The organism is Thermosporothrix sp. COM3, from assembly GCF_059696735.1.
This window is the reverse complement of sequence record NZ_AP019376.1, coordinates 1,845,493-2,768,238: the sequence shown is the minus strand read 5'-3', so window position 1 is coordinate 2,768,238 and position 922,746 is coordinate 1,845,493. Positions and strand designations below refer to the sequence as shown.

At 52.9% G+C, this 922,746-nt stretch carries 763 protein-coding genes and 17 pseudogenes (2 of these 780 cut by a window edge); 372 read left to right on the top strand and 408 right to left on the bottom strand.

Annotation, left to right across the window (positions count from 1 at the left end; genetic code table 11):
- On the top strand, window positions 1-696 hold the end of the coding sequence (locus KTH_RS11985) for an alpha-amylase family glycosyl hydrolase (RefSeq protein ID WP_111321082.1). Its footprint begins 1,431 nt before the window's first position; only the last 696 of its 2,127 coding nucleotides appear in the window; its start codon lies off the left edge, out of view; the stop codon is at window positions 694-696.
- 71 nt (window positions 697-767) lie between these two features.
- Here KTH_RS11985 and KTH_RS11980 read toward each other — a convergent pair whose 3' ends face one another.
- The 4 genes from KTH_RS11980 to KTH_RS11965 all read right to left on the bottom strand — a co-directional run bounded on the left by KTH_RS11980 (window position 768) and on the right by KTH_RS11965 (window position 4,611).
- Complete coding sequence (locus KTH_RS11980) at window positions 768-1,700, bottom strand: sugar ABC transporter permease (RefSeq protein WP_111321080.1); 933 nt, start codon at window positions 1,698-1,700, stop codon at window positions 768-770.
- Window positions 1,697-2,617, bottom strand: a complete 921-nt coding sequence (locus KTH_RS11975; RefSeq protein WP_111321078.1) for a carbohydrate ABC transporter permease — start codon at window positions 2,615-2,617, stop codon at window positions 1,697-1,699. Before KTH_RS11975 ends, KTH_RS11980 begins: the two co-directional genes overlap by 4 nt.
- Before the next feature lie 111 nt (window positions 2,618-2,728).
- Complete coding sequence (locus KTH_RS11970) at window positions 2,729-3,973, bottom strand: sugar ABC transporter substrate-binding protein (RefSeq protein ID WP_497618824.1); 1,245 nt, start codon at window positions 3,971-3,973, stop codon at window positions 2,729-2,731.
- Between the two features lie 167 nt (window positions 3,974-4,140).
- Entirely contained in the window at window positions 4,141-4,611 is a 471-nt protein-coding gene (locus tag KTH_RS11965; RefSeq protein ID WP_497618822.1) for a MarR family winged helix-turn-helix transcriptional regulator, read from the bottom strand.
- A gap of 241 nt (window positions 4,612-4,852) precedes the next feature.
- Between KTH_RS11965 and KTH_RS11960 the strand changes: the two genes are divergently transcribed.
- Together KTH_RS11960 and KTH_RS11955 are read left to right on the top strand one after the other, a co-directional pair.
- Window positions 4,853-7,570 (top strand): hypothetical protein, encoded by a 2,718-nt coding sequence (locus KTH_RS11960; RefSeq protein ID WP_497618820.1) that lies wholly within the window; start codon window positions 4,853-4,855, stop codon window positions 7,568-7,570.
- A gap of 60 nt (window positions 7,571-7,630) precedes the next feature.
- Complete coding sequence (locus KTH_RS11955; RefSeq protein ID WP_497618818.1) at window positions 7,631-8,686, top strand: hypothetical protein; 1,056 nt, start codon at window positions 7,631-7,633, stop codon at window positions 8,684-8,686.
- Here KTH_RS11955 and KTH_RS11950 read toward each other — a convergent pair.
- The gene (locus KTH_RS11950; RefSeq protein ID WP_497618816.1) at window positions 8,661-10,517 is read right to left on the bottom strand and encodes a glycoside hydrolase family 6 protein; all 1,857 of its coding nucleotides are present in this window, start codon (window positions 10,515-10,517) and stop codon (window positions 8,661-8,663) included. The genes KTH_RS11955 and KTH_RS11950 overlap by 26 nt on opposite strands.
- Before the next feature lie 176 nt (window positions 10,518-10,693).
- On the bottom strand, window positions 10,694-12,397 hold the full coding sequence (locus tag KTH_RS11945; RefSeq protein WP_497618814.1) for a cellulase family glycosylhydrolase: 1,704 nt from the start codon (window positions 12,395-12,397) through the stop codon (window positions 10,694-10,696).
- Between the two features lie 295 nt (window positions 12,398-12,692).
- Here KTH_RS11945 and KTH_RS11940 point away from each other — a divergent pair, with 295 nt between their 5' ends.
- Window positions 12,693-14,057 (top strand): helix-turn-helix domain-containing protein, encoded by a 1,365-nt coding sequence (locus tag KTH_RS11940; RefSeq protein WP_497618812.1) that lies wholly within the window; start codon window positions 12,693-12,695, stop codon window positions 14,055-14,057.
- A gap of 70 nt (window positions 14,058-14,127) precedes the next feature.
- On the opposite strand, the gene KTH_RS11935 is transcribed toward KTH_RS11940, so the two are convergent.
- On the bottom strand, window positions 14,128-14,523 hold the full coding sequence (locus tag KTH_RS11935) for a winged helix-turn-helix transcriptional regulator (RefSeq protein ID WP_111321066.1): 396 nt from the start codon (window positions 14,521-14,523) through the stop codon (window positions 14,128-14,130).
- A gap of 157 nt (window positions 14,524-14,680) precedes the next feature.
- Here KTH_RS11935 and KTH_RS11930 point away from each other — a divergent pair, with 157 nt between their 5' ends.
- Together KTH_RS11930 and KTH_RS11925 are read left to right on the top strand one after the other, a co-directional pair.
- Window positions 14,681-15,760 (top strand): SDR family oxidoreductase, encoded by a 1,080-nt coding sequence (locus KTH_RS11930; RefSeq protein WP_497618809.1) that lies wholly within the window; start codon window positions 14,681-14,683, stop codon window positions 15,758-15,760.
- Between the two features lie 116 nt (window positions 15,761-15,876).
- Entirely contained in the window at window positions 15,877-16,266 is a 390-nt protein-coding gene (locus tag KTH_RS11925; protein ID WP_111321062.1) for a PPOX class F420-dependent oxidoreductase, read from the top strand.
- 110 nt (window positions 16,267-16,376) lie between these two features.
- Here the strand turns inward: KTH_RS11925 and KTH_RS11920 are convergent, their stop codons facing one another.
- Window positions 16,377-17,018 carry a VC0807 family protein gene (locus KTH_RS11920; protein WP_111321060.1) on the bottom strand — a complete coding sequence of 214 codons (642 nt, stop codon included), beginning with the start codon at window positions 17,016-17,018 and terminating at the stop codon, window positions 16,377-16,379.
- Window positions 17,019-17,221: 203 nt separating this feature from the next.
- Here KTH_RS11920 and KTH_RS11915 point away from each other — a divergent pair, with 203 nt between their 5' ends.
- Window positions 17,222-18,439: a sensor histidine kinase gene (locus tag KTH_RS11915; protein ID WP_170142487.1), complete on the top strand. Its 1,218-nt coding sequence runs from the start codon at window positions 17,222-17,224 to the stop codon at window positions 18,437-18,439.
- 1 nt (window position 18,440) lies between these two features.
- Complete coding sequence (locus KTH_RS11910; protein WP_111321056.1) at window positions 18,441-19,103, top strand: response regulator; 663 nt, start codon at window positions 18,441-18,443, stop codon at window positions 19,101-19,103.
- An 85-nt stretch (window positions 19,104-19,188) separates the two neighbouring features.
- On the opposite strand, the gene KTH_RS11905 is transcribed toward KTH_RS11910, so the two are convergent.
- From KTH_RS11905 to KTH_RS11890, 4 genes are all read right to left on the bottom strand, one after another.
- The gene (locus KTH_RS11905; protein WP_111321054.1) at window positions 19,189-20,205 is read right to left on the bottom strand and encodes a lytic polysaccharide monooxygenase; all 1,017 of its coding nucleotides are present in this window, start codon (window positions 20,203-20,205) and stop codon (window positions 19,189-19,191) included.
- A gap of 308 nt (window positions 20,206-20,513) precedes the next feature.
- Window positions 20,514-21,590 carry a sensor histidine kinase gene (locus tag KTH_RS11900; RefSeq protein WP_211326093.1) on the bottom strand — a complete coding sequence of 359 codons (1,077 nt, stop codon included), beginning with the start codon at window positions 21,588-21,590 and terminating at the stop codon, window positions 20,514-20,516.
- An 8-nt stretch (window positions 21,591-21,598) separates the two neighbouring features.
- Entirely contained in the window at window positions 21,599-22,297 is a 699-nt protein-coding gene (locus tag KTH_RS11895) for a response regulator transcription factor (protein ID WP_111321050.1), read from the bottom strand.
- Window positions 22,298-22,330: 33 nt separating this feature from the next.
- Window positions 22,331-22,507: a hypothetical protein gene (locus tag KTH_RS11890; protein WP_170142486.1), complete on the bottom strand. Its 177-nt coding sequence runs from the start codon at window positions 22,505-22,507 to the stop codon at window positions 22,331-22,333.
- On the opposite strand from KTH_RS11890, the gene KTH_RS11885 reads away from it, so the two are divergent.
- The 6 genes from KTH_RS11885 (at window position 22,506) to KTH_RS11860 (ending at window position 28,223) form a co-directional block, all read left to right on the top strand.
- On the top strand, window positions 22,506-23,372 hold the full coding sequence (locus KTH_RS11885; RefSeq protein ID WP_111321048.1) for an ABC transporter permease: 867 nt from the start codon (window positions 22,506-22,508) through the stop codon (window positions 23,370-23,372). The genes KTH_RS11890 and KTH_RS11885 overlap by 2 nt on opposite strands.
- Complete coding sequence (locus tag KTH_RS11880; RefSeq protein ID WP_111321046.1) at window positions 23,369-24,115, top strand: hypothetical protein; 747 nt, start codon at window positions 23,369-23,371, stop codon at window positions 24,113-24,115. The genes KTH_RS11885 and KTH_RS11880 overlap by 4 nt, the downstream gene beginning before the upstream one ends.
- Before the next feature lie 16 nt (window positions 24,116-24,131).
- Window positions 24,132-25,034, top strand: a complete 903-nt coding sequence (locus KTH_RS11875; protein ID WP_111321044.1) for an ABC transporter ATP-binding protein — start codon at window positions 24,132-24,134, stop codon at window positions 25,032-25,034.
- A 188-nt stretch (window positions 25,035-25,222) separates the two neighbouring features.
- Complete coding sequence (locus KTH_RS11870) at window positions 25,223-26,080, top strand: LLM class flavin-dependent oxidoreductase (protein ID WP_170142485.1); 858 nt, start codon at window positions 25,223-25,225, stop codon at window positions 26,078-26,080.
- A 319-nt stretch (window positions 26,081-26,399) separates the two neighbouring features.
- The gene (locus KTH_RS11865; protein WP_246046510.1) at window positions 26,400-27,095 is read left to right on the top strand and encodes an MFS transporter; all 696 of its coding nucleotides are present in this window, start codon (window positions 26,400-26,402) and stop codon (window positions 27,093-27,095) included.
- 663 nt (window positions 27,096-27,758) lie between these two features.
- On the top strand, window positions 27,759-28,223 hold the full coding sequence (locus tag KTH_RS11860; protein ID WP_111321038.1) for a PaaI family thioesterase: 465 nt from the start codon (window positions 27,759-27,761) through the stop codon (window positions 28,221-28,223).
- 68 nt (window positions 28,224-28,291) lie between these two features.
- Here KTH_RS11860 and KTH_RS11855 read toward each other — a convergent pair whose 3' ends face one another.
- Window positions 28,292-29,503: an acetylornithine transaminase gene (locus KTH_RS11855; RefSeq protein WP_111321036.1), complete on the bottom strand. Its 1,212-nt coding sequence runs from the start codon at window positions 29,501-29,503 to the stop codon at window positions 28,292-28,294.
- Between the two features lie 303 nt (window positions 29,504-29,806).
- On the opposite strand from KTH_RS11855, the gene KTH_RS11850 reads away from it, so the two are divergent.
- On the top strand, window positions 29,807-30,730 hold the full coding sequence (locus KTH_RS11850; RefSeq protein ID WP_170142483.1) for a GNAT family N-acetyltransferase: 924 nt from the start codon (window positions 29,807-29,809) through the stop codon (window positions 30,728-30,730).
- A gap of 21 nt (window positions 30,731-30,751) precedes the next feature.
- On the opposite strand, the gene KTH_RS11845 is transcribed toward KTH_RS11850, so the two are convergent.
- Both KTH_RS11845 and KTH_RS11840 read right to left on the bottom strand, forming a co-directional pair.
- Window positions 30,752-31,510 (bottom strand): SDR family oxidoreductase, encoded by a 759-nt coding sequence (locus tag KTH_RS11845; RefSeq protein ID WP_497618801.1) that lies wholly within the window; start codon window positions 31,508-31,510, stop codon window positions 30,752-30,754.
- A gap of 76 nt (window positions 31,511-31,586) precedes the next feature.
- Window positions 31,587-32,084 carry an RrF2 family transcriptional regulator gene (locus tag KTH_RS11840; protein ID WP_111321030.1) on the bottom strand — a complete coding sequence of 166 codons (498 nt, stop codon included), beginning with the start codon at window positions 32,082-32,084 and terminating at the stop codon, window positions 31,587-31,589.
- 325 nt (window positions 32,085-32,409) lie between these two features.
- On the opposite strand from KTH_RS11840, the gene KTH_RS11835 reads away from it, so the two are divergent.
- Window positions 32,410-33,606 carry an RNA-guided endonuclease InsQ/TnpB family protein gene (locus KTH_RS11835; RefSeq protein WP_497623234.1) on the top strand — a complete coding sequence of 399 codons (1,197 nt, stop codon included), beginning with the start codon at window positions 32,410-32,412 and terminating at the stop codon, window positions 33,604-33,606.
- Here KTH_RS11835 and KTH_RS11830 read toward each other — a convergent pair.
- The gene (locus KTH_RS11830; RefSeq protein WP_497618798.1) at window positions 33,493-34,146 is read right to left on the bottom strand and encodes a sigma-70 family RNA polymerase sigma factor; all 654 of its coding nucleotides are present in this window, start codon (window positions 34,144-34,146) and stop codon (window positions 33,493-33,495) included. The genes KTH_RS11835 and KTH_RS11830 overlap by 114 nt on opposite strands.
- Before the next feature lie 169 nt (window positions 34,147-34,315).
- Here KTH_RS11830 and KTH_RS11825 point away from each other — a divergent pair.
- Window positions 34,316-35,332, top strand: a pseudogene (locus tag KTH_RS11825) (aldo/keto reductase).
- Between the two features lie 38 nt (window positions 35,333-35,370).
- Here the strand turns inward: KTH_RS11825 and KTH_RS11820 are convergent.
- From KTH_RS11820 to KTH_RS11805, 4 genes are all read right to left on the bottom strand, one after another.
- Entirely contained in the window at window positions 35,371-36,141 is a 771-nt protein-coding gene (locus KTH_RS11820) for a DUF817 domain-containing protein (RefSeq protein WP_497618796.1), read from the bottom strand.
- Between the two features lie 464 nt (window positions 36,142-36,605).
- Window positions 36,606-37,025, bottom strand: a complete 420-nt coding sequence (locus tag KTH_RS11815) for a TIGR03667 family PPOX class F420-dependent oxidoreductase (RefSeq protein ID WP_497618794.1) — start codon at window positions 37,023-37,025, stop codon at window positions 36,606-36,608.
- A gap of 248 nt (window positions 37,026-37,273) precedes the next feature.
- Window positions 37,274-38,506: a glycoside hydrolase family 16 protein gene (locus KTH_RS11810; RefSeq protein ID WP_497618792.1), complete on the bottom strand. Its 1,233-nt coding sequence runs from the start codon at window positions 38,504-38,506 to the stop codon at window positions 37,274-37,276.
- A 39-nt stretch (window positions 38,507-38,545) separates the two neighbouring features.
- A complete protein-coding gene (locus tag KTH_RS11805) occupies window positions 38,546-39,604 on the bottom strand; it encodes a LacI family DNA-binding transcriptional regulator (protein ID WP_497618790.1) in 1,059 nt (352 codons plus the stop codon).
- Window positions 39,605-39,884: 280 nt separating this feature from the next.
- On the opposite strand from KTH_RS11805, the gene KTH_RS11800 reads away from it, so the two are divergent.
- Window positions 39,885-40,739: an NmrA/HSCARG family protein gene (locus KTH_RS11800; RefSeq protein ID WP_497618789.1), complete on the top strand. Its 855-nt coding sequence runs from the start codon at window positions 39,885-39,887 to the stop codon at window positions 40,737-40,739.
- A gap of 327 nt (window positions 40,740-41,066) precedes the next feature.
- Window positions 41,067-42,092, top strand: a complete 1,026-nt coding sequence (locus tag KTH_RS11795) for a methyltransferase (protein ID WP_497618787.1) — start codon at window positions 41,067-41,069, stop codon at window positions 42,090-42,092.
- Here the strand turns inward: KTH_RS11795 and KTH_RS11790 are convergent.
- From KTH_RS11790 to KTH_RS11780, 3 genes are read right to left on the bottom strand one after another with little or no spacing between them, the layout of a single operon-like run.
- A complete protein-coding gene (locus KTH_RS11790) occupies window positions 42,028-46,425 on the bottom strand; it encodes a beta-ketoacyl synthase N-terminal-like domain-containing protein (protein ID WP_497618785.1) in 4,398 nt (1,465 codons plus the stop codon). The two genes, KTH_RS11795 and KTH_RS11790, sit on opposite strands and share 65 nt — an antisense overlap.
- Before the next feature lie 13 nt (window positions 46,426-46,438).
- The gene (locus KTH_RS11785) at window positions 46,439-47,305 is read right to left on the bottom strand and encodes a thioesterase domain-containing protein (protein WP_497618783.1); all 867 of its coding nucleotides are present in this window, start codon (window positions 47,303-47,305) and stop codon (window positions 46,439-46,441) included.
- An 11-nt stretch (window positions 47,306-47,316) separates the two neighbouring features.
- A complete protein-coding gene (locus KTH_RS11780) occupies window positions 47,317-48,513 on the bottom strand; it encodes a cytochrome P450 (RefSeq protein WP_497618781.1) in 1,197 nt (398 codons plus the stop codon).
- 332 nt (window positions 48,514-48,845) lie between these two features.
- Between KTH_RS11780 and KTH_RS11775 the strand changes: the two genes are divergently transcribed.
- The 6 genes from KTH_RS11775 (at window position 48,846) to KTH_RS11750 (ending at window position 65,681) form a co-directional block, all read left to right on the top strand.
- Window positions 48,846-49,913 (top strand): class I SAM-dependent methyltransferase, encoded by a 1,068-nt coding sequence (locus tag KTH_RS11775; RefSeq protein ID WP_497618779.1) that lies wholly within the window; start codon window positions 48,846-48,848, stop codon window positions 49,911-49,913.
- A 176-nt stretch (window positions 49,914-50,089) separates the two neighbouring features.
- Entirely contained in the window at window positions 50,090-50,485 is a 396-nt protein-coding gene (locus tag KTH_RS11770) for an ester cyclase (RefSeq protein ID WP_170142477.1), read from the top strand.
- Between the two features lie 98 nt (window positions 50,486-50,583).
- Window positions 50,584-56,934, top strand: a complete 6,351-nt coding sequence (locus KTH_RS11765; RefSeq protein WP_497618777.1) for an SDR family NAD(P)-dependent oxidoreductase — start codon at window positions 50,584-50,586, stop codon at window positions 56,932-56,934.
- A gap of 61 nt (window positions 56,935-56,995) precedes the next feature.
- Window positions 56,996-63,268, top strand: coding sequence for a non-ribosomal peptide synthetase (locus KTH_RS11760; protein ID WP_137686288.1), 6,273 nt, complete (start codon window positions 56,996-56,998; stop codon window positions 63,266-63,268).
- A complete protein-coding gene (locus tag KTH_RS11755; protein ID WP_497618774.1) occupies window positions 63,265-64,536 on the top strand; it encodes an alpha/beta hydrolase-fold protein in 1,272 nt (423 codons plus the stop codon). Before KTH_RS11760 ends, KTH_RS11755 begins: the two co-directional genes overlap by 4 nt.
- A 2-nt stretch (window positions 64,537-64,538) precedes the next feature.
- Entirely contained in the window at window positions 64,539-65,681 is a 1,143-nt protein-coding gene (locus tag KTH_RS11750; RefSeq protein WP_497618772.1) for an FAD-dependent monooxygenase, read from the top strand.
- A gap of 50 nt (window positions 65,682-65,731) precedes the next feature.
- Here the strand turns inward: KTH_RS11750 and KTH_RS11745 are convergent, their stop codons facing one another.
- On the bottom strand, window positions 65,732-67,366 hold the full coding sequence (locus tag KTH_RS11745) for an FAD-dependent monooxygenase (protein WP_497618770.1): 1,635 nt from the start codon (window positions 67,364-67,366) through the stop codon (window positions 65,732-65,734).
- A 294-nt stretch (window positions 67,367-67,660) separates the two neighbouring features.
- Between KTH_RS11745 and KTH_RS11740 the strand changes: the two genes are divergently transcribed.
- Window positions 67,661-68,116 (top strand): RidA family protein, encoded by a 456-nt coding sequence (locus KTH_RS11740; RefSeq protein WP_497618768.1) that lies wholly within the window; start codon window positions 67,661-67,663, stop codon window positions 68,114-68,116.
- Window positions 68,117-68,299: 183 nt separating this feature from the next.
- Here the strand turns inward: KTH_RS11740 and KTH_RS11735 are convergent, their stop codons facing one another.
- From KTH_RS11735 to KTH_RS11700, 8 genes are all read right to left on the bottom strand, one after another.
- Complete coding sequence (locus KTH_RS11735; RefSeq protein WP_497618766.1) at window positions 68,300-69,589, bottom strand: MFS transporter; 1,290 nt, start codon at window positions 69,587-69,589, stop codon at window positions 68,300-68,302.
- Between the two features lie 234 nt (window positions 69,590-69,823).
- Entirely contained in the window at window positions 69,824-70,165 is a 342-nt protein-coding gene (locus tag KTH_RS11730; protein ID WP_497618764.1) for a YrdB family protein, read from the bottom strand.
- A 607-nt stretch (window positions 70,166-70,772) separates the two neighbouring features.
- Window positions 70,773-72,188, bottom strand: coding sequence for a DHA2 family efflux MFS transporter permease subunit (locus KTH_RS11725; RefSeq protein WP_497618763.1), 1,416 nt, complete (start codon window positions 72,186-72,188; stop codon window positions 70,773-70,775).
- A 44-nt stretch (window positions 72,189-72,232) separates the two neighbouring features.
- Complete coding sequence (locus KTH_RS11720) at window positions 72,233-72,955, bottom strand: SDR family oxidoreductase (RefSeq protein WP_497618761.1); 723 nt, start codon at window positions 72,953-72,955, stop codon at window positions 72,233-72,235.
- Window positions 72,956-73,095: 140 nt separating this feature from the next.
- On the bottom strand, window positions 73,096-76,122 hold the full coding sequence (locus tag KTH_RS11715; protein WP_497618759.1) for a winged helix-turn-helix domain-containing protein: 3,027 nt from the start codon (window positions 76,120-76,122) through the stop codon (window positions 73,096-73,098).
- Window positions 76,123-76,217: 95 nt separating this feature from the next.
- Window positions 76,218-76,625: a winged helix-turn-helix transcriptional regulator gene (locus tag KTH_RS11710; RefSeq protein WP_111320972.1), complete on the bottom strand. Its 408-nt coding sequence runs from the start codon at window positions 76,623-76,625 to the stop codon at window positions 76,218-76,220.
- 145 nt (window positions 76,626-76,770) lie between these two features.
- Window positions 76,771-77,142, bottom strand: coding sequence for a hypothetical protein (locus tag KTH_RS11705; protein WP_497618757.1), 372 nt, complete (start codon window positions 77,140-77,142; stop codon window positions 76,771-76,773).
- Between the two features lie 83 nt (window positions 77,143-77,225).
- Window positions 77,226-77,939, bottom strand: coding sequence for a restriction endonuclease (locus tag KTH_RS11700; RefSeq protein WP_497618755.1), 714 nt, complete (start codon window positions 77,937-77,939; stop codon window positions 77,226-77,228).
- Window positions 77,940-78,194: 255 nt separating this feature from the next.
- Here KTH_RS11700 and KTH_RS11695 point away from each other — a divergent pair, with 255 nt between their 5' ends.
- Window positions 78,195-78,356 carry a hypothetical protein gene (locus KTH_RS11695; protein ID WP_497618753.1) on the top strand — a complete coding sequence of 54 codons (162 nt, stop codon included), beginning with the start codon at window positions 78,195-78,197 and terminating at the stop codon, window positions 78,354-78,356.
- Here the strand turns inward: KTH_RS11695 and KTH_RS11690 are convergent.
- A complete protein-coding gene (locus KTH_RS11690) occupies window positions 78,331-79,977 on the bottom strand; it encodes a RecQ family ATP-dependent DNA helicase (RefSeq protein WP_497618751.1) in 1,647 nt (548 codons plus the stop codon). The genes KTH_RS11695 and KTH_RS11690 overlap by 26 nt on opposite strands.
- Window positions 79,978-80,233: 256 nt before the next feature.
- On the opposite strand from KTH_RS11690, the gene KTH_RS11685 reads away from it, so the two are divergent.
- Window positions 80,234-80,725: a YciE/YciF ferroxidase family protein gene (locus KTH_RS11685; RefSeq protein ID WP_497618749.1), complete on the top strand. Its 492-nt coding sequence runs from the start codon at window positions 80,234-80,236 to the stop codon at window positions 80,723-80,725.
- Between the two features lie 52 nt (window positions 80,726-80,777).
- Here KTH_RS11685 and KTH_RS11680 read toward each other — a convergent pair whose 3' ends face one another.
- From KTH_RS11680 to KTH_RS11655, 6 genes are all read right to left on the bottom strand, one after another.
- Entirely contained in the window at window positions 80,778-81,656 is an 879-nt protein-coding gene (locus KTH_RS11680) for an RNA polymerase sigma-70 factor (RefSeq protein WP_497618747.1), read from the bottom strand.
- Between the two features lie 35 nt (window positions 81,657-81,691).
- Window positions 81,692-81,892, bottom strand: coding sequence for a hypothetical protein (locus tag KTH_RS11675; protein ID WP_497618745.1), 201 nt, complete (start codon window positions 81,890-81,892; stop codon window positions 81,692-81,694).
- Between the two features lie 14 nt (window positions 81,893-81,906).
- Window positions 81,907-82,191: an FAD-dependent oxidoreductase gene (locus tag KTH_RS11670; RefSeq protein ID WP_497618743.1), complete on the bottom strand. Its 285-nt coding sequence runs from the start codon at window positions 82,189-82,191 to the stop codon at window positions 81,907-81,909.
- Window positions 82,192-82,276: 85 nt separating this feature from the next.
- Window positions 82,277-83,065, bottom strand: coding sequence for a hypothetical protein (locus KTH_RS11665; protein WP_497618741.1), 789 nt, complete (start codon window positions 83,063-83,065; stop codon window positions 82,277-82,279).
- Window positions 83,066-83,194: 129 nt separating this feature from the next.
- Window positions 83,195-83,971 (bottom strand): SDR family NAD(P)-dependent oxidoreductase, encoded by a 777-nt coding sequence (locus KTH_RS11660; RefSeq protein ID WP_497618739.1) that lies wholly within the window; start codon window positions 83,969-83,971, stop codon window positions 83,195-83,197.
- Between the two features lie 108 nt (window positions 83,972-84,079).
- Window positions 84,080-84,568, bottom strand: coding sequence for a MarR family winged helix-turn-helix transcriptional regulator (locus KTH_RS11655; protein ID WP_497618737.1), 489 nt, complete (start codon window positions 84,566-84,568; stop codon window positions 84,080-84,082).
- Window positions 84,569-84,673: 105 nt separating this feature from the next.
- Here KTH_RS11655 and KTH_RS11650 point away from each other — a divergent pair, with 105 nt between their 5' ends.
- On the top strand, window positions 84,674-85,558 hold the full coding sequence (locus KTH_RS11650; protein ID WP_497618735.1) for an NmrA family NAD(P)-binding protein: 885 nt from the start codon (window positions 84,674-84,676) through the stop codon (window positions 85,556-85,558).
- Window positions 85,559-85,568: 10 nt separating this feature from the next.
- Here KTH_RS11650 and KTH_RS11645 read toward each other — a convergent pair whose 3' ends face one another.
- The 3 genes from KTH_RS11645 to KTH_RS11635 form a co-directional block, all read right to left on the bottom strand.
- Window positions 85,569-86,357 carry an MBL fold metallo-hydrolase gene (locus tag KTH_RS11645; RefSeq protein WP_497618733.1) on the bottom strand — a complete coding sequence of 263 codons (789 nt, stop codon included), beginning with the start codon at window positions 86,355-86,357 and terminating at the stop codon, window positions 85,569-85,571.
- A 34-nt stretch (window positions 86,358-86,391) separates the two neighbouring features.
- Window positions 86,392-87,387: a phosphotransferase enzyme family protein gene (locus KTH_RS11640; RefSeq protein ID WP_497618731.1), complete on the bottom strand. Its 996-nt coding sequence runs from the start codon at window positions 87,385-87,387 to the stop codon at window positions 86,392-86,394.
- Window positions 87,388-87,811: 424 nt separating this feature from the next.
- Complete coding sequence (locus KTH_RS11635; protein ID WP_211326086.1) at window positions 87,812-88,003, bottom strand: hypothetical protein; 192 nt, start codon at window positions 88,001-88,003, stop codon at window positions 87,812-87,814.
- A 441-nt stretch (window positions 88,004-88,444) separates the two neighbouring features.
- Here KTH_RS11635 and sigZ point away from each other — a divergent pair, with 441 nt between their 5' ends.
- On the top strand, window positions 88,445-89,044 hold the full coding sequence (sigZ, locus tag KTH_RS11630) for an RNA polymerase sigma factor SigZ (RefSeq protein WP_497618728.1): 600 nt from the start codon (window positions 88,445-88,447) through the stop codon (window positions 89,042-89,044).
- Window positions 89,045-89,065: 21 nt separating this feature from the next.
- Here the strand turns inward: sigZ and KTH_RS11625 are convergent, their stop codons facing one another.
- Window positions 89,066-89,218 carry a hypothetical protein gene (locus KTH_RS11625; protein ID WP_497618727.1) on the bottom strand — a complete coding sequence of 51 codons (153 nt, stop codon included), beginning with the start codon at window positions 89,216-89,218 and terminating at the stop codon, window positions 89,066-89,068.
- A 686-nt stretch (window positions 89,219-89,904) separates the two neighbouring features.
- On the opposite strand from KTH_RS11625, the gene KTH_RS11620 reads away from it, so the two are divergent.
- From KTH_RS11620 to KTH_RS11610, 3 genes are all read left to right on the top strand, one after another.
- Window positions 89,905-90,339 (top strand): GNAT family N-acetyltransferase, encoded by a 435-nt coding sequence (locus tag KTH_RS11620; protein ID WP_497618725.1) that lies wholly within the window; start codon window positions 89,905-89,907, stop codon window positions 90,337-90,339.
- 352 nt (window positions 90,340-90,691) lie between these two features.
- Window positions 90,692-91,069 (top strand): OsmC family protein, encoded by a 378-nt coding sequence (locus KTH_RS11615; RefSeq protein ID WP_497618723.1) that lies wholly within the window; start codon window positions 90,692-90,694, stop codon window positions 91,067-91,069.
- A 109-nt stretch (window positions 91,070-91,178) separates the two neighbouring features.
- Window positions 91,179-92,012 (top strand): LLM class flavin-dependent oxidoreductase, encoded by an 834-nt coding sequence (locus KTH_RS11610; protein WP_497618721.1) that lies wholly within the window; start codon window positions 91,179-91,181, stop codon window positions 92,010-92,012.
- Window positions 92,013-92,061: 49 nt separating this feature from the next.
- Here the strand turns inward: KTH_RS11610 and KTH_RS11605 are convergent, their stop codons facing one another.
- Both KTH_RS11605 and KTH_RS11600 read right to left on the bottom strand, forming a co-directional pair.
- Window positions 92,062-93,279 (bottom strand): MFS transporter, encoded by a 1,218-nt coding sequence (locus KTH_RS11605; protein WP_497618719.1) that lies wholly within the window; start codon window positions 93,277-93,279, stop codon window positions 92,062-92,064.
- Between the two features lie 372 nt (window positions 93,280-93,651).
- Complete coding sequence (locus KTH_RS11600) at window positions 93,652-93,990, bottom strand: hypothetical protein (RefSeq protein WP_497618717.1); 339 nt, start codon at window positions 93,988-93,990, stop codon at window positions 93,652-93,654.
- A 78-nt stretch (window positions 93,991-94,068) separates the two neighbouring features.
- Here KTH_RS11600 and KTH_RS11595 point away from each other — a divergent pair, with 78 nt between their 5' ends.
- Together KTH_RS11595 and KTH_RS11590 are read left to right on the top strand one after the other, a co-directional pair.
- Window positions 94,069-94,797 carry a TetR/AcrR family transcriptional regulator gene (locus KTH_RS11595; protein WP_497618715.1) on the top strand — a complete coding sequence of 243 codons (729 nt, stop codon included), beginning with the start codon at window positions 94,069-94,071 and terminating at the stop codon, window positions 94,795-94,797.
- A 47-nt stretch (window positions 94,798-94,844) separates the two neighbouring features.
- Complete coding sequence (locus KTH_RS11590) at window positions 94,845-95,522, top strand: methyltransferase family protein (protein ID WP_497618713.1); 678 nt, start codon at window positions 94,845-94,847, stop codon at window positions 95,520-95,522.
- Between the two features lie 47 nt (window positions 95,523-95,569).
- On the opposite strand, the gene KTH_RS11585 is transcribed toward KTH_RS11590, so the two are convergent.
- Both KTH_RS11585 and KTH_RS11580 read right to left on the bottom strand, forming a co-directional pair.
- On the bottom strand, window positions 95,570-96,937 hold the full coding sequence (locus KTH_RS11585; protein WP_497618711.1) for an erythromycin esterase family protein: 1,368 nt from the start codon (window positions 96,935-96,937) through the stop codon (window positions 95,570-95,572).
- A 277-nt stretch (window positions 96,938-97,214) separates the two neighbouring features.
- Complete coding sequence (locus tag KTH_RS11580; protein ID WP_497618709.1) at window positions 97,215-97,463, bottom strand: hypothetical protein; 249 nt, start codon at window positions 97,461-97,463, stop codon at window positions 97,215-97,217.
- A gap of 283 nt (window positions 97,464-97,746) precedes the next feature.
- On the opposite strand from KTH_RS11580, the gene KTH_RS11575 reads away from it, so the two are divergent.
- Complete coding sequence (locus KTH_RS11575) at window positions 97,747-98,712, top strand: LLM class F420-dependent oxidoreductase (protein ID WP_497618706.1); 966 nt, start codon at window positions 97,747-97,749, stop codon at window positions 98,710-98,712.
- A gap of 390 nt (window positions 98,713-99,102) precedes the next feature.
- On the opposite strand, the gene KTH_RS11570 is transcribed toward KTH_RS11575, so the two are convergent.
- Complete coding sequence (locus KTH_RS11570) at window positions 99,103-99,738, bottom strand: LysE family translocator (RefSeq protein WP_497618704.1); 636 nt, start codon at window positions 99,736-99,738, stop codon at window positions 99,103-99,105.
- Window positions 99,739-100,116: 378 nt separating this feature from the next.
- Here KTH_RS11570 and KTH_RS11565 point away from each other — a divergent pair, with 378 nt between their 5' ends.
- Window positions 100,117-100,971 (top strand): patatin-like phospholipase family protein, encoded by an 855-nt coding sequence (locus KTH_RS11565; protein ID WP_497618702.1) that lies wholly within the window; start codon window positions 100,117-100,119, stop codon window positions 100,969-100,971.
- Window positions 100,972-101,019: 48 nt separating this feature from the next.
- Here the strand turns inward: KTH_RS11565 and KTH_RS11560 are convergent, their stop codons facing one another.
- The 3 genes from KTH_RS11560 to cas6 form a co-directional block, all read right to left on the bottom strand.
- Window positions 101,020-101,628: a cytochrome P450 gene (locus tag KTH_RS11560; protein ID WP_497623232.1), complete on the bottom strand. Its 609-nt coding sequence runs from the start codon at window positions 101,626-101,628 to the stop codon at window positions 101,020-101,022.
- Between the two features lie 20 nt (window positions 101,629-101,648).
- Window positions 101,649-102,176: a cytochrome P450 family protein gene (locus KTH_RS11555; protein WP_497618700.1), complete on the bottom strand. Its 528-nt coding sequence runs from the start codon at window positions 102,174-102,176 to the stop codon at window positions 101,649-101,651.
- Window positions 102,177-102,922: 746 nt separating this feature from the next.
- Window positions 102,923-103,873 (bottom strand): CRISPR-associated endoribonuclease Cas6, encoded by a 951-nt coding sequence (gene cas6 / locus KTH_RS11550; protein ID WP_497618697.1) that lies wholly within the window; start codon window positions 103,871-103,873, stop codon window positions 102,923-102,925.
- A 522-nt stretch (window positions 103,874-104,395) separates the two neighbouring features.
- On the opposite strand from cas6, the gene KTH_RS11545 reads away from it, so the two are divergent.
- Window positions 104,396-104,599, top strand: a complete 204-nt coding sequence (locus KTH_RS11545) for a hypothetical protein (protein ID WP_497618695.1) — start codon at window positions 104,396-104,398, stop codon at window positions 104,597-104,599.
- Between the two features lie 83 nt (window positions 104,600-104,682).
- Here KTH_RS11545 and KTH_RS11540 read toward each other — a convergent pair whose 3' ends face one another.
- The 5 genes from KTH_RS11540 to KTH_RS11520 form a co-directional block, all read right to left on the bottom strand.
- Window positions 104,683-105,393, bottom strand: a complete 711-nt coding sequence (locus tag KTH_RS11540; protein ID WP_497618693.1) for a metallophosphoesterase family protein — start codon at window positions 105,391-105,393, stop codon at window positions 104,683-104,685.
- A 400-nt stretch (window positions 105,394-105,793) separates the two neighbouring features.
- Entirely contained in the window at window positions 105,794-106,519 is a 726-nt protein-coding gene (locus KTH_RS11535) for a MerR family transcriptional regulator (RefSeq protein WP_497618691.1), read from the bottom strand.
- Between the two features lie 170 nt (window positions 106,520-106,689).
- On the bottom strand, window positions 106,690-107,247 hold the full coding sequence (locus KTH_RS11530; protein WP_497618689.1) for a GNAT family N-acetyltransferase: 558 nt from the start codon (window positions 107,245-107,247) through the stop codon (window positions 106,690-106,692).
- 126 nt (window positions 107,248-107,373) lie between these two features.
- Window positions 107,374-109,002, bottom strand: coding sequence for an erythromycin esterase family protein (locus KTH_RS11525; RefSeq protein WP_497618687.1), 1,629 nt, complete (start codon window positions 109,000-109,002; stop codon window positions 107,374-107,376).
- 29 nt (window positions 109,003-109,031) lie between these two features.
- Window positions 109,032-110,555 carry an NB-ARC domain-containing protein gene (locus tag KTH_RS11520; RefSeq protein ID WP_497618685.1) on the bottom strand — a complete coding sequence of 508 codons (1,524 nt, stop codon included), beginning with the start codon at window positions 110,553-110,555 and terminating at the stop codon, window positions 109,032-109,034.
- 537 nt (window positions 110,556-111,092) lie between these two features.
- Here KTH_RS11520 and KTH_RS11515 point away from each other — a divergent pair.
- The 7 genes from KTH_RS11515 to KTH_RS11485 all read left to right on the top strand — a co-directional run bounded on the left by KTH_RS11515 (window position 111,093) and on the right by KTH_RS11485 (window position 120,249).
- Window positions 111,093-111,287: an FDLD family class I lanthipeptide gene (locus KTH_RS11515; protein ID WP_497618683.1), complete on the top strand. Its 195-nt coding sequence runs from the start codon at window positions 111,093-111,095 to the stop codon at window positions 111,285-111,287.
- A gap of 68 nt (window positions 111,288-111,355) precedes the next feature.
- Complete coding sequence (locus KTH_RS11510) at window positions 111,356-112,645, top strand: lanthionine synthetase C family protein (RefSeq protein WP_497618681.1); 1,290 nt, start codon at window positions 111,356-111,358, stop codon at window positions 112,643-112,645.
- 11 nt (window positions 112,646-112,656) lie between these two features.
- Window positions 112,657-115,806 carry a lantibiotic dehydratase gene (locus KTH_RS11505; protein ID WP_497618679.1) on the top strand — a complete coding sequence of 1,050 codons (3,150 nt, stop codon included), beginning with the start codon at window positions 112,657-112,659 and terminating at the stop codon, window positions 115,804-115,806.
- Entirely contained in the window at window positions 115,803-116,768 is a 966-nt protein-coding gene (locus tag KTH_RS11500) for an LLM class flavin-dependent oxidoreductase (protein ID WP_497618677.1), read from the top strand. Before KTH_RS11505 ends, KTH_RS11500 begins: the two co-directional genes overlap by 4 nt.
- Before the next feature lie 16 nt (window positions 116,769-116,784).
- Window positions 116,785-117,765, top strand: coding sequence for an ATP-binding cassette domain-containing protein (locus tag KTH_RS11495; protein ID WP_497618675.1), 981 nt, complete (start codon window positions 116,785-116,787; stop codon window positions 117,763-117,765).
- A 6-nt stretch (window positions 117,766-117,771) separates the two neighbouring features.
- The gene (locus KTH_RS11490) at window positions 117,772-118,563 is read left to right on the top strand and encodes an ABC transporter permease (RefSeq protein WP_497618673.1); all 792 of its coding nucleotides are present in this window, start codon (window positions 117,772-117,774) and stop codon (window positions 118,561-118,563) included.
- Window positions 118,564-118,893: 330 nt separating this feature from the next.
- Window positions 118,894-120,249, top strand: a complete 1,356-nt coding sequence (locus KTH_RS11485; protein WP_497618671.1) for a DEAD/DEAH box helicase — start codon at window positions 118,894-118,896, stop codon at window positions 120,247-120,249.
- An 18-nt stretch (window positions 120,250-120,267) separates the two neighbouring features.
- Here the strand turns inward: KTH_RS11485 and glyA are convergent, their stop codons facing one another.
- Both glyA and KTH_RS11475 read right to left on the bottom strand, forming a co-directional pair.
- A complete protein-coding gene (glyA, locus tag KTH_RS11480) occupies window positions 120,268-121,653 on the bottom strand; it encodes a serine hydroxymethyltransferase (protein ID WP_497618669.1) in 1,386 nt (461 codons plus the stop codon).
- Between the two features lie 31 nt (window positions 121,654-121,684).
- Window positions 121,685-123,250 carry a hypothetical protein gene (locus KTH_RS11475; RefSeq protein ID WP_497618667.1) on the bottom strand — a complete coding sequence of 522 codons (1,566 nt, stop codon included), beginning with the start codon at window positions 123,248-123,250 and terminating at the stop codon, window positions 121,685-121,687.
- A 277-nt stretch (window positions 123,251-123,527) separates the two neighbouring features.
- Here KTH_RS11475 and KTH_RS11470 point away from each other — a divergent pair, with 277 nt between their 5' ends.
- Together KTH_RS11470 and KTH_RS11465 are read left to right on the top strand one after the other, a co-directional pair.
- Window positions 123,528-124,211, top strand: a complete 684-nt coding sequence (locus tag KTH_RS11470; protein ID WP_497618665.1) for a TylF/MycF/NovP-related O-methyltransferase — start codon at window positions 123,528-123,530, stop codon at window positions 124,209-124,211.
- A 292-nt stretch (window positions 124,212-124,503) separates the two neighbouring features.
- A complete protein-coding gene (locus KTH_RS11465; RefSeq protein WP_497618663.1) occupies window positions 124,504-124,902 on the top strand; it encodes a VOC family protein in 399 nt (132 codons plus the stop codon).
- Here KTH_RS11465 and KTH_RS11460 read toward each other — a convergent pair.
- The gene (locus tag KTH_RS11460) at window positions 124,853-125,203 is read right to left on the bottom strand and encodes a DUF190 domain-containing protein (protein ID WP_497618661.1); all 351 of its coding nucleotides are present in this window, start codon (window positions 125,201-125,203) and stop codon (window positions 124,853-124,855) included. The genes KTH_RS11465 and KTH_RS11460 overlap by 50 nt on opposite strands.
- Window positions 125,200-126,504 (bottom strand): DUF190 domain-containing protein, encoded by a 1,305-nt coding sequence (locus KTH_RS11455; RefSeq protein WP_497618659.1) that lies wholly within the window; start codon window positions 126,502-126,504, stop codon window positions 125,200-125,202. Before KTH_RS11455 ends, KTH_RS11460 begins: the two co-directional genes overlap by 4 nt.
- Window positions 126,505-126,806: 302 nt before the next feature.
- Between KTH_RS11455 and KTH_RS11450 the strand changes: the two genes are divergently transcribed.
- Complete coding sequence (locus KTH_RS11450) at window positions 126,807-127,433, top strand: SRPBCC family protein (RefSeq protein ID WP_497618657.1); 627 nt, start codon at window positions 126,807-126,809, stop codon at window positions 127,431-127,433.
- Here the strand turns inward: KTH_RS11450 and KTH_RS11445 are convergent.
- Window positions 127,365-128,408 (bottom strand): outer membrane protein assembly factor BamB family protein, encoded by a 1,044-nt coding sequence (locus KTH_RS11445; RefSeq protein ID WP_497618655.1) that lies wholly within the window; start codon window positions 128,406-128,408, stop codon window positions 127,365-127,367. The two genes, KTH_RS11450 and KTH_RS11445, sit on opposite strands and share 69 nt — an antisense overlap.
- Window positions 128,409-128,648: 240 nt before the next feature.
- Here KTH_RS11445 and KTH_RS11440 point away from each other — a divergent pair, with 240 nt between their 5' ends.
- A complete protein-coding gene (locus KTH_RS11440) occupies window positions 128,649-129,602 on the top strand; it encodes a phosphotransferase family protein (RefSeq protein ID WP_497618653.1) in 954 nt (317 codons plus the stop codon).
- 22 nt (window positions 129,603-129,624) lie between these two features.
- Here KTH_RS11440 and KTH_RS11435 read toward each other — a convergent pair whose 3' ends face one another.
- From KTH_RS11435 to nadE, 4 genes are all read right to left on the bottom strand, one after another.
- Window positions 129,625-130,437, bottom strand: a complete 813-nt coding sequence (locus KTH_RS11435) for a class I SAM-dependent methyltransferase (RefSeq protein ID WP_497618651.1) — start codon at window positions 130,435-130,437, stop codon at window positions 129,625-129,627.
- 246 nt (window positions 130,438-130,683) lie between these two features.
- Window positions 130,684-131,412: a GNAT family N-acetyltransferase gene (locus tag KTH_RS11430; RefSeq protein ID WP_497618650.1), complete on the bottom strand. Its 729-nt coding sequence runs from the start codon at window positions 131,410-131,412 to the stop codon at window positions 130,684-130,686.
- 145 nt (window positions 131,413-131,557) lie between these two features.
- Window positions 131,558-132,364: an RIO1 family regulatory kinase/ATPase domain-containing protein gene (locus tag KTH_RS11425; RefSeq protein WP_497618648.1), complete on the bottom strand. Its 807-nt coding sequence runs from the start codon at window positions 132,362-132,364 to the stop codon at window positions 131,558-131,560.
- Between the two features lie 361 nt (window positions 132,365-132,725).
- The gene (nadE, locus tag KTH_RS11420; protein WP_497618646.1) at window positions 132,726-133,562 is read right to left on the bottom strand and encodes an NAD(+) synthase; all 837 of its coding nucleotides are present in this window, start codon (window positions 133,560-133,562) and stop codon (window positions 132,726-132,728) included.
- Window positions 133,563-134,546: 984 nt separating this feature from the next.
- Between nadE and KTH_RS11415 the strand changes: the two genes are divergently transcribed.
- The 9 genes from KTH_RS11415 (at window position 134,547) to KTH_RS11375 (ending at window position 153,420) form a co-directional block, all read left to right on the top strand.
- Complete coding sequence (locus KTH_RS11415) at window positions 134,547-136,166, top strand: sigma-70 family RNA polymerase sigma factor (protein ID WP_497618644.1); 1,620 nt, start codon at window positions 134,547-134,549, stop codon at window positions 136,164-136,166.
- Between the two features lie 174 nt (window positions 136,167-136,340).
- On the top strand, window positions 136,341-137,243 hold the full coding sequence (locus tag KTH_RS11410; RefSeq protein ID WP_497618642.1) for a hypothetical protein: 903 nt from the start codon (window positions 136,341-136,343) through the stop codon (window positions 137,241-137,243).
- Window positions 137,225-138,094 carry a hypothetical protein gene (locus tag KTH_RS11405; RefSeq protein ID WP_497618640.1) on the top strand — a complete coding sequence of 290 codons (870 nt, stop codon included), beginning with the start codon at window positions 137,225-137,227 and terminating at the stop codon, window positions 138,092-138,094. Before KTH_RS11410 ends, KTH_RS11405 begins: the two co-directional genes overlap by 19 nt.
- A gap of 11 nt (window positions 138,095-138,105) precedes the next feature.
- Window positions 138,106-142,161, top strand: coding sequence for a sbcc family protein (locus KTH_RS11400; protein WP_497618638.1), 4,056 nt, complete (start codon window positions 138,106-138,108; stop codon window positions 142,159-142,161).
- Window positions 142,162-142,191: 30 nt separating this feature from the next.
- The gene (locus tag KTH_RS11395) at window positions 142,192-142,692 is read left to right on the top strand and encodes a GNAT family N-acetyltransferase (RefSeq protein ID WP_497618636.1); all 501 of its coding nucleotides are present in this window, start codon (window positions 142,192-142,194) and stop codon (window positions 142,690-142,692) included.
- Between the two features lie 147 nt (window positions 142,693-142,839).
- Window positions 142,840-145,911 carry an SNF2-related protein gene (locus KTH_RS11390; RefSeq protein ID WP_497618634.1) on the top strand — a complete coding sequence of 1,024 codons (3,072 nt, stop codon included), beginning with the start codon at window positions 142,840-142,842 and terminating at the stop codon, window positions 145,909-145,911.
- An 11-nt stretch (window positions 145,912-145,922) separates the two neighbouring features.
- Entirely contained in the window at window positions 145,923-146,150 is a 228-nt protein-coding gene (locus tag KTH_RS11385; RefSeq protein WP_497618632.1) for a hypothetical protein, read from the top strand.
- A complete protein-coding gene (locus tag KTH_RS11380) occupies window positions 146,147-151,852 on the top strand; it encodes a RecQ family ATP-dependent DNA helicase (RefSeq protein ID WP_497618630.1) in 5,706 nt (1,901 codons plus the stop codon). The genes KTH_RS11385 and KTH_RS11380 overlap by 4 nt, the downstream gene beginning before the upstream one ends.
- Complete coding sequence (locus tag KTH_RS11375) at window positions 151,849-153,420, top strand: hypothetical protein (RefSeq protein ID WP_497618628.1); 1,572 nt, start codon at window positions 151,849-151,851, stop codon at window positions 153,418-153,420. The genes KTH_RS11380 and KTH_RS11375 overlap by 4 nt, the downstream gene beginning before the upstream one ends.
- Before the next feature lie 91 nt (window positions 153,421-153,511).
- Here KTH_RS11375 and KTH_RS11370 read toward each other — a convergent pair whose 3' ends face one another.
- The 3 genes from KTH_RS11370 to KTH_RS11360 are packed head-to-tail and all read right to left on the bottom strand — an operon-like array spanning window position 153,512 to window position 155,501.
- Window positions 153,512-154,135 (bottom strand): glycosyltransferase, encoded by a 624-nt coding sequence (locus tag KTH_RS11370; protein WP_497618626.1) that lies wholly within the window; start codon window positions 154,133-154,135, stop codon window positions 153,512-153,514.
- Complete coding sequence (locus KTH_RS11365; protein ID WP_497618624.1) at window positions 154,054-154,806, bottom strand: glycosyltransferase; 753 nt, start codon at window positions 154,804-154,806, stop codon at window positions 154,054-154,056. Before KTH_RS11365 ends, KTH_RS11370 begins: the two co-directional genes overlap by 82 nt.
- Before the next feature lie 5 nt (window positions 154,807-154,811).
- Entirely contained in the window at window positions 154,812-155,501 is a 690-nt protein-coding gene (locus KTH_RS11360) for a TetR/AcrR family transcriptional regulator (protein ID WP_497618622.1), read from the bottom strand.
- 179 nt (window positions 155,502-155,680) lie between these two features.
- On the opposite strand from KTH_RS11360, the gene KTH_RS11355 reads away from it, so the two are divergent.
- From KTH_RS11355 to KTH_RS11345, 3 genes are all read left to right on the top strand, one after another.
- Window positions 155,681-156,307, top strand: coding sequence for a TetR/AcrR family transcriptional regulator (locus KTH_RS11355; RefSeq protein ID WP_497618620.1), 627 nt, complete (start codon window positions 155,681-155,683; stop codon window positions 156,305-156,307).
- A 64-nt stretch (window positions 156,308-156,371) separates the two neighbouring features.
- Complete coding sequence (locus KTH_RS11350; protein ID WP_497618618.1) at window positions 156,372-156,707, top strand: darcynin family protein; 336 nt, start codon at window positions 156,372-156,374, stop codon at window positions 156,705-156,707.
- 248 nt (window positions 156,708-156,955) lie between these two features.
- The gene (locus tag KTH_RS11345) at window positions 156,956-157,276 is read left to right on the top strand and encodes a DUF6506 family protein (protein WP_497618616.1); all 321 of its coding nucleotides are present in this window, start codon (window positions 156,956-156,958) and stop codon (window positions 157,274-157,276) included.
- Window positions 157,277-157,373: 97 nt separating this feature from the next.
- Here KTH_RS11345 and KTH_RS11340 read toward each other — a convergent pair whose 3' ends face one another.
- Window positions 157,374-158,390 (bottom strand): HEAT repeat domain-containing protein, encoded by a 1,017-nt coding sequence (locus KTH_RS11340; RefSeq protein WP_497618614.1) that lies wholly within the window; start codon window positions 158,388-158,390, stop codon window positions 157,374-157,376.
- 464 nt (window positions 158,391-158,854) lie between these two features.
- On the opposite strand from KTH_RS11340, the gene KTH_RS11335 reads away from it, so the two are divergent.
- Window positions 158,855-159,643 carry an aminoglycoside adenylyltransferase domain-containing protein gene (locus KTH_RS11335; protein WP_497618612.1) on the top strand — a complete coding sequence of 263 codons (789 nt, stop codon included), beginning with the start codon at window positions 158,855-158,857 and terminating at the stop codon, window positions 159,641-159,643.
- A gap of 200 nt (window positions 159,644-159,843) precedes the next feature.
- Window positions 159,844-160,332, top strand: coding sequence for a GNAT family N-acetyltransferase (locus tag KTH_RS11330; RefSeq protein ID WP_497618610.1), 489 nt, complete (start codon window positions 159,844-159,846; stop codon window positions 160,330-160,332).
- Between the two features lie 414 nt (window positions 160,333-160,746).
- On the opposite strand, the gene KTH_RS11325 is transcribed toward KTH_RS11330, so the two are convergent.
- Window positions 160,747-160,884 carry a CGNR zinc finger domain-containing protein gene (locus KTH_RS11325; RefSeq protein ID WP_497618608.1) on the bottom strand — a complete coding sequence of 46 codons (138 nt, stop codon included), beginning with the start codon at window positions 160,882-160,884 and terminating at the stop codon, window positions 160,747-160,749.
- A gap of 509 nt (window positions 160,885-161,393) precedes the next feature.
- Between KTH_RS11325 and KTH_RS11320 the strand changes: the two genes are divergently transcribed.
- On the top strand, window positions 161,394-162,305 hold the full coding sequence (locus tag KTH_RS11320; RefSeq protein ID WP_497618606.1) for an LLM class F420-dependent oxidoreductase: 912 nt from the start codon (window positions 161,394-161,396) through the stop codon (window positions 162,303-162,305).
- A 49-nt stretch (window positions 162,306-162,354) separates the two neighbouring features.
- Here the strand turns inward: KTH_RS11320 and KTH_RS11315 are convergent, their stop codons facing one another.
- Window positions 162,355-162,963 (bottom strand): TetR/AcrR family transcriptional regulator, encoded by a 609-nt coding sequence (locus KTH_RS11315; RefSeq protein ID WP_497618604.1) that lies wholly within the window; start codon window positions 162,961-162,963, stop codon window positions 162,355-162,357.
- A gap of 103 nt (window positions 162,964-163,066) precedes the next feature.
- On the opposite strand from KTH_RS11315, the gene KTH_RS11310 reads away from it, so the two are divergent.
- The 3 genes from KTH_RS11310 to KTH_RS11300 all read left to right on the top strand — a co-directional run bounded on the left by KTH_RS11310 (window position 163,067) and on the right by KTH_RS11300 (window position 165,495).
- Entirely contained in the window at window positions 163,067-163,789 is a 723-nt protein-coding gene (locus KTH_RS11310; protein ID WP_497618602.1) for an SDR family oxidoreductase, read from the top strand.
- 141 nt (window positions 163,790-163,930) lie between these two features.
- Window positions 163,931-164,374: a nitroreductase/quinone reductase family protein gene (locus KTH_RS11305; RefSeq protein ID WP_246046443.1), complete on the top strand. Its 444-nt coding sequence runs from the start codon at window positions 163,931-163,933 to the stop codon at window positions 164,372-164,374.
- 20 nt (window positions 164,375-164,394) lie between these two features.
- The gene (locus KTH_RS11300; RefSeq protein ID WP_111320828.1) at window positions 164,395-165,495 is read left to right on the top strand and encodes a winged helix DNA-binding domain-containing protein; all 1,101 of its coding nucleotides are present in this window, start codon (window positions 164,395-164,397) and stop codon (window positions 165,493-165,495) included.
- A gap of 224 nt (window positions 165,496-165,719) precedes the next feature.
- Here the strand turns inward: KTH_RS11300 and KTH_RS11295 are convergent, their stop codons facing one another.
- Entirely contained in the window at window positions 165,720-166,058 is a 339-nt protein-coding gene (locus tag KTH_RS11295) for an antibiotic biosynthesis monooxygenase (RefSeq protein WP_137686282.1), read from the bottom strand.
- Between the two features lie 201 nt (window positions 166,059-166,259).
- Window positions 166,260-166,781 (bottom strand): PadR family transcriptional regulator, encoded by a 522-nt coding sequence (locus KTH_RS11290; protein WP_111320824.1) that lies wholly within the window; start codon window positions 166,779-166,781, stop codon window positions 166,260-166,262.
- Between the two features lie 417 nt (window positions 166,782-167,198).
- Here KTH_RS11290 and KTH_RS11285 point away from each other — a divergent pair, with 417 nt between their 5' ends.
- Both KTH_RS11285 and KTH_RS11280 read left to right on the top strand, forming a co-directional pair.
- Entirely contained in the window at window positions 167,199-167,594 is a 396-nt protein-coding gene (locus KTH_RS11285; protein ID WP_111320822.1) for a hypothetical protein, read from the top strand.
- 35 nt (window positions 167,595-167,629) lie between these two features.
- Window positions 167,630-168,505 (top strand): alpha/beta hydrolase, encoded by an 876-nt coding sequence (locus tag KTH_RS11280; protein ID WP_170142462.1) that lies wholly within the window; start codon window positions 167,630-167,632, stop codon window positions 168,503-168,505.
- On the opposite strand, the gene KTH_RS11275 is transcribed toward KTH_RS11280, so the two are convergent.
- Window positions 168,491-168,907 (bottom strand): recombinase family protein, encoded by a 417-nt coding sequence (locus tag KTH_RS11275; protein WP_497618598.1) that lies wholly within the window; start codon window positions 168,905-168,907, stop codon window positions 168,491-168,493. The two genes, KTH_RS11280 and KTH_RS11275, sit on opposite strands and share 15 nt — an antisense overlap.
- Here KTH_RS11275 and KTH_RS11270 point away from each other — a divergent pair.
- The 3 genes and pseudogenes from KTH_RS11270 to KTH_RS11260 all read left to right on the top strand — a co-directional run bounded on the left by KTH_RS11270 (window position 168,880) and on the right by KTH_RS11260 (window position 170,721).
- Window positions 168,880-169,737, top strand: a pseudogene (locus KTH_RS11270) (Tn3 family transposase). The gene KTH_RS11275 and the pseudogene KTH_RS11270 sit on opposite strands and share 28 nt — an antisense overlap.
- Window positions 169,727-169,888 (top strand): hypothetical protein, encoded by a 162-nt coding sequence (locus KTH_RS11265; RefSeq protein WP_170142461.1) that lies wholly within the window; start codon window positions 169,727-169,729, stop codon window positions 169,886-169,888. Before KTH_RS11270 ends, KTH_RS11265 begins: the two are co-directional and overlap by 11 nt.
- A gap of 254 nt (window positions 169,889-170,142) precedes the next feature.
- Complete coding sequence (locus KTH_RS11260; RefSeq protein ID WP_111320814.1) at window positions 170,143-170,721, top strand: dihydrofolate reductase family protein; 579 nt, start codon at window positions 170,143-170,145, stop codon at window positions 170,719-170,721.
- A gap of 240 nt (window positions 170,722-170,961) precedes the next feature.
- On the opposite strand, the gene KTH_RS11255 is transcribed toward KTH_RS11260, so the two are convergent.
- Window positions 170,962-171,309 (bottom strand): DUF1801 domain-containing protein, encoded by a 348-nt coding sequence (locus KTH_RS11255; RefSeq protein ID WP_111320812.1) that lies wholly within the window; start codon window positions 171,307-171,309, stop codon window positions 170,962-170,964.
- Between the two features lie 281 nt (window positions 171,310-171,590).
- Here KTH_RS11255 and KTH_RS11250 point away from each other — a divergent pair, with 281 nt between their 5' ends.
- Entirely contained in the window at window positions 171,591-173,204 is a 1,614-nt protein-coding gene (locus KTH_RS11250; RefSeq protein ID WP_111320810.1) for an FAD-dependent monooxygenase, read from the top strand.
- 320 nt (window positions 173,205-173,524) lie between these two features.
- Here KTH_RS11250 and KTH_RS11245 read toward each other — a convergent pair whose 3' ends face one another.
- Window positions 173,525-174,118, bottom strand: a complete 594-nt coding sequence (locus tag KTH_RS11245; protein ID WP_497618594.1) for an MBL fold metallo-hydrolase — start codon at window positions 174,116-174,118, stop codon at window positions 173,525-173,527.
- Window positions 174,115-174,441, bottom strand: a complete 327-nt coding sequence (locus KTH_RS11240) for a hypothetical protein (protein ID WP_497618592.1) — start codon at window positions 174,439-174,441, stop codon at window positions 174,115-174,117. The genes KTH_RS11245 and KTH_RS11240 overlap by 4 nt, the downstream gene beginning before the upstream one ends.
- Before the next feature lie 197 nt (window positions 174,442-174,638).
- Between KTH_RS11240 and KTH_RS11235 the strand changes: the two genes are divergently transcribed.
- The gene (locus KTH_RS11235; RefSeq protein WP_497618590.1) at window positions 174,639-175,106 is read left to right on the top strand and encodes a GNAT family N-acetyltransferase; all 468 of its coding nucleotides are present in this window, start codon (window positions 174,639-174,641) and stop codon (window positions 175,104-175,106) included.
- 66 nt (window positions 175,107-175,172) lie between these two features.
- On the opposite strand, the gene KTH_RS11230 is transcribed toward KTH_RS11235, so the two are convergent.
- On the bottom strand, window positions 175,173-175,559 hold the full coding sequence (locus tag KTH_RS11230) for a hypothetical protein (protein ID WP_497618588.1): 387 nt from the start codon (window positions 175,557-175,559) through the stop codon (window positions 175,173-175,175).
- 125 nt (window positions 175,560-175,684) lie between these two features.
- On the opposite strand from KTH_RS11230, the gene KTH_RS11225 reads away from it, so the two are divergent.
- From KTH_RS11225 to KTH_RS11215, 3 genes are all read left to right on the top strand, one after another.
- Window positions 175,685-176,095, top strand: coding sequence for a hypothetical protein (locus KTH_RS11225; RefSeq protein WP_497618586.1), 411 nt, complete (start codon window positions 175,685-175,687; stop codon window positions 176,093-176,095).
- Between the two features lie 158 nt (window positions 176,096-176,253).
- Window positions 176,254-176,703 (top strand): SRPBCC family protein, encoded by a 450-nt coding sequence (locus tag KTH_RS11220; protein ID WP_497618584.1) that lies wholly within the window; start codon window positions 176,254-176,256, stop codon window positions 176,701-176,703.
- Window positions 176,704-176,742: 39 nt separating this feature from the next.
- Window positions 176,743-176,874: an alpha/beta fold hydrolase gene (locus tag KTH_RS11215; protein WP_497618582.1), complete on the top strand. Its 132-nt coding sequence runs from the start codon at window positions 176,743-176,745 to the stop codon at window positions 176,872-176,874.
- Between the two features lie 148 nt (window positions 176,875-177,022).
- On the opposite strand, the gene KTH_RS11210 is transcribed toward KTH_RS11215, so the two are convergent.
- The 5 genes from KTH_RS11210 to KTH_RS11190 all read right to left on the bottom strand — a co-directional run bounded on the left by KTH_RS11210 (window position 177,023) and on the right by KTH_RS11190 (window position 181,680).
- Window positions 177,023-177,850: an aldo/keto reductase gene (locus tag KTH_RS11210; protein WP_497623230.1), complete on the bottom strand. Its 828-nt coding sequence runs from the start codon at window positions 177,848-177,850 to the stop codon at window positions 177,023-177,025.
- 24 nt (window positions 177,851-177,874) lie between these two features.
- Window positions 177,875-179,071 carry an RNA-guided endonuclease InsQ/TnpB family protein gene (locus KTH_RS11205; RefSeq protein ID WP_497618580.1) on the bottom strand — a complete coding sequence of 399 codons (1,197 nt, stop codon included), beginning with the start codon at window positions 179,069-179,071 and terminating at the stop codon, window positions 177,875-177,877.
- A gap of 23 nt (window positions 179,072-179,094) precedes the next feature.
- Window positions 179,095-179,475: an aldo/keto reductase gene (locus KTH_RS11200; RefSeq protein WP_497618578.1), complete on the bottom strand. Its 381-nt coding sequence runs from the start codon at window positions 179,473-179,475 to the stop codon at window positions 179,095-179,097.
- Window positions 179,476-179,764: 289 nt separating this feature from the next.
- Window positions 179,765-180,751: an NADP-dependent oxidoreductase gene (locus tag KTH_RS11195; protein ID WP_497618576.1), complete on the bottom strand. Its 987-nt coding sequence runs from the start codon at window positions 180,749-180,751 to the stop codon at window positions 179,765-179,767.
- Window positions 180,752-180,777: 26 nt separating this feature from the next.
- Window positions 180,778-181,680 carry an LLM class flavin-dependent oxidoreductase gene (locus KTH_RS11190; protein ID WP_497618574.1) on the bottom strand — a complete coding sequence of 301 codons (903 nt, stop codon included), beginning with the start codon at window positions 181,678-181,680 and terminating at the stop codon, window positions 180,778-180,780.
- 569 nt (window positions 181,681-182,249) lie between these two features.
- Here KTH_RS11190 and KTH_RS11185 point away from each other — a divergent pair.
- Together KTH_RS11185 and KTH_RS11180 are read left to right on the top strand one after the other, a co-directional pair.
- Window positions 182,250-184,895: a LuxR C-terminal-related transcriptional regulator gene (locus tag KTH_RS11185; protein WP_497618572.1), complete on the top strand. Its 2,646-nt coding sequence runs from the start codon at window positions 182,250-182,252 to the stop codon at window positions 184,893-184,895.
- Between the two features lie 111 nt (window positions 184,896-185,006).
- Complete coding sequence (locus KTH_RS11180; protein ID WP_497618570.1) at window positions 185,007-185,903, top strand: aminoglycoside phosphotransferase family protein; 897 nt, start codon at window positions 185,007-185,009, stop codon at window positions 185,901-185,903.
- 82 nt (window positions 185,904-185,985) lie between these two features.
- Here the strand turns inward: KTH_RS11180 and KTH_RS11175 are convergent, their stop codons facing one another.
- Complete coding sequence (locus KTH_RS11175) at window positions 185,986-186,513, bottom strand: GNAT family N-acetyltransferase (protein WP_497618568.1); 528 nt, start codon at window positions 186,511-186,513, stop codon at window positions 185,986-185,988.
- On the bottom strand, window positions 186,495-186,905 hold the full coding sequence (locus tag KTH_RS11170) for a DUF7737 domain-containing protein (RefSeq protein ID WP_497623228.1): 411 nt from the start codon (window positions 186,903-186,905) through the stop codon (window positions 186,495-186,497). The genes KTH_RS11175 and KTH_RS11170 overlap by 19 nt, the downstream gene beginning before the upstream one ends.
- A gap of 117 nt (window positions 186,906-187,022) precedes the next feature.
- Between KTH_RS11170 and KTH_RS11165 the strand changes: the two genes are divergently transcribed.
- Window positions 187,023-187,454 carry a hypothetical protein gene (locus KTH_RS11165; RefSeq protein ID WP_497618567.1) on the top strand — a complete coding sequence of 144 codons (432 nt, stop codon included), beginning with the start codon at window positions 187,023-187,025 and terminating at the stop codon, window positions 187,452-187,454.
- Window positions 187,455-187,490: 36 nt separating this feature from the next.
- On the opposite strand, the gene KTH_RS11160 is transcribed toward KTH_RS11165, so the two are convergent.
- From KTH_RS11160 to KTH_RS11140, 5 genes are all read right to left on the bottom strand, one after another.
- On the bottom strand, window positions 187,491-188,180 hold the full coding sequence (locus tag KTH_RS11160) for a VOC family protein (RefSeq protein WP_497618565.1): 690 nt from the start codon (window positions 188,178-188,180) through the stop codon (window positions 187,491-187,493).
- Window positions 188,181-188,330: 150 nt separating this feature from the next.
- The gene (locus KTH_RS11155; protein ID WP_497618563.1) at window positions 188,331-188,528 is read right to left on the bottom strand and encodes a hypothetical protein; all 198 of its coding nucleotides are present in this window, start codon (window positions 188,526-188,528) and stop codon (window positions 188,331-188,333) included.
- Between the two features lie 223 nt (window positions 188,529-188,751).
- Window positions 188,752-189,750: a DNA-processing protein DprA gene (locus KTH_RS11150; RefSeq protein ID WP_497618561.1), complete on the bottom strand. Its 999-nt coding sequence runs from the start codon at window positions 189,748-189,750 to the stop codon at window positions 188,752-188,754.
- A 12-nt stretch (window positions 189,751-189,762) separates the two neighbouring features.
- Entirely contained in the window at window positions 189,763-191,805 is a 2,043-nt protein-coding gene (locus tag KTH_RS11145; RefSeq protein WP_497618559.1) for a RecQ family ATP-dependent DNA helicase, read from the bottom strand.
- A gap of 240 nt (window positions 191,806-192,045) precedes the next feature.
- Entirely contained in the window at window positions 192,046-192,447 is a 402-nt protein-coding gene (locus KTH_RS11140) for a hypothetical protein (RefSeq protein WP_497618557.1), read from the bottom strand.
- A gap of 214 nt (window positions 192,448-192,661) precedes the next feature.
- On the opposite strand from KTH_RS11140, the gene KTH_RS11135 reads away from it, so the two are divergent.
- Window positions 192,662-194,281, top strand: coding sequence for a protein kinase domain-containing protein (locus KTH_RS11135; RefSeq protein ID WP_497618556.1), 1,620 nt, complete (start codon window positions 192,662-192,664; stop codon window positions 194,279-194,281).
- On the opposite strand, the gene KTH_RS11130 is transcribed toward KTH_RS11135, so the two are convergent.
- On the bottom strand, window positions 194,265-194,732 hold the full coding sequence (locus tag KTH_RS11130; protein ID WP_497618554.1) for a hypothetical protein: 468 nt from the start codon (window positions 194,730-194,732) through the stop codon (window positions 194,265-194,267). The two genes, KTH_RS11135 and KTH_RS11130, sit on opposite strands and share 17 nt — an antisense overlap.
- Window positions 194,733-194,863: 131 nt before the next feature.
- On the opposite strand from KTH_RS11130, the gene KTH_RS11125 reads away from it, so the two are divergent.
- On the top strand, window positions 194,864-197,692 hold the full coding sequence (locus KTH_RS11125) for a type IV secretory system conjugative DNA transfer family protein (RefSeq protein WP_497618552.1): 2,829 nt from the start codon (window positions 194,864-194,866) through the stop codon (window positions 197,690-197,692).
- Here the strand turns inward: KTH_RS11125 and KTH_RS11120 are convergent.
- The 5 genes from KTH_RS11120 to KTH_RS11100 all read right to left on the bottom strand — a co-directional run bounded on the left by KTH_RS11120 (window position 197,689) and on the right by KTH_RS11100 (window position 203,665).
- Window positions 197,689-197,817, bottom strand: a complete 129-nt coding sequence (locus tag KTH_RS11120) for a hypothetical protein (RefSeq protein WP_281279005.1) — start codon at window positions 197,815-197,817, stop codon at window positions 197,689-197,691. The genes KTH_RS11125 and KTH_RS11120 overlap by 4 nt on opposite strands.
- Window positions 197,814-198,680 carry a class I SAM-dependent methyltransferase gene (locus KTH_RS11115; RefSeq protein ID WP_497618549.1) on the bottom strand — a complete coding sequence of 289 codons (867 nt, stop codon included), beginning with the start codon at window positions 198,678-198,680 and terminating at the stop codon, window positions 197,814-197,816. Before KTH_RS11115 ends, KTH_RS11120 begins: the two co-directional genes overlap by 4 nt.
- A gap of 21 nt (window positions 198,681-198,701) precedes the next feature.
- Window positions 198,702-199,496: a hypothetical protein gene (locus KTH_RS11110; protein WP_111320778.1), complete on the bottom strand. Its 795-nt coding sequence runs from the start codon at window positions 199,494-199,496 to the stop codon at window positions 198,702-198,704.
- Between the two features lie 61 nt (window positions 199,497-199,557).
- Window positions 199,558-200,358, bottom strand: coding sequence for a hypothetical protein (locus KTH_RS11105; protein WP_497618547.1), 801 nt, complete (start codon window positions 200,356-200,358; stop codon window positions 199,558-199,560).
- Window positions 200,359-200,401: 43 nt separating this feature from the next.
- The gene (locus KTH_RS11100) at window positions 200,402-203,665 is read right to left on the bottom strand and encodes an ATP-binding protein (RefSeq protein WP_497618545.1); all 3,264 of its coding nucleotides are present in this window, start codon (window positions 203,663-203,665) and stop codon (window positions 200,402-200,404) included.
- Between the two features lie 152 nt (window positions 203,666-203,817).
- Here KTH_RS11100 and KTH_RS11095 point away from each other — a divergent pair, with 152 nt between their 5' ends.
- The 8 genes from KTH_RS11095 to KTH_RS11060 all read left to right on the top strand — a co-directional run bounded on the left by KTH_RS11095 (window position 203,818) and on the right by KTH_RS11060 (window position 214,803).
- Window positions 203,818-205,197: a hypothetical protein gene (locus KTH_RS11095; RefSeq protein ID WP_497618543.1), complete on the top strand. Its 1,380-nt coding sequence runs from the start codon at window positions 203,818-203,820 to the stop codon at window positions 205,195-205,197.
- Between the two features lie 13 nt (window positions 205,198-205,210).
- A complete protein-coding gene (locus tag KTH_RS11090) occupies window positions 205,211-206,953 on the top strand; it encodes a hypothetical protein (RefSeq protein WP_497618541.1) in 1,743 nt (580 codons plus the stop codon).
- 108 nt (window positions 206,954-207,061) lie between these two features.
- Window positions 207,062-208,867: a hypothetical protein gene (locus KTH_RS11085; protein ID WP_497618540.1), complete on the top strand. Its 1,806-nt coding sequence runs from the start codon at window positions 207,062-207,064 to the stop codon at window positions 208,865-208,867.
- Between the two features lie 15 nt (window positions 208,868-208,882).
- The gene (locus KTH_RS11080; RefSeq protein ID WP_497618538.1) at window positions 208,883-210,205 is read left to right on the top strand and encodes a lytic transglycosylase domain-containing protein; all 1,323 of its coding nucleotides are present in this window, start codon (window positions 208,883-208,885) and stop codon (window positions 210,203-210,205) included.
- Window positions 210,206-210,272: 67 nt separating this feature from the next.
- The gene (locus KTH_RS11075; RefSeq protein ID WP_497618536.1) at window positions 210,273-210,653 is read left to right on the top strand and encodes a TrbC/VirB2 family protein; all 381 of its coding nucleotides are present in this window, start codon (window positions 210,273-210,275) and stop codon (window positions 210,651-210,653) included.
- 21 nt (window positions 210,654-210,674) lie between these two features.
- On the top strand, window positions 210,675-211,067 hold the full coding sequence (locus tag KTH_RS11070; RefSeq protein ID WP_111320762.1) for a PrgI family protein: 393 nt from the start codon (window positions 210,675-210,677) through the stop codon (window positions 211,065-211,067).
- A gap of 38 nt (window positions 211,068-211,105) precedes the next feature.
- The gene (locus tag KTH_RS11065; RefSeq protein ID WP_497618533.1) at window positions 211,106-213,742 is read left to right on the top strand and encodes a VirB4 family type IV secretion system protein; all 2,637 of its coding nucleotides are present in this window, start codon (window positions 211,106-211,108) and stop codon (window positions 213,740-213,742) included.
- Window positions 213,743-213,753: 11 nt separating this feature from the next.
- On the top strand, window positions 213,754-214,803 hold the full coding sequence (locus KTH_RS11060) for a hypothetical protein (protein ID WP_497618531.1): 1,050 nt from the start codon (window positions 213,754-213,756) through the stop codon (window positions 214,801-214,803).
- A 135-nt stretch (window positions 214,804-214,938) separates the two neighbouring features.
- Here KTH_RS11060 and KTH_RS11055 read toward each other — a convergent pair whose 3' ends face one another.
- The 6 genes from KTH_RS11055 to KTH_RS11030 all read right to left on the bottom strand — a co-directional run bounded on the left by KTH_RS11055 (window position 214,939) and on the right by KTH_RS11030 (window position 220,973).
- Entirely contained in the window at window positions 214,939-215,283 is a 345-nt protein-coding gene (locus KTH_RS11055) for a hypothetical protein (protein WP_497618529.1), read from the bottom strand.
- A 395-nt stretch (window positions 215,284-215,678) separates the two neighbouring features.
- Window positions 215,679-216,824 carry a hypothetical protein gene (locus KTH_RS11050; RefSeq protein WP_497618528.1) on the bottom strand — a complete coding sequence of 382 codons (1,146 nt, stop codon included), beginning with the start codon at window positions 216,822-216,824 and terminating at the stop codon, window positions 215,679-215,681.
- Window positions 216,825-216,853: 29 nt separating this feature from the next.
- Entirely contained in the window at window positions 216,854-218,029 is a 1,176-nt protein-coding gene (locus KTH_RS11045; protein ID WP_497618526.1) for a serine/threonine protein kinase, read from the bottom strand.
- Window positions 218,030-218,356: 327 nt separating this feature from the next.
- Window positions 218,357-219,658, bottom strand: coding sequence for a hypothetical protein (locus tag KTH_RS11040; RefSeq protein ID WP_497618524.1), 1,302 nt, complete (start codon window positions 219,656-219,658; stop codon window positions 218,357-218,359).
- 510 nt (window positions 219,659-220,168) lie between these two features.
- Complete coding sequence (locus tag KTH_RS11035; RefSeq protein ID WP_497618522.1) at window positions 220,169-220,633, bottom strand: HAAS signaling domain-containing protein; 465 nt, start codon at window positions 220,631-220,633, stop codon at window positions 220,169-220,171.
- Window positions 220,623-220,973: a PadR family transcriptional regulator gene (locus tag KTH_RS11030; RefSeq protein ID WP_497618520.1), complete on the bottom strand. Its 351-nt coding sequence runs from the start codon at window positions 220,971-220,973 to the stop codon at window positions 220,623-220,625. The genes KTH_RS11035 and KTH_RS11030 overlap by 11 nt, the downstream gene beginning before the upstream one ends.
- A 317-nt stretch (window positions 220,974-221,290) precedes the next feature.
- On the opposite strand from KTH_RS11030, the gene KTH_RS11025 reads away from it, so the two are divergent.
- Window positions 221,291-221,932, top strand: a complete 642-nt coding sequence (locus KTH_RS11025; protein WP_497618518.1) for an SDR family NAD(P)-dependent oxidoreductase — start codon at window positions 221,291-221,293, stop codon at window positions 221,930-221,932.
- 163 nt (window positions 221,933-222,095) lie between these two features.
- On the opposite strand, the gene KTH_RS11020 is transcribed toward KTH_RS11025, so the two are convergent.
- The 9 genes from KTH_RS11020 to KTH_RS10980 all read right to left on the bottom strand — a co-directional run bounded on the left by KTH_RS11020 (window position 222,096) and on the right by KTH_RS10980 (window position 229,550).
- Complete coding sequence (locus tag KTH_RS11020) at window positions 222,096-222,665, bottom strand: hypothetical protein (protein ID WP_497618516.1); 570 nt, start codon at window positions 222,663-222,665, stop codon at window positions 222,096-222,098.
- Between the two features lie 229 nt (window positions 222,666-222,894).
- Window positions 222,895-223,047: a hypothetical protein gene (locus tag KTH_RS11015; RefSeq protein ID WP_497618514.1), complete on the bottom strand. Its 153-nt coding sequence runs from the start codon at window positions 223,045-223,047 to the stop codon at window positions 222,895-222,897.
- Between the two features lie 86 nt (window positions 223,048-223,133).
- Window positions 223,134-223,880, bottom strand: coding sequence for an ABC transporter ATP-binding protein (locus KTH_RS11010; RefSeq protein ID WP_497618512.1), 747 nt, complete (start codon window positions 223,878-223,880; stop codon window positions 223,134-223,136).
- A gap of 19 nt (window positions 223,881-223,899) precedes the next feature.
- Window positions 223,900-225,252 (bottom strand): ABC transporter permease, encoded by a 1,353-nt coding sequence (locus tag KTH_RS11005; protein ID WP_497618511.1) that lies wholly within the window; start codon window positions 225,250-225,252, stop codon window positions 223,900-223,902.
- A 90-nt stretch (window positions 225,253-225,342) separates the two neighbouring features.
- Window positions 225,343-226,773: a sensor histidine kinase gene (locus KTH_RS11000; protein WP_497618509.1), complete on the bottom strand. Its 1,431-nt coding sequence runs from the start codon at window positions 226,771-226,773 to the stop codon at window positions 225,343-225,345.
- A complete protein-coding gene (locus tag KTH_RS10995) occupies window positions 226,763-227,458 on the bottom strand; it encodes a response regulator (protein ID WP_497618507.1) in 696 nt (231 codons plus the stop codon). The genes KTH_RS11000 and KTH_RS10995 overlap by 11 nt, the downstream gene beginning before the upstream one ends.
- A gap of 159 nt (window positions 227,459-227,617) precedes the next feature.
- Window positions 227,618-227,938, bottom strand: a complete 321-nt coding sequence (locus tag KTH_RS10990; RefSeq protein ID WP_111320744.1) for a DUF1634 domain-containing protein — start codon at window positions 227,936-227,938, stop codon at window positions 227,618-227,620.
- A 3-nt stretch (window positions 227,939-227,941) separates the two neighbouring features.
- Window positions 227,942-228,799, bottom strand: a complete 858-nt coding sequence (locus tag KTH_RS10985; protein ID WP_111320742.1) for a sulfite exporter TauE/SafE family protein — start codon at window positions 228,797-228,799, stop codon at window positions 227,942-227,944.
- Window positions 228,792-229,550, bottom strand: coding sequence for a GntR family transcriptional regulator (locus KTH_RS10980; protein WP_497623226.1), 759 nt, complete (start codon window positions 229,548-229,550; stop codon window positions 228,792-228,794). Before KTH_RS10980 ends, KTH_RS10985 begins: the two co-directional genes overlap by 8 nt.
- Window positions 229,551-229,886: 336 nt before the next feature.
- On the opposite strand from KTH_RS10980, the gene KTH_RS10975 reads away from it, so the two are divergent.
- On the top strand, window positions 229,887-230,921 hold the full coding sequence (locus tag KTH_RS10975) for a LacI family DNA-binding transcriptional regulator (RefSeq protein ID WP_497618504.1): 1,035 nt from the start codon (window positions 229,887-229,889) through the stop codon (window positions 230,919-230,921).
- Window positions 230,922-230,949: 28 nt separating this feature from the next.
- Window positions 230,950-232,161: a glycoside hydrolase 5 family protein gene (locus KTH_RS10970; protein WP_497618502.1), complete on the top strand. Its 1,212-nt coding sequence runs from the start codon at window positions 230,950-230,952 to the stop codon at window positions 232,159-232,161.
- Between the two features lie 156 nt (window positions 232,162-232,317).
- On the opposite strand, the gene KTH_RS10965 is transcribed toward KTH_RS10970, so the two are convergent.
- From KTH_RS10965 to KTH_RS10955, 3 genes are all read right to left on the bottom strand, one after another.
- Window positions 232,318-232,815 (bottom strand): hypothetical protein, encoded by a 498-nt coding sequence (locus KTH_RS10965; RefSeq protein WP_111320734.1) that lies wholly within the window; start codon window positions 232,813-232,815, stop codon window positions 232,318-232,320.
- A gap of 202 nt (window positions 232,816-233,017) precedes the next feature.
- Window positions 233,018-235,126, bottom strand: coding sequence for an ArnT family glycosyltransferase (locus tag KTH_RS10960; protein WP_170142457.1), 2,109 nt, complete (start codon window positions 235,124-235,126; stop codon window positions 233,018-233,020).
- 607 nt (window positions 235,127-235,733) lie between these two features.
- On the bottom strand, window positions 235,734-236,054 hold the full coding sequence (locus tag KTH_RS10955) for a hypothetical protein (protein ID WP_111320730.1): 321 nt from the start codon (window positions 236,052-236,054) through the stop codon (window positions 235,734-235,736).
- A gap of 359 nt (window positions 236,055-236,413) precedes the next feature.
- On the opposite strand from KTH_RS10955, the gene KTH_RS10950 reads away from it, so the two are divergent.
- The 4 genes from KTH_RS10950 to KTH_RS10935 are packed head-to-tail and all read left to right on the top strand — an operon-like array spanning window position 236,414 to window position 240,573.
- On the top strand, window positions 236,414-237,019 hold the full coding sequence (locus KTH_RS10950; RefSeq protein ID WP_111320728.1) for an ECF transporter S component: 606 nt from the start codon (window positions 236,414-236,416) through the stop codon (window positions 237,017-237,019).
- Between the two features lie 7 nt (window positions 237,020-237,026).
- Window positions 237,027-238,778, top strand: coding sequence for an ABC transporter ATP-binding protein (locus tag KTH_RS10945; protein WP_211326078.1), 1,752 nt, complete (start codon window positions 237,027-237,029; stop codon window positions 238,776-238,778).
- A gap of 19 nt (window positions 238,779-238,797) precedes the next feature.
- The gene (locus tag KTH_RS10940) at window positions 238,798-239,616 is read left to right on the top strand and encodes an energy-coupling factor transporter transmembrane component T family protein (RefSeq protein WP_111320726.1); all 819 of its coding nucleotides are present in this window, start codon (window positions 238,798-238,800) and stop codon (window positions 239,614-239,616) included.
- 21 nt (window positions 239,617-239,637) lie between these two features.
- A complete protein-coding gene (locus KTH_RS10935) occupies window positions 239,638-240,573 on the top strand; it encodes a ferredoxin family protein (protein WP_497618495.1) in 936 nt (311 codons plus the stop codon).
- Window positions 240,574-240,646: 73 nt separating this feature from the next.
- Here KTH_RS10935 and KTH_RS10930 read toward each other — a convergent pair whose 3' ends face one another.
- Window positions 240,647-242,161 (bottom strand): MFS transporter, encoded by a 1,515-nt coding sequence (locus KTH_RS10930; RefSeq protein ID WP_497618493.1) that lies wholly within the window; start codon window positions 242,159-242,161, stop codon window positions 240,647-240,649.
- Between the two features lie 173 nt (window positions 242,162-242,334).
- Window positions 242,335-242,934, bottom strand: coding sequence for a TetR/AcrR family transcriptional regulator (locus tag KTH_RS10925; RefSeq protein ID WP_497618491.1), 600 nt, complete (start codon window positions 242,932-242,934; stop codon window positions 242,335-242,337).
- Between the two features lie 131 nt (window positions 242,935-243,065).
- Between KTH_RS10925 and KTH_RS10920 the strand changes: the two genes are divergently transcribed.
- Complete coding sequence (locus tag KTH_RS10920) at window positions 243,066-243,380, top strand: antibiotic biosynthesis monooxygenase family protein (protein ID WP_111320718.1); 315 nt, start codon at window positions 243,066-243,068, stop codon at window positions 243,378-243,380.
- A gap of 116 nt (window positions 243,381-243,496) precedes the next feature.
- Here KTH_RS10920 and KTH_RS10915 read toward each other — a convergent pair whose 3' ends face one another.
- The gene (locus KTH_RS10915) at window positions 243,497-244,462 is read right to left on the bottom strand and encodes a glycoside hydrolase family 10 protein (RefSeq protein ID WP_497618485.1); all 966 of its coding nucleotides are present in this window, start codon (window positions 244,460-244,462) and stop codon (window positions 243,497-243,499) included.
- Window positions 244,463-244,993: 531 nt separating this feature from the next.
- On the opposite strand from KTH_RS10915, the gene KTH_RS10910 reads away from it, so the two are divergent.
- The 4 genes from KTH_RS10910 to KTH_RS10895 all read left to right on the top strand — a co-directional run bounded on the left by KTH_RS10910 (window position 244,994) and on the right by KTH_RS10895 (window position 249,176).
- Window positions 244,994-245,947, top strand: a complete 954-nt coding sequence (locus KTH_RS10910; protein ID WP_497618483.1) for a glycoside hydrolase family 18 protein — start codon at window positions 244,994-244,996, stop codon at window positions 245,945-245,947.
- 476 nt (window positions 245,948-246,423) lie between these two features.
- Window positions 246,424-246,861: a hypothetical protein gene (locus tag KTH_RS10905; RefSeq protein WP_497618480.1), complete on the top strand. Its 438-nt coding sequence runs from the start codon at window positions 246,424-246,426 to the stop codon at window positions 246,859-246,861.
- 518 nt (window positions 246,862-247,379) lie between these two features.
- On the top strand, window positions 247,380-247,748 hold the full coding sequence (locus KTH_RS10900; RefSeq protein WP_111320712.1) for a DUF4260 domain-containing protein: 369 nt from the start codon (window positions 247,380-247,382) through the stop codon (window positions 247,746-247,748).
- 126 nt (window positions 247,749-247,874) lie between these two features.
- Window positions 247,875-249,176 carry a pentapeptide repeat-containing protein gene (locus KTH_RS10895; RefSeq protein ID WP_497618474.1) on the top strand — a complete coding sequence of 434 codons (1,302 nt, stop codon included), beginning with the start codon at window positions 247,875-247,877 and terminating at the stop codon, window positions 249,174-249,176.
- Window positions 249,177-249,403: 227 nt separating this feature from the next.
- On the opposite strand, the gene KTH_RS10890 is transcribed toward KTH_RS10895, so the two are convergent.
- Window positions 249,404-249,778 carry a VOC family protein gene (locus tag KTH_RS10890; protein WP_497618473.1) on the bottom strand — a complete coding sequence of 125 codons (375 nt, stop codon included), beginning with the start codon at window positions 249,776-249,778 and terminating at the stop codon, window positions 249,404-249,406.
- Window positions 249,779-250,021: 243 nt separating this feature from the next.
- Here KTH_RS10890 and KTH_RS10885 point away from each other — a divergent pair, with 243 nt between their 5' ends.
- Together KTH_RS10885 and KTH_RS10880 are read left to right on the top strand one after the other, a co-directional pair.
- Window positions 250,022-250,471 carry a MarR family winged helix-turn-helix transcriptional regulator gene (locus KTH_RS10885; protein WP_497618472.1) on the top strand — a complete coding sequence of 150 codons (450 nt, stop codon included), beginning with the start codon at window positions 250,022-250,024 and terminating at the stop codon, window positions 250,469-250,471.
- Window positions 250,472-250,579: 108 nt separating this feature from the next.
- The gene (locus tag KTH_RS10880; RefSeq protein WP_497618471.1) at window positions 250,580-251,857 is read left to right on the top strand and encodes an MFS transporter; all 1,278 of its coding nucleotides are present in this window, start codon (window positions 250,580-250,582) and stop codon (window positions 251,855-251,857) included.
- Between the two features lie 96 nt (window positions 251,858-251,953).
- On the opposite strand, the gene KTH_RS10875 is transcribed toward KTH_RS10880, so the two are convergent.
- Complete coding sequence (locus KTH_RS10875; protein WP_497618470.1) at window positions 251,954-253,585, bottom strand: hybrid sensor histidine kinase/response regulator; 1,632 nt, start codon at window positions 253,583-253,585, stop codon at window positions 251,954-251,956.
- Window positions 253,582-255,108: an ATPase domain-containing protein gene (locus tag KTH_RS10870; RefSeq protein WP_497618469.1), complete on the bottom strand. Its 1,527-nt coding sequence runs from the start codon at window positions 255,106-255,108 to the stop codon at window positions 253,582-253,584. The genes KTH_RS10875 and KTH_RS10870 overlap by 4 nt, the downstream gene beginning before the upstream one ends.
- A 611-nt stretch (window positions 255,109-255,719) precedes the next feature.
- Here KTH_RS10870 and KTH_RS10865 point away from each other — a divergent pair.
- The gene (locus KTH_RS10865; protein ID WP_497618468.1) at window positions 255,720-256,103 is read left to right on the top strand and encodes an ArsR/SmtB family transcription factor; all 384 of its coding nucleotides are present in this window, start codon (window positions 255,720-255,722) and stop codon (window positions 256,101-256,103) included.
- A 164-nt stretch (window positions 256,104-256,267) separates the two neighbouring features.
- Here KTH_RS10865 and KTH_RS10860 read toward each other — a convergent pair whose 3' ends face one another.
- Complete coding sequence (locus tag KTH_RS10860; protein ID WP_497618467.1) at window positions 256,268-256,810, bottom strand: hypothetical protein; 543 nt, start codon at window positions 256,808-256,810, stop codon at window positions 256,268-256,270.
- 224 nt (window positions 256,811-257,034) lie between these two features.
- On the opposite strand from KTH_RS10860, the gene KTH_RS10855 reads away from it, so the two are divergent.
- Entirely contained in the window at window positions 257,035-258,069 is a 1,035-nt protein-coding gene (locus KTH_RS10855) for a helix-turn-helix domain-containing protein (protein ID WP_497618466.1), read from the top strand.
- Window positions 258,070-258,084: 15 nt separating this feature from the next.
- Here the strand turns inward: KTH_RS10855 and KTH_RS10850 are convergent, their stop codons facing one another.
- Window positions 258,085-258,753, bottom strand: coding sequence for a type 1 glutamine amidotransferase domain-containing protein (locus KTH_RS10850; RefSeq protein WP_497623224.1), 669 nt, complete (start codon window positions 258,751-258,753; stop codon window positions 258,085-258,087).
- A 105-nt stretch (window positions 258,754-258,858) separates the two neighbouring features.
- Here KTH_RS10850 and KTH_RS10845 point away from each other — a divergent pair, with 105 nt between their 5' ends.
- The 4 genes from KTH_RS10845 to KTH_RS10830 all read left to right on the top strand — a co-directional run bounded on the left by KTH_RS10845 (window position 258,859) and on the right by KTH_RS10830 (window position 262,222).
- Entirely contained in the window at window positions 258,859-259,794 is a 936-nt protein-coding gene (locus KTH_RS10845) for a LysR family transcriptional regulator (RefSeq protein ID WP_497618465.1), read from the top strand.
- 184 nt (window positions 259,795-259,978) lie between these two features.
- Window positions 259,979-260,461, top strand: a complete 483-nt coding sequence (locus KTH_RS10840; protein ID WP_497618464.1) for a YbaK/EbsC family protein — start codon at window positions 259,979-259,981, stop codon at window positions 260,459-260,461.
- 134 nt (window positions 260,462-260,595) lie between these two features.
- The gene (locus KTH_RS10835; protein WP_497618463.1) at window positions 260,596-261,279 is read left to right on the top strand and encodes a DUF4241 domain-containing protein; all 684 of its coding nucleotides are present in this window, start codon (window positions 260,596-260,598) and stop codon (window positions 261,277-261,279) included.
- 163 nt (window positions 261,280-261,442) lie between these two features.
- A complete protein-coding gene (locus KTH_RS10830) occupies window positions 261,443-262,222 on the top strand; it encodes a class I SAM-dependent methyltransferase (RefSeq protein ID WP_497618462.1) in 780 nt (259 codons plus the stop codon).
- 106 nt (window positions 262,223-262,328) lie between these two features.
- On the opposite strand, the gene KTH_RS10825 is transcribed toward KTH_RS10830, so the two are convergent.
- Complete coding sequence (locus KTH_RS10825) at window positions 262,329-263,186, bottom strand: arsenite methyltransferase (protein WP_497618461.1); 858 nt, start codon at window positions 263,184-263,186, stop codon at window positions 262,329-262,331.
- Between the two features lie 221 nt (window positions 263,187-263,407).
- On the bottom strand, window positions 263,408-263,854 hold the full coding sequence (locus KTH_RS10820) for an Lrp/AsnC family transcriptional regulator (protein WP_497618460.1): 447 nt from the start codon (window positions 263,852-263,854) through the stop codon (window positions 263,408-263,410).
- Between the two features lie 149 nt (window positions 263,855-264,003).
- Between KTH_RS10820 and KTH_RS10815 the strand changes: the two genes are divergently transcribed.
- Both KTH_RS10815 and KTH_RS10810 read left to right on the top strand, forming a co-directional pair.
- A complete protein-coding gene (locus tag KTH_RS10815; protein ID WP_497618459.1) occupies window positions 264,004-264,558 on the top strand; it encodes a cysteine hydrolase family protein in 555 nt (184 codons plus the stop codon).
- Between the two features lie 705 nt (window positions 264,559-265,263).
- Window positions 265,264-265,986: an SDR family oxidoreductase gene (locus KTH_RS10810; RefSeq protein WP_497618458.1), complete on the top strand. Its 723-nt coding sequence runs from the start codon at window positions 265,264-265,266 to the stop codon at window positions 265,984-265,986.
- A gap of 52 nt (window positions 265,987-266,038) precedes the next feature.
- Here KTH_RS10810 and KTH_RS10805 read toward each other — a convergent pair whose 3' ends face one another.
- From KTH_RS10805 to KTH_RS10790, 4 genes are all read right to left on the bottom strand, one after another.
- Window positions 266,039-266,287: a hypothetical protein gene (locus KTH_RS10805; protein ID WP_497618457.1), complete on the bottom strand. Its 249-nt coding sequence runs from the start codon at window positions 266,285-266,287 to the stop codon at window positions 266,039-266,041.
- A gap of 86 nt (window positions 266,288-266,373) precedes the next feature.
- A complete protein-coding gene (locus tag KTH_RS10800; RefSeq protein WP_497618456.1) occupies window positions 266,374-266,808 on the bottom strand; it encodes a VOC family protein in 435 nt (144 codons plus the stop codon).
- Between the two features lie 270 nt (window positions 266,809-267,078).
- Window positions 267,079-267,516, bottom strand: coding sequence for a GNAT family N-acetyltransferase (locus KTH_RS10795; protein WP_497618455.1), 438 nt, complete (start codon window positions 267,514-267,516; stop codon window positions 267,079-267,081).
- Between the two features lie 132 nt (window positions 267,517-267,648).
- Entirely contained in the window at window positions 267,649-268,113 is a 465-nt protein-coding gene (locus tag KTH_RS10790) for an SRPBCC domain-containing protein (protein WP_497618454.1), read from the bottom strand.
- 197 nt (window positions 268,114-268,310) lie between these two features.
- Here KTH_RS10790 and KTH_RS10785 point away from each other — a divergent pair, with 197 nt between their 5' ends.
- A complete protein-coding gene (locus tag KTH_RS10785; protein WP_497618453.1) occupies window positions 268,311-268,817 on the top strand; it encodes a hypothetical protein in 507 nt (168 codons plus the stop codon).
- A 474-nt stretch (window positions 268,818-269,291) separates the two neighbouring features.
- On the opposite strand, the gene kdpA is transcribed toward KTH_RS10785, so the two are convergent.
- The 8 genes from kdpA to KTH_RS10745 form a co-directional block, all read right to left on the bottom strand.
- Entirely contained in the window at window positions 269,292-270,995 is a 1,704-nt protein-coding gene (gene kdpA / locus KTH_RS10780; RefSeq protein ID WP_497618452.1) for a potassium-transporting ATPase subunit KdpA, read from the bottom strand.
- A gap of 302 nt (window positions 270,996-271,297) precedes the next feature.
- Window positions 271,298-271,906 (bottom strand): undecaprenyl-diphosphatase, encoded by a 609-nt coding sequence (locus KTH_RS10775; protein ID WP_497618451.1) that lies wholly within the window; start codon window positions 271,904-271,906, stop codon window positions 271,298-271,300.
- 33 nt (window positions 271,907-271,939) lie between these two features.
- Window positions 271,940-272,674, bottom strand: coding sequence for an ABC transporter permease (locus KTH_RS10770; protein ID WP_497618450.1), 735 nt, complete (start codon window positions 272,672-272,674; stop codon window positions 271,940-271,942).
- Window positions 272,667-273,590, bottom strand: a complete 924-nt coding sequence (locus KTH_RS10765) for an ABC transporter ATP-binding protein (RefSeq protein WP_497618449.1) — start codon at window positions 273,588-273,590, stop codon at window positions 272,667-272,669. Before KTH_RS10765 ends, KTH_RS10770 begins: the two co-directional genes overlap by 8 nt.
- 105 nt (window positions 273,591-273,695) lie before the next feature.
- Window positions 273,696-274,724 carry a sensor histidine kinase gene (locus KTH_RS10760; protein WP_497618448.1) on the bottom strand — a complete coding sequence of 343 codons (1,029 nt, stop codon included), beginning with the start codon at window positions 274,722-274,724 and terminating at the stop codon, window positions 273,696-273,698.
- Entirely contained in the window at window positions 274,717-275,427 is a 711-nt protein-coding gene (locus KTH_RS10755) for a response regulator transcription factor (protein ID WP_497618447.1), read from the bottom strand. The genes KTH_RS10760 and KTH_RS10755 overlap by 8 nt, the downstream gene beginning before the upstream one ends.
- Before the next feature lie 414 nt (window positions 275,428-275,841).
- On the bottom strand, window positions 275,842-276,606 hold the full coding sequence (locus KTH_RS10750; protein WP_497618446.1) for a glucose 1-dehydrogenase: 765 nt from the start codon (window positions 276,604-276,606) through the stop codon (window positions 275,842-275,844).
- A gap of 346 nt (window positions 276,607-276,952) precedes the next feature.
- Window positions 276,953-278,200: a glycosyltransferase family protein gene (locus tag KTH_RS10745; RefSeq protein WP_497618445.1), complete on the bottom strand. Its 1,248-nt coding sequence runs from the start codon at window positions 278,198-278,200 to the stop codon at window positions 276,953-276,955.
- Window positions 278,201-279,213: 1,013 nt separating this feature from the next.
- Here KTH_RS10745 and KTH_RS10740 point away from each other — a divergent pair.
- Together KTH_RS10740 and KTH_RS10735 are read left to right on the top strand one after the other, a co-directional pair.
- A complete protein-coding gene (locus KTH_RS10740; protein WP_497618444.1) occupies window positions 279,214-280,617 on the top strand; it encodes a cytochrome P450 in 1,404 nt (467 codons plus the stop codon).
- A gap of 359 nt (window positions 280,618-280,976) precedes the next feature.
- Window positions 280,977-281,342 carry a hypothetical protein gene (locus tag KTH_RS10735; RefSeq protein WP_497618443.1) on the top strand — a complete coding sequence of 122 codons (366 nt, stop codon included), beginning with the start codon at window positions 280,977-280,979 and terminating at the stop codon, window positions 281,340-281,342.
- Window positions 281,343-281,478: 136 nt separating this feature from the next.
- On the opposite strand, the gene KTH_RS10730 is transcribed toward KTH_RS10735, so the two are convergent.
- Complete coding sequence (locus KTH_RS10730) at window positions 281,479-282,261, bottom strand: DinB family protein (protein ID WP_497618442.1); 783 nt, start codon at window positions 282,259-282,261, stop codon at window positions 281,479-281,481.
- A 73-nt stretch (window positions 282,262-282,334) separates the two neighbouring features.
- On the opposite strand from KTH_RS10730, the gene KTH_RS10725 reads away from it, so the two are divergent.
- Both KTH_RS10725 and KTH_RS10720 read left to right on the top strand, forming a co-directional pair.
- Window positions 282,335-283,045, top strand: a complete 711-nt coding sequence (locus KTH_RS10725; protein WP_497618441.1) for an ArsR/SmtB family transcription factor — start codon at window positions 282,335-282,337, stop codon at window positions 283,043-283,045.
- A 153-nt stretch (window positions 283,046-283,198) separates the two neighbouring features.
- Window positions 283,199-284,395, top strand: a complete 1,197-nt coding sequence (locus KTH_RS10720) for an RNA-guided endonuclease InsQ/TnpB family protein (protein ID WP_497623222.1) — start codon at window positions 283,199-283,201, stop codon at window positions 284,393-284,395.
- A 156-nt stretch (window positions 284,396-284,551) separates the two neighbouring features.
- Here the strand turns inward: KTH_RS10720 and KTH_RS10715 are convergent, their stop codons facing one another.
- The gene (locus KTH_RS10715; protein WP_497618440.1) at window positions 284,552-285,505 is read right to left on the bottom strand and encodes an iron-siderophore ABC transporter substrate-binding protein; all 954 of its coding nucleotides are present in this window, start codon (window positions 285,503-285,505) and stop codon (window positions 284,552-284,554) included.
- Between the two features lie 558 nt (window positions 285,506-286,063).
- On the opposite strand from KTH_RS10715, the pseudogene KTH_RS10710 reads away from it, so the two are divergent.
- Together KTH_RS10710 and KTH_RS10705 are read left to right on the top strand one after the other, a co-directional pair.
- Window positions 286,064-286,720, top strand: a pseudogene (locus tag KTH_RS10710) (zinc ribbon domain-containing protein); the annotation flags it as partial.
- Between the two features lie 62 nt (window positions 286,721-286,782).
- The gene (locus KTH_RS10705; RefSeq protein WP_497618439.1) at window positions 286,783-287,367 is read left to right on the top strand and encodes a dihydrofolate reductase family protein; all 585 of its coding nucleotides are present in this window, start codon (window positions 286,783-286,785) and stop codon (window positions 287,365-287,367) included.
- Between the two features lie 141 nt (window positions 287,368-287,508).
- On the opposite strand, the gene KTH_RS10700 is transcribed toward KTH_RS10705, so the two are convergent.
- Window positions 287,509-288,360: an NmrA/HSCARG family protein gene (locus KTH_RS10700; protein WP_497618438.1), complete on the bottom strand. Its 852-nt coding sequence runs from the start codon at window positions 288,358-288,360 to the stop codon at window positions 287,509-287,511.
- A gap of 281 nt (window positions 288,361-288,641) precedes the next feature.
- Between KTH_RS10700 and KTH_RS10695 the strand changes: the two genes are divergently transcribed.
- From KTH_RS10695 to KTH_RS10675, 5 genes are all read left to right on the top strand, one after another.
- On the top strand, window positions 288,642-289,226 hold the full coding sequence (locus KTH_RS10695; protein ID WP_497618437.1) for an IS607 family transposase: 585 nt from the start codon (window positions 288,642-288,644) through the stop codon (window positions 289,224-289,226).
- The gene (locus KTH_RS10690; protein WP_497623220.1) at window positions 289,213-290,418 is read left to right on the top strand and encodes an RNA-guided endonuclease InsQ/TnpB family protein; all 1,206 of its coding nucleotides are present in this window, start codon (window positions 289,213-289,215) and stop codon (window positions 290,416-290,418) included. Before KTH_RS10695 ends, KTH_RS10690 begins: the two co-directional genes overlap by 14 nt.
- A gap of 464 nt (window positions 290,419-290,882) precedes the next feature.
- Window positions 290,883-291,449, top strand: a complete 567-nt coding sequence (locus tag KTH_RS10685; RefSeq protein WP_497618436.1) for a dihydrofolate reductase family protein — start codon at window positions 290,883-290,885, stop codon at window positions 291,447-291,449.
- Window positions 291,450-291,501: 52 nt separating this feature from the next.
- A complete protein-coding gene (locus KTH_RS10680; protein ID WP_497618435.1) occupies window positions 291,502-292,014 on the top strand; it encodes a GNAT family N-acetyltransferase in 513 nt (170 codons plus the stop codon).
- 565 nt (window positions 292,015-292,579) lie between these two features.
- Window positions 292,580-293,596 carry a hypothetical protein gene (locus KTH_RS10675; RefSeq protein WP_497618434.1) on the top strand — a complete coding sequence of 339 codons (1,017 nt, stop codon included), beginning with the start codon at window positions 292,580-292,582 and terminating at the stop codon, window positions 293,594-293,596.
- Between the two features lie 24 nt (window positions 293,597-293,620).
- Here KTH_RS10675 and KTH_RS10670 read toward each other — a convergent pair whose 3' ends face one another.
- Both KTH_RS10670 and KTH_RS10665 read right to left on the bottom strand, forming a co-directional pair.
- The gene (locus tag KTH_RS10670) at window positions 293,621-293,998 is read right to left on the bottom strand and encodes an ArsR/SmtB family transcription factor (RefSeq protein WP_497618433.1); all 378 of its coding nucleotides are present in this window, start codon (window positions 293,996-293,998) and stop codon (window positions 293,621-293,623) included.
- A 550-nt stretch (window positions 293,999-294,548) separates the two neighbouring features.
- Entirely contained in the window at window positions 294,549-295,358 is an 810-nt protein-coding gene (locus KTH_RS10665) for a phytanoyl-CoA dioxygenase family protein (protein ID WP_497618432.1), read from the bottom strand.
- Window positions 295,359-295,618: 260 nt separating this feature from the next.
- On the opposite strand from KTH_RS10665, the gene KTH_RS10660 reads away from it, so the two are divergent.
- From KTH_RS10660 to KTH_RS10630, 7 genes are all read left to right on the top strand, one after another.
- Entirely contained in the window at window positions 295,619-296,254 is a 636-nt protein-coding gene (locus tag KTH_RS10660; RefSeq protein ID WP_497618431.1) for a phytanoyl-CoA dioxygenase family protein, read from the top strand.
- A 54-nt stretch (window positions 296,255-296,308) separates the two neighbouring features.
- Window positions 296,309-296,458 carry a hypothetical protein gene (locus KTH_RS10655; RefSeq protein ID WP_497618430.1) on the top strand — a complete coding sequence of 50 codons (150 nt, stop codon included), beginning with the start codon at window positions 296,309-296,311 and terminating at the stop codon, window positions 296,456-296,458.
- A gap of 195 nt (window positions 296,459-296,653) precedes the next feature.
- Window positions 296,654-297,457 (top strand): helix-turn-helix domain-containing protein, encoded by an 804-nt coding sequence (locus KTH_RS10650; protein ID WP_497618429.1) that lies wholly within the window; start codon window positions 296,654-296,656, stop codon window positions 297,455-297,457.
- A gap of 78 nt (window positions 297,458-297,535) precedes the next feature.
- Complete coding sequence (locus KTH_RS10645) at window positions 297,536-298,375, top strand: helix-turn-helix domain-containing protein (RefSeq protein ID WP_497618428.1); 840 nt, start codon at window positions 297,536-297,538, stop codon at window positions 298,373-298,375.
- A 167-nt stretch (window positions 298,376-298,542) separates the two neighbouring features.
- Window positions 298,543-298,791, top strand: a complete 249-nt coding sequence (locus KTH_RS10640; RefSeq protein ID WP_497618427.1) for a hypothetical protein — start codon at window positions 298,543-298,545, stop codon at window positions 298,789-298,791.
- A gap of 38 nt (window positions 298,792-298,829) precedes the next feature.
- Complete coding sequence (locus tag KTH_RS10635; protein WP_497618426.1) at window positions 298,830-299,405, top strand: hypothetical protein; 576 nt, start codon at window positions 298,830-298,832, stop codon at window positions 299,403-299,405.
- An 87-nt stretch (window positions 299,406-299,492) separates the two neighbouring features.
- On the top strand, window positions 299,493-299,831 hold the full coding sequence (locus tag KTH_RS10630; RefSeq protein WP_497618425.1) for a cupin domain-containing protein: 339 nt from the start codon (window positions 299,493-299,495) through the stop codon (window positions 299,829-299,831).
- 513 nt (window positions 299,832-300,344) lie between these two features.
- Here the strand turns inward: KTH_RS10630 and KTH_RS10625 are convergent.
- The 5 genes from KTH_RS10625 to KTH_RS10605 all read right to left on the bottom strand — a co-directional run bounded on the left by KTH_RS10625 (window position 300,345) and on the right by KTH_RS10605 (window position 307,300).
- A complete protein-coding gene (locus KTH_RS10625) occupies window positions 300,345-300,647 on the bottom strand; it encodes a putative quinol monooxygenase (RefSeq protein WP_497618424.1) in 303 nt (100 codons plus the stop codon).
- A 356-nt stretch (window positions 300,648-301,003) separates the two neighbouring features.
- A complete protein-coding gene (locus KTH_RS10620) occupies window positions 301,004-302,539 on the bottom strand; it encodes a serine/threonine protein kinase (RefSeq protein ID WP_497618423.1) in 1,536 nt (511 codons plus the stop codon).
- A gap of 322 nt (window positions 302,540-302,861) precedes the next feature.
- Complete coding sequence (locus KTH_RS10615) at window positions 302,862-304,505, bottom strand: DUF6461 domain-containing protein (protein ID WP_497618422.1); 1,644 nt, start codon at window positions 304,503-304,505, stop codon at window positions 302,862-302,864.
- 312 nt (window positions 304,506-304,817) lie between these two features.
- Window positions 304,818-305,801, bottom strand: a complete 984-nt coding sequence (locus KTH_RS10610) for a hypothetical protein (protein ID WP_497618421.1) — start codon at window positions 305,799-305,801, stop codon at window positions 304,818-304,820.
- 47 nt (window positions 305,802-305,848) lie between these two features.
- Window positions 305,849-307,300 carry a family 20 glycosylhydrolase gene (locus KTH_RS10605; protein ID WP_497618420.1) on the bottom strand — a complete coding sequence of 484 codons (1,452 nt, stop codon included), beginning with the start codon at window positions 307,298-307,300 and terminating at the stop codon, window positions 305,849-305,851.
- 600 nt (window positions 307,301-307,900) lie between these two features.
- On the opposite strand from KTH_RS10605, the gene KTH_RS10600 reads away from it, so the two are divergent.
- From KTH_RS10600 to KTH_RS10565, 8 genes are all read left to right on the top strand, one after another.
- A complete protein-coding gene (locus KTH_RS10600; protein ID WP_497618419.1) occupies window positions 307,901-309,082 on the top strand; it encodes an ROK family transcriptional regulator in 1,182 nt (393 codons plus the stop codon).
- Between the two features lie 61 nt (window positions 309,083-309,143).
- Window positions 309,144-310,160 (top strand): extracellular solute-binding protein, encoded by a 1,017-nt coding sequence (locus KTH_RS10595; RefSeq protein ID WP_497623218.1) that lies wholly within the window; start codon window positions 309,144-309,146, stop codon window positions 310,158-310,160.
- 182 nt (window positions 310,161-310,342) lie between these two features.
- The gene (locus KTH_RS10590) at window positions 310,343-311,422 is read left to right on the top strand and encodes an ABC transporter ATP-binding protein (protein WP_497618418.1); all 1,080 of its coding nucleotides are present in this window, start codon (window positions 310,343-310,345) and stop codon (window positions 311,420-311,422) included.
- A gap of 65 nt (window positions 311,423-311,487) precedes the next feature.
- Complete coding sequence (locus KTH_RS10585; protein ID WP_497618417.1) at window positions 311,488-313,221, top strand: ABC transporter permease; 1,734 nt, start codon at window positions 311,488-311,490, stop codon at window positions 313,219-313,221.
- A 17-nt stretch (window positions 313,222-313,238) separates the two neighbouring features.
- Window positions 313,239-313,994, top strand: a complete 756-nt coding sequence (locus tag KTH_RS10580) for a creatininase family protein (RefSeq protein ID WP_497618416.1) — start codon at window positions 313,239-313,241, stop codon at window positions 313,992-313,994.
- Between the two features lie 33 nt (window positions 313,995-314,027).
- Entirely contained in the window at window positions 314,028-315,548 is a 1,521-nt protein-coding gene (argH, locus tag KTH_RS10575) for an argininosuccinate lyase (protein WP_497623216.1), read from the top strand.
- Window positions 315,545-316,504, top strand: a complete 960-nt coding sequence (locus KTH_RS10570) for an N-acetylglucosamine kinase (protein WP_497618415.1) — start codon at window positions 315,545-315,547, stop codon at window positions 316,502-316,504. The genes argH and KTH_RS10570 overlap by 4 nt, the downstream gene beginning before the upstream one ends.
- Before the next feature lie 221 nt (window positions 316,505-316,725).
- On the top strand, window positions 316,726-317,322 hold the full coding sequence (locus KTH_RS10565) for a dihydrofolate reductase family protein (protein ID WP_497618414.1): 597 nt from the start codon (window positions 316,726-316,728) through the stop codon (window positions 317,320-317,322).
- Between the two features lie 159 nt (window positions 317,323-317,481).
- On the opposite strand, the gene KTH_RS10560 is transcribed toward KTH_RS10565, so the two are convergent.
- The 3 genes from KTH_RS10560 to KTH_RS10550 form a co-directional block, all read right to left on the bottom strand.
- Window positions 317,482-318,741: a cytochrome P450 family protein gene (locus tag KTH_RS10560; protein ID WP_497618413.1), complete on the bottom strand. Its 1,260-nt coding sequence runs from the start codon at window positions 318,739-318,741 to the stop codon at window positions 317,482-317,484.
- Between the two features lie 495 nt (window positions 318,742-319,236).
- Complete coding sequence (locus KTH_RS10555) at window positions 319,237-319,854, bottom strand: TetR/AcrR family transcriptional regulator (protein ID WP_497618412.1); 618 nt, start codon at window positions 319,852-319,854, stop codon at window positions 319,237-319,239.
- A gap of 350 nt (window positions 319,855-320,204) precedes the next feature.
- Window positions 320,205-320,747 carry a tetratricopeptide repeat protein gene (locus KTH_RS10550; RefSeq protein WP_497618411.1) on the bottom strand — a complete coding sequence of 181 codons (543 nt, stop codon included), beginning with the start codon at window positions 320,745-320,747 and terminating at the stop codon, window positions 320,205-320,207.
- Between the two features lie 421 nt (window positions 320,748-321,168).
- Here KTH_RS10550 and KTH_RS10545 point away from each other — a divergent pair, with 421 nt between their 5' ends.
- The 5 genes from KTH_RS10545 to KTH_RS10525 all read left to right on the top strand — a co-directional run bounded on the left by KTH_RS10545 (window position 321,169) and on the right by KTH_RS10525 (window position 328,013).
- Entirely contained in the window at window positions 321,169-321,672 is a 504-nt protein-coding gene (locus tag KTH_RS10545; protein ID WP_497618410.1) for a hypothetical protein, read from the top strand.
- A gap of 994 nt (window positions 321,673-322,666) precedes the next feature.
- A complete protein-coding gene (locus KTH_RS10540; RefSeq protein ID WP_497618409.1) occupies window positions 322,667-323,686 on the top strand; it encodes an ArsR family transcriptional regulator in 1,020 nt (339 codons plus the stop codon).
- A gap of 78 nt (window positions 323,687-323,764) precedes the next feature.
- On the top strand, window positions 323,765-324,976 hold the full coding sequence (locus tag KTH_RS10535) for a cytochrome P450 family protein (protein ID WP_497618408.1): 1,212 nt from the start codon (window positions 323,765-323,767) through the stop codon (window positions 324,974-324,976).
- 823 nt (window positions 324,977-325,799) lie between these two features.
- On the top strand, window positions 325,800-326,684 hold the full coding sequence (locus tag KTH_RS10530; protein ID WP_497618407.1) for a CPBP family intramembrane glutamic endopeptidase: 885 nt from the start codon (window positions 325,800-325,802) through the stop codon (window positions 326,682-326,684).
- 183 nt (window positions 326,685-326,867) lie between these two features.
- Window positions 326,868-328,013 (top strand): RNA-guided endonuclease InsQ/TnpB family protein, encoded by a 1,146-nt coding sequence (locus tag KTH_RS10525; RefSeq protein WP_497618406.1) that lies wholly within the window; start codon window positions 326,868-326,870, stop codon window positions 328,011-328,013.
- Between the two features lie 331 nt (window positions 328,014-328,344).
- On the opposite strand, the gene KTH_RS10520 is transcribed toward KTH_RS10525, so the two are convergent.
- Both KTH_RS10520 and KTH_RS10515 read right to left on the bottom strand, forming a co-directional pair.
- Window positions 328,345-329,439, bottom strand: coding sequence for a DmpA family aminopeptidase (locus KTH_RS10520; protein ID WP_497618405.1), 1,095 nt, complete (start codon window positions 329,437-329,439; stop codon window positions 328,345-328,347).
- 646 nt (window positions 329,440-330,085) lie between these two features.
- Window positions 330,086-331,018: an LLM class F420-dependent oxidoreductase gene (locus tag KTH_RS10515; RefSeq protein ID WP_497618404.1), complete on the bottom strand. Its 933-nt coding sequence runs from the start codon at window positions 331,016-331,018 to the stop codon at window positions 330,086-330,088.
- 323 nt (window positions 331,019-331,341) lie between these two features.
- Here KTH_RS10515 and KTH_RS10510 point away from each other — a divergent pair, with 323 nt between their 5' ends.
- Window positions 331,342-332,130 (top strand): YwqG family protein, encoded by a 789-nt coding sequence (locus KTH_RS10510; protein ID WP_497618403.1) that lies wholly within the window; start codon window positions 331,342-331,344, stop codon window positions 332,128-332,130.
- A gap of 258 nt (window positions 332,131-332,388) precedes the next feature.
- On the opposite strand, the gene KTH_RS10505 is transcribed toward KTH_RS10510, so the two are convergent.
- Both KTH_RS10505 and KTH_RS10500 read right to left on the bottom strand, forming a co-directional pair.
- Window positions 332,389-333,003: a TetR/AcrR family transcriptional regulator gene (locus KTH_RS10505; RefSeq protein WP_111324435.1), complete on the bottom strand. Its 615-nt coding sequence runs from the start codon at window positions 333,001-333,003 to the stop codon at window positions 332,389-332,391.
- Between the two features lie 466 nt (window positions 333,004-333,469).
- The gene (locus tag KTH_RS10500; protein ID WP_497618402.1) at window positions 333,470-335,197 is read right to left on the bottom strand and encodes a serine hydrolase; all 1,728 of its coding nucleotides are present in this window, start codon (window positions 335,195-335,197) and stop codon (window positions 333,470-333,472) included.
- Between the two features lie 467 nt (window positions 335,198-335,664).
- Here KTH_RS10500 and KTH_RS10495 point away from each other — a divergent pair, with 467 nt between their 5' ends.
- Window positions 335,665-337,593 (top strand): endo-1,3-alpha-glucanase family glycosylhydrolase, encoded by a 1,929-nt coding sequence (locus tag KTH_RS10495; RefSeq protein ID WP_497618401.1) that lies wholly within the window; start codon window positions 335,665-335,667, stop codon window positions 337,591-337,593.
- An 88-nt stretch (window positions 337,594-337,681) separates the two neighbouring features.
- On the opposite strand, the gene KTH_RS10490 is transcribed toward KTH_RS10495, so the two are convergent.
- Entirely contained in the window at window positions 337,682-338,326 is a 645-nt protein-coding gene (locus KTH_RS10490; protein ID WP_497618400.1) for a DUF7002 family protein, read from the bottom strand.
- 467 nt (window positions 338,327-338,793) lie between these two features.
- Here KTH_RS10490 and KTH_RS10485 point away from each other — a divergent pair, with 467 nt between their 5' ends.
- From KTH_RS10485 to KTH_RS10475, 3 genes are all read left to right on the top strand, one after another.
- Complete coding sequence (locus KTH_RS10485) at window positions 338,794-340,125, top strand: erythromycin esterase family protein (RefSeq protein ID WP_497618399.1); 1,332 nt, start codon at window positions 338,794-338,796, stop codon at window positions 340,123-340,125.
- Between the two features lie 76 nt (window positions 340,126-340,201).
- The gene (locus KTH_RS10480) at window positions 340,202-340,435 is read left to right on the top strand and encodes a hypothetical protein (protein WP_497618398.1); all 234 of its coding nucleotides are present in this window, start codon (window positions 340,202-340,204) and stop codon (window positions 340,433-340,435) included.
- A gap of 146 nt (window positions 340,436-340,581) precedes the next feature.
- Window positions 340,582-341,061, top strand: a complete 480-nt coding sequence (locus tag KTH_RS10475; protein WP_497618397.1) for an Hsp20/alpha crystallin family protein — start codon at window positions 340,582-340,584, stop codon at window positions 341,059-341,061.
- 228 nt (window positions 341,062-341,289) lie between these two features.
- On the opposite strand, the gene KTH_RS10470 is transcribed toward KTH_RS10475, so the two are convergent.
- Complete coding sequence (locus KTH_RS10470; protein ID WP_497618396.1) at window positions 341,290-342,159, bottom strand: helix-turn-helix transcriptional regulator; 870 nt, start codon at window positions 342,157-342,159, stop codon at window positions 341,290-341,292.
- Window positions 342,160-342,301: 142 nt separating this feature from the next.
- Here KTH_RS10470 and KTH_RS10465 point away from each other — a divergent pair, with 142 nt between their 5' ends.
- The 3 genes from KTH_RS10465 (at window position 342,302) to KTH_RS10455 (ending at window position 345,179) form a co-directional block, all read left to right on the top strand.
- Window positions 342,302-343,048 carry an SDR family NAD(P)-dependent oxidoreductase gene (locus KTH_RS10465; protein WP_497618395.1) on the top strand — a complete coding sequence of 249 codons (747 nt, stop codon included), beginning with the start codon at window positions 342,302-342,304 and terminating at the stop codon, window positions 343,046-343,048.
- Between the two features lie 508 nt (window positions 343,049-343,556).
- A complete protein-coding gene (locus KTH_RS10460) occupies window positions 343,557-343,874 on the top strand; it encodes a PadR family transcriptional regulator (protein ID WP_497618394.1) in 318 nt (105 codons plus the stop codon).
- Window positions 343,875-344,090: 216 nt separating this feature from the next.
- Complete coding sequence (locus KTH_RS10455) at window positions 344,091-345,179, top strand: hypothetical protein (protein WP_497618393.1); 1,089 nt, start codon at window positions 344,091-344,093, stop codon at window positions 345,177-345,179.
- Between the two features lie 139 nt (window positions 345,180-345,318).
- On the opposite strand, the gene KTH_RS10450 is transcribed toward KTH_RS10455, so the two are convergent.
- The 6 genes from KTH_RS10450 to KTH_RS10425 all read right to left on the bottom strand — a co-directional run bounded on the left by KTH_RS10450 (window position 345,319) and on the right by KTH_RS10425 (window position 351,627).
- Complete coding sequence (locus KTH_RS10450; RefSeq protein WP_497618392.1) at window positions 345,319-345,981, bottom strand: hypothetical protein; 663 nt, start codon at window positions 345,979-345,981, stop codon at window positions 345,319-345,321.
- A gap of 450 nt (window positions 345,982-346,431) precedes the next feature.
- Window positions 346,432-346,917 carry an iron chaperone gene (locus KTH_RS10445; protein WP_497618391.1) on the bottom strand — a complete coding sequence of 162 codons (486 nt, stop codon included), beginning with the start codon at window positions 346,915-346,917 and terminating at the stop codon, window positions 346,432-346,434.
- A 169-nt stretch (window positions 346,918-347,086) separates the two neighbouring features.
- On the bottom strand, window positions 347,087-347,554 hold the full coding sequence (locus KTH_RS10440; RefSeq protein WP_111324443.1) for a pyridoxamine 5'-phosphate oxidase family protein: 468 nt from the start codon (window positions 347,552-347,554) through the stop codon (window positions 347,087-347,089).
- 89 nt (window positions 347,555-347,643) lie between these two features.
- Window positions 347,644-348,015 (bottom strand): glyoxalase superfamily protein, encoded by a 372-nt coding sequence (locus tag KTH_RS10435; protein WP_497618390.1) that lies wholly within the window; start codon window positions 348,013-348,015, stop codon window positions 347,644-347,646.
- Window positions 348,016-348,086: 71 nt separating this feature from the next.
- Window positions 348,087-348,302, bottom strand: a complete 216-nt coding sequence (locus KTH_RS10430) for a DUF8691 family protein (RefSeq protein ID WP_497618389.1) — start codon at window positions 348,300-348,302, stop codon at window positions 348,087-348,089.
- Window positions 348,303-348,501: 199 nt separating this feature from the next.
- Window positions 348,502-351,627 (bottom strand): DUF6788 family protein, encoded by a 3,126-nt coding sequence (locus KTH_RS10425; protein WP_497618388.1) that lies wholly within the window; start codon window positions 351,625-351,627, stop codon window positions 348,502-348,504.
- A gap of 742 nt (window positions 351,628-352,369) precedes the next feature.
- Between KTH_RS10425 and KTH_RS10420 the strand changes: the two genes are divergently transcribed.
- The 4 genes from KTH_RS10420 (at window position 352,370) to KTH_RS10405 (ending at window position 356,652) form a co-directional block, all read left to right on the top strand.
- Window positions 352,370-352,963, top strand: a complete 594-nt coding sequence (locus KTH_RS10420) for a Uma2 family endonuclease (protein ID WP_497618387.1) — start codon at window positions 352,370-352,372, stop codon at window positions 352,961-352,963.
- A gap of 484 nt (window positions 352,964-353,447) precedes the next feature.
- Complete coding sequence (locus KTH_RS10415) at window positions 353,448-354,467, top strand: phosphotransferase (protein WP_497618386.1); 1,020 nt, start codon at window positions 353,448-353,450, stop codon at window positions 354,465-354,467.
- A gap of 376 nt (window positions 354,468-354,843) precedes the next feature.
- A complete protein-coding gene (locus KTH_RS10410; RefSeq protein ID WP_497618385.1) occupies window positions 354,844-355,395 on the top strand; it encodes a winged helix-turn-helix domain-containing protein in 552 nt (183 codons plus the stop codon).
- A gap of 60 nt (window positions 355,396-355,455) precedes the next feature.
- Window positions 355,456-356,652, top strand: a complete 1,197-nt coding sequence (locus tag KTH_RS10405) for an RNA-guided endonuclease InsQ/TnpB family protein (RefSeq protein WP_497618384.1) — start codon at window positions 355,456-355,458, stop codon at window positions 356,650-356,652.
- 448 nt (window positions 356,653-357,100) lie between these two features.
- Here KTH_RS10405 and murQ read toward each other — a convergent pair whose 3' ends face one another.
- Both murQ and KTH_RS10395 read right to left on the bottom strand, forming a co-directional pair.
- The gene (murQ, locus tag KTH_RS10400) at window positions 357,101-358,021 is read right to left on the bottom strand and encodes an N-acetylmuramic acid 6-phosphate etherase (RefSeq protein WP_497618383.1); all 921 of its coding nucleotides are present in this window, start codon (window positions 358,019-358,021) and stop codon (window positions 357,101-357,103) included.
- Between the two features lie 911 nt (window positions 358,022-358,932).
- Window positions 358,933-360,099: an exo-beta-N-acetylmuramidase NamZ family protein gene (locus KTH_RS10395; protein ID WP_497618382.1), complete on the bottom strand. Its 1,167-nt coding sequence runs from the start codon at window positions 360,097-360,099 to the stop codon at window positions 358,933-358,935.
- A gap of 445 nt (window positions 360,100-360,544) precedes the next feature.
- Here KTH_RS10395 and KTH_RS10390 point away from each other — a divergent pair, with 445 nt between their 5' ends.
- The 7 genes from KTH_RS10390 (at window position 360,545) to KTH_RS10360 (ending at window position 370,814) form a co-directional block, all read left to right on the top strand.
- Entirely contained in the window at window positions 360,545-360,982 is a 438-nt protein-coding gene (locus tag KTH_RS10390) for an ester cyclase (RefSeq protein WP_497618381.1), read from the top strand.
- Window positions 360,983-361,247: 265 nt separating this feature from the next.
- Window positions 361,248-363,932 carry a winged helix-turn-helix domain-containing protein gene (locus tag KTH_RS10385; protein ID WP_497618380.1) on the top strand — a complete coding sequence of 895 codons (2,685 nt, stop codon included), beginning with the start codon at window positions 361,248-361,250 and terminating at the stop codon, window positions 363,930-363,932.
- Window positions 363,933-364,054: 122 nt separating this feature from the next.
- Window positions 364,055-365,347 carry an FAD-dependent oxidoreductase gene (locus KTH_RS10380; RefSeq protein WP_497618379.1) on the top strand — a complete coding sequence of 431 codons (1,293 nt, stop codon included), beginning with the start codon at window positions 364,055-364,057 and terminating at the stop codon, window positions 365,345-365,347.
- Window positions 365,348-365,419: 72 nt separating this feature from the next.
- Window positions 365,420-366,424, top strand: a complete 1,005-nt coding sequence (locus KTH_RS10375; RefSeq protein ID WP_497618378.1) for an NADH:flavin oxidoreductase — start codon at window positions 365,420-365,422, stop codon at window positions 366,422-366,424.
- Window positions 366,425-366,800: 376 nt separating this feature from the next.
- Window positions 366,801-367,169: a MauE/DoxX family redox-associated membrane protein gene (locus KTH_RS10370; protein WP_497618377.1), complete on the top strand. Its 369-nt coding sequence runs from the start codon at window positions 366,801-366,803 to the stop codon at window positions 367,167-367,169.
- A gap of 203 nt (window positions 367,170-367,372) precedes the next feature.
- On the top strand, window positions 367,373-370,120 hold the full coding sequence (locus tag KTH_RS10365; protein ID WP_497618376.1) for an ABC transporter permease: 2,748 nt from the start codon (window positions 367,373-367,375) through the stop codon (window positions 370,118-370,120).
- A 19-nt stretch (window positions 370,121-370,139) separates the two neighbouring features.
- The gene (locus tag KTH_RS10360; RefSeq protein WP_497618375.1) at window positions 370,140-370,814 is read left to right on the top strand and encodes an ABC transporter ATP-binding protein; all 675 of its coding nucleotides are present in this window, start codon (window positions 370,140-370,142) and stop codon (window positions 370,812-370,814) included.
- 728 nt (window positions 370,815-371,542) lie between these two features.
- On the opposite strand, the gene KTH_RS10355 is transcribed toward KTH_RS10360, so the two are convergent.
- Window positions 371,543-372,421: a sigma-70 family RNA polymerase sigma factor gene (locus KTH_RS10355; protein ID WP_497618374.1), complete on the bottom strand. Its 879-nt coding sequence runs from the start codon at window positions 372,419-372,421 to the stop codon at window positions 371,543-371,545.
- Window positions 372,422-373,390: 969 nt separating this feature from the next.
- Here KTH_RS10355 and KTH_RS10350 point away from each other — a divergent pair.
- Window positions 373,391-375,073 carry an FAD-dependent oxidoreductase gene (locus KTH_RS10350; protein ID WP_497618373.1) on the top strand — a complete coding sequence of 561 codons (1,683 nt, stop codon included), beginning with the start codon at window positions 373,391-373,393 and terminating at the stop codon, window positions 375,071-375,073.
- Between the two features lie 82 nt (window positions 375,074-375,155).
- Here the strand turns inward: KTH_RS10350 and KTH_RS10345 are convergent, their stop codons facing one another.
- Window positions 375,156-376,154, bottom strand: coding sequence for a MerR family transcriptional regulator (locus KTH_RS10345; RefSeq protein WP_497618372.1), 999 nt, complete (start codon window positions 376,152-376,154; stop codon window positions 375,156-375,158).
- Window positions 376,155-376,254: 100 nt separating this feature from the next.
- On the opposite strand from KTH_RS10345, the gene KTH_RS10340 reads away from it, so the two are divergent.
- The 4 genes from KTH_RS10340 (at window position 376,255) to KTH_RS10325 (ending at window position 382,907) form a co-directional block, all read left to right on the top strand.
- The gene (locus tag KTH_RS10340; protein WP_497618371.1) at window positions 376,255-377,271 is read left to right on the top strand and encodes an alpha/beta hydrolase; all 1,017 of its coding nucleotides are present in this window, start codon (window positions 376,255-376,257) and stop codon (window positions 377,269-377,271) included.
- A 1,145-nt stretch (window positions 377,272-378,416) separates the two neighbouring features.
- Window positions 378,417-381,290 (top strand): tetratricopeptide repeat protein, encoded by a 2,874-nt coding sequence (locus KTH_RS10335; RefSeq protein ID WP_497618370.1) that lies wholly within the window; start codon window positions 378,417-378,419, stop codon window positions 381,288-381,290.
- A gap of 100 nt (window positions 381,291-381,390) precedes the next feature.
- Entirely contained in the window at window positions 381,391-381,540 is a 150-nt protein-coding gene (locus KTH_RS10330; RefSeq protein ID WP_497618369.1) for a hypothetical protein, read from the top strand.
- Between the two features lie 164 nt (window positions 381,541-381,704).
- Window positions 381,705-382,907 (top strand): MFS transporter, encoded by a 1,203-nt coding sequence (locus KTH_RS10325; protein ID WP_497618368.1) that lies wholly within the window; start codon window positions 381,705-381,707, stop codon window positions 382,905-382,907.
- 345 nt (window positions 382,908-383,252) lie between these two features.
- Here KTH_RS10325 and KTH_RS10320 read toward each other — a convergent pair.
- The 4 genes and pseudogenes from KTH_RS10320 to KTH_RS10305 form a co-directional block, all read right to left on the bottom strand.
- Window positions 383,253-383,480, bottom strand: a pseudogene (locus KTH_RS10320) (zinc ribbon domain-containing protein); the annotation flags it as partial.
- A gap of 12 nt (window positions 383,481-383,492) precedes the next feature.
- Window positions 383,493-383,657, bottom strand: coding sequence for a hypothetical protein (locus KTH_RS10315; RefSeq protein WP_497618367.1), 165 nt, complete (start codon window positions 383,655-383,657; stop codon window positions 383,493-383,495).
- Between the two features lie 118 nt (window positions 383,658-383,775).
- A complete protein-coding gene (locus KTH_RS10310; RefSeq protein ID WP_497618366.1) occupies window positions 383,776-384,075 on the bottom strand; it encodes a hypothetical protein in 300 nt (99 codons plus the stop codon).
- A 256-nt stretch (window positions 384,076-384,331) separates the two neighbouring features.
- Window positions 384,332-384,466 carry a hypothetical protein gene (locus KTH_RS10305; protein WP_497618365.1) on the bottom strand — a complete coding sequence of 45 codons (135 nt, stop codon included), beginning with the start codon at window positions 384,464-384,466 and terminating at the stop codon, window positions 384,332-384,334.
- A gap of 52 nt (window positions 384,467-384,518) precedes the next feature.
- On the opposite strand from KTH_RS10305, the gene lipP1 reads away from it, so the two are divergent.
- Window positions 384,519-385,445, top strand: a complete 927-nt coding sequence (gene lipP1 / locus KTH_RS10300; RefSeq protein ID WP_497618364.1) for a LipP1 family hormone-sensitive lipase — start codon at window positions 384,519-384,521, stop codon at window positions 385,443-385,445.
- Window positions 385,446-386,017: 572 nt separating this feature from the next.
- Here lipP1 and KTH_RS10295 read toward each other — a convergent pair.
- Window positions 386,018-386,899, bottom strand: a complete 882-nt coding sequence (locus KTH_RS10295; RefSeq protein WP_497618363.1) for a LysR family transcriptional regulator — start codon at window positions 386,897-386,899, stop codon at window positions 386,018-386,020.
- A 187-nt stretch (window positions 386,900-387,086) separates the two neighbouring features.
- On the opposite strand from KTH_RS10295, the gene KTH_RS10290 reads away from it, so the two are divergent.
- A complete protein-coding gene (locus tag KTH_RS10290; RefSeq protein WP_497618362.1) occupies window positions 387,087-388,115 on the top strand; it encodes an aldo/keto reductase in 1,029 nt (342 codons plus the stop codon).
- A 467-nt stretch (window positions 388,116-388,582) separates the two neighbouring features.
- Here KTH_RS10290 and KTH_RS10285 read toward each other — a convergent pair whose 3' ends face one another.
- The 3 genes from KTH_RS10285 to KTH_RS10275 all read right to left on the bottom strand — a co-directional run bounded on the left by KTH_RS10285 (window position 388,583) and on the right by KTH_RS10275 (window position 391,298).
- Window positions 388,583-389,125 (bottom strand): PadR family transcriptional regulator, encoded by a 543-nt coding sequence (locus KTH_RS10285; protein ID WP_497618361.1) that lies wholly within the window; start codon window positions 389,123-389,125, stop codon window positions 388,583-388,585.
- Window positions 389,122-389,796, bottom strand: coding sequence for an L-2-amino-thiazoline-4-carboxylic acid hydrolase (locus KTH_RS10280; protein WP_497618360.1), 675 nt, complete (start codon window positions 389,794-389,796; stop codon window positions 389,122-389,124). Before KTH_RS10280 ends, KTH_RS10285 begins: the two co-directional genes overlap by 4 nt.
- Before the next feature lie 1,223 nt (window positions 389,797-391,019).
- Window positions 391,020-391,298, bottom strand: coding sequence for a Tn3 family transposase (locus KTH_RS10275; RefSeq protein ID WP_497618359.1), 279 nt, complete (start codon window positions 391,296-391,298; stop codon window positions 391,020-391,022).
- Window positions 391,299-391,303: 5 nt separating this feature from the next.
- Here KTH_RS10275 and KTH_RS10270 point away from each other — a divergent pair, with 5 nt between their 5' ends.
- From KTH_RS10270 to KTH_RS10260, 3 genes and pseudogenes are all read left to right on the top strand, one after another.
- Window positions 391,304-392,359: an ABC transporter ATP-binding protein gene (locus KTH_RS10270; RefSeq protein ID WP_497618358.1), complete on the top strand. Its 1,056-nt coding sequence runs from the start codon at window positions 391,304-391,306 to the stop codon at window positions 392,357-392,359.
- Window positions 392,346-393,185 carry an ABC transporter ATP-binding protein gene (locus KTH_RS10265; protein ID WP_497623214.1) on the top strand — a complete coding sequence of 280 codons (840 nt, stop codon included), beginning with the start codon at window positions 392,346-392,348 and terminating at the stop codon, window positions 393,183-393,185. Before KTH_RS10270 ends, KTH_RS10265 begins: the two co-directional genes overlap by 14 nt.
- 5 nt (window positions 393,186-393,190) lie before the next feature.
- Window positions 393,191-394,936: pseudogene (locus tag KTH_RS10260) on the top strand (ABC transporter ATP-binding protein).
- A 669-nt stretch (window positions 394,937-395,605) separates the two neighbouring features.
- On the opposite strand, the gene KTH_RS10255 reads toward KTH_RS10260, so the two are convergent.
- Window positions 395,606-395,746, bottom strand: a complete 141-nt coding sequence (locus KTH_RS10255) for a hypothetical protein (protein ID WP_497618357.1) — start codon at window positions 395,744-395,746, stop codon at window positions 395,606-395,608.
- 127 nt (window positions 395,747-395,873) lie between these two features.
- On the opposite strand from KTH_RS10255, the gene KTH_RS10250 reads away from it, so the two are divergent.
- The 5 genes from KTH_RS10250 (at window position 395,874) to KTH_RS10230 (ending at window position 399,854) form a co-directional block, all read left to right on the top strand.
- Window positions 395,874-396,557 (top strand): hypothetical protein, encoded by a 684-nt coding sequence (locus tag KTH_RS10250; protein ID WP_497618356.1) that lies wholly within the window; start codon window positions 395,874-395,876, stop codon window positions 396,555-396,557.
- A 293-nt stretch (window positions 396,558-396,850) separates the two neighbouring features.
- Window positions 396,851-397,135 (top strand): hypothetical protein, encoded by a 285-nt coding sequence (locus KTH_RS10245; protein WP_497618355.1) that lies wholly within the window; start codon window positions 396,851-396,853, stop codon window positions 397,133-397,135.
- A gap of 462 nt (window positions 397,136-397,597) precedes the next feature.
- Window positions 397,598-398,173, top strand: coding sequence for a hypothetical protein (locus KTH_RS10240; protein WP_497618354.1), 576 nt, complete (start codon window positions 397,598-397,600; stop codon window positions 398,171-398,173).
- A 206-nt stretch (window positions 398,174-398,379) separates the two neighbouring features.
- Window positions 398,380-399,471 carry a radical SAM protein gene (locus KTH_RS10235; protein ID WP_497618353.1) on the top strand — a complete coding sequence of 364 codons (1,092 nt, stop codon included), beginning with the start codon at window positions 398,380-398,382 and terminating at the stop codon, window positions 399,469-399,471.
- A gap of 119 nt (window positions 399,472-399,590) precedes the next feature.
- A complete protein-coding gene (locus KTH_RS10230) occupies window positions 399,591-399,854 on the top strand; it encodes a hypothetical protein (RefSeq protein ID WP_497618352.1) in 264 nt (87 codons plus the stop codon).
- A gap of 124 nt (window positions 399,855-399,978) precedes the next feature.
- Here KTH_RS10230 and KTH_RS10225 read toward each other — a convergent pair whose 3' ends face one another.
- From KTH_RS10225 to KTH_RS10215, 3 genes are all read right to left on the bottom strand, one after another.
- Window positions 399,979-400,176 (bottom strand): hypothetical protein, encoded by a 198-nt coding sequence (locus KTH_RS10225; protein ID WP_497618351.1) that lies wholly within the window; start codon window positions 400,174-400,176, stop codon window positions 399,979-399,981.
- Window positions 400,177-400,297: 121 nt separating this feature from the next.
- Window positions 400,298-400,486, bottom strand: a complete 189-nt coding sequence (locus KTH_RS10220) for a hypothetical protein (protein ID WP_497618350.1) — start codon at window positions 400,484-400,486, stop codon at window positions 400,298-400,300.
- Window positions 400,487-400,588: 102 nt separating this feature from the next.
- Complete coding sequence (locus KTH_RS10215) at window positions 400,589-401,110, bottom strand: LLM class flavin-dependent oxidoreductase (RefSeq protein ID WP_497618349.1); 522 nt, start codon at window positions 401,108-401,110, stop codon at window positions 400,589-400,591.
- Window positions 401,111-401,391: 281 nt separating this feature from the next.
- Between KTH_RS10215 and KTH_RS10210 the strand changes: the two genes are divergently transcribed.
- The 4 genes from KTH_RS10210 to KTH_RS10195 all read left to right on the top strand — a co-directional run bounded on the left by KTH_RS10210 (window position 401,392) and on the right by KTH_RS10195 (window position 404,403).
- Window positions 401,392-401,925: a hypothetical protein gene (locus tag KTH_RS10210; RefSeq protein WP_497618348.1), complete on the top strand. Its 534-nt coding sequence runs from the start codon at window positions 401,392-401,394 to the stop codon at window positions 401,923-401,925.
- Window positions 401,926-402,161: 236 nt separating this feature from the next.
- Window positions 402,162-402,638, top strand: coding sequence for a hypothetical protein (locus KTH_RS10205; RefSeq protein ID WP_497618347.1), 477 nt, complete (start codon window positions 402,162-402,164; stop codon window positions 402,636-402,638).
- Window positions 402,595-403,611, top strand: a complete 1,017-nt coding sequence (locus tag KTH_RS10200; RefSeq protein WP_497618346.1) for an RHS repeat-associated core domain-containing protein — start codon at window positions 402,595-402,597, stop codon at window positions 403,609-403,611. The genes KTH_RS10205 and KTH_RS10200 overlap by 44 nt, the downstream gene beginning before the upstream one ends.
- A gap of 297 nt (window positions 403,612-403,908) precedes the next feature.
- Window positions 403,909-404,403, top strand: coding sequence for a hypothetical protein (locus tag KTH_RS10195; RefSeq protein ID WP_497618345.1), 495 nt, complete (start codon window positions 403,909-403,911; stop codon window positions 404,401-404,403).
- A gap of 181 nt (window positions 404,404-404,584) precedes the next feature.
- On the opposite strand, the gene KTH_RS10190 is transcribed toward KTH_RS10195, so the two are convergent.
- A complete protein-coding gene (locus tag KTH_RS10190) occupies window positions 404,585-405,124 on the bottom strand; it encodes a transposase (protein ID WP_497618344.1) in 540 nt (179 codons plus the stop codon).
- 55 nt (window positions 405,125-405,179) lie between these two features.
- Window positions 405,180-405,722, bottom strand: coding sequence for a helix-turn-helix domain-containing protein (locus KTH_RS10185; RefSeq protein WP_497618343.1), 543 nt, complete (start codon window positions 405,720-405,722; stop codon window positions 405,180-405,182).
- 813 nt (window positions 405,723-406,535) lie between these two features.
- Between KTH_RS10185 and KTH_RS10180 the strand changes: the two genes are divergently transcribed.
- The 3 genes from KTH_RS10180 (at window position 406,536) to KTH_RS10170 (ending at window position 409,061) form a co-directional block, all read left to right on the top strand.
- On the top strand, window positions 406,536-407,036 hold the full coding sequence (locus KTH_RS10180) for a MauE/DoxX family redox-associated membrane protein (protein ID WP_497618342.1): 501 nt from the start codon (window positions 406,536-406,538) through the stop codon (window positions 407,034-407,036).
- Window positions 407,037-407,958: 922 nt separating this feature from the next.
- Window positions 407,959-408,186, top strand: a complete 228-nt coding sequence (locus KTH_RS10175; protein WP_497618341.1) for a hypothetical protein — start codon at window positions 407,959-407,961, stop codon at window positions 408,184-408,186.
- Between the two features lie 248 nt (window positions 408,187-408,434).
- Window positions 408,435-409,061, top strand: coding sequence for a hypothetical protein (locus KTH_RS10170; protein WP_497618340.1), 627 nt, complete (start codon window positions 408,435-408,437; stop codon window positions 409,059-409,061).
- A 2,843-nt stretch (window positions 409,062-411,904) separates the two neighbouring features.
- On the opposite strand, the gene KTH_RS10165 is transcribed toward KTH_RS10170, so the two are convergent.
- From KTH_RS10165 to KTH_RS10150, 4 genes are read right to left on the bottom strand one after another with little or no spacing between them, the layout of a single operon-like run.
- A complete protein-coding gene (locus KTH_RS10165) occupies window positions 411,905-413,125 on the bottom strand; it encodes a hypothetical protein (RefSeq protein WP_497618339.1) in 1,221 nt (406 codons plus the stop codon).
- A gap of 60 nt (window positions 413,126-413,185) precedes the next feature.
- A complete protein-coding gene (locus KTH_RS10160) occupies window positions 413,186-414,166 on the bottom strand; it encodes a hypothetical protein (RefSeq protein WP_497618338.1) in 981 nt (326 codons plus the stop codon).
- Window positions 414,138-414,443, bottom strand: a complete 306-nt coding sequence (locus KTH_RS10155) for a hypothetical protein (RefSeq protein WP_497618337.1) — start codon at window positions 414,441-414,443, stop codon at window positions 414,138-414,140. The genes KTH_RS10160 and KTH_RS10155 overlap by 29 nt, the downstream gene beginning before the upstream one ends.
- Window positions 414,444-414,445: 2 nt before the next feature.
- On the bottom strand, window positions 414,446-415,078 hold the full coding sequence (locus tag KTH_RS10150; RefSeq protein ID WP_497618336.1) for an ABC transporter ATP-binding protein: 633 nt from the start codon (window positions 415,076-415,078) through the stop codon (window positions 414,446-414,448).
- Here KTH_RS10150 and KTH_RS10145 point away from each other — a divergent pair.
- Window positions 415,048-415,641 (top strand): hypothetical protein, encoded by a 594-nt coding sequence (locus KTH_RS10145; protein WP_497618335.1) that lies wholly within the window; start codon window positions 415,048-415,050, stop codon window positions 415,639-415,641. The two genes, KTH_RS10150 and KTH_RS10145, sit on opposite strands and share 31 nt — an antisense overlap.
- Window positions 415,642-415,950: 309 nt before the next feature.
- On the opposite strand, the gene KTH_RS10140 is transcribed toward KTH_RS10145, so the two are convergent.
- Both KTH_RS10140 and KTH_RS10135 read right to left on the bottom strand, forming a co-directional pair.
- Window positions 415,951-416,304 (bottom strand): hypothetical protein, encoded by a 354-nt coding sequence (locus KTH_RS10140; RefSeq protein WP_497618334.1) that lies wholly within the window; start codon window positions 416,302-416,304, stop codon window positions 415,951-415,953.
- 65 nt (window positions 416,305-416,369) lie between these two features.
- Window positions 416,370-416,651, bottom strand: a complete 282-nt coding sequence (locus KTH_RS10135; protein ID WP_497618333.1) for a hypothetical protein — start codon at window positions 416,649-416,651, stop codon at window positions 416,370-416,372.
- A 294-nt stretch (window positions 416,652-416,945) separates the two neighbouring features.
- Between KTH_RS10135 and KTH_RS10130 the strand changes: the two genes are divergently transcribed.
- From KTH_RS10130 to KTH_RS10115, 4 genes are all read left to right on the top strand, one after another.
- The gene (locus KTH_RS10130; protein ID WP_137686068.1) at window positions 416,946-417,299 is read left to right on the top strand and encodes a hypothetical protein; all 354 of its coding nucleotides are present in this window, start codon (window positions 416,946-416,948) and stop codon (window positions 417,297-417,299) included.
- A 294-nt stretch (window positions 417,300-417,593) separates the two neighbouring features.
- A complete protein-coding gene (locus KTH_RS10125; RefSeq protein ID WP_111326964.1) occupies window positions 417,594-417,896 on the top strand; it encodes a hypothetical protein in 303 nt (100 codons plus the stop codon).
- A 12-nt stretch (window positions 417,897-417,908) separates the two neighbouring features.
- Entirely contained in the window at window positions 417,909-418,052 is a 144-nt protein-coding gene (locus KTH_RS10120) for a hypothetical protein (RefSeq protein WP_497618324.1), read from the top strand.
- An 88-nt stretch (window positions 418,053-418,140) separates the two neighbouring features.
- Window positions 418,141-418,272, top strand: coding sequence for a hypothetical protein (locus KTH_RS10115; protein WP_497618326.1), 132 nt, complete (start codon window positions 418,141-418,143; stop codon window positions 418,270-418,272).
- A 171-nt stretch (window positions 418,273-418,443) separates the two neighbouring features.
- Here KTH_RS10115 and KTH_RS10110 read toward each other — a convergent pair whose 3' ends face one another.
- Entirely contained in the window at window positions 418,444-418,815 is a 372-nt protein-coding gene (locus KTH_RS10110) for a hypothetical protein (protein WP_137686066.1), read from the bottom strand.
- Between the two features lie 1,621 nt (window positions 418,816-420,436).
- Window positions 420,437-421,363 (bottom strand): SDR family oxidoreductase, encoded by a 927-nt coding sequence (locus KTH_RS10105; RefSeq protein ID WP_497618329.1) that lies wholly within the window; start codon window positions 421,361-421,363, stop codon window positions 420,437-420,439.
- Window positions 421,364-421,679: 316 nt separating this feature from the next.
- Here KTH_RS10105 and KTH_RS10100 point away from each other — a divergent pair, with 316 nt between their 5' ends.
- A complete protein-coding gene (locus tag KTH_RS10100; RefSeq protein ID WP_497618330.1) occupies window positions 421,680-422,522 on the top strand; it encodes a helix-turn-helix transcriptional regulator in 843 nt (280 codons plus the stop codon).
- Between the two features lie 364 nt (window positions 422,523-422,886).
- On the opposite strand, the gene KTH_RS10095 is transcribed toward KTH_RS10100, so the two are convergent.
- Window positions 422,887-424,422: a DDE-type integrase/transposase/recombinase gene (locus KTH_RS10095; RefSeq protein WP_497618331.1), complete on the bottom strand. Its 1,536-nt coding sequence runs from the start codon at window positions 424,420-424,422 to the stop codon at window positions 422,887-422,889.
- 391 nt (window positions 424,423-424,813) lie between these two features.
- Between KTH_RS10095 and KTH_RS10090 the strand changes: the two genes are divergently transcribed.
- On the top strand, window positions 424,814-425,332 hold the full coding sequence (locus KTH_RS10090) for a hypothetical protein (RefSeq protein ID WP_497618332.1): 519 nt from the start codon (window positions 424,814-424,816) through the stop codon (window positions 425,330-425,332).
- A gap of 1,731 nt (window positions 425,333-427,063) precedes the next feature.
- Here the strand turns inward: KTH_RS10090 and KTH_RS10085 are convergent.
- Window positions 427,064-427,582, bottom strand: a complete 519-nt coding sequence (locus tag KTH_RS10085; protein WP_497618332.1) for a hypothetical protein — start codon at window positions 427,580-427,582, stop codon at window positions 427,064-427,066.
- 391 nt (window positions 427,583-427,973) lie between these two features.
- On the opposite strand from KTH_RS10085, the gene KTH_RS10080 reads away from it, so the two are divergent.
- Window positions 427,974-429,509: a DDE-type integrase/transposase/recombinase gene (locus KTH_RS10080; protein ID WP_497618331.1), complete on the top strand. Its 1,536-nt coding sequence runs from the start codon at window positions 427,974-427,976 to the stop codon at window positions 429,507-429,509.
- 364 nt (window positions 429,510-429,873) lie between these two features.
- Here KTH_RS10080 and KTH_RS10075 read toward each other — a convergent pair whose 3' ends face one another.
- A complete protein-coding gene (locus KTH_RS10075) occupies window positions 429,874-430,716 on the bottom strand; it encodes a helix-turn-helix transcriptional regulator (RefSeq protein ID WP_497618330.1) in 843 nt (280 codons plus the stop codon).
- Between the two features lie 316 nt (window positions 430,717-431,032).
- Here KTH_RS10075 and KTH_RS10070 point away from each other — a divergent pair, with 316 nt between their 5' ends.
- Together KTH_RS10070 and KTH_RS10065 are read left to right on the top strand one after the other, a co-directional pair.
- A complete protein-coding gene (locus KTH_RS10070; protein ID WP_497618329.1) occupies window positions 431,033-431,959 on the top strand; it encodes an SDR family oxidoreductase in 927 nt (308 codons plus the stop codon).
- Between the two features lie 1,621 nt (window positions 431,960-433,580).
- Window positions 433,581-433,952, top strand: coding sequence for a hypothetical protein (locus KTH_RS10065; protein ID WP_137686066.1), 372 nt, complete (start codon window positions 433,581-433,583; stop codon window positions 433,950-433,952).
- 171 nt (window positions 433,953-434,123) lie between these two features.
- On the opposite strand, the gene KTH_RS10060 is transcribed toward KTH_RS10065, so the two are convergent.
- The 8 genes from KTH_RS10060 to KTH_RS10025 form a co-directional block, all read right to left on the bottom strand.
- The gene (locus KTH_RS10060) at window positions 434,124-434,255 is read right to left on the bottom strand and encodes a hypothetical protein (RefSeq protein ID WP_497618326.1); all 132 of its coding nucleotides are present in this window, start codon (window positions 434,253-434,255) and stop codon (window positions 434,124-434,126) included.
- 88 nt (window positions 434,256-434,343) lie between these two features.
- Window positions 434,344-434,487: a hypothetical protein gene (locus KTH_RS10055; RefSeq protein ID WP_497618324.1), complete on the bottom strand. Its 144-nt coding sequence runs from the start codon at window positions 434,485-434,487 to the stop codon at window positions 434,344-434,346.
- Window positions 434,488-434,499: 12 nt separating this feature from the next.
- Entirely contained in the window at window positions 434,500-434,802 is a 303-nt protein-coding gene (locus KTH_RS10050) for a hypothetical protein (protein ID WP_111326964.1), read from the bottom strand.
- Window positions 434,803-435,096: 294 nt separating this feature from the next.
- Window positions 435,097-435,450, bottom strand: coding sequence for a hypothetical protein (locus tag KTH_RS10045; RefSeq protein ID WP_137686068.1), 354 nt, complete (start codon window positions 435,448-435,450; stop codon window positions 435,097-435,099).
- Window positions 435,451-435,744: 294 nt separating this feature from the next.
- Window positions 435,745-436,578: an NAD(P)-dependent oxidoreductase gene (locus KTH_RS10040; RefSeq protein ID WP_137686069.1), complete on the bottom strand. Its 834-nt coding sequence runs from the start codon at window positions 436,576-436,578 to the stop codon at window positions 435,745-435,747.
- Window positions 436,579-436,653: 75 nt separating this feature from the next.
- The gene (locus KTH_RS10035) at window positions 436,654-437,040 is read right to left on the bottom strand and encodes a MerR family transcriptional regulator (RefSeq protein ID WP_497618320.1); all 387 of its coding nucleotides are present in this window, start codon (window positions 437,038-437,040) and stop codon (window positions 436,654-436,656) included.
- Between the two features lie 186 nt (window positions 437,041-437,226).
- Window positions 437,227-437,985: an SDR family NAD(P)-dependent oxidoreductase gene (locus KTH_RS10030; RefSeq protein ID WP_497618319.1), complete on the bottom strand. Its 759-nt coding sequence runs from the start codon at window positions 437,983-437,985 to the stop codon at window positions 437,227-437,229.
- Between the two features lie 3 nt (window positions 437,986-437,988).
- On the bottom strand, window positions 437,989-440,079 hold the full coding sequence (locus KTH_RS10025) for an AfsR/SARP family transcriptional regulator (RefSeq protein WP_497618317.1): 2,091 nt from the start codon (window positions 440,077-440,079) through the stop codon (window positions 437,989-437,991).
- Window positions 440,080-440,611: 532 nt separating this feature from the next.
- On the opposite strand from KTH_RS10025, the gene KTH_RS10020 reads away from it, so the two are divergent.
- On the top strand, window positions 440,612-440,899 hold the full coding sequence (locus tag KTH_RS10020; protein ID WP_497618315.1) for a hypothetical protein: 288 nt from the start codon (window positions 440,612-440,614) through the stop codon (window positions 440,897-440,899).
- Between the two features lie 430 nt (window positions 440,900-441,329).
- Here KTH_RS10020 and KTH_RS10015 read toward each other — a convergent pair whose 3' ends face one another.
- The 6 genes from KTH_RS10015 to KTH_RS09990 all read right to left on the bottom strand — a co-directional run bounded on the left by KTH_RS10015 (window position 441,330) and on the right by KTH_RS09990 (window position 443,854).
- Window positions 441,330-441,968 (bottom strand): histidine phosphatase family protein, encoded by a 639-nt coding sequence (locus KTH_RS10015; protein WP_497618314.1) that lies wholly within the window; start codon window positions 441,966-441,968, stop codon window positions 441,330-441,332.
- A 162-nt stretch (window positions 441,969-442,130) separates the two neighbouring features.
- On the bottom strand, window positions 442,131-442,352 hold the full coding sequence (locus tag KTH_RS10010; RefSeq protein WP_497618312.1) for a hypothetical protein: 222 nt from the start codon (window positions 442,350-442,352) through the stop codon (window positions 442,131-442,133).
- Window positions 442,336-442,770 carry a hypothetical protein gene (locus tag KTH_RS10005; RefSeq protein ID WP_497618310.1) on the bottom strand — a complete coding sequence of 145 codons (435 nt, stop codon included), beginning with the start codon at window positions 442,768-442,770 and terminating at the stop codon, window positions 442,336-442,338. The genes KTH_RS10010 and KTH_RS10005 overlap by 17 nt, the downstream gene beginning before the upstream one ends.
- A complete protein-coding gene (locus KTH_RS10000; RefSeq protein WP_497618309.1) occupies window positions 442,767-443,186 on the bottom strand; it encodes a hypothetical protein in 420 nt (139 codons plus the stop codon). Before KTH_RS10000 ends, KTH_RS10005 begins: the two co-directional genes overlap by 4 nt.
- 33 nt (window positions 443,187-443,219) lie before the next feature.
- On the bottom strand, window positions 443,220-443,624 hold the full coding sequence (locus tag KTH_RS09995; protein WP_497618307.1) for a hypothetical protein: 405 nt from the start codon (window positions 443,622-443,624) through the stop codon (window positions 443,220-443,222).
- A complete protein-coding gene (locus KTH_RS09990) occupies window positions 443,585-443,854 on the bottom strand; it encodes a hypothetical protein (RefSeq protein ID WP_497618305.1) in 270 nt (89 codons plus the stop codon). The genes KTH_RS09995 and KTH_RS09990 overlap by 40 nt, the downstream gene beginning before the upstream one ends.
- Window positions 443,855-443,992: 138 nt before the next feature.
- Here KTH_RS09990 and KTH_RS09985 point away from each other — a divergent pair, with 138 nt between their 5' ends.
- From KTH_RS09985 to KTH_RS09975, 3 genes are read left to right on the top strand one after another with little or no spacing between them, the layout of a single operon-like run.
- A complete protein-coding gene (locus KTH_RS09985) occupies window positions 443,993-445,975 on the top strand; it encodes an AfsR/SARP family transcriptional regulator (RefSeq protein ID WP_497618303.1) in 1,983 nt (660 codons plus the stop codon).
- A 37-nt stretch (window positions 445,976-446,012) separates the two neighbouring features.
- Window positions 446,013-446,423 (top strand): NUDIX hydrolase, encoded by a 411-nt coding sequence (locus tag KTH_RS09980; protein ID WP_497618302.1) that lies wholly within the window; start codon window positions 446,013-446,015, stop codon window positions 446,421-446,423.
- Between the two features lie 26 nt (window positions 446,424-446,449).
- Window positions 446,450-446,809 (top strand): cupin domain-containing protein, encoded by a 360-nt coding sequence (locus KTH_RS09975; RefSeq protein ID WP_497618300.1) that lies wholly within the window; start codon window positions 446,450-446,452, stop codon window positions 446,807-446,809.
- A 954-nt stretch (window positions 446,810-447,763) separates the two neighbouring features.
- Here the strand turns inward: KTH_RS09975 and KTH_RS09970 are convergent.
- The gene (locus tag KTH_RS09970) at window positions 447,764-449,032 is read right to left on the bottom strand and encodes a helix-turn-helix domain-containing protein (protein ID WP_497618298.1); all 1,269 of its coding nucleotides are present in this window, start codon (window positions 449,030-449,032) and stop codon (window positions 447,764-447,766) included.
- Window positions 449,033-449,173: 141 nt separating this feature from the next.
- Here KTH_RS09970 and KTH_RS09965 point away from each other — a divergent pair, with 141 nt between their 5' ends.
- The 5 genes from KTH_RS09965 to KTH_RS09945 all read left to right on the top strand — a co-directional run bounded on the left by KTH_RS09965 (window position 449,174) and on the right by KTH_RS09945 (window position 451,571).
- Window positions 449,174-449,428 carry a hypothetical protein gene (locus KTH_RS09965; RefSeq protein WP_497618296.1) on the top strand — a complete coding sequence of 85 codons (255 nt, stop codon included), beginning with the start codon at window positions 449,174-449,176 and terminating at the stop codon, window positions 449,426-449,428.
- Window positions 449,403-449,825: a hypothetical protein gene (locus KTH_RS09960; protein ID WP_497618294.1), complete on the top strand. Its 423-nt coding sequence runs from the start codon at window positions 449,403-449,405 to the stop codon at window positions 449,823-449,825. The genes KTH_RS09965 and KTH_RS09960 overlap by 26 nt, the downstream gene beginning before the upstream one ends.
- 35 nt (window positions 449,826-449,860) lie before the next feature.
- On the top strand, window positions 449,861-450,235 hold the full coding sequence (locus KTH_RS09955; protein ID WP_497618293.1) for a hypothetical protein: 375 nt from the start codon (window positions 449,861-449,863) through the stop codon (window positions 450,233-450,235).
- Complete coding sequence (locus KTH_RS09950; RefSeq protein ID WP_497618290.1) at window positions 450,204-450,743, top strand: hypothetical protein; 540 nt, start codon at window positions 450,204-450,206, stop codon at window positions 450,741-450,743. The genes KTH_RS09955 and KTH_RS09950 overlap by 32 nt, the downstream gene beginning before the upstream one ends.
- A 63-nt stretch (window positions 450,744-450,806) precedes the next feature.
- Window positions 450,807-451,571, top strand: a complete 765-nt coding sequence (locus KTH_RS09945; protein WP_497618288.1) for a protein-L-isoaspartate O-methyltransferase family protein — start codon at window positions 450,807-450,809, stop codon at window positions 451,569-451,571.
- A 221-nt stretch (window positions 451,572-451,792) separates the two neighbouring features.
- On the opposite strand, the gene KTH_RS09940 is transcribed toward KTH_RS09945, so the two are convergent.
- On the bottom strand, window positions 451,793-452,281 hold the full coding sequence (locus KTH_RS09940; protein WP_497618285.1) for an alpha/beta hydrolase family protein: 489 nt from the start codon (window positions 452,279-452,281) through the stop codon (window positions 451,793-451,795).
- A gap of 66 nt (window positions 452,282-452,347) precedes the next feature.
- Between KTH_RS09940 and KTH_RS09935 the strand changes: the two genes are divergently transcribed.
- The 4 genes from KTH_RS09935 to KTH_RS09920 all read left to right on the top strand — a co-directional run bounded on the left by KTH_RS09935 (window position 452,348) and on the right by KTH_RS09920 (window position 454,552).
- Complete coding sequence (locus KTH_RS09935; RefSeq protein WP_497618283.1) at window positions 452,348-452,599, top strand: lasso peptide biosynthesis B2 protein; 252 nt, start codon at window positions 452,348-452,350, stop codon at window positions 452,597-452,599.
- Window positions 452,596-452,748 carry a hypothetical protein gene (locus KTH_RS09930; protein ID WP_497618281.1) on the top strand — a complete coding sequence of 51 codons (153 nt, stop codon included), beginning with the start codon at window positions 452,596-452,598 and terminating at the stop codon, window positions 452,746-452,748. The genes KTH_RS09935 and KTH_RS09930 overlap by 4 nt, the downstream gene beginning before the upstream one ends.
- Before the next feature lie 187 nt (window positions 452,749-452,935).
- The gene (locus tag KTH_RS09925; RefSeq protein WP_497618280.1) at window positions 452,936-453,175 is read left to right on the top strand and encodes a hypothetical protein; all 240 of its coding nucleotides are present in this window, start codon (window positions 452,936-452,938) and stop codon (window positions 453,173-453,175) included.
- 630 nt (window positions 453,176-453,805) lie between these two features.
- Window positions 453,806-454,552, top strand: coding sequence for a hypothetical protein (locus KTH_RS09920; protein WP_497618278.1), 747 nt, complete (start codon window positions 453,806-453,808; stop codon window positions 454,550-454,552).
- A gap of 217 nt (window positions 454,553-454,769) precedes the next feature.
- Here the strand turns inward: KTH_RS09920 and KTH_RS09915 are convergent, their stop codons facing one another.
- Window positions 454,770-455,174, bottom strand: a complete 405-nt coding sequence (locus tag KTH_RS09915; protein WP_497618276.1) for a hypothetical protein — start codon at window positions 455,172-455,174, stop codon at window positions 454,770-454,772.
- Between the two features lie 482 nt (window positions 455,175-455,656).
- On the opposite strand from KTH_RS09915, the gene KTH_RS09910 reads away from it, so the two are divergent.
- The 3 genes from KTH_RS09910 to KTH_RS09900 all read left to right on the top strand — a co-directional run bounded on the left by KTH_RS09910 (window position 455,657) and on the right by KTH_RS09900 (window position 458,180).
- Window positions 455,657-455,971 carry an IS4/Tn5 family transposase DNA-binding protein gene (locus tag KTH_RS09910; protein WP_497618274.1) on the top strand — a complete coding sequence of 105 codons (315 nt, stop codon included), beginning with the start codon at window positions 455,657-455,659 and terminating at the stop codon, window positions 455,969-455,971.
- Complete coding sequence (locus KTH_RS09905; RefSeq protein WP_497618272.1) at window positions 455,932-457,044, top strand: IS4 family transposase; 1,113 nt, start codon at window positions 455,932-455,934, stop codon at window positions 457,042-457,044. Before KTH_RS09910 ends, KTH_RS09905 begins: the two co-directional genes overlap by 40 nt.
- 401 nt (window positions 457,045-457,445) lie before the next feature.
- The gene (locus tag KTH_RS09900; RefSeq protein WP_497618268.1) at window positions 457,446-458,180 is read left to right on the top strand and encodes an HAD family hydrolase; all 735 of its coding nucleotides are present in this window, start codon (window positions 457,446-457,448) and stop codon (window positions 458,178-458,180) included.
- On the opposite strand, the gene KTH_RS09895 is transcribed toward KTH_RS09900, so the two are convergent.
- From KTH_RS09895 to KTH_RS09880, 4 genes are read right to left on the bottom strand one after another with little or no spacing between them, the layout of a single operon-like run.
- Window positions 458,131-458,658: a flavoprotein gene (locus KTH_RS09895; RefSeq protein ID WP_111326850.1), complete on the bottom strand. Its 528-nt coding sequence runs from the start codon at window positions 458,656-458,658 to the stop codon at window positions 458,131-458,133. The genes KTH_RS09900 and KTH_RS09895 overlap by 50 nt on opposite strands.
- On the bottom strand, window positions 458,655-459,563 hold the full coding sequence (locus KTH_RS09890) for a tetratricopeptide repeat protein (RefSeq protein ID WP_497618265.1): 909 nt from the start codon (window positions 459,561-459,563) through the stop codon (window positions 458,655-458,657). The genes KTH_RS09895 and KTH_RS09890 overlap by 4 nt, the downstream gene beginning before the upstream one ends.
- Before the next feature lie 15 nt (window positions 459,564-459,578).
- Window positions 459,579-460,733: an RNA-guided endonuclease InsQ/TnpB family protein gene (locus KTH_RS09885; protein ID WP_497618263.1), complete on the bottom strand. Its 1,155-nt coding sequence runs from the start codon at window positions 460,731-460,733 to the stop codon at window positions 459,579-459,581.
- A gap of 12 nt (window positions 460,734-460,745) precedes the next feature.
- Window positions 460,746-461,918, bottom strand: coding sequence for an AfsR/SARP family transcriptional regulator (locus KTH_RS09880; RefSeq protein WP_497618260.1), 1,173 nt, complete (start codon window positions 461,916-461,918; stop codon window positions 460,746-460,748).
- Between the two features lie 543 nt (window positions 461,919-462,461).
- Between KTH_RS09880 and KTH_RS09875 the strand changes: the two genes are divergently transcribed.
- The 3 genes from KTH_RS09875 (at window position 462,462) to KTH_RS09865 (ending at window position 464,612) form a co-directional block, all read left to right on the top strand.
- On the top strand, window positions 462,462-462,749 hold the full coding sequence (locus KTH_RS09875; protein WP_497618259.1) for a hypothetical protein: 288 nt from the start codon (window positions 462,462-462,464) through the stop codon (window positions 462,747-462,749).
- 165 nt (window positions 462,750-462,914) lie between these two features.
- A complete protein-coding gene (locus tag KTH_RS09870; RefSeq protein WP_497618257.1) occupies window positions 462,915-463,544 on the top strand; it encodes an ATP-binding protein in 630 nt (209 codons plus the stop codon).
- A 366-nt stretch (window positions 463,545-463,910) separates the two neighbouring features.
- A complete protein-coding gene (locus tag KTH_RS09865; protein WP_497618254.1) occupies window positions 463,911-464,612 on the top strand; it encodes a PIG-L deacetylase family protein in 702 nt (233 codons plus the stop codon).
- Between the two features lie 60 nt (window positions 464,613-464,672).
- On the opposite strand, the gene KTH_RS09860 is transcribed toward KTH_RS09865, so the two are convergent.
- On the bottom strand, window positions 464,673-465,959 hold the full coding sequence (locus tag KTH_RS09860; protein ID WP_497618252.1) for a helix-turn-helix transcriptional regulator: 1,287 nt from the start codon (window positions 465,957-465,959) through the stop codon (window positions 464,673-464,675).
- A 221-nt stretch (window positions 465,960-466,180) separates the two neighbouring features.
- Between KTH_RS09860 and KTH_RS09855 the strand changes: the two genes are divergently transcribed.
- From KTH_RS09855 to KTH_RS09835, 5 genes are read left to right on the top strand one after another with little or no spacing between them, the layout of a single operon-like run.
- A complete protein-coding gene (locus KTH_RS09855; RefSeq protein ID WP_497618250.1) occupies window positions 466,181-466,600 on the top strand; it encodes a hypothetical protein in 420 nt (139 codons plus the stop codon).
- The gene (locus KTH_RS09850; protein WP_497618247.1) at window positions 466,585-466,869 is read left to right on the top strand and encodes a hypothetical protein; all 285 of its coding nucleotides are present in this window, start codon (window positions 466,585-466,587) and stop codon (window positions 466,867-466,869) included. The genes KTH_RS09855 and KTH_RS09850 overlap by 16 nt, the downstream gene beginning before the upstream one ends.
- On the top strand, window positions 466,866-467,372 hold the full coding sequence (locus KTH_RS09845) for a hypothetical protein (protein ID WP_497618245.1): 507 nt from the start codon (window positions 466,866-466,868) through the stop codon (window positions 467,370-467,372). Before KTH_RS09850 ends, KTH_RS09845 begins: the two co-directional genes overlap by 4 nt.
- Complete coding sequence (locus tag KTH_RS09840; protein ID WP_497618241.1) at window positions 467,372-467,749, top strand: hypothetical protein; 378 nt, start codon at window positions 467,372-467,374, stop codon at window positions 467,747-467,749. The genes KTH_RS09845 and KTH_RS09840 overlap by 1 nt, the downstream gene beginning before the upstream one ends.
- A 13-nt stretch (window positions 467,750-467,762) precedes the next feature.
- Complete coding sequence (locus KTH_RS09835; protein ID WP_497618239.1) at window positions 467,763-468,281, top strand: helix-turn-helix domain-containing protein; 519 nt, start codon at window positions 467,763-467,765, stop codon at window positions 468,279-468,281.
- Window positions 468,282-468,938: 657 nt separating this feature from the next.
- Here KTH_RS09835 and KTH_RS09830 read toward each other — a convergent pair.
- From KTH_RS09830 to KTH_RS09810, 5 genes are all read right to left on the bottom strand, one after another.
- A complete protein-coding gene (locus KTH_RS09830) occupies window positions 468,939-469,232 on the bottom strand; it encodes a zinc ribbon domain-containing protein (protein WP_497618236.1) in 294 nt (97 codons plus the stop codon).
- Window positions 469,169-469,531: a transposase gene (locus tag KTH_RS09825; protein ID WP_497618234.1), complete on the bottom strand. Its 363-nt coding sequence runs from the start codon at window positions 469,529-469,531 to the stop codon at window positions 469,169-469,171. Before KTH_RS09825 ends, KTH_RS09830 begins: the two co-directional genes overlap by 64 nt.
- 275 nt (window positions 469,532-469,806) lie before the next feature.
- A complete protein-coding gene (locus KTH_RS09820; RefSeq protein ID WP_497618232.1) occupies window positions 469,807-470,100 on the bottom strand; it encodes a hypothetical protein in 294 nt (97 codons plus the stop codon).
- Between the two features lies 1 nt (window position 470,101).
- Window positions 470,102-470,662 (bottom strand): IS607 family transposase, encoded by a 561-nt coding sequence (locus KTH_RS09815; protein WP_497623212.1) that lies wholly within the window; start codon window positions 470,660-470,662, stop codon window positions 470,102-470,104.
- Window positions 470,663-470,716: 54 nt separating this feature from the next.
- The gene (locus KTH_RS09810) at window positions 470,717-471,367 is read right to left on the bottom strand and encodes a hypothetical protein (RefSeq protein ID WP_497618229.1); all 651 of its coding nucleotides are present in this window, start codon (window positions 471,365-471,367) and stop codon (window positions 470,717-470,719) included.
- A gap of 255 nt (window positions 471,368-471,622) precedes the next feature.
- Here KTH_RS09810 and KTH_RS09805 point away from each other — a divergent pair, with 255 nt between their 5' ends.
- Window positions 471,623-472,021: a hypothetical protein gene (locus KTH_RS09805; protein ID WP_497618227.1), complete on the top strand. Its 399-nt coding sequence runs from the start codon at window positions 471,623-471,625 to the stop codon at window positions 472,019-472,021.
- Between the two features lie 1,590 nt (window positions 472,022-473,611).
- Window positions 473,612-473,935 (top strand): phosphotransferase family protein, encoded by a 324-nt coding sequence (locus KTH_RS09800; RefSeq protein WP_497618224.1) that lies wholly within the window; start codon window positions 473,612-473,614, stop codon window positions 473,933-473,935.
- A 2,016-nt stretch (window positions 473,936-475,951) separates the two neighbouring features.
- On the opposite strand, the gene KTH_RS09795 is transcribed toward KTH_RS09800, so the two are convergent.
- Genes KTH_RS09795 through KTH_RS09785 form a run of 3 tightly spaced genes read right to left on the bottom strand, consistent with a single transcriptional unit; the run spans window position 475,952 to window position 478,660 of the window.
- The gene (locus KTH_RS09795; RefSeq protein WP_497618222.1) at window positions 475,952-476,710 is read right to left on the bottom strand and encodes an ABC transporter substrate-binding protein; all 759 of its coding nucleotides are present in this window, start codon (window positions 476,708-476,710) and stop codon (window positions 475,952-475,954) included.
- Window positions 476,711-476,742: 32 nt separating this feature from the next.
- Complete coding sequence (locus KTH_RS09790; protein ID WP_497618218.1) at window positions 476,743-478,047, bottom strand: ABC transporter ATP-binding protein; 1,305 nt, start codon at window positions 478,045-478,047, stop codon at window positions 476,743-476,745.
- 7 nt (window positions 478,048-478,054) lie between these two features.
- Entirely contained in the window at window positions 478,055-478,660 is a 606-nt protein-coding gene (locus KTH_RS09785) for an ECF transporter S component (protein ID WP_497618215.1), read from the bottom strand.
- A 352-nt stretch (window positions 478,661-479,012) separates the two neighbouring features.
- Between KTH_RS09785 and KTH_RS09780 the strand changes: the two genes are divergently transcribed.
- The 3 genes from KTH_RS09780 (at window position 479,013) to KTH_RS09770 (ending at window position 481,855) form a co-directional block, all read left to right on the top strand.
- On the top strand, window positions 479,013-479,954 hold the full coding sequence (locus KTH_RS09780) for an LLM class F420-dependent oxidoreductase (protein WP_497618212.1): 942 nt from the start codon (window positions 479,013-479,015) through the stop codon (window positions 479,952-479,954).
- Window positions 479,955-480,539: 585 nt separating this feature from the next.
- Window positions 480,540-480,992: a hypothetical protein gene (locus KTH_RS09775; RefSeq protein ID WP_497618209.1), complete on the top strand. Its 453-nt coding sequence runs from the start codon at window positions 480,540-480,542 to the stop codon at window positions 480,990-480,992.
- 602 nt (window positions 480,993-481,594) lie between these two features.
- The gene (locus KTH_RS09770) at window positions 481,595-481,855 is read left to right on the top strand and encodes a hypothetical protein (protein WP_497618208.1); all 261 of its coding nucleotides are present in this window, start codon (window positions 481,595-481,597) and stop codon (window positions 481,853-481,855) included.
- Window positions 481,856-482,005: 150 nt separating this feature from the next.
- Here KTH_RS09770 and KTH_RS09765 read toward each other — a convergent pair whose 3' ends face one another.
- From KTH_RS09765 to KTH_RS09710, 12 genes are all read right to left on the bottom strand, one after another.
- Window positions 482,006-482,536: a DUF2690 domain-containing protein gene (locus KTH_RS09765; protein ID WP_497618206.1), complete on the bottom strand. Its 531-nt coding sequence runs from the start codon at window positions 482,534-482,536 to the stop codon at window positions 482,006-482,008.
- 982 nt (window positions 482,537-483,518) lie between these two features.
- Window positions 483,519-483,941 carry a hypothetical protein gene (locus KTH_RS09760; RefSeq protein WP_497618204.1) on the bottom strand — a complete coding sequence of 141 codons (423 nt, stop codon included), beginning with the start codon at window positions 483,939-483,941 and terminating at the stop codon, window positions 483,519-483,521.
- Between the two features lie 158 nt (window positions 483,942-484,099).
- Complete coding sequence (locus KTH_RS09755; protein ID WP_497618202.1) at window positions 484,100-489,772, bottom strand: helicase-like domain-containing protein; 5,673 nt, start codon at window positions 489,770-489,772, stop codon at window positions 484,100-484,102.
- An 81-nt stretch (window positions 489,773-489,853) separates the two neighbouring features.
- Window positions 489,854-490,786, bottom strand: a complete 933-nt coding sequence (locus tag KTH_RS09750) for a bifunctional DNA primase/polymerase (RefSeq protein WP_170142816.1) — start codon at window positions 490,784-490,786, stop codon at window positions 489,854-489,856.
- Window positions 490,787-491,190: 404 nt separating this feature from the next.
- A complete protein-coding gene (locus tag KTH_RS09745) occupies window positions 491,191-491,673 on the bottom strand; it encodes a hypothetical protein (protein WP_111324746.1) in 483 nt (160 codons plus the stop codon).
- Between the two features lie 52 nt (window positions 491,674-491,725).
- Window positions 491,726-492,076, bottom strand: a complete 351-nt coding sequence (locus tag KTH_RS09740; protein WP_111324745.1) for a carbon storage regulator — start codon at window positions 492,074-492,076, stop codon at window positions 491,726-491,728.
- A gap of 157 nt (window positions 492,077-492,233) precedes the next feature.
- Window positions 492,234-492,626 carry a hypothetical protein gene (locus tag KTH_RS09735; RefSeq protein ID WP_137686348.1) on the bottom strand — a complete coding sequence of 131 codons (393 nt, stop codon included), beginning with the start codon at window positions 492,624-492,626 and terminating at the stop codon, window positions 492,234-492,236.
- A gap of 631 nt (window positions 492,627-493,257) precedes the next feature.
- A complete protein-coding gene (locus KTH_RS09730) occupies window positions 493,258-493,983 on the bottom strand; it encodes a class II glutamine amidotransferase (protein ID WP_111324743.1) in 726 nt (241 codons plus the stop codon).
- Window positions 493,976-494,653, bottom strand: a complete 678-nt coding sequence (locus tag KTH_RS09725) for a hypothetical protein (RefSeq protein ID WP_497618199.1) — start codon at window positions 494,651-494,653, stop codon at window positions 493,976-493,978. The genes KTH_RS09730 and KTH_RS09725 overlap by 8 nt, the downstream gene beginning before the upstream one ends.
- 176 nt (window positions 494,654-494,829) lie before the next feature.
- Window positions 494,830-495,786 (bottom strand): WD40 repeat domain-containing protein, encoded by a 957-nt coding sequence (locus KTH_RS09720; protein WP_111324741.1) that lies wholly within the window; start codon window positions 495,784-495,786, stop codon window positions 494,830-494,832.
- Between the two features lie 210 nt (window positions 495,787-495,996).
- Window positions 495,997-496,185, bottom strand: a complete 189-nt coding sequence (locus tag KTH_RS09715) for a helix-turn-helix domain-containing protein (RefSeq protein WP_246046489.1) — start codon at window positions 496,183-496,185, stop codon at window positions 495,997-495,999.
- 626 nt (window positions 496,186-496,811) lie between these two features.
- Window positions 496,812-497,576, bottom strand: a complete 765-nt coding sequence (locus tag KTH_RS09710; protein ID WP_111324740.1) for a hypothetical protein — start codon at window positions 497,574-497,576, stop codon at window positions 496,812-496,814.
- Window positions 497,577-497,934: 358 nt separating this feature from the next.
- Between KTH_RS09710 and KTH_RS09705 the strand changes: the two genes are divergently transcribed.
- From KTH_RS09705 to KTH_RS09655, 11 genes are all read left to right on the top strand, one after another.
- Entirely contained in the window at window positions 497,935-498,777 is an 843-nt protein-coding gene (locus tag KTH_RS09705) for a hypothetical protein (protein WP_111324739.1), read from the top strand.
- Between the two features lie 27 nt (window positions 498,778-498,804).
- Window positions 498,805-499,053: a hypothetical protein gene (locus tag KTH_RS09700; protein ID WP_111324738.1), complete on the top strand. Its 249-nt coding sequence runs from the start codon at window positions 498,805-498,807 to the stop codon at window positions 499,051-499,053.
- A 108-nt stretch (window positions 499,054-499,161) separates the two neighbouring features.
- Entirely contained in the window at window positions 499,162-501,978 is a 2,817-nt protein-coding gene (locus KTH_RS09695; protein ID WP_497618196.1) for a helicase HerA domain-containing protein, read from the top strand.
- 123 nt (window positions 501,979-502,101) lie between these two features.
- Entirely contained in the window at window positions 502,102-505,173 is a 3,072-nt protein-coding gene (locus tag KTH_RS09690) for a hypothetical protein (RefSeq protein ID WP_497618194.1), read from the top strand.
- 2 nt (window positions 505,174-505,175) lie between these two features.
- The gene (locus KTH_RS09685) at window positions 505,176-507,014 is read left to right on the top strand and encodes a hypothetical protein (protein ID WP_497618192.1); all 1,839 of its coding nucleotides are present in this window, start codon (window positions 505,176-505,178) and stop codon (window positions 507,012-507,014) included.
- A 274-nt stretch (window positions 507,015-507,288) separates the two neighbouring features.
- Window positions 507,289-508,452 (top strand): hypothetical protein, encoded by a 1,164-nt coding sequence (locus KTH_RS09680; protein WP_497618190.1) that lies wholly within the window; start codon window positions 507,289-507,291, stop codon window positions 508,450-508,452.
- Window positions 508,453-508,516: 64 nt separating this feature from the next.
- A complete protein-coding gene (gene rpoC, locus KTH_RS09675) occupies window positions 508,517-511,744 on the top strand; it encodes a DNA-directed RNA polymerase subunit beta' (RefSeq protein WP_497618188.1) in 3,228 nt (1,075 codons plus the stop codon).
- A 406-nt stretch (window positions 511,745-512,150) separates the two neighbouring features.
- The gene (locus KTH_RS09670) at window positions 512,151-513,356 is read left to right on the top strand and encodes a hypothetical protein (protein WP_497618186.1); all 1,206 of its coding nucleotides are present in this window, start codon (window positions 512,151-512,153) and stop codon (window positions 513,354-513,356) included.
- Window positions 513,357-513,479: 123 nt separating this feature from the next.
- On the top strand, window positions 513,480-514,694 hold the full coding sequence (locus KTH_RS09665; RefSeq protein ID WP_497618185.1) for a hypothetical protein: 1,215 nt from the start codon (window positions 513,480-513,482) through the stop codon (window positions 514,692-514,694).
- Window positions 514,694-515,092: a hypothetical protein gene (locus KTH_RS09660; protein WP_497618183.1), complete on the top strand. Its 399-nt coding sequence runs from the start codon at window positions 514,694-514,696 to the stop codon at window positions 515,090-515,092. Before KTH_RS09665 ends, KTH_RS09660 begins: the two co-directional genes overlap by 1 nt.
- Before the next feature lie 356 nt (window positions 515,093-515,448).
- Complete coding sequence (locus KTH_RS09655) at window positions 515,449-516,348, top strand: hypothetical protein (RefSeq protein ID WP_497618182.1); 900 nt, start codon at window positions 515,449-515,451, stop codon at window positions 516,346-516,348.
- 41 nt (window positions 516,349-516,389) lie between these two features.
- Here the strand turns inward: KTH_RS09655 and KTH_RS09650 are convergent, their stop codons facing one another.
- The 6 genes from KTH_RS09650 to KTH_RS09625 form a co-directional block, all read right to left on the bottom strand.
- Window positions 516,390-517,349 (bottom strand): WD40 repeat domain-containing protein, encoded by a 960-nt coding sequence (locus tag KTH_RS09650; protein WP_497618181.1) that lies wholly within the window; start codon window positions 517,347-517,349, stop codon window positions 516,390-516,392.
- A 13-nt stretch (window positions 517,350-517,362) separates the two neighbouring features.
- On the bottom strand, window positions 517,363-518,427 hold the full coding sequence (locus KTH_RS09645) for a hypothetical protein (RefSeq protein ID WP_497618179.1): 1,065 nt from the start codon (window positions 518,425-518,427) through the stop codon (window positions 517,363-517,365).
- Between the two features lie 28 nt (window positions 518,428-518,455).
- Entirely contained in the window at window positions 518,456-518,911 is a 456-nt protein-coding gene (locus KTH_RS09640; protein ID WP_497618178.1) for a hypothetical protein, read from the bottom strand.
- A gap of 74 nt (window positions 518,912-518,985) precedes the next feature.
- Window positions 518,986-519,384, bottom strand: a complete 399-nt coding sequence (locus KTH_RS09635) for an ester cyclase (RefSeq protein WP_497618176.1) — start codon at window positions 519,382-519,384, stop codon at window positions 518,986-518,988.
- A gap of 107 nt (window positions 519,385-519,491) precedes the next feature.
- A complete protein-coding gene (locus tag KTH_RS09630) occupies window positions 519,492-520,376 on the bottom strand; it encodes a class I SAM-dependent methyltransferase (RefSeq protein WP_497618175.1) in 885 nt (294 codons plus the stop codon).
- 5 nt (window positions 520,377-520,381) lie between these two features.
- Complete coding sequence (locus tag KTH_RS09625; protein ID WP_497618173.1) at window positions 520,382-521,218, bottom strand: hypothetical protein; 837 nt, start codon at window positions 521,216-521,218, stop codon at window positions 520,382-520,384.
- Between the two features lie 469 nt (window positions 521,219-521,687).
- Between KTH_RS09625 and KTH_RS09620 the strand changes: the two genes are divergently transcribed.
- Both KTH_RS09620 and KTH_RS09615 read left to right on the top strand, forming a co-directional pair.
- Window positions 521,688-523,406 carry a hypothetical protein gene (locus tag KTH_RS09620; RefSeq protein ID WP_497618171.1) on the top strand — a complete coding sequence of 573 codons (1,719 nt, stop codon included), beginning with the start codon at window positions 521,688-521,690 and terminating at the stop codon, window positions 523,404-523,406.
- Window positions 523,407-523,408: 2 nt separating this feature from the next.
- Window positions 523,409-524,239 carry an ATP-binding protein gene (locus KTH_RS09615; RefSeq protein WP_497618169.1) on the top strand — a complete coding sequence of 277 codons (831 nt, stop codon included), beginning with the start codon at window positions 523,409-523,411 and terminating at the stop codon, window positions 524,237-524,239.
- 48 nt (window positions 524,240-524,287) lie between these two features.
- Here KTH_RS09615 and KTH_RS09610 read toward each other — a convergent pair whose 3' ends face one another.
- A complete protein-coding gene (locus KTH_RS09610) occupies window positions 524,288-524,455 on the bottom strand; it encodes a hypothetical protein (protein WP_497618168.1) in 168 nt (55 codons plus the stop codon).
- Window positions 524,456-524,464: 9 nt separating this feature from the next.
- Complete coding sequence (locus tag KTH_RS09605) at window positions 524,465-524,785, bottom strand: hypothetical protein (RefSeq protein ID WP_497618166.1); 321 nt, start codon at window positions 524,783-524,785, stop codon at window positions 524,465-524,467.
- 220 nt (window positions 524,786-525,005) lie between these two features.
- Between KTH_RS09605 and KTH_RS09600 the strand changes: the two genes are divergently transcribed.
- Window positions 525,006-525,326, top strand: coding sequence for a zinc ribbon domain-containing protein (locus tag KTH_RS09600; protein WP_497623210.1), 321 nt, complete (start codon window positions 525,006-525,008; stop codon window positions 525,324-525,326).
- Window positions 525,327-525,601: 275 nt separating this feature from the next.
- Here KTH_RS09600 and KTH_RS09595 read toward each other — a convergent pair whose 3' ends face one another.
- From KTH_RS09595 to KTH_RS09585, 3 genes are read right to left on the bottom strand one after another with little or no spacing between them, the layout of a single operon-like run.
- Window positions 525,602-526,396, bottom strand: coding sequence for an ABC transporter permease (locus tag KTH_RS09595; RefSeq protein WP_497618164.1), 795 nt, complete (start codon window positions 526,394-526,396; stop codon window positions 525,602-525,604).
- Window positions 526,397-527,158, bottom strand: coding sequence for an ABC transporter ATP-binding protein (locus KTH_RS09590; RefSeq protein WP_497618162.1), 762 nt, complete (start codon window positions 527,156-527,158; stop codon window positions 526,397-526,399).
- A gap of 10 nt (window positions 527,159-527,168) precedes the next feature.
- Window positions 527,169-527,345, bottom strand: coding sequence for a hypothetical protein (locus KTH_RS09585; RefSeq protein WP_497618160.1), 177 nt, complete (start codon window positions 527,343-527,345; stop codon window positions 527,169-527,171).
- Window positions 527,346-527,693: 348 nt separating this feature from the next.
- Between KTH_RS09585 and KTH_RS09580 the strand changes: the two genes are divergently transcribed.
- Both KTH_RS09580 and KTH_RS09575 read left to right on the top strand, forming a co-directional pair.
- Window positions 527,694-528,461 (top strand): hypothetical protein, encoded by a 768-nt coding sequence (locus KTH_RS09580; RefSeq protein ID WP_497618159.1) that lies wholly within the window; start codon window positions 527,694-527,696, stop codon window positions 528,459-528,461.
- A 109-nt stretch (window positions 528,462-528,570) separates the two neighbouring features.
- Entirely contained in the window at window positions 528,571-528,939 is a 369-nt protein-coding gene (locus KTH_RS09575) for a DUF2089 domain-containing protein (RefSeq protein ID WP_497618158.1), read from the top strand.
- 106 nt (window positions 528,940-529,045) lie between these two features.
- Here KTH_RS09575 and KTH_RS09570 read toward each other — a convergent pair whose 3' ends face one another.
- The 4 genes and pseudogenes from KTH_RS09570 to KTH_RS09555 all read right to left on the bottom strand — a co-directional run bounded on the left by KTH_RS09570 (window position 529,046) and on the right by KTH_RS09555 (window position 531,638).
- Window positions 529,046-529,396: an IS66 family transposase gene (locus KTH_RS09570; protein WP_497618156.1), complete on the bottom strand. Its 351-nt coding sequence runs from the start codon at window positions 529,394-529,396 to the stop codon at window positions 529,046-529,048.
- A gap of 8 nt (window positions 529,397-529,404) precedes the next feature.
- Window positions 529,405-529,548, bottom strand: coding sequence for a hypothetical protein (locus tag KTH_RS09565; RefSeq protein WP_497618155.1), 144 nt, complete (start codon window positions 529,546-529,548; stop codon window positions 529,405-529,407).
- A 322-nt stretch (window positions 529,549-529,870) separates the two neighbouring features.
- Entirely contained in the window at window positions 529,871-531,064 is a 1,194-nt protein-coding gene (locus tag KTH_RS09560) for an RNA-guided endonuclease InsQ/TnpB family protein (protein ID WP_497618153.1), read from the bottom strand.
- Window positions 531,055-531,638, bottom strand: a pseudogene (locus tag KTH_RS09555) (IS607 family transposase). The gene KTH_RS09560 and the pseudogene KTH_RS09555 overlap by 10 nt, the downstream one beginning before the upstream one ends.
- A gap of 38 nt (window positions 531,639-531,676) precedes the next feature.
- Between KTH_RS09555 and KTH_RS09550 the strand changes: the two are divergent.
- From KTH_RS09550 to KTH_RS09540, 3 genes are read left to right on the top strand one after another with little or no spacing between them, the layout of a single operon-like run.
- Window positions 531,677-532,078 (top strand): GNAT family N-acetyltransferase, encoded by a 402-nt coding sequence (locus KTH_RS09550; protein ID WP_497618152.1) that lies wholly within the window; start codon window positions 531,677-531,679, stop codon window positions 532,076-532,078.
- A 15-nt stretch (window positions 532,079-532,093) separates the two neighbouring features.
- Window positions 532,094-532,462: a hypothetical protein gene (locus KTH_RS09545; protein ID WP_497618150.1), complete on the top strand. Its 369-nt coding sequence runs from the start codon at window positions 532,094-532,096 to the stop codon at window positions 532,460-532,462.
- The gene (locus tag KTH_RS09540) at window positions 532,392-532,538 is read left to right on the top strand and encodes a hypothetical protein (protein WP_497623321.1); all 147 of its coding nucleotides are present in this window, start codon (window positions 532,392-532,394) and stop codon (window positions 532,536-532,538) included. Before KTH_RS09545 ends, KTH_RS09540 begins: the two co-directional genes overlap by 71 nt.
- A gap of 47 nt (window positions 532,539-532,585) precedes the next feature.
- Here KTH_RS09540 and KTH_RS09535 read toward each other — a convergent pair.
- Window positions 532,586-532,657, bottom strand: a pseudogene (locus KTH_RS09535) (helix-turn-helix domain-containing protein); the annotation flags it as partial.
- A gap of 869 nt (window positions 532,658-533,526) precedes the next feature.
- On the opposite strand from KTH_RS09535, the gene KTH_RS09530 reads away from it, so the two are divergent.
- From KTH_RS09530 to KTH_RS09510, 5 genes are all read left to right on the top strand, one after another.
- The gene (locus tag KTH_RS09530) at window positions 533,527-534,558 is read left to right on the top strand and encodes an NAD(P)-dependent oxidoreductase (RefSeq protein WP_497618147.1); all 1,032 of its coding nucleotides are present in this window, start codon (window positions 533,527-533,529) and stop codon (window positions 534,556-534,558) included.
- Between the two features lie 137 nt (window positions 534,559-534,695).
- On the top strand, window positions 534,696-537,056 hold the full coding sequence (locus KTH_RS09525) for a phosphoketolase family protein (protein WP_497618146.1): 2,361 nt from the start codon (window positions 534,696-534,698) through the stop codon (window positions 537,054-537,056).
- A 978-nt stretch (window positions 537,057-538,034) separates the two neighbouring features.
- Complete coding sequence (locus KTH_RS09520) at window positions 538,035-538,481, top strand: sensor histidine kinase (protein WP_497618144.1); 447 nt, start codon at window positions 538,035-538,037, stop codon at window positions 538,479-538,481.
- Window positions 538,456-538,854 carry a sensor histidine kinase gene (locus KTH_RS09515; protein ID WP_497618142.1) on the top strand — a complete coding sequence of 133 codons (399 nt, stop codon included), beginning with the start codon at window positions 538,456-538,458 and terminating at the stop codon, window positions 538,852-538,854. The genes KTH_RS09520 and KTH_RS09515 overlap by 26 nt, the downstream gene beginning before the upstream one ends.
- Window positions 538,820-539,521, top strand: coding sequence for a response regulator transcription factor (locus KTH_RS09510; protein ID WP_497618140.1), 702 nt, complete (start codon window positions 538,820-538,822; stop codon window positions 539,519-539,521). Before KTH_RS09515 ends, KTH_RS09510 begins: the two co-directional genes overlap by 35 nt.
- Window positions 539,522-539,546: 25 nt before the next feature.
- Here KTH_RS09510 and KTH_RS09505 read toward each other — a convergent pair whose 3' ends face one another.
- The gene (locus KTH_RS09505) at window positions 539,547-541,514 is read right to left on the bottom strand and encodes a PAS domain-containing sensor histidine kinase (RefSeq protein ID WP_497618137.1); all 1,968 of its coding nucleotides are present in this window, start codon (window positions 541,512-541,514) and stop codon (window positions 539,547-539,549) included.
- Between the two features lie 194 nt (window positions 541,515-541,708).
- Complete coding sequence (locus tag KTH_RS09500) at window positions 541,709-542,644, bottom strand: universal stress protein (RefSeq protein WP_497618135.1); 936 nt, start codon at window positions 542,642-542,644, stop codon at window positions 541,709-541,711.
- Between the two features lie 287 nt (window positions 542,645-542,931).
- On the opposite strand from KTH_RS09500, the gene KTH_RS09495 reads away from it, so the two are divergent.
- The 4 genes from KTH_RS09495 to KTH_RS09480 all read left to right on the top strand — a co-directional run bounded on the left by KTH_RS09495 (window position 542,932) and on the right by KTH_RS09480 (window position 546,745).
- The gene (locus KTH_RS09495; protein WP_497618133.1) at window positions 542,932-544,284 is read left to right on the top strand and encodes a CBS domain-containing protein; all 1,353 of its coding nucleotides are present in this window, start codon (window positions 542,932-542,934) and stop codon (window positions 544,282-544,284) included.
- Window positions 544,285-544,704: 420 nt separating this feature from the next.
- Window positions 544,705-545,157 (top strand): hypothetical protein, encoded by a 453-nt coding sequence (locus KTH_RS09490; RefSeq protein ID WP_497618131.1) that lies wholly within the window; start codon window positions 544,705-544,707, stop codon window positions 545,155-545,157.
- Window positions 545,158-545,363: 206 nt separating this feature from the next.
- On the top strand, window positions 545,364-546,590 hold the full coding sequence (locus KTH_RS09485; protein WP_497618129.1) for an IS4 family transposase: 1,227 nt from the start codon (window positions 545,364-545,366) through the stop codon (window positions 546,588-546,590).
- The gene (locus tag KTH_RS09480) at window positions 546,587-546,745 is read left to right on the top strand and encodes a hypothetical protein (RefSeq protein WP_497623319.1); all 159 of its coding nucleotides are present in this window, start codon (window positions 546,587-546,589) and stop codon (window positions 546,743-546,745) included. Before KTH_RS09485 ends, KTH_RS09480 begins: the two co-directional genes overlap by 4 nt.
- Window positions 546,746-546,799: 54 nt before the next feature.
- Here the strand turns inward: KTH_RS09480 and KTH_RS09475 are convergent.
- Window positions 546,800-547,303: pseudogene (locus tag KTH_RS09475) on the bottom strand (cation-transporting P-type ATPase); the annotation flags it as partial.
- Between the two features lie 127 nt (window positions 547,304-547,430).
- Complete coding sequence (gene arcC, locus KTH_RS09470) at window positions 547,431-548,369, bottom strand: carbamate kinase (protein WP_497618128.1); 939 nt, start codon at window positions 548,367-548,369, stop codon at window positions 547,431-547,433.
- A gap of 506 nt (window positions 548,370-548,875) precedes the next feature.
- On the opposite strand from arcC, the gene KTH_RS09465 reads away from it, so the two are divergent.
- Complete coding sequence (locus KTH_RS09465) at window positions 548,876-549,835, top strand: universal stress protein (protein ID WP_497618126.1); 960 nt, start codon at window positions 548,876-548,878, stop codon at window positions 549,833-549,835.
- 171 nt (window positions 549,836-550,006) lie between these two features.
- Here the strand turns inward: KTH_RS09465 and KTH_RS09460 are convergent, their stop codons facing one another.
- Entirely contained in the window at window positions 550,007-551,971 is a 1,965-nt protein-coding gene (locus tag KTH_RS09460; RefSeq protein WP_497618124.1) for a heavy metal translocating P-type ATPase, read from the bottom strand.
- Between the two features lie 359 nt (window positions 551,972-552,330).
- Here KTH_RS09460 and KTH_RS09455 point away from each other — a divergent pair, with 359 nt between their 5' ends.
- On the top strand, window positions 552,331-553,341 hold the full coding sequence (locus KTH_RS09455; protein WP_497618122.1) for a universal stress protein: 1,011 nt from the start codon (window positions 552,331-552,333) through the stop codon (window positions 553,339-553,341).
- Entirely contained in the window at window positions 553,338-554,255 is a 918-nt protein-coding gene (locus KTH_RS09450; protein WP_497618120.1) for an HAD-IC family P-type ATPase, read from the top strand. Before KTH_RS09455 ends, KTH_RS09450 begins: the two co-directional genes overlap by 4 nt.
- Before the next feature lie 1,561 nt (window positions 554,256-555,816).
- Here KTH_RS09450 and KTH_RS09445 read toward each other — a convergent pair.
- Window positions 555,817-555,912, bottom strand: a pseudogene (locus tag KTH_RS09445) (tyrosine-type recombinase/integrase); the annotation flags it as partial.
- 310 nt (window positions 555,913-556,222) lie between these two features.
- Between KTH_RS09445 and KTH_RS09440 the strand changes: the two are divergent.
- Window positions 556,223-557,017, top strand: a complete 795-nt coding sequence (locus tag KTH_RS09440; RefSeq protein ID WP_497618118.1) for an LLM class F420-dependent oxidoreductase — start codon at window positions 556,223-556,225, stop codon at window positions 557,015-557,017.
- A gap of 219 nt (window positions 557,018-557,236) precedes the next feature.
- The gene (locus tag KTH_RS09435) at window positions 557,237-558,391 is read left to right on the top strand and encodes an RNA-guided endonuclease InsQ/TnpB family protein (protein ID WP_497618116.1); all 1,155 of its coding nucleotides are present in this window, start codon (window positions 557,237-557,239) and stop codon (window positions 558,389-558,391) included.
- A 203-nt stretch (window positions 558,392-558,594) separates the two neighbouring features.
- Here the strand turns inward: KTH_RS09435 and KTH_RS09430 are convergent, their stop codons facing one another.
- From KTH_RS09430 to KTH_RS09410, 5 genes are all read right to left on the bottom strand, one after another.
- Window positions 558,595-559,947, bottom strand: coding sequence for a GH1 family beta-glucosidase (locus KTH_RS09430; protein WP_497623208.1), 1,353 nt, complete (start codon window positions 559,945-559,947; stop codon window positions 558,595-558,597).
- A gap of 22 nt (window positions 559,948-559,969) precedes the next feature.
- The gene (locus tag KTH_RS09425) at window positions 559,970-561,715 is read right to left on the bottom strand and encodes an amylo-alpha-1,6-glucosidase (protein ID WP_497618114.1); all 1,746 of its coding nucleotides are present in this window, start codon (window positions 561,713-561,715) and stop codon (window positions 559,970-559,972) included.
- 34 nt (window positions 561,716-561,749) lie between these two features.
- Window positions 561,750-562,562 (bottom strand): carbohydrate ABC transporter permease, encoded by an 813-nt coding sequence (locus tag KTH_RS09420; RefSeq protein WP_497623206.1) that lies wholly within the window; start codon window positions 562,560-562,562, stop codon window positions 561,750-561,752.
- A 105-nt stretch (window positions 562,563-562,667) separates the two neighbouring features.
- Window positions 562,668-563,573 (bottom strand): carbohydrate ABC transporter permease, encoded by a 906-nt coding sequence (locus tag KTH_RS09415; RefSeq protein WP_111324418.1) that lies wholly within the window; start codon window positions 563,571-563,573, stop codon window positions 562,668-562,670.
- Between the two features lie 48 nt (window positions 563,574-563,621).
- On the bottom strand, window positions 563,622-564,983 hold the full coding sequence (locus KTH_RS09410; protein ID WP_497618112.1) for an ABC transporter substrate-binding protein: 1,362 nt from the start codon (window positions 564,981-564,983) through the stop codon (window positions 563,622-563,624).
- A gap of 454 nt (window positions 564,984-565,437) precedes the next feature.
- Between KTH_RS09410 and KTH_RS09405 the strand changes: the two genes are divergently transcribed.
- The gene (locus KTH_RS09405) at window positions 565,438-566,469 is read left to right on the top strand and encodes a LacI family DNA-binding transcriptional regulator (RefSeq protein WP_497618111.1); all 1,032 of its coding nucleotides are present in this window, start codon (window positions 565,438-565,440) and stop codon (window positions 566,467-566,469) included.
- Between the two features lie 308 nt (window positions 566,470-566,777).
- Window positions 566,778-566,969: a hypothetical protein gene (locus tag KTH_RS09400; RefSeq protein ID WP_497618109.1), complete on the top strand. Its 192-nt coding sequence runs from the start codon at window positions 566,778-566,780 to the stop codon at window positions 566,967-566,969.
- A gap of 25 nt (window positions 566,970-566,994) precedes the next feature.
- Here KTH_RS09400 and KTH_RS09395 read toward each other — a convergent pair whose 3' ends face one another.
- The 3 genes from KTH_RS09395 to KTH_RS09385 all read right to left on the bottom strand — a co-directional run bounded on the left by KTH_RS09395 (window position 566,995) and on the right by KTH_RS09385 (window position 571,951).
- A complete protein-coding gene (locus KTH_RS09395; protein ID WP_497618107.1) occupies window positions 566,995-569,199 on the bottom strand; it encodes a PAS domain S-box protein in 2,205 nt (734 codons plus the stop codon).
- Window positions 569,200-569,581: 382 nt separating this feature from the next.
- The gene (locus KTH_RS09390; RefSeq protein ID WP_497618106.1) at window positions 569,582-570,400 is read right to left on the bottom strand and encodes a trypsin-like serine peptidase; all 819 of its coding nucleotides are present in this window, start codon (window positions 570,398-570,400) and stop codon (window positions 569,582-569,584) included.
- 546 nt (window positions 570,401-570,946) lie between these two features.
- On the bottom strand, window positions 570,947-571,951 hold the full coding sequence (locus KTH_RS09385; protein WP_497618104.1) for a LysR family transcriptional regulator: 1,005 nt from the start codon (window positions 571,949-571,951) through the stop codon (window positions 570,947-570,949).
- Window positions 571,952-572,205: 254 nt separating this feature from the next.
- Between KTH_RS09385 and KTH_RS09380 the strand changes: the two genes are divergently transcribed.
- A complete protein-coding gene (locus tag KTH_RS09380) occupies window positions 572,206-572,610 on the top strand; it encodes a PPOX class F420-dependent oxidoreductase (protein WP_497618102.1) in 405 nt (134 codons plus the stop codon).
- Window positions 572,611-573,069: 459 nt separating this feature from the next.
- Here the strand turns inward: KTH_RS09380 and fni are convergent, their stop codons facing one another.
- Window positions 573,070-574,206, bottom strand: a complete 1,137-nt coding sequence (fni, locus tag KTH_RS09375) for a type 2 isopentenyl-diphosphate Delta-isomerase (RefSeq protein WP_497618100.1) — start codon at window positions 574,204-574,206, stop codon at window positions 573,070-573,072.
- A 123-nt stretch (window positions 574,207-574,329) separates the two neighbouring features.
- A complete protein-coding gene (locus tag KTH_RS09370) occupies window positions 574,330-574,587 on the bottom strand; it encodes a hypothetical protein (protein WP_497618098.1) in 258 nt (85 codons plus the stop codon).
- A gap of 746 nt (window positions 574,588-575,333) precedes the next feature.
- Between KTH_RS09370 and KTH_RS09365 the strand changes: the two genes are divergently transcribed.
- The 4 genes from KTH_RS09365 to KTH_RS09350 all read left to right on the top strand — a co-directional run bounded on the left by KTH_RS09365 (window position 575,334) and on the right by KTH_RS09350 (window position 598,938).
- The gene (locus KTH_RS09365; protein WP_497618096.1) at window positions 575,334-587,771 is read left to right on the top strand and encodes a non-ribosomal peptide synthetase; all 12,438 of its coding nucleotides are present in this window, start codon (window positions 575,334-575,336) and stop codon (window positions 587,769-587,771) included.
- Between the two features lie 7 nt (window positions 587,772-587,778).
- A complete protein-coding gene (locus KTH_RS09360) occupies window positions 587,779-596,412 on the top strand; it encodes an amino acid adenylation domain-containing protein (protein WP_497618093.1) in 8,634 nt (2,877 codons plus the stop codon).
- 60 nt (window positions 596,413-596,472) lie between these two features.
- Window positions 596,473-597,489 carry a hypothetical protein gene (locus KTH_RS09355; protein WP_497618091.1) on the top strand — a complete coding sequence of 339 codons (1,017 nt, stop codon included), beginning with the start codon at window positions 596,473-596,475 and terminating at the stop codon, window positions 597,487-597,489.
- 831 nt (window positions 597,490-598,320) lie between these two features.
- Window positions 598,321-598,938, top strand: coding sequence for a response regulator transcription factor (locus tag KTH_RS09350; protein WP_497618090.1), 618 nt, complete (start codon window positions 598,321-598,323; stop codon window positions 598,936-598,938).
- A gap of 275 nt (window positions 598,939-599,213) precedes the next feature.
- Here the strand turns inward: KTH_RS09350 and KTH_RS09345 are convergent, their stop codons facing one another.
- The 12 genes from KTH_RS09345 to KTH_RS09290 all read right to left on the bottom strand — a co-directional run bounded on the left by KTH_RS09345 (window position 599,214) and on the right by KTH_RS09290 (window position 613,013).
- Window positions 599,214-599,873: a TetR/AcrR family transcriptional regulator C-terminal domain-containing protein gene (locus KTH_RS09345; RefSeq protein WP_497618088.1), complete on the bottom strand. Its 660-nt coding sequence runs from the start codon at window positions 599,871-599,873 to the stop codon at window positions 599,214-599,216.
- Window positions 599,870-600,643, bottom strand: coding sequence for an ABC transporter permease (locus tag KTH_RS09340; protein ID WP_497618086.1), 774 nt, complete (start codon window positions 600,641-600,643; stop codon window positions 599,870-599,872). Before KTH_RS09340 ends, KTH_RS09345 begins: the two co-directional genes overlap by 4 nt.
- Window positions 600,634-601,551, bottom strand: coding sequence for an ABC transporter ATP-binding protein (locus KTH_RS09335; RefSeq protein WP_497618084.1), 918 nt, complete (start codon window positions 601,549-601,551; stop codon window positions 600,634-600,636). Before KTH_RS09335 ends, KTH_RS09340 begins: the two co-directional genes overlap by 10 nt.
- A 72-nt stretch (window positions 601,552-601,623) precedes the next feature.
- The gene (locus KTH_RS09330) at window positions 601,624-602,277 is read right to left on the bottom strand and encodes a response regulator (protein WP_497618083.1); all 654 of its coding nucleotides are present in this window, start codon (window positions 602,275-602,277) and stop codon (window positions 601,624-601,626) included.
- A complete protein-coding gene (locus KTH_RS09325; protein WP_497618081.1) occupies window positions 602,270-603,364 on the bottom strand; it encodes a sensor histidine kinase in 1,095 nt (364 codons plus the stop codon). The genes KTH_RS09330 and KTH_RS09325 overlap by 8 nt, the downstream gene beginning before the upstream one ends.
- Window positions 603,365-603,533: 169 nt before the next feature.
- A complete protein-coding gene (locus KTH_RS09320; protein ID WP_497618079.1) occupies window positions 603,534-603,803 on the bottom strand; it encodes a transposase in 270 nt (89 codons plus the stop codon).
- A gap of 33 nt (window positions 603,804-603,836) precedes the next feature.
- Window positions 603,837-606,947, bottom strand: a complete 3,111-nt coding sequence (locus KTH_RS09315) for an efflux RND transporter permease subunit (protein ID WP_497618077.1) — start codon at window positions 606,945-606,947, stop codon at window positions 603,837-603,839.
- Between the two features lie 307 nt (window positions 606,948-607,254).
- The gene (gene ltaE, locus KTH_RS09310) at window positions 607,255-608,307 is read right to left on the bottom strand and encodes a low-specificity L-threonine aldolase (RefSeq protein WP_497618076.1); all 1,053 of its coding nucleotides are present in this window, start codon (window positions 608,305-608,307) and stop codon (window positions 607,255-607,257) included.
- A 16-nt stretch (window positions 608,308-608,323) separates the two neighbouring features.
- Window positions 608,324-609,544 carry an ATP-grasp domain-containing protein gene (locus KTH_RS09305; RefSeq protein WP_497618074.1) on the bottom strand — a complete coding sequence of 407 codons (1,221 nt, stop codon included), beginning with the start codon at window positions 609,542-609,544 and terminating at the stop codon, window positions 608,324-608,326.
- Window positions 609,525-610,571, bottom strand: coding sequence for a cysteine synthase family protein (locus tag KTH_RS09300; protein WP_497618072.1), 1,047 nt, complete (start codon window positions 610,569-610,571; stop codon window positions 609,525-609,527). The genes KTH_RS09305 and KTH_RS09300 overlap by 20 nt, the downstream gene beginning before the upstream one ends.
- On the bottom strand, window positions 610,549-611,487 hold the full coding sequence (locus KTH_RS09295; RefSeq protein WP_497618070.1) for a GHMP family kinase ATP-binding protein: 939 nt from the start codon (window positions 611,485-611,487) through the stop codon (window positions 610,549-610,551). The genes KTH_RS09300 and KTH_RS09295 overlap by 23 nt, the downstream gene beginning before the upstream one ends.
- Window positions 611,488-611,498: 11 nt before the next feature.
- On the bottom strand, window positions 611,499-613,013 hold the full coding sequence (locus KTH_RS09290; RefSeq protein WP_497618068.1) for an argininosuccinate lyase: 1,515 nt from the start codon (window positions 613,011-613,013) through the stop codon (window positions 611,499-611,501).
- 303 nt (window positions 613,014-613,316) lie between these two features.
- Between KTH_RS09290 and KTH_RS09285 the strand changes: the two genes are divergently transcribed.
- From KTH_RS09285 to KTH_RS09235, 11 genes are all read left to right on the top strand, one after another.
- Window positions 613,317-614,228 carry a thioesterase II family protein gene (locus tag KTH_RS09285; protein ID WP_497618066.1) on the top strand — a complete coding sequence of 304 codons (912 nt, stop codon included), beginning with the start codon at window positions 613,317-613,319 and terminating at the stop codon, window positions 614,226-614,228.
- 110 nt (window positions 614,229-614,338) lie between these two features.
- On the top strand, window positions 614,339-615,685 hold the full coding sequence (locus KTH_RS09280; protein WP_497618065.1) for an NAD(P)/FAD-dependent oxidoreductase: 1,347 nt from the start codon (window positions 614,339-614,341) through the stop codon (window positions 615,683-615,685).
- Window positions 615,686-615,768: 83 nt separating this feature from the next.
- On the top strand, window positions 615,769-617,019 hold the full coding sequence (locus KTH_RS09275) for a cation:proton antiporter domain-containing protein (protein ID WP_497618063.1): 1,251 nt from the start codon (window positions 615,769-615,771) through the stop codon (window positions 617,017-617,019).
- Between the two features lie 15 nt (window positions 617,020-617,034).
- Window positions 617,035-618,168, top strand: coding sequence for an acyl-CoA dehydrogenase family protein (locus KTH_RS09270; protein ID WP_497618061.1), 1,134 nt, complete (start codon window positions 617,035-617,037; stop codon window positions 618,166-618,168).
- Window positions 618,165-619,658 (top strand): amino acid adenylation domain-containing protein, encoded by a 1,494-nt coding sequence (locus KTH_RS09265; RefSeq protein WP_497618060.1) that lies wholly within the window; start codon window positions 618,165-618,167, stop codon window positions 619,656-619,658. The genes KTH_RS09270 and KTH_RS09265 overlap by 4 nt, the downstream gene beginning before the upstream one ends.
- Window positions 619,642-619,908 (top strand): acyl carrier protein, encoded by a 267-nt coding sequence (locus KTH_RS09260; protein ID WP_497618058.1) that lies wholly within the window; start codon window positions 619,642-619,644, stop codon window positions 619,906-619,908. Before KTH_RS09265 ends, KTH_RS09260 begins: the two co-directional genes overlap by 17 nt.
- Before the next feature lie 51 nt (window positions 619,909-619,959).
- Window positions 619,960-626,415 (top strand): amino acid adenylation domain-containing protein, encoded by a 6,456-nt coding sequence (locus KTH_RS09255; RefSeq protein WP_497618056.1) that lies wholly within the window; start codon window positions 619,960-619,962, stop codon window positions 626,413-626,415.
- 16 nt (window positions 626,416-626,431) lie between these two features.
- A complete protein-coding gene (locus KTH_RS09250) occupies window positions 626,432-629,776 on the top strand; it encodes a non-ribosomal peptide synthetase (protein WP_497618055.1) in 3,345 nt (1,114 codons plus the stop codon).
- 318 nt (window positions 629,777-630,094) lie between these two features.
- On the top strand, window positions 630,095-630,328 hold the full coding sequence (locus tag KTH_RS09245) for an MbtH family protein (RefSeq protein ID WP_497618053.1): 234 nt from the start codon (window positions 630,095-630,097) through the stop codon (window positions 630,326-630,328).
- A 29-nt stretch (window positions 630,329-630,357) separates the two neighbouring features.
- On the top strand, window positions 630,358-630,615 hold the full coding sequence (locus KTH_RS09240) for a hypothetical protein (protein ID WP_497618051.1): 258 nt from the start codon (window positions 630,358-630,360) through the stop codon (window positions 630,613-630,615).
- Between the two features lie 41 nt (window positions 630,616-630,656).
- A complete protein-coding gene (locus KTH_RS09235; protein ID WP_497618049.1) occupies window positions 630,657-630,992 on the top strand; it encodes an MbtH domain protein in 336 nt (111 codons plus the stop codon).
- A gap of 132 nt (window positions 630,993-631,124) precedes the next feature.
- Here the strand turns inward: KTH_RS09235 and KTH_RS09230 are convergent, their stop codons facing one another.
- Both KTH_RS09230 and KTH_RS09225 read right to left on the bottom strand, forming a co-directional pair.
- The gene (locus tag KTH_RS09230) at window positions 631,125-631,274 is read right to left on the bottom strand and encodes a hypothetical protein (protein WP_497618047.1); all 150 of its coding nucleotides are present in this window, start codon (window positions 631,272-631,274) and stop codon (window positions 631,125-631,127) included.
- A gap of 686 nt (window positions 631,275-631,960) precedes the next feature.
- Entirely contained in the window at window positions 631,961-633,130 is a 1,170-nt protein-coding gene (locus tag KTH_RS09225) for a cytochrome P450 (RefSeq protein ID WP_497618045.1), read from the bottom strand.
- 978 nt (window positions 633,131-634,108) lie between these two features.
- Between KTH_RS09225 and KTH_RS09220 the strand changes: the two genes are divergently transcribed.
- Window positions 634,109-634,711: a TetR/AcrR family transcriptional regulator gene (locus KTH_RS09220; RefSeq protein ID WP_497618043.1), complete on the top strand. Its 603-nt coding sequence runs from the start codon at window positions 634,109-634,111 to the stop codon at window positions 634,709-634,711.
- Between the two features lie 39 nt (window positions 634,712-634,750).
- On the opposite strand, the gene KTH_RS09215 is transcribed toward KTH_RS09220, so the two are convergent.
- Window positions 634,751-635,029 (bottom strand): hypothetical protein, encoded by a 279-nt coding sequence (locus KTH_RS09215; protein WP_497618042.1) that lies wholly within the window; start codon window positions 635,027-635,029, stop codon window positions 634,751-634,753.
- Window positions 635,030-635,167: 138 nt separating this feature from the next.
- Between KTH_RS09215 and KTH_RS09210 the strand changes: the two genes are divergently transcribed.
- Entirely contained in the window at window positions 635,168-635,296 is a 129-nt protein-coding gene (locus tag KTH_RS09210) for a DUF4180 domain-containing protein (protein WP_497618040.1), read from the top strand.
- Between the two features lie 83 nt (window positions 635,297-635,379).
- On the opposite strand, the gene KTH_RS09205 is transcribed toward KTH_RS09210, so the two are convergent.
- Window positions 635,380-635,697, bottom strand: coding sequence for a hypothetical protein (locus tag KTH_RS09205; protein ID WP_497618039.1), 318 nt, complete (start codon window positions 635,695-635,697; stop codon window positions 635,380-635,382).
- A 92-nt stretch (window positions 635,698-635,789) separates the two neighbouring features.
- On the opposite strand from KTH_RS09205, the gene KTH_RS09200 reads away from it, so the two are divergent.
- On the top strand, window positions 635,790-636,584 hold the full coding sequence (locus tag KTH_RS09200; protein WP_497618037.1) for a MerR family transcriptional regulator: 795 nt from the start codon (window positions 635,790-635,792) through the stop codon (window positions 636,582-636,584).
- Window positions 636,565-637,482 carry a CPBP family intramembrane glutamic endopeptidase gene (locus tag KTH_RS09195; RefSeq protein WP_211326268.1) on the top strand — a complete coding sequence of 306 codons (918 nt, stop codon included), beginning with the start codon at window positions 636,565-636,567 and terminating at the stop codon, window positions 637,480-637,482. Before KTH_RS09200 ends, KTH_RS09195 begins: the two co-directional genes overlap by 20 nt.
- Before the next feature lie 853 nt (window positions 637,483-638,335).
- Here the strand turns inward: KTH_RS09195 and KTH_RS09190 are convergent.
- Window positions 638,336-643,516: a HEAT repeat domain-containing protein gene (locus KTH_RS09190; RefSeq protein ID WP_497618034.1), complete on the bottom strand. Its 5,181-nt coding sequence runs from the start codon at window positions 643,514-643,516 to the stop codon at window positions 638,336-638,338.
- A gap of 2 nt (window positions 643,517-643,518) precedes the next feature.
- Window positions 643,519-643,938, bottom strand: coding sequence for a hypothetical protein (locus KTH_RS09185; protein WP_111324407.1), 420 nt, complete (start codon window positions 643,936-643,938; stop codon window positions 643,519-643,521).
- 1,036 nt (window positions 643,939-644,974) lie between these two features.
- On the opposite strand from KTH_RS09185, the gene KTH_RS09180 reads away from it, so the two are divergent.
- Complete coding sequence (locus KTH_RS09180; protein ID WP_497618032.1) at window positions 644,975-645,343, top strand: hypothetical protein; 369 nt, start codon at window positions 644,975-644,977, stop codon at window positions 645,341-645,343.
- Between the two features lie 174 nt (window positions 645,344-645,517).
- Here the strand turns inward: KTH_RS09180 and KTH_RS09175 are convergent, their stop codons facing one another.
- The 8 genes from KTH_RS09175 to KTH_RS09140 all read right to left on the bottom strand — a co-directional run bounded on the left by KTH_RS09175 (window position 645,518) and on the right by KTH_RS09140 (window position 651,921).
- A complete protein-coding gene (locus tag KTH_RS09175) occupies window positions 645,518-645,817 on the bottom strand; it encodes a hypothetical protein (protein ID WP_497618030.1) in 300 nt (99 codons plus the stop codon).
- Between the two features lie 32 nt (window positions 645,818-645,849).
- Complete coding sequence (locus KTH_RS09170; RefSeq protein WP_497618029.1) at window positions 645,850-646,446, bottom strand: response regulator transcription factor; 597 nt, start codon at window positions 646,444-646,446, stop codon at window positions 645,850-645,852.
- Between the two features lie 43 nt (window positions 646,447-646,489).
- Window positions 646,490-647,263: an RNA-guided endonuclease InsQ/TnpB family protein gene (locus KTH_RS09165; RefSeq protein WP_497618027.1), complete on the bottom strand. Its 774-nt coding sequence runs from the start codon at window positions 647,261-647,263 to the stop codon at window positions 646,490-646,492.
- Window positions 647,264-647,275: 12 nt separating this feature from the next.
- Window positions 647,276-649,129, bottom strand: a complete 1,854-nt coding sequence (locus KTH_RS09160; protein ID WP_497618026.1) for a reverse transcriptase/maturase family protein — start codon at window positions 649,127-649,129, stop codon at window positions 647,276-647,278.
- 541 nt (window positions 649,130-649,670) lie between these two features.
- Window positions 649,671-650,255, bottom strand: coding sequence for an RNA-guided endonuclease InsQ/TnpB family protein (locus KTH_RS09155; RefSeq protein ID WP_497618024.1), 585 nt, complete (start codon window positions 650,253-650,255; stop codon window positions 649,671-649,673).
- Entirely contained in the window at window positions 650,248-650,640 is a 393-nt protein-coding gene (gene tnpA / locus KTH_RS09150; RefSeq protein ID WP_137686178.1) for an IS200/IS605 family transposase, read from the bottom strand. The genes KTH_RS09155 and tnpA overlap by 8 nt, the downstream gene beginning before the upstream one ends.
- Window positions 650,641-650,766: 126 nt before the next feature.
- A complete protein-coding gene (locus KTH_RS09145; protein ID WP_497618022.1) occupies window positions 650,767-650,964 on the bottom strand; it encodes a response regulator in 198 nt (65 codons plus the stop codon).
- A gap of 123 nt (window positions 650,965-651,087) precedes the next feature.
- Window positions 651,088-651,921 carry a sensor histidine kinase gene (locus KTH_RS09140; protein WP_497618020.1) on the bottom strand — a complete coding sequence of 278 codons (834 nt, stop codon included), beginning with the start codon at window positions 651,919-651,921 and terminating at the stop codon, window positions 651,088-651,090.
- Between the two features lie 566 nt (window positions 651,922-652,487).
- Between KTH_RS09140 and KTH_RS09135 the strand changes: the two genes are divergently transcribed.
- The 3 genes and pseudogenes from KTH_RS09135 (at window position 652,488) to KTH_RS09125 (ending at window position 654,487) form a co-directional block, all read left to right on the top strand.
- Window positions 652,488-653,267 (top strand): DUF4097 family beta strand repeat-containing protein, encoded by a 780-nt coding sequence (locus tag KTH_RS09135; protein ID WP_497618018.1) that lies wholly within the window; start codon window positions 652,488-652,490, stop codon window positions 653,265-653,267.
- Window positions 653,268-653,298: 31 nt separating this feature from the next.
- A pseudogene (locus KTH_RS09130) lies at window positions 653,299-653,805 on the top strand (RNA-guided endonuclease InsQ/TnpB family protein); the annotation flags it as partial.
- A gap of 67 nt (window positions 653,806-653,872) precedes the next feature.
- Window positions 653,873-654,487: a dihydrofolate reductase family protein gene (locus KTH_RS09125; RefSeq protein ID WP_497618016.1), complete on the top strand. Its 615-nt coding sequence runs from the start codon at window positions 653,873-653,875 to the stop codon at window positions 654,485-654,487.
- A gap of 206 nt (window positions 654,488-654,693) precedes the next feature.
- Here KTH_RS09125 and KTH_RS09120 read toward each other — a convergent pair.
- Window positions 654,694-655,055, bottom strand: a pseudogene (locus KTH_RS09120) (helix-turn-helix transcriptional regulator); the annotation flags it as partial.
- Here KTH_RS09120 and KTH_RS09115 point away from each other — a divergent pair.
- Window positions 655,021-655,353, top strand: a complete 333-nt coding sequence (locus KTH_RS09115) for a zinc-binding dehydrogenase (RefSeq protein ID WP_497618014.1) — start codon at window positions 655,021-655,023, stop codon at window positions 655,351-655,353. The pseudogene KTH_RS09120 and the gene KTH_RS09115 sit on opposite strands and share 35 nt — an antisense overlap.
- A gap of 167 nt (window positions 655,354-655,520) precedes the next feature.
- Here the strand turns inward: KTH_RS09115 and KTH_RS09110 are convergent, their stop codons facing one another.
- Window positions 655,521-657,422, bottom strand: coding sequence for an alpha/beta fold hydrolase (locus tag KTH_RS09110; RefSeq protein ID WP_497618012.1), 1,902 nt, complete (start codon window positions 657,420-657,422; stop codon window positions 655,521-655,523).
- 107 nt (window positions 657,423-657,529) lie between these two features.
- Between KTH_RS09110 and KTH_RS09105 the strand changes: the two genes are divergently transcribed.
- The 4 genes and pseudogenes from KTH_RS09105 (at window position 657,530) to KTH_RS09090 (ending at window position 660,269) form a co-directional block, all read left to right on the top strand.
- Complete coding sequence (locus tag KTH_RS09105; protein WP_497618010.1) at window positions 657,530-658,147, top strand: TetR/AcrR family transcriptional regulator C-terminal domain-containing protein; 618 nt, start codon at window positions 657,530-657,532, stop codon at window positions 658,145-658,147.
- Window positions 658,148-658,468: 321 nt separating this feature from the next.
- On the top strand, window positions 658,469-658,945 hold the full coding sequence (locus tag KTH_RS09100) for a DinB family protein (RefSeq protein WP_497618008.1): 477 nt from the start codon (window positions 658,469-658,471) through the stop codon (window positions 658,943-658,945).
- A gap of 168 nt (window positions 658,946-659,113) precedes the next feature.
- Window positions 659,114-659,179, top strand: a pseudogene (locus KTH_RS09095) (hypothetical protein); the annotation flags it as partial.
- Between the two features lie 376 nt (window positions 659,180-659,555).
- Window positions 659,556-660,269, top strand: a complete 714-nt coding sequence (locus tag KTH_RS09090; RefSeq protein ID WP_497618005.1) for a M17 family peptidase N-terminal domain-containing protein — start codon at window positions 659,556-659,558, stop codon at window positions 660,267-660,269.
- 766 nt (window positions 660,270-661,035) lie between these two features.
- Here KTH_RS09090 and KTH_RS09085 read toward each other — a convergent pair.
- From KTH_RS09085 to KTH_RS09075, 3 genes and pseudogenes are all read right to left on the bottom strand, one after another.
- Entirely contained in the window at window positions 661,036-661,929 is an 894-nt protein-coding gene (locus tag KTH_RS09085; protein ID WP_497618003.1) for a phosphotransferase enzyme family protein, read from the bottom strand.
- A gap of 81 nt (window positions 661,930-662,010) precedes the next feature.
- Window positions 662,011-663,208: pseudogene (locus KTH_RS09080) on the bottom strand (RNA-guided endonuclease InsQ/TnpB family protein).
- A 512-nt stretch (window positions 663,209-663,720) separates the two neighbouring features.
- A complete protein-coding gene (locus tag KTH_RS09075) occupies window positions 663,721-663,969 on the bottom strand; it encodes a hypothetical protein (RefSeq protein WP_497618002.1) in 249 nt (82 codons plus the stop codon).
- Window positions 663,970-664,138: 169 nt separating this feature from the next.
- Here KTH_RS09075 and KTH_RS09070 point away from each other — a divergent pair, with 169 nt between their 5' ends.
- Both KTH_RS09070 and KTH_RS09065 read left to right on the top strand, forming a co-directional pair.
- Entirely contained in the window at window positions 664,139-664,747 is a 609-nt protein-coding gene (locus KTH_RS09070) for a TetR/AcrR family transcriptional regulator (RefSeq protein ID WP_497618000.1), read from the top strand.
- Between the two features lie 131 nt (window positions 664,748-664,878).
- Complete coding sequence (locus KTH_RS09065) at window positions 664,879-666,132, top strand: cytochrome P450 (RefSeq protein ID WP_497617998.1); 1,254 nt, start codon at window positions 664,879-664,881, stop codon at window positions 666,130-666,132.
- Here the strand turns inward: KTH_RS09065 and KTH_RS09060 are convergent.
- From KTH_RS09060 to KTH_RS09040, 5 genes and pseudogenes are all read right to left on the bottom strand, one after another.
- Window positions 666,031-666,810: an RNA-guided endonuclease InsQ/TnpB family protein gene (locus tag KTH_RS09060; protein ID WP_497617997.1), complete on the bottom strand. Its 780-nt coding sequence runs from the start codon at window positions 666,808-666,810 to the stop codon at window positions 666,031-666,033. The two genes, KTH_RS09065 and KTH_RS09060, sit on opposite strands and share 102 nt — an antisense overlap.
- Window positions 666,811-666,963: pseudogene (locus KTH_RS09055) on the bottom strand (IS607 family transposase); the annotation flags it as partial.
- 285 nt (window positions 666,964-667,248) lie between these two features.
- Entirely contained in the window at window positions 667,249-667,791 is a 543-nt protein-coding gene (locus KTH_RS09050) for a cupin domain-containing protein (RefSeq protein ID WP_497617995.1), read from the bottom strand.
- Window positions 667,792-668,281: 490 nt separating this feature from the next.
- Window positions 668,282-669,479 (bottom strand): annotated as a pseudogene (locus tag KTH_RS09045) (RNA-guided endonuclease InsQ/TnpB family protein).
- Between the two features lie 249 nt (window positions 669,480-669,728).
- On the bottom strand, window positions 669,729-670,220 hold the full coding sequence (locus tag KTH_RS09040) for a DinB family protein (RefSeq protein WP_497617993.1): 492 nt from the start codon (window positions 670,218-670,220) through the stop codon (window positions 669,729-669,731).
- Between the two features lie 333 nt (window positions 670,221-670,553).
- Between KTH_RS09040 and KTH_RS09035 the strand changes: the two genes are divergently transcribed.
- Both KTH_RS09035 and KTH_RS09030 read left to right on the top strand, forming a co-directional pair.
- Window positions 670,554-670,778, top strand: a complete 225-nt coding sequence (locus tag KTH_RS09035) for a hypothetical protein (RefSeq protein WP_497617991.1) — start codon at window positions 670,554-670,556, stop codon at window positions 670,776-670,778.
- A 172-nt stretch (window positions 670,779-670,950) separates the two neighbouring features.
- A complete protein-coding gene (locus tag KTH_RS09030; protein WP_497617989.1) occupies window positions 670,951-674,082 on the top strand; it encodes a winged helix-turn-helix domain-containing protein in 3,132 nt (1,043 codons plus the stop codon).
- Between the two features lie 88 nt (window positions 674,083-674,170).
- Here the strand turns inward: KTH_RS09030 and KTH_RS09025 are convergent, their stop codons facing one another.
- Window positions 674,171-674,782 carry a TetR/AcrR family transcriptional regulator C-terminal domain-containing protein gene (locus KTH_RS09025; RefSeq protein ID WP_497617988.1) on the bottom strand — a complete coding sequence of 204 codons (612 nt, stop codon included), beginning with the start codon at window positions 674,780-674,782 and terminating at the stop codon, window positions 674,171-674,173.
- Window positions 674,783-675,740: 958 nt separating this feature from the next.
- Between KTH_RS09025 and KTH_RS09020 the strand changes: the two genes are divergently transcribed.
- Both KTH_RS09020 and KTH_RS09015 read left to right on the top strand, forming a co-directional pair.
- Window positions 675,741-676,637, top strand: a complete 897-nt coding sequence (locus KTH_RS09020; protein WP_111324394.1) for a CPBP family intramembrane glutamic endopeptidase — start codon at window positions 675,741-675,743, stop codon at window positions 676,635-676,637.
- A gap of 148 nt (window positions 676,638-676,785) precedes the next feature.
- Window positions 676,786-677,106 carry a GNAT family N-acetyltransferase gene (locus tag KTH_RS09015; protein ID WP_111324393.1) on the top strand — a complete coding sequence of 107 codons (321 nt, stop codon included), beginning with the start codon at window positions 676,786-676,788 and terminating at the stop codon, window positions 677,104-677,106.
- Between the two features lie 9 nt (window positions 677,107-677,115).
- Here the strand turns inward: KTH_RS09015 and KTH_RS09010 are convergent, their stop codons facing one another.
- From KTH_RS09010 to ltaE (KTH_RS09000), 3 genes are all read right to left on the bottom strand, one after another.
- Window positions 677,116-677,283, bottom strand: a complete 168-nt coding sequence (locus KTH_RS09010; RefSeq protein WP_170142766.1) for a hypothetical protein — start codon at window positions 677,281-677,283, stop codon at window positions 677,116-677,118.
- A gap of 141 nt (window positions 677,284-677,424) precedes the next feature.
- A complete protein-coding gene (locus KTH_RS09005; protein WP_111324392.1) occupies window positions 677,425-678,837 on the bottom strand; it encodes a cytochrome P450 in 1,413 nt (470 codons plus the stop codon).
- A gap of 131 nt (window positions 678,838-678,968) precedes the next feature.
- Window positions 678,969-680,072 carry a low-specificity L-threonine aldolase gene (ltaE, locus tag KTH_RS09000; RefSeq protein ID WP_111324391.1) on the bottom strand — a complete coding sequence of 368 codons (1,104 nt, stop codon included), beginning with the start codon at window positions 680,070-680,072 and terminating at the stop codon, window positions 678,969-678,971.
- A gap of 921 nt (window positions 680,073-680,993) precedes the next feature.
- Between ltaE (KTH_RS09000) and KTH_RS08995 the strand changes: the two genes are divergently transcribed.
- The gene (locus KTH_RS08995; RefSeq protein ID WP_111324389.1) at window positions 680,994-688,136 is read left to right on the top strand and encodes a non-ribosomal peptide synthetase; all 7,143 of its coding nucleotides are present in this window, start codon (window positions 680,994-680,996) and stop codon (window positions 688,134-688,136) included.
- Between the two features lie 62 nt (window positions 688,137-688,198).
- Here KTH_RS08995 and KTH_RS08990 read toward each other — a convergent pair whose 3' ends face one another.
- The 9 genes from KTH_RS08990 to panD form a co-directional block, all read right to left on the bottom strand.
- Window positions 688,199-689,254 carry an HAD-IIIC family phosphatase gene (locus KTH_RS08990; RefSeq protein ID WP_111324388.1) on the bottom strand — a complete coding sequence of 352 codons (1,056 nt, stop codon included), beginning with the start codon at window positions 689,252-689,254 and terminating at the stop codon, window positions 688,199-688,201.
- Between the two features lie 26 nt (window positions 689,255-689,280).
- A complete protein-coding gene (locus KTH_RS08985; RefSeq protein WP_111324387.1) occupies window positions 689,281-690,414 on the bottom strand; it encodes an acyl-CoA dehydrogenase family protein in 1,134 nt (377 codons plus the stop codon).
- A gap of 4 nt (window positions 690,415-690,418) precedes the next feature.
- On the bottom strand, window positions 690,419-690,667 hold the full coding sequence (locus KTH_RS08980) for a phosphopantetheine-binding protein (protein WP_111324386.1): 249 nt from the start codon (window positions 690,665-690,667) through the stop codon (window positions 690,419-690,421).
- A gap of 16 nt (window positions 690,668-690,683) precedes the next feature.
- Window positions 690,684-691,544 carry a 3-hydroxyacyl-CoA dehydrogenase family protein gene (locus tag KTH_RS08975; RefSeq protein WP_111324385.1) on the bottom strand — a complete coding sequence of 287 codons (861 nt, stop codon included), beginning with the start codon at window positions 691,542-691,544 and terminating at the stop codon, window positions 690,684-690,686.
- An 18-nt stretch (window positions 691,545-691,562) separates the two neighbouring features.
- The gene (locus KTH_RS08970) at window positions 691,563-694,889 is read right to left on the bottom strand and encodes a non-ribosomal peptide synthetase (protein WP_170142765.1); all 3,327 of its coding nucleotides are present in this window, start codon (window positions 694,887-694,889) and stop codon (window positions 691,563-691,565) included.
- Window positions 694,890-694,907: 18 nt separating this feature from the next.
- Window positions 694,908-697,919 (bottom strand): type I polyketide synthase, encoded by a 3,012-nt coding sequence (locus tag KTH_RS08965; RefSeq protein WP_428843956.1) that lies wholly within the window; start codon window positions 697,917-697,919, stop codon window positions 694,908-694,910.
- An 85-nt stretch (window positions 697,920-698,004) separates the two neighbouring features.
- On the bottom strand, window positions 698,005-699,555 hold the full coding sequence (locus KTH_RS08960; RefSeq protein ID WP_497617974.1) for an asparagine synthetase B family protein: 1,551 nt from the start codon (window positions 699,553-699,555) through the stop codon (window positions 698,005-698,007).
- Window positions 699,556-699,614: 59 nt separating this feature from the next.
- Window positions 699,615-700,775, bottom strand: a complete 1,161-nt coding sequence (locus KTH_RS08955; protein WP_497617972.1) for a hypothetical protein — start codon at window positions 700,773-700,775, stop codon at window positions 699,615-699,617.
- A gap of 65 nt (window positions 700,776-700,840) precedes the next feature.
- Window positions 700,841-701,260, bottom strand: coding sequence for an aspartate 1-decarboxylase (gene panD / locus KTH_RS08950; protein WP_111324380.1), 420 nt, complete (start codon window positions 701,258-701,260; stop codon window positions 700,841-700,843).
- A gap of 504 nt (window positions 701,261-701,764) precedes the next feature.
- Between panD and KTH_RS08945 the strand changes: the two genes are divergently transcribed.
- The gene (locus KTH_RS08945) at window positions 701,765-704,296 is read left to right on the top strand and encodes an FkbM family methyltransferase (protein ID WP_497617969.1); all 2,532 of its coding nucleotides are present in this window, start codon (window positions 701,765-701,767) and stop codon (window positions 704,294-704,296) included.
- Between the two features lie 56 nt (window positions 704,297-704,352).
- Here KTH_RS08945 and KTH_RS08940 read toward each other — a convergent pair whose 3' ends face one another.
- On the bottom strand, window positions 704,353-705,117 hold the full coding sequence (locus KTH_RS08940; protein ID WP_111324378.1) for a thioesterase II family protein: 765 nt from the start codon (window positions 705,115-705,117) through the stop codon (window positions 704,353-704,355).
- 892 nt (window positions 705,118-706,009) lie between these two features.
- Between KTH_RS08940 and KTH_RS08935 the strand changes: the two genes are divergently transcribed.
- Genes KTH_RS08935 through KTH_RS08915 form a run of 5 tightly spaced genes read left to right on the top strand, consistent with a single transcriptional unit; the run spans window position 706,010 to window position 742,688 of the window.
- A complete protein-coding gene (locus tag KTH_RS08935; RefSeq protein ID WP_497617967.1) occupies window positions 706,010-711,916 on the top strand; it encodes a type I polyketide synthase in 5,907 nt (1,968 codons plus the stop codon).
- A 42-nt stretch (window positions 711,917-711,958) separates the two neighbouring features.
- Window positions 711,959-716,569 (top strand): type I polyketide synthase, encoded by a 4,611-nt coding sequence (locus KTH_RS08930; RefSeq protein ID WP_497617965.1) that lies wholly within the window; start codon window positions 711,959-711,961, stop codon window positions 716,567-716,569.
- Window positions 716,562-727,253: an amino acid adenylation domain-containing protein gene (locus KTH_RS08925; protein WP_497617964.1), complete on the top strand. Its 10,692-nt coding sequence runs from the start codon at window positions 716,562-716,564 to the stop codon at window positions 727,251-727,253. The genes KTH_RS08930 and KTH_RS08925 overlap by 8 nt, the downstream gene beginning before the upstream one ends.
- Window positions 727,253-736,294 carry an amino acid adenylation domain-containing protein gene (locus KTH_RS08920; RefSeq protein WP_497617962.1) on the top strand — a complete coding sequence of 3,014 codons (9,042 nt, stop codon included), beginning with the start codon at window positions 727,253-727,255 and terminating at the stop codon, window positions 736,292-736,294. Before KTH_RS08925 ends, KTH_RS08920 begins: the two co-directional genes overlap by 1 nt.
- Before the next feature lie 25 nt (window positions 736,295-736,319).
- Window positions 736,320-742,688, top strand: a complete 6,369-nt coding sequence (locus tag KTH_RS08915) for an SDR family NAD(P)-dependent oxidoreductase (protein ID WP_497617960.1) — start codon at window positions 736,320-736,322, stop codon at window positions 742,686-742,688.
- Between the two features lie 497 nt (window positions 742,689-743,185).
- On the opposite strand, the gene KTH_RS08910 is transcribed toward KTH_RS08915, so the two are convergent.
- Window positions 743,186-743,755, bottom strand: a complete 570-nt coding sequence (locus KTH_RS08910) for a dihydrofolate reductase family protein (RefSeq protein WP_497617958.1) — start codon at window positions 743,753-743,755, stop codon at window positions 743,186-743,188.
- Between the two features lie 146 nt (window positions 743,756-743,901).
- On the opposite strand from KTH_RS08910, the gene KTH_RS08905 reads away from it, so the two are divergent.
- Window positions 743,902-744,168, top strand: a complete 267-nt coding sequence (locus KTH_RS08905; protein WP_497623317.1) for a YlcI/YnfO family protein — start codon at window positions 743,902-743,904, stop codon at window positions 744,166-744,168.
- Complete coding sequence (locus tag KTH_RS08900) at window positions 744,095-744,292, top strand: helix-turn-helix domain-containing protein (protein WP_497617957.1); 198 nt, start codon at window positions 744,095-744,097, stop codon at window positions 744,290-744,292. The genes KTH_RS08905 and KTH_RS08900 overlap by 74 nt, the downstream gene beginning before the upstream one ends.
- A 92-nt stretch (window positions 744,293-744,384) precedes the next feature.
- Here the strand turns inward: KTH_RS08900 and KTH_RS08895 are convergent, their stop codons facing one another.
- Window positions 744,385-745,041, bottom strand: coding sequence for a class I SAM-dependent methyltransferase (locus tag KTH_RS08895; RefSeq protein WP_497617955.1), 657 nt, complete (start codon window positions 745,039-745,041; stop codon window positions 744,385-744,387).
- 450 nt (window positions 745,042-745,491) lie between these two features.
- Window positions 745,492-746,613 carry a winged helix DNA-binding domain-containing protein gene (locus KTH_RS08890; protein WP_497617953.1) on the bottom strand — a complete coding sequence of 374 codons (1,122 nt, stop codon included), beginning with the start codon at window positions 746,611-746,613 and terminating at the stop codon, window positions 745,492-745,494.
- Window positions 746,614-746,953: 340 nt separating this feature from the next.
- On the opposite strand from KTH_RS08890, the gene KTH_RS08885 reads away from it, so the two are divergent.
- The gene (locus tag KTH_RS08885) at window positions 746,954-750,007 is read left to right on the top strand and encodes a DUF6788 family protein (RefSeq protein WP_497617951.1); all 3,054 of its coding nucleotides are present in this window, start codon (window positions 746,954-746,956) and stop codon (window positions 750,005-750,007) included.
- A 168-nt stretch (window positions 750,008-750,175) separates the two neighbouring features.
- Complete coding sequence (locus KTH_RS08880; protein WP_497617949.1) at window positions 750,176-750,775, top strand: hypothetical protein; 600 nt, start codon at window positions 750,176-750,178, stop codon at window positions 750,773-750,775.
- A 231-nt stretch (window positions 750,776-751,006) separates the two neighbouring features.
- On the opposite strand, the gene KTH_RS08875 is transcribed toward KTH_RS08880, so the two are convergent.
- Window positions 751,007-751,915, bottom strand: a complete 909-nt coding sequence (locus KTH_RS08875) for an acyltransferase family protein (protein ID WP_497617947.1) — start codon at window positions 751,913-751,915, stop codon at window positions 751,007-751,009.
- 425 nt (window positions 751,916-752,340) lie between these two features.
- Here KTH_RS08875 and KTH_RS08870 point away from each other — a divergent pair, with 425 nt between their 5' ends.
- Window positions 752,341-754,119, top strand: coding sequence for a cation:proton antiporter (locus KTH_RS08870; protein ID WP_497617946.1), 1,779 nt, complete (start codon window positions 752,341-752,343; stop codon window positions 754,117-754,119).
- A gap of 203 nt (window positions 754,120-754,322) precedes the next feature.
- Here KTH_RS08870 and KTH_RS08865 read toward each other — a convergent pair whose 3' ends face one another.
- The 4 genes from KTH_RS08865 to KTH_RS08850 form a co-directional block, all read right to left on the bottom strand.
- Window positions 754,323-754,829 (bottom strand): DinB family protein, encoded by a 507-nt coding sequence (locus KTH_RS08865; RefSeq protein ID WP_497617944.1) that lies wholly within the window; start codon window positions 754,827-754,829, stop codon window positions 754,323-754,325.
- 140 nt (window positions 754,830-754,969) lie between these two features.
- Window positions 754,970-756,133, bottom strand: a complete 1,164-nt coding sequence (locus KTH_RS08860) for an RNA-guided endonuclease InsQ/TnpB family protein (protein WP_497617942.1) — start codon at window positions 756,131-756,133, stop codon at window positions 754,970-754,972.
- Window positions 756,060-756,281, bottom strand: coding sequence for an Arc family DNA-binding protein (locus KTH_RS08855; protein WP_497617940.1), 222 nt, complete (start codon window positions 756,279-756,281; stop codon window positions 756,060-756,062). Before KTH_RS08855 ends, KTH_RS08860 begins: the two co-directional genes overlap by 74 nt.
- Window positions 756,282-756,569: 288 nt before the next feature.
- The gene (locus tag KTH_RS08850; protein ID WP_497617938.1) at window positions 756,570-757,409 is read right to left on the bottom strand and encodes a class I SAM-dependent methyltransferase; all 840 of its coding nucleotides are present in this window, start codon (window positions 757,407-757,409) and stop codon (window positions 756,570-756,572) included.
- A 479-nt stretch (window positions 757,410-757,888) separates the two neighbouring features.
- On the opposite strand from KTH_RS08850, the gene KTH_RS08845 reads away from it, so the two are divergent.
- Entirely contained in the window at window positions 757,889-758,554 is a 666-nt protein-coding gene (locus KTH_RS08845; RefSeq protein ID WP_497617935.1) for a TetR/AcrR family transcriptional regulator, read from the top strand.
- A 188-nt stretch (window positions 758,555-758,742) separates the two neighbouring features.
- Complete coding sequence (locus KTH_RS08840; RefSeq protein WP_497617933.1) at window positions 758,743-759,555, top strand: alpha/beta fold hydrolase; 813 nt, start codon at window positions 758,743-758,745, stop codon at window positions 759,553-759,555.
- Between the two features lie 470 nt (window positions 759,556-760,025).
- Here KTH_RS08840 and KTH_RS08835 read toward each other — a convergent pair whose 3' ends face one another.
- From KTH_RS08835 to KTH_RS08805, 7 genes are all read right to left on the bottom strand, one after another.
- The gene (locus KTH_RS08835) at window positions 760,026-760,553 is read right to left on the bottom strand and encodes a helix-turn-helix domain-containing protein (RefSeq protein ID WP_111324359.1); all 528 of its coding nucleotides are present in this window, start codon (window positions 760,551-760,553) and stop codon (window positions 760,026-760,028) included.
- Window positions 760,546-760,926 (bottom strand): hypothetical protein, encoded by a 381-nt coding sequence (locus tag KTH_RS08830; RefSeq protein WP_497617931.1) that lies wholly within the window; start codon window positions 760,924-760,926, stop codon window positions 760,546-760,548. The genes KTH_RS08835 and KTH_RS08830 overlap by 8 nt, the downstream gene beginning before the upstream one ends.
- On the bottom strand, window positions 760,926-761,426 hold the full coding sequence (locus KTH_RS08825) for a hypothetical protein (protein WP_497617929.1): 501 nt from the start codon (window positions 761,424-761,426) through the stop codon (window positions 760,926-760,928). The genes KTH_RS08830 and KTH_RS08825 overlap by 1 nt, the downstream gene beginning before the upstream one ends.
- The gene (locus KTH_RS08820; RefSeq protein ID WP_137686431.1) at window positions 761,423-761,710 is read right to left on the bottom strand and encodes a hypothetical protein; all 288 of its coding nucleotides are present in this window, start codon (window positions 761,708-761,710) and stop codon (window positions 761,423-761,425) included. Before KTH_RS08820 ends, KTH_RS08825 begins: the two co-directional genes overlap by 4 nt.
- Before the next feature lie 116 nt (window positions 761,711-761,826).
- Window positions 761,827-762,072, bottom strand: coding sequence for a hypothetical protein (locus tag KTH_RS08815; RefSeq protein WP_497617926.1), 246 nt, complete (start codon window positions 762,070-762,072; stop codon window positions 761,827-761,829).
- A complete protein-coding gene (locus KTH_RS08810) occupies window positions 762,041-762,502 on the bottom strand; it encodes a hypothetical protein (RefSeq protein ID WP_497617924.1) in 462 nt (153 codons plus the stop codon). Before KTH_RS08810 ends, KTH_RS08815 begins: the two co-directional genes overlap by 32 nt.
- A gap of 256 nt (window positions 762,503-762,758) precedes the next feature.
- Window positions 762,759-763,802, bottom strand: coding sequence for a sugar-binding transcriptional regulator (locus tag KTH_RS08805; protein WP_497617922.1), 1,044 nt, complete (start codon window positions 763,800-763,802; stop codon window positions 762,759-762,761).
- A gap of 261 nt (window positions 763,803-764,063) precedes the next feature.
- On the opposite strand from KTH_RS08805, the gene KTH_RS08800 reads away from it, so the two are divergent.
- From KTH_RS08800 to KTH_RS08790, 3 genes are read left to right on the top strand one after another with little or no spacing between them, the layout of a single operon-like run.
- Window positions 764,064-764,834, top strand: coding sequence for a radical SAM protein (locus KTH_RS08800; RefSeq protein WP_497617920.1), 771 nt, complete (start codon window positions 764,064-764,066; stop codon window positions 764,832-764,834).
- A gap of 2 nt (window positions 764,835-764,836) precedes the next feature.
- Window positions 764,837-765,442, top strand: coding sequence for a CYTH domain-containing protein (locus KTH_RS08795; RefSeq protein ID WP_497617918.1), 606 nt, complete (start codon window positions 764,837-764,839; stop codon window positions 765,440-765,442).
- A 27-nt stretch (window positions 765,443-765,469) separates the two neighbouring features.
- Window positions 765,470-765,727 carry a hypothetical protein gene (locus KTH_RS08790; protein WP_497617916.1) on the top strand — a complete coding sequence of 86 codons (258 nt, stop codon included), beginning with the start codon at window positions 765,470-765,472 and terminating at the stop codon, window positions 765,725-765,727.
- 99 nt (window positions 765,728-765,826) lie between these two features.
- On the opposite strand, the gene KTH_RS08785 is transcribed toward KTH_RS08790, so the two are convergent.
- The gene (locus KTH_RS08785; RefSeq protein WP_497617915.1) at window positions 765,827-766,441 is read right to left on the bottom strand and encodes a LysE family translocator; all 615 of its coding nucleotides are present in this window, start codon (window positions 766,439-766,441) and stop codon (window positions 765,827-765,829) included.
- Between the two features lie 143 nt (window positions 766,442-766,584).
- Between KTH_RS08785 and KTH_RS08780 the strand changes: the two genes are divergently transcribed.
- On the top strand, window positions 766,585-767,067 hold the full coding sequence (locus KTH_RS08780) for an Lrp/AsnC family transcriptional regulator (protein WP_497617913.1): 483 nt from the start codon (window positions 766,585-766,587) through the stop codon (window positions 767,065-767,067).
- A 312-nt stretch (window positions 767,068-767,379) separates the two neighbouring features.
- Here the strand turns inward: KTH_RS08780 and KTH_RS08775 are convergent, their stop codons facing one another.
- From KTH_RS08775 to KTH_RS08745, 7 genes are all read right to left on the bottom strand, one after another.
- Complete coding sequence (locus KTH_RS08775; protein WP_497617911.1) at window positions 767,380-769,083, bottom strand: hypothetical protein; 1,704 nt, start codon at window positions 769,081-769,083, stop codon at window positions 767,380-767,382.
- Between the two features lie 192 nt (window positions 769,084-769,275).
- The gene (locus tag KTH_RS08770; protein ID WP_497617910.1) at window positions 769,276-769,500 is read right to left on the bottom strand and encodes a hypothetical protein; all 225 of its coding nucleotides are present in this window, start codon (window positions 769,498-769,500) and stop codon (window positions 769,276-769,278) included.
- A gap of 48 nt (window positions 769,501-769,548) precedes the next feature.
- On the bottom strand, window positions 769,549-770,799 hold the full coding sequence (locus KTH_RS08765; protein ID WP_497617908.1) for a GAF domain-containing sensor histidine kinase: 1,251 nt from the start codon (window positions 770,797-770,799) through the stop codon (window positions 769,549-769,551).
- A gap of 446 nt (window positions 770,800-771,245) precedes the next feature.
- Window positions 771,246-772,277: a hypothetical protein gene (locus KTH_RS08760; RefSeq protein ID WP_497617906.1), complete on the bottom strand. Its 1,032-nt coding sequence runs from the start codon at window positions 772,275-772,277 to the stop codon at window positions 771,246-771,248.
- 69 nt (window positions 772,278-772,346) lie between these two features.
- Entirely contained in the window at window positions 772,347-773,471 is a 1,125-nt protein-coding gene (locus tag KTH_RS08755; protein WP_497617904.1) for a helix-turn-helix domain-containing protein, read from the bottom strand.
- Between the two features lie 130 nt (window positions 773,472-773,601).
- Window positions 773,602-773,931, bottom strand: a complete 330-nt coding sequence (locus KTH_RS08750; RefSeq protein WP_497617902.1) for a hypothetical protein — start codon at window positions 773,929-773,931, stop codon at window positions 773,602-773,604.
- Window positions 773,932-775,125, bottom strand: a complete 1,194-nt coding sequence (locus tag KTH_RS08745; RefSeq protein WP_497617900.1) for a hypothetical protein — start codon at window positions 775,123-775,125, stop codon at window positions 773,932-773,934. It lies immediately after the preceding gene.
- Window positions 775,126-775,482: 357 nt separating this feature from the next.
- On the opposite strand from KTH_RS08745, the gene KTH_RS08740 reads away from it, so the two are divergent.
- Genes KTH_RS08740 through KTH_RS08715 form a run of 6 tightly spaced genes read left to right on the top strand, consistent with a single transcriptional unit; the run spans window position 775,483 to window position 777,538 of the window.
- Entirely contained in the window at window positions 775,483-775,779 is a 297-nt protein-coding gene (locus tag KTH_RS08740) for a hypothetical protein (RefSeq protein ID WP_497617899.1), read from the top strand.
- 26 nt (window positions 775,780-775,805) lie between these two features.
- A complete protein-coding gene (locus KTH_RS08735) occupies window positions 775,806-776,075 on the top strand; it encodes a hypothetical protein (RefSeq protein WP_497617897.1) in 270 nt (89 codons plus the stop codon).
- A complete protein-coding gene (locus tag KTH_RS08730; RefSeq protein WP_497617895.1) occupies window positions 776,036-776,440 on the top strand; it encodes a hypothetical protein in 405 nt (134 codons plus the stop codon). The genes KTH_RS08735 and KTH_RS08730 overlap by 40 nt, the downstream gene beginning before the upstream one ends.
- A gap of 33 nt (window positions 776,441-776,473) precedes the next feature.
- On the top strand, window positions 776,474-776,905 hold the full coding sequence (locus KTH_RS08725; RefSeq protein ID WP_497617893.1) for a hypothetical protein: 432 nt from the start codon (window positions 776,474-776,476) through the stop codon (window positions 776,903-776,905).
- Window positions 776,902-777,336 (top strand): hypothetical protein, encoded by a 435-nt coding sequence (locus KTH_RS08720; protein ID WP_497617891.1) that lies wholly within the window; start codon window positions 776,902-776,904, stop codon window positions 777,334-777,336. Before KTH_RS08725 ends, KTH_RS08720 begins: the two co-directional genes overlap by 4 nt.
- The gene (locus KTH_RS08715) at window positions 777,320-777,538 is read left to right on the top strand and encodes a hypothetical protein (RefSeq protein WP_497617889.1); all 219 of its coding nucleotides are present in this window, start codon (window positions 777,320-777,322) and stop codon (window positions 777,536-777,538) included. The genes KTH_RS08720 and KTH_RS08715 overlap by 17 nt, the downstream gene beginning before the upstream one ends.
- Window positions 777,539-777,764: 226 nt before the next feature.
- On the opposite strand, the gene KTH_RS08710 is transcribed toward KTH_RS08715, so the two are convergent.
- The 3 genes from KTH_RS08710 to KTH_RS08700 all read right to left on the bottom strand — a co-directional run bounded on the left by KTH_RS08710 (window position 777,765) and on the right by KTH_RS08700 (window position 782,746).
- Window positions 777,765-778,229, bottom strand: a complete 465-nt coding sequence (locus tag KTH_RS08710) for a hypothetical protein (protein ID WP_497617886.1) — start codon at window positions 778,227-778,229, stop codon at window positions 777,765-777,767.
- A gap of 223 nt (window positions 778,230-778,452) precedes the next feature.
- Window positions 778,453-781,593, bottom strand: coding sequence for a winged helix-turn-helix domain-containing protein (locus tag KTH_RS08705; protein WP_497617884.1), 3,141 nt, complete (start codon window positions 781,591-781,593; stop codon window positions 778,453-778,455).
- A gap of 244 nt (window positions 781,594-781,837) precedes the next feature.
- Window positions 781,838-782,746, bottom strand: a complete 909-nt coding sequence (locus KTH_RS08700; protein ID WP_497617882.1) for a hypothetical protein — start codon at window positions 782,744-782,746, stop codon at window positions 781,838-781,840.
- Between the two features lie 269 nt (window positions 782,747-783,015).
- Between KTH_RS08700 and fxsT the strand changes: the two genes are divergently transcribed.
- Entirely contained in the window at window positions 783,016-785,763 is a 2,748-nt protein-coding gene (fxsT, locus tag KTH_RS08695; protein ID WP_497617880.1) for an FxSxx-COOH system tetratricopeptide repeat protein, read from the top strand.
- Between the two features lie 577 nt (window positions 785,764-786,340).
- The gene (locus KTH_RS08690; protein ID WP_497617878.1) at window positions 786,341-787,429 is read left to right on the top strand and encodes a sulfite oxidase; all 1,089 of its coding nucleotides are present in this window, start codon (window positions 786,341-786,343) and stop codon (window positions 787,427-787,429) included.
- Window positions 787,430-787,798: 369 nt separating this feature from the next.
- On the opposite strand, the gene KTH_RS08685 is transcribed toward KTH_RS08690, so the two are convergent.
- The 7 genes from KTH_RS08685 to KTH_RS08655 all read right to left on the bottom strand — a co-directional run bounded on the left by KTH_RS08685 (window position 787,799) and on the right by KTH_RS08655 (window position 797,387).
- Complete coding sequence (locus tag KTH_RS08685; protein ID WP_497617876.1) at window positions 787,799-790,948, bottom strand: lantibiotic dehydratase; 3,150 nt, start codon at window positions 790,946-790,948, stop codon at window positions 787,799-787,801.
- Window positions 790,949-790,972: 24 nt separating this feature from the next.
- The gene (locus KTH_RS08680; RefSeq protein WP_497617874.1) at window positions 790,973-792,310 is read right to left on the bottom strand and encodes a lanthionine synthetase C family protein; all 1,338 of its coding nucleotides are present in this window, start codon (window positions 792,308-792,310) and stop codon (window positions 790,973-790,975) included.
- A 292-nt stretch (window positions 792,311-792,602) separates the two neighbouring features.
- The gene (locus KTH_RS08675; protein ID WP_111323810.1) at window positions 792,603-792,794 is read right to left on the bottom strand and encodes a hypothetical protein; all 192 of its coding nucleotides are present in this window, start codon (window positions 792,792-792,794) and stop codon (window positions 792,603-792,605) included.
- A 556-nt stretch (window positions 792,795-793,350) separates the two neighbouring features.
- Entirely contained in the window at window positions 793,351-793,764 is a 414-nt protein-coding gene (locus KTH_RS08670; RefSeq protein WP_111323809.1) for a nitroreductase family deazaflavin-dependent oxidoreductase, read from the bottom strand.
- A gap of 176 nt (window positions 793,765-793,940) precedes the next feature.
- Complete coding sequence (locus tag KTH_RS08665) at window positions 793,941-794,537, bottom strand: dihydrofolate reductase family protein (protein ID WP_111323808.1); 597 nt, start codon at window positions 794,535-794,537, stop codon at window positions 793,941-793,943.
- A gap of 339 nt (window positions 794,538-794,876) precedes the next feature.
- Complete coding sequence (locus tag KTH_RS08660) at window positions 794,877-795,551, bottom strand: helix-turn-helix domain-containing protein (RefSeq protein WP_497617871.1); 675 nt, start codon at window positions 795,549-795,551, stop codon at window positions 794,877-794,879.
- Window positions 795,552-795,938: 387 nt separating this feature from the next.
- Window positions 795,939-797,387, bottom strand: a complete 1,449-nt coding sequence (locus KTH_RS08655; RefSeq protein ID WP_497617869.1) for a hypothetical protein — start codon at window positions 797,385-797,387, stop codon at window positions 795,939-795,941.
- A 99-nt stretch (window positions 797,388-797,486) separates the two neighbouring features.
- On the opposite strand from KTH_RS08655, the gene KTH_RS08650 reads away from it, so the two are divergent.
- Window positions 797,487-797,762 (top strand): hypothetical protein, encoded by a 276-nt coding sequence (locus KTH_RS08650; protein ID WP_497617867.1) that lies wholly within the window; start codon window positions 797,487-797,489, stop codon window positions 797,760-797,762.
- Here the strand turns inward: KTH_RS08650 and KTH_RS08645 are convergent.
- Genes KTH_RS08645 through KTH_RS08635 form a run of 3 tightly spaced genes read right to left on the bottom strand, consistent with a single transcriptional unit; the run spans window position 797,759 to window position 803,969 of the window.
- On the bottom strand, window positions 797,759-798,979 hold the full coding sequence (locus KTH_RS08645) for a hypothetical protein (RefSeq protein WP_497617865.1): 1,221 nt from the start codon (window positions 798,977-798,979) through the stop codon (window positions 797,759-797,761). The two genes, KTH_RS08650 and KTH_RS08645, sit on opposite strands and share 4 nt — an antisense overlap.
- Before the next feature lie 2 nt (window positions 798,980-798,981).
- Window positions 798,982-801,996 carry a DEAD/DEAH box helicase gene (locus KTH_RS08640; RefSeq protein ID WP_497617864.1) on the bottom strand — a complete coding sequence of 1,005 codons (3,015 nt, stop codon included), beginning with the start codon at window positions 801,994-801,996 and terminating at the stop codon, window positions 798,982-798,984.
- Between the two features lie 8 nt (window positions 801,997-802,004).
- Complete coding sequence (locus tag KTH_RS08635) at window positions 802,005-803,969, bottom strand: caspase family protein (RefSeq protein ID WP_497617862.1); 1,965 nt, start codon at window positions 803,967-803,969, stop codon at window positions 802,005-802,007.
- A 1,071-nt stretch (window positions 803,970-805,040) separates the two neighbouring features.
- On the opposite strand from KTH_RS08635, the gene grpE reads away from it, so the two are divergent.
- From grpE to KTH_RS08620, 3 genes are all read left to right on the top strand, one after another.
- Window positions 805,041-805,706, top strand: coding sequence for a nucleotide exchange factor GrpE (gene grpE / locus KTH_RS08630; RefSeq protein WP_497617860.1), 666 nt, complete (start codon window positions 805,041-805,043; stop codon window positions 805,704-805,706).
- Window positions 805,707-805,766: 60 nt separating this feature from the next.
- Entirely contained in the window at window positions 805,767-807,428 is a 1,662-nt protein-coding gene (locus KTH_RS08625) for an Hsp70 family protein (protein ID WP_497617859.1), read from the top strand.
- A 75-nt stretch (window positions 807,429-807,503) separates the two neighbouring features.
- Window positions 807,504-809,570 (top strand): Hsp70 family protein, encoded by a 2,067-nt coding sequence (locus KTH_RS08620; protein ID WP_497617857.1) that lies wholly within the window; start codon window positions 807,504-807,506, stop codon window positions 809,568-809,570.
- 111 nt (window positions 809,571-809,681) lie between these two features.
- Here KTH_RS08620 and KTH_RS08615 read toward each other — a convergent pair whose 3' ends face one another.
- The 5 genes from KTH_RS08615 to KTH_RS08595 form a co-directional block, all read right to left on the bottom strand.
- On the bottom strand, window positions 809,682-810,461 hold the full coding sequence (locus KTH_RS08615; RefSeq protein ID WP_497617855.1) for a hypothetical protein: 780 nt from the start codon (window positions 810,459-810,461) through the stop codon (window positions 809,682-809,684).
- A 30-nt stretch (window positions 810,462-810,491) separates the two neighbouring features.
- Complete coding sequence (locus KTH_RS08610) at window positions 810,492-811,790, bottom strand: hypothetical protein (RefSeq protein ID WP_497617853.1); 1,299 nt, start codon at window positions 811,788-811,790, stop codon at window positions 810,492-810,494.
- 16 nt (window positions 811,791-811,806) lie between these two features.
- Window positions 811,807-812,850: a hypothetical protein gene (locus KTH_RS08605; protein WP_497617851.1), complete on the bottom strand. Its 1,044-nt coding sequence runs from the start codon at window positions 812,848-812,850 to the stop codon at window positions 811,807-811,809.
- A 137-nt stretch (window positions 812,851-812,987) separates the two neighbouring features.
- Window positions 812,988-814,979, bottom strand: a complete 1,992-nt coding sequence (locus tag KTH_RS08600; protein WP_497617849.1) for a GAP1-N2 domain-containing protein — start codon at window positions 814,977-814,979, stop codon at window positions 812,988-812,990.
- A 57-nt stretch (window positions 814,980-815,036) separates the two neighbouring features.
- Window positions 815,037-816,170 carry a TRAFAC clade GTPase domain-containing protein gene (locus KTH_RS08595; RefSeq protein WP_497617848.1) on the bottom strand — a complete coding sequence of 378 codons (1,134 nt, stop codon included), beginning with the start codon at window positions 816,168-816,170 and terminating at the stop codon, window positions 815,037-815,039.
- Window positions 816,171-816,512: 342 nt separating this feature from the next.
- On the opposite strand from KTH_RS08595, the gene KTH_RS08590 reads away from it, so the two are divergent.
- Window positions 816,513-819,533 (top strand): double zinc ribbon domain-containing protein, encoded by a 3,021-nt coding sequence (locus KTH_RS08590; RefSeq protein WP_497617846.1) that lies wholly within the window; start codon window positions 816,513-816,515, stop codon window positions 819,531-819,533.
- Between the two features lie 3 nt (window positions 819,534-819,536).
- Window positions 819,537-820,691: a hypothetical protein gene (locus KTH_RS08585; RefSeq protein WP_497617843.1), complete on the top strand. Its 1,155-nt coding sequence runs from the start codon at window positions 819,537-819,539 to the stop codon at window positions 820,689-820,691.
- Between the two features lie 212 nt (window positions 820,692-820,903).
- On the opposite strand, the gene KTH_RS08580 is transcribed toward KTH_RS08585, so the two are convergent.
- Window positions 820,904-821,530 (bottom strand): TetR family transcriptional regulator, encoded by a 627-nt coding sequence (locus KTH_RS08580; RefSeq protein ID WP_497617841.1) that lies wholly within the window; start codon window positions 821,528-821,530, stop codon window positions 820,904-820,906.
- Window positions 821,531-821,587: 57 nt separating this feature from the next.
- Between KTH_RS08580 and KTH_RS08575 the strand changes: the two genes are divergently transcribed.
- Window positions 821,588-821,962 (top strand): ferredoxin, encoded by a 375-nt coding sequence (locus tag KTH_RS08575; protein WP_497617838.1) that lies wholly within the window; start codon window positions 821,588-821,590, stop codon window positions 821,960-821,962.
- Window positions 821,963-822,064: 102 nt separating this feature from the next.
- Window positions 822,065-823,321, top strand: a complete 1,257-nt coding sequence (locus KTH_RS08570) for a cytochrome P450 (protein WP_497617835.1) — start codon at window positions 822,065-822,067, stop codon at window positions 823,319-823,321.
- A gap of 259 nt (window positions 823,322-823,580) precedes the next feature.
- Here the strand turns inward: KTH_RS08570 and KTH_RS08565 are convergent, their stop codons facing one another.
- On the bottom strand, window positions 823,581-824,396 hold the full coding sequence (locus KTH_RS08565) for an ABC transporter permease (protein WP_111323790.1): 816 nt from the start codon (window positions 824,394-824,396) through the stop codon (window positions 823,581-823,583).
- On the bottom strand, window positions 824,393-825,352 hold the full coding sequence (locus tag KTH_RS08560; protein WP_497617834.1) for an ATP-binding cassette domain-containing protein: 960 nt from the start codon (window positions 825,350-825,352) through the stop codon (window positions 824,393-824,395). Before KTH_RS08560 ends, KTH_RS08565 begins: the two co-directional genes overlap by 4 nt.
- 136 nt (window positions 825,353-825,488) lie before the next feature.
- Between KTH_RS08560 and KTH_RS08555 the strand changes: the two genes are divergently transcribed.
- From KTH_RS08555 to KTH_RS08545, 3 genes are all read left to right on the top strand, one after another.
- On the top strand, window positions 825,489-826,316 hold the full coding sequence (locus KTH_RS08555) for a TetR/AcrR family transcriptional regulator (RefSeq protein WP_211326218.1): 828 nt from the start codon (window positions 825,489-825,491) through the stop codon (window positions 826,314-826,316).
- 333 nt (window positions 826,317-826,649) lie between these two features.
- Window positions 826,650-827,588 carry a trypsin-like serine peptidase gene (locus KTH_RS08550; protein ID WP_111323786.1) on the top strand — a complete coding sequence of 313 codons (939 nt, stop codon included), beginning with the start codon at window positions 826,650-826,652 and terminating at the stop codon, window positions 827,586-827,588.
- Between the two features lie 121 nt (window positions 827,589-827,709).
- Complete coding sequence (locus tag KTH_RS08545; protein WP_497617829.1) at window positions 827,710-828,207, top strand: hypothetical protein; 498 nt, start codon at window positions 827,710-827,712, stop codon at window positions 828,205-828,207.
- A gap of 119 nt (window positions 828,208-828,326) precedes the next feature.
- Here KTH_RS08545 and KTH_RS08540 read toward each other — a convergent pair whose 3' ends face one another.
- From KTH_RS08540 to KTH_RS08530, 3 genes are all read right to left on the bottom strand, one after another.
- On the bottom strand, window positions 828,327-828,536 hold the full coding sequence (locus tag KTH_RS08540; RefSeq protein ID WP_497617827.1) for a hypothetical protein: 210 nt from the start codon (window positions 828,534-828,536) through the stop codon (window positions 828,327-828,329).
- 162 nt (window positions 828,537-828,698) lie between these two features.
- Window positions 828,699-829,919 (bottom strand): glycoside hydrolase family 1 protein, encoded by a 1,221-nt coding sequence (locus KTH_RS08535; RefSeq protein ID WP_497617825.1) that lies wholly within the window; start codon window positions 829,917-829,919, stop codon window positions 828,699-828,701.
- A 429-nt stretch (window positions 829,920-830,348) separates the two neighbouring features.
- Window positions 830,349-831,095 (bottom strand): metal-dependent hydrolase, encoded by a 747-nt coding sequence (locus KTH_RS08530; RefSeq protein WP_497617823.1) that lies wholly within the window; start codon window positions 831,093-831,095, stop codon window positions 830,349-830,351.
- A 265-nt stretch (window positions 831,096-831,360) separates the two neighbouring features.
- Here KTH_RS08530 and KTH_RS08525 point away from each other — a divergent pair, with 265 nt between their 5' ends.
- On the top strand, window positions 831,361-834,174 hold the full coding sequence (locus KTH_RS08525; RefSeq protein ID WP_497617821.1) for a glycoside hydrolase family 9 protein: 2,814 nt from the start codon (window positions 831,361-831,363) through the stop codon (window positions 834,172-834,174).
- A 60-nt stretch (window positions 834,175-834,234) separates the two neighbouring features.
- Here KTH_RS08525 and KTH_RS08520 read toward each other — a convergent pair whose 3' ends face one another.
- Entirely contained in the window at window positions 834,235-835,344 is a 1,110-nt protein-coding gene (locus KTH_RS08520) for an ArsR/SmtB family transcription factor (protein WP_111323782.1), read from the bottom strand.
- Between the two features lie 111 nt (window positions 835,345-835,455).
- Between KTH_RS08520 and KTH_RS08515 the strand changes: the two genes are divergently transcribed.
- A complete protein-coding gene (locus KTH_RS08515) occupies window positions 835,456-836,391 on the top strand; it encodes a S41 family peptidase (RefSeq protein ID WP_170142696.1) in 936 nt (311 codons plus the stop codon).
- Between the two features lie 100 nt (window positions 836,392-836,491).
- Window positions 836,492-836,956 carry an HAD-IA family hydrolase gene (locus KTH_RS08510; RefSeq protein ID WP_111323780.1) on the top strand — a complete coding sequence of 155 codons (465 nt, stop codon included), beginning with the start codon at window positions 836,492-836,494 and terminating at the stop codon, window positions 836,954-836,956.
- Window positions 836,957-837,118: 162 nt separating this feature from the next.
- Here KTH_RS08510 and KTH_RS08505 read toward each other — a convergent pair whose 3' ends face one another.
- From KTH_RS08505 to KTH_RS08495, 3 genes are all read right to left on the bottom strand, one after another.
- Window positions 837,119-837,262: a hypothetical protein gene (locus KTH_RS08505; protein WP_174843969.1), complete on the bottom strand. Its 144-nt coding sequence runs from the start codon at window positions 837,260-837,262 to the stop codon at window positions 837,119-837,121.
- Between the two features lie 889 nt (window positions 837,263-838,151).
- Window positions 838,152-838,925 (bottom strand): DUF2071 domain-containing protein, encoded by a 774-nt coding sequence (locus KTH_RS08500; protein ID WP_111323779.1) that lies wholly within the window; start codon window positions 838,923-838,925, stop codon window positions 838,152-838,154.
- Between the two features lie 102 nt (window positions 838,926-839,027).
- Window positions 839,028-839,519, bottom strand: a complete 492-nt coding sequence (locus tag KTH_RS08495; protein WP_111323778.1) for a hypothetical protein — start codon at window positions 839,517-839,519, stop codon at window positions 839,028-839,030.
- 494 nt (window positions 839,520-840,013) lie between these two features.
- Between KTH_RS08495 and KTH_RS08490 the strand changes: the two are divergent.
- A pseudogene (locus KTH_RS08490) lies at window positions 840,014-840,883 on the top strand (leucine-rich repeat domain-containing protein); the annotation flags it as partial.
- Between the two features lie 37 nt (window positions 840,884-840,920).
- Here the strand turns inward: KTH_RS08490 and KTH_RS08485 are convergent.
- A complete protein-coding gene (locus tag KTH_RS08485) occupies window positions 840,921-842,132 on the bottom strand; it encodes an RNA-guided endonuclease InsQ/TnpB family protein (protein ID WP_137686422.1) in 1,212 nt (403 codons plus the stop codon).
- Between the two features lie 77 nt (window positions 842,133-842,209).
- On the opposite strand from KTH_RS08485, the gene KTH_RS08480 reads away from it, so the two are divergent.
- Window positions 842,210-842,404 carry a CopG family transcriptional regulator gene (locus tag KTH_RS08480; protein ID WP_111323774.1) on the top strand — a complete coding sequence of 65 codons (195 nt, stop codon included), beginning with the start codon at window positions 842,210-842,212 and terminating at the stop codon, window positions 842,402-842,404.
- Between the two features lie 432 nt (window positions 842,405-842,836).
- Here KTH_RS08480 and KTH_RS08475 read toward each other — a convergent pair whose 3' ends face one another.
- Window positions 842,837-843,178, bottom strand: a complete 342-nt coding sequence (locus KTH_RS08475) for a MerR family transcriptional regulator (RefSeq protein WP_111323773.1) — start codon at window positions 843,176-843,178, stop codon at window positions 842,837-842,839.
- Between the two features lie 131 nt (window positions 843,179-843,309).
- Here KTH_RS08475 and KTH_RS08470 point away from each other — a divergent pair, with 131 nt between their 5' ends.
- The 5 genes from KTH_RS08470 (at window position 843,310) to ilvA (ending at window position 847,482) form a co-directional block, all read left to right on the top strand.
- Window positions 843,310-844,074, top strand: a complete 765-nt coding sequence (locus KTH_RS08470; RefSeq protein ID WP_170142695.1) for a MerR family transcriptional regulator — start codon at window positions 843,310-843,312, stop codon at window positions 844,072-844,074.
- A 101-nt stretch (window positions 844,075-844,175) separates the two neighbouring features.
- Window positions 844,176-844,514 (top strand): VOC family protein, encoded by a 339-nt coding sequence (locus KTH_RS08465; protein ID WP_111323771.1) that lies wholly within the window; start codon window positions 844,176-844,178, stop codon window positions 844,512-844,514.
- A 231-nt stretch (window positions 844,515-844,745) separates the two neighbouring features.
- Complete coding sequence (locus tag KTH_RS08460) at window positions 844,746-845,027, top strand: trypsin-like serine protease (protein ID WP_170142694.1); 282 nt, start codon at window positions 844,746-844,748, stop codon at window positions 845,025-845,027.
- A 53-nt stretch (window positions 845,028-845,080) separates the two neighbouring features.
- A complete protein-coding gene (locus tag KTH_RS08455; protein ID WP_111323769.1) occupies window positions 845,081-845,875 on the top strand; it encodes an alpha/beta fold hydrolase in 795 nt (264 codons plus the stop codon).
- Window positions 845,876-846,219: 344 nt separating this feature from the next.
- Window positions 846,220-847,482, top strand: a complete 1,263-nt coding sequence (gene ilvA / locus KTH_RS08450; RefSeq protein ID WP_211326216.1) for a threonine ammonia-lyase — start codon at window positions 846,220-846,222, stop codon at window positions 847,480-847,482.
- 46 nt (window positions 847,483-847,528) lie between these two features.
- Here ilvA and KTH_RS08445 read toward each other — a convergent pair whose 3' ends face one another.
- The 4 genes from KTH_RS08445 to KTH_RS08430 all read right to left on the bottom strand — a co-directional run bounded on the left by KTH_RS08445 (window position 847,529) and on the right by KTH_RS08430 (window position 851,365).
- On the bottom strand, window positions 847,529-848,113 hold the full coding sequence (locus KTH_RS08445; RefSeq protein WP_497617813.1) for a sugar O-acetyltransferase: 585 nt from the start codon (window positions 848,111-848,113) through the stop codon (window positions 847,529-847,531).
- 115 nt (window positions 848,114-848,228) lie between these two features.
- The gene (locus KTH_RS08440; RefSeq protein ID WP_111323767.1) at window positions 848,229-849,179 is read right to left on the bottom strand and encodes an aldo/keto reductase; all 951 of its coding nucleotides are present in this window, start codon (window positions 849,177-849,179) and stop codon (window positions 848,229-848,231) included.
- Window positions 849,180-849,508: 329 nt separating this feature from the next.
- Window positions 849,509-850,762 (bottom strand): MFS transporter, encoded by a 1,254-nt coding sequence (locus KTH_RS08435; RefSeq protein WP_111323766.1) that lies wholly within the window; start codon window positions 850,760-850,762, stop codon window positions 849,509-849,511.
- Between the two features lie 39 nt (window positions 850,763-850,801).
- Window positions 850,802-851,365 carry a TetR family transcriptional regulator gene (locus tag KTH_RS08430; protein WP_111323823.1) on the bottom strand — a complete coding sequence of 188 codons (564 nt, stop codon included), beginning with the start codon at window positions 851,363-851,365 and terminating at the stop codon, window positions 850,802-850,804.
- A gap of 664 nt (window positions 851,366-852,029) precedes the next feature.
- On the opposite strand from KTH_RS08430, the gene KTH_RS08425 reads away from it, so the two are divergent.
- Window positions 852,030-853,214: a WD40/YVTN/BNR-like repeat-containing protein gene (locus KTH_RS08425; protein ID WP_497617809.1), complete on the top strand. Its 1,185-nt coding sequence runs from the start codon at window positions 852,030-852,032 to the stop codon at window positions 853,212-853,214.
- Between the two features lie 122 nt (window positions 853,215-853,336).
- On the opposite strand, the gene KTH_RS08420 is transcribed toward KTH_RS08425, so the two are convergent.
- Window positions 853,337-853,948, bottom strand: a complete 612-nt coding sequence (locus KTH_RS08420) for a TetR/AcrR family transcriptional regulator (protein ID WP_111323763.1) — start codon at window positions 853,946-853,948, stop codon at window positions 853,337-853,339.
- Between the two features lie 583 nt (window positions 853,949-854,531).
- Here KTH_RS08420 and KTH_RS08415 point away from each other — a divergent pair.
- The gene (locus KTH_RS08415) at window positions 854,532-855,968 is read left to right on the top strand and encodes a purine-cytosine permease family protein (protein ID WP_111323762.1); all 1,437 of its coding nucleotides are present in this window, start codon (window positions 854,532-854,534) and stop codon (window positions 855,966-855,968) included.
- A 2-nt stretch (window positions 855,969-855,970) separates the two neighbouring features.
- Here the strand turns inward: KTH_RS08415 and KTH_RS08410 are convergent, their stop codons facing one another.
- From KTH_RS08410 to KTH_RS08390, 5 genes are all read right to left on the bottom strand, one after another.
- Window positions 855,971-857,242, bottom strand: coding sequence for a cytochrome P450 (locus KTH_RS08410; protein ID WP_111323761.1), 1,272 nt, complete (start codon window positions 857,240-857,242; stop codon window positions 855,971-855,973).
- Window positions 857,243-857,377: 135 nt separating this feature from the next.
- Complete coding sequence (locus tag KTH_RS08405; RefSeq protein ID WP_111323760.1) at window positions 857,378-857,866, bottom strand: DUF6022 family protein; 489 nt, start codon at window positions 857,864-857,866, stop codon at window positions 857,378-857,380.
- Between the two features lie 35 nt (window positions 857,867-857,901).
- Window positions 857,902-858,492, bottom strand: coding sequence for a TetR/AcrR family transcriptional regulator (locus tag KTH_RS08400; protein ID WP_111323759.1), 591 nt, complete (start codon window positions 858,490-858,492; stop codon window positions 857,902-857,904).
- A 151-nt stretch (window positions 858,493-858,643) separates the two neighbouring features.
- Window positions 858,644-859,018, bottom strand: a complete 375-nt coding sequence (locus KTH_RS08395) for a VOC family protein (RefSeq protein ID WP_497617804.1) — start codon at window positions 859,016-859,018, stop codon at window positions 858,644-858,646.
- 96 nt (window positions 859,019-859,114) lie between these two features.
- Window positions 859,115-859,966, bottom strand: coding sequence for an AraC family transcriptional regulator (locus KTH_RS08390; RefSeq protein WP_497617802.1), 852 nt, complete (start codon window positions 859,964-859,966; stop codon window positions 859,115-859,117).
- A gap of 58 nt (window positions 859,967-860,024) precedes the next feature.
- Here KTH_RS08390 and KTH_RS08385 point away from each other — a divergent pair, with 58 nt between their 5' ends.
- Window positions 860,025-860,879 carry a GNAT family N-acetyltransferase gene (locus KTH_RS08385; RefSeq protein WP_497617800.1) on the top strand — a complete coding sequence of 285 codons (855 nt, stop codon included), beginning with the start codon at window positions 860,025-860,027 and terminating at the stop codon, window positions 860,877-860,879.
- Here KTH_RS08385 and KTH_RS08380 read toward each other — a convergent pair.
- Together KTH_RS08380 and KTH_RS08375 are read right to left on the bottom strand one after the other, a co-directional pair.
- Complete coding sequence (locus KTH_RS08380) at window positions 860,876-861,097, bottom strand: hypothetical protein (protein WP_497617798.1); 222 nt, start codon at window positions 861,095-861,097, stop codon at window positions 860,876-860,878. The two genes, KTH_RS08385 and KTH_RS08380, sit on opposite strands and share 4 nt — an antisense overlap.
- Window positions 861,098-861,117: 20 nt before the next feature.
- Window positions 861,118-861,300, bottom strand: coding sequence for a hypothetical protein (locus KTH_RS08375; RefSeq protein WP_497617797.1), 183 nt, complete (start codon window positions 861,298-861,300; stop codon window positions 861,118-861,120).
- A gap of 570 nt (window positions 861,301-861,870) precedes the next feature.
- Between KTH_RS08375 and KTH_RS08370 the strand changes: the two genes are divergently transcribed.
- Complete coding sequence (locus KTH_RS08370; protein ID WP_497617795.1) at window positions 861,871-863,079, top strand: MFS transporter; 1,209 nt, start codon at window positions 861,871-861,873, stop codon at window positions 863,077-863,079.
- A 98-nt stretch (window positions 863,080-863,177) separates the two neighbouring features.
- On the opposite strand, the gene KTH_RS08365 is transcribed toward KTH_RS08370, so the two are convergent.
- Genes KTH_RS08365 through KTH_RS08355 form a run of 3 tightly spaced genes read right to left on the bottom strand, consistent with a single transcriptional unit; the run spans window position 863,178 to window position 865,352 of the window.
- Window positions 863,178-863,903: a nucleotidyltransferase domain-containing protein gene (locus tag KTH_RS08365; RefSeq protein ID WP_497617793.1), complete on the bottom strand. Its 726-nt coding sequence runs from the start codon at window positions 863,901-863,903 to the stop codon at window positions 863,178-863,180.
- Between the two features lie 3 nt (window positions 863,904-863,906).
- Window positions 863,907-864,374 carry a nucleotidyltransferase domain-containing protein gene (locus KTH_RS08360; RefSeq protein WP_497617790.1) on the bottom strand — a complete coding sequence of 156 codons (468 nt, stop codon included), beginning with the start codon at window positions 864,372-864,374 and terminating at the stop codon, window positions 863,907-863,909.
- Window positions 864,375-864,380: 6 nt separating this feature from the next.
- Window positions 864,381-865,352 (bottom strand): UDP-glucuronic acid decarboxylase family protein, encoded by a 972-nt coding sequence (locus tag KTH_RS08355; protein WP_497617788.1) that lies wholly within the window; start codon window positions 865,350-865,352, stop codon window positions 864,381-864,383.
- Between the two features lie 545 nt (window positions 865,353-865,897).
- Between KTH_RS08355 and KTH_RS08350 the strand changes: the two genes are divergently transcribed.
- The 5 genes from KTH_RS08350 to KTH_RS08330 all read left to right on the top strand — a co-directional run bounded on the left by KTH_RS08350 (window position 865,898) and on the right by KTH_RS08330 (window position 872,420).
- Entirely contained in the window at window positions 865,898-868,135 is a 2,238-nt protein-coding gene (locus KTH_RS08350) for a DEAD/DEAH box helicase (protein WP_497617786.1), read from the top strand.
- A gap of 122 nt (window positions 868,136-868,257) precedes the next feature.
- Window positions 868,258-869,061, top strand: coding sequence for an ABC transporter ATP-binding protein (locus tag KTH_RS08345; protein WP_497617784.1), 804 nt, complete (start codon window positions 868,258-868,260; stop codon window positions 869,059-869,061).
- A gap of 13 nt (window positions 869,062-869,074) precedes the next feature.
- The gene (locus KTH_RS08340; RefSeq protein WP_111323747.1) at window positions 869,075-870,325 is read left to right on the top strand and encodes an ABC transporter permease; all 1,251 of its coding nucleotides are present in this window, start codon (window positions 869,075-869,077) and stop codon (window positions 870,323-870,325) included.
- A gap of 104 nt (window positions 870,326-870,429) precedes the next feature.
- The gene (locus tag KTH_RS08335) at window positions 870,430-871,086 is read left to right on the top strand and encodes a response regulator (protein ID WP_111323746.1); all 657 of its coding nucleotides are present in this window, start codon (window positions 870,430-870,432) and stop codon (window positions 871,084-871,086) included.
- A 14-nt stretch (window positions 871,087-871,100) separates the two neighbouring features.
- Complete coding sequence (locus KTH_RS08330) at window positions 871,101-872,420, top strand: sensor histidine kinase (RefSeq protein ID WP_111323745.1); 1,320 nt, start codon at window positions 871,101-871,103, stop codon at window positions 872,418-872,420.
- Window positions 872,421-872,531: 111 nt separating this feature from the next.
- On the opposite strand, the gene KTH_RS08325 is transcribed toward KTH_RS08330, so the two are convergent.
- The 4 genes from KTH_RS08325 to KTH_RS08310 form a co-directional block, all read right to left on the bottom strand.
- Window positions 872,532-873,242, bottom strand: a complete 711-nt coding sequence (locus KTH_RS08325) for an MIP/aquaporin family protein (RefSeq protein ID WP_111323744.1) — start codon at window positions 873,240-873,242, stop codon at window positions 872,532-872,534.
- A 314-nt stretch (window positions 873,243-873,556) separates the two neighbouring features.
- A complete protein-coding gene (locus tag KTH_RS08320; protein WP_170142690.1) occupies window positions 873,557-873,706 on the bottom strand; it encodes a hypothetical protein in 150 nt (49 codons plus the stop codon).
- 249 nt (window positions 873,707-873,955) lie between these two features.
- A complete protein-coding gene (locus tag KTH_RS08315; RefSeq protein ID WP_111323743.1) occupies window positions 873,956-874,939 on the bottom strand; it encodes an LLM class flavin-dependent oxidoreductase in 984 nt (327 codons plus the stop codon).
- 242 nt (window positions 874,940-875,181) lie between these two features.
- Window positions 875,182-877,140: an elongation factor G gene (locus KTH_RS08310; RefSeq protein WP_111323742.1), complete on the bottom strand. Its 1,959-nt coding sequence runs from the start codon at window positions 877,138-877,140 to the stop codon at window positions 875,182-875,184.
- Window positions 877,141-877,670: 530 nt separating this feature from the next.
- Between KTH_RS08310 and KTH_RS08305 the strand changes: the two genes are divergently transcribed.
- Genes KTH_RS08305 through KTH_RS08285 form a run of 5 tightly spaced genes read left to right on the top strand, consistent with a single transcriptional unit; the run spans window position 877,671 to window position 886,248 of the window.
- The gene (locus KTH_RS08305; protein WP_497617780.1) at window positions 877,671-882,107 is read left to right on the top strand and encodes a tetratricopeptide repeat protein; all 4,437 of its coding nucleotides are present in this window, start codon (window positions 877,671-877,673) and stop codon (window positions 882,105-882,107) included.
- Between the two features lie 32 nt (window positions 882,108-882,139).
- Window positions 882,140-882,607 (top strand): hypothetical protein, encoded by a 468-nt coding sequence (locus tag KTH_RS08300; protein WP_497617778.1) that lies wholly within the window; start codon window positions 882,140-882,142, stop codon window positions 882,605-882,607.
- Window positions 882,582-883,142, top strand: coding sequence for a hypothetical protein (locus KTH_RS08295; protein WP_137686421.1), 561 nt, complete (start codon window positions 882,582-882,584; stop codon window positions 883,140-883,142). Before KTH_RS08300 ends, KTH_RS08295 begins: the two co-directional genes overlap by 26 nt.
- Window positions 883,139-885,793, top strand: a complete 2,655-nt coding sequence (locus tag KTH_RS08290) for an Hsp70 family protein (RefSeq protein WP_497617776.1) — start codon at window positions 883,139-883,141, stop codon at window positions 885,791-885,793. The genes KTH_RS08295 and KTH_RS08290 overlap by 4 nt, the downstream gene beginning before the upstream one ends.
- Window positions 885,790-886,248, top strand: coding sequence for a hypothetical protein (locus KTH_RS08285; protein ID WP_497617775.1), 459 nt, complete (start codon window positions 885,790-885,792; stop codon window positions 886,246-886,248). The genes KTH_RS08290 and KTH_RS08285 overlap by 4 nt, the downstream gene beginning before the upstream one ends.
- A gap of 57 nt (window positions 886,249-886,305) precedes the next feature.
- Here the strand turns inward: KTH_RS08285 and KTH_RS08280 are convergent, their stop codons facing one another.
- The 6 genes from KTH_RS08280 to KTH_RS08255 form a co-directional block, all read right to left on the bottom strand.
- The gene (locus KTH_RS08280) at window positions 886,306-888,012 is read right to left on the bottom strand and encodes a protein kinase domain-containing protein (RefSeq protein ID WP_497617773.1); all 1,707 of its coding nucleotides are present in this window, start codon (window positions 888,010-888,012) and stop codon (window positions 886,306-886,308) included.
- Between the two features lie 301 nt (window positions 888,013-888,313).
- Complete coding sequence (locus tag KTH_RS08275) at window positions 888,314-888,508, bottom strand: hypothetical protein (protein ID WP_497617771.1); 195 nt, start codon at window positions 888,506-888,508, stop codon at window positions 888,314-888,316.
- Between the two features lie 145 nt (window positions 888,509-888,653).
- Window positions 888,654-889,502 carry an alpha/beta fold hydrolase gene (locus KTH_RS08270; protein ID WP_497617769.1) on the bottom strand — a complete coding sequence of 283 codons (849 nt, stop codon included), beginning with the start codon at window positions 889,500-889,502 and terminating at the stop codon, window positions 888,654-888,656.
- Between the two features lie 365 nt (window positions 889,503-889,867).
- The gene (locus tag KTH_RS08265) at window positions 889,868-890,245 is read right to left on the bottom strand and encodes a MerR family transcriptional regulator (protein WP_497617767.1); all 378 of its coding nucleotides are present in this window, start codon (window positions 890,243-890,245) and stop codon (window positions 889,868-889,870) included.
- Window positions 890,246-890,587: 342 nt separating this feature from the next.
- Window positions 890,588-891,118, bottom strand: coding sequence for a hypothetical protein (locus tag KTH_RS08260; protein WP_497617766.1), 531 nt, complete (start codon window positions 891,116-891,118; stop codon window positions 890,588-890,590).
- Between the two features lie 466 nt (window positions 891,119-891,584).
- Window positions 891,585-892,325: a metallophosphoesterase family protein gene (locus tag KTH_RS08255; RefSeq protein ID WP_497617764.1), complete on the bottom strand. Its 741-nt coding sequence runs from the start codon at window positions 892,323-892,325 to the stop codon at window positions 891,585-891,587.
- A 344-nt stretch (window positions 892,326-892,669) separates the two neighbouring features.
- Here KTH_RS08255 and KTH_RS08250 point away from each other — a divergent pair, with 344 nt between their 5' ends.
- The gene (locus KTH_RS08250) at window positions 892,670-893,146 is read left to right on the top strand and encodes a GNAT family N-acetyltransferase (RefSeq protein ID WP_497617762.1); all 477 of its coding nucleotides are present in this window, start codon (window positions 892,670-892,672) and stop codon (window positions 893,144-893,146) included.
- Between the two features lie 62 nt (window positions 893,147-893,208).
- On the opposite strand, the gene KTH_RS08245 is transcribed toward KTH_RS08250, so the two are convergent.
- Window positions 893,209-894,033, bottom strand: a complete 825-nt coding sequence (locus tag KTH_RS08245; protein ID WP_497617759.1) for an SDR family oxidoreductase — start codon at window positions 894,031-894,033, stop codon at window positions 893,209-893,211.
- Window positions 894,034-894,250: 217 nt separating this feature from the next.
- Here KTH_RS08245 and KTH_RS08240 point away from each other — a divergent pair, with 217 nt between their 5' ends.
- Window positions 894,251-894,919 (top strand): haloacid dehalogenase type II, encoded by a 669-nt coding sequence (locus tag KTH_RS08240; RefSeq protein WP_497617757.1) that lies wholly within the window; start codon window positions 894,251-894,253, stop codon window positions 894,917-894,919.
- 45 nt (window positions 894,920-894,964) lie between these two features.
- Here the strand turns inward: KTH_RS08240 and KTH_RS08235 are convergent, their stop codons facing one another.
- Window positions 894,965-896,320 carry a glutamine synthetase family protein gene (locus KTH_RS08235; RefSeq protein WP_497617755.1) on the bottom strand — a complete coding sequence of 452 codons (1,356 nt, stop codon included), beginning with the start codon at window positions 896,318-896,320 and terminating at the stop codon, window positions 894,965-894,967.
- A gap of 403 nt (window positions 896,321-896,723) precedes the next feature.
- Here KTH_RS08235 and KTH_RS08230 point away from each other — a divergent pair, with 403 nt between their 5' ends.
- A complete protein-coding gene (locus KTH_RS08230; RefSeq protein WP_111323726.1) occupies window positions 896,724-897,059 on the top strand; it encodes a DMT family transporter in 336 nt (111 codons plus the stop codon).
- Window positions 897,059-897,373, top strand: a complete 315-nt coding sequence (locus KTH_RS08225; protein ID WP_497617753.1) for a DMT family transporter — start codon at window positions 897,059-897,061, stop codon at window positions 897,371-897,373. Before KTH_RS08230 ends, KTH_RS08225 begins: the two co-directional genes overlap by 1 nt.
- A gap of 47 nt (window positions 897,374-897,420) precedes the next feature.
- Here KTH_RS08225 and KTH_RS08220 read toward each other — a convergent pair whose 3' ends face one another.
- The 4 genes from KTH_RS08220 to dgoD all read right to left on the bottom strand — a co-directional run bounded on the left by KTH_RS08220 (window position 897,421) and on the right by dgoD (window position 901,120).
- The gene (locus tag KTH_RS08220) at window positions 897,421-897,924 is read right to left on the bottom strand and encodes a hypothetical protein (protein WP_497617751.1); all 504 of its coding nucleotides are present in this window, start codon (window positions 897,922-897,924) and stop codon (window positions 897,421-897,423) included.
- Between the two features lie 3 nt (window positions 897,925-897,927).
- Window positions 897,928-898,857 carry an MFS transporter gene (locus KTH_RS08215; RefSeq protein WP_497617749.1) on the bottom strand — a complete coding sequence of 310 codons (930 nt, stop codon included), beginning with the start codon at window positions 898,855-898,857 and terminating at the stop codon, window positions 897,928-897,930.
- Between the two features lie 173 nt (window positions 898,858-899,030).
- Window positions 899,031-899,951 carry a U32 family peptidase gene (locus tag KTH_RS08210; protein WP_111323723.1) on the bottom strand — a complete coding sequence of 307 codons (921 nt, stop codon included), beginning with the start codon at window positions 899,949-899,951 and terminating at the stop codon, window positions 899,031-899,033.
- On the bottom strand, window positions 899,942-901,120 hold the full coding sequence (gene dgoD, locus KTH_RS08205) for a galactonate dehydratase (RefSeq protein ID WP_111323722.1): 1,179 nt from the start codon (window positions 901,118-901,120) through the stop codon (window positions 899,942-899,944). Before dgoD ends, KTH_RS08210 begins: the two co-directional genes overlap by 10 nt.
- Window positions 901,121-901,220: 100 nt before the next feature.
- Here dgoD and KTH_RS08200 point away from each other — a divergent pair, with 100 nt between their 5' ends.
- The 3 genes from KTH_RS08200 to KTH_RS08190 are packed head-to-tail and all read left to right on the top strand — an operon-like array spanning window position 901,221 to window position 904,570.
- The gene (locus tag KTH_RS08200) at window positions 901,221-901,937 is read left to right on the top strand and encodes a FadR/GntR family transcriptional regulator (RefSeq protein WP_111323721.1); all 717 of its coding nucleotides are present in this window, start codon (window positions 901,221-901,223) and stop codon (window positions 901,935-901,937) included.
- A gap of 23 nt (window positions 901,938-901,960) precedes the next feature.
- Window positions 901,961-903,004, top strand: a complete 1,044-nt coding sequence (locus KTH_RS08195) for a zinc-dependent alcohol dehydrogenase (RefSeq protein WP_111323720.1) — start codon at window positions 901,961-901,963, stop codon at window positions 903,002-903,004.
- Window positions 903,005-903,028: 24 nt separating this feature from the next.
- Window positions 903,029-904,570, top strand: a complete 1,542-nt coding sequence (locus KTH_RS08190) for an alpha-N-arabinofuranosidase (RefSeq protein ID WP_170142687.1) — start codon at window positions 903,029-903,031, stop codon at window positions 904,568-904,570.
- Window positions 904,571-904,653: 83 nt separating this feature from the next.
- On the opposite strand, the gene KTH_RS08185 is transcribed toward KTH_RS08190, so the two are convergent.
- Entirely contained in the window at window positions 904,654-905,394 is a 741-nt protein-coding gene (locus KTH_RS08185) for an SDR family NAD(P)-dependent oxidoreductase (RefSeq protein ID WP_497617748.1), read from the bottom strand.
- Between the two features lie 190 nt (window positions 905,395-905,584).
- On the opposite strand from KTH_RS08185, the gene KTH_RS08180 reads away from it, so the two are divergent.
- A complete protein-coding gene (locus KTH_RS08180) occupies window positions 905,585-906,472 on the top strand; it encodes a LysR family transcriptional regulator (RefSeq protein ID WP_497617745.1) in 888 nt (295 codons plus the stop codon).
- Between the two features lie 188 nt (window positions 906,473-906,660).
- Here the strand turns inward: KTH_RS08180 and KTH_RS08175 are convergent, their stop codons facing one another.
- Together KTH_RS08175 and ogt are read right to left on the bottom strand one after the other, a co-directional pair.
- Entirely contained in the window at window positions 906,661-907,554 is an 894-nt protein-coding gene (locus KTH_RS08175) for a PhzF family phenazine biosynthesis protein (RefSeq protein ID WP_497617743.1), read from the bottom strand.
- A gap of 157 nt (window positions 907,555-907,711) precedes the next feature.
- On the bottom strand, window positions 907,712-908,218 hold the full coding sequence (gene ogt, locus KTH_RS08170) for a methylated-DNA--[protein]-cysteine S-methyltransferase (RefSeq protein WP_497617741.1): 507 nt from the start codon (window positions 908,216-908,218) through the stop codon (window positions 907,712-907,714).
- A 192-nt stretch (window positions 908,219-908,410) separates the two neighbouring features.
- Between ogt and KTH_RS08165 the strand changes: the two genes are divergently transcribed.
- Complete coding sequence (locus KTH_RS08165; RefSeq protein ID WP_497617740.1) at window positions 908,411-909,886, top strand: AlkA N-terminal domain-containing protein; 1,476 nt, start codon at window positions 908,411-908,413, stop codon at window positions 909,884-909,886.
- A gap of 58 nt (window positions 909,887-909,944) precedes the next feature.
- Here KTH_RS08165 and KTH_RS08160 read toward each other — a convergent pair whose 3' ends face one another.
- On the bottom strand, window positions 909,945-910,253 hold the full coding sequence (locus tag KTH_RS08160) for a MazG nucleotide pyrophosphohydrolase domain-containing protein (RefSeq protein ID WP_497617738.1): 309 nt from the start codon (window positions 910,251-910,253) through the stop codon (window positions 909,945-909,947).
- Window positions 910,254-910,458: 205 nt separating this feature from the next.
- Here KTH_RS08160 and KTH_RS08155 point away from each other — a divergent pair, with 205 nt between their 5' ends.
- Complete coding sequence (locus tag KTH_RS08155; protein ID WP_497623203.1) at window positions 910,459-912,114, top strand: FAD-binding dehydrogenase; 1,656 nt, start codon at window positions 910,459-910,461, stop codon at window positions 912,112-912,114.
- Between the two features lie 68 nt (window positions 912,115-912,182).
- On the opposite strand, the gene nhaA is transcribed toward KTH_RS08155, so the two are convergent.
- Window positions 912,183-913,562 (bottom strand): Na+/H+ antiporter NhaA, encoded by a 1,380-nt coding sequence (nhaA, locus tag KTH_RS08150; RefSeq protein WP_497617737.1) that lies wholly within the window; start codon window positions 913,560-913,562, stop codon window positions 912,183-912,185.
- 214 nt (window positions 913,563-913,776) lie between these two features.
- Window positions 913,777-914,457: a TetR/AcrR family transcriptional regulator gene (locus KTH_RS08145; protein WP_497617736.1), complete on the bottom strand. Its 681-nt coding sequence runs from the start codon at window positions 914,455-914,457 to the stop codon at window positions 913,777-913,779.
- A 126-nt stretch (window positions 914,458-914,583) separates the two neighbouring features.
- On the opposite strand from KTH_RS08145, the gene KTH_RS08140 reads away from it, so the two are divergent.
- From KTH_RS08140 to KTH_RS08120, 5 genes are all read left to right on the top strand, one after another.
- Window positions 914,584-914,742: a nuclear transport factor 2 family protein gene (locus tag KTH_RS08140; RefSeq protein WP_170142686.1), complete on the top strand. Its 159-nt coding sequence runs from the start codon at window positions 914,584-914,586 to the stop codon at window positions 914,740-914,742.
- Between the two features lie 13 nt (window positions 914,743-914,755).
- Window positions 914,756-914,953, top strand: coding sequence for a nuclear transport factor 2 family protein (locus tag KTH_RS08135; RefSeq protein WP_497617734.1), 198 nt, complete (start codon window positions 914,756-914,758; stop codon window positions 914,951-914,953).
- A gap of 18 nt (window positions 914,954-914,971) precedes the next feature.
- On the top strand, window positions 914,972-915,334 hold the full coding sequence (locus KTH_RS08130) for a cupin domain-containing protein (protein ID WP_497617732.1): 363 nt from the start codon (window positions 914,972-914,974) through the stop codon (window positions 915,332-915,334).
- A 125-nt stretch (window positions 915,335-915,459) separates the two neighbouring features.
- Window positions 915,460-915,885 carry a nitroreductase family deazaflavin-dependent oxidoreductase gene (locus KTH_RS08125; RefSeq protein ID WP_497617731.1) on the top strand — a complete coding sequence of 142 codons (426 nt, stop codon included), beginning with the start codon at window positions 915,460-915,462 and terminating at the stop codon, window positions 915,883-915,885.
- 147 nt (window positions 915,886-916,032) lie between these two features.
- Window positions 916,033-916,806, top strand: a complete 774-nt coding sequence (locus KTH_RS08120; protein WP_497617729.1) for a class I SAM-dependent methyltransferase — start codon at window positions 916,033-916,035, stop codon at window positions 916,804-916,806.
- A gap of 98 nt (window positions 916,807-916,904) precedes the next feature.
- Here the strand turns inward: KTH_RS08120 and KTH_RS08115 are convergent, their stop codons facing one another.
- From KTH_RS08115 to KTH_RS08100, 4 genes and pseudogenes are all read right to left on the bottom strand, one after another.
- Window positions 916,905-918,362, bottom strand: a complete 1,458-nt coding sequence (locus KTH_RS08115; RefSeq protein ID WP_497617727.1) for an MDR family MFS transporter — start codon at window positions 918,360-918,362, stop codon at window positions 916,905-916,907.
- A 413-nt stretch (window positions 918,363-918,775) separates the two neighbouring features.
- Window positions 918,776-919,973: pseudogene (locus tag KTH_RS08110) on the bottom strand (RNA-guided endonuclease InsQ/TnpB family protein).
- A gap of 165 nt (window positions 919,974-920,138) precedes the next feature.
- Window positions 920,139-920,618 (bottom strand): MarR family winged helix-turn-helix transcriptional regulator, encoded by a 480-nt coding sequence (locus KTH_RS08105; RefSeq protein ID WP_497617724.1) that lies wholly within the window; start codon window positions 920,616-920,618, stop codon window positions 920,139-920,141.
- 475 nt (window positions 920,619-921,093) lie between these two features.
- Window positions 921,094-921,756, bottom strand: coding sequence for a lytic polysaccharide monooxygenase auxiliary activity family 9 protein (locus KTH_RS08100; protein WP_497617722.1), 663 nt, complete (start codon window positions 921,754-921,756; stop codon window positions 921,094-921,096).
- 433 nt (window positions 921,757-922,189) lie between these two features.
- On the opposite strand from KTH_RS08100, the gene KTH_RS08095 reads away from it, so the two are divergent.
- Both KTH_RS08095 and KTH_RS08090 read left to right on the top strand, forming a co-directional pair.
- Window positions 922,190-922,402, top strand: coding sequence for a hypothetical protein (locus KTH_RS08095; protein ID WP_497617719.1), 213 nt, complete (start codon window positions 922,190-922,192; stop codon window positions 922,400-922,402).
- Window positions 922,403-922,555: 153 nt separating this feature from the next.
- A protein-coding gene (locus KTH_RS08090; RefSeq protein ID WP_497617717.1) for a catalase crosses the window boundary here: on the top strand, window positions 922,556-922,746 show its start. The gene runs 1,957 nt beyond the window's last position; the window shows 191 of its 2,148 coding nt (coding positions 1-191); the start codon lies at window positions 922,556-922,558; its stop codon lies off the right edge, out of view.

Genomic DNA, 922,746 nt, shown 5'->3' with positions numbered 1-922,746 from the left:
CAAACCCGGCTTCCAGACGGCACCTATCGCGATTATCTGGGCTCGCTGCTACATGGTGGTACCTCGCTTACGGTGACAAATGGTGCGGTATCATCCTTCTTGCTCGGAGCAAATCAGGTCTCAATCTGGCAGGCAAGCGCCGACAAAGGGCCCGCTATTGGCAGCGTTAGCCCCAATCTCAGCAGACCGGGCGGTCAGGTCGTGATCGATGGGCAGGGGTTTGGCTCCACTCCCGGGACAGTGAAGTTTGGCGCAAGCAACGCAACGGTGAAAAGTTGGTCGGCTCAATCCATTACGGTGACGGTACCGCAGGTTACGAGCGGGCTGCAAATGGTGCAGGTCTGCACGTCAACCTGTAGCAATGGCTATCCCACACGGGTCTCAACCGGCCCCCAGACAGCGGTGACGTTTACGGTACGGAATGCGCCTCCGACGAACCCGGGTGATAATGTCTACCTGACCGGGCAGTTTGACGAACTGGGAAATTGGGATGTAAAGGCCGCAATAGGCCCGCTGCACACACCAAAATACCCGGATTGGTTCGTGCTGGCAGGTGTTCCGGCCTGCCAGAAGATCGAGCTGAAATTCGTCATTGTTCGGGCGAACGGCTCGGTACAATGGGAGAAAGATCCCAACCATACCTATACGACGCCCTGCAACGGGACGGGCTCCTTCACCGTCAACTGGCAGAATTGATGCACGAACAAGCCATAAAAAAAGAGCAAGAGCCGGGATGCCCTCCCTCGCTCTTGTTCTTTTTCTGCATATTAGCCTTTGACGCCGCCAATCGTCAGGCCCGAGCGGAAGAAGCGCTGCGCATAGAGGAAGATGGCAATCAGCGGAACCGAAAAGATAATCGAGGTGGCGGCAAAATAGCCCCAGGGCGTGCGGAAGTCGCTTTGCAGGCGGTAGAGCCCGAGAATGAAAGTCAGGTTCGAGCCATCCTCATTCGCGTTTAGCAGCACGTTCGCGACGGCGAATTCGCTCCACCCGCCAATAAAGATGAGTAGTGCCGATGCCGCCAGTGCCGGGAGCGCCAGCGGAAGTGTGATTTTCCAGAAGGCCTGCCACGGGCTCGCACCATCGATCAGTGCGGCCTGCTCCAGCTCAACCGGAATCGTGTCAAAGTAGCCCTTGATGTTCCAACAACTAAACACAATAGAGCTTGCCGCATAGACGATCGCCAGCCCGAGCAGCGGCGCGGTATCCATCAATTGCAGGAATTGCAGCAGGTAATAGTAGGCAACCAATGCCAGCAGCCCCGGAAATGCCTGCAAAACGAGCAGCAGCGTCAACGTTAACTGACGACCCCGGAACCGTGCCCGCGAAAGTGCGTAGGCACCGGTCATCGAGGCAACCAGCCCATAGAGGGTAGAGAGCCCGCATACAAGTAGCGTGTTAAGTAGCCACGCAAAGAGCGGCTCTTTTGTGAAGGCATAGACATAGTTATCAAGGGTTGGCTGGACCGGCAACAAATGCAGGTCGGTCGAATAGAGGTTCTGCCCGCCTGCCAGCGAGGCCTGAACCACAAAGTAGATCGGGAAGAGCGCGAAAATCGCCATAACGATGAGAAACGCATAGGTCAGCGCCAGTTTCACTCCACCAAGTACGCCGGCGCGACGCTTGCGGAGCGGGCGACGTGTTGTCTTCGCGCTGGTGCTCGCTGCAACAGCAGCTTCCTCTGCCACAATGTCGTTCATGCGTAGAGCTCCTTATCTTTCGCTCCCAGAGCGCGTGCAAGGAAGGTGAGAGCGCCCAGGATAATAAACAGGATGATGGCAAATGCCGCGATCTTCGCGTATTGTACGTTTGCGGCTGAACCGCTGAGAATCTGGTTATACACGTAGATCATCACAAAGGAGGTCGCGCCGGGCTTATCCGCGCTGGTGACAGGACCGCCCTGGGTGATCAGGTAGACCGCGCCGAACATCTGAAATGTGGTGATTGAGCTCAGAATGGTGGTTGGAAGCAGTGCCGGACGTAGCAGAGGCAGTGTCACGCGCCAGAAGCTCTGCCAGGGCGTGGCTCCGTCAACACTCGCGGCTTCCAGTAGCTCCTGCGGAATACTTTGTAGCGCGCCCAGAATCACGATCATAAAGAAGGGATACGAAAGCCAGACATTGACAATCACGACGCCGACGAAGGCCCAGAACGGCTCTGTCAGCCAGGGGATGCCCGCCTGTGGGCCAAAAAAGATGCGCAGGATCTGGTTAATCGGACCAAAGTCGTAGTTGAAGAGGAATTTCCAGATCAGCACGGTAATGGCGTAGGGTGTGGCCCAGGGAATCAACAGGATGCCGCGCCAGAGAGCCTGAAGCTTGACACGGGGATTATTAAGTGCCAGCGCTGTGAGCATGCCGACGATCAGGAACAGGCTGACACAGACCACCACATACAGCACGGTCAGGCCCAGAACTTGCAGGAATTCGCCGCTATCGGTGCCGACCAGCAAGCGCTGATAATTGGCGAGGCCAACGAACTTATATTCATCGTTGAAGAGTGTATTATTGGTGAACGAGAGGTACAGCGTATAAACGATCGGCGTCATATTAATGACGAGAATCGTCAGCAGCATGGGCAAGAGATAGAGGAAGATCTGTAGGCGGCTTACTTTCATCGTTGCACCTTTTCTGTTGGACGTGGAATCACTGCGGTTTTGTCTCCTGGTATGAGGAAAGCCGGTGTATAGCCACGCTACACACCGGTTCCTCCAGAATGAAGGGAAATGCTATCCTTTGATATTCTGGACGCCACTTTCAGCGGCCTTCTGAGCGGCTTTCATCGCATCCGCGGGCGATTGTTTCCCACTCCATACTGCGGTCATTGCGTCCTGCACAGGCTTCCACAGGGCCGACATATACGGTGTGTTGGGCAGAGGAATACCGTTCTCGATCTGAGCAACGTATCCATTAATCGCGGGATTCTCTTTCACCGATGTATCCTGTGCGGCGGCGCTATTGGCTGGAATCTCGCTGGACTGCTTACTCATCTTCACCTGATTCTCGGTGTTCGTGTAGAACTTCATGATATCCGCACAGAGAGCGGGATCTTTCGCGTTGCTCGTCACCCATAGCGATTTGACACCAACAAATGGCTTGGCCGGTGTATTCGTGGCGCCGATGGTGGGGAGCTTGGCGAAACCAACGTCGATCCCGACCTTTTTGTAGTCACTGTAGGACCAGGGGCCGTTGATGATAATCGCGGATTTGCCCTCGGTGAAGAGCGAGGAGGCTACATCATAGCTGATCTGTTTAGGCATATACTGGCGGAAAGACGCGAGATATTCGGTCGCCTTCAGCGAGCCCTCGCTTGTCAGGCCAACGGTGCCATCCTCTTTCACATAGTATCCACCGAAGCCGTAGAACCAGGGAGCATCGAAATAGGCATCGGTTGTGTTCCAGACAACGCCAAACTGACCGGGGTGCTTGGCCTGATACTCTTTGGCAAAGTTCAGCAGCTCATCAGTAGTTTTGGGCACATCGTTTTCTTTGAGCAGCTTCTTGTTATACATCATGGTGACCGCTTCTACAGTCTCAGGGACGCCATAGACTTTCCCATTGTAGGTGACGGCCTGCGCGGCGGGTGCGGAGTAGGTAGACTTCAGGAAGTCGGCGCTGATGTACTGGTCCATCGGGATGACGACCCGGCTTGCGGCGAGCTGACCAAGTGCATCATCTGCCCACGCGATCATATCGGGGCCGTTCTTTTGCTTGACGGCTGTGGTGGCCTTGTTGACCAGGTCAGCCTGCTGGACCAGCTTGATGGTAACGTTGGGGTGCTGTTTGTGGTATTCGTCAAAAATAGCTTTTTTCGCATCCAGGTAGGCACCCTGCCAGTTGTGCCAGAGAACGATGGTTTTGGGTGCGTTGGGATCGCTGCTGGCTCCTCCTGAGTTACTGCCGCCACAGGCTGCAATCACACAAAGAGAGAGCAGCAAAAAGAGTGAAGAGAAAAGACGCGTCGCGGTCTTCATAAAGAACCTCCGAGAAAAACGACTCTGTTACCGAGGTATAAAGAAACCGTTGTTTCTTACAACATGATGACAATATGCCATTATGCGCATGCACAACTTTGTGAACCATAATGGAAAAGGCGAAAAGAGTGATTGATATTGATGTAGTATGTGTCCCCTTCAGCTCCTCAGGTTTTGGCTGGCGTATTTGCCAGATACTCTTCAACGTGCTGCGCAATCGTTTCAAGACATTCCAGGAAAAAGCCCTGCCGCTCGGGCGGGAGCACACCGATCAGCTCGCGAATGCGTAGTCGGTGCTGCTGTTCAATCTCATCCCGCAGCTTTTTCCCCTTTGGAGTAAGGGTAATGAGGGTAACACGGCGATCCTGCACCATTGGCTGTCGCTTGACCAGCTTCATCTTTTCGAGGCGGTCAATGATGCCGGTCATGTTGCTCTTGTCTGTCAGGATCAGGCGGCTTAAATCGATCATAGAGTGACCCTCTTTCTCGTCGAGATGGGAGAGCGTCCAGAATTGTCGGGGGCTCAACCCATAGTCAGAGAAGAAGCGGCTGTCGCTGTCGTCAAGCAACACATAGGCGCGAACAAGCTGTTGATAAATATTCAGCTCCTTGTGACCGTCGTGTTCTTCTAAACTCATTGTGCTCTCTTTCCCCGTGATAGAGATACTCACTGTTCTGTGGAAAAGTATAGCGGAAAAATAGTTTGTTTGTCAACTGTTTTGTTTTCGACTTTTTCACCGGAAACAAAAAGGCATGGATGATTCAGTCCTGCCCTCTGTTTCGGTCCGATGAAATGGGACATATGACCCTCTTTTTGTGGATGAGTATTCTTCTATACTTGGGGAGAAATGCGTATTGAACTCCGACAAGGAGCGTCCTATGTTTCCATATGTTTCTCACTGTGCCGTTTGCGGATATGCGGTGGACCCCCGGAAGGGACCGGCCTGCCAGCAGTGCGGCTATCCCGTCTTCATCCCGGAAGAGCAGCGCTACCTGAAGGCTGTCCTGCGTGACCTGCACCGTGTGGGGAACTTTCAGGGGTGGCAGCTCACTGTAGAGCAGCTTGTACGGCGCTCTCAGGTGCGAGTCGAGTGGCTGGATCACCTGACCGCAGCCGCGATGCAACCGAAGCCCGTCAAGCCAGCGGTGAAGGTGGAGGCGCCAAAGCCGCCTGCGCCAAAGCCCGTCGCGGAGGTTCACAAAGAGAGCGAGCAGCCGAAGCGGCTCTTCTCGCCGGGGACATTCTTTGCCGATCAGACGATTACTATTGTCGCGGCGCTTGGTGCCTGTTTGCTCTTACTTGGCTCTTTAAGCTTTGTTATCACGACACCAGATCTCTTACAGGCTTTTCTGGTGCTGGTGGGAGTACATCTTGTTTTTGGCTGTATCGGCATCATATCGTATCGATTTCGTAGTTTTCGGCTCATCTCAATCATCTACACCGCCATTTTCGCGTTATTGTTGCCATTGGCTGGCTATGCAGGGTTTCGGCTGGTTGTGAATTCGTCGTTGACCATGTCGACCGATGTTGAGATTGCATTGGCGGCCCTTTATGGCGCGTTGACCTATGGGGCGCTGGCGGTCTATCAGCGCTACAAGCTGTTTGGTTATCTCATGGTGGTAGCGCTGGTGATCACCGAAGTGGCAACTATGCGAGCGCTTCAGCTCACGTGGTGCTGGTATCCATGCGGATTGACGCTGCTTGCGGTATGCGCGTTGCTGATTGCGCGTCACGTAGGGAAAGAGAGCCGCTTCCAGCCTGTTGAGGAGCCGCTTCGGCTCTATTCCTACTTCTGTGCAATACTCTGTGCGGTGAGCCTGTCCTTTGTCTTTCAACTCTTCACGCTATCAGCTATCGAAGTCGGAAGAACGTTTGATAGGTTTTCCAGTCCTGTGCAGGCGGTGGTGCTGTTCATCTGGCTCTGGTGCTATGCCCGACAACGGCCATTCTGGCGGCATTTCCTGCCTGGTCTGTTCCTGCTGTCCGCCCTGCTGGGAGCGTCTGCCTTTCGACTGGACAAGGCGGGGTTTGAGCTTATGTTTATGAGCTGTGCGCTGCTGTTTGTGCTGCTGGTATTCCGGGGACGGCTGGAGAAGGAGCTTGTAAAGCAGTTGGAGATCCTCGCGCTGCTTCTGATTCTGCTCTGTCCCGTGCTCAGCCGCCCGGTTCTGCTGCTCGAGTTGCTCTGCCATACCATGCGTTGCCGCTTTGGCCTCTCGATGGAGAGCACGCCCATAGAGCTTGCACTTGTGGTGGTGGGGCTTGTGGCGCTGCTCGCGCTGATGTTCAGGCGAACCGGGTTCCAGCGGGTGCCGAGAGAGCAGGCATTTGTCTGGCTGCTTGTGCCTGGTGGCCTGCTGCTGCACTGGCTGGTAAGCGTTGCTCTGATCCGGCTGGCTGTCAACCCAATCGCTTTTCTGCTCGGACTGACGCTGGCGTCTCTGCTGGCAAGCGTACTTGTGCGGAAGCTGGTAAGTGCACCCTATGCGCAAGCACTGGAACTGCTGACGGTGCTGTATGCGGTGGGGACATTTGTTATCAGCGCTATCTCAAATAGAGATATGATGCTCTTGCAGTTGCTCCTCTTCGCTGGATTGGTCTATGTGATGGCGCTCTACCAGCGACGTCAAGCGCTTCTGGGTTTTACATTGCTATTCGGACTGCTTGCGCTGGTGTATCTGCCCGCGTATGCACTGGTGGCCTTTCTGCTCGCGGGCGGGCTGCCGCTGCTTGCTGTCGTTGTGCGGAGACTGAAACAGGAGGACGCATGCGGGTGGCTCTGGCCGCTGTGGTTGCTTGCGGTAGTATATGGAGTCAGCCTGATATGGTTTCCTCTGCCATTTCCGGCAGCGTATGCCCTGCTTGCGCTTGCGGTGATCTGGTATGGTGCGGCTTTGATGGCGGATGAGGCGTGGTGGCTGCTGATGAGTATCGGATTTGTGACGATGGGGCTGATCAAAGCGCCTCCAGTAATTGTCTGGTTGCCGCATGCTATCGTGCTGTGTGGGCTGGTTCCGCGTCTGTTGCTGTCTCGAAAGCGTTACGCGTTCCCGTTCTACTGGGCTGCTGTTTTATGCATGTGGTTGCTGCCGTTAAGCAGCCCGGTCGGCTTCTGGGCGCTGGTTGGCTTTGCGCTGGTCTGTAGCGTTGCTGGTTTGATCGACAGTGGTATGTTCTGGCTGGCCTGTCTGGCTGCTCTCCTCGCGGCCTGGAACGCGCTGGCGCCTGGCTACATCTACTATGCCCCGGTGCTTGCGTTTGGCCTGTTTGGCCTGGGGCTGCTCTGTGGGCGGTTTGAGCGCCTGAAGCAGTTTTCCACGCCCGGCTTTATGACGGCCTGTATCGCGGGCCTGCTGACGTATGGACTGCCGTGGCCCCCGGCGGTGCATCTCCTCTATGCGTCGCTGATTTTTGGTGTCCTGTGGCTGAAGCGGAAGCCGACTTTTATGCCCGCTGTACTGCTGTTTACAGCATATAGCCTGTATCAGACGATCCCCCATGCGCGCTTTGCTGCGTTTGATCTGTCTGCAATCCTCTGGTTGACTGGTATTGCCGTGGGTGCGGGACTGCTCGGAATGCTCTGCGGATATGTATGACGCAACGAGGAAGAGCCGGGTCTGAAGCGCTATCAATGGAACTGGGCGCTGTATGTCACGATGGGACTGGCAATAGGCCTGCTTTTCTGGTCCAGCTACATGACGCCTGTGCTGCACGGTCCGATCATGCTGGCGCTTGGCCTCTGTGGCGCGTTGACCATCGGGGTGGTGCTGTTCGAGCGTATACCTGTATTGTTGCTCCTGCCTTTTGTGCTGAGCTTGCGACTTGTGTCACTTCTTCCCTGGGCGCTCTGGCAGCAGGTGTTCGCCTGCAACCTGATAGCTGTCTTGCTGTTTGCTTCTCATCGGCTCTGGGTGCGCAGGCCGGCGGTGATATGCCCTGTGTCACCAAAGGCATTTCATCTTGTGTCTGGTTTGCTGGTTCAGTGTGGTGTGGTCGGTTTCTGTCTGGTACGGGGTATCTGGCCATACGCGCCGTTGACGCATACGGGGGCATGCTCGCTCTTGCTGCTGGCGCTGCTCCTTTTCTGGTGTGGCCGCCTTCTCAACAGGCCGCTCTGGCAGCATGGGTGCATCTACGGAGCTGGAATCCTGGTTGCCCTCAGCTTTACCTGGGAGCTGTACGCGCTTGGTCAGAGTCATCCCGGCCTGTTGACGCTTGCGCCGGCGCTCTGCTTCATCATCATGACACCGGTGCTCATGCGGGATCACACGATTCCTCACTATCGTCGGTACGCGCAGGGAAGTGCCGTGCTCGGGTCGCTGCTGCTGTTGATGCCGATGCTCTGGCTCAGTATCAGTGAGGCAAACCTTCAGCCAACGCTGATGCTGGCGGGCGAGGCGCTGGCGCTCTTCCTGCTCGGTCTGATCATGCGCACGCGAATCTTCGTCCTGGCCGGGGCGGCGCTGGTTGTTGTCAGCGCGATCTATACCCTGTTCCTGCCTTCAACGGGATTGCCGCTCTCGCTGGCGTTGCTGCTGTTTGGTGGGTGGCTTGCTGGTAATGCTGGCGACCGCGCTCAGCCTGGCGCGTCATCGGGTGGCGAGAGTCTGGCAGCGGCTCAAGTGATAAAAAAGCGGGGGAACCGATTGGTCCTCCCGCCAGGCACACCATGTGATGAAACGAGCTTTACAGCGCAGGATATGCATTCTTGACCAGGAGCTCAAAGGCATCCTCGAACCAGTGTCCGGCTAACGGAGCGTTCGGCATGGCCTCGGTCAGATTGCCGCCGTTTGCCTGCTGGCTGCCATGATAGGTCGGGTCACACATGCGATCAAAGCCTTTCCCTTCGTCGTTATCGACTGGCTGGCTTGCACCGTCGGACTCACCGGGCGGTTTGATCCACACATAGGCATCGAAGCCGGGGGCCGGATTCGCCTGAGGACGAGCGCCGATGCCGCCATACTGGTTGCACCAATTGCCTCGATGGACGCGGCGGTCAATCTTGGACTGATTGACGAAGGTGTTGAGATCGGTTGAGCTACTCGGGCCGGTCGGTCGTGAACCCTGCGGTCCAGAGCCGCCCCAACCGTTGCGAGAGGTATCGATCAGCATGCCAATCGTATTCGGGAAGCCGCGACTGATGAACGCGTTGCGCATCGCGGTCCCATACGAAGCCTCATCAATGTAGTCGTTCCACTGATAGAAGTTCGCCGAGCGCACAGGCTGCCCGTTGATATTCTGATTTGCTGTCATGTAGGGCTCGGTGGTCGGCGTGTAGTTCGCGGTATTGCTGATAAAGCCCGCGACGCTGTTCACGCCTGCATCGGTGCCCTTCACTGTCGAGGCAATCAGATCAGCAGCGGGACCAAAGTTACTGCTCCAACCGAGCCAGCCAGAGTGTGCGATATCGATATAGTTGTACACGTTGGGGATCGCGTACAGCTTGTTCAGCGCATACTGGATGCCTTTGACATACGCGCCACTGGAATTGGCCTCGGCACATTTCGCCATACTGAGGTTCGTAACCAGATTCGGGAGTGAGTCGGGCTCGATAATCGCAACGATGCGCAGCTTGCTGTACTTCGACTGGCTCAGTGTAGTGGCCAGAGGATCGATATATTGCGATTTGTACTTATTCAGGCCGTCTTGAGCCACAAGCAGTTCACCATTGGAAGCAAGGGCCGCACAGTCACGGTTCGGCAGATCATAGACAACAATCGTGATGACAACAGGAAGTGTGCTGTTACTTGCCTGTTCCAGTGCGGCATCAAGGTGACCGGCAAGGGTGCGAGTCACGCCGGGACCGCCGGTGATTGCCGCGATGCGATCAAGCCAGACAGCGGTAGGATAATTGGCGACCTTTGCCATCTGCTGACCGAGCGTTCCGCCTACTTTACTGGCCGCGTCACGGACCTCTGCCGCGTAATCGGGGTTGATATAGCCCACCGCGCCCAGGTAGGGGTTATCGACGCGTTCGCCCGAAGGTGGTGGCGTCGGGGTTGGAGTAACAGGAGTGCTTGTCGGCGTCGGGGTTCCGGGCGTATTGGTCGGTGTCGGGGTTCCAGGTGTGTTGGTCGGCGTGGGTGTCGGATTACCTGTTGCACCGCAGGTATTGCCATTGACAGCAAACTCTGTCGGGACGGGGTTGCTCGCTCCAAAGGTGCCATTGAAGCCGGGGTTCACGGTGCCGTTCGCCGCAACATTCCCGTTCCAGCTCAAATTCTTCACGGTGACATTCTGCCCGCTCTGGGAGAAGTCGCCATTCCAGCCCTGCGAGACACGCTGCCCACTATCGGGGAACTTAAAGGTGAGCTGCCAGCTTGACCAGGCTGAAGAGCTGATATTTTTGATGACGATATTCGCGCCGAAGCCGCCGGGCCACTGGTTGGTAACGGTGTACGTCACCTGACAGTAGGACGCCGCGCGAATGGCCTGCGTACTGGAAAACAGACTTCCTGTCACCAGTAGCAACGGGATCATGAAGAGTGCCAGGCCGCGCACCCCTCGTCTGAGGCGTCGCCTGTTTTCTGGATCATGGTCCATAAAGAACATCTCCTTCAGTGAAAACTCGTACTGCATGGCACTGTGACCGCGGATAGTTCCTTCTATCCACTCACAAGTGTAGAAGGGGCACGAATGAAAGACAAGTGGAAAAATGAGCACTTATTGGTCAATTTCTGGTCAGTGCCGGGAACACCGACGTGCCCCCGGCGGGTGTCCTACGGCTCTGTACCCCAGACCAGAGCCCCTTTATAGTAGGCCGTGACCTTATTCCAGCTAGTGTAGGTAGTGAAGGAGCCGTTGCGCGAGTAGTCATTGCTCTGGTCGTAATTGGACCAGTCGCTCTTGTTAACGCGCTGCTGAAGCTCCCCGGTATCCTTGCCCGGTGCCAGCGTGCCCGAGGTGAAGCTGACTTCCAGGTAGGTATCTGCGCCTGTACGACCCGGCGAGACCGTGACAAATTTCCCGTGAACGGTGCTGCAACCAATGGTCGCATAGTCGCAGGTATACGCCTGAGTGCCACCACCTTCGGTAGTGTACCAGTAGCGAATGGTTACGTCTGCCAGATTGATCGGCGTATTGCCGGTATTCACGATCTGAAGCTGAGGCCTCAGGCTATTTGTGCTGGTGTTGCTGGCTGCGCCATCCTTATACTTGATCTGGAGTGAGACCGAAGTCGGTGGCGGAGTCACTGTCGTGGTCTGGCTTGGCGTGGGAGTAGGCGTCCCGCCACCATTGCCGCCATCCAGCGGGAACAGAATCGGGTTCAGGTAGGCCTGTTTCGCCTGATTGACTGTAGTCCAGTCGTCGTTGAGAATACCGCCCGTATCGCCAGAATTGGGGTTCCATGACCAGAAGGTCCAGTGCATCCCGCTGGTGCCATTGCCAAGATACTGCGTCAATTTGCTGAGCCATTGCTGATCGCTGGTGCTTTGCAGCTTGGTGCCAAACTCACCAAGCAGAACGGGCGCGGTGCCTTGCTTGTGCAGGTAGCCCCAGCGCTGGTCCCACAGGGCAGGCAGGTTGTTCGGGTAGTTGGGATCGCTAAACCAGCTCTGCGGGTAGACCGAAGAGGGGTAGTCGTGCGCGGAATAGACCAGCCGTCCGGGTACAGAGAGCCGTACCGGATAATCTTGCGCGCCTGTCAGGTTGCCGCCCCACCAGTAGCAGCCGCCATTCGTGCCGCCACCGGACACATAGCAATCAACGCCCTCGACAAAGATCAGCCAGTCCGGGTTGACCGAGAGAATCGCGTTTCCGGCCCGTTCAGCCGCAAGCCGCCAGTCAAGCGAGGTATCGCCACAGCCCCAACAGGCGGGCGCGTGTGGCTCGTTATGCAGGTCCGCGCCGATCACCGTCGTGTTTCCTTTATAGCGCGAAGCGAGCATTTTCCAGTCGGAGAGCCAGCGCGATTCAGGATAGGCCGAGGTGTACCAGAGTGCCGACTGTCCTCCCGAGTCCGGGCGGTGTCGGTCCAGAATAATACGTAGCCCGATCTGACCGGAGTAGTTAATAATCTTATCCATAATTTGCAGGCCGGTCAGCCCCTGAAGATCCGGGTTTTTGGCAAAGTCGATGCCGGTTGGTGTGCTTCCCGCATCAAAAAGCTGGTTTGAATAGGGGAGGCGAATCGTGTTATAGCCCAGACTTTTGATCTGGTCCAGCATGTCGCGATAGTTGCGCGTCCAGAGCCCATGCACGGTATAGTTCGCTGTCTCAAAGCCAAACCAGTTAATCCCTGCAATGCGCACCGGCTGATTGTTGGCATCGAGAATCCGGCTGCCGTCAGTGTGCCAGTACCCTGATCCTGCTGCTTCAACTCTGTTCATGTTCAACGGTAACATACTCAATCCAAGAACGCTCAATAAAACAAGTACCATCATGACGACGCGCAATGGTCGTCTTTTCGTCGTCCCTGACATAATCCATCCTTTCTAGCAAGAACCTGCTATAGTAGCTTGCTATTTGTGTCTATACCATAGGGAAGCTTGTATCACAAGCGTTTCGCTGCCATTGATGAAAAACAGAAGAAAAGCGTTTCTGCCCGTTCATTTTTTTTCAACACGCCTTACCACAAGCAGCGAACTAGAGAAAAGAGGAAACTCGTCAGATTCTCGTCAGATGCTCGTCATCTTTTTGCAAATGGCAGTCAGACGATAGAAAAAACGCGCTCTTTTTCAGGTACAATGAAATACAAGGTAAAAGGAGGAACTTCCGATGAAGAAGACGGCAGCAAGGACGCACCCCCTTCGTATTCTGCGCAATCAACACAATCTAACCATTGAACAACTGGCTAATGAAGCCAGAGTAGGAGCGGCAACAATCTGGCGTGCTGAGCATCAGTACCCGATTAATGCGGAGTCGCGGCGGCGTCTCTGTAGCTATTTCGGGAAGACATCGCGCGAACTCGGTCTGATCGAGGCCGAGGAGTCTTCACCGAAGCTGCCCGCCGGAGAGCAGCAACCAAGCGAGCAGACAACCGATACACAGTTCATCCAGACTGCATATGCGTTAGCCTCCTTGCTTGATGAAGGGTGGAAGCCGCACGCGCTGCTTGACGTGTTGCAGATCATTCTTCAGAGCGTGCAGGCGCTGCCTGAAGAGGTGCGCCGAGCGTTGCTGCATGGCGATAGTGCACAACTTGCTCAGAAGGTGGCACTTGTCGGGCGGACGCATGTGAGTATGAAGGAGCGTATTCAGCTCTGTCAAACGCTGAGTGAGAGTGTTTCGGTTGCCTGGCAGCTTTCGCATCAGGTGCGTCCGGATCACACGTTTATGGTGGCGCAGGCGCTCCTGACGCTGCTCCAACAAACGCATGAGCTGCTTCCAGAGCAGCAGCGCGGAAGCCTGTATGCGGCACTCTACAATCTACAAGGGGCTGCGTACCTTTATCAAGGACGCTATTGTCAGGCTCATCAATCTCATATGAAGGCGCATGTGGCGGCGCTTGAGGGGTCCGATATCTGGAATATGGCCCAGAGTTTGAATTGGCTGGCGGTGGTCGCCAATGCCAGCGGCAATCATGCCGACGCCCTTCAGTATATCCAGGCTGCCCTGCACCTGCTCATCAGGTCAAATGGAGAAGAAGACGAAAGATATGTACGCTTAAAGGCCCATCTCCTTGCCGATTGGGCGTATAATGCTGCTCGCTTGCATCGCAGAGAGGAGACCCGCGAGAAACTGGCCGCCTCCGCTGCGATCACCGAGCGCCTTAAGCCGAACGAAGAGTACGACCAGGCACGCTGGTACCAGATCGCGGGAAGCTGTAGTCTGTCGCTGGACAACCCCGCAGAGGCCATTCGCTATCTGGAACGTTCGCTAACGCAGGTCTCACCGGTCTGGATTATGCGCTGCCTGTTGACGATGATGCCGCTTGCCGAGGCCTACGCCCGGACACATGAGCTGGAAGCAAGCCTGCGGATCGCGGAGCGATCTGTCACGCTGCTTGATAATGCGGCTTCTACGATGCTCTATCAGCGCTTTAAAGAATACCAGCAGATACTGGTAACACTTTTTCCGTCAGAACCCATAGTACAGCATTTTCTGGAACAGACACAGGGAACGCTGCTGTTAAGTTCGTAGCTGGAAGCCAACAAGAAAGCGACAGGACCAGATCTATCGCACGAGCAGCATCCGCGCGATAGATCTGGCTTCACACAAGCTCCTTTCCTGCTTTCTCTTGATAGCTCTGACGAGCCTGCTCAACTTCCTCCATGTGCTCTTCAGCCCACTGCCGCAGCGCCCGCATCAGCGGAATGAGCGTGGTTCCAAGCGGCGAGAGCGAGTATTCCACGGCGGGGGGCACGGTTGACGTGACCTTTCGTTCGATAATACCGCGTTGCTCCAGATTGCGCAGCGTCTGGGTCAGCATCTTATGCGAGACGCCTTCTATGGCTCGCTGCATCTCATTGAAGCGTGTGGGGCGCTTTTCCAGCAGCGCGAAAACAAGAGCCGTCCACTTGTCGGCAATCAGATCAAGCACCTGCCGCGAGGGACAGTGTGCGATCAAAACGCTGTGTGGTGATGATGTTTCGAGCACTCTTTCCATACTCAATACTATACCATAGGGTCGGTTCTTTTTTGTACTCCCAGGTTACTTAAAAGTGCGTACTTGTAGGGCTTCCCATTTCAGCGTATAGTATGGACAACCTCGACAGAGGGAAAGAGAAAAAGCAATTCCATCAGGAAAGGATAATAGATATAAAATGGAAAACTCTATTGCTAGAAATGAGAGTACGCGAAAAGTTGCACTGGTTGTCGGTGCTCAGGGTGTGATCGGTGGGAACCTTATTCAGTATCTGAGCACGCTTGATGATTGGGAGATTATTGGTCTGTCGCGCCGTGGTGGCTCATCGAGTGAGCGTGTGCGACATATCTCGGTTGACCTGCTGGATCAGGCCGACACCCGGGAGAAGCTGAAAGACCTGTCAACAGTTACCCACGTCTTCTATGCCGCATATCAGGACAAGCCAACCTGGGCTGAGCTGGTTCAACCAAATCTGACGATGCTGGTCAACGTGGTTGAGGCCATTGAGGAAACGTCACCTGTCCTACAGCATATCAGTTTGATGCAGGGCTACAAGGTCTACGGGGCGCACCTGGGACCCTTTAAGACGCCTGCTCGCGAAACCGATGCGTTCCACATGCCGCCAGAATTCAACGTCGATCAGCAACTTTTCCTTGAGGCGCGGCAGAAAGGTAAGCGCTGGACCTGGAGCGCTATTCGTCCCTCGGTCGTCGTCGGGTTTGGGCTTGGCAACCCGATGAATCTGGCGATGGTGATCGCGGTCTATGCGTCTCTGTCGAAGGAGCTCGGGATACCATTGCGCTTCCCTGGCAAGCCGGGTGCATATCACTCGCTGCTGGAAATGACCGATGCCGGTCTGCTTGCTCGGGCGACGGTCTGGGCGGCCACAAATGAGCGCAGCGCCAATCAGGCCTTCAACATCAACAATGGTGACCTCTTCCGCTGGTCCGAGATGTGGCCGAAGCTTGCCCGCTTCTTTGATCTGGAAGTCGCGCCGCCGTTGCCGATGTCGCTTCAGGTCGTCATGGCCGATAAAGAACCGCTCTGGCAGCGGATGCAGGAGAAGTATGGGCTGGCGAAGATCCCGTATAAAGACGTGTCATCCTGGACCTTTGGTGATTTTGTCTTCTCATGGGATTATGATATGTTTGCCGATGGATCAAAAGCCCGTCGATTTGGTTTTCACGAGTATGTTGAAACTGAGGCCATGTTTCTGGATGTCTTTGCTGACTTCCGTCGCCGTCGAATTATTCCGTAACGTTTCCATACCCGGATACGAAAGAGCGTCTGTGTCATGGAATATTTGTACCGTCTGGTCACGTTTCATTCGTAGAGAAAATGTGACTCCAAGGCAATAAAGGAGGAAACAAGTCAATGGCTGATCTCAACAATCCGACTGTTCAGAAGATCCTGAAATCGAAGAACTTTGCCTTCCTTGCGACCCTCGGCCCTGCCGGGGATCCGCAGGTATCACCGATGTGGTTCCTGTGGGATGGTCAGTATATCAAGTTTACGCACACGACGACCCGGCAGAAATTCCGCAACATCAAGCGTGATCCGCGTGTTGCAGTGGCGATTATCGCGCCTGATAATCCCTATACCGCTGCCGAGTTCCGGGGTAAAGTTGAGCGTATCGAAGATGACCCGCAGGGCGATTTTTACAACGAACTGGCCGAGCACTATGGCAGTGATCTGCGTTGGTCGGGAGACCCGCGTGTGGTGCTCTATATCAAACCGGAGCATGTTACCGGTCAGAACCTCTAAAACTCCGCGTGGCCCTCTATGCATAGGGGGCCACATGTCGCTTTCTCCCGATGTACCTTGAAAGATGATGGAAGGGGAGAGCGACATGTCTTTCAACCCTCTCATAGGTGTTATGCCTGGTGGGTCATCGCTGCCCGGGCCGCTTTTTGACGGCGAATATAGTTGACGGTTCCAAACATAGCCAGCGCAACGACACAGATCGGGAAGGCTTTGGTGACGCCGACCGCTACTGAGAGAGGCAACGTGCAGGCAAAGATTGCCGTTGACAGGAAGTTGAGCAGGAAGGCGCTGCCCCAGAACACAGTGAGCACGCGGTGACTATGACGCATTGATGATGAGCCTTGCTGCCAGCGCTGATTGAACTGTGCCACTTTTTCGGGATCGTTGCCAGTTGCGAACTGTCTGATAACATAGAACATAAATGGCTTTGAGAAGAAGAGTGATAGAAAACAGATGATTCCGAACACCCCCTGAAGAAGCGAGCTGGTAGCGATATAGAGTTGCGCATTGTGAACCAGCAACAGTAATACGATACTGACAACGATATCTGCCAGTGAAATCAGGCCAATGATATCCAGTGAACGCTTTCCGATCAATTCCTTGAGCGTGTAGAGCAGCGGGACCATCGAAATGACGCCGAGCGCGAGCAGTTCTTGCATGTGCATTTGTTGGGTGAGCAGGAGAAAGAGCAGGTAAGGCACTGCGGCCGTGACAACTAAACTGATGATAAGTCCTCTGAAACTGTTCTTCATTGTTTTCCTCCGTGTTGTTGTTTTTGTTGCCCTCAGTATAGCCGTGGAGACGCTGTTTTTCTTGTGCTAAAGGTCATTCTTTGCGGGCTATCTTCGCGGAAGCACACCCATGACTGGAGTCATATGACCGGTGTCACTGGCACAGAAGTATGTGGTTCAGTATAATCAAGGGATGGATTGAAGGATTGCATAAGGGGGAGCACATGAGCCAGATAAAGCCTGAGCGCCAGCCTGTTGCCTGGGGCTGGCTTGATACTATCTTTTATCTTTGCTGCATCGTCGGGTTTATCAGCTCGGTCCTCACGGCGAGGCATCTGACTTTTCCGTTGCTGCTGGTGGGTATCGTCTGTACCGCACTCTGGGCAACAGTTGCCTTTCTCATAGATAGAGTAGGTGGGAAGATGCGGACGCTGCTTTTACTCCTCTTAACGCTTCTTTCGGCTGCTATTCTTGTTCTCGCATTATTTGGACTCGGGCTCAACTGGCTCACCGCGGCGGCCTGTGTAGGGATTGCAACGGCGGTCGTGGGTTGGTTTGCGCTTCTTGTCATTGCCGGGCTCGGGCTGACCGGCATTCTTGTCATGGTTTTCCTGGGCGGTAGCCTTGCTCTGGGTGATCTGGGCTCATTTCTGATATCGTTGTTTTTCTCCTTTGCGCTGGTGAAGGTGATGCGGCAACTGATCGAAGCGCATAAGTATTCCCAGAAATTGACAGAGGCCCTGAAGCAGTCTCATCAGGAACTCATTGAGGCGAACGAACAGCTTCAACAGTACGCGGAGAAGGTGGAAGAATGGTCAACGATGCGTGAGCGAAACCGGATAGCGCGAGAAATTCATGACTCGGTGGGGCATTCCCTCACCCTGCTGGCTGTACAGTTAGAGACCGCGATTAAGCTGGAAGAGCGTGGTGACCCGAGCCTGCGTCAGGAGCTCTATGAGGCTCGACGGGTTGCCGGTGAGTGCCTGGCTGATGTCCGTCGCTCGGTTGCTGCGTTGCGCCCGGGAACGAAGGAACTGCTGGCTGACATGGTGCGGCGGCTGGTTTCTGAGTTTGAGGTGGTGAATAAGGGGTGTGAGGTTGCGCTTGACCTGGACGAATTGACTGTCGAACCAAAGGCTGAGCAGAAGGGTACCCTCTATCGCTGTGCGCAGGAGGCGCTGACCAATATCAGCAAGCACTCGCGGGCCAACAAGGTACTCCTGCTATTGCGCACCGATGAGGAGCAGGCTGAACTGACGGTGTTAGATAATGGGGATGGTGGTGGGATCGCGATTTCCTCATCTGGCTTTGGGCTTCAGGGAATGAGGGAACGCGTAGAGGAGTTACAGGGCACCTTCCGAACAGGCGCAGAGCCGGGTCGAGGCTGGCGAGTGGAGGTCAGGCTACCGATGCATACAGATCAGAAGAGGAGAATACATTGATATGGGAGCACAACGCATTCGTGTCTTGATCGTGGACGATCAGCGCCTTTTACGCGAGAGTTTTCGCAAGTTAATCGAGATGGAGCCCGATTTTGAGGTTGTGGGCATTGCCTCTTCGGGAGCCGAGGCCCTGCGTCTTGCCGAGCAATTACGGGATCAGCAGCAGGCCCCCGACGTTGTGCTGATGGATATTCGGATGCCAGAAATGGATGGTATCGCCGCAACACAGGCTTTTAAAACGCGCTGGCCCGATAGCCATATTGTGATTCTCACCACCTTTGATGATACCGAGCTTATTCAAAGTGGCCTGCGGGCAGGAGCGCTCGGCTATCTGCTGAAGGATATTTCCGCCGAACAGCTCTCCATGACGATTCGGATGGCGGCTCAGGGGCAGATGCTGCTGCAACCGGAGATCGCTCAAAAGGCCTGGACGATTCCTGCCGCGCCGCCAGAGAGCCACCAGGAAAGCACGGGATCGCAGTTGACCGAACGCGAGCGCGAGATTCTGGCAATGGTTGCCCGGGGTGCTTCTAACCGGGAGATCAGCGAGGCGCTCTACATTACGGGTGGCACCGTCAAGAATCATTTGAGCAGCATTTTCGGCAAACTGGGTGTTCGTGATCGCACGCAGGCTGCAATCAAGGCGCGTGAAATGGGGCTGTAACCGGGTGAACACCTTCAGATGAGAAACGCCAGCCTTGAAGAGAGGCTGACGTTCTCTGTGAAGCGAAGGAGTGCAGAGAGGCTGTCTAGCTGCACGCTGTTCCATTCAGAGTGACACTGCTTGGTGGCGGGTTAGATGACCCGTTCGCGACAAAGCTCACCGAGGCTGAGCCGCCCGCCGCAATAGAGCGGTTCCAGTCGGGAGCTTTCGCTGTCACCTGTGAGCCCGACTGCGTAACGGTAGCATTCCAGCCATTCGTGACTGATGTACCTGTTTGCATGGTCCAGCCAATTTCCCAGGGAGCAACTGAACGTGAGCTGGTATTGGTCACGCTGATAGTGGCCTGGAAGCCGCCCTGCCATGCATTATCGATTTTCACCGTTGCCTTGCAGGTCAGTGGCGTTTGTGTCGGCGTCGGGGTCGGCGTGGTCGGAGTGCCGCCGCCGGTAAAGACGACATCGGAACAGTTGTAGAATGCTTCGGGGCTATCTGAGCGCTGCCAGATAGAGTAGATGATATGACGCCCGCTCTTGTTTGCGGGAAGCTGTGCCTGCCACTGGTATGCGCCATCCACGATTGGCGGATTGGTTACCGTATTGAAGGGCAGCGGTTCCAGATCGGACCACTTGAGCGGCTGCGTCGGGTCATATCCATCGCGGGTGACATACAACTCAAAGGTGCCTGGATGGGGAGCCCATGCTGCATATTTGAAGGTATGTATTACGCCTGATTGGAGTGTTGTCGAGGGCCAATCAGTGCGAGCGGCGTCATAGGCGGCATACTTGGTAGTCCCGGCTGAGCAGAGGTGCCCATCAGGGATAATCTCGCGATGACGCCCGGCTGCGTTCGAGATCAGAATAGCGAACCAGTCGTAGAGCGGCTGCGTTCCTCCTATCGCGACCGCATCCTGACAGGCCGGTGAGTCGGGGTCTTCGGGTCCTTCCAGATAACAGAAGTAGGTGCGCGTGGCAGGCGAGGTCATCGCCCCATGCGCCTTGACGATTTGGGTGGGAAGAAATGCGGCCAGAAGCGCGGGCACAATCAACGCGGCAAGAACCAGCCCGAGCACGGCCCATCTCGTTTGCTTGCTGTGCGGGAACATCGATTCCTCCTATCCTCTCTATTCCCTGGCAACAATAACCGGCGAACATTCAAACGCACTCCGTCAACGTTGTCCTTAATCATGTTTTCCGTGATCTAACAGCAGTATTCCGGGCGCTTTTGTTTTTCTTGTACCATATGACAGGTATGATGGTCAAGCAAACACGGCTACTGATGAAAAACTGAATAGTACTGAATAGTATCGAAAAATAGGTAAAACAGTGAAAGAGGAGAGGAGTGAGGGAATCTGACACAACACTCAGATTTCTAAACAAAACGATTGGCGCGTACGCGCCATTTCAGCAACAATCATCCCTGTGGGAGTGTGCCCTGAAAGATCGCGCCCCCGCCTTCCTGATTGCTGACAGAGAGCTCTCCCCCATGAACCTGCATGATCTGGCGGGCGATTGTCAGGCCCAGACCAGCGCCGCCGGTCCTGCGATTACGCGAAGCCTCGCCCCGGAAGAGTGGCCGAAAGACACGCGGAAGGTCGTTCGGAGCGATGCCGGGACCACTATCAGCGACGGTAAAGTGCAGGTGTTCCCCTTGCCATTGCCAGCGAATCGAGATAACGCCTTGCGCTGGTGTATGACGAAGTGCATTTTCAAGCAGGTTGTCGATAACCCGTGCGAAGAGCCGCTTATCCACGTTCAACAGCGGCGGTGTATCACCTGTTGCGGTCACCGTAATGTCTGCTTGCTCCGCCAGAGGACGGATCGCTTCAACGCTTTTGGTCAGCAGGGCCGCGATGTCGGTCGGTTCGCGCTGCGGCAGGAGTTCAAGGTATTCGAGCTGTGTATAGGTGAAGAGGTCGGTGATCAGGTGCTCAAGTGCGTCCGCTTTTTCTCGGCAGATCCGCAGATAGTGGGCGATCTTCTCGGGAGTATCCGCAATCCCCTGCTCGATTCCTTCGAGATAACCTCGCAAGGAGAATAGCGGCGTGCGGAGATCGTGCACAATCGCGCTGATAAAGAAGCGACGTTCCTCCTCCATTCGGTTTTGTTGTGCCAGAGAGTCGCGCAGAGCCTGTCCCATTGCGTTGAACGCGGCAATGGCTTCGGCCATCTCACGTGTCGATGACGAGGGAAGTGAGAATGTGAGATCTCCCTGTCCGATCTGCTGGCTTGCTTTACCGATAGCGCTTAATGGGTGGAAGATGGAGCGTTGCAGAAAACACGCGGTCGCGGCAGCCAGAAGCGCCTGCATGATCAGGAGAACCAGGAGGATGAAGCCGAAGAAAAGCGCAGTTCCCGGGTGGACAGGCGAGGCATTGGAGACGCCCGTTGTGGTCAGCATCAGGAAGCAGACGGCGATGGTGACAAGGAGTAGCACGGCATAGAGCATCCAGAAGAAGGTGAGCCAGCTATGCAGCGAGCGCTGTTTCATGCTCTGTTTCATTCTTTCTCCCCCTCGAAGCGGTAGCCGACGCCACGCACAGTGATGATATGGTGTGGTTCCGCCGGGTTCTCCTCGATCTTTTCCCGAATGCGCCGAATATGGACCGTAACCGTTTGCCGGTCGCCGATATCACCCCAGAAGCGTTCAAAGAGCTGCTCACGCGTAAAGACCTGACGCGGGTGTTCCGCGAGCAGACTGAGTAGCGCGAATTCGCGAGTCGTAAAAGGAACCGGGCGACCTGCCACACGCACTTCATGGGCGGTCAGATCGATCACGAGACGACCAAAATCGAGCACTCTGGTGGTTGGCTGTTCCCTCTGGCTGCGCCTGAGCACTGCCTTGACGCGGGCCACAATCTCACCAGGAGAGGCCGATTTTGAGATATAGTCATCCCCTTTCAGGCCAAATCCCCGGAGCTTCTCGCGATCGCTGTCATACGCGCTGAGAAAAAGAATAGGCAGGTCGCTTGTTTCGCGGATCTGGCGACAGAGATCGAAGCCAGAACGCCCGGGCATCATCACATCAAGGATCATGCAATCAATCGGCTCCTGGTGCAGCATGGCAAGCGCTTTGTCCGCGTCTGTTGCCACCAGCACATGAAACCCTTCGGCCTTCAGGAAGTCCTTAAGAAGCTGGCCGATGGCAATATCATCGTCTACAACAAGCACGGTTGCAGGTAGCTGAACCTCTCTCATGGTGTTGTCCCCCTGTTTTTTTCTCATTATGGCTCATCGGGTCGGAAGATGCCAGAAGGATGAAGCCGGGATCGCAAATGTTGAGCTGTTGTTAACCTGTTGTTTATCTTTCTTTCCCTGAAGCTGTAATGTTGCGCGGGTAGACTGAGGTGCAAGCAAGTCGCTCACGGATAGCGCGACTGCTTGTTGAGAGAAAGGAGCTTTTTGCATGATACAGCATCTTCCGCGTGTGACTCCCGGGCGGGGCATATTGGCGGGATGCAGCCAGGTTCTGGGAGCACTCCGGGCCGAACTGCTGATGCAGTGGCGGCGGCCAGGTTTCTGGATCGCGTATGGCTGCGTGACCGGGCTGTTGATTTTGTTGACCCTTCAGGGCGCGATTCCTTTGCGGGCGCTTCCCCCTGACTCTATCTATGTACAGAAACACTACACTGCTGAGCATCTGGCGCATCTACTGGTATGGAATGCGATGATGTATGGAGCGATGTTCTTCGGAATTATGGCGGCGTTTCTGGTGGTTGATCGCCTGGAGCGCGAGAAGCGTCTGGGCACATGGCAATTGCAACGAACGAGCGTGGGAGGCTGTGGACGCTATGTCCTGGGTAAGATCGGGGGAAATATGCTTGCCGTCTTGCTTCCGGCATTGGTCGCGGTCCAGCTTTGTGCGTTGGCTGCGGTGCTGGTTGGTTGGCCCGCGAAGCTTCAGCTACAGTTTCTTGAGGCCTCCTGTCTGGTGCTGATTCCCTCGATGCTTGCGGCGGTGGCGGTCACGTTCTTGCTGGCGAGTCTGCTCCCTGTACGTATCGTTCAGGTCGCGTTTTCTCTGCTCTGGCTTGAATTGAATATCGGGACAGGCTGGTACGGGCTGGTGTTTTCACCATTCAATCCAAGCGGGATGCTTGTTTTGCCGATCTTCTTTCCCACGCCACCCACCACCTACGTTGATCCAACCTTCAAGCCGTCAATGGAGCTGGCTCTGCTCAACATTGGTACTTTGCTGCTAACGACGCTTGTGGCGCTCTGTCTGACGTATGGCAGCCTTGTCATGCAGCAGCGGAGGGAGGAGCGAGCATGAAGATGCTGAAATACTCAGGGGAGCGGCGTTCCATGCCGATGCGTGAGCAGGCGCTGTTGCTCTGGTATCATCTCCGCTTGCTGAACTGGTGGCTGTTTCTGTTGATGGTGCTTGGCTTCTTTGTGGCCGGCCTGCTCGTCTGGTTTCAGGTGCAGAGGGGCAGCGCGGAATTTATGTACAATGCGGGCGTGCTAAGTCGCTTTATGCTCGAACCTGGTATCGGGCTCTTCGCGGGCCTGCTTGCCAGTGTATTGATTGTCGGTGATCCACTGCTTTCGGTGGTGATGGCAACCTCCCGAGGGCTGTATAGTGTGGTGCTCTGGCGTTTGTTGTTGAGCTGCTCCGGGCTGCTGCTGTGTTCGATGGTGTTTCTGGGCTGGACGCTTGCGCTTGGCGTGGACTATGCGCGACAACAGGGGCCGCTCTGGTTTCTGCTCGGCTGGCTGGCTCCCTTCTGCTTGATGAGCATGCTCGGCCTGCTTGGATCTCTGTTGACACGCAACGCAACGCTTGGCCTGTTGCTTGCTGTCCTCCCGCTGGTTGCTTCGCTGTTTCTATACGAGAAACTATCCTCTATTGAGGCGCTCCATCCATTCTTTATCACCTATACCTTCTCAGGAGGGCAGGATGCGCCCGACTGGTGGATCAACCGTCTGACGTTGCTGGCTCTTGCGGCGGGATGCGCTCTCTGTAACTGGTGGCTCTTACGACGAGAAGAGCGATTGCTGAACGAAAAACAGTGAATGAAAGGGCCATACTATGGAAATTGTGATTGATCATCTGACAAAGCACTATGGATCATATGAAGCATTAAAGGCGATCTCTGTTCGGATTGAGCGTGGTATGTTCGGCCTGCTTGGGCCCAATGGAGCCGGGAAAACGACTTTGCTCCGCATTCTGGCGACGTTGTTGCAGCCAACGAGCGGGCGCGTGCTTGCCGGTGCGTTTGATTTGAGGCAGCGGGCACAGCGCAAGGCGATGCGAGCCAGCCTGGGCTATCTTCCGCAGGAGCTCTCTTTCTATCCCGAATTGACGGGCCGGGAGTTCCTGGATTACATGGGCCTGCTCAAAGGGCTCTATCAGCGACGCGAGCGACGAACACAGATCGATGCCCTGCTTCAGCTTGTGAACCTGACCGAGAAGGCGAACCAGAAGGTAAGTGCCTATACCGGAGGAATGAAGCGGCGTCTGGGGCTTGCTCAGGCGCTTCTAGGTGATCCTCAGGTAATTGTGATCGACGAGCCGACCGCTGGCCTTGATCCCGAAGAACGAATACGCCTGCGCACCCTGCTGACCGGGCTTGCCGAGGATCGAATTGTGATTCTCTCAACCCATATTGTGGAGGATATCAGCCAAACCTGTGAGCGCCTGGCCGTGCTCGATCAGGGACAACTGGTCTTTGATGGCTTCACACGCCAGTTGACTGCGGCGGCAGAGGGTGCTACGTGGCAATTGCTGGCTACGCCTGATGCGGTCTTGCCACGAGAGCTCAGTGTCATCTCGGCGCTTCCACAGCGGCATGAGGTGCTATATCGAGTGGTTGGTCCGAAACCGGATGGGCCGGTGCGAGCTGTGCAACCGGTAGCACCAACGCTGGAAGATGGGTATGTCTGGTTGCGGCGTCAGCATGCGGAGCGGCGTCAGCAGGTTTCGGTCTTCTAGATTGTATGCTTAGAAAAACGCTTGACTCTGACACGGTGTCATACTCTAGAATACCCGACAGAAGGAAGACAGGAGCGAAGGAATAGAATAAATGGAACCAGTATATAGCTGATCTATTATGCTCTGGATGTCTTTCATGTATGGGGATCTTGAGCAAGTTTCTGTTCTACAAAGAGGAGATTGAGGATATGCAATTTGGCATCGTGTTTCCCAATTTTGGCAAGTATAGCGATGTGCGTGTGCTGGCCGAGCTTGCTCGTGAGGCTGAGCAAGCGGGATGGGATGGCGTTTTTCTGAATGATACTATTCAGATGCAAGGGTTTGAAGGTTTGCCTGCCAATGATCCCTGGATGGCGATGACGGCGATGGCGTTGAGCACCAAGCGGGTCAAACTCGGTCCCTGGGTGACTGCTCCTACGCGGCGGCGTCCCTGGAAAATGGCCCGCGAGGCGACAACGCTGGATCATCTTTCCGGTGGGCGGCTCATACTTGGGATCGGCTCGGGTGATGAGCATGATCGGGGTTTTGAGCTGTTCGGCGAGGAGATGGATAGCAGGAAGCGTGGACGTTTGCTTGATGAAAGCCTGGCCATTTTTGAGGGCCTGTGGAGTGGCAAGCCTTTCAGCTTTGATGGCGAGTTCTACCACATCAAGGAGGTGACGCTGCTACCCGCGTCGTTGCAGCAGCCACGCATTCCCATCTGGATCGGCTGGCTATGGCCGCGTAAGAAGCCACTGGCCCGCGCCGCTCGCTTCGATGGCGCGACACCGTTTGCGGTCAATCCGGATGGCTCCTATAGGACAATCATGCCTGATGAGGTGCGGCAGATGAAACAGTTGCTTGAGGAGCGTCGTGTAGCAAGCACGCCCTTTGATATTGTCATCAATTTGCCTTTGTTCCAGATGCATGATGAGAAGGGGCAGGAGCTTCTGCGCGCCTATGCTGCCGAGGGGACGACCTGGGGCCTGCAATATGTGATGGAACCAGATCCAGAGGTGACGCGGGCTACGCTGCGTCAGGGGCCACCTGTCCCGAAGGAGCACTAAAAAGCAGGATCATTTGACCGATCGTTCATGAATAATCGAGGGGTAAGCATGCCAGTGCTGCCCTTTTTCTATGTCTGCCGAGAAAACTCTTGATTGTGGTCTGCAAAACGCTTGACATCACAACTTTTTTTTGGAATATAATCCAGTCATTCCAGAAAAAGTTGTACTGTTTGTTCCAAAATGGGGCGAAGAACATCAGGAGTCTTCAAAAGGACATAACTATGAGTGGTAAAACGCGACATGCTGGCTGGATTCTGGCTTTGCTCGGTCTGGCATCGGAATTATTCTTGCGTCGCTGGTATTGTTTGTCGTCTTCTTTGTGATCGAAGCCCGCACGAAAGAACCTCTGATGCCCTTGCGACTGTTCCGCAATCGGAGCTTGATCGCGTCGATGGGGATTACTGCTATCTTCATGGGAACCTTTGGAGTGCAGCCATATCTGTTGACGATCTGGCTCCAGCAGGTGCATCATGTTTCGCCACTGGAAGCCGGGCTTGTCTCATTGCCGCTCTCACTGGCGGTCATGGTCGGGACGAATCTTGGTGGAGCGTTGGCGACCAGGATCGGGACGCGTGCCACGCTGGCACTTGGTCTCGCTATTGGTGCGGTAATGTTTGTGGTGCTGGCGTTTGTGTTGCCGCCATCTGGTCCGTACCTGCTGAACCTGTTGATTGTTGGGATTATCGCGGGTCTGGGACAGGGGATCGTCTGGACTGCCATGTGGATTGCGGCAGCGGCGGGTACGCATGAGCAGGAGCAGGGGATTGCGTCGGGGATGGCAAGTACCACGCAGCAGGTCGGGAACGCGCTTGGCCTTGCGGTGTTTGAGGCGGTCGCCTATGCTGGCGTAAGCGGGTTGAGTGGTGGCAATATCGAGGGTGTGCTGAATCAGGGCATACAGAACGCTTTCCTGATCGCTGCAATTCCGATGGCTGTTGGACTGCTGATCGCACTTATCGTGTTGCGGTCACGCGCTCACGAACCCAAAGGAGAGCCTATCCCGGCTGGCGCGTAGATGGTGCAACAAGCGCTCACCATGCTCGGGAAAATGCTGAGGCCTTGAACTGGGAACTGGGCGCCGAAGCGTTTGGGGCAATTGATCGGGCTTCTACTCCATAGATAGCGCTTGTAGTACAGAGTGAACCGTAAGAATCGCATGCCAATGAACGTCATCTGAACAGACACTTATTCCTCTCTTGCCTGAAGACGGGGCTTCCTGGGCCGATTCAGTGACGGGTGATTGTAATGGGGAAAAGCAATGGGCATGCGATTCTTTTCTTTGGCTAAGAGGTTGCCGGTAGCAAGCTTCCTTTATCCCCAGTTTCTTATGGTGATCGAGGGCAGCAGGGATAAGAGATGGATACGATCCTGTTGCCGCTTCTTCCACGTTGAGGCATTGGTAGCGATCTAGCGGGAGGCGCCTGATTCTAAAAGGAGAAAGTGGGCATGGGTCATAGTCAGGAAATACTTGAGGAAGAGAAAGCTATCAGTGCGCTGGAATAAGTTAAGAGCGGTACCACGCTGGTTGTGTCGGCTTGAAGAGCGCGGTTGTGCTATTTATATGTAAGCCTGAATTTTTTGCTCCACGTGCAATTTTCGATTTGACAAAGCAAAAAAACTTGTGATTAAGTATGATTGTTATGTAGTGTAACAGGTAAATAAAAGGAAGAGTTATGCTGTGGAGAAAAGTGCTTTTCAGGATATCTTTGCAGGCAGTACCAGTTATTGTTGGGGATGTGGCTGTAATAATCAATACGGGCTGCAACTGAAGAGTTATTGGGCAGAAGATGGAGAGGGAACAATCTGTGTCTGGCGGCCTCAAGCGCATCATACTGCTGCCTGGCCTGATATTCTCTCTGGCGGGATTATTGCTTCGTTGATTGATTGCCATAGTGTTTGTACCGCGATGATGGTCGCGCATCGCGATGAGAACGTTGCCTGGAGTAGTGAGCCCGCGATTATTTATATAACGGCATCGTTACAGTATCTCAAGCCAACCTCGATGGCCCATCCTGTGACACTTCGGGCTACTGTCAGGGAGCAGACAGAGCGCAAGATGCGGGTGGAGTGCGGTGTGTTTTCACAGGACGAAGTGTGTGCACGTGGCGAGGTAATAGCGGTTCGTCTGGCTCCGAAAACGTGAAATACACTCCGAATCGATACAGGGTGTGGGCTCTCTCCGAAGAGAGCAACCCACAGCTTGTTTGCCGATTATTGTACGCTTGCGGTAACATCCTGTAGCGCCCGTTCGAGCAGCGCTGCCGCCTGATCCAGGTCGGCGCGAGTGATCGTCAGAGGTGGGATCATGCGGATGGTATCCTTTGACGGGTTGTTGAGCAACAGTCCATGTGCCATTGCACGCTCAACCAGTGCGGGGGCAAGCTCATGCTTGACATGCACGGCACGCATCAGGCCGAGCCCTCGCGGGCTGTCGATGATGGGATACTTGCTGCACAGAGAACTCAGGTGTTCGTGCCAGTAGGCACCCATCTGTGCCGCGTTCTCAATCAGCTTCTCCTCAAGAATGGTTTTGAGAGTGGCGACACCGGCAGAGCAGGCAAGCGGGTTGCCGCCAAAAGTTGTCCCGTGTTCGCCAGGGGTGAAGAGATCGGTGCGCGGTCCGGTCAGCATTGCGCCGATGGGCACGCCGCCTGCCAGCCCTTTGGCCAGCGTAACGATGTCCGGGCGGATGCCGTACTGTTCCCAGCTAAAGAAAGTACCTGTTCGGCCCATGCCTGCCTGAATCTCGTCGCAGATCAGCACAAGGTTCTGCTCGTCGCACCACTGGCGCAGGCCCTGCATGAATTCTTTAGTAGTAGGCCAGATGCCACCCTCGCCCTGTACAACCTCAACCAGAATAGCTACAGTTTTCTCACTGGTGGCTGCCTTCACGGCGTCAAGGTCGTTCAATGGAACTTGCTGAAAGCCGTCTGGAAGCGGGGTCCAGGCGGCCTGATAGGAGGGCTGACCGGTGGCGGCTGTGGTGGCAAGCGTGCGACCGTGAAAGCTGTTGTGCATGCTGATGACTTCGTAGGCTCCATTACGATGCAAGCGGCCATATTTGCGGGCCAGCTTGATGGCTGCCTCGTTGGCTTCCGCGCCGCTGTTGCAGAAGAAGGAGCGCATGCCGCCGCTGAGCTTGCCCAGTTGTTCTGCCAGCTCAACCTGCGGAATGTTATAAAACAGGTTTGATGTGTGAACAAGCTGCGTGACCTGTTCTTGCACTGCCTTGATAATCGCGGGATGACAGTATCCGAGCACGTTGACGGCAATACCCGCTACCAGATCAAGGTATTCCTTGCCCTCGCTATCCCAGACACGAACTCCCTCGCCGCGCACAAGTGTCAGCGGCAGGCGTTTAAATGTGCCCTGATAATATTGGTGTTCAAGGGCGACCCAATCGCGTTCATGTACTGTTGTCATACGTAAGAGGTCCTTTCAAAAATGGGTGGACGCAAAGACCTGTATAAAAAAAGAAGAGCCCCGGCGGCTGGAAACTGAAGGATCGCAACGCCGGGAACTCATCAGTTGCGGTCTATTGTACACTCTGGCCGCTGTTGGCTTCAAGTATATGGGGTATTGGTACTGGGAGAAGGTGGAGAGGTTCGCCTTGTGATGCGTCGTCTTTTCTGCTATAGATGACCTTCTTTCCATTATTGCTCCTTTTGAGCGGGCATGATATCATCTCAAAAGAGAGGGATTGTCTCTTATAAGGAGAATGATGATATGAATATTCGATCTGAGGTCTTCAGCGATTATGCAGTTATTGGCGCGCTCCATGCCCGTGCATTCGATAATCGCGCGACAGAGGCGATAATTGTTGCCTTATTACGCCAGCGCAGGTCATTCGATCCCGAATTATCACTGGTTGCTGAAAGAGATGGCCATATCGTCGGGCATGCCCTGTTTTCGCCGCAGCGTATGCGTCTGCTTGAGCAGACGGTTCCGGTAGTAAACCTTGCGCCGATCGCGGTTGATCCGGCATATCAGGGCCAGGGAATCGGCAGCCAGCTTATCATGGAAGGGCATCGATTAGCTGCGGCAAAAGGCTATCAGGGAAGCGTGCTGCTCGGTCATCCCGACTATTATCCGCGTTTTGGCTATCAGACGGGCGCTTTTGGAGTTTCAGAGCTGGTTGTACCCTGCGAGAAACGGGGGGCCGGTACAGTCTGTATGCGGAAGCCTATCTATGAGGATGTTCCGGCTTTACACGCGCTCTGGGAGCATGAAGAGGGGGCCGTTGATGCGGCGCTGGACCCGGGCACTGACCTGCTTGACTGGCTCAGCCCGAATCCAACCATCCAGGCAACCGTCTATACACGCGAGGGGGAGATTGTTGGCTATACGCGTACGCATAGCAAGGAACCAACAAAACCGCTTGTTTTCCTCGCGCAGGATCACGAGGCCGCCCGGGCGATCGTCGCAATTATGGCTTGTTCCTCAAATATCTCCGAGGAAGAATACGTGCTGCCACTGCATCCCTCCTCGGCGTCTACCCCGGCATTTGGTGCGGCAACGTGTACCACATGGAAGGCTGCTATGATGTGTTCATTTGGCTCTGAGATCATCGAAGCCTATCTTTCTATGGTGCAACACAAACAGCGAGCACCGGGCCGGGTAATATGGCCTGTCGCGTTTGAGCTGGAATAAGCAGCCTGGCAAGCGAAGCCCTTATGCACGGTTACGTAGAAATGTGTCCCAGGTAATACGGCCGACCGCTCGTTCTGGTACCAGGTTTATTCCTGATTGAAAAACGCTGAGAAGGGTCCCGTTTGGGTCATATTGAGTGGTTGCTTGCTTGTGGTATATCTGTTTGTAGATCTCAACCATCTCCTCAAGGGAAAGAATCTGCGGCCCGCCCATGTCGGGAGCACGTCCGGCTGGCCCCTGTTCGGCAAACTCAATCAATGCATGGGCAACATCGGCGATATCGATGGTCTGGAAGCGCATGCGCTCAGGAATCGTGATGGTTCCCATAGCTGGATCTTCTGCCTCGGTTATGATTCTCAGGACGAAGTTGTGAAACTGGGTGGTCCGCAGGATGGTATAAGGGACGCCCGATTGCTCCAGAACTTGCTCAACCCTGTATTTTGCCTGATAGTAGGGGTACGTTGTTTTGTCTATGCCAACGATGGAAATATAGACAATATGCGGTCGACCCTGTGCGGCTTCAAGCAGGCGCTCTATGCCCTGAAGCTCTGTTGCATTGGTTTCGTCTCGCAGGCTGGCGCAGTGAATGATCGCATCGACGCCGTTGGTCGCTTCCAACAGGCTGCTGCCGGTGCGGATATCGCCCTGATAGACGGTGACATTCTGAAGAGATGGTGCCTGTCGACTATAAGTACGAACAACATGTTGATGTTGTTGGAGCTGATATACCACTTCGCGTCCTAGCTTGCCAGTCGCCCCGGTTACCAATATCGTTGACATACTTTTTTCCTTCCTTTCTCGTCTATAAGCTCTATTAAAGATAGATGTTATCTCTAATTGGGAATAAAAAAACACCTCACCGTTCGGTTGCAGCGTTTCGCAGCCATGCCTCGCTGGCTTGAAGAAATTCCGGTTCTACTCCCTGGCTAAAGCGCTCATAGAGATCGCTTAGCGTCTTCTGCCCTAAGAATTCGCGCATCAGATTTTCTGCTTCCAGCATCGTCTGATGAATCTTACACATGCCTTGACGTCGCGGCTTTTTGCCTTCATAGAGCACGCAGTTTCGGCGAATCTCCTGGCACTGAAAGAACGGAGAGCGTCCCTCGACAGCTTCGACAACATCCCAGAACGTGATCTCGCTTGCTGGATGCGCCAGCTCGTACCCCCCTTTGACACCAGGGGTAGAGTGGACAAGACCCGCTTTTTGGAGCTTGGTCATGATTTTGGAGAGATATGTTTCCGATATCCCGAGATAGGTTGCCAGCTCCTTGATGCCCAGATAGTTACCTTCCGGGAGCTGTACAAGGCAGAGCAGGCTATGCAGGCCATATTCTACACCAATGCTGAATTTCATAATGCTCCAATTAGAGATAAGGGTTGTCTACGATATCTGTCAAGAGCGTATCATATTATTCGAGAAGCTGTCAAGGGATTGTATTATTGTGGGATCGGCTGCTTTCTGGGGCGGCCCCGGCGCTTCTGTTCCAATGGGCGAGGCGTCGCCTGAAGATACTCATATTCAAGGATGTTACCAAAAAGCGGCAGAAGGCCCCTGGCTTCAGCCAAGGGGATGGATGGCGCAGGAAGCCAGCAGCGGCAGGACATTCCCCTTCGCTTGACAGAAGATAATCGTCGTGTTAGAATACATGAAGATAGTGAGGACGAACGAGGAGCAAGGGATGCTGGTCTATGAATACAAGCTCGATGGGTCGAAGGCGCAATTCGCCGCCATCGAGGAAGCCATCCGCACCACCCAGTTCATTCGCAACACGTGCCTGCGCCTCTGGATGGATGCACGTGGCGTCTCCAGGAATGACCTGCAGCGCTCTTGTGCTGTGCTTGCTAAACAATTCCCCTTTGCTCTCTCCCTCAACTCACAGGCCCGGCAAGCTGCCGCTGATCGGGCGTGGGCTGCCATCGCCCGCTTCTATGAGCATTGTAAGAAGAAGAAACCAGGAAAGAAGGGCTATCCTCAGTTCCAGCATGATTGTCGCAGTGTCGAGGACAAGCAGACGGGCTGGAAGCTGGAGGCCGATGGCATTCATATTCGCTTCACAGATGGCTGTGGCATTGGCCGGCTGCGCCTCATCGGCTCGCGCGATATCATGACCTTTCCCCTCTCACAGATCAAGCGGGTACGACTGCTCCGGCGGGCTGATGGGTACTCTTGCCAATTTGCGGTGGCGGCCACGCGACGCGTTGAGCATCAGCCCACTGGCAAGCAGGTAGGCATTGATCTGGGGCTGCGTGCCTTCTTCACTGACTCCGAAGGCAACACCGTGGCTCCTCCCCGGTATTTGCGCAAAGCGGAACGGCGGCTCAAGCGGCTGCATCGTCGGCTCTCGAAGACGCAGAAGCGCTCCGCCAATCGCAAGAAAGCCCGTCAAGCCCTTAGCAAAGCGTATCTCAAGGTGCAACGGCAGCGCGAGGATGTCGCCAGAAAGCAGGCGAACGTGCTTGTCTCGTCTCACGACGTGATTGCCTATGAAGCCTTGCAGATCCGTCACCTGGTCAAGAATCGTCATCTGGCCAAGAGTATCGCTGATGCGGCGTGGGGTCGCTTTCTCTGGTGGGTGAGATACGATGGCACGCTGCATCGTGTTCCGGTGATCGGGGTGGAACCGGCCTTTACGACTCAGGACTGTTCTCGTTGTGGACAGCGGGTCAAGAAGACGTTGAGTATGCGTACCCATCTGTGTCCCGGCTGTGGGCTGCTCCTCGACCGCGATCACAATGCCGCCTTGAATATCTTGCACAAAGCGCTACAGGGTACCGTCGGGCAGACGGGAACCGACGAGGGTGTCTCGTCGAACGCTTCTGGACAGCCTGCCGCTACGCGTCGTCGCACTGCGGCGCCGCGCAAGCAGGCTGGATGAAGGAAGAATCCCCGCCCTTCTGGCCTGGGGAGTGTCAACGTACTGATCTGTGACGATTAGGCAGCAACCCCTCATCAGATCTTTGAGCATCTGGCGTGCCCGCTGAACCCGGGAACGAGCTGTTGAGAAAGAGATACCGAGCTTTTCCCCCAGTTCTTTTTGTGACATCCCACGAAGGTCGGTCAGCTCAAGTGCCTCACGGTAGAGCGACGGAAGGAGTGGCAGCATGTTTCTTGCATCAGCGGCTGCTTTCTGAAGAAGATCAGATGTATGCTCTGGTTCCTCGATCTCAAGCGCGGTTATGTCCTCGATTTCGATGAGCGGCTGTTGCTTGCGGTAATAATCGGCGATCGTGTTTGCGGTAATCTGATACAGCCAGGAACGGAGCTTCTGAGGGTCGCGCAGGCTAGCGCTATGGCTATAGGCTTTCAAGAACGTATCCTGAAGAATGTCATCGACCGCTGTGGGATCCTGCACTTTTGAGGCTGTAAAGCGCTTCAGTGGCTCATACCATTGGGTCCAGGAATCCTGTTCGTTCACGACAAAAATCCTTTCTTCCAGCGCAAAAAAATATGCATCATTTTGTAAGAATGCCGTCATAGAAGTGTACTCGCTAAAGAGAAACAGCGAGCAAGCGGCCGGCTATTCCCGACCGGGACGAGCCAGTAACACAATTTCGATGTATAGCGTATGGAAAGGAAGTCAGTAAATGAAGTACAGTCTTCTTGGAGCAACAGGAGTTCTCGTTTCAGCCGTAAGCTTTGGTGCGATGACATTCGGTGGCGGGGAGAATGATTCATAGGGCGTGTTTGGTGGCCTGGAAGAGCAGGCGGCGAATCAGCTTGTCAGGCAGGCGTTGGATGCAGGTGTGAACCTCTTTGATACCGCTAATATCTATGCGAATGGGCGCTCTGAAGAACTGCTTGGCAAGGCCTTAAAAGGACATCGTCAGGACGTGTTGATAGCAACAAAGGTACGGGGGCGTGTTGGTTCCGGCCCGAACGAACTCGGGCTATCGCGGCTTCACATCATGCGGCAGGTTGAAGCAAGTCTCAAACGGCTAGGCACCGACTATATCGACCTCTATCAGATTCACAATCCTGATCGGCTCACCGATTGGGAGGATACGCTGCGCGCGCTGGATGATCTGGTTCGGAGCGGCAAAGTGCGTTACATTGGCTGCTCGAACCTGTTTGCCTGGCAGATCATGAAGGCGCGAGGGATCTCTGAGCGAAACGGATTGCATGCATTCAAGAGCAACCAGGCGTATTACTCGCTTGCTGCGCGCGAGTTGGAGCGCGAAATCATTCCGGCGATGCAAGATCAGAAGATGGGCTTGCTGGTTTGGAGCCCACTGGCTGGCGGTTTCCTGTCGGGCAAATATAGCCGTGAGCAGCAGGGCAGCGATGAGGATCGCCATACGAAGTTCGCCTTCCCTCCGGTTGATAGGGAAAGGGGATTCGCCATCCTGGATGTGCTCCGGGAGATTGCGGAGGCGCATGAGACCTCGGTGTCGAGTATCGCGCTTGCGTGGCTATTGCATCAGCCGGCTGTTACCAGCGTGATTGTGGGGGCGAAGCGCTCAAATCAGCTTGCAGAGAATCTGGCGGCTGCTGATATTCAATTGACTGTCGATGAGCTTGCACGACTGGATGAAGTGAGCCGTGTGCCTGAGGAATACCTGACCTGGGAGTTTTTGCAGGAGGACGATTCGATCAGACGATAAGGTTGATACGGGGACCTTGTGCGAGGTCCCCTTTTCTTTTATCCTGGTTTATAAGTATAGTGCTTTGCCTGCTTCATAGGACTGATGATAAATAGTGCCAGTAACACGAACAAAAACCATGAACTGATCTTATCGGGTGAGACCGGGTGCCAGCTCTGAAGCTGCTGCGGATAGGCCCAGGCGTGGAAGTAGGTAGCGATGTTTTCCGCGAGCCAGATAAAGAAGCCAATCAGAAGGAACGCAAGCAGCAAGGGCATTCTATATCTCTGCTTATTGACGGTAAAGTACACACTGGTGGGCCAGAAAACCAGCACCAGGAGCGCCATCAGGATCCAACGCATATCCGGGAGAAAATGGTGCGTAAAAAAGTTCGCGTAGATGAGCATGCCAAGCGGTATCACCAGTAAGAGGGAAGGCCAGTGTTGGATAGAGAGCTGTAGCCGCTTCCATGCCTGCATGATATAACTGGCAACGCTGGCATACAAAAAGCCGCTGTAGAGTGGTACACCCCCTATTTTTGTCCATGCATATTCTGGATAGGACCAGGAGCCCATATGCACCTTATACAGTTCCATGATCAGCCCGATGAGATGGAAAAGCGAGATCAGCGCTATCTCGGTTCGAGTTTCCAGCCCGCTGCGATACATCCCCCATTGAATCAGCAGGCAGATGACAAGCATCCAGTCATAGCGTTGGGGCAGGGCAAAAAGCTGCGTCAGAGCAAGGGACGCAAAAATGAGTACTGGAAAGAGACATGATAACGCTTCCTGCACACCAAAATGGACCAGAGTAACGAGCCATTGCTTCATAAAACCTCCTTATTCATGCTGAGTATAAGAGGGAGATGCGGCGTGGAGAAAGGTTTTGAGTGATCGCTTTCGTTGCACTGAGGAGTCTCATCTGTGGTTTCGGGACAAGCCTGAAATAGGTATAGGACCTCTTTTTCTGCTACCCGGTTTTTGATCGTGCTGGCGTGAAATAGGGGTGCAAAACATCATCCACCATCGTTTTCAGGAAATTGAGCAAGGCACGAGAAGCACCTTCTACATCTGTGTCCTGTACTTTTTACTTCTATAGGGAATTCCCCGCTCTTACTGGCGGGATGTCATCACGCACCAGTACGATTCTGACCCAATGGGGGAATATGGTTTCTGGTGGACGGCGACCGTAAAGGGGGAGAGGAATAAGCTATGATGCGGTGATGTCGTGCGTGAGGAAGCAGAGAAAGAACCCCTGGCATGTGTGGCAAAGAGGTTCTTTCTTTGGGGGGAATCTAGCCCCATGCCCTGATTTTGGTGGGCGTGATCCGAATGGGTTCTGAATAGTTGCTCGCCATTTGTTCGGCTGTCCAGCCCATTGCTTTCATCTTCGCGATATATTTCTGCACATACTCAGGGAGCGTAGCCTTGAGATTGGGGTCCTGAAGATGCTCAGCGGTGCCCTCCACAATGACGATATCGACGCCGCCTTTGGTGTCATCCAGTACAAGCGTGACATGCGGGTTCTGCTGGATATTGCGGAGTTTCAGCTTTCCGGGCTGGCTGAAGAGCAGAATACTGTTACCATCCCACAGGAACCAGATGGGTACCGTAAAGGGTTTCCCTGAAGAGCTGACCGTTGTCAACCAACCGATTAGATCGGAACGTAGACGTTGCTCGGCGTGTTTTCCCCATTCTGTATTCGTATCGAGCATACTTTCAATCCTTTCTCAGAAGAACGAAGTGGCAATAGGCTATTCTCTGTCTATCATACCCCATAGAGCGAGAAGGGGCAATTAAATACAACAATGAAAGAGACGCAAAAAAGTTTTCTATTGGTAGGTAGCACTTTTGCTGAGATCGCTACTGGTAGATACCTGGCAAGAACATTCTAGAAATATCTATGCATGAAGCGGAGAAGAAGAGGGACCGGACGTCTGTGCCCGATCCCTCTGGTCAGCCGCTAACTCTGTGTCCAGGAAGACCATCCTGTATCATACTGGAGCCCGTTGCGTTGATAGGTAAAGGAATACTGTAGCGTTTGCCCGGAACTCAGGCTGCTCACATCGTACTCCCAACGTCCCGCACCGCTGTTGTAATTCATGTAGACGTTCTGTTGGGAGAGGCCGGGGCGCGTATAGTGCAGGATCACATAGCCTGCCGTCCAGCCGCAGGGTTGGAACCAGGGCCGTGCTGTGGTGGAGCCGGTTTTATCGACTCCGTACTTGAAATCGGTGCAGTTAGAAGGCGGAGGTGTGGGAGTGCTAGCGGAGCCCTTTGAGGTATAGACGCGCACATAGTCAACCAGCATCGGCGCCCCAGAGACGGTAGAGCCGGTCGGACCGCCTCCAAAAGCTCCCGGGAAGCCGCCACCCATCGCCACATTCAGGATGATGAAGAAGCCATGATTCAGGGCGTTGCGCCATGTGGTATCATCCATGCCTGATCGATTCTGCTCAACCTGCCAGAAGAGCACGCCGTCCTGATACCAGCGGATCACTTCCGGCGAAACACTGCGATCATATTCAATGCGGTAGGTATGGAAGCTTGCCTGACAGGTCGTCGGGGAACAGTTGCGCTGGCCTCCGATGCCGTTTGGCTCATTGCAGGGGCCGCCGCCATAGTAGCCACAGTGGAATGTACCCCAGGTCGTATTCAGGCCATTGACGTTCTCCATGATATCGATTTCACCGACGCTTGGCCAGTTGAGGTAGTTGCCACGGAACGGTGCGCCAAGCATCCAGAAGGCGGGCCAGTAGCCTGCCGCACCAGCGCCAGTGACGTTGGGAAGCTGGATGGAGCCCTCAACGGCAAGCATGCCGCCAGCCGGTGCCGCAAAGTCTGTTCGCTGTGTCTCGATACGTCCTGATGTCCAGGTTCCATTGGATTCGCGTATTGGTTTGATCGCAAGGTGCCCGGCTCCGTCCTGATAGACGTTTCGCGTGCTGTTCGTCATGACCTCAACTTCGCCGGTTCCCCAGTTGGCCGGGCAACCTGAGCAGCCATAGCCTGTACCCTGATCATAGAGCCAGTTAGAGGTATTCACGCCCGAGCCGGCTGTCCCGTTGAACTCGTCGCTCCACACGAGATCCCAGGAGGCTGCCTGTGCCGGTGCCGGTTTATTGCCGAGCTGGAGCAGGAAGATCGAAGAAATGCAGCAAAACGCAAGCAGAACTGCAAATACCTTTCGCTTCATCACGTAGACTCCTTTCTGTATGTTATTGCGCTGTACCATTCAGGACGAAAGGTAGTATGGTGGACCGCTCGACTTCCGGATGCAGAGCTGTGTGGGGAGCTGGAGGTGTATAGAACACTCTTCCTGCTGTTTTGAGTGCTGTGAGTCAAGCATGTTCAGCAGGAGCTCAACCGCCTTGAAGCCCATATCCGAGAATGGCTGATGCACTGTAGTCAACGGTGGTCTGAGGTGGGCCGAGAGCATGTTATCATCGAAGCCAACAAGCGAGACATCTTCGGGAATGCGCACCCCGAGCCGCTCGGCGACATCCATAACGCCATAGGCCATCTGATCGTTTGCTGAAAAGATAGCGGTGGGCCACGCGTTGCGGGGGCGGGAGAAGAGCGTTTCCGCGCATCGCTGTCCACTTTCAACCTCGAAGCTTCCCTGAAGCAACAGGTTCGGGTCTGGCGTAATTCCCGCCTCTTCGAGAGCGCGACAATATCCTTGATATCGCTCCTGACTGCAAAGATAGTGTAGCGGTCCCTGGATATGAGCAATCCGCCTGTGGCCAAGCTCAAGCAGGTAGCGCGTGGCAGTGTATGCACTGTTCACGTTGTCGATGCCGACCCTGGGAACCTGTGCCGGGACTTTCTGATCGTCGATCACCACCAGAGGCAGGCCCAGATGAAACCGCTGATAGAGATAACGACCGAGGCCACCCGGCAGGATAGCCAGAAGTCCAGACACCATGCTCATTGAGAGAATGCGATCAAGCACATCGGAATGATTGCGCTCGAAGCTGATACTGTAGAGCACGATTTCATAGGGGGAACCCTCGATGTATTCGGCGACACCGCGCATGATTTCAGGGATGGCGGGCCATGTCAGAGGAGGGGCAAGCACCCCGAGCAGGCGTGTATGTCCGCTGGCAAGCCCTGTCGCTGTCGCATTCGGGATAAACCCGTATTCGTGAATAGTGCGCAGCACGCGTTCGCGCAGGCTTGAATTGACGGAAGGCCGGTGGTTCAGCACGCGTGAAACAGTCGCTTTTGAAACGCCTGCCAGCCGTGCGATGTCCTGGATGGTGAGCTTTCTCTGAGTGTTGCTTCCTTGCATTCCGGTTGCTCCCCTTTGTGGAACCAGCTTATAGGAAGAACAGTACCTGAGAAACCGGTTTCTGTCAAGTATTTTTGTAGCAAGTTTCCAGGTGCTTGTAACGCTCTACTCCTTCTTTGGACGATGGGAAGGGAAAAGCGGAGGGATAGAAGATATCGCGTACTTGCTTATGTGCTATTTTCATAACGATATGTGGAATAGGATTTGTATGCATCACGTATAGAGCATATACTGTGGACAATTGAAGTAGGTATCTGAAATCTCAGGTAAGGAAAACAGGATGAGCATGAAAGAACGCATGATTCTCGTATTCGGTGCAAACGGCCAGCAGGGAAGCGCGACGGCCCGGCATCTGTTGGCGAAGGGATGGCAGGTCAGGGCGTTTGTACGTCGCCCGGAGGCCGCCACACAGCTTCAGCGTGCGGGTGCCGAAATTGTGCAGGGTGACCTGAATGATCGCGCTTCAGTGGTGCGAGCAATGCAGGGCGTCTACGGCGTCTTCAGCGTCTTGCCTCATAATGAACAGGAGAGCGAACAGGGAAAGAATATTGCTGAAGCCGCGCTAGAAGCTGGTGTACGCCATTTTATCTATACGTCGATCAGCAACGCGGAAGAGCTTTTTCAGAACAACGTGAATACGCCCAAGTGGGAGATCGAGCAGCATATCTGGAAGCTTGGTTTGCCTGCAACCATATTACGGCCTGCTGGCTTTATGGATTCGATGGCGCATCCGCTCTATGGCGTCGTCCAGGGCACGCTTGCTATTCCGCTGAAACCACATACTCCCTATCCGATGATTGCGGTCAGTGATATCGGGATGTTTGCCACATTGGCATTCGAGGAGCCGGATCAATACCTCGGCAAGACGCTTGAACTGGCTGGCGATGCGCCGACACCGCTTCAGATTGTTGCCGCTATCAGCCAGGCAACCGGGCATGAGGTTACCTTTACACAGCTTTCTCTTGAAACGATTCGTCAGCAGAGCCCAGAACTTGCGCGGGCGTATGAGTTGATCGAAGCGGGCGGCTTTAAGAGCGATAGTGCTGCTTTGCGCCAGCTCTATCCTGATCTAATGGACTTTCCGACCTGGCTGCAAAAGGAAGGTGCGGAGCAATTGCAGGCTATCCTGGCATAGCCTGGTGTGCGGAGGGAGATGCAGCTTGCATTTTCTCTCCCTCTTGCAGCAACAGTGTTTGAGGGATATTGGTTATAGAGAATAAAAGAAGCTAAAGCGTAAATGTGCTATAGAAGCAGGTGAACAAGTGATAAAGAGTGCTCTCAGCACTTCTGGATGCTTCATGGAAAAAGTTGCATAGTTCAGTATACTGAAAGTAGAGATACTGATGATGTGGAGTGAGGAAGTCATAAGGTACTAAATGACGATGATCGGTTCTTCATAATGCATGAAAAGGGGAAGTAAATGGAGGAGAGAGGACAGCGTATATCAGCGGCCCCGTGGGATATGTTTGAATTGTTATGTGGGATGTGGAAAACGCGAGCGATTGCTACCGCCGTCGAGTTTGGTATCCCGGATCTTGTGGCGGAAGGCCCCAGGACAGTGAGTGAACTGGCAACAATCACCGGTACCCATGCATTGTCGCTCTATCGTCTGTTACGTGCCCTTGCATCTCTAGGAATTTTTGAAGAGGTGCCGGGAGAAGATGTGGTAGAGGCAAAGAAATTCACCCATACAGAGATGTCGCGCTATTTATGTAGCGGACAAAAAGGGACAATGTATTTTATGGCGCGGGCGGTAGCGTTTCCACAGAGCTGGAAACTCTGGGACTATCTGAGCCACAGTGTGCGGACCGGTGGCTCTGCCTGGCAGCTTGTAGAAGAAGAGGAACTCTGGCAGTATATCTATAATAACCCGGAAAAATATGCAGTGCTGGAACAATTCTTCTCCTCTCTGGCGTCATTATTGACTCCTGCTCTGGTGCAGGCTTATGATTTCTCGCATGCTCAACTGGTAGTTGATCTAGGTTGCGGGCACGGAATGTTGCTGAGCTCTCTTTTACAGACATATCCTCATCTTAAGGGAATATGCGTTGATCGGCCTGACGTCCTTACGACTACCTCGTGTATACTTGCCTCTAACATCAAAGAGGGACGCGTACAGTGTATCGCTGCCGATGTGCGGCAAGAAATACCCGCAGATGCTGATATTTATATTCTGCAACAGGTGTTACACGATATGTCGAATGACGACTGTATCGTGGTTCTAAAAAGCTGTAGGCAGGCATGCAAGCCGGAGAGCAAGCTGCTGATTATCGAATGCCTGCCCGACACCTGTGCTGCTTCGTCGTATGGTACCTTTATGGACTTGCAGGCGTTACTTGCGGTGGAGGGCGCAGGTGTGCGAACTGTTGCCGAGTATAGCGCATTAGCGGAAGCCGTTGGTTTTTCGCTGGTACAGACAATTCCTACAGCCTCCTTTCTGATGATTCTTGAGATGACTGCATGTCAGGCAGCAAGGCAGCAAGATTAGATGCCTGTAACACCTGTAGCACCGAAATATCAAGACCGAGCTCGCGCTTCAATTGGCTGCTTAATTGCAGCGCTTTGAGGGAATCGAGCCCCAGTTCTGTCGCGGAACGCTGGAGCATAGAACGCGAAACGGTGATCCCCAGAACACTGTTCAGTACGGCAAAAAAGCGCGTGTGTTGCTCTTTGTGAGTCCGTGTTTGTTCTGGAATGAACAGGTGTGGATATGGCCCCTGAAGGTAGGACTCAAGTCGGGCTAATGCTTGCTCGAAAGGAAGTGTTTCAGCAACCTGCCAGGCTGTGTTATCTTCCGAGGATTGGGTCAGTTCTCCCCAATAAAACGAGAGTGCAGGCAGGCCGAGCATGCGCCGATGAGCGGCCAGGAGCGAAGGGAACATTGTTTCAGCCCTGTCGCCTGGAAGATGGCCGGAAAAGAGCAGGAACAGGTCCAGTGGAAGAGATTGTGTCTGAATATGAAGATTCCAGAGCGCCTGCTGATCGGCTCTCCGCGCGGCTTCGTCGGCATAGTGCTGTGTTGTTACAGTCAGGTGAATGATACCGCGTAACGGAGGGAGCGTGTCCTTCAACTCGTTGAGTAACCGGGCGACCGCTTCAGGTGCGGCCAGATCGGTCGGGATGAAGCAATACCGGGCGCTGCTTGCCTGTAATAGCTCAAGCACATGTCGAGGAGGAGTGGGAGCCGCGAACGTCAGATGCCGTGCGCCACGAGCGATCAGCCAGGCGGCGATACTCGGTCCGATGCTTTCCAATGCTCCCGTGAGCAGATAGGTTGCATGCGGCTGGAGGCTGAAAGCAGACATGGACGGTTGGGCGGGTTCCCGATGCCTGTGATACTGGCTTGCACTCTGTAACAGCGTTTCCAGAGAGACCTTGTTTGACAGGGTCTGAGAAGAACTGCATCCCGCTGCGGGGTGCCATGTTTCGGCGTGCAGAGGAAGCTCCTGTTGCGGGACAGGAAGCGCCTGTAAGCGAAGCCTCTGAGCTTCGAGCAGTGTCGTTTGTTGTGTATCAAAGAGGGTGATATTCACAGTAAAGCAAGCAGGTGTCTTTTCCTGTATCTGTATCAGGTGATACAGGCGTGTGGGGAGCGTCCCGGACTGATACAGGCTGAGACGTTCCAGCGCTATGGGAATGAAGGGCCGCGTATCATGCTGTGCTGGCCCGAAGAGCGTAAGCACAGAGAAAAGCTGTTGGAGAGCGCTTTCAAGCGATCCAGAAGGGTTGTCTGTGCGGCAAAGCCATACGCGTCTGTCGGCTGAGCAGCGAACCTCAGTAATTGACACAGGGGATCGACGTATTCCCCGGCTCCACAGCAGAAATTGAAGTTCTACCGACGAAACGATACAGGAACAGCGCTGTTTCAGCGCCTCCTGATCGAGCGGAGCAGGCTGCGCGGACGGCTGGCTGATTCGGGCTCTGGCGAAGGGGCTCCATTCCTGCTGTTCATGACGAGAGAACAGATGCACAAAGTTGTCTGGCGGTACGAGTGCTATTTGCAGGCAGGCTGTTTCTCTGAGTAGTTCGTGTTGCATGAATTGCTCGATAGAGATGGGTCCAGCGCCAAACGCCTTACCCGCGACCGCAAGCAGCAGCATGAGCAGGCCACCCGGAAGCTGTGTTTCAAGCGTCGTCTCCCAGATAGGCAGCGCGGTAGCCAATTGGCGGCCTAACAGCGGATGAGAGGCGCCTTCAGGTACCGTGCATGAGGTTGTTCGCGGCGTGAGCCAGTAGCGCCGTCGCTGCCAGGGATAATGGGGTAGTGGCACAAGCTTCCCTTCAGGCATACTGTTCTTCCAGCGGAGCGGCCAACCTCGCACGTAAAGCGCTCCCATTGTGCGGAGCGGCGTCAATGGGTCCTTCCGGTGAAGAGTGGGGAGAATGAGCCCCTGGATGTCGTGGTATTGCAGGCATTCAGAGAGATAGCCGGAGAGGACAGGGTGAGGGCCGATTTCCAGGAACACCCTGTAGCCCTCCTGAAGAAGCGTGTGCACGCCATCGGCAAAGCGGACAGGCGCATGCAGGCAGTTCCACCAGTGAGCTGCGTCGCCGTCTCGTTGCGCTTTTCCCGTCACGGTTGAAACAAACAAGCGGCGGGCCAATCGTGCCGGAAGCTGTGGGCAGGTGTTGATGAACTCCTCGCGAAGCGGGTCCATAGCGTGCGAGTGCAGAGTATAATCCAGCGGGAGATAGCGGCAAAAGATGCCCTGTTGCTCAAGTTGGCTGGCTATCTGATGCAGGGATGCTGCATCTCCCGATAAAGTCACCGATTGAGGAGAGTTGATTGCGGCCAGCGAAATCGTGTCAGAGCAGTCGGCAAGCAGGGCAAGGGCCTGTTCCTCCGGGAGACTGGCCGCGAGCATGCGCCCACAGTTCTCTGTTTGCTTGAGGATTTTATGGATAAAGCAGAACAGATGGAGGGCCTCTTCAAAGGTCAATAGTCCGGCCACATGAGCGGCGGTAAGCGCTCCCATGCTATGCCCGATGGTGGCCTGTGGCTCGACTCCATGGGCCTTCCAGAGCTCGACGAGGGCGACCTGAAAGGCGAAAAACGCCGGAGCAACAATATCTGCATGGTGGATGCGTGAGTGCTCGCTATCCGCAAGGAGTTCTCTCATAAGCGACCAGCCAGCATGACGTTGAACGATCGGGTCGTAGCGTTCGATCGCTGCACGGAATACAGGTTCCTGCTCGAAAAGCGCATGCGCCATACCCCACCATTGCGAACCAATCCCGCAGAAGACGAAGGCAATCTTCGGGGTGATGCCCTGGCGGCGCCCGACAAGCGGATAGGGATCGCCTGTTAAGAAGGCGTCCAGTTGCTCACGGAGCTCCTCTTGCGACTGAAAAACAAGCGCTAACCGATGAGAAAAATGGTCCCGGTGAAACAGCGCGCTGGAGCACATATCATGCAAAGAGATTGGCTCTTCCGCGAAACGCCTGTAGGCATGAGCCTGCGCGACAAGCCCTTCGTGGCTCTGTGCCGAAAGGGGTAGCAGATAGCCGGAGCGTGTATACGTGGTCTTTTGCTCGGGTCCGGTCTGAAATTCCTCAAGGAGCACGTGTGCATTGGTTCCACCAGAGCCGATACTATTCACCCCTGCAAGCAGGGGAGCCTCTTCAAGCGGTGTGAGTTGTTGGGGGACGCGCAAACGAAATGAGGCAAAGGGAATATAGGGACCCGGTTGCTTGAAGTGCGGATTGGCGGGAAGCTGTCGGTGTTTCAAGATCAGAACTGTCTTGAGCAGGCCTGCAATGCCTGCTGCCGCACCGAGATGCCCGATAACCGCCTTCACGGAATCAATCCAGAGATCAGCGTACCGATGCAGACCAAGCGCTGTCCCCAATGCGTAGCACTCGGCTGAATCGTGAAGAGGGGTACCGGTCGCATGGGCTTCGACATAATGAACCTGTGCGGGCGTGATAGCGGCTTCGCGATAGATTCGCCGGAGAAGCGCTTCCTGGGCGGAACTGGTGGGGTTTAGCGTGCTTGTTCTGCGTCCATCCTGATTGGTTCCTGACGCCCGGATGATTGCATGTATCCGGTTTCCATCGGCCAGTGCATGGGCAAGAGGCTTGAGCAGGATCACGCCAGCTCCCTCGCCGCGTATCGCGCCGTCAGCGTCCGCATCGAAAACCTGACAGTGAGCAGAGGGCGAGAGCCAGGATGTTTTACAGGCGCAAATCTGGGCGATGGGATCAAGCAGCAGGTTGACGCCGCCCGCGAACGCTAGCTGACATTCCCCTCTTCGCAGGCTCTCGCAGGCCAGATGGACGGCAACCAGAGAAGACGAGCAGGCGGTATCAATGCTGAGAGATGGCCCATGCAGGTCGAAAAAGCCTGAGATGCGGTTTGAGGCAAAGCTGTGCGCTGTTCCGGCCTGTGAATAGGCATCGATCAGCGTCGGGTCTTGCTGGAGGAAACGGCTATAGTCGTGAGCGCTGATCCCAATAAACACGCCTGTGGACGAGCCTGCAAGCTGGCGCGCGAGGAGCCCTGCGTCTTCCATTGCTTCCCAGCACGTTTCCAGCAGAAGGCGTTGCTGCGGGTCTATCTGTACAGCTTCTTCATCGGTGATGCCAAAAAAGGCCGCGTCAAACAGGTCAATCTGGTTCAGAAAGGCCCCACGACAGGTGTACATTTTGCCAGGGGCGTCGGGCTCAGGGTGGTAGTAAGCAGCAGTATCCCAGCGCTCGGGAGGCAGATCGCGTATCACATCGGAGCCACTGCACAGAAGTGTCCAGAAATCATCAAGCGTACAGACGTTGCCCGGAAGCCGGCAACCGACCCCGATAATCGCAATGGGTTCCGGTCGCATAATTGATTCCTCCTCACCAATAGAGCCGCTGCTGCACTTTGTCCAGGCAACTTTGTAAAGTGCGGGCCACATGGCAGACGGCAGGCTCGTTGAGCATCGTATCATGCTCACCCGGCACCATATGTACCTCGACACCTTCTGTGGCAAACTCCCGCCAGGAAACTGAGAGATCATGGCCCTGTTCCGTGCTGGTCATTTGCTGTAAGAGGGGCAGAGCATCGGTAGCGGTGCGGAAGAGAGTTATTGTGCCGTCGAAAGGCGTATGAAGCGTATACTGTGCTGCGATTCTGGCATTATGAAAGCTCTGATAGAGAATGTTCTGCACAAATGCCTGTGATTCCCCTTCGGTGGTCCAGCTTATTTCAGGGCGAGCAGTCAGACGAGCGACCCACGCCTGTTGTTCCTCTTCACTCATTTGTTGTAGCTCAGCTTCGTCTGGACCATCAACGCCAGCAATATCCATCGCGTAGCGAATCAACATTGCGGGATTGTTTTGCTCTTCCCAGTTGGAACCATCGGGCAGGTAGGTGTCAAACAGTGCGAGGAGTTCAACGGGCTCACCGAGCTGCTGGAGCTGGATCGCAATCTCGAAAGCGATCAGACCACCCATCGACCAGCCTCCGAGCAGATAAGGCCCGCGTGGTTGCAGATCCTGTATGGCCTGCCGATATGCGGTTGCTATCTCTTCGAGGCAGGTATAGGGCGCTTTCGCGCCGTAGAGATGGGGCACTTGCAGACCGTAAAATGGCTGTGTATCGTCCAGGTACTGAACCAGTTTACGGTAGCAGAGCACATTTCCTGCCGCCGGATGGACACAGAAAAAGGGCAGGCGGCTTTCATCTCCGCGTTGCAGTGAAACCAGAATCGAGCGTTCGTCCATGTATATACCCTTTAGTTATTATTGATCTCTTCGTATAAAGGCTGTGATACAGGTGAAAAGTGAAACGGGAGCTTAAGAAGACTGCAAAACTGGTCGCTTGCCAGATATTCTGGCGGGACGGTGCGATCACGGCGTAGCTCTGGAAGCTGCTCGAAGACCATTGGTAAGGCAATAGAGGCTTCCATTCGGGCCATATGGGCCCCCAGACACCAGTGGATTCCCCGTCCGAAGGAAAGATGCGGGTTGTGCTGGCGGTGAATGTCGAAGCGATCGGGATGCGAAAACACCTCCGCGTCGTGATTGGCGGAGGCGATCCAGGCAAAGATGTTGCTATTGGCTGGAATGTGCTGATCCCTGATGACAATATCGGTTTTTGCCTGCCGCCGCACGCCCCACAACGGAGAGCGAAAACGCAGCACCTCATCGAGAAAGCTCTTCATCAGCTCAGGAGTATGCAGGATCTCAGCCTTGATGTCCGGGTACTCATCACACAGATACACGGCATGGCTCAGCATGCTTGGTGTTGTCTCGATGGCTCCTAGAATCAGGGAGACAAGAAAAATGGCTGTCTCGGCATCGTTCAGATTATGATGCCGCCCGTTCTCTCCAACCGTGAGTAGCTCGTGAATCAGCCCCGCCGATGGCTGGTTTGGAAAGACCTCGTCCTGAAAGAAGCGAACAACCTCTTTCATCACAACAAAACGCTCCTCTGGCGGTCTTGTGACATCGAGAATCAGGGGGTGCTCCAACCAGGTTTTGAGCTTACGATATTGGGCTTGAGAGAGGTTGAAGAGCGCCATGACAGCTCGCTCATGCAAAGGATAGGAGAAATCGAGCGGGAAGTTTGTTTCACCTCGGGGGCGTATCTGGTCAAGGAGCTCCTGCGTGATCGTGCGAAATTTCTCGGCAAGGGGCGCGAGTGCCTGTACAGTAAAGTGACGCGATACGGGATAACGATACCAGCCGTGACGAGGAGGCTCCAGAGCTACCAGGACCGCCTGAAGGAATGCTTCCATATCCTCATTGTCTTTTTTGCGTGGGAAGGTAGAGAAGACCTCGTGTTTCGTCAGGATAAAAGCCACATCATGGTAGCAGAAGGCGTGCCATGTCTGTGTGGCTGGTTCGTAGTAGAGCGGGTGCTGTTCCCGCATGTATTGAAGCCACCCATATGGATCTTTCAATTGACTGGGGAGAACGCGCGTTCCCATCTCCTCCATGTGACAACCCCTTTCTTGAGCGTTTTTGAACTGTACAGTGCTGAATGTATGAGTATGAATAGAAAAATTTTTACGCACTTCGCCTATCCTGAGATATAGTATACTTGCGGCTCAAAATGATATTTTTCTTATACATATGCCAGTATGCTTGCTTAGAAGTTTGACATTAGACTGATGGTAAATCAGAAACTATACTTATGTTTCATGCCAGGCTCTCTATTCTGGTATAGGCATGCCTCATTTGAAAAATAGGACAAAAGTTTAAATACTTGAACTGGAAGAAGAAGCGTATTATCATGAATACAGATCTAAGGAGGTTGAATATGGTTGTAGAGGATAGAGATCAAGCTGCGACAAAGGCCTTTTCCGAGAAGGTGATGCGTGATGTTGCAGGGTGGTTAGCCTCATTAATGGCCTGTATTGGTGATCGTCTTGGCCTTTTTGCCTGTCTGGCACAGGGGGAGGCGACTAGCGAAGAGCTTGCGGAGCGGGCTCAAATCAGTGAGCGCTATGCCCGTGAGTGGCTCGGCGCGATGGCATGCGCGGGCTATCTGGACTATGATCCGACGAGCAAGCGCTTTTGTTTGCCTCCGGCTCATGTTCCGGTACTTGCTCAGGAGGATGGCCTGTTCTTTGTTGGTGGACTGCTTCAGGGTACTTTTGGCGCTCTTCCGGCTCTGGGGCAATTGCTGGCTGCCTTCCGAAGCGGGGAAGGCGTACCGATGTCGGCGTATAGTGCTGACGCGTTCGAGGGTATGGCACGACTCTCCAATAGCTGGTTTGAGAACTTGCTGGTACAAAAATGGATTCCGGCAATGCCCGCTGTGCAGGAGAAGCTGATGCAGGGTGCGCGTATGGCGGATATTGGTTGTGGACAGGGGCGAGCGCTGTTGAAGCTGGCTCAGGCATATCCAAAAGCGCACTATTGTGGCTATGATATCTTCGCCCCGCATGTGGAGCGAGCGAACGCGGATGCCCGGGCTGCTGGTGTGGCCGATCGTGTGCGCTTCGTGCAACTGGACGCCGCCGAAGGGCTCCCTGAACAGTACGATATCATCACCACATTTAACATGGTTCACGATGCGCCGGACCCATTGAAGCTACTTCAGGCGATCAGGCAAGCGCTTGCTCCCGGCGGGCACTATATCTGCACGGAAGTGGACGCCTCGGACAAGCTGGAGGAGAATAAGGGGCTGCATGGAACGCTCTTCTACTGTAGCAGCGTGCTCTTCTGCATGCCGACATCACTCGCTTTTCAGGGGGCAGGTCTGGGGACATTAGGCTTGCCAGAATCTAGATTGCGTGAGTTTTGTCTGAAAGCAGGGTTTCGCGACTTGCGGCGACTACCGGTTGAAGCGCCAATGAACGCCTTTTATGACATCACGGCATAGCTACGGGAGCTACTTTAGTGCTTAGCAGCATAAGGTGCGACTCTTTGTGAATATAAATATATAAATTCTAAAACGAGAGAAAAATGAGTATAATGTATGGAAGATGTCATTGCAGTATGCATCTTCTTAGACAAGAGCGTGCTGCGGTTAGAGTGAAAGGAGCGCTTGCGTTGTCAGTGGAAGTGAAGCACATAGCCCTTGTCAGGCGCTACATTGAGGGCTTGTGGAGTGGTGAGCGCATCGAGAACCCCCACGAATGGTTCACAGATGATTTTGTTGCGCATGAAGCTACCGGGACACATGTTATTCATGGATATGAACAGTTCATCGCTCTTGGCGAGCAGTTCATGGAAGCTTTTCCTGCCATTGAAGTGAAAATGCGGCATATTGTTGCTTCAGGTGAGAATGTCGTGGTGCATTGGACCCATCGTGGAAAGCCCCGGATCGCGCTGCCGGGCCTGCCTTCGACCGAAAGCGAGGCTCTGCTTGAAGGAATGGCACTTTTTCGTATAGCACAGGGAAAGATGGCGGAGGTCTGGGAAGTCGTACAGGTACGATGCCTCGCATCTTGAGATCTGTATCAATGTACTCGCGAATTTGACTGTATGTATGCTTCGTGGTTTGGTGGAAAGGAGAACGGCGCGGTGGTACAGCGCCCGGTCAACGAGAAATGGATACACTGACCTGTGACAACAATTCACCTGGACTGCTCAAACGAGAACCTATTGCGATTGTTGGTATGAGTTGCCGCTTCCCGGGAGCGCAGAATCTGCAAGCGTTCTGGCAGTTGCTTCGTGAGGGAAGGGATGCGATTAGCGAGATACCGCCGCAGCGCTTCTCGCTCGATCAATACTACGATGAACGGCCTGGCATTCCCGGCAAGATTATTTCTCGCTATGGTGGCATGCTTGAGGAGATAGACTGCTTTGACGCGACCTTTTTCCAGGTTCCGCCACAGGAAGCATCCTGGATGGACCCACAACATCGCCTGTTGTTAGAGGTCGCTTGGGAGGCGCTGGAAGATGCCGGTTTTCCCCCGGCCCGCGTGCAGGAGAAGCAGACAGGCGTCTTTATTGGTATGTGGACAAACGACTATGAAGACCTGCAATTTCGGGATCTTGCGTCTATCTCTCCATATGCAGTTGTGACCGGTGTTCGCTCGGTTGCAGCCGGGCGGCTGTCGCACTTTCTCAACGCGCAGGGGCCGAGCATGGTTATCGATACGGCCTGTTCGTCTTCGCTGGTCGCTGTGCACCTGGCCTGTCAGAGTTTACAGGCGGGAGAGTGTCAGGTTGCGCTGGCGGGTGGCGTCAATCTCGTGCTGGAGCCCTCTCAATCGATTAGCTTTTCACAGGCAGGCATGCTTTCCCCGGATGGTCGTTGCAAGTTTGGTGATGCACGAGCAGATGGCTTTGTGCGTAGCGATGGCGTCGGGGTGGTCGTCTTGAAGCCGTTGGCACAAGCGCTGGCTGATCATGATCCGATTTATGTGGTGATTCGAGGAAGCGCGGTCAACAATGATGGCAGTGCGCCAGGAGAGCAGCGCCGACTCTCGAAACCGAGCCTGAGCGGGCAACGCGACGTTTTGCGAAAGGCCTATCGGCAGGCGGGTATAGCGCCCTCACAGGTTTCTTATGTTGAGGTGCATGGAACAGGAACCAGCGCGGGTGATCCTGTGGAGCTTGAGGCGCTAGGTGACATTCTGGCTGAAGGGCGCGCCCCCGATTTTCCTTGTTTGGTTGGGTCGGTCAAGACAAATATCGGCCATACAGAGGGCGCGGCGGGTATCGCGGGCCTTATCAAGACCGCACTGTGTCTCAGACATCGAACGATTGTGCCGACTCTGCATTGTCATGAGCCCAATCCAGCCATTTCCTGGTCACGTGTTCCGTTCCACCTGCCGCAAAGGGTCCAGCCGTGGGAGTCGCATCCTCTTTATGCGGGTGTGAGCTCCTTTGGCATCAGCGGCACGAATGCCCATCTCGTGCTGGAAGAAGCGCCCAAGCAAGCATCTCCTATCGCGGCAGAGGAACCAGATGCGTATCTGTTGCCGCTTTCGGCCCACTGTCCGGAGGCGCTTCTAGAGCTTGCTCGACGCTATGAGTCTCTATTGAGCGAAACGCAGTTATCGCTGGCAGATGTGTGCTACACTGCCAGCGTTCATCGGGCACATCATCTGTATCGGCTTGCGCTTGCGGGCACTTCCCGGGCGGAACTGCTGGACCAATTACGGGCCGGGCCTCAGACTGCTGCCGTACAAGCGCCGAAAGTGGTTTTCGTCTTTCCCGGGCAGGGCTCGCAGTGGCCTGGTATGGGTAGAGAGCTTTTGCGGCAGGAGCAGCACTTCGAACAGATGATTCAGCGGTGTGAGCAGGCAATGCGTCCCTATGTTGATTGGTCTCTGAGAGAGGTATTGACGACGGACGAAGGCGCGGCGCTGCTAGAGCGTATCGACGTGATTCAACCGACATTATTCGCGCTTGAAGTGGCGCTGGCTTCCCTCTGGCGCTCATGGGGCATCGAACCACAGGCGGTCATCGGTCATAGTATGGGCGAAGTGGCGGCGGCATGGGTGGCCGGGATTGTGAGCCTTGAGGATGCGGCACGGATCATTTGCTGTCGTAGCAAACTGATGCGCGGTCTGGGGCAACATGGGGCGATGCTTTTCGTTGAGCTCTCGTTTGCCGAAGCGCAAAGCCTGCTTGCCGAAAATCGTGAGCAGGAGGTATCGTTAGCTGCCTGTAATGGTCCACGTTCTGTGGTGCTGTCGGGAGATCGGGGAGCGCTTGAAGCGATCATGCATATAGTCGAGCAGCGTGGGATCTTTTGTCGATTTGTCAGGGTCGACGTTGCTTCGCACAGCCCCGCGATTGATCCCGTTCGAGATGCGTTGCTCGATGCTTTAAAGGAGCTGCAACCGCAACCCACGCGGATTCCCATGTTCTCGACTGTCACAACAGATGAGGATGCACCCTGTGATGCGGCCTACTGGGTCCGAAATATTCGTGAGCCGGTCCTTTTCGCGCAGACCGTGCAGCGCTTGCTTGAGCAGGAGTTCACCATTTTCCTTGAGGTGAGCCCGCATCCAATCCTCATTTCAAGCCTGCGCCACTGCTTTGAGGCAGCAGGCAAGCAAGCGATCGCGGTTGGAACGCTGCAACGCGAAACTCCTGAACCGCTGGCTCTGCTTCAGGCGCTTGGCCGACTCTATGAGCGGGGATGTACTCCTGACTGGAGCTGTCTGTACCCGCAGTCGCGACAACGTGTGTCGCTGCCTCTGTATCCCTGGCAGCATCAACGTTTCTGGTTGCCTGCTTCAGCGAGGCCGCTTTCACTTGAGGGAGAGGCACAGCAGCGTTTTCCGTTCGTGCAGCTTCATTGGCCGTTCGCGCTGCATCCTGAGACGCATTTCCTGCTGACCCGGCTCGCGTGCCAGCGCTTTCCCTATCTGCGGGACCATCGCATTCATACAACGATGATTCTCCCTGCTACGGCTTATATAGAGCTGGCCCTGGAGGCTATCCGCGTTATTCCGGGAGCACGTCACGCTCTTCTTGAGAACCTTGAGTTGCTCAATGCACTTGCGCTCTCGGATGACGAGCCGCAGACGATTCAGACCATTCTAGCGCCTGATGGTCCCGGGCTCTTCACGCTGCATATGTTCCGGCTAACAGAGGATGAATCCCACCTGCATGCACGGGGCATAGTACGCCTGCTGCAAGCCGCTCCCCAGGCTCCTGAAGTATCGCTTTTGGAGCTGCAACAGCGCTGCTCAGGCGAGGTCTGCACCGCCGAGACCTTCTATCACGATGTGGGGATGCGCCGGGCGAACTATGGACCTGCATTTCGTGGTGTGGAGCGGCTATGGAAGGGGGATGGTGAGGCACTGGCTTTGCTTCAGCCTTCCGAAGCGGTGAAACAGGGAACGCAGACATATGTGCTGCACCCTGCGTGGCTGGATGCCTGCTTGCAGACGCTTTTCGGGACGATTCCTGCCATGCTGGATGGGAAACGTATCGGAGCCAGAGACACCTATGTTCCGGTGCATATCAAGCGAATGAGCGTGTATGCCGCGCTGGAAGCGGAACGCTATTGGAGCTATGCCCGTCTGCAAGAGAATAGTGAGGCTGATCTACTGGTTGGTGACGTGGTTGTGCTGGATGCGCAGGGGCAGGTTCTGGTAGAGCTTAACGGCGTTCTTCTTCGGCGAAGCAAGCAGGAGGCACAACAGGAATACCTGTATCAACTGCGTTGGGAAGAGCAGCCATCAGCGCAAACGGAAGCAACGTTGTCTCCGCTGCTCCTTTTCGCGAATGAAGATGATGAAACGGCGAAACAGCTTGAACTGGCTCTGCAAGAGCGTGGGCAGGCCTGCATAGTAGTGCAGCCGGGCGCAAATTTTCAGCGCCTTGATGCGCATCGCTATCAGCTTGATCCGGCTCTCGAAGCGGATTGGGAACAGTTTTTTACACAGATTCCTGGGACAAACTATACGCTGCTCTTCCTGGCAGGCGGTAGCATCGAGATGGACAGGCCGGCCGAGCAACTTGAGGATGAGTATCTGACACTGTGTGGGCGCTGGTTAGCGCTGGTTCAGGCGCTGGTGAAAGTGCCGGAGCCTCCTTTTCTCTGGCTGGTGACGCGTGGGGCTCAGGTGGCGCTTGCAGAGCAGAAGACCGTGAACTGTGTTCAGGCGCCGCTCTGGGGGCTGTGTCGTGTTTTGCGAAATGAGCATCCTACGATACGTTGTAGCATACTCGATCTCAGCCCTGTTCCATCGGTGCGAGAGCTCTCTATGCTCCTTGATGAAGTAAGTCGGTGCGAAGCCTATCAAGAACTGGCGCTGCGAGGCACAACGCGCTACATGCATCGCCTGTTACGTGAAGACGCGCTACCGGTAGTGGCGCCGCGCTCCGTTGAGGAGCCCGATCAGTTCTATCTGGAAACGACGCAACCCGGCTCACTGGATGCGCTGCGGTTTCGGCAGGCGGAGCGACGTGCCCCTGGTCCCGGCGAAGTCGAGATACAGGTACATGCTTCAGCGCTCAATTTCAGGGATGTGCTGTCAGCTCTGGGGATGTCGCCGACCTCTGCGCAGGGGGTGGACCCGCTCGGCATTGAGTGTGCTGGCATTATTACAGCTGTGGGCCCGGGAATTGAAACGGTACATGTGGGTGCTGCGGTGATCGCTCTGGCTCCACATGCGATCGGAGCGTACGTCACAACTGATGTTCGTTATGTGTTACCCATCCCCGAGCCATTGTGTTTTGAGGACGCGGTTACGATCCCGATTGCCTTTCTGACGGCCTCCTATGCACTTCATACGCTTGGGCATATGCAACCTGGTGAGCGAGTGCTGATTCATTCGGCAGCGGGTGGTGTTGGTCTGGCGGCGGTCCAGTTAGCGAAGCTGGCCGGAGTAGAGATCTTTGCTACCGCCGGAACGCCTGAGAAGCGGGCGTATCTGCAATCGCTTGGTGTACAGCATGTCATGGATTCACGTTCGCTTGAATTTGCCGAAGAGGTGATGCGGCTGACGAACGGCGAAGGGGTAGACCTTGTCCTGAATGCGCTTGCGGGAGCATATATCCAGAAAGGACTTTCGGTGCTGCGGCTCTGCGGGCGCTTTCTCGAGCTGGGCAAACGCGACATTTATCAGGGCAGTCAGCTATCGCTGGCTCCGTTCCGCAATAACCTTGCCTATCATGCAATCGATCTTGATAAGCTGATCAAGGGACGCCCCGGGCTGATTGGTGGCCTGCTTGCCGCGATCGGGCGCAAGCTGGATGAGGGCCAGATTACGCCGCTGCCCTATCGCTCTTTCGCACTCTCGGATGCAGAAGATGCATTTCGCTATATGGCCCAGGCAAAACATATCGGAAAGATTGTATTGACGCATCAGCCGCAGAAGGCGCGGCCGAAACACGTTGTCTCGATTCCGGTCATCGTGCGGGCTCAGGCAAGCTACCTGATCACTGGCGGCCTGGGAGGTATTGGCCTGACAATGGCCCGCTGGCTGGTTGAGCAGGGAGCGCGGCATCTGGTGTTGCTTGGAAGAAAGGCGCCTTCTGCTGAAGTGGCTCGCTTCCTTGAGACATTGAGTGCCCGAGGGGTACAGGTGCGGGTTGCCGCGGTGGATGTCTCCTGTGAAGAGCAGCTTGCTCGGGAACTCGCTTCTATTGAACGCACGATGCCGCCGCTTCGCGGAGTGCTGCATGCTGCGGCGGTGCTGGATGATGGTATGTTGATGCAGCAGAATCCTCGACGCTTCCAGACAGTGATGAGGCCAAAGGTACGCGGGGCCTGGAATCTCCACCGTCAGACCCTTCACCATGCGTTGGATTTCTTTGTGCTCTTCTCTTCGGCTGCAACCCTGATTGCTCCTCCGGGACAAGGAAACTATGTGGCTGCGAACAGCTTTCTTGATGCATTGGCTCATTATCGGCGGGCGCGTGGCTTGCCCTCGCTCTGTATCAACTGGGGCGCATGGGGAGAGATCGGCTTTCTGGCGTCACGTCCGGAGCTTGGACGGCATTTTGAGGGGCGTGGCCTGATTCCGCTTGATCCTCATGAGGCAACGGAGCTCTTCGGGCGCTTGCTTTTGCAGCGTAAGCCACAACTCTGTGTCATGGCAATGGATTGGGAGCGCTGGCAAAAGTTTTATCCGGTTTCCTGTGAAGCATCCTTGTTGCGACGCCTGATGCCTGAGGAGGTGCGTCAGGCACAGACGGGAGAGGAACAGCCGTTCTCATGGGGTGAGGGGCCCCTTGCCGCACAGCAGGCCCGTCTGGAAGCGTACTTGCAGGCGCAATTTGCCGAGATTCGGGGCATTGAACGAGTCTCTGTCCAGACGCCGCTGTTACAGCAAGGACTTGATTCTTTGATGGCTGTTGAGCTACGCAACCGCATTCAGCGCGACCTGGGCATTTCCTTGCTGGTCAAGCACCTGCTCGGCAAGGCTACCATTCGACAGGTTGCGGCACTGCTTCGTGAGGCGTTTCAGATGACGGATAAAGGGTAGTTCATGAGTGGTTTGGCTGCCGGGGTGAGGATGGGCAGCGTCAATTGAAGGGAGGAAACGGGTGAGTTCTCAACCAGTAGAGCTGTACCCTATGAGTTACGGGCAGCAGGGGTTATGGGTGCTCTATAGGCTTAATCCCGATAGCTCTGTGTATAACGTGCATGTCACTTTGCGCATTCGCTCATGTGTGGATGCTTCTGTTTTGAAACGAGCGCTTGAGGAGCTGGTTCGGCGTCATCCCGTGCTCCGCACGACGTTTACAGACTCCACGGCAGGGCCAATGCAGCGGGTTCATGCCTCTTTACCGGTTCCATTGACGCTGCACTCATCCCGAAATGAAGCAGAACTCCTTGAGATGGCGCGAGCCGCGATTCTTCAACCCTTTGTGCTGGAATGCTGCCCATTTCGTGTCTTGCTGCTACAACGCCACAAGGAAGATACATTGTTCCTGTTTGTGGCTCATCATATCATTTGTGATTCGTTGACAATGCGCCTGTTGCTTCAGGAACTCTTTCTCCTGTATGATACGCAAGCGCTGCCAGGGATGTCGGCGACTGGCTATCGAGATTTTGTTCGCTGGCAACAGGAAGTGATCGCCGGAACGCGTGGCGAGCAGCTTCGGGCTTATTGGATGCGGCAACTGGCTGGTGAGCTTTCTCCTCCTGACCTTCCCTGTAGTCGCCTGCCTGCTTCGGGACGAGCCGAACAGGGAGCGACCTTTGTCTTCACTCTTGATGAGGAACTCACACAGGGTATTCGTGCGCTTGCGTTTGAGGAGTGTGTCACACCCTATACCGTGCTGCTCGCCTGCTTTGTTGTGCTGCTCTATCGCTATACGCAGCAGGAAGATGTGCTGCTTGGTAGCCCTGCTGTCGGTCGGAGTCGTTCGGAGTTTGAAAAGGTTGCGGGTTACTTCGTGAACCTGCTTCCATTGCGCATTGACGTCTCGGGGAACCCGACCTTTCAGCAATTGCTTGAGCGGGTGCAACAGGTCGTTATGGACGCGCTTGAACATCAGGATTACCCGTTTTCGTTGCTGGTGAAGGAGCTACAACCCGGACGTGATGCGGCTCAACAGCCGTTGCTCAGGACGGCCTTTGTCTGGGAATCTACCTCGCTCGATCGAGAGGGCTTCTCGCCCTTCTTTCTTGGTGAGGCCGGTGTACAGCGTCAGATAGGTAGTCTGCTCCTGGAATCATATGCTGTATTGCCGCCACAGGAGGGGCTCTTTGACCTTTCGCTGATGCTTTATGAGCAGCCAACGTGCCTGAAGGGTTTCTTGCAATATAAAGTCGATCTTTTTTCTGAAGACATGGTTGCTCGGATGGCGGCCCATTTTCAGAACCTGGTACGTGGTCTGATCGCGCACCCCGAGCGGCCTCTTGCCGAGTCTTCGCTGTTGGGAGAGGATGAGCGTTATTGTTTGCTTGAAGCCTGGAATCAGACGCAGGTGCCATATCCACATACGCGCTGCATTCATCAGCTTTTTGCGGAACAGGCTCAACGAGCTCCGGAAGCGGTCGCATTGTTGTATCAGGGGGAAGCTCTTCGGTATGGTGAGCTTGATAGGCGCTCCAATGCGCTTGCTCTGGTGTTACAGGCTCGTGGAGTTGGCCCGGGAATAACGGTCGGCCTTTTTATGGAGCGCTCGCCCGAATTCATTATCGGGATGCTTGCTATTCTGAAGGCCGGTGGGGTCTATGTGCCGCTTGACCCATCGTTCCCTGCTCGCAGGCTTGCTTTTATGTGTGAGAATGCCCGGCTCTCGCTTGTGTTGACTCAGGAGCACCTGGAACCGCAGGTGCCTCCTGGAAGTCCGCCATATATGTGCGTTGAGCGCTATGGTCCGGAATGCGCACAAGTTCCCGAGAATCAGAATAACCCTGATGATCTCGCCTATATCATCTATACATCGGGTTCAACAGGCCAGCCAAAGGGTGTTGAGGCGCTGCATCGGGGCGTAGTGCGTTTGCTGTTCGGGGTGACATATGTTCAACTGGATAAGCATCAACGCTTCCTCCATCACTCCTCGATTACGTTTGACGCGGCAACCTTCGAGATCTGGGGTGCGCTCCTGCATGGTGGATGTTGTGTGCTGTTGCCAGAGCGAGTTTTAACGCCCGCACTGCTTCGATCCTCTATCGCCCGCTATGGAGTGACTATCACCTTTTTTACCTCTGCTCTGTTTAACCTGATCGTGGATGAGGACCCGACGGCTTTTCGTGGCATGCAGCAGGTGGTATGTGGAGGCGAAGCGCTATCCAATGTTCATGTTCGTCGGGCTCTAGAGGTGCTCTCACCGGAAACGCGGATCATCAACGGATATGGGCCCACAGAGACCACGACGTTTGCTTGCTGCCACCCCATTCACCCGTCAGAGATTGATGATATACCAATCGGGCGACCGATCGGTAATACCTATGTTTACGTGCTTGACAGACAGCTTCAGCCCGTACCTGTCGGCGTTCCGGGAGAGCTCTATATTGGCGGTGATGGGCTGGCAAGAGGCTATTGTGGCCGTCCTGATCTGACTGCTGAGCGCTTTCTTCCTGATCCTTTTCGGCCGGGAAAGCGCCTCTACAGAACTGGCGATCGGGTCTGCTGGCGAGCTGACGGGACACTCTCGTATCTGGGGCGTCTCGATCAGCAGGTGAAAATACGCGGGTATCGGATCGAGCCTGGTGAAATCGAAGCGACACTCAATAGCCATCCTGCGGTGCGTCTGTCGGTCGTACTGGTGCGTGAAATGGCCTCAAAGGGGACGGCTCTGCTGGCCTGGGTAGTTCCTGACGCTTCCGTTGAGCGGGATCAATTGCCTGCTCGGCTGCACTCCTATCTCAAAGAGCGCCTGCCCGAATATATGATACCGACCCATCTCCTGCTGCTGGATGCCTTGCCTTTGCTGTCCAGCGGAAAGATTGATCGCCATTCGCTGCCGCTTCCCGCATTGCCGGCCGCGCAGTCGGCATGTCCTCGCACCCCGGTGGAAGAGTTGGTAGCGAATATCTGGCGAGAGATTATGGAGCTGGAATATGTCGGCAGGGAGGAGAACTTTTTTGCGCTTGGTGGACATTCATTGCTGGCCACACGGGTTGTCTCGCGAATCGAGCGCATTTTTCAATGCTCGTTTCCGCTCCGGGATTTCTTTCAGGCCCCGACCGTTGCAGCCGTTGCGCGTCGGATAGAAAAGGCATGCGCTACTGAAAGCGAAAAGAAGCGAATCATCAGTTCAGAACGGGATGATGCGCTTGTGCCCCTGTCCTTTGCTCAGCAGCGACTCTGGTTTCTGCAACAACTGGCACCAGACAACCCGTTTTATCTGATCCCTTTGGGGTGGCGCTTGCGCGGTTCTCTGCATGTGGAGGTGCTCGAGCGGAGCTTGAAAGCGCTAATAGAGCGTCACGAAAGCCTGCGCACCTGCTATATCAGCAAACACGGGCAGCCCTTCCAGAAGATCAGGCCAGTACCGGACGAGCCGTTGCTGACGTTCATCGATATCAGCTCGCTTACTCCTGCGGAGCAGGTGGAACGATGCCGCGAGGAGGGCCAGCGGGAGGCACTGACACCTTTTGATTTGACCGGTGGGCTGCTGCTTCGTGCTCGCTTGCTTCGTCTGTCTGGGCAGGAGCACATTTTGCTTCTTACCGTGCATCATATTGCCTGTGATGGCTGGTCGCTGGCTATTCTTCAACGGGAGTTACAGCAGTTCTATAGCGCCTTTGTGCGGGGTGAGGCGGCTTCTCTAGAGCCTTTACCGGTACGTTATCGCGATTTTGCACGCTGGCAGCGAGAACAGGAGGAAGCGCCCGGCCTGCTTGCTTACTGGACGCGTCAACTGGCTGATCTCCCACTGTTGGAACTGCCCGCTGATTTTGTGAGGCCACAACAGGAGCGCTTTCGAGGTGCTCAGGTGCCGCTACATCTTTCGCCCGAACTGGTGCAGAAGGTAAAGGTATTAAGCCAGAAGCACGAGGTCACGCTTTTTATGACCCTGCTGGCCGCGTTTCAGGTGGTCCTGATGCGCTATTGTGGCCTTGAAGATGTTGCTGTCGGTGTGCCGATCGCAAATCGTACGCAGTTTGAACTCGAAGGGCTGATCGGCATGTTCGTCAATTTGCTGGTAATACGCACGGATCTCAGCGGGAATCCGCGGGTTGACGAGCTTCTTCGCCGGGTGCGTCAGGTGACGCTGGACGCCTATGCGCATCAGGATATGCCTTTTGAGCGCCTGGTTGAAGTGTTGTGCCCACAGCGTTCTCGCGAGCGAAACCCGCTCTGTCAGGTTGCGTTTCAACTTTTCAATGCGCCACAGGAGCCGCTTGCGCTCCCTGAATTGCTGGTTGAGCCGCTTCCGACCCAGGAGAGCAGCGCCAAAATAGACGTACAGGTGACTTGTGAGGAGCACGAGGAGGGAATAGTTGGCTCAATTGAATACAATGCTGATCTGTTTCTCCCTGAAAAGATGGAGCGGCTTGCCCGGCATTTCGAGCATATGCTTGAGGCATTTGTATCACAGACACAGCTTTCTCTCGCGGAAATTCCTCTTCTGACCGAGCAAGAACAGCAGCATATGCTTATCGAGTGGAACAGGATGCAGCCGACCTTTCCGCAAGATCTCTGTGTGCATGAGGTCTTCGAGCATCAGGTTGCCTGCACGCCTGAGACGCTTGCTCTGGTGACCGACAATGAGACCTTATGCTATCGTGAGTTGGATCAGCGAGCCAATCAGCTTGCATGGTTGTTACGAGCGCAGGGAATCGGTCCTGAAAAGGGTGTCGGGGTGCTGATGCGGCGCTCGCTTGCGGCGATTGTCAGCTTTCTGGCAATTCTCAAAGCTGGCGGAGTCTACGTGCCGCTGGATCCAACGAATCCGCCTGAGCGCCTGGCTTTTCTGTTGCATGATGCGAACATCTCGCTGTTGCTTGCTCAGGAGCCAATAGAAGAGCCGACTGTTCCCTGTATTGTCCTGGATCATGCTCTGACGCAGCTTGAGGGGTGGAGTGAGCAACCGCCACCAAATCTGAGCCAGCCAGATAATCTGGCATATGTGATTTATACCTCGGGCTCAACCGGGCTTCCAAAGGGTGTTGAGGTCATACATCGTGGCCTGTTGAACGTGGCGCGTGAGCTCAAGCGGCTCTTTCAGGTACAGACCGGGACACGTATCTTACAATGGGCAAGCCTGAGTTTTGATGCCTCGCTCTGGGATATGATGCTGTCGCTGCTAGCCGGGGGCACGCTCTACCTGCCACCCCCACAGATGGCGATGGTCGGCGAGGAACTCGGGCGCTATCTGCTTGAGCGGCAAATAGAGCTGATCTCACTGACTCCCTCGGCCTTGAGGACATTGCCACTACACACGCTGGTAACGGTTCACACAATCATTGTCGGTGGTGAAGCCTGCCCGCTGGAGCTGGCGTGCACGCTTAGCCAGGGAAGGCGCTTCAGGCGCTTCTACAATGTCTATGGTCCAACTGAGGCCGCAATCTGGGCCACCGTTGCCGAGTGTGGGCCAGAACAGCAAAAGATGCATATAGGGAAACCAATTGCTCATGTGGAGCTCTATGTTCTGGATCGATGGTTGCAGCCTGTCCCGATCGGCGTTCCGGGAGAGCTCTATATAGGCGGCGTTGGGCTGGCACGTGGCTATCACAACCGCCCAGACCTCACCGCTGAACGCTTTCTTCCACATCCCTTTAGCGAGGAGCCAGGCGCGCGGGTATATAGAACCGGGGATCTGGTCCGCTATCTGGCTGACGGCTCGCTTGAGTTCCTGGGCCGTGTTGACCATCAGGTGAAGGTGCGCGGTTATCGCATCGAGTTGGAAGAGATCGAGGCGCTTTTAGCCAGGCATCCAGCAGTGCAGGTAGCACAGGTAAAGCTTCAGGATGGACAGCTTTTCGCGTATGTGGTGGCGACTGGACCGGCGCCTTCACCTGATGAACTGGCGGCGTACCTGCGTCAGCGCCTTCCTGACTATATGGTTCCTGCCACCTTTATTCTGCTCGATGAATTCCCTCTGAACGCGCATGGGAAGATCGATCGTGCTGCCTTGCCCGAGTCTGCTCGGTTGACTGCCAGCAAGCGCCCACCGCGCACTATGACCGAGAAGGCACTTGCTGAACTCTGGCGCCGGGTGCTCAACATTGATGAGATCGGCGTTCATGACGACTTTTTCCGTCTGGGAGGCCATTCGCTGCTTGTTGCGCATCTCGCGACCGAGATTCAGAATCGCTTCAATCTTTTATTGCCGCTTGCACTCATCATGGAAAATAGTACAGTTGAGGCATTGGCACAGCTTATTGATCAGAGCAGGCAGAAGGAGGAAGCATGAGTACACAGGCATTATTGCTCAGTCCGCGTCTGATGCGGCTTCAGCAGGAGCTTGAGGCAGGCAATCAGGATGCGCTCGCTGCGTTCTGGCAAGAGAGAGAGCAGGCAGGGGGACCACTGATTGAGCCGCTTGAGGGCGATGCTGCGCAGATGTTGGTCACGTTTCTCTGGCGTGACGTGGACGGGCAGACTCGTAATGTGGTTGTGCTTGGGGGACCTGCGCTGCCGGGAGCTTTTGCCGAGAATCAATTGCATCGGCTCCCCTTTACTGATCTCTGGTACCGAACATATTGTGTTCCTGCTGATCTGCGCACGACATATCAGTTCTCATTGAATGATCCGCTGACACCTTGCCGTGAGATTCAGGATGTGCTGATACGGATGATGCACGCCCGCACCGATCCGCTGAACCCGCGACAGATGCGCTCTCCGCTTGGTTTGCCCGGCAAACAGGATTTTATGCAGGTCTCGATTCTGGAATTGCCTGCTGCACCTGTGCAACACTGGGTACTTCCTCAAAAGGGCGTTCCGCGGGGAGCCGTCAAACTCTCGATGTTTCCGGCCCAGCGGTTGCAGCGCACATATCATGTCGCGGTGTACACGCCACCTGTAGAGAGCACGGAGCCCCCTGGTTTGTTGCTGCTCTTCGATGGCTGGATGTATCTGAACTATATGTCTGTCCCAACGGTGATGGATAACTTGATTCATGCTGGAAAAATAGCGCCATATATGGTTGTGTTGCTCAGTCATATGGACTATGGCACGCGGCGACAGGAGCTGCTCTGTCACTACCCCTTTCTTGATTTTCTGCGCGAAGAGTTTGTGCCCTGGATTCGGGAGAACTATCGAGTAAGCTCAGATCCGGCTCGTGCTATTGTGGGTGGAGTGAGCGCGGGAGGCGTTGCGGCAGCCTTTACCGGGCTCCATGCGCCCGATCTCTTTAGCAATGTCCTTTCCCAATCCGGGACGTTCTGGTCGAGCAGTGGTGGAGATGTGCAACGTGAGGGCGAATGGCTCACCGCTGAATACGAGCGACGAGAGCCGGTTGCATTGCGCTTTTCTCTGGAAATCGGGCGGTTTGATCGCTATGTGTTGATCGATCCGGTGGCGGCCACCCGGCGGTTTCGTGATGTTTTACAGCGACAGGGCTATGCTGTTGACTATGCGGAGTTTAACGGGGGACATGATTTTGTGTGCTGGCGTTACTCTTTTGTGGAGCGCTTCCTTGCGCTTGCGCAGTGTGGCGAAGAGAAAGGGGCGAATGGGTGAGAGTGCTGATATCTGGTGCCGGGGTTGCCGGGCTGACGCTCGCGTACTGGCTGGCGCATTATGGAATGGAGCCGGTTGTCATTGAGCGGGCGGAACATTTGCGCGATGATGGCTTTGTCATCGATTTTTTTGGTGCGGGCTATAAAGTAGCGGAACGCATGTCGCTGCTTCACGATCTGGAGGCCATTCATTGTCCAGTATTGGAGTTGATTTTCCTTGATGGAAGCGGACGGAGGCGGATCACCATCCCGTATGAAAATATGCGGATGCTGCTTGACGATCGCCATTTCAGCTTTCTGCGTGGCGATCTGGTCCAGTTGCTGGCCCGCAAGACGGATAGTCCGGTGCGGTTTAGCACCTCAATAATGGCGCTCGAACAGGATAAGGAGCGGGTCAATGTCACCTTGACTGATGGATCAGAGGAGACGTTTGATCTGGTTGTAGGGGCCGATGGTGTGCATTCTAATGTTCGGCGGCTGGTCTTCGGGCCCGAGGAGCGCTTTAGCAGGCCTTTGGGATATACTATTGTCGCTTTTGTTGTTGAGCATCTGGATGTTCGTTCCGATGTCTTCTACACCCTCACGGCTCCCGGGAGGCGCATCGGCGTATTCCCGCTGCTTGATGGACGCATTGCGGTCTTCTTCTTCTATCGGTCGCTGCAACCCCCTACGCAAGCCACCATCATGGATGAGCTACAGATCTCGTTTGGATCGCTTGGCTGGCTGGTTCCCGACCTGCTTGAACTGGCTGACAAAGCGGAACGGCTCTATGTGGATGCCCTGACACAGATTATCATGCCACAATGGAGTCAGGGACGGGTGGTGCTGCTTGGTGACGCCTGTCATTGTGTTTCCCCGGCGGGAAGTCAGGGGGCGTCGCTGGCAATGGTGGGAGCGTATATTCTGGCGCGTGAGTTGGGTTCGCAGCATGATCGCCTGACCGCTTTTCGCTCCTACGAAAAGCAACTGAAGCCAGGAATTACGCGCAGACAACAGGTCGGGCAAAAGGCGGCACGCTTTTTCTTCGCGCCCGAGAATACCTTTTTCATCGCGTTGCAGGGCTTGAATCTGCGCTTGATGAACTGGCCTCTGGCTGCCCCATTGCTCAGGCGCAACTTCGCCTGGCAGGACGAATTCGCTCTCTAGATGCAGTGATGTACGAGCATGGCAAAAGTTGCCACGCTCGCATCATTCACTTATTCATAGCAAAGGAGGTGCCTGAGAAGTGTCGTTACAGGCTGATCGTTGGCCTGTTGAGATCGCCAGGCAATAAAGCCATCGGGACGAATCAAGGTTGCTCCCAATGCACCAATCCCATAGCTGGCCAGGAAGCTTCCTTCCTGATCATGGAAGTGTTGCCCAATGGTATAGCTCACTAGAGGGATATCGAGCTGCCGTGCAGCCTCGGTAAAGGCAGTGCTCCACGGTTGCCCCTCGGGCCCGGTCAGCAGCACAAATTGCTTGCCATAGAGATCGAGCGTCGAACAGCGCTGACTATCCTGTGTCAGCCAGACGTGCGGCGCACGGGTTCCCGGGCGGCCTGACGGTTCGTTTTCAAACAGCGTTGGCTCGGTGTCGTCCTCGGAGAGAATCGCTGCCGAGCGATAACGATAGCCGTTTATCACGCTAAAGGCAGTTGGGTCGGGCGCATCCGGGCTTTTGCGGACGCGTGCGAGCATCTCCTGTGCACTTTGCAGAATGGCCTCTCGCTGTTTGTGTTGTGGAAGGCGATAGGCATAAAGTCCCGTTGAAACTGCCACAGCGAGTTCTGCGGCGGGCTGCCGCTCCTGTTCATAGGTTTCGAGGAGACGAGCCGGAGCTTTCTGCTTGAGCACAAGTGCCAGTTTCCAGGCCAGATTGTGCGCATCGGCAATACCGGTGTTTGCGCCAAATGCGCCCATTGTCGTCATCACATGCGCGGCGTCCCCGGCAAGCAAGACGCGGCCCTGCTGGTAATGCGTTGCGACACGTGAGGCGGTTTCCCAGGGCAGGATGCTGAGAATCTTCACGGGCTGATCTGGCAGACCGATAGCCGCGCGCACCAGTTCACGGCAGCGCTCTTCGGAAAAATCGTCGGAATCCTCGACATTGGCAAACAATGACCAGCGATTCTGTGATTGCCCGATGATGCCGCTCACATGTGGGTTGTTGACGAAGCAGAGCGCAATGTTGCGTCCGTGAAGCACGTGGCTGAGATCGGTTTGAAACAGAATGCTGACCCATTGACCAAGCCGTCCATATCCGTAGGTGCTGATGCCGAGTTGTTGCCTGATCGCGCTTCTATTGCCATCTGCCGCGATAAGGTAACGCGCAAAAATGGAATGAACGCTTCCGGTGCCGCGGTCGCGTATATGAGCGTGAACGCCTTCAGTATCCTGCTCAAAATCGATCAGTTCCGTGTTGAAGCGAATATCGCAGCCAAGAGCACTGGCATGTTCCTGTAAGACGGGTTCAAGCTGATCCTGTCCGATCATTGCCATGCGCGTCGGGCTGGCGAAAGGATTGGTGATCTGGAATTGTTGATGTGATTTTGCTTCGCTGGTCGGGAGCTCCTTCCCAGCCAGTGTCTCTACATGCAGACCTATCTCGCCCATTTGTTCAGGCGGCGTCTCTAGCCGCTGAATATCGGACTCAATACCGGCCTGCCGATAAAGTTCCATTGTGCGAGCGTTAAAGCCGGCAGCGCGTGTATGAATAGAAGTGGTGGCGTGGCGCTCGACGAGAAGCGGTTGAATGCCATGCAGGGCCAGAAAGAGCGCCGTTGAAAGTCCGACAATGCTGCCACCAACGATAAGGACGGGAACCTGCTCTTCATGGTTGCTGTTATACATATTTGTGTTCTCCTTTGTTGCTTTTCATCTGGGGAGATTGTAATGCGAAGGAGGGTGAAGCCACATCACGAATGTTCGTGATTTCTGCTGACAAAGAGGAGAAAATTTAAAGCGTACGAAAGAACGGGTAAAGCCAGATGACGAGCGCCTTGAGCATACTAAGATCTTGTCTCACCCTGCTTTGCGATGGGCTGATTACCCAACAGGTACCCAAGACTGCGAAATGCAAAACGGACGGCGAGTGCTTGTTCTGTAGAAGCAGGATGTGCTACACTTCATTGCATGTTTGCTTGAATGCAAGAAAAAAAGTCTTTATTGGGTACTCTTAAATTCCAGAAAGGATTGACACATCCGGAGCATATCGAATTCCTTACCCCTGAGACGCTTCCCAGGCCCGCAGGATATTCGCATGTGGCAAAGATCACAGGCGGGCAGACGCTCTATCTCTCGGGGCAGATTGCGCTGAATGCAGAGGGACAACTGATCGGCGAGGATGATTTTCGTGCGCAGGCCATCCAGGTATTCGAGAATATTAAGAAGGCTTTGGAGGCGGCGGGAGCTGATTTCAGCCATGTGGTAAAGCTTACCATGTTTCTGGTTGATCTGTCATATTTGCCGGTGCTGCGTGAGGTGCGCGATCAGTACATCAATCTGGAAACACCTCCTGTAAGCTCTCTTGTTGAGGTAAGCCGACTGATTCGTCAGGAGCTTCTGCTTGAGATCGAGGCAATCGCCAGCTTGCCCGCATAGAGTGGCTGGTGTGGTGCTTCGATGAAATATCCTTGTCCGAGATTTGTCAATGGCAGGTTGCCCGTTCGGGTAGGGGCGGACATGCCCTGCATGAGAGACTGCTTTTCATCAGGCATCCGGGCGAGAGTGCCGCCTGTCCGGGGATCGGAAGCAGCACGGCACTCCTGGGCTCTCTCTGATGCCCTACGAAGAAGAGCCTTCTGAACGTCGCGGCAGGCTATGCCAGAGCCATCCTGCTCCTACAGTCAGCAAGGTGAGGAGTGCACCGACAAGCAGCGCGATGGAGGGGCCATAGAGGCTCGAAAGCCAACCTATCAGCATATAACCCAGGGGGAGGCTGCCATCAAAGAAGAGAACCTGAACGCTGATGACACGCCCGAGCAGATGATCTGGTGTGATCTGCTGAAGCGTGGTCATGGCTTGTGCCGCAAACGCATTTTCCAGAAAGCCAATGCTGGCAAGCAGGAGAATCGCGAGGAAATAGATGGGCGAGAGGGAGAAAACAACCTCTAGAAGCCCGAAGAGCAGCATATACAGGAGCAACAGTCGCACGGTCGGCTGCTGATTCTTCCATGCCAGCCAGAGCGCCGCCAGCAATGCGCCACCACTCGCTGCAGCAGAAAGAAAGCCGAAACCAGTTGGACCTGCATGAAGCACATCGGTCGCAAAAACAGGTAGGATTACTCCAAAGTTTGAGCCGAAGAGCAGCACCAGCCCGACTACCACGATAATCTGTAGCACGGCAGGAGTTCGCAAACAGTAGTCGATCCCTTCACGGAGGCTCTGGCGGGCGCTTGCCCGCTTGCCTGTAGTAGGCTGAATAGCCAGCTCATGGCTTCTCATCAATAGGAGGCCCGCAATCACCGGTAGGAAGCTCAGCGCGTTCAAGAGAAAAAGCTGTGTCTCAGAGCTAATCGCGATAATCACGCCGCCGAGGCCGGGGCCAACAATGCGAGCAAGCGTCGAAATGGATGAGTAGAGCGCTATCGCGTTTGGCAAGTCGTCTCGTCCGACCAGTTCGACCAGAAACGCGCGGCTGGCCGGTCGGTAGATGGTACCTGTCAGCCCCAGAAGCGGCGCGAGTATGTAGAGATGCCAGAGCTGAACCTGACCGGTTGCAATCAATGCCCAGAGTAACAGCGCTTCCAGCATATTGATCCACTGGGTGATCAAGAGGAGCTGTCGTCTGGGCAAGCGGTCGGCCAATACGCCGCCAATAATAGAGAAAAACAGAACTGGAGCAGCTTGAAGTGCGCCGACAAGCCCAAGCTGCCAGGCACTGTGTGTGAGTTTGAGGACAAGCCAATCCTGCCCGATTGCCTGCATGGATGTGCCGATCAGCGAGATGAGCTGCCCGAACCAGAAGAGCCGAAAATTCCGCTGCTTCAGCGAACTGAAAATACGCGACAGGCCGAGCAGCCGCAAGTTGTCGCTCCCAGGCGGCTCACCCTGCTCTGATGAGGGTCCATTCATGAGTGTGTCCTTTCTCTCTATTGAAACGCTAGAAAGAGGTAGTGAGGACGCCAGTATACCGGGATGCGGCAAAAAAAACATCTGCCAAAAGAACGATGTCAGATGCTTGACATGAATGCTATACTAAACTGGGAAGGTAGGGCGGTTGTATCGGGAACTGAATTTCTTTTTCTACTATTTCTCGAAATCAGAGAGAAAAGCTTCTTGATTTCCCTTATTTGCCCTGAATACTCCTTATTGCTTCCAGACAACGAGCAACGTCAGATTGATAAGCGCGAGCAAGGCGAAAAGCAGCCCGAGACCCCGCTGTCCCGCCGTGAAAAGGGCTCCTGCTCCCAGGGCGAAGAGCACCAGCTTTGAGATGAAACGCCAGGGTTCGGGAAGCAGCCAGGGCGCTTTTGGAGCCTCAAAGCACCCCCAGATAATTGCCATAAGTAGTGCTAAGCCAACGCCTGCCACGAGCTTGAGCAGTGTTGTTTGAGCCATTGTAAAGCCCCAGTACCCGACTGCCACGAGTAAAGCTAACTCCAGGAGAAACGCAAGCATGAGGTTGATCTGTTTCAATACAGAGATCATGTTCTTGATTACCCTTTCTTATCTCGAAAAAAGGATGTGGTGAACCGCTATGTTAGTATAATCGAACAGGCTGGAATGCTCAAGCAGGAGGTTGTACGCTCTGCGGGGAGGGTGAAAAAGAAGCAGTTTTCTGTAATGTTCCAATCTTAACGCGAATTTAATATACAATAGCCATCGGCGTGCCATATAATAGACGAACAGAGCGGCTTTCCAGAAAGCGAATATTCTTTGTGGGGCTTCAGTTGAGGTGGTGATATGGCTACTGCTATCGGGAAAGAAGTGCTGTGAGGTGAAACAGGATAAAAATGCTGTTTGATATGGAATAGAGAGAAAAAGCGTTGTGGTAGAAAGGGGCGAAGATACTACCAGGTGTATCAAATAGGCAGGCCTTCCATAGACCAGAAGTGGGCATTCAGACGATGGGATAGCGGATCGTGTTCCACATAATGAGGCTGAGCTTTGCAGCCGCGAAACTTCTCTGCTTGTAAGTTTCTTTTGCATGGACAGGACCCATGTCGCTGTGAGCTCAATTTTATGATGCTGTCGAGCGGCTTCAACAGCGGTGGGACCTGAGGGGAGGCGATATGCATTTGCCTCCCCGAGAGCATTATACTGTGGCAGGTTCAGCTTGAGAAGCCGGTTTTTCCTGTTTCTTGCGCAACAACAACACGAACAGAAGCGCCAGTACCATCAGACCGATGGTAATCAGGAACACGGTATGTAAACCAACAAGCTGCACAAGCCGGGTCTGCCCTGCCGGCATCATGGTTAATGTGGCAAGGACAGCGGTTCCAAGCGAGCCACCAACAGAGCGTAGAACAGTACTTAGTGTCGTGCCAGTGGCAACGGCTTCCGGGCTGTGAATACTCACCATCGAGGCGACGCTTAATGGTTGCATCACAAGCCCATTTGCTAACCCAAGAAGCCCAACCATCAGGCAGAACTGCCAGTATGGCGTTGTCAGTGTGATTCCCATAAGCAACACCATACCAAGGATTTGCAGCACTATGCCAGGGACAATCAGCACGCGGGCATCCGGGAGACGATCAACGAGCCGACCGGCCAGGGTCATGCTGACCAGTGTCCCCAGTGCCAGCGGCAACAACAGGAGACTGGCCTGAAGCGCGGTCTGACCGCGTAATGTTTGCAGATAGATTGGAAACAAAAGCGAATTGCTGAACAGGCAGATGAAAAGCACGGTCGAAGCAACAAGCCCTGCTGAGAGTGAGCGATCAGTCAGGATCCGTATATCAAGCAATGGGCGTTTTCCACGACGCGCTTGTAGTAGCTCGATGACGATGAAAAGTGTCAGAGCAACAAGGCCGCTGAACAGGAACCCCGGAACTTTAGGTGATGCCCATCCTGTGTTGCTGATTTCCGAGCAGGCGTAGAGGACTGCCGCAACCCCATATGTTGCGGTCAAGAAGCCGGGTATGTCGAAGCGCGTCGCCCTCTGCATCTCGTCTCCGGGCAGAAAGATGCTGGCTAGAATCACGGCAAGGATGCCTATTGGCACATTAATCAGGAAGATGACCGGCCACGGCGCAATAGTGACCAGATAACCGCCAATGATCGGGCCTAGCGCAGGCGCAGCGAGAGCTGGAACACTAAACGCGGTCATAGCTCGCCCTCGCTCCTCAAGCGGAAAGGTGTTCAAGAGGATGCTCATGCTGAGCGGCATTAACAGGGCCCCGCCCACTCCTTGCAGGACACGAAACAGAATCAGTGCGGGCAGGGTCCAGGCAAAGGCACAGAGTGCTGACCCTGCTGTAAACAGGGCGAGGGAGAAAAGATAACAGCGCTTGCTTCCCAGACGTGCCGTAAGAAAAGGCATCGTTGGGATGAGCGCTCCCTGCGTCAGCATATAAGAGGTGATGACCCATTGCACGCTTTGCAGATCGGCTTGAAAGGCGCGTTGCAGTACGGGAACAGCAATATTGACAATGGTTTGATCGAGAAAGCTCATAAACCCGCCAAAGATAAGCACAAGGGCGGTAATCCATCTGGATGAGGATTGAAACATGTCTGGATGATCCTTCTATCTACATATTGCAAAACAACAGAACGTTACCAGGGAATGCGCTGTCTATCGCGAAAGATGCCGCCTGTGGGGCCATTCTCTGGCAGCGTTGCCAGCCAGACCGGGGTATCGGTTCCCTCATCTGTGGTGCGTTCGGCATCCAGATTATGGGTCTCCGTGCGTACGTAGCCCGGGCAAGCGGCGTTGACGAGGATATTCATTCCGCGCATTTCTGCTGCCAGCGAAACGGTAAGAGCATTGAGCGCTGCCTTTGAGATGCGGTAAGCGGGCGCCATCTCTCCAGGAGCATCGTTTTCCTGAAAGGCTGCGATCCCTGAGGACATATTCACAACGCGCCCGTAGTGGTGTTGTCTCATCAGGGGAAGCACAGCTTGTGTCAGGGCCCAGGCGCCAAAGAAGTTGGTCTCAAAGGTTGAGCGAACCGCTTCCATACGCACGGTGCCGGGTGTGGCATTCTCGTCTGTTTCGAGCAGAATGGCGGCATTGTTGACCAGAACATCGAGCCGCCCGAAGCGCTCCGTGAGCTCACGGGCAAGCTGTTTGATCTGTCGTGGATTGGTGATATCTAGCTGATGCACTGTCGCGGAACCACCCGCAGCAGTGATCTCTCGGGCTACACTGTTGCCTTGAGCAATATTGCGAACGCCCAGAAGGATGTGCATATCGTGCCGGACTGCAAGTTGATAAGCAGTGGCCCGACCTATGCCGCGATTGGCGCCTGTAACCAGTGCTATTCGACGCTGTTGCATTGTTCACTCCTTCTTTCATTACCGAAGTGTGGCATACCTGAGTGAAGAGGTGCGCACTCGGGTGGAACCGTTTATGTACAGCGCCAGTATAGGAGGTAGCTGGATGAAGCCGCATCGTCTGAGTGGATGAAAGGAGGATTTCAGGGGAGAAGATGGAAAGAGCGAGCAGTCTCGCTGGCTGCTACCCGATTGCTGACACCAAGCTTGCGGTAAATGCTCTGAACTTGCGTGCGGACGGTATTCACTGAGACGACGAGCTCTCGTGCAATTTCGGGATTGGAGTGGCCTGCTGCAAGCAAGCGAAGCACGCGCCGTTCCTGTGGTGAGAGTGGTTCGATCAAGGCAGAGGGGGGCGAAGCAAGCGCTTGTCGTGCAGGCGTCGCTGCTTGCAAGATCGTCCGCAGGTAGGTAAGGAGTGGCTTCTCGCGCAGACTGCCAAAGAGGCTTTGCAAGAGGCCGAGCAGTGCATCACCCTCGTCGAGAAAGAGGCGAATATACCCTTCGCTTCGTGTCTGGTGTAAGGTGGAGTAAAGGCGCTGGCGTGCCTCCTGTGGCTGTTTCAGCGCCGTGTACGCGAGTGAGAGAAGAAGCTGTATCTCGAATGCTCGGCGTATACGTCCGGCCTTCGTCGCCTGTGGCAATATGGTGTGAAGCAGGTCTAGTGCGGCCTGGGCCTTCCCATCCACAAGTTGCAGGCGAGCAAGTAAGAGCGCTTCCTGTTCGGCATAATCAGGTAATGTGCTCTCGAGCATCCGAAGCTTCTCATAGCTTCTTCGTGCAGCAGAAAGGTCACTAAGGGCGAGCTGGATCCGCGCCTGATACGTAAGGACCTCGCGATAGAGAGGCAGGGCATGCACTGGCTGTAAGCGTGCAAGCAAGTTTGTGAGCCGTTCGAGGGCATTTTCACTCTGACCCCGGGCATGCTCTAGCAGGGCCATCAGAAGCTGGATCCGCCTGCATGTTTCTTCTGGCAACTGGGAACGTAGCTGGTTGGCCTCTGCGAGCTGTTGTTCTGCCTCGTCCAACCTGTTTCGCTCGTAGGCGAGTTGGGCCAGGCAGAGAAGCGCGGGGCCTATATCTGTTGGGTCGGCTTGTGCTCGGGCTTCATCAAGGACCTGCTGATAATACGCGGCAGCCTGTTGCAATTCGCCTTGCTCGGCGCACACGATACCAAGTAGCAGGGTAGTGAGTCGCGCAATCGGGCGATTACCGATGGTTTCGCTTAACGCGCTGGCCTCGGTAATGGTGCGACGTGCCTCATTGAGGTCGCCTCTACGCCTGGCGGTAAGACCAATGATACGCAGGCAGGTACTACGCCATGCAAGCTCTTTCTCGTCCAGGTAGTCGAGCGCCTTTTTCGCGTATTCGACCGCTTGTTGCATCTCTCCAGAAAAGCTGCTGGAAAGGAGTGATTGAAATGCAAAGACTTCACCGAGGCGAGGGATATTCCCTTCAGCCTGCCAGACCTGCTGTGCTAACTGGAGCGGTTCTTCAAACTGTGCTCGCTCGGTTTGCGGAAAGCGTCCGGTCATATGGATAAAGTCAGCGAAATGCGTGAAAAACTGAGTGATCGCATAATTCAGGCAGAGGGTGGGATGTTGCTTGAGCGTCTCAAAGGGAAGTTGCTGAAGCCAGCGGTGCAGCGTCGGGATATAGGTCAGCGCATTGAAGTCAACAAATCGCTCGATAATGGTGGCAGCATGGGAGAAGTCGCATGCATACAGGGCGGCATCTACTGCCTCTTCGAGCATACTATGCTCTTCATACCAGTAGCTTGCCTTCGATGAGATGGCCTGTAATGTTGCTTCACCCAGATGACGCTTCGCTTCATGCTGCATGGCTTCAGCAAAAAGGGCGTGATACCGATACCAGAGCCCGTCAAGTGGTTCAAGAAAGAGGTGGGCCTGTTCGAGCGTTTCAAGCAAGGCGTCGCTTGCAGGGTTTCCAGTCACGGCCATACAGAGCGAACCTGTCAGGCGGCTCAGCATGCTGGTATGGAGCAAGAAGCTTTGCAGTGATTCTGGCTGTGCGTTCAAGACCTCAGAGACAAAATAGTCGAGTATGGGCCGATGCTCACCTGCGAAGGTATGCAAGCGCGTTTCCGCCTCCGTCTGTGTCTCGCAACCCTGCAACATGATTGTAAGTAAGCGCAAGCCTGCGGGCCAACCTTCAAGGCGCGTGCTCAGCGTGTTGAGCGTCTCAGGAGTGAGCGTGAAGGCCAGTTCTTGTGTCAGAAAGGCGCGGGTTTCTTCTGGCGAAAAGCGCAGATCATGGGCATGCAATTCATGCAGCTCGTTCCGCGCCCGAAGCCGAACCAGGGGGAGCGGTGGGTCTCCACGGGCAATGAGCACAATATGCAGCGTTGGCGGCAGATGATCGAGAAAAAATGCCAGCGTTTCATGAATGCAAGGATCTGTGATGACGTGATAATCTTCCAGTACCAGCAGGCCTGCATTACAGTGGGCCAGCGCATTGAGAAATGTCGTAAGGATCGCTTCCAATGGTGGCAGGGTGAAAGGTGGTTGTGAAGGCGTCGCAAACAGAGCGAGAACCTGCTGTCCCTGATCTGGCAGCAATGCTCGACAGGCAGCGACGACATAACGCCAGAAGCGGGCCGGGTCGTTGTCGCCTGCATCAAGTGAGAGCCAGGCAACGGGCTCTGTGCGGCTGTTCAGCCACTGGCGTACGATGGTTGTTTTTCCGAAGCCTGCGGGTGCGGAAATCAAAGTCAGTTTGCGCTCCAGGCCGAGATTGAGCCTATCGAGCAGACTTGAGCGCGAGAGCAGCGAGGTTTGTAGACGAGGGAGCGATAGCTTGGTTTCAAGCAACGTGAGCGTTGGAGCGGTCCGCGGCGCTGGTTCAGTTGCTGTGAGAAGCCGCGCGATCTCTTCGAGCTTTGCGATGGTCAGGTCTGTGCTGCGTCCGGCATAGCGCTTACGCGTCCGACGATTTCGAGTGCAATAGGCATACCAGTAGCTCTCACCGCGCTTTCGAGGCTCTTTGCGCAATGTGAGATGACCGTTTTTGCCTTCAAATGCAAAGGAGGAGCAGGCGTCCAGCCATGCACGCCATTGCTCTTGTATGTCATATGTATCAGGTTGTCCGGGCTGCGAAAGCGCATAACATTGGTGCTCGGGCAGCCATACAAGCGTGTAAAGAGGAGCCATATTGTCTCAATTACCCAACACTGTTCTCTGGATGAATATAACAGCTTTGGTCGATTCTGGCAAGTACAGAACATCTCTGTTGGGTAATTGGCGCGTCAACGGAGCGGCAGGCCCCTGTTTGCCTGTTTGGCGTGAAAGTGCTGTGCGGCTGCTTGCATCTGTTGCCAGTGTTCGTCTGTCCAGCGGCAAATTGCGTAGAGAGGCTCAAGGAGCGTCTCGCCAAGCGGTGTGAGCGAGTATTCAACCTTTGGGGGAATGACTGGATAGACGGTGCGCTTGACCAGGCCATAACATTCCAGCTTACGCAGCGTCTGAATTAACACTTTCTGGGTGATGCCCTCTATTTGCCGTTGGAGATCGCTTAGCCGTCGTTTCTCTTGTTTCAGCGCGAAGATGACAAGCACTGTCCATTTATCCGAAACAAGCTCTAATCCCTGGCGCGTACCGGCAATCGGGTCCAGATGCTCTAAATTGCTCTCAGTAGTCAGTTGATCGAGTCCCATCGTCTTCCACTCCCATCTTGTACTTACAGGTTAGTATACCATTTTTTTCGCTGTACTGCATAGAACAGGCGCTCTTTGAGCGGTTGTAGGGAATATAGTACGCATTGTCGACTTTTTGATCGAAAGCACTCTGGAAAATTGCGCTTTACCCGGGTTCGCTTGCCATATGGTAAAAGCCACAGAACAGGCTTAGTGTTTGAATATTGCAGTAGTTCTTATAAGATCTGGTGTCAAACGATATCCGCATTCTTCCCTCAGAGCTCATAGAAGTGCCATTGTCTCCTGGCTTCACCTGACACATTTCGGATAAAAGTCGGCGGGCAGGCCTCGCGGGTCCATATGTCGGGACAAAGTTCGGAAAGCCCTCTCGAAACTTTGGCCGCGTATGGATGGGCATGCCCGCCTGTAGCAAGCGTCGTGCCAGTGGCTCTTCTTGAAAGAAAAAGGGCCCGGTTGGTGGTAAGAAGGTAGGATCCCACTGCTTTCGTTGCTCCGCAGGCAGTTGAAGTCTATACATGTTCTTCTATCCTTTAGATGACCTTCTTGTGCATCAGCCTTTTTCTCACAGAATGCGCTTTCTGGCAATGAGAGATATCGATATTACAATTTTTGTTGCTGCTTGATCCCCTGGAGAGCCTGGATGATCTGAGGCCGCTTCTGTTGAAGTAATGCTTCAATCACCGGAGCATCAATTGTGCGAATGCGTGCAGTATGCTTGTAGATCCACTGTCGGGCGGGTTTGGTAAAGGTAGAGGTGGTGACGAAATACCCGTAGACAGCGCGATTATCATATGTCGCTCCCAGAAAATCCCGAACCTCTGATTCCTGAACTTTTTTACTTGGCGCATAGCGCTTGCTCTGGACAATGACCAGATCATTGAACTGATTGAGCAGCCTGGTATCCACCCCATGATCTCCGGTCTTGCCACAATGTTCCAGAAAGCGATGCTCTCCCTGAGCGATTACAAGGGCCGCCGAGAAGAGTTCAAATTCTTCTGGCTTGAGCCTGTACACGTCCTGAAGCGTACGCGGAATCTCAGAAGTATGTCCATTTTGGCTCGCCGGGGGAGGAGCCGGAGCAGGTGCAGGCCGTGGAGAAACGCGCCTGGCAGACCGCTTAACGGAGCGACGGAGCGGCACCGTGAGCACCTTTGGATGAAACAGTAGGATCAAAGCAAAGGCCACCAGGAGGAAGCCGAGAGGGAGAAAGAGACACTGTAACAGCGGACTGAATGAGGACCAACCGAGGACGATCAGGAGAACCAGTACCAGAGACAGGAACACGACCCCATAGGTGAGGAGCTGCTTTTTCAAGAGAAACCTCCGTAATGCTCGCTAGAACGTGCTCTACTTACGATGTAAGTATACGGGAAAAACAGCAACACTCGTTTGAATGATAGAAAAATGCAAATCCCTTGCGCCCATCGCTGCTCAGGTAATCTGCCCTATTTCTCTGAAAAACATCTTTTCTAGAGTATACGCTATTTTTCTGCGTCTTGCAATGTGTTGAGATCGACTCTTGGCCCTTTATTTGCTTTTTATCAGGTAAAGCCTTTTTTCGTCTTTGGCTTGGATCGGGATAGTATCTCAAGTACGACCAAAATCGGGCAGTCAGACTTTCAGCGGGTCCGTGATAGCGAAGGTTCGCTTCGGGAGCTCTTTCAGACCTTCAGTGAGCCGCGCCTGATTCCAGAGGCCGAATGGTTCACGCGTCGCGTTGTGCCGGCTTGAGGAGCTGCTTTTCACCCACCACCGATAGTGAGAGCGATTTATAGCCGACGCTCTGGAAAAGGACAACGACGGTATCGCCTTCATAACGCACAATCTGTCCCGTTCCCCATTTCGGGTGCTCGACTGCGCTGTTGAGCGGGAAGGGTATGTGTTGTTCCTGCTCGTTGGAGGTGGTACCGGCCTCGCAATTGTCGCAAAAGTTGCAAGGAGCCTGATATTCCTCACCGAAGTAATTAAGCAAGTACTTGCGCCGACAATCTGTCGTCTCGGCATAGGAGCGCATCATTTCGACTCGCGAATGCACATAGCGCTGATAGGCCTCCTGAGATTGGCTGGCTTCCTGAGCGACTTCGGCTTCATTCTGGTTTTTTTGTTTCAGGAGCGCCTCCCCTGTGGAGGTGATTTCCACGACACCAGCTTTTCCCAGGTGATGCAGTATCTGCGTCAATTTCCCCGAAGGAATATCCTGCTTCTTACTGAGTGTTTCGGGATCGATCGGCCTGGTTGCGCGTTTTAGTACTCGTTGAAGCCGCTGTACCTGGTCCGTTTCAATCGAGCCGCTTCCAACGAGAAATTGTTGCAACCCCACATCTTTGGGATTGTAGAAGAGGAGCGCTCGAGCCTGCTGGCCGTCTCGTCCGGCCCGTCCGATCTCCTGATAGTAGGCATCGATAGAGTCGCAAATGTCATAATGAAAGACAAAGCGCACGTCAGGTTTATCAATCCCCATTCCAAAGGCGTTGGTGGCAACAATAACCTCGATCGCGTTCTGCATAAACGATTCCTGGGTCTGTTCGCGCTCTTTGGCCTTCATGCCTGCGTGATAGAATGCTGCATGGATGCCTGCCTCATTGAGTGTTGCGGCAATCTCTTCTGCATGTTTGCGGGTAGCAACGTAGACGATGCCGGGCTTCTCAACATCCGCGATAGAGTCCAGAAGGGCCTTCTTCTTCTGTGTATTGTCATGGACGGTTTCGACACCAAGCCAGATCTCCGGGCGGTCAAAGCCCCGGACAATGACGCGTGGGTTATGCATCCCCAGTCGTTCAACGATCTCTTCACGGACCGGTGGCGCAGCAGTGGCGGTCAACGCGAGAACACGTGGATGCCCGATTGCCTCGATAACGCTTCCCAGGCGGATATAGGATGGGCGGAAATCATGCCCCCACTCGCTGATGCAGTGTGCTTCATCAACGACAAAGAGCGATGGATGTGCCTGCTTGACCTGTGCAAGCGTCTCCTCATTGTCGAACTGCTCAGGAGCCAGAAACAAAAACTCCAGCTTCTGTTCTTGCAAACTGTCCAGTGTCTCCTGACGCTCGGCTTCGGGCTGAGCGGAATTCAGTTGTGCAGCTTCTCCGGCGGGAAGTTCCTCAAGCGCTTGCGCCTGATCGCGTTGCAGGGCGATCAGTGGCGAAATAACCACCGTTGGACCTTTCAGCAGCCGGGCTGCTACCTGATAGATCAGCGATTTCCCGGAGCCTGTTGGCATCACCGCTAACGTATCATGACCCTCAAGAAGTGCCTGTATTGCGGCTTCCTGTCCCGGGCGTGCGTTTTGATAGCCGAACGATTGCTGTACAAGCTGGCGAATGCGTTCTAGCGTTTGTGTTTTTGCCATGAGATCTGCTGTGCCTCCTGATGTACGGTGCTCTCTTTTCAACACGGCTTGCTGTCTTCTTTTGTTTCCTTTTATGCTCTCTGGCTTGCATGGAAGATGCGCCCTTCTGTTACCTTTCTTCGATGTTTATCGTGATACCTCTGTCCATAAAAGACCGAAGTGAAAAAGAAAATTCCGTCCAGTTCTTCCTTTTCTGCAAAAAAAGAGCGGACGTTCTATTGTGGCATAGGAAGTTCAAGAAAGGAGACGCAACCGTATGGTAGGGAAAGATCTTCTCATTTCCTGGCTCAACGATGCTTATGGAATGGAAAACGCGCTGATTCAGGTTCTGGAGCATCAGGTGAAAGATGCGAAGGACTATCCGCAGGCGCAAGTAAAGATTCAGGAGCATCTTGAGCAGACACGCCAGCATGCACAGATGGTGAAGGAGTGTGTGGAGAGCCTCGGCGGAAGCACCTCTGCCATGAAGACAGGCATGGCAAAGCTATTCGGGCAGATGCAGGCTGTTTCAACCGGCGCTGCTCGTGACGAGATGGTCAAGAATGCCCTTGCGGACTGCGCGGCAGAGCATTTTGAGATCGCTTCCTATTCCGCACTGATTGAGGCGGCACAGGCAGCAGGCGAGCCGCAGGTTGCTCAGGTCTGCCAGCGGATCCTGCGCGATGAAGAGGAGATGGCCCGCTGGCTACAGCAGAATCTGCCAGCGGTGGTACAGCAGACCATGACGCAGGTGGTGAAAGCTCGTTAACTGCGACTGAGAAGGGGTGTCTGCCGGACGCCTCTTCTTTTTTTTGCCCCTATTAGAAGATCACACCTGCTTTGAGCGCCGTCAGCTTATCCGGGTTGGTGATGAGGTAGATATTTTGCACCCGTCCATTGACGATCTCCGGCAGCATCGCGGCGAGAATCTGGCCATTATGCTGACCGAGAAGCGCAATTTGCCCGTTTAGCTCCACTGGAATGATCTGCATATCTGCTGGATACCAGCGCATACCGCCGAGCATGCCGCGCACAACCTTCTTTGCTCCCTGTACTGGCCTGAGTCCTGCCCTCGTCTTGCCATTGCTGTCAGTTGTGAAGACCACATCATCTGCCAGCAGATGTAACAGCTCCTCGACATCACCATTTCGCGTCGCCCGGGTAAAGCGGTCGAGCATGCTTTTCTGCTCTTCTAGCGGGACGGGAAAACGGGCCTGTGGCCGGTTCAGGCGTTGTTGGGCCCGATGCAGGATCTGGCGACAGTTCGCGACGCTTTTGCCCACAATCTCGGCAATCTCTGTATAGCTATAATCAAAGACCTCGTGCAGCAGGAAGATAGCGCGCTCCACCGGGTTCAAGCGTTCCAGCATCAGCAGGAAGGCAAACGAAAGCGACTCCGCCCGAGCTACGTTCTCGGCCAGGGTGTCGGTCAGAACGGGCTCGGGCAGCCAGGGACCAATATAGACCTCTCGCCGAGCGCTCGCCGACCGTTGCTTGTCGATGCATAAACGCACCACAACGGTTGTGAGATACGCTTTCGGCGTCTGCATCTCGGTATCACTGGCCTGAAGCCAACGCACAAATGCTTCTTGGACGATATCCTCAGCGTCTGTATAGCTACCGAGCATGCGATAGGCGATAGAGGTGAGGAGTAATCGGTATTGATTGAATATTCGAGTTGTCTCTTCTGGATCTTTCACCTGATACTTCTACCTTTTCTCCTCATTATATCTTATTATCTCGCCAGGGACAACTGACGCTGCTCCGCATAAAGCGAGGATCCTGCCTGAAGGATGAGGCGCGAGACCCGCCGCGCGCTTGCCAGGCTGGCATCAGTCGCGAAGCCCTCCGAGCCGACCCAGTCACCGGCCAGATAGAGATTCGTGAGTTCTGGCAGGCGATAATCTGGCCTTCCGGCAAAACCACCGCTACGCACAAGCGGAAGAGTTCCTACCGTCTCGACAGGAGAAAGAGGTCCCCGGCTGCTGGCGAGCTATAGGGGTAGGTGATGTTCAGCTCTCGGAGCACCTCAGAAGCGCTTCCGCCTGAATAGAATGCATGCGATCCACGATTAAGCGAATACCCCTGATACCGCTGCGAGGCGGCGCGACCTCCCGGGTGAGCGGCCTTTTCAAACAAGGTGACTTTAACACCTGCGCGTGCCAGATAGGTAGCGGCGCTTAGTCCGCTCAAACCTCCACCAACGATTGCGACAGTCAGTTGTTCTGTGTTCATATTCTCAATCCCTTTCGTGTATTGATGTTCTTTGTCCTTTGTTGCAAATGATGACGAAAAGGGGGTGAGATTTGTGACACATTCCTCAGATGTTTTGCCCATCTTGTGAAAAAGAAAGCAGATGAGCGAGATCGCGCTGACAGATCGGGCAGGTGCAGTTGTTTTCGTAGATGGGTTGACGTCCTCCGAGTGGCTCTACAATGTGATCAATGATAGCACGCCAGTACGCGAATTTGGCCTGTACCTCGCCTGTGCTGACGAACTGCTCGACAAGGTGAGCAAGTGGGGGATCCCAGGTGCGCAGATCGGCAAGCAGCCGCTTGCTGCTGACCCACCAGCGCCCGCAAAGCTGGTAATGATAGTGCAGGAAGTCGTTGAGCCCGACATGCATCACCAGGAGCGCCGTCAGGGGATCATCGTGCAGGTTCCTTTCGGCTTTATCGTTGCCATGAAAGATCATGAAGTGCAGCATTTGCAGTTCATCGTCACGTATCTTTTTGGGTTGCGCCTTTCTTGCCTCTTGCTGTAGACTTTGGAGCTGCTGTGTCTTATCAAAGAGAATGATTGACTTCGCGATGATGGGAATGCGTTCGGCCCGCTCCATTTCTTCTCTGGTATGCTTGCGTAATTGCTCAAGGGAGAGGAAGGTGAGGTCTAGCTTGACCCCGCCGATGCTTGGATGATTGATATTGGAACAGGGATTCTCTTCATTGACGATAACCTTTGCATCGCAATCGCTTTTGTCGGTTGCTTCCATGCGTGCCAGCGAGCCAAAAATGATGGCTCCCAGATAGCGTTCGTGTTGCTGTAATTGGAGAAGCGCGCGGATGGCCGGGAGAAAACGGGCGGGAAAGGGGGAAACAGGTTGCGACATATACAACTCCTTTGGGTGAGGACCGGGTGAGCCCCGTTGCTGTTCCCGGTCGATGACAATGGTATATTTCTGTATATTTGTATATGTATTGTGCCAGGCGCGAAAAATAGAGATGGACTGCTTCAGAGGTTATTCGCGAGGAGACTCCATAATTGCATTGATGCCTCCATCAACATGGATGGTGGTGCCGCTCAGGAACTGGTTGACGCCACTCAATAAATAAGTCACAAGGGAGGCGACATCTTCGGGCGTACCTGCTCTTCGTACCGCGTAGTGCGTTTCAAGGCGCCTGAGTTCTGCCTGTGCCTCAGGTGAGCTGTTGAAATCTTCTACAAGCTGCGAGGTCATAATCATTGCGGGTGCAATGGCGATCGCTTTGATGTTATCCGGGCCCCATTCAATTGCCAGTGATTTTGTCAGGGCAACGAGCGCCGCCTTTGCTGCATTATAGGGGAATGTGCCCGCAAAAGTGCGTTCGGCATGAATCGAGGCCATATTGACGATAATGCCATTTCCGCACGCCTTGAGCTCCTCATAGGCCTCCTGACAGATCGCCCAGGCGGGATAAAAATCGACGGCAAAGCAGCGCTGCACATCTTCCAGCTTTGCCTTCAGGACGCTGTGGAAAAAGTTCGCGCCCGCATTGTTCACCACGCCATCCAGTCCCCCCAGAAATGCGATGGCATCGCGTGTGAAGCGGCGAGCCTCGTCAAGATTACTGAGATCGAGCGCACGAAAGAAGGAGCGGCGCCCGCACTTCTCTATCTCATGAATGACCTCGGTGGCTCCCTCTTCGGTCAGGCCACAGAACGCGATATCTGCGCCATGCCGGGCGGCCTCGAGCGCGATCGCCCGACCTATACCGCTGGTCGCGCCGGTCACGATGATCCGTTTATTCTGTAACATCGTTTTATGTTCACCTTCAAAAATCTTTCCCGTCTCAAAGAAAGCGGGGAGCAGTTGCAGCTCAATCGCATTATAATGGGATCAGGCCGCGTCTGTAAACAGTTGCTTTCAGGACGGGAAAGAGGCAGTATCTCGATGGAGTTGAGCAAGCGCCTGCTGGTTCAGCGGGTGTGTTTTGCGCAGGAAATCGAGAATAATGGCCAGCTCGTGCGGTCCATAGCTTTCATAGAGTTCGCTCCACGCCTGCTGTAAGTATCGCTCGAAGAACGCGTCAAGCTCTGCCATTTTCGGCTGAGGACGAATGAGGACGGTGCGCCGATCCCGCTCTGAGCGTTCTCGCTGGACGTACCCTGCCTTCTCCAGACGATCAATGACGCGGGTAACGGCTCCCGTGGTCAGGCCGGTTCGTTTCGCAAGAGTGCCTGCGGTCATCGGGCCGAGGGAGCTGAGAAGGTTCAGGCATTGCAAATCGGTCGCATGCAAGCCTGCGCGCTCGCCAATCTTCTCAAAGAAAAAGACGGCTTCCGCAACGAACTGGCGTATCTCCTGCTGAAATGTTTCCTTCGTATTGGACTGTGGTTGCTGCTCGCTTGACATGGCTATCTCCTTTATGTTAAAGTCAAAATATCTTCCTTGTGCAGATACTTCCAGAGGAAGATAATTCTCATGTAGTATAGCATACAGGAGAAGGAAGGTATATCGATGATTGTTGTGACCGGACCAACCGGCAACGTTGGCGCTGAAGTCGTGCGTCTGTTGCTGGATCAGCGGCCTGCTATGCCTTTTCGGATCGCGGCCCATAATCCCGAGCGTCTTCGTGCTTTGTATGGACAGGATGTCCCCTGTGTTGCCTTCGATTATGATGATCGCTCGACCTGGGGCGCGGTGCTAGATGGCATTCAGATGCTCTTTTTGTTGTTCCCGCTGCCTCATCCTCGCACCGTGCAAACCCGCATGAAGCCTTTTATTGACGCTGCTGTGCAGGCGGGATGTCAGCATATCGTTTATGTGACAGTACCGGGCGCCGATGCGTCTTCGGTGATTCCACATTATCACGTCGAGCGCCACATTGAGCGATCTGGCGTTGCTTATACCTTTCTACGAGCCAGTTATTTTATGCAGAATCTCTGTCGTCGGATCTCAACACATGGTATTGACATCGCGGAACACAACGAGATTTTTATCCCGGCTGGCAACGGGCTGACCAGTTTTATTGACGCGCGCGATGTGGCGGCGGTCGTCCTCGACATCTTCCGTGATCCCGCTCGCTTCAAGAACCGGTCCTATACGTTGACCGGCCCCGAGCGGCTGAGCTTCTTCCAGGTGGCGCTGGTCTTCTCGAAGGTACTACAGCGCCCGATTCGCTATGCCAGGCCGAGCATGCTCCAGTTCTGGCAACGTCTATGGCGGCGTGGCGTTGCCTGGGATGTCATCTTCTTTATGACTATCGTCTATACGTTAACGCGGCTTGGCAAGAACGCTCTGATGACTGCTGAACTGCCTGCGCTCCTGGGACGGCCCGCGACGACAATAGAACAATTTGTTGCTGATTATCACATGCGTTGGGAGACGCAGGAATGGACCTGATACGCTCCTCTCACGGCTTGAGAAGCGCTTCAAGCTGTATAACCAGGCCGTCAAACGCGAACATGACACCATCCGGGAGCCGCTCCGCGTAGCGCGGGATATCGATATCATGTGAGAGATGGGTCAGCACCATGTGCCTGATACCAAAGCGCTGCTTGATTGCCAGAGCCTCTTCAACGTCATAAATAGAGCGCCGGTGCGGCTCAGCCTGCTCTTTCCAGTAGGCTGCTCCCAGAATCAGGAGGTCCGAATGCTGTAGCGGCTTGAATTGTTCATCTGTCACCTGAAAGGCGTCGGGCATGTAGGTCCAGGTGCTCTCACGGCCTGTAAAGCGAATCGCGTACGAATAGCCGTTCGCTCCATGTTGGACCTGATGGAACGTGATCTGCCACTCTGCAAGCTGAAGTTCTCGTGTGGCGACCATTTCAATTCCGCGTTTCGGTGTCAGGTGCGCGAATTTTTGTTGCAGGCCTGTAATCATCTCTTCCGGACTGAAAATGCGTGCGGGTGCATGATGCCAGAAGCAGAGGTCCCCGAAGTCGCCGAGCCCCGCGATATGATCGTTATGCAGATGCGTAATCAGCACGTTGCGAGGAATCTCCCCGGACGAGAACTGCAAGAACTGCTGACGGAAATCGGGCGAAACGTCAATCTGGATCGGGCCCTCGGTTGTGTGTACCGAAATCGAGGGGCGCATGCGTACATTTCTGGGCACTCTTTGTATGCAGACATCGCACGTACAGAGCAGCCGGGGAACGCCTCTGGAATCGCTGGTTCCCCAGAAAGTGATAGCGGTCAAGAATAAAAATCCTTTCCAATGGTGTATTGCTCCTCTACAGAGAGAGCTCAGAGGGAAGATGTGCCGCCGCCTCCAGAGCTGCTTCAATCTCACCACCCTTTGCCAGAACAGCGTGAAATAAGCTGGCTGCTTCGGCCTTGCTCTGCTCGCTTAAATCATCCCGGAAAAACACCTCATCAGCACACTCAATCACGTCCTGAATGACGCGTTCATAGCGGTAATAGGTGAGCGCGGCCCAGTTGATGGGCATCATTCCATACCCTTGAAAGAAAGGTGACCCGGCATGCTCAATAAAGATGAAGTCGCGCTCTTTCGGTGCCAACATCACTTCATCCCAGTCGAGCACGAACACGCGCCCGGAGCGATCTCGTAACAGGTTGGCCGGGTGCAGATCCGCGTGACAGAGCACCGATGGAAGCGCCTGTTGCTGAAGTGCGGTCGCCAGCGTTTCCATCGCGTTGATGGCCCGCTCTATCGCGACCTGGTGGAGCTTCCACGATGCGCGAAAAGCGTGAGCAGCAGGACTATTGGACGTGTGGAGCTTCTGCACCGCGAACGTCCGCAGCCAGCGAGCGTATGCCGTTGGATCAAACGTTTCCCGACGGAGCGACGCCGTGATGTCGGGCGAAAGCGAGACCCGGTGAATCTGGCTGAAGATACGCCCTGTCTCTCTCCATTGATCGTCGGTTATGCCTGTCCAGCTTGTGTCGCCATCAAGGAAAGGATAGAGCATCAATGTCCAGCCCTCGATGTTGGTCCACAGGGTGTTGTCGCTGGTAGGACAGGGTGCAACGACTGCTGAGATTCCCTGTTTCTGTAGTACGGCGGGAACAACGCAACTCGGCTTATAGAGCGCTCCCGTTCTCACCTTGAGCAGATATGAGACCCCCTGCTTGCTCTCCACGCGATATTTTCCGGCATTGGTATCAAGCCCTACAGGAAGATATTCGAGCGAAACGGGTGTTATGCCATATTGTTCTTGCAAGCAGGAGAGGAGCTGTGTTTCTGTAAGTGCTGGTTGTTCTCGCATCGTGTGACTCATTCTTTCTTTTCTTTTATTGTGCCATAGAACAGGTGTATGGGCAAGCATTGCGGCACAAAAGGGCTAGAAGTCGGTGAGGTCGCTTGCTTCATGGGGAAGGCTTCTATTGCTTGCTTTTCGAGAAAAGAAGACATGAGCATACTGGAGGGAGGATGTGTCGATGAAACATATGGCACACAACTGGCTCGCCGAGTTGCCTCAGGATAGTGGAGCAACTCCAGCTTTCGCGCATGTGTAGCAAAGGGAGAAAAAAGCAGACGGGACACGAGGAACCGCCCACCCTCTTGTAGAGAGAGGCGTCATTCCCCGCGTCCCGCTGTCATGCCCTTACTGCCTGTGGTTGTACTGGTTGATCACAGTGCCATCACAGCACTTGATCGTGGTAGTGACCATCGTGTACGACCCCTGTCCGTCAGTGTACACCTGCTGCGACCCTTCCATCTGCTGGCTGGGGCAGCTGGCGTGGTTTCCCTGCTCGCACTGCTCGCACATCTTTGACCTCCTTGTAGAGAGGGTTATTGGTGACGACCTTCAACCAGAGTGGTTGTTCAGTCCGAAAGGTCCGCTCGATGCATGCATCGAACGACCCCTCACAGTCTGACATAACCACCGCAGTTAGAGAGCATGATACTTTGTTCTTTATGCGCTCTAAACATTCGCCTTTCTTCAAAAAGAAGCGAATCGGTAGATTCAGCGATTCTCCGAAGTAAGATCAATGGAGCTGCATGGATAGTTGATGGGCTACACTATACCATACTCTCGGAGAAATAGCAAGATACCGGGAAGCATTCGTTGTACTGCCATACCATCCTGACTGATATCTCTCTGGGCCTTGCTCTCGAATGAATGGTACAATGTGAGGGTAAGCTATGGTCTGTTTGCGTGCCGGTGGTCCGAGCTGCTCCGCAAACAGTTACCGACCTGCTCGTTGTCCTTCTCGTATCTCTGTGAGCCTGTGCGCCGGGCAACCTCTCGCTCGCTGCGTCTTTTGGTGAGAAGGTGCGTCCATTGTAGAGAAAGTTGTGCAGTCAGGAGGAAAAAGACCGTGTTATCTCAACACGATATCGGGAGCGCTCTCACAACCGAGCAGGTATGGAATGCCTTCCATGGGCCACTGTTGCGCTTCATTCAAAAGCGAGTCTCGGACCCGGTTGCAGCGGAGGATATTCTACAGGATGTTTTTCTCAAGGTTCATCAGCGCATTGAGACGCTGCGGGACGCGGAAAAGCTGGAATGCTGGATCTATCAGTTGACACGAAATGCCATCATCGACGCGTATCGTCGCCAGCTCATAACCGCCCCTCTGGACGAGGACGTCTTGCTTGATGAACTGCCTGATGACGACGTGGTGAGCGAGCTATTGCCCTGCGTGCGTCAGATGGTGATGAACCTGCCCGAGAGAGACAGACAAGCGCTCGTTTTGACCGAGTATCACGGGCTATCGCAAAAAGAGCTCAGTGAGCGGCTTGGCCTCTCCTTCTCGGGCGCGAAATCGCGTGTGCAGCGGGCGCGTGAGCGGCTCAAGCAGGAGTTGCTTGAATGTTGCCATTTTGAGCTTGACCGGCGCGGCCATATTATCAACTATCAGCCACGTTGCACCTGTTGCGAACGTATTCAGGTGCAGAAGAGATGCACGGGGCGGTGAGCTACACCCGCTCCGTCTGTCTTATTGCTGTGCCTCGGCTTCAAACCAGATCGAACGAAGCTCATGGCTGCCGAAAAGTAGTTCGGCAAGCGTCCCTTCAGCCTCTATTGCGCCATCACGCAGCACAATGATATGGTCAGCACGTCGTAGCACTTCCGGGTGATGCGAGACCACCAGCAGCGCAGGCGGTTCATTCTCAAGGAGCCGCTGCCAGAGGGCTTGTTCTGTGTGTACATCTAATGCGCTGGAAAGGTCAGGTGAGAGACAATGGCGCGCCAGATCAAGGCGCTGCAGGTTCGTTCGTTATGCTGTCTGGTAAGAGTGGAATATGCTGTAATATAGTGTGCTACTTGTTAATGGGGAGGAAGATGGAGCGACCGGGGAAAGAATGTGTGAGGAGCATAAAAGTTCCTTCCTTGTCTCTATAACTTTTTCTTATGAATAAGGCAATTATAAGCTGAAGCCTCTTTTGTTGTCAAGCACGGTATGATTTTTCTTTTATAAAAGAGGATACCTTCTATAGGAGAAAGATCGAGCTTTGGCCACAACCTTTGATGGGCTGATCATTCCATGTCTGTTGCATCAACATATGTTCACATCGGCTGCGTTCACCTTGTATTTTTCTCACATTTCCGTGTACAATGAAGTGTATGCAACAGACAGTGATTCCCTCGTAAGCTCGGCGCATGCTTACATGCTAGAGGAAAAAGCGCCACTATAGTAGCTCCCTCTCATCTCATCAGGATGAGCAGCTTCTTGTCGGCCTGCTTTCCCCAATGCGTACCGAGCGTAGTTCCCCTATCCTTTTCTGCTTTCTTTACCGCTAAAACGTATTATCCCTGTATTGAAGAGGAGAACCCATGCATTATTCTATCACCCCTTCGTTGAAGGAGTATCCTGAGTTTGAAACCTATCTCAGGCAGCAGCTTCAGGCGTTTAACGACAAGCATTCGCTTCCACATCGCCAGGCCAGAGATGCCATCAAGCACCTTCAGCTCATTGTCACGGATCAAGAAGGACGCTGGCAGGGTGGTATCACCGCCCAACAATATTGGGATTGGCTGGAACTCGATGTTTTTTGGCTGCCGGAAGAGCTGCGCGGGCAGGGACTGGGAAGCTCGCTGCTTGCCCGTATAGAAGCAATGGGCCAGGAGCATGGAGCCCGCAAGGTGTTGTTAACCACTTTTGAATTTCAGGCTCGTACCTTCTACGAGCGGCATGGATACACAGTGGTCGGGACGGTTGAGGACTACCCGCCGGGCTCGTGCTATTACACGATGGTCAAAAAGCTCTAAGCTTGAGAAAGGGAATGCAAGATGATATGCGTTTGATGAGATGTTAACGAAGATATTACGTTATAGTAGATTTTTCCTGTAACACATTGTTCTCATGATCTTTCGCGCCCCTGCTGAAGAGAGGTCAGCGTTTTGCGCCATGAGTTGGTAGCGGTGGTCCTGTCCTCTGACGGTTCCGCTAAAGGCGATCACGATTCCGCTCCTTGAAAAGAAAACGATTGAGAAGTATGCGAAAAGGAAATATGCCATTGATACGAGGAGCGTATCAGCAGAGAGAGAAAAAAGCATTAGACAACGCTTGTCCCTGCCTGTAAACTGCGTAGAAAAGCGATACTAAGGAAGGTGAAACAATATGGTTATCTCGACAAGTCAACCGCAAGCGTACAGAACTGCCATTTCAAACGGAGAAGCGTGTATCATCGCCGATACGACCGCCGATAAGGGGGGAAGCGGGCAGCACTTTCGTCCGCACGACCTGCTCGAAGCCGCGTATGCAGCCTGCTTGAATATGACCACCAGAATGGTATTGGAGTCGATGCAGCTTCCCTATCAGGAGGTGTGCGTGCGGGTTGAGCTGGATCGCAGCGCAGAAGCAAGCACTACTTTCCGTTTTCATATCGAGATTGTGGGGGATCTTGATGAGGCAAGCAAGCAGCTCGTTTTGAAGAAAGTGCGCGCCTGCCCGGTCAAAAAGACGCTCTCAAAGCAGCTCCTATTTGAGGAGGTGTAAGAATTGCCTTGAAGCTTGCTCACCTGGAACTGGCCCGAATATGACACAGGGTGACATAAACCGTGGGTATCATAGAGCAAGAACGAAGTTGCTAGAAGGAGAATATGCGATGCAGTACGGTATTGTGTTACCCATTTCGGGAATCGGCGGAAGTGTTGACCGACTGATTGAGTATGCTCAGGCGGCTGAAGAGGCGGGATGGGATGGTATCTTTCTGGAGGATTATCTTGTCTACTGGCGTGATGAGGGTGTTACCTATGATCCCTGGTTGACGTTGGCGGCACTCGCGATGCGCACGAAACGGATTCGTCTGGGAATCACGGTGACGGCGCTACCATCGCGTTTGCCCTGGCAGGTGGCGCGAGAGGCGATCACGCTGGACCACCTCTCGCATGGTCGGGTGATCCTGGGCTTTGGGCTGGGTGATCCGCAGGACATGCATTTCGGCGAGGTTGAGAAGGCGAAAGAGCGCGCCGAGATGCTGGATGAGGGCCTTGAAATCCTCAATGGGCTGATGAGCGGGCAACCTTTTCACTATGAGGGAAAGCACTATCAGGTGAAAGAAGTGACCTTTGTGCCCAAACCTGTGCAGCAGCCGCGCATCCCGATCTGGATAGGGGGAATGTGGCCGCGCAAGGCTCCAATGCGTCGGGCGGCTCGTTGGGATGGCTTTGTTCCTGCAAAGCTACCCGATGAGAACGGGTATACTGAATTCCAGCCTTCTGAGCTTCGCGAGATCAAGAAGATGCTTGAGCAAGAGCACAAAGGACCATTTGATCTGGTTACTGGCGGCACGACGCCGGGAGATGATCGCGCAAAGGCGAGGGAACTGATGGAGCCAATGCGTGAGGCGGGCGTGACATGGTGGTGTGAGTTTGTATTACCTGAGCCGGGGCAGGAGGAAGAGGCCCTGACGCGTATTAAGCAGGGTGCGCCTCGCTAGCATTCGGGAAGAACAGCAGTGCGCCGAGACAAGGCGCACCGCTGTTGTTTTATTTGCCCTGGGGGATAGTAGCTTCGGCCTGCTCGTTTGCTGCTGCGGCGCCCTTCTTCGCCCGTGCCGAATGATCCAGCGTGTAGGCGAGGACTGTCATCAGGATCGACAGAAGCAGGATGATGCCAAGCGCTCCCCGGAGCGTGAAGATCTCGGCTATACCCCCGATAAGCGGCGGACCTGCCAGAAAGCCACCATATGACATGGTTGCCACTCCTGCCAGCGCCACACCTGAGGAGATATTGGGCAGGCGCCCCGCTGCGCTAAAGACCAGCGGAATGCTACACGCGATGCCCAGACCAACACCCGCGAAGCCGATGACAACGGTAATTGGATTCGGTACAAAGAGCGCCAGCGCGATGCCAAGCGTTGAGATAATGCCCCCAATGCGCACTGTTTTAGCAGCTCCCAGATGATGCGATATCTTATCACCGGTTAAACGGGCAACCGTCATTGCGCCCGAGAAGATCGCGAAACCAGCCGCGGCAAAGGCGGCGGTAGTGCCAAGCGATTGGTGCAGATAGATCGCGCCCCAGTCGGAGATAGCGCCTTCACTGACAGCAGCACATAGCGCGACAATGCCGATGCCGATCAGCGCTTTAGAGGGCAGCGCAAAGGCTGGGTGATTGGTTCCTGTCGGCGATACGGTGAGCAGCCAGCGCCAGGAACAAATAGAGACTACCATGATAATACAAGCAATAATAAGGACGTGGGGAAGCTGGTGTATGTTCTGGGCGGCCATGACACTACCGATCGCTGACCCTACAATGCTACCGATGCTCCAGAGACCATGAAATGAAGTGATGATTGGTCTCCCATATTCCTCTTCAATAGAGACGGCCTGCGCGTTCATCGAAACATCCATCGCGCCATTACACATACCCAGAACGAAAAGGGCCAACCATAAGAGAATCAGGTTGGGAGCAAGCACCGGGAGCGGTAAAAACAGGCAAAAAAGGAATGAAACGACTGTGGAAACAATGCGGCTGCCGAAACGGGAAATCAGCCAGCCGGTAAATGGAAAGGCCACAATGGCGCCGGCTGCCATTCCCCAGAGCGCAAGCCCGAAGTGGCCGGGACTCAGATGCAAATCCTGTTGCACGGCAGGGATCCGAGTTGCCCAGGTTGCGAGCCCGACGCCGTTTGCAAAAAAGAGGGTCCCTGCTGCCAGCCTTGCATGAAATACGTGTGGTGGCGGCTTCTGATTTGATGACATGAAGTTCTCCTGGCTTTCACTATAATGATAGTTGTTTCCTGTGCTCTTTCTATAGATTGTATCCCATAGAGCGCATGAGATAGATAGGGGTCAATCCGATAAGCGCTGAGTAAAGGGCTCAGGGATGGCGTGAAAAGGGGGGATGAGGAAGACGGTTGACCGATGAGAGTGGCTCTCGTATCGGACGTTCCTGCAACTCCGTTTCCTGAGGAACATCGGTCCCGCATAGCGTATCATGCTGATCTTTACCAATCAATCAATCATCGTATAGAGCTGGGAAAAGAGAGCGGCGAGAATGGCGGGACAGAGCGCGTCTGGACGTTCTAGCAGTAGAATGGCATCGTGTGCACTCAGAGCTGCTTACCCCTCTGATTATGACCGGGCATTACTTCCAAAAGTATACCAGTCGGTCAGACGCGATGTCAAGGTTGCGCTCAAGCAAGCGCTCGATTTTTTGCGGAACAAAAGAAGCAAAAGCACAATGATCGCTCTTCTGGGAGGAAGCTTTGCTGCTGCTCCCTTCGGATATTCCTGCTTGCTCTCCGAGAGCATGGATAGCGGATCCGCGGCGAGTATGTGATGAGATGGAACCGATGATATCACTCCTTGCGTAGCATGGCGGACGGATGCCTGTGCAATCTCGTGCCCCGGTTGAGCAGCGTTTGAGGGCGCTGGAAGCGGTGTGAGAGGAACCGAAACGATTCCTCTCATCTCCTTGCTACTTGACAGGAGAGTAAGAGTGTTTAAGATTAATAAACAGATCGTCTGTTTATTATTGAGAGGAGAAGCATGGCCCGGACTGTGAAACCGGAGGTATTCGCTGCCAGACGGCGGGAGATCCTCACTGCGGCGCAACGTCTCGTACTGACAAAAGGATACGAGCATATCTCGATTCAGGACATTCTGAACGAGGTGCAGATTTCCAATGGTGCATTTCACCACTACTTTGAATCGCGTCAGGCGTTACTGGAAGCCCTGATTGACCATATCAGGCAGACATTGGAAAAGCCGTTGTTGTCGTTAATCCATGATCCACGTTTGAATGCGATTGAGAAGTTGCAGGGGTTCTTTGATACTCTGAACCAGTTGCGACACACGCATAAAGTGGAAGTGATGAAGATAGGGCGCGTCTGGTATACCGATGCGAACGCCTTGATTCGGCTAAGGGTAGATGAGGCCGTGTTTCAGCAGCGTGCGCCTCTGCTTGCCGAGATTGTGCGGCAGGGGGTTCAGGAGGGCGTTTTTACCGCTCCCTCACCTGAGAAGATGGGCGAGATTATCATGGCACTGCTCCAGAGTATGGGAAATACGCATAGCCGCCTGCTGCTCTCGGTCGGTCGGGAGCGCGATGACGATGAACGGATTATTGAAGAGGTTGTCACCACATTCGCGGCGTATATGGAGGCAATCGAGCGAGTGCTTGGTGTCCCTACCAATACCTTTACCCGAACAGATGCTGAAGAGGCACGGTTCTGGGTTGAGGCTGCGCGGGAAAGTCTTGATGCTGTTGATGTATAGCAGTCTTCTCCTGGGAGAAGAACAAAAATTGAGAGAAGCGCTGAACAATGAAACACCTTCTTCTTCAGACATTACAATCCTTGCTTCTTGGCGTGATTGTGTTTGCTCTTCTGCTGTTCCTGCCTGCATGGACGCTGAATTACTGGCAGGGGTGGTTATTTATTGTGGTCTTTCTGGGGGCGGCGAACGCGATAGGTGTCTATCTCTCGCTCAATGATCCTGAGCTCCTTGAGCGGCGGAAGCGCATCGGGCCGGGGGCTGAAACGAATAGGGCACAAAAAATCATCGCATCTCTAATACCTGTTGGTGCTGTTGTCCTGTTGCTCGTTTGTGTCCTTGACCATCGTTTTGGCGGGTCTCCTGTGCCTGCCGTCGTTTCGCTGCTTGGAGATGCGCTGATCCTGCTAGGTTTCCTCATTGACTTCTTTGTCTTCAGAGAAAACACCTACGGAGCTTCTAACATCCAGGTGACAGAAGGCCAAGAAGTCATCTCGACAGGGCTTTACGCCGTGGTACGGCATCCTATGTACCTGGGAGTGCTTGTCATGATGCTTGGTGTGCCCGCTGCGCTTGGCTCGTTGTGGGGCTATCTGGCACTGGCGTTGATGTTGCCGGTCCTGATCTGGCGCATACTGGATGAGGAAAAGATGCTCAAACGAGATTTACAGGGATATCAGGAATACACACAGAAAGTGCGTTACCGTCTTATTCCCGCTCTCTGGTAAAGGGTGCTCATGCCGGATCAAGCGCGACCCGGCATGAGACAGAACTGCTAGTGCGCCTGCGTATCCGGTAGCGGCCAGCCGCCACGAGCATAGTCGGTCTCGTGAAAGAATGCGAGATAATCGAAGTCGGTGAAGCTTTCGGCGCTCAGCGGGAAGTACGTTGTGTTCTTCGTGCTCCCGGTGCGCGTCGAGAGGGCCGCAATCTCCGTAGTTGGGAGCCGCTTCCTGTTGTATGTGGGAAGCAGTGCGGCAGCGCCATCAAGAGCTGTCAGCCGCGCCTCAAGGCTTCCTTCCTCGGGGCTGGCTATGCCGTTCTCCTTCGAGACACCCACACCGGTACCGATAATGGCATACTGTGTGCCAAGCATCCGGGAGAGGTGCGAACCGGCAGGCCACCAGCGGTATATATCTGCTCCAAGCTCCCATTCTGCTACACCACGCTGAAGATGTCTGTTATGCGCGAACACCAGCACTTTCCCTCGACCGCGTTCCCGGGCCGCGATGTATGCCAGATTGTCAGCCATCGAGAGGTCACGAATGCCGAGCATCTCCGCAAGGCCCGCCTGACGAGCCAGCGCGGCATGAAAAGTCAACAGGTGTTGCGCAAGTGAGGCATAATGCAGCGCCTCCTTATACGCTTCCTCTCCACTCTTTGCCGCCAGCTCGGGACCTCGCATCCGCAGCTCGGTAATGAGATCTTCTGTTTCGATCCGTAGTTTGCTCGCGGCGGGAGAGAGCCCGATGGCTTTCGCGGGATCGGTCAGCGCTGCTGGATTCTCCCAATCGGCGGCTTTACCTACCAGAGTACGAATGCGCTCAGTCAGCTTTGTGCCGCTCTCATGCGCGACCGAGGTAAGATAGTCAAGTGCGACGTTGAGCGACTGTTCCGGGCTGGCGGGGCCATAGCCGCTCGTTGGCATATCGAAACCATAGATATGCAGCTTGTCAGGATGCGTGGGATCAGCATTGTAGCGCTTCATCCATTCAACCAGCTCACGATTGGCTTCCAGATTGCCAAACCCCTGACCAAAGCCGATCTCTTTCACTTCGTCATAGGTTGCTGGACCGCGCCCGGCGATATAATCATTCAAGAGTCGAGACAGTGGCAGGCTGCTTTCAAGGGCGATGGCGCTGAAACCATAGACCCCAACCAGCCGTTCAAAGAGCTGATTCCGAAAGGTTAAGATGCTCTCTCCGCTATGCAGCGCTTCCCCAAAACCAAGCACCTCCACCGAATCACCAAGCGAGGCCATCATTGCATCTATGGCAGCATGAACCGTGCCTGGCTGATCGACCGAGAACGTGATTGCATCGTGCGTCATCCAGTCATCAAGGGTTGCATAGGTATAGTCAGTAGAACTCACTGCTAGAACCTCCATTGAGATATCACACACCTTTGTTTCAAGGACATGCATGCCAGTAGATCCACCGCTGGCCGAGCGTTTTTTCAGGATCACGCATTCTACTGTACAACACAGATGCAAGGTTGAAGAGTTTAAGAAGAGGAGCGAGTCAGAAAGCGCGTGTCTCCTGCGTTGAGTGCTCAAACCTGCCTTGAAAACTCTCAATAATAACTTGTGAGATATACTTGAAAGTTTATGGAAGTTGTATACAGGTCTATGAGAGGTCATGAATATCTCACACAACTATGAAGGAGTGCTTAGCAGTTGGTGCTCTATAGAGGCCTCGCTTTCATAGAAATGCCTCTTTCTGCTCCGTGAGCGGGAAGCATACAGACACTTCACGATACAAGCGCTCACGAAGCATCAGCCCACCGAAGATGAAGAGCAGCGCTAACGGAACCCCGATGAGAAAGGGAAGTGACAGGTAAAACATGGACAGAATGATAACAGTGATAAGGCGGCGTGCCAGGAGGCAGTTCGCAAGCAAAAGCGTGATGAGAAAGCCGGAACGGGTGATCTTCCCTTTTTTGCCGTTCATAAAAGAGGCTAGCTACTAAAACATCATAGCAGCGACAAAAAGTATGGAATAGATAGAAGTATCCTGATATATGCCTCTTTCTCATATTTCTTTTTTTATTGTATCTTTTAATATTGCGGGTGTGTAAAGTAATACAGATACAAGAAATGATAACTTTAGAAATATATTCGGCGGGTTAATACGACTTCATAGGCTCAGGGAGAAAATCCTTGACTTAGAGTGCACCCTGAGTAGTATCCTTGAGGAGGAAGTGTAACGTTTTTGAGCGAAAGAGGTGATATAAATGGCTATGAAGTTTGGTGTCCTCGTGCCGCAGGGCTGGCGTATGGATCTTGTGGGGATCAAAGATCCGGTTGAAGCCTATGAAACAATGACCGAGACGGCTCAAGCTGCTGAAGAACTGGGCTTTGATTCTATCTGGCTTTTTGACCACTTTCACACTGTTCCTGTTCCCACACAGGAGGTCACGTTCGAGTGCTGGACCAGCACGGCGGCACTGGCTCGCGATACCAAGCGTGTTCGTATCGGGCAGATGGTAACGTGTAACAGCTATCGCAACCCGGCGCTTCTGGCGAAGATGGCAAGCACCGTTGATGTGCTCAGTCACGGGCGGCTTGATTTCGGAATAGGCGCGGGCTGGTATGAGCACGAGTACAATGCGTTCGGTTATGAGTATCCCGAGGCGCCTATTCGTTTGCGACAGCTACGCGAAGCTGTACAGATTATTTTGAAGATGTGGAGTGATGAGGAAGCCTCATTTGAGGGGACATATTATCAGATTCGTGGGGCAATCAACCAGCCAAAGGGCGTGCAGAAGCCGCATATTCCCCTGTTAATTGGTGGTGGTGGAGAGAAAGTCACGCTCAAGCTGGTGGCGCAATATGGCGATGCCTGTAACGTTGGCAATATGGAGCCTGAAGCGATCGCGCGCAAGTTCGACATTATTCGTCAGCACTGTGAGAGCGTTGGTCGCGACTACTCGACTATTCGCCGTACAGTGATGCTGAATTGCGCCATTGGCGAGACAGATGAGCAGGCGCTTGAGATCGCGAAGGCCGCCAATCTTGATCGCAATACTGGCGGCGCTGAATATCTGCGTACTCGGGCCCTGGTCGGAACGCCCGATACCATTCGCCAGCGTCTCGCCGAGTATGAGCAGGCAGGCGCTCAGGAAATGATTCTCTTCCTGCCGCAAAAAGGGCGCATGGAAGCGCTGAAGCGCCTTGCAAAGGATGTCATTGGAAAATAACCAGGCAATCTCCTGCTGCTTTTCAGGGTCCGTCTCGATGCGACATGCAGAGGGCGGACCTGATTGCTTTTCTCCTGGAACATCCTGGGAAGCGATGCCAGAGCTATTTTCTCCCTTTTTCTGATGAAGCCTGGAGAGCGCATAGAGGTACCAACCGGTGCCGCTCTCTTTTCCGGTTCTGGTGCGCTTCCTCCTCGTGAGTGGGGAGAACGAAGCCTGAATATCACACGTTGGAGCAAATGCCGCGTGGCGGGCACTTCGCGGCAATGGAAGAACCCGAGCTCTATGCGGAAGAGGTGCGAGCCTTCTTTCGGCCGCTGCGGGAGGTGGTCCATTAGCGACAATCGAGCTATTGTGGGAAGATGGGCAGGTTTCCATCTTCCCGATGCGCTATTTTTTCTCGGTGCTGGCAAAAGCCGCAGTCAGCCCAAGAGCGATATAGATGCATCCTGTGATGTAGCGCTGTACTCGCTGAAAGGTCGTACTCCGCTTGAGCAGCGCGGCTGTGGTTCCCGCAATAAGACCATAGAACGTCAGACTGCAAATGCCCAGTATCGTGTACAGGCTTCCAAGCAGCAGGAATTGCAGTGTAACGTTTCCCTGAGCGGGGTCAACGAATTGGGGCAGGAACGCCAGAAAAAAGAGCGCCGTTTTAGGATTAAGCAATTCAACAAACATCCCCTGGGTGAACAGGCGGGTGAGAGATTGGGGCGCTTCGCTGACAGTCTGACGGGGTGTATCCCGCTTCAGAAGCGTGCGAATGCCGAGATAGATCAGATAGGCAGCTCCGAGATATTTGACAACGTTGAATGCAAGCGCTGAGGTCACGAGCAGGGCAGAGAGCCCAAACGCAGCAGCAGTTGTATGAATGAGGTCTGCGATACCAATGCCAAGCGAAGAGACTGCACCGACCCGCCTGCCTTGATCGACGCTCTTCGTCATCACAAACAGAACAGCAGGCCCTGGAATAAAGAGCAGGCCCAACGCTGCCAGCAGAAAGATTGAAAGGGTTGTCCAGGTAGGCATTCTTCAACTCCTCATTGAAATACAGAAAACACGCTATCTTCTCTTCCACTCTAACAGACCTGTTCCATAAAGTCCAGTTCCTGAGCGAAGCTGCGGGCTATCCCTTTCTCTCTCTGTAGGAGGCGTATAAGCGTTTGACAATGGCTCTCCTTTTATTATAGGATGAGGCACGCGGTCGCTTCAACACGCGTGGTGGACATGAAAACGGCAGATCCAGCGCCTCTTCTGGCCGCCTCCAGACAGTTCTGATAGCTGATCGATGGTACCTGTAGCCTGGAACTTTTCATTCTCGGGACCCTTGTTCATTCCAATTCTAGAAGAAATTACTGTAGATAGATATCTTTTTCTCGTAAACGAGAAAAAAGGAGCAAAATAGATATGTCAAAAAGAGCGTTGGTACTTGGTGGCGGCGGCGTTGCGGGCATCGCCTGGGAGACTGGCTTGCTTGTCGGGCTGGCAGATGCCGGAATTGAGATCAACAAGGCTGACCTGTTCGTAGGAACATCGGCAGGCTCGGCTGTAGCGGCACAGGTAACGAGCGGCCTTTCTATGGAGGAACTATTTCAGCGGCAGGTTGACCCGGCCTTACAGGCGAAAGAGATAGATGTCCAGCCGAACTTTCAGCAGATCGTTGCAGACTTTAACCGGATCACCTCTGAGGGCCATCGCGGCAGCGCATTGATGCGGGAACTCGGGAAGGCCGCCCTGTCCACGCCAACAGTGCCGGAGGCCGAGCGGCGGAATGTGATTGTTTCGCGCCTGCCTGTTCACCAGTGGCCTCAGTCCCGACTGGAAATCGTTGCAGTTGATGCGTTCAGTGGCGAACGTGTTGTGTTCACCCATGAGTCCGGGGTTGAGCTGATTGACGCTGTAGCGGCCAGTTGTGCGGTCCCTTGTGTCTGGCCTCCCGTCACAATTGGAGAACGACGCTATATTGATGGTGGCTGCTATTCGGCGGCAAATGCAGATCTGGCTGCTGGTTTTGAGAAGGTGCTTATCGTGCAGCCTGAGATACCGGCTCTCCTATTAGTAGAGAGCCTGGAAGAGCAGATAGAGCGCTTGCGTCAGAACGGGGCTCAGGTGGAAGTGCTCTCACCAAATGAGGTGGTGAAGAATGCACTGGCCGCTGCCGGTGGGAACCCGCTTGATCCCGCGCTGCGAGAGATCTCAGCGAAGGCCGGGCGTGAGCAGGCTCGTGATGAGGTGGCGCGTATTGCCGCATTATGGCGCTAGTCCGAGAAGGCGTGTTTCCTATTATGAGAAACACGCCTCTTTCGTCGTTTAGAGGGTAATAGGAAGGCTCTGAACGCTAAATAGGAGCGGGCTCACGATGCGCTCTAGCGGATGCGTGGGAACACGCTGAAAGGATGGGAAGCGTCGGAGCAGACCTTCAAGTGCTAACCGGGCTTCCAGACGGGCGAGAGATGCCCCAAGACAGAAGTGAATGCCGAAGCCAAAGCTCAGGTGACGATTGGGTGTACGCTGTGGCAGGAACTCATGAGGCTGCTCGAAATAGGTCTCATCGCGATTCGCTGAGGCAATCCACGGAAGCACCCATTCTCCGGCACGAATGTGCTGTCCCTCAAGCACAGTATCTTTGAGCGCGATACGAGGCGGAAACGAGACGGCAGGCGGTGTCAGGCGCAATACCTCCTCAAGGGCCGTTGGAATAGCATGCGGATGGGTCAGCAGAAACTCCTTCGCTTCGGGATACAGATCCAGACAGAGCAGTGTATTGGCGATCAGACGGCGCGTAGTCTCGTTTCCAGCCATCAGCAACAGCATGCAGGAACCGATGACTTCCCGCTTGCTTAACTTCTCTCCCTCGACTTCTGCCCTCAGCAGCGCACTGATCAAATCATCACTGGTGCTGCCTTTGCGCTCCTCCAGCAGATCCCCGAAATAGTCGATTAAATCACGTGTAGCCTGCTGTGCAGCGGGGTGATAAATTCAACGTAGGCATCAGTCCACACCCGGAAGCGATCCCGATCAGGTTGGGGAATTCCGAGCAGCTCCGCGATAACAAGTGTGGGCAGAGGGTGAGCCAGATCATCAATGGCGTCAACATGGTCCTTTGCTTCAAGTTGATCGAGCAGTGTCTGCACCATTGCCCTGATGCGCTGTTCCATCTGTGCCACGCGCCGAGGGGTGAAAACATGCGAAACCAGCGAGCGCAGGCGTGTATGCTTCGGTGGATCGACGTGCAGCATGCTCTGATAGGTTGGGTCATCGGGATCTGGCATGGTCGGATAAAGCCGGTTGCGGTCACAGGAAAAGATGGCCGAGTTAGTGATGACATGTTGAACGCTTGCATAGCTGAACACATGCCACATCTGTGCGTTCTCTTCATAGAATGCTGGTTGTACCCGTGTAATGATAAAGCCCGGGAAGGGGGTTAAGAGCTCTTCAAGGAATTGGCTCTGTGTGTTTTGTAACATGGATCGCTCCTTTTCTGAAATCCCGGCAGCAGAGAAATACTAAGAAAAATGAAAATGATGATGTGCATGTAGAAAGAGTATTTCTCTGCAAGCAAAAATGATATATGCGAACAATGACAACTTTAAGTGCATATCGCGTCACTACTATAGCATGACTATCAATGTTGCACAATGTATATTTAGAGTATTTATAAAGTATAGTGAATACTGGTGAGAGAATCTTACTTTTAAGAGGAGCGGGTATGATCCGGTGAGATACGTATGCTACGAAAGAATAGATATGGACGTTTGCTGTTTCCGGGGTGACGGGTAGTTGTTCTTGATGAAGAAAGGGCGGAGAGGACTTTTGGCATGCTCTTCTTTACTCGTATGCTGGTAAGAGCTCTAATTACAAGAAAAGTGATCAAGAGAACTCGGTATGGCTTTTGATCTAAAAGATGTACGTGTTCGTGATATTACTGATACCTCAGTAACATCCTTTCTCCTTGCACAACTACCAGATATGCTTATAGCCCTGATGTGCTGCATCATTGTGTCAGAGCGAGAAAGCCTCCCTCGCTATTTTCGGGAGAGCAATCTTGTGCACTGAACTCTTGAAGGGAAGCGGCAGGGCAGGTATTGATCTTTCTCAAGCGGGATCTGGAGGAGCTTCAGGTTTCAATGCGACGTATACATTGGGCGCGAAGAGGGACGATCGGCGCCTGTTGAATAACGCCTCGGTCAAGAAGAGATATGGGATACCGGGATCAAGAGGTGACCGACGAGCCGTTTTTGCGCTCCTTCTCTGTTGATAGGGCGGCTGGAATACAACGTGTTTGCCCCATTCCCATTGAGGTTTTCGCGCCAACTCCACTATAGTAGGCGAAACGGGCGAGGGGCGTTAACCAGCGTGCTTCCGGGGCGGTCGGATTCCCTTTTACCTCATATGTGATGTTCCCGATAAAGCCATTATGGCCATAGCTTCCTGAAGGCACATAGCAGCTTTGAAGCTCATAGTGATGCACGATCACGTTTTCCGCACACCAGCTTTCCAACTGACGCGGGAGTAGTTCCGCATCGGAGAGCCGGAGACCTGCCGGGGCAAAGGTTTCCCATTGTCGCGCCAGACTTTCAAACACGCTTCCCGGCTCGGGCAGCAGCGCGAGCATTTTTCCCCAGGGCCGTTGACCCTTACTGAAGGCGGTCGGGCTGGCAAACTCGAAGCGATAGCGTTTTCTGGCAGGAGCAAGGGTATGGATATGCTGGAATGTGGTCGAGCCTGCCCAACTCTGGCGTACTTGCTCTGGTTCTGTCCCGCTCTGAATTTGATGAATGGCGAAATGGGCCTCGCCAATCCGGATACGTAACGTGTGCGCTTTTGTAAGCAATGCATCAAGCAGGGTTTGAAAGATGATGGTATCCAGCAGGGTGATACGAAAGCTGTACGAGTGGGCGGGAAGAACCTGCATCGGGCGATTTTCGTACATCGCTGCGACATATTGCCGGGGTGTGAGGTGTGGAAATTGCAGGGCGCTGATGGTATAAGGGCGGCGCTGGTTTGGACGATGAAGCCACTCTGAGAGCGCTGGATCAGCCTGGCGGATGAGGTCAAGGAAGGCTGATTGTACCAGATGTCCCGAACTGATAGGCACTGTGCTCGCCTCGACTGGATGGAGCGTGAGGAGAAGGGCAAAGAGGCTATCTTGCGTTGCTGACATAGCGCTGATCCTCGTTTCTTTATGTTCTGTAAGCTCTGGAAAGCTGTATTACGGCTTCTTCCGGCTGGAACAGTGGACTTTATGTCTTGACTCGACGTATTTTAGTATATAGAATTGTGGCGAAAAGAGCAATACGCCGGTAGAAAGGTACATCTCGAGGAATATGGAATCTCTCTCGTGCGGTCCCTCCTTGATTGTGATAATTCATGGGGGGTGATAAGGGTGAATATGAGCAGCAAGGGATCATTCTTTTAGAGGAGAACTGTTGGGAGATGGCTCTGTGAAAGGAGATCTATGACCCGGCTACAATTGATCAGGCCTGTTGTGGAGTAGGAATACCTGGCAATAGTTGATGAATCGATTGCTTGCGGTGAAGGATGCCCCTGTAACAATGTCGAGCTTGGCGCCAGGACTTCGCGGCGTTTGTGCGGAAACTGGAAGACGAGGCTGAGGGCATCGGACTTCCCCTCGGCATCCCGCCTCAACAGACGTTTCTGCTGGTCAAAGATGCACAGATGGTTGTTGGCGAGACCCGCTTTTGACCGAAGCTGCAAAAAGCCATATGAGCGATATAACGGTCATATTGACTACAGTATCCGCCCGCCTCAGCGTGGGAAGGGCTATGTGACTCGTATGCTTGCTATGCTGGCCGAAGAGGCGCAGCGGTTGCACCTGCCGGAACTCTCGCTAGCGTTCAGGGAGACAATCCGGCGTCGGTGCGGGTAATCCTCAAGGCTGGTGGCATCCTGACCGACGAGGATGAGCCTGTTGCTTGCTATCTTATCTCGCTTGCCTGATATCGGGGGAGCTCAAGCCGGAGCTCTCCCGCCAAAGAAGGATTGTAAGATTAGCTCTCGCTCCGCGACCTGGCGCTGCTCAAAGGCGCGAAGAAGCTCGCTGTCGTCATAGGTGACAGTTTTATGCTGAAGCGTGTAGCGTCCGTTTTGAATTGTGAGCATGGCATAGCGTGCGATTGCATGGGTGTAGCAGCCAAGCGAGCCGGGATTGACGTATCTGGCCTTACCGAGCATGTCCGAGAAAGGATGATGATGGCCATAAAAAAGCAGATCAGCACTCTCATCCTTGAAAAGCTGGTCCATCGCGGCAGGTGTGGGCTCTTGAACGATTGGCAGAAAGTTATCCCCTTCGGGAGTTAGCCCATAGTGAAGGAAGGTCAGGCGTACCCCTTCGATTGTCTGCTGAACCCGGTACGGCCAGCGGGCAACAAGAGAGCGAAGTTGTGGGTCAAGCATCTGATGCGTCCAGTTAAGGTGTTCATCCTCTTTTGCCCACTCGGGCGGTCCAAAGGCGAAATAGGCATCATGGTTTCCCATAATGGCGGTCAGGTTGGGCTGTTGTAGAAAGAGATCCAGCGTTTCGGCAGGATAGGGACCAATCGAGATCACGTCTCCGGTATGGACCATCATATCACAGCCCTCTTGCTTGATCGCGTGCAAGGTTGCCTGTAGTGCGGGCAGGTTTGCATGTATATCGGTAAAGATCGCGATTCTGATTGTCATACGAAAATCCTCCCTGATAGTGATCTCAGTATAGAACAGAGCGTGGCGGAATACAACAGGTTATGTGTATCAATGTGTTCCTTTATAAAGCACTCTTTCTTGCTTTGCCCGAAAGTGGCGTCTGGTCACGTTTCAGTATTCGTCTTCCATCGGTTCAAGTGAGAGTATTTCGGCTAAGGCGTCATTGGCCTCCTCTTGCACCGCTTCGTAAGGGTCCTCAAACCGTATGACACGAAGCTGCTGTACCAGCCGATCTGGAATATGCCGGCGAATGCGTCGTAATGCTTTATACGAAATATATGTACTATAGTAGAAAGAAACGGAAATGTCAAAGAGAAGGGGAGAAAAATGCCAGTCTCTGGAAATATGCGCAGAAGGAGAAGAGCCCCTCCTGCTGGTGTTACAGCAAATCGCTATAGAACTCACGCACATAGCTATGAAAGCTGGTAAGGGATTCAACACACTTCCAGCTTGCATGAGTGAGTTCATCGCGTCGCTTCTCAATCGCCACGATCGCTTTTTCAGGCCGTCCGGCTTCCAGCTCATCAAGCACCGAGTGGATCACTGGAAAGTTGTAACCAGCCTCTCGAAGCAGGACGACCACGCGCAAACGTTGCATATGCTGTTCGTCGTAGAGGCGGTAGCGGCTGATTTTGTCGCGTTGCGGGTGCAAGAGGCCTTGCTGTTCCCAGAAGTGTAGCGCCGAGACACGTACGCCTACCTGCTCGGCGGCTTCCCCGACGCGGTAACGATGCTGTCGCCGGGGCTCGTGAACAAGCGTGGTTTGTGAGGCTAGCGTGTGCAGGGCAGAAAGCGTCTGTTCAACCTGAAGCCGCCTCCGGGCAAGGTCTGCATGATAGGAGTCGATCAGGGCGAGCGCAGCGGAGAGGTCGCGTCGATGAAGCGCTTGCATGATCGCCGGCGCATACTGCCAGCCATACCCGCCAATCAGGTGGCGTGCCGTACTCAGGGCTGCCAGATGCTGCTTCGTATAGAGCCGATAGCCGCTCTTGCTGCGTGTGGCAGGCGGCAGGAGGCCTCGGGCTTCGTAGTTGCGCACCTGCTGCACGCTGATCCTGGCTGCTCGGGCGAGATCAACGGGGCGCAATGTGTCGTGACGTGTCATAGAAAACTCCCGGCTAGATGGATGCTCTTCTCTGCATTTTATACCACATCCATCAGCCTGAACGGGAGGTCCCTGTCATCCCGGTGCCTCTCGATCCTTGCTCTTTCGATGAAGGGGAAGCCAGTGCCGAGAGGACCACACCCCTCATCGGCAGGGCTGGCAGGTTGGCTTTATTTGGCCTGCCACTCGCTGGCAAGCATGCCATAGATGACAAGATCATGTGGTTTGTCGTGGAGCCACTCGAACTGGCGGAGGATTCCTTCCTGCGTGAAGCCCAGGCGTTCGGGGACTGCGCGGCTCCGCTTGTTTCCGGTGGCGGCATGGATCTCGACCTTATTGAAGCCATATTCCTGAAAGGCGTAGGTCACAAGGGCGCTGGTTGCACGGGTGATAATCCCTTTTCCCTGCGCGTCCTTGTCGAGCCAGTAGCCGATTTCGGCCATACGGCGTATGTGCTGGATGCGAGGAAAGCCGATCGTGCCAACGATGTGGCCACGATACCAGATACTGGTAGGAAGCTGCTGCCCTCGGGCGAAATCTTCCATGCTTGCCTGCATATATGCCTGCAAATCTTCAAACGAATAATCGGGTTTTGCCCACGGCATCCAGGGGCGCAGGTGCTCGATGTTGCGCCTGGTCAGGGTGTAGAATTCCTCAGCGTAGCGCTGCTCGTGCAGACGGAGTTCAATTTCGTCGTCAACACGGATGCTGAGCGGAGATACTGGCATGGAACCTTCTTTCTGTCATCAAGTATTTGTACAGGAGGCTGGCACCCTGTAAAGTGCCAATCTACGGATAATGCCAGTATAACAGATCCTTTATCAAGAAGAAAGAGAACGCCGGCTATCCTTTTTCTATGTTTGCTCATTGCATGGTATATCTATTGAGAGATGCTTGATACGAACAGCGCCGCTGCCTGCGAGCAACACGCCAAACAGCAGTTCGCGGGCCTCATAGGGCACCGACGCTTCAACGCAACAGCGCTGATAGGGCTGTGTGCCGTTCAGCACGCCCTTGTTCTGGTAATAGAGACCGAGCATCTGTTCCTCGCCATCGACCCGCACCCAGAGACTACAGTATTGCTCAACAGCTTCCGCTTGCACTTCAGCGGTCAGCCTGATTTGCTGACCGGGGGGTGCCTGTATCTTCTGTGCCAGGGCGCCGAAGCCGTCCTTGCAGGGTTCTTTTGCGCGAAGTAGCGCGACATGGTCGGGCTCAAGCTCGATAGCGTAGCGATGCGGGTGGCTGCCAGTCAGGGCCCAATCTGTGAAGCCGTGAGCGAAATCGAGATTGGTCGGTTTGTCGGGTAAGACGGGGGCGGTGCTTGGGCGCGTAAAGGTGACGTGCAGAGGGAGCAGCCGCACGGGCGTGATATTACGGACAAAGAGCAAATAATCAAACAGGGAAGCAGGAGCAAGCATACTGTAATACGTTTCGGGGCGTTCAGGCGAGTAGCTGGCCCCGATGTGCCGAAGTGGGCGCGCCTCGGTGAGCGTTCTTGCTGCTTGAAGCGCCTCCTGAGCGGTTTCAGCAAACAATGCCTCATAGCTTCCCGGCAGTGCAGGTGGGAGCACCTGCTGACAGAGTTGCCCGCTTTCATTGAGTGCCTGAATGCTTCCCTGATAGAAACACTGTCCCACCGCCACAAAAGCCGAGCCATACATTTCATGAAGCACGGCTCCCGGGCCCGTACCCTGTTTCTTGATCAGATGGTTATGCCCGCAGAGCAGCAGTGTCGTTTCGGGTGGCGCTGACGCCAGCAGATGACTGAGAATGGTGACCATTCCATGTGTTCGGGCGCGATGGGCCTCGGCGCTCTCCGGTGCTGCGAGCAGCGCTTCCGCCGCCAGAACTGCCCGGGCGTCCAGAGCAAGCTGTGTGAAGGTTTCCGGCGATGAGCGAGCGATCAGCGCGTCCTGGTGGCGCTGAAGAAGCGCGCTGGCCTGTTCACAGTTGCTTCGACAGCGTTGTTTCAGTTCGTGGGTCTGGTGCTTGTAACTGGTCCGCATTTCAGGACGAAGTTTATAAAACGGGCTATAGAGCGCATGGAGTTCCCGCGCAAGCTGCGGAAGCCTTGCTTCAACTGTATGCAGAATGCGTTCGATTGCAGTATGATAGGTCTGGATATCGCACCCGGCGATCTGTACTCTTCTGGTCAAGGGGGCGTTCGCGTTATACTCGCGCATCCAGTTGAGGATATCGAGCATTTCTTCTGTGTTGTAATTCCAGTAATAGAGGTTGCTTAAGAGAAGCTCCGGCTTTCCAGTCTGTCTACCCTGAATGTACTCATTGAGAGGGACACTCTCCGCATAGGGAGCGTCCAGCACCAACAGGACGCGACGCTGTTGCGCAAGTAGAGCACGAAGCACGTTCAGCCGCATAAGTGTGAATTCACGAGCCCCGCGAGCCGCCTCACCGAGGGCAAGAATACGGAGATCTGGCGGAAAGAGCGGTGCCAGATCTGAAGGGGTAAGGGGATCCATAGCTTTTTTCTGCTCCTTCTGATAATCGTTTACACTTTTTGTCTCCATTTGCTGAGCTTACGTAGTGTCATAATGCAATGGTGTCTTTGTCTGGCTGTCTGCTCAAAAAAGAGCCGTGTCTGTTCAGGATAGCGCTGTGAAAGCATAAGATAGTGATGCACTATTTCTTTACGTGTTGCCAGCTTTTTGAGGCGAAGGGAGAAGGTGTACTCAAGGGCGGCGATGCTGTTCTGTATGTCCTGTGCCGAGATCAATTCCCGCTGTCGCCTGAGCAGCGAGAGAAAATACGAGCAAAAGCGCTGTATTGCTTCCTCGGTGCAGAATGTCCGAGCGTACCCGGCAAGGAGTGGGTGCATTCGATAGCGCCCCATCGCGGTGACTTCAATAAGACCGGCGTCGACCAGCGTGTCAAGCTCCTGCGCGCTCTTCGCGGTAACGAACAGGGCCGCTTCTTCTGAAAAAGAGGCCGGAAAGAGCGAAAGCGACGCCAGGGCCTCACGCGCGGGGCCGGGCAGGTGACCGATGCTTTCATCAAGAACGGCCTTAAGAGTTGGTGAAGAGGTCGATGACCGTGTGCTAAGGTGCATGAAGAAAAGGGGGAGCTGAAGGAGGGTATCGGTGTAAAGGAGCTGCTCGACTGCATGCACGATTCGTCGATTCTGATAGGTATGCGCCTGAGCCACCAGAAACATTCCCATCATATTCAGAATCAAAGGGAGCCCTGCGGCCTTGCGGACGAGCTGTTGTACAGAGCGAGCATCGATGCGATGCAGTGCCGGGGCCAGTTGCAGCAGGAATGCTATACTCTCCTCAGATGTCAGCTCGGGTACATGGAGAAGCAGAGCGGGCGTGCTGGCAAACTGTGCGGCAATGCGGGGTGAGCGAGTCGTCAGGAGATAGGCGCAATGCGATCCTCCAATATAGTAATGCTGGATCTCGTGGAGCGACCAGACATTGTCAAACACAAACAGGATGCGCCGCGTGCTCACAGCAGACCGAAGCTGTTGTTGCATCTGTTCTCTGTCCGTTTGCTCGGGCAGATCCAGCAGTTTGCACCAGCGCTGAAGCGTCTCCTGAACGTCATCATAGGAATTGGCCCAGAGGATGCCATCTTTGAAATGATCCCGTACCTCAGCATCGGCGGCCAGTTCAGCCGGAAGCGCTGTTTTCCCGACACCGGGCAGGCCATACAATGCGATGAAGTTGCCTTCTTGCTCGTTGAGGAGTAGCTGTTTCATGGTGGCAAGAAGCCTGTCACGCCCGAAGAGAGGGCGGATATGCGAAGGTCGAGCCGGGATCATTGGATCATAGACGGGCGATGCTGATGGTGCGGGCAGAAAGCCCAGATCTTCAGGATTCATGGAAAACAGTTGACAGAGTTTCTGCTGATATTTCAGGCTCGGGCTGCTGGTTCCATTCTCCCAACGGCTGACCATATAGTTCTGCGGCACGCCCAGAAGCCGTGCGACATCCTGTTGTGTCCAGCATTTTTCGAGCCGGGCTCGCTTTAATAACAGATTAGGGGATGCACAATCTGCTCTTTTTACTGGCATAGCGCTGTACCTCTCTGCTTTCTCACTACCAACCAATTTTGACCCCTATTCAAGCACGCCGAGAGCGCTGTGTGTGACGGGTGGAGTGCAAGTAGCGATGGATTGCCCCTGCTCTCGCGTGCATGCGTCAGACAGATAGAATCGCTTGCTGGTAAACAGTGATCCCTGGACATGGGACTACTCACGGGTAATGCAAACTACATAGATATGTATAACATACTTGTTGTGTATAATTCAAGTAACAAAAATATTGACAGCTCCCAGCTTTATCTCTAAGAATACTGGTGGAATACTTAATAGAAATGTGAAATATATTTTTATATTTATATATGAGAAAATATGATGGATTTGTTTGTTGCGGATCTATTTAATAAAATGATGCGTTTGTTTCTGTATAGATAAATGGCTATGTGTTATGCAAAGAAAAGATAAGAAAGTGATATTTGCAAAGAGGAAAATGTATTTTATCATTGAGAGCAGAGATCACGCGTCTGATCTCTGTGAATGCACGAACAAGATGGAGAAAGGAGTATCTCAATGGAACAGCAGTTGAATCGGTCTCTCCTGGCGAAGAAGTGTCTTACCTCTGACAACAATGAGCAGGATCAATTCCAGCTTGACGTTCGCGTGATGCAGGCTCCGCGTGGTGCCGAGCAGCCTGACGCAGCTACCACAAGTTTCGTCACAACGTGCTGGTCTTGTTCACGTTGTACTGATTGCAAAGGCTGTTAGTACGGCAGGTCGTAAGGATGGGGTACCGTCAGTCTCTGACGGGCCCTATCTGCATCAGGAGCAGGGAGATGATGGAGGAAAAGAGGCTTGACGCACGTCAGCTTGCCGAGGCGCTGGCAGCGCGCTTACGTGATCCGGCCACCGTCCTTGAAACGGTCGAGCAGGCGGGGAGTACAGTGCCGTTGGAATGGGGCAGCGCGTGGTTTACAAATAGCTTTGCCAACCTGGCCTATTTTTATCTCTACCTGTACCATTGCCTGGCCGAGGAGCATTTGCTGCACCATGCTATGCAGTATCTTCGTCTCGCCGCTCGGGCAACGCAGGATATTCCCCTGACCCAACCGGGCTTCTATGGCGGGAGTAGCGGGTTCGCGTGGATCGTCGGTGAATTCGCAGAGGTTGAGCCTCGATATACTCCATTATTTCAAACTATGCGCTCTGCGGTCGCTGAACAGGTACTTGCAACTGATTGGAAGCGTGTGCAAGCGTGCGTCATAGCGCGGGACTATGATGTGATGTCAGGTGCGGCGGGTGTGCTTGGTTATATGGTTTCCCTCAAAGAGTTGGGGGCGCAGGAGCAGGACGCGCTCTCACGTTTGCTCGATTATTTGATATGGCTTGGTGCGCCGACCGAGTGTGGCGCGGAACACTGGCTGATTCTGCCGGAGAATTACCCTTCAGACAAATATCGGCAGGATTTTCCCCGGGGCTATTTTAATGCCGGGCTGGCGCATGGCATTGCTGGCCCGTTGAGTGCGCTTGCACTGGCCTGGCAGGCCGGTTATCGCCGCGAGGGACAGCGGGAGGCTATGCGACATATCACTGAATGGTTGCTGCGCTTCAGTCTGCATGATACATGGGGCATCAACTGGCCAGTCGGAGTCTCTATCGATTATGTGCCTGATAAAGGGGCTCCATTAGCTCCCGCAAGGGCAGCGTGGTGTTATGGCGCACCGGGAATTTCCGCAGCGCTGCGGCTGGCCGCGCGTGCGCTTGGTGATACGCGACTGGCGGAGATCGCGGTTGAGGGGCTGGAAACGGCCTTGAAGCGCCCACGAGATGTACAGTATGTCTTTTCGCCAACGCTCTGTCACGGCTTCGCGGGCCTGCTGACGATCTGTATGAGCTTTTGCCGGGAGAACCACGCCTCCCTTGAACCGTATCTTCCCGGGCTCATCGAAGAGATTCTGCAACGGGCTCACCCGGAGCATGCATTCTTACTGCGTGATGAGGAGATCCCGGGGCATTTTGTGGATGATCCGGGCTTTCTTGTAGGCGCTACAGGCGCTGTCATGGCCCTTTTAGCGACCGATACAGCGGTGTATCCGGCGTGGTATCGCGCTCTGCTCATCGCATAAGGAGAGAGTCTATGGAGATCTATCAACCGGCAAATTTCTTTCTGGTGCGCTGTCCTCTTCTCCCTGCTGAGACCTTTTTACAGCTTTTCCCACAGGAAGTACGCCAGCCAGACGAAGCCTATCAGCACACCTATGGGGAGGCGCGTCGATTGGTCTCCCTGCCGCTGGTTGAGCGGGCGCTGCGTGTTGCCAGTACCGATATCTTCGAGGGAATCGCGTATATGCAGGAGAACGCGCCCACCAGGCGACGTGAGCGGGCGTATTCCAGAGTGCTGCGCTACCTCAACCGCATGTGCATGCGCCCCACTCCCTTTGGCCTCTTCGCGGGCGTTGCCGTAGGCACGTTCAGCGATGAGACGACACTTCAAGCCGGGAGTCCGCTGCTTCACCATACCCGAACGCGCCCCGACATGAGCTGGCTTCTGGCGCTGATCCAGCAGATTGAAGAGGATGCCGAACTTGTGCCCTGTTTGCGAGTTCAGGCAAATCAAGCCGTCTTCGTGGCCGGACATCGTGCCGTACTTCCCCATGCAGATGTCTACGGAATTGGTGACGCGCGCTCGATCACGCTGCGTGCGACGCCGGTTGTGTGCTTTGTGCTGGAAGCGGCGCGTGAGCCTCTTCCCTATGTGCATCTGGCGCGAAAGGTGCAGGAGGCGTTTCCGACCGCATCACCGCAACAGGTGGAGCAACTGCTGCGGCAATTGTGGGAGAACCATTTCCTGATCAGCGATCTGAGACCCCCGCTGACCTCAGCGCAGCCCGAGCGCTATGTGCTGGATCGTCTCCGGCAGCTTGAGCAGACGGCTCCGCTGGCGGCACAACTTGAAGAGGTGATCGAGCTGGCGGGGGCGGTTGATCGCGCCGAGCAGCCGTTAGAGCGCCTGGTATACAAGCAGCAGCAGCTTCTGCCGAATCAGAAGGGGCAGGCATTTCAGCTTGATGTTGCGCTGCATCTGGAGCGACCTCAATTGCATCGCCAGATCGGCGAAGAGGTCACTGAAGCGGTCGAGGTGCTGATGCGCCTGTCAACAGCGTCGGGCTATTCCGCACACTTGCAGCAGTACGCGCACGCCTTTGTAGAGCGCTACGGGCTGGATGCGGAGGTCCCGGTCCTGGAACTGCTCAGCCCGGAAATGGGACTCGACGCGCCCCCGGGCTATCTGGAACCGCCTCGTAGCTATGCCTTACCACCAATGGAGCGTGCTCGCTCGGAGAAACGGGATCAGCTCCTCTGTTCACTCCTGGCGGAAACGCTACAAAAGGGGCACGACAATCTCCATTTGACAGATGAGCTGGTGCAGCAATTGACGCTCTGGGAACCGGACGGGCAACATTTGGCGCCGCCACCCGCGCTTGAATTGTTTTTGCAGGTGCAGGCCGAGTCACCCGAGGCAATCGATCGAGGAGAATGGGTAGGCGTGATCGCGCCCTCTGGCCTCTCCTATGGGGGAAGAACCTTCTGTCGCTTCTTTGATGTCCTCGGCGAGTATGGGCTGAATCGGTTACGAGCCTATACCAGACAGGAAGAGGCCCTCTTTTCTGAGGATGTCATTTTTGCGGAGATGAGCTATCTCCCAATCTTCGGACGGGGGGCAAATGTTGCTATCCGTCCCGATTTGCGCGACTACGAGATTGTGTTGAATACCACGCCATCAGCTCGACATGTGCTTTCATTGCAAGATCTTGTGGTAGGCGTTGTGGGTGAACGCTTCTCGTTGCGCTCCAGGAGCCTCGGCAAAGAGGTGATTGTGACGCAGAGCCACCTGCTGAACCTGCAACGAGCTCCCAATGTGTGCCGTTTCTTGCTGGAAATCTCAGAACAGCGGATGGCCGGGCCAGCTCTCTTTGATTGGGGCATGATGGCATCCGCGCCGTTCCTGCCCAGAGTGACGCGGGGGAAGATGATTCTCAGTCCTGCGCGCTGGAACCTGCGTCCTGCCATGATCGAGCTGGACGGAGACGGAAGCGAGCAGGAACGCTTCTTCCGGGGCGTCCGGCGCTGGCGTGAGCTCTGGCGGGTGCCGCGCTATGTCTACTTGAGCCACTTTGATAACCGGCTGTTGCTCGATCTTGAGCACCCGTTGTGTGTGGCGGAGCTGCGTGAGGAGCTGACGAAGGCGAAAGATGGGCTGCGGCTTGAGGAGATGCTACCCGACTTCTCGCACCTCTGGCTTCGCAACGCCGAGGGACAACCCTATGTGGCCGAACTTGTGGTGCCGGTTCTGTTGCGCGATCGTGCTCTGTTGCAACGATCCTCAGAGCAGGCAGCGATACAGCAGAAGGTCTATCCGCCGCGCCCGGTCTCGCAGCTTGAGCGACGTCAGTTGCCAGGTGAAGCGTGGACCTATCTGAAGCTCTACACTGTGCCGGGGCGGCATGATGAGGTGATCGCTGGTCCCTTGCGCACGCTTGTTGCCGCCTTGCAGGAAGCGTGCCTGATTGATCGCTGGTTCTTCCTGCGCTATGCCGATCCCGCGCCGCATCTGCGTGTGCGCTTTCATGCAAGCAGTGAGCAGCATCAGGAAACGGTGCTGCTCTCAGTGCTGGACTGGGCCCGGGAACTGGTCCGACGTGGCATCATCAGCAATATCGTGATGGAGAGTTACGACCGGGAGATTGAGCGCTATGGCGGTCCCGAGGCAATCGATGCGCTTGAGCAGGTGTTTACGGGCGATAGCGAACGGACCTCGGCGCTGGTTGTGGCACTCTATAACGGGCTACTGACGCTTGATACAAAGCTGGTGGCTGTGTTCACGCTTGATTGTCTGTTTGAGCAGTGGGGCTATGATTTTGCTGAGCGGTTGGCGTTTCTTCAGAAGCGCACCCGGAAATACGAAGCAAGCGACGTATTCCGGCCGCTGCGCAAGCAATTTTGTGCGCTCCTTGAGGGAGAGCCTGACGCGCAGCGCGATCTGCTATGTGAACTGAGTCTGGATCGCGAGGGCATTGTGCGACAAACAGCCAGCCATATCAGACAACTGGCTCAGAAAGGTGCGCTCTGGATGCCCGAGCCCTTCATTCTGGAAAGCCTGGCGCATATGCATATCAATCGGCTGCTCGGTATGGATCTACAGCAGGAACGCACGCTCTATGCCTGCTGGCGGCATGCGCTTGAGAGCGTGCAGAAGCGGCGTATCGCAAAGGAGGGCAAATCGTGAAATTAAGCGTGCTGGATCAGCTTCCGGTCTATACTGAGGCGGCACAGGCCGTGCGTGAAAGTGTGGCGCTGGCTCAAGCTGTCGAACAGCTCGGCTATACGCGCTTCTGGGTTGCAGAACATCATAGTGACCCGGTGATGGCCTGCGCCTCGCCCGAAGTGCTGGTTGCGGCTATCGCGGCTCAAACGTCCTCTATTCAGGTGGGAAGCGGCGGCGTGATGCTTCCCTACTATAGTTCGCTGAAAGTCGCGGAGACCTTCCGCCTGCTGCACGCGCTCTATCCCGGGCGTATTGATCTGGGTATCGGTCAGGGGCCGGGAGCCAGTGCAGAGGCGATGGCAGCTCTCAAGCGGGGCGTCGATGAGCCATATGACCAACAGATACGCGCCTTACTCCATTTCCTGACAGCCACCGATTCAACGGTGCGAGCCATGCCCGAAGGATGCGGCGCTCCGCGTGTCTGGTTGCTTGGCGGCGGCACAAAGAGCGTGGAGCTTGCCGCGTCCCTCGGGCTCTCCTACTGCTTCGCCCAGTTTATCCAGAAGCGCTGTTTCCCGGAAGTGATGCAAACCTATCGTGCCCATTTTCGCCCTTCCGCCTTGCAGGCTGAGCCCTGTGCGAGTCTGGCCGTGCGCGTCATCTGTGCGGAAGAGGAGGCGGAAGCGCACCGGCTTGCGCGGGTCTTCTGGTTGACAGCGATCAGGGCGCAACGGGCGCTACCATGCGAGCGGCTGCCAGCACTGGATGAGGCGCTGCGCTACGAATACGACGAGCAGGATCAGGCATTTTTGCGCGAGCATGAACTGTTGATGGTTGCCGGGACACCCGAACAGGTGCGCACGAGGCTGCTCAAGCTGGCCGATATCTATGCTGTTGATGAGCTTGTTGTGTTGACTATCTGCCCGGACTATACCGCCCGTGTGCGTTCCTATGAGTTGTTGGCCTGGGCGTTTGCTCTATGAGAAAACGGGAGGCGTGATGGTATCGCAGATACAGCAAGCACGGGAGCAGCAACGAACCGAGCAGCCGGCTGCTATTGTTGTTGAGCGGCTCACCAAGCGCTATAAGCAGGCCAGAGAGGAGACCCTGCGAGGGATCTCCTTCTCAGTTGCGCAAGGCTCGTTCTTTACGCTTCTGGGGCCGAATGGGGCCGGGAAAACAACGACACTCTCGATCCTCACGACCTTGCTGCTCCCGACGAGTGGCAGGGTCACCATTGCCGGGCTTGATCTGGTGCGTGAGGCTCGTGAGGTGCGGCGGCAGATCAGCGTAATTTTTCAACAGCCCGGGCTGGATGTGCATATGACTGGCGAGGAAAATCTGCGGTTCCATGCCTCGTTGTTTGGCTTCTATCCCTTCCGTCCGGCGTATCGCCTGATGCCTGTGCGCTATCGCAAGCGCGTGATGGAACTCGCGGCGCTCTTTGAGCTGGAACGCGACCTCTTCCGCCCGGTCAGCACCTATTCTGGCGGGATGAAGCGCAAGCTTGAGGTGATGCGTAGCCTGCTCCAACGTCCTGAGATTCTCTTTCTGGATGAGCCAACCGCTGGCCTGGATCCGCATAGCCGTGCCCGCCTGTGGAGCTATCTGAAGCGCATTCGGAGTGAATATGGACTGACCATTTTTTTGACAACTCATTATCTTGAAGAGGCCGAGCAGGCGGACACGATCTGTATTCTGCATAAGGGAAAGATTGTGGCGTTCGGCTCTCCCGCGGAGATCAAGGAGGCACTCCTGCAAGAATATATGCTGGTTGATGCTGCCGATCGGGAACGCCTGCTTGCCGAGCTTCGAGTGCTCGGGCTCCCGTTCAGCGTGGAGCGACGCGTGAAGCTGCTGGTGCGCAAAGAGCAATTTCACCGGGCACTCCGTTCCATTACCACGCCACTGACGGTGATCGAGACCTATACCCCTTCACTGGAAGAAGCCTACCTTCACATTACGGATGGTCGGGAGTAATGCATTATGAGCAGAATGATGAGCGAAATACATGCAATTCTCACGATTGCCTATCGCGACGTGTTGAAGTTCTTTCGGGTGCCGCTCCGCCTGCTCGGGACGTTGGCCTTCCCGCTCTTTTTCGTCGGTATGCTTGGCACCAGCTTTCAACTCAATCTGGGGCAGAGCGTGGGGTACAATTTGTTGACCTTTATCTTTACGGGGGTATTTGTACAGACGCTCTTTCAATCAACGAGCTTCGGCGTTATTTCTCTGGTGGAAGAGCGGGAGACGAATTTCACGCAGGAGTTCTTTGTTGCGCCTATCTCGCGCTACTCGATCATCTTCGGAAAGATCCTCGGCGAATCGCTGGTGGCGCTGCTTCAGGCACTGGCGCTGCTGCTTTTTGGTCTGCTGATCGGCATTCCGCTGACGCCTCTTCGCTTTCTGCTGATGCTGCCAGTTGCACTGTGCTCCTGCCTGCTTGGAGCTAGCTTCGGGCTTTTCCTGTTGTCCAGCTTCAAGAGCCAGCGGGCGGTAGCCGAGGTGCTGCCATTCTTTATCTTCCCACAGCTCTTTCTGGCCGGGGTTTTTACGCCAATGAAGACCCTGCCGTGGTACCTGGATGTGCTCTCGTATCTGATGCCGCTGCGTTATGCCGTCGATCTTGCGCGGAATTTCTTCTACGCAGGGCAGCGCGAATACCCGCTGGTGGTGCTGGGTCATCCCGCGCTCAATCTGCTGGTCATGGTGGCGCTCTTCACCGTCTTCTTTCTGATCGGGACGCTGGTCTTTGTGCGAAGCGAACAAAATCGTTGAGGCAGGCGGAAGTGAACTTGAGCGTGTAAAAGTACCAGGTTCTGGGCAGGGCTTGACGGTGAGGAGATTGTCTGATACAATGCAGAAGTTATTACTGTTGCATGGCATCGGGCAGGTAGTTAGTGATAGGCCTGTTGACTATAAAAAGGCACTAAAGAGTCTGAGCAATCCTCTCTATAGATGAATCTCTCCTGTGTTTGTATTCTGATAGCAGTTCACAGCATTGCTCCTACATCCTATACGGCCTGCTCCTGGTATGCCCTGTCAGCACATTGTTGACAGGTAGCTATAATGTGTCCGCAAGGGGCACGTTGGCCGAAAGGATTTTTAATGCCATCTTTTCAAGACCTTCTTTTGCAAGCTTCGACCTGTAACACTCTGGCAAGAATGGGGATTACAGAACCCACGCCGATTCAGGCTCAGGCTATTCCTGCTTTGCTCGGTGGACATGATCTCGTCGGGCAGTCCGCGACCGGTTCAGGCAAGACGCTGGCTTATAGTCTCCCGCTGGTGGAGCGGCTGGCGAAAGAGAAGCGTGTGGTACAGGCGCTGGTCCTCGTACCAACCCGTGAGCTGGCTGTTCAGGTAAACACGGTATTAAGCAAGCTGGCGGGAAGCCGCAAGCTGTCAACGACGTTGCTGGTCGGTGGGCGCCCTTATGGTAGCCAGATCTCGTCACTGCGCTATGGTGCTCAGATTGTGGTCGGAACGCCGGGCCGTATTATGGACCACCTTGAGCGCGGAAGCCTGTCCTTGAGCCAGTTGCGCATCTGTGTGCTGGATGAGGCCGACCAGATGCTTGATAGCGGCTTTGCGCCGGTGATCGAAGAGATTCTGGCAACAACCCCGGAGACGCGTCAGATGGCTCTGTTCTCCGCCACTATGCCGGAATGGGTCGCGAAGATTCAGAGGAAGTTCCTCAAAGATCCCGTTCAGGTTCTCATTACGCCTGCACAGAGCGGGCAAAGCACGATTGAACAGATCGCCTATCAGGTGTCGCAAGAGCAGAAAATGGCCGCGCTCTGTACCCTGCTGCAATCCTCTGAGGGCGGCAGTAGCCTGATCTTTGGCAAGACAAAACACGGTGTTGAGCGGCTCGGAAAGCAGTTGAACAAGCTTGGCTTTGCCGTCGGGACACTGCATGGTGATAAGAGTCAGCGAGCTCGCGAAAAGGTATTGAGCTCTTTCCGGCAGGGCGAGGTACAGACACTGCTTGCGACCAATGTCGCGGCGCGTGGCCTCGATATCAAGGGCATCCATCAGGTAATCAATTATGAGCTGCCTGAGTCCAGCGAGCTATTCACACACCGCATCGGACGAACCGGGCGCATGGGTCAGCAGGGCAAAGCAATCACGCTGCTGGTACCGGCTGATGTGCCTCGCTGGCGACGCATGGCGCACAGTCTGGGCCAGAAAGTGGTGTTGCAGCGCTTTATGCTTCAGGACGAGCAGCCACTTCCTCCTGTCGAGCTGCCAGAGCCGGTTCAGGAAGAATTGCCTGTCCCGCAGGACCGCAAGCCGTTTGTGCGCGAGCGCGCTCGCCGTACCGAGATGCGCAAGCCACTGCGCCGAGAGCAGGCCGCTGGACAACGCCCGTTTATGAAGGGTGACCGCAGAAAAGCAGGGAAGCGACCCGCATTTCTGGCTTCCGATGGGTCACGCCGTTCGGCATCGCCTCGCGCATAGAAACAACTCAGCGCCCGACTAGAGAAGCCGGGCGCGTTTTTGTTGCTCTGGCATCGCTTCAGGGACAACCGGATAATGTGGGATGGGAAAGCGCCGACAGAGCGCTTTCACGTCGTCCTGTACCGTTTTTCGGAGTTCAGGGTCAAGGGTATAGTGGCGGTCATCCTGTACCTCTAGAGCTGACAGGACGCGATGAAACAGTGCGATGCACTCCTTCATCTCTTCGGCGCCCATGCCACGCAAAGCGACGCTATTTGTTCCTAAACGAATGCCACTGGTGACCTGCGCGCTTCTGGTATCCCCGAAAATGCGATTCTTATTAATAAGGATGCCGCATTCTTCCAACGCCTTTTCTGCTACCAGTCCAGACATTCCATTGGCCCGCATATCGACCAGGACAAGGTGATTCTCGGTTCCGCCGGTAAGGACCCTGTACCCGCGTGCCATCAGTTCCCGGGCCAGTTCCCGGGCATTGCTGACGATACGTCGCGCCAGTTCCCGGAACTCGGGCGTGACAACATGGGCCAGCGCCCGCGCCTTTGCTGCGATGCTATGCATGCTCGGTGTGCCCTGAACGAAGGGAAAAACCGCTCGCTGGATCATGTCGGCAATGGTGTGTTTCCCATCGGGTGCCAGCGCTGTATGATCTTTGCCAAGTAGAATCAGCCCGCCCCGTGGCCCATAGAGCTGTTTATAGGTGCTGGTCGTGGTAAAATGGGCCTCGTCTATCGGGCTTGGATGCTCTCCAGCCGCGACAAGACCCGCGATATGCGAGATGTCGGCAAGCAGATAGGCGTTGACTGAATCGGCAATGGCCCGAAAGCGCTTGAAGTCAATCGTTCTGGGATAGGCGCTTGCACCACAAATGATAAGGCGTGGCTTGTGCTGCCAGGCGAGGGCTTCAACCTGTTCATAGTCAATGAAACCGTCCGGGGTCAGACTGTAGCCGATCGCTTGAAAGTATCTGCCTGAAATGGATGCCTTTGAGCCATGCGTTAGATGCCCACCCGCGTGAAGATCGAGCCCGAGCAGCGTGTCTCCCGGCTTGAGCACGCTGAAGAGCACAATCTGATTGGCGCTACTGCCCGAGTGGGGCTGCACGTTCGCATAGTGAGCTCGAAAGGCTACTTTCGCTCGCTCAACTGCCAGCCGCTCAATCTCATCAATAACCTCGCACCCCGCATGAAATCGCGCTCCCGGATAGCCTTCAGTCGTGACGTTGTTTGTAGCCGTGCCTTCACAGGCGAGCACCGAGGGATCGGCAATACTGGCTGCTGCGATCAGGGAAAGGGTTTCTTGCTGACGATAATATTCCTGCGTTAACAAATGATGGAGCTGTTCATCTTCTGTTTGCAGTCGTGTATGCCCATATGAAGCAAACTCTGATAGAATATCGTTGTACATCTTCCACGCCTTTCTCTTGATTTCCGATACGTTATCCCATGCAAAGCTGTTCTACCAGCTTGAGCAGGGCCTGTGTACGAGGATACCGCAGCGAGAGCATCTCAAAGAGGGCAAGCTGTTCTTCTGCGGCTGCCATGCGTCTGTTCAGGATCTCATCTATCTCATCGCGAACAAGCGAGCGTTCCTCTTCGGTGAGGCTCTGGCGTGCAATCATCCAGATATGGCGTGCCAGCTCGGTCGCGTCGATGCCCTTGATCTGGGTCGCGAAGCCGTGCTTGCGCGCATTGCAGCGTGCTGGAAGCAGGCGAGTAAGGTCATGCCAGGTCAGCGGCGTGCTTTCCAGGAAGGCGAACACTTCCTGATGGCTGCGTATCAGAGCTGTTTGAAGCACAAAAGGGATGCTCAGGCGCTCCCAACCGGGGTGCTTCTGGGTGGGCAGGACGGTTGCAGAGGCACGGCCCTCAGCACAGATAAAGCCCATGTGCACCTTTGCCTCGCGAAGCAACTCATGCAAAAGAGGCTCATTTCGCGTTTTGATGGCCTGAGCAAAGAGGCGTGGGTCAAGTCGGTCGGCTTCTGGCAGGTGTATCCGAATGCGTGCGCCCCCGCCTGGATAGTAGAGGAAATCAAAGCCGTTGCAGATATGCGCGACGCTCGGGCGGACCTCCTGTTCCTCGCCGGTTTCGATATCGACTGCTCGAATGCTCTCGGCCTGAAGATAGGTCAGCGTATTGAACTCCTGCCAGTCCTCTGGCTGCACAACCCCCAGAAAGGCAAGCTTATAGTTGTGGTGCGCCTTTTGGCGTTGAGGAATAACCATCGGGCGTTGAGATTTCAAGACATAGGCGTAATAGTCTGTGAGCCCCATTGGTTTAGAGGGCAGATTTTTGGCATTGGCTCGATCCGCGAGGTAGCGGCTGCGAGCAAGCATTCCTCGCCCTTTCCAGATTTCCAGGCGATAATCTCGCTTGCCTGTTACCTTACCTCGATAGAAAGGCGCATTGGCTGTCAGTAGTGTGAACATCCACCCGCAGGCCTGAAGAACAGCGATTTGAGAGGCGGCTTGCTCCAGTGTCAACGAATTCCAGGGCTGTACAGAAGCAGCCAGTGAACCGATTTCATGCCACCAGCCTCGCCCTCTTTCGGGCTCGGTCGGGTAGATCTTCTTCAGCGTATCGAGTGAAACCGAGGATAGGCCAGGACGATAGCCACGAAACAGGTCATAGAGTGGCTTGGGCACGACATGTTGATAGGCCTCAACGGGATCTTCAAAGGGATGAAACGATGAGGAGAGCAGGGTTGCCTGACATTGCCGTTGTAGAAGCCGACAGGTGGTAGCGATCGCTTGCTGATACATGGTGACCAGTTGCGGGAGATGGTATGAGACGGCTCCTTGAAACTCAAGAATGTGTTGCGCTTCATCGTAATCAAGGTTTACCGGTTGGACGGCATGTTCCCTCTCTTTCTCGATGATTGCCTGTACCTGTTTTTGGGCAGGGGTGTCCAGAGGAAATAACCGCCATGTGCCGCACTGCACCGCCAGAGTTTCGACCTCTCCCCCATAGGTCGGAACTGAATGCTGTCCTGACTCGTTCACGCTTTTCTCTCCAAAACTACACCAACAAAAATGAGAAGAACAAGGAATTGATATTCTATAAGGGCTATCTATGTATTCAGAAATATTATTAATAAATCCTGTAAGAGCTATCTTTCAGGAAAATATTGCAAAATATTGTTTCCTGATATAGACTAACATATGAATAGTATACACGTCAAGAAAAAGATACTTCGCTGTTTGCTTTTACTTGAAATGCGTATACCGTTCAAGATGTTTTAAACGTAGCGCGCATGCGAAAGAAAGAGGTGAATAGGATATGGAGCAACATGTCACTCTCCCTGATGAGGCCTTCTATCAGCCAAATTTCAGCCCCTGGCTTGGCTATGGCGAGTTTAAAGACATCTATGATCGCATGGCTTCCTCCACATTGCTTTCTCCTGCGAAAGTCTATGTGCTGTATATGCTGGCCCGGCAGGCGCTGTTTCTGCCGGGTGACTTTATCGAGTGTGGTGTCTATAAAGGGGGGAGCGCTTCGCTGCTCAACCGCCTGCTTGGAGAAACGGATGAGGCCCGCGCGAAAACGCTCCATTTGTTTGATACCTTTGAAGGGATGCCAGACTCTGACCCGACAAGAGATACCTATGCACGAGGGCACTTCGGCGATACCAGTATAGAGCGTGTTCGGAACGCGATGCCATATCCGGAGCAGGTGCGGTTGCATCAGGGCCTGATCCCTCATACGTTTGCTGAGCTGGAGACGGATGTACGCTTTGCTTTTGCGCATGTTGATGTAGACCTCTATAGCTCGTATCGCGATTGTTGTGAGTTCATCTATCCGCGCCTTGTTGTCGGCGGGTTTCTGCTGTGCGATGATTACGCGCTGCCCACGTGTCCGGGAGCGCGGCAGGCCGTGGATGAGTATTTCAGTACCAGACGCGCGAAACCGCTGGTACTTGCGACCGGGCAGGCTATCGTGTTTCGCTCCTTTGAGGAAGCATAGCGGGTGAGATGACGCGCTCCCTGAAGGGATGTCCTTCCTTGAGGGAGCGCAAAAGGATGGATCTTCTTGACAGATGTGAGGTGAGCATGATATACTCCGAACGTCGAAAAGGCTGGATCGGTAGGTAGCCCGATCGCTCCTGATCATTCGGGAGTAACTGTCCGCGCAACAACGCTCGGACCCCGACAATCAGCAAATAAACTATTGCTTTGCTGTATTACGGAGGTTCGGTATGTCTTGCGCTCTATCGACGCCCCTTTCATGCCCACACCTCCGCTTTCTGGAGGATACTATGCAACTCAACCATCTCAATCTCTGTGTTTCCAACGTTCCCGAAGCATGCTCCTTTTTTCAGCGCTGCTTTGATCTCCGCCTGCTTCAACAGCACAAAGAAGCCCTTGCAGTGCTCTCCGATGAGCACGGCTTCACGCTCGTTCTGATGAACCCGCAGGCGATGCGGCAAGAGATGCGCCCTTATCCCGATGGCTTCCATATCGGCTTTTTGCTTGACACGCCCGAGCAGGTCGAACAGACCTATCAGCGCCTTGTCGCCGAAGGCGTACAGTTCTTGCATGAACCTCGCAAGATTCGCAAGAGCTACGGCTTCTACTTTACCGCCCTCGACGATATTCTGTTTGAGGTCAGTTGCCCGTTGTCTCTTCAAGCAACAGCTCCACAGGAGTCAGCGTAACCAGATGTTCCCGCAGGATCGGGGCAAGCGGCATCAGTACCTGCTCGATATGCTCGATGGTGTCAAGTATCTCGATGCTGATCGGCAGGTTCACCGAAACCTCAACGAAGCGCTCTGTTTCTAGATGGTGCCGGGGCCCAAAGCCCTCGATCCCACGCGAAATGAGGACAGCAAGCGCTCCATGCTGCTGCGCTTGCTTCGCAATGACCCGGTAAGCGGGATGTCCCTGCCATTCGACTGCTTCACCTATGAGGATGCGCAGGCGCTTGCCGGGTACGGTTATCCATCGATGTGTGCTCATGTTGAAGGCTCCTCTTCTGCGATAAGCCGCAATGCGTGCGAGCGCTCGACATAGCCTTTCAGATGACGATCGGCATCGATAACAGGGATAACGGTGTGATGGGCATGCAGCAGGCGTTCAATGGCCTCTCGTATGGTTGCTGTTTCCGGGATGGTGACAAGGCTGCTGTTCATCAGCGTGTCGGCGCGTGGCCCGAATTTCTGTGAGGCTGATTCTGGTCTACCCCGGGTCCAACTGGCCAACCAGCGGAGGAAGCGCGAGCGGCTCTCGGCCTGGATCTGTGTCAGCACATCGATATCGGCGATAATCCCGACAAGGTGGCGCTGTTCATCGAGCACAAAGACGCGCCTGAGTGGTGAACGCACCAGTGCATCGGTGACCGCTCCCGTGGAGTCCCGGGTGAAAACGGTCGGGCAGGTCGTCGCGGCAATCGCCATGACGGAGCTCTCAAGTGGCGAACCTGAGCTAGGCTGAGCGGGCTGCTGTTCAGACTGTATCGTTTCGGACATCAGTGGACTGGTAACAGTTGCAAGCAGAATATCGCTTCTGGTAATCATACCGAGGAGTCGTCCATCTTCTGCCAGCACAGGGAGCTGTCTGCGCCCGGTCGTCAACATCTGTTGTGCGGCTGCTTTCAGCGAGCTAGTTGGCGTGATCGTCTGGACCTGCCGATTCATGATATCCTGTGCTTGAAGTGTCTGCCTGGAAGTTGGTGGTGACGCATCAAGCTCCTGAGCGGTTCGCAGGGCGCTTCGTCGTACGGGTAGGACATTTGTACGGATCAGATCGCCTGTGCTGATGATGCCAAGCAGGCGCTGCTGCTCGTCAACAATCGGCAGGACGCGGAAGCGGGCGGGAAGCAGCAGTTGTATGACCTCCTGTGCAGATGCCGTTGGCGGAGCTGTCGTCAGTGCCGTTTCCATGATCTGCTGTACGGTAAGATGGGTCGGGATGCCATGCGGAGTAGCGTGGCTGTACGCAAGCACTTCAACTTCATGCAGCGTCATCAGGCCCCCCTGAAGCATCTCCTGAAGCTGTGGTAGCAGGCGACGTATGCGTTCTGGCTGATCGATAATCTGGATGATGAGCGGAACATCCGAGGAGAACTGCCAGGCTCCACTGTGATGCAGGCGCCCGGTCGCTCCATAACCGGCAATTGCCCGACTGACGGTAATTCCTGAACAGCCCTGCGCTCGCGCCAGATTGACAATCGCGACAGAAAGCGGCTCTCCGTGCCATTGATCGGATTCCCCACAATAGAGTGTGAGTTCCTGTGCCTTTCCTTGAGAGAGCAAACCCACAGGTGCTGACCTCCTTTCTGCGTTTGCTATCGGGCAGAAAGAGTGTAAGCGGATCTATTCGTTCTTCATCGGCAGAAACAATACACTCCCAGTATAGCATAGAGTATTGGACTGGTGTGGTGCTTCTCTTCTATGCTTAAGAGTATGTGCGGAAAAGAGGGAAACACGGTGAAAGAGCAAGATACGAGAAGTTATTTCAGGGTATGTATGGAAGCATGAAAGCAGTGCCGCTCAGGAGAGAGTGTACTTCTGATTGCTCGATATTGTACTATCAGGTGCTCTGAAACGACGAGGTGATCTCTATGCAAGAACTTCAGCTTATACGGGTGCCCGAAGCAAAGGCTGCAATGCTCATTCGACGACCGATCGCGGAGGTATTTGAGGCGTTTGTTGATCCTGCAAAGACGGCGGCATTCTGGTTTACCAGAGGCAGTGGCCTCCTGGTAGCGGGCAGGGAAGTACTCTGGGAATGGGAGATGTTTCAGGCGTCGGCCAGGGTTCGGGTGAAGGCCGTGGAGGAGCCGCGGCGAATTCTGCTTGAGTGGGGTGAAGAGAGCACGCCGACCCAGGTTGAATGGACGTTCACGCCGCATGGCGAGGGCGCGACGTTTGTCTGCATCGTTGAAAGCGGCTTCAGCGGAAATGGTGATCAGGTAGTGCAATATGCACTTGAGTCAGTGGGTGGCTTTACACTGGTGCTCGCTGCCTCAAAGCCTATCTTGAGCACCATGTCTCGCTCAATCTTGTTGCCCACCGCTATTCTGAAGGGGGCACTGAGGCATCCTTTCGCGAGACATATTGCAGAGAAAAGGCCCATAGCAAGCAAAAAGGATGCTATGGGCTTCGTGCTGAACGCCGTGCTACACGGGAAGGACGACGCGCAGAATCCGCTCATTCAGTGCCTGTTTCCAGCGTACGCCGCCCTGTGAGTCGAGTGCTTGCAAAAGACTCTTCTCGTTCTCGGGATAGGGTACACTGGAATTATGCGTGCTGATATAGAGGTGTTCGTTGCTATAATATACCGAAAATGGGTCGATATCGGGCCTCTCTGATGGTGGTGTCCAGGTCCATGCATTGTCGCCGGTCTTCAGATCGACAGCCTGAAGCACGGTCTTCATGTTCCTATCTATCCGCACAACGTACAGATAGCGCTCGCCGAGCATGCCTTTGCGAAATCTGATCTGCTCATTTGCGTTCAGTGTTTTCTTCCAGAGTTCCTGCTGATCGCTTCTATGGAGGGCATAGAGTTCCTGGCTGGTTTGCCGCTTCTGGGAAGCTGTTCTTGAGAGAAAGAGGAAGTCCTGAGAGCTCACGACTTGATTTCCCGGGAACGTAGCTCCAACGGCTCCAGTACTGGCGCGAAGCTCAATAACTTTTTCGCCATTGATATCAGGAATAAGAAGGTTGCCGTTCATCAGAAGGAGATCCTCGCCCAATGTATATGGCTGCTCTTTCTTCCATTGAATATGTCCATCGTCCGCTCGGAGGGCGTAAATCGTGCCATCACTGTAACCATAAATGCTATCACCCTCGCTGCCGATAAAGCCAATACTATTGGAGGTTATAGGGACGGATGTTTGCCAGCGTGGGGCTCCATTGTGGGCTGTCAGGGCCATGAAGCCGGTCGGGTAAGCGCCGATAAAAACGAGATCCCCTTGCACAAAGAGCTGTGATGGGAGGAGATCTGTGAGCGGATGCCTCCATTGAAGAAGGCCGTCCTTGCTGGCGAGAGCATAGAGCGCCGGTGCTGTGGTCTGTACGAAGACGTTCTGTGACGTGGCGTAGATCTGGTCGACCGGCTCTTTGAAATCGTGTGTCCAGCAGAACGAGCCATCTGTTTCCCTCACACAGTAGACTTTTGTTCCGGCTGCAATATAAAGCGTCTTTGTCTGATTCGTGCTCATGAGCGTACTCTTTCTTTCTGGTGATGCACAGGAGATAACACCGCTCAGCAAGATGAAAATGAGCATGAGCAGTGAAATACGCTGCCGCATGTGCTGCTTCATTGTATGGTCCTCCTTTTACCTTAGCGTACCGTAAGGAAGAGGAGCACTGAAAGTGACATTTGACCTATTGTATGAGAATGCTCTATTTTATGGTAAGGTAAAGGAGTATATTGTTTTTTGCTCAAGGAAGGATACTCTATGATCGAGAGGGAGGCCATTGAAGCCGTCGTACAGCGGGTTCTACCCGGTCCTGTGAGCCGGATAGAAGCGGCAACCGGAGGGAGTAGCACGCTGGTATATCGAATCGTATCTGGCCATGAGACGTACTATCTGCGTTTTTTACCCGATCCTGATGATACCTTTGCCGCAGAATATGCAATCCATACCCGGCTGCGCCAGCTGGACGTCAGGGTTCCAGATATCATCTATTACGCGCCTTTTGATGAAACAGTGCAGTGCTCATTCCTGATTACAGGCGAGATCAAAGGGCAACCGGTGATGCAATCGGCCTTTCTCGACGAGGCGACCTTGAAAGCCATTGCCAGAGAGGCCGGGCAAGATCTTGCACGTATCAATTCGGTGCCAGTACGGAAGCACGGTCGTTTGCGTGAACTGAAGTCGGCGGATGATCTCTTTCTCACTGAGGCTGCTTTATCGCCTCGGTCGGAGCAACATCCGAACTGGCAGAACATGCTATCCATCTGTCACGGGGTGCTCTCTTCTCAGGAGCTCGACAGGCTCGAACGGGCGCTGCAAATGCACGATACCGGAGACGAGCAATGGTATCTGATGCATGGAGATTTCAGCATCCGCCATATCTATCAGGAGAATGGGCGCTACACCGGGATCATTGACCTGACCGATGCTCAGGGGGCCAGTCGTTGGGAGGACATAGGCTATTTTCATCTGCGCGATCGCTTGCGTGAGGCGAAGGTCTTTCCTTTGCGGCTGGAAACGGAGCTCCTGGAGGGCTATCAGGAGGTGATGCCGCTCTCCGCTGATTACAGGTGGCAGGTGTGCTTTGCCAGCCTGCGCCTTGCGCTTTTAATGCTTGCAGATCAGCTACAATGCAAGGGGATGGACGCGTTTGCCCATGCCCTTGTGCGGGTTATCCGCGAAGATGTCGAGGCGGTCTTGTGGGTGTCCCTTTGAGAGGGGAAGATCCCCTCTCTGCTCAGGCTGGAATACGCAGGCGAGCCGCCAGAATGGGCGGGACATCATAGTGTGCCCAGTCAAACGATGATCGTTGCGCTTCCTTTGGGGATGAGGGGAAGGCCGGCTCCTCCAGGCCATCCAGCATCAGGCCAGCACGGAAGCAGGCGTTGAACAGAAGGTGCAGCGGACGATCGAAGTAGTACTGAGCAACAGGCTGACCCTGCATCGCCACGCCTTTCTGTGGGCTGGTGCTCAGATAGGTCATAACTTTGACAGCATGAGTTGTCTTGATTTCGCCATTGATCGTCGTTTCTTCTGCAACCAGGGAGATGCCAGAATGATTGAAGCAGGGATGGCTGAGCGTGAAGACAAAGCGACCACCGGGCTTCACCACCTGACGAATGCCGCGCATCAGAGGCTCGATCTCGGTCATATCCATGATGCCCATATTGCAGACCGCAGCATCGAAGCGCCGGATCCCGAGAGCAAGCAGTTCTTCTTCGCGAGTTGCGTCAACCTGTCGAAACTCGATCTGATCAGTTGGAGCGATGCGGGCGCGTGCTCGTTCAATCATCGTGGCGCTGAAATCGGTCGCGACGACATGAGCGCCACTCTGTGCCATACGCCGAGCAAAAACGCCGTTCCCACAGGCGAGTTCGAGTACAGTTTCACCGGGTTGTAGCTGAAGCAAGCGCTCACTTGCTGGATAAACGAGCAGGCGCTGAAAGTCATTGCCCTCATCGCTCATGCTTGCATCCCAGAACGAGGCGTTCTGATCCCAGATCCGGCGTGTCTCTTCATGTAGTGTGGAAGAAGTTGGTTCAGATGTCATGGGGAACGATCCTTTCTCTTATGTCATGGTGTGTTCCAGTATAGCGCAGACCGAACTGAGAAACACCGTCAAAAAGCACGGCGCCCTATTTGACAAACTGTGCTACAATTAAAATGAGAAAAAAAGGTCCAGCCTTCTCGGGAAGTAACAGCAATTCCACTATTGCTAAACCGAGCTGACTTCCTGCCACCTTCTCCCCATAAAATTCATTATTTTCCCGCTAAAATGGGTAGAAGCGCGTTGTCTCTATGATTGGATGCGATGCCAGTAGTGATAAAGTTCCTGGAAGCCAATGCGAGTGTACAGGCGGCGCGCGATCTCGTTTGTTTCCACTACCTGAAGATAGGCTTCAGTGGCTCCATGAGCGTGCCCCCACGCGAGCATATCCGTGATAAGGCGCGTGCCGTTGCCGCGATTGCGCTGTTCAGGATCGGTCACGATATCAAAAAGGCCCAACAGGCCGTTTTCCAGCACGCCCAGACCGCAGGCCACGGGAGTGCCCTCGTCGTACAGAACAGCAAAGAGTGATTCGGGAAGAATCCGCGCAAGGATGGTACGGTGACGATCTTGCTGCGCGAGGGGAACACGACTGAAATGTGCATACAGTGCCAACCAGTCTTCACGTGGAACGGTCTGGATAGAAGGCTCAGTGGTTGGTGTGGCAAGCCTGGTATGAAAAACGAGCGTCGTTTCATGGTAGTGGTATCCATGCTGGTCCAGTGCTTGATCGAGCGCCTGAATCTCTGGCTGAAAAGAGAGAAGACGAAAGATGGTCGGCTGCCCCTGTTTGTTATAGAGCTTCTCGCAAAAGGCGAGCTTGTCCTGAATGGGCAGAAATGAGGGATAGAGCGGGGTGATGGAGTTTGCTCGTTTGGTATATCCTTTAGCAAAGCGCAGGATCCATCCATCAAGGAAAGCTTGCTGTTGTGCGGGCCAGCTATTCAGGGCTGCTTCTTCAATGCGTCGTGCGAGCATGCGTCATACTCTTTCTGCATATAGTAGTATTCCAATAGTAGTGTTGAAATGTTGTCAGTATAGCAGGTGGGCTATAATCCGACAAGCAGAGGGAGGGAAATGCCCCCCGCACAGGCTTCGGGAGGCATTGTTTGAGAGATGACTATTAGAGACGAGCGTTCTTGAACTGGTGCCAGAGGCGTCTTGCTATTGCGTCTGCATCTCGCTGCAAGCCATACCGCGAGACATAGGTGCAGATGGTACCGATATCATGGGCCAGCAAGTTATAGGCATGGGCGTTGAAACGTGGATCAACGGCCTGAGGAAAATCAATAATCGTGACCTGGCCGTTCCAATAGAGAATATTATAGGGCGAGAGGTCGCCATGCACGACATTATGCTGTAGCCAGAGCTCAATATTATCCATGATACGAGCGAATATCGGGTACACCTCATCGGGAGCCAACTGCACATACTGAAGTGCGGGTGCGGGCTGTTGTGGTTCGCCCACGTATTCCATCAGGATCGCATGGCTATTGTGCGTGATTGGCCGGGGAATCGTCGCGCCGGCCTGATAGAGCATGGTAAGCATCATATATTCGTGCGCGATCCACATACTGAATTGTGCCTCACGCCCTGTACTGGATTTATTTTTCATCGCTCGCTTGATCCTCTGATCACTGACAAAGCGGCCTTCCTGATAGATCGAGTCGTTTTTGAAGCCGCGATTCTGGCGGGAGCGATAGACTTTTGCAGCGACATAAGGAATTCCCAGAGAGGGATGAGCGCGGCAGCAATAGACTGTTGCCTCCTTCCCGCTTTTCACCACATGGAGAACTTCGGTAATCAAACCATCGGCAAAAAAAGAGTCGAGGAGAGCTTGAATGGGATCGACTATCTCTTGTTCACGTTCTTGCAGGGCTTCCAGTTCTTCAAGCTCTTCGATTTCGCGCAGCCGTTTTCTTTTCGACAATGAATCCTCCTTTACTGATAAAAACAAGCAAGAATGGCGTTGTTGTGGTTTGTGTTTTCATCGTCTCACCTCTTTCTAGATGACAAAAGAGGCGCCGAACATCGCAACTCGGCGCCTCTTCTCTGCATGAAAAAGGCCATCTCGTTCGAGATGGCCTGATATACTCTGATCTTGTAGCAGATCTGCGGTTTAACTCTGTAGCGAGGCAGAAGTGGCCGTCTCGGAGGTGCGATGCTGTTGAAATGACAGAAATTCTTTGCGCATCATGGCACACTCCTTTCACTGTGGCTCGTCGTACCGGGCCGCTCCAGGTACCTCTTTTTTGAGCATAACAGATCCGTGCATATGTTGTCAAGTGGGTCTACTGTTCTTTCCACCATGTATCGAACGGGGTAACAGGCAGGTGGCGTTTATGCTCGGTGATATGATAGCGTCGTTCGAGCTTCTGTGCCGCTTCGGAGGAGATTTCCTGACCGCTGAGGTAGCTATCAATCACCTCATAGCTCAGCCCCAGTTCGTCCTCATCAAGCTGACCGGGGCGTTTATCCAGCAGGTCGGCGGTTGGTGGTTTGGTATAAATGCGTTCCGGTGCTCCCAGATGGCGCAGGAGTTCGCGGCCCTGTTGCTTGGTGAGGCCGGTAAGTGGGGTGATATCGACGCCGCCATCGCCATACTTGGTAAAGAAGCCAGTAATTGCTTCGGCTGCATGGTCGGTGCCAACGACCAGTAGATTGAAGTGATGTGCGAAGCGATAGTGAACTGTCATACGTTCCTGGGCCTTCTGATTCCCCTTATTATAGTCTGACATGGTAAGGCCGGTGCCCTGCTCAAAGGCCTCGACAGCACCATCGACGGCGGGCTTGATATTGATGGTATAGCTTCTATCTGGCTGAATGAATTGGAGCGCGAGCTGAGCGTCTTCCTCGTCGTGTTGTACTCCGTAGGGGAGGCGAAGTGCAATAAACAGATAGTCATCTTTCCCGGTCTGTGCTCGCAACTCTTCTACAGCAAGCTGGCAGAGGCGTCCCGCCAGACTTGAATCTTGACCACCAGAGATGCCGAGAACGAATCCTTTTGCATGGGCATAGAGAAGATAGTCTTTTAAGAAGTCGATCCGAAAGCGAATTTCTTCCGCGGGATCTATTGATGCTTTTGTGTGTAGTGCTTCGATAATGGTGCGTTGTGGTGATATTGTCATGGGAAAGTTCCTTCTTCCTTCGGGAAAAGTTCCTTTATTGGTTGTACTTATAATACGTGACCCTGCCGTGAAAGGAAACCCCTCTCACGAAGAGAGAACGAAAGCGGAGAGGCAACATAGCTTGTTATTGCTTTGATCATAAGCAAAAAGAAGCGTTATAATAAGCGAAATCCATTTCCCGTATGCTTTTTTCTGGAAAAGCCGTGGAGGAAATTGGTGTCCTTATCTCAATATTGGATCTGCTCGGACGCATGATGTGATCCTGGTACTACTTTTGTGCCTGAATTCTGATTGCATGTTTCTTCTTGTCAGATAGAGGAAACGCAATCATTACAAATTCCGATCTCAACCCAACAGTGTAACCAACTTTCGTTTGTTGAATCGGATCGAAAAGAGCAGATATCAGAGATGTATTTGCTCGCCAGTGACTACCCTCAGTTAGAAGACGCATTGCTCGCCACCGTGGCTGTCGGATCACTATCCCTGGGCAGCAGATTCAGCAGGAAATAAATGCTTACCGCTGAATGCGAGGTAATAATGCTGCTTGACCGCGAGTCTCTTAATGGTCTTCATCCTCTGTATATATAGTAAAAAATGAAGAACGCTTGCATTTATCAGGACGGGCGCGCTACTCTTTTCTATAATGCTTCTGGAGGAGACCAAAAAGAAAATGGGAAAGAGGTAAGCTTTATATGCTCATGGAGAAAGGGCCTCTCTTGTCAATCTTGAAAAACAAGGGGAGAACCGATGATTTTTTTCATTTATAGGTGTTATATAGCGAAAAAACACTATTTGCAATTTTCAATCCCGTGTGGTATCTTTATCAATAGGAGTATAACCTATTTTAAGAAAAAGAGGGTCTACTTCTAGAGAAAGAAGTGGAAGAAACAAAAGTGGTGTCCCGTTCTTTTTCCTGAAACTAGCATAAGAGAAAATACGCACCTATTCCTGGCGAATAAGAAATCGGTGAATGAGGAGCAAGGGATGACAACGAATCCTGCGCGGCGTGTTGGGCTGACACCTCCTCCTGGGAAAAGCCATACATTGAAACGAATAAAGCTACTTCATGTCGAATCACAAATTCAGGAGCCTGTGTCTCCCCTTGTGTTACCAACGCTGCCCGCTCCATTGAAGCCGATTCAACCTCCTCCTTCTGTATCTTTGCAATTCTGGGACGAAGAGCCGTCAGCGGAAGCAGAGGAGCACGTATTTGTTACGAATGAAGAAGCGGAGGAAACACAAAGTCCTTTGGTCCCTCCGTATCATTCTGACGGGAATGGTATGGAGGTGCGAAACGCATCAGAGGACGAACTGGCAACATTTGATGAGCTTTCTGCATCGCCACTGGAAGATCTTGAATATGAACTGGAACAGGATAGCTTCTTACTTGATGATGTAGAACTGCTCGACATTGATGCTGCGCTTGCTGAACAGGAGCTCCAGCAAGCTGAAGAGGAAGAAAAGCCAAAGCGTCTACCCCGAGGACAGGCCCCGGGCTGGATAGGCTCTCAGAGCCTGATGTATATCCAGTGGGAGAAGGGGGAAGAGGCGATTCAAGAGGCGCTGGACCGTCTGGGCTATGCCGATATTCCACTGAACCCTGAGACGCGCGCCTTTCTTATTCAGGCTGCTCGTGCAGCTTGTCTTTCCCATCGAGAGGAACTGCGCATGATGGCGCGGCTCGTCGACGCTCGTACTCGCTTACAACAGCTTCCATTGTGTGAAGATCCTGAAGATGATCCATATCACGAGTCGCGCGCAGCGATTCTCTCCGAGATCAATGCGCTGGAACAGACGTTGATGCTCTGTTTCCAATGGGTTGCGATTAAGAAAGCAACGCAATTTCTGGGTCATGGGATCGAGTTAGAGGATCTGATCCAGTATGGGATGCTTGGAGTGCATGCAGGAATCCGGCATTTCGATCCTGCACGGGGCAGGCGTCTGGTACATGTTGTCAATATCTGGGTCTTTCAGACACTGAGCCGAGCGGTGATTGATTATGGCCGCTTGATTCGCCTTCCTGCGCATTTTGCAGGCCATCTCGATGTGCTGAAAAGGGTCCATACACAGTTGCAATGCACCCTTGAGCGTAAGCCAACGCGGGCTGAGTTGGCTGAGGCGGCGAATATCCCGCTTGAGCGTTTGAACGTATTGCTGGCTGATCAGAAAGTTTGTGTATCACTGGAGTGTTATCGTCACGCTGAGTACAGGCACGAGGGATACTCATTTCAAGATGTAGCTGAACCTGCTCTTGTGGCTCCTGATATTGGGCTCGAAGCCAATGCTGATGCGCGGCTCCTGATCAAGGATCTGTTGAGTGTATTGACGCCAAAGGAAAGACAGATAATCTGTCTGCGTTTCGGGCTTACTGAGAGCAGAGAGGCGCAGACACTTGAGGCGATTGGCAGGCAGTTCCAGTTGACCAGGGAGCGTATCAGGCAGCTTGAGCAGCGGGCTATAGAGAAGATGCGTGGGCGAATCTGTGACTTGTATGGTCCGCAAGCCATACAAGTTGAAAAGCCCAGGAAACTTCTGCAAGGGATTCGAGAAAGGAGGGAGCGAGCGCTTCAAAAAGAGAAAGAAGACCTCTCTATCAATGGATGATAGTAAGGTATTATATGAAGTTAGTCTATCGGTGAAATGGTTACGTAGATGTCGTTACAGTTTTTTGCGTCCATGACTACTGCACCGGGTGAGTTTCGCAAAATAGAAAAGCTGCTTGCAGAAGCTCAACCCGCTATTGATCCGCTTGCAGGCGTACTCTCAACCCCTCTCTTTATGAGTCAGGAAGCGCTTTCATTTGTACGCCGTTTTCAGGAGGAGCGAAAGAGCCAGATCTGCTTTGATAGTGCTGGATACTATGTGCAAATGGGGAAAATCAGTTACTATGAGCTTTATATGAAACTCTTAAACTGTTATCGTACCCATAGATGGGCGGATCGCTATGTTCTTCCCGACAACGTTCCTCTCTCAAGCGATTCGTTGGCGCAGGTGGAAGAAAAAGTGCGGGAGACGGTGTATTATTCCTGTCTTTTCTTCCATGAAATGCCAGATGAACTAAAAGAAAAAGCAATGCCGGTTGTACATGGTAGAACTCGAGCGCAGATAGAGTATTGTCTTGAGCACTATATTCAGCTCGGTGTAAAGTGGATCGGTTTTGGAAGCTTTGGGACAGCCGGAAAAAACAATGAGGCAAACGTAGCAACAAACTCTGCGGTGGAAAACGCACGGTTTGTTGTGCAGATTGCGAAACAATATGGAATTAAGGTTCATCTCTTTGGCATTGGAGCTCCTGCGCTCGTTGGTATGCTGTACAGTACAGGCGCTGCTTCTTTTGACTCGGCCTCCTGGTTTAAGGCTGCCGGGTTTGGGCAGGTACACATGCCATTTATGCGGAGCTATAACATTACCTATAATAATAGCTCATCTGAGATACAACAGGGAATTACCTGGGATCACTTTACACGCCTGAAAAAAATTACGGGCCATGAATGTTTATTTTGTGCTGATTATCATACGCTTGCCGGTCATAAGATGCATCGAGTCATTCATAATCTGCTGGTGGTGAATGAGACCGTTGCAATGCTGAATCAAGGCTTATTTGACCGTGCTCGTGCTATTTATGAGCAGGGGTCCGTAAAATACAAGGAAGAGTACAAACAATGGCTACCACTGCACTAGTTTTTCATTTTCCTGTTGCTGCTACGCCCACAAAAATACCAAAGCTGCTACGAGTTTTGCTCTATGCAGAAACGCCTATCACTCGGGCTACAGAGCTAGATGAACTGGCTTTTGCAGAGAATACGGATACAAATCGCTTCAGTGAAGCACGGAAGCTGGCCGAAGAGACGCTGGGGCTGATAGAAACAACAAAGGAAGGGCTAACGCTTACTCCTGAGGCACACATCCTGCTCAAGAAGCGTGAGTCTATCCAGTATGACTTACTTCATTATTTATTTTATACTGCTTGGAATGCCAAAGATCCGATCAAGCAAACGCGCTCATGGTTTTATCGTGCCGTCTGTGACAATCTCTGGAACATGCAAGATGTAACTCTCGATAGAAGTATGCGCCAGATCCTGACTCAAGAGCTGGATGGTCAGATCCGGGAAGAGTTCCAGCAGGTGCCAGGTATTTCGGAAAGACTTTCTATCGGTATTCAGACGATGGATGGAGCTCGTGAATGGCTGCGGCATCTTCAGCCAGCTGTGATTGAGAAAGTACACAAAGGAGAAGAACGATTTCAGAGACGCTCGACCTGTTCAGCTGAGCTCTTTTTGCTGGCCTTAAGCCGGAGCTATGAGCTGAGTGGAACTGAAATAGGGATAGATGTACTTATTTCCCCTCAAAGACGTGACGATGTTTGCCGCCTGTGCCTGCTGGATCCTCTCCAGTTTGACCGTATGCTGGATTGGACCCTTCCTATCTATCCTCAGTTTATCAGTCAGGGAACGAGGTCCGGATCATATGGACGTTTTATTCGCCTGCATCGTTTTGTTACGTTAAAAGAACTTGCATATAAAGAAGGTTAGAGAGCATGGTGATGAGTGTGAATGAACTGGAACACCTGGAACTCCTGTTAGAGAAGCAGCCTATTATTGCAACATGGACAGCCCAGGATATTCTTGAGCGCCCAGAAATTGTCCGCGAAAATTATTTGAAACATGTCCGGTCTTTTGTTGTGATCGGGAAAGGAGCCACATCTACTGATAGTGATCAGGTGACCATAGCTGATTACGAAAAGCGCCTGCTCAAACTGGTGAAAAATAATGGGGCTGCTAAGGGCTACATTACAGCAGATTATGGGTATGGAAAAACAAGCAGTGCTGCGTTCATCTGGCATCGGTGCGAACAGGCTGAGATTGTTGCGGTTCCTCCGTTTCAGATTCAAAAGCTCGAACATCTCTTTAGCGCAACCTATGGTTGGGTTCGTTATAAACTAAGCCAGAGTCACCCTCAACTCTTATCTGAGGCAGAGCAGATGTATCACAGCTATGTAGATCGTGATATTAACACTTTCGCCAAAGATGAAAAAGAGCGCGAGTTGTTGCAGCGAATCTACAATCAAGGAAAATATGTTCTCACATTGAGAGGGCTGGATTATGTCAAATTCTTTGAAGAGATGACGCAGCTGGTGCGTCGTGCTGGCTATAATGGTCTTGTTGTGATTGCTGATGAGGTACAGCAATATATCGATCCTGATATTAAGGCTGGAGTGCGAGATCCTTTAACTGATCTCTTTGATATCGTTCAGGCTTTGATGACACGTAAAGGGACTTTGCCCTTTGCTCTCCTTTTCAGCATTCCACTGAAAGAATTGGGGCTGATGAATGATCAGCGCAGTGACCTGGTTCAGCGGCTCAAGAGTGATGGTTTGGCACTGGATCTGAGTGTTATGTATAACCATACTTTTGCGCGTGACCTCTGGTTCCAACTCGCACGAGAGCTAGAATTTGAAGCACTACAAGATAAAATTGTGCTACCTGAGACCTTGAATGCGCTTGGACAGATATCGGCGCGTCCCGATTTAGCAACCGGTCCCCGAACGGTTGTAGATGTCTTTAAGCTAATGGCTCGTCGCTATAAAGAGCAAAATGGGGCTGTTGCTCCTTTTACACCACTTGATCTGGTTGATGCGTTCCTCCGTAATGAGATCCATTATGACAATGTAGCGAAGCTCCAGAACGTTGTGAATGGGCATCTTTCTCACCAGTTTGTGAAAGAAGATCCTACCTGTCAAAAGGCAATCAAGCTTATGGCAGCGTTTCCTGTAGATGGTCTGCCAGAACGCTATTTCGATGTATATGGCATCCGGAAAGCAATTGAGCTACTTGTCAACGAGGCGCAAGGCGATATTATCACCTGGGTCGGGGGCGGATATGATGATGAGGGGCGCTTGCGTGAGACTCGCGCGATGCTGGTTGGTATGGAGGCCCAGAAGGTCAATACGAACTGGCTGGATACTACTCTTAGAGAGTATATTCGCTCTTATTATGAACGAAGCGCTCGTCAGGCGACACTGGCTGTCCACGGCTTTCAGGCCTTATTAAAAGAACATGTATTTAGAGGGGAAAACTGGAAGCTGGTGCGCAGTTTAGAGTATGGCATGTTGCATAATCGTACCATGTTCTGGGAGGGAGCGTTCCCCAATACGACGCGAAAAAAATATCCTGGCCGCTTGTTGCAGGTACGTATTCTAGGGGCGAAGGAACAACTACGTGATACAGCTCTCGAAGGAGACCTGCTTATTACCTTCCAGCTTCAACTTCATGAAGAGCTCTCTGAGGCACAACGGCGGATGTATCCAGGCACAATCGAGAATCGAGAAAAAGAGACTATGTTCTCTCTCAATATGAGCTATAACAGTGGAAAAGAGAACTATGGTGATCTGCTCTCAACCCTGGGACAGATGGTTGCGCCCTGGAAGATGACGCCTACCTTGTTATTAAGCTTGTATGCCTATCTTGAGGAGAAACGGGTAGCAGGAAGCATCCCAAAAATCGATGATGAGATGATACGCGCAAATTTCCAGCCTGTGCTTCTAGATCATGCCTTTAATCAATTATTTAATGCTGAGTTAGGGGCCGAGCTTGGCACTGCTGGAATCCGTATTATTGAAGAGACAGTGAAGCGCCAGCTCGAACTACATTATAGTCAGTATAAGACGCTGATGACTAACATGCAGTGGAAGCAATCTCTCAAGAGATATCATGTGGCATTAAGCAACCTCCCTACTCCATATGAGCGGCAGGGAAAACAACTCTTTAATGCTACCAAGCAAGAACTGGCTGCTGCCTTCAAGATCACTGTGCCGCCATTGGAGAATTTCTTACATACCAACTCGCTCCTTCTGCGGGCGGAAGGAGCGAATAAGTGGCGGTTTACATTGCACCCGCTGGAAGAGCAGATTTTAGCTTTACTCAAGCAGAGTAGCCTTACCGAAGCGCCGCGTCTGGGAGGCAAGCCGCGCCAGAAGATTGAGCGAGAGACAGCAGAGAAAATGGCCAGAGCTCAGGGGTATCGCGTGGATGAGTTTGAAGAGGTGCTTGTGTTGATGCAGCAGCGCGGACTGATCTCTTTCTCTGCAACTCGCAGTCAGATCATTGCGGAAACGGTGCGCGTGCCACAGGTAGAAGATATACAGCGCTCCCTTCAGGACTATCGTTCTCGATTGGAGCTGGTTGCTTCAGTTGTGCCTGACGATGCTCGTATTTCCTCAATGCTAGAGGATACTGGAAAGTATGATCTCCTGCTCCGGAACTTGAGTACAAAGCCCGATGAACAGAAACAGACTAGTTTAGAACGCACGATTCGGACTCGCCAGAACGATCTGAATAACATCATTCATCACTATCAACAGCTCTGGCAAGAGCAGACGCGTGACCTTTTGCGTCAGAGAGAGGCTGTGGTTATCTCTTCTGAACGGCTAAATCAGCCTCTCCCGGAAGGCTTCTTTCAGCCACAGTTGCAAACACAGCGTGTGAGTCTGCTCAAAGAATATGGCGAGCTTGTTGAGAAGCGCGAGCGCCTGAGGAAACAACTTGAGAGTATAGCTGCATTGTTGGTAAAAGACGATTACTCCGTGACGGACTTGATTCGCGCGGGTGAAGAGAGAAAAAGTGCTCAACAAATTCTGGCTCGTCTCAGCCAGCAAGAGTCTGCATTTATCAGCATGGAGGCGTATTATGGGGCGGCCCGTCAGCTTCTTCGTGAGGCTCTTGATCTGCGACAGCAGTTTGAGTACATCTCAGCCGAGATGAGCGCTGCATTTCAGCAAGAACTGGATGCCTGGTCTTTGCACATTTCTGGTGAGTTGAGTAGCAGGAAATTGAAAGCTCTTGAAGGACAAAAGAAGTGGAAAGAGCAATTCGACGAGATCGCTCGACGCTTCCATCAACAGATGCAGGCCGAAAGAAATCGCTTTGAGACAGTGCATACAACCTATAAAACATTTTTGCTTCGACAGACGCGATATGCGCAAGGCTGGCAAGATGTTCGCTTTAATCCTGCTGATTCTCAAGATAGCTATTCTCAGCTCTGGAAGCAAGTTCAGGCTGCAATACAGGCTGAGTTGGAGGGCATGCAGCAGGAAATGCAGGAGACCTATGATCGGTGCGCCCGACAACTTGGAGGTGCGTTACAGAATCTTCCTGCTCATGAGCGCCCGGGTGCGCAGCAAGAGGTAGAGGCTTTGCAGTTGCATCTTCAACAAATGATCGAGCGGCTGAGAGGAGGCATAAAGCGAATTACAGATATGCGTTTCCTTCAGAAGCTCCGGGCTGAGGGCATAAAAGAGGCGCCTGAGAGCATCATAGGACCTGAGATTGCTCAATTGAATAGCCTGCATCAATGGCTCAATGAGAGTGTCGAGACCCTGGCTGGTTATGAACAGAGGATTGCTGCTATCAAGCTTACTCCCCAGGAAGAGGAGATTCTGGCGGTGCTGCAACGACTTCAGCAAGGGACTGAAGGCGAAATAGAGCTCGGGCTGTTGTTACAGCATTTGCCTGAACATCTTTCCATTACCTGGCAGGATATTAGCCGTCTGTACTCGAAACAGCGGCTCAGTATTAAAATTGCTCCGGTGTCTTTTGACTAAGATGCCGGGTAACCAGAAGAGAGGATCGATGTGAACAATGTATCTACAGAGAACGCTTCTCCCTTGATCACACAAGAGAAACCAGAAATCTCGATTATGCTTGCTACAATGGAACATCTGTGGGCCGCAAAACGGCTTGCAGATCAGCATAAAAACGAACTAGGGTTTATCAATCAGGCTATTTTGCGAAAGGCAATCGAGGCTGATTCCCTTCTGGTTGCCCTTGCTGGCCCAAAGGATGAGAGCGAAGTGGCGGGATTTGTACATTTCTATGTGCGCCGCGATCAACAAATCACGCTCTATAGTATTGTTGTGGCACAGAAGTACCGACATGAAGGTCTGGGACGCCGGCTTTTTGCTTCTTTAGTGTGTGAAGCGGCACGCAGAGAGAAGCGGGAAATTCTTCTGAAGTGCCCGGCTGAGCTCCCGGCGAACCTCTTCTATAAACAACTAGGTTTAGAAAAAGTGGCAGATGAGCCCGGGAAGCATCGGGCTCTTCACGTCTGGAAGTATCGCGTACAGGACGCATAAGCCTGTAGCGAAGGGGGGAACAGGATGGACTCTGTGATAACAGAACACCAACTGGTAGATTTCTTACGAAATCATTTGGGGAGAGTCATTCAGATTTTTCATACAGAAGCGTTAACAGGCCCTGCTTTTGTAGATAGAATTCGGGATATGCTTTATCTGGCGCAGTATGATTCATCATTCCCTCCTGCCCTTCGCCCTTTCCTCTTGCAGAGTTGCCAGGCTATTCCGAAGCTGGGAAAAGAAACGCTGGCTCGCTATCTTGAGTTGCATGGGTTACCCGCTGCACGCTTTTTAGGCGAGCCGGCTCCTCATTTCGATTGTGCCCTTGTCCCGTTGGAGGGAGAAACGCAGAGCAGTGGCTATGTCTTGTATATAGACGCAGCGCTTGAGCCCGAGGATATTTATTATGCTCTGAATCATGCATATGGGCACCTGGCTTGCGGGCATCTGCGCAAGGGAGATAGATATAGCCATTATGATGTGCTTGCCGATTTGCGCTCTCCGCTGGGTCCGCCTCGGCGGTGGGATCGTACCGTTTTGGCTCTACAGCACCTTTGGTTTCAGCCTCTTCCTGTGCCTCCAATAGAGATTGTTGAACATGAGTGGACAATTCCTGGCTTTGAAATGGCGTTTGAGCGGCTCAAGCGTGAGGAGAGAGATGACCCGGCACTTCTACTTTGTGCTTTTGCGCAACGTCATGCTTTTGCAATGCCACAAATCGATTTTGACATTGAGCGAGATGCGCAGCTTTTCCCGCATCAAAAGCGCGGTGCTGCGGAACTGGTTATTCGCTTGCAGAAACTTGGTGTGGCTTTACTTGCTGACTCTGTCGGTTTGGGAAAAACACGTACAGTGGCAACGGTCATCAGGATCATGCGTCAGCAAAAGATGATTGATCGTGCTGCTGTTTTAACGCCTGCCAAGCTGATGCATAACTGGGAAGCTGAACTGAGACGGCTTGGTCTGACTGTTGGTACCGACCGAGGGCAGAACGTTGATGTGTTATTAGTGAATAAGGATGTGTTCAAACGCCTGAGCCCTGCGAAGGCCATCCAGGCTGTTCATGGGTGCAAGCTGCTAGTCATTGAAGAAGCGCATCAGGACTTGCGGCATATGGATAATAAATTTCATCAAAACGTTCGAGCAGTCGCCTTTGAGACCTATGGTTTACTTGTGACCGCAACACCCTGGAATAATCGGCGAGGTGATATTTATGCCATGCTTCAGCCCTTTGCTGCCAATCAGATGGGAACAGAAATCCCTGCTCACCTGTTTTACTGCTTCTCGCAGGGAAGAGAAGAGGGCCTGAAAGTATTCGAGCAGGATACGCATCTGTTTCAGCAAATTTATAGCCGTACGACCTTGCAGCGTACACGACGGATGCTACGGCAAAGTGAGGACGCACAGGTATTTTATGCTCCACGACGCCCCTATCTCGTTTCTGTGGAATACTCACCAGAACAGCGCAGGGCGTTTGCTACACTTCTGCAAAAGATTACACGGTTGCGACTTCCGCATGCACATCCTGCATATCGTCTCACAGCTCGTGAAGGTGAAGAGAGCCATCTTTCGGGAATACATCGTTTTCTGCTCCTCAAAAGAGCTGAAAGCAGCATGTATGCCTTTGCTCTGACGCTTGAGAACCTGGCGAAGAAGGAGCAAGAAATGTATGATTCCTTACTCAGGGTAGAGGAAAGGGAAGCTGCAATTGCTGAGTGGTTGAAAAAGCACTATCAGAAAGAAAATGAGAGAGAAGAGGCGCTATGGAGTCAGGAGGATGACCCACAACCGAAACGAAGGATGACTGGCATTCAAAAAAGTATTGAGCTTGCGGCCCAGAAAGGCCGTCTACGAACCTTACGGAAGACGCTTCTTGAAGAGTGTCATCATGAAATAACACTGATTCGAGAGATCCAGGCCGAGTTTCAGCCTCTCTTTGAGCGAGACCCGAAGCTTGAGACTATTGTGCAACAGATTATACAATCTACGCAGGCCGGAAAAAAGGTGCTTTGTATCTCGCAGTATGTTGATACTGCATATGCTGTGTATAAACGGGTAGTAGAACATCCGTATCTCTTTCAGAAGGGAGTGGGATTAGTGACAGGCTCACAGAAAGAGGGAGTTGAGCCAGTGCAAATAAATGGTCATGTGGCGAATCGAGAGGATGTGCTGAGTCGCTTTGCGCCTGTATCCTGGACTGGCGACAACGACAAGAAACGGAGGAAAAAAGCAAAGGATAATACCCTTGCCGAACAGATAGATATTGTTATTGGTAGTGATACCCTGTCTGTAGGTCATAATTTGCAAGATGCGCGCGTCCTGCTGAATCTTGATCTTTGTTGGAATCCAATGCAGCATGAACAGCGTATTGGGCGCATTGATCGACCACGCCATACAGATGATAGTGCTCCGCTTGATATCTATTATTTCCTGAATCTTGATTTAATTGAAGCGGAATTGCAATTACGAGGCACACTTGAAAAGCGCCTGCTTTCTACCTATCAAGATACAGCCTTTGATGATGAAATCCTACCTGGATATTTTGAGATGATCGAGCAGCTCCGTAAGCTGCGGCGTGAGCAAGGAACTGATAATGCGTATGTTGCTGAAGCAGACGCTATTTTAGAAGAGATCGCTGAACGGAGTGCATCGCCTTTAGAAGAGAGATCAAATCACGATGAAAGTGAGCGAGCAGCCCTTTTACAACTCAAGGAAGTGGCACAGAGTCTGCATTACAGGAATGAAGATTTATCGCTCAAGAGCCAGTATGTGAGTATTGGGTCTATACCGCTTGAGGACCTGAAAGGCTCGATGTATTCTTCCTGGCCACAGGCTGCCTTGATTGCTGAAGTACAATTTTCCCTGCTGAATCGACAGGGATATGTTGTAGGGAAACCGTACTATCAATCCTTCTATGTCTCTTTGAATGAGGATAAGTCATCTTCAGTGATCACTGTCACTGAGAACTCGCTTCTCCCAATAATAGAGGGCCTTCTTGCTGAACCATCTTACCGCTCTTTGGAAAGAAGGCACCTTCTCTATCTCTCGAAAATGATGCTGCGATTAGAGCGACGTGTACAGCAAGAGCTGGATAATAGAAGATTGCAGGTTTATTATAACAAAAGAGCATACGGAAGGAATGAGCTACTTCAGGAAGAAGGGCAGAATATGGCTGTGGATGTTGAAGCACGTCTGATTCTGGTACACTTTTTACTCTAAATGGAATACTTATGAATACCGAAGAACATGCTCAGTTCACTGAAGTACAAAACTATGAACCCCTGATCGAAGAGCTGTCTAACTGGCAGGCTTTGTTTGAAACAGCTCTGGATGAGGCGGCGCGCCTACTCACTGCCGAACAATTTCCCGCAGAGGCTTTGCAGGCATCTTTAGCCGAGATGTGCGCGCTTCTGCGAGATGTGCTTCAAACGAGGATGATGACGGGAGATGACGCATGAATGATCGGGAACGCCCAAATCAGAAACAGAGAATGCAAAAGGCGTTACAAGACGCTTTCATACAGCTTTCAGGGCGGGCGACCATAGAGGCGCTTATTCCAATTGTGAGCTCTGCTGTTGGTCGTCGTATGACGACGTATCAGTTACAGCGTTTGCTGAATGAAGATCCCATCCATTACCGTCAGGATGATGCGGGTCGATGGTTGCTGGTTCATACGTTTATCCCGGAAACTCAGGCAAATGTGGAAGACGAAACGCCGAGACAAGAAACGCTGAGTTTACGAGCTGGTTCATATGTTGTCTTTGACCTGGAAACAATGGGGGACTGGGGCGGTCCTGGGCAACCAGGCAATATAGAGATAGTGCAAATCGCGGCCCAAAGATACAGAAATTTCCAACCTGAGGGCGAGCTTTTTATGCGCTTTGTCCGTCCAAGTGGACCAATTCCTGCTCGTATTACGCATCTCACAAACATTCATTTTGAGGATGTGAAGGCGGCGGCTGATATCAAAACAGTCTTAGACGAGTTCTTCTCCTATATTGGTGATTTCCCGCTGATCGCTCATAATGGTGTGCTCTTTGATGGCCCTGTACTGAATCTTGTTGGAAAAAGAGTAGGGTATACCTTTCCTCATTCAACGGTTGTTCTTGACACGTTACCCCTGGCAAGGGCGCTCCTCCCACCTGGTGTGCCGAGTCCTGTTGATGGAGAGCCATTACAGAATTATCGGCTGACAACCCTGGCCCGCTTTTATGGCTGCGAAGAAGCGGGGGCGCATCGAGCAGATGTCGATATTTCGATGTTGGGGAATGTGTTGAAGGGGTTACTTGGTGAACTTGGGATATTCCCGGGAACTCGTTCTCATCCTGCCGCTGCATATATACGTGCGCTACTTCAGCGAGCCGGAGATCCGTGGTTGCAGATATGTGGCCGAGCGGAGAAGGAAGAGGAGGACCTAACTGCGCTCTTCCCCATGTTTGGAGCGAGTGCTGTCCCACTCTTGAGCAAATCGAGTGCACAGGATGAATATACACCAACTATCGGGGCTGTGGAAAGGATGCTAAACGCTTACGAACAGCATGGAAACGAGCGGCGGCCCTCCCAGGCCCAGCTTGCTCATCTTGCTGCTCGTGCGATGCGGGAGAAATTATGTGCTGTAATAGAAGCGGGAACCGGCACGGGGAAAGGGCTTGGGTATCTGGCTCCGGCATATCTTCAGGCCAAAGCGACCGGACGGCCTGTTGTTGTCAGTACATTTACCCGCGTCTTGCAGGATCAGCTCTATAACAGTGATCTGCAATTTCTGGGTACAGTTGTGGATGGGCAATTGAAATGTGCCTTGCTGAAAGGACGGCATAACTACATTAGTAGTCGCTGTCTTGCTGAAGAGTTACAGGATGCATTTGATGAAGCTGCATTAGAGCCCGCCCGTGCCTGGGGGTTAAGTACGCTCCTTTCTTTTGCAATAACGACTGCTGATGGAGATCTTTCCGCTGTACAGAGTGCCTTCCTTGGATTAGAACAGATGGTGTCGGCTCATGGTCAATTGTATATGCGGTTGGCTGCGAAAAAGCCTGTGATGGTAGAGGACACCCGTGGTGCCGATGTATGGAATCTCCTGAACCGTGTGCGCGTGACTTCGGAAGTTCCTCAGCAGATCTGGCCTGCGGGACTGCCACGCCCGCATGAAAGGCCAGATTTTGCGCAGAGAGCCCGCGAGAATGCCCGCCATGCAGATATTGTAGTGGTGAACCATTCGCTTCTCTTGCTCAAGGCCTTGAAAGAGGCGCCAAAAGATGAGCGTTTGCAACAGGATGCTGATACTGAGCCGACGAACCTGCTCTCGCCCTATCTGATCTGTGATGAAGCACATACGCTGGAAGATGCCGCAACCTCTGTGTTAACGCGGACCGTGTCATTAAAGCAGGTAAGGCGTCTGCTTGTTGCCTTGATTGGAACGCAGGGGGTACAGGGAAAATCTATTGCTGGTTTGGTACGTGCCTGCCGACAACTGGGATTAGCAAGCGACGATCCAGTCATTCATGTATTACTACAGTTGAGTCAAGAACTTCTTGCTCAGCTTGAGGTCCTGGGACAGCAACTTCGACGCTATATTGAGCATCATTCTGTTATCTATCGTGAAGATCGTATTCGATATGGGGCTAGTATCCCGTTAACGCGGCAATCACTGTCTTTTGCAGGAGGACCGGCTTTAAAACAAGCAGGCAATCGGTTTGTGGAGTTACTATTTGCATTACGTGATGCTCTCGATGAACTGGCAGCTCCCATTGCTCGCCAGGCTGCACTGGCAGATCAAACTGTATTAGCTCGCAAGGCTAGTAAAGCTGAGCGAGCTCGTCTGGCAATAATGGAGGAATTGCGCGAAGTCGTCCACGACGCTCGCTGGTTCTGGGGTTTCTATGATGAGTCTTCCACAGTGCGCGTGATCCGATTTGATCCGGGGGAACCAGAAGCTGCTGCATGGAGTTTGAGCGGAATGCCCATTGCTGTTGGTGCATTGCTGTATGAGCGCTTCTGGTCAAAACTGGAATCTATTGTGATCACCTCTGCTACTATTACCAGTTGGGGCAATCAATTTGACTTTTTCTTGCATAGGATAGGGCTTTCTCGTTTGCCTGCCGAAAAGCTGCTCACTGAGACGTTACCGCATGTCTTTGATTATCGTGCCCATGCCCTCTTTTTGATGCCGAATCATCTTCCCGTTCCCCGAGATATGGCATTGCGAAAAGCGTATCCTGAAGCAGTTGCAATGGAACTCAAGCGTGGTATTCCTTTTCTAAGAGGTCGCACACTGGTTCTCTTTACAGCACGTTCACGGATGGAGCTGGTTCACGAGCTTGCTGTAACCGAGCTGGATCAGCAAGGATTTCCCCTGCTGACTCAGGACGAGGCAGAAGCAATAGAGCGTTTTAAAGCAGAGGAGAATGTGTCGCTGCTTGGTGTGCGTTCGTTGTGGGAAGGTGTCAATGTACCAGGGCCCTCACTAAGCTATGTCTTTATCGAAAAATTCCCCTTCCCTTCTCTCGGTGATCCACTGGAAGCTGCGCGCATGGCGGTGGTTGAACGGGCTGGTGGTGATAGCTTTTACGAGTATATGTTACCTCGGGCCTTATTCCAATTTAAGCAGGGGTTTGGACGCCTGATTCGGAAGCATGGTGATCATGGAGTCGTTATCATGCTGGACAAGCGCCTCCGCAGTGCGATGTATCGTGGAGAAGTGTTATCATCATTACCCGGCCCAACGATTGGATACGAATCAGGGGCCGCAATGTACCAGCGTATTGCTGAATGGATGGGGATGCCATTCGATGCTGACAGGTTTGCTTCTTCTAATCAGGGCGGGGTGCAGGCTCTTCTTGAGCAGAATATGCTGCCTACGAATATCATCAGTGAGCAGGATTGGGAAACAGTTGCTCTTCCGCGCCTGATTCGAGTGTTTCAGGGGATCTGGGGGAAAGATCGGCAATTGCGCCCATTCCAGCTAGAAGCACTCCGTGCGGTTGTAACCGGTCGGGACGTCTTAACTCTTGCTCCAACAGGCTCCGGCAAGAGCATAACTTACCAATTGCCTGCATTGCTTCGTCATGGCTGTACACTTGTTATCTCTCCGTTGGTTGCGCTAATACGTGATCAAGTTGCAACGCTGCGTGAACAATTTGGCTTATCTATGGTCAATTGTCTGATGAGTGGCATGAGTTCGGCGGAACAGGAAGAAGTACTCAACGAGGTTCGTGCCGGAGCAATCAAGCTGCTCTATATTGCCCCTGAGCGCTTACGTGATCCTCGCTTTAGAGCGACCTTGACACAGCTCCCCCTGGTGCAGCTTGTTGTTGATGAGGCTCACTGTATATCTACCTGGGGACATGATTTCCGCCCGGATTTTCTAGAAATACCTGGCTTGCTTCGTTCCTTTATGAAGGAACGCGTTCCTGTACATGCTTTGACTGCGACTGCAACTCCACAAGTGCAGGAAGAGATTATGTCTACTTTAGAGTTTTCCCATCGCACAGACCCAGATCATCCTGAACCGCTGCTCCATATGAGTAAGAACATACGTGAAAATCTAATCTATCGAACCTATCTCTATACCAGTACAGCGGAGGGGGAACTCCGAACGCTCGAACTGGTACGCCAGATTCTGGCACATCAAGAGAAAGGGGGCCCGGGTATTGTCTATGTCGCGACCAGAGCGAAAGCGGAAAAGCTAGCCGAACTGCTTCGAACACAAAATATTGCCGCATATGCCTATCATGGAGGGCTACGATCAGCTGAACGCCATAATATTCAAGAATTATTTATGAGTGGAGAAATAGAGGTTGTTTGTTGTACCAATGCCTTTGGTATGGGCATTGATAAGCAAAATATCCGTTTCGTGATCCACTATGATCATCCCTCATCGATAGAGGCGTATGCGCAGGAGACAGGCCGGGCGGGCCGAGATGGGAAAGAGGCATATGCAATCCTGTTATATTCAGCTGCAACTCAGCAGAAACTTCGTTTTATTGAGCAAAAAAGTAAGCAGGAGAGCAGCAATATATATGCCCTTCTGGCTCTGCTTGGTGATCTTCAATTGGCTGCTGGTGAGGCTCCTCTTATCACGTCATTTGAAAGTCTCAGCCGTTCTCTAGACCTTGAAGAGGTCTCAATTCGTGTTCTTATTCATGGTGCCGAGCGCGTCGGGCTGTTAGAGCGAGGCGAAGATGTTATTCTGGAGGCCGGTGTTTTATTAACTGGAGATATCATACAGCTTTCACAGGCTTTTATAGATATGCATACACAGCAGAAAGTGCTTTGCCTGCTTCGCTTCCTCATGAACCAGCGTTCCTCAACCCTGTCCTCATCTGCTCTGAGCGTACGCACCCATTATGCTGCGAAAGATTGGATGGAAGCCGGAGGCGATGCCTTTGAGGCTATGTATCTCCTGCAACAATTGAGCGAACGTGAGCCTGAAAACTGTATCTTTCGACCCTATTCAAGAGGGATCAGTCTGCGCCTGCTTCCGTTATCATTGCCAGAGAAAGAAGCGGCCTATCGAGAATTATCGACTTTTTTTGCGTCACGATATACATGCTTTGAAACTCGTTTGCAGGCAATGTTAGACTATATCCATTTGCCACAGGTTGCTTGTCAGAGAGCATTTATTGAGAACTATCTTTCTGGAAAGCAAGAGAGTGAAAGCTGCGGCAAGTGTGGTCATTGTGCGCCGACCGCTGTTCTGCCCTGGGATGAGCAGCGTATAGAGGCAAATATACAGCATCAGCTTCATGCTCCACTGCAGAAGGAATATGCTGTAGATGCTGCTCTGATCGTGTTGGAAGCTGTACGAGAACACAATGGATACTTCAGTCAAAACACGGTGATCAAAATGCTCCTGGGTCAGGCTTTTGGCCGAAGTAGAAATGGAACGAAATATTCGCTCAATACGATCGCACGGAACTCTGAATATTTTGGCGCCCTCAAGAAACAGCACACTACTGAGAAACAGGCACACGCTATTGTACAGCGTTTGATAGAGGGAGGCTATATCTCGCTTGAATATCGAAAAAAGTCCAGGCGAGTAGATGTAGCCGAAGGTTTCTATGAAGAGAGATATCAATGTATCTGCCTGACGCAAGCTGGCCTTGATGTACTTGCTGGTGAAGTTCCTCTTCGTGATATTCAGGGAGGTAGATCACATTGAATGCAGATTATGGGCAGGAGAAACATGGCACTTCTCTCTTTCTTGAAAAGCCCTCTTGTATACCTGAGCTCGATCACTGGATTGAATCCTACGTGCAGGAGAGGCGACGCTTTACATTTGCAGAATCTGATGTATTGGAGTCTCTCTGGCTGAGTGGTGAAGATATTCGTTTGCGTGAAGATTGTAGATTCAGCCCGGTTCAACTTAGTGCTCAATCAGACGTTTTGCAGTGGAAACTGAAGGAACATCATGTTGCAAATGATGATCTATATGAGCTTCTTTTAGGAGATGAATGGGATGGGAAGAATCTGGTCCAGTGTTTGGAGCAACTTGATCAGCAGTATCCAGCGCAGCGGTTTCATCTCTTCTGTAAGCACGATGCCCGCTTCCTTTTAGCGCAAGATGAGCATGGCGTTTACACGCTCACGTTACAGGGTGACGTATCAAAAATGATGCTCTCCACTGAACTGAAGCAGATGTTTGATAGGTTGGCTCCTCTGCTGCTTGAGCGCTTCGTTGCCGGAGAGCAAACCCCCTGGTCAACACAGTTTATGTTGGACTTGATTACACAGATAGAAGCAACGCCGGGGCTTCTGCTTCCACCGAAGGCATTGGAGTGCTGGTTACTCCAACGAGATGAGTGGGTTCGGGTAGGGCAGGATCTCTGGTTTGTGAAAGAGCTCCTTCCTCCCCCTCCTCCCAGGCGCCGTTATGCGGTCCGCCCGGTCTTCTCGGATCTCAAGACTGACTATGTTCCACTTCCAGCAGAGGAAAGCATGGTATCGGCTCCACAAGAAGTGGTTCAGGAGGTAAAGCCGGGCAACGAACGTAAGGGGAATGAGCAGACTAGCGTAAAATGGAAGATGACGCTACGTACTGTCCATATTAATGAAGGATATTTGCCTGTTCCACCACAGGCACGGATTCTGTATATACGAGCCAGAAGATTGGCGAGCAGCGTGGCCCTTTCGGGTCTCTGGTATGCTGATGATAGGAAAATGCTGGTATGGCTTGATACGAAGACCCATCGCCTCTATGGTCAGGATGTCCAGGATCAATTTGCCTTTTTAGCGGCTGGTACAGTTCTAGAAATCTTCTGGACGCCATCCGGTATCACTTTTTATGAGTTGGGGATTGACGAGGAAGTGACTGAAGAAGAAGAACGCCTGGTTGATTTAACAGAACTTGCTCAGGTCCGCTCAACGACACTGGAGAGTTACAGAGAGAGCCTGCGTACCATTATGGCCCAGACGGACAGAAAATGGACTTTCCTTGAACTGTATCAGGAACTTTGTCACAGGCAACAACATAAGCCAAATACAATGACCATCCGTTCTATCTTGGCTTCATCTCCCGAGTTTGTCTTTACAAGGAAAACAAGGCGATGGGCTTTACGCCGGGATATTAGTTCTGAGGTCAGTGCCAGAGCATTACGTAAAGCAAAGGCTGTCGCGGTTTATAGTTCAGAAGTAGAGCTGGACAAGCGCGTTTCTTTGAATGAGATGATTATGAGGAATCGAGAACGCCTGGCTTATTTACGCTCACTCTACATCCCGAACAAGAAGTGATGCTATGCGTAGCAGAAGTGCAGCGGTCTTTGCTCATGGGTGAGGGCAAGTTGTTTGCCGCGCGAGCAAACAGACCTTGTCCTCAGGAGGCTTATTTGAGACGACGGAACTGCTCTATATATTGGAAGAAGAGTTCTATTGTGCGTCCCGGACCGTCTTCCGCTTGAATACGCTGACCCAGTTCACGGGCGCGTTTCTGTATCTCCGGGTTGGTGACAGCCTCACGAATCGCTGCGGCCAGCCCTTCCGCTGTCAGCTTCTTAAAGGGAATTGGTTTCGGTCCGACGCCCAGCGTGTATACGCGTTGTCCCCAGGCGGGCTGATCGGCGGCAAAGGGTGTGATAATCGTGGGAACGCCGCTGCGCAAGCTTGCTGCGGTTGTCCCTGCACCACCGTGATGCACAACGGCCGCCATACGTGGAAAGAGCCAGCTATGTGGGATGCTTTCCACTCGGATCACATCATCTGGAAGGGATATACTCTTCTTGATGGTTGTCCAGCCGCTCATTAGGATGCCGCGCTGACCGGAAAGCATGAGCGCCTTCACCACCATGCGTATCTTCTCTTCAACATTGTGGATAGGCATACTTCCAAAGCCGATGCAGACAGGAGGTGGACCACTTCTGAGAAACTCTACCAGTTCGGCAGGAGGCTGCCAGTCCGTGGGGGGGGGGCCGAGAAGTAATACCCGGTGACGTGCATCCGCGCAGGCCAATCCGCTGGGCGAGGGAGAACCGATGGGCTATACGCATTGAAGACCGGCATCCCTTCCCGCTCCTGCTGTTGGTACGGGCCAGAAAGCGGTAGCGGCGGCAGATCTAAGATCTCGCGGCGCTGCCGGTTGGCGGTTCCGCGCTGCATAAGTTGCCAGAATAGCAGCTCGCTCAAACGCCAGAACAGGTCATTGAGCAGTGGACCCCGATTTTTCCCCCCGCCAAGCATAAAACTCGGGAATACTCTGGTTCTATAAACCGGGAAAAGGGCCAGCTCTGCACAGGGAATGCCAAGCTTTTCGGCGATATTATAGCCAATGATCGCCGCCGGGGGCTTATAAAGAATCGCGTCCGCTCCCTGCGCCACTTGCCAGCTCTCCTGAATACATTGCTGAACAATGTTGCTCTGCATGTTTCTGATTTTTCGGCCATAGAGTATCAATTTTAAGATATTGCCCGACTCCACGATTTTGGAGATCTCTTCAGCGTCTCCTATGGTGGTCAGCGAGGGCCCGATAGGCGCATATTCGATCCCATGAGAGGCAGCCAGTTCAGCAAAATCGGGAGAGCTTGAAACGACGGCTGTATGTCCCTCGCGGTTGAGGCGGCTGGCTAATGCCAGTATGGGTTGAATATCACCCCGTGATCCTAACGAGAACAGGATAATGCGCATGGTTTTTACCTTTTTCTTTCTCTTTTTGTCTGTTCCTTCAAGCTGGCGAGGCGTGCCTGTCTCTGACGCAACCAGTCATTGAGCAGCGCTTTCCCGGCCTCAAGATTGGCGCCTTCGGGTGTAAGCATGGCTTCAAGCATCCTGGCAATCGTTTCAACCAGCTCTTCTGGCTGCACAGAGGCGGTATGGGGTGAGGAAAGCGCTTCGATGATGCTGAGAGATAGTTTATCCATAATGACGGCCATCGCGTCGATGCTCACATCGTTGCGGATAGCGCCGACCTCCCTCATGGCCTGAAGAAAGTCTCGTGTGACGCTGACATTGGTGAGTTGGGTGAAGACATTTCCCGGCTTCCGAAGATATTTCCCGAAGATATGTTCATCGCGGGTGAGCAAGGGCACTGCCAGAGGCAATTGTTTGATCGCAGCAAGCGTACTGCGATAGATGGCGGCAACGGTTCCACTCTGAGGATCTGCTTCAAAACAGGCATGCCATGTTTCAGCATACCGCATCAGTTCGCGAAAAATGAGGGCATCTATCAGCTCATCCTTTGAGGGAAAACGAAGATAGACGAGTCCACGATGTAACCCGGCTGCATTGGCTACATCACTCATTGTCAATTTATTGTATCCATAGCGAAGCAGTAGTTCAGCGGCAGCATCCAGAATGGTCTGCTCGCGTTCATCAGTTTCCATGTTTTTCTGGCCTTTTTGATAAATTGACAAGTTATGTCTATTTGTCAAAAGTATAGATCTGCACATAGCCTTTGTCAAGGGAGTACTTGACAGAACTGGCGAGAACGTGTATAGTTTCTAGCGAAGGTTGGTTAAACAAAGTTTAAGAAAAGAACATTGTTCAGGGAAAGCAGGTGCCCATGAAGCAATCTATTGCTCAGCAGCGGCGCGAACGCGAGCGCCGCGAATTGCGTCAGGCGATTCTGGATGCTGCCTGCGCTATTGCTGCTCAGGACGGCTGGCAGGCTGTCACGATTCGGAAGGTGGCGGAGCGCGTCGAGTATAGCCCTGGAAGCATCTATAGCTACTTTGACAGTAAAGAGGCGATGCTGGAAACGCTTGTAAAAGAAGGCTTTGACCGGCTGGCTGCTCAGTTGCAAGCTGCTCTTCCGACCAATGCCGACGCCGAAACACAACTGCTGACGCTCTGTGCGAGCTACTGGGATTTTGCATGGCGTTTCCCTGAACTCTATCAGGTGATGCATAGTCTGGGGGGAGCCCCTTTCTCGTTCCCGGATAATCCCTTCAAGGAGTGGGAGGCTTTTCGCCTGTCGTATGAGCTGTTTGACCGTTGGTTGCAGGAACACGAGCTTTCCTCGACAGATGGTATGGAGAAGGTTGAGGCTATCTGGGGGCTGCTTCATGGCCTGATCTCACTGGCATTTACACAGCGCTTGCGAGAGGATCGTCAGCAGGCTAAGGCGCTCGCTCTACGTACAGTGCAGGCGCTCTTATGGTCGTGGGGCCATGCTCCCGCCGAGCGCTAAATTTTTTTACGCGAAATTGAACTAAGTTTAGCTATTAAGCATTGTTTAGAAAGGATCAAAAATAATGAACTATAGCGTCTTTATGCTTATGACCGCAGCACCAGCCTGGCTCTCCTTGAGTCGTGAGCAGCGCAATGACATGGTTGCGAATACGCTGGAACCGCTCCTGCGGGAGTTCGGCGCGACCGTACGTGTTCGACTGTTTGATGCAGAAGCGTTCACTGCCCGTTGCTCAGATGTGATGATGCTGGAAACCGAGGATCTCAAGAGCTACTACTACTTCATTGAAAAGCTACGCGATACGGCACTGATTGCGCACCCCTACTTTATTGTCAATGACATCATTCCAGCGATTGAGAACGGCTTCCGCACCTTTGAAGCCGAAACAAGCAAGCAATAACAGAGAGCGAAGAGGTCTTGAGAGGATATTGATTTCTTTCCAGTCAGAGGCTTGACCCTCACGTTAGCGTCAGGGTGTAGTATCTCCTTGCAGGGGAGAACGAGAGCGGCTGATCTGTAGTCCTGCCTTCATACCACGGTGCTGAGTCACAGAAAGACGAGAGGCTATCGTGAGGCATGTGATGAGAAGGGTACAGATGGCCACTTTTCTTCCTGTAACAATGCTGAAGAGATGAAAGGAGATGTACTATGGCTTTGCGTAAATGGGCGTATATCTATCTTTCCCCGGGTTTCTCGCCTGAGAAGAACACGGTTTCAACAAAGAATGACATCTGTGAGTTTATTGCAGTGGGCCTCGATTTTCAACAGAAGGAACGGGTCATTGAGGTGGCGCGTGAGCTCTATCAGAATGGTGTGCAGATGATCGAACTGTGTGGCGGCTTCGGACCCATCTGGATTGCGAAAGTCAGTGAGGCGCTCAATTCCGCGATCCCGGTGGGAAGTGTAGCCTATGGGCCGGAAGCGCGTCGTCCAATGCTTGAGCTGCTGGAAGGGACACCCGGGCTCTAGCTCCTGATGAGGTGTTTTCTGGATTGAAAGAGGGTTTTGTGATGGAGATCTCGGAGGAGACGGACAGGCTCCCCGGGATCTCTTCCTTTTTGGTGGTCTACGCTTCCATTTGCTGTAATGCGTCCTGAATGATTGCCTGCACGTCCGGATCCTCTTCGCGCTGTAGCAGGACGCGGAGTATGGACGGCTCCCTGTATTCCTGTACGATCTCGATTACCATTTCGCGTATCTCTCGGGACGGGTGCAGGTAGAATGGGAGGATGTAGGTCGTCAGGGCGTCGGTTGAGGAGGGCGGAAGGATATTTGCCAGAATGAAGAGATAGAAATTCACCTCCTCGTCGGGAAGCTCCTGCATCTCATTGAAAAGCTGCTCGGCATTGAGGTTCACGAAGCCGTGGAGCAGTTCTGCGACATCGACCGGGATATTGAGCGGGAAGTGATAGCCAAAGGCCTCGTTATAGCTGGCGATTGTCTGCTGCTGTTGCACTGGCTGGTATTCGATATGCACAAGCAATGTCTCGATATGTTCAAACCAGATCAGCCGGAGCAACGAGCGTGAATGGGTTGTCCATAGCTCAGTGATCCGGGGATAGTTGTTTCTGAGAGGCGTCGTACTTCCTCTCACGCGGAACCCACCAAATGCGGGACGGAAGAGCAGCATATGTTCAAGTTCGCTCAATGTGAGACCTTCCAGCAGTCCGACGAAGAGGCGGCATTGAGCGGGATACTCTCCTTTCTCTTCGGCATGATAGAGCGCAAGTGCTCGGGTAATGGCAGTGAGCTCATTTCCGACAGGAAAGAAGAGCTGCGGGAGAGTGTGATAATGCAGGGCTGCCCAGAGCTGGGAGGGGTCCTGCTGGTTCAGCCAGTATTCGACGGTATGCTGAATGCTCTCATTCGCGCCGGGAACGCGAAATCCCTCGCCAACCTGAACCATGTGTTGAAGCAAGGAACGGGCTTGATCCGCTGTTTCTCCGGTCAGTCCCCATTTTTGGAGATGGGCATCAATAGATGAATGTGTCTGCCTGTTTTCTATCTCTTCCTGACTGAACCAGTGGAAGTCTTTGTGCGGTGTTTGTTGAAGCTGTTCCAACCATACAGGGATAGTCACCATATCTATAGAATCTCCTTTGAAACAGAAGTTGCCAGTCGGCACAAAATGATTGCGGTCCCTCTCTCACGGGATGGGGAAACTGCTAAGCAGCATAGCAGAAAGAGAAGGAGATGTATAGCAAGTTATGACGAATGGGGAGTGCAGGACTGGCTCCTTGACAGGGAGCGAGCTGGCTGCGTATCATAAGGGGAAAGATGCTATTGAGAGGAGCACTCTATGTATACTCGCCATCGTTATTGATGCCCGGACATCTATCAACGGGGCTGTCCATATAATTATCAAGCCAGCTCTCAATACTGCTGTCAACACAAGCTATGCTACTTCCCGCTCATGTGCGTGTTCGCAGGTGGGTTGTCCTCTTATGCTTGCACACTGCCTACCTCTCGAATTCGAGCGCCCCCTTTCTTATACCTCCCTTCCATATGCTCGAAAAATAGCCAGATAAGAAACAGAGAGGTCTTTCAATGAATACAACTCCTACCCCTTATGCCGATGTGAATGCCGTACTGAATGAGCTTGCGACGCAGCTACAGGCTCTGCTCGGGAGCCATTTCTGTGGCATGTATCTCTATGGCTCACTTGCCCTCGGCGACTTTGACCCTCAACAGAGCGATATTGATTTTCTCGTTGTCACAGATGCAGAACTGCCGGATGAGCTGATTGAGGAGTTGAAGGCGTTTCATGAGCGCTTTGCCCGCAGCGGCTCGCCCTGGGCAGAGAATATTGAGGCGGCGTATGTCCCGTGTGAGGCGCTGCGACATACTGAGCCAACCGAAGCGCGTTATCCTCAGGTCGAGAAGGAGTTTCCGTTCCTGCTGGCGCCGCTTGAAATCGGGTGGAGCTTTCAACGACACACACTGTATACATGTGGGGTGAGAGTGGCAGGGCCCGAGCCTCGCGAGCTCTTTGAGCCTGTCGCCCCTGAGGATCTTCGGCGGGCGGCAGCGGCGATTGTGAACTTGTGGCTGGGAGAGATCCATAGCCCTGAGTGGTTGGATTGGGCACGGTCACGAAAGAATCAGGCGTTTGTGGTTCTGACGCTCTGCCGGGTGCTATATGTGCTGGAAACGGCACAGATCGCGTCCAAACCTCAGGCGGCACACTGGGCACAGGCGCATCTGGGAGAACGCTGGTCGGGATTGATTGAACGCTCGCTGGCGGGAAAGTATGCCAAAGAAGATGCTCCCGAGGAAGATCTACAGGAGACACTCGCCCTGATTCAGTATATGGCTGAACAGATCAGAGCTCGATAATGGCTCCAGGGTGGCATACAGCCAGGCCCTCGGCTAGCTGCGTGCCATCCCTCATGTACGACGAGATGAATGCGTTTCTCGCGTTTTTGCGTGTTCCTCTTTCTCTGGCTTTCTGGTATTATGGAAAGAGTGCAACAGTTTAGAAGTAGTTGTAGGAAGCGCTGACTGCGTACTTTCAGAGCATAGAAGAAAGGAAGCGTATGACTGAACGGATCAGAGCTGCCCAACCCGCGGATCTTTCTGTGATGGTCGAACTTGCGGAGCAAGCCCGTGAGAAGCTACAGCAATATCAGCCGGTTTTCTGGCGGAAAGCAGATGATTCTTACGAGAAGCATTACGCGTATCTTCGAGACGTCCTTGCACGAGAGAGCACTATTGCGTTTGTCTATGAACAGGAAGAAGATGGTACGGACTTTGTGGTCGCAGGCTTTGTAATTGCGTCCATTGTGAAAGCGCCTCCCGTTTACGCAGCCGGGCTGACCTGCCATGTTGATGATTTTTGCGTAGCCCACGAGGCGAATTGGTTACGGATTGGGAGGCTGTTGCTGGACGAGGTCAAGCAACGAGCAAAAGAGCGTGGCGCCAATCAGATTGTTGTCGTCTGTCCGCATCTCGACCATGCGAAACGGAGTATGTTACAGGATGCAGGTCTGACGATTGCTTCAGAATGGTATGTAACATCGCTTTGACGCTCCACTCGTATCAAAGCGTTCTGCTTGCCTGCTTATGAGCCGCCGTGCGACCGCTCGTAGCGGCACCCCTGTTGCGATCTCCGCTGCTATTGCCGACCTTTCCTTGCAAGAAGAGTGGAAAATGCTTTCTTATCTCTGTAGAACAGAAGGTGAACGAAAAGAAACTTCCATTTCTAGTGTATGCTACATGCAGAAGGGATAGCGGTGCAAGCTACGTGGAGGTGCACCTGTCGCCAGATTTCTGCGGGGTGTCTCTATGGTGCCTCGGCTGTGCTCATTGATGGGATGATACAAGCAGGCTTGCAGGGATATCGGAGGAGCTTCCCGCAGGTAGGCATCCAAACAGTGCCTGGCATCTGGCCCGGACGGGTCCGACAGGTGTGGCTCAGCACTGGAACCCATACGTTGAGCTCATGCCTGTTTGCTCTGTCTGTGCCAAACAATGGAGCGTGCACGTTCTTTGCATTTGATGCTGCACCAATGTCTGGTAGCGCTTTTGGTTGTGTCGTAAAAGAAGAGCGGGCAGGCGGGATTCTGGCAGGCGCGCAAACGTGTCAGGTCATACTCTGTGAGAAGCTGGAATGCTGCAAGCGCGATGGTGGACAGGATGGGAGACTCCCCCTCGTGTAGCTGGTAGTCAGCCTGTAGTGTTCCCTGTGGCGTGTTGCTGGAATCGGCTCCACTGGCGGAGGGAGCATTTTAACGTGAACGGGTGCTGGGCCTGATAATGGCGCCTGGCGGATGCGTGAAGAGTTGCTGTGAGCATTGACCGAACAAGCTCGCGTCGCGTCCTCGCAGCGCGAACGGGTGCGATTGGCAAGCCTGCGACTGGATGCCGGCATTCTGGTACACGACCTTATCCGTAATGCTGCAATCCCGGCGGCGTGCGGGAATGGTTTCTCGGCATTTTTGGTTGCTTTCTCCCTCTTGACTTAGAGCACTCTCTAAGCTGTATCCTACTGAGGCAACAGGTCTCCGTGAAACGTGATGAAGGAAAGCAGGGTGCGACTTGCTGCGAGCTATCTGTGTGGTCAGTAAAAAAGGAGAGAAAGTAAAGCATGCGTCTTGGATTGCAGGTTCAAAATTTTACCTATCCTGAAGGTCAGAGTCAGCTTGGAGATAGTTTCGGCTTGATCGCAGAGCGAGCTGAGCGGGCTGGCTTTTATAGCCTCTGGGTGATGGACCACTTCTTTCAAATCTCGGTTGTCGGTCCTGCCGAGAACGAGATGCTGGAAGGATGGAGTGCGCTGGCTTTCGCAGCCGGTCGTACTAACCGCATCAAGCTCGGGACGCTGGTCACAGGCATCACCTATCGTCACCCCGGCGTGCTGGTAAAGACCGCGACAACGCTGGATGTGCTCTCGCATGGGCGGGCCTACTTTGGCATCGGTGCGGCCTGGAATGAGGAGGAACACAGAGGTCTGGGAATTCCCTTCCCTTCGCTGGCAGAGCGGTTTGAGCGGCTGGAAGAGACGTTACAGATTGCCCAACAGATGTGGAAAGGTGACGAGTCGCCATTTCAGGGCAAGTACTACACGCTTGAGCGTCCGCTGAATTCGCCGCAAGCCGTGCAGAAGCCGCATCCCCCGATTATGATCGGCGGCTCTGGTGAGCGCAAAACACTACGGCTGGTTGCTCAATATGGCGACGCTTGTAATATCTTTGGCGCGCTTGGCGTGGAAGGAATTCGGGGTAAGCTCGAAGTGCTGCGTGAGCATTGTGAGCGGCTTGGACGTCCCTATGAGGAGATCGAGAAGACGACCGCCGATCGCCTGACGCTCACTGCCGATGGGCGCAACGGTACGACCTCAGTATCAGAACTCCTCGATCGTCTGGGGCAGCTTGCCGAACTGGGAGTCGATCAGGCGATCATCTCGCTGCTGAATGTGACTGATCCCGAGGTCTTTGATCTCCTGGCGACACGCGTTATCCCCGAGGCCGAGAAGTTCAAGGTGGCCGGGCGCTCATAGAGTCCATGGTCTCGGGCCAGAAGCGGTTCGAGACCATATCCCCTGCTGTTCAGGCTGGCCTGTGAAGCAGCGCCTCCATCTCCGAGGCGAGCCATGCTTCATAGCGCTCGCCTGACCAGTGACATTCGTTCACAAAAAGCCGGAAGACCTCCGGTGCATGCAGTGTCCATACAATATCAGTTGCCTCCTGTTCCGAAAGCCCCGGGCGTAAGAGCTCCCGTGCCACCCATCCTCTGACTCGTTCCTCTACATTTGCTCGTCTTCTGCGCTCACCCTCGCGCCATGCTGCCAGTAGATCCGGATCCGCTAAACCGGCCTTCCAGACAATATCGATCAGATCGGCACCTCGCTCGAAATAGAGACGTGCCGCGTGCGCCCACTGCCGAATCTGAGCTATCGGGTCCATCTCGTCACTGACTGCTGGCTGCTCGCTTTCCATGCTATCAAGAAGTGCCAGCAAGATTCCGCGCTTTGAGCCAAACGCGGCATAGACAGTTTGAACGGCAACCTCGGCATCACGAGCGATATCTTCCATCGTGGTGGTTGCGAAACCGTGCTGCGCGAAAAGCCGCCTTGCCGATGTGGTGATACGCTCCCGCGTGGCCCGGGCCTGGCGCTGCCGCTGAAGCGATGTATATGATCTCTTGACATGTGCCATAGATTGATTATATCATACTATTCAATAGAGTTTGCTCTATTCAATAATAGGAAATCTAATGAAAAGGAGAGGGCCGTAAGCCCTCTTGTTTGGGAGTGTTGAGATGTCACAGGAGAAAAAGATTGCGCTCGTGACGGGCGCGACAAAAGGAATTGGTTTTGAGATCGCTCGCCAGTTGGGAGAGCAGGGGATGCTTGTGCTGATCGGGGCGCGGGCGCGTGGTGATGAAGCGGCGCGGAAGCTACAGGAAGAGGGAATTGAGGCGCGGGCGATCATGCTTGATCTTTGCGATCAGCGCAGCATTGACACCGCCGCCCGCTTGATTGAGGATACCTATGCCCGGCTTGATGTGCTGGTGAACAATGCGGCGGTCGTGGCTCCTGAGAAGGCGCTTCCAAGCAAGCAGACCCCGGACTCCTTACGGTTTATATACGAGACTAATGTGTTTGGCACCTTTGCCGTCACTCAGGCAATGATCCCGTTGCTTCGGCGCTCGCCGGCGGGGCGTATTGTCAACATGACGAGTGGGCTGGCCTCGCTGAGCATGAGTAGCGAAGCTCCTGCCGACTTGCTGCTACATTTCAGCGTTGCTTATAGCTCGTCGAAAGCGGCTGTGAACGCGTTCACGATCTACTTCGCGAAAGAGCTGGAGCAGGCGGGAATCAAGGTCAACGCGGCGGATCCGGGAAGGGTGGCGACCGATATGAACCCGACAGCGACGCGCACGCCTCGGCAGGGGGCCGCTGTCGCAGTGCAGTTGGCAACGCTGTCAGCGGACGGACCAACAGGGGGCTTCTTTGATGAGAAAGGGCGACTCCCCTGGTAGAAACGCAGGGAAGGCAGGTGATCCGGGGAGATGATGCCTGTTTTGGGATTCTGAGTCAAAAAAGGAGAAAAAAAGGACCATTTCTGTCCGCTTTTTCTCGTATACTGAGAGCAAGAAACAAGAAAGGAATAAACAAGATATATGAGCGACTTTGATATGAGTCAGGTAAAGGACTGGAACAACAAAATTATCGAGGAGTTTCGGGCGAATGGTGGAAAGGTTGGCGGGTTCTATGAAGGTGCTCCGCTTCTTTTGCTCACTACAACCGGCCGGAAAAGCGGCAAGCTCTATACGGTGCCTCTGGGCTATCAGACCGATGGTGAGCGCCTGATAGTGCTCCCGGGCAGCGGGCGCCCCGACTGGTACTACAATCTCAAGGCCAACCCCCGAGTGAAGGTCGAGGTGAATGGTGAGGCTTTTGAAGCGCTTGCACAGATACTGGATGGGGAGCAGAAAGCGCCCTTTCTGAAGAAGGCTCGTGAGATGTTGCAGGAGGGGGCAGCGCGTTCGGAAGAGTATGCTGAAATGGCTGCGCAAATTCCTGATGATGTGCCGGTTGTTGCGCTGGAGCGCATCAGCAAATAGAGAAAGGCAGGGAGAACAGAATGACGAGGCGGCTCCTGACCATACGAGAGTTAAACCGTGCGACACTGGCGCGTCAGCATCTGCTTGTGCGGGCCTCGCTTTCTCCGCTTGAGCTGATTCGGCAGCTTGTCGCGATCCAGGGGCAGGAACCTGACGCGCCCTATATCGGGCTGTGGACAAGGCTACAGGCGTTCCCTCGCTCTGAGCTGATGCAGTTGCTTGAAGCGAAGCAGGTGGTAAAGTCGCTCTCGATTCGGGGGACGCTGCATCTCCTGGCCACAGAAGACTATCTTCGCTTTCACCCTGTTCTTCAGCCTGTCGGGAGTCGTCATCTGCATCTTGTGGCCGCGAAAACCGAGGGGTTTGATATGCAGCATATGGAAGGCTCAATGCGAGCCTTCCTGCGCGAGCAGCCGCGAACTCGAGCTCAGGTGCAGCAAAAAGTAGGTGAATTGTACCCTCGAATGGGTACGGCACATATGGCGAGCTCCCTATCCATGTACCTTGCACTTCTCCATCTGCCTCAATCCGCTGCATGGGGAGCGACGGGGAAGCGTCTGCTCACCGAAGCTGTAACGTGGCTAGGGCGGGCTCCTGTGGCCTCTCCTGAGGCGCGGGAGGAGCTGGTGCTACGCTATCTTGCGGCCTTTGGCCCGGCATCAGTGAAGGATATGCAGGTGTGGTCGGGATTGAGCAAGATGCAGGAGATCTTTGAGCGGCTTCGTTCCCGATTATGCACCTTTCGGGATGAGCAGGGGCGTGAACTCTTTGACTTGCCCGATGCACCCCGCCCCGTGGCTGATGTGCCTGCACCTGTTCGGTTCTTGCCTTGCTTCGACAATCTGATTCTTGCCCATGAGGAGCGCTGTCGGGTCGTTGCAGATCAATATCGATGGGTCGCGATCCAGGGGATGAACACGTTTCTGCTCGATGGCTTTGTGAAAGGAACATGGAAGACGCAACGGAGTGGGTCCACTGCTCGATTGCTCATTGAGCCCTTCGCGACGCTCTCGACCCGGGATCGGCATGAGCTGGAAGTAGAAGGGGGGCGGCTGCTTCGTTGGATCGACGAAGATGCCGAGCGATACGAGATTCAATTTGAGGGTGGACTGAGATCCTAGCGAAAATGTGCAGCAAAGCAATTTGTAATATTCGGGGTTTGCCCACAGTAGGAACAGAAAGTCTGAAGAGCAAAACAGCCCAAAAAGGCTATCCAAGACTCTGAGTATGAAGCGAGACTATCAGTCGGCGGTGCAGCAATTTGGGACAGGTGGAGTTCATCATTGCTAAACGTTTGATATGGCGCATCTGATAGAGGTAGGGGTAGGATGACTGTACAGATCGATCACAACGCAATGTGTTCTCCTTGTACAGTGTTATTCCAGCTATAGTATGAAACCTGGCCAGGAATATTCATCTGTTTGCCTGAGGCACCGCCATGATGATGGTTGAAGAGGGCATTGGTCGTATACTCGTTCAATGCCTCTTGAGACGTCCAACGTGAGATTGCCTGCATTGAACCATCAGGAGCTGTCCAGATCTCCAAACTGATAAAACCTTGAAACTGTTTCATAGCAGGAGCAGCATGTTTAAATGCCTGAAGCATTTTGTCATTGCCGCCAGACCAGCAATAGTATTCACCGCAATGAACATGTGTTTTTCTCCTTGTTGGTTGATGAGACACGCCCTTATCAACCGCCTCTCAATGCAAAATAGTCGAATACGATTAATCGACTATGAGTATCTTAGCAGCTTGATGGGAAATAGTCAAATGTGACCGTTTATGCCACCAGTGTGCTCCATTGAGCCCCGTGACAAGTCACTGTCGTTTCAGCAGGAAACGGGGCTTTTGGGAAGTCCGAACGAGAGAAAAACCAGCAACTTCCTAGTGGTCTTCGGAGACGCCTTGCTCAAGTGCCTCCACAAGCCACTGGTGTTCAGCTTTGAGCATGGCTTTCCTATGGGCAAGGGCCAAGTCAACTCCTTGTCCTACTCCATGAGTAGGAGCAGCTTCCAATACCTCTATGTGTTGAGCCAGTTGGTGCAGCCGTTGTTGCCAAACCTCACGGACCTCTGTTGAGGGAAGGTGATCGACAAACATCAAGCCGATCTCAAAAGGGATGCTCATCTGTCCCGCCTGAGAAAGATGTGCTCGCAAGGCATCGAGAAAGACCTGTTCCCCTGCTTCGGTCAGGGTATAGACCTTTTTCCGCGGTCGTTTCCCTTCTTGTTGCGTACTGCTCTCCACATATCCCAGTTCACACAGTCGATCTAGCAAGCTATAGGCAGTGGAACGCTTCATGTCGATGACAGGCTTGAGATTGTGCTCAATAAACTCATTCATTTGATAGCCATGCTGTCTCTGCGCTTTCAATAATCCGAGCAAAAGAAGCATCCGTTCATCCATCAGGTTTCTCCTCTCTCTCCAAGAGCTGTTTTCATTCAGATGGTGCCCTTCATTATAGTCGATCTTGACTATTTTGTACACCTCTGGTATATTTAATCGAGTTAGATTAGTCAGTTTCGATGAGAGATGGCGCAGTTACACCAACCAACGCTGCGGTGCTCTCGCTCATTGCTCCTGAAGGGCACAGGGAGAAATTCTCAGCTTCTCTCAAGGGATTGCTGGGCTTGGACGCACCTTTGACCCGATCATCGCAGGGGCTCTCTCTCTGGACACTCTAGCCAGAATAAAAAAGGCGAATGCGGTTGGACTGGCAGCAGGTGAAGTATCGGGGTAACACCTTTGCCTCTGCTATCGATTCGGTGCTATCTCTCCCAGATCGAACATCTCCACTCGTGTGGTTGTTAGGAGAACATCCCTATGAAATTGCTATGTGTCAGTTCTCTGACGCTGCGTCTCACCTTTGTGTTCGCGATTCTTTTAGGTCTGTACTTCTGGGCCGGCTGGATTGTCCCTGCTGAGGGTGTACGCGAAATCCATATGCTCATTAGTCTTTTTTTTGTGCTCTCCCTCTGGGGAATTGGCATCGCCACATCGTTTCTGCTTCCAGGCAAAAATCTTGCCCTTGGCATCGTCTTTTTCCTTGTCGGTGGTGCGGTGGCCGTGGTTGGTGTGAATCAGGATCTGTGGCGCGCGGTTGTTGGAATTGAGGCGATGAATACGATCCACCTCGTTCTCAATATTTTCTCTATGTGCCTTGGTGGGATGGTCGTTGGTCGCGCTCTGTGCCAGGCAAAAACACAGGCCGCCAATTGATGACGACACGCAAACCACAAGAAGAAAGGGTCTTGATGAATACTGCCTCTGTGAAACCAGTCCCTCCGAAAAAAGGAAAACCCAGACCCCGCTTCTGGCGTCTGGCACTTCTTGTTATGCTTTTCCTCTTGCTTGGAGTGACAATTGCTCTGGTTATCTGGTTACGCCCCTACGCGGCGAGCGCTGATGCGATGGCCGCATTACACACCACCCCAGGCGTGACCGTGACGCAAAATGATGAGATGATCTCCTTTCTTCCCTCTACGCGGGCGAGAGTTGGGCTGATCTTTTATCCGGGAGCCAAAGTTGACCCGGCTGCGTATGCCATCACGATGCACGCGCTGGCAGAAGATGGTTATGCGACCTTTATCCTCAAAATGCCACTGAATATAGCACTGCTGGCAGAGAACCGGGCTGATGATGTGATTGCCGCACATCCAGAAATAGCGGTCTGGGCAGTCGGCGGGCATTCGCTCGGTGGAGTCGCCGCCAGTGACTATGCCGCCAATCATGGGAAGATTCGGGGACTCTTGCTCTTCGCATCCTATCCCAATGGAGACCTGTCACACCGTTCTCATTTGCAGGTGCTCTCCGTCTCAGGGTCTCACGATGGATTGGCGACGCCAGACAAAATTGCCGCCGCCAAACACCTGCTCCCCGTCACCACCAGGTATATCGTGATCCAGGGAGGTATCCATAGCTACTTTGGTGACTATGGGGTCCAGGATGGTGATGGACAGCCTACGATCACACGCAGCCAGGCACGGACGCAGATCATCGCAGCCAGTCTGGCGTTTCTCAATCAACTGACTGCGCATACGGAAAAGAGCACGAGTGGAGAGTGGACGCGCGATCCTGGCGAAAATGTGTATGTATGCTCAGGTGAAGCCAGCTCTTCACTTGCTCTTTGACGAATCTGGCCCGCGTAGCCCACGCTTGCTGACGTAGGTATTGGGTGAGTGATGGTTTGGACAGTTGAGAATGGTGGCGATTTTGCGCACGGAAAGCCCAACATGGAGCAATTCCTTGATCCGTGGCAGGTCAGCGTCAAAATTGCTTTTCTGAATGGTTCCTTTTGGCTTGCCAAGTCTCATACCCTGGCTTTTCTTGGCAGCCAGCGCTTCTCTGGTTCTCATGCTGATCAAATCGCGCTCCAGTGCAGCGAGGAGAGAAAAAACGGTCACGATAATCTTAGAACTCATATCGTGGTCGGTCAGATCAATCTGCTGTTTTAAAGCGATCAGCCGAATCCCACGTTGGACGAGCGCATTGACCAAGAGAGTGAATGGCTTGCTCGCCTGACGTGGTTGCAATCGTTTGGGAGCATGCAACCCCTTCTCGAAGGGTTCGCCTGACGAAAGTCAAGTACCTGGCGGAAGAGGCGCAGGCGTTGCATGTCACGAACCTGTGGAACTTTTCGGCGGACAAGCGCCTCGCGTTGCTGATCTGCCTCTTTAGCCACTTTATCGCCTGTGGGGTCTGGGAAGCCATTTGTATGCTCGATGGACTCATTCGCAACCGCTCTTCCATTCAACTCACCACCGTTCAAGCGGATACCAGGGCAGAACCTGCCCGTCTTTGGTCTGTCCTCCTTACTCGGCATCGAGTTGATGCCACGTATCCGCAACTGGGAAGACCTGACCTTTTACCGTCCAGACAGCGCGCCCCATTATACCCATATTGAATCCTTGTTTGGCGATCAGGTGGTTGATTGGGAACGGATCAAAACGCATTGGCGGATCTGCTGCGCGTGGTGATCTCGATCCAGGAGGGAAAAGTTCTGTCCTCGATGCTCCTGGGCAAGTGCCCGACCTACAGCCGCAAAAATCGGCTCTACCAGGCGTTCCACGCTCTGGGAAGCGTCGAGCGGACCATCTTCCTGCTCAAATTCATTTTGGATGTTAAGCACCGCGAGATCATTCATCGAAGCACGAACAAAACCGAGCAATACAATAACTTTGAGGATTGGATTCTTTTTGCCTATGGCAATGCGCTCTTGGAGCGAGCCTTAGAGGAAGTGGAAAAGCGCGTCAAATATACGGGCGTGATTGCCAACGGCGTCATGCTGGACAATGTGATTGAACTCAACGCCGCGCTCAATACCCGGGCGAAGGAAGGGGTGATTCCGACCATTGACGAATGAGCAGCTCTCTCGCCCTACCAGACGCGCCATATCAAACGCTTTGGATGATGAGCAGGACTTGTCCCAAATTGCTGCCCCGCCAACCGATGATCTGGCCTTTGAACTGGAGTCAGAACAGGAACAGGAGGAGATGGTACCAACGCTTGCGTAAGCCGGGAGGGAACAGAGGACGTTTCTCTCTTTCCTCTTCCTCACAACCGTCACCCCAAACGAGCTGGAGCCAGAAGACAACCCGGCTTCAGCCCTGCGCCAAGATAACAAATTGCTTTACTGCACAAAATCGCCAGGATCTTAGCTCACCCTCAATTTCAGACTGATGATGTTTCCGGTTTTTCTTCTCGATCGAGAATAGTATGATAGAGACGGAATGAAACGTAAGACATATAGATAAGGAGAAGAAAAACAATGCGAAAAATCATTACGACTACCTGGATATCTCTTGATGGCAAGGTTGCAGGACCGAATGGTGAGATGGATTGGGTCGGCGAATCCTATGACAAAGCAATGGGACTGTACGAGTCTGAGTTCGTTCGCTCCGCCGATACGCTCTTGCTTGGTCGCGTGACCTACCAGAGTTTTGCCGGTTCCTGGCCTTATGTGCCCGATAATCCCAATGCCTCTGAGGAGGAAAAAGAGTATGCTCGCCAACTTACTGCACTGGAGAAGATCGTCTTTTCCCGCACGCTCGAGAAGGCCGAGTGGAACAATTCACGGCTGGTGCGAGAGGTGAACGCGGACGAGATCAGACAGTTGAAGCAGGGACCGGGCCGCAATATCATCGTTTATGGAAGTATCAGCCTGATTCAGGCGCTTACCGAGCTTGGCCTGATCGATGAATATCAGATCCTTGTGCATCCGGTTGTCCTGGGAGGCGGGAAGCCACTATTCCCTGAAAGCAAGAATCGCGTGAAATTGCAACTGGTCGAGACGAAAACGCATCCTTCCGGCGTTGTGTTGCTGACCTATCAGCCGAAAGCGCTCTAACAGAGGCGGGAAGAGATGGCGCCTGTAAGGTAGTTCCTGAAGGCGCTCTCTTCCCCTTATGTCCTCTTTTTAGGTTTCTCCTCAGAAGCATCTATAGCTTGTCCCACCTTGATTCCTTCTTTTTCCATATTCCTCAAAAAGCAAAGAGCGGCCTCATCTGGTTGCCTTGCGTTTGCTTACTCTTTCACTGGCCCAAAAAGCAAAGAAGCGGCCTCATCCAGTGAAGCCGCGACCGATCGTTTAGAGGGTTTGGGCTGCCTCTTGCAGCAGTTTTGTGAAGAGGTCATAGTCGAATTGATGGCCTTCCTGTAGCTTTGCGGTAACGCGCTCGCCGTTTGGGCTGAGTTCGCCATAGCCTTCGGGGATAGAAAGGGCTTGAGCATGAAACAGCATGACATTGACATGTTTCTTCGCGGTATTGAAGACACAGAGGTATTTGCCATTCTTTTTATAGTGGGGGCGGCCATATTGTTTCAACTCCTCAACCTCTGGCACCGTTTGCAGAATGATCTGACGAAAGCGGTTACATGCCTCGACCTGCCAGGGCTGCTCTATCTTCTCGATATACTCTGTAATCTCCGGGTTCATACATTTCTCCTTTATTTGTATTCTCCCTTTTCTTTTCTTTTTCTGCTCTGAAAAAGTGGAAATATTGACAAACGGAGAAAAGAGACGGTCCTGAATGGTTTGTTTTTGGCGGCTCTGGTGCGCTGCTCTCGCATGTTAATGAGGAGGGACCTTGTGCGATGAGGATATTAATGCAAGCCACTTGCGTTATGGGTTGAGATATGATAGACTATCACTCCCTTGACTGATGCAAGGGACTTGCAGTAATGAGTATACCATAGCAGTGCAGAAAGAGGAAACTTGTGCATACAGAAGAACAGCATATTCCCATCTTAATTGCAGGCGGAGCGTTGGTCGGATTGTCGACATCTCTGTTTCTGGCCTGGCACGGCGTTCCGTCGCTGGTCGTTGAGAAGCATCCGGAACCGGCGCGTTTACCTCGGGCTCGTGGCTATAATGCACGTACGATGGAGCTCTTTCGCGCCATTGGTTTAGAGGAGACGATTCGAGCGGCGCAATCGCCTACAGCGGCCAATCATGGCATGATCCGAACGTCGTCCCTTGCTTCGGAGGAGATGGTTGTGCTGGATGAAGGAGCCTCTCCTGATCTTTCCGCGTTGACCCCGACGACGGGAACCGTGATCGGTCAGGACACCCTTGAACCGATTCTGATCGAGCAGGCAAGAAAGCTCGGGAGTGACATTCGTTTCAGTACAGAGCTGATCTCGTTTGAGCAGAATGAAACGGGCGTGAGCGCTCTCCTTCGTGATCGCACAAATGGACGTGAGTGGCGAGTTCGCGCTGATTACCTGATCGCTGCTGATGGGAACCGGAGCCGCATTCGTGAGGCGCTCGGCATCAAGACGCAGGGACCTGGCACGATCGCCTATATGACAGATATCGCTTTTGAAGCGGATTTGTCTGATGTGTTACGAGGTCGGAATGTGTATCTGTACTATATCAGTAACCCCGCATTACCTGATGGGCAGGGGGGGGTGATGCCTCTGGATAATCAGCGGCGTTGGAGCTTTGGCACTCCTATCCATCCCGAACGAGGGGAGCGGCGTGAGGACATGACCGACGAACGCTGTATCGCGCAGATCCGGATCGCTGTTGGTGTGCCTGATCTAGATGTGAAGATCCTGCCTGCCTATCCCTGGGACGCTGTGAAAGTAGGCATGTGGGAGCAGGCGGCCCGAGCAGCCGAGCGGTATCAACAGGGGCGCGTCTTTCTGGTCGGTGATGCCGCACATGCGGTTCTACCCAGTGGTGGGCTTGGTGCGGGGACCGGCATTCAGGATGCCTTTAATCTCGCATGGAAGCTGGCGCTTGTTCATTCAGGCAAGGCCGGGAGCGCGTTGCTGCGAACCTATGAGGAAGAGCGGCTGCCCATCGGAAACCTGACAGTGGAGCAGACGCGGCAACGCTACTTCTATCGCACCGGAACCGGCGAGAGCCGCATGATCGATACGGACGAACTGGTGTTCGGTTATCGATATCGAAGCGCTGCGATCATAACCGAGGGTGCCGCTGAGCAGACCGCCTTGACGCAGCCACCTGCCACGCTGAATGGAGAGCCGGGAACGCGTATCCCGAACCTGTATGTGGAGCGGGATGGGAAAGCCGTTTCGACGATTGATCTCTGTGCCGGGAAGTGGTCCTTGCTGGTGGGGGAGCAGGGGGAGATCTGGAAAGAGGCGGCCCAACAGGTGGACTTGCCCCTTCAGGTGTGCATGATTGGCAAAGAATGGAAGGATGTGGCAGGCCGTTTCGGTGAAGCCTATGGAGTAGAGGCAACGGGGGCGGTGCTGGTGCGACCGGATTTGTTTGTTGCGTGGCGCACGTGTTCGGCGGAGCATGACCCGAGCGGACAGCTTGCGCGGGCAGTGAAGCGCATCCTCTGCCTGAATCAATAGTACGGACATCGTGCGGAAAGATCTTGCTCTGTTCGTTGCTGACAGGATCAAGGGATTTTCTGCCTCAAAAGAGGCTGTACTTAATTCTAGCAAAAGGCTTTGTATGAGAGCAGGAAAAACAGCCCTCGGACTAATCGCGTTTCCTGCCGCGTGTCTCCGCAATGAGGTGTGTGCTATAGCGCACGGACAACAATAACGGTCGAATGATGCGTAAAATGCAAGAGTGTTGAAAAATAGAGAATTGTATCCTCCTCAGAGAACGGGTATTACGATGAAGAAAGGCTTCTCTGCTTTTGCCCGTTCTCTTCGTTGTGGCGTGATTAGCCCATCAGCCATTGGAAGATATGCTGAATATTCATTTCGTGTGACTCCCGATAAAAAGCAGGATCAAATGGAGCAGATGTTTGAATGATCTGTTCAATATCGTTCAGAGCCTCTTCAAATGAATATCCTATGAGGGTCTCTGGTTGATCAAGTTCTGCCTTGCCAGGAAGACGCTGGCTCAGAAGGGTACGACAGAGCCGCTCTACCTTATGAAGATACGCTACATTCGCTTTGATGCTATCAGGGCTGGCTGTTCTCCCATGAGAACAGAGAACAGTTTGAGGATTGAGTTGTAGGAAGTGCTCTAAAGTAGTGAACATGCTCGGCACGCCTGCAACGTTTTTTATCAGAGGGATAGGAATTTCGACAGCATCAAATGCCAGAAGAAGGCGCAATTCAGGGATCCAGGCTGCTATATGATCCAGGCGATGACCAGGTGCGTCAAAAAGTTCAACGGTGAGGTCGCCGCCATACAGCGTGAAGGTGCCCTGAAATGTGGCGGTTGGAGGCGTCAGGATCACAGAACTGAATTGTGCTGGATACCGCTGCTGAAAGCTGGTCAGCATCGTCTTTTCCCGCTCTTCTGTCATGCGAGTACGGCAATGGGTGTGCCCGATAATGGGGCTGTCTGCTCTCCTGTGAAATAACTGTTGCCCCATGCATGATCCCAGTCTGCATGACTGTTCATAACCAGGAAGGGCCGTCCGGCTCGCTCCTGGCCCAGATCGTGAACGATCCTTGCCATATCCTCAGGATGAAAGAGGGTATCGCAGAACAGGATAAATCGCCTGGTCGAAATCAGGTAGCTATCAACCTCAAAGTCATCAAAATCGCTGAGATTGGGCTGACTGCTTCGATACATGCATATACGATTGTCGGGGCTCATCTCGTGTACAGGCGTGACATATGACATAAGATCTCTCCTGGAGATTGTTTCAATGCACCTTTGTGTTGCCATCTTTTTTTGGGGGGTGCGTGCTCTTTATTCTCGCATAAAGGTCAAGCCGAGAGAAGGTAGAGTACTGAGAAATAGCGATGCAATCATGCGTATATATGGAGTAATAGAGGATGAAATTACTACTGCTTTAAAATGAAGGCGAGATTTTTCTTATGGTAACATTACGGCCAATGACTGAAGCCGAATATCAAGCTTTTCTGGAACCATCAATTCGAGAGTATGCAGAGGACCATGTCAAAGATGGCGAGTGGTCAGAGGAAGAGGCGCTAGAAAAATCACGGAAAGAGTTCTATGATTTGTTGCCGCAAGGGCTTGAGACGCCGAATCACTATCTCTTTACGATCGTCAATGAGGAGCAACAGAATGTTGGCATGATCTGGTTCATGTTGCACAAACGACAGGGGAAATTGGCCGCATTCATCTATGATGTCAAAGTTGATGAGCCATTTCGTCGCCGTGGCTACGCCTCGCAGGCATTCCGGGAGCTGGAGCACAAGGTGCGCGAGTTCGGAGGAAGCAAGATCGCACTACACGTCTTCGGGCACAATCATGGCGCCATCCAGCTCTATACGAAGCTTGGCTATGGGGTAACGAATCTGCATATGGCAAAGGATATCTAATCAATCCTATAGCAGCGGTGCGTCTCTTCAACCCGATGCGAGGAGACGCACCATTGTTCTCTCTGCTTACGAACAAAGCGGAATTCTATATGAACTGATCGCTTTGATACTCGAATTTCTTCTGGTGCTGGTAAATATAAAGACATCGCAAAATGCAATAGTTGTGCCATTTCCCAGCTTTTTTGTGCCGTTGATGGCACCAGTGTTGCCGTGCGTGATGATGTTCTCTATGTGGAGCTCGGTAATATTTTCCTCTTTCAAACGTTCCAGGGCCTGTGTATACTGGCTGATGCCTTCAAAGCGCTCTTGCCCCACGATATCCCAGACGATGGTATCTGTCACGAAGGCGGCTGCGCTGCTGAAATTATTGTTCGCGCAGGCGATGGTATAATCTTTGAGCTGCTGCTTTTTGGGGGCATTCCCACAATCCTCGGCGCAAATGACGTTGATCATATTCTCTCCTTTTCTCATCTGAAAGCTCTTTCTCTGGTATAGCAGATGAGAGCGGAAAGGACTTCTCCTATATTGCGCAATTATAAAAGGAACAATCTAAAGCCTGCTAAAGCGAGCGATTTGTATTGTCCGTGAAAATCGGGCTGGCGTTTGGCTTGATCTTACGGCTGTTGATGGTTGTGGCTATAGCTCCTTTCCACGATCCCGTAGAAGTGGCGAACAGTTCAACTGATCACGGTGATTCGCCCGGTTGGTCTGGCTCTGTTAACGGCTCAGGCACGGACGCAGGTTCGTATGTGCGAGCAGGTGGCCAGAAACAAACAGCGTTTCTTCTGGCACTGCATGCTGTGTTTTTACTGACGGCTATTCTGGCTCTGATAGGGTCTATTTATGGCGTTGTTGCCCCAGAAAATGCCCGCTTCAGTTCAGAGGCAAGAGTCATCAGAGGTGTGAAACACGCGAGAGAAGAGAGGTTGTACGCCCTCTCTTCTCGTTTCCCGCGAAAAGGCTTCGGTGCGAAAAAAGGTAGTTTGTAGGGTGCTCTTCTTTATACTGTATTGGCTACTGCAAGCGGTGGGTTTCGATATACAGTTTATGGGAATAAAAAGCGCAAGATAGGAGAAGACTTCGGTAATGGAATGGTGTAGGTTGAATTATGTTTCAATATCATCTTTGAAATGATGGGAGGAGATATATGCAGCAAGCTATCTGCTTTCCCGATCTCTCGGCAAGGCCGTTTCGTCTCAGCGTAGAGCGCCAGATGCAGGCTTCGCCTTCGACGCTCTATCAGGCATGGACGCAGCAAATGGATCGCTGGTTCGCAGCACCGGGCTCGGTTCTCATGAAGGCGGAAGTCAATGCGGTGTTCTTCTGGGAAGCGGTGGGCGGCGGTATCCGGCATCCGCACTATGGCCGTTTCCTGCGCCTGGAACCTGATAGATTGATTGAGATGACCTGGCTGACTGGAGCAGGAGGGACAAAAGGAGCCGAGACTGTCCTGACGGTTGAACTTGTTCCCGAAGGAAGCGGCACCCTTTTGAAGCTCACGCATGCAGGGTTTATGGATCAGGAATCATGTGATCAGCATAAAGAGGCATGGCCGCATGTGTTGGCCCAATTGGATGAGCGTATGTCGCAGGCATAAAACCACTGGTGTTCTCCTCTTGCCGGTCGAAACGATACCGTGACGCTTCCCGAGCATGGAGAGCTGATTGCCAGGACTATTCTAAACGCACAACTGGTCATGTTGCCAGCAGTGCATATGTCGAATGTCGAGCAACCCACCGAGTTTCTCAACGCGGTGCTCTCGGAATAGCAGATATGAGACAGCTTCTGAAGCCTTCTCAGAAGAGGGGCTCAGAAGCTTCTCTTTCCCTCAAGTCTTATTTATAAGGTTTATTGGTAGCGGCTGTTGTGGAACAAGGGGAAGAGTGGCCAGAATGGTTCCCGGCTCTCCTTGTATGTTAGCGACGGGTGAGCCTGCGCAGCAGATTCAGGCGATCTGAATCGATACTGTCAAACAATCCTCCATAGGTCTGGTACAGAACGCTTTCCAGCTTTAAGAAGTCCATCGGGAAGCCCAAGGGCACGCGGCTGACCCCATCCAGGCGATTCAGAACATCCTGCGATAGGGTGAGGTCCAGGCAGTCCAGATTCTCTTTGATCTGTGCAACTGTCCGCCCGGAGATGATAGGGATAATCCCGTTTGCCTGTTGACGTAACCAGGCCAGAGCAAGCTGTGCGGGCGTGCATCTCAGTTCATCAGCGAGTTGCTGCACAGTCTGTGCAATCTGCATATTTCGCTCGCTCTGCTCAAGGAAGTTGAGAGATTGGAAGCCGCTATCATTGAGGCGTCCCCCCTCTGTCCCCCGGGTGTATTTCCCGCTCAGCAGGCCAAACGACAGTGGTGACCAGGCAGTCACGCCGAGGTCGAGCGCTTCTGCCATTGGCAACAGTTCGCGCTCTCCTGACCGCTCGACCAGATTGTACTGGAGTGAGAGCGACACGAAGGGAGACCAGCCATAATGCTCGGCCAGCGTATTCGCTCGTGCTACAACCCATGCCGGAGCATCCGAAATACCGACGTAGAGCACTTTCCCTGCTCGCACCAGATCATCGAGAGCCCGCATCGTCTCCTCAATGGGGGTTAGCATATCCCAGACATGGACATAATAGACATCGATGTAATCGGTGTTGAGCCGCTTCAGGCTGCCTTCCAATGCCTGCACCATATGCTTGCGATGGCTGCCCACGCCATTGGGATTGCCACCCTGAAATTTGACACTCCCCAGGCCTGACGGCCAGGGATTCTTCCTTCATCCAGCCTGCTTGCGAGGCGCCGCAGTGCGACGACCCGTAGCGGCAGGCTGTCCAGAAGCGTTCGACGAGACACCCTCGTCGGTTCCCGTCTGCCCGACGGTACCCTGTAGAGCCTTCTGCAAGATATTCAAGGCGGCGTTGTGGTCCCGATCCAGAAGCAGCCCACAGCCAGGACACAGATGGGTACGCATACTCAAGCTCTTCTTCACCCGTTGTCCACAACGAGAACAGTCCTGACTGGTGTAGGCCGGTTCCACCCCGATCACCGGAACACGATGCAACATGCCGTCGTATTTCACCCACCAGAGGAAGCGACCCCACGCCGCATCAGAAATGCTCTTGGCCAGATGACGATTCTTGACCAGGTGACGGATCTGCAAGGCTTCATAGGCAATCAGGTCGTGAGACGAGATGAGCGCGTTCGCCTGCTTTCTGGCGAAGTCCTCGCGCTGCCGTTGCACCTTGAGATACGCTTTGCTAAGGGCTTGACGGGCTTTGCGCCGATTGCGACTGCGTTTCTGCGTCTTCGAGAGCCGACGATGCAGCCGCTTGAGCCGCCGTTCCGCTTTGCGCAAATACCGGGGAGGAGCCACGGTGTTGCCTTCGGAGTCAGTGAAGAAGGCACGCAGCCCCAGATCAATGCCCACCTGCTTGCCAGAGGGCTGATGCTCAACGCGTCGCGTGGCCGCCACCGCGAATTGGCAATAGTAGCCATCAGCCCGCCGGAGCAGCCGTACCCGCTTGATCTGTGAGAGGGGAAAGGCCATGATGTCACGAGAGCCGATGAGGCGCAGCCGACCAATGCCGCAGCCATCCGTGAAGCGAATATGAATGCCATCGGCCTCCAGCTTCCAGCCAGTGGTCTTGTATTCGACACTGCGACAATCGTGCTGGAACTGAGGGTACCCCTTCTTGCCGGGTGTCTTGAGGCGACAGTTCTCGTAGAAGCGGGAGATGGCAGCCCACGCCCGGTCTGCGGCAGCTTGCCGGGCCTGCGAGTTGAGGGAGAGCGCAAAAGGGAACTGTCTGGCCAGCACAGCACAAGAGCGCTGCAGGTCATTCCTGGAGACGCCGCGTGCATCCATCCAGAGGCGTACACACTTGTTGCGAATGAACTGGGTGGTGCGGATGGCTTCCTCGATGGCGGCGAATTGTGCCTTCGACCCATCGAGCTTGTATTCGGAGATCAGCATCCCTTGCTCCTTGTTCTTCCTCACTATCTTCGTGTATTCTCGCACAACGATTGTCTTCTGTCAAGCGAAGGGGAACGTCCTGCCGCTGCTGGCTTCCTGCGCCATCCATCCCCTTGGCTGAAGCCAGCGGCCTTCTGCCGCTTTTTGGTAATTGCATACTTCGTACTGAGCACAAAGCGATCACGATCGGCAGCGATAAAGTCGCCCACCAGTTTCTCGCTCTCGCCGCCCATATAGACATCAGCGGCATCGATAAAGTTGCCACCAGCCTCCGCATATGCCTCGAAGATCTTGCGACTCTCTTCGCGGGAGGCGCCCCAGGCCATCCCTTCGCCGAAGGTCATTGTCCCGAGAGCCAGTTCAGAAACACGCAGGCCACTTTTGCCAAGCACCTTGTAACGCATATATTGGTTTATCTCTTTCTTTCTTCTATATTGGATTTCTTCACTGAGGGCATCATACAGAAAATTCTGTCTTTTCCCTATCTGAATCTTGCGTTGTAAATGGACGTGCTTGCTTCGGGGAGTCTTCTTTTGGTGGATGCATCGAGGCGATTCGACGGAGACCCTGAAAACACAGGCCAGACGTAGACAATTCTGGTTTGCCCTGTGGGGGCTTGCCAGATGAAAAGGCTGGACGGCTGTTCGGTGCCAGTCGTCCAGTCCTATGAGGATGCCGTTCAAGGCAGAATGATTAATCGGCGATATGCAGGATGATGCGGCCGCGTCCGTGACCGGTCTCGCAGAGAGCATGTGCCTGTGGGGCTTCATCCAGCGAGAAGATTTGCTGAATCGCGGGCCGGGCATGCCCTTCGTCGATCAGCTCCACGATTTTCTTGAGATGCTTGCTATTTGGGAACACCGCGTTTTTGATGGCGTGGACCCCGAGCTGTTCGGCCAGTTCAACCGGCGCTGGCTCCATGACCGTGACCAATGTTCCCCCGCGTTTGAGCACTTTGAGCGAACGGCGCAGGGTCTCACCTCCGACAGTATCCAGCACAAAATCAACGTCACGAACGACCTCATCAAAAGCTGTCGTTGTGTAGTCGATTACGGTTTCGGCTCCCAGAGAACGCACAAAGTCCAGATTCGCGGTTGAGGCGGTTCCAATCACCTGCGCCCCCTTCCATCTGGCGAATTGCACGGCAAACAGGCCCACACCACCTGCCGCTGCATGGATCAGGACGCGCTGCCCGGCCTGTACATTGCCATCTTCAAATAGCGAAGTCCATGCCGTCGTAGCGCCGCCCGAGAGGGCAGCCGCTTCGTCAAAGCCGAGAGTTTTGGGTTTGAGCGCCAGCGGACTGATTGCCGCCGAGAAACGAGCCCCCTCGGTATTCGGAGAGGCGTGAGGCGGGTTGGTTTGCACCGTTGTATATTCGGCGTAGGTTCCATTCGGGGCGCGTCCACAGACAGCCTGCCCGACCTCCCAACCGGTGACGCCGGGTCCGAGTTTCTCGATCACACCTGCGAAAGCGGTTCCCGGGATGTAGGGAAAAGACTTCGGCTGGATACCTGCCATAAGTCCCTTACGGATATACCCATCGATTGGCAGGACCCCCGCCGCGTAGACACGGATCAGCACCTCGCCTTCCTGTGGTTCTGGTCGTGGAATCCGCTCCACTTGCAGGACTTCGGGGCCGCCAAATTGATGAACCTGTATTGCTCTCATGGTGGTCATGGTTTTCCTCCTTTTCGCCGATCTGTTTATCGGTCCAATATGGTTAATGCTTCCGCAAGACGCTCACATTGGCGCTCCCAATTGCGGGCTGAAAGGGCAAGCACGAGACGATCTGCTCCCGCTTCGGCGTAGCTGGCAAGACGCTCGGCGATCTGCTCAGGCGTACCGGTGATAGGAAGCGTGGCCGCTTGCTCTGCTGATATGCCGTAGGAGCTGATCATATTGTGTAGAAACGCGTTGTAGGCTTCCTTATCCTCTGCCGGGAGAAAGCTGCCGCCAACGGTAATGCTCGGGGCTTCCTGATGACCGTGCTCACTCGCAAGCGCTCGCAATCTGGTAGCACGCTCTGCAAGTGTGGATGGTGGCAGGAGTGAGGGGAACCAGCCATAGCCCCGGGTGGCGGCGCGACGCATTGCGGCCTCAGAACTGCCGCCGATCAGAATTGGTGGGATCGGGACAGCCGGGGCAAGGGTCAGAGCGGGCTGGTCTGGCTCGTTTGTGAGCTGTGTTGGTTGGCCCGCAAGCAGTTGTGGCAGAAGATCAAGCGCGGCGTCGGTTTTGCGGCCACGCGCTCGTATGTTTGCACCTATGGCACGTGTAAAAGGGGTTGCGTCAGAGCCACCGGACCCAATGCCAAGAATGATCCGATTGCCAGAGAGGTATTGCAGCGTTCCGAGCTGTGCCGCCAGCCAGGGAAGCGAGCGCAGAGAAGGGACAAGGACACCTGTACCCACCTGTATACGCGTGGTAACGGCTGCGGCTGTTGCAAGTGTCACGATGGCTTCCAGAGAAGGTGTGCCATCTCCGCTGATGGAATCAGGTATCCAGAGCGAGTCGAACCCGAGACGTTCTACCATACGGGCGCGTTCATGCACGTTGTGAATGTGACTGGTTGTCGAGAGAGAAATACCTACCTTGAGCCTGGGCATAGGGTTTTATCTGGACCTTTCTGATTGCTTGATTGTGTACGCAGTGTACTTGATGCGTGATTGCAGGTGCATCTATCCTTCGTTCAGTTCTTTCTCTGTACGAAAGGGCAGGTGAGACAAACCATACAGATGGAGTGGGAAGCGGTCCCTCTGTATCTTCGTGGCGAAGAAACCCGTTCTTCTTGATTTTTTTTGCTATAGATTCTTCTGGAGTTCTGCTGTGCCCAGAAAGCGAGCTACTCTTTCTGATTGTAGTGCTTCTTCATGGAGTGGAAAGCGAACTGAGCGGACCGGAATCCCGAGTCCAGACCAGTGGTTTTTGGGCTTCGCGAGGAGTGCACTGCTTTGCGGGTGTTTCTGGTCTCCTTCTTTCTGGCTTGTCGGAGCTTGAAAAGAGCCTGGAGATAGAATAGGAAGTCGTCATGCAGTGCTGACAGGTAGTGCTGGCATTTTATCCCGGTTTATGGTATTGCCTGCTGTTGAGGCGGTATAATGAGGGGGCGGAATCGCGCTTAGCACAGTGAACTCGATATCAGACATATGGAGAAACCCAAAGCATGCACCATGTTATGGCCGCACCCACCGTCTTTCTTGGCCGATCGCAGGAAATTGCTGAGATCGGCGCGCAACTCGCTGACCCGGCCTGCCGCCTGTTAACGCTTGTCGGGCCGGGAGGAATCGGGAAGACACGATTAGCGCAGGAAGTTACCTCACGGGCTGGTGCGCTCTTCCCCGATGGCGTCTTTTTTGTGTCGCTTGCCGCATTGAACCGGGTTGATGGCTTGCTGCCCGCGATTGCTGAAGCGATGCCTTTTCGTTTTCAGCCGGGGAATCTGAGCCCGCATGAGCAGTTTTTTGGCTTCCTGCGGGAGAAACAGCCGCAACGCATGCTACTGGTGCTGGATAATATGGAGCATCTGCTAGAAGGGGTTGAGCTGGTTGCCGAAATGCTGGCTGCAACGAGCGGCCTGAAGATTCTGGCCACCTCACGTGAGGCGCTCAACTTGCAGGAAGAATGGCTGTGGCCTGTCTCGGGGCTTGCGTATCCCCTTGAAGAGGACTATGCGCCCGAGACGTATAGCGCGGTACAATTGTTTGTGGAGCGAGCGCGGCGGGTGCGTGGTGATTTCGAACTGGCCGAAGATGAGCAGGGAGTTGTAGAGATCTGCCGGCTGGTGGAGGGTATGCCGCTTGCGATCGAGCTGGCAGTGAGCTGGCTCAAAACGCTCCGTCCGGCTGATATTGCTCAAGAGATCAGTCGTAATCTGGATCTGCTGGCGACGCGGTCGCGTAACCTGCCGCAGCGGCATCGGAGCATGCGTTCTGTATTCAGCCACTCCTGGCACTTGCTGGACGAACAGGAACGCGACGTCTTTATGAAGATCTCGGTCTTTCGAGGTGGGTTTACGCGTGATGCAGCGGAGGTCGTGGCCGGAGCTGCGCTTACAACGCTTGCTGGACTGATCGATAAGTCATTGCTGCGTCGAAAAACATCGGGACGCTTTGAGGTGCATGAGCTATTGCGCCAGTACGGAGAGGAACAATTGGAGGCGACGGGGCAGGCCGGGGCGATTCGACAGGCCTTCAGCGACTATACGCTTGGAAGGCTCCATCAGCTTGAGCGCGATATCAAAGCGCACCATCAGAGCACCGCGCTGGATGCGATCGAGGAAGACTTTGAAAATATTCGATATGCCTGGCATCTCGCGATTCAGCAGGAACGTGTCACAGCGCTCTCAGCCGCGGTCGAAAGCATGCAATTGTTCGCCGATATGCGTGGGCGCTATCATGAAATTGTCGCGCTTCTCCAGGCTGCGATAGAGCCCTTTTCCTCCTCTCCTGTAGAGGAGCATGCTGTCTTGCTCTGCCGCATGCAGGCACGATTGATTCGTTTAATACTGCTTGGCAATATGCCCGAGGAGCAGGATATGCGAGCACAGATTGATGCCTGTCTGGCTCTGGCACGCGCTCGACGGGATCAGGCGGAGATCGGTTTCTGCTTGCTCGTCTCCGGCCTCCTTGCCATTTGTGAGGAATCAGACAAATACTTCTGTTTTTCCCCGAAATCGAGGACGCTGTTTCGGGAAAGCGCCGCGGTGTTTGAGCAACTGCATGATCCATTCTATCAGGCGGATGCGCTTGCATGGTTGATCTGGGATGGGACACCCATTGAGAGTCCTGGCGTACATCCAGGGCTGGAGACGCTACAACACAGCCTTGAGCTTCGACGCTCGATTCATGACCAGAACGGTATTGCATGGCTGACTCTCAATCTGGTCTGTATCGCGATTGAACAGCAGGATTATCGCGCATATGAGCACTTCGCGCGGGAAGCGCTTGGAGTGATGCGGGAGATCGAGAATGTGAAGGGTATCCAGCAAGCGCTGTTCAATCTGGCGCAGGCCACCTTCTTGAAAGGGGCACTGGAAGAGGCGCTTGTCCTGATCGGGCAGATGCGCGCATTGGCTGACGCAACCAGTTATTTTGATGGAGCGAGCCTATCGGCGCACCTGAAGGCGTTTGTGCTTTGCGTGAAGGATGATACCTATATAAAAGGCGCATTCCTGATGCAGGCGAAGCAAGCGCGGGGGCTGGAACCATTTTTCGATAGTGACTACGATCTCGGAAGATATTGGGGACAGGCGCTTATCGACTGTGGACAGGAACGCTATGCAGCCGCGCGTCAGCACTATGCAGCCCTGTTCTGGGGCCCGTTGAATGATCCCGCTCCTGCGGCGTTCTGTCTGGTTCTGGAAGCGCTTGCACAAGCCCATGATGGCAGGATGCAAGAGGCTGCCGAACTGGTAGGGTTGGCGCTTCAGCAGCCGGAGCAGGTGACTGGCTGGTTGCGACACTGGCCGAAATTCGCCCGTCTTGAGGCGGATTTGAACCGTCAGTTGGGTGACGAGGCTGCTCGAGAGGCGCGAAAGCGTGGGGCCGCGCTGGATCTCCAGACGACGCTTCAGGCAATTCTGAAGGAGGCGGAACAGACGCCTCAAGCAGCCGCGAATCAGGCCCTGCTGGAACCGCTCAGCGCCCGCGAGCTGGATGTGTTGCGCCTGATTGCTCAGGGGCTTTCAAACCGTGATATTGCTCGCCAGCTCGTGCTGAGCCAGGGAACGGTGAAAGTACACACGCGCAATATTTATGGAAAACTTGGCGTGAGCAGCCGCACGCAGGCGCTTGCGCAAGCCGCCAGATTCAGGCTGCTATGAACGGAGCGCGCAGAAATACCACTTTTGGGAGATCTCATTTCTCCCTTCTGTCGGCTATACTTTCTGGCACAGGATAGAGATTTTGTACAGAAAAAGGATAGACTATTTTCTATGAGTAAAATGCATGCCGACGAGGTAGACATTGATAGTGTTCTTGTCAGTCGGTTGATCGCTGCCCAGTTTCCCCGGTGGGCGGCATTGCCACTTGAGCCGGTTCGTTCCGCCGGGACGAATAACGCGCTCTATCGGCTTGGTTCCGACATGGCAGTCCGACTGCCTCGGATTCCGGGTGTCGTGAAACATCAGCACAAGGAACAGCAGTGGTTGCAGGAACTTGCTCCACATCTGCCGCTGGCGATCCCGGCTCCGCTTGCGATCGGAGAACCGGGTGAAGGCTATCCCTGGCCGTGGGCGGTGTATCGCTGGCTCGATGGTGAGAGTGCGGAACGGCAGGGGATCAGCGATGAAAAGCAGGCGGTGCATGATCTGGCGCACTTCATCAGCGCGTTACAGCGAATTGACTTTTCGCGCTGGCAGATACAGCCGTCTCCGTCTTCACGCAGTGGACCACTTTCCCGGCGAGATCGATATGTTCGGGAGGCAATCGCCGAGCTGTCCGGCATGCTCAACACCGATGCTGTGACCCGAGCGTGGGAGAAAGCTCTTCAGGCGCCGGAATGGGCGGGACTCCCCGTCCTGACCCACGGAGACCTGTTACCGGGCAATATGTTGGTGCAACAGGGGCGAATCAGTGCTATCATTGATTTTGAGGGCCTGGGAATCGGCGATCCTGCATGCGATCTGATTCCCGCGTGGTGTTTGCTCTCCCGGCAAACGCGGCCCCTGTTTCGTGAGGCTCTGTCGGTTGACAACGCGACATGGGAGCGCGGTCGTGGTTGGGCGCTTTCTATCGGGCTGATTGCGTTGCCCTACTATCAGCATACCAATCCGGTGTTTGCCGCCACGGCTCGACATATGATCGACGAAGTGCTTGCTGATTACGAATAGCGATACTTGCAACAAAATAAGGCAGGAGGCTGCACTGCTTCCTGCTTCTTTGTTTTGAAACAGTGGTTTTGTGCTTGTTGGATCAGAGTTTCTTAAAGAAGTAAATGGTGCTATCAAGCGTGCCGGTGGCGCTACGAGCAAACTCAGGAATAATCCCGGCTTCCTGATAGCCAAGCTTCCGGTAGAGCTGCTCGGCCGTATCTCCCAGACGCGTATCAAGAACAAGCAGGCTGCGTTTGTGCTCGCGTGCGACCTGCTCAAGCGCTTGCATCAGCGCCCGTCCGATGCCGCGTCCTTGCTGCTCAGGATGTACAAAGAGCTTTTGCACTTCGGCGCGATGCAGTGCGTTGGGCTTTGTGGCCAGCGCGAGCTGTACCGATCCGACAATCTGTTCAGCAATACGTGCGAGGAGCAGGATGGTTGTCTGCCGGGTGATATCCTGAAAGACGCCGTGCCAGTAGGCTTCGGCTTCCTTCGTGTCCAGAGGCGGCAGAAATCCGATGGAGGCTCCGGTTGCGACGACCGTCTGAAGCAGATGGGTCAGGGCGGGAAGGACAGCTTCCCTGGCTTCGGACGGCACGCGCTCAATGGTTAGTGAGGGGTCAACCATAGTGGCCCATGTTCTCCTTTCTCAACAAGCATTGTGCTCATTATAAAGCGGATGCGTTCAGAAGGGCAAGTGGACGTAGAGGCGCAGGGGGACGGGAGAGGATATGATGCTGTACTCTCCCGTCCTCTGGAGTTATGCGGTGGTTGTCGGGTTGATTTGTTGGGTGATGGTATTTTCATGTCTTCGGCGAGCAAGAAGGCCCTTGAGAGGATCAGCGATGGGGGTGAATCCGCCATCGAAAGGGGGAACAGCCCGTTTATTTGATAGTGCTCAGGGCGCGATGCAGAAATACTGGTCATTTTGGGTTCCATCAAGATGTTACTGGAGCCAGGATGAATCTTATAGGTGCGCAGCGTGCTTCGCACCTTAAGAAAGCATCCCCAATCGTGCAGCGATTTTGCGTGTGCTTCTCTACAAAAAGGCTATCAGAGTAGTGGCTGTGCAAAGGTGTGCTACAATAGAGACCTATACATGAAAAAATATATGAAAGAAGAAAGTAGAATACCTGTATGGAACAGCGACACTATCAGTATCGGCGGAGAGAGCCGTTTTCGGAAGAGCGCTTTATCATACGAGATCACGGAAAGATTCAGGAGAAGCGGAGTATCACCCACATCGTTTTAAATGTTCTGTTTTGTGCTATTCTATTCACTGTATCTTTTATTGGTCGCCCTTATGCGCGGTTTGATGCCGATGGCTGTGGTAATAGTGTGCCTGAACGCTTTTTTCTTTGTGATGCTCTGGGGCATGGGGGTAAGCATTCCAGATGGCAGGAAGTCCCTGTACTCCTGTCTCCTTTCTCCCCTCACATGATCTTCCTCTTTGCCTGTGTGGTGCTTTTCTCGATGCACGGAAATGAGCTGATGCCCATTCTTGTGGCGTGGCTTGTCGTGCTGCCTGTCTATGTCGCTCTGTATTGCCTTGTACGATATGTGAGGTAGCCGCAGGGAGCGAAGCGTCTCCCGCTCCCTGTGGCCTCAGGCAGGCTCTCCCGGAACGATCCGCAGTTCATATGGGGTGCCGGGAATGAGAGCCTGCTGCGGCTGGTCTCCCTCGATCTCAACGCGGATAGGGGCAGAGACCGCCGCCTTTGTTGTTGGGAACCATGAGCGCCCGAGTTTGACCACGATCAGGCTTCCGTAGCGATCACCGATGGGGTTGAAGGTCGGGCCGGGCTCCTTTTTGATCGAGACATAATTGAACTGCTCTTGCAGGTAGGCTGACGTTATGAATGGGTCCTCGACTGCAAGTCCGATCTCACCAACGCGTAGAATCATATCAGATGAGAATGTGTCCTCAGGCCGCTCCTCAGGCAGGTCTGCCCGTACCAGGAATTCCAGAATATTTCCGGCCGCGTCATAGAAGTAGCAGCTTCGACCGACCCAGTTTGTTGCGGCGAACTCGTCTTGTCCATCTTCCTGCAACAGGGGAACCCGCTGCTGAAGCCAGGCTTTCCCCTCAGCGAACTGGTTGAGGGGAAGCTTGAAGGCGAAATGATAGACGTATCCACGCTGTTCCGTTACCTCAAACGTGATGCGGGTCTCTCCGGCTTTGACCGTAAAACTCTCCTGTGTTTCCGCAAGCAGTGGAAGGTGTAGAAGCGAGGTATAGAACGCCTTTTGTGTCTCAAGTTGTGTCGTTTGGAGCGTCAGTGCCCTGATTTTCATTGTCGTTGTATTCCTCCATTTCTTTCGCTATGCCTTCCTACGCCCGAGTATAGAATGCGGAACGAGAAGAGAAATTGTCCAAAAAGACAGAATGATTCCTGTTCGGAGGGACAGTTTGCTTGCTTGTGGCGGGACAACGCCTGTTCCGTTTTATGGCTGAACGAGTTCCTGGACTTTGCAGGAAACCGTTTCTTTCTCGTAGTTCTGGCGGATGGCTGCCAGCACTCTGCTCAACAGCCCGCGTTTTTTGTTTCTTAGCTCTGCCGCCAGGCGAGCGCGTTCGATCGACTCCTGTACCTGTTGGTCATGAACAATTTTCAGGTTTGTAAAAGAAGAATAAGGTTGCAAATGGATCTCCTCTTGTGTTGAATACTGTGCTCGTCATCGTGAGCTTGCTCTAAGGATAGAGGATACGTGGTGGTAGTGTGATCTCCCAAAAGGGGTAATCCATGCGTGGGAAGGGGGTATTTCAATATTTCAAAAAACTGCAATGACATGAGGCATGCTGCGTCAGAGAAGGCCGAGAAGCAAGCGGGTATGAAGTATGCTTGCTTCCCTCAGTTACCTCTTCTCAAGGTTTATACTCGATTGCCAGAAGCGAGAGCTGTCTGGGAGAAGGAGGCATGCGGCGTTGTTGCTGTTGTACCTTTCGGGCTTTTTCAAGTAAGGGGGCAAACGCCTGATCTTCGTCTGACGGAGACCAGGAGAGCGGACTTGCCCCCTTTTCTAGCAGAGCGGCATTTCCGGCAGGGATAGAGCTATCCTTTGTTGCCCGCACATAGACCCGGCGTTTTTGATGGAGAGCTCCATTCGCGCCCTCCCATGTACCGCCTTTGGTATCTGACTCCGCGACAATAACGATCTGTGCCAGCCCGGTGACAACCTTATTTCGCTCCATTGCACGGCTGACGAGCCAGGGGGCATCCGGGTGAAACTGACTGAGAAGGAGCACTTTCCCTGCCTCGATACGTGGTTGTAGTTCGCGTAACTGTGTCCTGCTCAGCTTCCGAATTCCCTGGGGAAGTACGATAGTAGTAGGTCCATCTGCTTCTGTAGCCCCTTCATAGGCGGTTCGATCTACGCCACGAGCAAACCCGCTGATCACATTCGTGTTTTTTTCTGCAAGGTAGCGAGCTACCAGTCTGGTAAAGTGCAGGCTTTCGGCGTTGGCATTACGTGAACCGATAATGGCAACTGTCTGCCGCTTCAGAATATCCAGTTGTCCTGCATAAAAAAGGAGCGGAGGGATGTGGTTGCGATCAAGAGCCAGTTTCAGCGTTTCTGGATACTGTTCGTCCAGCACGCTGATTACGGAAATGCCGCTATGTTGAAGCTGCTCTACAAGAAAGGACTGAGCAACGATGGTTTCTCGGGCCTGCTCCAGCTTTTGAAGCCCTTCGGTTGTGAGATGGCACACCCGAGCCCATTCCTGCGCCTCGGCAGCAAACAGGTCTTCAATAGTTCTGCCTGCTTGCTTGCACCATGTGACCAGTATCGTATTGATGACCCTGATAGGTAACTTGCTTTGAAATACTAATGCGAACCAACAGGCTTGTTCGCGTGCGTTCATACTATTTTCTCCTTACTGGTCTGCTGCTAGCGTGCGCGTAATGGTAAAGGGATAGACCGCTACTGCTCCCGCCTCTATGAGTGCTTCTGTCGCTGCTCGTATCGTGTACCCTGAATCATAAATGTCATCTATCAGGAGAATCGTGCGATTGCGTACCTGTTCGGGAGCGCTAACAGTAAACGACCCTTTGACATTGTATTCCTTTTGTTTGCTATTCAGGCAATCCTTTTGTTGTTTTGTCACACGGTTTTTGGTCAAAATAGGAACATATGTTATAGATATCATATTTGCAACACGTTGTGCAAATGTTTCAACCAAATTCCCACTTTTCGTAGGGGGAATGCTGACAATATAATCTATCTGTTGCAGCGGGTAGCGTTCACGTAATATTTCTGCCGCCCGCTGTACCAGTATATCCGGGAATGGCTCCATGTTTTCATATTTGCTACCACGTACCAGCCGCCCAATTTCAGTATTTCCATGATACGAAAGCGACCAACCTTCCTCATGTTTTCTCCCTTGCTTGCCCTTGCTATCGATATGCGGGAGATACTCATATTGCAAGAAGTGTTGGGCTGCCTGTTTGAGTTGAGACGAGGGAGTAATGATCTGATAAGCCTCAGGCCTGCATGCACCACATATTCCGCAGGGGCTTTGATCCGGGTCGCCCAGATAACTGGTCAGATAGGTCATGTAGCATGTGTCTGACTCTGCATACTGGATCATTTCTTGTAGTTCCTGCTTCTTTTGCTCTGCAATTGTGTCATAAAAGGAAAAGTCGATGTGATTGGTATATTGGATGGAGCTATAACGACGGCTCTTCTCCTCTCGCACATATCCCTGCTCTCGTAGATCTTTCAGTACCGTACGAAGAACATTCGTAGAGAGCGAAAGGCTTAATAGTAGCTCTTTTTCGGTCATCCCATAAGATGAGTGCTGAAGAGCGGTCATCACCTCCCTGTAACAGCGACTTTCTGGTTTTGCTCTTTTGATAAAATGCTCCTGGATTTTTCGATCTTTCTCGTCATAGAGCAGAAAACAGTACGATGGCAGACCATCGCGACCGGCACGGCCAATTTCCTGATAATAATGAATGGGAGAAGCAGGAAAATGGTAGTGAATGATGAAACGAAGGTCGGGCTTATCAATGCCCATACCAAGCGCATTGGTTGAGCAGATCACTTTATGGTGATTCTGTTGAAGGTTGTTTTCGATTTCCTGCCTGCGTGTGTCTTCCAGCCTGGCATGGTAGTGATGTGCATCAATGTTTTGTCTACGAAGAAAGTCGGCAGTCATTTCTGCATCCTTTTGTGTCGCCGTATATAGAATTCCGGTACCAGGAAGATGGGGAATGAGGGCAGCGAGATAGCTCAGTTTTTCGCTATCATCGGAGAGCGGAATCACGTTGAGATAGAGATTCGGGCGTTTCATCGGGCCTCGTATCACTTCAGTGCCTGTCCCCATCTGTTCCAGGATATCTTGCTCTACCCGTGGGTTTGCGGTGGCGGTTAAAGCAAGGAGTGGTGTTTGTGCTGGGAGGGCGCTGATCAAGTGACGAATGCGGCGGTAATCTGGCCGAAAATCATGCCCCCAGGTTGAAATACAATGCGCTTCATCGATCACTACCAGGCTGATACGCATTTTCTGTACATATTCACGCCAGTGCGTGTTTTCCAGACGTTCGGGTGCTATGAAGAGAAGTTTGAGCTTCCCTGCAACTGCCTGCTGTAGTGTCATCTCATTCTCTTCCACGCTGAAATCAGAACTGACAATTGCAGCCGGTATATGGTATCTCTCATTGCAACGCGTGCACTGATCGCGCATCAGAGCTTTAAGCGGAGAGAAGACGATGGTGAGGTGAGGATAATAGAGGCTTGCCATTTGATAGCAGAGTGATTTTCCCCACCCGGTTTTCTGGATTGCGAGCACACGTTTGCGCTGCAACAATTTCTTGATGATGTGCAGTTGCCCTTCGTGAAAGCCTGTGGTGATGTGGAAACGCTCTACAAGGAGGGTTTCGGGGGGTACTTGTGCTATCGGAAGCTTATCTACCATAAGAAAAACCTACCTTACAAGAAATACTCCGATTTTAAGAAAGAAAGGGGGTAATGGAATCCAGGCTGAAATTATAGCGTATCTCTACTTCTACTACAATAAAAAGAATATAAAAAATATATTAAGATTCTGGTGAAAACGACTTTTGAAGAAGATACAGGGGAGAAATTGGAAGCGGTAAAGAAGGAATGGAAGATAGCACGATGCAATATCATTGTGGTGATCGGTATGGAAACGCCTTTACCGTTCGTATGATGAAGAGAGAACGGGACGTTGAAAATCCAGGGTGTAGCCATATTCGTTGACGCAGAGAATCGAGATGCCATGCACTTTCAGCTTGCCGTTGGCGTTGCTCAGATGCTTGGTGACATGCGACCGCTCGGCCAGTTGGGCACAATGCTGTAACTGCTCAAAGCTGACATAGACCGGCGGCACGTTTGTTTCTGGATGCTCCCGCCGATAGAGCGCGAAATGCTGTAGCCGCTCAAAATGACGTAGCAGATAGATGCAGAGCTTATATTCCGTTGGTGAGAGCCGAACCAGCCTGCCATTAATTTGCAGATGATGGAAGTGATCGTTGTGATAGATCTGGTAGCCCTCGATATGTGGCCCCGCGTATAGTTGATCGATGTGCTTTGCCACCTGATAGACCCTCTCTGTTGTGCTCGTTCTGGTTGCAATTGTACCCCCGCTGATACGGAAAATCAGGAGGGAAAGAGAGACATTTTTTGTGAAGTGGGCCAGATTTGCCGTTTTCTTTCGGCAGATGTTGAAGAAAAATCTGGCGTGAACCTTCCTGTTTCTGAAGAGCAAGGACGGTATGCTTGAAAGAAGAGCATCAGAGAAGGGATGGCGTATGGCTTCCTGTCTGGTTTGTGGGAAGGCGCTTCAGATCGGCGCACGCTTTTGTAGCTGGTGCGGCGCGGTGCAGGATCATAGAACCGGGCTGTTGCCGCCACACGCGACACTTCACCACGGACGCTATTTGATTCTTGCGACCGTTGGCAGAGGTGGTATGGGCGCTGTCTATCGCGCTCAGGATACACAGCTCAAGGGGCGTCTGGTAGCGATTAAAGAGATGAGTCAGGATGGCCTGACCGGTCAAGAGCTTCAGGACGCTGTTGCCGCGTTTGAGCGTGAGGCGGAGATGCTGGCCCACCTTCATCATGTCAGCCTGCCCCATATTTATGAGCAGTTTGAGGACCGTGGACGGCGCTATCTGGTCATGGAATTTATCGAGGGCGAAACGCTTGAGCAGCGGCTTCAGCGGGAAGGACGCTCGCTTCCACTGACACTGGCGCTTGAGATCACGCGTCAGCTCTGTCTCGTTTTGCATTATCTGCACTCGCAGCAGCCCCCGATTATCTTTCGCGATCTGAAGCCCTCAAATATTATGCTGGATGCCGAGCAGCGTGTCTACCTGATCGATTTTGGTATTGCACGGCTTTTCACGGCTGGTCAGGTGAAGGACACGGTCGCGCTCGGTTCACCGGGCTATGCGCCACCCGAACAGTACCGGAAGGCCACGTCTCCGCGCTCCGATATCTACAGTCTGGGGGCAACGCTGCACGCGCTGTTGAGCGGAGATGACCCGGCACAATCTCCCTTTTCCTTTCGCCCGCTGACCCTGAGCTCTCCTCCACTTGAACGCCTGATACGCCGGATGGTGGCGCTGGAAGAGGATGAGCGGCCCGCCGATATGCTGGAGATCTTGCGGGTTATTGAACGTGTGCAGCAGCGACGCCCGACGCGAAAAGCGACGAAGCCACCCAAAAAGACAACGCCTCGGCTCTCTGTGCTGCTCTCGGAGGCCCCGGAGGATCAACGGCTCTGGAGGGGGATACAGCAGCAATTGCATGCGCTGCTTGTGGGCTTCCCACCGATCGAGATTGAGCGTTTTCGAGAGGACGGGCGAGAGCCACAGCTTGTGCTTGTGCTCCTCAGCGATACCCTGCTTGCTTCCGGGCGGGAGCACCTTGAGCGAGCACTGACGATGAAGCACGTGCTGGTGGTACCATTACAGGCCCAGCTACCTGTTTTCCCACAAGTTGAGACGCTGTTCGAGGGGGAAGGCGTGGCGCATCAAAGCCTCTATGCACAGGAGCAGCACATCCTTGAGGTGGCAAAAAGGATCCGTTCCTTGCTGGTTTCCCTGCTGCTTGGTGAGCGTCGGAATGGCCAGATGAACCTGCTTGAATGGCTGCTCTATCAGTTGTATGGGAGAGGATATCGCGATTGTCGCTATTTGACACTTCATGACGTTGTGTTGAAACATGTTCGACCTGCGGGGGCCTCGCGGGCGCTGGTGCATCTTTTAGAGCGAACGACCGAACGTGTGCGTGGTGAATATCTGATCGGGCCGCTTCAGTGCGCAGATCTTGAGCGTTTACTTGAGGTGCTGGCCGTGCCGAATGCGCAGGCTGTTTCTGGCATCGCAACGCGTCAGATCCCGCATAAGCTCAGTCTGCACCGGTAAGCAGGTAGCCTTTACCATAAAGCACTCTGATGGTCATACCAAAATGGTGCTTTTCAAGCAGGGTATTCAACCCATTTCGTTCTTTGATAACGCGTCGCACTTTTTTCAGCGCCTGCTCGACGGCTTCAGGTTCGGCCTCCTTCAGCCAGCTTGACCAGTGGTGAATCTGGGGAGCGAGCCGCTCGCGAAGCTCTGTAAGGCTGGTTGCGGTAAACAGGCCGCGCTCTTTGCTGTGCAAGCAGGCGAGTAATTCGGCGTAATCCGCCCCGTTGGGCGCGAGTAACAGGAGAAAGAGCAGGCGCATCGCGCTATATGTGAGGCGACATTGAGCCCGGACGTACTCCGCATGAAAGAGCGTTACAATGCGCTCTTCCGTGTTGAGCATCAGAATATGTCCGGCAGGAAGCGCCAGTGTTTCTTGTGCGGTAAAGTGAAGAAATGCTCCTGACATGGTGGGTCACTTTCTTTCCGGGTATCTGCTCTCATTGTATCGTTGGAAGCGGGCCCTGTTCAAGGGGTGACCGCTCGTGAGCCACCAGTTCAGGAAATCCGTTCACGCCATTGAAGGAAGAGTATGCTACGATGATGCTGGAACCACAACAGAATGAGGCGGTACTGGCGCTGCTCGTGATTCCGCCGTCCCGGTTGAAGAAGGAGCAGGTCGCGCTGGAAGCCGCCATGCAGAGCCTTGTGCTCGATAAAAAGCATCCGCTCTCGCTGGAACTTGCCGGGACCGCCGAACGTCGAAGCTTTATTCTGCGAGCCACGACCCGGACCGCGCTTGACCACGCAGAAGCGGTGTTGCGCTCTCAGTATCCGCAGATGGAAGTGCGCCCCCTGTATCCGCATGAGGACCCGTTTGTGCTGGAGCCCTATGAAGCGGTAACTGCGGTTGAGCTGGTCACTGGCGGTCAGACATACATGCCGCTACGCACATGGCAGCAGGAACAGGAGCGGCAGGAGGATCTTGATCCACTGCAAGGGCTGCTGGCGGCGTTAAGCAGGCTCCCGGAACACACGCGTGTGATCTCTCAGCTTGCGCTGGTTCCGGCACCTCCTGCCTGGTCTCGCCGCGATGCCCGCAAGGCGATTGAAAGCCCGCTGGACAAGGAACGGCGCGCCATGCAGATTGAGATGGCCGAGATGAGGCTGAACCGTGAGGCTGTAATCAGTACGCCGATTATCATAGCGCTTGGCCTGCTGTTGCTGCTCTTTCTGGCAATGCGTCCGTTGATTCCCGGGTGGACCTGGGATATGCTCACTGACTTGCTGCTTGGTCGCGTTCCTCAGCTCTCGTCTGAGCAGGTACTTCAGTTGATCCTGTTGATAGGCGGCATCTTCTGTGCGATTCTCCTGTTCTGGGGCGTGGGCGCCTTTATTCAGAGTAAGCTGAAAGAGCGACGCGCCTATGACACCCGGATGGTTGCTCAGCGTGTCTCGCGCATGGCGTATAAAGCGCGGCTCCGTCTTTATGTGATCGGACCGAAACAGGCCAGTTATCTGGACGATGGCGGCTTGCTCAAGCGATTGCAGGAGCGATGGAAAGAGACGCGGGAACGGAAGGATATGCTGCTACGCCTGATCGCAGCCTATCGCCAGTTTGATCGGGCGAATGGTGCCTATTTTCAACCGAAGCGAATCAGGCGGCCCGGTCGCCTGTTTCAACGCTGGCATCGGGATGTAGCGCGCTCTCAGCACCTGCTGACGGTCGATGCGCTCGCGACGCTCTGGCATTTACCACAGGCCGACGCGCTTCCTGAACTCTCGTTGGTCGAGCATCGACGCGCCCGCACCATGTTGCTTCCGCCGGACCTGGCCCGCCAGGTGGCGCATCTGCGTCCGGTTGGCTACTCGGAGCATGGCGGCTATCGGCTTCCCTTCGGGCTTGATTCCACGTTCTTCACGCAGCATACCCTGATTGCCGGTAAATCGGGTGAGGGCAAAAGCACGTTTATGGAGCATATCGCGCATGATGCGATGAAGCTAGGTGGGCTGATGGTCATTGATCCGCATGGAGACCTGTGTGAGCATATTCTGCATATCGTGCCGGAATACCGCGCTGAAGATGTTGTCTTTATCGACCTCTCTGACCCTGATGCTGCTGTGGGCCTGAATCCGCTGGATGTGACGCTTGGCAGGGGACGTGATAAAGCAATCTCTGACCTGCTCAAAACACTGGCGCATATCTGGGCGACGAGTTGGGGCCCACGGATGGAAAATGCCTTCGAGATGAGCCTGCGCACGCTCTTTGAGGCAAACCGCGTGCTGGTAGCCCGCGATCCGCTCGAAGGGCCGCGTCAGCAATATACACTGCTCGATGTGCTGCCGATTCTGACCAATGAGAACTTCTGCCATGCGATTCTACAGCAGATTGATGATGATTACCTGCATCGCTGGTGGCGCGAGTACTATGAGCCGCTCACGCTGATGCAGCAGCGCGAGGTGATTAACCCCGTTATCACAAAGGTCGCGAAGTTTGAAAGCGTGATCGCCCGGCGGATTATCGGGCAGCCTGTCTCGACCATCAACTTCACACAGATGATTGAGGAGCGCAAGATTATTCTCTTTAAGCTGGCGAAGGGCGTTGTGGGAGCCGATGTCGCGGCCCTGCTCGGGGCGAGTATGCTTGGCCTCTTCCAGATTACGCTTGAGGAGCAAGGCATCAAACAAGAGATAGAGCGGGTGCGCTATCCGATCATCCTTGACGAATTCCAGACACTCGCGGGTGTTGATTATGGTGCCCTGGCGGAGCTGCGTAAGTATGGTGCGACCTTCTTTCTGGCCACACAGTCGCTTGAGTATTTGCAGAACCTCGATCCGTTGCTATTGCCAACCGTTCTGGCGAACGTCAAGCAGCTTGTTATCTTCAATCTGTCGGCACAGGATGCCGAGACGATGTATCGCGAGCTTGGTGTGGAGCGCGATGACATCCTGAACCTTGATATGCATACCTGCTATGTCAGGCTCTCGGCGTTGCAGAAGCGCCAGCCCACCTTCTCGCTGAAGGTCACGCCACTCGATATACGAAATGTTGAGCAGGCGGAGAGCATCCGGACGCGGAGCCGCGTTCGCTATGCCTCCTCGGTTGGACTGGTTGATGAGATGCTACGCGAGGCGATGGTGCGCGGTATTCGAATGGCTCCTGTGCAGCCCGAGAAGAAGAAGAAGAAGGCCAGACAGCCGAGTGAACCTGCTCGCCAGCCTGAAGCTGTTGAGTCGCCTGTGATTCTGCTCCCCCCGGCCACGGAGCCAGTAACGGAGCCGGTTGCTGAAGACATGGAGCCGCAGGAAGAAGCAGCCGTGGAAAAGAAGCGCAAGCGCCGGAAACGGGGCAAAGGAGGCAAAAAGAAGGCCGAGGCACTGGTTGCGGCTGGCGAAGAAGAGGAAAGCCCCTCTGAGGAAGGGGCTTAAAGGTCCGGAAGCAGATAAGGAAGCAAGGCGAATGAGCCCATGCAGGCCAGCCAGAGGATGATAAGTAGCCAGAGGCACAAGGTCAGCAAGGGCTCTTTCTTCTGTACCGTATCCGGTTGTTTCATGGCGTCTCCTTTCTATCCGCTCGCTCTAGCAGCAGAAAGCCACCCGTCTCGGGAGCGATCTTCTTCCCGGAAAGCGCGTTAATGATTTGAAGCAGCCAGCGATTGCGCAGCGGTAATTTCAGGCGCAACATCTCGCGCAAGGGCCAGCGGTAGTCTCGGGCCTGCCAGCCATATTCCTCAAAGAAGGCCAGCCCTCCCGGTGGGGCAAAGCGCGTTCGGACGCTTTCTGCCGCATACATGTTCCAGCGGTTGGCATCCTGGCGCAAAGCAAGCGGCGAGATAAATTCGGTCAGCCACCAGCGAATAGCTGAATGGGCCGTGAGATCGGTTGCCAGTCCCCGCACATCTGCTTCTGTCAGGTAGACAAGCAGGCCCTCGGTCAGCACAAAGATCTGCTTGCTTTCCTGCTGGATGCGATCGAGAAACGCGGTGCGCGTCTCGGCATCAGTGATGTCGAACGGGACGCGCTCAACCTGACAGCGGGCCCGCTCGCCTGCAAGCAGCTCTTCCTTGTAGGAAAGCACGTTCTCATGATCGACCTCGATCCAGCGAAGCCCTTCAGGGAGCGCGAGCCGGTAAGGACGCGTGTCGAGCCCGGCTGCCAGATTGATGACGGTATCGATCGCTGTTTCGGCCAGCACCTGCTGAAGTAGCTCATCATAGATATGGGTGCGCAGGACGATAGGCCAGCTATCCTGCTCGCTTTGGGGCAAAGTGCGAACCAGCTCAGCGCCGCGCTCACCCGCAAGACGTTTTGCATAGGGGTCGCGAAAGAGTCCCTCGGGCCGCTCGGTCTCCTGGGCGCGATACCACGCGATCAGGCGGGCAGTATCAAATGTATCATGTACCAGATAGGTTGACATGCGGTTTCATCTCCTGAATGGTTATAATCCGGGCAGGGTGAACGGGACTTGAAAGAAGTAGAGAAACAGGAGGAACAGGAGAAGCAACAGGAGAATGACGGCATAGAACGGCAGCGCAGAGGCCGTCGCTGTGGTATAGACAGTGCCGTGAGCGGTGTGGTCAAAGGCTTTGTGAATGATGAATGCGCCTTTGCGATAGCTCCCCCAGATCGAGATAGTATCACCAAGTGAGACGTTCGCCCCACGCAGATAGCCCTGAATGCGGGCATCCTGTTGCCGCCCATCAGGCCGCCGCACGCGAATAGTCGTCACCTGAACGCGTTCGCGCTCATAGGGATGGTGCACCTCGCTCGGGATATACCAGATGGCGTCACGAAGTTGTCGGGCGATAGATGAGAGGCCGCTATAAGGTGCCACTTCTTGTTGTGAATGCACATGGATGACCGTTCCCCAGAGATCGGGCGGACGGCGCGGGAAGCCGAAGGGCAGCTTCTCCTGTAGCCACGGTGGCGTTTCCAGCGGCCTGGGCTGCTCTTTGAGCGGCTGGACGTCCAGTGGCGCCGCTGTGTGATAGGGAAAGTGCTGCTCCTGGAGCGTGATTCTGGTCTCTGTCTGCTGGCGTGCCGGTAGCTCCGTCGCTGAGAGTGCGGGTGGCTGCGGCGCAGGAGGAAGCATCTGCTCTTCGTGGAGCGGCGCCATGAGCGGTGGCGTTGATTGATGCAGCTCTTCCGTTGGCCTGGCTGGCTGTTGCGGCACAGGTGGACCTGAGAGCGGCTCACCACAGTTGGCACACTGCTGTAAGCCGCTGGATGCCATATTACGATATCCACAGTATTCACATTTGATGGCTGGCACGTTGGTTCTCCGACGTTCAGGGTTAATGGGCTGCCGTTTCCGCCGTACGGATCGCGCCCATTGCTTCTTCTTTCTTTATGTTGACGATATTCTCACCAAGCGAATGCAGCGTATGGTAGGCAATCCAGAGGGGACTATGGGACGTGTTTCTCACCTTGCCTCCTCCGGGCTGCTGAATGATCGTGCCATTGTTCACGATGTTGTGCGAGCCGACCGCGTTTCCAGAACCGTTGATAGTGACGTTCCCGTAGGTTGAGTGGAGCTGCTCCGGTTGTTTCGGCTCGGGCTTTGGGAGGGATGGTTGCCGTGGAGTTCGGGCTGATGATCTCTCACGGGCCAGAGCGGCGGGATTGTCGGCGCGAAGCAGCGCCCCAAGTTTGTCATGCTCGGGGAGGGCCGAAACAGGTTCCTTCATCCGCGAGGCCAGCGATGGCTTGGCTTTGGGAGCAGGGGAAGGCTCAGGAGCGTTTGGCTTCAACGTGAACGGGTTCTTGTTAATGATTGAGCTCGATATCTGCTTCAAGTCATCAGGCTTTGTTGTGCTCTTCGGATCATGCTTCTCATCGGGCTTCGCCACTGCCTTCGGATCATGCTTCGAGGGGGGCAGCGACGGCTTGGCTTTGGAAGCGGAAGAAGGTTCAGGCGCGTTTGGCTTCAGCGTGAACGGGTTCTTGTTAATGATTGAGCTCGACATCCGCTTCAAGTCATCGGGCTTCGCGGCTGGTTTCTGGGTCGAGCCCACATGTGGGCGTGGTGTTGCCACTTTGGGCGCGGGCATCGGCGCTTTCATTGGTGTCGGCGCTCTGAATACAGGGGGACGCATCCTTTTTTCTCCTTCGCTAGTACCTGTCAGGTAGGACGTGAGACTACTCGTTGGTGAGCGCAAGTTCCGAATCGGGCCATTCTGGCTGTTCTTCTGCCTCTTCGGTGTTTGCGGCAGTTTGCGCCGAGATGTAGCGCTGGAAGGCGTCGGCGGTGACTATGCGCTCATAGCCGCTCAGATCACTGCCCTCGATCGTGTGCAGCACGGTACAATAGCTGACCCAGGGGAGAATCTCTTCGTTGCCGCCGGCCAGCCAGCCCTTCACAAGTGTCTGAGCACTGGTAAAGGCAGCCTGATAGCGCTCTTCCTCCGTCTCGTAGGTCGCAGCGGTCAACTCGCCTCCGATCCATTCCCGGTCGCGTGGCTCTAAAAGTGTCTGGACATCGCGTCGGTAGAGGCATTTTGCCGGACAGATGGCGCATCCACGGAACGGACCGCGTCTCCGCTGTGTCAGCTCAAGATAGGCTTGCAGGAAGCGATTCAGATGTTGCTCGGCGGTATCGAGTTCCCGGCGAATCTCCTGGCGGCCTTCCTCGTCGGGGTCCTCGTTGGCGAGCTGCTGCGAACGGTAGAGCGCGAGCAGACCGCTTGTGAGCTGGCGGCGCAACTCATCGGTTTGCGGGTAGGTCCAGCCAAGCTGTGCGCCTCGTTGCTGGAGCAGTTCAAAGCAGCCGCGCACGATCAGCAGGCGGAAGAGCACGTCATGCAGCGAGGGCGCAAGCGATGAGGTTTCGGCCTCAATGCTCTCCTCAAGCTGGAACAGGACGTTGAGCGTTTCGGCAGGGTTGGCAAGGATGCTCAGGAGCAAGCGGGCCCAGAACCCCTTTTTCTGTGTCGTCTCAAAGAGCTTGCCTGCAAGCTGATAGAGCATGGGCGGCGGGCTCCCGATCGAGGTGCGTGGGATGTTGTACGCGTCGAAATCGAGAATTGCATGATAGGTCGAGACGCGCGCATATGAGCGGCTGTCCTGCTTGAGGGCAGGATCTCGCAGCGGCTCAAGCTGCCGTTTGTAGTTGTCCATACGCACAAGATAGGCGTGGTCGGCCCCTTCGGCATAGACGGCTGCCGTTCCCGGAGGCAGAACCCCGAGGTGGGTCTGTTGTGCCTCATTCAGGTTCATGGTGTGTCCGATACTCTGGCGGTCATCCTGCGCGATCAGACGGTGCACGATTTTGAGATTGGTGTTTTTCAGCACGTCGGGCGCAAGCTTGCTCGGAATCTGCTCTGCGACGAGGATGCCCTGACCGTAGGCGCGAACCTCGGCCAGCATGTTTGTGAAGACCTCGACTGCCTGTGCGCGCGGGTTGGCAGAATCCGGGTTGGTCGGCATGACGGGACCGGTATTCTGAAGCAGGCGGTGTGCCTCTTCGATGACGATCAGATGTTGCAGTGTGCGTCCGGTCAGCTCATTTTCCGCACCGCTGCTTGCCTGTAGCCGCCGGTATTCGTAGATGCGAGCCAGCAACAGGCCCATCAGGAACGTTTTCTCTTCATCATTGCCGATGCTCTCCAGTTCGAGAATTGTGGGCAGCGAGAGCAGGGCACGCATTGGATAGCTGCGGGCGGTGTCGAGCATCAGGCCCTTTGCCCCGATACGGAGCGAGCCAATCCGCGCCTTCAGTGATGCCTTGATATGCGCGTCGGCTTCGGGATTGTAGCGGAGCCGGTCCGCGACCTCCTGAGTCTTGTAATCGAGATCGGCAAGAGTTGGGAAGATCGGGTAGCGATGGCGGTCGGCCCAGTTGGAGAGCCGCCGGTTTGTGCTGCTGGTGATATCCCATCCCTTCTCTTCGTAGATCTCATACATGGCCGTTTCGATGATTTGCGGCAATGGCGCATACATCGGGAAGGCGGCGGTAAAAACGGCTTTCAGAAAGTCGATGTGTGCCATGAGCGAGCCGCTACCCGGTTCGTCGGTCGTCTCAAACTCGAAGGGATTGAGGCGGAACGGGGCGAGCATCTCGTTCCCAAGCGTAAAGACCCGTACATCGGCGCGGTCGGCCTGCGCATTTTTGAGAGCGCGGTACTCCGTTTTCGCGGGCTCGATGACCAGAAAGGGCTTGCGAGCGCCTGTGAGATGGTCAAGCAGGTTCATGACGGTCGTGGTCTTGCCGCTGCCCGTGACACCAACGACGACGGCATGCTTGCTTAAGGCATCGATGTTGATATCGTAGGTGACATGGGTCTTTTTCTGTTGTTGCAGGATCATACCCAGGGGCAGAGAGACGCCGGTCTGTGCCTGAAAATCAACGTCGAAGGTGACGTGATCGTGCAGCGCATAGCCCGGGAACTCCTCGCGTGGAAGCTGAATCAGCGTGGCAAGCTCCTGCGATGACAGGAAGGTATGGAAGCTTTCCAGCGGTGCGCCGAACTTTTCGCAGAGTGAGACTCGCAGCGGCTCCGGGCGTGAATCGGCTCCGGCAAGCGTGCCAAGCAGGAGCGAGCTGAGACGCTGTGCGTCTTCCTGGTCGCTGGCTCCAAAGTAAGTACGCACGATCCACTGACCGGTAGCCGAGGACTCATCAAGGCGAGCGAGCTCGTGTTCAAGCAATTTATGCAGGTATTGCGCCCGGTAGTTCACCATGTCGCCGCTAAAGCTCTTGCTCTGTCCGCCAGATTCAACGCTGGTGACTTGCTGTGAATCCTGTTTGGTTGATGACCACTGCACCCGTGAGCGCGTGGTGATCTGCGTCAGCAGGTCAATGGTGCGCATGCGCTCCTCGATCACCTTTTGTCGGGGCCTGGGGTGCGCCTGAACGATGTAGGCCCAGGTCGCGCCATCCATCCCACGAATGACACGCTCAAGTGGCGTGCGCTCCGGGGGGCTGTGTGGTTGCTCATCTTCTTTGAGATGGTTGGGGGTGAAGGCGCGGCGGCTCGGGATGCCGGTAACGACTCCCTGAACGCGCAGATGTCCCCGTAACCTGTGAAGCAGATCTTTTGGCGAGGCCGGAGAAAAGGAAATGCCCGGAAAGAGCCCTTCCAGTGCGCTGCGCGTCGCTTTTTCGCTGCCTAGCGACAAATAGAGTGCGATCTGTTGTTGCGTTCCCAGAAGGAGAAAGGTGAGGTCGGTATGGCGCTGATGGTGGGCGCTAACGACCAGATCAACCAGACGGTGAATAAACTCGTGGGGCGCTTTCCAGAAATTCCCCAGGCCGTGAATATGAAAGAAAGCCTGCTCGCTCTCTTCAAGCAGGTCTGCCGGGTCGAATGGCTCGGGTGACGCACCTTCCAGATTGTAGCGTTCGAGGCCTGCGATCAGTTTTCCCAGTTTGTTCAGTGATTCGACGTCAAACCCTGGAATCATAAGGTGCACCTTTCTGTAGTGGCTTGCTTCTGAGCGTACCATAAGGGGCCGGTTGCTTTCCAGGAGGAAAGAGGGACATATTTTTGTCCCTGCTTCCTCCTGTACGTGGGTGGTTCTTCTTGCCTATCATTGAGAGCAGAAAGAGGAAGCGTATGAGAGACCTGTTTCTGATAAGGCCACGCAAGCGCTCGTGGCTCTCTTTTCTTGATATTTTTATCACCCTGGTGGCCCTGATCGTGCTCTCTCTTCTGCTGATCGTGTGCCGACCAGATATGATGCTGCACGCAATCGAGACGCTACAGCAGCGGCCTCAGAGCTTGATGCAGGTGGGGGCTGTCCTCGCCCCACATGCTTGCCCTGCGGAGCTGGTGCAGGCGGGCGACTGCCTGGAGCAAGATTATAAGGGCGGCGGGAAGAAGATTCAGAACCCGATTGACGACAACAGTGCCCTCTTTTTCTACACGCCCTATCGCTACACTGTCGACAATGAGATTGTGCGGTTGCTCTGGGGAGCGATGCTGGCAATTGTAGATATTTTCCTTGTGCTCGTATTCATGATGCATGGTTTACGCATGATGATCGCGGGCACGGTGTTCAAGTTCAGCAAGGCGATTGAAGAATCTCCCGGTGTGCTGCTCTCTCTGATTGTGGTGCACGTCAGTCTCACCTTTATTTCGCTGTTTATCGGCCTGAATAATGTTCTGGTCAATCATGCCTATACCTGGGCGAACGACAAACTGGTACAGACCGACTTTCGGCGCGAGGAATGGAAGGATCTCCAGATCTCCGCGAATGGCGCGGCTGGCAAGGATCGCGATACCTATGACAAGCTGCCACAGAGCTTTAAGAATCGCTGCGAGCCGGATCGCATCCTCTACGTGCATGATTACACCCAGATTTTCAAGAAATGCCCGATCCCTGGCGACAGCATGATGACGAATTTCCGGCTTGTGCCTGAGGATCTGAATTTTACCAATCTCTTCGATAATCTGCAAAAGCTCGGTGATGCTCTGCCCTTGATTATTCAGGTGCTGGCGCTGATGCTGCTGATTCAGATGGTGATACGTCTCTTCTTTATTAACCTCTATATCGTGTTCGCGCCGCTGGCTATCGCGTGTTGGGCCTTACCGGGCCGAAGCGGGCAGGGGGTTACCTCGCTATGGCTCAAGGGCTTTATTTCGACGGCGCTGGTGCAGTTTGTGATGGTGCTGGCTCTGATCGTCACGCAGATTATGCTTGGCGCGGTCCTGCAAGTTGTGGCGATGCCGCTCAAGTCTTCTGGTGACGATGGCATGACCGGTCCGGGTGGTCTCCCGGTGAATACACTGGTTGATCTGATTCACGTGTGCTGTCTCTGGTTTATCATTCGGATTCCGGGGCTACTGGGCACGGCTCCCATGCGTACGATGGTTGAGAGTGGTCAGATGATGGCGCAGGTGGTAAGCACAACCATTGTCTCACAGTTTACGCAGGCGCAGATGGTGTTCCAGGCAGGGGCAGGTCTGCTACCGCTTGCACGATTCGCACGATAGGGGAGGCGCAACGATGAAGAAACGACGCTGGTTGCGCCTGGCACTACTGCTGTTGTGCTTGCATGGGCTGTTCGCGCTCTTCTGCCTGACGACGCCCGCGAAGGCCGCGGATCCCTGTAGCGAGGGAAAGGCAACGAAGGTCTGTCTGGAAGGAACGTCGGTCTCGTCGAGCTCCTATACCGGAAACGATAGCAAGATACAGAACCCCTTTCCCGATAACCCGCTGTTCTTTTTCACACCGTACGACATCACAGTTGATAATCCGACGGTACGGCTCCTATGGGGCGGGGTGCTGGCCCTGGTGGACATGTTCCTCGTCATTTCCATCATGTTAAACGGAATTCGCGTGATGCTGGTAGGAAGCGTCTTCCGTTTTGCTGATGCGGTCGAGACATTACCCGGCGTGCTGCTGGCGCTGATTGTGGCCCATATCAGCCTGACCTTTATGACGTCGGCGATCGGGCTCGGGAATATGCTGACGCACTCGCTCTACCTCTCTGCGAAGGAGATCAACATTGAGGGGCCGGTCAAGTATGGCAAGTCCAAGACAAAGGAGGAGAAGCTGCATGTTTTCTTCCCGACGGGTGATCCCGGTAAAGAGAGCGAGTTTGAGAAGAAGTTGCTTACAGATCCCTTTGCGGTGGCGTCGGCATGGGGTGGACCCGACGGGAAAATATATGGGGCACCAGACGGTAAGTCGTTGACGCAGAGCGATCTGAGCCACTTCGGGAAGGATTGGACGTGTAAGGCCAAAGAGATCAATTTCGATGTTGAGAGCCGCAAGAACCTGTTTGGCAAGAAGGGCAAGCCCGAAGATGGGAACGTCGCCTTCGATATCTCGATGCGGGCTGAATCCATTGAGGAACTGGGGGAGAACGTGCCTGCCTCGGTGATTACGCGTCTGCATCAGATGGTCAGCCAGATCGAGACCGATGTCAACCAGATTGAGAATGACGCTCTGCGCTGGCATACCGATTGGTTGAAGTTTGATAAGGAGCTGTCGGGCTATGAAAAGAAGTATCTGAACTATGAGCGCCAGGACGCGAACGCCGACCATGCGAACCGGGTGAAATTGACCATGTCGCTGCTGTTCAAGTCCAACGGCACCTATATTGAGTCGATGCCGGGCAAGCGGGGGGATGTCATTACCTTTACCTGCCAGACACCGAAGCCGGTCGAGAAGAAGGGACTCTTTGAGACAGATCTGAACTTTACTGATCTGTTTAAGAACCTGCAAGATCTGGGAAAAGGGGTCAAGATGATCGTGAAGGTGCTGACCTTGATCCTGCTGGTACAGATGGTGGTGCGTCTCTTCTTTATCAATCTCTATATTGTGCTGGCTCCGCTTGGTATTGGCTGCTGGGCCTTGCCTGGCCGCATCGGGCAATCGCTCACGTTGGAATGGATGAAGGGGTTTCTCTCAACGGTTTTTGTGCAGTTCTTGATGGTGGTTGCCTTGATCGTGTTACAGGCGATCTTTAACGTCGTCTCGGATTTCGCCAGTGCCACGCCGGGAACGCCGGTGGGTGGTCTCTCGTCGGATGTCTGGTTCGACCTGATGCGCATTGCCTGTATCTGGTTTATCATCCGCATTCCGTCGCTGCTCGGGACTGCCCCGATGCGCACGATGGTCTCAGCCGGGCAGATGGTAACGCAGGTAGTGGGCGCGACCGTGATGATGCAGATCCAGCAATTCCAGATGATTGTACAGGGTGCATCGGCGCTGGTCTCAGCCGGACTCGCATTTATACGCTAGGTCTGTATGCGAAAGGGATAGGTCAATTTGTCCCTCTCTCTCCCTATACAGGGAACGAGAACTTTTTTACTATAAGTGATAGGGCGGTACGAGGGGGTTATATTTCTTATGAAGCTAAAAACTCAGACTGCTCGAAAGATACTGCGAGCGTTCGATATCGCGACTGTATTGCTGATCGCGCTGGCTCTTGCCGGAACGCTCCTTGCTTTGCCCGCTCAACAGCATGTACAGGCGGCGACTCAGAGTCCTCAGGCAACCGCTGAGGAGTGCCAGGAGTTGCCAGACGAGCTGAAACAATCCTGTCTTGCGGGGCATCTCTATGTGTCTGCTTATAAAAACGAGAATCCAAAAATCCAGAATCCTATAGCGAAGCAGAACCTGCTCTTTTTCTATACGCCGCCCGAAAGTACCGTTGGAAACCAGAACATTCGCTCGCTCTGGACGGCAATGATAACGGTTGTCGATGGACTGGCAGTTGTGGCAATCATCATGACCGGCATCCGGGTTATTTTCGCGGGGATCACCTTCCGCTTTGCGAAGGCGGTCGAGGAGTTGCCGGGCATTCTGCTGGCCCTGATCGCAGCCCATGTCAGCCTCTTCTTTATTACCGTGCTGGTCGATCTTCAGAACTCGCTGACCGGCGGGATCTATACCGTTGCCGAGTATTCAAACTCGATCCAACGGTCTGGCTCCGGTTTTGGTACCGGCGATGAGAAGACGATGGAGCTGCATGTTCTGTTCCCCACCTATAACGAGGAAGACAAGGACCATTTTGAGAAAGAGGGAAAAGATAAGTACAAGAGTATGACGCCCGAGCAGGCCGCCAAGCTCTGGCATGCTCCGAACACTGATGAGACCTTGCAAAAGATGAAGGGGAAGTCCTGCACCTGGAGTAAGACCAGTTTCGATCAATATGGGCGCTGGGTGCTCTTTGATGACGATGGCAACTACAAAGAGGGGGGCGTCTACAGTATCCTGCATCGGCGTGTCGAGCTGCTTTACGAGTACGATGGGAAGAAAGTCCCTGCCGCGACACGCCAGCAGTTGGATGCGATCTTTCCGCAACTTGAGAACGACATGGAGATGCTGAAAGATACAACCGATACGCTGGCCTGGTATCGCCATTTCGATGAATGGGATCAACTGGTTGACAATGCCTGGGATACATATGGCACGGATATCCCCAAAGATATCAAGCGGATGATGGGTGAGCAGGAGGGCGGTGGCGAGTACCGTGTGCGCCAGTATATGAATTCGCTGGTGCAAGGCGAGCCACGGCAGGTGAATTCGTTTGGCGATACACTCTACTATTCGTGCCAGGACGATGCAACCAGCAGCAAGAGCTTTCAGCTTGTGCCCGATAATTTGAGATTCGAGGATCTCTTTAAGAACCTGCAAGAGTTGGGAAAAGGCCTTCACGTTGTGCGAAAGCTGCTTGCTCTGATGCTGCTGGCACAAATGATTATACGCCTCTTCTTTATCAACCTGTACGTGATTACTGCACCGATCGGGCTGGCATGCTGGGCGCTACCGGGTAAGGTCGGGCAGGGCGTCACCCGGCTCTGGCTGAGCGGCTTTCTCTCAACGTTGATGGTGCAATTCGTGATGGTGGTCGCCCTGATTATCACGCAGGTGATGCTCGGAAACGTCATGCACTTTGCTGGTGGAACGCCGAGCAACACGGTCGGGGGCCTGGATGAGAATGTCTGGGTAGACCTGATGTGTGTCGCCTGCCTCTGGTTTATCATCCGGATTCCGGCGTTGCTTGGCACGGCTCCGATGCGCACCATGGTTGAGGCGGGGCAGATGATGGGGCAGGTGGTGGGTACGACAATGGCAATGCAGATGGCCGAACTGCAAATGGGACTTCAGGCGATCGGCGGCGCTATTTCTGGCCTGGCGGCAGCTCGCTAAGGGAAAGGAGAGCGGATGAGCAGCAAATATGCAAAAGGACTTGTAGCGGGCGGCCTGCACGGGGGCGCGATGGGTGGCTTGCTTGGCTCTTTGTGGGGCATTGCGTCGGCACTCGGGCTGCAATTGCTGGCGGTGATCTCGGTCGGCCTGTTGCTGCTTGGCAATATTGGTTCCTGGTGGCTCAAGTTTATGGCTCCGGCCTATTATGCGCCGGCGACCACGCAAACAGCGATGCTTGGCGATGACCTGGCGATGTTGCAATCAAAGAATCCGGTGCTGGTCGCGCTGGCGATTGTGCGCCATCTCAAAAAGGATGAGAAGGGCTCATGGAATGAGTATGACCTTAATGACTCGATCATGCAGCCCGTTATCAAGTACTGGAAGCAGCAATGTCACGGGTCAATTTGTCCCCATGCCCTGCCCAAAAGTCAGGGCGGAAATGGGTTGCAATGCGCGATGTTCATCCATACAGTGTATGATATTGCGCACCATCCGCTGCCTGCTGGCGGGAACGCTATCGACTACTGGAGTGCGGAAGATCAGCAGGCATTCAAGCAGGCCGGCTGGAAGTATATCAACAACGGGGAAGGTATGCCCTCAATTGGTGATCTCGTGGTGATGGATCATGGACCGTATGGACATATCCTGATGGTAGTGGGCGTTGAGCCGCCCAAAAACGGCAAGGATGGGGCGCTCTATATGGCGCAGGCCAACGCATCAAGCAATACTGAGATTGGTGGTGCGCCGCTGCTCAAGTGGCCGTTGCGCTCCAGTGGCTATCTTGCTCAGGATTGGGGACCTGATTACCGGGTTATGGGCTATATCCATAATGAGCAATTAAGTAAGCAATGGGGAAATCCGCTCTTTACAGCGGGCGGGGGCAATATCGATTGCTCGAAGGTGAAACACGTGTCTCATGAGTTGCCCCGGTCGGAATATGTCGAGATGGCGCGAAAGGCGGCCCAACAGATGGGGATCAATGCAGATATCTATTTGCGCCAGATCAAGCAGGAGAGCGGCTTTAACCCGGATGCGGTATCACCAGTGGGGGCCATTGGAATCGCGCAGTTTATGCCCGCTACTGCTGCTGGAATGGGAATTGATCCGCATGATCCCGGGCAGGCCCTCTGTGGCGGTGCGAAGCTGATGGCGAACCAACTCAAAGAGTATGGGGGCAATTATGCAAAGGCGCTGGCCGCATATAACGCCGGAGGAGGTGGTGTGGCAAGCGCAGTCAGGCGCTGTGGCGAGAATTTCCGCCCCTGTCTGCCTGTTGAGACGCGGAATTATTTAGCTGTGATTCTTGCAGGAATGGATGATTACGGGCGCAGAGTATAGTATCACTCTTGTGCCGCACATTCGGCAGAATATCTGCCACTACTATTGAAAGGAGTGATTATTTGTGATGTTGCTACAGCTTCTTCATAGCATAGATCTCGGTATCATTGTTGCTCATCTGCATACTGTATTTGCACATGTGAGCGATGCAGCGCTGACGGTGCTGGCTCCGTTGGCAGCACCCAAGAAGGCCACAGGCGACGCGTATAAGGATATTGAAAATTTTGCCAGCAATATCAGGAGCTTTCTTACGACGCTTGGGGGTATCGTCTTTGGGATTGGGGTGGCCGTTGCCGGTATTATGCGCATGACCGCGTTTGGAAGTGAGCGGCGCGTTGCCATGTCAAATATGGCGCTGACGGCTGCGGTAGTTGGCCTGGTGATTGTGGTCATGGCAAACACGCTGGATAAACTCATAACCAATGCGTTCGAGTATACAAAGAAATAAGTAGAGGAGGAAAGGAGGCCTATGAAGAAAGAGGAGTTTCCAACTTTTCTCAATGAGCAGCCAACCATTATCTTCGGGCGTACCGGGCGGGAACTGTTGATTATTGTCTGTGGAGTTGTTGGCGGGTATTCGCTGTGGGTGAATTGTAGCGAGCTGCTTCCTGACCTGTGGTGGATGATTACATGCGCCATCCTGGCCGGGCTGGTTGTGCTGCTTTCTCTTATCATCGCATTACTCCCGATCGCAGAACGCCCAATGGAAGAGTGGTTTATGTGCTGGTTGCTCTTTGTTTCGATGCCACGCCTCTATCTTTATAGGCCCTCTGAGGATGTGGCGGAGGATGAGAAGCCCTCGAAGGCGAAGAAAAAGAGCCCGAAGCAGCAGCCAAACGAGGAGGAAGATTTTCTAGAATGAGGGCTACGCTCAGAGAAGCGGTGTAAAAGGAGATAGCTATGTTTACGTTGCCTCGTACACCAAGTCAAATGTTTGGCGGCATTGGAAGCGTGCTCAAAAGCTTTGTCCGAGTGCGAGAAATTGTAGATGGGGTCGTTTGCCTGAATTTCGGGCGAAAAATGTATGAGTATCGCTCCATTATTAAGCTGACGACGTTAAATTTCTCTTTGATGTCTGAAGAGGATCAGGATGCTCTGATAGAAGGCTTCAAGGGCTTCTTGAACGGGTTGTCCTTCCCTGTCCAAATTTTGATTAAAAATCTGCCATATCGTCTAGATGAATATTTGAACTCGCTGGATAAAATTGATGATGAATTGTCGGATGTGATGCGCGATCATGCGCATTTCGTGCGGCAACTGGCCTCGCGCCGGGCGCTGATTAAGCGAAACTTCTATATTGTGATTCCGGCTGACCAGTCGATGACGCGCAACAAAGAGGAGGCGCTGCGCAATGCTCAGACACAGCTTCAACTGCGCTGTGATGAGCTGCTGCGCCAGCTTGAACGGCTTGGGCTGTCAGGACACCGGCTGAATGATAAAGAGATTTTACATTTGTATCAATCCTCGTTTCTCTCGGAAGAGGCGAAGCTGTTCCCGATCTCTGATAACCTGATGGCGGGTGCCAACAACCTGATGGTCTCAGCGAAGGAACCGCAGGGAGAGAAGCCTGATCTTCAGACATTACTGGAAAAAGATGAAGATTATCTGCTGGAAGAAGAGAAGCCAGACAAGAAGCGAAAAAAGAAGAAGCAAAAGACAAAGAAACAGAAAACACCCGATTTTGTCAGTGTTCCCGAGCTGATCGCGCCAAGCAGTATCGAGGTCTTTCCGTGGGCGGTGCGCATCGCGGGCGAGCTCGGGCATGAGTTTGTGCGAACGCTGGTATTTGTCAACTATCCCCGAAGCGCGTATCCGGGCTGGCTGGATGCGATCATCCAGGTGGATGAGCCAAACGTTGACTTCAGCCTGCATATCTCGCCTCTGCCACCACAGCAGGTCACGAGCCGCCTGGGACGCAAAGCGACGGAGTTTCGCGGTTCGGTGCTGGCCTCGCAGCGTCAGGGGAAGGCGCCCGATCCAAGCGCAGCGATCGCATTGCAGGATATTGAGGGCTTGCGGGAGCGCCTGGCACGCGGAGATGAGCGTATCTTCTCGCTGTCGCTCTTTGTGCAGGTGCGCGGACGCACCCGCCGGGAGTTGAGCGAGCGCAATAACCGCCTGGTTGCCGCGATCAGAAGCCTCGACTTTCGAGCATTGCCCGCGCACTGGCAGCATCATGCTGGCCTGCTCAGTTGTCTGCCGGATGGCGATAACCAGCTAGGGCGTGCCCGGCTATTTGGCACCAGCTCGGCGGCGACGTTCTATCCCTTTACCGGCAGTGATATCAGTATGGATAGCGGCGTGATGTTCGGTGTGCATCCCAATGGCAGCCTTGTGATCCTGAATCCCTTTAACAGCCAGGAGCTGGAAAACGCGAATATGGTCGTGTTCGCCAAGTCGGGTGCCGGGAAGAGCTTCTTCCTGAAAACGGTCTCGTGCCGCCTGCTGCCTACCTGTAACGTCTACGTGATCGACCCGGAGGCGGAATACAACAACCTGTGCGAACGGGTACACGGCCAATATGTGCGGCTCTCATCGGAGTCGCTCCAGTTGAACCCGTTCGATCTCTACGGGCGACCCGATGCGCTGGAGGAGGATGAGGGCACCGATGAAGGCAACTTCTTCCGCGAGAAGATCCTGAACCTGATCACGTTCTTTGAGTTGCTGCTGTCGGATGAAGGGATACTTTCACAGAAAGAGAAGGCGTTCCTCTATCGCTGTCTGATCAAGACATACGAGAACCGCGGCATTACGATGGATCCACGCACGCACCATCGCACGCCGCCCAATATGCAGGAATTCTTTGTCATTATGTCGAGCGCATCGCGTGGTGATAAGCGCTTTGGCGTCGGCGAAGATACGTTCGGGCTGAGTGACCGCCTGGAGCGCTATCTGCATCTCTTCCCGAGCCGAACCCGCGTGATTCTGGACAATCGCTTTGTGGACTTTAACATCCGGGAGTTGAACGACGCGCTCAAGCCGGTCGGGCTCTTCCTGATCACAGAGTTCCTCTGGACGAAGCTGCGCCAGGCGCGACAGGAACGTGTGTTACAACGCCACTCGATCATTCTGATTGACGAGGCATGGCTGTTGATGCAGTTCCAGCAGGGGGCGAAGTTCCTGGCGGCATTTGCGCGGCGTATTCGTAAATATGGTGGCGGTCTCTGGTGTACAACGCAGAACTCTGATGACTTCCTGGGGTCAGAGGAGGGGCGCACGATCCTGGCAATGGCAACCATGAAGTTCTTAATGAAGCAGGACTCATCAACGATTGAGTCGGTGATGCGCACGTTCCGCCTGAGCCCGGGACAGCGAAACTTCTTGCTGGCAGCTCGGCGCGGTGAAGGGCTGTTCTCTACCAAGAGCTGGACGCCGATGGAGGTGGTCGCGTCGCCGAAAGAAGCCGAGATGGCGAACACGACGTTGACCCTGGCCTCATCTGCGCGAAGCACTGAAGCGTTGCTGGAAGAGTTAGAGCTAGAAGATCTGGAGCCCCCCTTGAACGGCCATAACAAGAAGCATCCTGAGCGGGCATGAGGAGTGATATTGTGCAGACGAAACGCACTCATTCTATTCCCTATCTGCCTGTCGTCACGCGCTGGCTTCTGCTTCTCGTCACAGGGGGACTGATGTTCTGGCTTGCGGGTGGCTGGCCACCCACAACCTGGGCCTTGCTGGTACAGTGCCTGATGAACTTTCAGCCCTTATGGGAAAAGCATCAGGAAAGCCTGATTCTGCCGCTGGTGCTGCTGTGTATTCAATCGCTGTTCTTACTGGCGGCGTGGGGCCTATGGGTCTGGCGTGTCTACTGTGAGCTTGGTATCCCGCGTTTGAGCGTAAAGGCCAGTGGTTTTGGCGCTTTCCGAAAGCAACCGCCTGCGCCAGGACCAGAGCAGGGAGCGCCACAGGCTGTCCCTGAGTTCAAGGAGCCGATCCCTGAGTTCAAAGTACCGGAGCCAATTGCGGAGTTCAAGGAGCCAATCCCGGAACCGCAAGCGCAGGAGTCAGCGCCGAAGTCGATGGTGGTTGATATGCTGGCAGAGAATCCCTTTGAGACTGAGGCAGAAGAGCCGGAGCCAATCCCGGAGCGCAAGGAGCCGGAGGTCCAGGAGAAGCCTGGAGCATCCTCTGAACAGCAGGCGGATATGCTGACAGAGAAGCCTTTTCAGGCAGAAGTAGAAGAGCCTACCTCACCACGGCCAGCGGTACAGTCCCGGAAAGGGCCGCAAGTGGAAGCTCCACGTGAGCCAGTTGCGGTGCCTCCTGTGGCGAAAAAGTCCGAGGATGAGGTGCTTCCTGAGGTGAAGCATGTGGAGCCAATCGAGGTGACGCGGGCGAATCCTTTTGCGACAACCAATCCCTTCGACGTGCAGAATGACCTGATCACGCTGTTCGGGCAGGAGAGCGCGATTGAGGAGGAGGCTGAAACGGAGCCAGAGCCCGGCGCGGACTCGCTCTACGTGTTTGGTGATCCGCTGGCCGGTCCACTACCGGACATCTTCTATCATGATGAGACGTTAAAGCGAGAACTGATAGAGGAAAAAGGTCAGGGGAAGAAAAAGAAGAAGGGTGAAGCGCACAGAGGCCAGAGCGTATAAGGCTCTGACCTCTGCCTGTTGCGCAAATACTGTGCTAAAGGGGAGAAGAATCCTTTCCAGGGCTAATAGTGCCACTCCAGGGAAACGAATGAGAGAATGGACATCTATCTCGATTGTTGTATTGCTATCTATTGATTATGGAGCCTCAGGAAGAAGCAGGTAGCCATAATTGAGAACACAATAAATATAGACCCCACTCCCGCGTAGCTTCCCTCGGATCCTGTCGATGTGTTTATCCATCATGACACGTACCTTTTCATCAACGGTGTAATTGTAAGCATACCAGGCCAGATCTGCATAGGTGACGGGTGCTCCGCTGCGCAAAGGATAAAGCAGGCGGAATTCGGTCGCCGTAAAGGTAACAATGAGATTGCCGATGGTGACGGATCGCCGTTTGACATCCCATTGCAGTTCACTGATATGCAATGGCTTTTTTTCTGGTGTGCTTACGGATGCAAGGTACCACTTGGAAACGCCCATATGTCAACACTCCTTGTTTTACCGGACATTTAATGCACATCCTTGCGACGCAAGTGGTATAGAAACCAACAAGACTGTTTGCAATAGATAGTGCATGCTCCTATAGATCGTGCTCGTTACTGTGCATTGCCTCTCTATCCTTTAATATCGAGCCGCGGCATCTCTCTGCAACACTCTATGAGCAACCGATACAGAGATAGTTCTGTGCCTGGCTTATAGAATAGAATTTCATTTCTGGAAAAAGAAATGAACTATTTCACATTCTGAGACTTTTTCTGGAAGTGAGATTCCAGAATTGAGGTAGGAGAGTGTGCTTCAAAACTATAGCGAGACGCCGATTTTTATGGATTCACAGGGTAATCATGCCGGAAGCTCCAGAAATACTGCATAGACGATCAGGAGAGCAGGGAGACCTGCTTGCGCAAGGGACCTTCTGGTGTCATGCTGTCTTCTTCCTCCTCCTGTGTGGACTCCTGAAGGGCGTCCTCGGGAAGTTGGAAGGTGGCAACAGAGTTATGCCACTGTTGAGCCAGCACAGAAAGCGAGTGAATGTATTGCGCTGTCGTGAGAATCGCGGTGCTTGCATCATGGCTGCGCCGCGCAATGGCATAAAGATCCGAGATCATGCTTTCGGCCAGGGTGGCGTGTGACTGCGTCGAGTCGAGCAGGGATTTCAGCAATTGCTCCTGACGCTGTAGATCGGTTTGCAGGCGTTGGAGCATAGCGACAAGGTGCAGGTCGGATCCTTCATTGCGCAAAACGGTTGCGTCTGCTGAAACGGCACGCAGGCCAGTATGCTGCTTGAGAGCGGTAAGCGCTTCGTGGACAATCTCGACATTGAGCTGTAGCGTATTGCTCAGGCGCTGCACAAAGGCGACCAGTTTTTCTACCGCCTCTGTGGTCTCAGAGAAGCGGAGCATCTGCGTTTCGGTGGTCTGCGCCAGTTCGACCGCGTTTGAGAGCAGCGTGTGAGTTTTCGTTTTGACTCGCCCGGTGGAGTAGCGTGTCCATTTTGCCAGATCAACCAGTTCTTCGATAAGCGCATTACAGATATCGCTGATGAGACCGATGTCACCAGAAGTGGCGCTGGCGTGTACGCGAAGATCGCCCTCCATGACCGGCTTGATCTCGCCAATGAGCTTTTGTACGGCTTGTGTGGTGCGCTGGAACTCGTTCGCGGCGAACTGATTGCGGGCGGCTGTCTGCATCTGCGAGCTGATGTGCTCAAGCAGCGTGTTAATGGTATGGGTCAGTTCAAGCAGCGTCTCGTCTCCCTGAGGCGTTGCCCGTTGGCTAAGATCACCTGCGACATAGGCCCGACAGACTTCAGTCAGCGCTTGTTGCTGGCTGCGCGTGGTGCGCTGGAAGAACCAGAAAATAGCGAGTTCGGCAAGAAAGACCAGCACGCTGCTGAGAGCCAGGACCACAAGGAAGAGCACGCTATCAAGGTTGCGCATGCTGAGGATGCCAATAACCCAGAGCGCTGTAACAGGAAGCATTGCAGCAACAAGTATCTCAATGCGAAAAAGGGATGATTTCACGAAAAATGACTCCTTGCTTTTGTACTCCGTTATGCTTCTAAAGGTCGCTCAAAGAGCAGGGTTGCGTCGGGATCTCCTCCATTCGTGAGCGGCTTATGCGAGACCGGTTGTCGGGCTTGCAGGTGTGAGAACGCCTGCTGTTTCTTGATATAGAACGAGATGGGCTCTGCCTGTGCTTGCTCCTCGGCGGGCTGTTGCTGCTCGGGGAGATGAAGCGTTGAGGAGACGACCCGTGTTTGTTGTGGTTCGGCAAGGGCGCGTATCTGCTGGATTGTTTGCGCGATCTGGTTATAGGACGACGTATACAGCCGCTCCTGAAGCACATGAGCCAGCGCGGTAATCAGGGCCTGGGGCGACTGGAAGCGCCGTTCAGGGTCGCGCTGAAGCGCATGGTTGATGACCAGTTCCAGGGCGACTGGTATTTCGGGCGCGATCTCATGTAACGAGGGGAGAGGCTCGTGCACGTGCTTACGAACCGTTTCGACAAAGGTTTCACCCATAAAGGGCGGTCTGCCGCTCAAGAGCTCAAAGAGGAGCACACCAAGCGAGTACACATCCGAGCGCTTATCACCTTCCGCGCCCCGGACGACTTCGGGTGCAAGGTATTCGGGTGCGCTGAGAAAACTGCCCGTAATGCTTTTCAGATGCTCGTAGGAGGCCAGGGAGAGTTTTTGGTCACTCAGGTTGGACGCACTGAGTATTTGCGGCTGGCCGAGCTTCATCACCTGAACCTCATCATCCTTGTTGAGAAAGATGGTATTTTTGTTCAGGTACAGAAAGACTCTGCCGCGCTCGTGAAGGTATTCGAGCAGGTCGGCCAGCCGGGTCAAGAGCTGGAGTGCGGCCTGCGCGGACCATTGTTTCTGATGCTTGAGGCGCGTTGTCAGAAGCTCGCCGGGTGCGTCGGGCGTAATGTGATAAAAGATACCCTCTTCTTCTCCGTAGCCGTAGAGCGGGAAGAGATGGGGGTGGCGGAGCGTGATAAGTTGTTCGCTTTCCTGTTCAAAACGGTCGCGAAACCGGTCACGAGCCTGTTTTGACATATTTTTGGGAAGGTGAAAGATGGTAACAATAATCTCTGGAAGAAGCCAGAGTTCTCGTGTGCGGGCGCGATAGATGCTCATACTGGATCCATGCTGTAAGAGATGTTCCAGCCGATACCCGCGAATCTTCCTTCCCAGATATGGATCAGACGATGCTGACATAATGATGGGCTCCTTTCTACCTGATTGCTGTACGGCAGCGTACAAGTGGCCCTTCTTCCCTCTCAGCCTTCAGTGCTTGTGCAGTATTTCTGATGCTCCTCAAGGGAGACGTGAGAATGATGCATGTAATAGTATGGTGCAAAATGGTTGCTCTCGATAGGGGGATACAGGGACAATTTCATTAAGTGTGGTTATCATTGAATGGGGATTCTCTTTATAGTGGGGAGAAGGCGAGAAAGTATAACAGGAAAGGCGGAAGATCCAGGCCCCCGGGGTCTCCGGAGGGACTGGATCTTCACTCTATGGTTGCCGCCTGTTCAGATAGCGTCAGCGCTTGCGCTTCCGCCAGCGAGGCAGGTTGTCGGCTTCCTCCTCCTGGAGGTGGGCCTTCAGCCTGTCAGAGAAACAGCGAGGCAGTTTGTCGGCCTCCTGTGAGAGATGTGCCAGCAGTTTGGTGTAGAAACAGTACGGCTGTTCGGCAGCGTTCTGCGAGAGTCGCTGCCACAGCTTGTCGGTCCACTTGTCCGACAGCCTGGTAGCTTTCTGGACGAAGCGAGCCTTCAGCTTGTCGGTCCACGTGCTCGGCTTCTGCGGCGTGGTCATGGGGGTAACCGTGGCGTACGCACCGCGGGCGGCCTTCAGCCAACCACTCAGCGTGTACACTCCATCGATTCCCTTGTCGAGCCACTGCGGGAGCCGCGTCTTCGGCTTGTCGGGCTGTCCGTGAGCGCCGGTCTCCTGAGAGAGCAGGGCCATGCGCTTCTCGTAGTACCGACAGGCCAGCCTGGTGGCTTCCCGAACGAGTCGGGCCGTCAGTCGGTCGTAGCACCAGCGCGACAGCTCATCGGCCGCCTGCGGGAGCTGTGCCTTCAGTCGGTCGTAGCACTGCCGTGCCTGGTTGGTGCTTTCCCGGACGATGAGCGCCTTCAGCTTGCTGTACCACGTGCGCGGCGTCTCCTGCGAAGGAGTGACCGCCGGGGCCGTCGGTGTGACGACGGGCGAAGCCGCCGAAGAGCCCGAGCCGTCCTTCGTGCGCTGCGTTTGCAGCCAGATGATCAGCAGGTACACGACGCCACCGATCGTCATCTGCACGATGGACAGAGAGAGCGCGTAGGAGACCTTCTCCTTCGTGTGCCACATCCTGGCGTAGTTGTTGGCCGCCCACGTTGCCACGCTTGTGGCCAGCAGGCTGCCGAAGATGTTGAGGAGCTGCGAGAGGAGCACGTCTTTGCTCCAGTGGTTGCGCTCTCCCCTGTTGAGCTGCCAGGGCCACTGGCCCGTGGCTTTCTTCCTCATCACCACTGCGCCCAGCAGCGAGGTGAAGGTACCGAAGCTGGTCGAGGCGACAATCACCCCTACCGTGAGCAGGAGCTTGTCCGGCAGCGCGATGGGGCCACGCGTCCCCACACCTGTGACGACGGCGATGGCGATCGCCATCACGAACGCGAGGCTTGCGATGGCGACGAAGCACAGCAGCTTCGTGGACTGGTTGACGAGCCACTTCACGAGTGAGTCACGCACTCGCGAGATGAATCCCTTACTGTTCTTCTTCCGGAGGTGATACACCTGAATCCTCTTCCCTTCTTCTTCCACGTTTTCCTTGCAGGTGATCTTTCCTTGTTCTGACACCTTCCTCCTTCCCTTCTGTGAAATCCGCGTACGAGATCGCACACAGAAATCCGTCGAGAGGCAGCATGCCATAGGTGGTTGTTCAAGTCCTCGGTTCAGCGAGCCCTGTTGACAGGGGCGATCCTTGTGGGACGTGAACGGGACATATCCTTTGCGCATAGTAGTTCAGCGAGCCTTGTGGGCGCGAGCTACGGGTGCAAAGGTGAATTTGGATTGTAATAGTTAATTGTATGGATTCCGGCAGGAAAAGAAAAGGAGAATACAGGGACAAATGTCCCTATAGGGGGAAATACTGGCGGGTTCTAGAGGGCATGCTGCGGCTTTCCAGGAGCGAGCTCATCGCCTCAGGAGTCTCGGGCAACAGTTTCCCGATTTGCCGGGCAAGAACAGCGTTCTGCTTCTTGTGAGTGATCGTTTGTAGGGCCTCGCTGGCTGTTCGGGTTTCCCTGGGCCTGGCGCATCTCCCTCCACCCAATCGGAGGGAGATGCCGTGTTATGTGCGATGAGCGCTTAGAGCGCTCGTTTGAAGTAGTGGAATGGGGTCCAGTTGCCGCACGGTTCCCACCTGCTGGCAAGCATATTTGAGATGATCGTGTTTCGGTTTAAACCAACACATCGTGTATATTCCCACTGTTTGACGTCTTTGGGGTCCCAGGGGCGGCGGCAGTAGAGCGCGAAGGCTGCGACATCAACGAGCTCCCAACCTGCTTGTCCTGCTTCTTGCAAGATGAGCATCTCATCAAAGGCGGTGGCCCGGAACGTGCGGTATTGCCATGCACCTCCTGAACGACGTTCGTGATCAGTTACGCGAGCATCGGCATACGCCTCGGGAGGACCGAATGCATCAAGGGGAGACTCGCCGCTCTCCGCTACATGGCTTTCAACTTCCGCAATAATATCGCTGATATGTTGATTATCGAGCCCATACCGTTGGAGACAGACGGAAAGCTGCTCAAGATAGGCATCAAGATTCATTGATTTTTTCTCCTTTTTGGTAGATCAGTGTCGCCACATGCTCGGAGAATGCCGTCCACTCTCCAACGAGCTGTTCAAAGGTTTGTCGTCCCTGTTGGGTAAGGGTGTAGTATTTGCGCCCTGGTCCTTGCTCACCCGGTGTCCACCAGCTTGTGATGAGGCCCGCTTCTTCCAGACGAGCCAGCAGGGGGTACAGGGTTCCCCCTTTGATGTGCTCCAATCCTGCCTGTTCCAGCCGTTGCGAAATGGCATAGCCGTAGTATTCGCCAGTAGCGAGCACTCCCAGAACACAGAGGTCCAGAACGCCACGAAGCCACTGTGCGCGTCTTTCTATTTTCATATCTGTATTGTACCATTATCTAGATAGCTTTGCAATCTAGATAGCTCGGGTACTATCCTCTGAATACTACGCTTTTGTTCCGCTTCGGAAGTGCGGTGAAGCCCATATGCCTTTTTTCATAAAGATATGAGATCTATGATTTGTGTTCATGATACGGAATATGTATACTGCTCGCGAACAGGCTAGCAACCCTGAATACCGAGCCTGTCAGGAGGAGAAATGAAGAAATTACAGGGGAAAAACAGCTCTGGTAACAGGGGCACCATCAGGAATCGGGTTGGCTCGCCCGGGTATTTGCGCGAGAGGGTGGGCAGATTGTGGTGACAGGCAGAAATGAAGGGCGAGGGCGGGCCGTCGTTGAGACAATCGAGGCTGAAGGTGGAGTTGCTCGCTTTGTTGCCGCGAATCTGATCTCTCAAGTGGAGGTTGAGTATCTTGCTGCTTCTGCGCTCGATGCTTTTGGTCACATTGATATTCTGGTCAATAATGCGGGGCTGCTGCCTTCTGGTACCACCGCACAGATAGATGAAACGACCTTTGATGCTGTGATCGCGACCAACGTTAAGGCTCCCTTTTATCTGACAGCCGCTCTTGCACCGCAGATGGTGAAGCGAGGTTCAGGAAACATCATAAACCTGACGACCATTTCCGCTTTTCGGGGGTTTCCGACGGCGGCTCTCTATGGTGCGACGAAAGCGGCCCTGACGCTGTTGACGAAAGCATGGGCTGCGGAATTCGGGCCGAGCGGGGTCAATGTCATCGCGCCGGGACCTGTACGAACGCCCGGAGCAGAGAAGAGCATGAGAGAGAGAATGGAACTCATCGCTCAGTCGCTCCCTGCGAGAAAGGTAGCTACTCCGGAAGAGATCGCAGAAGCTGCTCTCTCCCTTGCCAGCGAAGAGGCACGCTTTATTCATGGAGCAACGCTTTCCATTGACGGTGGGCGGCTGGCTATCTAGCCTGCTTGCCTGCTGAAAAGCGTATGTGTCCTTCATAACTACGATACTATTGCTGCATATAGATCTCGCCAGCTATCACTGACGTGTCAAGGCGGAAGCGCGCTGCGGAAGCGGTGTCGTCCTCTCGAACTGGCAAGCGAAAGCGCTTTCCCAGACCCGAAACTCAGAAGATGTTCTTGCTCTCATAGAGCTTCCAGGCGGCTTCCGCGTTCAGCGTATCCCAGGGAGCGGCCTGTGCTTGCTCTTTGCGCATCTGACAGACTCCCACATAGCCAGACGCTTTTGAGCTGGCTTTATCGTAAAGCTGAAGCATAAACGAGTCTAGCCCGATGCGCTCCTGATTATGCCAGATCAGCTTGTGCATCCGCAGACATTCCTCCTTGATAGTGGCGACAGTACCTGTTCCATTCCGGAGCGTCTCTTCCATTGTCAGCTTCTTATCGGTATCGGTGTAGAAGGCGAAGAAAGCGTGTCCATAGCGTGTCGCCTGGGCGGCCTGTCGCTCTATTTGCCCTTCCAGGGTGAGCGGTAGGGTCGAGGTTGGCTGTGGGAGTGTCGTCGCTTGCTGTGCCGGTTGGGGGGTATTCGGAGCGCTACAGGCGAGCAGTGCTATGATGAGCAACGCAAAGGCAATTACATTTCCCTGTCGTGAGAGGCGCTGCTGAAAAGGTGAAGACGGGGCATACGATCTGTTTGCATGGGGTTGAGTTGAGCCCTTCAGGTGGTGTGGCATGCTCTTTTCCCTCTACAGATGAATATCGAAAGAAGAGATATCTTCTATAGAGTATGACGCATGAAGCACGAAAAAAGTAAAAGTGGCGGAGGCGACTGCGAGAGGACCATGTTTTTCTGAGGATGCCCGTTCCTTCTTCTCTCTGCGATAGTCGGCACGACACCTGACGATGGTCTGGAAGCCGAAGGGACAGCTAGCAACGCCAGGCTATCCCTTTTGCATGCATTCACTATGCCGCGACAGGGATTATCCATGCTTCGATCAGACTCCTACCATGCTCAAGCCGGCGCTCGATGGCCCCGAAGTCGGCCAGTCCATCTTGGGGTATCTGCTCTGCCAGTTCGGGCCTGGAGATCAGGCTGACCACGATGACGGGCCACATAGCGCCTGATCATCAACGAGGTTTAGCGAGATGGAGCAAAAGGTGTGAGCAGGCTGGAAAGCGTGCCTGCTCACACCTCTGAAGTGCTATGAAAGGGATGGGGGGATCAGGCGACCATCACGCATATTCAGGCGCACATCTGCTATCTCTGCAATGGTGTGGTCGTGTGTGACGACTATAACGGTTTTGCCCTGCCCGGTCAGTTCTTTCAACAGGTGCACGATCAACCTGCCTGTTTGCGAATCGAGATTCCCGGTCGGCTCATCCGCCAGAATCACCGCGGGATCGTTGGCAAGCGCCCGTGCAATTGCGACGCGCTGCTGTTGCCCACCTGAGAGCCGCCCCGGCGTGTGGTGAAAACGCTCCTCGTCGATGCCTACCAGTTTGAGCAGGTCTCGGGCACGCTGCTGCATTGCCTCACGCGAAACGCCTCCCTTGAGCTCCATCGGCAACGCAACATTTTCAAAAGCCGTCAGGCTGGCGATCAGGTGGAAGGATTGGAAGACGAAGCCAAGCTTTGTACGCCGAAAGCGGTGCTCCTGAGCCGAAGAGAGCCGCGTAATGTCTACCCCGTCGATCACCAGTTCCCCTGAATCGGGCCGATCTAACCCCCCTAAAAGATGGAGCAGCGTGGATTTACCGCTGCCGCTTGGTCCCAGGATCGCGATAAACTGCCCTTGAGAGAAGGCAAAACTGACATCGTTCACGGCTTGCACGGTCTGCCCTTTCAGACGAAAGGATTTGTTGACCTGTGAAGCGGTGACGGTAACCGTAGAAGGATGTGGGTGTTCCGCGCTGTTTTCGCTTGTAAGCTGAAAGCGTTCTGTCTCCATGAGATGGACCTATCCTTTCTTAGTTGGCTTTGCGTAAGACGTGAGCGGGCTTGAGGCGGGCAACGAACCATGTCGGGATCAAACTTGTCACCAGTGCCAGACCGATACCAACACCCACGATAATGAGTAGCGTTTGCGGATTCAGGGTAGCCACTGATAGGCGTGCTGCCTCGATGAGGTTCCTGGCTGTATCGCTGGTTGTGCCGGTACTCTCGTTACTGCCGTCTGATGAGATTATGTTTGTTACGAAGGGGTGGTCGATACTGGGGCCACCGTTCACGGGCTTGAGCAGTGATGCGGCATCGACATCAAAGAGCTGCGTGAGGGGCGGACCCAGAAAGATCAACAGGCCAATTGCCAGCGCCGCCGCAATAAGGTTCATGACCAGGATCTCGGTCCAGAACTGCCGTAAGACTTGCAGGTGTGAAGCTCCAATTGTTTTCAGGACAGCGATCTCGGCGGTTCGCTCCCGAATGAGCATCAATACCGCGAAGATGATAATTGCCGCGGCGATCAGGAACGAGGCGATCAACGCCGCGCGAATGCTCTGCTGTGCGACATGCAGGGCATTGAGCACATTACTATAATGATTGACCAGAGGATCAACGGTGAACTGCGAGCCAAGCAGCTTACGCAGAGCATTCGCCACAGATTCAACCTGATCTTCGCTTGCGGCTTTGACCGTCAGGGAATCGACGCCATCAAGCTGGAACAGGCGCTGTAAGGTGTCCAATGGGATGATGAAGGTATTATCTGTCACCTGTCCCGGTGTTGTGTACAGGCCAATCAGCGTGAATGTTTTCCCGTTCAGGGTGAAGGTATCGCCGACCTTCAGATGATTCTTCTCGGCCAGTGCCTTACTCATCATCGCGACGTTGGTATTGGCATCGCTATCCTGAAAAGCGCGCCCGGCAACCAGTTTCGGCGCTGCCCCTCCATAGACGGTAAAATCGGAGGCGTTGCGGGGATAGCCGCTGATCGCGATGGGTGGAAGCGTGGGAGCGAGGCTCTGAAGCTGCTTCTCAAGATAGGGATGACTCAGGGTCGCCTGTATGGAGGCGACGCCCGCGACCTTCTTGATCTTCTCTACAATACTATTCGGGATGTGAGGGGTATCCACAACGACTGACGTGCCGGTACCGGTTGAGACCGGAGGCGCGGCATTGTTCTTTTGATCCTTCGGCGGTTCATACTGAATCGAAATGGTGGTGCCAATCTGTTGCCGCACGGCTGCCAGTTGCCGCTGAGAGCTGGCATCGAGGCTGACCATCGCGGCAACAAACATCAGGCAGGTCCCCAGAAGGATGACCACCAGCAGCAAGCGAACAGGGTTGCGGAATACATTTTTCAAACTGCGTATAACGAGTTTCATGAAAGCAAACACTCCTTTTCTTGTGTTTTACTCCGGGATACTCTATAACCCAGAATAGCAGAGAGGAGTGAGATGCCAGTGAGAAACCTGTCAGGATGTTGTGAGGATTGCGTCCGCGATGGGCAGCGTGAAGGTAAAACAGGTGCCCTCTCCCGGCTTGCTTGAAACGGAAATCTGGCCGCCGTGTGCCAGGACCATCTGTTTGACGATCGCCAGCCCCAGACCCGTTCCGCCAGTAGCGCGAGTTCGCGAGGAGTCCGCCCGATAAAAGCGCTCAAAGATGTAGGGCAAATATTCCGGCGCGATGCCTGTTCCACTATCTCGCACACTGATATGAACGTGCTTCGCTCTCTGATGGGCGGTAATCCAGATCTCACCGGGACTGGCGGTGTGGGTAATGGCATTGCGCAACAGGTTGCGTAGAATTTGCGCCAGCCGTTCCGGGTCGGCCTCAAGCGGCGGGAGATCAGGAGGGAGTTGCAGGTGTAAGTGCAGGTGTTTCTGTTCCAGTTGTGGCTGGACAATCTGCACCGCCTGACTGACCACGTCTGCAAGCTCAACGGGGTGTCGTTCCAGGTGAAGCTGTCCCGCCTCTGCCAGCGAGAGTACCTGTAAGTCAGCGATCAGCCGGCTTAACAGAGAGGTCTCTTCATAAAGCGAGGAGAGCGTCTCTGCTGTTGGCTCAAGCACGCCATCGACCAGCAGTTCCAGATAGCCGCGAATGTTCATCAGGGGGTTACGCAGTTCATGTGCCACATCGTTTACCAGATTGCGGCGTGCCTGCTCTGAGCGGCTCAGGCTGTCGGCCATCGCATTGAAGGCATGGGCCAGCTCGCTGATTTCTCCTTTCCCTTTGATCGAGACGCGTTGACTGAGGTCTCCCTGTTCCATGCGAATGGCGACGGTTTTCAGCAGGTGAAGCGGTTTGAGAAGCGCCCGGGCAAACAGGAGAGCCAGCAACAGCGCGATCAGTCCCGCGATACAGATGGCCAGCCAGAGGGCCTGATTGACGGATGCAAGGAAGGCTGCTTCTGGAGAGTTCGCGGCAAATGAAACGGCACTCTGGGAAAGCGACTGTGTGGAGGAATCCACAGAGACGTAAAGCGTTGCCGAGAGCGCGGGTGTGTTCCCTTTCTCCTCAGCGGTGCGGAGAGAGGTGTTACCGGTCTGTTCCTCGTTCAGTATTTGCCCGATGAGCGTATGCGCCGAGTCCGCGATAACCCGTCTTTGGGGGTCAAGCAGAACGATACGCTGATGCGAAGAGCGAGCGAGTTGCTCGGTAAGTTCCTGTAAGTAGTGCTGGCTCTTCTGTTGCCGATAGGCTGCGAGTAGCGTCGAGACAATTTGCTGATCGGCAAGCTGCTGATCCGTCTTGGCCTGAGTATAGATCTGTAAATTGTTGCTTGTTATCTGACTTGCGGCGAGGGCAACGGTGCCGACTGCCACCATGACGACCAGCATAAACATCAGAATGAGACGCAGGCGCAGGCTGTACGCGAGCGAGCGGAACCTATGCGCCATTGCCTGCTCTCCTGAACTTATAGCCGACTCCGTATACTGTCTGGATAAGGGCAGGATGTTCAGGATCATGCTCAATTTTCTTGCGCAGGTTGCCCAGATGAAAATCAATCGTCCGCTCAAAGCCCTCATATCCCAGGCCATAGACACGCTCGACCAGCTCTTTACGGCTGAAGGTGCGTCCGGGCGAGGTGATAAATGTTTCCAGAAGTTTGAATTCTGTGGGGGTGAGTTGAACCGGTTTGTCCGCAAGCCAGACCTCATGTGCTTGCAGGTCGATAACCAGCTTGCCGACCTGGAATGTCGCGGGTCGTTCCGCCGAGCGATAGGTTCGGCGCAGTATAGTGCGTACGCGTGCGACGAGTTCACGTAGGCTGAATGGCTTGGTCAGGTAATCGTCTGCCCCCAGAGAAAGGCCCAGAAGCTTATCATCTTCCGTTGATTTGGCAGTCAGCAGAATGACCGGGATAGTTGATTCGGAACGGATCAGGCGGCAGAGGTCAAGGCCATCAACGTGAGGAAGCATCCAATCCAGGATAATCAGGTCAGGGGCCTCGCTCCGCGTCAGGGCCAGCGCCTCTACTCCGTCATACGCTTCCAATGTCTCAAAATGTTCAGTTTGCAGAGAGAGCCGGATTAAATCGACGGTCTTTTTGTCATCGTCCACGACAAGGATCTTATAGTTCATCTTCTCTCCTTTTGAAGTTCATCTCCTGTACTACTATACGTGAGAATTGTGAGGATCTTGTGAGGAAAATGACAGGAAATGATGAGGAAGAAAAGAGAGAAGGTGCACCACTCTTCTAAGAATGATGCACTACTTGCTATGAAGCAACGAAAGCATGCGTCAGGCGGCGGTTGCTCCTAGCGCGAAGGCGCATACAATAATCAGCAGGACCAGCGCGGCAATCGCGGCGAACTGATACTCCCGTTTTGTGAGGAAAGCAACCAGCATCGTGATGATGCGCAGCACCGGCAACAGGATAATGACGGCGATGCCGGCTGTGACGAGCGAGAGGTTTCCAAATCCGAAGGGAAGAGGAATGGCCAGGTTCTGGCCCAGGAATGTGCAGAGCAGCCAGATTGTCAGGAGCGCCGACGCGATCCCTGTTCCCGAATTTAAAAGCCACGCCAGGATGAAATCAAGGCGAGCAGGTTTTCTCTTCATCAATCACCCTCCGGGCATGAGTTGTACGCCAAAAGCGCTGAGCAGCATTTGCACTGCCAGAATGACCAGAACCGCGACAAAGAGCCAGCGAACTTTCTCGTTCGAGATGGCCATCAGGATACGTGCCCCCAGAATCGCCCCCACAACTGATCCCAGTGCAACGGGGCCAGCAATCGGGCCAACAATGTCACCTCGCACGAAATACGCTCCTGCGCTGGCGGTAGCGGTGACGCCGATCATAAAATTCGACGTTGCCGATGATACCTTGATCGGGAGGCGGAGCGCTGTATCCATCGCTGGAATCTTGAGTACACCGCTGCCGATGCCGAGAAGCGCCGAGAGCAGCCCCGCTCCATACATCAGAGTCAAGCCCAGAGGCAGATGTTGTACCTGATAGGGGATATCGCGTCCCTGTGCAGGATCTGGATAGCTGGCATCCAATCTTCGTGCCCACTGGTGCGAAGCATGTGCTGTTGCCACCGCTTCGGGCTCTTTCCGGCGAGCGAGCATCTGTTGCGCCGAGATAAGCAGGACGACGGCAAAGATGAAGAAAAGGAAGGGCGTCGGTAACAGCCCCGAGAGAAACACGCCGGTCAGGGCGCCGAGCGTTGTGCAGGTTTCCAGCACAATCGCGAGACGAACATTGGTCAGGCGGCCCTTAAGAAAAGGGGCAGCACTGCCACAGGAACAGGCGATGACGGAAACCAGGCTTGCGCCTATCGCCTGATGAATATTGATGTGCCCGAATATAGTAAGAATGGGAACGATGAAAATGCCACCTGCCATGCCCAACATACCACCAAGCGCACTGGCTCCCAGAGCGGCAGCAAACAACCAGAGCATGTGTGTCACTTCAGGCATTATGCTCCTGCGCTTTCTTTGTTGATCGGCGTGCGAGTTGTGTCACGAAGCGGATTTGATCGCCTCGATAGTGGAGCTTTTCGTAATCAACTGGTCGATTCCCTTCCGTATATGAGGTTCGCTCAATGAGGAAGATGGGGCTCCCGACCTCGATTTCGAGTGCCTCCGCGACAACGGGGCTGGCTGCGACCGCTTCCATTTGATATTTCGCCTCGATCAGAGGCGTCTCATATTTCTGTTCAAGCAAGGTAAAAATGGGGTCGGTTTCAAGGTTTTCGGCTAGAATCTTCTCACCCAGTTCCTTCGGGAGATACGTTTCGTCAAAGGAAACGGGGATATTGTCGGCCAGACGAACGCGGTAAATCTGTACCACAGGCGTTCCTTCGGGCACAATCAACTGACGCGCTACAACGTCGTTTGCCGCGACAATCTGCCTCCCGAGCACTTTCGCAGTTGGCGTGCGGCCCTGTACCTGCATGTCCTCCACAAAGCCGGTCAGCTCGGTCAGCTCCTGTGTGATTTTAGGAAGGGTGACAAAGGTGCCTTTCCCGCGCCGAATCTCGACAAGCCCTTGCTGGAGCAAGCTTTGAATCGTTTTCCGAATCGTGGTTCGGCTGACATCAAACTCCTTGATCAGCTCCTCTTCGGTTGGTAACTGGCTCCCGGGCGGTAATTCCCCGCTGGTGATACGCGCGAGAAGGGTGTCTTCTACCTGTACATACAATGGGATACGGCTATTCTTGTTTGTCATCATAGCGATATAGTAACATAATTACGTCATCCTGTCTATGAATGAAGCGAATGTGGAAGGGCGGAGCGCCGAGGTCCCGGGAGATGATGAGTTGTATGCTGCATTCCTCTGCAGAGAAACAACACCTCTGCTTTGTTCAGATGCTATTTCAGCGAAATAGAAGCGGGTATAGCGTGTTTGGAATGCAGGAGCGTTTCATTACGCGCTACGGCGGGATGAAACTGTCTCTTTCCCTTGACAGCGCAGCGCGCTTTCCAGTAATATGGCTGAAAGTTTTTTCTGGTGTTCATATAATAGTTCATTATGTTCATTGAACAGAGAGGCTGTGCAACTGTAATGAGCGAAGAGACCCGAAAAAAGGTTGTGTTGCGTCAGGTTGCCGCGCGGGCGGGCGTTTCTCTTGGAACGGCCTCAAACGTCTTTGCGGGAAGAAGAGGTGTTTCACAGAAGGCGCGTGAGGCGGTATTGAAGGCCGCGGATGAACTGGGATATCATCCTGCCCCACGGACTCCTGAGCCTGCGACAAAGACGCTCGGTTTTCTTTTGCGTTCCGCGCTTGAGATTCCTCTTCCAATCAATCAGTTCTATTCTTATGTTCTCTCTGGCGCTGAACAGGCCTGTACTGAACGTGGTCTCAGTCTCCTCTATGGCACGCTGGATGCGGAGACAAAGAGCATGACAGCCATGCCGGCCATGATTCAGCGCAGGCAGGTAGATGGGTTGTTGGTCGTTGGCTATTTTTCCACAGAATGCTTTACACTGCTGCGAGATACTGGCATACCGTTTGTGATGGTTGACCAGAGCGATGCCGCGTTCGAGGTTGATAGCGTTGTCAGCGACAATGAGCGTGGGGGGTACCTTGCAACGACCTATCTCCTTCAACATGTTCCTCATCCGATACCCGCGATGATTATGGGGCTGCCAAATCGCTCTAGCTTTTATGAGCGCTGGCTTGGTTATCGGCGGGCGTTGGCTGAATACAGCCTCCCCTATGACGAACGCTATGTCTGTCAGGTGAAGAGCGCGGCGGAGGAAGGGTATCACGCGATGAAGACGTTGCTGGATTTGCCGAAGCCACCCAACGCCATTTTCTGTAGTAACGATCAGGCGGCTATCGGAGCCTTAAACGCGCTGCACGAGCGTGGAATAGCTGTTCCTGATGAGTGTTCCATTATCGGTTTTGATGATATCGATATGGCAGCGCACACAACGCCGCCGCTGACCACTATTCGGGTAGATAAAGCCTTGCTAGGAGCGGAAGGAGTGCGATTATTGCTTGATCGGCTTGCGCATCCCGAGATGGCCGCACGTCGTACCACCATTTCCGTTAAGCTGATAGAACGTGAGTCTGTGAGCATATCGAAGGCTTGAAAGGCACAAAGAGAAAGGAAGAATGCAGGTGTTCACATTAGGAGTGAATTACTGGCCGCGCAAGAAGGCCATGTACTGGTGGAAAGATTTTGATCGAGTTGAAGTCGGGCAGGAGTTCGCGGAAATCGCGGCTCTCAAGTTGCAGGTTGCCCGTATTTTTCTCTTCTGGGAAGATTTTCAGCCCGCGCCTGATCGCGTGAGTGAAGAGGCGCTGGCGAATCTGGGAACGGTGCTCGATGTGGCCCGGGAGGTGGGTATTCAGGTGATGCCGACCTTCTTTACCGGCCACATGTCCGGGGCGAACTGGTGGCCTGCGTGGGCTCTGCTTGATGAGGAGGCTGATACCGGTCATCCGCCTCGTCTTTCCAACGGAGTGTATACGCTGCGCCTGGGACGGGACCCGTACACTGATCCCCTGATGCTTGAGGCAGAACGCACGTTGGTGGCGGCGGTCTGTGGGCGCTACGGAGAGCATCCGGCTGTCTATTCGTGGAACTTCTCCAACGAGCCGGATCTGTTCGCGAAGCCAAAAGACGTGCGGGATAGTGCGAACTGGAACAGATTGTTGAGTCAGGAAGTGCGCAAATATTCATCGCGTCCGGTGAGTGCAGGCATGCATTTACCACTTCTGACAAGCCATAATGGTTTTCGTCCTGATCTGCTGGCACCTCATAATGACTTCCTCTCGATGCATGCGTACAGCATCTACTACGATCTGATCCGCAACTCCGATCCGCTGAACAGCGACGTCGTGCCACTTGCCAATCTGGTTGTCGAGGCTCTGGGAGGCAAGCCTGTTTTGTTTGAAGAGTTTGGCTATGCCAGCTCGGAACATGGAGACGTTTCAGAGTATATCTCAATTGAGCGAGCCGGGAAGCAGATCAGCCAGTATCTGGCTTCCGATGAGGATGGAGGGCGCTACTATCGCGAGGTATTAGAGAAACTGGCGCGTTGTGGCTCTCTGGGCGCTTTTGGCTGGATGTTCTCTGACTATGATCCTTCGTTGTGGGAGAAGCCGCCTTTCAAGCTCAATGTGCATGAACGTTTCTTTGGCCTGACGCGCTATGATGGAACGGTCAAGCCCTCGGGTGAAGCCATGCGTGATTTCGCGCAGCGCGTTGCCGCGAACGAGATTCCGCAGCGGACGATCAGCCCGCTACAGCTCAACGTTGAGGAATGGTATCGTGACCCGGAAGGGAGCTTTGACCGGCTCTTTGAGCAGTGGCGCGGGCGCATCTAAGCTCTATCCAGACACCGGGGGAAGTGAATGCATGCTTCCCCCCTCTCAAGAGAACAACACTCCCCACCTTTTTTTGATTGAAGGGGGCTTTCAAGAGTGGAGCACAATTGTGATGGTGACCCTCTTCTCCGTCTCAGCAATAACGAGCAGGCTCATTTATACGCCCCAGAGCAGGATATTCCCGGTGTAGGCATCGAAAATCAGAAAGCCATTCTTTTGTGTGAGAGCATCTTTTTGGGGTATAACCATATGCATATGCGTGAGCGTAAATGAGCCCTGTATCTCTACCATACAAACCAGACTATCCATGTTTCGACCGATATCTTCACCTCCTAGACGCTTGCTGGCTTCCTGCGCAGTCATAAATTGAAGCGTTTTGATTGTGATGGCCGTGCCCGGAGCGGTCGTACCGCCAATAAAGCCGTTTCTGGCGATATAGTCTTTGACATCCTGTTCGGTGAAAGAAGGCCGGGTCTTGCCGTCGCTTTGCAAGCGGGGGGGAATAGCCGGGAGGCCGACAGCGCTCAGTGGGTGCCGGGGTGTTGCCTGTGATGATGGGCTTGTGGCTGAAGCATCTCCTGAGAGCAAAAGGAGGCAACAAAGGCCGGAAAGAAGAAAGAAAGCGAATGCAGAGGTAATCGTAGAGAAACGCATGGATTCCTCCTCTCTAAAAATCTAATAAGAATAAGCTATCAGCTATTTTTGAGCAATTGAGGCTGCACATTGAAATATTCTCAAAATATAGCATAAATGAAAAATAGTGACAATACGTTTTTATCTTTTTAACAGGGATAGTTGCAGTTTCTCAAAAGAAGGAAGAAGAAGAGGAGGCTACCAGAGCCTCCTCAATCAAGCGTTATTTCTGAAGAGAAAGGGTGAGCCAGTCTTTACCCTTGTCTGTAAGCAGGCGGCTTTTCGGCGATTCAACGAAGGTATCCGTAAGCAGGGTGAGTGATCCAAGTGCAATCGTACGTGGCGCCCTGACTGTATATTTAGCTTGCACCTCGATCTGGCTGGTATGCCATTGTTTAAACTGCATCGGTGCCAGTAACTCGTCTCCAGGAGCTGCATTGCTCACTGTGCACTGGACTCCTTGCTGCTTCCCGCCTGGACCTTTCGCAACAAAGCTATAAATATAGGTTGTGCGCCATTGGGTCGGTGCATTCCGGGTAAAGCGCCAGCGCGAGACAAAGACGGTTGCATTGGTTTTGAGTTTCTGCATGACTGATTCTTCCGCCTGTAGATGCTGCTGGAAGCCTGCCTGTGTGCTCGTAGTGGAGGCATTGCCCTGAACCGTATACAGGTGAAATGGCTCACCACGCAGCCGGGCGACATCTCCTTGATGCTGTCCATGTCCGAACTGAGTTGCAAGAGCTTCAGTGTTCCGATGCAGAGGAGGGACAACCAGGACGGCCCTTTCATCAGGAGAACCGGGCAGCATCAAACACGACGTGCTCACCAGCGTGACGGGAATATGTGACTGATAGGTCAGGACGCGCATCGTGTCTTCCGTTTTGACGTTGAACAGCACATAGATTCGCTTGATGTGTTGCTTGAGCGCGAGCTGTTCTGCTTGACGAATCACCTGCTGAAGCGTTACATCAACATCGGCATAGATCCTTCCTCTGACGAAATCCAGGATCATAAGGGAAGAGCCTGCACCTTGCATGACAACCAGCAGAATACTGATTGCGACAATGGCTCCTCGACCGAACGTCTCCCATCCCTGCCAGCGTTTAAGCCACTCAACGACCCAGGTGAAAAGGAGCGCGATGAAGAGATATTGACCGGGAAAGAAGACAATAAAATAATGTGGATAAATGGGGAGACTCTGCCGTCGCAGGGCAAATAAGGGCACAAGCTGCCATGCTAGTAATAACAGGAGACCGCAGCGATAGGGATCTTTACATAGCGTGGTATAGTAGCTGACACACCAGCGCCAGACCTGTTGAAGCGGAGCCAAACCCTTTTCAACTGGAACACGGATCAAGAGCGCTTTCCCGAGAGCAACCACCATACCACCAATCTCACAGAGCAGCAGGAGATACTTGATCTTGGTGAGCCAGTGCCAGTGGGGGAGAAGGCGCGAGCCGACCGGTGGGATATCGTTCATGAATGAGGCATAAGGGCTGAGTCCAAGTGTGTAGTAGTAGTAAGTAAACTGCGATGTATCTTCCCAGGTATACTTCTTCTGAAAATCGAGATAGGCATGCAGATCATAGAGATGCGAGCTATATTCCCAGTAGAAAAAGGGGGCGTAGAGCAAGAGAGAGACAACGATACCGAGTAGAATATCCCACCAGCGTAATGTTTTCCATGCCAGCACAACAGCCAGGGCCAGCATTGCAAGGAGCATTGCACCGGTACTATGGAGCTGAGCCATCCAGGCGATCAGAATTAATGCGGGCGCAAACCAGCCGCTGCGCCTGCGAACAACTCCCTGAAAGAGCACGATCAGAAAGAGCATCAGAAAGAAGGGTAACAGGTTCTGTTGCCAGGAGAAGCGAGAGTAATAGACCGCTCGTGCCGCAGTGGCAAAGAGCAGCGCCGCAATGGTTGCAGGAAACCGGCCATAGTAGCACCGCACAAAGAAATAACAGAGCAAAACTGCCGCGACATTGAATAGCGCGATAAATAGAGCAGCTCCGAATGGATTTGCACCAAACGCCGCCGGGATCATCATCATATAGAGAATGGCTGGTGGATTAAGTATCCGAATGGAAGAGAGAATGCCGGTTGCCGGAAGCTGTCCGTTATGGATAGCTTCATAGGCCAGGCCGAACAGTTTTGCCTGATCAGTATCAAACTGGGTGGTATCCAGCCGGATGAACCTCAGTCCAACTGTTACCAAAAGCAGGGCGTAGATTTCCCAGCAGAGATACCAGGGCCTGCTTACCGAAAACGAAGCAGCAGCCTTCTCCTCTCGCTGCTGCCTTGATATGATTTGTTCATTTAGTTCTATCAATGTAGAATACACCTTTCTAAGTGTGTCCCGAGCGCCCGGACAGCAAGTTTGGGGGCTGCAATTAGGGTTAAGAAAGAAGATACGAATGGACGCCGGAACAGAGAGCATGTTTAATCCCTCTCCTACATGTGTCTTTATTGTCGTACTTTATCAACTGTCTGGCTGCAAGGCTTGAGACAAGCCTGCAAACGGCAAGCCACAGTGAGTAACAGGCAAAAAAGACACATCCATGCTTGAAAAGCCCTCTCTTGTGTGAATAGAACGCTGTACTCCGATGTCACAGTATTCTGGCTGTTCCTCAATCCTTTCAGTATCCTGTGTATTTGGCGGTCGGATGCAGGTGTGTTCAGAAGGATAGCACAGGGTACAATCAGAAATGAACAGTAGAACAAGCGTAAGCCAACTCTTATGCGGTTAGAGGCTTGAGCTATTTCAATATTACCTCTACAAAAGCCGTTTTGAAAGAGAAAGATGCTTAAACAGGACAAAAAGGTGATCTATAGATGTGCATATCTCGTATAGCTCGAAGTGTTGAGATCAGAGAAAGCCCGTTTGTTTATTTGATTTGTTTCGACCCTCAGTAGAGATGAGGGATCCCACTTTCTTGTCACGTATCTTGAAATAGAACAATATATAGTCGGGATAACGCAGGATACACACAGGCAAAGCGGAGAAGATCAGGCAGTTCAGAGAATTGTGCCTCCTGGATTTTCAGGAAATGGAACGGTTCACCTGAGAAGGTTATAGACGAGTACTCGAAAAGCGCCTGCTCTGGCTGAACAGGGGAAATAAGATGATCTTCAAGCCAGAGCGAGGCAAAGCCTGAGCGGTCGGCTTCTTGCGCGACGCGGACAATATGTTCACAGGCCTCTACAGGTAAATCTGGCTTCCAGAGCAGCGGAAGGACGACCCCGAGCTGAATGGACATTCCTCTCTCCTCTCTCCCTGAAGAAAAATGGCATATATTTATGTATTCTACCATAAATGATGTTCAGGCCGCCTGAAGCAACTATTTCTGGAAATGACGGCATGCTTGCTTTTTTTGATGCCCGTCTTTGCCGCGGAGCAAGATGAGAAGCGCTTTGAAAGGATCAAGGGGCGAGGGAGTGAGAGCGCCATATCTTTCAGATTTTTTCTTTTTCCTGGCTGAGCTCTTGACAAAGGATATTAGCATGCCCTAATATCTTATTAAAAAGGTCGGATATCAGAAATGGCTGATATCTGAGATGGGAATTACGACTTCTTGCTCTTAATAAGAGTCGTTAAACAGAGGAGAATGAAGAAAGAATGAGCGAACAGCCTGTTGAGCAATCCAGGAAAGGGTTCGGGTGGCTGGCCTGGAGCACTCGCGATATTTTGGTTCTTGCCGCTGTCGGCGTTGTTTTTGGTATTGTGCTTGGTGCACTGATGTATGCGTATCTGCTTTCCATTGTTCTGGGGGTGATTGTCGCCTGGGCCTGGATCGGAATTATGATTCTTCCCTGTTTCTTTATCGCATACGCGCTGCGTCGGGCCGGGGCAGCATTTCTTATTGCCTTGCTGTACTGTCTGGTGATGCTTCCTATTTCTCCGTATGGTCCCTCGATCATGATTACGGGCCTGCTTTACGCGTTTGCCGGAGAGATCGGGGTAGCTGTCGGGACACGCTATCGTCATTTTGGCTTGCCTTCTATGGCACTGACCGGTGCGGCGGGCGGCGTTGCCATGTTGATTATTTATCTTATCTTCTACCCCACATCGTTTGATCTGGCATTGCCGATCTTGATCGGCGTGATTGTCGTGACCATCGTCAGTAGTACGATCAGTGGTATTGTGGCGAAATATCTTGGCGATGCTGCTGCTCGTACGGGCGTGCTTGCCGGGACCATTCGCAAGGATCTCGAAGAGATTTAGCGCGGAAGTGAGTGAAGATGCTATGGCGTTGATCGAGGTTGAGAACCTGGCTGTCAAGTATCCGGGGCGCAAACGACCAATCTTAGAGCAGGTCAATCTACAGTTGCACGAAGGTGAAACGGTGCTGCTGCTCGGGGCCTCCGGGAGCGGAAAGAGCACGCTGGCGCTGACGCTCAACGGCTTGATCCCGCACAATGTTGGCAAGATCCTTGAGGGACGGGTGCGGGTTGATGGACTGGACACACAGAAGGCATCAGTGGTTGATCTGGCCCGGCGGGTCGGGATCGTCTTTCAGGACCCGGATGCACAGTTTGTCATGCTGACCGTTGAAGATGAGATTGTCTTTGGTATGGAGAATCTCTGTCTCTCTCCTGAAGAGATGGACAGACGGGTAGAAGAGGCGCTGGCTCAGGTTGGTCTGCCACAGCATCGCTACCGGCGCGTTGAGCAGCTTTCCGGCGGCGAGAAACAGCGGGTGACGCTGGCCTCGTTGCTGGCGATGGAGCCCTCTGTCCTGCTCTTTGATGAGCCTACCGCGAATCTGGACCCGGTAGGCACCCGGGATGTATTCGAGCTTCTGCGGCAATGTAAGGAGATGAAGAAGCATACCATTCTCCTGATTGAGCACAAGCTTGATGATCTGATGGACCTGATTGATCGGGTTGTGGTACTGGGAAAAGGGGGCGTAGTGCTGGCGGATGGGGCGCCACGAACGGTCTTCCAAGAGCAAATGGAGCTTTTGCAGAAGCATGGGGTCTGGGTGCCTCAGGTGGCTTCACTGGCGCATCGACTTGCCCAGGAGGGGATTGTACTTGATCCCTTCCCGCTGACGCTGGATGAGGCCGAGGAAGCGATCAACCGCAAACGGATCGGTGCGGAACCTGTCGAGCAGCAGTCTGTTTCCCCTGTGCTAACGCAGGAGAGCGAGCAGGCCGCAATCGAGGTGCGGAATCTGTCCTATCGGGTGGCTTCCCGAGAGATTCTGCATGATGTCTCGTTGCGGGTGCCTCAGGGCGATTTTCTGGCGCTGGTTGGCTCGAATGGTGCGGGCAAAACGACGCTTGCACATCATCTGGTTGATATTCTGCACCCGCCTGCGGGGCGCGTCTGGCTGCAAGGAAAAGACATTACTCGTATCCCGGCACGCGAGCTGGTGCATCATGTTGGCTATGTCTTTCAGAACCCCGAGCACCAGTTTATCACCGAGTCGGTTGCTGATGAGATCGCCTACGGTTTACGCGTGATGGGCCTATCGGCGGCAGAGATCACCGAGCGAACGAACACCCTGTTAGAGCGTTTCGGTCTGTTGCAACTGGCGCGGGCCAATCCGTTTACGTTAAGTCATGGGGAGAAGCGTCGCCTGAGTGTCGCAACGATGCTTGCGGTGGGACAGCAGGTCTTGATTCTCGATGAGCCAACGTTCGGACAGGATCAGCGCAACGCGGAGGCGCTGCTTGAGATCCTCTGGCAACTCCATACCGAGGGACGCACCATTGTCGTGATTACGCATGATATGGCGCTGGTTGCTCAGTATGCCCGCCACGTGGTGGTGATGGAGAGCGGGAGGCCGATCTTTCATGGAACGCCTGCTACCCTGTTTGCGCAGCCGGACCTGCTGGCGCGAGCTCACCTCACATTGCCGCCGTTGACCAGTCTGGCGGCGCGGTTGGGCTGGCCCGGTTTGCTGACGTCTGAGGCAGTCTATCAACAGTGTATGCAGGCACTCGGGCGGGAACTCGCTGTGAAGCATGTTGAATGACGGGAGAAGGTAAGCGAAGATGCAAATGATCTATCAGGAGGTGGATTCACCACTTCATCGCTTAAACCCTTTGAGTAAGGTATTGGCGTTAGTGCCAATTGTGCTCTTTGTGGCATTGACTACTGATCCCTGGGTGCCGCTGGTCTTCCTGGTGCTGGCAGTGGTAATCATCCTGGGACCGGCGCGTGTCTCGCTGCGCACGTTTGGCCGTATCAATGTGCCCCTCTTTCTGGCGATGGTCTCGTTCATGGTGACGTATCCATTTCTGGTGCGTGCGGAGCTGTTCAACCACTCGCCGGTCTTTTTGCAGCTTGGTCCGATCACCGTCTATCAGGCGGCGGTCGTTTCTGGTGCGGCGGCGGTCCTGCGGGTCTATGCCATGTTTTTGCTCTCACTGATTTTTACCTTTACCACCGATATCAGCGATTTTATTCGTGCGCTGGTGCAGCAGTGGAAGTTTCCCTACAAGCTTGGTTATGGCGTGTTGGCCGCGTTTCGTTTCGTGCCGATGCTACAGAGCGAGTTCCGCTTGATTCAGGCGGCGCATAAGATTCGCGGAATTGAGGATCGAGGTGGCCTGCGTGTTCAGTATGAGCGGCTGCGGCGCTACATTATTCCGCTGCTGGCGACAGCCATTCGGCGAGCCGAACGCACTGCGCTCGCGATGGATGGGCGGGCATTTGGCGTGCTGGCACGGCGCTCCTATTTTAAGCAGTTTCGGTTTCATGGGCGCGACTATCTCTTTATTGCCAGCTTCTGGCTGCTCTGTCTCCTGTTGATCGGGATATGCTGGTATGCTGGCTGGCTTGGGCCCCTTTCTCTACTGAAGAACCTATAGAAGGAATACAGGAGTTTTCACGTGGCTGAACGTTCTTTTTGCGCACGCATTTCGGAGGGACGACAGGAGCCATTTGTTGGTCTGGCCCCCTTTGCTGAGATCTGGGTGATGATCGAGTATACTGGCCCGTGGGGTTGGTCGGCGGTGCTGGATAATGATTTGCCCGAACCCGCTGCGAAGTGGCTTTCCGACTTCGTGATGAGCTATGAGACGATGAAAGGGGTTGGCGTCTTTGTCAGGCAGCATTCGCGGCCACTGAAAACGATTCGCTGTTTTGTTGGTGTCACGTTGAAAGAGCGAACGGCGCTGTATGCCTTCGAGTTTGAGCGCTATGAAGAACTGCTCTCCCTGGATCTGGCCGGCCTGAAAGCGGGTGCTCCGGCATATGATCGCTACCTGACCAATGAGCCAATGTATATTATTTGTACAAACGGCAAGCATGATATGTGCTGTGCCAAGTTTGGCATGCCTATTTATCGCGAGCTGGCTCGCCTTGATCCCGCCCATACGTGGCATTGTTCGCATATTGGAGGCGATCAGTTCGCGGCGAATCTGATTTGTTTCCCGCAGGGCGTCTATTACAGTCGCGTGGCGGTGCCGGAGGTCGAGACGATTCTAGACGCGGACCGACATGGCAGGCTTTATCTTCCGAAGTGCCGTGGGCGGGTGCAGTATCCAGCCGTGGTGCAGGCAGCCGAGTATTATGTGCGAATGCAGACAGGGATCTTCGAGTTGGGCGCTTTTTCGCTACAGGAGGTGCATACGGAGAACGAATCAGACTGTGTGACCTTCTGTGCGCAGGATGGAGCACTGCATCACGTGCGCGTGCAGAGCCACTACTGTGAGCTGGACTGCCCGCTTGCGTGTAGCTGTAACCAGCTTGGGAAGAACTATCGGCAGGAGTACCGCCTGATCGAGTATCAGGTTCAGGCAAGCGAGGAGGTGGTGACGCTGTAATATGTGGGCGGGGTGTCTGGCAAATGACCAGGTAATGAAAGGGCTGGCGATATTCGCCAGCCTTTTTTTGTGCTTAGATGGAAGTGTGCTGCTCATCGAGGGATAGCTTTCCCGTTGAGGTTGGTTGCGAGAGCGCTGTATCCTGCTTGTTGGTGACCGGTTTCCGCTGTATCCGGAGGACAAGGAGGGTGAGCAGGAATGCAATACCTATCAGAGCGCTGGCTACAAGGAATGAACCGTGTGTTCCTGCCTCGACTGCTTGTGGGTGTGTCACCCCCGTTTGAGCGGCGATGGCGACCATACTGGCATAGATGGTTCCCATAAATGACGCGCCCGTGGTCAGACCGAGCGTCCGAGCCAGCGAGAGAAGACCGGAAATGAGCCCGCGCTGTGAAGGGAGGGCGCTTTCCATCATCGCTGTATTGTTTGGCGTCTGGAATAGCGCCAGACCAATATTGATGATGGCCAGACGGAACGTGAAACCTGCAATGCCTGCTTTGATCGTGATGGTGGACATGAAGAGGCAGCCAACGACCATCAGCGCCACGCCGATCGCCATTATCGGTCGTGCTCCGAAACGGTTGGCAAGCAGTCCGACAGGCGTGCTTAGCAATGCGGTAATAAGTGCGCCTGTGGACATCAGCAAGCCGGTAAGGACGCTGGAATAGCTCTCTCCTTCACTCAGGAAGAAAGGCATGATGAGAATGACACCCATCATGACAGTATAGACCAGCACGCTGACCAGCAAACTGATGCTCAGGGTTGCGTTCCGGAAGATCTGGAGCGGCAATAAGGGGGACATCACACGCCGTTCTAACCAGAGAAACAGGAGCACGCCACTAACAGCCCCACCCAGGAGACCAAGCACAAGGGGAGACGTGAAGCCCAACTCTTCGGCTTCAGTCATCGCGAAGGCGTAACAGCCTAATGTGAGCGCGAGCACAATCATTCCCGGCCAGTCAAAACGCCATGTCTGTTCCTGGAATGTCTTTCCGGGCAGAAAGACCCAGATTACCCCGCAGGCTAATAGCCCGAATGGGACATTGATGATGAAAATGGCGTGCCAGCTAAAGGCGCTGAGAAGGAGACCGCCCAGCGTGGGCCCTAATGCGATTCCAAACGCAACCATTGCGGTCAGGATGCCGAGCGCATGTCCAGCTTTCATGCCATGATATGCATCGCTGACGATAGCGAAGCTGAGCGCCATCAAAACAGCCGCACCAAGTCCCTGCAAGGCTCTCATAGCAATGAGCCAATCAGCAGTAGGCGAGAGCCCGCAGAATAGAGAGGTAAGGGAGAACAGGGCAAGGCCGATGAGGTAGAGCCGTTTTTTTCCGAATAGATCGCTCAGACGTCCTATCCCGACGATCAGAGAGGTGACAACAAGCATATAGCTGAGAACAACCCACTGCGCTTGAGCAAAAGATGCATGGAGATCTGTGATGATGGTGGGGAGCGCAATGTTGACAATACTTGTATCAAGCGATGACATAAGCGTCGCCAACGCTGCTCCAAACAGTATCCATCCCCGCGATACCGTTTTTTCACCGGTAGTTTGCTGCAAGGTGTTTCCTCCAACTTCGTTCAAAAAATGTACTTTCTCATTGACCAATTGGTCAATACACAGGGAGTATATCATTACATTGACCCAAAGGTCAATAGGGAGGTATAGTGTGTTGCCTGAAGGATGTGCGAATTGGAAAGGGCGTGAGTCTGTGCATTGGGAAGAGGCAAGAAGCCCTGTTTGCCTCTTCCCATTGTTCAGGGGAGAAGCAGGAGGGCGCGTAGTGCCGCCAGTGTTTGTTCAAGCGAAACCTTATAGTCGCTTTGTACTGCTTGCAGCGGGCATCCTTCGGCGATAGCAGTCATCAAGGAAAGCAGCCCATCTTCTGTGACTCCGGCAAAGCGTTCCGGTTCGCTGGCTAAAAGGTCTCTGACAGCGGGGCGGAAAATTTCACGTGCCTGCTCTATAGCCTGGCTGATACGCGCTTTTATGACTGGATCGCGTAATCCCATGATCCAGAAGGAGAAAAACAGTTCCAGCTTGGCTGAATTTGGCCCTTGCTGGTAAGCATCGAGAAGATCTTGTCTGAGAAGCTCAAAGAGGCGCTCTCTTGGGGGAAGTGAGCTATCTACTTCCCAGACCTCAAACATCGTTTGAAGCAGCCAGTCCAGCAGGGCGTAGAGCAGTGCTTCTTTTGTCTTGAAGTGGAAAAAGACCAGTCCTGTACTTAAATGTGCTTCCGCTGCAACCTTCCGAATGGTGAGCTGATCGAGGCGTTCACGCGTTGCAACTGTAAAGGCGGCCTGAATAATTTGTTCGCGCCTCTGTTCCTCGGGTTGTTTCTCGCCTGGCACCATGAACCTCCTTCTATGCTATTGACCCTTTGGTCAATGTAATGGTATGCTATCTCTGTGGCTATTGACCTGATGATCAATATAGAATACCTTGTTTGGTTCGTCAAGCCTTATCACAAGAAGGAGTTTTTCCAATGTTTATTATGCAAGCAAGCTTTGAGGTCGCTCGTCAGTTTGAGGATCGAATGCAGGCCAAGTATCGGAAGGATAGAGAGGCTATCAAGGAGGCTGAAGGGAATATTGCATATGAATGCTGGCGGAGAGAGCACGATACAACAGTTGAGTACGTCTTTGTCTCCAAGTGGGAGCAAGAGGCCGATTTCAAGAAGTGGATCTCTCGCGATGCTCATAAACAGGAGCACCGTGAGCAGATCCAGCGGCGTCGGGCTGGTGAAGATGATGGCTTCTCGGTCAAGAAGGTGCTGCATTCCTTCGAGCTCTTCGTCTAGTTGGAGAAATGTTTCTGCCAGAACATATGTAATCAGAACCTGAAGAAGGTTGTAAGGGCGAGGACTGCTCTCGCCCTCATTGTCTGTTGCTTGCCAGGGAGGCCACGGACTTGCCTTTATTCCGGTGCCTCCCTGAGCGCCTGAAGCACTGCATGGTAGGCCGGTTTTTTCTTATAGTTTTCGTCAAAGAGCAGCGCCGCGCCGTAGCCGGGAAAGGTGCCGGGGACCCAGGAATATTTGTCGGTGATGCCCCAGGTCGTGATACTGGTACAGTGTGGGATCGCGAGACAGGCCTGTATGACCTTCCTGTAATCCTCTGCCTGCTGCTGTAGCTCCGCTGTGCTGGCTGGAACGGGCATTCTGATATCCAGTTCAGTGATATGGATCTCGACGCCGAGATCAGCAAAGCGTTGCAGGTTTGTCTGCATGTCGGGGGGAACTGTGCCGAGCAGCAGGTGACACTGAAAGCCAACGCAATCGAGCGGAATGCCGCGCCGCTTGAAATCCCTGACGAGACCGTAGACGGCGTCGCTTTTGGCGTTGATGCCCTCAATGCCGTAATCGTTGTAGCATAAGCGGGTGTAGGGGTCAGTTGCTCGGGCCACCCTGAAAGCCTCTTCAATATGGAGGTCGCCGATTCGCTCCTGAAAAATGCTCTTCCGTCGTGAGCCATCCTCATCAAAAGCCTCATTGACAACATCCCAGTAGCTGATGTGGCCTGTATAATGCTGCATCACGCCGATAATGTGATTCCTCATTGCCTGAAGGAGATCGGCACTCTCGTTGACCCAGGAAGGTAATGCGGTGTGCCAGACCAGCGTGTGACCTCGAACCCGCATATGGTGACTGTGGGCATAGCGGACGAGCGTATCAGCAGCATCGAAGCTGAAGGAACCGGGGGCGGGCTCAGTTGCATCCCATTTCATCTCGACTTCCGGGGTGATGCTGGTGAACTGGGAATTGAGGATATGGGTGTAGGGTGGCTCGCTGAGATGGTTCACGCTGACGGCTGCTCCGAACAGGCGAAATTTCGCTGCCGCGCCCAGAGATGGTTCATCGAGATAAGGAGCGGAAGCGGTCATAGGTTGTGCCCCTTTCATCTGCTATAGAACGCTGAACAAGCTATGAAGAAATGATTTATGTCTCTCGTGCGACTTCAGTAACAGTATAACTATTTATTGTGTTACTTGTCAATAAAGTATTTTTTTCTATTCTATAGAAATAAGCATATATGAGAGAAATAGAGATATTTTCTTCAGAAAAGCAGGAAAAGTATAAACATATTGTAATAAGTATAGACAAATGAGTATGTGATTTTTGGCTATGCTTGCAAATATATTCGGATAAAGGCTTGAAAAATGCACAACTTTTGTGGTATAGTTTTGATAGCATAACAGATTCTTTATTCTCCGATGTGGGGTAGTCGTTCTTGTGAAGCTGTATTGCTATGGAGAGCGGTACAAGAGAGCGACGCATTTGTCTGTAGACTTTTTGTTTGAAATGTCCAGTCAAATTGTTCAGTCTTCCCCGAAAGGTCGGCCTCTTAGCGGGAGGTCAGCGCTGCGGCTGGAATCGTGGCGTGAAAATACAACGGTGTAAAGAGGAGAAAGAGAATGTTCCAAACGAGACAAGCGGGTAAAGGCATGGTGGCCCTTGCCCTGGCGCTTCTCATGATGGCGTTCAGTTCGTTTCAACCGCGTGCTTCGGCTGCGACGGTGCAGGCTCAGGCGAGTACCCATCGTGTGATCTACTACTATCAAACCTTAACCGACCTCACCCCTGTGATTCAGAACCTCAATCCCGCGACCGGGAAACCATATCCGACCCATATCAATCTGGGGGCTTTCCATCTGGGCCCGCAAAGCGATGGTACATTGATGCACCTCAATGATTATCCGCCCGACAATCCTATTTTTGCGAAACCCTGGCAGCAACTCAAACAGCTTCAGGGAATGGGGGTGAAGTTGCATATGATGCTTGGCGGAGCGGCCTGCTGCTCTTTTCAGTCCCTTTTCAGCGATTGGAACAGGCTTTATCCCGTGCTCAAGCAGACGTTGCAGCAGTACCACTTTGACGGTATTGATCTTGATATCGAAGAGTCGGTCGCTCTGACAGATGTACAACGTTTGATCGATCAGTTGAGTGCCGACTTCGGCAGCAGTTTCGCGATCACGCTTGCACCGGTTGCCTCGGATCTGACCGGCGGTGGTGGCCTCTCTGGCTTTGATTATAAAGATCTCTATAACAGTCCCCAGGGTGCCAGGATTGCCTGGTTCAACACGCAGTTCTATAGCGGGTTTGGTTCTCTTTCCTCGACCTCTGACTATGATCGGGCCGTGCGAAATGGCTTCCCGGCGGACAAGATTGTTGCCGGGATGCTGAGCAACCCGGCGAATGGTGGCGGCTATGTCAATATCAATACGGCTGCTTCGACGGTCAAGCAACTGGCACGCAAATATTCAAACTTCGGCGGCGTGTTCGCCTGGGAATACTTTAACTCTCTGCCGGGCGGAACCGCGCACCCTGAACAATGGTCCATTCTGATGACACAGTCAATGAACAGCTAGACGAAGCATCTTACAGATCCCCTCATTCGGAGAGGGTCGGAATCGGTCTTCTGGTTCCGACCCATTTTTGTTTCTCATGAGCAACTTCAGCAACCTTATTCCCTTTGCAATGTACGTTTCTTCTCTTCCCATCCCCACCCCGGGGGGTTGACAAAAACGAAAAGCTCGCGTATAGTGAGAACCAGTTCCATACTACCCCCTGGTATAGGGTAAGAAGAAAGGGAAAGTCATACCTCTTTGGGGAGGCTGCATTCTGCGGATAGAGCGCTATCGATGCTTTTCCTTTCTTCTCAATATTGTTTCACGATCGCAAGGGGGTATGCTCTCTGCCTGAGAACATAGTTCTCTATCTACAACGAGCCGTTCCTGATCTGCGGCACTCATCCTCTCAGCGCGAGAAACAGAGCATGAGTGCGGGAATACAGGATAGTCTGACGCATAGCTCATTCAGCATAGAAGAGGAAAGAGGTGTCACAATGAAGTATCGTCTGGGTTTGTCCCTTCTGTTCGGGCTTCTCATCATGGTTCTCGCTGCATGTGGTGGCAATACCGGGGCAACAAGTGCACCCACCGATGCACAGACGGTTGACGTCAAGCTTTCGGAGTTCAGCATTGATGTATCTGAAAAGAACTATACTCCGGGAAAAACGTATCACTTTGTGATTACGAACAATGGCAACACTTCCCATGAGTTTATGATTATGCCGAAGTCGGAGGGCAACATGAGCGGTATGTCTATGGAGCATATGGACTCGATGGCCCTGGCAATGGTTGACGATATTCAGCCTGGAGAGACGAAAACGCTGGATTATACCTTCACCACGTCGGCAGCAAACACACAGCCTGAGTTCGCTTGTTATATCGCGGGCCATTATGAGGCAGGGATGAAGCAAACGGTTAGCGTCAAGCAGTGATTCAAGCTTGCAACGCACATGGAAGGGCCTCCTGAGCGGATGAAAAACGCCGGAGGTTCTTTTTTTTGTTTGTACCGCTTGCTTTCCATGCGCTATCCTGATAGACTCATCCGTATGATGACCACAAGAAGTCCACGGCTTTCAAGTCAGATGAGGAATGGGCTTGCTGCAACGGCGGCGAAAGCGTGTCAAAGAGAGAACAACAGAGACTTCATATACAAATGTCAGACTCTACAAAATGATTGATATGCTCTTTCTCAGATCATGCCATCAATGGCGTTCAGCAAGAACTGGTCGCACATGAAACTGATGCACGCGTCACATGGAGAACGCTTCTCGTCCGGCAGGACCGGGTGAGAATGGGGCACGTGTCCCTGATGTGTCGGACAAGGAGGTCAAAGCAGTCCCCTGCGAAAGGGGAGGTGATTAACTTATGAGCAGGGTTCTGAATCAGACGTTCTCAGTCAGATGATCTTGCTTTGGTTCCTGTTTTATTATAGAAGGATGTGAATGTTGAGATGAAACGCTTCAATCTCTTTGCCCCTGCTGTTGTCCTGCGACTGGAAGGGATAACGGTCTTCTTGCTGGCGCTGCTCTTCTATGGCATGCGAGGAGGCAACTGGCTTTTGTTTCTCCTGCTTTTGTTTGTGCCTGATCTCTCAATGCTTGGCTATCTGGCTGGAGCGCGTGTCGGAGCCATCATCTATAATCTGATCCATGCATATGTGCTTCCACTGGCGCTGCTGGCCTTCGGGTTGATTGGAAACAATACGCTGTTGGCGCTGCTGGCGCTGATCTGGCTGGCTCATATCGGGCTTGATCGCGTGCTTGGCTATGGTCTGAAGTACCCCACCTTTTTCAAAGATACTCATCTGAATCGCGTGTAAAACCTGTAACCAGTATGCTTCAACGAGATGCAGACGGAAAAGGAGTCCTCTTTCTTACCTCTTTTTCCGTTTTCGCTCTGTCCGATTGGAATAGCCAGAAAAACAAAAGAAGGGAGTACGGGTGCAATGGCTAACCCGGACCATCTGGCGATTCTGGAACAGGGCGTGAAGCGATGGAATCAATGGCGTACGGAGCATCCCGAGATCGTCCCCGACTTAGAGGGAGCCGATCTTTCAGGGAGACATTTCTTTCAGGCGAATTTCACGGGGGCACGGATGCGTAAGGTGAATTTGCGTGATACAGAACTGTATATGACAGATTTCACTGATGCGGATTTAGAGGATGCGAATCTCCTGGGCGCAGTTCTCAGCGGGACTTGCTTCCGAAGGTGCCATCTCGAATTTGCAGACCTGCGACGTGTAACATCAAGTGGAGGGAGTACTTTTGAAGAGGCAATGCTTCGGTATACCGATTGGAAGAGGTCGTTTCTTCGTAGTGATACCTTTTCCCGGGCGAATCTGAGACATGCCTGCATGGATGAGATGATTGTGCGGCAGGTGTGCTTTGATGGGGCTGATCTGGAGGGCGCCAAGTTCTGGTTGACGCGTTTTGAACGATCCTCCTTGCGAGAGGCAAACTGTTCATGGACGTATTTGCGTGGAACGGTGCTGCATGAGACAGATCTGACAGGGACCAGCTTTGAGAAGGCCGTCTTCTGGGAAACGGGGATTCTCAATTGTCCCCTGCATCGGGCAAGAGGGTTGGATCAGGCGTATCATGTCGGGCGCTCATTCCCGGACCTGCAGACGATCGCGCGAGCAGAGGGAAGCCTGCCTCCCCGCTTTCTTCGCGGCTGTGGCCTGCCAGAAACCCTGAGTACAAACGAGACGCTCTCGCTTGAGGAGTGGAAACAGCGTCCTTCCTGTTTTCTCGTGTATGCCCCTGCTGAGTATGCCTTTGCAAGCAGGCTCTGGCAAGATCTCTCTCGGAACGGGGTCTGTTGCTGGTTGTATCCTGCCTGTGAACAGTTTGAACTCTGGTTTGGGTATCGAGAGCCGCCAGAGGAGTGGTCGATGCAGCCGCAGGATGCTCGACTGCTTGTCGTCTCCCGGGCCTCATTTCGAGTATTTGGAGGTATTAGAAGCGCTGCTATCCAGGCGTTTCTCCAGCGAAAGGAAGCACAATCACAGGAGCCGTTGATTGTGACCGTATCGCTCGATCAGTCACGGCTGCGTGATGTACCTGATTGGACGCTTCTGTTCAAAAGAACAGGCTTAGAGATGCATGTGCTGGATGAGACGGAGGTTCTTGATTGCTCAGGATACCAGGATGAAGCAGCCTATCAGGAGCTGCTACAACGTGTGCTTTTCTTACTCAAACGGAAAGAGGATATCCCTGTAGAGGAGCCGCTATCAGATGAGCAATAAGAGCCCGATTTCATTATTTCCATAAAATGGGGACAGAGTAGAGGATTTTACGATAAAAGGATACTGCTCATGCACACAGTGCTCTATAGGCGGAGTATTGTGTAATGGGGTCAGAGGTACTAACTGCGTAACCCTCGACTTGTTACAACCATACGCCGGTTCACTTCATCCCGGGAAAGAGGAGCTTCAAGAGGGCCTGGTTCAATGTGAACCGGGCCCCGCCTTATTTAGCGATTGTAAGGTGTAAAGAGACCGAGATGGTTCCCTGCGGGATCGGCGAAAATGGCCCAGACGCCTACTCCCGGGATCTCCGCTTTTGAATGCACAATGGTACCGCCGTGAGCCTCAATGGTCGCCAGCGAAGCATCAATGTCGTCTGTTGCCAGGTAGACGAGCAAGCGATCAGGCTTATAGGCTGGTTCGGAGGGATCTGCAAAGCCGCCGCGAAGACCACCGTCTGTCTGGAATGTGATATAGTTGTGTTCTTCATTCACAGCGAGCTTCCAACCGAAAACATCTTGATAGAAGGTGCCAGTCTCGCGAACATGCTCTGCCGGGATCTCGATATGCGCAATCGTTGGTTTGGGTGTCTCGTTTGCCATAATAGAAACCTTTCTCCTTTTGTCTACTGCGCTTCCAGAGCGCGACGAACCTGCGATTCAGAGTGAAAGCTGCTTCAATTTCTGGATGTATCATACCTCTCGAAATGTGACAGCTCTATGGCACCATTGCAGACCAGTTTTTTGTGAAAATTAACTTGTATACAAGTATTATTTACACAAGTATCATGTATATGATATTCTTGTGGGTAAAGATGGTGATACTTCAATCTGATAAAGAGGAATATGATGGAACCGATTGAGGATTGCTTTATCTTTCTCTTTTCCAAAGCCTATCAGCGTGTCTCACAAATCACCAAGCGGAGACTGACGCGCTACGGTGTGACGCCCGTGCAATATATTGTTCTGCGGGCGCTCTGGGAGAGCGATGGACAGAGTGGGGCCGCCCTGGGTGAGCGGCTGATGCTTGATAGCGCAACGCTGACGGGGGTCATTGATCGGCTTGAGCATGCCGGACTGCTTCAGCGCTTGCCTGATGGGCAGGATCGTCGCATTCATCGGGTGGCGTTGACTGAGAAAGGGCGAGCGCTCCAGGAGCCTGTGCAGCGCGAAGTGGATAAGCTGAATCGCTTCTTTTGTGCCGGGTTCTCGGCGGAAGAAGAGACTCAGGTGAAGGCCCTGCTGCTGAAGATGATGCGACTAGAGGAAGACGCTTTTTCCCGGCTTTCAGAGTAAGCCTGAGTTCCCGAGACGGACAAACAGCAAACCTCCAAACGCATGATTGCAGAATCATGTGGTGGGCCTTTTTTCCTTTTTTTGAGGTATCTGGAAAGGATTTTCCTGATGAAAAGCTTGAAACGCCTCCCTATCCATTATGCCTGGATTTTGTTGTTCCTCTGTTTTCTTGGCCTGTTGATGGTGCAGGGTGTGCGGCTCTCGTTTGGCGCTTTCGTTCAGCCCTGGGAGCGCTCGTTTGCGACCAACCGCGAAACGATTTCGTTGATATCAATGGTCAGCTTTGTGTTCTATGGACTATCACAGCCGCTTGTCGGGCGGCTTGCCGATCTCTATGGTCTGCGGATTGTGTTTCCTGCCGGGGTCTTTCTGGTCGGGGGAAGCCTGATCGCGACAACATTTGCCAGTTCCCCGCTGCATCTGGTGTTGCTTTTCGGCGGCATGGGATCGATCGGGTTTGGTGCAACCTCATATGTCGCTGTCTCGGCTGCTATCACACGCTGGTTTCATACGCGGCGGGGAATTGCCTTCGGCGTTATGGAGGCCGGTGTCAGCGCTGGACAGTTGGTGTTAGTGCCTGTGGCGCTCTTTGCCGTCACTACCTGGGGGTGGCAACGCTTTTTATTCTGGGTCGGACTGCTTCTCTGCCTGATTGTGTGTCCGCTGCTCTATTTCTGTCTGCGTTCCTCGCCTGCTGAGATAGGGATGCGGCCATATGGAGAAGTGCAGCCGGAAGAGCAAGAGGCAGTGACCTCCACGGAAAAAGGGAGTCCTTTGCCGTGGTGGCGGATTCTCGCGACATGGCCTTTCTGGGGGTTGGCTCTGCCCTTCTTCGTCTGTGGGGTGACCACGACCGGCCTGATGGATACACACTTGATCTCATATGCACATGATCATGGCTTTTCAACAGCAACTGTTGGTGTGGCAGTGAGTCTGCTGGCTGCTTTTAATATCATCGGGTCGCTGGCCTCGGGTCCACTCGCTGATATCTGGGATGGGCGCTGGATGCTTGCCCTGTTCTACGGCGTACGAGCGCTCTCACTGGTCTTGCTATTGAACGTGCATCATCCTTTCCTGTTGTTGCTTTTCTCGGTGATCTTCGGACTCGTTGATTTCGCTACTGTGGCGCCAACGCAGACGCTGGCCTCTCACTACTTCCCGAGCGGGGCAGCGGGCTTTGTTTTCGGTCTGCTCTCGCTCTTTCATCAGCTTGGATCGGCGCTCGGCGCGTATCTGCCGGGTCTGCTCTATGATTGGACGGGGAGCTATATCCTTGTTTTCAGCGGAGCAATCGCGTTGCTTGTTCTGGCGACAGTGATCAATATTCTCCTGCCTCCCTTCAAGCGGGGGGCATCGTTACCTGCTGTAGAGCTTGAGCGTGGATAAGATCGTCTCCCCCCTCAATGAGACGCGCTGTCAGGCGGTGCTTTCCATTCCGAGAGAGCCCCGAAAGGCGGCGCGTTCAGAGAAGGAGTTCGCCTTCTAGATTGAGATGTTTTTTGACGTTCGTTCGCGGCGCAATAACGAATTGATGAGGGTAATCAGCTCATCCAGATCATAGGGTTTCTGAATAAAGGACATGGTCTCGGTCAGCAGGCCTTTTTGCTGTAGGTGGGCCTTTGTGTGGCCGCTCGTAACCACGATGGGAGCCTGTGGACACAGACGGCGTACCTGTTCCTGAAGGAGTTTTGGGTTCATTTGTGGGACCATCACATCAGTGAGCACCAGCGCGATTGAGGCCCCATGCTGTTCACAGTATTGAAGCGCTCCGGGACCGTCCTGCGCTTGCAGCACGGCATAGCCTTCATCCTCAAAGAAGGATTTCAACAGGAGCTGGAGATCTTCGTCATCTTCGATCAGCAAGATGAGCGATTCAGCATTGCTTTGCGGTTGCTCAACCGGGCTCTGTGGTATTTCCTCGATGGTGATGCTATGTGATACTTCGGATTCCTGAATCGTATCCAGCAGCGGAAGGTAGACAGAAAAAGTTGTCCCTCTGCCGAGCTCACTTTCAACGGTGATCCAACCTCGATGCGCCCGCAGAATGCGCTGCACGGTTGCCAGACCAAGTCCGGTCCCTTTGCCTTCCTCTTTGGTGGTAAAGAAGGGCTCAAAGATACGCGTGCGAAGTTCCTCTGCTATGCCGCTGCCGGTGTCAGCCACCTGCAACTGAAGATAATATCCCTCAGGGAACGCCTGTTCATCTGGTGACGTATACAGCGTTTGTAGCCGGAGTGTCAGAGTGCCGCCCTCAGACATCGCGTCACGTGCGTTGATCGAGAGATTCATCAAAACCTGCTCAATCTGGGTGGCGTTTGCCGAGATCCATTGCGGCGCGTTCCCCAGTTCCAGGCGGAGTTCAATCGAGGGGCCCAGAGCGCTGGCGAGCAGCGGTTCCAGATCGTGTATCAGCTTGCAAAGCTCAACCCGTGTGAAGCCTTCGGCCTGACCTCGGGCGAAAGACAGCAGGTGCCGGGTCAGGCGGGCCCCTTGATCAGCGTGGCGGTCAATGTGCTGAAACGAAGCGACGCCCGGGTGATCCCGGTCAAGCAGTTTGACTCCATAGCGGGCATGCCCTTTAATACCTGTAAAGATGTTATTCACATCATGCGCAACTCCGCTCACAACCATCCCGACGTTTTCCAGACGTTGGGTCTGAAGCAGTTGGGCTTCCAGGTGCGCCTGCTCAGCTTGCAAATGGGCGATTTTCTGGCTTTCGAGCGAGAACTGATGGAGACGGATCAGATTCTCGATACGCGCCTGCAATTCCCCCTTCTCCAGAGGTATGCGAATCACATCATCGATTGTCTCCCACAACCTTGCTTTCAGCAGTGCCGTTTGAGGGTGAGACGAGATTAACGCAACCGGGGCACAGGTAGGATGTGCGGCCTCTTTATAAGCCCGAATCTGTTGCCAGAAGCGTTGAAGCATAGAGCCATCGAGCAACAAGAGTGAGAACACCTCGTCGGTCGGGAGCTCCCCTTCTGTCAAACAATGGACCTGATATGCGTTTGAGAGCCAATTGAGCAACATCTGACGGTTGCGTGTTGACTCCATCAAAACACCGATGCGTTTCATAAGCTTTTCCTCGTTGGTTGGAGACAAGAGGGTCATAAAAGCGAGTCATGCTCTTGCTCTCTGCCATTGTGATGGTGGGAGCGATGAGCCTCCAATCTACCGGTTAAAATGCCCTGTAATCCTATCAGGGGCTTGCCAACTTGAATACCATAACGTGTAATAGAGATCTCGCGCATTGAGCGTTCAAAGTCTGTCAGCCGTTTTTTCAGTACACCGATGGCGCGTCGTAGCTGCCCTGACCACTCCATATAGCGCAAGAAAATGATATTATCAGTCAGATAACTGACCCCGATCTCGGTGGCCCGGAATTCGCCTGTAATCGCCTCAACCTCATTGATCAGCAGGACAGCAATGCCCATATTTTGCAGGTATTTGCAGAGAGCGTGCAGGTGCGAGATCAGATCAGCTCCCGCTAGAGAGAGACGATAGCCGGAAATGCTGTCAATCATGACGATGGCTGTTTCCTGTGCCTCGACCTCGTGACGCACCAGGGCCGCGAACTCATCGGCGGTGTAGTGCAGGGGCTCAATCTGTTGAATGGAGAGCGTGCCGCGCTGCATCATCTTACGGATCGGGATATTGATGCTTTCGCAGCGCCTCAGCAGGGTTTCTTTCCTTTCCTCAAAGGTGAACACAATGGACCGTTCGCCGCGTCCGGCAGCCTCTTTCATAAATTGAAGGCCGAGTGTGCTTTTGCCGACGCCGCTTGGACCGGTAATCAGACTGATGGTGCCGCGCTCAATGCCGCCATGAAGCAGCTCGTCAAGGGACGGGATGCCAGAAGAGATGGTTTCCCAGGGGAACGGGCGACTATGTTGTTCGGGAAGCAACCGGGGAAAGATCTGCATCCCCTGTGGCGTCAGTTTCATGGCATGAGCGCCTCCACGGAAATCGGAGCCGCGAAACTTACTGACCGAGATGGTACGCATCGAGTTCGTGTATGCAAGCTCAAAAACACCGTCACTGATGAACTGAAGGTCATCATCGGGCATCGCTGCACTCTGTTCGGAGGTGAAGAGGATGGTCGCACCCTGTTCACTGAGAAAGCGCAGGAGAGAGAGGGTTTGCTTGCGGAACTGAAAAAGATCGGTTGCCAGATAGCGTAACTGGGTCATAGCATCAAGAAAGATGCGTTGCGGCTTGATCTTCTCAACGGTCTCTATTAACTGGCGGCTAAAAGGTTCACGCTCTACATCAGCGGCGACAAAGAGATCATAGCTTTGATTCTGCACAAAAAAGTCGATCCCGGGAGAGAGATCCAGGATAGGCACATCAGTGAGATCAATGCCAATGGCGCTGGCGTTCTGCTGTAACGCGGCGGCAGTTTCTCCTAAGGTCAGGCAGAGGCAGCGTTCCCCCAGTTGTTTTCCCGCGTGCAGGAAGTGAAAGCCAAGTGTCGTCTTGCCGCAGCCCGGGCCGCCTCGCAGAAGGTACGCCTGACGAGGGATCAGACCTCCATCTAAGATTTCATCCAGGCCCTCTATGCCTGTCGAGATGCGAGTTGTCGTGTTTGATTGCTTGTCTGTTGCCTGATTGTGGGGCCTTTCTTTTGCTCCCACCCCTGTGTTCGTGTCACAATAACGCACTCCTTACGCATACAGAAATCGGGTTACCGCGGGGCGAAGCAGAAGAGCGAGCAGCCATATTCGTTTGTAGATGTATCCTCTTATGGAGAGAGACAAAGACCACTCTTTTACCTGAAGGACAGTAATGCTTCCTCTGCCATAGGTGAAATGCCGCGCCCCTGTGAGCTTGTTCTATATAGCAGAGGCAAGCTGTGAAGCTCATCTATACGATTTTCTGCTACTCTTTGACTATATAAAATGTTGCTCTGTTACTACAAGTATTTCGGTGAATTCCGAAGGCCTCGTCTGGAAAAAAATGAACCGAAAAGTGAGGATGAAACGTACTAGAAGGGCAAGCTCTTTTCTCAAAAGGGCTTGTGATGCGAGACGAGCAGGCTGAGTTTTTCAGTCTGATCGGTGAGCGCTTTCATTGGTGGGCAAGCCACGAAGGAAGAGAAGAGGACTGAGGAAGCGATGTTCAGGTGTCGCTTCTTGATGGTGGGAACAACTGATACCTGCTATGGACCGCGTGCCGTTTTCCTTGTCTGAAGCCCAGGCGGCTCTTTCACCGGGATGTATTTCCTAGTGGAAGGAGGTCACAACTCATGTCTGAGTTACAGCAGGAAAAAGGTACATTAAGTTTTCAAAAGCGCTCACAAAAGGCAGATCGTGCTTTGACGCAATTTCTTGCCCTTGTGTGTAGCCCTATGCGGCGGCGCATGCTAGAGCTATTAGCAAGCGCTGAAACGGAATCCGCAATAGGGCTTTCAACGAACGAGATTGCACGAAATCTCTACCTGGCTCCTTCAACGGCCTCTGAGCATTTGAACTCTCTGGCGAAAGAGCGCCTGGTTGTTGCACAAAAGCAAGGTTCGTCTGTGTACTATCGTCTGACAGATGATCCTCGTGTTCGCGCGTTCCTCCATTTCCTCCGGGAGGTGGATGACCATTATATGTCTTCTTCTCAACGTGAGAGCTCCCTTGAATAGGGAGCCCTCGCCCTTTTTATGCTTTGCCCTCTCCCTTGTGATAATATCACGTTTCACATGCCAAAAGGTTGACGCTGGTTGGTTGGCAATGATGAAAATAATGAGAAGGGAGGAAGCATTGCTCCCTCCCCTGCCGTGGCTGCGCCGCTTTGGAGGTTCCGTCGTCAACAATCGCTGTAGAGCCTGATTGACGAGAGCTGGTCATTGCCAACGCCCCCATAGGGGAAGTTCGCGCTCGGTGCGCTGGTTCCACTTCCTCCCGAGAAGTAGGCCGCACCGCCACCCTCATTAATATCCACGTAGAAGGCCCCGGCTGAACAGCCTGCCCACCAGGCGCTTGCCTGATCATTCCAGTTATGTCCGTCCGGGAACGTCTGGTTCAGATTGAGTACACCTGCTCCTCTGACACAGAGTATTGGCCCGGGAGGAATCGTGGAGGGCGGATAAAGTGGTCCATTCCAGTAGAGGACAAGGTCATTGCCATCATTGACGCATTTGCGCCCGAAGATTGCGGGCTGCATCTCTTTGGAGAGACAGTGATACGTGGGGGACTGCTTCCCGTTTAGCTTGACCTCAAGTGCATTGCAGTCCTGAAGAGATTCCCGGGTAGAGGCGGCAAAGGCGCTCGGCGTAAAGATATTGAGAAGCACGAACAGCAGAGCCAGCAGTGCGCCAATGGTCATACCTCTTTTAAAGAGTCTGCGCATATGTCGTTTGTATCTCCCTTCTTTCTTTCTGATGCGATTACGCCTTTCAACAATGCGGCACAGTTCACACATTGAGTGTAGAGAGAAACAGCTATATCGTGAAATATCGTCAGGTATCGTTTGAGTATCGTATAGGTATCGTCTGTATAAATCAGGATAATCCTGAGCGAATAGTATATAATAAAAAGATAGAATGGGTACTACCACGAAAAGGAGGAGTATGCATGGATGTATCTTCATCCCCTCGGTGGAGCACGCTGTTGAAAGAGGAGCGCATTGCACGTAACTGGCGTCAGAAAGACCTGGCGGAACAGTTAGGTACAAGCATCCTCACTATCAAGCGCTGGGAGCAGGGGCATCAGCAGCCAAGTGCATTCTATCGCGCTAAACTCTGCTCGCTCTTTGAAAAGAGTCCCCTCGAACTGGGGTTCCTTGAAGAACCCTCAGTTTCAGAGAAGCAGACAACCATACCTGCGACTCCGGCCGATCAGACGGCTGAACCAGAGAAGCCCGCGCCGATGACACACCTGCGTTTGCCCCCGGTATGCTCGAAAAAGGGAGCTGTACTGGTCGGTTTGCTCTGCCTGCTCTGTCTGCTTCCGCTGGCGTTCGGGCTCTTCATGGTGAGAGCGGCGCCGTCTCGTCCTGTGACGCCACCGCCGCGAGTCTGGCAATCATGGTCACAACTGCTCAATGACCCGTTGGAAGAGACCAGGCATAGCCGTGCGTGGCAGGTTGATACCAACGCCAGCGATCCTACCGACGCACAGTGTGGCTTCTCGACAGTTTCACAAACCTATCAGATCCAGGCGCAGGGGCTTAATTATTGCGCCTATGGCAATAGTCTGGTGAATCCCTGGGTCGATGTGGCATATAGCGCGGATGTCGCCATTCACCAGGGAGACTGGGGCGGGCTGATTGTGCACCTTCGTCAAGGAGACTACTATTATTTCGGTATTCGGATTGATGGCTCTTATCTCTTCATGCGGCATCAGCGTGAGGGTGGTGGGCAGGATGCTGTGCTGCTCAGCGGGACTGCCTCAACGATTGTTCAGGGGCGCGATCAATGGAACACACTGCTGATTGTTGCTCAGGCTTCTGTGTTTCAACTCTGGATGAACGGGCAGTATCTTGCGACAGCCTCTGATGGTGTGTTGCATCAGGGAACAGTAGGTGTGGCAGCCTGTGTGGGGAGGAGCGATAGCTCTCCGCTCACACAGGTCTGGGTTCGGCATGCACTCATCTGGCGCCCCAAATAAGCGGGCTGAGAGAGGCTACGCTTCCTGTAGCGCCTCGATAACGGCCTGAGCGACACTTTTGCTCGATTGAGGATTCTGCCCGGTGATGAGCCTGCCGTCTCGCTCGACATGATCGGACCAGTCAGCCTGAGCGACAAAATGCGCCCCGAGTTCGCGCAGACGGCTTTCCAGCAGGAACGGCATGGCCTTATCCAGCTCGGCGGCTCGCTCTTCGCTATTGGTGAAGGAGGTGACTGTCTTTCCGGCAACCAGCGGCGTGCCATCGGCAAGGCGTACGCCTACCAGACCGGCAGGTCCATGACAGACGGCGGCTATCACCTTGTTCTGGCTGGCGAAATCGCTGAGGAGCGCGTGCAGGGTGCGATTCTCGGGCAGGTCAAACATCGTCCCATGTCCACCCGGCAGAAAGACAGCGTCAAAGTCGCTGGCCTGTACCTCGTTTAACGGGAGCGTCTGGCGGAGAACGGAGCGCTCCTGTTCTGTGTGTGCTGCCTCTTCAGTTGAAGGCTCGCTGCGTGGATCAACGGGAACCGGGCCGCCTTTCGGGCTGGCAACAGTGAGCTCGAACCCTTGCGCCCTGAATGCCTGGTAGGGAATGGCAAATTCCTCGAACCAGAGCCCGGTAGGATGAGTTGCATCGATACGGTCATGACTTGTAACAATAATCAAGATGCGTTTTGAGATAGCCATAGAAATCATTCTCCTTTTTGCTTGATAGCTTACTGGTATTGTAGATCCCGGTAAGCTATAATTCAAATAGAAAAATTGCGTCGAGGTATAAAAATATTTATGATAAATCTGGAGTGGTATCGGAGCTTCCTGGCTGTCTACCGGGCTGGAACGGTCTCCAGAGCTGCCGAAGCGCTGTTTCTAACACAGCCCGCCGTGACTCAGCATCTGGCGGCGCTTGAAAAGCAGGTCGGGGAATCGCTCTTTATTCGCGCTCCCCGACAGATGATCCCGACAACGCGAGGGAAGCAGCTATACAGTCAGATTGTTCAGGCAATGGAGACACTGGAACAGGTTTCTCAGGAGTTGCAGAGTACGCAGGTTGAGTTGCCCCTGCTTCGGTGTGGCGCTCCCCGGGAATACTTTGGCGAACTTTTGCTGCAAACGTTTGTCGCACTTCCCTATCGCCTGATCTTCCAGTTTGATGAAACGCGGCCACTGATTGAAGCACTGGAACGAGGGCAGCTTGATATTGTGATCGCGACGCAGCAGGTTGCAGCCTATGCTGTGGAGTATCACCGCATCGGCGAGGAGCATTTCTGTGTGGTTGGCCCTCCGCAGCTTGAACCGCCCGAGGTCATAGAGCGGGAAGCAATCGAGCAATGGCTGAGCGCGCAAAAATGGATTAGCTATGGTGTTGAGCTACCGATCATTCGGCGCTACTGGCAACAGTGTTTCGGGAAACGACCCACGTTTCAGGCAACGCTGGTGCTTCCGGATTTGCATCTTATCGTCCGGGCCATCAGCGAGGGTGGAGGTATCAGCGTTTTACCTGACTATCTTTGTCGTGCGTTGTTTAAGGCTGGTCAGCTTCGTCTCTTGTGGGAGCCCGGGGAGCCGGTACGTAATGAACTCTGGCTTGCTTACCGGAAGATTGACCGGAATGAGCGTATTATCAAACAGTGCAGGCAACTGCTGCAACAACGGGGCGGACGTAGAGGTTCTGATGCTGATACTATTTCATGGAATGGTGCGCCCGAGGCTGATGCCGTATGACGGTTACTCCGCTCAACACGAGGGAGACCGTCTTGTCTGCATATGAGATGGCCTCTGGAAAATCACTGATGGAGAGAAGAAAAAGGGGAGGGCACGAAGGCGGCGTATCAGGTATAATCAGGGCAATGCAGGACGAAGAAAAGCTCTCATTACGAGAGATGTTTGTTTTGAAGGAGCAATCTGAATGGACAATGCCTATACACGACTGCTTGCCCTGTTGGATCAGCAGAAAATAGCGTACCGCTTGATTGAGCATGAGCCGGAAGGGCGTACTGAGCTTGTCAGTGCTCTTCGGGGCAATCGTCTTTCTGAGGCGGCCAAATGCATCATCTTGATGGTCAAACTCGGGAAGAAGGTGACGAAATACGTGCTGGCCGTGATCCCCGGTGACGCGAAAGTAGATTTACAGGCAGTCAAGGGATTGCTACAGGGAACCTATATTGCCTTTGCTTCGGCTGATATTGCGGAGCGGCTGGCCGGGTCTGTGGTGGGAACCGTGCTTCCGTTCTCGTTTCATCCCGATCTAGAAGTGATTGTTGATCCTGCTTTGCTAGAAAATGAGGAGATGTATTTTAACGCGGCTCGGCTTGACTGTTCGATGGTGCTGAAAACAAGCGATTATCTGAAGGTGGCACAGCCGCGTGTGGAACGCATCACCGTCTCATAAATGCTTGAGGAACATTACAGTTCAACAGAGAGGAATCGACGCTGTTTCGGTTCCTCTTTTGTTTCTAATTTCCGGCTTGCTTCCGGACAGAAGGAAGAGAAGGAAAAGCGATATAGAGAAAAGGTGATAGCTCTATGGATGATCGTGCTCTCTTTACTGCCTTCCAGCAAACAGCCGGACTTGTGCCGGACCGCGAGATGACGGACACCTTTCTGCATTATCCTGGTGATCTGGTTATTACCTCTGGTCGTTTCGTTGCCTGTGATCCCTGGTTCTGTGCAAATGCTTCCCCATTTGAGGCCCCGCTGATAGAGCCAGGGCGCTATCGGGTAGCTCTGGAAGTTGCCCGTTTCTCCAATGAAGATCAGCGGATCGCGCTGGCTGCCGTGATCTTCCGCCACCAGCTTCCGGTGCGATGGGAGAACGCCAGAACGGCAGATGACACTGACAAGATACTTGCCTTTCAGGATGCCGAAACCGCTCGCAGGTTGGCAGATGCATTTGTCGGATATGGTGTCGACTCCGGGACAGGCTGCTTTCTGGACGCGCAGACTGCGGATGCTTTCGACAGGTTGCTGTTTACGAACGAATCAGAGATGCATGATCCCCTGATAGAGGCGCTTGAGAAGCACTATGTCGATACCTGGAATTGGGCTGACGTGTGCGTGGATGAACAGACCGGGGCAAACGTGATTGCCTTCTCATCGGGGTGGGGCGATGGGGGCTATGCTTCGTTTTTTGGCTATGGAGAAGATGGATTGCCTGTCTGCCTGCTGACAGATTTTGGTGTGTGGCGGTGGCCAACCGAGAAGGAATGAGTTCTCTTCTTGCCGGTTCACAGGGAGGAGGAAAGGCTGAGAGTGTTCTTCCTTTGTTCGGCCCTGGGTGCTTCATCTGCCGGTTTCTCTGTTAGTCTGAGAAGGCAATTTGGCTCTCTCTTTATAATGACCTCAATGGTTTGAAGAGAGAGAAGCAAGAGCGATGGAAAAGAAAAAAGTTGCTACGCAATGGCATGAAATAGCTTATACACGAGAAAGCTTGCGCTGGTGGGTGACACCTGAGTGGAAGGAGAAGGAACTGCGCTACCTTCAAACCGCACTGGGATTGAAAGGGCATGAACGTATTCTGGATCTGGCCTGTGGAGAGGGGAAACGCGCCCTATTCCTTGCACAGCGAGGGTTTTCCGTTGTTGGGGTCGACCTTGCCGAGAATGTGATTATCGCCGCCCGAGAGCAGGCATATAAACAAGGCGTGCGGGCCGATTTTATCAGCGCCGATTTCCGCAGTTTGACGTTTGATCACGAGTTTGATGTGGTGCTGAGTATGGGCGATGGGGCCATTGGCTATCTGGAAGCCGCAGAAGAGAATCAGAAAATCTTTGCGGTGATTGCTCGGGCGCTCAAGCCCGGCGGAAAACACCTGATGGACATTCCGAATAAAGCGTATGCACGCCAACATTTTCCCCTCAAGCTCTGGCTGCCCGAAGAGGATGGGATTACGCTGCTGGATGCTTGCTGGCAGGAAAAAACGCAGCGTGTCATAATCGATTGCAGGCCAATTCGATACGGGACGGTCTTTCGCAAAGAGGCCGCCCCGGTGCAGCTTTCACAGATACTCTATACAGTCGATGAATTGCAGCAGCTTTTAAACGCTCAGCATATGGATGTGCTGGAAGTGTGCGGTGATTTTGAGCGGAAGTGCCCGCCTTCGCCCGAATGCCATGAAATAGTGGTGCTCTCGGTGAAGCGTGGGGATCGATAATGAATCTGCTCCATTGCTTCTGATGACGTTCTTTCTGATAGCTTGCCTCTATCGAAATGGAGACAGCGAAGAGCTGTCCCCATACTGTCGGTTATTTCCCTGTTCCTTACGCTGGCTTACGAGCCCGAATAAAGGCGCTGACAAAGCGACCGTCAATGGCGTTGCGCTCTTCGGGAGACAGAGAGGCAAGAGAAGCGCTTGCGCCGCTTGCATTGATGTCGTCGAGGGAATAACGTCGCGTCACCTCAATAGTGATGTCCACAAAGCCCGCTTCTTGCAGCCATGAACGATAGGTCTCATCTTCAAGGGCACCTGCAATGCATCCGGCCCATGATTCCATATCGTGTCGGAGAACGGGCGGAAGCTCTCCCTGTACCACGATATCCGAGATCGCGAGTCGTCCGCCCGGTGTTAACACACGATAGGCCTCGCGGAATACCTGTTGCTTGTCGGCCGAGAGATTGATCACGCAATTTGAAATGATGACATTCACGCTGTTTGCAGGCAGCGGAATAGCTTCAATGATACCTTTCAAGAAACGGACATTTTCAACTCCCGCCTCCTGTCGATTGCGCTCCGCAAGCTCCAGCATTGAATCAGTCATATCGAGTCCATAAGCAAAACCTGTCGGGCCAACCCGCCTGGCCGAAAGCAAGACATCGATGCCGCCGCCACTGCCCAGATCCAGCACTGTTTCACCGGGGTGAAGCTCTGCCAGTGCTGTTGGGTTGCCGCAGCCCAGTGAGGCCAGAGCCGCTGTCACCGGGAGATCAGCGAGTTCTGTTTGCGAGTAGAGTTGCCCCGTGATCGGGTCATCCCCGCTGGCATTGCTCGAACAACAGCTTGAGCTACAGCAAGCCGCCGCGCCTTCTGCTGTGGTGTTGAGTACCTGTAAGGCTGCCTTTGTGTACCTGTCGCGCACTACCTGGCGCACCTGCTCATTGTCTGAAGAATGTGTGCTCATATGTCTTTCCCTTTCCGTCTGGAACGTTTGAGAAGAGAACTTTTTCCTCTTCATGCAAAGAGACGCAGCCAGATAAAAAAGGACGCAGGTTTGTGTGATCTTCTCGGTTCCTGTTTGCACATCAGGGCATAGTGGCCTGCTTCCTGAAGAAAGGGCCTCTATCAGGCGGGTTTGTGCTGAAGCAGTGAGAAGGGAGACGCAATATCGCTTCGTCGGTACATCTAGTCGATTGGCTCCATCTCTTTGACGGAACCCGAGATAACAAGGTTCAGGCGATAGTTCCCGTAGCGGAGCAAGCGATCAAGGAATTCGTCTAACGCTGTAGTATCGGGTGCCTGTATTTTCAAGAGATAGCAGGCGTCACCAGCAATACGATAATATTCTATGATTTCGGCACAATTCTGCGCAAACCGCAGAAAGCTACGATGATCGCTCGACTCAACCATTACCTGCACGAAGGCCATCATCTGGCCGGCACTTGCGAGCTTGCTCCGGTCAATCTGAATCGTGTAGCGTGTAATAATGCCCTGCTCTTCCAGGCGGCGCACGCGTTCATTCACCGCTGGCGCAGTCATATGGACCTTTTCGGCCAGCTTTCGTATTGAAAGGCGGCTGTTCTCACGCAACTCTCTGAGAATCGCTTTATCAACGGCATCAAGCTGTATCATTCTCTCCTCTTTTCACTTATCAGCATACCAGACACGAATACTTTTCACATGGAAATCAAGCCGCGCTGTTTTCTTTCCGCTTGCTTCTGTACCGTTACGTACTGGCGCATTATACTATGAACAGCTCAACTACAGAAGGAGAAAACAAGATGAAAACAGCATTACTCGTGATCGATGTCCAGAATGAATACTTTGCACCACATGGGAAATGGGTGCTCCCGGATAGTGAGAAAGCCCTTGTACAGGTTCAGCAGCTTCTCGCGGCCTTTCGAGAGGCTCAGCTTCCCGTTGTTCACATTGTGCATGAGAGTCTGGGCACAGATGCTCCTGTTTTTCGCAGAGGCAGTGTAGGAGCTGAAATGCATCCTGCCATTACGGTACAGCCAGAAGAGCGTGTGATTACCAAACATGTTCCGGGAGCGTTCACGCAAACCCCGCTGGAAGCGCTTCTACGGTCGCTGGACGTTGATACCGTCGTGATCTCTGGCTTTATGACGCATATCTGTTGTGATACAACAACGCGTCAGGCGAGTGAGCGCGGTTTCTCGATCTTCTTCGCGGAAGATGCAACCGCGGCCCGTGATATGGTGTTGCGCGGAGAGGTTGTTCCGCATAACGTCGTGCATGAGGGTACCCTTGCGACTATGACGCATTTTGCTACCGTGCTTCCCACTGCACAAATTATACAACAGCTTCAGAAGTAAGAAACACTTCTCCTGGGCCCGGGTAGCTTCTGGCATCTTGTGAGTAGTATTCCCTGATGTCGAGATATCCCGGGCTTGCTTCCTGTTTACCTGCATCCATATCTCTGCTCCTCTCCAATTCAGGCTTGTGAGTTGCCCCAAAAATGAGTACGTGACCCTCTTTTGAAAATACGAACGAGATGAAATACGAAGCTCCACTTTCCTGGGAGTAAATGCTATTGATCACTGGTGTAACAGGATATGTCGGGCGTAGGGTGTGGCGTTGCTGGTTGAGCGGGATGAAACAGTCATAGTGATGATGCGCAAGCTTGTCGCTGCTACGCTTCCTGAGGGAGCCCGAATTATGGCTGGCGAACCTTCAGCCCCACAAACGCTTTTGCATTGAAGGGAGTCGGGGCGCTGCTGATCAATCCTCGAGTGCTCTTTCTTGACAGCAGTTCTGTTTTGGCAGGTATAAGAGTCCATCCTGAAATTGTTTCACTATCGCATCTACTGTTGTGAGCATTGGATAGGACTGAAGCCATTGGCATCCTCACAAACCTGGATAGCTCACATTCTGCCCGAGCGAGACTTGCTCTGTTTTCTCCTCTTGACAGATACGATACGATCCGTATATAATCTCTGTGTGACGTATGGATACGTTACGTATCGTATAATTGTGAAGAGATGCTGGAAAGAGACCAGCAAGGAAACAGAGGAAATCGCATGGATATACGTAATCAACGCGTTGTAATTCTTGGGGGAACATCGGGGATTGGACTGGCTACGGCCCGCCTGCTGGCTGAGTCCGGGGCGGAGGTCATCGTTGCCTCGCGCTCACAGGAAAACGTGGCCCGGGCCACAGAGCGTGGGCCCATTCGCGGTGAAGTGGTGAACGCGGCTTCAGCTGAGGATCTACGCGACTTCTATAGCCGTATTGGCTCCTTTGATCATCTTGTGTTGAGTCTGGCAAGCAACATCGGGGCAGGGGAGTTCCGCACGCTTGACCTTGATATGCTTCGTCAGGGATTTGAAACCAAGTTCTGGCCGTATCTGCTTGCTGTTCAGACTGGCCTGGATTTCCTGCGTAAAGATGGCTCGCTCACATTTGTCACGGCGGTCACGGCACATACCGCTTTCGCGGGCGCGGCTGGATTTGGGGCAGTGAACGGAGCGCTGGAAGCGATAGTGCCCACATTAGCGCTTGAGTTGCAGCCGCTGCGTGTCAATGCGGTTTCCCCAGGAGGAATCGCAACCCCTTTCTGGAAAGATCTGCCAGAAGACGCACGTGAGGCGTTCTTTGCGCAATCAGCGGCCATCACTCCGGTCAAGCGCTTTGGACAGCCTGAGGATGTCGCAGAGGTGATTGCCATGCTGATCGGGAACACATTTCTCACCAGTACGATTATTGATTGTGACGGAGGAGCACGGATCAGGGCGTCCTGGTAGTACTCGCTTACTTGCCGGCTATATCAGGAGGGCAATGAAGCTGCTCCTGATGCTAGTCGTCGGTTGCCTGATAGGCCAGGGTCCAGAAGGTGACATTTGGCGGCTGTGGGGTTGTCAGAGCGCGCGGGGTCATCAGCAGCGTGATCATGTCCTCTCGTGGATCAACATACCAGGAAGTCCCGAGCCCGCCATCCCATCCGTAGCGACCTGGTACCGCCGAGATGTTTAGAGTAAGGTAGTTGAGGCAGAAGGTATTGCCAGAGATATAAAGATAGTATTGGTTCATTGATCGGAGATACACACTGCTATTCCGGACTCCGTTCTCTTGCCAGAACGATGAACAAGAAGCAGAGGAAACAGGACTCATCCTGCTTCCCCTGCAGTACCTTAAGGGGTAGGAATGAGCATATGCAGTTGCCATGAGACCCCGTATTTATCCACAACCCACCCAAACCTTTCACCGGGAAGATATTGGTCCGCAGGCATAAGCACCCCGCCACCTTCAGAAAGCTTTTGATACAATGTATCCATCTCTGCCTCTGTTTCGCAGCGCACAAATAGAGACATTGCAGGAGTAAAAGTAAAATGATGCCCCTGGCCGCTGTCCTGAGCCAGAAATTCCTGTCCCTTCAGGGAGAATCTGGCCAGCTTGACCGTTCCGGCCTTCTCTCCTGCCATTTCTTCCTCTTCATATCGCTCAATATTGAGGAGGCGAGAATCCTTGAATAAGGACATGTAGAAGGTGATGGCCTCTTCAGCTCTGCCGCACAGTTCTCCGACGAATAGCAGGTATGGGGTGAAATTCTGCTCTGGATACTCCATGAACCTCTCACTCCTTTTTTCTACACCAAGATGATGCGATCTATCATCTACTATAGCAGGGTGCAGAAGAGCATTCTTCTTCTATCTTGCTCTCTTCGCCTCTCGAAGAGAAACAGCCCTGCACAGCATTATGCGTAGCGGGAGCGCTCTCGGTCCTGAGAGACTTTCAGTATAAATGAAGCTCGTTCTTCCAGAAAGCTGCAAGAGATGCAGCCGCCCAGAACGCGACCTGAGCGGCTGTTTGTCCTCTTCAGAAGTGTTGCCATTTGCTTATGAACGAAGATGACGAGAGAAGTGGTGCGAACTGATATGGAGTCCCTGATTGAAATAGAAACGATGCGCAACCGTGCGCTGATGCCCTGAATCGAGATGGAACTGATCGCATCCCACGCGTTCCGCCTCTGCGAAGAGCCACTGCATCAATTGTGAGGCGTATCCCTTGCCCCGGCACTCTGCGCGAGTGATGAGATCATCGACATAGAGTGTGTGACCCCAGGCCAGCGTATGCAGAAAGCGAAACCCTGCCAGCGCAACCGGCTCCTCTTTGCCTTCTTCAAAAATACCAAGCAGCCTGTAGCCTTCTGGCCGCTGCCGGTGATTGATCTGCTCAACCATCGCCTCCCGTGAGGACAGGTGCGGGCGCAATTCCCGAAAGGTAGTGTAGGCCAGGCCCGTTTCTTCCGGGCCCAATTCTCGTATCGTGACCATTGTTCTCTCTCCGTTGACTGACGGTCTTCGGTTATCGGATTTGCTTAAAGCATACGCTGTCCCGGCTCAGTGTGCCAGTACCAATTGCAGCGGGAAGCCTCGGGCCAATTTGCAAGGGTAACGCTTCTTGTCTCAGGCGGACGTGACAAAGCGTGCCAGCCGCTCTAAGGTTGAGTGTGTGCCTTCCTCGTTATCCTCCGGGCGAATCCCGGGCGGAATATGGGTGAATGTAATGGAAACTGTGGTGCCATCCTGCTCCGGGGTGAACGTGACCTCCATAAACATCTCTTCTGCAAGGTCGGGATTGGTTGTGTCAAAGATGATAGCGGTAACGATTCTGTGGGGAGGAGTCAGTTCCACGAAACGCGCTGTATAACGGTCTTCGTTCCCTTTTGTCTTGCCTCGCGGCGTTGGTTCGGTTGAGGGATAGTAGAGCGACATCTGATAGCCGCCTCCTATTCTGTAATCGAAGCTATGCACTTCGGCGGTCATGCCTTCGGGCGCGAACCAGTGAGGCAGAGATGTGGGGTCAGTGAAGGCCTGATAGAGCGTTTCGGGTGAGGCTTTGATCCATTTTGTGTTGCGTGTTTCTGTCATGACATATTCCTTTTCTCGCTCTAAGAAAGTAGTTGAGAGTTCTCAAGCTTTCCTGTACTCTTCTTTTTTTGCTCGTTGGATTCCGGAAAAGGCCCCTTTCGCTCTTAAGGGTGGGACTTTTGTCTTGCTCCATTCGCAAAGCTCGTTCGTCTCGCGTATGATGTGGGAAGAGAATGCCATGAGAGAAGGAGAGGGAAATGTCAGGAACAACGATCGATCCATTGCCAATCCCGGGCGCGTTTTCGGCCTGCCCGACCAGCACTGAGACTGAAAGGAGCCTGCGCTTTTCCCGCACAGGAACCGTTGAGATGGTGATGCGTGGACAGGGCTTCAATGGACGCGCACGCGGTCGCTTCTCTATCCAGACCCTGACGCGTACCTCAGCGTTGATCTATCTCTTTAATGTGAAGATCTACGATCTGGCAGATACGACATATAGCAACCCGATGCGCACGCTGCCCTCGCGCAATGTGACGGTCTCGCGAGAAGGGGGTGCATTCGCGTTCGAGAAGCCCGGGCAGCCTGAAACCGAAGATCAGTCGTGTTTGCTGTATCGGGCTCGCTATCGCTTCGATGTCGATCCACTTTCTCTGCTTGGAGACAACGCCGAGGCCACATCAGGACCATGTTATTATCAGCTTGACACGCAAGAGGAGCTTCCCAGAAACGTATTAGCTGATATGGGTATCACTGTAGAAAAATAGGAAAAAGCGTGTTATACTCTCCAAAAGAGGCAGGTCCAGTGTTCGGTGAGCCTTTTTTGAGGGGGTGACCGTATCGCGTTCGGGGCGCTGTATGCTGTCTGAAGCATGTTTCATTGGGAACCAAGCAGGTGAAACAAGATGACACACTTCGCGGGAACCACATGTGCCCGAGCTGTTGTGCAGAGATTCCCGCGCAGCGCCAGAGGCCCGATGATGATTATAGATGACAGAAAAGAGGTTTTTTTGTCACCATCCAGAAGATAAATTGAGGAGGTTCCCGCAAAGCGGTTTGTGAAAGCGCTTCCAGAGCCATGCAGGAACCCCGGCCGTCGGAAGAGGAAGAAGCCCGAGAGAGGGATTGAAACCCTCGTTTAAACTTCCAAGAGGAGCCTATTTTGTAACGTCGAAAGAGGAGAAAGCCCGTCGCTCTCTCTGACGGGCCTTCGTCTCCTATGTGGGGGTGTTGGTAGTCCGTTAATGCAGCATCTGGAGATGCTCCACGAGTGGGCCGAGTGCCAGCACTGGTAGGTAGGTCAGAGCGCCGACAATCAGCGCGGAACCGAGGATGACCGTTCCGAATAGAGGCGTATCAGTTCGGAGCTTGCCCGGTGTTTCGGGGCGGCGCTGTTGTCGTGCGAATGCCTGAGCCAGCGCGAGAGCTACGATTCCCTGACCAAAACGCCCGATCAGCATGGAACAGCTCGTTGTCAGATTGTAAAAAGGACTGTTGCCACTCAGGCCCGCGAAGTTCTGGCCGTTGTTGGCAAACGAGGTCGTATAGGCATAGAGGATCTCGGTCAGGCCGTGTGGTCCGGCGTTGGTGGTCAATCCGGCGAGTCCCCATTGCGTAATAGCGGCGATGGCGGTGAGGCTCAGGATTGTGATTGGAGCCAACAAGGTATACAACATGGTCAGCTTCATCTCAGTGGGCTCCAGACGCTTCCCCAGATATTCGGGAGTTCGTCCGACCATCAGACCGGTGAGGAACAGGCCCACTATGGCAATCAGGATAATGCTATAGATCCCTGTTCCCAGGCCCCCGAAGACGATTTCACCAAGCAGCATATTCATAAGCGGCACCATACCACCAAGCGGCGTATAGCTATCATGGGCGGAGTTATAAGAGCCCGTTGCTCCGTTTGAGGTAACAACGGCCGTCAGCACCGAAGAGCCAGTGCCAAAACGCACCTCTTTTCCCTCCATCGAAGGAGCCGCCTGACCGAGCAGGTGCGAGATTGCCGGGTTTCCGCTCTGTTCGGCCCAGTGACAGACGCCCAGTCCGACAAAAAAGAGAAACGCCATCACCCAGAAGAGCAACCAGCCCTGACGGGCGGAGCCAACCATACGCCCGAAGGTATTGGTCAGCGCAGCAGGAATCAGGATAATTGCCAGCATTTCCACAAAAGCCGTCAGCGCTGTTGGATTCTCGTACGGGTGAGCGCCATTGACATTGAAGAAGCCACCACCATTTGTCCCCAGATTCTTGATAATCTCAAGTGCGGCAACCGGCCCCTGAGCAATCGTCTGATGCGTTCCTTCCAGCGTCGTGATCGTCAGATAGGGCTGAAAGTTCATTGGCACTCCTTGCCAGACCAGCAGCAGCGCGCCGAGCAGCGAGAAGGGTAGCAGAATGCGCAGGATACCACGAACCAGATCAACCCAGAAATTCCCCAGGGTGTCGATCTTCTGTCTGCTCAGGCCACGCATAAATGCAATCCCAACTGCCAGCCCCGCAGCACCTGCAAGAAAGTTCTGGGCGGCCAGCCCCGCAAGTTGGGTGAAGTAGCTCATCGTTGTTTCTCCCGCATAAGCCTGCCAGGTGGTGGTAGTCGCGAAGCTGATCGCCGTGTTCATTGAGAGATCAGGTGTCAATGGGGTGATCTGGTGTGCCGGGTCAGAGAACGGGAGCAATGTCTGTAAACGCAAAAGCGCGTAGAGAAGAAGGGTGCCTGTAAGGCTGAAAAGCAGAAAAGAGATGCTGTATTGCTTGAAAGTCATCTCTTCCTGCGCGTTGATACCACAGATTCGATAGATGGCACGCTCAACGGGCAGGAGCAGCGGGTCCAGGAAGGTTCGTCGCTCGTTAAACACCCGGTAGATATAACCACCAAGCGGCCTGGTTACAAGCAACACAATGAGAAAAAAGACAATATACTGACATAGGTTTGAGCTATCCATTCTGTCTGCTCCTCCTCCTGTACAGGAAAATACAGGATCAGGTTTCTACCTGCTTCTTTCTGAATTCACCTCCTAGCGTAGAACAGAAAGACTCAAGAAACGCGCAAGAGATGAACAACATCCCTCAAACTCTGCTCAAGAATGCTGTGGAGCCTCAGCAGTGCGCTCATCTCTTCTCTCAAGGGCTATCAAGCACGGAATGCGAAAAGGATCTAGAAAGAAAGCCTATCGAAAGCTATTCCCTCGATAGGCTTTTATGCTGTATCAGCGTTTCAGGTGTCGCTTTGTGCCGGGATTGTCGTTTAGCGAATCCGCTGTTCCGGGGGCCGATTCTTGACCGGAAGCACGCGTTGCTCGACCTTTTCGTAGAGGGTGAGCCCCTGTCGGATAAATGGAAGGCGCGGTATAAGCCAGCACATAATGAGTGCCGCTACGATACTTATAATGGCTCCTGTCGCGATATCGATAGGATAATGAACTCCTATCCAGACGCGGGACTGCGCAACAAGGCATGCAAGCAACAGCCAGAGCAAGCCTTCCATTTTATGCACAAGCCAGATCGAAAAGCTGATAGAGAAAAACAGGATCGTGTGGTTGCTTGGAAAGCTGTTATCAAGCTCATGCTCAACGAGCTTGTTCACATCAGGCAGGACGGCAAACGGCTGATAATGGGCATAGAAGAGCCCACATACTTTCCCGACGCTGGTTGCAAGGACGAAAGCACAAATACTTTGTATAATCATCATCCTGTCCTGTCGTCGCCTGAGGAACCAGTAAACGAGCATTGACAGGGCCAGAATGTAGGGCGTATACTCTGCGAGAAAGATCATCACCGGATTCAGCGCGGGAATGGATTTACCCGCATCATTTATCATCCTGAAGAGCTCTATATCTATCTGGTGAAGAGGCATATTTCTATTTCTCCTTGAATAACATAGTATTTTTTAGTTGACATCTGTATTTTTGAAGTAGAGTATGGAGGCGATGAGCCCGACACAAAATGTCATAATGATTGAGATATATGAATATATGGGTGGGTATTCCGGGAAAAAGGTGCCTGTTGCGATCACCCGTACCGCGGTCCAGGGAAGTAATGCGCTGTATTCTGATCCATAGGTCAGCAAGTTAAGCATGGTGATCGCGATAGCAAAGACAATCGTTACAACATAATTCTTGAAGAGCAGTGTGACCAGAATCATGGGAGTTGAGAGCAGAAAAAGGGCAAAGCCGCTCATCATAAACTGCTTGAAGGCATCAAGGAAAAGCTGCATGCTCAGGCCATCAAATTGGCCGAGCAGGGCGAACAGAACGGTAATGAGCCAGGCAAACAGGGTGAGTGCCATCGTCCAGAGACAGAGCAGAATGAGCTTGCTGAGAATAAATTGTATGCGTGATACAGGAATGGTCAGGATGTTTTTCAGCGTGTGTTCTGTATATTCGCGATTGAACAGGTAGGCTGTGACAACGCTAAAGAGTAGCACGCCAATCAGGAGAAACACATAGAGATGTGTTTCGCTAAAGAACGTCGCTCCTTCTACAGGAATATCCGGGCGCTTCGCTTCCTTGATGATCGATTCCACAAAACAAAGAAAAGGACCGGATGCAATGCCTGCAATACTGATGAGCGCTATCATTGAGCGCTTGAGTTTTAAGACTTCCGCATACAGTAGATTAACCAATTGAAGCTTCTCCTATCAGAGTACTGAAGTAGTCTTCCAGATTATCTTCGCTCAGAACTATTTTCGTGACTTCAATGCCGTGCTCCACAAATACTTTATTGAGGAGTCCCTGCTGTCCGATGTGCGAGTAGACCCTGATGGTTCCTGCTTCGTGAACCTCGTAATCGGTGATCGCGAAGTACCGCTCCAAAAGCATCGCCGCTCTATTCTCATTGGAAACCTGGAATTCCAGGTATCTGCGGTTCTGCTTCCTCAGCTTCTCAAACGGGATCTCTTTCAGCAGCTTGCCTTTATGGATGATCCCGAGGGTATCTGCTATCTGTTCAATTTCTGAGAGAATATGGCTGGAAAGCAGGATTGTCATATTTCGCTCTCGGGCCAGGGTTTTGATAAGGTTGCGCATCTCCTTGATGCCGATAGGGTCGAGGCCGTTGGTTGGTTCGTCCAGGATCAGGAGTTCGGGATAATGCAGCAGTGCTCTGGCAATGCCCAATCTCTGCTTCATCCCGAGCGAGTAGCTTCTGATGAGCTTCTTTGTTTCATGCTGAAGCCCCACAATTTCGAGTGCCTCATCAATGGCATTCTTTTTATGGACGCCCATCACTTTTGTGTTAATAAGCAGATTTTCGCGGGCGGTCAGGTTTTCATAGAAGCCGGGTATTTCGACGATAGAGCCTATGCGTCTTAAAATCTCCCTTTGCTTTTTGAAGAGATTCTCGCCGAATATTTCAATCTGCCCATAGCTTGGCTTGATCAGGTTGAGAAGCATTTTGATCGTCGTCGTTTTCCCCGCGCCATTGCGTCCCAGGAAACCATAGATTTCGCCTTGCCTGACTGTGAGATTCAGGTGATCCACTGCCAGTTGTTGATTGCTGTATTGCTTTGTAAGATTTGTAGTTTTAATCACTGCACTCATTCAGAATGCGCCTCTTTTCTCTGTGCTATGGTTCTTTAGTATAAGCAGAGCGCTTTAATTGCCGCTTACCAATTTCTTATTTTTTTCTTAACAGAAGAGGTTGTATTATTTGGAGATGTTGGGTTTAGGGAGGGAGAAGCCAAAGGTGGTCTTTTCCCACGGGACGCTTTCAACCCAGATGGTGCCCTGATGCTTTTCTACGAGAGCGCGAGCGATAGCGAGCCCCAGGCCACTTCCTTCAGCGAAGGGCGTTCGCGCTTTGTTACTGCGGTACATGCGCTCAAATACATTGGCAATCTCCCCTTTAGTGAGGCCCGGCCCCCGATCCCAGATGAGCACATGATAGGTGTGGGGATGTTCTATGAGCTCGACCCCGATGATCTTTCCTTCTTGCCCGTAGAGCAGCGCGTTCTTCATGATATTTCTGATGATTCGCATAATACTCAGACGATCTGCCTGAACCGTACAGCGCTTCTCCTCCGGTAGGTTGACTTTTACTTCCATCGTGTGCTTTTTCAATACAGGAAGAAATTCGATAATGACTTCTCGAATGACTTCCGCAAGATCCAGCGTCTCAACCTTCAGAATGAATTCGTCTGCATCGAGACGTGCCATCGTGAATATCTCGTCGATCAGTTGTTTGAGATTACTGGCCTTATGAGAGAGGATCGCGAGATACTCCTGCTTTTCTTCTTCGGTTGCCGCAATGCCGTCGCGAAGGGCATCGATATAGCCAAGAATGGAGGTAAGAGGTGTCCGAATGTCATGTGAGATGCTGGAAAGGAGCCGAGTTCTCGCTTCTCTGGCCTGTATGGTTTCTATCTGTACCTTTTCCAGTTGCTCGATCAGCTCATTGAGTGAGAAGATGATTTCGTCAAGCAAGCGGTCACCGCTCGAAAACAGGCGAGTCTTCAGGTTCCCTTTGCAGGCGCGTTTGAGCCCGTCTGCTATCTCCCTGAGTTTGTTACGGGTGCGAAGTATATGGATCAGCAGAAGTACTGTGGGAATGAGAATCGCGATGGAAAGCGCCCAGGTCAGCACGCCGAAATGATAGGTAGTGACGTTGCTGATGAGGAGTGCGACAATGAGGACACCCTGAAGCCCGATGAGTAGCAGCACTCGGATACTATTCATCCTTTTCCCCCGCGAACCTGTAACCTATACCCCATACGGTTTGAATATATTGCGGATCGGAGGGATTGGTTTCTATCTTCTTCCGCAGTTTTCTAATATGCACCATAATGGTATTATCATCGTCCAGATACTCGCTCTCCCAGACGTTGCGGAAGAGCTGCGTTTTGGTGAAAACCTGCCCGGGATGAAGCATAAAAAATTTCAAGAGCTGGAATTCCTTCGCGGTGAGAGAAATAGCTTCCCCATTGATAGAGGCAGAGTAGTTCTTCAGGTCTATGGTCAGTCCCCTACAAGTGATGAGGGTTTTCGACTGCATGCTTTCCTCGCTGCCGAGCACCAGAAATCTCCTGAGATGAGCCTTAACCCGAGCAATAACTTCATGAATACTGAATGGCTTTGTAATATAATCATCCGCTCCGATACTCAGGCCTAACACTTTATCGATTTCATGATCTTTGGCAGTGAGCATCAGAATGGGGATATTTGTCTTATTTCTCAGTCTGCGACAGACCTCAATCCCATCGATTCCGGGCATCATCAAATCAAGAATAAGCAGGTTATATTTGTTCTGGTCAAACAGACGCAGGGCTTCTTCGCCATTTGCCGCGCCATCAACCCTGTAGGCTTCTCGTTCCAGATATTTTTTCAGGAGGCTCCTGATCTCTTGCTCGTCATCGGCCACAAGTATACGAATAGTGTTCATATTTTCCCTGCCTGCGATAAAGTTATACTTGTTTTCAAGATATCTCTATTTTCTCAAATTTGCTTTGCGTTGCATTATAACATGCTTTTGCATCGATGCATGGGTAAGCCTGCCAGTACGCATACCCGTGGTTGATCGCTGCGACTGCTCCGAGAAGGAGAGGTGAAAGGAGATGTTTGTGAGAGGAAGAAGTGCGTTCCAGCATCTTTTTTTATTGATGGGCCTCATATGTGGGGGCGGGGTGCGATCGTGCCGGGAAAGCCTGGCGATCCCGCTTGAGAATGTTGTCCAATGAACTCAATAGCCCTGTTGCCTGCTCTCAATCAGGTCACAGGGCTGGTTTCCTGTTTGCGGAACGGATGAAAGCCTGCTCTTTGTCAGAGCCATCTATCTCTCAGGCAGGTAGTGCTGACATCAGGAAGCGGACCAACCACCATCAACAGGGAAAATAGCACCATTAATATAGCTTGCATCTTTCGACGCAAGGAACGTAATGGCCGCTGCAATCTCTTCCGGGGCCGCGATACGCGAGGGAGCACTTCCTTTCATAAAGGGCATTACTCTCGCAAGTCCTGTCTCACTCGGAACGCCTCTTCCGGCTCCAATAGCGGTCGCAACTCCGCCGGGGCAGACGGCATTACAGCGAATACCGCGCTCTCCATAGTGGAAGGCGATGCTTTTAGTCAGACCCACAACGCCATGCTTGGAAACGGTATAGGCTGTTCCTGCTGCACCTCCACGTATTCCGGCTTCCGATGCGGTGTTAACAATGTTACCTCCGCCCTGCTCAAGAAACAGAGGGATTGCCCGGCGGCATGCCAGGAAGGGACCGGTGAGGTTGATGGCAAGCACGCGATCCCACAAATCAAGTGGAACCTCGTCGGCAGGCTTCATGAGATCCATAATCCCCGCATTGTTGCAGAGAATATCAAGACGTCCATAGGTAGATGTGGCGGTGGCAAGCATGGCCTCCACATCTGCATCTGATGAAACGTCGGCGATGCAGGATGTAACTTTTGCTCCCTGTTGCTCCAATTCTTTGATCAGAGCCTGAAGCGGAGCCTCGACGATATCCACAGCGACGACCGCTGCCCCCTCATTGACAAAACGCTGAACCAGCGCTTTTCCAATTCCAGAAGCTGCCCCGGTGACCAATGCTACCTGTTGTTCAAAACGCATACTCTTTTCCTCCTCAAGGAAATCAGTGTAAGAGATCACTCTGTTGACATGCATGCTGCCCTGTATTATAGTGCCAGCGAATGACATACGTCAATGGAAGAAAAAAGGAAAATGAGTGACACATTTTTCTCAGAATGCATGGAGCCTATGAGATTGTGAGAGCCAGGAAACACCCGACTTTGTTTTGTGGATATTCTGGACTGCTTGCGATCGAGTGGGCTCAAATGCAGTTTCTGTCTGAGGCGTCGGAGGGCGTTTCGCTCCAGCGGTTCGCGCGTGTCCGGGCGTTATCGAGCGCGAACACCCGGACAGAAGAAAAAGCCAGCGTCTTCAGAGATAGACACTTTTATATTCGAGAGCAGATCTCTACGAAAGAATCGAAAAAGGCCTCATCGCTGGTTGCTTGCCGTATCTTTGCCGCTGTTTGCTGGAACTGTTCCAGATAGCCGGGATGAGATGCCAGTTTCGTCAGTAAGGTAGCAAGTCCGGCTGGACTGTCGCTGAATTGATAGTGGTCCGGTATGTATTCGGCTGCGCCAACACGACCATGATCGGGAACGATGGTGCAAAGACCGGCCCGTGCCGCTTCCAGTGCTGTATAGGGAACCAGATCAAAGCGAGAGGTGCAGGCAAACACAGCCTGATTGGCGAGTTCGGGAAAGAGCGCTCCTGTTAATACGCCCCGTTCCATACGAGGGATGAAAAGAAATGCGCTTGCAAGCTCCGCCGGTATCCTGCTCTGTAGCTGTGTACGTATCTCGTCGTCAGCAAAACCGCCTATCACGAGGACCTGTTGCAGCGCTCTGTTCTGCAAGGCAAGGCAACAGCCATCTATATAGAGCTCAATATTCTTAAAATAATCGAAACGAGAGACCACTGTAACCGCTACCAGACCGGAGCGCGCGGCTCTATCCTGTAAGGCGCTTGCTAAGAGTGGGGGGAGCGGTTCAGGTTCGCTTTCATCGCTTCCAACGGGCTGAGGTATTCTATGGATCTGGCGTTCAGCAATGCCATACTCGCGCAGAAACTGTTGCTGAAGTATTGATATTTCCAGGCAGTGAATGTTGTCTCGCGATGCAATGATCTCAAGTGCCTGGTTCTGAGTTCTCAAAAGATGCTCCGCTTTCGGGTGATCCCAGTTGAACGCTTTCCAGGCTGCTTCTGTCCCGATAGATCGGGCAACCTGTTCCACAAAGGGGGAATGATGCGTTATCGCAATCAAGTGATCAGTGGGTGCATATGGTAACAGAGCCGATGTCTGGTAATAGAGTAAGGGATCTCGCGTGGCGCCCTGTCCCCATGACTCGGTAATATGGTGTATCGCGGAACGGAAAACGGCTTTCACTGCGTTTGGCTCCATCCCGAAGTGAAAATGGAGTGTCATGGCAGGAAAGGTCTGTACAACAGTACCTGGTTCCAGTAGTGGTTCTGCAAGATCTTCATCGCGCTTGTAAAGAAGGAAACCAACATTTACCCCTCCCTGCTTCAATACGTCTGCACAGCGGAGTACATGTTGAACCACTCCGTAGATGTACGTGCTATTTCTCTCCTGAGGAATAAACCGTGCATTCACGATGATGATGATATCTTTCAACTTCCCTGTCTCCTTGTAGCCTGTCTTACATAAAAAAAAGCTCTTCATAAGCGAACCAGAAATGGTACAGTAGACTGTACCAATAAGCAGTATAACATACTCTAAAAGAAAACTCACTGATGAAATAAGATAGGAGTATAAGGGAGTAGAGCATTACACAGAATAATTCTGCTTTTGTTCATATGTTATTTTGCTCATTTAGCGAACTTTATCGATTTAAAAAGGAAAAGCCAGACAGAAAAACAAAAGGGAACGAGTAAATTACAGGAAAGAGCTATGCAGTATATATCTTCTATGCTATTGATTCTATGAAAAATGCAGGGTAGCAGTATCATGATAGGCGGCCTATTCCCTGACAGAGCTTCAAGAGAATATAATAGCCAACCTTTGTGAGAAATATGCAATAGTGTAACCATGCTTTCCTGCATGAGAGAAGAGAGGAAAAGGTAGTATATCCAATTGGTTAAATACTGATGCTATCAACGTGTCCCCCTTAAGAGTTTATCGAAGGTTTTGGCGAGGATGGTGACCTGATCCGAAAGTATATGCTTAACCCTGTACTTTGCTGTATCGTTGTGCTGGCAACGAAGCAAGGCTGAGCAGCCGAAATGCCTGATCTTTCTTTCCCAATTATTCCAGACAATGGTGGACAGCTCTTTGTTGTGTGGTCCTTCAGCACCTCGGGAGCAGACCCCTATCCTTTCTCCCATCCCTTTACAAGAATGTACACTTCCATCTCTATGTATGATAAAGCATTTCCCTCATCGGGTATCCTTTTTTCAGGAAAATAGCTTGACTTTCTCTGATTTTATGTGTACTATTTAACTTAGTAAATAAGTTAAATTAATGGCAACTTCACTTAGATATCGAAGATAAGTGGTCAACTTGCAAGTTTTCTGATCATAGAAGACGATGAGCGTATGTGGTCTCGTTGGCTCTGTTTCGGTTCTATTCATACGTTCATCATCACGACAATATGTATAGTATGGTAAAGCTACAAGGAGAAATTCTGTATGGCATCTACTCATATGACACAGCAGTCAATGCCTGGGCCTTCTGCTTTCCCGTTGCTTGGTGGAAAGGCCAATATGCTCAAACTGTATAGCGATCCATATACGTTTTTGCGTAGCATGCATGAGACCTATGGGGATATCGTCGCATTGACGCGTGGCGATCACTCGAACGTCTTTGTCTTCAGTCCTGAGCTAAACCTGCAAGTGCTTGCGCACCCGTCCCTGTTTCAGGTGGATGAAGGAACCTTTGTCAAATGGCCGAAAGAAACAGCTCTGGGTCGCCTGATGTTGAATAATATTATTACTATGAACGGAGAGCATCATAAGCAGCAGCGCCATCTGATGCAGCCCGCTTTTCATAAGCAGCAGATCGGGCAATATCGCGATGATATGGTACGGCTTACGCTTGATATGCTTGAACAATGGCGAGCCCCATCCCGAATGGATCTGTATGCTGAAATGAAGCAGTTGACGTTGCGTATCGTGGTAAAGACGTTGTTCGGAGTGAATGAGGAAACGGATATAGAGCGAATTGGCTATCTGATGCAGCGTGTGCTGAACTCACTGTCGCTGTTAATGGTCACACCGCTTATCGATATCCCGGGGATGCCATATCACCGCATTTTGAAGTGGGCCGCAGAACTGGAAGGCATGATCCGTGCTATGATTGCGCAGAAGCGGTCAGCAGGCGGGGGCACCGATGTGCTGGCAACGCTGCTTCGGGTACATGATGAAGATGGGCAGCGCCTGAGCGATGACGAATTAGTCAGCCATACCTTCTCTTTGTACTCTGCCGGTCATGAGACGGTATCGAATGCGTTGGCATGGACCTTCTTCTTGTTGGATCAGCACCCGGAAGCGCTTGCAGCTCTCCTCAACGAGCTTGATGGGACGCTTCATGGTGAGGCCCCGACGCTTGAGCAGCTTCGGGAGTTGCCTTTACTCGATGCTGTCATCAAGGAGAGCTTACGCATGCTGCCGCCTGTGTCGATGAAGATGCGCATAGCTGCCGAGCCCTGTGAGCTTGGTGGGTATGCTCTTCCCAAAGGGGCAATCGTTTATTATAGCCCTTTTGTCACGCATCGTCGCCCGGAATTGTATGAGGAGCCTGATCGTTTTCAGCCTCAACGTTGGCTGACATTGAAGCGCTCAACGTACGAGTACCTGCCATTCGCCGCCGGACCTCATAGATGTATCGGTGCGGATTTTGCGATGTTGGAGTTGAAGGTTGTGCTGGCACTACTCTTACAGCGGTACCGGCTTGCAATTGTGTCTGATGCAAAGATTGATATTGATATCCGTATGGCTCCGTCGCGTGGTATCCCTGTAGAACTTCTGTCTCGGAATCACCCGTTGCGGCGCGTGCCGGTGCGTGGCAACATTCAGCGCCTGATCACATTCTAAGCGAAAGAGGACGCGGGTCTATCAGGCTTCCGGGAGATCCGTGTCCCGGCAAGGTGAGATCTGAAGCTATAGCAAGGCATGGTGTCAGGGAAGCGACGTCTCGAAGAAGGTATGTTGCTCCTGGCGTCAGCCGGTTCACATTCTCAAGCTGGCAGCTTGCCTCTCTGGCCTGAAACCATTGTTCCCCTTCCTGGCAATTTCTAGCCTGCACAACCTGAACAGGCCTGCATTTTCTCCTTTTATCATATCATTCACTGCTCTATTATGTTCTTTTCTTATAATATAAAGAGAGTGATATTCATTTTCGAGTAGTTTGTTTTGCAGGAGTGTTTTTCAGGAGAACGAGAGGAGAACGCAGAATGGCGGATCCAGTAGGGGTGTGGAATATCAATGTGATCGGGTATAAGGGAACACTCAATATTACCTCGAATGGTGCAGGCTCTTTAAGCGGAACAGTGGATATCGATATAGGCTTCACCGATCGGCTGCAAGGCACATGGAATGAGGCCACGAAAGAGATTCGCTTTGATCGTATCATCTCACGTGGCGGGAGCATTATTGTTCAGAAGTATACCGGCTATCTGTACCTGACCAAAGAGCCGATCTTTGCGGGACAGGGCCCACCGGAACCGAACCCTTCATTTCGCTTACTGACGGGCTTCTTTGAGAGCGACCCTGCTTCCAATCCACCACGCGGAGGATGGGTTGCGAGACAAAGGATCTAAGGACGACAGAAGGGAGAAGACGTATTGTTTCTGTAGGAGAGAGATGGTGTTGCAGGAAGAAGGAATTGTGTCGCGGGATTGTACTGCGTTTTTGTTTGGTGGCGGGCTCAGGAGCAGCCCGCCAGTTATCTGGAGACTATAGAAGGGCTTGCTCTGTCGTGATGAGAGCGTCAACGGTCTCACGAATTCGGGCATAAGAAAATGTCTGTTCGGGGGGCAATGGAGTGCTTAAGAGATGGCGAAACCGCTGTTCGAGCCGCTGAGAGGCAGCATTATAGCGGGCAAGTGCTTCCTCTGGAAGAGGCTCGCTGATCCAGTAACAATAATAGGTTTCGGCCTCAGCGAGATGATGGAGCATATAGCGAAGCGTCCAGCCGCCATCAGGAGGCGTCCAATCGAGCTGTTCTGAAGAGAGTTGTCGCGCTCGCTGTGCGACGAGCTGCACAGCCAGATCGATGCGCCAGAGCCACGACTGTATTTCCGCCTGATTCACGGGGTGAAGATCCTCTGGTAGCGTCTCTCCAGAGGTTGTCCAGCCATCCGTGGGGACGGGGACAATGCCCTGTTGTTGCCAGAGGAGCCACTGATCAATCTGGTTCAGATGGTCGAGAGCATGGTCCAGTATGCGGCGTAGCACTTTGCGCGGTGTGTAGCTGTGGCCCTCATCGACTGCAATCAGGCGGGTCGGGTCGTATGCTGGCAGATGCTCAAGTTGGGATCGAGCGGCGGCATGAGCGGCTTCAAGATGGGCTATCGGGCCCGCCGGGTGAGGGCGTAGTAAAAGCGTGAGGAGGGCTCGGGTCGTTGCGAGTTCAAACAATTGAGCCTGGTCCAGGTGAGCAGCCTGTGCGCGTACCTGTTCTTGCAGATTGTGGAGGGTATTGAAGAGCTCTGTGTGCAGCTCTACGGATGCATTCATAACGCAACCTCTTCTTTCGTTTGATATGGATGCGCCAATTGTAATGCATAAATATTTCGCTTATAATCGAAGTATGGAAGAGATACCAAAGGATGTGAATATTGCTGCTGTGGCGGAACTCATAGGAGATCCTTCACGGGCGGCTATGCTCAATGCTCTGCTGGACAAACGCGCTTTACCTGCCGGAGAACTGGCGGCCTGTGCCGGAATTTCCCCGCAGACAGCCAGCACGCATCTTGCACGGCTGGTGAAAGGGGGGCTGCTGACGCTCAAGCCGCATGGGAGGCATCGCTATTATACACTGGCGAGTAGCGATGTTGCGCATGCCCTTGAAGCGCTGGCTCTGATCGCGCCTCCGGCCCCGGTGCGCTCATTGCGTGAAGCCGTCATCGCTGAGCGGATGCGAGAGGCGCGTACCTGTTATGATCACCTGGCGGGCAAGCTTGGCGTTGGTCTGACCGAAGCGCTGGAACGCAGGGAGATATTGTACCTTCTGGAAGAAGAGAAGCGCTACCAGCTCACCGAAACCGGTCGCGAAATGTTGATACAGTTTGGGATCGATGTTGAGCATCTACAGCGCCTGCGAAGAGCGTTTGCCCGTCCCTGTCTTGATTGGAGTGAGCGCCGGTATCATCTGGCTGGCGCACTGGGGGCTGCTCTTATGGAGCGTCTTTTTCATCTCCGCTGGATTGAGCGCTTACCCGGGAGCCGGGCGTTACGTGTGACCGAGGCGGGCAAGCAGGGACTCGTCCAGCTCCTCGGTGAAGCGCCTCGGATACCCTGATATTACCAAAAAGCGGCAGAAGGCCCCTGGCTTCAGCCAAGGGGATGGATGGCGCAGGAAGACAGCAGCGGCAGAACGTTCCCCTTCGCTTGACAGAAGGCAATTGTTGTGCGAGAATACACGAAGATAGTGAGGACGAACAAGGAGCAAGGGATGCTGGTCTATGAATACAAGCTCGAGGGGTCGAAGGCGCAATTCGCCGCCATCGAGGAAGCCATCCGCACCACCCAGTTCATTCGCAACACGTGCCTGCGCCTCTGGATGGATGCACGTGGCGTCTCCAGGAATGATCTGCAGCGGTATTGTGCTGTGCTTGCTAAACAATTCCCCTTTGCGCTCTCCCTCAACTCGCAGGCCCGGCAAGCTGCCGCTGATCGGGCGTGGGCTGCCATCTCCCGCTTCTATGAGCATTGTAAGAAGAAGAAACCAGGAAAGAAAGGATACCCCACATTCCAGCGCAACAACCGAAGCGTGGAGTACAAGACCACGGGCTGGAAGCTGGATCCTGATGGGGTACACATTCGCTTCACAGATGGCTGTGGCATTGGCCGGCTGCGCCTCATCGGCTCTCGTGATATCATGACCTTTCCCCTCTCACAGATCAAGCGGGTACGGCTGCTCCGGCGGGCCGATGGCTACTATTGCCAATGTGCGGTGGCGGCCACGCGACGCGTTGAGCATCAGCCCTCTGGCAAGCAGGTGGGCATTGATCTGGGGCTGCGTGCCTTCTTCACTGACTCCGAAGGCAACACCGTGGCTCCTCCTCAGTATCTCCGCAAAGCGGAACGGCGGCTCAAGCGGCTGCATCGTCGGCTCTCCAGGACCCAGAAATGCAGTCGCAATCGGCGCAAAGCCCGTCAAGCCCTTAGCAAAGCGTCTCTCAAGGTGCAACGGCAGCGCGAGGACTTCGCCAGAAAGCAGGCGAACGCGCTTGTCTCGTCTCACGACCTGATTGCCTACGAAGCCTTGCAGATCCGTCACCTGGTCAAGAACCGCCATCTGGCCAAGAGCATCGCTGACGCGGCGTGGGGTCGTTTTCTCTCCTGGGTCAGGTATTATGGCACGCTGCATCGTGTTCCGGTGATCGGGGTGGAGCCAGCCTTTACGACTCAGGACTGTTCTCGTTGTGGACAGCGGGTCAAGAAGAGCTTGAGTATGCGTACCCATCTGTGTCCCGGCTGTGGGCTGCTCCTCGATCGCGATCACAACGCCGCCTTGAATATCTTGCAGAAGGCTCTACAGGGTACCGTCGGGCAGACGGGAACCGACGAGGAGGTCTCGTCGAACGCTTCTGGACAGCCTGCCGCTACGCGTCGTCGCACTGCGGCGCCGCGCAAGCAGGCTGGATGAAGGAAGAATCCCCGTCCTTCTGGCCTGGGGAGTGTCAACGCCTGCATGAGCACTCGATGCGCCTTGTGAAGATCTGGAACATCAATATGCCGCAGGACTGGCTCTGAAGGGGGAGCAATGCCCCCCCGTGCCTTCCTGAGGCTACAATCAGGCTGCTCAGAACAGAGTTTCTTCAAAGACTGAAAGGGCATGCACTGCCGACCAGGATGTTGATCCCCATGCCAGTGGAGGAAACTTATTGATAAACGCGTGCCCATTTTTAACGGCTTTCAGATTTGTCCAGAGCGGGTTTTTCTGCAAGTTTTCTAAGGCTGCTGGCTGATTGGTGTTCTCCTGAGGTGCGAACTGAAGATACAGGACATCGGGATCTATTTCAGCCAGTTTCTCCAGTGGCAGATTATCCTGTCCTTGCGCTTGCTTGACAACGTCCGGTACCGGGAAGCCCAGATCATCATAGAGAACGCTATTAATGTAACCTGAGCGTGTGTAGATATAAATGCCGGAACCGCGAATGCGCATCGTCATCACGACGAGCTGCTTTTTCTCCGGTGACTTCTCTAAGTCTGCTTTGGCTGTGGCTAGTTTCTGTTGGTACTCTTTCAGGATTTCATTTGCGCGTGCCTGCTTGTTATAGACCTCGCCAAGCATGCGGATATTCTCTTTCCAGGGCGTAGCGATGTTGCCATGTCCTGCACCTTCTCCTTTCATCACGATCACCGGTGCTATCTTCCGGAGTTGTTGGATGATGGTTGCAGACCAGCGATCAATGATAAAGATAAGATCGGGCTTTAACTGCAAGATGGCCTCATAGTTGGGAGTCTCCGTCCCGATGCTCTTCATATTTTTGAGCTTATCGGCCAGATGGGGGGTAGGGCCATCGGGATAGGTCGCACCGCCAACGAGCGGGATATCCATCATAACGAGATCTTCGATGACAACCGTATCTGCGGCAACGGTTCGTTCAACCTTGACCGGTACCTCTATTTCTTTCCCGAAATACGTGATCTTGCGCATCTGCTTTTCCTGCGCTCCCTGTGATGCACCGCCACAGGCGGCAAGCAGCAAACAGATACAGCAGAGAAGGGGCATCCAGTGCCACTTGTTTGACATTTCAGTCTCCTGTATAAGCAAGGAAAAACACTTCTCCTTGTGCTGAAAACGATATTCCCATAGAAGCAAACCTCACTACATACGCTCGACCTGAGAACAGGACGAACGTAGCTAACTCCGTTTGGTTCCATAAGGAAACGGAGCGATTGTAGTGGGATGGAACTCACCCGAGGTGGATAAATCCGACCTCAGTACTAAGATATTAGCATGCCCTAATATATCCAGTCAAGTAGAAAGAGAAGGGGAAAAAGGACGCAGGATGCAGCATGAACAGGTATGTCCGATTTTGAGGCAAGGAGCGTGTCCAACGCTTTCCAGGCTTACCAGCTTTGTCTGTGAGAAATAGAACAGGGGAGAAAGCTATCTTTTTTGACAGAGAGAGGAAATCTTATGAGTTCCATTCAGTTTACCATGCTCCCGCCTCCTGAGGTCCTCAAGCAGGATGTCGAATGTGTGCGGATCGCTCGATATAGTGGTACGGAAGCGGTTGCCATTCGTGTTGCTCCTGGTGCTTTGCCTGGACTCGTCTTTCAACATTGCGCGGGGAGGCCGGTCCTTTCTGGCAAGTGTGTCAGAGCCAAAGCCAACCAGTATGCACGACTGAGAAAGCGTCTGCAACAGAAAGGCACTCGTTCGGCTACCCGCCGTTTGGTGGCGATCTCTGGACGAGAGAGACGGTTGAAAGCCGACGCCAATCATGTCGTTTCCAAACGCATCGTAGAGCAGCACCCACACAGTCTCATCGGACTGGGGAATCTGACAGATCTTCGAGAGCGCACCCCACGACGCAAAGGCAAACGAGCCAGCAAGATGCAGCGGAAAGCCAATGCAGCTTTCTCCAGGAGGTCGTTTGCTGAACTTCAGAGTATGATCGCCTCCAAAGCCGTCATGCATGAGAGTATGGCAGTCAAAGTGGATGCCCACTACACGAGCCAGGCGTGCCCGATCTGTGGGCATACCGCCCGTGAGAACCGACCCGATAAAGGACTTATGTTTGTGTGTCACAATTGTCATTATGCCCTCCATGCTGATCTGGTGGGTGCGAGAAACATCACGATGCGAACGCTGCTCATCCGACAGGATTGGATGAGTACAGGTGTCTTGTCAGTACGCCCTGATGCGTCGGACGGGGAAGCCAAAGCTGCGCGCCTGCAACGATACGCAGAGTTGCGGTGGTGTCCAGACGCAAGCCCACGTCTGAATGACGTGGGGTAACTGACTTCTTTGTCCAGACCAGACGCTATACTTAGGTGAAAAGGCAGAAAAAAGGAGGCGTTATGAGGAAAATCGCGCTAAATATGAATATGACACTTGATGGTTTCTTTAATCTGGACTGGATGGAGCATATGCCATTGCCGCCGGATCAGGAATTGCTTGCTGATACGCTGGCACAGATCTCTACCACGAACACCTCAGCAGGCTCTATTGCTGGCTATTCGTTTTATCGTGGCATGGTTCCGTTCTGGTCTGCGATGGAAACCAACCCGCAGGTATCAGAGACCGAGCGGGCGATTGCTCGCGCCGTGAACGTCAACCGCAGAATCGTCATTTCAAAGACCGAAGCAAAACTTGAGGGCGAAAACGCTGAATTGCTGGTCGCACGAAACGATCAGGAGTTGCTTGCTGCTATTCAGGATCTCAAACAGCAGGAGGGCCCTGATATGGCGGTGATTGGTGGTATTCGTACGGCCCGGGCGTTTGTGCGACTCGGTTTGATTGATGTGTTCACGTTTCAGGTGTATCCGGTCGCTATCGGCAAGGGGGAGCGCATTTTCACTAGCCGGGTTGATCTGGAACTGATCGGCATGAAGACGTATCCCTCGGGGGTGATGCGGGTGAGCTATCGGCCTCGGGCGAAATAATAGGGGGAGCAGGTATGCATAAGGCGCCATATGAGCGGAGAACCGGCCAGAGGTAGAGATTGCTTCTTGTTGAAAAGAAAGGAAGGCCGGGGGAGGGCTGATCTGGCCTATGGTACAGGCCAGATCATGTGTCCCTTTTTTTTACAGGGGAAGATGGGCTTGTTGCAACCACGCTTCCAGAGAAAGAAGTTGTGGGTGATTGTGCCGAAGCTGTGCGAGATTGACCCGCTCGCCCTCTTTTCCAAAAAGGAGCGCGTTGATCTTTCTGGCCCCTTCAAGATGTTGATCGGCAGGTTCTGTTTGGTAGCGAACTGGCCGATGATAGATGTTCTGAAACAGGTCTGCGATCTGTGGAAGCGTCTGTTCATCGCCCGCAATATTGAGGGTCTGCCCGATGTATGTTGTGGGATCTTGCAGTGCAAGCGTTGCGAAATAGGCAATATCGTGTACTGCAATCATCTGGATGCTGATATCTGGCTCTGCCAGTGCTGGGAGCGTGATGGCCTCATTGGAGCGTTGGGCAAAGAGACGGAAGTTTTCCATAAACATGACCGGACGAAGAATGGTTGCGGGCAGGTCAAGCGTGCGGATGGCCTGTTCGATCTGCCGCTTGGCTTCAAAGCCGGGCAGGCCGGTCTGTTTCTGTGCGCCGAATGCCGAGCTATAGACAAGATGGGCAATCCCGGTTTCTCGTGCGGCAGTTGCAACAAGGAGGCCCTGACGTACCTCCTGTTCCGGGTCGGCGTGGATTCCCTGAACGCTAAAAACGGCGTGCATGCCTTGCATGGCGGTTGTGATCGTTGTGGGGTGCTCAAGGTCTCCTGCTACAAGCTCAGCTCCAAGATTGTGCAGGAGCCGGGCGGCTGGTTTGTTTGAATCTCGTACCAGCACTCGGACATGCCATCCCTTTGCCAGAAGCTGCTTTGCGACTGCTCCTCCCTGCTGACCTGTGGCCCCGAGGACAAGGGCCTTCTGAGAAGAAAGGTGTGTCATAGCTGCGACCTCCTGAATTGATGTGCTCAGTATAGGTGGAGAGCGCTATGAACGCAAATCATTCTTTTCATAAAGAGATGAAAGATGCTCATATCCCTTTGCAGGCTCCTCGAAAGGAATTGAGCAGGAATGAGTGATACCAGGAGCGTGGCCACTCGTGTTTTCAGATTTGGGCTCTTCACCAGAGGCCGCAAAGCTGTTCTCTCCAATGGTATTATAAATGTTCACTGAAACCATAGCGTATCCTTGATAACCTATGATTATTCTGATATGCTCTCTCTATGAAGTTAAGTGATTACGCTAAACAACAAGGTGTCCGTTATGAAACAGCGTGGAGATGGTTTCGTGACGGCAAGATTGCTGGTCATCGGGTAGGCAAACATACTATTCTGGTTGATGAAGAAAAAAGCGGAACCTCCTCACGACCAGAACGAGTAGCCATTTATGCCCGTGTCTCTTCTGCTGAGAAGAAACCGAACGTAGACAGTCAAGCGGAACGGCTTGTTGCCTACTGTTCGGCCAAAGGGTATCAGGTTGAGAAAGTCGTGAAGGAAATCGGTTCAGGCGTCAATGATGCTCGTCCGAAATTGCTTCACCTGCTGGAAGACGTAAACACTACCGTCATTGTCGTAGAGCATAAGGATAGGCTCTCACGTTTCGGTGTTCGCTACATTGAAACCCTCTTACGAGTGCAAGGCAGGCGGCTTGAAATCGTCAATGAGTCCGAGAATGATAAAGAGGACTTATTAGCTGATCTCACTGCTCTATTGTACAGCTTTTGCGCCCGTCTGTACGGCCTGCGCCGTGCGAAACGCAAGACGGAGAAGATTGTACAGGAATTGGAGGCTCATGATGCAACTGGTTGAGAAGCACGTTATCCGCAAGGGTGACGCCCGCTATGAGGCCATAGATCAGGCGGCTTTTGTCTCGAAAAACCTGTACAACGCTGCCAACTACGAAATCCGGCAAGCCTTCATCTTTGAGGGTGTCTATCTGAACTCCAATCAGATGCATCACTTGATGAAGACGCATCCGGCCTATCAAGCCTTGCCACGCAAAGTCTCTCAACAGGTTTTGAGAACGCTGGACAAGAATTGGAAAAGTTTCTTCCGTGCGATTGCAGAATGGAGAGAACATCCTGAGAAGTTCTTAGGGCGTCCCTGCTTGCCCAAATACAAAGACAAGCAGCAAGGCCGTAATCTGTTGATCTATACCATTCAAGCGATCAGCAAACCCGCTCTGCGGCAAGGCTACATCCAACCTTCAGGCTTACCCATTCGCATCAAAACCAACCATCAAAACGTCGATCAGGTGCGCATTATCCCTCGTCATGGCTTCTATGTAGTGGAAGTGGTCTACGAACAGGAGCCGGTTCAGGCAGCCGTAGACCCTCAGCTTTTCGCTGGCATAGACATTGGAATTGACAATCTGGCAACGCTCACATCAAACAAAAAAGGCTTTGTGCCTCGCATTGTGAACGGGCGTCCGGTGAAATCAATCAACCAATTCTACAACAAGCGGAAAGCAGAACTCGATGAGAAGCTGATGAAGATGGATGCACGTCGCCGTCACTCTCACCGGCTGGAACGGCTTACGACAAAGCGAACCCGCCGCATTCATCACTCCTTGCATACTGCCAGCAGGCGCATTGTCAATCTGCTGGTTGAAGAGGGCATAGGCACGCTGGTCATCGGCAAGAATGACGGATGGAAACAAGAAGTGGAAATGGGCAAGAGAACCAATCAGCAGTTTGTGGCTATCCCTCATGCCCGCTTTATCGAGATGCTGGCCTACAAAGCGCAACTGGTGGGTATTCGCGTCATTATCACGGAAGAGTCCTACACCAGCAAATGCAGTTTCCTCGACAATGAGCCGATAGGTAAGCATGAAACCTATGCTGGCAAGCGGGTCAAACGTAGTCTGTTCCGTGCTTCTGATGGGCGGCTGCTCAATGCTGATGTCAATGGCAGTGCGAACATCATTAGAAAAGTAGCTCCAAACGCTTTTGCCGATGGAGTAGAGGCCGTAGTAGTTCGGCCAGTGCGCTTTTGCGCATAAATGAAAGCAAGCGGTCAATGGAACGCTATGTTTTTAGAAACTATCACTATTCGGGATGAAATAGAGAGATGGTCGAGTGTCACGGCTTCCTGGGTTCCCTGCAAGGGCCGCCACAGTGAAAGCACCGTAGCCTGAAAGCCGGGCTTGATCTGTTGCGTTTGTGTTGAGATGTTGGCTAAGGCGCTTCGGGGATCAGGAAAAGGAACGGCGGGCCGCTCAGTTGTATGCTCTCCCGGAGATACACACCATTCCAGCCTGCTTCTTCAGCACCTTCCCCCAACCTGCTCCTCTTTTTCGCTGCAATCACCCACTGAAATCACCTGATTTGATGATTGCAACTCACCCTATCAAGTTTTATACTCTCCATAGTCTGGATGAAGGAAGGTGCAGCAAATACCCTGGAGCAGGGCCTTGCGCGCGAGCTGCGCTGCCGCGACACTTCGTCTGTAGTAGAAAGGGAATTTATGAAAAAGCTGGTCTATTATATCGTGTCAACACTGGATGGGTTTATTGCCGGACCGGACCATCAGTTTGACTTCTTTACCGCGAACGATCACTTCCCGTATTTGATCGAGGAGTTCCCGGAGACATTTCCGGTTCAAGCACGCGCCCCGTTAGGAATTACTGCGCCAAATAAGCACTTCGATACGGTGTTGATGGGCCGAGGTACCTATACCCCCGGGCTGAATATCGGAATAACCAGCCCTTATCCGCAGCTCCGGCAGGTGGTCTTCAGCAGCAGTATCGCGCCTGAGACCGAACCCACGATTGAGTTTGCGTCCGGCGATGCGCTCAAGAGGGTCCGTGAACTCAAGCAAGAAGAGGGACTGGATATCTGGCTGTGTGGCGGCGGCAATCTGGCATACCAGCTGCTTCCAGAGATCGATGAACTCATTGTGAAGCTCAATCCTCTCGTTGTCGGGCAGGGGATTCCGCTGTTTGCCGGCCCATTCCAGCTACAGCAATTCCAACTGGTATCCACCAAAACGTTTGCAAGTGGTGTGCTCATTTTGCATTATGCTCGTCAATAAGTTGTAGCTATTACCCCCCATAAAAATATGGGGGAATTCTGAGGAGACTTCTATGTTACAGCCGCTGCAAACGGCCCGACTTCAATTTGTGCCCTATTCGCTGGAGTTGAAGAAGGCGACGCTTTCCGACCGAGAACAGGTCGAACGTGCGCTTGGCGTGCGTGTGCCTGCTCACTGGCCAGAGCCTGACTTTCGCGAGGCGCTGCCGTTTTTTATCGGCCTGATGGAACAAGATGCATCGGGTGCAATCTGGGATGGTATTATTATTCACACAGCAGATCAGCAGGTGATCGGCGATATGGGGTTTAAGGGTGGGCCTGATGAGCAGGGACAGATTGAGATTGGCTACAGTATTCTGCCCGAATATCGCCAGCGGGGCTATGCAACTGAAATGGCTCAGGCACTGATGGATTGGGCTTTTCGGCATCTCGATATCACAGCGATTGTCGCCGAGTGCCTGCACGACAATTATGCATCCATCAAGGTGCTTGAGAAACTCGGGATGCAGCGCCAGTCAGCAGATGGGGAGCTGCTGAAATGGAAGCGTGAAAACCCCTTGCGTTAGTATTTCTATGTTTTTGATGGATTGAATAGCAATAATAGATAGCTATTCGGTATATCACCTCAGTTCTTGATAGATATAGCGTGGTTGATGCTGGCTTCTTCCTCATATCACCGGGTAAGAGAGCCAGGCGTTTACCCGGGGCGCTGTCCTGCTGCGATCGCAAAGCATAGTCCACTGCAGACCGAGCTTGAAGCCGTGAAAAAGGCTCGCGGCTTCCCTCATTTCTGCATCTTCGTTCCCTCTGTAAAAGGGAAAGCATCAAGTGTGTGGATGTCGTGTTTTCTCCGCTTTTCTTCTATCAGCCTGTCCGTAAAAATGAGGAAGCGAGCGGGACGCCACTTTGCACGTATTCTTGCTTATCCTCCTCTGTATCTCTGTTTTCTTGCCTGTTATTTGCTATGACGCTTGTATAAAGCATTGACATTTTTCATCATCTTCTTTATAGTGATAGTGTTTTCTTGAACAAGCAGTATTTCCTTGTACTTTGTGTATTGTATGGAGTAATACGTTCTATCCCTTTTCTCCTGTAGCGCAGAGTGAGCGACAATATTCGGGGAGGGATGAGATGAAACTGTCGCAGCATGTTGAATATCAGCCTGTGTATCTTGCCAATAAAGCGGCTTTTGAACGCTGTCGAGCAGTTGTAGCACAGTGGAAAACAACCAACGCGACACTGACGGTGCCCGGTTATCCCCTTCAATGGAACTATGAAACGGCACGCGCTTTTATTCAGGAGCTCTCTCATATGTATCTGGAATACAACCGTGTGTTGTGGAACACCTTTCATTATTGCCGTCAGTGCGGGGGACAATGCTGTATCGCGGGAGGCTCGCATGTGCGCCCGTTTGACTTGCTGGCTGTCGCGTTTCTCGATCGCTCTATCCCGCTCCTGTCGGAACATATTACAGCACACAGGCATCAATGCATCTACCTGTCGAGACAGCGCTGCTCCTGGCCCGATGAATGGCGCACTATCAAATGCTGGTCGTTCTACTGCCTGGGAGGTGGTCCCTGGCACCTGGGCTCGTCGTTACATGCGTTGCGGGCCCCGATTATTGCCGAGTTGCAACGGGTGGTGCGTGCCGCTCTACCGGCTCCGTTACGTACCTATGAGGCTGTGCATCAGATCAGCTTTGCCGAGTATCTCGATGACCCACTGCATTTTGCGGAGAAGCTTCAGCAGGCGCTCTTTGAGATCTTCGTCAGCCCACTCAATGAAATGTATCCCTTTCTTGATCCTCAATCTATTGATGGTCATCGACTTGAGCGACTCAGGTCCGGTTTGCTACTGGATGAGCGGGTTGCAGCCTTTCTTGCAGAAGCCACCGAGCAGATAGATGAGCGTCCTCCTGAAGTGCCGGAGGGGCTGGATATATCACCTGCACAGTTGCTGGCGGATCTGGAAACATTGATGTGGATTGTGGAAGGGCATCCGGCGCACGAGCGACAATTGCTCTCTGACCTCCATCTGCGATATGCCACTGCGCCAGCCCCTGAAGCGGGAGAAGAACCGACTATCTGGTATCGGATGCGTGACACGCTGCTTTACCTTATGCAGCGCCTTCCCACTGAGAAGCTTTGATAAAACCTCTCGGCGAGCTTCTCTTCAGAGGAGGTGTTCGTCTGAGGCGGCCTGCTCTTCAATAGCGTCAAGCAGCGAGAAAAAGGCGAGCAGTGTGGCGGAATGCCTCAGGCGATAGTATACGCTTCGCTGGAAGCGTTGTGTTGTCACAAGCTGTGCTTTAAGCAGGGCGTGCAGATGTTCGGATATAGTAGAGACTGAAAGACCGAGTATTTCTGCTAACTCTGATGGGGTGTATTCGATTGCATCCAGCGGCTGTCGTGGTGAGAGTGGTGCAAGAGCGCGCAGAATCTTCCAACGGCTGCTTTGCCCCAGGATCGCCAACATCTCGCTCAGGTAGCGCTCCTGCTCTTTATCTCGTTTTCTCGGGGGTGAATGGTGTATCTGTTTTTTCGATTTCATCGTGAAACTCCTCTCTGTTGTGCGCATAATAAAGCAAAAGGTGGCCGAATACATGCGGAATGTGCATAAGGATGTGAGGAAGGGTGAGCAATCCAGAGCCGGAGAAGCGCTATGCCTGCTCCTGTTCTTGTTAATCGAAGCGGAATGAAGGGGCCACTGATAGCGAGAGCATCACACCCTGTGAATCAGGCGTGCCGATGCCAATCATATGAAGCGGTCATACGTGGGAGTGGTCGACTGGCGGAGAGAAATCTATATGTCATTCATCGCTCCTTCACCAAGCGTTTTCCTGGAAAGCAAATGGACAAATCCAAGTGCGATGTCTTTCTTATAATACGTTGGGGAACTTGAAGCGGTTTCTAATAACCCCGCCTGGAAGGCAGAAACAGAGGCATTTTTGTGCTGAAGAGAGTGTACCTCTCGCCGGGCCTGAACCTGCTTCAGAAGCCAACGGAGAGTGGATAAACTGCCGAGTGGACCGCATCGAGCAAGGTGAGCGAGAAACTGGTGCTCGATGCCGGTATTTCTCGCTCGTTCTGCTGCTTTTGCTCTAATGGATCTCGTCCACAATTGTGCCACAGGGGCCGGCGTCGCGATTCTCCTCGCGCTGCAATCTGCGGCCATCAGCGGTATAGAGGTCGTTGTAAAAGGTGCCGATCCGTGTCGTGGAGACACCGACATAGTGCCCGATGAAGCAGCGGCGCCAGCGGACGTCGGAGCGATTGGGATAGGAGCCATGAATGATATTGCCGTTAAAGAAGAGGACGTCACCCGCTTCCAGCCGCACCGGAACCGGTGTTGCGCCTTCGGGGAGCGTCACTTCCTCATTGGTAAAAAAGATGCTTTGATCTGCCTCATGTGGGCATTGGATCTCGGCCCGGTTGGTATAGGGAACGAGCACCAGCCCGCCATTTTCTTCGTCTGCCGGGTCCAGGGCGACCCAGGCGGCAATGCAGGTTCCCGGCTCAACTTTCAGGAAGAAGTTATCCTGGTGCAGCGACTGACCACGAGCATGTGGCGGTTTGAAGTAGAACATAGCCTGAGCTGCAAGCGCCTCCTCACCAAAGAGCACGCCAAGTGCCTGCATGATAGCCGGGTGGATCAGATAGCGGCGGGCGGTTGCATTGACCTTATGCGGGTGAATGATACGGGGATATTGCTTCAAGGTGTCCCCGTTTGCCTGCTCGGCTGGAACCGGGTAGTAGCCAAGCTCAGGAATAGGCCCGGCTGCGTGCATTGCCATCATCGTCGCAAGTAATTCGTCTACCTGCTGACGCGAGAATAGCCCACGGGCAACGGTAAAGCCTTCCTGCTCAAATGCTTGCTGCATCTCTGCTGAAACGGACTGGTGTTTGTTCATTGTTTCCTCCCTGAAGATTTCTCTCTATGCTGTTAGTGTAGAGGGTATGCGGTAGGAAAGTCCATGAGCAGAATAGCTGGAAACATGCTGAATCCTGCTCCTTCTTTGTGCAGCGATCTGATAGGAGCTTCACAAAGCGTATGCTTCTCGCGTTGAAGGCGAATTTCAGACACAATTCGGATAATTCCAGCTATCGTGAGGATCTCCGTGAGTGGGTATACTTGGCATATGCAGTTGTTCGCCTTGAAAGGAGTCAAACCGTGTTTACCGAGAGCATGCGCACCTTTTTTGAGGAAAATGGCTACGTAGTGGCGAAACAGTTGTTCTCTCCTCGGGAGGTGGAGGCGCTTCGAGAGCATTATATGAAGCTGCGTGAGAAAGGCGCGTATCCCGGCGATCTGGTCGGCGTTGATGCCAACAGTAGCGATCCATTGAAGCGGTATCCTCGCATGATCCATATGCATCACTGGGATACCACCAGCCTGCAATGGCTACTCGATCCCCGCTTAAACGAGATACTCACCGGGTTGCTGACACGCGAGCCCTATGCTGTTCAGACGATGCTCTACTTCAAACCTGCCGGAGCGCGTGGTCAGGCCTTGCATCAGGACCAGTATTTTCTGCGGGCGCGTCCGGGAACCTGTATGGCGGCGTGGCTGGCCCTGGATGATTGTGATGAGAGCAATGGATGTATGCAGGTCGTGCCGGCAAGCCATACCTGGCCGCTGCTCTGTACCACGCAGGCCGACACCAAAAACAGCTTTACTGATGTCACAGTGCCCTTACCTGAAGGTCAGCAGATATGCCCGATTCTCATGCAGGCGGGTGACGTCCTCTTCTTTAATGGCACGCTGGTCCACGGAAGCTATCCCAATACCTCACGAGACCGCTTTTGACGTGCTTTGATTGGTCATTATATCTCGGCTGAAGCGGAGCAGGTATCCCAGTTTATGAAACCCATTTTGCGTATGGATGGCACAGAGGTAGACCTGGATGCCAGCCTGCCCGGTGGACCCTGTGGCGTCTGGGTCGGAGAGGATGGAAAGCCGGTCATTGAACTGAGTGGTACAGAGCAGAATACAGTGTTCAGGTCTGAGTAGGGTGTGAGGATGACAAACAAGGAGGGGCTTCATTCCCTCCTTGTTCGCAGTTTACAGGTATGGCGAGGCTGGAGCAACGAGCGGAAGGAAATCGCTTTTTCCTGTTTTGCATCTCTTTTGCTTGACAGAGAAGAGGGCGGTCGGTACACTTGACGGTATCGATGCCATGTTTCTCTTTGCATAAAAGGGGGCGCAATGGAAGCTGGTTTCTGGCCTGCTGAAGCGGTTGTTGGAGAGGTCATCTATCCGCCCGGGGGAAGCCTGGGCCCGCGACTACAGCGCAATTTGCAACTGGTGCTGTTGCATACAGGCGAAATGACAATCGCCATTGATGGAAAAGAACAGCATGTCCCGGCGAAAAGCGTTTGTGTGTTGTTTCCGCAGCATGAGGAACGGTTTAGCTTCGCGAAACAGAGTCCGACGTATCATAGCTGGCTCCACCTTTTCGCGCCCGAGATTCCAGATACGCTCCTGGCGCGTCTGAACCGACTACCCTGGCCGCTTCCGCTTTCGCCCGCGATGATGGGTCTGCTTCATGAGGCGCTAAGTATCCAGAAGGCTCCCTTCCCGACTGCTCACGAGATGCTGAAAGCGCTCGGGCTGCATATGCTCTGGCGATATATTGGCGAAGGGGAACAACTGTTGACTGGTATCTCCCCACGAGGCAATGCAGTTGTTGAGCAGGCACAACACTTTATTCACGCGCATGTGGCGGAGCCATTAACCCTTGATCAGATCGCGTCCGCTGTCGCGCTCAGTCAGCCATATTTGATTCGCCTCTTTCGGACATGCCTGCAAACAACGCCGATGCGGTACGTCTGGCAGGTGCGAATTGCCCGGGGAATCGAACTTCTGGAACAGACAGGGCTTCCCGTGGGCATAATTGCTGAACGATGTGGCTTTCAATCGCGCTACCACTTTGCCCGGTGTATCCGACAGACCACGGGTTATTCTCCGTTGGAAGTGCGTCGCCGTTCGTGGCAGCGGCGGGTAGAGTGATTCTCTACGATGCTGCTGAGTTCCGAATCTATTGGTTTCTACTGCACAATGAGCGTATGTGAGGAAGAGCTGTGAGACATGAGCGAGCTTTCAAGACAGGATGAGACCCCGGCCCCTCCTGCCGGCCTGCTGCTTGCCGGGCATTTCGTGGAGAAGCGTGGCTATTATGCACGGCGCAGGGCGGGAACTCGTGACTGGCTCCTGTTCTATACACGAGCTGGTGAGGGGCGTTTCCGGCTGGATAATCAAACCTGGAAGAGCGGGGAGCATGGCGTTGTACTTCTGGCTCCGGGGGTGCCTCATGACTATGCAGCGGTCAATGACAGTGTGCCGTGGGATTTCTACTGGTCGCATTTCTGGCCCCGCCCGCACTGGATACCGTGGCTGCGGCTGCTCCCGCAGGTGCGTCCGGGCTTTGTGATGCTCTCTCTTGCCGGGACCGCGCCTCGACAGCGTTTGCAAGGGGCATGGGAGCGCGTATTGCTGGAGAGCCGCCTTCCGGGAGCGTATCAGGAGGAGCTTGCGCTGAATGCTCTTGAAGAAGTGATTTTGTTGATCGTACAGAGCAATGCAAAGGATGCGGGGAGAACGCTGGACCCCCGCATTGAGCTGGTACTACAGCATTGTATGCAGCAACTTAGCAATCCACCCTCTATTGCTCGGCTGGCGGAACTGGTCGCGCTCTCCCCCTCGCGACTGGCGCATCTCTTTAAGGCCCAGACTGGCGATTCGCTCGCGGCGACACTGCTCAAGTTGCGGCTCCATCATGCCGCACGGCTGCTTGAGTTCACAGGGTTGCAGATTAGAGAAGTTGCGCGGCAAACAGGATTCCAATCTCCATTTCATTTTTCGCATCAGTTTAAGCTTTATTATGGCCTCAGTCCGACGCTGTACCGAAAACGACATACGCGCTCATAGGGCCAGCGAGAAAGTCTTATCACCACCACTTTTCCAGTGTTATTCTGCTGCTTGTTTGCTATTCTCTGATCAATAGGATGTTACAAAAAAAGGAGAAATTGCAACGCAGCAAATGGTGATGGAATATAGGGAGATGGAAAGCGCTCCAGGCTTCAGGAGGACCTTCTATGTGCGAGGTGCAGCCTGTCTGGCTGGATGAAGCAAGTGGCTGCTGGCATATGTTCCGCTACAAAGATGTGTATCAGGTACTGACTGACTACACTCATTTTAGCTCTGAGAGGGCTAGCACATCTGCAACCACACAACCAAGCATACTTTCTATGGATCCGCCGCAGCACCAGCGCTATCGAAAGCTGATCGCGCCGCTGTTTACGCCTCGTGCGCTGGCTCCCTGGCGAGTCGCCTCGAAGCGATAGCGCAAGAGTTACTCGATCGGGTGCGTTCGCTTAGAAAGATGGATCTTGTTGCTGATTTTTGCTACCTGTTGCCAACGGCTGTGATTGCTGAGATGCTGGGGGTACCTGTCGCTGATCGGCCCCTTTTCAAAAAATGGACGGATGCTATCCTGAATGCCCGGGTGAATGATGCCGCCTTTTTCGCGACGGCTGTCCCATCGGAGGCTGTGGCACGCGTTGATGAAGCCTTTGGCGAAATGGAAGCCTACTTCGAGCAGATGCTTCTGGAGAGGCGGCAGAAACCTCGGGCAGATATGATGAGCGATCTGCTGGCCTCTGCATTGGAGGGACGGAGCCTGAGCATAGAAGAGGCCATTGCTTTTTGTCGCGTTCTGCTCCCTATGAGGCCTGGGCCAGGTTGGTGGCAAAGCATGCCCGGCAATCGCTACAGGCTGTTGCGACCTATCAAAAGTACACAGGGATATGCTCCGTTGTGTGAGGTGATCGCGGCACATATCAGGATCACGCGCGGCGTGCATTGCTCACCTGAGCAGGTGATCATCACTGCGGGGGCACTGGGTGCCTTTTTAGAGATGTACCCGGAAACTATCAGCCCGAAAAGAAATAGAGTGTAGAAACTCTACCAATTGAATCTATAGATATAGAGCAATGAGAGACTTAAGTTGCTCCATACCTCTGTTAGATAGAAAGGACATGCTTCGATGTATCATATCGTTCCTAAAGAGAATTTGCGGATCAACGAAACGGCATTTCGATTTCAGGGGGAGGAGTATGGCGGAGTTGCGGGATCATTTTTCTGGGTCCATCCGCTTCCCGGTCGAGGGTCCACATTGCACAAACATCCGTATCAGGAGGTTTTTGTTGTGCAGGAGGGCCGGGTGACCTTTACCATCGGGGAAACCTCGCTTGAGGTAGAAGCTGGCAATGTGGTTGTTGCGCCTGCCAATACGCCTCATAAGTATACCAATACAGGAACCGAACAAGCTCAGATGATCTCGTTTCATCCGAGTCCGCATGTGATTCAGGAGGTATTGGAGTAGCGTCGGTGGCTTTCGCTGCCTATTCCACTGATAGGTGTCAGGGCCTATGGATTTGCTCGCTTCTGGTTCACCTCAATCAGTCTGGTACGTCTGATCGTTTGGTGAGCAAGACTCTGGAGCCTTTAGCGAAATGCGAAAGGGGTATCAAGATCCGTTTCGCGCTCACCACAAGCGCTTCTCTCCCTATCAAGGGCGCTTTGCTTCTCCCTCCATCTGAGAATGGAGCTTTCCGTGTACTGAGAAAGGCCTGAACAAGACGTTTGGCATTTTCCCTCAAAAAAATCTGATCCCCGATATGACGCGTTACACGATACTGGCACGAGAAGGAGCAGAGCACTTCAGACGCTCTTCGCGATTGAAACAGTCAGCCATACCTTATTATAAGGGGGAGGTGACCATCAGAGGCCACCCCTTGCCTCTGGTTCCCTCGTTTCCGTTGGAACGCGTAGCACAGAATGAAAAATTTGTCTGACTGTAATGAAAAAGAAACACTATTTGCGTGTAGCAAGGATATTACTCTGTTGTGGTGTCGAATGGCGGGCACTCATCTACAACGGTGTATTCCATCATATAACCACCGATAAAGGAGATGCCGGTATTGGGAGCCGCTGCCACTTTGCGCCAGGCGTCGAGATGCTCGCGAGATTCCCACCGCTCAAAGTTGTTTACGCGGCCAGGATCAAGTGAGTCGGCAGAGATTGCCAGATCGAGACATCCCGGAGCGGCTCGGCCTCGCCGAAGAAGATCCTGGTGTGCTGAGATGTATTCGTCTCGCCGGGCAGGATCGACTTTCAGATAGCCTGCGATGATGAGCATAAGTCAGCTTCCTTTCTGATAAGGCAGGCGCCACACAGTATGTAAGGCGATGCCCGAGCTTTCTTTTTTGTTGTTATTTGAGAAAGTATAGAATCATATCGAGGAAGATACTTCTCCTATTTTGCGCTCTTTCTGCGCAAGAACTGAACATGTTGTATTTATGTTTGCTGTTCGGTGAATGGGAAGCGTGTTTATGCCCGCAGAAGTTTACTGGCAACAGGAACTGCCCCCACCGCTGCGTTGCGTTTGCACTACTTCTGGAAAGGGTTTCCAGTGATATCGCCCTGCGCCGTATGTCTGTGAGGGCACGCTGAGGCGTATAGTTGCTTTGCGGTCCTTGCTGGCGAAGTGACGTATCAGTCCTTATAGAAGTAGCCATTGCCGAGAACACGAGCATCATCCGAGGCTTTAAGAAACTCCAGAGAATAATCATCTTCTGCGGGGATCTGAACAATATAATCGACGCTGTTGCACTGATTTAGAGAGAAAGGCCCTAGAGAATATCTTTGCCCGTGCAGGGATAATTTCATGTTCCCGGGGCTCCCGCATTTGCTGTTCAGTATGATGTGCCACTGGCCAGCCGTGAGATGGAATTTGGTTGTTCCCTTCAGATAATGGACAAAATTATAGTGGAAGGGAATACCGCGTTGAGTAGGGGTCGCATCATCTGTAAGTTGCGTGGGCCTCTTCTGGGGTTGTGGTGGGGCCGCTTGAGGGTGGACAAAAAAGAACCAGATTCCTCCGCCGAGGCCGAAGAGTAACACTGCAATAGTAAGCAGAAGAAAAAATTTCCCGCGCCAGAAAGTTCCCTGTAGCTTCTGGCGCGAGTGCAGGATAGGAGTGTGTGGAGTCTGGACTGTTTCTAGAGAAGCGCCGGACTTATGGTCTCTTTGTTCCCATATGATGGTGTTGGCGGATGGGAAATCAGACTGAGTTGCTGTTTCTCCGCTTTCCCGGTACAGTTCAGAGGCGAAGGGGCCGGAGGATGATGGTAAAACATATGTTTCTGCCCCTTTGGGATGCTGATCACTTAAGAGGATACGGGTGCATCTTTCGTCCAGCCGGGAGGGTTGTCCTGCCGCGATCTCCAGTGCCTGCGCAAATTGGGACACGGAGGCAAAACGGTCCTCGGGAGCTTTCGCCAGGGCTCTTAATACTACCTGTTCCACCTCCGGGGTCACTTCTGGATTCAAGGAGCATAAAGAGGGAGGCGGATCTAACCGATGCTGTACCGCTACCTCTATGGAGGTTCCCTGAAACGGTCGATGCCCTGTGAGCCACTCATAGGTCACGACTGCCAGTGCATACTGATCGCTGGCCGGACATGGTTTGCCTTGTCCCTGTTCTGGTGCCATATATGCCGGTGTTCCTACGCGGGTTTGTAGCGATTGAGAGCTACTTTGCTCAAGCAGTTTCGAGATGCCAAAATCGCTCAACATCATGGAGCCATCGTCGCGCAGCAGCAGATTCTCCGGTTTGACATCGCGGTGAATGACCTGATGTTCATGAGCGTATTGTAACGCCGCGGCCACCTGCTTCACATAGCGTACAACCTTTTCGAGTGGAAGCGCGCTTCCGCGTGGATAGCGCCTGTCCACTGTTCCTCCTGCGGCATACTCCATTACCAGAAATGGCTCATCTTGCTCGCTGAGTCCAAAATCCAGCACTGGCACAATATGCGGATGGTGCAGACGAACGATACGCGCTTCATTCAGAAAGCGGCGGAGCTCCTCGCTACCGGAGAGATGTGTTGATAGCACTTTAAGCGCCACCAGTTTGCCTGTGGCGCTCTGTTCTGCCAGATAAACTGTGCCAAAGGCCCCGCTCCCTAACCGACGGAGTATTCGATATCTGCCGATATGTTGCCCAATCCACGGCTCTGGCTTACTCATCGGGGTCTATCCTTTCCAACCTGCTCATCCGCTTCCATCCAGTTCTCAGTGTAATCGGCCAGGGGAGAGGTCGTCAAGCACTTTCCTCATGATCTTTTGTTCTGCCAGAAAAGGAGGGGAACAGGGTGAGAATGCTCTTTAGTATCTACCTAAAAAGAGTGATGTTCAGAGCATGTATTCCTCTGTTCCCGGTTTTGCAGGCCTGGTGGCCTTTTCGTGTGGCGATGTTGTGCCGCGTTCTGAGCCTCTTCCTGGCGCGCCACTACCCCGAAGGTTGCTTGCTCGACTGAGCGTTGTTCCCTCCAGGTATGCGGGGCGGGTTTTATAGGTCATTATCCCAGGATAAGCATGCTTTTAGTCGTCTGGTGTGCTGCTGCCGTTGAAGCTCGGTTTCCACCACCTGTAATTTAGCTCGGGTGTCTCCCAGTTGCCTGAGCGTTTGTACCAGATGTTCCTGAAACATCTGCTCATAGACGGTACAGGTAGCTATATCCGTTCTGAGCAGCTTTGCCAGCGGCTCAATGGCTCGTTGTTCTCCCAGGGCTGCTAGCGCTGCAAGCAGGTGAAGTTGGAAGTCATACGGATATAATTGCTCGGCATGTGGATTGAGCAGTTGAAGGAGCAAGTCAGCATGCTGTGTGTTTCCTTGCCGTCCGATGGTTGCGAGAATGGCCTGTTGTAAGCTGCATTCGTCTTGCGTTTGTGGTTCGGGATTGAGTAGAGGAAGCAGGCGTTCAAGAACGTTCTTTCCCTCAATCTGTTCCAGCGCTTCCAGGAGTGCAAAGGGATCGGTAGAGGTCTGGAGCAAGGCGAATAGTGGTTCTGCCGCCTCTTGTGCGCGGAGCTGACCCAGAAGCTGTATGATCTCTTCGTCATCATCTGTTTCCAGGAGTGCAGAAGGATCGGTAGAGGGCAGCAGGGTAAGGAATGGTTTTACTGCCTCCTGTGCGTGGAACTGACCCAGATGCTGTGTGATCTCTTTGTCGTTATCGGGCCGTTGCGAGAGGAGGTGCAAGAGTGGTTTCACCGCACGCTGATCTCCCAGGTGACCAAGTGCCAGCATGGCCTGACGAGCAACTTTTGCTTCTGGCACTGTGGTGAGGGATAGGAGCCGGTCGCGAGCTTCTGCTGTGTTCCGTTTCTGCTCAACCTGAATCGACATACACAGGATCTCGGACGCGATAGTACGTGCTTCCTCGTGAGCCCCGTTGAGGATTTGCAGAAGTGCCTCCCTCATGGAGGGCGCAAGGAGTACTCGTAATGTCTCCGGCTCATCATTATGGTCTTGCAGATATGCCATCAGCAGCCCTGAATACGCTTGGTCCCGTATGATGGTGGGCAGAAGGCTGGCCGCCTGTTCGGTGCCACCAGACACCTGAAGAGCATCGATGAAGTACGAAAAGGGATTTTTGATGTAGGAGTAGAGGAGCGGGCGTTCAGCAATGGCGGCTTTGTCCAGTGAGACCCCTGCTGCTTCTGCAAGCGCAAACATGGCATGCACATAGTCATACTCCTCCGACTCAATCTGTTCTGAGGTTATGCCTGCTCTATGGAAGAGTACTCGCGCACGTGGTGGAAGATCCTGTTCCTCTGGTGGGGTGAGCGGGTCAAAATCAGCGATGATGTCCCCGTTTTCAGCATAGCAAAAGTGTGCGCGGGCGTTTATATTGTAGAAGACTGTGACTGCGGTTGAGCCTTTTGAGATAGCGCGGAGCACAGAGGGTTCCGTACCTTGATAACTGTAGGTTTCAAAGGAGAAGGTCCAATCTCCACACCGACCGACACCGACCAGTTCTCCGAACTGCTGTAGCTTCTCGAATGCCTCCTGATCGTTCTCCTGAAGCCATCGGGCCCGCGAAAGATCCGCTCCTATGTGACGGAGTAGTGTCGTTTCGTCCAGGCCACGTACAAATGTGACGCAGAAGGCCTCACAGTTGCGCTCAAGCCATCTAAAACCGTCTTGCATACTTGTACCTCTTCTTCATAAATTCTTTTCGAGCATATGCGCTACCATCTCTTTCTTTTGTAGACGAAGGAAAGCGGTAATGTCCGGGGTAACAGCATAGCCTGTAGAAAATGGCGTGCCTGATATGCTCTATTCGATGTTATTTGAATGAGGGGCAATCGTCACGCACTGAAGAGGCTGTAACAATTGCCCGCGCTCCCGAAAGGGATGAAGTCGAGGTTTCGTTTCACTGTGTGCCTCTCGCTTTACCTATGCTTTTGATAAGAGATGCGCGGCGACCTGGGAAAGGCGCAACATTAGAGACACAGATGTTTAAAGGCTTTGTGAACAGCGTTTCAGTTGTGCTAGAGTGGCCTCGCTGATATGTCCCTCTTGATAGATCCCTGCATTGAGCGTCACCGCTCCGCCGACGGCTTTGCACGATCTGACGAACGAGAAGAGCGTGTCATCATCGTACAGAGGGGGTTCCATTGGCCCGGGCTTTGCATGCACCCAGAACGCATCAATAAAGGTGAGCGCGTGCCACTGGCACCGCGTGCCCTCCACAAAACGCGACTCAGGCAGGTAAAGAGGGGCATCGTCTCCGCGTCCCAGGCGCAGCTTGCCATCGCGTAGCACTTCAACTTCACCTGACAGGTAGTCTTGCTCGTCTGTCAGGGGTTGCGTGATGCCGATACAGAACGAGCCATCATTAAAGGCCAACGCTGCGTCTGGATTCCCTGCGCGTGCTGCTTGGGCCAGCGCCGTCCAATCGAGATACTGGTTCGGGAAAACATCCCAGGTATAGCAGCCATCGAACCACCAGCCGCTTAACAATGGTCCAAACTTGAGGGCATATGCACGGATAAATTCCCGGTAGCGCTGCTGAAAGACTGCCTGGGTGGGATCACTCGGGCTCCAGCCGAAGGCCTTGTGCATTGCTGCCGATTGGGCCTCAATCTCGGCTGGCAGGTATGCCACAAAGCGCTTGCCCATGCGAGCCACGCCGGTCGCGATTTCCAGCACCAGATCACGCTGGGAGCAGTGTCCCGGTCCAGCCAGTTGCTCCAGTACCTTGTTGGGACTGGCATAGAAGCCAGTATTCTGACCCACCGTAAAGATCAGCCAATCAGCGCCGCTTTCGGCAAACTGCTCAAGAAAACGCTCGATGTGAAAAGCGTCAACGGCTCGTTCGGGATCGGTGATCGGCTCACCGCGTTCGGGTGCGGTTGCACCGGGAACAAGCCAGTGCACCATCATGCCAAATGAACCCCGATGCATCCAATCGGCGCGGTGGAATGAAGATATCTGAGACATTGTACTCGTTCCTTCTTCTCGCTTCTATGAGAGAAACACGTGCTCCCTTATTCGTCTATTGGGAAAGAAGATCCCACTCGTTCTACTATTTCTTGAAATGCCTCATATGCTCCTACGTTTCCGCCTCCCCATACCTTTTGTGCCAGCGCTCGTAACGGCTCATGCAAACCCGCGACAACCGCCTGCTCACTCAAGCCGAGCTTTGCTGCATGATCCCCCCAGAAATGGAGCTTGGCCCCCAGATTGAGCGGGTGATGAGGCTCAATGGTTCCATCCTGGAAGTGGTGTGGCTCGAAGGCCTCATAAATCGCGCGCGAGTCGGAATAGTGTTCGGGAGGCGTATAGTAGAGCATGTCGAGGTTACAATTCATAATCCTGTGCCCCAGATCAACGACCTCGCGGGCAGAGAGGCCGTATTTCCAATGCTCGCGAATAATATCGGTATCGGCGTGAATGGTGCCGTCGCGGTCCAGTGTATCGCTCCAGACGCGCATTGTTTTACCGTGGGCCTTCACGATGTCATTGGCCCAGTTTAAGAAATAATAGAAGATATCTCGGGGGTGGGCATCGGGTCCACAATAGCGCCTGGATGCAGCAACGAGCGAGGGATACTTGACGAACTCCCAGGGGTAGACGTATTCATCGGCTCCAAGATGCCAGTACGGGCCAGGGAAGAGGGGTAAATATTCTTCAAGCAGGTCACGCATCAGGGTAAAGGCTTCTTCATTGCCCAGATCGAGAAAATATCCTGCCCCTACATGGGGCTGGCTGCCAACTGCCGGGTCCAATCCGAGATGAGGGCGCGTGGCAAGGATCGCATTCATATGTCCGGGCATATCGATTTCAGGAACGATCGTGATGTGATAGTCCTGCGCGAGTGCGATGAATGAGCGGATCTCGGCTTTGGTGTAGTGCTGCTCTGCGACGATCTCGGGGTGCCGCTCACTTTCCAGCCGGAAGCCGGGAGAGTCGGAGAGATGGAGGTGGAGCAGATTATATTTCAGGTAGGCCAGTTCGCGGATGATGTTTTCCAGATGCCCCACTGAGAGATACTTTCGTCCCAGATCGAGCATCAAGCCGCGCTCTGGATAGTCGGGCCGATCCTGAGCCATGCCACAGGGAAGGCTGCGGCTCTGCTTCAACATTTGGAGCAGTGTGCGCGTGCCGTAGAAGAGACCGCGCATGGTAGGGGCATTGATGGTCGCCCATGCGCCGACAATGAGCTGATAGCCCTCATCTGCCAGGCTGTGTTTGGCCTCTCTGCGGATGTTCAGGCAGATATCGCCCGTTTGTGGCTCCTGATGGCTGACAACGGACGGATGATGCCCGGTGACGCGATGCAGCTCGGCGGCGAAGAGAGTGGCTCTCTTCTCGAATTGCTCGGTTTCGGCATCAGGAATATTAGAGAGGACAATGCGCGTTTCTGAGCCATAGATATATATGCCCTCGGATGAGTGCCATGTTTTGAGTATTGGAATGGTTGCCGGGGGAAGTTGCATGGAATGCTCCTCACTAGAGTTCGGCGACGAGGTAGCTAGAACCTGTGCCATATCTGGGATACCGCACCTCGGGTAAGCTACGGCTCGGTTGCGAGAATGAACACATTGTTTGAAAAGAACATGAGTATGCAGCGTAAGTCTAGCTAGCATACCCGAACAAGCGAGCGGCTGTCAACCTGCTCCAGCCGCCTGAACAGGCTAATACAGACCTCTTGTGTCACCTGGACCGAGGGGGTACCTGTTGAGTGATTTCCTCATAGCCTCGTTGCTGAGTACAGGAGGCTTCAGTTCTCACAAAGCCAGACGAGGTAGTTTTTTTTCCGGGCTATTTCAGAGATTTTGCCGTTTTCGTAAAAAAGCCTGAAAAAGCCTTGACAAGCAGGCGACCTTTCGATTATTCTTTCTCTCAACAACTTTGTTAGTTATATTTACTAACAAATCTCTATGCAGGTTTTTGCGGAGTGGTAAGAAGGGTTGCCCTTTTCTGGAATGGGCGTCGCTTCTCTCAATGCTCTGCTGGCAGTGGTGAGCAACCTGCATAGAGGTAAGGGTTGTGTGTGCAGTGAGCTGCGTGCAAGGCCACGCTGAAAGCGAGTGACGATGTATCGTAACGGAAGCGAGAAGAACCGAGGGAACGCCCGGGTTGTGAAGCAAATGAATCGCGAGATGATCCTGCAACAACTCCGGTCGAATGATCGTCTGTCTCGTGCACAACTGGCACAGCAAACCGGTCTCAGTCGTCCCTGTGTCTCTTCCCTGATCGATGAAATGATTGCGGAGGGGATGGTGTATGAAGTCGGAATGGGGCAATCCTCGGGAGGGCGTAAGCCGATCCTGCTGGAGTTGAACCATCGCGCTTTTCTGGTTGCTGGCGCAGTGATTGAGGGAAGCGGTCTCCATCTGGGAATTGCGGATCTCAAAGGGGATCTGCTGGCTGAATGTCATGTGCGTTCTGGTCGTATGACAGGTGATGTGGTTTCCGAACTGGAAACAGTGATAGCCCGGTTGTTGTCCGAACATGGGCTGCGAAAGTCGCAATTATTGGGTATCGGTGTTGGTTTACCGGGCATTACACAGCAGCGAAGCGGTATTGTCAGTCATGCGCCCAGTACCGGCTGGATGGGGAAGCCGCTCAAGCAGGAGATTGAAGCCCGTCTCGGTCTGAACGCCGTTATCGACAATGATGTGAACTTTATGGCCCTGGGCGAGTTTTACCGGGGAGTGGGACGTGATGTCAGAAGCCTCGTGTATGTCTATGTGGGCACGGGTATAGGCGCTGGCATCATCATCGATGGGCAGGTCTATCGTGGCAGCAAAGAGGCCGCCGGGGAAATTGGATACATGATGATCGGCCCTGTTGATGACCTCAAACCAGAAGCGTATGGCACGTTTGAGCGAAATTATTCGCTGGTTGGCTTGTTTGAGCAGGTCAGACAGCTTGATCCTACGCTCAAGGAGACTGATAGCGCAACTCTACGGCTGATTGAGCTGGCTCGTTCAGGGATGCCTGCCGCTCAAGCACTCTATGAGAACGTCTTACAACATTGGGCGTATGGACTGGTCAATATTATCAGCATCCTTGATCCCGAATTACTTGCCTTGAGTGGAGAACTCGCTGTTCTGGGAGCGGAGGGCGTCGAACAGCTTCGGTCCCTGTTGAGCAGATGGGTTCCAGTGGTGCCACAAATTGAGATCGCTGAGGCCGGTAATCGAGCCGGTCTGATCGGGGCGATCTATAGCGCGTTAGAAGCGTTTGCGAGCACTATCGCACACGTGGAATAAAGTACAACAAAGGAGTTGTTGGATGCGTACTATTTTGAAGCGCAAGTACGGCGCAATATTGATGCTCTTCATTCTTCTCTCCTCTATTTTGGCTGCATGTGGTGAGGATGGTGGGAGTGAGGCGAACAGGCTGGTCATCTATACAGCCAGAGATAAAAATGTCGTCGAATTTATCAAGCAGAAGTTCGAGGAAAAGTACCCTGACATCGAACTTGAAGTCCTCACGATGGGCGCACAACAGGTTATGGAGCGCGTGCGCTCGGAGAAGAATAATCCCCAGGCCGATTTCTGGTGGGGAGGCACCCAGACTTCGTTCATGACCGCCGCAGAAGAGGGTTTGCTTGAGCCCTATAAGCCTTCTTTTGCCGACAGCATTGCGCCCGAGTATAAAGATGCTCAGGACCGGTGGTACGGTGAAATGCTTCTCCCTGAAGTGATTATGTACAATACCGAGGCGATGAAAGCGGCAGATGCGCCACAGGACTGGGATGACATGCTGAAGCCGCAATATAAGGATAAAGTCATCATTCGTGGCGTGCTGGACTCGGGCACGATGCGCACCATTTATAGCTCGATGATTTATAAAGAGGGCGGCGCAAAAGATCCGAGCAAAGGGTATGAGTGGCTCAAGAAGCTGGACGCGAACACAAAAGAGTATGCTCAGGATCCGACCAACCTCTATCTGAAGCTGGCTCGTCAGGAAGGGACGCTCTCGCTCTGGAACTTGCAGGATATCATGATCCAGAAGGAGACAAAGAAGCAGCCATTTGGTTTTATCTATCCAAAGAGCGGCGCCCCTATCCTGGTTGATGGTGTCGGCCTTATCAAGGGTGCGAAGCATATGGATGCAGCCAAGAAATTCTATGAATTCCTCTTTGATAAAGAACTGGCCAGTGAGAAAGCTGAGAAGCTCTTCCAGATCCCGGCCCGCTCTGACATCAGCAAGGACACGCTGCCCTCGTGGCTCAAAGGCATTGAGCTGAAACCAATGGAACTGGATTGGAAGGTGCTCAACGCCAAAGAGAAAGAGTGGATGCAGTACTGGGATGAGAACATCAAAGGGAAAGGCAAAAGCTGATCCCGCTTCATCGGTGAATGCACCTGTGGGAGGCATGCTTGCTTCCCACAGGGTTCCGAAAGCCAGTTTCGTCAGTGCATAGCGCTCGGGCATCTTCTCCCATCCTGACCGTTTTTCTCTTCCCCCTATCATTCTTGTTCAGGCAGCCCGGGAAGCTTATCGCTATAAGGAGGGTATAATTCTTGGTCGCAGTTACACTAGAGCATGTCACAAAACAATTCGGGAAAGTAACCGGTGTCGATGATGTGCATGTACAGATCAAGCCCGGAGAATTCTTTACCTTTCTCGGGCCAAGCGGTTGTGGCAAAACGACGACGCTCCGCATGATCGCCGGTTTTTATTTCCCTACCACGGGGAGAATCCTCTTCGGAGAGAATGACGTGACGCATCTGCCGCCACATAAGCGCAATACCGGCATGGTGTTTCAGAACTACGCGCTTTTTCCACATATGACCGTTGCCGAAAACATCGCCTTCGGGTTGCAGGTACGCCGAAAGTCGCGCCAGGAGATTCGCGAAAAGGTTGAGCGAGCCCAGAAGCTGCTTTATCTTGAAGGATACGGAAGCCGCCGCATTGATCAGCTTTCTGGCGGGCAACAGCAGCGTGTCGCGCTGGCGCGGGCCCTGGTCATTGAGCCAAGTATTCTGTTGCTGGATGAGCCGCTCTCGAATCTCGATGCCAAGCTACGGGAAGAAACACGCGTTGAGATCAAGCGTCTGCAACTTGAACTGGGCATCACGACGATCTATGTGACCCACGATCAGGCAGAGGCCATGACCATGTCTGATCGGATTATGGTGATGCAGGGTGGTGTAGTACAGCAGATCGGAACGCCTCGGGAGATCTACAATCGCCCGCATAATCGCTTTGTGGCCTCATTTATCGGGGAATCGAATCTCTGGACCGGGGTTGTTGAAAAGATTGAGCGTGACGAGGTCGTTGTGCGCTTCCCTGGCGGTCATACACTGGTAGGATTGAAGACCAATGTTTCGCCGAGTTGTCAGGTGCGCGAGGGACAGGACGTGACCGTCTCGGTGCGTCCGGAGGCGATACGACAGGCAGAGGCGCATGAAGAGGGCCCCAATATCCTGCAAGGCGAGATCTCCATTGCGGAGTTTACCGGGATTGCTGTCAACTATCTGGCGACAGTCGGGGAGACGCAATTGAAGGCCATGTTCGTCAATCAGGGAAGCGCTGTAAAAGAACGCGGGGAGCTGCTGCGGGTGCATGTTCCTCGGGAATGCATCTACTTCGTCGAGTAGGGCAGGTCGAGTCGTCTGGAGCATGGAGAGACGCTCCTGTCGGCGAGCTGAAAGGAGAGTATCTGATGAAAACAGAAGTGCAACTCCCGGCCAGTACTTCTCGCGGTAAGTGGAGGAGTTTTGTATCTTCGCGCTTCTTTGTCTATGTATTGATAGCGCCGCTGTTCCTGATCCTGTTTGCCTATGTGATCTATCCCTTTTACCAGACCTTCCTTGAGAGTCTTCGGGTTGGTGGCAGCATCTCTTTAGAGAACTATGCCCGATTCTTCAGTCTGAAGCATAACGCGAATCTGGAAGCCCTCTGGAACAGCGTTTATATCTCGGTTATCAGTGTGATTACCTGCGGTATTGTCGGGGTGGCAATGGCGTTCTTGCTGGAGCGCTATGACTTTCCGGGGCGGAAACTGCTGAGCGTGCTGGTGCTGGTTCCGATGTCGTTGCCTCCGTTGATTGGTGTGCTGTCGTTCTCGTTCCTCTACAGTGAAAGCGGGATAGTCCCTCGCTTACTCAGAGATATCTTGCATCTCAAGCAGGTGCCGTTCTCCCTGACGGGGATTCTGGGCGTGATCGTGGTGCATACCTTTACCATGTACCCCTACTTTTATATGACCGCGTCGGCTGCGATCAAGGGGCTTGATCCCTCGCTGGAAGAGGCGGCGGCCAGCCTGGGAGCGGGACGTGTCTATATCTGGCGGCGCGTCATTTTGCCGATGTTGACCCCGGCAATGGTGGCGGCCTCACTGCTGGTCTTTATGATCTCGATGGCTTCTTATACCGCTCCCCTGATTTACGGGATTGAGCGCACCCTGACCATGCAGATCTATCTATCGCGCACAAATGGTAGCCTGGATATGGCGGCGACCCAGTCGACCATTCTTTCGATCGTCTCGATTCTCTTCTTGCTGCTGATGCGCTGGTATCAGGGAGTGCGCAACTATCAGAACGCCAGCAAGGGAATCAGCGTGCATCGAACCGAGGTGCGAAGCCCGGTAGGCAAGATCCTGACCGCTGTTGCTTCCTTCATCGGCGTGATTATTCTGCTGTTGCCGATTTTTGTGCTGGTGCTGCTGTCCTTTGCCGAGGATGGGGCATGGACAACGACAACGTTCCCGACTGCCTACACCTTCCAGCATTATCTGGATCTTTTTACCAATAGTCGTACGTGGCGGCCTGTCTGGAACAGTATTCAGATGAGCTTCCTGGCAACGATCGGGAATCTGATCTTCGGTGTGGCGGCGGCCTATGCAATGGTTCGGCTCAAATTCAAAGGGAAGGCGCTACTAGACATTCTGATTATGATCCCCTGGGCTTTGCCGGGTACGGTGGTTGCGGTGAACCTGATTGCGGCGTTCAGCACAAAGAATATCTTCGGCTTTAATACTGTGCTGGTTGGCACCTTCTGGATTCTGCCATTGGCCTACTTTGTACGTCATTTGCCGCTGGTTTTTCGCTCGACCTCGGCGACCTTGATGCAAATGGATGCCTCGATTGAGGAGGCAGCGCGAAACCTGGGGGCTTCCTGGTGGTACAGCTTCCGGCGCGTGGTGTTCCCGGTAGCATTGAGCGGCATTCTGGCCGGAACACTGCTGGCATTGGTGCAGGGGATTGGCGAGTTTGTCGCCTCGATTCTGCTCTATACTTCCCGAACGGTTCCTATCTCAGTTGAGATCTTCCAGCGCATGTACGCCTTTGAGTTTGGCACGGCCTGTGCGTATGGGGTGTTACAGATTATCCTGATTATTCTGGTGCTCTATATTTCGCGCTGGCTCACCGGTGAGGCATCTACGGCAGCCGTCTAGCGAGGAGAAGGAAACGAATGGATGTAAAGCTGTTGCATGGTCGCGATGTCAAACGGGTGGTAGAGGAGGTGAATTTTGCGGTTGTGCCGCTTGGCTCAATCGAGTATCACGGGCCTCACTCGCCTTTAGGCACTGATTACCTGCTGGCCGAAGGGTTCGCGCAGCGCATTGCACCCGAACTCAAGCCGCTGGTCTTTCCGGTTGTGCCATATGCTGCCTGCCCGGGAAAAACGCAAGGATATCCGGGAACCATCGCGATTCCCCCGGAAGCCTATCATGCCTATCTTGCGGCCCTGTTGCGTGGTATCTGCCAGATGGGGCTGCGGCGTATCCTGCTGCTGAACGCGCATGATGGCAATATGGGGGTCTCGCGCACGGTTGCGGAGCAGATAACCGGAGAATGGCGCGATGCCAGCTTTTTGCTCGTGAACTGGTGGCAGATGGTCTCGCACGCTGAAACAGAGGAGATGGGCGTCTTTGAGGGGACAACCGGGCGCGGTCATGGCGGCCCATATGAGATGTCCGCGGTGAAGGGGTTGCATCCTGAGCTGGTCCATGTGACCGCAGAGGACGAGGAACTTCCTTCGCCTGCACCACTCTCTTCCCTTCCTTATATTCTGGTTGAGGGAACGCCGCGCGGCTGGAATGGCTATACCGGCCTGATTCAGCAAACATCGCTTGCGACCGGTCAGAAGCTTGTCGAGCGTGTGACGCAGAATTTGCATGCTTTGCTCAATAGCTGGCTACAAAATACACAAATCGAGAAAAAGTAGTATATTGCGGATAAAGAGAAAGGTGGAACAATGATGGGATACCAGGAGGAGATTACACGCGTCGAGGGCGACCGTTTTCCTGGGAAAACCTACGCTGAAGTTGTGCTGGAACCGGCCTTCAATGAGGCAAAGCGGCACTTGCTGGCCCCGATGATGGCGATTCATAAAGCGCATTTGATTATGCTCTATGAACAGGGGCTGCTCACATTCGCGGAAGCACAGCAGATTGCTCGCGCACTCCAGGCTCTCGATCTGGAGGAGTTTCGTCAGAGCGAGTATACCGGCGAGTATGAAGATCTCTTTTTCCAGGTGGAAGACCGCCTGCTGCACATAGCGGGCGAGATTGCGGGTAACCTGCATCTGGCAAGAAGCCGTAATGATATGGGGATCGCGATTTATCGGATGGTCCTGCGCGAGAAGCTCTTAGGCTTGCTGGATGAGGCGCTTGCGTTCCGGGATCAGCTTCTTGCATTCGCACAGGATCATGTAGAAACCTATATGATCGGCCATACCCATACACAGCAGGCGCAGCCGACCACGATGGCACATTATATTGTTGCCGTCACCGATTTGCTCGAGCGTGATATCAAGAGGCTGATCGGGGCCTATGAGCGTTGTAACCGCAGCAGTATGGGGGCGGCGGCTCTGACGACATCCGGCTTTGCAATCAGTCGTGAGCGGATGATGGAGCTGCTGGCCTTTGACGCCTTAATCGAGAATTCCTATGATGCGATTGCCGGGGCCGACTATCTTGCCGAGATCGCAGCTACCACCCAGGTCGCAGCGATCAATATGGGCCGAGTGGTGCAGGATCTTCTGCAATGGTGTACACAGGAATTCGCGATCCTGAAGGTTGCCGCGCCATATGTACAGATCAGCTCGATCATGCCTCAGAAGCGTAACCCTGTTTCCCTTGAACATTCCCGGGCACTGCTTTCAAGCTGCGTGAGCAATGCACAGACGGTCGTTCATATGATGCACAACACCCCCTTTGGCGATATCGTTGATACAGAAGATGATATGCAGCCCTATCTCTGGAAGAGCCTTGATCTGCTTGGGCGTCTCTATCATCTGCTCTCCTGTGTCATTGGAACCGTGGAGGTCAACAAGGAGATCCTCTTGCAGCGCTTGCAGGGAAGCTTCGCGACTATTACCGAACTGGCGGATACGCTGGTGCGTACAGATGGCCTTGCCTTCCGGACCGCCCATCATATTGCGAGTGGCGTGGTGAAGGTGGCGCTTGAACGCGGGCTGGCGGCGAACGAGATCACGCTTGCGCTGGTCAATGACGTGGCACAGGAGATTATCGGGCGCCCGCTTTCGCTGACAGAGGCCGGGTTGAAGCTGGCCTTAGATCCAATCCACTTTGTCAAAATACGCAGTCTTCCGGGTGGACCAGAGCCAGAGGAGATCCGGCGTGCTATTGCCAGCCGCCATGAGCAGCAAGCAACCTTCAAGATCTGGCTTGCGGAAAGGCGAAACAGAATTGCCGCCGCTGAAGCCCTGCTTGACGAGACATTGCAGCGCTGGAATAGAGGAGAAGAGGCACGGTGAGAATCCCTATCCTGGCGGTAGATGGCGGCGCGACAAAGTGTCTGGCGGTGTTGGCTGAACAAGACGGCTCCTGGAAAGGAGCAGGAAGAGCTGGCCCGGGAAACTATCAGAGTGTCGGTATCCAGGAGGCTGAAGAGAATGTGACGCTGGCCGTTCATGATGCCATTGTTGCGGCTCAGATAGAGGAGCCATCTCTTGAGGTTGCTATTGCCCTGTTTGGCATGGCAGGGCTGGATACCGTGCATGATCGTGTGGTGATCAAGCGGCTGGTCGAGCAGGCATTACGCAAGAATGGCATTCGTGCCCGGCACCTGGTCATTGAGAATGATGGTTTTGCTGCTCTGGTAGGGGCAACCGGTGGAGAGGCCGGGGTTCTGGTGATTGCAGGAACCGGTTCGATTGTCTTCGGCCTCAACAAGGCGGGTGAAAGCGCACGGGCTGGCGGTTGGGGGCATCGGGTAGGCGATGAAGGAAGCGGCTATTGGCTGGGAAAAGAAGCGGTGCGTGCGATTCTCCACGCGCTGGATGGTCGAGGACCAACGACACGCCTGAGTGAGATAATGCTGGCGAGTTTACAACTCAATCATCCGACGGAACTGATAGATTGGGTCTACGGCGCTTCGTATTCTATCGAGAAGATGGCGGAACTCTCGCGGGCTGTGGGCGAAGCCGCCCGGCTCGGCGATGAAGTTGCCCGGGCGATTCTCGGGCAGGCAGCGAAGGAGCTCTTTGTCACGGTACGTGCCGTCATTGATACGCTTCAGATGCGGCAGGAGACCTTTCCAGTTATTCTTCAAGGTGGTATTTTACAACATGAGGAACTGGTGCGCTCTGCCCTGGCCGCGCATATTCTGGCCTATGCACCGCATGCGTTTCTCGATACAGCAAAACGCCAGCCAATTGAAGGGATTATCGCTAAGGGGACAGCGTTTCTGCAAACAGCGAACAATGTGTGATAGAGAGAAAGATGATGTAAGCCGGAATAACGGTAAAGAGATGTGAAAGCAGGAGAGGGACTGCCCGGGCGTATGCTGTCCCTCTCCTTTTTGATGCCCGGTGTGCTATTTTCTGAAATCGAACATGAGGAGTTGTGTCGTCTGGTACAAGACGCTTCTCTGTTTTTGAGGTATCATACTTCTATGCTATTGATGCAACCTGTGAATGAAGGAGTATGAGCATGGGTAAAGTGTCAACCGGGTTTTCCATGTCGCTAGATGGTTTTGTTGCCGGGCCAAATGATAGCGTTGAGCATGTTTTTGCCTGGATGTCTCAGGGAAATGTTGTTTATACCGCACGAACAGGGAAAAGAGAGCTTGAAATGCAGATCTCAAAGCAGAGTATCGAGCTGCTTGAAGCTGCCAAGAACTCGATAGGGGTGCTGATAGCGGGGAGACGCCTGTTTGAGATGACCGGCGGATGGGGCGGCAGACATCCGTTGAACGTTCCAATGCTTGTGGTGAGCCATCGGCCTGCACCGGAATGGGTTGGGGAGGATTGGCCAATGACATTCGTTTCTGATGGGCTTGAGAGCGCCATTGCACAGGGGCAAGCGATTGCCGGAGAGAAGAAGGTTGTTGTGGCTTCTACGACGCTGGTTCAGCAGTGTCTCAACGCTGGATTGCTCGATGAAATTCATATTGATCTGGTTCCTGTTTTGCTCGGAAGCGGCGTTCGTCTGTTTGATCATCTGAAGGTAGCACCTATTGAACTGGGGAGTCCATCTATTGTGGAGGGCATCGGAGTTACCCATCTCACGTATCAGGTCAAGAAATAGCCTCGGGGCGAGCTCCAAAGGAAGTTGGTATGCCAGACGCACACCAGCTTCCTTTGCTTCCCTGTCTGAAAGGGCGCATCATGCTGCTCGTCAATCGTTCTCGCTGTGGAGCAGCGCACAGAGCATGCTTCCTTCGGGATGGGAACCTTCGTTGATGGGCTACCATGCAACGGGCAGTGCTGCCAGGCTCCGTGAGTTCAGACTGAAGTTCCAGACGATATTCTCGCGTGGAGTGTTGAGCCGCAGGTTCGGGAAACGTTGAAGCAGCGTCGTAAACGCAATCGATCCTTCCAGCCGGGCGAGCGGCGCACCCAGACAGGTGTGAATGCCCTGCCCAAAGGCGACGTGACGATTGAGTGTACGCGCAATGTCCAGCTCCTCGGGGTCTGTAAACTGGCTCTCATCCCAGTTCGCTGAGAGCAGGATAGGGAAGAGCACATCCCCTTTCTTGATCTGTTGCCCGCCAAGCTCAATATCCTCGGTGGCAAAACGCGGGCCCGCGATTGTTGCCGGACCATTGAAGCGGAGCAGCTCTTCGACCGCCGAAGGTACGAGGTTGAGGTCTGCTTTGAGTTTTGCCAGTTGCTCGGGATGATCGAGTAACATCAGGGTGCCGGTTGCGATCAGGTTCGAGGTTGTCTCGTGGCCGGCAAAGATCAGCAGGGTGATCGTTGAGAGCAGTTCCGCCTCGTTGAGCCGATCCCCTTCCTCTTCAATCGTGATCATATGGCTGATGAGGTCATCTGCTGGATGCTGCCGCTTGTGCGCCACGAGGCGAGCGGTGTATTCGCCGAAGGCGCGCATATTTTCCTCAACCTCGGGATCGCGTTTGCCCACACCCAGGCCATGCGCCAGCGTATCCGACCATTTGCGGATGTGAGGCCAGTCGGCTTGAGGGACTCCGAGCATCTCAGCGATAACGTTGATGGGCAGAGGAAGAGCATAATCTTGAACCACATCCATCTGTTCTTGCGCCTGGACCCGGTCAAGCAACGTATCGGCGATCTCCTGTACGCGAGGACGCAAACCTTCAATATATTTGGGCGTGAATGCTTTGGAGACCAGCAACCGCAGGCGTCGGTGATCTGGCTCATCAACCGTGAGCATCGTTTTAGAGGTAAAGAAGGTCGGCGCGTCGGAGGCAGAAGCGGTATTACGTCCGAAGAGGTGAGCAACTCCGATGGAACTGGGATCAACTGTGAAGTGAGCATGATCTTTAAGCATCTGCACCACTTCTTTCATTCGGGTAATGGCCCAGACCCGCTGCTCTCCGAGAGGAAATGGAAGCGGGATAACGGCTCCCTGTGCGCGTAGTTGTGCCAGCACTGCAAAAGGACTCGCGACAATGTCCGGGTTGGCGCCGGTAAACAGACTCAATATATCTTGCTCGGATACTGCTTGATTTGGCGTATTCTGCATACGGAAATCCCCTTTGTTGTGTGTATTCCTGCTACAACGGTTGGTCCCCTCCTTCGTGCAAGGCCGCAGAGGAAGGGATGTATCAGATCACGGGTGGTGCTTCACTCCGGAAGCAGTGTCTCACCCGTGAGGATTGTAATAAAGCTGCATTATCTGCCTGAAAGCCTGAGAGTCCTGTCTGATAAGGTTCTCGGGAGTTGGAGCGGTTCAATCTTGCTATATGCTCCGTTTTATCTATTTTTCATCTGAAATCGCTTACGTTTTTGATACTGCATGAGCAGTTTTTTATAGCATACCGGCAACAGGGTGCGAGGCCGCTGCATGGTCCAGAGCAGTCGAGTACCGTTTCTTTCTTTCTTTCTTGAAATACCGGCCATTGTGGCAAAAATTCATGATCAAATGGCATGATCATGTAAAGCCAACAGGTTGATCTACTCTGTAGTCGTACTGCCACTCAGCACGTCTATTCTCATGCTCTCTCTCGCTTCGTGAGCTCTACGCTTCCGGCCTGGCTGGCTCTGTCATCAACATAGCCATCAAGGAATGCGTGAGGCGCTCAACTAACTCATCGAGCGAACGATATGTCTCTAGCAGGTCCATAGCACTGATAAATGCGCCCATAATGATCACTGCTACCATGTTTGGGTCAAGATCCTGACGAAAGACGCCCTTTTGTGCTCCCAGGCGAAAGAGCTCCCTGGGCATTTCCAGGAATTGCATCCGTATCTGTGAGACATAGGAGGGGTCCATGAGTTTCATCAGGCGAGTGTCACGGAGCACACCACTCAGGGGTTTATATTGATCTTGTAAGCGTACTCCGGCTGAGAGGAATGCTTCAAGGGCTGCACGAGGGTTATCAGGATGAGCCTGCTGCGCCGATCTGAGTTGTGTCAAAGCATCCTCAATCGCACTTTGCAAAATCGCACGGAGAAGGTCTTCGCGATTGGCAAAATGCCCATAGAGTGTGCCTACCCCGAGGCCGGCCTGTGCCGCCACTTCGCTCATTTCAAGCTCTAGCCCATGCTCTGCAAAAATTGCTAATGCTGCTTTCAGAATTCGCGCACGATTTGTCACAGCATCCGTACGCTTTGTCGATCTCTTTGTTGACGCCATTTGCTGGTAACCCCCTTGATGCTCCTCAGAAGTGACAATGGACCTGAGAAACCAAAGTCGAATTCATATTCAGAATATAACGCAGGGAAGCACTACTGTCAAGGGGCGCTTTGGGGCATGAGGAGGAAGAGAGTTCGAAGGGCCTGATAGATCCCTCTGCCTCTCGCCTGTCCTATTGATTTTCAGGGCGCTTGAGCAAGGCAACGTACACAATCAACTGATCGCTTCAATACAGATGAGCGATGGCGGCTGACCTATACCTTGCTTGCATGATATACATTGTTTTGCTTTTGGAGAGAATAGTTTCTCGTACGGTTCTTTCGCTGACGTTGAGGCTTCCTGATAAGAGTTCAACGAGATGTGTTTCTCATTTCGTTCACAGCGGCGAGGGCATTCCGGGTAGAGGTTAGAAAGCGCTGATCCTCTTTGGCTTCTCGTAACTTCAATGCTTGCTCAAAACAGGCCTGTGCCTCATCAAGTTTCCCCTGCTCGACATAACAGCGACCTCGATGGTGCAAGACGAAATCTTCAAACTCCCGTACTCCATAGGTTCGCCCTTTCTCGAATGCCTCCTGGAAGAGCCGCTGTGCCAGTTCGCGCTTACCAAGATACTGCTGAGCGGTTGCGAGGTTGAGCAGGTTTTCGATCTCGGACGCCTTTTCGCTCTGTTCCCTTGCCATAGTGAGAGCCTGTTCGATGAGAGCTATAGCGTCAGCTTCTTTCCCCAATAAGAGGATATCACCCCCAAGCCAGGTCAGAAGTTGGAGTTGTTGCGCCTCGTCCTGAGTGAGTCTAGCCTGTTCTAGCTGCTTGCTGTCTTGTTGAACTCGTGTGAGCACCTCTTGAAGATCAGGTGGTTGGTACCGCTGAAAAAATGGTTGTGTTGTATCCATAGTATTTCTTCCTTGCGCATGCTGAGCAGCGTTTTGATGAAGGATGTCTCCTGCTTGCTGGCCCATTCTATAGGAGAGCTATGGCGTATGTCAATTCGTGAGAGAAACAATTGAGCAAGCCATCTTCCCCTGCTACAGCGTGCAGAGAGCATTGTTGCTCCCTGTAGACGATATAGAGTGATGCCGGTTTGATCGCTAGAAGCATCACTGGCAAAGGGCAGCCATCCCTCTATATTGTATGGTGTTATATGGTGTTGGCTCTTCGCAAAAAGAGGAAGGAGATAGCCAGAGCAGGTACTGAAATGAGCAAAAGGGTTGAATGGGACATATGCCCCATGCTTTGCCTGTGCTCTTGTTGCTATGATGGCTACATAGGAAAAGAGAGCACAGGATCATCATACCAGAATAGGAGTAGCATTCTATGGTTTCTTCGCCTCCCGTCAAGAAGCGCTTTTCCCCCGGCCAGGCAGTGCTTGTGCTAGGGGGGATGACTGCATTTCTCGTATATGCAGGGCTGTTTATCATCTTTTGTCTCATTCAGTTTGTATTGCATTGGGGGGATCCCTTCCGGAATGGTACGGTAGTCGATTCTCTTGCTGGATCAGTAGCTGTAGCTATATTGAATATGTTGTTGTGGTGGCTATTCGTTGTGCTGCCAAAGTCGGCGGGCAAGGGGGTTGCAACAGTGGCGGGGCTTCTCTGTGGCGCGATTGGTCCAACTGTGCTGGCACTTGTCAGCCTGTTCTTTGGCTGGCTGATACGTGGCTACTTTTTGAACTATCAGGGTCAACCGTCAACAAGCTGGCAAGATTTCTCCTGGCCGCTGACCGTGTGGCCAATTTTCTACACAGTGATCTTTGGTTGGTTGACATTGCTGATCTGTATTCTCCTGAATCGGTGGATGGTGGGGCAGATGGATCGATAAGAAACGAGCGTGAAGCAGAAAAACGATGTTTCAGGAGAACCGCGCTTCTCTTCAACGGAGAGAAGCGTGATCTCGCAGCTATCCGGGTTACCATGTCTCGACAAGCCAGTCATCGAAGCGTGGTCTGCTCATGTCCCTCTATGCCGGGCGCGCTTGACACCGTGCTCCTTCGTATGCTATTATCCGGAGACAGTAGAAAGAGAATAAAAAGCAAAGAAAGAGTATGAAGCAGATGGTACAACAACAGATGCCGGTTGCCTGCATCTGAGTCTCTATGGTCTGTTTAGCGGTATACCTGCACTGGGGGCATACTTGGAACGTGGTTGGTTGATAGATCCGCAACAAGGGGAGGTCATCCCAGACTCTACTATAGAGCGAGATTGCTTGCCGGAATCGCAATGTTTTTCACTGGAGGCCAGCGTTCCTATCATGGCGATCCATCGCCGGCGTGCATATCTCAGCCGTGCGGCTCGCCAGCTCCTGACTATATTAACCACACTACCAGCGAACTCCAATAACCTTCCTCAACTCAAAAATACCGAGGCTAGGAGAGAAGGCGGGTAAAAGGCAGGTGCTGTGTCTTCTTGCGGATGTACAGGAAAAGAGTAATGCGCTTACATACAAGTGGAGAAGCCTGAACAGATCAGTTCAAGGTATGCCTGCGCTCTGTCCTCCTCGGAAAAAGGGACCTCTTGTTGTTTCTCGCCCGCATGTCCTCGTGGCTAGAGAGGGGAGATAAACCCTGTCCTTAACTTCTTGCGAATGCTGTCCAGTTGGGGAAGCAACAGGCGAGAGCATCTATTAAGTCTGTAGCACGAATATAGGGGCTTTTTATTATTAATTTCTTCTTATATCTTTCTTGAGATTCTAAGTCGGCACTACTTCTATAGTCAAAAGAGATATTTCTATCTATCGTTTTGGTGTTTTTCTATAATATAAAGAGGAAGATATGAATAAGTAGGATGAGCTGGCGAAAATACAGGAGAGGTTGGACATGCAAGTAGAGAAAAATGACAGGGAAGTTGCTGGTGAGGTAGTAGCATTTGCTATCGCTGGTAATTTGAATCGACTCCTTTCAATTGCTGTTCGTCTCCGAATTCCTGATATATTGCTGGATGGTCCCCGGTCAATTACACAACTGGCGCAACAGACAGGAGCGAATGAAGGGGCTCTGTATCGGATTCTGCGGGCACTGGTGTCTATTGGCTTTTTTGAGGAGCAGGGAGCTCGCTCTTTTGGGAACTCAGAGCGATCGCGATTGCTCTGTGAAGAGGTAGAAGGGTCTTTACGCGATTTTGTACTCTGGGAGCAGGCAGATTGGCTGAATAAGGCCTGGACCGCCTGTGAGCATACGGTGCGCACGGGCAGGCCCAGTTTTAATTATGTGTATCGAACCGACTTCTGGACCTGGTTAGCTGAACACCCACATATCCGTTTTCAGTTTCATGAATTGCTGAAAAGTTCTTCGCTGCCGCCGGATCGCTTGCTGTCTATGTATGATTTCTCAAATGTACAGAAGATGGTTGATGTTGGTGGGGGAGATGGGACTGTGTTATGTGGCGTCCTCAAGGCCTATCCCTCGATGGAAGGAATCCTGTTTGATATGCCTGATGCACTTGTGAACGCACAACACGTTGTGGAAGTTATGGAGGGAGGGGATCGCTGTCACTTGCAGGCAGGAAATTTTTTTGAAGCCATTCCTGCTGGTGCGGATCTCTATTTCTTGCAGTCTGTTTTACACGATTGGAACGATGAGGACTGTTTGAAGATCTTACGAACATGTCGGAACGCGATGTCCAGCAGATCCAAATTGTTGCTTGCTGAGCGCATCTTTCCTGCTGAAAAGGCGCCGATGGAGGCTGTCTGCTTTGATCTGTGGATGTTGTTTATCTTCGGGGGTAAGGAGAGAACAGCAGAAGAGTTTCGAGCACTGTTAGAGCTGGCAGGACTGAGGGTAGAGCGAGTGATTCAACCGGAAGCATCTGTGCATGGGCTTATCGAATGTACGCTGTGAACGAAAGACCAAGTATGTCAGGAAAGGCGGAGGTTGCTAGCTATTCTTGCAGCTTTGTCATAGAGAAAGGATACGTTGATGAAGGCATATACGCTGGCAGAATATGCCTCGCAGGAGGCAAAACGTCATCCTCATACGTTTTTTGCGGTGCATCATCAGAGTGTGCCGCTTTCTTGTTTTACCCTTCCTAATGGTCTGAATGGGTGGATCGTGACGGGCTATCAAGAGACGGAGCGTTTCCTGAAAGATCCTCGCTTGACGAAAGATCTCTCGACGATCTTCACACGAGAGCAGATCAGGCAGTATTATCCAGAAGTGTTTCTCTGTTTGACAAAACAAATGCTTAATGTTGATCCTCCAGAACATACGCGCCTTCGTGGGATTGTTGCGCATGCTTTTATACCTCGGGCTGTTGAGCAACTGCGAGATCGAATTCAGCACATCACGGATATGCTGCTTGACGCGCTCGCAGAGCAGAAGGAAGTGGATTTCGTCAGCTCCTTTGCTTTTCCGCTTCCGATAATGGTGATCTCCGAAATACTGGGTATCCCTGAAGCATTGCGTCAGCCGCTGCATGCCCTGTTCCAGACCCCGCTTGCGACTACCGCTGATCCAGACACTACCTCGGAAATGCATCCCGATCTGGAAATGACGCTCCTGGACTATTATAAACAGCTTCTCGCTTTCAAGCGTGCTCATCCGGGGGGGGATTTGGTGAGCCAACTCATCCATGTAGAGAAGCAAGCGCTCTCGGAGCAAGAGTTGATGAATACCATCAATTTATTGATCGGTGCTGGCTATGAGACCACTGCCCATCTCATCGGGACTGGTATGCTTGCTTTGTTACAATATCCGGATCAAATGCAGCTTCTGCGAATGCACCCGGAACTAATAGAACAGGCTATAGAAGAGCTGTTACGCTATGTTTCCCCGGTATCCATCCTCACGGAGCGCTGGTGTCGGGAGGACATGCACTATGCGGGACAGCAGATGCAACGGGGTGATCAGGTCTTTATCTCCTTATCTGCTGCGCACGTTGATCCTCGCAGTTATTGTCATGCAGAACGTTTAGATATTCTGCGCAAGGAGCAGAAACATCTTGCTTTTGGGAAAGGAACTCACTACTGTCTGGGCGCCTCCTTAGCACGATTAGAGGCACGGATTGCGTTTACCACGCTATTGAGGCGCTTCCCTCGGATACGATTGATGGCTGACCCGGAAACGCTTCCGTGGTGCCCCTATTATCTCTTCCGGGGCGTGAGCTGGCTCCCGGTGCGTCTCTCAGCGTAATGTCTCCGCTGGTGGCAGGAAAATGAGGATGAGCCCTGCTGAGCTCCTTGAGAGAGGCGAAAGAGGTAGAGTAGCTCTTCTCTACCTCTTTTCTCCTGGAATAGAGCCATAATGAAGTCAAAAAGGCTAGTCATCCTGCATTCTGAAGGGCCAGTAGTATGCCAGATATATAGAAATAGTTCCTGTAACAGGTCTTTTGTCCACGTAATTGTGCTCAGTTCATATACAGAGATAGCTATACAATCACTTACAGTATCGTTTCTAACGGATGTGTAGAGTAATATAAGTCTTGCGTGCAATCATAGTGTTGGGTGTGACATTATTGTACGGATGTAACATATATAGAAAATATATAGTATAATAGAAAAGTTATAGCATATCCTACTTCTACAAGTAGAATGCCAGAACAGAGTAGAGGAATCCAAAATGCTGACCGGCAGATAGTTCTTGCAACATTCTGATGTCTGTTTCCAGTCTGCTATAACGGTAGTTGATCGGATGCGAGAGAGGGAAAGGCACATAAATAGAAAAGCGAATAGTTCTTCTTCTAGAATAAGATGAACATTCGGAGAGAAAAATATTTTTACTATGTAGAATGTTCGTTATGAGTGAATAAAAATGAAAATTATTTTTTGTAAGTAGATGAGGAATATGGGAAATGTTGTATACTAAATGCTGTGAGCGAGTTTCCTTTTATTGTGAGCTGAGAAAAAGTCGTAGCGCATACGTTCAAAGCAGAAGAATGCCTTGAAACCTGTACTGGATCTCCGTGAAGCAAAGGCCATATATCCCTGCATGATATGCTACAGATAGGAGAAAGATATTGAGTAATTTTATCCGCCGCCTCTTCTCTTTCCCCCTTATTCAACTGCTTCTAGAAGTTGCGGGATTTCTGGTGATACTTCTGTTACTCTCCCCATTGTTTTCTCTCTTGCCACATTCCTACTATTCTAACCTGCTCTCGAACTGGCTGGTTACCTTGCTACTCATTGGCTGGTTTCTTGTAGCAGGCTTGTTTCTGGAAGGCCAGTCTGTGACGGAGATTGGATTATCAGGGCGTACCGCACTCCGCGATCTTTTGCTTGGTTTTGGGTTGGGAGGCGTTATGATGACAGCGATTATCGGCGTCCTGGCACTGGCAGGCTGGTATCGAGTGACGGGTGTAGAATCGGTTACGGCGGTTGCTCTGCCGTTACTGGCAGCCTTTTTGATCTTCTGTGCCGCAGCGCTTCAAGAAGAAATTGTCTTTCGTGGGATGATTTTTCGTCTGCTAGAAAAAGTAGCTGGTTCCTGGATAGCTCTCATTCTCAGTGCTCTCATCTTCGGCCTCTCGCACCTGACAACCCCTCATGCCACACTGATTGGTGCTCTCGCTATTGCAGCCACGGGAGGGATTGTGTCTGCCAGTATCTATATGCTGACACGTAATATATGGGGTGTCTTTGGGCTCCATTGGGCCTGGAATTTTTTTGAAGGCCCGATCTTTGGAACTGCCGTTTCAGGTCACAACACACCGGTTCTATTCCATTCTGTTACCTCTGGACCAGCGCTATGGACAGGAGGGAGCTTCGGGCCAGAAGCAGGACTGGTCACCGTGCTTATCGGCTGCGCTGTGGCGCTGGTGCTGCTGATTTTTGTCGTGCGTCGCCGATGTGTGCTGATCCCGGGCTGGTTACGCCGCATACAGCCGACTCCATCAAACTCTTGATATGGGGATAGATGGGCGTTGTCAGGCATAGAATGACGCGACACGCAACCTGAGGAATCAAGAGAGAGGAAAATAGCCCCTTCTTAACTAAAGGTTTTGCGGGTAGAGAGATATTCACCTGCTCTTTTGTGGAGAAGACACAGCGTCTCGCCTCTGCCATTTCTTTGCTTCAAGAGATGCCAGATGGGTGAGACAATCAGGTTAAGGGCAGGTTATGGAAACAGGAGCTTACCTATTGCGGCAGAAGGCCGCTGGCTTCAGCCAAAGGGATGGATGGCGCAGGAAGCCACCAGAGTCAGACAGTTCCCCTTTGCGCTCTCCCTCAACTCGCAGGCCCGGCAAGCTGCCGCTGACCGGGCGTGGGCTGCCATCTCCCGCTTCTATGAGCATTGTCGCCTCAAGACACCCGGCAAGAAGGGGTACCCTCAGTTCCAGCACGATTGTCGCAGTGTCGAGGACAAGCAGACGGGCTGGAAGCTGGATCCTGATAAGGTGCACATTCGCTTCACTGATGGCTGTGGCATTGGTCGGCTGCGCCTCATCGGCTCTCGTGACAGCATGGCCTTTCCCCTCTCACAGATCAAGCGGGTGCGACAGCTCCGGCGGGCCGATGGCTATTCTTGTCAGTTTGCGGTGGCAACCAGTCGACGCGTTGAGCATCAGCCCTCAGGCAAGCAGGTGGGCATTGATCTGGGGCTGCGTGCCTTCTTCACTGACTCCGAAGGTAACACCGTGGCTCCACCTCAGGATCTCCGCAAAGCGGAACGGCGGCTCAAGCGGCTGCATCGTCGGCTCTCGAAGACGCAGAAACGCAGTCGCAATCGGCGCAAAGCCCGTCAAGCCCTTAGCAAAGCGTCTCTCAAGGTGCAACGGCAGCGCGAGGATGTCGCCAGAAAGCAGGCGAGCGCGCTCATCTCGTCTCACGACGTGATTGCCTATGAAGCCTTGCAGATCCGCCATCTCGTCAAGAACCGCCATCTGGCCAAGAGCATCGCTGATGCGGCGTGGGATCGCTTCCTCTGGTGGGTGAAATACGATGGCACGCTGCATCGTGTTCCGGTGATCGGGGGGGAACCGGCCTCCACCAGTCAGGACTGTTCTCGTTGTGGACAGCGGGTCAAGAAGAGCTTGAGCGTGCGTACCCATCTGTGTCCCGGCTGTGGGCTGCTCCTCGACCGAGATCACAATGCCGCCTTGAATATCTTGCAGAAAGCCTTGTCTGGTACCGTCGGGCAGACGGGAACCGACGAGGGTGCCTCGTCGAACGCTTCTGGACAGCCTGCCGCTACGCGTCGTCGCACTGCGGCGCCGTGCAAGCAGGCTGGATGAAGTAAGAATCCCCGCCCTTCTGGCCTGGGGAGTGTCAACTGTTCTCCATTGTTTCAATCGTTTAGATGAAGGGCGTCTCATGTGCACAGAGATAATGATGTGCCGGGGCCATCCATCGCTCGGCGGGTGCTACCTGGATGACTACGCTTGTGGCTCGGAGGCTACAGGTGCCGCGCTAACGGAAAAGGCTTGATTCATCCCACGTTGTTGCCATTAGAGGCAGGGCTTGCTGAGAAGTAGAAACGTGTGTGGCTGCTTCTCTAACGCTGACAAGCATGCTCCTGGCATCTATAAGGCTATGAGAGGAATATACCTGTCTCAGACAGTTTTGTTATGAAGCAGGGGTGTATCCGCGTTGCAGTAGCTCTTGCAAACGTTGATGTGAGATCGCATGTACCACATGCCCGTCTCTTCCATCTGTTGTTTCTGCTGCAACTAATGCATTGTACACCGCCTCTTCAGTGGCCTCCACCGCGCCCTTAAATAGATTGTTCAGTATGGAGGTATTCGCGTTTGTGTATCCCTCAACGAGAACCTGAATGTTTGTTTTTGTTCCCGCAGCGGCTTCAGAAATACGATTTCCGTTTGAAAACGCAAGAATGATCTCGCCGCTGGTATCGCCTGCCAGGGAGCCAGTTCGTGCCAGACCGAGCGCGGCTCGCTTTGCCAGCCGTTTGCATTGCAAAGGATGGAGCGGGGCGTCTGTTGCCACAAGGACGATGCAGCTTCCCTCTGTGATCTCAGGTGCAGGAGGCTCTTGTAGCAGCCGTCCGACCGGGATACCATCAATACAGAGCCGCTCTTTGATACCAAAATTCGTCAACACCAGCACCCCGACCGTATATTGTATGTCCTCTCCTTCGATGATGCGTGAGGCGGTTCCGATCCCTCCCTTGAAGTCGAAGAGGAGCATCCCGGTCCCTGCCCCAACACACCCTTCGGCAACTGGACCCCCTGTAGCTTTATCCAGTGCAGCATAGACCTCGTTACGTCCAAGAGCCTGACCAAAAGAACCATCAAGATAACTATCGTCACACTCCGCAACTACCGGTAGAATGGCGGTGAACCCTTTCTCTCTGCCTCCGCGCTCAAAGAGATATTGCGTTGTCCAGTGATGGACTGCGCCCACATGATTGGTGCCTGTCAACATGATCGGACCAGCCAACACACCCCACTCTTCAATCACAGAGCGACCCGTCACTTCACCAAAACCATTCAACGCAAATATTCCTGCATAGATACGCTCTTGAAGCGCGTCACCTGCATGGGGCCAGATGGCTGTTACCCCTGTGCGCCAGGGAATACCATTGACCTCTTTCCTTACCGTTGTATGTCCGACTTTTACTCCCGCCACATCAGTGATGGCATTCAGTGTTCCCGGGCGCAATAAACCAGGATGCACCCCAAAATCGCGGATACGTACCATGATTCGTCCTTTCATCGTTAATCTGCAATAGAAACTCCAGCAATACTTATGGTATCATACATACACCCTCTATCTCTGCCAGGAGATCCTTTAAAATGCTTCAAAGCGAGCGGGTGGGCTCTCGTTTGCCCTGTTTTAGTAATGTTGCTGGCGCTTTGCAATAATACATGGTAAAGATATTCTGCTCCAGAACAGAGATAATTGAAATAATAAATGTAAAAAAGTATATCTGAATATAACCAAAAGTTATAACTAATGGAGGCAGAGGGATAGAGAACATTCATATGGCTGATATGTCTGGAAGAGAGCCTTAGAGGGTCAGTAGCAGCTCTCTTCGGAATGTATCCCGAGGCTTTGACTACAGCCAGAATTCAAGGGGGTCAATGCAGCTTAACGATCCCTCCCCTGAAATATTTGGGAAGAGCTATTTATGAACTGAAGTACGGCATTTTCAGCTACTTCACATGCAGTAGTCTCCCGTCTCTTTTGCAATGACCCTTCTCTAGTAAGAGTATATCACCAAAAGAGGGTATAACTCGCCCTTATTGGGCAGGTTCTGCCCACAACAAGGGGCGGATCAGGGACACATGAGCGAAGGGGGGCGTTGCCACTGGTCGCAGCATGCAGGGAGTTTGGCATCACAGGCTTATTTGTTTGATAGGCGAGCAATAACCGGTGCGAACGCTTCCATGCTTTCCTCATAGATGCCCAGATAGGAGAAGCCATACTGTTCTCGAAGCCGGTACACCTCCTCGCTTATCTGCTCGACGGTTCCCATCAAACAGTGCGGGCTTTCAAGAATTTGCTCCGCAGTCATTCCCGCGAGGGGTGCGAATTGCTGTGCTGTCCCGGCACGATCATCCGTGATGAGCGTCAGAAGCACTGTAAGATGTAATTCGATCTGTGAGAAGCGCTCTCCTGCTGCCTGACGTATCCACTCGATCTTTCTTTGTGTGGCCGCAGGGGTAGTTGTCGAGACGATTGGCTTGATGGTGTCAGGGACGACCCGTGCTGTAATAGCAGCAATAGATGCCTCACGTCCGGCAAGTGACAGAATGCGCTTCCCTGAGCCTCCGATCAACAGCGGAAGTTGCGGCTCTTGAAGCGGCTTGAGAGGCGCTCTGAGATCCTTGATCGTATAATGGTTGCCCGAAAATGTTACCGGTTCTCCTGTGAACAGAGCTTTCATAATCTGAACGGCCTCTTCCAGCCGCTCGACACGTGTCGCACCTGCGTCGAAAGATAATCCTATTTGCTCGTACTCGCTCTTCAGCCAACCGGCCCCGATGCCGAATTCAAAGCGTCCTCCGGAAAGGATATCGAGTGTTGCCGCTTCCTTTGCCAGCATTACTGGATGCCGAAAGTCATTGTCAAAGACGTAGCTCCCGACGCGCAGAGTGCTGGTTGCTTCAACAGCGGCAAGCAGCGCCGGGACGGGAGCCAATGGTACACCTATATGATCTGGAAGCAGCAGCGTGCTGTAGCCCAGTTGTTCCGCGCGTTTTGCCTTCTCTTGCAATTCTTCCTTTGATTGCGCCTGATGGATCATCACACCGAAACGGAAGGAACGGGTAGTCATCTTTCTTGCTCCTTTTGTGCTTTGCTCTTCTGAGGCCGGGTGGAGAGCGGAAATAGACAAGCCGATGCTACAAACAGTCTGAAAGAAGCTGTACTGGTATCATTTCAAGTATAACGTATGCTGCCCAAATGCCGATAGCATATGACCCGAGGCAGAGGGTATGACGTGAGAACGCCGAAATCGATCTGGAAGCAGTGTCCCCATGCCGTCTGGATTCGGGTACACCTTGTTTTTTCATAGCGAACCGGATATATTCCCTACAAGGGGATAGTGTCCGTCGCATTGACAGGCGACTTGAAGAAGAAATCACAAGGATGAGAGATATGGAAGCCTATGAAGCCGAGTTAGAGCGCCAGTTACAGCAAATCGTACAGGAGATTGAAGCATGTGGCCTTGAACAATATAAAGATGCTTTGTTAGCCAGGCGCCAGCCAGCACTGAAGATTCATCTGGAGCTTGCCGAGCAGCTCCCTGTCGGTAGCTCCAAAGTGGGAGGTATGCCTGATCTCCCGCCTGATTTTTCCTATCCCACCTTGATCGAGGATTATGGAGATGTTCCCCGGGGAACGCCGCTAACCTTTCTGGCTCAGTATCGCTTGCAAGATCTAGCCTCGTTTGCGTTCGCACGTGAGGTGCTTCCGTCAGATGGCATGCTCTATTTCTTCGGGCTTGGCTTTCAGTCTGGTGATGTCGTGTTGACAGATTGCGGACGCGTAATCTACTGGCGGGGCGATAGCGCTCGCTTGCAACCCTATGCAGTGAGCGAAGGTGTGAACACCTATCAGCAGGCGAAAATCCACTTTGAACCTATCTGGTCATGGGGGTTCCATCTCCTGGATGAATCTCTACCAGCGGAATGTGATGAGATCACTGACCGTTATACTTCTGAACCGTTGCATCAAGCTCTGGGGATCCCGACTCCCATTCAACCGTCTGATCTCATGGAAGATGAGGAGCAATTGAAGCAGCATGTACTCTTGCTTCAGCTTGACTACGTCCCAAAGATCGGTCTGAACTTCGGTGATGCAGGGACTGCGTACTTTCTGATCCCTAAAAAGGACTTGCGGGAGTGCAACTTTGCGCACGTCTGGTGTGAAGATGCATGTTGCTAGCTACGCTGTTGAGGACATTCTTTCCGCGTGTACGCGCCTGACTCGCTGCTCTGCATGCCATTGTGCTTATACAAATGCGACTTCTTTTCCGGGCTGCTCAATATGTTGTGAAGGGGTACTCTGGCAACAGAGCGTTCTGTTCGTGCGACTCGCTATTGTAGCATGAACGGAGTTTGATGGTATTTCACGAGGTTGATACGCTTGTAGTTCCTGATTCTCTTCTATCCGGGCGTTCGGACAGTGTACACGTCAAAAAAGTCAGTCCGGGATAGGGACCGGTTGCGCAAACAGGATAGCGAAACAAACCTCAAGGATTTGCTGTACTTTCTGCTCGTGTGTGAGGTCCCCGAAGGCTTCCTGTTCAATGACAGCGCGGCTGATGAGCCCGACAAACATGCTGAGCAACGCGGCATCAGCAATAGCCCGAACCGGCTGTGTCTGGCGTAGCTGTGTAATCAGTCTGGTAAGGGTACGCCCTGGCGTTTGCATGTCTGCACCGTAGAAACTGGCTTTCCCTTGAAGGAGTATATCCTGTTGTACTCGTACGAAGCAGAAGGCATGTTCCTGCGGATGGAGCAGCCCCCAGGAGATAAAAGCCCGCCCGATCGCCGTGAGCTGGTGAAGTGGCTCTGGTTTGGCCTCATGGTATGCGCGAAACATTGTCTGATTCAGTGCAGCCATGATCTGTTGAATCAAGGCTATCGCGACCTCTTCTTTGCTCTTAAAATGGGTATACAGGCTGGCTTTCGACTTGAAGCCTGCTGCCTGACGAATATCGTCTATCGAAGTACTATCATAGCCTCTGGCACTGAACAATTGGAGGGCGACGTGCAAAATGAGGGCACGGCTATCTGAGCGCGTCTGTTCGGGCATTGCCTTCCTTCTTTCGGGTGTACGTTCGTTCGGTTATTTTCAGGATACTCGAAAAGGGGGCCGCTGTCAAGAGGTGAGCACCAGAGCTACCCGCTGGCTTTTCGTTTATCAGCAGGGCGAATGGATGAAAGCCGCTTGTGGCTTTTCACCGGCTGTAGCAACCTTTCTCCTAATATCGGGTGTTGCCGATATCACCGGAGAACAGATTTCCTTGACACTGAGGAGGCAGTTCAGCGTTTTGTGGCGGAAGGAGGGACAAGGGCCGCAGTGACACCTGCCAGTAGCCCACTTCCCTCCGGTCCTGCACGATCATGCGCAGGAAGATTCTGGAAGAAGGAGAAGCGATATCATGCCTGTGACACCGCTTCTCAGGCTGCCTGGAAATATCTGTGTGAAACGCCATCACCTGGCGCCCACGTATTAATTTCTGGCTGCCATAAGACTGAGAACATCCGCTTTGCGGGCGCTACTTTGTCTTCTTTGTCGCGGTAATAGCACCGCCAGGCTGAATGATGATTGCCTCCGTGATTGTTCCCGACTCATCTCTTTTGAACTCGATACGGGAGCCCGAAAGCCCTTTGACCTGAAATTCTGTCCCCTTGTAGGGTACGAGTTCAAAGGCTGGCTGACCTGGCATGGAGACGCTCAAGGTGTGTTCGCTCTTGAAGGCGACAATCATTTGCATGTCCATGACCTCGTAGATTCCGGTGAAGGGCTCAAGGAAACTCTTTTCTGTCATCTGTTTGTTCGGCACACGCTTGAAGACGATGTCTTTAACCGCTGATTCCATTGGCGCACTGAGGGTATCAATATCGCCGCGGGTGTTGGTAAAGAAAGACATTTTTATGGTGAGGTCGAATTTCTCAACAGTGGCATCGAAGACGTCGTAATGGTAGTGCTTGAGCGGAAGTTCCATCGAGTTGAATATGACCTTCAACTGACCCCCATTCTCCGTGATCGAGATGGTCCCATAACCGGGATGCTCAAAGTCGCCGGTGTAGGCTTCGAGGGGATGTGATGGTGATGTTCCCTGAACGCGGTCTTCCTCGCTTTTTTCCTTCCCCTTTGTTCCTGCCGCCTTCATCTCATCAAATTCCTTCCGGAAGCGCTCATTCCAGGGGACTGCTTCCAGCCCAAGCAAGCGATCAATGATGTTATATGTCAGGATAGAGGGAACCGGGTTCACCTGGAGGTTAGTAAGCACGACAATGCCAATATTTTTCTGTGGCAAAATGGTGACAAGCGAGCTAAAGCCATCGATATTGCCGCCATGTTCAACCATTTTGTGGCCCCGATAGGTATGGAGGAACCAGCCCATGCCATAGGTTGAGTTGGTCAGTTCGGCGTATTTATTTGTCTCTGGCATGACCATTTGTGGCGAGTGCATCTGTGCTATCTGAGCTTCAGAGATGAGTTGGGTTTCACCGATTTTACCCCCGTTCGTTTGGAGCGATATCCACCGACTCATGTCCTTGATGCTCGAAACAATCGCTCCGGCTGGCGCGATGGCTCCCTGTGCCGCATAAAAGGCCATCTCCTTTACTTCATCGTTCAGATGAATATAAGGATGGGAACACTGGCCCTGTTCTCTCGCTTGCTCAATCGAGAAAAAGCTTTGTGTCATGCCCAGAGGCTCGAAGATGCGCTTCTGTACGAACTCTTCCCAGGTCTGACCGGTCAGCTCTCCCACCAGATACCCGGCAACCATATACATCAGGTTCTGATACTGCCAGAGCTGGCGGAGATCCTTATTCGGTTCGAGGTACTGTAGACGATCAAACAACTCTTTGCGTGTGTGCGTGGAGTTGTACCACATCAGGTCATGGCGAGGCAGGCCGGAGCGGTGCGATACCAGATCGCGGGGCGTCAGTCGCTCGGTGGCGAAGTTGTCATATAGCTTAAAGGAGGGGAGGTATGCTTTGACCGGTGTATCCCAGTCTAACCGGCCCTCGTCTACCAGAAGAGCCATTGCTGCTGTTGTGAAGGCTTTTGTACAGGAGCCGATGGGGAAAAGTGTCTCGGATGTCACCTCTAACCCCTCAGCTCTATTGCGTTGCCCGAAGCCCTGTGAGAGAAGAATTTCGTCATTCTGAATGATCGCGACAGCGGCGCCCGGAACCTTCCAATCCTGAAGAATGGAGTGTACGAAATCTTCAAAATGTGCTAACGGTTTTTTCGCCTCGGATTGATTCATGCTTGTTGCTTCCTTTTTCTTTGTTCATAGAAGAGTTTAGTGAGTTTCTTTTATAGAATGGAGATATTTGCTGCGCTTATATAGAAAATTTATCATATAAAATGGATTATTGTCAATGAAATTGGCAAGAAAAATCAAAGGAATAGTAAAAATTCAATCGCGGGCAGGCTGGATTCGGGAGATGCTCTGCCTGCTATTTTATCCATAAAAACGTGTATGAATGCAGGTAGAACAAGTAGTAACTAAGTACCCATTGAGGGCAAAAATAGTCAAATCTGTTTCTCGTTATGCTATACTGCACGCATTCTACCTTTCGTGAAAATGGTGATAGTCTACTCCTGCTAGAAAGAGGGGCAAGGATCAGTTTAGAAAGCAGAAAACGCTCAATACTGTTCATAAGTTGCTGCTTGTGAAGGAGTATTCCTATCAGCATTGGAACAACTACAATTTCAGGAGGAAATTGTTTTATGGCGTTTCGTTTTAGCCGCAGAAAGATGCTGGCCCTTTCAGCAGGGTGTGCGGGAACCGTCCTTGCTGCTGGTGCCGGGCTTTACCTGTTCCGTCCGGAAGGATCCCAATCGGCCCACGCGGCTCCCGCTTCCGTGAATCCCTTTCCGTTTGATATGCCCTCAACCAGCGTACTGCGTGCCTCGAAAAAGAAGGTCTTCGCCTACTACTTCCCTCCCTTTCCCATCTCTATTGAGAACGCGGTCCCATCGCAAGATTACTACGCTGCGTGGCTGGACCCCGACGCGAAAAATGGGCAGTATCGCGCAATTGGTGGCTACCTGCGTGATCGTCCCATTGGACGTGCTCCCCGGTCGGAAAAAAACTGGCTTCAGATAGACTATCAAGTGGAGGTACAGCGTGCAATTTCCATCGGGCTGGATGGCTTTATCTATGAAATGCCTGATCATGATCTGGTGGATCAACGCTGGAACCGTGTCGGTATGATGCTGGATGCAGCTAAAGCCGTTGATCCTGGTTTTCGTATCGGTCTGAGCATTGACCTTCCTACCGCCTCCGACGCCACTCCTGACAATATGGCGAAGGTGATTCTGGCTCACAAAGATCATCCCTCCCTGCTTCGCCTGGATGATGGCCGTATTGTGATCGAGCCATTTTATCCTGAGCGCAAGCCGCTGAGCTGGTGGCAGCAATTGCGCACCCTGGTGCAGGCTGGTGGTGCTGATATCGCCCTGATCGCGATGTTTTTGACCGATAATATCTCCGGTTTCACGTCCTGGTTTGGCACAACCTATGGCGTTTCAACGGCAGGCATGCGTAAAGCTGGCAGTATGCCTGTCTACGCGAATAATGCGACTCTGGCCCATACGAATAAGAATATCTGGGTCGCTCCGATTGCAACTCAGGATTCTCGCCCCAAAGATAGCAACTACTGGGAGACAGCGAATAGCCAGCTTCTTCGCAACTCCTGGACCTCTGCACTCCAGAACAATGCGGATTGGGCTGTGCTCTTTACCTGGAACGACTATTCTGAATCAACCCACTTCTCACCTTCGGTCGAGACTCAGTATGCATTCTATGATCTCACCGCCTACTACGTCACCTGGTTCAAAACGGGTGTGCAGCCAACGATCACACGCGATGTGCTCTACTATTTCCATCGCACGCAGTTCTCGAACGCGCAGCCCGATACGACAAAGCAAACGAGTGTAATGAAGATCCGTTCCGTCAGTGATCCGGCAGTTGATAAAATTGAGGTTGTCGGTTTCCTCAAGGAAGCAGGCACACTGGAAATCAACGTTGCCGGTAAAGCCTATCAGCAACAGGCAAATACCGGCATGACTGTCTTCAATATCCCTCTCGTCGCCGGTAAACCTGTCTTCCGTCTGCTGCGCAACAATACAGCCGTGATCTCTCAACCGAGTAATTTCCCGATTCAGGAGAGCATTGTCTATCAGGATCTTATGTATCATAGCGGAGGCAGCTCACGCGCTCCAATTATGACGCGCCGCTATTTCCAGCTTGTCAGTCTCAATAGCGGCAAGGTTCTTGATGGGGGCAATGGTACTGCCAATACGGGGCTTGTGCAGCAGGTGAGTAGTTCTTCTTCCTCCCAACAGTGGCTTCTGGTTCCCGGCCCTGACGGCTACTATCAGATCCGTAACAAAGCGAGCGGGTTGGTCCTTGATATTCAGAGCGACGCGCCTACCTCTCAGGGCTCTGCTGTGGTCCAGTCCAGTCCAGCGACATCATCTCAAAGCCAGCTCTGGCAACTTGTCGCGCTTGGTGATGGCTCCTGTGCAATCATGAACAAGCTTTCCGGTTTTGTCATCGATGTGCGCCGCGCTTCTCCCGATGCCGGTGCCAGTATCATTCAGTATGGCTACAATGGAGGCCCGAATCAACGCTGGTACCTTCAGGTAGTCTAACCGTGTCTCCTACCCTGCCTGGAAGCCTATTGGCCTTTGCGCTAACGGCTTCCAGTGCCCGATGAAGCAAGCAGAAGTGGTCGCCAGTTTAGCGTGACGGCGTGAACAATTGACCGGGCGTCAGTTCCTGAACACCTATCACAAACTGCATCACATCAGGAATGGATCTGGCTACAGTCAATTCTACGGGCTGATGCGAGTGGGGGCGCACACGCGTGTCCAATGCCGCGGCTTCACTGGCCCACCCGGAGGCGAGCCATGCTGTATAGGGAACGAAACTGGCTGCTCCACGTTTGGCCGGGAGACGGCGGGCGTTCCCGGTGTTGATAGGGGTCAATGCAATATGCTCTATGTATGCGGTTGCTAGCTTCTCTACATCCACCGTTACTACTACCTGGGGACGTGGCTCACACGCAGTTCGTTGCCGATTGAGCCGCGCGGGATCGAGCCAGAAGAAGACTCGACTATTAATCAACTCATACCACTCGGAGGGCGACATACCGACTAAACAAGCGGCCAGGGCCTTTGGTGGCATTGGCCGTTGATCTCGAATCTGTACGCCGTTTGGCAGTCTGGTATGTGTCAGGCGCTGTTGTCGCTCCAATTGCTCCCGCTCAATGCCAGAGATTTCGGCAGTGTCGAAGAGTGCGCTGGCGCTCAGCAGGCCATCTCGCTGAATCATCGGCCAATTTGCGGCTTCTGCCAGATGGTACGCACGAGTGAGCTGTTTCATTTCACCGTTTCCGTATGCTCTTTTTCCTCGCTCTCGCAAGGTAATGGATAGTATAAGAGCAGGTATGAGAAAAAGCAATCTTTATTCCCCGTTTCGTCTGGCTGAAAACCCTCATTCTATGCTGCCTTAATAGGGCTGTATAAGGGATCATCTAAAACTCTCATCACGATACTGGAGACTTTTTCGGTGTGGCGCTATCAGATGGATCAGGTATAATTGAGCCTGTTAGCCTCTTTTTTACGTCCTGCCACCCTGTTTTTACTCTTTTCACCCTCAAATGTTGCATCTGTGTTGTACAGTAGGGATGTGATCCAGAAAATGCCTGGCCAGCATGGATCGGAGACGCATGCATGCACCTTCCATACGAAATCCATCTTGTTTACCCTGTTCTTGTAGAGCGTGCGAGAACGGGGCAGAGATGAGGAGCAGAAGGGAATGCTCCTCAGAAAACTACAGAGGAGAGATACATGATTCACTCAACAGTCAGATATGCGACACTGCACGATTGGATTGCGCAGGAGGCAGTTCCATTCTCGCTTGCTTCTCCGACCATCTTCAATGCTGCGGTTGATAAGCTGATTGCTTCACTTGGGAGTTCCGTAGAATTGCTCGGCTTTGGAGAGGCACTTCATGGAGGGGAGGAGCTCCTTCTTCTTCGCAATCAACTCTTCCAGTGCCTTGTAGAGCGCCACGGCTATAGCGCTATCGCCATCGAGAGCAATTTCCATAAGGGAGACATTGTCAATGAATATGTGCTTGGGCGCGGGCCAGATTCGTATGAAGCAGTACGCGATGCTGGACTGAAACACGGCTTTGAGCGGTTCGAAGCGAATCGAGAACTCATCGAGTGGATGCGCCAATACAATGCTGATCCAGCACATCCTGTGAAAATCCATTTCTATGGTTTCGATGGTCCGACTGATGCGCCTATCACATCCAGTCCACGTCAGATTCTCTCTGTTGCACTTGATTACCTCACCTCAATTGATCGGGTTCGCGGTCAGGAATATCGTAACCGCATTGAACCACTGCTTGGTCAAGATGCCGCCTGGGAAAATCCAGATGCCGCACTCGATCCAACGAAGGCCGTAGGCCAGTCTGCAGAGGCAAGGGCGTTACGCATTGAGGTAGAGGAACTCATTTCAGAGCTACATTTTCGCCGTCCCGAGTTGGTGGCAAAGAGCGACAAAAGCCGCTACCTGGAGGCTATGCAATTCGCGGTGGAGGCGCGGCAGTTATTGAACTATCATGCAGAGCTAGCACGAGCGTCTGACAAACGCATGATCAGGCTACTGCATATCCGTGCTGGAATGATGGCGGATAATCTGGAGTATATCATTTCTCGTGAACAGGGCCGAGGCAAAGTATTCATCTTCGCTCATAACAGCCATTTGAATCGAGAACAGACAATATGGCAATGGGGGAACGAAACCGTGACATGGTGTCCCGTTGGGGCTCATCTTCAAGAGATGTTTGGTTCGCGCTATGCCGTCATCGGTTCCGCTGTGGGTGAATCGCCAGTTCATGGAATCGGCCAGCCAGAAGCAGGCACGCTTGAGGCGCTGCTGACTGCTGTTCCGGGACCTGCGCGGTTCATTCCCACGCATGGCGGGCAGGGGCTGCCTGCAGAGGAGATTGCTGCTCTTCCCGTTCGCTCTGGCAGCAAAAAGAATGGGTCGTATATAGAACCACTGAGTGCCCAAAGCTTCTCTAATTTCGACTGGTTCGCTGTCCTGGATACGGTGACATACGTTCGTGGTGGGCTCCCCTGGTTAGCGCAGAGCGTAGATATAGAGTAGTACCCCGAGTTTCTGAGCATTCTGTATTCAATGAATAGCTCAGAAGGGGCAGCAGCGGGAAAAGAGAAAAACCGTTGTGAGAATACAGGAAAGCTCCTTTCTGTTTTATTGTAATGGAAAGCCGATGAAGAGAGGTGAGGCGGTTGAATGGGAATACCAGAAATGGCTTCTCTGTTATAGAAAGATGGAAAGAGGAAGAGGATCACAGCCGAAAAAAGTAATGAAAGCTGTGGGTGGGAATAAAACAGATGGAGCTTCTGTTATAGAAAGATGGAAAGAGGAAGAGGCCCACAGCCGGAAAGAGCAATGAAAGCTGCGGGTGGGAATAAAAGAGAGAAATCCTCTGTTGTAAGAGATTGGAAAGAGGAAGAGGGGTCAGGGAAAGAAGAGTAAAGATGATCTCTCTTCCGGGTCAAGAGTGTCGCATAGAGTCATGCTTCGCAGGAGGTGATGTCTATGACAATGCTGAAACGCTATGACCCATTCAATGAGCTCTTTACGCTGCGTGATGCGATGAATCGCCTCTTTGATCAGAGCTTTGTACATCCGTCAGGCCTGTTCACGGAAGCCGTCAATCAGATCCCGGTGAACGTGCTTGAGACCGAGCAGGGCTATGAGGTTCAGGCGCTGCTGCCGGGTGTCAAAGCGGAGGATATCGAGCTGACGGTGAAGGAGAACACGCTGACCCTCAAGGGCAAGTATGCGCCGGTTGTGGAAGAGGGGAAGCAGGTGAACTGGCTGCTTCAGGAGTTCGGCTCCGGCGAGTTCACGCGCTCGATCACCTTTGAGAAGGCGCTGGATACCGAGCACATCGAGACGAGCTACGAGAATGGCATGCTGAAGGTGTATGCGCCGATCAATGAGGCGGCTCGACCCAAACGGATCAGCATCAAGGCGCAGCAGCCCAAAGAGCTGGCGGCGAGCACACCTCGCTGAGCCAGCCCAGAGGGCCGTTATTTCAACCTCGACACAGGGCGGCCAACAAACACTGTTGATATGGTGCCGCAGGGGCTTGCAAGAGAAGCAGGCCCCTTTCTTTTTTTGGCGTGATCTCCCATTGTATCCTCGGAAGCGTCACTACGCTACAGGCATTGCAAGATGTTGGGCTGGATCAGACGGTTCAGTGCTTTTACACAGTGTGGCTGCGGCGCCATCATCTCTTTCTCAAACGTTGTTTGCCGTCAAATTATGCCTTTTAAAGAACTGATGAAGCTTCCTGGTTGTTTCTTCATCACCTGAAAATACATGACAGCGGACAGTAGAATGCTCAAGGACTTGAAATGTGGCCGTCTCAAAAGTCAGGTCGCCAAGTATAGGATGCCTGAGATGTTTTTTGCCTGTACAGGTAGCGCGCACATTGTGTTGAGCCCAGAGCTTGCGAAAAACCGGACTGGCGTGTTGGAGGCGTTTGATAAATGTTGAGATCTCAGGAGTGTCCAAACTGCGATTCACCCGGCCCCGAAAGACCTCCAGGATCTCTTGAGCATAGTGTTCCCTTTCGACAAAGAGGGTGATCTGCTCGCTCAAAGGAGTCTTTGTAAATAACAACCACAGTAGATTGCGCTCACTTTTGGGAAGTTTGCCAAAATCTCCAAAGACCATCCTGGCGGCATTGTTCCAGCCCAGGATATCATAAGTACGTCCGGTGAGCAGCGCAGGCACAGCATTCAGCTCATCAAGTATGTGATGATAGATGTGTTGTACCGGCTCTTCTGGCCGCATACTCTGCAGATCGGGTGCGGGTTGATGAGCAAGCGTAAAAAGATGCGCCCGTTCATCTTCAGTGAGCTGGAGGACGTTGGCCAGACTGGAGAGTATGCTGCTTGACACATGAATGTCTCGCCCCTGCTCTAGAGCGGTATACCATGTTGTGCTGATCCCTGCCATGATGGCAACCTCTTCACGCTTGAGCCCCGGAGTTCGCCGATGGAGTCCAGGCGGCAGCCCGATCTGTTCGGGAGAAAGGCGTGCTCGTCGCGTTCTGAGGAACTCCCCCAGTTCTTTTCTCCGTTGTTTCTCACTACATTGTTGCATCGTTTTCCTTCTTTCCCTGTCCGAATGCTAGCACTGAGAATGCTACCATAAATGCTAGTTGGTACTCAACTTTCCATATAGATATACTCAAAAACAGAGAGCACATCAGCTCAATCGACTTATAGAGAGAAAGGAAAATAGTATGCAACAGAATTTTCATGGGAAGGTGATCATCATCACGGGAGGAAGCTCAGGAATCGGAAAAGCATCAGCCCGGTATTTTGCGCAAGCGGGGGGAAATGTCCTGATCACGGGAAGACGCGAGGAGGCCCTGAAAGCGGCGGCAGCAGATCACGAACGTATCTCCTGGATGGTTGCTGATATCTCTCAGGAGGAGATGGCTAAAGCTGTAGTGACACGAGCCCTTGAACTATGGGGACGTATTGATGTAGTTGTGAATAATGCAGCGGCTATTGCGCTGACTCCTCTCGCAAGCGTCAAGACTGAATTGATGTATGCCTTGTTCCAAACCAATGTCTTTGGTCCGACCTGGCTCAGCAAAGCGGCACTGCCCGCACTGAGCGAAACGAAAGGCTCTATTGTCAACATTTCCAGTATTTCGGGTCAGGTTGCTGTGGTTCCAGAGACCTATTATGCGGCCAGTAAGGCAGCTCTTGAGCACCTGACGCGCTGTTGGGCAGTGGAACTTGCTCCGCTCGGTATCCGTGTCAATGCGATTGCGCCTGGCCCAACTGATACACCGGCATTAGAGGCATTTGCCCAGAGTGTCCAGCAAGAGGAGTATACAGCGGTTCCCTTGCATAAACGTGGCACACCGGAGGAAGTTGCTCGCTGGATTGCCGCGGTAGCAGACCCGAGCGTCAGATGGATCACTGGACAAATCATTACGGTGGATGGCGGAGTCAAGTTAGGCGCGAGCTTACAATAACTGCGCCCAGGATATCCTTCGCTGCCCTTTCCCTGCTGTTCCATTTCAACAAGAAGTGGGCAGCAAGGAAAGGTCTTTCTGCTTTTATCCCTTCTCTTTTAGCTGCTTTCTCTCTGCAAGCACTATTCGTATCGCTAAGCCATCAGCTACCGGACAAACAAGGAGGTGACAGTTGCTTCCACTTTCCTCACTTTCTTGAATGCTCCTCCCTCGACATAAAATACGGCACAGTATAGATCAGGCGGCTATTTCACTGCACACTGGCGACCGTAAAAAATCAACGACGATGCGCTTTTCTACCACTCAGGCTTGCGGGCATCCTTGAGAAGGACTGCTCACCTCAGGGGTGATAGATCAGCATCTGTTGGCCATGAGTTCGGAATCCTTCTCTTTCTTTTGTGCTTCTCTTTTTCTATATGCCCTTGATTCTCGTTCCGTTTTCTGTTATTATTCAGTTATACTTACTAATTGTTACTGAATAATGACTAAAAAAGAGAAAGGGGGTTGTATGCCAAGACATCTCGACGAGTTGGGGCGCTACTCAGATCCTGCCCTGTTGATCCTGTCCAGCCTTGCCAGTGGACCCAAGCACGGCTATGCAATGATTGAGGATATCGCGACCTTTAGTGGCACCAGGCTTGAGCCGGGGACACTCTATGGAGCGTTGACACGACTTGAGCGCAAGGGCTGGATTGAGGCGCTGGAAGCGGAAGACCGTCGCCGCCCGTATCGTATCACCGGGGCTGGCATGGTCGCGCTGCGGGAACAGCTTGCCACAATGGAGCGGATCCTGACTACGGGTAAGCAGCGGCTGGCTACGACCTAACGGGCATTTTCTTGTCTAGACTCGATCAGGTGTACAGAAGGCTTCGGTTCTACTTGTAAGTATGAACTGTTTTTCAGGACGGTATGAACTTTAGGGTGATAGCCTGTGACGCATCTTCTATATAGAGTAAAAATGAAAAAGGCAAATGGCAGGTAATATGTTCTGCTATGGAGAAGTTTGAGCATAGAGAAAAATGAGTGATTTCAAGGGGGCTTTATGAAAATTCCGTATCTGCTCTTGCGGCTTTATCCGCGACGCTGGCGTGAGCGCTATGAAGAAGAGATGATTGAGCTACTCAAACAACATCATGTGACGCCTATTACCTGCTTTGATTTGTTTCTCGGTGCACTTGATGCCCGCTTTGATCCCCATTATAAGAGCGAGCGCAGTCTTTTCCCTGGCGGCAGTCTCAGTATGTCTGTGCTGGTATTCATCAGTTCTTTTATCCTGTACTCGGTCGTGTTGGGTACCTGGCAGAGTTTGATGAACCCGATCTCGCTCACGATGGAACTTCCTATCTATGAAACTGTTTCTGTGACCTCAAAGCTGGTTCAGGTTGTAACCCTTTTGTTTCTTCCCTGCATCACCTTTTTCTTCATGGCAAGAACAATGAAGCGTGCGTGGGTCGAACGAAAGAGACGCCGCTTTTTTATTCTTCTGGGCGGTGTGTTGCTGCCATTCCTGGTGACAATCGGGCTGTTGTTCTCGTTGCGCTCCATCGGAGTTCCTCTTATTTCCGGACTCCCCATGCTCTGGGGACTGGAATATCTTTTCTGCAATGTGCTGCTGCTTGTATTTGGCATTGTGGATAGTGTCACGATCAGGCAGAGAAGGCTATTGCTCTTTGCTGCGATCTTTTTTGTGGCGGTCATGGCAATTCAATTCGGTGCCAGACAGGTGTATCATTCATCGCTTGATTTCTCTACGTTGATAGGCAACGCTCTGTATACCAGCGTCTATCCATACATGGTGCTGGCTCTGGGGAAAGCACAACCGAATAGGAAGAATCTGAAGCTAATGCTGATCACCGGGAGCGTGCTGTTTGCGCTACTGGCTCCATTGCCTTTCCTTCTGTTGCTTGGCACATGGAAGACCGCTTTCAGTACACCTTATTATCCCCAGTCTATCGATGCGCTGCATCGGTTTATGGGGGTTTTGCCGCTGACTGTCAGCTTCTCACTGGCAATGCTCCTGTTTCTGTGTATCATGCTGGTCACACTGTTTCGTGGCTATCTGGCCTACTTCAGCCGAAAGAAAGAGATACACGCTGGACAACCTGGAGTCCAGGAACAGCTTCAGCGCTAAAGATGAGGGGTGGGCCACTGCTACCCGTGCGGAACTCCCTGTTTTTGGTTTTGATATGCAGCAGAACTGTATTATATTATTTGAATTGTAGCGCGTTTATAAGGAGAATCAACGTTGTGATCGGGTACATATGGTGGTATCATTGCCGCTTGAGGCCAAGACAGCGGGCAACATGCGTTGTCAACTCCTCAATACTTATGCTGCCATCAACCTGAATGCAAGGGAGTTGCAACGCCGTGGCCTGTTTTTTTAGCTCTTCTGTATAAAGTGCATCACGAGCAAGCAGATGAGTTAAGGCTGTTTGTGGGTCGCTTGTTTGTCCCGCAATGCTCCATAATGAGCCGCGTCGACAGAAGGCAGTACGCCTCCACTCTGAAGTAGGAAGCAGCCAGACAGCCTGATTGGGTTCTCTTAACAATGGAGCAACGAGGCGAGGCAGAAGCTGGTACCCTTCGACCAGGATGAGGACATTGGTTGGCAGGTCTAGCAGATCTTCCAGAATGAGTTTGAACCCTTCTCCATGGAAGCCGTGAAAGGTGCGAAACATCTCCTCTGGTGTTCGCTTGGCCCATCGCTCATCCATCGTCATAGCGATGAAAGCATGAAGCATGGGGTGCTCGATGGGGTTTGAGCGGGCCGTGTGTGCCGACTGCATGTCATCGCAGTGGTAGAGGCGAACCCCATATTGCTCCGAAAGCCGCCGCGCGATAGTTGACTTGCCTGCTCCACTTCCGCCACCGATCCAGCGAATGTGTTGTAGCCGTTGTGGTGAGAGGCCAAATGTATGAGAGGGACGTGTCATCCTGTTCCTGCCTATCGGTCTTTCCCTGAGGGAACTCAATAACTCCTTCTCAGGTGAAGTATACCTGATGGAGAGTGGATTTTCTAGCTATCGAAGCGTGAAATCTCTTGACTCAGATCACATTTCCCCTTTCAGTGAATTGGCACTTACGCTCTTGATAACGTCTTTTCCTTTTGTGTCGCTCTTTACCTGCTCCTTTCAGGTCGCTGACTCCCCCGATTTCGCAGATGCTTGTTTTTACCGCAGCAGAAGCAGAGCCAGCAAGGAAACTGATAGAACCTGGGGAGTGAGAGAGCTTTCCCACTATGCAGTCAGTTAAAGAAACGGAGGGGAGAGATATGGATCCCTCCCCTCCACAGGCGAGCAACCTGGGCTCTCGCCTCCCCGGCGTGGTTAGCATGCTTGGAGCAACAGAAGACCCTCGCGCGGGCTTCGTTGCAAGCCTCGCCCTTAGCTCTCCGCTTTCTTCACAAGCTCACTGATCCTCTCCTCTTCGGCGGCGGTCAACTCCTTGAGCGCGAAGGCGACCGGCCACATAGCGCCTTCGTCGAGATGGGCTATGTCGTTGAAGCCGAGTGTCGCGTACCTTGTCTTGAACTTGCTTGCGGGCTGGAAGAAGCAAACGACCTTACCATCTCTGGCATATGCGGGCATCCCATACCAGGTTTTCGGTGAGAGCTCTGGCGCATTGGCTTTGATGATCTCATGGAGCCGCGTGGCCATGACACGATCTGGTTCCGGCATCTCGGCAATCTTAGCGAGCACGTCGCTTTCCCCTTCCGCCTTATTCTTGTTGGCGCGTGCCTCTGCTTTCTGCTCTTTGGCGCGCTCCTTCATCGCGGCTCGTTCTTCCTCTGTGAAGCCCTTAGACTTCTTGTTGCTCACGGTAGTATTCTCAGCGGACTCCTGTGTGTTCATCTTTTCTGTTTTGCTCATCTCAATCTCCTTCTAATTGATCTGGGGTGAAAACCGTGCCATAGCGCGGTGGCGAACTTATCCTCTTCTCGTTGTATGTTGCCTCATATGGCCGTGAAGCTTTTGGAGGCGTTTCTTCAAGGGTGACGGGCTTACCAGGGATGTGACCTGCATTCGGCGCTTCTCATTGTCACCCGGTGATACTCAAGGGCTTTTTTTGCCCCTTCCAGCTTTTCCGTATTGGCTCTCCGGTATCGGAGTAGATCGTTGAAAACGCGCTTTCTACAGTCAGCTCGAATAAGATGTAATGATCCTGCGGCTGATACCCATATGTCGCAGCAAGTTCCCGCATCGCCGGATCATCAGTTAAAAATGCATGTCCTGTCAGGCAAAACTCTCCTTCACCACCATCATTGCTGCTTACCCAACAATGCAACATGTAGCCGGAACCTCGCTGTAAATCATGGCCTTTCGGAGATGTTGGTTCCATAAACAGGAGCAGATGCCCCTCGCCTATAATTGGCGTCACGGGATGAACGCGGGGCATTCCGTTCGCACGGACAGTTGCCAGATAGGCTGGGCCACTTTTCAAGCGAGCCTCGCCAAAGGCGGAGAGTTCTGGTTCAGCGAGCGCAAAATCTTGCCAGGACTGATTCATACTATACTCCTGATTTTTCTGTTTAACATAGCATCAATCGGCGCGATACTGAAGCATGCGAGGCGCATCTGCACTGCACCTCGCAGTGACTAGGCCTGGACTACCTGCCACACGTTACCATCGGGATCCCGCAGGTCAAACCATTTGACGCCAGACCCCGGACCATACAGATCGTCCTTCACGTCGTTGACCTTGACGCCCTTTGCTTTGAGCTCGTTGTGGGTCGCTTCAACATCGGACGTCGCCAGGTAGAGCCGCATTGTACCAGGACGCATATTTCCATGCAATGTCGAGAGTGTCAGCGAGGCACCCCCTCCCGGGAACGCAAGTGTGACCCAGTGCTGTTCTCCTTGTCCGTAGTCCGTAGTGACCTCAAATCCCAATTGCTCCGCGTAAAAGGTTTTGGCCTTTGCCATATCGGTAACTGCCATCATCACCATCTGTATTTTTTCATTAGCCATGATCGAATCTTCCTTTCATTTGCCGTTAAACAGTGTTTTCTTCGTGTGAGAGTAAGGCATGCTTCACCTGCTCAAGCGTCCTTTGTCTGGGCTGTGCTCGTTTCAAGGGAGAGCAGCGTCAGACCGAGACGGACGATCTGGAGGAGCACTCCATGCAGCGCGGCCTGATCTGGCAGCGTCCCTGAGAGGAGCGTTGTCCCGGTCTCCTGTTGCTCGATGCAAAGTCCGCCAAAGCGGTCTTGCCAGGCTGGGTCCAGGTGTCCCTGAACTCGTATCACGTAGTACATCTGTCTCCTCCACATTCTGCGCGTTTCACGGCCTTCAAGTTGTGTTCAGAAAGGCGAACAACGGAGGATCTTGGATCACCGTGTTTTCCTTCCCGCTGGTATAAAGAATAACAGAACGCGAGCGCTTCCACAGGAGCCAAAAGGATACCAAAGGGAGTAGGTGTAAGAGGAGAACGGTTCCCTGTTGGGAGGAATCCTGTTAGAGCAGGGAGCGGGCACGCGCCAGGGCCACTGCCTGAGTGCGGTTCGTGGCTCCCAGTTTGCTGAGCAGGTTACTGACGTGTTTTTTGACGGTGGGCAGTTCGATCACCAGGGACCGGGCTATGTCCTGATTCGAGGCTCCGGTGGCCAACAGGCGCAAGACATCCTGCTCACGCTGTGTAAGGGTAATGCCCGGAGTGGATGCCTTCCGGGCAGGGAGGGATGCAGACGCGAGAGAGGAGGGCGAAACCTGAGACAGGTGTGTGCTTTGTTGCACCTGCTCGAAAGTGGTCAGCAGCTTTGAGATGTAGGCTCTGGTGGAGGGGGCCACCTCATGCTGCTGTGAGTTGGGAGTTAGCAGTGTCTCAAGTGCCTGACGCATCGGTTCGCCTTCATCCAGGTACAGACGCAGGTAGCCCTCTGGTTCGGTCAAAGCTAACAGGCGCGTCGCGACCTTGCATGCTTGTTCGTTCTGGCCTGCATGGTGTAGCGCCACCATGTACTGAGCCAGATATGTGAGGGTAATCTTGCTGTTGGCCGAATGAATCAGCTTCTCGCTAAAGCGTTCTAGCTGCTCCAGAGCTTCTGTCCAATGGCGCTCTACAAAATATACCCGCATCACAATCGGGAAAGCGTCATACAAGCTGCGTTCCCATGCCCCTTCGGGAAAGACAATGCTCATTGCCCAGTTGGTTGCCTCTCTTATCTCTCCCCGAGCCAGCCACCACTGTGCTTGCATGATGGGCAGCCAGTTCCGACGGTGATATCCTGCCAACTGCTCAAACTCATGCAGTGCTTGCTGGACAGCAGACAGATCTCCTCTTGCCTGCTCGACCTGCATCAGATGCATATATCCCGACAGGAGTAAATCACTCTGTTGCCAGGTGGTGGCATCTTGAATGACCATTCGCAGCCAGTCACGCGCCTCTTCCAACCGATTCCATTGATACAACACTACTGCCAGGACATCCCTGAAGTACCCTTTGAGCAGGGTATAGCTCCCCGTCTGTTCGATCAGGTCGAGGGCGGCCAGACTCTCCTGATAGGCCAGGTGTAGCTGTCCTGCCTCTTCTGCCGCGAGTGCCAACCACTGTATGACTCTGATTGCCGCCAGGTGGCTTCCCGAGCGGCGGGCCTGCTCTCTGGCGTCCAGCAGTTGTGGTAAAAGCTTTGCTCTCTCTTGCCTGGCCGTGTAGTAGACGACGTTACAGAAGAGCGGGAGTATATGCCAGATGATCTCCTCGTCCTGGTCAAGCTCCTGCATCTCCTGCTGAAGGGCGGGCAGGCGCTCATACTCTGAGGCCGCTATTGCCTCATACAGGGCGATCCCCGCGCGTAACAGGCGCAGACGCAGATGCAGCAGGGTCTCCGAAGCGGGCTCGTTCGCTTGATGCTGCAAGGCTACTTCGACCCGTGTTATGAGCTGTCTCACTTGCTGGTGGCGACGTTCACGCTGCCCTTGGGTCGAATAGGTGACGGGGTGAAGGAGATAGAGTGCTGTAGTGAGTGCCAGGTGTGCGTGTGCGCGTACCACCGGATCAGGCAATGCCAGCACCCAGCGTGCCATTGTCTCCGCCTCTCCACGCAGCCAGAACTGTTCGATGGTTTGTTCCATCAGCCGCGCTGCTGTGGAGAAAGAAGCCCCGGCAAGTGCATGAGTAATGGCTTCAGTCCACTGTCCTTCCGCCTCATAAAAGTCGGTAGCCCGACGATGCAAAAGCGGTACTATCTCTGGTTGGTTGTTATGGAGCGCCGAGAGCAGGGCTTCACGAAAGAGATCATGCAGCCGATAGGTGCGCCGCTCCTCATCCAGAGGCACCAGGAAGAGGTTCGCTCGTTCCAGCAACGTGAGCATGTGCTGACTGGCTGCTCTCGTTGGTGCAGCCGTGACGGCCTGGCACACACGTGCGTCCAGATGAGAGAGGATGGAGATGTGAAGGAGAAAGTCGCGCATATCGGGTGATAGGCGTGTCAGGATATCCTCTTGCACGTAATCCAGCAGGTACCTCTGACTCCCGGTCAATGTTTCAAGGTACGTAGTGCGATCCTTACGCTTTTGCATCGTGAGCGCGACCAGGTGTAGCCCGGCAATCCAGCCTTCCGTTCGGCTCACCAGCCGCTGTACCTCTTCTTTTGAGAGTGGTGGCGAGAACATCTTGTCCACAAACTGCTGTGCTTCGTTCTCCTGAAAGCGTAGCTCGCTCGCACGAATCTCGGTCAACTGTCCGTGGGCTCGTAGACGCGCAAGAGGCAGGTCCGGGTCTACGCGGGTGGAGAGGATCAGATGCAGGTGCGCGGGCAGGTGCTCCAGGAAGAAGGCCATGCCCTGGTGAATGGCTGCTTCTTCTATCTCATGATAGTCGTCTACTATGAGGACAATAGGAACAGGATAGAGCTGCTGGCTTTCCAGCTCATGGAGAAGTACGGAGAGACAGGAGAAAAGCGGTGGAGGCTGAGGCGATTGTAACTGTGCTACGACGTTTTCTCCGAAGTCTGGTTCCAGGCAGGGGCAGCGGCGCAAAGCCTCGATCAGCGCGACCCAGAAGCGTGTCAGACTATTGTCCAGTTCGTTCAGCGAGAGCCAGGCCACCTGTGTCTTTTTTTGTCGATGTGCCCAGACCAAGAGCAGCGTTGTTTTGCCCCATCCCGCCGAAGCGGAGAGCAGAGTCAGCGGTGTCGAAAGCGCCTCATCGAGTGCAGTCAGCAGGCGTTCACGCTCTACCAGGGCGCCTGGCAGTCGCGGCGGAGTAAGTCGTCCCGAAAGCACCAGCATCCCCTGATCGAGCGAATGTCCGGTTTTCTGCTCACGCAAGAGCGCCTGTGCCGTCTCCTCCAGTTGTAAGAAACCAAGATTCTCGGTCTGCCCGAGGTATCGCTTGCGGGTGCGGCCCTCTTTGGTCTGGTAGGCATACCAATACGCTCCCCCACGTGGTCGCTGTTCCTGATAGACATTGAGAGAGCCTCTTGCACCGTGGAAGGCAAAGGAAGTCGCCTCCTGGAGCCAGTCTAGCCAGGCGGCTTCATCCGCTGGTTGAAAGCGATGCTCAAGCCGTCCACGAGTGTATAACTCATAGCAGCGCTGCTCTTTGGACCAGATCAGGGCGTGGAGTGGTGCTCTGGGCATCGAACCTTCCTTCTGTCTGCATTGTTCCCGACTGCTCCCATTCCTCCCAACACCAGGAAGTATAGCAGAGCGGCGGCTTACCGACAAGGCTCCCTCGCGACGTGTCGACCTGCCTGCTTCTTTGCGCGGATCGAAGCTCTCTACAGGTTGATACCCACCCTGATCTAGAGGCAATTACCAGGAAGTTCCAAAATCCTGAACGGATCAAAGTCCCCTGCAAGGGCGTTGGGTTCATGATCGCCCTCGGATTTGAGCCGTTCCAAAATCCTGAACGGATCAAAGTCCCCTACAAGGGCGCTATGCCTCGCATCGCGCTAGAAGCGTTCTCAGAAGCTGTTTTGCGAGGCATAGCAAGATATTCCTCGCTGAAAATGGCGACACGATCCGTTTTCAGGGTTTCCGGCCTATTGCTAATCCTTCTCAGCTTGCTCCAGAGACCGGTTTCTTGCCTTCTCGTGGGTTGGGCGACGCTGCGTGCTTGGAAATGGCATCACTTCCGGCCTCGCATGGATCTGCTTCCAGTATAGCCTGCGCGAGCTCGAAATGCAAGAGGGAAACACTGAAGCACGAAGCTATGTGTGCTGTTAAGGGATCTTAAGCAGGGTGTGTATGAAACTTTGCTGCAAAAGGAGTTTGTCTTACACAGGGCAAGCAGGGCGTGTAGAGGAGAGAGCGGGTATAATGAAGAGTGGGTCAGGGGCAGTGCCTTTCTCCCTGGTCAGGTGTTGGGAAGGAGTGGAATATGATACAGAAAACACAGCACGATCAGAAAGACGGTATTCCTGCGACACTCGAAGCCTTTGAGTGTCTCATCAATTGTGAGCAACCGTACCGCTATGAACTTACGCAGTATGACCTCCGGACGCGATCCGGGATCATTACCGATATGACCGGGTCGAGTTGGGCACATGCTCAGCTTATCACGCGAGCCCTTGTACAATTTGAACTCCAACTTCAGTCAGGACCTTGTTCAGTGATAACAGGGCAACATGTCAGCATTCCGGAGCACCCGACGTGTATCCCGGACGTCGTGATTACCTGTGATGTGGGGGATCGTAATCAAAGCGGCTTGTGCAAGATTCGCTCGCCCCTGCTTGTGATCGAGGTACTTTCCCCGAGTACAGAAAGGTATGACCGGACGGAAAAATTTCAGCGGTACCAGCATTGCCCGAGTTTGGAGGTCTATATCCTCGTCAGTCAGCAGAAACGCAGTATTGAGGTTTATCGTCGTAACTGTGACTGGAAACAAGAAGTGTATGAGTCTGGAGTGATTCGTCTCGATGTTCTTGATCTAGAACTGGACATTGAGCAGCTTTATCAAGGAGTCCTTCCGTGAAGAGGGAGGGACACACGCTTTAACGTCTTTTCAAGACCCTGTTCGATCTCATCGAAAGAAGAGGTATAACCTGGAAGCATGCAGAAGTGCGGCCCAGGTTCTTTAGCAGCCCTATCGCTCTCTGAGTCCTGGTAGGCCCCTGGTACCATTCCCTGCTTGTGCTCGGGAAAATAGGTCTCTTTGATTGTCGGGTCTGCACCGTTTGTGTCCCCTCTTTTGTGGCTGGCGACCCGCTCCCTTTCCCCGGATGAGGAAAGAATGTCTCCGATTGCTCCCATTTTGAGCAAGGAAGAGTGATTGTTTTTGACATTTCTTGTCGAGATACAGATCTAGCGCTGGAGACGTCCACGTTCATGCCTTCACACCGTTTGACCATCCCTATTGGTTCATGTGAGTTTAGTTCCTTGCAAACTGTTGCTGCGTCAAGTAAGCTTGAAGCATATATTTGTTGTGGCAGAAAGACACGTTGAGAATGGAGAGAGATGTGTCAGACGAGCTAACGCGCATTCCGGTGCCATCAGATATCAACACCGCCTGGAAACCGCCAACGGACCTCTCGAAGCCGCTCACCCCTTTTCAGGAAGCATTTGTGCTCTCGGCTTGTCCAGAGGGAACACGTATTATCCAGGCCCGGCTGCATCGAACTGTTCAATTACCGTGCCCCATCTGGGTTGATGTGAGCTTGCCCAATAGAGAAGCATGTCGACTCATTCTTCGTATGAATTACATTCTGGGTGGAGTTGAGAAGGAGGCTGCTATTCTTCCCCTGCTTGCGCTGGCCGGTTTACCGGTCCCGACAGTTCTTGCGGGGCCTGCGATTGATCCCGCGCAACCCGAAGCAGGAGCCATGACAATCTTGAATGTCTTGCCCGGTCAGTCGTTTCTCGAATGGGGCTTGACTGCTACCCCGGAGCAAATCCAGTGGGCTATTGGTCTGATTCTGCAAGGAATCGATCTCATACATGGTGTGACGACCTTCCTCCAACACTCGCCCATTGCCCAACAGTTACCAAGAAGAACGTTGAGTTCGGAACTGCAAGCGATTCTTGCCAGGGGTGGTCCCTGGCTCTCTGAAGCTGTTTTCGAGCAAGCGATAGAAGTCTTAGAGCCTATCGTGAGCAAGATCGAAACGCCATTAGCCTTCTCCAGCGGAGATTACAACCAGGGGAATTTTCTTTTTGAAGGAGAACGCTTAACCGGGATTATTGACTTCAGCTTGCCGTGTTTTGAAGACCCTCACATCGGCATGGCGATGTACTTGATTTATTGTTGGAGCCCTTATGATCAAGCGGGCATTGTCGAGCGCTACCTGAAGAGACAGCACCTCACACTTGCCAATTTTGCTCCTCGTTTGGCCTTACGTTGTCTGCGAACCCTTCAGGAACAGTTTCCCGTTGTTGGGGGAGAAGATGTGTGTGATGAATGGAACTTTGAAACGCTGGCTGCGGCTCGTCAGAGGGTGTCAGGCTTGCTCAAGCGGGCAATGGATATCATGAGACCCTGAGCGGGAGCCGTTCAGATTATAGCACGCCCACTCTTCCAAATGGGCTCGACTCGCTCCCAGATCTTGCGGTTTGGGAGCAAGGGACGCTTGAAGCAGTAGTGTAATCTCAAGGTGAGACGTCTGATAGCTTATAAGTTCGACTTTACCGTCAGAGAAGGCTTCTTTGTTGCTGTTTTCAGCTTCACGATATTTGTTGTATGGGATGAGTGTGGAAAAGATACATCTACGAAACCATGTTGATAGCTTCTCCTCGTTTGCTCTGGTGTAAATAGAGAAATACAATTCGTGATACTACATGCTGGCTATCCGGGCTTTTCTATGGTATATTGGTTCAAGCGGAAAAACAGGTACGTAATTTCTCGCCGGAGGATGAAATATGGCAATCCCCGATTATCAAAACCTTATGCTCCCACTCTTAAAAATTGCTGCTGATGGGAATGAACATACTCTCAGTGAGGTAATAGAGATTCTGGCCCAACAGTTTCATCTCAGTGATCAGGAGAGAAAAGAATTGCTCCCCAGTGGCAAGCGACGCAGATTTGATAACCGCGTTCATTGGGCTCGAACCTATCTGGTCAAAGCAAACCTTCTCGCCGCGACAGGAAGAGCAAAGTTCCGCCTGACAGAACAAGGGTCCAGGGTATTGAAGAGTAATCCGCCACGTATTGATGTGCAGTTTTTAGAGCAATTTCCTGAGTTCATGGAATTTCAAAACAAGAGTAATAAAGCCAGTGGAGATACAGAGGCTCCCCAGGAAATGCTTGAGAAGATCAGCCAGACGCCACAGGAAATTCTGGATACGAGCTATCAGAGCTTGCGGCAAAATCTAGCGCAGGAGTTACCAAAAAGCGGCAGAAGGCCCTGGCTTCAGCCAAGGGGATGGATGGCGCAGGAAGCCATCAGAGTCAGAACGTTCCCCTTCGCTTGACAGAAGACAATCGTTGTGCGAGAATACACGAAGATAGTGAGGAAGAACAAGGAGCAAGGGATGCTGATCTCCGAATACAAGCTCGATGGGTCGAAGGCGCAATTCGCCGCCATCGAGGAAGCCATCCGCACCACCCAGTTCATTCGCAACAAGTGCCTGCGCCTCTGGATGGATGCACGTGGCATCTCCAGGAATGATCTGCAGCGGTATTGCGCTGTGCTGGCCAGACAGTTCCCTTTTGCGCTCTCCCTCAACTCACAGGCCCGGCAAGCTGCCGCAGACCGGGCGTGGGCTGCCATCTCCCGTTTCTACGAGCACTGTCGTCTCAAGATACCCGGCAAGAAGGGGTACCCTCAGTTCCAGCATGATTGTCGCAGTGTCGAGTACAAGCAGACGGGCTGGAAGCTGGAGGCTGATGGGGTACACATTCGGTTCACAGATGGCTGTGGCATTGGCCGGCTGCGCCTCATCGGCTCGCGTGATATCATGGCCTTTCCCCTCTCACAGATCAAGCGGGTACGACTGCTCCGGCGGGCTGATGGGTATTATTGCCAATTCGCGGTGGCGGCCACGCGACGCGTTGAACATCAGCCCACAGGCAAGCAGATAGGCATTGATCTGGGGCTGCGTGCCTTCTTCACTGACTCCGAAGGCAACACCGTGGCTCCTCCTCAGTATCTCCGCAAGGCGGAACGGCGGCTCAAGCGGCTGCATCGTCGGCTCTCGAAGACGCAGAAGCGCAGCCGCAATCGGCGCAAAGCCCGTCAAGCCCTCAGCAAAGCGTATCTCAAGGTGCAACGGCAGCGCGAGGATTTCGCCAGGAAGACGGCGAACGCGCTTGTCTCGTCTCACGACGTGATTGCCTACGAAGCCTTGCAGATCCGCCATCTCGTCAAGAACCGTCATCTGGCCAAGAGCATCGCTGACGCGGCGTGGGGTCGCTTCCTCTGGTGGGTGAGATACTATGGCACGCTGCATCGTGTTCCGGTGATCGGGGTGGAACCGGCCTATACCAGTCAGGACTGTTCTCGTTGTGGGCAGCGGGTCAAGAAGAGCTTGAGTATGCGTACGCATCTGTGTCCTGGCTGTGGTCTGCTCCTCGACCGCGATCACAATGCCGCCTTGAATATCTTGCACAAAGCGCTACAGGGTACCGTCGGGCAGACGGGAACCGACGAGGGTGCCTCGTCGAACGCTTCTGGACAGCCTGCCGCTACGCGTCGTCGCACTGCGACGCCGCGCAAGCAGGCTGGATGAAGGAAGAATCCCCGGCCTTCAGGTCTGGGGAGTGTCAATGAGGAATAATATACACTACGTTACATATAGGCCGGGAAAAGTGATACTTCCTTTCCCTCTGGAACCTATCAGCTATCGAGGAACTGCGTATGCAAGGGCTGGCCATGAGAGGAGTTCGTCCACCTCTTGATATCGGAAGCTGTATCGTTTTGACACGTGGTAGAAGCCAACGGAGAGAAGTTGTAGGGCCTTTCAGATCCTGATTGGGAGAAAGATCAATCTAACAGAACGGTCCGTATTCAAGTCTCGGGCCTGGGAGGAGCCGCGTTTTAACCATATATCGTTGCTCCTGCCTCTGATGGCGCGGCCACTCCAACAGTATAATGCCCGTTACCTTGTGCAGACTCTTCTGTGTTCTTTCGCGTCTGCTCTCATGGCATACTCGTCAGCAAATACAGTGTCAAAACCCCTATGATGAATGCGCTTCCAGGCTTGCGCGCAGAACTCCTTGATGGGCTGCCAACTGAGCGCGTGCCTCCTCAGGTGAGAGATGAGCCAGGCCCATCAAGATCGCGGTCTTGGTCTCGCCTCCTGCTTTATGCAAAAGCTGAGCAGCGTCAGCCTCCGTCAGGCCTGTGGCTAGCTGAACGAGCTTTACCGCCCGAAGACGTAATTTCTGGTTTGTCGCCTGGAGATCGACCATCAGATTTCCGAACGTCTTGCCCAGAAGGATCATACTGCCCGTACTGAGCATATTCAAAACCAGTTTCTGGGCTGTCCCGGCTTTCAGGCGTGTTGACCCACTGACTACCTCGGGGCCAACCTGGGGCGCGATCATAATGTCTACCTCGCGCGAAAGCAGCGTAGCGGCATTGCAGGCGATGCCGATGGTCAGTGCTCCCTGCTGGCGAGCATAGGCGACAGCACCCAGGACGTAGGGAGTACGACCACTGGCAGCCAGGCCAACCACGACATCGGCAGAAGAAAGGGAGATCCGTTGGAGATCGGCAGCTCCGGCGTCAGGATTATCCTCGGCCCCTTCGATCGCATGAGTGAGCGCTGCCGGACCACCCGCGATCAGGCCGACAACCTGCCCTGGAGGCGCGTTGAAGGTGGGAGGACACTCCGAGGCATCCAGAACCCCCAGGCGACCAGAGGTGCCAGCACCGATATAGATGAGACGGCCACCTGTACGCAGACGTGCCGCAATCTCCTCAATGGCGCGGGCGATGTTGGGTAATTCTTGCTCCACCGCACGTGGAACCGTCGCATCTTCCGCATTCATCAGGCGGGCGATTTCCAGTGCACTCAGGCGATCAATATCGCGTGTGGCGGGGTTTGGTTGCTCGGTTGCGAGCGAGTATAATGCTTCGGGCTGGGTGCTCTCCATAGAAAATCTCCTCAAGAAGGTGCAACTGCATATGCTCTATAATAGATAGGTGTGTCTATGCTTTTTGCAATTTCAAACGAGATCAAAATCTCTCTGCAAGGCGGCCTACCTGGCAGGGCTTGAGAGGTGGCAAGAACACACCGTTTGCGGGCTTCAGCTTCTGAGTGTCGCTTTCTGGCTCTGCTCTCGCGTTTCCTCACCTGGCTTTCTCCTGTGTGATCTCAGCTTCTTTCGGCTGACTCCTGCTCATCGATGCGAGGCAACGAGTATGAACTGTATCCACTTCCTGCCTTATGGCGCCTGATCATCTTGAAAAGAAGCATACTCGAATGGACGGGAAAAAGCAAGCATTCCATCTTTTCGCTCAGGGCTTTTCAATTGTCGGGGATATGCCGGATTACCAGGCTTTACAAAGGTCTGGTATAAAAATGGTGCAGTTGAGGGGCCATGCAGTCAGGAGCGAGAGGGCTTGTTTTTCGATCTGCCCGACGGTTCTCACAAACGGTAGTGCCTGGGAAAGGTATTGTGTATCGCTTTCTCGTTACGATTGATCAGCAGAGCCGTGTTTCCCCTTGCTTGTAAGCCCGGGCCTTTGAATGATCATCCCAACAGTGCCGTGAGGCTTGCCCCCGGCTAACGAGGCTGGTGAGAAGGGTAGCCTCACAGGCAAGGGATGCGAACAGAACAGCCGTGCGAGCCCGTAGCGAGCAATTCCTGAGATTCGAAGGGCAAACACGGCTACCGGGCAACACGGCGCATGGCTGCAAGCATCATTAACACTGACCGGGACTTCGTCGATTCGAGACGAGCCAGAGTGCTGATCGGCATTGGCAAGGCCGCGCGCTATGAGTGCGGTCGGGGTTGCGATGCTATCAGCAGGACCAATGCATGCAGATCACACGCATCGCACCTTATCCTTCATAGAGCAACGCAGCCTGACGCCGCCGAGCAAAATCCGCTTGCTGCTCTGGCCAGGCTGCCATGATTTCATCTACAGTAGCGCCACGTTCCAGAGCCAGGCGCAATTGATCGGTACCGCCAAGCAGGTCAAGAAAATACTGGCCATCACTGCCCTGCGTCCAGTTCAAAGCGTCCGGGTATAACGAGCGGATTGTGTGCAACAGATAGAGACCCACTGTGAGGGGGCGCAACTGCGTGCGATCTGTGATATGAAGCTGGACGCCGCCACAGGGAGTATCACGATGCTTTGAGAACTGAGGCGTAAAATACAGAGGACGGAACGCAACTCCTGGCAGCGCCAGATCATTCATGGCCTCAGCGAGCTGAAAAGGATCGATCCAGGGCGCTCCAATCACCTCGAAGGGTCGTGTTGTGCCGCGCCCCTCTGAACAGTTGGTTCCCTCAAAAAGGCAGGTCCCGGGATAGAGTGTGACTGCATCCAGGGTGGGCAGATTGGGCGAGGGCATAATCCAGGGAAGATCTGTCTCATCGAACCAGAGGCTCCGCTTCCAGCCACGCAACGGCACAACGGTGGGTGGAGGCCAGCCACGCTCAGAGGCAAAGAGACGGGCCAACTCGCCTACGGTCAGCCCGTGACGAACCGGCAGGGAATACGCGCCAACAAAGGAGGCGAAACGAGGATCGAGCACATTACCCTCAAGAAACGTGTCAGGAAGAGGGTTAGGACGGTCAAGCACAAGAAACTCCAGGCCGGCAGCCGCTGCGGCCTCCTGCGCGAAGAGCAGCGTCCCAATATAGGTATAGTAGCGCACCCCCACATCCTGAATATCATAGAGCAAGGCATCCAGGCCGGCCAGCATTTCTGGCGTAGGACGGCGCGTGGGGCCGTACAGGCTATAGATGGGCAGACCGGTGCGCGGATCATGGCTGCTTGCTATATCAACGCCCGCCTGCGCATCACCACGAATGCCGTGCTCAGGTCCAAAAAGGGCACAGAGGTGAAGAGAGCCCTGTGCAGAGAGGAGATCTACGGCGCTTTGCAGACGATGATTGACGGCGCTCGGGTTGGTAATCAGCCCGAGGCGCTTTCGAGAGAGATGGGGGAGCCCCTCCGCGAGGAGCGTTTCAAGGCCGGTTTGTACGGGGGCAGCTTGCATAGGTATCCTTCCAGAGCCAACGGAGTAGGGAGCGCTGGCACATGTAGTACGTGTATGATAATGATCCTATATCAATCGACTCTGGTTCCAGAGTGCCATATTTGAAAGGAGGAGTCAAGCAAGAAACTCGTCATCTGCTCGCTCCGACAGGCAACCTCAGGTGTCGCGGGCTGTACTTCAATAGCTGCGAGATCCGAGCGGAACTGTTGGCAGGAGAGACACGGGTAACCAGGAGTACACAGTTCCAGCGTATACCAACTGTGTATAGACCTATTGTTAGAGAAGGCACGCTTTGACAGCGATATAGTATTATATATAATATATGCTATACGTTCCATCGTTCTTGTTCCTTCTCTTTTCTAATGTACTTCAAAAAGGCCTTCTGGCGTGATGGCTCTCTTCAGTAGTGCATCAGAACAACACGGTTTAAAAGCAAGGGAGATCTATGTCAATCGAACAGAAGAAAGCGCTTGTTACAGATTATGTAGAGCGTGTGTGGAATCATGCTGATCTGGCAGCGCTTGATGAGTTAACAACAGATACATTTCGCTACTATCTTGGAGGACAACCAGGGCGAGACCACGAACAAATGCGCCAGCTTATCACCATGCTTCATACCGCCTTTCCTGATTGGCGTGTCGAGATCGTTGAAATGGTTGCAGAAGCCAATACAGTCGTGATCCGATGGCAGGGAGATGTAACGCATCTTGGACCGTTTCAAGGTATTGCTGCAACAGGGAAGCATATTGCAGTCAACGGCATCAATATGTACCATATACGAGAAGGAAAGATAGAAGCTGAATGGGAACAAACGCACACCCTGGGCATGCTTGAGCAAATGGGCGTTTTACCCCCGGGACAGGATAAGCCTGCGCGTATATAGAGCGGACTTCCAGGCCAGGAGGTGTGTCCATTTGTGGCTACTTGAATAGCGCTTCCTGATGAAGCCTTTCGCCAGATAGTCGTTATCGCTGATACACGGCTCAATATCCTGTGCTTTGTTATAGCAGAAATCATTTGAGAAGGACGCTAATACGCGATTGCGGTTGGACGACTCGGGCCTATATGGTATGATGGAGCTACTATTCGCTGTGCATCCAGCGATTCCCGAGTGAATGAGCGAAAAAGAAGCAGGAATGAGCTGAACAATGAGCCTGTTACTCTCCAAGTTGCGACGTCCACGACTGGCCCCGGCATTGCTTGAGCGACCGGAACTGCTTACCACGTTAGATCGTGTCCTGACCTGCCCGCTCACGCTGATTTCTGCCCCGGCTGGTTTTGGCAAAACAACTGCTCTGTTACAATGGCTGAAGAAATGGCATGATCACGCTGGTTTTCCGCCTGTTGCCTGGGTTTCTCTCGATGAGGGAGACAACGACCCCCTCCGTTTCTGGAATTATATCCTTGCCGCCTGTCAACCGCTGCTTCCTCAGACGGTGTTATTGTCTCTACAGCAGAACGCGCAAGAAGTGGCTCCCTTCGGCCCTTCGGCACTGCATCAGGGCGTGAATGACTTTGTCAACGAGCTGATAAAGCACGACTGTCGGGGGATACTGGTACTTGAGGAGTATCATGTTATTCATGAGCAACAAATCCATCAAACGCTGACTTTCTTGATCGAGCAGCTTCCACCTGAGCTGCATCTTGTCTTGATGACGCGAAGCGATCCCCCCTTTTCGCTGTCCCGGCTTCGCGCCAATCATCAATTACTGGAAATTCGGGAGGAGCAGCTTGCGTTCTCGCAGGAAGAGATGTATCACTTTTTGCAGCAGACGCTCTCATATGAGTTCACTGCGGCTGAGTTTGAGCAGCTTGCGGAGCAATTGGAGGGCTGGATTGCAGGCTTGAGGCTCTTCACACTTGGCTTTTCTGGCCGCCCAACGCCGGAGAAAATGCAGCATATGCTTTCATCACTAACTGGTCGGCATCGCTATTTCCTTGATTATTTTCTGACGGAAGTGCTGCATACCCAGTCGGAGGATGTTCAAGCTTTTCTGCTTCAGACCTGTCATCTTCACCGATTGTGTGCTGCCTTATGTATCAGCGTGACGGGAAATGAGGAGAGCGAGAAACTTCTGGCAACGATTGAGCGAGCGGGATTGTTCCTGCAACCCATAGAGGATTCTCAGGGCTGGTATCGCTATCATGGCTTGTTTGCTGAGGCCATGCAGCATGAGGCTACACGACGTCTGGGAGAGCAACAGATAGCGCTCTGTCTGGAGCGAGCACAGCAGTGGTATGAACAGAACGATCTCATTGAGGAAGCAATCGAGATCGCGCTGCAACGTCGTGCTTTCGCCGAAGCGCTTCCATTGTTAGAGCGCTTGCTGGAATCTCAGGAGACGCTCTATCAAAGAACATATGGTCTTCTTCGCTGGTTACAGCCGATCCCTGAAACGCTGCTTGCGACGGCTCCGATCCTCTGTCTGGCCTATGCTTCTGCGCTGACGGTTACCTTCCCTTCAGATCAGCTTGATGCGGCAACCCTGACCCGTGTCAGGACGCTGTTGCAGTATGCAAGCGAGGGGTGGCACGGACAGAAGACCCGTCTGGCTGAGGTGAATGCACTACAGGCAATGATCGATATCCGACATGGCAACCTTACAAAGGCTGTGCAGGCTGCACGCCAGGCCTTGCCGTTTCTACCTGCTCATATGTCTTCTTCCAGGGTGATTTGTCAGACGGTGCTGGCGATGGAGGCGCGTTCACAGGGACGCTTCCAGGATGCATATCAGGCGCTGCTTTCTGGCCTTGCCATCTATAAGGACATCCAGGAACATGATGGCGCTCTTGTGATCACGCTTTTTCTCGGTGAACTCTGCCTTGAACAGGGCACATTGCAGAGAGCAGATGCGTTTTTTCAAGCGGCTCTTCAGATGGCACGAGAAGACTCCAACGATCAGGCTAGGGCGCTGCTCGGGTCTGCTCGAATTGCGTATGAGCGCAACAACCTGACTGAGGCGCAGCAGCAGGTTGAGCGAGCATTACATATCAATCAATATCTCGATGATCGCTCGATCCAGGCTCAGTCCGTTCTACTCCAAGCGCGTATTGCTGCGGCACAGGGACGCCTGCACGAAGCAATGCAACTCCTTCAGACACAATCGGTCTATCCCAATCCTCCGCTGCTCTCGTATGAACTGCTGCTCTGGCAAAAGCGGTTTGAGCTTGCTCAGGGTGATGTTGCTACTGTGCGGCGCTGGTTCGAGTCGCTACAGGACGAGGAACTTCCTGCTCACACATTACAGGAGCAAGTAGCCTTGTTGCGGGCGCGCTGGCATCTCCACAATGGAGCCGCTCAGGATGCGCTATCTCTGCTCAGGCCGTGGCAGGAGGAGGCCCTTTTGAATGAGCGTCTGTATAGCGCATTGCAGGTGAAGCTGCTTTTGAGTGTTGCCTATCACCAGTTGAAGCAGCAACAGGAGGCGCGAAGCCTGATCAGCGAATGCGTTCAGCTTGCACATGTTGAGCGTCTGGCGCGCCTGTTTTTGGATGAAGGTGAAACTGTCGCGACGCTGCTTGCGGCTCAATTGACAACCCGACAGGAGAAAGCACATCGCGACTACATTCGAGAACTGCTTCTGGCCTTTGACTATCGCCAGAAGCCACAGGTTTCAGCTACGGCTGATCCTGCCTCTCTGCTCGCAACGTTAAGCCCACAGGAGCGGCAGATTTTACGGCTGCTGGCGGATGGAATGGAGCGTCAGGAAATCGCGGAGCATTTGGTCATCAGTCTGAATACGGTGAAGACGCATTTACAGCGGCTCTATCAGAAACTCCACGTCGCGAATCGCTTTGAGGCGGTCGAAGTTGCTCGCCAACTTTTCGATTGAGGCCGCTTTCACCCTCAATATCACCCGCGTGGGGGACACGCTGTCTCCTTCTCTGAAAGTATACTTGCGATAACAACGAAACGAAATAAAAAAATGCGATATACGAGAAGGGAGTCTATTCAATGGGACAGCGTTCTTTTCATGTTATGATTGTTGGTGGCGGACTTGGTGGCCTCTGTCTGGCACAGGGATTGAAAAAGGCAGGGATCAGCGTTGCGGTCTATGAGCGAGATCGAACGCGTAATGAGCGCTTGCAGGGCTATCGTATTCATATTGAGCCAATGGGAAATAAAGCCCTGCATGCTTGTTTGCCCCCTCATCTGTTTGATGTGTACCTGAAGACGTCGGGGTATGCGGGTGCTGGCTTGCTGATGTATGATGAGCAGCTTCGTCGCGTGATCTCCTTTCCAGCAGATCCAGCCAATGAGAACCCGCTTGAGTCATCTCTGTCGGTAAGCCGAATCACGCTGCGTCAGGTGCTGCTGGCAGAACTCGATGAGTGCGTCCATTTTGATAAATGCTTTTCTCACTATCAAGAGAATCCTGATGGATCGGTCACAGCCTTCTTTGAGGATGGCACTAGCGCGACAGGGGATCTGCTGGTTGGAGCCGAGGGCAGCAATTCTCGTGTACGACAACAGTTACTACCGGAAGCAAAGCGCCTGGATACCGGCGTTGTTGCGCTTATGGGGAAAGTGCCGCTGACGCCTGAGGTACACAACCTGCTCAAAGTCCATCAGCTTGATTGGGCGTCGATTATCCTGGGACCGAAGGGACGCAGCCTGTTCTCCGCTGTGCATGATCTGCATGATAAGGCTGACGTACGGGTTCAGGGCTCTATCGGTGCAAACGAGGATGCGCTGCTCACCGAGGAAAGCACGCTATTCGAGAATACCAGCGATTATTACTTCTGGGCCTTTGTCACAAAACAGAAGAACTATCCACGAGATCCGCAGCAGCTTTCGGGAGATGCGCTCTTACAAATTGCACAGGAGATGACCGCAGGCTGGCATCCAGTCATCCAGCAGCTCCTCAAGCAGACGCCGCCTGAGACGATGCTGGCAACCCCGCTGCGTATCGCTTCGTCGGTGCGGCCCTGGGATAGCCAGAATATCACCTTGCTTGGGGATGCGATTCATAGTATGCCTCCGACGCGCGGCATTGGCGGCAATACCGCTCTCCGGGATGCGGAACTACTCTGTCAGAAGCTGGTAGCGGTGTCCCGTCAGGAGCAGACGCTACCCGTTGCGCTGAAAGAATATGTGACGGAGATGCTTGATTACAGCTTTGCCGCGGTCAGGAGTTCAAAGCAGTCGCTTGATATGATGGTGATGGAAAACTCGGTAGGTCGAACCCTTACCAGGGGCGCGTTTCGGCTTATGAGCTTCTTCATCCCGCAGAAACAGAGCGCGTAAGCTCGTGATATACAGCGTGATCTTCTCTCAAGAAAAGGGATGTATAAACTCGATTGAGAGGAGGTCGCGCTGTTGTCGCGCGTCTGCACAATCGGTGAGGGCGTGCCCACAGAACAGATGAGGCTTTACTATGCAGATTTTGCCCGAGGCAATTTTGCTGCCATTATTACCGAGGGTGTCTATATCGATCAGGCGTACAGTCAGGCATATCTGAATCAGCCTGGTATTGTGACGGTGGAACAGAGAGAGGGCTGGCGCAGAGTGGTGGATGCTGTCCATGCCGAGGGGGCGTCAATGATCCTGCAATTGATGCATGCCGGAGCCTTATCACAGGGCAACCGTTATCATCAAGGGACTATTGCACCCTCCGCTGTGCAGCCTCGCGGCCAGATGATGCCGGAGTATGGCGGTCAGGGGGTATTTCCGCTGCCACGGGAGATGAGCGCGCAGGACATCCAGGACGTCATTGCCAGCTTTGTACGCTCCGCACTGTATGCTCGTGATGCTGGTTTTGATGGGGTTGAAATACATGGCGCCAATGGTTATTTAATTGACCAGTTCTTGACAACGTATACTAACCAGCGAACCGACCGCTATGGGGGGTCAGTGAAAAATCGCGTGCGCTTTGCAGCCGAAATTGTCGCAGCTATTCGCGAGGCTGTTGGTCCGGACTATCCCGTAGGAATACGACTCTCGCAGACGAAAGTCAATGACTTTACATATCGCTGGCCGGGCGGTATTGAAGAGGGCTCCGTTATCTTCTCTGCACTTGCTAATGTCGGGGTGTCCTATCTGCATCTCGCTAGCGAAGGGCGCAACTGGAACGAGACCGCATTGCTAGGAGAGGGCGTGACGATTACACAACTGGCACGCAAGGTAGCACAAGTCCCTGTGATCGCGAATGGAGGGATGCACAAACCTGCTCTGGTCGCAGAGATTCTAGAGGGCGGGCATGGAGACCTGATGCTTGTTGGCGCGAGGGGCGTTGGCGAATCCCGACTGGCCTCGGTGGCTGGCGGAAGGACAGCCTATAGAGTCATTCGATCATCAGATGCTGGAGCCGATGGCAACTATTGAAAATGCGCTGTGCTGGTTGGCAAGGAAATAAGAGGATGGAGCTCTTGCATAAGCGTCGTTGCTGAAAATGAGGGAAGGGAACAGAGGAGCTCCCTTCCCTTCTGTGCATTTTTCTTCTCATATCTGTTGCATATAATCAATAATTCATTTTATAAACATTTTACTTTCTCTGCAATAAAAAATTGTAGTTACGAATAAGCATTATTTCAGAGTAACAGAATCAGGAATGCCTTATACTGATATGTTCTTGGATGTACAAAATTTTTAGTTTTTTTTCTTCATACAAATGCGAAGAATAAAGAGTTTACTTTTATCCTTATCTATTGTAATATCTATATTGAGTGAGTCGAGATGAAAGCAGGTAAAGAAGATAAACATGAGTATAGTAATTACTTGCGTTTTCTTTTTTCTACGCTTCTTTTTGAGTATTATATTTCTGAGTGCCGGAATAAGTAAACTTCGGCACCCTCTGGCCTTTCAAGCTGCCATCCAGTCATATCGGCTTGTTCCTGTTGCTTTTGAGAGGCATTTTCATCTTTCCTTTCTCGCAGCGTTTCTTCTTTTTCCGTTGGAAATAGGATGCGGCATATGCTTGCTGACAGGCGTTTTTCTGATACCAGCTCTCTGGGCCTGCAGTGTGTTGCTCTGCCTCTTTAGTCTTGCTATTGCAATAAACTTGAGTCGTGGGCGCTCAAACCTTTCGTACCACTGTGCCGGTATATTGGGGAATCAGAAGCTTTCCTGATGGCAGCTTTTGCGGAATACAGGTTTGCTGTTGTGCTGTCTTTTGTTGCTTTTGGGGCCGATCTCTTCAGGCTTGGGAAGAGAAGATATCATTATGCCGATGTTCCTGCTAGTAACAGTTGTCATTCCAGTTCTTAAATCAGAAAGAAGGAAAGGGAGCGTCTCTGAGTTTGAGGCGTTCCCTGTCCATTAAGGGAAAAGAGGATGTGGAAAGTTTTGTTCCAGGCAGGCGGACGACGGCCGTGGTTTGCTGCCAGTGGCTTTCTGATCGCAGCATGTGCATTTCTCCTGTTGAACATTACGACGCAGATGATTGTCTTTCAATCACGACAGGTAATCGGACAGAACTGGCGCTCAACCTACGATCTCGTCGTTTTGTCCCCGGGAAGTACACAGGGCGAACAGGTTGTGCCACCGGACCACCTGGTGAGTCTGCACACAGGAATCAGTACGGCCCAATATGAACAGATCAAGCGGATGGCGGGAGTTGAAGTAGCGGCTCCTATTTCGTTTATCGGGAATGCCCGGTTCCCGATGCCGACAGTCCGACTCGGTTATGAACATATGCCGCCGGGTTTCTATACGCTCACATGGACGATCAGGGCATTTGATGGTGTAAAGGAATATAAAGAGTACCAGAGACATTTTCTTATTTATGGGGGTGATGTGCCCTGTGACGGGGGAGTATGCGAGTGGCCTGAGCAAACAAAGCAGGAATTACAACAGCTCGGTGTTGATACCTATTTCTCAGTCAGGCAGGGAAAATATTTTACCGGGATGCCCCATCCAGGAACGTTTTTGTTAGCGGCCATTGATCCAGATGCCGAGAACCGATTAGTACATCTTAACCGGAGTATCACGCAGGGAGAGCCTTTACCACAACAAAAACAGCTTGATGTCTATAGTGACCTTCCAAAGGTGCTTGATGGGAATGGAGAAGAGAGACCCAATTATATCGTGCCTGTGCTTGTCAATCAGGAACTGCCACAGCAGGTAACTGTCCAGGCTTCTTTTGAGAAGCTCAAGACAAGCAGCGGGGATCCGCATGTATTGCTTCAGCAGAACGCTGGAAATACTCTCCAGAAGGCTTCGGTTGAACAAATTCTGTTTCAGGGGAAAGTTCCGACACCACAAAGCGATGTTGAGACTTTTATGCATGGGGTGGATATAGAACAGGAGGGCTCTACTTTGCGTCTGCGGACGAGTGAAGAGAAGAGCTTTGCCTTGAATTTTCTTTCGCGTCCGACCAACTTGCAGTATCAATTCATGCGAGAAAAGGGTCCGGATGGGAAGAGTGCCTATCAGGTGGTGCCGATGCCACAGGAAACAGGTAGCTGGGATGAATATGAGGGAAAGAATCTGGCTGTTCGCCCGTTAGAGCCGTTCCCTGATGTCCAGTATGAGGAGACAATAACGTATGGAGAGCTGGGGAGTGGAAGCTATACCCGATTGGGGTACGCCATTTATAATGATGCCGCATATATGTTGAAACCTCAAGGAGCTTTTGATTGGCATAAACTCTCAGCCAGTTTTCGCGATGCGCTGAACTGGTTGCCTGAGACTACCTACACTCCAGTCTTACCGACCTTGCGCTATGACGCCCAGGGCAGACCCATTGTACCGAAGCAGGTGCTCCCGACGACGAATCCACAGGGACTTTCGTTGCAATCCCCGCTTGCGCTGACGACATTGACCGCGGCCAGGCAAATTCTTGGTGAGAATTGTATCAATGTGATTCGGGTGCGGGTAGCAGGAAATGTTACGCCCGATGAGGAGGGATGGAAGCGTGTTGCTCAGGTGGCGCAGAAGATCCATGAGAAAACGGGCTTACAAGCACTGGTGACGCTTGGCTCCTCGCCGCGCCCGACGCTGGTCTATGTGCCCGGCATTAAAGAGGGAGTGAACGGCTATCAACAGACGGTGGAGCCGCTTGGCTGGATTGAGGAGCGCTGGATCTCGATTGGCGTTGGTATGCTCTATCTCAACCAGATCGGGATGACGCAGAATATCCTGCTTGGTGGGGTGCTGCTGGTCTGTCTGGGCTATCTCATTGTGACCTTAAGTTCGTTGATGCAGGCGCAGCGACACTCGTTCGCGATTCTGAGCGCAATTGGTTGGAAGCCGTGGCACCCGCCACTTGTTTTTCTAGGGCAGGTCTTGCTTCTGGCGCTCTCTGGCGGGATCGTGGGCATAGGACTTGCGCTGGCTATTGCGGCAGGATTGGGAGCGGCAATTCCCTGGGAGAAGGTTGTCTGGACCTTGCCGGGTATAGTGTTATTAGCATTATTGAGTGTAAGCGTGCCGATGTGGCAGCTCTGGCGGATCAAGCCGGGAGAGCTATTACGCCAGGGGGCGATCATCGTGCGTGAAAGGAAGCGGGAGCGCAAGGGAGTGTTCCGTTGGCCGCTACTTGGTATGGCAATGCGTAGCGTGATGCGAGCGCGCTGGCGCACATGGATCTTGCTTGGCAGCTTGTTCTGTTCTTCCTGTTTATTGCTTCTTACCTTGCATGGGATTGTCCAGTTCCGGGCGACGCTACAGGGGACGTTACTTGGCGACTATGTGTTGCTACAGACGGCGGTGCCACAAATCTGTGCAATTCTATTCACGACCCTGTTGGCGATCTTGAGCCTGGCAGATCTCCTGGTGATGCAGGTGCAGCAGCGACGGAAGGAGATAGGCGTGTTGCGGGCGCTTGGCTGGTATGAGCGGCTGATTCAGCGACAGTTTTTGACTGAGGGCTGTTTACTGGCATTGACAGGTGTGGTGCCGGGCGTGCTGGTAGCAACGGGTGTTTTACTGGTGCAAAGGCAAATGCCGCCCCTCTTGGTCTTTGCCAGCCTGCTCGGAGTAGTGTTCGCCCTGTTATTGCTTGGTGTGTTACTTGGTATTCTTCCGGCGCTACGAGCCATTCGACGGCTTTCGTTGTTGGATGTGTTGCGGGCCGAGTAAGCCAGAAAGGAGGAGGAAGGTGGCGTTTATTCAGGTTGAGCACGTATCGAAGAGCTATAAGCTGCCAACTGGAAATTTATCTATCCTTCATGATCTCTCGTTTGAGATCGAGGCAGGTGAGTTTGTCACGATTACAGGGCCCTCAGGTTGTGGGAAGACGACGTTGTTAGCGCTGCTTGGCGCACTGGATCAGCCCGATTCCGGTACCATTCTGGTGGATGGGCATTCAGTTCATGCGCTTGGTGCTGTCAGAGCGGCTGATTATCGGCGTGAGACGATCGGTTTCGTATTTCAGCTCTTTTATCTCTTGCCCAATCTCTCAGCGCTTGAAAACGTGATGGCTCCGCTGCTGCCCTATCGGCGGATGTTGGGCTTTGATTTGGGGAAGCGGGCGCAGGAATTGCTTGAACAGGTCGGGCTGGCGTCGCGCATGGGCCACACGCCGGCACGGCTCTCGGGTGGAGAACAGCAGCGAGTGGCGATTGCTCGGGCGTTAATTAATCAGCCAAAAGTGCTTCTGGCCGATGAGCCGACGGGCAACCTGGATCCCGAAACGGGCAGAGAGATTCTGGAACTGTTACGTGAGCAGCAACGGCAAGGGAAACAGACACTTGTGATGGTTACACATGATCATGAGATTGCTGATATAGCTGATCGAACCCTGTCATTGCTCAAGCTGGTCAAGGCTGAATAACTGAAATAGCTGTCAAGGTGATTGGTACACGAAGGAGGGGACTTATCTGGTCGCAAGCATTGTACAATGCTTGCTGGTGCTTGACGGACTCCATGCCGGCTATCCTTCCTTCCTGACAGGAGATTCAGACGAAACAACGAAGAGCTTGAGGCGTCCTGAAACGCAGAGGATCAGGTCCGACTCTCGTTTGATATGGACAACCACTTTGGCACAAGCGGCTGAAGTGATTGTCCACGGGTTCTGGCCTCTAACAGTACCGGCGCAACGCTGTGCGGAGGTACAAGGTGGAGGGCTCTCAGAAGATTGCGGGTATAGTGGACAGAGAGACATAAGAAGGGTAGTTGGTACTTTCACTCGGGGAGCGTTAACGGCAGGAGTGAGCTGCAGATAGATGCTCCGACGCCTGATATGAGAGCAGGGGTTAAAACGAGAACAGGCGTATATTGGCAGGCTGGAAGAGGCTAGCGAAGTCGTGCACCATCTTCCAGAATAAGAGGGAGATATATCTGTAGGGATAAGTTCTAAGGTCCTTTGGTGGAACGCTGATAGGACCTCCGCCTGTTTGCAGCGGCTATGGCCATGTATTATAGGAGGCAGATTGATGCGTCCGTTGTCGATGTCTGCATTCATCGTTCTTTTTCTCTCAATACAGGTGTTCTGGTCGAAGGAAGCGTCAGCCAGGCGTATCCGGCTAGCTGTCGGATCGCGCTGAGTTGCTGTGAGTTGCGTCAGTCATCCAGCATTGTAATGTTCAGTTTATGAACGCGGTCAGGATCAGAAATCGTGTTGATTTTCGTAATCTTGTCTCCGATAATCGTGAATGTCGCAACAAGAAGCTGTCCACCCGGGAGGGTTACAGTAATGGCTATTGAACTATTGACAATGGCCAGGTGTGCCCCCTGTACTCGGCCTATGAACCCTCTGGCGACTGCCTCCGCACCCCGGGCTCCCTTCAATGCACCCGCGGGCAGCATGTCAGGATTCTCATGTTGGAAAACGACCTCTGGATCAAGCATTGTCAGCAGTGTCTTGAAGTCGCCTGCACGAGACGCAGCTAGAAACGCTGTAACTACTTTCCGCTGAAGGGTGAGGTCGGCTGGCTGAGGAGCCGTCGCGCCCTGCACGCGTCGGCGTGCTCGACTGGCAAGTTGTCTGGTAGCCATTGGTGAGCGCCCTAGCATACCTGCAATCTCATCAAAAGGGATAGCAAACAGATCGTGTAGTACGAAGGCAATCCGCTCGGCGGGAGAAAGTGTATCAAGGACGACAAGCAGCGCGTGGCCGACCGCGTCAGCAAGAAGCACTTCTTGTTCGGGATCAATTTCATGCTCATGGGTGTTGTGTGATTCTGCATCCGACGCGCTCAAGAACTCCTCGCGCCTTGATTGGCGTGAGCGGAGCATATCCAGGCAGATGCGTGTGACGGTTGTCGTGAGCCATGCTCCCAGATTCTTGATAGAGCTGCGATCGGATCGGATAAGATGAAACCAGGATTCCTGGACAGCGTCCTCTGCTTCTGCAAGGGAACCAAGCATCCGATAGGCCATTGCCTGAAGTTGTGGACGTTCAGCCTCAAACCGCTCAACCAATTGGTTCTGTTCATCCATTGTTGTTTCTTCCTTCATTCGTTGTGCTTCATTGAGAACGACGGATGAAAGCAAGCGAATGTGACAGGTTATCAGCGGGCGTGCCATCTCTTCTTTACCTGCTTGGGCGATTCCTGACAAAGCGCCAGAGGCGGGAGACAAACAGGTATGGACCGGCGGTTATGGGGTGTAACTCCTCGTGTATTGGAATGAGGTCAAGGTTACAGGAACCTTCTGCAATGTGGAGCATGAAGACGATGAGAATGGTCGGATCCCCCTTTGAGCAAGATGCTAGAGGGAGACCGTGGAACTTTTTCCACTTGACAATCTTCTCTGCATAGTCTATTCTAGACTTAATGGATCCGTAATAGAAGGTAAGGAAGGATGAAGTATTCACAAGCGATCAGGTATGTACTTCACATGGTGCTGTACTTTGTCGCGCTCCCTGCGGGACCACTACTCGGTGTCTAACGCCTGGTGGGACTTCAGAGGCAGCCTTCAACCTCTCTCTCGAAGATTTTGACGAAACTGGTGAAGGAGAGCATTATCGAGTTTGCTCCTGGAATCAATGGAGGATATCGGTCGACACGCAACAATGCGGATCTTTCCTGGAGGTGAAGCCGGCCTTTGAAGGGAGCGCCTCCCTGTTTCATTGTGATAATGGGATAGATCGTCAAGGATGCCTCGTTCAGGAGGAGATACTACAGGCAGAACAGCAGATGGAAGCATATCTCAAAGTGCGAAAGCTCGTGGAACCGGTGAGACAGCCAGGCGGTACGAGTGCTCTTGTATGAATGTGTCTGTATGTTTTTTATGTTTTTATTCCGGACTTTATGAGTCTGCGTAGTCCTTATAAGAAGGTTGACCCTGCGATTGTTCGCTGTGACATGCTCGGCTGTACTGGCAGGTGTTTATGCTCCTCCAGGTGGAGCCAGGAAAAGTGTCACGGCGATAAGAGTCGTAAGGATGTATGACATAAGGAGAAGCGTAATGGTTCAAGAAACATTTGGAAGCGCGCAAGGACCCATCGATGTGGTTGTTATCGGTGGGGGAGTTGCCGGGTTGAGTGGGGCGTTAGCTCTGGTGCGGGCCCGCCGTTCTGTAGTGGTTGTAGATAGTGGCCAGCCCCGCAACGCTTTTGCCGCCCACGTTCACAACTACCTGTCTCGTGACGGGATACCGCCCTCGGATCTGTTGGCTGCTGGTCGCGCCGAAGTGGCCGGCTATGGTGGGAAGATCATCGCCGGTAAGGTCAGCTCAGTTGAGCGTCTGAACAGTCAGGGCGAGCATATAGGTTTCCGCGTGGAGCTGGCCAATGGAAGCAGCATCTATACACGGCGAATCCTGGTGACAACCGGACTGGTTGACGAGTTGCCTGATATCCCGGGCGTGGCTGAGCGGTGGGGGCGTGACGTGCTGCACTGCCCATATTGTCACGGCTGGGAAGTACGTGACCAGGCGATTGGCATTCTTGGTACCGGGCCGATGGCGGCTCATGGGGCGCTACTGTTCCGGCAATGGAGTGCTGACGTCATCCTGTTTCAACATACCGCGCCCGCTCTATCCCAGGAGCAGGCCGAGCAACTGGAAGCCCGTGGCATCACGGTTGTTGAAGGCGAGGTCTCTGCTCTTGAGGTCCGTGACGATCAGCTCGTCGGGGTACGGCTGCGCTCTGGCGAGGTTATTCCACGTCAAGCTCTTGTGGTCTCGCCTCGTTTCGCAGCCCGCGCCGAGGTTCTCCGTTCTCTGGGGCTGAAAACGACCGACCTGGAGATTGCTGGTTCCGTCGTTGGTAGCTACGTGCCTGCCGATGCGAATGGTGCCACTGCTGTTGCAGGTGTGTGGGTTGCTGGCAATGTTTCCGACCCACTTGCGACGGTCGTCGCGGCTGCCTCTGCTGGTCTGAAGGCTGGAGCCGCAATCAACGCTGACCTGATCACAGAAGATACGGCCCACGATGTAGCTGCTTTTCGCGCTTGCGGCAGAGTCAGGAAATGCCAGGAAAGAAATGGTACGCACCATGAGGACGGTCGCGACCAGACTGAACAGTTCTGGGAAGAGTTCTATCGAAAACAGGAACAGGTGTGGAGTGGGCGAGCGAACCCGGTTCTGGTTGATATAGTAGAGTCGCTTCCTCCAGGTACAGCACTGGACCTCGGTTGTGGTGAGGGAGGAGATGCTATCTGGTTGGCCCGGCGCGGTTGGCGGGTCACGGCTGTGGACGTGTCTCTTACTGCCCTCAAACGGGCGTCGGACTATGCAGCTACGGTTGGTGTCGAGGACCGCATTGACTTTCAACAGCACGACCTGGCTCATAGCTTCCCTGCTGGTACATTTGACCTGGTCTCGGCTCAGTACTTCCATGCGCCCATAGCGCTTCCTCGGGACCGTATCTTGCAAGCAGCAGCGCGTGCAGTAGCTCCCGGCGGCCTCCTACTCATCGTTGATCACGCGTCGTTCCCATTTTGGTCATCTCACCACAATTCACATATGCATTTCTCTACCCCGGAAGAGGTGCTTGCTGAGCTCAAGTTAAGCCCTGAGAGTTGGCGCACAGAGCGTCTGGAAACCCGCCAGCGTCAGGCCTTGAGCCCAAAGAGGCAGTCAGGCACCGTTGCTGACAACATCATCGCTGTCAGGCGCCTCCCGAAGAGTGGAGATCTTCATGAGTAGTCCTGATACTCACATGGTTGGCGAAAGGAGTTGAATGCTTAGAGACTGAAGTGCTGTTTTTCCATTGAGTGCGTGTTTTTTGTCACTGCTCTTGAGAAAGGTCATCCTGCATAGCACGAAATGCTTCTGAGTTCGAGATCAGGAAGCGTAAACCGGCAGCCAGCAGCTCGAAGCCTTCTTTATAGGAGGGAGGTGCTTCACGTCCGCCGAGAAATGCCATAAGTGTCCAGAAGCGCTGCATGCGCTCGCTCGAAGGGGTAGGAAGCTGAGTAGAAAGCGTGTGCAGAAATGCAGGTGTTATTGCTTGTTGTGTTAAGGTCGCATTCAGCTTGATCCAGTTTCTCAATATTGTTTGGACAGGCATACTCTCAGGTGGTTCTCCCTTTAACGCGGCTGACTGTGCTTGCTGAATAAGGTAGGGCGCTTGCTGGTTATACTCAGTGATATCCATCTTGAGGCTTGATTGTTCTGGTGAGTTCAGCCGGAGCGCTTCTTCGGTGAATGCCGGGTCGTTGAGGATGGTGACTACCTCTGTCCAGGCGGCTATTTGCTCTGTCGTAAGCGTCTCCGGTGATTGCCAGGTGAAGTGGTTAAGCAGGTGGTGGCGCCATTCCTCTGGCAGGTTGGCCTGTTCTACCAGTGCGTGCAACTTCTCGGTTACAAAGCGGCTCCGTTCAGTGACATTCTCACTTAACGCGAGCCCCAATTCATAGAGCGTCTGGATGGATTGTTCTGACTGATGTGTGGCCTTTTTTGCCCGTTGTAAGACCTCTTGAATTCGCTGAAGCTGGTGGATCTGATCTGTGATTGCCTCCAGTTGCCAATTGATGGCTGTATGCACCGAGAGGTTCCCTCTGATGATGGTCCGTATTTCCTCTAAACCGAAGCCGAGTTGACGCAACACGCGAATCAATTGCAGTTGCCAGATTGCTTCAGTGGAATAGAGGCGAAAGCGTGACTGCGTTCTGTCGGTGGCGGGGAGGAGGTTGATATCAGTGTAATAACGAATTGTCTTGATAGGCACTCCTGTCAGTTTGGAGACGGCCCCAATAGTATATAGCTGTTCGTGTGACTTGCCCATATTCTCCTCAAAAAAAAGACTTGATTCTCCAGTTACTGGAGAGTGTACACTTTTCTTTGCATCCCGGTCAAAGGTAGTATTTGAAAAGGAGGAGAAAAAGATGAAGCAGCTCTATCGAGAAGAGCGCCTGATGTTGGAAGCAGAGGGGTATCGGCTTCCGGCTGTACTGGCCTTGCCACAGGGAGGAGAAGTGAAGTGGAGAATTGTGCTTCTTCCTGGCTCTATGGCCAATGACGTGGATGGGAACTATCCAGGAACCCCGATGAAGCCTCATCTGTATGCAGATCTGGCGCGTCAATTAGCGGAGGAAGGGCATGCAGTCTTGCGATACGCCAAGTACGGAGCAGGAACAGGAGCGGAAATAGTGGATGAGCAACGGGTTGTGGCGCATCCTCTCTTTGCACGGCAACGATATATAGCCGAGGCGGCGATCAGGAAGCTCCGCGAGATGGTTCCCCGGGCGAAAGGGCTGGCGGTTGCGGGGCATAGCGAGGGGAGCGTGCATGGAATGATGGTAGCGCAACAGGCTGAACTGGGCGTTGATGCCTTCATAAGCCTTTCTGGACCGGCGTTGCGCTATATGGACCTCTTCATTCATAAAGCGCAGGAAATGGCAAAAGAACAGGGAGAGATCATCGATTTTGGAGCTTTCAAGGTTAATGCAACACATTACATCCGCGCTTTCGAGCTGATGCGGGCAGGGAAGCCATTCACGGAAGACATCAAAGCTGATCCGACTATGGAGTTTTTTGTGAAAAGCTGGGACAATGATACCACTCAGGCGCGCGAGGGACAGCAATACATGCGGGACTATGACGCAGTCGATCCATGTATCGAGATTACAAAAGTACCCTGCCCCGTGCTTGTGGTGCAAGGGGGGATGGATGATTCAGGAGTACATGCGGATAATGGTGAGCGGCTCTATCAGGCACGGCATGCGGTCTATCCCGAAACAACACAACTGGCCTTCTTCTCTGATCTCCAACACTTTTACAAATCTGTTTCGCCCGGTACCACATGGCAAGAAGCGCAGGTAATGGATGGAGAAACGGATAAGCGAGTAGGTGAGGCAATCAGTGTTTGGTTGGATGGGTTGAAAGAAGAGCGGGAGTCTTAGAATCGGTGGGCCAGAGGAGAGGAAGGCGGTAGCCTGAATACGTTCTGGAAAGCCAAGAATGTATGATGGGAGAATGTTAAAGCCAGAAACCGGGAATCTGGCAGAGCCGAAAGACGCACCTGGGCGATATGGGAAGGCCCAAAAAAAGTTGAAGTAGTTATGGAAATTTCGTGCTCTGGAGATTCTCGGTGATTGGCTCTTCTTTGCATCGTTAAACGTAATGGCCAGAGGTGGAGTGCCGGGAACAACAAATGCAAGAGATCAAGCATGGGTGATAACAGCTTCAGGAGGAGAAATGTCAGAAAATCAATGTTCTGGGAAATTTGAAGTGACCGGACACTTGCTTGCAGGATAGTAAAAGCAAGCTGGAAGCAGTGGTACCTTTGCTTGAAAAGTTGTGTGGAAGCTGGCCTGCACTTGATGACGAACTGACAGAGATTGTTCCCCAGATCGATAAGCAATAGCAGGAGTTAATCGTAAGGAAGGGAAGAGCGATGCTCAGTGCTTTTGGGTATACCACATATTGATATCTGCGTGGCTCCATCCTGCATATCTTTTCCCATCCTTCCTGTGACAATGCTATAAGGACACGAGGTAGATGGGCCCTTATACTGTGTTTGATGAACCCACTTTTCCATGTGGCATCCTCCCCGAGTAAAGCTGATATATGCTCCCGGCTTGCCACACTGTTCGCAGACAGAGATCTTCCCGCGCTTCGTCACTGTGCCAATGGGCAACGCTGTAGAATCGACAAGCTTTCGAGTGAACATTGTTTCTCCTTTTCAGGGAGGAAAAATTCATTACGCCTCGTTTTCTGCATTAGATCATAACCGGAAGGATTGTATCCCAGGCGATGATTCGCCTGATTGCCGCAATCTTCTTCCCGGGAGTAGATGTCAGAGTATGTGGGTATCTTCGTATCTGCGACTGCATTTCCTGAGATCTTGCCTTTAGCTCTATGCTGCACAGTCAGAGAGTCCAGAAGCCCCGCGACACCCCGACAAGTGAGAACAGCACCTCTAGCTCAACGAACGAAGCTGGAAAGGACCTATTGCGAAAACAGGCATTTTGGGGGCAAAATAGGAAGGTATAGTTCTTGTGCATTTGGGTAGGGAACTGTAGGGAACTTCCGCCAGGGGGAATCGATGAGCATTGGATGGATGCCTGAAGTGAAGGACGCTGTCCTGACATGGTACAGTGAAACGGGACTACAACATATCTCTGTTGAGACGGATGCATGGTATCAATGGCTTGAACGCGCCTCTCGCTTCTCCTATAGCTGCACCGAGGGAACCTTTACAGCTCGCAAAGAGACGAATAAACAGAACAGCATCTACTGGAGAGCCTACCGTAAGCGAGGTGGGAAGCTGTATCGTGCCTATCTTGGCAAATCGGAGACGCTCACGCTAGAGAGGCTGCGGGCTGTTGCTTGCAGGCTGGCAGGTGAACAGGAAGAGAAACAACAATCTTCTTCTGCGCTTGCTGCTTTGCCGCCGGCTGTATTGACTCGGCTGCTCGGTCGCGAAGCCGAGATTGCAGCGGGGAAGCGGTTGCTTGCTGATGTCCGGGTACGTTTGTTAACGATTACAGGGCCTGGAGGGGTTGGAAAGACTCGTGTGGCACTTGAACTGGCAGCTCAAATGCAGTCTGCCTTTTCAGGTGGGGTGTTCTGGGTTGAGCTTGCACCAGTGCGAGATGCTACATTTGTGCTTGAAGCCATCGTTCAGGCGCTCTCTCTTCAGGAGGATAGAAGACTTCCTCCTTTGGAACGTCTGAAGCGGTATTTGTACCCACGACAGATGTTACTTGTGCTGGATAATTTTGAGCAAGTGATCTCGGCAGCGCCGTTACTGGTTGAGTTGCTGACCTATTGTCCCCGCTTGACGTTTCTGGTCACGAGCCGCGAAGTGCTCCATGTTCGTGGAGAGCATGAGCTTCTTCTTTCGCCGCTGGCGCTTCCTGAGCCAGATAGAGTAATCGAGCCTGAACGGGCGATGCGATATGGAGCAATTGCCCTGTTTATGGAACGAGCACAAACCATCCTTCCAGACTTCCAGATAACGGCCGAGACAATGCCCTATGTGGTTGAGATCTGTTGCCGCCTGGATGGGTTGCCTTTAGCGATCGAGTTGGCCGCGGCTCGACTCAGGCTATTTTCCTTGCAGGACTTACACGAACGGCTGACGCAACGTCTGAGCCTTTTAACCAATGGTCCTCGCGACCTGCCTGAGAGACAGCAGACATTGCGTGCAACGCTTCAATGGAGCTATGATCTGCTTACACCTGAGGAACAGCGTTTTTTTCGTCTGCTGGCTTCGTTTGTTGGTGGATGCTCGTTTGCTGCGTTGGAAGCGATCTATGAACAGGTTGAAGCAGGCCAGCTTGCCGACCTCCTCACATCCCTTTTGAATAAGCATTTGTTGATGAGGCGTGAACAGGAGCAGACAGGAGGGCGCTTTGTGATGCTGGAAACGGTGCGTGAGTTTGGCATGGAGCAACTACTAGCGGCACAGGAATTTGAGCAGGTGATGGACGCTCAGGCACCGTATTATGTTCGACTTGTGGAAGAGGCGGTCGGGGCCTCAACAGAAGCTCAAGATGCGTGGTTCGATCGGCTGGAAGGTGAACGGGAAAATCTACATGTACTGCTGCAATGGCTGGTAGAGCGTGGTAAGCAGGAATACTATACCGAAATGGCGCTGCGGCTGGCGGGTGCAGTCGCTCGATTCTGGTGCCTTCGCTGGTATAGCTGGTACAACCGGAAAGAGCGCTACTGGGTTGAGCGTGCGCTTCTGCAACGGCATATGGTCTCTCCGGAGATCAGGGCACGAGCATTACAGGCGGCTGCGTGGCTTGCATTTGCTCAGGATGATGGCGTACAGGCGGAATGCTTCTATCAGGAAAGCCTATCCTGTTATCAGATAGCAGGGAATCAGGAAGGAGTGGCGGCAGCCTATCACTGGCTTGGCTACCTCGCCTGGACAATTCGACAGGACGGCGAACGGGCTTACTCCCTGCTTTCTAAATGTGCTCGCCTTGCTGAAAACGGTAGCGATCTGCTGGCGCTTGCACATCAGGCACTCGGCATTGTTGCGCTTGAACAGGGGAATCTCCCGGAGGCTCTTCTGCATCTAACTCAGAGTGTGACTCTATTTCAAGGCCAACGCAAGAATCTGGCGCGGGCCTTGCGGGGGCTTGGGCGGGTCTATTACGCTCTGGGTCAGGTGACCGAGGCGCGGCACTGTTTTGAGGAGAGCCTGAAGCTGAGCCGAGAGACAAAAGATCATCTGTATCTTGCCTTTGTGTTTGATCTCCTGGGGCAATTTGAGCTGATTCAGGGGACTCCCGGGTGTGCGCAGACGTATTTTGAAGAGGCGCTGACTATTTTTCGTCTGTTGGGAACACAACGTCATATTTCTCGAACACTTCTTCATCTGGCTGATGTGGCTCAGCGGCAGGGAGCATATGAGCAGGCACATGCGCGGTATCGGGAAAGCCTCGATCTGCTGTTCACTCTTTCTGATTCTGAGGGGATTGCGCTTTGTTTGCAGGGATGGGGTTTACTGGCAGCGCAGCAGAAGCAGTTTCGGAGAGCAGCTCAGTTATGGGGAGCCGCTGCGGCTTTTCGGACACAGAAAGCGTCCTATTCTTTCTCCCTTCCATTGGAGAGCTTGCCCTTTCCCTGTACTGATGCCGAAGGACGAGAGGCCCGGGTTCGTCGTGCAATGGGTCAGGAAGTGTTTGAGATGGCATGGCGGGAAGGTCACTCTCTGTCTCCACAGCAGTTATTGTGCATGGTTCCGTCCGCTGCTGGCTCCCAACAGAAGCATGTCCTGAGCAAGCGTGAAATAGAAGTGTTACGTCTTGTCGCGCAGGGACAGACAGATGCCCAAATTGCGGAGGCGCTGGTCATCAGCCCGCGCACTGTTCATGCTCATATGCGCTCAATTTATACAAAGCTCGGTATCTCTTCTCGCTTTGCCGCAATTCGATATGCCCTTGATGCCGAGTTGCTCTAGTTTTTCTTCCCCGCTCCTAAATAGGCACGATTACCGATGCTCTGCATCTTGCTCTCATCTATACTTTCTCCTGTAACCTCCAACGAAAGGAAAGGGATCGATGAGAGCAATTCGTATGTATGAAATTGATGGGCTCCAGGGCAAGGATATTTCCCGTCCTGCTCTGCCTGGTGTCCGCTTCTTCATCGATAGCTCAGTTGGCTGCAATGAGCACAACGATGGACTGAGTATGTTGGCAAGGACAAGCTGATCTGCGTCTTTCACTTTGAGGGACATCATTCAGGTGTTCTCTATATGGAGAAGAAAACGAAAAAGAACAAAGTGATTAGGTCTTCTCAAACGGTCAACATGTTGTCCTTTCCTGGAGGAGAGCAATTTAGTTGATGCTGGTTCTTTTTATCCGAGGTTTTGCATATGGCACTTCAATCACAAAAAATCGATATACGCGTTCTGTGGCTTGCTCTGGGAACATTTGCTCTGGGGACTGATTCCTTTGTTATGGCCGGAGTCCTGCCCTCGATTGCCCATGACATGGGTGTGACTGAGAGCGTGGCAGGACAACTGGTTACGGTTTTTGCGCTTGCGTATGCGGCTGGCGCACCTGTGCTGGCTGCCATTACCGCGCGTTGGCCTCGTCATCGTGTATTGCTTTCTTCGCTTGGCGTATTCTGTTTGGCGAACATCGGTTCAGCGATCGCGCCGAACTTTAGGCTTTTGCTACTCAGTCGGGTGTTGGCAGGCTGTTGTGCGGCGCTCTATTCCCCGATGGCGTATGCTCTGGGAACGTCATTGGCGCCATCAGAGAAGCGCGGTAAAGCTCTTGCACTGGTGGCGAGCGGCTTGATGCTTGCCACTGTGTTTGGCTCGCCCGCAGGAACCTGGGTCGGTGAGCATTTTGGCTGGCGCTTTTCGTTTAGTTTGGTGGTTTTTCTTGCCGGTCTCGCGTGCTTCGTGCTTCTGGTAGTGGGGGTGCCGGGAGATAAAGAAAACGCGACGCTCTCTCTAAAGGAGAGGCTGGTACCAATGCGGGAGCCGCGTATGCTGCTGGCACTGTCCCCGACACTGTTTGGTTATCTGGGTATCTATCTGCTGTATACCTATCTTGGGATTTCCTTGCAGCAGTCAATGCATCTGACTGATATCAGCGGTTACTTGCTGGTCTTTGGCATTGGTAACCTCATCGGGAACTGGCTTGCAGGATTTATGACTGATCGTCTTGGATCTGCTCGACCGATGATCATGGGTCAGATACTGGTCATGCTCTGTTTGGTGCTATTTTCATTCGCCTCTTTCTTCCCGATCGGAGCGCTCCTGACGCTGCTGTGTCTGGGGATTGTGATGCCGAGCTTTTTCGCGCCGCAACAGCATCGTCTCTTGCATCTGGCTCCTCAGCATGCGAACGTGCTGCTGGCTCTCAATAACTCGATGTTATATCTGGGAATAGGCAGTGCGGGCGCAATAGGTGGGTTGTTATTACACTATGCTCCGGCTCTGGTTCTTGGTCCGATCGGTGCGCTATCGGTACTGCTCGCGTTACTTCTCCTGCTTCTGAGTCTCTGGAGAAGCAAGCGTGTGCAGCCCGTCGAGATCGAACAGGATGTAGAGAAAGTAGCGTAATTGAAAGCGCCGAGCCTGATTGGAAAAGAGGTCAGATCTTCAGCCTCTTTTCCATAAGGCGTTGCTGTACATCATCTTATCAGGGAATGGATCAAGCGTCCCCTTGTTGTCAGTATGGAGAGATAGTGGAGACAGCGAGAGAGGGAGACGAAGGTTAGAAAGAAGGTCACTCACCTCCTCCTTCAGGCGGAGGCTTGCGTCTGGACTCCACCGCACCTCTGCCCCTTCACAGGGGCTTCCTTTCCCAGGAACTCTGGACGGGTCAAAGCTCTCATCAAAAGCAATAGCTTCTTTGAATGGTATGGAATTGACACTTCTCAGGGCAGAAGCCCGGGGCTTTTTCTTTCAGCCTGTATGCGTGCGAGGCGCCGCGGTACGATGATCTGTAGTAGCACGCTGTCCAGAAGCGTTCGACGTTCCTTGCGGAGCGTCGGTTTCCGTCTGCTCGACGGTACCGTGTATCGCTTTGTGCAAGATATTCAAGGCGGCGTTGTGGTCCCGATCCAGGGGCAGCCTACAGCCAGGACACAGATGGGTACGCACACTCAAGCTCTTCTTGATCCGTTGTCCACAACGAGAACACTCCTAGCTAGTGAACTGCGGTTCCACCCCGATCACCGGAAGCTGCTGCACCTTCCCATCGTATCTCACCCAGTACAAAAAGTGGCCCCTGGCGGCGTCATGCATGCTCTTGATCAGATGACAGTTCTTGACAAGATGGCAGATCTGCAAGGCTTCATAGGCAAACACGTCGTGAGACGAGATGAGCGCGTTCGCCGTCTTCCTGATGAAGCATCACCTGAGGGGGATAGTGTTCATCCCTCCTCAGGTGAGGGAGGAAATGTACCTTCCGACTCGGTGTGCACTGTTAGAAGAAGCGATATGATCCAATCACCGTCAACGGTTCGGGCCGGGGTGGTTCGGCCATCCATTGTGTAAGGCCCTCCTGGAAGTCGCGAAACTCTGGGAGGGAGGGCAGAGGATTCTCGATCCCGTCATCAAGTGACAAGATAATCACATAGGTCACTCCATCGGAGAGCCGACATGAGGCATAGCGGATGCCCTGAGGTTGTTCGCGATCAAGTGCCGCAAAAACGCGCTTGACGGCTGCTTCGATGTCTGTGACGTGTGTAGCCTGGATTTTGGAACGAATCATGAGTATGCTCATCGAACATTTCCTTTCATGTATGCAATTGCTCTTTTTCTGAGGTGAGTTTTCTCCTTTCGAAGAAGGATGCTGCCTTAAGAACATCTCTCAAGTGATTCAAGGGAGGATATTCCCGCCCTTGTTGATCGTGTCTCACCTCTCATCTCACCGACGCAACACAGCAAAAAAATGTGACTGGCTCAGCGATATCCGGTTCAGATTTTCAGTAGTGGTCAAAAGCGGAGCTAAAACACTTCCTTCACGCAGTCACATTTTCTCATTGTGCCTCGTCGAGGAAGTGACGGGAGGGATGCACAACCGATGGAAGCGGGAAGCCGCTCTCACCTCTTATGTCGGATGGAGCCTGAAGCCCTGCACCCTCCTGGTAGGCAAGCACTCCACCCATTGCCAAAGGAAATAAGCCCTGAAATGTACCAGGGCTCGCTTTTAGAAGGAGGTAATTTATGCCTGTTGATCCACAGGTCCAGGCTCTGCTGGACCAGATGGAGGCTCTGGAGGTTCCGCCCCTGGAGACGCTCCCTGTTGAAACTGCTCGTGCAGCAATACGTACTCTGGCTGGCGAGCGAGTCGTTGGCCGCGTGGAGGACCGTGAGATAGCTGGACCTGCTGGCAAGATTCGGATTCGTATCTATACCCCAGAAGGCAAAGGACCATTTCCAGTCCTCGTTTTCGCTCATGGGGGCGGCTGGGTGTATGGCTCAATTGAGAGCCATGATGCTCTCTGCCGGGAACTTACCCATGCTGCCAACTGCATCACTCTTTCGGTCGGGTATCGTCTGGCCCCGGAGCATCCCTATCCGGCTGCGCTAGAAGACTGTTACGTAGCTACTTGCTGGGCAGAAGAACATGCCAGCAGTTTCAATGGCGATCCTGAACGTATAGCTGTTGGTGGGGATAGCGCTGGTGGCAATTTGGCTGCTGTTGTTGCCTTGATGGCCCGAGATCGTAGCACTCCCAAATTATCCTATCAATTGTTGATATATCCTGTGACCGATCATTACAGTCGAAGCAAGCCTTCCTATGAAGAGAATGGCGAAGGGTACTTTGTGACAAAGAAGCATATGATCTGGTGCTGGGACCTCTATCTCTCCGGTAAGGAAGAAGCCAGGCAGCCCTATGCTTCCCCCTTACTGGCGCAGGATCTCAGTGGTCTTCCACCAGCTTTGGTCATTACCGCCGAGTATGATCCATTGCGTGACGAGGGCGAATTCTACGCCGGGCGTATGCAGGAAGCCGGAGTACCCGTGATCCTCAAGCGCTACGATGGCATGATTCACGGTTTTGTGGGTATGTATGATGTACTGGATGGTGGAAAACAGGCGCTTGCTGACCTGGCGGCAGGTTTGCGTGTGGCTTTCGGAAGAGCATAGACTTTATTGGTTTGCTTCGACTTGCCCACCTGAGCAAGCTCATGGTCGCTCGGTTGGCGCGGCTCCATCTCCGAATACTCTTTAGCAAACGCTTTCTTAGAACAAACAATGGATAAATGGGAGGTGTATTACGTGTATATTTTCTCATCAGATATATAGAATTAAAAAGAAGAGTCGGGTGACAAATATTCATACAACGAACTACTGGTGCATCATATGTTCTCAGCGTATGAGCTTTGTTCAAGCAGGCTTTGAGCCGACCCTTCCCGGCTTGATGCTGCGGCTATAACGGCTGTCTTTACACCATGTTTTCTGGAGGCTAACCCTGATGGGGGCATGCCGTAGGAATGGTGCACAATTCCTGGCGGCCATTCCCCGGGGTTTTGCTTTTTACAGGAGCCTGGGAACATCTCAGTGAAGGTTATCTCCCTCTCTGTCATTGCTCTAGACGAATTGCACTATCTGGTTAGAGTTCTCTGGCGGGCGTCCTATACCGGGAAGGATGGTTCCTCTGATTACGTTGATTTTGAGAATATTTACAGATATATGTCTTGTCCTTAGCTGTTGGCTTGTCATCGCTTGCCCTCTTCTACACACAGGGAAACGAAGTCCTGCACAAGCTCATTAGTTTCGTTCTCACGCCATGCAATGGCAATGTGAAGCGGCTCGACATCGATGAGGGGGCGCCAGACCAGATCAGGCCGGCCGTAATAGCTCGCCATAGAGGCGGGCACGATACAAATAGCTGTATTAGTGGCTACCTGCTCAAGCATCTCCTCGACGTTATCGTTGACTGGCCCCCAGACGGGCTCCCTATTGTCTGGACGAGGATTGACTGCCCACCAATCAACCCATGCTTTGGGGGCCTTCTTTGTCCACAACAATGGTTCCTCCGCGAGATCCATGATCTGAAGCTGTGTGCGTGAAGCCAGAGGGTGTGTGTATGCCATCGCTACAAAGCGGGCTTCGGTAGCGATGATCTCCATCTGTAAGCCTTGCATATCAGAGGGGAGCCAGACATACGCCATGTCAACCAGTCCTGAACGCAACGCCTCCGCTTCTGCACCCCAATCAAAGCGTTTCGGGACAATGCGTACCTCGGGGTGCAGTTCAACGAAGCGTTTCTGGGCTGCCGTGCCGACAGTGCCTGCGCCGGTTGCCTCAAAGCCTATACGGAGAAGATGCATCTGCTGGGCTTGAAACTGACGGGCGATGATAGACACGCGTTCCGCTTGCGCGAGGGTGCGTTTGGCCTCAACGAGCACGGCTTGCCCCGCCCTGGTGAGTGCCACGCCTCTGCGGTTGCGATTGAAGAGGGTCACGCCGAGATCTTGTTCCAGTTCTTTGATGGCATAACTCAATGAGGGTTGTGCGACCAGTAAGCGGCTGGCGGCTCTGCCAAAGTGAAGTTCTTCGGCCAGCACGACGAAATAGTGAAGCACCCGTAGTTCCATGAGGTTCCTTCCGTGTGGTTTCTGATAGAGCTATTCTATCACACAAGAGAATGCATGTCTTGGACAGAGCGAGCAGGTGATGTTATGCTGGTCAATACAAACAGGTTTCCACATTGAAGTGTGAGAAAGATGGCGCAAAGAGGCCGGGGTAAGCAGGAAGCTTAGACTAAGAAAATGAGGAAAAGAGATGCAGTACACTCGTCTGGGAAATACAGGGTTAGTCGTTTCTCGTCTCGCGTTCGGCGCGATGACATTTGGTTCGGGACAAGGCGCGTTCGCTTCCGTCTACAAAGTTGGCCAGGAGGAAGCGAATCGTCTGGTTGCAGGTGCGCTGGATGCAGGTGTTACCTTCTTCAACACCGCTGATGCCTATGCGGATGGACAATCTGAAGAGATGCTTGGGCGAGCTCTAGGAAGCCATCGCAAGGATGTGGTGATTGCAACGAAGGTGGGAATGCGCACCGGGGAAGCCCTGCTGCATGCTGGTCTTTCGCGGCAGCACATCATTGCGCAGGCGCAAGCCAGCCTGAAGCGGTTGCAAACGGATTACATTGACCTCTACCTTGTCCACTGCATCGACCCCTATACACCGCTTGAAGAGACGTTAGAAGCTCTTGACTATCTGGTGCGTCAAGGTATGGTGCGGTACATCGGCTTCTCAAACTGGCCTGCATGGATGGCGGCGAAAGCGGTTGGACTGCAACAGGCCAATCATTGGGCGCAATTCCGAGCGGCGGAAGTCTATTATTCACTCGTCGGCCGCGATGTAGAGCATGAGATAGTGCCCTTTACCCGGGATGCCGGGATAGGTGTGCTTGTGTGGAGTCCGCTGGCGGGCGGGTTTCTCTCTGGCAAATATAGCAGGGAGCAGCCTCAACAACAGGAGGGACGCCTGAGCGGCTTTGACATCATTCCATTTAACCGTGAGCATGGGTATGATGTTGTTGATCTTTTGAAATCCATCGCATCCAAGCATGGGGCCACGCCTGCGCAGGTCGCTCTCGCATGGCTGTTATCCCGTCGTCATGTGACTTCTCTTCTGGTGGGAGCAAGCAAAGTGCAGCAGTTAGAGGAGAATCTGGTCGCCGCGCAGGTGCAGCTCAGTGCAGATGAGCTTGCGGAACTGGACAAGCTCACAGCTCCCCAACAGCCGTATCCCAACTGGTTTATTGCCAACGTCAAGGATCCCGCGAGAGAGGAAGCGCTTGGCTCATAAACCACAGGTGCAGGAAGTCCCGTCCCCCGTAACGGGGCGGGATGAATGTGCGCCATTAGAACAGCATACAAACTTGTCATATCAAGACTTGTATCACGACGAATTTGACCCGTTTTGGTGTCGAAATGGATGTTTGCGCCAATAAGTTAAAAACAGCAAAGATCTGGGGGAGTCACGCGGCTCAAAGACTGGCCTTGTTTTCACGGCCTTCAACCTTGTCTTTAAGTCTCCTGGTTGGAAGCTGAGAACTGGAAAAAGTCGCCACAACCTTTCCTGGCTGTGTTGCACAGCAAGGTATATCATCACCCAATAAAAAAGCAAGAAACAGATGGTTTTCCCTCCTCTGAACCCTTATACGTTGAGGAGAAATGCAGCGCATTCTCACATAGACAAAAATAGGATGGCGAGAACTGGCACAGGTTGGCTTCATGAGATCGCTATCTGTGGTCAAATGATCTGACAATCGCTCAGTCGCTCTCTTCCGAGAGGATGTCACGAAGGCGGTAGAGCAGGCGGAGATCGGCTTCCAGATGCTCCTTGCCGTTCGCGAACAGGGCGCGAAGATGAGCGGGGAGTGGAAACGCTTTGTGCTTTTGCTCCTCGCCCTCAACCCATGAGGTGATTTCTTGCTCAAGCTTCGGGATAAGTGCATCAATCAGGTTTTTCCTTTTTTCTGCGGGAAGCTCCTGGAGAAAGGTCAGCGCCGTATAGAATTCAGCCGGGAAGGCCTGAGGAGGACGGCGGAAAGCTTCGATAAGCAGTCTCTGAAATTCCTGTCGCCCGGCTTGCGTCAACGCATAGATTGCTTTTGCCCGGTGACCTGTATGGGTAATTTCCTGGATCTGCACGAAGCCTTCCTTCTGAAGTTGTTGTAATGCATGGTAGATGGAACCTGGACGTACCTGTGCCCAGGTTTCAGTACGGCTTTCCTCCAACCACCTCTGGATCTCGTACCCATGTTGCGGGGTCCGGGTAAGCAGACCCAGTATCATCAAGCGCGTACTTTTCATGCTCTGTCGTTTTCTCCTGTTCGATAGAAATGGAAAGGACACATCGTTGCCCCATATCCCAGAGTACTCGGACGCTCGAAGCGTATGCCGTGCCGTTTGGGATCAATTGCTCCGATCCAGGTCGCATCATAGTCGCAGAAGATGCGGGTGAGTTCAGGCGTACCATTGGCGACAAAGAAGCGATGATAGAAGCATCGTTTCACGTTGAGCAGGTATGCCTGCTTGTCGTCTTGTGCCCGCTCAAAGCTGAACCCTTTGCCAAAAGCATCTTGCTCCCTGGTTTTGGATGTATTGATGATTGCCTGAAAAGGGTCGGCGGCCTCATCGAGCATCTGCCTGGTGAATTGACGGACAAAGCCTTCTGTTGGCTTGATAAATGCCTCGCGTATCAATTTCAGAGTCTCCTCACGAGGGAGTTCTTTTTGCAAGACGCGATAGGCTGCCAGTACCAGTACAACCATCTTGAGATTATACTTCGCTGGCATGTCAACAATCCAGTCCTGGTGTGTGGCCTCAAGGTGTGCCTGCTGTTGCTGAAGCTCGGTCAGGAGCGCCTCTTTCCTGGGATGCGTGGCGATGTGTTGTTCGATCACACGGACAAACCCTTCACAGAGAGCGTTCGTCTCAGCTTCTGCATTCAAGGTATACGTGTGAGGGTTGTGTTCTTGCATACGTTCCTCCATATGCTCAGACTTGATTCGCGAACTCCGTATATTCAAATTTGAGTATACTAACTTGAGTATAGCAGAAAGAAAGACGAAAAGCAAGGGAGAATGGGGGGCATATTGGAGTAATGTGTGTATGAGGGTCACAAAATGTCGCGCTGAACCTGGACCTCTGGCAATATGGAGAACAGAACACGGAGTCGCGGACAGAGAGATCCAAAGGAACGGTCTCTCGCATCGCATCAATAGCGTATCCCATGCTCGCGTGTCTGGGGCAAGAGAATAGACACATGCAAACAGCGCTTGAAAGCCCTGTGTCTGCTCGTTGAATGAAATTTTCTTTTCTTCTTCACAACAGCCACCTTTTATGATACACTATGAAGTGATTGCTGCTTATGGTGAATACATCGTCAAATTTACTGTAAAGCACAAAGATGGATGGAGCATAAGAGAGGTTGGAGAGGAATGGGATAGCAGGGCAGCGGGCGGCTGCTCTCTTTCCATCTGGACGTTCGTTTCTTTCCGGGTTAAACGAAAATGCTTCGCTGGAACCTGGGAACCCCTTGTTGAGACTGTGCGGGGGAGTCACTCTACATATGCCTCCACAGCCAAAAAGCCGGCCCATTTTTTGTGCACCTGCCATCGGCGCAGTACCGCCTGATCCACGAGTGTGCAACAGCTCTGGTCGCAGAACAGTTGATGCTGTCTTAGCAAGTATTCCGGAGCAGCAGAAATAGAGTCTCATGATCCCGTTCAGGAAGCAGATGGTTGATAAACCTGTGTCCCATGAGTTTTCATATGCGGAATACCAGGCTCTTCATTTGAGGGCAAGTAGGTCATCTTGTATGGGCGTATCTCTGTCAATGGTGTTGGTGTGCCGTGGGCTCCCCAGAGGAAACCGATGTGCTTGCTCTCCGGCGCCCGATCGTTTACGGAAGGGGAGTGGGTGAAGCCCCTTTGTTCCCTCTCATTGATGCAAGTGCTGGCATCATTGCATCCCAGGAGTTCCTGTTTCGGCTTGCGCTCAAAGGCCAGTGCATCGACTGACAGTGCAGCAACCCGGGAAAGATCCAGTTCCTGATTGTCCGAGCATTGATATGACGTGTCTGATAGGGGTGAGAGTGCCGCTCACTTGTCAATGGTTGGGGTGATGTGCTTCAAGGACAGAGCATTGAGCGCGGCTTTGAGGTCAATCACGTTGTTCTGTATCACACAATTGGCAATCATTCCTATATATTTGACGCGTTTTTCTCTTCCGCTGAGCCTCGTTCCAGCAGGGCAGCAAAGAGAATCCAGTCCTCAAAGGTATAGTATTGCTCGGTTTTGTTGGTGTTTCGATAAAAGATCTCTCGCGGCTTGACAGCCGAAAAGAATGTGAGCAGGAAGATGGTTTGCTCGATTATTCCCGAGACGTGGAGCGCCCGGGAGAGCCGATCTTTGCAACTGTAGATGGTGAGCTTGGCCTCTACGGATTTTGTGTTGATGTAAGAGGGATCAAACAGGCTCATTGTATGTGATGGGAGAAACTGCTATGGGTAAACGAAGAAGGTTTGGTCAGAGAACAATCGAAACATGGCAACTGGTCAGACTTGCGGCTCTATTACTCTGGCGAGCCAGCCCTTTATTAACGATGAGTGTAATCAGCTTGCTCATAATCCAGTCATTGCTTGTTCCACTACAATTATTTCTTTTTCGAGCTGTTATAGATCGTGCCTCCTTTGATCTTGGCATCATACATTCCTTACATTTTTGGGAATACTGGCTCCCGTTGGCTGGTTGGATTGCTGCAACAGTACTGGTTATGTTCGCTAGCCAGCTTATAGGCCCCCTTTCATTGACATTTCAAAACCAGGTAGGTGATCATCTCACCGCTTATGTAACCGAACAATTACTTGTTGCGGCCAATACATGGCAGGGGCTTGAGCGCTTTGAAGACCCTGCATTTGTGAATGATGTTGAGCGTGCTCGGAAGGAAGCTATTACAGGAAGTTTTAACTTAGTTATATATGGATTGCAAGCCGTTATAGCTTTTCTTACTGTCATTGCTCTCAGCTTTATCCTATTTACATTGCATCCTTTCGTCCCCTTTATTCTATTTCTGGCGAGTCTACCTCAGATGGTGCTTCAATGGGAATATCGCCATCGCACGACCAGTCGCCTTTACAGGCAAACTCCTGAAGCCCGTCGCCTTCAGTATATACGTGATCTTCCTCTGCTTCCAGAAGCAGCAAAAGATATACGTTTATACAACCTCGGTCCTTTTTTCAAAAAGGTATACAGCAGGATATTTGTTGATATCAAAACGCCGCTTGATAGACTTCGTCATAAGCTTATGGCAGTGACAACATTAAGCAGTTGTTTGTCTGCGGCATCGGCCGGCTGTGTGTATCTCTACACTGCGTGGCTTGTTTTACAGGGCCGAGCTACGATCGGAGAATTTGTACTCTATAGCGGAATTGTCTTTCTGTTCCAAAATAATTTAAGCAACGCAGGTTTTTCGCTTGGTTTTCTTCCTGTGCTCTTGAATTTCTTACCGGGTTTGTTCCGTGTTCTACATGCTCCCCCCTGATCTTTCACTTGCTGAACATCCGCATTCTGTTCCCTGTCAGATCAGGCATGGTATCACTTTTGAACATGTCACCTTTTGCTATCCGCAAAGCACTGAGCCTGTCCTGCGAGATCTCTCTTTTCATCTGAAACCGAATTGCTGTACTGCTCTTGTGGGACCGAATGGAGCTGGAAAGACAACGCTCATTAAGCTCCTCTTTCGCTTCTATGATCCGACTGAAGGACGTATATTGTTGGATGGAATTGATTTACGAAAGTATGATCTGGATGATTTACGCGCCCATATGGGAGCAATTTTCCAGGACTTTGTACGTTATGAATTCACTCTGGGTGAGAATATCGGGGTGGGTAATCTTTCCTGCATGCAAGATCGTTCTCTCTTACGTCGTGCCGCTGAAGAAGCGGACATGCTTCATTTTATTGATCAGCTACCCCGAGGATTAGATACGCCACTTGGGCGCGAATTTGGTGGGCGAGAACTCTCTGGGGGAGAATGGCAAAAGCTTGCCCTGGCAAGAGCATTCCTGCGTGATTGCTCGTTACTCGTCCTGGATGAGCCAACAGCAGCTCTGGACGCGCAGGCAGAATATAACTTGTATAGCCACTTTCAGAAACTCACTCAAGGGAGAATGACGGTGCTGATTAGCCATCGTTTTTCCTCTGTGCGTATGGCTGATACAATTCTTTACCTATCTCAAGGACAGATCCGGGAGGAAGGGAGTCATGAAGAACTGATGCAAAGGCAAGGGGAATATGCTCGACTGTATACGCTCCAGGCAGCTCAGTATGTTCGAGAAGGGCTTTCTCACGAGGAGGGAATACATTGAAATACATGAGAAGAAGAGTCGTTATTCTCTGGCAGGCTGCCTATACTGGTGTTCGTATTTTTATGCGAGGAGTAATGCTGGTCATACAAGCAGCTCCAGTATTAGCTATTGCCTATCTTGTACTTATTGGGGGATCGAGCATTCTTCCTGTGATTCAAGTGTGGCTTGCGAAAATCGTGATAGATCATTTTGTTACACATGCCGGCCTTCCCCAGGTTCTCCCGCTCGCTCTAAGCTATGTTGTGCTTTTGCTTATAAATGCAGGCGTACAACCCCTTATCCAGGAGCTCTCTATTCTTTTAGAGGATCAAACGCTCGCTGAAGTAGATAAACGGTTAATTGAAGCCGGCTCTCGTCTGGTTGATTTAGTGAGAATAGAGCGACCGGCCTTCGGGGATGAACTTCGTTCCGTGCAAGATGCAGCAAGCGCGGCTCCTCGACTTTTTCCATTTCTACAAAAAGGACCTGGAACACTCATTACACTTATTGGAATTTGTATTCTCTTATTCAGGCTTAGCCCTTTTATACCTTTAGGATTGATTATTGTCAGTATTCCTTACTTGAGATCTCAATATCACTATCGGAAGAAGCTTTTCGAAGCAATGGTACGCAGGTCTCGTAGCGCGCGTGAAATGGAGTACTATTTCCGTCTGGTAACTTCTCCTATCTCAGCAAAAGAAATACGCCTTTTTGGTTTGGGGAATTTTTTTCATACTCGTTTTCAAGAACGATGTAGCGATGCGTTAGCGGAGGTTCAACAACATCGTTCTCGTGAGGCTCGATCGGTTCTGGTGTGGGGTATGCTCTATGCGTTTATGCTTCTCGTTTCGTTTGCCTATGTAGCAGTGCAGGTAGGAACAGGATTTCTCTCACTGGGAGATTTCTCGCTCTACATTAACGCGATGATACAAGCAGAGAGCAAAATGTTTGGCCTTTCTGCTTCGCTCAATGTGCTCTATGAAGCTCTTCTTTTACTCCGTGCTTTATTTTCCTTCCTTGATAGTGCCCATCCTCAGATAGTGCTTGTGCCTGAGGGGAAAAGCCAGATAGCGCCTCTTTCTCTCTCAACGGGTGTGGAATTGCAAAATGTGAGTTTTGGGTATCCAGAAGAGATGAAAAGCGTTTTAGATGAGATACATGCGAAAATCCCGTCCGGGAAAGTGATCGCTTTGGTAGGCGTGAACGGGGCTGGGAAGAGTACGCTTGTGAAATTGTTAACACGTATGTATGATCCAGATCAAGGGGATATTCTTCTTGATGGCGTCCCGCTCAAGATGTATGATCTCTTCTCATTGAGAAGTCGAATGGCAGCAGTCTATCAAGATTTTGCACGTTTCGCGTTGACTTTGCGACAGAATATTGAGGTAGGAGGGGTGGAAGCGAACACTCTGTCTCTCCCTGATGAACAGATCAAAAAAGCCGCCTATCACTCTGGAGCAGATGCTATTGCTGTGAAACTCCCATAAGGTTATGACACACAACTGACGAGACGCTTTGATGGGGGCATTGAACTTTCAGGCGGCGAGTGGCAGAAAGTAGCCCTTGCTCGATCATTTGTCCGTGATGCCGCACTTATCTTTGTTGACGAGCCTACTTCCGCGTTAGATGCAAAAGCGGAAATACAGCTTATAGACCGTATCCGAGAGCTTGCGGAGGGTAGAACGGTGTTCTTGAACACGGGAAGATTATTGAGCAGGGAACACATAAACAACTTATTGAGAAAAAGGGAATATATGCAGAATTGTATATAATGCAGGCTGAAAGATATAAATAAAGTATAAGTAGGAAATATGCTAGATAGACGAATAGAAGTTGATATATTGTGGAAAGAGAAATAGTATGGTAGAAAAAGAAGGGGAAAAGAGAAATATAGAAACATCATCTTATGCACGTGATGTATGTGTATCAGTATGGAGAGTCTGAACTGTTCAAGTTGGAGTGGCAGTAGCGGCGAAGCAACAAGAGGGAGAAGCCTGGGTGTGAGCCCGCGCTGCTGATATGGACCTGATAGATGAGGAGATGCGGTTGAAAATATATATGTCATGTTGATGTAGAAATTTTATGTGTTTCTGGTATTGATACCGCAAAAGTGAGAGAAGGCGCCCGGCCGGGTGTAACGTCGTTTGAGGACCTCCAGTAACTCAAGCCAGGAAAGGGTGGTTGATTATTCATCAAAATATCGATACAGCCTCATTACTTTCTCTTCTCTTGACAAAATTCAGTTGCTGAGCTTATAATATGGAGATTTCAGAAATACATGAAGTATATAGTTGTATGAGTCTATCACGATAATTTAATTTAATCATTGATAAATAGATGTAGTTAGGGTGAAAGATATAGATAGAGTAAAATAAATATGTGAATTGTTGACAAGAAGTAAGCTATTATCTGCATGCAAAATTAAGAAAAGTAACTAAGAGTTAAGCGCTGGTGACCGCGCGCGGCTCCAGATGCATTGCAGGTCGATGCACCTGTACACCTGCTTCTTTGGACGAACAATAGTATCGCTCCACATACACTTTCAATTCGGAGAGGAGCAGGGTGATATATTTGTATTCCATAAAAAGAGGGGTAAGAGCGTGTCTTTTCATGAGAAGAGGAGGAGATCGTATGACAAACTGGTATGAACGATATCTGCAAGGAGACTATGAGCAGGTGTATGCGGAACTCCAGGGGTAAGAGCGGCAGGTGTATGAGGAACCGTATCAAGCGGAAGCCTGGAAAGTGTCGCGGGAGATGGTGCGACGTATGCACCATAATCTGGATCTGCTTCTGCCTCGGTTGGAAGAGCTCGGGTATCGATTTGGAGCAGGGTATTATGACCAGGCTGGGCCAGAAGAGTGGGCAATACTTGAGGCCGAAGCCCCCCGGAGAAAACTCCCTACCGCGGAGACGAAGCAGTTGTTAGATGCGGTAGAAGCGCAGATCGGGGGAAAGCTCCCGATGCTTGTACGTTGCTGGTATGAACACATAGGAGGAGTGAATCTGGTCGGGCTCTTCCCGGATACTGAGGAACGAACCTGGACACCCAGCTTGGGAGTAGTCTTGGATCCTCTCTTTTTATTTCCTCTAGAAGTGGTAGCAGAGAAATGTGACTGGGACGATTTTGGAGCAGGAAGGGAGTGGTTTTGGGACGTATGCCCTGATCGCTTTTTCAAATATGGTGTGTCTGGTGGAGGGCCTAACGCCTTGCTGTTGCGTCCCACCTTCGATACATTCTATTTGCCGGAGCATCATAGTTATTGGTTTGGGGGCCAATATCTGCGGCGTGTATTTCAGTATGGTGGATTTCATGGTATTCCAGACGCGGATGAGCAGGTCCTGTCTCCCGAGGTGCTTGCCTTTCTCACCAGGGATTTTCTTCCCTTTTAGATGGTGCAGTCGTCTGCAAGAGAAGATGCCAATGAGCATGCGATGATGTTTGTGGGCTGCGCGGCTCCGCTGTAGCTTGTGAGGAGAGCACTGGTTTGAGTTGCCCCTATTGTTTGTTGGTCAACTCTCTCTTTATCTTTTCAGGAGTAGCGAGGAGCATGCGTTCCAAACACATTTTCTGTATTGCTTGTGTGTAACAAGTCAGGATCATTTTTTGCTCTCCGAGGTATGACACAAGAGAGACTGAGGATGGTAAACCATTTTCTTCATATAGAAAGAAGAAATGGTCTGTTATGGTTGCGCAGACCAGCAGTGCTGACATCGCGAACACGAGGTTCGCGCAGAAAGGCCAACAATATGAGGAAACTTCTCAGGCAGAGAAGAGATCCCTCCATGATCAGACGGAGATAATAAAGGGTGGAAATAGGAGGCATAATCGGGCATACCCGAAGAGTTTTGCGCAATTAGCGGAGATCGTAGCTCTCCTTACGATAATAGAGGATGGACACATGCTGGAGGCAATTTATCTCCTTCTCTTCTCATCTCTGTCGGAACAGAGCAAGAAACTATCTGAGTAGGGAAATATCCCGAAGGATAGACCAATGATGTTAGTGGCTCAGGAGGAAGAGAATGCTTGTTTCCTGAGCAGATTCCAGGCTTCAGGGCACACACCGAAGTATGAACCCCGTTGAGCCACGCCAGGAACCACGCGTTCTAAGGTTTGACTGTTCCATTTCCTCATCATTATTGAAGCCATCTTCGGCCTGCCCATTACAGTCGATCCCATCAGAAATCGGGAGAAATACTCAGATTGAATATTTATAAAAATGTATTAATGTTCAACGTATAATTCTATTAACGAATGCATCTGGAAGCTCATTCACAGAAGCTCAATAAGGCTGGTAGGAGAGACACCAAATCAGCGAGGTAGAAGGCTTCAATACGGGTGAGTAGTCCTTCTCACGCATCTAGAGCTTGAGCCATACATGCTTTTGCCTGGCGCTATGATGCTGAGTTCAAGCAGGAGGAATTCCATGTTAATGCTAAAACAGCAAAATCTACAGGAGCAGGTTGCTTCCCTCTTCCATGATCTGAATATAGATGAGGAACTTCGGACAACGTTTATTCAGAATCCAGCTAATGTTATTGCGGAAAGATTTTGCAAGAAGGCCCGCCAACAAGTTTCAAAAGCGAATCAGCTACTCTTCTCATTAATCAGCAACAAGAAATTCAGGAAGTGGATAAGGGAGTACAGCAGAAAATATCAAAACAAGGATATCTGTTCACAACAGTTCATTACCGACTTTGCTCAAGCAGTCATCCGCTTTAGTGATGCAAAACTTGTGCAAGCTCTGGCTTCAGGAGCTATGGATCAAAATGTCTCCACCGCGTTTTCAGACAATAATGTTGAGGCAAAGGTTGTTAAACAGTATTCCGTCGCCATTGCAGAAGGCTTTGCAGTTTATAACAGGCAATATGCGATAACAAAAAACAAAACGAGAGGCCCTCAGTTTGACCCTGATGACATTATTACTTCTGAAATGGTGCGAGCAATCAGTGAGTATCTTGTAGCACGTGGGTTGGGAATTTGGCAGACAGGGGCGGTACCCGGTTAGGGAATTTCTCTAACCTTTTCTCTCAGGAAGCAGCCCGCTTTTCAAAACTTCATCTGACTTGAAACTTCTCTTCAGCTACATCATTCAGATGAGAGTTGTAGGAGAAAAGGAGTCTCATCTTTCCTGCACCTGATGCAGAGGGATAAAGACTCTGTCCTTGTATTGTGGAGATATTGAGCGCAAACAGCAAGAGAAGGTGAATACTCATGCAGCAGTCCGCAAGGTCTGGTATTTTTCGAGGGCAAAAGACCCTCTGCATCATGCCGACGTTTACCTGTCCTGCCGCTTGCAGTAACTGCGGGACACTCAGCAGCCCCAGGGAACGTACGAATATCGAGTTGGATATCATACTTGATGCGATCCAGCAAGCAAAGGAACTTGACTTTGCAAATGTAGTATTTACGGGGGGCGAGGCAACCCTGCGCTGGAATGATCTTCTTCAAGCTATCGCATATGCAGACTCGCTTGGTTTACCCACACGGCTTGTTACCAATGCTCACTGGGCGCAGTCGATGGAACGAGCAGAGGCAAAATTAGAAACACTCATCGCTCATGGTCTCAAAGAGATTAATTACAGTACTGGAGATGAGCATGCAAAATTTGTTCCCCTCGAACGTGTCGTCTACGCGACCGTCGCAGCCGCCAAGCGTGGCTTTCGAGTCCACATTATGGTAGAACTAAGAAAAGAGAGACGTGTCACGAGAGACGATATTATCAGTCATCCCCTCATTACTGCTTTAACCCCTGCGGAGTTCGCGACACTGACAGTTACAGAAAGTCCCTGGATGCCACTAGATCCTCTATTATTTGAGAAATATCCTCCTGGTATCGCAACCAACCAGGCTAATCTTATCACAAGAAAAGGATGTGAGAGTGTCTTGACGACCTATACTCTTCAAGCGGACGGACGGATAGGGGCATGTTGTGGTCTGGGTCTGCGGCTCATTCCAGAGCTAAATGAGAGCTGCATCCGGGGAGAAAAGTTTCTCTCACATGCAATAAAAGAGGCCGAGAGTGACTTCCTGAAGCTCTGGATTCACTATAAAGGGCCGGACAAGATACTCGCCTGGGCCGCACAAAAAGATCCTACCATAGTCTGGGAGAATATGTATGCTCATCCCTGTCAAGCCTGTCAGAGAATCTATAAGGATCCGAAGGTAGCGAAGGTAATTCGTACCCATTACACAGAAATGATGGCAGATGTCTTTCAAAGTGCATGGCTTGAAGAAGAAGCGCTTCCGGAAATGCTCACTGAAGAGCCGTCTGATGAAGCTCTGGAACTTCAATATGAGAGGTAACTGCACCCTGTGACGACTTCCTCTGCCTTTGGGCGGGGGCTTCGCGGGAGGCTTGTGCTTCCTGATACTCATCGGGAAGCAGTAAGATGTCTCTTTCTTAGCGGCCCAGGCTGCCCGAGGTGGTGGATCCCGACGCCTGGCTACATGTGATTGATGGGCGCGCCTTTGTGCGCCGCGTGATGGTGGAACATCACCCCTCTTCCGTGAAACAGGCGTTGGTGGTCGAGGCTCACACACGGCAGTTCGTCATCATACAAGGCAACACGCAGCTCAAGCGGGTGCCGATCACAGGGCTGATTGGAGCCCGCTTGCCGCAGGCGCACTTCATCGAGCACATGGGCGGGCTGGCTCGCTCGCAAGCCCGTCTGCGCCAGCTCCAGTAGCGAGCAACACGCCTCTAGCTCACTGTGCATGCCGGACGAGCTGGGGCTTCATGTATATTGATGCGTCTGTATGCTTGTCTTTCTCATTGTTTAATTCTGCTTTCTCTGCTCTTGTGTGTCTTGCTTAGTGATGCTTCTCCTCATTACTAGTTGTGCACGTAGCACAGGAAAACCGCACCGTGCCGAAGGCGGCAAACCATACAATCTGTGTCCCGGCTGTGAGCTGCTCCTGGATCGGGACCACAATGCCGCCTTGAATATTTTGCACAAAGCCATACAGGGTACCGTCTGCCCAGAAGCGTGCCCCTACGGGTCGTCGCATCGCGGCGACTCGCAGCATGCTGGGTGAAAGAAGAATCTCCAGGTCCTGGGACGTGTCAATATCATCGGTCTTTTGCTAGAGATCAGGCTTCAAGGGAGCCGATGAGATTAAGCAACTGTTTTCACTCATAGGCCTCGGAAGACACGGGAATAAGTTGGAGCATCAGTTCATCTAAGCCCCACGCTAGCAGTTCTTCTATCCGATTGCGAACCGTCATCTCGTTGCCATGGATCACCAACGTCTGTGCCTGCGCATTCACATCTCCATCTTTGCCATGCATTGCGCCAGAAAAGCTAGCTTCTGCAAACATACGAGCGTAAAAAGGGCCCTCTGCATATTCCATGACAAGTTGGGCTGGCCTTTGCCATCACTGCCTCTTCACCTGTACTCAAGGCGACGAGTACATGAGCAACTAATGGGGGTGTCGGAAGCTGACAGGTTCCAGCTCCGGCGTGTAATGCGGGAAGCGCCGACGAAAGCAGATAGGGGCAGGACACGTCCAGGAAAGAACTCCATCAGCGATCTCCCCGGCAAGCTGAAGCGCCTTCTTGCCCAGTGCTGAAGTAAGCAAAGGGATCTGAGCTGAGCGTGACAGGGGAAACGCTACCTGAAAAAAAGTCCCGTGATAGGTTGCACTTTCCTTCCATAAGGCACGACGTAGAACCTCTATGTATTCCTGGAGGTATGGAAGTGGAGATGAAAACTTCAGGCCATGCCAGTCCTCAATGACCATACGGTTACTGGTGCCAATCCCTAAACGTCCTGAAGCGAGGTCATCGACAGCGAGTGCCTGCTGTGCCATCACCAGCGGGTGACGCGAATACATAGGCTCGATAGCAGTTCCTAACCGGATTCGCTCAGTGTGCGCGGCGGCAGCGGCAAAAAGCGTCAAGATATCCGGAAACCTGTATCCGCTCCGTCCACCTTCATCCAAATGTGTTGGACACCTTCCTGCTCAGCCTCACATATTCTCGCGAGAGCGTCTACCGCGTCGATTCCCTCAATCAACATACCAACACGATCGCGGCGTGAGCCCCCAGAAACGACAAATGATGAAGAAGACTGCCGAATATCATTGTTCTGTTGTATGCGTTTGTGTCCTTCTTGCTCGATAACACACGTTCTTTTTGAGCGAATGCGCTAACTAAAAAGTGAGCCCCCTACTCCGGTCAAAAAGCCATCACCTTCTTTTGCTATCCAGGGGGAGACGGCTTCATGCCGAAGCAAGTGACCTACGATGAGGGATGGTTCAGAGATCTGATTGCTGATTTGCAACGTGCCAGTCTTGAATTTCGCACCCGGTGGCCTAAGCATGAGATTCTTTTGACGTGTCACCACCTCAGCGAACTCAATCATCCGCTGATCGGTCGCCGCAAGCCCTTCGTGATTGCGTCCTCGCTGCTGTTCGCGATCGGGATGGTGGTGCCGTTGCTCTGGCCGACGTTGCCTGCGTTCTTTATCCAGGGGACTCTTGGCGGCATTGCCTTCGGTATCTACATGTCAAGCGTGTACGCTAGCGCTCAGGCGCGCTGCCATACCGAAGCGGGAGGTCCCGGACTCGACCATCAATGTGTACTGATCGTCGAGTCCTGCTGGCCCGCCAGCCAGATCAATTATACCAATACGGGACAATTATCTGGGCTGGCGTTAGGAGGAGTCAAGAGTCCTGAGGCAGGACCGGTCGCTGTCGTCCAGATGACCTTTGGCTATGGTAGTATACAACGCCCGACTTCAGTGCAAGCAATGTAAAGCGGAAAGACGCTGTGGAGTCAGACACGAACCTATGATTATCTTGGCAATACACTGGGGCTCAAGACAGAACTTTCAACACAACAGGGCGAGACGAAAACGGATGTGCAAAGCTTCTGTTCTGATGCCCAGAGCCGGCTCATCTGGGCTGGCAACGGGGGAACGCCACCAGGGGGACTCTGACACCTCCTGGAAGCACAACGGCTCCATACCAGCAACGCTGTGGCTATGATGCTATGGATCGCGTGACGAAAGGGCCACGTGGGACGCTCTCGTACCAGGATAATTCCCACCCCCATGCGGTGACACATCTTGGGGGGACCACGACCCGGTATGCATCCTATGATGCGATGGGGAATATGATATGTCGAACATCGGAAACCACTGGAAAGGAGACATGTGAGGCAGGACCGACGCGCAGCGGAGCGCAAATGGTCTATGACTTCCAGGGACGTATGATCCAGTGGAAGGCAAGGTCTGGCAAGCAAGAGCGTGCTGATTATCTCTATGATAGTGCTGGCAATCGAGTTGCCCAGCGAACGAGCGAGACGGCAGAGAATGGATTGGAAACAAGCCAGATGGTCTTCTCCTTTGGTGCGTGGACGGAAGTCAAAATTGTGGGTGCCTCAAAAGAGACAACGAAGTATTCTGAGGTAGCAGGCAAAGCAGTTGCATACGAGCAAGGACAGAAACCTCTTCTATTTCGTATCTGATTTGCTTGGGAGTGCAAGTCTCACCCTTGCTGGAGATGGAACGTTCCAGGCGGTGCAATTGTTTGACCCGTATGGCTCGGTACGCTTTGCAGATGGCACGATGCCGACCTCTTTCAATTTTACCGGGCAGCGGTTTGATGATCTCACTGGACTTCTTTACTTCAATTTTCGCTACTATGACCCCGTGAGTGGGCGATTTGTACGGGCCGATACTGTCGAGACAAATATTCAAGGGAGAGATCCATATTTATATGTTGGAGGGAACCCTGAGTCAGCGACAGATCCTACTGGTCATAATCCTCTCGCTGCATTAGCTTTAATAGTTGGTGGTGCAGTATTAGGAGCTATCGGAGGGGTTGCTAGCGTGTATATACAGGGGGCAATCAATGGAAAGCTGCCTTCAGCCGAGACGGTTGCAAAGGCTGCAATCTCAGGTGCTATAGTAGGAGGAGTAATAGCTCCAGTGGCCACTTTTATAGTGCCTGGTTTGCTTGGATTGGGCTATGCTATGGCGACTGGTACAGTAGTTGAAGGGCTATTTGTCATGGAGTTAGGTCCGGCTCCATTAGCTACTTACTTCTTCTCTATAGAGGGTGTGGGTGCATTGACCGGGGTGGCCAATGGCTTTGCTGATGTTGCGGTAGATGGTAAGCCAGCTCCGAAGTCAACCCCGGTACCAACAGCAACGCCGACGCCAACAGCGAAGCGAACAGCAAAGCCAACAGTGAAGCGAACAGTGAAGTCTACAACTCCATCTGCATCTCCGAGTCGGCCATATATACCTCCTGCAACATGGTGGGAGCCTGTTTATAGCGATGATCCTGTAGATTCTTACCTTGGAGGGTATGATTGGTATCGCTCAGTTCAAGAATCCTGGGAGCGAGCTGGAAACACTGGTAATGTATCGCAACAGTATTTCAAGAAGAAGACCTGGTATGCTCAAAAGCTTACCGAGGCAAGATGGTGGGAGTAGAAGACTTAGCTAAGTTTTGGGAGAGGAGCTGTATAGCTTCTCTCCCAAGAACTAACATTAACTATTCGTTATATCTCATCGGCTGATCTGGTCTTGCTTTTTTAGTAGCTTTATTGTAGAGTAATCAAGAGATTCAGGCTAAATTGTTCAACATCCTTTACACACGAAATATGCAACCAGATAATTTATCATACTCCATTGTGTGGTAATTTGTGAAATTACTTACCAATGCATAAGAGCCAAGCCTATTACTTGCTCTTATTACCATTAGTATTAGCATAGAAGGAGAAAAGCTGTATGCCTCTGCTAACAAATTGTTTTATCATTCTATTGATTGTTTTAGGCATTATTATTAGTATTGCTCTGAATCGTCCACTTGCGAGAGTGCTAGAAGATACCCAAAGAAAAATACCCCCGAAATATTTTATCCTTTTAGGAACGTTTATGCTTCTCCCTATAACTATATCTTTTATTAGTTATATTCTTAGTAGAGATCTGCTTTTTTTTGTCTTAACCATAGTTCTTTTTGGAATCGTATATGTAACTTTATATATATACAATGTATATCTTTGTTCATTGATGCCAATGAGTATTTATGGAAGGTTTTTAGCTATATGGGGAACAATGCTTGTTGCATCTTTTACCCTATTTCTTGCTAAATATTTCCCACAAAACCTATTAACTCAACCTATAATAATGACCATTTATATGTTTTTATGTTCGTTTTTGCTATGCATTACTTTTATTATAGGTATATTGTTACATAAAAATAAAGGTATAAAATCTAGATGATATCGTACACCTAGCGTAAAGGACTTGTTGCTCTCGTCTTTCACTGCGGAATGAAGTCGGTACACCGTACTGCATGAACTGCTATTTAATATCTTACAGAGTATTTTATTCCCTTATCATGCCTTTTGTTCTGCAAGATGAGATAGTATCTTACTCCCATGGTGCAGGGCCTAGTGCATTTTCAAGGAACCTTTTCGGAGTCAGGAAGAGACAGATGAGGTTCATAGGAGCAACCGAAGTAAGCACAGACACGGCTTGCCAACTCATGGACAGAGAGCAGACCAGCAGGCTCAACGACGGCACGCTTGCCATGCACCCATTTGGGTTCGATGGGGTTGAGCCACGGGCTTTGTTTGGGCAAAAGCAAGGGCAAGATGCGCACGCCTTTGTCCGACTGCTTGACCTGCTGGTTCTGTTCTCTGATCCAGGTTCGCACCAGCTTCGAGACATGCCAAGAAGCGTGATCCCAGATCAAGAGCCAATGGTGTTTGCCCTCTTGCTCCAATCGCTGACCACACCACTCAAGAAACTGGGTGGTGATGGCTGAGAGGGGGCGACCGGTGACAAAGCGCAGCCACATGCTCTCTCGCACTGGCTTTGTCGACGTGCCTTCTTGCCACAAGACTCCATAACAGGCCAGAGCTTTGGGGTCGGGATCGTTTTTCTGCCACGACCGTTCCACCAGGGAGAAGGGATGCTCCACGCTCTGCCAGGCGTGCATACGAGGCAGAGCAAAGCGACTCCACCACACTTGATCGACACATCCAATGGCTCACTCAGGCTGCGGGCTTGCCCAAGCGATCAGTTGGTCGCGCGCCGTTTTTTTGCTGGTACAACGGATCGGGACGGTTGATGCGATGTTTGGCTCGTTTCCAAGCTTCTCCCAGCCGTAGCACCGCCTGCCGGATGGTTTCGCCACTGACCAGCGACTGGGTCAGTCCTTCTTGCTGGCAAATCTCTGCCAACAGATCTCTGGTCCAGACGCTGGTAGGCTTGCCGAAAGAGCGTGGCCCGCGCTGCATCAGTTCTTGCAAACGCGGCAGATCGCGATCCTCTCTCGCCTGGTGCAAGCAGTGGGGGCGTGAGGAGCCGGCTTGTAGCACGGCGAAGCCTTTGGTATTGAAGCCTTTGATGACATTGCGCACAGTCTGGTCGTCGCAGCCCAGTTGCTTGGCGATGGCCGTGGCTCGCTCCTGGCGGGCTGACGCCAGCAAAATCTGGCAGCATCGCAGGACAAAGGCATCTGATGAGCGCAGGCCGGCTTTGAGCTGCTGCTGTTCTTTCTCGCTCAACGGGCGAACAAAAATGGGAGCACTCATGGTTCTTCTGATACTACATCTCCTATCACCTGTCTTGACAGTGCACTAGTTACAGGTTTGCTCATCCTGATAGATGATGAGGCAAGGCGGAGTCAAGGGATCGGTTTTCTCTCCAGCTTTCTATGGAATGTCAGGATGCGGCGAGACGTCGACCAGCCCATAGCTCATCCGGTTGAATTTCCCGGCAACGTCTGAGAAGAGGATTCTGTGACTGTACTAAATTATTCTAAGTATGAAAAAGAACTTAAATTATATGAAATCCATGCTGTATTAAGAGTAATTGGAAACAAAAGTTTGCTTAGGTTACTGAGATTTTTTGATCCTATAATAGCAAAAAAATATGTTTTCGTCTTGACAAGTTAAAAAGATTATTATATATTCGTAATGTAAAAAAAGCTCCGAGACACTTTATAGATGATAGGGAACTATCAGGGAGAATGCCGGATTGTTGAAAATACTGCCTAAGGAAAGATTCAAGAAGTGTTTTCTTGGGAAGACTTTATTATTTAAATGAAAGGTGTAATATGCGCCATGGAATATATAGGAAGATAGATAAAAATAAATATTAGCTTTAAAAACATAAAATATAAAAATATATAAGAATAAGATCTTCAGGATAAAATAGATAACATTATATTCTTGATATTCTTGACTCGCTAACTAACGAACGACGGAATCGTAGAAGACTAGTTCCTCTAGAGGAAAAAGGATGCTGATTAGAAACGCATCTTGCTAAGCTGACAAAGATTCTGTCTGTCATACGACATGAAGAAAGGATGACAGTATGTCGGTTGGTATTCTTTTTTAACTTTATTGCAACTAGTGATTAGTTCTGTTTTCCTTCTCGCGGCTGTTGGAAAATTTTTGGAAGGAGAATCATTTCGCGCCGTTTTACGGTTAAGTGAGTTTCCTGAGTGGTTAGTTCGTCTTCTTGTATTTTTTGTCCCTTTGGGAGAACTTGGCGTCGTATTTGGAATCTTTCTTAGTTCCTCCTACATTTTAAGTATCTTCTTCGCGCTGGCAGTATGTTCTTTGTTACTGTTTACGGGCTGGATGTTTTTTATTATTAAAAAAGGTATAAACATTAGATGTGGTTGCTTTGGAAATGCTAGTGCTAAGGTAGGTAAAGGTAGTGTTTTTAGGAATCTTTGCTTGCTTTGTTTCGCTTTATTGGGATTAATACTTACATTTCAGTACAAGAGCCTCCTTCCAAAATTTTGTTTAGAACTAGTTATGGTAAGTGTCTCTCTTTACCTTTATAGCCCTACTCCGTTCCTTCATCGTTGCACGTCCGGAACTGATACTCTCTTTTAAAGAGTTGCACAAAATACAGGAAAGAAATTGATGGGCGATAGATACAGATAGGAGAAGAGAAAGATTTAACAAATTTTGTGGGTATAACAAGAAAGGAGTGTTTTATGACCCCCATGTTTTACGCTTCGTATTTTTTGCTTTGGCTCCTTGTTCTTTTTCTAAGCGTACTTTTGTTACTGGTGTATCGTCATTTTGGTTTTCTCGCCCTAGGTACAGTTGAAGGGGTGCAGCCCTTTATTGGGATTTATCTCTGGAGCTGTATATGGAAGTATGCGGGAGTTCGTAACATTGGTTGGTCTCTGGAATGCTTTTTGTCAATTACACCCAGAGCGCCTTATGAAGCTTTACGACTCTCTAGGAGAATATGTTTCATGGTTGAATCGGTTCTGGCTTTTTGTGGGAGTTCCATTGCTTGTATTCTTAACATGGAATTGAGACTCAAACATAGGGATTTCTATCTCTATGTTTGAATTGCTTGGTGTGAATGATGGAGGATGTAAAAAAGAAGGCATCCATTATCGTCAAAACGCAAAGCGAAAGAAAGGAACGCATGATGTCTGACGTGGACTCCTTCCTGACGATCCTGTCTATCATGAGTGACGATCTGTATCAAGCATATGTGCCAGAGGCAGGGGAAGTATGGCCGCAAGTCATATCCTTTCGCTTTCCGAAGTGCTCACACTGGCGATTACGAGCCAGTAGGACCGCTTCCGCTTCATCGTGCAGTACTTGCATCCGGCCTTCCTGACACTGCCGCACCGCAGTTAGCTGGAGCAGTTCAGAAGCAGTTCATGTAAGCCACCTGGTCAGACCAGGTGCGTCTGATGCTGGAGCTGACCGAGTGACTCTCTGAGGCTAGTCGTCATGCTCGGGTTGATATGAAGGGATCATGCTACGGTGCGCCGTCACGGCTCAGGGAGCTATGACCAACTCTGAGATTCCGCAGTCAACTGCACCGATCAGGCGCTGTTTGACAGCTTCTTGTCTGTGCACATTGTACTCCTGCGATGCTGCTGACATGGGAACAATGCTCTATGGGGTGTATTTGGTCGACCTCGGCATTGCGGGTGTGCGTACACAGCAGCAGGTATTTGAGGGTACTGGTTTGTGTCCCCTCTCAAGCGAGGAACGCGGCTTGATCGGGCCCTGAAGGGCGGCTGGGCAGCGTTTCTTCACGAGCCGACGCAGTGAGGTTAAGATGGTGTGCACAAAACTGCGCGGTTTTTTTCCGGCTCCAACAGGAGTGACCGCAGACGCACAAAGGGTCTTCCTGCTAGGGGTGGCGGCCAGCATGGTGAGGCTCTTCGCCTGTCTCTGGCTCAAAGCTTGACTTGGTCATCCCTTGCTGGCTGATTGTATGAGCTTTCCGTCAAGCGTTAACTTGGAAGAGAGGATACTATGAAAAAGAGAATCACGCTTTTATGTCTGTTTGCTTTGATTTTTCTCCTTATCCTATCTGGTTGTCAGCAAATACCAGACTATGCTCTTGACAACGCTCCTACTCTTACGCCTACAAAACCTGTGATTACTCTGCAAAAGCTACGAGAGAGACCTTTACAGCTTCCGACTTTGCCTCGTGGCGCGGATTGTCCGACGACATCTGTACATCGTTTCGGTCAACGAATTGTGATGGGAAGTGGACCAATTTATGTTGTTATTGAAACGATTCAAACTGCTGCTCAACCTGCTATTTTACAATTACGCCGTTTTGACCCTCATGATGCGAATGCCAGTGCTTTGAAAGATCCGGAGTGGAGACCTGCTAAAGCTCTTTGGTTTGCTGATACCAGTAAATATCAAGGAATAGGTCTTGTTCGTGGTCGGCAATTAGATGGTTCAGCAGTAGTTCTTTTCGATTATGATTTATCGAAGGATTTAGAGCTACCAGAGTTTACTCACACTCCTGAAGAGATCAACAGACCTTCTTATATTCGTATCAATCAGCAAAGTCCTGGCTGTTATGGTTTACAGATTGACGGTAGTAATTTTACCGATGTTATTATCTTTCAAGTAAAAAACGTGTAAATGTAGATATAATTTGAGGGTTTGGCGAAGGATGTATTAGAAAAATGAATATAGAAGAAAGTTAATCTCGTGAAGGGATAGAAAGGAATAGAGATGTAGTATAAGTATCTATAAGAGATATATCTTTGATGAGCACGAGGTTCGTGCGCGAAAAGCGCAGCAAGAGGTGGGGACTGCTTCAGCAACGGGAAAGGTCTCTTCTGGTTTGCTTGATGGAACAAAGCGTCGAAAAAGGGGTATCTTCAAAGTGGTTCCTGCGAAGTCCTCGCGACAGAACACAGAACACGGTGAGCGTACACGGTCACGCGAAGCTTGAACACAGTGAACGTTCACTGTGTTGTGCTGATGAAGCGGTGTCACGGCTCATTGGGGCTGTTGAGGATTGAAGCCTGATGCAAGGAAGAGGCTTCGGTGCTTCTTGAAGGGAGAATGGTGGATGGAACCTCCCAAATGCACTGCATATACCGTGTGAGAACGGCCGTTGCCGTGTTTTGAAGGGAGCGCGGTGGGACCCCCAAGCACCGAGCATGAAGCAGGTTCATCTCCCTTCCTTCAAGCGTCATTCCCTGCCCGTGATACCTGCGCATCGGGGCCAGGGAGGCAGATTGGTGGGCAACCACCGCCATGGTGCTCCTGTCTTCACGAGAGAGAGCAAAGCGTTGAAGATCTCTCACCGCTCATGGCGATGTTGCCCGACATCTTCGGGCAACATGCTCAAATGCGGAGCTGGCGGCCGCCTATTCTTCGTCTGTCACATCGCTTAGAGATGGTTTTCTCTTTTCCATTCTTGGATGGTATCATCTTTTCGAGATCGAGTTCCTAATAGTCTCTAGGTTAACCGGATTGAGAAAATAGACGTAAGGCCTATTGAGTCCTATTGAACGCAAACACGGCTTCGGTTGCTCAGTCGTATGCAGTAGAATATCAATAAGATGCGTGACGATTTGTCCTATCTGGTGTGCTACCAGATAACTGATTCTACTACTGTGATGTTTATTAGCAAGGTGGATTTTTTGAGGAAAAGCTGTGTGGAGGTACGTGCTACACCACAATATAACAAGACTGTGGGCAAGATTAACACCTGCCATATTGCGTAGTAGGTGGTCTATGCTACTTAAGGAAAGGGAGATATTGATCATTGGGGTGGTCTCTTCTCTACAAATGAACTGATGGCCAGCAGCAAGGAGGGAGGAGTCATTACTCAACAGGTTCTAACTCGACTGGATGCTCGAACGTGTTCTGGAGTACCAGCTGCCCTTTGTCTGCGCCATGTTGATAACATTCTATGTGTAGATATTTACCTGAGATACTTTTTGATAAAGTGCAGCCTTTTCTTTTGCTGTTGCATGCTATATGAGATGCTTTTCAACAAGGGCAGGTCAGTTTTACTGATAGTCTAGTATGCTAACGATATTTGTAAGGAGTGTATGTAGAACTGGCTGGGAATGTTTCTAGTGATTTTCATACAAATCCAATGCCAGTAAAAGCATCTTGGATAGCACATGCAGTGAAAGTTGAAGATGTGGATTTGGAGCTGTTTCCTGACATAGAACGACATGCTATTTTATTGTGGCGACGAGCACCTACAAGATAACAGAGAAAAGAGGAGGAAAAATGATGACGAATTTCTTGAGGACACCAGTTGGAATTATGTGTTATTCTTTTTGGATGGCAACAATAACAAGCGTTTGTGCAATTTTGACAAGCGTTGTGTACTACTATCTGGCAGAGACAGATGAGAAAAAATCGAAAATGCGAAAAAGGATTTTTACGTCAGCAGGATTGTTCCTTTTCTGGCTGATAGCGGCAATTATCACACAAATCTTTTTTTATCGAGCTGGCTCGTAAAATTTTTTACTTGTATGCTTGGTGTTGAAAGGACCATTATACCCCCGGGAAACATAGTATTGATCAGCATGGCAAGGAGCATCAGCGTAAATGCTGGCTTCCGAAAGAGTGTCACATCCAGTAAGGGATCAACCTGTTTGCGCTGCTGACGTACAAACAGAATGCTGCACATGATCCCGATACAGAGCGTGGCTATGGGAAGGAGCTGCAATCCGTGCGACGCGATCTCTTTCGTGCTAGCAGGTTTTAGTCTTGCTTCTAGGCTACAAATGTGCTACTACTCAAATCAGAAAATAAGTAGTTTTTGATGTGACGAATCATTTTCTTTTGTGGATACATCAAAATGCTACTTGCCACAAAGATGTATACTATTCTATATGCAGTATGCGCAGCTGTATGTTGCATTCATATGTTAAGGTCACCTCTGAAGGCGGTTTACGGAGAAGTGCATAGGCATTCCATGTGGCAATCAGCGTGAGGATTACTAGATAAAGGAGCACTATACACAGCCGTCCAAATGCTACCACCAATGAGGGGCGGCGGAGTGCTAGTTGTGTTAGTGTTCCTTGTTGCCACTTTCGTGCCAACAAGCCAAGCGATAGAAAGAGCGCGATGAGCGGGAGAAAATGTTCAAAGTCTCCTCTAAGCGCTGTGATATAATCGGGGCCCGGATCCTGTTGTACAAGACGTGTAAGCTGTTCAGCAGTCAGAGACTCATCGTTACTTATGAGTGTTGGAAGATAGGTGATATGGGCGAGGGCGAGCCGCAGATCAGAAGGATTGGCAGTCCCCAGCACCATCCCAGTGACCAGCGCAGCTCATAGAGAAGCACCCGAAAGCCCAAGAGGCGTTTGAGTGTTAGCGGGCAGGGAGATTGCGGGATCATTGTTGTACCTCGCCTTCGTTTCTGATACATTGCAGGGGATCTGTACTCTGTTTTGTTGCCATGCTTCCCGAGCAAATATAGGGGCCAGCCTCCTTTGTGAGGTCACGTCCTACAAGTTGGTCACGCCACGCTGCTGAAGAAAATGCAGGGTGGTGTCCCCTTGTGAGTGCTGAGCCTGGTTCTGAAGGAAGTGGGTAAGCGTTCCCTGCCCGATCTCCTGCTGAATGTGATAGAGATAGAGTCCCCCCGAGTCACAGGCTGTGCCCAGACGAAGCATCTCTTGATGCAAGATTTGATCGAGTTTTGGGTCTTTGGTCCTGGCGAAACCTGGCAGTGTATTGTCATGAAGCCGTTGACAAACATGCATAGTTTTTGACAGATAGGCTTTTCCAACCAGGCGATCGGTGGTGACTGCCGCACTGTATGCTGACAACAGAGTATTCAACCGCGAACTGTCGGCGATGGAAAAAGCGGGTTCCGGATTCTGAATGTATTTTGTCTCTTTTGTGGCGGAATAGGGTTTTGTCTGCTGCAACATCGTATTCCACCAGCCCATTGCTACCTTGCTTGCGGCCTGATCATACTGCCTCTCTTGTGAGTAGGAACCATAATAGGAGAGTGAGGATGTTTCAGGAAGAAAGGGCAGTCCTGCGCCAATCGCGGGTGTTTGCAGAAAGGGAACAACGACCAGCTTCCACTGCTGTTTTTGTTGTTGGGCGGGGGCCAGCCAGTGATGCAGCGCGAGCAGTTGTTGGACCTGTAATGTATATGCCTGCTCTTTTTGGGGGAGGAAGGAGGAGGCGCGATAGAAGAGGGTTGCCTGATCAAATGAGTGGTGTTGTGGGTTTGCCAGTGCTGCACTAGCTGCTTCTGGAAGACTTGTTCTCGTTTTGTGCAAAACATCGATCCATTGTCCATCCGCCGAACGCTGTACCGTTCCGGTAGAACTCCAGACCTGATAGGAGGCTGGAAAGCGCACCTGCAACCTATCGATGGGGAGACGAAAACCCTGTTGCACGGCTTCCTGAGTCCAGAGCAAGGGATACCAGGTCGAGCCAAAGCCCTGCAAAAACGCTACTTCTTGCCCGGCATAGCTCATGAACGCAGGGGGCTCTATTGGATTCATAAAGCGTCCGCCATTGACCTTGCTATACGCATTGCGTCCAGAGAGCAAGGAACCCTGATAGTGCAGGGTCAGTGTCACTGGCTGCCCATGTGCTGCGGGTGTGAGAGAAAGATCGACCTGCGTCCAGCCCTGCTCAGTGCGAAAGGGCAGATTGCCGCTTTCACTGCGAAGGCTCAGAAGTGAAAGCCCGCGATTGAGGGTCAAAGGAAATGAGGTCAGTCCTTCCTTTGCTGGCGTTACAGTAAAGGTGCTGGTAGCATCCAGCTAGCCCGTTCCCGGATCAATTATGACCGAAATCTGAAACTGGGAGGCATGAGCAGCAATGGGGCGAACGGGATTTTGGCCGAGGCTTTGATATGTAGCACGTGCCTGCTGTAAGGACAGGAAACTCGGCATGACTACTGCAATACAGAGTCCCAGCCCGATCAGCGGGATCAGGCGATCTGTTAGATTTGCCCAGACCGCGGGCTCCCGCAAGGGGAAACAGAGTATTGCGAGCGCTACTGCTATCAGAGCGAGCCCCCCGAGCAGGGCACTTTGAGCGAGTAACAGGATCCCCTCGGGCCCGGTACCGATACTGGCACTGAAGTAGAGGGTGAAGGCACTCAGGTTCAGCGGGTCAAACATCGAATATTGAGAAAAGAACACATGATAGACGACCAGGCCAGAAACCAGCAGTCCACCTGGCAAGGGGAAGGGGACAAGGCAGAGACCAAGCACCGTGGCAGCGGTAACCAGGAGAATACGCACTGGATAGAGAGCTGCGAGCAGTAACCACGGATCAAGCGGCAGCACGAGCTTGAGGGTTAGACAAAGGGTGAGCCCGCCTACCAGCAGCATCAGCCAACTGATCAGGCAGGCAACGATGGAGAGAGCTAGCCATTTGCCCACAACAGAGATCGACGGGGCGAATGGGTGGGTCCAGAGCTGTGCCGTGACCTTTCGTTGCCGATCTCGGTGAAAGAGCGACAAGCACAGAAACGGAGGCAGAAAGAGCAGGATGTTGAGGGCCAGCGTTCCTTGCTCAACAACACCTTGATAATAGTCAGGGACGAGTCTGTTGCTAACATACCAGAAAGCCAGGCCCATAGCGAGGCAACAGATGAGCATGCAGAGCCAACTGGCAGGGGAACGTCGTTGCAAGCATAACTCGTAGTGGCAGACAGAGAAGAGATTTCTGAGCTGGAGGAGAGTGCCATGCAGGTGGCCTGGACGTTCAACGCGAAGAGAAATGCTGTTCTTCATGGAAAGCGGTTGCTCCTCTCAGTGCGAAATAGCCATCGTCGAGAGTTGGGTCTACAGGTGTTGCAGCCGGTGAGGGTTGAGGGCCAGTGACGCGGGCAAGCACTTCATCAGTGTTGCCATCCGTGACGGGAGAGAGTGAGGCGACAAGGTTTGTGTCTTTTTGTCGCAGGGCCTGGACCTGTTCAAGTGTAGTACGCCAGAGCCAGCATTTTCCTTGTACCTGCTGCGTCAGCTCGCTTACGGTTCCTTGGAAGCGGATCTGTCCTTTTTCTAGCACAGCTAACTGGTTGGCACCAGTTGCGACATCACCGACAATGTGTGTTGAAAGGATGATAGTCTGCCCCGCTGGGCTCCCAGGGTCCCGAGGAGCATGCGGAAGCGCTGTTGCTCCACAGGATCGAGACCTGTCGTCGGTTCATCAATAATGAGTGCTTTTGGCTGACCGAGCAAAGCAACTGCCAGGCCAAGACGACGGCGCATACCCCCACTGAGTGAGCGAACCCGGGTACGGGCACGATCGACCAGATGAACTGCTTCAAGAGCCTCATCAACCGAGGCTGAAATGCGTGTAAGTCCTTGAAGTTCGGCCATATAGCGCAGCGTTTCACGTACAGTCAATTGCGGATAAAATCCTTGTTTCTGGGGGAGGAAGCCAAGCAGTGAGCGGATCTGCCAGCGCTGGCGATGGCTATCGTAGGGACCTATGGTCACTGTGCCAGAGGTTGGTTTCAGCAAGGTCGCGAGGATACTCAGCAAGGTCGTTTTGCCTGCTCCATTGCGACCAAGCAGACCAAAAATTCCTGGTTCGATGGTGAGTGAGATATCCCTCAGCGCCCATTTGTTCCCATAACGGCGAGAGCTATTTGTTAGTTTGATAGGAAATGAAGAAGCACCAGAAGATACAGGACACAAGGCAGAGACCTGCCCTTGGAGGTCATGTTCTTCTCTCAGCCCCTCACCTTGAGAGAGATGATGATTGTTCAATACCAAAGCCTCCTTTTGTCGCTCTGCTGCCCTTTTTTCAGCAGAAGCATATTCATTATTTTAAGCATACGCTAATAGAAGTAAAAAAAATAGGAGATTTTTGTAAAGAAGGAAGAGGAAAGAGACGTTATGCTTTGAAAGAAAGCACACTCTCCTGCTTAAGCGGGGGCAGAAAAAGAGGCGTGAGGAGAGAGAGGAAAACGGGCAGCGCAGCGAAAAGAGGGAGCAGGGGAGAGATGCAAAAGGAGGAGTCGCCAAAGAGCATGGCCCAGAGACGCGTGTATGGTGGGGCGAAAGGCAGGAGGAAGAAGCCATCAGCAAGCAGACAGAACGGTATCTGGCTCGTGGCGTGTGCCAGTCCTTATAAAACCCATTCTTGTCTTGAGTATGATCAATATGAACTTGTCGCTCTCTCCTTCATTGAGACAGGGCAGAAAGCGGGACAAGATGGAGGGAACATCCCGGACAAACAGGCTGAGCCGACCCACTGAGGATCTCAATTATAGGTGAGCATGCGGGGCTAGCCGGAGCGCTGCAAGAGGATCATTACCGCATGGAAGGAGGAATGCCGGATGAGCATTGTTGGGCATCCTGCTTTGAGCGGCAGCGAGAGGCTCATATTGACGTGCATTGAGCATTTCGACCGCATGTGTCCGCTTCTCATCGGCGTCCGATGAGGAGAGACCAGCATCCTTGCGTATCGATCTGCACGTCCTCCAACGGCGTGTGGTGGGGCCTGGGCAGCCTCAGAGGCTGCTCAGGTGCGATGAACACCCCCTCTTCGCGCAAGATGCGAGAGATCAATGTGGCTGGAACAAGGACCGGCCCGCCCGCCAGTTCAGGGTCACGGTGCTTCGCGCGAAGAGCAAGGTATGGGGGCCAGGTACCCGTTGCAAGCCGCCTGGTGGTTGTTCACGCAGTTGCAGGAGCCGACGGCGCCCCCGCTGAGAGCAGCGTAAGCGACGAGGTTGCCGGGGGGGAGTGAGGACGCGAGCAGCGCCCCGAAAGGACATCGGGGGGAGGGTGAGCGAAGCGATTGCGCCACGTTGAGACCATGCTGGGGAAGCAGCCGACCGCAGCAGCGACCAGTTGGGATGCAGGCGGAGCAGATGGCGCGTTGCTGAAGCCAGCGAGCTTTCGTCGTATACCGCCATGCAGATTCAGACACGAGGACACCATTGTTTCTTCTCGTCTGAAAGTGTTGAATACAAGCTATTCCTCATATTGGCATGAGTATAAGCATGTTATGCAAGTGTACCAGTTTCTGCGTTGTGTTGAAGGTGGGAACCCGGACCGTGATGGGTGGGAGCAGGCCCTGCACTGAGGAGCGCAGGCGAATGATCTTGTCATTGGTGGTACGGGTATCGGTGGGAGCGGAAGCAGCAAGCGTCATTGAGCCGGGGAGCGTGGCGAATGTGTTGATGGCAAGGGCGACAGCAGCAGGTGGAAGCAGCAAGCGTTTCAGCAGCAGCTTCGTGTGAGGGGTGTTGGGAGGTGCCATGTCTATTTGGGAGCGGGAACATCGAGGGGGATGGGACGGGAACGGGAAAGAGGGATGAGTGCTTGCCTTCTTAAGGGACCTTTTCCGGGAGAGAGAAATGAGCGTTAGCCGACAGTAATAGGAGGTGTAGATCTGCTCCTCCAGTTGCCTGACCGAGCGTATGTCGTTGAGTCCTATCACGGCCCGCTTGCCATGGCTCCACCTGGGTGCAATGGGATTGAGGCAGGGACTTTGGATGGGCAGAAACAACGGCAGAATGCGCACAGGAGTGCCTGAGGGTTTGACCTGCCGGTTGTGTTGGCGAATCCAGGTGCGCACGAGCTTACTGGAATCTCAGGAGCACTCTCCCAGATCAGCGGCCAGGCGCGTTGGCCCGGGGAGGATGGCAAGGATGAGGGCACAAAGTGGAAGCAGTGGACGTTTCTTCAGCAGCAGTATGTGTGGGGCGTCTTGAGAGGAGGCAGAGGGAGCGGGAAGATCATCGAGGGGGGGAAGGGGAACGGGAAAGAGGAGGGAGGGTTGCGGTTTCACAAAAGCGGGAAGTGGGAGGGATGGCAGGAGACAAGAGAGGGAAAGCGGGAAAAGGGAGGGAACGAGCCGGGAAAGAGGGGGGAGGGTTGCGGTTTCGCAAAAGCGGAACGTGGGTGAGATTGTTGGTGCAGTAAAAGCAGAGAAGGAAAAGGCGGGAGCGAGCCAGCAGAGGGAGGAGAGAGGGAGTGACCCAAGCAGGCACGCCGTCGCGGTTGTGTCTGGGAGGTGGAGCCGGTGGAGGATGAGGGGTGTGGTGGTTTGGAGCGTGTCCCCCACCACTCGTCTTTGCGGCGTCGTTGAGTTCGCGAGCGCATTGGTGTTGTGGTGCTGGGCTCCATGCTCAGACACGGCTTCCCTCCCGCAGGTTCCTCCGAAGCGGAAAGCGGGGTCCGTCTGCCCGGCCTGTTGAGGATGCCAAAAATCGGAACAAAGCCGGAGCAGGTACCTGTCCCGGGAATGGAGCAGCAGGTCCGGGTTTGGTGGAAAGAGGGGGGGGTGTTGCATCTTGTGGGGGAGCGTGCGATAGGGCATATGTTTCCGTTGCGAGAGAGGGATCAGGATGCTGTGGAAGCATATCTTTCATCCTCTGGGGAGCAGGTTGGTGCCAACGCAGATGACGAGGAGGAGACGTCATCGCAGGTTGCGGTCGTGCGTGACGGGGGGCTCTCTTCATCCGCTTGCGCGGAAAGTTTGCTTCCGCGTGGCATGAGATGAGAGGGTGCTGGCATGCGCTTTCAAGAGGAGGTGATGGACAAAAAGCGCTTTCAGAAGCTGGTGGCTGGAAGCGGGATCATCGGAGGAGGGTGGGACGGAACCGGGAGAGAGGGGGGAGGGTTGCGGTTTCGCAAAAGCGGAACGTGGGTGAGATAGTTGGTGCAGTAAAAGCAGAGGAGGAAAAGGCGGGAGCGAGCCAGCAGAGGGAGGAGAGAGGGAGTGACCCAAGCAGGGACACATAGGAGTGGAACAGCTTTTTGTGCTGATTGCTGAAGTGTTGAAGAAGGGATTGGTGAAGCTTGTTGGACGAGCGTCCTTGCAGAGTAAGAAGAGAAGCAGTGTGCATCGCGAATCGGGTAGAGGCAGCCTCTGGTAATGTGCAGAGAGCTGCTCGTTTTATTACCAGGCAGGAATGGGTGTCTCTTTGAGAAGAGACGCGAAGAGTCTGCTGGATCGGAGAAGTGGAATGGAAAGAAAGGCTTGTGGGATGATGTTGCCTCTTTAGCGCCGCTGGTTGGAGCTAAAGAGGAGCAACATGGTTTAACCTCTATGGCCAAGGCCAAATTTTTCTGGTGTGGCGGCGACTCTTTCTCCTTCGAACAGAGAAGTAATAGCCGAAGACGCTACCAAGAATGATGCTAGAGATCGTTGTTGACTGGAGGAGAATCGGTTCACGCGTGAGCATAAAGACAGAGAGAAGCAAGATGGCGATGGCAAGAGCCCCCCCTCCTAAAAGGCAGCGCATAAACGCTTCGCTGTTAAAATTCTTTTTAGGTGTTGGGGGTACTTTTTTCGGTTTGCGCGAAGACGCGGATTTCCTCTGTTTTTTTTGAGGAGAAAGGGAACTGTTTCTCCTATCTGTAGAAGAAGAGGTATCAAACTGGTATAGAATGTCGTTATACATGTGGTGGTCATCCATATGCCACCTCCTTTGTACTAAACGAGGGGAGCAGCACTTCTAACGCAAGCTCCCCGGACAACGGGACGCTACAGATGCGGCAACATCTGTAGCTTCTTTTTTCCTCAAAGACGATTTTTCCTGTATTCGAAGAAGAGCTGAACCCTCACGGAGGTAAAAAAATTGGGCTTGCTTGCCAGGAAGTTGAGAAGAGTAAAAAAAAAGACTGGGGAGAGTTTTCCCCGCTACCTCTCCGATCAGTAACAACATGTGACGCTTGTGAAATAATAACGTATAGGAATAGCTGTGAAAATAGGATAAGTACTTTCGTAATGATTATGTACTTACTTATCTTTGAATGAGATAGTAATGCTACAGAGTTTTATTAGAAAAAGGTGCTTGCTAAGCTGACATATCCCATTATGTACTATCTCATTGCTTTCACAGTACTTCCTCCCTCAACAATACTGCCTAAAACGGAAGAAGGAAGAGATATTCAAAGCCTTTCTCCAAAAAGTCCTCTGCTTGACGTCAAGCAGAGGGGCATGAAACCTGTTTGCTATCGCAGTGTATACGCGAGATTGCAGAATAAGAGTACAGAGGTTATAACCGATAATCCTGAAGGAGTCTCTCCTTGAGATGAGGGAGAGCAGAATCTGGAAGAGAAAGGAGGTCTGGCAGAAAGAAGTTAGCGAGGCGAGACTCCTCAGACCAGTGGCCCTAGAGTCTCTTTGGGCCGCTGCACTCTTCACAGAAGAGCGGATCTAGCTTTGCGGGCTCTGTGTGAGGGTGTGGTGCATCTTCAGGCGAGCCAGGGCCGGCCAGGTCGAGCAGGATGAGCTGCGTTGTCTGTGCGTGGTCCTCAGACCGGAGAGGTGCTCAGAGGGATGCCGGGGAGGGAAAGAAAGTGCTTGGTGTACTTGTCCGATTACGTGTCTCCCTCCTGTTTCCCTTGCGTGCGGGATGCTCCTTGAGCAGGCATCGTTGTTGCAAACGGATGCCTGCTTTTGCGCGAATCGACTGCGCTGAGCATGGAAGCACGAGGTTCGCGCAGAAAAGCGCAACAGGGGGAAGGGGCTTCATCAGCCGGGAGAAAGGATCTGCTGTGTCAGGTTCGTGTGGAAAAAGAGGGGAGGCTCAGGGGAGGTTCGCGCAGAGGGGATTTGGCAGTGGCGTGCCAGGCGCTCTCAGCAGAACCAGGGTTGCAAGGGCTCAGTGAAGACGTTGAGGATTGAAACATGTCGAGATGTGCGCGGCCGCGCTGCCTCTGCCACGTGGCAAGGGCTCAGTGAGGTTGTTGAGGATTGAAACGTTTTGGGATAGGGCCATCCTTCTACGACCAATTCTGTTGCGACGGCAGGGGGTATTGAGGGTGATCGCTGTTGTGAAACGCGGCTCGAAGCGCACGAGCGTATTCGCTTCCTTGCGTCTGACCCCTCGCATCTCTGCTTTGACCTGGGTTTGGAGGGGGAGGACCCCGACCGATATGCAGGATGACCCATATGGAAAGGATCCATTGCGAGAAAAAAGTGACTGGAGAAGAGGGGGAGGAGGGAAGAGGGAGCCGGGGTTTTCCGTGGCCCGGCAGCACGGACATGGAAAAGAACAAAGAGTTTCTTGAGCAATTCCGTGTGTGAAACGGTCAACGCGATGTTGAGCATGGCTCGTTCGTGAAGTAGTAATCGCCGTCGAGATCCGCCAGGAGAGCAGGTTGTACAGGATGCCACCCCACCCATTGTTGGGTCAGTGTGCTCGAGGCTGGGTTGTCTTGTGAAAAGAAGTGCCCGAGGAAGCCGAAGTGTGCGCTGGCCTCCTCGAGAGGCAGGGAGACGACCGGAACATTGAGGCGGCGACCAATGACGCTGGCAATGGCGCGTACTGGTATCCCTTCGTCGGCAACTGCGTGCAGCACTGATCCCGCTGGGGCCTTCTCTAGCGCTAATCGGAACAGATGTGCGGCATCAAGCCGGTGCACAGCGGGCCAACGATTCGAGCCGTCGCCTGGGTACGCCGATATGCCTTTGGTACGAGCAAGGCTGATGAGGGTCGGGACAAACCCGTGGTCGCCCTCGCCATGGACCGTCGGTGCAAGTCGCACGATTGACGTGCGCACGCCGCGCTTGGCCAACGCGATTGCCGCGTTCTCCGATGCGATACGGGGTGCGGTTGACCCGGCGTCGGCCACGTCCTTCTCCGTCCCGAGCTGCCCCTGCGGGAGAAAGAAGGTGAGCATCAATGTTCCCGAGGTGATCACGAACGGCTTGTCGGAGCCCTGCAGTGCAGCTCCGATGGTCTCGACTGCCCGCAGATCTATTTGCCCGGCAGCCACGTAGTCGGAGAAGTCGTGCATATATGCGAGGTGGATGACGCCGTCGGATGCCGCGGCTCCGCTTCGTAGACTGTCCAGATCATCAAGCGCCCCTCGGTGCACATCTGCACCGATAGCGGCAAGCGACGCAGCACTTGCGTCTGAGCGAGCGAGACCGAGGACCTGGTGCCCGGCAGCTAAAAGCTCACGGACGACGGCCGAGCCGATATAACCAGTGGCGCCAGTAACGAAAACTCTCATAGGAAAATCCTCCATCAAGAAACGTAGGGGTACGGCTTGGGTTGTGTGGCCACACGCATCACGTCAAGCGATACCCTATGACTGGTCGTGTGTTCAAACGGCGCATGCGCCGGGACGAGCAGCAATGAAGCCAGGACCTATCCCGACGACACGCGTTCCTTGCGCCAATACGCCTCGATACAACATCCTTGCAGGAAACGTTGTTTTCACCATATCGGAAGTGTATACGACGAGTGATCCCAGAACAAGATGAGTGTTGATCCTAGGAGTGAGACTCCTATGGTTCCGCAAGAAGGCGGATACAAGAGAGAGAGGAATGATGGGACGAGAACAAGAGACCCAGCGCTTGCAAGAACTGGGAGATTTTCTGCGCACCAGGAGGGCTTGGTTGGCTCCCGAAGACGTGGGCATGCCGAGAGGAAGCAGACGGCGAGCCCCAGGACTCAGACGCGCAGAAGTCGCCCAATTGGCAGGCGTCAGCGTGGACTGGTATACCTGGTTGGAGCAGGGACGCCCAATGAACGTTTCGACGCAGGTCTTAGAAAGTCTCGTGCAGGCCTTACGCTTGAATGCCGATGAGCGAGCGCCCCTCTTCTTCTTAGCGCGCCAACAACCTCCTCCAGCGAGGGCCATGGAGCCTGAAACCGTGAGTCCGGCGTTACAGCTCTTCCTCGATCATCAAGGTCTCAGTCCAGCCTTTGTGACAGGACGACGATGGGATGTGGTGGCCTGGAACGAAGCTGCCCGCGTCGTCTTTGGCGATTATGAGCAGATGAGCGCCCACGAACGCACCTCTATCTGGCGAATGTTCACCTCACCAATGTATCGGCAACTGCTTGTCGATTGGGAAGGGCATGCGCGACGGCTCTTCGCCCAATGGCGTGCCACGTGTGGTCGCTATCCTGGTGATCCCTGGTTGACAGAGTTGATCCAAGATCTGATGATTGCCAGCCCTGAATTTCGGGCCTGGTGGCCCGATCATGAGGTGCTCAGTGCGTCAGAAGATCACAAAATATTCAAGCATCCACAAGGAGGCTCTCTCGTGTTTGAGCTTGTCACGTTTCAGGTGTTTGACGCCCCAGATCTCACAGTGACTGTATACATCCCGTTGGACGAAGCAGATACACCAGCCAAGATCTCCCAACTGCTCTCTTCGTGATCAAGCGTCTCAAGTGGGTTCTGAGCAACCTTCCACGGTCAGGAGGTCATTGATCAGCCATCCTGCACGGGTTGAGCACAGAACGTGCCACGAGACCCTGCTCAAAGCGCAGGTTCCCTCAATTTCCAGGTGCCGATCAGCGCGATCCGCCGACTTTCGCCACAGTCTCAGATAACGGATCAGGGATGTTCACCATTCGGGGCATTTCCCACAAAGAGTTCCATACCCTACCAGAATCCCTTTATGACACCTCAAACAACGGTGGCTGGAGAACCAGCATGCGGCTTTTGCGTTTACGGCGACGAGACCGAGGCGGATCACGGATGATCACAAACCATTCGACATCGCCAGGTTACCACAGCTCTCATTGTGCAGACAGGGACCGATGATCATAGAGACGCGGATAGCCGACACGGGGAAAATGGTGATCATCTGGTGCCCACTCCACTGAGTGCCGTGAGAGCCGCTCCTGGTTGGAGTCAAGCATGAGCCCATCTTGCAAGCTATCGACCTGGACAGTTTCTTCGGCCAGATTCCGCTCACCATAAAGCAAGAAGTTGCGAAATCGCGCATAACCCGCCTTGTTCAAGCGTCGGGTTTCGCACATGGCAGAGAATGCCTGCTCCCCCAGCTCTGGCTCTGGTTGCACTCCATTCATCCATTGGAGGACAGCAGCAGGACTATGGCAACCATCGTCGCGCTTTTCATGAGCGAAAGGTCGCTGGTAGTTGTCGTCACGCATCCATTTATCATGAGCGGCAAGGAAATCTTCCCTGGTTTGTGCGCTTTCAAACGACCAGTCCGCCATGCGTCTTTGCATACCAAACGCCGCTGCTCTGGAATTTTGATAGGGACGCCCTTGCTTGATTTCCCTTTTCTCGATGTCAAGGTGCTCACACGTCCAGCGCGTATCGTGGGAGGTGAAAATCGTTCCATTGTCCGAAACGAGCGCCTCTGGAAGCCCAAAGTGGCGTATGGCATCATACACAACCGCAAAGAAAGCCTCGTTCTCTTGCTTGCGAGAAATGGCCGAGGCGAGCATGGCCCTTGAGAAGTTCTCCAGCACGCTAATACAATACACCATTCCTCCGCCTAAACGATGCATATCAAGGTCACGAACGTCCACAGACCAGAACTGCTGTCTCCGTTTGGCTCTGAATGGCATAGCAGCCTTTGGTCGTGGTTTGCGCGGCACTTGGAGATGATACCGTTTCCTCTTCATCGAACGATATCGACCACACGTGCTCCGCGAGAGTTTGATGCCCATCTGCTCCGGGGCTGCACTGACCCGATACGCGCCAATGTTCGGGTTTTCCGACCGCTTTTTGATTGCTTGGATCGTTGAAATAGCCACTTTCCTGGGGTGCTTGCGTGCGTGTGATTTGTCAGGCATTCCTGCGAACTGTTCTGCGGCAAATCGCCTGAGAATGGCGTGGCTGGTCGTTCTACTCACATCGAGATACTCAGCGATTGATTGAGCGTTCCCCCCGTCTCCATGCGACCTGATAACGGTTCGCCGTCGCGTCTCCCCATCCTCGATTTCTGAAGAGCGAGGAGAGCGGCGTTCTGTGGTTGTGGGTTTGGATCCAGAGGCTCGTATGAGCTTCATTGTCGCAGGAGCAGGCTTGCGATTGAACATCATAAAACAGATCGTTGCAATCTCATGAGGATGAAAGGCCGGGTATTGAGCGTGGAGGTCTATGATTTCCTGTCGGATATCAGGAGGAAGCGAACGTTTCTCTCCTTTCGGAACTGGCGGCGGTGGCCCTGCTGGGAGTCGAGAAGCCATTCCCGCTTGGCCAAAGAGATTGGCGCGATAGGAGCTGGTGCGTGGCGAAACGCCTGTTTCCGCACCTCGCTCCTTTGGGGTCTGGCCCCACAGGACGACGGGTCTTATCACTTCGTAATTCCTCTACGCCGTATCTTTACGGAGTGGTCGGATCTGTTGCCAGCCATGGGTTGGTTCGTGACGCTCATACCGACGTTGAGGCATGGAAGATCCCTCTTCAGAGAGGCGAGATGGGTTGAACTCCCTCTGAAGAGGATAGTTCATGGTTTCTCTTGTCCAGACAAGGAACCTTTGTCCACATCCGAATTTTTCTCGCAATGGATCCTTTCCATATGGGTCAACCTGCATATCGGTCGGGGTCGAGCTCTTCTTGATTGGGTGGAAGGGCCTGACCCGAGAGGCAGAGGATTTCAGGGAATGGGCAGCACAAGCAGGGATCGTTTGGTCCCTGGACAACAGGTGAGCCAGGGAAAGCGTCTGCTGATGCATCCAACAAGCCGACGTGGCGTTCCGCAAGGAAGTGGTATTCACGGGAGTTGCGCCTTCTTTCAAACGACAGGAGGAACTGACACGGATGCTGGTGTTGTGTCTGCTTGCGCAGGGGTGGCATGAAGCGGGGCCTGTGGTTGCCCCTGTGGGTGTGGCTGCGGTGGAAGCGACCTGGCTCTGTTGGGCGGAGGAGGGGAGCCCAGGCGGATGTGTGGCGAACGAGGAGCAGGCGCTCTGCCAGGTGGTTTTCCGGGTGTGGGTCTCTCTCATTGCGGCAGAGGAGGGAGAGGTCAGGAAGAGGAAGGGGGAAGCGGACGCAGCAGAGAAGAGGTGTGTATGTGCTGGAGAGGATGAGCGTGACGAGAGGGAGGCGGTGCCGGTGCGTTGCGGATCACAGGAACAGGGGAATGTTCCCATGAGGTCGAAACCAGCAGACAGGAAGTGTGCGTGCGGCCAGGCGGATATGAGTGATGGTCAGGAAGAGCGGTGGGGCGTGTGCCTGTGCGGGTGTTGGGAGCTGCATGGGGAGTGAGAGGCGCTGTGCTGACGGGGCGCAGCGAAGGAGTGCCGTTGCCTGCTCAGCGCAGATTGAGCTGGAGAGGGGGAGCAATCCGCGCTGGGGGCGCTGCACTGGCCATCCGCTGTCTGAGGACCCTGCATGCAGGAACAGAGGGCAGCGGAGGGCTGTCTGCCCCCCGTTGCTCGGGCGGTGATGTGCGTGAGTCGCGCGAGACTTCCTCGGTTGAGCGCCCCCTTTTCTGTCGTGCGAACGTGTTCTGCGTGTGAAGGAGACGCTGTGGAAGAAGAGAGCCTCTCTTTCCTCGTTGAGAGGTGTGAGCAAGGGTCGTTTGCGACCGGAAGGCGCTGTGTAGGGTGCTTTTGCCTTCTGATCTGCGGAGCGGTTCCCAAGAGAGCGATCCGAGAGAGGAGCGAGCGAGGCTGAGCTGTTGAAGGGGAAGGTTGTTCCTGGTGTTGCGGTGTCGGAGTGCGCTTGAGTGTTGCTGTCTATCGAAGGCGATCATCCTGATATCCGGAACAGAGATGTCTAAAAGGAACATTGCCCTACTCTCTTGTAGTAAAAGGAACTTTGGCTTCTTGTCATTTTGACTTGTAGTAATCGGTACTTTGCTGTTACTGCGTAACAAGCATGTGTTCCCTGGATGGTAGTAAAGCGAAAGAAGCAAGAGCTGCCGGGGTGGGTTGTTGAATTGCTCCGGGTATTGGGTGGTACGGTGCGCTGTGCAGGGGGTTTGAGCGGGTCTGGAGCGTTCTCCGTGCACCCTGTTCAAGGCACCGTGTCTTTGTCTCTCCTTCTGGCGGGCTGTTACTCCTACTACAATATGATGGCACGGGTCGGTTGTTCCCGCGGTGCCCCCTATGTTACAAGAATTACTTTCAGAAAGTAATTCTTGTAACATAGGGGGCACCGCGGGAACAACCGACCCGTGCCATCATATTGTAGTAGGAGTAACAGCCCGCCAGAAGGAGAGACAAAGACACGGTGCCTTGAACAGGGTGCACGGAGAACGCTCCAGACCCGCTCAAACCCCCTGCACAGCGCACCGTACCACCCAATACCCGGAGCAATTCAACAACCCACCCCGGCAGCTCTTGCTTCTTTCGCTTTACTACCATCCAGGGAACACATGCTTGTTACGCAGTAACAGCAAAGTACCGATTACTACAAGTCAAAATGACAAGAAGCCAAAGTTCCTTTTACTACAAGAGAGTAGGGCAATGTTCCTTTTAGACATCTCTGTTCCGGATATCAGGATGATCGCCTTCGATAGACAGCAACACTCAAGCGCACTCCGACACCGCAACACCAGGAACAACCTTCCCCTTCAACAGCTCAGCCTCGCTCGCTCCTCTCTCGGATCGCTCTCTTGGGAACCGCTCCGCAGATCAGAAGGCAAAAGCACCCTACACAGCGCCTTCCGGTCGCAAACGACCCTTGCTCACACCTCTCAACGAGGAAAGAGAGGCTCTCTTCTTCCACAGCGTCTCCTTCACACGCAGAACACGTTCGCACGACAGAAAAGGGGGCGCTCAACCGAGGAAGTCTCGCGCGACTCACGCACATCACCGCCCGAGCAACGGGGGGCAGACAGCCCTCCGCTGCCCTCTGTTCCTGCATGCAGGGTCCTCAGACAGCGGATGGCCAGTGCAGCGCCCCCAGCGCGGATTGCTCCCCCTCTCCAGCTCAATCTGCGCTGAGCAGGCAACGGCACTCCTTCGCTGCGCCCCGTCAGCACAGCGCCTCTCACTCCCCATGCAGCTCCCAACACCCGCACAGGCACACGCCCCACCGCTCTTCCTGACCATCACTCATATCCGCCTGGCCGCACGCACACTTCCTGTCTGCTGGTTTCGACCTCATGGGAACATTCCCCTGTTCCTGTGATCCGCAACGCACCGGCACCGCCTCCCTCTCGTCACGCTCATCCTCTCCAGCACATACACACCTCTTCTCTGCTGCGTCCGCTTCCCCCTTCCTCTTCCTGACCTCTCCCTCCTCTGCCGCAATGAGAGAGACCCACACCCGGAAAACCACCTGGCAGAGCGCCTGCTCCTCGTTCGCCACACATCCGCCTGGGCTCCCCTCCTCCGCCCAACAGAGCCAGGTCGCTTCCACCGCAGCCACACCCACAGGGGCAACCACAGGCCCCGCTTCATGCCACCCCTGCGCAAGCAGACACAACACCAGCATCCGTGTCAGTTCCTCCTGTCGTTTGAAAGAAGGCGCAACTCCCGTGAATACCACTTCCTTGCGGAACGCCACGTCGGCTTGTTGGATGCATCAGCAGACGCTTTCCCTGGCTCACCTGTTGTCCAGGGACCAAACGATCCCTGCTTGTGCTGCCCATTCCCTGAAATCCTCTGCCTCTCGGGTCAGGCCCTTCCACCCAATCAAGAAGAGCTCGACCCCGACCGATATGCAGGTTGACCCATATGGAAAGGATCCATTGCGAGAAAAATTCGGATGTGGACAAAGGTTCCTTGTCTGGACAAGAGAAACCATGAACTATCCTCTTCAGAGGGAGTTCAACCCATCTCGCCTCTCTGAAGAGGGATCTTCCATGCCTCAACGTCGGTATGAGCGTCACGAACCAACCCATGGCTGGCAACAGATCCGACCACTCCGTAAAGATACGGCGTAGAGGAATTACGAAGTGATAAGACCCGTCGTCCTGTGGGGCCAGACCCCAAAGGAGCGAGGTGCGGAAACAGGCGTTTCGCCACGCACCAGCTCCTATCGCGCCAATCTCTTTGGCCAAGCGGGAATGGCTTCTCGACTCCCAGCAGGGCCACCGCCGCCAGTTCCGAAAGGAGAGAAACGTTCGCTTCCTCCTGATATCCGACAGGAAATCATAGACCTCCACGCTCAATACCCGGCCTTTCATCCTCATGAGATTGCAACGATCTGTTTTATGATGTTCAATCGCAAGCCTGCTCCTGCGACAATGAAGCTCATACGAGCCTCTGGATCCAAACCCACAACCACAGAACGCCGCTCTCCTCGCTCTTCAGAAATCGAGGATGGGGAGACGCGACGGCGAACCGTTATCAGGTCGCATGGAGACGGGGGGAACGCTCAATCAATCGCTGAGTATCTCGATGTGAGTAGAACGACCAGCCACGCCATTCTCAGGCGATTTGCCGCAGAACAGTTCGCAGGAATGCCTGACAAATCACACGCACGCAAGCACCCCAGGAAAGTGGCTATTTCAACGATCCAAGCAATCAAAAAGCGGTCGGAAAACCCGAACATTGGCGCGTATCGGGTCAGTGCAGCCCCGGAGCAGATGGGCATCAAACTCTCGCGGAGCACGTGTGGTCGATATCGTTCGATGAAGAGGAAACGGTATCATCTCCAAGTGCCGCGCAAACCACGACCAAAGGCTGCTATGCCATTCAGAGCCAAACGGAGACAGCAGTTCTGGTCTGTGGACGTTCGTGACCTTGATATGCATCGTTTAGGCGGAGGAATGGTGTATTGTATTAGCGTGCTGGAGAACTTCTCAAGGGCCATGCTCGCCTCGGCCATTTCTCGCAAGCAAGAGAACGAGGCTTTCTTTGCGGTTGTGTATGATGCCATACGCCACTTTGGGCTTCCAGAGGCGCTCGTTTCGGACAATGGAACGATTTTCACCTCCCACGATACGCGCTGGACGTGTGAGCACCTTGACATCGAGAAAAGGGAAATCAAGCAAGGGCGTCCCTATCAAAATTCCAGAGCAGCGGCGTTTGGTATGCAAAGACGCATGGCGGACTGGTCGTTTGAAAGCGCACAAACCAGGGAAGATTTCCTTGCCGCTCATGATAAATGGATGCGTGACGACAACTACCAGCGACCTTTCGCTCATGAAAAGCGCGACGATGGTTGCCATAGTCCTGCTGCTGTCCTCCAATGGATGAATGGAGTGCAACCAGAGCCAGAGCTGGGGGAGCAGGCATTCTCTGCCATGTGCGAAACCCGACGCTTGAACAAGGCGGGTTATGCGCGATTTCGCAACTTCTTGCTTTATGGTGAGCGGAATCTGGCCGAAGAAACTGTCCAGGTCGATAGCTTGCAAGATGGGCTCATGCTTGACTCCAACCAGGAGCGGCTCTCACGGCACTCAGTGGAGTGGGCACCAGATGATCACCATTTTCCCCGTGTCGGCTATCCGCGTCTCTATGATCATCGGTCCCTGTCTGCACAATGAGAGCTGTGGTAACCTGGCGATGTCGAATGGTTTGTGATCATCCGTGATCCGCCTCGGTCTCGTCGCCGTAAACGCAAAAGCCGCATGCTGGTTCTCCAGCCACCGTTGTTTGAGGTGTCATAAAGGGATTCTGGTAGGGTATGGAACTCTTTGTGGGAAATGCCCCGAATGGTGAACATCCCTGATCCGTTATCTGAGACTGTGGCGAAAGTCGGCGGATCGCGCTGATCGGCACCTGGAAATTGAGGGAACCTGCGCTTTGAGCAGGGTCTCGTGGCACGTTCTGTGCTCAACCCGTGCAGGATGGCTGATCAATGACCTCCTGACCGTGGAAGGTTGCTCAGAACCCACTTGAGACGCTTGATCACGAAGAGAGCAGTTGGGAGATCTTGGCTGGTGTATCTGCTTCGTCCAACGGGATGTATACAGTCACTGTGAGATCTGGGGCGTCAAACACCTGAAACGTGACAAGCTCAAACACGAGAGAGCCTCCTTGTGGATGCTTGAATATTTTGTGATCTTCTGACGCACTGAGCACCTCATGATCGGGCCACCAGGCCCGAAATTCAGGGCTGGCAATCATCAGATCTTGGATCAACTCTGTCAACCAGGGATCACCAGGATAGCGACCACACGTGGCACGCCATTGGGCGAAGAGCCGTCGCGCATGCCCTTCCCAATCGACAAGCAGTTGCCGATACATTGGTGAGGTGAACATTCGCCAGATAGAGGTGCGTTCGTGGGCGCTCATCTGCTCATAATCGCCAAAGACGACGCGGGCAGCTTCGTTCCAGGCCACCACATCCCATCGTCGTCCTGTCACAAAGGCTGGACTGAGACCTTGATGATCGAGGAAGAGCTGTAACGCCGGACTCACGGTTTCAGGCTCCATGGCCCTCGCTGGAGGAGGTTGTTGGCGCGCTAAGAAGAAGAGGGGCGCTCGCTCATCGGCATTCAAGCGTAAGGCCTGCACGAGACTTTCTAAGACCTGCGTCGAAACGTTCATTGGGCGTCCCTGCTCCAACCAGGTATACCAGTCCACGCTGACGCCTGCCAATTGGGCGACTTCTGCGCGTCTGAGTCCTGGGGCTCGCCGTCTGCTTCCTCTCGGCATGCCCACGTCTTCGGGAGCCAACCAAGCCCTCCTGGTGCGCAGAAAATCTCCCAGTTCTTGCAAGCGCTGGGTCTCTTGTTCTCGTCCCATCATTCCTCTCTCTCTTGTATCCGCCTTCTTGCGGAACCATAGGAGTCTCACTCCTAGGATCAACACTCATCTTGTTCTGGGATCACTCGTCGTATACACTTCCGATATGGTGAAAACAACGTTTCCTGCAAGGATGTTGTATCGAGGCGTATTGGCGCAAGGAACGCGTGTCGTCGGGATAGGTCCTGGCTTCATTGCTGCTCGTCCCGGCGCATGCGCCGTTTGAACACACGACCAGTCATAGGGTATCGCTTGACGTGATGCGTGTGGCCACACAACCCAAGCCGTACCCCTACGTTTCTTGATGGAGGATTTTCCTATGAGAGTTTTCGTTACTGGCGCCACTGGTTATATCGGCTCGGCCGTCGTCCGTGAGCTTTTAGCTGCCGGGCACCAGGTCCTCGGTCTCGCTCGCTCAGACGCAAGTGCTGCGTCGCTTGCCGCTATCGGTGCAGATGTGCACCGAGGGGCGCTTGATGATCTGGACAGTCTACGAAGCGGAGCCGCGGCATCCGACGGCGTCATCCACCTCGCATATATGCACGACTTCTCCGACTACGTGGCTGCCGGGCAAATAGATCTGCGGGCAGTCGAGACCATCGGAGCTGCACTGCAGGGCTCCGACAAGCCGTTCGTGATCACCTCGGGAACATTGATGCTCACCTTCTTTCTCCCGCAGGGGCAGCTCGGGACGGAGAAGGACGTGGCCGACGCCGGGTCAACCGCACCCCGTATCGCATCGGAGAACGCGGCAATCGCGTTGGCCAAGCGCGGCGTGCGCACGTCAATCGTGCGACTTGCACCGACGGTCCATGGCGAGGGCGACCACGGGTTTGTCCCGACCCTCATCAGCCTTGCTCGTACCAAAGGCATATCGGCGTACCCAGGCGACGGCTCGAATCGTTGGCCCGCTGTGCACCGGCTTGATGCCGCACATCTGTTCCGATTAGCGCTAGAGAAGGCCCCAGCGGGATCAGTGCTGCACGCAGTTGCCGACGAAGGGATACCAGTACGCGCCATTGCCAGCGTCATTGGTCGCCGCCTCAATGTTCCGGTCGTCTCCCTGCCTCTCGAGGAGGCCAGCGCACACTTCGGCTTCCTCGGGCACTTCTTTTCACAAGACAACCCAGCCTCGAGCACACTGACCCAACAATGGGTGGGGTGGCATCCTGTACAACCTGCTCTCCTGGCGGATCTCGACGGCGATTACTACTTCACGAACGAGCCATGCTCAACATCGCGTTGACCGTTTCACACACGGAATTGCTCAAGAAACTCTTTGTTCTTTTCCATGTCCGTGCTGCCGGGCCACGGAAAACCCCGGCTCCCTCTTCCCTCCTCCCCCTCTTCTCCAGTCACTTTTTTCTCGCAATGGATCCTTTCCATATGGGTCATCCTGCATATCGGTCGGGGTCCTCCCCCTCCAAACCCAGGTCAAAGCAGAGATGCGAGGGGTCAGACGCAAGGAAGCGAATACGCTCGTGCGCTTCGAGCCGCGTTTCACAACAGCGATCACCCTCAATACCCCCTGCCGTCGCAACAGAATTGGTCGTAGAAGGATGGCCCTATCCCAAAACGTTTCAATCCTCAACAACCTCACTGAGCCCTTGCCACGTGGCAGAGGCAGCGCGGCCGCGCACATCTCGACATGTTTCAATCCTCAACGTCTTCACTGAGCCCTTGCAACCCTGGTTCTGCTGAGAGCGCCTGGCACGCCACTGCCAAATCCCCTCTGCGCGAACCTCCCCTGAGCCTCCCCTCTTTTTCCACACGAACCTGACACAGCAGATCCTTTCTCCCGGCTGATGAAGCCCCTTCCCCCTGTTGCGCTTTTCTGCGCGAACCTCGTGCTTCCATGCTCAGCGCAGTCGATTCGCGCAAAAGCAGGCATCCGTTTGCAACAACGATGCCTGCTCAAGGAGCATCCCGCACGCAAGGGAAACAGGAGGGAGACACGTAATCGGACAAGTACACCAAGCACTTTCTTTCCCTCCCCGGCATCCCTCTGAGCACCTCTCCGGTCTGAGGACCACGCACAGACAACGCAGCTCATCCTGCTCGACCTGGCCGGCCCTGGCTCGCCTGAAGATGCACCACACCCTCACACAGAGCCCGCAAAGCTAGATCCGCTCTTCTGTGAAGAGTGCAGCGGCCCAAAGAGACTCTAGGGCCACTGGTCTGAGGAGTCTCGCCTCGCTAACTTCTTTCTGCCAGACCTCCTTTCTCTTCCAGATTCTGCTCTCCCTCATCTCAAGGAGAGACTCCTTCAGGATTATCGGTTATAACCTCTGTACTCTTATTCTGCAATCTCGCGTATACACTGCGATAGCAAACAGGTTTCATGCCCCTCTGCTTGACGTCAAGCAGAGGACTTTTTGGAGAAAGGCTTTGAATATCTCTTCCTTCTTCCGTTTTAGGCAGTATTGTTGAGGGAGGAAGTACTGTGAAAGCAATGAGATAGTACATAATGGGATATGTCAGCTTAGCAAGCACCTTTTTCTAATAAAACTCTGTAGCATTACTATCTCATTCAAAGATAAGTAAGTACATAATCATTACGAAAGTACTTATCCTATTTTCACAGCTATTCCTATACGTTATTATTTCACAAGCGTCACATGTTGTTACTGATCGGAGAGGTAGCGGGGAAAACTCTCCCCAGTCTTTTTTTTTACTCTTCTCAACTTCCTGGCAAGCAAGCCCAATTTTTTTACCTCCGTGAGGGTTCAGCTCTTCTTCGAATACAGGAAAAATCGTCTTTGAGGAAAAAAGAAGCTACAGATGTTGCCGCATCTGTAGCGTCCCGTTGTCCGGGGAGCTTGCGTTAGAAGTGCTGCTCCCCTCGTTTAGTACAAAGGAGGTGGCATATGGATGACCACCACATGTATAACGACATTCTATACCAGTTTGATACCTCTTCTTCTACAGATAGGAGAAACAGTTCCCTTTCTCCTCAAAAAAAACAGAGGAAATCCGCGTCTTCGCGCAAACCGAAAAAAGTACCCCCAACACCTAAAAAGAATTTTAACAGCGAAGCGTTTATGCGCTGCCTTTTAGGAGGGGGGGCTCTTGCCATCGCCATCTTGCTTCTCTCTGTCTTTATGCTCACGCGTGAACCGATTCTCCTCCAGTCAACAACGATCTCTAGCATCATTCTTGGTAGCGTCTTCGGCTATTACTTCTCTGTTCGAAGGAGAAAGAGTCGCCGCCACACCAGAAAAATTTGGCCTTGGCCATAGAGGTTAAACCATGTTGCTCCTCTTTAGCTCCAACCAGCGGCGCTAAAGAGGCAACATCATCCCACAAGCCTTTCTTTCCATTCCACTTCTCCGATCCAGCAGACTCTTCGCGTCTCTTCTCAAAGAGACACCCATTCCTGCCTGGTAATAAAACGAGCAGCTCTCTGCACATTACCAGAGGCTGCCTCTACCCGATTCGCGATGCACACTGCTTCTCTTCTTACTCTGCAAGGACGCTCGTCCAACAAGCTTCACCAATCCCTTCTTCAACACTTCAGCAATCAGCACAAAAAGCTGTTCCACTCCTATGTGTCCCTGCTTGGGTCACTCCCTCTCTCCTCCCTCTGCTGGCTCGCTCCCGCCTTTTCCTCCTCTGCTTTTACTGCACCAACTATCTCACCCACGTTCCGCTTTTGCGAAACCGCAACCCTCCCCCCTCTCTCCCGGTTCCGTCCCACCCTCCTCCGATGATCCCGCTTCCAGCCACCAGCTTCTGAAAGCGCTTTTTGTCCATCACCTCCTCTTGAAAGCGCATGCCAGCACCCTCTCATCTCATGCCACGCGGAAGCAAACTTTCCGCGCAAGCGGATGAAGAGAGCCCCCCGTCACGCACGACCGCAACCTGCGATGACGTCTCCTCCTCGTCATCTGCGTTGGCACCAACCTGCTCCCCAGAGGATGAAAGATATGCTTCCACAGCATCCTGATCCCTCTCTCGCAACGGAAACATATGCCCTATCGCACGCTCCCCCACAAGATGCAACACCCCCCCCTCTTTCCACCAAACCCGGACCTGCTGCTCCATTCCCGGGACAGGTACCTGCTCCGGCTTTGTTCCGATTTTTGGCATCCTCAACAGGCCGGGCAGACGGACCCCGCTTTCCGCTTCGGAGGAACCTGCGGGAGGGAAGCCGTGTCTGAGCATGGAGCCCAGCACCACAACACCAATGCGCTCGCGAACTCAACGACGCCGCAAAGACGAGTGGTGGGGGACACGCTCCAAACCACCACACCCCTCATCCTCCACCGGCTCCACCTCCCAGACACAACCGCGACGGCGTGCCTGCTTGGGTCACTCCCTCTCTCCTCCCTCTGCTGGCTCGCTCCCGCCTTTTCCTTCTCTGCTTTTACTGCACCAACAATCTCACCCACGTTCCGCTTTTGCGAAACCGCAACCCTCCCCCCTCTTTCCCGGCTCGTTCCCTCCCTTTTCCCGCTTTCCCTCTCTTGTCTCCTGCCATCCCTCCCACTTCCCGCTTTTGTGAAACCGCAACCCTCCCTCCTCTTTCCCGTTCCCCTTCCCCCCCTCGATGATCTTCCCGCTCCCTCTGCCTCCTCTCAAGACGCCCCACACATACTGCTGCTGAAGAAACGTCCACTGCTTCCACTTTGTGCCCTCATCCTTGCCATCCTCCCCGGGCCAACGCGCCTGGCCGCTGATCTGGGAGAGTGCTCCTGAGATTCCAGTAAGCTCGTGCGCACCTGGATTCGCCAACACAACCGGCAGGTCAAACCCTCAGGCACTCCTGTGCGCATTCTGCCGTTGTTTCTGCCCATCCAAAGTCCCTGCCTCAATCCCATTGCACCCAGGTGGAGCCATGGCAAGCGGGCCGTGATAGGACTCAACGACATACGCTCGGTCAGGCAACTGGAGGAGCAGATCTACACCTCCTATTACTGTCGGCTAACGCTCATTTCTCTCTCCCGGAAAAGGTCCCTTAAGAAGGCAAGCACTCATCCCTCTTTCCCGTCAACATGTTGAGAAGATTAAGGGATGGGCTGAAGGAAGCGTCTACGCTCTTGCCTCATCGCTTCTCAAGAGATCAGACAAAAGGTGTGCAATGGGTGTAGACAACTCTACCTGTTGTGCAGTCTTCGTGAAGAGAGTCACGTCCTTCAGCGGAATCTTACTCTGCCTGAAAGGCGCAGCCTGGGTATCCTCGACAATTCTCTTCCCATGCCCCTGATAGATAGGAGAGGGGAATAGCGTGGGGGCCGTCGTCAGCATATCAAGTACTGCTTTCGGATCGACTCCATTGTTCTCAGCCACCGAGAGCGCTTCTCGCAAAGATTGTCCTGCGGAAACAATCAGGAAGTTGCCCACAAGTTTGACAAGCGTTGCCGCACCAACCTCTTCGCCAAAATCAACAATACCCTGCCCCCCCATCGCCTTCAGGAGTGGTCGGACGCGTTCTTTGGCTCTTTGCGGACCCGCAAACGGAATCCAGAGCCGTTGGGCGACAGCGGCCTCAGATCCTCCAAAGATGGGAGCCTCAACATAGACACTGCCATGTTGCGCATGCATCGCCGCCAGCTTCTTTGTCATTTCAGGCGATATCGTGCTCATCGCAAGATGGATACCACCTGGTCCCAATTGCTCTAAAAAGCCCTCACTCGTGACGATGCTTTCCACTGACGCATCACCCCACAAAATGGTCACAACAATTCCTCCGCTTGTCACCGCGTCAACGGGTCGACTCACCTGTTGTGCACCCTGAGCAACCAGAGGTTCCGCTTTGCTCGCCGTGCGGTTATACACCCGCAGCGCATACCCGGCTTTGAGGAGATTCCTTGCCAGTGGCAACCCTAGATTGCCGAGTCCAATACATCCAATCGTTTCATTCATCTTTCTCAATACTCCTGAATGATTTGCACTTAAAATGTGACGTTAACGTCATGTTTTGGATAAAAAAAAGCCTCGTTACGGTTCTCTTTCCTCAAGCCAGCGCTCGAAGCGTTCAATAGTGGCCTGTAAGTCAGCACGAAATTGCTGTAACACTCCAATCTTCCGGTCTGCCTCGGCCAGATGCTGGCGCAGGATGGCAAGGACTTTCTGTTTTGGTTGTATTCCACCTGGATCAGTGAAATAGAGATCAATCACGTCACGTATTTCATCCAGGCTGAGTCCAAGCTTCTTTAACTGATCAATTTTACGCAGACGATACAGCGTCTCCTCGGTGTAATAGTGCTGGCCACGGCCTTCACGCTCACCAGGAGGGAGCAGCCCAATACTCTCGTAATAGCGGACGGTGCGCGCAGTGACCCCTGCTCGTTCCGTCACATCACCTATGCGCATCCGGTCGTTCATCGCTCACCCACTCACATGTTACGTTAACGTCATATTGATATGATAGACGTGAACGAGGGAGTGTCAAGGACCTTTCTCCCCAGGGTTCACACGTCTGAAATCCAGATACCGCTGCTCAACACAATCTACAACAGATAGAGAGGGAACAAAATAGGCGTGTACATGCCTGGATTCCGTATCACTAGACTAAAACATATATTGCCCACCATTCACTACAATTTTCTGGCCATTGATAAAGCTCGCTTTATCAGTCAAAAGAAGTGAGACAGCATTGGCAATATCTTCAGGTTCACCTATTCGTTGCAAGGGGATCAATGAGGCTTTCTGCTGCCGAATGGCTGGATCATTCAGCTGGTATCGTTGAGCTGTCTCTTCCGTATAGGTTAACCCTGGGATGATCGTGTTTGCTCGAACCTTTGGTCCCAATTCTAAAGCAATACAATTCGTTAATACCATCATGCCCGCCTTGGAAGCGCATGTATTTGCCCCATTCTTTCGCCCTAGAATCCCGGTTGGAGCCCCGATATTGAGAATGAGTCCTCCGCTCTCTTGCGTCATCATGATCCGTGCAGCGCTTTGGGCACAGAGAAACGCCCCTTTCATATTCGTCTCAACCACATGATCCCAATCCTCTTCTGTCAGGTAAAGAAACGGGGCATCTCGCACCTCAGCCGCATTATTCACCAAGACATCAAGCGTCCCAAAATGGTGACATGCCGCTCGCATCAGTTCTTCAACTTCTTGCTTGTGTGCAATATCGGCGCGGAATAGGTGAACCTGCTCAGTAGACTGACGGCACTGCTGAAGCGTTTCTTGAGCCGCACTGCCATCGTGAGCATAATTGAGGAGCAAGCGATAGCCTTCTTGAGCAAGTTTTACCGCAATAGCCCGTCCAATTCCTTTTGTTCCTCCGGTAATCACAACCGCTTTTGGTACCGACAACATCTTTCACTCTCCTGATGGCAAAAGAACACGATATGCTTTCAACCAGCTTTCCTGTTTCCAGAGACGACAGGCCTGCTGATACACCGTTTGGATTTCAGCCCATCGTTTTTGACTGCCAAGCAGACGAGCTCCATCAATTCCCTTCTCAAGGAAATGCTGGAAAAGCTCCTTCTCCTTGAGTGTGAGCGCCACCTGGGCTTGATAATTGAGGCTTTCAACGCGTATCCGTTCCGATCTCCCTACAGATGAGGTATATTCTACCTCGGAGAAGATTTCTTGGGCTTGTTGCGCATATCTCTGTTCCGGAAAGTGCTGCCCGAGGACAAGATACATTCTTCCAAGCTCCATACTGAAAGAAGAGAGACTGAACTCAGCAAAGAGAAAACTGGGATCGCGCTCCGGATTTTGCGGGTATCGCTTGTGTGCCTGCTCTTCATACCAGTGCGCCATTTTCTCTTCTCGCTGCATCGCCGCTGCAACCGCAAGCTCTGCATACAAACGTGCTTGAACAAGAGCAGATGCGTTTTCATACCGTTCCAGGTGCAGAGCACGATGATACAGAGGAAGAGCTTCTTGTGATGATTTATGATAGCCCAAGGAGATCAGTGCTGAAACTTGTAAACTCACATCATCTGCAAAACGACTGATCCATACCGCCTGCCTGAAAGCATCTTCTTGCTCTTCGGGATGATTCCGATGCAGTGCCAGGATTCCCAGCAAACGATAGGCCTGGATAGCAAGGTTTGCTGCAAGGGGCTGATACCGTTTCATGGACTGTGTCGCCAGCGCATGTAAGAAAGGAAGAGAGGAGGCCACAATATCTTGCACCAGCGCAAACTCATGGCCGCGAAGCAAGTGCCAACATGCGGTTAAACTGGCCGCACAACACGGCAGAAATTCTTCTCCGAGAAGCCGGGAAGAAGTTGTTTTCTTGTTCCATCCACTTTCACTTAACCAGGACAGCGGAAGAGATGCAATCGCAAGCAATGCCTGTCTTCTCGAAAAGTAATACTCGGTATCAGTAGATTGCGAGCGCGGCTTCACCATATCAAACTCCTTGTTGAGCTGCTGCTGAAGTTCTGCATACATGTCGGCCCGCCCGTACGCTTGACTGATGAGCCGTTCCCAGGCATGGAGCTTGAAAGAGAACCAAAGGGCAGGGTTAGACGTGATCAGAGTTAAAGGTACCGCCTGCACAGGGGGAAATGAAAGATCATGCGAACTCGTACGGATTTCAAGGAACTCGCTGTGAATGCGTTGAGCATCAACTCCGGGGAGCACTCCCTGCTGGGAGTGAGAGGGACAATGGTTGCTTTGCAACTCCTGCACACAGTTCCGAACAGAGAGCGGGATTGGAAAAGGACTCTTGCTGGTCCGCACCTTGTCTTCCACAAGCTCGTAGAACATAATAGCAAGATCGGGTCGCTGGTGACTCACCGCCATCCTCAGCACCAACTCCAGTGTGTGAAAATCATTTGGTGCCTCCTGGAAATACTCGCAGAGATACTCCTCGGCCTTTTCTTCTCCTCCGCTCGCTAGCACACTCAGCCCCAAACCGCGAAGCATCTGCCGGCGGGCACGATCGATCTTCTCCTGTTTACGCCGAACAATGCGCTGCTCTCTCCAGGGAGCCGCCACATCATCAGAGAGGAAGGTGCCTCGCCCTATCAGGGCCTCGGCCTGCTGCCAGAGCAACAGCGCTCTCTGCGGTTCATCACAACATGCAGCTTCTTCAACCAGGGCAAGAAAGGCGTCGGCATCCCACCAGAACCGCTCCTGAGCTGGCAAGCTCACCCGCACACGATCAATCTCCGCAAAGAAGACCTCCCGCGTGAGGCACGGGTGCACACGGCTGATACTGCGATTGTTGAGTATATCTTCTAAGCGCTCTCGTCCCTCCTGCTCATGCCCATAGAGCGCTCTGGCCAGCTCCGCTCGCGGCAGAGTTCGCTCTGAAGCACACAACAACAACGCCAGCACTCCTCGCAGTTTCTCGTGTCGGCGCAGCGAAAGCACCTCGGTCTGCTCGGCACAGACAAGCTCCAGGCGCGAAGGCCCAAAGGTCACCAGTTGTATATGGGTGTCTGCGTTCATCCCTCCAATACCTCCTCACTCAACTCCTTCATGATGTCCGCATTCTCTGCTTGAGAGCAAGTATACCATGTTCTTCCCCTCATTGTATAGTCCCTTCTGATCTCGTGGGCTTTTTTTCAGCCATGCCCGAAACAGGCGGCAAACATGTTCTCTCCAGGGATGGTGGGCGTATGCTTGAAAAATGCAGAGAGAAAGACGACCTGGGAACGCCAATGGGGCTCAAGCATGCAGCCTGGCCAACGATGCGTCAGCGGTTCCCGCTCATGTGCGCTCCACGTCATCTCCCAGGCAGGGAGAGACAGAGGAACACCGTGTTTCCTCTCTTTGCTGAAGGAACAAAGCACTTCACTCTGTCTTGAAAGGAGGTGAGCAGGCAGCGAGTGCTTCTCTGTTTTTGAATTTCCCTCACATCTCTTGCTTGAGGATGGACGTTGCTTCCATCCTCAAGACTTGTGTGTTTCCTGCCTGCGCGTGTTGCTTTCTCGATGGGCTTGTTGTGCTTCAGGCGAGGTCGGAAAGGAGGAAGGAACGGATGCTCAAACACAGAGCGGATATCGCGGATCACAAGACGCGACCCTTAAGTACAAAAGCCCTTCAGCAGGCTCAGGTGACACGCTACCTGAAGCGGCATCAACTCTCGATCCACACAGTGGCTTTTGTTGCCGGTGTCCCGCTCATGGTGGTCTGGCGCGTTCAGCAGGGCGCGCCGGTCACGGAGGAGCACACTCACACGATCAAGTCTGCGTTCCTGTGTTTAACAGGTATGTCGTATGAAGGCAGCTTTGCGGTGTATCCAGAAGAAAGTCAGGAAACACGATGAGACAACAGAAAAAGCAGCAACAGAACATCACGCCCTTGTTTCCGAAGGCTAACGACTCCCTGCCCACCACCAATCTGGTCTGGCCGGCCTACGATCAGCTTCGCCAGAGCGACGGGGCACTTCTGGTTCCCCGGCTCTGCCTCTCCTTCAATGGTGTGCGGGTGGTTGAGACGCTTGTGGGCTTATACCTCTCATACCTTGAGCATACATCCCGCTTGAAGCCCTCACACCGTGTCAAAATCCAGCGCCTGAGCGGGCTGCGCGCGCGCTTGCACGGCTTGCTTGCCCATGAACAAAAAGGTTCCTTCTCGAGTGCGGCTCTCCTGCTGACGCTTGAGGAGCTGGAACAAGCAATACGGAAACAGCATTCATATGAGGAGCCTGAAGAGGAATCTTCTCGAATCTTCCTTGACATTCTGTTTCGTATTGGTCAGCTTCTCCCTTGTACGTTCGCCCATTCACGATCGTGGGAGATATCGCCGTACAGCTCAATCAGCGGCTTCTGTTCCTCGATCACGACCTTGCATAATCCGGTCGGATATGCGGCCGGCGGCTCCCAAAGCCGTTCCATTGGGCGCTCATCGAAGAAGGCCATTATGGTCTTCAGCGTCGCTGCATGCGTGACGAGAAGGAGCGTTTCCCCTTTCTGTTCCTCAAGCACGCTGTGGAGAAAGGGTTGCACGCGTTCCCGCAGATCGTAGAAAGATTCGCCGCCATTGACGGGCCAATAGAGATGCGGACGACTCCAAAAAGCAGCGAAGATCTCCGGCTCGCGCTGTTGAAGCTCCTCACGCGCCTTTCCCTCCCAATCACCCTTGCACAAATCACGCAATGCATCCTGTGAAAGAATATCACAATGATGAGCGCCGATCAGCTTCGCTGTTTTGCGCGTCCTCTGGCTCGGACTGGTATAAATAGCAGTAAACGCGACCTCACGCAACGCTTCCCCGAGCCATTGCGCCTGACAGACCCCCAGGACAGTCAGCGGCGAATCCTGCCAGCCGTGCAGCCTCCTTTCACTGTTCCATTGCCTCTCTCCATGCCGTGTGATAGAGCGTGGCGCTTTCATTGTTCAGAACCTCTTCCATCCGTTGTCTCGCACGAGAGAACCGGTCTGCTGCCTCTTACTTGGATGCTTGTTGTGCTTGCGGCACAGGAAACCGCCCAGAAAAAGAGCCCTGATACGTTGGGTAGCAGGGCTCCAAAAGGGAAAACACTCAGATGAAGCGATCTATGAATCTGTCTGCTTCCGGTTGTCTTCCGTTGGTCGATAACCGATTCTCTCTTTAAAACCGGCAACAAGCCGACCTTTGTAGAGAAGATCGATCGTGCGATCATAATACTCAGGCTTCAGGGCAGCAGCCTTAAAGGCCTCATGAGCTTCTTTTGCATCATTGTCGGTATAGATACACTCTTTCCCTGCACGTACCTCAAAGTCATTCTGTTGCTGCATTGCCCGCCTCCTTTTCGACGTCCATTTCAACTTCAACGGGTGAGCGCTCACAGCTCATTGTGATGTACATCTGCCCGATTCGCTTGCGCCTGGTGAACTGTTTCAGCCATGAGATCAACTCATTGAGATCATGAGGCTCTCTCGTTTCGCCGTCGAGATCCACGCGTACTAACGTGGACCACTGCTTTTCCAGAATCCAGGGAGAGCGTGTGGAGACATCTTTCGGGATCTCGTGAGAGCGCAGCCACGCGAGATGATCGCGCACCAGCCGCCGCCACATCTTTTTGCGCTCAGGATCAGCCTCTTGCCTGTACGCGCTGATAGAGGAATGGAAGGCATCGACAGTGATCGAGACCGCTTGCTCTACAATGTGCATGAGATCGGTAAGGCGCATGTTCATGAGTCGATACGCGCTCATAGTTCGTCTCCCTCCGCCTCTTCGGTCAGCTCGTAGCATTCCTTCTTGCCGTTCAAATGGATCCCGATGCACCGTTGCGCGAACCATTGTTTCTGGCGCTCAAGATCGTCAATGGTGTAACCACGAGGCCTGACACGCAGACGAAATGCTGTCAGCTCTTCTCGCTTGCCTTCGCCTTCAGCGCGCGAGAGATGCGGACGAATCGGGATATCAACCTCATCAGGGGGAGAGGTGGCTTTTGTGAGCTCATTGAGCAGAGCAAGCAGGCGTTCCGCCCGCTCTTTCGGCATCGCCCCACCAGAAGCGCAAGAGAGGGCAGAGGTCAAATGCCGTTCTTGACAAGCCTCGAAGAGTGTACGGTAACGCACTCCACGCTCTATGATGCGTCTGAAGATGTTTATTCCTTCTCCTGCCATAAGACGATCATCCTTCTCCTGTAACTGAACTATTTACACAATCACATGCCGTTCCAGCGCGTCGTGATACGCGGGTGCAAGCCCCTGGTTTTCAAACCATCGCTCCAGCGCTCGATAGGCATCTAAGGCTTTCTTTCTCCGTGTTTGCAGCCACTCGAGACGGAGTTTATCCAGTTGCCTGAGCTTGCCTTCAAGATCCTGCTCTGAAAGCGGGGGCCTGAGCGCTATTTCGACCTCATCAAGCTGATAGTGGGTATGCGCCAGCTTGTTAAAAGCTGCGAGGATGATGTCCGCAGCTTCACGCGGGATCGCCGCGCCTGACACACACGCGAGGTAGGAGGCACGTAGCCCCCGCGCCTCACATGCATGCTGTAACTCGTGGTGGTAGATGTTGTGCCTTATTCGCAGTTCGTACAGCGTTGGTTTTCGTCCCTGCATACAACACCATCCTCTTGAGGCAATCGCAGCCACGCCGGTAGCAGATCCAGTTTGAGGCAGAGAGCCGCCACCAGCGTATCAGTTGCCTCTTTTCCTCTTTTTCGATCAAGCGATGCAACCAGAGCTCGTAAACGCTTCTGAGCATGTGCCGTCTGGTTTTGAAGGTCGCGAAGCGAGACACACGTCAGGGAGATGTGTTCCATCAAGAAGTCACATTCTGTTTTCTGCATACGCTCGCCTCCATGCCTGCCTCTGTCTCCTCAAAGCGAATCCAGTGACGCCAGCAAAGCATGCAGGCAAAAGAACATCGTTCGCTTGTAGTACCATCAGAATAAGTTCTTCACGAGAACCACCTTTTATGGTAATATATGGAAGTGTCAAACAAGATGCACCGTTTTGTGCTATGTTCACTGCCATATGCTTTTCAGAGAGCAAACGATCACATCTCCTCTCTGATAGAAGATGTTGCAGAGCAGGGTGAAGAGGTGGTTCTGAGAGACTTGAACGATCACGACTCCGTCTTGTTCCGGGTCTGGATCCTGGGCCCGTTTTGTGTTGAAAGACGGCTCTCTACTGATGTCTGGGAACCTGTCGACGAGAAAGAATGGGGTAGTATCCAGACCTACGCAGGTTACACTAAAAGCCTCCTGGGGTTCTTGCTCACGTACCACAAACGAACAGCGACACGCGCAACGCTGTTGCAGCGGCTTTGGTCTCATATGGCTTCCGAAACCCCTTTGTACCGAGCAACAGCGAGGCTTCGTGCTCTTCTCTCGACACCGGACAAGCAAAGCCTGCTGACAACTGGCGAGCGTTTCACAGTTGCGGATCAGGCATCTATCTGGGTCGATGCCGACCACGCCGAAGCGCTTGTCAAAGAAGCGGAAACCATCGGCCCGACGCAACCAGCAGCGATTCCGCTGCTCGAAGAAGCGTCTGACTTGTTCCAACGGGGGAGGTTTTTAGAGCAGGAGGACGGAACATGGTGCCTGGGAAGGCGCGGGGAAATAGAGCGACTTGCCTGCCGGTGCCACCACTGGTTAGCAGACGCGTATCTTGCGGCAAAGGACGACAAAGCAGCAGAAGCCATCGCAAACCTTCTGTTGCGAGATGACCCACTGGATGAAACCGGAGGAAGGGTCCTGCTGCTCTCCCTGCATCGGCAAGGGCTCCGCCGGGAAGCGGTACGGGCTTATCAGGAAGCAAAGAACCTCTATCAGCAGCAACAGCTTCCCATCCCCGAAGAGATTGAAGCTGTCTATCAGCAGATACAGCGAAATAGACTGAAGGCAAGCGTAACGGAGGTGAATAGCTGCTCTACATTCTTCAAATACAAACGGCATACTTCATCAATAGTGCCATTAACTATAACAGAAATGCCTTCAACAGAGGCTGAAAAATATCTCTATTATGATGTGATAGAAAACTCTATTGAATCTCTGAGAAGGCTACTAGCCAAAGGAGAAGTGCATTTTGTTCTCCGTTCGTCCCTCTCTCTCTATAACAAACTCTTACAGGAATACCCCACTTCAAAAGATATGCATCTCATAGATGCCCAATTTCGTCTTGGTATGCTTGTTGGAGCCGCTCAGGAATATCTCCTCCCGTGGTATCAACGAGATCAAATCGTACTACAGACCTATAACCACATAGAAGACACCGTCCTCCGCAGAGTTGATGGAAGCAACCCGTTTCGTCATGAATATGCCCGGTTAATGGCGAAACGGGGGCGGCATAATCGAGTGTTGTGGCAGTTTGAAGCGGCTATTGAAGCATGTGAGGATGGACTTACCTCACTACAGGATAGAGATGATCCTTCGCTCCAAACCCTTTTTTTCTGTGAGCGTGCCCATATCGAAGCAACTCGTGGTGACGAATTGGTATGGATGCGTAAAATTGAGGAAGCAAGAAAGGGTATTCTTCACCTAAAACCTGCCGATTATGAACGAGCGCTCAAACAAGTTGAGTATATACAAGGAGAAGGATATAAGCGCTTCGCTTTTCATATGCAAAAAGATTTTTCCATGTCTATTAGAGAAAAATATGTACGTTATGCACTTGACTATTTTACCCAATGGCAGAGAGTGACGATAGAACTTCCAGGCTTTGAGGACCTGGTCTCGCAGGTCTCAAAAGCTCAATGTCTCATTCTTGTTGATGCAGATGAAGCCGTTTCTTTGGCCAGACAATTAGAAAAGCACGCTGAACAGTATTATCCCTCATTGCTAGATAAAATCCATCGTGTTCTTTATTTGGCTCAACAAAGATTACACCTGAGTAGTAATGCTTTCTCGCATCTTTTTCAAGATGCTTCTCTAGCTGCATATCGCATGGGAAGGAATATCCTCTGATGTTTTCTTTCTTCAAGAACAGAAGGAAAGGCCTACTATGGCGAAAATAAAAGGTACGAATATTATTTTCCTGAACGAAAAAGAACAAGTTCTTTTGCAGTTGCGCGACGATAACCCGGCCATTCCCTATCCGAACATGTGGGCCCTCCCTGGAGGACATATAGATGCAGGGGAATCTCCTTTTGAATGTATCGTGCGTGAAGCAAAGGAGGAACTGGGAATAGAACTTCATGAGGCGGCTCTGTTTGTTGCCGCCGAACGTGCATATGGAACCGAATACACCTATTGGGCGAAAGCATCTTTTCGCCTTGATCAGATCAGGCTCTCAGAGGGACAAAAAGTTCAGTGGTTTACCTATGAGCAAATACAAGCTATGCATTTGATTTATGAGGATAATGCTATTCTGGATGACTTTTTCAGGGAAAGGCCTTTTGATGTCGTTCGTTAAGCAAAGAGAAAGGGAAAAGAGAAGGTATGTTTCAAGAGAAGTCATCTTTTAAGAAGCTTTCTATCGGGGACGTGCCCGTAGAACCAACCCGTCACGGCGCCTTGAAACGAGTGCTCGTACGTCATGAGGACGTCAATTCTCCGTTGATGTTTCTCAATAAGGTCTCTGTCAGGCCAGGCGAAGTCATAGCAGCGCATCAGCACGAAGATATGGAGGAGGTGTTCTATTTCCTGGAAGGAGAGGGGACGATGCAGATAGAGGACGAAACGCGGCCAGTCACGGCGGGAGATCGCGTGATTGTCCCTCACAGGAACATGCATGTCCTGCAAAATACAGGGGACAAGCACATGCGATTTCTTTGTTTTGGGGTCAAGGTTGTGCAATGAAGGGAGGGCGCTCCCTCCCTCTGGATTGTCAGATTTCTCTGAAGAGGACACAGCTCACGACAGGAAGAACGTTCTCGGTCACATGTAAGTCTGTTATCTCCCGATCTATTGTCTCCCATAGGGTTCTCTTCAGTTACTCCCTTATATAATCATTTACACTCAGTTAACTTCTAACGCATAATATAACTATGCATAAAAAGTTAACCATGATTTAGTATGCTCAACGTTACACTCAGTTGTCAAGGTATGTATAGGAGACTTCTATGAACGAGCAAGATGCAAGGCTGATATCGCAAGAAATTAACTATCTCTCCTATATGCTTGCTTTCCCGAAACCGCAGATCATGCAGAAAGAATGAGGGACATAGGGAAATGGCTTATAGTGCTAGAGGACGCCGGATATCGAGTAAAACTGCATCTCTCAGGCTTTTATTATCTTGCGAAAGATGAGCAGCAGGGAACGCTACCACCGCGAACAACTAGCGAGCTCACCGCAATAAGGCTTTCCCCGAGCTCGGGAGCTCAGAAGAACTGCCAACACTGAACAACAGTGAAGCAATCATACAACACCTATTCGATTTTTTTCTGCGGTGCCAAGAGAGCAGGCAGTCCAAATTCTGAAACACATAATTGAGTCCTTAAACAGACGATTGCGACTTTGTTTCAGGCAGTTCTGCTAAACCGTTCAAAAAAGCGGGGCGCCATAGCGCTCTTCTTTTTTTGTCATAGTTTTCTATTGTGCGCTCTATTCTGTGCAAAGGCCTGGTATGCTGGTTGCAGTCCTTCAGAGGTCAGAAAGGCGAAGGTGAACTTGCAACGCAATGGAATGTTTGGGATATGGCAGTTGAAGCAGTGAGAGGCTCATAATCCGTACAGGATCTGAAGGTGCAGGTCTGACGCAACGGATCAGGAGGTAGGCTGCTGTGAGCGAAGAGGAAGGCTGCTGAGTTTGGTTCAGCAGCCTTCTTCTTGAGATACATGAGAGATGGCTGCATTGACCTGCGCTTTCCCAAATTCATGAACCAGGGAATGATATATAGAGATCAGGCCACCTGAGAATGGTTGATGGGAAACCACAAACGAGGAGATAGCAGATGGAGTAAACGGAACAACGAAAAGCTTCTTATTCTCTTGCTTGTCTTTTACCCCTGTCTGCCAGTTCCGTATAATTTCTTCAGCTCGCTTGTTTACCTTCACCAGGCCGTGTAAACCATAAAGAGCATACTGCGTATCCACGCTCAAACTGAGCATCTGGATCTCAGAATAATCAGTTTCAAGAAGCCCAAGCTCTTCAGCCAATCCACGACACGCGCATCTATAGAGATCAGGAGCCGGCCCCGTTGTACTCCGGTCAAAGGAAGGGCTGATACCTTCAGAAATTGAACACGAAAACATATTTTGATGGACACTTTGGTGCTGTCCTCGTTGGGCCAGGATGGCATAGCCATCAGAAGAGACGACAGTAAGATGAATCCCCATTGAACAGCTCAATCCAGTGACCGGAGCACTCCAGTCGTCTGGGAGGTATTTTTGACGAAACGCTGGATCCTCTAAACAACGACGGGTAGCCAGTCCAATATAATGGTCTCTCGGCTTAAACCACAAACTCAAAGTCATCTGTTCATGAACCGGTTCTCGGCTGATAACGATCCGGGAGAGAAGAACTTTTGCCCCATTCCATTGATACGGCTTCCCGCTTCGTTTTCTCTCTTCCTGCTCTTGCTGGATCTGCTTCTTTGCCTGTATGACCTCGTCAAAGAAGGTTGCTGGTTGGGGGTCATAAAAGGTGTGAATGTTTTCGGGAATATAGACATCTGTTCCGTCTCCATCAAGAATGATAATGTTTGTTTTTACAGATCCAAAAGCAAAATATTCGTCAGCTTCAAATGAAGCGGTTTTGCCCTTCAGTTTCGAGGGAAGCTGATCTTGCACATCATATTGTGGTGCCAATGCCTGGATATCGCAACCAATAACCTGAGCGATTTTAACACGATCCCGTCGAGGGATGACTTGATCTCCTGCCACATAATGGCGGAATGTTCCTTCTGGTATATTAGTCTCTTGCGCGGCTTCTCTTTGCGAGAGGCCTGCGATGGTGAGCAGCTTCTTCAGTTGGTTGGGATGGAGAGCTTTTTTCATCGTGTATTCCCTTTCGGCAATATCTGGACCATTTTTGATCGCTCTTTGATGATATCTTATTGATTCAAGAGCGTTTTTCTCCATTTTATCCTGTACATATCATGTATGCTTCTCTTAGATAGTCCTTCTGTTTTTAAAGAACTATTTTGCTTTTGTTTCTCGCTATCGGAGTTTTCTCTGTCTCTTTTGTATCACAACTTCTTCTTCATCGCAATGAGAGGAATCATGGTAGCTAACTACACAGTCAATGCAGGGGACCAGACCCTGTACAGTGGATCTGATCCTCAGGAAGCGCGTCGCGTATTTTTGGAGGCGGCAAATGATCCTGCCTATTTTGAGTGCAGAATCCAGCTTCTGAAAGGCGACCAGCTTCTTGGAGAGTTTCTCGAACGGATCGGGTATCGGCAACAGGACAAAGAGCTACTGCAATCGATCGAGAAGGAAGGAGAGAAGCATGAAGCAGACGACCTTAAGCAATGACGCCATTTTTGCACTGGTTGACCAGCACATCTTTGGCTTTGAGCCGACGTGTCACGGGCCGTGCCAGTACTGGTTCTTACGAGGGTATCAGGAGATCTACAAATGCCAGCAGTGTGGCGCAGAGATCGTGAGCGAGATTCCTCAAAAACTCCCGGATCAGCATCCCCGACGCATTCCAGAATACCGCCTGGAACAGCTTCTGCAAAAGGTCAAACACCTCTCGCCAGAGCAACAGAAACGGGTTGTCGTCGGGCTGCTTGCCGATGTCTCCTCAGAGAACTGGTCCATCACAACGGTGCTTGCACATTTGCTTGTCACTATGAATGCTCGTCTGCTTGCCATTGCGATGCTTTGGGCTCTTGGCGTTCTCCCTGAGCAGGAGCAAGCCCATGAGTAAAGCGTTTTTTTCGTCAAGACTGCTGGTATCGCACCGTGCAAGGGAAGCTGATCCATGTGATCGGCTATGAGGCCGATGAGCCTGAGACACCCTATACGATTGCTTCGTTTGACGGGAACCAGTATTTCTGTAACCCTCTGGGGAGGGAGGAATCTGGGCTTTTCTCCCTGGCAGACGCTGAGATTGTGGAGCCACCACCGGGCAAGGAAATCTTTCTGTTTCGGGCGGAGCTGATCCTCGATATCAAAGTGCTCGCAATCGATCGAGAAACGGCCCGCATGCTTGCCGCGGAAATGTTGTTTCTGCGATCAGGGCACGAGCACGTGATCATTATGTGCCATCAAGAGACACACATACAGGACAGGGAGGGTCCAGAGCATGCTTCAATGGATGAGAAAGAAAATCGCTGACTGGTTGCAGGTGTTGTATGAGGCAAACCGGGTTCCTGAGACATGGGGGAGCCCGTCCGTTTCGCGTGAGACGTTTGAGCAGCTCCGTGAACGGGGCTTTTTCGCGGCTGGTCGGTATCTCTGGCAACGGCTTCATGAGGTCGGCCGTCCTGAGTGGTCACCAGCTCGCAAATTCGTCGCGCTTATCGTTGGGATCAGTCTGGTCGTGTGCGTGAACGCGTTCCTGCACACCTTCACGAAAGAGCGAAGGCCAGAAGTGATGGCGGCTGGTCGTCGCCAGTTTTCGCCTCAGGTGCCAGCAGGAGCTGTACTGCTCTATGCCATCGGTGCAGGCTTATTGGTGGCGCAGAATGGCGAGGAGATCTCCGGCGGCGGCGGAGGTAGCGGAGGTGGTTGGGATGATTCAGAGGCGACGGAATACCGGCCCTACAAGCGGCGCGATGAAGAAGATGGGAACCGGGGAGAGAGAGAATACGACCTTGACCCGCTTGATCCCTACGAGTATTGAGGTATACTGGAGAGAGAAGGGACAAATCCTTCTCTCTTGCGTGACATGAAAGGAAGGGCCTCAATGACGGCAGACTTTATACCAACTGACCATTCACAACCCTATCTCGATACTATTAAAGAGCGTGCGAAACAATTTAAGCCCTATCCTGAGAAGCTCGTAAGACAGTTTGAGGAGATTGATCGAGCACACTTCGTCCCAGAAGGGCTCAATGACTTCTTGCCTTTTGTCCATATGGATAGAGGCCGGGCAGGCTTACTCTCTCAACCTTCGGTCATTTTCAAGATGGTTGCCCTCCTCTATCTCACAGGAGATGAAATCATTTTCGAGGGAGGCAGTGGAACGGGCTATCAGACAGCCATCCTTGCAAGGATGTGTAAACATGTCTACTCGGTAGAGCGCGACCCCAAACGGGTCACATTTGCGAAGGATAGGTTGGAAAAACTCGGGATAGAGAATGTCACCATCCTTGAAGGCGATGCCGCTGAAGGCCTGCCTCAATATGCGCCCTTTGATCGGATGATCTTCGGTTGTGCCTTTTCCCAGGATCATATTGAGCAAGATCTCCTCAATCAAATGGCAGAGAAGTCACGCTTGCTTGCGCCAACTGGTGTCTATGATGATGGGCGGGTCTATGGCGACCTGCTCCGAGTAGACAAAAAGCAAGGGCGGGTCGCGCAGAAAGTCCTCGACACGTTTGCCCATACGCTCTACTTCGTGCCGCTGGTTTCACCGCGCCCGGTCGGTTGGACCTGGCAGAAAGACCGCTATGTGCCCTCCAGCCAGGCGCGCCAGCGCAAATGGTGGCAGTTCTGGCAAGCCAGATAACTGAGCTCCACACTCCTGGAGAGAGACGAGGCACAGCCGGTCGGGCTGTGCCTCTTTTTTCTTTCTATGCTCATGAAGGCATTTTTTCAGAGGAGCAAACATCGTCCCTCCCCGCTGATATTTCGCCTGTGCCTTTGCCTCCCACGCCGCTTCACACACCCACACAAGCGCTCCAGCCAACACAGCTCACCACGCGCCGCCCGGCAGAGCCACGACTCGCTTCAGCAAGATTGCCTCAGAAAACACAGCAATCGTTCGCAGCAGGCTTGCGTCTCCTGAGGCAATCCATGTCCCGCATCCGCAAAGACATGCACGTCACAGACTCTTCCCAGCCCTGTCAGCTGCTCCTTGACGGACTGCACTTCTTGCACCGTTGAGGTGCTCTCATGCGCTCCATGCAAAATCAGGACAGGGGCCTGAAGCTGCTTGATCTGAGCAAGGGGAGAACGTGCATCAAGCCAGGCTTCACTGAAACGTGACACGGCTTTCATTGGAGCTGCCATCCGCTGAATCTCCCTCGCGTCCCAGATCCCCCAGAGTGAGGCTCCGGCAGCCCACAGAGACGGGTACTGGGCCAGGGCGAAGAAAAAGCGCCCTCCCAGTGGAGTGAGCAGGGGTGGCCGGGCTGGAGTCGAGCCCATCAGTATCTGGCCTCGCTGTGGCCTGGAGCGGTCGCGTTCGCCTCGTCTTCGCTTCCTGAGATCATCCATCTGGCGCGGCGGGAACTGCTTTTCTGTCTCTGTCTGGTCTGACTCATCGCTCCCCAGGCCCTCTGTGTGACGCGCTCAGTCGCTTTCTGCGCTTACGTGTGCCGCGCAGGAATCCCCGCTCACGTGACGATCGGGAGAGATCGCTTTGCCAAAAATGAGCGCTTTGAATTCCACGCCTGGGTCGAAGTGGATGGCGTGGTCGTGAATGCTCTTCCAGAAGTGGCAACAGGCTCCTCGCCGCTCGTGCGGATCCCCATCGTGCACCCTCCCTCACACACCGCTTCCCGCCCGCTTCAAGCGGGGAAACACACGGCATGATCCGCTCAAACCAGCTCAATATAACACCCGCCGACTTATGTGACTCTACCTGGCAAGATGTCCCACTGGATCGGGTTGAGGGCATCGTAGATAGCCCGACCGCCTGGCGCGCTTCTGCTTCTCCGCTTCCACCAATTCATCTTCAATAGATCTCATGTCTGAAATGAGATCTTCATAAACAAGATCCTCCGAGTTGCCAATTGGGGCTTTCAGACTTATTTGTTTTGGAGCCTGTGCACGATATTCAGGTCTCTCTGTGATCTTGATTCCATTACGCCTATACAGGCAATAGTGCTGCATCTCGCGTCGTACGATAGCTCTGAGATACCGTCCGGGATGTCTCGCGCCCGCGATCGCTTCGCGATTCTCTCGGGTCGCCAGGTTGGCGACTCCGATCAATTCATCGGCTTCGTCGCTGTCCTCAAACTTGCAAATGTACGCATAGAGAGAGGCCAGTCGGGTTATATACCGCAAATTCGACTGTATAAGTGTGTCGAGTGCGGCGATATCGCCAGATCGCACTTGTTCTTCAATCGTGAATTCATCCTCAAAAATCAAATTGTTGAGGTCGTTTAGAGAGGAATTCGGATACTTTCCTCCTGATGTCAGCTTGTTTCTCTCTCAAGAGAGGATTGCTCCTCTCTCCCCCGGGCCCGGGCGAATCAACAATATAGCCTCGACACTTGGGACACCGCTCCTCATACGCGGTCTAGCGGTTGCGAGTGTGGGAGGGGATTTCTCCCTTCCCACAGCACCGCTCACAGTGGAGATCGCGGCCTTTGCAGGTAGGGCGCACCCACCCGCGCCCTTTACATGTTTCGCATGTCATAATCTTTTACCTCCTTTTAGGATTTGATCTACCACTCACTTGGTACATGTATATTACAATGCCTTGTAGCATTGTTTTCAACGAAAAACGGGAATACCTTGTAGCATTCTATTTCTGGTACTTTCAGGCTCAACCAAACTGAAATGGTTGCGCGTGTCTCACTTCCGTTAGCGTGATCGCGTCCCTCCGCTCGCTCACCACAAGAGGAGCAAAACGGCTTACCGGCGCCCAGAGTTGAGCTTGAGCCAAAAAACGCCGCCTATCGAAACGCCCTGGCTCCGCGATCCCTATGACTTTTTCCAGCGCGCACTTGACAAAAAATGCTTTGTAGCATTATTCTTTCTTAGAAGATCTGAGGCAAACAAGAGAGGAAAAATATGGAACGAACTGGCCCGATTAATCGCAATGAATGGGTGACAGCCTCCGAGGCCGCTGAGATAGTGGGGACTACGCCTCATTATATACGTACTCTTGCTAAGCAGTATGGGAAATTGGATTACTATAAGCTCAATGCCCGGACATCCCTCTATTACAAACCGCAGCTAGAAGAGCTCACAATTAACCGTCCTGGCCGCCCCCCACGGACAACCCATCCTGAAAAACAGCAGCAGGCCAAATGGAACAGGTGGAACAGTATCAAGGAACAGTTGACCAGGGCTGTAGACGGCAGAGGACGCGGCATCGATGCCGGAATTCTTGAGACAGTGGTAGCGCTGAATGCGCTCAGTCTCCATACGGTCGCTTCCTGTGAGGGACATCTCGGACCCAATGGCGAGGATGAGGGGACTCCATATCCCTGGTTCGAGATAGAAGCCGATCCCGCAAGCCTCGAAGGGCTCCCATCAGGAACAGAGATAGAGATTCGGCAGCACCTCCTCGCACGGGCAAAACTTCAGCTTCTCCTTGACGATTTTTACCGAAGCCGATTTGTTCCTTTAGATCAACATCTCGTCATTCAGGGACTTGTGCTCCCTGGAAGTGTCCCAATGACAAGGGTCGAGCCGCAGGGAGCCGGGCTGCAAGACATCAGGAGCCCTGAAGAAAAGAGACACGCGCTGGTCACATATCAACAAGAGATGAGGGATTTTACCAATTTTTTGAAAGAGCGCTTCTGGAAGGAATAACTTGTATGCCTCCATGCAAAAAGATATGGTGCAGCCCGACTTTTTCTTACTGACCCATTTCTGCATTACCGTGGCACAGAAAGGGGACAAATAGGCGAAAAATTGCTTTTGCGGGAAAGAGTGGTATAATTCCGGGTATCGAACAAAAGAGCCTGAAAAACAACATCTTGGCCAAAGAGAAAGAGCCTGGAGGTATTCGCTTCCAGGCTCTTTCTCGTCATCGTTTTGTAAGGATCCAGTTGCAGCATAGTTCTGGGAAATGCTGTGTCATCTGCCGGATTCTCTCAATCACATCGCTGACGCGCTCCCCACACCCCCACAGACCGCGCGTATCTGTATACATCTTTACAAGCTGAATGACGAGGAAACGTGCGGTTCGCTCATCCGCCGGATAAGAACCGAAGGTGATAATCTGGCCTAGCTCATCAAATACGAGCCAGGCCCCTTCGGGGATGAGAGAAGGTCCCGGTGGAGCCGGGCAGTAGGCAAAGCCTGTTTGCCCGGCAGTCGTGGCTCGCACCTGGATGTGGCGGAAAGTGATTTGTCCAGCAGATTTATACGGGATGTGTAAAGGGCAATGCTGCCCTTCTATGAAGAAGAACCGTTCGGACGTTGGAAACATTTTTCTATCGCGGATACGCCCCATCGCTCAAGTGAGGCGATCTGCCTCCTCCTTTGGCTATCAGTCAGTCCTCTTCCCCCTCACGAATAAGAGGAAGCAGGCAGTAAAGAAAGAGAAAACCGGCAGCCTTTGAGCTACCGGTCTAGAATTCGATTTGCTTACAAGATGAGAGGCGGGGGGAAATGTCTCTCGTCTACGATAGTGGCCGCTTTCTCTCTGGGAACCCGGTTTCTTAGAGAGATGTCGCACGGATCACACTTGTAGTAGGTTTCGAGATATTCCTTCCCTTGCTTTAGCATATGCTGATGAAAGGAGATCCGCATTGGCTGTCTGCATAACGGACAGTCAAATAGGATCCATTTGTTTCGATTCATCATATCCTCCATTTCTACGTTGTCCCTACCTCCCAGTATACTCGGGACTTCAAGGGTCAGAAATAGGCCCCACATTTATACACAAATGAGAACTGCTAGCATAGGACGATGAGAAGTGAAGAGATGTTGAACCCGAAGCTGTGGACACAACGCACATTTGGAGCTTGTCACCTCCAGGATGCACATCGAACCCGGCGTGCTGTTCGGGTGGCTGCGCAGATGGCTGCCAATGCTTCGGCTTCGTTGCCTGCCCAGATGCAGGGCTGGAAAGAAGTCATCGCCTTGTACCGTTTGTTGGATCAAGAAGACGTCTCCTTTGAAGCGCTGATGCAGCCACATCTTCAGCACACGCGAGAAGAGATCGTTCAGCACCCAGTGGTTCAGTGGTTCTGCTGCTTCAGGATACCACCGAGGTCGATTTGAGTCATCGTCTTCATGTGAGTGGTTTGGGGCAGGTCGGCAATGAGCGAGGGCAAGGCTTTTTCCTGCAAACGATGCTGGCGGTTGTGCCCCAAAGCCGAGCTGTTGTGGGGTGTGCCTCGCAAGAAGCGTTTGTTCGTACTCCCGCCCCAAAGAGCGAACGCCGCAGCCAGCATCGCTTTCGCCAGGACCGAGAAACGGACGGGTGGATGCGCCTGCTCAGACAGGGAGGCGCGTTTCCCGACACAACCAGCATCGTTCATGTGGGGGATCGTGGGGCCGACCTGTTCGACTTCTTTCATGCCTCTCGAGAAACCCACACCCCTTTTCTGGTCCGAGCGACTCAGAACCGACGAGCCCAAAACGAGGAGGAAGAGGCGGGATATCTGCTGGAACAGGTCCGCGCCTGGCCCAGTCGGCAGCGTCGTGCGTTCGAGGTTCCACCGACACATGGCCGACAGGCTCGCACCACGCTCCTTGAGATCTCCTTTGGCCCGATGACAGGGTTGCCGCCACGCAACGAGCCGCGTGCGAACAAACACCCCTTCCCTCTGTGGGTCATTCGCCTCTGGGAGGAGCAACCTCCGGCAGGAGAAGAGCCTCTGGAATGGGTTGTGCTGACCTCTGTGCCGACCGCGACCCTGCAAGAGGCATGGGAGCGAGGCACCTGGTCTGGACATCGATGGGTCGTGGAAGACTCTCATCAATGCCTCAAAACGGGCTGCCGCCTCGAGCACCGTCAACTCCAAACAGGTAAACGCTTCTTCCGGCTGCTGGGCTTGCTCTCGCCAGTCGCCGTTCACTTGTTGCAACAGCGAGATCTTGCCCGCAGTGAACCTGATCGGTTCGCCTGTGAAGTGATCGACGCTGATGCGCTGACGGTAGTGGCCACGCAAGCAGGCCTTGACCCTGCCAGGATGACCATCCAGGTCTTCTGGCAAGAAGTCGCTCGCCTGGGGGGCTACCTGGCTCGTCGCCGGGATGGGCCAGCAGGCTGGAAGACCTTGTGGCCGGGTTGGCTCCGGGTTCAGACCCTGCTTGAGGGCTTTCATCTCGCTTCTCGCCTCCGTTTGTAAAATGTGTATAAAAGACAGGGCTCAAGCCAGGGGCCTTCTGCCGCAATAGGTAAGCGAGTGGTGAGGGAGGTGCCCGTCGATCCGTCAGGTGCTCCTGCATTCAGAGACCTGCGCACTGTGTTCGGGCAGAGTTGACGCTGTCAGACGCTCTCTGGAGCGCACTCGCCTTAGCGGGTGAGCGCATAAACTCGCGCAAACAGCTTGGCGCGTGGTGATCCGATTGCCGCAGGTGTGAGTTGAGGCGTTGTCCATCGTTTTCATAGGGTTGGCGTGAGATGGCTCCGGAGTAGAATGCGGAAGCCCGTTGTGCGGCACCTGCTCAGCCTGCTGCTCTTCCTGCAAGCCCCTGACTTCAAAACGAACTCGATGAAAGAGCCTCTCTTTTCTGATATAATATGGATATGAGTACTCTGAGCTATCCACACGCTCTTCTCTTTGATCTGGATGGAACGTTGCTGCTCGAGAAAGAGCCAGCGGAGCAATGCTGGAAAAAAGCGTGTATCCCCTTTGCTCACCTTGTTGATGCGAAGGCGCTTTTCCAAGCCCTGCTTCATGCAGATGCACTCCGGAAGGAGCGTATCAAGGACCATCCTGAGAAACAACGAAGAGAGAGGCTTGATCCCTCTGTCGCTCGAAAAGAACAGGCTGCTCTCGCACTTCATCATCTTGGGGCAGATGTCTCTCTTACCGATCAGCTGGTCCAGGAGTTTGAACGACATCGAGAACAGCGCGAGCTCGCTCCAGGAGCAGACGAGACGCTTCAGAAGCTACAACAGCTCGGGATACGGCTTGCCCTGCTCACCAATGGGAATGCGACCTATCAGCGGCGCAAGCTTCAACGCTTTCAGCTCGGGTCCTTCTTTTCGTTGATATTGATCGAGGAGGAAACAGGATCTGCTAAGCCTGAGCCTTCTGCATATTCTGGAGCATTGACCCGATTGCAACTCCAGCCCTCGCATGTGTGGATGGTTGGAGATAACCTGGAACTGGATATTGCGGCACCTCAGCGACTTGGTCTCTCTGCAATCTGGTATGATCGAGAGGCCCAAGGGCTTCCGCTTGCCAGTCTGGTCCAACCCAATGCCATTATTCATGCGCTTCCTGATGTGCTGTCACTGCTTGAAGCGTCTCGATAACTTCTTCAAGAGGAACCATTTGCGGTGATTTATAGCGTTCTGGCTCATGAAGGACATGAACGCCGCTTTCTCGCAACAAATTGATATGTTTCTGGAAGGCCGGATGACGTACCAGGTCCATCTTCAGGCAAGGGACTGCCACGATGGGCGGAGTTCCCCGTCCAAGCGCCTCACAAAGCAGGCCGGTCACCAGCGTGTCACTGATCCCGCAGGCCCATTTATTAATCGTATTAAAGGTCAAAGGCATTGCGAGAATTGCATGGGCCGGAGGCAATGGATCAGCTTCACCAGGAAGCCGATAGTCACTGCGCGCGGGATGGCCGGTGAGTTGAGTTAAAGCCGTCATATCAATCCATCGTGTGGCTTGTGGGGTAGCAATGACCCAGACATCCCATCCCGCTTGTTGCAGAGCACGGACCACCGTTTTCGTCTCATGTGCAGGAGGTGCAGCACACACGAGCAGATAGAGTACCTTCATAGTACCTCCGCTTTGATCATCTGATGGGTCTTTTGTATCTGTTCCTGGAGTTCGTGATCCTGTAATCGGATGTTGAGTGACTCAAGGCGTTGGAGAACTTGTAACGAGCGCGTTTGCTTTACCAGTTCAAGCGCCCTGTATGCGTACTGAGCAGCGCTTTGTTTCTCACCGAGGAGGAGAAGCGCCTTGCCCAGGTCAATCGAGATTCTGGATTGATGTCGCAACGCTGTTTGCTCTGCCTGTTGAAGCGCTTCCTGAAAGGATGTGACTGCTTGCTGTGATCGTCCAAGCAGCATCAGACAAATTCCGTGATAACTTCTCAGCCGCGATGGGGTCAAACCAGTACAATAGTGATCAGGCGAGGGCTCACGAGAGGCAAACGCTTCCATTGCATTTCCCAGTGCAGAGAAACACGCCTGTTCCCTACGCAGGTAGGCAAACGCTTCTGCTTCAACGGCTGCGAGCCAGGCTTGAATTCTGACATTCTGCACTTTACTCTTCTTTGCCTCCTCAAGAAAAGGGAGTGCTTTCTCAGGATGTGTTGAAGCGATAAACAATAAAGCTATTCTTCCTAATCCAACTGCATATAATTCAGGATGAGAGGCTGCTTGAGCCGTCTTGAGCGAAAAGACATAATAGGGATAGGCCAGGGAATATTCCTGAAGATCACAGAGCGTTTTTCCGATAATTTGGGCGACTTGACTTGCGAGCGAGCAAAGCGGTGCATACTGTTTTGTCGTCGCCCCTTTGAGTAGTTGAGCAATAGTGGAGAAATGCCCGACAACGCCACTCAAAATATCACTGGATGTATTTTTGCTTAGACTCCAATAGGTTTGAGTGATCGTCTCTAATCCCTGCACGACAGTTGTATCAAGCGTCGCAGGGTCAAGTACCCCACGGCTCAAGCCGGGGGCTTGTCCCTAACCCACGAGGGGTTGAGACGATAGGCCGCTTGACGACGACCCACCAACCAAGGGTATACCGAGGCTGGCAAGAGACGAGAGGTATTTCTCTCGAATATTTTGAGACGCGTTGAGATCGGCATTGAGGCAGTAGCCACATTCACGACACAGGAAGAGGCTTTGAGAACGACGATTCTTGCGAGCCTGATGCCCACAGCGAGAACAGGTCTGGGAGGTATGACGAGGATCAACTTTGACCACCCTGATTCCCTTCTCCTGTGCTTTGTAGGTCAGAAAGGCGTGAAACTGTGCGAAGCTCCACGAATGGAGGCGACGTTGGGTTTCTGTCTTCTTCTTCATCCTGGCACGAGAGCGAATGTGCGTCAGATTCTCAACCACAATGGTCGAACCCGCAGGAGTGTGGGCAACGATGCGCTTACTGAGAACATGGTCATGATCTTTGCGTTGCCGAAGCAGTTTGCCAGAGAGCTTGCGCAAATGGCGTTTCGCACTCTTTGTGCCTTTGGCTTGCAGTTTCCGCTTGAGACGGAAGATCCGACGTTCTTGCTCTTTCCAGCGACGTTCACCGAGGAATTGCTTATTGGAGGTGACAGCAGGACGATTCAACCCGAGATCAACACCCACGACTTTCCCCGATGGGGCAACCACTGGATCAGGAATGCTCACGACCACATGCAGCGTATAACGACCTTTGCGGTAGCAGAGGTCGGCACTACACACCTTGCCTCCGATATACTTGGCGGCATAGGGTGGCACCACGAAGGGCAATTCAACTCGCCCACCAGTGGTTGCAAGGCTGCATGTCATGGTTTCCCATTTGACCCAGTAGGAGCGTTGATCGTAGCGAATCGGACAGAGACGAGCACGCGGGGTACTCGCTTTACGCCCCTTCTTGCGTCGATCCAGGGCCGATTTGACGGCTTCGGTGGCTTTCACACGAGCAGCACAGACCAGTTGAGCGGGCAAATCAGGATGCGTCGCCCGCAAGGGATAGTAGGTACGCTTATGCAGTTCTACCCCATTGTGACACGAGGTCGTAAAGCCCTCTTGAGCTACCGCGTTAAAGCAATCGGTGTGTGCTTGCAAGGTTCGCTGCAACACCTGTGCTTGCTCACTGTTCGGTTGGAGATGCAAGATGATCGTTCTGTCCATGCAAGAAGTATCTCATATATACAAAGTTTTGTCAATAGGTACAGGGTCACTCCTGTCTCCAAGCCCCAAGAAAGGAAGACCTGCTTCCTCCCCATAGCTGAAGCAAGGGGTCTCCGCAGGTCTCGTCTGATGATGTACTGCCTTCTCAATGCGCCAGATCATCTCTGCCGAAGAGGGTGTCGCAGAAGACAAAACAAAAGAAGTACAAGCTGCATAAATTGTATCCTGAAGGAAAGAGCGGCGTGTCTTTATACCATTCACTATCATTTCCTCCGATATCGGGGGCCATGTCCACAATCCTGGAGGTAGCAAATTCGCTTTTCCATATGGGACTTCTAATTTGCTGGAAGAGCTCCATTGGATATCATACTTTTCATGAGCATAAGAAGAGGTAGTGAAGTCATGACGTAATTGATTCACACATTTCTGAACAGAGAGGGGGAGTGGTAAAGAGCTCTTGCCAGTCCGCACCTTGTCTTCCACAAGCTCGTAGCACCCAAGCGCAAGATCAGGCCGCTTCTGCTTCACCATCAGCTCTATCACGGTCTCAAGCGTATGAACATCGTTCGGGAGCTCCTGGAAATAGTCACAGAGATACTCATGCGCCTTCTCCGCATCTCCGAGCGCAAGCACACTCAGCCCCAAACCGCGAAGCATCTGCCGGCGGGCACGATCGATCTTCTCCTGTTTACGACGAACAATGCGCTGCTCTCTCCAGGGGGCCGCCACATCATCAGAGAGGAAGGTGCCTCGCCCTATCAGGGCCTCGGCCTGCTGCCAGAGCAACAGCGCTCTCTGTGGTTCATCACAACATGTAGCTTCTTCAACCAGGGCAAGAAAGGCGTCAGCATCCCACCAGAACCGCTCCTGAGCTGGCAAGCTCACCCGTACACGATCAATCTCCGCAAAGAAGACCTCCCGCGTGAGGCACGGGTGCACACGGCTGATACTGCGATTGTTGAGTATATCTTCTAAGCGCTTTCGCCCCTCCTGCTCATGCCCATAGAGCGCTCTGGCCAGCTCTGCTCGTGGCAGGGTTCGCTCTGAAGCACACAACAACAACGTCAGCACCCCTCGCAGTTTCTCGTGTCGGCGCAGCGAAATCACCTCGGTCTGCTCGGCACAGACAAGCTCCAGGCGAGAAGGCCCAAAGGTCGTCAGTCGTATATGGGTGTATGCGTTCATCCCTCCAATATCTCCTCACTCAGCTCCTTCGTGATGTCCGCATCCTCTGCTTGAGAGCAAGTATACCATGTTCTTCCCCTCATTGTATAGTCCCTTCTGATCTCGTGGGCTTTTTTCAGCCATGCCCGAAACAGGCGGCAAACATGTTCTCTCCAGGGATGGTGGGTATATGCTTGAAATGCAGAGAGAAAGACGACCTGGGAACGCCAATGGGGCTCAAGCATGCAGCCTGGCCAACGATGCGTCAGCGGTTCCCGCTCATGTTGCGCTCCATGTTATCTCCCAGGCAGGGAGAGACAGAGGAACACCATGTTTCCCCTCTTTGCTGAAGGAACAAAGCACTTCTCTCTGTCTTGAAAGGAGGTGAGCAGGCAGCGAGTGCTTCTCTGTTTTTGCATTTCCCTCACATCTCTTGCTTGAGGATGGACATTACTTCCATCCTCAAGACTCGTATGCTCATCTGCGACCTGATCGTTGGGATGCGCACGGATGAGTAAAAGAGGAACCCTTCTAAAGAAGACCTGAAAAAGGAGGAAGGAACGGATGCTCAAACACAGAGCGGATATCGCGGATCACGAGACGCAACCCCTGAGTACAAAAGCCGTGCAACAGGCTCAGGTGACACGCTACCTGGATCAACATCAGCTCTCGCTGCATGCGATTGCGCGTGCAGCCGGTACCCCGCTCATGGTGGTCTGGCGCGTTCAGCATGGCAAGCCGGTCACGGAAGAGCATGCTCGCACAATCGAGTCTGCGTTCCTGTGTTTGACCGGTATGCCGTATGAAGGCAGTTTTGCGGTGTATCCAGAAGAAAGTCAGGGAACACGATGAGACGACAGAAAAAGCAACAACAGAACATCACCTCCTTGTTTCCGAAGGCCAACGACTCTACCCCCTGCCCACCAATCTGGTCTGGCCGGCCTACGATCAGCTTCGCAAGAGCAACCAGGAATTCCCCCCACACAGCGCTGCGCGCAGGGCCGGGGCATCGGATTTGTGCGGCGGGAGGTTCCGTTTGGCCATCCGCAGTTTGGCAAAGCCCTTCCCTACGTGTGCACGCGCAAAGCGCAACATCAGCGAGAGGCAGCCCTGTTGCGAGAGCTCTCGCGCCTGGACACGTTGCCGAGGTACAGGCAAGCGACCTTTGAGCATTTTGAGGCGAGTGTGCCGGGAGTGGCAGAGGCCTATACAGCGGCGCTCGCCTATGCTGAACAGCCAGCAGGGTGGTTGGTGTTGCTGGGATCCTCTGACTGTGGCAAGACACATCTGGCGATGGCGATTGCACAGGAGCGGCTGGCAGCCGGGGAGCGAGTGGTGTTTCTGACGGTGCCGGATCTGCTGGATCATTTGCGCGCGGCGTTTGCGCCCAATGCACCGGCGACCTATGATGAGCTGTTTGCGCGCGTCCGGGAGGTGGAGCTGCTGGTGCTCGATGATCTGGGCGCGGAGCATCGGACGCCCTGGGCCAATGAGAAGCTCTTTCAGCTGCTCAATCATCGCTACAACGCGATGCTGCCGACGGTGATCACCTCGAATCGGATGGCGCTGGAGGGGAGAAACCATCGGATTGTCTCGCGTTTGCATGATCGGGAGTTGGTGAGACAGGTCATCACGCAGGAGGCGTAGGATTATCGTGTGTGCCAGAGCGGCATGCAGGCAATGTGTGAGTGAGCATTCAAGCAGGATAGCGTGTAGGATTCATCTTGATCGTCGTGAATCCTACACGCAGGGCACCGGATTATTCCAGCCTCCGCGTTTTTTTTAGCTCGGTGGGTGGGATTGGCATTGGAGCGGGCGAAAAGAAAATAAGGAGGGTCACGGATGTTTGCCGCAAGCCGTTTGAGCAAATAAGGGAGATGGGCAAGCTTACGGCAATAAGGATGTGTCAGATTTGGAGGCATATCGAGATGCCAAGTTCTCTTTCAGCAGTACAAGATGATATACTGTAGTCAATTAGCATATTCTTATCGTTAGCTAGAAAGAGGGAACGAAATGGCTTCACGCGTCCTACTGCCTCCTGGCGGTGAATGTATATTGTTTGTCCTGGCACACCCAGATGATGCGGAATTCATAGCTGCTGGTACAGTAGCGCTCCTTGTTGAGGAAGGCTGTCACGTTCACTATCTCCTCGTCACACGTGGCGAGAAAGGGGCTGATGACGAAGATTGGACTCCCGAAGAAACCGCTCAGATCAGAGAACGAGAACAGCGAGAAGCTGCGAAAGTGCTTGGGGTCGAGACAGTCACCTTCCTGGATGGCTATTCTGATGGTGAGGTCGAACCTACCCTCCAGCTCCGGCGTGAGATTGCTGGTATCATTCGGCAACTCAAGCCCGATGTTCTTTTTACGCTTGATCCCTGGCGGCGTGGTGAAATTCACCCCGATCATAGAGCGGTTGGGTTCTGTACTATTGACGCGCTAGCAAGCGCTCGCGGTCGTCTTTACTTCCCTGAACAATTACGTGATGGTGTGACCCCTCATAAGATACGACAACTCTACCTGTTCCCGACTGACCAACCAAACCACTGGGTAGATATCAGTTCCGTTATTGATCGAAAAATAGCTGCTCTCAGATGTCATGCAAGTCAAACGAAAGAAGCTGATTTAGAGGCAAGGGTACGACGTAGAGCTGCTATTGCTGGAGCTGAGCACAGATTACCGCTTGCTGAAGTTTTCTACCATCGTGAAGTATAGAAATATCGAGCCTATGATCAGATCCATTTGGTGTGCAGCCTTATAGAAGGGCTGCACCTTTTATTTTCGTTGAAGCGGTTCTATGTGACCTAGCTTAACCCCTAAGTGGCGAATATAAGGACTATGAGGTTCTAAGCTTGTCAGTACCTGATAAATTTCTTCTATATTTCTATACCCTTGTAGCGAATGTACGCGCCTTGCTATATCTAATGCATCTATAGCAATCTTTGCAGAATCCTCAAGTTCCTTGCCTAAAAGAAGCATTTTAGATTCAGTTATTGAATAATGCATCACACTCGATGGTTGACCTGTATTCAAGTGCTTTTTTGCTAAATTCAAAGCACTTTGCGCGTCATTGAGTATTTTGCGGTCTACTTTGATATGAAGGTTCTTAAGTTTCTCTATAAGCTCACTCTCTGACGTATGAAACAGCGCAAAGCGAAGAAGCGTCTTCGCTCTTTCATGATGAACTGCATAGAGGTTTAAAAAGTTTCCATCCTCACCCAGAACACCCTTGTGAACGATGGCGAGTGTCTGGTTCTGCCATGCTTTGCATGCGTTTCTCTCCTTCTGGCTACCACCGGCAAAGAGAGCGTTAATTTCTGCTGCGAGAAGATAAACACTTCCCTTTACTGTTATACTTACATTATTTTCTAGCTTACCAACAGCCTCATTAATAGTTTCTTGCGCATTTTTATACTTCTTTTGTGTCAAATATATCCTTGCTAGTCTATAAAGAGAATTACACAAAGCATCGTTATCCAATTTTCTACCAAGCTCTATCGCGTTCAACACGTATTTTAAAGCTTTATTATTGTGGTTATGATGCTGCTCAATAAATGCAGAAAATTGATAATATCTTCTTAATAAGTCCTTCCAATTATTCTCTTCTATTTTAAGAGAACTATTTATAATATCTTCTAGCTCCTTTTGGTGTCTGAAAAATCTATATGTTGCTTCTGGTGTGTATCTGTCAGGGGCTTTCTGAGCGACAAGCAAGTAGTCCTCGTATAAGCCGTAAGCATTTTCTTTCAGGCGCTCTGCAACGACTTCTAGTGAGTCCAAGTAATCTTTATAACGATCACGTTCAAGACTGCGATACGTCAGCCCTAATAGTGCAGGAGTGATTGACAACAGTTTACAAAGAAGGATGCGTCTCTCCATATCTGCTATGTAATCCTGCCTTTCCCAGTAAACGACGGTTTGCTTATCCACGCCACATACAACAGCTAACTCCTCTTGACTGTATCCTAATCTCTGTCGATGGTCAGCTATAACCTCTCCCATATGCGGCAAACCGTATCTTCCCGGGGGATATTTGTCATATTGAGATACCTGACTCATCATCTTCTCACCTCTCCACTCAAATCAATAAAGTAGACTTATGAGGCATTGTAACGTTTTTCCAAAAATTAATCAAGCATACATTCTATGTAGCTTGCTTGCTTAGTTTTTATTAAAAACTTTCGCAACTAGCAAAAGCTTTGTATTGAATTTTCTTTTATTTTGAGGGATGTTTTAAGGGTGATAAACACTTCAGGGATGTTCTGAACAGAAGGAGCGATGAGATGACAAGTGACATTGTTCGTTTACAGAAAGACATTGAAGCAACATATTATGCGGCAACGTTGGGCCTGACAGGGTTGGCCGTTGGTATAAGTACGCATCAGGTCATCGAAGCGAAAGCTGAGCGCCTGGGCTTGCTTCTCGGGCAGGTACAGGCTCTTGTCGGAGAACAGCAGGGCCTGGCCATCTACAACCAGACGCTTTCCCGCATCCCTGACATCCCTTGCCGCTCTTCTATCCTCTCAACGCTGCTTACTGAATGCGGTGATACGGAAGAGGTTGCCATACTCTGCGATTGGCTCCGGGATATGTGGGAGACGATGGATCTACTACGCGAACGGTTTGGAGAGGAGACAGCGCAGAAAATCATCGCTGCTCCTCCCGTGCAGAAAGGAGAAAGGAACGGATGCTCAACCACATAGCAGATATCGCTGACCGCGAGACGCAACCATTGGCCACGAAAGCCCTTCAGATGGCCCAAGTGGCTCAGTATATGACCCGGTATCGCCTCTCCCGAGAAAAGGTCGCAGGGAGAGCCGGGGTCCCGCTTATGGTCGTCTGGCGTGTCGAGCATGGCGAACCGGTCACGGAAGAGCATGCTCGCGCAATCGAGTCTGCGTTCCTGTGTTTGACCGGTGTGCCGTATAAAGGCAGCTTTGCGGTGTATCCAGAAGAAAGGAACGAAAGATGAGACGGCAGAAAAAGCAGCGACAGAACATCACGCCCTTGTTTCCGGAGGCCAACAACTCCACCTCCCTGCCCACCACCGATCTGGTCTGGCCTGTCTACGAACAGGTCCGCAAGAGTGACGGGGCATTCAATGTCCCCCACCTGCATCTGTCGTTCAACGATGTGCGCGTCGTCGATCACATCATTGCTTCCTACTCCACGTACCTTCAGAAGACATCCCACTTAAAGCCGTCACACCGTGCCAAAATCCAGCGTCTTGGTCAGTTGCGCGCGCGATTGCACGGATTGCTCGCGTATGAGCAAAAAGGTGCCCTCTCGAGTGCGGCTCTCCTGCTGACACTCGAGGATCTGGAACTGCTGAACGAGGTGCTCGGAGCCTTCCTCACCCTCATCAAACGGCTCACGGTCCGGTCTCAGGAGCGTGACGAGCTGGTGCAGGCGCTTCGGTTCTTGCAGCGCACCATCGAAGACATGATCCAGATTCAGTTGAATGGGGTGGAGTGATGATCCGACGCATTGAGACCGATGAGGCTACGCTCGCAAGCGTCAAAAAGCTCCTGGAACAACAGCTTCAGGGAAGGAACAGTCTGATGCAAGCACCCGCTCTGTCCTTGTATCAGCGCTTTTTGCAGGATCTTGACAGGCCGGTGCCTCCCACGCTCATGGAGGTGGCAACACTCTTGAAGGAAGCACAAGAGATACAAGAGGTGTTTTCTCGCCTGTCGTGTGAAGGACAAAGAGCTGCTGAGGAACGTCTTTCAACCATTTCCAGGCAATTGAGTCAGTGGCGTTTGATGCTTGGTCAGCACTTGTTTTTGGGTGAGAGATGTCTGAGTGCAGGAAACGAGGATGTTCTGCTCCTCGTTCCAAAGAAAGGGTAAACGGATGCATGAGATGAATATCCTTCCATTGACCGTGAAGGAGCTGGGGGACGGGCGCCTGCTGCTTTATCCCGTGCAGATCAAGGCGCATGCCTACCTTGAGGTGAAGCAAACGTGCCAGCGGCTTGGGATCCAGCTTGAGCATGCTCCTGTGTCCGACAACAACTGTTATCAACTACTCTTGCCAGCATGTGCATATGCGCTCATGCTCTCGCCTGAGGAGGATGCGCGCCATGCCGTGAAATACTCCATTGCCGACGAGCTCGCGCTGCTCATCTTTTACCCTGCTGGCGAGAGACTCCCAACGTGCGCCTTCGTGCCTTCTGTCCCTCACTGGAGGCTCTTCATCAAAGAGCTTGCCTGGATCCGAGGCATGAGTGCAGCCACGCTTGCGGAGCAAAGTGGGCTCCCGCTGGCGCGCATTGAGCAATTTCTGGCTTTCCCCGACACTGATGCGTGGCTCAGTGAGCTTGAAAAGCTTGCGGGGGTCTTCCGGGTCTCCATGCGCGAGTTGTTTGCCGACAGGGACTGACCCGCTGACAGAGAACGTGCTTCTCTGCCAGCACGCAAGCGCATGGTTCCCTTCCAACGAGAAGGTTTTCCTCTTCCCGGTCGCTTGGATGCCCGAGCTGGTGAGAGCTGCTGGGGGAGGAAGTCATCTCTGTTGGCTCTCTCTCGAGCATTCCAAGCGACCGGGTACATCTAAGCGCAGCCAAAAAAGGATCAAGGGATGTGAAAATGACTGCTCTTGAAAACAGCAGGAGTGAATCATGATTGAAGATGCATTCACCAGAGACAAAAGAGAAACAGACGCGGCTCCTCTCCTTCATCCAGATGAAGAGAGAGAACTCCTGAAGCAATACCACACGCAGCATGACCAAGATGCATTGCACCAATTGGTGAAGAGCAATCAACGCCTCATTATCGGTCGTTCATCGGAGAAGACGTTACACGTCCAGCTACAAATGACGTGTATTCCGATGTCATCGCGTCAGGTATGCTGCGATAGGCCAACGGTTAGACCACTGGAAACTTGGGTTCAACCAATTCAGGCTTCACCATGCGTACAGGACTTGCGGTGCATCACGCTACATACCTCCGCATGTAACCGCGTTCTCAACATGCTGTTTTCCCTTTGAGTTTCCTCGCCAGGTAGGTTGGGTGTCCTTGAGGTCGTTTGTCCTCAACCTCATCTCCCTGCGGGAGCGATTTGGTAAGAGCCAAAGCGGCGCACGTAACTGCCATTGACATCGGCATTGATGAGCGTCCCGAACTGACTACGGAAGAGTCCGCGTTTGATGCATTTTCCTAGATAGTGCTCGCGGTGTCGAATCTCTTCACCGTCAAGGAAGCTGCACTTGCTGGTGTGGCTTTCCTCGGTGATGATCACCTGGATACCCACAAGCCGAGCTTTGTAGGTCAGCATGGCAATGAACCGGGCATGAGGCACACTGACGAAGTTCTGATTGTTGCATCTCCACATGTCGGCCTCTTGCTTCCAGTTCGGGTTTTTCCGATGACGAGCCGTCCGATCCTCTCTTGCACTAGCAAGGCAATGATCCGCTTACTGGCAGTGTGCAGGTAGTGGTCAATGCGGCGCGTGCGTCGGTTCGTGAGGGCCTCTAGCCGGTTGGAGGTGTACCGCTTCTGCTGGGAGAGAAGAGTCTGAAGTCTTGCTCGCTCTTTGTTGTACCATTGGTTGATCGACTTGACCGGACGCCCGTTAACAATGCGTGGTACAAAACCACTCTTGTTTGAGGTTAGCGTAGCTAGGTTGTTCAACCCAATATATCAAATGCCTGCATAGAGCGAGAGATCGACAGGAGCTTGCTCTGTTTCCTTTGTGTAGACGACTTCGACCACGTAATATCCATTGCGGGGATGATGCGCGCCTGCTTGACGTTCTGCTGCTTCGTCTGGATCGAGATACCCAATTGCGAGGGTTGCACGAGGCCCTGTTTCAATCCCCTTTTGCTGAGCGCCTGAATATCATAGATGAGAATGTTTCGATCCTTTTGCTTGTCCTTGTACTTTGGGAGTTTCGGGTGTCCCAAGAACTACTCAGGATGCTCACAGTACGCCTTACAGGCCGCAAAGTAGGACTTCCAAATCTTATCCAAGAGTCGCAGCACATCATTGCTGACCTTGCGTGGGAGAGCTTGATAGGCTTCATAGCGCTTGATGAGATGGAAGATTTCTGCATAGCCGAGATACTTGTCCTGATGGATGAAGGATTGTCGAACAAAGTAGTTGGCCGCATTGTAGAGGTTCTTAGAAGCAAAGGCCGCTGTATCGATAGCGGCATAGCGCGGATCGCTCTTGCTGATGACATGCTGCTCAACCAGTTGCATCCTAGCGGTCCTCCTGCTTCAATTGCTCCACCAAAGCTTCCGTCTTGCGCTTTGCACTGCGTTGCCCATAGAGCCGTGCCATGAACGAGTAGACGATTGCTCCCAGGTCGGCTATTACATCCTCTTTATCGTTCTCTGCCACATGTACCACCTCGATAGTCCGTCTCTGAGCCTCTAAGAGCGTTTCCAGATAACGAAACCCGAAACGCGTGAGGCGATCTTTATGCTCAACCACAATATGGGTAATGCTGGTATCTTTGAGGAGGCTCAAGAGCTTGGGGCGACTCTCATTCACTCCTGAGGCAATCTCCTTGATGACTTGTGCCACCGGATAGCCCCGCGCCTCACAATACTGCAGAAGCCGTTCTGCCTGCCGCTCCAGGTTTGTCTTCTGCTCAGCCGATGAAACGCGGGCGTAGATCGCTACTTTCTGGACAGGCGGGTGCGTTTCTCCCTCCTGCACAATGATTGTACCAGAGGGAGCTTGATAGCCCTTGATCTGTCCGGCCTTCCACCAGCGAAGCGCGGTGCTATAGCTAATGCCTTGTTGTTTCGCATAGATTACTCAACTTCATGGGAGAAGTAGAGCATATTTGCTAGCGTTTGACAAGGTTTGCTAGCATTTCTTGCGAACGTTTCTCACACCGATGGGGAAGTTGAATCCTCCTTTGTCTGGGTGAGTCGCTTTCGATGTTTCATGTATGATTTCCATCGTTAGCCCCGCTGGTCTATCATTACCACCATCAGCGCCGCTTATCTTGAATACTTTGGCATCCAGGGATGTGTCGCCATCGCCAAAAGCGAGCGGAGGCAGGTTCTCACCCCTGAGGGTTTCACCATTCTCATTCAGATCCTTCTTCAAATCCCGTAGTCGGGAGGAAGGCAGTTCCGACAGCTGGGGTTCCCGCGCCGCTTCTGGAGCCATGTCGCAGGCTGGTTTGCGGGAACCTTCGTTTGTGTGCTCTTTTTCGGCTTCAACATGCCCCCTTTCTTCGGTGACAATGCGGTCAACCCGCTTGCCACGCCGTACGGAAACCTCAGCACGAAAGAGTGGGAGCACCAGGTTCCCGCGGAATGGGTCATCGTGTATCATGCTGACAGATATGTCGTTTCGAGTATAACGCATATCGGTAGCAAACACAAGCTCTTGTGGCGTGCTGCCTGGTCGTGAGGCGGAAACAGGCGCGTGGAAAGGCAAAAACAAGCGGGCATTGTTCCAGGACATTCCCCTGAGTAGCTTCTTGTTCAAGAGCTTGAAGGCTTGCATCACGTCGGTTGTGCTTCTTCTGTCTGATCTTCTTCTGCATGGGAAAAGGTTCAGCTTGCTTGATACAGACCATCTCAGCCAAGCAGCCTCTGAAGTACAACCTCTTCTAGAGAGAAATACCTGTTTCCCAACGGACTTTATCCCAGGTGTCATGATCAAGCGAGACTTGTCTTTGAGAGAGGGATCAGGGTACTTATCAAGCATATCTCATCCAATGGGGAGAAGGAGCACATTGGTGATAAAGCAAGCGACAAAGTGGAGACGTCATCGCTGGTTACTGTCGTGCGTAGGGCGGCTCTCTTCATCCTCTTGCTCGGAAAGATCGTTTCCGCGTGGCATGAGATGAGAGGGTGCTGGCTTCGCTTTCAGGAGGAGGTGATGGACAAAAAGATCTCCCAGATGCTGGCGCCTGGAAGCAGGATCATCGAGGAGGATGGGACGGAAACGGGAGAGAGGGGGAGGGTTCCGGTTTCTCAAAACCGGAACGTGGGTGAGATTGCAGGAGCAGCAAAAGCAGAGAAGGAAATCGTGGGAGCGAGCCAGCTGAGGGAGGTGAGAGGGAGTGACAAAAGCTGGCACTCATGTGTATGTATGGTTGTTTGCTGCGTTGTTCCGGGTGGTCTCCGTCAAGGTTCTGTCTGTGGCCAGCAGTGATGAGGCTGATGGCACGCATGATGGCATTCTGACGTGAGACAGCCGGATCGCGGACAACGTGTGCAGGGAGCAGCAACGTGATGATCCGGTGGTGGCATGCGGAAGAGAACCGGAAATGGGTGCTCGTGCGCACAGGAAGCAGCTGGCTAAGATCCGGAGGAAAGAGAGAGGAGGTGAGGCTCCATGAGTCTGCTGTTTGCCCTGTCGTGTGAGCTGACGCTTCTGTCTGTGTGTCGAAGGAGAGAGGAGCAGCCACATTCCTGTAGAGAGGTCGGGTGCAGCGTGAAACCAGCAGGATGGGGAACGTATCAGGTGGCAACGGCCCATCGGAGGTGTTGGGAAGGAAAGCGTTGCCGAGGTACGGACACGGTGAACAGAGGGTGCTTTCCAGTCGGCAGCAAAAGAAAAAGCCCCGCAGGGAAATCTTCCCTATGAAGCCGAGGTGCTTCTATTCCTTTTATGGGGGCATTGTAGCAGACTATTATATCAATTGGTGCGTTTTTAATTTGATTAAATATCCACCGTTATTACTCATCAATATTTTTGAACCTTTCTGCTGTCAGATTCAATAATCCCTAGAAGGTGTACCCTGCTGAATCATTTCTCGTCTATGATAATTCCTGCGTTATTCGTGAATATAAAAAGTGATGTTAGACTGGAATTGGGCCAATTGATCAAATTCAGCATCCATGCATTCATTATAGGTAATTATAATTAAAAATATTATAGTACTGCATCTTCTATTAATATGACATATAAAATAAGAAATTCCGACAAGGAAAAGCATAAAATTTTCTAAAGTTATCCAAAAAGGTTCATCTAAAGAAAAACAAAACATAATAAGATTTTTATATAGGAAAATAATTAGATTATAAAGTTAAATAGGATAAAATGGCTTAGAATAAGTTAAATGAAATTGAGATGCACAATATATTTTTATATGTATTTAGTGAAATTTGTTATTAGGAAAAGGGTTACTTATGTATACTGTATGATATTACAGATGCAGGATTTCCCTGTTTCTGTTGTTCTCATTGAAAGATGAAGGAGAAGCTGGTACATGATCGATGGAAACTGGTGCGTCTGGTGAAAGGGCAAGTCATCCTCAGTGATGGGAGAGAGACACCAGTCTTTCTCCGCTTCTCTCGGAAAAGACAGACAAGAGAGCAATTTGCTCTTGCAAACTAGCGGAGCATGGCGTTCCCGCACCGCGCTTTTTGGAGTTGCTTGATACTGCTCATGGCTCGATTCTCTAGCAATCCTACGTAGAAGGTGTGGATCTTGCCTGTTTTCTTTGTTCTCTTCCTGCAAGACCACCTTTACCAGGTCCTCCGGTTTCGCCACACCCTGTTCTACAGAGAGGTTATGGTCTTTTCTTCGAGATTTGGGAACGACAGTGCCCAGGATGCATCATATTGATCTGCAATACTTTGGTCATCCGACCCAATCTGATCCTAATCCTCACCGGAAAATGCTCGCCTTTTTACGGTGCAAGAGGTGATGTATGCAAGCGAACGGTGTTATGAGAAAGGATGGCTCGTAGAAGCACAAAAGTGCTCTCTACAGAGGTGGCTCCAAGAGTAATGCAGTGTGACTGATGAACAAGAAAAGCCTTGTTTGGTTCATACCGATTTGCATCCTGGCAATATCCGGCTTCGAGAAAATGATTTCGCTCTTGCAGGTGTATTGGATTTTGAGCATGCAAAAGGATGGCTGGCAGAGTATGATCTTGCATTATTACATTGGCATTTGGGGGAAGATTTGTGGCCAGCTTTTCGAGAAGGGTATGGAACGTATTCTCCGAAACGGCTTCGGCTCTTTGAAGTGATCAAATTGCTGATGATTATAGAAGGCAGGGATCTCCAACACCTTTATGGAAAATGGGCCTGTGAGAAATTAGCCACACTCTTCTAGTGCGTGTTTGCAAAAGGACAAAGCTAGCGAAGAATGGATGCGAGAAAGCCATTAACTCGCTTGACATCTCAGGTGGCAATGCAGTGAGCCGGCTCAAGCCGGTTCATAGTACGCTCAATGCGATGACACTGACAGGTAAAACCTGTCAATCAAAATGCTCTGTTTTCTGCGAGTAGCGCACCGATGAAGCATGGTGAAGCGCACTCCATGCCGACGCAGAAAGGAAAGGGGGCTGCCTCTTCTGTTTTCAGATGCGACGTGGTTGGTTGTGCCTTCTCAGGCTGATAGAGATTGAAGTATAGCTGTGTGTTTTGAATGCCTTGCTCGTACCTGGTAGAAATATCCATTTCCTGGTATATGGCCGAACAAACTTCAACAAGAGCTCTATTAGGATGTGTTCTAAAACAGCGGAACCACTCTGTAGCTCTGCATGATTGTTGATCACCTGTCCGGTAGGCTCTGTTCAGGCACGACAAGCGTATGAGCTTGGCAGGTTAAAACGCGCCATCCGATGCCGATAGGTGCTGGATATTATAATGCTCACAAGTAGGTACATACTGCTGTTGATCGAATCAAGTATGCAGCTGTTGGAGCCAAAAAGCGTACGAGCCAGTTAGCAAAAGACCAGTTCGCGACAAGCTAACCGAATACCGTCACTGTCTTGGCAGGTGGTGATACGCCTGCAAGCGGAGTATGAGACCTTACAGCAAGCACATTGCGACAACAGACAGAAGCGTTTCAAAAGCTCTATATTGAATATTCAGATGGTGAAGGGGTTCATCTCAAGCAGTGTGGAATAGGTCTATGTCGGACACGTTCCCTTCGCTTGGTGAAAACGAACTTGCAGCATTTCTTCACTGACCCTCAGTCTGCTTCGTCTTGATGGACATCTTGCAAAAGTTAAGGAAAAGAAGCACAAGATACGCGCTTAACGATAAGAGATATGAACTCTATTGCTGCCCATCATCTCGTTTCGCAGGACAGACCCACTCCATTTCAACATACACCATCTTCCTCCAATGGCTCTTTGATTTCTCGCAGGTACCTGGGCTATACTCGAAGCAACGAACCAAATTATTGACACGCGATGACGCATTGTGCGGGAACATGGTGGACCCATGTTCTCGTGCAGAGGTTCCCGCATGGCTTGGCAGGCTGATTGAAGGCATTTTTCTCTAACTAAAAAGAGGTCGTTTTTTGAGACCCAAACAGGCCAAGAATCGGCGTTCCTGTGAACCGATTTATGAGAGTGCTTTCAGCGCGACGCGGAAACCTTGCCCGTTGAAATCCCCCTTCTCCTGAGTGAGGGATTTGAATATCTGGCAGAAAGCTATCAATGCCATCGATACCAACATCAAAACGCCGGTTCTCCAGATCGTGGGATGTGAACGTCACCCACGATCTGCAATCAGTCCACGCTGCTTCAGTTCTCAAAGCGGTGCTTGGGCGAAGCACTGAATTAGGAGCAAGCATCACTGTTCTCTTCTCTCTGCTGCATGTCACTTCACTGCTCGCTCCTTCACCATCACAGATCCCTTCGCAGAGCACAGAGTTGCATGTTTGGCTATGGCACAAAATTCCACTTCCTGCTTTTTTCACTGAACAGGTCAAAGTGTGGGAAACATGAGTAAGGAACTGTTCCCGCCAGCTTCCGTTCTGCTCACTCTTCCTGCTTCTATTACGAAGTCATATTGCTGTTGTTCCTTATATCTACCAGAGGAATTTGTGTTTGTATCAGCTGATTATTATTTATAACATTGTATTTTACTATATAAAATGTTTATGTTAAAATTATTGTAATTTTCTGGGGTAAAATGTTGTGCATTATGTGTTACTGATACTCGGTCCGAGAACTTTCTTTTTGCCGATCCGTTTGCTAGTGCCTATGAGCGCCAACCTTTGAATGAAGCATTGAAACTAAGCATGAGAAGTAAGCTGCAAACTTAGCAGCTATAGACTATGGGCGAACGACAGCGACTGCATCGACAGAAGACCGCTAACGCGCGAGAGTCGCCGTCACTTCAGCCGAATCCCTCTAACGTCGCAATATTCAGGATAGCTGTGGAAGGCATAGCCGCCGATTTTGTTTCGGTTGTACACCGCCACTTCCTTCGTATACGAGATCAGCACGAAAATCGCTTGATCGTGAATATGGTTTAAAATCAAATCGTATTTTTTCCGGATCTCCTCCTCGTCGACGGCGGCGTTCAACGAGCGGATCAGTTCCCCGCCGTTTTTCACCGACAACAGCGCCTGAACCAGTACTTCATCCCGCATTTGGGCGTCCGGATTCATGTTGGTGATCGACGTGTAGGGATCGTAGGCGATGCCGTACGTCGTACTGAAGGCGATCGCAAACCCCCGCTTCCGCAATTCGGCGAAATAAGCGGTCATTTCCATACCGCGCACCTTGATCGCCATGCCGATCTCGTTCAACTGTGCGGATAAGGCGAGGGCGATATCGTCCACGATCGCGCCGCCTTTTCGGTACACGATTTCCCCCGCAAGCCGGACGCCGTCCTTCTCACGGATCCCGTCCCCGTCCGTGTCGACCCAACGGGCGTTTTCCAGTATGGACTTGGCTTTTTCTTTGTCGTAGGCATGTGGGGCAATCTCAACGTCGCTAAAGGGCATCGACGGGTCAAACATGTGATCCGCCTTTGCCTGAACCTGATACTCGATCAGGCGGTACTCCTGCCGATAGTTCTTCCCAGGTTGGTTACAGCTACACGCAAGCGGGCAGTCCAGCTCACAGTAGTGGCTCTGCACGCGCACATGATGCAGTGCTCCATCCTGCGCACAGAAGGTCACACAGTCTGATCCGTCCTCCGTACACACCTCCTGCGCTCGGTGATCTCTGCCGCCGATAGGCCCATCACGCGTAAACCGTAGGCGATCTCATCAGCAACCGACTCGGTGATAAACTGGTGCTCGGGGTTCTGAAAGACATAGCCAACATGATGCACCAGCTCGCGTGCCGGGATACGAGTAATGTCCTTTCCTTGCAGCCAGACACGTCCCGCAGGCGGGTGCAGAATATCAACCAGATGATGTGCAAGCGTCGTTTTGCCCGCACCATTCGAGCCAACCAGCGCCAGAAAATCGCCCTGAGGCACCCGCAACGAGACATCATGCAGAATCTCTCGGGAAGCCACCCGATAGGACAGATTCCGCACCTCGATTGCAGCCTGCTCGCTCTCCTGCGTTAGCACAGGGGAAACAGACTGCTGCTCGACAGGTTCCGCACCGATTCGTTTGCGGTTGATCGCTTCCTCGGCCTCATCCAGCGTCAGCGGGAAGGGATCAAGTACAATCCCCTCCTGGGCAAGTCGATGCGCCAGTGAAGCCACCTGAGGCACCCAGACCCCATGCTTCTGCAAAAGCTCCATTTGCTCTCGGAAGACCGTTCGTGGCGCCCCATCCGCCAGCACTACGCCCCCTTTTCCCAGTACCACAACCCGATCAATCAGGTCCATCAGATCATCAAGCTTGTGCTCAATCAGGAGAATGGTATGCTTCTTCATCTCCTTACATTGCCGCAGAAGCGCAAATACATCCCGGGTGCCTACCGGGTCCAGATTCGCGGTAGGCTCATCAAAGAGCGGGACAGAGGGCTCCATCGCCAGCAACGAGGCCAGCGTCACCCGCTGTTTCTCGCCGCCGGAAAGCTGCTCAACGCGCCGGTAGCGATGCTGTGGCAGACCAACCTGAGCCAGCGCCTCTTCTACCCGTCTGCCCATCTCTTCAGGAGAGAGACAGAGATTCTCCATACCAAAGACAATCTCATCTTCAACGGTCAGCATGACAAACTGTGCATCCGGGTCCTGAAAGACGATCCCGACCCGCCGGGCCAGATCAACCACTGATGCCTTCTGTGTGTCCAGTCCATCAACCCGCACCCGTCCCTCAAGGATCTTGCCAACATTGTGCGGGATCAAGCCGTTGAGCGTCAGCGCCAGCGTGCTCTTTCCGCTCCCGGAGGCCCCGAGCAGCAGCACCGTTTCACCTTCGTGCAACTGTAGATTGACCTGCTCTAAGATTGGTCGTTTGCGCCCCGGATACTTGACAGCCAGGTTCTCAACCTCGATCAACGCCATAGCATCTTCACTCACTTCCGCGCTAAATCTCTTCGAGATCCTTGCGAATGGTCCCGGCAAGCACGCCCGTACGAGCAGCAGCATCGCCAAGATATTTCGCCACAATACTATTGATCGTACTACTGACGATGGTCACGACAATCACGCCAATCAAGATCGGCAATGCCAGATCAAACGATGTGGGGTAGAAGATAAGATAAATAATCAACATGGCAACGCCGCCCGCCGCACCGGTCAGTGCCATAGAAGGCAAGCCAAAATGGCGATAGCGTGTCCCGACAGCTACCCCGATCTCTCCGGCAAACGCGCAAAGCAGGCCCGTAATCATGATCGAGGGACCATACGGAGAAATAGGAAGCATCACCAGACAGTACAGCAAGGCAATAAGAAATGCTGCCCCGGCCCGACGCAGCGCGTATGCGATAAAGAAACAGGGAAGAATCATAATTCCGATCCAGGCCCAGGCGACAATCACCCCCAGAACAATGGAAAGCAGATACACATACATCAGTGCACCAAGCACAATACCAAAAACAACGCCGACAGCGGCAAGAACCAAAATATCGCGAGTGCTCCAGGCCAGCCACCCGAACCTTTTCCTGGGCTGCTCAACAGGCTGTTCGCTCATTCTTTCTTCATTCTCCTCTGTTTAACGACTCTTATTAAGAGCAAGAAGTCGTAATTCCCATCTCAGATATCAGCCATTTCTGATATCCGACCTTTTTAATAAGATATTAGGGCATGCTAATATCCTTTGTCAAGAGCTCAGCCAGGAAAAAATCTGAAAGATATGGCGCTCTCACTCCCTCGCCCCTTGATCCTTTCAAAGCGCTTCTCATCTTGCTCCGCGGCAAAGACGGGCATCAAAAAAAGCAAGCATGCGTCATTTCCAGAAATAGTTGCTTCAGGCGACCTGAACATCATTTAAGGTAGAATGCATAAATATATGCCATTTTTCTTCAGGGAGAGAGGAGAGAGGTATGTCCATTCAGCTCGGGGTCGTCCTTCCGCTGCTCTGGAAGCCAGATCTACCTGTAGAGGCCTGTGAACATATTGTCCGCGTCGCGCAAGAAGTCGACCGCTCAGGCTTTGCCTCGCTCTGGCTTGAAGATCATCTTATTTCCCCTGTTCAGCCAGAGCAGGCGCTTTTTGAGTGCTGGATGACTACAGCAGCACTTGCCCGCGAAACAGAGCGTATTCGCATTGGACAACTTGTCACCTGCAATAGCTTTCGTCACCCGGCTCTGCTGGCAAAAATGGCAAGCACGGTCGATGTGCTGAGTCATGGACGGTTGACCGTGGGGCTGGGCGCAGGCTGGTTTGAACGCGAGTACCGCGCATATGGCTATGAGTATCCAGACACATCTGAACGCGTACGCCAGCTTCGCGAGGCCGCTCAGGTGCTGCTAGCCCTGTGGACACAGGAAGAAGCAACCTTTGAAGGGAAATATTATCGGCTCCGCGGGGCGATCAATCAACCCGGAGGCGTACAACAGCCCCATATTCCCCTACTGATTGGAGGGAAGGGAGAGCATGCAACCCTGAAGATCGTCGCACAATATGCCGACGCCTGTAATTTTACCCATCTTTCCTATCCCTCACCAGAAGAACTACAACGAAAACTGGCCCTGTTGCGCACTTACTGCGAGGCGCTTGGACGCGATTACCGCACGATCAAAAAAACACTCTTCATGCAAGGCGTCGTGGCAGAGACCGATCAGGAAGCCGAGGCTCTGGTGCGACAAGAATCGGGCAAGTTCACACCAGAGGAAATGAGGGTACGCGGCCTCCTCGGCAGTCCCGAGACCATCCGTTCCCGCTTAACAGAACTCGAACAGGCAGGGGTTGAAGAAGTCATGGTCGTACTGCGCGGCGTGACCACCCTTGAGCCGCTTCGCTTGCTCGCGACCTGCCTCCCTTAGTGTGTATCGGGGAAGACCTCAGCCAAGAGCTTCCCCAATCTTATTACCTCATTTCTCTTTTCGCCGAACCCGGGCCAGCTGTTTCATTTCCGGAAAAGCACCTGTTCCGGCTTTGTTCCGATTTTTGGAATCCAGAACAGGCCGTGTCCTCTTTCCGGTTCGGAGGTGCCTGCTGGATGGTATCCGTGTTTTGGAATCCGGCACAGCATCGGAACACCAATGCGATAGCGACCAGAACGACACGTCGGAGACGAGATATGTTGGCACTCTCCAAACCACCACACACCTCATCCTCCATCCCTCCCATCTCGTAGACAGAACCTCGACGGATATCACCCGGAATGGCTCAGAAATATCCACACACACCTATGAGTGCCAGCTTGGGCCACTCCCTCTCCCACCTCTCTCCTGGCTCGCTCCCACCGTTTTCCCGCTTCCCTTTTTGACATCCGCAATCTCACCTGCTTCCCGGTTTTGAGAAACCGGAACCCTCCCCCCTCTTTCCCGTTCTCGTTCCATCCCCCTCGATTATCCTGCTCCCAGGTGCACATTGCACCTCTCAACATACCAAAAAAGGAGAATCTTATGAAACACTTGCTGCTTCCACTCTGTGCTGTTGTCCTTGCTATCGGAGCTTTCGCCATTCTCCCCGGCTCAACGGCGCTTGCTGCTTCCGCTCCTACCGATACCTGTACCACCGATGACAATGTCATTCGCCTACGCACCTCATTGCAGGGCCTGCTCCCGACCACCACCATCACGATCACCCCCTGCGCAGCCCATGCCCTGAACCAGCAGCAACCCCTTACTATCGACAACGATGGAACCTTCCCTGCCTTTTCCTCTCCCTGGCTCCCGCTGTTCTTCTCCAGGCTGCTCACGCCACACGCTTCCACCATCTTTCAAACCCTCCACACCTGTTCACATCCCGAACAAGGCGTCTCCTTCTCTATACTCCTACCAACTCTCATGGGAACCCTCTCCGGTCCTATCTCCTACCTCCAGGCAACTCACCCCACCTTCTCCTGCGTCTCCTGATCTTCCTGCTGGCTCCCCTTTTCGGGGAGCCTCTTATCCAATAACGGCATTTTCTCCGATGTTCTTACACCTACTTCTTCTTTACTCATCCCAATTTCTGCTTTCCTTTCTCCCACATTACAAAACAACAAACATCTATACTTCCTTTAGAACGCTAAAAAATTTTGAAATAATGCTCTCATTTCATGATCCTGTTTCATCTTTCGCTCACTACTTATCCACCCTGGAGGAGGTTTCTTATGCACTGCTTCCCGAGACTCTCAGCTCTGGCCTTACCAGCCAGGCTGCCTTTTTTTTCATGTATCCTCACACCCAACCCTCTCTATTCACCCTCGATCACCGCCTATACATAGCAAGGAGGGCCTCTATGTCGCACTATGACTAATCACACCGGGCCAGGGAAAAGACTGGCCCTCTCACCTCTTTCCCAATACCACCTCTATCTCTCCGTTCTCTTCCGGTTCCTTCCCACCTTCTTTCCCCACTCACCAGCTACACTACCAACGGTGCACACCCATTGTGCCCGCACATTTCACCTGAAAGGATGTAACGATGTCTCACTACGACGAAGACCACCACCATACCAGAAAGGAACTGATCGCATGACTCTTGTACGCCGTTTCTGGCTCGCCCTGGCCATACTCGCTCTGCTCTCTCTGGCTCTCATCTTTTGGCTCACCCTCACGCCACGGCAGCCAGCACCTTCCATCGCTTATCCTACCTCTCCAGCATCTTCACCTACCATCACACCCGCGCCAACACTCTCCCCGATGTTGACACGTCCTTCTACCTCAACACTACCTGAACCAACTCTCCAGGCTTATCCTCACGACTCCGAGCCACAACCCGCCCCTCGCTTCTAGCTGAGCGCCTGGACAGCATGATAAAGCCGGTGGCCCTTTGCGGGTACACCGGCTGCTCATTCTGTCCTCAAAAAGGTCTTCTCTCCCCATCATCGCGGAAACAGGGTAGCCAGTCTCCGCTTCTCCAGACACAGGGAACAGATGACCAAATTACATAGCCCACTCCCCCTGGGGGATCGAGGCCTTAATCTCCCTTCCATCATCGCTCCAGAGCCACCCTTCCACCCCGATCAAAAATCCATGCCGCTCCACTGTCACCATGACACTATAAACCCCTCGACTTCCATCCTCCTCGTTCCACGACACGCCTCCCTCAACCTCATTCGCAATCCGCAATCTCGCCCCTCCCTCCCCTCGATAGTCCCACAATCGCCCCCAACTCGTCTGGCACCACGGCGAATAGCGCCGTTCCAGACGACCCACCGTTTTTCCATCCAAAAGAAAAGTGGCGACGCCAGTCGTTTGCGCGTCAACCGCGCACCCCTGTGTCTCCGGATCCGTATACTCACAATGCATCACACTCAGCTCCTGCGCACACGTCACATCAACATGCGCCTCCACACACACTTCTCCCTGACGACACTCTCCCGCCGCATGTGCCACAGCGCTCCCATGCCACAGGATTCCCCCTCCCATCATCACAACGAACAACAGACCAAACAAGATCATCAAACGCTTCATAGAAATAGCCTCCTCGTGTTTTCTTCCAGTATTCCAGCTTCCTCCGGAGCAGAACCGGAATCGCCCCCGAAATCGCCCAAAACACCACGTTTTTTGTATAATTCGTACGGTCATCCTGATGCCCCACCCCAAAAAAAAGAGAAGGCGGATTTTTCCACCTTCTCAGCATCTCATCCTTCATACTTCGCTCGGGTCCCGCTCAGGAGCGCATCCCTTCCCTTTCGTATTGTTTCGCATGCGTCACAACACCCTAGCACAGACCAAGCATGGTCTCACCTCAGGAGTGAACGAGACTTTTTTCGCTTCGCTGTGCAGCCCTTGCCCCCGGCATTCCCGACGCTGCCCCATTGCAGAAACTGAATCAAACCAGTCGGGCGAACTGGCCACTTTCGCATAACTGATGCAGGAGCTGACACAGTGGCTAACAACAGAGCAGGACTCTATGAGATCCTGGATATCACAGCGATGCCGACCCGCTGTGCCAAACATAGGGAGCATGCTCGATAGCCTGAGACAGGATCGGTGAGCCACTTACACCTGTGCTAATATGAAGGGACGATGTCAATGTGTGCTGTCACAACTCGCAGAGCCATTACCAGGTATGGTCTTGCTTCGATGCATCGATTGCGTGCCAGAAGACCCCTGAGCTTCAGACATGGGGAGTCGTCACCGTAACGAGCAAGCCTGCTTGAGACCTTCTGACAGGCTCATCAGACGCCCCATGCCTGTCAGAGGGGAAAGAGTGCGCATAGGGCCTCTCTGACACGGTTTTGCCGAGGTGCGCAAGCAGCAACAGCTTTACCAGATGGTGGTATGCAGCTCGTGATACTTCCCCAGTCCGTGATACAGGCGTGACTGTCCCGGCATGCTGCGTGCCTTTGCCAGGCTGCATGGCCTCTTTCACCTCCAACAGGAGCGTTTTCGTGCTTACCTGCCCGCCGGCGTTGTACAATACCTGTCTCTAGTTCAATGCGCAACCCCGTTATCCGTTGTTGGCTTTTGCTGATGGGTTCGTGTCGTCCCTATCCTGATTCATACCAGACATTTGAAAGGAGCCATCTCCATAAAGGATCGTTGCCGCCCCCGTCAGGGAAATCACCTCATTATCTGGTAAAGAAATCAAGGTATATTCATCAATTGCGTAGGATGCCGCTATGTATTCATCAATCTCATTGCTTCGAGCATAAATACATAGTACCCTGAGCGAAGAAGATACAGGGAATTTTACCCTGTACGTGCCCTGTATTTCTTCGCCGCTTAAACGGGTGAGCTTTCCTCGCTCTAACAGGTAGATGTTCACCGGTTCATCATCATCATGTCCAATAGAGATTTGCACCTCTTCTTTAGAGATAGCTACTTTCCCGTAAAATAGATAATCCATATTTCCTCCTTTGATATTCTCCATACCATGATTGTTCGCTTCATACCTTACGTTCGCTCTGCGGTTCCATACGAAAGTCGAGGCACACTCACGTCCATTCTTCTCGCTCCCATTCCTCTCATCAGCGTCCATTAAGAACGCGGGAGCCGGCTTCTGCCCTTGAAGCCTGCACGATTTACCCACTACGATGTACTGGCAGTGGACCCAGGTACAGGGGGAAGAAATGTGAACAGGGTGGGGTGTTCTGATGCAGGAGCCGCCGAGCGGCGACGCGAGCGTCTGGGAGATGGTTTCCGTAGCCGTTGGACATGCTCTGGATGACCAAAGACGGGCGAGACCCGAGTTGCGGGAACCGCGTCCGTACTACGATGGTGGGACGGGTGCTGCTGCTGGGCTGCGGCAGCATGTTCCGTTGCCTGCGATGATGGCGTGCGTATCCGCGCCACGGAGCGCTGCGCCTGCTGCGGGGCCGGAGTGCTTTGCGCTCGGTGCCCTGCCCCGGCAGATGTGGACGCTTGCTCGGTCTGCCGCCTGGATGAGCGCGGTTTCCGCTGAGAGGCGGCACGCACTTGCTGGATGTGCTCCGGGTTGCCAAAGACCAGGGTAGCGCGTGATCCAGGGATGACAGGAGGGCGCTGTTCTGTTTGTGCTGATGTAGTCGTTGGAGCAGGCGTTGTCTCGCCAGCAGGACCGGAAGGCGCGCCCTGAGCTGCCCGCCGTCGGGTGCGTGGTCTTGCTGATGCAGGCGTCGTCGCTCGGCTTGCCTTCTGCCTGGGTCGTTGCCCCCCTGTCCGCCGGCGGGTAGGTGGCCGAGGCGGCTCCTGCGCTGACACCGCTGGGACCTCGGGCGCGACGGGAACGGTGGCTTCAGCCGTAGAGACCTGTGCCGAAGCGACGCATGTGGTCTGAACCCCCGATGCTGGCAGCGTCGCGGGGACCCGTGGCGGGAGCAAGGCCGCAGGCGTCTCCGTCGGGATTGGGCTTGCCGTGACCGCGGCGGTGTGGCTGGTGCTCTCTGCAAGCAGGGAGGCACGCAGCCGCGCCGCTTCTGCCGCTTTCTCGGGCTGCTCTTTGGCCTCGGCCACCAGGTGGGTATAGCGGTCGAGGGCCTGCTGGCGAGCACGGACCCGGTGCAGCTCTTCCTGGCGCGCAAAGGGCTCGGCGGCCTGCGCGGCAAAGCGGGCCGCCCGCGCCTCAAGACGCTCAGCCGTCTCTCGGAGGCGCTCGGCCTGGGCTGCTGCGGTCGCGGTAAACCGGGTGAGGGCCTCCACGATGCGCCAGCGTTGCCCCTGGGCCAGCCAGGTCGAGGCCAGCGAGACGCAAGGAGCGGAATCGCTGCTGCCAAAGAGCAGGTCTATGGTGTAGCGGCGCTCTTGCTGTCGGAGGCGCACCGCGCACTCGCAGTCCTGCCAGTGGCCCAGGTTCTCCCAGCCCTTGTTCTGTGTGAGCTGGTGAAGCACCCGCAGCGCGATGAACTCGGCGATCTCCTCCCGGGCGGTCAGCAGCTGTCCCGAGGGCAGACGCAACCCGGCCGGGGCCTGCTCGGCCTGCCGGGCGATCGCCGCGAGCTGATGGGCCTCGATGCGGGTCCGCCGGGCGGCGGCGCGGGCCTGTTCTGCCTCGTGTGCGTCACGCGCTCGCGCGCGACGATGGGCCTGCTGCAAGCGGAGCAATTGCGCCAGCACTTCCGCGCTCTCAGCCTGCTCAAGCACCAGCGGATCCCCGGTGGCGGCCGCCTTGACCTGGCCATAGGAGAGGGCATGGGCTCCCAGCTCCTCGGTGGTGCGCTCGCTGAGACGCCCGGCGCGCACCTGATCAAAGAAGACCGCTTTGGTGGTAAGCACCTGCCAGCTATAGGCATCGAAGGTACGCTCCTGCACGTAGCGGAAGAGCTCGACCTGGGGATAGAGGTTGCCGGGTCGGCAGACGCGGCCCTCGCGCTGTTCTACCTCATCAGGCCGCCAGGGGGCGTCGAGATGATGCAGGGCAGCGGCGCGGGTCTGAATATTGGTGCCGGTGCCCAATTTCGCGGTGGAACCAAGCAGGATGGCGACCTGCCCGTTGCGACACTGCTCGAAGAGGTGGGCTTTCTGCTGATCGGTGGTGGCCTCATGGATGAAACGGATGCCGTGGGCCGGGATGCCACCGGCAATCAGCAAGCGCCGCAGCGTTCCATAGAGCTTGTCATCCTGTGCATTCGGGGTGCCCAGGTCACAGAAGCCGATTTGCAGGGATTTGAAGGCGCCGGGCAGGAAGGCGGCCTCCCGTTGCCAGCGCTCGTACACGGCGAGCATCTGGGCGGCCACCGCTTCGAGCTTGGGGGAACGGGCAGCTCGCTCGCCGACGAGAGAGAGATCCAGGGCCGCCATCCGCCCATGCGTCGTGACCCAGAGCATGTTATCCAGCCGCCCGGCGATCCACTGAGGAGAGCCCCGTTGAATCGCCTCGCTGCGCTCGACAAGGGTATCGACAAAGGCCTGCGTATCCGCATCTGGCTCGACGACGATGGTGCGCTCAATCCTGCTCGGGCGCAGGCCATGCAGCAGCTCGGGGCTGCGCAGATCTGCAAACTGGGAGAAGAGGGCCAGAAATTCGGGCAGGTTGAGGAAGCGGGCGGGCCGGCGGAAGAGGCGGAACGAGGCCCCGTTGGGAGAGACCTCGACGCGGGTCTCGAAGTCGATGAAGCAGGAAGCAAACGCATCGACGGTTTCCAGGCCCCAGGCGCGCAGCAGCTCCGGACGCAGATACCAGCCCCAGACAAAGGCCTCCACCATGGAGTTGGAGAGCGGGGTTGCGGTAAAGAAGGCGGCGAAAGGGCGGCCCTCGTTGTGCGCTTGAAGCCAGCGCAGCTTCATTTCCAGATCGCAGGCGCGTGTGGAGGGGCGCACCTGCAACGCTGGCAGGTTGGAGGGCAGTCCCAGGTTTTTGTAGAGGTGTGCTTCGTCGACGATCAGGTAGTCAATGCCGAGCTGCTCAAAGGTGACCCCGCCATCGTGGGGCCGCTCCTGGAGCGCTTGCTGCCGCTGACGCATGCGCTCGACCTGGGTTTCGAGCTGCTTGATGCTGCGACGGGCGGCGCGATCCTCCTGCTCGTGGGGCTCGCGTTCCAGGGAGAGCAGTGCTTCGCGGTAGGCGGTCACGCGGGCTTCGAGGAAGCGAGCCTCGGTGTCGGGATGCACGCCCAGAGCCGCAAAGCCCGAATGGGTCAGCACCACCAGATCCCAGGTGCCCGTGGCAAGACGAGCGGCGAAGAGGGGGCGTTTCTCCCGGCTCAGCTCCTCGCGGGAGACCATCAGGATCTGCGCGCCGGGATAGAGCTGCTGGGCCTCTGCCGTGATCTGCTCCAGCAGATGGTTGGGCACAAGGATGGCGGGCTTGCGCACCAACCCCAGCCGGCGCAGGGTCATGGCCCCGGCGATCTCGGTGGTGGTTTTGCCCGCTCCGACCGGATGGGCGCACAGTGCGGCCGGAGAGGTCACCATGCGCCAGACAAAGTCGCGCTGCCAGGGGTAGAGCTGTGTCTGCCACCGGGCGCTCATCCCCGGAAAGCTGAGATGAGCGCCATCGTCGTGGCGCGGTACCCAGGCGGTATAGGTGCGATGATAGATGGCCGCCAGCTCCCGGGCTCGCTCCACATCGTCCCAGATCCATTCGGCAAAGCGGGCCTCGATCGCCCGCAGCTTCTCCTGGGCCGCCAGGGTCTCCTCGCTGTTTTTCACCGAGGTGCCATCCGGAGTGAGGTCGTAGACCACCGGGGCTTTCTTGTTGAGGCCGGCTTCCAGGAGGGCATAGGCATGCAGGCGGGCGGTGCCCCACGCGCTGGTCGCTGCCGGGGTCGTGGTGGCGCTTTTCTCGACCCAGACATGCCAGGTGCCCGTCACAGGGACATGACTCACCTGGGGGAACGCGCCAAAGGTGGCGCGGCAAAACTGGGCAATGACCCGAGGCGGAATCCAGGGGGCACCCAGCCGCACCGTGATCTCCTCGGGCAGCAAGGGCTCGGGCTGGATCGCTTCCAGGGCGGTCACATTCCGCTGGAAACGGGCAGGCTCGCGCTTGGCGGCGGCGCGGGCCTGCTCGAGGGTGATGGCAACCTGGCCGGAAAGGTACTCGGAGGCGGGAAGCCAGCCGCCGCGCACGGGATCCTCATAGATGAGGTCGCCCAGAGCGGCCGGCACCTGCTCCACCGGGAGCGAGAGCAGGCGGGCGATCACCGCCAGGTCAAGCCTCCCACACTCGTCCAGGCAGAGGGCCAGCGCTTCTGCCGGGGTGTCGGCGGTCGTTTTGCGCTGCGGACGCGCATGCACCCGCTCAAAGAAGAGCGGGGCTTTCTCGGCGTGCTGGGTGGCAGCATCATAGCGCTCCAACCCCAGCACCAGCGGAGCATCAGGATCCTGCGCAAAGGCGGCCAGAGCAGCCGGGCGCCGACGGGAGAGGCGTGGTTCCCCGGTCTCGGGGTCGGGGGTGCCCTGGATCAGGGTGGCGCGATGGAGTGGGCCATAGCTGGCCACATAGGCATCATAGAGCGTGTTGAGCTGCTGCCGCAGGGGCAGCAAGGTCTCATCGGGCCGGTCAAGGTCGCGCTCGGCCTCCAGGAGCTCTCGCGTGGCCTCGCGCAACTGCACCAGAGCGGTGAGCTCAGCGCTCATCCGCGTGATGGGGACCAGTTCCCCGTGAAGCACCTGAACGAGACGACCGTCCAGCAGATGGTAGGAGCGCTCCTGGCGCCCGTCGGCTCGCTGCGGCAGGAGGTCGGGGTCCAACCGGGTGTAATCGTGGGGGGGCAAAGAGCCGCCCCCCTGCGCGGTGATCTCCTCGATCAGGGCGCACACGGCCTGTTCCAATGCAGCCTCGAAGGGCTGCGGGGCGCGTAAGGTGAAGGTGGGATCCCCGAACTGGTTGCGCGTGAGGGCGGGAGTGCCCACCATCCTCAGCATCTGGTGGGCAAAGTACTCGTTGAGGGCGAGACCCGGCAGCAGCGCCTCCGTCGTCTGGAGCCAGGGGGAGCCCTGCCAGGAGCAGGCCGCGGCGCGCTTTTGCAGGATGAGCAAGTCCGAGACGACCTCGGTGGCGGCGGCACGATGGGCCCCGGCAGGAAGGCGGAGCGCGCCGAGGAGATAGCCCTGCTCGGCCAGTGCGGCACGGTGTGCGGGGCTGCTTGCATCAAGGGTATAGCGGGAGGTGATGAGCAGGGCAAGGCCGCCCGGACGCAGGGCTTGCAAGGCCCGCCAGAGGAAGTAGGTGTGCAGAGGGAAGCGATGGCCTCCAGTCTCTCGATCGGAGATGGGGATTTTGCCAAAGGGGACGTTGCCGATCACCAGGTCGTAGCTGTGAGCGGGGATGATCACCTGTTCCAGGCGTGTGCAGAGGATCCGTGCCTGCGGGCAGCGGAGTTGAGCCAGGGCAGCCGAGAAGGGGTCGCGCTCAATGCCGGTGGTAGAAAGGGAGAGTTGAGGCGGAGCTGCGGCAAGGACGGCACCACTGCCACAGCCGGGTTCGAGGACGCGGCCCCCGGTGAAGCCGAGTCCCTCAGCCAGGTGCCAGAGGGCGCGAATGAGCGGGGCATCGGTGAAGTAGGAGGTGGGGGTTGCGGCGCTGGCAGCCGCGAAGCCCTCGGGACCGAGCACCAGGCGCAGACGGGCTGCGATCTCCTGCCAGTGCTCGCGAGGCGTGGGTTCAAAGGCGGGAGCAAGCGCGCCCCAGCCCATGAACTGGGAGAGCAGGGCTTGTTCCTCGGGGGTGGGTGGGCGTTGGGTCTCGCGGAGCTGCTGGACAAGCTCAATACAGGCAAGGGTCTGAGCAACGGATGCGGGAATAGTGTGCGGTGAAACGGTGTCGGATATCGTGCGTTTCATAATAGCTCTTCCTTTTATAACAAGAGAAAAGCCCTGCACCTCATGGTATAGGGCACAGATCTGGAGAACGGATCGGAACAATCAGGAGAGCTGGGCATGGGCCCAGCTCAAGCAACGGAGGGCATCGGAGACCGGGTAGTCGTGCCCGCCGCCTGGAACACGCGCAGCGTATGCGCGCAGGTAGGGCTCCGCTTGCGCGGGCGTGAGCCGGGCCTGTTGAATCAGCCGACAGGCCAGCCAGAGCGCGCAGGTGTGACGGGTGCCGACGCGGGCCCGTTGCAGCGCTCTCTCAAGCCAATAAGCAGGGTCAGCCAGTTGAGATGGTTCAGCGAGGCCGCCACGAACCGCGAGAGGCATGTCCTGCCTGGGATATAGGCACCGGAACCGTTCGCGCTGGCGCACGAGATCAAGCAGCAGCGAGGGAAAGGGGGCGATAGGAGCAAACGAGTGCCAGCGATAGTGCCGCCCATTGGGATGCAGCGAAGGCGGGACGACGATGTAGCCGCCCTCACCCCGCAGATCAATGCCGGGCAGGCCCACAAACTGGACGGTACAGCACAAGACCGGTTCCTCCGGGGAACGGAAAACGAGATGCCGCCCTGAGCCGGTATGGGCAGTGCGGGTGGCAAGCACGGCATACGGCGCCTGGTGCAGGTCAAGCAAGCGATGCTGAAGCATGGCTTGCAGGTGCCGCAGGGAAGCAAAGCCATCATGGCGCCCATCGATGTCAAGCACCGTCCAACCCGAGGGAGAGCCGGTCGGGATGGCAACATTGGCCTCAGGCCAGCGCCGCCACCACCAGGAGATCTGTTCCGCGTCAGTGGTGGCTTCATGGAAGCCGCGGGTCCGCGGGTAGGGCACTTTGCCGTTGACAGGAAACACAGGCAGGCCTCGCCGAGCATAGAAGAAGGCAGCCTCCCGACAGGTATGCGGAAAGGCGATGAGGGCACCACTGTTGATCACAAGATCGGACTGAACATGGTTGATCTCGCAAGGTGATGTACCTCTGAACATGAGAGGAATTTTCTCCTTTCTGGACAAGGTGAGACCTGTTCCACAGCAAAGTGCACAGAACGGCCATGTCAGGAGACGGGGCATACGCCTCCACAAGGCAGGGATGCAGGGAACAGAACCCACCTTTTGTGTATGCAACAGTCTGTGAATCTCCGCTGAGAGGCACCAGAAACATGGAGAGCTTCACACAACAAGAGAGGCATGGATCACGACAAACGGACGCTATGCGGCGAGAGACGCTGGAAGTCACGCAATCGAGTCGTTTGCCGGCCTGGAGAAAATCGTGCGAGAATAGTTCAGGGCAGATCCAGAATACACCCTATCTCTGTGCTTGCTCAGCTCAGAATGCATGGTCGATGAGGGGATATCTTCTTTCTCATGTCCTTCACCATTCATATCAAGCGTTAAAACGCAAGTGGATTTTTTCGCGGGTTTGCCTTCAACCATTCATCTAGTTGAGTTGTCAAGCGTTCATATTCCTGACAGAATGCTTTGACTAAATGGTGAAGCCGGACTGGATTGAGAGGTGCCGCGAAGAGCTGTTCTTCATAGCTATGAGCGATAAGCTTCGTGGCATATACCAGCAACTTGACTTTCCCCCGAACAAGTGTACGTACCTTCTCTTTATGAAAAAGCGCAAACGCGAGACACCTGACATATTCCTCTGCTTCAGGACGTTGTATCGCTCGCGAAAAGCCAGGCAAGAGTTTTTTTACCCAGAGATGATACATTCTATGAATGAAACACAGCAGGGCACAACTCCAACAATAGCGAGGAACAATCTGTCTGGGATAGGCATGAAAATGCCATCCCTGATCGTCGAGAAATGCTGCAATCGCAGCAAGATGTCGATGGACCTCTTGTAACTTTTGAATATTTGGCTCCATCTTGAGATTTCCTTTCTCCTGCTACGCCGTCAAAGCCAGGTAGAAGGCCACATCACAATGCTGTTCCTTCAGATGCTGTCAGATACTCTCTTTCACCAATGAAACAGCAATTCTCAAAAAATCCTGCAAACTTCCCTCTTTGGATTAAGATATGAGGCGGGGCCTCAACTCCTATCTTTACGCTGCTTCCCTCATCCTTTAAAATGCGTACTACAATATGATTTTTTGTGTTGTTCAAAGGAACGTCTGCGACAGCCCTAACAAGCAACTGGTCAGATGGAACCTCAACTCCTATCTTCGCTCTTTCTCCCACTTCTTTTACGACACGCAGCACCACAAATACCCTTTTCTTCTCATCAAAGAGAAAAAGGGATTCCCCAACTTTTCTTCTTAAAACTAACATGATCTTCCTCCTTTACAGGAATACTACTTCACGGAAGCAGCCCAGGAAGCTCCCGTCTTCAGGCGAGGCGTGATTCATTCCACAAATCTTCATGTCACAAGCACACTGGTTTCCACACAAAGCTTCACCCGCTCTATCTGTCGTCATGATGACCTTCTTAACCTGCATGTCGCTCAACCAGTTCCAGCTCTGGAGCAGGAGAATGTTCTCTAGAAAGAGCTCTGATATAGAGGTGCAAGATCTCTTCCCCTAGCTCGGCAGGAGATACGTTCTCGGTGGACAGCTTACGGTTGAGGATGCTCGTACAGCGACGAACAAACCAAAGAACCGCCAAAAACTGTTCTTTGGAACGAAAACGCGGAAGGCGATATTCCAACGTTGGATAGTCTGAGAGAGGGTTAAAGGCGCTGTAGCGCCCATCCCAGCGAGAACAGGCATAGCGACAAAAGTTTCTTCCCCAGAAATCACTGGTTTCCTGTCTATGCTGAACCATATATTCCAGTAATCTACCAAAGATCGCATGATAATAGACACTTACTTTTTCCTTCACGCAGCACTCTACATGAATATGAGTACCACAGCTAGACCCGACCAGGCTGGACAGCTTCTTCAACATCTCAAGAGCTGGATAAAAAGGGTCTAAGGAGCGATAAATTGGAGATTTATACTCCTCTCTGACAGTCGGATCAGAGGACCTGATAAAGCCATACTTCAGCAGGCCTACCCCGCCGGGTCGCTGAACCTCAAATTCTATTGAGAATGGGGGGAGTCTCTTTTGTTCCTTTCCCTTCATCGCTGTATTTGCTACTGAAGAACCGCGTCTGGTAAAGCATTCCGCACAGAAAAAGGCCTTTACCAACGACTCAAAGCGACAATCTGTGAGTCTTTTACAACAAAAACATTTGTGTACAGCCCTTCTTTTTGTCAACATTTTCTCTCACTCCAAAGGCACATAGGAGAAGGATCCTTCTCCTACCCATAGTTCAATCTGTCCTGAACAAAGAAATGAGGGTCGCTCACCCACGCGGAAAAAGCTCACCTATGGCAGGTGACAGCCGCTGACTTCCTGCTTCTCTCAAGCAGATGAAGTGTATTTCTTCTTCGTCATCATTGCTTGCACTCTCCTGGATAGCAGAAAAAGAAAGGCGGAGTTTTGAGTAAAAAAACTCCGCCTCCATCCATTACGAGTACATTTGGTACATCTTTTGTAGGTCAGACGATATGGTGGCTACTCTGTGCTTTTTCTTCCATTCCTCTAGTCCCTTGACTAAATCTTCAAACCCATCGTCCATCGCATCAAAAATCTCTCCCTCACCTACGAGAGCTACCTGCCCTACCTTTGTCATAAAGGGCATACCGGGAGGGAGTTCTGATGCAAAGAGCACAGCCCTCTTTTTCGAGTCCCAGAGCGCAACAAGATCTGAGTGAGGATCTCCTTTCACAATAAAGGGGTCTTCTTTGGCAAACCCCATAAACACACCCTTTCTCCGCTGAAGCTCTCGGATAGGAAGATCCAGGCGTCCCCACACTCTGGCAATGCAGGCACTATCACTAAGCGAGAGCGCCTGCCCGAGTTCAGCGAAGACGGCATCATGCCCATTATGAGCAAGAAGAAAGTCATTCTCTACAAACGGATGACAGAGCGCCTTACTGACCTCACCACATGTTGCTAAACGCGTGTGAAATAGAAGCCAGCTCGCGCCCTCACTTCGAAACAATTTTAAGATCTGCAGTACACTTCTTACTTTTCGTACTCCTTTCTCACTTTCCATTCTTCCATTCTTCCATAAAGCGGCGACGCCATTGCCATCGCCGCCCTTTGCCTCAATCAGATATTGGAGAAGATCCTCCATGACAGGCTCTATCATATCGAGAGCGGCCGCATTCATTAACAGTAACCTACACATGATTCCTCCGTATACGTCTTTGTCTGCTCATTTGCTCGTCGTCTATAATTCGGGACAGCTTGTTATGCAGTAGTAGGCACGTCTGCTCATCCTCGGGTAAGGCATCAAACCAACGCTGATCTCCAGGAATGTATCTCTGATAGAGAGACAGAATTTCTTGCCCGATCTCAGGACGTATCCCTGAGAAATCATCCATTCCCCGTTGAGTAAGCAGACTGACACACGATCTTGCAAACTGCACAACAGGTACAAACTGCTCCTTCGAGCGAAAACACGGAAGCCGAAACTCCACTGTTTGATGTCTGGTCCAGGGATTGATAGCCATATAATGGCTATCGGTTCCCCCCGGAGTTGCATAGGAACAAAATCCCCGTCCCCAGAAGAGAAACGTTTCCAGGGGGTACTCAAGCAGGTGGTCAAAGAGTGGCCCCCACACAACCCCATAGTCTCTCTGAATACTCACCTTGAGTTCTGGCTGACATTCAACATGAATATGCGTCCCACAGTTCGTCCCAACCAGGTGGGCCAATTTGTCCAAATTCCCGATGGAACTTTTGAAGGCATGCATGGATTGATAGATTGGAGATTTATACTCATCTCCAACCGAGCTATCAGTGGTCCGAATAAAGCCATTTCGGAGCAAAAGAAGCGACTCCTCAGACTCATTCACTTCAAATTCGAGAGAGAAAGGGGGAAGCTGTTGCGGCTTCCCCTTTCTCCTCATATTCAAAGTTGAGCGCCCTTGTGACCGGATACACTCATTGCATACATATCTCTTCATCGCTTTACGATAAGAGCACGTTTTTTTGTTTTTACAAAGGAAACATTTCCTTCGTACAGGTACTTCTACAAACATGATGACTCCTTATCATCCTGAAGAAATGACTCTTCTATCCGGACATAACCCTCTCCTCCCCATCCTAAGGCAGATCCCAGGCTCAAAGAGGTAATTCTGTCATGGCTCTCTATAACGGCCATCGTGCGTCCTGACTCTACCTCCCAGACATAAATGTGCGGTGATTGGTCCTTACCAAAGCAAGTCGCTATAAACTTGCCATCCGGAGACCACGAAACAAAATCGCTAGAGTATCCCCGAGCGCCTTTTTTTCGATATTCCGGTTCAGGCTCATAAACAGCCCGCTTCTTTATCCCTTCCCTGGAGAGCGAAAACAGTTCAACACGTTGATTTCTGACAATTGCCAGTTTTCGCTTTTGCGCATGAATAGCGTACTGCCAGGGAGTATAGCTGTAATCAAAGGACCGTTTCCCCAGGACTTCTAATCGGGGTGTTGCCACCAACAAATCTTCTTGCTGCAACAACAGGAGATAAGACCCGAACCACCCGAACAGGCGCACCTCTTTTTTCTTTCGAATATCAGGGCCAGCGCGGTAGACAAGTTTGTTACCCTTTCTTTTTTCTTTTAAAGGAAGGACACGCGTCACGTATCCCTCGTAGGAGTAGCAACAAACAGCAAGGCCTGTTTTCCCCCAGCTCATACTGGAGATGTCTGAGAGATCCCAGTCCTCCAGAGGCGGCAGTTCCAGTGCATACGATGAACCATCGCGAACATCCCTTATTTCGATGCAGTCTAGAGACCCGTTCACGGCAGCAATATGGTGCCCATCAGGTGCCCATGCAAACGTTGCCGCAGGTTCAGTATGCTCGAAACACCCGTGGCGAACCCCTTTGGCATCAAAAATGATCGTTTCACGTGACATCGCACACGCTACTGTGGCCAGGACGAACTCGCCACCAGGCGAAAAACTCAGCGCTTCACAGGTACCTAAAAAAGGGTAGAACATCGCTCTTCTCCTCTTCTTCTCCCGAGATGCATGAGCAACAAGCGCTGCGACTCTCCTCAATTTTCCCGGGAATACAGAAAAAGATCCTACTCAGAAAGCAGGATCTTCCAGAATATGCTATACTACGAAACGATAGGTTTTTCTATCGTAGAGAAGCAGTGATTTCTGATCATTAGGGCGTTCAGGAGATCACTGCTTCTCTTGCTATTGTTAAAGGTTCAGAAGCTTATTGAGCGTGGAAGCCTTAATACGATACGCCTCACGTTTGCCTCTGTGAGGGAGTGTAACCGCTTCAAGGACACCACTCTTGATCCAGCGGCGCACGGTAGTATCATCCACCCGGAGACGGCGCGCAACTTCACGAACGGTTAACAATTCCATCTGCATTTTTTCTTCCATCTTTTTTCTCCTTGTGCAGGAAAAGCAGCGGCACGTTCTCCAGGAAAGGGCAAGAACACACTTTCCTGCGTTTTCCGCTGCAAAACATCTGTACTTCTATTGTCAGCAAAGAACAACCTACAACGACATTGCTCTACTCTATCGCTCTACGAAAAACGCACTTCAGAATTCCTGTTCCAGGAACACACTCCAAAGTATACTGACATACAATCAGGACTTCATACTTCAAACATTTGTTTCCACCAGAGAGTTCGCTTACGCGCCCTGCTATCTGGCTTTTGATTTGGCTCACCATTTTGTCAGCCAAGAGCTCCCTTCTGGGAGGTGCTCTTTTCTCATCACTTTCACTATACCCACTCAGGCCGGAAAATTCTCGGAACGGATCCAGAAAAAACAGCACAGGGTCACGTGACAGGCGAAACGGAGAAGGGGAGAAAAAGTAAAGATGCAGGAAACGATTCATTGCTGAGGAAGTAGGTGACCTTGCAGCATTATTGGATCGAGTTGAAAATAACAGTTTCAAGAGAGAAGGAGAAGCCCACAGCGGGAATCTACCTTCATCTCTTGAGAGTATCTGCCCTACAACGAATCTCAGAGTTCGATCGCCCTACGATGAGATTCGGAGTTCAGAGAAGTTGCAATAACCCATAGGCGACTAACGGGAGTAGGATTAAGACACCTGTAACGATCGCAAGCCAGACCAGCTTTCGCCGAAACTTTCGTCCCTCCATACGGACGGTTGCTTCCTCTACGGAGGACGGCAAATGCTGCTGTAAATGGGCCTGACTGGTCTTCACCAACTCCAATGCCGGTGTTACGAATGCTGGCAGCCCCTGTTGAAGTTGCTGCACGCCTGTCATCGCAAGTTGCAAAGACTGTCGAGAATCGGCATGCATTTCACGCATAAGCTGAGACTGGGCCTCAAAAGATTGGAACAACCGCTGTTGGAGCTCGCCATTGAGATTGAGCTGGCGTTCAAGCAGTTGCTCCGTCCCCTGGATCCGCCGTTGCACCAACGGTTCTGCTTCCCGTTCTCTGTTTCTTCGCGCTTTTTCGGCTTCGAGCTGGAGTTCATCAACCGCTTGTCGGTATTTTCGCTCCAGGTTTGCCCGGAGTGCCTCTCTGAGTCCAGGCGTAGCAGGACTCAATGAAACAGCTCCCACTTCAAACTGATACAATGCTCTCTCCCGCGCGTGGAGACAGAGAAAATCGGTCAATTGCACCTGCCTCTCCCATCTTGCCATCTCTAAGAGTGACGTCCATAGGTCACTTAACTCACCCTTCACCTTCTGATGGAGTTCCTGGATTTCCTTTTGTTCTTTCCCATTCATCAGGTGGAGACAATCAAAAAAGGCTTTCTCAGCTACTGCAAAATCAGGTTTCTGGAACATGGATGACCCTCCTTAGAATGAATCTCAAACGGTCAGAAGGCCCTCCATGAACGCTGGTTACCCAGCGAGGAGAACCCGCTGAATAACCAAAGCAACACTATCTACAATGCCAACACATCAACTTGACTTCGCGAAGACAGGTTTAGCATAACTGCTCGATCCTGGCCAAACCCGGAACAGAGGGAGAATACATCCCGAACGGCAAGGTGACTCAACGAGCAGAACCAATGGCATGCTATGCTTTCCGCTTCTTTTCCGATCATTCCCCAGCATATCCGTTCTTTTTCTGCCTCTTGCCAGTCTCAGGCAAGTAGAGTTTGTCAACAAAGGTCCTGGTCAGGACGAAAGAGGAGGACATATGTTTCATTTTGATCTGCTTCAGTGGCTCGTGGATCGACTAACAGAACTCTTGTTAGTCCTCTCCTCACCTATTCACCCATTTATTGATCTCATTGGTACGACACCTCTTCATTTCACAACACAAAACGCCATTGTGCATCACGCCTGGGCTGTAATGGTAGGAGCGGCTGATCTTTCCCTGGGCCTGGTACTGGTAGTCGGCACAATTCAAATCATGTATGGGCAGAGTGTCGGAGCGCTTCGTATGCCCATCGGGCAATTCGTCGCGAAAGTGCTGTTCACAGCTCTCCTTATTCATTTGAGTGCCTTTATAGGGGAACAGCTCCTGCTCCTCAATAACCTGCTCTGCGAAGCAGTGAGGGGCAACGTGCAGGATTTTATCCTCAAGGTCAATGACGGCCAACTTTTTTCCAACGGGCAGCTCCTTATTGTTGCCATTGTTCTCGTCATCCTGTTCTGTATCACCTTTTTTCGCATCATCTTTCAATGTATCAAACGCGTTGTCCGCTTCAATCTCCTGTTCATCCTTTCCGGCCCTGCACTCCTTACCTCTGCCCATCCATACACCGCATCGGTGTGCAGTATGTGGGCACGAATGTATATTGCGACGATCTTTGAGCAATTTCTACAATTTCTCACCTTTGGTCTTGGTTTTCAGTTCCTCATCGCCACAAAACAGACCGGCCTGACCGGCTTACTGCTTGCCACAGCAATGCTCTCCATGACCGCTGAGATTCCAGGGTTACTCTCACGTTTCACCGCTGTTACCGGTGGAAACGCCAGAGAAGGGATAGGGGCACTCGCTGGAACAGCAGTAAAGGCGGTTACATTGCTTGTATAGCAACAAACACAAGAAAGGATACGAAAAATGGATACCCTCAATAACCTCAACACTCTTATTGAACAATTACAGGTGCATGCCGCGACCATTGGCATCACCCTGGCAGGTTTAATGGTCGGCATCTATGCAATGATGATCATGTTCACGAATGACAATAGCCCAACAACCAGAAGCCAGCGCTGGGAACAACTCCAAAAAGTTCTTATCTGTGCGGGCATTATTGCAGCAACGGGGACGCTCATCCAATTCGCCCAATCCCTGGCGCATATGTTGTAATAGCGCATCTTTCGTCGTCGCTGACGGCGAACTTACCCAAAGGGAGAAGGGCGAGAAAAAGCACTATTCCTTCTTTCACACCCTTTTCCCTCTTTGAGGAGAGAGAATATGCACGAACACGATTCGCTCTTGAAACGAGTTCCCGGTCACCTCTTTTCGTTTGAGGAAAAGGTTTTCGGTCTATTCACCTTACCACAACTTCTCTGTGATCTGGGGGCTGGAGCCGGCATCCTGGCACTTACCAGTTCTTTCCCGCTGACCACCCGCCTTCTCATCGGCATCGCTCTGGCTCTACCAGTCCTCGTACTTGTTCACGGGAAAATACACGGCTACACTTTCCTGCGCTGGCTTTATCTCTATGGTCATTCACTGAGTATCCCGCGCCACACAACATATCGCTCTTTTCAAGCAGAACAGAAGGCACAGCGGCGCTCCCAGCCATCCATTCAAACCACCTGGATTCGGTTTAATCGTCTGGAACACGGGATTGCAGGCTATAGCACATCAAAAGGAGGAGAGTATTATTGGATTATTCTTGAGATAACGGGACGCAATATCCGCTACCTGCCCCGAACAGAACAGATACAACTCTTCAAACGCTTTGAGACCTTTTTAGCGGGGTTGGATTTCCGTCTCCAGTTCATTTCTCATACAGAGCAGGTTCATCCCCGGGCATTTGCGCCACTACGCACACAACAGAAAGCCCTTCAGCATGTATCCAATACCCCGCAGCTTGCCAGGCTCCAACAGGCGAGCCTGCACTTTCAGCAACAGCACATACCCAACTGTACGCTTACCAGGCACTTCGTCATCCTCTCAGTCTCAACACAGGAAGAAACCATTCGGACTGCTCAAGGAGCGCAGCAAGGGGCATTCTCCACCGTTTTCCGTCTGCCAGGTCGTACCCATACACCATCCATCTCAAAAGCGCACCTTCTCAATCAACTCCGTATTCGCTATTCGGTGGTTAAAAAACTGTTCCAGCAATTGGAGGTGCAGATCACACTCCTTTCTGATCAAGAAATCCTGCGTGTCTTCGCTTCGAGCCTGGTCCCTGGAGCAACAAACGGTGAGCCAGGCATCCTTGCAAAGCATCTTCCACACACAACAACAAAAGACCACTCGCTCGCTGATCTGCTCGCCCCAAAACAGATTACGATCCATCCTCACATGCTTGAAGTCGAAGGACAGAGCGGCAAACGCTACCAGCGCTACTTTACTGTGGTGACCTATGGGCATCAGTTAGCATGTGGCTGGGTCAACGAGCTCATGGAACTGGGACTTCCCATGCATGTTTCTACCACTTTTGAACCACTAGACACACGCATCATCCTTCATCGATTGGAGCAGCATTTAGTGAAGCTAGAAAGCAAGCGATTTGCAGATCAGAAAGCGCTCCGTATCACGAAAGCAGATCAACACATTGAGGCCGAACAAATCCAGCACATAACCCGTGAGCTGGCCGAACGTCGCTTGAAGATCTTTGTCGTCTCTATGACCATTGGCATTCATGCAAGCAGCCTGGAACGTCTGGAACAGCGCTCTCACTACCTGCTTTCCCATTTGCGCCAGAGGCAGCTTCAGGTGCTCCCAGGCCTACGGCAGCAAGACGTGCTCTGGCAGGCCAGCCTTCCGACCTGCCCGGCAGTCCTCCTTGACCACGCAATCAACTTACCAGGCGATGTCTGCTCCACTTTCCTCCATGCGACTTCCGGCGTAGTGGGAACGCCAACGGGTGTCTTCTTAGGCTTCACCGGCTCAGGTTTCAGTCGCCGACCCGTCTACTTCAATCCCTGGTCTGCCGAAAAAAAGATCCCGAATCCTCATATCGTTGTGGTTGGCGAATCTGGAATGGGAAAAAGCTGGCTTGGCAAGACCTTCGTGACTGGACTTACAGGCATGGGCATTGCAGACATCGTTGTGCTGGATCGTGATGACGACTATCTCCCGCTCCACAATGCCTTAGCAGGCGAAAGCCAACGCTACAATCTGGCACAAAGCTGCCCCATCAATTTCTTTGATCTTCCCTTTGGCCCCGAGCATGTGGATCCAGATGCCCCTATTGATCTCCTCTCCGAGTTTCTCGATAACCATCTGATGGTAGCACTGGCACTCATTGTGACAGATGCAGAAAATGGCAACGCGAAACTCTCTAAAATTGAAGAGGCATATCTTATGCAGGTCGCCCGGCATACCTATGCCGCAAAAGGGATTACCAGTGAAGCTATTCGCCACGATCCCGCAACTTTACTCATCCCGGCTCCAACGCTGGCGGATTTTCTTGTGACCATGAAGCAAACAAAAGCTTCTTCTGAAGAGATGCGACTTTCTCTGCTCGAACGCCTGGAGAAGGCGCTGTATCTTTTCCCGGGAGAAACCCGGATCTCAATCTCAAAACCGATGACCATTTTCTCCATCTGCGACCTTGATGAGAAATGGTATCCTCTCATGACCTTTGTCGTGCAAAATTTTCTGTACCGGCATCGTGCCTTGCGTCAAGATGAACGCTATCTCGCCTACCTTGTCGAGGAGGCCAGCTATATGCTCAAACATCCAGCGGGCCGACGGTATCTCGAAGCCGGCTCACGGGGCTTCCGAAAATTAGGCATTGCGCAGATCACGTTGAGTCAGCACCCCGGGGATTTCCTGGAAGAAGGCGCTGTGATCCTGTCAAATGCTGGTACGGCCTTCTTTCTTGGTATGCAGCCCAATGCAGTCGCCAAACTCAATCTTTCTCCAGAGCTTGAGCGCGTCCTGACAGAGGCTGTGCCAGGTCAAGCGGTCATGCGCTGTGGGAATGAGTTTGCAGCACTGACGATTGCTTCAATCCCGCAAATCCGCCACCTCCTGACAACAGACCCGCAGGAACGCCGAACGTTACGAAAACACCATGATCATACCAGGAAAGGGCAAACAGATGCGTAAAAAGAGACAAAGCACCAAACAGGCACAGCTTGTTCGCTTCCTTCTCCTCATTCTTTCTGGCCTGCTGCTCCTCGCTGGACGTTGTATGCTTCCACATCCCATCCTTGTATAGGAGAGAAAGACATGACACAGTTCTCTACTACACCAACGCTTCCTATTCCATGCCAGGCCATGGGAGCCGAGCACCTGGTTCAGCTTGTGCCCCATGAAGAAGGTGTTCTTCAGGCTGAGGCAATGGAAAACTGGTTTCAAGCTTGTAGCACCAGGGAACCTTTTGTACTTGAACTGGTCGGAACCAGCAAAGCACAGGGGTTCCTGCTCCGTGCCACCTCAAAAGATCAGCTTGTCCTCCTTTCAAAGCAGCTCGCGGCCCAATATCCTCAGGCTGAAATCAAACGGATCGCATCTTCCGCAGATCCCGTGACACTTCGAGCTGGCGAACACGCTCTTATCGGCGAGTTTGCCCTTCTCAAGCCGAGCTGGATGCCTCTCAAGACCTTTAGCGGGAAAACGTTGGCTGAAACAGGATCCGATCCACTTGCGGGCATTCTGGCAGCTATGGAAGCTGTTGTTCCGCGTGAACGTATCATCAGTCAACTGGCCTTGCAGCGAGCGCCTGAAACCTGGATCTCAAAGGACATTCGCAAAGCCGTCGAGCATCCACTTCAGGAGGAGCGAAACCGGACCGTCATTGCCAGCAGGGAGACCAGCAACCCCAATGCCGGAGGCCTCCGGATTCTTGGTGGGTTGCTTGGAGGAATGGTGATTCTCTCGGGTTATCGCTGGTATCAGCAACAGGCCTGGTTTCCCCTCACGCTTCTAGCAACGGGCACCGTTATCACGCTTGTTGTCCTTCTCTGGTGGTTTTTCGTTCGAAGGAAACCACCACGCATCTATGATATGAAGCTGGTCGCAGAGAAACTCATGCGTGCGGCATATTATACACACCTGCGTGTCATCATTATCGGCCCACAAACAACCACAACAGAACAGCGACTCCGCACATTGCTCACTCATCTGGAAACAGCCTATCATCAATTCACGCTGGCAAGTGCAAACGGTCTTTACCTCAAGCGGATCCGTTATCTTACCCCCGAACAGAGACAGGCCAAACAGCTTCCAGGCATTCCTTCGGCCTTTCCCTATCATCACCCTTTCGTACGGTTTCTCCACAGAGGAGCCCCTTGCAACGATGTGTGGAACGGGCTGGAACTTGCAGGGGCCTTTCATCTCCCGCAAGAAACAACAGACCTTCCTTTCGTGCAGAGAATGAGTGTTAAACACCTCTTATTCTCTCCTGAGATTGCTCATCATATCAGTACAGCTCCAACTCCGCTCCCACCGGTCTTGCTGGGGTACTCAAAACATCGAGGCTATGCAACTCCCGTCTATCTTCCTTTTGCCACGCTCTTCAGTCACAAATTTCTGGTTGGACGATCCCGCTCAGGGAAATCAGTGCTGATGCAGTTGATGCTTCAAGGGGCAATGCATCCCATTACAGATGGATCGCCACAACCGGGCATCTTCGTCATCGATCCTCATCATGATCTGATCGAGGATCTTTTGGGCTGCATTCCGCCAACACGCATCGCCGATGTGATCCTTCTGGATTTCGCGGAAACCGCGTATCCTGTCGGCCTCAATCCGCTTGATGCCACGATGGGCTTCACCCGTGATCAGGCTGTAAGCAATCTCATGTCCTGCTTTGAACGTGTCTGGCAGGAGTTCTGGGGACCACGCATGGCTTACTTTTTAAAATCGGTCTGCCTGCTTTTATATAGTCTTAACCAACGCCTTGTAGCAGCAGGGAAAGCACACGAGCAATACACCCTGCTGGACATCAATCCTTTGTTACAATACCAAAACTATGCAATCCAGGTCCTGCGTCATCTTGATATGAGCGAGACCTGGCATCAGGAACTTTTAGCCTGGTGGCAAAATGTCTATTTTGCGCTTCCCAAACAAAGCGGCTTCAGGCAGGAAGTAATCATGCCTATCATCTCTAAACTCGGGGTCTTTAACGATAATGAGGTGCTTCGGCGCATTATTGGCCAACCAGTCACCACGGCTCCCATTCAGCAAGCCATCACCCACGGCAAGATTGTCCTCTGTGCCCTCAGTTCCCGTGACCTGGATGATGCCTCGATCAATATTCTGGGATCAACCCTGATCAATCTCCTGCACCGCACCTTTGCCACCCAACAGCATCTCTCCCTGCTTCAAAGGCGCAAAGTATTCGTCGCCATTGATGAACTTCAAACCTTCAGCGGAAGCATGTATGACAAACTTCTCAGTGAGGACGCAAAATACGGGTGTGCTATGCTGCTTTCAACCCAATCCCTGAAACGCTTAAACCAGATCAAAGACGGCCTGCTCGAAATCATCCTGGCAAATTGTGAAAATCTCTGGTCCTTCAATGTCTCTGCGATAGACGCCAGACTCCTGGAGGAAGAATTTCAGAAGAAAGTGACGCAAAAACACCTGCTTTCTCAACCCAGGCTGCACTGCTATACTCGCCTCTCGCTTCCAGGCCATCCACTTCAGTTCGCCAGTTTTGAGGTAGCCCATCCAGATGGATGGCAAAAAAATGCGCGTCAAGATGCGACTCGTGAGCACATTCGTCGCCAGGCTCAAGCTCGTTGCCTCCCAGCGACCCAGATCGATGCCAACCATACAAAACACCTCAAACAGTTTCTCGATGTGCAGACGTTTGCGCAAAAAATTCAACGTGAGGCACAAGGAGCACAACAGAGCAAGCAGAAAAAAGAGCAGGCCACAGAACTCGCTCAGCACATACAATCATACCATCTCTCGCCTGCTTCGCAGAGTCCTCAGGCAGAAACGGAGTCGCCTCCTTCTCCTTCATCGCTTACAACATCCACTCCGCTTCTCTCGACCGCACCCAAAGAACAACAGCACGAGCATACTTCCCTCACCTCACCGACCATTGTCCCCCAGGAAGCAGGACCGCACGCAGCCAGCGAGCCAAAAAGGCGCCGAAATCATCCCCGGAGTCGACGCAATAAGCAGCCCACCCCCGTCACGAAAATGCCCATTGGAAGTCCTCCCCCGGGACTTGTTCAGCAGGAAACGGCGCCCCCACCAGAGGGACATGAAGAACAGCGTCCATTCTTCTCATCTTCTGGCTCATGGGGACGAGCAGGCAAAGAACGCGAAAGCCGGGAACGTGCCTGATCATGCAGCTCAGCACCGAACAACACCAGCAGCTCCTTTGGCTGACCTGGCTTTCGCTCAGTTCAGTCGAGGAGCTGGCCCGCATCCAACACAAAAACACAAAAACGATCTGGCGACTCCTGCATCAATTAGAAACAGGCAACTTTATCTCTCATGTCGTTCTCTCAGAAGCGCATCGGATCTTCCGGTATTACCTTACAGATCAGGGACTCCAGTATCTCGCTCAATCTCTTCAGCTTCCTTCCCCCCTCCCATTAGCTCAAAGCTATCCAGTAACCCGCGCTGATTTACAGGCCAGACTTGCCAGAATAGACATTCACGCCATTCTCTCAACATGTATAAGTCACCTCCTTGCCACCTCTCCAGCCGGTTCCCAATTGGTTTGGTATCAACAGCCCTGGAAAGAACCATTCCGGAGTTCCCGGGGTCAACAGCGGTTTGTGGTTTACGACGCCTTGTATATTGTGCGTACTCCTTCAAGAGCACATCTGCATTATGCCATCTCTGTAGATCTCCCGGATCGGCCCTTTCATTCCCGCGAGGATCGCTCTTTTCTCACGCATATCCAACGGAGCCAGAGCACCCCTCAACCAGGCCGCCCTCGCCCGGTCTTTCTACTCCTTTCTATCCCTGCCCGCTATTCGTTCTGGGCAGATCTCATTGCTCCTTTGCCCTTCCTGCAAGGGGCAATTGGCAATCTTCTCCAGCTCGAACAGATCAATGAACAGATCTGGCTCCCCTTGAAACATCTTGCCCACTGGCCGCGTAACACCACACAACTCCACCACCTTCACAGCTTGTTCTCCCCTCTCCCCCCGTCATCTGCATCGTTACCGAACACTTCCATTTCCCCTATCAGCATTCACTCCTCCGATCAAGCTCCCTGCATCTCTCGCTCATTGCCCGTGTATGTAGGCGCTGACCTTCAACATGAAGCACAACAATTCGCTTCCCAATCCCCCCTCAAACAAGCGCACCTCATGCTCGAAGCCCTGCGAGGCGGAGAAAAGACTCAGATCGAGATAGCCGCTATGCTTTCACTGCTTCTGAATCAGCAGCAAAAAACTATTCTCTCCTGGCTCACACGACATCCATATCTGGGAGATGATGATCTTCTCACGCTCTTACACCCTGGAAAAACAGATCTTCGCCTTCTGCATCGACACCTTGAGCCCCTGATTGCACTACAACTCGTGCAGTGCTCCTTCTGGGAGGATGCTCCCACACAGCGCGAACGCAACCGCTATCACGTCACTGAAATAGCCCTCCGCTATCAGGCCATCCGGCATCAGCGCTCCATCACATCCTATCTCCACCCGGCTCCTTCTGGTTCCTGGCAGCAACGAGGAATCAAGCTACTCCATAACCAACACTCCCATACCTGTGAATTATACCGGTGTATACGAGCTATCTATGCACTTGCCTCCCCTACAACGTATCGCATCATGTACTGGAAGAATGCACAAGAGGCAGTACGATGGCATCAGGATGCGCTCTCACACAAGATTGTGTTCATCCGTCCCGACGCCGAGTTAATCTATCAACTCCCGGGAAATACACTCCCTCAATCTCTCCTCATCGAATATGATAGAGGAACAACATTTTTTCGTGAACATATCGCCAAGATCGAAGCATATGGAGACTATCAACAAACAACGGGGAAACATCTCCCGCCTCTCCTGTTTATTCTGCATCGCTCGCACAAACGGAAAAGTATCCAGGAGGCGATCAAAGAGGCTGAGGCCAGAGAGCTTCACATCTCCCTTCATTCAGAAGAAGAGGTACATCGATACGGCCTTCAGCCTCTCCTTGCCGATCTTCTGAATACTCGTTTCCCTTGAGCCCTCCTTACGGCTGTATCCCGCCAATGTTCCGTTTCTTCTCGAATACTGCTCCGCGTCCGCAGACGGGAAACTCCCGGAAACAGACACGCCACATCTGGGTCTCTGCCGCTTTCCGGAGATGTTCCTGTTCTTTTCCCGGAATATTTCCCCATCCTGCTTGTATCGTTTTCAGTAGTTGGAGTGCTCGTCACCAATCCCAACAATGCTCATCTTCCTGCGCTCCAACCGCCTTTTCTCGATTCAGATCAACAAGCAAGAAAGAAGGACTCCTATGCAGAAGACCATCGGATTTTCTCTCCGGAACCACAAACCAGTACGCCTTGATCTGGCTGAGCATCGGGGCAGCCTCTTTGGCTCTGAGCAATATCTGAGCCTCATGCTACATCGCCTTGCCTATAACGCTGTTCAGACTGGCTGGAAGGTCATCTATCTCGATTTTCAACCCACAGATACAGAAGCTGCCACGTTTACTGCAACCATGCAGCGAGGAAAACCGAAACGCGTTCGTTGCTTCCCGTACGAAGCCTACGACGGGCTCGGCATGGCAAAGCCCCCACAGGCTCTTATTCAGCAACTTCTCCAGCTCGCTTCACTTCCCCAAGAACCCTATGACCAGCATATTGCCATCCTCAGTTTAACAGAACAATTACAGCGTTCCCACACTCTGCCTTCCAGCCTGGGCGCACTCATTCAGCAACTGTACCAGCGAGCTCCGGAGCAAGCCTCTTTGCTGAAGCAGATTCGCTCTCGGGATTACATAGGGCTCCCTTTGCGCTTTGCCTCCATTGACGCTCTCATTGGACAATCCCTCAATGGAGGCTGGACGCTGGCAGATGTGGATGCCTGCTACATCAGCCTCGCCGCATGGAGTAGACCAGAAACAGCCAGATTACATGCACGCTTCTTCCTTTCTGAACTTGCCTGCTATCTCACAGAGTTGTGTACAAACCAGCGCGTGCTTGTCTTGCTCCGGCATCCAGAACTTTTGCTTGAGCCTGGCGAGATTACGTCTCTCTACAGTCACATAGAGCCATATGGCAGTCTTTTTGTCGCTACCGGCACGCCTGCTGATCTAGGCCCGGGCGAACGACAAATAGTAGCCTCATCATCGGTCCAGATCTATCTTTCAGGCAGCGCTCCTCAGCGCCCCTGGTGGCAACGCTGGCAGAAAAATCCCAATGGAGATGAAGCACTGCTTATCCAGGATGGGCGTAGCCGCCGCATCTATATCGCCCCGATCCCACTTGAAGCGACGGCGCTGGTTGGGTCAACATATCAGTTGCGCTCCGCCGACACGCAATCGCTGACCTTTGATACCCGGGATTTCCTGCTTCCCTCACATGTGGGTCCGACAACAGAGCCAATACCAGCGCTGCCCCGATTTGCACACAAGATTCGTGCAAAAAGCGAGTCCAAAGGGATCACACGTCAGTAGATAAAAACCATGCATGAGGAGTCCTCTCGCAGGATTCCTCATTTTCTCTACTCCAGGAGATGTTATGGAAGCAATTCGCATCAGTCTTGCCGGCCCGGAACATATTCGAGGCTGGAGTTCAGGAGAGGTGACCAAACCGGAGACCGTGAACTACCTCACACTTAAACCAGAAAAAGACGGTCTCTTCTGTGAACGCATCTTCGGACCAACAAAAGACTGGAGCTGCGCCTGCGGAAAGTATCGAAAGAAACGATTACCTGGTACGATTTGTGAAAAATGTGGTGTGGAACTGGCACCTGCAACCGTGCGGCGCGAACGCATGGGACACATCGAGCTGGCCCTGCCAGTTGCGCACCCCTGGTATGCCCGACGCACACCGAGTATCCTCGGCCTCCTCCTCGATCTCTCCCCACAACAGCTCTCAGCTATCCTGACCTGTCAAAACTATCTCGTCGTTGATAGTCAGCAAAGCAACACGCTCGTCGATCAGCAGACCGCTGCTGACCTCAAAAGCGCAGCCTCTCATCGATCTGTCTTCACAGGTGCACAGGCTCTTCAGCAGATGCTTCGCGCACTCGACCTTGATCAACTCTCCGACTCCCTGAGAACACAACAGTCCACTTCACAGGAGAAAAAAAGGCTCAAGCGGCTTGCCATCGTCGAAGCGTTGCGCTGCTCCAGCATCAAACCGGAGTGGATGATTCTCACTGTGCTTCCCGTTTTGCCTCCTGAATTGCGCCCGATGGTTCCCCTGCACGGTGCACGATTGGCCACCTCCGATCTCAACGTTCTTTATGAGCGCGTCATCCATCGCAATCAGCGGATCAAGCACCTTTTAGCACAAAACACGCCGGAAATTCTCCTCAACAATGAATACCGGCTGCTTCAGCAAGCCGTCGACGCGCTTTTCGATAATCAACATATGACTCACCCTCAACTCAACAGTCGACGCCAACCGCTCAAAAGTCTCACCGATCAGATCTCCGGCAAGTATGGACGCTTTCGTCACCATCTGCTCGGGAAACGAGTAGACTACTCTGGCCGTTCGGTCATTGTTGGCAATGCTCAACTGAAACTGCATCAATGTGGCCTCCCCACTGATATCTGTCTGGAGCTATTCAAACCTTTTGTGATTCGAAAACTGCTGGAACGAAACCTCGCACCCTCTCCACGAGCGGCCAAACGACTGATTGAACGGCCACGCCAGCGATCAGAGGAATTATGGGATCTTCTGGAAGAAGTCATGTTTGAACGTGTTGTCTTGCTCAATCGTGCTCCAACACTGCACCGGCTCTCTATCCAGGCATTTGAGCCGGTTCGCGTAGAAGGCAAAGCCATTCACCTGCATCCCCTGGTCTGTTCGGCCTTTAACGCGGACTTCGATGGCGATCAAATGGCGGTGCACCTACCTCTCTCTGAAGAGGCACAGGCCGAGGCGCGTCATTTAATGCTCTCGACACACAATCTACGTCATCCAGCCTCAGGCGAGCCGTCGATTAGTATCAGTCAAGAAATGGTGCTCGGCTTGTTTTATCTCACACAAGAGCGTCCCTCTTCCAGGAAGGGGGGAAGAGTGTTCGCAGATAGCGCTGACGCCTGTCAGGCCTACGAGCATGGTCAGCTTGATCTGCACACTCCGCTTGTTGTGCGCCTCAATCAAACGGTCTTTACTGCTCCCGGTACTCTCCAGGCAGGTCCGCTCCATCAGCGTATCACAACAACAGTTGGACGTCTGCTTTTTCACGAGGCGCTCCCTCCAGAACTGGGATATCGCAACTATGCGATGACCAAAGAAGCCATCAAGCAGCTTGTTGAGCAAAGTTTGCACGTGCTTGGCAATGAACAGACAGCCATGCTTGCCGACAAACTCAAACAGCTTGGTTTCCACTATGCTACCAGATCAGGCATCAGTTTTGCTATCAGTGATATCGTGGTTCCAGCAGAAAAGCATGCTCTTCTGCAAGAAGCTGATGCAGAAGCAGAAAAAATAGAGGAACAGTATAGTGCTGGCATGATGACAGGAGAGGAGCGATCGCGCCAACTGATTTCGCATTGGACACAGGTCACCGAACATATCTCATCTCGGTTGGAAGCGGCCCTTGATCCCTGGGGAAGCCTCTCCACCATCATCCAAAGTGGAGCCACAAAAGCCAAATTTCAGCAGATTCGCCAACTCTCCGGTATCCGAGGCCTTTTAGCCCGCCCAAACGGGACAATCATTGAAACGCCGGTGAGAGGCAACTATCTACAGGGTTTGAGCGTAGGAGAAACCTTTATTGCCGCCTCTGCCGCACGCAATGGCTTCATGGGAAGAAGTCTGAATACCGCCACCACCGGCTATCTCACACGAAAACTGGTCGAGGCCGGAATGGAAGCATGGATCACCACTCATGATTGTGGGACTACTGATGGACTGCTTATGCCAGTGCATACCCGAGAAGCGCATCAGCGCCTCGTTGGTCGGGTTCTTGCAGAGCCCACAGGGGCATTCGCCGCCGGGACTCTCATTGAGGAAACCATGATCCAACACCTGACAGATGTGCCAATGATCCGTGTTCGCTCACCATTGACCTGTCAGGCCCCCTATGGACTTTGTCGTCTCTGCTATGGGAGCGATCTCGCAACGGGAAAGCTGGTCAACGGGGGGACAGCCGTCGGTATTCTCGCAGGGCAGTCTATTGGTGAACCGGGAACCCAGCTCTCGATGAAAGCCTTTCATTCTGGAGGCATCGCAAATGCTCAAGGGGACATCCGCTTCGGCCTGCCTCGTGTGATCGAACTCTTTGAAGCTCGGCGCCCTTCCCATCCCACACCCAGGACGCCCTTGACAACAGGGGCCCTCAATCCACATGAGATCCTGGTTTCTCGCGGTAGCGAAGCAACGGCCCGCTATTTGCTAGCCGAAATTCAACATGTATTCCAAACAACTGGCGTCTCCCTGCATGATAAGCACATCGAAGTGATCCTGCGCCAACAACTCCGCTCCGTCCAGATACTGGCTTCAGGAGATACTGCACTCATTCCAGGAGCAACTATTGATCGCTTCACCCTCTTCCGTGAAAACGCAGCCATCCTGGCTCAAGGAGGACACCCCGCTCTTGCCCGTCCAATCCTTTTGGGGCTCTCTCAAAGCATCTTCCAGACAGCAAGCTGGCTCGCGGCGGCCTCTTTTCAGGAAACCAGCCGGGTCCTCAGCGAAGCCGCTCTTCTGGGCAAACACGACATGGGACTCGGCTTCAAAGAGCATGTTCTTCTGGGAAAAAGAATTCCAACATCTTTTCTTAGAGAGTAATTATATTGTTTCTTTTTACGCCCTTTTGCGTTATACTAAGATTATTATTCGTTTGTCGCTCTGATTATAGAAGGAGTAAAGTATGTCTCGTAGGTTGATCCTTCCTCTATGCATGCTAGGAGGAGCATGCATTACTTTTTATTTTGGTACTCTCCCTCATTTGCCAATGTTATCACAATTACCTCTTCTCTGGAAATATCCATCTTATCGATTTATTATCATCATCATCCTCATCAAAATCCTTTCCCCGCTCTTTGCGGTTAGCATTATCGGTATCAGTTCCCAGTTCTTCCATTCATTGACCCCACTCAAACTGCTTCTTGACACTATGCGGAGCCGCCTCGCTGAGCTCTCCTCGCTTCCTCATCACGCTTTTGCAGAAAATCACCAGACTTTCGCAGGAGAAATGCAAGAAACGCTTCCAGAAGAAGAAACATATCCGAGGATATTTACCTTTCCACGGCCACACCCGCCACGCCCAAAACCCTACCCTTCACAACGGGCACAGCAGCTTCTTGCAAGACGACGTCAACGTTTCTATCACACCTATCGCACGAAACAAGCATCAGCAGAGGAAAAACAGGGTGAAGAGAAGGGAAAAGCAGGCGAACCATGCCATCTGGCAGACATCCGCCTCGACATTACCGTGCTCAAAAGCATCAGTCTCACTCTTGTCATCCAGCAGAACAATACCATGCATCGGTATCCCCTCCCAACCCCCAGCAATGCCCGACGCTTACAACTCGTCTCTTATATCGGGGAACATCAACCAGTTGCACGCGAAAAAATCTTAGAGGATATCTTTGGTCATACGCTGTCCGATGAGGAAGCGACCACGGAGAAATTATCAGAACAATTTGATTCTCACAAGAAATTGCTGCGCAAAGATCTGCAAAAAGCGCTCAAACAGGCGAATGCTGACCTCGGACTCTCCCTTTCGCAGCAGGAGATCTTTTCGCATCAACACAAACAATATGCTCTCACCTCGCTCTGTCATATCACTGACATCGAGCAGCTCACTCACCTCTATGAGCGCATGCAAACTGCTGCCACAGAAGAAGAGAAGCGTCAGGCGGGGGAGGCATTGATCAAGAGCTATCCAGGCGATTTCTTTGAGGAAATGGTCTCTCTCTACCCTGAAGAGTTTGAGCCGCTCTATAGTTCCTGGATCCGAGCCCCCTATACCAAATACCGCGACTGGTATCTGCAAGCCCTCTGGTTGCTCGCAGAGCATGCTCAGCATCAGGGAGAACAGGCGCTCAAAGAGGCAACCAGCGAAGCCGCATCCGAACATCTCCAACAAGCCGCATCTCTCTACGCTCAGTATGCTCAGAAAGCCGTAGAGAATCGGCTTGATCTCAAAATCTCCTTCAAGGGCAAAGAGGTAGGTGAAAGGGTTGCAGCCAGCGAGCGAGCCATGCGCTACGCCATTCGGCTCTGGGCCCAACTGAATGATCACTATCATATTGACACCACCTGGGCCACCTACTACAAGCATCTGCGTCGGCTCTCGTCTCAGGCCTGGTCTCCCAGCGAGAAAACACAACAGGTGCTGCACACGGCACGCAAACAATCCTCGACAGGCTATGAGTCATTTGATTTTGTACCATAATATTTTTGTGTCCTTTTTGTGTTCTTTTTGTGTCCTTCATCTACTGGGAAGTTGAAAGTAGACGAACACAAAACGCACACAAAACGCACACAAAACGATATCTTTCAACCAAAGGAGATTTCGATGACGTCTCTTCCCGCTCACTCATTTCTTGATCTCATTACAACTCAGCAACCACTGCATCTCCCTCATGGCCCGCTCTCAGGGGCGTATCTCTCCGCTGATGGCGCCCCCGTTATTGAGATGGCGCTGGAGAATGGCAACAGTGCAACGCGTGTCATGACGCTGCATGCAACGACCCATACACCGGTCATCACCCAAACTCCTTCTCTCTACGAGGAAGAAACAACCCCCCTTATCTACGCCACTGATACCGGAGAATGGTGGCAGGTTGAAGAACGTGACGGCTCTCGCTCTCCCCGTTTCCATATCGGATCGTTTGCTGACGCGCAAGCCAGCCTCCCCATCGGCAAAACGGATGTTCGCTGGAACGATCACCGTTTTGTGAATTTCAACCGAGCCTGTCTTGTCAGTACCTTGATCCAGGCCGGCTATGGCCCAGGCACCCATTTCATTGGCATCTGCCCGGGATGTCGCAACGAAGAAGTCATCGTTGGCCAGGGCGTCAGCCCACAGGTTCAGGCAGCGCTCTCCACTGGCTTACAGTCCTTCGTCCTCTGGTACAAAGATACTGATCGATATGACATCCGTATTCATGAGATTTTGCCCGCTGTTCCCCAAACCTTTGGGAGCCATTTTGCCTTTGACTCCGATATTTTTGGCCGCTCGCTTCATCCCGAGGTTCCTCAATGGGTCTGGTTTGATATTGGCTTCTACGACGCCCACATTGTCACCGTTCGCCGCCGCAACGCGTCGCTTCAGGTCACAGGCACCAAAATCGCCGATGGAATGGCAAGCGTTGTCCGTGATATGGGAATCTTTCTCCGCCAAGCGCACTTCTCCCAGATGGAACCTCTCTCCTATGGCTCCGCTCTGGAGATGATGCGCCGCGGCCAGGTCTATATTGGGGGGCTCCCATTAGAAGGAGCGGAGCAAGAAAAAGGCAAACAGCTCATAGCCGCATACAAGGATCGAGAGGGGGGAAATCTGATTCGTACGCTTCTGGCCCATCATCCTACTCTCGATGCGGTTTTCGCTTTCACCGGAGGCGGCTCCATTGATCTGGCACACCAGATTCGCCGCCAAACACAACACCATCCTCCCCACCTGATCAAATGTCTGGCAGAGGATGTTGCCCGGATCGCCAACATCGCGGGGATCTTTCTGCTCCTCAATCTGGCAAAACGGAAACAAAGCAGAAGGGGGATCCTGGCATAATGGCAAAGCAGCGCTCCGGTGGCCTCATCCTAAAACATGTTCGTCTCCGTATCCGTGATATTCAACAAGCAGAAGCCCTTGCAGAACAGCATGACCGAGACCTCAATGATGTGGTCAGAACACTGTTTGAGCGGGGGACACTCTTTGGGGCAGCGCTCGAACCTCCCGGCCCGGCAGGTTGCTACGGCCTGTATGAAGGACGCCGCCTGGCTGAACTCCTGCTTCCTGATCTTGAGAAACTGATCTGCTTTGTAGTGAGATACGGGTGTATCCCCGCGATGCTTGAACACCGCCCATCTGAGCACCCTGCTCCGCTCCACCCACCCGCTGACACCCCGGATGATATTGCAGAGGAAGCGGTCGAAGTGCTCAATTTGTTCTTTGCTCCTCCCTCCTGACACAGCAAACCCTTGAGCTGTATGGGCCTCTCTCCTCTACAGCTCAAGCCTTCCTCCCCCACACACAAGGGACAAAGCTCCTGCTTTCCTATCAAGCGAAGTTGATTGTTGGCAATTTCCACCAGCCACACCGCACCACCGATTTGGAACGCAAACGCTCATAAGCAGAGAGAGACAAAAAAAGGAACGCTCTCCTCCATGACGAACCACGGTCACCCCTTCACCTTCCCGGAGCATACATCTGTTCCGCCCATTTCCCGATCACCTTCCGAATCGTTCCCGGGGGAATTCTGCGGACTTCCTTCATAGACACAGTATATTTCCAACAAAACTATTACAATGAGGAGGAAACAAAGATGCCATCAACGCACAACAAAGACGGACAGGAACACACACTCCCAGACAAGGAAGACCTCTTTTTCACCTTCGATGATGCCCCGTTTGAGGCCCCCTTTCAGCCATCGGGAGAGGCCGCACCGGTTCTTTCTCCGCTTGAGCCCGAATCTGAACCATCCACCGCACCTGAACCTGCGCTCAAACGGCGCCGTTGGAAATGGAGGGTTGCAGGCCTCACCATCATGCTTGCTGTCGGTGTACTTCTTCTGCTATTGTATCCGGTCGCACTCCCGGTACCAACAGCAGACGCTCCTAAACACCCACTCCAACCAACACAACAACCATCACCTACCGCATCTCCTCCAGAGTCATCCGCTCTTCTTCCCGTGCCGAACGGCTGGAAGCAAGCAGGCCTCACCCCCATTGACGCTCTCAGTGCTCAACGTGTGGCCATTGACTTTGTCCAGGCTGAAATGAATCTGGATTATCGCAACGCTGGCATTCGGGAACAGCACGGCGGGACCTTTACAGCAGCAATGGCCTTTTTATCGCCTGCCGCAAAAGAACGCTTCCTTCACTATGATCGGCGGATGATCAACAATGTTCTGTTTGACCAGGTCCAGCAGCAACAGCTTGTTCAAATGGTTCTTCATCCATCCACTCAGATTCACAAAATCCAGCAGAACGGAGATGAGCTATTTGCCTGGGTTGATGTCTCCTTTACACTGTATCAGTCGTTAGCAGATCAAACAGGAAAACGAGACGAGCACACCGTCCTTGATCCGAAAACACAAAAACCTCTCATTCAACATATGCAGGTCCTGCTCCTTGCAGGGCTGAATACGGCCACCGGCCAGAGCTGGCTCGTCACGACATATGCTCTCAACGCCCCACCGCCAGAAATACTCGATGTTCCTTGAAATCCTGACCACCTCTCGGAAGAAAAGAGGCGCGGCGCTTGCTACAGCGCCGCCTCTTTTTCGTTCTGCTTCCAGAGCGTAAGCTGTTTCTTGTTGCTACATAGAACGTGATTTGAAGAAATCCAGACTACCTCTTGTCCCTGATAGAGCGTTTTTGCCTGTTGGTGTAAGCTGGTATCCCAAACCGTCAGGCCTCCTTCTCCTATCGAGATGAAGCACTTCCCATCGGCAGACCAGGCTAACGAGGCGATATGCTCACTCAGCACCCTTTTTTCCTGCCGTGGGCCTCGATACAGAGCAAGCTCCCCACCTTCATCTGCAATGGCAAGATATCTGCCATCAGGAGACCAGGCCAAAGCCCGTACAGGCAGACTCAACGGTATCGTCGCCACCTCATGCCATGAAGCACCTTGCAGGAGCATCACTTCCTGCCCCACAGCAATCGCACATCTGTCCGCAACAACTGCCAGCCTCTGGATCGGAGCCCGGGAGACGGCGATCTGCCGCAGCCGATATTGCCGCCAGGAAATGAGTTGTTGATCACATGCACACAATAATGTATCTGCAACCCAGGCCAGTCCGGTAATGGGCCGCGGTACCGCAGGAATTTCGACATAGTGACCGGATTTCCAATCGTACACCACGAGCTCCTGATCACTCGCCGCAATATACTGATCACTACAGGCCAGGAGCGAACAGCGCATCGGAAAAGCAAGTGTTTGTCGAAATGCCAGATCAGCCGTCCAGAGAGACACCTGTGCCCCTGCACTCACAGCCAGCCGTTTTTGAGACGGAGCCCAACTAAGGGCTGTAATCTCTTCCTTCATTTCCCGCACCCCTTCAAGCGCCAGAGAAGAGGCGGGAGGCATCATTGAGATCCCCTCATCTGGATGAGGCTCTTCTACGTGCGCGGATGAGAGGAACGTCGTCGTCACGCCAGAAGCGAAACCAGCGACCGAGCACGCACCAAGAAACAGCAGAAAGATCCGCCGACTCCGCATGATACCCTCCTCCTTAGACAGGCAGAATATCCATTGTCGCCAGTTGCTGTAGTTGGGCACACAGGCTCGTGATACTTCCGCTTTTGCCGTTACCTGCGTAGGCAGCATGAGCCGTTGCAGCAAGCTGCGCGAGGGCCTCTCTTGCTTCAGGCGTTCCCAACGTTTCCATCTGCAAAAGGGCCAGGACATGTCCTCGTATCTGCTGATAGGCCGGGATCAGTTCGCTCCGAATCATGTCATCAAGATGCAGGGCGAGTTCGTGTTGCGTCACTGAGACACCCGGCGCTTCACTCATCCCCCGGACATGCTCTCGAATATGATTCAAATAGCCCGGGAGTTCCTGACCAGCTTCTTCCAACAGCCCAAGCCGTCCCTCACTCCCAACAAACACAGGCGTCCCGGGCGGTAAGACTTTCCAGGCAAACGCGGTCCCATCCAGATACTGGATACTCTGGTATAAAAACTGGCGAATCTGTTTCTCCTCATGGGCTTGTTGAGCCATCCGAGACCACTCATCTACCCTGGCTGCATTATGCTGAAGATACAGGGCAAATCCTCCATCCAGGCCAAGCTGCTTCAAGGTAGGTTCTTCAGCCAGGAGATGACGCAAATGATCAAGTGCGCTAAAGCGCTGCCCCCCTGCCGTATCAGGAAAAGCCCCCTCATATCGCCACAGACGTGAATCTAATGTGGGGGCCGTGGGCATCCCACCCTCCTCGTCTGTCACCAGCACCCGGCTATAGGATGCCAGGAGATTCCTCTGCCCAAGACAACGCTTGAGGTGCACCGTCTGTCCTGAAGAGCCTAACAATATTGCTTTCCGTGTATCATCACCTTTCTCTGGTAACAGCCAGAGAAAGTACTGATGGTGAGGGGGAGAGAGCGCCTGAAGTGTCACTTCTACGCAACTGCTCCCCTGGACCGTCTGCAAAAAGCGCAGGGTCCCCGGTTGGGGGAGCGTCGTCGGGAAAAAAAACAGCACCAGCAAGCTCCCGCTCAGCACCAATACAAGCCCTGCCATCAAGCGTTGGGAAGCAGTGAGAGGAGCATTCGTTTCCACAAGAATGGCTTGCTTCATCTGCACACCTCTACAACATGAGAACATGTCAGGCGACATTACAATGCAACAGGTAGCCCGTCTGATGCAACGTCAAAACATCTAAGCCCAGACTCCGCAACTTTATTCGTGTACGAGAGAGCGCGTCGCGAATCGGTCGAATTTCCTGGTCCCATTTTCCTTCTTCCGCCGCCTTCAGCAGAAGATGCCGGGCGCGCTCTATCGCTTCGTGCAGAGTCGAACTATAATAGTAGCAGGCATAGAGATGTTCATACGGACAAAAATACGGATGTTGCTCCAATAAGGGAGAAAGCACACTCAGCTCTGAGGGACAAAAATATTCCTGTGCCAGTAAACGAAGCGTGTCATGCTCATACACCAGGTAAGATAATGTCCCCAAATCCAGATTCAAGGCCAACGTATGGCCGGCTGGTAATCCTTGCAAGCTAAAGTGGTGAATACGCGGATTCTGTGCACATTTTTTTGTTGTCCTTCGTTGATACATCCAAGATCCCTCTTCCAATGGCGAAAGTACAATGCGTGTTTGAGCAAGAGAGAGGGAAGACCTCTCTCCAGAAGTCAGGAGTGGAGTTGGTGCAGAAGCTGAGCCGGATTGGCAACCAGCCGCCACTCGACAATTTTGCCATGCGCCAGGCGATAAAAGGCCGCTTCCTCAAACTGCACTCGCTTGTTCGTTGGAGCGATGCCCTGCCAGGGCCCGGTATGACGCCCCTCTTCCCTTACCAGCACCGCAACTCGTTCGTCTTGCGCAACAAGCTCGAGAAGCGTCATCCTTCGTTCAGAAAAACCTGCAACGAAGGCCGAAATAATCTGCCGGTATCCGGCTAGCGTCGGGGGAAGGCCAAAATCCTCTAACGAATGAAAGACACATTGCTCCGCAAAACAATCATAAAAGCGAACCATATCATCTGCATTCCAGGCCTCCACTAATTGGGAAACCACAGCCTTGCTTGACATCTCATGCTCCTTTCTCTGGTTTTCTTCCACAGCTTCCAAAACATTTTCAAGAAAGGGGAACACTCTCCCTCTCCCGGAGAATGAACAGGAAGGTTGCAATTGTTGCACTATATTGCAGGCTTACGACCGATCGTTGCAATGAAAACGAAGCGAACAACGAAGTCCTGACGATGCATCTCCTCATCTAGCCTGGATACAAGATAGTCATATTCTTCTTCTGTCACCTCTAACTCCTTGTGAGGAGCTTCATTTACGACTCCCATTTTTTGGCAGTATCCTTTCAACTGAGAAAATAAATCTTTATTATCGCGAAAACATGCCTCAGTAAAAGAGGTGCCATAACTGCAATCAATTATTTGGATACGCTGCCTGACCTCTTCTAAACCCGCGCCTTGAAAGATGCCCAGAAGCGGTGACGTAATATGTAATGCGTCAATTTGATGCCCTACTCCAGAACGGAAAAAGGCTAATTTTCCTAGACTATACAGCTTCGCCAGGCTTGGAGAAGATGTGAATGGGGAAAAATCGCAATCCCACCACAACACCCACCCCCCTGGCCGCAGAATCCGTACCATCTCTTCAACAAAATAGGGATAAAAATTGCGCTGCAGGAAGCCAAAAACTAAGCGAGCATAGACAAGATCAAAGCTTTGCGTCCGTAACGGAAAAGGAAGCTTGCGCAAATCTGCTGCTAAAAACTCCACATTCGTAATCTTACTCGTCATTGTCTCGGCACGGGCAAAATCCAGCATATCAGGCGCATTATCGACGCCAAGAAACTGCTTGTCAGGATACTCTCGCGCTGCCTTTCGGAGTGTCCCTGCTGGCCCACAGCCCAGATCCACAATGGATTGTATCTGATCACGTTCAGAAGGAGAAAAGACATCAAGCATTCCACCAACCTGTGAGTCAAATAAATCACTTTGTTCAATGAGCCGCTTCATTTCTTGAGCCTTTTGCGCTCTGTTAAAGTAATCGATTTTGTTTTCCATTTCACTCAACCTTTCTTCATCGAGAAGTCTCCCAAACGGGACACGGACAGACGATGCAAAATACAACGCGCGAGGGCCTGGACTTGAGCTTCCTCATTCCCAGGATGATGAAGATAGCATGAAGCCCCTCGCGCATCCCACGCTTGCAAATCCTTCAAAGTAATATCCCACCAGGCAAGATCATCCACCCATTTCACTCGGGCAAATCGAATAGATCCGAGGTAATATTGACCCCGCCCAATAAGCTCCCACCCTTCACTCCAAGCCGCTTCACCAGCCCACGGACTCCATACCAACGCAGACGGAGGCAAATGCCCAAGTTCAGAAAGACGGCATAAGGTGGGGGTCGCCTTTGGAGAAAGCTGCACCAGACAATAACGGTCTTTTTCTTGTTCCTGGATAGACGGTGGAAAGAGCCGCCAGCCGGGAACATCAACTAGCATTCGTAAGATTAAGACAGCCGCAGCACTATGAGGATCCGGTCTCCCAAACCTCTCATGATGAATGTAGCCCGATTTTACCCAATAGGTGTAAGTAGAATGAGGAACTCGTCGCTCCGCTTCTGGTATTTGCTCCGGGGTATGCTCATACAGCGCCCGCTTCAACCATTCCGTCGAGAGTTTGACAAACGACGGAACTCTTCTCTTCTCCCGGTTCAAGGCAAATGGATGAATATAGCGAAAGACACTATCTCGTTTTTCTTGCACCCTTTGCAAGAGAAGAGCAAGCAGTGCTTGTTCATTCTCCTCCGGGTATTTTTGCTTGAGGAGATAAAGAAGATGCTCTGCATAAGACAATGGCAGAGGAGAGATATAAGGCAGTACTGCATTTGGGAAATTCATCTATCTCTCCTTATTGGTAAACAAGAAAACAATTGCTAAAATAAGTACAGCTCTCTACTTCCTCATATTGTACGCAAAAGAAATGAAAAAAGCAATCCCTGGAAAGAAGGGTATCCCCATTTCTTCCTGCATTATACTTGATACTATCGTAAAAACAATGACATTAGCAAATCACATGACAAAATACTAAAAGTGCCAGAGAAAAGAAAGAGTCTTTTCAGGGCATTTTCCAGACTCTTTCCGAGCGAGAACTGGAATCATTCTGTACAACGAGGAAAAAGATTTTTTTACGAAAAGCATGAGGAGAGAGAGCCTTCCCATGGGAAGAGAAGTACCAGACATGGGAGTTCGTACGCTCCTCCCCTAGAGCGATGGAATACCGCCATGACACAGGATATGTTCTCACAAAAGAGATGGGAAGCCATCGACTCAACTCCAATGCTCTCATTACCAGAAAAGGAGAAGATGCATGGAACGCACAAGCCTGTTTCGCTTTCCATATGGCGTGTTTTTGATGGTGCGGTTGGAATATGTGCTGCTGACCCGGGATGAGTTAGAGGCACAAATCTTGCGGGTGTTGGAAGGTGAGCTTGAGTATCAGCGACAGCGCTGGCGACAGGAAGCTGCTGCAATCCAACGAATCGGCCGTGCAGTGCCGCCGGAGCCGTCGGGATGGGTGCGGCTCTCGCAGGCCCAGCTACTCTCGCGCCTCTACAAGTTTGATACAGCGAAGGTGGGAGGAGCGAAACAGCCGCTCTCGATGAGTAAGACGACGCTGCGGCGGGCACTCAAGCGGCTCACAGAGCGAGGGTATGTGCAGGTGCGTCAGGAGCCAGGGGATCCGTTGGGCAGAGCGCGCTATCAGCTCCAGGTGGAGGCGATCCAGCAGGCACTCGATGCCTTGCCGCACGTGGCGGACCCGCATCGGTTCTTCTGGCAGGAGGGGAAGGGCGAGAGCGTTGACGGCTTCTTCATCCACAGTGGCAACACCTCTTCCCACAAGGGTGGGCCCCCTTTCCAAAATGACAACGTCTCTTTCCAAATTGGCGGGCCCCCTCTTCCACATTGGCGCCCCTCTACGAAAGAGAAAAGAGAAGAAAAAGAAAAGCAAGGACCAAAAGAAGCAGCTTCCGTGCAGACGACTCATCAGACGGAGCGAACTGAGAGAGAAGGTGCTGCTGCTGTTTCTCTCCTGGATGATGGGCTTGGTGTTCAAGCCCGAAGCGGCAGAACGAGCACCCGTGTGGAGCGCTCTCCGCTTTCTGCCACACCAGGCGTCGAGGGGGACCAGGGAAAGCAGGCCCCGCTCTCTCCTCGTGTTGCGCCCCCTGTCGTTGCTGCTGCTGAAGTTCAGCAAGAAACCGTGCCGGTCCCTGGTATGGCCGGGAAAGCGCTGCCAGCTTCAACCATGCAGCCCGCTGAAGCCGAAGCGAGTGAGGTGGGTTCCCCAGGCGAAGCCGTGTTGCATGCCAGACCCGTCGAAGCCGAGGCCGTGGTAGCGCTGGTAGAGCGACTGCGGGGAAAGGGGTATTCGCGGGAGCAACGCGGGCACGAACTGCGGGCAGCGGCGCGCCTGCTCACGCTGGAACCGAAGGTCAGTTTGCAGGAGATCGAGGCCGCCTGGACGCATGGCTCGGACGCGTACTGGCGACGCACGCATCAAGGGGAACAGGTGCATGTGCATGATCTGGTGCATCGGGATTCGCATGGACGCCATCGGATCTATGCCTTTCTGGAGCATCTCAAGCAGCAGAAGCTGCGGCTCCGGGGGCCTGTAGAGCGCTCTTGCCTGTCGCAGGAGCAGATCCCCTACGCGGTGATGGCGAGGCAGCGGGCGGCAGCCGCCGCGAAAGGGCAAGAACAGCCTGCTTCTCGCATCCCGTCCGTTGAATCCCCCTTGATGGCCCCTGTTCGTGCTCAGACGGAGGAACCATTGCTCTCCAGCGGGCTGACGCAGCGACAAGCCCAGCAACTGGCCACGATCCTGGCGCAGCAAGCCACTTCCCTGGGGCTGCACCTGGAGAGTGCGGCACAGCCGACCGAGAGCGGGTGGCAGGTGTGCTTGCGTTGGAAGACGTCCGCCGGCGAAGCGGGGCAGGTGCTGGTGAGCAAAGCCGTGGAGGGGCTACGACTCATCAAAGGGATGAGCGCGCGTGAACGTGAAACACAGCAGAGAAGGAGTGCATGAGGATGAAACGACGAGATCACGGACTGGAATCGTTGGGGGCGCTATTGGCGCGATCGACATGGCGGACCCGCCCGCCGCAGGTAACGATGCTCTCGCCTGGGCAGGGGCCGCAGCAGGCTTCAGAGGAGCGCTGTGCGCAGTGCCGAGGGACGGGATTTGTACGGCGGGAGGTTCCGTTTGGCCATCCGCAGTTTGGCAAGGCTCTCCCTTGCGTGTGCACGCGCAAAGCACAACACCAGCGAGAGGCGGCCCGGTTGCGAGAGCTCTCGCGGCTGGATACGTTGCCCAGGTACAGGCAAGCGACCTTTGAGCGCTTTGAGGCGAGTGTGCCGGGAGTGGCAGAGGCCTATACAGCGGCGCTCGCCTATGCTGAACAGCCAGCAGGATGGTTGGTGTTGCTGGGGTCCTATGGCTGTGGCAAGACACATCTGGCAGTGGCGATTGCGCATGAGCGGCTGGCGGCCGGGGAACGCGTGGTATTTCTAACGGTGCCAGATCTGCTGGATCATTTGCGCTCGGCATTTGCGCCCAATGCGCCGACAACCTATGATGAGCTGTTTGCGCGCATCCGGGAGGTGGAGCTACTGGTGCTCGATGATCTGGGGGCGGAGCATCGGACACCCTGGGCCAATGAGAAGCTCTTCCAATTGCTCAATCACCGCTACAACGCGATGCTGCCGACGGTGATCACCTCGAACCGGATGGCGCTGGAGGGGATAGATCATCGGATTGTCTCGCGTTTGCATGACCGAGAGCTGGTGAGACAGGTCATCATGGATGAGGCGCAGGATTATCGCGTGTGCCAGAGCGGCTTGCAGGCAATGTGTGAGTGAGCATTCAGGCAGGATAGCGTGTAGGATTCACCTTGATCGTCGTGAATCCTACAAGCAGGGCACCGGATTATTCCAGCCTCCGCGTTTTTTCAGCCTGGTGGGTGTGGCTCGAGCCAGTTTGTGACAGCGCTGCTGCGAGCCGCCAGCCGCTCCTTTGGGATCTGGTTGGATGACCGGCTGCTCAAAACGGTGCCGATCACGGGACTGGAAATACATACCTCGTTTTCACAACCAGGCAGCACGCCACAAGAGCTTGTGTTTGCTCCCGGCATGCATTATACTGGAAACGGCGCCTTCGTGAGGATGAGACACAATGACCCATTCCGCGGGAACCTGGTGTTCCCACTGTTTCGTACTGAGGTTCCCGCACGGCGTGACAAGCGGGTTGACCGCATTTTCACCGAAAAAAGAGCGCGTGTTGAAGCCCAAAAAGAGGCCACAAACGGAGGTTCCCGCAAACTGGTCCGCGAGATGGCACCAGAAGCGGCGCGGGAACCCCGGCGGTCGAAACTGCCTTCCTCCCGGCTTCGGGATTCGAACAGACAAAAGAGGAAGAGAGATGTTCCTGTCTTGTGGAGACATGAAGAGATGATGCGTGTGGGGGACTTGACTCTCTGATGCCGCTCTCACGCGACAAACTAGAAGCAGAAGGAGCAAGCAAGCGGGCAATGCGAGTGAACAACAACTACCAACAGCTTGAACAAGCACTTCGAGTGCATTTCGAGTAAAATGGGAACGCGAGCGCTGGTCCGCTCTTGAACCAGGCCTGCTTTCAGAAGGGGAACGTGCACGCTTTCTCCGTGGTTTTCTGTCTCCTCCTGCAACCGAAGAGCTGAGAGTAGTCACAGAGAAACAGCCTGGGTGTTCTCTCCCGCCGCGGCTCCGTTTCTTTCGCCGTTCTCAATCGCTCTTCCTTTGCCGCCAGTGTGGCTATCAACTCAATGCAGACCTGAATGCTGCGTACAACATTCGGGACAAGTATCTGGCTTGTCTTGCTCTCTCTGGTAGATCTAGAGAAAGTGGCCCGACCTGTCAGGCGGGCTATCGTGTCAGTCCTTCGGGGCTAGATGCAAGCCCCCGCCTTTAGGCGTGGGGGTCACCTGACATAAGCAACCATACACAGGGGGAGGCTTGCGACCCAAGTCGGCGCAACTAGTGATAGAGCGGTGGCATCTTTCTTCTTCTTTCTCTTTGTATGATCTTCTACTCGATTGGTAGGACATACTCCACAAAGGGAAGTGCTTTCGCTCCTCCGCAGAGCAGTATGTCCTACCTACAGTAAGTCACACAGTTGTTTTGAAAGTATCTCTTATAAAGAACAGCGATAGTGTGAACGTCTTTTCCTGGACATGGCCTTCATGCTTACACACGCTTTCGATAGGCTATGATCGCAAAGAAGTAGGCCACAACCAGAATCCCGATGCACCAGGCAAGCGCTATCCATATTGACTGAGACACAGGCTGTCCAGAGAGCAGCGCCCGAACGGTTTCCACAATCGCCGTCACTGGCTGATTTTCGGCAAAGACCCTGACGACAAATGGCATCGATTGCGTTGGCACAAACGCCGAGCTGATAAAGGGCAGGAAGATCAAGGGATACGAAAAGGCGGTCGCGCCGTCTATCGATTTGGCAGTCAGTCCAGGGATCACCGCGACCCAGGTTAAGGCCAGCGTAAACAACGCAAGGATACCGAGAACGGCAAGCCATGCCAGAAGACCCGCCGACGAACGAAAGCCCATGATCAACGCCACAAGCACGATGACCGCCACCGAAATCGCGTTGGAGACCAGCGAGGTCAGCACATGTCCCCACAGCAGGGTAGAGGGGGCTATTGGCATCGAGCGAAAGCGCTCCATGATCCCTTTCTGCACATCAGTAAACAAGCGGAACGCGGTGTAGGAAACCCCGCTTGCAATCGCCATCAATAAGATCCCGGGTAAGAGGTAATTGACATAGTTCCCTGTCCCGGTTTGAATAGCGCCTCCGAAGACATACACGAAGAGCAACATCATCGCAATTGGTATGATCGTGACTGTGATGATGGTATCCAGGCTGCGGAAAATGTGGCGCATCGAACGGCCAACCATCACGCTCATATCGCTGAAAAAGTGGTTCTGGATCCGGGTTTGCGCGGAAGTTCTCGGTGACATTTCCATTTATCGGTGCTCCTTTTTGCCAATGATGGCAAGAAAAATCTCTTCCAGGGTCGGTTGTTTTTCCACATACTCCACCTGGGCCGGGGGAAAGAGCTTTTTGAGCTCCATGAGCGTGCCACTGGCAAGAATCTTGCCCTCATGGAGAATCGCAATATGGTCAGCAAGCTGTTCCGCCTCTTCCAGGTACTGCGTGGTCAAGAAGACGGTGGTGCCCCCATCGGCAAGCGCCTTCACCTCTTTCCACACCTCGATGCGGGCTTCAGGGTCCAAGCCGGTGGTTGGCTCATCAAGGAACAGGATCGGCGGTGTTCCCACCAGACTCATGGCCAGGTCAAGCCTGCGGCGCATCCCGCCTGAATATGTTGACGCCCTGCGGTTAGCAGCATCGGTTAAGCCAAAGCGGGCCAACAACTCATCAGCCACCTGACGTGGCTGTTTGAGGTGTCGAAGTCGAGCGATCAGAATGAGATTTTCTCGCCCGGTCAACATCTCATCCACAGCGGCAAACTGCCCGGTGAGACTGATGGATTGCCGGACGCGGGCAGGCTCTGAGGCGACATCAAAACCGTTGACGATGGCTGTTCCACTGTCCTGTTTGAGGAGCGTGGTGAGGATTTTGACCAGCGTGGTCTTGCCTGCGCCGTTGGAGCCAAGCAGGGCAAAAATACTGCCCTGTTCCACGGTGAAATTCACCCCTTTTAAGACGTCATGATCCTTATAGGATTTTTGTATACCTTCTACCTGAATCGAATTTTTTCGCACAACCTTCTCCTTATAGAATAGTAACCTTCGACACATCAGCCAACAAGCCATTGAACTCGGTATATATGCGCTTATCTACCATCGTGCCGTCAATCAAATTCTCCTGCGAGTTAACCTCGTATGCTTGCTGCACTATCTCTGGTGTATTGCCCGGGGTGAATTTCGCTGGATTTAAAAAAGCTGACATGATAATTCCTCGCTTCTGATTATCATCTGTGCTTCCAGGAAGACCCCATTCATTCTGGTTATGGCTAGCTTTCCTCATACTCTATCAGATCTTCAGTTCCCCCTTCCGATTTACTTGCTATTACTTTTAGCAATTTTTGCCAACCGACAAACATTATTTTACTGATCAGCGAGAAGTTTGTCAAGCAATATAGCGATGATTTGCAAATTTATTGACATAATTTGCCAAATTCATTTGCAATAACTTGACAGCAGCCCAAAATAAAAGCTATTATTACTATTGAACCTAGCATTTTCTGCCAATTTTATGGCAAATAAACGTCAACTATTTGCGTCAGGTGGAAGGATTATGACAAAAGAAGAACGCATAAAGATACTTGAGATGGTAGCCGCCGGAAGACTTTCCGTGGAACAGGCAAACAAGTTGATGGACATCCTCAGCGCTAAAAGCACGACTGATACGGAGAAGCGGCTAGAGGAAGGACTGCGAACAGATGAATACACTCAAGAAGCTATGGGGAGGATACGAGGATATGGTAAGACCCTGGATAGGGGGCTAAGAGCAGTAGGGCTAAAGTGGGACAAACCCCATGATGCAGGTACGGACTATGTGAAAGCATTGCGAGGGACAGGATTGGTGGAGCTTACAACGGACGAACTTGCCACTCTCAAAATGAATGGCGTAAGCGCAAACTATGTCAAATCCTTACGCGAAGCTGGATTAGGCGATCTGAAAACAGACCAAATTATCACCTTGAAGAGCTGTGGGATTAATGCAGACTACGTAAAAGCATTGCGAGAGGCGGGATTGGTGGAGCTTACAGCGGACGAACTTGCCACTCTCAAAATGAATGGCGTAAGCGCAAACTATGTCAAATCCCTGTGCGAAGCTGGATTAGGCGATCTGAAAACAGACCAAATTATCACCTTGAAGAGCTGTGAGATTAGCGCGAATTACGTGAGAGAACTGCGAGAGGCAGGACTAGATGTTCTGTCAGTGGACCAGATCATCGCTCTTAAATATTCCGGTGTTAGTGCAGGATATGTCAGAGATTTTGCCCGCAACAGAATGAAGTCATCTGACGATGAAACAATTTTTTCAAATGAAGAATCATGAGATAGATCCTCTCTACGCCTCATCGTCCCTGAATAAAAAGGACGAATGAGAAGCTGCACAGTGATTGGCTCATTCTATATTGCTTCGATTCTTCAGAAAGGAAACACTTATGAATTCGCTTAATCCACTCATCACGAAAGATCCAGTAAACGGCGACTCATTGATTGTAACCCGCCTGGAAGGGCTGCGGAGCGGCATTGTGATCGAGGGAAGATTCAGCCTTGATTGGATGGGGCGGCTGACACCTCAACAGCTTACATTTGTAGGGCTGCTTGTCAAGCACCGGGGAAATATCCAGCGCCTGGCGGCAGAATTGAATGTCGCTTACAACACCGCACGCAATCATTTAGACGAAATTGTTGCCGCTATAGAGTATTCATCTGAGGAAGAGAACACTTCTCAGCGCTTGGACGTCCTTGATCAGCTCTCGGAGGGCCAGATAAGCTTTGATGATGCTGTAGATTTGTTAAGAGAATAGGCCTCGCTTGTGATTCAGGGTGTCAATCCCCAGAGCCAACGGAGACAAATTGGTACAATTATCCTGACGATACGTTTTCCATCTCGTTCCTCATTCAGAACCTCGCTTATAGCAAGATGAGATAGGCCAGGAAAATCGGGAACCGTTCAGAAAGGCGAGGAAAAAGGCCAACAGCGTTAGATACCCTGAGACCCCCTGATTTGAGCAGGGTGAAGCCTTGCTTGTCCAGTGGAGAAAGGAAACTGCGAATGCGACAGAACATGCCCGCACCTTCCCGAGCGTGAAAGCAGCCCAACACCTTCTGCGGCACTTTCACCATCCGCAGTTCACGTTCAGCCTGGTTGTTGTCAAAGAGGACCACAAAATCATGAAAGAAGGGCAGCATCTCCCGCTTTCGTTGAGAGAAGCGGTTACGCAGATTACAACCGGGCTTGGTTTGACCTGGCCTGGCAGACATTTCCCCTCTCACAGTTTTGTACAGTGGACCAGGCGAGGGATGGGCTTGCCCTGGATCACGATCTTATTGAAGCGGTAAAGGAACTCCGCCAATTCAAGCACATCCAGTCCCGCCTTTCTGAGCCCTTTTGCCTGCGTCACAACTGCTTGCATCTTCAGCAACAACACCCTCATTTCACACACCCACAACAACTTGAGGTCCCTGAATATGTACCGAAGAACATGCGCTGGTTCTTGATTGACTCAACTTGAGCAGGATGTTATCTATAAAAGGGGCATTATCAGAGCGAGAGAACAGCCACCCATGCTAGCAATCAGATCGCCCATAGCTTTGAGATTACTAGCACTCAAGAACGTAAACTAATTTAGATGAATCGCAAAAATCATACTATTCGACCAGAACGACGCGTCGGAGATGAGACTTGCTGGTGCTATCAAAACCATCACAGTTCTCTAAAACAATGACAAACATTGCTCAGTATGTGGGTAAACCCACGGGACGGACTGCCACGCCCTCTATCCCCTGCCCGAAGGATTCAGGGATTGCTTTTCTCAGTATGTTGTAGCTGCCATTGACGTCTGCATGGATGCGTCGTCCATTGGAGGCTCGGAACAAGCCACGTTTCACCCGTTTGCCCATATAACGGTCATGATGGTGGATCGGCTCCAGGTCAAGAAAGCTGCACTTGCTGGTGTGGCTTTCTTCCACCAGGATGACCTGAATTCCTACCAATTTGGCCTTGTAGGTCAACATATCGATGAAGCGTGCATGGGGGATCTGGACGAAGTTCTGATTGTTGCGTCTCCCGATCTTGATTTCCTGCTTCCATTCAGGGTTCTTCCCAATGACCAGCGTCCCAATGCCCTCTTCGACCAGGATATCAATCAAGCGGCGGCTTTGCGTATGCAGGTAGTGATTGATCTTGCGAGTGCGCTTATTCGTAAAGCGGTCGAGGCGGCGACTGATCCCACGTTTGCCCAACTTGCTTTGCATCTTGGCTCGTTGCTTATTGTAGTACTGATTGATTGACTTGAGCGGACGCCCGTTCACAAGACGCGGGGAAAACCCTGGCTTGTTTGAGGTTAGCGTAGCAAGACAATCGAGACCCATATCTATAGCAGCAACAAGACGAGGGTCAACATCGCATAGGTGTTCTTCACATTCATAGACAACTTCTACAACGTAGTGATTCCCACCAGGTACAATGCGCACCTGCTTGATGTTGGCTTGCTTCGTTGGGATGGTGATTCCCAACTGCGATGGAGCGATGATCCCTTGTTCCAGTGCGGTTTTGCTCAATGCCTGCTTGTCATAGATGAGGATATTGCGCCCATCCTTCTCTTTGTACTTCGGCAATTTGGGACGCCCTAAGAACTTGGATGGGTCCTCTTCATAGGCTTTCATCGCCTTAAAAAAGGACTTCCAGTTCTTGTCTAGCAAGCGAAGCACATCATTACTGACTTTGCGCGGGAGGGCTTGATAGGCTTCATGAGCCTTCATCTGGTGGAAAATCGTTACATAGTTGAGATAGACCCCGTGATGGATGAAGGATTGGCGTATCAGATAGTTGGCGGCATTGTACAAATTTTTGGAGCGGAATGCCGCGTCATCAATCACAGCGAAACGCGGATCGTGCTTTCCAATACAATGCTGCTCAACTAATTGCATGCCTCATCCTCCATGCTTTCAAGCTCTTTTACTATTCGCTCTGTTTTGTGTTTTGCCCTGCGTTGCCCGTACATGCGGGCGGTAAACGAATACAAGAGAGCTGTCAAATCAGCCATCAGATCCTCGTGGTCGTTCTCAGCAAGATTGACCACTTCAATGGTTCGTCCTTGCGTCTCTAAGAGCGTTTCCAGATAGTGAAACCCGAAGCGTGTGAGACGATCCTTGTGCTCAACCACAATGCGGGTAATGCTGGTATCCTTCAGCAAGCTCAAGAGTTTGGGACGACGATCATTCACTCCTGAAGCGATCTCTTTGACACTCAGACTGATTTGATAGCCTTTTGCCGCACAATAGGAACTCAGGCGTTCAATCTGTCGTTCCAGGTTGTCTTTCCGTTCCCGTGTGGAGACGCGAGCATAAATGGCAACCTTTTCCTGTGTTGTAGTTGGCTCCTCAGGTGTGACAATGATCGTTCCTGAAGGGGCTTGGTATCCTTTAATGTGACCGGCCGCCACCAACGGAAAGCCGTCCGGTAGCTAATACCTTGTTGCTTGGCGTATTGACTCAACTTCATAGCTGAAGTATACTACAAATGACGCTATGTGTCAACGTTTGACACCATCTCTTAGAAACGTTTATCACACCATTGCACCTTTAACGCAATCTCTCACCGATTTGCTCTTTGAGTATGACACCCATTCCATTCTTATTGCTCGACTCAGAGAAGAAATTGTTGGTTCGGTACGGGGACAACTTCGTGAAGGTACCTGTCATATTGGACGCCTCATCGTCCATCCCCGACTGCAAGGTCGCGGTCTTGGAACAAAGCTCATGTACGCCATTGAAGACCACTTCCGCAGCGCAGTTCGCTATGAACTCTTCACAGGCCATCGAAGCGAGGGGAATTTGCATTTGTATCGGGAGCTTGGTTACACCCTCTTCCAGGAAGAAACGGTCTCACCATGGTTGCGTCTCGTCTTTCTTGAAAAACAAGGAATTTCCACTCCATCGTAAAAGCCATTCTTTTGGTTGCTCTGTTGGCAGGGAGAAAGAAGACCAGTAGCAAAACCACTCGATGGTATTGCTCTTCAACATATATTCGCCGGTTGGGGGTGGTCTGATGCGCTGGAACGTCTCACCATCCGCCCAGATTTGCGCACCTTAACGCTCTGGTCGTGGGCACACGGGTTGCCACAGACGGAGCTGGTGCGCAAATGGCCTGTCTGGTGCCCCACATACTATCAAGCATGGCGAGATGAGCAACGCCCTCTCCTTCAGCCACAGCTCTGGACAGCGCAGATGGCAAGATATCCTGCAAGACTTGAGAATGGACGTCCCGATATTCTTCACGCAGGGCTTTTATCTCTACGAGGTCGCGCTTTTGCTGGTAGTAGTTGACCATCAGTTCACGGGTGAGCCGCGCGCGTGTTTCGGGGTCATAGAAGCCTGGATGCCGCTTGACGTGCTCTCATAAGCACCACGGCGTTCCTGCAAGGCCGCATTGTAGAGTTCGCGGCAGAGAGAAAGCGTCCAGAACAACGTGTGTTCTTGCTTCTTGGTCGGCGCGAGTCGGTACTTAAACACTTTCCTCATCGGTTTTTCTGACTTTCCACAGGGAGAGTACATTCAAGGGGGTATATAGAGTTTGCACGTCCTACTCTTATCCTGATTATCATCTCCATCAACGTCAGGATCACCGAGCGCAAGCAGGGCATGAGATCCATGACTCGCACTCCTTTGCTCCGGAACGCGGCACTCTCTCGGCTCACCGGATCTTTCTATCTCTCCCGAAACATCAGCATCCGCCTCAAAACCTGTTTTCAGAACGTTGCATTGCTGAGAACTCAGTGGATCAGGTTGAATGAGGACGCAGCGGCACACTGCCTCTGGAGATCAGATCCCTACCACCCCAAATGGCAAAAAAATCATACCATTCAATAGTAGCACCAAGCGTGCTTGACAGCATAACTGTTGTCATCGGTCTCCGAGCCTGTTCTATCACAGAATCCCTCTATGCTGATTGGTGTCAGTCACCTCAACCTCTAGCTCATCTTTATACGGTATACAAAAAGAGGAAAATCGTATAGCAGCGAAGAAACTGGAGGCCACAAAAGAGTTGTACGAACCATGCATAAAGCGAAACTGGCTTTCTATATGCCCATCGCATTTTCATCACTCAGAACAACTCTTTACCCTCATCATTTCATCTTCATTCTTGTTCTACTTCTTATTCCTTTCTCCCTCATCGAACATGATGCTTCTTCCCCTTCTCTGGAGCCACTTCTTCTATACCACTTGAATAACGTCGTGTAGGCCATTATCTTCTTCTTTGTGAGAAGAACGAGAAAGGAGATGTTGCTTCTGTGTCATTTTTGTGACCTCTACTGGTTATTCTAGAAAGTGAAAGGATCGCTGAAAGAAGAGCAATAGAGCCCTTAGAGAAAGGCAACGGTACACAACATATGAAGCATAACACTTCTCCTGTTCTCGCGCTTGCGACAGGTATTCATAAAGCGGATGCAGAGCATCTTCATCAGGCATTAGGCCCGACGTTCCCATTGCTATGCACTGAAGGGAGTATTGAGAGCATTAATCCCGAGACGCTCTCACAGGTACAAATATTGCTTCCCTTCATTCATCCAACGATTGGCCCCGCAGAAATGGAGGCAATGCCTCGCCTGCGCCTGATCGCCACACGCTCAACTGGCTACGATCACATTGATCTGCAAGCAGCCACCCAACGAGGCATACTCGTTGCAAATGTTCCAGGCTACGGTGAGACGGCGGTAGCCGAGTACACCTTCGGCCTGTTACTCACCGTTTCGCGTAAACTCCATCTGGCCTATCGGAGTGTACAACAGGCGTCTGAACCCACACGTCAATTACAGGGATTTGATCTCTATGGGAAAACTCTCGGGGTCATTGGAGCCGGAGCCATTGGTTTGCATGTTATCCGTATCGCACGAGGATTCGGCATGCAGGTTCTTGCCTATGACGTCATGCCAAACCGCATCTTCGCGGAAGTGTTAGGGTTCCTATATGTTCCGCTTGATGAGCTGCTCGCCTCTTCCGATGTAGTTTCCCTGCATGCGCCGGCTCTGCCATCAACGTATCATCTTCTGAACACTGAAACTTTTCGCAAGATGAAACGTGGCGCACTCTTGATTAACACCGCACGCGGCTCCCTGGTAGAGACGGAAGCCCTTCTTTGGGCTCTCGACAATGGTATTCTTCGCGGTGCTGGCCTGGATACGCTGGAAGACGAGGACGACCTTCAGCACCTGGAGCAGGCATTGAGCCCGGCAAGACAGCAAAGCGTACAGCACAATCAAGCGTTGATGAGCCACGACAATGTGGTTGTTACCCCGCATATGGCCTTTAACTCCATCGAAGCCGTTCACCGCATTCTTAATACAAGCGCTGCAAACGTTCTGGCGTTTCTCAGGCACCAGCCGCAAAACCTGGTAACACAGGAGAAGAATGCATCCATTTGAAACATAAGTCTCATGTATCCAGTGTAAAGGCGAGAGGTGTCGCTTTTCCCGTTTTCTCTTAGATGTCTTTCACCTGAAAACACAGGAGAAAATTTCTCCTGCCGTTCTAACTCACCCGATTTAGAAAGAGGCAACACATGGCTGTGCTTTCACCCGAACGCCTTGAGCGTCTCCATCGCTATTGGAACGCTGCGAACTACCTCACGGTAGGACAAATCTATCTCCAGGAGAACCCGTTACTGCGTGCTCCCCTGCTCCCTGAGCATATCAAACCACGCTTACTCGGTCACTGGGGCACATCACCTGGACTCAATTTCATCTATGTGCACCTGAATCGTCTGATCCAAGATCACGATGCCAATGTCATTTATCTGACAGGCCCGGGTCACGGCGGCCCTGCTCTTCTTGCGAATGTCTATCTGGAAGGCACCTATAGTGAGATCTACCCCGTTGTGTCCCAGGATAGCAGAGGCATGAAGCATCTCTTCCGTCAGTTCTCCACGCCCGGTGGCGTTCCCAGTCATGTCAGCGTCCCTACTCCCGGGTCCATTCATGAGGGCGGAGAACTGGGCTATGTACTCTCACATGCCTTTGGTGCAGCCTTCGACAATCCCGATCTGATTGTTGCGGCAGTTGTGGGCGATGGCGAGGCGGAAACGGCCCCCCTGGAAGGTGCGTGGAAGAGCATTCACTTCCTCAATCCTGCTCGTGATGGCGCCGTTTTACCTATTCTCCACCTCAACGGGTACAAGATTTCCGGCCCGACCGTCCTCGGGCGCACCAGTAATGAGCAGCTTCAATTGTTGCTGACGGGTCATGGCTATGAGGTCTACATTGTTGAGGGGAGCGATCCCCACGAAATGCACCAGCAGTTTGCTCAAACCCTGGAAGCTTGCTATCAGCAAATCCGCACTATTCAACAACAGGCGCGCACATACGGTGTTCAGAGCTGCCCACGCTGGCCACTCATCATCTTGCGCACACCGAAAGGCTGGACAGGCCCCTCTGTGGTTGATGGCGTTCAAATCGAGGGTACCTTTCGCTCTCATCAGGTCCCCCTTGCCGAGGTCCAAACCAACGCAGCGCACCGCGCAATGTTGGAAGCCTGGATGAAAAGCTACCATCCGGAAACCCTCTTTGACGAACAAGGACGCCTCCTTCCTGAACTGGCTGAGCTGGCTCCGAAAGGAGATCGACGCATGGGCGCTAATCCCCATGCCAATGGCGGTAAGCTCTTGAGGGAACTCAATCTGCCTGATTTCGCAGCCTATGCACTTGATGTCCCCGTACCTGGGCAGGAACGCCATGAATCCACTCGACAACTCGGGCTATGGCTTCGCGATGTCTTTGTACGCAATGCTCCCTATCACAACTTCCGTCTGTTCTGTCCCGATGAGACCAACTCGAACCGTCTGGGAAACGTCTTTGAGGTCGAAAATCGCTGTCTGATTGACGGCGTGCGCCCTGAAGACGATCATGTCTCTCATAATGGTCGCATTATGGAAGTGCTCAGCGAGCATCTCTGTCATGGTTGGCTGGAAGGCTATCTTCTCACCGGCAGACACGGCCTCTTCGCCACCTATGAAGCTTTCGCGATGGTTTCCGACTCGATGACGATTCAGCATGCCAAGTGGCTACAGGAAGCACGTCATCTTCCCTGGCGAGCCCCCGTTGCCTCGCTCAATATTCTGCTGACCTCAACCTGCTGGCGCAACGACCACAATGGCTTCAGCCATCAGGGGCCCGGGCTCATCGATACGATACTTTCGCGCAAGGGCACTGTATCCCGGCTGTACCTGCCGCCCGACGCGAACTGCCTGCTCTCTGTTGCCAATCATTGTTTTCGCAGTCGCAATTATGTTAACTTGATTGTGATCGACAAACAACCACAGTTCCAATGGCTCTCAATGGAACAGGCAAATGATCATTGTGCCCAGGGGCTTTCTATCTGGCAGTGGGCCAGCAACGATGAGGAGATTGAGCCAGATGTTGTCCTGGCCTGTGCCGGTGACATCGTGACAATGGAGACGATCGCCGCCGCCCACTGGCTCCGACAGCATGTACCAGAACTCAAAGTGCGGGTTGTCAACATCGTGGACCTGATGAAACTTTACCCGCCCGATATCCACCCGCATGGCATGGATGATGACATGTTTGTTGCCCATTTCACGAAGGATAAGCCGGTCATCTTCGCCTTTCATGGCTATCAGCGCGTCATTCATCAGATTGTTCACGGTCGTCCAGCACCAGAACGGTTCCATGTGCGCGGCTACAATGAGGAAGGCACCACCACTACCCCGTTTGATATGGTTGTACGCAATCAGGTGAGCCGCTACCATCTGAGTATGCTTGCCATGCACCATACTCCTCGATTACGCCGCATGGTGCCGCCTTTCATGCAGGAGTGTACGAAAGCTCTTGACCAGCATCAGAGCTATATCAGGGAGCACTTTCAGGATATGCCAGAGGTCCAGAACTGGCACTGGACGCCCCGCTAGAGATTGAATAGAGAAGGGAAGGCTTTTCTCTGATAGAGGCCTCCCTTCTCCTTCTGTTTTCAGCTTGCCGTCAGCCAGACCACAAAGAGCCTTTCTCTGTTCCTCCCTTTGTTGAAGGTATGTGATACGCAGATAGACAATTGAGAACTGTTTGTGAGGCAGTCAGTCTATACTGGAAACAGTAAAAGAGGATCGCGACACTTTCTGCTCCTTCTCTTCAGCCTGGGAATTTCTTCCTGACGGCCAGAGAAAGAGGGGTACTCAACGCTTCACCCCCGTTTTGGGATGAATGCTTGCACTTTACGGGTCGGGAGGAGTCGCTGACCTCCAGAGTTGTAATCAATACAGGAACGACGGCTGTTTGATCACCTTTATAGCCGCCTGCATGAGCAACGCCACGTTTCATAGAGCGAGCAGGAGAAGTGAAGCCTGTTCATCAAACCAGGGAAAATTGTTGCATGTTTCCGTACGCTATCGAGACCAATCGCGCTGCGTTACAGGAGTACCAGCAATGCTATAGAGCACTTCGATAGCAGCAATTTCCATTGGGGGCCGATTCGGTTCGATATCCCTTGATCCGTGCCGTTACCCACCCAGCAGTCATCGAGCAGGTGCAGCTTCAATGACCTGTCCCTCGAACGAACGCCCTTTTGATCTACCCGGAAGGAGCAAGTATACAAGCGGCAGCGAACACCATTTATGGAGTTTGTCAGTGGCGTGTTCGCTGTTGATCTGAAACGAAAGGAAGAGAGACGTTGACATGACCGCCCGGGAAACCAACCAGGCGCAAGCCCCCGGAGAGAAGAGAGATTTTTCGCCCTCCTTCCACATCTGGCAAGTTGTCTGTTTCTCTTCTCAGTCAGCAATGCAGAACAGAAATAGCACCCGTTCACCAGCCCTGCCCTTTTGCTTTTCATGTGAAAAGCATATAATAGTATGAAGACTGGTTTCAGCCTTTATTGTGTGAGGCGCAACATCATGAACACCCACAAAGAAATACTGTCAAAAGAAGATCCACGCATCCAGGAAGAATACATCGCCGAGTTACTGGCAACAATCAGCCATGAGTTGCGCAGTCCGTTAACGTCCATTAAAGGATATGCCGCCACGCTCTTGCGTCACGAACAACACCTCTCAGCGGAAGAACGCCATTCCTTTTTGCAGGCTATTGCGGAGCGCACCGATCAACTGGAAGCAATGGTCAACCGATTTCTTCTGCTGACGCAACTGGAAAGCGGGAACTACACCTTCCATCCCGAGCCGCTCTCCTCGCTCCCACTGCTTCAAAGAAGCCTGCAAACCTATGCAAATGATACGGCTGAAACCCAACGCTTTTCGCTCTTTGTGGCAGACCATTTCCGTGAGGGCCTTATTGATCAACGGAGATCGGAGCCTGCTCATGCTGCTTTTTCAGGAGCTGTTTGACAACGCCATCCAGCATACGCCAGCCGGAAGCCCGATTTTGGTGACGCTCAAGCCGGGCGAACCTCTGGAGAGTCAGCCTTCCATCGAAATCCAAATACAGACCAAAGAAGGCTTTATTTCGCCTGAGCATTTGCATCTGATCTTTCAACGCTTCTATCGGGTTGATACCTCACTGACCCGGACAGCACGTGGATTAGGCGTAGGATTGGCGCTCTGCCAGCATATCATCTACCTTCATCAAGGAACCATATGGGCAGAGAGTGACCCACACTCCGGATGTACCTTTCATATCACCCTTCCCGTTACGGAAGGAGACCAACAAGAGACAGGGAGAACACATGCCCGCAAAGAAGACAACCATCCTGGTCGCTGACGATGATCCGCAGTTGCTACGCCTGGTCGTTCGCAATCTTGAATTGGAGGGATACAGCGTTCTTGCTGCCAGAAATGGTCAGGAAGCCCTTGACCAAGTAGAAGCACACCCGCTCGATGCGATTTTGCTTGACATCATGATGCCCCAGATAGATGGTTTTACCGTTTGCCAGCGAATACGAGAATTTTCTTCCGTCCCGATCATTCTCTTAACCGCCCGCGGACAAGATGCAGACAAAGTCCGAGGGCTTGACCTGGGAGCCGATGACTATCTGACCAAGCCATTCAGCATTGATGAACTGTTGGCACGCGTGCGAGCAGTGCTACGCCGAGCCCGCTTCACACAGCAGGAGGGAACGCTTCAGAGCGTTGTGACTATCGGCGACCTTCGCATTGACTATACGCAGCATCGGGTCCATCAAGGAGACCGGGAGATCTCTCTGACAGCAACTGAATATCGCTTGCTTGCCTACCTGGCCCAGAATGCCGGACGCGTTCTCACTCATGAGCTCTTGCTTGAACATGTCTGGGGAGCGGAATATGTTGGGGAAAGCCATATGCTCCAGGTCAACATCAATCGACTACGCCAGAAGATAGAACCGGATCCCTCCCGTCCTCGCTATATTCGTACAAAGATTGGCATTGGATATATCTTGCAGGCTCCTTAGCCAGAAGTAAGCCGGGCGACGACTCTCAGTGGTCTTCTTCCGGCTCGTCTTCGCTTATGGGATGAAGGGGCAGCGACAGAAAGAAGGTAGAGCCCTGCCCTTCCCGGGACTCAAACCAGAGTTTGCCCTGATGCTGTTCTACCAGTTGCCGACAGAGATAGAGACCAAGTCCTGTCCCTCGAATTCCCCAGGCATGGGCATTGTTGGCGCGCATAAAGCGTCCGAAGATCTGGGCCTGTTGCTGCTCAGGAATACCAATGCCATGATCCTGCATGCTGAGCAGAAGCTGCTGCTGCTCCCTGCGCTCCTCAACCGTGACAACAATCTCTCCTCCCTGTGGGCTATACTTCACGGCATTTTCCAGCAGGTTTGAGAGGACCTGTTCCATTCGGTGAGCATCAAGCGAGACGATAATGGCGGAAGCGTCTGTAGCAAGGATCAGCCGATGACGCTTCGTTGTTTGCTGCATTTGGGTGATGATCCGCCGCAACAACGCGAGAATATTTATCGCGCTTCGATTCAATTGCAGTCTCCCCGCCTCTAAGCGCGTGACATCAAGCAACTCATCGGTAAGGGTAGTCAGGTACACCACAGCCTCTTTAATATCGTTGAGCGCTTCTTTCTGCCAGGCAGCCAGCTCTACCCCATGACCCCGCTCAGTTTGCACCAACAACATGTCAGTATACCCCATGAGGACCGCAAGTGGTGTGCGCAGTTCATGTGCGACAACACTGATAAACTCATCCTTTAAATATTCCGCCTCCTTCAGAAAACTGACATTCTGATAGATCACCAGAGCAAAAGGACCGGAAAGAGCCTCCATCCCTTCAGGAGCAGGCAACGACGTCGCCTGGAGTGTCAGTGGCACCGCGTTCACCAGAACGGCCAGGTGTGAGCCATGCGCAAAACGAAGCACCTCCTGATAATAGAGCACCGCTTCTTGTTGCTGTATGGCTCGCATCGTCGCGAGTTCGCTGATTGAAAGCGGGCGTCCCCGGGCATCCTGTATCTCGATCTGGTTGGTTCTCAGAAAATCCTCCATAGGTTGCCCTGAACTCCACTGCGCTCCCCAGAGCTGTTGTGCTGCCTGGTTGGCAAACACTAAACGAGCATCGTGACCGGCCACCAGATGAATACTATTTGGCAGAGCATCCAGTATCTCACGGAAAAGGTTAAAGCCCCCTTGAGAAGAGGTAGCTTCGGGCATCTGTACATGTTCTCTATGCTGCTCGGCTCTATCCCGGTCCATCTCAAGCACTGCGCTGATCTCGCCTTGACTGTTACGTACCACCATCTGGCGACTCTCGACCCGGATCACCTGGCCTGTACGACTGAGATGCGTTATTTCGCCTTCCCATTTTCCTTCCTGCTCTAGCTGTTGCAGGTAGAGTGCACGCCCACCAGGAAAGCGTGTTTGTAAAAGAATGTGCACCATGTGTCCCAATGCTTCTTGTGCCGCCCAGCCGTACAACTGCTCGGCCCCCCGATTCCAGAAGACGATACGACCTATCGGATCGCAAATAATAATGGCATCATGAGCAAGCTGAATAAGCTCTGTCTGGCGGCGAATCTGCTCTACTTGCTGTTCCTTCTCCCGTTCAAGCACTCGCTGTTGAGTCATATCATGCACAATCGCAATCACATGAGGCGTTCCCTCAACTTCCATCGGTCCCAGGCTGATATCAACAGGAAATTCCAACCCATCCTTACGCATGCCAAACAACGAAAGTCCTACCCCCATAGGCCGTACCCGGGGAGAGGCCGCATAGTGTTTCCGATGAGCAATATGTGCTTGACGAAACCGCTCGGGAAGCAGTATTTCCAGAGGCTGTCCGATCAATTCATCACTGGTATAGCCAAACAGTTTTTCGGCCTGCCTGTTTTGCAACACAATAGTTCCTTCATAATCTACAATGAGCACAGCATCCGGCAGCACGTGAAAGAGCTGTAAAAAATCGGGCGTATGCTGCAAGAGAATTTCTGGATCTGACATCAGCTTTCCCTTTCTCATGAAAACAGAGCGTGCAAGGCTGCTTGCAGAATCTTCACTCCATCTGTTGCAGGATACTGCCCCCTTCATAAAAAATCAAGGGAGCGCCATCTATAGCACTCCCTTTCGGAAAAGCAAGAATGCACAACAGTGAGTCCTTGTGCACTGTGCCCCGGTCCGGAAAAACAAGACCCGCTTCAGCGTCCCTGTGGACGACAGATCAACAGGGGCTTATGTGAGGAACAGAGCAGCCGATCAGCGACACTGCCAACGAACCAGCGCGCTACCGCATTCTTCCCATGTGTTGCCAGAGCCAGAATCACATGCTCGCATTCCTGCTCATATGTCATGGTCGTCTCAAGGAGCGTCGTCGCGACATCACTGCCAATAAGGACCCGGGTGAGGATCTCACAGGCGAGCTCTGTACCAATCTTGCTCTCAAGCCGCCGCTTCACCTCATCGAGATAGCATTGCGCCTGCAAGACAAGGGACTGAGGATCCTCCTCCTGCTTCGCCACACGGATCAGATCCTGATCGATCACATGGACAAGTCGCACTTTCCCCGGAAGTGGACTGGAAAGGGCAGTTGAAAGCGCCACCGCATCCTCTAGAATCTGCTCTGCCCGGGATGAGCCATCCAGGGCAACCAGCGTACTGACCTGATACTCTCCCTCAGCACTCACGTCGGTGAGGGTATCATCCCCCTCTCGCAGCATCAGCACAGGGATGGTACTATGACGCGAGACATGATGCGCGACGCTCCCCATCAGCCAGCGCTCAACACCGGTTGCCCCATGACTGCACAGAACAATCAGATCACACTGCTCCTCGTTAGCGACGTCAAGAATCTGTCGTGCACTATCTCCCTGTGCCAGCCGGGTGGAGAAACGCATGTCTCTCTGTTTTTCAGCCAGACTGTTCAGGTATTCTTCCGCTTCATCCTGCTCACGCCTGATATAATCGCCAAGCAAGATCATCTCCTGCCCGACTGCCCAGGTATAGTTACTGGCAGATGGAATGACACGCGCAGCGATGACCTCAGCACCAGAAAAGCGGGCAAGTGCTCCAACGATGGGTAAAACAGTCTCGGCTCGCTCTGAGCCATCCAGAGGGATCAGGATACGCTGAAACATACTGCATTTCCTCTCTTCGCAAAGGATCTACTTATTTTTCATATTTCTATTCTAGAAAGTGTATGTTACAAAATCATCACGTTTCATAAACTTTGCCTCTCAAACAGATAACAATCTCTGCAAAATCTCATTTACACACCTTGTGATACCCTTGTGAAAGTATGCTGCTTCTCTGTTACAGTATTGAGAAGCCGAGAAGATATGCTGAAAATAGAAAAGAATTGAGTGCCGATGTCAGAAAAAAGTGAAGGAAAAGCTTCGTCCAGCAGCCACAGGGGAGGTACACCATGCTTGTACGCGATATCATGTCGACCCAATTGATTACCATTTCTTCTGATGAGACTGTAGAGCAGGCAGAAACAGTATTCCGTGCTTACAATCTGCATCAAATCCCTGCCCTTCAAAAGGAGGATCAAACCTTCCTGGGTGTACTGACACGAGAAGCACTCATTCAAGGAAAGCTTCAGTACCTGCATACCAGTTCCAGCCAGCTCCTGGAGCATCCGCTGAAGGAACGCAAGGTCAGCGATCTAATCCAAAAATCTCCGGTAACCGTAACCCCTGCTACCCTCCTTGAGGAGGCCATTTCACTTCTCTTTGAATATAAAGTGAGCTATCTCCCGGTCCTTGAGGGCTCTCATCTGGTTGGATTGGTAACGTGGAGTGATCTGCTTCTGGCTCAACTTCATCTTCACAACAACAATGAGCAAGAGAAAGTAACACCTCAGAAGAAACGTGTGGCGATTGTAGGAGCAGGTTTAACCGGATTACAGGCGGCAGAGTCGCTTGCCAGTCGAGGATACTCTGTCCTCCTGCTTGAGAAGATGCCCTTTGCTGGCGGTCGTATGGCGCTTGATCCTCTCCATCAAGAACAGATACATCTCTATCTGCAACAGTTATTCAAGCAACTTGACGCGCTCAGGGTAGAATGCCGCTATCAGGCCGATCTAAAAGGCGAAGAAGCACTCTCTCAACTATTGACACGCTTCGATGCTGTCTTGCTGACGATAGGACGCCAGCAAAGTACAGCTTTTGGCCTATCGGGGGAAACAGTATTATACGATGTCTATCCAGCGCTGGCGTTTTTGGAAATGTGCAAACAGCGTCCCGATACTACTTGCAGCGGCTCCGTTGTCGTCATTGGCTCTACCCCAACTGCTTTCTATGCCGCTCAGGCTGCTTTGAGACAAGGCGCCTCTTCAGTCACTGTCCTGTATCCAGAAGCAACCTGTACTCTTCCGTCAGTACTGATAGAGCCAGCACTGACCGCGGGTCTTCACTTGAAGGAACGTCTCCTCGTCAAAAACCTGATAGGGACAGAAGAGGCAACTGTACAGGGAGTGCATTGTGTGAGTGTCGATTTTCGGAAGAAAAGTATTCCCGGTTCTGCGATAGTCATTCCAGCAGACACCGTGCTTATTGGAGCAGGAGAGGTGCCGGATCTTTCCTGTCTTCCACTGCTTCTTGAATCGTGGATCGCCGATGAGGACAATCAGCAGACAGCAAAGATGACATTTGAGACGTGCATTCCTCGTGTATTCGTAGCTGGGAGTATGCTTCATGCAGTATCAACTCCTGCTCAATCCATTCAACAAGGCATTGATGTTGCTCGTGTGATTCATACATACCTGAGTTCATAGGACGAGAAGGCAAGTTGCTCATATGCATATGGCTCAGCAGAAGCTTCCGCCTTCAAGACAGTACTCCTTTCACAAAGGATAAGCGTGATCACAGTGACTTCACCAGATAACGCGTCTTTTAGTGGTAAAACTTTTGGACAAAATACGCTTCTTATCAGGGTATCGTTGTAGACTTCAACCTCGTAGGCAACAGACAAAAGCACTATCGTGTGATTCCTCAGAAGAGCGCAGAGAGCACCGCTGTTTTGTTTGAGATGAATCCGTGATGGCAGGGTGAGAATAGTGTTTCCGTTGTGATTTCCTGAGGATATGCTATCTATGCAGCGCCAGGATGTGTACTGTTTCATTGACCAGTAGAGTCTCTTTCGCTCTGGTTCTGAGAAGGAGGTGACTCAACAATACATATGAAGGGAGCATCTCATGCAACTCTCTGATCGCCTTTCCATTTGTTTACTGGCGGTGCAATATCGTTACCCGGATGTTCGGATCGCCATTAATACTACGGTGTGGTTTGATTCCTCACTGTCTGCTCAGGAACTCACGATAGAGGAAATGATGCTTCTTCTCCGAAGTCGTGTCCCTGCTCTGCTTACCAAAACAGGATGTCTCGTTCTTGATGCGCAATCAAGGGCCATTTATGTACCTGAGATTGCTTCCGCGAGCCCGGTCTTTTATCTTCATAGCTATGATAGGAGACAACTTCTGGGCTTTCCGGATGCCTTGAAAAAAGCGCACTCAGCTCTCTATGGCAGCCTTGAAAAAAAGAAGCCTGTTCATGCCCGCCATTGGAGATTGACAGTTCCTCGGCGAAAGCCCGAGAACCCTTCTTTCATCCAGCATGCCTACGAATCGCCGCTGTGTAGCGACCCATAACAACACGCTGTCCAGAAGCGTGTGACGAGGGTGTATCGTCGGGCAGACGGGAACTGACGCTCCGCAAGGAACGTCGAACGCTTCTGGACAGCCTGCCACTACGCGTCGTCGCGCCGTGACGCCGCGCAAGCAGGCTGGATGAATGAAGAATCCCCGGCCTTCAGGCCTGTCTTTTATACACAAATGAGAACTGCTAGCATAGGACGATGAGAAGTGAAGAGATGTTGAACCCGAAGCTGTGGGCAGAACGCACGTTTGGAGCTTGTCACCTGCAGGATGCACATCGAACCCGGCGTGCTGTTCGGCTGGCTGCGCAGATGGCTGCCAATGCTTCGGCTTCATTGCCTGCCCAGATGCAGGGCTGGAAAGAAGTCATCGCCTTGTACCGTTTGTTGGATCAAGAAGACGTCTCCTTTGAAGCGCTGATGCAGCCACATCTTCAGCACACGCGAGAAGAGATCGTTCGGCACCCAGTGGTTCTGCTGCTTCAGGATACCACCGAGGTCGATTTGAGTCATCGTCTTCATGTGAGTGGTTTGGGGCAGGTCGGCAATGAGCGAGGGCAAGGCTTTTTCCTGCAAACGATGCTGGCGGTTGTGCCCCAAAGCCGAGCCGTTGTGGGGTGTGCCTCGCAAGAAGCGTTTGTTCGTACTCCCGCCCCAAAGAGCGAACGCCGCAGCCAGCGTCGCTTTCGCCAGGACCGAGAAACGGACGGGTGGATGCGCCTGCTCAGACAGGTTGGCACGTTTCCCGACACAACCAGCATCGTTCATGTGGGGGATCGTGGGGCCGACCTGTTCGACTTCTTTCATGCCTCTCGAGAAACCCACACCCCTTTTCTGGTCCGCGCGGCTCAGAACCGACGAGCCCAAAACGAGGAGGAAGAGGCGGGATATCTGCTGGAACAGGTCCGCGCCTGGCCCAGTCGGCAGCGTCGTGCGTTCGCGGTTCCACCGACGCATGGCCGACAGGCTCGCACCACGCTCCTTGAGATCTCCTTTGGCCCGATGACAGGGTTGCCGCCACGCAACGAGCCGCGTGCGAACAAACACCCCTTCCCTCTGTGGGTCATTCGCCTCTGGGAGGAGCAACCTCCGGCAGGAGAAGAGCCTCTGGAATGGGTTGTGCTGACCTCTGTGCCGACCGCGACCCTGCAAGAGGCATGGGAGCGAGGCGCCTGGTCTGGACATCGATGGGTCGTGGAAGACTCTCATCAATGCCTCAAAACGGGCTGCCGCCTGGAACAACGTCAACTCCAAACAGGTGAACGCTTCTTCCGGCTGCTGGGCTTGCTCTCGCCAGTCGCCGTTCGCTTGTTGCAACGGCGAGATCTTGCCCGCAGTGAACCTGATCGGTTCGCCTGTGAAGTGATCGACGTTGATGTGCTGACGGTGGTGGCCACGCAAGCAGGCCTTGACCCTGCCCCAGGATGACCATCCAGGTCTTCTGGCAAGAAGTCGCTCGCCTGGGGGGCTACCTGGCTCGTCGCCGGGATGGGCCAGCAGGCTGGAAGACCTTGTGGGCGGGTTGGCTCCGGGTTCAGACCCTGCTTGAGGGCTTTCATCTCGCTTCTCACCTCCGTTTGTAAAATGTGTATACAAGACAGCCCTTCAGGCCTGGGGAGTGTCAACTCAAGGAGACGAGCATCAGCAGGGATAAGATCTCCCTCCTCCAGCAAGATGATATCTCCTGGAACAAGTTGTGAGGCAGGTAGCACACAGAAGCTCCCTTCTCTCAGAACTCTCGCAGTCGGAACTGACAGGCTCTGTAATGCTTCTGCTGCTCTCTCAGCCCGATTTTCTTGAATAAATCCTAAAACGGCATTCAGTAAAACAATGAGAAAGATAGTCAATGTCTCGTATGGAATAGGTGTATCACGCTCCACCACCCATACAACCAGCGATATGCCAGTTGCAGCGAGCAAGAGCAGTGTTAATGGTCCTTGAAACCGCTGTACGAAGCGCTTCCAGGGAGGGAATGGGGAAATGACCGGAAGTTCGTTCGGTCCATACTGCTGTAGTAGCTGACGCACTTGTTTTGTAGTCAAGCCACATTGTGAATCACACTGTAAGGAAGTGATGGCCACATCAGCTGATATGCTATACGGTGCCAAAAGAGGTGTTGTCGCCAGGAAGCCATAATCCATTCTCCTTAAAAGCTCCCTCACAGGTTCTCTCCATTGCACAATGTTCCTGGTCCTGAAACTATCAATAAGCTGCACCAGACACAAGCAAAACGGAACGAACACGTTATTTCTTTCTCCCCCGATAGCTTTAAGGATGAGGATGATACGTGACCTCAAGCGCTGTATTGGTAATAGTTGTTCCACATTCTCCCCGAAGTAAGGCGGGCGCTTGCTCCAGTGAACCAATAACAGCTCTTCCGTTGGTGTGTCGCACAAAAGCGCATGCAGCCTCTACTTTAGGCCCCATAGAGCCACTGGCAAATGAGCGCGCTTGGAGCCACTCCGGCGAAACACGTTGGATAGCCCGCGCATGTGGTGTTCCCCACCCTTCATAAAGAGCATCAACGTCGGTCAGAAGAAGCAGGACATCAGCTTGCGCTTGCTCAGCCAGAAGAGCGCTCGCACGATCTTTATCAATCACAACCTCAACTCCTCCATAGTATCCATCCGTCTGCCGAACGACGGGAATTCCTCCACTCCCAGCACAGATGACGGTAATCCCGGCATCGACAAGCAAACGAATAGCCTGCATTTCAAGGATACGAAGGGGAGACGGAGAAGGAACAACTCGGCGCATTTTTCCCTGCTCCGGAGCCATAACCCACCCATACTTTCTGGTCAAACGAGCAGCCTCTTCTTCACTGTACAGTGGTCCAATTGGCTTACTTGGCACTTCTAAAGCGGGATCGTTGGGATCCACTTCAATTTGAGTAAGCAAGGTTACGACCTGACGCGGCGCTTGAAGATGATTCCTTAATTCCTGCTCGATTCGATACCCGATCATTCCTTCTGCTTCGGCTCCTAACACATCTAGAGGATAGGGATGAACTTCTGTATAGGCAGCAGCCTGTAACGCAAGTAATCCTATCTGTGGTCCACTCCCGTGAGTCACAATCACCTCATGCTCTTGGATAATCTCGGTCAATGTCCGGGCAGCTGCTCGAACATTTTGATGTTGTATATATTCTTCAAGCGGTTGCCCACGGCGTAAGATCGCATTGCCACCCAGAGCAATTACTATTCGCATAAATCCTCCTCACGGGATAACAGGGACACTATTCGTGAGCCTTCGAGGGAATCGTCCAGGGAGAGAATAAGGCTCATAGAGACGGGATCTTGTTCACGCCTCTGAACGGCGATCAGATAGGGACAACTGCCCTCTCAAAGCGAGAGCCATTGACTGGCTTTCTACTGTCATTGTAATTGCTACGTTTCACAGTCTGGTCTCGTTTCTCTTCTGGAATATCACAAAGCCGTCAATAGAGAGAGTTTCTCTTTGTTCTCAAGCTGAGAATGGGCTTTATACCCTTCAATCCAGAGCGGGAAAGAAACAAGGCTGAGGCATTTATGGCCTTCACCAGCATAGTATATGCATGACTTGAGGAGCAGAGTACAATCATAGGCATAGACATTGCTTTTCACGTCCTCAAAGGAGTGCAATCGCCGTACAGAAGAGAAGAACAGCCTTGATATGCCGAAATACTGGTAAGCACTACAAGCTATCTTGCATCCATAAAAAGGAAGAGGAAACTCATGCTACGCTCTATTCTGGTTCCTTTAGACGGATCTGTCCGGGCCGAACAAAGTCTTCCTGTTGCAGCCCATCTTGCACGAAGTTCACAGGGAGCACTTCATCTTGTTCGTGTGGTTGATCTCATATTAGAGGGAGGAATATATACGACACTTCAAGCTCCATATCGACAAGAAATTCTCGATGTCGCGGGAACAAACGCAAGAGAATACCTTGAACGCATTGCCTCACGCCCCCTTTTCCAGGGCCTAAAGGTGAGACGAATGGTCGCTATGGGAGATCCTGTAACACAACTCTTAGACCTGATACAGTCCTCTCACTTTGATCTGGTTATTCTATGTAGTCATGGATATACCGGACTTCAACGCTGGGCGTATGGGAGCGTAGCCCACCATTTAATGCGGCAGAGTTCTGTACCCCTCCTTCTATTACATCATCAAAACACATTCACTCACACTCTGACTGAGCGTCCCTTTCAGGTCGTCATCGCGCTTGACGGATCACCTTTTGCTGAGGCCTCGCTTCTCCCGGCCCTCCGGCTAGCACAAGCCTGGCTAACACAGGCATCACGAACACTCCAACTTCTCCAGATCGTTCCCCCTCCGAAGGAGGACGAGGAGAGTTCCATCCGCCGCTATGGCCTTGACATTGATCTTCGATCTCTGGCACTGACACAGGCCCAACAGTATCTTGAGACAAAGAGAACGCAGCTTCAGCAGCATGCTCCCAAAATACCAATTGAGACGCAGGTCGAAGAAAGCCAGGATATCGCCGGAGCGCTGCTTGAGCACGTTCAGCATACTACTTCCTCAAACAATGTTGTTCTTGCATTAACAACACACGGGCGCAATTTCTTACAGCGTCGACTTCTGGGCAGTGTCACTGAACGCATCTTTGGACATACACACCAGAGCCTTCTGATCGTTCACCCGCAGCCTCCTGCAAACGCCGAGCAATCATGAAACAGAGGACGTTCTGATTTCGCTCTGTGCATACAGGACGAAAGGTCGCTCGACATTGGGCCGTGCACATCTGCTGACTTATGGATGATAACAAGCTTCGCCGCACAACCCCTCCCAATGGAGGGGTTCCCTGATTCTTCTGGGAGCCCCTCCATCATGCCGGAACCTCCTCTATCGGACTGCAGCACGTAACGCGTTAAGGATTACCAGAACGTCGATGCCTTCCTGAAGCAACGCCCCCATTGCAGGCGGAATAAAGCCCATCGCGGCAAAAATCATCGCGACCAAGCTAAGCCCGATACCAATCCATATCCCCTGCGTGGCAACGCGCATGACATGTTTCCCAATATGGACAGCAGTAGCAACACGCAAGATATCACCTGAAAGCAGGACTGCGTCGGCCACATGTGAGGCAGCCGTCATTCCCTGTGTACCGAGTGCCAGACCAACTGTTGCAGTCGCCAGTGCAGGCGCATCGTTGACCCCATCTCCTACCATCAACACTTTCTTCCCTTGAGCAAGCAGCGCTTTGATAGCGTCAACCTTCTGCTCAGGCAAACAACGCGATTGAATCTGATCTACCCCTGCCTGCCTTCCTATCTGAGTCGCAACTTTCTCGCTATCACCAGTCAAGAGCACGGTGTATTGCACCTCCTCTCGTTTGAGAGAAGGAACCAGTTGGTTCAAGTCGGAGCGCGGGACATCTTCCAGAACCAATAACCCCACACACTTTCCATCAAGAGCCAAAAAGCTCCCAAGTTGCCCTTGCTCTGTTCGCTGCTCTCGCTCACGAAGCAGTGTTTCTGGTAGAGGGATTTCCAGAAGCCGCATAAACGTCCGATTCCCAACCGCAACCATAACCTCCTGCTCTCGCTCGTCACTGCCATCTTTCTGCGGATAAGCAGGAACCTGCCCACTCACCCCTTTCCCAAAGATCTCCTGAAAGTGATTGGCTGGTTCCAGTTCAATTCCTCGCTCCTGAGCCGCCTCAACAAAAGCCCGCGCCAGTATATGTGTTGACAATTGCTCCACTGATGCCGTATAGTATAGCGCCTCTCGCTCAGCTTCTTCAGCATCGCACTGCTGCACCGATAGAAAGGAGGAAACAAGCGGCCTGCCCATAGTCAGCGTTCCCGTTTTGTCAAAGACAACAACATTTACCTCTCCTAACTGTTCAATCGTTGCACCGCTCTTCACTATGATAGCTTGTCTAGCAGCACTATCGATCCCGGACATAATCGCGATAGGAGTTGCAAGAATCAGAGGACATGGTGTCGCAACGACAAGCACCGCAAGTGCATAGACTCCCTGTCCAGAAAAAAACCACGCAGCAAGCGCTATAATCAAAGTCACAGCCGTAAACACGACGCTATAACGGTCCGCTAAACGATGAATCGGGGCTTTCCGCTCCTGTGCAGCTTTCACGAGTTGTACTATCTGCGCATACTGGCTCTCTGCACTTCGCCGCGTGGCGCGCACCTCGATCAGATTATCAAGGGAGACACTTCCGGAAAAGACAAGGGACCCAGGTCCTTTATGAATAGGAAGAGGCTCACCAGTTAAATCAGCCTCGCTGAGATTAGCTGTCCCCTTTTCAATGATGCCATCCACAGGAAGCACCTCTCCCGGCTTGACAACAACAACCATCCCAACCTCAACCCTGTCAGCGGGTATATCACAAAACCGGTCATTTTGCCAGATATGGGCAATGCAAGGTGCATGCTGAACTAATGCAGTAAGTGAACTCCGCGCGCGTCGAAGCGCATATGCTTCCAGAGTCTCGCCTCCAACCATCATCAATACAATAATGGCTCCGGCAAGATACTGCTGAAAAAACAGTGACCCAGCAATTGCCAGTAATGCGATCAAATCAACCCCAACTTCTCTCTTCCACAGGCGTTGTATCGTTTCAAGAAGCAGGGGAATACCTCCCAGTAAGAGAATCGCAAACAATGTCCAGTGAGCATACTGTGGAAGTCCAATGAACCAGAATGTCAGGCTAAGCAACTGTAAAACCAGTGTCCCACTCAACAGGATTATTCTTCGGAGATACGACCCCGAGAACACTTGCACTTCGGTCTGTGACGTCTCTTCGCGCTCTGAGATGGGGCGTTGGGCTATTTTCTGCTGTACCATAGATCTTGTTCCTGCTTTTCCTCTGCTACAACTTAGCTCCTCTCAAAAGGGCAACAGAGAGACCCTTTCCAGTTATCCCCATTTTAGCTTTTTCACCTCTCATCTCTATTTCAAAACCTGGACTGCATCTCTCCAACACATCACAAAAAGAAGGGCAGGCACGCTTTCACATCTCATTCCCAGAATCTTCCCTTATTCGTCCATTTTCTGAAAGAGAGTTTAAACTCAACCTCTTCTTGTGACTTTTTTGAGTGCTGCTCTACCTGTTCTTTGACACGTTTGTGATAACAGTGACGTATCCTCTATACATACAACGAACACAAAAGAACCTGAAGAGAAATGAAAGAGAGCATCTCATCATGTTTCAGCGTATTCTTATCCCGCTTGACGGCTCACAAAGGGCTGAGCAGGCTCTTCCAACCGCCGCGACCATTGCTCGTTTCTTTCAAGCAACGGTCATCCTTCTGCGCGTATGCCCATCTGACACAGAGTTGCTCTGGACCATATCCAATGCACCGCGTGTCTTTAGTGATGTGCTTGAGCAAGAGATACAACAGGCGGATACCTATCTTTCCAGGATACGCGCCGCCGGAGAACAGGAAGGCATTCACACCGTCGCGCTTCGGCGTCAAGGCAATCCTGCACGCCTCATCTTAGAGGTTGCCGTAGCATATCGCTGTGATCTCATTGTCATGTGTAGCCACGGAGCAACAGGTCTCAAGCGCTGGGTTCTGGGTAGTGTCGCCCATCATGTCTCTCGACATAGTACAACTTCTGTTCTCATTGTGCGCGAAGGGACCGAAGCCCCCACGATTCACCATGCGGAAGGGGTCCGTCAGATCAGCATTCAGATTGCCCTTGATGGCTCACCTCTGGCCGAGACCATTATTCCAGCAGCCATTGATCTATCAGCAGCGCTCTCTGATCCTTTACCCGGCAAAATTCGTCTGATCCAGGTTGTTGAGCAAGATCTGTTTGCGGGACGACAACAGACAGAGAATGAGAACGAGCAACATCTTCGCCGCCATTTTCTCTCACAAGCCCATCAGTATCTACAGGCAGTCCAGCGCCGTATTGCTATGGAAATGCCTGCTACGGTCCCCTGTGATCTGGAAACAGAAGTTGTTGTTGGGCAAGATATCGCCTCCACCCTTCTAGAACAGGCCTCTCTGCACGAAGAAGAAGACGAAGAAGATATCATCCTTGCACTGGTCACACGAAGTCGAGGACTCTCCCGTTGGGCAGTTGGAAGCGTCGCCGATCGACTCCTTACGTGGGCTCACCGGCCTCTCTTCATCCGTTGTCCTTCCTCGTTTTCACTCTCTGAACCATCAACGCTGGGAGAGATGGCCGTGCCAACGAAAGATTGAAGATTCTCATCGGTGATAATGAGCTGGTAGCACGCCATATCTGCGGGCAGGCCGGAATTGCAATTGAACAGGTCGTTCTGGGGCACGAACTGGAAAAAATGAGTGATCTGGCGTTGATGCGAGTTGTTGAACAGACATCGGTATTTGCCCGCGTCTCTCCTGCTCAAAAGCACCGGATCATCCTTATGCTCAAGCAACAGGGACATATCGTAGGCTATCTGGGTGATGGACTGAATGATGCTCCCGCATTACAGAGCACTGATGTGGGCATCTCCGTTCACTCTGCCGTAGAGATAGCAAAAGAGGCTGCTTCTCTTATTCTGCTCGAACAAAGCCTGCAAGTCATTCATCAGGGCATTCTGGAAGGGCGACGTGCCTTTGGTAACGTGCTTAAAGGCATTCTCATGGAAACAAGCTCAAATTTTGGCAACGTGTTTAGTATGGCTGCTGCCTTTGTTTTTCTGCCTTTTCTCCCCATGCTGCCAGTCCAGATCCTGCTCAATAACTTTCTCTATGATCTGACGCAACTGGGTATCCCCACTGACACCGTTGAGTATAGCATTTTGCAGAAGCCGCAACGCTGGAATATTGACGTTATTCAACGCTATATGTTTGTTCTCGGGCCACTCAGCTCGCTCTTTGACTTTGCAACATTCTTCCTCCTCCTCTCTGTCTTTCACGCCTCCGAGGTCGTTTTTCATACCGGCTGGTTCGTTGAGTCGCTCATCACTCAAACGCTAGTGCTACTGGTAATTCGGACCCCAGGCAATCCCTTACGACACCTTCCCGGCCCATTATTAAGCTTCACGATGTTTGGGTATTGTAGGGCTCAGCTTCCTTCTTCCTTTCGCTGCTTTTCTGGGATTTACTCCCTTGCCACCACTCTACAATATGTTTCTCCTTGCTCTGCTTAGCTGCTATCTCCTCGCAGCTGAAGGGACCAAGCGCTGGCTCAATCGAAAATATGCTCACGCAGCCGGGTTCCAGAAACAGAATGGGGTGCATCATGATTGATTCCCCTGCTGTGGTTGCTTTTGAACCTACAATTATGTAGGGGAAGAGAACGCTGAATGATAGAGGGCATCTCTGTTGCAAAAGAAACGGTCATTTTAAAGCACAGGACACACAGAATATTGTAAAACCAAAGGCGTCTTTGAAGCTAATGAAGGAATCAAAGCAACATTTGATCTAAATGTATATCCCCTAGATCAGGGCGCACGTGTCTCCAGACTTTGGACGATTGAGGCGGAATTAGAGGACGCTGATAGCGCATAAAAGGCTGAAAGGATGTCCTCTTTGGAACACCTCCCACGCCGCCTTTATTACTAAATAGTTTCTTTTTCGAACTCTTCCTCTTCTTTATTTAAGTACTTATATTACTTAAATAACTTAATTTTCCTTATGCATCTTAGGCAACAGCAAATCCAGGGAAATTCAACCTGTATAAACACGCTGATTAATATATTTTATAGATAACTGGAAATATTGCTCTTCTTCGTTTATAGGTGATAATTTCCAACAAAAGATCAGCATGAGTGATTTATCAGGACGTTACAGAACAGTCCTTCTCTTCCCGTTGTACCTGCCATTTCAAGGCATATACACGCATGCATATCACATCATATAGAGCTGGGCAGATAGTAGAAGGCAGATCACAGCGCCTTCCCGAGGAGAACGGCACCTCAGTCAAGCCGCTGTGAATAGTATGGAAAAGAAGCCAGGAAATGTATCTCTTGCTTTTTCCTCTCGTATACTGTATACTTATATACAGCACTGGAGTTCGGCAGGCTGAGCCCGCGAAGCACCAGATATACCCGGGGGTTCGTGCGGCGATTACTACAAAGCGCTGCAAACGGGCTGAGGGCTATTGCGGTAAAGGATTGTCCTGTTTACGAGGCTCCAAAAAGCCAGAAAGCGGAGGTTCCCGCAAACCGATCTGGGAGCAGGCTCCTGAAGCGGTGTAGGACCCACAGCAGTCCAAAAGAAGCAAAACCCGAGTACGGGATCGAAATTTATAGGAACAATCATCCAAATGCGGGATACCCTGTTTCGGAGTCGAAACGACAAAGAGCCCGACCACGGGATTTGAATTCGACAGATCCTCACGCGGCCGCGCAGGATACAAGGTATAGAAACGATCAAACAAGCGAGTAAAACGCCCAGGACAGGCCAACGCGATACCTGTCCCAGAAGCCCAAAAGCGAGCGCACAGACACTCCCACTTGCCAGCCCGTCAAGCAGTCCAAAAACGCAGGCGGCAAAGCACGCATGTGAGGCAGAGCGCCAGATTCCTTCATTTGGCCTGCTCAGATAGCGCTCATTAAGCACATCACTGGACCACCCCCACTATTCAAGATCCCGGTGAGCACGTAGCTGAGAAATTTGACTGCCATCGTCGCCAATGCGGCGGCTATCGACAACACCATATATACATGAGGCTTGTTTCATATCATCCTTTCCCATTCCATCTGCTCCCAGGCGCGAATAGATTTCCAGCGACGCTCTGCTTTCGTGGCCAGAGTACGGTTGGATCAGAGCATCATCGGTCCCTTGTGTTTTCAACCAGGTCAAAGCGGCAGGCCATTGCACGCAGGTGATGTCGCTCTACCGCGACTTGTTCCGCCAGCCCGGTGTGTCTCTCTCATCGGTCACATTCCCTCGTTTTATTGTGTCATTATTATGACAAAGGAAATCTGCCAGATGCGATAGGGGGACGCACTCCTGCTTCCCGCACAGATAGGGCTACCCATCAAGACACCCGAAAGAACAAATCGGCAGTCAAATCACATCATGGCAAAGGAAGCCTGGTCTATAAAGAACATAAGGACCTTCTATCAGCAGGCCCTCATGTTTATTCATCTGTATCAAAAGGATAAATTTCATGACCCATACATCTCCTACACATCCTATTCGCGTAGGCGTTCAGTTGCACCCACAGCATACCAGCTACGAGGACTTCGCACAGGCAGTGCGGACGGTCGAGGAATTAGGCGTTGATAGCATCTGGAACTGGGATCATTTTTTTCCGCTCACTGGTGATCCGCAGGGCAACCATTTTGAAGCGTGGACGCTGCTCACGGCGATGGCCACACTGACAAAGCGTGCCAGGATAGGGTGTCTCGTGACCTGCAATACCTACCGCAATCCAGCTCTGCTCTCTGATATGGCGAAGACCGTTGATCATATTAGCGGCGGCAGACTGATTCTCGGGATCGGTGCGGGCTGGTTTGAGCGCGATTTCAAGGAATTTGGCTACCATTTTGACACCCCAGGCCGCCGCCTGGCAGCACTGGAGGAAGGATTGTCAATCATCAAAGAACGTTGGGAAGTGGATGCACCTAAACCCATCCAAACGCCTATTCCCATCTTAGTTGGTGGCAGTGGTGAGAAGAAAACGCTACGCCTGGCTGCGAAATATGCAAACATCTGGCATGGCTTTGGTGATGCCGCTACACTCACGCGGAAGATGGAGGTGCTTGATAGCTGGTGCAAAGAGATAGGGCGCGATCCGAAAGAAATTGAGCGCTCTTCCGGCACGGATGCAGACGATTCAGATACAACACGTGATGCACTTCTCAGGGCGGGAGTAACCCACCTGATTATAAGTGTGGGCGCTCCCTGGGATTTCGAACCTGTTGAGAAGCTGGTACGCTGGCGTGACAGCCGACGTGGTTAGCCAGCATGTTCAAGGAAGTCGAGAATAGTCGGCTTCCTTGACTTTTTTGGCCTTTGAGGCGCCAGAAAGGATGGTTGCAGGGCCGCTCATCAGACGAGACCTGCGGAAACCCCTTGCTTCAGCTATGGGGAGGAAGCAGGTCTTCTTTTCTTGGGGCTTGGAGACAGGAGTGACCCTGTACCTATTGATAAAACTTTGTATATATGAGATACTTCTTGCATGGACAGAACGATCATCTTGCATCTCCAACCGAAGAGTGAGCAAGCACAGGTGTTGCAGCGAACCTTGCAAGCACACACCGATTGTTTTAATGCGGTAGCTCAAGAGGGCTTTACGACCTCGTGTCACAATGGGGTAGAACTGCATAAGCGTACCTACTATCCCTTGCGGGCGACGCATCCTGATTTGCCCGCTCAACTGGTCTGTGCTGCTCGTGTGAAAGCCACCGAAGCCGTCAAATCGGCCCTGGATCGACGCAAGAAGGGGCGTAAAGCGAGTACCCCTCGTGCTCGTCTCTGTCCGATTCGCTACGATCAACGCTCCTACTGGGTCAAGTGGGAAACCATGACATGCAGCCTTGCAACCACTGATGGGCGAGTTGAATTGCCCTTCGTGGTGCCACCCTCTGCCGCCAGGTATATCGGAGGCAAGGTATGCAGTGCCGACCTCTGCTCCCGCAAAGGTCGTTATACGCTGCATGTGGTCGTGAGCATCCCTGATCCAGTGGTTGCCCCATCAGGGAAAGTCGTGGGTGTTGATCTCGGGTTGAATCGTCCTGCTGTCACCTCCAATAAGCAATTCCTCGGTGAACGTCGCTGGAAAGAGCAAGAGCGTCGGATCTTCCGTCTCAAGCGGAAACTGCAAGCCAAAGGCACAAAGAGTGCGAAACGCCACTTGCGCAAGCTCTCTGGCAAACTGCTTCGGCAACGCAAAGATCATGACCATGTTCTCAGTAAGCGCATCGTTGCCCACACCCCTGCGGGTTCGACCATGGTGGTTGAGAATCTGACGCATATTCGCTCTCGTGCCAGGATGAAGAAGAAGACAGAAACCCAACGTCGCCTCCATTCGTGGAGCTTCGCACAGTTTCACGCCTTTCTGACCTACAAAGCACAGGAGAAGGGAATCAGGGTGGTCAAAGTTGATCCTCGTCATACCTCCCAGACCTGTTCTCGCTGTGGGCATCAGGCTCGCAAGAATCGTCGTTCTCAAAGCCTCTTCCTGTGTCGTGAATGTGGCTACTGCCTCAATGCCGATCTCAACGCGTCTCAAAATATTCGAGAGAAATACCTCTCGTCTCTTGCCAGCCTCGGTATACCCTTGGTTGGTGGGTCGTCGTCAAGCGGCCTCTCGTCTCAACCCCTCGTGGGTTAGGGACAAGCCCCCGGCTTGAGCCGTGGGGTACTTGACTGCTTCACACCTCGCTTTTGGTATCAGCAAACATATAGCCTTTTTCACTGCTCCTGAAGCCATCTAAGCTGATTCCCTTTAGCATCCTTTCTCCACCCACTCGCTTTTGAAACGCCATAGAAAAGAGGCCCTCCGCTCGTGGGGCCTCCTCTGGCAGGTCGAACGGTTTATTTCACCCCAGTCTCTTTTTTCGCGATATCAGCATAGAAATAGCCGCTATCCTTCATAATACGCTGTTGCGTCTGATGGTCAACATAGATCAAGCCAAAGCGTGGCTCAAAACCGAGCGCCCATTCGAAATTGTCCATCAGCGTCCAGACAAAGTAGCCTCTGACTGGAACCCCTTCCGCGATGGCGCGCTGAAGGTACGTCAGATGGTCGCGCAGATAGGCGATACGTCGTTCATCATGTACATGGCCATCCGGGCTGACCTCATCTGGTAGCGCAATGCCATTCTCAGTTATATATATTTTCGGCGGGCTATAGCGCTCATTTACATACTTTAAAATATCATAGATGCACTTCGGGTATACCTCCCAACCCATCAACGTATGTTCGCCCGGAGGCAATACCCGGCAGTAGTTCACGGGAACCAGTTCATCTCCATGCGCGATCACCGAACGCCGATAGATATTGATGCCCAGATAATCCAGCGGAACCGCCATCCGCTGCATATCGCCAGTCTCAATTCGCGGCATCTGCTCCCCGAAAAGCGCAACCATATCGGCTGGATATTCACCACGCAGCAACGCATCAAGGAACCAGCGATTCTGCATCCCGTCGAAGCGCAAAGCAGCAGCAACATCTTCAGGAGCCTCCGAAGCCGGTTCCGCAACATTTATATCCAGCACAATCCCGACCTGGCTTTGAGGCACATTCTCCCGAATCACCTGTGCAGACGCTCCATGTGCAAGGAAGACATGATGTAGAGCTGTCAGAGCTGCTCCAGGCTGCATCCGCCAGCCGGGCGCATCCTCACCAAGCACATAGCCTCCCCAGGTGAACACCCCCGGCTCGTTGAACGTCGTCCAGTGTTTGACCCGGTCGCCAAGCGCCCGCGTGACAACATCGGTATACCGCACAAAGTCCTCAACAATTCCGCGGCGGAGCCAGCCCTTCCCTTCATCCTGAAGCGCCTGGGGCAGATCCCAGTGATAGAGCGTGACAAACGGCTGAATGCCCGCTTCCAGTAAGCCATCAATCAGGCGGCTATAGAAATCCAGTCCGGCCAGGTTGACCGTGCCACGCCCCTGAGGAAAAATGCGTGACCAGGCAATAGAGAAACGATACGCGTCTAGATTCAGTTGCTGCATCAGCGCGATATCCTCACGCCAGCGGTGATAATGGTCACAGGCAATATCGCCATTTTCGCCGTTCTTGATTGCGCCGGGCGTATGGGTAAAGGTATCCCAGATATTTTTTCCACGCCCACCCTCGGTCACAGCTCCTTCAATCTGGTACGCAGCGGTAGCCGCCCCCCAGAGAAACCCCTCCGGGAACTCACCAATGGCATTCTTCATACTCACAATTTCTTCCTTTCCATCATGAAAGTTCATTCGAGGCCGCAAGCGCCAGATCGATAAAGAGTGCAGATGACCAGCCAAAAGCATGGGTTGCCCGTGGTGGTTTCTCACCGGTGAGCGGATGATAGTATTCGTAGAAATCATCTGCCGCAAGTGCCAGCTCCAGCGTGCGCCGCCGCAGCTCTCGCGCCTGCTCAGGATAGCCTGCACGAAAGAGTCCATCGATCAGCAAATAGTTGACATTCAGCCAGACAGGACCACGCCACATGGATAGCGGGTTAAAGGCCGGGTCATCAAAGGCAACCGTGGGCACCGGATGATGTCCCCAGAATTGCCGTTCGTCTGTCAGCGTCTCAACCAGGCAATCAGCGATTGCAGCAGGCATACGACCGGTAATCAAAGGGAAAAGGTTAAACGGTGTACGCACTGCAAGCAACTGCCCATCGTGAGCCGCCCGGAACAGGCCTGCCTCCTCATCCCAGCGCAACTCAATCATCCGCTGTGCCAGCTCGCCTGCTTTCTGCCGCCACTGCTCCGCCTCGTCCGGCCGCTCAAGCACCTCGGCAATTCTGGCGAGATAGTCATATTGCAAACAGAGATACGCGTTCAGATCGGGCGTTTCAACGGGCAACCCCTGATCCCAGAGCGGGTTATTATCCAGGCCAGAGGACCAGGGATGCAGGTACTCACACAGGCCGTTCCCGTCCGGGTCGCTCTTGGTAAACCACCAGTGCTGAAAACGGATGATTGGATCATACATCTCATTCAAAAACTCCCGATCCCCGTCAAGCTCGTAGAGCTTCCATGCAGCCCAGGCCGTCAGCGGTGGCTTGGTGATATCAGCCTCCACAATCTCGGTAGTATGTGCCAGAATCCCTTCATCATGTACGATGTCAGGAATCAGGCCGTCAGGAAGCTGATAATCAAGCATGATGCGGAACTGATCCTGAGCCAGCCGCATATCACGATGTCGCAGCGCAAGCGCGTGGAAATACGAATCCCAGTGCCAGACGCCAACATAGCCCATTTTCGAAGGAACCATCCCTTCGCGTATCGGGTGAGCATACGGATAGAGCAGGTTGACACGCATCACCCACCAGGCATAGTAATACCGGGCACGATACTGCTCGGCGACCTCCGGCACTCCGGCAAACCAATCATGCCAGCGCTGTTCCGCCGCCTGGAGGGCCTGGCTGGCTGGAAGAACGCGCCGATTAAAGCCAGGCGTTCGTGTGATATTGAGCAACAGCGCAGCATCTTCCTCTGCTTCAAAGAGCAGACGTATCTCGTATTGCCCGTTCGTCAACTCAGTTACACGATTGCAGAGCAGAGTGGCGTTCGTTGTATAAACCAGCGAGCACGGCGAGGTGCTGGAACGGCTCAGGATGCCCCCGCGTCTGTCAGTCTGCCCCTGCTCCATTGGCGTATGCAGAATCAGCCCGCTCCGCCCGGCAGGCAGGGCCACCAGCAGGGTTTCAGGATCAACAAAGGTAATCCGAAAAGTTCCCCCCGGCGTCTGGTTGAGAATCTGATGCGGATAGGTCGTCCACGCACAAGCGCAAGGCTCCCCGGCCTCATCGGTGAAGCGCCAGTTGGTGATAGCTGGCGACAGCTCCGGGTCAATTTCATATTCAGCCAGACCAACCCACAGGCTCCGCTCGTCCGCACGAAAGAGGATGAGCCGGGAATCGCGGTCGGTAAAAGGCACCCGCTCCAGCATGATGCGGTTCTTCAAGAGATTGAGATATGGCGATCCAGTTTCCATGTATGTTCACTTCCATCTAGAGAGTAGTACACAACTATGACTTCAGACCGGTCAGCGCAATTCCCTGAATAATCTGACGCTGACCCAGAACGTAGACCAGCAACACCGGCAACACGGCAATCATTGAACCGGCCATCATCAAAGCCCACTGTGAGGTGTACTGCTCCCGGAACTGATTCAAGAGCAAGGGCACGGTATAGAGATCCGGGCTGCTAAGCATGATGAGCGGTACAAAGAAGCTGTTCCACTGTCCCAGGAAGGTAAAGATCCCCAGGGCGGCCATTGGCGGCTTCAGCAGCGGCAGGATCACATGCCAGAAGATCTGCCAGCGGTTGGCCCCATCAATGATCGCGGCCTCTTCCAGCTCTTTTGGAATCCCCAGAATAAACTGACGCATCAGGAAGACCCCGAAGGCATCGAAGAGCGCTGCTGGCACGATCAGAGCAAGGTGGTTATCCAGCCAGCCAAGCCGTTGCATAATCAGAAAGCGCGGGATAATAGTTAACTGAAATGGAATCATCATTGTTGCCAGAAAGAGCACAAAGACGATATTGCGCCCAGGAAACCGAATTCTGGCAAAGGCATATCCCGCCATTGCCGTTGTAATCAGCTCACAGGCAACAACAACGATGGCAATATAGAAGCTGTTCCAGTATGCCTGGCCGAAAGGCATTGCCTGAAGCGAGGCAGGGTAATTCTGCCAGACAATCGGATTCGGCAGAAGCGAGAGCGGATCTTGAAACGCCTGCGAATCTTCCTTGAGCGATGTTACCGCCATCCAGATAAACGGCCCAGCCATTATGATCGCGCCGATAATCAGCAACACGTGTATGAGTGCGGCAAGCATGCTTCCGGCAATGCTACGCTGCTTCTGCCTCGGTCGGCGAGCCTGAAAAACAGGCTTTGACGTCTTTACAGCCTCTTGAAGCATACATCTTCCCTTCCTTCAACTTTACAGATCGTAGTTCACCCAGCGCTTTTGAAACGCAAATTGGATGAGGGTCAGGACGAGCAAAACCGCGAAGAGAATCATTGCCGAGGCGCTCGCCGGTCCAAAGGTAAACTGCCGAAAACTCAGGTTATAGATATGGTAGACAATAGTGTAACTGGCCTTGTCGGGGCCTCCCTGCGTCATCACAAAGGTCTGGTCGAAGACCTGAAAAGAGCTGATAATCGAGAGCACAGTGATAAAGAAAAGGGTCGGGCTCAACAAAGGGAGCGTGACTTTCCAGAAAAGCTGGAAACGGTTTGCACCATCAATGCGAGCCGCTTCAATATAGGTGGATGGGATATTCTGAAGACCGGCCAGGAAGATCACCATGTTTGAACCAAGGCTACTCCAGATGCTTACAATTGAGATTGAGGGAATAACCCAGTGCGCATCAATCAGCCAGGCAGGCCCCTCAATGTTGAACCAGGAACGCAACAGGACATTGATAAAGCCGGCGTCGCTGTTCAGCAGCCAGAGCCAGATCACACCGGTTGCTACCGAGCTGGTCACAACGGGCATAAAGTAGATAATGCGATAGATCGTTTTCCCGCGCACTTTGTTGAGGCCCAGGGCTACAAGCAGCGCAAGCAGGATACCACCCGGTACTGTGATCAGGGTGTAGATAGTGGTGTTGACGAAAGCAATACGCAAATTCGGGTCTGAGAGCTGATCGATAAAATTTTGCAGCCCAACAAATTGCACCTCGCCCAGGCCGTCCCAGTGTACCAGGCTCAACCACAGAACGATCACCAGCGGAATGAGCGAGAAGGTGACCAGGCCGATCAACTGCGGCAGGAGAAAGAAGCCTCCCCAGAAGGCTTCACTCAGCGTCCGCCGCCACCTGTTCCTGTGCACGCTGGCTTTCATCGCGGATACGTCTAATTGCAGTCTCATAGATCACTCCTGTACAGGGTTCTACTGGAGCAGCGATTGCGCCTGCTTGATACGCGGGTTGACCATCGCGGCCACCTTTCCCAGCGTGGTCTTAACATCAGCCCCCTTCAAGAATACCGGATCGAAGGCTGAGACAATATCCAGGCTCAGGCCGGGAGTTCCCATTTCAGAGGCAAAGGTTGCAAAACCTGTATTGCGAGCATCCAGCAAATGCTGCGCGTGAACAGGGTCATTTCCATCCAGTACAACCTGATCCGCTCCCTTCACCGACGGAACCGCGTCTCCGGCGTCTTTCAGGCGCAAGGTCTCGCCATCTTTAGAGACATAGTTTGACAGGAATTTATAGGCCTCTGTCGGGTTCTTCGTTTTCTTGTTAAGCACGATATAGGCCAGGAAGATACCTGTAGGCCTGCTCTTTCCATCTGTACCGGGCATTGGCACAATGTCATAATCCAGTCCCTTTGCCCGTGCCCCCTTGAAGGTCGAGAGATAGTAACGCCCTGCGGACAAGAAGCCAACCTGATTGGCTGTAAACATCAGGTCTTCGCTCTGATTCGAGGGGAGAGAAGACGCATAGGCAAACTTCTTCGCCCGGACATTCTCGGCCAGCCACTCAAAGGCCTCGACTGTCTTCGCGTCCTGATCGGCGATAAAGTCCCCGTAGCCATCCTTATCGTAGATCCTGCCGCCATTGTTGATCGCCCAGCTATAGTGATACAGCATTGAATCGCTGGCAAGGATGTAGCCGCGCTTCTTGTTCGCCGTGATTTTATCGATCATCTGTTGAAATACATCTCTGGTCCACTTTCCCTGCTTATACAGCTCGGCGGGCATTTCGGTAATGCCGGCCTCCTGCAAGACCTTCTTGTTGTACCACAAGACGATCGGGTTACAATCTACAGGAATTCCGTAAATTTTCCCGCTGCGCGTTCTGGCCGCGCCCCACATGCCCGGGAAATAATCGCTCTCCTTGACCACGCTATCACTCTTCGCCAGAAGCGGTGTGAGTTCCTCGATAGTCTTATTTTGAATCAACTTGATGATATGCTCGTCTGCGGCGTAAAAGACATCAGGAGCAATACCGCCATTCAACTGAGTCAGAATCTTGGGCAAATAATCATCGTATGAGGGGATCGGGGCAAACTTGACATTCGCGTTATGGTCCCTGTTGTACCTGTCGGTGAACTCCTGAAGCCGTTTGGATGTTTTCGCTCCAGCCCAGGTTGACCATTTAATAGCGCCATTGCTATTCGCGTTCCCGCCTCCACAGGACTGTAAAAGCGTCCCGATACCGGCCAGTGACGCCCCCAGAGCAAGCGAATGAGAGAGGAATGTACGACGGTTAGCCTTTACCAGGGGAAGAGATGAGAGCCTGTCATTCATACCTGTGCTACTCCTTTCATGACATCTGCTCAGATGCAGGCAGATGCGGCAGCTTCGTTGTTGCCTTGTGTTTCAGATCGTTCTACAAAATTATGTGTAAAAACAGGCAGGCGAGGCAGAAACTGAGAAAATGACAACCTGATAAGCGTTTGACATGATGTCAGCCTTTAGAGCCAGGAGCCTCCTCCCCTGCCGTTTCACCCCCACTATGTATCACAACTCTGTGAACCCACCCCGCTTTAACCCGACCGGGTAACGTTAAGCAGGCAAGTTAATCGGTTAATTAACTTGTTACAAGTATATAACACAAGGATTTTGCAGTGTCAATACTTTCGGCAGCTCTTTTTTCACCCGCGCTCATCTGGTAGCTGCTCTATTGACAGGCTGTACTCCCCTGCCTATACTAGAAGTCAGCCTGAACCGGCTCTGAACAGTATTACCGCAGGAGACAAACTTGACAACCATTTATGACGTAGCAAAGGCAGCAGGCGTTACAGCGGCCACCGTTTCATATGTCCTGTCCGGCAGAGGCTCGATCAGTCAGGCCACCCGGGAGAAGGTGTTAAAATGTGCTCACGAGCTGGGATATCGCCCGAACCTGCTTGCACGCAGCCTGACCAAACAGCAAACACGCACGATCGGGCTTGTCATTCCACATATTATCAACCCGTTCTATGCTGGCATTGCAGAAACAGTGGAACGCAATGCCTATACCCGTGGGTTCCGCACCGTCATCACCAATACCTATGAAGATGAGCACCTCGGTCAGGAGCTTCTGGAGGATCTGGCTGCACGACGCGTCGATGGCATTATTGCGCTACCCGGCGGCCTCTCCCTTGCAGCAATTCAATCTATGCTCAAATCCGGGCTCCCGGTCATCTGTTGCCTGTGGGAAGAAGAGGGGCAGAACATCCCTTCAGGTGTTGGCCTGGACTTTAAGCGTGGCGGCCAGCTCGTTGCCAGACACCTGCTCGAACTGGGTCACAGGCGACTCAGTATTATCGTTGATACCCGACCAGACGGCAGCCTGGATCATCATCTTCGCTTCTCCGGCTTCACGGAGACGTTACAGGATGCCGGTTGCCCGCTTGAACCACAATTCATTGCTCACGGCGATTCGTCGCTTGAAAGCGGCGAGGCAGCAGCACATCAATTGCTCACGCAGCCAGAGCGCCCGACAGCCCTTTTTGCCACAAATGACCTGATGGCAATGGGAGCGATCAACGCTGCCTGGAAGCTTGGACTTCGTGTGCCACACGACCTCTCAGTTGTCGGCTTCGATAATATTGCCCTCTCCCCCTTCATGGCTCCACCGCTTACCACCGTCAATGTGGATCGCGATAGGCTTGTAACGCTGGCCTTGAATCTTTTACTCGGTCGGATTGAGGGGAAGCAGCTCGAAACGCCGCCGCTCCTTCTACCCGAAATGGTTATACGCTCCTCAACCGCAGCCCCTGCTTCAGAGCGCGGCCCTGCCTCACCATAAGGGCCTCGCCTGCTCGTTGCCAGGCACCTCAGCCCTCTGTTTCGCCCTTTCAGGCCCATGTCCTTGCGGTATATACTCTCTGCTTTCTCGCTTGGCAGAGGATATGAGGATAGGCTAAATATCTTACGAATATATGTACGCACGAAAAGATGAGCACGCAGCGACACGTCACCAACGATCATGCTTCTCATGGATTCTCTATATAGTTGTAGTCGATCGGTGCATTAAATATACATCTTGATCAAGCAACTGGGATCTCTTTTAATCGATAGATTCTGGACTCCCCATCGGAAAGGATTTCACATTCTATGGCTGCTTCCAGTACAGCCTTCTTTCTCCTTATTGCACTTGAGCAGTACCTTGAAGGGCAACATATCAAGCTCTGGCTTCTGGGGCAGATCTCCGGGCTGAGCTTTCCTGGCGGTCTCGCCATTCTCAAAGTGTTGGGCCCCCCCCGACAGCGGGAGCATCTGAAAACGCCTGTGTTGTTCAGCCCTTGAAAAACCAGGCAGGCACTTTCGGCACTTAGAGACATGTTGTACGTAAGGGCAGCGAGAACCAGAAGGAGGCCCCTTTGCCCTGCTCGCTCTCTACCCCAACAGCCCCTTGATGCCGCTGGATGAGCGATTGAGAGATGTAGAGACCCAGGCCCAGATTTGCACCCAGACGACTATGCGCTTTGGCCTCAGCAGAGCGCTGAAAACGGCTCCAGATCTTCTGTTTCGCCTCTTCCGAAAGCCCGGGCCCACGATCATGCACCCAGACCCGCGCCTCGTCTCCAGTCGAGGTCACCTCCACAGTGACAGGCGCTCCAGCCGGCGAGTATTTGAGGGCATTGGTCACGTAGTTCCCGAGCACTTGAGCAACACGCATCCTATCTACGCAGACAGGAAGCGGCACCTCAGGCAGCAAGAGCGCAATGGTATGGTCCAGAGCCGTCGCCCGCAGATCTTCGACTGTCTCCCGGACAATCTGACGCAGATCGGCGGGCATCATGGTCAGTTCCAGCTTGTCAACCGCGATGCGCGAGGCATCAAGCAGATCCTCAATCAGACGATCCTGCACGCGTGTCTGTCTGAGAGCCTGCTCAATTAAGAGATCTGTATTCTGCAACAGATCAACCACCCTCGGTCCGCACTCTTCTGGCTGGCAAACAAAGCGCTTGAGCCGCCGCTGTGCCAGTTGCAGCGTTCCTCCAATAGCAGTCAGGGGTGTCCGCAGTTCATGGCTGATGATCCCAAAGAAAACCTCTCTCTGCTTCTCCAGTTCTTTCTGCTCAGAAATATCTATTACGATCGCTACATGATGTTTTGATCGTTCCATATAGGCGCCTGCCACCAATACCGGCACTCTATGCCCGAGTCTATGATAATACTCTTTCTCATATGGTGATGAGACACCCATAGATCTTGCTTCGTCATGCCGCTCTCGATCCAATGCCTCATATTCCTTCGGCGTGATCTTCGCAAAGTTCAGCTTTCCGGTCCGCAATTCCTCGCGGGTGGCCCCGATCAGGGTAAGAAAGGCATCATTGGCATCGATAATATCGCTCTCCTCAGTACAGGAAGCCACGGCAACAAGGTTGGCATCCGCCAGACGGCGAAATGTCTCTTCCTGCTCCTTGTAGAGTGACTGTATCTCTTTCAAAGCGGTAATATTGTGATAGTAGACGGCCAGATGATCGGAAGCCGGGACAATATGGAGCTTCCACCACTGCTGAGCAGGTGCATAAAACATCTCATATTCGACAGGCTGCTGTGTCTCTCGGGCAAGCCGTAAAAAGCGCTCGGTTTCACTGCCGCAGAGATGCGGCGTGACTTCCCAGATCGATTTACCCAGAAACATTTCGCCATGAACGCCAGCCAGCTTCTCCGTACTCCTGCTTATATAGCTATAGCGCCATTCATTATCAACGTGAATACAGCCATCGGCGACATGTTCCAGAATAGAGGTAATACGCCGATTCGCAGCCTGTAGCGCTTCCTCAATCTGTTTCTGTTCGGTAATGTCAAGCGTAATGCCAATCGCGTATAACGGGGTACCCTGTTGATCGGTCACAACGCTGCCGCGCGAAGCAACCCAGACTGTGCCCTGTTCAGGATCAAGCATACGATAGACGGCATTGTAGTCGCTTCCCGTCTCAATTACCCGCTCAAAGGTTCGGCGAACAAGCGGACGATCATCAGGATGGATAAAAGTAAAAAACTGCTCATCAGTCAAAAGTGTATTTGAAGGCAGTTTGAGAAAATGGGCAACTCGACTATTAATAATACCTCTGGCGTACAGGCGGCCCTGTTTATTTCTGGAGATCTCCCAGCGCCAGACCCCGACGTCAATAGCTTTCTGCGCCCTTTGATAATACTCTTCAAGCAGTTGCTCCGCCTGCCGCTGTGCGGTCACATCATGATGCGTTTCCAGAACGAAAGATCGCCCCTCATGAGGAAGCAATCGGGCATGGCTCTCAACGATAACCTGTCTCCCATCTTTCGCCTTATGGAGTAATTCCGCTTCCCATATCTCCTTTTCTTGAAAAAGGCGCCTTTCTCTTTCGATCGGTTCCCGGATAATTTGTTCCTGAAGGAGCTGACGGACATCCTGTCCAAGCGCCTCTTGAGCCGTCCAGCCATAGAGCTCTTCTGCCTGCCTGCTCCAGAAAGAGAGATGGTAATGCGGATCATAGATCAAAACTGCATCCTGAATAACATCAAGTAGCGCAGGCTCGACTTGCACTAAATCTTTATGAAAACGCTCCCCCTGTTGCTGTCCGGATACATTGGTACTTGAAAGGAATTTATATTGCTCCACCTCGCATGCCCTTTCTACTCTAAGAGCAAACATAGAATGCCAGTTGATTCTCTCATATACTATCAACTAGCGTCAAGAGTAAATTTCTCTTTATAGTAGAGATAAAGTAAAGAAAAACGCGTGTCTCTCGCCATAGAGCACAGCAATTCACACCAGCGCTCCGGCTACAGCAGCGTTTCTTGCCCGTTCTACAGGCCAAAGGAGAGGATCGCGAAAGCGGGGAGTTCTAAAGGGGCTCCCCTGCAACAGGGAAGGGGAGAGAACCCGTTGCAGGAGAGAATAAGGCTTTTTGCTTCCTCCCAGGATCTCAGGCAATCTGGGCCGTGTTGTATACGTTCAACGCTTCGTTACCATAGTAGGGCGAGTACATATTATTGGAGGTCCCCCCATACTTGTAATCGTTATGGCCGTTGACATACCAGGTTCCGTTGACGTTAATCAACCAGCCGCCACCGCTGCAACCGCCGGTCATATTACAGGAGATGCCAATAGGCTGCGGGGTTCCCGAGTCATCGGCGATGCGCCCGGAAATGCACTGATACATCCGGTTCCCGTTAAAGGGAGAAGCGGCAGGGTAGCCCAGCGCATACCAGGTCTGGGTGCGGGACAGATTGGCCCCGAATTGGACGCCGTTGACGGCCGCAACCAGGGTCTGCCCGTTCAGGGTATTTACAACAGCCGCACCATAGTCGCGATAGAGTGAGCCGGAGGAGAGCCAGACGCTATCAGCAATAAGCCGACGGGCTGTCCAGCGCCCTTTCGGGCAGCTTCCATCGATGTACTGCGGACAGAAAGCCCAGTTTGTGTAATATCTGTTCTCACCACCAGCAGCAACACAGTGGCCCGCCGTATCAACAGTACTACCATTCTGACTCTGAACCGCGGTGCCGGAACAGACATAGTTGCTTCCGGTTCGAGGATCTGTGAAGAAGACCTTACCAATCGTGGAATAGGGGAAGGTGCCGTATGAGCCAGTAGGAACAGCCGTTGCAGCCAGTATACCAGGTCTCGTTGAGACCGGCTGCTTCTTCTCAGGCAAAATGATATCCGCCGGTTTTGCGGTGCGCATTCGTTCGGGCGTCCAGTAGTCGGCAACAGCCTTCGGGTCCTGGGTCACCTCTTTCATACTGACACCTGATGTGCTCGTATTGGCAGCACGGGCAGTTGTCCCTACATCACTAAGTAAGAGGGCACAAACAAGGGCTAGCACGCCAGGAAAAAGCAGAAAACGCCATCGTCTGGAGGAATTCCTTCTCATCGTCGAGAATCCTTTCTCTCATTGAATGAGAAATAGCTAGAGGACATTATCAATTGTATATGCATCCTGCGAAGTGAAAGGAAGAGAAGCAAAAAGCGAAACGTGCTACCGGGCTACTCCTTACCGATATATCAGGTCCTTAGATATATCAGCTCCCGCTCGTCAATTACATCTATTTCACTTTCACAGGAAAGCATAGCATAAGGAATCCAGATATTCCTTTATCCGACTGAAAAGCGCCAAACACTCTCTTCATCTCAGAATCAATATAACAACGAGAATATGATAACATATATTTTTCTTTCTTTCAATATCTTTTCCCCCTCTCTCCATTTTTTGATTCTTCTGCCTTTTTAAAGAGGAAACAGTGGTACAAGAGGTCTAATAAAGAATCATTGGCCCTTTGATTATCAATCAGGCATATTTTTTGCTCAAAAATGATGACCGAGAGATCCAGGTCTGTGCGGTTTCTACGAACAACGCCGTCCTCGCCGAGACAGTTTCCCACGATTTGACACCCAGTCCGATCTGCAAATATCGTGGGGGGTCCAGTGAAAGAGCAACCAGACCATCTAACTTCTCAGGAAGCATTGTTCGAGGCAATACTGTTATCCCCAGTCCTTCTCGAACCATCGACAGAAGAGTACGACTATCTCCCGCATGATAACGAATACGTGCTTCACTTCGCCTTGACGGCTCCAGGCCAACTACCTCCATAAATTCGCAAGCCATTTTTGGCAAGATCAGGGGTTCTGTCTGGAGATCTTCTGCCATCACTTTTGCTTGAGCATGCAAACGATGTCCAACAGGAACGAAGATCTGCAATTCACTCGTCATCACAGGTTTGCTCTCAATCTCCTTCCCATGAACAAATGTCAATCCAGCAGCACCAGGACAAAGTGATGCACGGCTTTTCTTCCCGGCAGTCCGAAGGACAAATCCAACATCGATGATATTGGCATAGATCCACTCATGAATCTCCTGCATTGTTCCTTCAAATTGGACCACTTCAATGTCTGGATATTGCTGCTTGAAATATGTCAGCATTCCTGTAAGCAGATCCGGGGGAACAGAAGAAATACTTCCTAAGCGCAGCTTCCCTCTTTCCTGGTTTCGTGCCCTCCTGGCTTCTTGCTCGATGCTTTCCGCATGGGCTAACACTATTCGAGCATGGGAGAGGATCTCCTGACCAACCCTGCTCAGCGCAACAACTCCTTTGCGATTGCGTTCCAATAACGTAACGCCTAATTCCTTTTCGAGTGCAGCCAAAGCATGACTCACCGCTGATTGGGTCATCCCAATGGTATAGGCAGCCTCCGTAAAGCTCCCGGTTTCGGCCAGCGCAACCAGGCATTGAAATTGAGTAAAGTTCATATGCCAACCTCGCATAAGTTCATGACCAATAGGATTTGCATTCATTCTACCAAATCCTATATACTCAGGACAAATACAAAGCGCGGCTCTTCGGCCTCTTGGAGAAAACCGGCTGGAGAGTATGCAACCGGCAAAGCACTCCTTTCTCGAGTCGCTTTTCCTGCTTGCGCTTCGTCTAGTGTTGAGCAACCATTCCAGCTCTACATCAGCAGGATAGTATGTCTGCATGTCTTTCCTGACACTTCCTGAAATAGACAAGGACGACATGCGAAACCAAACATAAGGAAAAGGATTTAGCAATGTTTTCAGAAAAAGAACGTGCCTATCTTCAAACACAACCACTTGCCAGATTGGCAACTGTCTCATCTACAGGACAGCCTGACGTAGACGCAGTAGGCTTTGAATTTGATGGAACCCGTTTCTATATCGGCGGCCACTTTCTAAAAGCCTCGCGCAAATACAAGAATATTGCCTCCGGCAATAACAGGATATCACTGATTATTGACGATTTGAAATCATTTGACCCCTATGAACCACGAGGGATCAAGATACATGGAGAGGCAACTATTGTTGAGCGTGAACAGGGCCATCTTGGCCCCGGACCATACCTTGCGATTACCCCCAGGATTTCCTGGAGTTGGGGAATTGATGGGCCAGTCTTTGAGGATGGAAAGTTTGTTCCCAAGAAAATCGTTTGGGCATAGAGGTAGCTCTTGCTCCTAACATGATTGTTCATCATGGAAGAAGTATACCCCACAGACAATAGATACTCTTGACATATCTATTGTCTGTGGGAGCGCCTTATATCCCCCTGTCTGAAGGCCAGGGGGCTTACGGCGCGCACGCTAACGAATATACTCTTTATGAACTGACAGAAAAACAATGCACGCGCCAGAAAACCTACCATCCTCAGAAAGGACACTCCTTTCTCCTTACACCTGATCGAGTGCAGCTTGTGGTTACGCACGGAGCAAACAGCACACTTGATCCGACGGGCTGCTATGAGGAAGAAAGAAACAGAAGCGCTTTTCTCCCTACAGTTTGCACTCTGGCTCGGGAGAGGTCGGGACTACTCTTTCCTGACCTCACCACATCGTCCCTCAGGAAAGCATCGGCACTGTTTGATCTCAGATTTAGCATCCATCCCGCCCCTTCAGAAAGGGCTACAGACTATGTATTCTCTTCCAATGTCGGCGGGCCATTCGCTTCACGTCATCCTCAAAACCGCGCTGATAGAGCCATTCCCTCGTTTCCCCCAGAACAACCACATCCGCTTCGCGCATCTGTTGAAGCGTCGCGGCCCCACACAGTTGCATCGCGACCTTCAATTCAGCAAGCGTCTGTTCCAGGAATGCACAAACTGCATCATAACCCCGACTGGCCGCCTGGAGAAATGGATGACCTATTCCGACAAGTGTAGCTCCTAGAGCAAGCGCACAGGCAATATCTCTGCCACTGCGTATCCCACCCGTCGCGATGATCGGAACATGAGCAGTACCCGCTTCCACCACCGCAATAGGCGTAGGAATGCCCCAATCACGGTACAGCAGCCCGATATCCAAAGCCTGCTTGTTTCCCCGCGATTGTGCCCGCAATGATTCGAGTGCAGCCATACTACTGCCGCCGGCGCCGCCGACATCGAGCGCGGCAACCCCACAGGAACGCAGCAGTAGTGCCTGTTCGCGACAGATGCCCGCCCCTGTCTCCTTCGCGATTATCGGCACAGATACAGCTTGAACCAATCTTCGTAAAGCCGCCGCCTCTCCAGCAGCTCTCCGGTCTCCCTCCGGCTGGACTGCCTCCTGCAAGCTATTCAGATGCACAATCAGCGCGTTCGCCTGAATCATTGAAACCGCTTGCTGTGCCTGCTCAAGTGTAAAAGGAGGATGTTCCTTCTGCGGGATCAACTGGGGAGCACCGATATTGGCCAGCAGAAAAGCAGTTGGTGCCTGTTCCCGGGCGATGGCAAAGCTGCTCGTCAGCTCAGGATTCACAATTGCGGCTCGCTGACTCCCTACACCCAACGCTAACCCGTATTCCTCTGCAACCCGTGCCAGATTACGATTGATAAAAGCAACATCAGGGTGACCTCCGGTCAGCGAGGAGACGAAGATAGGTGCACGGAGACGATGACCAAGAAAATCAACGCTTGTGTCAATCTCATCCAGATCGACTTCTGGCAAGGCTTGATGAACGAGGTGAACATCTTTCCAGCTTGCCCGTTGTGGTGCAGAAATGTTCTGTTCAAGAGCCATCTGGACATGCTCCAGTTTGCGTTGCTTTACTTCTTCCTTACTCATAAACCGTTCTTTCCTTCCTCTGTTCACACCCGTTACAAGCAGTTTCTGAAGCCAGGTAAAGAGGAAGCTGCGATAGACAGGAAACCTGTCCACCGCAACTCCTGGAGAGCATATGACCTTTACTTAGGCCTTGCTCACGCCAGCATCCGTATAAGCCGCATAAGCTGCATAGGCCGCATAAGCTGCATACGCATTGTTGCCAGCAGAAGCCTCACCCCTCAGAGCAGCCTGCTCCAGAGCGCGAATCTCGCGAGCAAAACCTGCGGACTCCAACGCCTCTTCACGATTCGCAAAGAAGGCTGCACGGAAAGCTGGATCGTTGGAAATCCTGTCAACAATCCGGTCAGTTAGTTCGCGTCTTTTCTGCTCAAACGCGTACATAGAGTACCTCCTGTGAGTCACTCATCAAGCACAATAAGAGAAGGCGATGGACAATCGCATATTGAAACAGTATCGTTTGTAATACACGATATTCGCCTGTGAAACACAGTGTACACTATATATTTTTCATCTCACAATAGCTAAGATAGTAAATTTAAAATGATAAAGTATCCTCCATATATCTCCTCCTCTCTACCCATTTCTACCACCACATCGGAGCAAGAAGGAGCATTTCTCTCCATTACGCCCAGCCGCTACCAGCAGAAAGTGCTCTTTTTCCTGTGCAAGCGTGCAGCCTTTTCTATCAAGAAGAAGTATAGTGGTTAATCGGTTTTCATCTCCATCATCTGCGAACTGTATTTTTCCGCCTGTGAATGACTACTGCATAGTGTACAAAAAAGGAGAAAGAATTACTCTCTACTACGTAGAGGAAAGATAAGAAAAAATCCTCCTTAAGAGAATTGCAGGTTGAAAACAAGAAAGCTTATACTTTGAGCACACAAGAATAAAGCACATTCAGCGCTACGACAAAGGACGCTAAAGCTGCTTTTCTTCTACAATCTGAGGGCAGCTCAGAGCTTGATACATGTACCACAGACGATGAACAAAGAAAGTATCTACTTTTGATATCTTGATCGGCAGTTGTGACGCTTCTTTTCTTTCTTGCCAGATTTTTATGCATGTAAAGGTAAGGTTGATTTATGACAACAAAGAAGAATCCCTCACATATCCTCTCTTCTCACAAAATGGAGCTTTTCAAAGCCAGACTCGCTCAAAAAGGACTGGGGCAGAGAGCACAGTCAGAGATTCCACATAGAAAAGAGGCACCCTTTTATCCGCTCTCTTTTGCTCAGCAGCGGCTCTGGTTCCTCGACCAGATGGAGCCGGGCAACCCTGCGTATAACAACACGCTGGTGATTACCTTAGAGGGCTACTGCCATCTGGATGCACTTCAGCAGAGTTTACAAGAGATCATTCATCGTCAGGAAAGTCTCCGCACCACGTTCCACCTTCACGAGGGACAGCCCGTTCAGTCGATTTGCACTACCCTCCCGCTTCATCTGCCCTATATCGACCTCAGCCACCTTGCTCCGGAGCAACGGGAAAAGGCCGCACTGCTGCTCGCTCAACAGGACGCAAACCAACCGTTCGACTTGACAGTAGGGCCACTCTTTAGGATGCGGCTGCTCTGCCTGAAGCCACAGGAGCACAGGCTTGTACTGACACTTCACCATATCATTTCGGATGGTTGGTCTGAAGATGTGCTGCTCAAGGAACTCATTACATTGTATCAGGCGTTCGTTGATAGAAAGCCATCTCCCTTACCAGCACTGCCGCTGCAATATGCAGATTACGCGCTCTGGCAGCGGTCGCAGGATGACAGAGTTGAGCAGCAGTTAGCCTACTGGCGCGAGCAGCTTCGGGATCTCTCGCCATTTGAGCTGCCCACCGATCACCCGCGTCCAGCAGTTCAAACCTTTCATGGTGCGTATCAGGAAATACTGCTTCCTTGCGCATTGCAGAAGGAGTTAAAGGCCCTGAGTCAGCGGGAAAATGCCACGCTCTTTATGACATTACAGGCAGCCTTCCATGTACTATTATCCCGCTACACCGGCCAAACCGATCTCACAATTGGTACACCGAGCGCGAATCGAACCCGCCCCGAGGTTGAGGGGATTATTGGCTTTTTTGTCAATTCAATCGCCTTACGCGTCAATCTGGCAGATAACCCGACCTTCATTCAGCTTCTCACGCGGGTTCGGTCCATTACTATCGAGGCGTATACGCATCAGGAGATCCCCTTTGAAAAGGTCGTGGACGAACTCAAGCCAGAACGCTCCCTGAGCCATATGCCGCTCTTCCAGATCTTTTTTACCGAGCAACAAGCCGCTCCTACCAATCAGGAAGCAGCAGGACTACGCTTTCATCGGCTGGAACAGGGCTTCACTACCGCAAAATTCGACCTTTCGCTTCTCTTTGTAGACACCCCACAAGGGATACAGACCGTTATAGAGTACAACACAGATCTATTTGAGGCCGTTACGATCCAACGCCTCCTTACTCACTGGCGTATTTTGCTGCAAGGCATTGTTCATGATCCCACGAAGCGGCTTGATGAGCTACCACTTCTCTCCGAGGAAGAGCGCGAAATGCTCCTCTCAGCCTGGCAGGGATCTGAAAAAGAACACAGTATCCGCGCTGATGAATGGGAAGGAGTGCATCACCTCTTCGAGCGACGGGCAGCCGAGCAACCAGATGCCATCGCGCTTACCTTCGACGACGAGCAAATAACCTATGCCAGGTTGAATCAGGAAGCGAACAGGCTCGCTTCCTTCCTTCAACAACGTGGAGTGCAAGCTGAAACACCGGTTGGGCTCTTCATGGAACGCTCTTTCGCTATGGTTGTAGGAATGCTTGGTATTCTCAAAGCAGGCGGAACCTACGTCCCACTCGCTCCCGACTATCCACAGGATCGGCTCGCGTTCATTCTGGATACAACCCGAATTTCACTTATAGTGACACTATCACCGTTCCTGGAGCGGCTTCCCGGGCAGACATACAACACGATATGTTTAGATAGCGATCAACCAGGCGGTGCAATTCAGCCGGTACGCAATCCCCGGCCAGTTTCTCACCCCGAACAACTTGCCTATATTCTCTATACTTCAGGCTCTACAGGCCAACCGAAGGGGGTGATGATTTCCCATAAAGCCCTCAGCAACCATATGCATTGGATGCTCAATGAGTTCGCTTTTACTGCCGAGGATCATTTCTTCCAGAAGACACCCTTTGGCTTCGATGCATCTGTATGGGAATTCTATGCTCCGCTCCTGATCGGCGCCCGTATGGTGATAGCGGAACCAGGCGGCCACCAGGATCCGGCCTACCTGATGCGCACGATTCAGGAACAAGGCGTTACCGTCCTTCAGCTTGTCCCGACCCTGCTCAAGCTCCTTCTGGCAGAGCCCGATTTCGCGGCTTGTACAACCCTGCGCTCTGTCTTTGCAGGCGGAGAACCGCTTACGAAGCCACTCCTACAGAGCTTCTCCGAAACCCTTCCGGCCAGGCTCTATAACCTGTATGGTCCGACAGAGACGACGATTGATACCACCTTCAGTCTCTGTATACCGGAAGATCGCAGGCAACGTGTGCCGATCGGTCGCCCGATTAACAATGTACAGGTCTATCTTCTCGATGCCCATTTTCAGCTTGTACCGCCCGGGATGCCAGGAGAACTCTACATCGGAGGCGAAGGCGTGGGGCGTGGCTATCTCAACCGGCCAGACCTGACTGCTGAACGTTTCCTCCCTCACCCTTTTAGTAAAGAGCCAGGTGCGCGCCTGTACAAGACAGGCGATCTGGCACGCTATCATGAAGATGGAACACTCGAATTTTTGGAGCGACTGGACTCCCAGATCAAGCTACGCGGCCATCGGGTCGAGCCAGGCGAAATCGAAGCCGCCCTGCTCCTTCATCCCCTCGTTCAACAGGCCCTCGTCCTGCTTCAGAGCGACCCTCATCCCATGCTCGTCGCTTACCTCGTCGCTCAGGACCAGGCTCAGGCCCCTACCGCCGAGCAACTCCGGCAGCATCTTCACGCCTCTTTACCAGACTATATGATCCCCTCCCACTTCCTTGTGCTGCCTCACTTCCCTCTCAACGCCAATGGCAAGCTGGATCGCCGCGCCTTGCCCGCACCCTCTCTCTCTGCCACCTCCACCAACGAAGCGCCACGCTCTCCCCTGGAAGCACAACTGCATTCCATCTGGCAAGCGGTGCTCCAACTCGACACATTCGGCATCCACGATAACTTCTTCTCCCTGGGGGGTGACTCCATCCTCAGCATTCAGGTCGTCTCTCGAGCCGCTCAGGCCGGTCTCTCCCTCTCCCCTCGCCACCTCTTTCAGTATCAGACCATCGCACAACTTGCCGCCTTCCTCCACACGCTGCCCGATACTGCTACACCAATCACCCCTGCTCAGGCCGAGACGCTTCCGCAGGAGCTTCCCCTGCTCCCTATCATGCAGTGGTTCCTTGACCAGCAACCCGCCAACCCGCATCACTTCAATCAATCCATCCTGCTGCAACTGCAAGCCGCTGTCTCCTACCTGCAAATGCACACAGCGCTCACACAACTTGTACAGCGACATGACGCCTTCCAGCTCTTCCTGAGTGGCAACCTCTTGCGTCGGAGAGAGCAGGCTGAAAGCCCCGCTCTTCAGCAGGTCACCCTTGACGCGCTTTCCCCTGATGAGCAGCAAACCACCATCGAACAGGTCGCTGAGCAGGCTCATGCCTCCCTCTCGCTGGAGCATGGCCCCCTGCTGCGTGCCGTGCTCTTCACCAGAGGCCAGCAGCCTTCCCTGCTCCTGCTCGTCATTCATCACCTCGCTGTCGATAGCGTCTCCTGGCGCATCATTCTCTCTGACCTGAACGCGCTGCTCCAGGCTGCCAGAGCCAATGCACAGCCCCAACTACCACCACCCGGCCCGTCTTTCTGGCAGTGGGGCCACGCCCTGCTTCGCTATGTCCACACCCACGCCGACGCCCTTCGCCAGCAGCTTCCCTTCTGGCTCGCCCAACATCCCCCTACCGCTCCTGCCTTCCCTCTCGACCAGCCTCAGGGACAGAATCTCGAAGCCAGTAGCCGCATCATCGAGGTCACGCTTCCTGCCGAGGAGACCCGTGCCCTGCTTCAACAGGTGCCTCACGCCTACCAGACCCGCGTTCAGGACGTGCTCCTCTCCGCCCTCCTGCTCGCCTTCTCCGAATGGACTGAGCATCCTTCCCTGCTCCTCCACCTTGAGGGACACGGACGCGTTGACCTGCTTCCAGACATCGACCTGTCCCAGACCGTCGGCTGGTTCACCGCTCTCTATCCGCTCCTGCTCGAATTGCCTGCCCATCGCGATCCCGCCTCCGTCCTCAAAAGCGTCAAGGAGCAGCTCCGTCGCCTCCCAGAACAGGGCATCGGGTACGGCTTGCTTCGCTACCTGCACCCTGATGAGCAGGTCCGTCGCTCCTTTGATCTGCTTACTGAACCTCAACTCATCTTTAACTATCAGGGGCAGTTTGACCAGACGATCAACGACAGCACCCTGTTCCAGCTCGTCTCCCATACGCCCGGCTCTCAGCATAGCCCGGAGAACCGCCGTAGCCACCTCATCAGCATCGATGGCATGGTCGCCAACGGCTGCCTCTCCCTGCAATGGGAATACAGCTCCTCTCTGCATGCTCCAACCACCATTCAACAGCTTGCAACCTCCTTCCTCTCACACCTGCATTCCCTGATTCAGCATTGCCTCCTTCCCCAGGCTCACGGCTTCACTCCCTCTGATTTCCCCCTGGCTTCTCTCTCTCAGGCACAACTCGACTCCCTTGCTCTTCCCCCCTCCGTCGAGGATCTCTACCCTCTCTCTCCCTTGCAAGCAGGCATGCTCTTCCACGCCCACGAAGCCTCAGGGAGCGATCTCTATATCCAGCTCGCCGAGTTCCGCCTACAGGGTGCACTCGATCCTCAGCGGCTCCGCGACGCCTTCGCCACCGTCCAGCACCGCCATCCCATCTTGCGCACCTCCTTCCTCTGGCACGAGCTCGAACACCCACTGCAAGTCGTCTTCAGGCGCGCTCCTTTCCCCTGGCTCTTCGCTGATTGGCGCTCCCTCTCTCCCGACGTCCAGCAACTGCGTCTCGAAAAGCTGCGTCAGGAGGAACAAACTCGCGGCTTCGACCTGACGAACGCGCCACTCTTCCGCGTGCACCTGATCCAGCTTGCAGAGCGCCAATGGGTCCTGCTCTGGTGCTTCCATCACATCCTGCTCGATGGCTGGTCCCTCCCGCTGCTTTTTAGCGAGATCCTTCAAACATACAAGCAAGAAGGAAGCATGCTGACACCGCCGCTGCCCTACCGGGACTATATCGCCTGGCTTCAGCAGCAGGATCAGCACCAAGCCCTCTCCTACTGGCGACGGCTCCTTGCTGGCTTCTCCACTCCCACACGCCTGCCGTTCGATTACCTCGCGCCTCTCGAAGAGCAGCAACAGCAACACGATTTCGAGGAGAAAAGCATCTCGCGAGAGGAAACTCGAGCCCTGATCGAACATGCCAGACGGGAACAGCTCACGGTCAATACCCTGTTGCAAGCCGCCTGGGCCTTCCTCCTGAGCCGCTACAGTGGCAGCAACGATGTCCTTTTCGGCACAACCGTTGCCGGACGGCCCACCTCGCTTGCTGGCATCGAGCACACTGCTGGCCTCTTTATCAATACCCTGCCTGTGCGTGTCCAGCTCCCGGTGCACCAGCCGCTCTCCGATTGGCTCCGCGAGCTTCAGATCCAACAGGCCGAGGCACGACACTATGAATATGCTCCCTTGCTTGAGATCCAGCGATGCAGCGAGGTTCCCGCGGGGCAGCGTCTCTTTGACACCCTGCTCGTCTTTGAGAATTACCCGTTTGAAGATGCCACGCTCTCCTCGATTGCTGATCTCAACATACAGCCGATACAGACCATCGAGAAGACAAACTACCCGCTTGTCGTCGATGCAGTGATATACGAAGAAAGGCTGATACTTCGCATCACATACGATGCAGCCTGTTTCAAAGCCAGTACCATTGAACGCTTGCTTGCGCAGTTTCAACTGGTGCTACGGCAGCTTGCCAGCGGGACGCACCGGCATATCGATACGCTCGCGTTATTGACTGAAGAAGAGCGGCATAGAATGCTTGTAGAGTGGAACGCAAAGACGGCACCCTATCCAACGACACGGCTCTTTCATCAGCTTTTTACGGAACAGACTCGTTATACCCCTGATGCCATCGCCGTCACGCACGGCGACGAGCAGATATGCTATGCAGAGTTGGATCGTCGTTCGGATCTTCTGGCTGCTCGTTTGCGGCTTGAAGGAGTCGGACCTGAAGTGGTTGTTGCTATCGCACTTGAACGCTCAATACCCATGTTGATTACGCTTCTTGCCATATTGAAAGCAGGGGGAGCATACGTCCCGCTCGATCTCGACTACCCGCCTGATCGCCTGGCCTTTATTCTGGAAAACGCCGGAGCCTCGCTTCTCATCTCATCTCAGCAGATTGCAAGAGCCACTGGCCTGCTCGATAAGCCAATCAAGCGGATAGCTATTGAAGAGATATCCTGGCAAGAAGAGCATAGCACACTCGATACTCCGCCAATGCGTGCAGAACAGCTCGCCTACGTCATCTATACGTCTGGCTCAACCGGGCGTCCAAAGGGCGCGATGCTCTCGCATGCGGGGATGATAAATCACCTTTTCGCGAAAATAGACGCGCTCGGGCTGACTGCACATGACAGGGTGGCACAAACGGCCTCACTGAGCTTTGATATCTCGGTCTGGCAATTTCTTGCGCCCCTGTTGCTTGGCGGGTGCGTCTACATTCTCAGCAACGACGATATATACCAGCCCACCCATCTGTGTGCCAATCTGCGGACGCTTGCTATCACCACACTGGAACTGGTTCCTGCACAGATTCGTATGCTCCTTGAAGAACTAGAAACAGGCACGACACAGGAGATCGGCCAGGCTCTTCGCTGGATGATCTCAACTGGAGAGGCGATTCCCCCGCAGTTGTGTCGTCGCTGGCTACAACGTTGTCCCTATATTCCACTGGTGAACACCTATGGGGCAACCGAATGCTCAGATGATGTGACTCATGAGGTGATCGCAGAGCAGCCATCCGAACGCAGCATCAATGTCTCAGTAGGCCAACCGATCGCAAATATGCAGATCTACATTCTCGACGACTCATTTGCTCCGGTGCCTATTGGTGTGGCCGGTCATATCTACATAGGTGGTGTTGGCGTCGGCCGAGGCTATATTGTTGATCCGGTGAAAACAGCAGAGAGTTTTCTTCCCGATCCATTCAGCAACCAACCGGGTGCAAGGATGTATCGAACGGGTGATCGCGGGCGCTACTGGGAAGATGGCCGCATCGAGTGCCTGGGACGCCTGGACTCCCAGATCAAGCTACGAGGCCATCGGGTCGAGCCAGGCGAAATCGAAGCCGCCCTGCTCCTTCATCCCCTCGTTCAACAGGCCGTCGTCCTGCTTCAGAGCGACCCTCATCCCATGCTCGTCGCTTACCTCGTCGCTCAGGACCAGGCTCAGGCCCCTACCGCCGAGCAACTCCGGCAGCATCTTCACGCCTCTTTGCCAGACTATATGATCCCCTCCCACTTCCTTGTGCTGCCTCACTTCCCTCTCAACGCCAATGGCAAGCTGGATCGCCGCGCCTTGCCTGCACCCTCTCTCCCCGCCGCTTCCACCAACGAAGCGCCACGCTCTCCCCTGGAAGCACAACTGCATTCCATCTGGCAAGCGGTGCTCCAACTCGACACATTCGGCATCCACGACAACTTCTTCTCCCTGGGGGGTGACTCCATCCTCAGCATTCAGGTCGTCTCTCGAGCCGCTCAGGCCGGTCTCTCCCTCTCCCCTCGCCACCTCTTTCAGTATCAGACCATCGCACAACTTGCCGCCTTCCTCCATACGCAGCCCGATACTGCTACACCAATCACCCCTGCTCAGGCCGAGACGCTTCCGCAGGAGCTTCCCCTGCTCCCTATCATGCAGTGGTTCCTTGACCAGCAACCCGCCAACCCGCATCACTTCAATCAATCCATCCTGCTGCAACTGCAAACCGCTGTCTCCTACCTGCAAATGCACACAGCACTCACGCAGCTTGTACAGCGACATGACGCCTTCCAGCTCTTCCTGAGTGGCAACCTCTTGCGTCGGAGAGAGCAGGCCGAAAGCCCCGCTCTTCAGCAGGTCACCCTTGACGCGCTTTCCCCTGATGAGCAGCAAACCACCATCGAACAGGTCGCTGAGCAGGCTCATGCCTCCCTCTCGCTGGAGCATGGCCCCCTGCTGCGTGCCGTGCTCTTCACCAGAGGCCAGCAGCCTTCCCTGCTCCTGCTCGTCATTCATCACCTCGCTGTCGATAGCGTCTCCTGGCGCGTCATTCTCTCCGAGCTACAGACCATACTTCACGCCCTTCTGGCAGGCAAACAGCCCCAACTGCCACCACCCGGCCCGTCTTTCTGGCAGTGGGGCCACGCCCTGCTTCGCTATGTCCACACCCACGCCGACGCCCTTCGCCAGCAGCTTCCCTTCTGGCTCGCCCAACATCCCGCTTCCGCTCCTGCCTTCCCTCTCGACCAGCCTCAGGGACAGAATCTCGAAGCCAGTAGCCGCATCATCGAGGTCACGCTTCCTGCCGAGGAGACCCGTGCCCTGCTTCAACAGGTGCCTCACGCCTACCAGACCCGCGTTCAGGACGTGCTCCTCTCTGCCCTCCTGCTCGCCTTCTCCGAATGGACTGAGCATCCTTCCCTGCTCCTCCACCTTGAGGGGCATGGACGCGTTGACCTGCTTCCAGACATCGACCTGTCCCAGACCGTCGGCTGGTTCACCGCTCTCTATCCGCTCCTGCTCGAACTGCCTGCCCATCGCGATCCCGCCTCCGTCCTCAAAAGCGTCAAGGAGCAGCTCCGTCGCCTCCCCGAACAGGGCATCGGGTACGGCTTGCTTCGCTACCTGCACCCTGATGAAGCGGTACGCCATACCTTCGTCAATCAGGCACTCCCGCAGCTTAGCTTCAACTATCAGGGGCAGTTTGACCAGACGATCAACGACAGCACCCTGTTCCAGCTCGTCTCCCATACGCCCGGCTCTCAGCATAGCCCGGAGAACCGCCGTAGCCACCTCATCAGCATCGATGGCATGGTCGCCAACGGCTGCCTCTCCCTGCAATGGGAATACAGCTCCTCTCTGCATGCTCCAACCACCATTCAACAGCTTGCAACTTCCTTCCTCTCACACCTGCATTCCCTGATTCAGCATTGCCTCCTTCCCCAGGCTCACGGCTTCACTCCCTCTGATTTCCCCCTGGCTTCTCTCTCTCAGGCACAACTCGACTCTCTTGCTCTTCCCCCCTCCGTCGAGGATCTCTACCCCCTCTCTCCCTTGCAAGCAGGCATGCTCTTCCATACACAGTTCGATCCGAACAGTAAATTATATGTGCATCTGACAGAGAGCCGCTTGCAAGGGGAGCTCGATCCTCAGCGGCTCCGTGACGCCTTCGCCACCGTCCAGCAGCGCCATCCCATCTTGCGCACCTCCTTCCTCTGGCACGAGCTCGAACACCCACTGCAAGTCGTCTTCAGGCGCGCTCCTTTCCCCTGGCTCTTCGCTGATTGGCGCTCCCTCCCTCCCGACGTCCAGCAACTGCGTCTCGAAAAGCTGCGTCAGGAGGAACAAACTCGCGGCTTCGACCTGACGAACGCGCCACTCTTCCGCGTGCACCTGATCCAGCTTGCAGAGCGCCAATGGGTCCTGCTCTGGTGCTTCCATCACATCCTGCTCGATGGCTGGTCCCTCCCGCTCCTCTTCCAGGAAGCCCTTCACTTCTATGAGCACGCACACCTGCTGACTCTCGAAACGGCTCGGCCCTACCGGGACTATATCGCCTGGCTTCAGCAGCAGGATCAGCACCAAGCCCTCTCCTACTGGCGACGGCTCCTTGCTGGCTTCTCCACTCCCACACGCCTCCCCATTCAGCACCCCGCTCCCCTCGCTCAACAACAGCAGCAGTATGCCGTCCTGCATCTCTCCTGCGATCAGGAGCACACCGCCTCACTCCTTGCCTGCGCCAAACGCGAGCAGCTCACCATGAACACCCTCCTTCAGGCCGCCTGGGCCCTCCTCCTGAGCCGCTACAGTGGCAGCAACGATGTCCTTTTCGGCACAACCGTTGCCGGACGACCCGCCTCGCTTGCTGGCATCGAGCACACCGCTGGCCTCTTTATCAATACCCTGCCTGTGCGCGTACAGCTCCCGGTGCACCAGCCGCTCTCCGATTGGCTCCGTGAGCTCCAGGCGCAACAGGCCGAGGCACGGCTCTATGAATATGCTCCCTTGTTTGAGATCCAGCGATGCAGCGAGGTTCCCGCGGGACAGCGTCTCTTTGACACTCTACTCGTCTTTGAGAATTACCCGTTCGACGCTTCCCTGTCGGATGCCACACGTCAGCTTCAATTCCAGGAAGCATATACCCTGGAACGAACCAACTATCCCCTCATGCTTCAGGCGATGATGCAACAGGAGCGCCTGGAACTGCGACTGACCTATGACACCGCTTGCTTCGACGCTTCCCCCCTTCAGCGGCTGCTCAACCATCTCCTCCATATCCTTCTCTCTCTCGCTCACAACACGTCGAACACACCTGAACAGCTCTCCCTCATCCCTCATGATGAGCTTGATACGCTTCTGACTCGCTGGAACCAGACGCGCACCCCCTATCCTGCAACCCGGACGCTGCCGCTGCTCTTTGCCGAGCAGGTACAGCGCACCCCTGACGCCATCGCGCTCCTCTTTGAGGACGAACAGCTTACCTATGCTGAGCTGCAACAGCGCGTCAACCAGCTTGCGGCCCACCTTCGCACGCGTGGAGCGAAGCCTGAAAGCCACATCGGTATCTATATGGAGCGGTCAGCTACCCTGCTTATCAGCCTGCTTGCTGTGCTCAAAGCCGGAGCAACGTATATCCCGCTTGACCCAACCTACCCGCAGGAACGCATCGCCTTTATCATGGCCGATACAGATATGTTCCTTGTGTTGACGCAACAACACCTCCTCGATACGCTGCCTCCTTGTACGGCACAGCTTCTCTGTCTTGATAATGCGTGGCAGCAGATGCCTGAAGAAAGCGACACCGATGCAAGCTATGCAACACAGTCGGCCTATATCATTTACACTTCTGGTTCAACGGGTGTGCCAAAAGGTGTGATCCTTCAGCATCAAAGCCTGACCAATTTTCTCTATTCAATGCAACAAACACTTCAGCTTGATCGAAACGCTATCTGGCTAGCGGTCACAAGCATCTCCTTTGACATTGCAGGGCTCGAACTTTTCCTGCCGATCATCAGCGGCGGTCGGGTCGTTATCGCCAATCGGGAAGCCATCGCTGATAGCACGCAACTCATAAAGCTGCTTGCACACAGCGGTGCGACGGTCATGCAGGCCACTCCCGCCACATGGCAGCAGCTTCTGATGGTGGAATGGACGGGCCAGCCACACCTGACCATTCTCTGCGGTGGCGAGGCGCTCCCGGTTGAGTTAGCCCGCCAGCTTGCACCAAAGGGAGAACATTTCTGGAATCTCTATGGCCCCACTGAAACAACCATCTGGTCCACGATGGCCCGGGTGACTGCTGAAGAGCCCCCATCTATTGGCCGTCCCATCGCAAACACACAGATCTACCTGCTTGATTCGTCCCTGCAGCCGGTGCCAATAGGCATCCCCGGGGATCTCTACATTGGCGGTGACGGGTTGGCTCGTGGCTATCTGAATCGGCCCGACAACACAGCGGAGCGCTTTATTCCCTCTCCTTTTAGTGAGGAGCCGGGAGCACGCCTCTATCGCACCGGAGACATTGCCCGCTACCGTGAAGATGGCTCGCTCGAATACCTGGGCCGTGCCGACTATCAGGTCAAAATACGCGGCTTCCGCATTGAGCCTGGAGAAATAGAGAGCATCCTGACACAACATGAGGCGGTACAGGAGGCAGTCGTTCGGGTCTGGGAAGTCGCGCCCGGTGACGTACGACTCGTTGCCTACCTTATCGCAGCGACAGGGCATGATCTCCCCTCAGAGGAGGCTTTCAGACAATACCTGTTGCAGAAGCTTCCCGCCTATATGCTCCCGGCACATTTCCTTCAAGTGACAACCTGGCCGCTGACGCCGAATGGCAAGCTCAACCGGCAGGCATTGCCACTCCCCGATGAAGCAGAGACTCGCCGTGAAACACACTATGTCGCGCCACGCAACGCCGCTGAAGAGGTGTTCACCGAAATGTGGAAACAGCTCTTACAGGTTGAGCAGGTAGGCGTTTACGACAACTTCTTTACGCTCGGAGGCCACTCGCTCCTTGCGACGCGCTTTATTGCTCGGCTCAAGAAGCTTTTGCATCTTGATCTCCCGATCCGCGTGTTATTCGACAAGCCAACCATCGCCGAACTCGCGGAACTGCTCACGCAACAACAAGGAGTTGCACAACGGCTCAATGCCCTCGCGCGGGCGCAGAAACAATTGCATGCAATGACAAAAGAGCAACGACAGGCAAAATTGCAGCAACAGGAAAGAAAGGGCTAGCATCACTATGGATAGAGATAAGCACGCTGGAAATACGTTTGATCTGTTTGGCGAGGAGGAAGATGCACTTTTACTTCAACTGCTTGATGAAGAAGGCTTTGGGCTGGAAGAGGTGATCCCACGCCGCAAGCCAACGGACACGGTTCCGCTCTCTTTTGCCCAACAGCGTGTCTGGTTTTTAGATCAGTTTGAACCTGGCAGCCCGAACTACAATATAGCGGAGGCGTTACGCCTGGAAGGGCCGCTGAATCGGCAGGCATTACAAAGCAGCCTGACCAAGCTTCTACAGCGACACGAAAGCCTGCGCACAACCGTAGCCCTTCAGGAGAATCAGCCGGTACAGGTTATCGCTGAACGAGGCGAACTCTCTTTGCGCCTTATCGATCTAAGCGGCCTGTCTGCCACTCAGCAGCAAGCAACCGTTCAGAAACTCATCAATCAGGAGGCACATAACCCATTTGATCTCAGTCGGGGCCCCCTGTTCCGTGCTGCGCTTCTTCTCCTGGAGCCCACAACGCACATCCTTCTATTGAACATGCATCATATCATTTCTGATGCACGCTCTCTTGAAATATTCATCGAAGAACTCACTTATCTTTATCACGCATATTGCAGAGGCCAGCGCCCGGAGCTTCCCGAACTTCCTCTCCAATATGCCGATTATGCCATCTGGCAGCGTCAGACGATACAGAAAGAGACACTGGAAAAGCAGCTTCACTACTGGTGTACACAGCTCAAAGACGTTCCGCCGCTGGAACTACCGACTGACTATCCACGCCCTCCGCTCCAGACACAGGCCGGAGCATGGCAGGATCTCACGCTTTCAGCCTCCCTGCTCAAGAAGCTACAGGCCTTGAGCGAGCGTGAGGGCATGACGCTGTTTATGACCCTGCTTGCCGCCTTTCAAATGTTGCTGGCACACTATAGCAACCAGACAGATATCGCAGTTGGTATTCCTGTCACCAATCGCACCCGCGTCGAGCTGGAAAACATCATCGGGTTCTTTGTCAATACACTCGTCATTAGAAGCAAGCTAACGCCAGAACAGACACTACAACAGGTGCTACGACAGGTACGCAATACCCTGCTCGATGCCTATGAGCATCAGGACGTCCCATTTGAAAAGGTGGTGGATGCTCTCGACCTCGAACGCGATCCCAGTCGTTCGCCGCTCATTCAGGTCATGTTCATTTATCACAACACCATCAAGGGTGCTGAGAGGCTTGGAGATCTCGCCGTTACCAGCCTGAAGCAGGAGCATGTAAGCGCAAAATTCGATCTCGCCCTTGCCGTCGAAGAGAGGCTTGACGGGCTACACTGCCTGCTCGAATACAACACTGACCTCTTCAAAGCGGAGACAATTCGCTCATTTCTGCAACACTGGCAAACATTACTTGAGCATATCGCAGCCGATCCTACACAACATGTACATAGTCTGACCGTGCTTCCAGAAGAAGAGCGACAGCGCTTGCTCTTTGAGTGGAACGATACAGATACAGAAAATGCACCTCGCAAGACATTTCCTGCATTGTTTATAGAGCAGGCAGAGCAGCGACCGGACCAGATCGCCCTGACCTATCACGAGCACCAGTTAACCTATGATGAGTTGCATCGGCGCTCAAACCAGTTAGCCCACTACCTGCGAGCAAAGGGAGTTGGCCCCGATGTGCTAGTTGGTATCTGTACAGAGCGCTCCGTCGAAAGCTTTATTGCGCTCTTTGGTGTCCTTAAGGCAGGTGGAGCCTATGTGCCACTTGATCCCGCTTACCCGCCCGAACGTCTGGCGTTTATGCTACAGGATGCCAATATCCACCTGCTGCTTACCCAGAGTCATATCAGCATGAAGTCAGCTTCAGTTGAACGGCTTTGTCTTGATACCGAGTGGTCGCGCGTGGCAAGGATGCCGACAACGACACCAGATGTGCCGATGCATCTGGATCATATCGCATATATGATCTATACCTCTGGCTCGACAGGTACACCCAAAGGAGTACAGGTAACCCATCGGGGCATAGGGAACCTTGCCTATTCGTACAGCACCCTTTTCAGCGTCAACGAGCAGAGTCGTATTCTACAGTTTGCCTCGCTCAGCTTTGATGCATCCGTCGTGGATATTATGGCGTTGTTGCTCGGTGCAACGATATATGCAGACACTCAGGAACGGCTGCTCCCCGGTCCCGATCTCACGCATATTCTCCGAGAACAAGCGATCAGTCTTATTACCGTTCCACCCTCTGTACTGGCTGCCCTTCCGCCCGCGCATCTTCCTGCACTCGAAACGATCATCGCTGTGGGAGAAGCCTGTCCACCTGCGCTTGTAGCCGCATGGTCGCCACCACATCACTTCTTCAATGGCTATGGCCCGACTGAAACCACTGTCGGCGCAAGCACCATTGAGTGCTTTCCCGACCAACCGGTCACCATCGGAAAACCAATACCCAACTTTCAGGTGTACTTGCTCAACCAGTATCTTCAGCCGGTGCCGGTTGGAGTCCCTGGTGAAATCTATATTGGCGGCGTCGGACTCGCACGCGGCTATCTCAATCGACCAGACTTGACCGCTGAACGCTTCCTCCCTCACCCCTTTAGCAAGGAGCCGGGTGCGCGCCTCTATCGCACCGGGGATCTCGGGCGTCATCTTCCTGATGGCTCGATTGAATTTGTGGGGCGTGTTGATCAGCAGGTCAAGCTAAGAGGCTACCGTATTGAGCCGGGCGAGGTAGAGGCGACCTTGCGAAGGCACCCGGCAATCTCCGAAGCAGTCGTGATGATACGCGAAGACACACATGGACACAAGCAGCTTGTTGCATATGTCATCGCTGCTACGGCTCTGACTGATACCCCTGCTTCCTTTGAGGCTCAAGTACAGGATTTCTTGCGTCAATCGCTCCCTCATTATATGGTGCCATCTCGCATCATAAGAGTCGATAGCTTCCCTCTCAACGCCAATGGCAAGCTGGATCGCCGCGCCTTGCCCGCACCCTCTCTCTCTGCCACCTCCACCAACGAAGCGCCACGCTCTCCCCTGGAAGCACAACTGCATTCCATCTGGCAAGCGGTGCTCCAACTCGACACATTCGGCATCCACGATAACTTCTTCTCCCTGGGGGGTGACTCCATCCTCAGCATTCAGGTCGTCTCTCGAGCCGCTCAGGCCGGTCTCTCCCTCTCCCCTCGCCACCTCTTTCAGCATCAGACCATCGCACAACTTGCCGCCTTCCTCCACACGCAGCCCGATACTGCTACACCAATCACCCCTGCTCAGGCCGAGACGCTTCCGCAGGAGCTTCCCCTGCTCCCTATCATGCAGTGGTTCCTTGACCAGCAGCCCGCCAACCCGCATCACTTCAATCAATCCATCCTACTGCAACTGCAAACCGAGCTCTCATCTCAGCATATCTCTCTAGCACTCACACAACTTGTACAGCGACATGACGCCTTCCAGCTCTTCCTGAGTGGCAACCTCTTGCGTCGGCGCGAACCTTCCACTGAAGCATCTCTTCAGCAGGTCGCCCTTGACGCGCTTTCCCCTGATGAGCAGCAAACCACCATCGAACAGGTCGCTGAGCAGGCTCATGCTTCCCTCTCGCTGGAGCATGGCCCCCTGCTGCGTGCCGTGCTCTTCACCAGAGGCCAGCAACCTTCCCTGCTCCTGCTCGTCATTCATCACCTCGCTGTCGATGGCGTCTCCTGGCGCGTCATTCTCTCCGAGCTACAGACCATACTTCATGCTCTTCTGGCAGGCAAACAACCCCAACTACCACCACCCGGCCCGTCTTTCTGGCAGTGGGGCCACGCCCTGCTTCGCTATGTCCACACCCACGCCGACGCCCTTCGCCAGCAGCTTCCCTTCTGGCTCGCCCAACACCCCCCTACCGCTCCTGCCTTCCCTCTCGACCAGCCTCAGGGACAGAATTTGAAGGCACAAAGTCAGGTTATTACGGTCACGCTTTCTGCTGAGGAGACCCGTGCCCTGCTTCAACAGGTGCCTCACGCCTACCAGACCCGCGTTCAGGACGTGCTCCTCTCTGCCCTCCTGCTCGCCTTCTCCGAATGGACTGAGCATCCTTCCCTGCTCCTCCACCTTGAGGGACACGGACGCGTTGACCTGCTTCCAGACATCGACCTGTCCCAGACCGTCGGCTGGTTCACCGCTCTCTATCCGCTCCTGCTCCAACTGCCTGCCCATCGCGATCCCGCCTCCGTCCTCAAAAGCGTCAAGGAGCAGCTTCGTCGCCTCCCCGAACAGGGCATCGGGTACGGCTTGCTTCGCTACCTGCACCCTGATGAGCAGGTCCGTCGCTCCTTTGATCTGCTCACTGAACCTCAACTCATCTTTAACTATCTCGGCCAATTTGATGGTGAAGGCGTTTCTCTGTTCACGTTCGCGCCTCAAGCACCGGGAGCGGAACACAGCCCGGAGAACCGCCGTAGCCACCTCATCAGCATCGATGGCATGGTCGCCAACGGCTGCCTCTCCCTGCAATGGGAATACAGCTCCTCTCTGCATGCTCCAACCACCATTCAACAGCTTGCAACCTCCTTCCTCTCACACCTGCATTCCTTGATTCAGCATTGCCTCCTTCCCCAGGCTCACGGCTTCACTCCCTCTGATTTCCCCCTGGCTTCTCTCTCTCAGGCACAACTCGACTCTCTTGCCCTTCCCCCCTCCGTCGAGGATCTCTACCCCCTCTCTCCCTTGCAAGCAGGCATGCTCTTCCACGCCCACGAAGCCTCGGGGAGCGATCTCTATATCCAGCTCGCCGAGTTCCGCCTACAGGGTGCACTCGATCCTCAGCGGCTCCGCGACGCCTTCGCCACCGTCCAGCAGCGCCATCACATCTTGCGCACCTCCTTCCTCTGGCACGAGCTCGAACACCCACTGCAAGTCGTCTTCAGGCGCGCTCCTTTCCCCTGGCTCTTCGCTGATTGGCGCTCCCTCCCTCCCGACGTCCAGCAACTGCGTCTCGAAAAGCTGCGTCAGGAGGAACGGACTCGCGGCTTCGACCTGACGAACGCGCCACTCTTCCGCGTGCACCTGATCCAGCTTGCAGAGCGCCAATGGGTCCTGCTCTGGTGCTTCCATCACATCCTGCTCGATGGCTGGTCCCTCCCGCTCCTCTTCCAGGAAGCCCTTCACTTCTATGAGCACGCACACCTGCTGACTCTCGAAACGGCTCGGCCCTACCGGGACTATATCGCCTGGCTTCAGCAGCAAGATCAGCACCAAGCCCTCTCCTACTGGCGACGGCTCCTTGCTGGCTTCTCCACTCCCACACGCCTCCCCATTCAGCACCCCGCTCCCCTCGCTCAACAACAGCAGCAGTATGCCGTCCTGCATCTCTCCTGCGATCAGGAGCACACCGCCTCACTCCTTGCCTGCGCCAAACGCGAGCAGCTCACCATGAACACCCTCCTTCAGGCCGCCTGGGCCCTCCTCCTGAGCCGTTACAGTGGCAGCAACGATGTCCTTTTCGGCACAACCGTTGCCGGACGACCCGCCTCGCTTGCTGGCATCGAGCACACCGCTGGCCTCTTTATCAATACCCTGCCTGTGCGTGTCCAGCTCCCGGTGCATCAGCCGCTCTCCGATTGGCTCCGTGAGCTCCAGGCGCAACAGGCCGAGGCACGGCTCTATGAATATGCTCCCTTGTTTGAGATCCAGCGATGCAGCGAGGTTCCCGCGGGACAGCGTCTCTTTGACACCCTGCTCGTCTTTGAGAATTACCCGCTTGACGAGGCAATCCTGCACCTGCTTCCTGATCTCGAAATACAGGATCTCCACATAGTAGAAAAGGCCAACTATCCGCTTGTCATTCAGGCGATGGTGCAACAGGAACGCCTGGAACTGCGACTGACCTATGACACCGCTTGCTTCGACGCTTCCCCCCTTCAGCGGCTGCTCAACCATCTCCTCCATATCCTTCTCTCTCTCGCTCACAACACGTCGAACACACCTGAACAGCTCTCCCTCATCCCTTATGATGAGCTTGATACGCTTCTGACTTGCTGGAACCAGACGCGCACCCCCTATCCTGCAACCCGGACGCTGCCGCTGCTCTTTGCCGAGCAGGTACAGCGCACCCCTGACGCCATCGCGCTCCTCTTTGAGGACGAACAGCTTACCTATGCAGAACTCGATACACGAAGCAATCATCTGGCCTCCTACCTCCGCAGAGCAGGAGTAGGTTTGGATACGCCTGTCGGGCTCTGGCTTGAGCGCACACCTGAACTCCTCATAGCCATCCTGGGCATTCTCAAGGCAGGTGGAGCCTATGTGCCACTCGATACCTCCTACCCGGCTGAGCGGCTCGCCTTCCTGTTTGCTGATGCCCGACTACACATCTTGCTTACCCGGGAAAACCTGCTTCAAAGCCTTCCCACCTTCACAGGGCGCACCATCTGTCTGGATCGAGATTGGCAGGCCATAGGGCAGACGGCTCAGGAAGCCTTGCCACCCATTCACCCCGACAATCTCGCCTATATCATGTATACCTCGGGCTCAACCGGGCAACCGAAAGGTGTAGGCGTCACTCATCGCAATATCATTCGACTGGTCAGGGAAACACAGTATGCACGCTTCAGCGCAGATGAAGTATTTCTGCATTTTGCACCCATCTCGTTCGATGCTTCTACATTCGAGATCTGGGGCGCGTTACTTAACGGGGGAAGACTGGTAATCTTCCCCTCATTCCTGCCTTCTATGAATGATCTCAAAGACGCGCTAAAACGCTATCGCATCTCTACCATGTGGCTGACAGAAGGGGTGTTCCGGCAGCTTGTCGAGAGTTCGCTTGAAGATCTGTCATCATTGCAGCAGCTTCTCACCGGAGGCGATGTGCTTTCGCCACCTCATGTAGCACGCGCTCTTCAGCAACTGCCGGGCTGCCGCCTTATCAACGGCTACGGGCCAACCGAATGTACGACGTTTGCTTGCTGCCACACGATAGAGCGGCTCTCTCATCACTCCGTCCCTATTGGAACACCCATTGCAAACGCTCAGGCCTATATCCTTGATCGCCAGCTACACCCGGTACCGATAGGTGTCCCCGGCGAACTCTATATCGGCGGAGATGGGCTGGCTCGTGGCTACCTCAATCAGCCTCACTTGACCGCTGAACGCTTTATCCCGCATCCCTTTAGCGACCAGCCGGGAGCACGCCTCTACAAAACTGGCGACCTCGTTCGCTATCTGGAAGATGGCACCATTGACTTTCTGGGCCGCCTGGATCAGCAGATCAAAATACGAGGCTTCCGCGTCGAGCCAGGCGAGATTGAAGCCGTGATCTGCCAGCATCCCGACGTGCGCGAGTGCGTTGTGACTGTCTGGGAAGAACAGCAGGAGAAGCGGCTCCTTGCTATCGTGGTGGGGAAGCAGCTTGCTCGTGAAGAACTGCGGCAATACGTGGCCGACAGGCTTCCGGCGTTCATGCAGCCCGCATACTATAGCATGGTCGATACCCTGCCCCTGACACCAAACGGCAAAATTGATCGTCGCCTCTTGCCCCAACTGGTGGAAGCTTCACAACACCTGCAAGCCACGACGCCACAGGAGCCAGCACGGCAATTTGTTCCGCCACGAGATGCAACCGAATTTCAGCTTATGCAGATCTGGGAAGACCTTTTCCAGCGGTCGGATCTCAACATTACAGACAACTTCTTCGAGTTGGGCGGTCACTCGATTATGGCAATGCGGCTGGTATCGCTGATCCAGAAACAGCTTGGACAGGCGATACCGATTGTGACGCTCTTCCAGCATCCCACTATCGAGGAGCTGGCAATGAGCCTTCGCCATCTCTCGCCCCCTCCTCAGCAACAGAGGCTGCTTGTACCAATACAGCCCCGGGGAACAAAACCACCTCTCTTCTGCGTCCATCCGGCAGCAGGAACAGTCTTCTGTTACACGCGGCTGGCTCGGCTCCTTGATCCAGAGCAACCATTCTACGGCTTGCAGCTCCCGGAGTGGGCCGACGAGAACACGTACCCGCCAATCGAGCGGCTGGCCTCCCTCTACATCGACGCCCTGCGAGAGGTCCAGCCCACCGGCCCATATCGTCTGAGTGGCTGGTCTTTTGGCGGAATCGTTGCCTTTGAAATGGCCCAGCAGCTTCACCAGGTGGGCGAAGAGGTCGCACTTCTGGCAATTATCGATAGCGCCGCACATCTCAGTGATCCCGAGCACGCCCTGAAGCCAGATACCAGTGATGCAGCTCTGGCCTTAAATATGATCGAGGCATATCATCTCACCACTCCCGAGAGCTTTGAGCACTGGCAACCAGAGGCACAGCTTGACTTCGTCTGTCGTGAGATGGTGAAGATGAATATGCTCTCCGCGAACGCTGATCCTGCGCATGCCCGCCGCTTCCTGATGACAACGGCAATGAGCAAATACGCCGCTCAACGCTATGTGCCGCACGTCTACCCGCACAGGATCACGCTATTTCGCGCCACCGAAACCCTGCAACTCATGCGACGACTCTCGTCACCCGGAAAGCCGCCTCACATCACGGGTGGATGGGAGCGACTCACAAAGAATGGCGTCGATGTTTACGTTGTTCCGGGAGATCATGAAGGGATCGTTGTCGGTCCCGCCGTCCACACGCTGGCAATCTCACTTCAATACTGTCTTGATAGCCTGTAATGGGAACGCTGCTGGTATCAGACAAATGCCAGCACTCCCTCTTTTCGGAGGATGTTACACATGGGAACTCTAGCCGATTATACGCAGCTTCTACGCGCCGACCTGCCAGATACAATCATTTCAGAGGAGGCCTTTCAACGCATTCAAGCGCTCACCTGCCATTTTCCCGATGCGCTCGCTAACCGAATCTTCTGCTTTGAGCTGCACCTGCGTGAACAGGGCCAGTACGTTGACTTCTCGCTCCATTTCTCGGCTGATGCAGACGGACAGCAGCAGCTTCTCAATCACATCACTCCGCAACTCAACAAAGATCCGGTCTGGCAAAAACTCTACCATTTTGCCTCGCTTTGGAACGATCAAAACAGCTTCATCCATCATGGTACGAACCATGTATGGCTCGAATTTGATCTGGATCGGCCTGCCTCTCTGCTCTCAACGCCCGGTCTTTTCTATTGTCAGCACTGCTCAATCGATCAGCTCACCACCATCCAGGCATTAGCCGAGGTCTTCTATGGCAAGGCAGAACAGCCACGCGTCCAGGAGAACCTGCAACGCTGTCTACAAGCGATTCCGAATGGAGCCCACGTGAATCAGGTCGGCTTCGGGCTGTTACGCAATCAGGGCACTATTCGCCTCCAGGTAATGCGGATCACTCCCCATGATCTACCGAGCTATCTGGAAGCGGTGGGCTGGCCAGGCTCTACAGGCGAACTGGAGCCGCTGCTTCGTTTGCTCCCTCGCTTTGACATGCTGACCCTCCTGCTTGACGTCTCAACGGAGGTGCAGCCCAAAATCGGCGTGGAATGTTTTTTTGCGCGCTATGATAAGCGCCTGCCTGCCACGTTGAGCGAATTGACCGATAGGGGATTGTGCAATCGCGCTCAGCACGATTTTCTCATCGCATTTTCTGGTATTAAGCTGTATCAGCTCGATTATCAGATCAGTATCACGCATCGCTTTCTCTCGCATATCAAATTTGGCTACGATCCGGGCCGCACTGCCAATACTCTGGAAGCTAAAGCGTATCTGTTCTATCACCCATCATGGCAGGCTGCCTCTATCATCGAGCCACATTGAAGTACAGGAGAGGTGAAGGGCGAAAGCCGCCCTTCACCTCTCGTCATCCTTTTTTCTCTATATAAACAGAAATTTCATTTTATATAGAACTTATTCAGCAAAGAATAACAGAATTACACGGAAAACATCTCATCAATGAGATTTCTCTCTTCCGTTTCTTGTATATTACATCCGTTCCTATTGATTTTCCTGAAAACATATCATATAATAACAAGGGAAGCTTTTTTATCATTCGAGTAATAAAAAGTAAAAAATCAAGCAAGATTCTATATAGATTAGATTATAAGGGAAGGGGGAACGCTCACTAAAGATAAAAAGCGAATAAGTTGTAATCAGCCATCTATTGAGACGATCAAGCTGTTGGGCTGTCATACAAAGAATACGTACTTCACTGTAGCATGCAACGACTCTCATAGCCACTTGTCAAACCCTAAAAAGTCACAGATATTTAATCCTTTCAACCAGTAGCCCCCGGATACTTACGACTCGAAAAAGCTTGAGTGTAGTTGCGGAGCACAGATGTAGCGGGGATGACGCCAGTATACAAGACCACCTTTTTCAAGAGAGCAACAATCCCTGCTTTCTTCTGATCTTCTCTAGCATGTTTGCTCGCAAAATTGCAGTAATAGAGCACAAAAAGATATTTCTATTTTTATATCTTTTGATGCTCAAAAAAAAGAGATGATACTGTGACATACTTCATAGCATTTCAGGTTTACTAGAGTCAATATAAAAGTGTAGAAGGATTGGTTTCTATGCTTACTGATGAAGTATGCTTCCAGTTTGAATCTCTGGCTGCATGATCGATGCCATACGGGAGGTTACAATTTTATGCAGATGAACATTGTTATTGCAGAACCGCGAGACGTTCTGCGAGAGGGACTACGGGCTATCCTGCTTGAAGATAACCGTGTTTCCAATGTTCATGGGGTGACTAATGAGAAAGAGTTGTTATCCTATCTCCTCAATCATCGGCCCGATCTTGTCATCGTGAATCAGTCGTTGATTAGTGAGATTACCAACCTACCAACAAAGCGCTTTGCCATCCTGACCGACGAACCAGATATGGCCTTGCTTAAGGCCGCTTATGAGCATGGAGCGAAGGGCTACCTTTCTCCTAACGTCTCATCAGAACTGCTTCGCGCCACACTCAGTCAAGAAAGCAACACGTTTGTTATAGAGCCAGCGCTTGTTCACTGGATGATTGAGCACTTTTTCTACCACTCCAACCACTTTGCAGTGCAGGAAGAACTGCTGACACCACGTGAGAAAGAGATTGTCCATCTGCTCCGCGAGGGGTATGATCGACCGAGTATCGCTCGTCAATTGTGTATCGCAGAAACCACGCTCAAAACCCACATTCAAAACATCACCAAGAAGCGCGATAAAGCGGCCCCAACCACACCCAGAATCTTGAGAAGAGAGGAGATGCGTGTGCGGGCAAGATAATCCCACTTCACAAGACACCGGCAGCCTGACACCAGGGCAAAGAAGGAGGAGAAAATTCATGCATTCTAAGCGAATAAGCATATAGCGCTAACCGTCCCTACGTCGCAAGCAACAGTTCATCTCTCGCATCTTCTTACTTCATTGGAGCTTGCAGCATAAAGGGGAAAGAGTGCTCTCTGTTGCTCTTCCCCTATTACACAGAAACTTCAAGTCTTGGACATTGTACTCAGGAAAGAAAGTGCTTTCAATCGCACAAACCAACGCGACGTTTCTCATCACGAACGTCCCCGCTCCTGAGACAGCAACCCCTGAAGAAGCAATTCCAACCCTCGTTCAAATCGTCGCTCAATACTATAGCCTTGACTCCGGATAAAAACATGCTGGAACGCAGGGTACTTCTCAATAGCGCTCTGCATCAGGTGGGCACGCGCTTCCTGCTCCGAGATAGTTGTACGGTCTGTCGGCTCCTGTTCAGCAAGGAGATGACCAACCAGATACGAACTCAAACTCAGGATAGCATCCGCAGCCTGATCCTCCGTAAAGCCAGCCTCAAGCAGCAAACGTGCAAGCATATCTCCTATCTGTAAGCTGGCAGGTGTCCACAGCGGGCGCGCAATCAGCAGAGGCACCACGTGAGCATGGTTTCGTAAAACGCGGCGTAGCTCACGCATCACCATCCGTATCTGTTCAGGCCATGCTATCCGCACATCCTCCGGCAAAACGACCCGGGCAAGGATACGCTCAAGCACGCCATCGAGAAGGGCGCCCTTGTTAGGGAAATAATAATAGACCGCCATCGGATCGGCTTCCAGTTCCGCCCCGAGCCGACGCATACTGAAACCGCTTAATCCTTCCCGATCAAGCAGTGACACAGCGACCTCCAATACGCGCTCACGGGAGAGATCTGCATTCTTCTTCTGCCGCTTCCCTCTCATATCGTCACCTCTTTCACATCGGCAAAGCGGAAACGGAGCGCCGCCAGCAACAAGGCTGCGCTACCGATACCAAGTAGCACAAGCAGCGCTTGCAGGTAGGAAAAAAGGTCGCCCCCATCGAGAAGCAGCGTGCGAAAACCTCGCAAGGCCCAGTACGCCGGGGAAGCTGGCGCAAGAAATGCCGCCCAACCCGGCAGCGCTTCGGGAGGAACTAGCGAGCCTCCCAGGCCGCAAAAGAGCATTCCCAACAGATTCGAGAGAATCAGAAACTGGCTGAAGCTTCGGCTTAACGCAATCCACGCCATCGCCAGCCCTGTCTGACAGAAGCAGAGAGCCAACATCATCAGTCCCAACAAAGGCAAGGAGGGGAACGTTTGCATCCCAAAAATGAGAAAGCCTGCACCAAAAAGGATGATTACCTGCACCAGCGTCAGCACAAAAGGCGGCGTACATTTCCCTATAATAATCTCTAGCGGTCGTGCCACACTCGCCCTGAGCCGATCCCATGTTCTCCATGAATGTTCCTGGAAAAAGAGCGATCCGGTAAAACTCATACCGAGGAAAACAAAAAGGACTACCATGCCCGGCACCACCTGTTCGGCTCCACTCGCATCACGATATCCACTACTCTGCAAGAGTACCCGGCCTGCCGGCTGCAAGAAAAACATCATAATAAATGGGAAGAACAGCATACTCAAAAGAGAGGCCAGATCATCAGCCAACAGGCGAAAGTTATAACGAATCAACACCAGGCAGCGTGCTAATGACACCGCTCCACCTCCATTCCCGGCACTATCCGTCCGGTCACAGCCAGATACGCGCTTTCAAGATCAGGCTGCACAATTTCAATGGTCCGCACGCGAGCCGCTATTTCAGCAGAATGTTGTAAGAGGTCTGTGATTGTCTTCGTCGGACGCTCCGTCGGAATAAACGCGCATTCCCCCTCACAGATCCAGCCGGGCTGATACGGAGCCTCTCCTTCAAATGTCAGACGCACCTGCGTTGTGCCGTGAGCCGTGATAAACTCCTGAAGCGAACTCCGAACCAGCACGCGTCCAGCTTCCAGCACCGCAATGCTTGCGTGAAGCTGCTCAATTTCAGGGAAATAGTGCGAACAGTAACAGACCGCACAGCCTTCCGCCGCCAACTGCTGCACAATCTCCAGAATTTGCCCGCGCGTCTGTACGTCTGCTCCTACGGTTGGCTCATCGAGAAAAAGCAGCCGAGGCCGATGCAGCAGCGCCAGTGCGGTATGCAAACGGCGCTGCTGCCCACCAGATAGCTCACGCGCTCTTCGCTGAAGCAGTGTCTCCAGCCCCAACGCGCTTGCAATCTCATCAACGCGCAGGCGCAAGTCGCGACCTCGCAACCCGTAGAGTTCGCCAAAGAAGCGCAGGTTATCCCGTACCAACAAGCCAGGATAGAAGCTCGAGTCCTGTGGCGCAACCCCAAGGAGAGGCCGCACCTTTTCAGGAAAGCGCAGCGCATCGATTCCTTGAATAGTCACACTTCCTGCATCGGCCTTACGCAATCCGGCCACTAACGAGACGAGCGTTGTCTTTCCCGCACCATTTGGCCCGATCAGACCAACGATCTCGCCCGCTTCAATCGAGAGATCAACATCCTGAAGCGCAACGATCTGCCCGTAGGCTTTACATAATCCTACGATTCGCAGCATCCGTATATAATCCTTTCTACACCGTAGAACCCCTATCACAAGTATATATTCTACATCGTAGAATATCAAGGGCTATTGTTCCTCAAGTGCGTCCTCTAACGGTATCAGACGCTGTTGCAGAGCATAAATCGCGGCTTGTGTTCTATCCGCGAGATGAAGCTTCGAGAGAATATTGGAAACGTGGGTCTTCACCGTTCGCTCAGCAATGTTCAATTCCTGCGCAATCGCCTGATTTGAGCGGCCCCGCGCAATCTGCCTTAATACATCCAGTTCACGCCCCGTTAACTCATGCAGAGGAGATTGATCGCGCTCACGCACCTCTCGTAGCAGGCGTCCTGCAACAAGGGGATCAAGCGTGCTCTCACCCTGCACAGCAGCTCGAATCGCAGCGACCAACCCTTCAGGACTGCTATCTTTCAACAGGTACGAGAGAGCCCCTGCCTTGATTACACCAAAAATATGCTCATCTTCATAGTAAGAAGTCAGAACAATAATGCGAGTCGTCGGGGTGATCTCCTTAATTTTCCGAATTGCCGTGATCCCATCCATACGCGGCATCAGCAAATCGAGCAGAAGCACATCCGGGAGCAACTCGCTTGCCAGCGCTATCGCTTCTTCTCCGTCACTACCTTCACCAACGACAACCATATCTTCCTGCTGCTCAAGGAGCAGACGCAATCCCCGCCTGACCATCGTATGGTCATCAACAATCACCACACTAATCATGCACTTTCTCTCCCGGCAAATGAATATGAATACGCGTCCCCTGCTTTGGAACCGATACCAGGCTTAACGACCCATCCAGCTCCTGCACGCGCTCCCTCATGAGTCGCAAGCCCAATCCATGCCGATCTCGCACTTCTTCGAGCGCAAACCCCTTCCCATTATCGGAGATCTGAAACTCAACCTGCTGCTCGCGCTCTTCCAGCACGACCGTCAGCGCCGTTGCCTCCCCATGCCGTACCGCGTTCGTAAACGCTTCTTGCGCAATGCGTAAAATCGCGTGCTCGGCCTCGGGAGAGAGCGAAACCGGCTGGATCTCTGTCTGTACCGCAATCTCAAGGCGAGTCCGGTAGGCGTTCGCCAGATCTTCCAGAGCTTCACCGAGTCCCTGCTGTTCCAGACGCAAGGGCCGCAGCTCCAGCAACAGCGCTCGCATCTCATGCAGCATATGCCCGGCTGTCTCTTCTATCGTGCCGATATAGGGCAAAAGATTCTGCAATTGGAACTTGTCCCGTGTTGACAATCCGACTTCGACAGCCGAGTGCAGGCCACCAACTGCCATCCGAAGCGAGAACAGATCCTGTGAAACTGCGTCATGCAGCTCACGCGCGATCCGCGCCCGCTCCGCTAACCGTGCGTTCTGTTCAGCAAGCTGGCGGCATTGGCTCAGGCTTTCCGTCAGTTGGGTTGCCATGACATTAAAATGTCTTTCCAGTTGGCCGATCTCGTCTTTATGGTGAACAGCCAGACGACATGTATAGTCTCCCGCTGCAATTCGCGAGAGGGCCGCTGCAAGCTGACGCAGGCGATGAATCACCCCGCGTGTACTCAAATAGCCGAACCAGCTTCCGATCAGAGGGATAAGGAACAACAGCGTGACAAAAAAGAGGACCGAACCAAAAAGCGCGGACGAAAACAGCGGCGTCGTCACACGGCCCTCCTCGGTTACACTGGCAAGAAATGTAATCGTCAGTATCTCGACCAGCAGCACCGTTCCTATTGTAATCACGGTATACGAAAATGTGATACGTCCCTGCAAACCTCCTTGAAACAGATGCTTTTTCCCAGGAGTTGGTATTTGAAACGGCATGAGCATATTTCCTCTCATTCAACGAGCAAAACGCTTATTCCACTCACGTCCCGACCCAAGAAGTGCATTATACAATAGTATAGCCTTTTACTGAATGTATTGCCTGTCTACCAGTTTCAAGCAGGGGCAGGTCCAAAGGCGACAGCCTCCAAGCCCGCCCGCATTCTTGCTACTTCTTGCGCTCTAGCTCCATTTTCAGCTTTCCGATCTGTTGATACAGATATGCAATCAGCTCATCCTGACGCTGCCTCTGCATCCCTGTCTGTCCGGAAAACAGTTCGGGCAGCCCGTTCAGCGCTTGCTTCTTCCACTGCGACACCTGGGTTGGATGCACTCCATATTCAAGCGCAAGCTCGCCAGTTGACTTGTGACCTTTGATCGCCTCTACCGCAATTCTAGCCTTCAGTTCCGGGCTATGCCGTCTTCTCGAAGTAGCCACGTGATACACCCTGCCTTTCATACAGCAAAAACATTACTTCACGTGCTCCAGTGGGGTTGTAGTGACAGCCTCAAGTGGCTCCTGTTTCGCTCTCTTGCTCAACCGCTCCTTCACCTCCTCCACCAGCACGTACAGCGTCGGCACAAACAGCAGCGTCAGGATTGTGGAAGAGGTCAACCCACCAATAACAACCACAGCAAGCGAACTCGATATGATCGCGTTCCCCGCTCCTCCAATGCCCAGAGCCATTGGCAGCAGAGCCATAATAGTCGCCAGAGCCGTCATGAGAATAGGGCGTACGCGCTGTTGTCCCCCGGCAATAACGGCCTCGCGAGGAGACATACCATCAGCACGGAAGTGATTTACACGGTCGATCAGCACAATCGCGTTAGTGACAACAATACCAATCAACATCAGGAAACCAAAGAGTGTAGATGCACCTATAGGGGTTCTGGTAAGGGCTGCCAGCACAATGGAGCCAACAGCAGCAAACGGGATCGAGATCAGCAGGATCAACGGCTGAATAATGCTGCGGAAAGTCGCGACCATAATCAAGAAGACGGTTGGAACCGCGAACAACAGCGCGAGCAGCAACTGAGTCAGCACATTGTTTGCCGCGCTGGCTGTCCCACCAAGCTGAGTCGTTGCGCCACTCGGTAGCTTCAACTGTGCCAGCCGCTGTTGAAGCTGTTGCGTGACTCCGCCTACATCCTGACCAACGACCGTCAGCGTAATCGTTGCCGCGCGCGTTCCAGCAACGCGCCCGATCTGAACCGGGTCAGTGGTCTGCATCACTCTGGCGATATCGCCAAGCCGCACCTCACCCCGTTCCGTCCCAATGCGCAGATCCTGAATCTGTTGAATCGTCATCGCGGTCGCATTCATTTTGAGGATAACAGGCCGTGTCACATTATCCAGAGTCATCTGTGTGAGCGGAAGCCCTGTATAGATGCTCTGGAGTAGCTGATTCACCTGCATGGTTGATAGCCCAAGCTCGGTAGCTCTGTTAGGCCGCACCTCCACCACAATCGAAGGAACAGCCGCCGCCAGATCGTTTGTGATATCGCTGGTCTGGGGAATCTGCTTGATCTCCCTCATAACCTGCTCGGTGGCGCTACGAAGCGTCCGCTCATTGGGAGCCTGCACAGTAATATCAACGACATTGTTAAGCTGCGTCTGAAAGGTCACATTTCCCTGAAGCGCAAGCCGCTGGATATGCTCACGAACTCGCTTCTGAACCTCGCTGATCTCTTTCCCTGCCTGCACTGTGATGGTGAAGAGAGCCATATCAGGCTGCGTTGCGAAGCTACCAGCATCTGAGCCAGAACCGACCGTAATCTGAAATGACTGTATCCCCTCGACCAGCTTCAATTCGTCCTCAATCCGCTTTGCTTCTGCATCTGTCGTGGCAAGGCTCGTCCCCGGAGTCTGCTTGAGCGTGAAGGAAAAGCGGCTCTCACCCTGCCCGCTGAAGGTATTGATCGGCAAAAGAGGCAACAGGGCAAAGGAACCGGCCAGCAACACAACAGCCAGGAGAATCGTGATGATACGATACCGCGTCACCCACGAGATAAGAGGATAATATCCCCGCTCTAACAGCGACGGACGAGTATGCAGAATCGGCTGCACCGTACGTGGCGGCTTGAGGAACCAGTATGCCAGCACCGGGATAATGGTCAACGAGACAAGGAGCGAGGCCAGCAGCGCAAATGTCACCGCCAGAGCCAGCGGATGCGTATAAGCGCCGACGAAGCCACCCAGAAAGGCCAGCGGCAGAAAGACCGCAACCGTCGTCAGCGTGGAAGCGGTTACAGCCGTCGCGACTTCGCGCACCCCATGCAGCGTCGCTTCCGCTTTCGATTCGCCGAGAGCGAGGTGACGATGGATGTTTTCCAGCACCACAATCGAGTCATCAACGACGCGCCCGATGGCAATGGTCAGGCCTGCAATTGACATCACGTTGAGCGAGGTCTGTTGCGTCCATAAAGCAATCAGGGCCATAATCACCGACAGCGGGATCGAGAGCGTAATCACCAGCGTTGAACGCAGCGAGAGCAGGAAGACCAGAATAACGAGAACTGCAAACCCGGCTCCGATCAGCCCTTCCTTGACCAGATCGGTAATCGAGTGCTGAATCACCGGGGCTCGATCATCGAGTACCTTGATTTTTGTCCCTGATCCTAGCAGCTTCTCCATTTCAGGAAGTTGCTTCTGGACCTCCTGGGAGATCATCACCGTGTTTCCCGCCGCACTCTTTACCAGTGCAAGTCCGATACTGGGCTGTCCGTTTACACGGGTTAACGTCTCGGATTGGGCAAAATCTTCACGAATCGTCGCTATCTCACCAAGCCTGATTGGCTGTGGCGCGGTGGCAGGCATACTCTCACTTCCCTCCTGTGCCGGAGCCATTCCGACGATCAGGCCACGTAGCTCCTTGAGCGACTGAAAGGTATGTCCGCTGCGTACCGTTTTGGTCTGTCCGTCATTGGTCACAGAACCCGCTGGCTGCGACAGGTTGTTCGCTTGCAAAACATTCTGGACCTGCGTCAGTGTCAACCCCTTCTCCTGCATCTTGTGGAGATCAAGGCTAATCGAGACAACTGGCTGGCGCACCCCGGTAACGCTCACATTTGCCACGCCATCGATACTTTGCAATTGCGGAACAATTTTCTGTTGCAAGCTCGGTCCAAGCTGCGCCAGATCCTTGCTGGAAGTGACAGACAGCAGAATGATAGGGATATCGCCGGGATTGAATACCTGTAACTGAGGTGTCACACCCGTTGGCAGGGCCGTGCGTGCCTTCTCTACCTGCTCGGTAAGCTGTTGTCTGGCCTTTTCAATGTCGCTGCCATCTCGATACAGCACCGTAATCAGCGAAAGCCCTTCACGAGATTGAGAGGTGACTTGCTGAACGTTCTGTGCCCCCTGTACCTGCTGTTCCAGCAGGGTGGTCACATCTCGCTCAACCTGTTCCGGTGACGCGCCGGGATAGACCGACGCTATATTGATAGCCGGATAGGTGACCGGTGGCAATTCATCTTGTTTCAACAGTGGCAAGATTGCTATGCCAAAAACCAGTACGGCAAGGCTTGCCAGTACAATTAAACTCTTATTTTTCAGACTAAAACGGGTCAGGACAAACACGTTGACCTCCTTACATACCGCCAGAAATTCCCGGGAACATAGCGCTCTGAATAACAGAAGCAATCATAACCGGAAAGCAGGGCTTCTGTGATCGTTCGTACGCGCGATTTTTTCTCCGACTAAAGGACGAGATACAGAGGAGAAAAAAGGTGAGACAAACAAGCAGTATGCATTGTCCTCCCGAAGCCATTCAGAAACGACCGTGCCATCCATCATCCCGAAAGGGCTACTCCTCGAAAGGAGAGAAGGTGAAGAAAAAGAGGAGAGGCAAAGACTATAGCGCCTCTTTACCTTCTCCTACCAGCGCCTACCCGCGCAAAGTACAGAGGTCCAGCGTGAGAATTGCCCGTATAATCGACAATGCCTCATCCACATCATGCGACGTATTCCCATAGTGAAACACTGCACGCAACCGCCCATACCCAAGCTCCCCGATCCGCAGCCCGCGCCGAGCTGCCAGCTCAATAAACGTTCGATAATCACAGGTCAACACACGGAAAATGACTATATTCGTCTGCACCGTCTCCAGATCGATCTGGATGCCGGGCAACTCAGCCAGCCCCTCCGCGAAGCGCCGTGCGTTCACGTGATCTTCTTGCAGCCGTTCAACCATTTGTTCAAGTGCAATCAGACCGGCTGCGGCAATAATCCCTGTCTGGCGCATACCTCCCCCGAGCAGCTTGCGGATACGGTGCGCTCGCTTGATAAACGCGGCATCCCCCACAAGCATAGAACCAAGCGGAGCCGCCAGCCCTTTCGAAAGGCAAAATTGGAGCGAGGTCGCGTATCGCGCTATTTCGGCAGGAGGCACTTTCAGCGCAGTGGCCGCGTTAAAGATGCGTGCCCCATCCATATGCACGGGCACCTGCTTCGCCCGGGCGAACTCCGCAACTTCCCTGAGATATGCCAGGGGAAGGACTGTTCCCCCACAGCGATTATGGGTGTTTTCCAGACAGATCAGCCCGGGAAGCGCAAACTGTGGGTCTTCAGGATCATCAGGAAAGGCAGCTTCCAGATCGCCAATTAGCAGCCTTCCATCAGCCTGTGTGGGAATCGCTTCATAGACGATCCCGCCACAGACCGATGCGCCCCCGGCCTCATAGATAAAGATGTCTGACTCACGACCCACAAGCGCCTTTGTGCCGAGAGGACAATGTGTCATCAACGCACATAGATTTGCCATTGTTCCGCTTGGCATCAGGCACGCTGCCTCTTTCGCGAATATCTCAGCCGCACGAGCTTCCAGGCGCCGCGTCGTTGGATCTTCACCATACACATCGTCACCAAGTTCCGCCCTCATGATCGCGCTTCTCATCTCCTCTGAGGGCAACGTAAAGGTATCACTTCGTAGCTCAATCATTCCGTTCTGCGCCTCTCTATTCAATAATCAGTTGCAGCCGCTTTACAGCCTCTTCCAGCGTCTGTATAACCACGTCAGCAGTCTTCGCATGCACAATCACATAGCCCAGCCGTTCATAGGCACTTCTGGCCGGAAAGACGCGCTCTCCGGGCTTAACCGTAAGTGTAACCTGCTCAACAAAAGGCAGGGCTTTTACGCTGGCAAGCCCCTCCACAGCCCTCAAGCGCCCCTCTTTCGCGGCGAGCAGAAAGCGAATCCCTGCATACCCGCTGTACGTGGTGGGGAGACGCGGCGCTTGTCCGACAGCAGCCTGTAGCTGTGCCTCCAACAGATCTGCTTCCGTCACCAGCCGGATCAGTACCGGGATCATTCCTCCGGCCAGTCGTGCGTTTACCTCAACCGGTATCCAGCCGCGCTCCGTCCGCTTGACTTCGGTGTGCACCGGGCCGGAGCGAATCCCAAGCGCCGCGAGCGTTGTACAGACCGTCTGTACCAGCTCCTCTTCGATTGCAGCAGGCAGAGGAGCCGGAAACAGGTGTTGCTCCTCGACAAAAAAGGGGAAGCTGCTCACCTGCTTCTGAGTCACTCCAATACAATGGATGCTCCCTTCATGGGAAAACGTTTCGACGCTGTATTCTGGCCCGCTCAGATACTCCTCAATCAGAGCCATACGCGCCGTCGCCTGCCCACGCACATTGAAGGCCGTTCCGAGGATCAGTCGCGTCTGGGCTCTCACCTCTGCTTCGGTACGACAAAACAGCACCTTATCGGAGCCGGTATCATCGGCAGGCTTCACCACGCATGGCAGGCCGACCGCTTGTAGTTTCTCCTGACACTCCTCAATCGTGCTCACCACAGCAAAACGCGGCTGCGGCACCCCGGCTCCCTCCAATGTGGCCCGGGTCAGAGCCTTGTTCCGACAGAGGTGTATCGCTTCCGGTGGGTTCCCGGGTACTCCGTAGGAAGCTGCAAGCCGTGCGACCGTTTCGAGATAGAATTCGCTGGTCGTTGTGACCCCGAGTATCAGCCCTGCTTCAACCTCGCGCTCGATGGCACCAGTCAGCGCCTCAAGCGTGTTCGTATCACAGGAAACAACTCGACAGGCAAGCCGTTCCAATCCGGGATAGCGCTGCGGTTTATTGGTAAAGAAAAGCGGCGACAGGCCATGCTCTTGCGCCTTTTGCAGGAATAGCATACCACTTCCGGTGGTATTCGATTCAATGACGAGCAGATGCATGCTGTCTTCCCACTTTCAAACGGGCATATGCCCATGTCTCCACGATCTCATCAGTCTCAACCAGTCGAGGAGCTGAGGGCAAAGGTCGTATGCGCAGGCCTTTTTGTGCGCGATACGCCTCGTTATAAATCGTTGTATAGTAGCGATCGCCCCGATCCGGGAAAATGGCAACAATGCGCGTCCCGGAGGGCTCAACCTGGCTTAACCAGCGTGCCACCGCATAGACGGACCCGGAGCTGTTCCCTGCGAAAATCTTCTCGTGCCGCGCTAACTCAAGCGTCGCGGAAAACGCCTCGGCATCGCTTAACCAGTGCACCTCATCTATCAGCGTCGTATCCACATTGGCAGGATGCAGGCTATTCCCTAGCCCGCTCTGCAAGCGGCCCGGTCTGTCTGGTTGCCCGAAAATGACACTTCCTACCGCATCGACGGCCACAACGCGTAACGCCGGGTAATGCCGTCGCAGTTCACGCGCCGTACCACAGAGCGAGCCCCCACTTCCGACACTCCCGACAAGAACATCAACTCGACCAGGCTCCTCCAGCAGCTCCTGAGCCAGTGCCCGATAGGCACGCGGGTTCTCAGGATTCTCGTATTGTCGGGGCCAGAACGCTCCGGGGTACTGCTTGAGCAGCTCGGCAAGCCGTTCCAGACGGGCGCTCTGCCAACCGTTCTCGCTCATCTTCTCCACAATATGCACCGTGCAGCCGAGGGCCTGAAGCTTGGCAAGTGTCAGCGGATCAATGCGCGGATCGGTGACAATATGCACCTCATGCCCGAGATAGGTTCCAACAAGGGCAACACCTAACGCCATCGTCCCGGACGAACTCTCGATAATCGGCGCATTCTCCTTCAGTACTCCACTCCGCTTCGCTTCCAGAATCGCCTGTTTCGCCACTCGATCTTTCATCCCAAATGGATTTAAGAGTTCCATCTTGGCATAGACCGGGCAAATCGAGCGATCATCCAGACGTAGCCTCACCAGCGGCGTTCTTCCGATTCCATCAATAATCGTTTCTCGCAACACGGTGCACTCCTTTTATTCTGAGCTGAGAAAAGTCAAGCGTATGATAGGTCAAAATGTCGTCTGTAAGCAGAGCAAGGTGACGCCGTCCCAGTGCAAGTTGCTGATGATAGTCAGGCCCATCACGCGCCAGCAGCAGACCGATACAGGTTCCGCTATGGGCCACCACCACGCCCGGGCAGCCTATCTCCTCGCTAATGCGCAACACATCGTAGAGCGTTCGCTTGGGATTCAACTTCTGATTGAGAATCGCGCTGCGCGTAGTTATCTGACCAATCGTGTGCAGGTCGCGTTGTTGAATCGCCAGCGTCAGACGGGTCAATAATGCCTGATATTCGTGCTCGTCAGCGGCTGTAAACGGCTTGGGAATGGTGTTAAACGCAAGGGTGTCAATCTCGTTCCCTTCATCGATACCGAGAATGGTCAGCGGTGGGAGAAATCCCAGAAAGTTGCGCAGGCGGCCTTCACGGTGATAAAAAGCGACGATCCCCGGATACATTACCCCATCAGAAGGCTCTATCTGGCACATAAACGCCGCCAATTGCGGGAGTGGAAGCGCGACGCGGAAACAGGAGCAAACAGCCCGCGCTGTAGCGACGAGATCCGCAGAGGAACTCGCCAGCCCTTTCCCGGCTGGAAGTTCGCTTTGTAACGTGAGAACGCCTCCTGGCGGCAACGAGAAGTATTCCAACAGAGCTTGAGCCAGCCGCCTCGACTTCTCTTTACAGGCAGGATGCACTGTCACATGCAAGGCATGCGGATCAGGGTGAAAGGTTGCACGAGCATACCGTTCTATCGGCAGCGTCACCAGGAAATCACGCTGCGTGCTTGCCTCGCGCCCCTGCAATAGCTCTCCGAAGGTGCCGAATGCTTTGCCTGTCCCGATCTGTCCCGGGGGACATCGCTGCTCAATCTCCACGCCGTCTCTCCTTACTCGCTAATGGACAACAAGCGGTTCACCTTCCTCGACGCTTGCTGTACTCGCGCTTCCTCGCGCTGCCAATGTGCTCGTACGCTCGCCAGCTCCTCCTGTTGCAGCATGAGCATAGCATCGACCTCCTGTGGTGCCGTTGAGCCAGCAGACAGCTTCTCGCGCAAATTCCACTCAGGATCGAAGAGCTGAGTAAGTGTGGAGCGAGGCACAGATAGCACATAGCCGTGTTCCCGTCCTGCCTCTTCCAGAAATGTCGGCTCGCCCTCGCTCGGGTCAAGCTGCTTTTCCACTGCACTCGCAATGTAACGGCCCGCGATCACCTGCGCAGTGCGATACGGTACCTCATGTTGAAGCGTGAGGTAGTTTGCCAGCGCGAATCCGCCCAGAAACTCTTTTTGACAGGCCTGTTCCATCCGCTCACGCCGAAATTCGACATGTTCGAGAAAGAGGCGGAGCAGTTGCAGCGTCGTTCGCACCGTTTGAAAGAGCGTTTGGAGAAAGGCGCCGGCTTCCTTCGAGACTTCGACCAGATTGGTATAGGCTGTATTTCGCTGCCCGAACAGGAAATCGACATAGAGCGAAGCTGCATGCGCTGTCTTCCCGCGTATGCGTTCCAGCAGAGGAAAGTTTTTCTTCTGGGGCATGGCGGAAGAGATCGCGGAAAGCCTATCGGGAAGCGTGATAAAGCCATATGCGCTACTTCCCCAGGCAATCCAGTCCGTTACAAAACGGCTGAGATCGCTGCTGAATGTGGCCAGCTCGCTCGCAAGCTGTACGCTCCACGAGCGCGAGGCCACCGCAACCAGAGCATGTCGCCGGGCACACTCGCAACCAAGCAGGTGCGCCAGTGCCTCCCGATCCCATGCCAGGGATTGTCCGGCCATCGCTCCCGCTCCTAATGGAGACTGATTCATTTCCTGATATACATGCAGCAGCCTCTTAAGTGTCACCAAACAGAGCTCGGTCAAGGCGCTAAGATAAAACCCGGGACTGATTACCTGTGCTGCCTGGTAGTGAGTATAACCGGGCATAATGTCGTCTTTATGCTTGTTTGCGAGCGCATACGCGGCCTCAAAGACACCTTGCAATGCCTCTCCTATCTCGAAAAGCTGTCCACGAGCGAAGAGCAGTTGAGCACTTGCCTGTAGATCGTTGCGGCTGCGGTCAACGTGCCAGTTCCGTTGCTTCCCCTGCCATGAAATACGCTGACTCACAAACTGCTCAATTGCAAAGGCAATATCGGACATATTGTGTGCCGGATCTGCGCTCAGGGTCTGAGGCGTGATCTGATGCAGCACGGCCCCAATCTCATGAACGTCCTGTGGATCGAGCAGTTCCAGGCGCCGATACTCCAGCAGCAGCGCCTTCTCAATCCAGATATAATACGGCAGCAGACACCGTAGCTCATATTCAAACTGAGGAGCCAGCACAGCTTCATGCAGCAGCGCATCCGGCCCCTCGGTAATCCTTCCTGTCAGCTTGTTCAAGCCAGCCTCATTCTGTCGTTCCATTGGTAGCCCTCACAGCATGTCTCTACAGCGGCGCTTCTATTCCTCATTGCATACGATATCGCAGATGATTGTCTTCTGTATAGAAAAAGGAACACTATACGATTGCATCTTTTCAGAATAAGTATATGAATGTTGTTCCATAGTACACAATACTTTTCAGCATGATTTTCTCAACTGCTCTCTCTCCTCCTCAGGAGTACATTTTCTATTCACATACATACTCCTGACTCCCTCTTTTTCTACTTCTCAAATATTCTCCTGTTGAGGATTGTTTTACGATTCGCTCTGAAGCTATACTTCCACATGATTAGAATTTTGGAGTGCCCGATTGTGCTTCGTAGTCGCTCACAGCAGGGCATGAAGCGACAAAAACCGAACGGATCTGCACCCAAGCTACTATATGACCATCATCGAGGGAACGGAATGTTAAATACAACAACAGTAAATCATTGGCTCAGATACTGGCAACCTCGCCCGCAGGCCCGCTTGCGCCTTTTCTGTTTCCCCTATGCGGGAGGAAGTGCGGCCATCTATCGCACATGGCCTGAGCTGTTCCCGCCTGATATCGAGGTCTGCCCCGTCCAGCTCCCCGGGCGCGAAAACCGCCTGTTTGAAGAGCCGTTTTCTGCTCTGCCTCCGCTGGTTGAGGAGCTTGGTAAGGTGCTGAAGCCCTTTCTCGATAGGCCTTACGCCTTCTTCGGCCATAGTATGGGAGCGCTCATTAGCTTTGAGCTTACCCGCTTGATTCGGCGACAGGGTGAACAGCAAGAGCCGGTACACCTCTACGTTTCAGGACACCGCGCACCACACCTTCCTGACCCTCTGCCCCCTTGCTATCATTTACCAACCGAGGCCTTTCTTGAAGAACTGAAACGGCTGAAAGGGACACCTGAAGAGGTGCTTCGTACTCCGGAGCTGCTGGAATTACTTCTTCCTCTCTTACGCGCAGATTTTGCGGTCAGCGAGACGTATCGCTATACCGAGGGGCAGCCGCTCGCATGCCCTGTTACGGCTCTGGGAGCCACACATGATAGCGAGGTATCTACCGACGAGCTGCATGCCTGGGAGAAACAGACAAGCAGTCATTTTGAGATACACCTGTTCCCTGGCGATCATTTCTTTCTTCATACTGAGGAACAGGCAGTAATTGAGCTATTACAAAACAAGCTAAGAGAAGATATGCTTTCACTGCAACAGAGTTATACAGGAAATTAAAAGGTGAGGTTATTGTTTCGCTTCCTTTCACTTGCAATCACTGATATCAAGCATAATTCATTCTCACTTTTCCAACACAGGATAGTATTACATAAAAGAGGTGAAGCTGAATGGAACACGTGGATTTCGACATTGGAATTATTGGCGGCGGGCCTGGAGGCTCATCGATTGCATCCTACCTGGCAAAGGCCGGGCTCACGTGCGTCATCTTTGAGCGTGATTTGTTCCCGCGTCCACACGTTGGTGAATCTCTTGTCCCTTCGTCTACTCGCGTGTTTAAAGAGATCGGCTTTATGGACAAAATGGAAGCTGCAGGCTTCCCGAAAAAGTACGGAGCCGCATGGACAACGTCTGGTCGCGGGCCGATCTACGCCGACAGCTTCGACGGGCTGGAACCCGATTGCTATGCGGGAGTCCGCTTCGATGAGCGTGTACAGCCTGGCGTTGACCGCAACTATACCTTCCATGTGGATCGCGGCAAATTCGATCTGATGCTGCTTCAACACGCGCATGAGCTTGGCGCAACCGTGTATGAAGGCGTGCAGGTACGGAATGTTGATTTCAGCGAGGAAAATAGACCGCGCATCAACTTCACCATCGGCAAGCGTGACATAAGCACAAATGTCCGGATGGTTGTCGATGCGAGCGGGCGTCGTACGCTCCTCGGGAATCAGCTCAAACTGCGGATTCGCGACACAGTTTTCGATCAGTACGCCCTGCATACGTGGTTCGAGGGCTACGATCGCTCCATTATGAGCACAGACGAGGCTCAACGTGATTTCATCTTTATTCACTTCCTTCCGCTCACAAATACGTGGGTCTGGCAGATCCCAATTACCGAGACGATCACGAGTATCGGCGTTGTCACGCAAAAACAGAACTTCGCAAAGTCGCGTAAGGAACGGGAGCAGTTCTTCTGGAGCTGCCTGGAGAGCCGCCCGGAACTGGCCGAAGGTCTGCGAGCCGCCAACCAGATTCGCCCCCTGAAAGACGAGGGAGACTACAGCTACGCCATGAAGCAAATTTGCGGCGATAACTTTGTGCTCATTGGGGACGCAGCTCGCTTCGTCGATCCCATCTTCTCAACCGGGGTCAGCATTGCGCTCAACAGTGCACGCTTCTCCGCCGCCGATATTATCCGGGCCGCCGAGAGTGGCGATTTCCGCAAACAGAGCTTCCAGAACTACGAAACGACGCTACGTCGGGGAACGAAAAATTGGTATGAGTTCATCTCGGTCTACTATAGATTGAATGTGCTCTTTACCGCCTTCGTGCAAGATCCACGCTATCGCATTGATGTCGTCAAGCTTTTACAGGGCGATGTCTACGATGAGGATGAGCCAGCGGTCTTAAAGCTGATGAAAGAGATCGTGACTGAGGTTGAACGGAACGAGGATCACATCTGGCACCACTACTTAGGCGAACTTACATCGCACGCGTTCGCTCCGGCCTTCTAAAGTGAGGTCAACGGTTTCGGCAGGGATGCCACCCTTTTTGAGAATGAGATAACCCGTAGCGATAAGAGAATGAGCAGGGGATAATGCTAACAGGTCAGATTCTACTTCAACTTATTGTGATTCTCTTCGCAGTGCAGCTTTTCGGCACCTTGAGTCGACGTATCGGGCAACAGTGGGTAATCGGAGAGATTCTGGCCGGGCTTGCCCTGGGGCCATCACTCCTGGGCTTGCTTCTTCCCGACCTGCAACGCCAGATCTTCCCCCCGGCCAGTATTCCCATCCTGCATATGCTCGGGGATATCGGGCTGATTCTCTATATGTTCTCTCTGGGTGCGCGCACCGATGTGCAGGAGTTGCGCTCACAGAGCCGTGTCGCGGCCATTATTTCCCTCAGTGGGATCATTGTTCCCCTGCTGCTTGGTTTTCTGCTTGGTTTTCTGCTCTTCCCAGCCCAGGCGGGCAAGCATGCGACACCATTTTCGTTCGCGCTGCTGATGGGAGTTGCGATGGCGATCACGGCCTTTCCCGTGCTTGCACGGCTGCTAAGTGAAAAGCGGCTGCTCACGACCAGAATCGGGATGCTCTCGCTTGTCTGCGCTTCTGTCGGTGATGTGATTGCCTGGTGCTTGCTGGCAACAGCGTCGACAGTGGCACATGCACAAAGTGGCCTCTCCATTCTGCTGATGCTGGTCTTCACCGCGCTTTTCATCGCCAGCATGTTCTTGATTGTTCGTCCCCTGTTCATTCGGGCAAACCGCCATATCCGCTCGATGCCGCTTCTGGCGGCCCTGACATTTGGCACGGTTTTACTTGCCTCCTTCACAACCGACAAAATCGGCATTCACCCGATTTTTGGGGCCTTCCTCACGGGACTGATCCTGCCCCGCAACCAGAACTTCACACAACAGATTCACAGCATCGATCAGGTGAACGGGCTCCTCTTTCTGCCGCTCTTCTTTGTAGTAAGCGGCCTACGCACGCAACTGGGGCTGATTCAGAGTCCCGCCCTGTGGCTGCTCTGTCTGGTGATTCTGCTGGTTGCCTGCCTGGGAAAAATTGGAGGCGGTACCCTCTCGGCTCGCATCTCTGGCGAATCATGGCGCGACTCACTCACGCTTGGCTTCTTACTCAACACGCGTGGGCTAGTTGAACTTATCGTGCTCAATATCGGCCTTGAACTGGGGATTCTCTCACAGACCCTCTTCTCAATACTGGTGATTATGGCTCTAGTCACAACCATGCTCACGTCACCCTGCCTCTATCTGCTTGGAGTGCGACCCGACACGGCGACGCCGGTAAAAGACAAGCGCAGCGAAACAACTCTATCAGGTTAATTGGAGCAAAAGGACATGGACTTTTCCTGGACACCCGAACAACAAGCCCTGCACGATAGCATCATACAGCGCGCCGGCGAGGAACTAGCCGATACGCCTTCGGGCCAGTTCTGGACACGCACACAGTGGAAACGCTGTGGAGAGGCCGGGCTTCTCGGTTTGAGCGTTCCTCAAGCCTATGGCGGAGGAGGCCACGATGCCCTGACAACAGCATACGCCATTGAGGCATTTGGGCGGGCACACCCCGATATGGGATTGATTTTCTCGGCCTCTGCCCACCTGTTTGCCTGTTGCATGCCTCTTGTCGAATATGGCAATGAAGATCAGAAGCGGCGCTGGTTGCCGGGCCTCTGCTCTGGCGACCTGATCGGAGCCAATGCGATTACGGAAGAAGAGGCAGGCTCTGACGTCTTCGCGCTGAAAACGAGAGCTATCCGTGACGGCGATTCGTATGTGCTTCAGGGTGTAAAAAGCTACGTTAGCAACGGCCCAACCGCTGACCTATTTCTCCTCTATGCCTCAACAGAGCCAGCACATGGGTATCTTGGCATTACAGCATTTGTGCTTGAGCGTAATACACCCGGCATTGAGGTCGGTTCACCATTTGCCAAACTGGGCTTAAGCAGCACTCCAGCCGGTCAACTGAGACTGCATCACTGCCGCATCCCTGCCACACAGAGAATCGGTGAAGAAGGACAGGGAGCACAAATCTTCCTCCAATCCATGCAGTGGGAGCGCTCCTGTCTCTTTGCGGCCTATCTTGGTCAGATGGAGCGTCAGTTAGCGCAAACGGTTGCCTATGTCCGCACCCGCCGGCAGTTCGGCCAGGCTCTCGCCAAAAAGCAGGCCGTCGCCCATCGGCTGGCAGATATGAAGCTTCGGCTTGAATCCGCCCGCCTGCTGCTCTATCGGGCCTGCTGGCTGCACGCACAGGGTGAAAAGGCACAGCTTGCCACATCGCTTTCAAAGCTGGCGGTTAGCGAGGCAGCGCTTCAAACAGCCCTCGATGCGCTTCACCTTCACGGCTCAAAAGGTTTTAATTGCGACACGGGCCCTGAACGCATGCTCCGTGACGCAATTCCATCCACGCTTTTTTCTGGAACGTCAGAGATTCAACGAGACATTATCGCAGGTGAATTAGGCCTATGAATATTCAGCATCTGCTTCTAGAGGCCGCACAGAAGTGGCCCGATCATATCGCGGTAAAAGATGCCGAACGCGAGTACAGCTATCGTGAACTAGACGAGCTTGCGGGGCGGTTCGCTGGCGCCCTCGCTGCACGAGGGATACGCCCGGGCGACCGCGTTGGCCTCTGGCTTGAAAAATCCGCTTCCGTCATTGCGATGATGCAAGCGGCGCTACGTTTGCATGCCGTCTACGTTCCTCTTGACCCACTCAGCCCACCGGCCCGGATTGCCACCATTCTTCACGATTGTGGAATTTCTCTGCTCTTTACCTCAGAGGAACGAGCGGAAATTCTATCCTCTATAGAGGAATCAGTGCAAACTCTTTTTCTCGCTGAGGCCAGCACAGCACAGGCAGTCAGCCCGCTCCCTCCTACCCACGAAGACGAGCTTGCATACATTCTCTACACGTCTGGCTCCACAGGCACGCCTAAAGGGGTCTGTATCAGCCATCGGAACGCGCTTGCCTTTATCAACTGGGCCGTTGAGGAGCTACAGGCCACCGCCACCGATCGCTTTAGCAATCATGCGCCCTTTCACTTTGACCTCTCCGTTCTCGATCTATATGGCGCGTTCTCAGTCGGTGCAACGGTCGTGTTGATCCCGGAAAGCAGCGCCTATGTTCCCGCTCGGCTCGTAGAGCTGCTCTACACGGAGAAGCTGACCATCTGGTATTCTGTCCCCTCCGTCTTAACGCTCATGATGGAACAAGGTTGTCTGCTTGAACGGGAGCCTCCCGCCGTGCGTGCTCTGCTCTTTGCCGGAGAACCATTCCCACTCAAGCATCTGCGTCGTCTCTACCGTCACTGGCCCGGGACGCGCTTCCTGAACCTCTACGGGCCGACCGAAACCAATGTGTGCACCTTCTACGAGGTCAAAGCGATTGCCGACGATGCAACTGCCCCGGTTCCCATCGGACGTGCCTGCTCGGGTGATCTCGTCTGGGGGCAGAAAGAGGATGGCACCCCGATTCACGTCGGCGAAACCGGTGAGCTGCTCGTGTCCGGGCCAACCGTCATGGCTGGATACTGGGGGAAGGAACCGCATGGTAAGCGGCCTTATGCAACGGGCGACCTTGTTACGCTCGATGCTGATGGCAATTACCACTACAGAGGGCGCCGAGATCAGATGCTCAAGCTACGTGGCTACCGCATCGAGACGGGTGAGGTTGAAGCCGCCTTACTGGCTCATCCAGCTATCTCCGCAGCGGTTGTTCTCGCGGAAGGTGAGGGAATTGAGGGGCGGCTGGTTGCTTTTCTCTGCTGCACCACAGAGGAACCACCATCTCTGCTGGAATTGAAAAAGCACTGTGCCAAACAGCTCCCCCGCTATATGATTATCGACGCAGCCTATACGCTCCCGACACTGCCCTATACACGAAACGGCAAGATCGACCGACTTGCTTTACAGGCTCAATTAACGCAAAGGAGGAATCATCATGTTGCCAAAAGCTGAACTTATCGAACGGCTGAAAACCTACATTGTACAACAGGTGCTGGATGGTAGATCGTTTGGTCTGGATGAAAATACCCCTCTCCTTGAATGGGGCATTATTAATTCAATGGAGATGGTCCGCCTGCTTGCCTTTATTCGCGAGCAATTTCAAGTCGATATTCCGCCTCATCAAATGGTTGCCACCCATTTTACCAACCTGGATACAATCGCTGAGCTTATCTTGCAGACAGCGAGCAAGCAACAGGCGTAGTCTGTACCCTTTCACAATACAACGATGGAGATAGACGAGAAAGGTATACCAATGTACGAATCGCAGCGTGAACCAATCGCCATTGTCGGCATCGGCTGCCGCTTTCCCGGCGCAAATAGCCCCCGCGATTTCTGGGATCTTCTCCGCTCTGGCACCAATGCGATCCGTGATATTCCTGAGCAGCGTTGGTCAATGGAGCTGCTTGAACAGAACAGGCCGGGAGCAATCAAGAGTCGTCGGGGAGGTTTCCTGGATCAGATTGACCAGTTCGATTGGCGGGCTTTCCGTCTCTCTCCCCGCGAGGCCAAATATATTGACCCTCAGCATCGCCTGCTGCTTGAGGTCGCCTGGGAAGCCCTCGAAGATGCAGGTCTTCCCCTATCGCAAATTGCAGGTAGCAAGACAAGCGTCTATATGGGCATCAGTTGGAACGACTATCATAGCTTGCTGACGCGCCAGTGGTCGCAGATCAACGATTACACCGCAACCGGGAGCGCGAGCGGGCTCGCTGCTGCCCGCCTCTCCCACTTCTTCGACCTCAAAGGCCCGAGCATGGCCATTGATACAAGCTGTACGTCCTCGCTCGCGGCACTCTACCTCGGCTGCGAGAGCCTGTGGAACAGGAGCGCATCCCTTTCACTGGTCGGAGGCGTGAGCCTGATGCTTGCTCCGGAAAATGCGGTCATGGTTTCACAGGCAGGTCTGCTTGCTGCTGATGGGCAGACAAAGACACTGGACAGCGAGGCGGACGGCTTCTCACGCGGAGAAGGGGCCGGGATCGTCGTCTTAAAGCCTCTCTCGCGTGTGGAGCCCGGTGACCGAGTATATGCGCTGTTGCAGGGGGTTGCCGTCAACCACAACGGACGCAACGCATGGTTAACCGCACCCGATCAGCAAGCACAGCAGGCTCTTCTACAGAGCGCGTATCAGGAAGCAGGCATAGAGCCGCGAGAGGTTGATTACATCGAGCTTCATGGCACCGGCTTTAAGCGGGGCGATCTGCTTGAAACAGAGGCGCTGGAAAGCTTCTTCGCGGAGCAACCGGACAGAGATCAGCCCTGTCTGGTCGGCTCAGTCAAAACGAATATCGGCCATCTGGAGGCCGCTTCAGGGATTGCAAGCCTGATTAAGGTTGCGCTCTCGCTCTATCACCGCGAGATTCCCCCCACACTGAACCTCAAGACACTGAACCCCGAGCTTACCATGCGCAATCTCGCTCCTGTTCGTCAGCTTCAGCCCTGGCCCCGCAAGATGGGAACACCGACAGCAGGCGCTACCAGCACTGCCCTGAACGGTGTCAATGCGCATGTGATCCTCACGGCCTATGAGGCTAAAGAGCAGAAGCCGGTTCAGGAAAAGAGAACGTCCCTGCTGCCGATCTCTGCCCACTCTACCGAGGCTCTCTCTGCACAGGTTGAGGGATACCGCCACTACTTGCACACAGCGTCACCCCACATGTGGCGTGATATCTGCTATACAGCCAGTGTGCGTCGTGAGCATCACCCACATCGAGTCGCTATAGTGGCCGCTTCCGCTCAAGAAGCAGCCGAAAAGCTCACCGACGCACTCAAACACGCTCGTTCGGGCAGGTCGCATCGGCTGGCTTTCCTGCTGGACGATACAGGAGATGAGACGGCTCTACACGCCGAACCGGCCTATCAACGGGCCCGAGCCGAATGCGAGCAGATCCTTCAGCGGTTCTCGGCTTCACCACACCTCGACGAGGCGCTGCAACCATTCGTTCGACAGGTCGCACAGGCCGCTTTCTGGCGTTCCTGGAACATCGAACCCGATGCAGTCGCCTGGACAGGGACGGGAGAGCTTGCCGCCGCTTATCTAGCCGGTGCACTCACTCTGGAACAGGCAATAGAGCGCCTTCTTCACCCGAGCGAGGCCCTGCTACCAGCAGCCCCCCTCCCGCTCTATGAGCTGCAACCGGCTTCAGAAGCCACGCTGGAACGTTTCCTTGAGGACGGATATGACCTTGTGCTCTCGTTTGCCTCTCCCTCTTCAATCGGCGAGGTTCTCCAACAGCACGCACGGCAACAAGAGAGAGAGCTTACCCTTCTTGCCGCCTCCGACGCGCCCTTAGAGGTGCTTGCCCTGCTCTACACCTGTGGCTATCCGATCAACTGGCAGCAGCTTTACCCCGAGCCCGGCTCGCTTGTCTCATTGCCACTCTACTCCTGGCAGCGGGAGCGGCTCTGGCCCGAATGGCTGGATCTCGCCACGATCAGCACACCGCCCGAAGCACGCGAACAGCCGCCCTCCCTATCTCAACCGAGCGAGCGGCAAGACGAAACACCGGAAACAGTGCTGATCTCGCTCTGGACCGAGGCATTGGGCTATCCCGAGCTTGACCGAGACGCAAACTTCTTCGCCCTCGGGGGACACTCTCTCCTTGCTGAACAGCTCCTTGCTCATATCAACCATCATTTCCACGTGCGCCTCTCGCTCAGCCAGCTTCTGCAAGCGCCAACGCCCGCGCAGTGTGCAGCTCTGCTTGCGACTTTACGTGAGGAGCGCGAAGAGACGCCGCCGCTTCCGCTCATCCAACCAGACCCGGACCATCGCTCCGACCCCTTCCCGCTGACCGAAGTACAACATGGTTACTGGATTGGTCGCAGCGACGCTTTTGAGATCAGCAACGTGGGCAATCACGCCTATATCGAGGTAGCAGCACCCGAGATCGATTTCCAGCGGTTCGATGCCGCGATTCAGACACTTCTTGCCAGGCATGAGATGCTACGTGCCATTCTGCTCCCTGATGGTCAGCAGCAGATTGTTGCTGAGATTCCGCCTTTCTCAAGTCGCGTGATTGATCTTCGGGCACTCGCTCAGCCGACTCAGGACGCACAACTCGCCGCTTTTCGCCGGCAGATGGATCATCAGATTCTGCCATTGGATCGCTGCCCGGCGTTTGAGGTACTCATCTTCCTGCTGGACAAAGGGAAGACGCGTATTCACTTGAGTGTGGAGTCTCTCTTCTTTGATGCATGGAGTATGAACCTTCTCCTGCATGAGTTTTTGCACTTCTATTACCGCCCGCATGTTCCCTTACCGGCGCTGGAACTGTCCTTCAGAGACTACGTTCTGGCAGAACAGGAACTACGGCAGTCCGAGCTATACCGCCGCTCTCAAACCTACTGGGAGCAGCGAATACCAGAGCTTCCACCGGCTCCAGACCTACCACTTGCCCGCTCGGCCCAAACGCTCAAGCAGCCACGCTTTGTCCACCGAAGCGCAAAGCTCAGCCGTCAACAATGGCAACGCATCAAGGCACGCGCTGCTCAGGCGGACGCCACACCATCGGGTGTTCTGCTCACAGCCTTTGCGAATATCATCGCGGCATGGAGCAAGTCGCCTCGTTTCAGCATCAACCTGAGCATCTTTAACCGTCTGCCGCTACACCAGCAGATACATCAGATCGTTGGTGATTTTACCTCGCTCATCATTGTGGGTATGGATCATTCAACGCCGCGCTGCTTTGCAGAACAGGCCCGAGCAACACAGCAACAGCTCTGGCGCGATCTCGATCACCGCCACTATAGCGGAATTCATGTCTTGCGAGAGCTGGCCCGCCGCAAAGGCGACATCTCAGGTGCGGTCATGCCCATCGTTTTTACCAGCTTCCTGATCCAGGATACCGCCAGCAAGGACACACCTCTCTGGAACGAAACGCTCTATTGTGTGACCCAGACGCCACAGGTCTGGCTTGACCATCAAGTGCACGAAACGGCAGGCGAGCTGATCTTTCACTGGGAATCCGTGGATGAGCTTTTTCCACCGGGCCTGATCGATGCCATGTTTGAGGCCTACTGCTTGCTTCTTGAGCGTCTCGCAACCGAAGACGAGCAAGCCTGGCAGGAGGTACCACGACAGCTTGTGCCGACCGAGCAGCTACAGCAGCGCCAGCAGGCCAACGCGACAGCGGCCCCGGTCTCCCACGCCCTCCTGCATACCCTTTTTAGCGAGCAGGCACTCCGCCGGCCCGAGGCGGTCGCCGTTGTTTCACCCCACCGCACCCTGAGCTATCAACAGGTCTACTCGGGGATGATGCAGCTTGCCAGACAGCTTCGGGCATCTGGCGCATCACCAGATCAACTGATCGCGGTTGTGATGGAGAAAGGATGGGAACAGGTTGTCGCGGTGCTCGGTATCCTTCAGGCGGGCGCAGCCTATTTGCCGATTGATCCCCACCTGCCAACCGAGCGGCTCCACTATCTCTTGAATCATGGTGAAGTCACGCTTGCTCTGACGCAGTCATGGGTAGACGAGCGCACCAACTGGCCACCCCATGTCCAGCGGATCCACGTCAATTCGCTTGATCTCGAACAGGCCGTCTCGCAGCCTCTCGACTCGGTTCAAACACCTGAGCATCTGGCCTATGTCATCTATACCTCTGGCTCAACGGGACTGCCCAAAGGGGTGATGATTGACCATCGAGGCGCGGTCAATACGATTCTTGACATCAACTCGCGCTTCAACGTTAACAGCAATGACCGGGTCTTCGCGCTCTCCGCCTTGAATTTCGATCTTTCAGTATATGATATCTTCGGCTTGCTAGCAGCCGGGGGCTCACTGGTCATTCCGCCCGACGGCTCAGAGCGGAATCCTGCCCTCTGGCTTGAACTGCTCCAGCACGAGCGCGTCACGCTCTGGAACTCGGTTCCCACGCTTCTGCACATGCTGGTCGAGTACACCGCAAACGACTCCGCCCTACAACAGACCTCACTTCGCCTCGCTCTCCTCAGCGGCGACTGGATACCGCTTTCACTGCCTGACCAGGCCCGCGCGCAGCTCCCATCGCTTGAGATTATCAGTCTGGGAGGAGCAACCGAGGCTTCCATCTGGTCGATTCTCTACCCGATCAACGCGCTAGAACCGCACTGGAAGAGCATTCCCTATGGTCGCCCGATGCTCAACCAGCGCTTTCACGTGCTGAATTATGATCTTGAACCGGCTCCCGTCTGGGTTCCCGGCGATCTCTACATTGCTGGAATCGGGCTCGCTCGGGGCTACTGGCGCGACGAGGAGAAAACATGCGTCAGCTTCATCACCCACCCTCGCACCGGCGAGCGGCTTTACAGGACCGGTGATCTGGGTCGCTACCTGCCAGATGGCACGATTGAGTTTCTGGGCCGCGATGACTTCCAGGTGAAGATACAAGGCCACCGCATTGAGTTGGGTGAGATTGAGGAAACCTGCCTGCAACATCCAGACGTTCAGGCAGCCATTGCGACCGCCATCACGACCAGCACTGGTGAAAAGCGACTTGTCACCTACATCGTTCCACAGCAACCGAGCGAGGCATTTACGCCATCCTTTGGAACGTCCATGCAAGCGCTTCAGCGGCTTGACAACGCCTTCGGCCTGGGCAGCATTCGCCAGACGGAGAACCGCCCGACTGTCCAGCTAACGGCACAGCGTGAACTCAGCGCCTACCGGCAGCGCCTCAGCTATCGAGCCTTCCTCCCGCATGCCATCCCTTTGACGCGGCTCGGCGACTTTCTGGCGACGCTCAGCCAGGTCGAGCTTGAGGGCCTGCCCAAATATCGCTATCCCTCCGCGGGCGGCATCTATCCCGTTCAGGTGTATATTGCGATCAAACCAGGTCGCGTCGAAGGGCTTGAGGAGGGATTTTATTACTATAACCCGCAGACGCATCAGCTGGTGTTGCTCTCGTCCAAAAATGAAGAGCAGCGCAGGGTACACGGATTGGCGAATCAACCCATCTTTGATTCGGCAGCCTTCTCCCTGTTCCTGATCGCGCATCTGAAGGGCATTCAGGCTCATTACGGTCCGCTCGCCCGGGATTTCTGCCTGCTTGAGGCGGGCTATATGAGCCAGCTTCTTATGACCGAGGCCCCGCGCCATAATCTCGGCCTCTGCCCTATCGGTGATCTCGACTTCGCGACAATGCAGGGCGCTTTCGGTCTCCAGGAAGGCCAGATCCTCCTTCACACGCTGCTTGGTGGCGCGATTGATCCAGCAGCAGCAAGCGGCTGGTCGTTCCTTCCGACTACCCATGCGCCAGCCGACATTCGACAATCGCTACAGGCGTTCCTGCGTCAGAAGCTGCCTCAGTATATGCTTCCCTCCACTATTGTTGTGCTCGATGCGCTGCCGCTGACAGCAAACGGCAAGGTGGATCGTAAAAATCTGCCCGAACCCGATCTGAGCAGCCTGCGCACGCATGGCCCGGCAGTCCCACCCGAGACCGAAACCGAGAAGCAAATAGCCGCAATCTGGCAGGAGCTGCTACCGGGGGCGACAATTGGCCGCTACGACAGCTTTTTCGATCTGGGAGGCAATTCGTTGCTGCTCGTGCGGCTTGCGACGCGGATACGCAACGCGTTTCCTCTTGATTTCTCATTCCCGACGCTCTTCCGCAAACAAACGCTTGCTGACCTCGCAGAATACATTGAGGATCAGCTACTCCAGAAAGTGGAAAGTTTATCCGAAGCAGAAGCGCAGCAAATGATGCAAGCGCTGTTTCGTTCATAATATCCAGGAGGTGCGTGTGTCTCATCTCGACAAACAGGAACGGCAGGCGCGGCTCTCACCCGCCCAGCAGGCTCTTTTTCGGCTCTGGAAGCGGGGAGAAAGTAGTACCGGCAATAACAACCGGCACATCACTCCTCGCGCAGAAGATGGCCCGGTTGCCCTTTCATTCTCACAGCAGCGGCTCTGGTTCCTTGACCGGCTTGAACCGGGCAACCCGTTCTACACAATTAGCGTTGCGTTCCGGCTCTCGGGTTCGCTGCGCGTCGATCTCTTACGAGAAAGCCTGAATCGCGTTGTACAGCGCCATGAGTCGCTACGCACCGCCTTTACCATAGCCGATGAGCAACCGCTACAGTATGTTCTCCCGCTAACGCACTGTCCGTTTCAGGAGCAGACGCTAGCCATTCCCCCTGGGCCCGGGGAATTACAGGAGCAGCTTCGGACCGAAGCGCGTACGCCCTTCAACCTGCAAGAGGGGCCGCTGCTTCGCGCTCGGGTGCTTCATCTCAACGCGCAAGAGCATATATTGCAGATCAGTATGCACCATATCATTTCAGATGGCGGCTCAATGGACATCTTTCTTGCTGATCTGGCTGCGTACTATAATGCCCTTCTTGTCGCGAAAAAGCCGCAACTCCCTTCCCTTTCAGTTCACTATGCAGATTATGCGGTCTGGCAGCGCGCAGAGCTGACCACAGAGAAGCTTGCGCCGCATCTGGAATACTGGAAGCAACGCCTGAACGGGATTCCTCCGCTGCTTGACCTGCCCACCGATTACCCGCGCCAGGCCATTCAACGCTATCAGGGCTCACTGCTCGAAATTCGGCTACCCGCTTCACTGACCGCCACCCTACGGACTTTCTGCCAGCGTGAAGGTGTTACTCCCTTCGCGGCGCTTCTGGCAACGTTTCAGGCGTTTCTTGCCAGATATACGGGACAGAAGGATATTGTGATTGGTACCGATATTACCGACCGGGAGCACGCCGAAACCGAAGCGGTCATCGGGTTCTTTGTCAATACGCTGCTTGTGCGCACCCACGTCACATATGAGCAGACATTCCGGGAGCTGCTTCGGCAGGTCAGACAGCAGCTTCTAGAAGACATTGCTCATCATCAGGTTCCATTCGACACACTGGTTGCGGAGCTTCAGCCAGAGCGCACCCTGAGCCACTCCGCGCTCTTCCAGGTGATGTTCTCCCTGCAAAATACCCGGATCGATAGCACCACCCTGACAGGGCTTCAGCTTGAGCGATTAGTTGTTGACAGCCACATTTCCCGCTTTGATCTCCTCTTCGACCTCTTCGATACCGGGGAGCAGATCAGCGGCGTGATTGAATACAATACCGATCTATTCAAAGCTGAAACCATCTCGCGGATCTTCAACTACTGGCTTACCCTGCTCACAAGCGCCCTCGCACAGCCCGAGCAGCGCATAGCACAGCTTCCGCTCCTCAGTGATGCCGAACGCCGGCGTATGCTTATCGAGTGGAACACCACGTCGCCGCGCATTGCGTACCCCGAACATTGCGACCTCGCGGCCCTCTTCACGGCGCAGGTCAACAGGACTCCCGATAGCATCGCCGCCATCTGTGAAGAGGAACAGATCACCTATGCCTGCCTGAAACAGCGCGTCGACCAACTCACGGCGCTCTTACAGCAGCACCAGATCGGCCCGGAAAGCGTGGTCGGGATCTGCCTTGACCGCTCCATCTTGATGCTTGTCTCCCTGCTTGCGATCTTCCAGGCCGGGGCCGCCTATGTTCCGCTGGAACCAGATCATCCACGCGAGCGGCTTCACCTCTTGCTTGAGGAGACGGCGGTTTCCTTGCTGCTCACCACCCGCACCCATCTTCAATGCATGGAACCAGGCAGGCGGCAGGCTATCTGTGTCGAAGAGCTTTCACATCAACAAGCAACAGGCCAGCCAGAGCCGATCCAACCGCAGCCTGAGCAGCTTGCCTACGTCATCTTCACATCTGGCTCGACGGGCCGCCCCAAAGGAGCAATGCTTACCTATGATGGCATGCTCAATCATCTCTACGCCAAAATCGACATCTTGCAGCTCGGGGAGCGAGATCGTGTGGCACAAAGCGCGTCACTCAGCTTTGATATCTCGCTCTGGCAGTTTCTCTCGCCGCTCCTTGTTGGTGGTACTGTCTGTATCCTCGACTCAGCTACAATGTATACTCCCTCGCAGCTCTACCAGTCACTACACCGTTTCAATATCAGCGTCCTCGAACTGGTGCCGGCACAAATTCGTATGTTGTTGGAAGAGCGACAGCAGCGAGCCGTGTCGGACACGGTCCCGCTTCGCTGGCTGATCTCAACCGGTGAGGCAATCCCACCACAGTTGTGCCGCCACTGGCTTGAGCGCTATCCCAATGTGTCGCTTATCAACACCTACGGCGCGACCGAGTGCTCCGACGACGTAACCCACGAGATTATCGCAAAGCTACCGGACGAGCAGAGCAGCAATGTCGCGGTCGGTCACCTGATCCCGGCTATGCAGATCTACATTCTTGATGACGCTCTCGAACCGGTTCCGGTCGGCGTCCCCGGTCATATCTATATCGGAGGGCAGGGCGTCGGTAGAGGCTACCTGCACAACCCTGCACGTACCGCAGAAACCTACCTGCCCGATCCATTCAGTGCACAGCCCGGAGCTCGCTTCTACAAAACGGGCGATGTGGGGCGCTACTGGCCTGATGGGCGCATTGAGTGCCTCGGGCGCATCGATAATCAGGTCAAAGTACATGGGCACCGGGTCGAACTGGGCGAGATAGAAACAGTGCTGATGCGGCATGAGCAGGTTGCAGAAGCGGTAGCAATCGTTCGTGAAGACGCAGCAGACAGGCATATTGTTGCCTATGTCGTTCCTCGCGAAGCCTCGCTCTCGACCCAGGTCTTGCGCACCTTCCTGCAACAGAAGCTACCTGAATATATGCTGCCCGCTCATTTCGTCCTGCTTGAACGTTTCCCGCTCAACGCCAATGGAAAGATCGATAAGCACGCGCTGCCCGCTCCCTCAGCCACCTTTACCGGAGAGTCCTATGTTGCCCCGAAGAGTCCGGCAGAAGAGCTGATCGCCGCACTCTGGGCCGACCTGCTCTCGCTTGAGCGCGTGGGCCTTCATGATAACTTCTTTGTGCTTGGCGGCCATTCTCTCCTTGCCACACAAACACTCTTCCGGATTCGCTCCATCTTCGAGGTTGAGCTTCCTTTGCGCAGCCTCTTTGAGCGGCCAACCGTTGCAGGAATCGTAGATGAGCTGGCTCAACTCTATGAGGATCGCGCAACGGTGGATGAAATAGCGCGTATCTATCAGGAGATAGCAAGTCTTCCAGACGAAGAGCTTCCGTAGGGCTGGCCGTCTTGTCGCCTCACAGCCCCGATCAGGCGACGGGACGGCTTTAACAGGTCACTCGTCGGCCATATGGGGAAAGCATTCTCCTCCTGAGATTACTCCTGTGCGCAGCTTTTCTCCTCCTTTGGCGTATAGCGTCTCTCATTTTCTCTTCTCGTCGAAAATCCTCTCTACGATGATTGTCTTTCTTTTAAGAGCACAGTACACTTACATCTACAGGTGTTTTTTCAGCCTCTTACAGTGCTCAAGCGCATTTATAGCGGCTCTATCAAACTGCGAAGCACCAATAGAAAGCACTCGAAAGGAGATGGCAAGATGTCCCATGACGAAAATGAGGATACCAGACGCTATAAAGTTGTTGTGAATCATGAGGAACAGTATTCTATCTGGTTTGCGGATCGCGAGGCACCTGCGGGCTGGCGCGAGTGCGGTTATGAGGGACCGAAAAGCGACTGCCTGGCTTACATTAAAGAGGTCTGGACAGATATGCGTCCCTTGAGCCTGCGCAAACATATGGAGGAAGTCGCCTCCCAATCGAAAGAGCAGTAGACAGTATTCAGCGCGCAAAGAGAGGAACAATGTACAAATATTGTAAAGCGTACCGGCTTGCAGAATTGCGGCAATTTCGCGGCTGGATAGAACAGCCAACCGCAACACCTCCAGACGCCGACACCATCTGCTACCTCTGCGATGATTTTACGGTCGTCCTCAGTCCTGTACAGGAACAGGCTCCACTTTTCGCAAAGGTGACACCCGAATGGCGGGAGTTCTGTCAGGAAACCCTTCACTTTGCGATTCCCGAAGACCTGCAATATGCCTATCAAGCAGATGCGTAATCTTTGCCCATTCTCGCATGTACGAAAGGAGCGACCTTCCAATGAACGAGCTTGTACAGCGGCTTTCTCAGGGGAAACATCCCGTTGTTATTGGTGGCTCACGGCCCACACTACAGGAATTTCAGCAGCGTCTTACTGAACTCGGATATGTCTTCCTCAAGTTTACGGGGACACGCGGGGGTACAGATCTTGGTGTACGTGTCGATCAGAGCTCTACCGATCTCAGTCAGGCCGATTTCGCGACAGGATCTGGTACGGTCCACGTCGAGGGCACACTTACCCTGAACTATGTTCCCGTCCGCTGCATTGCTGATATCGACCTTTCGACGCAGGGAGGAACCGGCTACCTCGTCATCATGGAGGGACAGCCCGCCTGATCCTTCCGCGTTGGGGGCTACCCTTCTCTCATTGAGAACCGAACACTGGAGCCTCTCCCTGCTCTGCTGTTCAGTTCCGGGTTACAGCAGAGGTGTTCATCCTCTCGATAGTCCTCTGTCGAGTTCGACGCATCAAAGCTTCTGGCACAGCCTTGCAAGCCCTCTATGCAGGATCAGATCAGTCGCTCCCGGCTGTGCCAGCACATCCCAGGCCATCCGCTGTATACCCGGCTCTCCGACGGAAGAGGTCAGTGTTTTTCCCCGCTGGACAATGACAAACATGTAAAACACCTGATACGCGCAATGGTCATAGAGGCCGATCATTTTTCAGCGTTATCACTATGCTTTGATGACTGATGAGGAGATGCTTTCCTGAGTTGACAGAGAATTGAGGCAAGGGCAGGAAGGATCCTATCACTTTACAGACACAAACAAATGGGATAGAAACATCTTCCTGCTTCTTTGTACCTATTTCAGCTACTTACTCAAGAATAATACTATTGAACTATCCATTCACAGCAGCTTCCCTCAGGCACGAAGTCAATCACCTTCACCAGAAGGAGGAGGTTTGTGTCTGGACTCCACCACAGTTCAGCCCCTTCACAGAAAGATTGCTTTGGCTTCCTTGTCCGACACATCAGGGATAAGTGACACCTGCCCCGTTCTCGCCCGGTCCTGCCGAACAAGAAGTGTTCTCCGTTCGACGCGAGTGTCAGTTCACTGCGCGATTGTCTCTTGCTGTATGCTTTGATGGTTATAGACTAAAAGTCTGTAACCATCATTCTGAGGCAATTGTCATGTTTGAGAGGGAGACACTGCTGTTCTCTCTTTGGCCCGCTTGAGCAACCGTTGCAGCAGGCTCATTCCTCTCCTGCCTGAAGACGAGAGCATCCCGAGCCGCTACTGAAGTGAAACGCTCAGATATCCAAACAGTGGAACAAAAATGCGTGCTCGCCCTCTTCGTCTTCTCAGTGGCCTGTTTTTACATAGAAATGCTTAACTCCTGCGAGAAAGGGGCTTTTGATTGGCTCAACAACTTGAGCGGGAACAGCCTTCAAGTCGGGAAAGCGCTCCAGCAAGATCGGCAAGGCAATCCTAGCCTCCAGCCGTGCCAGAGGCGCACCCAGGCAGAAGTGAATGCCGTGGCCGAAAGTGAGATGACGGTTAGGATAACGCTGGATATCGAAGTAGTCTGCATTTGAGAATTGAGCTTCATCATAATTCGCAGAGTCCACCATCACCAGTATCGGTTGATATTTACCGATCTGCTGTCCCCCCAGGGTCGTTTCAGTTGTTGTGAAACGAAAATCGCTTGCAACCGAGGGGAAACAGCGCAGAATCTCTTCAATCGCTCCGGGCATCAACGAAGGATCCTCCCGCAACTGGTTAGCAACATCAGGATAGGTATCAAAGCAGACCACCGCGTTGCCCAGCAGATTCGCCGTAGTTTCGTGACCTGCTATCAACAGTAACAGACAGAACTCCAACAATTCTTCATCGTTCAGTTTCTCTCCATCCACCTCAGCGGCAAGCAGAAGACTGATGAGATCGTCCCCAAGGGCCGCACGCCTCGCTTTGAGCACTTCCCCAAAGTAAGCGTTCAGAGCTTGCAAACTCTCCTCGCGGCTCTGGGAGAAGCTGGTTCTGTCTTCAAACTGGTAACCAGTGGTCAATGTGTTACACCAGGCATGGAACTTCACACGATCTTCCACTGACACACCCAGGAGCTCAGCAATGACAGTCAGTGGCAGCGGATAGGCAAAATCCTGGATCACATCCATCTCACCACGCACCTGTACCTGATCGAGGAGTGCATGAGTAATAACGCTGATACGCGGTGCCAGTTTCTCTACAACACGGGGAGTGAATGCTCGATGGATAATCGTGCGAAGCTTTCGGTGGCGTGGCTCATCCAAACCCAGGATGCTGAACATGGTGGGCATCCCGGATGGGAGATCCTCGAATCGGCGCGGATCCGAAGAAAAAGTGGTATGATCGTTCAGCACACGCACCGCTTCAGCATAGCGAAAGACCATCCAACTCCCGGCTCGCGGCTCGAAGAAGACGGGACTCTTCGCACGCATCTGCTTGTAGTGCTCAAGAGGCGGCCTGATCGGACTTTCGATTATTTTATGCATAGTGGCGATTTCCTTTCCTGGGCCTTGACCATTTATACCGGGCAAGCCCTCTTCAAAAGATTGAGTAATAACACCTATGGCTCTTTCCTGCTCACCAGACTGAGATTCACTCATCAGAGCGGCATGCAGGAAGAAACGGACGGGAAACACGCTTCATTTCCACTCCTTACTTTGTACGACTGTAATCCAACAATCGTTTGGTTGGTTTTTAGCCCAAAAAAAGGGCGTTTCCGTATCTATGTTTTTCATGGACAAGAAGTCTGGAGAAGGATAGCAAGTACTTCTCATACTAATACCCGCTCGGGCTCCTGCTCAGGAATAGCATACACCGCCATGTTTTCAACATGATAGTGCAGCGTTGTATGATGCATGACGGCACTGGTAACACTACCATACACAGTGACAGAGCAATATCAGCATTGTGCAAACACTGCTCAGTTCTATAAGAACCCATCCGCGGGTAGCAGGAAGGCCGTGCAAGTATGTCACAGTGTTACCAACCAAACATTTTGTTGGTAACACTATACCAGAGGAAGATTGATCCTGTCAATCTTTTTCATCATTTCAGGCTCCCAAAGTCTCCTATACACCAGCCTACCACCATGAGAGCTCCACGCTGCTTCATGAGAAGCGCGACGGTACAAATCCGCCGGGGAGTTGTTATGGTGGTTTGTAAGGACTGGCAACCTCTGACGCGAGACCTCTGTAGACTGGCCCAGGAGGCATCTTTTATCTCTCTCTTTCCATCTTGTATTTTCAGCATCCCACCCCTTTCCAACAGTTTCATCTCACATTATCATTTTTACTATACTTTACGTCAAATATACTATACACATCATTATATCTCCCATAACATCTTCACTACCTCACACAAGCTGACATCCCTCCTCCCTATTTCCTGACCGTTCACTCGCGCCTTGACAGCCCCCTCCTTTTCTGGTACAGTGCCACTAACAAATAAATTGGTGGGGAAAAGACATGCCACGCTCTCTTGAACCGACAAATGCTCGTGAACGGGTCCTTGACGGTGCCGAAAAGTTGTTCGCGGAACGCGGGTATCGTGCTGTCACTCTGCGGGATATTGCATCCAGCATCGGTGTGCACCATACGACGCTCTATCATCACGTCCCTGAGGGAAAGGAACACCTTTTCATGGAAGTGATTGAGCGTAATTTTCATCATCATCGACAGGGGCTTTCTTCTGCCATTTCCCAGGCTGCCCCGAATCTCCAGGCTGTGCTCTATGCGGTATCAGATTGGTTGCTCTCTCAGCCTCCTATGGATCTGGTGCGCCTTGTCTACTCGGATATGCCCGCTCTCGATCCCGCTCATGCCCGTCAGCTCACTGAGCTTGCTTACAGCTCCATGCTCTCCCCTATTGAGGGCGCTCTTCGTAGCGCTTATGAGCGTGGCGAGATTGGACATCATGATTTTGCCCACGTAGCAGGTGCTATTCTTGGCCTGATCGAAAGCGTGTATGCTATCCCTGAACAAAACAGCGAAAAGAGGCAGGCAATAGCGCGCGAGGTGCTTGATATCCTTGCAGCAGGCTTGCGTACATATGAAAGCACGCCCTCTTAGCGCGCTCTTTTTCAGCACGAGATTTCGGGCCCCACCAGATCAGCATGCAAGGTGTACCGACAGCGCTGCCAGATAAAGCGCATGCCCTTGCCTATTTTGTGCGAGCGAGAGCGCTTTTCCCCGTGCCTGGGAGCTCTCAGGAGTGGGACAGCCTGCCACTGCATCAGGAACATCGGTTCCCTTACCCAGGTTCGGAAATGTCATCAAAAAGCCAGGAAGAAGAACCAACAAAAGAATGAATTGGGTGGCGCGGATGACTTCCTCAATGGCAGCACATTGTGCTTTTGAGGCAGCAAGCTTGCTTTCGGAGATCAGCATCCCTTGCTCCTTTTCCGTCATCCTCTGTTGTGTGAAATCATACCATCACCGCTCGGGCTGTCACGTGGTCTCTGCTGCTTTTTCTGCATGCGCCATGCATCCCCTTATCTAAAGACAGGGGCCTTCTGGCGCTTCCTGGTGAACTATCGCTGCCGTGTTGCGATCCTCGACGACATCTCGCAATATGTGGCTCAGAGCCGTGGCTTCAGAGACTTCGTGTATGACACGAACAATGGCGATCAGCTCTGGTTCGCTTCAAACCTCTAAGAACTCGAAGAGCACTTACAGCACCTTCAGAGGCACTGATGAAGCAAGGCCGTCGCTGTCCTGAAAGCAGCCCCTTCCGATTTCTACGACGGCTCGCCTTTCCCCGACCATGAAGAAGAGATTGTCAGGCTGTCAAGCATTGGCAAAAAGGCCTGTTTTCGATATTGCTCCAAGGAGCTCTGTGTAGAGCTACAAGCAGCCAGAAAGACCTTCTTTTCCGGAAGCTGTGCTACCAGCATGACCACTTTAAGCGTGACCTCACACGTGTTCAATGCCTGAGCGTCGCTGTATAGCTCCTCTGCTCCCACACGCCCGATAGTAGATATCGAAGCCTGCTGAAAGACTTTCAGTTGCGTGTTGAGATCAAGGATCCGCTTTTCGATGCATTGCTGTGCCGTCACCGGAGTATCGAAACACCCAATAATAAAAAAGGCTTGACTCTCACGCTAACGGAAGGGTTATACTACCAACCAGAAGAAAGGAAAGGAAACTCATGTATCGTATAGGTCAGCTTGCAAAAGAAGCGCAGGTCTCTATTCGAACTCTGCGCTACTACGATGAGCTAGGGTTACTCAAGCCTTCTATCGTTACAGAGAGTGGCTATCGTTACTACTCCGCTGAGGATACGGTCACACTCTATACTATTCTTGCGCTGAAACAATTAGGCTTCTCCTTGCTCCAGATTCGAGAAATGCTGACAGAGCACCCAAAGGAAGAGCAATGGAAAACATCGCTGCATTACCAGTTACAGGCCGTCAAGGAAGAAAAACAACGCCTGCAACAATTGGAAGATGCTTTACAGGTCGCATTGAACGCGATTGAGATCAAGGAGAAGCTACAGGCTGAGGATCTTCGTCTCTTTCTCGAAGCGGCTCAAGCAGGCACACAGCAGCGGCAACAGTTTCGCGCCCGCCACTTTACTCCAACGGAACAGGCTATCCTGGCGAACTTGCCGGAACTGCACACCGATGATCCGAAAACCCAGACCTGGACACGTCTGCTACGAGAGGTTCGTGAACACATGCATGAACCTCCTGACTCGCCTGCCTCTCAACGACTGGCAGAAGAAATTGTCGCCTATGCTGATGAACTCTTTCAGGGAAACGAGGAACTGACCGGGAAATACTGGGAGTTGATTCGGCCACAGCCCGGACAACCTGCCCGGCTCTACGGCCTCGACGCCGAAACGATGACCTATATAGATGCTATTGTGGATTGGTATATAGCACAGACGGAGCACAACGAAAATGCTACAAACACAGAACGAAATGAAACCGAAAATTGCTAAGCAACGGGCTTCCTGGTTGATAGGAGGGATCGCGCTTCTGGTGATGAGTGTGGGCCTGTTATTTGCCTGTGGCTATCAGCAAATCTCGCCAAGTCGTGGGGATGGAACAGCTCCTATAAGCTTGCTCCCATACCTGCTGCTCATTGCGATACTGCTTGGGCTCATCCGCCTGCTTCCAGCCGGGCAAACCGGAGCGCTTGCCGAAGAGATGCGCCCACAGATGAAGAAGGGAACCTATCTGCTCATCGGCTATACGTTGGTCCTTCCCTGGCTCTTGCTGCTTGCCCAGATTCTTTGGGGTCAAGATGGTTACTTTTTCGCCAAAGTACTTTTGATCCTGGTATACTCTTGTGTTCTCTTCCTGTCCTCCAGACATAAGCCTTTAGAGAACGAGAAGTCTACCCGATCGCTCAGGCGATGGCTCATCCCTTGTATAGTCATTCTGGCGTATTGTTTGCTTACCAGTGGCGGCTTCTTCGCGATATCTGCTACCCGGATCCCTGGCCTTTCAAAAGAGACCTGGCTTGATTACCTGGTTCTATCCCTCGTCACCAATATTCTGACGGCAGGCATTGCTGAAGAACTTCTCTACCGCAAGCTGCTCCAGACACGGCTCGAACTTCTCTTCGGTCACGGGAACGGGATCGCACTCGCAGCGTTTCTGTTTGCCTGGATGCATTTTCCAACTCGCTTTCAGTCTGCCTGGTTGGGGCAAACGGGACAACCACTGCTTGATGCTCTGCTCGCACTTGCGGCAGTGGTTAGCTTTCAAGGAGCAATGGGCGTGCTGTTCGGCTACTTCTGGTTCCGCTATCGCAATTTCTGGCTTTCTGCCCTTTTCCACACGCTGGCAAACGTCCTCCCATTCCTGCTGAGTCTGAAAGAAGTTATGCTGTAGCTAGCAGCCAGATTTGTAATACGCAAAGAGTAGCCTTTTTTGAAGGATAGCATCACGAAGCAGCCATCAGGCTCTATTATGTCTGAGGCTGCTTCTTCACAAGGGCGACGTTTTTAAAAGAGGCGCCGAGACTTCCTTCCACCATACAATTCAATAGAGTGCTCCCTTTCGGATATCCAGAATCATGCTCATGAGTTGCTGATTGTTGGAAGTGGACCGATCAGCCTTACCTCTGCGCTCTTCCTGGCGCGTTATGGGCCTCGTCCGCTGCTATGATTGAGCAACCTTCCGGCGTCTCTCAATTCGCCCACGCACACGAGCGATTATCAAGACGCGCCAGAAGGCCCCTGTCTTCAGACATGGGGAGCGTCAAGGTACGCACGATGAGACAGGTCCGCTCGGTCGGGCTGGATAAGCGCACATGCAGTGCAGAAGGGAAAAGAGATCAAAGACGCTCGTCAAATGAAACGGGAAGAGCCCTCTCCTATCAAAATGGTGCATATCAAAATGGTGCATATTGTCGAAGATGATGAAGATATCAGATCAGCCCTCTCACTCATCGTGAAAGAGGTTTTCCCTATCGAGCTATGTTTACCTCTGATGGGTTTCAGACACTCAATCTCATTTGCCCGCAAGGTCACACACTCCAAGAACCCAGCAATATTTGCTCGGTTCCGCTATGTATATATAGGTTGCTAAAACAACTTGTAAAAGATAGCTGAAAGAATATTTCAGTAACTTCGCTCAATTTCTTTGTCACCTTCCATATCATGCTCTTTTCTACTATACACTTTCTGCAAAATACCCGTGTCAAGACACAAGCGAACAAATGAGTGGGAAAGGATGCAACAGTTCATATATCAGAAAGAGCGGAGTCTTCATCTGCTTCATCCCATTCATCTTCCATAGGTTCGATTGTGAGAATGTCAGCGAGCGCATCATCAGCTGCATGACGAACCGGCATACTGGGATCATTCCTCCTTAAAACCAGGAGGAGCTGCACCAGATGGTCCGGAATATGCCGGCGAATCTGTGCAAGTGCACGAACTGCGGCAAGACGAGTCTGCCAATGATGCCAGTGCAGGTACTCTTCTAACTTTGCAAAAGATGCGGGACCCGAAAGCCTCAGTTCACCGATCATTTGCGCAACAACGATAAAGGAAAGAGAACGAAAGATTTTCCCGGGTGGCTGGTGTTGGAGAATCGCGTGCGCCTCCGCATATATCTCTGACAATAACTCGGGCCTATGTCTCCGCACAACGTTCAGAGCCGCTTTACGTACAGAACCTGCTTCATCTCCAATAAGAGCGAGCAATGCTTCATCAGAAAGCATCGCGCTATGGTGTTCGATTTCTTCAACTGCAGCCCGTCTCACATCTGCATACTCATCTTCTAGCAGTGGCAACAACGTCTCTACCTCTACCTTTGCTCCCACTGCCTTCACCACCGCTGCTCTCACATCCCCATACTTATCCTTGAGTAGCGGCAATAATATCTCTACCTCTACCCTTGCTCCCACTGCCTTCACCACTGCTGCTCTCACATCCCCATACTTATCCTTGAGTAGCGGCAATAATATCTCTACCTCTACCCTCGCTCCCAATACCTTCACCACTGCTGCTCTCACATCCCAATCCTCATCCTTGAGTAGCGGCAATAATATCTCTACCTCTACCCTCGCTCCCAATACCTTCACCACTGCTGCTCTCACATCCCCATACTTATCCTTGAGTAGCGGCAATAACCTCTCTACCTCTACCCTCGCTCCCAATACCTTCACCACTGCTGCTCTCACACGCCAATCCTCATCCTTGAGTAGCGGCAATAACCTCTCTACCTCTACCCTTGCTCCCACTGCCTTCACCACTGCTGCTCTCACACGCCAATCCTCATCCTTGAGTAGCGGCAATAACTTCTCTACCTCTACTCTCGCTCCCACTACCTTCACCACTGCTGCTCTCACAGACCCATCCTCATCCTTGAGTAATGGCAATAACCTCTCTATCTCTACCCTTGCTCCCACTGCCTTCACCACTGCTGCTCTCACATCCCAATCCTCATCCTTGAGCAGTGGTAAAATGAACTGTATCTCTTCTTCTTTTTCTTCTACCATTTCTATTGCTGCTAGCTTGGCCTGTACCTTATCCTCAAGGAAAAGTAATAGTTTTTTTAGCTCCACACGCTCTCTCAATATTCTTATCACTACCTCTCTCACAGACCCATCCTTGAGTAATGGCAATAACCTCTCTATCTCTACCTTTGCTCCCACTACCTTCACCACTGCTGCTCTCACAGACCCATCCTCATCCTTGAGTAATGGCAATAACCTCTCTACCTCTACTCTATGCCCTATTACTTCTACCACTTTTCTCCTCACATACCAATCCTCATCCTTGAGTAATGGCAATAACCTCTCTATCTCTACCCTCGCTCCCACTGCCTTCACCACCGCTGCTCTCACATCCCAATCCTCATCCTTGAGTAGCGGCCATAACCTCTCTACCTCTATCCTCGGCCCTACTGCCTCCACCACCGCTGCTCTTACACGCCAATCCTCATCCTTGAGTAGCGGCAATAACCTCTCTACCTCTACCCTTGCTCCCACTACCTTCACCACTGCTGCTCTCACATTCCCATCCTCATCCTTGAGTAGCGGCAATAACCTCTCTACCTCTACCCTCGCTCCCACTGCCTCCACCACCGCTACTCTCACATACCCATCCTCATCCTTGAGTAGCGGCAATAACCTCTCTACCTCTACCCTCGCTCCCACTGCCTCCACCACTGCTGCTCTCACATTCCCATCCTCATCCTTGAGTAGCGGCAATAACCTCTCTACCTCTACCCTCGCTCCCACTGCCTCCACCACTGCTGCTCTCACATTCCCATCCTCATCCTTGAGTAGCGGCAATAACCTCTCTACCTCTACCCTCGCTCCCACTGCCTTCACCACTGCTGCTCTCACATACCGATTCTCATCCTTGAGTAGCGGCAATAACCTCTCTACCTCTACCCTTGCTCCCACTGCCTCCACCACTGCTGCTCTCACATCCCCATCCTCATCCTTGAGTAATGGCAATAATATCTCTACCTCTACCATCTGCCCTAATGCTTCTATCACACACTCTCTTACATACCAATCCTCATCCTTGAGTAGCGGCAATAACCTCTCTACCTCTACCCTCGCTCCCACTGCCTTCACCACTGCTGCTCTTACATACCTATCCTCATCCTTGAGTAGCGGCAATAACCTCTCTACCTCTACCCTCGCTCCCACTGCCTTCACCACTGCTGCTCTTACATACCTATCCTCATCATTACAGGCCATTTCTATCCATGTATCCGGGATATCATCTCGTTCCCCTAAAAAAGGGATTACAAACCTTCTTTTCCTTTTATCAGTTGAGAAGAAAGCGTCTTCTAATAAGGAGAATGAGACACATTTTACTATTTCTACTGAGAAAACCGAAGAAGAATAGTTCATAGATTTTTCAAGCAACACTCGGAATGCCTGATCTACTGCACCAAGTTGAATTAAAGCTATAATTACATCAAAGTTACTATAAAAATCGTTATACAGTAAAGTAGCTTGCAACAACTGCTGTAAAGAGTTCGTCCATGCGGATCGTACAGCTTCAGGGAGACGCTTTCCCCCCTGAAGAGCTGCGAGCAAATGGTTCCGTTTCCCTGTACGCTGCTGCTCGACAGCTTCCCACAACTCTTGATTCCACTGCTGAAAAACTCTTTCCACTATTGGAAGCAGAGGTGCAGGAAATGAAGCCAGTTCAATAAGCAGTTGAAGCGCCTGAAGCAGGCATAGGTTCCCGGGGTCTCCCTCTGGCGTCTCCTGCTGTTCAAGCAAGGCTTCTAACCAACGTTGGATTACCGCCAGACCCGCTTTCTTATGCGCTTGCAGCAATGTGACCGCCAGCAATTTGAACACCTCGCTCCAGCGGCTATATGTGCGCTTTTCCTGGAGCAATTGCCATCCGGCCTCTCTGGCACGCGGATCACGGCTACAGAGCTGGCGGGCCAATGCACGGGCAGCACAATACTCCTGGAAGGTCAGATGCCGAAAGCCATACGTCTTGTTCGCTACGCTCTCTACCACCCCCGATTGCAGCAGGTTTCTGGCAATCTGTCCAACTTCAGTATCAGAACAGCCCTGTACCTCGCGAAAGAACAGAAGCAGCTCTTCCAGTGTAAACACCCGACCACGAGACTGATGCACCCACAGTGCCAGCTCTTCTAATCGAAACAGAACCAGTTCCCGAATGATAGGATCAGCGTTTCGGCAGGCAAGGACCGCCTCGATAGCTTGCTGATACAATTGGGCTCGATTGGAGGGCAAGCTTCCGCTTCGCACATAGACCGCTGCTGCCAGACTGAGTAGTAAGGGGTTCTCACACCAGCTTGTGACCTGCATATCCTGTGCTAGCTGATGTAGAAAGGTGTCGATATCTGGAGGTGACTGGCGCTGAACCAGAAACACACGCTCCAGCTCAGGAAATAAGCGTCTGAGCAGTTCTTTCTGATGGTTCTCGTCGAGTGGCTGAAGCTCCCACTCGGCAAAACGTCCTTGCTGAAACTGTCCTCCCTTGTATTCCGTGAAACGGGAACCTACCAGCCAGAGGCCTCCTTGCCTGGCACTCTGGTGATTGATCCACTCGATGAGTCTGGTACGATCCTGCGCTTTCACCTCATCCAGTCCGTCCAGACACAGGCACGCTTGTCCTTCCTCAATCGCCTGCCACAGCACCTCCGCAAACTCCCGCTCTATTCCATACTCTTTCACTATTTCGTTGAGATACTCGGAGATGGAAAGATTGATGCGAGCAAGTTCTGATAACGAAATGAAAAGAGGCAGCGGAGCCGCGCTATCTTCAAGCGCTTTTTGGGCAAAAACAGAGATCAGATACTTGAGTGTTGTTGTCTTTCCACTGCCGGGCCCTCCCAGGACAATGAGCCGACCCGAAGTGCTTTTCTCTAACGCTTCTTCAATATGAGCAACCACCACATGCTGAACAGCGAGTTCCTTCTGTTTCTTCGCTACCTGCTCATCTTCGTCTGGCAAAAAGCGCCGCTCGTCTCGTGACAGATCCTCAGCAGATCGAGAACTCGGCAATAAACGGAGTGGTTGATACAATGCATGTAAGGAGAGGCCATCAGGTCCAAATGGCAGTCTCACGTTTTCGTAGAGACGCTTCACGTGTTCGAGGTAACGTTGACGAGCTTGACTCAGATCTCGCCGAGCAACTCTTTCCTTCTTAGGCGGATCGGTCAGCCAGATTTCCCAGTTTCCCCCCTTCTGCTCACCAAAGAGCCACGGCTCAGGCAACAACTCGTGAACGCCATGTTGCTCTTTCACCTCTTTCACCTCCTGCAACGCTTGCGGCATCCATGCCCAGATATCTTGCAGCGAGAGTGACATCTTATCTGGAGAGACGCAGGCAAAGTGAGTCGTGCAGGCAGCCCGTATCGCCCAGGAGAGAAACCCCGACCCTCCATCTAAATGCTCCAATTCTAAAGCCTTCTCTCTGTGGGAACAGGCTGAAAGAATAAAGTGAGAACAGCCATGAAAGAGAGATTGCAATGCAGCGCGTTCGTCAGGAACATCTCGATATATTCCTTGATGTGCCGCCCCGGCCCGACAACAATCCAAAATGAGCGCTTTCGAGCGAGCCGAACAATACTCGATATATTTCTTGATTGCAGCACATTCGATCGCCGTAGCAACCGGGTCATTGAGGTCTGTCCCATTGCACACCAGATAAAAATCACCTCCATAGAGACAACCATGACCAGCAAAGACCACAATCACTGTATCTTCCGACCGACACTGATCTAAAAACGTCTTGAGCCCGGAGAGCACCTGTTGGCGACTCTCCGCAATAATGGACTCCACCGCGATAAACTGACAACGTTCCCCGCGAAACACAGCAGCCAGGCGTTCCACATCTTGTTCAGCATAGGAGAGGCGGCGAGAAGCTGGACCATTGGCCCCTATGAGATAGGCAAAGCGTCTATGGGTCATGGCTACTGCGTCTTCTCCTCCTCTGAAGCCGGTAGCGTTGGCATCGATACAGAGGGAGGTGGCGCGATCCAGGGACGCTGCTCACCCTTGCGAACAATAGTTTTACGCATGATTGTTTCCGTTCCATCAGGACTCCTCGTGACCGTCTCTTCGATCTCCCAGGTCTCTTCCCGGTTGGGAGGGGTGATTTGGTTCATCAAACGAATCAAGAGAGGGGTAAGGCTACCTGCCACTGCTGCTGTGACAAGCAAAACGGTGGTGAGATCCCGACTCCCGACAGGCGCAGCCGGATCAGCCTGCAAACGCATGCGAAGGTTTGGTACTTCTTGCTGAAGCTCCTCATAGAGATCAATTCCCTGGTCTTCAAGTAACTGCTGTGCTTCTTCGGAAAGCTCCAAAATGACGATCGTTGAGTCCTCCATCTTCCAGGATTCTCCTTTTGTGGTGTTCTACATAGCTTCTTTCTACTTTACCAAACGCATCGCGACCTGTCAATTAAAAGCAGAGAAAAACAGCCTTTTTTGAAGAGAAAAGACAAGGGAGCTATGAAGGAGGGAAGAAACAGAACCCGATACTATTGAACAATAGCCATCTCAGATTCTGTCGAGGAGAAAGAGAGATATTATTTTGTTTTTGCCCAGCATTCCTCTGTCAGAAATAAGTCAGCGACCTTCCCTGCACTCCGAGGAGAAACTACCATATCTGCATTCAAATAGTATCTATTTACTTTACAGGTATAATGGTAAATATAGAATGTTGTGTAATACACATTTGTATTACTTGTTCCATATACCTTTCACACGGAATGAATTTATATCGCTGCTTTTGTTCCGAAGAGGAATGTGGGAGATAGCATGGAACGGAGCGTAAAAAGGCGTGGCATTTTGACAGCGACGGGCACATAGGAGGCTTCGCACGCCTGCTTTTTTTTGCCATACTGGTCTCTCATAGCAACGTGCAGGAGATGTCATGGTTCTGTTCAAATCGCGTATTCGATTTTGGTGCTCTCTTACCTTACTCCTTCTTTTCGCAGGGATGTTTTCTATCGAGTTCAATATTACTTCTGCCCATGCAGCATCTATTGTAGCAAAAGCGTATAAAGTGAAAGATGGGACGATATCAGGCACGCTCACGCCGCTAGCAAATCCGAGTCTCTTTCCAGCCAGAGCGACTGTCTTCGCTATTGATGGGCTCTTAGAATCTGAGGGCGTTCAGTATTTTGTGTTGCATGGAGTCCAGGAGAAGCAGGGATATAGATATCGCTTTTTGCTGCATGCCAACAAAGAGAAAAAAGTGGGAGTTGTGGAAGTTTCCGCGACTACTGAAACGCATACCCAACTTCTCGCCGTTGGTACCCCGACAGCAAAATTATTGACTCCTCCTCGATCGAAGAAAGGAGCCTTGAAGCAGAGTTTCTCTACGGCTCATCTTCGCCATGCAGCTCAGTCTGGAAATTTCATGACAACATGGTGGGACCCCATCGATATTGCAGTAAACTGGGTCCAAGATACTATTTCTTTTAACTACAATGGGAGCGTGGTGACCTCTTATTCTGGTAGTGATAATCGTTGGTGGCTTTCCGAGACTGGTTGGTTTGAGGCAAGTCATCGCATTGGAGATTCCTACGGGCCAGGAAAGAGTTCGGCAACTGTCTGGACTGAGTCTCATATGCAGAATAACACGTTTTGTCTCGGTCAGACAACCAATGTCTATTATCAGGATAATGCAGTCTATGGGTATGGAGATGGCACTATCTCAGGCGAAACGAATACCTGGGATGATGGAGGATGTGCTGATTGGCTGCACTATACGGCTGCGCTGTCTTAGGCTTGTGAGGAAAAGAAAACACCCAATCTCATCAGGCGTCAGCAAACTGTCCCGATCAGTGTTTTCAGTTTCCCACTTGCAAGCTGATCGGCATCGCAAATCATAGAAAAAGCGCTCAGAGCCGTTGGCAACTTTGTAGCGAGCTGAAGCACTCTATCAAGATTATACACAACATCATTGGAGGTCAGTGGTGCGCCATCGCAAAAGGTCACACCGTCCTTTGGTGCCGCTGATGGTGGTTTCTCCCCCTGAGCCTCGCTCAAGGGGATTGCCCGTTATGGAGAAGGTTCCGACTTCTCCATACTCTCTATGTCTGGAAAGCCTTTTCGCTCCTTGAATGAAAAGATCCGCTTCACTATTTTCCTGACTTTGCCCCGTTTCAATCGTCAACTCACTACTTGTCACTTTACCCTGAAAAATCGGCAGGGGCGTCAGCATAGCCTGGAAAGAGGAAAAGGGTTTGATTCCTTCCATTATGCCATTTTTGCAGATAGAGGGTGGCATCATCATGACAGAGATTCGTCCAGGAAACGATATCCAATGCCCCACACCGTGGCAATTTTTTCGCCATAAGGACCCAGTTTCTTCCGGAGACGTGTGATCTGGGTATCAACCACACGATCCAGGCCCTCGTAGCCATCGCCCCAGATCTGCTCTAACAAGAACTCGCGGCCAAAAGGTCTGCCAGGATAAGAGGCAAGGAGCAGGAGCAGATCATATTCTTTGCGCGTCAGCTCAATTTCCTGGTCATAGAGCTTCACAACGCGGGTATCCGGGTAAATAGAGAGCGGTCCACGGACAAGCGCTGGCGTTGTCTCCAATTGCGGTAGTGGTTTCAGGGAATGCAATGTTGTTTCCTCATTTGCCTTTGGAGCAGGAGGTAGTGCATGTTGCCGTTCAAAAGCGACACGATGGAGGATCGCGTAGATTCTGGCGCGGAGTTCTTGCATGCTAAACGGCTTGCCGATATAGTCATCGGCTCCAACTTCCAGACCTAATACGCGATCAACCAGCTCGGTCCGTGCGGTGAGCATCACAATCGGGACCAGATGGCGTTGTCTGATACGTCGACAGACCGCCAGCCCATCCAGACCAGGCAGCATCCAGTGTGAAGCACCCCATGCATAAATGCAGGGGCTTCTACAGCTACCCCACGGGGGATAACTGTGGGACACTTCCTGCCCCTTTTGATTTACGGTAGCGGATGAGTATGTTAAGTGCCGCATTGTGGTCACGGTCCAGTTCACACCCACAATGCGGACAAGAGTGCCAGCGGACACTCAAATCCTTCTTCACCACACACCCGCATGATGAGCAGACTTGGGAGGTATCTTTGGGTGCCACTTTGACGACGGTACAGCCAGCTTCTTCCGCTTTGCTTGCACAGAGAGCGACAAAGGCACTCCATCCTGCATCCAAGATGCTCTTGTTTAAGCCACCCTTTGCGGCAGCTCCGTTTGGTAAATACTTTCCATTCTCGTCCTGCTTTGGTTTTGGACGTTTGGTCATCTTGTCGACTTGGAGGTCTTCGAACACCACAACCGCATTCTCGTTGACGAGCTTTCTTGACTGCTTGTGCAGGAAGTCTCTTCTTCGGTTGCGGACTTTCCGGTAGAGTCGAGAAAGTTCCTTCTTCGCACGGTTTCGCCGATGACTTCCCTTCTTCCTGCGTGCAATCTTCTTGTGTGCTGCTTGGATCTTCTCTTCCTCATTGCGGTAGTACCTGGGGTTCTCGATGAACGTTCCATCTGAGAGAGCAGCAAAAGAGTTTATTCCTAGATCAACACCTACTTCTCTGGTTGTGGGATGGAAGGCCATGGAGGGATCAAATTCGTATTCAGTCGTGAAGTAGGATAGGCGGCAAGCGCGTTGCTCATATGAGTACGTTTCCAACCGCCCTCCCCCGAACTTGGCTTGCATGTTTCCATGCACCTAGCTCTCCAGTATCAAGGCTTTAGCTCTCTTTCTCAGGGCTTTTACCTCCGTGAGACTGATTGTAGGCCGTTTTAGTGGTTGTCCATGTTCGACATCCTCATGACACGTTTTGCAGAGCAGTAACGTTTTCCGTTGAAGAGCTATCATTCTCTTCACCCACTCCGGTTTTGGTCTCCCTGGGTATTCGTGGACTTTTCTCATCCCTTGTATATGATGTACCTCTACATCTTCGGAATTTCCGCAAAGTTCACAGAAATCTGCAAGGAGTCTTTGTACCAATTCCGAACGTCCGGTCCAGACACGTTTTGGCTGCTCTTCAAGGGTTGCCTCGATATCCCATGATAGCGATACACCTCCCCAGGTGGCTGTTAGCGGCTCCTTATCTTGTCGCGGTATACGGACTTGGAGACCTTTGTATTCCTTGCCGTCTACGACGAGCTTGGTCCCATATTTCTCATAGACTTTTGCCACTGACATCTTGTGTTTGTGTGCCAGTGTTTTCGTCAATGAGGTTTCCATGACCCACTTCAGTTTTCTGAGTGTGTGCATATTGTAGGCCAAACGATAATAGTTGGCAATACCTCGGAACTCTAACTGATATTTGGAGATGATGTAGAAATCGCTCTCTGGCGTCAGTTCTGTTCGATGTATTGCTTTCTGGTTCCGCAGCAGTGGTTCACATTTCGCTTTGATTACGTCTGTTGACACTTGTAATCCGATCTTTCCATTGATGTTTCTGCGATCTCGCCCATTCCTGGAGGTAGTTCGCTTCTCATCTTTTTGGTTGATGGTTACTTGGTAGCCAAGAAATCGTGCCGCTTCGCTCCTGGCGTGGGTAATGAGCGTCTTTTCCTCCGACAATTCTAGCTTGAGTTCTTCTCGCAAGAACTTTTGGAGTGCTTGCTTGATTTCTTCCGCCTCTGATTTTGGTCCTATGAAGCCTAAAAGGAAATCATCGGCGTATCTCACGTATTTGAGGCGTCTGTAGTCAGGGTCATTCGTCATTTGAGACGGTAATTGTTGAGCTTTCTTTCTTGCGATCTCGGCCCTTTCTACGTTTCCTTTTCGTCGTTGCCGACTAGAGTTTTGCATAAGGGTTTTGTACGCTTGATTCGCTCTTCTTTTGACCCCTCTGGTGTATTGTGGGATCAGGATCGTTTCTACAAATTTGTCCAGTTTGTCGAGGAGGATGTTTGAAAGAATGGGGCTTGCTATACCGCCTTGTGGAACTCCACTTAGCGTTTGGTTCAGCGTCCAATCTTCCATGTATCCCGCGTCGAGCCATTTCTGAATGAGGTTGATAAACCTTCCATCGTGAATTTTCTCGCCAAGTTCTTTGAGGAGCAATTCATGGCTGAGTTTATCGAAGCATTGCGAAATGTCTCCCTCTATGAACCAGGTGGTTCCATGCCAGTTGTAGTAGATTTCTCTCAGCGCGGTATGGCATCCACGTTCAGGTCGAAATCCATGTGAATGTTCAGAAAAACCTGGTTCGTAATAGGCTTCAAGAATGAGGCGTATCACTTCTTGAACCAATTTGTCTGACCAGACTGGCATGCCAAGCGGGCGCTTTTTCCCGTTTTTCTTTGGCACGTAGGTTCGTCTCGCTGGAAGCCATTGATACCGTTCATATCGCAACGCTTCTATGATCGCATCAATCTTTTCCAGTGACATGCCATCAGGGGTTTCATCGGTAACGCCATGAGTCATGACGCCTTTGTTTCGATAGATTTTCCCGTAGGCTGTGAGGTAGAGGTCTTTGTTGAACAGGAGTTTGTAGATCCGTTCCAGGGGCAATCCTCTTTTGCCTCGCTCGCGGATGAGTTCTAGGATAGTGTTGGCGCTACGCATCACACGTACCTTGCTATCTGTTTCTCATTGATACCTACCCTGCTTGCCTTTATCAAAGGGCAAGCTCTCGTCATTTTTCAATGACTGCCCCTTTGTTCAGGCTGATGCCTTTCAGCCCTCCCTACTATGGGGGTTCCGTCACCGTAGGTGTCGCCACCCGTAGGTGATCCCGTATTTGCGCTTGTTCAACGTTGAGTACGTTTAGGTGCCCCGTTCATTTCCTTCAACCTATTCATTGTAGGTCACTTACCGTAGAGAGCGTTTACTAGCCGCGATCTTCGGCTAGCTGTTTCCGTGCCCGCAGTGTTCAGGCACGTATTACGGTATCGTCGCTTCAAGTATGCTGCGACGGGTGTGGTATTGCACCGTTGGAAATTAGGGTTCAGCCAATCCAGGTTTCACCATGCGTACAGGGCTTGCGGTGCATCACGCTACATACTTTCGCGTTTAACCGCGTTACTGACATGCTACTTTCCCCTTTGTCTTTCAACGCTAGGTAGGTCAGTTGCCCTAAGAGGTTCTTGCTCTCAGCCTCCTGCTCCTATGGAGCTATTAAACAGGCGCCGAAACGGCGCACAACCACATACCACTGGTCCCCCTCACGTTTCATCGTGCAGGTCTTGATCTTTCCAACTATCTCGCGATGGAGCTTGATCTTGACCCGTCCTCTCTTTGAGAGGTTGAGCTTGCCTTTCATGATTTCAAACCCACTTTGGGTATAGGTGAAGCTGTCGTATCGGTCTCCCGATTTGAACCTGGGGTATCCTGGCTTTTCCCCATTCTTGACTCGCCTGAAGAAGTTGTCCATGGCTTTATCCATACGGGTGAGCACATCTTGCAGGACTTGGCTATGGATATCCCGATATTCTTCCCGTATCTCTTTGATTTCAGGGCGTTGCTTGTTCTGAGTGTAGTAAGAAACAGACACACCAGCCATGCGATAGGCTTCGCGTCTCTCTTCCAAAGCAGCATTGTAGAGTTCCTTGCACCGCCTGAGCGTCCATTGCAACTTCCCAATTTGTTTCTCAGTTGGATATATGCGGAATTTAAACGCCTTGTTGCGCAGGTTCAGACTCTTCTGTTTGCGTGTCTTTTTCAGTTGTGCCTGTTTCTTCTCTTTAGACATTTTTCTGGTTCTCTATGTACTGTTTGATGACTGCAAGAGGCGCTCCACCCACAGTTGAAACAAAATAGGAATTGGTCCAGAGCGTTGGGAGCTTCCTCTCCAATACTGGAAACTCCTGACGCAGGAGACGAGATGAACGCCCTTTGAGGAGTCGCACAAGCTTATGAATACCAAATTGTGGATCACATTCGATAAGCAAATGGACATGATCAGGCATGATCTCCATGCTTAGGATATCAAACTTGTGCTCCTGACACACCTCTTCAATAATTTGTTTGAGTCGTGTATCTATTGGTTCCACAAGGACTTTCCGTCTGTACTTGGGGCACCAGACCACATGATATTTGCAAGAATAGAGCACATTCTTGTTTGATTTGTAACTCATCCTACTCATGGGAGCAGTATACAGCATGAGGCTACCTATTGTCAATATCTTGAGCTATCTAGTGTTGCGACTTTGTCGCAATCCTCCTACGCGGCCCTTCCACAATCACCCCATAAGGAACGCCCCTTATATCCCCATAGCTAAAGCTAGGGGGTTTACGGGGCGCTTTGCTAAAATCACCAGGTCAAAAGGCTGCTCCTCTACGTATTGCGCACCCACCAGTCCATCAAACGCCTGTACCACCTGATGCCCATCTGCTACCAGTTCAGCCCTGATCAAATTATTCAGGTCAATCTCATCTTCAATAATCAGAATACGCGCCATGGAGTCTTTTCTCTTGCTATCTCTCCACCTGTTTCTTTCCGACGTGACCGGAAAAAGCCACTAGAGTGATCATATCATAGATGCATCAGTCTGAAAAACCAGGCGGTACCAGCAATCATGTGTTCAGGCAATTGGCAGAATGACGCTGAAACAACTTCCTGCGCCAACTGAACTCTCCACAGTCACAGAGCCTCCCATCGCCTCGATTAGTTCGCGCACAATCGCTAATCCCAATCCAGCTCCGCCACCTGTCGGAGCATCTTCTGAGCGATAGAAGCGCTCAAAAATGCGTGCTTGATCTGCGGGTGCGATACCCATCCCTGTATCAGCAACCGATAGCACGAGATGCTCTGTATCAGCCCGTTGCAACGTAATCGCCACAAGCCCACCCTGGGGCGTATAGGTAATGGCATTACGCACCAGATTGAGCAAGACCTGCTGCACTCTCTGACGATCCGCTCGTACTGCTGGCAGTCCTGGCGCGATGGTCTTGCCTACCGTTATACGACGTTCGCTATACGCAAGCGGCTTGATGGTTTGGTAGACTTCCTCGATGACTTCCTGGAGGTTGACCGCTGTCATCGAGAGATGGAGTTCATGCGTTTCTGAACGCGCCAGGGCCAGCAGCTCATCAAACAGGGTTCCCAGGCGTATTGCCTCACGATGAATAATCGTCAGATAGGCTCGCTGTTGTTCCGGGAGTGAATCGGGGGACTTCGCCTCGTTGTTTGCCAGTTTCAAGAGGGCTTCCGCATGCCCCCGAATATTGGCAACTGGAGTACGCAAGTCGTGAGAAAGATTGGCGATTAAATCGCAGCGCTGTTGCTCAGCACGGTCTGCACGAGCACGCTCACGCTTGATGATCTCGCGTGCCTCCAATAACTCGCGCTCACGCTCGTCAATGCTAAGCATGAGTCGCGCAAAATGCCCCCAGAGATCAGCCATTCCATTGAGCAAGCTGAGAGGCAGGAGGATCAGAGCAATGCTTCCCTGGAATAGACGTCGATAAAATGTACAGGAACCACAACAGCTTCAATTCAAGGGGGCATCTCCTCCTGTTACGGAATCCCAGATGCCTCCTCAATTCCAACCATCCCCATTTCAACAGCACTTGAAACAGCAACAACGTCGATAGCCAGAAGATGGCATATTCCTGGAAGGGAGTCAGAACTATGAGTGGTCAAAATTCCCAATCTGCCTCTCAAGCGTATCAACAAGGCCAGGAGGAGCAGAGAGACACAAATAGAGATCCTCGTGAACAACCTCATTTGAACATAACGGAAGCAGAGCATGAAGATGTGTCTCTGTCTACAGGAAAAAAGATTCAACCGATAGAGGCAGCCCCTCGACAGAAATCGTCTCCAGAGCGCAAACACGCTCAGGTGCGGCTCTGGTCCCTGGTTTATCATTCTGGGACTTGTTGGATTGCTGAGAGTCATACGTTTTTTACCGGGTACAAATGCCCGGGCTTTTTTCTGTAACAGCGAATCCGCATATCAAATTGCATAATTCTACGGGAAAATGTGCAGATTATCATTAAAAATGCCGCTACTACAGAGGTCAAGATAACTGAACAAATGTTGGGTCTAGCACAAGAGGTGAAGTATCAGCAGGATGGTGATACGGTTGCAATCGATATTGACTCATACGCTCCTTTCCTTGCGGGAAGTGTCCCTGTCGCGATGGAAATGGCATTGCCTGCCTCCACTCGGCTAGAGGTGGCTACAAAGGCTGGCAATATCGAAATTACAGGTACTCAGAGCACTACAGCTTTGCGCTTGCTCAACGTACAAACAGATACCGGGAGCATCAGAGTCAAAAATATATCGCTGGCCGACCACATGCGCCTGAGAACTGGCAGTGGAAATGTTGCGATGGATGACATTACAGGGAGCATTGACATGCAGACGAAGAGTGGGGCTGTGACGGTTAGGCATTCCAGGCTCACTCACGATTCGCTCTTGCTCACAAAAGGGGGGAATATGGAAATGAAGCTAACTGTGCTTTCTGGGAAGGTTGAAGTCAGGAGCAACACGGGGAGCATATTCTTCCAGGGCTTGCTGGAAGTTGGTGGCACCTATGATTTCAAGACAAATACAGGTCGCATCGATCTGATGCTCTCCGAAAATGGCTCCTATCACTTTTCGACAGGAATCGGTAAGGTCGAGAACGAATTCGAAAGTGATACTGCTGGCAGCGGTCCGAAAGCGACAGTGAATGCATCAACGGGTCACGCCAGGAGTCCCCTGGGTTCACACCTGGGGAGGAATGGCGTGTTCCTTCACGCACTCCGATTGTATTGACCGCTTCGTGACACGGTGCTAGACTGCCATCATGCACCAGATGATAACAGCCAAACTGAAACTCCATACGACGCCTGACCAGTTTCAGGCTCTCAGAGCCACGCAACTGGCCTATCGTGACGCCCTGAATTTTGTCAGTCAGTACGCCTTTGCACATGGCAAAACCAGTAGTGGGCGTACCTTGCAACGTGAATGCTACGGCACGATACGTGCGGCCTATCATCTGCCTGCCCAAATGGCCTGTAATGTCCCTCGACAGGTCGGGGCTACCTATAAGGCTCTGTGGACAAAAGTCAAGCAGAATGCCGAAGCCCGCAAGGCCGGTCTCACGAAGAAACGACGTGACCAGGCCCCAACGTATGTGTCTCCCACCCTGACCTACAACTATCAGCGCGATTACCATTTCAAAAAGGATCACCAGGTGAGCATCTTGACCCTGGATGGGCGCGTGATCGTTCCCTCCACGGGCTACAGCAAGCATGTGGGCCTCATCCAAAAAGGGGCTCACATCGGGGGCGCCAAACTGTGGTATGATAAACTAAGGAACATAGTGCAAGAAGAGGAGCGATGTTCTGGCTCAAATTATCACTGAGAGGAAAAATTACATGAATACAGTGACCTGCTCAATTGCCATGTCCTTAGATGGTTTCGTTGCAGGACCCAACCAGAGTCTTGAAAAACCTTTTGGGGATATCCCTGAAAATTTACTCCACCGTTGGATGTTCGATGAGCCAGAAAAACATCAGGCTGAATTAGATGCATTGTTGGATGCGGGTGCGTTCATTATGGGGAGCAACATGTTTGGCCCCAAAGAACAGCGAGAGAGCGCCGACTGGCAGGGCTGGTGGGGAGAGAATCCCCCCTACCATGCGCCTGTCTTTGTCTTGTCTCAAAAGCGGAGAGATCCCATTGTGATGGAGGGTGGTACCACCTTCATCTTCATTACAGACGGGATTGAAGCAGCTCTTGCAGCCGCAAAAGAGGTAGCCGGAGAGAGACCTATTGCGATAGCGGGTGGCGCACAGACCATCAATCAATATTTGTCCGCCGGGCTGCTTGATGAGTTGTGGCTGCACATCGTCCCCGTCACCATCGGTGCTGGGGCACGGCTCTTTGAGGGGATTCCCAATCTCGAACTTGAACCTGTTGCAATAAGCGGCAACTCATTAGTCACTCATATCAGGTATCGTGTGGTGAAGAAGTCAATGACCACCCCCTGAAGGGGGAGGCTTGTGTCTGAACTCCACCGCACCTCAGAGAACCGGTGCAGGCGCTCTGCTTTGGCTTCCTTGTCCAGCAATCAAGGACAAGTGAACAAAGAGGTCACCGGGCGTGATCAGGCGGCTGTCATAATGGGCCTCGCTCAACCTGCTACACTCAAGTGGCTCTGGCGCAGGCCCACACCTCCTCACACTCAAACCCGGCATCATGGGAGGGCCGGAACGGCTTCGCTCGGGTTGCTCTGCTGCTTGCGATACCTGGCAGGCGGAACTCCGACCTCGCGCTTGAAGGCTTTGCGAAAGGCCACTTCTGAATCACAGCCAAGCTGCCAGGCAATTTCTTCCATTCTCACCCCTGCCTGAGCAAGCGCATTGCGGTTAACATACGCCAGCGCGTAAGGTATTTCATGGGAGGTTCGCCTACGAGGCTGCTAAAGCGCGCCGAGAACGCCGAGCGCGAAAGTGTAACCTCTTCTGCAAGCTCCTCAACCTTCCATCTGCGCTCAGGTGTCTGATGTATCAGACCCAGCGCAGTGCTTATCAAGGGATCGCGTAACGCCCTCAGCCAGTCACAGAAGGGCGTCCAGAAAATCGGTGACGAGTTCGGCCAGCGCTATGGCGTGCGCTTTACAGTGCCAATGGTGCACCCTTCCGGGGAGCAGATGGCACAACTAACACAGATAGCGGAAGAGGGGAAACTGAAAACATACCTGGATGGTGTTTTCCCGCTTCAGGAAGCCGGGCGCGCCCATACTCTGATTGAGAGCGGCCATGTTCGGGGCAAGCTCGTCTCAGGAACAAGAGAGGCACAATGGTGGCCTCCCTGGAAAGGGGAAGCCACCCACTCTATCTGGCAATTACCCTGATTTCAAGCAAAAACTCCGGGCATACCTGTACAAAGGAGCACAGAAAGCTCCGTCCTTTCAACGCTGTCTTTCCCCCACACGTTCCGTCTGAGAGAAGGAGGAAATGACATTCAGAAGGTAATTCAACATATCAACTACTCGGCCGATCGAGCGAAGTAAATTGCTGTTTATCGCTTCATCGGCGCTGAGGGAACTGCGACGCTGTTCAGGAATGTTCTCACCTGTGTCAGCACACGCTCAGGTTGCTCTCTCTGAGGGTGGTGTCCGGCCTGGGGGATCAGCTCAAAGCGAGCATTGGGCAACGACTGAGCATAAGCACGCCCGTAGTCTGGAGGAACAATGGTATCATGCTCGCCCCAAAGACAGAGCGCTGGAATGTTGACGCGTCTCAGTCGGCGACGCAATTTGGGATTCCATAGCCCGCTTGGTCCAACATAGGCACGTAATGCCTCAAGATTTGCTGGCCATCCGCGAGCCGCCTCTGTCTGATTGGCTGTGTGCGGACGCGTCATGGGTTGTGGTAGCTCGTCTACCTTGATCCCTGCTGCATCAATCAGGATAAGGCCACCCAGGCGCGTGGTACTGTGTACAGCCAGTTCGGCTGCAATCCAGCCTCCAAACGAGCAACCAATAACGACCACATCGTGCAGGTCGAGCCGGTCAAGAAGATCAAGGTAGGTAAATGCGAGATCGTCAACACTATTGAACCACTCCGGGCGCGGTTCACCCTCAAACCCAGGATGGGTAGGAACAAAAACATGTGCCTGTTCTGCCAGTCCTTCAGCCAGCCCGGAGACACTTTGGGGTCCTGCTACGCCATGCAAGATGAGGAGAGGGCGACCATTCCCCTGTTCGTCAACCCGTAGTATCAGGTCGTCGGCAAAAGCCTCCCGGCGTGTCCTGGAAGGAGCAGAAAGAGCGGCAGGTTTCTGATCCTGAAAAACAGGGGGAAGATGATCGGCTCCATCGGGAGCGATTGCCTTCCTCAGGCCCTCCTCAGCACCACGTGCCGCAATCTCTGCGCGAGCAAACATCGCTTTTTCATAGGTCATCACCGCCTCTTCCAGGCTCTTGCATTCGCTCATCGCACAAGCAAGCTCGGCCGCGTCGCGCATGGCAAGGTTTACCCCCTGACCAGAAAAAGGTGACATTAAATGCGCTGCATCACCCAGAAGCGTTACCCCCGGATGGAACGACCAGCGATGGCCAACAGGAAGCATAAAAAGCGGCCTGACTGCAAATTGGTCGTTACATTCCCGAATCAAAGCAAGCAGGCTCTCGTCATAATCGGCAAACTGGTTAAGAAGCCACTCACGCGCCATTTGAGGTTGCTCAGGGGTGAAACCGGTTGCTTTTTCCCATCCCAGAGGAATACGAAGACATGCATACACACGGATGTGCCCATGACCGTTACGCTGTGCCATCAGTCCTTTGTTCGCGGCAGGAGCAAACATACCTCCGTGCCCTACCAATTGAGCAACAGCAGGATGCTGCTGATCCACATCGTCCAGACCGAACTCAAGAAAGGTGACACCTGTATACGTAGGCGTGGCACTTGAAAGGAGCGGACGAACACGGGACCAGGCCCCATCCGCGCCAATCACCAGATCAAAGACCTCTGTTGTCCCATGCGCAAACTGTATCTCGTAGGTTCCGTCGCCCCCTTGTCGAACTGACCGGACTTCATGCCCCCAACGCACCACACCAGGCGTGAGCGAGTTCAGTAACATCGCTCTCAAGGCGGTTCGGTCAACTTCCGGTCTGTTCTGTGATCCCTCATCTGGCTTGATTTCAAAGAGGACCTTGCCTTCTTTGCTCAGGCGGCGCATCCCCTGGTCTTCATAGCGTGCAATACGCTGGAATGGCTCATCGAGCCCGGCAAGGTGGAGGGCCCACTGACCGCCTTCCGGATGAAGGTCAAGCGATCCTCCTTGAGGCCGTTCGTCCGGGTGTTTTTCACGCTCAAAGACGGTTACAGGAATATGACGGGTTTGTAGAATGCGTGCAAGTGTCAGGCCACCCGGGCCCGCACCGATAATGGCAATACGAGCAGAGCTGTTTGGAGTCATACAATGTTCCTTTCTCATCTAAAGGGATCTTCTCTACCAAAAATTGAACACCGTTCAACTTGAACACTGTTTAATTTACACCAGGATATGCTATACTGTCAAGTGGTATGAAGATTTGCCGAGAACAGATTATTACAACAGCCCTCTCTCTTCTTGATCGCGAGGGTTTGGAAGGGGTCACGCTCAGAAAAGTTGCTGCTCAACTTCATGTTCACGCGGGAGCACTCTACTGGCATGTGCAGAACAAACAGGAGTTGCTTGACGAGCTGGCAAATGCGCTGCTCTCTCCCTATTTTGTGCAATGGGAAGGACGAACTCCAGAGCAGCCATGGTCGAAGTGGTTGCAAGCAACCTGTGAGCATCTACGAGAGGCAATGCTTTCTCATCGCGAAGGGGCTCGCGTCATTGCAGGTGCTGGTTTAGGCCGGGCTGTCCAGTTGGCGCAGCTTATGGAGTTGATCGTTCAAAGCCTGACGAGCGCAGGCTTCTCTCTCCGTCAGGCCTTTCTCACCTGTTCTACAGCTCTCTCCTATGTCTATGGATTTGTGATCGAAGAACAGGCCGCACCAACCGATGCTTCTATAAAGCAAGCTCGTTCCTCAGAAGAGACGCTTATCTCGAAAATCCAACATGAGAAGCGGATTCACCATTATACAACAGAGATGGACTTTCGGGCAGGACTGGAGCTCATCCTTGAGGGAGCAAAACAACAGCTTCAGAAGTAAACGCAGAGACCCGATCGCTTCTCTCCCTGTTGAGTATAGAAAAGTGGCTGTTTTCAGAACGCTTTACCTATTACCATTCTTGCCGGAGTGCTCGGGTTCGTCTCTGTCCGGCTCTTCACGCAGGACAGCCCGTGGCAGATGGTAATAAAGCTAGAGGAGCGGGTGAGACTCCTCCTGGTTTCAAAAAGAATGACCTGCGTCTCTCTCCCAGGACACGCAAGCCTCCTTGCGCGTCTGTACACGATAGGAAAACCTTCCCCTCTCGACGAGAAGAAAATGGCTATAGTATAATCAGGAGAAAAAAGAAGAGAGAGAAGCTCAATGATGTCAAAGATCCCATCTCGCGAGGCGAGCCTCTTCTGTCACTCCATTTTGAGTTCGCTCGATCGTCTGGTCAAATGCCTTGATGGGCTAAATGAGAACCAACTGAACTGGCGTCCTCCTGCTCCTAATACCAACAGCCTGTATGCCCTGGTTGTTCACACCCTTGCACATACAGAAGAAAGTCTCCTCCTCACGCTGTTTGACCAACCAAGTCAGCGAGATCGCGAGCAAGAATTTCAGGCGAAAGGCCAGTCCGCAGATGCCTTGATCGCTCAGTGGCAGTCCTTGCGTGAACGATTGCAGCAGACACTCCTGAACCTTTCTGCTGATGACCTGGAACGAAAACATCTCCATCCTCGTCGTGGCTACATCACGGGACTCGATATTCTTATTATTGTTGCAACCCATATAGCTGAACATGTAGGGCACGCGGAATTAACTCGTGACCTGGCACTTGCTTCAACGCTTCAATAAAACACCTTGAAGAATAGGATACCTGCTCTCTGCTGCAAAGCTCTGCACCGACGCTTAAAGGAGGCATCCCCAATTCGCAGCACGCTTCGGTGCGAGCAGGCGTCGATCCAGAGCTTAAGGAAGTTCTTCTAAGGCAAGCAGGTAAGAACATCGCCCCCACCGCAGTAGGTTCGGGTCGTGGGTGGCTGGTCCGAGTTTCAGTTTGTGGAACGCCGGATGCCAACCCTGGAGGAACGACACTCTATCCTGTGGTTGCTTCTGATCGTGCCCTTTTTGAGCACACCCGAATAGTTCGTTCTGCTGAACAGGTCTCACATTTTATTGCACAGCCTCCGCTGCCCAGATAGGAGAGCCAGGAAAAGATGGAGAGACAGGCTATTTTTCCTGTCTCTTTTTTTACGTTCTCTGCCCGACAGAAAAACGGGAATGGTTCTGGAACCTGAACAGAGGTGCGTCTGTTATGCGCACAAAATTTTTCCGGGTCTTTGTACAGAATTATTACTCGCCCTATGAACTTTTGCCTGTTACCTGAGAACAGGATGTCACGTGGTTAACTACGAAACCCATCCAGAAGGCAATGAAATGTTGTTCGAGTTGAAAGGAGAAAAACATGAAGCATGTTTTCCGCGTAGGAATACTCCTCTTTTGTGTCTGTTCCGTCTGGTATGAAACAGGGAGCACGGCCCGAGCTGGAGAACAGCACTCGTTGTCTGGCAGAACTTTGCCAGCGAGTTCGTATCCCGAGAAGCAACTGCTTCCGATTCACGTGCTCGTGCAAAGTCCCGCTGACACGGTAACAGAGTTACAGATTATCTGCTTGTTCCGTTCCGAACCGAGGAATACGCTGCATGGATCACTGATTGAATTAAACACAAAGCTGCATGGATTACTCGATAATGTGCGTAAACCATCCGTCTTTGGCGGTGAGTGGGGTGAAACCTATCTGATTACTCCTCCCGATGGAACGATCCAGGCCAGGAAGCTCCTGCTTATTGGGCTTGGCGATTCGCAAACGTTTGAGCCGGAGAGAATGAAGCTGGTTGGGTCGATTGCATATCAAGAGGCAAGTCACCTGGGGGTCGCCCATCCATTTTTCGCGCCGACAATCCTGGATGGAGGAGTGACGACTTTCTCGACGGGACAAGTCTCTGAACAGGTGACACTTGGTTTCTTACATGCGGCCTTAGATGCTCATCATGAGAGCACGATACAAGATGTCACATATCTTGCTGGAGCATCTCATGTACAAAGCACACAAAGTGGTATTGATAAAGCTACTGATACAATAAGGGGAGAATGTGGCGCGTTCCTCAAGTGTGCATAAGTATCAACCCCGGAGGGATGAGCTACATATATCTCACTTCAAGGTAGAAAGTGATATACTCTCTCGGAGCAGGTTGTCTTCCGATTTGTATCAGACAGAGCTTGTAGAGCCAGGCCTGTAGCTACTGAAGGTGTGTGAATGTACAGGAACCAGGCTCACAAGCGCAATCACAAGTAGTTTGTATCTCTGCTCCATCGTATCAATGATCGGGCATATACCATAAATAAAAAGGGAAGACAACCTTATATCCTGATGTGATTAGCGAGGGGTGTTCGTAAAAGATCGACCATAACCAGAGCAGCGAGCAAAAGCATTGGAGAGTTTTTCCACCTTCAGAACGCTCCAGTTTCGCTTCATCCGTGCGGTGTAAGCGGACAGAGAAGAGTGTAGAGTGTACCGCTTTCGACACGCGCGGTTTTCCTGAGAGACATGCGCCACAAATCAGCAGAGAAGACGGTACACTCTATATTACGGCTCCCGGGGACCTTTTTTCCCTCGCAGCAGTCCGTTTCTCACATGGGTTTTGGGGCTCAAGCAGCAGACAGAATATCAGAAAGACTCTCGCGGGATCTGGAAGCGCTCACATATACCACCGGTCAGGATCACTATGGAAAGCCAGGAGATGGAGCACATCGCTCATATCTTACCTCCCTGAGGTGCCGGATGGGACACCTGCAAGTAGCCTGTGGGGTGAGCTGGACCTTCACCAGGATGGCATGAGGGATTCCTGTCAGGCGAGCAGAATCAGAACAGTATGTGAGAATACTCAGGCACGCACCGGGAAGCGCCGTTCAAGCGCCTCTACGACGTGCCGCAGGAACTCCGGTCCCCAGTCACGAAGATCGAGCGTTGGCCAGCTCAATACCCAGTTGACCAGATCGATCTGGCGTACCAGTTCAAAGAGTTGAAGCTGCTCCTCGTAGTCGTGAGGAAGCGCGCGTATCGATTGATATCCCTCAAGAAATGCTGCACGCTGTTCTGCCCACTCCGCCTCGGTCACATTCTCACGCTCCAACGCCTCGCTGAACGTGGGCGCCATATCAAACAGATAGTATCCCCAGCCACAGTCTTGAAAATCGATCGCGCGCACCTCATCCCGGTAAAACAGGTAATTATACTGGTGCAGGTCGGAATGGATCATGCCAAAGACCTCGGGCCCCTCACCAAGTGCCTCCATTCGCAGCCTGATATGCTCGGATGCACACTGGAAGAGCGCCCGTTCCTTGCGCGAAAAGACCTCCTCAGCCCGCGACGTGCCCAATGGCGCCTGCGGACCGAACAGCCAGCCCCAGTTAAGCCGAGGCCGCGTAAAGCCAGGAGGCGGCTGGAAGCAGCGCGAGTGCTCATGCAGCCCTGCCATAAACTTCCCCACAGCCCGGAACTCCTTCGCGCCCAGGCTGGCCTCGCGAATCGTCCCCTCAACCCAGTGAAACAACACAATCACGCGCGGCCCGGGCACCGCATCACTCGTCACCTCGGTAAGCAGCTCGCCATCGCGGTTCGTCAGCGGCAAAGGCACAACAATCCCAAGATCACGATGCAGCGCCAGGAGCCAGTGCAGTTCAGAACGCAGCTCATCACGCGAGAGCTGCGCCGGGTCGTGGATGCGCAAGACAAAACGGCCAGCCGGCACGTCGACCCGCACAATCGGAGTACTCACATTGTTCAATAATGTCAGTTTTGCCTGCTCGAATCCATAGCGGTTGACACTCCCCAGGCCAGAAGGCCGGGGATTCTTCCTTCATCCAGCCTGCTTGCGCGGCGCCGCAGTGCGACGACGCGTAGCGGCAGGCTGTCCAGAAGCGTTCGACGAGACACCCTCGTCGGTTCCCGTCTGCCCGACGGTACCCTGTAGCGCTTTGTGCAAGATATTCAAGGCGGCATTGTGATCTCGGTCGAGGAGCAGCCCACAGCCAGGACACAGATGGGTACGCACACTCAAGCTCTTCTTCACCCGTTGTCCACAACGAGAACAGTCCTGACTGGTGTAGGCCGGTTCCACCCCAATCACTGGAACCTGATGCAGCGTGCCATAGTAATTCACCCACCAGAGGAAGCGACCCCACGCCGCATCAGAAATGCTCTTGGCCAGATGGCGGTTCTTGACGAGATGGCGGATCTGCAAGGCTTCGTAGGCAAAGAGGATCGTGAGACGAGACAAGCGCGCTCGCCTGCTTCCTGGCGAAGTCCTCGCGCTGCCGTTGCACCTTGAGATACGCTTTGCTAAGGGCTTGACGGGCTTTGCGCCGATTGGCGGAGCGCTTCTGCGTCTTCGAGAGCCGACGATGTAGCCGCTTGAGCCGCCGTTCCGCTTTGCGCAAATACCGGGGAGGAGCCACGGTGTTGCCTTCGGAGTCAGTGAAGAAGGCACGCAGCCCCAGATCAATGCCCACCTGCTTGCCAGAGGGCTGATGCTCAACGCGTCGCGTGGCCGCCACCGCGAATTGGCAAGAATACCCATCAGCCCGCCGGAGTAGCCGTACCCGCTTGATCTGTGAGAGGGGAAAGGCCATGATATCGCGCGAGCCGATGAGGCGCAGCCGGCCAATGCCGCAGCCATCTGTGAAGCGAATATGAATGCCATCGGCCTCCAGCTTCCAGCCCGTCTGCTTGTCCTCGACACTGCGACAATCGTGCTGGAACTGAGGGTACCCCTTCTTGCCGGGTATCTTGAGACGACAGTTCTCGTAGAAACGGGAGATGGCAGCCCACGCCCGGTCTGCGGCAGCTTGCCGGGCCTGCGAGTTGAGGGAGAGCGCAAAGGGAAATTGTTTGGCGAGCACAGCGCAATACCGCTGCAGATCATTCCTGGAGACGCCACGTGCATCCATCCAGAGGTGCAGGCACTTGTTGCGAATGAACTGGGTGGTGCGGATAGCTTCCTCGATGGCGGCGAATTGTGCCTTTGACCCATCGAGCTTGTATTCATAGACCAGCATCCCTTGCTCCTTGTTCGTCCTCACTGTCTTCGTGTATTCTCGCACAACGATTGTCTTCTGTCAAGCGAAGGGGGACGTCCTGCCGCTGCTGGCTTCCTGCGCCATCCATCCCCTTGGCTGAAGCCAGGGGCCTTCTGCCGCTTTCTGGTAAGCGCCTGTTGCGCCATAGCCCGGAGTCGGCGATAGCGTCCTTTATGTGTAAGAAGGGTATATGGTTTCATGTGCTCTTCCTCTTAAAATCTGAAGCAGCCTGAAAGCAAGCTGACTCACCTCATCAGTGCTCTTCCCTGGCAACGTGAGCAGCACCGTGTCAGAAAGTCATGCCCGCCATTTCAGTGCAGCCAGCACCATCCCCCCGCTTCGATTGTCCTCGTTTTCCACAAAGGAAGCAGAGAAGATTGTCATATGCCTGATTTTTCTTTCACCTGGCTCCCTATAGTATACCTTGAAATGAGTATATTTTTGGAAAGCGATGCTGCAACACTGCACACTTTTCTCTCCCTTCCTGATCACTACTGCCCTTGAAAGACCAGAGAAGCAAGGCGCCGTATCCTGAGATCCAGTGACTCAAGAAACGGCTCAGGATCGCTGACATGCTCCATGAACCACCCATCCGTTACGATGGAATGCACGGCCCCTATTACAGGGGCGCGGCTCAGAGCCTGATCCACAGCAGAACCCCAGGCCAGACACACCGAAATACCTCTCTGACACCTGGCTCCTGACGAAGGGGGCGTCTCCGTTGGATTATGGCTTGACATCCTGAATCGCCTCGGGCTATACTTGCTGTATGCGGAATTGGAATTCCGCTTTCTCTAGAATATCGATCGTTTCCCCTTGCCCTGATCTTCGAGAGAACGCAGGTAGAACTGTTGTGGGGACAACTCCTGATGACCGTTTTCTCGTTTCCTTATCTAAAAGGAGGAGCGCATGAATGACGTTGAACGAGCAGGCAAACGTGCAGATGCTATCGCTAATCGTGCCCGTCTGCTTGAAGTTGCCCGGGCGGTATTTGCGCGATCGGGGCTTGATCTGGAAGTGACTGACATCGCCTCCCAGGCTCAGGTAGGGGTCGGCACGCTCTATCGCCATTTTGGCAACCGGGAGGGCCTTTTGCGCGCCATCGTCACTGATATTGCTGAGACTGCCGACGCACAGATCCGTCAGGCAATCCTGCCCTACAGGGATGAGCCGCGTTCCGCGCTGCGGGCCCTGATCACAGCAGGATTGAGCGTACAGCAGCAGTATCAGTCTCTTTTCCCGGTACTGCGTGACTTCCGGCTTACAAAGCTGTTTGAGCCTGCTCAGAGAGAGGCCATGCGCGCTCAGTTTCTCGATCTGGGAAGAGAGATCATTGAGCGAGGCATCCTGGCCGGGATCTTTCGGAAAGATCTTGATGTTGATGTGGCAGCGGCTTCAATCTTTGGCTCACTGACCGGTGTCTTTGAAAGCCTCGGGAAATACTATCCTCTGGCCGAACTGGAGGAGCGACTTTTCCAGTTGCTCTGGGTAATGGTGGCAAAAGCAGATGAGCCATGAGAAGAAGCTATTCAATTCAGAAAGGAGGGACGCGACGTCCCCACCAGAGCGCCTGCATCACTTTTTGAGGAGCTTACCAGAAGCATGCTACCGGTTTGCTGAGCCGGTAACAAGTAGAGAGGAGCATTCAGATGAGTAGCGAACAACTGATGCCTACCAATGAACGCAAGGAAGAAGAGATCCCTTCATATCCCTTCCCTTTCGCAGATCATAGCCTGACGTGTCCCGCGATATATGATCGGTTGCGTGAAACGTGTCCGGTTGCACGAGTGCATATGCCTCATGGTGGCGATGCCTACCTGTTGACCCGGCATGCGGATGTAGTGAAGGCATGGACGAACCCTCAGTGTGGTGTCATTCAGGCATCTGATGGTGATGTGCCACGCCGTGAAGTCAGCATTTTGAGCGGAAATAGTGAAATGGTCTCTCTCATGAGCGTCTCTGATGCTCGCCACAATCAAACGCGCCGCCTTGTCACCGGGGCATTTACGGTGAAGGCCGCCAATGAGCTGGCCCCACGGGTGGAAGAAGTCACCAACGCTCTGGTTGATACAATGGAGCGCAAAGGCCCGCCAGCAGATCTGTTTGAAGACTACGCGATTCAAACCCCGATGACCGTTATTTGTGAGATGCTCGGCGTTCCACGGGAGGACGAGCCCAGATTCCGTCAGTGGGGCCGCGTGATCGTTTCGCAAACAATGTCAGCAGAAGAACGGCTGGAGCAATGGAGGGAAATGAACGCCTATTTGCTCCCTCTGGTTGAGCAGGAGCGCAAAAACCCGGGCAACACAGTGCTTGGAATACTGGTCAAGGCATATGAGCAGGGCGATGATGTTATCACACAACAGGAACTGCTCTCGTTTGCCGCGGCCCTTATCGGCGCGGGCTTTGAAACGGTGAGCACAACCTTTATCAACTCGGCCTTTATCCTCTTACAGCGCCCCGATCTGATCGCACAGTTGCGCGAGCGGCTTGATGATCCCGAGCGATTATCTCGGGCTGTAGAGGAGATCCTGCGCATTACGCCCATCGGCCTGGGGCGCCCACGTATTGCCCGCGCTGATGTGACCCTGAGCGGAACCACGATCCACACCGGTGAGGTGATGATGCTTGATATCCTTGCCGCAAACCGGGACGAGTCTGTTTTTCCTCATGCACATGAGATCAACTTTGATCGGGAGCCTAATCCGATGGTGACGTTTGGACGCGGCATTCACGCCTGTCTGGGTCAGCAGATCGCGCGTATGGAACTGCGTGTGTTATGGTCGACGTTGCTGCGACGCCTACCAGATATACGCCTGGCAGTTTCGCCTGAAGAAGTGCCCTGGAGGCCGAACGATTCGGCAACTTTTGGTCCGGCTCATCTTCCCGTGACCTGGGGGTAACTCAGCACGGCGTTTGTTATAGCCTTGATTCATGCTCTTAAGCAACTTTCCACTGATGAGCCTTGGTACAAATCCAGGCTTGTTACTGGTGAGTGTTGCCAGATTGTCTAATCCCAAGTCGATACCAGCGACCAATGAAGCATCTCCGCTTGCCGGTTCCGGCTCTTGCTCATAGATGACTTCCACAACATAGTGGGTAGACTTGGGAACGATACGTACTTGCTTAACGCTCCGTTGTTGCGTTTGAATGGTGATACCCAGTTGGGACGGTTGTATCAGGCCCCGTTTTAGCGCTTTCTTGCTGAGAGCCTGGATATCGTAGATGAGGATATTCCGACCTGCTACCTTGTCTTTGTATCCAGGCAATTTGGGACGCCCTGAGAACCGTTCAGGATAGGCTTTCCATGCTTTGATTGCTTGAAAGAAACTTTTCCAGTTCTTATCCAGGAGTCTGAGCACATCATTGCTTACCTTACGTGGCAAGGCTTGATAGGCTTCATGCCCCTTCAGCATATGGAAAAGTTCAGCATAGCCCGTGTAGGTTCCCTGGAAGATGAACGCTTGCCGGACAAAGTAGTTAGCCGCATTATAGAGATTTTTTGAGGCAAACGCCGCCCGATCTATGGCCTCATAGCGCGGGTCGCTTTTCTCAATGATATGTTGTTCGACTAATTGCATCTACTTGTCCTCACGCTGGAGTTGCTCAAGCAGGGCTTCTGTTGTGCGTTTCGCTCGACGCTGTCCGTAGAGCCGTGCAGTGAATGAGGAGACAATTGCCACCAGATCAGCAAGCAAATCCTCATTATCGTTCTCTGCCACGTTTACTCGTTCTCAGGATAGGGAAAACGTGCATTCCAGCGCTCCAGCCTGTCCGTTCCAGATCGAGGGCACTTTAAAGATGCCTTTATTGGAGTAGAGATCGGGGGAAAAGTCTTCTATCGCTATGGCGAAACATCTCGCTTCCTAAGTGCAAGATCCTATCACTGTGCTCTCCCTCGACGGCTTCTACGGATGGAGGAATGCCCTGCTTTCATTGTCTCGCTGTAGCAAGGAGTGAGACCAGCGCATTTCTGGTCTCCCAGGGAGAAACAGCCCCCTTCTCTGGAGAATGATCCTTTACCTGCGTCGTGTTCCGTATCCAAAGAAGGTCGCTATTCGAGCCAGACTACCAAAAAAGATGGGTTGCAACCAGCGTGGCGGACCAACAATATACCCATCAATAGACTTCCACAATACTCCCAACCAGAGCGGGTTACGTGGTATTCCTTTTTTCGTCATTTTCCCCGCACATTCCAATTGATGAACCATTTCAAACATGCGTCGATGCTGGCCCGGCGGCCGAATCTCATGAGAAACACGCAATTGGTCTTCGCTGATATTCCAGAATTGGTGGACTTGATTTGGCAAAACCGTTATCGTTTCACCTGCTGTACAAATACGTTCCTTTCCATCTACCAGAAATCGCATCTTCCCTTCCTGAACACTGAAGGTCTCTGTTAAATAAGGGTGCCAATGAGGACCATTCATCGCCCCCTGTTTAGGTACCAGATGCTCAACTCTCAGATACGCACCAGCTTGATCCATTCCTTCTTCAAGAAAAGTGATTCGTCTCCCATCGGGATGCAGCAACTCTGCCGCCTTCTTATCTTCTTGCGTCACGTTCTCAGTGAAACCTTTCTATTTACTCCATCATATAATAGCGTGGTTCCCTGTCAATTGTAAACAGATACATCCCCTAATTTTAATGCTTCTGCGCATGGGTCAGCAGACTTTAACCAAATAGGGCAGAGAGCATTCCAGCTTGCCTAGGGAGAAGTAGACACCAGGATGATGATAGGCACAGGAGGAGAAACAGCATGAAACGAACGAGTAGCGCTTTGCATGAGCGGCAACAGGCACAACTATCGAGCAGGCAGAACGAGAGAGAGTGTCGGGAGCGGAGTGCAGACGGCGGGCCGTTAATGCCTTTCTCATGTGGGCGGACCCTGCGTATCACCCCACCCCGCATCAAAGGCGAAGGATTCTTCCTTCATTCAACCCGCTTGTCCGCCCTCGGCTTTCGAGAGCGCGTAGAGGCTCTGAAAGGACGGAGCTTTCAGAGCCATTTCCTGTTGACACTCCCCAGGCCTGAAGGGCGGGGATTCTTCCTTCATCCAGCCTGCTTGCGCGGCGCCGCAGTGCGACGACGCGTAGCGGCAGGCTGTCCAGAAGCGTTCGACGAGACACCCTCGTCGGTTCCCGTCTGCCCGACGGTACCCTGTAGAGCCTTCTGCAAGATATTCAAGGCGGCATTGTGATCTCGGTCGAGGAGCAGCCCACAGCCAGGACACAGATGGGTACGCACACTCAAGCTCTTCTTCACCCGTTGTCCACAACGAGAACAGTCCTGACTGGTATAGGCCGGTTCCACCCCAATCACTGGAACCTGATGCAGCGTGCCATAGTAATTCACCCACCAGAGGAAGCGACCCCACGCCGCATCAGAGATACTCTTGGCCAGATGGCGGTTCTTGACGAGATGGCGGATCTGCAAGGCTTCGTAGGCAAAGAGGATCGTGAGACGAGACAAGCGCGCTCGCCGTCTTCCTGGCGAAGTCCTCGCGCTGCCGTTGCACCTTGAGAGACGCTTTGCTAAGGGCTTGACGGGCTTTGCGCCGATTGGCGGAGCGCTTCTGCGTCTTCGAGAGCCGACGATGTAGCCGCTTGAGCCGCCGTTCCGCTTTGCGCAAATACCGGGGAGGAGCCACGGTGTTGCCTTCGGAGTCAGTGAAGAAGGCACGCAGCCCCAGATCAATGCCCACCTGCTTGCCAGAGGGCTGATGCTCAACGCGTCGCGTGGCCGCCACCGCGAATTGGCAAGAATACCCATCAGCCCGCCGGAGCAGTCGTACCCGCTTGATCTGTGAGAGGGGAAAGGTCATGATATCGCGAGAGCCGATGAGGCGCAGCCGGCCAATGCCGCAGCCATCTGTGAAGCGAATATGAATGCCATCGGCCTCCAGCTTCCAGCCCGTCTGCTTGTACTCGACACTGCGACAATCGTGCTGGAACTGAGGGTACCCCTTCTTGCCGGGTATCTTGAGACGACAGTTCTCGTAGAAACGGGAGATGGCAGCCCACGCCCGGTCTGCGGCAGCTTGCCGGGCCTGCGAGTTGAGGGAGAGCGCAAAGGGAATTTGTTTGGCCAGCACAGCGCAATACCGCTGCAGATCATTCCTGGAGACGCCACGTGCATCCATCCAGAGGTGCAGGCACTTGTTGCGAATGAACTGGGTGGTGCGGATAGCTTCCTCGATGGCGGCGAATTGTGCCTTTGACCCATCGAGCTTGTATTCATAGACCAGCATCCCTTGCTCCTTGTTCGTCCTCACTGTCTTCGTGTATTCTCGCACAACGATTGTCTTCTGTCAAGCGAAGGGGGACGTCCTGCCGCTGCTGGCTTCCTGCGCCATCCATCCCCTTGGCTGAAGCCAGCGGCCTTCTGCCATTTCCTGGTAAAGCTTCTCACACGCTTCTCGCGGACGTCACTTTTTCTGGCCGCTCACAATACTGGAGGGGAACATGAGAGCTTGCTTCCCTCTATCCAGCTAGCAACCTCAGGCATGCTCCTGCTCGCGCCAGAGCTGAACGTTTTTGCGCATCTGCTCTATATGCACAAGCACATGCTCCGTATATGTTTGTAGCAGGTCATCCAGGCTGAGCATGCCACTCTCAGGATGCTGAACTGTGTTGCTCCAGGCGCTTTCTGGCAGGAGCGTGAGCAGTTGATAGGTCGTTTGGCGCAACAATCGGAAGAGATGAAGCACCTCTTCAGTATTCTGCTCATGATAATACAAACGTTCTGCATACCGATCCTGGTCATAAACACTGATGGGCGAGCCCGGTTCAGCAATAGCGGTGCGAATACGGATAAAGCCATGCACTTCGGCGTCTGCGAGATGAATAAGAATCTCATGAATGCTCCATTCATGAGGAGCTGGCTTAAAGTGCCAGGAGTGGCGAGGGAATGTTTCCAGTGCCTGCTGAACCTCAGCATATGCCTGTGAATACCGCTGAAGGAGTGCCTGTCGCTCTTGTATCGTTGCCATGTGATTTTCTTGCCTTTCTCAAATTGTTTCTGACCTCTTCTCCCAGAAAAAACAAACGGGCACGATATCCCCATAGGGTACACACCCTGCACACATCCTATCTCTTTCCCGATACCTCTGGCAAATGAACAGGACCACCGGATAGAGCCCTTCTTTACCGGCAACCCTCACCAGACCTTTTCTTATCTCCTTCTCAAAGAACCACCTATCAGGAGGATGTTACATTGCCGCCACCCGAATATACTGCAACAACAGTGCACACAAAGCATGGTACTCCACATGGTCATGTGGCTTCTGAAGTGGATACATACCTATTAAAGAAAGGCATTGGTTATGGCTCTAGTGTTTCTCATTCTCGGTCAGCTTTCGTTCATTCTAGGACTGGGAGTGTTCCTGAATACTCTGAGAGGAAGACAGGATAACTGGTTTAACGTGCTTGGCTTCCTTCCTCAAGAATTCCAGCTCCCTGGAGGTGTCGTTCTCCTGCTGGTGGGGCTGACAGTGGCACTCATCAGCGGCTCAATTCTATGGAAATCGAAGAAACAGCAAGCATCTTAGAGACAAGGCCGGTAAAGCTGATGTAGTTGAGAGCAGCGAGAAAAGAAAAACCCGAGGCAGCAAACATACCTCGGGTTTCTTTTTTCGGGTAGCTTTTGTTACCCAACAGAAATATGATATACTGGAAAGTGTTGGGTAACACCATATCCCTCTTTTTCTGAAAGGATACTCTATGCCCAGATACATTCCTTATCAAATCAAGTGGTCTGAGCAGAACCAACGCTATGAGTTTCTGCTTGATGGCCTTTCGGGTTCATGGGCCCTCACATCAGAATGGCTTGAGCAGATCCCGTCATTTTCCTTTCAGAGTCGCTCCGGGAGCCACTATACCGCACGCAAGGAAACAAAACAGCGAGGCGGTACCTATTGGTGCGGTTATCGTCGCATGCAAGAGAGAATCATAAAACGCTATATCGGCAAAAGTAGCGATCTCTCTTTATCGCTCCTGGAAGACATCGCGCATAGTTTCGCGAAACCAAGTCGTCCAGCCTTGCTGTCCTCATCTGCCGAATCTCAATCATTCCCAAAGCTTGAAAGGCAAACAAACCGGCTTCGTGCCCCTTCCAGAACCACTTCTCGTCGAGCTTCCTTTCCTCTTCTCCTGTCCAAACTCTCACCGCCACGCCTCTCACCACAGCTTGTTGAACGCTCGCGCCTGCTTACCCGGCTCAATGAGGCCCTTTCGCATCCAATCACACTGATTCAGGCGCCAGCAGGCTTTGGCAAAACGACCGCGGTCCTTCAATGGATGAACCGGCGCCACAGGACAGCCACAATAGCCTGGGTCTCGCTCGACACTCAGGATAACGACCTGCACCGCTTCTGGCGCTCTATCATTGCCGCATGCCAGAGCCTGAATGAAAGCATAGGACGAGCCGCGTTAGCTCAACTTTCCGCCATTACACGCCCGCCCTTTGAACAGATCTCAATAGAGGTTATCCTGACACACTTCATCAATGACCTTGCCCAACAGAAGCAGGGTGGTCTTCTCATACTGGATGACTACCACGCGATCACTGAACCGGCTATCCACAAAACGCTGGCCTTCTTTTGTGACCATCTGCCCCCCTGCTGGCAAATACTGCTTATCACCCGGAGCACACCACCACTACCATTACTCCGCTGGCGTACCAGAGGAGAACTTGCGGAACTTTCTCCTTCCGATCTTCGCTTTTCGGCAGAGGAAACAGCAGCATTTCTGCATCAGGCAGGTCTTCCAGATGAGGCTATCGCATCGCTTGAATCAACGCTCAACGGTTGGGCGGTTGGCTTACATCTGCTTGCACTGGCGCAACAAGGACAGCCACTGCCAGACAAATCGCCTCTGCCCTCTCTTCGGGATGAAATGCTCCCCACTCAGGCACTACTTGATTACGTCGTGACAGAAATCCTTCAGGCACAGCCAGAAGATCTGCAACTGTTCCTGCTCCAAACAAGCATACTCCGACGTTTCACCACCCCTCTTTGTAATGCTGTGACCGGGAAAGAGGATGGGGCGCTCCTTTTAGGGAGGCTGGAAAGAGAGGGCCTGTTTCTGGAAGCGTTGGGTGATACAGGAGGGCAGAACCAATGGTATCGTTATCACCCGCTTTTCTCTGAAGCCCTCTGGGCCGAAGCCAACCGCCGCCTCGGAGAGGAGACACTGCACGCTCTCTCGTTGCAAGCAAGTCACTGGTATGAACAACATAGCCTTCTTCCAGAAGCAATTGAAGCAGCCTTGCAGGCTCACGACATGGAGCGAACAGTGCTTTTGCTTGAACAGGCAATACAAGAAGATCACCTTCCTGATCCCCGAACACTACTACGCTGGCTCGCTCAGATACCAGTCCCCCTGCTCTCGGCCCACCCGAGAATTTGTTTCTCCTATGCAACTGCGCTACAATTTTCTCAGGAGCTTCCACCTTCTGAGGCAACCGAAACGCAAGTCGATACGCTGCTTCAACTGGCTGAAAATACCTGGGATGATCAGGATGAACATCCTTCTCTCGGCATGGTGTTTGCTTTCCGAGCATTACGAGCGCTTACCCAGGGTGCCGTAGCCTCCGCTATCGTCTATGCGCATCAGGGACTGCACTTCTTCTCTGAACATAGACCACATGACCCCGGCCAGGGATGGCATGGTGTTTGTCTGGCCCTTGCTGGCATTGGCAGCATGCAGGCGGGCTATTTTGCTGAAGCGAAACAATGGTACCAGGAGGCATACACCCATGCTCTGGCTACTGAAAACAGACCTTTTGCACGAAGAATGATCCTCCTGTCAGGCTGGTGCATGTTGGCTCTGGGAGAACTTCACCTCGCACAGGCCTATTTTCAGCAAGCACTCTCTGATGCCAGGGAGCAGAAACAGTATGAAGATGCTATTTCCGCTTTGCTCGGTAGAGCACGCCTCTCATTCGAGTGGAATGATCTTCCCACAGCAGAACAGCAGCTAGAGGAAGCAGTCTCTCTGACACACCACTACACGGCTGGATGGAACGAACAGGCCACCATTACTCTTGCTCTCCTTCAGCACGCAAGAGGCCAGACCAGAGCAGCCCAACAGCAGCTTGTTGCACTGCTCGCCCAACTTCAGGCAACCCCTTCCCTTGCTACCTGGCAAGACCCATTTGACATTCACATATGGCTGACGCGCCTCTATCTGCAAACAGGAGATGTGCCCAATGCAATCCACAATATGGAGCTTTTGAGGCGCTCCGAACCTGCATTCTCTTCCTCACAACGGCTAGAGATGGAGATTCTGCAGGCCCGACTTCTACTTGCAGAGAACAAAGTACAGGATGCGCTGGCTTGTCTGGCATGCATCCTTCCCCTGGTTCGAGAGCAGCAGCTTCTCTATCATCTCCTTGAGATCCATATTCTCTCTGCACAAGCCTATAGAAAAATCAAGCAACCACAGAAGGCCCGCCATTCCTTATATACCGCACTCTCGCTGGCCTATCAGGAGGGATTTATACATCTCTTCCTCGCAGAAGGTGAGCCCCTTCTTCGCCTGATACGCGCACTGCTTCCGGCTCTTCGCGAGAAAGCGGTCAAGGCCTATGCCCGAACCATCGTGCATGCCTCCGCTGCTGCCAGTAAGCACAATGCGTCCAGCAATATGCTCGTTGAATCGCTTTCCCCTCAAGAACAACGAGTATTAGGCTTGCTGGCAGCAGGCTATACCAACCCGGAGATCGCCCTTGAGCTGATCGTGTCGGTCAATACCGTGAAGGACCACGTGAAACACATCTATCAGAAGCTCGGGGTCAACAACCGCCTTCAGGCAAGCGAGATTGCACGCCGTCTCCACCTCAACACGCACTAGGCCGTTTTGCAAATACTCCCTCAATCCGCTTTTCTCAGAAAGAATGGGACTTCTCTTTTTATTGCGAGGGATGGAGCAAATAAGCCTGCTATCTGTGCTGTTTCACTCCCTCAAGAATCAGTTCCAATCCTGCCAGAAAGTCCATATCAGCCGTGTAATTATTGGCCTGATGCTCATTCCAGGCAGTAGACAGAATCGAGCCACCTGACCCCTCGCACCTGTTTGCTTCGTCATCGCCTGGTGCAGCCTGTTCTTCAATTACAAAGCCATAAACATAAGAGAGAATGGTACTACAGGTGATGAAGGCCAGGCGGGAAGGAAAACCCGCGACGAGCAGGTTGTGAATGATCGCCTCCACCAGCCTCTTTAACATAATGGCGCGAGCAAACCCTGCTCCTGCAACCACCCGTGCGCCTTCGCGATGTGCAAGCATCGCCTGCCGTAAACGCTGGCATACCTCTCGTAACCAGTCCTCCCAGTCCTGACCCGACGCCGGCTCTTCGTGCTGCGAGAACTGTTCGGATAACAGTGTGTTCGCCATCTCGTCAATCAAATCCTGTTTGTTGCGCACATGCCAGTAGAGAGCCCCGGTGTGAACATGCAGATCTGCGGCAACCTTCCTCAATGTGACCCCTTCCAGACCGTCCCGATCGAGCAGGGACAGGGCAGTTTCAATGATCTGTTCTCGGCATATTTTCATAACTTTCCTCTCCAAAAACCCCTGAACACAGCAAGCTCCAGAAAGTGCGCGGGCTACCTGCTGGTTAGTACTCTGCCTATGATGCCTTGACATTATAGCATAGCATCGGGTAGAATTGTACGGTGTTCAATTGAACAGCATACAATTTTTATGTCCGTAATCTATGGAGGTTTTTTGATGACCACACGAACGTCTCCTCGTATTATCATCGTTGGTGGCGGGCGGATGGTCTGACTCTTGCGCGCTTGCAGGATACGCGCAGGATTCCTGTAACAGTTTTTCTATGCTCAATCATTGGGAAGTGCACGCTTTGAACTGATCCTGAACGCTGGCCATATACCTCCGGGCTAATCAGCCCGAGCGCGTGTCTGCTCTGTGAAAGAGTTTATGAACAGTGTTGCTGTTTGGTGAGTGTATGATCATGTGAGCTACGCCAGTGTGTATGCGTGCCCGTCCGGTTCGCAAAGGGGCCAATGGAAACGACTCAGTTTCTGATACCTTGTCAGCGGCCTACTTTGTGTCTCTGACGCCCGAACCCTCATCCTCACAATGATTTGGGTGGTGCTCAGAGAATGTTGAGATTTACACACCTGATACTTGATGTATATGGGAAGTCACAAAGTAAGCAAAAGGTGGATAAACACACTCTCCTACTTTTGCTTTTAATGTAGCGCCAGGTAAGAGCTATTCTCGTACTGCTATCAAGAGGATACTGGCTCAACACAGAAGGGAACGTATTTTTTACATTGACCACGTGCACTCAGGCTCCTCACCGAAGCATTCAGGTGGCACTTGCCGCCAGATAGGAATAATGAAGAGAGGTATACCGAATCACCTGCTGACCACTTGTTTTTAACCAGTCAAGGCCTGTTCCTCATATCGTCTTATGTAGAGAAAGTTTTACGGTAACCAATAGTGAATATCCCCATTGAGGAGATAGAAAAAGCAAGGAGTGCTCATGAGTTTTTTTCGTCGTCTTTTTTCCTTCTCTCTCATCCAGCTCGTCATTGAACTCATTTTTCTGGCAATAATTGGTGTATTGGCCAGTTTTATTGTCTCCATGCTGAACACCTCACAATTAATCGGGCAAACCATAGGAGAGAGCATACTTGTTGTAGGAGTGGCAGCTACGTTCTTACTTGCACGCTTTTGGGTTGAGCGTCGTCCTTTTGCTGAACTTGGACTGTCCGGCCGGCATCTGGTGCGCAATCTTCTCCTCGGTTTCGTGTTGGGGTTGCTCTTGCAAGGCACGACTATTGGTATCCTCGCTCTGGCCGGGTGGTATCGCATTACCTCTATCGCCCCTGCTCCGGTCGCAGTGACCCTGATATTGCAAGGATTGGGGATCCACCTGCTGGTAGCCCTTTTTGAGGAAGGAGTCTTTCGAGGAATACTCTTTCGTCTCCTGGAGCGCTCGCTAGGATCATGGATCGCGATCATTCTCAGCGCGCTCTTTTTCGGTTTGGGACATCTGCTTAACCCGGGTGCGACCCTGTTTGGGGCGCTCGCTATTGCGCTCGAAGCGGGAATCTTGCTGGGAGTCGCGTATATGCTCACACGCAGTCTCTGGCTAGCAATTGGGATTCACTGGGCCTGGAATTTCTTCGAGGGGCCGTTCTTTGGCGCAACGATATCCGGTGTTGATCCTAGCGGAAAAACAGTTATCACCCCGACTATCAGCGGGCCAGCCCTCTGGACGGGAGGAAACTTCGGACCTGAGGCAGGGGTAGTCGCACTCCTGGCATGTCTTGTAGCAAGTGCCATTTTCCTGATCCTGATTGTAAAGCGCAAGCAGGTGATCGTGCCTTCGTGGCTCAGGAGCCGATCCAGTCGCGCTGCTGCTGCAAATAGGTGATCGCTTGCCGCAAAGCTGATACCTCAGGAGCCTGCAACCCGGCTCCTGCTGTCAGGATTGACGTACCCCTGTATGAACGCGGGGGTGCGTCACCCTCTTGCTTGCATTGCGCTCATAGGATCAACGCCTTCAACGATATTTCCCCTGTTTGGTTCTTGCTTCGCTCGTCTGGCATCTTACAGCGTATCAGGCAGCCTTTCGGGAGCGTCCGGGCTTCCCGGGATGGAGCGAGGAACAATGGGGCCGCTGGACCGCCGATGATCCCGCCTTCCGGCCTGAACTCTCCTTTCTTGCGCTGATAGACGGACGGGCGGCGGGCTTTGTGACCAACGCCGATGATGAAGAAGCCCCGCAGGATGGCTATCTGATTCAAGTGGGCGTTCATCCTGACAGACGCGGTCAGAAAATAGGGCTGCGCTTGTTACCCGCTCTCTGCGCGCCTGGCAGGCGGACGGAAAGGAAGCGATGATGCTGCATGTCAATAATAATCCCGGCGCGATTCGCCTCTATCATCAACTCGGTTTCGTCTCCGTAAGGCGTCGAGGCCGATTCCGCCGCCTTTCAGCGCATTAACACTGCCCTGGACTTCTTCCTTCAGCCGGTATGGGTGCGAGCCGCCACTGCGCAACGCCCCATAGCGGCACACTGTCCAGAAACGTACACCTTATAGCTCCTCCAGGCCTGAAGACAGGAGGCTGAAAGTCCTGTTTGGCAAACACTCAGGCTGCCCCCGACAGCACCAAAATTCCCAGATAGCCTGTGCGAACAGTGCCAGGGGCAGCAAAAATCACATCTCATGATCAGAGATATCAACCAGCTCTAGAATTCGCCCCCGTACAGGAACCCGCTCAAAACGCCTATCCTGCGGCACAGCCTTTACCTGCAACCTGTACTTTGGCTGCATCCTTACTTTGGGCTCAACCTGCGTACCCGGAACAAATTGCAGGCGATATCGTTGAAGGAGTACCGAGAGAATGATTTTCATCTCATAGATCGCAAAGCCCGCACCAATACACATATGCTGCCCCGCCCCAAATGGCAGATACTCATAGGGAGTACGTTTCAGGGTCAACCAGCGCTCAGGTTTGAAACGGTTCGGTTCGGGATAGAGTTCAGGCATTCTATGCGTCACAAATTGACTGTACAAGATGTTTGTGCCTGCTGGTATTTCGTAGCCTTCAAGTTCACAGTCAGTCATGGTCACCCGAGCACCTACCGAACCCGGGGGAAGCAAGCGCAGGCTCTCTTTAATCACTCCATCCAATAAAGGCATTTGAGCAATCTGTTCGGGCGTCGGTGCATTCCCCTGCAAGATCCCTTCCAGCTCATCGAGCAAATCAGAAAGGATATGTGGATGCTGATGAAGCAAGAAGAGCACCCAGGTTAGCGATGTCATCGTTGTTTCAAAACCCGCAAGGAAGAGTGAAGCCGTATTGCTTAGAAGCTCGTCCTCACTTAAGAAGCTCCCGTCTTCATCATGTGCATGAATGAGTGCAGCCAGAACGTCAGTTGCTTCTGTTTGTGAGCGTTTCTGCTCTATAAGCTTTAAAAAGAACTGCTCCAACTCTTCCCCTAAACGCAATGTCTGATGATAAGGAGTCCCGGGCAGATTCACGGGCAGGATCAATGCCAGGGGCACTGCTTTATTTAATTGAAATATGGTCGTACTGATCCTCTCCAACTCCCGTTCATCATAAAGGCCAAAAAGAGCTTTGATGATGATTCGCAAGGTAATGCGCTTCATCTCCTGATTCAATTCAAACTCATTTTGCGTTTCCCATCGCTCCAGCACATATTGCGTCATTTCCACCATATTATGATGATAGCAGGTGAGCATCTTGCGATGAAACGCGGGCTGCATCAAGCGGCGCAGGCGACGATGCTCTTTCCCCCTTTCCATTGCAACATTGCGCAGCATCATACGACTAAAAGCGGAATCTGCTGGCATACGTTCCAGAATTGTTCCTTTGGTCACTTCAAAACAATCTGGATTGGAGAGCACTTTAAAGTTATTCTCCGGTCCAAAGACAACGACATAGGTCAGGTTACCGGCAGCCAGCGTGGCGATATTCCCATACGTTTTATGTAACCAGGGAAGATAGAAGAAAGGGGTATAGAACGCCTTGACCAGATTCGATCTCCAGCCAAGCAAAGGAAAAACCTTCGGGCCAGGAATGGAGCGAGCAGCGAGAGTGGCCATCTGCAACCTCCTGATATCTTTTGCACTACATCGACAGAGAATGGGAACCTGAATCATCAATACATTGACAGTCATCTATTTACACAGCAACCATGAAGCATCATGAACTGATTGCTCGCTTGCTCTCTATTTCACAGGCTCACTCTTGTGCCTCCGGGTGGCTGTTCTGTTCCTCGGGAGAAAGCGGGCGGAGAGAAAACAGGCGTACTAACGATAGATTGAAATACTGTTATCGCCCGCTCTATATGGACTTGTCCAATATCCTTATGCGTCACCAACCTGATAGCCCGGGAGCCAAAAGCTAAGGCCAGCACTCCACGCGCTTCTAATTGAGCAAGAAAATCATGGACTGTTATCTTCTCGTCCTTGAGTTGCACAATTACAATATTCGTATGTACGGATTCTGAATCTACATGAATAGCTGGTAGACCGGCCAGACCCTCTGCCAGCCTGCGAGCGTTCTCATGATCTTCCTGCAAACGTTCAATCATATGTTGCAAAGCATAAAGCCCCGCAGCCGCCAGCATTCCCGGCATATGCATAGCTCCACCAAGCGTTTTACGCCAGCGCCGCGCATGACGAATAAACGTTGTAGAGCCGCAAAGCATGGCCCCTGAAGGGGCTCCGAGTCCCTTACAAAGCGAAAAAGCGACCGAGTCCGCCGGAGCAACCAGATCTTCTATCCGACAATTCAAGGCGACCGCAGCATTAAAAATTCTTGCTCCATCAAGGTGTAACGCGGCCCCCCTTGCATGAGCGATATCTGCTACCTGCTGCGTATGTACAATATCAATGGGGGCGCCTGAGCAGCGATTCTGTGTGTTTTCCAGACATACAAGAGTTATAGGAGGAAAGAGCGGCCCCGACGCGCGAAAACTCTGGCTTAAAAGCTCCATCGGTAAAGAGCCATCTGGCAGGTTGGGAATCAGACGTGCCTGTACGCCTGCAAGCGCAGCCGGTCCTGCTAATTCGTAGTGGAAAATATGCGCTTCTGATCCCAGGATAATCTCATCTCCCCGCTGACAATGCACCAGAATGGCAATCAAATTGGCCTGCGTACCGCTAGGAACAAAGAGAGCAGCTTCCTTTTGCACCAATGTAGCTGTATATTCCTCCAGAGCCTGCACTGTGCGATCATCGCCTAGCACATCATCCCCTAATTCTATCTGATACATGACTCTTTGCATTTCAGCGGATGGGCGTGTAACAGAATCGCTTCTCAAGTCAACAATCATTGTGTCATTCTCCTTAAAAATCTACTCAGAAGCAGATAATAAAATGATCAATATGGTTCTTTCCTCAACTTCTTTGCTCGAAAAGCACAATGGATGCTGTTTACTTCTTTTCCTTTTTACCGGTATGAGAGAAGGGGAAATATAAGTGTTCCTCCTTCCTTTTACAGGAAGAGATAAAGCGTCTAATAACACCACATGCGTAAAAATCAATAAATAACAGGGGTAACTATGTATCCCCGCTTTCCTTCTATAACAGTTTTCTACAAACAGATTAAACAACAAAATAGGCTTTTAAAAGCGTAGACGTAAAAATATATTTCATAATGCTAACTTTTTTTATAATTGCCTTTTCCACTTGACTCTTTTTTGCTTTTCATGATATATACATAATATACATCATACTTACTTTCATCATACAATCTTTTGCCATTCTTACGCAAGAGTAATTGAGAGCATGGTAAAATAATCTATATTCCTTCTCAAAACGAAAACCCATTAAAAATCGGCTTCTGTGCTTTTTGAAGAGGATTGTGGAGTATTCCAGGGAGGGTATCATCAAACAAAGGAACTGTCGAGCGCTCACGGGCAGCATTCTTTCTCTGCGACACCAATCGACCAACAAAAAACGAACACCGTTTTTCGCTTTTCTGAACTCCTGGCTCAGAAATCTCACTTCCCCACTTGCATTATTGCGACCGATATTGACACAAGCGTTTTGTAACATGTTCTTTCGCCTGGAAATAGCTTCAAAAGCCTCTCGCTTTCAGGCGGAAACAGAGTGGATTGCGCGCTCTGTCTATTGCAGCTATCCAGTGCTGCATTCAAGATTATTCCAGCAATATCAACACCTGATAGCATCAATAGTGTTTGTGCGTCGTCTCAGATGCAGCCATCAATAAGAACCAGGATTGGGAGGCCTGTATGTCTGAAGAACAAAACCTTTCAACGCGCAAGGCCCATCTGTCTCCAGCGAAAAAGGCGTTGCTTGAACGCTGGAAACAAGGTGTTGCTCCTTCCACAAGCCAGCTTACTGGCATTACCCGTCGCTCTGAAGCAAACTTTATTCCCCTCTCCTTCTCACAGCATCGACTCTGGCTGATTGACCAGATTGCCCCGGGAGGAATTAACTATAATATCCTCTTTACTGCTCGTCTGCTCGGCAGGCTCGATATTGACGCATTACAGAGAAGCCTTCATGAAATTGTTCGCAGGCACGAGGTACTACGTACGACATTTGCCGATATAGATGGCAAACCAATGCAGATTATCGCTCCCAGAGGAACTATTTCACTGGCCATCCATGATCTGGAGGCATCTTCCCCGCCAGAGGAACGTGAAAACGAGGCACGGCGACTTGCTCGCGCAGATGCCCAGACACCGTTCGACCTTTCCCGAGGACCATTGATGAGGGCTCATCTGGCGCGCATCAATAACCATGAGCATATCTTTATTGTGACAATGCATCATATTATTACGGATACATGGTCACTTGGTATTTTCGCCAGAGAGCTCGCTGAACTCTATTCCGTCTATACAGCCCAAAAACCCTCTCCCCTGCCAGAACTCCCTGTGCAGTACGCAGATTTTGCCCTCTGGCAACGGAAGCGTTTCCAGGGGGACATTCTCACCAGGCAACTGCAATACTGGCGGGAACAACTGGCAGGCGCTCCCACCATTTTAGAACTTCCGACAGACTATCCACGTCCCACAACCCAAACCTTTCGGGGAGCCTTGAAGGCATTTGTAATAGAACCTCCCCTCGTTCAGCAACTACACGATTTCTGCAAACAGCACGATTGTACGCTGTTTATGCTACTCCTCGCAACCTATAATGTTCTTCTGTATCGCTATAGTGGACAGAAAGATATTCTTGTTGGCACGCCTATTGCCAATCGGTCACAGGGAGAAATAGAACAGCTTATCGGATTTTTTGCGAATACACTGGTATTACGCACAAAACTTCATGGAAATCCGACATTCCTGGAGCTTTTACACCGGGTACGTGAAACGACACTTGGAGCCTATGAGAATCAGGATGTTCCTTTTGAACGTCTGGTAGAAGAGCTTCAGCCCAAAAGAGAGTTAAGTCATAGCCCTCTCTTTCAAGTCATGCTCGTGCTTCAAAACACGCCTATGCCCGAGCTTCAGTTTGGCGATGAACTGACCCTTCAGATACTTGAAGGCGTTGAAAGCGGAACCTCCAAGTTTGACCTCTGGCTTTCGGTCATGGAAGATGGCGAGCGCTTATTCTGCGGCCTGGAATACAATACAGATCTGTTTACCTCACAGACAATGGAAAGGCTCATAGGACATCTTCAAACGCTCTTACAGGCGGTTGTCTTTCAACCGAAACAACGTATTTCCGATTTCAACCTGCTGACCGATGCAGAAAAACACAGAATTCTCCTGGAATGGAATGCAACTGATATCGCCTATCGGCAGGGCGTTTGCCTGCACTGGCTTATCGAGGAACAGATTGAGCGTACTCCCGATGCACCTGCGGTCATCTACAAGGATCAGCAAATCTCCTATCGAGAACTCAATAACCGGGCAAACCAGATCGCTCACCGTTTACGAGCGCTCGGCGTGGGGCCAGAAGTGCGCGTCGGCATCTGTATGGAACGCTCATTAGAGTTGGTCCCTGCGCTTCTGGGAATTCTTAAGGCAGGAGGCGCATATGTCCCGATCGATCCGACCTATCCTCGGGAAAGACAGGCTTTTATGCTTGAAGATGCTCAGGCATCAATTATTCTGACACAGCAGCATCTCCTGAAACAGCTTCCTGCACACAGCCTCCCCGTCCTTTGTCTGGACACAGAAGACCTTACGCACGAGTCCACAACCAACCCGGTGCATACTACCGTTGAACTGAATCTCTGCTATATCATTTACACCTCTGGTTCCACAGGCAAGCCTAAAGGAGCGATGACCACGCACCAGGGCCTCTGCAATCGGCTCTTCTGGATGCAAGACGCTTACAAGCTCAGTACAGATGATCGCGTCTTGCAAAAGACCCCTATGAGCTTTGATGTCTCCGTCTGGGAATTCTTCTGGCCGATTATGGTCGGGGCTTCTATTGTTATGGCGAAACCGGAGGGCCATCGTGATAGCACCTATCTGATCCAGACCATTCAAGAGCAGCAGATTACCACCATCCACTTTGTGCCGGCAATGCTTCAGGCATTCCTGGAAGACAAAAACGCCGGCCTCTGTACCTCTCTGAAACATGTCGTGTGCAGCGGTGAGGCGTTGACACTGGAGCATCAAAACCGCTTCTTCTCCTGCCTTGATGCGGAACTGACAAACCTGTGTGGCGCAACCGAAGTTTCTGTAGACTCAACCATATGGTATTGTCAGAAAGGGGATGACAACCGTGGGTGGGGCATTATACCGATTGGACGCCCGATCAGCAATACCCAGGCCTACGTATTAGATGTGTATGGTAACCCGGTCCCGGCAGGTGTTCCCGGCGAGCTGTACTATGGTGGAATCGGCCTTGCGAGAGGCTATCATAATCGCCCGGATCTCACCGCCGAAAAGTTCGTCCCTGACCCATTTAGCAAGGAACCGGGTGCTCGCCTCTACAAGACCGGCGACCTCGCGCGTTTTCGTGAAGATGGCACTCTGGAATTCCTGGGACGGATAGATCATCAGGTAAAGATACGAGGATACCGCATTGAACTGGGAGAGATTGAAGCTGTGTTAAGTCAGCATCCGGCAGTACAGGCCGCTGCTGTGCTGGCACGCGAAGATACTCCCGGTGAGAAGCGTCTGGTCGCTTATGTTACCCTTGAGGATGCGGAGCATGAGGCACAATCCCCGGAACAGCATTTCTCAGAGGAGCAGGTTTCTCACTGGCAGGAGATCTTTGACGATACCTATCGCAACAGCGAAGCAGAGGGTGACCCCACCTTTAATACATCGGGATGGAACAGTAGCTATACAGGTCTCTCAATTCCCGCTGAGGAGATGCGTGTCTGGACCATCACGACTGTTGATCGCATCGCAGCCCTACAACCACAACGCATTCTGGAAATCGGGTGCGGCTCTGGCCTCCTGCTGTTCCGCCTGGCCCCACACTGCTCGCGCTATCATGGAACAGATATTGCACCCTCCGTTATTGAGCGACTGCAACAACATATTGATGCGCAACATCTGGCCCATGTTACCCTTGCCTGCGCGCGTGCGGATGACTTGAGCAGCCTCAATAGTGAAAAATTTGACACCATCATTTTAAACTCGGTCGTTCAGTACTTCCCAAATATCGAATATCTGCTCCAGGTAATTGAAAAGTCCATACAACACCTGCAACCAGGAGGTCGCATCTTCCTCGGAGATATTCGTAACCTCCCGCTACTCACCATCTTCCATACCTCTGTAGAGATAGAGCATGCGGCACCTGATGTCCCTGCTGCTCAGTTGCTTGCCCGTATTCATAAGCGCTGTGAACAGGAAGACGAGCTTGTTCTAGACCCTGCCTTCTTTGCGGCCCTCAAGAAGCGTTTCCCACAGATCTCCTGTGTAGAGGTCCATCTGAAACGCGGGTATGATAACGAGATGACTCGTTTCCGTTATGATGTCACGCTCCATCTGGAACAGGCCAATCTGGCTGTACTGACTGATGTTCCCTGGCGCTCCTGGAATGCGGATCTCAGCCCGATCACGCTTCAGGAAGAGCTACAACAGCACAATCCCTCTTTGCTCGCCATTACAGGGATACCAAACGCTCGCGTACAGCGCGATGTTTTCCTTTATCAGCAGTTGACCCAATACTCGAAGCAGACTGTGGCGGAACTCTTTGAGCAGTCCACTGCATATGACTATGAAATAGGAATTGATCCTGAGGAATGGTGGAGTACAGGTGAGGCATCTGGCTATCATGTGATTATTCAGTGGACGCCAGACAATAACGAAGGCTATTATGATGTCGTCTTTGTGCGAAAAGAAGGCGAGCGGCCTGTACTGGATTACAGCCCGGCTTCCCTTCAGCACCTTCAACAACCAAACTGGCAGCAATACGCAACCATGCCCTTTCAGGATAAGCAGAAACAACAGCGTATCAACGACTTACGAGCGTATCTACAGGAGCGGCTCCCTGAATATATGGTTCCTGTCAGCTATATTCTGCTTCCAGAATTACCACTGTCTCCCAATGGCAAAGTCGATCGGCGTCAGCTCCCTGCTCCCGAAAGTGTGGCTTTAGGCATTGAAGCAACCTATGAGGCACCAACAACGCCACTTGAAGAAGAGCTGGCTCGAATATGGGCGAGCGTTCTGGGCCTGGAACGGGTAGGCCGAAGCAATAATTTCTTTGAGCTTGGGGGCGATTCTATTAAAGGGATTCAGGTCGTTGCAAGAGCAAACGAGGTCGGCATCCATATGGAGCCCAGGCTGATGTTTCAGTATCAGACCATTGCCGAGCTCTCACAGGCACTGCTTGATACCCAGGAAACAACTCCTCCCAGGGAGACCGAACAGGCTTTCTGGCCCCTGACTCCCTATCAGCAGCAGCTTCTGGAACAGGAGAAGCATCGTCCATACGAGTTGCTCGTCAAAACAAGCACCGCATTGAACCCGGTCATTGTTCGGCAAACGGCTCAATATCTGCTGATCGCGCACCCTGCGTTACATACGCGCTTTGTGGAGACAGCCGACGGCTATAAACAGGGAGAGGAACGAGGCGATATCAGCCAGTTCTTTGTGCACTGGCAACGTCCTGATAGCAGTGAAGCCGAGATCATAGAGGAGTTGAATACAGGCGAAACCGCTCTGAGCCGAATCACGCTCATTGAGCAGCATGAGGTAAGCTATCTGCACTTCTCTTTGCATCCGCTTATCGCTGATAGCCGTTCTCTGAGCGTGCTGATACACGATTTTGCGCAGGCATATCAACGGCTGGCCCAGGGAGCAACGCCTTCTACTTCGCAGGTTCCATCCTTCTTCCAATGGGTACAGAGCTATAGCAACTTCTGGCCAAAAGAGCTTCAGCCGGTTGGCAAAGGGCACACACATGAACAGGGCGAACAGATCCACCTTCAGTTCAGCCTGACCCGGGAAGAGACACAGGCTTTCTTCAATGCTCAAAAGGCGTATCGGACAAGGCCACAGGAGTTCCTGGTTACGGCCCTGCTGCTCACGCTTCAACAAACAGGCAATGGGCAGCTTTTCACCTTTGCCCTCTATGCGGACGGACGCAACGCGAGTTTCGACGAGGCTGACTATACACAAAGCCTCGGCTGTTTCACAATACCTTACCTGTATCATTTCCAGACCAAAGAGAGGTCTCCTGGTGAGGCCATCAAACTTGTCAAAGAGCAACTGCGTCACGTTCCTCAGCCAGATAAGACACCGCTTTTCGATCATACGCCGTTTGCTCTCCATTATATGGACGACCCAAACGCTCAAGGGGAGCTGTTCGCGGAAACTGTTGCTATCCATCTGGCAGAAGCAGAGAGCAAGGAATTTCCTGTTCTCATTGCCCGGTTACAGCAGGATACATTGTCTATTAGCTGGCACTTTGATTCAAAGGTATACGACCCGGCAACAATTCAGGGCTATGCTACCTCATATCAGAGGATGCTCATGCAACTGGTAGAGCACTGCACTACCCCCGGCGTTTATGGCTACACGCCCTCAGACTTCCCTCTCGCCCGACTCACCCGAGAACAGATTGATCGTCTCTTTGGAAAGAACCCGGCTATTGAGGATGTCTACCCTTTAACGCCCATGCAGCAGAATATGCTTTTCCAGCGGCTTCACCATCCCCAGGATGGACTGTATGTGATCTATCAGTGTCTCACGCTTGACAATATCAACCTGAACATCAACGCGTTTGAGCAAGCATGGCAGCACACTATACAGACTCATCCAGTTTTACGTACATCCTTTATCTGGGATGATCTGGACCAACCATTGCAGGTTGTTCATAAGCAGGTTCGAGTCGTCCTGGAGCAAGAGGATTGGAGAGCACTTGACGAGCACAGCCAGCAGGAGCGCCTGACCCGGCGTATTCGTGAGCTTCGGCGCAAAGGATTCAAGCTGAACGAGGCTCCACACTCCTCTGTAGCCCTCTTCCGCGTTGCCGAGAAGAAGTACCTCTTCCTCCTATGCTTTGATTATATGCTACAGGACGGTTGGAGTTTTCCGGTAATCCAGCGAGACTTCTTTACTGCCTATCAGGCTCTTGATATGGGACGAGAATTCCACCTGGAAGCGCCCCGGCCCTATCGTGATTTCATTGCCTGGTTACAGCGCCAGAATCAACAGGAGGCTCAACGCTACTGGCAACATACCCTGCACGGCTTTACCCGACCAACACCGCTGGCTCCAGAGCCGAGAGACCTCGATCCCGTCAATTATCCCGATCATTATGTAAAACAATTGAGCTTTGTAGCCGCAGCGACAACGACCCGCTTGAAAACACTGGCACGCCAACATCAATTAACCCTGAATACACTGCTTCAGGGAGCCTGGAGTTTACTACTCAGTCGCTATACACAACAGACAGATGTGGTGTTTGGCAATGTGATTGCCGGGCGTCCCACCACACTTACCGGTGTTGAGCAGATGGTTGGTCTTTTCAATAATCAGCTACCGGTACGTGTCCAGGTCACACCCGAAGCGTCATTACTTCCGTGGCTCCGCGATGTACAGGGGATGCTGGTAGAGATGCGTCAGTACGAATATAGCTTACAGCCTCATATGCAAGGATGGGGTGAGCTGCCACGTTATAAGGCCTTTTTCCAGAGCTATGTTGTCTTCGAGAATTTCCCCTGGAATACGGCAGCGCTTGAATCATTGCGACACTGGAACGTAACTGATGTGCGCTCGCTCGGCCAGACTGAACACCCTTTACGCGTCGAGATTATGCCCGGCACGTCTCTTGCACTCTCGCTCGCCTACGATCGCCGCTACTTTAGTGATCGTATGATTGCCGGTATCGCGGAGAATTTCCAGCAGGTGCTTACTCTGATGGCTTCGCAGCCGCATCAGTCTCTCAACCATTTCCTTCAGGCTATAGATCCGCAGCGCGAAATCGCCCGGGACATGAAGGCATCCATCTAGCAGACAGAAAACGGACCGGCTACAGAGCATGCTGTGTAGCCGGTCTTCCTGTATCTGGCTGGCTAGAGTTCCTCGGCGATTACCTGCACATAATCGGGGAAGGCTGGAACGACATCTGAGGAATACTCAAAGAGCGTGAAGTTCCCATCCTGCTTGATCGGCTTAAAGCCATGAAATTTGTAGGTCACCAACATCATGCGATTTCGATCATTCGATATAAACTCCGCTCGCAACTGGACCCGCGCTCTTCTGGCAGCCTGAATAATATAGCTCAACAGAATTGAGCCAACGCCTCTCGAAATAACGCGGCAGGACATCAGGAGCAACTTAATCGTCCATATCTTTTCTTCGCACTCCAGAAGCACCAACCCGATTTTTCCATATGAGCCATATTTATCTTCTAACTCCGCAATAATAAGCCGATGTCGAGAAGAACCGAGCAGTGCTCTTAGCTCCTCATATGAATAGGTATAGCCGGTCGTATTTAACTGATGCGTACGGACTGTAAGCTCCTCTGCTCGCTTCAGATCCTGCTCGTGGGCACGGGAAATGGTGAAAACCATTTTTAACGTTGTCAGAAACTCCTCGTTTGTGCCAGTAAAATCTTTTTCAGCTTTTTGCCTTTCTATCTCACTGAGGTACATCAAACGCCTGCGCCGTGCATCTGCGGTGATCGTGTCAGGGAGCATTTCAGCCCTGTCCACAAGGGTTGCAATCTGCTGTGCATCAAGGCAGAGGACATCCGGTAACGCATAGGCGACCTCGTCGCGCTCAAACGCCTGATCATCAATAAAGGCCAGGGTATCAATGCCTATATTGAGCAGCCGGGCAATATGTTGAATGGAGGTGGATTTTGCCTGCCAGCTAATTTGAGGATAAAGAAAGTAATCGTAGATTCCCAGTTCCTTCAATTTTGAAACGGCAGTATCATGGTCGTTCTTGCTGGCAATCGAGTGCAGAATACCGCGTTCATCTAGCTTCTGAAGCACAGAAAGCAGCTCAGGACGAAGAGTGACGGCTTCATCCTCTAACAGGATGCCATCCCATAGTGTATTATCCAGATCCCAGACCACACACTTGATCTGTTTGCGTTGGACTATCTGCTGCTCACTTCCCATGTGTTTCTATCCTTCGCATTTCCTGCTCATCTATTGGAGTACCCATAACGCGCTATCATAATCTGCTGAATCTGGGTGCTTCCCTCTATAATCTCCATAATGGTGGCATCCCGAAGATAGCGCTGAACCGAATGCTCACCACTACAGCCGCTCGCGCCGTGAATTTGAACGGCAGCTCTGGCAGCCTTTGCGGCTATCTGTGCAGCAAAATATTTCGCCATACAGGTAGACATAATAGAGGCGGGATCGCCTGCATCTTTGAGATATCCCGCCTGATAACAGAGGAGCCGCGCAGCTTGCGTTCCCGTCAACATGTCCGAAATCATCTGCTGAATAAGCTGGTACTCCTTCAAATAGGAGCCAAACTGCTTTCGCTGGCTGGTATAGCGAAGGGAAGCATCCAGACACGCCTGAGCGATTCCAACAGCGCCACAGGCAACACTGTATCTTCCGAAGTCCAGACAGGAGGTAGCAACCCCCTGAAGACCAAAATTCTGCTTCCCTACCAGGTTTTCCTGTGGTATCGAGCAATCCTGAAACGAGAGTTCAGCCAGCATAGAAGCTCGCGTCCCGAGCATCTCGGTGATGGGCTGAACAGTCAATCCGGGCGTCTCACGTTCTACCAGAAACGCCGAAACCGTTCCTTTATATAGTGCAAAGACAAGGAACACGTCAGCAACCTGACCGTAGGTTATCCATTTCTTGTGCCCATTAATGAGAAATGACGTGCCTTGAGCAGTAACAGTCGTTTGAATGCTCTGCGCATCGCTTCCTGCGTCGGGCTCACTCAGGGCAAATGCCGCGATGATTTCTCCCCTTACCAGTCGGGGAAGCCATTGCGCTTTTTGTTGTTTTGTCCCCCAACGGCATAAAGCATAGATCACCATACCGTGAACGGTTAGCAAGCTGCGAAGAGAGGAGCACCCTCGACCAAACTCTTCATGGAGTATGCCGACAGTCACCATATCCATTCCTTGTCCACCATATTCCGTCGATACAAACGGGCCCAGATACTGATTACGGGCAATCGTGCGGATAAGCTCGACTGGCGTCTGTTGTTCCCGATCCAATGTATCCGCGACAGGCTGTATATGCTCCTGCACAAAGGAACGACAGGTGTCTTGAATCGCCTGCTGTTGGGGTGTCAGTTCGATCTTCATATGCTCAGCCCTGAATATGCGCTTTTTTACGCGCCACCAATTGTGCGATGGCATTCACGGAGCGGAAATTATCAATATCCAGATCGTCATCTTCAATACTGATCTCGAATTCTTTCTCCACGAATAGCACAAGCTGCATGGCAAAGAGAGAGTTTACAAAGCCCTGCGCAAAGATATCCTGATCGTCATCCAGTCCCGCTTGAGCTACATGCCTGTGCAAAAACAAGCGTATTTTCTCTTTTATTGTTTCCATGAAGCACTCTCCTGGTTTAATTCGCGGTATAGGTATAGAAACCTCGTCCATTTTTCCGGCCGTAGAGACCTGCATCAACCATTTTCTTCAAGAGAGGACAGGGCCGATACTTGCTATCGTTGTAGGCTTCGTAGAGGACCTCTATAGAGTAGAGAATAGTATCCAGGCCGATCAAATCTGCTGTCTCTAGAGGTCCCATCGGATGGCCAAAGCATTCTTTAAAAATCCGGTCGATATCCTCAGGACTCGCCACCTGATCCTGAAGCAGAAAGATTGCTTCATTGATGGTAAGCATCAAAACACGATTTGAGACAAACCCCGGCATATCCTGAACAACAACCCACTTTTTCCCCAGAGACTGTAACAGTTCCTGCGTGATCTGAAGAGTCTCCTCGCTGGTATGGTAACCGCGAATAACCTCAACGGTCTGCTTCAAGGGGACCGGGTTCATAAAATGAGTTCCGATCACTCGATCTGCGCGGTTCGTCAAAGAGGCAAGGCGCGTAATCGATATGGCGGAAGTATTGACCGCGAAAACACAGGATGCGGGACAGATACGATCAATTTCGGGATAGATGCTTTTCTTCATCTCCCATTTCTCTGTTATGTTCTCAATGAGGAACTCTACCTGTTGAAGCGCCTCATACTCCGTAGTCAGGCTGATACGCTCCATACAGTCGTTCACTGTTCCGGAGAAAGCTGTTTTCTGAAGCATGCGCGCGAGGCGAAGAGATCGGACAATGGTCTGTTGGGCATGCTGAAGCTGTGCTTCGGAGATATCAACCAGAATCACTTTTAATCCTGCCTGTGCCAGATTCTGTGCTACCCCACACCCCATCACTCCGGCTCCAATAACTCCAACCAGTTCAATAGTCACAAGTATCCTCCTGTATTCTTATTGCATCTTTGTCGCTCGTCTCTGTTCACGCCCCTGCCTGCGCTGACGCTGAGCCTGTAAACGGGCCTCTGCTCTTCGGGCGCTTTGTTGGAGCAGAGCCTTCCCTGTCTGTCGTTTCTGAGAGTCGAGAAATTGTGCAAAGGCCTGGATTGTCGGGTACTTAAACAGATCCAACAGGCGAATCTCCTGCTGAAGCACCTGCTGAAGTCTGTTATGGAGCCGTGTCATCAGCAGGGAGTGGCCACCGAGCTCAAAAAAATTGTCGCGAATACTCACCCGCTCTACACCAAGCACTTCCTCCCAGTGGTGAGCAAGCATGAGTTCCAGATTGTTTCCCGGTGCAATATACTCCCTTTGTGTTTGCACCTGCACTTTGTCCATTCGCGGGAGCCTTTGCCGGTCAATTTTTCCTGTTGGTGTCAATGGAAGCGTATCAAGCACAAAAAAGGCTGATGGGACCATATAATCAGGTAATTGTGCCTGAACATGCTGCCGCAATGCTCCGCTATCCAGTTGGCTGCATTCCTTCCTGGCAACAATATAGGCGACAAGCCGCTTATCTCCCTGTTCCTGCTCTTGAGCGACAACAACCGCCCTCGCGATATCAGGATGCTGCTCCAGTACCGTTTCGATTTCGCCGGGCTCAATCCGAAAGCCGCGAATCTTGACCTGAAAATCGACGCGTCCCAGAAACTCAAGCGTGCCATCCTGTCGATAGCGGGCCAGGTCTCCAGTCCTATAGAGACGTGCCCCTGGCTCGCCACTGAATGGGTCGGGAATGAAGTACTCTGCTGTAAGCTCGGGTCGATGAACATAGCCACGTGCAACCCCGGGCCCGCCAATACAGATCTCTCCGGGTACTCCAGCAGGAACAGGATAGCCATAAGTATCCAGAAGATAAGCCCGCACGTTCAGTATAGGTCTTCCAATTGGAAGGGGGTCAGTCTCTCCGGGGACACATTGTCCAATGGAGACAAAAATGCTTCCCTCGGTTGGTCCATATGCATTGTAGAAGTGATGCTTTTCGCCCCATTGTTGCACTAGTGTTGCCTGACAGGCTTCTCCTGTGGTTGCAATAACGCGTAAATCGGGCAACTCAGCCAGCGGAAGTGTAGCCAGAGCCGAGGGAGCCAGTGCGGCAACGGTGATCCGTTGTTGAAAGAGCATCTCTGCCAACGTCGGGCCAAGCAACAGCGCGCTTGGGGCTTCCAGCATGTGGAGGGTTGCCCCGCAGCCAAATGACATCAGGCACTCTGCAATAAACATATCAAAACTGAACGAGGAGAATTGCAAGATACGGTCATTGGATGAGAGGCCGAATATCTGCTTCTGCGCTTCCAACACGTTGAGAAGCCCCCGGTGCGGAATCATGACTCCTTTCGGCTTACCGGTTGAGCCCGAGGTATAGATGATATAGGCGATATTCTCAGGCGAAAGATGGGGCAAAGGATTGGTTCGCGGCTCCATTTCAAGCCGCGTATGACTCTGGTCAAGGGCGATCACAGTCACTGGATCTGACAAAGAGAAGATCGCTTTCAGATGCTCCTGAGTGAGCAGCACAGAGATATGAGCGTCGGTCAGAATAAATGCCAGACGTTCGCGGGGATAGGTAGGATCAAGGGGCACAAAGATCCCCCCGGCCTTCAATATAGCCAGAAAGGCGATAACCTGCCAGGGTGAGCGCTCAAGACAGACTCCCGTTGCGACCTCGGGGCCGATTCCTGCTCTCATCAAGGAATGCGCCAACTGGTTTGCCCGCTCATTTAACTCCCGATAGGTGATGCGTTTCTCCCCCCACACCAGCGCGGGTTTATCTGGCTGCTGTGCAGCGAAGGCCTCAAACGTGGCCTGAAAAAAGGACGGATCCAGTTCACAGGCTTCTCCTGCACTCCATTGCTTGCAAAGGCGCTCTCGTTCCTGCTCGCTCAATAACGCAAGCTCAGAGAGCCGTATATCAGGGTTTTCCAGAATACACGCCAGGATATTCTGAAAGTGTGCGATCATCTGCTGCACGAATGCCGCACTGAAGAGATCTGTGCTATAGACAACCAAACCCTCAAGCTCATGACCATGCTGGCGCAGGTTGAATTCGAGATCGTACCGGGTGATATCGTGCTCTATTTCCAACGGCGTTACGGAAACCCCTGGCAGGCTGACGGTCGCAGTTGGCGCATTTTGCAGCGTAAAGATTACCTGGAAGAGCGGGCTCCGATTCAGGGTACGATCTGGCTGTAGCTCCTCAACAAGCTTTTCAAAAGGGACATCTTGATGAGCATATGCTTCAGTGGTAGCAGTTTTGACCTGCTGAAGCACCTCACGATAAGAAGGGTTCGCGGGCAGGTTGCACCGGATAACCAGACTATTGATAAAGATACCAATGAGTCCTTCTAGCTCGTAACGCGTCCGGTTTGCAATCGGGGTTCCTACCGCGATATCGCGCTGTCCCGTATAACGAGCCAGGAGCATTTGAAAAGCCGCCAGCAACGTCATATAGAGAGTGGCTTCTTCTTGTATACTGAGAGTTTCCAGAGCTCGACAAAGCGCGGGGGCAAGCGTAAAAGAGAGCGTGCTTCCGTGATAGGTCAATTCTGCGGGCCGGGGATAGGTTGTCGGCAATTCGAGCGGCGTACTTCCGTCGAGCTGCTTTCGCCAGTATGCAAGGAGCTGTTCCAGGCGTTCTTTCTGCAACTGCGAGCGTTGCCACCGAGCAAAATCAGCATATTGAGCGGAAAGTGTGGGGAGCTCAGGCGTCACCCCCTGGACAAAAGCGCTGTAACAGGTCACCAGTTCCTGCACAAGCACCCCCATAGACCACCCATCAGTAACAATATGGTGCATATTGAGCAGCAGAAGCCAACGTTCGTCCGCAAGAGAGAGCAAAACGGCCCGTAGCAGAGGTCCCTTATCCAGCGAAAAGACATGCTTTTTTTCGCGCTCAATAGACTGCTGTACCTGTTGCTCGCGCTCTTCAGCGGGAAGAGTGCTCACATCCTCCTGAAGAAGATGAAAATCCAGCGTGGGCATAATGACCTGTACTGGCTGATCGTTCAACAGGGTAAAGGTTGTTCTCAGGGTCTCGTGCCGCTGGATAATGGTCTGAAAGCTGCGCTCCAGCGCCGAGACATCAACCCTGCCTTTGAGCTGTACCCCGGTCAGCACATTATAAAGCTGCTGGCCGGGCATCAGTTGTTCAAGAAACCAGAGCCGCTGTTGCGCAAAGGAAAGCGGGAAAAAACGGATACCTTCCCGTTTCTTCTGAAGGAGCTGCTGTACCAGCAGACGTTTCTCTTCGGTGCTCCTGGCGCTATCTGACCGGGCATCCATATCCATTCTCCTGTTTTCCTATGAGAATAATCCCTGGATTGTCTCTTCTGATAGGTCATCCTCAGGCAAGCTTTCCAGACTCTCAATCATTTTTTCTTCGACAAGCTCGGCTAGCTTTGCGATGGTTAGCGTCTCAAAAACACTGCGTAAAGGCAGCTCAACAGAGAAGAGTTCCCGTAAACGGGTTACTACTTGCGTAGCGAGCAGAGAATTGCCACCCAGTTCAAAGAAGTTGTCGTGAATACCGATCTGCTTGACCTCTAGCAGATGCTGCCATATATCACAGATATTCTGCTCAATTTCATTGGAAGGCGGCTTATACAGACTGGTTAGAGCCGGACGTTCATAGGTCGTTAGAGGGGCAGCATATTCCTGCACCTCATTGCTCTGCTGGCTCGCCAGTGCAGGAGAAAAGCCACGCTCTGGTGGATCAATCCAATAACGCTGTCGCTCAAATGGATATGTTGGTAAGGGCACACGCCTTCGTTTTTCTGGATGATAGACCTGCGCCAGATCAATTGCAGCGCCGGCCAGCCAGAGCTTGCCCAGGGCCTGTAAGAGCATATACACATCTGTTTGTTTCTCCAGACCATGTCGCATAGAAGGAATGATAGCTGCGAAGCGTTCGGGGGCGGCCTGTAGCTTTGCATGAATACTTAACGTATTGCCCGGACCAACTTCCAGCAATAAGAGGAAAGGATCCTTCAATAGCTCACGAATACCCGCTGAGAACTGGACTGTATGGCGCAGATGGCGCACCCAATACTCAGGGTCAGTGGCCTCCTCTTCGGTAATCCAGGTGCCTGTGACATTTGAGATAAAGGGTACTTGCGGCGCATGCAGCTCACACTGTTTGACGCCATCTCGAAATGCATCAAGGATCTCTTCTACATGCGGTGAGTGACCGGCAACATCAACAGGAATCCGAAGGTAATCAACTTCCTCTTCATCCAACAGCGCTACCAGTTGTGCGATAGCCTCCCTGGTTCCCGAAAGCACACAGGAAGAGGGGCCATTAATGGCCGCCAGGGAAACATGCATGTCCAGAAACTCAGCAACCTCTTCGGCTGAAAGCGAGACACTCAGCATCTCGCCACCCGGTAATCTATCGAGCAATTGCGCCCGTAGCCAGACTAACCGTAAAGCCTCTTCCAGCGAAAAGACGCCGGAGACACAGGCCGCGACATACTCCCCGAGACTATGACCGATAAGAGCTGATGGCGCTATTCCCCAGGAAAGCCAGGTTTGGGTCAGGGCATACTCGACCATAAAAAGCGCCGGCAGGCTGTACAGCGTCTGTTGAAGCTGGCTGGCCTGCTGCTCAGGAGAGGGATACACAATTGATAGGAAATCGATACCCGAGAGCGGTTTCAAGATATCGACACATTGATTCATCGCGTCTCGAAACACCGGGAGAGTACGATAAAGGTCGGCTCCCATATGGAGGTACTGTGAACCGCTGCCAGGATAGAGAAATGCTATCGGCCGCTTTCGCCCATCCTGATACATGGTCAACACTCTCGATGGCTCCCGTTTCGCGAGGGCCTGTGCCGCATCGAGAGGGTCAGAAGCCACCAGAACGCGACGGTAGGAAAATTCGCGCCGACCGACCTGAAGCGTATAGGCCATATCTGCTATTGGGAGCTCCTGAGGCTGCTGGCACCAGGCGATGAATTGTTCTGTTGTCTTTTCCAGCGCTGTTGCAGTGCGGGCCGAGAATACCAGTAAGTGATAGGGGAGCGAGGAACGCTGTGACGCAACCGGTGGAGCTTCTTCAAGCAGAATATGCGCATTCGTTCCCCCGATACCAAATGAGCTGACCCCGGCTCGTCTCGGTGCCTTCGGGCTTTTCCAGTCAGCCAGGGAAGTGTTGACATAAAAAGGGCTATTCTCAAAATCTATTTGAGGGTTGGGATGTTCAAAGTGCAGGCTTGGCGGAATCTGTCTATGCTTGAGAGAAAGCACTACTTTCAACAAGCCGATGATGCCCGAGGCTGTATCCAGATGCCCGATATTCGACTTGACGGACCCAATTGCACAGATGCCTTTCTCCTCTGAATATTCTCTATACACTCTGTTCAGGGCCTCTATCTCGATCGGATCGCCAATCGCGGTCCCGGTACCGTGAGTCTCCATATACGTCACAGTATCAGCGTCAACCTCAGCGACGGCAAGAGCACTGGCAATAACGGCAGCCTGACCCTCAACGGATGGAGCCGTAAACCCGACTTTGAAAGCTCCATCGTTGTTCACAGCAGAGCCCCGAATGATCGCGTGAATGATATCTCCATCCTGCAATGCATCGCTCGCTCGCTTCAGGACAACAACACCTACACCATTGCCTTTAACGGTGCCGGTTGCCTTCGCATCGAAAGCCCGACAATAGCCATCTGCCGACAGCACACCCTCTTCCTGATAGAGATAGCCCTGCTCTTGCGGAACCTGAATAGAAATACCGCCAGCCAGGGCAATATCACACTCGTGATCCAGCAAAGCTTGTGAGGCAACATGGACCGCCACCAGCGACGATGAACAGGCGGATTGAATCAGGTAGCTCGGCCCACGCAGGTTCAGTTTATAGGAAACACGAGTTGTGAGATAATCTTTATCGTTCCCCTGCAAAACTGAAAAATATCCTGTCTGGGCTAACTTCTCCTGATGAGGAAGCAGATGGGTAATCAGGTAGCTGCTGATAGAGGTACTGGCATACACACCAATCAGGCCGTTGTAGCGTTCGGAATCGTAGCCTGCATGCTCAAGCGCTTCATAAGCGCATTCAAGGAACAAACGGTGCTGTGGATCAGTGATTGCAGCTTCTTTTGGACTGTAGCCAAAAAAAGCCGCATCAAAAAGCTCAACCCCCTCCAGAACACCATTCGCTCTTACATAACGGGGATTCTGGAGAAGTTCCTGTTTTTCCCCTGCCGCCAGCAATTCTTCATCAGAAAAGAAGCGGATTGCATGGCTCCCTTCCCGAAGGAGCTGCCAGAATTGATCTATGTTCTGAGCGCCAGGGGTACGGCAGGCCATACCAACAATCGCAATACCATGCTCAAGAATTGCGGGATCAACCAACTCGTATACTCCTTCTTCCGCTGTAGACGCACTTCCATCATTACAACTCACTTGCATGTTCCTGTCTTACCGCTGTAATAAAATCGAAGTAACCGTGTGGGGAGAAATCTAATCCAGCTTTCTTATAACGGTCAACTGGCACAGGGAAGCCATGTTTCAGATAGTGTTCCAGGAAATAGGCGCCATCTGTCGGGCTCATAAACAACTGCGCAAGAATCGAGGGATCGACGTTTGTTTGCTGCTTGCTCGCAAAATCGAGTAGCTGATACTGTAGGCCTGAGCCATCCGGCATCCGAACTTTGGGCCGATGCACAATGTAATCGGGTAAAATATCCCGAAATGCTTCGCGCAAAATCCATTTATGGACAGTATTCCGCAGCTTCATATCGAAAGGAATGCTATAAGCAAACTCCATAAATGCTTTGTCGAAGAAAGGGACACGCGCCTCAATACCATATCTTGCACTACAGCGATCAATCCGCTGTAAATCGGTTCGATGCTCATTATTCAGACGATAATCCATCAAGTATTGAGGATCAGGATACGTCTGGAAGAGATCATACCCTGCCAGCAGCTCATCACTTCCATCACCACAGAGCACCACCTTGATCCCCTGCGCGCGGGCAAGGCGGAAGGTTGGCATCACAGTGCAGGAGTCCATAATGTTGATTGGTTCAAAGACCTCACAATAGTAGACCGTTTGCGGAAGATCCTGCACCATCTCTTCCAGCGTGAGCTGACTCACAAAGTGAGTGATATTGTGCTCCCGGCAGTATTGACGAGCGATCTCGACATCTGCTGCCCCTGCAAAGCCAGTCGAGAAGGCAACCACCTCCCTGTTTTTCGCTCTGGCAACATGTAAAATGATCGCGCTATCAATGCCTCCGCTGAACAGAACTCCAAAGGGCTGGTCCGAGGGTAGCTGCCTTTCAATCGCGTGGGTCAAAGCCTCTCGTAAAGAGACTTTGACCACTTCTACATCTTCCGACACCTTCGATGCCGATAGATGAAAGTATTGCTGAACACCATGATCCGTCAGGTAATGGCCCGGCGAGAGAGTCGTGATGTTTTTCTTTAAGGGCAGCAAAGACTTCAACTCCGAAGAGATAAAGTAGCAAGCCCCATCATAGACGTAGTAGAGTGGCTTAATGCCGATATGATCGCGGGCTGCGAGAAAAGTATGCTGTTCTCTGTCGTAAATGAGAAAAGCAAACATCCCTTCAAGGCGCTGTGGAAGATCTTCACCCCATTCTCGATATCCATACAGCAGTAACTCGGCTTCCGCTTCCGTGCGGAATACATAACCACATCCTTCCAGGGACTGGCGCAGGGCCGAGTAGTTAAAGATCCTGCCATCCAGCACAGCAGCAAGCCGCTCTCCCTCATCAGTGACAGGCTGAGGCACCTTATCGCCATCAGTCACAAGCAGGCGATTGCACCCAAGCGCTGCCGTCGGGCATATATGCATTTCTCCAGCAGCCTGCTCATCCCCACGATGGGTAATGGCCTGGAGCATATGAAAAAGCTGCTCCTTCAGGCTCACAGTTCGTTCAGCCTGCAAACGATCAATGATACCGGCAATACCACCCATAAAAAAACGACTCCTCTCCTGCAAAAAATGGTAGTAGGGCTGCAAGCGCTTCTAACGCATTATTGCTCACCATCGACAAACTGAAGCATCGCTTCGTAAGGAGTTTTGCCCGTCTCCTGCGCTGTAGCAAGGATCTCGCGGGTTAAGAATTGCACCACTGCATACACGATAGCGTGAGCAAGTGGCTTATCGAACGCCTGATTCGGTCTGGATTGCCGCCAGAACCACTCAACTCGCGAGGTGAGAGCACCTCCCAGAGTAAGTAACTGTCCGGGCAATGCCAGCACTCCTTGTTTCTGAAGCTCCTGCATCAAATGCAGTCCGCGCTCCCCTCGTGGGATCGCGAGATTATGTGCAAGAAAGAGCCTGGTTCCAGGAGGAATAAGCTGCCAATTTGAATTTTCAAGTTCTTCTCCGACCGTTGTGGCGACAATAGTTCCTCCACGCTGCAAGCAGGCATCAGTAAAACAATGATTCTTCGCGGATAGATGCACGAACGAGGAGGGAGCCGTGACGGTTGCTTCGGCCTGATCGTACACCAGATCGCAAACCACGACATCTTCAAACATTCTTTCCTCGAAATAGCGAGTGATATCGCTCCCCATCGCACCCGCTGCACCGATCAGGGTGACTGCCTTCTGCGTGTAATCAGCAATATCCAGAAGCTCAAGAGCAGCTATCACCCCTGTACTGGAGTAAGAAGACTTTCCTCCGCATCCTCCATCCGGACAACGGATACCGAGGACATGCGGCGTATAGGTAGCCAGTAGGTCAGCAAGACCGGCAAACCGTCCAAAATCCGGGGTGAGCTTGATCCTTCCCTGTTGCTCATTGAGAAATGCCCCGATCTCAGCAAAGATAGGAGAAAGCTTTTCATAAAAGGCTGGATGCTGCGGGTCGGTAAGAACTGTATATGTTTCCTGATCTCGGGGCACGATGATACAGCGTGCTCCACCAACAACACTTTCACTCAGCCCCTCCGGCAGACGATCTTGAAATGTGTCCAGCACTCCCCGGCGTAAGGCTCCATTGATCAGGCGATTCTTAAACAGGCTCTCATCCCACATCAAGCGTTTCAGCATATCCTCAATCTGTGTAGATTTCCTGGACGGATCAACCATCCTGGTTCCGCCATAGGCATAACAGGTATGCAGTTCTCCATCAGCCGCAATCCATACGTCTGCATACTCATGTGTGAGTGTATATATTTGTATTGACAAGGTGTGGCTCCAGTATCTGATTACAAACGGTACAGCAGAAGAGAGAAAAGATCGAACCCCGCTTCTTACAGGTTCGTGGATGGAATAAGAGGATCAAAACTATCCGAAAGCATTTCACTCAATTGAACGTGCTTCACTTCGGTTATTCGGTTATTCTCGTCTACAAAAACAAGTTGAGGAACAAGCGTGCGGATTTCTTCGTCAGTACAGAATGCGTAACTGATAATTAACACTATATCTCCTTCATTGTTCAAGCGTGCGGCGGCACCATTCAAACAAATGACACCAGACCCCCGCTCTCCGGGAACAGTGTATGTCTCTAATCTCGCTCCATTCGTCACATTGACTACCTGTAATCTTTCGTAGGGAACCATCCCTGCCGCATCCAGCAAATCCTGGTCAATTGTAATACTGCCTACATAGTTAACGTTCGTCTGGGTAACAGTTGCACGATGGATTTTTCCACGACACATCATTCGGAACATGCCTGGCTCTTCCTTTCCCTCGTTATTCTTCAAACGAGTACTACTTGTAGTTCACCATTTATCATACCCTGATATTTCTTTTTCAGCTTATTAACTATATAGTATTCTAAGCTTACTCTGTATTATATAAATACAAATAACAAGGTATGTTTTCGATGATCATTTACTTAATAACCTCTTTCATTAAACTAGTATAAAATGATGAAATGCCAAATGTCAAACAACTGTATTACCAAATTCTTCCTCTCTATACTATATCTTCGCCGAAGACGAAAATATATCTTTATGGGAACAGTCTCAATTGACAATGCTAACAATGGAAAAACGGCAAACTAGTATGTTATATTGGTAAAGTAATTTTGTAATTGAACTTGTATTTCTTCTGTCTCTGTAATGCAATTTGTCTATTTATCCTTTCTCGCGAGAATACCTTTTCTACTCATATATCCCGTTTTCTGCATGCATCACAACAAAAAGAAGGTCCGAAGAATGGAGGAGAAAGCGATGATAAAACCACCTGAACGATGGTATCTGCTAGCATTTTCTGCTCAAACTCACCATGATCTGGATACACTGACGGAAAAGCTTGCTGCTTTGCTTCAGGAAAATGCTGAACTGGCCCTTGAAGAAGTCGCCCCTGCTCTTATCGCCAGCTATGGTGAAGACAGCATAAGGAGAACATTGGTTTGCCATAATCGACAGGAAGCGCTTGAAACGCTTCGTCTGCACGATACCGGGAAGCTCCTTACAGGTGAACCACAAACAAGACACAGACCAATTGCTTTCTTGTTTCCGGGTCTGGGAGAACAGTATGAGCATATGGGTCAGCAATTATATCTCACAGAGCCAGTCTTTAGAAAGTACATCGATGACAGTGATGAGCTGCTTCGCCCTTTTGGGCTCCAGTTGAAAGAAACGCTCTACCCCACAGACACACAGCAGGAGCACACCCCATCTCAGGAAAAGCTTGATTTACGCAGGTTGCTTCGGCGAACAGCCAGCACGTCGCGACTCAATCAAACTGCCCTGGCACAGCCGGCAACTTTTGCCATTGAATACGCATTAGCCCAACTTCTCTTCTCATGGGGCATTCACCCCCACGCTCTTCTGGGCTACAGTATCGGGGAATATGTCGCGGCCTGTCTTGCCGGGGTGTTCTCCTTTCCTGATGCGGTTCGGCTGGTTGCAGCCCGAGCTCAATTGATAGAGCGTCTTCCTCATGGCTCGATGCTGGCAGTTCCGCTCTCAGAACAGGAGATCATGCCTCTGTTAGGCAACCACCTTTCCCTCGCGGCTTTAAATGGCGATGCCCTCTCAATTGTTGCTGGACCCTCTGAGGCAGTTTCCGAACTTGAGCGACTCTTACAGCAGAGGGATATAGTCACTATTCGGCTGAATACGGCTCATGCCTTTCATTCACATATGATGAAAGCAATTGCCAGTGAGTTTGAAGATGTTGTACGCACCTGTACGTTACAGGCTCCTCGTATCCCCTATCTCTCGAATGTAACCGGAACCTGGATCACCCCCGAGCAAGCGACTGACCCCGGCTATTGGGCTACACATCTCCATCAGCCGGTGCGCTTCGCAGATGGCCTGCAAGCGCTCTGGAAACAGCCCGAAATGGCATTACTGGAAGTTGGTCCCGGCCAGACGCTTTGTAGCCTGGCACTCCAGGCCCGGCAGAACCCCGAACAGGAGAGCGTTACCTTGCCAACCATGCGAGCCGCTTTTGAACACCTGGATGACAGGGCTTTTCTCCTCAACACGATAGGAAAACTCTGGCTTACAGGCGTGCCGCTCAACTGGAATCAGTTTTATCAACAAAAGCCAGACTACACCCTCCCTCAGCTTCTCCCGACCACTGTTGAGCCTCCCGAACAGGAAACGAGCGAAGCAAGAAAAATGAGCCGAAGGCGGAAGCCCAAACAAAAACGCACCCGTCCCTGGCTCACGACAGACTATGTTCCGCCCTCCGGAGAACGTGAACAGGCTCTGGTTTCGCTCTGGCAACGGATTCTACACATCGATGGCATCGGGATACATGACAGTTTTTTTGAATTAGGCGGACATTCCCTGCTCGCTCTCCGTATCCTTGAGGCCTTGAAAAAAACATATGGGGTAGAGCTTCCCCTTAGCTCTCTGTTTGAAGCCCCAACGGTAGCCCAGTTCGCCAGAGTGCTGGACGATGCGCTGCGTGGAGAGCACCACCAGCATAATGAAGCACAACCTGCTGCTTTCACTGGACCTGCCCTGCACTATCAACTTCCCAATGGGCTGAAGATTATGCACCAGAACAAAGCGGAAACGGACCATTTCTATGAAGACATCTTCGTCCATCGCGCTTATACCAGCCATCTACCTGAATTGCCACAAAACGCCTGCGTCTTCGATGTAGGAGCAAACATCGGTCTGTTTACGCTGTTCTTGCACTACCTGAACAGGGGGATCCAGATATACGCCTTTGAACCCTCGCCCCCTACGTTTGAGGTTCTCTCTCGCAATATAGCTCTCCATAAGGTCAATGCCCGCCTTTTCCCCTTTGGTCTATCCGACACTGCCAGAACCGCAGAGTTCACTTTTTATCCCTTTTCTACGGGCATGTCGTCTTTTTATGCCAACCGGGCAGAGGAGGAAGAGGTATTAACCAGTATTCTACAGAACCAGTACCAGCAAGCCCGGCCCGAAATGGAGCAGGTGATGCGCTATGCTGGCGAGCTCGTCGAGGAGCGCCTGAAAAGCCAGACATTTGTTTGCAAACTGCATCCTCTCTCGGCGGTAATGAAAGAAAACGCTGTTGAGCGTATCGACCTGCTGAAGATCGATGTTCAGAAAAGTGAGCTCGATGTACTGAGAGGCATCGCTGACGAGGATTGGAACAAGATACACTCCATTGTGGCAGAGGTGCATAACCTTCATGGTCAACTGGACACGATCACGAACCTGTTGAAAGCGCATGGCTACACGCTCACTGTGCAACAGGACGAACTCTATAAGGGTTCCGTGATTTATCTGCTCTATGCCAGCCGGCCCTGAGTGCTCTTTTGACAACATTCAGAGGAGTTGATAGCCCCTCTGAATGCTCCAAACACTTAGAAACGGAGAGGCAGATAACGGTACAGATCTTCTGTGACGGCTGCGAGGAATGGTTCTACCTTGTTCTGAAGATAGAAATGATCGCCCTCATAGAGTCGGATTGTTACTGGATGCGGCGTCTCGGTATACCAGGCACATAATTCAGCATAGTTTACCTCGCCGTCATCCAAACTTCCGAATACAGATATAGGGCACTTGAGCGGCTCTTGCTTCTCATACTGGTACGTTTCACAAATCGCAAAGTCAGCACGGACCAGTGGAGCGACTAACGTCATAAGCTCTTCCTGCTCAAACACTTCAGGTGGAGTTCCATTCAAGCCTCGAAGTCTCTTTTCAAGGGCCTGCAAAGAGGCATTATGGATTTTCATATGTTTATAGGGCAGATGCGGGGCTCGATGAGCCGAGATGAGTAACAATCTGGGCATATTGAATTTGCGCCTTTGCAGATAGCGGGCCATTTCAAAGCTGATAAGCGCTCCCATGCTATGCCCGAAAAACGCAAAGGGTTTGTTCAGAAATGGAATGATCTGTTTCGCCAGCGCCTCCACCAGAGGCGTCGTATGCGTAAAAGGTTCTTCGTGAAGTCGGTTTTCTCGACCCGGTAACTGTAATGCGCATAGCTCTAGCCCGGCAGGCAAGTACTGAGGCCAGGTACGAAATGCCGAAGCTCCACCACCCGCATAAGGGAAACAGAAGAGACGTGCTCTGGCTGTAGGGTTAGGTTGTGGACGGACAATCCAGGTATTTGTTGATACGGACATGCTTTTTTCTCCTCTTCCTCTGTCTCTTTTCACTTTTAGCTTATTCATACAAGTTCTTTGCCTCTTTCGCTATCCTTTCACTACTATTTTACCATCTATTTTTGGAGGAGAAAGTTGTTTTTATAAACAGAGTAGCATGAAACTTCTCGTTATCTGCAACGCTTGTTCTGCAAATTTGTAAAACGTACTCATCTCTTAAAATGATGTATACAAACAGCTATGCAAAGTTATATAAATTGCTCATTCCCGTTTGAAAGAATATTGCCATCAGATAGACTTCATCTCACACAAGTATCACTTTGTTTGCCAAAATAGGTATATATACACTTGACAAGGCTAGAAACCATATGTTATTGATAATAGCAGACGTTTCAAAAATATATTGTAATGCTCAATTTTGTAGCGTTGAACATATGACAAAAGCCTTGTAATATTTTTTCATATAAGGTTATCAAAGTACTTTACTACTATCCATTCAGCATGTCCATTGTAATTACAGCAAAAGTTGCGTGTTTCCTATTTTAACTCCAGAAAGGAGATAGGGGCAAACACAAAAATCTACAGGTTACCCTGCATACTTTCAAATCAAGCTGTTTTATGCAGCGTTCCATCTTTACACGTTTTTCCCAAAAATTTCCATAATGGTATTCTCTCTTTTTTTATTGAGTAGTGCAAACTGGATGGTAAAGTGAGGGGAGAAAGCAATTTGTCCATTCATATCCCGGACAACGCTATGAGAAAATGGGGTCTGCTCGTTAGAGCTGTACTTCACTGATATTTCACTGTTGTTTGCAGCGCAACAGTACAGTGACGATCAGAAATCGTGCCTGAAACTGGCAGGGATGCTTTCACAGTAGAGCCGGTTGACTTTTAGTATGAGGATAGGATTAAGATGAGTGAAACGCACCATCATGATGATGGTCCAAAGCAGTTAACGCCGCTACAGCAAGCTTTACTAACTATCCGCAATCTCCGGAAGAAGTTAGAGACGATAGAGCAAGTCAGGAAAGAACCTATAGCAATCATTGGGATGGGCTGTCGCTTTCCAGGAGGAGGAAACTCACCCGAAGCATTCTGGAACTTGCTTGAAACCCGACAAGATGCCGTAGATCTGATCCCTGATACACGCTGGAACCCGGAGACATTCTATGACGCTGATCCCGATACTCCCGGAAAGATGAATACACGCCGAGGTGGGTTTCTGCAAGATATCGAGCAATTTGACGCTTCGTTCTTCGGCCTTTCTCCTCGTGAAGCAGTCCATATGGACCCACAACAGAGGCTCCTACTCGAAGTTGCATATGAGGCGTGCGAACACGCAGGCATAGATGCTCTGGGGCTCAGCGGCAGCCGCACAGGTGTCTTTGTGGGTGTCCATAGCCAGAGCATGGACTATTTCCTTATGGAACTATCCAATCCCTCACAAATCGAGGCATATAGTAGCACTGGCACGGCACACAATGTCATTGCCGGGCGACTTTCCTACTTCCTGAACCTGAAAGGGCCAAGCATAGCAGTAGATACCGCCTGTTCCTCCTCGCTCGTGGCGCTCCATCTGGCCTGCCAGAGCCTGCGCACGGGCGAATCTGATCTGGCCTTTGCAGGGGGCGTCAACCTCATCTTACGTCCCGAGGTCAGTATCTGCTTCTCTAAACTGCATATGCTAGCCCCGGATGGCAGATGCAAGCCATTCGATGCACGAGCTGACGGCTTTGTCCGTGGCGAAGGCTGCGGCGTCCTCCTGCTCAAACGCCTCTCCGACGCCATCCGCGATCATGACCCTATCCTCGCCCTCATTCGCGGCTCCTCCCTCAACCAGGACGGTCGCTCCGCCGGCCTCACTGCCCCTAACAGCCTCTCTCAACAGCAGGTCATCGCTCAGGCTCTCGCTCACGCCTCCCTCTCTCCCGCTCAGATCAGCTATGTCGAGACACATGGCACCGGCACCGCCCTCGGCGATCCCATCGAGATAGAAGCTCTCGCTCAGGCCCTCGGCACGGTTGGCCCTCCCTGTCTGTTGGGAGCGGTCAAGAGCAACATCGGCCATCTGGAGGCCGCTGCTGGCATCGCTGGCTGCATCAAGGTTATTCTGAGCATGCAACATGAGCTGATCCCCGCAAACCTGCATTTTGAGCGGTGTAACGAGCATATCCATCTGCAAGGCACCCGCTTGCAGATCGCACAAGAAGCAACCCCCTGGAAACGTGGCGACACACCTCGCTTCGCTGGCGTCAGCTCCTTTGGATGGTCGGGGACCAATGCTCACCTCATCCTGAGCGATTATAAACAGGAGAATGAAGCGCCCGCCCCGCCCTCTACGGTACCGTGTATTCTGCCCATCTCGGCTCGTACACCTGAAGCGCTCAAGGATCTGACCTTTGCGTATCGTCGTTATCTTGCGCAGACGACAGCCTCTTTTCAAACGATCTGCTTTAATGCAGCGACAAGACGCCCGCACTTTGAACACCGTCTGACGCTCCTTGCGACAGGGACAGAAGAAAGTGTCACCGTACTGGATGCGTATTTGCGCGGCGAAACTCCTCATGCGGTTCAGCAAAGCCCGGAGGCAGTTGATATAGCGAATACGTCGCAACCTGTTTTTGTCTTTTCCGGTCACGGCTCGCAATGGGCCGGTATGGGACGTTCCCTGCTGGCGACAGAGCCAATTTTTAAAGCGACCATCGAGACCATTCATAACCTGATACTCCAGCATAGTGGCTGGTCCCTTTTAGATGTACTCAATACTGAGGAGCCGGAAGAAGATATAGCCGTCACACAGCCTGCAATCTTTGCGGTACAGGTCGGTCTCGCGCAGCTCCTGCGTTCATGGGGCATCCACCCGGGTGCAGTTATCGGGCATAGTATGGGCGAAGTCGCAGCCGCGTTTGTTGCCGGCGCCTTGAGCCTTGAAGCTGCAACACAGATAATCTGTGAACGAAGCAGGCTCATGAAATGCGTCCAGGGCCAGGGAAGCATGCTCATGATTGAGCTTGCCCCTGAAGAGGTCGCCTCTTTCATACAGGGAAAGGAAGCGCACGTTTCCCTGGCTGCAATCAATGGTCCCAATTCCGTTATACTTGCGGGCAAACGCGATACGCTTGCACAACTCCAGGCAAAGGCAGAGGAGCGTCACCTGTTCAGCCGTCCAGTAAAAGTTGATGTGGCCTCTCATAGCCCACAAATGGAAGGGCTGCACCAGGAACTCTATCACGCGCTGGCTAATCTTACATCCACATCGCCCACGCTTCCATTCTACTCAACAGTAAGCGGTAGCTATAGCGAACAGGAGGTGCTTGACGCCCACTACTGGCAACGCAACTTACGTCAGCCAGTTCTCTTCTGGCCTGCACTGCAACAGCTTCTGACAGATGGCTACACCTGTTTCATCGAACTGAGCCCGCATCCGCTTCTGCTTCCTGCAATCGAACGGGGTGTGAAGACCACCAGATATAGCTGTCAGGTACTTCCTTCTCTTCGACGTGGAGAAGATGAGCAGATCGCGTTGCTAGAGCTGGCAGCCAAACTCTACTGTTATGGCTACTCGCTCAACTGGCGCGGTTTGCTGCCCTCAACCGAGCGCTTTGTTTCGCTTCCCACCTATCCCTGGCAGCGGCAACGTTACTGGATTAAGGAGCAGCCTTCCCACCCCTTCCAGCCATCTCAGGAACAGCCTGGTTCCTGGGAATCTCTGGTACAACTTGCACGAAGGCAGGAATTACAGGCTCCACTTGATCTAAACCTGACAAGCTATCCAGCGAGATGGGAATTTACCAGACGACTGGCCAGTGCGTTTGCTTTGCAGACGTTGCACGATCTGGGCATCTTTACTCAGGCAGGAGAGCAGTATACGGTAGAGGCACTTATCCAGAAATATCAGCTCGTCCCTCACTACGCGAAGCTGCTTACACGCTGGCTACATTATCTGGTGGATGATGGCCTGCTCGATTACAGAGCACCCGGAACTTTTATTGCGCTACGCTCGCTTCCTCCTGTTGATTGGGATCAGCTCTGGTCTCAATGCGCCGAGGTTTTTCAGGACGAAGCCTGGTTTGGGGAGTACTTTCACCGCTGTGCACGCTACCGGCTTGCTATCCTGACAGGAAAAGAAACACCTCTCGAAACACTCTTCCCACAGGGAACGTTTACTACGGCAGATCAGCTCTATCATCAATGGGCGGTTGCTCGCTATTTCAACAATATCATCGGCTCTGTTGTGGAAGAGCTGACCCGCTCCACATCTCGACCCCTGCGCATCCTCGAAATCGGGGCAGGCAGCGGAGGCACTACACGCACCATTCTGCCACTATTGCCCGCAGAGAAAACCAGCTACTGGTTCACAGACCTTTCCGCGTTCTTTCTCAACACAGCGCGCCAGCGTTTCCAGGATTATCCATTTCTGCACTATGGCATCCTGGATCTTGAGCAAGAGCCAGCCGCACAGGGGTATGAGCCGGGCTCATTTGATATCATCATATCCTCCAACGCAGTACATGCGACGCATGATATACGGCAATCGCTCGCCTATCTCTTCTCGCTTCTGACTCCTGGTGGCACGCTACTTCTTTACGAGGTGACAGAGTATCTGCCCTGGTTTGATGTCTCGACGGCCCTTATCGAGGGGTGGCAGTTTCATAGCGATGACCTACGCAGTACTCACCCGCTCTTATCGGCCAGCCAATGGGAAACATGCTTGCGAGAACAAGGCTTCCAATCAGTCGCGTCCTTCCCTCGACCTGAAACGCCGACTCGGGTTCTCGGACAGCATGTTCTTCTTGCTCAAAAGCCTCTTGAGGCCAGCATCAGCCATGCTTCCCTTGCTCAACCTGAGATGAAAGAGAAAAACATAGCGTGGCTGCATGAACTTCAATGGATACCTGATGCAGCTTCCCGGACTGAATCGCCTGCTAACCTGCATCAGACATACTGGGTCATTTTTGCAGATAAGCAGGGGATTGGCCAGGCGCTCGCCGCGCAACTCGCCCGCCATCATGCTCGCTTTCTGTATGTCTCTCCAGAGACTCAGGCCAATGAACAGCATATCAGATTAGATCCGACACAGCAGGCAGAGCTGGAGAGGCTGCTTGAACGTGTTCAGCAAGAAAGCAGAGAATATACGAGCCTGTATCTTGTTCATCTCTGGAGCCTGGATCTTCCTGACCCTATCCAGGACATACAGGAGCTGGAAGCTGCCCAAAAAGTCGGAAGTGGAAGTGCCCTCCATCTGTGTAAGGGAATTGCAACCCGCGAGTGGAACTCATCTGTGCGGCTCTGGCTGGTTACCAGGGGAGCGCAGGTTATCACAGATGGGTCGGGAATACCGGCAGTAGCACAGGCTCCGCTCTGGGGGCTGGGGCGCGTCTTTGCTCAAGAATATCCGGCGCTCTGGGGTGGGTTGATTGATCTTGACCCGGCTGGCTCACCCGAACACATGGCACAGTTGCTCTTGCAGCAGCTTCACGGTCAGAAGCAGGATATCCACGAGGACCAGATAGCTATCAGAGGCGAAACACAGTATGTTGCTCGTCTGGCTCCTCTCACGCTTCAACCCTCGCGCGCTCCTCATATTGAGCCTGATGCAAGCTATCTGATTACAGGAGGAGCGGGAAAACTGGGCCTTCATGTTGCTCGCTGGTTGGTATCGCGGGGAGCACGCCACATTATCCTTCTGGGACGAACGCCCTTTCCCCCGGTTGAGCAATGGTCACAAATCCCAGGCGAAAGCACGTCAGGAAGACGTATTGCCGCAATTCAGGAGATGGAGGCACAAGGCGCACAGATATATCTTCCCGTCGTAGATGTCGCTGAGGAAAGTCAGCTCTCCTCTTTCCTGAAGGCATGGAGGCAAGAGCAGCGCCCCCCGATTCGGGGTATTATCCATGCGGCAGCAATCCTTTCATCGCAAACGATTACCGAGCTACATCTTGATGAGCTCCTGCGGGTTATGCGCCCAAAGGTACTTGGTGGATGGCTGCTACATAAAGCATTCCAGCAAGAAGATCTCGCATTCTTTGTTCTCTTCTCGTCAGGAGTCTCTGTTTTCGGACCAGCAGGGCAGGGGAATTATGCTGCTGCTAATGTGTTCCTGGATACACTGGCTTTGTATCGCCAAGCGCTGGGACTCCCCGGAGTCAGCATAAGCTGGGGTGTCTGGACTGAGTTTGGCGATAGTTCGAGCCTCTCAGCCCGGCGCTATACAGAGTACCTTCAAGGTGGACGCAATATCACACCAGAGCAGGGGTTAGAGGCGCTCAGTGCCTGCATCGCCAATCAGAAAGCGCTGGTCGTTGCTGTTCCTTTCGATCTGGCAAGCTGGGAACGCTACAGCCCGACAGCAAAAAACGCGCCACTCTTTGCGGCTCTGCGCTCCTCGGAACAAGAAACGCAGCCATCCGAGACGTTACAAGACACGTTGCAGGCCCTGCATCCCGGTGAGCGTCGGGACTACCTGGAAAGCTTTTTACAGCAGCAGTTCGCGCATATTCTGCGTATACCGGCGGCAAACATCCAGAAAGATACGCCTCTCACAACTCTGGGCTTCGACTCACTCATGACCCTGGAGCTACGCCAGAAGCTTGAAAATGCGCTCAATACCTCAATCTCCGCAACCGTCATCTGGAACTATCCAGTTATCTCGCGTCTGGCAGAGTATATCGCGGAACGACTACAAATTCAGCTCACAACAGATGAGACGTCGCAGGACGAAGGAGAGGAGGACCAGAGCCAATTGTTAGAGATACTCAAGCTCGCTCAGATGCTTCCCCGTGAAGATGCGGAACCGGAAAAACGTTCTGATAGGTAGCAAAGGTAGAGGGAACTATTTATGTTAGACGCCCTGAAAAAAATGGTAGCCGAGCTCTCACCCGAGCAACGCATGACACTGGCCAGACTTCTCCTCCCAGAGAAAGAGCCTGTAGCAATTATTGGGATGGGATGCCGCTTCCCTGGCGGCGCGAATTCACCAGAGGCCTACTGGGATCTTCTCCAAAGTGGAAAGGATGCAATTATTCCTGTGCCTTCGGATCGTTGGGAGCAGGATGCATGGTATGATCCCGATCCAGCAACGCCAGGGAAGATGACTTCTTTCCTCGGCGGCTTTCTTCAGGAAAATATCGCGGAGTTCGACCCGGTTGCTTTCGGCATTACCCCGCGTGAGGCTGCTTCAATGGACCCACAGCAGCGGCTCCTGCTTGAGGTAAGTTGGGAAGCTCTGGACGCGGCAGGCATAGCAAGAGAACATCTAGCTGGAAGCAAAACCGGCGTCTTTATTGCCATTTATCACCGTGATTACTTTACCTTACAGATGTCTGCTCTGGATGAGCTTGATAACTTCAGTATTGCGGGCACTGCCCATTCTATAGCCGCTAATCGGATCTCTTACCTGCTCGACCTCCGAGGACCAAGTCTGGCAGTAGATACCGCCTGTTCCTCCTCGCTCGTGGCGCTCCATCTGGCCTGCCAGAGCCTGCGCACGGGCGAATCTGATCTGGCCCTTGCCGGTGGAGTGAGCGTGATGCTCACGCCAGACGTTACTGTTGGTCTCTCTCAAATGCACGTACTGGCCCCGGATGGCAGATGCAAGCCATTCGATGCACGAGCTGACGGCTTTGTCCGTGGCGAAGGCTGCGGCGTCCTCCTGCTCAAACGCCTCTCCGACGCCATCCGCGATCATGACCCTATCCTCGCCCTCATTCGCGGTTCCTCCCTCAACCAGGACGGTCGCTCCGCCGGCCTCACTGCCCCTAACAGCCTCTCTCAACAGCAGGTCATCGCTCAGGCTCTCGCTCACGCCTCCCTCTCTCCCGCTCAGATCAGCTATGTCGAGACACATGGCACCGGCACCGCCCTCGGCGATCCCATCGAGATAGAAGCTCTCGCTCAGGCCCTCGGCACGGTTGGCCCTCCCTGTCTGTTGGGGGCGGTCAAGAGCAACATCGGCCATCTGGAGGCCGCTGCTGGCATCGCTGGCTGCATCAAGGTTATTCTGAGCATGCAACATGAGCTGATCCCCGCAAACCTGCATTTTGAGCGGTGTAACGAGCATATCCATCTGCAAGGCACCCGCTTGCAGATCGCACAAGAAGCAACCCCCTGGAAACGTGGCGACACACCTCGCTTCGCTGGCGTCAGCTCCTTTGGTTTTGGAGGAACAAACGCGCATGTAGTGCTTGAGGAAGCCCCGGTTGTTCGTGAGATGACTCCTGTCTCATCTATGGAACACTATGTGTTGCCCATCTCAGCACGAACTACAGCGGCATTGCGGGCAGCAGTTGCACAATTCAAAGAACAAATAGCTTCCTGGCGCAAGAACGATCACTCTCTTTACTCCGTCTGTTATACTGCCGGGACGCGTAGAAGTCACTATGAGCGGAGAGCCGCCTTTGTCGCCTCAACCTGGGAAGAGCTAGCGGAGCAGCTCGCCGCATTCTCACAGCCGCCAGAAGCAGAGCGCCATTCCCGGGAGTCATCCAGAGGAATCGTCTATGTTTTCTCAGGGCAGGGAGCACAATGGCCCGGGATGGGACACGAACTCTATACAACGGAAGCAGTATTTCGTAATACCTTCCAGGAATGCGATACCATCTTTCGTCGCTATAGCGGGTGGTCCCTGATTGATACCCTTATGGCGTCACCAGACAGTTCACGCTTAGACGATACCTCAATTGCACAACCGATGATCTTTGCAATTCAGGTCTCGCTTGCGGCGCTCTGGCGCTCCTGGGGAATCATCCCATCCGCAGTTGTCGGGCATAGTATTGGCGAGGTTGCAGCCGCTCATCAGGCCGGTATCCTCGATCTTGAAACCGCGCTTCAACTGGTCTTTTATCGTGGCAGAATTATGCATGCTGTGGCAGGGAAGGGGAAAATGCTTTCAGCGAATATTCCGCTATCACAAGCAGAAGCCCTGCTAGATCGCTATAAAGGAAGGCTCTCCCTTGCAGCACTCAATGCACCCTCTATGGTCACCCTGGCCGGTGATACTGCACTCCTTGAAAAGATCGAGCAGGAGATGCGTGAGAAGCAGATTTTTGCACGGATGATGCCTGTAAACTACGCCTTTCATAGCTATCAGATAGCACCTCTGGGAGACGAGCTACAGGCCGCTCTCCTTCAGCTTCACCCTCAATCTGCCCGGCTTCCCTTCTTCTCGACGGTCTTTGGTCGCAAAATCGAGCCAACTGAAAAGCTAGATGAGGTCTACTGGAAACGTAATATGTGTGAGCCAGTGCTTTTTCAGCATGCCATTATGGAACTGCATAAGGCAGGATATCGCACCTTCCTGGAGGTCGGCGCACATCCAGTACTGGCCCCCGCGCTCCGTGAATGCGTGCAAGAGCAGGGGCTTATTCTTCCGTCGCTGCGGCGCGGGCAGCCCGAACGGCGTCTTCTTCTCCAATCGCTGTCAACGCTCTATAGTTGCGGCTATCAGCCAAACTGGAAGGCACTCTATCAACAGCCCTGCCTCCCTGTGGCGCTTCCGTCGTACCCGTGGCAGAGATCCTATTACTGGCTTCCGTCAGGCAAAAAGCCAGCCGCATCAGCACAGCCACCACTTCAGAAATGGCTCTACGAGGTATGTTGGCAGCCCTATTCAGTCCCATCGACACCAGGGAAGCAACAGGATTGGGTCCTCTTTACGGATAGTTCAGGCGTGGGCGAAACTGTAAAGCATCTACTCCAGGCCAGCGGCCAACGATGTATTACGGTGGCCTCAACTGCACACGCTGACGCCGATTATGTGCTTGAGAGTGCGGAACCATCGGCATACAGGGAGATCCTGAGTGCTATTATGCAGCAGCTCACCACGCGCTCGCTGAATATTCTCCATCTCTGGAGTCTGGATCACTCTGGCGAACCTCCTCACTTCCAGCACGCTCAGCACTCGGGCTGCGAGAGTGTGTTACTGCTTGTTCAGGCACTTGCACACTTAGAGCTGGAACATGACACAGCGCTCTGGTTGGTCACAAAAGCCACTCAGGCTCTCGACACACGCTACTTCACGCCAGGGCTGATGCAGGCACCGCTCTGGGGACTCGGAAGAACGCTCAGACATGAATTTCCTTCGCTCCGCTGTATGCTGGTTGACCTTGATCTTCAGCCGGAGCAGTCCGCATTGCAGACCTTGACTGCACTCCTTACAGAGGAGCAACTTACCGAGGATGAATTCGTCCTGCGTGAGCAAGAGTGCTATGTCAGCAGGCTACGGCCCTATAGCGAGATGCAGCGAGTATCCCTTTCTATCAAAGAACAGAGTGCGTATCTTGTTGCTGGCGGTCTCGGAGGTCTGGGATTAGTGATCGCCGACTGGCTTGTACAGCAGGGAGCACGTCATCTGATTCTGGTAGGGAGGCATGCCCCCGGTGATGACGCGCAGGCGGTTGTTCAAAAACTGCGAAAGGCAGGAGCAGAGCCGCTTGTCTTACAGGCCGATATCACAAATGCAGACGATGTTCGCAGCATTCTCACTACCCTTGAGCAAAAGAAACTTGATCTCAAAGGCGTGATTCACGCTGCCGCTCAGTTAGATGATGCTATTGCGGTTCATACAACTCCTGCGCGGCTCTGGAAGGTGATGGCCCCTAAAATCCAGGGTGCCTGGAACCTGCACCTGAATACAACTCAGTATGCGCTGGATTTCTTTATCCTCTTCTCATCGGTTGCCTCGCTGTTGGGCTCCGCAGGCCAGGGAAGCTATGCAGCAGCAAACGCGTTTCTTGATGCCTTTGCCCATTATCGACGCGCTCAGGGGCTACCAGCTATCGTGATTAACTGGGGTCCCTGGGATACAGTAGGGCAGGTAACAAAGCGGGAAAACCTCGAAACCCAACTGGCGGAACGAGGATTAAAGAGTCTGAAACCGGCCCAGGGATGTGCCATTATTTCCTATCTCCTGGGGCAAGCTCATACACAGGTTGCCGCTATGCATCTCGACATACCACGGTTCCAGACTTTCTACGCCTATCTGTCCCGTTCGTCTCTGCTGGCTGATATCCTGCCGCAGAAAAAAACCGAAGCTGATCAATCGGTGCGCTCACAGATTCTGGCTTTAGATGCATCACAACAGGTACAGGCCATTGAACGAGAACTCAGTTCAATCATCATGGCAAAGACCAAACTGTCCAGTGACGACGTGACGCCACAAAGAACGCTTCTGGATCTGGGGCTAGATTCCCTGACGGCACTTGATATTCAACATACAGTACAAGAACGCCTGGGAGTACGCGTTCCGCTTGTATCCTGGCTCAACAATACAGGGATCGGAACACTGGCAATCCAGATTCAGCAGAGATTACTTGAAGAGACAGCTACAGCGGACACAACAGCTCAGCAAGCTCTCTCATCTCCCGAACAAATAGATGAGCTTCTGGCAAATATAGACTCGCTCTCGGTAGAAGAAATGGACGCCGCCCTGAACAGCTTGTTGCAGCAGAAGAAAGGCGAAAGCTATGAATGACTCTCCCAAGCCACTAACCAATCTTTCTCTCGATGAAAAGCGCCTCTTGCTAAGACGTCTTCTGGAAGAAAAGAAACGGGAGCAAGCAGCGACAGAATTTCATCCGCTCTCCTATGGACAACAGGCGCTCTGGTCCCTGTATCAGTTGGAGCCAGGCAGCACGGCTTATACTATCTTCTGCGCATTGCAATTCACGGCACCGGTGAATAAAACGGCCTTACATCAGGCACTTGAAGCAATCATAACCCGTCACGCCATTCTAAGGACAACCTATGTTGTCAGGGATGGTATCCCCTATCAGCAGATCCATCCTATGCTCAAACCGGCTCTGGAGACCCATTCAGTTGCTTATGTCACGCCGGCATTCCTACGCGAACAGGCAAGTAATCCGTTCGATCTGGAGAAGGGGCCTGTGCTACGCCTGCATCTTTACCACAGCCTTCAGACAGAGCAGGACGTCCTTCTTCTCGTGTTCCACCATATCGCTATTGATCTCTGGTCCCTTGAACTGGTCATACAGGACCTGGAGACAGCATATAAGGCTCTCTCAAGTGGCAGGCAGCCAGCTTTTGCACCGGTCAGAATGTCGTATCTGGACTATACGTATAGACAGCGCAAGCGTATGAGCGAAACGCCCGGGAAGCGGCTAGGAGCATACTGGACCCGGCAACTCCAGGGCGCTCCCCCTGTGTTACAACTGCCTCTTGATTCTCCTCGCCCTCCGATGCAGACCTATCAGGGCGCACGCTACAGCTTCACCCTTGATGCCCATATGACACAACACCTGCGCGAACTGGCAAAAACCGAGAAAACGACCCTCTACACCTTGCTTCTGACAGCCTTTGCGACGTTACTCTATCGGTACACCAATCAAAAAGATATCCTCATTGGCTCCCCGACAGCCGGGCGCGACGAAGCCGAATTAGCAGGGGTCATCGGCTATCTGGTCAATCCTGTGGTCCTGCGAGCGCAATTTTCAGAACATATGGAATTTCGCACCCTTCTCTCTCAGATGCGCGTGACAGTGGCCCAGGCCCTTGAGCATGGAGAATACCCCTTCCCCCTGCTGGTCAAACAACTTCAGATTACAAGAGATCCGGGCCGATCTCCGCTCTTTCAGGTCGCGTTTTCCCTGGAGAAAGAACAGCAAAGAGCAGAGCATGACGCCGCTTTTCATATCCTGTCCGGTGAACAACTGGGAGCCGAGTTTGACCTGACTCTTCAGATCTTTGAGGGTGACGAACATATTACAGCCTGCTGGCGCTACAACAGTGATCTTTTCAGAGAAGCCACGATGGCACGTATGGCAGGCCACTTCCAGGAACTCCTGAAAGCGATATGTGCTTCTCCAAACGCACTGCTGGACTCATATCCGCTGTTGTCCGCCGCAGAGCAGCAACGGATGCTTCGGGATTGGAACAAGACAACATTACCCTATCCCGAAGCGCTCTGTATGCATCATCTCTTTGAGCAACAGGTTGAGCAAACACCGCAGGCTACCGCTCTGATTTGTGGCACAACGCGCCTGACCTACCAGCAATTGAATCAGAGAGCGAATCAACTGGCCCGTTTACTACAGCATCACGGAGTGGGTCCCGAGGTTCCGGTTGGTATCTATCTTCCTCGCACAGAAGATATTGTTGTAGCACTTCTGGCAACCTTGAAAGCGGGCGGCACCTATATTCCTCTCGATCCGGCATACCCTGCTGAACGGATCAGATTTATTCTTCAGGACAGTCGGGCCTCAATAGTGCTGACCAGAAGTGAGCTTGCCCCCATATTCCAGCAGGGGTGTACGCTTATCCGCCTCGATGAAAGACGTGAGCGCTCTCTTCCTATGGAAAACCTGACGGTATCGCTCTCGCCCGAATCGCTCGCGTACAGCATCTATACATCCGGTTCCACCGGGCTTCCGAAAGGAGTTGCGCTGGAACATCGGAATGCAGTCGCTTTCCTTACCTGGGTTTGCCATGCCTTCTCAAAGGAGGATCTGGCAGGCGTTGCAGTCTCAACCTCTATCTGTTTTGATCTCTCTATCTTTGAGATCTTTGCTCCGCTCAGTTGCGGAGGTGCAGCAATCCTGACTGAAAATGCCCTGCAAATTCCAGATGCGGCAGCCCGTGACGAGATCACGCTGATAAATACAGTCCCCTCGGCAATCGCCGCCTTAGTTCAACAGGGTCTGACTCTGGAACGACTACGCATCATTAACCTTGCCGGCGAACCATTGCAGGCCCGGCTCGTCGATCAACTGTATAAAGAGCTGGCGGTTCAGCAGGTAAACGATCTCTATGGCCCTTCGGAATGTACAACATACAGCACCTATACCCTGCGCCGTCAGGGCAAACCACCAACAATTGGGCGCCCGATCTCGAATACGCGCATCTATATTCTCAACGAGCAGCTTCAGGCTGTCCCACCGGGCGTCGTGGGCGAACTCTATATTGGAGGAGCGGGTGTGTCAAGGGGCTATCTCCATCGCCCCGAACTTACAGCGGAACGCTTTCTCCCCGATCCCTACAACGACGGCAAAGAAGGAGCGCGGATGTATCGAACCGGCGATCTGGCGCGCTTTACTGTTGATGGCGAGATCGAGTTTCTGGGACGAGCAGATCTGCAAATCAAGATCAGAGGGTATCGTATCGAACTTGAAGAGATAGAGCATCACCTGTCTACCTTCCCTGGACTCAAGGAAGGGGTCGTCATGGTGAAGGAGCTGGCAGGCGGCAAGCAGCTTGTAGCCTATGTTGTGCCGGAAACGGGTCAGCCACTCGCATCCTCTGACATACGAGCGCACCTGCTTCAATACCTGCCCGATTATATGATTCCGGCCCTCTTTATTCAGCTTCAGGCCCTCCCCCTGACCGCCAATGGGAAAATTGATCGGCAGGCCTTGCCAGAGCCCGAGGCCCACGAATCCGAAAAGCTGTATACGGCCCCGCGAACAAAGAATGAGCAGATACTTGCGGAGATCTGGGCCGAAGTGCTCGGAGTTGAGCGAGTCGGGATCAATGAAACCTTCTTTGAACTGGGAGGTGATTCTATCCTGAGTATGCAGGTCGTCTCGAAGGCGCGCAGCAAAGGACTCCATTTTACTTCGAGGGACATCTTCCGCTACAAAACCATCGCAGAGCTGGCAGTCCATACCAGTGATACGCACATGCTGCAGGCTGAACAGGGCGTTGTGGTGGGACGGGTCCCGCTGACGCCTATTGGCCACTGGTTCTTTGAGCAGCACTTTACCAATCCCCATCACTGGAATCAGGCCCTTTTGCTTCAAGCCAGACAGCCCCTTGATAACAAGAGATTACAAAAAGCCGTGGCCTGCCTTCAAGAGCATCATGATGCGCTTCGCCTGCGCTTCCAGCTTACCGCAAATGGGTGGGAACAAAGCATAGCTGAGGCAAAAGGATTACATGCACCCTATGCCTATGTAGATCTATCCCCTCTCCCCGCTGCTCAACAGGAGAGCATTATGCAGCAGGTGATGGATCAGCTACAAACAAGTATCAATCTGGAAAACGGGCCTCTCTTCTGGGTTGTGCTCTTCCATTTTGGTGAGGGGCAACCTGATAAGCTGTTCTTTACCGCCCATCATCTGGCTGTTGATGGCGTTTCCTGGCGAATTCTGCTTGAGGATATACAAACAGCATACAGCCAGTCTGGTACGGGCACCACACCTTCATTGCCAGCAAAGACAACCTCGCTGAAACAGTGGGCGGAGCGTCTCCAGATCTACGCGCAAGACGCACCGCATGTACCCGAGAATCAGTACTGGTTTGCACAGGTTGGGAACAACCATAGTCATCCACTATTACCGATAGCGCATCCAGGTGGGAGCAATACCGAGGGAGATGCACACACCGTTTCTGTAGCGCTCTCAACCGCTGTAACTCACCACCTGCTTCATACATTGCCTCGGCGCTACCGTATACAACCCGAAGAAGTGCAGATTACAGCGCTTGCTCTGGCTCTGTCCGCTTCTGCTGGCCGAGAGACTATTGTGCTGGACCTTGAGGGGCATGGAAGAGAACACCTGTTTGATGAATGTGATCTCGCTCGAACGGTAGGCTGGTTTACCTCTTTGTATCCTGTCCACCTCTCACTTTCAGAGCGGACACCGGTTCAGGCCCTCAAGCAGGTGAGAGCGCAATTGCAGAAGATCCCTCAGCGCGGTATGACCTATGGCATCTTACGGTATCTCAGCGGCGAAAAGCAGCTTGCACAGCTATCGACTTCCGAAGTTCTCTTTAACTACCTGGGACATTTTGACCTCGCCACCGATACGAATGCCCTTTTTGAGACGGCGCTTTCCTTCCCGGGAAACCTGCGCAGCCCCGATGCCAGAAGAAGCCATATACTGGAAATCAACACCATGCTTCTTCAAGGGCAACTGCATATTCACTGGACATGTAGCAAGCACCAGTTCAGCCATGATGTGATAGCACAACTTGCCCGGGACATGCTTCATTTTATAGAACAGATCGTGTCAGAGCATAGCACGTTCCAAAACATCTATACTCTTGCCGATTTCCCCCTGATCGATCTGAGTCAGCAGCAGCTTGATCATCTCGTGTACAGACTTCAACAGGGCGGGCACGAGCTCGCTGAGTATGCTATTGAAGAGCTTCTTCCCCTTTCTCCATCGCTTCAAGGCATGCTCCTTTCTTCGCTGACAGAGGAAACGGATAAATATAGAGAGCAATTTGTCTGCACGCTGCATGGCTCACTTTCCATAGAGCAATTGCAGCACCGCTGGCACGAGCTTGTGAGCCTGCACGCGGCGCTCCGTTCAAGCTTCGTTTGGGATCCCGCCCCTTTACAGATTATATGGAGTGATAGGCCCGCATCTCAGAAAGAGCTTCAGTTCTATAACTGGCTCTCACTTCCATCTGCACAGCAGGACGAAGCCCTCCAAAAAGTGCTGGCAACGGAAAGAGAGCGCTGCAACCTGAGTATTGGTCCTTTGATTACCCTGACGCTCTGCCAGTTGGATGAAGCAGCTTTCAAGCTCGTTCTGACCTACCATCACCTTGTTCTTGATGGTTGGAGCCTCTCTTTGTTACTTGATGCTCTGTTTGCTCCTGCCCTTCCCACACAATCCGCTCCTTATAATATATATATGCGTTGGTTGCAAAAACAGGACCTGACAGCCGCCGAACATTTCTGGCGCTCACAACTGGCCCATTTTACACAGCCGACCTGTCTTGGCGTTGAAGCAACTACTCATTGTTACGCAGAACAAACTGTACAACTGGATGCCGAAGGAACACACCGGTTACAAACAACATTACAGCGGCAGCATATCACCCTGAACACGCTCTTCCAGGGACTCTGGGCGCTCCTTCTGGCCCATTATCTGGACCGAGATGACATCGCGTTTGGGGTCACAACTGCCGGGCGCCCCGCGGAGATCGCAGGTATCGAAACCATCATCGGTTGTTTTATCAATACGATACTGCTTCGTCTCAATGTCCAGCACAAGCAAGATTTCTGGTCGTGGCTGGCCGAGATACAGGAATCCTTTGCGGAGACACAGCAATTTCAGTATTGCTCAGCAGGTCAGATCCACCAATGGAGCGACGTTCCAGCGACAAAGGCGCTCTATGATAGCATTCTTGTCTTTGAAAATTATCCGCTGGGTGAACGCCACATTACGAGCCGCAACCTCACCCTTCATCTACGAGATGCCTTCTACCAGGGCGCACGTACCGAATACGCTTTGACGCTTATGATCCTGCCCGGCTCGGCACTGCGTGTTCGCGCTATCTATGACAGAGAACGCCTTGATGAAGCCTTTGTAGAACATATCCTTCAGCAATTGACCATGCTGCTGCGCTCTATCGCAGATCGGGGACAGGTTCAGGATCTCTTCTCGCTTCTTCCCGCTGAAACGAGAGGCAGTCGCAAGGTCGTTGTCGCGCATACAGAAAAAGCAGAGGTAGCAACACCACAAACACAGACAGAACGGCGGCTGGCCACGATCTGGCAACAGACGCTTGGCCTGGAAATGGTCGATACCCGGAGCAACTTTTTTATGCTTGGCGGTCATTCCTTGCTGGCAACCGCTCTCATCGCCCGCATACAGGATGAGTTTCAGGTGAGCCTGTCTCTGACAAAGCTCTTTGCCGCTCCGACTATTGTAGAACAGGCACAAGAAATTGATTTGCTTCTACGCAGTCAACAGGCCGACAATAGCGTGAACTTGCCCGAGCTTGTACCAGCGCCACAGGAGCGCTTCCAGCCCTTTCCGCTCACTGATGTGCAGTACGCGTACTGGGTTGGACAAAATAATATGTTTGCTCTTGGTAATACAGCAGCGCACCTCTATGCGGAAGTCGATGCGCCAGACCTCGATCTTGAATTGTTCCAACGCTGCTGGCAACGGCTGATTGAGCGGCATGAAATGTTGCGGATGATTGTTACCGAAGATGGACAACAACGCATTCTGGCAGACGTTCCATCCTATAAGATCCAGACTGTGGACCTGCGCGACCATCCAGATCGCGACAGCGAACTGAAGCGTATTCGCGAGGAAATGGCTCATCATATTCTGCCTGCCGAACGTTGGCCACTGTTTGACATCCGAGCGTCTCTGCTGAACGACCATTGTACGCGGCTGCATTTTAGCTTTGACCTGCTGATTTGTGACGCCTTTAGCCTGCAAATTATCAGTCGCGAACTGACACAGTTGTATCAGCATCCGGAGAGCGAACTTCCAGCGCTTGATCTCTCATTCCGTGACTACATTTTGCATGAAAGGGCTCTCCGTTCACTACCGGTATATACACAATCCCTGGCATACTGGCGACAACGGCTCTCCTCACTGCCACCTGCTCCCATCTTACCTCTGGTAAAGCAGCCCGAGGAGATCGAGCGCCCTCGCTTCCAGCGTCGCAGCACACGCATGAGCCGCACCAATTGGCAGCGCCTCAAAACCTATGCAATGGAAGAGGGACTGACTCCTTCTACACTCCTGCTGGCAGCCTTTGCCAGAACGCTTGCCAGTTGGTGCAATGAAGATCATTTCACGCTGAACCTGACCATCTTTCATCGACTCCCCCTTCACCCACAGGTGAATGAGGTACTTGGAGACTTTACCTCGCTCATTTTGCTAGAGGTCGCACCACAGGAACAGCTCTCCTTCTTGAAATGGGCCAAACAGCTCCAATTGCAGCTCTGGCAAGATCTGGACAATCGCTATGTAAGCGGGGTACAAGTGCTACGTGAACTTGCACAGAAGCAGCAGGAAAGTGGCACTCTCTTCATGCCCGTCGTCTTTACCAGCGTTCTACCACCAACATCCGATACAACAATTGAACCCTGGTTAGGAAAACTGGGAACGCTCACATATAGCATCTCCCAGACACCTCAAGTCTGGCTGGATCATCAGGTAACAGAAGAAAATGGCGAGCTTGTGCTGCTCTGGGATGCCGTAGAAGAGCTTTTCCCACCGGGCCTCCTGGACGATATGTTCAGCTCGTATTGCACCCTTTTACAGACGCTAGGGCAAGCACGCGAAAGCTGGAACAGAAGGACGCCACACACGCTGCTTCCCTTACCACAGCAGGAGATGATTACATCTATCAATACCATTGCCGAACAGCCAGAAAAGGTCCTGTTACATACCCCCTTCCTGCAACAGGTGAGGAAGAGGCCAGAACACGTCTCCTTGATTACAGCTCAACGGAGCTTTTCCTACCTCGATCTCTATACACATGCATATCAGCTCAGCCAACAGCTCAAGCAGCACAAAGTCAGGCCCAATACGCTTATAGCTATTGTCATGGAGAAAGGATGGGAACAGATTGTTGCTACTCTGGGCGTTCTCTTTGCAGGAGCCGCCTATCTCCCTATAGATGCGCGGCAGCCTCAGGAGCGGATCCACTATATGCTTGAACACGGAGATGTCCCGGTCGTCCTGACACAGCCACAATTCAAGGATCGGCTATCCTGGCCCGAACAGGTCCATGTGCTTGCTATCACCGATGATCTGGTACAGGCTCCGGTCGCCTGCCAGGAACATGCTGAACAGGAGCCCGAAGATATAGCCTATGTCATTTATACCTCTGGTTCTACCGGTCACCCCAAAGGTGTTGTGATTGATCATCAGGCAGCAATGAATACGATCCTGGATATCAACAGGCGCTTTCAGGTCACGGAACAGGACCGAGTATTCGCGCTCTCTTCACTCAGCTTTGATCTCTCGGTCTATGACATCTTCGGCGCGTTGGCAGCCGGAGCAACCATTGTTCTGCCCCAAGCGACAGAGACACGTGACCCGGCGGCCTGGTGTCGGGCTATTCAGCAGCATCGAGTGACGATCTGGAATTCTGTGCCCGCGCTGATGAGCATGCTGGTTGAGTATGCCCAGGGAAGTGCATACAGCCTGCCACAAACGATCCGCCTTGTGCTGCTCAGTGGCGACTGGATTCCCCTGTCATTGCCTGAGCAGATCACGGCCCTGTTTTCCGAAGCCAGTGTTATCAGCCTGGGAGGCGCCACTGAAGCCTCAATCTGGTCTATCTACTACCCGATTACAAGCATCCAGCCAGAATGGAAGAGCATTCCTTATGGGAAGCCACTTACCAATCAGCAGTTTTACGTTTTCAACAAAGCATTCGAGCTTTGCCCCACCTGGGTTCCCGGACAGCTTTATATCGGTGGTCATGGACTGGCTCAGGGATACTGGCGTGACCCGCAAAAAACACATGCCAGTTTCATTCGCCACCCTGTAACCGGGGAACGACTCTACAAAACCGGCGATCTGGGACGCTATCTACCAGATGGCAATATAGAGTTTCTCGGACGTGAAGATTTTCAGGTGAAAGTAGGTGGATATCGCATCGAACCCGGTGAGATCGAGGTAGCTTTAGTTCAGCTCCCCGAAATTGACTCGGCTATTGTCACTGCTGTTGGTGAGCAGTTTGAGCACAAGCGGCTGCTGGCATATGTTATTCCCGCACAGCAGGCAACGGGGAGCGCTTTCGATTGGAACCAGCTTCAGGCTTGCTGGCAGGAACATATACACACCTTCTCTATTCCCTCAGTGACACCAGAGGTCATTGAGACAGAACAAAAACTGGAAGAGGTCCTTATTCTGGCAGTCTGTAAAGCACTTCGAGATATGGGGGTCTATCATACTGCGGCTGAAAGCTATACGCTTGATGAGCTGATGGAGGTCTGTAAGATCCATCCCCGGTACCGAAAATGGCTGACAAGAAACATGGCTCTTCTCACAAAGAGGGGCCTCCTGGTACAGACTCGTGAGCGCTTTGAGGCCAGAGAACCGCTACCGGCAACCGATATTACCGAAGTCTGGCACCAGTACCATGAGACGGCAGCAAAGGTAACAAATCAGGCGCTGCTACAACTTGGCTGGCTGGAGCACGTTTCCGAAACTCCGCCACCGACTGTAACCAGGCTGAGTGCAATCTTGCGAGAAGATGTCCATTCAGCAGAGATCTACGTCTCTTCAGAGACAGTGGCAAGCTACCGCTTCTTCCACTACTGTAATCTACTTGCCAGGCAAATCACTGCCGATCTGGTACAACACTATCCCGCCCCTCGCAAACTGCGCGTCCTGGAGGTGGGAGCCGGCTTCGGCACAACTACAGAATATATTCTACCGGCATTTCCAGCGGAAAGAACGAATTTTGTCTTTACAGATATCTCACGATACTTTCTGCAAGAAGCCCGTACGAAATTTGCCCATTACCCGTTTATGACCTATGACATTCTCAATATTGAGGAGAATCCACAGGCGCAGGGCTACGATCTGCATAGCTTCGATCTGATCATTGCTTCCAGCGTCTTGCATGCAACAGCCCGCATAGAACAATCCCTTGCGCATATTCGTTCGCTGCTTGCGCCAAATGGTCTGCTGCTCCTTCTCGAAGAAACAGCCTTCCACCCCTCTTTTGATCTGGCAATGGGCTTGCAGCAAGGCTTTGATCGTTTTGAAGATACCGAAATACGGTGGCCTCATCCGCTCCTTTCACGGGCACAATGGGCAGAGATCCTGAAGAAGCAGGGCTTCCAGACATCGATCAACCTGCATCAGCCAGGCTCAATTACAGATTACTTCGGGCTGGATCTCATTCTTGCTCAGGGTCCAAATACCGTAAGGACGTTACAGAGCGAGCATATACTTGAGAGCTTGCGCAAGCGCCTGCCTGAGTATATGCTTCCGACTTCAATTATTCCGTTAGAACGCTTTCCTCTCACGGCGAATGGCAAAGTTGATCGAAAAAGGCTTCCATTACCTGCTCAGCCAGCGAGACAGCAGGAAGTGAGCGAAGCAGTTCCCCGGTCTTGCTCGCCTACAGAGGCCCGGCTTATCGAGATATGGTGCGATTTGCTCGATCTGGAGAGAGTGGCCCTTGACGCAAACTTCTTTCAGCTTGGCGGCGACTCTTTACTTGCAACGCGACTCCTTTCACGTATTCGATCAGTCTTTGATCTGGAACTCCCGCTGCAAAGCATTTTCAGTAATCCGACCATTTCCATGCTGGCTACGAAGCTGGATCAACAGAAGAAGGAGAAAAACGTTCCTTCCTCATCTATTACAACGCTGGCGTCACAAACCAGAAATGACTTGCTCAAACAGATAGATCAGCTCTCGGCTGATGAAGTGCGCTCTTTGCTCAAACAAATGTTAACAGCGAAGGAGGAGAACGAGTAATGGCCCACGAGCAGCAGAATTTTATTGAAATGTTAAGCGGAGAAGAGCAGCGCCAGCTTCTGGTAAAGCTGTTGCAGGAACAGCAGCAAGGAGTGCAGTCTTTTGAGCTTTCCTTTGCGCAGCAGCGACTCTGGTTCATTCACCAATTGCTTCCGCAGAGCCCCGCTTATAATGTACCAATGGGCATCCGCCTCTGTGGAGCGCTTGACAGAGCGAGACTGCAAAAGAGTCTTGATCTTATCATAGAGCGACACGCAACCCTGCGTACACGCTTCATCGAGGAAAACGGGCAGCCCCGTCAGTTGCCGCAACCCGCAGAATCTCTTGAGCTTCACTACGAAGACTTCAGCGAGACAGAGGGGTTTTCTTCCGCCCTGGTACAGAAACGTATTCTCCAGGAAGTACATCGCCCTTTTGATTTGCAGCAAGGCCCGCTTCTTCGCGGCAGCCTCTATCGCTTCGGAGAAGAAGAGCACTTCCTGTTGCTCACCATGCACCATATCATCTCAGATGGCTGGTCCCTGCGCGTCATCGAGAAGGAATTAGGCACGCTCTACGAAGCGCTAGGGCGACAGGAAGAGCCTCTTCCGCTTCAAAAGCTCCCCATCCAGTATGTTGATTTCGCTTACTGGCAACGGCAGCAACTTCAGGAAGAGGCATTAACAGAGCATCTGGCTTACTGGCGTGAACAGTTACAGGACCTACAACCGCTCTCTCTACCGACCGATTATCCCCGGCCAGCCCTACCGGGATATCAGGGAAAGCGGGTCCGTATCCAGATCCCATTACATTTGACCCAACAACTGGAAGCCCTGGGACAGCGAGAGGAAGCGACTCTTTTTATGTCTCTCCTCACTGTCTTCCAGATTCTCCTGTCTCGCTATACAGGCCAGCTTGATATTGCAGTTGGCTCGCCCATTGCCAATCGAACGCGTCAGGAGATCGAAGGACTGGTCGGCTTTTTTGTGAACAGCCTGGTTTTACGCACAAAACTGGATGAGCAGGCTTCTTTTCTGGATCTATTACGCCTTGTCAGAGACATCACGCTGGATGCATATGCGCACCAGGATCTCCCATTTGAACGTTTGGTAGAGGAGCTACAACCGGAACGCGCCTTGAACCGAAATCCGCTCTTTCAGATCGTTTTCGCGCTTCAAAGCACCCAGATGGAGACTATTCAGCTTACAGACTTATGCCTGGAGCCGCTGGTAATCGACAATGAAGTGACTCGCTTTGATCTTGAATTCCATATCGGTCGTACTGCGCACGGGCTGGAAGGCGTCTTCATCTACAATACCGACCTCTTCGCCGAAGCCACCATTGAGCGTATGGTCCATCACTATACCAATCTCCTGGAGGAGATCGTCCAGCACCCTCAACAGCCGCTTCAGCATGTGCGCATGTTAAGCGATAGCGAATATCAGCAACTGATCTTTCAGTGGAGCCAGTCAGCCTCTACAGGAGCCGCCTGGCAGAGCGTGATAGAACAAATTGAGACTCAGGCCGTTCAGCGTCCCGATGCCCTGGCTGTGGAGCAAGGGACGCTTCGGCTGACATATCACGAGCTGAACAAGCAGGCAAACCAGCTAGCGCACTTCTTGCGAGCAGCGGGCATCACCACAGAGAGCCGGATTGGTGTGCTTCTTGAGCGTACTCCCTGGCTTCTCGTTGCATTGACCGGTATCCTCAAAGCAGGCGGAGCCTATATTCCGCTCGACCCCGAGGCACCAGAGGCGCGAAATCGGCAACTGCTTCAGGAAGCCGAGCCTGACCTTCTCCTGACCCAGCAACATATCTCTTGTCGCTATCTTGAACAGAGCGATACTCACATTGTCGTGCTGGATAGCCAGGAAACACAGGCGGCCCTTGCGCAGATGCCCGTAGATAATCTCTGCCTCTCGCTAGAGCCGGAGACGATTGCATATACGATCTATACTTCTGGCTCGACAGGGAAGCCAAATGGCGTTCAGATTTCACACGGGAGCCTGTTCAACCTTGTTTGCTGGCATTGTCGCAGCTTCGCCGTCACCTCGGATGATCGCACAACGTTGCTGGCAGGCCTGGGATTCGATGCCTCGGTCTGGGAACTCTGGCCGTACCTCTGCCGTGGGGCAAGCTTCTACCTGCCGCCAGATAACGATACTCGCCTTGATCCCTCCACCTTACAACGCTGGTTACAGCAACAACACATCAGCATCTGTTTTGTGCCAACTCCTCTCGCCGAGCAAATCCTACAGTTACCCTGGGAGCCAAACACGGCCCTTCGGCTTATGCTCACAGGCGGGGATCGCTTACACTCGATCTCTCTGGCACAGATACCCTTCACTCTGGTGAACAACTATGGTCCAACAGAGAATACAGTTGTCACGACCTCGACGCCTGTCAGTCCTGCCGAGATAGAGCGAGAGATCCTGCCTCCGATAGGCCGCCCTATTGATAACGTTCGCATCTACATTCTGGATAGCGAATTGAGGCCCGTGCCAGTCGGGGTCATCGGGGAATTGTATTGCAGTGGAAAAGGGTTAGCACGGGGCTACTTGCATAGACCCGACCTGACCGCCGAAAAGTTCCTCCCAGACCCTTTCTCAACTGAACCCGGCGCACGCATGTACCGAACAGGTGATCTGGTTCGCTATCGCTCAGATGGGCAGATCGAGTTTATAGGAAGGCACGATTTTCAGGTAAAGATTCGAGGGTTTCGTATCGAGTTAGGAGAGATCGAAGCGACATTGCGTTTGCAGCCGGGAGTCAGAGAGTGCAGCGTGCAGGCATATGAAGGCCCCGGAAATGAGAAACGCCTGATCGCATATGTTGTTCCCGAGAAGGTAGCAGGAGATGCACAGCAGCACCTTTACCAGCAGGAATTAGTGGAACAATGGCAGGATCTCTATGACGAAACCTATCTTCAAAAGTTGCCAGAGCAGGAAAATGACTTTAATATTATCGGCTGGAACAGTAGCTACACAGGTGAGCCTCTGCCAGCCGAGGAGATGCGCGAGTGGCGCGACAGCACTCTACAGCAGCTCCGAAATCTGCATCCAAGCCGTGTCCTTGAAATCGGGTGCGGAACTGGCCTGCTTCTCTTGCAACTGGCAGGAGAATGCGAGCGCTACGTTGGTACTGACTTCTCCAGGGTCTCATTGCAGCAGGTCAGCGCGCTGGTCCAAGAACGCCACTGGTCGCATGTAAGCCTGCTTCAGCGCCGTGCCGACGAGGAGATAGGATTGAATGATGAGCGCTTCGACCTTGTGATTCTCAATTCTGTTATTCAGTACTTCCCGGACGTTGAGTACCTGCTTCAGGTCTTGAAACAGGCCGTACAACGCCTGTCACCCGGTGGCGTGCTCTTCATTGGCGATGTGCGTGACCTGCGCTTGCTGGAGGTATTCCGCGCCGAAGTTCGGCTTCTGAATGCGGATGCCAGTGCAACAATCGGAGAGCTTCTACAACAGGTTCAACGAGATGTGCGACAGGAAGAAGAGTTCTTACTTCATCCACAATTTTTTGAATGTTTGCCTGCATACCTGTCTCGCATCCGCGAGGTCACTATTCGTGTGAAAAAGGGGAAGGCGCACAACGAATTAACGAAATATCGCTACGACGTTCTGCTGAGACTCGACCAACAGGAAGAGATACCCCCGGAGCGAGAAGAACTCTCCTGGCAGAGTGATTGGACACCTGAACAGCTCCGATCGCGCTTGCAGCAAGCCTCTGCACCACTGCTGGTCGTTAAAAACGTCCCCAATGGCCATGTACAGCGGCCTCTACAACAATGGCATAGGCTCAACGAAGCAGAAACATCCCTGACTGTTGGCGAGTTTCGGGCACAGGTCAGCAAGGCTGATACCATAGATCCCGAGGTGTTCCGGTCGCTTGCGCACGATCTCTCCTATGTTTGCGATATTCGGCATACCGGCGTAGCTGACACCCTTGAACTGCTCTTCGCGAAGGAAAATACCCCTGAAGCCGTCGCTCTTCTCAGCGGCAAAGGATCTAGAACCGGCACCCGGTCCGCAGAGCTTCCGCTGAACTGGTCACGCTTCGCGAACAATCCTTTACGGCGCAAGCAGGAAGCGTTGCTTGAGCAGCAAATTCGCGCCTTCCTGAGCGAGCGCTTGCCTGAATATATGCGACCCACCTCAATCATGCAAATAGATGCACTTCCTCTCACGGCACATGGGAAGGTTGATCGGAAACGTCTGCCCGTCCCGACGGATTATCCGGCAAATACACAGGGGATATGGGTATCACCACGAACAGAGCTTGAAACGCGTCTTGCTCAGATCTGGGCGGAGGTTCTGGGAGTCAGGCGGCTCAGCATCAAAGACAACTTCTTTGAACTTGGAGGGCACTCGCTGCTTGGCACACAACTTATGACCCGGATTCGCAGCAACTTACAACTGGAACTTCCCTTAAAGCTTCTCTTTGAAGCACCAACAGTTGAAGCGATGGCGGCCAGGCTGGAACAGTATACACAGGAACACTATGAAGCCATTCCCATCTTGAACGAGCGCGAACGTCCCCTTCAGCTTTCTTTTGCCCAACAGAGATTATGGTTTCTGGACCAGCTCGCTCCCGGCAATCCCTTTTATAATGTCCCTATTGCCTTGAAGTTAACCGGTCCCCTGCATCACACAGCTCTGGAACAGAGCATTCGCGAGATATTGCGCCGTCATGAGAGTCTACGCACCGTCTTTCGCGTCTATCAAGGGGAACCACATCAGGTGATCCTTTCGCCAGATACGCTACCAGAACAGCTTCTCCCGCTCATAGATCTTACTTCGTTTTCTCCTGAGGAACAGGCAGAGAGAAGCCGCCAACTGGCAATAGAGGAGGCTCAACGCCATATTGATCTTGCCCGGGACTTGATGTTGAGGGCCGTTCTGTTGCGTCTTGCTCCAGAAAGTCACATTCTTTTGCTCACGCTACATCATATCGCCGCCGATGGCTGGTCCATGCAGGTACTGAGCCGCGAGCTAAGCGCTTGCTACACGGCCTTCTTGAAAGGGGAAACGCCATCATTACCGCCACTTCCCGTGCAGTATGCAGATTTTGCACTCTGGCAGCGGCAGCGGCTAACCGAGGATGAGCTTGAGAAACACCTTGCGTACTGGACAAAACAACTGGAAAAGCTCCCCTTCTTCGAGATCCCGACGGACTTCCCGCGATCGCGCACTGAGAGTTTTCGCGGGGCACAGATGCACTTTTCTATTCCTGCCTCCCTTGTTGCCCGCCTTCAGACGCTCAGCCAGAAGGAAGGAGTCACCCTGTTCATGACGCTGCTGACGGCTTTTCAAACCTTGCTCATGCGTCATAGCAGGCAACAAGACATTGTAGTCGGTTCTCCTATCGCAAATCGCCGTCAGGTTGAGCTAGAGCAGCTCATTGGCTTTTTTGTCAATACGCTGGTCCTACGTGTTGACCTGTCCGGGAACCCGTCGTTTCTAGAGGCATTGCACAGAGTGCGTGAGGTCACGCTTGGAGCATATGAACATCAGGATTTGCCGTTTGAGCGACTGGTAGAAGAGCTGCAGCCAGAACGAAATCTGGCCTATAATCCGCTCTGTCAGATCCTTTTCCAGCTTGTTAATACGGCTAGCACCTCTGTCTCCTTACCCGGTATCATTGTTGAATCGATCTGGGAGGATAATAAGACAGCAAAGTTTGACGTACAGCTCTCCTGCGTTCACCAGGGTGAGGATCTGTTCTGTATCTGGGAATATAACACCGACCTGTTCCATGCAGATACTATTGAGCGGTTAACGAAACATTTCTTGCGCCTTCTCACAGAAATCGTTGCCAACCCCCAACAGCGCATTCAGAAGATAGCCTTACTTGAGGAAGATGAGCTGCAACAGCTCTTAGTCACCTGGAATAGGACCCGGCTGGATTACCCACAGGACCAATGTATTCACCAGTTCTTCGAGAGACAGGCCGAGCAAACGCCTGAGGCCCTCGCCCTTGCATATGAGGGACACAATATTCCGTATCAGGTCTTGCAGCAGCGTACGAACCAGCTTGCCCACTACCTTCAGCGGCAGGGAGTACAAAGTGAGAGCCCGGTTGGTATCTGTTTTGACCGGAGTCCAGAACTTATTATCGCAATGCTGGCAATTTTGAAGGCAGGTGGTGCATATATTCCGCTTGATCCAGCCTATCCACCGGAACGTCTGGCGTTTATGATCCAGGATGCAGGCATCTCCATCCTGCTGACGCACTCCAGACTGGTCGGGCTCTTTGCACAATCACAGCTTCCCTCGGTGCTGACGCTGGATACACTTGATGCAACCCTGGCAGAGGAATCAGTTCAACCACCGTCCACAGATGTACAGCCGGACTCGCTCGCCTATATCATCTACACATCGGGATCTACAGGCGCGCCGAAAGGGGTGATGATATCCCATCGCAGCCTGCTGAATCTTGTTCGATGGCATCAACACGCATTTCAAGTTACCTGTCATGATCGGGCAACACTGGTCGCAGGCGTCGCCTTCGATGCCTCAACCTGGGAAATCTGGCCGTATCTGCTCGCGGGAGCCAGTCTGCACATTCCCCCACAAGACCTCCCCAAGGATGCAATACGGCTTCAGCGCTGGCTTATTGAGCACTCAATCACCATCAGCTTTCTCCCAACGCTCCTGGCAGAAGCCATATTGCCGCTCTCATGGCCTTCTGATAGTGCCCTTCGTTTGCTCCTGACCGGCGGCGACAAGTTAAACCATTATCCAGCCCCTTCCCTTCCGTTTCTGCTGATGAATAACTATGGTCCGACAGAGAACGCAGTTGTGACCACATCTGGCAGAGTACTTCCCGAAGAGGCAAATGCAGGCGCTCCCCATATAGGTCGCCCTATCTCTAATACCAGGGTATATGTGCTTGATGAGGAGCTACAGCCTGTTCCGCCCGGCGCTCCGGGAGAACTCTTTATTGGTGGGCAGAGTTTGGCGCGTGGCTATTTCCACCACCCGGACCTGACCGCCGAACGCTTTATCCCCGACCCATTCAGCAACAAGCCCGGAGAGCGATTGTATAGCACCGGAGATCTGGTCCGTTATCGCGCAGATGGCAACATAGAATTCCTCGGGCGACGGGATTTTCAGGTCAAACTACGAGGCTTTCGGATCGAGCTTGAAGAGATTGAAGCGGTTCTTAGACAGCATGAGGGCGTACAGGAAGCCGCTGTTGTTTTACCCGGAAAGACCGCCGAAGAAAAACGTCTGGTTGCCTGCGTTGTTCCCCGCCAGGAAATGCTTTCCTCTTCAACAGGCATGGCGGGAGAACATGTTTCCTCCTGGCAGCACTTCTATGAAGAGTTGTATCACGTACGTGAGGAACTGGCTGATCCTACCTTCAACCGGATCGGATGGATCAGCAACTATACCGGGCTTCCCTTTTCCGAGGAAGAAATGCGAAGTTGGCTTGAAGACACCATCCATGAGATACGTCGTTTACAGCCACGTCGTATTCTTGAGATAGGTTGCGGAACTGGTATGCTGCTTTTTAAGCTGGCCCCGGCGTGTGAGGTGTATTATGGAAGCGACTTCTCAGCCCAATCATTGGCTTATATTGAGCAAACGCTGAAAGAGCTAGATACCCCTCTCCCCCAGGTACATCTGTGGCAACGTTATGCCGACGACTTTCGTAACTGGGAGAACGACTTCTTTGATGTTATTATCCTCAATTCGGTCGTTCAATACTTTCCCGATGTCCATTACCTTCTGCGCGTCTTGCACGGAGCAATCGAGCGGCTGGCACCAGGAGGAGCGATCTTCCTGGGTGATGTCAGAAGCCTTCCGCTCCTGGAAATGTTCCAGCTAGCAGTACAGCTTGAACAGGCACCAGACAGCATTACAAAAGAACAACTACAGCAAAGGGTGATGCATGATCGCCACCTGGAAGAGGAGCTTGTCATTGATCCTGCCCTGTTTGTTGCTCTGGCACAACAGCATCCGCGACTCAAGCAGGCACACATCTTTCCCAAGCGTGGGCCACAGCACAATGAGCTCACCCAGTTCCGTTATCAGGTGATCTTGTACGCCGATCAGCCAGCAAAAGAGCCTCCCCTTTCCTGCCCCTGGCTTGCCTGGGAAACAGGAATGCTCGCACACCTGCACACACTGCTGACAGAGCAAAGACCGACGGTGATCGGCATTGAGCATATTCCAAATGCACGCCTGGATCATCTGTTAGCCGCGCAGCAGTGGCTCGAAGCGCCCAATAAGACAAGCACTCTGGAAACCTGGCGACAAATGCCTATCCAGGCACAAGGTATAGAGCTTCAAGAGCTTGAGGAGATAGCGAAAGCAACAGGATATGCTGCCTTTTTCAGTTGGGCCAGGCAGGAAGAGCGAGGCAGCTATGATGCCCTGTTTGTTCGTCGTGATCAGGCTATATCGGAACAGACCATTCTTGCTGCATTCCCTCGTCCATCCCTTCAAGCGAACTGGCATGACTATGCCAATCAGCCGCTCGAAAAGAAAACAGAGCGTCACCTTCTCACACGACTGCGTAGCTATCTTCAGAAACGGCTGCCCGAATACATGGTGCCCGCTCGTATCATGTTTCTTGATGCCTTACCACTCACGCCAAACGGCAAACTTGATCGAAATGCGCTGACCGAACTGGCCTCACTCGATACTTCGGCGACAAAGGAGAAACAGCAGGCAGCACCTCGTACGCCTGTGGAGCAGACGCTTGCCGATATCTGGTGTCAGGTGTTAAAGCTGGAACGGATCGGCATTCATGAGAATTTCTTTGAGCTGGGCGGCCACTCGCTCCTTGCCACACAGGTTGTCTCGCGTATTAACAACGTCTTTCAGATGGAGCTTCCCTTACGGGCGCTCTTTGAAACGCCAACAATCGCGGAAATGGCGCAGTATGTTACTGGTCATCAGCAAACAACTGCACCACAGAACACGCTACAGGGAGAAGATACCTTCAGTTCAGAAGATGCAGACCAACTCCTGGAACAGTTGGATGAGTTGCCAGAAGATGCCCTTGATGAACTGCTCAATACCCTGTTACACAACGACGAGAAATAATAAGCCATAGAAAGGGAGGAGAAAGATGGAGCCTGTAGCAATTGTCGGGATTGGATGTCGGTACCCGGGGAGGGCCAATAACCCCTCTTCTTTATGGCAACTTCTGATACATGGCAAGGATGCAATTTCACAAATCCCGGTTACGCGCTTTGAAACGCGGGGATTGTATCATCCCCAACCCGGGACCGCTGGCAAGATTGCATCTGATAAAGGTGGCTTTCTTGAGGATATTGATCTGTTTGATGCCAATGCCTTTCACATCACACCTCGTGAGGCCCCTTTCATTGATCCACAACAGCGTCTCCTCCTGGAACTTGCCCGGGAGGCGCTGGACGATGCGGGACAGGTCATCAATGATCAGAAGGTAGGGGTCTATGTCGGGATATGGACAGGTGACTATGAGGATCAGATGTTTGCGGCAACCTCTGATATCAACCTCTATATTACGACCGGGGGAGGGCGTTACGCAGCCGCAGGCCGTATCTCCTATGCGCTGAACTTACAGGGACCCAGTATGGCTATCGATACCGCCTGCTCTTCTTCGCTGGTCGCAGTTCATCTAGCCTGTCAGGCGTTGCGTAACGGTGAGTGTGCAATGGCACTTGCGGGCGGAGTCAATGTAATCTTGCAGCCACATATTACTATCGGCTATTCTCGTTCCAGAATGCTCTCACCTGATGGACACTGTAAGTTTGGTGACGCGAGAGCAGATGGGTATGTGCGGAGCGAGGGCGCGGGTATGGTGCTGCTTAAACCCCTTTCGGCTGCGCTTGCAGACAGAGATGACATCTATGCCGTGATACTGGGCAGTGCCATAAACAACGATGGACAACGCGGTCACTCACTGGTTGCTCCCGGAGTCCAGGCGCAGCAGGAGTTATTACGTGAAGCCTATCGTGCAGCAGGGGTCTCTCCTGCCGAAGTCCAATATGTGGAGGCACACGGCACCGGGACAAGCGTTGGCGATGCGACCGAGTTACAGGCCCTGGGCCTGTTTCTGGCCGATGGCCGCAAGCCAGAGCAGCCCTGTTATATCGGCTCCATCAAGACAAATATCGGCCACACTGAAGCCGCTTCCGGAATCGCAGGCATTATCAAAGCAGCGCTCAGTCTGAAGCATGGAATCATTCCACCCAGTTTGCACCATCAACAGCCAACTTCTGCCCTCCCCTGGGAAGATTTGCCACTTCGCATTTCAACATCGCCCATCCCATGGACGGGACAGCGTCGCATCGCGGGCGTCAACTCTTTTGGTGTGACCGGTACAAATGCACATGCGGTTCTGGCAGAAGCACCTGTTTCCCCACCGATAGAGCAGCAAGAGCAGCGGTCTCGACGGTTCTTTTTACCCGTCACCGCACATTCCTCGCAGGCTGTTTCAGAGGTTGCAAGGCAGTGGGCGCAATGGCTAACGGAGGATACCGCGCTCTCCCTCGCTGATTTCTGTTATACAGCAAGCCGGAGAAGGACACAGCATGCTTATCGCCAACTGATCACCGGAACCACAAAGGAAGATGTGATCTCAGCTCTGCTTGAGCTTGCCCAACAGCCTCTTGAGCAGGATGAACAGACTACACCCTCTGGAATTGTTTTTGTCTTTCCCGGCCAGGGAGGACAATGGCCCGGCATGGCGCGTTATCTGCTGGAAACAGAGCCAGTATTTAAGCAAGCAATGGAAGCATGCGAGCCTTTTATCCAGAAATACAGCCACTTCTCGCTGTTGGCTGAATGCCTGGCACCGCCAGAACAGCCCACGTCTCAGGCGATCGATATTGTTCAGCCAACTCTTTTCGCGCTAGAATACGCTCTGGCTGCCCTCTGGCGTTCCTGGGGCATCGAGCCAACCGCTGTTATCGGCCATAGCATGGGCGAAGTCGCGGCGGCCTGCTGTAGCAACATTCTGACGCTGGATGACGCTGCCCGAATTATCTGTTTACGGAGCCAGCTGCTCCGCCGAATCAGCGGCAAAGGGGCAATGGCCTTGATCGAAGTCGGCATAGAGCGAGCGCGGCAGGCCTTACAGGGCTATGAAGACCTTGTGGCAATTGCAGCCAGCAACAGCCCAAGCACAACGGTACTCTCCGGTGATACAGCGGCACTCAATACTATTGTTCAACAGCTTCAGCAGAAAGGCGTCTTCTGCCGGTTTATCAAGGTAGACGCAGCCTCACATAGTCCACAGGTCGATAGTCTCCGGGAGGACTTGCGGCAAATGCTTGCCCCGCTTCAGCCACGTTCAGCTCAGATCCCTTTCTATTCAACCGTGACAGGAAACTGCTGCCTCGGCTCTGAACTCAATGCAGATTACTGGGTTCACAATCTAAGAAATCCGGTACTCTTTGCGCAGACCGTTCAGAGCTTGAACCAGGTTGAGAACACCATCTTCATTGAAATCAGTCCCCATCCTGTTCTGCTTACCTCGTTGAGGGAAACAACAGGCACCTCTCACACAAGTATCCCCTCTTTCTATCGCGAGAACCCAACAGCGCTCTACCGGTCATTGGGCACACTTTACAGCATGGGCTGCCAGCTCAACTGGCAACAACTCTATCCCGAGGCAGGGAATCATGTTCACCTCCCGCCCTATCCCTGGCAGCGTCAGCGCTTCTGGTTCAGTGATGTTCTGCCCGCGTCCAATGCATCTATGCAGCAGAGCCATAAACAACATGGTTTGCTCGGTCAGCATTTTGAGGGAGCGCTTCCAGCCAGAAGCCACTACTGGGACATTCCGGTTTCGCCCAAGTTTCCCATCTATCTGCGGGATCATCGGGTACGAGAGAAGGCACTACTACCAGCAACGTTCTATCTGACGCTTGTGATGGAAGCATTAGCCTCATTATCGCAGGCAACACCATATAGCATAGAGCAGATGGAGATCAAAGAAGCGCTCCTGCTATCTGAGGCAGTGACGCGCTCTCTTCAATTGTTGCTGTTACCCACAGGCGAGAAGTGCTATAGCTTTAAGCTTCTCAGTCGTCGGAAGGGTGAGGAAAGAGCGCAATGGGTTTGCCATGTACAGGGAAACATCCGTGTCGCAGTACAACATAGCTCCTCATCCGAGCCTTTCACACCGCAACGCTCTAATCCGCAGCCAGCAGAAAAACTCTACGATCTTCTACAGAAACATCAGCTCTTCTACGGGCCTGCTTTCCAGACAGTAAAACAGTACTGGCAAGGTGAGCGGTCTACTCTCGCGGAGCTTCACGTTGTCGAGGAGTCACAAACCGCTTCTCCTCACCCGGCCTTACTCGATGCAGGGTTGCAGCTCGCAGTTGCAAGCTTCCTGAAAGCTTCTGATGACGCCACATATCTCCCTGTGAGCTTTGAGCACATACACATCTATCGGACCGATAGTCTACCGCATTGGTGCCGGGTACACTCCAGCAACCATACAAACCATGCCACCCGCCACGATGGGGCCACCTCTGATACGGAGAAAGGCGATATTACGTTCTATGATGTCCACCGGCAACCGCTCCTTGAAATGAAAGATGTCAGCTTCCAGCGAATTCAAGGGATGCAGAAACATATTCCTCTGGAGTTGCTGTATAATCTTGAGTGGCACCCGTTTACACCCTCTCCTCCTTCAGCGTTGCCTGCCGGGAAGTGGCTGCTTCTGGCAGATAACAGCGCAGTGAGTAGACAACTGTGTACACATCTGGAAGCACAGGGAGAACAATGCCATATTGTATCGCTGACAGAACACCTCCAGCTTGCAGGTGAGAACCCCGCCGCCTACCGGGATCTCCTGGCAGAGTTCGTTACTCAGGAGCAATGGAGTGGCATTATTCACGCCTGTATCGATGCTTCAGACGAAACAACACAGAGTAGCTACCTGAGTCTCCTTTTCCTGATTCAAGCATTGCATACGCTTTCTCTGGCCTCCACACCCCGTCTCTGGGTTTTATCGCAAGGCGTTCCTCTTCTGCCATCAGATTCCGGAAACGCCCTGGCTCAGGCATGCACCTGGGGTTTGACCCGCACGATTCGCCTGGAGTACCCGAATTTACGGGCCAGCCTTATTGATCTCGGCAACAATGCAAAGCTTGAGCTATGCAGCAATCTTCTCCTCTTAAATGCCTCTGAGGATGAATACGCTATTCGCGAGGATACAGTATATGTGCCACGCCTTCAACTAAGCACAAATACAGCCAGCCCACAGCAACCCATCAGAGCAGATGGACGTCCATTTATGCTCGTTCAGACCAAAGAGGGAACGCTTGACGGGTTAGCGTTGCACGAAACCCGCCGACAGAAGCCGGGCCCGCAGGAAGTAGAAATTGAAGTGCTGGTTGCAGGGCTGAATTTCCGCGACGTGCTAAAGGCTCTTGGTCTGTATCCCGATACCGGGGCCCATACCCTGGGTGATGAATGTGTAGGACGAGTTGTCGCAGTTGGAGAGCATGTAACCGAGATTCAACCCGGTGACGAGGTGCTGGCTGTAGCCAAACATTGTTTCGGTACACATGCACTCGCTGATGCGCGGCTTGTCATTCCCAAACCAGCCCATCTTCTCCCGGAAGAAGCGGCTACCCTACCTGTCGCCTTTATTACAGCCTTCTATGCGTTAAACGTGCTTGCCAGACTCCAGGCAGGTGAGCGTATCCTGATTCATTCAGCAGCGGGAGGCGTAGGATTAGCAGCCGTTCAACTTGCACAGTTAGCGGGAGCAGAGATCCTAGCGACTGCCAGTAGTGCTGAAAAGCACTCCTACCTGCAATCACTGGGTATTCGTCATATCCTGGATTCTCGCTCCCTTTCTTTCGTCAACGAGGTAAGGGAGATAACAGGTGGTCAGGGGGTAGACGTTGTATTCAATTCTCTGGCCGGAGATTTTCTTTCTGCCAGCCTCTCGCTCCTTGCTCCAAATGGACGTTTTCTCGAACTGGGCAAGCGCGATGTGTATCAGGACATGAACCTGAACTTGAGCACTCTGAAGGAGAACAAGGCATTTTTTGTTGTCGATATGGAACGGCTCTGGCGCGAAAAGCCCCTTTCTGTCCGTTCGCTCTTGCTGGAGCTGAAGCGGCTCGTTGAGGAAAAGCAATTGCATCCTTTGCCTTATCGTGCTATACCCATCAGTCGGGCTACCGATGGCTTCCGCGAAATGGCCCGGGGAAAGCATATCGGCAAATTTGTGCTCACTTTCCAGGATAAAGATGCTATGATCAGCCCGCTCCCACAGAAGCTGTTCCGGGCAGATGCCAGCTACTTAATCACGGGAGGCACCGGAGGACTGGGCCAGGCCTTTGCTTCCTGGATGCTCAAAGAGGGGGCACGCACCATTATTCTGGCCAGTAGAAGTGCCGCACAGACAGAAGTACCAGCAGCGCTTCTAACCGAGGCCGAAGCTGTAGGCGGGCGGATTCAGCCCATTCAGACCGATATCACGGTCGAGAAGGAAGTTAGCGCACTCTTCCAGCAGATACAACAACATGCGCCACCACTACGTGGCATAATCCATGCTGCCGGTTTACTTGAGGATCAGACGCTCTCTGGCCTGACCCCTGACCATTTCACTCATGTGATGAGTCCGAAAGTAGCAGGGAGCTGGTTACTTCATCAGCAGACCCAACATCTGGCATTAGATTTCTTCGTACTCTGTTCTTCAGTAACCTCTGTTCTGGGTTCTCCCGGTCAGGGAAACTATACAGCAGCAAATAGCTTTCTTGACGCTCTGGCTCATTACAGAAGGGCTCGTGGTTTACCTGCACTCTCCATCAACTGGGGCCCCTGGGCCCACATTGGTCTGGCAGCCGCGGAAAAGAGACGGGGCGAAAGGCTTGCGCAGCAGGGACTTGGAAGTATCCTCCCCGAGGAAGGATTGCAAATCTTGAGGTATCTGCTCGAGCAAAAACCGATCCAGGCCATTGTTATGCCTCTCGATGTGCAGAAATGGGACAGCGGCCATCATCACCCTCTTTTCCAGTTGCTTTTGAGCCAGGGCAAACAACCAGATCCGGAAGAGCCAGGAGTGCGAGACGTCCTGTTAGCCTCTACAGGGGCGCGAGCAGTCCATATTCTGGAAACACTTCTTCGTGAGCAGGTCACGAAGATTCTTCATCTGGATGGGAACCGGCTCGGTAGAGCAGTTTCGTTACGTACGCTTGGGATTGACTCGCTTATGGCACTTGAACTCAAGAATAGTCTGGCAGATATACTGCACCTTCCCCTGCCAGGAACACTCATTTTCAATTATCCGACCATTGCATCACTGGCGCAACACCTGCATACTCTTCTGCTGGCAGAAAAGGAAGCGACGCCTTTACCATCAGAAGGGAGTGTGAAGCCAGAGGAACAGAGCCCCTCAACAATAGATGAGGAGCAGATCAGCCACCTCTCAGATGAGGAGGTAGAAACACTCCTACTTCAGGAGCTAGCTGACCTTGAATAGCGTTCCCGCTCCAGAGAAAAGGTGCTCTTGAGATTACAGGCTGTCTCTTCCTTGACGCTCGCATCCGAATCGGAACCAAAGCGCACAGGGACCTCTTGCCGGCAGTGTTCCTGTGCGCATCGCTTCGTGATCGAGCCTCCTGTCCTTACCCGGCGGCTCAAAGAAAAAGCCCGAATATCATTCAAAAGCAGATCTGATGTGTACGGGCTTTCCAGAAGACAATGTTATGGCGCTTGCGCTCAGCAAAGCTACAGAGTGCTGGATAGTCCGTAAAAGCACTGCTCCGGGGGAACAGTTGTCGATTCCGCTGGCACCTCAATTGCATGCGCGTCTACATAGCCCAAACAGGAGGTCCCATCATAGGGTGGAGGAGTATCCCTTTGCGGAAGCGCTGAGAACGTCATATGCATGTCCATTGGAATGATCTGGGCGGAATCTCTCCAGATCAATTCCGAATGGGCATGAGAATACTAGAGCTTGTCCGCAAAACCAGGTGGTTAGCTGTTGTCTGGCTGGTAGACAACAGCCAGGGTATCGGAACTGATCCTCCTGCTTTCGACAAGCCGAAGCTTCGTCTCTAGCGTCCCCTCCGGGAAGAACCGCCTTCCCCTTCCCATGATGTAGGGCAGGACTAAGAACCGATACTCATCGATCAGATCCGTTCCCATCAGCGAGTGAACCAGTGTGGCACTACCATCGATAATAATGTCTTTGCCCGACTGCTGTTTCAGTTTGGTGATTTCTTCCACCACATTTTCTCTGATGATGGTAGATTCTTTCCAGGGAGCAGTTTCGAGCGTCGTCGAGACCACATATTTTTTCATGCTGTTGAGGATCGGCCCGGGGCCATCGCCAGTTGTCTGTGTGGACCAACCTGGCCAAAGCATTTCATAGGTAGTTCGTCCTAGCAAGTAGATGTCGCCTTTAGAGTACTCCTCTACAACGTACTCTAGCCTTCTTGCTGCATCCGCAGCGGTCTCGCCAGCAGGCGGCCACCAGTGACCCATTGTGTCCGCATCAAAGACTCCATCCAGGGTCAGCCACGCCTTTACCCAGAGTTTTCTCATGTTCGTTGCTCCTTTCCCATTCTTCTTCTTTCTGTTCGCCTGAAATATGGTTATCGATTGCGCGCCAGAAGACCCCTGGGCTTCAGACAAGGGGATGAATGGCGCGTTCCTTTTGAGGCGAGTGGGAGGGAAGAGAAAGGGTTGAAATGGTACTCAATCCGTGCAAAAATGGTACCATTGACACACAAAAGAAAGTGATTGCGATCAATACCCGCTATCCTCATGAGGTGTATGAAGCGATGAAGCAATTGGCGGCAGCTCACGGACGTTCGTTTCATGGGGGAGTTGTGAGGGCATTACGCGAGTACATCAAGCAATACCAGCAAGGCAGAGGCAAGGATGTCAATCAAGGCGTTTACGTATCGCTTGTACCCGACCCGGCTGCAACGTGTGCACGTAACCCACACCCTTGACCTCTTGTGCGAGCTCTACAACGCGGCTCTTCAAGAGCGACGAGAATGCTTTAGGCACACGCGCCGAACAGAGAACGCTTCTCGTCCGGAAGGAAGGGCGCATTCCTCTTGCCTCCCGGAGTGACAAAGACCGCTTCCGCTCCTGACGCCCACGCAGGCAGGCGCTTCGATCTATAGACCACATCTTTCGCGGGACAAGCAGCGATGGTCTCGCCTCTACCTGGAATAGGTCACCCGAAATCTTCTGACCGACGACTCTTCAAAATACTCTTCAAATTGAGTCTCGGAGAGACCCGCTTCAAGGAAGACCTGTAGCTCCCCGGCAGTCAACGGCCAGGGCATATCTCCTTCAGGATCTTCCGGAGAGCGCCCACGGCAAATAACCAGCAATATTCCACCTTCGGCCAGACAGGACGCCAGGTTACGGGCAGCAGTCTGTCTCGCTTCGGGAGGGAGCACCTGCAAAGTATAGGCTTCAAAGAGAAAATCAAAGCGCCGCTGCCAGCCCTCAGGTAACTTCAGAGCATCGGCAACAACATAGGTGACCCGTGAATCAGGAAAGCGCCGCTGACACCACTCAATAGCTGTGGGCGAAATATCGAAGGCCGTGACCTCAAACCCCCGGCGCGCCAGCTCCTCAGCATCATCGCCAAGCCCGCACCCAACAACCAGCGCCCGCCGTCCCTCGCCATGCACCTCTTCTCGTTCCAGCCACTCAAGTAGCCCGGGATTGGGAACCATGTCCGCCCACTGAATCGCCTGCTCGTTTCCCTCCGCTGCTGCATACAGGACCTCGAACCAGCCCGTCACGTCACCTCGCTGAATATATTCCTGTGCCAGACGCCGCGCCCTTACTCGTACTTCTTCCGCCATATATATACCTCCTTGTAATCTATACAGAGCAGTATAAAAGGAGAGAGCGCTGTATGTCCAATGCCTTCAGTTATCCAGCGTGATACCGCTCTGTTATCATCCAGACCAGCAGAGCCAATAAGCAACCCTGTCTATTTACCTGTTTTTCCGGTATCTCGCTTCCGTTTCGCGTTCATAGCCAGATGATGGGCGCCCTGGCCTTTCCACGATATGCAGCGTACCAGACACACAGGAACACCTCGAAAATGATCTTCAAAAACGGGCTAAAAAGCCTCTGCCTTCAGGAAGGGGGATACCAACAATCGCTAAAAGCGAGACACGACAAGAAGCGGTGGGCTGCTCATCTATTCTGAAAGCCAGAAGAAGGAGACAGCCCCCACTGGTTCCCGAAGAGACGCACGCAAAATCAGCCCGTCCCGCTTCCCAGAGCAGTGTATGGATGAAGGCAACTTACTCATATTCTAGCAAGACCCGCTTCTCGAAGAGGTGGCCGAGTCGTTCCGCTTCGGCTTCTATCCCTTCACGAATCGAGGATGTCAACGGGGAGAACAGGTTCACCCTGATGGTGATTTGCGCACGCCGGACGTGAGAGCGCCAGACCCCCTGGATAGAGCCGTTGACGAGAACGACCGCAAAGATCCATCCTTGAGGGTTGAAAACCTGGCGCTTGTAGGCCTGCGCCAGGACCGGATCACAATTGCGCGGTACCCCAATCGTATAGGCATCGAATAAAGGAAGCAGATGGATCCGTTCTGCTGGTTCAATGCTTTGGATATGGGGAAGCGTCGCACGCAGGACAAAGGCTCTCCACCCTTCCACCTCGACTTCTTCCAACTCCTCTTCTATCGATTGGAAGATTTTTTTTGCAACGGTTTTCCCACATCCCCACCAAAAAGCAAAATCAGTTGAAGTTGCCGGGCCATAAGCGCGCAGATACCGACGAGCAATTTCCTGAAGCGCCCGCCTGGGCTCGATTGGCTGCCCTGTCCCAATCCAGCCTCCAGGATTCATGAAGGTGACCGTCTTGCCCTGGCCCGGCCCCAGACAGAGATCTCCGCGGTAGGCAGATGGCTTCAAGGGAGTTCCCCAACTCGAGGAGAGGATAAAGTCTCGCAAGTGAACAATTCCCGTATGCCTGGCAACCGCCTCTGCAAGTTGCAGGCGAGTGAGAGGTCCCTGTTCCAAAACATGCGGGATAGCCGAAAGAAAGGCGTCCTGTTGTGCGCTTGAGAGGCCAAATTCAGCGAAATACTTTGACCAGCTCTCAGTCTTCTGCCAGTCACGCGCTGCTACATACAGAGGAAGTTCTTTTGTAGGGAGTAAGTGTAAGGTAGCACGCATGGCCCATGTCCTCACCAATGTATGATCTTGAAAGATCGCCGCTTTGACATCGTGAGGAGCGAGCCCTTCCACACGGGTGCATATCGCCAGTTCGGCAGCAGACAGGACCTGAGCCTGAACCCCCCCGGTGCGCGCTACTGCCGAAGCAACATCCTGTGAGGAGAAACGCGGGGAAAGACCATGTTGCGATAAACGCCAGGCGTGCACCTGGTACCATTTTAAGGCATGCATGAGCTTTGTTCCTTTCCATCCAAGTGACGCTGTCACACAACTTCTAAGAAGAGAATACCACTTTATGCGGTCAGAATTCGTCCTCATTACAGATGCTTTCGCCATATGGTGTTCAAATTTGTTTCCTGTCCCCTCCACCTGCCATATCCATCGGAGTTCGCTTCGCGACGTAAAAGATGCCATCCAATTCACGGAGGCAGTTCTTCCACGCAAGCAGATGAAAAGCCACGAAGACAAGAGCATAAAAAGGCAAGAATACTTTGTTGGGAAACACTTGCAACCCCTTCTGTCAAGGAGATAGAATTGATGTTGGGAAACAGAGAAAAGGATCTAGACTCTTATGCCGAAAACTGCCACCTACCTGCTGCACTGGGTCGAAAAACAAAAAGCATATGCGCTCTATGAAGAACATCCTCAAGGTCAGCCGCTTCTTCAAGGGGACACACCCGAATGGTTTCACTGGCTCACTGACCATACTTCCTTCTCTTTCCAGGGACGTAACGGAAACCTTAACCTCCAGAAGGAGGTACGCCCCAACGGGGGTGCTGGTTACTGGTATGCCTATCGACGCCAGGGAAAACGAACGGTCAAAAAGTACATCGGGGCCAGCACCAGACTCACCATAGCCCGCTTAGAAAGCATCGCCCTTCTCCTCTCCCCTGTAGCCTCCTCGCATCAGCAAAGCGAGGCGCCTCCTCTCCTTCTTCCAAAACTTCAGCCACCCCGTCTTTCTTCTGCTCTGCTGATTGCCCGAGAACGTTTACTGGCGCTACTTGACGGCATCTATTCGCATCCATTGACGCTCCTTGTCGCCCCGGCAGGCTCTGGCAAAACAACCTTGATCCGGCAATGGCAAACCAGCTGTCATGTTCCAGAACAGATACGCTCCATCTCCTGGGTCTCCCTGGAGAAAAGCGACAACGACCCCGACCGCTTCTGGACCTATGTGCTTACAGCCTTGCAGCGGTTCTACGTTGGCGTAAACGACAGGTTTCCAATAGCATTTCAGCCACCTTTCCAGAAAGAGATGCTTACGCCTTTTCTCAATGAGCTCTCCAGGCATGACATCACAGGTCTGTTGATTCTGGAAGACTATCATACGATTACAGAGCCCGTTATTCATGAGGCGCTGACATTTTTCCTCGACCATCTCCCGGCTTCTCTCCATGTTGTTCTGCTTTCTCGATACATTCCACCCCTTCCATTAGCTCGCTGGCGGGCAAATGGGATGTTGCAAGAGATCCAGGCATCGCATCTGCGCTTCACCTCTGAAGAAACTGCGGCTTTTCTCCGGCAGGCACTTTCATTGACCATTCCAGAGAAAACGCTTCAACAGGTGGACGCACAACTACAGGGTTGGGCGGCTGGCCTGCGCCTCCTCACACTCACACTTCAAGGACGCACAAAGCCAGAGGTTGAGCATTCCCTTCTCCACCTGGCGAACACCCATCGCCCCATCATGGACTACTTTATCAATGAAGTGCTCGTCGCACAGCCAGAAGCGCTTCAACACTTCTTATTGCAGACCTGCGTCTTGACCCGCCTGAATAGTTCCCTCTGTGATGCCGTTACCGACAGCCAGAACACAAAGCACCTGCTGGAAGAAGTAGAGCGGGCGGGCCTTTTCCTTCAAACGCTGGAAGGGCCAGGACAGTGGTATCAGTATCATGAGCTATTTGCAGAAGCTCTGAGAGATGAAGCGCGACGACGCCTGGGCGAAGAGGCACTGAAAGCCCTCTTACGACGTGCCTGTCACTGGTATGAAAGCCACGATATGCTGGATGAAGCCATTGAAACAGCGCTGGCAATTCACGAGTATCCCTATGCGGCACTGCTTCTAGAGCGCTACCCTCCAACACAATTTGCGGCAGGTTGGCACTACACACTTCATCGCAGGCTGGCCCAATTACCCGAAAAGATTGTGTTTGCCTCTCCTGCTCTTTGCTTTATGTATGCTGTGGTGTCTCTCTTCGTCAAAGATCTCTCCGTGCCAGAAAACCGGGCATTCCTTGAGAAATTGCTTCAGCAGGCAGAGCAGGGCTTATCGACAGCAGATGATCGACTTCATCGCGGAGCGATCTATACGCTGCGCGCGCTGATGGCCTGGTGGCAAGATGATTATGTACAATCCTTTGCCGCTGCACGACAGGCACTCTCCCTGTTACCTGAGCAGGAGGTCAGATGGCGCGGAATGTGCCTGCTCCATACAAGTATGGAGGAACAGTTTGCGGGACGTTTCAACGCAGCCCGCACAGGACTGATAGAAGCACGGGCGCTCTGCGCTGCAAGCCAGAACATCCAGCCCTTGATGACCGCTACTCTGATGTTGGGAGATGTGTGCTTTGAGCAAGGAGCATTACAGCAGGCAGAACACTATTATCAACAGGCTCTGTCGGAAACAGAGGACAAAGCGGAAATGCTTGATGATCAAGGCCTGGCTCTGCTTGGTCTGGCGAGGCTTGCTTATGAGCGAAATGATCTGATGAATGCCAGACAGAAAGCATCTCAGGCCCTGACCAACGGCAAGCAGATCAAGAGCCAGAAGCTTCAAGCTCACGCGGCGCTTGTGCTGGCGCGTACCCTCCATGCTCTGGGAGAAGACGAGCAGGCATGGCACATACTACAGGAGCAAGTTGCACAGCTCTACAAGCCCGAACTACAGCGAGAATTACAGATCGGTCAGGCATGGCTCGCGCTCGCCTGCGGCAATCCAGCAGCCGCACAACAGCATATGGCAGCCATCACGCAAACAGCAACCCTCATTCCCTTCGTCCAGCGAGAACAGGAGATGTTCATCAAAGCGCGTCTCTTTCTGGCTCAGAACAACCCTCATAAGGCGCTTTCCCTGCTTCATGAATGGCAGCGGGAAGAGCCCTCCCGTGGAGAACTGGAACAGATGGCGCTTTTAGCCCTGGCCCATGCTCAAATTGCCTCTACAGAGCTGCCAACAAACAGTCTCGATCCCCAGCGGCATGCAAAATTGCTGCTGCTGAAAGCATTGGAGCGAGCACAACCCGAAGCCTTCCAGCGCCTCTTTCTGGATGCGGGTGAACACATGGCCGACATACTGCGAACCATTCTTCCTGAAATTCGCCTTGCTCCGTTGCATGCGTATGCCAGCCGTCTCGTGCTGGCCTTCTCTGAACCGGGAACACTCTCTGTCACTTCGGCTGCACACCCTCTGAGCTTGCAAGAACAACGTATCCTGCACCTGCTGGCTGCGGGTTTGAGTCAACCAGCTATCGCCCTGGAACTTGTTGTCTCATTAAACACCATTAAAACCCATGTGAAACACATCTATCGCAAACTCGGTGCGACCAATCGTCAGGAGGCCGTTACCAGAGCCACAACACTCCGCTTGCTCTCCAACCGCCCCGGATCAATATCCCCCTGATAATCACCCTGGAGGGCGATAGCAGCCGCATCAATCTCCCTGTAATATTGAGAAGAAGAGAGCAAGACAGCTTCTACACGGAAGAAGGGTAGATGCTTTCGATAGCTATGTTCTCTGATTATGCTTCATATAATCGTTCAATAAAAACAGGGAGTTTCTAGAATGCTTATGCAAAGACAACCTTCAGTCCGTCTATGTTATGGTCTCGCGATGATTGTTGCCCCCTTATTGCAAGCGGCCTCTACCTTCTTCTGGGAAGGAAGCAACCAGAGCGTTATTGGAGGAACCCTGATCGTTCTCGCTACGATCTTCTGGCTTCTGACGTTTGTTGCTCTGTTTGATCTCTTACGTGAGAAGATGCCTCTGTACGCGGCCTGGGGACAAATTCCCGCGTTCTATGGATGTATAGGAGGCGCACTTTTCGGGTTTCGCGATGTCTATGCCGCGACTTTCCATTTTACGCGTCAAGTCGAGCTGCAAGCCTTCTCGGCCCATGCCCTGAGCTACAATTTCACGCTTTTCTGGTCCGGACCCTTCTTTGTGCTCAGCCTGTTAGCCCTTAGCTTCTTTCTCACCTGGAAACGAGTGATTCCCTGGTGGATCGGCGCGCTGCTCTTTCTGGGTGCATTGACCTTTCCTATCAGCAGAATACCACGCATTGAACTCATCGCGCATCTAGCAGATGCCCTGCTGTTTCTTCCACTGCTCTTTCTGGGATGGAAATTCCTTCTCGGTCAATCAGCGCTTTTCCGCTCCCATAAGGAATGAGAGCACCAGGCATTTCAGGATCTTTAGCCAACAGAGTGAGGAGGGAAGCGACAGCCAAACCTCCTCCCTGCGGCCCTTATGGCAAACGATCCCTGAGCCGGCTGAAGGACCTATTTGCTCCTCTACTCCTTTGGAAGAGTATACTGCTATATCATAACCGGTACACGATGCTCTCTCGGCTCACCAGATCCCTCCCTAAACAGTACGCCTGGTCTACCGATCGTAAGTATGTCATCCCTGTGTCCCAATATCTTCCCGCCGCCTTCGTTGTTTCATACGGATGAAAGGTCTTTCTATCAAAAGGTATACGAGAGTACTCCAGGGAACAATCAACAGAGCAAAAAAGCCCCAGTACAGGAGATAGGAAAGCATGGTATTGGTCACGCCAAAATGAGGGAAAACATACTTTTTAAAGATCGTGAGCAGGGGAAAATGCCACAGGTAAACTCCATATGAAATCGTCCCCAATGCCCGTAAGGGCCTCCACTCAAACGCCATCCGTAACGGGGCATTCCCGAAGAGCAGTACCAGAAGCAGAAGGCTCCAGCCAAGTGACACGATAAAACTCAGCAGCCAGGGAGCAAAAGGCACAAGTGGCACCATATACTGTAGCGTCGCGACAGGATAACTCACCCGAAAGTTCCAGAGAGCGCAGAATGTCAGCAACACAACCGCCACTACACTCAAAAAAGGGGACGCTCGTCTCAAACCGCGATAGAAGCGCTCTCCCTCCTCCGGATGTTGTGCATAAGCAAAGCAGAGGCTGACCAGCATGCCCAGAGCAAAATCTTCCCAGAACTTGCCCTCCACGCCAAAGAATAGAGCTCGAATCACCTGTAATCCTATTGAAGTGGTTACCTCTTCCTGCATAAACTGTTTTCCCGCAAACCGAATCAGCAGTCCCACAACAATAATCCCGATGCAAGCAATGATCGCTCCAATGAAGCGCCTGCGAACTATACAACATGTCAAGCTGATGAGCACATGCATGCCTCTCGCGATGAAGGGGAGCAGGAGATAGAACTGTCCTTCAATGGCCAATGTCCAGAAAGGAACATTGATGTGCTGGAAGGTCGCTTGCACAATAGTCCCGGAATTGACCATCCCTTCGTAACGAAGAGGAGTCCATCCGATAACCACAGCGAGAGCACCGGCACGCTCAGCGATACAGTACCCCTGTCACGTTCCGCGTCGTCTTCTTCTCACTCTTCTTCCCGACGAGACACATCCCATTATTCCTGGCACTCCTTTTTTGTCCACCCCCATATAATGGAAGCAGACTGAGAATCTGGAGGCCCGAAAAAGCAGCGAGTTTCTTCCCTCCCCGCCGCTCCTGTGATCGAGGGAGAGAGAGAACATGGTCCAGTGCTCTTAATAATTGTTATTCTCTGATAATAACATCAGACAGTTCATTACCGCCATTTCAGAAAATACATTCTTTCAATATGCTTCACACTCTAAGACTGGCCAGATGGTCAACATGCCGCCATTACACCAATATCTATATGGGTAGCCTGTGTACATGAAGAAAGTGCATTTCCAACGATCGAAGGGAGTTCTCATCTATGCATGAATTTCCTATCCTTACCAACATCACCGTAGCTCTTCTTATTGCCCTTATAGGAGGATGCATCGCGCGTCTTATCAAACTCCCGCCAATCGTTGGCTATTTGCTGGCAGGGGTCATTATCGGCCCGTTCACGCCGGGCTTTGTTGGTGACATCCACACAATTCAGGAACTGGCAGAACTTGGCGTTATTTTCCTCCTGTTCGGGGTGGGCCTGCATTTCTCTCTTGAAGACTTATGGGCGGTGCGCGACATCGCGATCTGGGGCGCCCTGTTCCAGATGATATTATCAACCTTAATGGTCCTGGGGCTAACCACGCTCTGGGGTTGGAGCTGGCCGGCAGGCCTGGTAATTGGCCTTGCCGTCTCTATCGCCAGTACTGTTGTGCTCTTGCGAAACCTGATGGATCATGGCTGGTTGAACACGACGCATGGACAGGTAGCGGTGGGCTGGCTGGTCCTTGAGGATCTGGCAACGGTCCTGATCCTGGTGCTGCTTCCTGCATTCTTTGCGAAGACAGGCCAACCGGTCTGGCAGGCGGCAGGGCTTGCAATCCTCAAGACTGCGGCATTTGTCATCTTGATTCTGCTGGTCGGAAAGAGAGTGATTCCCTGGTTACTGATACGGATTGCGCACTTTCGCTCGCGGGAGCTGTTCATTGTGACGATCATCGTCCTGACACTGGCGATTGCGGTAGGCGCAGCCTCGTTTTTCGGTGTCTCTCTGGCACTTGGCGCATTCCTTGCCGGTGTCGTCGTCCATGAATCGGCCCTCTCGCATCAGGTAGAGGTTGAAATAGAGCCGTTGCGCGAAATGTTTGCAGTCCTCTTCTTTGTCTCCATCGGGATGCTGGTCGATCCACATCTGCTGCTACAACGGCCCTGGGAGGTGCTGGCCCTGACCGCCATGATTATCCTGGGGAAAGGGTTGATAGTGCTGTTTCTGGGCCTTTTCTTCAAGCGTTCGGCGCGCACGGTGCTGGTTGTGGCGGTGGCATTAAGCCAGATCGGTGAGTTCTCGTTCCTGCTCGGGCAAACAGGGATGAGGCTACAATTGATACACCAGGATCAATATTCGCTCCTGCTCACCGGGGCGCTGATCTCGATTACGCTCAATCCGCTGATCTTTCATCAATTGCCGCGAATCGAACAAGTATTGCGCAAGATTGGCCCGCTCTGGTCGCGCCTGGATACGTATGCTCCGATCCAGCAGCCGATCAGCGAGAGCCTGCACGATCATGTGGTGCTGATCGGCTATGGACGCGTGGGCAAGCGAGTGGTCGATGTATTCTCACGTCTGCAAGTGCCTCTCCTGGTCATTGAGCTGGATGCAGGCGCAATCACAGAATTGCAACAGCGAGGCATCCCCTCTCTATTCGGGGACGCGGCGAATTCGGATATTCTGGACGTCGCACGTTTGAAACAGGCCAAAGCGGCAGTGGTCACCATCCCCTATGGCATAACGATTCTCAGCGTTGTGGCAACCATTCGCCAGATCGCCCCGGAGGTGCCGGTATTGACACGCGCCGCGAATGAGGAGAACGCAAAACAGCTTTTTGAGCTTGAGGCAAATGTGGTCATTTACCCGGAGATAGAGGGCAGTATTCAGCTCATCAATGATACCTTGCTGTACCTGGGGTATACAGAGCAGAGCGTACAAACCTGTATCGAGACTGTCAGAAAAGTATTTGATGATTATGTGGCGAAACGGCCCGTTGAACCAGCACTCGAAAGTCTGGAGAGGCACCATCTTGAGAAGCGCGTGGCAGGGTCATAACATCAGCCATACGCTTCTCTTTTGTGCACAAAAGCATAAAAAACAAGATACGTGGTGATTTTCACATCCTGACAGCATTGCGTGAAGAGGGGCGGGGATGAGGTGGCAGGCAATCAATTCGCGAGAAGCAGGGCCCGCTCGTCTATCCGCCTCCCGGAAACGCTCTCTTTATCGGAACTGAGCCGCCTTCCCATCCTCTGAAGCTAGCCAGGAAAATCAACAGGAATCCCATGCATACCGAGCGTAAACGAGATTTCACCACCATGATGGATATCATGCTCCATCACATGCCCGACAACCCAGGCACGCGACAGGTAGACCTGTTTGCCATCCCACTCATCAGGGAAGGTTTGTTGCATGTCGAGGGGACTCCAACGGGCCAGACAATTTGCAATCAATTGCCAGGTCAGATCAAAACCGTGAGCCAGCTCGGCAGCGGTCAGGACAGGTTCTCCCTGTTGTAACGCATCTCCGTTTCGTTTCAGGTACGCGCCCATCTCCTCGCTGAACTCTTCTCCCAGGGTTTGAGTGAACCAGCCGATACGGACACCGATAATATGCATGGCATTCTCGCCAACGGAGCGCAGGTGAGGCGCGGCACGCAACGCAAGCTGTTCAGCGTTCAGCGACGAGAGCGCCTCTTTGACGTGCTCCTGATACTCTTTCCAGATCGTGTGGTACGTCGTGAGGGCAAAGTTGTCTTCAGCCATAGCAGTATGCTCCTTGTTGCGTTTCTCACAGCTTACCACAGAATGCGGATATATTCTGTCCTCATTCAGTGGGTTCCGCTAAAGCAAGCCGGGCCAATTTCTCCTGGTGACGACTCCCCACGCCTGAAGGCGGGGGCTTCTCAAGCGTTCGCTTGAAGGCTCCGTCCGAGCCGAAGGATGTTGAGAGCAGCATTGTGATCGCGGTCAAGGGAACAGCCACACTCGCAGGTATGCCAGCGTTCGCTCAGTTCCTTCTTCTTGACTGTACCGCACCTGCTACAGATCTGACTGGTGTATTTGGGGTCAACCATCACGATATGTACCGTACCAGCCTCTTCCGCTTTGTACTGACAGAAGGTGACGAATTGACGCCATCCAGCATCGAGTATAGACTTGTTCAGGCCTGCCTTTGCGCTAGCCCCATTAGGGAGATATTGCCCTGTCTCCGCGTCCTGCTTCACCTTTGGCCGTTTGGAGAGGGTGGCAGGAGCCAGCTCTTCAAAGACAATGGTCTGATACGTATTGACCAGCCAGCGACTCCACTTGTGCAGGTAATCGGTGCGCTGATGGCGCACCTTGCGATGCAAACGCGCCACTCGCTTCACGGCTTTCTTGCGTCGCTGTGATCCTCGTTGTTTCCTGGCAAGAGCGGCTTGCGCTTTCGCCAGCTTTTTCTGTGCTCTTCGGTAGAAGCGGGGATGCTCAATCACATCGCCTGTCGAAAGGGTCGCGAGTTTTGAGACACCCAGATCAACCCCTACTTCTCCATCGGTGTACGGGGTTCGCGGCATGGTGGGAGCCTCACACGCCAGACAGACGTACCAATGCTCGCCTTCTCGCTTGATGGTGCAGGTTTTCACCTTGCCGAGAAGGGGGCGGTGCAGCTTCACCTTGATACTGCCGATTTTGGAGAGGCACAAGCGGTTGTCATGGGTGAGGGAAAAACCGGATTGCGGGTAGGTGAAAGAGTCAAAGCGATTCTTGCCCTGAAATCTGGGATAGCCGGGCGTCTCGCCATTCTTCACGCGCCGAAAGAACGCCTGGAAGGCTTTCTCTACCCGCCTGAGCGTATCCTGCAAGACTTGCGAGTGAATCTTCTGGTATTCCGGTCGCAGTTCCTTGATGTCGGAGAGTTGGGCGGCTTGCTGCGTATAGCTTGTTCCCTTGCCAGTATACCTGTAACAGTCTCGCCGCTCTTGCACCGCTGCATTATACAGCTCTCGCAGAAGGTCAAGCGTCCAGGTGAGTTTCTCTGCCTGGTGTTTGGTCGGGTACAAGCGATACGTATACGTTCTGACTGGCATCCTTCCCCTTCTCCTTGCGAATGAATTGCTCTAGAGCCACCACGAGTTCAGAGTTGAAGGAACGCTTGTCACGCTTGGCGAGTTCCTGGAGAGCCTTATGCACCTGCGCAGGCAAGTACACCGTTGTCTTCTTTGTATCTTCATCCATGATGGGAGTATACCATTGCATTCCCGTTTTTGCAAGCCCTCTCCTCCCTCTCTCGCCCCAAAAGGCGCGTACAACGTCAGGAAGGTGTCGCAGCGGAGACAGAGCGACTGTACTACCGAGAAAGCGGTATGGAGAGCATTTCCCTTTGTTCTCCATACCGGTCAATTCCTCGTGAGGACCGACGATACACCTTCGCCTCCAAAAAAGGGAGAACAGCTCTACACAAGTGGCACACTTCACAACGCTTCCCGCGTCAGGCGGCAGGCCCTCGAAGCGGCTCAGCCTCAGCTATTTGCGCCCCACCCCAAGCAAGAACTCTGCTGGAGCAACAAAGCCATCAGCGCCCTCAAACTGGCTCACCGCCTGTCTTATCTCCTGTAAGAGTTGTTGCTGCTCCTGTTCGTTCAACTGCGCCATAACACCGGCAGTCAAGCGGCTTGCGGTCGATTGCAGGAAAGCGTCGAGCGACGTGTAATGGGTCTGAAATGGAAGAGCACAGGTCAACACGTCGGAAAAGCCAGCTTCCGTCAGTTCTCGTTCAAAGACCGCCGGATCTGAGAGCGAAAAGGGGTCAAGGCGAGGAGAGCGCGCTTCTTTCGTATATTTCGATACAATGGAAAGCGGCAAAGAAAAGAGAGGATTCTTCTCAGGTGCCGACCAGACCAGCGCCGAGACCTTTCCACCCGGCTTGAGAACTCTATGTATCTCTCGCAGCGCTTGCTGAATGCGAGGTATGAGCATCAGGCCAAGACGACAGATCACAGCATCGAAGGCATTATCTTCCAGAACAAGCTGTTCGGCATTCATAACACGCGTGGTGATATTGTTCAGCCCTTCCTGCTGTACCACTCGGGCGGCAACATCGAGCATTTCCGCTGAAATATCAGTTGCCAGAACAGAGCCACCCGGTTCCACTATTCGCGCCGCCAGTATACTCTGATCGCCAGTGCCCGCCGCGATATCAAGGACGTGATCCCCTGGCTTGAGTCCTGCGGCTTCCAGCATGCGCTGTGTTGCCCCCGCGAAGTCTTGCCGACGTCGCTGGATATCCTGCTGCCAGTGCTCTGCTGTCTGGGACGAGCTCCATACGTTACCCTGTGGTTTGTGCCCTTTTTCCTCGTTTACCATATTTTTTCCTTTCTTCTCTTGTTCTTCCCTGCCCTTGCCGCTCCCGACCGGACAGGGTTGCTCTTCTTCTCAAGCCAGAAAGTTTCAAGCAGAAACGATGCACACGATGATCACAAATGGGCAGCCAGACTCGGATGTGCTGCCCGGTTCGGCCAGAAAAGGCGGGAACCAAAACACTCGCAGAAAGCATAGATCCAGTCTACAACATTCACTACTGAGATGGACGGGCAGGCGTTACAAGCCAAAATGGAGATGCTTTCCTTTCATACCAGTAGGATCGCTTTCACGATATATACGCTCAGTTGCCCCTTCCGGTTCGATACATCTCCCTCACAGAACAGGGGCGGGAGGAACGCGCCACAAGAGATCCTCATAACAACAGCGTTGAACAAAAAAAGCATGTTCTCCTTGACATCTAGCATTGCCCATTGTATACTTACACCATATATATACACCGTAAGTACGGAGAGGGCAAAGAGATGACCGGAACTGAGAGACGGGAAACGCTCACCCGCCAAAAAGTGTTAGAGACGGCTTTGCAGTTGATTGATCGGGAAGGCCTGGAAGGCCTCAGCATGCGCAAGTTAGGAAACATACTCGGCGTCAATGCAATGTCGCTCTACAACCATGTGAAGAACAAGGAAGATTTGCTCGACGGAGTCATTGAGGTGCTGGTATTGCAGGTCCCCTACCCGGAGATGCCCGACGCAACTCCACGCGAGGAGTTGTGGACGTATATTCATGCCCTCCGCGATGTGTTGCGCGCTCATCCGCGAGCGCTTCCTATCATGGCAACAAGGCCTTTCCGTACCCCTGCAACGCTTGACATTCTAGATCGTCTTCTGGCCACCATTCATCGGGCAAACATCCACGGAGTGCAGGCTGTCTACGCTTTACAGTGCATCGCCATTTTTGCCATTGGCCAGATGTTACTCGAAGCCGGAAAACTGCCTGAAGCCGGTTCTGAACCGGGCGTCAACGGCCCCACAGTGTGGCAGCAATACCCGGCAACGCGCTATCCCACCCTGCACGCGACATTACCGGATATAGCACAGTGGAACTCCGATCAGGAGTTTGACTTTGGGCTCCAGGCTTTGTTTCAGAGCATCTTCGGGCACGAGAGAAGCGACATCGATGCACGCTGAAGACAAAACGAAATACGTTGTCCTGCATTCTTCCAGGGGAGTGCAGGCTTCAACTGACACATACTGATGTAGTGTTGTCCTGTAGTTATTCGCTTCTGCCAGATGAGGCCGATTGTCCCTCTGCTTTCTGCAAGAAGGGATATCCCGCGGCGCTAAAAACGGGAGCAACATCATCAAGAAAGGACAAAATGATGTCATCAACAAAGACACGGCGCTACAAGGTCACCAATGGACAGGTGAAACTCGCCGTCAGCGAGACAGGCCAGGGGCAAACACTCCTGTTCTTCAACGGGCTTGGCGCAACCCAGGTGTGTTGGGAGCGAATCATCCGGGCGCTTGACGGCCAGTATCGCATTGTCACCTTCGACTTTCGCAATCATGGGAAATCGTCTACTGCACACGGCCTCTCCCTTGAGAGCTTTCAGAAAGATGCAGAAGCCATTATGGATCAGGTCGCCGGTCATCGGCCTATCGTGGTTGGCTGGTCGATGGGGGCTGATCTGGCTGTCTGGTATGCTGCCGCGCATCCGGGAAGAATAGCCGGGCTGTTTCTTATTGATGGCGCAGTGCCGGTCAATCTCGTCAGCGATCCCGATGAGATACGACAACGACTCGATACGCCTGCGGTGCGCTTCGGGCCGCTTCTCCTGTACCTGATCGGGATGGGGTATCGACTCTCGATTGACGATCTGACAAATCTGACCGTTGAGATCAACGCGCGCCGCGAACACGTGCTTACAGCTTATGATCAGCTTGATTGCCCGGTTGAAATGGTACTGGCAACGAAGACCTCCGGAGAAAACGGGGAAAGAGCCGAGCGCAACAATCAATTGTGGAAGACAGGTGGCGAACAGCTTGCCCACCTCCACCCGGAAATATCTCTCAGGTGGTTGGACAACAGCCATCAGCTCCCCTTCAAAGAGCCAACAAAGCTCGCACGCTTTATCGACGACTTTGCCCGACAGATACAGGCAGACAGTCAGCCAAACATTGCGCACTAAAGAGTGCACGCCAGTCGGCGCTGTCCGGGGGCTTGAAAAGCAGAACATCTGCTCTTCAGGCCCGTTCCTGCCTCCAGATAACCAACAGACGATGAACGATCTCGCCAACCGGGAAACGTTCATCTCAGCGGTCCAGGCCTCTCCCGTCTTCAGGCGGCTTCCGCTCTCAAGCGCTCGAAGATCTATCCTCTATGCCTGGAAGTCTGGATAGTGCACCACTTCCTCTATCGTGACTTCCGAAAGCCGGGTTCGAGAGCGTCAGCGCATGCCCGGCCGCCTCTCTTCGAGCCAGACCACACACTTTCAGCTTCAGGTGGTTCAGGCGCGCTCTCTGCATCAAAGAAAACCCCTGTCGAAAAGATGCGCCGTCTTCTCGACAGGAGTTTCTCCGTATTTCCTCTCACCTGATATCTATCGATCCGGGCCTGCTGGCTCCTTCCCTTTCCGCGCTCACCTCCTGAGGAGCAGCCTCATCTCGTGTCGGCAAACAACTCGCGCATAGAGACCCGGAAGACCCCCGCAAGCTTTTCAAGCTCACTGAGCCACGCATCAGTATCGGGGAAAGCTATGAATTGCTCAATGCGCGCCAGCGGGAGCCCACTTTGCTCCGCAAGCGTGGCTGCACTCATGCCTCGGATCCGGGCGAGCTCTTTGATGAAGAGCCTCCAGCGAGGGACAGAAGGCACGAAGGCGCACGTTGGCAGTCTCTCACCAACAGGATAAAAGATGAGCAGCGCACGCTCGTCGGCAATGGCGTATTTCACGGCATGGCGCGCATCTTCCTCCGACGAGAGCGTGAGCGCATATGCACATGCCGGCAAGAGCAGGTGATAACAGTTGTTGTCGGACACAGGAGCATGCTCAAGTTGGATCCCAAGCCGCTGGCACGTTTGCTTCACCTCAAGGTAGGCATGCGCCTTGATCTGCACGGGATAAAGCAGCAGGCGCCCGTCTTCCATCTCCTTCACGGTCACCGGGATGATATTCGTCTCACGCATCTCTTTCCCCTTTCTTCGAGACAAGCATCACATATCCATCTTTGCCAGCACTCACACACCGCTCGGCAAGAAACAGGTGCTGACCAAGCACCAGCCCCCACTGGCTCAAGCACTTTTCGATCTCCGCAAGACGTGCTTCAGCCGCACTCTGGCCTTCCCGGGTCAGGTGAGGAAAGGCCTCCTGTATCTTCTGCACTTCCCGCAAGAGTGCCGCCACCTCCATGAGCGTGGGGGGCACCGGCCTGTCAAGATCCTGCAAAAAGCGCTCATAAGAGGACCGCTCAGCCGCCTTGTTCTCTCCCTGAAGCTGTTGCTCTACGAGCTTTTTGACACTTGCAAGCGTAGCCTCATCAGTCTCAATGCGTCGGATCATCACTCCACCCCGTTCAACTGGATCTGGATCATATCCTCGATGGTGCGCTGCAAGAACCGAAGCGCCTGCACCAGCTCATCACGCTCCTGAGACCGGACTGTGAGCCGTTTAATGAGGGTGACGAAGGCTTCGAGCACCTCGTTCAGCAGTTCCAGATCCTCAAGCGTCAGCAGGATAGCCGCACTCGAGAGGGAATCTTTTTGCTCATGGGCAAGCAAGCCGTGCAAGCGCGCGCGCAACTGACCAAGACGCTGGATTTTGGCACGGTTTGACGGCTTCAAGCGGGATGTATGCTCAAGGTACGAGATGTATGAGCCCGCGATTGTCTCAACGACACGCACATCATTGAAGGAGAGGCAGAGCCGAGGAACCAGAAGCGCCCCGTCGCTCTGGCGAAGCTGATCGTAGGCCGGCCAGACCAGATTGGTGGTGGGCAGGGAGTCGTTGGCCTTCGGAAACAAGGGAGTGATGTTCTGTTGCTGCTTTTTCTGTCTTCTCATCGTGTTCCCTGACTTTCTTCTGGATACACCGCAAAGATGCCTTCATACGGCACACCGGTCAAACACAGGAACGCAAACCTGATCGTGTGAGCATGCTCTTTCGTGATCGGCTCGCCCTGCTGAACGCGCCAGACCACCATGAGCGGGACCCCGGCAACAAAAGCCACGGTGTGGATCGAGAGCCGATGCCGCTTCATGTAGTGTGTTATCTGAGCCCGTTGCACGGCTTTTCTGCTCAAAGGTTGCGTATCGTGGTTCGTGATATCTGCTGTATAGGTACGCATCGGTCATAGACTCCTTTCGATGTCTGCTCGGACGTTTGCCCGGATGAGATAACAAAGGGGAAACCTGTTCATTCGTCGTGAGTGTCTCTTGCTTTGGAGCTCGAGCGCTCATTCTCTCACCCGCCCCCCTCACGCTGCATCCCCTGGTGCCGCTCTTGCTCGATGACCTGTTCTACCTTCATCGTGAACTGCAATAACCCATAGAGCTGTAGCTGTTCTGGCTCCGACAGCAGCTCCGGGTGGCGCGCTGCGAGTTCTGTCATCTGGCGCTGCGCCGCCACCAGCGCCGTTGTCAATTCCGTCGACGAGAGCACCACGACATACTGTTTTTCAACAATCATCGGTTGCCGTTTCTGCTGCATCGGCCCTGCCTCCATTCGGTTCTATCATCCGGAAGTACGTTTGACAGACGAGTGTGCTCGCTTGCTCGGCCCCTATCAGCTCTTCCAGCCGCTGCCAGGACGCTTCGAGGGCTGCATACCGTTCATTGATAAAGGCATGGCGTGCCACCATTGCGACGCCCGAGAGGCCCCGGTGCATTGCTTCACACTCCCGGGCAATCCGCATGCGCAGCCGCGCCACCTCACTGCTGATGGTTGTGCTCACATCTTCCTCCTTGTACTCATCTCTGGCATCCTTCCGGTCCGCATGCTCTCCATCACCCGGCCACAGCGTCGTGATAGAGCGGAACAGGCTGCTATCAACAAGTGAGTAGATAGAGTAGCAGAAGAGAATGAAGACAAAAGAACAACATGCTTCTTCATATCTGCTGTTTTTAGTGTAACATGGCATTTGTCTATTTTCAATACAATTTCCTTAACTTGCCATAATAGTAGCATATGCTACGAGATAGCAAATAAATATAACTTTCGCCACTCTATGGAAATAGGAAGACAAATGTATGCTATTCTCTATCATCTTGACATTGCGCTACTGTATATAGAGAATAGAGCATAACACAAGAAATTTATACAAAACAAAACACACCAAACTACCGATGAGCAGAAACCCTACTCCTGGTAACCTGGTGTGTTTTTCTCGCTTTCCTTTATCCCTCAACCAAGCGAGAGGCAGTAATATGATCCGTCACCAGAATATTCACAATGCCGGCTCTCAATACAGCTTGAATTGCAGGCACGAACTGAATGCTGCCGCCAGCTATGAGGATTACATGTACATTCCCACTCTTTAACCGATCACGCAAGGTCGGGATCTCTAAGCCGGTTAAATAAAATGGAGGAGGCGAGAGTTGTGGATCCTCATTCAAACAACGTCCCTCCTTATCGAAGAACCAGTGATTCACATCAGTTACTGGTTGCAATTCAAGAAAGCGATCAAGTTGCTGTCGCGAGAGAATCCCTTTCTCGACTAATTCTTCGTTTTCGTGCGGGAGCCAAACGCTCAACAGAATAATTGTTGCTTTTTCCATTATTTTCAGGACATCTCGCACAATTGGCAAGCTGCGTGCCTGCCTGCACTGCTCCTCAGACTCGACAATGGCGGGAATCGGGAGCCAAATGGGCTTTGCTCCATACGCAGTAGCAATATCGTAGGCAATCAGGTTAGAGTCACCAAAACTTGTATGCGATTGCACAAAACCAATGGTAGGTACTACCTGGAGAGAAGGTAGGACTTTTGAGGGTTTCAAGTAGCACACTATTTGGCGCATTACTCTTTTTCCACCTGAAACAGCAACAATATCATTTCCCATAATCATTTGATCGAGATAATCGGCTGCTGTTGCTGCAATATCTGAGACAATATGGTCATCAATCATACGATAATAGCGATCATTCACATTTAGCCCTGGCACAAGGACAATATCATCCAGCCCTAGTCGTAATCGTACTTCTCGTGCCAGATTACGCAGATAGCCCGTCCTCTCATCAGGGATAACGGATATACGGACTATACCTCTCTCTTTTGCCTTCTGTAAGGCCTTTCCAATCGTTTGTCTGGAACAACACTCCTGAAGCGCGATTTCCTCTTGCGTATATCCTTCTTCATAGTACAGACTGGCAATTTTACGAAGAAAACGTTCATCCGTGAGCAAACGCCCTTCCGTATTCATATTTTGTGGCGTTCCTAACATCTGTTTTCCTTTCTTGCTTTTCAAAACGGATGGTATAACAATAACAACGAAAAGCAAAAACCTATTATTTTACATTATACTACATATCACCTGGCAACACCAAATACGAACAAAAGTTAATTATTTTAACAAATGTATTGCAGAGAAGAAATCGTAATGTTATACTTGTAGAAGGGGAAGCACTTTCCCTGGGAGGTATCCATGCAAAAAGGCACAAAAGTGATGCGATTCAAAGTTGAAAAAGGAAGAGTTCTTGTCCCCGTGGGGCAGCCATGTCGCTTCGGGTGTCGATATTGCTACACACGTGGAGGGGAAATCGGTCCGGCACGCATAGAGCCGCTTGATATCGTCAATGAGCTCAAAGAATTCGCAAGTGAGCATGCCTTTGACGTGATCCAATTTGGCTATGACGGTGATCCGTTCGCACGTCCAGAGCGAGGCATATTTATGCTCCAGCACTTAGCCACCCTCGGTAAAGATATTTGCTTTAGTACCAAAGCAGCACTCGATCAACCCACGCTTGATGCATTAGCAGATCTCGACCGTTATCTTTACAACAAGCAGGCAACGTTAAGTGCCCTCATCTCGCTCTCTTGCTGGTCTAGTGCCGCCCAAATTGAACCACATACCCCACTCCCTCACGAACGGCTTCGGTCTCTTTCTAACCTGAGAGAACTGGGTATACCAGCCTTTATTGCAGTACGCCCTATGCTCCCACACGTACGCGCTGAATATCCTCAGCTCATAGATGCAGGCATCCAGGCAGGAACAAACGGCTTTATTCTTGGTCCGCTTTACGCAGATGATGATGGGCGTTTTATTCGTTTTATGCCCAAAGGATCGCTTGAGCATGTGCCTCATCGAAAAGTTACTGTTTCATGGTCTCCCCACACACCACAATGGACCCGATACGAAGATGAGAGCCTCGTTTCAGAACTCGCTTCTTTTATCAGGCAAAGGGGTGGCAGTGTCTTTTTGTCATCAGTAGAAGCAATGCGCATTGCACCGAAGCTGCGCCAGAAAGAGATATAAATATGATCGAAGTAGAATATAAAGGGCGACTGACTCCGGAAATGCTGAATACAGTCCACTATAAGCTGCAAACGTCGAGCGCACCAAAAACCATACAAAACACTGATATCTATTATGATACTGCCAATTGGGATTTATTACGTCAAGCTGTTTTTGTTCGCATTCGTAATCAACATGTTCTTGAATTCAAGTTTAATGAGCACAAAGATCGAAGCCACATACAAAGCACAGAACATACATTCTTTCTAGCAGATATGAATGCATCATGGAACAATCTCTTCACATCGTTTCTTCCCGATTGGCAACCAGCATCAACCATTGAAGAGGCTATAGCCCGAAATGCCTTATCTCCTCTTGCAACGATTCGAAATACGCGACAGATCTACACCTACCAGGCAATGAAGATCAGCATCGATCATGTAGAAGAGCTTGGTGACTTTCTGGAGATAGAAATACAATGTGAAAGCACCGCTGAGCTTCCCCTTGCACACCAACGCATCTCATCATTTCTCGAAGATCTCCCATTTCAACGTCTCAAAGTGGGCTATGTTGAATTATGGCTTCAGAAATTCAATCATAAAGCGTATGAAGTTGGGCACTATCAATAGTATTATGCAGCAGAAAAATACCTCGAAATGCAGCATCACCCGAAAGGGATGTATCTCCCAATCACAGAGGCAAAATGGTTTCTTATCGCAAGAGAGTTCGATGAGAGCGCAAAGTCAGCAAAAACCGCATTGAAAGCAGCGAGGGAAAAGTATTCGATGCAGGGAGTAGAAGAGGTAAAATCGCTTTATTTCATACTCAATAAGCTTGACCCAACTAATCCGTACATACGGAATTTAGGCGTTGAGTTGGGTATATATGGCAAGGGAGCAGTAGCTAGCGAATAGCCCCACTCCCTTCACATTGCCTGGCTTCAGACATGGGGAGTGCCAACGCAGCGACAGGCACATGTTCTCGTTTCTACGCATTCATCAACATCAATGCAGCTAGCGCCACAATGCCTGCAATCCCTCCCACACAAGCAGGGCTCCAAGCAGCAGAAGAAAGAGCCCGCTTCCGCGTAAAGCCAGGCGATACCAGGACTCGGTCAGCACTTTTTGTCCCCGGCTGATAAGCAATGCCAGCATCATCTTCGTGCCGATAATCATCGCGTAGAGACTCAAAGTGAAGGCACAGGATACCAGCAAGCCCCCCTCGAGAAAGCTCCGAAAGAGCAGAGATCCGCCAACCGTTGCCCAGAAAATGTAGGGGTGTGGATTCAGCAGGTTCGTGATAATCGCCAGGAAAAGCACGCGCCGAGAGGTATCTTCTTTGACACTGCCCGGTATTTGGAGCTTCACCGTTCGCATTGACTCTATTCCGAGATAGATGACCACCAGCCCCCCGAGAAGCGAGACCAGATGCAGCGCCCACGGGGGCAGATGACCCAGGACAAGCAGCGCAAGCGCAACAATCGCCGCATCAGTGACGAGCGGAGCCAGCGCGACGATCATTCCCGCACGCCATCCCCGGCGCAACGTTTGACTCAGGAGCAGGCCAAGCAAAGGACCGGGGCTCAGGCCAGCGGTAAGCCCGAGCAAAAGACCCTGTACAAGATACATTCCCATCGTTTCTCCTGTTACCTCTCTTTCGTACACAACATTCCTGAATATGCTTCAATTATATCGGGCATGTTTGTTATACTACAGAGGAAAGAGAAAGCTTTTTTCGTAAAGGACTTTGCATCATAAAGGGAAACATCTTGATGGCTTTAGAAATTGAAAAACTCCTTGACCCGATTGGCTGGAAGCTGTTACACGCCCTCCAGGAAAACGCACGGCTTTCGTACAGTGAACTGGGGCAACGCGTGGGACTGACATCCCCGGCGGTCGCGGAACGCATACGCAAAATGGAAGATGCAGGGATTATCAGTGGCTATCATGCGGAAATCAATCGGGCAAAGCTCGGTTTTGCGCTGACCGCCTTTATCCGTATGCAGGTTCATGCAGGAGAACGCTATTCACGCTTTGCAACGTTTGCAAAGGATATTCCCGAAGTGCTCGAATGTTATCGTATCACAGGAAGCGATGCCATGATTCTCAAAGTCATGGCCGCCTCAATGGAACACCTGGAAACATTGATTGAGCGCATTTCGGTATATGGTATGTTAACAACCTCGCTGGTCCTGTCAGCCTCTGTGACAAGGCGAAACATCACCCGGATGGCACAGCAGGCGGAGGAGAGCTGAAGCAACAGCCTGTTCGGGCCACACCAGGACGCGACCGGAACCGACCTGTTCTGTACCCGACAGGCACGCGAAGCCAGATAACGAGCTTCATGCCAGTGCGATGTCTGCCAACCGTGTGCACGCGGCTACCGTGGCAATCTCTTTGCTTCGCTTGCCGTGGCCTGAAGCACTTCACGCGCGCGCTTCGTCAGTCAGGCCTATGCTCCACATGTGAGGATTGCAGGAGTGGACACATATGCTGCATCCACTCCTGGAATTGAGAGGCGTAACAGGCAAGGCCTCACCGGGGCGCAAAAGGCTGCGAGTCCCCCGCTATGCCCTTCCACTCGTACGCTCTTGAAGATGCGTCCTGTATGCCTGGAAGTCTGGATAGATGCGCATACACCGCTCCCCTATCGTGACTTCCAGGAGCTCAAAAGCCGGGTTCGAGAGCGTCAACGGAGCATCTTTTCTCAATCTGGTGTAGAGCGATTGAATAGGATGCGTGGCATCGGCGCTGAAGGGCTCCGCATGTGTCAGGCGCAGCACCTGCGGCCATGTCCCCCATGCAGCGTTCTGGTCAAACACAGGCCCATCAAAGAAGTGCGCAAGATAGCGCCCGAGCACAAAGAGAAAGACTTTGTGGACCTTCAAGCGCTTCACCTGCCTGGATTCCAGCCGGGTGAGCAATGTGCTGGCTCCATTTTGCTTCAGCCATTGCGCACAGGCAAGGACCTGCTTCCTCGCATTATAAAAGTAGGCCTGCTGCCTTATGCGCTCCTGCGGCGAATAGGCAAAGGGGTCCTGAGACTTGAGTTCAAACAGGGCCAGAGCGCCCGTCTTCCGATCAAAGATCATTGCATCGACATCGGTGATAAGCCGCCCCTGCTTATCTTTCAGCGCAATACTTCTGTCGCTTCTCTCAAAGCGCCTGTCCGAGAAAAGGCGATAGACATCCTGACGAAAGCTTTCTTCAAGCACAGACGATGCTCGCTGATACTCATAGGAGTGCAGCCGCCTCAGTTCCCGCATCAGAAAGAAGCAGGGCATGCTCAGGAGCCCCATCAATGACCAGGTCAGTGCTCGCTCATTCAACCGGAGCAACGGAGGAGTCGGCGCACCCGCTACAGAGCAGTGATAGGCAACATTCTCATGAGAGAGGCTCAAAACCTCTACAGCATGACCGATACTCTTCCGATCGGCATCGAGCACCTCGGAGAGCGCCGCAATCAGTGCATCTACCTCAAGGACGGGCGCCAGCAGGGCTCTCAAAGGGAAAGCGGGATGCCGCCCGACCCATGCTTTACAGAGATCAATATGCTTCAGTGCAAAACCGATAAGCGTCGCCAGAACCTCCCGATACAATTGAGCCGTACAGTCCCCGATCACCGTTTGACCCGCATACGGAAAGTGATAGGCCAGGATCTTGCCGTGAACCATCCCTACCCGGGTATAATAGGCATCAATCTCCGGCGTCGTGCGATACGCGATCGTCTCTGCTTGCCAGTGGCTGGCAAATTCGTTGAGCTGCTGCTGAAGCAACTCTTTTTCCTGTGCCAGTTGCTGAAGCTCATGCCTGTATAATCGAGCAAGTGCACTCGTCCACCCTTCAATGTCTTCGCGCTCTACCCATTCTGTGGGCTTCTTTTTGCTGGCGATCCAGACAGAGAAATCAGCCTGCCCGCCCTGCTGCATGCGCATAAAGCCGGACTCACAAAAGGCAAGTACCTGTTCCCCGGCCGTCACCTGATCGCATGCGGACAATATCTGATCGGCCCGGATATCCTGGATACTCTCATCCCGGGCATGTATAGTAGTGGTGTCAAAACAGAGCAGCAGCGCCTTCAGCCAGCCAGAAGGGAACAGCGGAGGAGCAGCAGGCAATGGATCATTCAGGGAGGAGAGAAAGCGCCAATCATTCGCCCGTGTCAACGCGACGAGTGCGCGTTCCCTGTGCTGCGGGAACATCTGGCATATGCGCTCTTGCTGCTCGTTCAATACCTGACGAAGCAGCTCTTGCTGAGAAAGTGAACTCATTTTCAACCCTTGTATCTGTGCTTCTTCTCTCCACAAAGGCAACATCCTTGCTTCGAGAAAAGATAATCATCAGCTAAGACCTGAAGGACAATGCATTCAGGCCGTTGACGGAAAAGCATGTTCCTGACTGATGTTCTCTAGCACACTGGCGAAATCATGAGTTTCATTTCCCTTTCGAGGTTATTGCAGACACTATATCACGAAAGAGCCAGGACAGGCAAGGTTACGGCGCGGTTTCTGCCGATGATCCTGCACGACAAGCTCGAAAGTTCCTATCAACGCGCCATCCTCTTCAAAGATCCAATCTCTGCGTTCGTCGGGCCCCCGAAGCCAGAGAACGAGCAATCCATACAGAAAGAAGAGGCCACCCCTGCCACAGGGTAGCCTCTTTTCCAGTTCGACGCTGCAACATGCCACATTCTCTATAAGAGAAGTGATAAGAGGTACAGGACAACCTTCATGTATTTACGTCTTCTCAGGCAACGAGAGCAGAAATTCCGTCCCGTCACCTTCCTTCGAGGTCACGTTCAACGTGCCATGATGCGCATGGGCGATCTTTCGTGCCAGATAGAGCCCCAGGCCCAACCCTTGCGAGCGAGCCCCGGTAACGAAGGGTTGAAAGAGGTGGGTCAGGAGCGCCGATGAAATGGGAGGGCCATCATTATGCACCGAGATATGGACCCACATGCCCCCATCACGCTTCTCACGCCCTACCTTCACGAGCACAGGTGTATGATCCGCCACATGCTTGACGGCATTTGCGAGCAAATTTTCTATGATCTGCTGGATACGATCAGGATCAGCGAAAAGGAGCACCTGTTCCGGGCCGTCGATGTGGATCGGCGTTTCTGCCGTGCTGAAAGCAACCGCCGTCTCCTGTAGCATCTCCATACCATTAAATCGTTGCAGGTTGAGCGCAAACAGCCCCTGATCCAGACGAGCAACATCAAGCAAACGCTCAACCAGACGCTCAAGGCGATACATGGTTGTAAGCGCTGCCTGAATATCTCGAAGATCTTTTTCCTGACCGGCCTTCTTCATCCGGCGATGTATCATCTCAAGTCTGGTTTTGAGCGGCGTCAGATAGTTTTTGAGGTCATGGGCCATCACCGTCAGCAGTTCTTCCGCACCCCGGTGTCGCCCTCGCTCAATTGCTTCCTGGGTCTGCTGTTCCACCAGCTCGGCCCGATGGGCAATAACACCAAGCCAGCGAGCGGTTGCTTCCAGAAAAAGCAGATCGAGGTCTGTAAAAAAGTCGGGCTCGCTTGAAGCAGCCATCAACACGCCTTCAGGCTTTCCTTCCTTTTCGATACGAGCAATAATTTGAGAGACGGCCCCCATTCCTTCTGGTGGCGGTGTACGAACACCGAGCAGTTCCGCCTCATCTTGATCAACACGTCCATCCCGAAAGGATTTCCCGGTAAGAAAAACCTCAACTGTGCGCCCGCGGTTGGCAATAGGATACCGATCAAGGCCGAGGCGCCGCTGCCGCTGACTCATGGGCGAATCATTTGACTCAGCGGTAAAGAGGCTGCGTGTCTCTGCTTCATAAAAGAACACATCTACTTTTTCCGCATTCAGAGCCTCACCGATCAATTGTGCAGCCTGATGCAACGCAGGTTTGAGCTGGATCGCCTGGATAGCAAGGATCCTTTCAAGCGTTGTTAAGAGGCGCTCAGGCTGTAATGTGATATTTTGCAGTATGTTCTGATTCATACGCGCCTTGCTTTCTCGTGGAAACGGCCAAATACCTTTTCCTCTAGCTATAGAAACAAGCGAAAACAGGCATGTCTCCACTCTCATAGGCAAAAGGAAAGCAACAAGTACACCGGGGATCCTCTTCTCTTCCCTCACCACTTCACCTCAAGCATTCTGCTTCTTTCCCTCCTAATTACATTATAGCACATATCCACTTTTGTTGCTGGCTCTTCTCGGCAAGAAAACAAAATGCACTCCTGAAATGGTCTAGAAATAGTCTAAGAGAGCGCTGGCTTGCGCAAAAGCAGCCTGCTCGCCTCCATCACCCTCCTGCTGTCACGCTCAAAAAGAGCCACCGGGCAGCTTCCCGATAGCTCTTCCGTAGAAACGTGAGTCTTATGCTACCTCTCTCTTCTACTGAGCAGGCAGTGTTTCACATAACGGCATATTTGATTCGCTAAGGTTTATACAAGCAAATCTCGCAGATCACATACTATCGGATCATCAGGCCATAGGCTTTCCATAACCCGATATGCAATGTACGCTTCGTTCAAGTACGTTTCGCTTTTCAATTTCTTTGCTATCTCTAGTTCAGCTTGCCAGAGCCGAATAGAGAGTTCTTTGTCCTTTTGTTGCGACGGGAGTTTGAGGGATGCAAAGGTTACCTCGCTGAGAAGTCCCATATGGGTACGAGGAGACATTTTCTCTCTCATTGGAGCATGCTCGCTCTCAATATCTATGAGCTGTGCGAAGAGCGAGAGTGCTTCATCCTGTGCGCCTGTGTATGCACGGGCAATTGCTTCTTGCCTGACCAGATTCGCATGATCGAGATGAAAACCAGGCATGTCTTCATCAGGAGTGGCCTGAGCGAATGCTTCTTGCGCCTCTCGAACTGAACGTATTACCTCCTGTTTCTGACCGTTGAGTGCCTGGAACTTTGCCAGACCGATGAGCGCCCAGGAACGCACGAGAGCAGGCACCACTACGCCTGGCTGTGACATAGTATATACCGCTTCTTGTGCTGTAAGCAGCGCAAGTTTGCGCCTCTTCTGAAGAGGAATATCTTGAGGCCACTCATAGACCGACGCCAGTTCACGCAATGCCATTGTGAGCGTGGTAGGGTCTTGTCCTTCTTTTCCATAGAGGACAGCTTTTTCCGAGTATTCTCGTGCTTGCTTGATGCTTTGTAGATGGTATGACAGGCGCTGCTGGAGCTGGTAAATTTGAGAGATCAACGTTGCCGCTTGTTTCCTGAATTGAGGAGAGATGTCAACAATTGACTGAAGAATTGATAAGTACGCATGTAGCTTTTCGGATGCAAACACCATGTCTTCGGGCCAGCCATCTTCACTGAGCATCGCACATGCTCGGATTGCAGACGCATAGTGGTGCAATAGCTCCTCTGATGGCTGCTGTATGACAAATGTTTGAGGCAATAAGGCTGTATGTCGTAATGCCTCTCTCCGCTGTCGTATTACCTCGTTTTTCGGTTCCATACATTCCTTTTAAGCATTCAGCAACATATGCAGGTCTTCTATCTACCTATCTATACCGCTTTATCCGGCCTATAAGTATTCTATCGGTCCATGAAGCACATCACGAAGCTGCATGTTTGCTCTATTAATATCCCTTGTCATTCGTTCTACAATGTTTTGGATTGTATACACTCGTTCCAACAGCCGAAGGGTACCATGTTTTTTACAGAGCTCAGCCGCTTCTATTGCAATCTCTATACCAGCGGTGATTTCTCCACTTTGAACTAATGTGGCTGCCTGAGCGGTCTTAAGCAACGTTTGCCAGTGTACCGTGTCGGGCAGCGTTTTTTCTGCAAGCTCAAGGTAATCAAATGCCTTTTTTGTATTATTTAGCAGCGTATATGATCTATTGTAATCTTCGTATACCGTTCCAAGACTATATAAGCCATGGATGGTATTTTCAATTTCATCTTCTGTTCCCTGTGCAGCTCGTTCTTCTGCCTCTGCCATAGCCTGTTCAAAGCCCTTTACATTTCCGGCCTGTACATAGGCTCTCCCTAAAAGCTGGATGCCGTTGCCCTTCGCAGCATTATTAGCCTCGGGAGCCTCATCACGTGCCGCCTCTAAATAGGCAACAGCATCGCTTAAGTTCCCTTTTCTTCTATACATATCTCCCTCGTAGGTGAGCGCCACATTGAGCAACGTCTGATCCTGTAATTGCCTTGCTGCTAGCTCCATCTCGCGATAGTGATAAAGAGCTATATTCGTCTCACTGGTTCTATACATGATCGCCGTAATATGGCCAGCAGCCTGATGAGCTTTCGCCAGACGGTAAAGCATATCATGATCGCCTGAACGTACTTGTACAGAAAGATCGCCAATGAGCTTTTCAACGACAGGCTTTGCTTCAAAGTATCTGGATTGTTTAACCAGCAACCACACATGTTGTATTACCTCATCCGCCTGCTCGGCAGTCAGAAAAAAGCTTGAGGCAACCCCTAACCGTTCGGCATCAATACCAAGTATACTGGCGATACGCCGCAGCTCTCTTATATCGGAAAGAATAATTTCTTCCCGCTCCCAACGCCCAACTGTTTTTACATCTACATTTAAATTTGCCGCTAATTCCGTTCGTTTTAGGTTATGCAGTATTCTATATTGTCTCAATTCTCTTGCTAACGGTGTGGATGGATACTTTTCAAACTCTTGTGACATATTCTTCCCTCCCAAACTCCCTTTACGCCTGCTAAACAAGAGGGCAAGACGTGTCCTTTACATACGATCTCTGCTCAATTCCTTTTCCTGTCTCTTTTATAAGAGATATTGTTTGCTTTCCCCTTTTACCTCAAAAAGTATCTTCAATAGCTCCATCTCTGGTGATTCCATACCAAAAGCGTATTTCTCTATCTGTATCGCTGCTTACTCCAGGAGATACTTTTTCATACAAATAGGTATAGCGCTTTGTTTCATCGAATATCTGACCAGGTGAGATAAGATACGTTTCTCTTGATCCATCCTTTCTATACACTAGCAGTATGAAGTACTCTTCCATTCCACTTACATGGGGATTGTTTACAATATAGTGGACAGTATGCAAATACCTATCCACATAACCAGAAACAAGTATTTCCTTTTCTCCCTTAATATTGATAGAATGGGTTATGAGTGGAAACATTTATCTCCTCACGAGTTTGGGATCATACTTCCACAGTTCCAGACCTAATTCAGCTACTTCAACTTTGTTTGCTGCTGGGCTCTCCTTTAGTTCTCTGTACAACCTCGCTATTCTATAAACATTCACTTTTGAATGTATTCTTTTAAATACAGGCAACGAATCTAGAGCCATGCTTGCTGCAAGTGTATAATTATTTAACCCAAAATATGCTTTCCCAAGAAGCATCGTACTATATGCATTCCTGCATTCTGAATTCGACTCTTGACGGATAGCGAATATCTCATTTATTGCCTCTTGATAATATCCGATATTGATAAGCGCGGCAGCTTTATCTAAGTGGTATCTTTCCTTATTGAGTTTCAGAAAGTGCTCGTCATAGTCAAACTTTTGCTTTGCGATCTCTCCCCCGTTCTCAATGGTTTGCACAACCTGCGCATTCAAGCGATCGCGATTCTCTTTTGTTCTGCCAGCAAGTACAGAATCCGCTAACCCTCTCTTCAATAGTAAGGCTCCGTTTACCTGCGTATCTCTTGCCAGGTGAAGAGCCTGGCTATAGGTGGTTGTTGCATTATCTATCCTGCCCGCAACGAGATAAATGTTGCCAAGTCTATAAAGAGCAGCAGATTCTAGCGTTTCATCCTTCAGTTTTCTTGATAAAACTATAGCTTTGGTTAAATGGGATATAGCCTTGTCATGCTCATATTCTCCATCAAGTATGCAAGATATAACGATATGATACTTATACAAAATTTCCTGCAATACTCTCCTATCTTGCATATTAATAGCATAAGGTATCTCTTTCTCTATATCTATTATTCTATCATCAATTTCATCTAATAGATGTGCAGAGGTACTCTTAAGGTGCTGTTCCCAATATTTTTTCAAAGCCTCCATACTTTCATCAATATCTAAGCGCTTTCGCGTCTGAATATTCGGCACAAAAATTGACGTTTCATTCAACAGCATACCAGCTAAAGGCATATCCAACAGAAATGCAATGATTTCGCGTCGATTTGGTGACACTGGTCCTACCTCACTTCTCTCTAAGGCTTCTATGGCTTTAACATTGAGGGGCTCAGGTTTGCCTAGAGCTTTCGCATAGAGCTCAGCAAATTCTTCCTTGCTCCATCCCTTAGCAAGCCTGCGCTTTTTCATTTCTTTTCCGAAATGAAATGTAACATCAGATGCTTCCACCCTACTTTCTCCATTAAATCAGAATAAGCAAGCGAACTTAATTAATATACTTCCTATCTATCAGTATAAGAAAAAGATATATATCTGTCCAGTCACAGGTAAAATTTCTTCTTTCCTCATTGCAAATTTTACCTTCTTCTCACTTATCCTATGTTATTTTGGTAGTATAAGCATCAAAACATTATTCTATGCCTGCTGGTAAGCGTTACTTCACAAGTTAACAGGCAAACGACGTTATGATGATGAAACGTAGGGGATACAATGAATACACAAGATGAGACAAATATGTTTGTATTCAAGTTTTCTCAAGAAGAGATAGTTGAAGCAAAAATTGTTTTAGTTGGCTATCTCAGATATATGATGACACATCCCCCTAAAGACGAGAAAGGGGTGAACCATGTGGAGGCGGTGCGGCGCTTTGTCGAGCGGCTGAAACAAGGGCCTGCTGGTCCTCTGTATTCTCAGGTTGTCTATCACGTACAGGCGCTAAATCGAGCACAACGCGAGGTCGATAACGGGGCGTGGAACCCACTGCTCTATCAGTCAGCAGTGAATCGCGTAGCCAGACACAAAGAATGGTTACAGTCACATGGCGTCCCTGTCTACCTCGACACGACGGCACGATGCTGGTGTCTTTGGATTGCCCTCGAGTAGGCATAGTCAAGCATGGAGGCTAGCACATGCAAAAAACGGAAATTGACTTCTTGATGGAACAAGTCTATCTGACGTGTGTCTCACTTCGTGACCTTCAAAACCAGATGGCACAATCTCAAGAGCGCTTACGAGCTCTGGTTGCATCGCTTGATCGGAAAAGAGGAAAAGAGGCGACTGATATGCTGGTGGCGGCTCTCTGCCTCAAACTGGATCTGATACCGGCGTGGCTGCGGTTGCCTCAAGAGGATGGTGTTGTATGCAGGGACGAAAACCAACGCTGTACGAACTGCGAATAAGGCACAACATCTTTCATCACGAGTTACAGCATGCATGTGAGGCGCGGGGGCTGCGTGCCTCCTACCTCGCGTGTGTGTCGGGCGCGGCGATCCCGCGTGAAGCTGCGGACATCATCCTCGCGGCTTTTAATGAGCTGGCCCATACCCACTACCAGCTTGATGAGGTCGAAATAGCGCTCAGACCCCCGCTTGCAGAGCAGGATCTTGAAGGCAAGCTCAGGCAGTTGGACGCTTTGCGACAACAATGGCTGCAAACACGGAGAAAGAAAGCCTTAGATGCGTATCGAGCGCTGGAGCGATGGTTTGAAAACCAGGGACTCGCACCCGCGTATCACTACGCGCTGGAACGACATGTGATTGTGTGAAAATTTCGCTTTCAGGAGAAGGAGAGTGCTTTCATGACAGAAGGAGCTCAAGAGACGAGAATAAACATCTTCAGACTCATCATAGAGCGTGGAGTGCGTTACCGTACACTCTTCGAGGCTTGTCAAGAACGGCATTTGACCTCTGCCCTCTCTTGCGCTTCTGGTGGGGCGATGCCGAAAGAGCGAGCGGAACGCCTGCTTGCTCTGCTCAATGAGCTCACAAAAGCCACCTCTCCCCTTGATGAGGTTGATATCCCGATTCGTCCGCATCTCTCGCGCGCTGAAGTCGAAGACAAGCTGAAAGAGCTGACAGCATTTCGTCTGCGTGTCGGGCCTCGTGGTTACAGCATTGACGATCTTGAGCGCCAGAAACAATGGTTCGAGCAACGGTGCATCGGGATCCATTTTAACGGCAAGAAGGAATGCTACGAGCTGACCGAAGAGGCGGAGGGAGACGAACTATGAGCGCGTATCGACTCATGAACCTGCGCCTTACCGATCTCATGCACATTGTAGAGCAAGCGGTCTCGATCACTGTCGATGCCTTCCATTCCTCCATCAGCGCGTACAGGCAAGAGGCTGATCCTGAGCGCAAAAAGATGTGGCGGCGGCTGGTGCGCGATCATCTCGCGTGGCTGCGCTATCACGAGATCCCGAAAGATGTCTACACACGCTATCCCTGGATTCCGGAAAAGCAGTGGTCTACGTTGGTACGCGTGGATCTCGACGGCGAAACGATCGAGCCTCATGACCTCAATGAGTTGATCTCGTGGCTGAAACAGTTCACCAGGCGCAAGCGAATCGGGCAGATGTACATCACAATGAGCTGTGAGCGCTCACCCGTTGAAGTTGAAATGGACTTCGAAAAGGAGGCGGGCAATGCAGCAACAGAATGACTTTGAGGTACGTGCAGGGAAAGAGTGTATCTATACCGGCAATGATGCAAAAGAAGCGCATGAGGCCTTTAAGGCTGCTGCCCTGAAGCCTGAGTATTATGATCGCACGATCGATCTTCTCTACAAAGGTCGGCTTGTTGCCGGTTTTAAAGAGAGAATCGGTTATCGACCAACAGACAACCGGAAGCAGACAGATTCATAGATCGCTCCATCTGAGTGTTACCCCTTTTTGGAGCCCTGATACCCAACGTATCAGGGCTCTTTTTGCCTCACCTCTTCCAGAAAGCCAGCGCTGCGACATAGCTGGGTCACGCTCTTGCCGGACGCTCCCGTACGCTTTGACGGAGCATACGTATCATTGGGCTTCAGAGAGAAGAGCGCCCCTGTGTCATCCTCCCTCTTCCATCGAAGCAGCGCTTTCAGCCCCTTTAGATAGTCTCATCCCAGGACGCTTGCTCTCCAAAATCAATACCATACTGATCGCGCGCCATTTTCATCGGGTCCTCATGCGAGAGAGCCAAGACAATCTGCGGCATCTCTTCGCCCACAAAGAGGATATAGGATGCATCATGGCTCAGATCAATCTGCTGCCCCGGCGTTCTCTCAAGCCGCATTGTTCCTCGTGTCTTCACCAGGACATACTGCGGAGAGAGCGGAATTTCTTCCTCGGGCACGACATGCACCCACTGGAACCCAAGCGCATGGAGATACTCTTGCGCCTTCGCGGTCGTTGCCAGATAGTCTTCTTTCTTCATCGCCTGAATCACCCCATCGGGACTGGCTCCCACAAAGAGATCACGCACAAACGGCGCCCGGACTTCAGGATCAAACGAATTATTCGCTCGATTAAATCCTTCAAAGAAGGTTTTCACACGCTCGCTCACCTGATTCATAGCTCTTTTTCAATCCTTTGCTTTCTGTATAGAGAAACATTCATCCACCATCACCTGATGCTGCACCAGAACAGCAGTCGCACCCCTGAGCTTCTGAGTGCATCCAGGTCTGGATGTCTGTAATATAAAGCACACTTCGGGAGAGCTCATCCTTCTCCGGGGTGATCGAGCGGGTGATTCTGAGAAGCGATGTGCAGCGTAGCAATAGCAAGCGTACAACGAACTAGAGAAGGTTCAAGCGATGTGCGGCCTGACTGGCTTCCCACCGATTCTTCACGTTGAGTTTGCGGTAAATGCTCTGCACCTGCGTCTTCACGGTATTGACCGAGACCACCAGCGTCGCCGCAATCTCTGCGTTGGTAGAGCCTCCGGCAAGCAGACCAAGCACACGCTGTTCGGCTTCTGTCAGAGGCCCCCACAGCAACGCCATAGGAGAGCCCGAAGCCGCCTGTTGCTCGCCATTCCGGTTCGCAAAAGCCAGCAGCAAGCCCCGCGCATAGCTCATAAGCGGCTCTTCACGCAACTCGAGAAACAGCACTCGCAGCACAGCAGCCAGCACCTCCCCTTTCTCCAGGAAGAGATGTTGAAAACCCTCCGGTTGAGCAAGGATCAGAGCAGCTTTCAGCGTCTGCTTCGCGTGGTCGAGGCGTGCACTGGCAGCATAGGCCAACGTCAGCAACATCAGCACTTCCAGCTCGCTGCGAATACGTCGCCAGGCGTGCGCGTCTTCTCGCCAGGCTTCAAGCAGATGAAGCGCCTCGGAGCTCTGTCCCCGGGCGATCAGGATACGAGCGCGAAGCAGGTCATGCTGTTCCCGTTGCATCAGCGTGGCCTCGTCATCGGTATCCTGTGAGAGCGCCTGCCAATCCTCAAGGAAGGTCAGGTTGCCCGAGGCGAGAGAAAGCCTCACCTGTTGTTCCAGCACCATGCGGCAATAGGGGGTAAGTTGGCGCTCCTGCGCACTGGCGAGCAGTCTTTGCAACATCTCCTGTGCCCGCGAGAGCTCACCTCGCGCCTGCGCCAAACACGCCAGCAGAAGTTCACCGTGGAAAAGAAACCCGGTTTCCACAAAGTATGGTCCCAGCGCATCAACCTGAGCCCTCCCCAACTCAAGCGCCTGCATGGCATACCGTTCCGCCTCCGCCAATCGGTTCCACTCGTAGAAAACCTTCGCCACCCCGAGTAGCGCCTGTATCCGATCAACCGGGTTCTCCTGCGCTGAAGCAAGCACCTGCTGATAGTACTGCTCGGCTTGCCGTATCCTGCCTTGCAGCCAGGCCATTTCACCAAGCAAGGTAACGCCCTGAAAGCTATACCCCGGGAAATGGAAGACACCAAGAAGCTGCAACCCCTGCAAAAGCAAGCGCCGCGCCTCCTCTGGCCTCCCCGCCTCCATCTCGCCCTTGACGACGATCAGAACACTGGCTCCTCGCCAGCGCATGGGCGGCTCCGGCGGGAAAGAGAGCGCTTTTCGGGCAAGATCAAGCGCCAGGGGAAGGTTTCCCTGCCAGCGAGCAACCTCAGCATGACAGGAGAGCGCTTCACCCAGTTTTCCCCACTCTCCCCGCTCTTCGTAGATACGCTCGGCCCGCGTCAGTGGCTCCTCGATCTGGGCCATCACAGCCGAAGACCTGCGATCGAGCGTCATGAGCAGTGCAGCGGCATAGTGAACGCACAATCCCGGGTGAGCCTCAAAGACAGGCTCAGGCAGCGCCTTCTGCCAGCGCAACAGCGTCTCACGATCCAGCAGCATAGAACAGGCATCGTCTGCGAGCATTCGTTCCATCAACAGCGCCGCCCGTTCCCATGCCCTGGCAGCCAGCGCCGTTTCGACCGCTTCGCCGGGCATGTTCTCTCGTTCATACCACACGCTGGCCCTCCACAGGTATCGGCGGATCTCTTCCTCGCTCAGAAGCTGACGAGCTCGCGTCTGAAGCGCCTCGGCAAAGAAAGAGCAGTAGCGATACCACGGCGGCTCACCACCCAACGCCTGCAAGAAGGAGCCTGAGCGTTCCATCTCCCGGAGAATCTGTTCACTGTCCCGACATTCGGTGACGGCATCGCACAAGGGGCCCGTCATGCGACCAAGCAGGCTGGTACAGAGCAAGAAGGTCTGGCGCTCCTCTGGCAGCGATGAGAGCACCTCAAGCGTGAGATAGTCCAGCAGATAGCGATGACCGCCACTGAACCCGGCAAGCACCTGCTCGATCTCCCGAACCTCGTGTTTTCCTTGCAAGGCCAGTGCCAGCAGCCGAAAACCTGCCGGCCAGCCCTCAAGCCGCCTGTCCAGCATCTCCAGTTGCTCACGTGCGAGGGACACCGGAACGGCCTGCTCCATGAAAGCTGTTCGCTCCTCCGCCGAAAAGCGCAGCTCAGACGAATGCAGCTCCTGTAGCTCACCTCGGGCTCGCCAGCGGGCAAGGGGGAGTTCAGGTTCAGCCCTGCTCAACAGCATCACCCGCATGGTGGGCGGCAGGCCATCAATAAGATATGCCAGCGTCTCATGAACCTGTGGGGAGGTAATAAGATGATAATCGTCAATAATAAGTAGCAGGTGCTCCCGCTGCGCCGCGACATCGTTCAGGAACGTGGTGAGGAGCTTTTTCAGGAAGGACTCGGAGAAAAACGCCTGCTCGGTAAGGAGTTGCTGACGCGCAGCATGGCCCGGCCTGCCCGCTATATATTCACAGGAGGTGAGCATAGAACGCCAGAAGTGGATCAGGTCGTCATCCTCCGGGCCAGGAGAGAGCCACGCAACCCGCGTCTCCTGCCTCTGGGCCTCAATCCACTGGCGAGCCAGCGCCGTTTTTCCAAAACCAGCAGGCGCAACCAGCAGTATGACTTTGCTGTCCTGCCGCAGCAGCTCCATCAGGCGGGGCCGGGCAAGAAGCGAGGGCGATAAACGCGGGAAGCAGAACTTCGATAGCAACAGCGCCGGTGGTTGCTCGCTTCTTTCAGAAGGGAGATTTGGGGAACATGCCTGACTCAAAAGCGCCGCCACCTCCTCTAAACGCGCCGCCGTCAGCTCACTACTTCGCCCGAGGTACTGCTTGCGCATGCGTTTTCCCTGCCTGCGATAGGCATACCAGTAGCCTTCCCCACGAGGACGCGCCTCTTTCAGCAGGCTCAGTTGTCCCTGCTGCCCTCGAAAGGAAAACGATGTATGGGTGTTCAGCCAGGAAAACCAGGGCGCACCATCCACGCGCAGGACAGCATGCTCCTCCTGATCAAATACATAGTAGCCCTCCTGCTCTTCAGACCAGCGCACAAGATAGCTTGCTCTCTTCGGCATAGCGAGTTCCCTTTCCAGCGATGATCCCCACGTGATCCCCAACAACCAATCAGGAGCCATTATATCGTTCATTGGAAGCAAATGCAATTTTCATATCCTCTTTCGGATCGCTCTTGCTGGAAATGGGGCTACAAGGAGGGACTTGGAGTTTCACTATCCTCTTTCGGATCGCTTCCGCTGGAATGCTGTCGATTCGCACGCTGCTTCTAGAGCCTTCTCGATCCGTCTGTTGATAAAAGTCAAAACCGGAAGCGGGAGGAAGATACCGCCCGCTTCCAGCACACAGAACCGTGATAGGTAAGGAGGAAACTTACGCTCACGATTGGGATGTCTGGAGTTCCCAGATCTTCTGGCCCGAGTCACCACACGCACCACCCGACGGAGAGCGGGCGTAAATGGCGATGGTCCATTCTTCCACTTTCAGACACGAGCCATGATAGTAGGCCGATCCCGAAGCCCAGGTAGGCTGGCCATACCTGTCATAGGTAACGAGATTGCCATCTCCCTGCATCTGTAAGGTGCTTTCCCTATGATCACTCTTATTGTTCTCCCAGATCAGCGCTTTTCCATGATACAGAGACAGGTTCCCGTTCTGTTCCATAGCCAGCGTCGTTCCGCCTGTCGGCGTGCTGAGACATTGACCCGGGGCAAGGCCATGAACATCACCCAGTTCACCGGTAAGCAGAATATCTTCGCACGGTACAAACTCGTGCAGAAGCTCGTCAGGGTTCTCTGTGTAGCTCTTTGTGCGCCAGATCAGGTCAACAGCGGAGCAACCACCACCATCTACAGTCGTACTTCCCTTGCTAATTGCCATCGTTCCATTCGCACCGAGCAACAGACATGAGCCCGGATAGCCGTCAGTATGAGAGGCCCAGACCGGAACGCCCTCACTATAGATAACCAGATTGCCATCTCCCTGCATAACTGCGTAACCATCTCTCGTTATAACAGGGGCATACCATACCTGGGTTTCCGAAGCATACAGGGCTAACATGCCATCTTCCATTTTCAGTATCGTATTCTGATAGACCACGCAATCGTGCTCGTGTAAAGTATAACCAGGGATCAGTATAAGCGCTCGATCACACTCATTCTTCCCGGGAGCTTCCGACGCGTGAGCGGTCCCGGCGTCAAAGCTCAGGGTGAGCAGCCCACATGCCAGCATAGCACAGAGCAGAACGTTCCAACTCCGCACGATCATGGTTTGCACAGAACAACGCATCTGTGTTCCCCTCCTTCTATAAAGAAGATTGTCATACTCCTACACCTTGTTGAAAGTGCTTCCCATCTGCCCGCTTACCACTTTGTAAGCACAAACAAAGCCTTTCTCCTGAAACAAGATGTTGCACTGAATATACTCATTTCGTTCACCTTCCTATGATAAAATAGAAGATGCACCGTTTCGCAGTGCATTTTCTTGCAATCTCTATTTCAGCCCCATTTCTTTTGCTCGTTCGACAAAGCAGCGATTCAGGAAAAGGAAAAAGATCTATGGAGAGAGAGGCCCCCTTTGGCGAGCTCCTGAAAGAGCTACGAAAGCGCCATCGTATCGGACAGAAAGAACTGGCCGCCAGTCTCGGTGTACACCGCAACACTATTGGAGCATGGGAACGCGGCGACCGGCTCCCCGACACCCGCGGCATGGTGCTGGAGATGGCGAAACAGCTCCATCTGAACGAAGAAGAGACCCAGGCTTTACTGCAGGCCAGCTTAACCAGTGTTGCCTTGCGCTGGTACCTTCCCTATTCGCGCAACCCGTTTTTTGTCGGGCGCGAGCAACAGCTTGAATGTCTCTATACGGCCCTCGTTCAGAAGGCTCCTCAGGCGCGACGTCCCTATGCATTAAGCGGAATGGGAGGAATGGGAAAAACGCAACTGGCGATCGAGTTCGCATACCGCTATACACAGCAGTTCAGCGCCGTGCTCTGGATTGGAGCCGAGACGCAGGAAAGCATCATCTCTCACCTGACCGCGATTGCTTCGGTCTTGAATCTCCCACAACAGCGCGATCAGAATCAGCACACGTTGATCGCTTCAGTGCTGCAATGGTTCCAGACCCATCGTGACTGGCTGCTGATTTTCGACAATGTGGAAGACCTGGAATTCGTTCAGCCCTATATGCCAACCCTCTCACACGGCGCCCTGCTGCTGACCACCCGCCTGCAAGCAACGGGAGAACTGGCCCAACCCCTCGAAGTGGAGCCAATGACGCCCGATGAAGGGGCACATTTCTTGCTACAACGCGCCCGCATCTCCGGCCCATTCTCCCCAGAAACGATGCAGGCAGCCAATGCTATTGTTGCCTCATCAGGCGGCCTCCCTCTGGCACTTGATCAGGCCGGAGCCTATATTGAAGAGACCAATTGTTCTCTCCCCGAATATCAGCGGCTCTTTCACTCCCACACGCTTTCCCTGTTAAGCGAGCGAGCTATCTACGCCTCACATCCGCACTCCATCGTGAAAACCCTGATGCTCTCCTTCTCGCAACTACAACAACGCGAACCGTCCGCACTTCTCATTCTTTCGGCCTGTGCTTTTCTGGCCCCGGAAGCCATTCCAGAGGCCATTTTTACCGGGGCCCCTGCTTCGGTGCTTGGCGAAACACTCGCACCGATCGCCACCGACGCCTTTCACTGGAATAAAGGGCTCCGCGCGCTACAGCACTTCTCTCTGGTCAAGCGGAACGGGCAGCAGCGGCTTCTCTCTCTCCACCGATTGGTACAGCTCATTTTCAAGGAGGGCATAAGCCACGCGGATCAGCGTCATTGGGTGATGCAACTGCTCCGCCTGCTTCATCACGCCTTCCCACAGGTCGAGACCAAACCCGAGTTCAGAGAACAGTGGAGATGGTGTGATCTCCTGCTGCCGCACGCCCAGGAATGTATCAAACAAAGCCAGCACTGGGGGCTGGCCGGGAGCGACGTCACCGCCTTTTACGAGAGAATAGCAGCCTACCTCTTTTATCGTGCTCGCTACACAGAGGCCGAACCGCTGATGCTGGAAACCCTCGAACTCTATAAAGCATCCTCCAATGAAGAGGCTCAGGCCGCGTTACTGGCGCGATTGGGCAGGCTCTATCATCATCTGGAGCAACGCGACAGGTCCGAAACCTGTTATCTCCAGGCAATAGAGATGCAAGAGCGCTTATCTGGCAGCGATTCTGTGACCGTGGCCGATACCCTCGAATTACTTGCGCTTCTCTACACCAACGCGGGAAGATTTGCAGAGGCAGAACAGCACTTACGTCGCGCTCTCTATATAAAAGAAGCGCTCTACGGGCCAGATCATCCCTCGCAAGCACGAGCGCTGCACTATCTTGCAGCTCAGCTTAACGAACAGGGTCGCTATCAAGAAGCAGAGACGCTCATGCTGCGTGCACTCCACCTCTACGAATTAGAAGGCGGAGTTGACAGCCTTCAAGTAGCCTCATTGGTCCACTCACTGGCGATTGCCTGTGCAGAGCAAGGGAAATACAGCCAGATGGAGCCTCTGCTTCAGCGAGCCTTGCACTTGCAAGAAGCAGTGCTTGGCCCGAATCACCCAACGATCGGAAGAACACTCGGTGATCTCGCCACGCTCTATTGTGTGCAGAACATGCTTGCCGATGCCCTTCCGCTGTTTCGCCGCGCTATCCGCATTTTCGAGCAAACACATGGACCAGATTACCCGGAAATTGCCTATTTCCTGACCAACCTTGCCACAGCCTATAAAGAGCTCGGGAACTATGCTGAAGCGGAACCGCTCTTCCATCGGGCAATTGTGCTTCGAGAACAAGCATTGGGACCGAATCATCCACAGGTCGCCTTCCCGCTACAAAATCTGGCTGAGGTCTACATCCTTCAGGAAAGATATAACGAAGCGGAGCCGCTTCTACAGCGGGTGCTCTCCCTCCGAGAGGCGGTAGGGACGAATCATCCACAGGTCGCCTTCCCGCTTGATAGCCTGGCAGAACTGTACATAAAGCAGGGTTCTATCGAGAGGGCCAAACCGCTGGTAGAGCGGGCCTTGCGCATTCGCGAGCAACTCGGGCCAGAGCATCCAGACCTCGCGACCACGCTGCTGCTTCAGGCCGAGATCTCTGCTGAGGAGGAAGCCAAAGAGGAGGCGCGTCAATTGCTCAAACGAGCGCTCCACATTCGCGAACAGATTTTTGGCCCCGACCATCCACTGACACAGCAAGCTCGCTCTCGGTCTCAGGCTCTGCTTGATAACAGCAAGCTCAACAGAAGCGATAGTTAGAACCTCTGCGTCGGCTCACAGGGCGAGGCCAGAAAACAGGCGACTTTCGGGTCGTCCTTGAGGCCTTGCCTGTCACACGTGAAAACGCTTTTTATTCTATTGCAGAAAACATCGTCAGTATCACTCCCACATTTTCCTTGAATAAGAGCATGTCGCACAGCAAATGAATAGTATGATATGTATTCTCCAGGCGAAAAGTCCCCCCCGCTACCGAGCAGATACATGTGTTTCTCCACTCGAAGCACCCGAGCAGTAAGGGAGGTATAGATACTTTAAATATAGCCTTTCAGGATATAGAATTAAATTCAGCATTTTAAACCTGATCGCATCTGAGCAAGCGATATGGGTTTTAGATTCCTTTGCAAAGCAAGGAGCAAGGGCGAAGCTACGAGCAGATTTCCCTTGATTTCCTGCCCCAAAATGTGCGTAAATGCCATTCTCAGGGAAAGACAGCAAGAAAAAGAGCTGTATCCAATGTGCTTGATGATAGAGCATCATATGCAGAAAAGGGAAGAGTTGATGTACACCATCGAAATGTACTCATATAGATCCTTTCGAGGAGCAGGAGAAGCATATCATGACAGCACACACTCACAAATCGCCCTTGATCGTCCATCGAGCACACCCACTCAACGCCGAGCCACCCGGCAACCTCTTGCAACAATCCTTCCTCACGCCACAGCAGCATTTCTTTGTCCGCACGCATGGGTCCATTCCGGAGATAGACCCGAGCCGCTATCGGCTTCTGCTCACCGGGCTGGTTCAGCAACCACGAGCCTTCTCGCTAAACGAGCTTCGGTCGCTGGCTCCTGCTCGCACGGTGCCGGTCACCCTTGAGTGTGCCGGGAATCGGCGAACGGATTTGATGGCGGTGAAACCTCTTGGCGGGGAAGTTCCCTGGGGAGCAGGAGCCATCTCCACAGCGAACTGGCGCGGCATCCCTTTACGGGAAGTGCTACGAGCGGTCGGGGTGCAGGCAAATGCTCGCTATGTCGCTTTTACCGGTCTCGATGAGACGCCTTTCGCAGGGGAAACGGTCCACTTTGGAAGCTCCATTACGTTAGGGAAGGCCCTCTCTCAAGATGTGCTTCTGGCCTATGAGATGAATGACGAGCCGCTCACCCCGGAACACGGCTTTCCCTTACGCCTGATCGTCCCCGGCTATATCGGAGCCCGAAGCGTCAAGTGGCTCGGCGAGATCACACTTCAACACCATCCATCAACCAACCCATATCAGACCTGTGATTATAAGCTCTTCCCTCCGAATGTCACCGCGCAAACCGCCGATTGGAGCCGTGGGAAGACGCTAGAAAGCCTGGTTCTCAACGCTGTCATCACCACACCACAGGCAGGCGAAACGGTCGCGGCGGGGCGCGTTCAGGTTCGAGGGTATGCTATCAGCGGCGAAGAAGCGCCTGTGGAGCGGGTCGAGCTCTCCGCTGATGATGGGCAGACCTGGAAGACAGCGACCATTGTCGAGCGTGCAGGCCCTTATGTATGGTGTTTCTGGGAGCTATCGCTTTCTCTACCCCCTGGAGACCGTCAACTCATCGTTCGGGCGTGGGACACCTCGAAGCATACCCAACCCGAAGATGTACGCAACCTGTGGAACTTCAAGGGCTACATGAATAACGCCTGGCACCGGGTGACGATTCATCTTGTCTGAAAGGCAGGCAATCACGAGCATTACAAGGTTTGCTTGCCGTGATGCGCCATACCGGGGAACAGATGCAATTAAAAAGGGCAAAACGAAAACCAGGGCGCTTGATCCCCTGTGCAAGCTCAGGGCTCGGCCATAGCGCCTGTTGGAGTATTTATCCAGAGGCGAAACGAGCCCCAGAGGCTTGCAGTGTCTGCGCTAAACATGAGCAGGGGGTATGCGGCGCCGATACCGCGTCCCACACCGCTGGAAAAGCCCGACCTTTACAACAGCCTCCAGAGCGCTTTCTTCAAACCGAGCAGGCCTGAAGCCAGATAAAGAAGGAGATCGCGCCCTCAGGAAGAGAGCGTCAGGCACCCCTGAGCAGGCAGGTTATCAATGTGACGAATCAGCGACAGGAGCGCGGGCCAGCCCCTCATGTGTGCGCAACAGCAACTGTAAGGTCAGGCTCTCTGCATCTTTATCGGTACCAAGCAGACGATTACAATGCAGATGGACATAGCTTCCATACAGGCTGGCAAGTGGAAGGGTCAACTCCTGCCGCTCCTCGGCAGCGGCCAGCTCTCGGGCAATCGGTGCAAGTTCGGCTTCTCTTGCATCCAGGATCGCAGCGACATGCTCACCGTGCTCGATATGGGCAAGCCCCTGTGCATTGCCAATCAACTCGCGCAACTGCCGCGCCCGCAGGCGATAGCCTGGCCCCGCCTCAGGGCGCCTTGTAACCCCCATACGATACCACTGTCGCCGCTGCTCGGGCGTCAGCCCTAACTGAGCAAGCAACCTATCAACGCTGAGGACAGCAAGGTCAATTCGATCCAGCGGAATGCGTCGCGTCTGTTGCAGATGAAGCAAAGCAGCGACCGCCCGGCTATCAGCGCCAAAGAGCTGCTCAGCAAGCAGGATACCGGACTCACCACCGTAGCGCTCAATCTCCCGTTCATAGACATCAAACGTGAATCGGGGGCAGGGACCATCGGTCATCAGTTGCGTCGCCCATGCGCTCACGCGCGGAAGCAACCGCTGCAAGAGCGTCTCTTTCTCTCCGTGGAACCGCAGCCGCACGTGAGGATCAGGATCAAGATAGCGCAGAAAAAACCAATCCGTCGCGAGGCGTTCTTGCAGCGCTTCCTGAGCGAAAGGGCGAATCATCTGTGCAATAAGGCTCTCTTGAAGCGAGGGCGCACAGTAGAGCTTGAGAAACAGCCAGTCGCTTCCCGGCGGGCACAGGCGCGGGATTGCCGTGTGCGCCTTGAAAGCTGGCAACATGGGCGGCCTCATCGGCTCACTTCGCTGGCGACCGAGCGACACAACAAACTCGGAGAGGTAATGTCCCTCCGGCCCCTCAATCCAGGCATCAGCCGGCCCCGGCAAGCCCTCCTGCAATATCAGGCGATCAGGCACTTTCCGTAGAAGCTGTAATCGCAGCTCTTCGACATGCTCACGCCGCTCCAGATCGAGCAAGAGGCGTTGATCCATCTCGCCCGTATACACATAGCGAGGAACATGCCATTGCTCCCGCCAACGCCCAAGCGATTGCCAGAACTGTTCCGGCGTTTCCAATTGCAACGCTTTCAGGTGGAAGCTCGCGGAAATCTCCCACTGCGCCAGCCGCAACACACTGCGTCCTGACTGAACCCGTGGAAGATATGGGAACGCCTCCGCCTGCCCCCAGTAGAAGCGGCTCAACATCGGCGTTTGCTCGCGACTGATATCGCACAGGAACCGAACAAGAGGCGGCGCGAAGATCGGGTTCAACATGTGCCCGATACTCAGCAATATCTCGCAATTGCGGGCGGTCCAGCGTACATAGAATCGATTATCACGCACACCAACAACCAGCTCATCCAGCGGAATAACATGCTTCTGATCCGTGCCCGCGCTCGTGCCATAACAGATCTCATATCTCCCGAGCGGCGCATACGTCAGCACATTCGCAAGTCGGTTCTCTTTGGGCAGATAGACCAGTTCAGCACGAATACACCCCGGCGCGTCCGCCTCTTCCGTTCGCGCAATCTGGCGCAACGCTGCAACCGCCTCATCTCCTAGCAGATCAGCAAAGCGACCAAGCGCGCGCCCCGCCTGCAAGACACCGACATTCGGCCCGATTACCAGATGATAGCGTCCCGCATCGATTGCCTCTGCAGAAGGCGCGACAACCGAGACATACACATCAAGCGAGTGAGGCACACGCTCTTCCGAAAGCGTGGTCGTGCTCAGGCGCTCTACTAAAGGCTCATCGAGCAGAACCACCTGCTGCCGCTTCTCAAACGCCTGCAGAGCCAGCTCAAACAGGGCTCGATCGCGTCCGGGGAAGCGTTCGGGCTCCTCGTTCGGAAGTTCCCGTTCCTTTGTATAGGGAGCGGGCAGGCCCAGGCCAACGTGCGGGTCAAGCAGCTCTAACAGGGGAACCTCGCGCCACGGCCCATATCGTTCAAGGAATGCATTGAGATAGGTTTTCAGATACGGGATACCCTCTGGAAGTGGCGTCAGGCGCAGCATTGTCTCCACCGTTGCCGCAACCTCTTCACCAATTGCCCTCGTCAGCCGCGCCTCTGCCAGCGGCAACGCCATATCTACCTGCAATAGATTCTTCTCGCTCTGCTCGGTAGGCTGCCCGCTGATTGCATCAAGCACACGCTCCACCTCATGGGCCTGCTCAAGCAATTGGCGATATTCCCCGATATCAAGCGACGAATATTCTCCTTGCTGCAAGGCGACAAGATATGCCTCAAACGCATGCAGAAACGGTGCTAACGGCGGAATCTCTCGCAAGCGCTCAAGCAGATACAAAGCGGGATGTCTGCCAGTCAACGGAGGGCGGAGATCTGTTTGCAGAAAGGTATGCTGTACCAGTGCTGCAAGCAGTCCTTCAACCTGCTGAACAGTCGCTCCCGGCGTTGTGGCGAGCAGTTGCTTGACCAGCTCTGGATACGCCATCGGAGTTCGCGTCAGGGAGAGGGCTCGGAGCGCCACACCTGTCGCACGCACTGAAACCAACTTTTCCGGTTTTGCCTTACCGGAAGGCAATGCCTCCACCAGAAAAATACGACCTCGCCGCACATGCACGGCAGTATTCGCCTGCAAACGCAGATATGGCCGAATCGCCTTGATCGTTTCAAGCCGCCAGATAAGCCGCATCAGCCATTCCATATCAGGTCGTACACGCACGATTGGCTCACCAGCCGCCCGAGAAAGTGCCGTCCTATCGGCCCATTGCGCCAGCGCGGCCCCCGCAAACAGACCATACGGTGTGGGGCGCGTTGTCATTCGTATCAAATAGCGCTGTAATTTCCTCTCTCGCTGCGTCCGGCTCTTTGTATCCGTTGCATTCCGCTCTATTTCATCCAGCAGATCAAGGCTTCCCACAGCCAGCGCCCGCTGCACGCGGGGATCCAGCGCATGTACGCTTGTTTCTTCCAGATAGGCTTCGACAGGGAGAAATGGCATCCGTACCATTATGCCATCAAGCGGCTTGTAAAGGGCTCTTCGCTCCTTTCGCGAAGCAGGGACTTCAGAATTTCGCACGCTAGAGGCTCCTTTTTCTGGTGATCAGGAGAGCAAAAACAGCCGATCCCAGACCGGACGCTGTTCCGTCGATGCAGCCAGCAGCACAAGCAAAACACCAGCCGCTCCATCAAGCACCGAAGGCTGATCAACAAAGAGGCCAACCATCTCCTCATTGCGGTACCCGAGCAAGGAATCTGGCTCATAGAGAGCAAGCAACTGCTCGGTGAGCGCGTTTGCAGCCTCAAGGAAGCCAGGCCTCTCGGTGGCATTCGCGAAGTGCAGCGTGATATGGAGCAATCCAGCGACCCCGTGGCAGAAGGTCGCGGCAAAAATGCGACGATCCTCAATCGGCCTGCGATAGACCGCTAGCATCGCATCGAAAGCCGTTTCCTGATAGAGCGGCGTATCAAGAGCCTCGCCCGTCAACCAGAGCGCCCGGGCCACTCCTGGCGTCCCATAGCACCATGCGGAACGACAACGCGCCAGATCCTCGGGAAGCTCTCCAGCCTGGTTGACTGGCACTGCAAGCGGCCATGTCCACCCATATTCCGCCTGTATCCGATGCGCAACCAGCCAATCAGCAACGCGGTGCATCGCTTCCTCGCTTCCCGGCACCGTCACCCCCTGAAGCTTCGCCAGCGCAAGCAAAGCCAGCGGGCCGGGTACACCATGCGCCAGCCCACAGTTATAAGCGCCTGCGGGACACAGCTCACTCCAAAACTCTTCCTGACTATATTCGGGCGCGATATACCACGCCGGGAAGCCGGGAGGATCTTCACGCAGGAAAAAGACAAGGCTCTCAAGGACCGCTCGCAATGTCATGTCACGCTCGTCCGTCTGTGGCAAGGTCAATAGTGCTGCTCCCACACCTGCCAGCCCGGAAACGATATCATAGGAGGAGACGGGAAAGCCCTGTGTCTGACTATACATGCGCTCCGCAAGCTCACGCGCCATCGGGAACAGCCGCTGCTCAAGAGTCTTTAGCAAGCGCTGATACCGGGTTCCTCCCCGACTCAACAGGCAGGTCGCATAGACCACACCACTCAACCCGGCAAAGAGTCCCGCGTGAAGCGAGGGCAAAGCAGTCGCCCTTTGAACCGCTTTCGTCAGGAAGTCATGCCCGAGACGATCCCATCCTTGCTCAGGCCAGCATGCGTCCAGTTGCGCACAGACAAGCGCCAATCCAGCATCTCCCGTCGCAACCGTTTCAGGCTTCCAAGCCATGAGATGGGGAGCGTGCGATTGGTGCACAACCCGTCTGAATGCCTCTTCAAGAAGTTCTCGTTGGCGCAAGCGAGAAGCGAGATCAAGGGCCACCGTTCGCGCCTTCTCCGCCAGAGAAGAGGAAATAAGAACCTTCCAGGAGAACGCCGCTACCATACAGGCCCCTCGCCACAAGAAACCGGGAGATGGATGCGCAAGTGAACGACGCGTTCAGTCCACGTGGCACCGCATCGCATCCGTTGCTTCAGCATCATCACTCTGACCTCTCCATAGATGTACCTTCCCACACCCGCCAAGAAGCATGCTCCGCCCGGAGAAAGGGGGAAACGTGAGAGAACTGCCCTCTGGCCTCCCCGGTAAACAGCCATCCATGCCGCTACCGGGGAGCGTCCCCTTGCTCCCTCAGAGGTGCAAGGAGATACTGCATATAGCTGCTATCAGCAGATCATTAACAGATAAAACAGCGCTTATGGAGTGTCGAACAGGTCGAAGAACAGGTTGAATAACCAGAGCATGTATAGGCAGGATGATCAGGAGAGCCTGCCGAAGCGAACATCTCAATGACTTCGTGCACTGTTTCCTGCTGCTCATCGAACTGAATATCGAGGTCAAATTCTTCCGTGTTATTGATGTTGTCCATAACCACTCCTTTGGCATTTCAAAACGACAGTGCAATTGCTCAAAGCATCACCGCTCAATGCTGAAACATCTTTTGTGCTGCTTCAGATCCCCATCTTATCTACAGTCGTGGCGATGCTCCGGCATATACATCAAAAATCGAACGAGGCTTCCATCACAATGTCTGTGTCAGTCGCACCTCCTTGCGCACTGGATCTGCTGATAACAAGGGATAGCATCAGCACAAGCAATATTCACTCTTTTTCTACAATAAGAGAAGTGCATCCAGGAAAAGCAGAATTTCCCTTAGATGCAATATCCACAAACAGAGTGGATATATGCTCTTTCCGTAGAGTACCCAATACAGATAAAAATGTCAATAGTTCAATAAGGCCTTTTTTTGAGTTCAAAAATACCGCAGAGAAAATACGGAAAAAGGCGAATCTCACTTTTGAGTATCCAAATGATACTATATGAAAGACGGAGGAGCGCACGGTGAGTAGCATTCGCAGAAATGAGGGGAGAGATGAGGAAATAGAAAGAGGCTGCCAACCTGCATGGATCAGCAGCCTGTTGCTCTACTGCTGTCGTTCGAGTACGAAAACCGGGATTTCGCGCGTTGTCTTCTCCTGATACTCAGCATAAGGGGGATAAATCGTCACTGCATGGGCGAAAGCGCGTTCTCGCTCTTCGCCGCTCAACAGGCGAGCTCGGGCAGGATAGGTTTCCGCTCCCACTTCGACGGTCACATCAGGATTCGCCAACATATTATGATACCAGAGCGGGTGTTTCGGGTCTCCGCCCTTCGAGGCAACCGCCAGATAGTGTTCTCCATAGGGGACAGACATCAAAGGGTAGATGCGCGGTTGTCCTGTTTTTGCCCCCTTCACCGTCACCAGGATCAGAGGATAGCCGTTCTGCTTCAGTTGCCCACCACTTTTCCGAAACTCCTCCACTACACCTTGATTGAACGTGACGAAATCGAAGTTCATACTCTTTTCTCTCCATTTCACAATCATAAATAGCGCCTAAAAGCGGCTATACATAGAAGAACAGAGCAGCGCGCAGCATTATTCCCTTCTCGACACACCCCTACTGAAAATGAAGCACATAGAAAGAGCAAGAGATAGGATACACACCGGTATATTGTGTGTATCCCACAAAACACTTAGAATGAGCTTATTTTGAGTTCGCCCACACGCCTGAAATTCGCAATCAGCACGCCACTCGGCGACGCTTGCGTCTCAACCAGCGTATAGGAAGTGGGCAGTGTCCCTTCCGCGAACAGGCGACGACCCGTCCCGAGCGTCACCGGGAAGATCTTGAGCCAGAATTCATCAATCAGGTCATGCTTCAACAACGTCTGAATCAGGTTGCCGCTCCCATGCACCTGTATGTCTGGTCCTTCTTCTTGCTTGAGCTGCTTGACTGCATCTACTACATCGCCCTTGAGAAAAACTGTGTTATTCCACTCATGCGATGTGAGCGTTGTTGAGGCAACATACTTTGTCTTTGAGTTGATACCGGGCCATTCATTCTCATGCTGAGGCCAATAGGATGCGAATATTTCAAAGGTCCTGCGCCCTAACAATAGATCAAATGGTTTGCTCAATTGCTCATCCATAGCCTTACCAACACCATCATCGAAGTAGGGCACACTCCACCCACCAAGCGTAAAGTCTCCGCTCGGGTCTTCGGTTGGCCCCCCAGGACCCTGCATGACGCCATCCAGCGAGAGGAATGAAAGGACAATAATCTTTCTCATCACATGTTCTCCTTTGATTGACACCCCACCCACTTCAAAGCGGGGAATTCTCCTTTCACCCGGCATACGTGTGCATTACCGCAGCACAACACCCGGAGAAACACGCTGTCCAGAAGCGCTTGGCAAGGAAGCTTTGTCGGTTCTTGCCTGCCCGACGGTACCGGCTCATGAAAGGGGAGCAGCTCCTGTCCCGTGCTTTCGCATTTTCTGGATCAGAGTGCGTAGATGCGTCATGCCTCCCCTGGCTCGTACCCGGAGCTTTCTGACGCATTTTCGTAAGCGTTTCTGTAGAGTATAACGTTATACAAGAGCGCCGTCTTGAACAAAAACGACAGCCTCTCACCTGCATACGTTCCCGCTCACCTGAGCAGGTGTACGCCCGACGAAACGCTTGAGAGAGCGCGTCAGGTGCGCTTGATCGGCATAGCCAGCCAGTTCCACAGTATCGAGAATAGAAACGCCGCGCTCAAGCAGCGCCTCCGCTTTGTGCGCCCGTTCGATCTGACGGACAGCACTCACTGTCAGCCCGGTAGCTCGTAAGAAGCGCCGCTGAACCGTCCGCAAGGAGTATTCTTTCAAGTGCCCCTGCAAAGCCGCGTCAACGATGGGATCGCGCACAAGCAAACCAGCACGCAGAAGCCTGTCGACAAACGTGTCAGCGTTATCATAGTCAGGGAACTGCCATGCAGCACCATACAACCAGAAGGATCGCTTTGTTGCAAGCGGTAGGATGACCTCTCCATCCAGGCGGTCGGTTGTGGGTAGAAGAGGCATAAAGGTACCTAGCGTAAATGTGATGCCAAGAAACTCGGCCTCTTCAGGACAGCAGGCCGTCGTCGCTCTCGTCTCTGGCCCTCGGACCGTAATGCTCATCGTGCCATGCTGTTTCATGATCACTATCTCCCACTGGCTCACGGCACGAGAGAGAAAGGTGCTGGCCTGTCCGCTTCGGCAGTGCCAGACCGTTTCAACAACAGGTGAATCAGAGGCTCTGTTCTCATCAAAGATAATCAAACGTACATCCCCGCTTTCGTCGCGAACGACATGATCTGCTCTGTGAGCTCGCTAGCAAGGCGAGCAGAACAAACAGTGGATCGTAAAGAGCATAGCATACAGACACGCGAAAAACTTCTCGTATCTTGCTCGTATCTTGCCTTCTCCCGTCACAGTGGGCGCGTTGACGCTGGCGGGAGAGCCAATAGAGCAAGCGACAAGAAGCTGCTTCGCCCCCTATTATATAAGCTCGATGGAATGCAAGAAATCGATCCTATCAGATTCGCTCCGCGTGGAGTACGCCGCCACGGGACTGCCTCTCCGCCTGAAGCCATGCATCGCATTTATAACACCCTGTACAAAAACTGTCAGCACCTATATGGGATACCCATTTCTACCACCATGAACTTATGTCAGCAAACAAAACTGGTCATATTTATCCTGGAGAATAGTGCTGGCAATTTCTCCCTGCCGCTTTTGCTCGATCATATCGATCACATCCATATCTTTGAGGAAAAGCACTACTCGTCTCTCTTGTCTGTAATCTTCAAGTAATTCCTCATAGTCCTTTATCCCCTGACGCGAAAGAAAGATCATGAAGTTTCCAAAGATCTCGTTGCGTAAATAGCGCAAGGTCCCGGTGATTTCGCTGTAGCACATCGGATGTTTATAGTTCTTGGCATCAAACAGGATCTGCTCAACCCCTCTCCGATACTTGAGTGTCCGCCAGAATTCAAGGATCGCCCCTTTATTGTTAATGATAAAATCTCTTCTTCGTTTCTTGTGAGAGGTCCCAACCTGCTGCCTGAGCTGAAAAGGACTGAACTCATCTTCGAAACAGAAGGTCAGTATGCGTTGAACCAGCCGCTCATATGCAGGCCCATCGCCGCTCGGCAGCCGTTTCAACTCCTGTATCAATTGGGCTCCCTTGTCTACCCGGGAACCTTTCGCACTGCCTGCTGTTCCATTGTGCGACAGGAGATCGGCCAGAGGAACACTACTATACTGTACCAGCTTCTTTTCAAGGGCCAGATCATTCATCCCCGAGGAATGCACTTCTCTCTGAAGCAGCGCGTTGACCTTACGAGCCGTCGCTATTGTCGGACTTTTCCTCAAGTGCTCGAAAAGCAAACGCCAGACATAGGTCATGTCTCGTCCATCAGTCTTATCTTTGAAGGAGACAAATTCCCAGTTCCATTGTTTATCCCAGAACAGCAAGCCGGGAAGCAACGAATACGCCTCAAACCCCGTGCGCTTCACGATATATGAGAACTCCATTACATCATATCCATTTTCTTCGCCGCATAACTGCGCCTGGCTAATATGGAGGTCATAGACATTATTGGAAAGCCCTTCCAACGCGTCCCAGTGCATCTTGATGTACGCCAGAAAGTCCGGATCCTGAGAGCTATACAGCGGATAGGCATGCAGGGGGATACTCTTATAGCGCGCAATTGGATCTTCTTTCGGTGGCGCTTTCCGCGATTGAAGATGGATCCCCTGCCGGGCCAGCATCTTGCGTAAGAAGTGTTGTAGCTGCTCGCTCTGGAGCACCTTCCAGTCACCAATAGAGGGGAACCCACTCTGCTGCACCTCCTGCACTTCTTTCTCGACACACTGGACGCACCAGTCTTCAAAGTCCATCTGAAAGCGCTTCTTACATATCATACTCAATTGATGTATAACACGCAGTATTTCAGCGTTTCCCTCAGGTGATCTATAGAGACGCACTTCCTGAATACCGAGGAGCAAACGACTTTTATAGATCATAATATCATCATACTGCGGATCATCAAGGCCCAATGCTTCCTGTAAACAGCGTAAACCCCGCTCATAGAGCGCGAATCGATCTTCCATCCTGGCACTCCTTTTACCCTATTGACTCAACAAAGCAAGAGATATATACTAAAAAGTGATGTTGACCTTTTTTTCTAGCAAAGCACTGTGAGGCATGCCATGTACGACCCTGATCATTTTGAGGAAGAGGAAGAAGCCCTCTTCGCCAGCACTGACTTCACCAAACCTCAGCCACCAAAAGGCTTGAGGCTCGTTCCAACTTTCCTGGTGAGCGACTTCATCGCCTGGCTGGACACCACGTATCCAGAGATCAAAAGTATTCATGACCTCAATGAGTACAACATTGAGCAGTTGATAGCTGCCTATGAGTGCGCGATCAATGCAAATACCGATTACACCGGCGAGGAATGGCTGCGCAGCTTGCAACGGCTTTAGAAAGCAGCATCGGGCTGTTTCTCTTCCCGCCTTGATAGCAGCTTTTGCAGCAACTTTACACCATCACCCTGTTTTTGCAGCCAGACGCGCAAATCATCCAGTTTTACCGGTTGCACATCGAGCAACTGCGACCAGCGCTGAAGCATCTCTTCCATGTAGGTGCAATCCAGCGTTTTCTTCTTTAAGAGTAGCATCGCTCGCTCAAAGATCGCCCGGCGCCGAAACGCTTCATTGTGACACCAGAGTTGCAAGAAGTAGCCCTGCTCTTTGTGAAAGGAGCCAATCGAGCGAAATGAAAACGTCGAAGAGCGAAACAGGGAATCCGGGAGCACCACACGCCATATCCCCTCAGGCGTCTGGCGTGGAGTGAGATAGGCCAGATCCTTGCTGATGAGCCAGCGCGTCCACAATTCGGCCAGCTTCGTTTCATGCTGCATCGCATGGAAGCTACGTCGTATTCTCTCGGTTTCATTTACCAGACGTTCAAAAAACGGGTCTCGCAGCTCTTTGACATGGGTATAGGCCAGATAGTACGACACGGCACGCCGCCTCGTCTCGATAATATACATCGGGAGATAGGCCAGTGTATTGCTGATGGCAGTCACACTGTGGATTGTGGAAGGCAGATTATACCGCCCACGATCCGGGTGGTGTTCCAGATCAGTCAACGCCTGCGCATCCCACGTAACGGGAAGCGAGAGCCGATAGAAGCGAAAGCCAATCGTAGAACCAGAGGCGAGCTGTCCAGCCTCTCTATCCGTCAGAACGCGCAACTTGTTCGTATAGTGCTCCTGAAGCAGCGGACGAGAGCAGATTCCATCAAAATACAGATACTGGCTTTTCTGCTGTCTGACTCGTTTCATGCCACTGCAAAAAGACTGAATGCCTGTCTCCGTTAAGATCCAGCGCCCACCCTCTACCTGCTTCACATGCTGAATCGTTTCAAGAAAGCGCAGGATCTTCAGCACGAGAGCAGAACTGAGGCCAAAGAAAGCAACCAGCTCTTCCACCGTCTGAAGCCGCGCCTCATACAGCCCTCTCACAAGAAAGCGCTCGATCAGAGCGTAGGGGCGCTTCTCATCTTCCTGTGCCGCAATCTCGACCATCCAGAGCGGGTAGAGCAGCCCGAAGGCGCGCACCGGTATGCCATCCATTTCCCGTAATGCATGTTCAATAGCGCGATCAATCTGATAGGGAAATGCTGCTTTTTGTTCCATTCCTACGGCCTCCTGTCCCGGATACGCTGTACGCATTGGTCGTATGAAAGCACTTCGCCATGGAGTTGTGCATGCTGATAAAACGCGTTCATCAACACCCGGAATGGCTCATTTTTCGCACGCCTCAACGTGGAGAAATCTCCGACCACAATAAGCTGCTCCTTCGCACGCGTCAGCGCGACATTGAGCCTGCGAAGCTCGGCCAGAAAACCGACGCGCCCCTGTGGGTTACTCCGTGTGAAGCCATAAATCACCTTCTCACACTCGCTTCCCTGAAAGGCATCAACCGTCGAGACGCGCTCTTCCCAGGGCAGCGCTGGTGCTTGCAACTGCCGCTGAAGCAGCTCGACGATACACTGCACCTGGGCCCGATATGGCACAATTACGATCCACGGCGTATTGCTTCGCTCATAGCAGCTCACCAGCGCCGCGATAATTCTGGCCTCAAGCAGATTACTATAGCCCTCCCCTCCCCAATCCTCAGATTGAGTCCTGGACAGCTCACGCAGCCCCTTCAGTGCCTCCGTGGTCGTATCAATGACAGCAAGCGGGCGAGAAAACAGCGGATCGTCATATGCAGCCCCGATGACTTTTTCACGCCGGGTCGTATACAACTTCCCTTCATAAAAATGCCGCGATGCGAAATCAGCGATGACTTGCGGCATGCGAAATTGATCTGTCAGGCGCACGAGGTGTCCATTTTGCTCGGCATCAGAGAACAACAGCTCGAAGGCGCTTTTTGTTACGATCTGCCTGATCATCTGCTGATCCATATGAGAGGGGAACTCCTCCGGCTCCTCTTGCTGCTCAAGTCCCTTCAGCCATTCCTGTGCTTCATTGCTCACAAATGGCGGTAACTGTTGATGATCACCCACCAGCACAGCGCGGTTCGCACGCGCCAGAGGGACAAGCAAATCCGTCAAACAGATCTGCCCGGCCTCATCCACAATGGCAACATCAAAGTCGAGATCCTCAAGCTTCTCGCGCGCCGCAACCCCGATACAGGTCGCCCCGATCACATCTGCATAGTGGATCAGTTCAGGTTCCAGTTGGGCGTGTGGCTGCTCCAAATGAGCGCGCCAGTCACGGAGCAACTTCGCTCGACGGCTGAAAAGCTCATAATACTGGTCGTACCAGGCAATATACTGCTGTATTGTTGATGAGGTTATCTCTTGTGGCATCTCTTCCGACACCATTCGATCGATGGTCCCATGCAACAAGCGTATGTTTCTTGTTCCTTTCTGCACTATCTCCGAATATATTTTCTCTATCTCCTGCATTTCCTCAAAAGCCGTGCGATATTCGCTATCTTCCCATAGTGCTTGCTGGAACTGCGCCAGTAGCTTGAGATATTCCTGCTGGAGGTCCTCATGTGCCGCTCTCGTCTCCTCATACTGAAGCTCTGTCGTGGCCAGCCGTTGCTGGCTGAGATTGACCAGCCAGACAAACAACCAGCCAAGCAGAAACAGGTGGATCCGCGCCGCGTATTGTTCCTCCGCCTGTTGGATCCGCTCTCGTCTCCGATCCAGCTTCTCCAACCGATGCTTGTATTTCTGTAGTTGCTTCTCGGTTGCCTCTAATTCCTCCTGAAATGGAAGTCCCACGCGATGCATCACGTTTTGCAGATGTTCCTGTGCGTCGAGCGCCTTTTGCTCATAGTGCTCCAACTGCTCGGCATACTGAAGCGCCTCATTACGCCAGTGGGTAATCTCAGCCTCGTACTTCAAAAAGCAGGAGAGATCAGCAAACAGTGGCGCTGTCTGTTTCAGAATTTCCGCCTGCATGGTTTTGGCCTTCGCATTGAGCAGCAAATGCTGTGTCTCGGCAGAGACGCGGTCCTCATGCCCCAGACGCACAACTTCAAGCGAGGCAGGCAAGCGACTCAGCACATTATCAACAGCCTTATGAGTGCGAGCAGCAACCAGCACCCGGGCTCTGGCCCTGGTACAATGGTATTGAATTATTTCGGTGATTGTGTGCGTTTTGCCCGTCCCAGGAGGACCGAGCACAAGAAGGATGTCGGGAACAGTCAGCGCCATTTGAAAAGCGACACCCTGTCCGGGATTCAGCTTCTTCGGATACTCAATTTGAGCCGGCTTGCAGGGCTGATACCGACGATGCACCAGCACATCGAGCAAATGCCGATTCCTGGCGGTCTGCTCCCTAAACATCTCGACGGCATTGCTCTGCGCACGAAAAATGCTGCGGTTCGGCACAATCTCAAATTCCCCCTGTGCGGGGATCCGTTCCCGGTTTATCGTCGTCTCAAACTTGAGCTTCAAGCGCTTGCCTTGAAGGGAGAGCACGCGCCCGCGCAGGTCAGGCACGCCCTTGATGCACAAGAGATAGCGTTCCTGCCAGATCTCAACAGGGTTGAGCAGGTGAAATTCGTAGATATCGTGCGCACCGCTCCGTTTCCCATCGGTCGAGGTCCATTTGACGTAGGAAATGCTCGAGGAGAGCGCGTATCTTGCCTGCTCCAGTTCATAAGTCCTTTCGATGATCGAAGAGAGAGCATCAAGATACCGCTGTTGGACAACACTGAGCGCTTCCCGGGGCTGCTGGTCTGTGCGCTGCCTCTGCCTGTCTCTCTCAAGCTCCTGCCATGCGCGCCAAATCTGCTCTTTGCAGTTGGTGCTTCCGGGAGGGAAGTGGATCAACTGCTCATACAACCGAAGCCGGGCCCCTCGAAGCAGCAGCACCCCATCCGCCAGCTTATCATAGGTGGGCAGGTCAATCGGCTCCATATGAGAGAGAATATAGCCATCCCCTTGCAGGCTTGGATAGAGCCCCACATAATAATCTGAGCCATATAGACGCAGCTCTTGCCCGCTTTCCCGCACATGGATGCTTGCCGGAATCCCCTGATCCCGGGCTCTCGCGTTCAACTCAGCAATTGCATCCCTGTCCGAAGGGAAATAGGGGAAACGCTCGTGCTGCTTCTGCCAGCGCACAAGCCAGTTTTTCGCAGGTGCAAGCGCAAGCTGAGTAGCAGCAAGAACACATAATCTGTTCATCGCTCTGCTCACCTCTTTGCTAACGTGCTTCTCAGTGCGGCAGCAAACCCTCCGATGGTACGCCAGCGATCCTTTGGCAATGGCGCAACCGCCCTCTGAATCGCCGGCACATACGAAGCTGGCAACACACTCATTGCCGCACTGGAGGTTGAGAACGGCTGCCCGGTTATCAGCGTATACAGAATTACCCCCAGTTGATAGATATCTGTCCGCAGCCCCGGTAAAGCGTATCCTAACGCGCTATAGCGCTGCTCTGGCGCCCTGATGGGCACCACCTCTTTCCCGGCACGAGGCCATTGTGCGGCAAGCCCAAAGTCACGCAGAACCGGGCGCTTCGTGTCACCATGCAGCAAAATGATAGTATCGGCGGTCAATGCCCGATGAGAACAGAGCTGATCGTGCAGGCGCGCCAGCATCTCGCAGATCGAGAGCATGCATCGCACCAGCGCAGTCGTCTCTAACAGTGTCAGTGACCCGCCCGAGCGCTCAAAAAGCTCCCTCAGCGTGGGACCAGTCCATGCCTCATACACCAGAGTGGGCGAACGCGAAGCGTCAAGGACCCCCTCTTCCAGCACCACACGCGGGAACTCCCGAAATTGTGCAAGCCGTTGCGCAAGACGCCATTCTTTCCTGACAATTTCCGCAAAAGAATTTGCGGCCTTTGTTTCTTCAAAAATAACTGCTTGCTTAAGAATAACTCTATTTCCCGACTTCTCATGGAGAGCCCGCGCAGTCCGCAGCATCGCACTCTCATCAGGAGCGGCCTGTTCCTGAACCGTCTTCGGATCCAGCACATAGGACTCACCACGCACAAGCACAGACTCGCATTCCTTCCAGGAGGTTGGAGAGGCAGGCACAGAGGAAGCGGGTTCGCCTGGCGTTGCTGGTTCAGCCTCAGTTGATCGCGCCTTCGGTACATGCTCATTCCGGTAATAGGTCACAATCATATCGCCGCATCCGCTAAGCTGGATGGTCGGCGTCTGCACCTCGTTGTTGTGCTCAGACCACGCCGCCAGACGATTGGTCACATGCTCGTTAATGTCGGTCACCGTCACGAAGCCCTTTCCCTCACGATCCGCCTTCCCTTGCAGGGCCTCGATCAGAAAATAGGTATAGACGCTGCACTGTTTCTCCTCCCAGACAAAGCTTCGTTGATGTTGTCCACATGAGGCCAGCACAGCCATCCCCTGCGCCCGCTCAAAAACACGCTTGAAAAACTTCGGATGCAACCCCTTCGCAGCCTTGCTCAAGAGTTTCACCCCCGCATGACAGGCATCGAGAATCATCAGCTTTGCTTTTGCTCGCGATGCTTTGAGGATATCTTCGAGCTGTGCGACTGGAACTGCCGTCTCGCTCAAGCGATTCTGCACGCTATCAGAAGTGATCAGATAGCCCTCATCATTTTCGAGATCACCATGTCCACTATAGTAGAAAAGGAGAAGATCATTTTCCTCGGCCTGTTCCGCGACACGCTTGACACAGGTCAGGATCGCCTCACGAGTCGGTGAGCGCTTTCCCGCATCGACCAGTGTTACAATACTTTTCTCGGTAAATCCGCTTCCATTCTCATAGAGCTGGCACGCGATCTTGCCCACGTCGGTAACACAGACAGGCAATGCGTCATATTTAGGCTCCTGATAGCGCCCGACGCCGACCAGGACCGCCCACCGCTTCCCGGTACCAAGCAACTGGTTGTTCGCAGACAATTGCTTTCCCTCCCGCTGTGAAGCATACGCCTCCTCACAGAGATCAGCAAATGGCACTCCGACTTTCTCCATTGAAAAGAGGTGCAATGCATACATAATCTGTGTCCGCTCTTTTCGGCTCTCCGGGTCATCACCAAATTTGAGAGCGTTTTCACGGTTCTCTCTCAACCTTGTTGCAAGAATATAGTACTCATCAGGTATTTGTGTATATCTTTCTTGCAATAGTTCGTTTAAGCGCCGGATGCCCTCTTCTGGACGAAAGCTCATGATACTCCTCCTGGCATAAGAGCGCATTCAGAAATCATTCGTTAGCTGCTTGATACCTTCAAAAGAAAAGAAGAGAATATCTAACATCCATCGTAAACATATATCTCCTTTATAATATGCAATGTATCATATTTCATTCCAGGAGTACAATATATATTTTGTGGAATATTCGTTCTATTGACAATTCTACCTCTTTTTAGGAGTAACTTCCTTTTTCTCTACACAAAATAATGGAACATGAATAGAAGAAATGAAACAAACATCTGGCAACAACAAGCTATCTTCCAGATACAACTGGCAACACCTGAAATATCCGCTAGAGACCTTTTGCCTCGGTGTCAGCCAACAAAACGCCAGTATGCCAATCACATCATCAAAACATGAACAGCTCGCATATAGAGAATGTACCGTTAATATTTGGTGCCACATCTTTTTCTTCAGAATATCCTGATGCAGCAGAAGAGAGAAGCAGACCTTTTTCTAAAGAAGACTCCTTCTTCCCTCTGCACATTTCTCCCTTCCTTCTTTACTTTCTCCTTTTCTTTCCTTATAATAGGGAAGAAATACAGAACATACGTTTCTACTAAACTTTTCAGGAGCAGATCGGCATGAGCACGGCTGCTTTTCTCGGAAGACAGATCAGCAACGACAGGCCTACCTGCACAAATACTGGAAGCGAGCAAGCATGAAAACCCTCTAACACCATCCACCGAGTCGCTCAATACAACGGGAGGATAACCTTCCAATAGGGCGTGATACGGCTCTACATCGCGACTCACCCATCACCGCATTCTTCTCATAACACTTCATGTTTTATTTGGATTAGGAAATCTATACAAAATAAGCAAGATATATTGACAGTATCGTTATGCAGGAATATACTAATAAATAGTGGTCAAGACCCATCTGCCAGCAGGGAACCTGTTCATGCCAGCATGTCTACATCACAGGAAATTCAAAGAGGTTCTCCTATCATCTTTTCTATAACATTTTTCTCGCTCTTTTCAGAGAGATCCTATCCCGTTGATAGAGCGGCGATAGCCAAACAAGCATGCAGAGGACGTAATTTGTATGGAAGAAATTGACGAGAAGTCCTACGTCTCCGAAACACCGCACAGCCCGGACGAGAGCGCCGATTTCAAAACGCAGGAACCCCAACCAGATGAACCTGAGGCAGCCAATCCCGGCGTAACCCCGGAGGACGATCAGGCTCCCGCCGCTCTGGCCGAGCACGTTCTTGCTCAGTTGCGCGACCTTCAGACGGAGATGCAAGGGCTCAGGAGAGACTTCGATACCAAGCTGAAATATGATGCCAGTAAAGGTCAGTTGATCGACAGCCTCCACAGCGAGTTACAGGATTATCGGGCCGGCCTGCATTTTAAAATTCTCCGCCCGCTTTTGCTCGACCTGATCGCTATGTACGATGACCTCTCCAGGCTGCTCGAAAGCCCGAACGTTCAGCAGGAACACGAGAGCGCTCTTCCTCTCTTTCACTCCTTCCTGGAATCCACCGAAGAGATTCTGCATCGGAATGGGGTTGAATCCTTCCAGCTCGATGAGCCGACGTTCGTCGCAAGCAAGCAGCGGGTCGTGAAAGTCATTCCCACTGCGGACCCTTCGCTCGATAAGCATATTGCACGCAGGGTGCGCAAAGGGTTCCTTTATGAAGAAAAAGTATTACGTCCTGAAATGGTAGATACGTACAAATTTGATGCATCCCTGCACACAGAAGTATAGCACGCACATGCCAGCACTGTGGGTTGCAAGAGGGTCGCACAAGAAACAAGGAGAGAGTTTGTGAAGGGTCAAGAGACAGTCTTTGGCATCGACTTAGGAACGACATATTCCTGTATCGCATATGTGGATGAGTACGGAAAAGCGGTGGTGATCCCGAATCGCGAGGGGGACCCTACAACTCCGTCAGTTGTCCAGTTCGCGGGAAGCGAGCGCATCGTAGGAAAAGAGGCGAAGAACAGCGCTGTGCTGGCCCCCGGTGAAGTGGTTGAGATGGTGAAACGGCAAATGGGAGACCCCCACTGGCGCTTCATCCACGAAGGTATTGAGTATAGCCCCGAGGAAATCTCTTCCTATATCTTACGGAAGCTGACAGATGACGCGTCCGAGTATCTCGGGCAGCCAGTGAAAGATGTCGTCATTACCTGCCCCGCCTATTTCGGTATTGCGCAGCGCGATGCAACCGCGAAAGCCGGTGAGCTTGCGGGCCTGAACGTGCGCGAGATCATTAACGAGCCGACCGCCGCTGCCATTATGTATGGCTTACAGGAAGAAGATAATAAGACCGTCCTGGTCTATGACCTGGGCGGAGGCACGTTCGATGTGACGGTGATTGATATCAAAGACAGCGCAATCACGGTTATCGCCACGGGGGGAGACCACAATCTTGGTGGGCGCAACTGGGATGAAGCCGTTGTGCAGTATCTCGCCGAGCAATGGAAGCAGCAGACCGGCTCTTCTGATGACCCGCTGAACTCTGAAGAAACCCTGCAAGATCTCTGGGGTAAGGCAGAAGATGCCAAGAAAACGCTCACTGCCCGCCAGGAAACAACGATTGCGATCGTGCATGCCGGACAACGTGAAAAGGTGGTTCTCTCGCGAGAGACATTCAATAATCTGACTGCCGATCTGCTTGAGCGCACCATTGACTTCACGAAAAGTTGCATGGATGAGGCCCGATCACGTGGGTATGGCCGCATTGACGAGATCCTCCTTGTTGGTGGCTCGACCCGTATGCCTCAGGTCGCACAACGGCTCACGGCTGAGTTCGATATTCATCAGCGCATCTTCGATCCTGATCAGGCAGTTGCCAAAGGGGCCGCGCTCTACGGCTATAAGCTGTTGCTCGGCGAGAAGATTAAGACCGCGATTGCCGATATGACGGGCACCGCCACCGAACAGGTCGACGTTGAGGCAGTCGATCAGACACTTGTGGATCAGGCAGTGCGTCAGGTCGCGGAGGAGCAGGGGCTTGTGCTGGGTTCCGCGAAAAAAGCACTGGACATGAAGGTGACCAATGTTGCAAGCCACAGCTTCGGCATTATCGCTATAGACCCTGCAACCAATCGAGAGGTCATCTCGAACATCGTGCTCGTCAATGACCCCCTGCCAGCGCTCAAAACGCGTTCCTATCGAACCGCAGAGGCGAATCAAGAAACGGTCGAACTCCAGGTAATCGAAAACACATACTCAACGGCAGTGGTTGACGATCCCTCCTTTGGCGAGGAAATTGGCAACGCCGTCCTGAATCTCCCGTATGGCCTCCCCCCAGGAGCCCGTATTGATGTCACATTTGAGCTTCAACGTGATGGACGCCTCCATATGACCGGGCGGCACCCGGATAGCAATTCCGTGATCGAGGTCGACATTCAGACCTCTCGCGGCATCTCAGAGGAGGAATTCCAGGAAGCGAAAAGCCGTGCGAAGAACGTGGTCATATCCTGAGCGCAACCTTCAGAGGGTCGATGGCTGGCCCTCTGAAGCCGTCCGATTTCGATGAGTGAAGACAAGGGGGACACTTTGGGCGCATTTGTTGGCATTGATTTAGGAACCACCTACTCCGTCGTCGCGTACGTCAACCCGCAGGGACGACCGGAGATCATCCCGAATGAGTTTGGAAAGGCCACCGTTCCTTCAGTGGTCGCCTTCGATGCTCACGGATACCTCGTCGGCGACGAAGCGAAAGAGCGACAGGCAACCGGTGATCCCGAGGTCGTCTCGTTCTTTAAGCGCAGTATGGGCGACCCGTACGCGCTCTATACCTTTGCCGGTCAGGATTATACCCCGACGACGCTTTCGGCGCTGGTCTTGAAACACCTGAAAGCGCAGGCAGAAAAACACCTCGGAGAGACAGTGACTGATGCTGTGATTACAGTCCCTGCGTACTTTACTCATAATCAACGGAAAGCAACCATTGAGGCTGGTGAGCAAGCAGGCCTTCACGTCCTGAAGGTCATCAGTGAGCCGACGGCTGCCGCGCTGGCTTATGGCTTACGTCCGGGCTCGGCGCAGCGAGAACAGCGGGTGCTGGTCTATGATCTGGGCGGTGGAACGTTTGACATCTCGCTCATCTCGATCTCAGCCAACGATCTGACCGTCTTAGCAACCGAGGGAGATCACAATCTTGGCGGCAAGGACTGGGACGACCGCCTGATTGCCTATCTGGAAGAGCAGTTTGTGCAGGAATTCGACAGCGAGTTCGTCGGCGATGATATCAATGAATTGCGCGTGCAGGCCGAGAAATTGAAGCATGCACTCTCTGTGCGTCAGAGCGCCGATATTCGTGTGCACGCCTCCGGTCATACAGGAACCTATACCGTCACCCGAGAACTGTTCGAGCAGCTTACCAGCGATTTAATGGAGCGCACCAGGCTGTTAACCGAGCGCGTTCTGGCAGAGCAAAAGATGCAGTGGAGCGATCTGGATGGCGTGCTCCCGGTCGGTGGCTCAACCCGCATGCCGATGGTCCACACCTTCATCAAGCAGATGTCGGGAAAGCCCGCAATGGGCGGCATCAACCCCGATGAGGCGGTAGCACTTGGCGCAGCGATTCAGGCTACGATGGAGATGGAGCAGCAGAACCAGACGGTGTACCTGCTCTCTGGCCGCAAACGCACCACCGACGTGATCGCTCACAGCCTGGGCATGATCGCCGTCAGCGAGGATCGCTCACGCTACCTCAACAGTATCTTGATTCGGAAGAACCTGCCAATCCCCACAGCGCAGACGCGCCCCTACAAAATGAAGCTTCGGCGCTCCGGTGATACACAACTGGAGGTCTTCCTGACTCAGGGAGAGAGCGACGATCCCCAACAATGTGTCTATCTGGGACGCTATGTCTTCGATCAGTTCCCATCGGTGCCGGGTGACGAAGTCACGCTGGATATCAGCTATGCGTATGATAAAAACGGCGTGGTCAATGTGTCGGCGATCGAGCGTTCGACGAGGACTCCGCTCCGGCTGGACATTCAAGAGGTCCCCGCCGATGTTCCCGCGCGCTTCCTCGAATCTCCAGACGCGCATACAGCCGCCAACCACGAGCACCTGACGATCTATCTCGCGTTCGACCTTTCCGGCAGTATGAGTGGAACGCCCCTCAGAGAGGCCCAGAGGGCTGCGGAGGCCTTTGTTCAGCAGTGCGATTTAACAACCACCTCCATCGGCTTGATCTCCTTTTCCGACACGGTGCTTGTCGAGCTCAACGCTACCCAGGATGAACGCCAGCTCTATCGTGCGATCCGCAACCTGCAAATTGGCCGCACTGGCTATTCTAACAAGGCTCACCCCTTCAAACACATCTACAGGCTCTTGAAAGATGTACGCGGGCTCCGCTATGCCATCGTGCTGGCTGATGGCGTTTGGATACACCAGAAGGCCGCGATACGGGAAGCGAAGCGTTGCCACAAAGAGCAGATAGAGGTGATCGCCGTCGGCTTTGGGGCCGCTGACGAGGCATTCCTGCAAGCAATCGCCTCTTCGACAGAACAGAGCCTCTTTACCGATCTCAACAGCCTGACGGAAACCTTCAGTACTATTGCCCAGGAAATCACAGAGAAACGCTCAGGCGGAAGCAACCTGTACCTCTAAATGTCCGGTGGAGTCCGTCGTTGTGTGGACTCCACGCTCTCCGCAAGCGTTGAGACGCATTCCCTTACAGGAAGCAGTCGAGTGGCTGCTTCCTGTTTTGCCGGCACCCGATCACCGATTGAAGAGGAAGACGTGCACCTCAACATCATCGGCGGACGAGTTTAAGTTGTAGAGCTCCCGATAGGAGGTCGCATTCTTCATCGGCGCGAAATTCTCTCGCCCCAGAGAAAGCAGCACGTCATACATTTTCCTGCTGATACTCTGGGCCCTCGATATGTCTCCGACCTCAGGAGCACCGCCATATGCAATGACCAGTCCGACCCGGTGATGAAGCGCCTGGATCTTTGTGCGTGCCTGCCGTTTGACGTCATTGATCACGCTCGAAGAGCCGTTCAGAAACCCATCGATGTCACTCAAATGCACATGGAATACCTGATAATGAAGGTCCAGCATAACCGGCGATAACGCGCACTTCCAGAAAACGGTAACCGGCTGTGCACTGCGAGATCCCTTAAAGGTAAAGGAGCCCGTCTGACAGGGAATATGATCAATGGTTATCTTCGCCGTATGCCCCGGAGAAAACGATCCCGAGCCGGGCGAGAAGGTAATAGCAGGGCTCATATCGTTGCTGCTCTCCCAGGTCATGTCTCCGATCGAGTCTATCGTTTCACTCAGCGAGACCGTACAGCGGTAGATATCATCTCCGCTAGGCTTGCAGTTCGGATTGCTCGGTTCCAGCACCGCGGGCGATACGGCAAGCTTCGGCGGCGGGATGATCTTTGGCGGAAGGCCGGGAATCGAGACTAGAAAGATGACCATCAGACCGAGCAGCAGATCAGCGAACAGCCAGCCGCTGAGCAGGACGGTATCCCGCGTCGCAAACTTATGCATGCAATTGTATCCTTTCTACAACAGACCCTGCTAAGGATTGCTCGGGGCAATCCCTGCCAGACGGCGTACAATATCATGCATATTGATGTTTACCGCGCTGATCTCGTTGTTCCACTCTTCCAGGAGTTCTATGGTTCTACCCATGCGTTCAGCGGCATCATAGATTCGGTTCGAGAGATCTTTTTGCTCTTCGTGCTCATCTCGCATCTTATCCAGATAATCAACATATTTCTTGTTGATCTCCTGAATGGTTTCGGCAAAATCGTCTGCTTGCTTGTTATTCTCCTGAAGCGTGGTCTCCAGCGTGCGCAGCGATTCCTGAAGATCCTTGCTCAACTGCTCATGTTGATCTGTAATCTGGGTCAGCGCCTTGATCTGTGCATCCAGCAACGAGATCACCTGCTGGCTATTGGTCGTCAGGATGCCTTGCTGTTGTGCTACCTGCTTGACCGGTTCAGAGAGCACCGTGATATCCCCTTGCAGGTGCTGTACAGCACCCGTCAGGCTGGTAAGGGTGCTCTGAAGCTGGCTCACCGAGGTAGAGACACCGGTCATGCTGGTCTGCAACTCGCCCTTGAACGTGCTGAACAGCTTCGTCTCTTCTTCCTGTCTGGTCGCCAACTTCGCAAGTGCGTCGCGCTCTTCCTGTATCTGTTTGACCAATTCACCCACCACTTGCTTAAATGAATCGATGGCTTGATCAAAGCGCGTCACAAAGTTGGTTGGCTGCGTCCAGTTTTTGGTAGTAAGACACAGACGCGCCCCGGCCAGTCCATGCATCAGCAGCCGCTCAAGTTTGTCTGCGTCCTCCTCCCTTTTCTGCCGACTCAACGAGGTGAGGTAAGCCGACACCACTGTGAGGATCACCACGCAGAACAGAATGATGAAATCAGCCGTGGCAATGGTCCCGAAAGCCTGTACTCCGTTCAGGCGCCCATCGAATCCCTGCTGCCAGAGCAGAATGAATGGGAGCGTGCTTTTCCGCTCATCTGCCTGTACCAGCTCTCCATACGCCGAAATAGCGCCCGAAATGCCGTACCATGTGATCATCAGTGGCACCAAAATGAGCACGTTTCGGATCATTTCAATCCAGCCCACAAAGCAGCCTTTCCCGCCATGCTCACGGAAATGGTGCACAATTGCAGGAATGTTTATGACCTGATGAATATCGCTGGCGGCCCAGGCATCGGAGTAACTGCCCCCGTCAACCGCATCAGCCAGCTCATTGAGCCGATCAGCCGCCAGTTCATCACTCTCTTTGACGATATTTGCAGCTTCTTCTAAATCGGCTCGTACAGCCTGTTTATCTAAGATATGAGGCGTAATCATTGCTTCTTACTCTCTCTTACAGGATTATATGACTATACCGCTGCTCAAGTGTTGTAAATTGAGACCCATTATATTTATTCATTACCACCTCAAAAAAGCGGAGGCGAAGAAAAAGATAAAGAACATCTTTGAGATCTGGATGTTCCACAGCAATAATTCCTCGGGCAGACCTTGAGGCTAGCCGCTTGATTTCTTTCTTTAGCTTGTTTTCTCGGAGGTTTTCATATTCTCCCTCAATCTTCAACTCGACCTCGTTCAGGTAAGATTCACGCAGCAGATCCTGATAAACTGCATTATGTACAGCAACTATCTGCCTTACCACCTGTTCCCGGTTATCCCTCAATCTATTCAAGCGTTTCTTTTCCTCATCCAGTAGTTTATACTCTTTTTCATTGTTTATCCTTGAGAGTTTAGCTTTTTCCTTCTCTATTTCTTTCAGCCGATACTCAATATAGATTTCTTTAAACTGCATTACCTTTTGTACCATTGCTTCATCAGCTTGGCCGGTAATCATTCCCCGGGATTGTTGCATAGGTTGTGAGTTCACCGCCTGTGGTTGCTGCACGGGTTGCGAACTCATCGTTCCCGGTTGTTGCAGCGCCTGAGATTGAGCAGGCTGTTTTTTGTCGACGCGATCGGGTGAAATGGCTTTTATGGAGCCTGTCACCTTCTTGAAAATGTTCGTGTACCAGCGCTTTTCAGGCTGATTCTTCCTTTGTGCTTCTCGTACACGGTGATAACACCCGATAGCGGCTTTATCTCCACGAAACAACTTGAAGATCTCAGCATCAAATTGCTGTAGATGGGTATCATCGAAGCGTAGCAACAAACATTCCATGATCGCTTCAACTTTTCTCCTGTACAAATCTGCATCTTTATTTACTTCTTGCGCATAGTTTGAAGCACATTGCGTAAATACCTGGAAACAACGTAACGTGACTTTTTCATGATAGCAATCTCCAAGATGGCACGCTAAATTATAGAGCATATCATAATGTTTCCCTTTTCCAGTGATATATGGGGCAAAAGACTCAACAGCGATACTTAAACGAGCTTGCATTTCTGACGTGTCCATCTGGATACCATACATGAGTATCTTATCATACAACCAGGATATATACTCTTTTTGCTCTAAGAGTTTATATTTCTTATATAATTTGATATCCTCCCCGATTCTATGCCTCAACGCCTCTGTGCTCACTGTATTCCATCTCGGATCGTAATTACTCTAAATTCCTCTAACAACTGTATCAACTTCGCATTCAGGAGTCGAGAGGAGACAAGCGTATTGAAAATATCTCTGTCTTTTTCATCGAGATATCTCCAATGATACAAAAAATTGCTATAGTATAAACAAAATATATGTTGTACTGATCGAAGACCTATAAACTGGAATAAAACGGCGGCATGCTTTTTCACTACTTCTACAGCCTGCTCATCGGTAAGCCTTGCGCAACTAAGCACCTCTTCCAGTTGCCGCTGATCGAGTGCTGGATCTTGTAAAATTGGAGTAAGGAAAAGATACTGATATTGAGGCGTTTTCTCCACAACATACTGAAAAAGGCGTAATACGGTTACGCGCTTCTCCGGTTGCGCCCAAAGCTCCCGTGTAGCCTGCAAAAACACAGGTGTATGTTCCATGATCAGGGTACCAAGAAAATTCGGGTATGAGAACGACGCTAGCAACTCCTTGAGCGTTACACACTGCCAGCTTTCAGGGAAACCATGCTTCAGAAACTCGTGAAAATCAATCCAATCGAAGGGCAGCCACGGTTTTATCTGATTGAGCGGAATATCCGCATGAAGATGCTTCCATCGCTGAAGCAGGTCGAGACGCGTTCCCCATCCGCAGTATTCCCGCGCCTGCAAACCATGCGCACTCAAGAAAGCAGAATGATGTTCCAGAAGCGCCCGCCACGGCTCTGCATTGCGTTCGGGAGGCGCAATGATGTCCAGCATCTGGAGTAACTGATACCAGTAAGCAGATGTACTGCGCCTCTCAAAGCATCTGCACGCATATCGCATGATATATCCAGCAAAATCATCAAGCGCTCCTTCCAATCTTTTTAAGCGCGCTTTACTTACGCCATACGACTGTTTCAGTTGCTTGATAGAAGTAGCAGGGTAACTTTGCCACCAGAGAGCGTCTTTCAGCGCCTCTTGAAGCAGATATACCTGCATTTCCGGCTGCTTCAGATAGTAACTGGCAAGATCGATATCGCTGAGCACTTTCAACACATCGTTGCGCGTCAGACTCTTCTTCTCTATAGAAACCGCAACACGGACAAAGTCCAGAAAGGCTTTTTTGTCCTGAACCTGGCTCTCCTGGGCAGCCAGCAGGATCGCTTCAAAGCGCGAAATATCGCCCTTGCGGAAACAGTCCTTCACGAGGTTTGCATAATCCGTAGCCTCTCCCGCCGGCAGCACAACAGGCGGCTTCCAGCAATTGATAGCAAAGCCCGCCTCGCTTCGATAGGTTTGCGGAAAGGCGCGAGGGAGCTCTTCCGGTGTCGCCGCATCCGTGCCAATGATCAGCGCCGGCGACGCAGCAATATCGGTCTCGTAGGTACTGAACGTGAGGTCCTGCTGCAACAAGAACGGAAGGCTTTGTGTGAGCCCAAAAATAAGCGTTGCCACCTGCTCATCACGTGCCGCAATATAGATCTTCTGCGACTCCTTCAACGAGAAAAAGGCATAGATGAGCGAGGGTAAATAGTCCACCACGTCAAGGATCCGCTCCTGCGTGAGCTCCCCTTGAGCCACAATACTCAATTCCTCATCAAGCTGCGGAAGTTCGGTCGAGGTATGCCCTTCCGGCTCGGCTGTTTGCCAGAAAGGCGATCCCCAGAGCTCAATAATGGCATTGGCCGGAAAGGTCTCAGGAACTCCCGCGAGCAGATGACAAAAGAAGACACCAGGCCGCCCGTAGCCATCTTTCCCCACATACGCTTTATGCACAATGATTCGCTGGTTATCCGCATTCAGCCAGGCCAGACAGCGAGGAGTATTTGTCAGATCTGCATTATAATGATCCACACCCGGCGGAAGCTCATAGCGCAAGTATTTATCTAATTGCCGGACATGCATGTCTCGCGTATTCGCAAGCCCGGCGGAAGCAGCCCTGATCTGAAAACCAGCCGCTCCACCCAGACCGATAGTTGACCATGTATACCATAATTGTTCAATCATAAACATCTACTCTCTGGCTGAAGATAGAAACACTCCCCACAAAGTGGATCTATAAAACTAGCTCGCCTGAATAATGCCAAGTTTCCACATGCACCAGAGGAGCGGATCCAGGCAGCGCTTGGGCTCAATGACCGGGAAGCGCCCTGTTGCGTCAGGCGGGAAGCCCGTCGCGGAGACAGCGAAGTACGACACATTCTTAAAGGCCTCACTCGTCTCCACAAGCGTGTAATCCCCATACTTTTGCAGCATGTACCGCACCTCGCCATTTATTTTCTCAAAATCGTTGCTGTTGATCGCATTCGTATACACGCTATCCTGGAGAAAGAACGGCTCCTGGCGCTCTTTCTTCATCACGTATTTGAGCAAGTCTGACTTTGAAACGGTGATCGCGATCGGGGTCTTGATCTTGCGCTGCGGGTTTATGGCATGCGCGATTCGGAATGTATGGATCACGCGATTCAAAACCTCGGTTGAGCTTCGTTCGCGCAGAATCCGGGGCTGCATACTTTTGGGCAGCTCTTTCACGATATTGGGCATCGTCAACGGATCAGCCAGAAAGATGATCGCAGAGGCGAAAGCGATATACGAACTATACTGCACCATTCGATCCTGCTGCACGATATCTTCGCCCGAGGAATCGTAAAAGAGCAGATTGACGCTCTTTGGCGGGAAGAGCGTGGAACTCTGGCGATACACCAGTTCATATACCAGCGGCGTATTCGCTTTCGTGGCCGGTTGCGTTGGCGGAATCTGCTGGCGATTCACAAAGACGGGCCGGTAAAACCTGCTGTTAAAATCATCGTCGGCGGAATCCAGACCGATAATCTGGCTACAGCCTGTCACCTGAAGGCCATACTTCTTCAGTTGATCGATGCAGGCCGCGATATAGTGACTTTTGCCCGCCGAGACGTCCCCGACAATCGCGATGGTATAGTTGCGGGTGCGCTCAAAGTTATACGGGAAGTAATGCCCACAATCCGGGCAGCGCCGCCTTGCCTGCTTCAGCGCATACTTCGAGCCAACGAGCGGAGGCACATAGAGCCGGGCCCAAAAGCTATTCTTCTTCTCCCGCAGCGGGTCGCCGCCTGTTGTCACGGTAGCATCAATCTGGCAAGTTCCCGGGTAAAACTCCGTTCCACAGGCAGGGCATGTGTACTTGCGGAAGGGATTCATAAAAGGATTTATCAGCATACGATCTGACTTTCTTGCCTCTCTATTCTAGCTTCTCTCTTCCGGGCTCAGAATGCAGGTTCGCCCTGAGTTTTCTCTATTTCAACTATTCCTGTATCCACCTGCTTCTTGCAAATGTATAAATACTGATTCGTTGTTCATAAAGAGTTCTCAATAGCAAGAATATCCTATATTTCAAGAAATGCGAGTTGACAGAACTGCTTTACTGAAATACAATCTTATTAGCCATTACTCATCAACCTTTTCTTACTTTGCAGGTTTAAGCGAACTGCCGATCCAATCAACTCCGTACCAATAATAACCCAATGAATTCTATTTTGCAAGTTTGGTAGAAAAAATAGTATGAGCACTGAAAAAAAGACCCAAAGACAAAACTTCTTCCTGTTGCTGGATATCAACCCTAATGAGGAATGGGATCCCGACAAGTTCGTGAAGGTCCTGAAAGCAAAGCAAGTCGAATGGAGCCGAAAAAGGAGCCTATCAGTCGGTCAAAAGGCCTCTCAGGCACAGCGAAACCTTGAGCTTATTCCCCAGATACGCAAAGTCATGGAAGACGACGCGCTGAGGGCTCAGGAGAGGGATGAGGCGCTCAAAGAACTGGCCTCTCAGCAGGCAGCTCGCGTTGAAGTGTTCGAGAAGCGATTGGAATTTTTTAACGCGAAAGAGTCGGCCAGCCAGACAGAAATTGACAAATTCATCAAAGAGTTTCAGGATCTCTATCCAGAGCAAGAGATAAGGAATCGCATTACAGTCACAATTCGCGCGGAGCAGCAGGTCACCCGACAGGCGCTTGAGCCGAGCAGAGCAAAGGCTATCGCGGGAAAGCTCAACGATCTCAATATGTCTTCCCTCTATGAGCTTCTGGGCTGCCCCGAGACGACAAGCACCAGGATCCTGCAACAGAAAGCCGAACAGCTCTATCGAGATGTCTCCAAAATCGCCACAAAGACGCAGGAAGTCACGCTGAAAAGCGATCTGGCCGGCTCTGCAAAGGACATCTTCTCTTCCGAGGACAAGCGCAAGCAATACGATGAGAGCTTGCGACAACTTAAATTCGCCAGCCTGTTCAAGGTCCTGGAGGAGCAAATCAACCAGTCAGTCGAGAAGGAAATCACCTACAATCAAACGGAGCTCTTTCTGAATGAGGCCCAACAGGCCGGGTGGGATCGGCAGGAAGCCCTCTTCCAGTTGAAAGAGCAGGCGAAAGCGCATAAATGGCTGGTGCATGTCCGGCCAGCCGAAGAGAAGTCACAGAAAGTACGCTGTGGAGGCTGTCACACCTTAAATGAGGCAGATCAGAAGTTTTGCACACAGTGCCGCCAACCGCTCTTTATCCAATGCCCCGAATGTAACGAAACGATTCGCCCGGAAGCCAATGCATGCGGACATTGTGGCTTTCCTGTGGGAAACCGCTATTTAGTCGAGATCCACTTGCAAGAGCTGCAAGATCTCTTCAAGAAACGCGATACGCAGAAGGCGCAACAACTCCTGGACGAAATGAAAACGCTCTGGCAGCCCAAAAAAGCGGACCGCTATTCACAGGAGATCAAGCGCTTTCAAAGCGAGCTACAGCGCCTGCACGCTGAGTTGCGCAAGGTTGAGGCCCATGTACAGCAATTGCTGAATCAGAAAAAATATATTACGGCGAAACAATATCTCGAAGGGCCCGCGGCGGCCATCCTGCCAAACCGCGCCCAGAAACTCAACGAGATTCAGGGCGAGCTCTCGAAGGTTCGTTCGTTGTTCCAACGAGCGACGGTCGCTACCCTCCCCAACAATGAAAAGATCGCGCTCTGTCGCCAGGCCCTCGCGCTTTGTCCCGACTATCAAGAGGCGCGTGACCTGCTCAGAACCATCCCGCCAATGGCACCGACGAACTTGCAGGCGAAGACCCGCGGCGGGATCGTCAGCTTATCGTGGCAACCATCCTCAACAGAGGGCGTCATGTATGTAATCGTGCGCAAAAGCCTGACACAGCCGCATTCATCTAGAGACGGAACCGTGCTCGACACCGTGCCGGGGCTTCATTATGAGGACAGTCGGCCCGAAACAGGCGTGCCGCTCTACTACGCCATCTTTGCCGAGTGCGAGGGAGTTCCCTCAGCGAATGGTGCGTTGTTAGAGCAGCCGTTACTCTTGCTACAAGACGTCACGCAGGCTTTTGCGGAGGTGGGCAACCAGCAGGTCAAACTGTCCTGGGTTCCGCCAAAAAACGTGGCCTCCGTGCTCCTTGTACGCAAGCAAAATGTACCGCCAACCAGCGCCAGCGACGGCGAGGTTATCGGCGAATGCGTGCCAGCGCAAACCTCGTTCATTGATCGCGATGTCCAGAATAACCAGACGTACTACTATGCCCTGTACGCACGTTTCAAAGATCAGCATGGGCGGCTGGCTACCGCGCCGGGAGTGCGCGTCAAAGCGATACCGGAACCGCCACCTGCACCGATTCATTCCTTAGAGATGCACATGCGCCCCGGCTCCACCTCAGCGGAGCGCGAGGTTGAACTCCGCTGGACACCACCCGCAAAAGGGAAGGCGATCATTCTGAAGTCGACGCACACCTTGCAGCACTATGAGAAGAAAGTTATCGCGGAAAGCACACTCTACACGCTCGGGCAGCTCCTTGAAGATCAGCCCGATTCCGTTGTAGACCCAAAAGTCGCCCTGGGAGTCACGTACTATTTGCCGGTCGTGCTCTTTCACAAAATGGCCTATATCGGCACCGAGCATCGCCTTGCCACCGTGGACGATGTCCAGAATGTGCGCTGGCAGAACATGAATACAGCGCTCCGCTTGCAATGGAAATGGCCCGCGAATTGTCAGGAAGTGATTGTTTCTTCGCATCAGTTGCGCTGGCCAGAGTTGGACGATGAGTACTCAAGCCACACGAAGGTCAGCCGTTCCGAGTACGACCGTCTGGGCTACTTTGAGTTGCGCTGTGACAAAGATACAGACTATTACATTCGTATCACCGCGCTTGTGACACAGGGCACGGAAGAGATCCCGGCGCAGGGCGTCCGCCTTCATGTGCACCCGACTGACCTGCTGACCCTGACCTATGAGATCAAGAGGCCAACCCTCTGGCGACGCACTCCGCACCTCCATATCGCCGCGGATCGAGCAGGGACCCTGCCCACGCTCCGCCTGATCGGGACACGTGATAGGCTTCCTGTCCATAAAACCGACGGGACCATGATCTGTCGCATTGAGCCAACATCCATCAATGGAAGAGGGCGCACGTTTCCGCTTCCGATAAAGGAAGTGGCGCCGGGAACCTATTGTAAGCTCTTCCTGGAAGATGACGCGCTCTATCAGGAGATTGATATCTGTCACCCACACGAAGATAAGCTGAGGATAAATTAGAAGATGTTTCCTTTCGCCAAAAAGTGGCTCTGCCCGTTTTGCTGTGAATCGTTTGCCCCACACGAGGCATACTTTCGCTGTACCTTTTCGGGGTGTTTAGGCCGCATTCCCGATACCCCCTATAGTCGGGTAAGCGGGAGCAAAGATGTTCTGCGTATGGGACGCGTCCTGATCCCTGGAAAGAAGCGGATGCTCCCGGGGATGTACTGTGATAGCTGCAAACAACTGGCAACACTACGCATCTGCCCCCGATGTCACAGTGAACTTCCTCAGGACATAGGGCAGGTAGACCAGTATTTCTTTTTGCTCTTTGGAAGCAAGGGGTCAGGCAAAACACACTATCTCGCGTCCCTTATCACGCAGCTTCAGCGTGAGGTTGGCCCTCGCATGAAAATGACCGTTCGTCCCCTGGGAGAGCCTGCCAGGCTGCGTTGGAACAAGACCTATGCCCCCCTTTTCGAGCAGCAAAAAGCACTTGCCGCCACAAAATCGGCTGAGACAGACCCCCTGGGTCAGTATCCGCTGAGTTTCCGCTTTACGCTTGAGCAGCGGAATGGCGCCAAAAAAACGGTCAATGTGGGCTTTTTTGATACCTCTGGCGCAGACTTTACCTCTGATAGCGCCGTGCTCAAAAGATATATGCATCAGGTACACGGCATTCTCTTTTTGATCGATCCTTGCTCTATTACCACCGTACGCGACATGCTTGGACAGCAGAGCAGCCCCACAATGACACAGGCCACACTTGAAGAATACCCTTTGCTCTTGAAAGACACTTTTGTGAGCGAGCGCATTCTTCGGCCCTCCGAGAAGGTGAAAATTCCTGTTGCACTGACACTGACAAAAATGGACCTTGTCTGGCCTCATCTCTACTCGGGGTCCCCGCTACTTCGGCCTGTAACCTATAGCGGAGGAGATATAGCGAAGCGCTTACAATCGATTAGCACCGAAGTAAGCAGCCTGCTTGCTTCATGGATCGGCCTGCAATTTACCCAGACCATGCGGAGCGAGTTTCACACCTACGCTTATTTTGGCGGGTCTGCGCTGGGCAAGCCTGTAGAGGATCCCTACAAACCCGTCATCGCCAACCCTTTGCACGTGGAAGACCCATTGCTCTGGCTCCTCTCACAGCTCCATATCCTGAAAGATACAAAATAATGCCTGTGCGTTCAACGGATCGCGCCACATGAACCTTTCCTGAAACCAGCCAGAGGCCGCATTATGACGCCTGGTTTCAGCTCTTCCATGATCCCTGGTGCAAGAGGAGCCACGCAGCACTGTAGCTCGTCCACGCGCGTTTCATCTCACAGCGCGGAGCCGGCGTCTTCCTACCGAATGTGTATCGTCACAGGAGCAGAAAGCAGGTGCCTCTACATCTGGCGAGCCAGCGCCGCAGAGCGATCCAGATATACACACAGCAATGAGGCAAGCTCACCTTCTGCTCCCTGATTCAGCCATTGCTCAACGGCGATCCGAAACGCAGTCATATAGATACCAACCAGCAATTGGATCTCGATGCGGTCTGTAGCCGGCTCCAACCGGGAATGCAGAGCTTCAGCAATTGCCTGCTCCCGCTCCATAAGCGCGTACAGATAGATAGAAGCGATTGACGGGGTTTGCTTCGCCACCAGATAGCGGCTCAAGAAGCTGGCCCGCTGATCCTGATAGCGGCGCGCCAGATGCAGAAACGTCGCTCGTAGCGCGGCCTGCGGCGTCTCCAGAGGCGCAAGCTGTTGCAGATACTGAAGTGCGTCGTGAAGAGCAGCATGCGTCGAGCCTAGAAGCACCTCTTCCTTTGAGGCAAAGTAGCGAAAGAAGGTTCGAGTGGACATCATCACAGCATTCGCGATATCTTGAATCGATGTTTGCTCGTATCCCTTTTGCTGAAACAGCCGCAAGGCGGTCTCCTCGATCGTGGCCTGCACCAGTTGTTTCTTGCGTTCGCGTAAGCTGATGGCCGCCGGCGTCTCATATCCCGGAGAAAATGTGTCATTCATTTTCCTTTTTGCTCCCATTGACGTAAGTTAGCAGATGGCAGTACAATAGCAAGTGACATGGATGTCATACAGTATACCCGATCACTCCCTGTTGTGCGAGTTGTCTTCCCTGAGGGAAAAAGGCGAACGCCTCGTCACAGGCAGCCTTTCCAATCCTCAGGCGACCAGACAGATGAGAAAGGAAAGCCAGGAAAACGTGAAAGTAACCGCGTTGACCAGTCGGCCAGTGGGTCTTGCGTGCTGGCCTGTAGCAAGGTCTTCAGCCAGCGCGACAGTGATGGTGTCGTGGAACTGCTTCAGCAGCGCCCTCCCCTGGAACTTCTGAAGCAGGTACAACAGGCAGTTGACGCCTGTCCCGCTCAGGTTTTTGTTGTAGAAGAGGAAGACGATCACTCTCAACTCATCCTTAAAACCAATGATGAGGACCTATAACGCTACCTATAAATGACCATCCTGCATGCTACACGAATTCTACATCCACCCATGCAGTTCTTTCAGCCAGGCGCTGGAAGCGCGTATAGATTGGAGTACACAATGAGTCAAGAACAACTGGCACGCCCCAATGAGACCGATCAAGTAGAGCTCCCATCATATCCATTTCCCTTCGCAGATCATAGCCTGGAGCTTCCCGAGGAGTATGACCGGCTGCGGGAACAGTGCCCGGTCGCTCGCGTTCATATGCCCTATGGTGGAGATGCGTTTGTCCCCACCCGTTATAACGAGATCGGGCAGGCCTTCGCAAACCCCAGATGTGGCGCGATTCTGGCATCTGACGGAGATGTCCCCCGTCTGGAAGCAGGCAAAGTGACCGGTGTGGAAGATTCAGAGGCAGGGGCGATCTTTTCTGTCTCTGATGCACGACACAACAAGCTCCGCCGCGTCGTCGCACCCGCGTTCACGGTGCAAGCCGCCAACAAGCTCCGGCCTCGCGCAACCGAGGTCACACATGAGCTGATCGATGCAATGGAGCGCTCCGGCCCTCCCGCTGACTTGTTCGAGGATTACGCGCTTCAGGTCCCGATGACCGTGCTCTGTGAGATGCTCGGCGTCCCGCGCGACCAGGAACACCTGTACCGCGAATCGGCCCGAATCATGATCTCGACAACAGCCAGCACCGAAGAAAAGCAGGCCCAGGGCATGAAGCTGGCCCAGTATCTCACGCCCATTATCCAGCAGGCGCGGCAGAACCCGGGTGATAACGTGCTTGGTCTGCTCATCCGGGCGCATGAGCAGGGCGACGAGGTGATGAAAGAGTCCGAGATGTATGGGTTCGCGATGGCCCTCATCGGCGCGGGCTTTGAAACGGTCAGCACGACCTTCACCAACTCTGCGTTCATTCTGCTACAACGCCCCGACCTGATCGAGCAGCTTCGCGCCCGCCTCGACTCGCCCGAGCAATGGGCCAACGCGGTTGAAGAGATCCTGCGCATCACCCCCATCGGGCAGGGCCGACCGCGTATCACCCGAGAGCCGGTCCAACTGGGTGAAACAACCCTACCCGCCGGAGAAGTGGTGTTCCTCGTACCACACGCCGCCAACTACGACCCGGCTGTTTTCCCCGAGGCCCGCGAGATCCGCTTCGATCGTGAGCTGAAGCCCATCATGAGCTTTGGACGCGGCATTCATGCCTGCCTGGGTCAGCAGATCGCCCGGATGGAGTTGCAGGTGCTCTGGCACACCCTGCTCAAACGGCTCCCCAACGTTCACCTTGCGGTCGCGCCTTCAGAAGTCCCCTGGCGGGCAGACGAAGGGCTGACTTTTGGTCCGGCCCATCTACCCGTTGCCTGGTAGATCATCTCTCATCCCGCCGTGCAGGCTCCCCCGGTCTGCATGGCCCCGCGGGCCCTCGACTAGCGCTGCCCCATGTTGCTTCACTGACAGATGCAAGCTCGGGCACGAGAAAGACGGGATCTTTCGGTGCTTCCCGCTCAAACGCTTCCAGCGGTGAAATAGCATAATAGCGCTAAAAGCAGGGAAGCGACCAGGTTGCGCCTTCAACAGCGGTTGCTGGCCCGCTACTTGCGCAGGGGAACAACCGCTGAAAAACCGTCTATCGGCTCAGTCGCCAGTAGCGCCGCACCGAGAGCGGGAAAAAGATCACCAGTAGAAGAAGCGGCCAGAGCAGCGCCATCCACAGGCTGTGATGCGCAACCCAGGATGCACCGTCCGCGCCGGGATTGTGGAACAAGACGCGAATCGCTGTAACCGTCGATGACAGCGGGTTCCACTCAACCAGCGCCCCAAGCCAGCCGGGCATAGTCTCCGCTGCGGCAAAAATGTTCGAGAGAAAGCTAATAGGCCAGATCAGTATTTGCACCAGTGAGACCGCTTCGGTATTCCTGATGACCAGACCAAGATAGATCCCGACCCAGAGCAAGGAGAAGCGCAACAGCAACAACAATCCCATCGCAAGGAGAGCCTCCCCGAAGCTGCCATGCCAGCGCCAGCCGACAAGCAACCCTACCACACACAGTACAATCAGACTCAACACCGAGTTCAGCAGATCAGCAATACTGCGCCCAAGCAGGATCGCCGAAGCCGCCATCGGCATCGAGCGAAACCGGTCGGTCACGCCCCGGTTGATATCGGTTGTGATCGCAAGGAAGGTTGCTTCAAAGCCGAACACCATCGTCATGGCAAACATGCCGGGTAGCAGAAATTCGCGATAGTCTCCCCCGCCCGGCACCGTCATGCTACCACCGAACAGGAATCCGAAGAGCAGCACAAACATAACCGGAAAGAGCAGGTTCACAATGACTTGAAAGGGCTGATGCATCCAATGAAGTAGATCACGTTGTGTTACCGTCCAGGCATCAGCCAGCGCCCAATAGAACCGCGTGAAAAGCGTTGTACGCTCTGTCCTCATAGCATCACCTCCTCATGCTTCTCGGTCAGATGCAAAAAGACCTCATCGAGCGTGGGGCGCCGAAGCGCGATATCTTCAGCCTCGATCTCTGCATCAGCCAGAGCCCGCGCAACTTCGGTCAACGCCACGACCCGCTGCTGTACCAGCGCGCTCAGTTGCCGCCTATCCTCATCAACCGTCACCTCCGCAGCGGTTACGCGCCTGATGATGCTCTCGGCAGCGGGCAGTTCCTCGGCCCGATGCAGTACCACCTGAATGCGATCTCCTCCAAGCCGCGCTTTCAATTGATCGGGCGTCCCTTCTGCGATAATGCGCCCACCCTCAATGACCGCAATGGAGTCGGCGAGCTGATCGGCCTCCTCAAGATACTGTGTCGTCAGCAGAACCGAGGTTCCATCGGCCACCAGCGAGCGGATAGCAGTCCAGACCTCGTTACGACTACGCGGATCAAGCCCCGTCGTCGGCTCATCGAGGAACAGCACCTGCGGGGCAATAATCAGGCTGGCCGCCAGATCGAGCCTGCGCCGCATGCCGCCCGAGTAGTGCCTGACCGACTTATCTGCCGCCCCAATCAGATCGAACCGTTCCAGCAGCTCATCAGTACGGCGCCGGGCCTCTGCTGCTCCCAGATGATACAGGCGAGCAAACATGCGCAGATTTTGCCGCCCGCTCAAAATCTCATCCAATGCCGCATACTGGCCCAGTAAGCCGATGCGGGAGCGTACCTGCTCGGCCTGCCGCCGGACATCGAACCCCGCAACTTCAGCCGTCCCCTCATCCGCATGTAACAGAGTAGTCAGAATTCGGACAGCGGTTGTTTTGCCCGCACCGTTCGGCCCGAGCAGACCGCACACCGTCCCTTCCGGCACCGCAAGATTGAACCCCTGAAGCGCTTGCTGCTTGCCATACCGCTTGTATAATCCCTTTGCCAGGATTGCGAACCCTTTTGTATGCATTGATTCCCTTTCTGGCCCTCCGCAGGGCCTCAAAACTCCGTACACTGTACAGAATTGAAAAGCGATCCTTATTATACCGTACGTCGTACGGAATTTGCAAGGGGGAAAAAGATAGCAAGACAACGGCCAATCTGTTATGATGAAAGAGAAAAACGACACAGGACGGAGTTGCACGACGATGGAATATAGCGGCAAAGGGGACCCGCAGCGAAGTATTGAACTGCTCTGGGGCAAACGCAAAAGCCCGAGCCGGGGACCGGTGCCCAACCTGAGCGTTGAACGGATCGTACAAACTGCGATAGCGCTTGCCGACGCCGAGGGATTGACCGCGCTCTCGATGCGTCGAGTCGCCGAGCGGCTTGGAGTTGGCGTGATGTCGCTCTATACCTACGTCCCGGGAAAAGCTGAACTGCTCGATGTTATGCTTGATACCGCCATCGGAGAAGAGAAACTCCCCACCAGCATCGAGGGCACATGGCGTCCCCGGCTTGAACTACGCGCTCGCGAGGACTGGCAGCTCTATCAACGTCACCCCTGGATGCTCCAGGTCTCCACCGTTCGCTCACTGCTCGGTCCAAATGAAACCATGTTATACGAGGCCACGCTACAGGCCATTCGAGATACAGGGCTGACCGGAAAAGAGCGCATCTCGGTGGTTGATCTGATTATCGGCTACGTGCGCGGAGCAGCAAAGGGTGCAATAGAGGCTGCGCTTGCGGCTCAGCAGACCGGACAGGATGACGCGCAATGGTGGCAGGAAAGGGAGCCCCTGCTTGATCAGTTCTTCAGTCCCGAACGCTTCCCGGCCATCACCGAAATCGCACATGAGGGCGCATTCTATCCGTCGGGAGATGCTGACACCTACTATTTGCAGTGGGCCATCGATGATTTCGAGTTCGGCTTACAGCGCGTTCTGGACGGCATTGAGGCATTCATTCAGAAGCGGCAGGAGAGCGTGCACTGACTCGCTCTCCATTTCTTAACCATTACTTCCCCTCGTTTCTTCCCATCTCCATACGCATTTCTATCCCCCCATATACACAAAGAGTGGCAGATGTATATCTATTATAACCGGAAATATATAACTATTACCACAGAGAAGCTCCGAAAATACTTGAAGTGAGATACAACATATGGTATGCTCAAGAAGAGAAGAGATTCTGTTCTCCATTCTCTCTTTTGCCTGTCAAGCTGGCATGCTATCCTCCGCTGGCTTTCGAGATGCAGCGAGAGCCAGATTGGAAGACAATAGATTTGCTCTGTTGTGCTGCACTAGCTCAGAAAGGCTATTCAGTTTATGGTACAACCAGCTTTACGGAGAACATGCCTCTACACCGTTCTTGTCATCTTCGGTCTGATGATTCTCCTCAACTGTTTTACCTACCCCTCATCGGTCAGCGCCGCCACGGGCAAACGCGTCACCCGGAGCGCCGAATTCATTAAGCGCTACTGGACGCCCGACCGGATGGAACACGCCACCCCGGCAGGCATACCCTCCAAAACCGGAGCACCTCCCCATATGATTGAACCCGCGCCAGTCAAGGCACAAGAGGTTCCTCCAGCCTCCTATAGCTCCATTCCCTATGCTGTCATTGGCAAAGTCTTCTTCACCGATAGCAAGACCGGTTTTGATTATGTCTGTTCGGGAACGGCAGTGATCAGCAAAAACAAGAGCACCGTCGACACCGCCGGGCATTGCGTCGCGCAGGATGGCTCCAAAGACAACTATTACACCAACTGGATGTTCTGCCCGCAGTACCTTGATGGCGACTGCCCAAAGGGAAAATGGGCTGCCCGCCAGCTCTTCGCTGACAAAACCTGGCTGACTGCTTCACCGATGGCCGTCGATCACGACTATGGGGCCGCAGTCGTTGAAGCGAACAACGGTCAGTATCTCACCGATGTTGTGGGTGGCGTCGCTTTTGGAGCCAATCTAGACCGGAAGCAGACGTTCCACGCTCTGGGATATCCGCATGCCTCGCCCTTCAACGGGAAAAAGATGTTCGAGTGCCTCGCCGATAAAGCCGTAGACGATACGGGCACCCCGCCACCACTTGGCATCTCGTGCGACCTGACAGGCGGAAGCAGCGGCGGTGGCTGGCTCGTTCAGAGTAACGGCACATGGTATGTGAACGGGCATAACGATTATCAATACACCAACGACCCCAATACGATGTACTCTCCCTACTATGGGAACGAGGCCCTTGCCATCTACAATAGCGCTCAGGCTGCATAAGCGCTCTCGGCCCTGCTGAGGTCGCAGGGCCATACTCATTTTCAAGCCACAGAGCCAAAACTGTAGAACGCGCGCAAATCTGGTATACTCTTGTTGGGAAACCAGTACACAGGGGGAAACCATGCCACCGCACTATCTGCTCGCCTGGTCAGAAGCAACACAACGATACACGCTGACCCTGGATGGAGCTCCGCATCAGACATTCCGACAGGACGAAGAGGACGCCTGGTTAGAGCAGGCCACAATACTGAGTCGATTTAGCTTTGAAGGTCGTGCAGGCCATTTCAGTGCCATTAAAGAGACACGCGCGCGTGGCGCCGGCTACTGGTATGCGTATCGTCGATGGGAGCAGCGCACCCGTAAGCGCTATCTGGGAAACCGGCTCTCATTCGCACGTCTGGAAGAAGCTGCCCGCTCGCTTGCACAACAGGCAGCAACGCCCGCCAGAGAGCCACAGCGCCTGGTTCCGCTTCTCGAAACAAAACTGCATCCGCCCCGGCTACCCCTCCAGCTCATCAGGCGCACGCGGCTGCTCGAAACACTCGACACCTGGAAACAGCAGAAGCTCATAGTGCTGCACGCGCCCGCCGGGTTCGGCAAAACAACCCTCATCACCTAATGGATCGCCCACCTCCGCGAGCAGGGTGAGCCGTTCACGGTTGCCTGGGTCTCGCTTGATTGTGGAGACAGCGACCCGTTGCGCTTCTGGTCAACTCTCATAGCAGCCTGCCAGAACATTCATCCCCGAATCGGACAAACAACGCTGGCCCAGCTCACACAGATGTCCCGCCCGCCCGCAAGCCGCGCATGAACGAACTTCACAGCGGCCTGTGTCCCGAGGTATCGATGTTCACCCAGATAGACCTCTGCGAACCCACCCTGCCCCAGCAGCTTGATAAGCCGATAATGCCCAATCTGTTGCCCTATGCGCCCTACCTGTTCTGCCATGTACTGGCATCCTTCCCGGGATCATTGCCATTTCCCCGTTTTTGAGTAGTGTAACAAATACTGATCCACAGATGCAATAAAAATGCGCATGTACAGGTAATCTGGCTCATACAAGGCTACAAAAAAAGAGGAGACATGATGTAGTCTCCTCAGTTCGTCTTGCTAGAAGCCATTTGCGCGGGCAATCGCTCCCAGACGGTAGGCGCTCGGCTTGACCGTTCGCTTCTGCGTCTGTCGATCGACCGCGATCAGGCCAAATGTCGGACGATACCCAAACACCCACTCGAAGTTATCCAGCGCCGACCAGTATGTATAGCCCTGAACAGGAATACCATCATGCAAGCAGGCGGCCACGCCTTGCAATGCCTGCTCGATATAGGCCACGCGCCGCGTATCATCAGTGGTCGCGAGGCCATTTTCCGTCACAAATACCGGCAGCCCCGTAGCCTTGTGTGCGTAGCGGATGGTTGCTTCCAGCGCTTGCGGGTAGAACTCATACCCCATCTGGGTCAGCTCAACGCCCTCTTCTGGCTTCATCAGCCCGTTGGCATCGTAGCGATCACGAGAGTATGTCTGCACGCCGATGAAATCATCACCCTTCGTTCCCTCTAAATATGCGTCGAAGATCTCACGCCGCTTCTGTGCAGCAAGTTCCTCTCCTCCCGGCCCTGCTTGAATATCCTGCATTGCCAGCGTCAAACCAACCCTACACGCTCCGGGCCCTGCCTTGATGGCCTCGACCGCCCGGCGATGCGCTTCCAGCATGACGGGACGCCCCTTTTGCGGATCAGCGTACAGGAACGGGACAAAGTGCTCGGCGTCGCTTCCGACCGCTCTTGCAGCCGCTGCATACCAGGCCTCCGAACGCTGTGACCCGATCATTGACCAGAGAGCCACGCCCAGATTCAACTCGTTCATCGTGCAGGCCAGCGGGATCAGGTCACCCAGGTGCTTGATGACCTTTTCGCAGTACCGAGCGAACTTCTCGGGTGTCTCCTTCGCCTCCCATCCCCCGGCGGCGGCCAGCCAGCGAGGCGACGTGAAATGGTGAAATGTCACCATTGGCGTGATCCCAAGCTCATGGCAGGTTGCCAGCATGCGCCGATAATGCTCAAGCTGTGCCAGCGAGAACTCGCCCTCCTCCGGCTCAATGCGAGACCACTCCAGCGAGAAACGGTAGAGGTTAAAGCCCAGCTCAGCAAGCAGACGGATATCTTCAGGATACAGATGATAATGATCACATGCATCACCAGATGACTCTACGTATGCAGTGCCCGGCGTATGTTCCAGAACCCAGTTATCGTTATAGACATTGCCACCTTCAACCTGATGCGCAGCGGTCGCCGTGCCCCAGTAAAAGCCCCTGGGAAATACTGTCTTCATGATATGTCTCACTTTCTCTTCAGAAGCTGCAAAAGTGGATGTTACTCGATTCACCTCAACAGCAAATGTATTTCCCAGTATAGCATAAGACTGTTCGGATTTCCACGGAGCAGAAATCGCATTGCATAGCTGCTTGCATGTATCGTATTTCTTCCTCGCACATCGAGGGGAGAAATCCACTCTTACCACTCAACGGAAAGAAGAGATTTTTCTTTAAAAGCTGCTTCTCGTTTTTCATAATACAGTGGAAGCAAAGAATGTTTCTTCCGACATCATGACACAGTATCACGGTTTCCTTCTAAGAAGGATGATTTTTTGTCACGAATCATGTGTCCGCCTGAACAGCGAAATGTTATTGTCTCCACAAATCACGGATAATAAAAAAGGGGGAGAGCATAGAACGCTCTCTCCCCATACACTCCTTCTTTTTTAGAGTGTTTCCGCAGTGAGAACCTCACCTGGTTTCATCTCGCGAATGGTGAGACCGGCTCTCTCTTTCGTCGCCTCTCGCAGCTCCCCGACAGTCCCCGTCAAGAACGGGAATGTGCCATAATGGAACGGAATCACATACGAGGCATTGAGAAGCTCAATCGCATAGGCGGCCTCTGTAGGCCCCATCGTGAAGCGATCCCCGATCGGAAGCAACACGATATCCGGGCGATACAGCTTCCCGATCAACTGCATATCGCCAAAAACGCCGGTATCTCCGGCAAAATAGAGGCGTAGCCCCTCTTCGGTTTCCAGCACATAGCCCGCAGCCTCATGGAAATAGCCGACCTGCTCATCATTGAGCCAGACATAGGCATGGTGGTAGGCCAGAGTCATCGAGATTTTCTGCCCGCACAGCCGGATTGAGCCGCCCCGATTCATCGCCTCGGTTTTGCTCACTCCACGACATTCTGTCAGATATCGCAGGACCTCGGTTGGAGCCACAACCGGCGCACCGGTCTTTTCGAGTAGTTGCGGGAGATTCTGGTCCAGATGATCCGCATGCCCATGCGTGATCAGGATAATATCGGCTTTCTCCTGCTTTTTCAATTCTTCCGGACAAACCGGGTTCTCTTCCAGCCAGGGATCAACAAGAATAACCTTGCCACTGCTCGTGGTCAACTTAAAGCTTGCATGCCCTAAAAATTGGAGTTGCAGTCCCCGGGGGAAGTGAAGCGAAGGTGTCATAAAGAGGGGTAACCTCGTCTTTCTTTCTATGCAAAACTACTATGTTTGCCTGCTATTTTAGCATAGAAGAGCCCCCTTGAATACCCATATCTCTCCATTACACGGCATGTTGTTCCTTCGGACTGAACAAAAACTGATGAATTTGTTCTTTTACTTCAGGCAGATATTTTCAGTTTTTCTTCACTTCAGCAGAAAAATTGAACTTCTTATCATTCTATGGTACATCTTGAAGAAGGACGTACAGTTTGATAAGGAGGTCACACAGATGTTCGCGCAAACGTGGAAACGCGCTCTCAGTTACGGGCTGCTCCTCAGCATGGGTCTGAGTATGCTCGTCAGCGCGCTTTCCATCCCGACCCACCCGGCAAAGGCAGCACCGGCATTCAACTATGCCGAAGCGCTGCAAAAAGCGATTCTCTTCTACGAAGCCCAGCAGTCGGGGAAGCTTCCTTCCTGGAACCGGCTCTCCTGGCGCGGTGACTCCGCTCTCGATGATGGCAAGGACGTAGGTCACGATCTGACCGGAGGATGGTTCGACGCAGGTGATCACGTCAAGTTCGGCCTGCCTATGGCCTTTTCTGCTACCATGCTCGCCTGGGGTGTTCTTGAATATGGGGATGCCTATCAAAAAAGCGGGCAGATGACCCACATCCTCAACAATCTGCACTTTGTCAATGACTATTTTATCAAAGCACATACCGCGCCCAACGAGCTCTGGGGGCAAGTGGGTGACGGTGGCCCAGATCATGCGTGGTGGGGGCCCGCCGAGGTCATGCCGATGAAGCGTCCCGCCTACAAGATCGATGCCAGTTGCCCCGGTAGCGATCTGGCAGGTGAAACAGCAGCCGCGATGGCCGCCGCCTCGATGGTCTTCCGTTCCAGCGATGCCACCTATGCCGACACACTGCTGACCCATGCCAAACAGCTCTACACCTTCGCCGACACCTATCGAGGCAAGTATGATGCATGCATCCCTGCTGGCGGCTTCTACACCTCGTGGAGTGGCTATAATGACGAACTCGTCTGGGGTGCGCTCTGGCTCTATCAGGCAACAAAAGACTCCACCTATTTAACCAAAGCCGAACAGTACTACGCAAATCTGAGTACTGAGCCACAAACAACCATCAAATCCTACAAATGGACCATTGCATGGGATGATAAATCCTATGGCGCCTACGTACTGCTTGCTAAACTGACAGGTAAACAGCAGTATAAGGATGATGCACAGCGCTGGCTCGACTTCTGGACGGTTGGTGTCAATGGGCAGAAAATCACCTATTCTCCGGGCGGCGAGGCCTTCTTGAGCGAGTGGGGTTCTCTACGTTATGCCGCGAATACCGCTTTTGTCGCTCTGGTCTATGCCGATTATCTGGGAAGCAGCGATCCGCTCTATAGCCGCTACCACGACTTCGGCGTCAGACAGATCAACTACGCGCTTGGTGACAATCCGCGCAACTGTAGCTACGTCGTTGGCTTCGGGGCCTGCCCTCCTCAAGATCCGCATCACCGCACCTCACACGGCTCGTGGACTGACTCGCTGCAAAATCCAACTCATAACCGCCATATCCTCTATGGTGCGCTGGTCGGTGGACCCAAAGCCGCCAACGATCAGTACACCGATGATCGAACCGATTACACCGGAAATGAAGTCGCGACCGACTACAACGCGGCCTTCACAGGTGCACTGGCACGGCTCTACAAGGAGTTCGGAGGCACTCCGGTAACATCCATGCCCGATAAGCCAAAAGATGACGACGAACTCTACGTTATGGCCGGAATCAACGCCGAGGGCTCGACTTTCACCGAGATTAAGGCCCTCTTTATCAACAAGACCGGCTGGCCTGCTCGCGCCACCAGTACGCTTTCACTGCGCTATTACTTCACGCTGGAAAATGGCGTGACGCCCGATCAAATCAGCGTCACCACCAACTACACCCAGTGTGGAAATAATGTCTCCAGGCCGACGCAGGTTTCGGGCAATCTCTACTTCATCACTGTTACATGTAACGCGAAACTCTATCCTGGTGGACAGGACGCTTATAAAAAAGAGGTACAATTCCGCATCAACAGTGCCGGATCCTGGGACCCCAAAAATGACTGGTCTTATCAAAACCTGACCAAAGACGTCGTTAAATTTGACCATATCCCGCTGTACGAAAGCGAGAAAAAGGTCTGGGGTAACGAGCCAGTCGACACAGGCGCGGCACCCACCGTCAGCATCACCAGCCCGAAAGATGGCAGCAACTTCAAACCCGCGCCGGCAACGGTCGCGATTGAGGCTACCGCCAGCGATAGCGACGGACAGATCACAAAGGTGGAGTTCTACAATGGCTCGACCCTCCTGGGCAGCGACACCAGCGCTCCATACAGCTATAGTTGGGCTAACGTACCAGAGGGCAGCTACACTCTAACCGCCAAGGCGTATGACAATGCTGGAAATAGCACCACTTCTTCCCCGATCGCGATCAGCGTCGGGCAGGCGGTGCCCACAGTCAGCATTACAAGCCCGGCTAATAACGCAAGCTTTAATGCTCCTGCCAGCATCACGATTACTGCAAACGCGAGCAGCGCCGGAGGCTCTATTACCAAAGTAGAGTTCTATAATGGCTCGACCCTTCTGGGCAGCGACACCAGCGCTCCATACAGCTATAGTTGGGCCAACGTACCAGAGGGCAGCTACACACTGACCGCGAAAGCATATGATGATGCAGGAGGAACAGCAACATCAGCAGCAGTGAAGATAACAGTCAAAAAAGCGGGTGTCTGTTCGGTGAAATATGACATCGCGAATCAGTGGAGCAACGGCTTCACTGCCAGCGTCACTATCAGCAATCCGGGAAGCACGGCTATTAACGGCTGGACGCTTGTCTTCACCTTCCCCAACAATCAGCGCATCACCAATATCTGGAATGCGACGATGACCCAGAGCAATGGCCAGGTCACGGTGAAAGATGCAGGCTACAACGCCACCATCGCGCCAAACGGTTCCGTCACCTTCGGCTTCAATGGCGAATGGAGCGGCTCCAATGGCAAGCCGACAAGCTTTATCCTCAACGGGCAGAGCTGTACCGTAGAATAACTTCTGCTCGCCTCCCGGACCCGCGCGGGTAGCAGGTTCAGACCTGTTGCCCGCATTGTCTTATTCGGGGAGAAAGATCCCCTCTAGCCCGCGCGCGATCTCCGTCAGTGGGCTCCGGACGCTCCGGTAAAGCACATAATAGCTCGCCCGCTCTGCCGTCACCAGGCCGGCACTCTGCAAGAGCTTTACCTGCTTCGAGATCCCGGCTTCCGAAAGATTGAGCAGGCCTGCCAGCTCGCGTGTAGAGCGAGGTCGCTGGCTCAAGAGGCGCAAAATCTGTAGCCGGGTCATATCTCCCACTGCACGAAGCAGTGTCAGCAAGCGTTCTGGCGGCACCGGGATGCTGCCCTCTTCCTGAAACCGCCGGATCGAGTAAACAAGCGCGTGCAGCACATTCGCTTTCGCATACATGAACGAGAGTCGTGGCCAGACAAACGCCGAAGGGACAAGGACGAGTTGCTCGCTCGCCTGCATCTCTATCTCGTGTGGTGCAGGATATTGCAACGTGATCTGCCCCCCATGCTGATAGGCCGACAATTGTGGAGCAAGCGAGCCAAGCACTTTGAGCGGCCCCTGTTCAAACAACATCTGTCCTCGTTGCTGTATATCCTGCAAAAGCAGCTCTTCAAGCTGCGGCCATTCGGGCTCGATGCAGGTTGTCCAGTAATCAGCGAAGAAGTTGAGAAAACGAGCGTGTCCCTTTTCGGGGTCGGCAAGCATTTCCTTCATCACAGGGAGAGCGGCCGGAAACTGCTCGGCTGTCTGCTGCACAATCTGCTGTTGCAATGGGAGAGACTCCAGTATATGTGTACATGAATAGTGCTCGTCGTTCAGGAGGATGTTATTGACAACCTGCTCCACATAGTTTGTCGTGGGAAGAGCCTGCATCACCCGAAATTGCTCCTCAAAAGCGGGGAAGTCCTGCATAGAAGGCGCGCCATTCTCAAAAATATCGGGTATCCGACTCCCAAAAAGGAAGGAGAAAGCCACAACCTCGGCCTTGAGTGCAGGCGACATCAGCCGGCGCGTACGCAGCACCCACGGCAGGTGCAGCGGATGGCTTTTACTCCGCGTCAGGACATGCAGACTGCGCACAGCTTCGTGTAATGGACTATAGCTAAAAGCCAGGTTTTCAGCATGGCCTGCATCCAGATACATAATTCGGGCCATCTCACATTCTCCTCTGATTCGCTAATGAGTAAAAAAGTTGTCTTCCAGCGCAGTCTAGCGTATGCTCAACAAGAAGACAAGTTTCAAATTATTAAAAAGGAGTATTTTGGAATGTACGAAACAACATCACAGAGCCTGACACCTTCAACCTTGATCGCAAAGCTGCTCCAACAGCTCGATGAGAGGTATGTTTTTCCCGACGTCGCACAGGAGATCGCTCATGTCCTGCGGCACCATCTTGAAGCAGGGAGCTATGATGGGATCTCTGATGGCAAACACCTGGCGGCGCTTATTACCGAGCACCTCTACACCGTCGCACACGACAAGCACCTGCGCCTCTTCTACAATCCCGCGGGCGTTTCGCCGCAAGTGGACGAAGACGACCATTACACAGAAGAGATGATTGAAGCGTTGCGGCGGAGACGTACCAGTAATTATGGTCTTCAAAAAGTGGAGATTCTCGAAGGCAATATCGGGTATTTTCAGCTCAATGCATTTATCCATCCCCGAATTGCCGGTGAAAGCATGCAAGCCGCGATGACTTTCCTGACATACACCGACGCATTGATTATCGACCTGCGGAACAACACTGGCGGAGAATCGCTGATGGTGCAGTTTCTCTGTAGCTATTTCTTTGATATTCTGCATGAGCCACCAACGCAGCTTACAGGCTGCTTCGACCGCAGAACGAATCAGCTCTATCAGGCGTGGACGCTTCCTTATGTTCCCGGCCAGCTCTATCTTGCAAAGCCTGTATACCTGTTGACCAGTCAGCGTACCTTTTCTGGCGGAGAAGATTTCGCCTATACGCTTCAGCAGCTAAAACGCGCCTGCGTGATTGGTGAAAGAACAGGTGGTGGCGCGCACATGGGACACCGCTATCCCATCACGGAGCATTTTGAGGCCTTCATTCCCGATCTGCGCTCGGTGAACCCGATCAGTGGGACAAACTGGGAGGGAACCGGTGTACAACCCGATATTCCGGTTGAGGCCGAAAAAGCCTTTGATGTAGCCTACCAGCAAGCGCAGGCCGCCCTCAATCGCTAGAATGCATCTGAAGGTACGGGCTTGTTTTCCGCGAGCCTGTACCTTTTTTCGGGTATAGTATCAGAAGGGATATTCTATTTCAGCATAGGAGGAAACAGGTATGACAATTCGAGCGATTCTTCTTGATATTGGTGGGGTCATTCTTCTATTTGATCAGGCACAATATGAACGAGACGCACAACACGGGCCCGTCATTCCCGATTTCAAGCGCTATGAGCGGCTGAATGAAGCATTTGTGCACTTTGTCCGGCAGCTCCGCCCATACTACCAAACGGCAACCATTTGCAATGGAGGGTCCCGTGAGGCGCTCAACCGCAAGTTCCGGCTGAACGAGCTGGTTGACCTGATGGTGTTTGATGAGGAGGAAGGCATTTCTAAACCGGACGCCCGCATCTATCAAAGAACACTTCTTCGTCTGGAAGTTCAGGCCGAGGAAGCGATCTTTGTTGACGACAAGGAGTGCAACGTTGAGGCTGCTCGACAGCTTGGCTTGCACGCGATCCATTTCCGCGACACCGAGCAAGCAATCAGCAGCATACAGGCATTGCTCTCCCTGTCCACATAGCTACCTGCTTGTGCTGTTTATACGCCTGGCGCTTCTTATCACGCTCAGCAAGCATGGCATCGTTATAGCCCCATCCAGCAAGATCGGGAGGCTCGATACCCTGCAAGCTCAAGATCGTGGCAATCTGTGAGCGGTGATCAACGCCGTGATTGATAGCTTGAATCAGGACGATGATAGCAGGTGACTCATAGGCTCCACCATCCAGCCAGAATCGCTGAAGTCCCGTTGTTCAGCAATGGCGATCAGCTCGCTTCCCGAGCGTTCGGCGCGTCGGCGCAATTCAGCAAAACCCGTGAATTCAGCCATTTCCTTCAGAGGAGGCAATGAGTTGTTCCTGTAAAATGACAAACATATCCTTCTTTACAGGATAGAATATGCCACAGGGTATTTCATATGCTACCATAGGTTCCAGGCGTTATGTCGTCCAATTGCTCATCTGAAAGCTCGGCGAACAAATTGAGCAAGGTAAGATTGTCCCAACGATTATATTAAAAAAGTCAGCAAGTCCTGTTGTCATAGCATGATCTCTTTCCTTGAAAAGATGAAGTTCACTACAATAAGAGAGGGGATGGAGAGGAAAAATCGCAACAGGACAAAACATCGAGGAAAATCGGTCGAAGCGTCCTGACTGTTGGTGTGCATTCTCTACCTCACCATCATGCTGGCATATCTCATCTCTAAAATGGTGCACTCAAACACGCCTCACAACGGGAAAGAAACCACTTCCCGTGACGAGATAGATATACAAGCAAGCTGATCTTTGTCCCTCTTTCTGCGAAGAGGAAGTCGGTATTCCTGGCACACTACTGGCATAACAGTCAAAACCTCCGAATCTTTTATATCCATTTCAAGTATTCGATCCCGTTCCATCAGATACAACCACATTACAAAAAAGAGCGAAAGGGCAAACGCAACGCAGGAATAAAGCACCGATACAGGTTGGCATGGAAGTGTTGCCCGCTCGTTGCTTGAACAAAGGCAAGAAATTGAGTGCGGAGAATGTATCAATACCTTTCCCACATCTTCAGCGTACATGCCCTGTATGCGATTGTAGTACACCTTCCTCTTTTTTGTCAAGATCATTCCCCTTTTAGTACTTTCTCCTATCGATTTCAGGTGGCATACATCGAAGACATACAAGAGTTTTCAATGTATGCCATTGCAATATCTTGCAGAGAGTCGCCAGAATCACAGCTTAAACGGGCACAAAGGTCTTTCTCGATGCCACTGCATACTTCTGACAATAGTATGCTTTCTCCTTCACGCATCCCTGATATATCCAGCGATACTGTCCCTCGACCACTCGCACAGCGCTATCAAACGTGAGCTCGACGTCAGGCCACAATTGGTCCAGCTCGCTATACTCGACTGAGGCATTCAGAGCTTCATAGCGGGTTGATTGTCCCTCCAAATCGATCCGAGCAAGCTTCCCTTGAGAGAGGCTCGGCGTATAGCTCGTGATGCCCTGCGTGAGGAAGCGCTGACTGTCCTCAAGCGAATGAAAAACGTCAGAGTGGATCTCATCCGCTGGCTGCATTGTTGCGCAAAACAGGGGTCGACCATCCGGATATTGAATCTGCAGCCTGGAGTTCTCGCCATCGTTCGCCAACACAGCACGAATAGGTGTCATCGAGCTTGCAAAGACCCACGAAGCTAGCGCCGTACACAACGGATTATCCGCATATCGGCGCCATATGTAGACACCCGGCTCTGGCCTGTCTACCAACAGATCGATCACACCACAGCGATATGCACAGGCCTGCATGGCCAATCCAAAGCGAGCAGGCAGCAGAGAAAGCATCACACTATCAAGACGCAAAAAACACAACGAGACGATAGCAGATCCGTTCACAACTTGAGGCCAGAGCGATGGCACTGGAAGTCGCTTCACAAGCGCCTCCGGACTTACCCGGAAGTGAAAAAGCATTCGTTCAACAAGATGTGCCTGGACAACATGTGGTCTTGCCATACGGATTTTCTCCTGTTTCCTTGAAAATGCATCAATGACACATACTCATTTCTCTCTATGAAGCCTGCCACACAAAACCATCTTACCTGGAAGAGATAACCGCTATCTCTTCTCCTTCCCCCTGCTTTGCCAGATAGGTTCCCGCATAAGCCACTTCTGAAGCAGAGTGAGCAGTATTCCGGCCAGGCCTCCCAACGGAAGCGTAATCCAGCCTGTCCACAATATCCCAGTGCACATTATAAGCGCCATGAAGACCATTTCATCTATGAAATGTTTGCCAATCGCAGACGGCAGCACAGAGATAACTACTATCAGGAACAGGATACGATACGCTAAAAAGCTAATGAGCACCCCAAAAAGAAGACCTTCCCAGATCGTCCGATGTGCGGAGCGTACCATCCCGGCCCACCACATCGGCGCCCAGGCTATCAGAGCAGCCAGCACGACAATTACCGGAAAGAACATATTTTCGAGTAAAACAGGGAAGACAAGCAAGTGAGCCAGCACAAGGCAAAGCTCGGCCATTATAACGACAAACAGACTACCAAACACCCAGAACAGGCGCGGCGGATAGGATGGAGGGTAGATTTTCATGATATTCTTCTTTCTCTCTATTGTTTCACTATGTCTCTACTGGAGAGAGCACATAATCTTGAACTGAGGTACTGATGACCTTTATTGATAGATATGCCCTGTACTGGCATCCCGATCAATCAGTTTTGCGGCAGCCTGCCCGTCATAGCTTCAGTCGCCTTCCCTCCAGTCATCAGGCTCGAAAAGCCAACTCACCTGGACACGTTCCTGAACCGCTGTCTCTAAGAACGGCAACAAAGTAAACACGTTTACTTTTCGTAAGTATACGGCGTGCCATTCCTGTTTGTCAAGAGAAAAATGAACCTGTTTACTTTCACAGAACAAAAAAACATTTCTTCGTTGCCCGGAGGAATAAGCAGAAAAGATTGCCTATCTGCACTCTATGAGCGTAAAGTAGCTTCAGAGGCCACAGTAACACTTCCTTCCCTGCTTCCGAATCTTGTTTGAGGATAAAGAATAGAAGAACAAGCAAGTATACGACGAAGAGGGTTTTCATGTGTAGCACAGATCGAGAGATAGTCCGGCAGATCCAGCGCGCCTTGAGGCCAAAAGGAGCTATTATCCAGTGTCAATATAACAAAAATGGGTATGTTATCGGTCTGCACATCCGACATACAGGGCTCTCAACGCTGCCCAACGATATCGGCCAGCTTGCTCATCTACGCAGCCTTCGCCTCGGAGGCAATCAGAGCACTTACCTGACCATTCCGCCTTCATTTCAGCAATTAGCGAATCTGCATGAACTTGATCTCTCATGGAACCAGCTTCAGCAGCTCCCCTCAGGTATCGAGTATATAGAAAATCTTCAGCGACTCAATCTGAATAACAATCAATTGACAGTTCTTTCTCCCGAGATCGCTCACCTGCCGCACCTCCATATACTCGAACTCTCCTCAAACCAACTGACCACACTACCCGACGAGATCGGGCAACTGAAGCGGTTGCAGCGCCTCTGGATCGAAAACAACCAGTTGAAAACGCTTCCCACCAGCATCGGTGAGCTCCGGCTGCTGAAAACGCTCTCCGCCTCCTCGAACCAGCTTCAACAGCTCCCCTCACAGATCGGCCAGTGCACCCAACTACAAACACTGAACCTGAGTGACAACCAGTTGACCGCCTTGCCTCCTGAGATTGGGCACTGTTCCAGCCTGAAAGGGCTCTCACTCAAGCACAACCAGCTTCAACAGCTCCCTACACAGATCGGCGGGTGTACTCATCTCAGGGAGCTCGCTCTTACGGCTAACCAACTGACCTCACTGCCCTCTGAGATCGGCCAATGCGCTGAACTGCATACTATCTATCTTGATCATAACCAGTTGCAGGAACTTCCCTCTTCTCTTTTTTCTATACCATCACTTGAATATCTGACACTCCCCGCCATAAATGACGGGGGTTCTTCTTTCAACGACCCGACGTGCCACGTCTCCGTTTGGAAGACGCAGGAGAGGCCAGGTCTCCAGAAGCGTTTTGTCCCGTGGGACAGGTTCCCGTATGCCCTACGGTACCGTTTGAAACGGATTGGAGCGCTTCATGCAGGATATTCAACGCTGCATTGTGATCGCGGTCCAGGATGATCCCACACCCCGTACAAACATGGGTGCGAACGCTAAGCGATTTCTTGACAATCGTGCCACAATCAGAACATTTCTGGCTGGTGAAATGGGGCGCAACGGCAATCACCGGAATACCATGCAACAAGGCATAGCGCTTGACCCATTGAAGGAAGAGCCCCCATCCGGCATCATGGATCGATTTGGCAAGTTTGCGGTTCTTCACCATATTCCTGATCTGAAGGTCTTCATAGGCAATCAGGTCGCAAGACGAGACATACGTGTTTGCCACCTTTCTAGCAAAATCCTCACGCTGCCGTTGGACTTTCAGATGCTGTTTGGCAAGTGCTTTTCGCGCCTTTTTTCGATTGGCCGATTGCTTCTGCTTGCGGGAGAGACGACGTTGGAGACGTTTGAGCTTCTTTTCCGCTTTGCGGGAGTGCCTGGGGTTCTCGACGGTGTTGCCTTCCGAATCCGTGAGATAGGCTTTGAGCCCAACATCAATCCCAAGCTGTTTGCCCGACGAGACATGCTCGACTTTGCGCTCGGTCTGGACGCAAAATTGTGTATAGTACCCATCTGCCCGTTTGACAATGCGAACCCGCTTGATTTGCTTGATCGGGAATTCTTGGATACGCTGATTGGGGTTGCCAATCAATTTGAGACGACCAATGCCACAGCCATCGGTGAAGAGAATATGCCGACCATCAGGATCAAGCTTCCAGCCGGTGCCCTTGTATTCCACGCTCCGGTTGTTTCGTTGGAACTTGGGATAGCCCTTCTTGCCAGGCTTGTTGTTCTTGCAATTCTCATAGAAGCGGGAGATCGCGAACCATGCACGATCAGCTCCGGCTTGACGGGCCTGGGAGTTGAGTCGAGAGGCGAAAGGGTACGCTTTGGCAAGCACGGCGCAGTTGGTCTGCACGTCGTTTTTGGAGGTGCCACGCTGCTCCATCCACAAGCGCAACGACTTGTTGCGGATGAACTGGACAATCCGGATGGCTTCATCGATCGCCGCGTATTGCTGCCTGCTCCCAGAGAGCTTGTACTCGTAGACCAACATGCTGCTTGCCCTCTCCTCTTTCATATGGTACTATTATACAGCCTGATAGGTCTGTACGTCAAGAGAGGAGTTGGCACATGCGCAAAGAACGAATCAACGTGTATATCACTGTACGACAAAAAAGACAGTTAGAGAAACGAAGCCAGGAGGAAAATTTGCCAGAAGCAGAGATCATCAGGCGGGCACTGGATGTCTATCTGGCTTGGGATGACCCAACGTATACCCCTCATCCCAACCAGCCCGAAAGGAAGACCCATTCATCCCCGGCATGAATGCACGGGGCTTTCTGGGTCGTTCACTGTAAATCTCATCCATAATCAAATCACCCGCCTGCCTGATAGCATCGAAAATGCAACAAAACTGCGGGATCTTCGCCTTTTCTGTAACCCTTTAACATCACTACCAGAAGCGATTTATAATCGAAGCAGTGCAGTAAAACTGCGACTCTCCATCGATGCAAAGATACAAAAGACCATTCCCGAAGCAAAAAGAGAGCTCTTTTATCTGAACTCATAAAAGAAAACACCGATGCTATCAGATCGGGATAGCATAAAAATAGACCTGCATCCATAAACCTGAAAAGGCGCACTCCTCTTTACCACAAAAATGAGGATATGATTTGTGTTGAGCGGGCGCACCTTCAGGCAAGAAATTACCCTCCTCAAGAGGAATCATACACCCATATATATCTACTCAGGCAGAATTCAGAGTTGTAAGCGCTGCTCGACACGGGCACGCAATGCCTGCAAATCCGCAATGCGCTCATCTATTTCGGCAAGCTTTTCACGATATCGAATCCTCGCAGACGCACAGGGAGGCTCTCCTTGCTCCTGCCGCTCAAAGCAAGGGGCAAGCAAGCGGAAATCTTCCAGCGTCAATCCCAATGTGAGAAATTTTCGGATCAGCTTCACCTGCTCAATCGCCGACGCATCATACTCTCGATAGCCGTTCGGAAGCCGTCGCGAGCGCAGTACACCCTGTTCTTCATAGTAATGAAGCGAGCGAACACTGGCTCCCGTCGCCTTCGCCAGTTCACCAACTTTCATAGCAAAGCCTCCTCCTGTGAACGATTTACCCTCACATTACCGTAAGTGTCAAGTCCTCCTAAAACACTGGTTTCTATGTAGAGGGATTTCAGGTATACTGAGAGCAATATTGCATGCAGGAGATCTGGAGAATGGTCATTTTTCGCACACATGAAGTGGCAAAGGCAGCAGGAGTACATGAGAACACAATCCGACAGTATGAGGCTCAAGGCTTTCTTTCTCCTGTCCCCCGAGGAACGAACGGCTATCGAGAATACAGCTTGCTTCATCTTGAACAGGCTCGCCTCGCGTCCCTGGCGCTTCGCTGGCCCTATCTTGGGAACAAGCAACTCCTCATCGATCTGGTCACTAGCGCTGTCAACGGAGATCCCGGTATGGCGATGGAATATGCCTATCAATACCTTGCGCACGTGCGTGTAGAGCGCACCTATGCCGAATCGGCCATCGAATTTCTTGAACGTTGGGCAGCCGGTCATGTGCTGGATGTGTCGGCGCATCCCATGCGAATACAGCAGGCAGCCAGACACCTCAATATCTCTATAGACATGCTCCGCAACTGGGAACGCAATGGCCTGCTGACCGTCCCACGAGACCCGAACAACCACTATCGGCTTTATGGGAGTGCCGAATTTGGGCGGCTACGTGTTATTCGGATGCTGGTCCAGTGCGGCTTCAGCCTGATGGCAATTCTGCGCATGCTAGAGGCGTTCGATAGTGGCAAAACCAGCAATCTACGTGAGGCCCTGAATGTCCCTGTTGAGGACTGTGGAGACATCAATGCAATAGCGGATAACTGGCTCAATAAGCTCGTAGCATTAGAAGAACGAGCAAAAAGACTGATCGAGCAAGTCGGGCGACTGATCGAGCTTTCCCAAATGCAAAAACCCTCTACATAAACACCAGTGTTTTATAATAGAGCCAGATAAAGATGTAGAAAAAAACACAGCGTGATTCTGAGGAGCACATCCTGCTCTCTCACCCATTTTAAGGAGGCTTCATGATACTCAATCATGTGAATCTCACGGTCACTGATGTTCCGACTGCAGCGGCATTTCTAGAAAAATACTTCGACATGCGCCAACATGAGGGAGGAAATAAGGGTTTCACTGTCCTCTTCGACGATCGCGGACTGGTGCTCACATTGATGAAAGCCCGCGAGGTTTCGTACCCGAAAACGTTTCACATCGGCTTCGGGCAGGAAAGTGAAGAGCGCGTGAACGAGATCTATCAGCGCCTGATTGCTGATGGATACCAGGCTGACCCACCACAGCGCAGTCACGCCTGGACGTTCTACATTCAGGCCCCGGGCGGCTTCACTATCGAAGTACTGGCCTGATAGAGCTCTATCACGGCCAGCAGGATGCATCGAACAGGGTACATCCTGCACTCTTTTCTTACTACCCAGAAACAGCAATTATTACAACAGAGGCCTGCCAGGCACTCCTTTACAGTTCTACCAGAATTACCCCGTACTATTATCTAGTATAAACATAAGTAGCCATATAAAGAGAGTGGAGCCCTCGGCACTGATCGAGCCCTGCGTCAGGCAACCAACCGTATTGACGAAGTGGACGACTACTGGCTGAAATTTCGCTTTGATGAGCCACCGGCGGGCACCTTCCTTGAAGGCGTATGCGGGCGCGGAGACAGTGGCGGCCCGGCCTTCATTCGCAAAGAAGAGCGTTTTCTGCTTGCTGGCGTCAGTTCATGGCAGGAGACAGGTGGGCGCACGATCGGCATCTATGGCAGCGTTGAGCACTATACATGGGTTTCGCACTTCCTCGACTGGATCTATCAGCACATTGGAAAACGCAAGATTGAAGAAGTCTTCTCGGCCCCCATGCGATAGAATACTCTGTATACAGACACACGTATCTACTCAAAAATATGGAGTAATGACATATGTACACGACAGGCAAGTACGCAAATGTGAATGGTATCAATCTGTACTATGAGATTCATGGAACGGGTACCCCCTTAGTGCTATTACATGGAGGTTTTGGTTCCTTTGAAATGTTCTCCGCTCTCTGGCCGGAGCTTGCCCATACACACCAGGTTATCGGTGTTGATCTCTATGGAATGGCACACACAGCCCTGACCGAGCGTCCGATGCAGGTTGAATCAATGGCTGACGACATCGCAGGCCTGCTCGATCATCTCGGCATTGAACAGGCGTCGGTTCTTGGCTACTCGCTTGGTGGAAAAGTCGCACTTCAGACAGCCTTTCGTCACCCGGAACGCGTCCGTAAGCTGGTAGTGATATCTACCCCGTTCAAATGGTCGGCCTGGTATCCCGAAGTGCGGGCAAACTTCGCGTCGATTGCATCGCTACCGTTCGAGAACACCCCTATGCACGAAGCATATAAGCAGATAGCCCCCAGGCCAGAGGACTTCCCCCGGCTAAGAGATGAGATGCATGCTGCCGTCAACCGAAGCTTTGACTGGACGGAGCAGGTCAAGGCCCTCACAATACCCACGCTGATCGTTGCAGGCGACAGCGATGGATTTCCGCCTTCACATGCAGTCGAGTTTTTCAACCTGCTTGGTGGAGGGAAAAAAGATATCGGCATCAATGGAGAAAATCGCATTCCTTCGCAACTCGCCATTTTACCCGGCGCGGACCATTACACCATGCTTTCCCGTTCAGAGCAACTGCTCCCCCTCTTGAAGCCCTTCCTTGCAGAGAAGCAGGCATAAAAAATCGCCGATGGCTCTGAGCGTTCAGGGCCATATCTTCTCTATTTCCTTCATCTGGAAGGAGCAGACAGAGATGCAAAAACCTTCAGTATAAATGCAAGCTACCGATCGCTTCTCATACGCGCTATCTTCGCATTTCTCAGCCAGAGGCACGATGTATACAGCAATACAGATATACTGCATTCTCTCTTCTTTTTCTATAGAAAAATGCACATGCAATCGGCCTTGTAAGATCACCACGAATCGTGCTACCATACAGGAACACCAGGATTTTCTGTTACTATTACTTATTTAGGGCGCTATCAAAGGGGATAGCAGGCCCGCTAGAGGAGTATTTTACAGCGATGTACACCAATAGTCCCAAGATGCCGGAACTAAGCGAGATTCAGCGCGCATACGAAGAGATCCATGATTCCATTCATGTAACACCTCTGCTTCGCTCTCAAACATTCAGTGAAATGAGCGGAGCCCATGTTTACCTCAAAGCCGAGAATTTGCAAAGGGCAGGTTCTTTTAAGGTACGTGGTGCTACATATAAGATATCACGCCTGAGCGAATCCGAGCGCCACAAAGGAGTGGTAGCGGTCTCTATGGGTAACCATGCTCAGGCCGTCGCACTGGCAGCCCGATCACTTGGCGTGCAAGCAACGATTGTCATGCCGGAACAGGCTCCACTGGTAAAAGTGATGGCAACGCGTGGATATGGGGCGAAAGTTATTTTACATGGCGCTACCTTTAAAGATGCACATGAATATGCGTTGGAATTTGAGGCCCGAACAGGCGCGACCCTGCTACATTCCTTTGAGGATTATGACTTGATTACCGGTCAGGGCACGCTCGGTCTCGAAATACTTGAGCAATTTCCCGACGTTGAAGCGATAGTAGTTCCCATCGGTGGAGGCGGCCTGATTTCCGGAGTTGCCCTTGCCGTCAAGGCGCTTCGTCCTGATGTGCGTATTATCGGTGTACAGGCAAAAGGGGCAGATGCAGCAAAGCAATCATTGCAAGCAGGTCATATCGTCGTACAATCGAACGTGAAAACGATTGCTGATGGAATCTGCATCAATGCTCCCGGTGAGCTCACGTTTGCTATTATGCGGAAATATGTCGATGAAGTGGTAACGGTCGATGATGAGGAAATTATGAGCGCCATTCTGCTCCTGCTTGAACGGAGCAAGCTCCAGGTTGAGGCTGCTGGCGCTTCTGGTCTGGCTGCACTGCTCCACCCTGGCTTACTTGATGTAGCAGGCAAGAAGGTTGCGCTCGTCCTGACAGGCGGCAATATCGATACAAATGTGATCGGTAATTTTATCAGTCACGGTCTGCTGGTTCAGGGCCGCATCACCATTCTACGGACCTTTATCGAAGATCGTCCGGGCGAACTCAAGCGGCTCCTGACGGTGATCGCAGACCAGGGTGCAAACGTACGCGAGCTCAATTATTGCCCGACAATGCAAGCCTTGCCAGAGCAACATATTGAGGTCACGCTGACACTTGATACGCGCGATCACGAGCATATTGCACAATTGCTCGATACGTTACACGATCGTGGATATACAGCCAGTACCGTTCAGGTCCAGCCCAAACCCACGCCGATTGTACAGTAATAGTGTTGTCCCTCTGGCTGTCCGATCGCCGGAGGGACAATAGAACTCAGCCTTCCGTTGATTGCTTCTCATCTCCTGAGAGGCGTTTTATAATCTTTGCAGGATTGCCGCCAACAACGACATTATCTGGCACATCTTTTGTTACAACAGCACCAGCAGCAATAACAGCATTATCCCCAATTGTTACCCCGGGCATAATAATCGCCCTTCCACCAATCCACACATTATCACCTATTGTTACCGGCTTCCCATATTCTAGCCCTTTTATACGCTCGTGCGCCTCAACTGGATGTGTAGCAGTATAAATATGCACGCCCGGACCAAGCATACAGTTTTTCCCGATGGTTACCGGGCAGGTATCAAGAATAACACAATCATAATTCGCGTAAAAGTTCTCACCGACATGAATAGTATAGCCATAGTCGCAGCGAAAAGGCGGTTCAATATAACAGTTTTCTCCCATCGAGCCCAGCAGTTGCCGCAATAACGCCTGGCGTGTCTTACTGTCAGCCTCCTCGGAGCGGTTGTAGAGCCGTGTGAGCCGCTGACCGCGCTGCCGATCCTCTACCAGTTCAGGATCAAGCGCGTTATAGAGCTCGCCTTGCAGCATCTTCTCTTTCTCGGTCTTCATTTCCGCACCTCTTCAAAAATAATACGGATCACAGGAGAGTATATCTTCATTGAACGCAAAGAGAGAAAAACCGGAAGCCGCCGCACTGACGGTTTCCGGTGAGAGGAAGGCGATCCTATTTCCAGTTGCTTGCTTGATCCAGTTCCGCGATAGAGGCCTTGTCAAGTTGTATCGCGGCAGCCTTCGCGATCTCATGCACCTGTGTAGCCGACGTCGCGCTTGCAATTGGAGCAGTCACGCGGGTCATCAACCAGGCCAGCGAGATCTGCGCGGGCGTCGCGTTATACTTCTGAGCTACGTTGTCAAGCGCCTTCAGAATACGGAACCCGCGATCATTCATATACTGCTCTTTGACCGAACCAGCGCGCTGACTTGAAGGCAGATCTTTCTCCGAGCGATATTTGCCCGTTAAGAAGCCACTGGCAAGCGAATAATAGCTGATCACACCCAGCCCCTCCCGCTTGCAGAGCGGCTCCAGATCCTGCTCGTAGTCGGCGCGATCATATAAATTGTAAAGGGGTTGCAGGCTCTCATAACGCGGATACCCATGCTGCTTGCTCACACTCAACGCCTCCGCAAGCCGACTCGCACTGAGATTGGATGCCCCGATCACGCGCACCTTGCCCTCTCGAACCAGCTCTGCAAACGCATCCAGTGTCTCCTCAAAGGGGGTCTCAGGGTCATCAAAATGCGCCTGATACAGATCAATATAATCGGTTTGCAGACGCCGCAACGACTCATCGACCGCCTGCTTGATAGCGTTGCGTGAAAGCCCCTTCTGACCATTCCCCATATCGCCCCCGACCTTCGTAGCAATAACCAGTTGATCGCGCCCGCCGCGCTGCTTGAGCCACTTGCCGATGATCGTTTCTGACTCACCTCCCTGATTACCGGGGGCCCAACGAGAATACACATTTGCAGTATCTATAAAATTTCCGCCATCAGCGACGAAAGCATCAAGCACCTGAAATGAAGTCGCTTCATCAGCCGTCCAGCCAAAGACATTCCCGCCCAGACAAAGGGCACTCACCTGTAAGTCGGAATGTCCCAATGTTCTCTTTTCCATCGTACGCTTACTCCACTCTTTCTAGGATGTTCTCTTTTATGATTCACACGAAAGCAAGCCGATTCCATATTCAGTATACCCCTTGAGACCGCTTTACATCCAGAGTATACAGTATTCTGTAGCTCCTCTTGCTTCCCTGCTGGAATCATAAGCCGCAAAACTTCTAAAACATGAAGAAAGCAGCTCTCACATCTATAACTCTTTAGTAAACCTTCTAACTTCCTATACACCAGCCCCTCACTATCGCGTATAGAGGTTCACTGGGAGGCAGCTTGCTTATCAAAGAGGCCGGTGTATGCCAGTTATTTCCTGAAAAAGCACGCCTCCTTTTAAAAAGGATTACCTTCTCCCTGGCGCTGCCTTAATAGGCCGAAAATCAGCAAGCATACAACCAGAATGCAACCGCTCATTGTCATGAATGCGCCCGGGGTCGTGATAAGGTCGGTCAGCACTCCGCCGACAAGCGGCCCCAGGACGATACCGATACCGTGAAACATATTAAAAATGGCGTATGCTGCTCCATAGGCGCCGCCTCCATCCCGCTCTACAACACTTCCGAGCGTGGAAAGCGTCGGCGATAGACTAAAGCCAGCGCTTGCCCCGATCAGCACCATCACAATGCCGGCCTGCCAGAGTGTGTGCACAAACCCAAGCAGCGGCATGCAGAGCGCCAGACAGACCGCACCTAGCGCCATGAGCCGATAAGGGCTGAAGCGGTTCACCAGGGTCCCCGCCAGCGGCGCAACCAGCCCATAGGCCAGGGTCATCGCACCAAAGAGCAGACCTATGATCATCGACGTTGTGGCAAGGCGATCCGTCAGAAAAACTGGTAACAACGGCTCAAGCAAACAGAGCGACATTTCACCAAGCAAGACAAAACAGGCAATCGCGATCACCTGCCGATTCCGCAAGAAAGCCGACAGCTTCAGCTTCTTCTGCTCCTGAATAGCCTGCTTCGGCAGAAGAGCAAATACCCCAACAATATTCAACAATGTTAAGCCAGTCGCCAGCAGAAAGGGCATCTGATAGCCCCCGAGTTGATGGATCAGACCACCAAGTGGAGCGCCGAGCAACGAGCCGGTCGAGATTGCGGTCAAGGCCATGCCCATAATTGGCCCTCTCATCTTCGCTGGAAAGAGGTCCGCAAGCAGCGCCAGGGCCGCCGACCATGTAGCTGCCGCAGCCAATCCTTGCACAAATCGAGCCGCAATCATCACCACCATCGAGTGAGCCGACGCAAAAAGAATCGTGGATACAGCCAGACCTACCAGGCCAAAAAGCAATGTTGCCTTCCTGCTAATCCGGTCAGAGAGCGGCCCGAAGAACGGCGTCGCTACCAGCAGCGCAATTGCGTAGCTGCCAAAGAGTACCCCCGTCAATGTCGAAGAGGGGTGAAACAGTTCGGTAATATACGGTACGATCGGGATCAACAGGCTATAGAGCAGCATATCTATAAACAGTATAGATATTGTGAGTATTAATCCAGTCCGCTGCTGTTTTGACATCGAAAGAAATGGAGTTGACATAGTTTCACCTTGAGCAACAAACGAGTAAAACTTTTTTTGTTTTTCGAGTTTCCACAAAAAAATTGAGGAGAGACGACCTGCTCTACAGATCCAGGTTTATCGCTTCTCTTCAGCAACCAGCCCGTAAAGCAGAATATCAACAATAGTTGAAAGCGCTTCGGAAATAGTCAGATTATTCTGTAAATAGAATTTCTGATCGAGCGTCGAATTGGCAGCATCAATAAAGAGCTTCATCACAAGGTTCACATTTTGCTGCTTGATGACACCCTCCCGCATGCCCTGTTCAATCAGCACACGAAGCGGCTTCCAGTCATCGTTGAGAGCACTATTCACCCGGGCCCACTGCTCAGGAAAATACCGCTTGAGCTGCTGAAGCACACGCACATCGTAGAACTCATTATGCGCTGGTAATGTTGTTACCACACCTCTTATCTTTTCGAGTAAGGAAAGATCCCCATTGTTAAGAATTTGCTGGGTTTTCTCTTCTGTTTCGCGAAACGTCTGCTCGATAATCGTCTCCAGAATTTCTACCTTCGAGGAAAAATGCTCGTACAGGGTTCGCTTACTGATCCCGAGCCGCTTCGCAAGATCATCCATCGAGAATTTCATACCCTTCTCATGCAGCTCCTCAATAAAGGCTGCAATGATGCGATCTTTTATTGTCATCTCTCACTCCCGCACAGAAAACGCGAAAAACAAAAAGAGTTTTCACCGTAATTCTACCATAGATATCAAGCCTTGACAACTCACGTGAGTATCGTTATAGTAAGGCAAGAAAACAATAATGCCTTCACCCGGATAGAGAGGACTACGAACATGAAGCAGCGCAAAGCAGCTATCAACGAATAGAAGAAAAAACGGGCTGTTGGTGGCGTCTATCTTATTACAAATACTACCAAAAAGAAGTATTTACTCGAATGGAGTACTGATCTGGCCAGTGCACAGAACCGCTTCCACTTTGCCACAATCACGAACATTCCCTTCCATCCCAGGCTGCAACACGATTGGCCTACAGACCATTTCACCTTTACCGTGCTGGAACGAGTTGAGCAGAAAGAGGACCAGAGTAGAGAAGCATTTCTGGATGAGCTGAAAACGCTTGAAAAGCTCCATCGGAGCGAACTTGACGCCTCACAAACCTCCTGAGTTCCTGGCCCTCTGTCATGGCAAACAGACAGGCAGGGGGCACTTTTTTTCACTTCTCGCAGAAGCGAGCAAAACAAATCACCATTTCCATGCGTTATACAGAGTGTAGAGGGTGGCATAGACCGAATACACAATATTACAAAAAGAAGAATCTACTTAAAAATGACAGGAGAAAAATATGTATCGAAAAAAGCACTATGCATCTCTCCTAAAACTGTTTGCGCTCGTTCTCCTTACCGGATTACTGGTCGCCTGTGGCAGCACCTCTACGACCCAGAATGCTGAAGCAACGGGAACGACGACGCCTGACAAGCCGACGGAGACTTCATCAACACCAGCCCAAACGAAGACAAGTCCGACCGCCAACAGTTCCCAGACAACCACACATGATCCACTTACGTCTATACGCATGGTTGACAAGTTGAACGGATGGGCTTTGTCGAAGCAAGGCATACTCAAAACGACGGATGGCGGTCAACACTGGCAGTCAGTGACACCCTCAAATATTACTGCTCATTACACGGGGGCTCGCGGCGCTTTTCTGGATAACCAGAATGCCTGGGTAGCAACCGTCCAGCAGCAAAACGGCACGATCACCATCCTGCATACAACGGATGGCGGTCAACACTGGCAAAATTCGCAAATTCAGCAGCAGGGTATAGAATCGATTGATATGCCACATTTCGTGAACGCAAACACGGGCTGGCTGGAGGTCATGGGATCTCCCGGAGCTGGCAGCCAGGGCGTCTACATCTACCATACAACCGACGGCTCACAGTGGGAGTTGCTCGGAAAGTCCGGTGAAAACGGCATAAATAACGGTGGCTTCAAATCAGGCATTTCGCCTCTCAACGCGGAAACCTTCTTCGCTACCACACGTTCTACCACCGGCAACCCGACCGATCCAGGCCTGTATGTCAGTCATGATGGCGCTCAGAGCTGGCAGCAGCAGCACCTCAATCCGCCTCACGGCAATGAGAATGTGCAACAGATGGGCACGACACCACCTGTTTTCTTCGGAAATGATGGGTTCCTCCCGGTCTACATCACAAATAATGATGGCAAGACTTTCCTGAACCTGTATCGCAGCGAGAACGGCGGCGCTGACTGGATGGCACAGAGCAACGTTGAAATGAATGCAAGCACTGTCTTTGTTCTTGACAAGAACCATGCCTGGGCTTCCGATCAGCAGACAGGTAAGCTCTACTATACAGCCAACGGTGGTGCAAGCTGGCAGGCCACTGAGCAAGCTCCTGGAGCCTTCGAGGAGATGAGCTTTGTGGATGCAAGCAACGGGTGGGCGATTACCAAATCAGCGCTTCTGCATACAACTGATGGTGGTAAAACCTGGCAGGAACTATAATCACTGCTGACAGAAAAGGGGAAGAGGTTGCTCTACCTCCTCCCCTTTTTTTTCGTACCTACACTCCCCGTTTATCATACCTACAAGAGCAGGGTAAGGAATACAGCCCTGCGCAAAAGAGGCTAGCCCTGACGTAACCCCTGAAGCCAGAGACGATTGACTTCGCGGATGGTTTCCTCATTGAAGCTGGCAAATATCCCGAGTTTGGCCCGGTATTCAATTGCGAAGAAGAAGCTCAGATAGCCCCACGTCGCCGCGTTGAGATCAAGCGAAGCAGGCAACACTCCCTGTTCCTGAGCCCGCTTCAGCAGCTCGAATATTGCCTGGTAGACATCCTGCATCTGTGAACGAACCAGCGTCTGTATGTCGGGATCAGAGGTTTCAACCGAGGAATGAAGCCGCACGAAGACATCATCGGGGTCGCTCAATGCGGCAGCTCGATAGTCAAGCAAGATCGAAGAGAGCGCTTCGAGCAAATCATGTTCAGCCCGCTGCTGGACACGTTTCCGAAAGCGACAAAAGAACGCCGCACTCGCCGTTTGGATCACCGCCAGAAAGAGCGCTTTCTTGCTCCCGAAATGCTTGTACAGCATCGGTTCTGTGACCTCGCTGGCACGGGCCAATTCACCGGTACTGGCATCGGCATAAGAAGAGCGAGCAAACACTTTCTTCGCCTGCTCGATAATAAAAGCACGCCGTTCACTCCCCTTCATACGCATCTTCTTCTCAGCCATAGTTTCCTCTTTCTGGTTAACGCTCGCTAACTGGGGCGATCATAGCACAGGCAGAACAAGCCTGTCAAGGAGGCTGAGAGACACAATACTCCGACCTTCTGCCAGAGGAAACCACATCTAGCTTCTACTTACCTTTCGCTATCTTCGACCGACAGCCTCAAAATCCCGCTCTCGGGCTCTCTTCCTTCCTTCGTTCATCCTGCTGTTCTGGCCTGTAGAGCGAGAGGGCAGGAATATCCTGCACAAACGGCGTAGTCAGAAGCTTCAAGGTCTTCATGAGACACATCATTTTTGACAGTCACATTTGGGGCCACAGATCGCTCTGGCCTTGCCCCTATTCCCCTACAGAGCACTATACGCATGCTCTTCTCTATCCTGCAAATACATAGTACCCAAAAGATAGAATCTTAACGAGATTTTTCTCTTTTTCATCCCTGGACATACGGTATAATGCCGTGATATAAAGCAGGCATAAACTGTGCAAGGAAATGGTGGTAATAGCAGGACGTACCCTTTTCAACGCCTGCTTTCTTTTCAGCATACCGATTTCCTCTACACATCATTTTTGTGGAAGGTCATTTTGATGAGTCAAGAAGAGAAACAGCCGCAAGAGAACCGCGCCTGGACCATCGAGTCCCACGGTATCGAACCGATAGGCGACGAAGAACGGCATGGGAATCCGTCCGAGGTGTTCTGGATCTGGTTCGCGGCAAACGTCGGTATTCTGGGTGTGACATATGGTGGCATGCTGGCAGCAAACGGCTTGAACCTCTGGCAAAGCATCCTTGTCGCGTTTCTAGCGCCCGTTGTCTCCTTCGCCGTCGTCGGCGTTCTGAGCATCGCAGGTATCTGGAGCGGTGCGCCGATGCTGACCCTCTCGCGTGCGATGTTCGGTCCACGCGGCAACATCGGCCCGGCCCTGACAAGCTGGATCAGCCTTGTTGGCTGGGAGACAGTCATTGTCATCACCTCGTCTTATGCCCTGCTTGAGCTTTTTAAAATCGTCGGTCTGCCGGTCAACCCGGTTACGACCATCATCAGCCTTATTATTGTGGCCGCAATTGTGATTATGCTTGGCCTCTGGGGTCACGCGACACTGGTTCAGGTACAGAAAATTGCTACCTGGGTCTTCGGCATACTCACCTTAATTATCGTAGTGTTCTTACTGTTCCAGACCGACTGGCAGAAGGTGCTCTCCACGCCGCCCGGCCCGTGGGATACCGGTCTTATCACCAGCTTTATCGTCATCATGGCATCAACCGGGTTTGGCTGGATCAATTCCGGCGCTGACTACACGCGCTATATGCCCCGAAAGACCTCGGGGAGCGCTATTACCTTCTGGTCGGTTTTTGGCGGTACACTCCCACTGCTTGTCCTGATGATCGTTGGTGTGTTACTGGCCTCAAAAGCGCCCAATCTGGCAAACGGAAGCCCGGTTGATCTCATTGGCTTGCTTCCCTCGTGGATGGCCGTTCCCTACCTGATTACGGCTATCGGCGGCATGATCCCGGCAGCAGCGCTCGACATCTACTCCTCGGGCCTGAACCTGCTTGCCGTCGGCATCAAGATCAAGCGCTACTATGCCGTGCTGATCGATGGTATCCTGATGGTCGCAGGAGCATTTTATGTCATGCTCATCGCAAATGACTTTCAGGGCCCATTTATCAGCTTTGTCTCGCTGCTGGCTGCGGGCCTGACGACATGGGCCGCCATTGTCCTGGTCGACATGATCTCACGCCGCCGCTATGACACCCGCAGCCTCGTCGATACCACACCGAAAAGCGCCTACTATTTTACCGGTGGCTTCTACCTGCCCGCCTGTATTGCGTGGGTCGTCGGTGTCGTTATTGCCTTTCTCTTTACCAAATCCAGCTTCTTCACTGGGCCATTCGCCATAGGCATTTTTGAGAGTACCAATCTTGGCTATATGCTCGGTGCAGTTGTCAGCGCGGTGCTGTATGCCATGTTGAAGCTGACTTTCCCGATCAAAGCCAGCGTCCCGGAGGAAGCGGTCTCGTAACCCTACACGGTTACACCTGCGCGAACGGGCTGAACCTGCTTCATCAGGAACTTGCTCTCTGGCAGCGCCGGGATGCGGGTCAGGCTGACATGAAGATCCTGTTGCGGCACTGTATACGTCATTTCTCGTACCAGAAAACGGACAGCCAGCCGCAACGCTTCAATCGTCAGCCATTCACCCGGGCAGCGATGACCGTTCCCAAAATCGCCGCCACCTTGTGGGATAAAATTGTATGGGCTTTCATTCCAGCTCTGGAAGCGCTCCGGCCTGAAGACGTCGGGGTCCTTCCAGATCCTGGGATCATGGTTCGTGCCATACAGATCGAGCAACACCATGCTCCCCTTCGGAATGCGATAGCCATGCCAGATCACTGTATGACGGGCTCGCGCTCCGAGCAACGGCGCGAAGGGATAATACCGGCGCAGCTCTTGCACGAAAAATTCCAGGAAATCATCATCATGCTGTAAGCGCTCGCGATAGGCAGGATATGCATGCAAAGCCAGCGCCGCAAAGGTAATAAAGTAGCTCATGGCAACCGTCGGCCGTATAAAATTGATGAGCTCAACAGCCGCTATACGCGGGGGCAGTTCGTGCCCGTTTTCCCGATAGAACGCGATATGATAGGCAGCACAGTCCTTTGAAACGGACACGGCACCCCGTCGAATCTCCTCAATGAGCGACGCAAGCCACTTTTCGGCTCGTTTCCTCGCCAGCCGACCGCACCAGTGCCGAGGCCCAACCGCACCAAAAGCATCAACCATCGCCCCAAAATCGAATGCTCGCGCACGTGCTTCCTCTTCTGCCAGCGGCACACCGACCCACGCACACATAGCCCTGCAAATCAGCTCCTGCGCCTCTTCAAACAAGATAACTGTTTCTTGTTTTGACCACTTCTGAATAGCGCGTTGCCATTCTTCAGCCGTCAAGGTCAGAATATCCTGCCGCTTTGCAGGCGTCATCAGCGACAGAAACAGGTGCTTCCTCTGCCAGTGGTCCACGCCATCAAGCCCCTGCACGCCGCCGACACCAAACAGCGAAGCCTGTATGCGGTGAGGCAGCACGCCTTTTCGCTTAAAGAGCGCAGGATTATAGAAACAGCGAGCGGCCTCTTCTCCCCCAAAACAGATCATCTTTTTCCCGAGCAGGCGTGTCTGGAACATATCCGTTCCATATTGCTGACAACGCTTCCTGATAAATTCGTAGCCATCCGAACGCAACAGCGTCAGGGTGCCGTCAAGGGTCTTATCACGCGGAATCTTCTTCTGTCGAGACATGATCTCCCTCCAGGTACGCTATAGAGAGAGATACGTCTGAGCAGCGCGTTTCGTGACAAAGATCCTCATAACAGGCAGCAGATGAAGGAAGAGCTTTTCGACTCTTCCTTCATACTACCGGTCAAACGGTTGACATTATTTGTACTGCTTCATACCGGGAACAGCCGATTGCTCAACACGTATCGCAATAACCATCTGGCTGCTTTCTCCCAGCGGCAAAACAAGCGGACGCTGCGGTATGCGCAACTGTGTATGATCGTGGAAGAGGCAGGTAATCAACGCTCCGAGTGCCGCACTTCTATCACTCTTCCACAGCACACACCAGAAACGCCGCTCACGCTCTTCTTGCGGCCCCCACTGTTCACGTGAAAGGGGGAATGTACCGGGAAAAGCGGGATCACACACCAGCCCGGCCTGTGTCAGTTCCTTCATTGCCGGATGCAATAACAACTGCGAGTAACGAGCATAGGCAGGGTCACCCGCTGTCTCCCAGATGTGCTTCAGCTCTTCAGCATGCTCCTGCATGACTTGCTCGTAGCGCTCATCAATATCCTGTTGAATGGCAGCCGCGATATTCTCAATAGTGACATTCTCGTGTGCAAGTACCTCTGTCAGTGACGCCATAAAGGGGATACTCCTCTCTTCTTCAGTGCCCCTTGCTATGAGGGCAACAACATCGGTAGTATGCTCTCAATGAGCTCAGAGGCAAACTGCTCGGTTGACTGGTAAAAGGGATCATAACCAAGCATCTGGACATTGAACGCCTGCTGAAAGCATGGCCCCAGAAGAAACATTGCCATCTTCTGCGCAGAAAGATGCTTCCCCAGATGGCCCGCCTCCTGCTCTTGTTCCAGAAACTCGGCACAATGATCCATCAACGTATGAGGGCCCACTTGAAAAGGTCGAACGGTTTCGCGAAACTGCTGAAGCAACTCTGTATCAGCAAGCAAGGAAGCCGCCATAGGAAGAATCAGCTCGTAATAGCGAACAACAGCCAGGACAATCGCCGAGAGCTTTTCCTGGATCGTACCTGTGCTTTCCTGGCATTCTCGAAAGGTTTTGTATACCGTCGGTAAATGCTTCAATAGCAGTGCAAAAAAGATCTCCTGCTTTTGCCGAAAATGCCGGTACAGCGCCCCTTCAGAGACACCTGTCTCCCGCGCGATATCCTTCGTCGTCACGCGGGCCAGGCCCTTCAAGACAATCAATCGTTCCGTTGCATCCAGAATTTTTTCTCGTGTATCGCCCATAGCATCCGCCTCCTGCTTTCTGTATGTGAGTGCTCACTTACATACTATACGATGAAGAATGCAGGATGTCAAGACGCAACCCTTGAAGGACAAACAAAAAAGGGAATGCATCTCTTTCGACACATTCCCTCTTGCCGCCCCATCAGGCACATTATCCGCCAAGATACGTACCAAACCACCAGACGTTATCGGACATATCTTTGACGCCCGCGTTGCGCTCCTGATAGGGCTTATCGGCTGGCTCAGCGACCGACGTTGCCCCGGCTTCCAGCGCCTTCCGATACGTTGCATCTACGTCCCGCACATAGACACAGAGCTGACCGGGAGACTTCATATGCTCTCCCAACTCCAGACACAGAACCGCATCCCCGATCTTCAGATCAACATGGCAACTCTTCTCACCTACCGGGGAGCGATCTAATTCCTCGCCACCAAAAACCTGCTGTATAAAGTCGAGCAATTCGAGCTGGCCATAGAGCAGCGGTCGCACAGTGCCAAAACCATAGCGAACAAATGCAGTATTCATTGAATAGAGCCTCCTTTTCTTGTACTTACAGGAGATACTCTATCAGAGAAATCCAGCCCTGTATTGTAAAAAATCAAACTCTGAGCATGCCAGCAACTATACCGGCAGCGCCACGTGATTTCGATATTCGCCACGCCGTGTCAGGTAGTCACTCGGAGAAAGCGCGGCAAAATTCCTGAAATCATGAATAAAATGCGCCTGATCGAAATAGCCGCATTCCAGCGCCAGCCTGCTCAACGGCACAGACCGCCCCTTCGTTAGCAGGTGCAGTGTCTTTTGAAAGCGCACAATACGACAGAACTGTTTTGGCGCTATCCCGATCGCTTCCTTGAATATCTGCACAAAACGCGTCTGACTCATTCCGAGATCCTCGACCAGACCAGCAATTGGAAGCGCTCCATACTCTTGCTGCATCTTTCGCACGGCATACGGAACCGCGGGATGCACTGGCTTTGTCTCCTTCAATCGAGCAAGCAAAAAGCGTTCAAGCCGCTCGAAACGCTGCTGATACGTCTCTGCATCCAGCAACAGTTCACGCAAATCTTCGCCCCACAATGTATCTAAAGAGATAACGGTATTTGCTATTTCATGAAGAGGAAAGGAGAGAAACGGTAATGCACCGCCCGGCCTGAACACAACACCCATCACCGAGGCCAGACAACCAGTGTCAAGGAGCAGAAACGTCGAATGTGCGCCACTCAGCACGCTTCCACTATACTCGCAAAACCGCTCAGGGTGCTCCCGATTATACAGGCGCGTCCGATCCTCGTGCAGGTTAATCACCAGCGATACCGAGCCATCAGGCAGCCGCCGTTCCATCGTATGAGCAGGCTTTTCTCCCTCGTAGAACCAGAAAAATGCAACATAAGCTGCAAGCGAGGCAGGACTATATCTATAATAGATAGCCAGAACGAACCATCCTTTCTTATGCAGGTTGTAGAGCGCCACTGAAACCGGTACAATATAAAAACTCGTCTTTTCTCAATTCTTCACAGCGAAAGGTTTTATGGAAACATACCAACTACAACGATTAACTCCTGATTTTCTTCCACGCCTGATCGCGCTCTCAGAGCGGGTCGATTGGAATTATTCGGAGCGGACGGTGCGCACGGCATTTCGTGACGGGCCTATCTACGGCCATACTACCCCACAAGGAGAGCTGCTTTCAAGCGCGGCCATCTTTCCCTATGGTCAGACGCTTGCATGGCTTGGCATGGTTATCGTGCACCCGGATCATCAGCGCAGGGGCCTGGGAAGAGCTGTCGTGCAGCAATGCATCGATCAAGTTCAATCACCACAGCGAGCAATCAAGCTGATAGCCACCGCAGAAGGGGCGCTGCTCTACAGTCGCCTCGGCTTTCAGACGGTCGGCATCAACCGGAAGTTCCTCTGTGATTCCTCCATTGCCTCACCTGAACCCACCGGGCGCTATCAGGTTCAGCCACTTCGCCAGAGCGACCTTGCCACCGTCGTTGCCCTGGACGAAGCAGCCATTGGAGCGGAACGAAGCGCGTTTCTTGCCGCTCACATCACTTATGCACAGCAGGCTGTTCTTCTACGCGATAGCAGCGGGATCGCGGTTGGCTATGCGCTGAGCGTTCCCGCAACGGGTATGCTGGTCATCGGTCCTGTCGTGGCACCCGACACCGAGGCAGCTCTTCTCATGGTGCACGAGCTCTGCAAAACACATCGCGGTACGCTCCGCATCGATGTGCCCCAACCATTGGAGCCCTTCTGTCGCGGTCTCGCACGACATGGTTTTCAGCTCGCGGACGAGCCACCCATCATGGCTTATAATGCAGCCGCGCTTCCCGAGCCATCCAGGACGCTTTTCGCGATCGCGTCTCAGGCATACGGTTAAAGCGTTCGCTCAGGCTTCACCAGGCCCCGTACCGGCGAGCAAAGCAACCAGACAAACGCAATCCCTATACCAGCTACAACCAGTATGAGCGTGGTTCGCAGGCCCAACCATGTCCCGAGCAGCCTACCAAGCAAAGCGCCAGGCGGCACCGAACCAATCAACACCGCCTGCCCGATATCTGCTACCAGCAGCACAAGCCGCCGGGGCAATCGATCCACCCAGACCCCCGCGAACAGGCTCACCAGCAGCAGCGGGCATATCCCGCCGCGCCCAATAATCCCAGTTGCGCAGCATCGGCATGAAGCGTTACAACAGCTATAAACTGTATTGCAAGCAAAGAGATCTGGCTTCCCACCAGGGAGACACTTTCGCCAAGCCAGAACTTCAAAAAATCGTGATGACGCCAGAGGCCCGAAAACATGTAACGATCCTTTTCTTTCTGCTGTTGGATAGCATTACCGCTTTCTTCACGGACAATATTCTACCGGTCAACAGCAATATATCGATCAAGAGAGAAATTGGAATAAAAAAAGAAGAGCTACATGTTATCAATGGGGAGTAGGCGAAGATGGACTTGTAGAGGAGGGTACAGTGCAGAGCGACGCGTTGATACACGGCATAGCATTTTTGCTATTGATACCATTCCGGTATGTTTGTGCAGCGTCCATATGCACCCCCTTTCCTGGTGATGTTTCTCTACTCTATCTGATAGACCCGACACCTGTCAAGAATTTCTTCCGCCTGGCTTGTAAAGCGTCGAGATCCGCTCTCTCAAAAATCTATCTGATTTTGAAGCAAAATAAGAGAAGACTTTTGACGCCAAATCGAGTATACTCAATCTTACAGAGAAGAATAGTTCCAATTTTCTGTGAAGAGCGTTTATTCAACCGTTAAAGAAGGGAATACACTCTATATGCACATTACAGAGCCAGAAAAACATGTGGAGGGTGCGAGGTCAGCACCGGCTGGAGGGGTACAGCCCCAAAGACGCATGATCGCAGCATTAATTTTGCTGAGCTGTTGCGTCGGGCTGATTATGACCGGCTTCGGAATTATTGTGCCGATCTTTCCTCGGCGTCTGGAAGCGCTTGGCCTTGGGGCGGAGACACTGGCCCTGATGGAAGGCGCGTTCGGCCTGGGAATGTTTCTTTTCAGTACGCCAATGGGTGTACTGGCTGATCGCATCGGGCGCAAACCGCTGATTTTGCTTGCCCTTGTAGGCTTTATAGTGACAAATGTCGTTTTAACAATAGTCAATACAGCCGCCCTGTTCGTGCTGGTGCGCTTCGTTGAGGGCGTTCTTGTGGCAGGCCTGATGCCGGCTTCCAGCGCAGTCATTGGTGACGCTGTCCCGGTTGAGCGTCAGGGACGCTGGATCGGTGTTGTCACAACTGCTCAGGCGAGCGGGATCGCGCTTGGTCCTGGTATTGGTGGCTTCCTCTATCAGGCATGGGGCTTCTCAAGCCCGTTCTTGCTCTCAGCAGGCTTCGCACTTATTGCCTCGATTCTGGCACTGATTCTGCTGCCGGAAACCTTACCCGCCTCCATTCGCGAGCAGGCACGACAGCGAGGCTTCAGAGGCAATCGAGGCCAGCAGCTACCAAACACACAGAAGACGACCGGGCTCTACTGGACGTTCCTGCCGCTTCTGCTTATCGATCTTGGAGTTACATTCATCTATCCATTTGTCCTGCCGCAATATCCGTTCTACTTTGAAAAGATTCTTGGATATAGCGCAGCAGAATACGGCATTATTATCAGCGCCTATGGTGCCGCTCTTGCCGTATTTCCGTTGCTTCTGGGACGCATCACTGATATGTTCCCGAAGAAACATCTGATCATCGTTGGCTGCCTCTGTCTGATCGCGCTCAATGCGGGCATGCTCTGGCTGCACAACTATATATTGTTGATCATTGCATCCGTGATTACCGGCCTGGGAAGCGCCTTACTGACACCGGCACTGAGCACCATCTACCTGGGCGCCACCAACGACCATAACCGCTCGCAAGTCATGGGCATTCGTGGCACCGCGATTTCGCTGGCCGTCCTTGCTGCACCATTGACTCAGGCACTGGTCGGCGCCTGGATTCTGCCCTCAGTTACCTTTGCCATTGGCTGCACGCTTGCACTCATTATGGCAATTCTGGTGCTCGTGGCCCTGAGAACGCCACGCCGCGAGGTCACTCCGGCAAGCTCCTAACCGTCAAGCGGGGATTTGTGGGGAACAAGCAATGAGGCTCACCCGCCCCGATTCACCTCCTCCTCAAGCAATAGCTTCAAATGCTTGTAATGCTGGTTCTATAATAATGCGATGCTCTGGTCGAATGATCGGCCACAGCAGTCGCACCGTTTCCTCATAGAGATGCATGCCGCAAGACTCCGCATTCTGGCAATGCTCACCCCTGATGTCATAGGCTCCACACCAACAAGCAAGCGGTACCAGAACGTCCAGCGCGAATGTACGCCGACCGATGTTTGTACCTGTGCACTATAAGTGATCCCGCACTGTGCCAGCAGCCCGCGCTGCACCCCGAGCACATCACAGAGCGCCACCGAGAGCACCGCCACAACGCTCACGCTCGAAAGCGGATCATTCTTGCTCAATCCACTCAACACTTTGCGAGCATGCTCCGAGAGCCGCATCAGCATCCAGCTTGCATGCTGATCGGCGGCAGGCCGCAACGGCGTCCACTCGAACCGCTGAAAATCCTGAAAGGCGCCCGTTGAAGCATAGAGGATCAGTGCCCCCCGTAAGTCGGGCACCGCAAACACGGCTCTCTCGGGCTGTTGAATGGCCGCACGCTCGTGTGCCAGCGTCTTCACCGAAATCGCCACAAGGCGTCCTTGAAGTTGCAGAAAGTGTTTGACGGGCTCATATGGCTCAGGCACATAGCAGCCGATATCGACATCGCTGTAGGGCGTCTGCTCACCTCGGGCAAAGCTGCCCCGCACGATAATCGCCTGAATATGCTCTACATGCGCATCCAGCCAGCAGCGTATCTCGTCAACGAGCGCGGCATCCATCGATTATGCCTCCTGCAATGCAGCTCTGTGTAGCATCTCCGCTCGCTCAAGCCGCCCCATACGCCGATAAGCCTCCGCTTCGTAGGCCAGCGACAGCACCGGAACACGCATCCCAGCAATATCGATATATCGCTTGTACCGATACAGCTCAACGGGTGGTTCCCAATCGCCGTTCTCAGGCCGCTTCTGGATATCGCCCATGATCTCAACGGTGAGGCCCTCAAGCAGCAACGCCCCCAGATAGGAACGCATGCGATCGGACTCCACAAAGGTCACAGGGCGCTGAACCTGCGCAGCAAAACGGCGCTCAATCGTATAAGCTCCAGCCTGATCGGTTTGGATATCGATATCATGCGGTTCGAGCGGCAAGCCTCGCAGAGCAAAGCTGAGACTCCCTGTCAGTACCCAGTTCACCCCGTCGAGCTCGCTCACAAGCCAGCGGAGAACCGCAAGGTATGCATCGGAGATCACGACCGCTTATACCTCCTGCTTTGCCTGAAGCCGGGCGCGAAAATCTGCAATAGTGCGAGTCAGGCCCTCTTCCAGCGAGACACGAGGCTCCCAGTTCAGGAGCGTCCGGGCCCGCGTGATATCGGGTCGGCGGCGCTCGGGATCAGTCGCCATCCGTGCGGATGCCTGTCGTTGAATGGGCGCTTGATTGCCTGTCAGCCGATTGATCAACTCAGCAAGCTCCAGCACGCTCATTTCAACTGGATTCCCTAAATTGACGGGCTGATGAATGCCCTCAGACAGCAACAGGCGGTAGATGCCCTCGATCAGATCATCGATATAGCAAAAGCTGCGCGTCTGCGTTCCCTCGCCGTGGATGGTGAGCGGCTTGCCTTCCAGCGCCTGACAGATAAAGTTCGGAACGACGCGCCCATCATCCAGCCGCATTCTGGGCCCATAGGTGTTAAAAATGCGCATGATCCGCGTATCGAGCTGATGCGTTCGATGATATGACATCACCAGCGCCTCGGCAAAACGTTTCGCCTCATCATACATGGAGCGCGGGCCGACGGGATCAACATTCCCCGCGTAGTCCTCGGTCTGCGGGTGCACCAGTGGATCGCCATACACTTCTGAAGTCGATGCGAGCAGGAAACGCGCCTGATGCGCCCGTGCAAGCCCGAGCGCGTTCAAAGTGCCAAGCGCTCCCACCTTCAACGTCTGAATCGGGAGTTGTGGATATCCCCAGGGAGATTCAGGGTTTGGGCTGGCCGGTGAGGCCATATGCACAACGGCGTCAAGCTTTTCATCGAGATATATTGGCTGAGAGATGTTATGTTGAAGCAGGGTAAATGCGGGATGATCCTGCAAATGAGCAATATTTTCGCTTGCTCCTGTCAGAAAATTGTCCAGAGCAAGCACCTGATGTCCTTCTGCAAGCAGGCGATCGCAGAAATGCGAGCCGATAAAGCCTGCTGCACCGGTCACAAGTACTCTCACAACGTGCCTCCCCCCTCGTGGATCTAGAATAGAAGAAATATTTCCTCTTGATTGTAAAGAGAACTTGTAGAAAAGTCAACAAAGCGAGGAAACGGCAGTACTTCAGTCTATGACGGCACATCTTCAGGAGAAACGGGACCAGGCTCAGGAAGAGGCACGCACGTCATCACACCTCCCCCAAAAGGGGGCACACCAGGCCTCTCGCGGGGAACCGGTACGACGAGGAATTGAGTATGAAAAAAAATGCCGGAATCGTCTCACCCGAAGACAATCCCGGCATCCCGGACCGCATCAGAGTTCAGCATCATGCACCTCAAGCACCTGGCCATCGGGTGAACCCGACAGCCTCGGAGAAGGTATCTCTATCCAGAATACCAGAGCCCACAAACAGGAATTTCGTCCTGTTCGCTTGTATCTTCTTAGCTCATGTGGAATAATGATGTCTGCGCCCGCATTTCCTCTGACCGCAAATCGTGAGCGCACTGCCTGGGCCTTCAGGGGGTAAAGGATACCAGCTCTCGTGAGTCGTATGGAAGGGATTTCGAATGGAAGAGCAGTTTTATGCAGAGCAACTATTGATGCACTTACATGAGTGGGTCGATAGTTCTGAGTATATCCGCGTCAAGCATCGCCTGCCGGCACAGGACGCCAGCCTTTTTCGTGTCCTCCCCGAGTGGCGTCCCTATCTTCCGCCAGGAGTGACACACCTTTATAGTCATCAGAAAATAGCGCTGGAAACGGCCTTACAGCGCCAACACCTCACGCTTGCTACGCCAACCGCTTCGGGGAAAACATACGCGATGGCGCTTCCTGCCCGCCTGCGTCGCCTGAGCCGGAAAGGCGCGACCACGCTCTGCATCGCTCCCACCCGGGCCCTGATTGAGCAATGGCGCGAACGCCTGAGCGCCTGGGATCCGAGCGTCTTTGTTGCCTCTTATACCGGAGACACTCCCAAAGAAGAACGCGCACGTATTCGAGCAGAAGCACAGGTCGTCGTCACCACGCCCGATATGCTGCATATCTCCCTTCTCCCATACCATCGTGGGTGGAGCTTGTTTTTCTCCCGTCTGAGCGATGTCATCATCGACGAGGCACACACGTACAAGGGCGTTTTTGGCAGTCATTTTGCCCTGATCGTCCGGCGTCTGGTGCGAATTGCCGCCATCTATCGGGCTCGACCAACCTTCCTCTTTGGCACCGCCACTATCGGCAACCCGGCGGAACATGCCGAATTGCTGCTGGGTCAGGAAGTCACGCCCATCACCGAGAATGGCGCCCCCTCCGGGGGACGACTCACCGTGCTCTGGCAGCCGCCCGAAGAGCAGTCATATCAGGATGAGGCCGCCGGGCTACTTGCCTTCTTTGTTTCGCAGGGAGTGCGAACCATCCTGTTCGGTCAGGCCCGGCAGAGCGTCGAGCGCATGGTACGTACCACCAGAGAGCGACTTCCGGCACATCTTCATGACAAGGTGCTTGCCTATCGTGCAGGCTACAGTAAGGAGCAGCGACGGGCGATTGAGCGACAGCTAGCCGAAGGTGCGCTGCTTGGTATCGTTGCCACGAGTGCGCTTGAAATCGGGATCGATCTTGGTGATCTGGACGTTTCGATTGTCGCAGGTTTTCCGGGTAGCATTTCTAGCTTCTGGCAACAAATCGGACGTGCAGGACGCCGCCAGAGAAGCGCTCTCAGCATCCTGGTGCTCAAACAAGATGCGCTGGATCAATACTTCGCCTCGCATCCGGAAATGCTGCTTGAACGCCCGGCAGAAAACGCGCTGGTCAACAGCAATAATCCCTATATTTTCCCCTTGCACCTGCTCTGTGCCGCACACGAGAAACCGCTAGGACCTCAGGATATATCCCTCTTTGGACCGGCGACCGAGGAGGCTCTTGAGCAGCTTGTAGTGCAGGGTTATCTCTCACAGATAGGCGACACCTTCTATCTCAACGAGAGCCAGAGTCCCGCGTTCTCGGTCTCATTGCGACAGGCCGGGCCACGCCTGACCATTCACACCGCCTCCAAAAAGATCGAGGAAACGGACCTTCATCACGCCGTCACCGAATGTCACCCCGGCGCGATCTATTATTCTCAAGGTGCCTCATATGAGGTTCGTGTGCTGGACCTTTCGGAGAATCGCATTGAGGTCATACCTAAAAATACGCATTACTATACGCAAGCCCTGATCGATACAGACATCGAAATTGACCATAGCGAGGAACAACAGCGGTTTTCGCATATTCAGCTTCACGTCGGGCCCGTGCTGGTCACGCGTACCGTACATGGGTACATCACCAAACACAATGCCTATCACACGATCCTTGATAAGTATGAGTTAAAGCGGCCTCTCGCCGTCCCGCTAGAAACTCGCGCGTGCTGGATGGAGCTTGATGACGAGACCATCGAGTTGCTTGAAGCGAAGAACTATCATGCCGCGGGCACGCTCCACGCCGTCGAACATGCCATGATCGCGCTGTTACCGCTCTTCGTGCTTGGCGACCGGCGCGACGTGGGCGGCCTCTCGATTGTGCCCATGCACCCACAAACCAAACGAGCAACTATCTTTATCTACGATGGCTTCCCGGGCGGCGTCGGCTATTGTGATCAGGCCTTTCTGAGCTGGAAAGAGCTCGCTCGCGCCACCCTGGACATGCTCACAGCATGCACCTGTGCCAGCGGGTGTTACTCCTGCATTATGTCCCCGAAATGTGGCAATCAGAATCGCCCTCTCGATAAAGCCGGGGCTATTTTCCTGCTTCAACATCTGCTGCACTCTCATTTTTGAGTATGACTTTCGTCATATGGTCACAACATGCCTTTCCGCACTACCAGAAAAAGGGGGTCTCTTCTATACTTCGATAAAGTGATAAACGAAAAATGGAAGCAGACAAAAGGAGTACGATTGTAGTGCAAGAATCTCTCGCTCAGCAGCAAGAACGCTCGCACCCGGCCCGCTCCACCTCTATCGAGGTCCAGAAACTACAGAAGAAGTTCGGGAAACACGAAGCAGTCAAGGAGGTCTCGTTTACGATCGCGACAGGCGAGATCTTCGGCCTGCTTGGCCCCAATGGTGCAGGAAAAAGTACCACTATCAATATGATGTGCGGCTATATCCAGCCTGATAGCGGCGATACAACCATAAACGGCATCTCAGTCGCCCATAATTCTCGCCAGGCGAAGCGTCAACTGGGCGTCGTCCCGCAAGAAATGGCGCTCTACACCGATCTGACCGCCATAGAAAACCTTGATTTTTTCGGCGAAATCTATGGCATTCCGGTTCGCGAGCGCCGCGAACGTGCTGAAGACCTCCTGCGACTTGTGGGGCTCTACGAGCGCCGTAAGGAGGCTATCAGAAATTTCTCCGGCGGCATGCAGCGACGCATCAATATAGCAATTGCGCTGATGCATCGCCCCTCATTTTTAATGATGGACGAACCAACCGTCGGCGTCGATCCACAATCTCGCGAACACATTTTTACGACGATCGAACAACTCCGTTCAGAAGGCACAACTATCCTGTACACAACCCACTACATGGAAGAAGCCGAGCGCCTCTGTGACCGCATCGCCATTATGGATGAAGGCCAGATTATCGCGATGGGCACACTGGAAGAGCTTCTCGCCTTGCGTGACCACACCCAGGAGCTTCGACGCCCTCACGGCTTACAGGAATTGTTCATTCAATTGACCGGAAAAACGCTTCGAGACTGAGGAAACAAAAAGTATGAAAACATTATGGGCAATTGCGAAAAAAGATATTATGCATGTTGTAAAGGATAAAACTGCTCTACTTCTGATGATTGCAGTGCCGTTGGCGGTCATCACGGTGATTGGTCTCGCCTTCAGCAGCCTCTTCAATGCGAATTCCGGGCAATTGACGATCTCAGTTGCCTTGAGCGATCAGGATAACGCCACCGTTGGCAAAGCAATCAAGCAGGCTCTCAACATCCATACAAAGGACCTTGACATCACCATCACGACCTATCCGAATGCGGAACGGGTTCGCCAGCAGGTTGAAGCCTCCAATGAGAGCGTTGGCATTGTCATCCCGACAGGAGCCAGCGAGGCCATAAACAAGGGCGCTTCACAGGCCATTCCATCGGATAAGCGGGTTCAGTTCTACACCCTGCCCAATAATAGCAGCGATGCCCGTGTGAACGTTATTCGCATGATAGTTGATAAGGTGCTTCAAACGCAGCTCATCAGCAATGAATCGGTTCGACAGGTCTATCAGGTCTGCAATCAACCGGGCAACCATTGCGCTCCGAACACGATCAACGGCCCGGCAATCAGCGGCGCCGTCATCCAGGCAACGAACGCAACGGAGAACGCGCTACAGCCTGTTTCAGCAGGAAAAGCGCCGGAGATCAACACCTTTGATCAGGTTATTCCGGGCTATGCGATCTTCTTCGCGCTCTTCGGGCTCAACTCGGTTGCCGCGACCATCTTGCAGGAGAAAGAAAGCGGCACCTTCCGCCGCCTGCTGATCGCCCCGATTCACAAATATGCGCTGCTTGGCGGCAAGCTGCTTGCTCAATTTGTCGTCACACTGGTGCAAATCGGCATCATCTTTGCCATTGGCTACTTCGTCTTTCATATGCACGTGCCCGATTGGCCTGCATTAATTCTATTGCTCTTCGGCACCAGCTTCGCCGCTACAGGCCTGGGTATCCTGATTGTCTCGCTGGTGCGCTCTCGACGCCAGATTAATCCGGTGGTGACGCTTGTGACGCTTGTTACCTCGGCACTTGGTGGCTCGTGGTGGCCTCTCTACATGGAACCCGAGTGGATGCGCAATGTCGCGAGAGTCGGTATTACTGCCTGGGCAATGGAAGGCCTGAATAACTCGATGCTCTTTGGAAAGAGCTTCATGGAGGTTTTGCCCAATATCATCGCATTGTTCGTCTATGGGCTGATCTGCTTCCTTATCGCGCTCAGGTTCTTCCGTTTCCAGGAGAAAACCGCGGCAGCCTAGCCCACATGGGGCGGCATTACAAGCCGTCCCATCTCTTACCTGTTGACAACACAGCATATCTTTCGTACTCTTTGGAAAAGGCAGGTCATTAGAAAGACAGAGCTATGACTATCAGCATTCTGCTATGTGAAGATCAGACCTTAATGCGTCAGGGACTTCGCACCATTCTTGAACTGGAACCGGGCTTTCAGGTTGTCGGTGAGGCAGCAGACGGCAACGAAGCAGTCCAGCGCTATCAGGAACTTACGGCGGCGGGCAAGCGTCCGGACGTCGTACTCATGGATATTCAAATGCCACGCATGAGCGGCGTTCAGGCGGCAGCGATCCTCACCACTCATGATCCAGAGGCCCGCATCATCATGTTAACGACATTCGATTACGAGGATTACGTGTATGACGCGATCAAGGCCGGAGCAATGGGTTATCTGCTCAAGGACGTGCCAGCGAACGAGCTCATCACGACCATCCTTCAGGTCCATGCCGGTGAGCCCTCGATTCAGCCACGTATCGCGAATAAGCTGCTCATCGAATTTGGGCGTCAGGGCCGGTCACCACGCTCAACCCAGCCTGACAAGCTGAGTCCCCGCGAGATCGAAATTCTGAAACTAATCTCAGAGGGAGCAAGCAACCGCAAAATTGCCGAGCAATTGTCACTGGCAGAGGGAACCGTGAAGAATTACGTCTCAACCATTCTGGACAAACTCCATACTGAAAACCGCACTCAGGCCGCTCTACTGGCTCGCGAGCGCAAGTTATTCTAAAGGGTCCGCGCATCATGCATATCAATCTGGAAGAGGAAGACCGTCTGTATCTTGGAACGCTCAAGAAGTTTCTACGCGTGCTCGCGCTTATTGTCACTTTGTTCATGTCGTTCCTTTCTTACAATGTTCTTTCAGGTCATCCTGCTTATTTTCAGGATTGGCGTGGCATTTCCTGCATTTTTCTCACGCTTGTCCTTGTTTTCCTCTTTGATCTCGTTACTGTATTTGGTTTCAGACTGCGCCGGTGGCCTCCCTCGTTTCCGCTGGCGCTGCTCTACTGGATACTGGCATATCTCTGCGTTTTCCTGCTCTCGTGCATCAACCCCGGCTATTCAGGCGCGTTCTACATCGCTTTCGGGCTGACCCTCGGGCTCTTTGGTGAAACATTGTTGATTCCAGCAGGCATTATAACCGCCCTCTCTATTTTCGCGTTTCAGGGAGCAATCTGGCCAATCAACAGCGAAAATCTGCTCTGGCTCTTCTCGATGGCACTCCCCATCGCCAGCATGATTGGCTTCCAGTATCTTATACAAAACCTGCTGAACGAACGCTACAAGCGTACCACGTTGATGAAACAACTGGCACAAGCAAACGCAGAACTGGAGGAGGCTCACCAACAACTGGCTCAATCGATCGAGCAGCAGCAGGAACTCGCCGTGCTACGTGAGCGCACGCGGCTGGCTCGTGAGATGCATGATACCATCGGACATGCACTGGTGCTGATCTCGGTCAAGCTGGAAGCCGCTCAACGCCTGCGCGAGCGCGACCCCGCCCGCTGCGAGCGTGAAATAGAGGAAACAAAGGAGATCACACGCGGCACCATGACAGCCCTGCGCGCCTCAATCGCAAACCTGCGCTCGCCTACGCTCGAACGCGAGCACATCTATCATGCCCTCAAGCGCTCCATCGGTGAGCTGGCACAACGCACGGGCATCCATGTGAGCTACACCCTTCCCGCCGAAGACGAGCCAGTTCCAGAAACGGTCTCCGAGGCGCTCTGGAAGGTCAGTCAGGAGGCCTTTACCAATATCGAAAAACATGCACATGCCCGAAATGTAACACTTGAACTCAGCAAGCAAGCAGACCAGTGTGCAATGAGTATTCATGATGATGGCGTCGGCCTGCCTGAGGAGTGCCTTCAGCGTGATCCTGTACAGAACGGACATTATGGGCTTCGAGGCATTCGCGAGCGTGTAGAAGCGCTAGGAGGACATTTTACGCTGCATTCCACCAGAGATCAGGGGACAACGATTGAGATTCTTCTTCCCATAACAGCAGATGCAAAAGAGGAGAACGAAAAAGAGAAAGAGCGTGCCAAATATCACAAGGGATAAGCGTTTTGTAGAACGAAAGGAATCCAGATAAGAACCCGATAGAGACACGCTCGTCTTCCCAGTTATGCCACAAAAGAGGTTGCTTGTCAACCCTCCATCCATCTGAAACAGCTATGGCTCTCGCTCGTCACCCTGCGGCTGATCCTGCTCCAGAAGCCGACGCGCATAGACTTCACCACCACGTAGCGCCTCGTAGATCAATGCCCCACACGTCGTCCCGAGTAGCGGCCCGAGCCAGTAGACCCACACCGTCGCAAGCGCCTGACCTCCTACCAGAAGCGCCGGCGCGAGGCTTCGGGCGGGATTCATACTGCCACCCGTCAGCGAGTCCGCAAACAAGCCTCCAACCGTAATCGTCAACCCGATCGAGAGCCCCGGCACAGCGCGACTCACACGTGTATCCGTCAGTGCCGCCAGCACCACAATCATCAGAAAGAAGTCTAGCAGCGCTTCGATAGCGATTGCCTGCACGATCCCCACCTGTGGAATGGTCGCGCCAAAGAGAGCATGCGCTGATTGGAGCGGGATCAACAGAAAATGCACACAACTCGCAGCCAGCGCTCCACCAACCTGAGCCAGCCAGTACAGCCAGACAAAGCGCCACGGGAAACGACGCGCTACCGCAAGCCCGAAAATCACCGCCGGGTTCAGGGGCGCACCCGAGATATGACCAAGCGAGTAGGTCATGATGAAAAGTGTGAAGCCAAAGGTGAGATGGACAGACAACAAATGTTCGGGATTTTCCAGCAAAATGCGCGTGCCACATCCAAGCAAGACATAAGCAAACATTCCGAGAAATTCAGCGCCACAACGCCTGAGCATAGGCCAGCCTCAGCAATCATTCAAGCATCCCGTTCCCTCTCTATTGTACAGCCACCCGAGAATCAGATTCGCTGACGCCGCACCAGGACAGCCAGTAGCAAGAACAACACGCCACCCAGCACAAACCAGATAGCATAGAAAAACATCGCGGCAACCGAGCTATCCACGATCCCCACCAGCCCGCGCAAGCCCAGACGCCACCCAGGCCGTCGTACGCAGCATCCAGAACGGGACGCTTTGCCCCCATCGCTGCACCAACATCAATGCCAGCAGCATCGCAATAATACACCATGGTATTGCTCCTGTATTGATAATCAGTAATACGCCCCCCGCCTGTTGAACTGACTGCCCCGGCAAAAGCCCGAAAGAGCCTCCCGCAGCTCAATAGATATGCAGAAGAGCAGCGCCCATACGCTTGCACAGTAGCCAATCCAGGCCACCCCACGCGATACGCTTCGTTCCATCTTCCGGACCTCCTTTTTTACGGTCCCTACTGGCAGATTTTACCCCTACAATACGCTTGATCGGGCAGAAAGTGCTAGCCAAAAATGAGAAAACGGACCGCTCGTAAAACAACCCGCTAGAGTGCAGTCCCTTGCTTCAATGAGTGCGAACGCGATAGCGTAGTGAAATGCTCATCAAACCATTATTTCTCTTTTCCAATCACCCAAAAAAGAAAGCAGGGACATGAAACATGTCCCCACCCTTCTTTCTTACATTGATCCTATTATCCGCATAAGCTGCTGTAGTTCTTTTTCCTCGTCTTTCACCGGTACCTGCATAATCAGCAGCTCATCCACTCCCTGCGTCAACAAAGCATCCAGGCGCTCAGCAACCTGCTGACCGGTTCCGCTGATTACCAGCTCATCAATCAGGGCGGGAAAGCCGGCATTATCCTTGCCAAGCGGAAAGCCCGCAGCCTCAAACATGTTCCGATAAAATGGCAGCGTGGTATAGCCCTGCAAGCGCTTCTGTGCGACATCCTGGATGGCAGTGCGATCATCACTCATCGCGACTATCACATGAGCAACCAGCGGAGGTGTCGGGCGCCGGGCCTCCTGAGCGCCCTGCTGAAGGGCCGGGAGCGAGGTTTTCAGCAGGTAAGGGACGGGACAGAGCCAGGAAATCGCCCCGTCGGCCACCTGACCGGCAAGGCGAAACGACTGCTCACCAAGCGCCGAGATAAGCACCGGAGTTGGCGAGGCAGATGGAAGCTGCGCATGAACATGATAGTTGTTGCCGTCGTAGTTTACTGAGCCCTCATTCAGAGCGGTGCGAACAATGGTAGTATATTCATGCAGATGTTCCAGCGGCCTGGAGAAATGCACGCCGTAGACCTTCTCCATGATCGGGCGGTGACTGGGTCCGATGCCAAGCCGGAAGCGCCCCGGAACCACATCGTTGATTGTGACCGTCTCAAGCACCATCGCGAGTGGATTGCGAGGGAAAATAGGGATAATCGACGTGCCCAGGCGGATACGTTGCGTTTGTGCACCGGCCAGCGCGAGCGTCATCAGTGTATCCCCGGGAGTCGGGGACTGCGTCATCCAAACCTGCTCTACTCCTGCCGCTTCTGCCTCTTTAATGCGCTCAATCGTTTTCACTGTTCCTTCATTCTGTATGTTCAGACCGAGACGAAGCCGTTTCGGCTGTTTCACACTTTCGCTCGCTGTATATGGTAAAGTATGTTCTGCCATACAATGTATCCTTTCCAATAGCTCTTATAGAGTATAACCTGAAAAAGACGCCCTGTATTCCCGGTCCTGCCAGCAGCATGCAGCGCATCAAAAATGCAACTTCGGGACAGAGCGCCTCTATTCGTAATATAAGAGAAGGAACAAAATCCAGGTATCATACAAAGAAGAATGAACACCTGATAGAAAAGGCCGGTCAGCAGCGAGCCACAGGAACTACACAAAAAGTTCAGCCCCTTCGCTTTTTAATACGCATGCAGAACATGCAGCATATACTCTTTCCGATTGAGCGGGTTCCAATCCAGCCGTGGCCGTGTCGGGTACTCTCCCTCCAGCTTGCTGAATCCAACAGGTTGCGTAATGAAGACCCCTTCACCTTTCGTCAGGGCGTGTAACTCTCTTTTGAGCGTTTCCGCCGTCGCAACGGGCATGCGTCCCTTCAACAGAAACTGCTCACGGCGCAACTCAGGCTGCTCGAAGGTCGCCCGCAGAGATGCCAACCTGAACATCACTGTGCTGATCGTCTCCGTGGGCGCGTTCAACTCGAACTGTAGAACTGGCTCATAGACAGCCGTACCCGCCTGGCGCAGCGCCTCCATCAGCACCAGCGGCGTCACCTTGCGGAAATCGCCGGCCGTCGAAATCGGGCTTGCGTAACCGGTATGGGTCAGCACAACGACCACATCCGTCACCTCCCACCCGTAAAGCCCCTGTCGCAGCGTCTCGAACACCGTCTCTTCAATAGCGCGATGAAATGCCAGCGGGAGCGCTCCAAGCTTCACTTCAAGCCGATAGGTGATGCCGCTGCCCGGCGCTCCGGGCTCAATCCTGATGCCAACGGTGGCGTAAAACAGATTCTCGCCTTCGCCCATCACCTCCAGGCCCTGCCCGACTCCGACCGGCTTTTCTATGCAGACAACGCCAGTTTCCGAGAACTGCACAGTGAGCCCGTATTGCTCCTGTAACATGGCCTCAATAACCTCTTTTTGGACCTCACCAAAAATGCGGAGGTAGGTAATATTATGGAGCTCATCGCGTATCACATGGATCAACGGGTCCTCCTCCGCCAGTTCGATCAATGCCCGATAGAGCAGGATATTCTTCTTCTTTGGAACAGCCTCAATGCGCGTCTCAAGCTGCGGCTCCGCAAAATGTACCTCTCTGATGGCCTCGGACCATTCGCCCACAATATCCCCGATTTTGACATCTTCCAGCCCCCAGAGCTTGCAGAACTCGCCCGCGCCAACCCGCTGCACTTGCTCTGTATGCCCATCCACGAAGATGTGAAGCTTCTTGACCTTCTCAAGATGCGTCTTCATATCACGCGCTCGTCTGCTCAACGGCACATGCGTCCGAACGACCAGGCAGCCGGAGAAAAGCCGTACATATGCAACCTTCTCCCCCGACGTCTCTTTTTCAAGCTTAAAAACGACTCCTGATAAAGGGGCATCCTCTTTTCCTTCAGTAATCGGGAAAAGCTGCACAATGCCATCGAGCAATTCTGGAACCCCGATGCCCGTCATAGCCGAGCCAAAAAAGACGGGGTAGATTTTCGCATGCTGTATTTGTTGAATGAGCAGCGCCCTGACCTGCTCCTCACTGAAGGGTTCATCATTCACATAGGCCTCAAGGATAGCTTCATCATTGGACGCAACCAGCTCAAGACAGCTATCGAGGAATGCTGCATCATCCCGGCGCACGATTCCCGCCTGCTTCGTTCCATCATTCGTTACAGAGTAGAAGGGGATCACCTGCTCAGTCAACTTTTCCTTGATTGTCTCAATCAGTGTCTCCCCCTGTGCGCCACCGCGATCGATCTTATTTACAAAAAGAATCGTAGGAATGCCCAGACGACGCAATACCGACATGAGCACTTTTGTCTGCGCCTGCACTCCTTCCACCGCGGAAAGCACCAGAATAGCGCCATCAAGCACACCAAAGGAGCGCTCAACCTCCGCAATAAAGTCGGCATGGCCCGGGGTATCAATCAGATTGATCTTGACATCCTGCACAAAAAATGAAACGACTGATGCTTTAATCGTGATTCCGCGCCTTCGCTCCAATTCCAGTGAGTCCGTCTGTGTATTCCCCTGATCAACCTTCCCGATTTCCGTAATTACATGTGTTTCATAAAGGATTCGTTCTGTCAGACTGGTCTTTCCTGCATCAACATGCGCCACAATTCCAATATTGAGCGTCTTCATCAAAAAGGAGACTCCTTTTCTGCAAGCAATAAGGATCAAATTGGAGAAAAATGAAGAAGTTCTAGAATGTGGAGGGTGCCCCGGGAGCTACAAAAAAGGGCAGCTTTCTAGAATATGCTCAACGTACCTTGCAGAAAAGATGAATTGTCAATCAGGCAGCAATACGCTGCTTACGGCAATAAACTCAAGGATATTCTGTCTTTAGCGGTGAGTTGAACAGAAAGGGGCACCTTGAAGATTGATCTTTCGCCGCATGATTTCCCCCTTTAGCAGTCAATGTATTTTCCTCTTCAGTATAGAGGATACACCGACCAGTTGTCAAGCACTTTTTTTACCAGATGTACCCGGCACATAGCATGCAAACAAATGCTGCTGTGGCAGGAATGCACGTACAAAGTAAAAATCGCTCCAAAGAATAAAGTATACAACTTTTCCCTTTCCATTACTATAGCTTCCGCAATAGACAGAGAGACAAAAATAGGCTACACTGTGCACAAGCGAGATGAATGCAATGGAAAGCGACTTGATGTATGGGCATACAAAACTTTCTTGATCTCCTACAAAACAAAAAGAGGGCACAGCATCGAAAACAACTGGCAACAATCCAGGCCGAACCCAACCCGATAACCCGCCTGTCCCTCTTGCGCAGTGCGTGTCAGGACATTCAACAAGCACCCGAAGACTACCTTGATTTCGGCCTCCGCTACCTGGAAAGCTTCTTCTATCCAGCCTTGATCCCACTTCTCACAGGCGACGATCTGCTGTCCATCGACAAAGCGTGCAGGCTCCTGACACAGCACTCGGGCAAAAAAGGCCTGAACGTCGCCCCGCTCGGTTTTCAGCTCGTTGAGCTCTATGAGAAGCATGGCAGTCTAAAACAAGCACATGATCTCCTGGCCTTTCTCTACAGCAATCCGGCCTCCACCCAGGAGCAAAAAGCACAAAGCATTCGGATGCTTGCTCAAAAAGGCGCATTCGACAAGCAATATATCAGCCTGTACGTCAACTACCTGCAACAGGTCGCATCACCCACAGCCGACATGCTGATACTCACGCAGCTTGAGGGCGCCTGCCGGGCCGATTTCTCGACCGAAACGGAACAGCTTCAACGCATCTATGCCATCGCAAACGCCCTTGTCACTGCAAGTGCCGCGTCCAGTCCCGGATTGCTCGTTACGCTCCATTCGCCTCTGCAACAGACATTAGAGCGGACACAGGGACTCTATCAGCTTCGCATCAGCAGAGAACTGAAGCAGGCATTAGAGCACTTCAAGCAGGCCTACGCGCTGGACAGCACCGACAAACAGAGCTTGCTTGGTCTGATCATCACACAGATACAGCTCAAACAGTACAAAGACGCCCAGAATTGGCTTCAAGAGCCCCGTCATCGCCCATACCTGCAACAGGATGAAGCTTTTCGCGCACTCAATGATCTCTGTCTCCTATCCGATTGGCTACAGAAGCCGCTTCCCGGGCCACCTCCCTGCACTATTGCTCAGTTTGAGCAGTTCAGGCATCATCCGCTACAACCCTATGTTGAAAACGCGCTCAATGCAGCTCTCGGGCGGTTGTATCTTCTACAAGGGGATGCACACAAGGCGTTCGAGCTGCTCTTTCCGCTGGTCACCCGGCGCGGTGAGCAGATCTACTATGCAGCCTGGGCCGCCATGCTGATTGGTAATCCTCAGGCGATGGTCGAGTGCTATACACAGAACGTCAACACAAACCGTCGCTGGCCGGTGGCGCTGCTGCTTCTCGATACAGATGCAGCGCTGGCTGAGCAGCAACATATCCAGGTGAAGCAGAAACCCAAAGAGCAGATCGAGAGCCGTATATCAAAAGTCATTGTCTCTCGTCTGGAACTGATCAAGAAGACGAGCGATATCACTGGATTGCTGCAAAAGGATTTATATACGCTTGAGGAACGCCTTGAGCTCTACAGGGCAAAGCTGGCAGAGGTGGCCCACGAAGGGAATATCGCGCTTTTTGAAGAGCTGGTCCAGCATCCAATCATCCAGCATCTACCGCACGCCTGCCAGCTTTTCTGGCGGGGTCTGCTGGCGCTCCGCAAGCACGATACCGAGCAAGGGATCAGGGATCTACACGAGGCAGCGATCACGTTCCAGTATCACCGAGCAGCTCTCTTTCTGGCCGTCTACTATGTCAAGCAGCACAGATTCAAAGAGGCACGACCATACATCACGCAAGCGCGTAAAATACAGCATGACTACACCACGAACCTGCTCTCCGCTTACATCGAGGCGCGAACGGGCTCCCTTGATACCGCGCTCCGCCAGAGCGAAACGCTGACCAGATACCAGCGAGCCGATGCGTTCTACCTGCACGGCCTCTTCTCGCTGTATCGCGCAGCGCAGAACGGCACTCCGCGCCAACTGATCGAGCATTATCGCACTCAGGCCGCGATCTCCTGGCAGCGTGCCCTTGCACTGGACCCACACTCCACCAACCTGCCAGCGCTGGAAAAATGCGCCTCATTCCTTGTCTATCCTGCCAAACGAGCACGCGACTATCGTCAGCTCTGGGAACTTGCTCACGAGCTCAAGCCGCCTCAGCCCTGGATAAGCTGGCATGCCGCTGTATTCCTGCTCTGGTATGGCACCGTGCAGGAAATCGCTGAAGCGACGCTGGAACTGCCAGCACTGCTCAAGATTACCCAACTGGAAGAGGAACCGGCGCTCCGCATCGCGCAAACGGTGGCAGCGCGTATCACCGATGGAGCCGATGCCCGGCAAGCAGACACATTATACACACTCCTGACACAATTTGCAGGACAAAATCCATCAATCCAATCACACTCGTTCTACTCGGCAAGCTTTTGTGCGACGTTTCTCCCCCGCTATCTCACTGCCAACAAACAGCGGAAGCAGGCGCTGCTGGACGAGGTATTGCGGTTAAAGAAGCGACAGACGCAGGGCAATGACTGGCTGCTTTCTCTGTTGCTCGCGTTCGTCCTCAGCCAGCATGAGCGGAAAGGGGACGCAATCAGCCTGCTGAACGAGATCTCAAGCGGCGATTCCTGGCTTGATACCGTCTGCCACTATCTGGCAAGTCTGCTTACTGATCCCGCTTCCAGCGCCATTCCCGAGAGTATTCAGCATCCAAACACTGAGATACAGCGTGCCTTCCTCAACACGTTGCGTGTTCAGGTGGGACTCGCACAAGGAGCTACGGAGCCGCTCTACACGGCGTTGCGTGATCCAGAGCGCTGGCAAGAGCTGGATAGTGAAACGATTATCGCCCACCTGCCCGCCTTCAGTCAGCAGGCCCAACAACCGGCCTTCGTTTCCGACATTGTGACGCGACTGGCACAGCAACCGCTCAGGGATGAAGACAAGGCGCAACTGGCCCGCATTGCCACCGCACTTGGAGAGACAAGCGTGGCCGTTTCGCTATGGGAACAGGTGCTCAAAGCAAACAAGCAAGAGGCCTGGCAACAGGAATATATCCGCCTGCAAAGCTTCCTGGCTGTACAGGCCTACAATAATGGCGCGTTTCTTGAGGCCGCTGCATCCCTGCGCAAGGCCGGTCAACAGATCAGCGACCGCAAAAGTCGCGCCTACCAGCAGCTTCAAGAACATGCTCGCTCGCTTGAGCTACAGGGGACAACTATTCACCTGCTCAGGTTCCTCTTCCCCGCGCTCGATATTCCCGTAGACACCATCGGGCGCTACAATTATATCGCGCAAATCATTGGGCAAAGCCCGATCCTGTATGCTGCCCTGTTTTATAAACGGAAACAGCAAATAGAGCAGGAATGGCAGGATGTGCTTTCAAAATACAGTGGAGAGATCCCATTTATGCATACGCTTGGCATCCTCTACCGTGAATCCGCGCTGGCCCAGCAGGCAAAGGGCACAACAGACGAGCAGGCATGGACCATCAGCACGGCGCTCTGGGTGCTGCTGCTCTGCTCGGACTCCTTCTGGTCGCACTTCGCGCACAGGAGTTCAAGCGCCGAGCCCGCCCAAATCGAGCAGGTCAGGACGAACATGCTGCAATCTATCCTGACACACCATAGCACGATCAGCAAAAAAGCCTTCAGTGCAGGCGACCATCAGCAAGCAGCCGCCCATCTCCGCTGTCTCACGCTCTGTCTAAAAGGCAAGCAGGCGTTACTTCAGGAACTCAAGCGGTATCACATTACCTATGCGATTGAGGTCAACGAGTCCAGAATGCATCAGGCAAGCGCGCAGGCGGAAGATCTCTTCGAGAGCTGGGTCGCGTCTCTGGTCGCAGAAGCCGAGCGCGAGGCCGAAAACGCCGAAGCAATCAAAAAGTTGCCCGAAGGCATACGCAAAAACTATCAACCTGCCCTCAAAATACTACATGATTTTCTTGCCCTGGAAATTCCATCGAAGCGCGTTCTGCTCAACGCGCTGAACTGGTATAACCAGTGGAGCTATGATTTGCATCTATTGCATGGCGAAAAAGTCATGTACGACAAGTTACAGGAAGCAAAACCTATAGCGGATCAACTGCATGTGCTTTGCGACAAAAAAGCGATCTACACGCGCGAGAACCAGATCCTTGCCACCTTTTACAACTATTATGGATTTACCCATGATGATCCACAGAAAGCCATTACATATCTTGAAGAATCCATTGCATGGTGTCCTAACTATATCGGCACGGAAGAGCTTTTGCAGAGCGCCAGACAGGTCGTTCTCGCACAGCTTGATCAAAAGGTGACAGCACTGATAAAAACCTATCACTTTACCGAGGCGTTGCAAGAGATTCAGGATGCAGAGCCTTATATTCAGAATCCCAAAGAGATCAACATTTTGCGAGGGATTGTCTACGCCGCTAAAGCATACTGGTGCGGTCTACGAGGGCTCCATTCCGAGGCACGAACAAATATCAATACGGCGCTTCAATACGCTCCAGATGAAGAGGCTATACAAGAAATGAAGCAGACCATTGATAGATTGATACGATATGCACAATAAATACACAAAACTATAACTGAAAGGAAGGTTCCATGCCCGACCAGGAAAAGCCCAATCCTTTCTGCGTGCTCAGGCTCCCGACGGGCTCCACGCTGGCTGAAATCGTCGCTCGTGGCGAGGATCTGCACCAGATCGCCGAGAATAAAGAGCAGGCGATGCTTATCCACTGGGCAACCGAGCAACTCAAGAGCAATCCCGAAACACGCCTTGAATATGAGCTCTTCGAGCTTCCCGACACGCGGTACGAGAACGAGGAATGGGAGAACTTCGCCCGCAAACAGCGCCGCAAGCCAATCACGCTGGCCGCGCTGGCAAAAGAGTCGCAGCCGACACCGACGCAACAGGTCAATATGCCAGTATTACTGCAATCCCTTCTCAAACTCGCACAGAAGGTTGAGAAAGCGGACATAGAAAGCGTGCTCGATCACGCGCCCTGTGTTCCAGAATGCACAACACCAGCAATGGAGGAGTGGAATGTCATCAGTGAACTCATTTCCTGATTGGAGCGCTTTTCAAAGACGCGAGACTCTGAATCGAGCGGATGAGATGATACCACCCACAGCCGCGATCGAACAGGTTCTCCATATACTGCATAGTGAGCGGATGGCATTTCGACAACAGCAGGAGGCCTCTCTCTCAGCCACCTTCGATCTACTGGCAGAACAGGCGGTGCTCCTCTATCAGCTTGACATGCTGCTCGCCCGATACAAGGAACGATTTGAGAATGCTCCGTCCCCGCCGGAAGAACGACCTCCGTTCAAGCATATTCATAAGTCGCTCTCGATTCTGAAAGAACAAATGCGCGACGTGCTTACAAGGGCAGGCATTGAAATCATCGTCCCTCTGGGAAAGACCTATGCCGACGTTAAAAATATAGTCGAGATCGAGCACTGGCGACATCATCCCGACTACACCGAAGAACTGGTCATAGAAGTGCAAGAACCAATTATCCGTATGCAGACAGGCGATACCGTTTTGATCCGCCAGGGGCGCGTGATTATGGGCGCTCCCGAGACAGCGAAGGAGGATGCATGACCAAACAATTTGTCAGCAAAGCAGTGGGCATCGATCTCGGCACAACAAATAGCGCCGTTGCGATTATGAATCGAACCGATACTGAAATTATTATTCACAAGGATGCTCGTACTCGCCGCGAAACCACACCAAGCTGCGTCTGGAAAGATCCCAGAACGCACCAGATCGTGGTAGGCTCCAAAGCATTTCAACGCATCGGCACAACTCCTGAGCCGATTCGATCAATCAAGCGCTTAATGGGCCAGCAGACGCAAGTTCGCCTCAGCGACGAACTACTGACCCCCGAACAGGTATCAGCCCTGATCCTGAGCGAGATGAAGCGGCAAATCGAAGAGGATGCGGCAGCGCTCTCTACCGATGACACCACCTGGATCGTTGACCGCGCCATTGTCACCGTCCCGGCCTATTTCGATCAACCCCAAATCGAGGCGACGCGCAAGGCCGCCGAAATAGCAGGCCTTCAGGTTCTCGAGCTGCTCCACGAGCCAACTGCCGCCGCAAGCTACTATTGCTGGCAGAATCAGGTGCAGAACGGTGTCTTCCTGGTCTACGACTTTGGTGGCGGCACATTCGACGTCTCGATTCTTCGCTGTACCGAGGGCTCGTTCGAGGTTCTGGGCATTAGCGGAAACAATCGTCTGGGCGGAGATGACATCGATGCCACACTAGCTGAAGAGCTGCGTCAGCGCCTTATCACCGAGGGCTACGAGCTGGATCTAGACGTCAAGAACGATCCCGAAGATCGTCACCGCTTCGAGAAGCTCAAATTGCTTGCTGAAGGCGTCAAGAAAGCGCTCTCCACCGCCGATGAGTTCATTTTGCGCAGCCAATCGAACCTCTATGATAAAAATGGGCTTCCGGTCAACATCGATATCCCGTTTGAGATCGGCGACTTTGAAAAGCTCATTCAACCAATTGTAGAACGAACAATCCCCTATTGCCATCAGGCGCTCGATCTTGCGCGCCAGAAAGCGGGCATCACGCTTGCCGACGTGGATGCGATTATTCTTGCGGGCGGCACAACCCATATTCCACTGGTACGCGAGCTGGTGCGCAAGCATTTCTGTCAGGACCCGGCCATCAACGAGCCGCGCGCCAAATGCACAGAGCCAGTCTATAAGAAAGTTGATACCATCGTCGCGCTTGGGGCCGAGATCCGCGCCGCCGCAACGGGTGGGCTGGTGATCTACGATGAGCAACGCAGCATCCGCGCCCTCTTCCGCGGCATCAGTGCAACCTCGTCGAAACAGATCAACATCGGCGGTACCATTGAGGCACTCAAGCCGGGAATCGACCTTACGGGCGGCTTCATTCGCCTGACCATTGCCAATGTAAGCTTCGATGATGAGCAGGAGCTGAAAAATGGCGGCATCTTCGGCTTTACGCGCGTCCCACTTCAGCCGGGGATCGAGAATCAGCTTGTCTTCGAGATCTTTGACAGCAGCGGAACACCACTTGCTCGCCTGCATCGCACAATCTACCAGAGCCAGGACGCTCTTCGTCCGACCGGCGGGTCAGTTGGCACGGCCCTCCTTTCAAAATCGATTTACCTGGAAGTGAGCCGCGATGGCAAGCCCTATCGCAAGGAACTCATCAAAGCCCTTTCGGCCCTCCCTGCCAGCAAAGAAGACGTTTTCTCTCACCCCGGCGACACAACGCGACTGCGCCTGCCGCTCTACCAGAACAAGAAGAAAATCAAGGAAATCGTCGTCGATGATCTGCCGTTGCTCCCGAAAGGCACGCCTGTTCGCTTCACCCTGCATGTTGACGAACTTGCCAGTATCACCGTTCGCGGCAACGTCTCCGATAAGACCTTTGAGATGCATATTGACCCGCCACCCAAGCGCGACCTCCCACGCGAAAACGAGGTCCTGGCGCTCGATGAGGCCTTTCAGAATATCGCGCCCAGACTGTCCGATAGCCGACAACACATCGCCGATCAGTACCAGAAGGCCCGCAGGAGCTACGAGGAGGCGCTGAAACGCGAGGAGATCGAGCAGGCAATCCACGATTTTGAAGAAATGGAAGAGCTTATTGAAAGCAACAAACCAGTCGAACAGCAGCTCGAACCGCCTGTAGAGGTCTTTGAGGAGTTGATCCAGGATTGCAACGAGATCAATCGTCTCCTGGATGCGTATTTCGCGCAGCATGGCCAACGCCCACATAACTATAACGGGCCCGACATGCAACGCGAGATCGAGAAGCAAAAACGCAAAGGCGAACAGGCCATTGTGGCTCACGATCAGGTCTCCTACGCTGATGTGCTGGTCGCGCTGCATGCGATCCGCGATCACCTGGGCATCGTCTACGGTCAGATCGTCGAGAACCCGGAGACGCTCACCGAACCCGAGCGAGCAGCCAGACAAATTCGCTATGCCCTGCTCGATGCGGATGAGATCGAGCAACTGGCGCGCGCCAAAAAACAAAGCGATGTCCAGAACGAGATCATTCTGCTTCGAAACCAGCTCAACGCGTCCACCCGCGACCTGCAAAGCAATCCGCTATTGGTGCTGCGTCGCGTCGCTCAGGTTCGCGCCCGCCTGCAACAGATCAAAACTATGGTAATGAATGCAAAAGCGGTTGGCTCAAGCATCGGAGAATTGGTCGAGGATATCTCGGCAGATGACGCCAAAAGGAGAACGCAAGAATGAAGCTCTTCTGCCCCGAGCCGAGTTGTCGAGCGGAAAACCTCCCCACAGCCGATATATGCACACGCTGTGGTCTCCCGCTAAAAGCATACGCGCAGACCCTTGATTACGCGGCCCGGCTCTTTAACAGAGGACTGGACCTCGTCCAGCAGCATCAACTGGAGCAGGCGCGTGAATGTTTTGCCGCTCTCGTCTACTGGTACCCGCATGACCGAGAGGCACGGAACGCGCTTGCGATGACCTGCCTGATGCTCAATGACCTGATCAGTGCAACCGAGCACTGGCAAAAGGTGCACGAACAGGCGCCTTCTGATAGTATCGCCAATCAAGGTCTGGCGCTCACCACCTCCTGGCAGAAGGGGCCACATCTCATGAATGTGCTTCCTGAGTCGATGCCAGCGCAGAGCGGCAAGGGTACAAGAGTTGTGATCGTCAAGAAGAAGCGCAAGAAGAAATAAAACGCTTACCAGCAAGCGCCAGAAGTCCCACGGCTTGAGCCGGGAGGAGTGTCAAGCTTATGTGGTCCAGGAGTCGGGAGCCTGCCAGAGCAGCACCTTCCGCTCCAGGCCACCCGAGGCAATGCACGCGGTAGCAGGTGCCCAGGCAAGAGCCCTGATACCGCCTGTATGGCCGCAATAGACATATACCTGCTTCCCGCTGATGGCCTGCCAGACATGAATCTGTGCGTCGTCGTCTCCCGAAGCAATCAACCCACCATCAGGCGACCAGCAGACCGCAAATACACCGGCAGTATGCTGCTGATAGCACTGCACCTCTTGCCCGCTCTTGATATTGTAGACGCGCACCGTTGTATCATAGCTTGCAGCAGCCAGATACGTGCTATCAGGCGACCACGCTAGCGCATAGACCCCGGCCTCACAGCGATAGCTCATCAGCTTCTTGCCCGTCAGCGCCTCATACACATGCACCCGCGTATCGTAGCTTGCCGAGGCCAGATACAGGCCATCAGGCGACCACGCTAGCGCGAGCACCTCATCTACATGCCCGATCGAGGCTGTCAGATTTTTGCCGCTCTGCGCCAACCAGAGTTGAATAGTCCTGTCACTGCCTCCCGAGGCCAGATAGCGCCCATCAGGCGACCACGCTAGCGCGAGCACCTCATCTACATGTCCCCGGCAGATAGTCAACGTCTTCTCTCGTTCAACCTCCCAGATCTGAATACGGCGATCGCGGCCAGCAACAGCCACCAGAGTCCCATCAGGCGAACAGGCAATCGCGGTTGCCTCAAGCAAAGCGCCGCGCCTGCACCCCAGATCTTGCCCGGTCTCTGCATCCCAACGATGCAAGGCGTTCTCGCGGCTTGCCAGCAAAAGTTGTGTGCCATCAGGTGACCACGCAAGCGATGTCATCAGGTCAGCCTGCCCATCCAGCTCAAGCAGTGTCGTCCCGACAGGAGGCCTGCACGCCTGCTCGAAAGCCTCAACGAAATCGCTCACACTGGCAAAACGCATCCCGGGATTCTTCTCAAGCGCCTTGAGCACCACTTTCTCGACCGCCTCCGGCACGTCGGGGTTTTGCTCAACAATTGAGGGCGGTTCGGCTTTGAGATGCTGCGCCATGATTTCTGTCCAATTCCCCCGAAACGGTGGGACACCAACCAGCCACTCATATACAATAGCCGCCAGTGCATATTGATCGCTTGCGCGCACCGGCTGCCCCTGAATCTGCTCGGGCGCCATATACACCGCGGTCCCGGCGATCCCGGGAGCCGCCGCCGGATTCCAGCTCAGCGACGTGGTGACAATCCCGAAATCACTCAGGAGAATCTTGCCATCCGAGCCGACAAGCAGGTTCTCCGGCTTGACATCTCGATGTACCAGCCCCTCATTATGCGCGTATTGCAGCGCTGAACCGATTTGCCGAACATACGAGAGCACCGTCTTAAGCGGAAGCGGCTCCCGATGCGGGTGCAACTGACGCAGCGTGCCCCCTTCGATATAGTCCATGACAATAAACGGCGTCTCGCCATCAATGCCAAAATCCCTGATGCGCACAATATGCGGATGTTCCAGTCGCGAAGTGCGAGCTTCGTTCAGAAAGCCCCGGAGGCTCTCTTTCCCGGTCTGCGAGTTCAGGATCTTCACCGCATAGCGCTTTCTCCCGGGGATCTTTTCGGCAAGAAATACCTCTCCGAAAGCGCCCTTCCCCAGAGGCCGCAAGAGATAGTAATTATCAATTATTGTCTTTTTTGCCTCTGCCATACACCTGATGGTTTCCTTCCATACCAAGAATGGGGGTACCATTTTCACCGCCAGCACGCTTTTATCATGCCGAGGATCGTGAAGGGAAGCAACACACAAAGCTTCCAATTTCATTGTACAACCAGAGGCAGGTTTTGGACAGTGAAATAGACCACAAAAGAGCGCTTCTGCTGAAATGGCGCTCTTTCACGGTCAGACATAGCACAATGAAACACAGTGGCATACTCCGTTCATGACCGGGATAAGATCATGCACGAAGGGACATTTTCAGGGTTGCGCACCCCCGAGATCGGTTCCATTATCAGCCCGCCACCGCTATAGGCATTGGTTCCCGGATCTCCTCTTCCGTCGCTTCTTCAACCCGCGTCGGTGTGTCAACACCGCCACCGGTCAGTTTGCCGCTGGCATCGCGCAGTGTCTCTTCGCTGACTGCATCACCAGCATCATTCGTTTCCGATATATTCGTCATATCGCTCAAGCGACGAATCTCCTCCATCGTGCGCTGGTTTCTTCCTCATTTTTTCTTTTTTCCTGACATACCTTTTTCCTCTTTTCTTCCGAGCAAACGCGCATCAAACAACGCTTCCAGGTAGTCTACATCCTCTACACGAACCGACAGCAAGCGCTCACCGCCGTTTGTTTCAGGAAGAGTGGAGCCAATCAAGCAGCGTTTGCTCAAAACGGTCGGGCTCCTCATACATCGGGTTATGCCCGCTCCGCTCAAAGATGACCTTCCTTACGTGCTTGTTGGCAGCCTCGATCCCGTCCCAGAGCGCTACAGGCCCGATCAGGTAATCATAACGTCCCAGGCAGAGCAACACCGGCCGATCAAAGTGCAGCAAATGTTGCTTCATATCAATTGAGGCAAAGACATTTCCCCACAAATAATCGATGATCGACATATTTGGATGAACGCCCTCCCACAGCGGAGCCGTATCAAAGTGATAGTCATAGAATGCCTGAGCTCTCGTCCGAATCAGCAGATGCACAAAGCGATGCTCCGGGTCACGTTGCACGTCGCGCTGGAAGAGGGCGAAATCACGCTCAAAGCGCTCCTTTCGCTCTGGCTCGGCAGTCTCAACGAAATAGGCAACGCTCTGTTCCTGTCGTGCCGGACTATTCGTCGGAGCCGAATTGAGTAAGACGACTCTACGCGCCGCTTCAGGGTACTTTCGAGCATATTCCAGCGCTAAAAAGGCGTGCCCGGAATGCCCCACAATCACGACATCGCCCAGGCCGAGCTGCTGTCTTGCTTCCTCAATATCATCAACAACGCGCTCAAAACGGTAATCTTCCGGCCCATAAGAAGCGGGAGCGACTCCGAAGCCGCGATGATCGATAAAAACCAATTGCACTTTTTTTCGTAGTGCAGGCGCAAAAAGACGCGAATAGTAGAGCGCACTACCAACCACCAGGAGCGGCGTTCCTTCCCCTTCAATCCGATATGTGAGCGTGAAACCACCTACAGAAAGCGTACCTTGCCTTTCCATAGCCCTTTCTCCTTATACACTTTTCTACCTATCAGTATTTCTAAGCATGCCAATATCCACAGGCAACACCATAAGGAGTATTCCCCGACTGCTTCAAAGTCAGAAGCACAAGGAACTTCCACTTATCTCACCAGGTGCAAAAGCGCACAGTTCTGCGATCGGTTGTCTGCCTGTGTGTGCCACCAACAAGCATCGAAGCCGCCAACTGAAACAGGAAGCGAGCCTGTTGTGCTTCTACCCGGCAACGCTTGCCTTCGACGCCTGCAACATACGAACGAATGAGACAGGCTCAGAAGCCCACGCAATGCTGGCCAACTGATATCAACGCAAGAGAGCGCTTGATTGACACAATCACATGTGCATGTTCATCGATCGTCATGGGTACCACCTGCGGCTGACACAGCCTCAAGATAGCGCTCGATATTTGTCCGTAGATCCTGAAGAGTCTTGATATGCTGGTCAATCTCTTCGATTTTCTGGTAAAATTGAGCAAGCTCGGTGTCATGAGGCGGCGTGCTTGTTTCCACGTGTTGCGTAAAACAGGGAGCAAGCAATTGAATATCATCCAGCGTAAAGCCCAGAGCAAGCAGCGAGCGGATCTTCCTGACCTGCTCGATTGCTTCCGGTTCATAAGAACGGTATCCATTTTCCTGACGCGTTGCCCGTAATACCCCCATCTGATCATAATAGCGAAGGGAACGAATGCTCGCGCCCGTCTTTTTAGCCAGCTCTCCGATATGCATTGCGTTGTTCCTCTTTCTGCGCAGATCTTACACTCTGACAGTCATGCGAGAGTCAAGCCCTTTCCCGGGTTTCCTCTAAACTCATCTTATCATATCAACGCCACCATTGGCTTCATCAGCTTCAAAACAGGAAAACGCAACTCTATCTTGTGCTCCTTCACACGCAATGCCAAACAACAAGGCAGTTCCCTTAACACCTCTATTCTGCTCTACTCATTTTTGTCTCTTTTACAACCAGAAAGGCCCTGTATTGTACCAGGGATATGAAAGCCCGAAAGGAACAAACACACCATATTCAATTATGTGAGCAAGGAAGCTTCCCCTATACGCAACCCATTTCAGTCATCTATCAACCCTGAAGTTCTGAGAGGTGTCCTGCTGGATCAGCATCGGCTCGTCCTTTGGCTGCTCTACGGTACGCAACAGGGCATAGCCGCTGAAGGCCAGCGCACAGAGCAGCGGGTAGGGAGCGATCTGAAAAAGAAACGTCTGGGTGGTCGCAATGCCCGCACTGATCTGCGGGTTATTCAGCAATTCTATGAGTGGGGCAAGAACGCTGTTTTTGGGCATGACCTGCCGCGCAAGATCATTGAACAGAGAAAGCACGCAGGAAAACAGCGCGATCCCTCCGACCACCCAGAAACTCCATGCAATCGTTCGAGCATAGCGAATAACCCGCATCCGCCGAATACATAAAGCAAGCCAGAATGTGCCAAGCCCCATCGCGAGCGGTATCAGCACGTCAAACGGCTCCGCGATGAAGATCAGCAGGAAGCGCATAACCCCCCACGGGACCGCCAACCAGTTCAGAAAGGCAAGCCCAAATGAGACAAAGAAGGTCGATCCAAGCGATAAGACAAGTGAGCTATACAAAAGGAAGAAACCCACTTTATCCCACTTTTTCAGTGTTTCACTTGAATGCTCATGTAAAGCATAGAAAAATGGGAATAACACAATAACTGTAATACGACAAACAAGATCAAAGAGATAGGGCACTGATAGTAATAGAATGAGCGGTAGGTTTCTCGACAAATCAAAAGGAACTACGATATAGAATAACATATAGGAAAGGAAAAAAGAGAAAATAGACCCCAGAGATGCCAGAAACAGCAACCTGCCAACCCTACGAGAACGCGCTATCGGTTCCATATGTTCCTCTTCTCAATTACATTAGCGAGGTAGAATATACTTTCTACTTCTATTATACGAATCCCGCAAAATTGCAATGGGTTTATTTCGCTTTCCTGCACTCGATATTCCCTCTATTTCCTCCCAAAAAGAATAACGCCGAACGAATCATCCTCCTCAAAAGTGGTAACTCGTTCGGTCAACCGTCATTTTAGCCTGCCATGCGTTCCAGCATATCGGTTGCAGCAGCTACAGAGGGCGGATGAAGCACATTGCGTTCCGCGAACTCTTCCGCCTGTGGGTAGCCACTTTTGCGTATTTTTTGCGCCGCTGCTTCAACATCATATTCCGTCCGCCGAAATTCATAACCGTCGGGACCAAGCAGCAACCAGTACGCCCCGGGCTGATCCATAAACGGCATTCCGACGCTGCCTGCATTGAGAATCTGAATATTGCCGGTCCGAAGCTCAAACTGCATATGCGTATGCCCACAGATCACCTGTTGCGCATTCACCCCTGCAAACAGCGCTGCCAGCCGCTCCGATGCCGTCCGAGGGGTAAAAATCTCGAGGTCACTCCGAGGAGTCGCATGGCAGAACAGGATCTCATCAAGGCGAAGCGTTTCAGGCCAGCTCGCAAGCAGATCGCGCTGCTCATGGTTGAGCTGGTCAGCGACCCAGCGCGTCACCTCCTGCCCCTTCTCTGACAGGTTGGCAGGCAGCGGCAAGCCATCAAAAGCGGTCACAACCTCGCGATCGCCATTCCCCCGCAGGAAGCGAGCCCGCTCCCCAAGCGACAAGAGCCGTTCCAGCACCGCGAGCGGCTGTGGCCCAGAAACGACATCTCCACCAACCACAATAACGTCAGGGCGTACCGTCTTGAACTCGTCCAGCACGGCTTCTAATGCAGGCAGATTGCCATGAATATCGTAGAGAGCTGCGATTTGCATCATTTTTCCTCTTTTTGAGTATCACTATACCAAAGAAGAGCAGGCACGGAAAAGCCTTTTTCTATGCTTAAAGCATAGGATGATGGAGGCACACCAAATACATCGAACAGGATTGTGAAACCAACGTCTACCAATCCTTCCCTGGCTTTCTTGATAGCATATACAGTACAAGGATGAAATGTACAGATAGATGTTTTTCCTCCCCAAAAACTCCCTTCATAGATATAGCATATAGAATAAAATAAAACAAGCTATGAAACAGAAAACGCTCTCTTTATTCAGAATAATGTGGTATACTGTAAATAGATTCGTCAAGGGCATACAGAAGCCCGTTCACAGGAGATAGAATGACTGATACTGTAACACTTCGAGAAGTTATAGAAAGCGATCTCCCCATCTTCTTCACGCATCAGCAAGATTCTGAGGCCGCATACATGGCTGCATTCACGCCTAAAAATCGAACCGACTGGGATGCATTCTCTCTTCACTGGACAATGATTCGTAATGCTGACTCGATTAAAAAAACAATCCTTGCCAATGGAGAGGTTGCAGGGCACATCCTGCAATTCGAGCTTATGGGCGATCCAGTGGTTGGTTACTGGATTGGCCGGCAGTACTGGGGGAGAGGGATCGCCACACAGGCGCTTACACTCTTACTCGATATCGTTAGCGTGCGTCCGCTCTACGCGATGGTCGCAGCCGATAATATCAGATCGCGTCGTGTCCTGGAGAAATGTGGCTTCACCATGCAAGGCAGCGAGAGAAGCTACGCGAACGAACGCCAGGAGATAATAGAGGAGTTGATATTCAAGCGAGAAGCCTGACGACTATTTGAAGAAATTTTGGCGACTCCTTTCGCATCAGAAAGGAATCGCCAGTGTCACGCTCATTGCTGATTGACCGTAACCGCTCCCTGATTCACCTGTCGCGTCGGATACACAACCATCTCTGAAACATCGACGTGGGCAGGCTGCTCAAGCGCATAGATCATCGCATTCGCCACATCTTCCGATGTCAGAGGCTGCAACCGCTGAAGCGCTGCCTTTACCTCATCGCTATAGCCCGCTACCGTAGCGAACTCGGTTGTTACCGAACCCGGGGCAATGTTCGTCACTCGAACCCCCTGTGGAGCCACTTCCTGGCGCAGGCCCTCGGCAATCGCATTCACCGCATACTTGGACGCGCTATAGGCGCTGCCTCCCGGATTCACGCTGCGTCCCGCGATTGAAGAGGTGACAATCACATGTCCATGACCCTGCTTCAAAAGCGGCGCCACCCCATACTTCAAGGTCAACAGCAAGCCGTAGACATTGGTATCGAGCATCTCCTTCCAGCGCTGAATGTCACCATCCACCAGCGGTGCCCGATATCCAAAACCGGCGTTCGCGATCACAATATCAAGCCGTCCCCACCGTTCCAGTGCCTTCTGCACAGCTCCCTCAACCTCCTCTGGATTGCGCACATCGCCCGCCACCAGAAGCGGTTCTGTATATCCTTCTGCAACCGCTTTCTGAGCCAGCTCCTGTAATTTATCAGTACGACGGGCAAAGAGGACAACCCGAGCACCGCGCTGAAGTAACAGTCTTGCCACCGCCTCCCCAATCCCGCTGCTTGCTCCCGTCACAATCGCCACTTTATCTTGAAGAGAGGTTCTCTGCTGATAGTCCATCACTATTTTCTTGTACTCCTTTCGGTCTAACCATAACAACATGTCCTTGTTCCTGTGAGGTAATGTACATCTTTGAGTGCACTCTAAGTCAAGTGGAATTTCTACCAGTTTTCAGAGAAGCCAGAGAATTTACTTTCCCGACCAGCCACACTGGCGAAGCGAAGCAGTCAAAGGGTATAATAAAGGAGCTCCTGTAAAAACAGGCGAGGAGTTCACTTCTTCTTTTTGTAGAATGGTGCGCATATCCAGGAGAGAAATAATGCAGAAGGAACAGTACTGGGCAACTTTTGATTGCTACGGCACGCTGGTCGATTGGGATACAGGCATGTATCAAGCGATTGCCAGCATCGCCCCCGAGCAGGTCGAGCAGCTCTTTCCCCTCTGTCACGCACTGCAAAACGAGATCGAGGCCGAGCAACCATTCCGCACCTATCGACAGGTGCTTGCGGAATCGCTGCTTCGTGCCAGCACGCAACTGGGCATAACCCTCCCCCCCGGCGGTGAGCACGTGCTTGCGGACACACTTCCCCGCTGGCCTCTCTTCGATGATGTTGGCCCGGCTCTACAGGCGCTTCGCGACAATGGCTGGAAACTGGTCATTCTCTCAAATGTGGATAATGATCTGATCGCGCAAACGCTGCAAGCCTTTCCCGTCTCAATTGATGCGGTTATCACAGCCGAAGAGGTACGCGCCTACAAACCTGCCCTGAACCACTTCAACACATTCCAGCAGCGCTTTCAGGTCGATAAAGAACACTGGGTCCATATCGCCAGAAGCGCCTTTCACGATATCGCGCCCGCGCACACGCTCGGCCTCCGCTCTATCTGGGTCAATCGCGCGCACGAGCCTGCGCCGCCTCTTCCACCCACAAAAGAGATCCCTGATCTCACCGGGCTGCTGGCAGCCGTACAGGAAGTGATAGCATAAGTTGTGCTGGAGAGGGAAGGGAGTGACCTCTTCCCTCTCGCGCCATTAGTACTTATAGAAATGCTGTAATGCTTCTTCTTCCGGAGTTTTCTCCTTAAAATAGGCGACCTCGTTTCGCTTGACCGCAAGATACGCCGAACTCAGCAGGGGACCAAGCGCCTCGGTCAGCACCTCGTCCTGTTCCAGCTCGTTAAGCGCCTCTTCAAGCGTCGTCGGGAAGCGCTGAATGCCGAGCCGCTCGCGTTCCTCATCACTATAGTTCCCCGGATCGATCTCCTGCGGCTCGCCGGGATCAATCTTCCGCCGAATGCCATCCAACCCGGCAGCAATCAAGCCGCCAAGCGCAAGATAGGGGTTGCCGCTATGGTCAGAACACTTCAGCTCAAGGTTGCAGGACGCCGCCTCACGTCCGTTGAAAAGCGACGGCACGCGAATAGCTGCCTCCCGGTTATCAAAGCCGTAGACCCCATAGGCCGAGCTCCAATAGTGAGGAAGCAGACGCCGATACGAATTCGGGCTTGCGCATGTCAGGGCGATTAAAGCTCGAATATGGTAGAGGATACCACCAATAAAGTACTTACCAAGCTGACTGAGCCCACCGCGCTCGCCTGGATCATAGAGCAAATTCGTGGAATTGTCTGAATCATTGCTCCACAGACTGAAGTGAATATGCGCTCCGTTTCCTGCCTGATCCAGAAACGGCTTCGGCGCAAATGTGGCATAGAGTCCATGCTGATAGGCCACGCCGCGCACCGTCTCGCGTACCAGACATACGGTATCAGCAGCTCTCAACACATCGGCATGACGCACCGAAAGCTCCTGCTGTGCGGGGCCAAGCTCAGTATGAAATAGCTCAATCTCGATACCTTCGGATTCAAGCGCCCCGAGAATCGCGTCAATCACCTCTGCCTGCTGGTCAAGCCCGATGCTGCTATAACACAGGCTGTTATCGGCAGGCACAAACGCACCATTCTCTCGCCGAGCTAGATAAAACTCATGCTCAATCGCAGCTTCCGCTCGCATGCCTTCACGAGCCAGTTCGGCACACATACGCTTGAGGAATGTACGTGGACACGCGCCCCAGGCCGAACCATCGGTCTGACGCATATCACAGAACATGGTGCCACTCTTTGGAACATAGGGCAGCACCACAAACGTATCAGGATCAGGGATCAGCCGATACTCACCAATCGGCCCCAGACCTTCCACCGGAGCCAGTTGCTCTACACCGCTAAACGCCTGCATGGCAAATGTCTGGCCGATGCCCTCTTTCATTCGACTCGCCAGCCGAGACGCGTGAGTCGCTTTACCGCGAATGATGCCGCCATTATCACAATACAGAAACCGCACCAGCCGCAACTGCTCTTCCTGAGCCTTCTGTACGACATCCTGAATATCCATTGGTATTCTCCTTTTCCAAAGAATCTCACTCTTCCTAGAATACAACAAAAATAGCGCGAGAAGCCAGGAAAGAGTGAACAGGTACCAATCACCTGCACAATACAACAAGCATAGAATCATGTAAATAGAAAGTATTTGAAGAAGTACCTATTACCTATTGCGCTACAGGAAATGGTACTCTTTTTCGCATCTCTGACTGCTTGCATCGCTTGAAGGAAGGGAGCAGCGTTTTCAGAGAAAAGCTCCATAAAACAAGCAGTATATCAATACATGTCATTACACAATACGTCTGCTGTCGAGTATAATAGAAATTTCAGAAACGATTCTCACTCATCACAGGGCAGAGGCGAGTGAGAAGAGGAGCCATCACTTCTAGAAAAAGTGGAGAGAGGGAGGATGTGTTATGAGTAAAGCATGGTGGTGCTTGTTCATCGGCGGCCCGCTGGAAGTCATCTGGGTCTCGGGCATCAAATACGCCACGAGCTGGTGGCACTGGCTGATTACCGTTGCTTTTATCCTGTTCAGCTTTAAATTGTTTTTTGAGGCCGCCGAAAAATTGCCACTCGGCACCGTCTACACTGTCTTCACAGGCATCGGGACAGCCGGAACCGTGATTACAGAAATACTTTTCTTCGGTGAGGCGATCAATCCATTTAAACTATTCCTCATCGCGACCCTGACTGGCGGCATCATCGGACTCAAGATGCTCACCAGTGAGCGAAAGGAAGGGCAGGCCTGATGGCATGGGTTGCACTCTTGGCCGCGGGTCTCTGTGAAGTGCTTGGCGTGCTCGCTTCACGACGCGTTCTCAACTATCGCCACTGGACATCATACCTCCTGGTCACCCTGGCCTTCGGGTCCAGCTTCGTGCTTCTATCGCTTGCCATGACCGGAATCTCAATGGGGACCGCTTATGCTGTCTGGACCGGACTTGGCACCTGTGGCAGTACCATCCTCGGCATGTTTGCTTTTCATGAACCAAAGGAGTGGAGGCGTATTTGTTGCATCAGCCTCATTCTGGCCTCAGCTATCGGGCTAAAACTCCTCCTCTAAAGAGCGAATGCCCGGCCTTCCTATGCGGCGGGAGCCGGGCACGCTTTTTACTGCGTCGGGGGTCGTCGTAGAGGGAATACCGTTATCAGCAGTAACAGGCCTAGAATCGTTGTCACTATCAGCGACCCAACAAAGCCAGCAAGTGGACTCCCGGTATTTGCCGTCCACAGCGAAAAGATCATGCCGATCACGGCCACACCCAGCGCCGCAGCAAGCTGCATAACCGTCATATACATTCCTGAAGCCGAACCGACATCATCAATTCCGATCCCTTCCAGTGTACGATGCATCAACGGTGTAACCAGCAGCCCCATGCCGCTGCCCAGGAAGAATAGCCCGACCAGAAGCGGCGTCATACCCCACATCGGTACAAAAAACTGAGCCGCAAGGACTGTCAACAGGTAGCTCACGGTGACCAACACTGCTGCCAGCGGCAGAGCAAGAACGCCCAGGCGCGGAGTCACCCGCGGGCTCAGACTCGATGCCAGGATAAAAGAGATACCGGAAGCCATAAAAACAAAAACAGACAGCAAATGTGTGAAATGCAACATCGTTTACAGATACAATGCCAGCAGGAAGAGCAAGCCAGAGAACAGCGAACTTGAGAGCAGGACAGTAATCAGGCCAGAAGGGAAGCGCAATGAACGGAATAAAGACAATGAGACAAGCAGTAACTTTCCCTGCTTCTTTCTCCGATATTCATACACCAGAAATACAAGCATAAAAGGTATAGAGAGCAGTAGACAGAGAATTGACCACAGGGGCCATCCTGCTTCTCCTCCTATCACGATCGGAAAAACAAACAGGAACAGCGTAATAGAGAGCAGTGCAACCCCGCCATAATCAAGGCTCGCTTGCTCTGTCTCAACACGCGACTCACGAATAAGCAGCATCCCGGCAAGCAGCGCGACCAGCCCGATGGGCACGTTTACCAGAAAGATAATTCGCCAGCCAAGCCCAAAAAGATTGGCCGCAATAAGAAACCCACCTAACACTTGCCCGACGACCGATGCAAGCCCACTCACCGCCGAAACCATGCCGAAAGCCGTTGGGCGCTCAGCAGGAGCGAAGCCAACTTGAATAAAAGATACGACCTGTGGGGCCATCATCGCCGCTCCAACCCCTTTCGTAATACGGAAAATAATCAACAGCAATGGCGAAGGGGCAAACCCACAGAGTGCAGAAGATAACGTAAACAAGCCAACGCCAAGCAGAAAAAGCCGCTTCCGCCCGTAGATATCACCCAGGCGTCCACCGGTGACCAGCAGCACCGCATAGACAAGCGTGTAACCGGCGACCACAAGCTGCATCTCCGCGAAGCTGGTATGTAATTCTCGCTCTATAGATGGAATAGCGACATTCACTATAAATTCATCGATAGTAGACATCAGGGAGGCACACAACACCACAACCAGCATCAGCCAGCGTCGAGGATCGAGTATTTGTGCTCCCTCACCAGATGAAGTTGACACATTTACTTCCATGCTAACATCTTCCTTTCACAAAAACTTTTCGGAAGCTTAACATGAAAATGTATCTCCTGCAACAGACGAAGGAACAGTCTTTTCTCGTCCTTCTAGACAGAAACCAACCTGTCACAAAGAACAGGCAGGGGGGTCCCGATCAGGCCATACCCGACAGAGAGCCCCCGACAAAGCTAACGCACAGGCACACCGAGACCAGGCGCACCGAGCTCCGACGTTCGATAGCTGGCATCGATCCGAGCTAATCCGAGTGAGGCGCGGCGCACCCGTTCCCGAGCCGATTGAAGGACAACATGCTCAAGATGGACACCACTGGGATAGATCGACGGCGCGTTCCTCAGGCCAAACTTCAGGTAAATCGGCGCTGCTACCCGAATAATCTCATTCAGCTCATGATATCTGGTAAAACCTCCCAGACCATCCGGGCTCTCGATATAGAGATCAATAGGGATTGAGACCACCTGACGCAAAGCTGCAAGCTTCGCCAGCGAGATATCTGAAGCCACATTGACCGTATTCAATCCCTGATCCGCCAGCAGCTTGATCCCGAGCGGGTTTGCCGCCCCGAGCAGGGCAGACGCCTTCACGACCAGATTTTCGGGAAGATACCCGCGCGCCCGGGCCTCCTTGACCAACCAGAGCAGCCCTTCATCGGCCACAAGCACACTTCGCAGGCCGAGCGAAGTTGCCCGCTCGATGTCGTTCAATGCATAGACAAGCTGATCCATGCCCATGTGACGCCAACCAAAATGCTTGCCATCGGGCGTCAACGCCTGGGCGTTCCCTTCCCAGGGTGCACGTGGGCCAACAAATAAACAGACTTCGATCCCGTGTTCAGCCCCAAGCTCGACCATTTCGCGAATCTCAGCATCGCTCAACAGCATGATCCCGCTTCCCTGCGAGATTCGGTGAATCGTGATCCCATACTCGTGCGCCGCCTCAAGCACCGCACGAAACGCCGCAGGCCCCTCAACGCTCGGTATCTCAACGCGGTACTGTGCCCCATCGGGAAACGTCAGGGAAGAGGTGGGATGCTCATAGAGATCACCAGCAGGAAGCCCGAGCTCCTTAAGAAGCGACTGCGCTACTTGCATGACTCGTCTCCTTTTGCTGGCTGCTGTGCCTGCCGCAAATGCCAGTTTTCGGCGTACAGGTTAAAGAAGATCCGCTCCTGTGGATGCTCCCGCGCTACATCTGGATCGAAGCGAACGCCCAGGCCCGGCCCCTGAGGCAGAGCAAAATAGCCATCAACGACCTCTGGATTGCCCGGAGCAGCCGTTTTCACCCATGAATCAGCAAAATCGTTGAAGTGCTCCTGAATCTTGAAGTTTGGCGTCGACGCGGCAAAGTGCAGTGCCGCAGCGGTCGAAATCGGCCCACCAACGTTATGAGGCGCGACAAGAACATAATAGCTCTCAGCCCAGGCTGCAAGCTTTTTCGCCTCCATCAGGCCACCCATCTGCGTAATATCGGGTTGAATGATATCCGCGGCTTGAAGCTCGAAGATCTCACGAAACTCATGACGAGCATGGATGCGCTCTCCGGTCGCAACAGGAATTGATACCCTGTTCGCGACCTTCTTCAAAGCCGCCAGATTCTCCGGTGGAACAGGCTCCTCGATCCAGCTTGGCTCAAACGGCTCTAGCAGCCGGGCCATCTCGATCGCTGTTGCCGGGTTAAAGCGCCCATGCATCTCAATCAACAGCTCAGCCTCAGGACCAATAGCATCACGAACCGCCTCGACAAGCGCCACCGCCTTGTGCTTCTCGGCTCGTTCCAGCTCATAAAAGCCCGCGCCGAATGGATCAAGCTTCAACGCCTGGTAGCCCTTCTCGACCACACGCCGGGCGGCTCGATGGAACTCCTCTGGCGTGCGCTCAACAGTATACCAGCCATTCGCATACGCCTTAATCCGATCGCGCACCGCACCGCCAAGCAACTGGTATACGGGCTTGTTCAGCACCTTGCCCATGATATCCCAGCAGGCAATCTCGATCGCAGAAAGTGCTGACATCGAGACCTCGCCAGCACGACCATAATCGTTGCGGTACATTCGCTGCGTCAGGTCCTCAATGCGCATGGGATCATGGCCGAGCACATGATTGGGCACCGCTTCCGAAAGGTAGCCTTTTAACGCTTCCGTGCGATTTACCATCCGCACCTCTCCGAAGCCAGAAACTCCCTCATCCGTCAGCACTTCAACACAGGTGATATTGCGCCAGGGTGTACCAAGCACATATGTTTTGACGTCCACTATCTTCATACAGGTAGCATCCTTCCTTTACAAAAACATTGACAGAATCACCTACCTCTGCTTTAATAATATCATACTATTGTCAGACAAAACAATCGAAGAAAAAGGCATGCCGAAAGATTTTTCACCACTGCAATATAAAACCCTACCCGCTCAGATAGCCCATTCGATCGGCATTCGTATCATGCGGCACGACTTTCAGCCCGGTGACATTCTCGCACGCGAACCGGAATTAAGTGCCCAATTGAACGTCAGTCGCTCGGTTGTTCGCGAAGCCTTGAAGCTCCTGTCTGCGAAAGGCCTGATTGAATCGCGCCCGAAAATCGGGACTCGTGTTCGCCCTCGGGCCGAATGGAACCTGCTCGATCCTGATGTGATCGCATGGCAGAGCGAGGCTGGGCCCGATCTTCATTTTTTGCTGGATATCTGCGAAATACGCCTGATGTTCGAGCCCAGAACCGCCGCGCTGGCCGCCATACGTGGGAGTGCTGAAGAAATAGCAGCGATCGAGCAAAGTTGCCGCTTGCTTCAGAATGCGCTCCATTCCGTTGAGGAGTACACCGAAGCAGACATCCTGTTTCATATCTCCATTGCGACCGCCGCGCACAATGACTTCCTGTGCACTATTGTGAAAACACTTGATATGCCCTTGCGTATCAGCCGCCTCATCACATCACAGCTTCCCGGGGCCAATGAAGAGGCCATGCCGATGCATCGCGCCATCGGCGAGGCAATCAGCCAGCGGAATGCTCCCGAAGCAGAGGCAGCGATGCGCACATTGATAGAACGCACAACAGAGGATATTCGCCGTCTTTTCAAAGCATAACGCCCAACGAAAGGACAAAAGCAGTGATAAGAGCGCTACAGATTACGGGAGCCGGGCAGGCCGCCTTAACCAGCCTGGAAATGCCGGCTATTGGGCCTGATGATGTCCTGATTCGCTCATATGCTGCGGGCATTTGCGGCAGTGACATCGAACTGTATCGTGGCACCCGTCCAACCGGTTTTTATCGCTACCCCGTCATTCCCGGTCATGAGTGGTCAGGGGAGATCGCGGCCCTCGGGGAGCGCGTGCATACCCTCTCAATCGGCCAAAAAGTGGTTGCGGAAGGTTTCCTTTACTGCGGCTCCTGCCCCTCTTGCCGAAATGGAATGACGAATCTCTGTGAGGCTGGTTACGACGAATTGGGCTTCACACGGCCTGGTGGGCTTGCCGAATATGTCGCAGTTCCTGCAAGGCAGGTTCACGCCCTCCCCGATGATGCCTCCCTGGAAGAGGCTGCTCTGTTAGAGCCAACAGCCGTTGTCGCTCACGCTTTTCTCCTGGCTCCTCCACAGCCTGGAAGTCAGCTTGCCATTATAGGCGATGGCACGATAGGGCTGCTGGCAGTTCAGCTTGCACGTCTGTATTCACCCGCCGTCCTGATGGTCCTGGGCGCGCATGACGAGCGGCTTGAACTGGCTCGATGCCTGGGAGCAACCCATATCCTCAATGTGCGCAAGGAAGAGCCTCTTCCCTCTATCGAAGCGGTCACAGGAGGACGGGGCATGGATCTTATATTTGAGGGTGGATCTCGTCCAGCGGGGGTTGATCTCGCTCTACAGGCCGTACGACGAGGTGGTACTGTTCTGCTCGAGGGCATTGCAGGCGCCAGCGCAACGCTTCAGCTTACAAGTGACCTTTTCGTCCTGAAACATCTGCATGTGCAGGGCATCTTTGGTGCAAACAGTGCAGCCTGGTCGTTTGCCGTCCAGCTCTTTACAGCGGGCATATTACAGCTCACTGACCTGATCTCGCATCGCTTCTCTCTGGATGATTATCAAGCAGCCTTCAAGACGGTCGAGCAACGAGAGAATAAGCCGCTGAAAGTGCTTTTACGTCATAACCGATAAGTATTTGTTAGCAAAGGAATGTATATGGAGACAGTACAACGCGTCGTCGTTCTGCCTCAGGAGCCGATTGGGCAGGTATCACCGTATCTTCATGGACACTTTGCCGAGCATCTGGGCGATTTAATATACCCGGGCATCTATGTTGGCGAGCAAGCGGACATCCCGCATACAAACGGGCTTCGGAACGCGGTTATTGAAGCTTTACGCCCTCTACAGATCCCTGTCTTACGTTGGCCGGGTGGTTGCTTCGCTGACGGTTACCACTGGCGCGACGGCATCGGCCCCCGTGAACGTCGCCCCTTGCGCCTCAACCCGAACTGGGGCATGGCCGAGGAACCCAACTCCTTCGGGACACATGAGTTTATCGCTTTTTGTCGGGCAATAGGAGCAGAACCATACTTCGCCGGTAATCTTGGCTCCGGCACTCCGGCAGAGCTACGCGACTGGGTCGAATACTGCAATTTTGCCGGTCGGTCCGCTTTAGCAGACGAGCGACGCGCCAACGGAGCGGAGGAGCCATTTCACGTACGCTTCTGGGGCATCGGAAACGAGAACTGGGGCTGTGGTGGTAATATGAGTCCTGAAGAGTATGCCGGGCTGTATAGCAGATTTCGCACCTTTGTACACAACTATTCCGGAACTCGTGTTGAGGCAATCGCCTGCGGCCCCAACGGCAACGACTGGCAATGGACACGTCGCTTCTTCGAGCATATGGCGCGCCACCACACGCATTGTCGCCTGAACTCGCTTCAGGGCTTCGCCGCGCACTATTATTGTGGCTCGGCGGGCACAGCCACCGACTATACCGAATCGCAATGGCTGGAACTGTTGACGAAGGCTGCCGCGATTGAGGGCATTATCACCGGTCATCGTCGTATCATGGACGAGTATGACCCGAAGCGAGCGTGCAAGCTGATCGTTGATGAATGGGGCACGTGGCACCCGGTCGAGCCTGGCAAGCCCGAGAGCGGCCTGTATCAGCAGAATACAATCCGCGATGCCTGTGTTGCAGCTTTAACCCTTGATACCTTCCACAATCATGCTGATAAGGTCTTTATGGCAAATCTTGCTCAGTTGGTAAACGTGCTGCAAGCGTTGTTGCTGGTCGAGGGAGATCGCTGTATTCAGACGCCGACGTATCACGTCTTCCGGCTCTATCAGCCGCATCAGGGGGCACAGGCAGTGCGTTTCCTCTCGCAAGCCGAGGTTATCAGTCATGGAGAGGCCTCCGAGGAACAGTGCCGCTCCTGCTCGGTTGATCGCCAGCCTTTCGCGCTTCAGGCTGTTCATGGCTCGGCTTCCATGCGCAACGGAACCCTCTGTGTGACAGTCGTCAATACACATCCAACACAGCCTGTAGAGCTGGATCTAGAGCTCTATCAAGGCAAGCTTACAGAGGTCGAAAAGGTGACGCTGGCCGCTCAGGACATGCACGCGCACAACACCTTTGCACATCCCAACACGGTGCAGCTTGCCCCTCCCCAGACGCTCAAGGCGCGGGATCAACGCCTGCGTGTCCAGTTACCAGCAGGCAGCATCACCAGACTGATGGGGCAGCTCGGGTAGAACAGCGGAGAGAGGCACCAGTGGATGTCTCTCTCCTTGCTTGTTCCCGTATAGCTGGAATTCTTTGTGCAGTATAAAGAGAGCTAGAGCGTCTGCCCGCTATCAACCGTGATAATCTGCCCTGTCATCGACTCTTGTTCCAGTACAGCACAAATCAGCCGCGCAACGTCTTCGGCGCTCGCGATTTGCCCCAGAAGCGCGCTTCCTGCCACACGCTTCATCTGTTCCTCTTTCCCTTCCCACCAACGCGTTAAAACAGCTCCAGGAGCCACACTACACACTCTGATCTCCGGGGCAAGCGCTCGGGCCAATGATTTCGTCAGCCCATGAACAGCCGCCTTTGAGACGGCGTAAGGCAACGATGAGCCGGAACCGGTCGAACCCGCAATACTTCCCAGATTCACTATTGCACCGCTTTTCTGCTGTTTCATCAAAGGAGCAACGGCCCGGGCACAAAAGAACATTCCCTTCACATTGATGGCATACAGTTCATCCCAGACAGCTTCAGTAGCCGATTCAAGGTCATTCAGCGGAATATGGTGCGTGATACTGGCATTATTCACCAGAAGATTAATAGTGCCAAATTGCTGCACAATGGTATTGACCATTGCACGAACTTCGCTATCACGTGAAATATCTGCCTGTATCGCAATTGCTGTTCCGCCCTTCTGCTGAATCATGCGCACCGTTTCCTCGGCATCATCTCGCGAACGCGAATAGTTAACCGCCACAAGCGCCCCTCGCTCTGCCAGCGCGATGCTTGTTGCTCTGCCGATGCCGGTGCCTCCGCCTGTTACCAGTGCTACTTTCTGCTTTAAATCCATCTTGCTACTCCTTCATCGGTATAAATTCTATTATGACACCCCACACTATTCGTGCGCTGATTAGTTCCACTTCCCAAAGCATAGCAGGATATGATATATTGAACAAGGCAAATTTCTCAAAGATATTATTCGATTTTTCCGATAGATTATCTTTGCAGGTCACAACAAAACAGACATAGGAAATAAAAAGATGGATCTACGTCAACTTAATACTTTTAAAGCAATAGCCGAAGAAGGTAGCTTTGTTCGAGCAGCCGAGCGACTTCAATATGCACAGTCCACCATCTCGCTGCAAATTCAGCAGCTTGAGGAAGAGCTTGGAGTGGAGCTTTTCGATCGACAGCGCCGCAAGATTCAGCTCACGCCAGCCGGTCGGGCGCTGCTCATGCACGCACAGCACGTTATCAATCAAGTTGCACAGCTACAGCAGGATCTCGCAGCCATCGTGACAGGAGAAAGCGGACACCTTCGCATCGGTATGATAGAAGCTGTAGCACGGCTCTATCTTCCCGAGATCCTACGCAAGTTTCGTGCCCGCTACCCGCGCATTCAACTGACGATCGAGGTTCTCAGCACTATTCATGTACACGAGCAGCTTGCCGCCGATCAGATCGATCTGGGTGTTTCAACTCCCCCTGCCGCTGATATGGGCCTCGTCTTTGAGCCGCTTCAGACTGCTCCTATCATGCTTCTACTTTCCGAACAGCACCCTTTATGCCAGCAGCCAACCATCACCTTGAGCGACCTCAAGGATGAATGCTTGCTCCTCACACACCCGCCGTGCGCCTACCGTTCCGCTATCGAGCAGGCATTTGTCGCGCGTGGCCTTCCACTTGCTACCAACATCGAGATTGGCAGCATTGAAGTAATCAAGCAGGCCGTGCAGCAGGGCTTAGGCATTGCCCTTGTGCCAGAACTCGCCACGCACTCGATACCACCCGGGATCGTTATACGGAACGTTTCGGATCTGCACCTGCACCTTCCCCTCGGCCTTATCACGCGTGCTATTCCCATCCCGCAGGGCAAGGCGGCTCAGGCCTTCAGCTCGCTACTTCGGCAAACAATGACAGCAGCATAGATCAGAACAAGCTAAACAACCTATCAGGCGATACAAAAGGCATTCAGAGCTGCGTTCCGGCAGTGGAGGATTCCACCTGGAGTTCAACACAACTAGAAAAGAAATAATTGATCTTCCATCGGATCGATAACGTGCATGCAATCATTTTATAATGAATACATGCACGTCTTTTTGCTTGATCAGATCTATTAATTGAGAACGACTTCTCCTCGAATACTAAGTGCCGCCGTTCCTCCTACTTTCACTGCCTCGATTGCATCAGGTGCGCCCACCAGTTCCACATATAATTGACTGGGGCGCTGTAACCAGTGGCCCTGTTCCGCGACAAAGTTCGATTGCTCAATCAAGCGATAGTGCCAGAGATATGCAGCCATGCCGCCCGTTGCAGAGCCGGTTGCCGGATCTTCTATTGTATCGGGAGGTACCCCGAAATGCCGGGCGAAGGTTGCCCCTTCTGGCGTGACTCCGCCCAGGCAGAACAGATGAGGGCTGAAGAAGTCACCAGACGCACGAAGGCGCTCATATGCGGCCATATCGAGGCGGGCTCGACGCAGCGCCGCATGATCGCGCACAGGAATCATCAATTGCGGTGTCCCTGTGCTGACCGTCTGGATCGGCACTGAAGCAAGTGCATCCTCCGGCGAGAGACCAAACGCTGGCATCACGTCTTCTGATCGATATGTTCGCAAGAAGAGCGGTTTCCGTTGCGTCATCACGATTCGTTCAACCTGCTCCTGTGTGCTGAAAATCTCCACGGGAATCGGCCCATCACGCAGCTCAAGCTGGATCGTCGCATGCTCGTTTTCCAGCTTCAGACGTCCCGAGAGAATCAGCGCCATCACAGTTGCAATCGTCGGATGACCGGCTAGCGGGATCTCTTCGGCAGGTGTAAAATAGCGAGCCGCGAAGTCGGCAATCTGTGAACGCCGGACAAAAGCCGTCTCAGACAGATTCATCTCTCGTGCCAGAGCAAGCATACGCTCGTCGTCGAGATCTTCGGTATCAAGCAAGACCGCGCAGGCATTTCCATAAAGCGGTCTCGATGTAAAAGAGTCAATCTGGAAAAACGGGTAACTCGGCATAGCTGATGCATCCTTTCATTCGCTCATTCCTTCTCAGTATTGCAGAAATACATCAGAAGGAACAAGAGCCAATCGGGAAAATGTCTAACAGCCATTTACCATTACTGCATAGTATGCATCCATTCCATTTCATAAAAAGAGGAATGCCCTTTTCAGCTCACTTCACCCTTATTCCCTCATGTCTCAAAAGCCATTCTTTACGCGCAATCCCGCCAGCATAGCCAGTCAATGCAGCATTTGCCCCGATCACTCGATGACAGGGCACAATAATCGCGATCGGGTTCAGCCCATTAGCGGCCCCAACAGCGCGGCTTGCATTCGGCTTCCCAAGCTGCTTCGCCAGCTCTCCATAGGATCGTGTTGTCCCAACGGGAATGGTCCGCAGAGCTTCCCAGACCTGTCGCTGAAAATCCGTCCCACCTGTCACCACCGGAAGTTCATTCAAGGCCGCGTAATTACCCGCGAAATAGGCACGCACACGGCTGCTGAAGCCGCACGGGTCCACAACCCGTTGAAGTTCAAACTCACGATATCGACGCCGTAACAGCAGCAACATACGCTGTTCATAATCCTCATAATCAAGCGAGCAGATACGCCCATCATCCACCACCAGAAGGACGCCACCGATCGGCGTTTCGATAGTATCAATAGAGAGTTTCTTCATAGCATCTCAATCCCTTTCAAGCCGCTTCAGAAGCGCACTGTACTTTCTCTCCTTGCGTTGTCATCGATCTCTATGATATACCAGAAGCAGAGAAAAAACTGGCAAAAATCGGACATGACCGTTTCCCAAGCGGAGCGTTACCATGTCCGAAATTTGCCAGTAGCAGCGGCGATTTTCGATTAAGATAGGGATATGGACAAACATATTATTCACGATTTCGATCTATGCTATCGGGCCGTTTGTAGCCGTGATGCTCGTTTTGATGGGCTCTTTTTCACCGCTGTTACTACGACGGGGATCTATTGTCGCCCTATCTGCCCGGCCACGACACCCCATGCGCAGCACGTCCACTTCTATCCCAGTGCAGCGGCTGCGGAAGCGGCGGGATATCGGGCATGTCGTCGCTGCCATCCAGAGGCCGCCCCCGGTTCACCGGATTGGAACACGCGGGCAGATCTGGTCGCCCGCGCTCTACGCCTGATCGCGGACGGCGTTATTGATACGGAGGGCGTTGGGGGTTTAGCAAGCCGCCTATCGGTAAGTGCGCGCCACCTGCATCGTGAGCTGATGGCAGAAGTAGGCGTCGGGCCGCTGGCTCTTGCACGGACACGGCGGGCCCAAACTGCTCGCCTGCTGATCGATCAAACAGACCTGCCCCTCACAACAATTGCGTTTATAGCTGGATTTGCCAGCATTCGCCAGTTTAACGAGACAATGCAGGCCACGTTTGCCTGTCCCCCTTCGGCCTTTCGGCGCCGGCCTCAGGCGGCTCAAAATGGGGAGGGAAAGCTGACACTGCGCCTGCACTACCGCCCGCCTTTTGATAGCGGTGCCGTACTCGACTATTTTGCGAAACGAGCAATAGCCGGAGTCGAAGAAGTCGTTAACGGCTGTTATCGCCGCACCATTGTTCTGCCTCATTCTCGTGGTATTATCGAGATGCAGCCAATGGAGCACAAGCACGCGGTTTTGCTTCGCCTGCACCTCTCCGACCTCAAGGACCTGAACCTGCTTGTGCAGCGCTGTCGGCATCTTTTCGATCTGGATGCAATGCCAGGCGCCATCGCCGAGGTACTCTCAGAAGATCCGCTGCTTGCGCCTCTGGTGAGCGCGCGTCCCGGTTTGCGCATCCCCGGGGCTGTCGATGGCTTCGAGCTGGCCGTTCGTGCGATTCTGGGTCAACAGATCTCAGTTGCGGGAGCGCGCACGCTTGCCGGGAGGCTTGTCACCACGCTTGGGGAGCCGCTCAAAGAGCCACACGGCACACTCACGCACTTCTTCCCATCGCCTCAGGTGCTTGCTCGAGCAGATCTATCCGGCAAAGGGCTAACAAATGGACGTATTCGCGCTCTCCAGGCGCTCTCGCATGCAGTTGCAGAACACAGATTGCAGCTTGATCGTACCATTGACCGAGAAAAAACAATCGAGCAACTGCTGCAACTGCCCGGAGTCGGTCCCTGGACAGCATCATATATCGCAATGCGCGCCCTGGGAGATCCGGACGCCTTTCCTGCCACAGATCTGGCTCTCAGGCGGGCTCTGGAGCGGCTTGGCTTGACCACAACACTCAAAGGAATTGAGCAGCGCTCGCAACAGTGGCGACCGTGGCGAGCATATGCGACACATTATCTCTGGTCCAGCCTTACAAGTGTTTCAGGTACAATATGATATTCAAGCGGCCGGACTCTCCCTGTCGGGCCGCTTCACTATTTCTCGCGTTATCTCTTCAGGCATTTTTCCAGTATAACCACTTTTTCTTGACGACCTCTTCTATATCAATATTGTGCAAGTGAGCAAGCAGAAGCGTCTGGCAGAAAACATCCGCAACCTCTTCCTCAAATGCAGCTTGAAGCTCTTCAGGCGTCTTTCCCTTCTTTCGCGCCTTGCCCGCGAGCATCAGATAGCTCTGAATCAGCTCGCCGACTTCTTCCTGCAACTTCAAGAGAAACCAGGTGGCGTCGCGCTCAATCGCGTACTTTTCGGCATAGCCCTTTGAAATAGCCTCTATTTCTTCCGACAAGTGCTTTAATTCCACTATAGTCTATCCTCATTTCACTGTTTTCACAATAGTGCGCATTATATCACACACAATTCGTTTCGACAAGAAACACCCGTTCGGAGCAAGGCAAGCCGCTTGACAGAGGCCTGCTGCACGTTTTAGAGTACATCACAGAATATCTCGCATGAGATGCATAAAGATGAAACTATTTCTTGACATCGGGGCGAAAGGAGAGCAGCAGATGCAGGGCGAAGCAGACGTTATAATTGTTGGCGCAGGCCTGGCGGGTCTGGTGGCCGCTACCGAGCTTATCGCCGCAGGGCGGCGGGTCATCATCGTTGAACAGGAACCTGAATGCTCGCTTGGCGGGCAGGCGTTCTGGTCTTTCGGTGGCCTATTTTTCGTCGACTCGCCAGAGCAGCGCCGTCTGGGTATTCGCGACTCATACGAACTGGCCTGGCAGGACTGGCAAGGGACTGCCGGTTTCGACAGGGAAGAGGATTATTGGCCGCGTCAATGGGCACAAGCGTATGTTGCCTTTGCAGCAGGAGAGAAATATTCCTGGCTGCATACGCGCGGAATTCGTGTTTTTCCCATTGTGCAGTGGGCCGAACGCGGCGGCTACCTTGCAACCGGGCATGGGAACTCGGTTCCACGCTTTCACGTCACCTGGGGAACCGGCCCGGGCGTGCTGGAGCCGTTTGTCTGGCGCGTACGCGAGGGAGAGAAGCAAGGTCGTGTGTCATTGCGCTTTCGACATCGTGTTACCGCGCTGCGCCTCAATGGCGGCGTCGTTGAGGGCGTTGAGGGCGATATCCTGGAACCGAGCAATATTGAACGTGGCATGCCCAGTTCGCGCACCGTCACAGGCACCTTCAGCCTGAAAGCGCAGGCTGTCATCGTCACATCGGGAGGTATCGGCGCGAACCACGAACTGGTGCGCCGCAACTGGCCTCAGCGCCTGGGGCCAGCGCCGCGAAAGCTCCTCTCAGGCGTGCCCGATCACGTTGATGGTCGTATGCTGGAGGTGGTCGCGGCAAACGGCGGCCATATCATCAACCCTGACCGCATGTGGCACTACCCCGAAGGCATTCACAACTATGCGCCGATCTGGAGCCTGCACGCCATTCGTATTCTCAGCGGCCCGTCTCCATTGTGGTTGGACGCTCGCGGGAAACGGCTACCGGTGCCGCTTTTCCCCGGATTCGACACGCTGGGAGCGCTGCAACATATCACCACTTCGGGCTATGAACATTCCTGGTTCCTGCTCAACCAGCGCATCATTGAGCGTGAGTTTGCACTGTCCGGCTCCGAACAGAACCCCGATTTGACCGGACGCAGCCTTGCGAAAACGCTGAGCCGCGTGTTGCCGGGCGCTCCCGGGCCCATCGAAGCATTCAAGCAGAAGGGTGTCGATTTCCTCGTTGAGCGCAAGCTATCCGATCTGGTGCGCGCCATGAACCAACTGACCGGCGAAGAGCTCATCGACGCTGCCGAACTGGAACGAGAGGTTGTCGCCCGCGACCGCGAGATCCTGAATCCCTTCAGTAAGGACGCCCAGGTGACTGCTATTCGTGGCGCACGGGCGTTCCTGGGAGATCGGATCGTCCGCGTCGCCAGGCCGCACCGCCTGCTTGACCCCTCCGCCGGGCCATTGATCGCAGTCCGCCTCTCAATCCTGACACGCAAAACGCTCGGTGGTATCAAAACAGACCTCTCCGGGCGTGTGTTGAAAGCAGACGATCAAGCAATCCCGGGCCTCTATGCTGCGGGCGAAGTAACCGGCTTTGGCGGCGGTGGCATGCATGGCTATCGGGCACTGGAAGGAACCTTTCTGGGCGGTTGTATTTTCTCAGGACGCACGGCAGGCCGATCCGCAGCACAGGCAATCAGCTAGAACATGTATCATAAACGCAGAAAGAGCAACCGGCATGGCTGCTCTTTCCCTTTTACTATCGATGCATTTCAATTTTTCTGATTTGAAAGCGACCGCGCAACGCTCTCCCGGGAACCTGTTGCCAGTAACAGATAACCGCCAGCCCCGGCCAGGAGCAGTGCCAGCAGGATACCGATCTTCGCCATATTCAGCAATTCGGGATACGCGGGCAAGAACGCCAGATCAGCAATAAACATTGACATGGTGAAGCCGATCCCGCCTAGCCAGCCCACACCATAGATATGCCGCCAGCGTACCCCTTCGGGCAGCTCAGCCAGCTTGAGACGCACCGCGAGCCATGAGAACAGCGTAATACCAACCTGTTTCCCGGCGACAAGCCCCAGAAAAACGCCCAGGCTCAATGGACTGGCAAGGGAGGCCAGAGCGCTCCAATCAAGCGGGACGCCCGCGTTTGCCAGTACAAATAGTGGGATGATGAGAAACGAAACCGGCACATGTAATGCCTGCTCGATTCGTTGCAATGGAGCTTGAATCGCCTCGGCTCTCATCTCTAACGCCCGCACAGAGGCCTGCTGCTGATCGTCCATCACCAGACCGAGGCCCGGCGCGTTGCTTTCCTCAAATGAGTCGAGCATTTCACGACTCTGTCGCACAAAAGTTTCACTGTCAATCCGCGAACGTACAGGAATAGTAAAAGCCAGCAGCACGCCCGCAATCGTCGCATGCACCCCCGAAGCCAGCATAGTGACCCAGAGCAGCACGCCAAGCCCGGCATATACCAGCGGATGACGCACGCCAAGCGCGTTACAGGCCAACAAAAGAACCATACAACCACCGGCAAGCGCCAGCGCTATCAGGTCGATTCCTTTCGAGTAGAACAGAGCAATCATCAAAACAGCAATCAGGTCATCCACAATGGCAAGCGCCGCCAGAAACACCTTGAGGTTCAGCGGAATGCGCGGCCCGAGCAGCGCCAGCACTCCTAATGCGAACGCGATATCGGTCGCCATTGGGACGCCCCAGCCCGACGCTGCCTCCGTGTTCCAGTTGAACGCCAGGTAGATCAGAGCCGGAAACAGCACACCGCCAAACGCTGCCATCATGGGCAGGAGTGCCTGTCGTAAGCGAGAAAGCTCACCAACGAGGATCTCGCGTTTGATCTCAAGCCCGACCAGCAGGAAAAATATCGCCATTAACCCGTCATTGATCCAGGTATGGAGCGAGAGGTCAAGCTGTAGACCGGTAAACCCGACTACAAAATGCCGTTCCCAGAGATCATGATAACTCTGCGCCCAGGGAGAGTTTGCCCAGATCAGCGCAAATATGGTGCAGAATAATAGCAATATGCCGCTACTACTTTTCGCATGAACAAACACCTGAAATGGTCGCAAGAGGAGAGCAGCGACCGAGAGGTTTTTTGGACGTGCCACGAGTTCCTTCTGTTGCATGCCTGTACATCATCCTTTCTTCTCAACAACCTATCCACACCGACGCTCGCCAGCATGCAACGCAAAAAGAGCGCCGGTGGCCGACCAGGCTTCCCGGCACTCCTTGACTCTTTTCTTGAGCAAAAAGCCCAATTTCTTGAGCATATTTTGAGGTATCTCTATGTAGTGTACCGTATCGGGCACCCATCTGGCAAGGGGAAGGTGCTGAAAACGCTTATTCCCCTGCATCACAACATGGCTTCCCAGCGGGCTCGCCTTCGCTGACGGCATCCTCTGCCATGTCCGGAAGCTGTAAAGCGGCATGTGTGAGCTTTTGAACAAGAGGCACCACATCCTGAATTCGCTTCTCAGGCCCGGCCAGCAGATCAAACGTCTCGAAACTGGTCAGGGTAAACAGCAGATCCACAATCTCATCAAGCGGCTTACCAGGCGGAAGCAGCCTGCTATCAGCAAGACGCTGGGTCAATACCTGAACCCCTTTGCGTCGCCACCCATCTCTTGTACGTATCACCTGCTCAAAATCAGGATTCAAAGCGGCCAGCGCTCGCAAACGCCGCATCACCAGCCGATCCTCATCCCAGAAGCGTCCAAACAGTTGGATATACATCTGAAGTGCCTTGAGCGGCCGAGGCTGCTGAAATATGGTTGCCATGTGCTCCATCCCGCCACTTGCCGCCAGCGAATCACATAACACTTCAAGAAGTCCAATTTTCGAGCCGAACTGATGATAAACGGTCATTCGGGCAACATCGGCCTCTTTCGCCACCATTTCAATAGAAAAGCTGGAAAAGCCGTCGGAGGCCATCAGCAACGAGCGAGCAGCCGCAAGAATTCGGGCGCGGGTCTGCTCGGTGCTTGCCTGGCGTTGTCCGAGGCGATAGGGACGAGGACTCATAAAGAGCTTGACACCTCCGCATAATTTATTGTATAGTCAGTACATCTAAAATTTCATTAGACAGTCTGCCTATATAATAGGCCGCCCACCGGGGAATGTAAAGCGGTCGGAAGAAAGGTATCCAGCATGCAACAGGAAATTCAAGATCTCGTGCAGCACTATGGTGAGGCAGAACAGAAGGGGGATGTTGCAGCGCTTCAGCAGCTTCTCGCCGACGATTTCATGTGCGTTGGCCCTCTCGGCTTCCAGCTTACAAAGGCGCAAACGCTGGCCCGGTTTACGTGACCTACGCCACGAGATGGTCAGGCTTCAAGATCCCTACATCCGTCTGTACGGAGATACGGCGATCGTTCTGGTGCGCGAAGAGCTGAAAGGCGCATCTCAAGGGAACCCGATTCAGGGTCAGTACCGTGTTACGATGGTCTTTGTTCGTCAGCAAGGGCGCTGGCTGCTCGCAAGCATGCAATTCAGTCCTATTGCCGGAGCACACCCATAGACAAGAAAGGTCATAGCGATGCAGACACGTATAGCTATTCAGGATCTCCCCAAAAATGGGAGCAGCTACCTGTTTCTAGGAAGCGAGCACGGAAATGCACCCGTCTCGTTTTTCCTCTCATACACACTTCCCGGTCATGGTCCCGGCCTCCATATGCACCCCTACGCCGAAACATTTATCGTTCAGAAGGGGCAGGTCACTTTCTATCTTGAAGATCAGGCAATAGAGGTAGAGGGCGGAACTATTCTCGTTGTACCGCCCAACACGCCGCATCGCTTCATCAACTCAGGCGACGAACCATTGCAACAGATCAGCATTCACCCGGTCAGCGAAATGATAACACACTGGCTTGAGGAGCCGAACCAGCCCACCAATGCATAACGGCTCTTGAGAGCGCTGGCCGTCTGCTGGACAGCGCTCTCATACAGACAGCCATGCCGCCTGTCTCGCAGATCGCCCTTCTTTCGTTGTACAAGAGAGAGATCGTTCAAGCGAAAGGTGACGAAATGCGAAAATCTTTTTTCAGTGTGCTCAATGCCGTCATTCTCTTCCTATACCGCATCACGGGCGGCCGGATCGGCATGTTCGGCAAGCATAGCGGACTTCTTCTACTCACAACCATCGGGCGCAGATCGGGCAAAAAGCGCACACTGCCCTTGCGGTACATTCGCGAAGATCAGACATACATACTCGTGGCCTCCTACGGCGGTTCACCCCATCATCCCGCCTGGTACCTTAATCTCAAACATCATCCAGATGTTATCGTTACTATAGGTGCGAACACGCAGAACATGCGGGCGGAGATAGCCAGCCCCGAACAGCGTCAGCAGCTCTGGCCGCTGGTACTGGAACGCGCTCCACTCTACGGCAAATACCAGCAACGCACAACACGCGAGATTCCGCTTGTGCTATTATATCCAGTAGAGAAGTAGACAAAAAAGACCTTTAACAACACCCGATGTATACTCCTTTTTCGCAGTATCTCCGACCCAAACACAAGAGATAACGCCAAAAAGCGCACAAAAAAGAGTGCCAGATACACAAAAGGATGACATCCCAGGCAAGTAAGGAGACAAGAAATGTCCCACAAAGAGACCATTCGCCAGGCATTTACCAGGCAAGCAAACGCCTATGCCGCCAACCCGTTCATCACGAATGAGGAGTCGCTGCGCCGTCTGGTCGAGACTGTGCATCCCGCTCCCCAGGCACATGTACTCGATGTTGCCACCGGTCCCGGTTCTATCGCGATGGCATTTGCAGAGGCCGGATGCGACGTGATTGGTATCGATCTGACCGACGCTCCCCTTGCTATCGCCGAGCTGAAGCGCAAAGAGCGCGGGCTAGAACGGCTTCGCTTTCAGGTTGGAGATGCGGAGCAGCTTCCATTTGAAGATCAGCGCTTTGATATTGTCGTATCGCGCTTCGCCCTTCATCACGTTGAAACTCCCCGGCGAATGCTTGCCGAGATGACGCGCGTCTGTCGCCCGAATGGCTCCGTTGTCATCAACGATCTGATAACAAGTGAGCATCCAGCCCGTGCCGAGTATCAAAACCGTTTCGAGCGGCTCCGTGATCCCTCGCACACGCAGGCACTATCGATCAGCGCACTACTTGCCCTCTTTACGGCCTGTGGATTAGAAATAGAACATATCTCGACTGAAACTCGCCCACAACAGCTTGAAAGCTGGCTCCGCAATGCTCACACGCCTGAGCAGCAAGCCGTCGAGGTTCGCGAAATGCTACAACGGGACAGCGAACAGGATCTCAGCGGAACACGACCATATGTACAGGATGGCCAGCTCTATTTCTCACATCGCATTGCACTGTGCATCGGGCGCAAACTCGCTCATTGATGCAGATATACAAAAAAGGGATACCGCATACGTGATACGGTATCCCTTTCACACTTCTTTTTTGCTCCGAGAAGAGGCTTATAACCGCACTTCTCCCTTTAGATGCTCGCTTCAGTACTCAATGTTGCCTCGACCTGCTCTCTCGGCTGCTTCTTTCGCATTGTTGCCTCGGCCTCCTTGTCGCTCACACGGAAGGCGAAGAAGAGGGCGAACAGCGCAATAATTGCAGAACCGATAAAGGCAGCATGATACGCATTCAGATTCGGAACTGTTGTGCCCGAAGCCGTCACCGTCGTCGGCCCAACAGCCGTAATCACCGTACTGAGCACCGCAACACCAAGCGCGGAACCAACCTGACGCACTGTATTATAGAGAGCCGATGCATGCCCGGTCTCACTCGCCGTCACGTTCGCAAATGCCGCCGTCTGAGTCGAGATGAAGATGTGTGCCATGCAGTAACCGAGCAGGAACATCAAGAGGCGCATAATCCACAGATCGGTTGTCTGGCCCATCACGACCAGCAACGCCATCACAATCGCTGCGCTCACGATACCACCAATCATCAGGCGTCGCGGCCCGATAACCGGATAGATGCGGGAAGCGATCTGAGTGCCCACAATCACGCCCAGGGCCTCAGTACAGGTTGTCAGGCCAGAGGTCAGGGCGTCAACCTGCCGTCCCTCCTGCAAGAAGAGCGGCGCGACATACAGTACGCCCATAAAAGCGGCTCCGGTCAGCACCGTCACCAGATTGCTGTTGCGGAACAGGCCATTCGTCATCAAGCGCAGGTTCAGCATTGGAGCCCTTATCCGAAGTTCCACAAATATAAATACAGCAATCAAAACCAGACCAGCAACCAGGCCGCCGAGAATAGTCGGAGAGAGCCAACCGTACTTGGGACCCTCGCTCATTGCATACATACCAAGCGCCAGACCAATACCGGCAAGGAAGAAGCCGGGAATGTCGAAGCGCTCCGCAGTACGCTCATCGAAGCCGCGCAGGAAGAGCAACGCAAACACCAGCGCCGCAATACCGATCGGAATATTGACGTAAAAAACCCAGTGCCACGAGAACTGATTCACCAGGAAACCACCAAGCACGGGACCGGTCGCAGGCGCAAGCACGGTAGGAATATTCAGGATGCGCGAGACCTGAACGCGCTCTGCGGGCGGGAAGGTGCGAATCAACATCGCATTACCAACCGGAGTCATAGCCCCACCAGCGATACCCTGTAAAACACGAAAAGCAACAAGAAGACCAAAATTATTCGCCAAACCACATAGCGCCGATGCCACCGTAAACATGCCAAGCGCACATAAAAAGACGCGACGCGTTCCAAAACGATCACCCAACCAGCCCGAAGCCGGAATAATCACGGCCAGACTTACCAGATATGAAACAACAATCGCGTCAACCGTCGTCCCTGGCATAGAAAACTGATGCCCGATTGCGGGCAGTGCCGTGTTCACAATCGTCCCGTCCATGATACTCATGAACATGGCAGCGACAAACACAACACTGACGCTCACCTTCTGACTTAACTTCCTCTGAAACATACTCGCTCCTGAGACAATTCGAGATAAAACCACACTCTGTACAGCACATTCCTAAAAACAGGTAAGAAACACCACACCACACCCGCTGAAAGCTGTACTCATAACCCCCTGGTGTCCCCATATTTCTTCTACCGTACCCGACATACAAGTAGCACATCACCCGAACCAACCACAAAAAAGATGTAACAGCATGGCACACTTTATAGGGTACACTATAAACAACGACAAAATCCAGGGTATAAAAACAGACAAAAACAAAGAACAGCAACCTTGCTGCTCCAGATCATTTCAGTATTGAAAATGGTGATTTCAAGAGTAACGACATGTGCAGACAATGAAGGAAGGAGTTTGCTCCATTGCTCTCGTAACTACATATTGACACTCCCCAGGCCAGAAGGGCGGGGATTCTTCCTTCATCCAGCCTGCTTGCGCGGCGCCGCAGTGCGACGACGCGTAGCGGCAGGCTGTCCAGAAGCGTTCGACGAGACACCCTCGTCGGTTCCCGTCTGCCCGACGGTACCCTGTAGCGCTTTGTGCAAGATATTCAAGGCGGCATTGTGATCGCGGTCGAGGAGCAGCCCACAGCCAGGACACAGATGCGTACGCATACTCAACGTCTTCTTGACCCGCTGCCCACAACGAGAACAGTTCTGAGTCGTAAAGGCCGGTTCCACCCCGATCACCGGAACACGATGCAGCGTGCCATAGTATCTCACCCACCAGAGGAAGCGCCCCCACGCCGCATCAGCGATACTCTTGGCCAGATAGCGGTTCTTGACGAGATGGCGGATCTGCAAGGCTTCGTAGGCAAAGAGGATCGTGAGACGAGACAAGCGCGTTCGCCTGCTTTCTGGCGAAGTCCTCGCGCTGCCGTTGCACCTTGAGAGACGCTTTGCTGAGGGCTTGACGGGCTTTCTTGCGATTGGCGGAGCGCTTCTGCGTCTTCGAGAGTCGACGATGCAGCCGCTTGAGCTGCCGTTCCGCTTTGCGGAGATACTGAGGAGGAGCCACGGTGTTGCCTTCGGAGTCAGTGAAGAAGGCACGCAGCCCCAGATCAATGCCTACCTGCTTGCCAGAGGGCTGATGCTCAACGCGTCGGGTGGCCGCCACCGCAAATTGGCAAGAATACCCATCAGCCCGCCGGAGCAGCCGTACCCGCTTGATCTGTGAGAGGGGAAAGGTCATGATATCGCGCGAGCCGATGAGGCGCAGCCGGCCAATGCCACAGCCATCTGTGAAGCGAATATGAATGCCATCGGCCTCCAGTTTCCAGCCCGTGGTCTTGTACTCGACACTGCGACAATCACGCTGGAACTGAGGATAGCCCTTCTTGCCGGGTATCTTGAGGCGACAGTGCTCGTAGAAACGGGAGATGGCAGCCCACGCTCGGTCAGCGGCAGCTTGCCGGGCCTGCGAGTTGAGGGAGAGTGCAAAAGGGAACTGTCTGGCCAGCACAGCGCAATACCGCTGCAGGTCATTCCTGGAGACGCCGCGTGCATCCATCCAGAGGCGCAGGCACTTGTTGCGAATGAACTGGGTGGTGCGGATAGCTTCCTCGATGGTGGCGAATTGTGCTTTCGACCCATCCAGCTTGTATTCGTAGATCAGCATCCCTTGCTCCTTGTTCGTCCTCACTGTCTTCGCGTATCCTAACACAATGATTGTCTTCTGTCAAGCGAAAGGGAACGTTCTGCTGCTGCTGGCTTCCTGCGCCATCCATCCCCTTGGCTGAAGCCAGGGGCCTTCTGCCGCTTTTTGGTAAGTATCATTGCGCAACTATACAGCCGTTCCCTGCTTCCCTGCACTCTCTACGGTAATATCTTGCTGTATCCTCTGCGAAAATTTCTGAAGCAGAGAGGCAAATTGCAGCAGTTCTTCAGCAGTGAAATCCTGCAAATCATTGACAAAAGAGCTCTTGCGAAGCCGCTCCAGCTCATTCACGCAGACGCGTCCCTCCGCTGTCAGAGAGACAAGCACGACACGTCTATCATGTATATCAGGCACACGGCTCACCAGTCCAACTTTTACGAGGCGATCAACCAGACCTGTAAGAGATGCACAGGATTGACCGACCCGATGACTCAGAGTATTCATCGAACATCCCTCAGGAAACCCGATCAGCGCTTCTATCACCTTAGCTTGAGGAACAGTGAGTCCCGTCTGCTCAACAAGAGAGCGGTTTCGCTGGTTGACGCACTGTATGTGCTCATGGAGCACCTGTTCAAAATGGGCTACTAGCTGTTCTCGTGACTGCATCGCTTATTCTTCCGGTTCTTCTTCCCTTAATGGGAGCACTTTTACCACCATTTCCAATTACTCAACACCTTCAATATTTTATGTTGTTAAATATCAACAGTCAATATTTTTTACTACGACAAAAGATCCACTTCTTGCCAGGGAAAAATAGCCAGAATAACCATAGCAGCCTCATTTTTCTCTCTTTTCTACACAATCGGCAGGCAATTTCGCATATACAGAGCCTTGCATGACGAATTTTCGCTCGAAACAAAAAATTGCCCGTTTTCGATGTCCCCATTTTGCCAGAACATCGTATATATGTATGACACGCGAAAACGCTGTGTCCGATGAAACGGTTACGGGCATGGAGGAGGTAACAGGAGCGCATCCTGTTCCTCTTCCGGCCCAAATGCTTGTGGAAGGGGAAGGAAGCGCTCCTATGAACGGATGGTTACCTACACTCATCTTCTGGTTGCAGGCAACCTGGATACTCCTAGAACGACACGTCCGAGCAGGTGTAGAACGCTTCGGGGCTATCCGAGCGCTGCCAGATGGAATAGATCAGGTGATGGCCGCTCTTGCCTGCTGGAACTGTGCCAGTCATCTGGTATGCACCGTTGACGATGGGAGGGTTGGTGGCTGTCAGGAAGGGGCCTTCCAGATCCGACCATTTCAACGGCTGTGTGGGATCATAGCCATTTCTCGTAATATACAGCGAAAACGTTCCTCGGTGCGCTGCTGTCACTCGATACTGGAACGTGTACTGCGCTCCCGATTGCAGCCGAGTCGTGTACCAGTCCGTGCGTGGCGTATCAAACGCCCCATATTTCGGATTATTGGCGCTACACAGCTTGCCATCAGGGATCAGCTCACGATGCCGACCGTTGGCATTGAGGATATGCACCTCGTTCCAGTCATAAAGCGGCTGCGTGCCTCCAACCGAGACAGCGTATTTGCAGGCCGCCGATTGCGGATGCTCGGGGCCTTCCAGATAGCAGGCATACACCCGACTGATCGGGGCAGACATCGAGCCATGTGCTTGTGCACCCTGCGAGGGGACAAGCAGAACAGCACACAACGGTACAAGCAGGACGATAAGGGCGAGTGCCAGCAACTTCCATGTTTTTCTCGCCGAAGACAAGCCCATTTCTCGCATGGTAGAAACGCTCCTTTCACGTTCAGTGCCACGTCAACACGTGGCCGTACTTCCCTGTACAACACCATTGATACGGGCATAGAGACGATATCATCTACTGTCGGGATGTCAACAAGATGTATAGGCCAGTTGCGCCGTGCAGTGCTTCAACACCAAATCCTGGAAAGCATACAGCATTCTGACAACCCAGAAGCAAGCGAGCTGGACACACCTCGTCATCCCGAAGCGCTCTTCTCTTTCATTATGTACCATAGAGTACAACCAAAAGTCAACAGAGCGACAACCGTTTCAAAACCTCCTCGTACCCTTTTCTTGCCCTCTTCCCACTCCTGTAGCTCATACAAGGCGCGAAGCACTGGCATTGTAACGGCTCTCTCCCTTCGTCCGTGCTCTGGTAAGAGGAGATACATACAATAACACAGGAGAGAATGTCATGAAACTTGAAATTTTTGTCACTGCTACTACTCCTGTCACTTCTATCGCTCATGATTTCCCTGCGGGCGATCATGATAAGCTGCTCAGCGCAGATGAGAAGAACGGCGTCGTCACATTCCAGATAGGCGGGGATGTGCTTCCAGATTATCAGGTTTTCTGGATCGAGCAACAAAAAAGCCTGGGGAAGATCGAGCGCGTGGAGACGGCTTGAATTCCATTCCTTGAGTTCGCTGGAACATCGCGAGTTCGGGAGACGTGATAGAGTCAGGATCACCGAGGAAAAGTGCACTTCAGGCATGTCTTTCCTCTTTTATGGATAATCTGATCTGGCTAGAATGAACTTTGCTAGAAAGGGAGCTTTTCCGTGAGCGACCAATTCAAGTACAACGAGAACAGTAAAGCTCAAAACCTGGACACCTTTCGCGAGCACCCCGAAGAGCAGTATCTGACAACCAATCAAGGGGTCCGCATTCCTCATACAGATGACTCGCTGAAAGCTGGTGAGCGCGGTCCAACCCTGATGGAGGACTTCCATTTCCGCGAGAAACTGATGCA

Excerpts from the sequence above, each read along its gene's own strand:
- KTH_RS11725 (WP_497618763.1), bottom strand. The coding sequence starts at position 72,188 with ATGTTTCAATCCTCATCCAGATGGATTACCGCCCTTGTGCTTATCTTT.
- KTH_RS10550 (WP_497618411.1), bottom strand. The coding sequence starts at position 320,747 with ATGGATACAACACAACCATTTTTTCAGCGGTACCAACCACCTGATCTT.
- KTH_RS10470 (WP_497618396.1), bottom strand. The coding sequence starts at position 342,159 with ATGCAACAATGTAGTGAGAAACAACGGAGAAAAGAACTGGGGGAGTTC.
- KTH_RS08295 (WP_137686421.1), top strand. The coding sequence starts at position 882,582 with ATGTCATCAGTGAACTCATTTCCTGATTGGAGCGCTTTTCAAAGACGC.
- KTH_RS08560 (WP_497617834.1), bottom strand. The coding sequence starts at position 825,352 with ATGCATACAAAAGGGTTCGCAATCCTGGCAAAGGGATTATACAAGCGG.
- KTH_RS11030 (WP_497618520.1), bottom strand. The coding sequence starts at position 220,973 with ATGAAAATAGAAAGACGCGCACAGTGGCTTCGTGGCGTTCTGGACCTC.
- KTH_RS09490 (WP_497618131.1), top strand. The coding sequence starts at position 544,705 with ATGCAACTCTCTGATCGCCTTTCCATTTGTTTACTGGCGGTGCAATAT.
- KTH_RS10885 (WP_497618472.1), top strand. The coding sequence starts at position 250,022 with ATGATGGAACCGATTGAGGATTGCTTTATCTTTCTCTTTTCCAAAGCC.
- KTH_RS08420 (WP_111323763.1), bottom strand. The coding sequence starts at position 853,948 with ATGGCTGAGAAGAAGATGCGTATGAAGGGGAGTGAACGGCGTGCTTTT.
- KTH_RS08315 (WP_111323743.1), bottom strand. The coding sequence starts at position 874,939 with ATGGCAGAACATACTTTACCATATACAGCGAGCGAAAGTGTGAAACAG.
- KTH_RS10920 (WP_111320718.1), top strand. The coding sequence starts at position 243,066 with ATGTTTATTATGCAAGCAAGCTTTGAGGTCGCTCGTCAGTTTGAGGAT.
- KTH_RS10600 (WP_497618419.1), top strand. The coding sequence starts at position 307,901 with ATGTATCGTAACGGAAGCGAGAAGAACCGAGGGAACGCCCGGGTTGTG.
- KTH_RS11885 (WP_111321048.1), top strand. The coding sequence starts at position 22,506 with ATGATACAGCATCTTCCGCGTGTGACTCCCGGGCGGGGCATATTGGCG.
- KTH_RS11570 (WP_497618704.1), bottom strand. The coding sequence starts at position 99,738 with ATGCCTACCTGGACAACCCTTTCAATCTTTCTGCTGGCAGCGTTGGGC.
- KTH_RS10245 (WP_497618355.1), top strand. The coding sequence starts at position 396,851 with ATGGTTGCGCAGACCAGCAGTGCTGACATCGCGAACACGAGGTTCGCG.
- KTH_RS11075 (WP_497618536.1), top strand. The coding sequence starts at position 210,273 with ATGTTGCTACAGCTTCTTCATAGCATAGATCTCGGTATCATTGTTGCT.
- KTH_RS10205 (WP_497618347.1), top strand. The coding sequence starts at position 402,162 with ATGGATCGCGTGACGAAAGGGCCACGTGGGACGCTCTCGTACCAGGAT.
- KTH_RS10730 (WP_497618442.1), bottom strand. The coding sequence starts at position 282,261 with ATGAATGCATCCGTAGAGCTGCACACAGAGCTCTTCAATACCCTCCAC.
- KTH_RS11555 (WP_497618700.1), bottom strand. The coding sequence starts at position 102,176 with ATGTTACAAAACACACAGAGCCAATTCCTTGAAGAGCTCTTAACCCCC.
- KTH_RS10445 (WP_497618391.1), bottom strand. The coding sequence starts at position 346,917 with ATGAGCAAAACAGAAAAGATGAACACACAGGAGTCCGCTGAGAATACT.
- KTH_RS10325 (WP_497618368.1), top strand. The coding sequence starts at position 381,705 with ATGGCACTTCAATCACAAAAAATCGATATACGCGTTCTGTGGCTTGCT.
- KTH_RS08385 (WP_497617800.1), top strand. The coding sequence starts at position 860,025 with ATGGAAACATACCAACTACAACGATTAACTCCTGATTTTCTTCCACGC.
- KTH_RS09975 (WP_497618300.1), top strand. The coding sequence starts at position 446,450 with ATGTTTCAAGAGAAGTCATCTTTTAAGAAGCTTTCTATCGGGGACGTG.
- KTH_RS11065 (WP_497618533.1), top strand. The coding sequence starts at position 211,106 with ATGTTTACGTTGCCTCGTACACCAAGTCAAATGTTTGGCGGCATTGGA.
- KTH_RS11090 (WP_497618541.1), top strand. The coding sequence starts at position 205,211 with ATGAAGAAACGACGCTGGTTGCGCCTGGCACTACTGCTGTTGTGCTTG.
- KTH_RS11015 (WP_497618514.1), bottom strand. The coding sequence starts at position 223,047 with ATGTGGCCCGTCATCGTGGTCAGCCTGATCTCCAGGCCCGAACTGGCA.
- KTH_RS11880 (WP_111321046.1), top strand. The coding sequence starts at position 23,369 with ATGAAGATGCTGAAATACTCAGGGGAGCGGCGTTCCATGCCGATGCGT.
- KTH_RS10940 (WP_111320726.1), top strand. The coding sequence starts at position 238,798 with ATGCAAATGATCTATCAGGAGGTGGATTCACCACTTCATCGCTTAAAC.
- KTH_RS09520 (WP_497618144.1), top strand. The coding sequence starts at position 538,035 with ATGAACACCCACAAAGAAATACTGTCAAAAGAAGATCCACGCATCCAG.
- KTH_RS10485 (WP_497618399.1), top strand. The coding sequence starts at position 338,794 with ATGATTCACTCAACAGTCAGATATGCGACACTGCACGATTGGATTGCG.
- KTH_RS08590 (WP_497617846.1), top strand. The coding sequence starts at position 816,513 with ATGAGCACTGAAAAAAAGACCCAAAGACAAAACTTCTTCCTGTTGCTG.
- KTH_RS10725 (WP_497618441.1), top strand. The coding sequence starts at position 282,335 with ATGGAAGAGATACCAAAGGATGTGAATATTGCTGCTGTGGCGGAACTC.
- KTH_RS09350 (WP_497618090.1), top strand. The coding sequence starts at position 598,321 with ATGCAGATGAACATTGTTATTGCAGAACCGCGAGACGTTCTGCGAGAG.
- KTH_RS08795 (WP_497617918.1), top strand. The coding sequence starts at position 764,837 with ATGATCGAAGTAGAATATAAAGGGCGACTGACTCCGGAAATGCTGAAT.
- KTH_RS11055 (WP_497618529.1), bottom strand. The coding sequence starts at position 215,283 with ATGGGCGTTTCCAAGTGGTACCTTGCATCCGTAAGCACACCAGAAAAA.
- KTH_RS10015 (WP_497618314.1), bottom strand. The coding sequence starts at position 441,968 with ATGAAAGCGCCACGCTCTATCACACGGCATGGAGAGAGGCAATGGAAC.
- KTH_RS10980 (WP_497623226.1), bottom strand. The coding sequence starts at position 229,550 with ATGACAAACAAGAATAGCCGTATCCCATTGTATGTACAGGTAGAAGAC.
- KTH_RS10135 (WP_497618333.1), bottom strand. The coding sequence starts at position 416,651 with ATGGCACCTCCCAACACCCCTCACACGAAGCTGCTGCTGAAACGCTTG.
- KTH_RS09180 (WP_497618032.1), top strand. The coding sequence starts at position 644,975 with ATGACAACATGGTGGGACCCCATCGATATTGCAGTAAACTGGGTCCAA.
- KTH_RS11000 (WP_497618509.1), bottom strand. The coding sequence starts at position 226,773 with ATGGCGCATAGGTTCCGCTCGCTCGCGTACAGCCTGCGCCTGCGTCTC.
- KTH_RS09275 (WP_497618063.1), top strand. The coding sequence starts at position 615,769 with ATGCTAACAGGTCAGATTCTACTTCAACTTATTGTGATTCTCTTCGCA.
- KTH_RS09495 (WP_497618133.1), top strand. The coding sequence starts at position 542,932 with ATGCTTGTACGCGATATCATGTCGACCCAATTGATTACCATTTCTTCT.
- KTH_RS08425 (WP_497617809.1), top strand. The coding sequence starts at position 852,030 with ATGTATCGAAAAAAGCACTATGCATCTCTCCTAAAACTGTTTGCGCTC.
- KTH_RS09005 (WP_111324392.1), bottom strand. The coding sequence starts at position 678,837 with ATGGCCACTCTCGCTGCTCGCTCCATTCCTGGCCCGAAGGTTTTTCCT.
- KTH_RS10235 (WP_497618353.1), top strand. The coding sequence starts at position 398,380 with ATGCAGCAGTCCGCAAGGTCTGGTATTTTTCGAGGGCAAAAGACCCTC.
- argH (WP_497623216.1), top strand. The coding sequence starts at position 314,028 with ATGGGATACCAGGAGGAGATTACACGCGTCGAGGGCGACCGTTTTCCT.
- KTH_RS08920 (WP_497617962.1), top strand. The coding sequence starts at position 727,253 with ATGGCCCACGAGCAGCAGAATTTTATTGAAATGTTAAGCGGAGAAGAG.
- KTH_RS11405 (WP_497618640.1), top strand. The coding sequence starts at position 137,225 with ATGGCTACCACTGCACTAGTTTTTCATTTTCCTGTTGCTGCTACGCCC.
- KTH_RS09385 (WP_497618104.1), bottom strand. The coding sequence starts at position 571,951 with ATGAATGCAAATCCTATTGGTCATGAACTTATGCGAGGTTGGCATATG.
- KTH_RS09530 (WP_497618147.1), top strand. The coding sequence starts at position 533,527 with ATGAAGCATAACACTTCTCCTGTTCTCGCGCTTGCGACAGGTATTCAT.
- KTH_RS09035 (WP_497617991.1), top strand. The coding sequence starts at position 670,554 with ATGGCTCTAGTGTTTCTCATTCTCGGTCAGCTTTCGTTCATTCTAGGA.
- KTH_RS08725 (WP_497617893.1), top strand. The coding sequence starts at position 776,474 with ATGACAGAAGGAGCTCAAGAGACGAGAATAAACATCTTCAGACTCATC.
- KTH_RS11335 (WP_497618612.1), top strand. The coding sequence starts at position 158,855 with ATGAATACAACTCCTACCCCTTATGCCGATGTGAATGCCGTACTGAAT.
- KTH_RS11205 (WP_497618580.1), bottom strand. The coding sequence starts at position 179,071 with ATGCTGATCTCCGAATACAAGCTCGATGGGTCGAAGGCACAATTCGCC.
- KTH_RS09355 (WP_497618091.1), top strand. The coding sequence starts at position 596,473 with ATGGGAACTCTAGCCGATTATACGCAGCTTCTACGCGCCGACCTGCCA.
- nadE (WP_497618646.1), bottom strand. The coding sequence starts at position 133,562 with ATGACAATATCACCACAACGCACCATTATCGAAGCACTACACACAAAA.
- KTH_RS09370 (WP_497618098.1), bottom strand. The coding sequence starts at position 574,587 with ATGTACGCGTTTGAGCAGAAAAGACGCGAACTAACTGACCGGATTGTT.
- KTH_RS11710 (WP_111320972.1), bottom strand. The coding sequence starts at position 76,625 with ATGGGACTCGATCAACTGACTACTGAGAGCAATTTAGAGCATCTGGAC.
- KTH_RS08500 (WP_111323779.1), bottom strand. The coding sequence starts at position 838,925 with ATGGCAAGACCACATGTTGTCCAGGCACATCTTGTTGAACGAATGCTT.
- KTH_RS08125 (WP_497617731.1), top strand. The coding sequence starts at position 915,460 with ATGCGAAAATCTTTTTTCAGTGTGCTCAATGCCGTCATTCTCTTCCTA.
- KTH_RS10465 (WP_497618395.1), top strand. The coding sequence starts at position 342,302 with ATGCAACAGAATTTTCATGGGAAGGTGATCATCATCACGGGAGGAAGC.
- KTH_RS10685 (WP_497618436.1), top strand. The coding sequence starts at position 290,883 with ATGAAAAAGCTGGTCTATTATATCGTGTCAACACTGGATGGGTTTATT.
- KTH_RS10125 (WP_111326964.1), top strand. The coding sequence starts at position 417,594 with ATGCCAAAAATCGGAACAAAGCCGGAGCAGGTACCTGTCCCGGGAATG.
- KTH_RS10950 (WP_111320728.1), top strand. The coding sequence starts at position 236,414 with ATGAGCGAACAGCCTGTTGAGCAATCCAGGAAAGGGTTCGGGTGGCTG.
- KTH_RS10765 (WP_497618449.1), bottom strand. The coding sequence starts at position 273,590 with ATGAGTGCAGTGATTAAAACTACAAATCTTACAAAGCAATACAGCAAT.
- KTH_RS10810 (WP_497618458.1), top strand. The coding sequence starts at position 265,264 with ATGGATATACGTAATCAACGCGTTGTAATTCTTGGGGGAACATCGGGG.
- KTH_RS11720 (WP_497618761.1), bottom strand. The coding sequence starts at position 72,955 with ATGCAACAGCGTCGAATAGCACTGGTTACAGGCGCCAATCGCGGCATA.
- KTH_RS08775 (WP_497617911.1), bottom strand. The coding sequence starts at position 769,083 with ATGAGTTCACTTTCTCAGCAAGAGCTGCTTCGTCAGGTATTGAACGAG.
- KTH_RS08255 (WP_497617764.1), bottom strand. The coding sequence starts at position 892,325 with ATGATGCAAATCGCAGCTCTCTACGATATTCATGGCAATCTGCCTGCA.
- KTH_RS09730 (WP_111324743.1), bottom strand. The coding sequence starts at position 493,983 with ATGTGTAGGTTACTGTTAATGAATGCGGCCGCTCTCGATATGATAGAG.
- KTH_RS11450 (WP_497618657.1), top strand. The coding sequence starts at position 126,807 with ATGCAAGAACTTCAGCTTATACGGGTGCCCGAAGCAAAGGCTGCAATG.
- KTH_RS09910 (WP_497618274.1), top strand. The coding sequence starts at position 455,657 with ATGAGAAGTGAAGAGATGTTGAACCCGAAGCTGTGGACACAACGCACA.
- KTH_RS11835 (WP_497623234.1), top strand. The coding sequence starts at position 32,410 with ATGCTGGTCTATGAATACAAGCTCGATGGGTCGAAGGCGCAATTCGCC.
- KTH_RS10365 (WP_497618376.1), top strand. The coding sequence starts at position 367,373 with ATGTGGAAAGTTTTGTTCCAGGCAGGCGGACGACGGCCGTGGTTTGCT.
- KTH_RS09755 (WP_497618202.1), bottom strand. The coding sequence starts at position 489,772 with ATGAAACGCACGATATCCGACACCGTTTCACCGCACACTATTCCCGCA.
- KTH_RS08130 (WP_497617732.1), top strand. The coding sequence starts at position 914,972 with ATGCAGACACGTATAGCTATTCAGGATCTCCCCAAAAATGGGAGCAGC.
- KTH_RS10825 (WP_497618461.1), bottom strand. The coding sequence starts at position 263,186 with ATGAGCACACATTCTTCAGACAATGAGCAGGTGCGCCAGGTAGTGCGC.
- KTH_RS11290 (WP_111320824.1), bottom strand. The coding sequence starts at position 166,781 with ATGGATGAACGGATGCTTCTTTTGCTCGGATTATTGAAAGCGCAGAGA.
- KTH_RS09280 (WP_497618065.1), top strand. The coding sequence starts at position 614,339 with ATGGAACACGTGGATTTCGACATTGGAATTATTGGCGGCGGGCCTGGA.
- KTH_RS11285 (WP_111320822.1), top strand. The coding sequence starts at position 167,199 with ATGAAATTGCTATGTGTCAGTTCTCTGACGCTGCGTCTCACCTTTGTG.
- KTH_RS08650 (WP_497617867.1), top strand. The coding sequence starts at position 797,487 with ATGTACGACCCTGATCATTTTGAGGAAGAGGAAGAAGCCCTCTTCGCC.
- KTH_RS08185 (WP_497617748.1), bottom strand. The coding sequence starts at position 905,394 with ATGGATTTAAAGCAGAAAGTAGCACTGGTAACAGGCGGAGGCACCGGC.
- KTH_RS11640 (WP_497618731.1), bottom strand. The coding sequence starts at position 87,387 with ATGCGAGAACAACCAGCACTTACAGAAACACAGCTCCTCTCCTGCTTG.
- KTH_RS09690 (WP_497618194.1), top strand. The coding sequence starts at position 502,102 with ATGACACAGTTCTCTACTACACCAACGCTTCCTATTCCATGCCAGGCC.
- KTH_RS10385 (WP_497618380.1), top strand. The coding sequence starts at position 361,248 with ATGAGCCTGTTACTCTCCAAGTTGCGACGTCCACGACTGGCCCCGGCA.
- KTH_RS11120 (WP_281279005.1), bottom strand. The coding sequence starts at position 197,817 with ATGAAACAACCGGATACGGTACAGAAGAAAGAGCCCTTGCTGACCTTG.
- KTH_RS09875 (WP_497618259.1), top strand. The coding sequence starts at position 462,462 with ATGCTCAAACACAGAGCGGATATCGCGGATCACGAGACGCAACCCCTG.
- KTH_RS08400 (WP_111323759.1), bottom strand. The coding sequence starts at position 858,492 with ATGGGCGATACACGAGAAAAAATTCTGGATGCAACGGAACGATTGATT.
- KTH_RS10540 (WP_497618409.1), top strand. The coding sequence starts at position 322,667 with ATGCAAGTAGAGAAAAATGACAGGGAAGTTGCTGGTGAGGTAGTAGCA.
- KTH_RS09780 (WP_497618212.1), top strand. The coding sequence starts at position 479,013 with ATGTCCATTCAGCTCGGGGTCGTCCTTCCGCTGCTCTGGAAGCCAGAT.
- KTH_RS10345 (WP_497618372.1), bottom strand. The coding sequence starts at position 376,154 with ATGGGCAAGTCACACGAACAGCTATATACTATTGGGGCCGTCTCCAAA.
- KTH_RS11535 (WP_497618691.1), bottom strand. The coding sequence starts at position 106,519 with ATGACACGTCACGACACATTGCGCCCCGTTGATCTCGCCCGAGCAGCC.
- KTH_RS08410 (WP_111323761.1), bottom strand. The coding sequence starts at position 857,242 with ATGTCTCGACAGAAGAAGATTCCGCGTGATAAGACCCTTGACGGCACC.
- KTH_RS10460 (WP_497618394.1), top strand. The coding sequence starts at position 343,557 with ATGCCAAGACATCTCGACGAGTTGGGGCGCTACTCAGATCCTGCCCTG.
- ogt (WP_497617741.1), bottom strand. The coding sequence starts at position 908,218 with ATGAAGAAACTCTCTATTGATACTATCGAAACGCCGATCGGTGGCGTC.
- KTH_RS10715 (WP_497618440.1), bottom strand. The coding sequence starts at position 285,505 with ATGTCAAACAAGTGGCACTGGATGCCCCTTCTCTGCTGTATCTGTTTG.
- KTH_RS08825 (WP_497617929.1), bottom strand. The coding sequence starts at position 761,426 with ATGAGAAGACAGAAAAAGCAGCAACAGAACATCACTCCCTTGTTTCCG.
- KTH_RS08885 (WP_497617951.1), top strand. The coding sequence starts at position 746,954 with ATGCCGAAAACTGCCACCTACCTGCTGCACTGGGTCGAAAAACAAAAA.
- KTH_RS09925 (WP_497618280.1), top strand. The coding sequence starts at position 452,936 with ATGTCTCGCGCCCGCGATCGCTTCGCGATTCTCTCGGGTCGCCAGGTT.
- KTH_RS11180 (WP_497618570.1), top strand. The coding sequence starts at position 185,007 with ATGAGTAAAATGCATGCCGACGAGGTAGACATTGATAGTGTTCTTGTC.
- KTH_RS08165 (WP_497617740.1), top strand. The coding sequence starts at position 908,411 with ATGGACAAACATATTATTCACGATTTCGATCTATGCTATCGGGCCGTT.
- KTH_RS09915 (WP_497618276.1), bottom strand. The coding sequence starts at position 455,174 with ATGTTTCCAACGTCCGAACGGTTCTTCTTCATAGAAGGGCAGCATTGC.
- KTH_RS09215 (WP_497618042.1), bottom strand. The coding sequence starts at position 635,029 with ATGCTGATCTCCGAAAGCAAGCTTGCTGCCTCAAAAGCACAATGTGCT.
- KTH_RS08915 (WP_497617960.1), top strand. The coding sequence starts at position 736,320 with ATGGAGCCTGTAGCAATTGTCGGGATTGGATGTCGGTACCCGGGGAGG.
- KTH_RS11930 (WP_497618809.1), top strand. The coding sequence starts at position 14,681 with ATGGAAAACTCTATTGCTAGAAATGAGAGTACGCGAAAAGTTGCACTG.
- KTH_RS09820 (WP_497618232.1), bottom strand. The coding sequence starts at position 470,100 with ATGCAACTGGTTGAGCAGCATGTCATCAGCAAGAGCGATCCGCGCTAT.
- KTH_RS09865 (WP_497618254.1), top strand. The coding sequence starts at position 463,911 with ATGGCTTCACGCGTCCTACTGCCTCCTGGCGGTGAATGTATATTGTTT.
- KTH_RS08520 (WP_111323782.1), bottom strand. The coding sequence starts at position 835,344 with ATGGCCCGAATTATGTATCTGGATGCAGGCCATGCTGAAAACCTGGCT.
- KTH_RS09110 (WP_497618012.1), bottom strand. The coding sequence starts at position 657,422 with ATGACTCCAAACAGCTCTGCTCGTATTGCCATTATCGGTGCGGGCCCG.
- KTH_RS09020 (WP_111324394.1), top strand. The coding sequence starts at position 675,741 with ATGAGTTTTTTTCGTCGTCTTTTTTCCTTCTCTCTCATCCAGCTCGTC.
- KTH_RS10645 (WP_497618428.1), top strand. The coding sequence starts at position 297,536 with ATGAGCGAGCTTTCAAGACAGGATGAGACCCCGGCCCCTCCTGCCGGC.
- KTH_RS08855 (WP_497617940.1), bottom strand. The coding sequence starts at position 756,281 with ATGGATGAAGATACAAAGAAGACAACGGTGTACTTGCCTGCGCAGGTG.
- KTH_RS09965 (WP_497618296.1), top strand. The coding sequence starts at position 449,174 with ATGGTAGCTAACTACACAGTCAATGCAGGGGACCAGACCCTGTACAGT.
- KTH_RS08755 (WP_497617904.1), bottom strand. The coding sequence starts at position 773,471 with ATGTCACAAGAGTTTGAAAAGTATCCATCCACACCGTTAGCAAGAGAA.
- KTH_RS09945 (WP_497618288.1), top strand. The coding sequence starts at position 450,807 with ATGACGGCAGACTTTATACCAACTGACCATTCACAACCCTATCTCGAT.
- KTH_RS09660 (WP_497618183.1), top strand. The coding sequence starts at position 514,694 with ATGGCAAAGCAGCGCTCCGGTGGCCTCATCCTAAAACATGTTCGTCTC.
- KTH_RS10425 (WP_497618388.1), bottom strand. The coding sequence starts at position 351,627 with ATGCCCAGAGCACCACTCCACGCCCTGATCTGGTCCAAAGAGCAGCGC.
- KTH_RS08305 (WP_497617780.1), top strand. The coding sequence starts at position 877,671 with ATGGGCATACAAAACTTTCTTGATCTCCTACAAAACAAAAAGAGGGCA.
- KTH_RS09425 (WP_497618114.1), bottom strand. The coding sequence starts at position 561,715 with ATGGAAACTGGATCGCCATATCTCAATCTCTTGAAGAACCGCATCATG.
- KTH_RS08555 (WP_211326218.1), top strand. The coding sequence starts at position 825,489 with ATGATGAAAGAGAAAAACGACACAGGACGGAGTTGCACGACGATGGAA.
- KTH_RS08525 (WP_497617821.1), top strand. The coding sequence starts at position 831,361 with ATGTTCGCGCAAACGTGGAAACGCGCTCTCAGTTACGGGCTGCTCCTC.
- KTH_RS09030 (WP_497617989.1), top strand. The coding sequence starts at position 670,951 with ATGCCCAGATACATTCCTTATCAAATCAAGTGGTCTGAGCAGAACCAA.
- KTH_RS11735 (WP_497618766.1), bottom strand. The coding sequence starts at position 69,589 with ATGAATGGACCCTCATCAGAGCAGGGTGAGCCGCCTGGGAGCGACAAC.
- KTH_RS11260 (WP_111320814.1), top strand. The coding sequence starts at position 170,143 with ATGCGAAAAATCATTACGACTACCTGGATATCTCTTGATGGCAAGGTT.
- KTH_RS08710 (WP_497617886.1), bottom strand. The coding sequence starts at position 778,229 with ATGAATCAGGTGAGCGAGCGTGTGAAAACCTTCTTTGAAGGATTTAAT.
- KTH_RS09655 (WP_497618182.1), top strand. The coding sequence starts at position 515,449 with ATGCCATCAACGCACAACAAAGACGGACAGGAACACACACTCCCAGAC.
- KTH_RS11330 (WP_497618610.1), top strand. The coding sequence starts at position 159,844 with ATGACTGAACGGATCAGAGCTGCCCAACCCGCGGATCTTTCTGTGATG.
- KTH_RS08405 (WP_111323760.1), bottom strand. The coding sequence starts at position 857,866 with ATGGCGTCACTGACAGAGGTACTTGCACACGAGAATGTCACTATTGAG.
- KTH_RS08120 (WP_497617729.1), top strand. The coding sequence starts at position 916,033 with ATGTCCCACAAAGAGACCATTCGCCAGGCATTTACCAGGCAAGCAAAC.
- KTH_RS11100 (WP_497618545.1), bottom strand. The coding sequence starts at position 203,665 with ATGATTCCAGGGTTTGACGTCGAATCACTGAACAAACTGGGAAAACTG.
- KTH_RS08480 (WP_111323774.1), top strand. The coding sequence starts at position 842,210 with ATGCGCAAAGAACGAATCAACGTGTATATCACTGTACGACAAAAAAGA.
- KTH_RS09785 (WP_497618215.1), bottom strand. The coding sequence starts at position 478,660 with ATGAGCGAACAGCCTGTTGAGCAGCCCAGGAAAAGGTTCGGGTGGCTG.
- KTH_RS10695 (WP_497618437.1), top strand. The coding sequence starts at position 288,642 with ATGAAGTTAAGTGATTACGCTAAACAACAAGGTGTCCGTTATGAAACA.
- KTH_RS10585 (WP_497618417.1), top strand. The coding sequence starts at position 311,488 with ATGAAAACAGAAGTGCAACTCCCGGCCAGTACTTCTCGCGGTAAGTGG.
- KTH_RS09480 (WP_497623319.1), top strand. The coding sequence starts at position 546,587 with ATGACCATCCAGGTCTTCTGGCAAGAAGTCGCTCGCCTGGGGGGCTAC.
- KTH_RS10240 (WP_497618354.1), top strand. The coding sequence starts at position 397,598 with ATGCTAAAACAGCAAAATCTACAGGAGCAGGTTGCTTCCCTCTTCCAT.
- KTH_RS10820 (WP_497618460.1), bottom strand. The coding sequence starts at position 263,854 with ATGATACAGCTTGATGCCGTTGATAAAGCGATTCTCAGAGAGTTGCGT.
- KTH_RS10010 (WP_497618312.1), bottom strand. The coding sequence starts at position 442,352 with ATGCAGCAACAGAATGACTTTGAGGTACGTGCAGGGAAAGAGTGTATC.
- KTH_RS10545 (WP_497618410.1), top strand. The coding sequence starts at position 321,169 with ATGGTTTCTTCGCCTCCCGTCAAGAAGCGCTTTTCCCCCGGCCAGGCA.
- KTH_RS11245 (WP_497618594.1), bottom strand. The coding sequence starts at position 174,118 with ATGACAGAAGAGCGGGAAAAGACGATGCTGACCAGCTTTCAGCAGCGG.
- KTH_RS08250 (WP_497617762.1), top strand. The coding sequence starts at position 892,670 with ATGACTGATACTGTAACACTTCGAGAAGTTATAGAAAGCGATCTCCCC.
- KTH_RS11440 (WP_497618653.1), top strand. The coding sequence starts at position 128,649 with ATGATCGAGAGGGAGGCCATTGAAGCCGTCGTACAGCGGGTTCTACCC.
- KTH_RS09415 (WP_111324418.1), bottom strand. The coding sequence starts at position 563,573 with ATGAAAGCCAGCGTGCACAGGAACAGGTGGCGGCGGACGCTGAGTGAA.
- KTH_RS08690 (WP_497617878.1), top strand. The coding sequence starts at position 786,341 with ATGACAGCACACACTCACAAATCGCCCTTGATCGTCCATCGAGCACAC.
- KTH_RS10800 (WP_497618456.1), bottom strand. The coding sequence starts at position 266,808 with ATGGAGTATCCAGAGCAGAATTTCACCCCATACCTGCTATTCGTCGGA.
- KTH_RS09740 (WP_111324745.1), bottom strand. The coding sequence starts at position 492,076 with ATGTTAGTTTTAAGAAGAAAAGTTGGGGAATCCCTTTTTCTCTTTGAT.
- KTH_RS10405 (WP_497618384.1), top strand. The coding sequence starts at position 355,456 with ATGCTGATCTCCGAATACAAGCTCGATGGGTCGAAGGCGCAATTCGCC.
- KTH_RS11685 (WP_497618749.1), top strand. The coding sequence starts at position 80,234 with ATGGTAGGGAAAGATCTTCTCATTTCCTGGCTCAACGATGCTTATGGA.
- KTH_RS09640 (WP_497618178.1), bottom strand. The coding sequence starts at position 518,911 with ATGTATCAACGAAGGACAACAAAAAAATGTGCACAGAATCCGCGTATT.
- KTH_RS11620 (WP_497618725.1), top strand. The coding sequence starts at position 89,905 with ATGCATTATTCTATCACCCCTTCGTTGAAGGAGTATCCTGAGTTTGAA.
- KTH_RS11925 (WP_111321062.1), top strand. The coding sequence starts at position 15,877 with ATGGCTGATCTCAACAATCCGACTGTTCAGAAGATCCTGAAATCGAAG.
- KTH_RS11705 (WP_497618757.1), bottom strand. The coding sequence starts at position 77,142 with ATGTATAGACTTCAACTGCCTGCGGAGCAACGAAAGCAGTGGGATCCT.
- KTH_RS10335 (WP_497618370.1), top strand. The coding sequence starts at position 378,417 with ATGAGCATTGGATGGATGCCTGAAGTGAAGGACGCTGTCCTGACATGG.
- fni (WP_497618100.1), bottom strand. The coding sequence starts at position 574,206 with ATGAGTAAGGAAGAAGTAAAGCAACGCAAACTGGAGCATGTCCAGATG.
- KTH_RS10595 (WP_497623218.1), top strand. The coding sequence starts at position 309,144 with ATGCTCTTCATTCTTCTCTCCTCTATTTTGGCTGCATGTGGTGAGGAT.
- KTH_RS08665 (WP_111323808.1), bottom strand. The coding sequence starts at position 794,537 with ATGAGAAAGATTATTGTCCTTTCATTCCTCTCGCTGGATGGCGTCATG.
- KTH_RS11775 (WP_497618779.1), top strand. The coding sequence starts at position 48,846 with ATGGTTGTAGAGGATAGAGATCAAGCTGCGACAAAGGCCTTTTCCGAG.
- KTH_RS08395 (WP_497617804.1), bottom strand. The coding sequence starts at position 859,018 with ATGAATACTGCATTTGTTCGCTATGGTTTTGGCACTGTGCGACCGCTG.
- KTH_RS11020 (WP_497618516.1), bottom strand. The coding sequence starts at position 222,665 with ATGCCACACCACCTGAAGGGCTCAACTCAACCCCATGCAAACAGATCG.
- KTH_RS10110 (WP_137686066.1), bottom strand. The coding sequence starts at position 418,815 with ATGGATGACCACCACATGTATAACGACATTCTATACCAGTTTGATACC.
- KTH_RS11540 (WP_497618693.1), bottom strand. The coding sequence starts at position 105,393 with ATGACAATCAGAATCGCGATCTTTACCGATATACATGCAAACCTGCCC.
- KTH_RS08175 (WP_497617743.1), bottom strand. The coding sequence starts at position 907,554 with ATGCCGAGTTACCCGTTTTTCCAGATTGACTCTTTTACATCGAGACCG.
- KTH_RS08805 (WP_497617922.1), bottom strand. The coding sequence starts at position 763,802 with ATGTTAGGAACGCCACAAAATATGAATACGGAAGGGCGTTTGCTCACG.
- KTH_RS09715 (WP_246046489.1), bottom strand. The coding sequence starts at position 496,185 with ATGGAAGAAAAAATGCAGATGGAATTGTTAACCGTTCGTGAAGTTGCG.
- KTH_RS11470 (WP_497618665.1), top strand. The coding sequence starts at position 123,528 with ATGGAGCAACATGTCACTCTCCCTGATGAGGCCTTCTATCAGCCAAAT.
- KTH_RS09845 (WP_497618245.1), top strand. The coding sequence starts at position 466,866 with ATGAGACGGCAGAAAAAGCAGCGACAGAACATCACGCCCTTGTTTCCG.
- KTH_RS09810 (WP_497618229.1), bottom strand. The coding sequence starts at position 471,367 with ATGCAAGCCTTCAAGCTCTTGAACAAGAAGCTACTCAGGGGAATGTCC.
- KTH_RS11970 (WP_497618824.1), bottom strand. The coding sequence starts at position 3,973 with ATGAAGACCGCGACGCGTCTTTTCTCTTCACTCTTTTTGCTGCTCTCT.
- KTH_RS08675 (WP_111323810.1), bottom strand. The coding sequence starts at position 792,794 with ATGGACAACATCAATAACACGGAAGAATTTGACCTCGATATTCAGTTC.
- KTH_RS10640 (WP_497618427.1), top strand. The coding sequence starts at position 298,543 with ATGTGCGAGGTGCAGCCTGTCTGGCTGGATGAAGCAAGTGGCTGCTGG.
- KTH_RS09165 (WP_497618027.1), bottom strand. The coding sequence starts at position 647,263 with ATGCAAGCCAAGTTCGGGGGAGGGCGGTTGGAAACGTACTCATATGAG.
- KTH_RS10515 (WP_497618404.1), bottom strand. The coding sequence starts at position 331,018 with ATGACTACCCGTTCCTTCCGTTTCGGTGTGATGATCCATCAGGCGCAA.
- KTH_RS08475 (WP_111323773.1), bottom strand. The coding sequence starts at position 843,178 with ATGAAAGTTGGTGAACTGGCGAAGGCGACGGGAGCCAGTGTTCGCTCG.
- KTH_RS11650 (WP_497618735.1), top strand. The coding sequence starts at position 84,674 with ATGATTGTTGTGACCGGACCAACCGGCAACGTTGGCGCTGAAGTCGTG.
- KTH_RS10890 (WP_497618473.1), bottom strand. The coding sequence starts at position 249,778 with ATGGCAAACGAGACACCCAAACCAACGATTGCGCATATCGAGATCCCG.
- KTH_RS08720 (WP_497617891.1), top strand. The coding sequence starts at position 776,902 with ATGAGCGCGTATCGACTCATGAACCTGCGCCTTACCGATCTCATGCAC.
- KTH_RS10995 (WP_497618507.1), bottom strand. The coding sequence starts at position 227,458 with ATGAACTATAAGATCCTTGTCGTGGACGATGACAAAAAGACCGTCGAT.
- KTH_RS11280 (WP_170142462.1), top strand. The coding sequence starts at position 167,630 with ATGAATACTGCCTCTGTGAAACCAGTCCCTCCGAAAAAAGGAAAACCC.
- KTH_RS11845 (WP_497618801.1), bottom strand. The coding sequence starts at position 31,510 with ATGTCAACGATATTGGTAACCGGGGCGACTGGCAAGCTAGGACGCGAA.
- KTH_RS11340 (WP_497618614.1), bottom strand. The coding sequence starts at position 158,390 with ATGGTGACTATCCCTGTATGGTTGGAACAGCTTCAACAAACACCGCAC.
- KTH_RS09230 (WP_497618047.1), bottom strand. The coding sequence starts at position 631,274 with ATGTTTGTCATTGTCCAGCGGGGAAAAACACTGACCTCTTCCGTCGGA.
- KTH_RS08945 (WP_497617969.1), top strand. The coding sequence starts at position 701,765 with ATGATAAAACCACCTGAACGATGGTATCTGCTAGCATTTTCTGCTCAA.
- KTH_RS10865 (WP_497618468.1), top strand. The coding sequence starts at position 255,720 with ATGTCTGAGTTACAGCAGGAAAAAGGTACATTAAGTTTTCAAAAGCGC.
- KTH_RS08105 (WP_497617724.1), bottom strand. The coding sequence starts at position 920,618 with ATGCAGTCACGAGAACAGCTAGTAGCCCATTTTGAACAGGTGCTCCAT.
- KTH_RS09885 (WP_497618263.1), bottom strand. The coding sequence starts at position 460,733 with ATGGACAGAACGATCATCTTGCATCTCCAACCGAACAGTGAGCAAGCA.
- KTH_RS11960 (WP_497618820.1), top strand. The coding sequence starts at position 4,853 with ATGTTTCCATATGTTTCTCACTGTGCCGTTTGCGGATATGCGGTGGAC.
- KTH_RS11915 (WP_170142487.1), top strand. The coding sequence starts at position 17,222 with ATGAGCCAGATAAAGCCTGAGCGCCAGCCTGTTGCCTGGGGCTGGCTT.
- KTH_RS10145 (WP_497618335.1), top strand. The coding sequence starts at position 415,048 with ATGAAGAAGCACCAGAAGATACAGGACACAAGGCAGAGACCTGCCCTT.
- KTH_RS11980 (WP_111321080.1), bottom strand. The coding sequence starts at position 1,700 with ATGAACGACATTGTGGCAGAGGAAGCTGCTGTTGCAGCGAGCACCAGC.
- KTH_RS11660 (WP_497618739.1), bottom strand. The coding sequence starts at position 83,971 with ATGTTACAGAATAAACGGATCATCGTGACCGGCGCGACCAGCGGTATA.
- KTH_RS11240 (WP_497618592.1), bottom strand. The coding sequence starts at position 174,441 with ATGTCATATGTCACGCCTGTACACGAGATGAGCCCCGACAATCGTATA.
- KTH_RS11145 (WP_497618559.1), bottom strand. The coding sequence starts at position 191,805 with ATGGTAGATAAGCTTCCGATAGCACAAGTACCCCCCGAAACCCTCCTT.
- KTH_RS09515 (WP_497618142.1), top strand. The coding sequence starts at position 538,456 with ATGCTGCTTTTTCAGGAGCTGTTTGACAACGCCATCCAGCATACGCCA.
- KTH_RS10340 (WP_497618371.1), top strand. The coding sequence starts at position 376,255 with ATGAAGCAGCTCTATCGAGAAGAGCGCCTGATGTTGGAAGCAGAGGGG.
- KTH_RS10975 (WP_497618504.1), top strand. The coding sequence starts at position 229,887 with ATGAGCGAAGAGACCCGAAAAAAGGTTGTGTTGCGTCAGGTTGCCGCG.
- KTH_RS09485 (WP_497618129.1), top strand. The coding sequence starts at position 545,364 with ATGAGAAGTGAAGAGATGTTGAACCCGAAGCTGTGGGCAGAACGCACG.
- KTH_RS11565 (WP_497618702.1), top strand. The coding sequence starts at position 100,117 with ATGTCAAAAAGAGCGTTGGTACTTGGTGGCGGCGGCGTTGCGGGCATC.
- kdpA (WP_497618452.1), bottom strand. The coding sequence starts at position 270,995 with ATGGATAGCTCAAACCTATGTCAGTATATTGTCTTTTTTCTCATTGTG.
- KTH_RS09970 (WP_497618298.1), bottom strand. The coding sequence starts at position 449,032 with ATGGAGAAAAACGCTCTTGAATCAATAAGATATCATCAAAGAGCGATC.
- KTH_RS10690 (WP_497623220.1), top strand. The coding sequence starts at position 289,213 with ATGCAACTGGTTGAGAAGCACGTTATCCGCAAGGGTGACGCCCGCTAT.
- KTH_RS09335 (WP_497618084.1), bottom strand. The coding sequence starts at position 601,551 with ATGCTGCGAATCGTAGGATTATGTAAAGCCTACGGGCAGATCGTTGCG.
- KTH_RS11445 (WP_497618655.1), bottom strand. The coding sequence starts at position 128,408 with ATGAGCACGAATCAGACAAAGACGCTTTATATTGCAGCCGGAACAAAA.
- KTH_RS11460 (WP_497618661.1), bottom strand. The coding sequence starts at position 125,203 with ATGAGCACACATCGATGGATAACCGTACCCGGCAAGCGCCTGCGCATC.
- KTH_RS09390 (WP_497618106.1), bottom strand. The coding sequence starts at position 570,400 with ATGAAAGAGGTGACCCAGGACCCGAAGGCTGTTGCCGACTACTGGACG.
- KTH_RS11435 (WP_497618651.1), bottom strand. The coding sequence starts at position 130,437 with ATGACATCTGAACCAACTTCTTCCACACTACATGAAGAGACACGCCGG.
- KTH_RS10280 (WP_497618360.1), bottom strand. The coding sequence starts at position 389,796 with ATGCAAGAACACAACCCTCACACGTATACCTTGAATGCAGAAGCTGAG.
- KTH_RS10880 (WP_497618471.1), top strand. The coding sequence starts at position 250,580 with ATGAAAAGCTTGAAACGCCTCCCTATCCATTATGCCTGGATTTTGTTG.
- KTH_RS08545 (WP_497617829.1), top strand. The coding sequence starts at position 827,710 with ATGCCACCGCACTATCTGCTCGCCTGGTCAGAAGCAACACAACGATAC.
- KTH_RS08550 (WP_111323786.1), top strand. The coding sequence starts at position 826,650 with ATGGTACAACCAGCTTTACGGAGAACATGCCTCTACACCGTTCTTGTC.
- KTH_RS09455 (WP_497618122.1), top strand. The coding sequence starts at position 552,331 with ATGTTTCAGCGTATTCTTATCCCGCTTGACGGCTCACAAAGGGCTGAG.
- KTH_RS08930 (WP_497617965.1), top strand. The coding sequence starts at position 711,959 with ATGGTAGCCGAGCTCTCACCCGAGCAACGCATGACACTGGCCAGACTT.
- KTH_RS08300 (WP_497617778.1), top strand. The coding sequence starts at position 882,140 with ATGCCCGACCAGGAAAAGCCCAATCCTTTCTGCGTGCTCAGGCTCCCG.
- KTH_RS09185 (WP_111324407.1), bottom strand. The coding sequence starts at position 643,938 with ATGGAGGACTCAACGATCGTCATTTTGGAGCTTTCCGAAGAAGCACAG.
- KTH_RS10560 (WP_497618413.1), bottom strand. The coding sequence starts at position 318,741 with ATGCAGAATACGCCAAATCAAGCAGTATCCGAGCAAGATATATTGAGT.
- KTH_RS09255 (WP_497618056.1), top strand. The coding sequence starts at position 619,960 with ATGTACGAATCGCAGCGTGAACCAATCGCCATTGTCGGCATCGGCTGC.
- KTH_RS11875 (WP_111321044.1), top strand. The coding sequence starts at position 24,132 with ATGGAAATTGTGATTGATCATCTGACAAAGCACTATGGATCATATGAA.
- KTH_RS11795 (WP_497618787.1), top strand. The coding sequence starts at position 41,067 with ATGTTTGAATTGTTATGTGGGATGTGGAAAACGCGAGCGATTGCTACC.
- KTH_RS10195 (WP_497618345.1), top strand. The coding sequence starts at position 403,909 with ATGCCTCTGCTAACAAATTGTTTTATCATTCTATTGATTGTTTTAGGC.
- KTH_RS11580 (WP_497618709.1), bottom strand. The coding sequence starts at position 97,463 with ATGAACGGCAAAAAAGGGAAGATCACCCGTTCCGGCTTTCTCATCACG.
- KTH_RS08375 (WP_497617797.1), bottom strand. The coding sequence starts at position 861,300 with ATGTTTTCGGGCCTCTGGCGTCATCACGATTTTTTGAAGTTCTGGCTT.
- KTH_RS11945 (WP_497618814.1), bottom strand. The coding sequence starts at position 12,397 with ATGTCAGGGACGACGAAAAGACGACCATTGCGCGTCGTCATGATGGTA.
- KTH_RS10070 (WP_497618329.1), top strand. The coding sequence starts at position 431,033 with ATGAGAGTTTTCGTTACTGGCGCCACTGGTTATATCGGCTCGGCCGTC.
- KTH_RS09850 (WP_497618247.1), top strand. The coding sequence starts at position 466,585 with ATGCTCAACCACATAGCAGATATCGCTGACCGCGAGACGCAACCATTG.
- KTH_RS10720 (WP_497623222.1), top strand. The coding sequence starts at position 283,199 with ATGCTGGTCTATGAATACAAGCTCGAGGGGTCGAAGGCGCAATTCGCC.
- KTH_RS09575 (WP_497618158.1), top strand. The coding sequence starts at position 528,571 with ATGAATTCGCTTAATCCACTCATCACGAAAGATCCAGTAAACGGCGAC.
- KTH_RS10875 (WP_497618470.1), bottom strand. The coding sequence starts at position 253,585 with ATGACCCTCTTGTCTCCAACCAACGAGGAAAAGCTTATGAAACGCATC.
- KTH_RS08870 (WP_497617946.1), top strand. The coding sequence starts at position 752,341 with ATGCATGAATTTCCTATCCTTACCAACATCACCGTAGCTCTTCTTATT.
- KTH_RS09765 (WP_497618206.1), bottom strand. The coding sequence starts at position 482,536 with ATGAAGCGTTTGATGATCTTGTTTGGTCTGTTGTTCGTTGTGATGATG.
- KTH_RS08700 (WP_497617882.1), bottom strand. The coding sequence starts at position 782,746 with ATGCGTTGTTCTGTGCAAACCATGATCGTGCGGAGTTGGAACGTTCTG.
- KTH_RS11590 (WP_497618713.1), top strand. The coding sequence starts at position 94,845 with ATGAAACACCTTCTTCTTCAGACATTACAATCCTTGCTTCTTGGCGTG.
- KTH_RS08985 (WP_111324387.1), bottom strand. The coding sequence starts at position 690,414 with ATGAAGATCGAACTGACACCCCAACAGCAGGCGATTCAAGACACCTGT.
- KTH_RS10755 (WP_497618447.1), bottom strand. The coding sequence starts at position 275,427 with ATGAACACTATTCGTATACTTGTGGCCGATGACGAGCAAGAGATCAGG.
- KTH_RS08905 (WP_497623317.1), top strand. The coding sequence starts at position 743,902 with ATGGTACTCAATCCGTGCAAAAATGGTACCATTGACACACAAAAGAAA.
- KTH_RS10670 (WP_497618433.1), bottom strand. The coding sequence starts at position 293,998 with ATGAAATCGAAAAAACAGATACACCATTCACCCCCGAGAAAACGAGAT.
- KTH_RS09025 (WP_497617988.1), bottom strand. The coding sequence starts at position 674,782 with ATGAAAATATGCCGAGAACAGATCATTGAAACTGCCCTGTCCCTGCTC.
- ilvA (WP_211326216.1), top strand. The coding sequence starts at position 846,220 with ATGTACACCAATAGTCCCAAGATGCCGGAACTAAGCGAGATTCAGCGC.
- KTH_RS10790 (WP_497618454.1), bottom strand. The coding sequence starts at position 268,113 with ATGACAGAAACACGCAACACAAAATGGATCAAAGCCTCACCCGAAACG.
- KTH_RS08210 (WP_111323723.1), bottom strand. The coding sequence starts at position 899,951 with ATGCAAGTAGCGCAGTCGCTTCTTAAGGAGCTCGGGCTTCCTGCTGGT.
- KTH_RS11150 (WP_497618561.1), bottom strand. The coding sequence starts at position 189,750 with ATGAACGCACGCGAACAAGCCTGTTGGTTCGCATTAGTATTTCAAAGC.
- cas6 (WP_497618697.1), bottom strand. The coding sequence starts at position 103,873 with ATGTCAGCAACGCAAGATAGCCTCTTTGCCCTTCTCCTCACGCTCCAT.
- KTH_RS08200 (WP_111323721.1), top strand. The coding sequence starts at position 901,221 with ATGCCGAAAGATTTTTCACCACTGCAATATAAAACCCTACCCGCTCAG.
- KTH_RS11870 (WP_170142485.1), top strand. The coding sequence starts at position 25,223 with ATGCAATTTGGCATCGTGTTTCCCAATTTTGGCAAGTATAGCGATGTG.
- KTH_RS11300 (WP_111320828.1), top strand. The coding sequence starts at position 164,395 with ATGACGAGGCGGCTCCTGACCATACGAGAGTTAAACCGTGCGACACTG.
- KTH_RS09745 (WP_111324746.1), bottom strand. The coding sequence starts at position 491,673 with ATGGAGCCAAATATTCAAAAGTTACAAGAGGTCCATCGACATCTTGCT.
- KTH_RS08680 (WP_497617874.1), bottom strand. The coding sequence starts at position 792,310 with ATGGTAGCGGCGTTCTCCTGGAAGGTTCTTATTTCCTCTTCTCTGGCG.
- KTH_RS09630 (WP_497618175.1), bottom strand. The coding sequence starts at position 520,376 with ATGGAAAACAAAATCGATTACTTTAACAGAGCGCAAAAGGCTCAAGAA.
- KTH_RS11320 (WP_497618606.1), top strand. The coding sequence starts at position 161,394 with ATGCGTCTTGGATTGCAGGTTCAAAATTTTACCTATCCTGAAGGTCAG.
- KTH_RS11175 (WP_497618568.1), bottom strand. The coding sequence starts at position 186,513 with ATGGTTGACCCCTCACTAACCATTGAGCGCGTGCCGTCCGAAGCCAGG.
- grpE (WP_497617860.1), top strand. The coding sequence starts at position 805,041 with ATGGAAGAAATTGACGAGAAGTCCTACGTCTCCGAAACACCGCACAGC.
- KTH_RS08495 (WP_111323778.1), bottom strand. The coding sequence starts at position 839,519 with ATGAAAATCTACCCTCCATCCTATCCGCCGCGCCTGTTCTGGGTGTTT.
- KTH_RS09410 (WP_497618112.1), bottom strand. The coding sequence starts at position 564,983 with ATGAATGACAGGCTCTCATCTCTTCCCCTGGTAAAGGCTAACCGTCGT.
- KTH_RS08980 (WP_111324386.1), bottom strand. The coding sequence starts at position 690,667 with ATGGAAACAATAAAAGAGAAAATACGCTTGTTTTTGCACAGGCATGTA.
- KTH_RS09980 (WP_497618302.1), top strand. The coding sequence starts at position 446,013 with ATGGCGAAAATAAAAGGTACGAATATTATTTTCCTGAACGAAAAAGAA.
- KTH_RS10120 (WP_497618324.1), top strand. The coding sequence starts at position 417,909 with ATGCGCTTTCAAGAGGAGGTGATGGACAAAAAGCGCTTTCAGAAGCTG.
- KTH_RS10455 (WP_497618393.1), top strand. The coding sequence starts at position 344,091 with ATGAAAATTCCGTATCTGCTCTTGCGGCTTTATCCGCGACGCTGGCGT.
- KTH_RS08815 (WP_497617926.1), bottom strand. The coding sequence starts at position 762,072 with ATGCAGCAGAAACGGCAACCGATGATTGTTGAAAAACAGTATGTCGTG.
- KTH_RS08510 (WP_111323780.1), top strand. The coding sequence starts at position 836,492 with ATGACAATTCGAGCGATTCTTCTTGATATTGGTGGGGTCATTCTTCTA.
- KTH_RS11805 (WP_497618790.1), bottom strand. The coding sequence starts at position 39,604 with ATGCAAGGAAGCAACACTCAGAGAAAGCTCACCATCCAGGACATCGCA.
- KTH_RS10895 (WP_497618474.1), top strand. The coding sequence starts at position 247,875 with ATGGCTAACCCGGACCATCTGGCGATTCTGGAACAGGGCGTGAAGCGA.
- KTH_RS11485 (WP_497618671.1), top strand. The coding sequence starts at position 118,894 with ATGCCATCTTTTCAAGACCTTCTTTTGCAAGCTTCGACCTGTAACACT.
- KTH_RS08240 (WP_497617757.1), top strand. The coding sequence starts at position 894,251 with ATGCAGAAGGAACAGTACTGGGCAACTTTTGATTGCTACGGCACGCTG.
- KTH_RS11745 (WP_497618770.1), bottom strand. The coding sequence starts at position 67,366 with ATGTATAACAGCAACCATGAAGAGCAGGTTCCCGTCCTTATCGTTGGT.
- KTH_RS11010 (WP_497618512.1), bottom strand. The coding sequence starts at position 223,880 with ATGGAGACAGAACGCTTTCAGCTTACAAGCGAAAACAGCGCGGAACAC.
- KTH_RS08925 (WP_497617964.1), top strand. The coding sequence starts at position 716,562 with ATGAATGACTCTCCCAAGCCACTAACCAATCTTTCTCTCGATGAAAAG.
- KTH_RS10040 (WP_137686069.1), bottom strand. The coding sequence starts at position 436,578 with ATGAATGAAACGATTGGATGTATTGGACTCGGCAATCTAGGGTTGCCA.
- KTH_RS08735 (WP_497617897.1), top strand. The coding sequence starts at position 775,806 with ATGCAAAAAACGGAAATTGACTTCTTGATGGAACAAGTCTATCTGACG.
- KTH_RS09680 (WP_497618190.1), top strand. The coding sequence starts at position 507,289 with ATGCAGAAGACCATCGGATTTTCTCTCCGGAACCACAAACCAGTACGC.
- KTH_RS11045 (WP_497618526.1), bottom strand. The coding sequence starts at position 218,029 with ATGTCAGCATCGTCTGATCCATATCTGGGAAGGAAGATTCGCGGGTAT.
- KTH_RS09900 (WP_497618268.1), top strand. The coding sequence starts at position 457,446 with ATGAGTACTCTGAGCTATCCACACGCTCTTCTCTTTGATCTGGATGGA.
- KTH_RS11465 (WP_497618663.1), top strand. The coding sequence starts at position 124,504 with ATGCAACTCAACCATCTCAATCTCTGTGTTTCCAACGTTCCCGAAGCA.
- tnpA (WP_137686178.1), bottom strand. The coding sequence starts at position 650,640 with ATGAGTTACAAATCAAACAAGAATGTGCTCTATTCTTGCAAATATCAT.
- KTH_RS08880 (WP_497617949.1), top strand. The coding sequence starts at position 750,176 with ATGCAAAGACAACCTTCAGTCCGTCTATGTTATGGTCTCGCGATGATT.
- KTH_RS08600 (WP_497617849.1), bottom strand. The coding sequence starts at position 814,979 with ATGATTGAACAATTATGGTATACATGGTCAACTATCGGTCTGGGTGGA.
- KTH_RS10835 (WP_497618463.1), top strand. The coding sequence starts at position 260,596 with ATGGATGATCGTGCTCTCTTTACTGCCTTCCAGCAAACAGCCGGACTT.
- KTH_RS11495 (WP_497618675.1), top strand. The coding sequence starts at position 116,785 with ATGGTATCGCAGATACAGCAAGCACGGGAGCAGCAACGAACCGAGCAG.
- fxsT (WP_497617880.1), top strand. The coding sequence starts at position 783,016 with ATGGAGAGAGAGGCCCCCTTTGGCGAGCTCCTGAAAGAGCTACGAAAG.
- KTH_RS08140 (WP_170142686.1), top strand. The coding sequence starts at position 914,584 with ATGCAACAGGAAATTCAAGATCTCGTGCAGCACTATGGTGAGGCAGAA.
- KTH_RS10055 (WP_497618324.1), bottom strand. The coding sequence starts at position 434,487 with ATGCGCTTTCAAGAGGAGGTGATGGACAAAAAGCGCTTTCAGAAGCTG.
- KTH_RS11965 (WP_497618822.1), bottom strand. The coding sequence starts at position 4,611 with ATGAGTTTAGAAGAACACGACGGTCACAAGGAGCTGAATATTTATCAA.
- KTH_RS11740 (WP_497618768.1), top strand. The coding sequence starts at position 67,661 with ATGCAAGAAAAAAAGTCTTTATTGGGTACTCTTAAATTCCAGAAAGGA.
- KTH_RS11780 (WP_497618781.1), bottom strand. The coding sequence starts at position 48,513 with ATGGGAACGCGCGTTCTCCCCAGTCAATTGAAAGATCCATATGGGTGG.
- KTH_RS10420 (WP_497618387.1), top strand. The coding sequence starts at position 352,370 with ATGATACAGAAAACACAGCACGATCAGAAAGACGGTATTCCTGCGACA.
- KTH_RS09460 (WP_497618124.1), bottom strand. The coding sequence starts at position 551,971 with ATGGTACAGCAGAAAATAGCCCAACGCCCCATCTCAGAGCGCGAAGAG.
- KTH_RS10170 (WP_497618340.1), top strand. The coding sequence starts at position 408,435 with ATGAAAAAGAGAATCACGCTTTTATGTCTGTTTGCTTTGATTTTTCTC.
- KTH_RS08370 (WP_497617795.1), top strand. The coding sequence starts at position 861,871 with ATGATCGCAGCATTAATTTTGCTGAGCTGTTGCGTCGGGCTGATTATG.
- KTH_RS11655 (WP_497618737.1), bottom strand. The coding sequence starts at position 84,568 with ATGTCAAGCGAGCAGCAACCACAGTCCAATACGAAGGAAACATTTCAG.
- KTH_RS11920 (WP_111321060.1), bottom strand. The coding sequence starts at position 17,018 with ATGAAGAACAGTTTCAGAGGACTTATCATCAGTTTAGTTGTCACGGCC.
- KTH_RS08850 (WP_497617938.1), bottom strand. The coding sequence starts at position 757,409 with ATGGTAAACGAGGAAAAAGGGCACAAACCACAGGGTAACGTATGGAGC.
- KTH_RS11135 (WP_497618556.1), top strand. The coding sequence starts at position 192,662 with ATGGCTTCCTGTCTGGTTTGTGGGAAGGCGCTTCAGATCGGCGCACGC.
- KTH_RS11165 (WP_497618567.1), top strand. The coding sequence starts at position 187,023 with ATGGAACAGCGACACTATCAGTATCGGCGGAGAGAGCCGTTTTCGGAA.
- KTH_RS09365 (WP_497618096.1), top strand. The coding sequence starts at position 575,334 with ATGGAGCTTTTCAAAGCCAGACTCGCTCAAAAAGGACTGGGGCAGAGA.
- KTH_RS10330 (WP_497618369.1), top strand. The coding sequence starts at position 381,391 with ATGAGAGCAATTCGTATGTATGAAATTGATGGGCTCCAGGGCAAGGAT.
- KTH_RS11975 (WP_111321078.1), bottom strand. The coding sequence starts at position 2,617 with ATGAAAGTAAGCCGCCTACAGATCTTCCTCTATCTCTTGCCCATGCTG.
- KTH_RS08895 (WP_497617955.1), bottom strand. The coding sequence starts at position 745,041 with ATGGCGGAAGAAGTACGAGTAAGGGCGCGGCGTCTGGCACAGGAATAT.
- KTH_RS11895 (WP_111321050.1), bottom strand. The coding sequence starts at position 22,297 with ATGAGAGAGGTTCAGCTACCTGCAACCGTGCTTGTTGTAGACGATGAT.
- KTH_RS09580 (WP_497618159.1), top strand. The coding sequence starts at position 527,694 with ATGACAAAAGAAGAACGCATAAAGATACTTGAGATGGTAGCCGCCGGA.
- KTH_RS09155 (WP_497618024.1), bottom strand. The coding sequence starts at position 650,255 with ATGTCTAAAGAGAAGAAACAGGCACAACTGAAAAAGACACGCAAACAG.
- KTH_RS11905 (WP_111321054.1), bottom strand. The coding sequence starts at position 20,205 with ATGTTCCCGCACAGCAAGCAAACGAGATGGGCCGTGCTCGGGCTGGTT.
- KTH_RS10025 (WP_497618317.1), bottom strand. The coding sequence starts at position 440,079 with ATGAACGCAGACACCCATATACAACTGGTGACCTTTGGGCCTTCGCGC.
- KTH_RS09995 (WP_497618307.1), bottom strand. The coding sequence starts at position 443,624 with ATGCAGGGACGAAAACCAACGCTGTACGAACTGCGAATAAGGCACAAC.
- KTH_RS08750 (WP_497617902.1), bottom strand. The coding sequence starts at position 773,931 with ATGTTTCCACTCATAACCCATTCTATCAATATTAAGGGAGAAAAGGAA.
- KTH_RS11575 (WP_497618706.1), top strand. The coding sequence starts at position 97,747 with ATGGCTATGAAGTTTGGTGTCCTCGTGCCGCAGGGCTGGCGTATGGAT.
- KTH_RS10050 (WP_111326964.1), bottom strand. The coding sequence starts at position 434,802 with ATGCCAAAAATCGGAACAAAGCCGGAGCAGGTACCTGTCCCGGGAATG.
- KTH_RS10100 (WP_497618330.1), top strand. The coding sequence starts at position 421,680 with ATGATGGGACGAGAACAAGAGACCCAGCGCTTGCAAGAACTGGGAGAT.
- KTH_RS09540 (WP_497623321.1), top strand. The coding sequence starts at position 532,392 with ATGGACGTCCCGATATTCTTCACGCAGGGCTTTTATCTCTACGAGGTC.
- KTH_RS08485 (WP_137686422.1), bottom strand. The coding sequence starts at position 842,132 with ATGTTGGTCTACGAGTACAAGCTCTCTGGGAGCAGGCAGCAATACGCG.
- KTH_RS09440 (WP_497618118.1), top strand. The coding sequence starts at position 556,223 with ATGACCCATACATCTCCTACACATCCTATTCGCGTAGGCGTTCAGTTG.
- KTH_RS08790 (WP_497617916.1), top strand. The coding sequence starts at position 765,470 with ATGCAGCATCACCCGAAAGGGATGTATCTCCCAATCACAGAGGCAAAA.
- nhaA (WP_497617737.1), bottom strand. The coding sequence starts at position 913,562 with ATGCAACAGAAGGAACTCGTGGCACGTCCAAAAAACCTCTCGGTCGCT.
- KTH_RS09960 (WP_497618294.1), top strand. The coding sequence starts at position 449,403 with ATGAAGCAGACGACCTTAAGCAATGACGCCATTTTTGCACTGGTTGAC.
- KTH_RS08190 (WP_170142687.1), top strand. The coding sequence starts at position 903,029 with ATGGAGACAGTACAACGCGTCGTCGTTCTGCCTCAGGAGCCGATTGGG.
- KTH_RS11955 (WP_497618818.1), top strand. The coding sequence starts at position 7,631 with ATGGGACTGGCAATAGGCCTGCTTTTCTGGTCCAGCTACATGACGCCT.
- KTH_RS11235 (WP_497618590.1), top strand. The coding sequence starts at position 174,639 with ATGGTAACATTACGGCCAATGACTGAAGCCGAATATCAAGCTTTTCTG.
- KTH_RS11515 (WP_497618683.1), top strand. The coding sequence starts at position 111,093 with ATGGAACAGCAGTTGAATCGGTCTCTCCTGGCGAAGAAGTGTCTTACC.
- KTH_RS08100 (WP_497617722.1), bottom strand. The coding sequence starts at position 921,756 with ATGCGAGAAATGGGCTTGTCTTCGGCGAGAAAAACATGGAAGTTGCTG.
- KTH_RS09170 (WP_497618029.1), bottom strand. The coding sequence starts at position 646,446 with ATGCTGCCTGGTCTGGATGGGCTGGCGGTCTGTCGACGTATCAGACAA.
- KTH_RS11730 (WP_497618764.1), bottom strand. The coding sequence starts at position 70,165 with ATGATCTCTGTATTGAAACAGATCAACCTCATGCTTGCGTTTCTCCTG.
- KTH_RS08465 (WP_111323771.1), top strand. The coding sequence starts at position 844,176 with ATGATACTCAATCATGTGAATCTCACGGTCACTGATGTTCCGACTGCA.
- KTH_RS10440 (WP_111324443.1), bottom strand. The coding sequence starts at position 347,554 with ATGAATCAGTCCTGGCAAGATTTTGCGCTCGCTGAACCAGAACTCTCC.
- KTH_RS08785 (WP_497617915.1), bottom strand. The coding sequence starts at position 766,441 with ATGTATCTTGTACAGGGTCTTTTGCTCGGGCTTACCGCTGGCCTGAGC.
- KTH_RS09880 (WP_497618260.1), bottom strand. The coding sequence starts at position 461,918 with ATGAACGCATACACCCATATACGACTGACGACCTTTGGGCCTTCTCGC.
- KTH_RS09705 (WP_111324739.1), top strand. The coding sequence starts at position 497,935 with ATGTTTCATTTTGATCTGCTTCAGTGGCTCGTGGATCGACTAACAGAA.
- KTH_RS08115 (WP_497617727.1), bottom strand. The coding sequence starts at position 918,362 with ATGTTTCAGAGGAAGTTAAGTCAGAAGGTGAGCGTCAGTGTTGTGTTT.
- KTH_RS08225 (WP_497617753.1), top strand. The coding sequence starts at position 897,059 with ATGGCATGGGTTGCACTCTTGGCCGCGGGTCTCTGTGAAGTGCTTGGC.
- KTH_RS08320 (WP_170142690.1), bottom strand. The coding sequence starts at position 873,706 with ATGGAACGAAGCGTATCGCGTGGGGTGGCCTGGATTGGCTACTGTGCA.
- KTH_RS10815 (WP_497618459.1), top strand. The coding sequence starts at position 264,004 with ATGAAAACAGCATTACTCGTGATCGATGTCCAGAATGAATACTTTGCA.
- KTH_RS10910 (WP_497618483.1), top strand. The coding sequence starts at position 244,994 with ATGTTCCAAACGAGACAAGCGGGTAAAGGCATGGTGGCCCTTGCCCTG.
- KTH_RS08310 (WP_111323742.1), bottom strand. The coding sequence starts at position 877,140 with ATGAAGACGCTCAATATTGGAATTGTGGCGCATGTTGATGCAGGAAAG.
- KTH_RS08715 (WP_497617889.1), top strand. The coding sequence starts at position 777,320 with ATGCAGCAACAGAATGACTTTGAGGTACGTGCAGGGAAAGAGTGTATC.
- KTH_RS10700 (WP_497618438.1), bottom strand. The coding sequence starts at position 288,360 with ATGACACACCTTTCTTCTCAGAAGGCCCTTGTCCTCGGGGCCACAGGT.
- KTH_RS08235 (WP_497617755.1), bottom strand. The coding sequence starts at position 896,320 with ATGGATATTCAGGATGTCGTACAGAAGGCTCAGGAAGAGCAGTTGCGG.
- KTH_RS09750 (WP_170142816.1), bottom strand. The coding sequence starts at position 490,786 with ATGTTCAGAGGTACATCACCTTGCGAGATCAACCATGTTCAGTCCGAT.
- KTH_RS10370 (WP_497618377.1), top strand. The coding sequence starts at position 366,801 with ATGAGTATAGTAATTACTTGCGTTTTCTTTTTTCTACGCTTCTTTTTG.
- KTH_RS11615 (WP_497618723.1), top strand. The coding sequence starts at position 90,692 with ATGGTTATCTCGACAAGTCAACCGCAAGCGTACAGAACTGCCATTTCA.
- KTH_RS10410 (WP_497618385.1), top strand. The coding sequence starts at position 354,844 with ATGGCAATCCCCGATTATCAAAACCTTATGCTCCCACTCTTAAAAATT.
- KTH_RS08730 (WP_497617895.1), top strand. The coding sequence starts at position 776,036 with ATGCAGGGACGAAAACCAACGCTGTACGAACTGCGAATAAGGCACAAC.
- KTH_RS11530 (WP_497618689.1), bottom strand. The coding sequence starts at position 107,247 with ATGCCAGTATCTCCGCTCAGCATCCGTGTTGACGACGAAATTGAACTC.
- KTH_RS11380 (WP_497618630.1), top strand. The coding sequence starts at position 146,147 with ATGAATGATCGGGAACGCCCAAATCAGAAACAGAGAATGCAAAAGGCG.
- KTH_RS10665 (WP_497618432.1), bottom strand. The coding sequence starts at position 295,358 with ATGAACAAACACCAGTCCGTTTCAGCAGAGATGCAGCAAGCATTTGAG.
- KTH_RS10625 (WP_497618424.1), bottom strand. The coding sequence starts at position 300,647 with ATGCTCATCATCGCAGGCTATCTGAAAGTCGATCCTGCCCGGCGAGAC.
- KTH_RS08535 (WP_497617825.1), bottom strand. The coding sequence starts at position 829,919 with ATGAAGACAGTATTTCCCAGGGGCTTTTACTGGGGCACGGCGACCGCT.
- KTH_RS09125 (WP_497618016.1), top strand. The coding sequence starts at position 653,873 with ATGAATACAGTGACCTGCTCAATTGCCATGTCCTTAGATGGTTTCGTT.
- KTH_RS10620 (WP_497618423.1), bottom strand. The coding sequence starts at position 302,539 with ATGAGTAAGCCAGAGCCGTGGATTGGGCAACATATCGGCAGATATCGA.
- KTH_RS11125 (WP_497618552.1), top strand. The coding sequence starts at position 194,864 with ATGATGCTGGAACCACAACAGAATGAGGCGGTACTGGCGCTGCTCGTG.
- KTH_RS11935 (WP_111321066.1), bottom strand. The coding sequence starts at position 14,523 with ATGGAAAGAGTGCTCGAAACATCATCACCACACAGCGTTTTGATCGCA.
- KTH_RS09235 (WP_497618049.1), top strand. The coding sequence starts at position 630,657 with ATGAACGAGCTTGTACAGCGGCTTTCTCAGGGGAAACATCCCGTTGTT.
- KTH_RS10535 (WP_497618408.1), top strand. The coding sequence starts at position 323,765 with ATGAAGGCATATACGCTGGCAGAATATGCCTCGCAGGAGGCAAAACGT.
- KTH_RS09075 (WP_497618002.1), bottom strand. The coding sequence starts at position 663,969 with ATGTCAAGCCATAATCCAACGGAGACGCCCCCTTCGTCAGGAGCCAGG.
- KTH_RS10350 (WP_497618373.1), top strand. The coding sequence starts at position 373,391 with ATGGTTCAAGAAACATTTGGAAGCGCGCAAGGACCCATCGATGTGGTT.
- KTH_RS09200 (WP_497618037.1), top strand. The coding sequence starts at position 635,790 with ATGTATCGTATAGGTCAGCTTGCAAAAGAAGCGCAGGTCTCTATTCGA.
- KTH_RS09305 (WP_497618074.1), bottom strand. The coding sequence starts at position 609,544 with ATGCATCTGCTCGTCATTGAATCGAATACCACCGGAAGTGGTATGCTA.
- KTH_RS11195 (WP_497618576.1), bottom strand. The coding sequence starts at position 180,751 with ATGACCACCATGAGAGCAATACAGGTTCATCAATTTGGCGGCCCCGAA.
- KTH_RS08595 (WP_497617848.1), bottom strand. The coding sequence starts at position 816,170 with ATGCTGATAAATCCTTTTATGAATCCCTTCCGCAAGTACACATGCCCT.
- KTH_RS11890 (WP_170142486.1), bottom strand. The coding sequence starts at position 22,507 with ATGCAAAAAGCTCCTTTCTCTCAACAAGCAGTCGCGCTATCCGTGAGC.
- KTH_RS11605 (WP_497618719.1), bottom strand. The coding sequence starts at position 93,279 with ATGTCATCAAATCAGAAGCCGCCACCACACGTATTTCATGCAAGGCTG.
- KTH_RS09650 (WP_497618181.1), bottom strand. The coding sequence starts at position 517,349 with ATGCGGAGTCGGCGGATCTTTCTGCTGTTTCTTGGTGCGTGCTCGGTC.
- KTH_RS09070 (WP_497618000.1), top strand. The coding sequence starts at position 664,139 with ATGAATGACGTTGAACGAGCAGGCAAACGTGCAGATGCTATCGCTAAT.
- KTH_RS11670 (WP_497618743.1), bottom strand. The coding sequence starts at position 82,191 with ATGAACACAGAACAACTGACTGTCGCAATCGTTGGTGGAGGTTTGAGC.
- KTH_RS08635 (WP_497617862.1), bottom strand. The coding sequence starts at position 803,969 with ATGAGCTTTCGTCCAGAAGAGGGCATCCGGCGCTTAAACGAACTATTG.
- KTH_RS11430 (WP_497618650.1), bottom strand. The coding sequence starts at position 131,412 with ATGCTCGCACGACGCATTGAAGAAGCAGCCCTGAATAGCTGGCCCGCA.
- KTH_RS08540 (WP_497617827.1), bottom strand. The coding sequence starts at position 828,536 with ATGGCAGAACAGGTAGGGCGCATAGGGCAACAGATTGGGCATTATCGG.
- KTH_RS10310 (WP_497618366.1), bottom strand. The coding sequence starts at position 384,075 with ATGAGCATACTCATGATTCGTTCCAAAATCCAGGCTACACACGTCACA.
- dgoD (WP_111323722.1), bottom strand. The coding sequence starts at position 901,120 with ATGAAGATAGTGGACGTCAAAACATATGTGCTTGGTACACCCTGGCGC.
- KTH_RS08440 (WP_111323767.1), bottom strand. The coding sequence starts at position 849,179 with ATGGAAAAGAGAACATTGGGACATTCCGACTTACAGGTGAGTGCCCTT.
- KTH_RS10285 (WP_497618361.1), bottom strand. The coding sequence starts at position 389,125 with ATGAAAAGTACGCGCTTGATGATACTGGGTCTGCTTACCCGGACCCCG.
- KTH_RS08445 (WP_497617813.1), bottom strand. The coding sequence starts at position 848,113 with ATGAAGACCGAGAAAGAGAAGATGCTGCAAGGCGAGCTCTATAACGCG.
- KTH_RS11595 (WP_497618715.1), top strand. The coding sequence starts at position 94,069 with ATGGCCCGGACTGTGAAACCGGAGGTATTCGCTGCCAGACGGCGGGAG.
- KTH_RS11840 (WP_111321030.1), bottom strand. The coding sequence starts at position 32,084 with ATGAAATTCAGCATTGGTGTAGAATATGGCCTGCATAGCCTGCTCTGC.
- KTH_RS11315 (WP_497618604.1), bottom strand. The coding sequence starts at position 162,963 with ATGGCACATGTCAAGAGATCATATACATCGCTTCAGCGGCAGCGCCAG.
- KTH_RS09220 (WP_497618043.1), top strand. The coding sequence starts at position 634,109 with ATGCCACGCTCTCTTGAACCGACAAATGCTCGTGAACGGGTCCTTGAC.
- KTH_RS10840 (WP_497618464.1), top strand. The coding sequence starts at position 259,979 with ATGGACAATGCCTATACACGACTGCTTGCCCTGTTGGATCAGCAGAAA.
- KTH_RS11105 (WP_497618547.1), bottom strand. The coding sequence starts at position 200,358 with ATGCGTCCCCCTGTATTCAGAGCGCCGACACCAATGAAAGCGCCGATG.
- KTH_RS10475 (WP_497618397.1), top strand. The coding sequence starts at position 340,582 with ATGACAATGCTGAAACGCTATGACCCATTCAATGAGCTCTTTACGCTG.
- KTH_RS10955 (WP_111320730.1), bottom strand. The coding sequence starts at position 236,054 with ATGTCCATTCAGCTCGGGGTCGTCCTTCCGCTGCTCTGGAAGCCAGAT.
- KTH_RS08640 (WP_497617864.1), bottom strand. The coding sequence starts at position 801,996 with ATGAACAGATTATGTGTTCTTGCTGCTACTCAGCTTGCGCTTGCACCT.
- KTH_RS08780 (WP_497617913.1), top strand. The coding sequence starts at position 766,585 with ATGGCTTTAGAAATTGAAAAACTCCTTGACCCGATTGGCTGGAAGCTG.
- KTH_RS09595 (WP_497618164.1), bottom strand. The coding sequence starts at position 526,396 with ATGGAAATGTCACCGAGAACTTCCGCGCAAACCCGGATCCAGAACCAC.
- KTH_RS10065 (WP_137686066.1), top strand. The coding sequence starts at position 433,581 with ATGGATGACCACCACATGTATAACGACATTCTATACCAGTTTGATACC.
- KTH_RS10505 (WP_111324435.1), bottom strand. The coding sequence starts at position 333,003 with ATGCCCGAACAGACGCGCTCAGATAGCCGTGCCCTCATTTTGCACGTC.
- KTH_RS10435 (WP_497618390.1), bottom strand. The coding sequence starts at position 348,015 with ATGGCTAATGAAAAAATACAGATGGTGATGATGGCAGTTACCGATATG.
- KTH_RS11415 (WP_497618644.1), top strand. The coding sequence starts at position 134,547 with ATGACAACGAATCCTGCGCGGCGTGTTGGGCTGACACCTCCTCCTGGG.
- KTH_RS08645 (WP_497617865.1), bottom strand. The coding sequence starts at position 798,979 with ATGGAACAAAAAGCAGCATTTCCCTATCAGATTGATCGCGCTATTGAA.
- KTH_RS09240 (WP_497618051.1), top strand. The coding sequence starts at position 630,358 with ATGTACAAATATTGTAAAGCGTACCGGCTTGCAGAATTGCGGCAATTT.
- KTH_RS08245 (WP_497617759.1), bottom strand. The coding sequence starts at position 894,033 with ATGTTGTTATGGTTAGACCGAAAGGAGTACAAGAAAATAGTGATGGAC.
- KTH_RS08220 (WP_497617751.1), bottom strand. The coding sequence starts at position 897,924 with ATGTTGCATTTCACACATTTGCTGTCTGTTTTTGTTTTTATGGCTTCC.
- KTH_RS09635 (WP_497618176.1), bottom strand. The coding sequence starts at position 519,384 with ATGTCAAGCAAGGCTGTGGTTTCCCAATTAGTGGAGGCCTGGAATGCA.
- KTH_RS10020 (WP_497618315.1), top strand. The coding sequence starts at position 440,612 with ATGCTCAAACACAGAGCGGATATCGCGGATCACAAGACGCGACCCTTA.
- KTH_RS10630 (WP_497618425.1), top strand. The coding sequence starts at position 299,493 with ATGTATCATATCGTTCCTAAAGAGAATTTGCGGATCAACGAAACGGCA.
- KTH_RS09420 (WP_497623206.1), bottom strand. The coding sequence starts at position 562,562 with ATGCTTGCCGCACTCATACACGTGTTGCTGATTATCGGCGCGATCATA.
- KTH_RS08830 (WP_497617931.1), bottom strand. The coding sequence starts at position 760,926 with ATGATCCGACGCATTGAGACTGATGAGGCTACGCTTGCAAGTGTCAAA.
- KTH_RS09615 (WP_497618169.1), top strand. The coding sequence starts at position 523,409 with ATGAAACGACGAGATCACGGACTGGAATCGTTGGGGGCGCTATTGGCG.
- KTH_RS08940 (WP_111324378.1), bottom strand. The coding sequence starts at position 705,117 with ATGTCCGTATCAACAAATACCTGGATTGTCCGTCCACAACCTAACCCT.
- KTH_RS10075 (WP_497618330.1), bottom strand. The coding sequence starts at position 430,716 with ATGATGGGACGAGAACAAGAGACCCAGCGCTTGCAAGAACTGGGAGAT.
- KTH_RS09260 (WP_497618058.1), top strand. The coding sequence starts at position 619,642 with ATGTTGCCAAAAGCTGAACTTATCGAACGGCTGAAAACCTACATTGTA.
- KTH_RS11080 (WP_497618538.1), top strand. The coding sequence starts at position 208,883 with ATGAGCAGCAAATATGCAAAAGGACTTGTAGCGGGCGGCCTGCACGGG.
- KTH_RS10430 (WP_497618389.1), bottom strand. The coding sequence starts at position 348,302 with ATGTACTACGTGATACGAGTTCAGGGACACCTGGACCCAGCCTGGCAA.
- KTH_RS10140 (WP_497618334.1), bottom strand. The coding sequence starts at position 416,304 with ATGGCGGTATACGACGAAAGCTCGCTGGCTTCAGCAACGCGCCATCTG.
- KTH_RS10900 (WP_111320712.1), top strand. The coding sequence starts at position 247,380 with ATGAAACGCTTCAATCTCTTTGCCCCTGCTGTTGTCCTGCGACTGGAA.
- KTH_RS08960 (WP_497617974.1), bottom strand. The coding sequence starts at position 699,555 with ATGGGTGGTATTGCCGGTATCATTGATCGTTTGCAGGCTGAACGAACT.
- KTH_RS09585 (WP_497618160.1), bottom strand. The coding sequence starts at position 527,345 with ATGTCAGCTTTTTTAAATCCAGCGAAATTCACCCCGGGCAATACACCA.
- KTH_RS08145 (WP_497617736.1), bottom strand. The coding sequence starts at position 914,457 with ATGAGTCCTCGTCCCTATCGCCTCGGACAACGCCAGGCAAGCACCGAG.
- KTH_RS09500 (WP_497618135.1), bottom strand. The coding sequence starts at position 542,644 with ATGTTTCAGCGTATCCTGATCCCTCTGGATGGCTCAGAGCGAGCCGAG.
- KTH_RS10220 (WP_497618350.1), bottom strand. The coding sequence starts at position 400,486 with ATGTTTGCAGAAGCTAGCTTTTCTGGCGCAATGCATGGCAAAGATGGA.
- KTH_RS09645 (WP_497618179.1), bottom strand. The coding sequence starts at position 518,427 with ATGAAGCAAGCCATTCTTGTGGAAACGAATGCTCCTCTCACTGCTTCC.
- KTH_RS08840 (WP_497617933.1), top strand. The coding sequence starts at position 758,743 with ATGATGTCATCAACAAAGACACGGCGCTACAAGGTCACCAATGGACAG.
- KTH_RS10675 (WP_497618434.1), top strand. The coding sequence starts at position 292,580 with ATGAAACTGTCGCAGCATGTTGAATATCAGCCTGTGTATCTTGCCAAT.
- KTH_RS11410 (WP_497618642.1), top strand. The coding sequence starts at position 136,341 with ATGAGTCAGGAAGCGCTTTCATTTGTACGCCGTTTTCAGGAGGAGCGA.
- KTH_RS09105 (WP_497618010.1), top strand. The coding sequence starts at position 657,530 with ATGAAGATTTGCCGAGAACAGATTATTACAACAGCCCTCTCTCTTCTT.
- KTH_RS09985 (WP_497618303.1), top strand. The coding sequence starts at position 443,993 with ATGGAAGTGTCAAACAAGATGCACCGTTTTGTGCTATGTTCACTGCCA.
- KTH_RS09160 (WP_497618026.1), bottom strand. The coding sequence starts at position 649,129 with ATGCGTAGCGCCAACACTATCCTAGAACTCATCCGCGAGCGAGGCAAA.
- KTH_RS11635 (WP_211326086.1), bottom strand. The coding sequence starts at position 88,003 with ATGTCAGACTGTGAGGGGTCGTTCGATGCATGCATCGAGCGGACCTTT.
- KTH_RS10750 (WP_497618446.1), bottom strand. The coding sequence starts at position 276,606 with ATGCGTTTTGAACAACAGGTAGCATTGGTCACCGGGGCAGCTTCTGGA.
- KTH_RS09065 (WP_497617998.1), top strand. The coding sequence starts at position 664,879 with ATGAGTAGCGAACAACTGATGCCTACCAATGAACGCAAGGAAGAAGAG.
- KTH_RS11185 (WP_497618572.1), top strand. The coding sequence starts at position 182,250 with ATGGCCGCACCCACCGTCTTTCTTGGCCGATCGCAGGAAATTGCTGAG.
- KTH_RS08470 (WP_170142695.1), top strand. The coding sequence starts at position 843,310 with ATGGTCATTTTTCGCACACATGAAGTGGCAAAGGCAGCAGGAGTACAT.
- KTH_RS11820 (WP_497618796.1), bottom strand. The coding sequence starts at position 36,141 with ATGAAGCAATGGCTCGTTACTCTGGTCCATTTTGGTGTGCAGGAAGCG.
- KTH_RS10905 (WP_497618480.1), top strand. The coding sequence starts at position 246,424 with ATGAAGTATCGTCTGGGTTTGTCCCTTCTGTTCGGGCTTCTCATCATG.
- KTH_RS10190 (WP_497618344.1), bottom strand. The coding sequence starts at position 405,124 with ATGCACGCCTGGCAGAGCGTGGAGCATCCCTTCTCCCTGGTGGAACGG.
- KTH_RS09430 (WP_497623208.1), bottom strand. The coding sequence starts at position 559,947 with ATGAAGAATGCCATTGGTGAGTTCCCGGAGGGGTTTCTCTGGGGGGCG.
- KTH_RS11310 (WP_497618602.1), top strand. The coding sequence starts at position 163,067 with ATGTCACAGGAGAAAAAGATTGCGCTCGTGACGGGCGCGACAAAAGGA.
- KTH_RS10185 (WP_497618343.1), bottom strand. The coding sequence starts at position 405,722 with ATGAGTGCTCCCATTTTTGTTCGCCCGTTGAGCGAGAAAGAACAGCAG.
- KTH_RS08095 (WP_497617719.1), top strand. The coding sequence starts at position 922,190 with ATGAAACTTGAAATTTTTGTCACTGCTACTACTCCTGTCACTTCTATC.
- KTH_RS09560 (WP_497618153.1), bottom strand. The coding sequence starts at position 531,064 with ATGCAATTAGTTGAGCAGCATTGTATTGGAAAGCACGATCCGCGTTTC.
- KTH_RS08575 (WP_497617838.1), top strand. The coding sequence starts at position 821,588 with ATGGATGTCATACAGTATACCCGATCACTCCCTGTTGTGCGAGTTGTC.
- KTH_RS11350 (WP_497618618.1), top strand. The coding sequence starts at position 156,372 with ATGAACTATAGCGTCTTTATGCTTATGACCGCAGCACCAGCCTGGCTC.
- KTH_RS10925 (WP_497618491.1), bottom strand. The coding sequence starts at position 242,934 with ATGGTGCCAGGCGAGAAACAACCCGAGGAACAGAGGCGCGAACAAATT.
- KTH_RS09670 (WP_497618186.1), top strand. The coding sequence starts at position 512,151 with ATGCAAGAAACGCTTCCAGAAGAAGAAACATATCCGAGGATATTTACC.
- KTH_RS10395 (WP_497618382.1), bottom strand. The coding sequence starts at position 360,099 with ATGCAAGCTGCCCCCGTACAAACCGGCCTTGAAACGCTCCTCGCGGAG.
- KTH_RS08580 (WP_497617841.1), bottom strand. The coding sequence starts at position 821,530 with ATGAATGACACATTTTCTCCGGGATATGAGACGCCGGCGGCCATCAGC.
- KTH_RS08285 (WP_497617775.1), top strand. The coding sequence starts at position 885,790 with ATGAAGCTCTTCTGCCCCGAGCCGAGTTGTCGAGCGGAAAACCTCCCC.
- KTH_RS09950 (WP_497618290.1), top strand. The coding sequence starts at position 450,204 with ATGCTTCAATGGATGAGAAAGAAAATCGCTGACTGGTTGCAGGTGTTG.
- KTH_RS09930 (WP_497618281.1), top strand. The coding sequence starts at position 452,596 with ATGATCCGCTCAAACCAGCTCAATATAACACCCGCCGACTTATGTGAC.
- KTH_RS11815 (WP_497618794.1), bottom strand. The coding sequence starts at position 37,025 with ATGCTCGATACGAATACAGAATGGGGAAAACACGCCGAGCAACGTCTA.
- KTH_RS11600 (WP_497618717.1), bottom strand. The coding sequence starts at position 93,990 with ATGAGAGGAATCGTTTCGGTTCCTCTCACACCGCTTCCAGCGCCCTCA.
- KTH_RS11785 (WP_497618783.1), bottom strand. The coding sequence starts at position 47,305 with ATGGACGAACGCTCGATTCTGGTTTCACTGCAACGCGGAGATGAAAGC.
- KTH_RS10160 (WP_497618338.1), bottom strand. The coding sequence starts at position 414,166 with ATGAAGAACAGCATTTCTCTTCGCGTTGAACGTCCAGGCCACCTGCAT.
- KTH_RS08215 (WP_497617749.1), bottom strand. The coding sequence starts at position 898,857 with ATGGAAGTAAATGTGTCAACTTCATCTGGTGAGGGAGCACAAATACTC.
- KTH_RS10855 (WP_497618466.1), top strand. The coding sequence starts at position 257,035 with ATGGATGTATCTTCATCCCCTCGGTGGAGCACGCTGTTGAAAGAGGAG.
- KTH_RS09465 (WP_497618126.1), top strand. The coding sequence starts at position 548,876 with ATGCTACGCTCTATTCTGGTTCCTTTAGACGGATCTGTCCGGGCCGAA.
- KTH_RS11070 (WP_111320762.1), top strand. The coding sequence starts at position 210,675 with ATGAAGAAAGAGGAGTTTCCAACTTTTCTCAATGAGCAGCCAACCATT.
- KTH_RS10355 (WP_497618374.1), bottom strand. The coding sequence starts at position 372,421 with ATGGATGAACAGAACCAATTGGTTGAGCGGTTTGAGGCTGAACGTCCA.
- KTH_RS10265 (WP_497623214.1), top strand. The coding sequence starts at position 392,346 with ATGCTCCCCCCTGATCTTTCACTTGCTGAACATCCGCATTCTGTTCCC.
- KTH_RS11035 (WP_497618522.1), bottom strand. The coding sequence starts at position 220,633 with ATGAATCTTGATGCCTATCTTGAGCAGCTTTCCGTCTGTCTCCAACGG.
- KTH_RS10295 (WP_497618363.1), bottom strand. The coding sequence starts at position 386,899 with ATGGAACTACGGGTGCTTCACTATTTCGTCGTGCTGGCCGAAGAACTT.
- KTH_RS09225 (WP_497618045.1), bottom strand. The coding sequence starts at position 633,130 with ATGCATAAAATAATCGAAAGTCCGATCAGGCCGCCTCTTGAGCACTAC.
- KTH_RS11230 (WP_497618588.1), bottom strand. The coding sequence starts at position 175,559 with ATGATCAACGTCATTTGCGCCGAGGATTGTGGGAATGCCCCCAAAAAG.
- KTH_RS11400 (WP_497618638.1), top strand. The coding sequence starts at position 138,106 with ATGAGTGTGAATGAACTGGAACACCTGGAACTCCTGTTAGAGAAGCAG.
- KTH_RS10490 (WP_497618400.1), bottom strand. The coding sequence starts at position 338,326 with ATGAAACAGCTCACTCGTGCGTACCATCTGGCAGAAGCCGCAAATTGG.
- KTH_RS10580 (WP_497618416.1), top strand. The coding sequence starts at position 313,239 with ATGGATGTAAAGCTGTTGCATGGTCGCGATGTCAAACGGGTGGTAGAG.
- KTH_RS10175 (WP_497618341.1), top strand. The coding sequence starts at position 407,959 with ATGACCAACTCTGAGATTCCGCAGTCAACTGCACCGATCAGGCGCTGT.
- KTH_RS10650 (WP_497618429.1), top strand. The coding sequence starts at position 296,654 with ATGGAAGCTGGTTTCTGGCCTGCTGAAGCGGTTGTTGGAGAGGTCATC.
- KTH_RS11755 (WP_497618774.1), top strand. The coding sequence starts at position 63,265 with ATGAGTACACAGGCATTATTGCTCAGTCCGCGTCTGATGCGGCTTCAG.
- KTH_RS11690 (WP_497618751.1), bottom strand. The coding sequence starts at position 79,977 with ATGGCAAAAACACAAACGCTAGAACGCATTCGCCAGCTTGTACAGCAA.
- KTH_RS10290 (WP_497618362.1), top strand. The coding sequence starts at position 387,087 with ATGCAGTACACTCGTCTGGGAAATACAGGGTTAGTCGTTTCTCGTCTC.
- KTH_RS09920 (WP_497618278.1), top strand. The coding sequence starts at position 453,806 with ATGGAACGAACTGGCCCGATTAATCGCAATGAATGGGTGACAGCCTCC.
- KTH_RS11505 (WP_497618679.1), top strand. The coding sequence starts at position 112,657 with ATGGAGATCTATCAACCGGCAAATTTCTTTCTGGTGCGCTGTCCTCTT.
- KTH_RS10760 (WP_497618448.1), bottom strand. The coding sequence starts at position 274,724 with ATGAATAGTATCCGAGTGCTGCTACTCATCGGGCTTCAGGGTGTCCTC.
- KTH_RS10555 (WP_497618412.1), bottom strand. The coding sequence starts at position 319,854 with ATGGCGTCAACAAAGAGATCGACAAAGCGTACGGATGCTGTGACAAAT.
- lipP1 (WP_497618364.1), top strand. The coding sequence starts at position 384,519 with ATGCCTGTTGATCCACAGGTCCAGGCTCTGCTGGACCAGATGGAGGCT.
- KTH_RS09245 (WP_497618053.1), top strand. The coding sequence starts at position 630,095 with ATGTCCCATGACGAAAATGAGGATACCAGACGCTATAAAGTTGTTGTG.
- KTH_RS08530 (WP_497617823.1), bottom strand. The coding sequence starts at position 831,095 with ATGACACCTTCGCTTCACTTCCCCCGGGGACTGCAACTCCAATTTTTA.
- KTH_RS11520 (WP_497618685.1), bottom strand. The coding sequence starts at position 110,555 with ATGCCAGTAAAAAGAGCAGATTGTGCATCCCCTAATCTGTTATTAAAG.
- KTH_RS09090 (WP_497618005.1), top strand. The coding sequence starts at position 659,556 with ATGAAGCATGTTTTCCGCGTAGGAATACTCCTCTTTTGTGTCTGTTCC.
- KTH_RS09770 (WP_497618208.1), top strand. The coding sequence starts at position 481,595 with ATGACTCTTGTACGCCGTTTCTGGCTCGCCCTGGCCATACTCGCTCTG.
- KTH_RS10450 (WP_497618392.1), bottom strand. The coding sequence starts at position 345,981 with ATGACACGTCCCTCTCATACATTTGGCCTCTCACCACAACGGCTACAA.
- KTH_RS08515 (WP_170142696.1), top strand. The coding sequence starts at position 835,456 with ATGTACGAAACAACATCACAGAGCCTGACACCTTCAACCTTGATCGCA.
- KTH_RS09775 (WP_497618209.1), top strand. The coding sequence starts at position 480,540 with ATGAAACACTTGCTGCTTCCACTCTGTGCTGTTGTCCTTGCTATCGGA.
- KTH_RS10255 (WP_497618357.1), bottom strand. The coding sequence starts at position 395,746 with ATGGAATACAAATATATCACCCTGCTCCTCTCCGAATTGAAAGTGTAT.
- KTH_RS08350 (WP_497617786.1), top strand. The coding sequence starts at position 865,898 with ATGGAAGAGCAGTTTTATGCAGAGCAACTATTGATGCACTTACATGAG.
- KTH_RS11220 (WP_497618584.1), top strand. The coding sequence starts at position 176,254 with ATGCAGCAAGCTATCTGCTTTCCCGATCTCTCGGCAAGGCCGTTTCGT.
- KTH_RS08655 (WP_497617869.1), bottom strand. The coding sequence starts at position 797,387 with ATGGAAGATCGATTCGCGCTCTATGAGCGGGGTTTACGCTGTTTACAG.
- KTH_RS08570 (WP_497617835.1), top strand. The coding sequence starts at position 822,065 with ATGAGTCAAGAACAACTGGCACGCCCCAATGAGACCGATCAAGTAGAG.
- KTH_RS08230 (WP_111323726.1), top strand. The coding sequence starts at position 896,724 with ATGAGTAAAGCATGGTGGTGCTTGTTCATCGGCGGCCCGCTGGAAGTC.
- KTH_RS10610 (WP_497618421.1), bottom strand. The coding sequence starts at position 305,801 with ATGTCTCAGATATCTTCATTCCACCGCGCCGATTGGATGCATCGGGGT.
- KTH_RS08670 (WP_111323809.1), bottom strand. The coding sequence starts at position 793,764 with ATGAACTTCGATTTCGTCACGTTCAATCAAGGTGTAGTGGAGGAGTTT.
- KTH_RS08135 (WP_497617734.1), top strand. The coding sequence starts at position 914,756 with ATGGTCAGGCTTCAAGATCCCTACATCCGTCTGTACGGAGATACGGCG.
- KTH_RS09265 (WP_497618060.1), top strand. The coding sequence starts at position 618,165 with ATGAATATTCAGCATCTGCTTCTAGAGGCCGCACAGAAGTGGCCCGAT.
- KTH_RS11110 (WP_111320778.1), bottom strand. The coding sequence starts at position 199,496 with ATGGCATCCAGCGGCTTACAGCAGTGTGCCAACTGTGGTGAGCCGCTC.
- KTH_RS09040 (WP_497617993.1), bottom strand. The coding sequence starts at position 670,220 with ATGGCAACGATACAAGAGCGACAGGCACTCCTTCAGCGGTATTCACAG.
- KTH_RS10520 (WP_497618405.1), bottom strand. The coding sequence starts at position 329,439 with ATGGTACGTATCCGCGATTTTGGGGTGCATCCTGGTTTATTGCGCCCG.
- KTH_RS09330 (WP_497618083.1), bottom strand. The coding sequence starts at position 602,277 with ATGATTAGTGTGGTGATTGTTGATGACCATACGATGGTCAGGCGGGGA.
- KTH_RS08970 (WP_170142765.1), bottom strand. The coding sequence starts at position 694,889 with ATGGATGCCCGGTCAGATAGCGCCAGGAGCACCGAAGAGAAACGTCTG.
- KTH_RS09855 (WP_497618250.1), top strand. The coding sequence starts at position 466,181 with ATGACAAGTGACATTGTTCGTTTACAGAAAGACATTGAAGCAACATAT.
- KTH_RS08605 (WP_497617851.1), bottom strand. The coding sequence starts at position 812,850 with ATGCAAGCTCGTTTAAGTATCGCTGTTGAGTCTTTTGCCCCATATATC.
- KTH_RS09830 (WP_497618236.1), bottom strand. The coding sequence starts at position 469,232 with ATGTGGAGATGCAACAATCAGAACTTCGTCAGTGTGCCTCATGCCCGG.
- KTH_RS11525 (WP_497618687.1), bottom strand. The coding sequence starts at position 109,002 with ATGGATCCCCTTACCCCTTCAGATCTGGCACCGCTCTTTCCGCCAGAT.
- KTH_RS11360 (WP_497618622.1), bottom strand. The coding sequence starts at position 155,501 with ATGGAAACTGATGAACGCGAGCAGACCATTCTGGATGCTGCCGCTGAA.
- KTH_RS11355 (WP_497618620.1), top strand. The coding sequence starts at position 155,681 with ATGAAGCAATCTATTGCTCAGCAGCGGCGCGAACGCGAGCGCCGCGAA.
- ltaE (WP_497618076.1), bottom strand. The coding sequence starts at position 608,307 with ATGATTGAGCTACGAAGTGATACCTTTACGTTGCCCTCAGAGGAGATG.
- KTH_RS08265 (WP_497617767.1), bottom strand. The coding sequence starts at position 890,245 with ATGCATATCGGAGAGCTGGCTAAAAAGACGGGCGCGAGCATTCGTTCC.
- KTH_RS11255 (WP_111320812.1), bottom strand. The coding sequence starts at position 171,309 with ATGAACCCGGAGATTACAGAGTATATCGAGAAGATAGAGCAGCCCTGG.
- KTH_RS10380 (WP_497618379.1), top strand. The coding sequence starts at position 364,055 with ATGGGACAGCGTTCTTTTCATGTTATGATTGTTGGTGGCGGACTTGGT.
- KTH_RS08275 (WP_497617771.1), bottom strand. The coding sequence starts at position 888,508 with ATGGAGGAGATTCGTCGCTTGAGCGATATGACGAATATATCGGAAACG.
- KTH_RS10105 (WP_497618329.1), bottom strand. The coding sequence starts at position 421,363 with ATGAGAGTTTTCGTTACTGGCGCCACTGGTTATATCGGCTCGGCCGTC.
- KTH_RS09505 (WP_497618137.1), bottom strand. The coding sequence starts at position 541,514 with ATGTCAGATCCAGAAATTCTCTTGCAGCATACGCCCGATTTTTTACAG.
- KTH_RS09175 (WP_497618030.1), bottom strand. The coding sequence starts at position 645,817 with ATGGAAGGAATCAAACCCTTTTCCTCTTTCCAGGCTATGCTGACGCCC.
- KTH_RS10635 (WP_497618426.1), top strand. The coding sequence starts at position 298,830 with ATGGATCTTGTTGCTGATTTTTGCTACCTGTTGCCAACGGCTGTGATT.
- KTH_RS08505 (WP_174843969.1), bottom strand. The coding sequence starts at position 837,262 with ATGGCTGAATTCACGGGTTTTGCTGAATTGCGCCGACGCGCCGAACGC.
- KTH_RS09290 (WP_497618068.1), bottom strand. The coding sequence starts at position 613,013 with ATGGAACGACAGAATGAGGCTGGCTTGAACAAGCTGACAGGAAGGATT.
- KTH_RS09565 (WP_497618155.1), bottom strand. The coding sequence starts at position 529,548 with ATGCAAGCAGTTGTGACGCAGGCAAAAGGGCTCAGAAAGGCGGGACTG.
- KTH_RS08615 (WP_497617855.1), bottom strand. The coding sequence starts at position 810,461 with ATGCATAAGTTTGCGACGCGGGATACCGTCCTGCTCAGCGGCTGGCTG.
- KTH_RS11510 (WP_497618681.1), top strand. The coding sequence starts at position 111,356 with ATGATGGAGGAAAAGAGGCTTGACGCACGTCAGCTTGCCGAGGCGCTG.
- KTH_RS09510 (WP_497618140.1), top strand. The coding sequence starts at position 538,820 with ATGCCCGCAAAGAAGACAACCATCCTGGTCGCTGACGATGATCCGCAG.
- KTH_RS11085 (WP_497618540.1), top strand. The coding sequence starts at position 207,062 with ATGAAGCTAAAAACTCAGACTGCTCGAAAGATACTGCGAGCGTTCGAT.
- KTH_RS09345 (WP_497618088.1), bottom strand. The coding sequence starts at position 599,873 with ATGAGAGGGAAGCGGCAGAAGAAGAATGCAGATCTCTCCCGTGAGCGC.
- KTH_RS11160 (WP_497618565.1), bottom strand. The coding sequence starts at position 188,180 with ATGAAAATCAGGGCACTGACGCTCCAAACGACACAACTTGAGACACAA.
- KTH_RS11130 (WP_497618554.1), bottom strand. The coding sequence starts at position 194,732 with ATGTCAGGAGCATTTCTTCACTTTACCGCACAAGAAACACTGGCGCTT.
- KTH_RS08585 (WP_497617843.1), top strand. The coding sequence starts at position 819,537 with ATGTTTCCTTTCGCCAAAAAGTGGCTCTGCCCGTTTTGCTGTGAATCG.
- KTH_RS08280 (WP_497617773.1), bottom strand. The coding sequence starts at position 888,012 with ATGGCAGAGGCAAAAAAGACAATAATTGATAATTACTATCTCTTGCGG.
- KTH_RS09145 (WP_497618022.1), bottom strand. The coding sequence starts at position 650,964 with ATGGCGCGTATTCTGATTATTGAAGATGAGATTGACCTGAATAATTTG.
- KTH_RS10605 (WP_497618420.1), bottom strand. The coding sequence starts at position 307,300 with ATGCAACTTCCCCCGGCAACCATTCCAATACTCAAAACATGGCACTCA.
- KTH_RS09360 (WP_497618093.1), top strand. The coding sequence starts at position 587,779 with ATGGATAGAGATAAGCACGCTGGAAATACGTTTGATCTGTTTGGCGAG.
- KTH_RS08325 (WP_111323744.1), bottom strand. The coding sequence starts at position 873,242 with ATGCTCAGGCGTTGTGGCGCTGAATTTCTCGGAATGTTTGCTTATGTC.
- KTH_RS09625 (WP_497618173.1), bottom strand. The coding sequence starts at position 521,218 with ATGAATTTCCCAAATGCAGTACTGCCTTATATCTCTCCTCTGCCATTG.
- KTH_RS08455 (WP_111323769.1), top strand. The coding sequence starts at position 845,081 with ATGTACACGACAGGCAAGTACGCAAATGTGAATGGTATCAATCTGTAC.
- KTH_RS11850 (WP_170142483.1), top strand. The coding sequence starts at position 29,807 with ATGAATATTCGATCTGAGGTCTTCAGCGATTATGCAGTTATTGGCGCG.
- KTH_RS08990 (WP_111324388.1), bottom strand. The coding sequence starts at position 689,254 with ATGGGAAGTGAGCAGCAGATAGTCCAACGCAAACAGATCAAGTGTGTG.
- KTH_RS11305 (WP_246046443.1), top strand. The coding sequence starts at position 163,931 with ATGAGCGACTTTGATATGAGTCAGGTAAAGGACTGGAACAACAAAATT.
- KTH_RS09990 (WP_497618305.1), bottom strand. The coding sequence starts at position 443,854 with ATGCAGAAAACAGAATGTGACTTCTTGATGGAACACATCTCCCTGACG.
- KTH_RS09380 (WP_497618102.1), top strand. The coding sequence starts at position 572,206 with ATGTTTTCAGAAAAAGAACGTGCCTATCTTCAAACACAACCACTTGCC.
- KTH_RS10005 (WP_497618310.1), bottom strand. The coding sequence starts at position 442,770 with ATGAGCGCGTATCGACTCATGAACATGCGCCTTACCGATCTCATGCAC.
- KTH_RS10030 (WP_497618319.1), bottom strand. The coding sequence starts at position 437,985 with ATGTTGTCGGTACCAAAAGCGGTTGTGATTACCGGAGGAACAAAAGGA.
- rpoC (WP_497618188.1), top strand. The coding sequence starts at position 508,517 with ATGGAAGCAATTCGCATCAGTCTTGCCGGCCCGGAACATATTCGAGGC.
- KTH_RS10845 (WP_497618465.1), top strand. The coding sequence starts at position 258,859 with ATGATAAATCTGGAGTGGTATCGGAGCTTCCTGGCTGTCTACCGGGCT.
- KTH_RS08180 (WP_497617745.1), top strand. The coding sequence starts at position 905,585 with ATGGATCTACGTCAACTTAATACTTTTAAAGCAATAGCCGAAGAAGGT.
- KTH_RS11950 (WP_497618816.1), bottom strand. The coding sequence starts at position 10,517 with ATGGACCATGATCCAGAAAACAGGCGACGCCTCAGACGAGGGGTGCGC.
- KTH_RS09720 (WP_111324741.1), bottom strand. The coding sequence starts at position 495,786 with ATGTTCTACCCTTTTTTAGGTACCTGTGAAGCGCTGAGTTTTTCGCCT.
- KTH_RS08845 (WP_497617935.1), top strand. The coding sequence starts at position 757,889 with ATGACCGGAACTGAGAGACGGGAAACGCTCACCCGCCAAAAAGTGTTA.
- KTH_RS11715 (WP_497618759.1), bottom strand. The coding sequence starts at position 76,122 with ATGGCTCCTCTTTACACGCTTGTATGGCTGCCCGAGCACCAATGTTAT.
- KTH_RS10210 (WP_497618348.1), top strand. The coding sequence starts at position 401,392 with ATGCCGAAGCAAGTGACCTACGATGAGGGATGGTTCAGAGATCTGATT.
- KTH_RS09860 (WP_497618252.1), bottom strand. The coding sequence starts at position 465,959 with ATGATGAGTCAGGTATCTCAATATGACAAATATCCCCCGGGAAGATAC.
- KTH_RS10035 (WP_497618320.1), bottom strand. The coding sequence starts at position 437,040 with ATGAACGACCGGATGCGCATAGGTGATGTGACGGAACGAGCAGGGGTC.
- KTH_RS11610 (WP_497618721.1), top strand. The coding sequence starts at position 91,179 with ATGCAGTACGGTATTGTGTTACCCATTTCGGGAATCGGCGGAAGTGTT.
- KTH_RS09060 (WP_497617997.1), bottom strand. The coding sequence starts at position 666,810 with ATGCAATTAGTCGAACAACATATCATTGAGAAAAGCGACCCGCGCTAT.
- KTH_RS09195 (WP_211326268.1), top strand. The coding sequence starts at position 636,565 with ATGAAACCGAAAATTGCTAAGCAACGGGCTTCCTGGTTGATAGGAGGG.
- KTH_RS08760 (WP_497617906.1), bottom strand. The coding sequence starts at position 772,277 with ATGGAACCGAAAAACGAGGTAATACGACAGCGGAGAGAGGCATTACGA.
- KTH_RS11940 (WP_497618812.1), top strand. The coding sequence starts at position 12,693 with ATGAAGAAGACGGCAGCAAGGACGCACCCCCTTCGTATTCTGCGCAAT.
- KTH_RS11345 (WP_497618616.1), top strand. The coding sequence starts at position 156,956 with ATGGCTTTGCGTAAATGGGCGTATATCTATCTTTCCCCGGGTTTCTCG.
- KTH_RS08890 (WP_497617953.1), bottom strand. The coding sequence starts at position 746,613 with ATGCATGCCTTAAAATGGTACCAGGTGCACGCCTGGCGTTTATCGCAA.
- KTH_RS10525 (WP_497618406.1), top strand. The coding sequence starts at position 326,868 with ATGGGTGAGACAATCAGGTTAAGGGCAGGTTATGGAAACAGGAGCTTA.
- KTH_RS10655 (WP_497618430.1), top strand. The coding sequence starts at position 296,309 with ATGAAACCCATTTTGCGTATGGATGGCACAGAGGTAGACCTGGATGCC.
- KTH_RS08290 (WP_497617776.1), top strand. The coding sequence starts at position 883,139 with ATGACCAAACAATTTGTCAGCAAAGCAGTGGGCATCGATCTCGGCACA.
- KTH_RS08340 (WP_111323747.1), top strand. The coding sequence starts at position 869,075 with ATGAAAACATTATGGGCAATTGCGAAAAAAGATATTATGCATGTTGTA.
- KTH_RS08995 (WP_111324389.1), top strand. The coding sequence starts at position 680,994 with ATGTCTGAAGAACAAAACCTTTCAACGCGCAAGGCCCATCTGTCTCCA.
- KTH_RS10390 (WP_497618381.1), top strand. The coding sequence starts at position 360,545 with ATGTCAATCGAACAGAAGAAAGCGCTTGTTACAGATTATGTAGAGCGT.
- KTH_RS08835 (WP_111324359.1), bottom strand. The coding sequence starts at position 760,553 with ATGCGTGAGACGAATATCATCCCGGTGACCGTGAAGGAGATGGAAGAC.
- KTH_RS08910 (WP_497617958.1), bottom strand. The coding sequence starts at position 743,755 with ATGAGAAAACTCTGGGTAAAGGCGTGGCTGACCCTGGATGGAGTCTTT.
- KTH_RS10985 (WP_111320742.1), bottom strand. The coding sequence starts at position 228,799 with ATGCCTGAAGTGACACACATGCTCTGGTTGTTTGCTGCCGCTCTGGGA.
- KTH_RS08935 (WP_497617967.1), top strand. The coding sequence starts at position 706,010 with ATGAGTGAAACGCACCATCATGATGATGGTCCAAAGCAGTTAACGCCG.
- KTH_RS11115 (WP_497618549.1), bottom strand. The coding sequence starts at position 198,680 with ATGTCAACCTATCTGGTACATGATACATTTGATACTGCCCGCCTGATC.
- KTH_RS09190 (WP_497618034.1), bottom strand. The coding sequence starts at position 643,516 with ATGACCCATAGACGCTTTGCCTATCTCATAGGGGCCAATGGTCCAGCT.
- KTH_RS09620 (WP_497618171.1), top strand. The coding sequence starts at position 521,688 with ATGGAACGCACAAGCCTGTTTCGCTTTCCATATGGCGTGTTTTTGATG.
- KTH_RS10510 (WP_497618403.1), top strand. The coding sequence starts at position 331,342 with ATGGAAGCCTATGAAGCCGAGTTAGAGCGCCAGTTACAGCAAATCGTA.
- KTH_RS09695 (WP_497618196.1), top strand. The coding sequence starts at position 499,162 with ATGCACGAACACGATTCGCTCTTGAAACGAGTTCCCGGTCACCTCTTT.
- KTH_RS10795 (WP_497618455.1), bottom strand. The coding sequence starts at position 267,516 with ATGGTCACGATACGAGAATTGGGCCCGGAAGAAACGGGCCTGGCCTAC.
- KTH_RS08820 (WP_137686431.1), bottom strand. The coding sequence starts at position 761,710 with ATGCGTACCTATACAGCAGATATCACGAACCACGATACGCAACCTTTG.
- KTH_RS10495 (WP_497618401.1), top strand. The coding sequence starts at position 335,665 with ATGGCGTTTCGTTTTAGCCGCAGAAAGATGCTGGCCCTTTCAGCAGGG.
- KTH_RS09940 (WP_497618285.1), bottom strand. The coding sequence starts at position 452,281 with ATGGATGATCTCAGGAAGCGAAGACGAGGCGAACGCGACCGCTCCAGG.
- KTH_RS09665 (WP_497618185.1), top strand. The coding sequence starts at position 513,480 with ATGACGTCTCTTCCCGCTCACTCATTTCTTGATCTCATTACAACTCAG.
- KTH_RS09400 (WP_497618109.1), top strand. The coding sequence starts at position 566,778 with ATGGCTGCTTCCAGTACAGCCTTCTTTCTCCTTATTGCACTTGAGCAG.
- KTH_RS10735 (WP_497618443.1), top strand. The coding sequence starts at position 280,977 with ATGGCGGATCCAGTAGGGGTGTGGAATATCAATGTGATCGGGTATAAG.
- KTH_RS10990 (WP_111320744.1), bottom strand. The coding sequence starts at position 227,938 with ATGAAGAGAAAACCTGCTCGCCTTGATTTCATCCTGGCGTGGCTTTTA.
- KTH_RS10615 (WP_497618422.1), bottom strand. The coding sequence starts at position 304,505 with ATGCAAGACGGTTTTAGATGGCTTGAGCGCAACTGTGAGGCCTTCTGC.
- KTH_RS09325 (WP_497618081.1), bottom strand. The coding sequence starts at position 603,364 with ATGCCGTTTCAAATACCAACTCCTGGGAAAAAGCATCTGTTTCAAGGA.
- KTH_RS08610 (WP_497617853.1), bottom strand. The coding sequence starts at position 811,790 with ATGATTACGCCTCATATCTTAGATAAACAGGCTGTACGAGCCGATTTA.
- KTH_RS08765 (WP_497617908.1), bottom strand. The coding sequence starts at position 770,799 with ATGAATCAGAACATACTGCAAAATATCACATTACAGCCTGAGCGCCTC.
- KTH_RS10565 (WP_497618414.1), top strand. The coding sequence starts at position 316,726 with ATGGGTAAAGTGTCAACCGGGTTTTCCATGTCGCTAGATGGTTTTGTT.
- KTH_RS11365 (WP_497618624.1), bottom strand. The coding sequence starts at position 154,806 with ATGCGCATTATCCTGTTCTCGTTAGGATCACGGGGTGATATTCAACCC.
- KTH_RS11390 (WP_497618634.1), top strand. The coding sequence starts at position 142,840 with ATGCTTTATCTGGCGCAGTATGATTCATCATTCCCTCCTGCCCTTCGC.
- KTH_RS11765 (WP_497618777.1), top strand. The coding sequence starts at position 50,584 with ATGGATACACTGACCTGTGACAACAATTCACCTGGACTGCTCAAACGA.
- murQ (WP_497618383.1), bottom strand. The coding sequence starts at position 358,021 with ATGGAGAGCACCCAGCCCGAAGCATTATACTCGCTCGCAACCGAGCAA.
- KTH_RS11385 (WP_497618632.1), top strand. The coding sequence starts at position 145,923 with ATGAATACCGAAGAACATGCTCAGTTCACTGAAGTACAAAACTATGAA.
- KTH_RS09835 (WP_497618239.1), top strand. The coding sequence starts at position 467,763 with ATGAATATCCTTCCATTGACCGTGAAGGAGCTGGGGGACGGGCGCCTG.
- KTH_RS11095 (WP_497618543.1), top strand. The coding sequence starts at position 203,818 with ATGAGAGACCTGTTTCTGATAAGGCCACGCAAGCGCTCGTGGCTCTCT.
- KTH_RS10915 (WP_497618485.1), bottom strand. The coding sequence starts at position 244,462 with ATGACCGCTTCCGCTCCTTATCTCGATGAACCATCTCTGGGCGCGGCA.
- KTH_RS11910 (WP_111321056.1), top strand. The coding sequence starts at position 18,441 with ATGGGAGCACAACGCATTCGTGTCTTGATCGTGGACGATCAGCGCCTT.
- KTH_RS09700 (WP_111324738.1), top strand. The coding sequence starts at position 498,805 with ATGGATACCCTCAATAACCTCAACACTCTTATTGAACAATTACAGGTG.
- KTH_RS09285 (WP_497618066.1), top strand. The coding sequence starts at position 613,317 with ATGATTAGAATTTTGGAGTGCCCGATTGTGCTTCGTAGTCGCTCACAG.
- KTH_RS11900 (WP_211326093.1), bottom strand. The coding sequence starts at position 21,590 with ATGAAACAGCGCTCGCTGCATAGCTGGCTCACCTTCTTCTGGATGCTC.
- KTH_RS11005 (WP_497618511.1), bottom strand. The coding sequence starts at position 225,252 with ATGAAACTCGTTATACGCAGTTTGAAAAATGTATTCCGCAACCCTGTT.
- KTH_RS09840 (WP_497618241.1), top strand. The coding sequence starts at position 467,372 with ATGATCCGACGCATTGAGACCGATGAGGCTACGCTCGCAAGCGTCAAA.
- ltaE (WP_111324391.1), bottom strand. The coding sequence starts at position 680,072 with ATGATTGTTGACTTGAGAAGCGATTCTGTTACACGCCCATCCGCTGAA.
- KTH_RS10830 (WP_497618462.1), top strand. The coding sequence starts at position 261,443 with ATGGAAAAGAAAAAAGTTGCTACGCAATGGCATGAAATAGCTTATACA.
- KTH_RS09100 (WP_497618008.1), top strand. The coding sequence starts at position 658,469 with ATGATGTCAAAGATCCCATCTCGCGAGGCGAGCCTCTTCTGTCACTCC.
- KTH_RS08810 (WP_497617924.1), bottom strand. The coding sequence starts at position 762,502 with ATGCCATGTTACACTAAAAACAGCAGATATGAAGAAGCATGTTGTTCT.
- KTH_RS08900 (WP_497617957.1), top strand. The coding sequence starts at position 744,095 with ATGTCAATCAAGGCGTTTACGTATCGCTTGTACCCGACCCGGCTGCAA.
- KTH_RS08335 (WP_111323746.1), top strand. The coding sequence starts at position 870,430 with ATGACTATCAGCATTCTGCTATGTGAAGATCAGACCTTAATGCGTCAG.
- KTH_RS10680 (WP_497618435.1), top strand. The coding sequence starts at position 291,502 with ATGTTACAGCCGCTGCAAACGGCCCGACTTCAATTTGTGCCCTATTCG.
- KTH_RS08965 (WP_428843956.1), bottom strand. The coding sequence starts at position 697,919 with ATGGCCTGCCGTACCCCTGGCGCTCAGAACATAGATCAATTCTGGCAG.
- KTH_RS10965 (WP_111320734.1), bottom strand. The coding sequence starts at position 232,815 with ATGCGTTTCTCTACGATTACCTCTGCATTCGCTTTCTTTCTTCTTTCC.
- KTH_RS09525 (WP_497618146.1), top strand. The coding sequence starts at position 534,696 with ATGGCTGTGCTTTCACCCGAACGCCTTGAGCGTCTCCATCGCTATTGG.
- KTH_RS08330 (WP_111323745.1), top strand. The coding sequence starts at position 871,101 with ATGCATATCAATCTGGAAGAGGAAGACCGTCTGTATCTTGGAACGCTC.
- KTH_RS11190 (WP_497618574.1), bottom strand. The coding sequence starts at position 181,680 with ATGCCCAGGCTCAAGGTAGGTATTTCTCTCTCGACAACCAGTCACATT.
- KTH_RS10225 (WP_497618351.1), bottom strand. The coding sequence starts at position 400,176 with ATGCGACGACCCGTAGGGGCACGCTTCTGGGCAGACGGTACCCTGTAT.
- KTH_RS11490 (WP_497618673.1), top strand. The coding sequence starts at position 117,772 with ATGAGCAGAATGATGAGCGAAATACATGCAATTCTCACGATTGCCTAT.
- KTH_RS10740 (WP_497618444.1), top strand. The coding sequence starts at position 279,214 with ATGGCATCTACTCATATGACACAGCAGTCAATGCCTGGGCCTTCTGCT.
- KTH_RS09710 (WP_111324740.1), bottom strand. The coding sequence starts at position 497,576 with ATGTTCCAGAAACCTGATTTTGCAGTAGCTGAGAAAGCCTTTTTTGAT.
- KTH_RS10775 (WP_497618451.1), bottom strand. The coding sequence starts at position 271,906 with ATGCCTCTTCACCAGATAGATATAGAGCTCTTCAGGATGATAAATGAT.
- KTH_RS10000 (WP_497618309.1), bottom strand. The coding sequence starts at position 443,186 with ATGGCAGGAGAAGGAATAAACATCTTCAGACGCATCATAGAGCGTGGA.
- KTH_RS08365 (WP_497617793.1), bottom strand. The coding sequence starts at position 863,903 with ATGGATGCCGCGCTCGTTGACGAGATACGCTGCTGGCTGGATGCGCAT.
- KTH_RS09760 (WP_497618204.1), bottom strand. The coding sequence starts at position 483,941 with ATGGAGAATATCAAAGGAGGAAATATGGATTATCTATTTTACGGGAAA.
- KTH_RS08565 (WP_111323790.1), bottom strand. The coding sequence starts at position 824,396 with ATGAGGACAGAGCGTACAACGCTTTTCACGCGGTTCTATTGGGCGCTG.
- KTH_RS11855 (WP_111321036.1), bottom strand. The coding sequence starts at position 29,503 with ATGACAACAGTACATGAACGCGATTGGGTCGCCCTTGAACACCAATAT.
- glyA (WP_497618669.1), bottom strand. The coding sequence starts at position 121,653 with ATGTACAACGATATTCTATCAGAGTTTGCTTCATATGGGCATACACGA.
- KTH_RS10705 (WP_497618439.1), top strand. The coding sequence starts at position 286,783 with ATGAGGAAAATCGCGCTAAATATGAATATGACACTTGATGGTTTCTTT.
- KTH_RS09570 (WP_497618156.1), bottom strand. The coding sequence starts at position 529,396 with ATGTCTGCCAGGCCAGGTCAAACCAAGCCCGGTTGTAATCTGCGTAAC.
- KTH_RS09895 (WP_111326850.1), bottom strand. The coding sequence starts at position 458,658 with ATGAAGGTACTCTATCTGCTCGTGTGTGCTGCACCTCCTGCACATGAG.
- panD (WP_111324380.1), bottom strand. The coding sequence starts at position 701,260 with ATGTTCCGAATGATGTGTCGTGGAAAAATCCATCGTGCAACTGTTACC.
- KTH_RS11585 (WP_497618711.1), bottom strand. The coding sequence starts at position 96,937 with ATGCATGTCCTTGAAACAAAGGTGTGTGATATCTCAATGGAGGTTCTA.
- KTH_RS08705 (WP_497617884.1), bottom strand. The coding sequence starts at position 781,593 with ATGAACGATATAATGGCTCCTGATTGGTTGTTGGGGATCACGTGGGGA.
- KTH_RS11665 (WP_497618741.1), bottom strand. The coding sequence starts at position 83,065 with ATGTCGCAACCTGTTTCCCCCTTTCCCGCCCGTTTTCTCCCGGCCATC.
- KTH_RS08860 (WP_497617942.1), bottom strand. The coding sequence starts at position 756,133 with ATGCCAGTCAGAACGTATACGTATCGCTTGTACCCGACCAAACACCAG.
- KTH_RS10860 (WP_497618467.1), bottom strand. The coding sequence starts at position 256,810 with ATGCGCAGACTCTTTAAAAGAGGTATGACCATTGGCGCACTGCTGGCT.
- KTH_RS11810 (WP_497618792.1), bottom strand. The coding sequence starts at position 38,506 with ATGAAGCGAAAGGTATTTGCAGTTCTGCTTGCGTTTTGCTGCATTTCT.
- KTH_RS10500 (WP_497618402.1), bottom strand. The coding sequence starts at position 335,197 with ATGAATCAATCCGAGGCGAAAAAACCGTTAGCACATTTTGAAGATTTC.
- KTH_RS08155 (WP_497623203.1), top strand. The coding sequence starts at position 910,459 with ATGCAGGGCGAAGCAGACGTTATAATTGTTGGCGCAGGCCTGGCGGGT.
- KTH_RS11800 (WP_497618789.1), top strand. The coding sequence starts at position 39,885 with ATGAGCATGAAAGAACGCATGATTCTCGTATTCGGTGCAAACGGCCAG.
- KTH_RS11790 (WP_497618785.1), bottom strand. The coding sequence starts at position 46,425 with ATGCGACCGGAACCCATTGCGATTATCGGGGTCGGTTGCCGGCTTCCG.
- KTH_RS09610 (WP_497618168.1), bottom strand. The coding sequence starts at position 524,455 with ATGTATTTCCAGTCCCGTGATCGGCACCGTTTTGAGCAGCCGGTCATC.
- KTH_RS08740 (WP_497617899.1), top strand. The coding sequence starts at position 775,483 with ATGATGACACATCCCCCTAAAGACGAGAAAGGGGTGAACCATGTGGAG.
- KTH_RS08865 (WP_497617944.1), bottom strand. The coding sequence starts at position 754,829 with ATGGCTGAAGACAACTTTGCCCTCACGACGTACCACACGATCTGGAAA.
- KTH_RS08270 (WP_497617769.1), bottom strand. The coding sequence starts at position 889,502 with ATGGAAAGGCAAGGTACGCTTTCTGTAGGTGGTTTCACGCTCACATAT.
- KTH_RS09435 (WP_497618116.1), top strand. The coding sequence starts at position 557,237 with ATGGACAGAACGATCATCTTGCATCTCCAACCGAAGAGTGAGCAAGCA.
- KTH_RS10275 (WP_497618359.1), bottom strand. The coding sequence starts at position 391,298 with ATGAGCCTGTTTGATCCCTCTTACATCAACACAAAATCCGTAGAGGCC.
- KTH_RS10785 (WP_497618453.1), top strand. The coding sequence starts at position 268,311 with ATGTCAGGAACAACGATCGATCCATTGCCAATCCCGGGCGCGTTTTCG.
- arcC (WP_497618128.1), bottom strand. The coding sequence starts at position 548,369 with ATGCGAATAGTAATTGCTCTGGGTGGCAATGCGATCTTACGCCGTGGG.
- KTH_RS09685 (WP_497618192.1), top strand. The coding sequence starts at position 505,176 with ATGCAGCTCAGCACCGAACAACACCAGCAGCTCCTTTGGCTGACCTGG.
- KTH_RS08415 (WP_111323762.1), top strand. The coding sequence starts at position 854,532 with ATGAGTCAAGAAGAGAAACAGCCGCAAGAGAACCGCGCCTGGACCATC.
- KTH_RS11200 (WP_497618578.1), bottom strand. The coding sequence starts at position 179,475 with ATGCGTTACAAGGTGCTTGGCAAAAGTGGCCTGCGTGTTTCTGAACTG.
- KTH_RS09270 (WP_497618061.1), top strand. The coding sequence starts at position 617,035 with ATGGACTTTTCCTGGACACCCGAACAACAAGCCCTGCACGATAGCATC.